Genomic DNA, 922,746 nt, shown 5'->3' on the forward strand with positions numbered 1-922,746 from the left:
GCCGAGTGAGCAGGGCGGGGAGGTGGTGTTGATTGTTTATGATTCGGTGGCAGATGGCCGTAAACGGGGTGAGCGGAGTGTAGAAGGGGACTTGTTTATCTTGGAATAGTCCTTCGTATTCCTCAGGCAATCCACCTTAACAATTGTTAATGCTGCCCTTCAGCGTTCCTGCCCAGAATGAGGAAAACAATAATCAGCAGGAACCCCGCATGACCCCTTCACCCCACTGTGCGACATCTGTCTATGCGCTTTTTCAGGCCTCGGCCCAGGCTTTCGGCGAACGCCCCGCGCTGACCTACCTCAGCAATCTGGAGCCACGTCAGACGCTTACCGTCAGCTACAACGAGCTGCTGTCGAACATCAATCGCGCGGCGCGCCTGATTCTGGATCTGGCCGGGACGCGTAAGCCAGTTGTCACGCTGCTGCTGCCCAACATTCCTCAAAGCCAGTACCTGCTGTGGGCCGCTGCCAGCGTCGGTGTCGCTAACCCGATCAACCCGCTGCTCAACGAGGATGCGCTGTACAACCTGATGCTCAAGGCCGAGACCAATCTGATCTTCGTGCTGGGCCCCGCGATCGATCCTGACCTTTGGCAAAAAGCGATCAATGTATCCAGGCGCCTGCCGAACACGCCCACTTGCATTTCGGTCATGGCGCCAGGCGGAGCGTTCTGTTTTGACGCAGAGCTTGAAGGCTACAGCGCTGACGAACTGGAGCCTGCCTTGCAGCCCCAGGCCGATGATATCGCCGCCTACTTTCATACCGGCGGCACCACAGGGTTGCCTAAACTGGCCTGCCACACCCATGCCAATCAGTTGGCGGCGGCGTATGCCTACCGGCGTTGCATGCAAGCCAGCGTCACTGACGTAGCGCTCAACGGCTTGCCGCTGTTCCATGTGGCAGGGGCGCTGGTCAACAGTCTGGGCGGTTTGGCAAGCGGCTTGAATATGCTATTGCCGACCCTTTCGGGTTTTCGCAATCCCGAGGTTATTCGACGTCACTGGCAATTGGTCGAGCAGTACGGCATCACCATCAGCGGCGGCATACCGACTTCGGTTGCAGCCATGCTCGATGTGCCGGTGGCTGGTCATGACATCAGCTCGTTGCGTTTCATGATTTCCGGCGGCGCGCCCGTACCTGCGGCGCTCTGCGAGCAGTTGCGCGAAACCACTGGGTTGAACCTGTACCAGGCTTACGGCATGACTGAGGCGGCGGGTGTGATTACCTTGCCCAATCTGCAGTGTCCCTCCCTGCCAGGCAGTGCCGGCCACGTGAGCGGGGCGATGGAAGTGAAGATCGCCAGCAACGGCGAGATCTGTGTGCGCGGGCCGATGGTCTTCCCTGGGTACTTGGGCCAATCTGAAAACCCGCTGGAAGATGGCTGGCTGCGTACCGGAGACCTGGGCCGCGTAGATGAGCTGGGTAATCTGTTTATCACTGGGCGTGCCAAGGACTTGATCATTCGCAGCGGTCACAACATCGACCCGGCGCTGATCGAGCAGTGCCTTGAGGCTCACCCACAGGTGTTGCTCGCCGCCGCCGTCGGTATGCCGGATGAATATGCCGGTGAGTTGCCGGTAGCCTTCGTGCAACTACGCAAAGGCAGTGAGGTGAATGTCGAGGAGCTGCGTCAGTACGCGTTCGACAACATTGCCGAGCGCCCGGCTTGCCCGAAACAGGTGTTTCTGGTCGACGCGCTGCCCGTTACGGCAGTGGGGAAAATCATCAAGCACCGGCTGCGTGAACTGGCTGCGACCTATGCCTATAGCGAGCGCATCCGGCAACGGTGCGGCGATCTCTCGGGTGTCGAGGTGAACCAACAAGGCGATGGCAGCCTGGCGCTCAACCTCGACAACGTGCCTGCTGAACACCAACGTTGGTGTGCAGAGCAGGCTGAACGTTTGGGGATTCGTGCACGGATGTCAGCGTTAGCAGCTCACTGAAAGGCACGGAATGCGAAAGGGCGGCCGCTGTGATTCAGCCGCCCAGTTTGCGTTTGATTCGCGAAAATGAAACGGCGTCCATGCTCAGGTAGCTGGCCAGCTGGTACTGCGGCACCCGCGACAGCAGCCAGCGCTCATGCTCCAACAGCCAGCGATAGCGCTCCTCGCTATTACAGGTCAGCAACAAGGCCTCTCGTACTTCATTGCGCAACATGATCTCGCGGGTGATGGTGTTGAGCATGCCCTGCAACTGCACACTGCCGTCATGCTGCTGCGTCAACACGTTCAGCGGCACCGCCACCAGGCAACCAGCCTCCAGCACCTCGATGTTGTAGGTGCAAGGTTGTTGCCGCAGAAAAGCACTCAGCGAGCCAACCATGTCACCTTCGTGAAAGAACGCTTTGTTCCACTGCTTTCCTTCCGGGGATGAGTAGTAATAACGCACCAGGCCCGACAGAATGATGAAAAAGTGCGTGGGCGATTCGCCGGCACGCACGAGGTGTTGGTCGCGGGCAACGTCGCGCAGTTCAAGCACCTGCAACAGACGCTGCAAAGGCTCAGGCTCGCTCACGCCGTAGCGGTGGAGAACGGACTTGAACAGCTCAAGCGCGTTCGCGTCGAGAAGGGTTTTCACGGTGATTCTCGCGACTCGGGGAGTTGTCGTGGGCGGTTCCAAAACGCTCTGAAGACACGCAAGGCAAGCCCCCGAAGCCGGTGGGACATCAGTTATGCCAGCGCTTCGTTGTGTGCCTCTCGAAACAGCATAGCCACGCATTCAGCGGTCAAGGCCGGTTCTGTTTCACCCTCGATTTCAAGTTGGGCCAGCAGGATCAGCAGCGTACGCCCCTCATCCTTGGCTTCGGCCGAATGCACGGTAGCGCGTGCCCGCACACGTGAGCCGGCACGTACCGGGTTCTTGAAACGTACGTTGGTGACGCCGGCATTGACCAGGCTACTGACGCCGGCAGGCACGATGCCCATCTGCATCATCAGGCCGCCGAGCAACGACAGGTTGAGAAAGCCATGGGCAATGGTGGTGCCGAACGGGCTCTGTTCTTTACAACGCGCCTCATCGACGTGTATCCACTGGCGGTCTTCGGTGCAGCGGGCAAATTCGTTGATGCGGGCCTGGTCGACCGTGGCCCATTCAGAAACGCCCAATTCCTTGCCCACGAAGTGATGCAGGTCGTCGTAGTGGTAAAGCGGTGTCATACAGCGCACTCCAAAGCGGTGGCATCTTCAAGAATCATGCTGGCGCCTTTCTCGCCAATCATGGTGACGGGTTGGTTGGTATTGCCGTTGACCAGAGTGGGCATGATCGATGCGTCGATCACGCGCAGCCCCTCCAGGCCATGCACACGCAAGCGTGCATCGACCACCGCCATTGCATCGCTGGCCGGGCCCATTTTGCAGCTGCCCACCGGGTGGTAGGCCGTCTCGACGTTCTGCCGCACCCAGTTCTCGATCTGCTCATCGCTTTGCACATGCGGCCCAGGATTCACCTCGCACTCGTTGTGCACCGCGAGGCCTGGTTGGGTGGCGATCTTGCGCATCATCTTGATACCCAGCACCAGTCGCTGAAGGTCTCGGGGGTGGCTCAGGTAGTTGGGGTCAATCAACGGTGGCGCCAGTGGATCACTGCTGCGCAAACCAACCCGACCACGGGAGAGCGGGCGCCCATCGTTGATCGCCATCGAGTAGCCATAACCGGATGCCGACAGCTTCATGTCGCGCCCATGGTCGCGGTACATGATCGGTGCACAATGCAGCTGCATGTCGGGCAGGGTTTCTTGTGGCAACGAGCGCACAAAGGCGCCCGCCTCGATCACATTGCTAGTGAGCATGCCGCGGCGGCCGAAGATGAACTGGAACATGGCCTGTACACCTTGGAGCAGTGACGAAGGGTGCAAGGAGATGCCGCGACGGGTGTGGGTACGCACGTTGATCACCACGGCAAGGTGGTCCTGCAGGTTCTGACCGACGCCCTCAAGCGCGTGGCGAACCGGGATGCCATGCTTTTCCAGCTCTGCACGTGGGCCGATACCAGACAACATCAGCAGTTGCGGAGACTGGAAGGCGCCACCGCTGAGTATGACCTCGCCGGTGGCCCGCGCTTCACGCACTTGGCCGTTGTGCCGGTACTCCACACCTACTGCACGCGTGCCGTCCAACAGCACGCGGGTGGCATGGGCGCCGGTGATGATCTGCAGGTTTTCCCTGTCTTGCGCGGGAGTCAGGTACGCCCGGGCGTTGCTGCAACGGCGGCCGTCTTTTTGATAAGTGCGCTGCAGGCAGGCGCCTTCTTGATTGGCGCCGTTAGGGTCGGCGCTGCGCGGCAGCCCTGCCTGGGTGCAGGCCTCAAGAAAGGCGTGGCCGTAGGTGCTGGTCCAGCGCCGCTCGGAAATATTCAGCGGTCCACCCTTGCCATGGTACGGCGCGTCAGCAGGTTGGCTGGCAGGCTCGAAGTTTTCCGACTTCTTGAAAAACGGCAGAACTTCGCTAAAGCTCCAGCCCGTGCACCCCAGACGCTCCCACTCATCGTAGTCCCACGGCTGACCACGGGTGTTCACCGCCATATTGATACTGCTCGAACCACCGAGGCAGCGCCCACGCGGTTGAAACAAGCGGCGGTTGGCCAATTCAGCTTGCGGCTCGGTTTCGAACAGCCAGTTGTAGCGACTGCTGCGCATCAACGCCACGGTGCCAGCCGGAATCGCCACCAGCGGGTTCCAACGACCGCTCGGGCCTGCTTCCAACAGCAGCACGCGATTACTTGCGCACTCACTTAAACGGTTTGCCAACACCGACCCGGCCGACCCGCCACCGACAATTATGTAATCCCACTCGTTGCTGTTCATTACTGATGTCACCTTTGTAATTGTTGTGGTGTCGCGTCAATCGAACAGGTCTGGATCGCTGTGGGTGATCTGATCCCACAGCGGTCGTGCCTGGAACCAGCCGGCATACGGCGAGCCGACCTGCGCGCGCACGCCCAGTGCGGTTTGGTGATCGATCAGCTTGGGGTTGCCAGCCGCCATGGCCAGCAACTGCGCCTGGCAGGAGCGTTCCAGGGTGATGAACCACCAGATGGCCTCGGCCACCGTCTGGCCCACGGTCAGCAGGCCGTGGTTCTGCAGGATCACGGCCTTGTTTTTGCCCAGTGCCTCACCGATGCGCTGGCCCTCATCCTGGGCCGTGGCAACACCGCCGAATTCGCTGTACAGGCCATGGTCCTCGTAGAAGGCGCAGGCGTCCTGTGTGATCGGCGCAAGCTTGATGCCCAGGCTGGAAAACGCCTTGCCATGCAACGAGTGCGCGTGTGCAGCGGCCAAGGCGTCAGGACGGGCAGCGTGCACATGGGAGTGGATGACCAAGGCGGCGCGGTTGACCGCGTACTGGCCTTGGACAACGTGACCCTCATGGTCGACCAGGACCAGGTCTGAAGCACGAATGCGGCTGAAGCTCTTGCCGAACGGGTTCACCCAGAACCACTCGGACGGCCGCTCAGGGTCACGCACGGTGATGTGCCCGGCGACACCTTCGGAAAAGCCGAAACGACCAAAAAGCCGCAAGCCAGCGGCGAGTTGCTCTTTGCGGTATTGGCGTTCTTCGGCAAGGGTGTCGAAGCTCGGCGGCTGTGGAATCTGGACACCTTCAGGGCAGGGGCCAAACAGGGCATTAACCAAGGCTGCAGGTAGTTCTTTTGTCATTGTTATAGGCTCCAGCGGCGCGATTCGATGGCGCCAATGCAGGTTCAGGAGTGCTGAAATTAAACAAAAATCGATCAATTAACTTGACTATTAGCGAATCGAAACCTGACTATTTACGAATATTTTTAGGCGGCGCAGGGCGCTGGCAGGTGATGAGCTAATGAACTATTTCGTGCGCAGTGGCTCGCTTCTGGGATTTTCCGAACTGGTCCGAGAGCTGGGGCAAGAGCCTGAGCGTCTGTTGCGCGAAGCCGGTTTGAGTCAGGCAGTGATGCACTCGCCTGACCTGTACATCCCCTATGTGGCGATGGCGCAGGTGCTGCATCTGGCCGCCTTGCGCTGCAAGGCCCCCGACTTTGGCGTGCGCCTGGGTAATCGCCAGGGATTGGAAGTGCTTGGCGCGCTCGGCTCGTGCCTGTGCATCCAGGCCACCGTCGGTGACGCCATGCAGTTGCTGCAGAGGAACATGGACTTCCATGCGCGGGGGCTGCTCTGGGAAATCAGCACGAGCGCGTCGCGGGTGGATATCCACTTGAGGTTTGCCTTTGCCGCGGAAGTGGATTGCGAACAACTGAATGCGTTGACGCTGGCGGTGTTCACTCAAGGTATCAGCCAACTGCACAATGCTGATGTGCCGCCGCTTGAAGTCGGGTTGCAGATGGCCAAACCTGCCCATCACAACGTCTACCAACAGGCATTGCGCGGCACCGTGCGCTATGAACAGGCGACCAACCTCTTGAGCTACCCCGCGGCCTTGTTGGAGCAGCCGGTGGTGGTTGAGCAGCGCTGGCGCAATCACCTGACGCGACAATGGCGCAGCGGTTGGCAGCGCTTGGCCCCCATCAGCCTGGCCGACCAGGTAGAAAGCGCCATTGATGCCTTGCTGCCAACCGGGGAGTGCAACCTGGCCATGGTCGCGACGCTGGTAGAAATGCACCCGCGCAGCCTGCAACAGCGCCTCAAGGCACAAGGCAGCAGCTTTGCGCACACGCTCAAAGCGGCGCGCATGCGCTTGGCCAAGCATCACCTCACCAGCAGTTCCATCGACTTGACCACCCTGGCGCTCAACTTGGGCTTTGCCGACCTCACGGCGTTCAGCCGTGCGTTCAAACAATGGACCGGCGAGTCGCCACGCCGGTGGCGACAGCTGGCCGATAGCGCGGACGCTGAAGCCCACTGACGGCAGGTCAGCAGCTCTCAGCTCTTCATGCGAATCATCAGGTTGAGGATTTTTTCGACTTTCTTACCGTAGGGCGGCAGCATCATGTTGATCGCCCGGATCGGGCCCTGGTACAGCACTGGGCGCAGCTTGGAGAAGGTCAGGAAGCCTTCGTAACCGTGGTAGTGGCCCATGCCGCTGTTCCCGATGCCACCAAACGGCAGGCTGTGCACGCTGACATGCAACAGGCTGTCGTTGATGGTCACGCCCCCGGACAAGGTGTTGTAGATGTACCAATCGGCCAGGCTACGTTCATTGGTGTAGGCGTAGAACGCCAGCGGGCGAGGGCGGTTGTTGATGTAGTCGGTGACTTCCTCACGGGTGCAGTAGGTCTTGATCGGCAGAATCGGACCGAAGATCTCGCGCTGCATCAGCTCCATGTCTTCGGTTGGATTGAGCACGATCACCGGTGCCATGATCCGCCGACCGGCATCAGGCGTCTGCGATTCGACCAGATTGACCAGCGTGGCGCCCTTGGCCTTGGCATCGTCCAACGCCGCCTGCAGGCGGTCGTAGGAACGTTGATCGATCACGGCGGTGTAATCGCCATTGTTGATGATCGGGTAGTGCTTGGCGCAGTAAGCCTTGGCTGCGGCGACAAATGCGTTGACCTGACGCTCCGGCAAAAACAGGTAATCCACATTGGTGCAGATTTGCCCGGCGTTGAACGTCTTGGCCCACAGAATACGTTGGGCCGCTTTCTCGATTGGAAAATCTGGCGCGACTACAGCGGGCGACTTGCCGCCCAGCTCAAGGGTTACTGGTGTCAGGTTCTGTGCGGCGTTGGCCATTACCGCTTTACCGGTGGCCGGCGAGCCGGTGAAGAAAATATGGTCGAACTTCAGTGCAGTGAAGGCCGGGCCACGGCCACCACCGTCTTCGAAAAACACCAGTTTGCCTGCCGGGAAATAGCGCGGCGCCAGGGCTTTGAGCAAGCTCGCCAAGTGATTGGAGTTCTCCGACATCTTCACCATTGCGCTGTTGCCAGCGGCGAAAATACTGGTCAGTGGGTGAAAGGCCATGGCGATCGGAAAGTTCCACGGCACCACCACACCGACCACACCGATCGGCTGCGGGATCAGACGCGCGCGCGCCAGCGGCAACTGCATCGGGTCAACGTGGCGTTTTTGTGGCTTCATCCACTTCTTCACCCGCTTGATGGTGTCGTGCAAGCCATCCAGGGTCACCGCGATCTCGGCAAAGGTCGTTTCAAACCGCGAACGGCAACCGTAATCCTTGTTCACCGCTTCGATCAGCGCCTCGCGGTTGTCGGCCACCAGCCGCACCAACGCCTTGAGGTCGGTCACACGTTGAATAGCGTCCGGGCAGCGGTTGGCCTCGAAGTGCGCGCGCTGGCCCTCCAGGCATTGCAGGAACTCAGCGGGGATATCGACGATCGCGTTCATGGGGTCTCACTCGAAGTATGCAGGCAAGCAATGGGGCTGTTATTGGATTGGACGAGCTGCGACAGCAATGAGTGGTTACGCGCCGAGTAGCAGCGCCGCTGGGAACCGTTGGACCCTGACAGTGTGTTTCAACCACTTTTGCTGATCAGGCTTCAAAACTATATAAAAAGTCCGTTGAAAACCTGACCATTCACGAACGCCAACTTGACTATTTGCGAGGGGCGGGATGCAGGGTGCGGTAGGAGCGGGCTTGCCCCGCGATGGCCAGAGGCATCAACCCATTACGGGCCGCCATCCAAACGTTTCGAAGCCGTTCCGTAATTACCAAGCTGATAGATCGCAATGTTCTTGACGCCAAACGTGAAACTCTCGAATGGCTGCAGTTCAAGTGCCTTGAGCCAGTCGAGTGGCGCAACGCCGATCGTCACGTGTGGGTTGAATTTGGCACCGGTCTGGTTGGGGATGAACGTGTCGACATACTCGAACAGGGCAGGGGGAAAGGCTGCGCCAGACGTGTCGGGAACGAAGGCTGAGGCATCGCCACCTTTGACAGCATACTGACCCGCACCCTCGATTACCGCGTTCTGCAACATGCGCAAACGTTCGGTTGGCTGAATGACGATACCGGCCAAGCCGACCTGGCCATTGGGTATATGGTAGAGCCCCGTTGCTGTCATTTGCAGGCGATCAAGTTCGAACGCTGACTTCACGCTGTCAACGGCCGCCACGACCTTTGGCAGGTCGGTTTGCGCAATGTACAGCTGGAGCAGGGTGATGTGCGGGGCGTGCTCGGCATCCAGTTCGAACCCTTCCGGGCTTTGCTCACGCATCAAGCCATTCCATTTCCCGGCCACCTCGACCATTTTTGCGTCAGGCTGGATGAGGATGTCGATGGCGATCAGGTCGTCACGAGCATTGGCTGACGATACAGTCAGCAACAGCGCTGTCAGTACCAGTGTTTTCTTCAAGAAAGTCGTCAGCATCGCCATTCCTCCTACGCTGGCTGACTCATTGCAGAGCAGGGTCGCTCTGATGAGTGAAAGTAAGCGTAGCCGAGGCATATTTATCCCGGGCGGTTCCTTACCACTGGCGAGATCGGCCGATCGCAGCGGGTCGCAAACGACTGCTCTGGATCGCTGCTTCCGACCCAAAGCCGTCGGTGGATTAGCGGCTCGGTGGGAGCGGGCTTGCCCCGCGATGCGGTGTGTCTGGAGGGCCGCCATCGCGGGGCAAGCCCGCTCCCACCGGCGAAAGTCCGCTTCTGGCCCAGACCGTGTAAAAACGTTGGCATCGTCCTTGCTGTGATTTGATGGATTCAAAATCAGCGGGGGACGCCAATGAAGCGCTTTATCCAGGGAGAGCACCGAGGGCAAAGCACACTGCTTCCCGAGAGCTTGGATGACTACGTGGCGGACACCAACCCGGTGCGGGTGGTCGATGTTTTCGTCGATGAACTCGACCTTGGCCTACTGGGTTTCGAGGGTGTCGTCCCGGCGGAAACCGGCAGACCCGCCTACCATCCTGCTGACCTGCTGAAGATCTACATCTACGGTTACCTCAACCGTATCCAGTCCAGTCGACGTCTCGAACGCGAGAGTCAGCGCAACGTTGAGTTGATGTGGCTGACCGGACGTTTGATGCCGGACTTCAAGACCATCGCCAACTTCCGCAAGGATAACGGCAAGGCAATCCGCGGCGTCTGTCGGCAGTTCGTGGTGCTGTGCCAGCAACTTGGCCTGTTCTCTGAAGCGCTGGTAGCCATTGATGGCAGCAAGTTCAAGGCGGTCAACAACCGTGACCGCAATTTCACCAGCGCCAAGCTTCAGCGGCGAATGGAGGAGATCGAGTCCAGCATCAACCGTTACCTGACCGCACTGGATACCGCTGATCGCCAGGAACCGGCCGTGGCGCAGGTCAAAGCCGAACGCCTCCACGACAAGATTGCGACCTTGAAAACTAAGCTGCGGGAGCTCAAGGAAGTCGAGGTACAGCTCAACGAAACACCGGATAAACAGATCTCCCTGACCGATCCCGATGCCCGCTCAATGAAGACCCGGGGCAGCGGAATAGTCGGCTACAACGTGCAGGCGGCGGTCGACGCGAAGCACCACCTGATCGTGACCCACGAGGTCACGAACGACGGGGTCGATCGAGACCAACTGAGCTCCATGGCCAAGCAAGCGCGAGAGGCCATGGGTGTCGAGGAACTCTCGGCGGTCGCAGACAGAGGGTATTTCAAAGGCGAAGAAATCCTGGCGTGCCATGAGGCTGGAATCACCGTTTTCGTGCCCAAGACGCTGACCTCGGGAGCGACAGCGGCTGGTCGCTTCGGCAAAGGTGATTTCATCTATGACGCAGCCAAGAACGAGTATCGATGCCCGGCTGGGCAAAGCCTGATCTGGCGGTTCTCAAGCGTCGAAAAAGGGCTGAAACTGCACCGCTACTGGAGTTCGCATTGCCAGGGTTGTGCGTTGAAAGAGCACTGTACGCCTAGCTCAGAGCGCCGAGTGAGCCGATGGGAGCATGAGGCAGTGCTCGAAGCGATGCAGAGTCGCCTGGATCAAGCGCCTGAAATGATGCGAATCCGCCGTCAGACGGTCGAGCACCCGTTCGGCACGCTGAAGAGCTGGATGGGCGCCACCCACTTCCTCACCAAGACTCTCGACCGAGTGAGTACCGAGATGAGCCTGCATGTGCTCGCCTACAATCTCAAACGCGTGTTGAACGTGCTGGGCAGCGGTGCCCTGATGGCAGCGATGAAGGCCTGAGGCCTGTTCTACGACTCGTACCGCCCTCCAGCAGGCGTACTGAAGCCGAAAGTGCCATAGCAACCAGAATTATCGATTGCGCCTGATTGGGCCTCCGACGGCCTCCTAGACGCTGAGAAAATCCCCGGAAGTTGATGGTCATCGTTTGCTGCGTTTTTACACGGTCTGGGCCGATTTCTGCCTGCCCCTTACGCCAAGCATAAATCCGCCAGAATCTACCCATCCCGGCAATCCCCAAATCACCTTCCAACAATGCAGAACACCCGCTACGGGCGGCGCTTCCATGCACAATGCATGACGGTTTATTTTGCAGTTGTTACAAGATGTTGAATTCAAAGGTGTTGTGAATCGCAGCGTTTTGGCACAGGCCATGCACCCGAATAACTGGACATTCCAGGTTTACCGCGGGAGCTCACACACAATGAATACATCAACAGAATCCCACCTCACTGCCCTCGCGGCAGCGGAGCGTCGTTCCGGTGTTTCATGGGCGGCTATATTCGCGGGCGCGGCGGGTGCGGCGGCGTTGTCGCTGATATTGGTTTTGCTCGGTTTCGGGCTTGGCTTCTCGGCCGTTTCTCCGTGGCCTGGTGATGGGGTGAGTGCCAAGGGCCTGGGCATTTCGACGATTGTCTGGCTGGCGGCAACCCAGATTATCGCGTCCGGCCTGGGTGGCTATCTGGCCGGACGGCTGCGGGTCAAATGGGCGAGTGTGCACGGCGATGAGGTGTACTTTCGCGATACCGCCCACGGCTTTCTGGCATGGGCCGTGGCAACCCTGGTAACGGCAACGCTGATGGTCGGCGTAGCCAGTCATAACGTCGGTGCGGGTGTTAAGGCCGGTACCGAGGTTGTGGCGGGTGCAGCAGGTGGCATCACCTCCGCTGCGACGGCTACCGCAGGCACCGCGGGCAGCAGCCCCTATGACTACTTTGTCGACACCCTGTTTCGCAGTGACAGCGCTTTAGCGGTCAATGAAGATGCGGGCGAGGCAGCGGTGACCCGGATCATGGTGCGCACGTTGAGCAACGACGGGCAACTTAGTCCTGAAGACCGCGCCTACGTGGCGCAATTGGTCAGTCAACGTACCAACCTGACGCCGGCTCAAGCCGAGCAGCGCGTCGATACCGTGTTCGCCCAGGCGCGCCAGGCCATGGACGACGCCAAGAGGGCTGCCCGCGAAGCGGCCGATGCCGCCAGTAAAGCCGCCGCCGTATCGGCGCTATGGATGTTTATCGCGTTGTTGTGCGGGGCGTTTTTTGCCAGCCTCGCCGCCACCTATGGAGGGCGTCGTCGCGATGCCGTCATCCTGAGCGATGACCTTGTAAGCGCACGGGTTCATTGAACCGAGGAGAACTATCATGCGTTCCTTACTGCTGTTTATGCTGGGTGTGCCGATTCCTGTGATCATCCTGATCGCGTTGTTCATGCATTGATGAGTGGGTTACGCACGGCCCCGGCAAACGGGGCCGATGTGTCGTGTAAGCAATCAGGCCTACGCTTCACTTGGGAACTCCGGCAGCCCGTACGTCAACGCGGGTTCCAAGGTCAGCGACAAGGGGTATAACTATCAGAAGAAGACGGGGCATCGAGAACAGGCCCTCCAACGCTAGCGCTCGGGCCAGGCAGGTCTGATCGGCGCCTGCGGCGCGGAGCGATACGATGAGTGCCAGAGAGTGGCGATGGGCTCGCAAACACCTGCTTGGCTGTATTGGACTGGCCTTGCTGTCCGCGCCACTGGGCGTCAGTGCCCTGTCCAAATGCCAGGCCAGTGACGGCGCCATCAGCCAGCCACGGCTTGTACGCAACGACACCCCGGGCGCGATGCGGGTTCGGGTGTTCACCTTCATCCACAAGGGTGTTCGTCAATACGTGAGCCGCCGCCCCGTCGGGATCTCCGCGCGGGTCGATGTGCTTGATCTCTATTACATCAAGGGCTGTTACCTGTGCATGGCGGCGAAGGACTTCAAGGTCACCTCACTGCAACTGGACACCCGATCCTATCGTCGCGAGATCGAAGCCGCTGCGGATCGTTATGGTGTCGACAGGGCGTTGGTGCGGGCGGTGATCCATGCCGAGTCGGCGTTTCGCCCCAACGTGATTTCTGTCGCAGGCGCCCAGGGGCTGATGCAATTGATGCCCGCCACCGCCGAGCGCTTCGCCGTGGATAATCCGTTCGACGCACGCCAGAACATTTCTGGCGGCGTGCGCTACCTGGCCTGGCTGCTCAAGCGCTTCAACGGCAACCAGATGCTGGCGCTGGCAGGTTACAACGCCGGCGAAGCCTCGGTAGTCGAGTACAACGGGATACCTCCCTACGCCGAGACACAATCCTACGTCAACCTCGTACAGTCCTTGACCGAGCGCTACCGCAATCATCGCTAGCACTGCAGGGCGCACATCCGGTAGGAGCGGGCTTGCCCCGCGATAGTTTGACGCAAACAGTGGAGTGTCATTCAATGCCTGCCACTGTCGAAATCAGGAGATACCGTGCTTAGAACTGTTGCGGACATGGACCTGCGCCTGCTGCGTATTTTCTCCGCTGTGGTCAAATGCGGAGGCTTCACGGCTGCTCAGGCGGAACTGAACATGAGCCAGTCCAATATCAGCACGCATATCTCGGGCCTGGAAAAACGCCTCGGCTACCGTATCTGTGAGCGCGGCAAGGGCGGTTTCCGACTCACGGAAAAAGGTGAGCGCATTCTTCAGGCCGCCAATGCCTTGTTTGACGCGGTCGATGTTTTTCGTGACCAGGCACAGGACCTCTCCGGCCGGCTGGTCGGCGATTTGTACCTGGGCCTGGCCGACAACATTGCCACGTTGCCGGCCGCCCGTATCGATGCAGCCATTGCTCGGTTCTACCAGCGCGACCACGACATGCACCTGCACATCTTCGTCAACTCACCCACCGAGTTGGAGCTGGCTGTGATCGATGGGCAGCTCGATCTGGCGATTTCCTATTTCAGCCGGCCACTGCCAACCCTGGCTTACCAGCCGCTGTATGTCGAAGAAGTGGGTGTTTTTTGCGGGAGCAGGCATCCCTTGTTCGGTGTTGCGCAGCCGGAACTTGAAGCGCTTCAGGCCAGTGACTGGATCAAACATGGTTTCTTGCCGGTCGACCAGGTGCTGCCGATCACGCCGCAGCGTGCCTCAGCGACTGCCCATCATATGGAAGCGGTGGTGCACGCGGTGCTGGCAGGCACGCACCTGGGGTACTTGCCCAGCCATTACGCCCAACCCTGGTTGAACAGCGGCCAGATGCGCGCACTGCACGCTGACACGCTGCGTTATGAAGTGCCGCACAGCATGGTGACCCCCATAGGTCGTCCCCAGAGTGAGGCGGTCAGTGCCTTCATTGAAGATTTACTGACCGAACACGCCCTGGGGAACGCCTGACGCTGATCGATCAGCTCAGGCAGCGGGTCACGTGCTTGACTGATTGATAGGCCGACAAGCCCCAGGGGCCGAGTTCGCGACCAATACCGCTGCCTTTGCTGCCGCCCCAGGAGGTTTCAACGAACACCGCTTGTATCGAGTTGATCCAGACGTGGCCAACCTCCAGGGCCGCTGCGACGCGTTCGGCCCGGGCCAGATCGGCGCTGACCACCGTGGCCACCAGTCCGTACTGACTGTCATTGGCCAGTGCCACGGCCTGGGCTTCGCTGGTGAAACGATGGGTGCACAGTACCGGTCCGAAGATTTCCTCGCACCACAGTGCGCTGTCCAGCGGCACATCGGTGTACACCGTCGGGCTGACGAACCAGCCGGGCATTTGCAACGCATATCCGCCGGTCAGGCAATGCAGGCCTTCTGCGCGCGCCTGCTCGAAACACGCCATCACTTTGGCGAACTGTGTGTCGCTGGTGAGAGGCCCCATGTCGACTTCGTCGTTGGCCGGGTTGCCCACGCGCATTTTTTCCAGGGCATTCTTCAGGCGTGCGAGCAAGCGGTCGGCGATGCTGTCTTGCACCAGCAGGCGCGAGGTCGCCGAGCACATCTGCCCGGCATTCCAGCAAATCCCGGCGATGATCCAGTCCACGGCCTGATCCAGGTCACAATCGTCGAACACCAGGATGGCGGACTTGCCACCGAGCTCCAGGGTCAGCGGGCGGCAGAAGTCGGCCGCGCTGCGCATGACGGCGCTGCCGGTTTTCGTGCTGCCGGTGAACGACAACTTATCGATGCCCGGGTGAGTGCTGATGGCAACGCCCGTCTCGGCAGCACCACCAACGATGTTCAGCACGCCCCGAGGCAGGCCGATGTCGTCGGCGATCTCGCCATACACCTGCTCGATCAAGGGGGTCACTTCCGATGGTTTGAGCACCACGGTGCAACCTGCCGCCAGGGCCGGGGCCAGTTTCCAGGCGCTGGTCACCAGCGGGAAGTTCCACGGCACGATCAAGCCGACCACGCCAATGGCTTCCAGGCGGGTGTGCGCACGAAAGCCTGGCACCGGCAGGGCAACTTCACTGTGCTGGCGTGAGTCCAGCTGGTCGGCGAGCCCGGCGTAGTAGGTGAAGGTGGCGACGGCATCGTCGACATCGACGCTGGCTTCATGCCGTGGCTTACCGTTGTTCTGCATTTGCAGGGTGATCAGGTTGTCACGGCGCTGCTCAAGCTGTTCGGCAAACCTTCGCAGGTACGTGGCCCGCTGCGCGGCGCTCAGCGCCTGCCAGCAGGGCAATGCCGTGCGTGCGGCACGGACCGCCTGATCCACCTGCACCGGGCTGCAACTGTGCAGTTGGGCGAAGGGTTGCGCCAGGGAAGGGTCGTAGGCAATCACCAGCTGATCGCCTTGCCCCGCCACCCACTGACCGTCGATGTAGTGGGGCTGGCTCATTGCTGTACCCCCGGCAGTTCACCGAGCACGGCATTGCGGAAAATCTGGCTGTACTCGTTCGCCGTCAGCGGCCGCGCATTGGTGTCGGAGGAGGAGATGTCCGCCAAGGCCTGCTCACCGACCCAGGCCTCGTCCGTAAGGTCGAGACCAATTTCCGCCAGGCTGTGGGGAATGCCCAGTTGCTTGCGCAAGCCAAGTACCCAGCTGAGGAAACCGTGAAAATCGGGCTGCTCCAATTCCAGATAGCGTGCCAGGCGGCCGATGCTTTCGCTGATGACCGAGTGATTGGCCACCAGCACGTAAGGCAGCAGAATCGCATTCAGCAGTCCGTGGTGTTTGTGGTAGCGGGCCCCCAAGGGGTGGGCAAGTGCATGCACACCGCCCAGGCCTTTCTGGAACGCCACTGCCGCCATGGCCGACGCGACCAGCATTCCCTCGCGGGCGGCCAGGTCTTGGCCATCGCGGGTGGCATTGGCCAAGTGCTCGCGCACCAGGCGGATCCCTTCGACGGCGATACCGCTGGACATCGGGTGGTACAGGGGGGAGCAGAAGGCTTCGATGTGATGCGTCAGGGCATCCATGCCGGTGGCTGCCGTCAGTGCGGTGGGCAGTCCACGGGTCAGCACGGGGTCGAGCAACACACAGGCAGGCAACAGTTGCGGGTGGCTGACCACGCGCTTGATCTGCCGCACAGTGTCGGTCAATACGGCTTCGCGCCCCAACTCGGAACCGGTACCGGCGGTGGTCGGCAGCGCAATCAACGGTGCCAGCCCCAGCGCCGGGAAGTCGGCCAGGGTAGGGTAGTCTTCAATGATCCGCGACCACTGGAAACGCTCGAGACCCTCGGCGTCGCGCGCCGCCAGGCAGATGCCCTTGGCGGCGTCCATGGCGCTGCCGCCGCCCAGGGCGATGAGTGAGTCATGGTTGCCGGCCTTGAACGCTGCGACGCCGCGTTCAACGTCTGCAAGGCTGGGGTTGGCTTCGATGCCGGAGAACACGGCAAAGGCGATCTCGGCTTGCTGAAGATGATCGGTCAGCAGGGCCATGGGTTCCAGGGGCAGCATCCCCGGGTCGGTGACCAGCAGAGGGTTGCGCATGCCAAGCAGCGCGCAGCGCTGGGCCAGGGTGTCGAGCGCGCCGACACCACAAAAGATCTCAGTGGGGTAGTTCCAGTAGTGAAGCGTGGCAGACATACAGATGCTCCATAGCAAGCCGTGAGCTGGAGGCGTGTTACAGCCTCCAACCGTCAAAGAGGGGGTGCCCGGCAGGCACCAGAAGGGATCAGTCAGCCAGCGCAGCGCGCTGGTAGGGCTTGGCCAGGACCATATAGAGAAGGCCCAGTACCGCCAGGGTCGAGAACACCAGGATCACCGCCCACACCTGGAACCAGGGCGCGCCGGGTGGGGCCAGCGCTTCGCGCGGCCAGGCGACGTTGATGCTTTCGAAGACCAGCCAGACAAATGCCAGCAGGTTGATCAGCAACCCCCAACGGCCGAGGCTGAAAACCCCGGCTTCGGTTTTCCACCTGCCGCCCAGGCGCGCCAGCAGTGCGCAGGTAATCACGATCAGAAAGACTACGAAGAAGCCTCCGCTGCCAAAGGCGATCAGGGTGCCCACGGCGGTTGCGTTCAAGCCCAGCGCCAGGCCGAAGCTGGCGAACAGCGTGCTGAACAACATCGCGGCCAGCGGTACTTTGCGTTTGTCGACGCGTCGCAGCAATGCCGAGGCGGGGAGGATCGCGTCACGGGCCATACCGAACACGGCGCGGCCCAGGTAGGTCTGTACCGACACGACGCAGGCGATGAAGGCAACCAGCACGACACCGACGAACGGACGCTCGGCCCAAGCGCCGAAAGCATCGACGACGGCGGGCGTCACCGGGTCGACCACCTGGCCTGAGACCATCGCAGCGGTATCGGTATACGACAGAGTGACGGCGAACGCCGTGAGCATTACGGTCAGGCCGACCAGAATCATCGAGCGCAAGATCGCCCGCGGGGTTGAGGTGCGCGCGTCAGCGGTTTCTTCGGAAACCTGTGAGCAGGCATCAAAGCCCAGGAACGCCCAGCCACCGACGGCCATGGCGGTGAGAAAGCCGGGCAGGTAGGAGCCATCAGCCGATGGGGTCGCAGTTACGCCTTCGAATAGCATGGACAGCGAATGATTGCGGAAAAACAGCAGTAACAGCGTACCGATGCCGATGGAGGCAATCGCCTCGGCGACGATGCCCGCGTTTACAAAGTGCTTGAGCGGATTGATGCCCAGCAGGTTCACCGCGAGCCCGAGCAATAACAGTGCCCCGCCACAGGCCACCTGGGCATTGGCGCTCGGGGCTTCACCGGTGAGGAACAGCCACAGCCAGAAGCCACCCAGATAAGCGACCGTGGTCAATGAGGCCAGGGCCGAGGCCAGGTACATAAAGCCGGTGAACCAGGCCCAGCGATCGCCCGCCAGGCGCTTGACCCACTGGTAACAGCCGCCGGCGAGCGGGTACTGCGAGGAAAGCTCGGCATACACCAGCGCCACCAGCAATTGCAGCACCAGGCACAATGGCACGATCCAGACCCACGAGGCCCCGGCGTTCATGGCACCGAGCGACATGACCGAGTAGATCCCGACGACCGGAGATACGGTTGCAAAGCCAACGGAGAAAGACGACCACAGCGACAGGCCGCGGTGCAGTTCCTGTTTGTATCCCTGGCGCTGAAGCAGATGTTCGTCAGTGCTGTTATGGAGGTTGGGTTCCATCATCTTGCACCTCGTGCTGGCGCGCAGGACATTACCGATGATGAGCGCGCTGGAAGGCCCGCACCGCATGTAAGAGTGTATTTCATAGGGAGTCCTGAGTCGGCAGGTCAATTTATTTTTGGAGGGCCTTTTGGGGAAAAGGCTTACCGACGTTACGTGCCCATTGGTCACGAGCCGACTCAGTCTAAAGCGACCAAACATTCGAAAGAATTCACATATTGTGAAGCTGGCATCAGAAAACTCAGATGTTTGCTCGGTGGGAGCGGGCTTGCCCCGCGATGCCAGGTGCCTGACAGGTCGCTATCGCGGGGCAAGCCCGCTCCTACCGGCCCCCCTCAAGCGTACGACGCGGTTCTTTACCAACCCCGTCTCGCAAGCAATCGTTGCACTGGAGCAACGCCCGGGTGGCGCGAGCTATGACGACTTGCAACATCTGTTGTCGGGCCGTCGCGGCCTGGAAGGACTGGAGTCGGGTGATGTCGAGGGTGGTCTGATCTGTGCCAGTCAGGTAATCGGATTGGTTGACGATATCCCGAGTTGCGCCGAATTGGTGACACGCATGGTTGCAGAATGCCGGGGAGGGCTGCAGCAGGCGTTGCGTCGATTCGACTGCTGATCGGCGGCGCTGGTAGGAGCGGGCTTGCCCCGCGATAGCGATCTCCCTGTTACATCGCATCGCGGGGCAAGCCCGCTCCTACCACCACCGCCAGCAAGCCCAGGCAGGCGATCAGGGTAACGAGGCTCGCCGTGGCAATCGCCAGCGCAGACACCGCCACCCGCTCGCTGGCGTGCAACAGTTGCTGGCGGCGCCGCGCCGCGTAAAGCGCTGCGGCCGCAGCCGCGCTCAGCAATACGCAAGCCAGCAGCATCACCGGCAGGTGCTGGCTGTGCCAGCCTTCACGCAAGGCCAGCAGCGCGTTCGCCAGCACCGCCAAGGCGGTACGGTTCCACGCCAAGGCTGTGCGTTCGGCCTGCAGCCCAGGATCACGCAGCAGGTTCATCCACGTACCACCAGCAGCAGGGCGATGGTGGCTGCGATGCCCAATCCTGCGCTGGCCAGCAATGCAATGGCTGCCGTACCTGGCAGGCGGCGGGCATGGCGCATGGCGATTTCATTGGCCCGCCAGCGTAGGTAGGCCGTCGCGCACAGCACCGCGGCGAGGATGCCAAACGCCACGGCGAGGCCTTCGATGACCACTGGCGGGCCCAGTTTGCTGGCGAACTGGTCGAGCAACAAGCCACCGGCCAGCAAGCCGAGTGCGGTACGAATCCAGGCCAGGAAGGTGCGTTCATTGGCCAGGGAAAAACGGTAGTCCGGCTCTTCACCCTCGAGCCGCCATTGCGGTTCGCGCATGGCTATTCCTCTGTGATGGGCCGTGACCTGGCGGCCACGGCGAGTCGATGCAGGTTACTTACGGGGAAGGGCGATCAGCAGCACCAGCGCACCGAACAAGGTGATCAGGCCAAGGATGGTCAGGCCCGGGTAGATGCTGCCGGTACTGGTTTTCATCCAGCCCACCAGCGTCGGGCTGACGAAGGCACCAATACCTCCCAGGCTGGTAATCAGGGCAATGCCACTGGCTTTGCTGCTGGCGGTGAGGAAGGACTGCGGGATCGTCCAGAACACCACAAAGCAACCATAGGACGCCGCCGCGGCGAGCGACAGCAGGGCAATCGCCAGGGGCAGGTTATGCGCCACCAGTGGTAGCAGGGCGAAGCACACGGCGATCACCAGGCTGCAAACGGCCAGGTGCCAGCGGCGCTCCATTCTCAGGTCCGAGCTGTAGCCGACCACGTAGGTACCGACTGCACCGGCCAGAAATACGGCACTGGACAGCAGGCCGACCTGCAGCAGGTCGCTCACCCCGACATCGCGGATGATGGTCGGCGCCCAGAAGCCGATGGCATTGAACGACACCAGCACGCAGAAATAGCCAACCATCCCGACGTACAGTTTGGGGTTGGCCAGTGCCTCGCGCAGGCCGTGGCCAGAGCCGCTTTGCCGACTGACCTGTTCGGCAGCCAGGTCGCCCTGCAAGATCGATTTTTCCCGATCGCTGAGCCAGTTGGCCTCTTCAGGGCGGTCGCACAGGTAGTAGAACGCGACCACGCCCAGCGCTACCGCTGGCAGGCCTTCGAGCAGGAACAACCACTGCCAGCCATGCAGCCCGTGCAGCCCGGCCATGTGCACCATGATCCAGGTCGAAACCGGCCCGCCAATGATGCCGGCGGTGGCCGCGCCCATCATGAAGTAGCCGGTAACCCGGCCGCGGCGGGAGGCGGGGAACCAGTAGGTCAGGTAGAGGATCACGCCGGGGAAGAACCCGGCTTCTGCAGCGCCGAGCAAGAAGCGCATCACGTAAAACTGCATCGGCGTGTTGACGAACATCATGGCACTGGAGATCAGGCCCCAGAGGATCATGATGCGCAACAAGGTGCGGCGCGCGCCGATGCGCTGCATCCACAGGTTGCTGGGTACTTCGAACAGCACGTAACCGACGAAGAACAAGCCAGCACCCAGCCCGTAGGCCGCTTCGGAAAAACCCAGGTCGCTCATGAACTGCAGCTTGGCGTAACTGATGTTGGCACGGTCCAGATAGGACACGATGTAACAGATGATCAAAAACGGCATCAGGCGAAACGCGATCTTGCGGTAGGTACTTTCCACTTCGTGGGCGGCATACGCTTCGGAGAACGCGTGGGTAGGCTGAGAAATGTTCATGGAATCCTCGCTGACTGCAACTATGAAGTCGTTACACAGGACGGCCGCCGCAAGCAGCCTTCAGGGTGGCTGAGACGGCCAGCGTCATGAACCGACGAGGGCGTGCGCCGCTGCAGCATGAGGCTGCGTTGCAGAGGCCTTGGGCTTTATCAGCGCATCACCGGCTTTCACACCATTGCCTGCAGTCATCACGAACAGTGGGTTGATATCCAGCTCTTGGACCGTGTCTTTCAAGTCGATGGCCATCGCCGACAGGCGCAGCAAGGTATCGACCAGAGACTCGAGGTCTGCCTTGGGGCGGCCGCGGGCGCCATCGAGGATGGCAAAGGCGCGTAGCTCGCGGACCATCGCCTGCGCCTCCGAGCGGGTGATCGGCGCCAGGCGGAAACTCACGTCTTTCCACACTTCAGCAAAAATCCCGCCGAATCCTACCATCACTGCCGGCCCGAACAGCGGATCGTTGTTGATACCGAGGATCATCTCAATGCCCCCGGCCACCATTTCCTGGACCAGCACACCATCAACAGCGGCTGCGGCATTGAAGTGTTGGGCATTGGCGATGATCTGATCGTAGGCCGAGGCGATGTCCGCGTCTCCCTGAACCCCCACGCGCACGCCGCCCGCTTCGGTTTTGTGCGGGATATCGGACGACTGAATTTTCAGCACCACCGGACCGTGCAGGGCAGTAGCGATACGTACGGCTTGTTCAGCATCGGTTGCCAGGCCTTCGCGGGTGACGCCGATGCCGTAGGCGGCCAGGACTTTCTTCGCCTCGAACTCGGTCAGGTCACTGTGACGAGGGTGCAGCGCCGCGCGTACCTCGGGCTTGCTGAGCACCAATGGCTGTTCATTCAGTACCTCGGCGAGCTGGCTGCGTGCCTGGGCGAATGCCCACAACGCGCTGGCACCACGGGCGCAGCGCACGGGCGACTGATAGCGCGGGATGCCGGCCTGGTCGAGAATGTCGTAGGCGTCGCCGACGCTGGCCGGGTCGGCGTTCCAGGCCACCAAGATGGGGATTTCGCGGGCCTTGGCGATGCGCACGATCTCTTCGGCCAGCTCCACTGCCAGCTTGCCACTGGCGGCTGCCAGCGCGAGGCCGATCATGTCGACATTCGGGTCGTCGGCCAATGCTTCCAGGGTTACCCGCAGCAGGTTGGCGTCGTTGAGCAGGCTGGCCGTGACATCCAGCGGGTTGGCCACCGCAGCAAACGAGGGCAGCACCGCTTTGAGCTTCGCCACGGTAGGCGCCGCCAGCGTTGGCAGTTGTAGATGACCGTCGGCAGCACCATCGGCCATGGCAATCCCGGCGCCGCCGGATATGGTGACCACAGCCAGGCGATTGCCTTTGGGCAGGCGGCGAGACAGCAAGGCTTTGCTGCAATCGGCCAGGTCGCCGACGTCATTGACCTCGATGATGCCGCTCTGGCGGAACGCGGCGCGGTACAAGGCCATCGAACCACCCAGGTTAGCGGTGTGGGAGGCAGCGGCCCTGGCCCCGGCTTCGGAGGTGCCGACTTTCCACACCAGCAACGGTTTACCGGCGATCAGCGCCCGGCGGCCAATCGACAGCAAGCGCCCGGCGTCCTGGAAGCCCTCGACGTAACCGGCGATCACGTGGGTGTCAGGGTCGTCGATCATCGCCTCCATGAAATCCAGCGAGGTGGTGACGGACTCGTTGCCGGTGGACACATAATGCCGAAAGCCGATGCCTTCCTGACTGGCCAGCATCACGATCGAGTTGCCAAACGCGCCGCTTTGCGAGGTGAGGCTCAGGTGGCCTTTCGGGTAAGTGAGGCCATACGGTGCACCGAAGCCGACATGGATGCCCTCGCTGATGTTCATGTAGCCCTGGCAGTTGGGGCCGGTCACCTGCATGCCAAAGCACTGGGCGATGGCGGTGATTTCCCGCTGCACCCGGGCGCCGTCTTCACCGGCTTCGGCAAAGCCGGAGGAGAGGATAACGGCGAAGCGGCAGCCGATTTTCCCCAGTTCGCTGAGTACACCGGTCACCCGTTGCGCGCCGACAGCGATCACTGCTACATCGGGCGTTTGCGGGAGTGACGCGACATCGGGGTAGCAGGGGTAGCCAGCCACTTCGGTGTAGCGTGGGTTGACCGGTAGAATCTGTCCGGGAAAATTCTTTGCCAGCAGATGGGCGATGGGCTGCCCGCTGATTGAAGACAGGTCTTGGGAGGCGCCGATCACGGCAATGCTGCGTGGATTGAAAAACAGCTCGAAACGGGACATGGGGCAATTCCTGTAGCAGAGAAAGTGGGCGCGTGCCCGACTCAGCGGTGGGCCGCCAGCACGTGCTTGGCAATGTTCAGCTGGTGGATCTGGCTGGTGCCTTCATACAGGCGGAACAGCCGCACATCCCGGTACCAGCGCTCAATCGCGGAATGGTCGGCGATGTATCCAGCCCCGCCGAACATCTGCACACAGCGGTCGGCGACCCGTCCGCACATCTCCGTGGCGTAGTACTTGCACATCGAGGCTTCGAGCACCACGTCCTCGCCGCGATCACGCTTACGAGCGGTTTCGAGGATCATCGAGCGGGCGGCGTAGATCTCGGTCTGGCAGTCGGCGATCATCGCTTGAACCAACTGCATGTTGGCGACCGGCTGGCCAAACTGCACACGGCTACTGGTGTGCTCGATGGCCATCTGCAGCATGCGGATAGCCGGGCCGGTCGACAGCGCGGCGAGGTGGATACGCTGCTTGTTGAGGGTCTTCATCACGGTCTTGAAACCGTTGCCTTCTACCCCGCCAATCAGGTTAGCGGCGGGCACTCGGCAATTGTCGAAGTACACCGCACTGACCGGCGAACCGGCCTGGCCCATCTTGCGATAGGGCGCGCCGACGCTCAGGCCGGGGGTGTTGCGTTCGACGATGAATGCCGAGACGCCTTTTGCACCCTGGCTGCCCGGTTCGGTGCGGGCAGTCACGGTGAAGACGTCGGCGATCGGGGCGTTGGTGATGTAGCACTTCTGGCCATTGAGGATATAGCTGTCACCGTCGCGTTGCGCGCTGGTCAGCACATGGGTGGCCTCGGAACCGGCCTCGGGCTCGGTGACCGCCAGCGAGGCAGTCCATTCACCGCTGGCCAGACGTGGCAGATAACGCTGCTTCTGCGCGTCAGTGCCGTCGGCGACGATACCTTCCGAGCCGATGCCGGTGTTGGTGCCGACGCGGGCGCGGAACGCTACAGAGCATTGCGACAGCTCGAAGGCTGCCAGCGCCAGTTCCTCGGTGCTCAGGCCGGCGCCGCCATAGGCTTCGGGGATGCTCCAGCCAAAGAAGCCGTTATCGCGCATGTGCTGCACCAGCTCTGGCGGCACTTCGTCGTGTTGCTCGACGTGCGCCTCCATGGGAATCGCTTTGCTGCTGACGAAACGGCGTACGGTGTTCAAGAACACGTCCAGCACCTGTTGATCGCGGATCATGGTTGCCTCCTGTTTTGTTTTTATGAGGTCTGCAGGGGCATATGGCGCTTTATCCGATCGTCAAACAAGTAATGTTCGGCTCTGCAGAACACTGTTTGAATAGTTGGAACATTGCTGGCACGCTGACTTCAGAGTTCATGGTTTCTGGAGGTGGAAAGTGGCGACCTATGACGGTTCAGACGACTGGCACTCGCCAGCCAAGCCTTACCTCGCCGAGGAGTTTGCCGATGATCGGCAATTTGCGGCGACCCTGGCCCGTGGGCTGGAGATCCTGCATTGCTTCAGCGCTCGCGATACCCAGCTTGGCAATGCCGAACTGTCGGTGCGCACCGGAATGCCCAAGGCCACGATTTCGCGCTTTACCTATACGTTGGTGCGTTTGGGCTACTTGCGTATCAACCGCTTGAACAACAAGTACCAGTTGGGCTCGGCGGTGCTGTCCCTGGGCTATCCGTTGCTCGCCAGCCTTAATATCCGCCAGATTGCCCGGCCATTCATGAAAGAGCTGGCTGACCATATCCGTGGTTCGGTGTCGTTGGGTATGCGTGACCGGCTCAATGTGGTGTACCTGGAAAGTAGCCGCAGCTCCGCACCGATGAGTCACCCGCCGGATGTCGGCTTGAGTTACCCGGTGGCGCGCACGGCTATGGGCCGGGCGTTTCTGGCGGGTGCCTCGCGTGAAGAGCGCACGGCGTTGCTCAACGAAATCAAAGTGCGCACCCCGGAGGACTGGGCGACGTTTCAGGGGCGCATCGAACAGAGCATTCAGGATGTTCATGCACGGGGATTTTGTGTGTCGTACGGCGATTTGCGCCGTGAGATTCACGCCGTTGCGGTGCCAATGCGGCCGATGGCGGATGGTGAGATTCTGGTGTTCAACTGTGGCGTCTCGGCGTTTTTGCTGAACGAGGGGCAGCTGCAGAACGATATCGGCCCACGGCTGGTATCCATGGTGCGCAGCATTGAAGGGATGATGGGGGTGTTCTGAATCAGGGTGGGAACGGCGGTGCGGCGACCCTACCAGGTCAGGGGTTTGCCCAGAATCTGGTGCGCGGATGCCGTTGGTGTTACAGCTGGTTTTCCTTTTGTTGGGTGTCCAGGTAGCTGTTGGCGTTGGCGTAGGAAATCAATTTTTGCACCGATGCATCCACAACAGCAGTTGGTGGGTAGTAGTTGATAGGCAGTCTGTGATTGCCCAACCAATGACCCTTCAGGAGTACACCTCATGAACATCACGTCCGCTTGCTTCCTGTTCAGCGCTTGCCTGGTACTCGCGTTACCCTCCGCCCATGCCCAAATGGGTGTTCCGGATGCGATCAAAGTACCCGACGGCCACGCCATTAGCCTGGAAACCGTTGGCGTCGGTGATATCACCTACGAGTGCCGTGACAAAGCCAATGCGCCCGGTCAGACCGAATGGTTTTTTGTCGGTCCCAAGGCAGTGCTCAACGACCGTAGCGGCAAGCCTGTGGGGAATTATTTCGGCCCGCCGGCCACCTGGCAGGCCAAGGATGGTTCGACAGTAACAGGCACCCAGCTTGCCGTGGCCCCCGCAGCCAAGGGGGATTTGCCGTATCAACTGGTCAAGGCCAACCCCGCGCAAGGCAGCGGCGCCATGCAAGGGGTCAGCTACATTCAGCGCCTTGCGACCCGTGGTGGGGTCGCGCCTTCGATGGACTGCACTGCGCAGAACAAAGGTGCTCAGCAGGTGGTCAAGTACCAAGCCGACTACGTATTCTGGACCGCCAAGTGAAGGTCGCCTGAGCAGACGCCCTGCAATTGATCATCTACGCTCCTAGGCGAGTCCCTGCGCGACAGGCAGGGGCGTCGTCCGGGGCTCATGACAAAGGAATGACCGTCCATTGAATTCGCCTGTTGCTCCTTTTGACTTCGAGGGTTGTCTAGCGGCGTGTGCGCAGGGCGACCGCCGCGCTTTACAGGCGCTGTATGAACATGAAGGGGCACGCTTGCTGGGCGTCGCCCGGCGCATTGCGCGCGACCAGGGCACGGCTGAAGATATCGTTCATGACGCCTTCATCAAGATTTGGACGCGTGCCGACAGCTTTGAGCCGGCACGCGGTTCTGCGCGCGGCTGGATTTACAGTATCACCCGGCATCTGGCGCTGAACTTCGTGCGCGACCGCCGAAGAGAAACTCTTCTGGACGAAACCGCTATTAGCGAATTACTGCCGCTGCCTGTGGAGGTTGACGAGCTGCACCTGTGGTCTGGTTCAACGAAGATCTACCGCTGCCTTGAGCGTCTGCAGCCGGCACCGCAGCGCTGTATTTTGCATGCTTATGTCGACGGCTGTAGCAATGCCGAGATTGCCACCTTGTTAGGTGCGCCACTGGGCACGGTAAAAGCCTGGATCAAACGCAGTCTCAAGGCCTTGCGGGAGTGCATGGCATGAAGCGCAACGCTGGCGATGAATACGCCGAAGACCTGGATGACCTGGCGGCGGAGTATGTGCTGGGGACTTTGAGCGGTGATCAACGTGCTGCCCTGCGTGAACGGCTGGAAAAAGAGCCAGCGTTACGTGCCGCTGTCGATGCCTGGGAAGCCCGCCTGTTGGCATTGACCGCGCAAGCGCAGCCGATCGAACCCAGCAGCCGCTTGTGGGGCCGGATCGAACGTAGTCTTGAAGCGCTTTACCCCGGCAAACAGCGGCCTGACAGTGGGTGGCAACGACTGGGCCTGTGGCAAGGGCTGAGCGCCGTCGGGCTGGCCGCCAGCTTGCTGCTGGCAGTGGCCCTGTTCACCCAGGCACCACCGGCAACCACGTATCTGGTCGTGCTGGTCGCGCCGACGGGGCAGGCTCCGGGCTGGGTGGTGCAAGCCAATGATGCGCGCATGATCGAACTGATTCCCCTTGGCCAGGACGATGTGCCTGAAGGCATGACACTGCAGTTCTGGACCAAGGCAGAGCAGTGGCGCGCACCTGTTTCCCTGGGGCTGGTCAAACCGGGTGAGCCCTATCGCGTGCCGATAGGCAGCCTTCCACCGCTTGAGCCGAATCAGCTGTTTGAACTGACGCTGGAGAAAGCCGGCGGGTCGGCAAGTGGCCGCCCAACAGGGCCTGTGAAGTTCATTGGTCGTGCCGTGAAGGTGATTTGAGCAGTGCCATTGCGTGAGGCAATGCAATGACGTGCACGGCATCGTATCAGGTGAAGAATATCCCCTTGACCTTCCTGCGATGGCAAACCTCACGCTGCGCTCTGTCGACGTGCAACGCTTGCCAACAACGTTGCACCTCAGCCTGACTACCGACTCAATGGCTCCAGAGAATTATGCAAACAACAGTTCAGCTCAGTCCTCGTGAAAATGCGCTTTCCTACCTGGGTGCATTTGTCTTGATTGTCTTGATGGTCGGCGCGGCCGCTTTTTGGTCGGATCCTGAAGTAGTGCTGCCGGAAATCGCCGCGATGGCGGTGGCATTGTGGGCATACCGGGATCAGCGCTGGATGCGCCATCCGGAGAAGATTTTTCTCTGGCCGTCTTTGACCGCGCTGATGGGCTTTGGCATCAACGTTCTGTCCATACCCTATGCCGGCAAGCTGGTGTTAGCCCTGGTTCTGATGCTGGCGTTCTTCGTGGTGGCGCGTTACAGCCTGGCGCCCGCCTTGGCGACTGGGTTTTTACCCATTGTGACCAACGCGGTGGAGTGGTCTTTCGTACTCTCTATCGTGTTGACCAGCGCCATTCTGATGGCCGGTGTGGTGCTGCTGCGCATGAAGACCTCAGCCGATCGGCAGAGCAACGTGGACTATCGGATGATGGGCACCTATGTGTGCATCATGCTGCTTTGGTTGGCGCTGGCGGTGTTCGGTGGCCATCCGCATATGGCGCTGATCCCGCCAGTAGCTGTTGTTATCTATGAGTCGCTGCAGATGGGCATGTACAACGGCAAGATGATGGTCAAGCAAGTGCTGGTACTAACGGCGTCTGCGGCTATCGGTGTGATTCTGTACGCCGTTGTCCAGAACTGGGTGTTGGTGGTGGCACTGGACATGGTGATTGTCTTCTTGCTGCTGCATAGCCTGAAGATGCGTATGCCCGCAGCCTATGCCTTTCCCTTGCTGGCGTTTGTCTTTCCGCAGGAGTCGGTGCAACTGCTGCCGGTTGCGACACTGGCCAACTCGGCATTTTCGCTGGGGTTGGTGTTGCTGATTCGCAGAAGGTTTGTGGGCGTGGGTTTGCCTCGCGATGTGAGGTGATTGATACGCCGCAATCGCGGGGCAAGCCCGCTCCTACCTGTCGTTCGGGGGTTTCGTTGACGAATTGATTGGCGTCACTGGTGGCAATCCGTGGTCATAGAGTAACGGGGGCGTTGATACGCAGGAGGTCACTATGACGCGGGCTATCTGGAAGGGTGCAATCAGCTTTGGGCTGGTGCACATCCCTGTTTCGCTCAACACGGCAGTGCGCACCGGGCGTGTGGATTTCGACTGGCTCGATAAGCGCAGCATGGACCCGGTGGGCTACAAACGGGTGAATAAGGTCACCGGCAAGGACATCGACAAGGACAACGTCGTCAAGGGCGTGGAATACGAGAAGGGCCGCTACGTGGTGATCAGCGAGGAAGAGATCCGCAATGCGCGTCCCGAAGCGACGCAGACCATCGACATCTTCTCCTTCGTCGAGGCCGGTGACATTCCCCTGCAGCACTTCGATACACCTTACTACCTGAGTCCCGACCGCGGTGGCGGAAAGGTTTACGCCTTGCTGCGCGAAACCCTGGAAAGCACTGGCAAGGTAGCCCTGGCCACCGTCGTGCTACACACCCGCCAGCATTTGGCGTTGCTGCGTTCGCTGGAGCAGGCGCTGGTGCTGATCACCCTGCGTTGGCCCGAGGAAGTACGCGGCCTGGAATCGCTGGAGCTGGACAAGAGCGTAACCGCCGCCAAACTCGACAAGCGTGAGCTGGACATGGCCAAGCGCCTGGTCAAAGACATGAGTGGAGCGTGGTCCCCGCAGGCATACCACGATGTCTTTCGCCAAACCATTCTCGACCTGGTGGAAGAGAAAGCCAGCAAGGGCAAGATCGAGACGGTGGATAAAGGACAGCGCGCCGGCGCGGACATTATCGATCTCACCGAGCTGCTCAAACGTAGCCTGAGGGGAAAGGCGTAGGCGGAAACAACGGTATTGCTCATCCTGTGGCAACTGTTTTGCACCCTCTGTGGGAGCGGGCTTGCCCCGCGAAGCGACATGCCTGACAAACCGCAATCGCGGGGCAAGCCCGCTCCTACCGGTGTTGGCCAGCTCCCAGTTGCTTGTGCATGCGCACGGTGATCGACTGGCGGACTTTAGGTAGTTCGGCCCAAGGATCGTCGATCGCCGCCAGCCGCTCCTGCAGGTTGCCGATGTGCCATTGGTTGGCACCTTTGAGCTCAAGCAATTCTTCGCGCCAGATCGGCACCGAAACCGGCAGGCCTTCACGAGCCCGCAGCGAGTAGGCGGCCACGGTGGTCGCGCCCTTGCTGTTGCGCAGGTAGTCGATGAAGATCCGCCCAACCCGGTTTTTCGGCCCGGATACCGCGCTCAGACGCTCCGGGAACAGCGCCGCCAGGTAGTTGACGATGGCGTGGCTGAAATCCTTCACCTCATCCCATCCAGCCCGCCGGGTGAGCGGTATCACCAGGTGCATGCCCTTGCCGCCACTGGTCTTGAGAAATGCCTTCAGGCCCAACTCATCAAGCAAGGTAAGCGTGAGCTGGGTGGCTTCGAGCATGGCCCTCCACGGCAGCGCGGGGTCGGGGTCGAGGTCGAGGATGAAACGGTCGGGCTTGTCGAAGTTGGTGTCGGTGGCGTTCCAGGTATGCAGTTCGAGCATGTTCATTTGCACCGCGCCGAGCAGGCTCTCGGTGTTATTGAACAGCATGGCCGGTTGTCCGGCCTGGGTTTTGCTGTAGCTGACCAACTTGGGGATGTGCAGCTGGCTGGCGTTTTTCTGGAAGAACAGTTCGCCACCCAGGCCGTCCGGTGCGCGGACCAGCGCCACGGGCCGGTGCTTGAGCTGCGGTAGCAGCCAATGGGCGACCCGGGCGTAATACTCGGTGACCTGGCGCTTGGTGATGCCGCTGGTGGCATCGATGACGCGCTCCGGGTGGGTCAGGTGCAGGTTGCCCATTGGCAGCTCCTGGCCTTTGGTTGCGGGCTTGGCCGGCTGTGTTCGCTCAAGACCGATGGCGGTGGCCGGCTTATCGTCACGCAAGCCATGGAACACCGCGTGGCGCACACTACCTTCGCGGGTTATCTGGGCGTAGGCCACTTCGGCCAGCAACGCTGGTTTGAGCCAGTGCACACCCCGCACCTCGGCGCCGCTCGGTGGTTTGGCCAATGGTGGGGCGTCGATGTGCAGCGGCTGCAGGCGGGCAAAAATGTTGTCCAACGTGGTGGCGCTGAAGCCTGTGCCCACCTTGCCCGCATAGCGCAACTGACCGCTTTCGCTGTCGTGCAAGGCCAGCAGCAGGGCGCCGAAGCTGTTGCGGCTGCCCTTGGGGTCGGTGTAACCGACGATCACGAACTCCTGGCGCTGCTTGCATTTGAGCTTGATCCAATCACTGCTGCGTCGGCCCACATAGGGACTGTCGGCCCGCTTGCCGATCAGTCCCTCGAGCCCCAGGCGGCAGGCACTGTCGAGCAGCGACTCAGCCGTCTGATCGAAATCGGCAGAGAACCTCAGAATCGGCGACTCATGCTGGCCGAGCAGCTGTGCCAGAGTGCTTCGCCGCTGCTGCAGCGGCACCTGGCGTAAGTCTTGGCCGCCCAGGTAGGGCAGGTCGAACAGGTAATACACGAGGTGCTCGTCGTGCCCGCTGTCGAAGGCGTTCTGCAAGGCCTGGAAGTCGGCCACGCCATGCTCGTCTACCACCACCATCTCACCGTCCAGCCAGGCCGAATCCAGCTGCAGCGCCTTCAGCGCGGCGACCTGATGAGGCATCTTCGCGCTCCAATCATGACCATTGCGGGTGAACAGGCGCACGTCGTCGTTGTCGATGCGGGCCAGGATACGGTAGCCGTCGAACTTGACCTCGTAGCGCCAGTCACCGCCGGGAGGTGAGTCGACCAAGGTGGCCAGTTGCGGCTGCAGGCATTTCGGTAGATCGCGGGTGCTGCTTTTTACGCTGCGCTGGCGGGCTGGGGCTGGGGCTGGGGCTGCGGCCTTGGCGGCGTGGCGGGGCACTAGCGTGCGATCACTCAGGACACTGTCCGGTAGTGCCTCGACGATGCTGTACTGGGTTTCGCTGCGAGCCTGTTCATCGTCGGACTTGACCAGCATCCACTGCTCCTGCTTGCCGGCCAGGCGGGTACGGAACAGGTTCCAGAAGCCCGTCAGTTTCTCGCCTTGCAGGCGAAAGCGCAGTTTGCCTTTGGCATAGGCTGCGCGTGGGTCGCCTTCAGGTTCCCAGATGCCACGGTCCCAGACGATCACGTCACCGGCACCGTAATGGCCTTGCGGAATATGGCCTTCGAAGTTGGCATAGTCGAGTGGGTGGTCCTCCACATGCACCGCCAGACGGCGGACCTTGGGGTCGAGCGACGGCCCTTTGGGAAGCGCCCAGCTTTTCAGGGTGCCGTCCAGTTCCAGGCGCAAGTCGTAGTGCAGGTGGCTGGCGTCGTGCTTCTGGATGCAGTACTGCAGCGCATGGGGCTGAGGCGCGCGGCCACGCTTGCCAGCGGGCTCGGGCGTGGCATCGAAATCGCGCTTGCGCTGGTACTCCTGCAAGGGCTTGGTCATGACTGGCTCCGAAGCGATTCAGGGTCTTTGAGTTGTGAGGCGACAGGGCTGTGCGTAGTTCAAAAAAGTGCATGGCACACCCGAACCAGCCACTCAGGAAGAAACGTTGAATCAATTCCCCTGCTGGGTAGTCGACCGAATGAAGCCGCACTGGGCTGTTCGGTATTACTCGACGATCAGCCAAGAACGGACAACATCGGTTCTGAAAATGACGGGAGAAAAAAGATGAACGAACAACAGTGTTCCTGCCCCCAATGTTCCTGCTCCGTGGACGCGAATGCCGTGGTTCAGGATGGTCGGGCGTATTGCTGCGAGGCGTGCGCGAGCGGACACCGCAACGGTGAGCCGTGCCGCATGGCCGACTGCACCTGCGGCGACACGGGCCAGCCGAAAACAAGCACTGAGCGAGACTTTTCCGGTGAGTGATGCGCGATCACTTTGAGGTGCTCGCCGGGGGCTCAGTGAGTTGGCCAAGTGCCGTTGTTGCGCTCGCAGTCACTGCGCGCCTGGCCGAGGCCGAGCGGTCAGGGCGCAGCGCCCAGCTCGGTGAGGAAATCGCCAAATCCACCCCGTGCCCGGCTGTCGCTGCGACTGCTGGTCGAGACACTGTTGCGCGCGGTCCAGACGATCCGCGCGCCGCTTTGTTGCAGGTCATTAACCAACTGCACATCTTCGTGCAGCGCCAGTGGCCGAAAGCCGCCGACCCGTTGATACGCTTGGGCGCAGACGCCAAGATTGGCCCCATGGATGTGCCGATGTCCCTCCTGCATCTGGTAGTGCGCCAGGTAGCGCTGGCGCAGGGACGCGTCCTGGTGAGGCTGCCAATGTTCGATATGCACCGAGCCACAGACTACATCGGCGGCAAACGCCAGCTGACAGCTGAGCCAGTGCGCCGGTACGCGGCTGTCGGCGTCGGTGCAGGCCAGCCAGCGTGCCCCTTGGGCTAGCATGAGTGCAGCACCGGCGCGACGGGCCGCGCCGACGTTACGCAGTTGGACCGTAAGAATCTCCACGTGATGGGCTTTGGCCACGCACGCGCTGGCATCGTTGCAGTCGTCCAATACCACCAGTACCCGCACCGGTTCGCCCGCCGACGCGGTACATTCGGCGGCGATTCGCAGGGCCTTCAGGCAAGGCCCGAGGTACTCGGCCTCATTATGCGCAGGGACGATAACGGCGATCATTCACAGGGTTCCTCCAGATCGATCGCACGGGGTTGGCAGCCCCAGTACTCGAGCAGAAAGTCCGGTTCCTCGTGGCGCAGCAGGCGAAACAGCGGCAGTTGCCGCTCTATCAACAGGTGCACGGCACGGCCATCGAGCTCGCAACCTTTGATCGGGTGCAGCCAATGGCAGGCCAGCAGTGCACCATCGGGGGTGAGGCTGGCCAACGACAGTTTCAACACCTGCAGCCACCGGTCGAGATCCAGGTAGTAGCCGATCTCGCTGAGCACGATGAGGTCGAAGCAGCCGCCAGGCCAGTCTTCCGGCAAGTGCCCTTGGGTCACGCGAACATGCGGCCACTGGCTCAGGCGTCGAGAGGCCAGTTGCACCGCCGCCGGCACCAGGTCCTGGCACAGCAGGCTGTCGCAACGTCCGGCCAGCTCGGCGCTGAGTTCGCCATTGGCGCAAGCCGGTTCGAACACCCGCGCGTAGCGCTGGCGGGGCAGGCTGGCCATGATCAGGTTGCGCTTGCGTTTCTCGTACCAGCGCGTGCGAAAGGCCCACGGGTCGTCGTTGCCGACGAACAGCTGCTCGAAATAGCGCGCGTCCCGGCTCACACGAATACCAGTTCGAAAGGCTGCAGGAGGCGCTCCAGGGTGCAAGCCGACAGGACCGGCGGGTGCTTTTCATCGGCACGCACCTGACTCACATGGGCATGAATCGCCTGCCGTTTGCGCACCTGGCCGACACGGTCGAGTGGCAATTTATAGGCCCGTTTCCAGGGCAGACGTGGGTCGTCCGGGTGGGCCCAATCCCAGGCCCACACCGGTGCTTCCATCAGCAGGCAGTCGCAGGCTCGGCAGGCCACAGCACAGGCACGTGCCACTGCCTCATGGTCGCAATGGCCGTCGCCACGCCAGGTGGTGAGCACCCGGTCGCCAGCGTGCAGAAGGTGCATGAGGTGCATTGCGAGCAGCTCTTCATCAGCGGACACCTGGCTGTCGGGCATACACAACCGTACCCAGTGCAGGCGTTCTATGTTCAAGCCCAGGTAGGTCAAGGCTTCGCGGCTCTCTTGCGGGCGTTGCCGGCGCAAGGCCTCGCGTGTCCACACGCGGGAGCCGGGATGACTGGCCTCGCCATCGGTCACGGCTACCATCAGCAGGTCCTGTTCGCGGCCGGCAAAGCACGGCAGCAGGCTGCCGCCGATCAGGATCTCGTCGTCCGGATGCGGCGCAACCACCACCAGTCGACGGGTCGAGTGCATCAGCGCGAAGGGGTCGAGCAGCGGCACGTCGGCCAGTTGCCGACTGGTTCGCAGTTCGCAGGCGGGGATGGCGGTTGGGAGGGGACTCATAGCGGCCAGTCTCCTGCTTGCATCTCGGCCACCTGCCGACCCAGCTCGGCCAGATCGCGCTCGGCGTGGCTCTGGCGCAGGAACACCGGCAGGTCGGCACTGAGCCGGGCAAAGTGGCTGTTGCAACAATAAGGCGTTGCGCCCAGCGCACGGCCCACATGGCTGATCACTGCATTCACCGCCTGTTCCACCTGGGCTCGCAGCCTGCGCACCGGCAAGTTAGCGTCACTGTCCGGCTGGGCATCGATCCAGGCGGCGCACGCGCGCAGGGCTGTAGCGGCGCCGCACAAGGCCGCAACGACCGCCCCCAGGTGGGCGAAGGCATGGGCATCGGCATGGGGGCGCCGACAATGTTCGCGCAGGTAGTCGGCCAGCGCTTGGGCCGCGCCATACCAGCAGGCAGCGATGCCGCCACCGCCATGCCAGAACCCGGGGCGCGACAGGTATTGCCCAGGCCTGCCGACCAGCATCGCCGGGGTCTGCTTGAACTGGATTTTGACACTGGCGGTGATCCCCATGCCGACTGCCTGCCAGTCTTCGGTGACCAGGCGCAGGCTCGGATCGGCTAGCTCGATCGCCACCAGTTGCTGCCGGCCGTCTTCGTCCCAGGCGCTCAGCAGGGCCCGGTCGATCTGTAAAGCGCCGGAGCACCAGGCCTTGCAGCCCTCCAGGAAAACTCGCTGGCCATCTCGAGCGGCAATCAGGGTGCGTGCATTCGGTGGCTCGGCGGCCCACACACCCCAGAGTCCACTGCTGGCCGGTTGAGCGCCCGTGCATTCGGCGATGATTGCCTGCGCGTCGGTGTGGCCTTCATAGAGCTTGGCCAGGGCCAGGTCGCAGCCAGCAACTCGCGCCAGGGTCTGCCAGCGTTGCAGGGTATGGCCATGACCGGGCAGCGGCAGCAAGTCGAGCTGGTTGGCCTGCAGCAACTGCATCAGGGCCAGCAATTGGGTATCAAGGTTCAAACGTTGCGGGCGTTGGGCGAAGTCGCCTAACAGACGGTCGAGGTGGCCCTGGTCGCAGTTCTGGACGATGCTCATGGGGTGCTGGTCTCCGTTGGCCGCGGCGATTTCCGAGCAGGCAAACACGGGAGGAAAAACAAAACCCGGCCGTGTGGCCGGGTTTTGCGCTGTCAGCGCCTGTCATCGGACAGCGGGGTCTGCTCGTCTGCTTCCGGCGGCATCCGTTCTCCTGGATCGATCCAGTCTTCGGGGCGTTCCCTGTCAGGCTTTTTCAACGGGTCGTATTTGTTGGGATCATCAGGATCCAGTTGCGGATTGTCCGGATCCTGTTGTGGACGGGACGGGTCGGAGCCTTGTGGTTGGTCCCGGAAACTTGAGTCGGTAGACATACACACCTCACCAGTGAGGGTCCAGTTGATCTGGGCCGTACAGGTTCGAGGCCGAAAAGTTGGGGCGCGTGCACTCGAACAGATGAGTGGTAGAGGGATTGTGCCGTGCGTGTTTTCAGACGGCGCCCATCCAGCTTTCTTATCACTGCTTAGAGTTGGTCTTGCGCACTGGAAAGTGCTAACGGGTGGCTTGAAATGCCGGGTGATACGCCACGCTACCTGTTGGAACGTCACCCGCAAATGCCAGCGCCTGAAAGTACTCCTGAGGCACTCCGGGCAGCGTCAGGCCTGGGTGGCACGTGAAGCCGAAGCGGCTGTAGTAGCGAGGATCTCCCAGTACCACACAACCTGCACTGCCGAGCCGCTGCAGCTCGGCCAGGGCAGCCTTCATCAACGCCGAACCAACGCCCTGGCCTTGGCGATCGGGACACACCGAGATCGGGCCGAGGCCAAACCAACCCGTTGCACCGGACGAAATCCGTACTGGAGAAAGCGCGACATGGCCGATGATGTTGTCGTGCTCTACCGCCACCAGGGAGACGGTCAACTGACCGCAACGTCGCAGGTCATTGATAATGAAGTGTTCGGTGTGGCTTGAGTGCGCTTCGTTCTTGAACGCCGCTTCAGTCAGGCGGGTGATGGTGTCGAAGTCTTGGGGTTGCTCATTGCGGATTGTAATGTTCACGTTGATGTTTTCTTTGGTATCCAGGTCGATGAGGCTGCGAAGCGCCTTGAACAACGGGTCGGCATCGGTGTATTGCTTGCCGTAGGTCAGGTTGAAGGGGTAGTCGAACCCTTGCGGGTTTTTGCCCTGGTTGTGCTGAAGCAATGTCTCCAGTTTATCGAGTGCCTTGACTGCTTTGGCTTCTGGCGACAGTGCATGTTCATAGTCATCCCACAGCGCCAGTATCTCAGCTTTTAACGGTTCATCCACGGCATCGGTCAAGCGCAGCAAGTCGCTGCGCTCCTGCTGACTCTTGTTGGGAAACGATGCTTTGTGGATGGCGGGAACGTCGCCGCTGATGGCTTCGCCCAGGTCGTGAATGATGCACATCTTGAGTATTTTCAGCAGATCGAGGCCGCTGAGTTGATCGCCGAAAACCAGCGCCATCAGGCACAGGCGCCAGCTGTGTTCTGCAGTGCTTTCGGTACGCCCGGTAGAGGTATGGGCGCTTCTGAGCACGTCCTTGAGTTTCTCCGCCTCGCGTAGAAACGCGAGACGTCCTTTGAGCTTTTCGATATCCATAAACCCGCTGACTCCGTCGGTCCGTACTGCCTGGTTGGCCGTTCAGGTCAGGCTAGGCCTGAAGGGGCTGCGCGTCCACGCATAAAATATGCGTATCAAAGGGCGCGTGCTCAGTCAGAGGGTTTCTACCAAGCGTGCTGCGGTGCCGTCCGAGAGGGGGATACGTGTCCAGCGACACAGGCTCTGGCTGATCGGCACGATGTCAGAGTCATTGTGGCCGGTCGCAAACTCCAGCGCGGGCGGTGCAATGACTTCTCGCCATCCCGCCTCATCCAGGCTCAATTCCATGCTGATGATTTCGGGTGTTGCGAAGCGCCACAGAGAGCGCCCCTGCAGGGCACTGATCGGGCTGGCGAACTCTGCTGCGCGAGCGGGGGAGCACGCCAGCAGGCGATGAGTCAGATCACAGATCAGGTGAACAGGCCGCGAACTTTCCCTGACCAGCCGCGCCAACGCTTGATCAGCGGCGGCATCAAGACGCGTGGCCAGCAGTTGCTCAAGTTGCGCTTGGGCCAAGGGGTTCATGGCCTGTACGCCACTTTCCCAGCGCGAAATGGTTGTTTGGGTGACCCTGAACAACTGCGCCGCATGGGATTGTTTGACGCGGTGCAACACACGCCATCTCCTGAGCGCAATGCCGGGTAACGCAGGCTTTGGCAACATGTCAGGCATTTCGGGCTCCCGGACAGTGATGGAGTTGCGAGTGTGGTTGACTCGGGGCTGTTCAGCAAAGGCCTCACCGGTACACCTGAGAGGCCAAATCCACCCTAGAGGCTGTCTGGGTCACCAAAAAACATCTGAATCCGCGAACGCAACCAACGCTCGCCCGGGTCGTTGTCTTGCGAACCACGCCAGGCCATGTGCAGTTCAAAACTCGACACTTCCAGTGGCGGGTCTTCGGCACGCAAGCCACCTGCTGCGGTCAGCGCCTCGGCGGTGTAGTCGGGCACGGTGGCGAGGATGTCGGTGCCGCTGAGCAGGCTGCCCAAACCATTGAACTGCGGCACTGCCAGGACCACATGGCGTTTGCGCCCGAGTTTTTCGAGGATTTCATCCATAAAGCCGCCCAGGTCGCCAGCGAACGACACCAGCGCATGGGGACGGGCGCAGAAGTCGTCGAGGCTGAGGCTGCCGGGCATGCTGTCGGCGCGCAGTACTTTCGGTTTGCTGCGGCGCAACACCTTGCGCTTGGCGTTGGCAGGCAAGTCGTTGGTCCAGCTGACGCCCACCGAGATCTCGCCGCTGGCCAGCAGGGCCGGCATCAACAGGTAATTGACCCGCCGCACCACCAGGACAATGCCCGGGGCTTCGGCGCGGATGCGCTTGAGCAACTGCGGCAGCAGGGCGAATTCGGCATCGTCGGACAGGCCGATGCGGAACACCGTGGTGCTGGTGGCCGGGTCGAAATCGGCGGCGCGGCTTACGGCGGTAGAGATCGAGTCGAGGGCCGGGGACAGCAGGGCGAAGATTTCCACGGCGCGCGCCGAGGGTTCCATGCTGCGGCCCGTGCGCACGAACAACGGGTCGTCAAACAGGTTGCGCAGGCGCGACAGCGCGGCGCTGATGGCCGGTTGGCCAAGGAACAGCTTTTCCGCCGCGCGGGTCACGCTACGTTCGTGCATCAACGTCTCGAAGACGATCAGCAGGTTCAGGTCGACGCGGCGCAAGTCGTTACGGTTCATCGGCTCAACTTCACTGGACGTGTGGGGCAGGGGTGAATCTTACGGGTAAAGGCTGTTACCCTGCACCGCATAATTTGCTGCCAGTGGCAGTACCATCAATCAATGACAAGCATGTTGACTATTAATGGCCACGGATGGTCTAACCGCAAAAGCCCGGATAGAGTTCAGGGTATTAGAGGTTCACTAGGCGAGGTTTGCGATGTCCCGCATGATCCGTTTCCATAAATTCGGCCCGGCCGAGGTGCTCAAGATCGAAGAGCAGGTCGCGCCGCAGCCGGCTGCCGGCGAGGTGCAGATTCGCGTTCAGGCGATTGGCATCAGTTGGTACGACGTGCTCTGGCGCCAGAACCTGGCGCCGTCCCAGGCACGCTTGCCGGCGGGGATGGGTCATGAAATGGCGGGCGTGGTGCTTGCCGTGGGCGAGGGCGTCGACGACCTGGCAGTGGGGGATGCGGTGGCCAGCTTTCCTGCCGCCAGCGCCAACGACTACCCGGTGTACGGCGAAATCATCGTGCTGCCGCGCAATGCCGTAACCCGCTATCCGCAGCACCTCACGCCGATCGAAGCCAGCGTGCATTACACGCCGATGCTGATTGCCTACTTCGCCTATGTCGACCTGGCCCGGGCCAAAGCCGGGCAGACCGCGCTGGTCACCGATGCCAGCCACTGTGCCGGGCCGGCGTTTGTGCAGATGGGCAAGGCCCTGGGGCTGAAGGTGTTCGCCGCCACCAAAGAGGCGGACGAGCGTGACTATCTGCTCTCGCTAGGCGCAGACAAGGTCATCGTCACCGAAGAGCAAGACCTGCTTATGCAGATCAACAAGTACACCGAGAACCGTGGTGTCGACATGGTGCTCGATGGCCTGGGTGGCCCGCAAATGTCGCTGCTCGGCGATGTCCTGGCGCCACGTGGCAGCCTGGTGCTGTACGGCTTGCAGGGCGGTAATCAAACGCCGTTTCCGGCCTGTGCCGCGTTTCAGAAGAACATTCAGTTCTTCGTCCACTGTATTGGCAACTTCACGGGCAAGCCAGAGCTGGGCATCAGCCAGGACCAGGTAGCCTTGCAGCGGGCGCTGCGTGACATCAACCAGTTCACCACCGACAAACTGCTGACGCCGCAGATCATCAAGGTCTATCCCCTCGAACGTGTGGTTGAAGCGCATCGCTATATGGACGAGTGCCCTTGCGGTGGGCGGCTGGTGCTGGAAGTGGCCCAGGACTGAGCGAATGATTGAACAACAGACCCGAGCAATGCTCGGGTTTGTTTTGTCTGGGACTTAAGCGTGCTGGTGTGCCTTCGCCCTGATGGCGCGTGGTTGTCGCAAACCCTCCCGATAACCTGCCGGATCGACATTTCCCCAAATACATTTTTGTCATTTCAAACAATTGTTCGGTCTGCGCAATGCGGATGACTGGGTTATTTTAAGTTGGCCGCGGTTGTTGTTTTTTGCATGTTCTATGTGCCGATGATTCTCAGTTCTGAACGGTTTTTTTTCAGTGTTCTGTATCTTTTATTCAGCGACTAACTGCCGATAATGGCCTGAAGTTTGTGTGCTCAGGGAGTGAGCTGGGTTGAAGGGGTCTGTGTGGTTGAAGCCCCAGCAAACGTAGCTGTTCGGCGGTGTGCCAGGTTGGCGCGACGTATTCATAAACTTACGTAGGAACTTGTAGGAAAGTTCTTAGGATAATAGGTGGGTCCTTATCTCTGGCGATTGAGTAACGGTGCAGGAGCAATGTTATTCAGGTAGTCGTAACTGAATTCAGGTGGGCGTTATGGGCAATATTCACGATCAGGCCATGCAGTATATATATCAGCAAGTATTGCAGCGGTTACTTGAACATTTGTCGCAGGCGCAGAAGGCCTCGCTACAGTTGTTGATACAGCGGCTGATTGTGACCGCCGGAGGCGGGGAACGGATCAGGGATTTGCGCTTGATGTTTGTGCTCGATACCAGCCCGCACAGTGCCCAGGCCCTGGCGTGTCTGCGTGCAGCACAGTTGAGCATTGCTGCACGTTCTCCCGGCACGTTTCAGCTACGGGTTGCCACGGTCCGCCAGGCAGGGATGAGCGATACGGCGGTGGCCAATATCGAAAGCACGTTCTCGCGCTTGTTCATGCATGACGACCCACGCATCGATTTGCTCGTACTCGATGCCGGCCAGCTGATGCCTTATGACCATCGCCGCCCGACCTCCGATGACCAGCGTCAGTCAGAGCGTCAGGAATGGTTGCTGCGCGGGCATCTGACCACAGAGGGACCATGCGCGGTGAATTTTGCCAGCCATGGCTGCTGGCAACTGGCGGAGTTGGCACTTCAGGCGCTGCGCTGGAAAGGCGGCGTAGATGCGATCATCTGTGCCGAGCGCCTGGTCGATCGTCGGCGCTACCTGGCCTGGAGCCGACGTTCGCTGCGCAATGCCGACTTACTCGGTGTTCGTCCGATTCACAGTTGTGCCACCTCGTTGCTCGAAGGCATGAGCGAGCTGCGCACGCGCTATCTTGACCTGTTGCAGGGGCAGGGTCCGGCTGTTCAACCACCAACAGCGGCCGATGCCGATGCTGACCACCGGCCCGCGTTACGGTTTATCCCGATCGATGACCTGGTATTCGATAGCGACGCTTGCCAGGGTGATCGATTGAACCGCTTCCTGTTGTACCGTTTTGACGAGCACGCGTTTTCCTCCGAGCGCTCAGGAACGGCCAATCCGTTGCTGTTGGCGCACCTGCAAGGGCTGCGCGCCGAATTTGTCGACAACACGCGTTACCGCATGGGTATCGATGAATATCTGCAGCAAACCCGTAGGCTGATGCGCTGCAAGGGGGTGTCGGCAGCCCGGCAGGCACGTTTGCTCAATGCCTGGCAACCCGCTGCGCTTGAGCAACGGCGCGCCGAGGCCAATGATTTTGCCCAGCGAGCCTATGGTCTGAGTGAAACACAACTGGTGTGCCAGCTGTTCAGCCCGTTTGTAGGGCAAGGGCAAAAGCTGGAGCTGTTCCTGCGCCGCTGCCATCCGGGTATGCTGGTTGCGCTGCCTTATTTGCTCAAGGCTCTGCGCGGACAACCGGCGCCTGAACCGGTAGTACAGTGGCTGGTGGACATCAGCGGTTTGCCGCTTGAGATGTTGCAAAGCCTCTACAGTCGCCAGCCGTTGACGCAGCGCCCGGCCGATTGCCTGCTGGCCAGCTTGCAGGTCCGCGGCGCCGACCTGCGTCATCTGCAGGCGTGGGCGGCGAGTGACATTCAGTTCGAGGGCTCGCAGGTCGGCGTTCGTAGATGAAGCGTCACACGAAAACCAGCGAGTTCGCCTACCAGGCGGTGTATCGCTACCTGGTGGAACTGATTGCGCAGATGCCGCCTGGTAGTTACAGCAAATTACCTTCGCTGCGCGATCTGGCCCAGCGCTTGAAAGTGTCGATTTCGACGGTGCAGTACGCCTATTCATTGCTTGAGCACGAGGGGCGCGTGCAGTCAGTGCCCAAGTCGGGCTATTTTGCCAAGGGTGGCACGCAGATGCCCCAAGCGCTGTATGCCGAAGACATGGTGCAAGATCTGCAGCAGCACGCGAGCAGCCCCCAGATGCTGGCGTTCAGTGGTGTGCAATCCTTGCCGTCGCTGGAGGCGAGCCTGTTGGGCGTCGAGCGCCAATTGTTGCGTCAGAACCCAAGGCCTGGCGGCTGCGCCCACCCCTGTGGCGATCTGGAATTGCGTACCGCACTGGCGGCGCGCTATACCCGCTCCGTGCAGCAGTACTGGAATGCCGAGGATGTCTACCTGGCGCTGGATCTGCACTCCTTGTTCGAGACCTTGCTGGCTGCGCTGGAGTTGCACGGCTGTACGATTGCAGTCAGCACACCCTGTTCCTGGCGTTTGCTGAGGGTGTTGCAGGCCAACGGGTTGCGGGTCATTGAACTGCCACTGGGCAATGACGGTGCACTGGATCTTGATCGCTTTGCCAGCGTACTCAAGCGTGAGCCGGTGCGCATGGTCATGCTTGCTGCGCGTTTGAACAGCCCTCACGGCAGCCTTCAACCGCTGGCACAGCACCAGGCGATTGCACAGTTGTTGAGCGAGCATGGGGTATGGCTGCTGGAGAATGATCTGGAAAGCGAGTACTGCTTCGCCGCTACGCCCCAGACCCTCTTGCGCGAAAGTGTCGATCCGCAGCGCTTGCTGGTGTTTTCATCATTGGAGCGCACGGTGGGCGCCGAAGCACCTTATGCCTATGTGCTGGCTCGCCATTGCCCGCGGCATTTGCACCGTCAGTTCATGGCCCGCGGCTTTCGCTTGCCACCGTTGCGTCAGCAAGCGGTGGCTCGCCTGTATGCCAAGGGGCGGATTGACGTTCACTTGGAGCATGCGCGGCTGCGGCTTCAGGAACGCATCAGCTATCTGTACCGGCAGATGCAGGTGCAGCTGGGGCCGCATCTGCATTTCGAGATGCCTGAAGGTGGTACCACCATCTGGGCGCAAGCCCATACAGCGCTGGATGTCCGCCCGCTGTTTCACCGCATGCTCGATCAGGGCTTGGTAATCGCCCCTGGCGAACTGTTTAGCCTGCAGGGCGACTATCGTCAGCACCTGCGCCTGGGGTGGCCGCCGTCTGCACACAATGATCTGCAGGCGGGTTTGAGCGTGTTGCGAGAAGCATTGCAACTGGCTTAGAACACCAGCAGGTAGCGCAGGGTCAACTGATCGCCCTCGTTGCGATTTCGCGCGCCGGACTCACTGTAGTAGTTGGCGAACACCGTGTGCGCTCCGCTGCTATAGCGCACGCCAGGGCCGAAGCCGAATACCTGTTCCTTGGAGTCTTTCTGGCGATGGCCGTCGATGCGGTCGGCACTGATTTGCTTGAGGTGGTAGCCAGCCAGGCCTACGCGCCAATGCTCGTCCAGTGCGTAGGAAGCGGCAAAGTTACTGTGCACGGCTTCGCCGGGTTGAGTGTCGCTGGCTTGCAGGTACTCGGCCGGGCTGTCGTTGCGGCTGTTCCAGGCGTAGTGCAGACGGCCGCTGAACTCAAGGCGATCGCTGGCCAGCCAGGTGAACGCGTAGTGCGGGTTGAAGGTCCAGACATTGCTGCCGGTATTGATCTGCGCGCTCTTGTCGTAGTCGCCGGTGGGCAAGGTGAAGACGAAGTTCAAGCGCTGCCAGAAGGGACGGCCGAACAGCGTCACCGGGTCCCACTGCAACAGCAGCGGGCTGACCACCAGGTCGCCCTGGCGGGTACGGGTACCTTGCGGGCCGCCGTCGATGTCCAGGTCCAGGTGAACGATTGGCAACAGCACCTCCGCCCCCCAATAGGCCCCAGCGATACGTTGCTCGCTGATATAGGCAAAGTGCGGCACCACGCTAGCGCTACGTACCCGTTGCTTGCCGGGTACCGAATGGCCGCCCGCGTCTACGGCCTGGTTGCTGCGGTTGTACTGCACAGGCAGTTCAAACAGCATGCCGGGTTGGGTGATGCCGTCCAGAAAGCTGGTATTGCCCAGCGCCAAGGGCGGCAGGCTGACGCTGTCGGCGTGGGCCTGCAGGCTGATCAGCGGCCAGAGCAGGCCGAGGGTGGGCAAGTGTCGTGCACGCATGAATGAGTCTCTAGTCGGACGTTGATCAAAGCAGGTTGGAGAGGGAGTCGAGAATCATCCGGCTCTTCAGAGCTTTTCCCCAGAAGCAAGTGCCGAGCCGAATCGAATAGCCGATGACTTTAGTGGGTTTTAACGGGGGGCGTAATCCGTGTTGCCGGGCTTCTGCGTTCCATTTATGGAACGGTGGGAGCGGGCTTGCCCCGCGATCCGTCCTCGACGGGAATGCGGCCATCCCGTTGCGGCAGCGGTGCTTGGTGTTGATTGGGGGGTGTCAGTTGCATTGCATCGCGGGGCAAGCCCGCTCCTACCGGGGGGTAGGGTGTCAGTCGCTCAGGCGTTCGTGCTTGAGGACGTTGCGGGTGGTGGTCTCGTAGTGCTCGCTGAGCAAGGCGCACGCTCGTTCTACGTCTCGGTCCAGGGCCGCTTCGAGCAAGGCCCGGTGTTCTCCCGGTACGTCACGGTCGACGCTGCCGGCGTAGAGCATCGACAACTGCCGGTAACGGGCAGTCTGGTCGCGAAGCATGCCGCTAAAGCGCATCAGCCAGGGCGAGTCGCAGGCTGAGAGCAGGGCGGTATGGAAGGCTTCATGCGCCTGTTCCCAATCCGGGCGCAGCATTCTTTCCGGGCCTTCAACCACCGGCAGGCGCTCCAGGCGGTGGTGGCAGGCGATCAGGCGACTTTCCCAGTCCAGATCGCCCTGGGTGATGGACAGGCGCAGCGTCTGGCACTCGATCAGCAAGCGCGTGCGGGTGATGTCGCGGATTTCGGCAGCGGAAATCTGGCCAACGCTGAAGCCCTTCTGCTCGGTCGCCACCACAAACCCCGTGGCGGCCAGACGTGACAGTGCTTCGCGTAGCGGGATCACCCCGGCGTCATAAGACTCGGCGAGTTCCTTCAGCCGCAGCTTGCTGCCCGGCGGCAAACGCCCGGTGATGATGTCTTGCCGAACCCGAATCTCAAGCTGGGAAGCCATGGTGCGCTTGTCGGCGCCAGTGGCCGACTCCATCCAGCGTTCAGGTTGATTCATAGCAGACTCCCAGCGTGCTTCAGCGGTGTGCAGCCATCATACACACAGCGATCTTTGTAGAAAATCTGATAGAAAATATATTTTATTGTTGACGGTATATTTGTTTGAGCTTAGTTTTTAGCCATGCCGTCGTGCCTGACGGTGACCAAACAACAGAAGAAGAGGTCACGATCCATGCGTTATGTGTCTTTCAAACACCAAGGCCGCGCGGTGCTCGGCGTGCGTACCCCTGAAGGCGTCAAGGTGCTGGGGGAAGAAACTCTGGAGTCGTTGCTGGCGCGCGGTGTGGACCTGACCACCCATGGTGCAGCGGCTCAGGGGTCGGTCGTTGAAATCGGCGAGCAGGACTACCTGCCGCTGATGCGCAAACCCGGCAAGATCATCTGTGTTGGCCTCAACTATGCCGACCACACCAAAGAATCGCCCTACGCGCAGCCTGACTACCCGACCCTGTTTCCCCGTTTTGCCAGCAGCCTGACCGCCCACAACAAGCCGCTGGTGCGCCCGCGGGTGTCCGACACCCTGGACTACGAAGGCGAGATGGCGGTGGTGCTCAAGCAAGGCGGGCGGCATATTGCCAAGGACAAGGCGCTGGACTGCGTGGCCGGATATGCCCTGTTCAACGAAGGCTCGGTGCGTGACTATCAATTCAAGTCGCCGCAGTGGACCGTAGGTAAAAACTTCGATGACACCGGCGCCTTCGGCCCTGATCTGGTCACCGCCGACGAGTTGCCAGCGGGAGGCAAGGGCTTGCTGCTGCAGACCCGGGTCAACGGCAAGGTGGTGCAGTCGGCCAATACCGAAGACATGCTGTTCGACGTCGCCACCATCATCGCGACCCTGAGCGAGGCGGTCACCCTGGAGGCGGGTGACGTGATCGTCAGCGGCACCCCGGCCGGTGTCGGTTTCGGCATGAAACCGCCGGTCTACCTCAAGGCCGGCGATGTGGTGGAAGTGTCTATCGAAGGCATCGGTGTGCTGGTCAACCCGGTGGTCGACGAAGCCTGAGCCGGCCCCTTACCGCCGCACCAGAGAAGCCCCTGTCCCGGGGCTTCGACAACAACAAGACGAGGGAAACGATCATGAATATCACGCGTCGTGGTGTGCATTCGATCGATCATTACGCGCTGTTCGTGCCGTCGTTGCAGCAAGGCAGGCATTTCTTCGAACACTTCGGCCTGGATGTCCGCGAGCAGGACGGGCAGTTGCAGCTGCATGCCGGCGACGGCCATCTTTGGGCTCGCCTGCTGCCGGGCGCGAGCAAGTCGCTGGCGTGGATCAGCTTCAATTGCTTCGAGGCCGACTTCGCGGCACTGCGAGAGCAGGTCGCCCGCAGTGGCGCGCTGTTCACCCATGGCGATGGCCACGGCTTCTGGTTCCGCGATCCGGACGGCAACCTGTTGCAGGTCAAGGTTGGCCGCAAAACCATGCCAGACACCCGCCCCGAACCGCCGCTCAGCGTGCGTGGCGTGCGCGCGGTCGGTAGCCGCGACACGGTAAGCCAGGTGCGCCCGCAACGCCTGGCCCATGTGCTGCTGTTTTCTCCCAATGTGTCGCGGGCCGTGGATTTCTATGAGCAGGCGCTGGGGCTGCAGCTGTCTGATCGCTCCCAGGACATCATCGCCTTCACCCACGCCCCGCACGGCTGTGACCATCATCTGGTGGCCTTTGCCAAAAGTACCGCCAAAGGCTTTCACCATGCGGCCTGGGAAGTCTCGAGCATCGACGAAGTGGGTAACGGCGCCCAGCAGATGATGCGCGCTGGCTACATCGAAGGCTGGGGCACCGGTCGTCATTGCCTGGGGTCGAACTTTTTCCACTATGTCCGCGATCCCTGGGGGTCGTTCAGCGAGTTCTCCACGGAGATGGATTTCATCGAGGCTGGCAGCGTGTGGCCAGCGGGTGACTTCCCGGCCGAGAGTTCGCTGTACCTGTGGGGGCCTGACGTTCCCGACTACTTCATCCAGAACACCGAGGCGAGCGGCTGAGCGCCACGCCAGCTGCACCCTGACGCCCATTTCATGCGCTTTCACCGCTTGCCTCCGGCAGGCGGCGCGGGATCGGCTTGCCTGCTGATCCTGGCGAGCGGGGCCTGGGCTTTGCGTTTCCAAGAATAAGAGTACGGAGTACGACCATGAAGTCGCAAAACACCTGCGAAACCATCGAGGTTCCTGTTCTGATCGTAGGGGGCGGCCCATCCGGCCTTACCGCCTCCTTGTTGCTGTCGCGTTATGGCATTCGAAACCTGTTGGTCAACAAGTACCGCTGGACGGCCAACAGTCCACGTGCGCACATCACCAATCAGCGCACCATGGAAGTGTTTCGCGACGCCGGTGTCGAGCCGCAGGTGGTTGCGGCTGCCAGCCCTCACGAACTGATGGCCAACAACGTTTGGGCAACCGGCTTCAGCGGCCAGGAGCTGGGGCGTTTGCTCACCTGGGGCAATGCCATTGAGCGCAAGTCAGACTATGAACTGGCCAGCCCCTCGGCGATGTGCAACATCCCCCAGCATCTGATGGAACCGATTCTGGCCAACGAGGCACTGCGCGCCGGCAGTGAGATGCGCTTCAACCATGAGCTGCTGGATTTCACCCAGGATGCCGACGGGGTGACGGCGCGCATACTCGATCGCGGCACCGGGCGCGAGTTCAACGTCCGCGCGCAGTACATGATCGGTGCCGACGGCGCCCGCAGCCGAGTGATGGAGCTACTGGGCATCCCGCTGCACGGCGAGATGGGCCTGGGCTGCGCGGTGAATGTCTGGCTGCGCGCCGACCTGCGACGCTTCTGTGAAAGCCGCCCCGGGGTGTTGTACTGGATGGTGCAGCCTGGCAACGACTATTGGGTTGGCAGTGGCACCTTTATTTGCGTACGGCCCTGGGACGAGTGGGTGATGCTGTTCATGTACGACCCGGCACAGGGCGAGCCTGACCTGAGCGAGGCGGCGGTGATCGAGCGCGCCCGGCGGGTTATCGGTGACGACGAGTTCCCGGTGGAAGTACTGGCGACCAGCAAGTGGCAGATCAACCACGTGGTTGCCGAACGCTATTCCCAAGGCCGGGTGTTCTGCTGTGGTGATGCTGTGCACCGCCATCCGCCGGCCAACGGCCTGGGCACCAACACCTCGGTGCAGGACGCCTACAACCTGGCCTGGAAGTTGGCCATGACCCTCAAGGGCGAAGCCGGGCCAGGTTTGCTCGACAGCTACAGCCAGGAACGTCAGCCGGTGGGCCGCCAAGTGGTAGACCGGGCCATGGCCAGCGTGCGCAACATGCTGCCGATTTCCAACGCGCTGGGGTTCAAGCCAGGGCAGAGCGAGGCCGAGGGCTGGGCGAGCCTGAACGAACTGAACGCGGACACTGCTGCTGGTCGTGAACGGCGTGCGGCGCTGGAACAGGCTATCCAGTTGCAGCACTACCAGTTCAATTGCCACGGCGTCGAGCTCGGCCAACGCTATGCCAGCGCTGCAGTCCAGGGCGATGGCAGCGAAGCACCGGCCTACACCCGCGACCCTGAACTGTACTACCACCCGACCACCTGGCCCGGTGCGCATTTACCCCATGCCTGGCTGCATGACCGCAGCGGGCGCAAGCTGTCGACCCTCGATATCTGCGGCCACGGGCGCATGACCTTGCTCACCGGCCACGGTGGCGATGCCTGGTGCCAGGCCGCCGTATCGGCAGCCCGTGAACTGGGTATCGATCTGCAAGTGCGACGCATTGGCCTGGGCCTGGACTACAGCGACAGCTACGGCGACTGGGCGCGCCAGCGTTGGGTCGCAGAGGACGGCTGCGTACTGGTACGTCCTGACCATCATGTCGCCTGGCGTGCGCAAAGCGCGTCACCGGCTGCCGATGTGGACGTGCTCCAGGCATTGAAGGCCGTCCTGGCCCGCAACTGAGTTTCCCTTTCCTCATGAGCCACTTCCGTCAGGCCGGTAACGGCCTGGCTGGAGCGTACCTTCCTGCAGCCTTGGGCATCAGGAAGGGGCTCGCCTGTGCGCTGAAAACAACAACAAGAGGCAGCTATGTTGAAGAAAGTGATGATATGTATGGGGGCGGGCGTACTTGCCGCCGCTACCTTGACTGCAAGGGCCGAGGTGGAAGAACCGGGCGAGGGCGCGCTGGCGCGCTGGCTGCTGGGCCCGGAGCTGGAGCGCGATCACGGTATTCGAATTTCCGGGCTGCTGGATGTCGGTTATGCCCGCAACAACCGCTCGACCCACGATGAGCGCGAAGACGGCCTGAGCAACATGCCATTGACCGGCTTTTCTGATGAAGGCTTTGAACTGGCGTCGCTGCACCTGTTTATCGACAAACCGCTGGTGGCCAATGTGGTGCCACGGGTGACGCCCTTGCCGGGGCCCAAACCCGAAGCGCTGTCGTTCGGTTTCAGCATCGAGACCTTGTATGGGCGCAACGCCCAGTTTGCCCGGACCTATGGCTGGGACATGCACTGGCCGGCCAACTCGCCGGGCGATGACGACGCAGAACAGGCCAAGCGTGACCGCGAAAAATTCGTCGCCACGCCCAACCTGTTCGCCTCGGTGTACCTGCCTTACGGCCCGGGCGTCAGCCTGATCGCCGGGATCTTCGGCCCGGCGCTGGGCTATGAGATCCCGCCGAACATTCGTGAGGCGCGCAACCCTTTTGCCAGCAAAACCTACGCCTTCGTATCCGAGCCCAGCACCGTGGCCGGGGTATTGGCCAGCACTCGCCTGTACAACGGCGAAAGCGGCCTGCTCGGCGCCGAGCTGGGCGTGGTGCAAGGGCGCAACAACCTGCGCGACAACAACCACGGCAAGTCGGTGCTCGGCGCCTTGCGCTGGCGCACCGCAGATATGCAGACCTGGGTCGACTACGAGTTCATGGTCGGCGATGAACAGAACCATAACGTGGATGACGTGCAGGCGCCCACTGCGCGGCTGATCTCGGCTGACGGCCAGTTGCGCCAGCAACACTCGTTGAATGCCTGGCATGCCTTCGACAGCCAGTGGTCCATGGGCGGCGAGCTGGTGTATGGCCGCCAGGCTGGGGATGGCAAGGCCGGCACTGTCGACATCGTCACCGGCCCGGGCTTCGACGGCGCGTCCTGGTGGGGTATCAATGGCGTGGTGACCTACCAGTACCGCAAGGACCTGGCGTTCTCCGCCCGCGGCGAACATTTCCGCGATCGCGATGCTTTCGTGCTGTTTCCCACCAGCAGTGCCCGTGGTGATTTCAATGCGCTGACGGTCGGTCTGCGCTGGGACGCCACGCGCCATATCAGCATCCGCCCGGAGCTGCGCTACGACTGGTTCGAGCCGCTTGCCCATGACCGCATCTACGGCAATGGCCGTGACCGTACCCAGCTGACCGCCCTGGTCGAAGCCCTGGTGTATTTCTGAGCTGACTGTTCCGCCCCTTCTGGTAACTCGACGTTAATCCCATCCATGCCCATGGCGGCAGAGGAGTACCTGTATGTTCGATAAACAGTACGAATGGAAGGCTGTAGCGTTATTGGCCATTGGTTTTGGCCTGGTGGGCCTGGACCGCTTCATCATCTTGCCGCTGTACCCGGTGATGATGCGTGACTTGGGCCTGGACTATCAGGACCTGGGCAACATTTCCGCTGCCCTGGCGTTGGCCTGGGGGCTTTCTTCGATCTTCATGGGACGCCTGTCAGACCGTATCGGCCGGCGCAAGATCATCATCCCCTCGGTCATTCTGTTTTCCTTGCTGGCCGGTTTTTCCGGACTGGCCACCGGTGTCGGCGCGCTGCTGCTGATTCGTGCGGTGATGGGGGTGGCTGAAGGGGCGTTCACGCCAACTTCCATTGCCGCCACGGCCGAGGCTTCGCACCCGTCGAGGCTGGGCATGAACATTGGCATCCAGCAGGCGTTCTTCCCGCTGCTGGGGCTGGGCCTGGCACCGATTATCGCTACCCAGCTGCTGTTGGTCGTACCGTCGTGGCGCTGGGTCTTCGTGTTGGTGTCGGTGCCGGGTTTCTTCCTCGCCTGGGCGCTGTACAAGGTGCTGCGCGAGCCGATCACCGAGGGGGCGGTGAAGGACGCTGGCCACGGTATCGGTGCAGACTGGCGTGCGGTACTGCGCTACCGCAACGTCCAGCTCAACCTGGCCGGGATGTTCTGCATGCTGACGTGCCTGTTCGTCAGCTCGGTGATGCTGCCCAATTACCTGACCGACTACCTGCAACTGGGCATGCAGCAAATGGGCTTTGTCATGTCGGCCATTGGTTTCGGCGGCTTCTGCGGCATGTTGCTGATGCCGACCTTGTCCGACCGCCTGGGACGCAAGCCGGTGGCGTTGATTTCTTGTGTGGCCACCGCCGGTGCACTGTGGCTGATGATCCACACCGGTGCCGAACCGATGAAGCTGTTCCTGCTGCTGTTCGCCACCACCTTTTTCAACTTCAGCATGATCTGCATGATCGTCGGCCCGCTGACCAGCGAGTCGGTGCCGCCGGCCCTGCTTTCCACGGCTACCGGCCTGGTGGTGGGTATTGGTGAGGTCTTCGGTGGCGGTGTGGCACCGGCGCTGGCGGGCTACATTGCCCAGCATTACGGCATTGAAAAGACCTTGTACCTTGCACTGACCGGCGCAGTGCTCGGATTGGTGGTGGCGGCCAGCCTGCGCGAGACCGCCCCGGCCAGCGCGCGGGTCAAGGAAACGGCCCCGACAGAGCTGTCCTGAGCGCGGGAATCCGACGAAGGCCCGGCGCGGCGGTTGCCAACAGGGTGGATCTGTATGTATAACCAGTGCCATTGATAGCTGTCAGTAGCCTGCCGTGATTGCCCACTCTGTTGACGACCCGTTCTACTACCTGCACAACTTCGAGCAAGTGCTGCAGTGGATCGCGCTGCGTTATGACGACCTGCTCGACGATGGCGAGCAGGCCTTTATCCAGCAGTTTCTGCAACAGCCGCGCGCCTCACGGGCGTTGTTGGTGCGGATGGTGATGCGCAAGGGCCAGTTGTTCCGCCCCAGTAAGCTCAGCTACGCGGAAATCGGCGCGCCGCTGCCAGCGTTGCAACCCTTGCTGGAACGCGGCTGGGTCACTGACGACAGCCCCTTGAGCCTGGAGCAGCTGTTTCAGGTGTTGCGCAAGGACGAAATCGCCAGTGGTTTTGCCGCGCAACTGCAGCGGCCGAAGGCGGCCAAGCGCGAGCTTTTCGCTGAACTGCAGGCGCTTGAGCTACCGTCGCAACCCTGGAACGCCTGGTTGCCGGGGTTTGCCGAGCCGATTGTCACTCTGCAGTTGCAAGCATTGTGCGACCGCTTTCGCCTGTTGTTTTTTGGCAACCTGTATCAGGACTGGTCGGAGTTCGTGCTGGCCGACCTCGGCGTGCTGCGCTATGAGCAGGTGGCCTTCAGCGATCAATCGCGGGCCTTGCGTCAACGGGCCGACGTTGACCTGGCGTTGCTGCTGCACCATTGCGCCGAGCTGCTGGAGCAGGGCGCGCCGGTGTTGCAGGTGCTGGCTCAGGTCGAGGCGCTGCACAGCGACAACCCGTGGCTGATGCGTCGTCGTTCGCGACTGCTGTTCCAGCTCGGCCAGTATTGCGAGCGCCTCGGCGAGTGGCAGCTGGCGTTGCAGGTTTACCTGAGCAGCGATCACCCGCAAACGAGGATTCGCCGCATACGCGTGCTTGAACGCAGTGAGCAGTGGGAGCAGGCCCATGCCCTGGCCCAGCAGGTTGCGCAGAGTACTCCCGGCCCGATCGAAGTCCAGGCCCTGGCGCGCATGCTGCCGCGTCTGCAGCGCAAGTTGGGTGGGCCTGCACAAGCGCGGCGCAGCAAAGCCGTAACGGGCCTGATCGACCTGCAGTTGCCGGCCGAGCAAGCGGCGTTAGGGGTGGAACAGGCCGTGCAGTTGCACCTGGAGCAGCAGGGTGGGCAGGTGCATTACGTTGAAAACACCCTGTTCAACAGCCTGTTTGGCCTGTTGTGTTGGGAGGCGATCTTTGCTCCGGTTGCGGGTGCCTTTTTCCACCCGTTCCAGAGCGCTCCCCAGGACCTGCACGATCCCGAGTTCCAGACGCGCCGCAGCGAGCTGTTCGACGACTGCCTGGCGCAGCTCGACGATGGCCGCTACCAACAGACCATCCGCCGCCATTTCGTCAGCAAGCAGGGGCTGCAGTCGCCGTTCGTATACTGGCAGGTGCTCAGCGAAACCTTGCTCGATCAAGCCCTGGCCTGCCTGCCCGCCGAACACCTCAAGCAGTGCTTCAAACGCTTGCTCGAAGACATCCAGAGCAACCGCGCCGGTATGCCCGACCTGATCCAGTTTTGGCCCGAACAGCAGCGCTATCGGATGATCGAGGTCAAAGGGCCAGGGGATCGCCTGCAGGATAACCAACTGCGCTGGATCGACTTCTGTGCCAGCCACGGGCTGCCGGTCGAGGTCTGTCATGTAAGCTGGATTACCCCGGCGCCATGAGTTATCGCGTTGCGGTTCGGGCGTTATGCGAGTTCAGCGCCAAAGCGGGCGACCTGGACTTGCGCTTTACCCCGTCGCCCACCGCTCAGGAGGGCATCAGCGGCCATCAACGGGTGGTTGCCCGGCGTGGGCCGGAGTATGAAGCGGAAGTCAGCCTGGAAGGGCAGTTCGGCGCCTTGCAGGTGCGCGGCCGCGCCGATGGCTACGACCCGCAGCTCAATCGCCTGGAAGAGATCAAAACCTACCGGGGCGACCTGGCGCGCCAGCCTGATAATCACCGCCAGTTGCACTGGGCCCAGGCCAAAGTCTACGGCTGGTTGCTTTGCCAGCAGCGGCAGTTGGTCGAGATCAACCTGGCGCTGGTGTACCTGGATGTCGACAGTGACACCCAGACCCTGATTGAACAGCGCTGCAGCGCGGCAACACTCGAAGCGTTCTTCAACAGCCAGTGCCGGATTTTTCTGCACTGGGCTGAACAGCAACTGCAGCGCATTGCCCTGCGCGACGCCGGGCTCAAGGCGCTGGCCTTTCCCTATGGTCAGATGCGCCTGGGTCAGCGCGATCTGGCCGAAACCGTGTACAAGGCCGTCAGCACCGGGCGTTGCCTGATGACCCAGGCCACCACCGGCATTGGCAAAACCTTGGGTACCGTGTTTCCGTTGCTCAAGGCCATGGTGCCGCAGCGCCTGGACAAGATTTTCTTCCTTACCGCGAAAACCCCAGGGCGGGCGCTGGCGCTGGAAGCGTTGCAACAGGTGCAGCGCACGGCGCCTGAGCTGGCCTTGCGCAGCCTGGAGTTGGTGGCGCGCGACAAGGCCTGCGAGCATCCGGACGCAGCCTGTCATGGCGAAGCCTGCCCGTTGGCCAAAGGGTTCTACGATCGTTTGCCCGCCGCGCGCCAGGCCGCTCAGGCGCTGACCCTGCTCGACAAGGCCGCCTTGCGTGAGGTCGCCCTGGCGCATCAGGTCTGCCCGTATTACCTGGGGCAGGAGATGGCGCGTTGGGTCGATGTGCTGGTGGCCGACTACAACTATTACTTTGACCAGAGCGCCTTGCTGCATGGCCTTACTCAGGTCAACCAATGGCGCGTGGCAGTGTTGGTAGACGAAGCCCACAACCTGGTCGAGCGGGCGCGGCAGATGTACAGCGCCAGCCTCGATCAATGGCAGTTGCAGGCGTTGCGGCGCAGCAAGCCGGCCGGCATGGGCAGCGCCCTGGACCGCCTGAATCGGCAATGGAATGCCCTGCACAATGCGCAGCTCGCACCTTACCGGGTCGCCGACGGCTTGCCTGAGGCGTTCCTCAAGGCCTTGCAGCAGTGTGTCGGGCTGATCCAGGAGCAACTTAACCAGCACCCGGTCGGGCTTGCGCCAGCGCTGTTGCAGTTTTTCTTTGATGCGCTGCAGTTCATCCGCGTCAGTGAGTTATTCGATGAGCACTTTCTGTTCGACATCAGCAAGCGCGCCGGGCCTGGCAAACGCAGTCTGTCGACCCTGTGCCTGCGCAATGTGGTGCCCGCCGCGCAGATTGCGCCGCGCATGCGCAATGCAGTCAGCGTCACGCTGTTTTCTGCAACCTTGAGCCCCAGGCGCTATTACGCTGACCTGCTGGGGATGCCAACCGACACCGCCTGGTTGGAGGTGGCGTCGCCCTTTGCTGCGGAGCAATTGTGCGTGCAGGTGGTCAGCGATGTGTCGACGCGCTTTCAACACCGCGCCGCCTCAGTGGCACCGATCACTGAGCTTATTGCCCGGCAATACACCGCCGAGCCCGGCAACTACCTTGCGTTTTTCAGCAGCTTCGAATACCTGCAGCAGGTGGCCGATGCGCTTGAACGTGACTACCCGCTGATACCGCAGTGGCGTCAGACGCCCGGCATGGATGAGCCGCAGCGCCAGGCGTTTTTGCAACGCTTTCAACCTTTGGGTTGCGGGGTTGGTTTCGCGGTGCTGGGCGGTGCCTTTGCCGAAGGCGTCGATCTGCCAGGCACGCGCCTGATCGGTGCTTTTGTCGCGACCCTGGGGCTGCCGCAGGTCAACCCGGTGAACGAGCAGATCAAGCAGCGTATGCACCAGCTGTTTGCTGCCGGATTTGACTACACCTACCTGTACCCCGGCGTGCAGAAAGTCATTCAGGCCGCTGGCCGGGTGATTCGCGGCGCCGACGACAGGGGTATGGTAATGCTGATCGACGACCGCTTTGCCGAGCCGCGGGTGCAAGGGATGTTTCCGGCCTGGTGGGCCACGCAGCAGAAATAATCGCGGCGTGGTGGAGCATTGACGTCGCGTGCTTGTCAAAGTGCCAGTAAACTGCGTGTTTTGATTACCCTGAACATCCTTTCTTGAGGTTTTGCATGAAGCTCAGTCCTTTGGCAGGCAAACCGGCGCCAGCCTCCGTGCTGGTAGACATTCCGCGCCTGTTGACCGCCTATTACACCGGCCAACCTGACGCCAGCGTTGCCAGTCAGCGCGTCGCGTTCGGCACCTCCGGGCACCGGGGCAGTTCGCTGGACCTGAGTTTCAACGAGCATCATGTGTTGGCGATCAGCCAGGCTATCTGCCTGTACCGTCAGACCAAGGGTATCGACGGTCCGCTGTTCATCGGCGCTGACACCCACGCGCTGTCCACCCCGGCGGCGGCTAGTGCCTTGCAGGTGCTGGCGGCCAACGGTGTTGAAGTGATGCTGTCCAAAGACGACGAGTACACCCCGACCCCGGCAGTGTCCCACGCGATCATCTGCTACAACTGCGGGCGAAGCAGCGGCCTGGCCGACGGCATTGTCATTACCCCGTCGCACAACCCGCCGCAAAGCGGTGGTTTCAAGTACAACCCGCCCAATGGTGGCCCGGCCGACAGCGACGTGACCAAGTGGATCGAGACCAAGGCCAACGAACTGCTGGCTGCCGGCCTTGAAGGCGTCAAGTACATGGCCCACGAGCAGGCCCTGCAGGCCAGTACCACGCACCGTCATGACTACGTCAGCAGCTATGTTGCCGACCTGGAAAACGTCATCGACTTCGACGTGATCCGCAGCGCCAACCTGCGCCTGGGTGTTGATCCGTTGGGCGGCGCGGGCGTGCGCTACTGGTCGGCGATTGCCGAGCACTACAAATTGAACCTGGAAGTGGTCAACACCGAGGTCGATCCGACCTTCCGCTTCATGAGCGTCGATTGGGATGGCCAGATCCGCATGGACCCATCCTCGCCGTATGCCATGCAGGGCCTGATTGGCCTGCGTGAGCGCTTTGACGTGGCCTTCGCCTGCGACCCGGACCACGACCGCCACGGCATCGTCACCCCGAATGGCCTGTTGGCACCGAACAACTACCTGGCGGTGGCGATCGACTACCTGTTCCAGCACCGTCCACAGTGGCGCACTGATGCTGCGGTCGGCAAGACCGTGGTCAGCAGTGGCCTGATCGACCGCGTCACCGCGCGCCTGGGGCGGCGTTTGTATGAAGTGCCGGTCGGCTTCAAGTTCTTCGCCGATGGTTTGTTCGACGGCAGCCTGGGCTTTGGCGGTGAGGAAAGCGCCGGTGCTTCGTTCCTGCGCAAAGATGGCAGTGTCTGGACCACCGACAAAGACGGCCTGATTCCGGCACTGCTGGCGGCGGAGATCACTGCCCGTACCGGTCGCGATCCGAGCCAGGCGTATGCCGAACTGACCGCTGCGTTGGGCGAGCCTTTTGCTACCCGTGTCGAGGCCAAGGCCAATGCGCAACAGAAGGCGTTGCTCAGCAAGCTGGCACCGGAGCAGGTTAAGTCGACCGAGTTGGCTGGTGAGCCGATCGAGCAGATCCTCAGCCATGCGCCGGGCAACAACCAGGCGATTGGTGGGTTGAAGGTGATGACCGCCAACGGCTGGTTCGCGGCGCGGCCTTCGGGCACTGAGGATATCTACAAGATCTACGCAGAGAGCTTCGTTGACGAAGCGCACCTGCAGCGTCTGGTGGCTGAAGCCCAGGCGTTGGTGGATGCAGCGATTGCTTGATCAGCTGAAATGAATCGCGGGGCAAGCCCGCTCCTACCCGGTAGGAGCGGGCTTGCCCCGCGATCAATCAGGCTACATCAACCAAAACAATCTCACTGTCTTGCAGCGCAGTCACCGTGAGCACCTGCTCATCCTCAATCGCCAAGCCATCGCGGGCTTCAACCCGGACACCGTTGACTTCGATCAGGCCTTTGGCCGGCACCAGATAACCACGGCGCCCGGCTTCAAAGCGGTACTCGGCGCTTTCACCGGCCTGCAAGGTCGCCGCCACCAGGCGGGCATCGGCGCGGATGCGCAGGCTGTCTTCATCGCCCTCACGACCGCTGGCCAGGGTCACGAAACCTTCGCCACGCTCGCCTTTGGGAAAAGGCCGCGAACCCCACGACGGCGCTTGTCCGACGCGCTCAGGCACGATCCAGATCTGGAAAATCCGCGTATCGACCTTTTCCAGGTTGTATTCACTGTGGGTGATGCCGGTGCCTGCACTCATGACCTGTACATCACCGGCCTCGGTGCGGCCCTTGTTGCCCAGGTTGTCCTGATGGCTGATGGCGCCTTCACGCACATAAGTGATGATTTCCATGTCGCGGTGCGGGTGTGGCGGGAAGCCACTGCCGGCAGCGATCAAGTCGTCGTTCCAGACCCGCAGGTTGCCCCAATGCATCCGTTGCGGGTCGTAGTATTCGGCAAAGGAGAAATGGTGATGGGCATCGAGCCAACCATGGTTGGCATGGCCAAGGCTCTTGAAAGGGCGCAGTTGCAGCATGATGGGCTCTCCTGGTGATTCAGTTGATGGGAGGATGATCGCTGAAATCATTATCGAAAATAAGCGTAAATTTCGGCTGATTTTAATCTGATTTGTTGATGTATTAAGTTGGGGTGATTTGTGCGCTTCATCGTCTAATTAGCTGATCTGCAAGCATTCAGCTGGTGATTTTTCTTCGATGGAGCGAACATGGGCGCAGGTTTTTTCGTTTTGGAGTAGGTGTGTCTGAACAGCGTCCCAAGCTACCCCCGGAGTTGACTCCACCTGCACAACTGCCCTGGATCAGACGCCTGGCCGCGCGCCTGCTTGGCCGTGGTTTGAGCCGGCTGCAGGCACAGCACCGTGACTCATGGTTTCAGGGGCACGCCAGCGGTCAGCGCACCGGCCACGCCGATGGTGTGCGTGAAGGTTACGAAGAAGGGCGGGTAGACGGCTATGAAGCCGGGCGCCAGGTCTTGGTCATCCGTGACACGCGCCCTGATGGCCACGGTGTGCCGGGGCAGGACAACGGCTTGTTTGACGACTGGCGGCTGCCGTTGACGGCCGAATTGAAAAAGCGTTTCAAGGCTGACGTCGCCTTGCGCTTGCCGGCGCAGGCGCAGCCCAGCGCGGCGCAGTGGAAGATGATCTTCAGTGATACGCCGTCTACCTGTGTGATTGCCGGGGCAGGGGCTGGCAAGTCGACCTCGCTGGTGCTGCGTATCCTGCTGCTGCGCCATTACCTGGGGTACGAGCTGGACGCCATGACCGTGGTGACCTTCACCCGTGAGTCGCGCAAAGACTTTATCGCCCGGCTGTTGCAGGTATTCAGCCTGTGGCAAGTGGCGCTCAATCCTGCCCAGGCCCGTGAGCTGGTGCGCACCTTCCATTCACGGATTCTGCCGCTGGTGCGCAGCCTGCCGGGCTTCAACCAGGTGCGGGCGTTCGAGACCCTGGGCAGTGACCTGCCCGGTGGCAGCGAAGCCAATGCCGAGAGCAACCCTTTTGATTTGCGCATCAACGACGCCCAGCGTCAGCAGCTCAACCTGTGTTACCGCGACCTGCTCAACAGCAGCCCGCGCTTTGCCGAACTGATTGCGGGCTTGCGCCGTGAGGCGGTGCAGCTCAAGGCACTCGATCGCGATCACCCGGACGTGCAGAAGCGTGTCGCCGTGACCCAGCTCTCGGCCAGCCGTGACGAAGAGCTGTGCGACACTCTGGAAGACCTCTGGTTTGCCGCCGGTGCCTGGCCGATCAAGGGCATCGAGCCAAGCCGCGAAACGGTCGAGATCAATGGCAGCCGCTTCCATTTCCACGGCCACATCGCCGAACTCGATGCCTGGGTGGTACTGGGTTTCGATCCGGGTGAAAACCAGCAGTACAAGCGCCCCGGGGCCAAGTTGCCGGTCTGGGCGGAGTGGGTGATCAAACGCACCCTGTTTCAAGCTTTCTGCGATAAGCCTGTGATTTGGTTGGAAAACTATGCCGCCGCCAAGCGCTTGACCGCCTCATTGGCAGGCGATGCGGTCGCCGGGCCAGGCTTTGATTACAAGGTCAAGGGAGAGCTCTCGGCAGTGCCGTTACTCGATGCCTTTGTCGGCGCAGCTGGCTTTATCGAGAACCTCGGGCTTGATGTAAACCCAGCCGTCGGCGCCATGAGCTTCCCGCCAGGCGACAGCGATGCGGCGTTCTTCGAAGCCCTGGCACTGTACTGGAAGGCGTTGGAAGCGCACTTGCTCGCTCAGTCGCCACCGATCATGAGCTACAACCGCATGTTCGCCCTGTTCGGTGAAAACAACCCGGAGAACCTGCGCCTGCTGCCAGACCCGCTGTTGCGGCCGCTGGCGCACTTGATGATCGACGAATTCCAGGATGTCTCACCGCAGATCGTCTCCTGGCTGCGCGCCTGCCTGCGGGAAATCCGCAGGCGTGGCCCGGCCATGAACGTCGGGCGTGTGGCCCAGCATTCTTCGCTGCTGTGCGTCGGCGATGACTGGCAGTCGATCTATGGCTGGCGTGGCAGTTCACCGAAGTACTTCATGGAGTTCACCAAGGAGTTCCCCGCGCCAAGCAACACCCGGGTGATGCTGGCGGACAACTACCGCAGTCACCAATACATCATCGATGCGGCCGAACATATCGTGAAGCCGGCGCCTGCGATCACAGGCAAGAAGGCCAAGGCCTGTGGCCCGGCGGCGGAGCAACCGCTGCCGGTCAAAGTGCTTGAACGCGACGAAGCGGCGTTGGCGCAAACGCTGATGGAACACTATCGACGCGGTGAAACCGTGATGATGTTGTTTCGAAAAAGTAGCGATAAGTTATTGATATCAGAGCATATCAAGCCATTGGTCAATCACGAGGCCGGGCTGCCTGCGGATCAGCGGCGGTTCCGCCAATTGACCTACCACAGTGCCAAGGGACTGCAGGCCGACGCGGTGTTCATGCTCGGCGATTGCCAGCACCTGACCAGCTCACCCTACAAGAACCAGGTCTATCGTCAGGCCGGGCTGGGCCGCGCCGGTGATCCGCTGGCGTTCGACACCGCCCAGAAAGATGAAGTACTGCGTCTGGCGTATGTGGCGATTACCCGTGCGGCCAGGCATTGCTACTGGTATGTGGAGAACCCCACGGGGGAGGCAGCCAACCTGCCGCGGGCTTCGAGCCAGGTCGATGGGCGCAAGGTGTTTTTCGAGGACGGGCGCTAGGCGTGGGCGTGCCCTGCGATGGGAGTGTGGCTATCACATCGCATCGCAGGGCAAACACGCTACAGTGATTCGCGGCTGCTACGGCCATCGACAAGGCGCGCGATGCCCAGCGGGTTGGCGTTCTGCAGGGCTTCGGGCAACAGCTCATCCGGGCAATTCTGGTAGCACACCGGGCGCAGAAAGCGTTCGATCGCCAGGCTACCGACCGAGGTCCCACGCGCGTCCGAAGTGGCCGGGTATGGCCCGCCATGTACCATCGCATCGCAGACTTCGACGCCTGTCGGGTAACCGTTGAACAGCACACGGCCAACTTTCTGTTCCAGCAGCGGCAGCACATCAGCGTGGCTTTGCAGGTCTGAGGGTTCGCCAATCAATGTTGCTGTCAGCTGGCCGTGCAGGCCGTTGAGTGCCTGAAGCAGTTCGTAGCGGTCGGCCACTTCCACCAGCACGGTGGCCGGGCCGAAGACCTCTTCCTGCAACACAGGGTCGGCCTCGATCAACAGGCTGGCATCGGCTCGCAATAATTGAGGTTGTGCCTGGCGCGGTTGTAGCGCCTGGCCGCTGAGGTGGGTGATGCCCGGATGAGCTAGCAATGCCGTTACGCCGTTGTGGTAGCTGGCCAGGGTCTGGGCATTGAGCATGGTTTGTGGCGGTTGCTCGGCCAACTGTGCTGCCAAGTGGACGGTGAAGGCACTGAAGGCCGGCGAGCGTACACCGATGACCAAGCCCGGTTTGGTACAGAACTGCCCGCAGCCGAGTAGCACTGAAGCGGCCAATTCAGCGGCGATCCGTTCACCGCGCAGGGCCAGTGCCTGGGGCAGCAGCAGGACCGGGTTGATGCTGCTCATCTCGGCGAACACCGGGATCGGCTGGGGCCGGGCGGCGGCCATGTCACACAGCGCGCGTCCGCCTTTGAGCGAGCCGGTAAAGCCGACCGCCTGGATTGCAGGGTGCTTGACCAACGCTGCGCCGACACCCGCGCCGTAGATCATGTTGAACACGCCCTTGGGCATGCCGGTCAGTTCGGCGGCGCGGATAATTGCATCAGCAACCTGTTCGGCACTGGCCATGTGGCCGCTGTGCGCCTTGAACACCACTGGGCAGCCAGCGGCAAGTGCGGCGGCGGTGTCGCCGCCAGCGGTAGAAAAGGCCAGGGGGAAGTTACTTGCACCGAATACCGCCACCGGCCCCACGCCAAGTCGATACTGACGAATGTCGGCGCGCGGCAATGGCTGTCGGTCTGGTTGGGCGCGGTCGATCCGCGCCGCGAGAAAATCACCACGGCGCAGCACCTGGGCGAACAGGCGCAGTTGTCCGCTGGTGCGTCCACGCTCACCTAGAATGCGTGCGTTGGGCAGGGCGGTTTCGCGGGTTACCAGCTCGATGAAATCGCTGCCCAGCGCGTCCAGTTGTGCGGCGATGGCCTCAAGAAAGTGTGCTCGGCGCTCCGCCGACAGGTTGCGAAACGTCGGGTAGGCCTGTGCCGCGGCCTGCGCGGCAGCGTCCACTTCGCCAGGGGTGGCTTGATAGAAGGGGTACGGCAATGCTTCACCGCTGCTGGCGTCGTGACTGTACAGGGTGACAGTGCCGGCGGCGCTGCGCGCGCCACCGATGTAGTTGTGGCCGATGATGTCCGGCATGCAAAGCTCCAGGTCAAAGGTGCGGTCAGGCCAGCGAACGGCCGGGCTCCACCGGGGAGCACCGGCCCGATCTTCACTCAGAGGCCGACATCCGGCAGTTGCGGGCGGTTGGTCAGGGCTTTGGCCATGATCTGCTCGACATACACTCGGTCGGCTTCCGGCAGCGCCAGGCGCGGTGGGCGGGTCAAGGCGCTGCCGCGGCCGGCGATGGCTTCGCACAGCTTGATGCATTGCACCAGGTCAGCACGGGCGTCCAGGTGCAGGATCGGCATCAGCCATTCATAGATCGGCATGGCTTCGGCGAAGCGCCCGGCCTTGGCCAGGCGGAAGATTGTTTCGCCCTCTTTGGGGAACACGTTGGACATGCCCGAGACCCAGCCTTGCGCACCGACAGCAATGCTTTCCAGGACCACGTCATCGAGGCCAGCGAACAGCACGAAGCGGTCACCCACTTCATTACGCACGTCGATGAAGCGGCGGGTGTCGCCGGAGGAATCTTTAAAGCACACCACGTTGTCGCAGTCAGCCAGGGAAATCAGGATGTCCGGGGTGACGTCGTTCTTGTAGATCGGCGGGTTGTTGTAAACCATCAGTGGCACGTCGGTGTGTTTGGCCACGTAGCGGAAATGCTCGGCGGTCTCGAACGGTTTCGAGCCGTACACCAGCGCCGGCATCAGCATTACCCCGTCTACGCCCACCTGGCGTACCGAGTTGGCGACTTTCGCCGCTTGCACGCTGGTGAACTCCGCTACGCCGCAGATCACCGGGACGCGGCCGCGCGAGGCATCGACAGCGACCTCGGTGACGGCAATTTTCTCTTCGGCGCTTAGCGAGGTGTTTTCGCCCACCGACCCGCAGACGACCAGCCCCGAGACGCCGTCGCGGATGACGTTGGAGATCACCTCGTGAGTCTTCTCCAGGTTAATCGAGAAGTCTTCGTTGAATTGTGTGGTCACTGCGGGAAAGACACCGCTCCAGTTGATGTACTTGCTCATGTTGTTCTCCGGTGGGTTATTGTATTTCGTATACGATATTTTAAGTGACAATACTCGACCAGCCGTTTTTTCGCTGTTTGCCACTCGTTTTAAGGGTTTGGTTTTAAATCAGTGGGTTAGCGTTCAAGCGCCGGGCCAGGTGTCCGACAGCCGGTAGCCTTGTGGCCAGGGATCGCTCGGATCGAGCAGCAATTGATGGGTGCCGGTGATCCAGGCACGCCCGGAAATACACGGATAGATGGCCGGGCGTCCGGCGATATCGGTTTGTGATTCGATGCGGCAGTTAAACGTCGAGCCGATAATCGAGCGGCCGATGAAGTGGTCGCCGACCTTCAGCAAGCCTTTGGCCTGCATCACCGCCATGCGCGCCGAGCAACCGGTACCGCAGGGGGAGCGGTCGATCTTGCCGGGGCGGATGACCACCGCGTTGGTGCTCGTGGCGACACCGTTCTGGTACTCGATAGGGGCGGCTATCTGGCAAAAGGAAATGTGCGACCAGTCCGGATTCAGGGGGTGATGAAATCCCAACTGTTCGTTGGCCGCCTGGGTGATTTTCAGACCGATCTCGACGATCTCCCTGGCTTCGTCGGGGCGTATGGCAAAGCCCAGCTGACGGGCATCGGCAATAACAAAACTGTCGCCGCCGTAGGCCGTGTCGACCTTGAGTGAGCCGTAACCTTCGACTTCGATCCAGGCATCGAGGCGATCGGCGAACGACGGCACGTTTTTCACTTCTACCCGTTGCACCTTGCCATCGCGGCATTCAGCGACAGCTTCGATCAGCCCGCCTGGCGCTTCGAGAACCAGGCGGGTTTCGGGTTCGGTCATGGGCAGGATACCGCTGTCGAGCAGCACGGTTGCCACACACAGTGAATTGGAGCCTGACATCGGCGGGGTGTCGGCGGGCTCCATGATGATCCAGGCCATCTGTGCCCGTGGGTCTTTGGCGGGCACCAGCAGGTTAACGTGGCGGAACACCCCACCGCGTGGCTCGTTGAGGACGAAGTTGCGCAAGCTGTCGTCACGGGCAATCCAGCGCGACTGTTCCCAGACGGTGGCGCCCGGCGGCGGGGCGACGCCCCCGACAATAACGTCGCCGACTTCACCTTCGGCATGGCAATTGACGACATGGATGATTTTCGATGAGCGCATTGAAGAACTCCTGCTGTGGGTGGTGGCTTATTTCACCGATTTCAGGAACGCCGCCGTCTCCGGCTGCAAGGGGCTTCCAATGACCTGATCCGGCGCGCCGATTTCATGCACCAGGCCGTTACGGAAGAACGCCACGCGGTCCGACACGTCCCGGGCAAAACGTATTTCATGGGTCACCAGCACCATGGTCATGCCGTCCTCGGCGAGCATGCGCATGGTGTCCAGTACTTCGCCGACCAATTGCGGGTCGAGCGCTGAGGTGGCCTCGTCGAACAGCATGTAGTCCGGCGACATCGCCAGCGCCCGGGCAATCGCCATACGCTGCTGCTGACCGCCAGACAATTTGCCGGGAAACGTCTTGAGTTTGTCGCCCAGGCCAACGTGGGTCAGTTGCTTGACCGCCAACTCCTCGGCGTGTTCCTTGCTTTTGCCCAGGACCTTGCGCGGTGCAAGCATCACGTTTTCCAACACCGTCAGGTGCGGGAAGGCGTTCCATTGCTGGAACACGATGCCGATTTTCTGTCGCAAGCGGTTGAGGTCGGTGGCACGGTGGTGGACCTCGACGCCGTCGACCCGGATGCTGCCTTTCTGGATCGGTTCCAGGCCGTTGATGCACATCAGCAACGTCGACTTGCCTGAGCCCGAGCCGCCGATGATCGACACCACTTCACCTTTGTCCACGGTGAGGCTCACGCCCTTGACCACCTCGAGGTTGCCGAAGGATTTGTGTACGTTCTCGATCTCAATCATTTTCCTGCCACCTTCTTTCCAGTCGGGCGCCCAGGCGGGCTACCACCAGGCTCATGACGTAGTAAATGAGGCCCGCGATGCACAGCACCAGCAGGGGTTCCTGAATCCGCGTAACGATGGTTTGCGAGGCGCGCAGCAGTTCAACAATGCCGATCCACATCACCAGTGCGGTGTCTTTCATGACCCCTAGCACCAGGTTCAGCCAGCCCGGAAAGGCCACCCGAGTCGCCATCGGCAGGACGATCCAGCGCAAGTCTTGCAGGTAGCTCATGCCCAGTGAGCGGCTGGCCCGGCGCACACTCAACGACACCGCCAGCACTCCGCCACGGACGATTTCGGTGAAGTAGGCCGCGGTGTACACGCCGAGCACGATGCAGCCGACGGTAAAGGCGCTGAGGTTCAGCCCAACGATGCTCTTGAACGAGTTGAACAGCACAAACTGGATCAGCAATGGCACGCTGCGAAACACATCCAGCAGCCATGCCAGCGGCAGGCTGGTGCGTGGCCACAGCGCCCGCACCAGGCCGAATACCAGCCCGGCGAAGGTGCCCAGCATGATGGCCCAGAACGTTAGCTGCAGCGTGACCCAGGCCCCGTCGAGCAGGAACACCAAGTCGTTCCAGGTAAAACCGGTCGAAAGCATGGCGAACTCCTCAGTAACGGAACAGTCGCCAGGCCATCAGCCGGGCTACCGCGACAATTGCCTTGGCGATCACGTAGTACAGCGCTGCTGCCAGGGCGAAGTATTCGAAGGTGCGGAACGTCTTGACGTTGTAGTCCTGGGTCACCCCGGTGAGGTCGTTGTTCAGACCTACGATCACCCCCAGTGAAGTCATCAGCACTGCCCAGACCATCTGATTAGTCAGTGGGTAGAACACCACCCGCAGCAACTGCGGAATGATGACCATCCGGTAGGCCTGGAAGGCGCTCATGCCTAACGAGCGCGCCGCACGCATCTGCGTTCCCGGCACGGCTTTGAGGCCGCCACGAAAGTTCTCCGCCAGGTACCCCGCATTGTTGAAGGTGATTCCCGCCAGCAGGGCGACCCATGAACTGACATGCAAGCCCATCGAACCGAGGCCGAAGTACAGGATGTAGATCTGGAACAACGACGGTGTGTTACGCGCAATCGATACCCACGCATCGGCAACGCCACGCAGCAGCGGTTGCTTGCCAGCGCGCATCACAGTCAGGGCCAGGGCAATCAGCACCCCGAAAATCATCGACAGCGCGGCGGTTTCGAAGGTTACCCAGGCCCCAGTCAGCATGTCTGGCAACGCGCGCAGGGCTGAGCGCCACTGGAAGGTGTAGTCAAACATGCGTGGTTTTCTCCTTGCAGATGGCCGGTTGCAACCAGCTTGGCAAGCGGCCGCTGGCTTGACCGCTGCAGGCCGACGCGACGCATTCGGCGAGGCTGGCGAAATGCACTGCGCGCCCGCTCAGGCCAGGGCCGTAGTGAGCGTATTTGCCGGAGTTGGTCATCAGTGTGCGTGCAGCGGGCGGAATCACCGGTTCACCCAGCATGCACCAACAGGTGTCGGTCACCAGGGTCACGCCGAAGCGTTCAAGTCCGCTGATGTATCCGGCAGCGCGTGCCTGTTCGAGCACGGTGCGACCGCAAGTGATTGCCAGCACGACGTCGGGGTGTTTGTGGCGGTTGCGGCACAATCGCTCAAGTGTCGCGAACTCGCTGAGGGAAAAGTGTGGGTTGCCCAGCGACACTACATCGACACGTGATTCGCGGGCGCTGTTGAGTTCGCGCCAACTGCGCAGCAGGTCGCTCAACTGCAGGTGCTCGCTGGCCAGGGGTACCCCGGGTTCAACGACCTGGGTGGGGTCCAACGCTTCGGCGGTGACGCCGGCGATGTGAAAAAGCGGCGCGGCAGAGGTGGTTGCAAAGGCGGCGCCGAAGGCTTTGAGGTCGTCCAGACTCGGTTGAGCCTGCTCCAGCCCGCGCACCAGGGGAATTCGCCAGCCGCTCAGGGCGCCGATGTGGTACCCGAGCAATGGGTAGAAACTGTCGTCCAGCGTACCCAGGGGCGGCAGCTCGACAATCAACTGCGCCTTGCGCTGGCTGTCCAGATGGCAACCGATGCGAGGTGCACGGCCGGTGAGGGCGATGCAGATGTCGAGGTAGTCGGGGTACTTGAGTGTGCGAGCACCGAGCACACTGTTGGCGTAGACCACGGCATTGGATTCGGCCCACACCACGTGTTCGCCCAGCTTCGGCGCACTGTCCAGCAGGTAAGGGGCGCAGGTAAAGCTCAGTTGTGCACCCATGGCCATATAGGCATCGCCCAGGGCACTGGCAGGTTCACCGAGCGCGGGGTCAATTCCCAGTTCGCGCCAGCGACGTTGATCGACGGAGATGGCGTTGAGCGTGGTCGGTACCCGTACCTTCGCCCCCCATTGCAGCAACTGCTGGGCAAAACGCAGGCTGGCGGGGCCGGTGTAGATGCAGCCGTCGATGTGCGCCTGACTGACGTCGAGCAACTGCTCGGCGCCTTGCAGCTCGGCCATGCGCAGCACAATCTGCATCGCCAACTGTGCGGCCCGGCCATGGTCACCGTCCAGCAATGCCTGATCGTCCGCGCTGAGACTGAGGCCGGTGCTGCGCGGCGCGTTGCCGTGTGTCGGCGAGCAGGCCTGCCAGGGTTGTTCAGGCGTCTGGGCGTACAGGTTCAGATGCTGCCCTTCGACCCGCGCATACCCCTTGCGGGGTAACCCGGCAAAGGCCTCCTCGCCGATGCACAGCACCGGCAGGGAACGCTGGAACAGTGCCTGTGCGACCAGCACGCCGAGGGTCAGAATCTCGTCGGCTTCGGCCAGCACCAGTGCCGCGGGTGCGTGGCCATTGCTGATCAACTCCATCATCACGCTGCTGCCAGTGCAGGAGCCGCGTCCACTGGGAATGGCCAGTATGCGCCCGGCAATGCACTGGCCGCTCAGGGGATGATGGCGGTCGATCACTTCGCCGCTGAACGGGTCGACCCCGCCCCAGAAACTCAACCCGGTGTCGGCGAACAGCAGTTCGCCCTGGGCTGCGCCCTCGACCAGGCTGCGCCCGGTCAAGGGGTTGGGAGTGCTGGTCATACTGCGCACCTCAGTAGTAGACCTGGGGCACGGTCAGGTCGGTCGGGGCGATGTCGGTGCCCACCCACTTGGTGAACAGTTCTTTGTAGCGCCCGGTGCGTACTTGCTGGTTGACGAACAGGTCGAGGTAACGCAGCAGACCGTACTCGTTGCGTTTGGCGCCCAACGACACGTAATCGATCACATACGGCGCGTTGCCGGCGACTTTGAGGTTCTTGTACTTGCCCGACTTGAGGGTCGCGGCGGCGACGGTGTTGGTCACTACCGTGGCGTCGATGTGGCCCTGGGCTACCGCCAGCAGGGTATCGTTTTGCGACTGGTAGGCGCGGAAGCTGCCGTTGCCCCAATTCTTCACATCTTTTTCCAGGGCAATGGCTTCGTAGGTGCCACTGGTATTGCCCAGCGCCTTGCCTTTGAGGTCATCGAAGCTGTTGATGCCGGTGTTGTCGCGGGTCAGCACGACCATCTGGAACGCGAAGTACGGTACCGTCAGGCCGACCGTCTTGGCCCGTTCCAGCGTGTCGGAGGTGGACGCGACGATAACGTCGGCACGGCCGGAAATCAGCGCCGGAATGCGGTCGGGGAAGGGGGTTTCGACGACTTCTGGTTCGACACCGAGGATTTTCGCCAGGTCGTTGCAGTAGTCCACATCGAAGCCTGCGGGTTTGTTGGCTTCGTCACGAAACCCCATCGGCGGGAAGTCTAGGGTGACTGCGCATCGCAGTTTGCCAGAGCCGATGATGTCGTCGAGTTTGTCGGCCTGGGCGTTAGCGATAAAGGTGGTACTGAGAACAGCGCTGAGGGCTACGGCAAATGTGCAGTTTTTCATAGAGGCCTCGTGTCGTGTGGGTGCTGTTAGATATCGTATTGAAGATTTCGTATACGATATTTGTTATAGCAATGGATGTGCCTGTTTTCGACTTTCAGGAGCAATTAAATGTCAGCCCGTGGGCTAGGGCGGCTGTCGGAAAGGCGCTTGGTTGCCTGAGGTTTATCCTCAACAGGCGAGTGCCGGGCTGGTGTTACAAATCGGAGCACTGTCGACGCGGGGCGCCCGGTAACGGAACACTCAGTGTTGGCTGTCGCGGAACTGGCTCGGGGAAATCCCGGTGAGGGCGCGGAACTGGCGGCTGAAGGCACTGTGGTCGGTGTAGCCGCAACGCAGGGCAATTTCGGTGATCGGCAGGCTGAGGTCTTGCAGCAAGCGCGAGGCTTCTTCGAGCCGCGCCTTGTGGATCATCTGCCGTGGCGTGAGCTGGAAGATGCGCTTGCACTGGCGCTCCAGTTGCGCGACGGAAAGCCCAGCGATGGCAGTCAGTTCGGCAAGGCTGATGGGGCGGGCGAAATGGCTGCGGATGTGGGTATCAACGGCGGCGAGTTTAGCAAACGCCGGGTGATTGGACTGTGGCAGTTGCAGGTCGCGGGAGATACCGGCGAGGCCAACGATGTTGCCGTCGCCATCTTTGAGCGCACGCTTGTGGGTCAGGCACCAGATCGGCTGGTTGCCGAAATAAAGGTGCAGTTCCAGCTGGTCGACCAGCTCTTGGCCACTGCTCAGTACGCGGCGGTCCTGTTCGGTGTAGAGCGGGCCGAAGCGCGCGGGGAAGACGTGCTCGGCAGTCAGCCCGAGCAGTTGTTCACCGTGCTGGCGGCCGCAGCGCCGGGCCAGGGTGTGGTTGACGAAGGCGTAGCGCGCCTCGCAGTCCTTGATGAAGAACACGACATCGTTGAGGGTGTCGAGCAGCGGCGCAATGCTGCGCAGACCGCAGAGCAACGTCGGCAGATCACAGGGCGCGAATTGGTTGAGCGTGGCGTGCATTCACTGACGTTCCGGGGGCGACCAGCATGATCATAGTGCGCCCCCGTTCTTGCGCTCAAGCGTCGTGTGATTGCTCCAGGCACAGCAGGGTTTCGATCCGTGCCGGGCTGAAGGGCGGGCGTGGTGCTGGCGTTTGCCAACCGAACAGGTGCGCGGTCGCCGCGGCACAGACCCTGCCCTGGCAGGCGCCCATCCCACAGCGGCTGGCAAGCTTGGCATCGCGCCAGTTGCGGTGGCCGGCGAGGGCGGCGTAGGGGACGTCTTCACAGCGGCACACCAGGGTCTCGGGCGTCGCAAGCTGCGACAGTGCCGGGTCGAGTGTGAAGGCGCGGTTCAGCACCTTGGCAAATGCATGCCAGCGGTTGCGGCGGCGCCACAAGGACTGCACCTGGCGACGATCGCCAACCGCCGCATAACCGGCAATGGCGCCCTCCACCAAGGCGCGCTCACTGCCACCGAATCCTGTGCATTCACCGGCGGCGTAAATGCCGGGCTGTGATGTCTGCTGCCAGCAATCGACATGCACCGCCTGATCAGCCACAGTACAGCCCAAGGCCTGAGCGAGCTGGGTGTTGGGAATCAGGCCGAAACCGCAGGCCAAGCGTTCACAGGCGAGCTCCACCACCTTGCCATTGAGTTTCAGCCGCACACCTTCCAGGCGTTCGGTACCCAGTGCGGCCAGGACGTGGCTGGCCGTGCGGTAGCGCCGATCGAACAGGCTGGCCGCTTGCAGCAGTTTGCCCGGCCAGCGCGGCAACTGTGTGGCGAAACCGGCGACGGCGCGCGCTGAAGCCTGTTCGGCGATCTGCACCACCTGGGCACCCATGTGTTTGGCGGTGGCGGCGCTGGCCAACAGCAGGGGGCCGCTACCGGCGATGACAATACGCTGATCGCTCACTGGCATGCCGGCCTTGATCAGTGCCTGCAGTCCCCCTGCGCCAGTGACTCCGGGTAGCGTCCAGCCGGGAAACGGTAGCAACAGTTCGCGGGCTCCCGTGCACAGAATCAGCCGGTCGTAGCGGATCTGCCAACCACGCTCGGCATCTTCCACCAGCAAGGCATCTGAGGCCGATCGGGCGATCACCCGGGTGCCGCTGTAGCAGTACACATTGGCACAGGCCAAGACCTGCTCGCGCATCCGGCGGGCGGCAACGGGCAGCGAGGCCTGCGGGCCGTCTCGCCAGATCTGGCCGCCCACTTGCGGGTTGTCGTCGAGCAGGATGATGCGCGTGGCTGCAGGCGCGGCGGCCAGTGCCGCCGCCAGCCCGGCGGGGCCGGCGCCGATAATCAACAGGTTGGTGTGTTCGCTCATGGCCATGTCTGCACCTGCATGCCCTCACGGCACAGGGTTTGGCACGCCAGTCGCCGGTGACCATCGACAGTCACCCGGCACTCCTGGCAAATGCCCATGCCGCACAGCGGTGCGCGCCGCTGGCCGGCCACCGAGGTGCGTGAGCAGCCGTCGCCGCCGAGCGTCAGTGCGGCGGCCACACTGGTGCCGTCGAGCACTTGCAGCGGGCGGCCATTGAGGATCAGTTCAGGCATGGGCGAGTGCTCCTAGGAAACGCGCTGGCAGATAAGCGTGGGCCGCCAACGGCGGCGTTTCGTTGAACAGCTGTGCGCACAGCAAATCAGCGCTGGCCGGGGCGGTGGTGACGCCCAGCCCCTCGTGGCCCACTGCAAGCCACAGGCCTTGGTGGTGCGGGTGACGGCCCACCAGGGGTAGACCATCGGGGCTGGCGGCGCGAAAGCCGGTCCAGGCGCGAATGGCATTCAACTGTGCCAGGTCCGGCATGTACTCGGTTGCGCGTTTGAGCATGCGCGCAAGCATCCAGCCTTCTACAGCCGGGTCGAGGGTGCCGAATTGGCGTGAGGCGCCAATGAACAACTGGCCGGTCGGGCGCGGTTGAATATTGCAGGCTGTGGACGGGCCACTGGCGTTATGGGCGCTGGTCACGTAGCCCAGTTCCACCAGGGTATGGGTCACACTGCCGGGGTAACGATCGGTGATCAGCAGGTGGCCTTTCTTGGCTTCAATCGGCAGTTCCGGACACAACTCAGTGGCCTGGATGCCGTTGGCCAGAACGACCGCATCGGCGCGTAACCACGTGCCGTCTTCCAGGCACACACGATTGTCTTGTACGGCACAGACCTTTGCCTGGCGCTGTTCGATGCGCGGCGACTGCAGCATCCATTGGGCAGTGGCCGGGGCGTAAAGAATGCCGTCACCTGTGATCAATAGACCACCGGCAAGGCCCTCGCGCAGCGCCGGTTCGCGCTGGCGCAGGGCGCCGCCGGCTACCAGCTCACAGGCCACCCCCTGTGCTTGCAGCACGCTGAACTTGTGTTCGGCCACGGCCATTTCTTCAGCGTTGGCGGCCAGCCAGAGGGTGCCGTTGTTACGGTAGGCGCAGGCCTCGGGCAAGTGCACCGCCAGTTCACGCCAGCGTTGCAGCGAGTATTGGCTTAACGCCAGTTCCGCAGCATTGTCATCAAGTACCAGCAGGTGGCCCATCCCTGCGGCGGTGGCGCTGTGCAGCCCGGCATCCAGTACCAGTACGCGCAGCCCCCGTGCGGCCAGTGCTTGCGCGCAAGCGGCGCCGATGATTCCGGCACCGATCACGATCAAATCGGCTGCGGCGTCAACGCTCACAAGCCAATACCCCATGCGAACGGATCATCTTCCTGCAGGATCAGCGTGGCTTCGGCGCTGATGTGCGCGCGGCCGCGAATGGTCGGTATGATGCGCTCACCGTCGCGCTCGTAGGTACCTTCAAACTGACTGCCAATGACACTCGCCTGACGCCACACGTGACCGGGTTGTAGCTTACCGTCGGCCGCCAGGCAGGCGAGCTTGGCGCTGGTGCCTGTGCCGCAGGGGGAGCGGTCGTAAGCCTTACCAGGGCACAGGACAAAGTTGCGGCTGTCGGCCTGCGGGTCGTCGGCGAATAGTTCGATATGGTCGATCAGGCCACCGTCTTCGCCACGAAAGCCCTGATCGTCGAGGGCTTGTTGCACGGCGTAGGTGTAGGCGCTGAGGGCATCGATGTTATCGCCTGCCAGTGCCAGGCCGTGGTCGGCAATCAGGAAGAACCAGTTTCCGCCCCAGGCCACGTCGCCAACCACCCGACCAATACCCGGCACCTCAAGGGCCAGGTCTTTGCGGTAACGGTAAGCAGGCACGTTGCGCACACTCACCGAGTGGTCGTCGTGCAAGGTCGCCTGTACGGTGCCGACCGGGGTTTCGATGTCATGCACGCCAGGCCCGATCCGGCCCAGATGCGCCAGTGATACCACCAGGCCGATGGTGCCGTGGCCGCACATGCCCAGGTAGCCGGTGTTGTTGAAGAAAATCACCCCGGCACATGCCTTGGGATCTACCGGTTCGCACAGTAACGCGCCAACCAGCACGTCGCTGCCGCGCGGTTCCAGGATGCACGCGGTACGCCATTGATCGTGGTGTTGCGCCAGTTGCCGACGGCGTTCGGCCATGGTGCCGCTGCCTAGGTCGGGAAAGCCGTCAGTGACCAGGCGGGTGGGTTCGCCGCCGGTGTGGGAGTCGATCACGGTGATGCGTTTCATAGGCAGGCCGGGTCCGTTCGGGGAGGTGAACGACAGCGTGGCCTGTTCCCGGGGGGTAGGCTTGATGCCTTTATGCTGTGTGAATGACGAAATCAGCACAGAGGGGCAACGCGCGGGCTTGGCCCGCGCCTACCGTGTGTGGGGGAGGTGCTCGAAGAGGGTCTTGCAAACGCCGGCAATGTGCTCGTCGAGCAACGCAACGGCACGTTCGACATCTTTGGCCCGGCAGGCGTCGAGGATCGCGCGGTGCTCGTGATCTGCGCGCTCCTTGCCCGCTGACAGGCTCATCTGCATACGCAGGTAACGCTCCAGTTTGTCGTTCACTGAACGGATCATGTTCACCAGAAATGGTCGCTGCGCCGGTTCGTACAGGCAGGCGTGCAGTTCCCAGTTGAGTTCGGCCCAGCGCCCAACGTCGTTCTCGCCGACGAATTCCTGGCAGATACGCTCGGCGCGGGTGAACGTCGCTTCGGTCATGTTCGGAATGGCCAGGCGAAGGGCTTTGTCTTCGAGCAGCATGCGCACTTCGAACATCTGCGCCAGCTCAGGTTCAGACAGGCGTGTGACCATCGCACCGCGATTGCGCTGGAACATCACCAATCCTTCGGCCTCCAGGCGCTTGAGCGCCTCGCGCACCGGGATTTTGCTGACGTTGAACTGGCGGGCGATGTCGTCCTGACGGATGGCCTCATCTTCAGCGAAGTGCCCGGCGATGATTGCATCACGCAGATGGCGGGTGATGATTTCCGAGGTCGAAGGCGTGTTGCCCAAGTCCGGGGCGTTGAGGCGAGGTACGGTCACGGCGGTGTCGTCCGAAATGATTTGTGGATATGGTATACGAAACTGACGATTTCCGGTGCCGTAGTTGCCCGGCGGTTGGGCGCTGATTGTCAGGTTGTCATCGCGGGGCAAGCCAGCGCCTACAGAGCGCTGCGGCGTTATGACTGGCCCCGCGAACGGGCATTATTTGCGGGCTTCCAGGATCAGGTTGAAGGGCGTCTGGGTTGCCCGTCGGAACTGGCGGAAGCCGGCTTCTTCAAACACGGCACGCAGGCGCGCTTCGCCCGCTTGTGCCCCCAGGCCCAGGCCGACTTCCTGCGACAGCGAGTTGGGCGTGCAGATGAAGGTGGACGCGGCATAGAACAGACGGCCCACCGGTGTGCAGTTGGCATCCAGACTGTCACCGGCGTAAGGCTCGACCAGCAGTACGCTGCCATCGGCCTTCAGTGCCTTGTAGGCATGCCGCGCAGCACCCACCGGGTCGCCCATGTCGTGCAGGCAGTCGAAGTAGCAGATCAGGTCGTAGTCATGCTCGGGAAAATCTTTGGCGCTGGCTTTGACGAACTGCGCGCGCTCGCTCACGCCGGCTTCGCTGGCGCGTTGGCTGGCCACGGTGATCGAGGGCGCATGGTAGTCATAGCCGATGAACCGTGAAGCGGGGAAGGCCTGGGCCATGATCACCGTGGAGGCGCCGTGACCACAGCCAACATCGGCGACTTTGGCTCCGGCGGTGAGTTTGTCGACCACACCTGTGAGTGTCGGCAGCCACTGGCTGACCAGGTTGGCACGGTAGCCTGGGCGGAAAAAGCGTTCAGTACCGCTGAACATGCACGGATGATGATCGCCCCAGGGCAGGGCGCCGTCGCCGCGGATGGCCGCCACCAGTTTGTCTTTGTCGTGATACAGCGCGGCAATCACCGACGCGCCGCCGGCGGCATACACCGGCGAGTCTTCGATGGCCAGGGCCATGGCCTGCTCCTCGGGCAGGCGAAACTGGCCATTGTGGTGTTCCATGTAGCCCGATGCGGCCTGGGCGCTGAGCCACTCACGCAGCAGTCTGGCATTGCAGCCGGTCTTGTCGGCGAGTTGTTCGGGGGTAATGAACTGGCTGTCGGCCATCGCCCGGTACAGGCCCAGTTCATCACCGAGGATCAGGTTGGCGAGCAGGGCAGCAGCGCCCATGTCGTTTACCAGCTTTCCCATGAAATCTTGCAGCTTGGCTTCGTCCATTGCGTGTGCTCCTGTGCGAAGTCCAACGTCAACGGGGTCGCCACGGGTGCGGCGACCTCGGCCATGTCTTGGGGGCAATTGTTAAGTTTAGTTCAGCGCGCCTGGCCGGAGGCGCGTTCGCGCAGGGCTTTGCTGACCTTGGCCTGGATCTCGTAGGCCGGTGCTTCGACTGCGTCGAAGTCGCGTGAGTAGCGCCGGGCGAACTCTGCCACGCCCCATTGCTGGTACTGCTGCACATGGTGCAGTTCGTGGGCCCAGAGGGCGACGTTATCTTCAGCGTCGGCCTGGTTGCGAAACACGATGATGTCGATCAGGGTCACGGCATTCACATCAGGGTTCTGCAGCAGCGCGTTGGCGCTGTCCAGCGCTTGCTGGTCGCCTACCTTGTAGCGTGCGGCATCCAGCACCTGGAAGTCGTAGTAGGGCTCAAGCTGGGCACGGATGTGCAGCGGGATTGGTAGCACATCGCTGGCCGCTGCAGTGTCGCGGGCCTGCTGCAGGGCGACGGCCAGCGAGCTGCTGGCCATACGCCCGAGGTCGTCAAGCATGATGCCCGCCTGGCCTGGGTCAATCGGCGAGCAGATGCAACTGCCCAGGCAGATCTCATACTGGCCCACCGGGCAGGCCGCAAGGGTTGGCAGTGGCGCGAGCAGGGCAAGGCCAAGCAACAGCGCGTTACGGCCTCTCATGCAAGGCTCCGGCAAGGAATTCACGGGAGGCGCTGAGCACTTCCTGCTGGCTCGATTCGTTGGCCAGCATGCGCGCGATCACCAGCGCACCCACACACTGGCTGAGCAGCGCCCAGGCCAGGTCGGCATCGTCGAGGGTTTCGGCCCAGGCGCGTTGCAGGGTGCGCAGCCAGTGTTCAGCTTCTTCACGCACTGCCACCGGCGCCTGAGCAATCTCGGCACCGAGGGCCGGAATGGCACAGCCGCCTTCAGGGTTGTGCACGTGCGCCAGGCTCAGGTACTGGTCCAGGCAGCGTTCCAGGCGTTGGCGGTTCATCGGCTGTTGGGCCATGGGGCTGAGCGACAGCTCGCGGCGCACCACCTCTGTGAACAGGTCATCCTTGGAGGGGAAGTGGTTGTAGAAGGCGCCGCCGGTCAGGCCGATGGCTTTCATCAACCCGGCCACGCCGGTGGCATTGAAGCCGCCACGCTTGGCCAGGGCGCCGCTGCTTTCCAGCAGCTTTTGCCGGGTTTGCTCTTTATGGGTGGTGGAGTAACGCACGCCGACCTGCTCCGTATCACTGGCTTGACGAAGCCTGGATCATAGCATAGCGTTCGTTTACTAAATGATCGTTTACCAATGGAGGCGATGGATGACTCAGAACAACAAAGTGGTGTTGGTGGTGGGCGCCGGTGATGCAACGGGCGGTGCGATTGCCAAGCGTTTTGCCAGGGAGGGTTATATCGCCTGTGTCACCCGACGCAGCGCCGACAAGCTGCAGCCGCTGGTGGACGAGATTCGCGCCGAGGGCTTTGAAGCCCATGGTTTCGCCTCCGATGCGCGCAAGGAAGACGAGGTCAGCGCGCTGGTCGAGCAGATCGAAAGCACCCTTGGCCCGATTGAGGCGTTTGTCTTCAACATCGGGGCCAACGTGCCGTGCAGCATTCTCGATGAGACCGCGCGCAAGTACTTCAAGATCTGGGAGATGGCCTGCTTCGCCGGTTTCCTGACCGCCCAGGCCGTCGCCCGGCGCATGGTGACCCGTGAGCGCGGCACGATTCTGTTTACCGGCGCCACTGCCGGCTTGCGCGGCGCTGCCGGTTTTGCCGCGTTTGCCGGGGCCAAGCACGGCATCCGCGCACTGGCACAGAGCATGGCCCGTGAGCTGGGGCCGCGTAACATCCATGTCGCCCATGTGGTGGTAGACGGCGCTATCGATACCGCGTTCATCCGTGACAGCTTCCCCGAGCGTTACGCGCTCAAAGACCAGGATGGCATTCTCGACCCTGCGCACATTGCTGACAGCTACTGGTTCCTGCATGCCCAGCCACGGGATGCCTGGACCTTCGAGCTCGACCTGCGGCCGTGGATCGAACGCTGGTAAGCCTTTCATCACAACAAGGACATTGATCGATGAGCAAGACCGTTGAGTTTTTCTTTGACCTCGGCAGCCCGGCCAGCTACCTGGCCTGGACCCAGTTGCCGAGCCTGTGCGAGCGCCTTGATGCGCAGCTGGTGTATCGGCCGATGTTGCTGGGCGGGGTGTTCCAGGCGACCGGCAATGCTTCACCGGCGATGGTGCCGGCCAAGGCACGCTATGTGTTCGCCGACTTTCAACGCTACGCCAAACGTTATGGCGTGACCCTGGCATTTCCACCGGGCTTTCCGATCAACACCCTGCACCTGATGCGCGGCACCCTGGCGGTGCAGCTGTTCCAGCCTGAGCGTTTCGACGCCTACCTCAATGCCGTATTCCCGGCGATGTGGGCGCAGCAGCGCAACCTCGCAGCGCCGGAGGAATTGGCGGCGGTGCTGCAGCAGGCGGGTTTCGATCCGCAGCAGTACCTGGCGTGGAGCGCCGACCCGCAGGTCAAGGCGGCACTCAAGGAGGCCACCGAAGAAGCCGTGCGCCGCGGCGCCTTTGGCGCACCGACGTTTTTTGTCGGCGAGCAGATGTTCTTCGGGCAGGACCGTCTGGAGTTTGTCAGCGAGGCGTTGGCCTGAAGCGGTAACGGCAAGTGTGACGGTTTTATTTTCACTAACTGTATGGTCGGGTCGAAGCAGCGCTCCGTTAGGCTCTGTCTGAAAAGCCTTGAGACTCGGTGATGCTGCGTTGAAAACAGCCTCGGAATGCTCATTTTCAACCCGTAAACTCCGCTTCCTCGGCTGTTTTCGCCTTGCCTGACCTTCGTCTCAATGCTTTTCAGACAGACCCTAGTGTCATGACAGCCCTGTAACTGTTGGAACACCCGCCATGCTCAGCTCACTCGACCTGATAACCGCTTTCGTGTTGTTCGCTTTTGTCTCCTCGATCACTCCGGGGCCCAACAACACCATGTTGCTGGCCTCCGGGGTGAACTTCGGGGTGCGTCGCTCTATTCCGCATGCACTGGGTATCAGTGTCGGTTTCATGGTCATGGTGCTGGCAGTGGGTTTTGGCCTGGGTGAAGTGTTCAAGGCTTACCCGCCGATCTACACCGTGCTGCGTTATGTCGGTGCCGCCTACTTGCTGTACCTGGCGTGGAAAATTGCCACCTCCGGACCTTTGTCGGTGAGCAATCCTGAAAGTCGTAAACCCTTGGGTTTCTGGGGGGCGGCGGCGTTCCAGTGGGTCAATCCCAAAGCCTGGGTGATGGCGGTGGGGGCTATCACCACCTACACGCCAGCCCAGGGCTATGTCACCAACGTGATTGTCATCGCCACGGTGTTCGCCTTGGTCAACCTGCCCAGCGTGTGCGTCTGGGTGATGTTTGGCAGCGCACTGCGCAGCGTGCTGCAGAACCCGCGTTGGTTGATGCTGTTCAATGTCTTGATGGCGGCATTGCTGGTGATTTCGCTTTACCCGTTGCTGTTTGTAGAATCGAGCTTTTCCTGAATGAGTGCGCTGGCACATGCAGTTGATTCCCTGGTCCCACGACACAAGTGCCGGCTTCACCTTACGCGGTTGGCGCACCGCCGCCAGCGGTAAACCGCTGCTGCATTTTCTTCACGGCAATGGCTTTTGTTGCCTGGCGTACCAGCCGCTGCTGGCACGTCTGGCCGAGCACTTCGACCTGTGGCTGTGCGATGTGCAAGGCCATGGCGACAGTGACCATGGCGGCCCGTTTCAAGGCTGGAACCGTACCGCAGAACTGGCAATTGAAGCGTTCGAGGCCGGCCGTGCAGAGTATCCGGATGTGCCGCGCTTTGCCGTCGGCCACAGTTTTGGCGGTGTACTGACGGCGCTGATGCTGGCGCAACAACCGCAATTGTTTCAACGTGCCGTGTTGCTCGACCCGGTGCTGTTCAGTCGCTCGATGATGGGCATCATGGGCGCCGCCGCGTTAGTGGGCCTGCACCGTCGTCACGCCCTGGCGCGCAAGGCCGCCACGCGCCGCAGTCACTGGCCTGATCGCAGTGCGGCACGCGCCTCGCTGGAAGGCCGCGGCATCTTCAAGGGCTGGAGCGAGTCGGCGCTGCAGTCCTATATCGACCACGCCATCGGTGATTGCGGGGAAGGCGTGGTGCTCAAATGCCGCCCCAGCCGCGAGGTCGAGATCTTCAGCTCGTTTCCCCGGCGCATGTGGGCATCGCTGACCCAGGTGCAAACACCGACCCTGGTGCTGTATGGCGAGCACACCTATCCCTTCGTACCGCAGTCGGTGCAGCGCTGGGCACAGAGCAATCGGCAGGTGACAGCGCTGCAGGTGGCGGGTGGGCATTGTTTTATGCAGGAAGATCCTGCGTCCTGCAGTGAGCAGGTGCAGGCGTTCTTGCTGGCGCAGTGATCGTCAGGGCCGGGCAGGGGGGCTGGTTAGTCAGCAGCCTGCCCGGCACTTCAAGCAATATCGCTAGCCGCAAACTCGGCTGCAAGAAAGTCCAGCAAACTGCGCACCCCCGGCAGCAGCCCGCGCCGCGAGGCGAACACGGTGTGGACCAGGCCGCACTCCGGTGCCCAGTCGGGGGTGACGCGCACCAGTTTGCCGCTGGCCAGTTCGTCGCGCACTACCACCAGCGGCACATGCACCACACCAACCCCGGCCAGCGCCGCCTGACGTAGCACCATCAGGTCATCGGTGACCAGCCGCGGCTGGTAGCGCACGCTGGCTCGGACCTCGTCCGGCCCGACCAACTCCCAGTGATAGTCACGCTGCGGTTTGCCCCAGTGCATGCTGGGCAGGGCTGCCAGGTCGGCCGGTACCGGGCGCGCCGGCAGGCGCTCACGCAGCGCTGGCGCAGCGACCAGGCACTGGGTGCTGTGGGCCAGGGTTTTCATCACCAGGTCGCTGCTCTCCAGCGGTGGTACCCGCACGCGCAAGGCGATGTCGATGCCTTCCTGAATCAGATCGACTTGACGGTTGGTGCTTTCGATGTGCAATTGCACCAGCGGGCACTGGACCATGAAGCGCGTCAGCATGTCGCCGACCCAGAAGTTCAGCAGCGCCGTGGGGCAGCTCAGGCGCACGATGCCTTGCGGTTCGGCACGGTTACGCTCGATCAGTTCGGCGGCGCTTTCGGCTTCGACCAGCATCGCCACGCAATGACGGTAATACGCCTGGCCGATTTCGGTTACCGAAAAGTGCCGGGTCGAGCGCTGGATCAGGCGCACGCCAAGGCGTTCTTCCAGCCCGGCAATGCGCCGGCTGAGTTTTGATTTGGGCATGTCCAGGGCGCGGCCAGCAGGGGCAAAGCCGCCGTGATCGACTACCTGGGCGAAATAGTAAAGGTCGTTGAGGTCTTCCATCAGTGTTCTCCATATGGAACGCTGAGGGCAGTTTAACCGATCTACCGCCGATGTCGTTGCGCTCGTATGGTTATAGCCATCCACGAGAGGAGACATCTCATGAAAAAGATCCAAGGCGTTTACAGCAGCCCCAACCCGCACTGGGTCGGCGATGGCTTCCCGGTTCGCAGCCTGTTCACCTATGACAACTTGGCCCAGCACATCAGCCCGTTCCTGCTGCTCGACTATGCCGGTCCGCATGATTTCACCCCGACCAGCGCCCGTCGTGGCGTTGGTCAGCACCCACACCGCGGTTTTGAAACGGTGACGATCGTCTACCAGGGCGAAGTGGAGCACCGCGATTCGACCGGTGCCGGTGGCCTGATCGGCCCGGGCGATGTGCAGTGGATGACCGCAGCCAACGGCATCCTGCATGAAGAGTTCCATTCGCCAGCCTTCGCCGCCAAGGGCGGCACCCTGGAGATGGTGCAGTTGTGGGTCAACCTGCCGGCCAAAGACAAATTGGCGCCTGCCGGTTACCAGACCCTGCTGAGCAGCGATATTCCGCTTGTGCCCTTGGGCGCGGGTAGCGGTTCGCTGCGGGTCATTGCTGGTGAGTATCGCGGCCATAAAGGCCCGGCACAGACCTTCACGCCGATGGATGTCTGGGACGTGCAGCTCAAACCTGGCGCACCGGTGCGTTTGCCCAGCGCTGCAGGGCGTAGCACGGCACTGGTGGTGCTGCGCGGCAAGCTGCTGGTCAATGGCGAGCGGGCGGTAGGGCCGGCGCAACTGGTGCTGTTCGATCGTGCCGGTGACGAGGTGGTGCTGGAAGCGCAAACCGAAGTGTCGGTGCTGCTGCTCAGTGGTGAGCCATTGGACGAGCCGATCGTTGGCTATGGCCCCTTCGTGATGAACAGCGAAGCCGAAATTGCCGAAGCCTTCGACGACTTTCACGCCGGCCGTTTTGGCCAGATGAGTGGGGCGGGCGGCGCGCGTCACGACAACTAGTCTGATAACCCCGAAGGCCGTCTTTTGGGCGGCCGCTACCTTAGGCTGCGAGCACAACTTGCAGCCCGACCTCAAGGAGAATGTGTCATGAGTACATTTGCCAACGTTGCCAACTTCAATGGCCAGGTCCCGCGTATCGACCCTGATAACGCCGCGATGCTGCTGATCGACCATCAGAGCGGCCTGTTCCAGACGGTCAAGGACATGCCGATGACCGAGCTGCGGGCCAATGCCGTCACCCTGGCCAAGATCGCTAGCCTGGCCAACATTCCAGTCATCACCACTGCGTCGGTGCCTCAAGGTCCCAACGGCCCACTGATTCCGGAAATCCACGAAGCGGCACCTCATGCCAAGTACGTGGCACGCAAAGGTGAAATCAACGCCTGGGACAATGACGAATTCGTCAAGGCAGTCGAGGCCACCGGCAAGAAGCAACTGATTATCGCCGGCACCATCACCAGTGTGTGCATGGCCTTCCCGAGCATCAGTGCGGCCAACGCTGGTTACCAGGTGTTCGCGGTGATCGATGCCAGCGGCACCTATTCGAAGATGGCGCAGGAGATCACCCTGGCGCGCATCATGCAGGCCGGCGTGGTACCGATGGACACCGCCGCGGTGTGCTCGGAAGTACAGCGCACCTGGAACCGTGCCGACGCACAACAGTGGGCTGAGGCCTATAGTGCAGTATTCCCGCACTACCAGTTACTGATTGAAAGCTACCTCAAGGCACAGCAGGTAGTCACTGAGCAAGAACAACTCGATTCCACTCGCTGATTCACCCTTACCGGTGCTTCAGAGCACCGGTTTACCAACGCAAGGAGTTAGACCATGAGCAAACCCTACGTTCGTCTGGACAAGGACAACGCCGCAGTCCTGCTGGTTGACCATCAGACCGGTCTGCTGTCGCTGGTGCGTGATATCGACCCGGACAAATTCAAGAACAACGTGCTGGCCGTCGGTGACCTGGCCAAGTACTTCAAACTGCCAACCATCCTCACCACCAGCTTCGAAACCGGCCCTAATGGCCCGCTGGTGCCAGAGCTCAAGGCACAGTTCCCGGACGCGCCGTACATTGCCCGTCCTGGCCAGATCAACGCCTGGGACAACGAAGACTTCGTCAAAGCCGTCAAGGCCACTGGCAAGAAGCAACTGATCATCGCCGGCGTGGTGACTGAAGTGTGCGTAGCCTTCCCGGCGCTGTCGGCCCTGGCAGAAGGCTTCGATGTGTTCGTGGTGACTGATGCCTCCGGTACCTTCAACGCACTGACCCGTGACTCGGCCTGGGATCGCATGTCGCAAGCGGGCGCGCAATTGATGACCTGGTTCGGTCTGGCCTGCGAGCTGCACCGCGACTGGCGTAACGACATCGAAGGCCTGGGTACCTTGTTCTCCAACCACATCCCGGACTACCGTAACCTGATCACCAGCTACAACACCCTCACCAACGGTAAATAACACCGGGCTGTGACCGCCGGCCGGGCTGCCTGTGCAGCCCGGCTGTCGTCGTTTCTATGGCATCGCAGCAGCCTTCAGGCGATGATTGCGCAATGAACCACGTTCCTGCCCTGTACGGTTACCGGCGCAGTGTGCGCAGCGGCCAGCCGTTGTCCTTTTGGTTGAGCTATCAACCGCCGTTGCACTGGCCTTCGCTGCTGGGGTTTTTGTCTGCCCGCTGTATTGCCGGTATCGAAACGGTGCAGGCTGGGGTGTACACGCGCACGGTGGTGCTGCAGGGGCGCCACGCGCTCATTCAGGTTCGCCAGGCGCGTGGGCAGCGTTTGAAGTTGACTGTTTTCGGTGTGCCGTCAGCAGCGCTGCCGGGCTTGATCGCCAACGTACGCAGGGTGTTCGATCTCGATGCCCCCTTGGCGCCGATCGAGGCGCATCTGCGCCGCGATCCGTTGCTGGCCAGACTGATCGCAGCGCGTCCGGGGTTGCGTGTGCCGCAGGGCTGGGACGCTTTCGAACAGGCCATGCGCACGGTGCTGGGTCAGCAAATCAGTGTTGCCGGGGCGATGACCCTGGCCGCTCGCCTGGTACAGCGTTATGGCCAGCCGCTGTCTTCGCCGGTCGGTGATGTGGCGGGCCTGACCCATGTGTTTCCCACACCAGCTGCGTTGGTCGAGGAAGATCTCAGCGTGTTGGGCATGCCGCGTTCGCGCGCCAGAACCCTATCGACCCTGGCGCGCGCCTTGCTGGACGACCCGCAATTGCTCACCCCCAACGCGGACCTGGCGCAGTGGGTGCAGCGCTTGTGCCAATTGCCCGGTATCGGCCCGTGGAGCGCGCAATACCTGGCGCTGCGTCAGCTAGGCGCCAGCGATGCCATGCCGGTGAGCGATCTGGTCTTGATCAAGGCGTTACGTCTGCTTGAAGGCCCCGATGCGCAATTGGCCGAGCGCGCGCGGGCCTGGAGCCCGTGGCGTGCCTACGCTGCCCAACACCTGTGGACGTCGTTGAGTTGAATCAACGTGACGGGCGCCACTTCACTTCGGTGATGCCATAACGCTCTGCCAGGGGCTGGCTGATTTTTTTCACCTTTTCGCGCCCGTAACGACCGATACGGCCCACCCCCGCGTCGCAACTTGCCCAGTGCCAGGCCTCGGCATTGTCCATGGATTCGGCGCGAATAATGAACGACTTGGGTTCACCGTGCAGGGCGTAGTCGATGACGAAAAGTTTTGCGTTATTCATAAGGCTTAACACTTCCTCTGAGCGCAGTGAGCAGAATCCTTCCTTCCATGGTGGTAATGAGTTGTGCAGGGCCGAGAAAATTCAATCGGATTGCAATCGCCGTTCATCTGCCGTGTGCCAGCCTGACTTGAACTTCATCGTGCCAGGCAGGCTCAGCTGAGGTATCTCCCAGGCTGATTGCTGCGCTGCATGAGGTAAACGGCGCAACATCAGTAATTTCAATTGGCCGCCAAGGCGTGCTCGGTAGTTACTGAGCAGCTGAGTCAGTCACCCATGAGGACTGCACCATGTCATTGATTGGCGTTTCCAATCTTGAGTTGTGCCAGCTGTTGGAGCAGGCGTTTTTGCCTGATCGCTGCGTGGTGGCCTGCACAGACGATGAGCATCTGACCATTCAATTGGGGCAGGGCGACAACATGAGCAACTGTTACACCGTCAGTGGTGTGCGCATCCACAGCCTGACCAGTTGTCACGAGTTGGCGGCATTGGTGGCGCAGGTGCGCGAGGAACAGCGTCTGGGGCATGCCCAGACACCGTTCGGCTCATAACTGATGGGGTGAGCGAGGAAAGGCTACCAGCGCTCAGAAACGCTCATCGCGGATTGCCGGCAGGGTCAGTTCTCGGACAAAACTCGCCGACGACAGGCTCAAGGCCATACGCACCACCTGAACCACATCGTGTACCGGGATCAGCTCGCCGTTACCCTGCTGCGCCGCGACTTCGCGCGGGCTGGTCAAGGGGTCGTCGGTGTTCAGGTAGCCCAGGTTCAGGCAGGTGACGCCCAGGTTATGCTGGCGGTAGCCTTCACGCAGGGCGTCGGCAATGCCGCGCAGGGCGAACTTCGAGGCGCCGAAGGCCACTTCCGGACGGCCGCTTTGGGTCAGACCGGAGGTCGAACCGGTGAGGATGATCCGCGGTCGGTTGCTTTGCAACAACGTTGGTAGCAGGCGCTTGATCAACAGCAGTGGGGCGCTGATGTTGCAGCTGACAATGGCTTCGATCTGCGCGTCGTCATCGCTGAGAAAGTCATAAGCAGCGGTGAAGGCCTGGGCTTCCCAGATGCCCAGGTTGTAGATCAGCGTGTCCAGTGCTTGGCCGTCCAGGGCCTGCTGCAGCTGCGTTACCGCTTGCCTGGGCTGGGCAAGGTCGGCCTCGATCCACTGCACCTGCACACCCGCTTGGCTTACCAGGCCTTCGGGGCGCTGGCGTGACACGCCGATCAGTGTGTCACCCGCATCGCCCAATCCCTCGATCAACGCCCGACCCAAGCCTTTACTGGCGCCTACCACCATGGTTTTCATCGCCTGTCTCCTGACCTGGCTTGCTGTAGAAAGCGAGCATGCCAACAGAAGGGCGAGGGCTTGGCAAAAGGGCGATTGTATCTGGGTGTGTATTTTTGGCGTTTACACCAGATAGCGCCGGAACCACGCTAACGTGCGCTCCCAGGCGAGCTTCGCTGCCGCCTCGTCGTAACGTGGTGTGGTGTCGTTATGAAAGCCATGATTGGCCCCCGGGTAGAAATAGGCTTCGTAGGTTTTACCGGCGGCCTTCAGCGCTTGCTCATACGCGGGCCAGCCTTCGTTGATACGGGTGTCCAACTCGCCGTAGTGCAACAGCAGTGGCGCCTTGATTTTCGGCACATCCTTGGCCTCGGGCTGGCGCCCATAAAACGGCACGGCTGCTGCGAGCTCGGGGTAGGCCACCGCTGCCGCATTGGCCACACCGCCGCCGTAGCAAAAGCCGGTGATCCCGACTTTGTCGGTGGTGGCATCGTTTTTCATCAGCCATTCGAGGGCGGCGAAGAAGTCGTTCATGAGCTTTTCCGGATCGACCCCGGCCTGCAGTTCGCGGCCTTTATCGTCATCGCCGGGGTAACCGCCCACCGAACTCAAGCCGTCGGGTGCCAAAGCAACAAAGCCGGCCTTGGCCAGGCGTCGGGCGACATCTTCGATGTAGGGATTGAGCCCACGGTTTTCATGCACCACCACTACGCCCGGGAGTTTGCCTTCGGCCTTGGCGGGGCGTACCAGATAGCCACGCACCTGACCATGACCTTTGGGCGATGGGTAGTTGATATAGGCGGCGAGAATCTCCGGATCGTTGGCCGGTACCTGTACCGCCAGTGCGTAGTTCGGGCTCAAGGAGGCGAGCAGGGCACTGGCGCTCATCCCGGCCAGGGTGAAGGCCGCGGCGCGGTCGAGAAACTCACGGCGATTGATGCGGCCGTGGGCATAGAAATCGTAGAGTTCCAGCAGTTCAGGGGCGAAGTCTTTGGCGGTGAGACGTGGCATGGGCGTGTGCTCTGAAGAACCGGGTCTGGTTCATTAAAGCACTGTAGGAGCGGTGGTGTGGTGATATGACATAAACCGCTATCGCGGTGCAAGCCCGCTCCTACGGGGCCGCGGGCAGGAGGAAATCAATCATTGCTCTGACGCGTAACGGGATATGCCGCGCATGCGGGTAGATGAGCATGAACGGTCGGGAGGTGCCGCCGTAGTCGCGCAGCACCTCCAGCAGTTGCCCGCTGTCCAGTTCCTGTTGCACGGTGAAGCGATAGGCCTGCATCAGCCCGGCTCCGCTTTTCACCAGGGTTCCCGTGGCGAGAAAGTCTTCCAGGCAGGTGTAGCTGCCGCGGGTGGGGACTTCCACGGTGTTGCCATCAATGCGAAATGACCAGGTGCTGTCTCGACCGCTGCTGGGCAGTTGGAATTGGATGCACTCGTGGTCGCACAAGTCCTGCGGTGTTTTTGGCGTGCCTGCCCGGCTTAAGTACTCGGGTGTTGCTACCACCACCAGCTCGGCCTCTTCCAGGCGCCGGGCTATCAGGTTGGAGTCGGCAGGTGCGCGCCCGCGGATTGCCAGGTCGAAGCCGTCGTCGGCAAAGTCGATGTTGCGATTGCTGACGTGGACGTCGATGCGCACCTGCGGATAGCGTTGGCGAAACAGCGCCAGGCGCGGCAGCAATCGGTAGTGCGCATACGGCGTCGGCATGCTGATGCGCAGCAACCCGGAAGGCTCCATCTGTGATCCGGTGATCTCACGTTCGGCATCCACCAGTTGCGTTAGCGCCTGACGGCACTGTTCGAAGTAACGCCGCCCTGCGTCGGTCAAACGCACCTGGCGGGTGGTGCGCACGAACAACCGCACCCCCAGGCGCTCTTCCAGCCGCGCAATCGAACGGCTGACCGCTGCGGGCGTTACGCCTGCCTCGGCGGCCGCGGCAGTGAAGCTGCTGGTTTCAGCGGCCAGGCAGAACAGCTCGATACTGCCCAGTTGCACATCGTCGAAAAGGCGCGTCATGGGGGCTCTATTGATTACATGGAGTATCTATTCAAGTTCCATGCGCAGTATTTTTCAAGTGCGGATTGCCAATTACAGTGAGCTCCAGTTACCCGGCTTACCGCCGGGCCCTTTGGAGGACTTGATCATGCACAGCAGCAAAACAGTAATCGTCACGGGCGCTTCCAGTGGTCTGGGCTTTGCTATCGCCAAGGCTTACCTGGAGCGCGGCGACAATGTGGTGGGCAATGCGCGCACCCTGGCGCGTTTGCAGGAGGCGGCAGACAAACTCGGCAATCCACCGAATTTTCTCTTGGTAGCAGGCGACATCTCCCTGCCGGAAACGGCCGAGAAGCTGTTTGCGCAGGCGATTGAAGCCTTCGGCAAGGTCGATGTGCTGGTCAGCAATGCCGGGATTTTCATTGCCAAGCCGGTGACCGATTACACCCCGAGTGACCTCCAGGCCATGGTCGACACCAACCTCAAAGGGTTTGTCTATCCGGCCCAGGCAGCCGCACGGCATATGAGTGGCAATGGCGCGGGGCAGATCATTGCCATCACCGCCTCGATTGCCTTGCAACCGAACCGCAAGGTGCCAGCGCTGTTGCCGGTGCTGATCAAAGGCGGCTTGAACCAAGCGGTACGGGCGCTGGCACTGGAGCTTGCACCGGCACAGGTACAGGTCAACGCCGTGGCCCCGGGGATCATTGATACCCCGCTGCATGGCGACGATCCGCAGGCCCGCGCGGCACTCAAGGCCCTGGCCCCGACCGGGCAGATCGGTACCCCTGAAGATGTGGTCGATGCGGTGCTGTACCTGAGCGACGCTCGTTTCGTCACCGGTACCGTTATCGCCGTGGACGGTGGTTCAGCCACCGGTGTCTGGTAAGCAAGCGGAGCATACAGTCATGCCTTATGTGCATATTCGTGTCACCCAGGAAGGCGTCAGCGCGGCGCAGAAGCGCGCGCTGATCGAAGGCACCACCGCGTTGTTGCATCAGGTGCTGAACAAACCACCGGCCTCGACCTTTGTGGTGATCGAGGAGGTGCCGACCGACAATTGGGGCGTTGGTGGTGAAACGGTGACGGCGCTGCGTCAACGGGGCCAGTAAGTTCGCCGGGTGCCCGGGTTAGGTTACAACGGCAAGGCATACAGCGAGAACTGGCGCCTGATCGCTTTGCTCGTACCGCCCAGGTAGGTGGTATAGCCTTGCTCGATTTCCCCCGAGCGATACATCGCGCTGATCACCGTATCCACCAGCAGGCGGAAGTCTTCGTCGGCGCGGGGGACGACCATCGCTACTGGCGCGTAATCGTAGGTACGTTCGACCAGCATCAGGTCCTGCTGGTCATTACGCGCCAGCTGGTTTTTCAGCAGCATGCGTTCCGAGAAGAAGGCGTCGGCCTTGCCTTGGGCAACGGCTTCAAGCCCGGCGTTGTTGTTGGCGACGGCAATCACCGTGGCGATGACACCCAATGCCTGTAGTTGCCGATGTACCCATTGTTCGGTGACACCGCCGGTGACGACGGCAAACGTCTGGTTGCTCAGGCCGCGGTTGAGCGTTGCCCGCCAGGTGGGGCCGGTGTGCGCCGGTTTGCCGTTGAGCACTTTGAGCAGCGGCTCGGGCGCGTCTTTGCGTACCACGGCGCTGACCCCGGCGGTGTAGATCGGTATGGAAAAACTCACCTGTTGCCGCCGCTGCACGCTGGCCACGGTGGGGGTGCAGAGCAGATCGACCTGCCCGGAACTGACGGCGCTGATCTCATCGGCCAGCGCCACCGGTTGAAAGCGTACCTTCAGATCAGGGCGCGCCAGCGTCAGCTTGACCTGTTCGGCTACCTTCAGGCACAGGTCGATGGCGTAGCCTTTGGCGGTGTCACCGTCCTGCACGCTGAAGGGGGCAAAGTCGGCCAGGTAACCCAGGGTCAGGGTATCGCTGCTGCGCACGCGCTCCAGCGTGTTGGCCGTGGCCAGCGCAGGGAGCAGGGTAATCAGGCACGCCAGGCGCGCAAAGGTGGTGTTCATGTCAGCCCCCGTTCAAGGCAGTTCGGGGCGTTCAGCCGCTGCCTGCTGAATAATGAAACGCTTGGCCACAAAGCCATACAGCAAGTAACCGAACGCCAGCACCAGGGCGCCGTTCAGCACCGCCTCCATGCCGCAGGCGTACAAGGCGTACAACGAGTAGCCCACCGCCACCAGCAGCACCAGGGTGTTGCGGCTGTACACCGCCGGGCTGACCCGGGCTTTGTGCATGATCGCCAGCAGGCCAGTCAACGCCGTGACGTAGGGGATCAGGTTGGTCACCGCCGCCAGGCTGACCAGCTTGCTGAACTGGGCGCTGGCATTGGGCGAAATGGTCGACAGGGCCATGACGGTTTGCAGCACGCCGCAGACCACCATGCCCAGGATCGGCGCATTCAGCGCACTGACCCGGGAGAACAGGCTGGGGAACATGCCTTGGTCGGCCGTCATTTTAGCCGTTTGCGCCAGGGTGAACTGCCAGCCCAGCAGTGAGCCGACACAGGCCATGACCGCCAGTACCATGATGATGTTGCCAATCAACGGCGAAAACATTTTCGCGTACACCAGGGCAAACGGCGCTGAGGCATTGGCCAGCTCCAGGTTGGGGACGATGCCCTGGATCACCGTGGTCGACAGCACGTACACCACTGCCGCGCCGAGGGTGCCAAACAGGCAGGCCAGAGGCACATTGCGTTTGGGGTTCTCCACCGCATCGAATGCTTGCGCCGCTGACTCCATGCCCAGAAATGCCCAGAGGGTCAACGGGATGGTCTTGCCGATGGCTTCCCAGATCGGCAAGTCGTTAGGGTTCCAGGCCTGGATGAACACGTTGCGGTCAAACCAGAACCAGCCGATCACACTCAAGCCCGCTACCGGGATGATCACGCCCCAGACTGATATTGCCCCGATCCTGCCGGTAATCGCCGGGCCGCCGAAGTTGGCGACAATCGTTAACCAGATCAAACCGATGGTGCCGATGCACAACGCGACAGCACTGCTGCCCAGCCACGGCATGAAGGCCGTCATGTAGCCCACCGCCGAGATGGCCACGGCGACATTGGCGATGGCCAGCGACAGAAAGTACAGGTAGGAGCAGAGAAAGAAACCTGACTTGGCGTGGGCTTCTTCGGTATACGCCGAGAGCCCGCCGGAGCGTGAACAGTACACTCCGCACTGGGTAAAGCTGTAGGCGATGGCCATGGAACCGATGGCCGTCACCACCCAGGACAGCAGCGAAACCGCACCTAATTGCGCCATGCTGGTGGGCAGCATGATGATGCCCGAGCCCATCATGTTGACGGCCACCAGGGTAGTGAGCCCGACCAGTGTCATTTTCTTGCCTGAGCCGGCCATAGCCGCCCCCTATGTGATCCATGGCTTATTGGGTATAGGCCATTTCAGGGAACTTGGGTGAAGCGCTGAGTATCTTAGCTGGGTAGGTACTCGATTTCCGGAGGCACCATCATGCGTCGTTTACTGATCGCTACTTCGCTTGTTCTGTGCATGCCCATGGGGGCGGCTCTGGCTGATGTGGATGCCAAAGACGTCGCGACCTCGGCAGGTATATCCGCTTCGTTGTATTCCACCTTCAAGGATGACAAACGCATCATCCCGGCGCGTGACGAGGCGTCTTCGTTCATTGCCAGCGGTGGCGCGATCCGCGGTGTGTACCTGGAGTCGATGCTGCAGCGTGTGCGCCAGGAACACCCGGGCATACAAGCCAGCGATGAAGACATTGCCATGGCAATCCTCACCGGGGACCAGTGGGGCGACGCACGCTGACCGGTGGGAGCGGGCTTGCCCCGCGATTGCGATATGTCAGGAATATCGCAATCGCGGGGCAAGCCCGCTCCCACCAGATGTTGGTTCAAGGGAATTGCACCGTTGTGCTTTCGCGCCACAGCACGTAGCGGTCTTTGCCGCCATGCTTGGCCTGGTACAAGGCTTCGTCGGCCTTGACCAGGGCGTTGGTCAGGTTGTCGTCGTCGAGGATCCGGGTCAGGCCGATGCTGATGGTCACCGGGTATTCGGCGGTGTCTTCCCGCACGCGCTTGCACAGGGCATCTACGCGCTGTTCCGCAGCGAGCTGGTCCATACCCCACAAGTAGATGACAAACTCCTCCCCCCCCAACCGTGCGTACTCGAACTCGGTCATCGAGGCCTTGATGTTGGCCGCTGTGCGCTTGAGCACCACGTCGCCGATGTCGTGGCCGAAGCGGTCGTTGACCTTCTTGAAGTTGTCGATATCGATCATCGCCAGGTAACGGCTCTGCGTGTCGTCTTCCTGCAAATGGGTCTGTGCCTTGGCCATGAACGAGCGGCGGTTGGGGATCTCGGTCAGGACGTCGATGTAAGCCTGGTCCAGCAGGACCTTGGACATGTAGAAGTTGTACAACTTGGCGCGGCGCATTTTCAAATAGGTGTAGATGATCAGGCCGTTGAGGAACACGCCGTAGCACAGGAACATCAGGCCGCGCAGGTCGAATAGGTGCATGCCGGGCACCCGGAAGGGGTGCAGGTTGACCCAGGTGACGATCAGCACGGCGAAAAATGACCAGCGTCGCACCGGTAACACCGAGACGCTATACAACACGCTGGAGGCTCCCAGTACCAGCCAGGCCGGGCGTAAGTTAACCGGCAGGCCGTCGATCACCAGGCGCATGGCCAGGGTGATGACAGTGATGAACACCAGGTTGAGGATGTCGAAGTGCCCGGCCTTGCGGGTGAACGCGAGGATGATGGTCAGGCACACCATGACGGTGATGAAGGCCATGGATATCCAGGTGAAGTCCTGTTGGCCCAGGTAGCTGACAATCAGGTCGAACAGCAACCAGATGCCGATGCTGACGGCAAAGATCAGCAGGCAGAAAGAGTGCAGGTTCTCAAAATCATGCTGGCGGAACTCGCGGCGCAATGCGGGGGGGGCGATGTTTCTTCGCACTTGTTGTTCGATGGTCTTGTACATAGCGGCCTTGCTGATCCAATGAGTACTTGATGCGTCTCAGTTGCCGTCCAAGGTTAGCAGGCCCTTGGCCCACGGCCGGTAACGCAATGAGAATACCGCTGCCGGGTGGCAGTGGGTGGGGCGCTGCACGCTGGCGGCGACGGCGCGGAACGGCTGGCCGGGCGCGCTGGTTTGGCGGAAGGCCTCCTGCACGAGGCCGATGGAGCAGGGCAGTGCGCTGAGGTATTGCTGACGGATCCACGGCGTCAAGCGTTGGGTGCCCGCACCGTCCTGCCACCAGACCTGCGACGGTATGCCGCCCAGTTGTTGCAGCCAACCAGCGTTGGCGGCAGGGCTCATGCGTCCACTGCTGAAGGCGCTGATGTGCAGCGGCGCATCGAGGCGTTGCTGGAAGGCCTGCAGTTGGCTGTACAACGCCTGGCGCCGCAGTGGGTCGCTGAAATGCACGTCGTCCAGTTCCATCGGCAGGTACCATCCGGCGACCGGCAGCTTCCAGTCACGCTGCAGTGTGGCGTGCTGGGTCAGCGAGCGGCCCAATTGGGCTTTCCAGTAGGCGGCAAGGCCGGGGCTGTCCAGGGCATCGATGCGTTGATAGTAGGCGGCGTCCATGTACAGCCCCAGGACCAACTGCAAGCCTTGCTCATGGGCGCTGCGCAGGCTGTTGGCGAGCCAGCCGTCGGCACCGCCGAAGTCGCTGTCGCCATAGGCCGTCCACTGCACAATCAGGGTTTTCCCCCCTTGGGCGCTGGTGGCTTGCCACAACGCCTGCCATTGCGCCTGGCTCAGCGATGCGTCGCGATTCAGCGGTTGGTAGAATACACGCTCGTCGGCGTGCGCCGACAGGCTCAGGGCAAGCAATATCAGGCTGATCCATCTGCGCATCAGAAATTCATCTCCACACCGAGCAGCATGCCGTTGGCGCGCTCATACAGATTGCCGCCCAGCGATTGCTGATATTCGGCGCGCACCTTGAGCGAGCCGCGGTAGGCGTTGTAGCGGTCGTCATCGAACCACCACTGCCAGCGCAGGCCGAGCCCGGTGCGCAGGTCCTGGCGCCAGTCGTTGCTCGGGTCTTGGCTTGAGAACTCCAGAAAGCCGTAGGGCATCAGGGTTTGTGGTGAGCTGCTGGGCAGCTTCCAGACGTGCCCTTGCTGGTAGCGCGACAGCCATTGGTGGTCACCGGCACGGGTCCACCAGGCCGCGTCGAGGTAGAGGAAGCGTTCATTCCACTGGCGCTCATCGATACGCCAGTCGTTGCGCCAGTCACCCTGGTCGAGGAACGAGGCGGTGGCGCGCAGCAGCAAGTCGTTGCTCGACTCGGCGTTGCCGCGCAAATCCCCCCAGTTGTCAGCCACTTTGCTCGGGCTGAGCAACTGGCCCAGGCTCAGGCCGTTGTAGTGGGCGTCGTCAATCTGGCGCTGGTGATAAAGCTCGGCGTACAGGTTCAGGTTGGCCTGGCCCAGCGGCTTGTAGCGCAGGCCGACGCCGGTGCCCATGCTTTGCGCATAGTCGCTGCGGCTCTGGCCGCCGAACAACACGCGCCCATACACCGACAGGGTGCTGCCGTTACGACTGGGTTCTTCGCCGAGGGCGTGGTCCCACATGGCCAACTGCACGTTCTGCGAGGCGGCGCGGCGGTCTTCACGGTTGTCGCGGAAGTTGTCGTTGGTTGAAATACCGGCCGGCGACCAGGTGCTGGCCAAGGTGATGCTGTCACGCCGCGACAGGCTTTCGTGGGCGCGGCGTTGGCGGTACTTGCGCGCCTGCAGGCTGCCGTATTCGTCATCGCCATCGACCAGGTCCTGCTCTACGTCGATCACCCGGCGCAGCTCCTTGCGTGCCGCCGCGCTGTCTTCGACTTCGTCGTAACGCAGCGCCAGGGTTTCACCGAGGCGGTAGTCCTCAGGGAAATCGTGGGTGGCGCGTTGCAGCGGGGGAATCGACTGGCGGCGTACCGCGGGATCGTCAGAACCGGCCAGGCGCATACCGTAGTCGGCCTGGTAGCGAGGGTTGGCGGGCTCCAGGCGTACCGCTTCAGCAAGCCAGAGCAGGCTCAGTTGCGTATCGCCGGCATGTTGCGCGGTCGTCGAGGCGTTGTAGTAGTGATCGGCACGTGGTTGCAGTTGCAGGGCCTGGCGCTGATAGTTCAGCGCCGCCGGGTAATCGCCCTGACGTTCGGCAATGGCGGCACCAAGGGCGAAGTCATCGGCGCTGCGGTGCGCTGCCTTGCTCCAATGCACACTGGCGCGCTGCGGGTCGTTGGCGTTCAGCGCGCTGCGCGCAGCGGTGAGGCGGGCGTTGTCGGTCCACTGGCTGTCGCTGAGACTGTTCCAGATCGGCTGCGCTGCCTGCGAGTCACCGGCCGCTTCCAGGGCATAGGCCAGCGGCAGGCGGCTGCCGCTGTCACCCAGGCGCTCGGCGGCCTGATAGTAGGCCACCGCTTCACCGGGGCGCTCAGGCATTGCGCAGCGGCCCAGGGCGCGCAGTTGACCGACTTCGGTTGGCGTCGCGGGAATAGCCTGGCGTACTGCAGCACATTCGCCTGCCTCGGCCAGGCGCCCCAGCAGCAGGGCACGGTTGGCGGCATCCACGCGCGGTATCAGGCTGCTCATGCGCTGCACCTGCAACGGCGCGTCGGCCTGGCTATAGAGCCCGGCCAGACGCTGCAGCAACGGCATCGGCAAGCGTCCCAGGCGCCGGTCGTAGGCCTGTTCGAGTAACTGCCGGACATGTGCCTGGCGACCGGCTTTGAGTTCAAGAAAAGTCGCTTGCTCAAGGGCGTCGAGGTCGCCGGTCTGACGATACAGCTGCTCCCACAGCTGCGCCGAGCCGCCACTGGCACCGTGCAAACGCTGGTTGAGTACCAGCCAGGTTTTCGGATCGTCTTCGGCACGGCACTGGCGCAGTTGCTGGCGGGCAAGCGCCTGGTCGTGGCGCGACAGCCATTCGGCAGTCTCCAGGCAGGGGCGATTCAGTTCGTTGCTCAGGCGTTGTACCTGTGCACTGTCATTGCCCTGCCGGGCCAGTTCCCACAGCTGTTGACGCTGCGCAGGCTGCTTGAGGTCGTCTTCGGGCAGGGATTGCAGCCAGCGCTGGGCCATTTGCCGGTGATCGAGGGCGATGGCACGGTTGGCCATGGCCAGGCGCGTCTGGCGGGCGATGTCGGCGGACGGCGGATGCTCAAGCAGTTGCTGCAATGGTGCTTCATCCAGACGCTGCACATAGGCATTGGCCAGACGTTGCCAGTCCTGGCTGGCGAGTTGACCGCGTGCAGCCAAAGGTGCCAGGGCTTCGATGGTCTGGCTCCAGTCATGCAACTGCTCGGCCCAGGTGGCGCGGGCCAGGCGCAGGACTTTGTCGTCGCCTTTGGCTGGCAGTTGGTTGAGCCAGTCCAGGGCTGTGCTGGCGCCCGTGTGTTTTGCCAGGCTCAGGCTATAGGCCTGCCACAGGCGAATACGTGCATTCAGCACGCTGTTGGCGATCCAGTTTTCCACTTGGCTGGCCGCGGGTGGATCCTGTTCGATCCAGGCCAGGCGCAGTTCCAGCAAGCTGTCGGCGCTGCTGTTCTGTTCGGCCACTTGCTCGGCCTCGCGGTAGCGCTGCTGGTGAACCAGTGCCTGAACCAGCAGGGCCCGCGCTTCGTCGTTGTTGGGTACCCGCTCCAGCAAGTGGCGGGTCAGGCGTTCGACTTCTTGCCAGTTGTTGTTCTTCGCCTCGCGGTAGCTGCGCTCCATATACGGATAGCTGCGATAACGTTCGAAATCACTGAGTGGGGCAGCCAGGCTTTGGGCGGTATACAGCGATAACAACAGGCAAGCAAAGGTCAGCGGAGGGCGCAGGCTCATGCCACCTCCCGGGTCAGTGCATAGGCCGCTTGCTGTTCCTGGGCCTGCTCGGCGAGGGCCTCTTGCAACACCTCTTCGGTAATGATGCCGCGGGCGACCAGGTGCTCACCCAATGATTGCTGCTCGGGGTTGAAATCGATCAGCGCTTGGTTGAACAGGGTCGGCGGCACCTTGCCGCGCACTTGTAAAAGGGTGCCGAGCATCACCTGGTGACGGCTGACGCGTTCAAGCAGGGCGGCATCATCCTGATGCCGATTGAGCACCGCGAGCATCTGCCGGGTTTCCTCTTTTTGCCAAGGGCTGGGGTAGTTGTAACGGATGCCGAGGGTGACCCGCCCTTGCGGCGCCAGGCGGTAGGTCACCGGGCGTTTGAGCTGACGGCTGATCACCCCCAGTGACACCTGGCTGACCGGCGTTTCGCTGGCCAGGATCAAGGTTTGTTGGTCTTCGGCCACTGGCAGCACGCCATAGTGCACCGCCAGGCTGCGCGGCATCTTCGCGATCAACTGCGGATCGATCTTGAACGGGTTGAGCGGTGCCCAGGGCAGGTCCAGTTGTTCGGCCAGGGCCTCTACCAACTGCTCGCTGTTGAGCCAGCCGCGCAACAGCAGTTCGCGGCCCAGACGCCGACGCAGGGGGTTGGTGATCGCCTCTTGCAACTGCGCTTCGGTGATCAGCCCCTTGTCGATCAGGCGCTGGCCCAGCGGTATGCGCATCGGCGAGGCCAGGGCGGGGAATTCGTGGGTGGTCTTATCCCAGGCCACGCGCCGCGAGTCACCCATTTCCATGACCTGGCGCAGGGCGCGCAGGTTGGCGAAGAAGTTGACGAAGTTGCTCCACATCATCCGCGGCGCAGACAGCAAGCCTTCGACGATGCCGTAATAGCGGGTGACAAAGAAGCCACGCTGGAACAGGCGGTTGACCAGCATCAGGCCGTTGAGCCACAGCAGCGCGGTGAGCAGCGGGCTGTCGGCGAGAATCGATTGAAAGTGCCAGCTGTTGGGCGCAATGACCGTGACCAGCCACATCGCCAGCAGCACCAGGAACAACAGGTTGACCAGAAAGCTCAGCAGGTAGGCGAACAAGCCGCGCCGATCGCGCCAGAGGAAGTAGTTGAGCGCCCCCCGACGGCTCCAGCCGAGGTTGCGGGTGCCCTGAAAGACGATGCCGACGATCCAGCGTGATTTTTGCCGTATCGCGTGTTGCCAGTCCCGCGGGAAGTGCTCGCGCACACAAATCACCTGGGCAAACTCACGGCTCATGCCCAGGCGCCAGTCGCGTTTGAGCGCCAGCTGCGGGTCGGTCATCGAGTAGCGGGCGAAAATGCACTTCATGCCTTTTTGTTTCAGGCGAAAACCGATGTCGTAGTCTTCGGTCAGGCTTTGCACGTCGAAGGCAATGCCGTCGCCGTCGGCCAGCAAGGCGCCGATGGCCCGGCGGCTGAAGCAGGTGCCGACCCCGGCGCTGGGCACCTGGCCGGTCAGCGCTTCGCGCACGATCACATCCTTGCCATGGTTCTCGGCGAACTCGTCGACATAATGGCCCGCGGTGAACCCTCGCCACTGGGGGGCGAAGGGGTAGACCGGGATCTGGATCATGTCCTTGTTCGGCAGCAGGTAGTTGTACAGACGCAGCTCCATCGGCGAGATGACGTCTTCGGCGTCATGCAGAATGAAACCGGCGAATTCAATTTTCGCGTCGCTCTGAAAGCGCAGGATCGCGTCGATGATGTTGTTCAGGCAGTCGGCTTTGCTGGTCGGGCCGGGGCGCGCGCAGACGACCTTATGCACGTTCGGGTAGTGCAGGCAAACGGCGTCGACGTCGGCTTGGGTTTGCGGGTCGTTGGGGTAGGTGCCGACGAAAATCTGGTAGTTCTCGTAGTCGATGGTCGACGCCGCCAGGCGCGCCATTTCGCCGACCACGCCGACTTCGTTCCAGGCCGGCACCATGATTGCCAATGGTTGTTCCGGCGCTTCGAACAAGCGCTTCTCGTCGGCTTTTTCGTACTTGTCGTAAATACGAAAACGCCGGATCAGCTTACGCCCCCAATAAACGACATCGATGAACAGGTCATCCAGGCCCAGCAGAAACATCAGACTGGCCAGGGTGATCGCCAGCAGCTTGAGACCGAACAGCACATAGGTGAGGAAATCGACAAAGGCCAGACTCATGAGGCGCTGCGCTCGCTGGCGTTTTCCTCGAGCCAGCGGCTCAGTCGTTCAGCGATACGTTCGCTGGCATGGCCATCGCCATAGGGGGTGAACACCCGGCTCATCTGTTTATAGACCTGCGGGTCGTCGAGCAGCAGGCTGGTTTCCTTGACGATCCGTTCGGTTTGGGTACCAACCAGTTTGACCGTGCCGCCTTCGAGCACCGAGTGGCGCTCCGTGACCTTGCGTAACACCAGCAGTGGTTTGCCCAAGGCAGGTGCTTCCTCCTGAATCCCGCCGGAGTCGGTGATGATCAGGTAGGCGCGGTTCATCAGCCAGACAAAGTGCTGATAGTCCTGAGGGGCGATCAGCAGAATATTCGATTGGTGCGACAGCACCGCGTACACCGCTTTCTGCACTTGCGGATTGAGGTGTACCGGGTAGACGAACTGTACGTCCGGGTAGCGCAGGGCCAACTCGGCCAGGGCCAGGCAGATGCGTTCAAAACCCTGGCCGAAGTTCTCCCGGCGATGGCCGGTGATCAGCACCAGGCGCTGGTCATCGCGCAGTTGCGCCAAGGGCGAGTCAGGGGCGGGTTTCCAATGGCTGTGGGTCAGGTAGTCGCGCATCCACAGCAGGGCATCGATGACCGTGTTGCCGGTGACTTCGATCTGCTCCAGCACCACACCTTCACGCAACAGGTTGTCCCGGGCGCGGTTGGTGGGCGGGAAGTGCAAATCGGCAATCACCCCGGTCAGGCGCCGGTTGGCTTCTTCGGGCCAGGGTGCCTTGAGGCTGCCACTGCGCAACCCGGCTTCGACGTGAGCAATGGGAATCTGGCGGTTGAAGGCGGCGAGGGCAGCGATAAAACTGGTGGTGGTGTCGCCATGCACCAGGACGATATCGGGCTGGATACGGGCGTAGGTGGCATCCAGTTGCTCAAGCAATTGCTGTGACAGGCCGTTGAGGGTCTGGTTCTGGGTCATCACGTGCAGGTCTTCATCGACGCTCAGGCCGAAGTCCCGCAGCACCTGCTGGAGCATTTCCCGGTGCTGGCCGGTGGAGCAGATGTTCAGCTCGATGTCAGGCCACTGTCGCAGTACCTGGGCCAGCGGCGCCATCTTGATCGCTTCAGGACGTGTGCCAAACACCATCATGACTGTATATGCCATTGTCCCGCTCCTCGCCCCATCCATTAGTTCGAAGTTGTACGTGTTTGCGGTCTTGCAGGGTTTAGATACAAGCAGCAGAAGGCAGGGTTGTCCAATTCGCAGGACTGAATATTGACGCCAATCAGGCTTGGCTGTTGTCAGACCCGATGGCTTGACTTTACCTGCAGGGCTGCGCTAGTTTCGCTGGCATGAATACCTTCCTGCAGTTGCCCGCGCACAGCATTATTACCGCCATTATCGTTTTGGCGGGCTAGCGAGCACTTGCACCGAACCCGCCCTGGAGGCGGGTTCTTTCTCTCTCTCCTGGGCACTTTAAAAAACCAGGAGTCACTGATGACCAGCCTTGCCGTTAGCCCTCGCACACCGTCCGCGTCGCCGAACCTGCTGTCCGATTACGTGCGGCGCATTCTTGCTGCACCGGTGTACGACCTGGCGATCGAGACGCCGCTGCAACTGGCGCCCGCATTGTCCCAGTCCTTGGCTAACCAGGTGCTGCTCAAGCGCGAAGACCTGCAGCCGACGTTCTCGTTCAAGATCCGCGGCGCCTACAACCGCCTCAGCCGCTTGAGCCCGGCCCAGCGTGCCCGCGGCGTCATCACCGCCTCAGCTGGCAACCATGCCCAGGGCGTGGCCCTGGCAGCACGCGAACTGGGTATGCGCGCGACCATCGTCATGCCCACTACAACACCTGAGTTGAAAGTGGCCGGCGTACGCTCGCGCGGCGGCGAAGTGGTGCTGCACGGTGACAGCTTTCCCCATGCCCTGGCCCACGCGCTGAAACTGGCGGACAGTGAAGGGGCAACCTTCGTGCCGCCGTTTGACGACCCGGATGTGATCGCCGGACAGGGCACGGTGGCCATGGAAATCCTCCGCCAGCAGCCGGGTGCGCTGGATGCGATCTTCGTTCCGGTGGGTGGTGGCGGCCTGATTGCCGGGATCGCGGCGTACGTCAAATACCTGCGCCCTGAAGTGAAAGTGATCGGAGTCGAACCGCAGGATTCCAATTGCCTGCAGGCCGCCATGCGGGCCGGCGAGCGGGTGGTGTTGCCGCAGGTCGGCAGCTTTGCCGAAGGCGTGGCGGTGGCGCAGATCGGTGCGCATTGCTTTGAGCTGTGCCGCCACTATGTGGATGAGGTCATCACCGTCAGCAACGATGAACTGTGCGCAGCGATCAAGGACATCTACGACGATACCCGTTCGATCACCGAGCCGTCCGGCGCGTTGGCGGTGGCGGGAATCAAAAAGTACGTGGCCCGTGAAGGCGTCAGCGGCCAGACCCTGGTCGCCATCGACTCAGGTGCCAACGTCAACTTCGACCGCCTGCGCCATGTTGCCGAACGCGCAGAGCTGGGCGAGCAACGCGAGGCGATCATCGCCGTGACCATCCCCGAGCAGCCGGGCAGTTTCCGCGCCTTTTGCCAGGCCCTGGGCAAGCGGCAGATCACCGAGTTCAACTACCGCTACTACCCGGGCAAAGAAGCGCGGCTGTTCGTTGGCGTGCAGACCCACCCGCAGCACGATCCGCGGGATCGCCTGCTGGCCAGCCTGAGCGCTCAGGGCTACGAGGTACTCGACCTGACCGACAACGAACTGGCCAAGCTGCACGTACGCCATACCGTGGGTGGGCATGCCGGGCCGGGTGCGAATGAACGGGTGCTGCGCTTCGAATTTCCCGAGCGTCCGGGAGCTTTGCTGGGCTTTTTGGAGCGTTTGGGCAAGCGCTGGAACATCAGCCTGTTCCACTACCGTAACCATGGTGCGGCGGACGCCCGGGTGTTCGCCGCGCTGGAGGTGCCTGAAGACGAGCAGGCCAGTTTGCCTGCCGCCCTGGATGCAATGGGTTATCGCTACTGGGACGAAACTGACAACCCGGCCTATCGACTGTTCCTCGGCTGAGCAAGATTTGCCCCAGATCAACACGGGGCAGGGCGTAGAGGCGGATCCTGACGGCAATGGAAATTTGCATGAGGGTTTCGCCATGAGCAGCACGTTTTTTATCCCTGCCGTCAACATCATGGGCATCGACTGCCTCGACGAGGCGATGGCGGCCATCGCCGGCTACGGATTGCGCAAGGCACTGATTGTCACCGACACCGGGCTGGCCAAGGCCGGGGTCGCCGAGCGTATCGCCGAACTGCTGGCGATGCGTGACATTGACTCATCGATTTTTGACGGCGCCAAACCTAACCCGAGCATCGCCAACGTCGAACAGGGACTGGCGCAGTTGCAGCGTGAACGCTGCGACTGTGTGATCTCCCTGGGCGGCGGCTCGCCGCATGACTGCGCCAAGGGTATTGCCCTGTGCGCCACCAACGGTGGCAAGATCAGCGACTACGAGGGCGTTGATCGTTCGGCCAAGCCGCAACTGCCGCTGATCGCAATCAACACCACGGCCGGTACCGCCAGCGAAATGACGCGCTTTTGCATCATCACCGACGAAGCGCGCCACGTGAAAATGGCCATCGTCGACCGTAACGTTACCCCATTGCTGTCGGTCAACGACCCGGCGCTGATGGCTGCCATGCCCAAATGCCTGACCGCCGCTACCGGTATGGATGCGCTGACCCACGCCATCGAAGCCTATGTGTCTACGGCAGCGACGCCGATCACCGATGCCTGTGCAATCAAGGCCATCGAGCTGATCAGTCAGAGCCTGCGTCAGGCGGTTGCCGAGGGCAGTGACATGCAGGCGCGCGAAAGCATGGCCTATGCCCAGTTCCTCGCCGGTATGGCCTTCAACAATGCTTCGCTGGGCTACGTGCATGCCATGGCGCACCAGTTGGGCGGGTTCTACGACTTGCCGCATGGCGTGTGCAACGCCGTGTTGTTGCCGCATGTTCAGCGTTTCAACGCCAAGGTCAGTGCTGCGCGCCTGCGTGATGTGGCCAAGGCCATGGGCGTAGACGTCAGTGGGCTGAGTGCAGAGCAGGGCAGTGAGGCAGCCATTGCTGCGATTGAGCAACTGTCGCGGGATATCGATATTCCTGCTGGTCTGGCGGTGTTGGGGGCCAAAGAGGCGGATATACCGGTCTTGGCCAGCAACGCCCTGAAGGATGCGTGCGGCCTGACCAACCCTCGGGAGGCCAGCCAGGCGGAGATTGAAGCGATTTTCAAGGCTGCCCTGTAACGCCGTAGGAGCGGGCTTGCCCCGCGAAGCGATGTGACTGACAAATCGCTATCGCGGGGCAAGCCCGCTCCCACACAGCCCGCTCCTACCGGGTCAGACCACTAGCGACAAGAGCATGATAAAGATGATGCCGACCACCGAGAGGATGGTCTCCATCATGCTCCAGGTCTTGAAGGTCTCTGCCACGGTCATGTTGAAGTACTGCTTCACCAGCCAGAAGCCAGCATCGTTGACGTGCGAAAGAATCAACGAGCCAGCGCCTGTCGCCAGCACCAGTAGTTCACGGTTGACGCCCGGAATCATGCCGATCACCGGGGCGACAATCCCGGCACCGGTAATGGTCGCCACGGTCGCCGAGCCGGTGGCGATACGAATTACCGCCGCTACCAGCCAGGCCAGCAGGATCGGCGAAATCTGCGCCTGCACGGCCATCTGGCCAATGACGTTACCCACCCCGGTGTCCACCAACATCTGTTTGAAGCCACCACCGGCACCGACGATCAAAATGATCGCCGCCGTTGGCGCCAGGCTCTGGTCGAGCAGTTTCATGATCTGCTGGCGCGAGAAGCCGCGCGCAGCACCAAAGGTGTAGAAGGCCAACAGCAACGCCGCGAGCAGGGCGGTGATCGGGTGGCCGATCAGGTCCATCCATTGCCGCACAATGTGCTCAGCCGGCAGCACCACGTCGGCGAAGGTTTTCAGCAACATCAGAAACACCGGCAGCAGCACGGTGATCAGCGTGATACTGAAACTCGGCAGGTTTTTCTGATCGGACTCGCGGGCAATCTGATCCATCAGTTCCTGCGAGGGTGAGCCCGGGATATAACGCGAGATGAAGTTGCCATACAGCGGCCCGGCAATGATTGCGGTGGGCAGGGCGATGATCAGGCCATAGAAAATGGTCTTGCCAATATCAGCATTGAAAATGCCAATCGCCAGCAACGGTCCCGGATGCGGTGGCACCAGGCCGTGAACCACCGACAACCCGGCCAGCAACGGTATGCCGATCTTGATCAGCGACACCCCGGAACGTCGGGCGACGATGAACACCAGCGGAATCAACAGCACAAAACCGATTTCGAAGAACAGCGGAATGCCTACCAGAAACGCGGCGAACATCATCGCCCAGTGGACCTTCTGTTTGCCAAAAGCGCGAATCAGCGTTTGCGCGATCTGATCGGCCCCGCCTGAATCGGCCATCAGCTTGCCGAGCATGGTGCCGAGCGCCAGGACAATGCCGACAAACCCCAGCACGCCGCCAAAGCCGTCCTGGAAGGATTTCATGACTTTGGCCACGGGCATGCCCGAGGTCAGGCCGAGGAAACCGGCGGCCAGGGTCAAGGCGACGAAGGGGTGGACTTTGAAATGGGTGATCAGCAGCACCAGGCCGATGATGGTGACCACTGCATCGAGCAGCAGGTAGGTATCAGTTGCCAAACCAAACATGGTTCAGTGCCTCGTTTTGTCATTGTTGTGGGCGTAACGTTTACAGCAATCAGTGCTTGAGACAGCGCTATCTTTGGTGAGCCGGAAAACCGCCTGGTCAGGCCGTTCGCGCCAGCACCGGCTCACCGCAGGGCTTTAGCCACAGATCGACCTGGATCGCCAGTTGTTCGACCGGCAAGGTGGCGTCCAGCGGTAAGGTCAGGGCTTCGCCATTGGGGCGCTCAAGGGTGGCGAACTGGCTGGCGATCAGGCTGGCCGGCATGAAGTGCCCGGGGCGGGCAAGGACCCGGCGGCTGGCTTCTTCAGGGGTCAGGTCAAGGAACACGAAGCCCAGGTCGGGCACGGCGTGGCGCAAGGTGTCGCGGTAGCGCTTTTTCAGGGCAGAGCAGGTGAGGATCGGCCGTTCGCCGTGCTTGAGGGTGGCTTGCAGTTCTTCACCCAGACGAATCAGCCAACCGGCACGGTCGTCATCGTCCAAGGGTATACCGGCACTCATTTTCTGAATGTTGGCGGTCGGGTGGAAATCATCGCCTTCAATCAGGCGACCGCCGCTTAAGCCGGCAATGGCGGCACCAACGTAGCTTTTGCCGCAGCCTGCTACGCCCATGACCACGATCGCGGAGAGGGGTGGGTTCATCGGTACCTCCTGCAGGGCAAGATAGCGCTATCTTTGCACGAGGCTGCTTACGCCTCGGACGCGTCTTACCCGGATGTTATTGATCTTGTATTCAGCAGTGTGGGTGCTCATTTCAGCTCACCTGCAGTTATGCATTGCCTGTGCTCTGAGACAGCGCTACCTTAGTGCCCGTTCCCCATTCTTTGCAAGTCGAAAATAAAATTCCCCATGACCCGCATCGGCTCTCGTACTACCGGTCGTCCCACTCTGGCTGAAGTGGCCAGGCTTTCCGGGGTTTCCCCGATCACTGCTTCGCGTGCCTTGCGCGGTGTCAGCACGGTGGCGCCCGAGCTGGTCGAGAAGGTCAAGCAGGCCGCAACAGCCTTGGGTTATGTGGCCAACCCGGCCGCGCGGGCACTGGCCTCGGCGCAGAGCGAGTCGATCGTGGTGCTGATTCCGTCGCTGTCCAACCAGTTGTTCATCGAGACCCTGGAGGCGGTGCATGAAGTTATGCGCCCGCGTGGGCTCGAGGTGTTGATCGGTAACTATCACTACGATATCGCCGAAGAAGAGAACCTGATCCGTAACTACCTGGCCTACCAGCCGCGCGGCATGCTGCTCACCGGTTTCGACCGCAGCGAGGCGTCCAAGCAGATGCTCAGCGCCAGTGGCGTCCCGTGTGTGCACATGATGGAGCTGGGGCAGGCGGAGCAGGGCATGTCGGTGGGGTTTTCCCAGCAGCAGGCCGGTGCGGCGGCGGCGCATCATTTGCTTGAGCGGGGTTGCCAGCGCTTGGGCTTTATCGCTGCGCAGCTCGATCCGCGGGTGATGCAGCGGGCCGAAGGTTTCACTCAAGCCCTGGTTGCGGCTGGCCGCTATGCCAGTGAGCTGCAACTGCTGTCGCCACAGCCGTCATCGATTGCCTTGGGCGGTGAATTGTTCAGGCAGTTACTGGCGCAACAGGGCGATGTCGACGGGATTTTCTTCTGTAACGACGACCTGGCCCAAGGTGCCATTCTTGAAGCCCTGCGCCTGGGGGTTAAGGTGCCGGAGCAGGTGGCGATGGTTGGTTTCAACGACCTTCCGGCTTCGGCACACATGGTGCCGCGTCTGACTTCGATCCGTACCCCGCGTGCAGCCATTGGCCGTTGCGCGGCGCAGGCATTGCTGGGCTTGCTCGATGGTAAGCGGAGGACTGCGCACAATCAGGACTTGGGGTTCGAATTGGTGGTGCGTGAAAGCAGCTAAATCCTGGTAGGAGCGGGCTTGCCCCGCGAGGCGATGTGACTGATAAATCGCTATCGCGGGGCAAGCCCGCTCCTACAGCAAGCAATCGGCTTGCGCGGCGTCAACGGCAATCTATGCTCAGCAACACCTGGGCGTGGAGGGCGTTTTATGTTCGATTTTCATCGCAAGTCGGATTTGGCAGAGATTGAGCAGTGCAATCGGGCTCTGGCAGGCATCAACGCCAAACTCGCCGCCATCAGCCGCTCTATGGCGATGATCGAGTTCAGCCCGGACGGGATTATTCTGGACGCCAACGATAACTTCTGTAAGGTCACCGGCTACAGCCTTGAGCAGATTCGCGGTAAGCACCACCGGATTTTTTGTGACAAGGATTACGCCAATAGCGACGCGTACCGGCAGTTATGGCACGGGCTGGCACGCGGCGAAGCACGCAGCGGCACGTTCGAACGGGTTGATCAGCAAGGTCGCCAGTTGTGGCTGGAAGCCAGCTACATGCCGGTGCTGGGGCCCGGGCAAGAAGTGGTCAGCGTGATAAAAGTGGCGTCCGATATCACCACGCGGGTAAAAGACGAGCATGAAAGTGACAGCCTGATCAAAGCCATCAGTCGTTCAATGGCGGTTATCGAGTTCACCCCGCAAGGTAAAGTGATCAAGGCCAACCAGAACTTTCTCGACACCATGCGTTATCGTCACGACGAGATCGTCGGCCAGCATCACAGCCTGTTTTGCCACAAGAGTGAAAGTGAATCGGCGGCTTACAAGGCGTTCTGGGCTTCACTCAACCGCGGCGAATACCATTCCCATCGCTTCGAACGGGTCAACAAGCTAGGGCAGATGGTTTACCTCGAAGCCTCGTACAACCCGATCTTTGACACCCGCGGCCAACTTTACAAGGTTGTGAAGTTTGCCAGTGACATCACCTCCCAGGTCTGCACCCAGCAAACCGCCGCCGAGGCCGCCCATACCACCTCGATGCAGAATGATGCCTGTGCCCGCAAAGGTTCTCAGGTGGTGCAACAAACCGTGCAGGTCATTGAGGAAATTTCGTGCAACCTCAACGCGGCCGCACGCAGTATCGATGCGGTGAGCAAGCAGTCGGAGGTCATCGGCCAGATTGTTCAGACCATCCGCGGGATCGCCGACCAGACCAACCTCCTGGCCCTCAATGCCGCTATCGAAGCGGCGCGCGCGGGTGAGCACGGACGAGGTTTTGCGGTGGTGGCCGATGAAGTACGCAACCTGGCGGCACGTACCAGTCAGGCAACCCTGGAAATTGTCGAAGTGGTGCGTCAGAACCACGACCTGTCGTTGACCGCTGTGGCCAGCATGCAGTCGAGCTTGAGTCGCACTGGCATCGGCGTGGAACTGGCCAATGAAGCCGGCGAGGTGATCCTCGAGATACAGCAGGGTGCGCAACATGTGGTAGACGCCATCAGCCAGATCAACTCGACCTTGCAGTTGCACTGAGCGCATTGAAGGGCACGCGCAGTAGCGCCAGCCTGGCTACTGCGTGGCGGGTTGGCGCAATTGCTGGTCCAGGTTCAGCAAGCTTTGTTCCAGCGTGTCTAGCAGAGCCTTGAGATGGTTGTCGCTGGCATCGCCGAGGCTGGCTTGCTCCAGCGCTTCGCAGTTGCGCACTACACCGCGTGCCTTGAGCATTTTCGCCCCACCTTTGATCCGATGGGCGAGCGCGCGCAGCCCCTCGCGCGAAGGGTTCGGGCCCAAGGCGCGCAAGGCATTGAGGTCTTCGTGGTTGCTGCGCGCCAGCTCGTCGATCAACCGACGTATCAGATTGGGATCATCCTTGGTCAGGTACTTCAGGTTGTCGATGTCAAAGCCACTGGCGTGAGCGTCTTCAACTGTATTTGGCAGAAGTTCGGGTTGGGTGATATCGGCTTGCAGGTGACGGCGTAGTTCAGCCAGGCCGATCGGTTTGAACAGACAGTCGTTCATGCCGCTGGCCAGGCATTGTTCTCGCTCCTGGGCCTGGGCGTTGGCGGTCAGGCCAAGAATCAGGCAGGGCGTTTTTTGCTGCTGGTGCTCCAGGGCGCGGATCTGGCGGGCCAGTTGATGGCCGTCCATGCCGGGCATATGACAATCGGTGATCACCGTATCGAACTGACCTTGCTGCCACAGCGTCAATGCTTGCTGGCCGTCGCTGGCTTGGCTGACCCGGTGACCCAGCATACTGAGCTGACGCTCAATCAGCATCAGGTTGGCAGGGTAGTCGTCGACCACCAGAATCGACTGTGCCGCCATGCTGCCCTCTGCGCTGGCCGGTTTGCTGGACATCTCTGGGATTGGCTCGGCCAGCGGTAAGGTCAGCGTAACCCGGACGCAGGTGCCCTGGTGCAGGGTGCTGTGCAGGGTTAATTGCCCGCCCATCAGTTCACATAGGGTCCGGCTGATCATCAGGCCCAGGCCGGTACCCTGGCGTTCTGTCTGCGCACCGACCTGGGAAAAATGCTGGAACAGGCGTTGCTGGTCTTGCGCGCTGATGCCAATGCCCGTGTCTTCGACCGTAAGCGTGGTGCGCAGCCGGCCTGGCGCATCGGCGTCGAGTCGCAGGCTCACCGTGATACGGCCTTGCTCGGTGAATTTGATCGCGTTGCTGATCAGATTCGACAGGATCTGCTTGAGCCGCAGCGCGTCCACCGTTACCAGGCTCGAGCCTGCTGGCACGTCGCTGGTCAGGACCAGGCCTTTGAGTCTGGCGTTGCCTTCGAACACCCGAACGGTGGCATTGACCAGGGCAACCAGGTCGGTCGCTTGCGGCGCCAGGGTCATGCGCCCGGATTCGATACGGGCGATATCCAGAATGTCACCGATCAGTTCGAGCAGGCCGTTGGCTGACTCAAAAGCCACTTGTAGGGCGTTGCGGTCGGCGCGGCCTTGTTCAGCATCTTTGACGGCCAGCTCGAGCAGGCCGATGACGGCGTTCATGGGCGTGCGGATTTCATGGCTCATGGTCGCCAGGAAGGTACTTTTGGCCCGGCTGGCGTCCTCGGCTTGCTCTTTGGCCAGACGCAGTTCTTCAAGCAGACGCTTGCTGAAAGCCAGCTCATGTTGCAGGGCCTGTTCGGCGTCGCTACGTTCACGGATCAGCCGGCGCAGGTAGCGGTTCCAGAAAATCACTGCCGCGATCAGCCCGGCTGCACCCAGCAGGATCTGCAGGATCAACCCACGGTCGTTGTACCAGAGGCTGTCGCTGATCAGCGCGTTGGTGCGCCAGCGGCCGGTCAGCTCGGCCATTTCGTCGGGCGGGATGCTGAGCAGCACCTTGTTGAGTATCGAATGCAGCAGCTTGGCGTCACGGGCGACGGCAAACGAGGCAACGCCGGGTTGGTCGCCGTAGATCGAGGCGATCTGCAGGCGGTCTTTGAACATACGGCTGACGAAGTAATCGGCATTGGTTTGCGTACTGAGTGCAACATCGGCCTTGCCTTGGGCCACAGCCTCCATCATTGACAATGGATCATCGACTTCAACCAGGGTCATCTGCGGAAAGCGTTGGCGCAGTTCTTCTTTGATCGGTACGAAGTCGCGTATCGAGGCCATGCGCACGCCGCTGAGGTGGGCACTGCTGCGCAGGTCATGGTTATCGCTGCGGGTGACCAGAACCCGCGGTGTAACCAGGTAGGGGCGGGTGAAACGCAACGTGCGCTCACGCTCCAGGGTGGGTGGCAGCGCCGCAGCAATATCGGCCTGGCCTTGTTCGACCAGTTGAATCATCTGTGCCACGGTGTCGGCGGTTTGAATGTCGAACTTCAGGCCAGTACGCAGACCAATCTGCTCGAGGACATCGGCGGCGATACCGCGAAACTGCTTCTGGTCATCGTAAAAGGTGATGGGTGCAAAATAGGTGTTGACCGCCACACGGACTTTGGGGTGTTGCTCGATCCAGGTGCGTTCGGCAGCACTCAGGCTCAAGTTGCCGCGATTGAGCAGGCTGCGTGTGCTTCCGCTGGTCCAGCGGCGCAGGATGTTCAGACGATCATTGTCGCCGATACGGTCCAGGGCCTGATTGACCAGACGCAGCAGTGTCGGGTTGTCGCGGGACGCGGCAAAGGCGAAGGTGCCGCGCAAGTCCTTGATGAAGTGCTCGATCTGCACGCTGTCGCGGAAAACACGGGTAATCAGGTAGTCACTGCTCAGCGCATCGCCAAGAAAAGCATCGGCCTGGCCCAGCGACACGGCCGACAAACCGGCCAGATTGGAGTTGTACAGTTGCAGCTGCGCCTGCGGGTACAACGCGCTCACCGCCGAAGTGGGCAGGTAATGATCGACCATTGCCAGGCGTAGCCCTTGCAGCTTGTCGTTAAGCCCCAGGGTTTTGCCTGCGCCGATGGCGATTACCGCCTGATCATCGGTGTAGGGGTGGCTCAGCACCAATTGCGCGTCGGCCGCCTCGAAGGCATTGGAACTGCCGAGCAGGTCGATCTTGCCTTCATGCAGTGCAGCAATCGCCTGGCTGCGGTGAGCAAAGCGCCTGACCTTGATGGGAATGCCCAACAATTCGCTGATCAGTCCGGCGTAGTCGGCAGTCAGGCCTTCATAGCCGTGATCGCTGATGTTGATATCGAACGGCGGGTAGTCCGGCACGGTGGTACCGAGTATCAGGTGCTGTTCGTGCCTGAGCCAGTTGCGGTCTTCGGCCGACAGCGTCAGCGCGGCGCTGCTGCTGATCGAACGGGCCAATAACTGGCGCTGCTCACCGACATCAATCGCCTGGGCGGGAAGTGCCTGCAGGCTCAGCAGGCAGCTAAGTGCAATGCACCTGAATGGCTTCATGGTGGCTTAAATGTCATGACGTTCTGACAGGTGGATCAGTTCAACCAGCGATTTGATCTCCAGCTTTTCCAAAATTCGGGTTTTGTAGGTGCTGACGGTTTTCGCACTCAAGTGCATACGCTCGGCGATCACATTGTTTGACCACCCTTCAACCAGCAGGCGTAACACCGCGAATTCCTGGTCAGACAGTTTCTCCAGGCGCTGCTGTTCGCTGAGTAACGGGCCGCTTTGTGTCGACAGTTCAGGAAAGATCGAGTAACCCTTGATCATGGCTTTGAGTGCAAATATCAATGCCTCGAGGTCTTCGTCCTTGCGCACGAAGGCTGAAGCTCCGCCGTCAAGGCAGCGCCGGGCAAACAGTTCGGGGGGTTGTCCGCTGAGCACCAGGATGCGTGGAGGCGGTTCAAGCATACGCAATCGCTTCATTACACTCAGGCCGTCAATACCCGGCAAGCCGATATCGAGGATCACGACATCAGGACGCAATTGCCGCGCCACCTGCGTTGCCACCTCACCATCATGCACTTCACCAATGACATGGAAGCGTTCACGTTCGAGCAACATGCGCAAGGCAAAGCGTACGGTAGCGTGGTCATCAACAATCAAGACCGAGGTCAATGTTCAGCTCCTTGTCGAGTATGTAAGCAAATTCCTGAATCATTCAGGAGTGCGCCTGGTGGCAGGATGGGAAAGGCGCAAACGATACGTCGATTCAAGGAACGATAGTACGGGGAACGTGATCGTGTTGAATTAATGCATGGCTTTTGAAGTAAATTCCTACATTTAAGCGGGGCATTCAGGGTGAAGCCAGGCGCGGCCGCAAGCCATCGAGCGGCGCGCCACAGTGGCTTAGTTAGAATGAAGTGGTAATGGACGCGTAATAGGCTCGTCCGGCTTCGTTATAGGTCAGGGCGCCGGCTTCATCGGCGTTACCTTCGCGATACAGGCGCTTGTCAAACAGGTTGTTGACGCCTATCCGCACGTTCAGGTTTTTATTGAAGGCGTAGCCGCTGCTGATACCCATCAACCCATAGGGGTCAACCTCTTTGCGGACCTTCGGATCAAGCGCTTCGTTGGCCCGGGCGTTGTAGCTGGGGGCCTCCTGCTTGCCATAGTAGGTGCCATTGAGCTGGAACGAGAGCTTGTCGGTGGCATTCCAGTCCAGGGTGGAGTTGACCGTGTACTCGGGGATGATACTCAGCGGTTCGCCGGTGTTCTTGTCTTCGGAGTCGATCATGTAGGTGAAGTTGGTGTTCCAGTCCAGGCTGGGGGTGAGCGCAATGAACAGGTTGCCTTCCACGCCTTGCACCAACGCCTTGCCGGTGTTCTCCCAGCGCAGGATGCGACGGCCGTTGGGCAGGCGGAACAAGGCCTGGTTACCAGCTTCGATCTTGTTCTTGTAGTCGTTGCGAAAGTAGGTGGCGCTGGTGCGCCAGTTACCTTTGTCGTACGCCAGGCCCAGCTCTTTGTTGACACTGGTTTCCGGGTCGAGGTTGGCGTTGCCCAACAGGTAGCAGCCACCGATGTTGGTCTCGCTGCTGTTGCAGCCACCGCCACGGCTGTAGAGCAGGTAGTTGGGGTTGGCCTGGTACAGGTTCGGGGTTTTGTAGGCGCGGGCGATGCCGCCCTTGAGGCTCAGCGCTTCAGTGATTTGATACGAGGCGTTCAGGCTCGGGCTCCAGTTGCTGCCGAAGTCTTCGTGATGGTCATAGCGCACACCCGGGGTGATCACGGTGTTTTGCCCGACTTCGATGTTGTCCTCGACGTACAGGGCAAAGCTGCGGGCGGTGGATTTGGTTTGGGTGCGGTCGAAGCCAGGCAGTTCGGCACCGGGATCGTAGCTTTGTGGACGCAGCGAACCGGGGTCGTTGAGCGACTCGTAGAGGTACTCGCCGCCCAGGGTCAGCACCTGCTCGAAACCGCTACTCAGCGGCAGATTGATTTCACCGCTGGCGCGCGTATTGCGCAGGCGCGATTCAAAGCGCCCGGCGCCACCCGACGGGGCGCCTTCGCCCCAACCGGCGAGGCCTTCGTTGAGGCGGTCGTTGCGGGTCAAGTCATACGACAGCGATGCAGTTGAAGTGCCCCAGTCATAGTCGCCGCGATGGGTCGCGGCGAAACTGGAGCGCTGCATAACGTTGGTTTCCTTGCCAACCTGGCTTTCAACGAACTCGCCACCCGCGTTGAGCATGGTGTCACCGGCAAAGATGTTGCCCTGACGGCTGTAGCTCGATTCCAGCTCAAGGATATTGGCCGGATCGATTTTCCAGCTCAGCAGGCCGTTGATGTCTTTGTTGCGCACGCCTTCACGGCCGGCCATCAAGGATTCTTCATAGGCCTGGTGTGCCGAGTTGATGCTCATGTCATCGGCGTCGGTTTTGTTCAGGTTGGCGTAGACGCGAAAGGCCAGGCTATCGGTCAGTGGTCCGCTGAGGCTGAAGTTGACGCGTTTGCCAGTGCCTTCGGCATCGTCTTCGGGGAACAGCGTGTACAGGGTCATGGCTCCGCGCAGTTGCTCGGTCGGGCGCTTGGTGATGATGTTTACCACCCCGCCCATGGCCCCGGAGCCGTAGCGTGCGGCGGCCGGCCCGCGCAGGATCTCGATGCGCTCGACTTCTTCAGCCGGTACCCAGTTGGTTTCGCCACGGGTGTCACGGTCGCCACTCCAGCCATAGCGCACGGCGTTGCGCGAGGTCGAAGGCTTGCCGTCGATCAGGATCAAGGTGTTTTCCGGGCCCATACCGCGCAGGTCGATCTGGCGGTTGTTACCCCGGGCGCCGCTGCTACTGTTGCCCGTGAGATTGACCCCGGGCTCGCGGCGGATGATGTCCGACAGGTCATTGACCGGTGGGCGCCGCTGGATGTCTTCAGCGGTAATGATCGAGACCCCGGGCGCTTGTTTGAGCTCTTCTTCGGCGGTGCCCAACACGCGGGTATTTTCCAGCTCGATGGCCTGCCGGCTGCCGGCAACCGGCAGGTCGGTTGGTTGAATCTGAACTTCATCAGGCTGCGGCTGCAGTTCGGCTGCGTAGAGACTCGGGGAGCCCAGTGTTGCCAGCAAGGCAATACTCAAGGGGCTGAGGGTGAAGCGCGACGCCATGTCAAAAATCTCCTTGAACAAAGGGTGAGCGGGGCGTGCAGCAGGCAGCCCTCGCTTCAGGCGTCGAGAATGATAAGGATTAGCATTTGCGTGTAAAGCCTTCGAAGCGAAAATAAAATATTAACGATTCGGCGGCGCAGGCTCTAAATCGGAGGTGGGAGCGGGCCGGATGCAGGAGCCAGCGATGTCTCCGGTCCATACACCAAGAAAAAGGACCACAGCCACCCCCATCGGTGACTGTGGCCAAGCGGGAAAAAGCGCGGAGAAGGAGAACGTCGGGAAAATCCGTGTTACTGCTGCAATACCGTGGCCTGGTTGCCCATACCAAACTGCTGAACAGTCGCGTTCATACTGGCACCGCTCTGATCAACCGACGCCTGGTTGCCCGAGCCACCCTGGGTCACGTAGGCGACGTTGACACCATCGGTCTGCTTGATGATGGCGCTGTTGTTGTCACCGTACAGTTGCCAGGTGGAGCTCTGGTTGCCAGTGCCGGACTGGTCCAGCTTGACGCTGTTGTCCATGCCGGCGCTGGAACCGGTGGCGTAGTTGCTGGTGCCGCGTTGATCGGCAATCAGCAGGTTGTCGGAACCGTTCTGTTCAAAGTACAGCTCGTTGTTGTTGGTGGTCTGGGTCAATTCCACGGTGTTGCGTTCGCCGTTCTGGCTCAGGTTGGCCAATTGATTCATGCCCTCCTGGGTGAGGTTGGTGCTGTTGCCGGTGCCGCTCTGGGTGATGACCGCGCCCTGGCTGCTGCCGAACTGGCCACCGGCTTTGTCGCCTTTCCAGTTGCTGGCCAGTACCTTGTTGCCGATACCGCTGGAGCTTACTTCCAGCACGTGGTTGTCACCGGTCTGGTAGGTGAAGCTGACGTTGCCGGAGCCCGACTGGGTGAGGGTTGCCAGCGAACCGGTCGATTCGTACTGGTCGGCATAGATGGCGTTGACGTCACCGGTCTGGAAGATGCTGGCTTTGTTGTTTTCACCAAAGCTTTGGTCGATGACGCTTTCGTTGGTCAGGCCATTCTGGGTGACGGCGGCCCGGCTGTCAGCCTGGGTGTCCTGCCAGATTTCCGTGGAGTTGGAGGAGCCGTTCTGATCGATGGAAAGGATGCCGCCCTGGCCTTCGCGTTGGTCACCGTAGGCCCAGTTGCTGTCACCGTTCTGATGGATGCCGATCTGGCCGTCGTTGTGGTTGATGTGTTCGGCAGCGCTGTAGTTGTTGGTACCGGTCTGCACGCTCAGGGCGTTGTTGGCGTTACCACCGTTGAACTGTTCGACGAAGGCCCGGTTGTCGTTACCGTATTGCTGGGTGGTGCCCTGGCTGCCGGTCTGGCTGTCTTGGTAGACGAAGGTAAAGTTGCCGCTGCCTTCCTGGGTTTGTTGCACGGTGTTTTCAGTACCCAGCGACTGGCTGGCATGGGTGTTGTTCAGCGAGCCTTGCGATTGTTGGTTGATCTGGCTGCCGAATTCGTACAACTGCTCGGCATAGCCGGCGTTGTATTCGCCATTGGTGCTTTGTTCAATTCTACTGTTGCCACCCTCTTGCTTGGCGGCGTGGTTGTTGCCGGTGCCGACCTGGTTTTGCGTGGTGCTGCTGAGGGGCGCGGCGGTCTGTTTGACTTCGGCGATGTTCTCGGTGCCGGACTGGTTCTGGGTCGACAGGCTGCTGTCAGCCATGGCCTGACCGGCAAGGCACAGAACAATGGCGGCGCTTAAGGGAGCGAGCTTGAACATGGTGGTGCCTCCAGGTTTAACGGTATTGGTTGACTTGCACACGCTGGCCATTGCCTGCCTGAACTACGGAGCTCTGAAGCCCCGAGCCGGTCTGGACGATGCTGGCGTTGTTGCTGTTGCCGTATTGCTCGATGTTTGCGCGGTTGTTGCTGCCGCTCTGAGCAATCGAGGCACTGTTGCCATAGCCTTGTTGGTTGATGGTGGCCATCAGGTCGTTGCCTTGTTGCAGGATGTACGCCTCTTGTGAGCCACCGGACTGCACGATGCGGCCGAGCAGGGTTTGCCCGTCCTGGCCGATGGCGGCGCGGTTGGACTGCCCGTTCTGTTCGATCTGCGCCTGCTGCCCGGTGTTGCCGGGTAGTGGTTGCAGGGACAGCGGTTCATCGAGGTCGCCACCGGGGCCGAGGTCGGCGTTGTCCATCAAGTCGTCGGCCATGGCGGCCTGACCGATGAGGGTCAGGCAGAGCAGCAAGGTGGTCAGGCGCGCCATGGTCATGTCTCCTGCGTTTACTGCACGGTTACCGGTACGGTACGGACGGTGCCCTGGCTACTGCGGATGGTCGCCGACGGTGCTGCGGTCGGGATCACCGTGGTGCTGTTGCTCACCGTCAAGCGCCAGCGCCCAGTCAGCGGTACCGTGGTACTGCCGAGGGTGACCAGCCCGGTCGGGGTGGTGACCTGTACGGTGATGGTGTTGCCAGTGGTCACCGACGAGGTACCGGAGACGTCCCAGTTGTAACGGTTGTTGGAGCGCGCCGTGACGGTTGCCGCAGTGACCGCGAAGGTCTCTGCGGCAGGCCGTGGCGACACCTGTACGGTGACGGTGGCCGGTGCCGACAGGGCGCCGAGGCTGTCGCGGGCGATGTAGGTGAAGGTGGTTGAGAACGCCGCCGTGACGGAGGCCGGTGGGGTGTAGGTGATCTGACTGCCATCGGTGGTCACGGTGCCGCGTCCGGGTGCCGGCTGGGTGACACTGGCGACTGCCAGAGGGGTGTTGCCTTCGGGGTCTGTATCGTTGAGCAAGACGTTGATCGGCAGTGCGACACCCAGGGTGGCAGCAGTGTCGGCGTTGGCGACGGGCGCCTGGTTTGGCGCGACGTTGACGGTTACGGTCGTAACCTGCGACTTCATCCCTTTGTTGTCCTGGGCACGGTAGGTGAAGGTCGCGGTCATTGGCGCGTTGACCACCGCGGGTGGGGTGTAGACCACTGCGGTGCTGCCGCTCATGGCGACGGTACCCTGGCCGGTGGTGGGTTGGGTGAGGTCGCTGATGCTCAGTGGTACGTTGTTGTCCGGGTCGCTGTCGTTGCTCAGCAGGTTCAGGGTCAGCGGCACGCCGAAGCTGGTGCTGCCCTGGTCGGCTTGAGTCACGGGCGCCTGGTTTTCCGCTTCGACCGGGGCATTGCCGACGATCACTACCGCTTCAGTGTCGCTGCCACCGGCGGCGGACTTGACGGTGACAGTAGCGGGTGGCTGGGTCAGGTCATTGACCGTCAGGGTTTGCACGGTGCCGGACTTGGACAGGCGGCCATAGCCCTGGGCGACCAGGTCTGGGACCTGTACTTCGTCGCTGGAACTGGCTTCGATGCGCAGGCGTTTGTTGGCCCAGTCGTAGCGCGCGGTGGTGACCTTGACCACGTCGCTGAGTTTGCGCGAGAGCGCGGTGGGGCGGTTCACGCCGGTCGGGTCGGTGGCGGTAACCACAATCACCGGAGGCGGTGCGGCGTTGCTCAGGTGGTTGGCGAAGAACAGGCCGTTGTTATCGGCGAGCAAGTTGAACTGGCAAGGCGAAGGCGGTGTGCCCGGCACCAGCGCCAGAGTTTCGCGGAAGCACAGGGTGGCAGTGTTCGGTGCCTTGGCGAACACTTCTACCCGAGTGCCTGCGGAGGTGCGCCGGTAGCTGGCACGTTCCAGTTCTGCAGCAACCTGGCTACGTGCGTCGAGGACTTTGCCGGACACGGTGAACAGGTTGGTCTGGATGGTCCCGGCCGGGCCCTGGATACGCACGAAGTTGGTGTTGAACGGGCTACCGATAACCGCTTCAGTCAAGTTCGGGTCGCCGATGAAGCTTTCAGTGGCGCCGGTGTCCGGGTTGATTTCGGTGTAGGGGCCGCCGACGCCGCGCAGGAACGGGCCGACTGCACCATTGAGCGGGCCGCTGAAAACCCCCGGTGCTCCGATGCCGACGTCGCGGGTGATGTTGATCGCGCGCCGCCCCGGGGTGGTGACGTTAACGGTCTCGACCCCATAAGGGTGGGTGATCACGTAAGTACCGGCTTGCGGAACAGAGACCCGGATACGGATACGGGCGAAACTTTGCTGGTCGCCATCGACCGGGTTTTCGGCGGCGAACGCCGCTTCCAGACCGGCGACATACACGTCCAGTTCATAGCCGCTGTTGCCTACCTCCGGAATCGAGGTTTCCGCCAGGTACCAGAACATCTCTGGTGGCCAGTTGTCCGGGAACACCAATGGCAGTGCATCGTCATACACGCCCGGCTCAGGCAGCAGGGTGCACATGTAAGCTGGCGGTACCGAAACCGGTACCCGCGAGCTTGCTGCCCTTGACTGGCACAGCTCCATCGACAGGTCATTGTGGTCCTGGTACCACATCGGGTAACGCCCGGTGGCCAGGGTATAAGGGCCGGGATCGACCGCTTTGAGGCCGGCCCAGGCACTGCCGGCCAGCGAGAGGGAAAGCCCGGCTGCGCACAGCGCCAGGCGTGGCCAGTTATTCATGCTGCCTCCTGCTACGGGACGTGGCGTAATGATGTTCATGGCACGAGCACCACTTCTTCGCTGTCGCTACCGCCATTGGCGCTGGTCACCGTGACCGTGGCCGGCGGGATTGGCGAGAGCCCGGTGGTGAGCGTCTTGACCGCGCCATTGCCGCTCAGGGTGCCAATGGCCGCGCCGTTGCCGGTGCTGGCAATCAGCGCTGGTGGACTGGTTTCGTCACTGGTCGAGGCGACCAGGGTCAGTTGGCCGGACGCCAGGCTGAACTCGGCGCGCTGGATTACCACCAGGTCGGTCAGCGGCAGGGTCAGGGTGGTCGGCGTGCTGCTGGGAATCGCCAGTTGGTTGTCGGCAGTCACTTGCAGGTTTAGCGGCAACGCCGGGTTCAGCGCCGACTGGGCGTACCAGGCACCGGTGGTATTGGCTTCGGTGAGGTTCAGGTTCGGGGTCTGGCTGATCAGCGTTGCAGTACCTGGAGGCGGTGGCGCCTGCACGAAGACATCTTGCTGGGCGCGCAAATTGCCGTCTTCGCTGTGGCGCGAATAGGTGCTGCGCTGGGCAATTACCGGGGTTGGCCGCACCACCTCCGAGAGCTTGCCGGACACCGAGAACAGTGTGGTGCGCAGGTCCAGGCCGTTTGGCCCTTCGATGCGCACGAAGTTGGTGTTGAACGGGCTGCCGGTTACCGCTTCGTTGAGGTTAGGGTCGCCGATGAAGCGTTCACTGGCACCGGTTTGCGGGTTGGTTTCGGTGTACGGGCCACCTACGCCACGCAGGAACGGGCCGACATCGCCTTTGAGTGCACCGGTGTAGTTTTTCTGCCCGCCGATACCGATATCACGGGTCATGTTGATTGCGCGGCGACCTGCCACCGGTACATCGAAGACTTCGACACCGTAGGGGTGGGTGACGATGTAGGTGCCGGCCGTTGGCACATCGACGCGGATACGCACCCGGGCGAAGCTGACCTGGTCGCCTTCTACGACGTCTTCAGCGGCGAAAGCAGCCTCAATGGCAGTGCCGTAGCTCAGGTCGATGCCACGCGCCGCATCGACAATGGCGGCGTCGGCAGTGAACCAGAACGTCTCGTCGGGGTAGTTGGTGGGGAAGCTGATCGGCTTGGTGTCATCGAACACCCCAGGCGCCGGGTTCAGCACACACATGTACGAGGGCGCACCGGGTGCTCCGGCGACCCGCGAGCTGACCGCCTTGGTCAGACACAGGTCAAGCACCCGGCCGTGGGTGTCCTGATACCAGGCGGCAAAACCGCCGGTGGCCGGCAGGTAAGGGCCGGGGTCGACTTCAAACAACGCGGCCTGGGCCGGCGCCTGAATCAGGCCTGCCAGAATCAGCAAAGCCAGTGGGTGGGGCGTTGGACGGTGCATGAGTGTTCCCTCTTGCAGTGGGGCCCAGGGGCTTGGGTCGTCTGCACAAGGCTCGGCAACTTCCATACCAATATGGCGAAACCCTTATGGGGCCTGGCTTGCAGGAGAATTTGGCGATTTTCAGGGTAATAAATGGCGGGGCCGATGCCCCAGGGTTGGGGGCGATTGGGGGCTGCGCGCGGGGCAACTGAAGGTAACTGGGCTATAACCTAAGAAGTCATTGGCCAGGAGTTCGCGATGGACCTGCAATCACGCCTGGATACACCCCTCATGCACGATGCCTCGAACAGCGAAGCGCCTGTGAAACGTCCCTTCAATTTGTTGCGTTGGTATGCCTTTGTCAGCCTGGCGATCATTCTTTCAGTGGCCGTTGGCCTGGGATTGATCTCCAGCCGTTTCGTCATCAATGAAAGTGTCGAGCGTGACGCGCTGCTCACTGCGCAGTTCATCCAGTCGATTGCTTCGGCCGAAGTACGCCACGTCTCCATCCCCAATGTCCGAACCATGGGCGAGTTGCTGGACCCGCGTCTGGATCAGAGTTTTCCGGACGTCTCGCCGCAAGCGCGGCGCGATGCCCGCGGCGAGTTCCTCGACCATATCGCGCACTTGCCCGACATGCTGCTGGCCAATATCTATGCCCCGGATCGCACGGTGATCTGGTCCAGCAACCCGGCCCTGGTTGGGCGGATGATCGAGTCGGACGAAGACCTTGATCATGCCTTTGAAAACAAAGTACGGGTGTCGGCCAGCTATCACGATGTTGATCAAGCACGCGCCGAACAGAAATTCATCACCCCGCCCGAGCATTTGTTTATCGAGAACTACATCCCCTTGTTTGATGCCGACGGCGAGAATGTCACCGCCATGGTCGAAATCTATAAAGAACCACGTGATTTGATCACGCGCATTGAAAGCGGTTTGCTGATGATCTGGCTGGCCGTCGCGGTCGGTGCGGCGCTGGTCTATGGCGGTTTGTACTGGCTGATGTACCGGGCCAATCGCCATTTGCAGCAGCAGCAAAAACGCCTGATCAACAACGAAACCTTTGTTGCTTTGGGCGAGATGTCTTCGGCAGTGGCGCACAGCTTGCGCAACCCGCTGGCCAGCATTCGCTCCAGTGCCGAGCTGGCCCAGGAGATCGAAGAGGGGCCGGCGCAGAAGAACATCGGTGACATCATCAGTCAGGTCGATCGCATGTCGCACTGGGTGCGGCAATTGTTGCAGTCGTTGCGGCCACTCAATGATGAGGCTCAGGCGGTAGAGCTCGATCGCGTGCTGCAAGACAGCGTGCAAGCGTTCTCGCTGCAGCTCAAACGCCATGGCGTGCAGGTACAGATCGATGCGCTGGGTAATGCCCAGGTATTGAGCCAGCCAGTGTTGCTCGGGCAGATCTTCAACAGCCTGATCGCCAACGCCCTGGAAGCCATGAACGACGGCGGCACGCTGCGCATCGAACTGATTCATCGCAACCGCAAAAACTTGACGTTGCGCTTTTGCGACAGTGGCAAGGGGATGAGCGAGGAGCAGCAACGCATGGCGTTCAAACCGTTCTACACCACCAAGCAGGGCGGGCTGGGGGTAGGGCTGGTATTGGTCAAGCGCATCATGGAGCGCTTCGGTGGCAGCGTGCGGCTGAGCAGCCGGGAGGGCAAGGGCACCTGCGTGCAGTTGAACTTTCGTGTGGCGCGCGAGCCGGTACAGGGTTGAAGGCCCGAATGTGGGGGGATTGTTCCCCCACTTTTGCTAGACGATATGCCGAGAAATCTTTGCTAAGTCATTGAAAATAAGCATGTACATATCTTGAAACAGTTTTGGCTGGGTAATTGCAAATCGACATTACCGGTCTGCCAACACTGGGTGAGAGATCATGAACAAGCGACTGCATTACCCCCTTTGCCTGAGTACCGCTTTGACAGTGCTGCTGGCGGCACAAGTACCCGCCAGCCCGATCGATGATGTCGATCCGCCGGAGCCGAGCGACCCGTCGGCCTACAGCGATGTACCGACGGACCCTGCGGCGGCCTTGAACAACCTGTTGACCCTGCCGGAAGCCAATGTCGGCGCCTTTGACCTGCCTGACGAGGTTGAGGGCGACCGTAGTACACCACGCCAGGAAAACGCCAGGCCGCCGGCGTTGCAGACCTCATTCAATTACCCTACCAACGGCGCGCCGAGCCCGATGTTCGGTGCTCAGCCGTTCAGTCAGCAACTGTTGCTGTTCGAAGAGTTCGGCCCGACCCGCCTGGACCCTACCACCCCGTCGAGCCTGCAGGTGTTTCCTGCCCCGACCACTGGGCCAGCGCCCCAGCAAGACCCACAAAGCATCGCCCGCAGTGCCCCCAGCGGGCCACTGCTCGATGCCTTCCTCAAAGAGCCGGGGCTGACCCCGTTTCCCAGTCAGTACGCCAACGTGGTCGATCGCAACCCCTGGCAAACGCAGATCGAGATGTTCCTGAACCGCCATATCGGCGCCTCGGCCGAAGGGCGGCCGCCGGGAAAAGGCTGGTCGCACCAGCGCTGGAACGAGTTTTACCCGCAGGCGGCGTACAAGACCGTGCAGGCCGGGGCGCGAATCAACGGCGGGCTGCGTGACGCCATGCAAATGCACCATTACAGCGTTGGCGAGTTCGGCCCGGGCGGGTTGTATAACAACACCGCCGGGCAGGCCAATACCCAGGGCACGACCAAGGGGGTCGACACCCGCTTTCACCCCAATATGCCGTTGCAGGATCACAAGTCGTTGTGGACCTTCGACGGCACCCTGCCGGCCAAACTGCTGATGGTGCGTTACGGCCAACCGTTGCTGATGCGTCACTACAACGCCTTGCCAATCGATCCTGCCGCCAACCACGGTTTTGGCTTGCACACCATCAGTACGCACGAACACAACGGCCACTCGCCGGCCGAAAGTGACGGTTACGCCAATGCCTTCTTCTTTCCCGGGCAGTACTACGACTACCGCTGGCCGCTGCAACTGGCCGGTTACGACAGCATCAATACCCGCGCCGAAGACCCGCGTGCAGCGTTCCCCTGCACCCCGGGTGAAAAGCTCTGGGTCAACGATGCCGAGCCCGGGCTCAAGACCTGTAACAACGGCAGTATCCGCATTCGTGGCGACTGGCGCGAAACCATGAGCACCCATTGGTTCCATGACCATATGCTCGATTTCACCGCGCAGAACGTCTACAAGGGCAACGCGGCGATGATGAACTACTACAGCGCGCTGGACCGCGGTAATGAAGCCTTTGAAGACGGCGTCAACCTGCGTCTGCCCAGTGGGTCGGCGTTGTCCTGGGGTAACCGCGACTACGACGTCAACCTGCTGATCGCCGACAAGGCCTGGGGCCAGGACGGCCAGTTGTGGTTCAACCCGTTCAACACCGACGGCTTTCTCGGTGACCAGGTGCTGATCAACTGGCAGTACAAGCCCTTCCTTGACGTGCGCGCGCGCAGCTACCGCCTGCGGATTCTCAATGGCTCGGTGTCGCGCTATTTCAAACTGGCCATGGTGCGTGAAATCAAAGGCTCGGGTGGCGAGTTCCCCGGCCCCAAAGGTTCCGGCGTGTCCTATGCGCGGGTACCGTTTCACATGATCGCCAACGACGGCAACATCATGGAGCACTCGGTGCCGTTTGACGGCAGCATGGACCTCGATGGTGACGGTGACCGGCAGAACCACAATGCGATTCTGCCGACTCAGGGGATTGCCGAACGCTTCGACATCATCGTCAACTTTGCGAAAAACGGCATCAAACCGGGCGACAAACTGTTCCTGATCAACCTCAAGGCGCACGACACCGGCAAAGGCCCGAAAGAGGACATCCCGCTGGCCGATGTGTTGTCGGAGAAGTACCTGGCGGTGATCAAGCAGACCAGCAAAGGCCCGCAGTGGGACAAGGGCGACCCGGCGGTGGGCAAGGTCTTGCAGTTCAATGTCAAAGCCTACAGTGGCCAGGACCTGGCCATGGACCCGGCGGCCTACGAACCGGCGAAACCGGGCAAGGCTGAAGGCAAAGTGATGATCCCGCTGAAGCTGCACCGCGATGCACCGGCTGATCAGGCGCGCCTGGCTCAGGCCCGGCACCGGACCTTTATCTTCGGGCGCTCCGATGGCACTGACCAGGTGCCGTGGACGATCAAGTCCGATGGTGGCCTGGGCTACAACATGGACCCACGCCGACTCAGCGCCGCGCCGCAACTGGCCAGCGGGCCAACGGATGCTGGCTACGCCGGTGTCGGTACCCTGGAGGTGTGGAAGATCCAGAACGGCGGCAATGGCTGGAGTCACCCGGTGCATGTGCACTTTGAGGAGGGCATCATCCTCAGCCGCGGCGGCAAGGCGCCACCGGAATGGGAAAAATGGGCGCGCAAGGACGTCTACCGTATCGGCAACGAGAACGATGGCCTGGACAACGTCGAGGTGGCAATCAACTTCCGCGAGTTTGCCGGTACCTACATGGAGCACTGTCACAACACCCAGCATGAGGACAACTCCATGCTGCTGCGCTGGGACATTGACCACCCCGGCCAACTGCAGTTGATGCCCACACCTTTACCCAGCTGGGATGGCGTCAAGTACATCAACTCCGCTGCGCTGCCGACCTGGCGTAGTGGTGATGGCAAAGGCCCGCAAGTCCAATTAAGCAAATAGCCAACGGGGGTGATCATGCGGCGATTGACTGTCTGGCTTGGTACCGTCGTGCTGTGCTGGGCCCTCCAGGGCCTGGCGCAGGAGGCCACGCCTTGGGGCGCAGGGTATTTTCCCAACACCGCACTGACCGATCAGGACGGTCAAGAAGTGCACTTTTTTGATGACCTGATCAAAGACAAAGTGGTGGTGATCAACTTCATCTTCACCGGCTGCGGCGACTCCTGTCCGCTGGAAACCGCACGCTTGCGCCAGGTCCAGCAACTGTTGGGCGATCGGGTGGGGCGTGATGTGTTTTTCTACTCGATCAGCATTGACCCGCTCAGTGATACCCCCGAGGTGCTCAAGGCCTACGCGGCACGCTTCAAGGTTGGGCCAGGCTGGCGCTTCCTGACCGGCGACAAAGACCAGATCGACGAACTGCGCCGCCGTCTGGGGCTGTTCATCGAAGGGGTCGACAATGGCCGCAGCCGCGACCACAACCTCAGCCTGATTGTCGGCAATCAGGCCACTGGGCGCTGGATGAAGGCTTCACCGTTTGAAAACCCCTGGATCCTCGCCGATCAACTGGCCAACAGCCTGCAGAACTGGAAAACCCCCAGCAGCGAGCAAAGCTATGCCCTGGCCCCGGAGATTCGCCCACCCAGCAGTGGTGAGGAGTTGTTCAGAACCCGTTGTGCGGCCTGCCACAGCCTAGGCCCGGAGGATGGCCAGGGCACCGGTATGCGCAGCGTTGGCCCAGACCTGCTGGGCGTCACCCAACGCCGCGAGCGGGCCTGGCTCAGCCGCTGGATTCGTGAGCCCGATCGCATGCTGGCCGAGCGTGAGGCAGTGGCCGTGGCGCTGTACGAGCAGTACAACCGCGTGGCCATGCCCAACCTGCGTTTGAATCATCAGGATGCTGACAATTTGATTGAATTCCTCGAGCAGGAAAGCCGGCGTCAAGGGGCGCAGGAACAAGCCCGCGCAGGGCAGGCTGGGGGTACTGCTGCACAGTAGAGGCAAAATACTATCAGTGGGCCAGCAACCATTAGAATTGATTTGAAACACCTGCACCTGGCTGGGCTATAAGTTTTAAATAAAAAACAGCCCGCCAGGAAACCCCCGATGCAGGTGCTGAACACGAAACAGGCCGATGAGGGCCGCGACACCCCAGCTGGAACGGATCGGACCTTGCGCGAATTCAACTTGCTGCGCTGGTTTTCGGTGGTCAGTCTGTTGATCATTGCCTCGGTGGCGGTGGGCCTGGGCTATGTTTCGACGCAGTTCGTGGTCAACGACAGCGTCGAGCGCGATGCCATGCTCACTGCCCAGTTCATCCAGGCGATGGCCAAGGCCGAGGTGCGCCATTCGCAAATCCCGCCCGGCACCACCATGGCGCAATTGCTGGATCCGCGTATGGACAAACAGCACCCGGGGGTCAGCGCCGACCTCGCGGCGTCCACTCGTATCGAGTTTCTCGACCACGTCGAGCACCTGCCAGACACCTTGCTGACCAACGTCTACGCCCTGGACCGGACCATTGTCTGGTCGACCAACCCGTTGCTGATTGGCCAGAAGATTGTCGGTGACGACGACCTCGATGAGTCGTTCAACTCGCAAGTGCCGGTGTCAGCCAGCTACCACAAAGCCGATGAAGAACGTGAGGAACAGAAGTTTCAACGCGAGCCCGAGTACCTGTTCATCGAGAACTACATCCCCATGTTCGATGACAGCGGCACCAAAGTGCTGTCGATGGTGGAGGTGTACAAAGAGCCTCAGGACCTGATCCGGCGTATTCAGCGTGGCTATGTGCTGATCTGGACCTCAACCCTGCTGGGCGGCGCCCTGATCTACTTTGGCTTGTTCTGGATTGTGCGTCGCGCGGCGAGCCTGTTGCAGGCCCAGCAAGCGAAGCTGGTGGCCAGTGAAACCTTTGTGGCCCTGGGCGAGATGTCTTCGGCGGTGGCCCACAGTTTGCGTAACCCCCTGGCAACCATCCGCTCCAGCGCCGAGCTGGCGCAGGACATTGCCAGCGAACGCTCGCAGAAAAATATTGGCGACATCATCAGTCAGGTTGACCGTATGTCGCGTTGGGTCCGTGAGCTACTGGTGTCATTGCGGCCATTGAAGGACGATGCCGAAGCGGTTGACCTCAGCGCAGCGGTTGAAGATGCCTGCAGCGCCTACGCCCAGCAGATCGAGCGCAACAAGGTGCAATTGCAGGTCAGTGCGCCGCCTTCGGTATGGGTGGTGAGCCAACCGGTGTTACTCACGCAGATCCTCAATAGCCTGTTTTCCAACGCGCTTGAGGCCATGCCAGGGGGCGGGCGGCTGACCCTGGAAGTGCGTGAGTTGCAGGAGCAGAACGAAGTCCAGCTAACCTTGACCGATACCGGCAAGGGCATGAGCCAGCAGCAGGAACGCATGGTTTTCAAGCCTTTTTTCACCACCAAGCAGGGTGGCCTGGGCGTCGGTCTGGTGTTGGTCAAACGAATAATGGAGCGTTTCGGCGGTGCGGTCAGCCTGACCAGCCGCGAAGAGGAAGGAACCCGCGTAAGCCTGACTTTCAATGTTGCAGCGGGAGGGGATCATGGAGCACAGCATCCTGGTGGTGGAGGATGATGAAATCCTGGCGGAAAATATTCAGACTTATCTGGAACGCAAGGGTTTTGAGGTCACCGTCTGCCATAGTGCCGAACAAGCGCTGGAGCAACTGTCGCAGTGTCAACCCGATGCGGTGTTGACCGACAACTCGTTGCCGGGCATGAGCGGTCATGAACTGATCAAGGCGTTAGCGGAGCGTGCGCCAGAGCTTAAGGTGATCATGATGACTGGCTATGGCAACGTCGAAGATGCCGTACTGGCGATGAAGGAGGGGGCTTTTCATTACCTGACCAAACCGGTGGTGCTGGCCGAGCTCAAGCTGATGCTCGACAAGGCCCTGGCCACTGAGCGCATGGAGCGCACGCTGACGTTCTACCAGGAGCGCGAAGCGCACAAATTCGGTGGCCAATCGCTGATCGGCGAGTCGCCAGCCATGCTTGGCCTCAAGCACACGCTGACGCAATTGCTCAATGCTGAGCAGCGCATGTCCAGTGGTGACCTGCCACCGGTGTTGGTCGAAGGCGAAACCGGTACCGGCAAGGAACTGGTGGCACGTGCCCTGCATTACGACGGTGCTCGCAGCAAGGGGCCGTTCATTGAATTCAACTGCGCTTCGATTCCGGCCAACCTGTTGGAAGCTGAGCTGTTCGGTCATGAAAAGGGCGCCTTTACCGACGCCAAAGACCGGCGGGTCGGGCTGGTGGAGGCGGCGGATGGCGGCACCCTGTTTCTCGACGAGATCGGCGAAATGGACCTGCTGCTGCAGGCCAAGCTGCTGAAACTGCTGGAAGACCGCACGATTCGCCGCATCGGTGCGGTCAAGGAGCGCAAGGTTGACTTGCGCATCATCAGCGCGACCAACTGCAACCTCGAGCAAATGGTGCAGCAGGGCAAGTTTCGTCGCGACTTGTTCTTTCGTCTGCGCATCATCTCGATCAAGGTGCCCAGGTTGTATGCCCGAGGTGAAGACATCCTGTTACTGGCCCGGCATTTTCTCGCCCTGCACGGCAAGCGCTACGGTAAAACGCATTTGTATTTCAGCCCCGAGGCCGAGGAACTGCTGCTCAATTACAGTTGGCCGGGCAACGTGCGCGAGCTGCGCAACATGCTTGAGCAAACTGTGTTGCTTGCGCCGAGCGAAGAAATTGCGCCGCACCAGCTCAATGTCTGCATGAGTCTGGTCGATGAACCCTTTGAGCTGCCGACAGCGGTGTTGCCCCATGAAATCAATGGCACCGGGGATGTCCCTACGTCTACCAGCCTGCCTGAGGTGGAGCGGGAAATGGTGCGTAAAATGCTCGACCGCACGGATTGGAACGTCACCAAGTCGGCCCGCCTGCTGGGGCTGAGCCGTGACATGTTGCGTTACCGCATCGAGAAGCTCGGGCTGAGCCGGCCAGATAAACGTCAGTGGTAAGTGCCTGCGGCCGCCCTCGGTATGCGCCGAGGGGGCCGCGATCACTCACGGCCGCGCATGAAGAAGCCTGCCACGTACTTGCGGAAGGTTTCCAGGCTTTTGAAGTCGGCATAGCGCTTGAAGGTTTCGCCTTCAGGTTCTGGCCCCAGCGGTTGTGCCGTCAGCGACACCGACAGGACGCGGTCCTGGTCGGCGCTGAGCACCAACGCATCGGTGCCCTGGCCGCCAATCACCGGGCGGCGCAGGATCACCTTCACGCCTTTGCTGGCCATCCAGTCGATCAGCGAAATGAGCATCTTTAGCGGCTCACGTTCTTCATCACGGTACACCGGGAAAAAATGCCCGCGTGACAACACCGGGACGCTGGCAACATGAATCAGCTCATAGAACTGGCTGCCGGCGCTGGCCGGTGAATAGATGGCCAGGGCCAGCAATGGCCCGGAGGTTTTACTGCCGCCCCACAACAGGTGGTGGCCCTGGAAATCGAATCCGTCATCGCTGCGATCGTTGTAGACCTTGCGTGCCTTGAACTGACTGACGCAGTCGAGCATCAGGCCATAGCGGCGATGGTTGCCGAAGGCACTGGAGTCGCGCAGACGTGCCTTGAGCATCATCATGTGCTTCATGTCCAGGCGGGTTTCCAGGTAGTTGCTGGCAGGTACCCGCTCAATCAACGGATAACGGCTGGCGACACTGCGCAGTTCGGCAAATTGCCCGCTGAGGTCTTTCTTCAGGTGCGTGGCATAGACGTTCAAGCCACCGGCTTCGACCCAGGTCAGCAGCAATGACAGCAAGCGCTGTTGTTCGCGTTTCTCGCCACCTTCAGCCGGTTCGCCCGTGGTGCCTGCAGCGCTGCGGCGAAAGTCGCTGAGCAGGCGCAACGGGGTGTCGGGAGGCAACCAGGCGGCTGGCGCAACGTCGGTGTCTTGCGGGCGGGCAGTTTCCCGCTCGTCTTTGATGAAGGCGCAGTCAGGCGCATGCTCGGCGGTGCCGGGGTTATTCTTCAAGAACAGCGTGCCGGTGTTGCCATTGAGATTGACATTGAGCACCGGCAACGCGCGCGGCTGGCAATCGCAGGCCAGCCAATGCCCGTCGGCGCGAATCTTCAGCAGCAACTGATTGGCCTGCAACAGGCGCGGACCTGCCAGCGTGCCCTGGACGAAGCCACTCAGCAGTTCATCCTCGGCAGGCGTCAGGGTGCGCACCAGCACGGCATTTTTTTCAATAATTCGCATGGCAGTCCTTAGCGGCAAGCTTCAAGCTGCAAGCGCAGTTGTACACGTGCTTGCAGCTTGCAGCTTAACGCTTTCAACTTCCAGCAAACAGCTTGGCAGCGCGGGCGCGGATTTCTTCTACCGAGACATCCTCGACGTGCGAGGAGATGAACCAGAGATTGCCGAACGGGTCTTTCAGGGTGCCACTGCGGTCACCGTAGAACTGGTTCTCCACGGCCCTGAGTTCGGTAGCGCCGGCCTTGATGGCCTGGGCAAAACGGGCATCGACATCCTCGACATACAGGTGCAGGCCGATGGCCGCGCCGCCGAGCGACTGGCTGCTGACCAGGCCGCCTTCCATATCGCACGGGTCGGCCAGCATCAGCGACGAATCACCGATTTTCAACTCGGCATGGCCGATACGGCCATCCGGTCCTTCCAGTCGGAACATCTCGACTGCGCCGAACGCAGCTTTGTAGAACTCGATGGCCTTACCGGCATCTTTGATGCCCAGGTAAGGGGTGATGCTGTGTTGTCCTTCGGGGATTGGTTTGACGGCCATTTTGTAGATCCTCCTTAGCGCGCCGCGAAGTGGAGGGCGCGAAACTGTATATTTGTACAGTTTCGCGGGTTCGGCAAATCAAAATCCGCGGCGCTGGACGGACGGCAGTCAGAAGATGTAATCGGTGGTCAGGAAACTTGAGTCACGGTTGCGGATGATCTCGCTGATCAACTGCTTGTTGGCCTCCTGGAATTTGGTGGCCACCAAGGTGCGGATCGAGAACACGCGCAATGCGTCATGCACGGACAAGGTGCCTTCGGCGGAGTTCTTGCGGCCGTTGAACGGGTAGGTGTCGGGCCCGCGCTGGCATTGGGCGTTGAGGTTGATACGCCCGACCTGGTTGGCGAAGGTGTCGACCAGGCGTCCGACTTCGGCTGGGTTGGTGCCAAAAATACTCAACTGCTGACCGAAGTCGGAGTCCAGCACATAGTCGATGACGGTGCTCAGGTCGCGGTAGGGCACCACCGGCACCACAGGGCCGAACTGTTCTTCCTGGTACACACGCATCTGCGCGCTGACCGGGTAGAGCAGGGCGGGGTAGAAGAACGAGCCACGGCTGCTGCCGCCCCCCTCATTGAGCACCCGCGCGCCTTTTTCCACCGCGTCGGCGACCAGGCCGTTGAGGTAGTCGATTTTGCCGGCTTCGGGCAGTGGCGTCAGGCTCACACCCGGCTCCCAGGGCATGCCTGGTTTGAGCGCGGCCAGCTTGCGCTGGAATTTGTCGAGAAAGGCCGCTACCACCTGCTCGTGGACGAACAGAATCTTCAACGCTGTGCAACGCTGGCCGTTGAACGACAGGGCACCGGTGACGGCTTCGCTGACGGCGTTGTCCAGATCGACTTCCGGCAACACAATCCCCGGGTTTTTGGCGTCCAGACCGAGGGCGGCGCGCAGCCGATGTGGCCGTGGGTGAAGTTTTTTCAGGTCGCTGGCGGCCTTGTTGGTACCGATAAAGGCGAACACATCAATCTTGCCGCTGGCCATCAAGGCGCTGACGGTTTCGCGGCCGCGGCCATAGATAACGTTGATCACCCCGGCCGGAAAACTGTCGCGGAACGCTTCCAGCAGCGGACGAATCAACAGCACGCCGAACTTGGCCGGTTTGAATACCACGGTGTTGCCCATGATCAGGGCCGGAATCAAGGTGGTGAAGGTTTCGTTCAGCGGGTAGTTGTACGGCCCCATGCACAACGCCACACCCAGCGGTGCGCGGCGGATCTGGCCGAGGGTGTCCTGCTCGAGCTCGAAGCGGCTGGAGCGCCGGTCGAGTTCCTTGAGGGCATTGATGGTGTCGACGATGTAGTCGCAGGTGCGGTCGAACTCTTTCTCCGAGTCTTTGAGGTTTTTGCCGATTTCCCACATCAGCAGTTTGACCACGGCCTCACGTTGTTCACGCATTTTTTTCAGAAAGGTTTCGACATGCTGGATACGCTCGGCGACCCGCATGGTTGGCCATAGGCCGCGACCTTTGTCATAGGCGTGTACCGCCGCATCGAGGGCGGTGAGGGCGGTGTCGGCATCGAGCAGTGGTGCACTGCCGAGGATCACTTGCCGTTCCTCATTGCCCTCTTTGAGCCAGACCGGGCTGCGTACCGTCGCCAGTGGCCCGTCCCAACGTTCTAACTGGCCATTCACCAGGTACTCGCGTTGCTCCAGAGGCTCGCCCAGGCGGTAGGCCTCGGGGATCTCGTTGGCAGTGGGAAACAGCGAATCGAGCAGACGGTCCATGGGCGCAGCACCTCTTTTTCTGTGATGGGTGAAACGTTTCAGTTCGAGCATAACGCCAGCCTGCTAAAAAAAGCCAGCCTCACTCAATATTGTTCCGTGAATGCCGATAAAGCAGTAATCCGCCGCGAATAATGGACCTATGAGCTCGAGAATTCTCGCCCTTGGTAATAAATGGGTCCTGCCTGCGTCCCTGGGCATCACCCTCAATCGCTTGTTGCCGATCGGCTTTGCGCTGATTGGCATTGGCTTTTCCGTGGCCCTGGGGCGTCTGGATGTGCAGCGCCAGGAAAGCGAATTGGTGGCCAACGCGGCGGCGCGGCTCTCGGGTGTGCGCGCGGCGCTGGAAGCACAGTTGCGTTCGGCGTTTGGTGAAACCGAAGGCATTGCGCAGTTGCTCAGCGCCGACGGGCAGATCAGTTCCGAGCACTTTCGTGACATGGCGCGTCAGGCGATGGCCTCGGTGCCGCATATCCGCCACGTTTCCCTGGCCCCGGGCGATGTGATTGCCGATGTCTACCCGTTGACTGGCAACCGCAGTGTCATCGGCCTTGACTACCGGCGGTTGCCCGACCAATACCCCATGCTGCAACGTGCGCGCGACCATTACAGTCCGGTGCTGGCCGGCCCGGTGCAGCTGTATCAGGGCGGGCGCGGGCTGATCTACCGGCGACCGGTGTTTCTCAAGGGACACAAGGGCGTGAAGATGTACTGGGGCAATGTCTCGATCGTTGCCGACATTGACCGCTTGCTCAGTGCCGCTGGCCTGGATCTGGACCCAGGGTTCGAGATGGCGCTGCGTGGCGCGGATGGTCAGGGTTCGGCGGGCGGAATGATCTGGGGTGACCCGAACCTGTTCGACGAACATGCCGTCACCGTGAATGTCGATGTGCCGGGCGGGCTCTGGCAACTGGCCGCGCGCCCGTTGGGTGGCTGGCCGTCGATGAGCCTGTTCGCCTCGCCGCTGTTTCTGTTTGCCTTGACCTGCACCGGCTTGTTCAGTGTGTTCGTCGCTCAGCTCAACCGCAGCAATCGCCTGATTCATTTGCGCAACCATGAACTCAAACAATCGCAGGCGCAATTGGAGCGGCTCGCGCATTTTGACTTGATCACCGGCCTGCCTAACCGGGTGTTGTTCAATCAGCGCCTGACACAGGCGATCGGTGGCGACAAGCCGTTGGCGGTGCTGGTGCTGGACATCGACGGCTTCAAACAGGTCAATGACAGCCTTGGGCATCCGATGGGCGATCTGTTGCTGCAACAGGCCACGGCGCGTTTCGTGCAATTGGTCGATGATCAGGATGGCCTGTGCCGCCTGGGTGGCGATGAGTTTGCCTTCTTTCTAACCGGTGCCGAACAGGTGTGTATCGAGCAGGTGCAAGGCCTGTTGCAAGCGCTGCAGCTGCCGTTCGAACTCAACGGTAACGCCGCATTGGTCACCGGCAGCATTGGCCTGGCCTGGTGCCCCGAACATGGTCAGAGCAGCGATCGTTTGCTGCGCCATGCCGACACCGCCATGTACGCGGCCAAAGAGAGCGGGCGCAATGCCTGGCGCTTGTATCACCCCGACATGACCCTGCGCTTGCAGGCACAGCTGTCGTTGGAGCACAACCTGCGCAGGGCCCTGAAAAGCAATGAGTTCGAGTTGTGGTACCAACCCAAGATCGATTTGTTCAGTGGCCGCGTCAAAGGCGCTGAAGCGCTGTTACGTTGGCGCGACCCGCAGCATGGCCTGGTGTCGCCGGCGCAGTTCATTCCGCTGGCCGAACGCACGGGGCTGATCATCCCCTTGGGTGAAAAAGTGCTCGATCTTGCCTGCGCACAGATCGCCGCCTGGCGTGCCGCCGACTGTTTGCCGGGACCGGTGGCAATCAACGTTGCGGCCTTGCAGATTGAGCGCAGTGACTATGTAGCCAGCCTGTCGCAGATGCTTAAACGCTACGATTTGCCCGCTAACCTGCTGGAGGTGGAAATCACCGAAAGCCTGCTGATGGAAAGCCAGCAACAGGCCTGCGCGGCCCTGGCGCAATTGCAGGCCATGGGGGTGGCGACTGCCGTGGACGACTTCGGCACTGGCTACTCATCGCTGGCTTATTTGAAGTCCTTACCCATCGATCATTTGAAAATCGATCGGGCTTTCATCAAGGACTTGCCCGGTGATGATGACGCGGTGGCCATTACCCGCGCAATCATCGACTTGGGGCACGCCCTGGGCTTTCGCATCACTGCCGAAGGCATCGAGACCCTGGCTCAGTATCAGTTCCTGCGCAATGCCGGATGTGATCAGGGCCAGGGCTTTTTGATGGGGCGACCGATGCCTGCCGAGGCGCTGCAGGCCTGGTTACAGGATCACCAGACCTGGCAGCTGCAACCCTGCAACTGACGATGCTCGAGGCTGCGCTCAATCCAGCGGCAATTGCAGCAAGTGATCGCCGCCCAGGTCCACGGCCCGGGCAAAATAGTCGGCGTCCCGATCCATACGCTCCAGGCGTGCCCACACAGCCGCTTGCGCGCCTTGCGGGTCGGCGATGTAGTCATCCTCTTCGAGCAACGAGCACAGGTCGCGGCGGAAATCCAACGGCAGGCGCTCCCACAGTGCACGCTGCACGGCGCTGATACCCTCCAACAATTCATCGTAGTCACTGTCGGCCAGCATCAGGTCCACACCGTTTTCCATGTAGTAGGTGGTGATCTGCTCTCGCATTGCAGGGCTCAGCGCGTCGCTGAGCAGGCGCATGGCCGCCCCGTGGGCACGCGGTATATGAAAGTTTCGCGGCAGTGACTGGAATTGATTGTCTTCCAGATTGATCAGCGTTGGCGCTTCGAGTGTTGCGATGCCTTCAGGGAGCTGGGTGAGGCTACAGTTGGCCAGGTGCAGGGAGCGCAATCTAGGCATGGCGTACAGACTGGGCGACTCGATCAAGGGATTGCTGGATAAGTCGAGCATGTCCAGATTTTGCAGGCGGTTCAGGGCAACCTGGTTCCAGGCATCCCAGGTGATGCGGTTACCCTCCAGGTCCAGCCAATTCAGCTCTTGTGGGCTGGCGACCTGTGGAATGCGCGAGAAGCGGCAATTGCGCAGGTAAAGGCAGCTCAGTTGCGGGAAGCGCTCAAGGAACTCGGCCGGCAACGAACTCAGCGCCGGGTTGCCGCTCAGGTCGACGGTTTGCACGTGCTGGAAGTCATCGGGCAAGGCCAGCTCAAGGATGTCCACGTCTTCCAGTTCAAGGTGCGCCAGATCGAGCTGGAATAACTGCTCGGCGTTGAATGCCGCCTGGGTCGAGATACGTCGCCAGGCGTTCGTGATGGTCCTGATAGCGCGTTGCCGCCGGGGGAGGTTCCCGGCCCAAAGCCGCAAGTCACGGTGCAAGGCTTCCAGGCGGTCTTCCAGCGCCTGCAATTCCACAGAGATGAAGCGGGTTTCCCGCTGCCACTGTGAAAAGAGTTGCTGGATTTGTTGGTCGCCGGCATTTGGGAACAGCCGCCGGTAACGTGCGATCAGGGAACTGCGCAAGTGCGGTGCTGAGTTAGCAGGGGGCGTTGGGTCTAAGGGTGCACCGCCACGCAGCCCTGTCTGCTTGGGCCAGCCGTTGCTAGGCTTGAACAGTCGGTGTGTCCATAGCTTGCGGTCGGTATTGATAGTTTTGAGCAGGCGCAAGCGCAGCGTCTCACCGGCCGATTGCTCAAGGCCCATACTTTGGCGCAGCTTGGCCGGCAACGTGCGTGCGATTGCCGTGCACAGGTCAGTAGTGCTCTCGCCGGGACGCGGTGTGTCGTAACTGAAGGGTTCATAGCCTTCGGCGCTTTTGATCAGCACCCGCCGCGTTGTTGCGTCGTTGGTTCCCGCCTCGGCGAGCACTGGCCCCTCTGCGCTACCGGCGCGCAACTCCAGGCGCAGGCTGGAAGGCCAGCCCGGCAAGCGCCGCATTGCCAGCAGGGCAAGTCGTTCAGTATCGCGGCCAGACAAACGAGGGAGCGCCAGGCCTTCGAGTGCGCGTGCCAAAGGCAGGTCACTGGAGAGTTGTTCAGCGGCGTGTTGCAGCCAGGCCGGAAGTGCCGTCTGGCCGTCCAGCGCCAGCAGCTCACTCGGGCTCAGGGGCGCGAGCAAACGCCTGGCCATCGACAGGCTGATGCGTGGGTACTGTGCGATCAATCGCGCCTGCGCGGTGCTGGCAGGGAGTGAGCCGTTGTACAGCTGTTCGAACAGTGCTTCGGTATCTGCTCCCGGGGTGTTGCCAAGGGCACGTTGCACCTGACCTTCAATCGACATGCGTTGCAGTGTGTCGGCCAGCAAAGTTGGTATCCGGTCATTGGCCAGGTGTATATAGCGCAGTTGCTCGGCGCTGATGCCGCTGATACGCATGGCCTGTTTAAGTTGCTCGTCGTTGAACCCTTCCAGGCGGTGATCCAGGCGCCTTACCAAGGTTGCTGGGGACCAGTGCTGCGGCAGTTCATGCTCTGCGCGCCAACTGCCCTCATCGTTGTGCTCAAGGCGTGGCTGATAGGCTTGCGCATCGGTTGGATGGGCGATGCGCCAGCGCTGCAGGTCGGCGTCAAAACGTTGTTCGTACCATGCGCCGTCCATGCGGATGTAATAACGGCCCTGGTAGCGGTACTGACCCTGGGCGTTAGCCTTGAGGCTTTCTGGCAACTGCACCGGGCTTCGGTACGCTGCGAGGTCCGGCTTCCACAGGCGCGGGTTGCCGTCGGGGAGCGTGACGGGATCGAGGTTTTCCATCAGCGTGCTGTTGAACAGCTTGGGCAAATATTTGCCGGCGACATGCACGCCGCCGATCACTGCCAGGTTCAGGCCAATCACTTTCAGGTGGCGCATCGCCAGCTGGCGGTCACCCACGCTCCATGCCTGGTAGCCCTCGTAGGCTTCATCGAGCAGTTGGTAGGCGATGACGTAGATCATCAGCGCGCCGACGGCGGGAATGAACATGCCGGCCAGCATCAGGGTGTTGACGCTGACGCTTTCCCAGAGTGCCAGGCGCCGTTTACGTTCCTGCTCGTCGACCTCGGCAGTAGGCACTGCTATCTGGCGTGCTTCAGCCTTGAGGCGAGCAAGCGCATCCTGGTGCAGAAAATCGTATAGCTGTCCGTCGATGGCGACCTTGGCCAGGCGCAGGTCCGCCTCGTTTCGCAAAGGCCAGCGTTGATCATCGGGCGTATGGTCATCGGCGTCGAGGTTCTGGTGCAAACGGCTGAGGAAGGTGGCTTGCTGGTCGTGCGGCATGTAGGCGAGAAAACGCTGGCGCACCTCAGCCGACAACAAAGCGTCGCGCAGATGGTCGTGCAGAGTAAGCAGGCTATCGAACTGCTGCAGCTCAGCGTCCTGGCCGGGCAAGTAGAGAAGCAAACCCGCGTGATCCAGATCGATAACCAGGGTCTCGTGCAAGACAATACCGAACACGCTCAGTTGGCTACAACTGCGCGCCGAGGTGTCGTCGCTAAGCATGGCTTGCACGGAGTCCAGAGCTGCTCCGTTGATACGTAGACGCAGGTAGGCAATATCTGCCGCCAGGCGCAGGCGGTCCTGGTGCACCTTGGTGATCAAGGTTGCGATGTGCGCTGGGGCCAGATGCGTGCTGAGGTGATCCTGGTAAAGCTGGCCAAGGTCGAGTTCGCGGCAGGTGCGTGCGAATGCCTCGGGGGCCAGGCTTAGCGGCGTGATCTGATAGGTCTCGGAGTCAAGGGTGATGTCTACCCGTGTTTCACTGTCGCCCAGAGGCGACTTGCCGATCACTTTGGTTTTCTCCACCTGTATGTTGCCGGCCAGCGCCAGGGCGCTTTCGCGGCTGAACTGCACATCCTCTTCGAAATTGTGTAACGCCGCTTCGAGCAGGCTGCGGCATTCGCTACTGCTGACGTAGGTTTCCCAGGTGAACAGGTGGTGGATATGGATCAGTTCAGTGGTCCGCAGTGAGGCGGAAAACTGATGCTGGCTCAGCAATGCGTGCGCCAGCAAAGGTTCGGCAAATTCAGCAATGTTTTTCAACCCTTTCAATGCGCGAGCCAAGGTCCGTTGTGAGTGCATCAAGCGAGCCTGGCTGGCTTGAACTGCCTCGCGCAGATCGGGGGCGGCATTGGCAAACCAGGCGGCTTGTTCGTCCAGCGTGCCTTGAGCAGGCACAACCGCGTCGAGCAGGCGATGCCACAACGAAGGGACAGCGTGTTGGGCCCAGGGGGGTAACTGGCGCTGCAGGAAGTGATGGTGCGGGTTTTCCAGGGCGATCGAGGGCATGTTGGGTGCTCCTGTTTGAAGGGCACTCAGGAAGCAGGATGTAACCCTGGCAGCGGTGGTACATAGTTGTTTACGCTGGGTGCTGGCTTGCCCGCCAGGCGTTAACGAGGAGGAACTTCCGATAGAGACGCAGGCTCGTACAGATCAGGCTTGCAAGGAAAATTGACGCCATAAAATTAATGGCCAAATGCCGCAATTTGTGTCTTGCAAAGTGGTTGCCTTGGATCTTTAATTGTTACTGAATGTGATAAAGCTAGATTGCCAATAAAGTCTTATTTATCAGGCGTATAAGCGTGAAATTCGAGTTGCACCCTGATGTTTTTCTGAGCTGCCCACCAGACAACAGCAAAGGACGTCGAAGAAGAAATGAAAGAGAACTTGGCGGTACTAGCCCGGAAATACATTTCACCTTCAATGCGCTACGAGATCAGACGCGTTTCAGGCCGGTTACAAGAGGTGCTGGCCCGTTCGTGCTTTTGGCGCTGGGAGATTGCCAGGTTCAGGTTGCAGCAGCAAAGCCCATACGAATTTCTCTATATCGGCAGAAAGCAGCGGCGAGAAATGGCCAAGCTGTTGATTGGCGGCAAGCATCTGGACAAGGCCGCAGCGCCAGAGATTGCGGCCCAGGCCACAGCTGACACCTCCAATCATGTGGTGGTGGTCAGTGAAATGCCCACCTCCGGGGCGTTGAACGTACCGCATTACTTGAGCGCAGTGGTGCCGCTGGGGCGTTCGCTGGAAGATATCACCTCGCGCTACGACAGCGAGCTGCGCCGTAGCATTCGCAAGAACCGGCCGCTGTATTCCATGCGCAGGACGGTGTCGGACGAAGAAATCGCGATGGCCGACGAGTTCATGCTTCGGCCGTATGTCACCGCCCGGCAGGGTATCCATGCCGTGCAGTTTCCCACCGAAGAAGTGTTTCGCCTGGCCAAGACGGTCGGACGCCTCGACTTGATTATGCAGGGCGATGAAATCGTTGCCTGTCACCTGGGTTGTGAAATAACACGAGAAGGCAAACGCTATTGGAGCACCCTGCGTTTTGGTTACCGTGAAGCTATTTTTTCGGACGCTAAAAAACTACGGGAAGTTAATTCCATTACTACTTTCATGGCACTGGAGTGGGCGCTGGAGCAGGGCTACGACTATTACGATATCGGACTTTGCCTGGCGCGTCCGGATGATGGCTTATTGAAGTGGAAGCGCCGACGCGGGGGTGATATCGATTCGCTGGGTAACAGTGCGTTCATGTTCGTGCGACTGCCCAAAACAGGCACTGCAAAATTTCTGTGGGAAACGCCGTTGTTTGCGGTTGAAGGCAACAAGTTGACCTTGCATCTTGGCCTGCCGGATGGGCCCAGCGATGAAGAATTCGCCAGTCGTTACCATGAAATGGTATTTGGCGGCTTGCACAAGATTTATATATACGGCGCGAAAACTTCGGGTGAAGGGTTTCTTGAAACATTGCGAAGTCGCTACGCCAACTTACAATCTCCGCCGGCAATGGAACGGATTCTATCCAGCTAAATAGCGTTCGTTGCTGAACTCACTATTGCGCTGCGCCTGGTAATTGGCCCCGCTTTAAAGGAGGGCGCCTCATGGGTAGTAATGTCTCGAATTTCAGCAATTTACCGGCTACTGACTCAAGCAAATGGACACTTGCCGCTTATAAGTACCTGGCCAGAAAGCGCTTAACTGGTAGTGTCGGCGTTGACTTAAAACATATCGCCGCAAAAAGCTGGGAAATTGCCCCGGGCGAGACATCGATTTCGCCACCGGCATTTTATTTGCCCAATCAGCTGGAGCGCGTAACAGGTTGGGAGGCGAAACGTTTTTTTCCGTTTGTACACCCCGCGCAGACCATGCAAGGCGGTCTGAAGTTAGAAGAGGGGCCGACACGCGGTTATTTGATCAAAAACGTGTGGATGGTCGATGGCGCGCTGTACAAAGGCAATGCCAGCCATTGGGTGTCGTTGCGGCCCAGCAACTTCCCACCGATTCTGGTGGAGAACGAGATCGAGCGCGCGGCGGTGTACTGCACGAAAAATGGCAATACCTGGTTCGGTACCTGGTTGATGGAAGATTGTGTGACCTATGCGCTGGCCTGTAATGAAGGTGTTCCGGTGACCACTGCGCCGTCGGCGAGGTATCCGCTATTCACCCAGGCGCCTGATTACGAAGACTTGCTGGACATGCGCCCGTATCGCCTGCGCAGTGCGTTTTTCCACGAAGTGGTGCTGTTTGACGACATGAGCAACAATCGCAGCAGGCACCAACGCTACCGGGCCATGGGCGACAAGCTGCGCTCACAGGTGCGCTATGAGTCGCACCCCGGGGTATTCCTGTTGCGCGGCGGCGATGGCGATTTGCGCTTTTTGCGCAATGAACTGCAGATTGCCGAACACCTGCATAAAACTCGGGGGTTTCGCATTGTTGACCCGCTCAGAACCGAGGTGCCAGCCATTGTCGCCGCCTGTGCCGGCGCCAGGATGGTGGTGGGGGTAGAGGGTAGCCAGCTGGTTCATGGGGTCAATGTCCTGGAGTCAGGTGGCGCGTTATTGACGCTGCAGCCGCCCAACCGCTTCGTCAGTTACTACAAATACCTGACCGATCGTGACCATCAGCATTTCGGTTTTGTCGTCGGTACGCCAGACGGCGATGGTTTTACTATCGATATCGACGAAGTCGAGCGGACCCTTGACTTGTTTCCCTGCTGAGGGTGCAAAGGGTTGCCTGTAGCAGGGGCGGTGCTGCGGCAAATCACGGGATGCGAATTAAACGCATTGGTGTTCGTTCTCTCAGCAATGAAACACATTGCACTCTCGATTGTGACATTCAAGTTTCCGGGAATGTTCTCTGAACCTCTGATTCTGATTATTTTTCACCCCTGTCAAACTCGCTGAAAAAAGCTGTTGGGCAGCCGCAAATACCCATCCTAGAGCGTTCGTCACCCGTGGTACAAGCAACGCAAAAGCTGAGTGACGACAATTTGACGAGGTGGATAGGCATCCATTGAGATTTATTATGGTGTCGGATCATTGACGTAGTGTCACAGTGCCCATAAGCTCCAAATATCAACGACAGAATCTTCCGCCCGACTAACGTTTTTATCCTCTTTGCTGGAGGGGATTATGCGCTCGACACTGTTCATCAAGTCTATTTTTCTGTTTGTACTGTTGAGCGGTGCCGCCGGGGCTGCCGACTCGTTCGTGAATAAAACGAGCGTTGTGTCGAGTACCACGGCAGGGTGGTTATTTGCGTTTGCAGTGATTGGTTTTATTGCAGTGGCCAATCGGCGCAAAGTGTAAGTGAACATTGTTCTCGAGCGTTACCATTGCAACTAATGCGAAAGGTGTATGTGCACTTCCTGAAGGGTACCGACGTCAGGCTTGCCAGCACCTTGTTAAATCCCAAGCCATTGCTATATTGCAAATGCCAACAGCCATAAGGCAGCAGCGCTGCAGGGGGCGGTTGGGGCGTCACGGTGAAAGGCCTGCAGGACGATCAGGCCATAACAGTCGGTAGTGTGGGCTGTGAAGTGGAGCGAGAGGTTGTGCGTTGTTCTCATTCAGTGCTCTTTGTAGGCCACTTGGCCGGAGGGATCCCATGGTGCGTTTGTTGTTTTCTACGCTCTGCGTACTGATGGTCTGGTCCGGTGCGAGCACTGCCAATGAAAAAGGCACGGCTTATCTGCTTAGCCCCGGTGACAAAGTGATGGTTTCGGTCTGGGGCGAAGAAAGCCTGCGCCAGGAAACCACCGTCCTTCCTGATGGCAGTATTACCTTTCCGTTGGCAGGCACCGTTGATGTTGCCGGGCTGGATGCCAGCACTGCGGCCAAGGAGGTCGCCGAAAAGCTTGAAAAATTCCTACCTGATCCGAACGTCAGCGTTGTTGTCACCAGCATCGCCGGTAACCTCGTCTATGTGCAGGGCAAGGTGATCAAACCAGGCCCAGTGCAGATGGCAGGCCCGACGGCGGTTCTTCAGGCCCTGAGCATGTCAGGCGGCCTGGACAAATTCGCGGATGAAAGCGCCATCAAAGTGGTGCGTCGCAACGGCGATCGTCAACAGATACTGCCGGTGCGCTACAAGGATTTGGTCTCCGGACATGACATGTCCACCAACATCCAACTTCAGGCCGGCGATACGTTGGTCGTACCTTGACTGGGCCTGAAGTTTCGACACCGCGAGTGGCGCGCCTACGAATCACCAGTGTTGCAACGGCAATGTTGATCTTGCCGTACCCGCACGGGGCTCAGGCGGCCATCTGGCATTCCTCGGTGGCGGTGCCGACCACGGTTGAGTACGACAGCAATCCTTTGCTGTTGACCTCGGACGAGAAGGGCGTCACCAACACCATTATCGCGCCTGACTACAGCCTGGTCGGGACGTACGATCGCGATGAGTTGCGCTTTGGTCTGGGCCTGCACGTGCTGCGCTCGTCCGACACCGACATTGTCTCGGACCGTGAAGACCCGAATGTCAGCCTGGGCTGGCAGCGTAAAACCGAGCGAGGCGGTTACGGTCTGCTGGCGCAGTACATCGAGAGCTCGACACTGTCGGGCACCGTGCTGGACACCGGTGTGGTGACCACCGACGGCACGCAGAAGATGTACTCGGTGGCGGGCAACTGGAGCCACGCGCTCACCGAGCGCACCACCCTGGACAACGAGACCCGGTACAGCCGTGCCCGCTACGACATCGACTCGCTGACCGACTACAGCGAACTGTCGAGTGTCGTGACCTTGACCTACGCCTGGAGCGAGCGCACGGCGTTCTTCACCGGCATTGGTGTCAGGCGTTACGAGCCTGATGATGACAGCACCTCGTCGGCGGTGAACAACTACACGCCGACGGTCGGGGTGAAGTACCAGTTCTCCGAGCGCCTGGAAGGCGTTGCGCATGTGGGCATGAACAAAGCCTCCGGCGATGATGGCGGTGAGCGTGGCGAAGGGGGGCTATCCCTGCGCTACCTTGGTGATCGCGCAGACGCCAGCATCAGCGCCGAGCGCAGCACCGTCGCCAACGCCGAGGGCGGTTTCGCCGAGATCGATCAGGTGCGTGGTACCTGGAGTTATGCGGTGAACGAGACCAGTCGCGTCGGCCTCGAAGCGTCATGGCAAGACAGTAAAGGGCAAACGCCCAATACCTATCAGTCGTACAGCGTATGGGCCAGCCGCGAGCTCTCGCCTTTTTGGGATCTGCGCCTATCGTTGATGTACAAGGAACGCCAGCAAGACGGCTTACCCGATGCTGTAGGAACAGTCGTTGGATTGACGCTGACCTACAGACTTCCCGACCTCTGAATTTCGGCAGTGTGGCCTCTATGAAATCTGAATACGAGATGTCCCTCAACGATTACATAGCCATTATCAAGGACCGAGCCCTGCTGTTGGGTTTGAGCATCGTGGTCATCCTCGCGGTGACCGTGGTGGTCGCGGTGACCGTCCCCCCCATCTATCAATCGACCGGCACCATTCTGGTGGAGTCGCAGCAGATTTCCCCGGACCTGGTGTCTGCGAACAACAACACCTTTGCCGATGAGCGCATCGAGATCATTCGCCAGCGCGTCATGACCCGCGAGAATCTGCTGCGCATTGTCGACAAGTACCAGCTGTTTACCGAGAAGGGCAGGCGCTTCAGCGACTCGGACAAGATTGACCTGATGCGCAACTCGATTGTGGTGGCCTCGCTCAGCACTTACGTCAAGGGGCGTGGCGAGGCGACGGTGGCGTTCAACGTGTCGTTCGAGCACAAGCGTCCGGAAGTCGCCAAGGAGGTGGCCAATGAACTGGTCACCTTGTTCCTCAACGAAAACCTCAAGCAACGCACCGAGCGCGCCAACGAAACCACGGTGTTCCTGACCCAGGAAGCGAACAAGCTCGGTGCCGAGCTGGCTAGCCTGGAAAACCAGTTGGCCGACTTTAAGCAGACCCACGCCAATGCCTTGCCCGAACATCAGGCACTGCGCATGAGTATGTTGTCGCGTTCGGAACTTGAGTTCCGCGAAGTCGATCGCGACTACAAAACCGCGCAAGAGGAACTGCGCTACCTGGAGCTGGAGCTGTCGGCGGCCAATGCTGGCCTGGCCACCAAGACCGAAAGTGCCCGAAGTGCGGGTGCCGATCTGCCGCAGGACTTGCCAAGCCTGAAGGCGGAGTACACGCGGCTGCTGAGCAAATACAAGGACGCGCACCCGGATGTGGTGGCGGTCAAACGCAAGATCGATGCACTCGAAGCCTCCGGTGGCCGTGCTGTCGCCGGGGCGTCGGTGAACCTCGACGTTGCCCGGGTCAGAACCCGGATCGGTGCTGCGCAGGAACGCATCGCCTCGCTGGCTGAGCAGAAGCGCGAGCTGGTGAAGAAGATGGAAGGCTACGAGGCAGAAATTCTCGAGGCCCCGCAGGTTGAGCGTGGTCTGGTGACCCTGATGCGTGACCACGACAATGCGCGCAAAAAATACGAAGAGATTCGCGCCAAGGAAATGGGCGCGAAAATCACCGAAAGCCTGGAGCAAGAGAACAAGGCCGAACGCTTTGTGCTGCTCGAGCCACCGCTGATGCCAGAGAAGCCGGTGAAGCCGAACCGCAAGAAAATCGTCGCCCTGGGCTTGGTGCTGGCGCCTGCCGGTGCCGGTGCGCTGGTGATGTTGCTGGAAATGATCAAGTCGCGCATTCGTGGCGTCGGCGCCCTGGAGAGCGTGCTGGGTAAACGGGTGCTGGTCGCCGTTCCGTACATTTCCACCCAGGCCGAACTGGCGCAGCGCAAGAAGTGGCGCAAGCTGATGGTTGTCGCTGCGCTGGTGTTGTTTGCGATATTTCTGGTGATCCTGCACATGTTCTACATGCCGTTGGATCTTCTGCTATTTAAAGCATTAGCTCGGTTTGAATAGGGACGGCAGCGATGGACAGGATCACACCGGCGATTGGAAAAAACATTCATCAGGTTAGCGCCGTTACCCCGGAGGTGCCGCAGGCTGCGCCTGCGAGTGAGCAGCCTGAGGTGCTGGGACAGTTCGATTACGTGAAAACCAGGGTCGTGCCGCTGCGTGCCGAGCACCTGGAGCGCAATCGCATTGTCGCGTTCAACAAGAACTCGAACATGAGTTGGGCTTTCGATCTGCTGCGCACTCAGGTACTGCAGACCATGGAAGAGAATGGCTGGCGCACGCTGGCCATTACCTCGCCGACACCCGAAGCAGGCAAGACAGTGCTGGCGATCAACCTGGCCATGAGTATTGCCCACCACACCACCAAGACCGCGTTGCTGGTGGACTTCGATTTGCGTCGTCCTCGTGTCGGTGCAAGCCTGGGCCTGCCAATGGAAAAGTCGCTCAATGAGCTGCTGGCCAATAGTGCCAGCCTGGAAGAGGTGCTGGTCAACCCGACCCTCCCGCGCTTTGTGGTGCTACCGACCCGACAACCAGTGCCGTTGTCGACCGAGGTGCTGTCTTCGCCCAAGGTCAACAACCTGATCAACGACCTGCGTGAGCGTTATGACTCGCGTATCTGCATTTTCGATCTGCCGCCGTTGTTGAGCTCTGACGACGCCATCACCGTGCTGCCGAAGTTCGACTGTGTGCTGCTGGTAGTGGCCAACGGCGTGAACAACAAGAAAGAGATCGAAGACTGCCTGTATCATCTGGCTGGGGCCAACGTGATCGGCACGGTGCTGAACAAGGCCGAAGTACAGCCGCGTTCTTACTATTGACCGGTAGGAGCGGGCTTGCCCCGCGATTGCGATGTGGCTGACACATCGCATCGCGGGGCAAGCCCGCTCCTACCAAGGGTATTTCAGTTCCCAGCGCCAGGCGTGGGCAACGATCTGTTCCAGAGACGCGAACTGCGGTTGCCAGCCCAGCACGGCCTTGGCCTTGCTGGCATCGGCCACCAGCCTTGGCGGGTCGCCAGCGCGGCGCGGCGCATCGCTGACCATGATCTGGCAACCGGTCACGCTGCACGCTGCATCGATCACTTGCTGCACTGAAAAACCCTGACCGTTGCCAAGGTTGAAGCACGTACTGGCTCCGCCTGCCAGCAAGTAGTCCACGGCCAGCGAATGCGCCGATACCAGGTCGGCAACGTGAATATAGTCACGGATGCAGGTGCCGTCGGGTGTCGGGTAGTCACGACCGAAGACGGTGATCGAGGCACGGCGGCCGGAAGCGGCTTGCAGTATCAGCGGCAGCAGGTGGGTTTCCGGTTCGTGGCATTCGCCCAATTGACCTTCCGGGTCTGCACCGGCGGCATTGAAGTAACGCAAGCACACTGACTTCAGCCCGTGCGCATGGTCGAAATCTTCCAGCATCTGCTCCACCATCCATTTGCTGCGCCCGTAGGGGTTGATGGGGGCCTTGGGGTGCGCTTCATCGATCGGTACATACTGCGGGTCGCCATACACCGCTGCGGTGGACGAAAAGATCAACCGGCTGATGCCAGCACGGACCATAGCCTGCAGCAGGGTCAGGGTGGCCGCCACATTGTTCTGGTAGTACTTGCCGGGGTCTGAGACCGACTCGCCGACCTGGATGAACGAGGCAAAATGGAACACCGCATCGAACGGGTACTCGGCGAACAGCGCATCGAGGGCGTGCGCATCGGCGATGTTCAGTTCGACCCATTTGATCTGCGGACCTGTAGGGCAGGTGTCGGCCACCACCACTTCGTGGCCGTTGTCCATGAGGTGCTTGACCATGTGCGAGCCGATATAGCCTGCGCCACCGATAACCAAAAACTTCATCCAACCCTCCTGGAATCTGTCGAGCTACAGACGCCGGGCGGCGTCTGTGGGCAATCTGTGAATCAGGTGCTGCCGTGCGTGATGAAGCGGTGGCGGTATAGGCCTTTCCTGAGGGTAGATGGCGATATGCCCTATTTCAAGAACAGCCAATTGGACATTTGTTGCGGCTCGAAGGTGAGGGTGTAGTACCCGTCCTGGTAAGCCGTCGGTAGTGCTTTGAGTGGCCCTTGGCGGGTGTAGCTGAACAGTTTCAGGCCCGCGGGTGCCTTGATCTTCAACGTGCCTTCGAGGGGTTCGACATGAAATGGGGTCTGGCCGTTTTCTTTGGCAATCGCGCGGGTGCCGAGGGAAATCAACAGGTCGCGCGACTGGCTCAATGGCTTGGCATCCAGTGATTGCACGACGACGCTGGCATACGGCGTTTTCACCTGGACCTGTATGTCACCCAGGTTGACCGGCTTGCCGCCGAGCCAGCCGGTGGCGGCTTGTGTCAGCGGGGTGTCGATGGTGTAGAGGCCTTGTTGCCAGTTGCGCTTGAGTTCGCCGGTATCGACTGTGGATTCGCTGGCGTTCGCCTCCAGTAACGACTGCTCAGGGTCAGTGAATGTCTGGGCTGTGGCGGCGAGGGTGCTTGGCTTGAGCCACGCCAGTTGCGGCGTAGCGGGCATGGCGATCTGCAATTTGCCTTTTTCCATGGCGGTACGCAGCAGCACTGAATTGCTCGGGGTGATCTCACGGTTGAACAGGGTTTCTGCGCTCGGGGCGAAGACGTATTGGCTGGTCGCCTCGCGGACATCTCCACGCCGGTAGAGCAAGGCCGCGGCGGGCAGGGTGGCCAGCAGCCCCGGGTCGTTATAAGCATGCCAGTTGCTGGCTGACACGTATTCGCTGGCGAAGGTTTCCTGGCTGTAGGCATATTGCATCATGGCATCCCAGCCCTGATGGCTGGCGGTGCCGGCAACATAGAGCGGCAGCGAATGGCGGTCCGGTGTCGGGAAGGGTTCGGCGTTCCACTCGGTGACGGTCATCGGCATGCCCGCCACCTGCGCCGCCGCCAGCCAGTTGATCATGCCGTCGCTGCTCAGCGGATTCTTCTCCAGTTGCCCTACGCCGCCGTAGCTGTGGGCGTCGATCACATCACCGGCAGTCAGTGCCGGCAAGGAACTCAGGCCATTGCCGCCCCAGGTGCTGGTGGTGGCGATCGGCACCTTGACGCCCAGGCTGCGCAGGTGTTCGATCATATCGACGTTGAAGCGCCGCTCCAGGTCGTTGAGAAACAGCTTCGACGGGCCGTGCTCCCAAGAGCGCCAGGTTTGCTCCTTGGGCAAGTCGTGGCGGGCGGCATAGGCCTTGGCTTCGTCCATGTACAGGCGGTTGTGCTTGGGCACGCCTTTATCGGGCAACAGAGCGTTGCCGAAGTGATGGGTGATGTCGTTTTCGTTGGTGATCAACACCGCGGCAATCGCCGGGTCGTCCTTGTAGGCAAGGCCGGTATAGGCGTTCACATGGGTCAGGTAATCTGCGGCAAAGCGTTTCATCGCTTGCTGGATGGTTAAGTTCACATAGGCGTAGCCCTTGAGTTCGACCCGTTTGACCGGATCGTCGTCCTTGGCGTTGGCGTTTGCCAGTTCATCGAAGCCGTAGATGTTGTCGTTGGCGGTCAATGAGCGCTGTACGTGCATGTCCAGCCAGACGTAAATGCCTTCGTCTTTGAGGCACTTGATCCACCAGTCGATCTTGCGCAGCGCCTCGGCATCCAGGCGCTGGGTGTCGTGCACCACCTGGCCGTCGCCAAAGATGTTCGGCAGCACCCAGGCCGAGTCGTGGTGGTGCAGGCGCACGAGGTTGAAGCCCAGGGCCGAGAGGCGCTTGGCTTGTTGTTTGATTTCCTCATCGGAGCTGCGGAAGATCGCGTAGGCCGACAGGTTGGTGCCCCAGAAGCGTGCCGGTGTGTTGTCGGCAAACAGCAGCCGTTCGCCGTCAGCTTTGACAAAGCCGCGTTTGCCCGCCGGCTTTTCTGCGGCATTGAGAAACGACAGGTCAACCGGAGAGGTTCGCCAGTCGAGCTGATCGTCTGGCCATGAATCAGGCTTGGCCAGGCCGAAACGCTCGCTGACCGTTGGGCTCAGGGCAATGTCGCCGGTCAGGTTCATCACCGCTTTGATCTGCTGACGGCCAGCGGCAATGCTGTCTTTGTAGAAGAATGCACGCACTTCATCGGTGTTGCCGCGTTCGAAATACACCTTCGCCAGTGGCGGCTCAAAGCGCATCTCGACGCGTGGGCCCTGGGCATTTTTACCCCACGACCAACCGCGATTGTCGGGTAACAACACCGGATCACCCATTTCCCCGGCGATCAACCCTGGATCGAAATTGAAAACGATACCGCCGCCGATGATATCCGCCTGCCGGCTGTGTGCGTTGAGGTCGAAATTCCAGCTCATCGTCTGTGCTGACTGCTTCTGGATATCGGCATTCAGATCAAATTCCAGCGCTTTGTTGCTGCCCGACAGGCTGTAGCGATAGGGGGCCTCGACCTTGAAGGTGACCGGCATCCACGTCCATCCCCAGTTGGCGCCCCAAAAATCGAACGTGGAAATCATTGCCTGGCCGCCGCCGCGGGTGAGGACAGGCAGGCCATTGCGTTCATCGACGCTGACACGCCAGTCACTGGCCATGCAGGTGAACGACAACAGCATCAGGCTAACAAGTGCCGAGCCTCGAATACCGAGGCGTGAAGTGCATCCATTCATTGGCATTACCTGGGTTGAAGGGCAGTGCGGGCGGAGCTTGCGGCCGGGCTGTACCTGAGCGTGCGGACCATCTGCGCATAGGCCACGCCCAGGCCGCCGATCGACCAGTACACCACGGGAATAACGGTGATGCTGCTGACGGTGAAAATAATCACCATGATGCCGACCAGTGTGGCCAGCAACGCTCGCCCGAGCTGTCGTTGTTCGTCGTCTTTGTCGGGAACCAGCAGCATGCTCTTGCGGATTGCCAGCAGGATAGTGACGAAGAACGCCACGAACAGCGTCATGCCCACCAGGCCAATCCGTAGTGCCAGGCCGATATAGGTGTTAACGATGTCGATAATGCCGCCGCCTTGCATCATCGACTGCATTTCCGGGGTGTTGCGAAAATCGAATGAACCGAACAACGGATTGCGCTGAATGACAATCCACGAGTTGTCGAGCAAACGCTCGCGGTAGGTGATGTTCTCCTTCTCAAGGTTGCCAATGAACGGCAGCATGTCGAGGATCTTTTCGCCGCCGGGCAGTACGCTCAGCAGCGGCAGCGAAAGCACGCCGACCAGCGCCAGCAGGCCCAGGCGCTTGACGGCGCTTTTGCCCGTGGCGACAAAGATGACAACGATAATCGCGGCGCCGATCCAGGGGCCACGTGACAACGGCACGACCAGCCCGGCGGCCAGCAGCAGGGCACCGAGGCAGCGATGCAGCGGGTTGCGCACATAGCCCTGAACGAACAGGAACAAACCAATCGCCACGCTCATCACGTAACCGAGGACAATCGCCTGCCCGGTGGTGGCGCTGGCACGCAATGAGCCGCCGCGGCTCAGGTAGCCGGACATTTCCCATTGCACGCCCATGGCTTCGAGCAGCCCGTTGTACAGCAACCAATGGCGCATGAACTCGGCGACACCGATCAGCGCCAGGACGAACGAGGCGAGCACGAACGCCAGCAAGGCATCCTTGAAGTCGCTGATGGTTTTCAGGGCGCGGCTGGCAACGTAATACGGCAAGAACACATCGACATACAGGTACAACACCTGGCGCAAGGTGTCGGTGATCGAGGTGTCGCGCAAGTACAACAGGATCATCAGCACTAGGCTTGCGGCCAGCACGCGGTCGGGCCAGGTGCGGCCAAAGGGCAGGGTATCGCTGCGTCTGCGCACGCTCAGGGCGACGGGCAGTAGCACACACAGGGTCAGCAGGCGGACGTGGTTCACATCCACCAGGTAATTGATCAGGCCGAAACCGGAGACCGGCACCATGGCCGGCGGAATGAGGAACAGCAATATGAAGAACAGCGCCATGGGATTGCGTTCACGGCGCCTGGCAAGGGTCAGCAGCACTGCAGCAGCGGCGGCGTACACCCAGAAGCTGTGAGACACAAATGCCACGATGGTCAAGACGAACCACAGATTGCGCCGCCGCTTGAAGTCGCTTAACGCAATCAGGTCGGTTGCCGGCCGCCGGGCCATGGCGAAGACCACGCCAGCCACAAGCAGAATGACGACAAGCGCACGTAAATGTTCAGGCATCGGCTATGGGCACCTATCCATGGGTGGATGACGGCTAGCATCATGGCTAAATGAAACTATAGTGACTTCTAGCCATTCAGTCAGGGATTGATTACATGACGGCGATTGATGTGTCACCACCTGCCAGCCTTCGCAAACGCGCCATTGGCGCCGGGGTCTGGAACCTGATTTCGCTGGTGGCGTCGCAAGCGATGCGCCTGGGCGGCAACCTGATCATCGCTCGCCTGCTGGTACCGGAAATGTTTGGTGTGATGGTCATCGCCACCACGCTGCTGGTACTCCTTCATTTGCTATCCGACGTGGGGTTGCGGCAAAACATCATCCAGAGCCAACGGGGTGACGACCCGCTGTTCCTCAACACCGCCTGGACAGTGCAACTGGTGCGCAGCGTCATACTGTTTGCCGTGGTCCAATTGATTGCGCTGGGGATGTGGCTGAGCCAGGCTGCGCAGCTGTGGCCCGCCGATTCCACCTACGCGGCGCCCGAACTGCCTTTGGTCATGGCAATCACTGGTATTTCGGCAATCATCTCCGGGTTGCAATCAACAAACATAGACGTCGCAGTGCGTTCTTTCCAACTCAAGCGTGTGGTGCTGATCGAATTGACGTCGCAGGTCGCCGGCCTGGTAGCGATGCTGGTGATCGGCTACCTGACCCGCTCGATCTGGGCGTTGGTGGTCGCCGGGCTGGTCGCCGCGCTGGTCGGCACTGTCCTTAGTCACGTAGCGCTGCACGGGCCAGGAAACCGTGTGCACTGGGACCGATCTGCTGCAGCCGAACTGGTTGCCTTTGGCCGCTGGATCCTGCTGTCGTCGATCGTTGGGGTACTGGCCATGTACGGCGACCGAATTGTTTTTGGCGCCAGCATGACGGCGGCGGAGCTGGGCGTTTACTCCATTGCCATCCTGATTCTCAACTCCATTCAAATGGGGCTGATGCGCCTGGTGGTGGGCGTGTCCTTGCCGGTATTCAGCGAAGCGGCGAGGGAAGGCGACAGCGAGCGCCTGAAAAGTCTCTATCATCGTTTCAGGCTGCTGGCTGACTTGGGCCTGTTGTTTATCGGTGGAGGGTTCCTGACCGCGAGCCCGATGCTCATCAACTGGCTGTACGATGAACGCTACGCTGGCGCCGGCCCAATGCTGGCTATACTGTCGTTATCGTTCTTCACCTTGCGCTATACCTTGGCTCACCAGGTCTGGATTGCCTTGGGACACACCAAGTACCAGGCCATGGATAACGTGATCCGGCTGGTTTCATTGTGGGTATTGCTACCGCTGTTGCTGACCATTGGGGGCGTGAACCTGGCGATCTGGGGCGTGGCGCTGCATACCTTCCCGACGCTGGTGCTGATTGTTTACGTCAACTGCAAACTCGGCTTCTTCGACCTCAAGCGTGAACTTGTCGTGCTGCCGATGATGGCGGTCGGCGCGCTGTGTGGACTGTTGGCGACGCGTTTCTTTGAATGGCTTTGATGTCTGGATAACTAGAACGACAAAGGTCTTGAGATCATGGGGAAGCTGCAGTTTTGTACTCCGCTGTTGAATCGCAGAGGCTTTCTGGGTCGGTGTGTCCTGTTGAGTGTAGGCGGGGCAGTGTTCGGCCTTTGCGGCGAGGCTGCGCGCAAACCTGTTGAACCTGAAACGGCCGGGTTTGTCCTGATCAACGGCTGGGTGTTGCCCGCTGAGCATTTTCGGAAAGCTCACGCATGATCAAGGACTATCAGGCGCAAAAAGCGCTGCGCGACAGCTATGACGTGTGCATCGTCGGTGCCGGGCCGGCCGGTATTACCCTGGCCTTGCAACTCGCACAGGCCGGCTGGCAGGTGGTGCTGATCGAGGGCGGTGGGCACGAATATTCGTCGCATTCGCAAGCGCTCTATGAGTGCGAGTCGACGGGTATTGATATGTTTCCCCATGAAACGCGCCTGCGCTATCTGGGCGGTACCTCCAATCACTGGGCCGGTCGCTGCCGTCCTTTTGAAGCGTCTGATTTTGCCGTTCCCCCGCCCGGCGAGTTGCCAGGCTGGCCGATCGACTATGCGCAGATCGAGCGCTATCTGCCTGCGGCCATGGCGATCGTCGACTTGCCGCAAGGTGCCGATTTCAAAGCGATAAACGTCGGCCTCAAGGGCGGGGAGTTCGATGCTGACCGCTTCCTGCTCAGCCCGCCGACACGTTTCGCGCAAAAGTATGCAACGGCCCTGGAGCAGACGCCGGGGCTGGATGTCTTCATCAATTGCAACTGCGTCGATCTGCAGTTCGATGAAGCCTCAGGGCATCTGACCGGTGTGCTGGTGTCTGACTACGAGCAGAATCGTGAACCGCTGCAGGCCAGTTACTTCGTACTGGCTACCGGGGCCATCGAGAATGCCCGGCAACTGCTCAACAGCGAATCGCTGGCAGACGCCGGCGTGATACGCAAGGAAGGGCTGGTTGGCGGGTGTTTCATGGAGCACCTGAACATCGAAATGGGCACCTTTATCCTCAGCAACGGCCAGGACACCGAGACTCGACAGTACTTCACCACCGATGCCTTTGTGGCGGAATACCAGGCAGGCAAAGGCAATGTCCTGGCTGAGGTGCTGTCGCAGGTTCGAACCTACGGCAGAACCGCGCAAGTGAAAAACTTCCTGGAAAACCTCGCCTGCGAAATGGGCGTTGCCAGCAAGATTGAATTCATCGCCAAGTTCAGTTGCCCGGGCGACGGCGTGCTCAGCACGCTGATCGAGCAGTTCCCCAGCCTGCAAAGCCGTGTTTCGCTACTCGACGAGAAAGACGCGCTGGGCGTGGCCAAGGTCAATGTCCATTGGGCGCTCAGCGATGGCGACCGACACACCATCAAGTGCATCGGCAGCGAAATGGCCAAGCAATTTGCTGCGATGGGATTGGGGTACGTCAAGCTCAACGACTTTGTCTACGACACGCAGCTCCCCCTGAAAATGGCGCCCCATGCCCACCACATGGGCACCACGCGGATGGCCGCTTCAGCAGAACACGGTGTGGTCGATGCGGACTGCAAGGTGTTTGGCACCGAGAACCTGTATGTCGCGGGCAGCAGCATTTTTGCCACTGGTGGCGCCTCAAACCCGACCATGCCGCTGCTGCAATTCGCGCTACGGCTGGCCGATCACCTCAATGACAAGATGAAGGCAGCGAACAGCCAGGCGGTGTGAGTCGTGCGGGATCAGGCTGGCGCTTCGACGGGCTGGCAGCTGCACGGTAGTAGCGGGTGAGTGCGGTTCGGTCAGCGCCTACAAGAATGAGACCGAATGCCACTCAGGGACAGTTCAGGGTGCTTTATTTGCGAGGGTAGCAGTATGTTTGGATGGATGCGGAGTGCTATGACGCAGTATGTCTACTCAACCGGGCGAGGAGGCTCAACCTACAGAAAGTTCTGCAAACCTGATGCGGGGGAATGGGGCAAGTACTTGAGCCGCTGGGGCAATTTTCACTCGGTGGGCACCAACGTTTTTATCAACCCCGGTTGCAATATCACGGACCCGAGGATGGTGCGTCTGGGCAACCAGGTCGGGTTGTCGGATTGCACCCTGATTGGCCACGATGCGGTCGTGCTCTTGCTGGGTTACCTGTATGACAAGCACCTCGACTCGGTAGGCTATATCGATGTGCGTGACAATTGTTATATCGGTCATGGTGCGATTGTCATGCCGCGGGTAACCATCGGCCCCAACTCGATTGTCGCCGCCGGCGCTATCGTCACTAAAGATGTACCACCGGGCACCGTGGTCGCGGGTAATCCGGCCAAGGTCATCTGTAGTACCGATGAGCTGTTCAAACGGGTTGAGGAACGCTGCGAGGCCTACCCGTGGAAAGACTTGCTCAAGCAACGCAAGGGTCTTTACGACGCTGAACTGGAACCGAAACTCGAAGCGTACAGACGCCAGTATTTTTTCGGGGAATGACACCATGCAGAGCAAGCCTGTCGATGTGCTGGTCGTCAATTTCAATACCGCGGGTTTGCTGCAGCCGATGTTTGACGCGTTGCGCCAGGCCAATGGCGAACAGCTGGCGAGTTATCTGGTGGTCGACAACGCCTCGGTCGACAACTCGCTGGAGCGTCTGGCCGAGGTGTGCCCCGAAGCATTCTTGCTGAGCAACAAGAACAACGTCGGCTTTGGCCGTGCCAACAATCAATTGCTCGACCATCTGCAAGGCAAGTATGCCTTGCTGCTTAACACCGATGCGTTTGTTGCGGACGACACCCTGGGTAAAACCATTGCCTATATGGATGAGCACCCGGAGTGTGGTGTGCTGGGGGTGCGTCTGGTCGGGCGCGACGGTGACCTGCAACCCTGTTGCCGCTACTTTCCGACACCGTTCAACATCTTCCTGTCACGCACCGGGCTCGACCGCTTTTTCCCGGGGCTGCAAATGGTCGACGAGATGGACTGGGACCATGCCTCGGTCCGTGAATGTGACTGGCTGCCCGGCTGCTTTTATCTGGTACGCCGCGAGGTGCTCGAACAGGTGGGCTTGTTCGATCCACGTTACTTCCTATATTTCGAGGAAGTGGACCATTGCAAGCGGGTCAAGGAGGCGGGCTGGAAAGTGGTGTACTACCCGCATACCACCGTGGTGCACATTGGTGGAGAAAGTTCCAAGGCGGTGACTGAACTGGAGGCCGCCAGCCGGCAGATCTCTACCTATCAAATCGAAAGCGAGCTGTTGTACTTCCGTAAGCATCACGGCCTGTCCGGGCTGTTGTTGCATCTGTTTCTGGTGAGTCTGGGTGATGGCGTGCTGGCCCTCAAGGCGCTGCTCAAAGGGCGCGGCTGGGCAGCGATCAAGGCCTGCTGGCGGCACAGCCGCGCGACCTGGTCGTTGTTGTTCGCAACTCGGTTCGCCAGTCAACCCACACGGTAGGTGAAGCCATGTTCGACAATATTCGTGCGGATTTACGGGCCCACGGTGGTGACTGGGGAGCCCAGGGCTTCTGGGCGTTGCTGGTGTATCGCTTCGGCCGCTGGCGCTACGGCGTGCGCTCGGCGCTGCTGCGCAAACTGTGCTCGCTGGTCTACAAAATACTGTTCAAGTTTGTCCAGATCATCACCGGTATTGAACTGCCGTGCGAGGTGGAGATCGGCCGCAACTTTGTCATCGACCATTTTGGCGGCATTGTCATCAGTGGCTATGCCAAGTTCGGTGATGACTGCCGTATCCGTAACGGTGTGGTGGTTGGCCTGAAGAACGTCAATGAACCGATCGCGCCGGTGTTTGGCAACAATGTCGATATCGGTGCCGGGGCCAAAGTGCTGGGCAACATTCGCATCGGCAACAACGTGGTGATCGGTTCCAACGCCGTGGTACTGATCGATGTGCCGGACAACTGCCTGGCGGTGGGTGTGCCGGCGACGATCAAGACGAAAAAGCACAGCGAAGCAGTGCAGTACTCATGAGTCAGCTGATTGGCCACGGTGGCCAATCGGTGGGGCCGTTGAACAGTGTTGAGCGAGGCGCAGGGTGACAGGCATCGGCGTAGTGGTGATTGGTCGCAACGAAGGCCAACGGCTGGAACGCTGCCTGGCCTCGTTGGCGGGGCAGGCGGACAAACTGGTGTATGTGGACTCCGGCTCCACCGACGGCTCTGTGCGCATGGCGCAGGCACGCGGGGTTGAGGTGGTGGCGTTGGACATGGCCCGGCCGTTTACCGCCGCGCGGGCACGCAACGAAGGCTTTGCCTGTTTGCAGCAGGTGTTGCCGGCGATGCGTTACGTGCAGTTTGTCGACGGTGATTGCGAAGTGGATGCCGACTGGCTGTCGACCGCGCAAGCCTTTCTCGACGCCCATCCGCAGGTTGCCGTGGTGTGCGGGCGTCGGCGTGAGCGCTTTCCGCAGCGCTCGGTATACAACTTGTTGTGTGATTTGGAATGGGACACGCCGGTCGGCCAGGCCAAAGCCTGTGGCGGTGATGCGCTGATGCGCGCCGACGCCTTTGCCGCCATGTCCGGGTACCGTGCCGACCTTATCGCCGGGGAAGAGCCTGAACTGTGTGTGCGCTTGCGCGCCAATGGCTGGCAGGTCTGGCGCCTGGCCGATGAAATGACCCTGCATGATGCCGGCATGACCCGCTTCAGCCAATGGTGGCAACGCAGCCTGCGCACCGGCTATGCCTTTGCCGAAGGTGCGTTCTTACATGGCGCGGCGCCGGAGCGGCATTGGCAGCGCGAGTCGCGCCGAGCCTGGCTCTGGGGCCTGGGTATCCCGCTGGCGATTGTCTTGGCCACGGCGCTGCTGGGCAGTTGGGGTTTGTTGTTGCTGTTGATTTACCCGTTACAGGCGCTGCGTCTGGCCCGTCGCGGTGATCGCTCGACACGCGAGAACTGGCTGCAGGCGGTGTTTCTGGTGCTGGGGAAATTCCCCGAAATGCTCGGGCAGGTGAAGTTCCTATTGAACCGACTCGGTGCCGGCAAGGCGGTTTTGATCGAGTACAAGTGAGATGCCTATGATTTATCGATCGATAGCGAAAAGTGTACTCACCTTGCATCCCGGCTATTCGTTGCGGGCGTTGAACAACAAATTCAAGTTGATGGTGCTGATTACCAGGGAGTGGTCTGACCTGACCGCCTTTTTACGGCGTATGTCGAACACCCTGGGTAACGACGGTTTTGAAAAACTTGGCATCGACAGCATTGGCGTGGTGCATTGGCCCTACATCAGCAAAAGCTGGAATGCCGATGAGCGGCTCGAAGCAGTGGCGTCGCACTATGAAGTGGTTGCCAAGCAGTTCCCGCCGCTGTTGCTGCTAGGGCGCGAACAGCACATGACCTTGTGTGACTTGTCGCGCTATTCCAGCGGTTGCACCCTGGTACTGGACCGGCCGATCTGGTTCCAGCGCGAAGGCGAGCTGGTGCTGAACATTTTTCAGGGTGAGGTACGCGTAGCGTCACTGGCCTTCACCTTGCGCCAGACGGAAACCGGGCTGTGTGTGTTCATCGGTGCGGTTCAGGGCATTCACAAAGGCATCGACAGCGAACGCTCACTGGCGATCTATCGCGACCTGACCAAGGACTTTGAAGGGTTACGCCCCAGAAGCTTTCTGATCGAAGCGGTCAAGTGCGTTGCCCGAGTCGTCGACGCGCAGACTATTTACGCCGTCAGTGATGCCTGCCGCCACCATCGGCATCACTATTTTGGCGTGGAAAAAGCCCAGGAACTGACGGCCAATTACGATGCTATCTGGCTGGAACATGGCGCCATTCCATCGACGCGCGAGGATTTTTTCAGCTTCCCCCTCACTTCATCGATGCGCTCGATGGAAGACATCGCGCCGAAAAAACGCGCCATGTACCGCCGGCGTCAGGCGTTGCTGGATGAGGTGTTTGGCCATATCGAGGCGGCGCTTGCGGCCAATGGCGAACAACAAAAAACCGCCTGAGCCAGGGCATTCATTACGCGGGTATTCAGTCGGGTTCCTATGCGAATTGCTTATTTCATCAATCAGTATCCCAAGGTCAGCCATAGCTTCATTCGCCGCGAAATTCTGGCCTTGGAGCGCCAGGGTGTGGACATTCAACGCATTGCCCTGCGCGGCTGGGACGCCGAGCTGCACGACGCCGAAGACCTGGAGGAGCGGGAGAAAACCCGCTACGTGCTGCAAGGCGGTATCAAGGGCCTGTTAAAGCCGGTACTGCAGGTGCTGCGTGCGCAACCACGGCGCTTTTTCGCCACCCTGTGGCTGGCCCTGCGTATGGGCTGGAGGGGCGATCGCCCCTGGCCTTATCATCTGGTATACGTCGCCGAGGCGTGCCAAGTGCTGGAGTGGATGCAGGCGTTTGGCGCCGAGCATGTGCACGCGCATTTCGGCACCAACTCCACCGAGGTGGTGATGTTGGCCAACGCCCTCGGCGGACCGGCCTACAGCTTTACCGTGCACGGTCCGGAAGAGTTCGATAAGCCGCAGTTCCTCTACCTGGGCGAAAAGGTCCAGCGGGCGGCGTTTGTTGCGGCGGTCAGCTCTTATGGTCGCAGTCAACTGTTCCGCTGGGTCGACCACGGTCACTGGGCAAAAGTCAAAGTCGTGCATTGCGGCCTGGAGCGCTCGTTTCATCAGGTTGATGCGGTTGCTGCACCCAGCGCGCCGCGGCTGGTGTGCGTAGGGCGCCTGTGCGAGCAAAAGGGCCAGCTTCTGCTGCTGGAAGCCGCGCGCAGGCTGGCTGCTCAAGGCGTACCGTTCGAAATCGTCCTGGCTGGTGATGGCGAGATGCGCGCGGACATCGAGGCGCTGATTGCCCGGCATGGCTTGCAGGCACAGGTGCGTATCACCGGCTGGATCAGCAGCGCGCAGGTGCGCGAAGAAATTCTCGCTGCGCGGGCCTTGGTGCTGCCGAGTTTTGCTGAGGGGCTGCCGGTGGTCATCATGGAAGCCATGGCCTTGCGCCGTCCGGTGCTGACCACCTATGTGGCAGGTATTCCGGAACTGGTGCGCGAAGGGGAGAGCGGCTGGCTATTTCCAGCCGGGGCCGTAGAGGAACTGGCCGTGGCCATGGCCGACTGCCTCGAACAACCGGCCGAGGCGCTGCAGCGCATGGGCGAAGCGGCCTATCAGCGCGTGTTGCAACGGCACGATATCGATACCGAAGCGGCCAAACTGGCCAGTTACTTCAAGGCATTGGCATGATGACCCTACTGACCTGGATGCTCAGTGCACTGGCATTGCTTGCGCTGTTGCCGGTGCTGGTGCTGTTCGCCCAGGTCGTGCTGGCCTGCCTGCCCAGCCGCGCGGCCGCACCGGTAAGCGCGCCGCGCCCGCGCCTGGCGGTGTTGGTGCCGGCCCATAACGAGTCCGCACTGATCGGCGCGACGCTGGCCAGCATTGCTGCGCAACTGATTGAAGGTGATCGGCTGCTGGTGGTGGCAGACAACTGTGATGACGACACTGCCGATCTGGCTCGCCTGGCAGGGGCCGAAGTCATTGGGCGCTACGATGAGCACTTGCGTGGTAAAGGCTATGCGCTGGACTTCGGCGTGCGCCATCTGGCGGCAGATGCACCGCAGGTGGTGATCATCGTCGATGCCGATTGCCAAGTAGGCGAGGGCGCCATTGACCTACTGGCCCGGCGCTGTATCGAGGCTGAGCGGCCAGTGCAAGCCCTCTACCTGATGCGTGCGCCGCAAGGCACGGGGCTGAAGGTGCAGATTGCCGAGTTCGCCTGGCGGGTGAAAAACCTCGTCCGCCCGCTGGGGTGGGCACGATTGGGCTTGCCTTGCCAATTGATGGGCTCGGGCATGGCGTTTGTCTGGCGCGACCTGGTGCTGGCCGACCTGGCCAACGGTCACCTGGTGGAAGACTTGAAGCTGGGCCTGGATTTCTGTCGCAGCGCCAAGCCACCCTTGTTTTGCCCGCAGGCCCAGGTGATCAGTTATTTCCCGGCTAATGATGAAGGTCTCAGTAGTCAGCGCACGCGTTGGGAGCACGGCCATTTGGGCGTGCTGCTGGCCGAGGTGCCAAGGCTGCTTGGGGCCTCGGTTGCCCGGCGTAACGGCAAACTGCTGGCCATGACCCTGGACCTGCTGGTACCGCCATTGGCGTTACTGACCCTGGCGTTGCTGGCCCTGTTCGTGGTGTCGTGGCTCGCCTTCTTGCTGTTCAAGGTATCAGCCCCGGCGCAGATCGCGACGGCAGCGATGGCCCTGTTGGGTGTCGCTGTGCTGCTGGCCTGGAGTCGTTTCTCACGCGAGCTGATCGCTTTTTCGGTGCTGATGTATGCACCCTTCTATGCGATGAAAAAGATCCCCCTGTATGTGGGCTTTCTGCTCAAACGCCAGGTTGAATGGGTGCGCTCGAAACGGGATGACCGCTGATGGACAACGTGACAGGACAACAGCGCTGGAAAGCCATTATCACCAAGTTGCGCGTGGTGCATGACAGTAGCGATGAGCAGGGCTTGATTGGCGCATTGTCGGCGCCACGCTCGGCAACGGTGCTGGGCTTCGTCAATGCCCATGCCATGAACCTGGTGGCCGGAAATGCCGACTATGGCAACGCACTGATGGCAGCCGATGTGTTGCTGCGTGATGGTTCCGGTATGGCCATTCTGTTTCGCCGCATCGGCCTGGCCCCCGGGCTGAACATGAACGGCACCGACTTGATTCCCAAGATACTGGCGGCGTTCAAGGGGCGGCGGGTGGCGTTCTGGGGCACCCAGGAGCCTTTCCTGAGCCAGGCCGCTCAGCGCAGCGAAGCCTTGTTCGGCGTACAGGTGGTATCGGTTGAGCATGGTTTTGCCGAGGCAGACACCTACATCGAGCTGGCGCAGCACCTGCAGCCGGAGTTGATTGTGCTGGGAATGGGTATGCCCAAGCAGGAGGCCATTGCTGCCAGGCTGGCGGCCGGTGGTGGGCCGTGCCTGATTATCTGTGGTGGGGCGATCCTGGATTTTCTTGGCGGCAAGGTCACGCGTGCGCCGCAGTGGTTGCGTCGATTGGGTGCTGAGTGGCTGTTCCGCTTGGTGAGGGAGCCAAAGCGCCTGTTCATGCGTTATGTGGTTGGCAATCCGTTGTTTCTGTTGCGCACCCTGCGTTGCACCAAGGCGACGATGGGCGGGGCGGCGCGCAGTTCCCGGAGCGCGTGAATCGGCCAAAAGCTATGGCAAGAGTGAATCAAACCGCCCACTCGGCTGGGTGCTGCTACAGTGATATCAAACGCCCTTGAGCAGTGAACACTAGATCGGGCGAGCTACGGTATCCCGCTTTCGGCGCCTGGGGTGTGTGGCGACTTCACTTGTCTGTTTGATTCAAAAGAGACATCCGTCGAGCTGACTCGTCGGGGTCTGAGCACACTATTGTTTGGCGTTGCAGTGTCAAACGGTGGTTTTTGTAGTCGTTGATCGTTGGGTTTTGATCGATTGTGTTTGAAAGGAAGGCGTTTGGTATCTCAAATTGATGAGGTCTGAGAATGGTTTTCGAACCCAGAAGCAGTCGTTCTCTACTCCAGCGAAGAAGCAGCGTCAGTAACGCCATTCAGGCGGGCCTCGACGGTATTGCGGTGACGGGTGTCGCCTGGTATCTGATCGTTGACCAGATCGGCTATATCACCTCCGACTACGTCATCATGCTGCTGTTGTTGATTGGCGCCCTGGCGGTCATCTATGACCACTATGCCATTTACCGCAGCAACGTCGGCCTCTCGATCAAGGCGTTCAGGTTGTTCAAGGCCTGGTCGGCAACCTTCTGTTTTCTGATGGTCATGGCGTTCCTGACGAAAACCAGCGAGAACTATTCACGGATGCTGGTCGGGCAGTTGTTTGTCATTGGCTACTTCGTGCAGCTGTTTTTGCATTTTGCTGTGCGCGAAGTGCAAAAGCGCTTCATGGCCAACGCTTACCGGATGGAAAACGCGTTGATCATCGGCGCAGGCGACCTGGCGAACTTTCTGCATCAGAAGATCAGTAACAACCCCTGGTTCGGCGAGCGTATTGTCGGTTGCGTGTTGCTCGATGAAGGGCAAGAGCGCGATAAAGAACACGCAGATGCCAAGCAACGCCTGTCGATACTTGGACACATTTCCGACCTTGATGAGATTGTTGCCCAGCATGGCATCCGTACCGTGTACCTGGTGACGCCGCTGGGTGGCTCTGAAGTGATCAACGAGGTGTACCTGAAGTTACTCGACAAGTGCATTTCGGTTAACTGGGTGCCCGACATCTTTTCGCTGCGCCTGATCAATCACAGTGTCCGCGAAATCGCCGGCATTCCGGTGCTGACCTTGTCTGAAACACCGCTGACCGGGATGAGCCTGTTCCTCAAGAACCTGGAAGACCGGGTGCTGGCAGCGCTGATCCTGCTGTTTATCTCACCAGTGTTGTTGCTGGTTGCACTGGCGATCAAGCTCGACAGCCCGGGGCCTGTGTTTTTCCGTCAGGAACGCATGGGCTGGACCGGCGAGTCTTTCCGTATCTGGAAATTTCGCAGCATGGTGGTTCATCAGCCGCAAGATGGAGTGGTCAAACAAGCGCAGAAGAATGACCCGCGCCTGACCCGGGTCGGCGCTTTCATTCGCCGTACCAGCCTGGATGAACTGCCGCAGCTGTTCAATGTGCTGACCGGAGAGATGTCCCTGGTCGGGCCGCGACCGCATGCGATGCAGCACGATACCCTGTACTCGCAGGATATCGTCGACTATTTCGCCCGCCACAACATCAAGCCTGGCATGACGGGCCTGGCGCAGGTGCGGGGGTTCCGGGGCGAAACCAAAGACATCGAGCAAATGATCCAACGGGTGGACTCGGATATCGAGTACATCAACAACTGGTCGTTGTGGCTCGACTTCGTGATTCTGGTGCGTACCTTGAATGCCTTTACGGGGAAGCAGGCTTACTAGAGCTATTGCGCCGCTGCATGCAAGGCGCGAAAGCTTTCAGCTTCTTCCACCAGCCAATCATGCACCGCCCGAGCGCTCGGGTGCGTGAGGCCGCCTGGCGGGTAAAGCAGCACGTAGCGTTTATGGTTGGCGATTGGCAGCCCGAACGGCACGATCAGCGTGCCGCGTTCCAGCTCGTCATTGAGCAGGGTGCGCCGGGCAATGGCCACGCCAATACCGGCAATGGCCGCTTCAATGGTCAAGTGGTTGCGGTTGAAGGTATGCCCGCGCCGCACATCCAGGCCACTGGCACCAATGCCTTCGAGGTAGAACTCCCATTCAGCGTATTCCGAACTGCCGCGCCAGGCGGTGATGTCGTGCAGCAAGGGAAAGTGCGCCAGGTCGTTCGGCCCATGCAGCGGCGGGCGGCCACGCAGCAGGGCAGGTGAGCAGACCGGGAATATCTGCTCATCGAGCAGCGGCGTCGAGTGCATGCCGGGGTAGCTGCCGTCGTTAAGGTCGATGGCCAGGTCGAAGTCGCCTTCACGTAAGGCCTGGCTGCTGTCTTCGGCCACCAGCCGCAGCTGGATGTCCGGGTAGCGCTGTTGCAGGCGCGGCAGGCGCGGGGTCAGCCATTTGGCCAGAAACGAGGGGATCGAACGCAAACGCAGGGTGCCGCGGATTTCACCGGCGTCCAGGCGCAACAGCTCGGCGTCGATGCTGCCATAAGCTTCGCTGACCGTTTGCGCCAGGCGTTGGCCCTCGGCACTGAGCTCGACGCCGCGGGCACGACGCAGGAACAGACGAAAGCCCAGGCGCTCTTCCAGTTGTCGGATTTGTTGGCTCACCGCGCCCGGCGTGATGTGCAGTTCTTCGGCGCAGCGGGTGAACGACAGGTGCCGCGCCGCACAGGAAAATACATGCAGCCAGACATACATCTGGCCATTCAACTGTCGTCTCATCGTTTAGTTCTGCTAAAGGCTTGCTTAGAAAGTTTCGTTGGTCAACGCCGAAGTCGCCGGGCAGTATCGCGCAACTTCGCGACACCCTTCAATTTTTTCAAAACGCTTCAGCGTGGCATTCGTCGCCTGAGCGTGCAGGCATTAGTATGGCTATCAGTGTTTTTGACCTTTTCAAAATTGGCATCGGGCCTTCAAGCTCGCATACCGTAGGCCCGATGCGGGCGGCTGCGACCTTCGCCCAGACCTTGCGTGGGCAAGGCCTGTTGGCGCAGGTCAGCCGTGTAGAGGTTCGCCTGTATGGCTCGTTGTCGGCGACTGGCGTCGGTCACGCCACCGACCGTGCCTGCCTGCTGGGATTGATGGGCGAGTGGCCCGACCAGATTGACCCGCAGCGCATCGACCCGCTGATCAGCCAATTGCAGGACAGCCAGGTGCTGTTGCTCGACGGTCATCATCCTGTCGCTTTCGACTGCGCGCGTGACCTGCTGTTGCTGGACGAGAGCCTGCCGTACCACCCCAATGCCATGACCCTGGAGGCCAGCAGCGCCACCGGTTCGTTGTTGCAGCAGACCTATTACTCGGTCGGTGGCGGTTTTATCGTTGAAGCGGCGCAAATCGGTGCTGCCAGCACCGGTGCTGCAGAAGTAAAGCTGCCGTATGACTTCAACAGCGGCGCCGAGCTGCTGGCCTTGTGCAAACAGCACCAGTTGCGCGTCAGCGAACTGATGATGGCCAACGAGCAGGCCTGGCGCCCTGAAGCCGAGGTGCGCAGCGGCTTGCTCAAGCTGTGGGCGGCGATGCGTGAGTGCGTGGACAACGGATTGCGCAACGAAGGCATCCTGCCCGGCGGGCTGAAGGTCAAACGTCGGGCGGCCAAGTTGCATCGCAGCCTGCAAGAGCTGGGTAAACCCAACGTCATCGGCTCGACCCTCAGTGCCATGGAGTGGGTCAACCTGTTTGCCCTGGCGGTCAACGAAGAAAACGCTGCGGGCGGGCGCATGGTCACCGCACCCACCAACGGCGCGGCGGGGATCATCCCTGCAGTGCTGCACTACTACATGAAATTCAACCCCGAGGCCTGCGACAACGACGTCGTCGATTTCCTGCTCAGCGCCGCGGCGGTGGGCATCCTGTGCAAGAAAAACGCCTCGATTTCCGGCGCCGAAGTGGGTTGCCAGGGCGAAGTCGGCTCGGCCTGTTCCATGGCCGCAGCGGGGCTTGCCGAGGTGCTGGGGGCTACGCCGATGCAGCTGGAAAATGCGGCGGAAATTGCCCTGGAACACAACCTTGGCCTGACCTGTGACCCGGTCGGCGGCCTGGTTCAAGTGCCGTGCATCGAGCGCAACGCAATTGCTGCAGTCAAGGCCATCAATGCTGTGCAAATGGCTCTGCGTGGCGATGGCGAACACTTCATTTCCCTGGACCGGGTGATCCGCACCATGCGCGATACCGGTGCCGACATGCATGCCAACTACAAGGAGACTTCGCGCGGCGGCCTGGCGGTCGCCTTTGTTGAGTGTTGAGGCAGGGTAGGAGCGGGCTTGCCCCGCGATTGCGGAGCATCAGGCATACCGCGATCGCGGGGCAAGCCCGCGCCTACAGAGAAGCGACAAAAACAACTACAAGGCAATTTCGATGACTGATGTAAACACCACCACCCACCCGGGTGTGGGCACGCCTGCGCGTGCAGACAGCAAATCCTGGAACCGTCACGACACCACCTGGCTGTTGGGCCTGTACGGCACCGCGATCGGCGCCGGCACCTTGTTCCTGCCGATCAACGCCGGCGTAGGGGGCTTCTGGCCGCTGCTGGTCCTGGCGCTGCTGGCGTTCCCCATGACCTTCTACGCTCACCGCGGCCTGACCCGCTTCGTGCTGTCCGGCAAGCGCGGCAGCAGCGAAGACATCACCGAAGTGGTTGAAGAGCACTTCGGTGTCGGTGCCGGCAAGCTGATCACCTTGCTGTACTTCTTTGCCATTTTCCCGATTCTGCTGGTGTACAGCGTGGCGCTGACCAACACCCTGGGCAGTTTCATCGAGCATCAGTTGCACATGACGCCACCGCCGCGCGCCTTGCTGGCGTTGCTGCTGATCTGCGGTCTGATGATCGTGGTCCGCTGTGGCCAGGCGATCATCGTCAAGGTCATGAGCCTGTTGGTCTATCCCTTCGTTGCCGCGCTGTTGTTGCTGGCGCTGAGCCTGATTCCCAACTGGAACGGCGCGTTTTTCGCCCAGGCCGCCGAGGGCATGCCGCTGGACCTGTTTCTGAAAACCTTGTGGCTGGCGATTCCGGTCATGGTGTTCTCGTTCAACCATTCGCCGATCATCTCGGCCTTTGCCGTCGACCAGAAACACCGCTACGGCGAGCAGGCTGAACAGAAAAGCAGCCGTATTCTGGCCAGTGCGCATGTGATGATGGTGCTCACGGTGATGTTCTTCTGCTTCAGTTGCGTACTGGCGTTGAGCCCTGCGGATCTGGCGGCCGCCAAGCACGAGAACATTTCGATCCTGTCGTACCTGGCCAACCACTTCCAGACCCCGGTGATCGCCTTTGTTGCGCCACTGATTGCATTGGTGGCGATCACCAAGTCGTTCCTTGGTCACTACATCGGTGCCAGCGAAGGCTTCCAGGGCATCATCGTGAAAAACCTGCGCGGCCGCGGCAAGCAACTGCCCGCCAAGCGTCTGGAGCAACTGACAGCGTTGTTCATGGTGCTGACCTGCTGGGTGGTGGCCACGCTCAACCCGAGCATCCTCGGTATGATCGAGAGCATCGGCGGGCCAATCATTGCGTGTCTGTTGTTCCTGATGCCGATGTACGCCATACACAAGGTGCCGTCGCTGCGTAAATATTCGGGCAAGGCTTCCAATGTCTTTGTGGTGCTGATTGGCCTGATCACTTTGTCGGCCATCGTCTACTCGTTCTTTGCCTGAAGCAGCTGCAAATGGGCGGCTGTTCTGATGGCAGAACACTGCAAGCTGTGATTGCGACTTTCGCCGTGCCGGGTCTGACGCTAGTGTAAAGACAGTAGCGCCAGGCCCTGTCGGCCTGGCAATCGCAGAGGAAGCCCCCGCAGATGACCGATTCGACCGTCCACGCCGAGCTGGGAGAGATCCCTTACAGCGTCAATTTGTCCGCAGGCGTGAACCAGTGGCTGGCCGATGAAAGCCAGGCACTGGGGGGCCGTGATACCGGCCCCAACCCTCATCAACTCCTGCTCTCCGCCCTGGGCGCCTGCACGGCGATCACCTTGTCGATGTATGCCCGGCGCAAGGAGTGGCCGCTGCAGCATGTGCATGTGTTGCTGGATATCACCAAAGAAGAGAAAACCGCGCCCGCGCGCACCGAGATCAAACGTGTCATCGAACTGCACGGTGATCTTGATGCGGCGCAGCGTGAGCGCCTGCTGGGCGTGGCCAATGCCTGCCCGGTGCACAAGCTGCTCAGCGGCAGTATTGTCATCGACAGTCAACTGAGCGACTGACACGATTGGCGGTTGAGCAAACCCAGGTTGCGGCGCCGTGTGCGCCGCCTGATTGAGCTGGCGACAAGGGGTCTGAATCGGTAACGTGGTAGCAGGATTGTGTTAGACGCTCATGGAACGACACCTGCTATTGACCTTTAAGTACCTGAGTATGGACACCAAGAAAGCCTCAAACTTTACCTATCAGGCGGTGTATCGCTACCTCGTCGAACTGATAGAAGCCAGTGACCCGCAAATTGAGCAGCGATTACCGTCATTACGGCAATTGGCATTGCGTCTAAATGTTTCAGTTTCTTCGACCAAATACGCCTATTCCTTGCTCGAGGATGAAGGGCGAATCTATGCCAGGCCCAAGTACGGTTACTTCACCCGCGCGATGCCTGGCACACTGAAAGGTGAAGAGTCGCCCAACCTGCTCGATAGCGTGTTCACCAACGCCCGCCAACCCGGGATGCTGGCCTTGAGCAGTGATGCCCCGGCCATGTTGCTGTCGCTGGAAAGGCCGTTGCTGATGATCGAACGCGAACTGGCGCGCCAGTATCCGCGCTCCCATGCACCGCTGTACCAGCCTTTTGGCGAGCCGGAGTTGCGCAGTGTGCTGGCTGACCGCTACACCTGTTCCACGCACAGCTACTGGCAGGCGGAACATGTGTACATCGGCTCCGACCTGCGCAGCGTACTGGAAACCGCCTTGAGTGCGTTGCAGCTCGAGGGCAGTGTGGCGCTGGTGGAATCGCCATGTTCCTGGGCGGTATTGCGCCAACTGCAGGCAGCCAGAATCCGCGTCATCGAGGTTGCGTTGGGCGAAAATGGCCGTTTCGATCTGTGCGCGCTGGAGCGCACCTTGCGCCAGGAGCCGGTGCGTCTGGTGGTGCTGTCTTCAACCATGAGCATTCCGCATGGCGGGCTGATGCCGGCGCAAGACAAGCAACAGATCTGTCGCTGGCTGGCAGAACGTGACATCTGGTTGTTCGAAAACGATAGCTATGGCGAATTCTGCTTTTCCCCGGAGGCCAGCCGCTTTCGTGATTTTGCCGATCCGCAGAAGCTTTTGGTGTTTTCAACGTTCGACAAGATCATCGGCTCGGAGGCACCGTTCGGCTATCTGCTGTGTCGGCGCCACATCCCGCAGTTGCATCGGTTGTTCCTGGAGCGCGCCTTTCGCTTGTCACCGATTCGCCAGAAGGCCATCGCCAAGTTGTTCAGTACTCGACGCATTGACCAGCACCTGATCGCATTGCGGGCGCAGTTGCACCAGCGCATGCGTTGCATGAAGGGCTTGCTGCTGGAGCACACCGATGATCAGTTTCGCATCACCGAACCGCACGGCGGCGCCACCTTTTGGCTAGAGTCTGCACGCTCGGTAGACATGCGCCAGGTGTTTGACCGCTTGTTGGCCCAGCGTGTGGTCATTGCGCCTGGGGAGATTTTCAGCCTGCAAGGTGCCTGGCGGCATCACCTGCGACTGAGCTACACCCTGGACTGGTCCAAGGATATCCCCCAGGCGTTACAGCGGTTGGCTCAGGCTACTGCCCAAGCCAGTTAAACCCCATAGCAATGGCGGTTCTCAGGAAAACGACCATTGCGCACTTCGTCGGCGTACTGGCTGCACGCATTGCGAATGACTGCACCGACGTCGGCGTAACGTTTGACGAAGCGCGGCACCTGCTCGCCACCGAGGCCCAACAGGTCTTCGGTCACCAGCACCTGGCCGTCGCAGGCCGGTGACGCGCCGATACCGATGGTCGGCACCTTGCTGTCGCGGGTGATCTGACGGGCGACGCCTTCGGCCACGCCCTCGAGCAGGACGCTGAACGCGCCCGCAGCGATGGTGGCATGGGCGTCTTCGCTGATGCTTGCAGCACTTTCGGCGCTCAGCCCCTGGGCCTTGAAGCCGCCCATGATGTTGACGAACTGTGGCATCAGCCCGACGTGGGCCATGACCGGAATGCCGCGCGCAACGAGAAACTCCACAGTGCTCGCCAAGGCGCTGTTGGCCTCCAGCTTGACCGCGTCACAACCGGTGCGCGAGAGCACCTGGGCGCAGTTGCGAAATGCTTGCTCATGCGATTCCTGATAGCTGCCGAAGGGCATGTCGGCGATAACGCAGGCCGAGCGCGTGCAGTCGACCACCGCCCGGGTATGGGCGATGGTTTCTTCCAGTTGCATTCCTAAGGTCGAAGCGCGGCCGTAGCCGACCATCGCAGTGGAGTCACCGACCAGGATGAAATCGACGATCGGGTCGATCAACATGGCAATCGAGCTTGTGTATGCCGTCAAAGAGACGATCTTCTGCTGGCCTTTCATGGCGACCAGTTGGGGAACCGTCATGCGCTTGGTTCGGATAGGTGTGCTCATCAGTGTTTTCCTGTGATGTGGGCTCGCCCGGTCAAGGGCTGCCGTGGGTTACAAGCAGTTTTTCTCCCATACACGCCAGGCCTGGTGGTCCTGGCGAATTCGGTCGGCGCTCGGGTGCAGCAGGAACACCGCACCCGGCGAGCTGTTGAGGTCGATGGTCGGCGCTGTCTGGCGCCCGTCGCTGAAACGAAAGCGTGCGCTGTGATAGCTGCTCAGGGTGTCCAGTTGCGTGCGCACCGCATCGAGATTGAACGGTAGGGCGCGGCGGCTGATCAGGTTCAGCGTGCAGCAATGCTTGAGCAGGCGATAACGTTGCGCCAGGCTGGCAAGCGCTTGCGGCTGCAAGTATTTGAGGCAGGTCAGGGCGACCTGGTCGTTGCCGGTGGCGGCGTGCAGTGCTTCGGGGTTGGCCAGGCCCGACAGGCGTGCGCCGGTTTCCAGCAAGCGCGGCCCCTGGGCGGTGAGGATCACTTCGGTGTGCGCCGGGCCATGGGCGATGGCCAGGGCGTCGAGTACGCCTTTGACATACTCGATCAGCAGGTCCAGCTCTGCGGTATCGGCAGGCAGCAGCTGTTCACGGTCATAGATTTTGCGCCCGTCTTCACTCAAGGTCTTGCTGCTTTTCCAGGCGTCGGTGATCCAGTGCTGACCCTCATGACTGACACTGTTGATGATGTACTCGTCGCCCTCCAGGTACTCCTGCAGCAACACTGCGTGGTTGTTGCACATCATCAGGTTGGTGGCGCCCAGAATGCAGGCGATGGCGTGCTGCAGTTGCTCGATATCGCGGCAGATGAACACATTGTCGGAGCCCGCGCTGTCGAGTGGTTTGACCACCACAGGGTGGGCGCCGCGTGCCTGGAACCAGGCCACTGCCTGTTCGCTTGAGGCGGTGCGCAGCTGCGCGGCGGTTGCCAGCCCGGCGTTGGCCACCTGTTCTGCCATCAGCGATTTGTCGCGGCGGGCCGCTGAGTATTCGGGGTCATTGCCGGGCAGCTCAAGCGCGGCGGCGAGGCGGTCGGCAAGTTCCACACCGAACTCGCTGCCGGTCACTATCGCGGCCGGCCGCTGGCCCTTCAATTGCTTCACCAGGGCCTCAAAGCCCAAGGCCTGGAGGTTGTAATGGGCCTGGAAAAGATCCTGCGGGCAACTGGCGGCAAAGGCTTGGGGCATATCGCTGCGCGAGCTCACGTGCAGCAGCGGCCGGTGTACGGCCAGGGCCCGGGCCAGTAACGCGCCGGTTGAGTAAGCATCGACCAGCACCAGGGGGGCTGAGTTCGAGTCAATGCAAGGGTTGGTCATAGCGATTCACCGTGTAATGCAACATTTCAAACAATTGCTCGGAGCGAATGCCCGGGCCGGTTGTCGACAGGCCGCAGCTTGGCGGCAGTGGCAGGTCGCCGACATTGCCCCAGCGCAGCGCCCCGTAGGGGTCGATATGGGTGGTGGCGCGCCCGGGGTTGTCCGGGTGCAAGCAGTAGGGGATATCCAGCAAGCCTCTGGCAAACGCCTGCATCAGGGCGACGGCCAGATCGTTGTGCAGGTTGCGCACCTGCTCGACCAATAGCCGCGCCTCGAACAGCACTTCCTCGTAGTACGCCGTGCTGGCCGGGTTGTCGTCACTGGGTGGCTCATGGGCAGCCGTTGCGGCCATGTTGAGAGCGTCGAGGTTGTCTTGAACGCTAGGGATCTGCCGAGACTCGGCGACGGTCTTAACGATCAACCGCTCGCAGCCTGCAGCCTTCGCCAGCCGTGCGCTGTCGCAGATCAGGCGGCGGGCGCCATGCTCGCTGGTCGGGAACACCCCCATGTAGGTGTACACCACCACATGCCAGTGAATACCGTCGAGGTAGTCTGCGGCCAGTTCGCGCAGGGCTCGTAGCGCCCCCAGGTCTTGCGCCATGCTGGTGCCTTGGGCGTAGCTGAGTGAAACGCTAGTGATGCCATGCTGACGGAAGAACAAGGCTTCCAGCAGGCTCATGGCAACCAGCAGCGAAGGCGGGCACAGCTGCCCCAGCAAGCAACCGCCAAAGCTTTCGATATGGCCATAGGCGCTGGCGTCGGCGAGGATCCGGCAACTCTCGGCCCAGGCCTCGATGGCGTGGGCCAGTGGCAGTCGGCTGTAGGGCATGCAGTACGACACCGGGCCGCCTTCAGTGGCGTCCAGGCCCAAGGCCGCCATGCGCTTGAAGATCGCTTGCGGTTGCGCGGTGCCGTGGCGTATCTGGATCGGAAACTGCGCACTGTAGAGCCCCTGCAACAGCCCCTGCACCGCCTGCAGCGAATGCGTGACGATGGGAAAACCGTTGAGCGGGCTGCCGGTGTTCAGGCACTGCAGGGCGCTCTGGTAGTCACCCACCCGGGTGTAGCTGTCCAGGGTGATCGTGCCCAGCGTCGTGCACGGCAGTGCGGAGACCGCTGACAACCCTGCACGCATCTGCTCGACGGCGCCAAACCCCATGCGTGGCTGCACCACCAGTTGACCCTGGCTGCGGGCGTGTTCAATGAAGCGTTGAAAGTAACCGGCGTGGACGCAAGGCATGGGTCAACGTCCCGAAACCAGTTCGACCACTTGCGCACCTGACACCGGGTCCTGGTGGGTGATTCGTCCTTTGTGCGGGTCACCGGCACGCACCCGCGCGATCAGGCTGCGGTCACTGTTGAAATCGATCAGGTCATGAGCATACAGGCTGCGCACGGCAGTCAACGGCAAGCCACTGACCTGGTTCAGCCACAGGCTCAAGGCCGGGTCTTCGAGGTCGCCGGCCAGCACCTGATGCAGGCGCTGCACGTCACCCAGGCGCTGCGGATGGCACAGGGTGATATACCGCGACAACGCGCGGCCGCGGTCGACAAACGGGGCGAACTGCAAGCAGATGAGCTGGCATTCATCCAGGCCAAAGGCCTCAGCGGCAAAGCGGTTGGCCAAGGCCCGGCGTGCGTCCTTGCCCTGCGCGTCGCGGTAGGGCGCCAAGGCCAGCTGGATCAGGCGCTCGGGCATCTCTTTTTTGTGCATCAGCGCCTTAGCCAGCTCCAGGTACTCGTCGATGCCCTGGTGGTAGCTGCGACCTTGCACGTATTGCGCTTTGAGGCCACGAAAATGCGCCATCAACATGGGGTTGGCACAGTCTGATTCAGTGAAGCTGAATGCCAGTTCTTCGAAGCGGAAATCGAGAAACTCGGTGATCAGTTCCCAATGGTCATCCACCCGGTAGCTGACCAGATCGTAGATGCTGATGAATTGCGGGTCGGCGCTGGCACTGCCGCTGGCCACGCGACGTTCGGCACGCTGCTGATCGAAGCCTTCACCGAACAGTTCGACAAAGTAATGCTGGGCCACGCCATCGAGGGCTTGCAGCAAGCCACGAAAGCCTTCGCGCCGGCAGGTGGCTACATCCAGGCCCAGGCGCTCGGCCAGGCGCATGATCCAGGTGAAGTAGTGCTTTTGCTCCTTGCGTGAGTCACCGGTAACCACGGCGTTGACCCCGCCTTGCCACCAGGCGGCGCGACCATAGAAGTCGGCGACGGCCAGGTTGCAACTGTTGCAGAACGTCGGGCGGCCGTCGCCAGCGGTGCGGTGGCCGTTCATCAGTACGTCGAAGCGGTTGATGTCACGCACGGCCTGCGGAAATGGCAGGGTGCGTTCGAACGGGCGGATCTGCTGATGGTCGACCACCAGCACTTCCACGCGCTCATCGTCATACAGGTTCAGGGCCCGGTAGACGCGGTCGATGTTAGCCATCACCGCATCCGGCACACCGGCGTGGCGCATGTTGGCGATGCGCAACTGGAAGGTCTGGCCGTGGAGCACATTCAACTGCAACTGCACGGCGCGAATCAGTGACACCGTGTAGGAGCTGTCTTTGCCACCGCCATAGGCAACCAGCAGTTTGTAAGCGGGCAGGGCATCGATGCCACCGGCTGCCGCGATCAGGCGCTCGCCCAGTGTTACCACGGCACTGCGGTCTACCGCACTGAGGTAGCGATTGAGTTTGCCCAGCAGCACGGCATCGGTTGCAGGTAAGGTGACGGCGATATTCATAGCGGTTCCGCCTGGAATTGAAAGTGTGTGATGACGTGCTGGATATCGCGTTCGATGTCGGCTTCGCTGGCATCGGTGAAAATAAACCGGCCGCTGTGCAGGGCGTCATAGCTGCCGCCTGCCTCCAGCACCTGGCCTGGTTCTGGCAGCAGTGCACGCCACAAGCTCGGTACGGCAGGGGTGGGCGCTTGCGCCTGGATAACCCGGCACGGCAGTTGCGCCGGTTTCGGGATCACCAGCCAACCGCCGCTCAGGTCCTGGCCCGGAGCTGGCGACGGCACCGGCGTGCCGACCAGGCGTTTGAGCCAGTGCTCATACAGGTTGACGCCAAACACCTTGTTGATCAGGTGCGGCACTTCACTGCCACCCACTCGGCCGCCGACTTCCAGAAACACGATGTCGCCCTCGGCGGTGACGAAGACCTCCAGATGAAAAGCGCTGTCGCTCAGTCGCAAGGCTTGCAGGCAGCGCTTGCTGAAGGCTTCGAGCCGCGTGCGCAGTGCTGAGCGCTGGAGGATGACCGATCCCAGCGGCTGGCTGCTGGCGAATTCCAGGCAACTGTTGACGTAGCGTGACACCACCTGAAAGGGCACTTGGCAGAGGGCGTCGGTGAAGCCGTCAATGTGGTAGACCTGCCCGGTAATGAAGGCTTCTATTTCGTAGCGCTCCAGCACCACCTCTGCCAGCAGCGTGCGCAGCGTCTGGGCGTCAGGCACCTTGGCGACGCCGATACTGGCCGCGCCGTCCAGCGGTTTGATGATCACCGGATAGCCGACCGATTCGGCAAACGCCAGCGCCTGCTCAATCGACTGGCAGCGGCTGAATGCGGGGACTGCCACGCCCTGGGCCTGCAACACTTCCTTCATCCGCGCTTTGTCGCGGTACGCCGCCACTTGCTCGGGGCCGTGGCCGGGGATGTTCAGGGTTTTGCGTACCTGAGCCGCAATCTCCAGGGTGAACTCGGAAAGCGCGATCAGCAGATCGACCGGCCCGACCTTGGCGATGACCTCGCTCACCGCCGCCAACAACTGCTCATAGCGGTTGACGTCGTCAACCTGGACCCAATGAGCGATCTGCTCACGGGGCGCCAGCACGCCTTCAGCACCGGGGCCGTCGACGACGTAACTGATGCGGTGTTGTTGATGGTCGAAGAAATGTTCGTACTGGGTCAGCTCATTGTCCCAGCGTGTCTGATCATGGAAGCGTGGCCAGCGGTTGACGATGACGATGTGCATGGCAAAGATCCTTAAAAGTGGGGAAGGGCTGGCTTCAGGTGCGCAAGGCCTGCAGGTCGGCAGCCGGCACGAGTGCCGGCACGGCGAACTCCAGGCGACTCAAGTAGGTTTCGAAGGCGGCGATGGCGTCGTCTTCGATGAAGACTTGATCGAAGCCTGCGGCCAGCAATTCCTGGCGCACGGCTAGCGTCTGTGCTTGCGAAGTCGTCAGCTTGCCGCCGATCACACAGGGCAGTTTTGGGTAGTGCTGGCGGACCTCGCGGATCAACGCCAGCCCCTGGTAATGGCCATGACCGTTGACGCTGCTGATCACCAGCAACTGTGTCTGCCCTTGCGCCAGTGCCTGCAAAATGCTGTGAACCGGTGTGCAACTGCCGAGGTTCTTGACCTGCAGGCCATGTTCGCCCAGCCACAGCTGCAGGTAGACCAGGTTCCACATGTGCGCGTCGGACTCGACAGTAGCCAGCAAACAGCGGTGTGCGCCTTTCATGTATTCGCCTCCATGGCATAAGGGGGGATTTCAAGTGCCGCGCGAAAGCGGCGGGTCGTGAGCAGCAGCAGCCAGGTGCCGGGCACGCTGAGCAAAATGGCCAGCGCCAGAATCAGCGCCTGGGCACCATAGGCGTGACCAATGCTGGCGGTCAGCAGGCCGCCCAGCGGGTAGGACAGCAGGTTGACCAGATAGAACGGGCCCATGACTTTGCCCAGATGCTCACGGGCAATAGCCTTGATGCGCTGCGTGCGGTTGAACACGTTGAACAGCGCGCAGCCCGACATGGCCAGCACGAAGCTGACGGCATACATCCACACGCCGCTGGCGATGCCCATGCACAACAGCCCCAGGCACAGCAGGGCGAAGCCCCAGGCGCCAAGCCGATAGATGCTCATGTGCCGCAGCAGCCGCGGCACTAGCAGAAAGTTGGCAATGCCCAGCGCACCGGCGCCAGCGTTCATCAGACCAAACACCCCGTCGGGGGCCTGAAATACACCGCTGATCAGGAACGCGTTGGCGCTCAACACGCAGGCGAAGGCCAGGTTGATGGTGAAGTTCAGCGCTGCCAGCGACAGCACCGGCGGATTGCTCAGCAGCAGGCGCCAGCCCAGCTTCAGCTCGTCGAACAGCGCGGCAGGTGGCTTTTGTGCCGCCTGGTTGGGCATGTGCTGCCAGCACTGCGCGGCCGTGGCAAAGGCCAGCGCTGCCAGCGCCAACAGCACCAGTTTGGAGGTGTAGAACGCCAGTAACGCTGCCAGTGCCGGGCCCAGGGCCATGGCCAGCAGTTCGATGTTCTGCACTAACGACTGGGTATGTGCCAGGCGTTGCGGCGCGGCAATCAGCGGCACGCTTTTCTCTACCGCCATGCGCACCGGCGCCATCAGCAGCGACAGGACGATGCCGTTGAGGGCCAACGCCCAGAGGGTCAGGCCAGGGCTGTACCAACACAGCAGCACGGTCAACCCGAGGCTGGCGGCACGTGCGTTATTGGCCTGACGAAACAGCAAGCGCCCGCCAAAGCGATCGGCCAGCAGGCCGGCGAACGGGTAGGCGAGCAAGGCCGGCAGCCACTCCAGGGCAAACACCACCCCGGAGAGGCGTACGCTGCCCGACAGCTGGTACACCAACAACGGCACCGCAAACAGCACCGTCTGTTCGGCCAGCAGGGCGCACAGCAAGCCGCCACCAAATCGCCGTAGCGTGCGGCTGTCACGCATGCTGGTGATCCAGCTGTGCTTCAAGTGCGCGCAAACGAGGCAACACATGGCGGCAAAAGCCACGCATCTCGTCGCGGGTTGGCCAGCCGGAGAAAATGAACTCGCTGACGCCGACTTTCTTGTACTCGATCAGGTATTCGGCGACTTCCTGGTAGCTACCCACCACACACAGTGCCGGGCCGCCGCGATAGGCCACGGCACCCGACCAGAGCATCGGTGAAAGCCAGTCGTGCTCGGCGCCTTCGGCCAGGCGGAACGAGGTTTTAACCGCTTCGGAGTCGCAACGGGCAACAAAGTTGCGTACCCATTCGCGGTGTTGCTCGTCGGGGTTTTGCATCATCTGCTCAACCGCCGCCAAGGCTTCTTCACGGGTTTCGCGGGCCAGGATGTGCATGCGAATACCCACCGAGCAGCCGCGCTCGAGTACGCTGCGGCTGGCGGCAGCGATGCCTTCGGGGGTGTCGCCGTAACGCAGCCAGCAATCGCTGTGCGACACCGCAATGTCTTGCGCAATTGCCGAAGCTCCACTGAGATAAATCTGCGGCCGCTCATGGTCTTTGTAGGGCAGCCCCAATTGCGCTTGCTCGATGCGGTAGTGATCGCCTTGATGGCTCAGCGGGCTTTCGCCTTTCCAGAAGCGGTGGAGAATGTCGAGGAATTCCCGGGTGCGCTCGTAGCGGCCGTCGTGAGCGACAAAGTCGCCGTAAAAGGCTTGTTCATCCGGCGAGATGCCGGCGACCAGGTTCAAGGCAATCCGCTTGTCAGACATCCATGACACGGTGTTGACGATCTGGGTGAACAGCGTCGGCGGCAGCAGGCCTGGGCGGTAGGCGAGGATGAACTTGACCCGGCTGGTCTCGCGCACCAGCGCACCGATCATCGGCAGCGGATCGGGCATGTGATAGCTGATGCCCATTAGCAGCGAATCGATCCCCAACTCGTCGGCTTCCTGGGCGAAGTCGACGATTCCAGCAAAGTCCAGCGCCCCGGTGTTGTACTTCTCGCTGGCCTTCTGTTGGCCACTGTCGAGGGACGAGCACCAGTGAATACGTAGAGCGGGCATGGGATTACTCCAGGCGAAGTCCGTCGCCTGCCGCAGGGCGGCAGGTGAGAGAGAGGTGGACAAGGGGAAGGGTCAGAACAGGAAGTTGCTACCGACAGTGCGATCGAACAGCGCGACATCGCGGATATGGCGTTTACCGCAGATGAACTTCAGGAACCGTTCGATGCCCAGGCCGCCGCCTGCGCTTGGGTGCAGCAGCCCGCGCCGGGCGAACTCAAGGTAGTTGGCAAACGGACCCAGATCCATGCTCAGCTCCTGCATACGGTAGAGAATCTGCTCGTACTCGAATTCGCGTTCGGCACCCGACAGCGCCTCACCGTACCCGTCGGGGTAAATCAGATCGTAATTGTTGTACTTGCCGCGCGTGCCAGGCGTCTCGCGGTCATAGAACTCGCGTTTGTAGTTGGTCACGAAGAACGGGGTGTGCGCCTTGGCCGACATGATTTTTTCGAAATCGTCGCCGTACTCTGCCCGTAACTCATCTGAGCTGTACACCGGGAAAGCGGTGCTGTAGTGCGGGAGCTGCCGCCCCAGCTGTGCCAGCTGCGGGGCACAGTGCTGGCTCACTTCGGCCAGGGTGTACTTGATCAGGCCTTCGATCAGGGCCATGGCTTGGTGCATATCGCCATGACGGATTTCGAAGTCGAACTGAGAGAACTCCAGCAGATGGTTGACCGAGTCTTTGATCTCGGGCTTCTCCAGGCGAATGTTCGGCGCGACGATGAAGATCCGTTCGTGATCATTGGCGGTCAACGCCAATTGCTTGTGGAAGATCATGCTGGCCGTCAGCTTCAGGCGACGTTCCTGGTACTGAAGCTCGGCTGGGTACACCGCATGATTCAACGGGTCGGTGATCGGCGACATGAGGATGGGCAACAGCTGTTTGAAGTCGCGCTCGAGCAGGTACTGCTGCAAAGCCTGGAGCATTCGGCCGCGAATAATGGCTATTGCACCTACGTCTGGGTGCGAAAAATCGTCGAATTTACGCTGAACTTCTTCCATGTTGCGCTCAATGTTCGAGAGGTGGGGAGCGCCCGATTATTGGTGAAAGCGGTGAAAACTCAATGTACAGATTTTCGCTAAAAAGCGACCCAGCGCCTCGTTTGTGTTGCCCCTTGTAATCATTGCGCAGAGCATTGGCGGGTCGTTGCCAGTGCTATCAGGGCCTGTGCTGCGATCGCTGCGACACGGTTGAGTCGCTGTCGTATCCCAGGATCTGTGCAAAGAGGCGTTATGACGGCCCCCGTTGATCTGCGTCGTTTCTCCCGCTCCGACTACAAGACGTTGGGCCTGGCGGCCTTGGGCGGCGCCCTGGAAATTTACGACTTCATCATCTTCGTGTTCTTTGCGCTGACGCTCAGTGAACTGTTCTTTCCCGCGCAGATGCCGGAATGGTTGCGTCTGCTGCAAAGCTTTGGAATTTTTGTAACGGGTTATCTGGCACGGCCCCTGGGCGGCATTCTCATGGCCCATTTTGCTGACCGCCTGGGGCGCAAGCGGATGTTCAGCCTGAGCATCCTGATGATGGCGTTGCCCTGCCTGCTGATTGGCGTGATGCCCACCTACGAACAGATCGGTTACTGGGCACCCCTGCTGTTGTTGCTGCTGCGTGTACTGCAAGGCGCAGCAGTGGGGGGCGAAGTGCCCAGTGCCTGGGTCTTTGTGGCTGAGCATGCGCCTGCCGGTCATCGCGGTTATGCGCTGGGCATCCTGCAGGCAGGACTGACCTTCGGCTACCTGCTGGGGGCATTGATGGCCACCTGGCTGGCGCGCACCTACAGCCCGGCCGAGATCCTTGATTACGCCTGGCGAATTCCCTTCCTTCTGGGCGGCGTGTTTGGCCTGGTGGGGGTATGGCTGCGGCGCTGGCTCAGCGAAACACCCGTGTTCATTGCCCTGCAGCAACGACGAGAAATCGATCCGCAATTGCCGCTGCGCAGGGTGGTGCGTGAGCATCGCCGCGCGATCGTGCCGGCCATGTTGCTGACCTGCGTGTTGACCTCGGCGGTGGTCGTGCTGGTGGTGGTAACCCCCACGGTGATGCAAAAAAGCTTTGCCATCAGTGCCAGTCAGACCTTTGCCCTCAGTAGCCTTGGCATAGTGTTTCTGAACATCGGCTGCGTGCTCGCCGGCATGCTGGCTGACCGCATCGGCGCCTGGCGTGCGCTGATGCTCTACAGCGTTTTGCTGCCACTGGGGGTGACGTTGCTGTATGCCTGCCTGGTCAGCGGCAGCTCACTGGTCAGCCTGGCATACGCGCTGGCGGGGTTGAGCTGCGGCGTGGTCGGTGTGGTGCCATCGCTGATGGTGGGACTGTTCCCGCCGCGTGTGCGGGTCTCGGGCATTTCCCTGACCTACAACATGGCTTATGCGCTGTGGGCCAGCATCACGCCGTTGACGCTTATTGCGCTCATGCCCTGGAGTGCCTGGTCTTGCGTGGCATTCAGCCTGCTCATGGGCGCTGTTGGTGTGTGCACAGCGTGGATGTACGGCAGCAACAAAAGTGCTCGCCCGGCGGACATGGAGGTCTTATGCCCTTAACTCACAGGAACAGCGTCGGTGATCTGCATGATTACTCGGCAACGCAGCTGCTGGCGCTGTTTGCCAATAAAGCCTTGTCACCCCTGGAATACTACGAGCACCTGCTGAGCCATATCGAGCATTGCGAGCCTTACCTGCACGCGCTGTGCGCTTTCGATCCGCAGCAAGTGCGCGACCAGGCGCGGGCGTCCACGCAACGCTGGAGTCAAGGCCGCCCGCAGGGGCTGCTGGACGGTTTGCCGGTGACGATCAAAGAGCTGATCGCCACCCAAGGCGACGCAATCGGCCTGGGCTGCGCGGCTACCGTGGCGGTCCCCGAACTGGTTGATGCGCCGCCAGCAGCACGCATGCGTGAAGAGGGGGCGATCATCCTGGGCAAAACCACTGTGCCTGATTTCGGCATGTTGTCCTCCGGCTTGTCGAGCCTGTACGGGCTGACCCGCAACCCATGGGACCTGAGCAATAATCCGGGTGGCTCAAGTGCGGGGGCTGCTGCAGCGGCAGCAGCAGGCTACGGACCTCTGCATATCGGCACCGACATTGGTGGCTCAATACGCTTGCCTGCGGCCTGGTGTGGGCTGGTGGGCTTCAAGCCGACATTGGGGCGCGTGCCGGTCGATCCGTACTACACCGGCCGTTGTGCCGGCCCGATGACCCGTAATCTGGATGATTGCGCGCTGATGATGCGCTACCTGAGCCGGCCCGATGCCCGCGACGCCACCAGCTTGCCGCCGATAGACTGTGACTGGGGGCTGAACACCCAGTCGGTTCAAGGCTTGCGGGTCGGCTTGATTACGGATCCGGGTGTTGGCCTGCAGCCCTGCGAGCAAACACTGGCGGCGGTAGGTGATGCCGCACGCGTGTTCGAGCGTCACGGAGCCCAGGTCAGGGAGGCCGCACCGGTCATGAACAGGGCGCTACTGCGCGGTCTCGACCACTTTTGGCGGGCACGTCAATGGAGCCAGTTGCAAACCCTGGCCCCGCACCGATTGGAGCAGGTGTTGCCGTACATTCGCGAGTGGGCCGAGGGTGCGCAGGTACTGACCGCGCAGCAGGCGGTAGAAGGCTTCAACCAGACCTTCGAGATTCGCCGTCGCGCCGCGGCATTGTTCAGTGAGTTCGACCTGTTGATTTCGCCCACCAATCAAGTCAACGCCTTCCCGGCCTATTGGGCATCACCGACCAACGATCCTGCGCTGCCGTTCGAACACATCGCCTTCACCGTACCGTGGAACATGGGCGAACAGCCGGCGCTGTCGATCAACTGCGGTTTCACTGACCAAGGGATGCCCATCGGCCTGCAACTGGTGGGGCCACGCTTTGCCGACCACTGGTTGCTGCAAATGGCCAAGACCTATGAGCACTGGCGTGGGCCGATCAACAACTGGCCCAGGTTGCCAGCTTTGTAACTGACCAACGCCGGGGCGTCGTCAGTCCTTGACCAACGTCCGCAACGCCGCCTTCGCTTCGGGGGTATGCAGGCGTTCGATGAACAGCAACCCTTCACGCTGCACACAGGCTTCAAGCTCTGCCCGGTGGGCGTCCTTGAGCAAACGCTTGCTGATCCGCAGGGCTTCCTGCGGTAACGCCTGCAGGCGCTGGGCCAATTGCTGGGCGGCGGCAAGGCACTGCTCGCCGTCTTCGTGCAGTTCGTTGGCCAGGCCCCACTGCACGGCCTGTTCGCCACTGAGCAGTTCATTGCACAACAGCAAGCGCGCCGCACGCGCGTGCCCCAGCAGGCGGGGCAACAACAGGCTGGAGCCGAACTCCGGGCACAGGCCCAGCGGCACGAAGGGCATGCGCAGTTTGGCACTGCGGCTGACCAGCACCTGGTCGCAGTGCAACAGCAGGGTCGTGCCAATGCCGATGGCCGCGCCGCTGACCGCGGCAATCAGCGGTTTGTCCAGGGCCAGGACGATGCGCATCAGGCGAAACACCGGGCTGTCCATGTCGCTGGGCGGGTTGTCGAGAAAATCCTTGAGGTCGTTACCGGCGCTGAAGCACTGCGCGCCACCGGTGATGACAATCACATCGACCTGCGGGTCGCCACTGGCGGCCTGCAGCATATCGCCGAACAGGCTGTACAGGGCGTTGTTCATGGCGTTGAGTTTGTCTGGCCGGTTGAAGGTCAGGGTCAGTACGCCGTTGTGCAGGTCGCGGGTAATCGGGTCGTTCATGGCAAGCCTTTATTGTTGTTGTGCCGGGAATGTGTGCAAAGCAGGTCAGAAGGTCGGCGGCGTAATCACCCAGATCACCACGGCATCGACCTCGCCAGGGTTGCCATAGCGGTGCGGCTCCTGGCTGGAAAAGCTGAAGCTGTCACCTTCGCTGAGCTGGAAGTAACGATCGCCGACCCACAGCTCGAAACTGCCCGAGAGCAGGTAGCCGGCTTCTTCGCCGTCGTGGCTGTAACTCTGCTGGCTGTAGGTGCCAGGCGGGAAGCGTGAATGGAGCATTTCCAGTTCGCGGTTCGGTTGCGGGCTGAGCAACTGGTCAACGATGCCGTCTTCGTAGTGCACGCTCAGGCGGCTGTTTTTTCGCACGACATAGCCGTTGTCGGCAGGGTCGGTGCTGGTTTCGCTGGCGAAGAACCACTGGATGGTGACGCCCAGGCTGCGGGCGATGTTGAACAGCGCCGGAATCGACGGGTACGACAGGTTGCGCTCCAACTGGCTGATGTAGCCAGCCGTCAGTTCGCTCTGCTGGGCCAGCTCGGCCAGGGTCATGCCGCGGCGCTTGCGCAGGCCGCGGATGCGCGTGCCGAGAAACTGCGGGGCGGTGGCGCCTTCCTGGCTGGGAACGGCGCCGCCGGGCGGCATCTTGCTATTGTTGCTCATGGGGTGCTCCGGACCGCACGCTGCAAAGCCCCGGAGTATAAACAGGCTCACAGCGTCCAGGCGACTTTCAATCCTTCGTAAATGGCTTCTTCGGCAGTACGTGGCGCCAGGCAATCGCCGATGCGTTTGACGTCCACCAGGCCGCTGAGCGCCTGCGCCAAATCGTCGACCGGCTGATGACCCTGGCACAGGACCAGGGTGTCGATGTCTTCAAAGATCATCGGCTCGCCGCTGGCGGTGTGTTGCAGGTACACGGTGCTGTCATCGCTGCCATAGAGGCGGGCGTAGGGGGTAATCGGGATGCCGAGCTTATGCAGCTCACCGGCCATCTGGTCGCGCACGTACAGCGGCAGGCTCTCGCCGCAGTGGGTGCCATTGACGGCCAACTGCACCTGATGCCCATTGCGCACCAGGCGCTCGGCAATGCCCGGGCCGATCCAGTCGCAACGCCAGTCCACCACCAGCACCGAGCGTCCGAGCGTGACCTCGTCGCGTAGCACCTGCCAGGCATCGACTACCTGCAGATCACCCGCGCGCTCGAAGCTTGGCCAGTAGGGCTCGGCACCGGTGGCGACGATAACCAGATCGGGCTTTTCGCGCTCCACCAGGGCGCGGTCGACCCGGGTATTGCGCACCACCTCGACCCCAGCCAACTGCATTTCGCGCTGCAGGTTGGTGCTGGCGCCGCCGAACTCGGCGCGGCGCGGCAGCAATTGGGCGAGCAGCACCTGACCGCCGAGTTGCGCGCTGGCTTCGTACAGGGTTACCTGATGACCGCGCGCCGCCGCCACCGCCGCCGCCTTCATACCTGCCGGGCCACCTCCGGCGACCAGAATGCGTTTGCGCGCAGACGCGGACTGCAGGTGGCCGAACTGTTGTTCACGCCCGGTCTCCGGGTGCTGGATACAGGAAATCGGCAGGCCGCGGTGGAAGTGACCGATACAGGCCTGATTGCAGGCGATGCAGGCGCGCACGTCTTCAGCACGGCCACTATCGGTTTTGTTGGGCATCTGCGGGTCGCAGATCAGCGCGCGGGTCATGCCGCAGACATCGGCCTGGCCACGGGCCAGGATCAACTCGGCCTCCTGTGGTTGATTGATGCGCCCGGTCACGAACAGCGGAATCGACAGGCTGGCCTTGAAGGTGCCGGCCTCACGGGCCAGGTACGCCGCTTCGATAGCCATCGGCGGCACGATATGCACGGCGCCGCCCAGCGAGGCCGAGGTACCGGCAACGATATGGACGTAGTCGAGTTCCTGTTGCAGCACCTGCACGGCGGCCAGCGATTCGTCCTCGGTCAGGCCTTCGGCATCGCGCTCATCGGCACTGATGCGCAGGCCGATGATGAACTCAGGCGTGGTGGCGGCGCGCACGGCGGCAATGACTTCACGCACAAAACGCAGGCGCTGTTCCAGCCCGCCGTTGTAGCCATCGCTGCGGCGATTGACCCTGGGGTTGATGAACTGCGCCGGCAGATAGCCGTGACTGGCGACCACTTCGACGCCATCCAGCCCGGCCTGGTGCAGGCGCCGGGCAGCATCGGCATAGCCTTGCACGATCTCGTCGATCATCACCTGATCGAGGGCGCGCGGCATCACCCGAAAGCGTTCATTGGGCACTGCCGAGGCGGAATAGGCCACGGCCAGCAGGCCATCGCTGGACTCCATGATTTCCCGCCCGGGGTGGAAGATCTGCGACAGCACCACCGTGCCGTGGGCATGGCAGGTCTCGGCCAACTGACGGTAGCCCTCGATGCAGGCATCGTCGGTGGCCATCAGCACATGCGAGGTGTAGCGCGCGCTGTCGTGCACCCCGGCCACCTGCAGCACGATCAGGCCAACGCCGCCCTCGGCACGGGCTTTGTGGTAGGCGATCAAGCGCTCATTGACCAGGTTGTCGGTGGGAATCGAGGTGTCGTGACCGCTGGACATGATGCGGTTCTTCAGGCGTTTGCCACGGATGTACAGCGGTTCGAACAGGTGCGTGAAGGTCGACATGCTGTGCAGGCTCCAGCGGGTTGTTGTTTTTATATTTTCTATAGAAGTGTACCGACAGTAAAAAATCAACTTGTTTTTTTACTGGGCCTTGGCTAGCTTTCGATTCACCCCGAGTCCTGGGGTGCACCTCACAACAACAAGAAAACGGACCGCGCCCGGCGCGGTACCAGCATGAGGAATCACTGATGACATCGAACCTGCTCAAACGGTCTGCCTGGCTGCTCGCCCTTGCCCTTGGCAGTGCCCAGGCCGCGCCCGATATGGTGGTCGTGGCCTACGGCGGCGCTGGCCAGAAAGCCCAGGATGCGGCGATCTTTCAGCCGTTCAGTGCCCAGGACGGCAGCAAACTGATCCAGAGTGAATACAACGGTGAAATGGCGCGGATCAAAGTGATGGTCGACACCGGCAACGTCGATTGGGACCTGGTGATGATCGAAGCCCCGGATTTGATGCGCGGCTGTGAAGAGGGCATGTACGAACGGCTTGACTGGGCCAAGCTTGGCCGCGCCGAACAGCTGATCCCCGATGCTGCCCAGGAATGCGGCTCGGCGGTGCTGGTGTGGAGCGTGGCGATTGCCTACGACCGCAACAAACTGGCCCAGGCACCCGCCTCATGGGCCGACTTCTGGGACGTGCAGAAAATTCCTGGCAAGCGCGGCCTGCGCAAGCGTGCGGTCTATAACCTGGAATTTGCCCTGATGGCCGACGGCGTCAAGGCCGAAGACGTTTACAGCGTATTGGCCACGCCACAGGGCGTTGACCGCGCGTTTGCCAAACTCACTGAACTCAAACCTTACATCCAGTGGTGGGAAGCCGGCGCGCAACCGGCGCAGTGGCTCAGCGCTGGCGACGTGGTCATGACCTCGACCTACAGTGGCCGGATCGCCGTCGCCGCGCAGGAGGGCAGCCCGCTGGCCGTGGTGTGGCCGGGTAGCCTGTACGGCATGGACTACTGGGCGATCATCAAAGGCTCGCGGCATGTCGACCAGGCCAAGCGCCTGATCGCCTATGCCAACCAGCCCGACACCCAGGTGCGCTACGTCAATCAGATCCCTTACGGACCGACCAACACCGAAGCGGCAGCAGCGCTTGATCCGAAGCTCGCCAACTGGGTGCCGACCTCCAAACAGAACCTTGAAGGCGCTTTGGCGATGAACGTCGAATTCTGGGTGGATCACGGCGACGAACTCGAAGAACGCTTTAACGCCTGGGCCAGTAAGTAATCCAGTGTGGCTGGACACCGGCACGTGTCCAGCCCTATTGTCTGCCCGGCCATTTGCCTGAGTACAACAACAATGACTCCGACTGAAACCGAACTGCGTCTGCGCCAGGAACTGGCGGCCTGCTACCGGCTGATCGCGCACTTTCGCATGACCGACCTGATTTTCACCCATATCTCGGTGCGTATTCCTGGCCCCGAACATCACTTTCTGATCAATCCCTACGGCTTGATGTTCGATGAAATCACTGCCTCCAAGCTGGTCAAGATCGACCTGCAGGGCAATGCCGTGGAACCCTCTGAGTACCCGGTCAATCCGGCCGGCTTCGTGATTCACAGCGCCATTCACAGCGCCCGCGAAGACGCCCAGTGCGTGCTGCACACCCACACCAAGGCCGGGTGTGCGGTGGCCGCGCTCAAGTGCGGGCTGCTGCCGGTCAACCAGATTTCCATGGAGTTTTTCGGCAAGGTCGCTTACCACGACTACGAAGGGATTGCGCTGGACATGGACGAGCAACAACGTCTGGTGCGCGACCTGGGCGACAAGCCGGTGCTGATGCTGCGTAACCATGGCTTGCTGACCGTAGGCGAAAGCGTCAGCCAGGCGTTCCTGCGCATGTATTATCTGGAAAAAGCCTGTGAAATTCAGCTGGCAGCGCAAGCCGCTGGCGAAATAATCCTGCCGCCCGATGCGGTCTGTGCCCATACCGAGCAGCAATTCAACGAGCCTGCACGGCCGCTCAAAGAAGGCGAACTGAGCGATCCGGATGGCATGCAGTTGGCGTGGGCGGCGTTGCTGCGCCTGGTGCAACGCGTGGCGCCGGATTATCGCGACTAAGCGGGAGTTGTTGTACAGTTGTTCAACAGCATCGCAGGGCAAGCCCGCTCCTACCGGTAGGCGCGGGCTTGCCCCGCGAAAACCCTCTCACCAACGAGACCGCAAATGAGCCAGGAAGCCCGTTTCAGCCGCATGATCCCCGAGTTACGCAAGGCCAACCTGGTCGAAGCGACCCTGGTGTGCCTGAAACGTCACGGCTTCCAGGGCGCCTCGATCCGCAAGATCTCGGCTGAGGCAGGGGTGTCGGTGGGGCTGATCAGCCACCACTATTCGGGCAAGGATGAACTGGTCGCCGAAGCCTACATGGCGGTCACCGGACGGGTCATGGGCCTGATTCGCGACGCCATGGCCCAGGCCGCCCCCAATGCCCGCGAACGCCTCTCGGCATTTTTCCGCGCCTCGTTCTGCGCCGAGCTGCTCGATCCGCAGTTGCTCGATGCCTGGTTGGCGTTCTGGGGCGCGGTGAAAACCGCCGAGGCGATCAACCAGGTGCACGATCACTCCTACGGCGAGTACCGCAACGAGCTGGGCCGTCTGCTCGGCGCCTTGGCCGAAGAGGAGGGCTGGCAAGGCTTTGACAATGATCTGGCGGCCATCAGCCTGAGTGCCTTGCTTGACGGTTTGTGGCTGGAATCGGGGCTTAACCCCGGCACCTTCACCCCGGATCAGGGCGTGCAGATCTGCGAGGCCTGGGTCGATGGCCTGCAAGCCGGTGGGCGCCGGCGTTTCACCCAGACCGAGGGCTGTTGATCGGTCGTTCAGTAATAGGTACGCTGCTGTCGCGGGTTAAAAAACAACGACTATAAGAGACAACACGCAATGACGCCTCGGGTACTGATCGTCGATGACGATCCGCTTATTCGCGACTTGCTGCACGCCTACCTGTCTCAGGAAGGCTACGACGTTCACTGTGCCGACACCGCCGAACAGGCCGAGCAGTTTCTTGCCAGCCACACCGTCGACCTGGTGATGCTCGACATCCGCCTGCCGGGCAAAGACGGCCTGACCCTGACCCGTGAGCTGCGGGTGCGTTCGGAAGTCGGCATCATCCTCATCACCGGGCGCAACGACGACATCGATCGCATCGTCGGCCTGGAGTGCGGTGCCGACGACTATGTGATCAAACCCCTCAATCCCCGTGAGCTGGTGTCGCGCGCCAAAAACCTGGTGCGCCGCGTGCGCCATGCCCAGGCTTCGCGGCCGCCCGCAACCAGCCAGCATGCACTGAAACAGTTCGCCGACTGGGCGCTGGACAGCGACCGCCGCCGCCTGATTGACCCGCAAGGCAGTGAAACCCTGCTGACCCATGGCGAGTTCCAGTTGCTCAGTGTGTTTCTGCGCAACAGTGGCCACACCCTCAGCCGCGATCAGTTGATGGACCAGATCCGCAACCGTGAATGGGTGCCCAACGACCGCTCCATCGACGTGCTGGTCGGGCGTTTACGGCGCAAGTTGCACGACGACCCGGCCGAGCCACAACTGATCATCACCATCCACGGCGCCGGGTACCTGTTTACCGCCAGCGTGGCGGCCTGAGCCGCATGCGCGGTTGGCTGGGCCTGATGCTGGTGCTGCTGGCCTCGTTTTCGCAGGCCGCCGAGCGTATCCGCTATTGCGACTACCCGGTGTATCCGCCGGTGTCCTGGAGCGACGGCAAGCAAGTGCGTGGCCTGGCGCCGACGGTGGTCCGTGAATTGTTCGCCCGCCTGGGTTACGAGGTTGAAATGGTGGTATTGGGCAACTGGAAGCGCTGCCTGATGGATGCTGCCGAAGGCCGGGTAGACGTGGTGCTGGCTTACAACAGTGACCAGCGTGACCAAGGCATGCGCTTTTCCAGGGTGCCGGTGTTGCGCGAGGAGGTGGCCGTGTTCATCAATCGCCAGCGACCGATTCGCTTCGAACGCCTGCAGGACCTGGCCGGTTACCGTGGCGGCCTGCTGTTTGGCGAAAGCTACGGTCCGGCCTTCGATGCCTTTGTGGCCGAGCATCAGAACATCGAATGGGTGTCCTCCAGCCAGCAGAACTTCGGCAAGCTGATGCGTGGGCGCATCGACTTTGTCATTCAGGAGCGCCGCACCGGGCAACTGTTCCTCGAACGCCTGCCCGGCGCCGAGGCTATCCAGGCCTTGCCTGCGGCCTTGAGCGTCGATTACCTGCGGGTCGCCGTCTCGCGTCATTCACCCTTGAGTCAGCGCATGGCCGATATCGATGAGCAGTTGCAACGCATGACCGACAGCGGTGAGATCGAGCGCTGGTTGCACCAGAGCGAAGTGACCTACCGCGACATGATCAACCTACCGGCTGATGCAAGATGATCCGCCTGCATGCCGAGGGCCTGCTCAGGCGCCTGTTGCTGTTCATTCTGTTGTTCAGCCTGTGCTTTACCGTGCTGGCCAGTACCGTGCAGCTGTACTTCGAATACCGCCGGGAGATGCGCGATATCGATGCGCGCATGGCGTTGATTCGGGTGGGCTACCTGGCCAGTCTTGAGCGCAGCCTCTGGGACCTCAACCAAGAGCAGATCAGCGTGCAGTTGCGCGGTCTGGTGGACTTTTCCGATGTCGCACGGGTGCGCCTGAGCAGCGCGGATTTCAATCTGCTGCAAGGCGAGGCCAACCCGCCCGGGCCGCTGCGCATCGAGCGCTTTGCCCTGGATTTTCAGCCGCCGTCGGGGCCGTTGCGCCACCTCGGTGAGCTTGAGGTCAGCATCGACCTGGGCGCCGTGCACCGGCGCCTGTTCGCCACCGGGCTGACCAGCCTGTTGTGGATGAGTGTGTTCTTGTGTGGCTTGGCCGTGGCCTTGTCGGGGTTGTTCTATCGCCTGGTCACGCGTCATTTGCAGGTGATGGCCGAGTTTGCCCGCCGCGTGGGTGCCGGCGACTGGCAGGAACCGCTGCGCCTGGACAAGCGTCGCGGTGCGCGCTTTGACGAAATCGACACTGTCGCCCATGCCCTGGACGACATGCGCCGAGCGATTCTCAGCGATATCGAGCGCCGCGAAGTGGATCGCCTGGCCTTGCAGGACAAGCGCGATGAGCTGCAGAAGATGGTCGAGCGGCGCACCGCCAGCCTGTTGCGCGCTAAAGAGGAGGCCGAGTCAGCCAACCTCGCCAAGTCGCGGTTTTTGGCGACCATGAGTCATGAACTGCGCACGCCGCTTAACGGCATGCTCGGCATGGCTGAACTGCTGCATGACGCCGGGCTGCAGGGTCAGGATCGGAAGCGGCTGGAAGCGTTGGTCAAAGCCGGAGAAGGGCTGCTGAGCATTCTTAATGAAGTGCTGTATTTCGCCCGTCTCGAAGAAGGCGAGAGCCGCCCGGAAGCGGTGAGTTTTTCGTTGCGCCAGTTGTGTGAAGAAGTCATGACCCTGCTTGCGCCCAAGGCCGAGGCCAACGCCAGCCGTCTGGACTGCCAGATCGACCCGCGACTTGCCGACTGGCAACACGGTGCCGAACAGTATCTGCGCCAGGTGTTGAGCAACCTGCTGGCCAACGCCATCAAGTTCACCGAAGGCGGGCAGGTCAGCGTGCGGGTCGAGGTGCAGGCTGAGCATGATGAGCGGCAGCAGGTGCGGGTCAGCGTCAGCGACAACGGCATCGGTATTGCCGAAGCGATGCAGGCGAAAATTTTCGAGCGCTTTACCCAGGCCAGCGAGGCCGTCGCCCGGCGTTACGGCGGCACCGGTTTGGGGTTGGCGATCAGCAAGCATCTGGTTGAGCAACTGAACGGCCGTATTGGCCTGCACAGCGTCGAGGGGCAGGGCAGTTGTTTCTGGTTCGAGCTTGACCTGGCCCGCGGTCAACCGCTGGTGCAGGCGATTGCGGCGGCGCCGCAGGTTGCAGCGCTGGATATCCTGGTGGTTGAAGATGTGGCGTTGAACCGCGAGGTGGTCAGCGGCCTGCTGCTGCGCGACGGTCACCGCGTGTGGCTGGCCGAGGCGGCTGAACAGGGCCTGGCGATGTGCCGCGAACAGCGCTTCGACCTGCTGTTGCTGGACGTGCATTTACCGGGCATCAGCGGTGTTGAACTGTGTCGGCAGATCCGCAGCGGACCGGGGCCGAACCAGCAGGTGCGGATGCTGGCATTGACCGCCAGTGTGCAACCGGCATTGGTGCAGAGCTGCCTCGAGGCAGGCATGCAGGGTGTTTTGGCCAAACCCTTGAAACTCGACAGTTTGCGGCAGGCGCTGGCCGCAGAAGAGGGCTTGGCCGCAACGGTGGCAGAAGCGTCGGAACTGGACCAGTCGTTGTTGCAAACCCACCGTCAGTTACTGGGCGAAGAGAAGGTGCAGGGCTTGCTTGGCGTACTGCAGGCGTTGATTGTCCAGCACCGCAGTGCACTGGCCGAAGCCATGCAGGCCGGCGATTGCACCGAGATCGGCCATCTGGCGCATCGCCTGGCAGGCAGCAGCGATTCGCTGGGGTTCTGTGGCCTGGCGCGGGTGTTGCGCGCGCTGGAAGACGCTGCCCGAGCCCGCGACCTGCAGGCCGTCGAAGGCTTGCAAGAACGGTTACAGGTACAACTGCAGCGGGCCTTGCAGGCCCTGGAAGGCTTGATCCAGCGCTGATGTACAAAAAAGTTACGACTTTTTACATCTTTGATCGTTACGTACAACGCCACCTTACATCGCTTTCCAATAATCGACGCTAACCGCACTGCACGCGGTCTTCGAAGCTTATTGGAGATAATAATAATGAACTGCCGTAAAGCTCAGCCGTCCCCGCGTTACCGTTTCTCCCTCTCGCCCATCCGTCACTGCTGAGGTGCCGACATGAGCGAATCAAGCGAACGTAAAGGCATCCACCTGACCCGCGCCCTGAAGAGCCGACACATCTTCATGCTGTCGCTGGGCGGGGTGATCGGCACCGGGTTGTTCATGGGCTCGGGGGTCACCATCAACCAGGGCGGGCCGCTGGGTGCGATCCTTGCCTATCTGGTGGCCGGTTTCCTGATGTACCTGGTGATGGTCTGCCTGGGCGAGCTGTCGGTGCAGATGCCGGTGTCCGGTTCATTCCAGGCCCATGCCACCAAATACATTGGCCCGGCGACGGGGTTCATGATCGGCTGGGTGTACTGGATGAGCTGGGCGACCACCGTCGGCCTGGAGTTCACCGCAGCTGGCATGCTGATGGTGCGCTGGTTCCCGGAGGTACCGATCTGGTACTGGTCGGCACTGTTCGTGGTGGTGCTGTTCGGCCTCAATGCCCTGGCCACGCGTGCTTTCGGTGAGGCGGAGTACTGGTTCTCGGGGATCAAAGTCGCCGCGATCCTCGGCTTTATCATCGTGGGCGTGTTGGTGATTTTCGGTGCCATCCCACTGAGCAGTGGTGCACCGGCACCGATGATGAGCAACCTGATCGGCGATTCGCTGTTCCCCAATGGCTTGTCGGCTGTGTTCGCAGTGATGATGACCGTGGTCTACGCCTTCCAGGGCTGCGAGATCATGGGCGTGGCCGCCGGTGAAACCGACCAGCCGGAAAAGAGCATCCCGCGTGCCGTGCGCAACGTGGTGTTCCGCGTGTTGATCTTCTATGTGCTGGCTATCGTCGTGCTGTCGGCCATCGTGCCTTGGCAGCAGGCTGGCCTGATGGAAAGCCCGTTTGTGCAAGTGTTCGACATGGTCGGCATTCCGTACGCGGCCGACCTGATGAACTTCGTCATCCTCACTGCGATTCTGTCGGTGGGCAACTCAGGGTTGTACGCCTCGACGCGTATTCTCTGGGCGATGTCGAAAACCGGCATGGCGCCCAAGAGCCTGTCGCCGCTGAGCAAACGTGGCGTACCGCTGCGCGCGCTGAGCATCACCCTGTGCTTTGCCCTGGTGTCGCTGATGACCAGCTTCATTGCCGCAGACACCTTGTTCATGGTGCTGATGGCGGTAAGCGGCATGTCTGGCACTGTGACCTGGATCGTTATCGCCTTGGCTCAGTATCGCTTCCGTAAAGCGTTCTTGCGTGAAGGTGGTCAACTGGCTGACCTGAAGTACCGGGCCCCGCTGTACCCGCTGGTGCCGCTGCTGTGCATCACCCTGTGCAGCTCGCTGTTTGTGTTCCTGGCACTGGATGAAACGCAACGGCCATCGTTGTACTGGGGCTTTGGCTTCATTGCCGTGTGCTATGCGGCGTACTTCATGATTAATCGTAAGCGTCAGGTGGTGTTGGCGCCTTCGGTGTAATCCTCCACACATCGCATCGCGGGGCAAGCCCGCTCCTACCTGCCGGATTGCACAAGGCAGGTAGGAGCGGGCTTGCCCCGCGATTGCGTTCTGTAGACGCAGTTGTGCGAAGTTGTAACAGCGATCTTTAAAGTCAAAATCAAAATATTTAAAAAGCCATATAAAACAATTAGATACATGCATTTTCTCATCTGTTACACAAGATCTCCCCGCCGATTGTCTCCTTGCTGAACACTCGTTTAGTATCAGCTCAAGTCCTACCCCTCACGCCAACCAGAATAATTCGAGGCCTTCCATGACTACTTCCACGTCACTGCTGAGCACGGTCGAAGCCGGTGTTGCCTGGATCACGCTCAATCGCCCGGAACAGCGCAATGCGCTGGATATCCCCAGCCTGAAAAACCTGCATGCCTTGTTGGACGCCTACAACACCGACCCGGCGGTGCGGGTGGTGGTGCTGACCGGCAGCGGGCGCAGTTTTTGTGCCGGGGCAGATCTGGCCGAATGGGCCGAGGCCGAAGCCCGTGGCGCACTGGAAAGCTATGGCTGGACAGAAACCGCGCACGCCCTGATGCAGCGCCTGCATAGTCTGGAAAAGCCAACCATTGCTGCGATCAACGGCACCGCCGTCGGTGCCGGGATGGACCTGAGCCTGTGCTGCGATCTGCGCGTGGCAGCGGCGTCTGCGCGGTTCAAGGCGGGCTACACCAGCATGGCCTACAGCCCCGATGCCGGTGCCAGCTGGCACTTGCCGCGATTGATCGGCAGCGAGCAGGCCAAGCGCTTGCTGTTTCTTGATGAACTGTGGGGCGCCGAGCGGGCGCTGGCTGCCGGTCTGGTCGGCGAAGTGTGCGCCGATGACCAACTGCTGGCCGTCACCGCCGAACTGGCCGCGCGCCTGGCCAATGGCCCGACCTTCGCGTTTGCCCAGACCAAGCGCCTGATCTGCGACGGCGCCCAGCGCACCCTCGGCGAGCAGCTGCAGGCTGAACTGGCGGCAGGTCTGCTGTGCGGGCGCAGTGAGGATGGCGCCGAAGCATTGCGCGCTTCGGTGGAAAAGCGCGCTGCAAAATTCGTTGGCAAATAAATACTTACACGACCTTCTTCAGGAACATTCCATGAATTTCCAACTGACCCAAGAACAAGAAATGTTGGTGGAAGCGGTACGCAGTTTTGTCGCCAAGGAGTTGCTGCCTCACGAAGAGGCAGTGGACCGCGCTGACGAAGTGTCGCCAGAGTTGGCCGCGCAGATCCGTGGCAAGGCCATCGCGGCAGGTTTTTATGCCTTCAACATGCCTGAGGAAGTCGGCGGCGGCGGGCTCGATTACCTGTCCCAGGCGCTGATCGAACGTGAGCTGTCGAAGGTGTCGTGGGCGGTGCATGTGTTTGTCGCGCGTCCGTCGAAGATCCTCATGGCCTGTAAGGGGGAGCAGATCAACGACTACCTGCTGCCGTGCATCCAGGGTGAGAAGGTGGACTGCTTCGCCTTGACCGAACCGGGTGCCGGTTCCGATGCCAACGCGATCAAAACCCGCGCTGTGCGTGAAGGTGATGACTTCGTCCTCAACGGCAGCAAACACTTCATCAGCCATGCCGGGCACGCTGATTTCGCCATCGTCTTTGCCGTTACCGACACCTATGAACACAACGGCCGCAAGCGCAACGCCGTCACCGCTTTCCTGGTCGACCGTGGCACCCCCGGCATGACCATCCGCCGCGGGCCGAAGTGTGTGAGCAACCGCGGTTACCACACCTATGAACTGTTCTTCGATGATTGCCGCGTACCCGCCAGCAAAGTCCTGGGCGAAGTCGGCAAGGGCTGGGAAGTGGCCAACGCCTGGCTCACGGCCGGGCGAGTGATGGTTGCCGCCAACTGTGTAGGGCAGGCCCAGCGGGCGCTGGACGTCTCGCTGCAGTGGGCCGCCGATCGCAAGCAATTCGGCCAGCCGATCGGTACCTATCAGGGCGTGTCGTTCAAGCTTGCCGACATGGCCACGCAGATCCGCGCTGCTGAACTGCTGACCCTGCACACCGCCTGGAAGATGGATCAGGGCAGCATGACCGATGGTGAAGCCGGTATGGCCAAGCTGTTCGCCAGTGAGGTGCTGGGCAAGGTCGCCGACGAAGCGGTGCAGATTTTCGGCGGCATGGGCCTGATGGACGAAGGCCCGGTAGAGCGGATCTGGCGCAATGCGCGGATCGAGCGGATCTGGGAAGGCACTTCGGAGATCCAGCGGCACATCATTTCCCGTGAACTGTTGCGCCCTCTGTTGCGTTGATCGGGCTGGAGAATAGTTATGTCGCAGTCGATTCGTGACAATCTCAAACGCATGCTGGCACCGCGTCACCTGGCATTTGTCGGTGGCCGCAGCATGGCACGGGCGCTCAAGCGCTGTGCTGAAGGCGGCTACCAAGGCCAGATGTGGCTGGTGAACCCGCAGCACGACAGCCTCGACGGTGTGCCATGTGTACGCAGTGTTGCTGAGCTGCCCTGTGGCCCGGACGCAGTATTCATCGCCACCAATCGCGAGCTGACGCTGACCTGTGTCGCGGAGCTTGCGGCCATCGATGCTGGCGGGGCGATCTGCTATGCCTCAGGCTTTGCCGAAGCCGGTGAGCAGGGCCAGGCCCTGCAGCAGCAACTGCTCAAAGCCGCCGGGCACATGGCCTTGCTCGGCCCCAACTGCTACGGCCTGCTTGATTACCTGCACAACAGCGCCTTGTGGCCGGTCGCCCATGGTGGCAAGACCGTAGACAAAGGTGTGGCGATCCTCACCCAAAGCGGCAACTTCGCCTACAACCTGTCGATGAGCGATCGTTCATTGCCGGTGGCGTATATGGCGTCGGTCGGCAACCAGGCGCAGCTGGGCATTGCCGAGCTGATGGATGTGTTGCTCGATGAACCACGGGTCACCGCTATCGGCCTGCACCTTGAGGGCCTGAAGAATGTCCCCGGTTTTGCCCGTGCTGCGCACAAGGCGCTGGAGAAGGGCATTCCGATCATCGCCCTGAAAACTGGCGTGTCGCAGATCGGCGCCGAGCTGGCCCTGAGTCATACCAGCTCGTTGTCTGGCTCCGATGCTCTGTATGACAGCCTGTTCCAGCGCCTGGGGGTGATCCGCGTCAGCGGCCCGGTCAGTTTCGCCGAGACCCTCAAGGCCGCTGCCTGCGGCAACCTGCCCAAGGGCCGTAGCCTGATTGCCCTGGCCTGTTCCGGCGGCGATGCCGGGTTGATCGCCGACTACGCCGAACGCAATGAGCTGAGCCTGCCTGCACTGCAAGGCGATCAGGTCGATGAACTGGCACAGGTGCTGCCGGCCTACGCCAACCTGGTGAACCCGCTGGACTTCACCACGGCGATCTGGGGTGACGGCGCAGCCCTCGAACGCATGCTCGACAGTGCCCTGCGCAGCGAGGCCGATGCGGCCATGCTGGTGCTCGACTATCCGGCTGAGTTCACCGGCGAGCGCAAGGAATGTGACCTGCTGCTTGAGCTGTACAGCGCTGCGCTCAAACGCCATGGCAAGGTCGGCTTTGTGACCTCGGCTTTCCCCGAACTGCTCCCGGCCAGCGCCCGTGAGCGTTTGCATGCCCAGGGCATCGCCGCGCTGCAGGGCGTTGAAGATGGGCTGGCGGCCTGGGGTCGAATTGCCGCTTATCACCACCAGCGTGAAACACTGCTGGCGCTGGGTGAATCGGCATTGCTGCCGTTGTGCCCACAGGCACTGGACGGTGACAGTCAGTTGCTCAACGAATGGCAGTCCAAGCAGGCTTTGCAAGCGTTTGGCCTGAGCATTCCGGCAGGTGCCTTGAGTACGCCGGAACAGGCCGTGCAGGCCGCTGAGGCGGTCGGCTACCCCTTGGTGCTCAAAGCCGTCAGCGCGCAACTGCCGCACAAGACCGAAGCCGGTGCCGTGGCCCTGAACCTCAAGGATGCTCAGGCGGTGGATACTGCGCTGCAGCAGATGCGGGCGCGGATAGCGGCGTACGCGCCGCAGGTGCCATTCGAACAGGTGCTGCTCGAACCGATGGCCAGTGCGCCGCTGGCGGAGCTGATTGTTGGCATCAAGCGTGAAAACGACTTCGGCCTGGCGCTGGTGATCGGTGCCGGCGGGATTCTGGTCGAGCTGCTCAAAGACAGCAAAACCCTGCTGCTACCGACCACCGACGGCGCGATCCGCGCTGCCGTGCTGGGCCTGCGCAGCGCCAGTTTGCTACAGGGCTTCCGTGGGCGTGAAAGCGCCGACCTCGACGCCTTGGTAGCGGCGATCCGCGCGGTGGCCGACTACGCCTGTGAAAACGCCGGGCACCTGCTGGAACTGGATGTGAACCCCTTAATGGTCGGTGCCCACGGCACCACCGCAGTCGATGCCTTGATTCGGCTCGGCCAGGCGTCAGGAGAACAGCATGCATAACACCCCATTGACCGGCGGCCAGGCCCTGGTCCGCTTGTTGGCCAACTATGGTGTCGACACCGTGTTCGGCATTCCCGGTGTGCACACCCTAGAGCTGTACCGCGGGCTGCCCGGCAGCGGTATTCGCCATGTCCTGACCCGGCATGAGCAGGGGGCCGGATTCATGGCCGACGGTTACGCACGGGTCAGCGGCAAGCCGGGCGTGTGCTTTGTCATCACCGGCCCGGGCGTCACCAACGCCGCCACCGCCATTGGCCAGGCCTACGCCGACTCGATCCCGATGCTGGTGATTTCCAGCGTCAACCACACCGCCAGCCTGGGCAAGGGCTGGGGCTGCCTGCACGAGACCCAGGACCAGCGCGCCATGACCGCGCCGATCACGGCATTTTCCGCCGTGGCTTTGAGCGCTGAAGATTTGCCGGAACTGATCGCCCGCGCTTACGCGGTGTTCGACAGTGAACGCCCACGTCCCGTGCATATTTCTGTGCCACTGGATGTACTGGCGGCGCCGGTCAAACGTGACTGGAGCAGCGAAGTGGTACGTCGCCCCGGCCGTGGCCTGCCGGCCAGCACCGTGCTGGAGCAAGCGGCAGCCCGGCTGGCCGCAGCCAAGCGGCCGATGATCATCGCCGGTGGCGGTGCGCTGCAGGCCGCCGAGGTGTTGCAGCAGCTCAGCAAGCGTCTGGCGGCGCCGCTGTTCACCAGTGTCGCCGGCAAAGGCCTGCTGGCCCCGCAAGCACCGCTGAATGCCGGTGCCAGCCTGTGTGTCGAGCCCGGCTGGAAACTGATCGCCGAAGCGGATGTGCTACTGGCAGTCGGCACCGAAATGGCCGATACCGATTTCTGGCGCGAGCGTTTGCCACTGACCGGTGAGCTGCTGCGGGTGGATATCGACCCGCGCAAGTTCAACGACTTCTATCCCTGCGCCATTGCCTTGCACGGCGATGCGCGCCTGACTGTCGCCGCCTTGCTTGAACACTTGCCGGATATCAACCGTGACAGCGAGAGCGCAGTCGCTGCGGTCAGTGCCCTGCATCAGGCGGTCAAGGCCGGGCACGGCCCGCTGCAGACGATTCACCAGGCAATCCTTGATCGGGTGGCCGCCGAGTTGCCTGACAACGCGTTCATCAGCACCGACATGACCCAACTGGCCTACACCGGCAACTACGCCTTCGCCAGCCGTGCACCGCGCAGCTGGCTGCACCCCACCGGTTACGGCACCTTGGGCTATGGCCTGCCTGCGGGCATCGGCGGCATGTTTGCCAGCGCAGACCGCCCGGGCCTGGTGTTGGTCGGTGACGGCGGTTTTCTCTACACCGCACAGGAACTGGCAACGGCGGTTGAAGAGCTCGACCGTCCGCTGGTGGTACTGCTGTGGAACAACGATGCGTTGGGGCAGATCCGCGACGACATGCTCAACCTCGACATCGAGCCGATTGGCGTACTGCCGCGCAACCCGGACTTCGCCGGCCTGGGCCGCGCCTTTGGCTGCACCGTGGCGCAACCGCGCAGCCTCGACGAACTGCAGCAGGAACTGCGCGCCGGCTTTGCCCGCAACAGCGTGACCCTGATCGAGCTCAAGCATGCCTGCGCTCGTTGATGTCCATCCTGTCCATCCATATTCAGGAAGCTTGCCATGCGCTTTTCCGACTTGACCCAACGTATTGCCGGTGACGGCGCCGCCGCCTGGGATATTCACTACCGGGCCCTGGACCTGCAGGCGCAAGGCCAGGACATTCTCTTGCTGTCGGTGGGCGACCCGGACTTCGACACCCCCGCACCGATCGTGCAGGCGGCCATCGACAGCCTCAACAACGGCCACACCCACTATGCCGATGTCCGCGGCAAACTGGCCCTGCGCCAGGCCATAGCCAACCGGCACCAGCAGCGCAGCGGGCAGGCGGTCAGTGCCGATCAGGTCACGGTGCTGGCCGGTGCCCAGTGCGCGTTGTTCTGCGTTGCGCAATGCCTGCTCAATCCGGGTGACGAGGTCATCGTTGCCGAACCGATGTATGTCACCTACGAAGCGGTATTCGGCGCCTGTGGCGCCACCGTGGTGCCCGTGCCGGTGCGCTCGGAGCACGGTTTTCGCGTGCGCCCCGAGGACGTCGCCGCACGCATCACCCCGCGTACCCGCGCACTGGCCCTGAACAGCCCGCACAACCCTTCGGGTGCCAGCTTGCCCCGTGGCACCTGGGAAGCGCTGGCCGAGCTGTGCATCGCCCACGACCTGTGGCTGATTTCCGATGAGGTCTACAGCGAGCTGCTGTTCGAAGGCGAACACATCAGCCCGGCCAGCCTGCCGGGAATGCCCGAGCGCACGGCGACCTTGAACAGCCTGTCCAAGTCCCATGCCATGACCGGTTGGCGGGTCGGCTGGGTCGTGGGCTCGTCAGCACTGGCCACGCACCTGGAAAACCTCGCGTTGTGCATGCTCTACGGTTCGCCCGACTTCATTCAGGACGCCGCCGTAGTGGCGCTGGAGCAACAACTGCCTGAACTGGACGCCATGCGTGAAGCCTACCGCCAGCGCCGTGACCTGGTCTGTGACAGCCTGGCGGATCGCCCTGGCTTGCGCGCGTTGAAACCCGATGGCGGCATGTTCGTGATGGTCGATATACGTGAGACCGGCCTCAGTGCCCAAGCGTTTTCCAACCGCTTGCTGGACCATTACGGCGTGTCGGTGCTGGCCGGCGAGGCGTTCGGCCCGAGTGCGGCAGGGCATATCCGCCTGGGCCTGGTACTGGCCGAGGCGCCGCTGCGCGAGGCGTGCCAGCGCATTGCCCGCTGTGCTGCGGAACTGATGGAGGCCAAGACCCATGCGTGACTATGCACGGTTGTTCATCGACGGCAGTTGGCAGGTGCCATCGGGGCAGGGCATGGCCGAGGTCATCGACCCGGCCAGTGAGACTGTCACCGGGCGCGTGCCGCTGGGTGACGAACAGGACGTCAACCGCGCTGTCGCGGCGGCGCGTCAGGCCTTCGCCGCCTGGTCGCGCACGCCCTCGAGCGTACGCGCCGGCTACATCAAGGCCCTGGTTGCGCAACTGCAGGCACGCGCCGAAGAAATGGCCAGTGTCATCACCGCCGAACTGGGCATGCCGGTGCAGTGGTGCCGTAGCGTACAGGTCGACGGCCCGATTGCCGGCCTTGCGCAGTACAGCGAACTGGCGGGCTTGATGGATGAGGTCCGTGAAGTCGGCAACTCCCTGGTGTACCGCGAAGCGGTGGGCGTTTGCGCGTTCATCAACCCATGGAACTACCCGCTGCACCAACTGATCGGCAAACTGGCCCCGGCGCTGGCCGCAGGCTGCACCGTGGTGGTCAAGCCCAGCCAGGAAACGCCGCTGCATGCCTTCCTGTTGGCCGAAATGATCGAAGCCATTGGCTTGCCGGCCGGGGTGTTCAACCTCGTCAGTGGCCCGGGCTCGAAAGTGGGTGAGGCCCTGGCTCGGCATCCGCAGGTCGACATGGTCTCGTTCACCGGCTCAACCGGCGCGGGCGTACGCGTGGCCCAGGCGGCTGCGCCGACGGTCAAACGGGTGTGCCTGGAACTGGGCGGCAAGTCGCCGCTACTGATTACCGCCGATGCCGACCTCGACGCCGCCGTGCGCTACGGCGTGCAAGACGTGATGATCAACTCCGGACAGACCTGCACCGCCTTGACCCGCATGCTGCTGCCTGCCAGCCGCTACGACGAGGCGGTCGAAATCGCCAAGGACGAAGTTAGCAAGCTGGTTATGGGCGACCCGCAAGACCCGCAGAGCTTTCTCGGGCCGATGTGCTCGGCAGCGCAGCGGCGCACCGTGCAGGACTACATTCGCATTGGTCAGGAGGAGGGTGCGCGTTTGCTTTGTGGCGGTGACACAGCGCCAGGCTTTGAACGTGGCTTCTATGTACAGCCGACGCTGTTTGCCGATGTCGACAACCACATGCGCATCGCCCAGGAAGAAATCTTCGGCCCGGTGCTGTGCCTGATCCGTTATGACGATGAGGCCCAGGCCATCGATTTGGCCAACGACTCACCCTTTGGCTTGTCCAGCGCAGTGTGGGCGGCGGATCGTCAGCGAGCTTTGCCATTGGCGCGGCAACTGCGTGCTGGGCAATGTTTCCTCAACGGTGCGGCGTTCAATTACCAGGCACCGTTTGGCGGTTACAAACAGTCAGGTAACGGCCGTGAGTGGGGCGAAGAGGGGTTGGCCGAGTTCATTGAGATCAAGGCTGTGCAGATTTGATCGGCCAATAAACTGTTCAGGCCTGTAGGAGCGGGCTTGCCCCGCGATAGCGATCTGTCAGCCATATCGCCTCGCGGGGCAAGCCCGCTCCTACTTAGGCCTGGTCGGCTTGCTCCAGTGGTTTGTCGAAAGCCACGAACAACTGGTCGGCGGTGATCGCGCCCAGGTCCAGGCGCATGTTGGCTTCGAGCATGGCGAACAGGCGGGTGAACACTTCAAATACCTTGCAGTGGTCTTCCAGGCCGGAAAACGGGTTGTCGATTTTTTCTGCAATCAACGAACTTTCCTGCACTGCGTCATACACCTCGCGCAGGGTAATTTCGCTGGCCGGGCGGGCCAGGGTCAAGCCGCCGTGGGCGCCACGCCAGGATTTGAGGATGTTGGCCTTGACCATCAGCGAGACCAGGCTGCGCACGCGGGTGGGGTGCGTCTTCACCCATTTGGCGATGGTCTCGGTGCGCAGTTTCTGCGGCGCATTGGCGGCCACGAACGAGAGTATGTATGAGGCGGTGATCAGGCGGGTTGACTGGCTCATGCTCTGCAGAATCCTTTGAAAATGTCCCTGTAGGAGCGGGCTTGCCCCGCGATTGCGGTGTAACCGTCATAGCGTATCGCGGGGCAAGCCCGCTCCTACAAAAAAAGCGCCTTGGAGGGGCTTGGCAGCGGTATGGGATTGAGTCTAATGTAATTGTCACGATGACAAATACAAATATTTGCAGCATCGATGCGTGCGAAGTCGGCTGAATCCTTTTCTCTGCGCTTCAACAGGGGCAATGCCATGAGCGATAACAACAACAAAATTACTCAAGCGATGCACGACGCTGGCTTGCCGCGTCGCGATTTTCTCAAGTACAGCGCCACCGCCGCCGCAGTGGCCGGGGCGTTTTCCCTAGGCTTGCCAATGCGCGGCTGGGCCGAGGAGGCCACCCCGAAAGCCGGTGGCGTGCTGCGCATGGGCCTGGCCGGTGGCAGCACCACTGACTCCCTCGATCCGGGAACCTGGGCCGACACCTTCACCTTTGTCGGTTTCTCGGCGGTGTACAACACCCTCAGCGAAATCGCCGTGGATGGCAGTGCCATCCCGGAGCTGGCCGAGCGTTGGGAGTTGAGCCCGGACGCGCGCATCTGGACCTTCTTCCTGCGCCAGGGCGTGACCTTCCACAACGGCAAGACCCTCGATGCCCAGGACGTGGTCGCCTCGATCCAGCATCACCTGGGCGACAGCTCCACCTCGGCGGCCAAGACGGTGCTGGGTGATGTTGCTCAGGTTCGCGCTGAAGGCAACAACACCGTGGTCTTCGAACTGCATTCGGGTAACGTCGACTTCGCCTACGTGGTGGCCGACTATCACTTGGCAATCGTGCCCGCCAAAGACGGTAAAGCCGACTGGCAGGCCGGTGTCGGCACCGGTGGCTATCGCCTCAAGGGCTTCGAGCCGGGCGTGCGCATGGATCTGGAACGCAGCCCGGATTACTGGAAAGCCGGCAGGGCACACTTTGCCAGCGCCGAGTTGCTGGCCATTGCCGATGGCGCGGCACGGGTCAATGCCCTGGTCACCGGCCAGGTCGATGTGATCAACAAGGTCGATCTGAAAACCGTGGCCTTGCTCAAGCGCAACCCGAACCTGGCGATCGAGGAAACCAAAGGCGCCCAGCACTACACCTTCCCGATGGCAACCAATAGCGTGCAGTTCCAGGACAACAACATCCGCCTGGCGCTCAAGCACGCGATCAACCGCGAAACCTTGCTGGCTTCGGTGCTCTACGGCTACGGCCAGATTGGCAACGACCATCCGATCCAGCCCGGCAGTCGCTTTATCAATAGCGCACTGGAGCAGCGCAGCTACGACCCGGACAAGGCGCGCTTCTACCTGCGTCAGGCGGGCGTCGATGCACTCAAGGTGCGCCTGCAGGCCTCCGATGCCGCGTACACCGGCGCGGTGGATGCCTCGGTGCTGTTCAAGGAGCAGGCGCGCCTGGCCGGCATCGATATCGATGTGGTGCGTGAACCTGCCGACGGCTACTTCACCAATGTGTGGATGAAGCAGCCGTTCACCGCGTCGTTCTTCTACAGCAGCCTGACCGCCGACCGCATGTTCAGCATCGGTTACGCCAAAGGCGCGGCATGGAACGAGACGCACTGGGACAACCCACGCTTCAACCAGTTGCTCACTGCTGCCCGCGGTGAAATGAACGCGCCGTTGCGCCAGGAAATGTACAACGAAATGCAGGCCCTGTGCCGCGACGACGGTGGTGCCATCGTGCCGCTGTTCGCCAGCTCCGTGGCGGCCCGCTCCAAGCGCGTCACCCATGGCGGCACCACCGCGCCGTATGGCGAGCTCGATGGTCTGCGGCTGATTGAGCGCTGGTGGCAAGCCTGAGGCTGACGCTGCACTACCACCTTTCGTTGTGCCTGTTCGAGGAACTGTCCGGTGAATAGTCTTTACAAACTGCTGATGCAGCGCCTGGCCCTGGGCCTGTTGTCGCTGTGTGCGGTGTCGGTGATCATCTTTCTGGCGGTCAGTTTGCTGCCTGGTGACGTGGCCCAGGCCATGCTTGGCCAGGCTGCCATGCCTGAAACCGTGGCGGCATTGCGCAGCCAACTGGGTATCGATGTGCCGGCGCTGACCCGCTTTGGCCACTGGGCCTGGCAACTGTTGCACGGTGATCTGGGCTTGTCGCTGGCCAACCAGCGGCCGATTGCCGACCTGATCGGCGCGCGCCTGGGCAACACCTTCAGCCTGGCGCTGTTGGCCGCGCTGGTGTCGGTGCCGCTGGCGTTGCTGTTGGGCATGCTCGCTGCGCTCTACCGCAACAGCTGGTTCGACCGCCTGCTCAACACCAGTGCCTTGAGTGCGGTGTCGTTTCCGGAGTTCTTCGTTGCTTACCTGTTGATCCTGGTGTTTGCGGTGAAGCTCAACTGGTTGCCGAGCATCTCCAACCTGGCACCCGGTGCCAGTTTTGCCGAGGTGCTGGAGCGCTCGCTGCTGCCGGTGCTGACCCTGAGCCTGGTTGTGGTTGCGCAGATGATGCGCATGACCCGCGCGGCACTGATCAACCTGCTGGCCAGTCCGTATATCGAAATGGCCCGGCTCAAGGGCATCAGCCCGGCGCGGATCATCTTTCACCATGCCTTGCCCAACGCCCTGGCGCCGATCATCAACGTGGTCGCGCTCAACCTGGCTTATCTGGTAGTCGGCGTGGTGGTGGTCGAGGTGGTGTTCGTTTATCCGGGGCTGGGGCAGTTGCTGGTCGATTCGGTGGCCAAGCGCGACATCCCGGTGGTGCAGGCCTGCAGCCTGATTTTTGCCGCCACCTACATCCTGCTCAATACCACGGCGGATGTGCTGTCGATTGCCAGCAACCCACGCCTGATGCATCCGAAGGGGTAAGCCATGAGCCTGTTTAACGCATTACACCGTGCGCCGTTGAGCGCCAAGTTCGGTCTGCTGGTGATTGCGCTGTACGTACTGGTCGCAGTGTTCGCGCCGGTACTGGCGCCGTACGGCGAGACCCAGGTGGTCGGCGAGGGCTTTGCGCCCTGGGGCGGCGAGTTCTTGCTGGGCACCGATAACCTTGGGCGCGACATGTTCAGCCGTCTGGTCTACGGCGCGCGCAACACCCTCGGTATTGCTTTCCTGACCACCGTCCTGGCCTTTGCCTTGGGTGGCTTCTGTGGTCTGGTGGCAGCCATCAAGGGCGGCTGGATCGATCAAGGCCTGTCGCGCCTGGTGGACATTCTGATGGCCATCCCGCAATTGATCTTCGCCTTGCTGATTCTCAGCGTGGTCGGCACCACCGCGACCTCGCTGGTGTTGGTGATTGCGCTGCTCGATGCCACCCGGGTGTTTCGTCTGTCCCGGGCAGTGGCGATGACCGTGGTGGTTCAGGACTATGTCGAGGCCGCGCGGCTGCGTGGGGAAGGGCTGTGGTGGCTGGTCACTCGCGAGGTGCTGCCCAACGCTGCGGCGCCGCTGATCGCCGAATTCGGCCTGCGCTTTTGCTTCGTGTTTCTGTTCATCAGCGCGCTGTCGTTCCTCGGCCTGGGCATTCAGCCGCCTACCGCCGACTGGGGCAGCATGGTGCGCGATAACGCGGTATTGATCACCTTCGGGGACATCAGTCCGCTGTTGCCGGCGCTGGCGGTGGCGTTGATCACCGTGAGTGTGAATTTTGTCGTGGACTGGGTGCTGCATGCATCCAGCGGCCTCAAGGAGTGCTGAGCATGCCCGCGCTGATTAATGAAAAACCGCTGCTGGAAATCCGTGATCTGCACATCGAAGGGCACTACGAAAACGCCTGGCACCCGCTGATCAAAGGTATCGACCTGACCCTGCAACGCGGTGAGGTACTGGGCCTGATCGGCGAGTCGGGGGCGGGCAAGTCGACCCTGGGCCTCGCGTCGATGGGCTATGTGCGTGATGGCTGCCGGATCACCGGCGGGTCGGTGCGCTTCGATGGCCTGGAACTGGTCGGCGCCCGTGCTGAAACCTTGCGCAAGCTGCGAGGCCTGCGCATTGCCTATGTCGCACAGAGCGCTGCCGCGTCGTTCAACCCGGCGCACCGGTTGATCGACCAGCATGTTGAAACCGCGGTGAAGAACGGCGGTATCGACCGCGCCCAGGCCCAAGCCGAAGCGGTGCAACTGTACCGTGTGCTGCGCTTGCCCAACCCCGAGCAGATCGGTCAGCGCTACCCGCATCAGCTGTCAGGCGGGCAGTTGCAACGGGTGATGACGGCGATGGCCATGGCCTGCCACCCGGATTTGATCATCTTCGACGAGCCCACCACGGCGCTGGACGTGACCACCCAGATTGAAGTGCTGGCGGCCATCCGTGATGCGGTCAAGACCTATGGCAGCGCCGCCTTGTACATCAGCCACGACCTGGCGGTGGTGGCGCAGATGGCTGATCGCATCATGGTCCTGCGCCATGGCACGTTGGTGGAGGAGGCCGACACCCGGCGCATGCTTGATGCGCCCCAGCAGGACTACACCAAGTCGCTGTGGGCGGTACGCAGCTTTCGCACCGAACCCAAACCGTGCCCGGCGCAAACCCTACCGCTGCTGGAAGTGCGCCAGGCCTGCGCCAGTTACGGGCAGCAGCCGGTGCTGCACGATGTTTCACTGAAACTGCACCGCGGCCAGACCCTGGCGGTGATCGGTGAGTCGGGCAGTGGCAAGAGCTCCACGGCGCGCTTGATCACCGGCCTGTTGCCGCCGACGGCGGGGCAGGTGCTGTATGACGGTGAGGCATTGCCGGCCGATTTCCGCCGTCGCAGTAAGGAGCAGTTGCGGCGCATCCAGATGATCTACCAGATTCCCGACACCGCGCTCAATCCACGCCAGCGCATCGTCGACATCATCGGCCGGCCGCTGAGCTTCTACCTCGGGCTCAAGGGTCAGGCCCTGCGCAAGCGCGTGGCCGAGCTGCTGGAGATGATCGAGCTGGACCCTGCGGTGTACATGGAGCGCCAACCACGCGAACTGTCGGGCGGGCAAAAACAGCGGATCTGCATTGCCCGAGCGTTGGCGGCGGAGCCACAACTGATCATCTGCGACGAAGTGACCTCGGCGCTTGATCAACTGGTGGCTGAAGGCGTGCTCAAACTGCTCAACCGCATTCAGCAGCAGCTGGGGGTGGCTTACCTGTTTATCACTCATGACGTGGCCACGGTGCGCGCCATCGCCGATGAAGTGCTGGTGATGCAACGCGGGCGGGTGGTCGACCACGGCAGCCGCGACGCCATCTTCAGCCCGCCGCACCGCGACTACACCGGGCTGTTGTTTTCCTCGGAGCCGGAAATGGACCCTGACTGGCTCAATCGCCTGCTGGCCAGCCGCGCTGCCGCTTCTACGTTGCAACCTGTTTAAGGAATACCTTGATGAATGTCTTGATCGTTCATGCTCATCCCGAGCCGCAATCCTTCACCGCGGCGCTGCGTGACACCGCCATACACACTTTCGAAGCCCAGGGCCATCAAGTGCAGGTCAGTGACCTGTATGCGATGAACTGGAACCCGGTGGCCAGTGCCGACGATTTCGCCACGCGGGAAAACCCGGAGTATCTGGTGTACGCCCTGGAGCAGCGCCTGGGGGTCAAGAGCGGCTCGATTGCCGCTGACATCCAGCAGGAACTGGACAAGCTGCTGTGGGCTGACCTGGTGGTGCTGAACTTCCCGATTTTCTGGTTCTCGGCGCCGGCCATGCTCAAGGGCTGGATCGACCGGGTGCTGGTGTCCGGGGTGTGCTATGGCGGCAAACGCTTCTACGACCAGGGCGGCCTGGCGGGCAAAAAGGCCCTGGTGACCGTCACCCTCGGCGGGCGCGAACACATGTTTGGCGAAAGGGCGATTCATGGGCCGCTGGAGGACATGCTGCGGCCGATCCTGCGTGGCACCCTGGCGTATGTCGGCTTTGAGGTGCTGGAACCGTTTGTGGCCTGGCATGTGCCGTATATCAGCGATGAAGCGCGTCAGGACTTTTTGCGCAGTTACCAGCAGCGCTTGCAGCATCTTGCCGATGATCAGCCACTGCAGTTTCCGCGGTTGTCGCAGTTCGATGAGGCGTTGTATCCGTTGGCTTGATGGGTAATTGATGGATTATCGCGGGGCAAGCCCGCTCCCACCCAGAATCACAATCTCTGTGGGAGCGGGCTTGCCCCGCGATGTTTTTCAGCCACCTACCCATTCGGGTTATGGCCGCCCAGGCACAATCACTTGATAGTAAGTCCATCGGCTCACCCTGAGCATTCACACGACGGAGTTGCTAATGCGCAAGGCACTGAAGGTGATGTGCAGTGTAATGTTGGCGTCCACCGCAGCGGCCACCCTGGCCGCTGAAGTGGACACCGGCAACACACTCAGGTTGTACAACTGGACAGACTATATCGGTGAAACCACCCTGGCCGATTTCGAGAAGGCCACGGGAATCAAGGTGATCTACGACACCTTCGATGGTTACGAAACCGTGCAGACCAAACTGCTCACCGGCCGCTCTGGCTACGATCTGGTCATGCTCAACGCTTCGCTGGTGCCGCCGCTGATCAAAGCCGGGGTGTTCCAGCCCCTGGATAAACAACAACTGCCCAGCTGGCACAACCTCGACACCCAGGTGGTGCAGGCGCTGCAAGGTTATGACCCGGGCCTGAAATACTCGGCGCCCTATACCTGGGGCAGCAACGGCGTCACCTACAACGTCGACAAGATCAAAGCGCGCATGCCCGATGCGCCGATCGGCTCGCTGGCAATGCTGTTCGATCCGAAGATCGTTTCGCGCTTCGCCGATTGCGGTGTGACCCTGATGGATGCACCCACCGAGGTGATTCCGCTGGCCCTCAAGTACCTCGGCAAAGACCCCCGCAGCGCCGCACCCGCCGACCTCAAGGCCGCCGAAAAACTGCTGTTGGACATTCGCCCCTACATCAAGAAATTCGACTCGGTGAACTACCTCACCAGCCTGCCCAACGGCGATGTGTGCATGGCGCTGACCTGGTCGGGCGACTACGCCATCGCCCAGGCCCGCGCCGAGGAAGCGAAGAAAGACATCAAGTTGTCGTTCTTCATTCCCAAAGAAGGTTCGTTGATCTGGTTCGACAACCTGTACCTGCCCAAGGATGCCCCGCACAGCGCCAATGCCCATCGCTTCGTCGAGTTTCTGCTGCAGCCACAGAACATGGCTCAAGTGACCAACTTCATCCGCTACGCCAACAGCAATGCGGCAGCCAACAGCTTCGTCCAGGCCGATATCCGTAACGACCCGGCGATCTACCCCGATAACGCCACCCGCGAGCGTCTGTTTGCCCAGAAAACCCAGGATGCCCGTGATATGCGCGCGATCACCCGGGTCTGGAGCACGGTCAAGACCGGTTACTGATTGTCCTCAATTCCCATCGCCAAGGAACCCACCATGGCTACGTCAAACAACGCTGTCGCACTGCCTTTTAACAATGATCCACGGGTGGAGGCCGACAAGGCCCACTACATGCACGGTTACCACATGTTCGACGAGCATCGCGAACAAGGTGCGCTGAACATCGTGGAGGGCGAGGGCGCGTACATTCGTGACACCGAAGGCAACCGCTTCCTCGACGCCGTCGGCGGCATGTGGTGCACCAATATTGGCCTGGGCCGTGAAGAAATGGCCCTGGCGATTGCCGATCAGGTGCGCAAACTGGCCTATTCCAACCCGTTCTCGGACATGGCCAACACGGTCGCCATCGAACTGTGCGCAAAGCTCGCGCAACTGGCGCCGGGCGATCTTGACCATGTGTTCCTCACCACCGGCGGCTCGACCGCCGTCGATACCGCCTACCGCCTGATCCAGTACTACCAGAACTGCCGGGGCAAACCGCACAAGAAGCACATCATTGCCCGCTACAACGCCTACCATGGCTCCACCACCCTGACCATGTCGATCGGCAACAAGGCAGCGGACCGGGTGCCGGAGTTCGACTACGCCCACGACTTGATCCACCACGTCTCCAACCCCAACCCCTACCGGGCGCCGGATGATATGGATGAAGCCGAGTTCCTCGACTATCTCGTGGCCGAGTTCGAAGACAAGATCCTCTCGCTTGGCGCGGACAACGTCGCGGCGTTCTTTGCCGAGCCGATCATGGGTTCCGGCGGGGTAATCATTCCGCCCAAGGATTACTTCCTGCGCATGTGGCAGGTGTGCCAGACCTACGACATCCTCTTTGTTGCCGACGAAGTGGTGACCTCCTTTGGCCGCCTCGGCACCTTTTTCGCCAGTGAAGAGCTGTTCGGCGTGCAGCCAGATCTTATCACCACCGCCAAAGGCCTGACCTCGGCGTATCTGCCGCTGGGGGCCTGCATCTTCTCTGACCGAATCTGGAAGGTCATCGCCGAGCCGGGCAAGGGGCGCTGCTTCACCCACGGTTTCACTTACAGCGGTCATCCGGTGTGCTGTACCGCTGCACTGAAGAACATCGAGATCATCGAGCGGGAGAACCTGCTGGCCCATGTCAACGACGTGGGTAGCTACCTGGAGCAACGTTTGCAAAGCCTGCGCGATTTGCCGTTGGTGGGCGACGTGCGCTGCATGAAGCTGATGGCCTGTGTCGAGTTTGTGGCCAACAAACGCAGCAAGGCCTTGTTTGCCGATGCGGTGAACATCGGTGAACGCATTCACCGCCGCGCCCAGGACAAAGGCTTGCTGGTACGGCCGATCATGCACCTGAACGTGATGTCACCGCCGTTGATCATCACCCATGCGCAGGTGGACGAGATTGTCGAGGTGTTGCGTCAGTGCATCGTTGAAACTGCGCAGGAGTTGCGGCGTGAAGGGTTGTATGGGGGGGATTGATTTTATCGCGGGGCAAGCCCGCTCCTACAGACCGGTAGGGGCGGGCTGGACCGGTGAAATCGGCTTCAAACAGCTGCAGCTGCGCTCGCCAGCCGGTAGACTGCGGGGCATGAGCCAAACATCCTCCGAGACCCCCATTCACCTGACTTTCGCCGCCCTGCAGCAGTGGCACAGCGCGCTGCAGCAGGCGTTTGCCTACAGTGAATCGCCGCAGGCCCTTGAGTACCTGGCCGCGGCGATCAGTCAGCTGGTGGCCGTCGAGTCAATGATGATCAGCCTCGAATGCCAAGGCCAGGCACCACGTTTGCTGTACCAACAGGGCATCCCTGAACAGCACCGCGACGCCATCCTCAATCGCTACTTCGCGGCTGGCTACCTGCTCGATCCGTTCTGTCTGGCGGTGGAAAGCGGCTTGGCCGAAGGTTTCTACCACTTGCAGGACATTGCCCCCGACCACTTTTTCGACAGCGACTACTACAAGACCTATTACCTGGGTACCGGTTGCAGCGAAGACAGTTACTTCATTGCCGATATCGGCGATTCGCGGAAAATTTCCCTGAGCCTGTTTCAAGGCTGCAGCGGCGCCTGCCTGAGTGGTGAACAGGTAAGCCTGTTGCGGGCGGTCGAGCCGGTGGTTCGCGAGCTGCTGGTACGGTTCGCCCGTCACGGGCTGACGCAAAGCAGCGGCGAGGCGGGAGGCAACAGCATTCAGGCGGCGTTCGACAGCTTCGGCTGTCAGCTCCTTACCGACCGTGAGCGGGAAGTGGCGCACATGATTCTGCGTGGCCACTCGGCCAAGTCCACGGCCAGCGAACTGGGAATTTCACCGGAAACCGTGCGCATGCACCGCAAAAACCTCTACCTCAAGCTGGAGATCAACTCGCAGTCTGAACTGTTTGCGCGCTTTATTGACTGGCTGCGCCGTGCGTCAGGCTAACCACCCCTGGCGGGCAGGCGCTGGATAATAGAGGCGCCACGGGCTGATCCGCAGCCCGACAGGAGCGCGGCGATGGATGAGCATGCAGTGCTGAGCCTGGGGTTGAGTGCCTTGCACCGCGACGGCTTTGTGTTGTTGCCCGGCGTGCTTGAGCCCCGGCAAGTTACAGCCTTACAAGCGGCGATCGGTTCACTGACGCCGATGCACTGGGATTACAACGGCCTGCTGGAACACTACAAATGTGTGTTCAACCGCGATCCATTTTGGCTGACCTACCTCGATCTGCCGGGAGTTATCGAGCTGGCGGAGGCAGCCCTGGGTGAAGACTGTCATATCATCGGCCAAACCGCCTGGCGCAGCCATCCGGGTTATCAGGGCATGCCGTTGCATCTGGATTACCTGGTCATGGCATTGCCGGAGTCGCTGCTGGCAGACCCGGCCTTCGAGTTACCCATGCAAGTCTGCACGGTTCAGTTCTACCTCGACGATATTGATGCCGACCTGTGCCCGACCCGGGTGTTGCCCGGCAGCCATCGGGCCGGGCGCAAGCCTGCACCCGGGGAGCAGCAGTGGCACGGCGAGACGGCGCAGAGCATTCTGTGCCGGGCCGGGGACGCGCTGATGTTTCGCTGTGAACTCTGGCATGGCGGCAGCGACAACCGCAGCACCGACCGCAGCCGCTCGATGCTGCAGGTGCACTACGGCCGACGCATGGTTGCGCAGAAGTTTTCGCCGTACCTGCACTGGCAGTTCAACCCGGCGGTGCTCGCCGCTGCAACCGCGCGTCAACGGCGCCTGCTGGGCGAGCATGCCGAGGCTGAATACGACTGATCGTCAGGCCACGGCCTTGACCGCCAATACGTTGCACAGGGTGTGATCGAGCACATGCTCGGTGGTGCTGCCGGTCAGGCGTTCAAGCAGCTTACGCGGGTGATTGCCCATCACCAGCACATCGGTGCGGCTGTGGGCGACGAAATCGGCGATGCTGCGGGTGATCGGCGCCGACAAGAAGTGCTGACGCTCCACCGGCACCGCGTGACGCGCGGCCAGTTGTTCAAACACCTTGTGGATCGACTTGCGCACATCGCTGCCAAAGCCCGGCACGGTTACGGTACCGGCGCCAAAATCGGCCATGTGCGTATGCGCGCTGTCGCACACATGCAGCAGGTGCAGTTCGGCGTTGCATTGGCGGGCCAGGTCGCTGGCGGCCTGGATGACGGTTTCGTTGAGGTCGTTGTGTGGGTGGTCGGGGTGGGTCGGATCGACGGCAGCCACGACAATGCGCGGCAGCGGGCAATGCACGGCGGAGACAAAGTGCATCGGGCATGGGCATTCACGCAGTAGCTGCCAATCCAGCGGGGTGAACAGCAGGCGTTTGAACGCCGGTTCGTGCTGGACGTCCTTGATCAGCAAGTCGGGCTCGATCTCGTTGACCTGAGCCAGAATGGCGCCGACCAGATCGCGGGTCAGGGTGACCTCGGTGCTGACCCGGATGCCGTTTTCATGCAACAGGGTGGCTTCGTCGGCGAGCCACTGGCGGCTGTCTTCGACGCGGGACTGGTTGCGGTGCTCGTCGCCGCTGAGCAGGCCAAGGGTATCGAGCTCCTCGACCACGGCACTGATATGCAAGGTGGCACCGGTGGCATGCGCCAGGGCGGCAGCGCGCTCCAGTGCCGGGGTGTGACGCATATCGGCGCCGACGATCAGGAACAGGCGTTGGTACTGGCTCATGGTGCACCTCCGGTTGCGTTGCCTTGCCAGCCCCCGACCTAGAGTTTAGCCCATTGCCCGTAACGCCAACGCCAGCCTGACCTGACCGCCGGTCACTCAGCCACGGCGGTCCAGCCACACGGTTTGTGCGTTGCAGAATTCACGCACACCAAAGTGCGAGAGCTCGCGGCCAAAGCCACTCTTTTTCACCCCGCCAAAGGTCACCCGTGGGTCAGAGGCGCACACGCCGTTGATGAACACACCGCCAGTGTCCAGTTCCTTGGTCAGTTGCGCGGCCAGTTCCAGGTTCTGGGTGTATATGGTTGAGGCCAGGCCGAATTCGCTGTCGTTGGCCAGTTGCAGGGCGTGGCCAGCGTCGCGGGCGGTGATGATCGAGGCGACCGGCCCGAACAGCTCCTGACGGAACGAGGTCATCTGATCGGTGACATCGGCCAGTACGGTCGGGGCGTAGTAGTTACCTGCGCCTTCGACTTTGTGGCCACCAAGCAGCAGGGTGGCGCCTTCGGCAAGGGTGGCCTGGACTTGCTCATCGAGCTCGTCGCGCAGGTCGAACCGTGCCATCGGGCCCAGGTAGGTCTGTTCCGACAGCGGATTACCCATCACCAACTGGCGCGTGGCTTCGACGAACTTCTCGGTGAAGGCCTGGACCACGCCTTGCTCGACGATCAAGCGCTTTGCGGCAGCGCAGACTTGCCCGGTGTTGGCAAAACGGCCAATCACTGCAGCCCGGACCGCTTCGTCTAGGTTGGCGTCGTTGAGGACGATGAACGGGTCGGAGCCACCCAGTTCCAGTACGCATTTTTTCAGCGCAGCACCAGCCTGGGCGCCGATGGCCATGCCGGCACGCACGCTGCCGGTCAGGGTCACGGCGGCGATGCGTGGGTCTTTGATGGCCTGGGAAACGCCGTCGGGGGTCACGTTGATGACCTCGAACACGCCCGTCGGCAGTCCGGCCTGTTTGATGACGTCGAGCAGCAGGTAGGCGCTGCCCATGACGTTCGGGGCGTGCTTGAGCACGTAGGTGTTGCCGGCGATCAGGGCCGGCACCGCGCCACGCAGCACCTGCCAGACCGGGAAGTTCCACGGCATCACCGCCAGAATCGGGCCCAGCGGACGGTATTCGATGCGTGCAGTGCCGTTGTCGACCAGGGTCGATTCGGCGTTGAGCATGCCAGGGCCCTGGGCGGCGTACCACTCACACAGCTGAGCGCATTTTTCCACTTCACCACGGGCCTGAGCCAGCGGTTTGCCCATTTCCAGGGTGATCATCTGGGCCATGGCGGCGGCGTTGTTACGGATCGCGCTGGCTAGGCCGAGGATTAGTTGCGCGCGGTCGCTGACCGCGGTACGGCGCCATTTTGCGTAACCGGCGCTAGCGCGCGTCAGCGCCGCATCCAGGTCGTCTTCAGACTGGTAGGGGTAGTGACCAATGGCTTCACCATTGGCGGGGTTGATCGACACAGCGTGGGTGTGGCTGGAGAACGCGGTCATGGCACTGTCCTGCAAGAAGAGGGGAATGGCGCCAGAGTAGAGGGCTGTGCATGTTGTGGAAACTGAATAATAATGAGCCTTTCATTCACGTTTGGAGAATGCTGTGGACCTGGTTCAGCTGGAAATCTTCAAGGCCGTGGCCGAGCACGGCAGCATCAGCGTTGCCGCCCAGCATATCCATCGGGTGCCGTCGAACCTCACCACCCGGATCAAGCAGCTGGAAAGCGACCTGGGCGTTGACTTGTTCATTCGCGAAAAGAGCCGCCTGCGCCTTTCGCCTGCCGGCTGGAATTTTCTCGATTACACCCGGCGCATTCTGGCCCTGGTTGAAGAGGCACGGGTGACCGTTGCCGGTGAAGAGCCGCAGGGGCCGTTTTCCCTCGGTTCGCTGGAAAGCACCGCAGCGGTGCGCATTCCGGCGCTGCTGGCGGCCTATAACCAGCAGTACAACAAGGTTGAACTGGACCTTTCCACCGGGCCATCCGGGGCGATGATCGAGGGTGTGCTGTCTGGGCGGCTGGTGGCGGCGTTCGTCGACGGCCCGGTACTGCACCCCACCCTCGACGGGGTGCCGGTGTTCGAAGAAGAAATGGTGTTAATTGCGCCGCTGAACCATACACCGATCAGCCGTGCCCAGGATGTCAATGGCGAGAGCATTTATGCCTTTCGTGCCAACTGTTCCTACCGCCACCACTTTGAACGCTGGTTCAGTACCGATGCCGCCGTGCCGGGCAAGATCCACGAGATGGAGTCTTATCACGGCATGCTCGCCTGCGTCAGCGCCGGCGCCGGTTTGGCATTGATGCCGCGCAGCATGCTGGAGAGCATGCCGGGGTGCGCCACGGTGAGTGTCTGGCCGTTGTCGGCAGACTTTCGCTACCTGCATACCTGGCTGGTGTGGCGGCGCGGTACGGTGTCGCAGAACCTGTCGAGTTTCGTCCAGTTGTTGCAGGCCCGCCAGCAGGCATAACGCGGGGTCGGCAGGCAGCGAAAAACGCAGTGGCTGAGCAGGGATTGTCTAGACTTCTTGCATCATCTCCCCACCCTGCGACCTGGAGCTGCCATGCTTGATTACTTTGCATTAGGCGTGTTGATCTTCGCTGGACTGGTGCTGTTCTACGGCATCATTGTGCTTCACGACATTCCCTACGAAATTGCCGTACACCGTAATCATCCGCACCAGGACGCCATTCACGCCACCGGCTGGGTGAGCCTGTTCACCCTGCATGCGTTATGGCCGTTCCTGTGGATCTGGGCCATGCTCTACCGCGAAGATCGCGGCTGGGGCATCGGTGGCAGCGGCCAGCTCAGCCATGCTTCGGTCAACGAATTACAGGTTCAGTTGCTGGAGCTGCAACAACGGGTCGCGCACCTGGAGGCCAGCCAGGGCAAGCCCGGCGAGCCACGGCATGATGCAGGCGGAGGAATCTAGCTTATGGACTTGCTGCTGATTCTGACTTACGCCGCCATCTGTATTGCCATCTTCAAGATCTTCCGCATTCCCCTGAACAAGTGGACGGTGCCGACTGCCGTGCTGGGTGGGATGATTATTGTTGGCGCGTTGATCTTTACCATGAACTACAACCATCCCTATTCAGAGGTGGCGCGTTCTTACTTCGTTTCGGTGCCGGTGATCCCGGTGGTCACCGGCAAGGTCGTCGAGGTGCCGGTGCTGGGCAACCAGGCGCTGGAGAAGGGCGATGTGCTGTTCCGTATCGACCCTGCGCCGTTCGAGTACAAACTCAAGTCGCTGCAGGCGCAACACATTGCCGCCAAGGGGGACCTGTACCGGATCAACGAGTTGATCAAGCGTAACTTTGGCACCCGCCGCGAACAGGAATCGGCCATCGCCCGGGTCGATGACCTGCAGGCGCAGATCGACAACGCCCAGTTCGAACTCGACAACACCGTGGTACGTGCGCCCAGCAAAGGCTTCGTTACCCATGTTTCGCTACGCGCCGGGATGATGGCCAGCCGGTTGCCGCTACGGCCGTCGATGGTGTTCATTCCCCAGGAAAGCCATTACTTCGCCGCGTGGATGCGCCAGAACAGTTTGCTGCGCCTGGTGGCCGGTGACGAGGCAGAAGTGGCCTTCGACGGCATTCCCGGCAAAGTGTTCAAGGGTCAGGTCAAGAGTGTCATTACGGTGATCGCCGAAGGCCAGATTCAGCCTTCCGGCAACTTGATCGGTTTCACCGGCTCGCCGCCACCTGGGCGGGTGCCGGTGATCATCGAAATCACCGACCCCGACTTCGTCCAGTACAGTGCGCAGATGCCCGGTGGCGCCTACGGTCAGGCGGCGGTCTACAGCAAGCACTTCGAGCATATCGGCATGATGCGCAAGATCCTTTTGCGCATGGCAGCCTGGATGAACTACATCTTCCCGTTCCATTGATCAGCGCCACGCTGAGCGCAGGCCCACCTGCGTTCAGCGCTGTTCTTGCTCAGGCACGCTTTGCTCGGCGGGCTGGGCCACCCAGGACATGAACAGTTCATAACCCACCGCCAGCAATACCGGGCCGATGAACAGGCCGATGATGCCGTTGGTCAACATGCCACCCAGTGCACCAATCAGTACAACCGGCATCGGTACGGCAACGCCACGCCCGAGCAGCAGCGGTTTGAGCACGTTGTCCGAGAGCCCGGCGAGTATCGTCCAGATCGCAAAAATGACCGTGCTGACGCCCACACCGTCATGGGCAAACACATAGATCACCACCGGCAAGGTAATCAGCAGTACCGGCAGTTGGGTAATGCCCAGCAACAACACCATCAGCGCCAGCACCCCGGCACCGGGCACCCCCATGACCACCAGGCCAATGCCGATCAACAGCATCTGAATGAAGGCGATGCCGACCACCCCCTGGGCCACCGCACGAATGGTCGCGGTGCACAGCTCGGCCAATTGCGGGCCACGTTCAGGGCCGGAGATACGCGTGGCAATGGCCACGCCGGTGCGGTGGCCGTTGGCGCCTTTGGCCATGATCAAACCCGCCACGATCAGCGCGACAATAAACACCAGAATGCCTGAGCCGACACCGGCCAGTTGCGTGAGCAGGGTTTTGCTCACGCCTTTCAAATGCGGTGCTACCTGCGACAAGGCCCAGCTCAAATCCGTGCTGGCGTGTGACCAGATGCCATACAACGGGCCGCCAATCACTGGCCAGTCCTGCACGTTTGCCGGCGGAGGAGGGATTTCCACGGCCTGATTTTCGAAGGTATGAATGCCCAGCTTGACCGAATCGGCCACCGAGGCGCCGAGCAGGCTCAACGGCCCGATCAGGCAGGCCAGGCCGATCAGCACCAGGATGACCGAGGCCCAGCCGGGGCGATCTCCCAGCAAGCTGCCCAGGCGTTGATTGAGCGGGTAAAGGGTAATGGCCAGAATCACCGCCCAGAGCATCAGGCTAAGAAATGGCTGGAAGATCTCGAAGCAGAACATCACCAGTGCCGCAATCAGTCCGGCGCGGATCAACACATCGAGCAAGGCTCGGGTGCTGCCCAACTGAATGGGTTTTTGTTCGCTCATACAGGTTGCCCTCGCTCAAAGATAACTTAATGCCCGCTAGGGCAGGTGCGGCTTCCGCTGCGCGCTGCCTGGTTGACCTGTTCGGTGAAGCGCTTGAGGTTTTGCTGGTGGGCCAGCACCAGTTCTTCGATGCTCGCGCCGGCCGGGGTCTGGATCACGCTACGGCAGGTGAGCAGGGGGCTGTCGTTACCGTTGGCGCCGCGTAGGCGCCACTGCGCTTCGAACAGCGCGTACTGGCCCGGTACCGAGTCAAAACGCTGCACGTCAACCCGCAAGCCCAGGCGAGATGGCGTACCCGCGCTGAACTGATTGACCAGCGCGTTCTGCAGCTCATCGGCGAGGCTCGCCCCCCACCATTCGGTTTCCAGGATCGCCAGGCTGCTGTTGCTCTGGCGCACCACCACCTGCGGTCGATCGACCTGGGGCGGCACGCTGATGCGCTCCAGCTGAATATCGACGCTGCTGGCCGACGCCGGTTGTTGCGGGATCAAGGTGTGGTAGTGGATCGGGTCGCTGCGGCACGCCGCCAGCAGCAAGGCCAGGCTCAGCAGGGCGAATTTTGAAACGTGCGCCATGGTCATGTGCTCCTGCGGTCAATTGCGCGAAGGGGTCAAGTTATCAGCCGGTGCATCCTTGGGCCTGCCACGCAGCAAGGACTCGGGATTGCGGCCCAGGTAATCGGCCAGCTCGCGCAGTGAACGCGACATGCGCCCCAGCTCGTCCAGGGTCTGAGTCAGTTGCTCACGTTGCGGCGAGTCGTCGGCCAGCGTCGAGTTGGCGCTCTGCAGGGTTTTGCTGACTTCCTGCAGCGTGCCCTGAACGCCCGGCAGGGTGCGGCTGTTGAACTGCTGCAAGCCTTTGCGCAATTCCACCAGGTTGGCGTCGAGGTTGTTGGCGATGCGCTCGATCGGCAGGCGGTTGATGCGCTCGACCATGGCCTGGAACTGTTCCTGCAATTGTTCCAGGCTGCCCGGTACGGTAGGGATGGTGATCGGTCGTGCAGTCGGATCGAAGGCTACCTTTGGTGCTTTCGGGTCGAAATCCAGAGAGATGTACAGTTGCCCGGTGATCAGGTTGCCACTACGGGCCTGAGCGCGCAGGCCATTTTCGACGAACATGGCCAGCAACTGCGCGGCGCGCTGTTCATCGTTGGGGTCGTGATCAAGCGCCTTGAGCAGCTTGGTATGGGCTTTACCCAGGCGCTGAGGGTAAATGACGATGCCGACATTGAGTGGGAAATTGCGCTTCTCGGCATCGAAGTCGAGGTTCACCGACACCACTTCGCCGATCTCCACGCCTTGGAATTCTACCGGCGCCCCGGGTTTCAGGCCGCGCAGGGATTCGTCAAAACGCAGGACCAGGTATTGGGCGCGGCCTTTGGGCGGCGCCAGCGCGGTCTTTTCGTCTTCAAACAGCTCGAAGACTTTGTCTTCCGCCGCCACCTGGTCATCGGGATTGTACTGCGGGGCGCGGAAGGCAATCCCGCCCACCAGCAATGACGACAGCGATTCGGTGCGTACGGCAAAACCGTTGGCGCCGGCTTCCAGGTCAATGCCGCTGGCATTCCAGAACCGCGTGTTGTCGGTCACAAAGGCGTCGTTGGGCGATTGCACGAATACCTCGATGTCGACGGTTTTACCGTCTTTGGCCAACTGATAAGAGACCACCTGGCCGACCGAGATCTTGCGGTAGTACACCGGTGAACCGATACCCAGTGAGCCCAGATCGCTGGTACGCAGGGTAAAGCGTTTACCCGGTTCGCCGTAGGTAATCGGTGGTGGCATCTCAAGCCCGGTAAAGGACTTGGCGCGGCTGTGCGACTGCCCGGCATCGGCGCCGATGAAGTCGCCCGAGAGCAAGGTGTCGAAGCCGGAAATACCGCCCGCGCCGATGCGCGCACGCACCACCCAGAAGGTTGAATCCTCGCGGGTGAAGTTTTCCGCCTGTTTGTTCAACTTGACCGTGGCGACCACGCTTTTCTGATCGCCGCTCAATTCCACCGTGGTCACATGGCCGATCACCACGTTGCGGTATTTGACTTCGGTTTTATTGGCGGTCAGGCCTTCGCCGGTCTTGAAGGAGATCTGGATGGTGGGCCCCTGTTGCAACCAGTCGTGAACCACCAGGGAAATACCGACCAGCACCGCGATAATCGGCACGATCCACACCAGCGATACACTAAAACGTCGGGTTTTGACTGTTGATGCGCCTGGCACCGGCGGCTCTTCAGTGGCTGCTGACTTCATCCGTGCGCTCCTCGGGTTGACGGCTTTCCCAGATCATTCGGGGGTCGAAACTCATGGCGGCCAGCATGGTGAACACCACCACCAGGCCGAAAAACAGAATGCCCGGGCGCGGTTCGATGTCGCCCAGGGCCTGAAACTTGACCAGCGCCGCGACCAGGGCCACGACGATCACATCGAGCATTGACCAATAGCCGATCAGCTCGACGAAACGATAGAGCTTGGAACGCTCTCTCTGCGCCCAGTCGCTGCCGCGTTGAACGGTGACCAGCAACATGCCGAGGGCGACGAATTTGGTCGCCGGTACGGCGATACTGGCGATGAAGATGATCAGGGCGATGTCCCAGGCACCGTGCGACCAGAACTCGATAACGCCGCTCATGATGGTGCTGTCTTCGCCACTGCCAAGCATCTTGGTGTTCATCACCGGTAGCAGGTTGGCCGGTATATAGAACACCAGCGCAGCAATCAGGTAGGCCCAGGTGCGGGTCAGCGAATTCGGTTTGCGTGCATGCATCGGCGCACCGCAGCGCTCGCAATGATGCACCTCGTGGCTGGCATCACAGGCCTTGCCGCAGGCGTGGCAGAGCATCAACTTGAGCTCGGAGGCGAGTGGCGGGCGGTTCATGGCAAGGTGTCCCACAGTTCACGGATATCGCGGCCGGCCACGCGGATAATCACCAGGCTCAGCGCCGCCAGGGCAATCAGGCCGATACCAGGCAGTACATCGAGCAGGCCGGCCAGTTTGAACACCGCGACCATCGCACCGAGCAGGCACACTTCGAGCATGCTCCACGGGCGCAGGGTCTCCAGCCAGCGCATGCACAGGCGAAAGCCCGGTGAACGCTGGCCGGCCAGGGCAAAACACAGCACCCAGATCAACAGCAGCAACTGGAAAATCGGCGCGATGATGATCGACACCGCTGCCACCAGGGCTATAAAGGTGATCGGGCCGTCGGCCAGGGCACGCACCGAGTCCCAGAGCGTGGCACTGTTGGACAGGCCTTTGAGGCTGATGCTCATGACCGGATAGAAGTTGGCCAGCAGCCACAGCACCCCGGCGGTGATGCTCAGGGCCAGGCGTTGTTGCAGGGTCATGCCGTTATAGCGTTGCAGCACAGCGCCACATCGTTGACACACCGCCTTTTGGTGTTTGACCAAAGGCACCTTGTGATACACGCAGTCACAATGTTCGCAAATAATCAGCTGATCGGTATCCAGCATAGAGCGCGCTCAGGCTGCGGGCGGAGACTAGGTCAATATAGTCGGCGTCTGAGTGGCACACGGTTTTTTTTGACGCCTGTAGGAGCGGGCTTGCCCCGCGATAACGATCTGTCTGTCACACCGCATCGCGGGGCAAGCCCGCTCCCACAGGGGAGGTACATATGTGGTAACGATTGCCGGGGCAGTCGCCGCGGCTCAGGGCTAAGCTTTTCCTTTGCTCTCGTGCTTATCCAGGAGCACTGCCATGCTCATGCGTCGTGACTTTCTCACCGCCAGTGCCACGCTCGCCGCCGGGCTCGGCTGCCTGAGCCTGGCCGGGCCGGGGTTTGCCGAGGGTGGCAGCATGCTCAGCCGCAAGATCCCCTCCAGTGGCCAGGCGCTGGCGGTCATCGGTGCGGGCACCTCCGGCAGCTTTGAAGTAGACGCCGATTCCCCACAGTTCCAGCAGCTCAAGCAGGTGCTCAAGGTGTTCTTCGACGGGGGCGGTCAGGTGATCGACACCTCACCCAACTATGGCGGCGCCGATGCCGTACTGGGCCAATTGCTGGAGGAGGGCGGCTGGCGCAGCAAGACCTTTCTGGCCACCAAGATCGCCGCAGACAGCCGCGCCGCCGCCGAAGCGCAATGGGCCGGCACCTTGCGCAGCCTGCGCACCGACAAGGTCGAGTTGCTGCAGGTGCACAACCTGCGCGACTGGCAGCGCCAGCTGCCTTACGCCCGCGAACTCAAGGCCCAAGGGCTGACCCGCTATGTCGGGGTGACCCACTACATCAACAGCGGTCTGGACGAACTGGAGCGGATCCTGCGTCAAGAAGCATTGGACTTCATCCAGATCCATTACTCGGTCAATGCCCCCGACGCTGCCCGCACGGTATTGCCACTGGCCCAGGACAAAGGCGTCGCGGTGCTGATCAATCGCGCCTTCGATGACGGTCGACTGTTCGCCAGGGTCAAAGATCAGGCGTTACCGCCATGGGCAGCGGAGCTGGGCATTGGCAGTTGGGCGCAGTTGTTCCTCAAGTTCGCCATTAGCCATCCGGCGGTGACGGCGGTGATTCCGGCCACCAGCCGTCCAGACCGGCAACTTGATCAGCTCAAGGCGGGCAGCGGGCCGTTGCTCAGTGATGCCCAGCGCAAACAATTGATCGCGCAGTTCGCCTGAGCGCCCATGGCGATCCAGAGTACGCGCCTGTTCAACATCCGCAGCGGTGAAATGCCGATCGTCGTCGCCGGGCTGAGCTTGTTTTTCCTGCTGTTTACCGGCTATTTCATGCTGCGTCCGGTGCGTGAAACCATGGGCGTGGCGGGCGGCGTCGACAACCTGCAGTGGCTGTTCACCGGCACTTTTGTCCTGACCCTGATCGCCTTGCCCCTGTTTGGCTGGCTGGCCTCCAAGGTGCAACGTCGACGCATCCTGCCTTGGACCTACGGCTTTCTGGCCAGCAACCTGCTGCTCTTCGCTGCGCTGTTTGCGCAATGGCCAGACAACCTGTGGAGCGCTCGGGCCTTTTACATCTGGTTGTCGATGTTCAACCTGTTGAGCATTTCCCTGGCCTGGAGTGTGCTGGCCGATGTGCTTTCCAGCGAGCAGGCCAAGCGCCTGTTCGGCCTGCTGGCGGGCGGTGCGAGCCTGGGCGGGTTGGTTGGGCCGTTGCTGGGCACGTTGCTGGTCGGGGTGATCGGCCATGCTGGCCTGGTGCTGCTCGCCACAATGTGTCTGTTGGGTTGTGTGTGTGCTGCGAGCTACTTACAGCGCTTCAGGGACCGCCACCCACTGCCTACAGACACCGAGCTGCCCCGTTCGCGGCCGTTGGGCGGCAACCCGTTTTCCGGTGCCAGCGAAGTGTTTCGCTCGCCCTATCTGTTGGGCATCGCGTTGTTTGTGGTCTTGCTCGCCAGTGTCAGCACCTTCCTGTATTTCGAGCAGGCGCGTCTGGTGGCGCAGCATTTCAGCAGCCGTACCGAGCAGACCCAGGTGTTTGGCTTGATTGACAGCGTGGTGCAGTTTTTGTCGATCCTCACTCAGGTGTTCATCACCGGGCACCTGGCCCGCAAGCTTGGGGTCGGTATTTTACTGGTGGCGGTGCCGCTGTTGATGGCGGTCGGCTTTCTCTGGTTGGCGGTGGCGCCGTTGTTTGCCGTGTTCGTGGTGGTGATGGTGTTGCGCCGTGTGGGTGAATACGCCCTGGTGCGACCGGGGCGGGAGATGCTCTATACCGTGGTGGAGCCGGAACATAAGTACAAAGCCAAGAACTTTACCGACACCGTGGTGTACCGCGGCGGCGATGCACTCAGTGGCTGGCTCAAACGTGGGCTCGACCTGCTCGGCGAGCATCCGGCACTGGCGATGTTCATCGGTGCTGCGATTGCGCTGCTCTGGGCCCTGACCGGCGCGTGGCTGGGGCGTGTGCAGCGCCGCCGTGAGGGGACCTAGTGGGAGCGGGCTTGTTGTGGGGGCAGGCTTGTTGTGGGAGCGGGCTTGCCCCGCGATAGATTGGGCCTGACAGATCGCTATCGCGGGGCAAGCCCGCTCCTACACAGAGCCCGGGAGCATCATCGCTGCTGCTCGGCACGCCAGACCGCCGGCGGTTTGCCGAATTGGGCAGTGAACCAGCGGGTGAACGAGCTGGGCATGGAATAGCCGAGCATGTCCGAAATCCTCCCCAGCGAGTAACCGGGGTTGCGCAGGTAGCGAATCACCAGGTCGCGGCGCACGCTGTTGAGCAGCTCGCTGAAGCGCGTGCCGTCGGCTTCCAGGCGCCGTTGCAAGGTGCGCACATTCAAGCCCTGGGTCTGGGCGATATGCTCGGGCGTGGCCTTGCCCATGGGCAACAGCAGGTAGATTGCCTTGCGCACTTCAAAGGCCAGTGAGTGTTCATTTTTGCCACGCAGGGAGTTCAGGTAGCGCTCGGCGTTGCGCGCCAAGGCCTGGTTGCCCAGCGGGTTGGCGGCGTCGAGGTTGGCGGCGGGGCAGGCAATGCCATTGAACTCGCAGCCAAATTCGACCTTGCAGCCAAACACCCGGCGGTGCACCGACAGGTCGCTTGGCGCCTCGTGACTAAAACACACGTACAGCGGGTGCCAGTGTGCGCCAAGCAGGGCTGCGCAAAAACGATGGACAATACCGATCACCAGCTCGATGGACTGGCGATTCTGCGTGCCGGTTTCGGTGATCAGTTCCTGGCGGATGATCACGGTCTTGTCGGCTTCTTCGATGAAAATCGCTACGCAATCATTGAGCAGGTGCCGGTACTGCACAATTACGTTCAGCGCATCCCGCAGGGTGTGCTGGTGGCTGAGCAGCAGGCTGACCTCACCAAAGTCGGCCAGGTGACGCAGCTCGGCCATGCGCAGCCCGAGGGTGTCGCAGCGACTGAGCTGGGCGGTGTGCTCCAGCAGCTGGACGGCGCTGTGGGCAGGGATGTGCTGGGTGCAATCGTTGACAATGGCCGGGTCCAGGCCGGCTTGCTTTAGCAATTGCTCGCCATCGAGCTGCAGGTGACGGGTGACTTCCAGGTAGTTGGTCAGCACGGCGGAACGGGCTAGTAGAGTCATGGCGTAGAGCGCCTCCATTTGCTGACAACTGACATCAAACACGCACGGCGCTCACTTATAGTCGCTTCGCCAGCCGATCTGAAGGGCGCGTCATCAAATGAGAAATGAATGGCGCTGAAAGTGAAGCGCAGCCCCGGGGCGAAACTTACTGTGCAAGCATCGACCAGAAGCAGGAAGTCCTTCCGTGGTGAAAACAAAAATAATTCCACCGGCGCACAATGCCTACAGCTACCCATTGCTGATCAAAAGCCTGTTGCTCTCCGGTGCGCGTAACGCCCCCGAGCAGGAAATCGTCTACGCCAACCGTTTGCGCTACAGCTATCGCACCCTTAACCAGCGCATCCGCCAACTGGCTAACGCGTTGACCGCCGCCGGGGTCAAGGCCGGCGATACGGTAGCGGTGATGGACTGGGACAGCCATCGCTACCTGGAATGCTTCTTTGCCGTGCCGATGATCGGCGCAGTGCTGCACACGGTGAACATTCGGTTGTCGCCGGAGCAGATCATCTACACCATGAACCACGCCGAAGACGACCTGGTGCTGGTACACGATGACTTCCTGCCGATGCTTGAGCCGATTGCCGATCAGCTGACCACGGTCAAAGGTTACATCCAGCTCAGTGACGATGGCCCAGCCGCGACCTGCCTGCCAGTGCTCGGCGAGTACGAAGCGCTGCTGGCCGCTGCCGCGCCTGAGTTCGACTTCCCGGACTTCGATGAGCAGTCGGTGGCCACGCTGTTCTACACCTCCGGTACCACCGGCAACCCGAAAGGCGTGTACTTTTCCCATCGGCAACTGGTGTTGCACACCCTCAATGCGGTTGGCACCCTTGGTGCGTACAACGGCTTGCCGTTGCTGCGTTCGGACGATGTCTACATGCCGATCACGCCGATGTTCCATGTGCACGCCTGGGGCGTGCCGTACGTCGCCACGCTGATGGGGATCAAGCAGGTTTATCCTGGCCGTTACGAGCCCAACAGCCTGGTCAGGTTGTTCCGCGACGAGCAGGTCAGCTTCTCCCACTGTGTGCCGACCATTTTGCAGATGATCCTCGACTGCGACGAAGCGGCCAGCACCAACCTGGGCGGCTGGAAGATGCTGCTTGGCGGCAGCGCCTTGACCCACGGCCTGGCCAGTCAGGCGACCGCGCGGGGCATGCAAATCCATTGCGGCTACGGCATGTCGGAGACCTGCCCGATACTGTGCACCACCTATTTGCGTGACGCCGACTCCCAGCGCCCGGCGCTGGAGCAGGTGGCCGCGCGAATCAAGACCGGTGTGCCGGGGGCGATGGTCGACCTGAAAATCATCGACGCCAACGGCAAGGCGCTGCCCCATGACGGCGTGGCGCAGGGCGAAATCGTGGTGCGCGCACCCTGGCTGACCCAGGGCTACTTGAAAGAGCCGGAGCAGGGTGAGCAACTGTGGGAAGACGGCTGGCTGCATACCGGTGACATTGCCTCCATCGACGCCCTGGGCGTGGTGGAGATCAAGGACCGGATCAAAGACGTGATCAAGACCGGTGGTGAGTGGATCAGCTCGCTGGAGCTGGAAACGCTGATCAGCGAACACCCGGCGGTCGCCTCGGTGGCGGTGGTCGGCGTGCCTGACCCGCAGTGGGGCGAGCGCCCGGTGGCGTTGGTGATCTGCTCGGCCACTGAGCAGGTGGATGCCGGTACGCTTAAGGCTCACCTGCATCAATACGTTGAAAGTGGCCGGATCAACAAGTGGGCGATTCCGCGCGAGATCCGCTTCGTCAGCGACATTCCGAAAACCAGTGTCGGCAAGATCAACAAAAAGCTGATCCGCGAAAACGAACTGGCGGTGTAAGCCGCCAAGGCCTCACTGACTCAGTGGGGCCTTGGCCGTGCCGTCGGTCGGCTGACGCAGACGCCGCCACAGCGTGGTGCGGCTGACGCCGAGACGACGCGCGGCTTCATTCAAGTCGCCCTGACAATGACTGACCACCTGACGTGCGTGCGCCTGCTCGGCGGCTTTGCCGTGCTGGCGCAAGTGAGCTGCCTCGGCGGCGGGTTCGGCTTCGGGCGCTGTTGAGTGTGCGAACAGCTCAGGGAACAGCACGCTTAAGCTGACGTTGGCATCGTTGCCCTGCAATTGCTCGGCGCACACGGCGGCACGCTCGACAATGTTTTCCAGTTCTCGAATGTTGCCCGGCCAGTTGTGGCGTTGCAGGTAAGGCATCAAGGGCTGCAGTACCTGTAGCTTCGATGGGCTAACGCCTGCCTGGCGCGCAAGCAAGGCGTTGGCCAGCAGCGCGACGTCTTGCGGCCGTTCACGCAGCGGCGGCACCAGCAGGCGCAGGATATTCAGGCGGTAATACAGGTCCTGGCGAAAGTCGCCTTGTTCGATGCGCCTTTGCAGGTCGCAGTGGGTGGCGGCGATCACCCGGATGTCCACTGGCGTCGGTTCGCTGGCGCCCAGGCGCAGCACTTCACGCTCTTGCAGCACCCGCAGCAAGCGGGTTTGCAGGGACACCGGCATATCGCCGATTTCATCGAGAAACAGCGTGCCGCTGTGGGCGCTTTCAATCAGGCCGACCCGGCCCCCTTTGCGTGAACCGGTGAACGCGCCTTCTTCATAGCCAAACAGTTCGCTTTCCAGCAGCGAGGCGGGGAAGGCTGCGCAGTTGATGGCGACGAAGGGGGCATGTTGGCGATTGCTGGCGTTGTGAATGCTCTGCGCCAGCAGTTCTTTGCCGGTACCGCTTTCACCGGTGATCAACACGGTCGAGTCGGTTTGCGCATAGCTTTGGGCCAGGCGCACGGTGGCGCGAAACGCCGGGGCCTGGCCAAGGATCTGCTCGAAGCGATAGCGTGCGATGAACTGCCGGGGCCGCGCCTGGATGCGGATGCGTCGCTCGTTGCGTTGAATGACATTGGTTTCCTGACAGGTAATCACCAGCCCGTCGGCCACACCGTCTTCAACGATCGCGGTGACGCTGGCCGCCAGGGTTTTGCCGCCGATACTCAGCAGTTGACTGTCGTCGTGCTCGCCACGCTGCTGCAAGGCGGCCAGTGGCAACGCCGGCATGACCACGCTGATCGGTTGGCCCAACGCCCAGTCGGCGCTGACCTCAAGCAGCGCCGCCATGCGCGGGTTGATCGACTGCACCAGCGCGTTGCCGTCCAGGGCAATCACGCCATCGGAAAGGTTGCGCAGTACGGCGCTCAGGCGTTGTTGCTGCAGCAGGCTTTGCGCGCGGCTGCGGCACAGCGACAGGGCATTGTCGAGGGTGCGGCGGATGCTGTCGCTGTTGAGTGCCAGCAGGCCCTGAACCCCGGCCTCAGTGGCCAGTTGCACGATGGTCGAGGAACCGACGATGACCTGGTAACCCTCGGCGGCCAGGCGCTGTACCTGCTGGCGCGCTTCGTTGAAGGAAGTGTAGGTGGCCTCGCGCACGGCCACGGTAAACAGCGAATGCAGCGCCGCCAGCTCCGGGTGGGCGTGACGAAAGCTCAGAATGCCGACCTTGGTGGCCTTGGATTTGGCCAGGTCGAGGGCGCGGACCAGGTCGAACTCGCCCATGTGAATCGACAGCACCGAGGTGCTGAGGTGCTGGCGCAAATAGTCAGCAGTGGCACCGGAGCAGATGAGCATGTCGGCGCGTTGCTGCTGTTCCAGGGCCCGGGCGGTGTCCAGCAACTGGGCCAGGGGGGTATCGACAATCTCGATGTGTGCACGGTTGGCGTAGTCGCCGGCCACCTGTTCGATAAGGCGCGCCATCGGGCTGGGGCCGTGGCTGGGGCGGCGGTGGCTGAGCAGGGCGATGATTCTTGGGCGGTAGGATGTTTCAGGCATGTGGGGGGGCCCTCGGGTGGGGATTTCGCGGCGCAAGGCCGCTCCTACGGTCTTGCGCTGCGAAAGAGCCCGGGGTTATAGCGGGTTGACCAGATGGCCGCCGTCCACGGACAGGATGCTGCCGGTCATGAACGCACCGGCTTCGCTGGCCAGTAGCAGCAGAGGGCCATTGAGTTCATCCAGTTGGCCGAGGCGGCGCATCGGTACCCGGTCGCGGATGTAGCCCTGACCGGCGTCACTGTCGAAGTAGTCGTTGTTCATCTCGGTCTTGAAGTAGCCAGGGGCAATCGCGTTGACCCGGATACGGTGGCGGGCCAGTTCCAGGGCCATGGCCTTGGTCAATTGCACCACGCCAGCCTTGGCCGTGCAGTAGTGGCTCAGGCCCTGGCCGACGCGCAGGCCGAGGATCGAGGCGATGTTGATGATGCTGCCGCCGCGCCCGGCCTTGATCAGACGCTGGCTGGCGCACTGGGCAACGCGGAACACGCCGTCAAGGTTGGTCGAGAGCATGCGCTGCCAGTCGTCCTCGGACAGTTCGGTGAAGCGGCCGGGGTCGCCAATCCCGGCGTTGTTGATCACCACATCAATGGTGCCAAAGCGTTCCTCGGCCAGGTCGAAGGCCTGCTCGACGCTGTCGCGCCGGGTAACGTCCAGGGCAACCGCGAGGGTTTCGCCGCCTTGTTGCAGGCTTGCGAGCAGTTGCTGCAGGCGATCGACGCGGCGTGCAGCAACCACAACGTTGGCGCCCGCCTGATGGGCAACCGCAGCGAAATGCGCACCGAGGCCGCTGGAGGCGCCGGTGACCAGCACGGTCTTGCCGGCCAGTGAAAAGGTCGTGTCGAGCATTGTGCTTATCTTCCTCTCAGAGCACTTCAAACAGGCCGGCAGCACCCATGCCACCGCCGACGCACATGGTCACCACCACGTATTTCACCCCACGTCGTTTGCCTTCGAGCAGGGCATGGCCAACCATCCGCGCGCCGCTCATGCCGTACGGATGGCCGATGGCGATGGCGCCGCCGTTGACGTTAAGGCGCTCAGGGTCGATGCCCAGCGTCTGCTGGCAGTACAACACCTGGCAGGCGAAGGCTTCGTTGAGTTCCCACAAGCCAATATCGTCAACCTTGAGGCCGTGTTGCCGGAGCAGCTTGGGCACCGCCAGCACCGGGCCAATGCCCATTTCTTCCGGCGCTAGGCCTGCCACGGCGATACCGCGGTACAGGCCCAGCGGCGCAAGATTGCGCTGCTCGGCCAGGCGCGCGTCCATCAGTACGCAGGCACTGGCACCGTCCGACAGCTGGCTGGCGTTACCGGCGGTGATGCAGCCGCCTTCAACGACCGGTTTGAGGCCTGCCAGGTCTTGCAGCTGGGTCTGCGGGCGGTTGCCCTCGTCCTGGCTCAGGGTGACTTGCTCCAGGCGTTCTTCGCCAGTGGCTTTATCGATGATTTTCTTGATTGCCGTGACCGGTACGATCTCGTCCGCGAACAGCCCGGCCTGCTGCGCCGCCGCCGTGCGTTGCTGCGAGGTCAGGGCATAGGCGTCCTGCGCTTCACGGCTGATGGCGTAGCGGCGGGCGACAATTTCGGCGGTTTGCAACATTGGCATGTAGGCGTGGGCGGCGTTGAGTTCGACCTGTTCGTCGCGCTCGGCCATGGCCCAGTCCATGTTGCGCGCCTGCACCAGGCTGATGTGTTCCTGGCCGGCACCGATGGTCACCTGCATGCCGTCGACCATGATCTGTTTCGCCGCTGTGGCGATGGCCATCAGGCCTGAGGCGCATTGGCGGTCGAGGGTCTGGCCGCTGACGCTGTAGGGCAGGCCGCTGGCCAGCGCCGCCATGCGTCCGAGGTTCCAGCCAGCGGTGCCGGCAGGCATGGCGGTGCCGATGATCAGGTCGTCGATTTCAGCGGCTTCGATCCCGGCGCGGGCCACTGCGGCACGAATCGCATGGCTGGCCATGCTCGGCGCTTTGAGGTTATTGAAAGCACCACGGAAGGCTTTGGCGATCGGGGTGCGTGCGGTGGAAAGAATCACGGCGTCTTGCATGATCTGCTCCTGTGTTCAGCGTTGGGCGATAAGGGTGTGCTGCTGGGCTACCAGGCGTTCGAGCAACGGCGCTGGCTGCAACCACATCTGGCCATAAGCCCCGAGGGTTTGACGGTAGTGCACAATGCCCGCCAGCACCCGCTCCAGGCCCAGTTGCTCGGCATAGTGCAGCGGGCCACCGCGCCAGGCCGGGAAGCCGTAGCCGTTGGTCCATACCAAGTCGACATCGCCGCTGCGCAAGGCAATGCCCTCATCCAGCAACTGCACGCCTTCGTTGATCAACATGAACAGGCAGCGGTCATGGATCTCTTCGTTGCTGATCGGCCGCCGGGTAATGCCCAGCTCGGCAGCAAGACGCTCGGCAATCTGCACCACTTCCGGATCGTCCAGACGCTCGCGGCCTTCGTAGCGGTAAAAGCCGCGGCCGCTTTTCTGGCCATGCCGATCAAGGCTGCACAGTTCGTCGGCGAGGCGGAAGTAGCTGGGGTCATGGGCGATGTGCTCACGTCGTGCCTGGCGCACCTGATAACCGATATCGATCCCGGCCAGGTCGTACATGGCAAATACGCCCATGGCCAGGCCCAGGCCGGTCAGTACCGCGTCAACCTGGGCGGGCGTGGCGCCTTCAAGTACCAGGCGATGGGCTTCGCGGGCATAAGGTTCGAGCATGCGGTTGCCGATAAAGCCGAAGCACACGCCAGACACCACCGGTAATTTGTCGATGCGTTTGGCGATGTTCAAGGTGGTTGCCAGTACGTCTGCCGCCGTGGCGCTGCCGCGTACTACTTCGAGCAGGCGCATGATATTGGCCGGGCTGAAGAAGTGCAGCCCCACCACGTCCTGCGGGCGGCGGGTAACGGCGGCGATCTGATCGACGTCCAGCGTCGAGGTGTTGCTGGCAAGGATGGCGCCGGGTTTGCACACTTCATCGAGGGTGCGGAACACCTGTTGCTTGACGCTGAGGTTTTCGAACACCGCCTCGATCACCAGATCCGCCTCAGCCAGATCGGCATATTCCAGGGTGCCGTGCAGCAGGGCCATGCGCTGTTCCAGTTGCGTCTGGCTGATCTTGCCGCGCTGGCGGCTGCTTTCGTAGTTTTTGCGGATCTGCGCCAGGCCGCGGTCCAAGGCCTGCGACGACTGCTCCAGCAGGGTCACGGCAATGCCGGCATTGACGAAGTTCATGGCAATCCCGCCGCCCATGGTCCCGGCGCCGACCACCGCCACCTGGCGGATGTTGCGCAGCGGTGTGCTGCGGTCGATGCCGGGAATTTTCAGCGCCTCGTTTTTGGCGAAGAACTGGTGACGCAGGGCTCGCGCCTGAGGGCTTTCCAGCGCCTGACGAAACAGCGCCTGTTCTTGCGCCAAGCCTTCTGGCAAGTCGAGTTCGCAGGCCGCTCGCACAGCCTCCAGGACCCATTGCGGCGCCGTTTGCCCTGGCTTGCGGGCCTGCAGGTGCGCGTGCTGCTGGTGGAAAAAGTCTGGCGATGGCGCCGGTAGCGCTGCGTTGCCGTTGGTCCTCACCGGTGCATGGGCCGCAACGCTGTCTGCCAATAGCTCGCGCGCGTAGCGGCAGGCGCTGCTCAGCAGTGCTTCACGCTGTTCCACCAGGCAGTCGATCAGCCCCAGTTCATGGCCACGTTGGGCACTGATCGGCTGGCCGCTGAGCATCATCTCCAGCGCCGCCGCCACGCCGATCACCCGTGGCAAGCGCTGCGTGCCGCCGGCACCGGGGATGACCCCAAGAGTAACCTCCGGCAGACCCAGGCGTGCGCTGGCCACGGCCACCCGGTGGCTGCACACCAGCGCCAGTTCCAGGCCGCCGCCCAGGGCCACGCCATCGATGGCGGCAATCAGCGGTTTGTCGATGTGTGCCAGCGTCGGCAGCAGCTCGGGCAGGGCCGGTGCCTGCCAGGTCAGCGGGCTGCCGAACTCGCTGATGTCGGCGCCGGCGCTGAACGGCAGGTCGAGGCCATAGAGGACAATGGCGCGCACCTGCGGATCGTTGGCGGCAGTGCGGCAGGCCTCGGCCAGGGCCTGGCGCAGCGCGTGGCCCAGGGCATTGACGGGGGCGCTGGCGAGGCCGATCAGGGCCAGCTCCTGGTCACGGTGATAGTCGATCAACTGTGGCATGGGGTACCTCGAATCAATAGGGTGACGGGCAAGTGTCAGCGGGCAAAGGCGCTGTCGCTGATGTTCATCAGGTTGGCGCTGCCGCTTTCGATCAGCGTGCGGTGCAGTGAAGCCCTGGGCAGCAGGCGTTGCAGGTAGAAACGTGCGGTTTCACCCTTGCCTTGATAGAACCCGTGTTCATCGCTACCACTGGCCAGGGCCTGTTCGGCGATACAGGCGGCGCGCAGCCAGTAGTAGCCCAGCACCACGTAGCCGCTGAGCATCAGATAATCAAAGGCGCTGGCGCCCACCAGGTTGGCGTCGTCGTGGTGACGCGCCTGCAGCTCGGCGCTGACCTGGCGCCAGGACTCGACCTGAATGAGCAGGGGTTGCGCCAGGTCTTGTGGCACGCCGGCGGCACTGGCGAAGTGCTGGATTTCATCGAGCAGTTGCGTCAGGGCCTGGCCGTTGTCGGCGAATACTTTGCGGGTCAGCAGGTCGATGCCCTGAATGGCGTTGGTGCCTTCGTAGATCGTGGTAATCCGCACGTCGCGTGCAATCTGCTCCATCCCCGACTCGTGGATGTAGCCGTGCCCGCCGAATACCTGAATGCCCAGCTGCGCAGCCTCGTTACCGGCTTCGCTGAGAAAGCCCTTGGCAATCGGTGTCAGCAGCGCCAGGCGCCGGGCGGCGGCGCCTTGCTCAGCCGCTGTCGCGCCATGGTGCAGGCGGTCGACGTCTTGCGCGCAGGCGTAGGTGAGCATGCGGCCACCTTCGGCAAAGGCTTTCTGGGTGAGCAACATACGCCGCACATCGGGGTGGCCGATGATCGGGTCAGCGGCCTGCTCAGGCTGCAGACGCGGGTTGGCGCGCATCTGCAGGCGTTCACGGGCATAGCGCACGGCGCCCTGGAAGGCCGACTCGGCGTGGGCCTGGGCTTGCTGGGCAACGGCCAGGCGCGATTCATTGATAAAGGTAAACATGGCGTTGATGCCGCGGTTCGCCTCACCGAGCAGGTGACCACAGGCCTCGTCGAAGTTGAGCACACAGGTGGCGTTACCGTGCAGGCCCATTTTCGCTTCAATGGCACCGCAGCTGACACCGTTGGCTGCGCCCGGTTGGCCCTGGGCGCTGAGCTGGCGCTTGCTCACGGCAAACAGGGAAATGCCTTTGATACCGGGCGCGGCCCCGTCGATGCGCGCCAGCACCAGGTGCACGATGTTTTCGGCCAGGTCGTGTTCACCGGCAGAAATGAACATCTTGCTGCCGCTGATCCGGTAGCTGCCATCGGCCTGGGGCACGGCGCGGGTGCGCAGCAAACCAAGGTCAGAGCCGCAGTGTGGTTCGGTCAGGCACATGGTGCCGGTCCAGCGTCCGGCGATCAGCGCAGGCAGTAAACGTTGCTTGAGTTCGTTATCGGCGTGGGCGCTGAGGGTGCTGATGGCGCCACTGGTGAGGTTGGCGTACATGCTCCAGGCATGGTTGGCACTGCAGAGCATTTCATGAATGACAAACCCCAGGGTCGGCGGCAGGCCTTGGCCACCGTAGGAGGGGTCTTTGTCCAGGCCCAACCAGCCGTTGTCGGCGAATTGGCTAAAGGCGGCGGCGAAGCCTGGCGGGGTCGTCACCTGACCGTCGTGCAGGCGGCAGCCCTGTACATCACCCACGGCGTTCAACGGTGCCAGTTGTTGCTCGGCAAACTTGGCGCCTTCTTCGGCAATGGCATCGAAGGTGCTGGGGTCGAGTGCTTCGCAATCGACCAGGTGCTGGTAGTGGCTGCCGAGGTCGAGCAGTTCATGGGCGACGAAGGCAATGTCGCGTAGTGGGGCCTGATAGGCGGGCATGCGGCGCTCCGGTGTGGATTGGCGATGCCCTGTTGTAGCAACTGGCGCGGTGGCCAGCGTCCACCCCGGGGTTGAATGGTGGGTGGAAACTACCTGGGGTGGAGGTGGAGGTCAGTCCAGCAGGCCAAGCGCCTGGGCCATGCGCCGGGCGCTGTCGCGATCGGCGACATCGAGCTTGCGGAACAGGTTGTTGATGTGGGTTTTGACGGTACTGAGGCTGATGAACAGCGTTTCGGCGATCTGTTGGTTGGTTTGCCCACGGGCCAAACGCTGGAGCACTGCCAGTTCACGTTTGGACAACGGCACGATCAGGGCAGGGTGGGTCTGCTCGTTGCTGGTCAGCCTGCGGCCGAACAGCTGCTGCAGCCGTTCGCGCGCGGGGGGCGGTTCAGTCAACTGCAGTTGTTCGCGGACCTGTGGCAGCAACAGGTGCTGCAACGACTCCAGGGTGGCTTGCCCTTCGTAGTGCAACAGCTGGCCAAAACCGTGGCGGCTGGCCAGTTGCAAAGCCTGCTCCAGGCACAGGAGTGCCGCGTCGCGGGCATTGCGGTCCTGTTCCAGCGCCGTTTCCAGCAGCAGCGTGTCGAGCAGCAAGCGCTGATTGGCTTGGGCTTGCGCCTGTTCTTTGAGGTTGGCGTGAATCTGCCAGGCTTTGCGATGTTGGCCCAGATGGCGCTGCACCCAGGCGTAGGCCAGCCATTCTTCCGGCAGCAAGTGCTCGCCGTAGCGGGCGAAGCAGCTGTGCCACTCATCCAGCCAGGCGAGCAGAAAGGCCTGGTCATCCTCACGCACGGCCAGCCGTGCGCGCCAGGCGCTGGCCAGGCGGTACAGCAGAAACAGGCTGTACTGGCGGGTCATGCGCCTGACCTCATCCCAACGTGCCTTGGCCAACTGCGTATCACCCTGGGCCCAGTACAGGCAGGCCTGATGGTGGAACACCCGCGCCAGTGCCGCGCAATGGGGAAAGCCCAGGGCCAGAGTTTCGGCCTGGTTCAGGCACTGGCGTGCCTGCGCCAGTTGATTGCCTTGCAGCAACACCAGACCTTGGCCCAGGTGATGGAACAGGCTGTAGAAAATCCCCGAGCTGCTGTTCTGGTGCTCGTTGGCCATGTTCACAAAGCGTTGCCAGGCCTGTTCGCCCTTGCCTTGGGCCAGTTCGATCTGGCCTAGCAGCAGTTGCAGCAGATGGGTGTAGCCACTCAAGCCAAACGCTTGTAACTCGCTCAAGGCCTGTTGACCCTCGGCTTCAGCCTCATTCAGGCAGCCCAGGGCGTATAGGCAACTGGCCCGGTCAAAATGCAACACCGAACGCGCTGCGTTGGCTTCAGGTACTTGCTGCAGGGCACGATCGGCGATACGCAGGCTGTGCATCAGGTTGCCACCCAGGCAGGCCAGACGGGTGCGCAAAAACGCCAGGGTTTGCTGCACCCGCTGCGGATGACGCGCTGGCGCCCGTTGGCGCAGCAGGCCTTGCAGACGCCGCAGGCACTGACGTGCATGAGCCACGTCATTGGTGACGATGACGATCGAGGCCTCGGTGGTGGCCAGGGTCAGGCTGTCGTTGCCGGTGTGTCCGGCCACGTCGGCGAGAAAGTCGACCAGGGTGTTGATCTTGCCTTCGCGCAGCAGCTCGAAGGCATGCCGCTCGACAATCGACTGCACCGCGTCAAAGTCCTTGGCGCGAACAAACTGGTGCAGCGCTTCGGTGACCTGACGCTGCGCCAGCAACCACTGCGCTGCCTGTTGATGTAACTGGCGTAGTTGCTGCGGATCGCGTTGTTCCAGACGCTGGTAAAGGCTACTACGCAGCACCGGGTGATAGCGGAACTCACGGTGCTCACCGGCGCGGGTCTCGATGAACAGGTCCAGGCGTTGCAACTGCCGGACCTGCTCGCGCACATTGGGGCTGCCACTAAGCTCGTGGGCCAACTCAAGGTCGAAGGCAGGCACCACCGAAGTCCGCTCCAGCAGGCGCAGCAGCTCGGGCTTGAGCTGGCGCAGACGCTCTTCCTCAAGGAACTGACGGGCATGGACAAGGGACTGCAGGGTAATCGCGCGCAAGTCGCTGGGGGCCTGCCCGCTGGCGGTGGCCTGGCTATAGGCGTTGAGCCACAACAACACGCCGCTGATCCAGCCTTCGCTGCCAGCACGCAACTGGTAAATCGCATCGGCGCTCAGTTGTACAGTGCGGCGGGCGGCCAGTTGCCGGGTTTCTTCGCTGTCCAGCGCCAGCTCGTGAGCGCTGATCTGCAGCAGTCTGGCATCACGGCGCAGGTGAGCCAAGGCTAATCGCGGAGGGCCTTCGCTGGCGGCCAGCAAGCGCAGATTGGCCAGCGGATACAGCAGCAGTTGCTCAAGGTACTGGCAGGCTTGGGGCGCGTGCAGCAGGTGCAGGTCGTCCAGCAGCAGGGTCAGCGGTTCAGGCAGGCGTTCCAGGTACTGCTGAATGTCGCGCCACAGGCGCTGCGCGTCGATTGGCGCGGTGCTTGCGGGCATGCCCAGCGCCGCCTGCAGGTGCAGCAGCAGGCTGAGCGGCTGATTGTCAGCGGCGCTTAGGCGCAGCCAGGCGCTGGTTGCGGCCTGGCGGCGGGCGAACTGGCTGAGCAGGATACTTTTGCCATAGCCCACGGGAGCCTGAAGCAGGACGAAGCAGCCGCCATCAACCGCCTGAGTCAAACGCTCGATCAGGCGCTCGCGAGTCAGGGCCCGGGCAGGTTCAGCGGGCATGCGCAGTTGGTTGGGCTGAAGCACGGGCAGGGCCATCACATTGTGGTTCCTTGCAGGCAAACAGGGGCTGTGGCGTGAGCTCGGTCGAGCGCGCTCATCCTAGCCGAGAGCGGCGTCACGATGGAAACTTCTGCGTAGCGCAGTGGCGGTTCAGGCTTGAAATCGGGCGTTCATACCTGCAATGCAAGGCTTCAAAACTGCAACAAGGAGCGCGTGTTGAAACGCCAAGGTCTTCGTGAATCGTGTGTAAGTGATTGTTAATAAAGACTTAAGTTAAAAATTTCAGTGCGTGGCATCGATCTTGCTCCCGAGCCTGACAGCAATCAATCGGCGAGATCGAGTCCACTATGCCAAGTAGCAATTCCTTGCGGCGTGACAACGCCCGAATCGACATCGCAGAGGCCCACGAGGCGCTGGCCGTGTACTTCAGCGCCCAGCTTGATGGCCAGCCGGTGGTTATTGAACGCAGTGAGCGGCTGTCTGGGGGCGCCATCCAGGAAAACTGGCTGCTGCAGGCGCGGGTGCATGACGGCCAGCAAGCCAGTCGCCAGCGCTGGGTGTTGCGTACCGATGCCGCCTCGGCAGTGGCGGCAAGCATGAGCCGTGAGCAGGAGTTCGCAGTGCTGCGCCGCGTTCATCAGGCCGGGGTCAAGGTGCCCGCGCCGTTGTGGCTGTGTCAGGACCTGCAGGTGATCGGCCGGGTGTTTTTCGTCATGCAGGCCTTGGAGGGGAGTGCCAGTGGCTTTGCCCTGAGCACTGCTGCGTTTACCGACGAGCAGCGCCGTGGGCTGTGCCACACACTGGGTGCCAACCTGGCCCGTCTGCATCAAATCACCCCGCCACAGGCGGGGCTTGAGTTTTTGCCCGCGCCCGTGGCAGACCCGGTGCAGAGCAGCATCGAGCACTATCGTGGCTTTCTCGACACCTTGCCTGAGCGCCACCCGGTGCTGGAGTGGGGCTTGCGCTGGTGCGAGCTGAACAAGCCCGACGCCCTGGCGCCTTGCCTGATCCATCGCGACTACCGCACCGGTAACTACCTGGTAGACGACGGTGCCCTGACCGGCGTGCTGGACTGGGAGTTCGCCGGCTGGGGCGATCCGCGCGAAGACCTGGGCTGGTTTTCGGCGCGTTGTTGGCGCTTCGCCCGCGCAGACCTTGCCGCCGGTGGCATCGGCGCGCTGGACGACTTCCTTGCCGGCTACCGCAGCGTCAGCGCGCTGGAACTGAGCGCTGCGGCGTTGCGTTTCTGGCAAGTGCTGGCCCACCTGCGCTGGGCGGTGATTGCCCTGCAGCAGCATCAGCGCCACCGCTCGGGTCAGCAGCGCTCGCTGGAGCTGGTGCTGACCGGGCGCCTGGTGCCCACCCTGGAACACGAGATTCTGGCCCTGACCGGAGGGATGAGCGCATGAGTACGTCTGATACGTGTGATCTGCTGGCCTGTGCCCGTGAGCTGCTGCTGTCGCAGCTGCTGCCGGTACTGCCACCACAGCAACACTACGACGCGCGGATGATCGCCAACGCACTGGCGATTGCCGGGCGCGACATTGAACGTTCGCAGGCTTGTGCCGAGGCGCACAGCAATGCCTTGAATGCCGTACTGGCCCTGCAAGGGCTGCCACCAGTGCCACTGGCGCAGGCGCAAGCACTGATCACTGAGCAGATCCGCAGTGGCGTATATGACGCCAGTTGCGCGGCGCAGCATGGCCTGTTGCAGGCGCTGCAGATCAGTACGGCCGAGCGTCTGAAAATCAACAACCCCAAGGTACTGCGCGATGAATGACAGCCCTGCGAACGGCGTGCGCCGCCGTCGTTGCTACCTGGTTCGTCATGGGCATGTGAGCTATTTCGACGCGAATGGGCGGCCGCTGGATCCGCGCAACGTCCCACTGTCGAGCAAGGGGATTGCGCAAGCGCAGGCGTTGGCCCAGGCGCTGCGCGAGGTGCCGTTCGACCGCGCCCTGTGCTCGGACTACCCGCGAGCCCGGCAGACCCTGGACCAACTGCTGGTCGGGCGTCCCCAGCCGGTGCAGATGCTCAGCGACTTGCGCGAGATTCGCGCTGGCCGCCTGCGTGATATCCCAGAACCTGCGCTGCAGCAGGAAGTCACCGAGGCCTATGCGCTGGCCGCCGGGGAGGGCGCGGCATTTCTGCGCGGTGAAGGCTGGCAGGCGTTTCAGGCCCGCATCCTGGCGCAGTTCAACGCACTGCTGGCAGACCCCGACTGGAGCAGCGCCTTGATCGTCAGCCACGACGCGGTCAACCGCATCCTCCTGGCCTGGGCCAGCGGTGCCGGCTTGCACGGGCTTGCAGCGTTCGAACAGGACCATGCCTGCCTCAATGTGCTGGATATCGACATGCACGGCCCGCGTGTGCTGCGTGCGCTGATCCGCACGCAGAACTTCACGCCCTATGACCCCGCCAAGATTGCCATCGAGCAGACCGTCATGGAGCACCTCTACAGCGCCATCGACCCACGTCGCCTGCACGCCTGACTGCGGCCCATAACCCAAGGAATATGACCATGAATTTTCAACTCCCTGCCGAACTGCTGGCCCTGCAAGCCAAGGTTCGCCGTTTTGTCACCGAAGAAATCGTGCCGATGGAGCGCGACCCGCGGCAAACCCCGCACGGCCCCAACGCTGAGTTGCGCCAGGCCCTGGTAGAGAAAGCCCGCGCCCACGGCCTGTTGACCCCGCACGCTTCAAAAGAGCTGGGCGGCTTGGGGCTGAGCCACCTTGAAAAAGCCGTCATTTTTGAAGAGGCCGCGTATTCGCCGCTGGGGCCGATCGCCCTGAACATCCATGCGCCGGACGAAGGCAATATCCACCTGCTGGAACTGGTGGCCACGCCTGAGCAGAAGCAGCGTTGGTTGCTGCCCATGGTTCAGGGTCACATTCGCTCCTGCTTCGCCATGACCGAGCCGAGCCCCGGCGCTGGCTCCGACCCATCGATGCTCAGCACCACCGCGGTTCGCGATGGCGACGACTACCTGATCAATGGCCACAAGTGGTTTATCACCGGCGCCGAGGGCGCCAGCGTTGCGATCATCATGGCGCGCATGGAAGACGGCAGTGCAACCCTGTTCCTGACCGACACCGACCAGCCCGGCTTCATCCTCGAACGCATGATGGATTCGCTCGACAGCTGCTTTGCCGGCGGCCATGCAGTGCTGCGTCTGGAGAATCTGCGGGTACCGGCAAGCAACGTGCTGGGGGAGGTGGGCAAGGGCTTTCGTTATGCGCAACTGCGCCTGGCACCGGCGCGCCTGACACACTGCATGCGCTGGCTTGGCCAGGCCCGCCGCGCCCACGAGGTGGCGTGCACCTACGCCAGCCAGCGCCAGTCGTTCGGCAAGGTACTGGGCGAACACCAGGGGGTAGGCTTCATGCTGGCCGACAACGAAATGGACCTGCACAGCACACGCCTGACCATCTGGCATTGCGCCTGGGTGCTGGATCAGGGTGAGCGCGGCAACGTCGAGTCGAGCATGGCCAAAGTGATCAGCTCCGAAAGCATCTGGCGGGTGATCGACCGTTGCGTGCAGGTGCTGGGCGGGCAGGGCGTTACCGGCGAGAGCATCGTTGAGCGGATCTTCCGCGATGCGCGCAGTTTTCGCATCTACGACGGCCCTAATGAGGTGCATCGCATGAGCCTGGCCAAGAAGGTATTGGCGCGTTTTGAGCAGAAAAATCAGCAATAACAAGACGTTGGGTGATATCAAGGCGCGCCGTTGCCACTCGCTACGGTGCGTTGATACCTCCTGAGTATAGTTGAATATTCAATTGATATTGGACGTAAATACGACAATGTGCAAAGCTCGGCAAGGCTAATAAAAACAACAGTCCGGGGCATCTATCGATGCTCGGACGCTTTGCCTTTGGAAGCTTGCCATGACACATGCTGCGATCGAACGCATTGACACCCTGATTGTCGATCTACCCACCATCCGCCCGCACAAGCTGGCCATGCATACCATGCAGGCGCAGACCCTGGTGATCATCAAGCTGCGCTGCGCCGATGGGGTGGAAGGCATCGGTGAGTCCACCACCATCGGTGGCCTGGCCTATGGCTACGAAAGCCCGGAAAGCATCAAACAGAACATCGACTCGCACCTGGCACCCGCCCTGATCGGCATGGACGCCAGCAACATCAACGCCGCCATGCTCAAGCTGGAGAAGATTGCCAAAGGCAATACCTTCGCCAAATCCGGCCTGGAAACCGCCTTGCTCGATGCCCAGGGCAAACGCCTGGGGTTGCCGGTCAGTGAGCTGCTTGGCGGTCGCGTCCGCGACAGCCTGGAAGTGGCCTGGACCCTGGCGTCTGGCGACACCGCGCGCGACATCGCCGAAGCCGAACAGATGCTAGAACAGCGCCGTCACCGCATCTTCAAACTGAAGATTGGTGCCAACCCGGTCGACGCTGACCTGGCCCATGTCATCGCCATCAAAAAAGCCTTGGGCAACCAGGCCAGCGTGCGCGTCGACGTTAACCAGTACTGGAACATTTCCCAGGCCGTGCGTGCCTGCCGGGTGCTTGGCGATAACGGCATCGACCTGATCGAACAGCCGATTTCGCGCAATAACCGCGCCGGGCAAGTGCACCTGAACCAGGTCAGCAGCGCGCCGATCATGGCCGACGAGTCGATCGAATGCGTTGAAGATGCGCTGAGCCTGGTGATCGACGGCGCTGCCAGCGTCTTCGCCTTGAAGATTGCCAAGAATGGCGGGCCGCGTGCGGTGTTGCGCACCGCGCAGATCGCCGAGGCCGCCGGTGTGGCCCTGTACGGCGGCACCATGCTTGAGGGCAGCGTCGGCACCCTGGCGTCGGCGCATGCCTTTATCACCCTGAATCAGCTGACCTGGGGCACCGAACTGTTCGGGCCGCTGCTGCTGACCGAAGAAATCGTCACCGAAGCGCCGGTGTATCGCGATTTCCACCTGCATGTACCCCGTACCCCTGGCTTGGGGCTGACGCTGGACGAAGCACGTCTGGCGCGTTTCGCTCGCCGTTGATAGAGGCAAACAGCATGCTTTTCCACGTGAAGATGACGGTAAAACTCCCCCTCGACATGCCTGCCGATACGGCCGCAGCGCTCAAGGCCGATGAAAAGGCCCTGGCGCAACGCCTGCAGCAAGAGGGCACCTGGCGCCACCTGTGGCGAATCGCCGGGCACTACGCAAACTACAGCGTGTTCGATGTGCCCAGTGTCGAAGCGCTGCATGACACCCTCATGCAACTGCCGCTGTTCCCCTACATGGACATTGAGATCGATGGGCTGTGTCGCCATCCGTCCTCGATCCATGCTGACGATCGCTGATCACATCCAACAACAATAATGTCAGGTGATAACTATGACCGTGAAAATTTCCCACACTGCTGATGTGCAGAACTTCTTCAAGGAAGTCGCCGGGATCGACAACGACCAAGGCAACCAGCGCTTCAAGCAGATCATCCTGCGTATTATTCAGGATGCTGCGCGGCTGATCGAAGACCTGGAAATCAGCGACGACGAGTTCTGGAAAGCCGTGGACTACCTCAACCGCATGGGCAGCAACCAGGAAGCCGGGCTGCTGGTGGCGGGGTTGGGTATCGAGCACTTCCTCGACCTGCTGCAAGACGCTAAAGATGCCCAGGCCGGGCTCAGCGGCGGTACCCCGCGGACCATTGAAGGGCCGCTGTATGTCGCCGGTGCACCGTTGTCCGAAGGCGAGGCACGCATGGATGACGGCAGCGACCCGGGTACTGCATTGTTCCTGCACGGGCGCGTCGTCGATGCCCAGGGTCATCCGATTGCCGGGGCCACGGTTGACGTCTGGCATGCCAGCACCAAGGGTACCTACTCCTACTTCGACGGTAGCCAGTCTGAATACAACCTGCGTCGACGCATCGTCACCGACGCAACGGGTAGCTATCGTGCGCGCAGCATTGTGCCTTGTGGTTATGGCTGCCCGCCCAGCGGCACCACGCAAGAAGTGCTGAACCAGCTGGGTCGCCATGGCCAGCGCCCGGCGCATATCCACTTCTTCATCTCTGCACCGGGCTACCGTCACCTGACCACGCAAATCAACTTCGAGGGTGATCAATACCTCTGGGACGACTTTGCTTACGCCACCCGTGATGGCCTGGTCGGGCGTTTGAACTTCATCGAGGATGCGCAGGCGGCGCAGGCCCGTGGGCTGGAGGTGGCGAACTTTGCCGATCTGGAATTCAGCTTCCAGCTGCAGGATGCCCAGGACGCGGCGGCCACCGAACGCAGCCAGCGCCCGCGTGCGTTGCAGGCACCGTTGTAGGCGCTGGCTGTCGGTGGGAGCGGGCTTGCCCCGCGATGGCGGTCTGTCTGACACACCACCGACCGGTGGGAGCGGGCTTGTCCCGCGATGGCGGTCTGTCTGTTACGCCGTCTCGCGGGGCAAGCCCGCTCCTACGCCAACGGTGAGAAAGCGGCGGGCAGATAGACCACTGAGTTCATTTCCTGCAGTTGCGGCGCGGAGTTCTCCGGCGGCCAAACACCGTCTTTGACTGCGCGCGTACGCACGTCCAGGCGTTGTTCAAGGCTGGCGTAGGGCCAGATGTGCAGGTAGCGGGGTACGCGGCCACTGGTTGCATAGAACGCGGCATACACCGCTGAGTACCCCTCTGCGGTACGCGCCCCCACGGCCTTTTGCCAGCCTTGCAGGGTCGGTTCCAGCCCCGACGGCACCAGGTTGTATTCGCGCAGTTCGTAGAACGGACCGTGCTTGCCGGCCGGCAGCGGCTGCACGAAGGGGAACCGGCAGTAGTCATCAATGTGCTGGTGCAGCAGGTACTCGCCGACGCCCAGGCCATCCGCCGCCAACAGCAGGCGCTGGCGTTCGGCATCGCGGATTTCGCTTGAGGCAAAGCTGCGCAGTATCGCAATGGTGTTCTGCGGGCCGATCTCGGACACCCAGCAGCCGACCAATTCGACGCCTTCAAGCGCCTGCCCCAAGGCTGTCTGTAGTTTGGGCAAAGCCTGTGCCGGGGTGCGAACGCGCAGGGTCAGGCGGATCAACTCGTACAGTTGATGGCTCATGGGTCATTCCTCTTGGAGTGCGAGTGTAGGGAGCGTGATCTTGGTGCGCTGTTACAGCGGTGCAATCATCGCTGGAGTGTGAATGGTTTGCTAGTAAATACGTGAAATAAAGCGTGAATAATCATCTATTCACGGGTCGGAGTTTTTAACCGTTTCGCCAGATTCTATGGATTTAAGTCAGTAAAAACAGTGACTTATATCTGATTATCAACAGCCTGTGGCGTTTTAAGTGACCAGATAAATGGCATTTTCAAGCGTGAATAATCCATTGACTATTCACGTAAATAAATGCACATTGACGCCACGGCACAAAAACAAAAAAGGTACTCGATCATGCCGACTCATCCCGCTTGTCCCTCCCTGTCTGACGTCTTTGTACAGGCGTCAGCATCCGCAGCACCGTCCCGCGGTCATGCTGCTAGCGCGAGGAATTGTTCTCTCGCCTGCCCATTGCTCATTGCCCTTAAACCGTGACTGAAGACGGAGTTTCTCTATGAATCCGCTTAGCGTATCGGCCACCGCACCTGCGTCTGCGCTTGCTACTGGTCCTGCCTTTGAAGCGCTGCTTGACGGTGTTCGCGATCGTGCCCGCCTGGGTGAATTTGATCGTCAACGCCACATCTCCCGTGATGTGATCGATGCGTTCAAGGCGCAGGGTGTGTATCGCGCTCTGGTGCCGCGGCGTTTTGGTGGCAGCGAGTGCTCGCCAGCGCAGTTCTGCGAAATGATCGAGCGCATCTCCCATGCCGATGGCTCGGCCGGCTGGGTAGCCAGCTTTGGCATGAGCCCTGTGTACCTGGCAGCCTTGCCGCTGGAGACCATCGCGCAGGTCTACGCCAATGGCCCGGACGTGGTCTTTGCCGGCGGAATTTTCCCGCCGCAACCTGCCGAGGTGGTGCCCGGTGGTTTCAAGGTCAAAGGGCGCTGGAAGTATTCCAGCGGCTCGATGGGCGCCGACATTGTGGGCGTGGGCATTGCCCCGAAAAACGGTGACGCCTTTGACCTGCCACGTATTGCGGTGATGCCGCAGTCCAAGGTGCGCATCGACGAAACCTGGGAAACCGTTGGCCTGCTGGGCACCGGCAGCCATGACCTGGTGATCGACGATGTGGTGGTGCCGGAGCAGTGGACGTTCGTCCGCGGCGGCGCAAGCAACCTCGATGAGCCGTTCTTCCGCTATCCCTCGCTGTCGTTTGCCACCCAGGTGCTTTCGGTGGTCGGGCTGGGCGTGGCACGCGCTGCACTGGACGAGCTGGCGGGCATGGCCAGCGGCAGAATCTCGGTGACCGGGGCGCCTGCACTGGCTGACCGCCCGCTGGCGCAAGTCGATATCGCCAAGGCCGAAGCGGCGTTGCGCTCGGCGCGGGCTTTCTTCTACGAGGCGATTGATCAGGCCTGGGATCACGTGCTGGCCGGCAACCCGGTACCGGCAGCCACCACCAACTTGCTGCGTTTGTCTTCAACCCATGCCACCCGTGTCGCCGCCGATGTCGCGCGTACCGCGCAGATGCTCTCGGGCATGACCGGTGTGTACAACGAAAGCCCGCTGGCCCGCTGCGTCAATGACGCGCAGGTGGTGACGCAGCACGCGTTTATGGGCGACGTGACTTATCAGAATGCCGGGGCAATCTTCTTCGGCAAACAACCGCTTCCTGGCTATATCTAATTACCGAGGTTTTGTCATGAGTGAAAATAAAGCATTGCGCGTGCTGTTTTGCATGGGCATCAACCAGAACTTCTTCGATGCGCCACGTGAAGAGCAACTTCAAGTGTGGGCGGCATTCAGTGAAATGTGGAATGGCATACATGATCTGCCTGGCGTCGAAGTACTGGGCAACATGGATGACGACAAAAGCATGGTTGGCCCTTCCGACGGTTTTCCCTGGACCACGTACTTGCTGGCCGATGTGCCGAACATCGAAACCGTGCATGCCGCCTGCAACCTGTTTCGGGTAACTCCGGTGGGCGAGGGCACTTACAAACTGTGGCGCTACGCCAAAGTTGAAGCACGTGTGGGCCGCGAGCTGATTATTCAGCGTGCTTGATTGACGGCAACTTAGCCGGTTACTGCGCACTACTGCATTTAAAACAACAAGGTACCGCTGTTGCGATGGTCAATTGCAGCAGGTGGGCAACTGTTGCCGGTATTCAGGCCGGCAAGGAGATACCGTGAGTAATTTGATCCCCGCCGTAAACCTGGCGGTTGACCCTGCCGAGCTGGTGCAGGCTGACCGTGTTCACACCTCGCTGTACACCGATCCGGCATTGTTCGATGCCGAACTGGAAAAGATTTTCTACAGCACCTGGGTATGGGTCGCACACGAAAGCGAAGTGCCGGAAGCCGGTAACTACAAGACCACCTACGTCGGCAAGCAGCCGGTGATCGTGGTGCGTGATCGCAAGAAGAACATCAACGTGTTGCTCAACCGTTGCCGCCACCGCGGCGCTACGGTGTGCGAACACAAGAAAGGCAAAACCGCCAGTTTCGTCTGCCCGTATCACGGCTGGGGTTACGCCCTGGACGGTTCGCTGCGTGGAATTCCGCACCCGGAAAGCTACGCCGATTGCATCGACAAGTCTGAGCTGCCGCTGGTCAGCCTGCGCGTGGAAACCTACGCCGGCATGGTGTTTGCCACGTTCAAAGACGACATCGAACCGCTGAGCGACTTCCTCGGTGCGGCGAAAAAGTGGATCGACCTGTTCATGAAGCAGGGCGCGGGCTACGGCATCAAGGTGCCGGGCGAACACCGCTTCCGCTTCCCGGGCAACTGGAAGATCCAGCTGGAAAACACCACCGACGCCTACCACTTCCCGCTGGTGCACAAGAGCTTCTTGTCCTCGGTCGATGAGCAGACCCTGGAACTGTTCGATTTCGTCGAGGGGCCAGGCTACGTCGAAGACCTCGGCAACGGCCACAGCGTGATGGTGATGATCCCTGATCTGGTCGACCTGGAAGCCGATCTCGACAAGCCGATTCCAGAGCGCTTCGAGGCGCTGGCCGCCGAGCTGCGTGACGAAGGCATCGAAGAACAGCAGGTGCGCCGCATCGTGCGCGCCGTGGGTGGTTCGGGCTTCAACCTCAACCTGTTCCCCAACATTGCCTGCTCGATGGCGTTCTTCCGCGTGCTGCAGCCGATCTCGGTCAACGAAACCGAAATCCATCACTCGGTGATCACCATGGACGGCGGCCCGGCGGTCGCCAACCGTTACCGCCTGCGTCTGCATGAGCACTTCCAGGGCCCGATGGGTTTTGGCACCCCGGACGACTCCGAAGCCTGGGAGCGGGTGCAGAAGGGCGCCAATGCCGGTGAAGAGCTGTGGATCATGCTCAACCGCGGGCTGGCCGGTGAAAAGCGCAGTGAAGATGGCCTGGTGTCCGACGTGAGTGCCGAAACCGGCATGCGTGCGGCCTACCAGCAGTGGAAAAAGATGATGTCGGCTTGAGTGTGGAGAACCTTATGAACCTGCAATTGCTGCAAGAAGTCACCGCTTTCATCTGGCAGGAAGGCGACATGCTCGACCACGGCGAATACGACGCCTGGCTCAACCTGTGGACCGAGAAAGGGACCTACATCATCCCGATCAACACCAAGGAAACCGACTTCGAAAACACCCTGAACTACGCCTACGACGACCATCACATGCGCAAGCTGCGGGTCCAGCGTCTGATCGGCGGCGAGTCGATCTCCACCAGCCCGCAACCGCGCACCGTGCGGACGCTGTCGCGGTTTCGCGTGCTGGTCGATGACGGCATGAACCTGACCGTACGCTGCGCGCAGAACGTGCGCGAGTTCCGCAAGGAAAGCCTCAAGCACTACAGCGCCGACCTGACCTACACGTTGGTGCGCAGCGAAGGCAGTTTCAAGATCCAGCGCAAGCTGATTAGCCTGATCAACAGCGACGATACCCTCGCCGGTATCGGATACATCCTTTAAAGGAGCCGTGCGATGAACCACGTGGCATTGGTGACCGGCGCAGGGCAGGGCCTGGGTCAGACGTTTTGTGCGCAGTTGCTGGCAGCCGGCTATCAGGTGGTGGTCACTGACCGCAGCCTGGAGGCCGCACAAGCCTCGGCAAAAGCGCTCGATCCAACCGGCGAGCTGACCTTGGCCGTGCAACTGGATGTTGGCAACAAGGCGGATTTTGAACAGGCGTTGAGCCAAGTGCTGGCGCGTTTCGGCGCGCTGCATGTGGTGGTCAACAACGCGGCAGTCACCAAAACCACGCCGCTGATGCAGATCAGCCCCGAAGAATTCGACGCGGTGGTCGGCCTGAACCTGCGCAGCATCTTTCTTGGCTGCCAGGTGTTGGGCGCCTACCTGGCCGAGGCCGGTTACGGGCGGATCATCAACATGGCCTCGCTTGCCGGGCAGAACGGCGGCACTGCCACCGGGGCGCACTATGCAGCGAGCAAGGGCGCGATCCTGACCCTGACCAAGATTTTTGCCAAGGAGTTCGCCAGCCGCGGGGTGACGGTCAACGCCATCGCCCCGGGGCCGATCGATTCCCCGGCCGTACATGCCGCCGTACCCGCCGACAAACGCGATGCGCTGCGCACCAACATTCCGGTGCAACGCTTTGGCGATGCAGGTTTTCTCGGTGATCTGATCGTTCAGCTGGCGCGCCCAGAGGCCTACTTCACCACCGGGGCGACCTGGGATGTGAACGGCGGCCTGTTCATGCGCTGAGCTGACACTGGGCCGCTGCGGCGGCCCTCCTGACTACATGGGGCAATTGCCATGACTGAAGCACTTTTGAACGTAGTGGTGCGCAAGCGCGAACTGCAAGGGGACGGCGTCGTCGTTCTCGACCTGGCCAGCACCGATGGCTCGCCGCTGCCGGCGTTTGACGCCGGCGCGCATGTTGATATTCACCTGGCTCCCGGCCTGGTGCGGCAGTACTCGCTGTGCAGCAACCCCGGCGACGTCAGCACGTACCGCCTGGGCATTCTCAAGGACCCTGCGTCGCGCGGCGGCTCGCTGGCCGCGCATGAGTCCCTGAACGAGGGCCAACAGGTGCAGATCAGCGCACCGCGCAACCTGTTCCCGCTGGCCGAAAACGCACAGCGCACCTTGCTGTTGGGCGGTGGTATCGGCGTCACGCCGATGATCGCCATGGCCTACACCCTGCATCAGCGCGGTGAGCCTTTCGAGCTGCACTATTGCGGGCGTGCCCGTCAGCGCAGTGCATTTCTGGAGGAGCTGGGCAGCGCCCCGTTCGCTGCGCAGGTGGTCACCCACTTCGACGACGAAGCGGATGAGCAGAAACTCGACCTGCCTGCAGTGCTGGGGCGCGGTCAGGCGGGCGTGCACATGTACACCTGCGGCCCTTCCGGTTTTATGGACTGGGTGATCAACGGTGCGCGAGAGCAAGGCTACGCCGAAGACCATATCCATAAAGAGTATTTCCAGGTCGAGGTCGATGCCAGCGGCGCCAGCTTCGAAGTGGTCGCTGCGCGCAGTGGCAAAACCGTGGAAATCGCCGAGGGTCAGTCAATTCTCGATGCCCTGGCCAAGGTCGGTATCAAGATTGAAAAGTCCTGTGAACAAGGGGTGTGCGGCACGTGCCTGTGCGACGTCCTGGAAGGTGAGCCTGATCACCGTGATGTGTACCTGACCGACGAAGAAAAAGCCGGCAACGACCAGATTCTGGTGTGTTGCTCGCGTGCCAAGTCAAAAACGCTCGTGCTGGACATTTGAGGAGAACAAGCATGGTCGACGTATCCAGCTTCCGTAATGCAATGGCGCTGTTGGGTGGTGCGGTATCGGTCATCACCACCGATGGTGTTGCCGGTCGCTTTGGCTTCACCGCTTCGGCCGTGTGCAGCGTAACCGACTCGCCGCCCACGCTGTTGGTGTGCATGAACCGCGCGTCACAATCCAACGCGCAGTTTCAAGCCAACGCAGTGGTGTGTGTGAACGTCTTGACGGGCGCTCATCAGGAACAGTCGGGGGTTTTTGCCAACAAGGCGCTGAGTATGGACGAGCGTTTTGCATCTGCCTCATGGACCACGCTGGAAAGCGGTGCACCGGTGATGCTCGATGCGCTGGTGAACTTCGACTGCCGGATTGCCCAAGTGCATGAAGTGGGTTCGCACAGCATCTTTTACTGCGAAGTCCAGGCCATTCGCCATGGCGGCGCAGATGAGGGCCTGGTGTATTTCAACCGTGCCTACCATCGCCTTGGCCAAGCCTCCAAGGCCGTGTAGGAGCGGGCTTGCCCCGCGATGCGATGTAGCTGATACACCGCGATCGCGGGGCAAGCGCGCTCCCGCCGCTTAGAAGCTTTCCAGATTGTGGAATACGGTTTCCAGGGTTTTGTTGAAGCGCTCGACCTGGCTCTCAGTGAGGCCGACAAAGCTGCGCTTGAACAGCTCGCTGGTCACACCCTGCATGCGCTCGATGGTGGCCAGCCCCAAGGGCGTAATGCACACCTGGGTCACCCGGCCGTCTTCGGCGCTTGGTGCAGTGTCGACCAGCCCGTCTTCCTTCATGCGGTAAACGATCTTGGTGATGGTCGACAGCTTGGCGATGGCGTGGGTGGAAATCTCGGAAATGCTCGACTGGCCGTTCTGATTGAGGATCCACAGTACCCGCCAGCGGGCAACATCGAGGTCAACCTTTTTCAGCAGCCGTTCCATGTTCTGGGTGTACTGGCCGTGTACGCGCGCCAACCAGTAAAACGGAAAATCTTCTTTGCGGAAGTCTTCGCTGGAGGGGTCGTAACGGCTGTGGCGCTTCTTGCTCGGGCTCATAAGTGACTGGCTGAAGTAAGTGAGCCCCAATAATAGACTTTTCCCGTAATGAGAACACCCTGAAATTGGCTGCGACCAAAGCGCGCAGGCCGTTGTGGCGCATGGTTGTGCAGATTTCATCGCAGAAAGCATTGGGTAAAGCATGAATATTCAGTTGACTATTCACGTAACGAAACGCAATTTTAAACACTGTCGGCGCAGCCTGCGCCTCCTGTGAAGTGAGGTTTCAATGGCAATTGTGGTTGAGTCTTTGAACATGGGCGGCTCAGGCCCCAGCGTGATGGTGAAGGACACCATCGACATTGCCGGCCTGCCGACCCGCGCATCGAGCCGGGCGCTGGAGCAGGCCGCGCCGGCCAAACAACATGCCGAAGTGGTGCGCCGGGTGCTGGAAGCCGGTTGCCGAATCACCGGGAAAACCAGTTTGCATGAGTTGGCCTTTGGCACCACCGGGATCAATCACTACACCGGAACCGCCGTCAACCCACGCTTTCCGGCGTTGATTCCCGGTGGTTCCTCCAGCGGTTCGGCGGCAGCGGTGGCGGCGGGGCTGGCCGATTTCAGCCTGGGCACCGACACCGGTGGTTCGGTACGCGTGCCAGCCTGTTGCTGCGGCGTGTTCGGCTTCAAGCCAACCTTTGGCCGTGTCAGTCGCGAGGGCGTTATGCCGGCTGCCACTACGCTGGATTGTGTAGGGCCGTTTGCGGCCTCGCTGCCGATGCTGATCCAGGCGATGGCCATCATTGATCCAAGTTTTCACCCGACCAGTCCCCCGGCAGAGGTCAGAGTCGGGGTACTCAAGGTGCCTGCAAGCGCAGCGGTCAATGATGTCGTCCAGGCGGCACTGAGCGCCAGCGGCCAGGCGCTGGAGACAATGGAGTGCGACGCGTTCGAAGCGGCTTACAGCGCCGGCATGGTGATCATCAACCGCGAAACCTATGCCGCTTGCGGGCATTTGCTCGCTACCGGTCTGGTAGGTGCTGATATTGCCGGACGCCTGCAGGCGGCTGGCACCATGACCGACGCCGCCGTGGCCGAGGCTGAGCGGATACGTGAACAGTTCAGCGCACAAGTCGATGCCGCGCTGCAACGCTGTGATGTGCTGGCACTGCCGACCATGCCTGATTTCCCACTGCCGGTTGCCGAAGCTGCCGACACCCGTGCGGTGCTGGGCATGACCGCACTGGTGCGGCCGTTCAACCTGTCCGGGCACCCGGCGCTGAGCATACCGCTGGCCAGCCGTCAGGGATTGCCGGTGGGCTTGCAACTGGTGGCTGCCAAGGGGGCGGACGAAGCCTTGCTGGCGGCCGCCACGCTGCTGTTGCAGCGCATCCATGAACAGGCGAGCAGCCCGGCGAGCGGAGTGCAGGTATGAACGAGATCCAACAACTGCAGGCACGCCTGGCGGTCTTCGAAGCGCAGCAAGCTGTGCGCGCTTGTATGAACCGCTACATGGCCTTGTGCGATGCGCTGGATGCCAACACGCCGCTGGAGGAGCTGGCCGGCCTGTTCACCCGTGATGCGGTGTGGGAGGGCAAGGGCGCCAAATACGCAAAAAGCTTTGGTGGTTACCGTGGCCGTGAGGCCATCCGCGCGATGTTCGCCAGCTACATGCAACCGCCCGCGCACTTTGCCTTGAACGTGCATTTTCTCACCAGCGAGCTGATCAGCGTGGAGGCAGAGCAGGCCAGCGGCAGCTGGATCATGTTGCAGACCAGCACCTTCGCCAACCAGGCCTCGCACCTGAATGCGGCGCGCCTGACGGTGCGCTTCGCGGTCGAAGAGGGCCAATGGCGCATGGCGCACTTCCAGACCGAGAACCTGTTCGGGCGGCCGGTCAGTGCCTGGAACAGTGACGCGCCGTTGCCGGTGCCCACGGCCTCCACTCAACCCGTGCAAGCTGCGCAGTAGCACTTCCCGTCAAGCAGCGGGGCGGCGGACCTTCACGCGTTCGTCGCGCCCCGCAAAATCCGGCCCTACGGCGCTAAATGCGGCCAATTTGGGATAGCCGCCAGACTGGGCGAAGCCTAGCATCCTCTTCAGCCTGAAGGTCATAACAATAATGTGCCGTGGCGCACTGCGTGCAAGCGCGGCACGGTGTTCATCCCCGCAAAGTCTGCCTCATAAAACAAGGTATAAAAACATGAGCGAATTTCTGCGCGACAGTTCCTCGACGGAACTGCGGCGTGGCAGCCTTGGTGTTGCCATGATCATCTTCTTCGTACTCTCGGCGGCCAGCCCGCTCAGCGTACTGGCGGGTGGTTTCCCCATTGGCATGATGCTGGGTAATGGCGCGGGAACGCCGGCTTTATTGATCGCCACGCTGGTGGTGTTGCTGTGCTTTGCAGCCGGCTACACGCGCATGGCCGGGCACATCACCCATGCCGGTGGTTTCTACGCCTTGATTTCCCGTGGCTTGGGCGGCCTGGCCGGCGGCGCCGCAGGAATGCTGGCGATGGTCGCCTATAACGTGCTGCAGGCCGGCATGTATGGCCTGTTCGGCGCCATTGTCGCCGGCACCCTGGCTGAGGTGTTCGCCATCAACCTGCCGTGGTGGGTTTGTTCTGCCGTCGCCCTGGGGCTGATTGCCTGCCTGGGGTATCGCAACATCGACCTGTCGGCGAAGGTCCTGTCGATCACCGTGATCGCCGAGTACCTTGCAGTGCTGATACTCGATATCGCGATTCTGAGCAGCGGCGGCGCACAGGGCATTAACGCCGACGCGTTCACCCCCGCGCACATCAGCAGCGGTAACCCGTCGATTGGCCTGCTGTTCTGCTTCGCCGCCTTCATCGGCTTTGAAGCCTCCACGCTGTACAGCGAAGAAGCCAAAGATGCCAAGCGCACCATTCCCAAGGCCACCTACCTCTCGGTCCTGCTGATTGGCGGCTTCTATACCCTGTCGCTGTGGGCCATGGTGGTCGGCGCGGGGGCCGATGACCTGGTGTCGACCCTGCAGGCACTGCAAGACCCGACCACCTTTCTCTACACGCTGTCTGACCAGTATGTGGGTGTGGGCTTGACCACCGCGATTCGCTTGCTGTTTGTGGCCAGCCTGTTTGCCGGTTTGCTGGCCTTCCACAACGCCGCCGCTCGCTACTTCTTCGCCATTGGCCGTGACGGCTTGCTGCCGCAGAAGCTCGGTACCACCCACCGCAAGCACCAAAGCCCGCACCTGGGCTCTGGCCTGCAGTCGCTGATTGCAGCCAGCATCCTGGCTGTGTTTGCCTTGGCCGGTGCCGATCCGGTGCTGCAACTGTTCTCCTGGTTCTCCAACGTGGCCACCTTGTGCCTGATTCTGTTGATGGTGCTGACCTCGCTGGCGGTCATCGGCTTCTTCAAGAGCAACCCGCAACTGGCCGACAGCAGGCTCAAGTGTTTCATCCTGCCGGCGCTTTCTGGCGTGGCACTGCTGGCCGTGTTGATCACCGCAGTCATCCACTTCGATGTGCTGACCGGTGCCAGTACCACGCTGTCGTTGGCCCTGTGCACGATTGTGCCGGTGGCCGCACTGCTGGGTATGGCGCTCGCTTTACGGTTGCGCAGCACCGCTCCGGTTCGCTTCAACGGCCTGGGCAATCACTCCGCCTGAGTGGAGGGCGATGGCGGCCCAGGCAGTGGGCCGCTTTGCAGTCAGTCGATGAGTGGTTGCCGGGCGAAGGATGGTTGGCCTGCCGCTTGCTTACAACTTGTTACAAGTACATAACAGGTAGTAACAATGGCGATGTTTGCCCAGATGAAAAGCTTTGACGACGTACATTTGCATGCCGGTGCAATCGTGGGATGGCAACAAACCTACGATCAGTTGAGCACCGGTCACGTGCAGACAGTGCTCAAACACGTCACCGGCGAGCGTTTCCAGATCTTTCAAGAATCATTGAACAAGCGTGTAGCCCAGCGGGGCGTAGCGCCGTTGGGGCGGTTGTGCCTGGCAATGCCCAAGTGTGGTGCAGACCTGGCAGTGTTTCAGGGTAAAAGCCTGGGAACTGAAAGTGTCACGCTTCTTCACAGTGGCCAGGAGTTTTTTGTGCAAGCAGCCGAAGGCATGGACTTGCTGGCCATCACCGTTGAGGCCGCCCGTCTGGAAAATCTGGCGGCCAGGGAGTTTTCCGACAGCGAAATGCGTCGGCTGGGCAAGGTCTCGCGCCTAGAGCTGCGCCGCGAAGTGTTGCACACCGTGCGCAAGCGTCTGGAAGATGTGGTGATGGCGGCGCTGCAGGATCAACACCTGCCGGAAAACCTGCTGGAAGACTTGACCCTGGAGTGCATGCTTGACCTGCTCGACCATCGGGTTGAAGGCGACGAGGGGCGTTCCGGCAATCACGTGGTCAGCGCTTATCTGGTCAAGCAAAGTCAGGAGTTGGCCCTGGCGCACCATGATGAACCAATCTCGGTGCTGGAGTTGTGCGAGCGACTGAACGTCAGTCGGCGCACATTGCAACGCAGTTTTCAGAGCGTGACCGGTTTACGCCCGGTGGAATACTTGCGTTCGGTCAGGCTCAACGCTGCCCGCCGACGCTTGCGCAGCACCTGTGCCAACCAAGTCACCGTGGCGCGCATCGCCAGTGATTTTGGCTTCACCCATTTGGGGCATTTTGCTGGCTACTACAAAGCGTTGTTTGGTGAGCACCCGTCGGAAACACCACGCCACTGACTTCAGGCCGCCGCTTGCCGGGACTGCAGGAGGCGCTGGCTGTAAGCCCCTTGAGTGATCTGCCGCTGATACTCATGGGGCGTGGTACTGACCAGTTGCTTGAAGTCGCGCAAAAAATGCGACTGATCGGTAAAGCCCAGCTCCATCGCCAACTCGGTAAATGACAACGCCTGCTCTGTATTGATGGAGTTCAGCGCCGCCTGGCAACGGATGATTCGGCAGAATGCCTTGGGTGTCATCCCGGTATCCTGGGTGAACTGCCGATGCAGGGTGCGGGTGGTGTAGCCGCTCAAGGCTTCAAGTTGCTGAACACGGATATCGCCTTTGTGCTGCAGCACGGTCTGGATGATCGACGCGGTCAGCTCAGAGGTTTTGCGCAAGGCGTCGGGTACCAGATAGCGGTTGAACAGGTTCATCTGTTCGCTAAGCACCGGCGTTTTCAACACTTCTTCGAAAAACGCCTGAGCGTGCGGGGTGACCTCCAACAGGTTCAACTCCTGCTCGGTCAGTTCTTGCGCCAGCGCGTTGATAAAACCCGGGATCACCCCCGGGGTAAAGCGCACACCAAAGTAATGATGGTTTTCCAGAAGTTCTACTCGCCGGGCTTGCAGGGGTGTGCCACAGACACGTGCGGTGGGCCGATCAGCATCGCAGTCGACAACAATATCCACGCAGCCATCGGGAATCGCCAACATCACATTGCTTGATTGCGCAACATCCAGTGCATAGAAATGCGAAATCGCCGGATGACTGGCGGCGATCACTGAATAGTGTGATGAATTCAATACGAACCAAGGTTGTTCAAATGTATTGGTGGCAGGCGAGGGTATATGCGCTTTTTTCATAACGGCGGTCTGCTGCTGATGATCTTATTATTGTGCAATGGCCGTGCCGATTAAATCGGCTGAAGTCGGCCGTTCATGTCCGAAATGTACAATACCGCGAAAACCGGCTCCGTATACTGGAACCCATGTTGAAAGAGCAACCCGAGCCTATTGGCTTGAGGGGAGGGCGTGTCCGTGTGCGCCCGGCGATTGTATCATTTCAGTCTGAGAAAAATGATGTCCAATAATACAAAAATCGATTTTATCTACCTTTCTGAACAAGACATGATTCGCGCCGGTGTTACCGACATGGCCGGTTGCGTCGATACAATGGAAGAGATGTTTGGCCTGCTGTACGAAGGTGACTATCGTATGGCTGGGCCTAATAATGACTCGCACGGGGCAATGGTTACGTTTCCGGAAAGTTCGCCGTTTCCGAAGATGCCAAAACCAACCGCCGACCGTCGTTTGATGGCCATGCCAGCCTATTTGGGCGGTAACTTCTGCACGGCCGGGGTGAAGTGGTACGGCTCCAACATTGCCAACCGCGATAAAGGCCTGCCGCGCTCGATTCTTATGTTCACCTTGAACGATCCCGATACCGGCGCACCCTTGGCGCACATGTCGGCCAACTTGCTTTCGGCCTACCGCACCGGCGCGATTCCGGGGGTTGGCGCACGCCATCTGGCCCGCAAGGATTCAAGGGTTGTCGGCCTTCTTGGCCCCGGCGTCATGGGCAAAACCACCCTGGCCGCCTTCGTTGCAGTCTGCCCGCAGATTGATACGATCAAAATTAAAGGGCGTGGCCAGAAGAGCCTTGATGACTTCATTTCGTGGCTTGAAGACACCTATCCGCAGATCGTCAATATTCATGTAGTGGATACCCTTGAAGAAGTCGTACGCGACTCGGACCTGGTCACTTACTGCAGTTCCGGTGCAACCGGAGACCCTGAAACTTACCCGGTCGTTAAACGCGAATGGGTCAAGCCTGGTGCTTTTATGGCCATGCCGGCAAGTTGCCGCCTGGATGATGGCATGGAGCAATCTGATATTCGCAAAGTGCTGGATAATACCGGGCTTTATCATGCCTGGTATGAAGAATTGCCGAAGCCTGCACATAACTGCGTGCCCGTTATCGGTGTGCGTTTTATGGATATGCTGGCAGAAGGAAAGTTGACCGCCGAAGAACTTGAGGATATTGGCAAGATCATCGCCGGTGATGCACCTGGGCGTAACAATGATGAAGAAATCATCATTATGTCGGTAGGCGGAATGCCGGTTGAAGACGTTGCCTGGGGCACTGTTGTATACCGCAATGCCATCGAAAAAGGCATTGGCGTGAAGTTGAACCTGTGGGAAACCCCAGTGCTCAGCTAATACACTTTTAAGAGACTCAAGGAGTAGTAAGGCATGACCGAAATTATCAAGGTTAAAACCGGTTCTAAGTACGAGGAAATGGGCAGCTACTCGCGTTTGGTGGCGGTCGATAACTGGATTTACGTATCCAACACCGCTGGGCGTCACCCCGAGACCAAGTTGATTTCCGACGATGTTGTCGAACAAACCCATCAGGTGTTCGCCAACATTGAAGCGGCGCTCAAGGCCGTGGATTCCAGCCTGGCCGATGTGATTTGTTCGCGGGTGTTTATTCAAAACCCGGAGGATGTTGCCAGCGTCATGACCTTGATCGGCGAGAAGTTCCGCGGCATCGATCCGGCCAGTACCGTTACCTGCCCACCGCTGGGTTCGACGGTCTACAAAGTCGAGGTTGAAGTGACTGCGTACCGTAATGCCTCGCGAGCCAATGTGCTGCGCGTCAACCTGGCGCAGTAATCGCTCCGTCATAAAACCGTGTAAGTCGAGTCTTTGTCATGGCACCTACTATTGCCTCTGTGCACACTTCAAGCGTATTTCCGTCGTCCACCTCGGTTGTCATCATTGGCGGGGGAATCATAGGTTTGACCGCGGCGTTATCGCTGGCCGAGCGCAATATTCCGGTAGTACTCCTTGAGAAAGGCCGACTGGCGGGAGAACAGTCTTCACGCAACCTTGGCTGGGTGCGCAAAACCAGTCGTCATGCCGAAGATATTCCGTTGGCGCAGGCGTCTGATCGTTTATGGGCGCAAATGCCGGAGCGCGTCGGTGCGGATGTGGGTTACCGCCAGGCCGGCATCATGTTTGTCGGCCGTACTGAAACACAGATGGCCATGCATGAAGGCTGGCTCAAGTCGGTTGAGTCACTGTCGCTGGATTCGCACTTGCTCAGCAAGCGTGAAATCGAACAATTGGTACCGGGCGGTAAGGGCGACTGGGCGGGTGGCATTTATACGCCTTCGGATGGTCGTGCCGAGCCGACGCTGGCGTCCAGTGCAATTGCCAAGGCAGCTATCGCCAAAGGCGCAATCATTGTTGAACACTGCGCTGTGCGTACGCTGGTGACGGCGGCTGGCAAGGTCAGCGGTGTGGTCACCGAGAAAGGCGAAATCCGTTGTGAGCAGGTGCTGCTGGCGGGTGGTGCCTGGTCGCGGCGTTTTCTCGGCAACCACGGTATTGCGTTGCCGACCCTGCCGTTGGTGTGTTCGGTATTGCGTACCAAACCGATGCAGGGCCCGACCGACATTGCGGTCGGTGCGCCGGACTTCTCGTTCCGCAAGCACAAGGATGGCGGCTACATCATCACCCAACGCGGCAAATTGGATGCCTTCCTGACCCTCGACCATTTGCTGCTGGGCCGCCGTTATCTGCCAGCGTTCCGTGCACAACGCGACTTTCTCCAGGTGTCGATGGGCAAGCCGTTCTTCCAGGACCTGGCCCAAGCGCGGCGTTGGAAAAGCACCAGCGTTACCCCGTTTGAACGCATGCGGGTGCAAGACCCAAGCGCCAACACTTCGCTGAACAATGACGCGATGAACAACCTCAAGGCTGCTTGGCCGGTGTTTGAGCAGGCCCAGATCGAACAGGCCTGGGCAGGCACCATCGACGTCACGCCAGATTCGATTCCGGTGATCGGGCCGGTCGCGCGAATTGCCGGCTTGACCCTGGCCACCGGTTTTTCTGGTCATGGTTTCGGAACATCTCCGGCAGCCGGGCAACTGGCGGCCGATCTGGTATCCGGCCATACCCCGATCATCGACCCCACCCCGTATCGCTACAGCCGCTTCGCTTTGTAGGAGCGGGCTTGCCCCGCGATCGCGGTAAGACAGACAAATCGTAATCGCGGGGCAAGCCCACCACCTATTTACCGCGCAGGCGTAGTAGAGGAAGCGTATTAGAAGTAAAGTCACGGTGAGCCGGTCGTACTTCGCCTGCAGCAGCATCTTGCTGTGCGCAGGCACGCTGGAGTGAGAGATGCCGCGACATATACCAATAATAAACGCTACCGACCCCGTGCACACTTCGCGCATGGTCCGCCTGAAACTGATCAGCGAAGGCGCCTTGCCGCAAGGCATGCTGCGTGAAGAGATCGATGCGTCCTGGCGGCGCAGCCTCGAACATGGCCTGAACTGCCTGGAGGCGGAACAGGTGCAGTTCAACGTGCGCCACCGCTTGCAGGAGTTGCTCGACGGCAACCGCCTGCTGATCGACGCCGCGACCCCGGAAATGGAATACCTGGTCACCCGCCACGGCAACAACGCCATCATCATCCTCGGCGATGCGCAGGCCAATATCCTCGCCGTCGGCGGGCAGACCGACGAACTCAATCAAGTCGGCCTGCGCGACTTGCACCCCGGCAGTTGCTGGAGCGAGTCGAGCCGTGGCACCAACGCCATCGGCACTGCGGTGGTGGAAGGGCGGCCGACCTTGATCAACTGCGGCGAGCATTACCTCGATCGCCTGAGCCCATTTTCCTGTACCTCGGTGCCGCTGCGTGACCCTCTGGGTCAGGTCGTTGGCGTGCTTGACCTGACCCGCGAAGGGGTCATGGCACAACCGCAGGACAACCTTTCGACCCTGATTCTGGCCGCCAGCAATATCGAAAGCCGCATGTTCGGTTTGTGCTATCCCGAGCAGTTGGTGTTGTCCTTCCACAGTCGCCCGCAGTACCTGGGCAGTGCCTGGCACGGGCTGCTGGCCCTGAGTCTGGATGGTGAAGTGCTAGCGGCCAACGAGCGTGCCTGCGAGTTGTTGCAGCTCAAGCGCCCGGCCTTGATTGGCCGACGCTGCAGCGACCTGATGGGTGAACGCACCTCGGCGTTCCTTACCCGTTTGTGGACCGACCGGGTCAGCAGTGTGCAAACCGCCAAGGGCGAATTCTTCTTCCGTGCCGTGCACCTGCCACGCCGCGCCGGCATCGGGACTGCGCAGCCGGGCGGCAAAGTCTTACCAACCCCAAAAGCGCTCGAACTGGAATCACTGGCGGGCCGCGACGCACGCCTGGCCCGCGCACTGCGCATGGCGCGGCGTGGCTTGAACAATGATTTGCCGGTGTTGCTGCTCGGCGAAACCGGTACCGGCAAGGAGGTGGTGGCGCGTGCCCTGCATCAGTCCAGCCCGCGTGCCGACAAGCCGTTTGTGGCGGTCAACTGCGCGGCCATTCCGGAAGGGCTGATCGAGTCCGAACTGTTTGGCTACCGCGAGGGTGCGTTCACCGGTTCGCGGCGCGGCGGTATGGTCGGGCGTCTGGCCCAGGCCCACGGCGGCACACTGTTCCTCGATGAAATCGGCGACATGCCGCTGGCCTTGCAGGCGCGTTTGCTCCGGGTCTTGCAGGAACGGCGGGTGGCGCCGCTGGGGGGCGGTGACGAGCAGGACATCGACGTCGCGGTCATCTGCGCCACCCACCGTGACCTGAAACGGCTGGTGCTCGATCAGCATTTTCGCGAAGACCTCTACTACCGCATCAATGGCGTCAGCCTGCAGCTCCCGGCGCTGCGTGACCGCGACGACCTCAACGAGGTGATCGACAGCCTGCTGAGCAAGTTCGGCGCCGAGCGGGTCAGCCTCGACAAGGGCTTGCGGGAGCTGCTTGGCAATTTCGACTGGCCGGGCAACATCCGCCAGCTGGAAATGGTCTTGCGCTCGGCGTTGGCCATGCGTGAGCCCGGTGAGCAAGTGCTGAGCCTGGAGCATCTGACCGATTGCCTGCTGGATGAGCTCAGCGCCAGCGCACCGCAAAGCGGCAGCATTCGCGAAAACGAGGTAGAACTGATCCGCGGGGCGTTGGCACGCCATCAAGGCAACGTCTCGGCCGCCGCCGATGCCCTGGGGATCAGCCGCGCCACGCTGTATCGAAAACTCAAGCAACTGCGCGATTAAGGGGCGGTGGATGGGTGGTATGTTTCTCAGGCTGATCAACGCCTCTGACCCGGACTTGATGCGCCGCGCCCTGGCCTGGTTGTACGGCTTCGTACGCCCGCACTGGCGCGCGATTGCCGCACTGTTGGGCTTGTCGCTTGCGGCGTCACTGTTGGTGTTGCTGCAACCCTGGCTGGTCAAGACCCTGATCGATCAAGGCTTGCTGGCCAAGGACTTCGACGTGCTCTGGCACATGGCGTCGATCATGATCGCGGTGGGCATCGTCGGCATGTTGCTGGGCGGCATCAACCGCTACCTGCACACACGTCTGTCCGGGCGCATTCTGTTTGCCTTGCGTGATGACCTCTATCGTCACTTGCAGCAACTTTCCCCGGCCTTCTACGGGCGCAAACGCATCGGTGACATTCTGTCGCGACTGGATGGCGATGTCGCCGAAATTCAACGCTTCGCCGTGGATTCCCTGTTCGCGGCAGTGTCCAGCGTGATTGGCTTGATCGGCGCGGTAACCTTGATGTTGATGCTGTCGTGGCAACTGTCGTTGCTGCTGGCGTTGCTGATTCCCATCGAAGTGCTGTGGTTGCGCTGGATGCGGCGCAAGGTCGAGCGCGAGGTGCGCAATCTGCGTGAGCGCTCTGCCGATGTTTCGTCGTTCATGGTCGAGACCCTGCCAGCGATGAAGTTCATTCAAGCGGCCGGGCAGCAGCAACGCGAGTCGGCGCGCCTCGACCACCTCGGCAAAGGCTACATGGGCCAGTTGCTGCGGGTGCAAATCACGGAATTCTTCACCCAGGCGGTGCCAGGCACGCTCACCTCGCTGTGCCGTGCCTGTGCTTTTCTGGTTGGCGGCTACTGGGTGATTCAGGGCACTTGGCAATTGGGTGCGCTGATCGCTTTTTCCACCTATCTGGGCATGGCGGTCGGGCCGGTGCAGAGCCTGCTTGGCCTGTACGTGGCGGTGCAGCGCATGGCAGTGAGCCTTGGCCGGGTGATGGAACTGCAGCAGGAACCGGTCAGCGTCAAACAGCCTGCGGTGCCTGTACCCGCCGGGCAAGGCCCCGGCGAATTGCGCCTGGAGGCCGTGCACTTTGCCCACGAGCAGCGCCTGGGCATGGTGCTGGCGGGTGTCGATATCTGCATTCCGGCCGGTGTGAAGGTGGCCATCAGTGGCGCCTCGGGTGTCGGCAAATCGACCCTGATCGACCTGCTGCAGCGGTTCTACGACCCGGACCAGGGGCGCATCCTGCTCGATGGTGTGGATTTGCGTGAGCTGGATTTGTTGGCGCTGCGCAAGTGCATCGCCGTGGTCAGCCAGGACATTGTCTTGTTTCGCGGCACCCTGGCGCAGAACCTGGCCTACAGCGTGCCCGAGGCCAGCCGTGAAGACCTTGAGCGGGTCGTGCGCCTGACGCGTCTGGAGAGCTTGGTCGAAGCCTTGCCGCTGGGCCTGGACGGTATCCTCGGTGAGCGAGGCCAGCAGCTGTCGGGCGGGCAGAAACAACGCATCGCCATTGCCCGCGCCTTGCTGCAGAACCCACGGGTACTGGTGCTCGATGAAGCAACCTCGGCGGTGGATGAGGCCACCGAACGGGAAGTGATCGCCGCCATCGACCAGCTGTTCGCCGGGCGCACACGGATACTCATCAGCCATCGCACCAGCACCCTGGCCGACGCCGAGTTGCACCTGCACCTGGAGCAAGGGCGCCTGCAGGCGGTCTGGCAGGAGTCGCTGCGCCATGGTGAATAACGTGCGGGTGGGCGTGATCGATTCCGGCTGCTCTGAGCTTCAGGCCCCGCGTGTGGACGTTGGCCGGCGCTTCTGGCTGGATCAGGGTGTGCTCTGTGAAGGGGATGTGCAGGACGACGTGCTCGGCCACGGCAGCGCGGTGCTTGAACAGTTGCTGAGCCAGGCTGAAGGTGTATCGGTAACCATCGCGCAGGTGTTCGACAGCCGTGGCGCTACCTCGGTGCTGCAGGTCAGCGCGGCGTTGTTGTGGCTGGTGGAGCAGGGCGTGCAGGTGATCAACCTGAGCCTGGGGCTGAGCCAGGATCGCCCGGTGCTGCGCCAGGCCTGTGCACAGGCGCAGGCGGCCGGGGTGATCCTGTGTGCGTCGAGCCCGGCGCGGGGTGGTCCGGTCTATCCGGCCAGCTACCCCGGGGTGGTGCGCATCACCGGTGATGCCCGCTGTACCAGTGGGCAGTGGTCGTGGCTGAACACGGCGCAGGCCGAGTTCGGTGCGGCGGTCGGGGCGCGGGCCGGGTCAGCCGGTGCCAGTCTCGGCTGTGCAGCGTTGAGCGGGCAGATTTGCGCCTATCTGGCTGAACACCCAGGGGCTGATCGCGAGCAGGTGCTGGCGTATCTGCGTGAAAACGCTACCTACTTTGGCCCTGAGCGCCGTGGAGTCGATCATGCCTGAGCCGCGTATCCTGATTCTTGGTGCTGGCCCGGCCGGTGCTGCGTGCGCCATTGGCCTGCGGCGTCTGGGGTATGGCGTCGAGATAGTCGCTGACTGGCGCCGTTTCGATGCCGTGGAAGGCGTGTCACAGCGGGTGCTGGAGGGCTTGCGCCATGCTGGGTTGAGCAACGCCCTGGAGCAGGCTGCGATACCGGCCCGGCGCCGTGTGCGCTGGAACGGTGTGGATCAGCAGCTTAATGAGGAGTGTCTGCTGGATCGGCGCTTGTTCGATCGTGCGTTGCGCGATGACCTGAAGCAGGCCGGTGTCGAAGTGATCGAGGGGCGGGTGGGTGGCGTTGACAGTGACGCGCAAGGACACCGCGTGGTGCTGGACGGTGGCCAGGTGCTGCACGCAGATTTCCTTGTCGAAGCCCGTGGTCGTCAGGCGCCGTTAGCCAGCGACCGGCTGCGGGGCCCGGAAAGCGTCAGCCTGCTCAACCTCTGGCAAGGCGCTGAAGGTGAGCCGTTCTCGGCGGTGGAAAGCCTGGAGGATGGCTGGGCGTGGATGGCACGTTTGGCCGATGGCCGTTGCTATTGGCAAATCAGCCTCGACGTGAGCACCAGCAACCTGCCGGGCAAGGCCCGCTTGCCGGAGTACTGTGCCCAGCGCCGGCGCGAGTCGGCACTGGTGAGCGAATTGTTTGGTGCCGATGCCTGGCAAGCGGCGACGGTGCATGCACGCAGCAGCACGGCGATCCTCGCCGGTGAATGCAGCGGCGACAACTGGCTGCGCGTGGGGGATGCGGCGATGGCGGTCGATCCGTTGTCCGGCAACGGAATCTTCCAGTCGTTGTCGTCTGCCTTGCAGGCGCCGGCGGTGATCAACACCTTGCTGCGCCGTCCTGAGCATCGGGCGTTGGCCCGGGGGTTTCATCAGCAACGTATTGAACAGCTGTTCTTGCGTTTCGCCCGTATCGGCCGGGACTTCTATGCCCAGGAACAGGACAAGGCCGGGCAGCCATTCTGGCAGCGTCGTCAGGCCTGGCCAGACCTGCAGCCGATACACCTGCCGAGTGATTATCGCCAGTTGCAGGTGCAACAGCGGCCGGTGGTGCGTGATGCCTTCATCGAACCTGCCGAGGTGGTCGTCAGCCCAGACCAGCCCTTGGGTATCTGGCACCTGCAGGGTGTGCCCCTGGCACCGCTGGTGCGCGGCCTGCAGGCTGGGAGCACGCTGGATCAGCTATTGGCTGGCCGGTCGGCATCAGAGCAGATCATGCTGCGCAGCTGGCTGGTCGCGCAGGGTTACCCTCGGTAGGAGCGGGCTTGCCCCGCGATCGCGTTGTGTCTGATGAAACGCAATCGCGGGGCAAGCCCGCTCCTACCGGGTGGTTTACAGTTTGATTAGCACCGACTTGAGTTCGGTGTAGTGCTCGATGGCTGCCGCGCCCATCTCGCGGCCTACGCCCGACAGCTTGTAGCCCCCGAACGGCAGCGCCGGATCAAGGGCGCTGTGGCAGTTGACCCACACCGAACCCGACTTGATCCGCGGGATCATGCGGTGCACGGCGCCAAGGTCGTTGGACCAGATGCTTGCGCCCAGGCCATACGGGTTGTCGTTGGCCAGGCCAATCACTTCATCGATGTCATCAAATGGCATGGCCACCAGCACCGGGCCGAAGATTTCTTCCTGAACCAGACGGTGGCGTTGGTCGACGTCAACGATGACCGTAGGTTTGACGAAATAACCCGGGCCAAAACCTTCACCGCCACAGGCCACCGTGGCGCCAAGTTCACGGCCCAGGTTGATGTAGCCGGTGACCCGGTCCTGCTGCTTGGCGGAAATCAGCGGGCCCATCTGTACCTTAGGGTCCAGGCCGTTACCCAGGGTCATGCCGTTGGCAATCGCGGCGATGTCGGCAACCACGTTGTCAAAATGCTTGCGGTGCACATACAGCCGCGAACCTGCGCAGCACACTTGGCCCTGGTTGAAGAAGATCGCCGTGGCGGCACCGGCAGCGGCTTCTTGCAGGTTGGCGTCGGGCATGACGATGGTCGGCGACTTGCCACCCAATTCGAGGGTGACGCGGGTCATGTTTTCCATCGCCGCCTTGCCGATCTGTTTGCCGACTTCGGTGGAACCGGTGAAGGTCAGTTTGTCGACGCCAGGGTGACGGGTGAGGGCGGCGCCGGCATTCAGACCGGTTCCGGTGATGACGTTGAACACTCCATCCGGGTAGCCCGCCTCTTGCACCAGTTCGGCCAGTTTCAACGCGGTCAGCGGGGTTTCATCGGCAGGTTTGAGCACCACGGTACAGCCGGTGGCCAGTGCCGGGCCAAGTTTCCAACAGGCCAGCAGCAGTGGGAAGTTCCAGGCGACGATGGCGCCGACCACGCCGATCGCTTCGCGGCGGATGAAGCCATGGAACTGGTCGTTGGGCATCAGCGGCAAGGAAGGCTCTACTGTTGTGCCTTCAATTTTGGTCGCCCAGCCAGCCATGTAACGCAGGAAGTCGATCGCCAGCTGCACGTCCATGACTTTCGCCACCGCTGCGCTTTTGCCGTTGTTCAGGCATTCCAGTTCAGCCAGTTCCTGTGCGTCACGCTCCATCAGCTCGGCCAGGCGCCACAACAGGTTCTGCCGTTCACGCGGGCGCATGCGGCTCCAGGGTGAATCATCGAATGCAAGGCGTGCTGCCTTGACGGCACGATCGACATCCTCGCTGTCGGCGCATGGCACTTCCCCCAGCACTTCGCCGGTGGCCGGGTTGCGAAAGCTCATGGTCTGACCGCTTTGCGCATCTTGCCAGTCGGCGCCGATGCGCATTTTCAGTTTGCGGTCGAGAAAAGCCTGGGTACGAGGGAGGATGGGCAGTGTCGAAAGCATGGAGGCAGCGCCTTTTGTCATTGGAGGTGCAGAGCACTTTCGCAACCACCATGCCAGATTCGAAAAACGTACTTAAAGTATTGATATAAAAGCGTTATTTATAGGTCGTGAAGCGCCGCAGCGCAGGCTGTGCTGTAGCACTTTGAGACGCCATGAGACGCGCGTGAAACAGTGCGCCACTGGCCTAAGCTTGCTAGGTGCGCGAGCGGTGTCTCAAGGTGCTACAGGCTGTCGCAAATTTAGACGCCGGATGTGGATCCCATCCCCACCCACCGCTTGCCTTGCTTGACTCAAGTTGTTGAAATCAAAGGCTTTACCAAGATTGGCACAGATTCTGTATCAGCCATTCGCAGATTCACCTACGGCACCCAGCGTGCAAGAACGATAAGAACAACACCGTGGAGGTCTGACCTTGAGAATGACTCGACTCCGGCGGCATACGAACAGCCTGGCGCTGATCGTCTCCGCCTTGCTGTGTACCCAGGCACAGGCCGCAGAGCCCGGCGCCGCACTGCTGCAAACCAAGTGCATGGGCTGTCACATTGCCGAAGGCAACGATACCTACAGTCGCATCAGCCACCAGCGCAAAACCCCCGAAGGCTGGCTGATGAGCATTGGCCGTATGCAGGTCATGCATGGCTTGCAGATCAGCGATGATGATCGCCGCACCCTGGTCAAATACCTGGCCGACCGCCAAGGGCTGGCACCCAGCGAAACCGAAGGTGTGCGCTACGCCATGGAACGCCGCCTGAACACGGTCGAGCAGTTCGACGAAAAACTCAGCCAGACCTGTGGCCGTTGCCACTCCGGTGCGCGGGTAGCGTTGCAGCGTCGCCCGGCCAAAGAATGGGAACACCTGGTCAACTTCCACCTCGGCCAATGGCCGTCGCTTGAGTATCAGGCGCTGTCGCGTGACCGTGACTGGCTGGATATCGCCTTGAAGGAAATGGTTCCCGAGCTGGCCAAGCGTTTCCCGCTGGACAGCGCCGCCTGGGCCGACTGGCAAAAAGCACGGCCCAAGGCCGAAGTGCTGGTGGGGCAGTGGGCTTTCAGTGGTCATATGCTGACCAAGGGCGATGTCCGCGGCGCAATGACCGTCACCGGCGCGCAAGGCGACGGCGCATTCAAGGTTGAAGTCAAAGGCCAGTATGCCGACGGCTCGCCGTTCCAGGGCAGCGGCTCGGCAATTCTCTACAACGGCTTTGAATGGCGCGGCAACGTGCAGATCGGTGATACCACCATGCGCCAGGTGTTTGCCGCAGTGGATGGCGAGATGAAAGGGCGCATGTTCGAGGCCGAGCATGACGAACGCGGCCTGGACTTCACCGCTGTCAAAGACGGCAAGGCGCGGTTGCTGGCCGTGCAGCCTTCGTTTATCAAGGCCGGCAGCGAAGCGGAGCTGACCCTGGTCGGCAGCGGTTTGTCCGGTACGGCCAGCTTTGGCCCGGGTATCGAAGTGGTCGAAGTGCTGCAGTCAAGCGCCAACCAGGTGCGGGTCAAGGCTCGTGCCGCCGCCGATGCTGCGCCTGGGGTGCGCGAAGTCAGCCAGGGTGCCTTGAAAGGCGTGAGCCTGACCGTCTACGACAAAGTCGAAGAGGTCAAGGTGGTGCCCGCGTTCTCGATTGCGCGGATCGGCGAGAACGGCGGCAGTACGCCGAAAGTGCAGGGCCGTTTCGAGGCCGAGGCCTGGGGCAAAGATGCCAAGGGCCAGCCGTTGCGCATTGGCTACCTGCCAGCGCAGTGGTCGGTCGAACCCTTCAACGAAAAGGCCAAGGAAGACGAAGACGTCAAGTTCGCCGGGCAGATGCTGGACAACGGCATCTTCATGCCCGGTGGTGCCGGGCCTAACCCCGAGCGCCGGATGATGACCAACAACGCTGGCAATCTGAAAGTGATTGCCAAACTTGAGGACGGCGGACAGCAGGGTGAGGGCCACCTGATCGTTACCGTCCAGCGCTGGAACAACCCACCGCTGCCGTAATCGGCCGCGGGCTGTGCGGGCGCTGAGGCGCCCGGATTCCAACGTTGTTCGGGATACACATCGGGAGGTCGCCATGGGCGCACTATTGAATCTGGTCGAGCGCAACCTGCATGAAGTGCAGGTGGATGCCGCTCGCATGCTGTTCCATATACCCAGCAGTTCGCTGTTTGCTACAGATGCCGTCACCGGCGGGATCATCGATACCTTGCGTGAGCAAGGCTGTTCGCCTGAGGAATTGGTGCATCGCCTTGAGGCGCGTTTTACCGGCCAAGACGTTGAAGAAACCCTGCGTGAGCTGATTGCCCTGGAGCTGGTCAGCGACGGCTCGCCGCTGACACCGGAAATCGGCGTCACCCGCGTCGAGCGCACGGCCTTGAACACTGTGGTGCTGAACGTCAACACCGGCTGCAACTTAAGCTGCAGTTACTGCTACAAGGAAGACCTCGACAAGCCCTCGGCCGGCAAGAAGATGAGCGCCGCCACCGCGGAATCCTCGGTGGAAATGCTGCTCAAGGAATCGCCGGACGAGAGCCGTTACACCGTGGTGTTCTTCGGCGGTGAGCCGCTGTCGAACCGGCCACTGATCGAGCACATGGTGGCGTATTGCGAACGGCGCTTTGCCGAAGCGGGCAAGCAGGTCGAATTCGTCATGACCACCAACGCCACGCTGCTCACCGAGGAGATTGTCGACTGGCTCAACGCCCATCGCTTTGGCCTGTCGGTGAGCATCGACGGGCCGAAGACCGTGCACGACCGCAACCGTATTACCGTGGGCGGGCAGGGCACCTACGATGTGGTACGGCGCAAGGCCGACATGCTGCTGTCGCGCTATGACAGCCGCCCGGTCGGTGCGCGCGTCACCCTGACGCGTGGCATTACTGATGTCGAAACGATCTGGAATCACCTGTTCAACGAGCTGGGGTTTGCCGAGGTCGGTTTCGCCCCGGTGACCTCCGGTGACATGGCCGATTTCAACCTGACCGCGGATGAGTTGGTGGAGGTCTTTGCCAACATGAAGGCCTTGGGACGGCGTTATCTGGAGGCCGCGCTGGAGCACCGCAACATCGGTTTCTCCAACCTGCACCAGCTGATCACCGACATCCATGAAGGCCACAAAAAGGCCCTGCCGTGCGGTGCCGGCCTGAAGATGCTGGCGGTCGATCACAAGGGCGAACTGAACCTCTGCCACCGCTTCACCGGCTCCAGCCTGCCGACCTTCGGCAACGTGCACACCGGGGTGAAACAGGTTGAGCTCAACGACTTTCTGTCACAGCGCCTGGATCGTAGAGGCACCGGTTGCGATACCTGCCGGATCCGCAACCTGTGCTCCGGCGGCTGCTACCACGAAAGTTACGCGCGCTACGGCGACCCCACCCATCCGACCTACCACTACTGTGAGCTGATGCGCGACTGGGTCGACTTCGGCATCGAAGTCTACAGCCGCATCATGGCCGCTAACCCGGCGTTCATCAGCCGCTACATCACCCCGCGGAAGGCGCACTGACATGAAACACCTCAAGCCGCTGAACAACAAAGCGCAAATTCTTGAGCAAGCCGTTGCCCAGGACCGAGTCGAGGAAGTCGTGGCCATGAGCGCCGTCGCCGGGTGCACGGCAACCACCGACCCGGGCTGGGAAGTGGATGCCTTCGGGGGTGTCAGCTCGCTGTGCCAGCCGATGGAAGCTGACCTCTATGGCTGTTCTGATCCGTGCTGGTGGCCGGCCCAGGTGCCGGACATGATGAGTACCTATCAGGACTGGAACGCGCAAGCCACCAACTCCAAAGACGACTGGCGCAACCTGGGCACTGTGTTTCCTAAAGACAAGTGACCGGCCGACAAGAATAACAAGGGGACATCGCATGAAACCTGGAGTTTTCGCCAAACTGGCGTTCACCGTCGCCGCCTGTGCCAGTAGCCTGGGCGCCTGGGCTGCCGACAACAGCGGGGCTGCGCTGCAGGCCGGCCACGAGTACATGATTGCCACCAACTACCCGAACAACCTGCACGTCATTGATCTGGCCCGCGACGAGGTGTTCAAAAGCTGCAAGTTGCCGGACGCCTTTGGCCCCGGCACGGCAATGATGGCGCCCGACAACCGCACCGCGTACCTGCTCAACAACCATTTCGGTGACCTCTACGGCATCGACCTGGACAGCTGCAAAACCGTGTTCCATGCCAACCTGTCCAGCAACCCGGGTGAGGTGGCGCGTTCGATGTTCTCGTTCGCCATCAGCCCGGATGGCAAGGAGTTGTATGCCACGGTCAACCCGACCCAGCGTTTGAATGATCACTACGTGGTCAAGCCACCCCGCCTGGAAGTGTTCAAGGCAGCCGACGGCGTCGGTGCGAAACCGGTACGTAGCTTTCCGATGCCACGCCAGGTGTACCTGATGCGTGCCGCCGATGACGGCAGCTTGTACGTGGCCGGCCCGGATATCTACAAAATGGATGTCAACACCGGCAAGTACGAAGTTGCCATGGCGCTGCGCAACTGGCAGCGCCCGGGCTTCAGCGCACCGGACGTGCTGTACTTCTGGCCCCACCAGACCGCCCAGCACGACTTCACCATGCTCTACACCGTGGCCAAGTTCACAGACGACAAGCAGGATCCGGCTACTGCCGAACCGATGTACGGCTACCTGAGCATCGACCTGAAAACCGGCAAGAGTCACTACCAGGAGTTCGCCTCGCTGACCGAGCTGTATTTCACCGGCTTGCGCTCGCCACAGGACCCGAACCAGATGTATGGCGTGCTCAACCGTCTGGCGCGCTACGACATCAAGGAGCGCAAGCTGATCAAGGCCGCCAATCTGGAGCACACGTATTACTGTGTGGCCTTCAACAAGCAAGGCAGCAAGCTCTACCTCGCCGGCACCTTCAACGACATTGCCGTGTTCGATCCGCAGAGCCTGGAGAAGGTCAAGAACATCCAGTTGCCGGGCGGTGACATGTCGATTACCACCACCCAGGTGTTTGTCAGGTAAACAGACCAGCGCGGCTTGCTGCCCGTGCGGCAAGCCGTTGCTTCGCAGTACCACAACAATAAGAGAACAGCATGAATGCGTTGAGCCATACCCAAGGGCAACAGGAACCGGCGTTGCTCACGCTGTGCATCGGCGAGGCCTTCGACCTCACCGTGTCACGCTTTGCCCAGCGTGAGGCGCTGGTGGTCCGTCATCAAGGGCTGCGCTACAGCTGGCAGGCATTGGGCGCAGAAGTCGAGCGCCTGGCCCGCGCCTTGCTGGCCCTGGGGCTGCAGCGCGGTGATCGCCTGGGGATCTGGGCACCCAACTGTGCACAGTGGTGCATCACTCAGTTTGCCAGTGCAAAAATTGGCGTCATCCTCGTCAATATCAACCCGGCTTACCGCAGTAACGAGTTGGCCTATGCCCTCAGCCAGTCGGGTTGCCGTTGGATCATCTGCGCCGATGCTTTCAAAACGTCGGACTATCACGCCATGCTGCTGGATCTGGTGCCGGAGCTGGCGACCAGCACGCCGGGCGAGCTGGCCTGCGCGCAGCTGCCTGAGCTACGTGGGGTGATCAGCCTGGCCAGTACGCCACCCAAAGGCCTGCTGGCCTGGCAGGCGCTGCTGGCACGGGCGCAGGAGGTCAGCCTGGATACCTTGGCGACGCGGCAGGCCAGCCTGCACTGCGATGAGCCGATCAATATCCAGTACACCTCGGGGACCACCGGTTTCCCCAAAGGCGCGACCCTCAGCCACTACAACATTCTCAACAACGGGTACCTGGTCGGCGAAAGCCTCGGCCTCACCGAGCACGACCGCCTTGTCGTACCGGTGCCGCTGTATCACTGCTTCGGCATGGTCATGGCCAACCTCGGCTGCATGACCCACGGCGCCACCCTGATTTACCCCGGCGATGCCTTCGATCCGCTGACCACCCTGCAGGCGGTGGCCGAAGAGCGGGCCACGGCGCTGTATGGGGTGCCGACCATGTTCATTGCCGAACTGGATCATCCGCTGCGCCACACCTTCGACCTGTCCAGCCTGCGCACCGGGATCATGGCGGGCGCCAACTGCCCGATCGAAGTCATGCGCCGGGTGATCGATGAAATGCACATGAGTGAAGTGCAGATCGCCTATGGCATGACCGAGACCAGCCCGGTGTCGTTGCAGACTGGCCCTGACGACGACCTAGAACTGCGGGTGACCACAGTTGGTCGTACCCAGCCGCACCTGCACAGCAAGATCATCGACAGTGCCGGTAACAGTGTGCCGCGTGGCGAAGTCGGTGAACTGTGCACCCGTGGCTACAGCGTCATGCTCGGCTACTGGAACAATCCGCAGGCCACTGCCGACAGTATCGATGCAGAGGGCTGGATGCACACCGGCGACCTGGCGAGCATGGATAAGCAGGGTTATGTGCGCATCGTCGGGCGCAGCAAGGACATGATCATCCGCGGCGGCGAGAACATCTACCCGCGTGAGCTGGAGGAGTTTTTCGCCACCCACCCAGCGGTCGCTGATGTGCAGGTGATCGGGGTGCCGTGCAGCCGCTACGGTGAAGAAATCGTCGCCTGGATCAGGCTGCACCCGGGAGCAGTCGCCGATGAGGCGCAACTGCGCGAGTGGGCCAAGGCACGCATCGCGCATTTCAAGGTGCCGCGCTATTTTCGTTTCGTGGAACAGTTCCCGATGACTGTAACCGGGAAAGTGCAGAAGTTTCGCATGCGCGAGATCAGCGTTGAGGAGTTGCAGCTACCGTAGGAGCGGGCTTGCCCCGCGATAGCGATTTGTCAGTCACAGCGCAATCGCGGGGCAAGCCCGCTCCTACAGAGGCCAGCAGCTCGCCACGGGTGATCGCCGTGGCGACCCGCTCCAGGGCTTCGGCGTCCTCATTGATCAGTTCCGCCAGGTTCATGGCGCGGAACCTGAGCTTGGCGGTCGGCGCCAGTTTGCTCAGTTCCAGCAGCAACTCTGCCGTCGCCTCGGCATTGAACGCTGCGGTACGGACGGTGTGCAGCACGTAGCGGGTAGTGAGTTTCATCAGTGCATCTCCCCTGCGTGCGCAAGGTACGCCTTGCGCACGGTCAATCAGGCTCAGAACAGCTTCAGGAAGTTCAGGTACAGGCGCGGTGCCTTGCCGTTGTCGTCGTCCAGCTCCTCGGCCGAGACTTTGTGGGTCAGGGGGAAGGCCAGTTCCGGCGATATGTAGGTGTCCTTGAACACCTGGAAGTGCACACCCACACCAGCCGATGACAGGCTTTCAGTACCCGTCCAGCTGGGGTCTTCGCTCCAGACTTTGCCGAAGTCCCAGTAGGTGTAGTACTGGGTCGGCACCGTCCAGTTGCCGACGGTATGCTGGCGGTTGTACTGCAGCTCGGCCTTGGTAGCGAAGCCGCGGTCACCGGTGATTTCCGAAGGGTCGTAGCCACGGCCGAACTCGCTGCCGCCCACCCCGAACTGCTCGGGGCTGAGCAATGCCTGACCGAACGAGGTTTGTGCGGTCAGCGCCAGGTACAGGTTCAGGCCCTCCATCAGTTGCGAGAGGTCCTGCATACGCTGGGCATCGACCTGCAGCTTGGTGAAGTCAGTGCGACCGCCCTCACGCGAAGGGTTGGCGCGGCCTTCATCGCTGGCGCCAAGGATATCCAGGCCCTTGCTGACTTCGGCCTTGAGCAGGTTCTTGCCGCCATAGCGGTCGGCAAAGTCGTAGCTGGCACCCAGGCGCAGTGCGCGGATACGGTCATCGCTTGACGGTGGGTTGTCGGGATCGTCCAGGTATTCGGATTTGCCGTTGAAGTAGGTCAATGCCAATGAGGTCTTGAACGTTTCGTCGCGCTGGCGAATCCACGGCCGGGTAATACGCACGGCCAGGGTGTCGCCCGAGCTGTTGGCGTTGAGGAACGAGAAGGTGTCGGCGTGCCCTTCGTTATGCTGGGCAAGCACACTGAGCACGTCGCCTTTGGCACCGACGGGCAGCTCGTACTGGCCTTCGAAGAACGACATCTTGTTGCCTTCGATCGACTTACCGGCACGGATGCCCAGATGGTCGCCGTTGCCACTGAGGTCATTGATACCGAAACCGCCGTAGGCCTGCCAAGGGCCGAAGTAGCGGCTGTCACGGTTGTCGAAGCCGATGAAGCCTTCATATTTGCGCTGCTCGTTCTGCACCGTCAGGTCGGTGCCGCTGGCCACCGGTGAGGCGGAAAGCACGGCGCGGCTGTCGTTGCCGGAAACGTCGTTCATCAGCAGCAGGTTGCGTTCCAGCGTGGCACTTTTGGGCGGAACCTCCTGGCGAATGTTATCGGCATAGCGCTCCAGGGCTTTATTGGTCGGCCCTTTGAACTGTACGTCGTTGACCTTGCCCTCGAACACTTGAATGACCAGACGGCCGTCCTCCAGGCGCTGTTGTGGTACGTAGGCGCGAGCCAGCAGAAAGCCTGCCTTGCGGTAGCGCTGGGTGATCTGGGCGGCCACCGCGTTGACTTCGGCCAGGCTCACCTGGCGACCTTGCAGGCCGCGCACGAGGCTGTTGAAGGTACCGCTGGGGTAGCTGTCGGCACCGCGCACCACCACCTGGTTGACCTTGAAGCGTCGGCTATCGCCAGGTGCCGCTTGCATCTCGGCCGGTTGTTGCTCGGGCTCAGGCGTCACCACCGCGTCAGGTAATTGCAGGGTGCCAGGCATCTGCAGGGTAGGGGTGCGGCTGCCATCGGGGTTGGGCAGTTCAATCCGGCCCGGGTCGAGTTGACCGCGTGGCCCGGCATCGGCTGGACCTGCCAGCACCAGCAGGGCGGAACAAACGGCCAGGGTTACCGCCTTGAAGCGGCCAGGAAAGCATTTCATGATTATTTCTCTCCCTTGGCAGGGGTGGTGAGTTCGTGCGGTATGACGCTGCGGTTCCAGTCAGGAACGATGAACCTGCCGTCTTTGAGCAGGCCGTTGGCGTAGGTCAGCACGTCGCTGAGTTCAGGGGTGGTACTGACCTTGTCGCCGTAGGCGCGCGGTTTGCAGATCAGTTGCACGGCGTAGGTGCGGATTACCGCAGGCGATACCGAGTAGTTGGCAGAGACTGCCGAGGGCGACTCCAGCGCCGTGCAACGCACGTTGCCCGGGGCCTGGGCGGCCATGGGCACCGGACCTTGCGGCAAGGCCGGAGCCACAGGCTTGACAGGGTCGGCAGGGTCCACAGGCGCGGGCGGGGCAGGCGGCACGGGTGGCGCAGGCGGGTCGATCACTGGACCGGTAATGGTCAGCGTGCCGTCCTTGAACACCACGTTGTAGTTGGCGCCGGCACTGAAGCTTTGCCCCTGACCAATGCCGTAGGCACCCGGGGCCTCGCCGGGGTTGCGCAGCAGGCTGCCTTTGGCAACGTCGGCGCGGTCGCCGTTTTTCATTCCGCTGACCGAGTAGGTCAGGCGTGGGTCGACCTGGCCCTGCAGTTTGCTTTTGTCGTGCGCGGTTACCAGCAAGGGCGCCGGGGTGATCTGCAGGTTGCCGTCGTGGAACACCAGGGTGTAGTTGCTGCTGGTCAGCGCCAGGTTGCCCTGGCCAATGGCGTAACCCTCGGGACGCACGTTTTCGCCAGCCTGGCGCTGCAGGTCGCGACCGTTGAGCACCGCTGCGGCGCTGTCACCGTTCTTCAAGCCGCTGAGCGAATAGCTCAGTGCCGGGTCGGCATTGCCATAGACCTTGCTCTTGTCATGGGCATTGACCTGCAACGTCGCCGGGGTGATGTGCAGCAGGTCTGACTCGTAGCTGATGCGGTAGTTGCCGGAAAGGCTGCCGACACTGCCCTGGCCGATGGTGTAGTCACCCACGTTCGACCCGGGAGCACGGTTGAGCGCACCGCCAACCAGGGTATCGGCCTGTTCGCCGAACTTCTGCCCGCTGACCTGATAGCTCAAGGCCGGGTCGGCGTCGCCATACACCTTGGTTTTTTCGTCCGCTTTGACCTTGAGTTCGGCCGGCTGCACGATCAGCGTGCCGGCCTTGTTGTCCAGGCCATAGCGGCCTTGGGCGCGGGTATCCTGGCTGACCTGATTGGTGATGGCATAGCCATCGGCCTTGACGTCGCTTTGCGCCGTGGCCTGGGTCGTTGGAGTACCGACCGCGGTGCCGCTGCGGTCGAGTTGTTGATTGACATAGTCGTCGACGCCCTTCACCACCTGGGCGTTGCTGTCGTACTCGGTGCGGGCACTGAGCGTAGGGTTGGCGTCACCGTATTCGCGGGTTGCGTCGTTGGCCGTGACGGTCACCTTGGCGGCGGCCGCGTTGCTGATAATCACCCCCGGCTCGTTGGTTTTGTCTACCGTTTCATAGAAGTGCACCCGGGCGCGCTCCAGGGTCTGCTCGCCGCCTTTGAGCGCGGGGCCATTGGAGTCGGCTTTCTGCAGCCAGGGCGTGTCGTTGATCAGGTTGGCGATCAGTGCCTGCACGCTGTCGTACTTGCCGCCGAGGTTTAGCACCAGTTGCTGGCTACTGCCATCCTGGGCGTTGTGCTGGATCTCTTTCTGGTCTTGGGCACCCGGAATATAGGCGTAGGGCTCCACACCCCAGCCTGGCTCATGCAGGGTGGAAACCACTTGCAGGCCACCGTTGGCACCAAAGGCAAACCCGACCGGGGCGCTGCTGACCACTGGCGATCCACCCGGATCGGTGCGGGTCACTTTCACCAGGCTGCCATTGTTGACATCGGGCGCGATGTTCCAGGCAACTCCGGCGCTGTCGGTAAAGCTCAGGCCGTTAACCAGATAGTCCGAGCTGTCGAGGTAGTTGAGCAGTACTGCCGGATCGAGTTCGCGGTACCCCCCCTTGCCGTCAGGCGTGACGAAACCGGTGGCTTCGAACACCAGATAGTCGAATGAGGCGCCATTCTCGGCCTTGAGGTTGACCGTCTGGGTGCCCGGTCCATAGGACACGTTGGGGTTGGCCACCACATCCTGAAAGCCGCGGTATTCCAGTTGCTGTGCGGTTACCCCGGACAGCTGTTCGGCGGAATACGGCGAAGCCACAGTGCCAGTGGTGGTGATGCCGCTGGCGTTGGTCTGGTTGAAGCGGAACACGCCGTTGCTGGCTTTGCCTGCCAGCACACCGGCGTAGTTGAGGTTGCTTTCCATGCGCACACTGGCACCTTCCATGGCCACTTGCTGGCCCATCAGTGCGGTGCCGGATTGCTGGATGATCGATGCGACGTTGGAGGTTTTCAGCCAGGCGATACCCTGGCCGACGTCGATGATGGCGCGCTGGGCGTAGTCGGCACCGGTGTTGTTCAGGCGGATGTCGCCGGTGGCGGCGATAAACAGGTTGCCGTCTTTAAGCAAGATCGGGGCGTTGATGTACACCGAACCACTGTCACTGGACAGGTCGCTACCGCTGTAGCCCACGCCTTGTTTGGGGTTGCCGGCGGAGATCAGTGCCAGGGTGTGTTTGCCAGTGCCGTCCTGACCGATGTTGGTGGCAATGATCGCGGTGTTGACATTGATGCGCTGGCTCGCCGACACCTCGACGTCACCACTGGCCAGGCCATTGACGATAGCCTGCGCCGATACGTTCCACAGGTCGGCGGTGTTGGGGCCCTGGGTAATACCGCCGCTTACGCCGGTGCCCGGGTCGGCGCTGGCATCGGCGACGATGTTGACGGTTTCAGGGTCCAACAGCCATTTACCGGCCACTTTGCCGGAGGTATCGACCTTGGCCTCGTTGCTCACCTGCAACTGCTTGCCGGAAGTTTCGATCAGGCCGCCGCGTTCTGCGCCCTTGACGCTGGCGCTGCCGGCGAAGCGGGTCTGGCCATCGGACCAGACCACCACCTGGCCGCCGTCGCGTTTGCCCTCGGCCTTGAGCTGGGCACCTTGGGCCACCGTGGTACGTTTGGCAGCAGGCTCACTGCCTTTACCCTGCAAGCTGCCGCCCACCAGGACTTTACCGCCGTTGCCCTGGCTGCCGGAGGCGTCCAGCCTGGCCGTGCTGGCCAGGTTGACTTCATCACCGAGGGCCTTGATGGAGCCGCCGCTGCTGCCCTTGGCGCTGAGGCTGCCGCTGACGTTGGTCTGCGCTGCACTGCCCAGGACAATGGTGCCGCCTTGCTCGCTGACGCCATCGGCAATCACATTGCCGCCGACGTTGATCACCGAGTCCAGATGCCGGGCCGCGCGCTCGGCGCTCATGGCTACCACGCCGTTACCGACCTCGATTTGCCCGCTGTTGTGCACGCCGCCTTTGACATCGGCGTTGACACTGTCGCGCTCGCCCGGCTCACCGCCGACCGCGATGCTCAGCAGGCCATCACCGTGGAAGTCCAGGGTCGCCTGCGGGCCGGTAGCCAACTGCACGGTGCCTTTGCGCGCCTGGATCACACCGTGGTTTTCAACTTGCGCGCCGAGCAGGGCAACCATGCCGTTGTCGTGCACGGTGATATGCCCTTCGTTGCGCACCAGGCCTTTGAGCTGGATATCCAGTTTGCCGCTGGCGGCGAACTCCTTGGCCTGTTTGTCGGTGACAAAACCGGCGCTGGCCACCAGGGCACTGGCGGACACATGGGCGTTAGGGCCGAGCCAGATACCATTGGGGTTAACCAGGATCAGTTGGCCATTGGAAGTGATGGTGCCGTAGATCTTCGAGGGGTCGCCGCCGATCACCCGGTTCAAGGTGACCGAGCGGCCGTCGGGTTGTTTGAAGGTGATGCGGTTGTCGGGGCCGACATTGAAGCGTTGCCAGTCGATGGCGGTACGCGGACCGGAAGTCTGGACTTCCATGTTCGCACCGCTCTGGCTGATGCTGGCGCCACCGCTGACCACCTGGCCGCCTTGCGGAAGGCCGCTGGCGCTGGCGGTGGTGGCCAGGGCAATGGCGATGCACAGACAGCTCAAGCGCAGTCCATGACCACCCGGTGCACGATGTTTCATTGCAGTTCTCCCAGAGGATTAATCTGGGAGCAATCATTCGCCTGTGCCCCTGGGCGAGATAAGCGTGCAATCCTGAAAGCGCTTGTAGTGCGTTCCTGAACCTACAGCGGGTGGTTACTGGCCACGGGCATGCGCAGTTGCAGGGTGATTTCCAGCGTTTGCTGCGGGGTGATGACCAGTGCGAGCTCGGCCCCCAGCAGCCGCGCGAGCTGCTGCGCCAGTTGCCAGCGGATGCTCGGTGCTTCGCCGTCGCGCTGGGCGCTCAAGGGGCCGACAATGCGCAGGTGCCAGGGCGTCTGCTGGATACCCTGCGGCGGTGACTCGGCATACAGGTCCAGGCTGGAAACGCCCAGGCTTTTCGCGTGCAGCAGCAAACTGCGCAGCAACTGCACGTAGCGCTCGGCGTCTATCCAGCCCCAGCAAGCGGGGAGCGCACAGTGCAGTTGGGTGGCGGGCAACGAACCCTCAGGCGCCTGCTCCAGCAGGGTCTGAGTCAAGCCGCGCAGGTCACTGACGAATGAGTTCGGCGAGGCGAGCCCTTGCTCCAGTTGCACCAGCTCGGCCAACAGCTCGACACCTTCCTGCAAGCGGTAGAGCAGTGTTTTGCCTGCGTCGTCGAGTGAGTGCCGCTCAGGGCTGTCGAGCATCTCCTTCAGTCGGGACAGGTTATACGCCGCATTTGTGCAGTATTCGATCAGGTATTGGCCGCGGCGATTACGCAGGGTTTGGGCATGCGTCATCTGCTCTTGCAGGCGCTCCAGGGCTTTGTGCTGTTCGCCGATATCCACCGACGTGCACAGCATGCCGACAAAGCTGTTATCGGCAGCGATGACCGGCAAGCCGCTGTGTTTGATCACTCGTCGTTCGCCTTTGACCCTGATGGACAGCACCAGCATGTATGGGATGCGTTTTTCCACGGCCGCGCTGTAGGTTTTGTAGGCGTAATCATAATGCTCCAGCTCCACCAGCCCCGCATCCACCGTGCGGCTCCCGAGCAATTGCGAGACGCTTGAGTCGAAGTAATGTGCGAATGCCTGGTTTGCCGCCACGATTCGAGCATTGGCGTCGCGCAGGCACACCGGATAGGGGATTTGATCAAACAACGTGTTGAACTGTTGATCGGTAGAGCTTGCAGGCGTTTCTGGTGCGTTGACCTGTGCCCCGGCGGCTGTCACCAGGCCATGTTGCGCCGCCAGGCGCAGCAGCTCGACCAGCGAATGGGTATTGGTTTTCTCCAGCAACCTGGCCTTGTAGGTGCTGACCGTGCGGTCGCTGATGGCCAGCTCGCCGGCAATATCCTTGACCCGCATGCCATCGGCCAAATAGTGCAACACGGTGATTTCGCGGGCGGTAAAGCGTTCGTTGAACCCTTCGGCATCATCACTGGTGGTGCTTTCTGCCCTCATGGCGCTGGCGTTGAAGTAAGTCTTGCCGGACAAGGCCTTGGCCACGGCATCGGCAAGCAGGTTCAGCGCATCGTATTTGCTCACAAACCCCACCGCGCCAGCCGCCAGGCACAAATGCTCGTAGACGTCTGCCGGAAAGGCGGTAAACACCAGAATGCGGGTGTTGCGTTGGTGCGCGATCAGGCGACGGATCACATCGAGGCCGCCCAGGCGTGGGATGTCCAGATCGAGCACGATCAGGTCTGGCTGCAGGCGGCGCACCATCTCCAGGCCTTCAACACCGTTGGTGGCGGCGCCGACGATGACATGGCCGGCCCGTTCGAGTTCGGCGCGTATGCCTGCCTGGCTGCTGGGTTGCTGGTCAATGATTGCAACGGCACTCATTGGCGGATCCTTGCTGAAGGGAGACAGACAGCAAGGATAGTACGCACATTGCCAAGACCACCGTCTTGGCAGGGGTGAAGCGTTAGTGGCGCCGCTCGTACTTCTGTGTCACCCACACCAGGCTTTTCTCTTCCTCTTCTTCCAGAGCTTTGGCGAGCGCCTGTCCGGGATTGCGGGGGTGGGTCTTGACCGTGCCATGGCGGTGTTTGAACACGGCCTGCCAGGCAACGCGGAAGCTGTTCATGGTCGATTGTCTCCAAACGGTTGCGGGCTATCGTTGCATTACGACAGTGGGGCAACAATCAGGGAATCATGAAAGCCCTGTAGTGCAAGCACTACAACCCCGGTCTGGCTGCCGGTAGGAGCGGGCTTGCCCCGCGAGACGATATACCTGGCACCCTAATAACAAGGCAACTTGAGTTGATCGTTAGTAGTTCATTGTTATAAAAATAATTCAAAAATAATATTGGATGCGTTTACATATTGCCTGTATAAATTTCGCTGATTAGCGTGAGGGACTTAGTTATGAGTATCCAGCGCGAAACATGGCGAAGCCGTATTCGTAAGTTTGGCATGCAGCACTATTTTTGGGTGCTGTTTATTATGTTCATGGTGTCACCTGTTTCTTACTCGGGTGACTGTATCCCGATGTGCGAAGGTGGCAAACAAAACTGCCTGGCAGGCTGCGTAGGCGACCCGAACAAGGCCGCCGCCTGCAAAAATGTCTGCAACAGCGTCTACGATTGCCCCACCCATTGCGCCAACCAGAAAGTGCCAGGCGGCGGGCAAACCCAGTCTGCACCGAAAAGCCCTGTCACTGAGTGCAGTAGCAATTGCAGTCAGCAGTATTCGCAGTGTTTCACGACCTGTCAGGGGAACAAGGCGTGTTACGACTCTTGCGGTCAAATATTCAAGAGCTGTGGTAATTCCTGTATAGGCTTGCAGGGCAATAAACCTTCAGGTTCGGGGGGGAGTGCGCAGTCTCAGGGGCAATCGACTACGCAGGAAGTGCTTAATAAAGTTGATGATTTGAATAATGCGATTCAAGGGTTGTTTGGGAACGGTAAATAGTAACTCATCATGGGTTGTTGGGTGGGAAGGAGGGTGGTTTTGGCTTTTTGGGCTGGGGGTTTATCCAATTGGTGAGGTGGCTCCACTGGCCCCTTCCGCCCTTACGGCGGCCTACTTTGCCCAAGAGCAAAGTAGGCCGCCGTAAGGGCGGAAGGGGCCAGTGGAGCCACCCCACCAAACGGATAAGCTCCCAGCTCCAGAAGCCAAAAACAGCAAGCCACAAGTCAGTACTTCCCAAATCTGTGCCACTGCACCTGCCTGTAAACGCCCGCCAAAGCCCCACTCCTCAAGCCTCACAGTTTTTTGCTTGCCAACAACCACAAAAATCATAATTTCGCTGTTTCCAGCCTTTGCACAGAATGCGCCCAACACCCACCCACGGTGATCCCCGTGGGAAAACTCAGTAGGGCGCAGCGATGACCAACAATAAAACCGTAATAGACACGCTTGTAGTGGGTGCCGGGCAAGCCGGTGTGGCCATGAGCGAACACTTGAGCCGACTCGGCGTGCCGCACCTGGTTCTGGAACGCAACCGTATCGCCGAAGCCTGGCGCACCGGTCGCTGGGATTCGCTGGTTGCCAACGGCCCGGCCTGGCACGACCGCTTCCCTGGCCTTGAGTTCGAGGGCCTGGACCCGGATGCCTTTGCTGGCAAAGACCAGGTAGCCGACTACTTCGAAGCCTATGCAGAAAAATTCAATGCACCGATACGCACCGGCGTCGAAGTTACCCAGGTACAACGCAACGTCGGGCGCCCGGGTTTCACCGTTGAAACCTCCGAGGGCGTGATCGAGGCCAGCAATGTGGTGGTCGCCACCGGCCCGTTCCAGCGTCCGCTGATCCCTGCCATTGCCCCGGCAGACGGCGCCATTACCCAGATGCACTCGGCGCACTACCGTAACCCTGAGCAACTGGCTGAAGGCGCGGTGCTGGTGGTGGGCGCCGGTTCATCCGGTGTGCAGATCGCTGATGAACTGCAGCGCGCCGGCAAGCAGGTGTACCTCTCGGTTGGCGCCCACGACCGTCCGCCGCGTGCCTATCGCAATCGCGACTTCTGCTGGTGGCTGGGCGTGCTCGGCCTGTGGGATGCCGAGGGCGTGCAACCGGGCAAAGAGCACGTGACCATCGCCGTCAGCGGTGCACGTGGTGGCCATACCGTGGACTTCCGCCGCCTGGCACAACAGGGTGTGACCCTGGTGGGCCTGACCAAGGCATTCAACAACGGTGTGGTGAGCTTTCAAGCAGACCTGGCCGAGAACATCGCCCGCGGTGATGAAAACTACCTGGCCTTGCTCGATGCCGCCGACGCCTATATCGCCGCCAACGGCCTGGACCTGCCAGCAGAGCCGGAAGCGCGGATCATGCTCCCAGACCCTGACTGCATCAGCCAGCCGATCCTCGAACTGGACCTGGCCAAGGCCGGTATCACTACGGTGATCTGGGCCACCGGCTACTCGGTCGACTACGACTGGCTCAAGGTCAATGCCTTCAAGGCCGATGGCAAGCCACAGCACCAGCGTGGGGTGTCCAGCGAAGCGGGCGTCTACTTTGTCGGCCTGCCATGGCTGGCCCGGCGTGGTTCGGCGTTTATCTGGGGCGTGTGGCACGACGCCCGGCATATCGCCGAGCACATCATCAAGCAGCGCGCTTATTTCGACTACCGCGATGCCTCGCAACGTCAGGCCGAACGGCCCGAAACCCACCTTCAATCCGCCAGCCTCATGGGAGCCCGCTGATGCCTACTCATACCCGCATTCGCATGTTCAACACCAAAGACACCTACCCGAACCAGTCCCTGGACAACGACCTGTGCCAGGCGGTACGTGCCGGCAATACCGTTTACGTGCGCGGCCAGGTCGGTACCGATTTCAACGGCCAACTGGTGGGCCTGGGTGATCCACGGGCGCAAGCCGAACAAGCCATGCGCAACGTCAAGCAACTGCTTGAGGAGGCCGGCAGTGACTTGAGCCACATCGTCAAGACCACCACCTACCTGATTGACCCACGCTACCGCGAGCCGGTGTACCAGGAGGTTGGCAAGTGGCTCAAGGGGGTGTTCCCGATCTCCACTGGCCTTGTTGTCAGTGCCCTGGGCCAGCCGCAGTGGCTGATGGAAATCGACGTGATTGCGGTCATCCCTGAATAAGGAGCGTGCCATGACCTTTTCCATCGTGGGTCGCTGTGCTGAAACCGGTCAACTGGGCATCGCCATCAGCTCATCGAGCATTGCCGTGGGTGCCCGTTGCCCGTGGCTGCGCTCCGGTGTCGGCGCGGTGTCGAGCCAGAACATTACTTTGCCGGCCCTGGGCCCGCAGGTGCTCGATGCCCTGGCCGAAGGGCTGGCACCGCATCAGGCGCTGGACCATGCGCTGACCCGCAACGGCTACAGCCAGTACCGCCAGGTCGCGGTAGTGGATGCCCAAGGGCGTACTGCGGTGTTCAGTGGCAACCATGCGCTGGGTACCCACAACGCACTGGCAGGTGAGCAATGCGTCGCTGCGGGCAACCTCTTGGCCAACAGTGGCGTGATCGAGCGGATGGTTGCGGCGTTCGAGGGCAGTGAAGGCTGCCTCGCCGCACGCTTGCTGAACGCGCTGCAAGCCGGACAGGACGCGGGCGGCGAAGCGGGCGCGGTGCATTCGGCGGCGCTGTCGGTGGTCGGTGATCTGCTCTGGCCCATCGTCGATCTGCGGGTCGACTGGGCAGATGAAAACCCGATCGGTGAACTACACAAGCTCTGGGCTGCCTATGAGCCACAGTTGCAGGACTACCTGACCCGCGCGCTGAACCCAACCCTGGCCCCGAGCTATGGAGTGCCGGGCGATGAGTGAGTTGCGCAGCCGCGCCTTGCTAGCAAAGCTGATTGGCTTTGCCACGGTCAGTCGCGACTCGAACCTGCAGCTGATCGCCTTCGTGCAGGATTACCTGCAAGGCCTGGGGGTGAGCTGCACGCTGATCTACAACACCGAGCGCAGCAAGGCCAACCTGCTGGCCAGTATTGGCCCGGCAGTGGAGGGCGGGGTGGTGCTGTCGGGGCATACCGACGTGGTGCCGGTGGACGGTCAGGCCTGGACGGTCGAACCGTTCGCCCTCAGCGAGCGCGACGGCAAGTTGTATGGGCGCGGCACGGCCGACATGAAAGGCTACCTGGCCTCGGTTTTGGCAGCGGTGCCGGTGTTTCTTGCCAGCCCCTTGCAGCGCCCCGTGCACCTGGCGTTCTCGTATGACGAGGAAGTCGGTTGCCTGGGCGTACGCAGCCTGCTCGAGGCGTTGCCGCACAGTATCGCCAAACCCGCCCTGTGCCTGATTGGCGAACCGACCGAGCTGAAGCCGGTGCTCGGCCACAAAGGCAAGCTGGCCATGCGTTGCCACGTCAAAGGTGCAGCGTGCCATTCGGCCTATGCGCCGTATGGCGTGAATGCCATCGAACAGGCGGCTCGGCTGATTGCGCGCCTCGGCGAGATTGGTCAGCGCCTGGCGGCGCCAGAACACCACGACGAGCGCTTCGATCCGGCGTTTTCCACGGTCCAGGTCGGGGTGATCGAGGGCGGTACGGCGCTCAACATCGTGCCGCAGGACTGCCGCTTTGACTTTGAAGTGCGTGCTTTGCCAGCGTTCGAACCACAAGCGGTGGTTGATGAATTGCACCACTACGCCCAGCACACGCTGCTGCCAGCGATGCAGGTGGTCAAACCAGATACAGCGATTCGCTTCGAGCCGATTTCAGCCTACCCGGGCTTGGCCACCGACCGCGAAAGTGCCGCCGCACAACTGCTGGCGCAGCTGTGTGAGCGCGACGACTTCAGCACCGTGGCGTTTGGCACCGAGGGTGGCTTGTTCGATCAGGCCGGGATCCCGGCAGTGGTCTGCGGCCCGGGCAGCATGGATCAGGGGCACAAGCCGGACGAGTTCGTCAGCGTCGCGCAAATGGCGGCCTGTGACCGCCTGATGGACCGTTTGGCCGCTTACCTCTGCACACATCAATAATGACAAAAGAGCCTGCGATGAACGATTTCAACGACTGGACCCGCCTTGCACAGCAGCAACGACTGATCGACACCGCGTTGATCGATGGCGAACCGTGCCTGGCGCAGAACGATGCGCGCCTGGAAGTGATCAACCCGGCCACTAACCGCGTGCTGGCCCGTGTGGTTGCCTGCGCAGAGGCCGAAGTCGACCAGGCAGTGCGCAGTGCCCGTCGCGCCTTCGAACAGGGGCCTTGGGCGAAGATGGCACCCGGCGAGCGCAAGGCGGTGTTGCTGCGCCTGTCGCAACTGATGCTGGAACACCGTGACGAACTGGCCTTGCTCGATTCGCTGAGCATGGGCAAACCGGTGATGGATGCCTGGAACATCGACGTGCCGGGCGCCGCCCATGTGTTCGCCTGGTACGGCGAAAGCCTCGACAAGCTTTACGATCAAGTGGCGCCCACGGCCAGCAATGCCCTGGCGACGATTACCCGTGTACCGCTGGGGGTGATCGGTGCCGTGGTGCCGTGGAACTTCCCGCTGGACATGGCGGCCTGGAAACTGGCCCCGGCGCTGGCCGCTGGGAACAGCGTGGTGCTGAAACCGGCCGAGCAATCGCCGTTTTCCGCCCTGCGTCTGGCCGAACTGGCCCTGCAAGCCGGGATTCCGGCGGGTGTGCTCAACGTGGTGCCGGGCCTGGGTGAGGAAGCCGGTCGTGCCCTGGGCCTGCACATGGATGTGGATGCGCTGGTGTTTACCGGCTCCACCGAAGTGGGCAAGTACTTCATGCAGTACGCGGCGCAATCCAACCTCAAGCAGGTGTGGCTGGAATGCGGCGGCAAAAGTCCGAACCTGGTGTTTGCCGATTGCCAGGACCTGGACCTGGCGGCCGAGAAGGCTGCGTTTGGCATCTTCTTCAATCAGGGCGAAGTGTGTTCGGCCAACTCGCGTTTGTTGGTCGAGCGCTCAATTGCCGACGACTTTATCCAGCGCCTGATCGCCAAGGCTGGCAAATGGCAGCCGGGTAACCCACTGAACCCGGCCAGCAGCGCTGGCGCCATTGTCGATGCGCGTCAAAGCCAACGGATCATGCAGTACATCGAGCAGGCCCAGGGAGAGGGCGCACAGTTGGTGTGCGGCGGCCGTCAGTTGAGTTTCGACGGTTCGGACAACTTCATCGAACCGACGATTTTCACCGGTGTAACGGCCGACATGACCCTGGCCCGCGAAGAGGTGTTCGGTCCGGTACTGGCGGTCAGCGTGTTCGATGACGAAGACCAGGCCGTGGCGATGGCCAATGATCACATCTATGGCCTGGCCGCTTCGGTATGGACGGATGACCTCAATCGCGCCCATCGCGTGGCGCGGCGCCTGAATGCCGGCACGGTGTCGGTCAATACCGTCGATGCCCTGGATGTCACGGTGCCGTTTGGTGGCGGCAAGCAATCCGGGTTCGGGCGTGACTTGTCGCTGCACTCGTTTGACAAGTACACGCAGCTGAAAACTACCTGGATTCAGCTGCGCGGGTGACGGATTGATCGCGGGGCAAGCCCGCTCCTACAAGGAGCGGGCTTGCCCCGCGAATACAAACAACGCGGTTCTTGCACATAAATCTAATAAGCGGAGCAAGCGATGAACAGTAATGCAAGCGTGTCCACCGGCGCCTTGGCGCCACCTGACAGTCGCAAGAAATTGGGCCTGACCGCGTTGTTGGCGGTGGCGATCGGCCTGGTGGTGTCGCAAGGTGTCATGGTGTTGATGCTGCAAGGCGTCGGTATCGCCGGCCCAGGCTTCATTGTGCCGTTGGCACTGGCCTGGCTGTTGGCCTTGAGTTATGCCTGCTCGTTCTCCGAGCTGGCCTTGATGATCCCGCGCGCAGGCAGCCTGAGCAGCTACACGGAAGTGGCCATCGGGCAATTCCCGGCGATCCTTGCGACGTTCTCGGGTTATGTGGTGGTGGCGATGTTCGCCTTGTCGGCAGAGCTGCTGCTGATGGAGTTCATCATCGACAAGGTCTACCCGCACTCGCTGCCACCGCTGACCGTGGCCCTGGGTGTGCTGGGCCTGTTCACCGTGCTCAACCTGTTCAACATCGACATCTTCGCCCGCCTGCAGACGGCGCTGGCGGTGGTGATGGTGGTGGTGCTGCTGGTCATGGGCCTGAGTGCGATGAACAGCGATATTGTTTCACCCAATCCGCAGCTGTTTGACGTCGCCAACTGGAACCCGTTGGGCCTGGGCGTGATTGCGCTGACGGCGATGGCGGTGTGGGGCTTTGTCGGTGCTGAGTTTGTCTGCCCGCTGGTGGAAGAAACCCGCCGCCCGCAGCGCAACATCCCAGGTTCGATGATGATTGGCTTGACCGTGATCTTCGTGATCATCGCCCTGTATTGCCTGGGTGCCTTGCTCACCGTGCCGCAGGCCGAACTGGCCAGCAACGGTTTGCCGCACTACCTGTTCGCCACCACCGTGTTTGGTGAAACGGGCCAGGTGTTCCTGGTGACCGCAGCCATTACCGCCACCTGCAGTACCCTCAACAGCTCGCTGGCCGCCATTCCGCGCATGTTGTTCGGCATGGCGCAAAACGGCCAGGCATTCGGTGTGCTCAAACTGCAAGGCAAGCGCAGCGGCGCCCCTTGGGTGGCGGTGCTGTTCGTCTCGGCGATCACCGGCTTGCCACTGCTGCTGATGCATGACCATCCCGATGCCATCAACCAACTGTTGCTGGCTGCTGCGCTGGCCTGGTTGCTCGCCTACATCATTACCCACATCAACGTAATCGCACTGCGCCGCCGCTACCCGCAGGCCGCCCGGCCATTCCGCACGCCGTTTTACCCGCTGCCGCAAGTATTTGGCATCGCCGGCATGCTCTTTGCGATCTGGCACGTGTCGCCAAGCCCGGACATGACCTTTGCCATTTTCGCGTATGCCGGCCTGGTGCTGCTGGTGGTGTCGATCATCGCCGTGCTGTGGATCAAGTGCGTGATGCGCAAGCCGCTGTTCCAGCCAGAACCGCTGTCCTGCGTACTCGGCACCCTCAACGATAAAAACCCGCAAGGAGACTCGCAATGACCGCTCAAGTGAAACCCGACCGTAGCACCCGTGACTATCAAGCCCTGGATGCCGCGCACCACATTCATGCGTTTCTCGACCAGAAAGCCCTGAACGAGGAAGGTCCGCGGGTGATCGTGCGTGGCGAAGGCCTGGCACTGTGGGACAACGATGGCAAACGCTACCTGGACGGCATGTCGGGGTTGTGGTGCACGAACCTCGGCTACGGTCGCAAGGACCTGGCGGCCGCCGCCAGCCAGCAACTGGAGCAACTGCCGTACTACAACATGTTCTTCCACACCACCCACCCGGCGGTGGTAGAGCTTTCGGAGTTGCTGTTCAGCCTGCTGCCTGGTCATTACAGCCACGCGATCTACACCAACTCCGGCTCTGAGGCCAACGAGGTGTTGATCCGTACGGTGCGCCGTTACTGGCAGATTCTTGGCCAGCCACAGAAGAAGATCATGATCGGCCGCTGGAACGGCTACCACGGCTCGACCCTCGGCGCCACGGCGTTGGGCGGCATGAAGTTCATGCATGACATGGGCGGGGTGATTCCCGATGTCGCGCACATCGACGAGCCGTACTGGTTCGCCCATGAAGGTGACCTGACCCCGGCCGAGTTCGGTTTGCGCGCAGCCCGCCAGCTGGAAGAGAAAATCCTCGAGCTGGGTGCCGAGAACGTTGCCGCCTTCGTTGCCGAACCGTTCCAGGGCGCTGGCGGGATGATTTTCCCGCCCGAAAGCTACTGGCCGGAAATTCAACGTATCTGCCGCAAATACGATGTGTTGCTGTGTGCCGATGAAGTGATCGGTGGCTTCGGCCGCACTGGCGAATGGTTCGCCCACCAGCATTTCGGCTTCGAACCCGACACCCTGTCGATCGCCAAAGGCCTGACCAGCGGCTACATCCCCATGGGCGGCCTGGTCCTGTCCAAGCGTATGGCTCAGGTGTTGGTAGAGCAGGGCGGGGTGTTCGCTCACGGCCTGACCTATTCCGGACACCCGGTGGCTGCTGCGGTGGCGATTGCCAACCTCAAGGCCCTGCGTGATGAAGGCATTGTTGCCCAGGTCAAGCAAGACACCGGCCCGTACCTGCAGCGCTGCCTGCGCGAAGTGTTCGGCAACCACCCGCTGATTGGTGAAGTGCAGGGCACGGGCCTGGTCGCCGCGTTGCAGTTCGCCGAAGACAAAGTCAGCCGCAAACGCTTTGCCAATGAGAACGACATGGCCTGGCGTTGCCGCACCATCGGCTTTGAAGAAGGCCTGATCATTCGCTCGACCCTGGGCCGGATGATCATGGCCCCGGCGCTGGTTGCGGGCAAAGCCGAGATCGATGAGCTGGTCGACAAGACCCGAATCGCCGTAGACCGCACTGCGCGCGAATTCGGCGTGCTGTAAGTCCCTTCGCCGGCTCGCAGGGGCGAGCCGGCTTTGCTGAGGAACAGATCCATGTCCAGATCCTTGCGTTGCAGTGTTCCCTTTGCCCTGGCCTTGTTGTGCGGCGCCGTGCAGGCCGCGCCACAGAGCCTTACCGTGATCTCATTTGGCGGTGCGACCAAACAGGCCCAGGACAAGGCCTATTTCCAACCCTTCAACGCCAGCGGCGCAGGACGCGTGGTGGCCGGTGAATACAACGGTGAACTGTCGAAAATCAAAGCCATGGTCGATGTTGGCCATACCAGCTGGGATGTGGTCGAAGTCGAAAGCCCGGAGTTGCTGCGTGGCTGTGATGAAGGCTTGTTCGAGCGCCTGGACCCGGCTCGGTTCGGCGATGCCGCGCAGTTCGTGCCCGGCACCTTGAGCGAGTGCGGTGTGGCCACTTACGTGTGGTCGATGGTCATGGCTTACGACCACGACAAACTGGCCAAGGCACCGACCTCCTGGGCCGACTTCTGGAACGTCAGCGAATACCCCGGCAAGCGCGGCTTGCGCAAGGGCGCCAAGTACACCCTGGAAATCGCCTTGCTCGCCGATGGCGTCAAGCCAGACCAGTTGTACCAGGTACTGGCGACTCCGGAGGGGGTGAGCCGGGCGTTTGCCAAACTGGATCAGATCAAGGGCAACATCCAGTGGTGGGAAGCGGGCGCACAACCGGCGCAGTGGTTGATTGCCGGGGATGTGGTGATGAGCGCGGCGTACAACGGGCGCATCGCTTCGGCGCAAAAAGAGGGGATGAAGCTTGGGATCGTCTGGCCGCAAAGCCTGTACGACCCGGAATACTGGGCGGTGGTCAAAGGCACACCGAACAAGGCGTTGGCGGAGCAGTTCATTGCCTTTGCCAGCCAGCCGCAGGCGCAAAAGGTGTTCTCTGAAGAGATTCCGTACGGGCCGGTGCATCGCGATGCGCTGAAACTGTTGCCGGAAGAGGTGCAACAACAGCTACCGACGGCGCAGGCCAACCTGGCCGAGGCGCAGGCAGTGGATGCGGCGTTCTGGGTGGACCATGGTGAGGAACTGGAGCAGCGTTTCAACGCCTGGGCCGCGCGCTAAAGCGCCCGTAGGAGCGGGCTTGCCCCGCGAAGCGGTGTGCCAGTCACATCGCATCGCGGGGCAAGTCGGATCGCCGCACCGCCGCTCCTACAGTGGTTAGTTCAGCCAGGCGGTGAACTGTTCTTTGCAGTAGTCGACAAACAGCTGCGCAGGCTTGGTCAGCTGCGCACGCTTCAACCAGCCAGCCACCAAGCCGGAACCGGTGACGTCTTCCAACAGTTCCACACACACCAATGGCTGACCATCGTAAGTCGTGGTGGTCTGCGGGCGGGTCACCAGTACGGCAAAGCCAAACCCCTGACCAACCATGCCACGTACCATTTCGATCGAAGGCGAGCTAAAGATAATGTTCGGGCTTAACCCAAGCTCTTCGAAAATGCTCACAAAGTAAGTACGGCTCGGTTGCACATCAAGCAGGATCATCGGTTCCAGCGCCAGGTCACGCAATGACACCTGCGCCTGCTCGGCAAAGCGGTGACCGGCCGGTAGCAAGGCATAGGGCCGCTGCGGCGCCATCAGTGCTTCGGTTTCAATGGTGCTGTCCAGGTCGTGATCGTAGAAGATAGCCAAGTCAAAGCGCCCACCAGTCAAGCCTTGCACCAACTCCTGTTGCTCGCCGTCCTGCAGGCGGATCTCCACCCCGGGAAAGCGTTCGCGAAAGCCTTTGATCAGGCGCGGCAGGTAGAGTGGGGCAACGGTCTCGAAACAGCCGATGTCGATCTGCCCGCTGACCACATCGTTGTCGGCCAGGGCGTTCTGTTCGAACTCCCGGGCCATGCGCAACAGCGCCTGGGCCTTGCGGTAGAAACGCGCACCACCCGGGGTCAGCGATACCCCCTGGGCGTGATGGCGAATGAACAGCTGTACGCCGAAACTGTCTTCCAGGCCTTTGATTGCCGTTGAAATCGACGGTTGCGCAATGTACAGCTTGCGCGACGCCTCAGCGACGCTGCCGCACTCTACGGTGGTGACGAAATACTTCAACTGACGCAAGGTATAGGACGCCACAGTGCACCTCTGGCTGATTATTTTGCTACAGGGTACCCCTTTGGCTGCCAGCGGCTGCAGCGGATTTTGCTTGGCACTGAGCATATTTTCACTGTGCAGCCGCTTACCCGCGAATGTTAGTCGGGTACCAACTCCTGGACCTGCCAGCGCACCGAACTGACGCCTTTTTCCAGGCTCACGCGGCTGACCAGGCGTTCCAGCTGGGTTGGCGCCTCCGGACTGCCGAGCAGCTCGGCGCGCACTTCCAGTTTGGCCGGGTTGGCCAGGTCTTCGCTGTGCAACGACTGCAGGCGCAGGCCGCCACTGCCAAAGCTGTGCAGCATCAGGCTGCGCACCTGGATTTCGTCTTCGGCGCGGCAGGTGATGCGCACTTCAAAACGCTGTTCGGCTTCAGTGGCCGGCAGCACCTCTTGCTGGTTGAGGCGCTGGGCGATGTCGCGCAGCAAGATGTTGGCGCACAGCACCACGCAGGTGCCAACCGCCGCCTCCAGCAACAGTCCCATGCTGCACAGCACACCAACGGCGGCGGTGCACCAGAGTGTGGCTGCTGTGTTCAGACCGCGGACATTCAGGCCATCACGCATGATCACTCCGCCGCCGAGAAAGCCGATACCCGACACCACATACGCAGCGATACGTGAAGCATCGCTGGCGGCCATGCCCGGTACCGCCTGGGTCATCAACACGAACAAGCAGGCGCCAGTGCTGACCAGGGCGTTGGTGCGCAGGCCGGTGAGGCGCTGGCGCAGTTGACGTTCAGCGCCGATCAGGGCGCCCAGTAGCAGCGCGACACTCACGCGCAGGAGAAATACTTTCCAATCCATGACAAACCTCGAATCCACGGCACAGCGCCGCCAGGCATCGACCACGGGCCGATGCAGGGATAAATAAAAGGATTGCGCAGGGTCGCAGGCCAGCGCCGCAAACGTAGCGTGCAAGGCGTGCAGGAAGGGAGCGGGAAGCGTTGCATCCGCAGCGGGATGCGCGGCACCACTGACTACCATGAACGGCAGGGCAGTGGCAGAGGAAGTCTGCTGAACTAGCGTGCCGTACGAACCTGTCGCAATCGACTAGAGCAACTGTCCAAAGCAGGACTCCTGTATAGGCATGCAAAAATGCGGGCGAGAAACTAACGTTGAAAAGCGACAGGGTCAAGGCTGTTTTCGTGACAATTGCGCTAAAACCCCGCTGCAGCGCGACTGTTCCGTCTGTGCAACGCTGTAACGTGCGCACGCCGCTACCCCAATGTGGCTGCTGCCGCTAAGGTGAAGCTCCACAGCGTGGTGAGGGAGCGCAATGCAACCGCTGATCAACTATTTCAAAATGGTTCTGCACCCAGGGCGCGATACGCTTTTTTTCGCCCTGCGAACCATTGTTGCCTGCTTGCTGACTTTGTACCTGGCGTTCATTTTCGACCTCGACCAGCCCAAGTGGTCGATCATGGCGGTGTTTATCGTCAGTCAGCCGCTGGGCGGCATGACCTTGCAGCGCAGTTTTGCGCAAGTGGTCGGCACCACCGTTGGCGCGGCGGTCGCGGTGCTGATCATGGCGCTGTTCCCCCAGGCGCCATTGCCCTTTATCGTCACCCTGGCGCTGTGGCTGGCCCTGTGTACCGCCGGTGGCACTTTGCTGCGCTACACCAGTTCCCACGCCTTCGTACTCAGCGGCTTCACCGCTGTAGTGGTGGCGATGCTGGCGATCCCCGAGCAGGACAACACGTTGATGCTGGCCATCACTCGGGTCACCGAAACCTTGCTGGCGGTGGCCTGTGTTTGCGCCGTCAGCCTGGTCAGTGCGCGGCCACAAGCGGTCACCAACGGCTACTTTGGCAAAGTCGACAACCTGATCAAACTGATGGCCGCGCATGCGGCTGCGGCCATTCGTGGCGAGGAAACGCCGCAGGCCTTCAGCCAGCGGCAGATGCAGATTCTCGGTGAAATCAGCGCCCTGGAAGGGCTGCGCCGCCACCTGTACTTCGATGCGCCACACCTGCGCAGCGCCAACGGCTTGGTGCAGTTGTTGGGTAACCAACTGGTACTGCTCAGTTCGCGCCTGACGGTGCTGCGTAACCAGAAGCGCATGATCGCCGAGCGCTGGCAGGGGGCTTACCCGGACTTCATCAACCGGCTGCTCAGCGACGAGCTGGCCTTTCTCGAACAACTGGCGCAACAGGGCCGGGCGATGCCTGCCAGTGCCCGGGCGCACTTCAGCGCCCTGCAACGACGCTTTGACCAGGCCGCGCTGCAAGCCGAGCAACTGGCACCGGATCTACCGCCGACCTTACGCTCGCTGGCCTGGGCGCTGCGTTGGGAGCAGGCGCGGTTGTTGGAACAACTGGCCGAAATGCTCGAACTGAGCGATGCCATTCAGGAAGGCCGCGCCGGTGATTGTGTGTACCGCGAAGCGCGCTCCAATCCGTTGCACCTGGATTTTCGCCTGGCGGCGATGAACGCCAGCCGCGCCTTTCTGGCCTTGCTGGTGGGCGGGTTGATCTGGATCGAGACCGCCTGGGACGGTGCCCGTGCCACGGTGATTCTGGTGGGCATTCTGTGCTCGCTGATGGCGACCTTCCCGCGCCCGCTGATAGCGGCGCAAAACTACATGCGCGGCCTGGTCATGGCCGTGCTGGTATCGGCGCTGTACCAGTTCTGGCTGATTCCGCAGGTGGTCGATTTCGAGATGCTGGCGTTGCTGCTGCTGCCGTTGCTGTACGTGGTTGCTGTCGGGCTGTCGACACCGATGACTGCCGGTATCGGCATGGGCCTGGGGCTGTCCAGCTTCTTGCTGTTCGGGCCACAGAATATTGGCGCCTGGCAGAACACCGCGATCCAGTGGTTCGAGTTTGCCGGTGCCTACCTGTGTGGTGGTGTGCTCTCGCTGCTGGTGTATGCCTGGCTGTTTCCGTTCAACCCGCAGTTACGCATCGAGCGGCTGTTTCGGGAAACCCGTGAGCAGGTCTATGCCTTGCTCAAGGGGCCGACCTCCGATGCCCGCCAGTTTGCCTTCGAGAGCCGCATGGTCGACCGCCTGACCCTGATCCTCGGCCTGCTGCCGGCCACCCAGGATGCACGCTCCAAGGCGTTGTTCGAGGTCAACCTGGCCTGTATGGCCCTCGGTGTGGCGTTGCGTCAACTGCAGGAACAGAGCCGGGCCAACCTGTTGCTCTCGGACAGCACCCGCGAGCGTTTGGAACAGGTGCTGCGCAGCACTGGCCGTTATGTTGCCGGGCGCACCCAGGGACAATTGCCAACGCTACTCGACACCCTGCAAACCCTGGGTGAAGAACTCGATGCCCTGCACAGCGCGCAGTTTCAGGCTGCGCCGGAGCAGCTGCGTTCGCTGTTTCGTATTCGTGTCGCGTTGCTGGTGATTGCCGGCTTTTTGCGCCATTACAGTGCTTACCTTGACCCTGCCGCCGAAGGAGCGCCTGTCCTTGCCCATTGATTTTGAAGTTGGTGGTGTCTACCTGCCGCCCATTGCCCAGGCGCTGTTGCTGGCCATGCCGCTGTTGTTCGTGCTGCTGTGGCTGTTGCAGCCCCTGGGCGTGATGCAGCGAGTGTGGCACCCGGCGTTGTTCGAAGGGGCGCTGTACAGCTGCATCTGCGCCTTGATCATTCTGTACATGGGGAGCTGAAACGGTGAAGAAATTTGTTGCCCAGGCATCGACCCTGGCAATCGTCGCGCTGGCATTGCTGCTCGGCTGGTTTGCCTGGGAGCATTACACCCGCGCGCCCTGGACCCGCGATGCCCGGGTGCGGGCCGATGTGGTGACATTGTCGGCCGAAGTCTCCGGGCGCATCACCGAACTTCGCGTGGCAGACAACCAGCACGTCAACAAAGGTGACCTGCTGCTGGAGATCGACCCGGCACGCTACGCCCTGGCCGTGGAGCATGCACGCCGCGCCGTGGAGGTCGCTCAGGCCAACGAAGGTTTGGCACAGGCGCAGATTGTTTCCAGCCAGGCATTGCTCAAACAGCGTCAGAGCGAAGAGCAACGGCGCCGTACCCTGAAACAGGGTTTTGCGATTTCCGGCGAAGAATGGGAAAAAGCCAGCACCGACGTGGCAGTGGCCCAGGCCGACCTGATGCGTGGGCAATCCGACTTGAGCCTGGCCCTGGCCAACAGTCGACTCGCCAGTGCCGCGCTGACCCAGGCCGAGCTGGACCTTGAACGCACACGTATGTATGCGCCGGTCAGTGGTTATGTGACCAACCTGCTGACCCGCCAGGGCGATTACGCCAGCAGTGGCGTGGCCTTGCTGGCACTGGTCGACAGCGCTTCGTTCTACGTCAGTGGCTATTTCGAAGAAACCAAACTGCCACGTATCCATCCCGGCAGCCCGGTGCAGATCGCGTTGATGAGCGGCGAACAATTCGAAGGCAAGGTACAAAGTATCGCCTACGCCATTACCGACCGTGAGAACGCGCCGGGCAGTCGCCTGCTGGCCAACGTCAATCCTAGCTACACCTGGGTCAAGCTGGCCCAGCGCGTGCCAGTGCGCATCGAGATCGATCCGGACTACGTCGGCAAAGGCAATTTGCGTGCAGGCACCACCGCCACCGTGACCGTGCGCGAAACCGCGCCCTGATGAAAAGGGCTGGGGTGCGGGCGGGCTTGGTGGTAGGCTTTTGCGCCTTCATGCCAACCCTTCGCCGGGCAGTCTGCTGCGATGATCCTCAACCTTGCTGTATTTCTCTGCACCCTGACGGCCATGGAGGGCGTTGGCTACCTGGCGCATCGCTACATCATGCACGGCTGGGGCTGGTTCCTGCACCGCTCGCACCATGAACCGCAGCTGGGTGCCCTGGAAACCAACGATATCTACCTGCTGGCGCTGGCGTTGATCGCCTTTGCGCTGGTCGCCATCGGCCGCGCCGGGCATGCGCCGTTGCAGTGGGTGGGGGCAGGGGTGGCGGCGTTCGGCGTGCTCTACGTCATCGTCCATGACGGCATCGTGCACCGCCACTGGCCGTTCAAGCCCCAGCCGCGCAACCGCTACCTCAAACGCTTGTACAAAGCCCACCTGCTGCACCATGCGCTCAAAGGGCGAGACAACAGCGTATCGTTCGGCTTTCTCTATGCCCCGCCGATGCACCGCCTGAAGCAGCAACTGCGCAAGCGTATAGGAGCGGGCTTGCCCCGCGATAGTGATACACCCGTCACACCGAATCGCGGGGCAAGCCCGCTCCCACTGTGGCGGCGTTGTGGCCGCGGCTTACCCACCAGCCGAAAGCGCCTGCGGTAAAGAACATGATCAAACTGTACAACGCGGCCGGTATAGCCATGGTCGAGTTGTTGAGCAAGGTCGGCGCCAGGGCCAAAGCAATCGCCAGAGTACCGTTGTGAATACCGATCTCCATGCCGATGGCAATCGCCTGGCGCTTGGGGATCTGCAGCAGGCGCGGCAGCCAATAACCGATGCCCAGGCTCAGCAGGTTGAACAACAACGCCGCGCCACCGACGACCGGGGCATAGTCGACAACGGTCTGCCAGTCTTTGACCAACGCCAGCACCACGGTAAACACCAGAAACAGTGCGGCGATGATCTTCATCGGGCGTTCCATGCGTGCGGCAAACCCGTGCGCCAGGCGGCGGATCAGCATGCCGATGGCCACCGGCACCAGGACAATCGCAAACACCTGCAACACCTTGGCAAATTGCAGCGGAATCGCCTGGTCGGCGGTCATGAAGTGCGCCAGCGACAGGTTGACCAGCAACGGCATGGTCAGAATCGCGATCAGTGAATTGACCGCCGTCAGGGTCACATTCAGGGCCACATCCCCATGCGCCAGATGGCTGAACAGGTTGGCGGTGGTACCGCCAGGCGAGGCGGCCAGCAGCATCAAGCCCACCGCCAGCGCTGGCGCCAGGCCAAAGCCTTTGGCGATCAGGAAACAAATAAAGGGCAGCAGCAGGATCTGGCACGCCAGGCCAATAATCACCGGCTTGGGAAACTTCACTACCCGGGCAAAATCGGCCAGGGTCAGGGTCAGCCCCAAACCGAGCATGATAAAGCCCAAGGCAAGCGGCAAAAACGCACTGAGCAGCGGTGATGCAGTCATATCGAAAGCTCGCGTGAAAGACGATGAACGGCAGTGTAGGCGAGGTTTTCCGTGTGTGTGGTGTAAGCGATTCTCACTCCGCGAAGCCTTGCCCCTGTGGCAAGCCGCCGCGCTTGTCGCCCTTGTCCTCAGGCAGTAGCATTCGCGCTTTACTCAAGGATCAGACTCCCGATGCAGTTCCAGCCAGGCATTCTCGCCGCTCCCGTTCCCGCACAAGCCCGTCACCTGTTTTTCAGCCTGCACACCCCGAGCGAACTGCCAGCAGTGCTCGACGTCGTGCAGCAGCAAGTGGATGGCAGCCGTGTGGTGGCCGGTTTCGGCGCGCCGCTGGTGCAGGCATTGGGCCGCAGCATCGAAGGCCTGCGCGCATTTCCGCAACTGACCGCCGCAGTCGATAACCCGTGCACCCAGCACGACCTGTGGCTGTGGCTGCGTGGCGATGACCGCGGTGATCTGTGGTTGCTGAGCCAGCGCCTGGAAAAGCTGCTGGCCCCGGCCTTCAGCCTAGTGGAAGCCACCGATGCATTCCGCCACAAAAGCGGTTTTGACCTGACCGGCTATGAAGACGGCACGGAAAACCCGGTAGAAGACGCCGCCGTAGAGGCCGCTGTGCTGAAATCGGAGGTTCCGGGCCTGAACGGTTCGAGCTTCGCCGCGTTCCAGTTGTGGCGTCATGACCTGGACAGCTTCAAGGCACTGCCGCAAGCCGAGCAAGACGACATCATTGGCCGCCGCCACGCGGACAACGAAGAACTCGACGACGCGCCGGCGTCGGCGCACGTCAAGCGTACGGCGCAGGAAAGCTTCGACCCCGAGGCGTTCATTGTCCGCCGCTCCATGCCGTGGGCTGACCAGCGGGGTGCCGGGCTGGCATTTCTGGCCTTTGGTTATTCCTTCGATGCCTTCGAAGTGCAACTGCGGCGCATGAGTGGCCTGGAAGACGGCGTAGTGGATGCACTGTACCGCTTTAGCCGGCCGCTGACCGGTGGCTACTACTGGTGCCCGCCGCTGGGTGCGCAAGGGCTGGACCTGAGTGCATTGCTGGGCTGATTCCGTGTAGGAGCGGGCTTGAACTGGCCTAATGATCCTGGACACCTCAATCGGGCGCTATGATGGCGCCCAAACCTGAGGTGTTTGGATATGCGTAATTCTTACTCGAGTGACTTCAAGCTACAGGCGGCCAGCATGGTGCTGGACGAAGGCCAATCAGTTCCACAGGTCTGTGCCAGTTTAGGCATTGGCCCTACAGCGTTGCGTCGTTGGGTCGATCAACTGCGCCAGGAGCGTCAAGGCTTAACCCCTGTGGGTGCCAAGGCAATAACGGCAGACCAGCAGGAAATCCAACGGCTCAAAGCCCTGCTCAAGCAGAAAGACCGGGATATCGAAATCCTAAAAAAGGCCAGCGCTCTCCTGCTTTTGGACGCCAAAGATCACTCGCGTTGATCGATGAGCTGGGTGAGCAATACGGCGTTAATGAGTGTTGTCGGGTGCTTGGGGTCAGCCGCAGCAGTTTCTACTGCTGGCGCCAGCGTAAGGACCGGCGTTACCCCGGACGGGAAAAACTCAAGGCCCAGTTGATCAGACATCATCGTGAGTCGAGAGGGGCGGCAGGTTCGCGCACCTTGGCCAAGATGCTGCAAGCCAGTGGACACCCAGTCGGCCGCTTCAAGGCGCGCCGCCTGATGCAAGAAGCTGGGATCAGCAGCCGTCAACGCAGACGCCACAAATACAAATCTTCAGGCGTTGAAGCCCTGACCGCACCGCACGAGCTCAAACGGCAATTCGATGTGCGGGCGACAAATGAGGTCTGGTGCGGAGATGTAACGTACATCAAGGCTGGTAAGCGCTGGCTGTACTTCGCGGCTGTCTTGGACTTGTTTGCACGGCGGATTGTCGGCTGGTCGTTCTCGATGATCTCGGATGCTGAACTGACCTGCGCGGCCTTACGCATGGCAACCGAGCTGCGCGGACGCCCCAAGGGTGTGCTATTTCACTCTGACCAAGGCTGTCAGTACACCAGCCACAAGTTCAGAAATGAGCTGCGCGAGCATGGGCACCGGCAGAGCATGAGCCGTAAAGGCGAGTGCTGGGACAACGCCCCGATGGAGCGGTTTTTTGGAAGCCTGAAATCTGAGTGGGTACCCGAAGATGGCTACGACTCGGAGCATGAGGCCCGAATGGATGTGCAGCGCTTTATCACCCGCTACAACACCACTAGGCCTCACAGCTACAACGGATACCGGTCGCCGGTCGAGGCAGAGAAGCTGGCGGCGTAAACCTTAACGGGTGTCCAGGATTACTTGACCAGTTCAGCTTGCCCCGCGATAGCGGTGCAAGCCCGCCCCCACAGGTTAAAGTGTAAGAAAATTTTACGCAGATTTTACGGAGTCTCGGAACACACACAGGGATACTGACAAGCGTTTTCAGGCCCTTCCGTTCCGAGACGTTCTACCGTGAGCCAAGCCGCAACTTCCGCAACACCCCATTCCCCCGTAAAGACTTCGTCACTGAGCCTGTTGATCGCCGCCGTTGGCGTGGTCTATGGCGACATCGGCACCAGTCCGCTGTACACCCTCAAGGAAGTCTTCGCCGGCCATTACGGCGTGCAGGCCAACCATGACGGTGTGCTGGGCATTCTGTCGCTGGTGTTCTGGTCGTTGATCTGGGTGGTGACCCTCAAGTACGTGCTGTTCGTGTTGCGTGCCGACAACCAGGGCGAGGGCGGCATCATGGCCCTGACCGCGTTGGCACGGCGTGCAGCAGCGCCTTTTCCACGCCTGAGTCGGGTGCTGGTGCTGCTGGGCTTGTTCGGCGCTGCGCTGTTCTACGGCGACAGCATGATCACCCCGGCGATCTCGGTGCTGTCGGCGGTTGAAGGCCTGCAGTTGGCGTTCGACGGCATTGAACACTGGGTGGTGCCGATTGCCCTGGTGGTGCTGGTGGGGCTGTTCCTGATCCAGAAACACGGCACGGCGCGCATTGGCATCTTGTTCGGGCCGGTCATGGTGCTGTGGTTCAGTGTGCTCGGGGCGTTGGGCATCTATGGCATCGTTCAGCGTCCGGAAGTGCTGCTGGCACTCAATCCGGCCTGGGCGGTGCAGTTCTTTTTGGTGCACCCGGGCATTGGTGTGGCGATTCTGGGGGCGGTGGTGCTGGCCTTGACCGGTGCCGAGGCGCTGTATGCCGACATGGGCCACTTTGGCCGCAAGCCGATTGCCCGCGCCTGGTTCCTGCTGGTGTTGCCGGGTCTGGTGTTGAACTACTTCGGTCAGGGCGCGCTGATCCTCGGTAACCCGGAGGCGGTGCGCAACCCGTTCTACCTGCTGGCACCGAGCTGGGCGCTGTTGCCGATGGTCGGGCTCGCCACCCTGGCAACCATCATCGCTTCCCAGGCGGTGATCTCCGGGGCCTTTTCGCTGACCCGCCAGGCGATTCAGCTTGGCTATGTGCCGCGCATGTTCATCCAGCACACCTCCAGCCAGGAGCAAGGGCAGATCTACATCGGCACGGTGAACTGGGCGTTGATGGTCGGGGTGGTGCTGCTGGTGCTCGGCTTCGAGTCGTCCAGTGCCCTGGCGGCGGCTTACGGGGTAGCGGTGACCGGCACCATGCTGATCACCACCTTGTTGTCGGCAGCGGTAGTGTTGCTGTTGTGGAAAGCGCCACGCTGGCTGGCGGTTCCGCTGTTGCTCGGCTTTTTGCTGGTCGATGGCCTGTACTTTGCCGCTAACGCACCGAAGATCTTCCAGGGCGGCGCCTTCCCGGTGATTGCCGGTATCGTGCTGTTCGTGCTGATGACCACCTGGAAGCGTGGGCGCAAGATTATCGTCGAGCGTCTGGATGAGTCGGCGCTGCCGCTGCCGTTGTTCATCAGCAGTATTGCCGCGCAACCGCCGCATCGCGTTCAGGGCACGGCCGTGTTCCTGACGGCCCGTAGCGATGCGGTTCCCCATGCGCTGTTGCACAATCTGCTGCATAACCAGGTGCTGCATGAGCGCGTGGTGCTGTTGACAGTGGTGTCGCAAGACCGCCCGCGGGTGCCGGTGGCTGAGCGCTTCGAGGTGCAGGACTTTGGTGATGGCTTCTACCGGGTCAACCTTAACTTCGGTTTTATCGAGGAGCCTGACGTACCGGCGGCGCTGCAACTGTGCCATGTACCGGCACTGGATTTCAGCCCGATGGGCACCACCTACTTTTTGAGCCGCGAGACGGTGATTCCGACCAAGCGCATTGGCATGGCGCGGTGGCGCGAAGCGCTGTTTGCGTTCTTGCTGAAGAACGCCAACAGCAACCTCAAGTACTTCAACTTGCCGCTCAATCGGGTGATTGAGTTGGGTACACAAGTCGAAATGTAAGCACCCTTCTGTAGGAGCGGGCTTGCCCCGCGATTACGGTGTGTCAGACACACCACAATCGCGGGGCAAGCCCGCTCCCACAGAAGGGTGCAAGGTGCAGGCGTTACCCTGCTACAGGTTGCATCGACACCTGTGCGTTGCGGCGCACCAAGCGGTACATCGTGCTGGCTACCAGAAAGCCCACCAGCGCCAGTCCCATCATGGTCATGAACACATAGTTGTACCCCTGTTGGCCGGGGAAGTGGTCAAGGATCGCACCGTAGCCGACATAGGCGAACATGCCCGGCGCATAGCCGATCAGGCAGCCAATCCCGAAGGCAGAGCCGGTGATGTGCGGGGCAATACCCACTTCGCCCATCGGCGCCCAGAACACCCCACGCATCGAGAAGACGATGAAGGCGAACGACAGCGTCGCGGCCATGCCGGCGTAGATGTAGCCCGGGCTCTTGGGCACCATGAGGATGATCAGCATCATCGGCAACAGCGCCAGGAACGCCCATTTCAGGTAACGGCTGGGGCTTTTGCAGTACTTGTCGGCTATGAAACCACCCGCCGGGCCGCCGAGGATCTTCAGCATGTATTGGTTGATGATGCCGTAGGCGCCAACCAGGGCAACCGGCAAGCCGTAGACTTCCTTGAGGTAGGGGATGAAGTAGGTCAAACCGCAGTACACGATGTAGACCATGAACACGTTGCAACTGACTACCCAGATCGCCGGCACCTTGATGGCTTCCATCAGGTTGGCCAACGGGTTTTTCTTCACCGTGGTGCTGGCTGCGGTCTGGTTGCCCCTGAGCAGGAACCAGGTCAGCACGCCTGCGCCGATGTCGATCAGCGAATAGAACAGGATGGCCGCCTTCAGGCCAGCTTCGGCAGCACCCATGACAATGAACACGCCCAGCGCTGAAAACGCGACCAGGGTGTCGATCACCCCGCGGCCACCTTCGAGCAGGCCGAACAGGCGGCCTTGTTCCTGGTCGTTGCCCAGGCCGCGGATGGCTTTGAGCAGTGCTGGCCAGTAGATGCAGTCGGCGCACACGGCCAGCAGGCAAAAGACGATCATCAGGCTGCTGAACGGCGGAAAGGTCGCCAGGTAGAGGCCCAGTGCGCCGGTGCCGAGCAAGCCCAGGGGGATCAGTTTGCGCGTGTCAAAGCGGTCGGCGAGCATGCCGCCGACCACGAACAGGCCAGTGGCGATGATTGCGTTGGCACTGAGCAGCAGACCGATTTCGGTATGGGACAAGCCCATGAACGTCTGCATCGGTACATAGAAGGCGTCCTTGAGGTTGGCCAGCTTGTAGATGGTGCCGCCACCGAGGATCAGGATGAGGAATTTGAACCATTTGGCCTTGTCGTGTGCAGTCATTGTTATTCTCCAGGCGTAGTGGGTAGTGGCGACGTCACACGCTCGCGGGTGTGGCCAAGTGCAGTTCAGCGAGGCTGCGCAGCTCGGCGAGCAGGCCTTTGACGTAGCTCACCTGGTTGTTGGCCCAGCGCTGTTCGCCAGCCAGCATCTGCTCCAGGGTGAAGCCGGCGGGCAGCGGCGTGTCGCTCATTTCGCGGTAGGCGATGAAGGGATCGGCAGGCTCGTCGGACTGGCGGAACGCCGGGGCGATGTAGTGGTTTTCCTGTTCGAGGATGAAGGCGATCACTTGTGGCTGCTGTTCACCGAGCATCAGCAACTCGAAGACCATGCGCGCGCTGGGCAGGTCGTCTTCAGCGCTGCCTTGCAGCACGCCGTAATGGCCGAAGCCTGAGGCTTCCGGCACCACGCGCACGCCTTTGAGGTGCACCTGGCGGATGTGCGGCGCAAGGTTGTGCAGTGCCGCCAGCGGTTGCTCGCAGGCATTGATCATGTTGCCGAAGTCGAACAGGGCATGCAGGCGCGGATGGTTGGCTTGGCGCAGCAGTTGGGCAATTTCGTCGCTTTTGAGCTCTTCGTGTTGTTCGAAGTCGAAGTACAGGTCGTGGGCGTCGGCCTGATGCGCGAGGTACAACAGATCGCCGCCGATCCGGTCCATGACCTGCGACAGCGTGCCTTCATAGCGCGAATACACGCGGATATTGCGCGTGCCAATCGCCTTGGCCACGGCGATCACCGCATCAACGTCCGGCTTCAGCGTGCTACTGATTTCCAGGTGCACGTCGAGCTCCAGTTGCCGGGCCTTGTCGGCAAAGGTGCGCAACTGCTCGGCATTCATCTGCGACAGGCTGTTGTGCTCACCGTCGAGCATATGCAGGCTCAAACCCTTGAGCTCGTGACGGTAGGCGAAGTCGAGCAGGTCGAACGGCGTCAGCCGCCCGTGGGTGAGGTTGGTCAGTAACGGATAGGCATGGGCGAACAGGCGAACCTGGTCGAGTCGCTCGATCAGGCGGGTGGCCAGTTCGCGGGTCAACAGCACCGGCGCTGCGGCGCCTTGGGTCTTGTTATCGAGCAACCGGGTGAAGCGTTCTTGGATAGCATTCATTCGAGTCGTTCCTGGTGCGGGCACCGGTTCTACCGGCGCGTTCTTTATCGCGCCGGCGGGGAACTCTCGATAGATCCATTACGAAGCAAATGATAAGGCCACTGGCCGCTGTCTAGACCGGCTGCCCCAGCGCCTTGAGGGCCTGAACCAGGGCCTGGACCTTGGTTTCGGCCTCGGCCTGCGCGGTACCGGCAAAGCCGAGCAACAGCGCAGGCGGCAGGTAGCGCTGCAGGCAGTAATCGCTCAGGGCGTAGGTGTGCACGCCGTGCCCCGCCAGTTGCCGGGCGATGTCCTGGTCGTCGAGGTGCGCTGGCAGCCAGGCGATCAGGTGCATGCCGGCCTCAACTGGGGTAATGCGCAGGAAGTGGCCAAGGCGGCGTTCAAGCACCCCCACCAGGCAGCTCTGGCGCGCCTGGTACAGCGCGCGCATGCGGCGGATATGGCCGATAAAGTGGCCTTCGCTCATGAAATCGGCGGTCACCGCCTGCAACAGGGTCGGCGGGCTGCGGTCCAGCACCGCGCGCAGGGTGCAAAACGGCTCGACCAGCGCCGGCGGCAGAACCACATAACCCAGGCGCAGCGACGGAAACAGCACTTTGCTGAAGGTGCCGACATAGATCACCCGGTCGCTCTGGTCCATGGCGTACAGCGCCGGCAATTGCCGACCGCTGTAGCGCAGTTCGCTGTCGCAGTCGTCTTCGATGACCCAGCGCTGATGGGCGGCGGCCCAGTCGATCAACTGCAGGCGTCGGGCATGGCTGAGGGTGACCCCCAACGGATGCTGGCGCGAAGGGGTGGTGAATACCAGGCACGCCTCAGGACATTCAGCAATGCCTTGCTGCACATCGATGCCTTGCTCATCGATGCGCACCGGTGTGACCCGGCAGCCGTGGGCCTGGAAGGCGATGCGCGCAGCAATGTGGCCCGGGTCTTCCATCCACACCGGGTCATCCGGGTTCAACAGCAGCATGGCCAACAAGTTGAAAGCTTGTTGCGCACCCGAGACGATCACCACCTGCTCGGCACTGCAGTCGATACCACGGGCATCAAAGACATATTCGGCAATGGCCTGACGCAAAGCCTGTAGCCCCTGCAGTTCGCCATAGCCGAGCATGTCCTTGCTGGGTTTTTGGCTGTGGCGGGCGAGCAGGCGCTTCCACAGGTGCTGGGGGAAGGCTTCGAAGGCGCCGTGGCTGGGCAGGAACGAAGTAGGGGTGTCGGCACTGTAGTGTGCATACGACACCCCGCGAAAATGATGGCTGCGCAGGGACAGCATCGATTGGCTCAGGTCTGACAGTTGCGGCGGCGCTGGAGGAGGTGGCTCGGTGTGCCCTGAGCGTTCCCACTCGTCGCCCACGTAGGTCCCGGCCCCGGTGCGTGACACCAGAAAGCCTTCGGCGATCAATTGATCGAAGGCATTGAGCAGGGTGATGCGCGAGAGCTTCAGCTCCTGGCTCAGGGTGCGTGTCGACGGCAGGCGAATGCCCCCTTGCAGGCGGCCGGTAAGGATCTGCTTGCGGATCTGCAGGTACAACTGACGGTACAGCGGGGTGGCGCTGTCGCGGTCGAGTTCAATCGCTGCAAGGAGCAAACCGGCCGGGGATTTCATCGCGTGACTCTCAGCAGTGGTGGAAAGGCTCGCGCATCATACAGGCAGCCACCGCAGTGGGAGCGGCGGTGCGGCGATCCGACTTGCCCCGCGATTGCGGTGTGTCAGTACCGCCGCTATCGCGGGGCAAGCCCGCTCCTACAAGCGTTGTCACGAAATGAAAACGCCTTGTCGCCGGATGCGAAGCACCCCCAAAGCGTAAGGCTTATTGTCCACTCAACCTGTACTGACGCAGTGCATCAAGAACAAGAGTGGAGTGACAAGAATGTCCAAAGTCGTACGATTTTACGAGACCGGTGGTCCCGAAGTATTGCGCTATGAAGACGCCGAAGTCGGCGAGCCAGGCCCAGGCCAGGTCCGCCTGCGCCAGGTCGCAGTTGGCCTGAACTACGCCGACACCTATTTCCGCAACGGCACCTACCCGATTCCGATGCCCAACGGCATGGGCGTGGAAGCGGCCGGCGTGGTGCAGGCGGTAGGCGAGGGGGTCACCAACGTCGCGGTCGGTGACCGGGTCACTTACACCGGGTTTCTCAACACCCTGGGTGCGTATTGCACCGAGCGCCTGATTGGCGCAGCTGCACTGATCAAACTGCCGGAAACCATCGCCTTTGAAACCGCAGCGGCGATGACCATGCGCGGCCTGACCTCGGCCTACCTGATGCGCCGCATTTACGACTTCAAGCCGGGTGACAGCATTTTGCTGCACGCCGCCGCCGGTGGCGTTGGCCTGATCGTGTCGCAGTGGGCGCGCCTGCTGGGGCTGAATGTGATCGGCACGGTCTCCACCGATGCCAAGGCGGAAGTGGCGCGCGCCCATGGCTGCACCCACACCATCAACTACAGCCACGAAGACGTGGCCAAGCGTGTGCGTGAGCTGACCGACGGTGTCGGCGTCAACGTGGTGTTCGACAGCGTTGGCAAGAGCACCTTCATGGCCTCGCTCGATTCCCTCAAGCGTCGCGGCCTGATGGTGTGCGTCGGTACTGCCTCGGGCACCATCCCGCCGTTCGATCCGCAGATTCTGGCGATGAAGGGCTCGCTGCACCTGACCCGCCCGGCGCTGGCCGACTACATCGCCGATCCGGCAGAGAAAGCCGACTTGGCCGGTGAACTGTTTGATCACGTCAGCAGCGGTCGTATCAAGATCGAGATCAATCAGCACTACGCCCTGCAGGATGCCGTTCAGGCCCATCGCGACCTGGAAGCACGGAAAACCACCGGTTCGTCGATCTTCGTCATCTGAAGAGGGTTGCAGCATGCATATCGAACAATTGACCTGCGCCATTGGCGCTGAGGTTTCCGGGGTAAACCTGGCCGATGCTGTGCACGATGACGACCTCTTCGACCAGATCCGTGCGCAGTTGCTCAAGCACCGCGTGCTGTTCCTGCGCGATCAGAACTTCAGCCGCGCCGAACATGTGGCCTTTGCCCGGCGTTTCGGCGATCTGGAGGACCACCCGGTGGCCGGTAGCGATCCGGAGCACCCGGGCCTGGTACAGATCTACAAGCGCCCGGACCAGCCCGCCGACCGCTACGAAAATGCCTGGCACACCGATGCCACCTGGCGCGAAGCACCGCCGATGGGCTGCGTGTTGCGCTGCGTGGAATGCCCGCCAGTAGGGGGCGACACCATGTGGGCGAACATGGTGCTGGCCTACCAGAACCTGCCGGATGAGGTGAAGCAGAAGATTGAAGGCCTGCGCGCCCGGCACAGCATCGAGGCCAGCTTTGGCGCGGCGATGCCGATCGAAAAGCGCCTGGCGCTCAAGGCCCAGTACCCCGACGCCGAACACCCGGTGGTGCGTACCCACCCGGAAACCGGCGAGCAGGTGCTGTTCGTCAACGCCTTCACCACCCATTTCACCAACTTCCACACCCCGCAACGGGTGCGTTTCGGCCAGGACGCCAACCCCGGTGCCGGCGAGTTGCTGCGCTACCTGATCAGCCAGGCCTACTTGCCCGAGTACCAGGTGCGTTGGCGCTGGAAGCCTAACAGCGTAGCGATCTGGGACAACCGCAGCACCCAACACTACGCGGTCATGGACTACCCGCCGTGCCACCGCAAGATGGAGCGCGCCGGCATCAAGGGTGACCTGACCTTCTAAGGCCGGACCAGCAGTACCCCAGCGCCGCAAAGCGCAGCCAAGACAATAACAATACCGAGGACTGAAACATGCAATTCTTCGACGATTCGTTGCACCCGGAAAACATGGATAAGGTGGTGATTACCGTGGCCCCGTATGGCCCGGAATGGATGCCTGAGGATTTCCCCGAAGACATTCCGCTGACCATGGACGAGCAGGTGCAAAAGGCCGTTGACTGCTATGAAGCCGGGGCCACTGTGCTCCATCTGCATGTGCGCGAACTGGACGGTAAGGGCTCCAAACGCCTGTCCAAATTCAACGAATTGATTGCCGGTGTGCGTGAAGCCGTACCGGAGATGATTATCCAGGTGGGCGGTTCGATCTCGTTCGCCCCGGAAAGTGACGGCGAAGCGGCCAAGTGGCTGTCGGACGATACCCGGCACATGCTTGCCGATCTGACGCCCAAGCCTGATCAGGTCACTGTGGCGATCAACACCACGCAAATGAACATCATGGAACTGCTGTATCCGGAGTACCTGGAAGGTACCTCGCTGGCCAATCCAGCATTCCAGGCCGCCTACAGCGAAATGACCGTACCGGCAGGCCCAGCCTGGGTACGTGAGCACCTGCGCCGTCTGCAAGACGCCAAGATTCAGCCACACTTCCAGTTGACCGGCATGCATGCCCTGGAAACCCTTGAGCGCATCGTGCGCCGTGGCGACTACATGGGCCCGCTGAACCTGACCTGGATCGGCATCGGTGGTGGTTTTGACGGCCCGAACCCGTTCAACTTCTTCAACTTCATTCACCGCGCGCCAGATGGCTGCACCTTGACCTCGGAATCGCTGCTCAAAAACGTGCTGCCGTTCAACGCCATGGCTATGGCCATGGGCCTGCACGCACGCTGCGGCAACGAAGACACCATCATCGACCATCAAGGCAAGCGCTTCAGCTCGGTGCAGCAGATTCAGCAGACCGTGCGCATTGCCCATGAACTGGGTCGTGAAGTGGCCAACGGTAAAGAAGCACGTGCGATTTATCGCATTGGTGAGCAGTACAGCAGCATCGAGGAAACACTCAAAGCCAACGGCATGGCACCGAACCGCCAGCCTGGCCAGAAGGGTGTACCGCAGCGCGGCTGATGGGGCAGGGTCGGCCCGAGACGGCGGTGCCGACCCACTCAATCGCAACGTTGTCAGTCAGGCTTCCGATAACAACAAGACTTACGCCAGACAACCGAGGAGGCACTATGGCCGCCTATATCGCCAGCGCCGCAGATGATGGTGTTGACACTTCCCAAGGCATTCCGCGGCGCTATGCCTGGATTGTCTTCGCTTTGACGTTTGGCCTGCTGATTTCCGACTACATGTCGCGTCAGGTCCTCAATGCGGTTTTCCCGCTGCTCAAGGGCGAATGGGCCCTGACCGACAGCCAGCTGGGCCTGCTCAGTGGCATCGTCGCCTTGATGGTCGGCTTGCTGACCTTTCCGCTGTCGTTGCTGGCCGACCGCTTTGGCCGGGTCAAAAGCCTGGTGCTGATGGCCGTGCTGTGGAGCCTGGCGACCTTGGGCTGCGCCCTGGCGGAAAACTACCAACAAATGTTTATTGCCCGCTTTCTGGTGGGTGTCGGCGAAGCCGCCTATGGCAGCGTCGGCATCGCCGTGGTCGTTGCGGTATTCCCCCGCGACATGCGCGCCACTTTGGCCGGTGCGTTCATGGCCGGTGGCATGTTCGGCTCGGTCCTGGGCATGGCCCTGGGCGGGGTGATGGCGCAGCACCTTGGCTGGCGCTGGGCGTTTGCCGGCATGGCGTTTTTCGGCCTGCTGCTGGCCTTGCTCTACCCGCTGCTGGTCAAGGAAGCGAAGATTTCGCCAAAACGCGGCACCACCCCCTGCAAGGCGGAGCGCCCACTGCGCACCTTGTACAGCAGCCGCTCGGTGATTGCGGCGTATGTCGCCAGTGGCCTGCAGCTGTTCGTCGGCGGCACGGTGATCGTGTGGATGCCCAGTTACCTCAACCGATATTACGCCATGGGCACCGACCAGGCTGGCGTGCTCGCGGCCATCATCGTGTTGTGCAGCGGCATCGGTACGATTATCTGCGCCATGCTCTGCGACCGCCTGGGCCGTCAGCGCCCGGACCGTAAAATCAGCCTGGCGATCGGTTATTGCCTGGGCAGCTGTCTGTTGCTGTCGGCGGCTTTTGCCTTGCCTGCAGGCACCGCGCAATTGGTGCTGATCTGCCTGGGCATGATGATCGCTGTGGGCACCAACGGCCCCTCCAGCGCCATGGTCGCCAACCTGACCCACGCCTCGGTGCATGGCACCGCCTTCGCCACCTTGACCCTGGCCAACAACCTGCTGGGCCTGGCCACCGGTCCGCTGATTACCGGCCGGGTGTCCGACCTGATCGGCCTGCAGGCAGCATTCCAGCTGGTGCCGTTGATCAGTATCGCCGCTGCGGCGGTGTTCTTTATTGCCAAGCGCCATTACCACAGCGACATGGCTCGTCTGGCCGGCCAGCAGCACACAACGCCTGGCGCGGCGCAGATTCAGGAGATAAAACCGTGAAACCCGTGTTGTCCATCGAAGTGTTTTTCGACTTCATTTGCCCGTGGTGCCTGATTGGTCAGCGCCATTTACAGGTAGCGCTTGAGCAACTGCGCGAAGAACTGCCGACGCTGCAGGTCACCCAGCACTGGCGTGGCGTGCAACTGCTGCCGGACATGCCCAGGACCGGCCAGCCGTTCGAAGCGTTCTACCGCAAGCGTCTGGGCAGCGAAGCCGCCGTGCGCCAGCGCCAGGCACAAGTGCGTGGCGCCGCCGAAGCCGCCGGTGTGAGCATCGACTTTGCGCGCATCAGCCGTATGCCCAACACCGCCGATGCCCACCGCTTGCTGCAGCGTGCGGCCAGTATGGGCAACGCGCAGCTTACTGAAGCGCTGCTGGCTGAGCTGTTTGCTGCTTACTTTCAACACGGCAAAGACCTCGGCGATCCGGTGACCTTGCTGCACATCGCCAAGACCTGTGGTTTGAACCCGGCGCAGGTCGCCGATTGCCTGCGTGGTGACGCCAGCCCGTTCGTCACCTTCAGCGATGCGGCAATGAACGGCGTGCCGTGCTTCCGTTTCAACGATCGATTGACCGTCAGCGGCGCGCAGCCTGCCGCCGTGCTGCTTGAAGTCATGCGTGAGGCGCTGGGTGCGGCGGTACCGGCATGAGCAATCGCTACCCTGTGCCGGCGGCCAAAGTACCGCCACGCAACAGCCGGGTGCTGTTGAGCTTTGCCGACAAGAGCCTGGCCCTGTTCAACGTCGCCGATCAGTTCTACGCCATCGATGACAGCTGCCCGCATCAGGGCGCGTCGTTGTGCGGTGGGCGCCTGGAAGGGCGGGTGATCCAGTGTTGCGCCCATGGCCTGCGTTTCGACCTGGCCAGCGGCTATCTGCTCAATTCCACGGCGCTGAAAGTCGCCAATTACCCGGTCGAGCGTGAGGGCGAGCAGCTGTATATCGTTCTCGACGCCGAGGAGTCAGGGCAATGAGTACCCTTGCAATCAGCGCTGCCAACCAGCGCATCCGCACATTGGCACCGGGCTTTATGGTCAGCCTGATCGCTGCCGGCGCCGCGACCTTTCTCAGCGAGCATTACCAGGCGCCGGTGATGTTGTTTGCCCTGTTGCTGGGCATGGCCTTGAACTTCCTCGCCGCCGACGGGCCGTGCAAAGCCGGGATCGAATTTACCGCGCGTACAGTGCTGCGTGTCGGAGTTGCGCTGCTGGGGATGCGCATTACCCTGGAGCAGATCGCCAGCCTGGGCTGGAAGCCTGTTGCACTGGTGATCATCATCGTTGTGGTGACCATCAGTGTCTCGATGGTGGTGGCCAAGGCGCTGGGCTTCAACCGCCTGTTCGGCATGCTGACCGGTGGTGCGACAGCCATCTGTGGCGCGTCGGCGGCGTTGGCGCTGGCGGCGGCGTTGCCCGCGCACAAACAGAAAGAGCATGCCACGCTGTTTACCGTGATCGGTGTGTCGGCGCTGTCGACCCTGGCGATGATTCTTTATCCGATGATTGCCGGTTGGCTGCATCTTTCTCCTGCTCAGGCCGGGGTGTTCCTCGGTGCGACCATCCACGATGTGGCGCAGGTGGTGGGGGCGGGCTACAGCATGTCCACCGAGACCGGTGATATCGCCACCGTGGTGAAACTGATGCGGGTGGCGATGTTGCTGCCAGTGATTGTCGTTGCCGCGATGATCACCCGCCGCGCTGGCGATGATGCCTCGGGGCAGCGGCCACCGTTGTTGCCCTGGTTTGCGGTGGGCTTTGTGCTGCTGGCCTGCTTGAACAGCACCGGTTGGGTGCCAACCCTGGTACAAAGCGGCGTCAACGACCTGTCACGCTGGTGCCTGGTGGTGGCCATCAGCGCCCTGGGGATGAAGACGCAGCTCAAGGAACTGGCCAAGGTGGGCTTCAAGCCGATTGCCTTGATGCTGGGCGAGACAGTGTTCCTGGTACTGCTGGTGCTGGCATTGATGCACTGGGGCCTGTAGGAGCGGGCTTGCCCCGCGATGCGATGTGACTGACACACCGCAATCGCGGGGCAAGCCCGCTCCCACAGATCGGTTAGCGCGGTGTGTTCAGATGCTGTGCGCGCCAGGTGGCAGGCGGCATGCCGAACTGGGCAATGAACCAGCGGGTGAACGAGCTTGGCATCGAGTAGCCGAGCATGTCGGCAATACGCCCCAGCGAGTAGCTGGGGTTTTCCAGATAGCGGATCACCAGGTCGCGGCGCACGCTGTTGATCAGGTCACTGAAGGTTATGCCGCATTCCTCCAGCCGCCGCTGCAGGGTACGCACGTTCATGCCCTGGGTTTGCGCGACCTGCTCGATGGTGGCGCGGCCCATGGGCAGCAGCAGGTAGATGATCTTGCGCATCTCCAGCTCCAGCGACTGCTTGCCGCCTGCCTGCAGGGTGTCCAGGTAGCGCTGGGCCAGGCGCGCCATGGCCTGGTTGGCCAGCGGGTTGGCTGCATCGAGGTCCGCGGCCGGGCAGACGATGCCGTTGAATTCACTGCCAAACTCCAGCTTGCAGCCGAAAATCCGCCGGTGAATGGCCAGGTCGGCCGGGGCGCTGTGGGTGAAATTGGCGCTGATCGGGTGCCAGTGGGCACCGAGCAATGCCGCACACAAGCGGCGTAACACACCAATGGCCAGTTCCGTCGCCTGACGGCTGCCTTGCGGCCGCTCGCTGACCACTTCCTCACGGATAATCACGGTTTTTCCGGCGTCTTCGATGTGGATGGCCAAGGCATCGTTGAGCAGATGACGGTACTGCACGATCACCTGCAGGGCGTCACGCAGGGTGCGCTGGTGGCTGAGCAGCAGGCTGATCTCGCCAAAATCGGACAACTGGCGCAATTCGGCCATGCGCAAGCCGAAGGTTTCGCAGCCGCTGACCCGCGCCGACTCTTCCAGCAGGGTAATGACCGAGGATACGGCGATACGTTGGTTGGGGTCTTCGAGCAGCGCGGCGCTGATGCCCACCTGAGCGAGCAGGGCCTGAGGATTGAGGCCCAGGTGACGTGACACCTCGAGGTAATTGGTCAAGCTTGCAGCACGGACAAGGGCGGTCATTTTATTGTTTTCCACGCGTTCTCATTAGGCGTCCCGCTTCTGTGGCGGGTCGCTTTTTATAGCCTGACTGTCGTGAAATGAAAAGCTGGTTATGGCCGCCGAGGCCGAATATTTCACCGGCATAAGCTTAGCCACTCCCAGCTCTTGGAGCGGCCTTGCCCCGCGCTTGCGATTCCATCAGCCCAACGTCACGCACACCCTCAATCACCTCCTCACCGGGCGACTGCGTAGCCAGGATATCCACTCCAATAGTTCGGTGTGTCCCTGCTGCTCCATGGTTGTCAAAAACGCCTTGGTCCAGCGCCTGCTGGCTAATCCGCAAAGACCCGTGCGTCGGCGCAACTCAGCGCTGCTCTCGCCATCGATCAGCCCCTGGGCAAAGGTCAACCAGTGCTGCGGATAACCCATCCGGTGCAGCAACGTACCACGGAGCAAACTCACCGTTTTGTAACAGCCCGGGCAGTAAAAATCCGGACGTCGCTGATTGATCCGATACATATCCGGTGAGCCACAGTGCGGACAGTCTGCGTGTGCTGTGGTCAGAAAATACGAGATGCCACCCAGGAACGCCTGGGCCTGAGCGGCGACATGCGCAGGGGGTTGCAGGGAAGTTCGATCCTGTTGCGCAGACCAACAGTGGTACAGCGCTGGAAACTCTTTGGCCATTAACTCACTAAAGGACTCGGCCCAGTTGCTGGCGGCTCCTCTGCTAAAGCCCATGGCGTCGGCCATCGCTTGCGTAGACCAACCGGCTAACAGGTAGTGGCCAAAGGCAGACCACAGGTGCATGCGCCCAATACTGAAAAGCGGGTGTTTTGCCTTGCCGTTGCACATTTTGCAGCGGAACGAAGCCCGAAGCATGTTTGCACTGGTGACTCGCTTGAGGTGCGGGTAAGCGCAGTACGGGCACTTTTCCGGGGTCCAGTCAGGTAGCTCGTGCAAATAGCGGATGAAGGCATCCGCCTGGCCGTGGAGCTCTGCGGGCAGACGCAGGAGATAGTCGGGTAGCGCCTGGGTTTTGGGTATCGAGGCTGTGATTTCTTTATTACTGTTTTTCACTCAACACTTTCCTTTGTTTTCACATTCCAGGTCTACAAGACGCGTGGTGGGGCCGTTGGCTTTCAAACGGTCGGTAACAAGGCTTGGCCAGAGATTGCGGGAGCGGCGTTTGGCGATGCTGTAGGTGAACTCGTGAATTCGATCCTTAGGGTAGAACAAGGGTTCAAGTATCAGCATTACTACATCATCGAAGCCCAAGTAATTTTTACCTCCTGCATCTTTCTTTGCCTGCTTTATCCGTGCGAGGGTATGTTTAAAGCTGTCGCTCATTTTGAAACGCGCGGCCAGTTGGCTTTTTACAAACGCATCTGACTCGCTGTGATTACCGTGTTCATCGAAATAAGGGCCATTGTTCATGTAGGCGCGGATGTATTCCCAGAATCCTTTTTGTAGAGCCAGTGATTTTCCGAAAGGGGTACCGAGGCTAATCATCAAGGCTGTTTCAGGCTGCCCAAATTTCCACACGCGAATTTCAAGCGATGCGCTTTGCATACTGCCCATTTGGGCGCCGACCAGTTGAAATTCATTCGCCACTGCAGTAATACCATCCCACGGGGCGTGGAACAGTGCACCGTCGTGATCGAAATACACTTCCTGGGTGCGGCGGTTGAATAAGATGGGGAGAGGCAGGGGGCGCAAGGTTTCCCACAGAAATGGCAGCAGAAATAAACTAATACCGAAGGCAAGCGTGATAGGGTCGAAAACACCTCGCATCGCCAGCATCAAGGTAAGAACGACCATTACACAGCCAACTAGCCCGCCTATGCCTGTCAGCATTCCTCGGTAAGAATCATCAGGTGCTTGTAAGGCAAGATAATGCTCAGTGTGCTCATCGACGATAAACAACTCCATCGGTTCTTCGCCCGTCGACTTGTCAGCCTCAAGTATTGCTGTGGACGTGTCGGGTATTGAGCTTCCCTTGTCAGTGTTTTTCACTTATTTGCTTCCCAGCTTTCAGCTTCCAGGTCAACAAGGCGCGTAGTGGGGCCGTCGGCTTTCAAACGTTCAGTAACAAGGCTTGGCCAGCGATTGCGGGAGCGGCGTTTGGCGATGCTGTAGGTGAATTCGTGGATGCGATCCTGAGGGTAGAGCATTGGCTCGAATATCAGCATCGCGACATCATCGGCACCCAAGTAATTTTTACCTCCTGCAACTTTCTTTGCCTGCTTTATCCGTGCGAGGGTATGTTTAAAGCTATCGCTCATTTTGAAACGCGTGGCCAGTTGGCTTTTTACAAACGCATCCGATTCGCTGTGATTACCGTGCTCATCGAAGTAAGGGCCGTTGTTCATATAGGCACGGATGTATTCCCAGAAACCTTTTTGCAAGGCCAGCGATTTTCCGAAAGGGGCACCGAGGCTAATCATCAAAGCGGTTTCCGGCTTGCCGAACTTCCACACTCGAATCTCAAGCGAAGCGTTTTGCAGGCTGCCTATTTGGGCGCCGACCAGTTGAAATTCATGAGCCACGGCGGTAATGCCATCCCACGGAGCGTGGAAGAGTTCGCCGTCGTGATCGAAATACACTTCACGGGTGCGCCGGTTGAACAAGATGGGGAGAGGCAGGGGGCGTAGGGTTTCCCACAGGAATGGAACCAAAAACAAAGGCATGCCTATGGAAAACAACATATAGACCATATCAAGTTTGCCTTGCAATGCGCCTATAAGGCCAAGACCGAGCATTACAAGGCCACCCCACCCACCTAATACGCCTGTCAGCATGCCTCGCTCAGAATCACCTGCTGCTTGCAAGGTCAAATAATGTTCGGTGTGCTCATCGACGGTAAACAACTCCATCGGTTGTTCCCCCGTCGACTTGTCAGCCTCAAGTATTGCTGTGGACGTGTCAGGTATTGAGCTTCCCTTGTCAGTGTTTTTCACTTATTTGCTTCCCAGCTTTCAGCTTCCAGGTCAACAAGGCGCGTAGTGGGGCCGTCGGCTTTTAAACGTTCAGTAACAAGGCTTGGCCAACGATTGCGGGAGCGGCGTTTGGCAATGCTATAGGTGAGTTCGTGGATGCGATCCTTAGGGTAGAGCATTGGCTCGATTATCAGCATCGCGACATCATCGGCGCCCAAGTAATTTTTACCTCCTGCATCTTTTTTTGCCTGCTTTATCCGTGCGAGGGTATGTTTAAAGCTGTCGCTCATTTTGAAACGCGCGGCCAGTTGGCTTTTTACAAACGCATCTGACTCGCTGTGATTACCGTGTTCATCGAAATAAGGGCCATTGTTCATGTAGGCGCGGATGTATTCCCAGAACCCTTTTTGTAGTGCCAGTGTTTTTCCGAAGGGTGCACCGAGGCTAATCATCAAGGCTGTTTCAGGCTGCCCAAATTTCCACACGCGAATTTCAAGCGATGCGCTTTGCATACTGCCCATTTGGGCGCCGACCAGTTGGAATTCATTCGCCACTGCGGTAATGCCATCCCACGGGGCGTGGAACAGTTCTCCGTCGAGATCGAAACACACTTCACGGGTGCGGCGGTTGAATAAGATGGGGAGAGGCAGGGGGCGTAAGACTTCCCAAAGAAACGGCACCAAAAGCAAAGGTATACCTAAGGAAAACGCTATATGGGTAACATCAAACTTTGCTTGTAGAGCTCCGATAAGGCCAAGCCCAATCATTCCACAACCACCTATCCCACCTAGAACACCCGTCAGCCGGCCTCGATCAAAGTCACCGCCTGTTTGTATTGTCAGATAGTGTTCGGTGTGCTCATCGACGATAAACAACTCCATCGGTTGTTCCCCCGTAGATTTATGCGCTTCCAGTATTACCGTGGACGAGTCGTTATGTTGGGGTTGTTCTGAGGTATTCATATCCATGCCCGTTCCATGATTTTCAGCACAGGCAGCGTCAGCCCTTCTTGTGGCGAATAGATCAATTCACCCTCGATACGCCGCAAGTCTCGAACGCCATCCTCATGGTATACGCGGCGATAAGGGGTGATGCCGGCCGCGACAGGAATGCGCGTGCCGCTATGGGGAGCAAAGTCTTCCCCCGTCCATTCGACTTTTCTGATTTCGTCGGGGTAGTAGCCGAGCGTATCGCCCCACACTTCCTGCCCGCTGAAGTGAATCATGTCATCGGTCAACGACACCTGTTCACCGGGCAAATTCAGGATCAGGTACGTGGAGGTGAATGTCCCTTGATAAGGGTGGATTTCTCTCAGCCGGTGCGCATCAAAGCTGACGGGAAACAGAATGGGATACAGCTTGTCCATCGACAGGCTATAGCTGTTTGACCAGGTGGTGTCCGGGCTAATACCAAAGCGACCGCGTTTCACCCATTGTTCCAGTGGCGAGTCTGTCGTATAGAGACGGGCAATTAGCCCACCTACGATTAGCGCCGTGAGACCTAACAGCTTGGCCATGAGGTGTGGCACTACGTTGACCCCTCGGGCGATAGCCGCAGCATCTCCTACGATCACGGCGGCCCGTGCGGCGCGGAATGCCCGAAATGCCTGGACCTGAAGGCTGATACTGGCCAGCGAAGCGCCGCTCAATGCCAAGTTAATAGCCATGGTGTCAAAGTCGCCCGCTTCGTAGGCTTCAAACGCGTCGACCCCATAAAGCACGACGTCGAATGCCAAAACCACGCTTTGTGCCAACGCCGTGTCGGCGGCTCGTTCCAGAGCTTTGACCAAAAGCAACCGCGATGAAATGGACGTCCCACCGCTTTGCCGGACGGCTGATGTCCAATTAACTTCGGCCACTCGTTGGAATACCGAAGCAGTTGCTGCACCAACGCCTAATAGAGCACCAGCTGCACTAACTCCGCTTTTGTAGGTCGGCTTGTTATAAAACTCACTCCCCGCCCAAACAAAATTCGCCCCCGCCACCAATGCCACCAAACTCTTGACCGGCGCCTTACTCAACGCCCCCTTCACATCAAACACGCCGCCCAGATCGGCGTTCGCGGCGAGGTTGACCGGCAATGGCGGCAGCTTGGTGTTCGCCGGTACCAGGTGCATGAACGGGATACTTTCACTCACCGCACTGGCCAATGGCGCCGCCTTGAGTCTGGCAGGCAGCGTTTTGCGGGTGCCGATCTGGTCGCTGTACCACTCGCCCAATTGCCGCGGGGTGACAGCCAAAGTCTGGATGCGCTGACCGCTGCGGGCCAAGGCGGCGGTCATGTAGATGCGCCCGGCAGTGCTGGCGGCATTTTCCGCTTGGTGCAAGTGCATGCCAGCAGCCGGTGCGAGGGCTAGAAACAAGGCCTCCTGGCTGGAGGCCGGGGCATGTTGAGCGAGCTTTTCAGCGGCGTTGTTAAGCCCCGCTGCATAAGCCACGGCCTTGGCCAGTTGGGTGATGCCGTCTTTGAGTGCAGTGCCATCGTCGCGGGTTGCATTAGCCAAATCGACGAGGCTTTTTATTTCGCCAATGCCCAGCCGCTTGGGTAAGCCCAGCAATGCCCAGAGTAACCAGGGTTTGCCTGGCGCGTTTCCCTCAAGGTTCGAGGTGATGGCCTTGGCACCGATGCTGGTAGTGGCCGGCCCCAGGCAGGCAGTAGCGAAATGCACTTCCAGCGCTTCGCGAGTGGCCGGGACGATCAGGTCGAAGTGACCGCAGGCGGTGTCCATCGTGGACGGGCCACTGCCCCCTAACGTGTTGAACCAGTCGACCCACAGTTGCGCCAGGCGGCGCATATCGATGCTGTAGTGATGTTCTTGCCGGCCCTGGTCTTGCCAGACGTAGTTCAGCTCTTCATAACGGGTGATCTCGCGCCATTGATCTCGCAGTTGCCTGTCGCTCTCCATCATTGACTGCAAGACGCCGGCAATGGCCCAGTCTTCAGCGTGGTGTTCCTGATAATTGTCAAACCCCGCTTTACGGGCGCGCATGAGCGCGGCGAGGTCAAGCAGTACGCCCCATGCGTCATCGATCACCACGTAAGTTTGCTGTTCGCAACGCGACATCTGCCGGAGCACTTTCGGCCACTCGGGTGCGTGTTCGGTTGCCGGTTCGCTGCTCCAACCGTAGAGGTTTGGATCGCGGTATTCGCCAATTTGCTCTTTGATCGCGCCGATCTGGCCACTGAAGGGCGCCACACCCGGCACAAAGGTACGCATGATGCGCTGGCGCACAGCCGGGTCTTGTTTGGCCGCCTGGTACTGCGACTCACTCCAGCGCACTGGCGACCACACCAATCCGGCGGGCACGCCCGCCCTGAGCAGCAAGTGCGGTTGGCTGCGGGTATCGATCACCCGGCCGGCACGTTTCGTTTGGGTGAGCAGAGCGGCTTCGACCTGATACTCAACTAGTTTGCCTGGCGAGCTTTGCCACACGTACAGCCAACCGTCGCGCAGCAAGCGGGAGGTGTAGTTCAGCGTTTGCCCGCTCAAGTCTGGATGGCGCGGGCCAAGTTCCGGAAACTGACCACTCAGTGGCGGCAGATCATAAGCGCTGGTATCGATAGCCGCAGTGGGGCCCAAGGCGTAGCGCAACGGCAATACCGCCGCGAGGAGCGGGCACGTGCCGTAGGGGGCTTGATCGTGTGGGGTCATGAGAACTGCTCCGTGTTGGCCGGTAAGCTCAGTGCGTGCATGAGTGCGTCGGGTAGGGTGATTTGTGCTGTCAGGCCCTTGTCCGCGGGAGCGGCATCACGCTCGGGCGCGTCGTTGTTCCAGGCGCACACCGAGACGCCGTCATGGCGTAACCAGACGCTGTCGACGCCATACCAGAAGCCCGCAGGCCAATGGGCGCCCGCCAGACGTGCGCGATCAAGCACGGCGCCATCGGCCAGGCGTAACCAGTACTCGCCTTGCTGTTCATCAAAAACGCGTAAACGCCGTTGCAGGATTGCCCGCAGTTGTCTGGCGCTTTGCCCAGAGGCCAGCCATACGCCGTGCTGCAAATCGTCACCGCCCCACCATGCGCGATGGCTGGCACTGCCGCGTGAGGCATCGAGTAAAAACGGGCCGGAGCCAGCAATGGCTTCGTAGAAAGTACCGTTGAACAAAGGCCAAGGATTGTCGGAGCCGTAGTGTTGGCTGAGCCAGTGAACAGCATCGTCGTACTGCGCACCGTCAAGCAGAAGGAGGCCTTTGTCCGGGATCGTCAGGGTCATGCTGGGTCTTCCTCGCTTTTCGACGCGTGTTGGGCGGCATCACAGACCGGACAGATGCCGGAGGTCGCCTGACGGAAAACTGCGTCTTGCTTGAGCAGCGCTTCCAGAGGGAGGGGGTCGGCGCTGGTTGTCTGAGCGCCTTCAGGCATTGACAGCACGGCTGGCATCGCGGCTACCGGTGTGCCGCCCTGGACGATCGGAACGCTGCTGAAAATCCCCCTGGGGCCGATGACGATATGCTGGCCACCGCCTTGCAAACTGATGTTGCCCTCGGCGTTGACGACCACATGGGCACCGGCCTTGATGTGCACTTGCTGCCCTGCATCGATCACCAGCGTTTGCCCGACCTGGGTGTGGCTGCTGTCGGTGATGTGCAGGTAGTCGTTGGCTTTAAGCTCGACCTTGCGGTCAGCCGTCACCGTGAGCTGGTCTGCGGCTTCGAGCACCGAAATGCTGTTACCCCTGATGGTTTCCCAGCGTTCGTTGCCGACTTCCAGGCGGCTGTCGTTTTCGATTTTCTGCTCCATGTCGCGCTGGGCTCGCAGGTAGATCAGCTCCTGGCCGCTGCGGTCTTCGATCGACAGTTCGTTGTAGCCGCTGCTGTCCGGCGTGCTGCGGCTGCGCAACACGGTCTTGGTCTTGTTGGCGGGCAAGGGGTAGGGCGTTGGCGTGAGCTTGTTGGCAATGCAGCCGCTGATCAGCGGTTGGTCGGGGTCGCCCTCCAGATAGGTGACCAGCACTTCCATGCCGATGCGTGGCACCGTCACCGCGCCGAACCCTTCGCCTGCCCAATTGGAAGCCACCCGCAGCCAGCAACTGCTTTTGTCGCTGTTCAGTTCGGCGCGGTCCCAGTGGAATTCGACTTTGACCCGGCCGTATTCATCGCAGTAGATCTCTTCGCCTTCCGGGCCAGTGACCCGGGCGGTCTGGTAGGTCAACTGCGCGGGACGCTTGATCAGCGGCGGACGGTAGAACACGTCCCAGGGGATAGCGCGGAAGTGGTTGCGGTAGCCCTGGCTGAAACCGCCTTCGGGCAGGTTTTCGATGCTGGCCGATTCTTCCAACACCTGCGGCTGCTTGCCTTCGTGAGTCACACTGAGCAACAGCCACAAGTCGTTGTACGATTTGCGCGGATGCTCGCTCAGCTCGAAAAAATGGCCGCTGCGCAGCAGGGATTGGTCGCTGTGGCCTTCGGCCAATTGGTAGTCGGTGCGGTGCCGCTCCAGCGCCTGGCGAGCAAGCTGTTTGCTGCGTTCTTCGCTTTCGTCGGGGGCTGGGTAGCGGTAGTCCTCAAGGGCCGGGCTGAAGTCGGCGCGGGCCTGTTTTTCCAGCAAACGGCTGGGGCGCTGGAAGTCATAGGCGCGTTGGGTCACTTTATTGTTGCGGGTGCTGAAGCGCTGGCTGAAGCGGCTGACCACCGGGTGCTCGGCGGCCATGCCAGTACCTTGCCGATAGGGGGTTGCACCGAGTTTGGGGAAGAAGGTCTGGTGGTCGCTGAACACCAGATGATGACCTTCCGGGCTGTGCTGGTGATGCCAGGCAATGCCTTCTTCACTGCACAAACGCAAAATCAGTTGGTAGTCGTTTTCGAAATATTGGGTACAGTACTCACGTTCGCTGCAGTTGCTGACGTGAAAGCTGAAGGTATCCGCTTGAATGCCGTGGCTCTGCAGCACCTCGGCGATGATCTGCGGCACGCTCATGTGCTGGAAAATCCGCTGTTGGCGGCTGAACTGCAGGTAATGCAGCGCCGGTACCAGGGTCAGCTGATAGTGGGTCAGGCGGGTGCCGGGCTCGCCGATCAGGACATCTTCGATGTGGCCGTGAATGCCTTCGCCATTCTCGCCAAAGCGCAGGAATGCCGGCAGGCCAATCAGGCTGTCGAGGTCGACGTTTCTGCGCTCGCTGACCAGGTCAACGGTAATCGCATACAGCTGGCTGATGGCTTCGGTGCCGTGAAAGGCCAGGACTTTGAAGTCGTTGCGGACGGAGGGGATTGTCAGCTCAAAACGCGCGTCGTTGGCGAAGGTAGGCATGGGTTTGTTTTTCCACGGGTAGAAAATAGGCGTGGAAAACTTACCCAATGTTTTTTTGGAAAGATGTCAGACGCGTCCGAAAATGCGTCGGTATTTGCCAAACTGGTGGGGGCGGGGTTGTTGTAGGAGCGGGCTTGCCCCGCGAGGCGATGTGGCTGACAGAGCGCTATCGCGGGGCAAGCCCGCTCCTACAGGTGGTGTAAGACAGTTGCCCACCGACGGCTGCCCGTGGCCCTGTCATCAAATGAAAAGTCACTGACGCTCAATGTAAAGCACCCGGGGGGAGGGGTGATTACTGTGACTCTCGAAGCGCTCACCTGAGTCGGTGAGCTGACTGTCTTGAGCATAGGTGCTGATGTGGAAAGATTGCATACCGCCGCTACCGTTCTGATCGTCCCTGGCCTGCGTGACCATGTCGCCGAGCATTGGCAGACCCTGTTGCAAGCCAAGCTGGCCAAAGTTCGCGCCGTACCGCCGCTGCAGGTCAATGGCCTTGACTGCAACGCCCGGGTCGAGGCGATCCAGCGCGAGCTGGAACAGATCGACGGTGACGTGCTGCTGGTGGCGCACAGCGCCGGTGTGTTGATGGTGGCCCACTGGGCCGCGCGCTATAACCGGCCGATCAAGGGCGCCTTACTCGCCGCACCACCGGATCTGCAGGCCGAGTGGCCCGCTGCTTACCCAAGCCCGGACAGTCTGCGTGCCCACGGCTGGGCACCGCTACCGATTACCCCCTTGCCGTTCCCGAGCATTGTTGCCGCCAGCAGCAATGACCACCTGGCCAGCCTCGACGCCGTTACGGCGATGGCCGAAGGCTGGGGCAGCCAGCTTGAGCTGCTGGGCGCCGTTGGCCACTTGAACCCGGCAGCCGGCTTCGGCCCATGGCCGCAGGCGGAAACCTTCATTCAAACCCTGGACCGTTAATCCTGCCATCGCGCATGGACGCTTGACCAACGCCCGCAACCGACGGGCGGCGAAAACAACAATAACAATACGTGGAGTCATCGTAATGCCAAAACACCGCATGTTCTGCGCTGTGCCGTCGCAGCGTTGCCTGCTTGCCTGCGCCATCAGCTTGCTCGCCTTGCCCGGCGCCCAGGCGTTTGAAGTCGATACCGGTAATGAAGACTGGGCGGTACGCCTGGACAATACCGTCAAGTACAACTACGGCGTACGCACCGAAAGTGCCGACAAGCGCATGTTGGCCACGCCGAACAACAACGACGGCGACTACAACTTCCGCAAGGCTGGCACCAACATCACCAACCGCGTCGACCTGTTGACCGAACTGGACGTGATCTACCAGGGCAACATGGGCTTTCGCGTCAGCGCCGCCAGCTGGTACGACAAGGCTTACGACAACACCGGCTCCAATTCCAACCCGTTCGTCAACGGCAATGGTGACAGCTCTGGCATCAACCCAAGCCTCAATGGCCTGCCCGGTACCGGCACGCCCTTGGGCAGCCCGCACCTGAGCAACTATGCCCAACGCTATTACAGCGGCCCGTCGGGCGAAGTGCTCGACGCCTTCGTGTTCATGCGCACGGAAATCGGCGACAGCTCGGAACTGAGCGGCAAGCTCGGCCAACACAACCTGTTCTGGGGTGAAACCCTGCTCAACCCGGTGCACTCGCTCAGCTATGGTCAGTCCGGCCTGGACCTTGCCAAGCTGGCGGCCTCGCCCGGCACCGAAGCCAAAGAACTGTTTGTGCCGCGTAATCAGCTGTCCACCTCGTTTCTGCTGAATGAAGAGCTGACCGTCGGCGCCCAGTACTTCTTCGATTGGGATGCAGCGCGGTTGCCGGAAGCGGGCACCTACTACGGTGGCTCGGACGTGGTGGGCGAGGGCGCCCAGAGCTTTCTGCTCGGCCATACCGGCACGCCCGGACTGATCCCGGTACGCGGTGCGTTGACCAGCATTCGTCGCGGCGACGACCTGACCCCGGACAAACGCGGTGATTGGGGCGTCATGGCCAAGTGGTCGCCTGAATGGCTGGGTGGCACCCTGGGCTTCTACTACCGCAAAACCTCGGAAATTCTCCCGCAGGCCTGGCTCGATGCCCGTGGCCTGACCGTATCACGCGGCCCCTTCGGCACACCGCCAGGCAGCCTCCAGGGTGCGGTCGGCAACCTGTACAACTCGTTGCAATCGACTACCTACCAGTTCGCCTACGCCGACAACATCGACGTGTATGGCTTGAGCCTGTCCAAAGACGTCGCAGGCATCAGCGTCGGTAGCGACCTGAACATTCGTCACAACATGCCACTGGCGAGCATTCCGGCCATCGTCAGCGCCCCCGGACAAGGTGGCCTGGGCGGTGGTTTCGGTTTGCTGCCACCGCGCTTGCCAAGCAGCGGCGTGATCTACGACGTGCCCAGCGACGGCGACGGCCTGAGCGCCACCGGCCAGACCCTGCACTGGACCCTCAACGGCCTGATGACCATCGGCGATACGCCGCTGTTCGACAGCGCCAGCCTGCTCGGCGAGCTGTTCTACAGCAACCTGCTGAAACTCGATGGCCATAACGAGGCCTTGTACAAAGGCAAAAGCAGCTACCGCGGTATCGACAAACCGACCCGCGATAACTGGGGTATTGCCGTCAACTTCACCCCGACCTGGTACCAGGTCATGCCTGGCGTTGACCTGAGCATGCCGCTGTCGATCAACGTCGGACTCGATGGCGTCTCACCCGTGCAGGGTGGCGGCGCCGAGGACACTGGTAACTACGCGGTGGGCGTCAGCGCTGCGGTGTACAACCAGTATTTCGTCGACCTCAAGTACGTCGACAGCTTTGGCAAGACACAGTCGTGCAACGACGGCCAAACCGATGGCGCGGCACCCAATGCCCTGGACGGTGAGCAGGATTACACCTGCTACGGCGGCGGCTACTCGTCCTTCTCGGGTGGCGGTGCCACCACCGAGGACCGTGGCGCGCTGTACCTGACGGTTAAAACCACTTTTTAAAGTCACGTCTTCCTTCAGACATTACGCAGGAAAACAAACATCATGAACTACGTGAAAACCCTGCTGGCCACCTGCCTGTCACTGGCCGCCCTCAGCAACGCCCATGCGGCTGTTTCCCCTGACCAGGCTGCTCGCCTGGGCACCAGCCTGACTGCCATTGGCGCCGAATCGGCCGCCAACGCCGACGGCTCGATTCCCGCTTACAAGGGTGGCCTGGTAACAGCACCGGCCGGTTTCAAAAGCGGCGACAGCATGCGCCCGGACCCGTTTGCCAATGAAAAACCGCTGCTGGTGATCAATGGCAAGAACGCCGACCAGTTCAAAGGTCAGTTGACTGCCACGACCCAAGAGTTGCTCAAGCGTTACCCAAGCTTCCAGGTGGATGTCTACCCGACCCACCGTACCGTGGCGTTGCCACAAGCGGTGCTGGACAACACCCGCAAGAACGCCGTTGGCGCCCGCAGCCAGGAAGGCGGTAGCGCACTCGATAACGTACTGCCGGGCATTCCGTTCCCGATTCCGCAGACCGGCGCTGAAGCCATGTGGAACTTCCTGCTGCGCTACCAGGGTGTCAGCCTGGCCGCTAAGTATGACTCCTGGAACGTTGACGCCGCGGGCGTGCCGACCCTGTCGACCACGGGCCAGGCCAACATCAGCTACCCGATCTACGAGGACATGAATAAAACCATCGGTGCCAAAGACACCTATTACCAGATGAAGCTGATGTACACCGGCCCCGCCCGCCGTGCCGGTGAAGCGATGATGCTGCGCGATGCCGCCAACCCGCTGGTGCAGCCACGCAGTGCCTGGGTGTACCTGCCGGGCCAACGCCGGGTCAAGCTGGCGCCGAACCTGGCCTACGACACACCAAACCCCGGCACCTCGGGCTCCGGTACCTACGATGACGTGTTCGTCTTCAACGGCGCCCTGGACCGTTACGACTGGAACCTGGTAGGCAAGCAGGAAATGTATGTGCCGTACAACACCTACAAGCTGACCTACAACACCGACATCAAGCAATTGATCACCCCTAACCACCTGGCCCCGCAGTTCGTGCGCTGGGAAAAACACCGGGTGTGGGTGGTCGAGGGCAAACTCAAGGATGGCGCCCGTCACATCTACCACAAGCGTCGCTTCTACCTCGACGAAGACAGCTGGGTAGCACTGGCCTCTGACCAGTACGACGCCCGCGGTCAACTGTACCGTGGCTCGTTCGCCTTCCTCAGCCAGAGCTACGACAAACAGACCCCGGATTCCACCCCGTTCATGATCTACGACTTGATCGGTGGCACCTACAACCTCAACGGTGTGGTCGGCGCTTACGGCGGCATCCGCTACATCGACCCGCTGTCGAAAACCCAGTGGTCGCCGGAGTCGCTGGCCGGTGCCGGTATTCGCTGAGAACGGCAACAGGGTAGGTACGGCCTGGCATCGCTGTGATGCCGGGCCGTTGGTTGAGCAGCCTGCTGCGTGCAGCGGCGATCCGGAGGACCGGGTATGTATGTTCTAAAACGCTACACCGCGTTGATGCTGACGTGGGTTGCCCTTCAGGGTGTGGCACACGCTGCGCCTTACACGGATGTGCTGGATCTGCCGGCCGCCCCTAGCGCGCTGGCAACCGTCAGTGCCTTGCGTGATGTGACCCGCGCCGGCGATCGCCTGGTGGCGGTCGGCCCTCGCGGGCACATTCTGTTTTCCGACGACAACGGCGGGCACTGGCAGCAGGCCCAGGTCCCGGCCAGCGCCGACCTGAACGCGGTCAGTTTCCCCAGCGCCGACAAAGGCTGGGCGGTCGGTAACGACGGCATCATTCTGCACAGCACTGACGGTGGTGCCAGCTGGCAAAAACAGCTGGACGGACGTGTGCTGGGCGAGCAAGTGCTGGCCTATTACCAGGCCCAGAGCAAGGCACTGCCCAGCGATGAACGCTGGCCAACCTTGATTGCCGAGAGCGAACGCCTGGTCCAGGAGGGCGCTGACAAACCGCTGCTGGATGTGTGGTTCGCGGACGATCAGAACGGCTTCGCGGTCGGCGTGTTCAATTTGCTGTTGCACACCACCGACGGCGGTCAGCACTGGACCCCGTGGCTGGAGCGCAGCGATAACCCGCAGGCGTTGCACTTGACCAGCCTGGCGAGCATTGACGGTGTGCTGTACATCACCGGCGAGCAAGGCCTGCTGCTGCAATTGGCCGACGATGGCCAGCACTTCACCCAGCTGACCACGCCGTCCCGCGGGACCTTCTTTGGCGTGATTGGCAAGCCCGGCGTGCTCCTGGCCTATGGCTTGCGTGGACATCTGTGGCGCAGCACCGACAAGGGCCAACAGTGGCAACCCGTCACGACCGACCTTGGTACCAGCATTACCGCTGGTGGCCTGGACCGTAACGGCCAGCTCTGGCTGTTGAGCCAGGCCGGCGATGTGCTGCACAGCCGCGACGACGGCGCAAGCTTCGTGACCGTCAAGCAAGCGGCACGAACCCCGGTCAGCGCCGCGACCTTCGATACCGCCAGCGGCCTGGTGCTGGTAGGTGAGCGTGGCGTGCGCACACTTGCCGCTGAATAACTGCCGTCCCCATAACAAGAGAAAAACCTGATGGCTAACATCAAGCAAGACACCTTGCCGGTGATCCGCACCCTGGAAGAATTCGACCGACGCTCCGGCAACTGGCTGGAGCGCCTGGTGTTCAACCATCGACTGCCGTTCATGCTGTTGATGCTGCTGGCGACCGTACTCCTCGTCTACATGGCGCTGACGCGCCTGGAACTGCGGCCCAGCTTCGAGAAGATGATTCCGCAAAGCCACCCCTACATCCAGAACTACCTGGAGAACCGCCAATCGCTGCGCGGGCTGGGTAACTCGTTGCGGGTGGTGGTGGAAAACACCGAGGGCGATATTTTCGACCCGGCCTACCTGCAAACCCTGCGGCAAATCAACGATGAGCTGTTCCTCAGCCAGGGCGTAGACCGCGCCTGGATGAAGTCGCTGTGGAGCCCGGCGGTGCGCTGGACCGAAGTGACTGAAGAGGGCTTTCAGGGCGGCCCGGTGATGCCTGACAGCTATCAGGGGTCGGCCGCTGACATCGAGCAGCTGCGCCAGAACATCGAGCGCGCCAACATTGTCGGCAGCCTGGTCGCACGCGACTTCAAATCGAGCATGCTGATCGTGCCGCTGCTCGACCAGGACTCGGCGACCGGCCGCGGCATCGATTACTACGCGTTCTCGCAAAAGCTCGAACAACTGCGCAGCCAATTCCAGGCGCAGGGCCCGTACAAGATTCATGTGATCGGCTTTGCCAAGCTGATGGGCGACCTGATCGACGGCCTGATGCAGGTCATGCTGTTCTTTGCCCTGGCGGTGGTCACCACCCTGGTGATCATCTACCTCTACACCCGCTGTGTACGCAGCACCTTGCTGGTGGTGGTGTGTTCGTTGACGGCGGTGGTCTGGCAACTGGGCATCGTCGCCTGGCTGGGTTATGCCATCGACCCGTATTCGATCCTGGTGCCGTTCCTGATATTTGCCATCGGCGTGTCGCACGCCGCGCAGAAAATGAACGGCATCATGCAGGACATCGGTCGCGGCACCCATCGCCAGGTGGCCGCGCGTTACACCTTCCGCCGCTTGTTCATCGCTGGCGTCACCGCACTGCTGGCCGATGCCGTGGGCTTTGCCGTGCTGATGCTGATCGACATTCCGGTGATCCAGGACCTGGCGATCACCGCCAGTATTGGTGTGGCGGTGCTGATTTTTACCTCGCTGTTGCTGATGCCGGTGGCGCTGTCGTATGTCGGCGTTGGCCGCAAGGCCGCAGAACGTGCCCTGCGCATCGACTCACGCGCCGCTGAGCACCGTGGTTTCGGCAAACTCTGGGACCTGCTTGACCGCTTTACCACGCGCAAGTGGGCCACTGCGGCGCTGCTGGTGGCGGGGTTGTTGGGGGCAGGGGGCTTTGCCCTGAGCCTGCAGCTGAAAATTGGTGACCTCGACAGTGGTGCGCCGGAGTTGCATGCCGACTCGCGCTACAACCTTGATAACAGCTACATCACCGGGCACTACGCGCTGTCCAGCGACACCTTCGCAGTGATGATCAAAACCGCGCCTGAAGGCTGCTTGCGTTACCAGACGCTGGTGCTGGCCGACCGCCTGGCGTGGGAGCTGCAGCAGGATGCCGGGGTGCAGACGACTGTGTCGCTGACCAACGCCGTGCGCCAGATTACCGCAGGCACCTATGAGGGCAACCCCAAACTCAACAGCATCCAGCGTAACCAGGACGTGCTCAATTACGCGGCGCAACAGGCTTCGGTCAACGCCCCAGAATTGTTCAACAATGACTGCTCGCTGATGCCGGTGATTGCTTACCTCACCGACCACAAGGCCGAGACGCTGGATCGCGTGGTGGCGGTAGCCGAGCGCTTTGCCCAGGCCAACAGCAGTGAAGATCGCCAGTTCCTGCTGGCTGCCGGCAGTGCCGGTATCGAGGCGGCCACCAACATCGTGGTGCGCGACGCCAACCGCACCATGTTGCTGCTGGTGTACCTGGCGGTGACGCTGTTCTGCCTGATTACCTTCCGCAGCTGGCGCGCCACCGTCGTGGCCGTGGTACCGCTGATCCTCACCTCGATCCTCTGCGAGGCGCTGATGGTGATGATGGGCATTGGCGTCAAAGTCGCGACCTTGCCGGTGATCGCCCTGGGCGTGGGGATTGGTGTGGACTACGCGCTGTACCTGCTCAGCGTGCAGTTGCACTACCAGCGCAAAGGCATGCCGCTGTCCGAAGCCTATGAAAATGCCGTGGCCTTTACCGGTCGGGTGGTTGGCCTGGTCGGCATCACCCTGGCGGCGGGCGTCGTGGGGTGGGCCTGGTCGCCGATCAAGTTCCAGGCCGACATGGGCATCCTGCTGACCTTCATGTTCCTGTGGAACATGCTCGGCGCGCTGATCCTCATTCCGGCGTTGTCGTATTTCCTCCTGCCGGGTCACAAAACCCAGGCAGATGCCACCAGCACCGCCACCGGCGGCGAGCTGAAACACACCACCCAAGAAGTAGAGTGTTCGCAAAATGTCTGATTACCTTCCACCGCTGCGCGACATGGATTTCCTGTTCAACGAGGTGTTCGACATCCCGGCCGTCTGGTCGCGGATTCCGGCGCTGGCTGAACATATCGATGCCGACACCGCCAAAGCCATTCTCGAACAGGCCGGTAAAGTCATCGCCCAGGTGGTCGCGCCGCTCAACCGCAGCGGCGACGAGCAGGGTTGCCGTTGGGACGCAGGCCGGGTCATCACCCCGGAGGGCTTCACGCAGGCCTATCGCACCTATGCCGAGGATGGCTGGGTAGGGGTGACCGGCGAGGTGGCGTACGGTGGCATGGGCATGCCGAAAGTGATCGGCGCGCAAGTCGAAGAAATGCTCAACGCCGCCAACCTGTCGTTTGGCCTGTACCCTATGCTGACGGCAGGGGCCTGTCTGTCGCTGCTCAACCATGCCAGCGAAGCCCTCAAGGCCCAGTACCTGCCTGCCATGTATGAAGGGCGCTGGGCAGGCTCGATGTGCCTGACCGAACCGCATGCCGGCACTGACCTCGGCCTGATCCGTACCCGCGCCGAAGCGCAGGCCGATGGCAGCTACCGGGTCAGCGGCACCAAGATCTTCATCACTGGCGGCGAGCAAGACCTGTCAGAAAACATCATTCACTTGGTGCTGGCCAAGCTGCCGGATGCCCCGGCAGGCGCCAAAGGCATCTCGTTGTTCCTGGTGCCGAAGATCATGGTCAATGACGACGGCTCGCTCGCTCAGGCCAACGCCGTGAGCTGCGGGTCGATCGAGCACAAGATGGGCATCAAGGCGTCGGCCACCTGCGTGATGAACTTTGATGGCGCCACCGGCTATCTGGTCGGCGACCTGAACAAGGGCTTGAACGCCATGTTCACCATGATGAACTACGAACGCCTGGGCGTTGGTATCCAGGGCCTGGCGCTGGGCGAGCGTTCGTACCAGAACGCCATCGAGTATGCCCGAGAACGCCTGCAAAGCCGCGCGCCCACAGGCCCGGTGGCTGCCGCGCAAGCTGCCGACCCGATCATCGTGCACCCGGATGTGCGGCGCATGCTGCTGACCATGAAGACCTTGAACGAAGGCGGGCGGGCGTTCTCCACCTACGTCGCCCTGCAGCTGGACCTGGCCAAGTACAGCGAAGACGCTGACGAGCGTCGCAGCGCGCAGGCGCAAGTGGCACTGCTGACGCCGGTGGCCAAGGCGTTCATGACCGACATGGGCCTGGAGACGACCGTTCATGGCCAACAAGTGTTTGGCGGCCACGGTTACATTCGCGAGTGGGGCCAGGAACAACTGATTCGCGACTGCCGAATTACCCAGATCTACGAAGGTACCAACGGCATTCAGGCCATGGACCTGGTCGGGCGCAAAGTGCTCGGTGACGGCGGCCAGGCGTATGCCGCGCTGTCGGCGCAGATCAAAGCGTTCGCCCAGTCGCTTGCGCCTTCCCGCGCCGAATTCGCCACGCCGTTGCTGGCCGCTGTCGACAACCTCGACCAACTGACCGCCTGGGTACTCGACCGTGCCCAGGGTAACCCACGGGAAATCGGCGCGGCCGCCGTGGAGTACCTGCATGTGTTTGGCTACACCCTGTATGCCTACCTGTGGGCACAGATGGCCGATGTGGCCGTGGCGCACACGGACGATAGCTTCTACGCCAGCAAACTGGGCACGGCACGTTTCTACTTTGCCCGGCTGCTGCCGCGTATCCACTCCCTGAGTGCCAGTGTACGGGCGGGCAGTGACAGCTTGTTCCTGCTCGACGCCGAGCAACTGTAAAGCACCGCGGACCTTGCTGTAGGAGCGGGCTTGCCCCGCGATGCGATGTGGCTGGCAAACCGCAATCGCGGGGCAAGGCCCGCTCCCACCGGGCCCTAGGGCCTTTGCTGGCCCCAGGGATATTCAGTAAACTTGCGCCCGCCAGCCGGCTTGCCGGTGGAATCATGGACGATAAGGGTGTAGTGGTGATGACTGAAACTGAAACGTTGTGCAAATCCTGCAAGCAACCCGTTGAGGCGGACGCCAAGACGTGCCCTGCCTGCGGTGAAGAGCACCCGGCGGTCAACACGCGCAAACAGTTGAAGGTGATTGCCATCGCCGGTGTGGTATTGCTCGCAAGTTTTGCCCTGTTGTCGGACTGGAACTACACCCCTGCTGCCCTGCAACCCATTTTCGACGAGACCGGCCCGCGTGAGGCGGTGTACGTCGACGGCGCCCAGATTAAATACCGGCGAACCTTGGGGCTCACGCCCAAACAGTATGCCGAGCGCCTCAACGCGAAGCTCAAAGCCCTCGGCATGTCTTATGTTGTCGACCCCGAGAACATAGACCGGGGCGAGGCCGTGGACTTTTTCGAAGCCGAAATCGGCCCGTTCGTCTTCCTGATCGGCACAATGTCAAATTACGGCGACCAGCTCTACGACCTCGACATCTACGCCACCGGCGATGGTAACCGCAGCTCCGGCGAAGAGATTCAGGCGATTGCCGCCGCGGCATTGGCTTCGACGTCGCCGGCCGTCGACGAAGCGGAAATTATCCGGCGTCTACCTGACATGGTGTTCAAGGAGCAACCGTTCCGCCACGGCTCTGTCGAGTTCAAAGCCGCGATGTCGCCATTGGGTATTTCGGTGTTCTCGGTCAGGCCCCTTATCGAAGACTGAAGCCTGCATATCCGGCGCCGAGCATAACTGGCGGCCCAGTTAAATCGCCTCTGACGTGAAATGAAAAAATTCTGACGTCAAACGCCAAGCTTCAAGCGCGCAAATCTCCAACACTTGCAGCAAACAAAAACACTGCAATCGGCCGGTGCCGGGTGTAGGAGACTGCCATGCGCTTGATGATTTGCCTGTTCCTGGTTGTGCTACTGGGTGTGACTTTTGCGGCCGCAGACCGCGAGCGGTATACCGTCAGAAACGACACAACGGCGCAAGCGATGATGCCGAGCGGCATCGGTGATCTCTTCAGCCGATTTTGAGCGCTGTGCTGATGGCAGCCCACTCCTCGGAAGAAGGACCTGACAACAATGACATCGGGTATGCGTGTTAAACGCTGGTTGCGCATTGGCGCCTTGGCAATCGCCGCTCAGTGCACGGCCGTGCTGGCAGTTGCTGCGGAAAAACCGAACATTCTGGTGATCTTTGGCGATGACATCGGCATCACCAATATCAGCAAATACAGCCACGGGATGATGGCGTACAAAACGCCCAGCATCGATCGCCTGGCCAACGAAGGGATGATGTTCACTGACTACTACGGTGAACAAAGCTGCACGGCGGGGCGCGCGGCGTTTATCACCGGGCAACATCCGGTGCGTACTGGCCTGACCAAAGTGGGCATTCCCGGCTCGCCGGTGGGCATCCAGAAAGCCGACCCGACCCTGGCGGAACTGCTCAAGCCGCTGGGCTACATGACCGGCCAGTTCGGCAAAAACCACCTGGGCGACCGCGACGAGTTTCTGCCGACCAACCATGGTTTCGACGAGTTCTTCGGTAACCTCTATCACCTCAATGCCGAAGAGGGGCCTGAAGACCCGGACTGGACCAAAGACCCGGCCATCGACAAACAGTTGCGTCCACGCGGGGTCATCCACAGCAGCGCCGACGGCAAGGTCGAAGATGTCGGGGCGCTCAACAGCAAACGCATGGAGACGATCGACGAGGAGTTCCTGCAGGCCTCGCAAAGCTTCATCGACAAGGCAGTCAAGGCGGATAAACCGTTCTTCGTCTGGTTCAACTCCAGCCGCATGCACTACTACACGCACATCAGCGATAAAGCGGCGGGCAAGTCCGGGCAGGGCTTCTATAACGACGGCATGGTGGAACATGACGGGCATGTCGGGCAGTTGCTCAAACAGCTCGATGATCTGGGCATCGCCGACAACACCATCGTGCTCTACACCACCGACAACGGGGTGCACTTCAACCAGTGGCCCGATGCGGGCATTACCCCCTTCCGTGGCGAGAAGAACACCAACTGGGAAGGTGGTTTCCGGGTGCCGGCTGTCGTGCGCTGGCCCAACCACATCAAGGCCGGCTCGATCTCCAATGAAATCATGTCGGCTCAGGACTGGCTGCCAACGCTGATGGCAGCAGCCGGTGTCGACGATATCAAAGAGCAGTTGCTCAAGGGCTATTCGGCAGGTGGCAAGCAGTTCAACGTGCATCTGGATGGCTACAACTTCCTGCCTTACCTGCAAAGCCAGACCGAGAAAGGACCGCGCAACGATTTCTATTACTTCAGCGATGACGGAAAACTGCTGGGCATGCGCGACGGCGATTGGAAAGTGGTGTTCGCCGAGCAGCGTGCAAAGCGCTTCGACGTGTGGCGCGATCCGTTCGTCGATCTGCGGGCGCCCAAGGTGTTCAATCTGCGGCGTGACCCGTTCGAGCGCGCTGACACCGACTCGAACAGTTACAACGTCTGGTGGGACAAGAAGGTGGCTGTGGTTGCATTGCCCGCGATGGTTCGGGTGCAGCAATTCCTCGCGACCTTCAAGGCGTACCCGCCGCGGCAACGCCCGGCCACCTTCACGGTGGATCAGATGATGGAGAAGTTCATGCGCTACCAGCAGCAGTAGTTCAATCGTTGTGAGTACAAGGCCCGTCAGCACTGCTGCACGGGCCTTGTGTGCTTCTGGCTGGCTGCTTTTCTGTCGCAGGAGTGAGCCTGCATTCAGTGAGGGCATTGACGTCAAATGACAATCACGTGACGGCAAATGACAATTTTTCAGCAGAGTGGCCCCGCAGTATTGCGTCCAGGCAAATCGATTGCCCCGAACTGGCCCATGAGGAATAACAACAATGCCAATGCCGATTCCGGTCTTTGACCACCATGAACTGCTGACCCTCAACACCAACGAACTGCCGATCTACGAGAACGCCCTGGCACCGCACTTCCCAGGCGTCGATGTGCAGCCCCTGTACCTCGACCCGAACCTGGGGATATGGACACTGCGGGTGATTTTCCAGCCGGGCGTGCGCCTGCCTTGCCACTACCACACAGGCCCAGTGCACCTGTTCACGCTGTCTGGCAAGTGGAACTACGTCGAGTACCCGGATCAGCCGCAGACCGCCGGTAGCTACCTGTACGAGCCCGGTGGATCGATCCACACCTTCAGTGTGCCAGCCGACAACAGCGGCCCGACCGATACCTTTATGGTCGTCTATGGCGCCAACATCAACTTCGACCAGGACGGCAATTTCGTCAATGTCATGGACGCCACCGACATCATGCAGATCATCGATCGCCTGGTGAAGGAGCGCGGCCTGGAACCTGCCCGCTACATTCGCCCCGGCCATGCAGGCTACACCCTCGGCTGATCAGCCACACGCGGGCGCTGCGGCGCCCGTCGTTCCCTCTTTTGTGGAGAGCGCTCGATGAGCCATGCGTGCATACCGGTCGGCAGCCAGGGGCAAACACCTGAGGTGCCGCGATCGGTCTTTATCACCGGAGCCAGCGGCTTCATTGGCCAGGCCCTGGTACGTCGCTACCGGGCGCTGGGGGCACAAGTGCGGGGCATGGACCTGCGCGCCGACCCGGCAAACGATGTGGTCGCCGGCGACCTGACGCGCCCTGAAGTGTGGGCCGCCCATGCCCGCGGCTGCGAACTGTTCATCAACACGGCTGCCGTGGTGTCGTTGGCGGCTTCCTGGACGCTGTACCGCGAAGTGTCGGTGCGCGGCGTGCGTAACTGCCTGGATGTCGCGATCGCCAGCGGCGCCAAGCGCTTCGTGCAATTTTCCTCGATCGCCGCACTGGGCTGGAACTACCCCGACCAGGCGGACGAGCACTGTGACGTCGTCATCGGTGACGACTATCGCTATGGCGTTGCCAAAGGTGCGAGCGAGCATGTGGTGCTGGCCGCGCACGCGGCGGGCGAAATCGAATGCACCATCGTACGCCCGGGCGATGTCTACGGCCCAGGCTCTCGCGCCTGGTTGAGCGAGCCCTTGAAAATGGCCAAGGCCGGTGCGCTGATTCTGCCCAACGGCGGTTCAGGCCGCTGGACCCCGGTGTACATCGACGACCTGTTGGACGGCGTCATGCTGGCGGCCGGTTTGCCGCAGGCACGCGGGCAGATCTTCCACATCAGTGCCAAAGAGTCGGTGAGTTGCCAGGAGTTTTTCTGCAATCACTGGCGCTGGGCCAAGCGTTCCGGTTCGCCGCGCAGCTTGCCGCTGTGGCTCGCCGTGTCGTTAAGCCGGGGCATCTGGCGCATTAACCGACTGCTCAAACGCCAGGACGAAGTGACCCCGGACATCATGTACATGTTCGCCCGTACCGGCGGTATTTCCATCGAAAAGGCGCGGCGTTTGCTCGGTTATGAGCCCAAGGTCAGCTTGAACGAAGGGTTGCAGCGCTCCGAGCAGTGGCTGCGTGATGTGGGTCAACTCGTCTGATATCTGCGCTGCCTTACACGGCAGCACGCTGGAATGGGAGAAGAGGCATGAAAGCCGTTGTCATGCGTGACAAGCAGTTGCTGGTCGAGTCGATCAGCGCGCCCGAACCTGGGCATGGGGAAGTACTGGTCAAGACATTGGCCTGTGGTATCTGTGGTTCGGACCTGCACATGTTTCATCATTGCCAGCAGGTGCTGGCCAACTTCAAGCGCGGCAATATTCCGATTAGCTTCGACGATGGCCAGGACGTGGTGTTTGGCCACGAGTACTGCGCCGAAATTCTTGACCATGGCCCGGGCAGCGACAAGCGCCTCAAGGTCGGTACCCGTGTTTGTTCGTTGCCGTTCGTGATCAGCGCACAGCACTTCGATCATATCGGCTTTTCCAACCGCTACCCGGGTGGCTACGGTGAGCAGATGGTACTGGCCGAGCAACTGCTGCTGCCGGTGCCGGGTGACCTGCCAGCCGACATTGCCTCACTGACCGAGCCGCTGACGGTAGCCGCCCACGCGGTGAACCGCGCCAGGCTCGATGGCAGTGAAGTGCCGGTAGTGATTGGCTGCGGCCCGATCGGCCTGGCGATGATCGCAATCCTCAAGTCCCGTGGCATCGGCCCAGTTGTTGCGGCGGACTTTTCCGCCGGGCGTCGGGCACTGGCGGAAAAAATGGGCGCGGACGTCGTGGTCAACCCGGCCGAACAGTCGCCTTACCAGTCATGGCTGCAGGTGGCCGCGCCAGCGGGTTACGACATCAACGGGCCAATGGCGTTGCTGGGGCTGGGCTTGCAACCCAGACCCTGTGTGGTGTTCGAGTGCGTGGGGGTACCGGGCCTGATCCAGCAGGTGATCCAGAACGCACCACCGCGTTCGCGGTTGATCGTGGTCGGCGTGTGCATGGAAAGCGACCGGATCGAGCCGCTGATCGGCATTGGCAAGGAAATGAACGTGCATTTTTCCTTTGGCTACAGCGCCGAGGAGTTCGCCCACACCCTGCACGCCCTGGCCGATGAAACGCTGGACGCGACCGCCATGATCACCGGTCACGTGACCCTGGACGGTGTAGTCGAAGCCTTCGATCAGCTGGCTCAGCCGGACCAGCACGCCAAGATAATCATCCGCTACGACTGACCCACTCGGCGTCAGCGCGTCAGCCAGTCAGCGGCTGACGCGCCCGCAGTTGTGCCCGCCGTTCGCGCGGCGGCATGCCGTACCAACGACGGCAGGCCCGATTGAACGAGCTTTGCTCGGCATAGCCAAGCAGGCCGGCAATCTGCGCCATGGGCATTTGCGCCTCGGCCAGGTACAGATCGGCCAGTTCCTTGCGCGCGTCCTCGACGATGTCCTCGAACACCGCATCCTGCTCCTCCAGGCGGCGCTGCAATGAACGTTCGCGCATGCCCAACTGCTCGGCGATCAGCGGCAGGGCGCAGCGCTGGGTCGGCAGCAGGCGCCTGATCGCGTCCTCGACCTGGCTGCGTACATCCAGTGGGTTGGCCGCGCCCATGTTGCTCACGTAATCCATCATTGTGTCGTGCAGCAGCTTGTTGTGCTGATCGATTGGCTTGCTCAGGTGCTCTGGCAGCAACACCAGGGCATTGTGCGTTTGTCCAAAATGCATGCGTGCGCCGAAAAAACGTTGATACCGGCTCTGCGGCAAGCGCGCCTCGGTGCGCGACAACACCGCGTGGGGGCGGAACCCCGGCCCGTAGAGCATTTGCACCGTCTTGAACATGACCCCCAGCGATAGCTCGATGACCTGCCGTTGGCGCGGGGCAGGGCGCAGGCGCAGTTCATAGATCAGATGGGGGTGTTGCGGGTCGGTCTCGGTATCCAGGTGCACCTGCACGCCCGGGCTGTAGGTGTGCAGAAAGCGCACGATTTCGCTCAAGGCCTCGCCGACATTGCGGGCGTTCTGCCCGACCACGGCGAGCGGCCCGAGAATCATGATGCTCTGGCGTTCAGCCAGGCTCAGGCCAAAGTCGACGCATTGCAGGCGTTCGGCACAGTGTTCCAGCAAGTTGATCATGGCGCGGTAGGGCATGACCGCGGAACTGTGTTCGAGCAACGCAGGGTCGATCTGCAGCTGTCTCAGCAGTTCATCGGGGTCGCCGCCCAGGTCTCGCACCAGTTGCGTGAACCCGGTCAATGAGGTGGTTTTGATCAAGGCTGTCATGGTGGTGAGTGTTCTTGTTGTTATCGAGGTACCGCCACGTGAGGGGGCAGTACGTTCAAGGCACAGGTGCCGTAATGAAAGCATCCTGACCTTGTTGATCTTGCCTCGACAGCATAATTCGTGCGCTGACAGTTAAAGACAAAATTCTGACGTAAACGGACAAATGGTTTTGTCTGGCCACTGGGCATGCTCTCTCCACCCAACAAGAACGCTCACCCGGCGGGCCAGATCGGCACGACACGGAAAGGGCGATGCCGGAGACCTGCATGCACTATAACGCTAAGTACCTCACCCCCCTTGCCCTTGCTATTGCCTGCGCGTCGGCGGGCACTGCGCAGGCGTTGCCCTTCCAGCTGGAGAACGGTTGGGAAGGCGAGTGGAACACCACCTTGTCGGTTGGCTCGCAGTGGCGTGCCGAAGATCAGGATTCCGCGCTGTACAGCGCTGCCAACGGCGCGCTGCGTGGCAAGTCCGGCGGCACCGGCGGCTCGGTGGATGGCGGTAACCTGAACTACGACAAGGGCGATCGCTTTTCGTCCATTGCCAAGTTTGTCACCGATGTGTCGCTGCGCAACGGCGACATGGGCGGTCTGCTGCGCGTCAAAGGCTGGTACGACCAGGCACTCAAGGATGAAGACGTCAATTTCGGCAGCGCCTCCAACGGCTACCGCAAGAAACCGCTGAACGACGATGGCTACGCCGACCTGCAGAAGTTCAGCGGTGTCTATCTGCTTGATGCCTATCTGTACGACACCTACTACTTCAACGAAACACCGGTTCAGGTTCGCTTGGGTCGGCAAGTCGTGAACTGGGGGGAGAGTGCCTTTATCCAGGGCATCAACCAGATCAACCCACTGGATGTACCGGCACTGCGCCGACCCGGCACAGAACTGAAAGAAGCGCTGATTCCGGTGTGGATGGGCTACCTGAACATTGGTTTGCCTGCGGGCATTTCGATGGAAGCGTTCTACCAGCTCAAGTACGAAAGCACTGCCATCGAAGGCTGCGGCCATTACTGGTCGGTGACCGAAAGCGCAATCGGCCAGGACTTCGGCGACTGCCAACTGGGCACCTTCCTGGGCGGCACCAACCCATCGTCGCCCGACAAGATTGCCGCCGGTGCCTATCTGCCTGAGGTCAAGGGCGAAGATCCGCACGACAGCGGCCAGTGGGGCGTTGCCTTGCGCCTGCCGGTCGATGCGCTGGATGGTGAGGTGGGCCTTTACTACCTGAACTACCACTCGCGAACCCCTTACCTGGGGATGCGCAGCACCAGTTCAGCGGCGCTCTCGGAGTTTCCCAACGCCGGTACGCCCGGTGCTATTGCACGCAATTCGGCCGGCCAGTTCGTTGGCCCAAGCTGGGAATATCCAGAAGACATTCGCCTGTTCGGCCTGAGTTTCACCACCACAATGGGCGGCTGGTCGATTGGCTCGGAGCTGAGCTACTCGCCTAATCAGCCCGCTCAGATCAATGGCGCCGACCTGCTCAATGGCGCCCTGGCGGGTATTGGGCCTGCGGCCGACCTGCTTCAACAGGTCAAGGTGGCCAGCTCGCCATTCACCGCCGGTTGGGATCGCTATGAAAAGACCCAGTTCCAGCTCAACGGCGTCAACGTGTTCCCCAATGTGCTCAAGGCAGACAACCTGACGGTGATCGCCGAGGTTGGCATGCAGTGGAACAACGTGCCGCAAGGCGAAGATGACCGCCGCTATGGCCGTGGCTTTATCTATGGCCTGGGCTCCAGCGCAACCTTGCCGGCCGGCGGCGATACCTGCACCTCACCGATGCCCAGCCTGCGCAACTCAAGCCCAGCCGGTTGCAAGAACGACGGCTATGTCACCGACTTTGCCTGGGGTTACCGGCTGCGCGGACAGCTCGATTACAACAACTTTCTGGGTACCAGTTTCACCGCTTCGCCCTATGCCTTCCTCGGTCAGGACGTTGATGGTGTGTCCATGGATGGTCAGTTCAACGAAGGCCGTATCACCTCTGCACTGGGTATCACCTTCGATTACAACAAGCAGCACAAACTCGACTTCAGCTACGTCAGCTTTGACAACAGCGCCGAGTACGACCCGCTGCATGATCGCGACTTCTATGCCGCCAGCTACAGCTACAGCTTCTGACAGAACAATAAGAGGTTAATCCGATGAAAAACACACTTCGTGCCGCCCGCCTGAGCGGTCTGGCAGGTGCCGTGCTGCTCGCCCTGAGTGCTCAGGCGTTCGCCCAGATCACTGCCGATCAAGCCGCACGCCTGGGCCAGGACCTGACCCCGCTAGGGGGCGAGATGGCCGGTAATGCCGATGGATCGATTCCCGCGTACAGCGGTGGGCTGGCGCAGCCTCCCGCTGGCTGGAGCGCGAGCCAGGGCTACCTTGACCCGTTCGCTACGGAAAAGCCGTTGTTCACCATCACTGCCGCCAACCTGGCCCAGTACAAGGACAAGATCACCCCGGGTATGCAGGCGCTGTTGGCCAAGTACCCCACCTTCAAGATGCCGGTGTACCCGACACACCGTACCGCGATGGTGCCGGCAAGCATCGCGGCGAAGGTGAAGCAAGAGGCGGTTAACGTTCAGCTCAATGGCTTTGGGGTGAGCAACCTGAACGGCACCACCACGCCGTTCCCGATTCCGAAAAATGGCCTGGAAGCCATCTGGAACCACAACCTGCGCTACCTGGGTGGCGGTTTACAGCGCACCTACGCCTCGTTCCCGGTGCGTGGCAGTGGTGACTTCTACACCGTGCGTATCCAGGAAAACCGGGTGTTCGACACCAACATGGACAAGCAGTCGGAGAACCGCCTGCTCAATTATTCGGCGCGCTTCATCTCCCCGGCAACCTTGGCCGGTACGGTGCAACTGGTGCATGAGCCTATCGACCAAGTGAAGGAAGTGCGCTCGGCGTGGATCTACAACGTCGGCCAACGCCGCGTGCGCCGCGCACCAGACCTGGCCTACGACAACGTCAACGACGGCACCGAAGGCCTGCGCGTGACCGACGACTTTGACGGCTACAACGGCGCACCTGACCGCTTCGACTGGAAACTGGTCGGCAAGCAGGAAATGTATGTGCCGTACAACGACTACAAGTTGGGCGACAAGGCGGTCAAGTACAAGGACATCCTCACCCCCAACACGCCAAACCCCGACTTGATGCGCTACGAGCTGCACCGTGTCTGGGTGGTCGAGGGCACCCTGCGCAAAGACGCCAAGCACGTGTACGGCAAACGCACCCTGTACCTCGACGAAGACTCCTGGACGGTACTGGCCAGTGATGCCTACGACACCCGTGGCACGCTGTGGCGCGTGGGTGTGCATCCCCTGGTGCAGTTTTACGATGCGCAGGTGCCGTGGTACCGCGCCAACATCTGGCACGACTTGAGCAATGGCAGTTACTACCTGGCCGGGCTTGCCAACGAAGAAACCCAACCCTGGAGCTTCGGCAGCAAGGGACGCTTCGTTGACCTTCAGCCTGATGCCCTGCGCCGCATGGGCAAGTAAATCGCCTCTGCCACTCTTGAACCCGCCACTGCCTTTCAATCGGGAGGCAGTCGGCCTGCCGGGAATCCGCCTTATGTCTCTACACCCCCTGACGGCGCTGGCGGGCTTGTGCCTGCTTGCCGCCCACGCCCATGCACAACCCCCGGCACTGGATTACCCCATCCGCCCGGACCGGGTCCTGCTGCTTAACCTGACCGATACCGGCAAAAGCCTGGTGGCGGTTGGCGAGCGCGGCGTCGTGCTGCGTGCTGATGCGCTCGCGACACACTGGTCCAGCCTGCGCACGGGCACCACTCGCACCCTGTCCGGTGTTGCCTTCGTCGATCCTCAGGTCGGCGTTGCCGTAGGACACGGCGGCACCTTGCTGCGTACCGTCGATGGCGGTGCCAGTTGGGACAGCCTCGAGGTCGACAGCAATGGCGACGCACTGCTGGGCGTAGCCGCACTGGGTAACGGCCGCCTGGCCGCCTGGGGGGCTTTCGGGCTCTACCTGTTGTCCAAGGACAACGGCGCGAGCTGGACGCGTGTGCCGGTGATCGACAGCGATTTCGACCGGCACATTTCCCAGGTTATTGCCCTGGCCAATGGTGACTGGCTGCTGGTGGGGGAGAGCGGCACCCTGGCGCGCTCCAGCGATCAGGGTGAAAGCTGGCAGGCAATGGAAAGCCCCTACGCAGGCAGCCTGTTTGGCGCCTTGCAGCTCAAGGACGGCGGCCTGCTGATCTACGGCATGCGCGGCAATCTCTGGTATTCCGGCGATGCCGGCAACACCTGGAGCCAACGCCAAACCAACACCACCTTTGCGTTCAACGGTGCGCTTGAGCAAAAGTCCGGGCGCGTTCTGGTGATGGGCAACAGTGGGCTGCTGCTGGCCAGCGATGACCAGGGCCAGCACTTTCTGCCACAACCGTCCACCCACTTCAGCCTGTCCCGTGCAGTCGAGCTGGGCGATGGAACACTGCTGGCGGTCGGTGATCGTGGCGTGACGATTATTGGCCAAGGGCAGAACTGAGCATGAGTAAGCACGAAAACATCATCAGCGACGCCGAGCACCTGGCCCGGCGAGATTTTGCCCACGGCCTCGTCGGCAAGGTGTCCTATGGCATATTCCACCAGCGCAAGCCGCTGCTGGTGCTGTTCATCCTCATTACCCTGGTGCTGGGCTACAGTGCCACGCGCCTGAAGGTTGAAGCGGGCTTCTTCAAAATGATCCCGTTGCATCACGCCTACATGCAAACCTTCCTTGAGTACCAGAAAGATTTCGGCGGCGCCAACAAGGTGCTGGTGGCGGTAAAGAGTCACCAGGGCGAAATCTTCAGCCCTGAAGCCATGGCGGTGCTGCGCAAGGTGTCTGATGAAGTGTTCTTCATCAATGGCGTCGAGCGCAGCTCGGTGACCTCGTTGTTCACCTCCAACGTACGCTACACCGAGGTGGTGGAGGACGGTTTCACCGGCGGCAACCTGGTGGACTCCAGTTACGCCGGCACCCCGGAACAGATCGCCCAGGTGCGCGAGCGTACGCTCAAGTCCGACTGGGTCGGGCGTATCGTCTCCAGCGACCTGTCTTCGGCAATGGTGGTGGCCAACCTGCAGGAAGTGGACCCGATCTCCGGCAAGCGTTTGGACCTGCAAGAGGTGGCGAAAAAGCTCGAGCAGATCCGTCAGGACAACCAGAATTCGGGTGTCAGCATCCATATCATCGGCTTTGCCAAATCCATCGGTGACATCGCCGAAGGCGCTTCCGGCGTGCTGGTGTTTTTCATCGTGGCCTTCGTGATCACGGCGTTGCTGCTGTTCTGGTATTCGGGCTCGCTGATGCTCACCGGCTGGGCCCTGATCTGTGCAGTGGTGCCGGTGGTCTGGCTGCTCGGCTTGCTGCCGCTGCTGCACTTGACGCTGGACCCGATGTCGATTCTGGTGCCGTTTCTGATCTTCTCCATCGGCGTGTCCCACGCGGTGCAGATGACCAACGCCTGGAAACTGGAGACTCTCAACGGTGCCGACGGTGTAACGGCGTCGCGTAACTGCTTCCAGAAGCTGTTTATCCCTGGCGCAGTGGCGCTGCTGGCCAATGCCCTGGGTTTTGTGGTGATCGCCCTGGTGGACATCGAAATGGTCCGCGAACTGGCCATCACCGCAACCCTCGGGGTGTCGGTGATGATCGTCACCAACAAGATGCTGCTGCCCATCCTGCTGTCGTTCATGCGCTTGTCCGCCGCCGATGCGCAGAAACTGCGCGGCAAGGAAACGCTCGGCGCTGGGCTGTGGGAGCGCCTGGGGGTGCTGGCGACCCGTCGTGGTGGCGCTGTCGCCCTGGTGTGTGCCGCGCTGCTGCTGGGCCTGGGCCTGCTTGCCGCGCGTGACCTGCATGTTGGCGACATGGGGGCCGGGGTACCGGAGCTGCGTTCGGACTCGCGCTACAACCAGGATGTCGCAGTGATCACCCGCGACTTCGCCATCGGCGTCGATTTGCTACAGGTGATCGTCAAGGCCAAGGGCGACGAAGAAACCCCTTGCGTGAAGCGCGAAGTGCTCGACCCGATTGCTGAACTGGAGCTGTATCTGCGTCAGGACAACGGCGTGTCGTCAGTGCGCAGCCTGGCCGGCTTTGTCGCTAACATCACCCAGGCCTATGCCGAGACTGACCTGAAGTGGCGCGTACTGCCCGAGTCCACCGCGCAAATTGCCCAGGGTGTCGGCTTTGCCACCCGCGTTGGTACCGAGTACATGAACAGTGCCTGCAACGCGATCCCGGTGTCGATCTACACCCGCGACCACCAGGCCGACACCATCAGCGCGCTGATGGACAAGATCAAGTCATTCAAAGCCGCCAACGACAATGACCAGGTGAGTTTCCAGCTGGCCTCGGGCAACGTCGGGGTCATGGCCGCCACCAACGAGGTGGTGCATGCCGGCGACAAACTGGTGAACGGCGCACTGTTCGCCTCGGTGGCGCTGCTGTGCCTGTGGATGTTCCGCTCCTGGCGCATCACCCTCTGCGTGATCTTGCCGCTGGCGTTGGTCACGGTGCTGTGCAACGCGCTGATGGCCTTGCTGGGCATTGGGGTGAAGGTCAACACACTGCCGGTGGTGGCCTTGGGTGTGGGGGTTGGCGTGGACTACGGCATCTACCTGTTCGAACGCATCAAGCATGAGATGCATGAGCGCGGCATGAACCTGCGCGACGCCTTCGTCGAGGCGCTCAAACAGCGTGGAACCGCCTCGGTGTTCACCGCCGTGACCATGACCCTGTCCATCGCCACCTGGGCCTTCTCTTCACTCAAGTTCCAGGCCGACATGGGCATCCTGCTGGCCTTCATGTTCCTGGTCAATTTGCTGGGCGCCATCTTGCTGCTCCCGGCGCTGGCGGCCTGGCTGCTGCGGCCGCAGCGGGTAGCCCGCGGATAACAATCCGGCGATCATCGACCCTGTCGGCGTTTTTGCCGAGCACCTGGCCCGAGGCATGGGCCAGGTTTTTTTCAGTGAAAGCGCTCAGTAGTACACCCCGACATTGACCATCATGGCCGAGCTGCCCAGCAGCACCATTTCGCCGCCCACGCGACCGGCCTGTACGCCCAGCGAAGGAATGATCGCCGGGGCGACGCCATAACGATTGAAGGGAATCTTGTCGCGGTAGTCGCCGCGGTAACCCTGCAATAAGCCACCGGTTGCCTTGAGATAGAACGGCGTTGAATCACTGTCAAAGCGCTTGCCGACGTAGGCGTACTGGGTGCGTTGACGGAACGAATTGCGGAAAGTGGCACCGCCTGCGACCTTGCCGCCCTGGCCCTGGTACTCCAGGCCGATCAGGTCCTGGTTGTTGTTGTGCTCAGGGTCTGGGTGAAAATGCGTGGTGTAGGCGCTGTTTTGCAGGTACCAGTCGTAGGACTCTTTGGCTTCAAGCAGCAGCGGCGCAGCCAACAGGCCGAGGGCAATCAGCAGTCGAGAGGCTTTCATCGTGCAACCGTCCTGGTTTGGGGACCGTTTCTGAAGATGCCCCCATTCTAGGTAGTGTTGGCTGAACACAGGCTGTCTGATTCTGTGGTTGAAGCTTGCTCACTTTTTCACGAACACCGCCCAGGAAGGCGAGGAGTCGATAATCTGCTCGTCAAATTCGATCTGGACCTGGCCTGGGCCAAAGCTGCTGATGGCTTTTAGGGTCAAGCCGCCCTGGACGATAACCTTGGCATCTTGTGGCAGGCGCGACAGGGTTGCAATCAACTCAGCCACGGTTTTTGGGGTCGACATCGGGAGCATCCTCTAAAAAATCGAGGAGGGATACTTGCCTATTAGCGGGGCTGCATTCAAGTAGAAAAAGCCCTTGCCGAAGGTTGGCAAGGGCTTTTGCGCTGAGCTGTCACACCTCGGGTGGTGTGCCTTCAGCGTTTGCTACCACAGCTTCAATCTGGATTAACGCATCGCCCGGCAGTTGCGCCACGCCCACGGTTCTGCGTGCCGGAACACCGTTTGCAAAGAAGGCGGTATACACCTCGTCAACCGCAGCGATGTCGTCGATGTGTTTAAGGAAGAGGTTGATCTTGACCACATCATCCATCGAATGATTGATGCTCTCTACGATGGTTTTGATGTTCTTCAGGCACTGGCCGGCTTGCTCTTTGATACCACCGGCTACCCGTTCCCCGGTTTTCGAGTCTATCGGCAATTGCGCTGAAAGGTGGTTGTAATGAGAAAAAGCCACGGTCTGCGTGGACAGCGCATGCTTCGGTGCGTTGGGCGTCGTGTTGGCTTTTATGACAATGCCGTGGCGGTCTTCCACTGCCTGTGGTGGCGTGCCATCACCGTGTGAAACAACCGCTTCGATTTGCACCAGTGCATCCAGCGGCAGGGCGGCAACTGCAACGATGCTCCGGGCGGGTACATAGCCCACGGTCCTGGCAATGGCCGAGTCGGGGAAAAACCGTTTATACACCTCATCGACCGCCTCGGTGTCTGAGAGGTGCCTGACAAAGACGGTGATTTTGACGATGTCATCAAACGGCACATCAATGCTTTCCAAAATGGCCTTGATGTTTTCCAGGCACTGCTCGGTTTGCTGTTTTACCCCGCCCGCCACCAATTTCCCCGTGCTTGGATCAATCGGCAGTTGAGCGGACAGGTTGTTGTAATGTGAGAACGCCACCGACTGCGTCGAGTCAGGGTCTGTCGGGGCATTTTTGCTGTTGCTTGCCACCTTGATCAGGTCGCCGGCCTGAGGGGCGTTGGGGATCGTGCCTTCGCCGTTGGAAACCAGCGCTTCCACTTGCACCAGGGCATTGAGCGGCAGGGCGGCCACTACAACGGTGGTCAGGGCCGGCACATAGGTGGGGAAGTAGCTTTTGTACACCTCGATGACCGCATCGCGATCTGCGAGGTTCTTGAGGAATATCGAGATCCTGACCACGTCGTCCATCACATGGCCGATGCTTTCCAATATGGCCTTGATATTGCTGAAACACTGCTGCGCTTGTGCTTTCGCACCGCCGGCAACGATGTCACCCGAGGCCGGGTCGATGGGCAATTGCGCGGACAGGTTGTTGTAGTGAGAGAAGGCGACGGATTGAGAGTAGGGGCCTGTTCCTTGCGGCGCGCGCTCTGTGTTCCTTGCCAGGACTTCGTTATAACCAACCATGATAGTAGTCCCCTGTGTTGCTGGATGAGTGGGTCGTGTGGCAAACGCGTGAGGGGTTCCGTTATTCGCGCGTGCCACGGCTTATCCGGACGACGGACATTGAGTCCACACGGGTACAGGCAGGGTGAAGGGTGAGGCAGTTGTTTGAATCGGATTCAAGTGTAGCGGCCAGTGCGCGTTACGCCACAGGTTGATGTCGCCCACTGCTGAGCTGGGCGACAGGCTCGAAACAACCTTCTCTTTACGACGAACAGGTGATGTGCAGGTCAGTCGCGTGCGGCATCCCGTCCGCGCCAGCGGGTGAACACGCCACTGCAGCGCAATACGGTGCGCTCGCCCACCATGAGCAGGCAGTCGGCGTTGACCAGGCTTGTGCCGACCTTGAGCACTTGTACATGCGCCTCAAGCCAGTCACCCTCACGCACGCCATTCAGGTAGTCGGCGCACAGGCTGACGGTGATCGGTGGCGTTTCGCTCTGCATGCAGCGCCGCAAAATCAACCCGAAGGCGGTATCGGCAAAGGTCGCGAGAAAACCGCCATGGGCAATGCGCACGGAGTTCAGGTGCTCGGGCATGATCCGCACGCCGAGGACCGGCTGCTCCTCGTGCAGATGGAAGCCGCCGCAGTGCCTGACGAAGCCGTGGGGCGCGTTGACCAGGCTGAAACCGGGCGGGACCTGGCTGACACTGCAGTGCGTAGCGCTCATCAGTTCACGCTCCTGTGTTTGTTTTCCCAGTACGGTGTGCGCAGTTCGCGCTTGAGGATCTTGCCGGCACTGGACAGCGGCAGTGTGTCGCGAAATTCCACGCTTTTGGGGCACTTGTAGTTGGCAATAGCATCCCGGCAATGGTTGCGCACCTCGTCCAGGGTCAGGGTGAAACCTGGCTTTTGCACCACCACCGCATGTACCGACTCGCCCCATTGCTCATGGGGAACCCCGATCACTGCGCACATCAGTACCGCCGGATGCCGGGCAATCACATTCTCGACTTCAGCCGAGTACACGTTCTCGCCACCGCTGACGATCATGTCCTTGAGCCGGTCAACGATGTAGAGGTAACCCTGGTCATCCATGTAGGCACCGTCGCCGGTCCACAACCAGCCGTCGCGCAATGCCTTGGCGGTTTCCTGAGGCTTGTTCCAGTAGCCCTGCATGATGTTCGGGCCGCGCACGATGATTTCACCCACGGTGCCGCGCGGCACTTCCTGGCCTTGCGGGTCGACGATTTTTACGTTCACCCCCAGCCCGCCGCGCCCAACCGAACGGCTCAGACCACTGGCGCGTGCCGCCGCACTGTGGTTCTCGGGTGGATTGGTAGAGACGATCGGGCAGGCCTCCGTCAAACCGTAGGAATGCGACAACTTGAGGTCCGGCAGTGCCGCCAGCACGCGTTCGACTATCTCGCCAGCAGTCGGTGAGGCACCGTAGGTCAGGCGTTGCAGGCTGCTGAGGTCGTGCTCGGCGAAGTTCGGGTGCTCCAGCAGGGCCTGGATCATGGTGGGTACCAGAATGGCGTCGGTGATGCGCTCGCGTTCGATAGTGGCCAGCACCTGTGCCGGGTCGAAGGTCGGCAGCACCACGAAAGAACCCCCGGCAATAAAGCCCGACACCACCCGCGCCAGCCCGGCGATATGGAACAGCGGCATCACGAACAGATCACGGTTTTCGCTGCCCTGAGGATATTCCGCCATGCGCTGGATGCACGCCGACCAGAGGTTGAGATGGCTCTGCATGACCCCCTTGGGAAAGCCCGTGGTGCCCCCGGTGTACATGATGCAGGCAAGGTCTTCACCGCCGCGCCCGGCATCGGCGACCGCTGCACTGGCGGCGATCAGTTGCTCCTGGTCCAGCATGCCCTGCGGCGCCTGGCCTTCGCCGATATAAATGACAACTGGTGCACGACGGGCGCTGGCGCGGATACCCGGCACCAGGGGCAAAAAGTGATCGTCGACAAACAGGATGCCGGTGTCGCAATCATCCAGGGAATAGACGATTTCCGGCACCGCCCAGCGGATGTTGACCGGGTTGAGCGCGCCGCCGCCCCACCAGGTGGCCATCATGCATTCGATGTAGCGGTCGCTGTTCAATGCCAAGGTGCTGACGCGGTCGCCAGGCACCATGCCCAGTTGCTGCAGCGCCCCGGCCAGGCGGGCAACGCGTTGACCAAACTCGGAAAACGTACGACGTCGCGCGCCGCAGATGGTGACGACGCTGTCGGGCGTCTGCTGCAGCGCACGCTGCAGTCCTTGTGTCAGATACATGATCGAGGTTCCCTGATTGTTGTTGTGTAGTGGGACTGGGCGTGGTGTCAGCAGAGGCGGCGCGCCTGCTCCGCTTCCTGCAGTTCACGCCAGGCAATCTTGCCGGTGGCTGACTTTGGCAAGCTGTCGACAATGTCCAGCAGGCGTGGGGCCTTATAGGTGGCCATGTTGTCCTTGCACCAGGCGAGCAATTCCTCGGCAGTCGACGTCGCCCCGGCCTTGAGGGCGATCACCGCCTTGACCGTTTCCCCGCGCTGCTCGTCAGGCACGGCGATCACGCAGGCCTCATGAATGGCCGGGTGTTCATTGAGCATGGCTTCCACTTCTGCCGGCCAGACTTTGTAGCCTGAGGCATTGATCATGCGTTTGAGGCGGTCACGCATGAACAGGTAGCCGTCTTCGTCGAAGCTCGCCAGATCACCGGTACGCAAGAAGCGCTTGCCGTCGATGACGATGAAGCTGTCGGCATTCGCCTCGGGATTGTTCCAGTAGCCGAGCATCACCTGTGCGCCGTGCACCACGATCTCGCCAACTTCGCCCTGGGCCAGCACCTTTTGTGTGTGCGGATCGATGATGCGCGCGTCGACGCCGTAGGTTGGAATCCCAAGGCAGCCACGCTTGGGCTTGCCAAGCGGATTGGTGCAGAGGAACGACGCGGTTTCGGTCAGGCCGTAGCCTTCGAGGTAGTCGATCCCGTAGCGTGCCTTGAGCAACTGGTTGATGTGCAATGGTGTGGCCGCGCCACCGCCGCCGATCATCTTCAGGCTGCTGAAATCGCGCAATTCGATGCCCGGTTGGGCGAAGAAGTCCACCAGCATCGCCGGCAGCGCCGCCCAGAAGGTCACGCGATGACGTTCCATCAGGATCGCCGCGACTTCGCGATCCCAGCGCGGCATGACCACGATGGTGCCGCCGACAAACAGCGGGCCGTTGATGTTGGTCTGCAGGCCGAGCAAATGGAACAACGGCGCCACCGCCAGGCAGGTGGTATGGGTGGTCATTTGCCGCCAGTTGGCCGAGCCCACCGACGCGCTCAGGACCGTGCGGTGAGTGTGCGCACAGGCCTTGGGCTTGCCGGTGGTGCCGGAGGTGTAGGGCAGCATACTCAGGTCGTCCGGGCCGGCCTGGTGTGGCGCCGGCTGGCGTGCCTGGCTCAATGCGTCCTGCCAGCGTACGGCACCGTCCGCCAGTGCTTGCGGCGATGAGCGTTCGCGCACCCAGTCTGGAACGGTCAACCCGGCGTCGTCCTCGCCCAGGGCGTCGCCGTAGGCATGAACGATCAGGTGCTGCAGGCAAGTAGTGCCCAGCAGCGGGGCGATCTGCCCGACCAGTTCCTGGGCAACGAAGGCGGCCACTGCACCGCTGTCCCTGACAATATGCTCCAGTTCGTCCTGCAGTAGCATCGCGTTGACCGGCACCAGCACCGCGTCGGCCCGCAGAATGGCGTAGTAGGCGACGATGAACTGCGGGCAATTCTGGCTGTACACCACCACACGATCACCCCGTTTGACCGCGCAAACCTGCTGCAGGTAGCCGGCCATGTGTTCCACATCGCGCAACAATTGCGCGTAACTGTACGAGGCGCCGTAGAACTGGATGGCGGCCTTGGACGGGTAACGCCGCGCGGAGACTTCCAGGTTGTAGTACACGCTGGTCTCGGGGATCTGCACACTGGCCGTCGGCACGAGCGTCGCGTGTTGCGCGTTCAGACCGAGGGCGCCGGTCGGCCGCTCGATCGCATGGGCCGGGGTAGGGTGCGGGTGGTGATGGATCACGGGTGCCTCCTGTGGCGACCTGATGCCGATTGGCCGCTCCTTGTTATTGTTCAAATGTCAGCGCAGCAGGTGAGTGACAGGGACCGCTGTTGCCTGCCAGTAGAGCAATGCAGGGCAACGCAACCGCCACCCGAGTCGGGTGGCAGGGTAGGGATACACATTCGGTGGCAACAGGCGTTAAGCTGAAAAGACGACCGAGAACCTCGGCGCCACTCACTACACTTTCGGATTGGCCCATGAACAATAACAACTGGCCCGCCGCATCTACTGGTGACACAGCTTTCTCCACCGTCGACGCCAGCAAACTGCAGCCGCCACGCAGCACCGGCAACCTGATTGCCCGTGAGCAACTGCGAACGCGCCTGCTTGCCGCCCGCCAGCAACGCTGCGTTGTGTTGCGCGGCCCGGCCGGCTGCGGCAAAACCAGTACCTTGCTGGCCTGGCGGCAGCAATTGCTGCCGCTGGGGTACGACTTCGCCTGGCTGACCCTGACCCAGGAAGACAATGAGCTTGCCCGCTTCCTCGATTACCTGATTGCCAGCATCGCCCGCGTCGGTGACAGCATGGCGCGTGAGGCGTCGCAACTGGAGGGGCGTGGCATCGACGCTGAGGCGGTAGAGCGCACGATCATCACCTTGGTGCGGGGCATCGCCAATCACCGCCGTGAATTGGTGCTGGTGCTGGACGACCTGCACAGCCTTACCGATCTGGGTATCCACGAAGCCCTGCAATGGCTGCTGGACTATGCACCCGCCAATCTGCACCTGGTGCTGGCCTCGCGCAGCGTCGTGCCACTCTCGCTGGCCCGCCTGCGTAGCCAGGCCATGACCCTGGAACTGGATTTTCGCGATCTGCGCTTCAGCCTGGAGGAAAGCGAGCGCTTCTTGCAGACCCAACTGGGCGCCATCAGCCACAACGAAGCCCGTCAACTGTACGAGCAAACCGACGGTTGGGTGGCCGGGTTGCAACTGCTGTGCGTGAGCCGCAAGCGCCCCCGCCAGAGCCAGACGGCACCGGCGCAGTTGCGCGACACTCAGGCTTTCGAGGCGTTTTTCGGCAACAACGTCCTGGCGCAACTGATGCCCGGCGACGTTGATCAACTGGTACACATGGCCGTGTGCAACCGCTTCTGCGCCGCCCTGTGTGCCGCCCTTACCGGTCAGCCGGAAGCGTTGGGCGATGCCAACATACTGCTGACGCGTCTGGAGAGCGACAACCTGTTTCTGATCCCGGTGGAAGGCTATGGTCCTGAACGCTGGTTTCGCTTTCACCCACTGCTGCGAGAAATCCTGCTCAAGCGCTTTGCCACCCGCAGCGAAGAAGAACAAGGCATTGTGCATGCCCGGGCGTGGAGCTGGTTTCGTGACCGCGATCAACTGGACGAAGCGGTGCGCCACGCGGTGCTCGGGGGCCAGGGTGCGGCGGCGGCGCGTCTGGTCGAGGCGCAAGCCGAGCGCCTGTATGCCCATGGCGACCTGCGTCTGCTGGTGAATCTGGTGCGCCGGTTGCCGGCCAAGCAAGTAGGGCTAAGCCCGGCGCTGAGGATTCTGATGGCGCGCCTGCACATTTTCGCCCAGGACTTCTCTGCCGCCGAAGCGCTGATCGAGGAGCTCTGGCACAGCGTACCGCTCAGTGACGTCGCCGCGCGTTTTCGCCTGGTGCTGCTGCGCGCCACGCTGGCGGTGCAGCGCGACGATATTGACAGCGCCTTGAGTGTGCTGCCGCAAATGCTGCACCCGCCCAAGGAGGCCAACGCCGTGATGGTGGGTGGGGGCATCAACATCTGTTCCTGGCTGTACATGCACCAGGGCCAATACGAATTGGCGCGACGCATCCAGATGGAGCGTCCGCTGCTGATTGTCGATGGTGCCCCCCTGACCGGCACCGCCGGTGGCAGTCTGCAGGGGCGCTGCCTGATCGGCTTGAGCCTGGCCATGCAGGGGCAGATCACTCAGGCAGAGCGCGTCTATCGCGAAGTGCTGCAGGAGGCCGAACACGGCGGCAAATCATGCGCGGACGCCTATTATCTGGCTGGCGCGTTGCTTGGCCAGGTGCTCTATGAAACCAACGAAGTGCAGGCCGCCTTTGATCTGTTGAGCGGCTGGCTGGACATTCTGGAGCGCATCTCGATCCCCGATTCGGTGCTGCGCGTATTCGGCATCCTGGCGTCGGCACAATGGGCGCTGGGCCATCACCAGGAAGCCTTTGCCTACCTGGAGCGCCTGCATGAGTACGGCCGCAAGCTGGGGCTGGACCGGTTGATTGCCTACAGCCTGGTGTGGCGGGTGCACTGGCACCTGTTGCTGGGCGAGCAAGTGGCGACCGAAAGCTGCATGGCGCAACTGGCGGCCGTTTATGCGCGTCATCCACAGGTGGAAAACAGTCCGCTGAGCGAAATCCATATGCTTGCCCAGCACGCCGAGGCACGCCTGCAGGCGGCCCGTGGTGATCTCAAGGGCGCTTCGCTGCGCCTGGGGCAACTGCTCACCTGGTGCGAGAACCATGGCCGTCATGGGCTGGCTGCGCGAATTATGATTTTCGGGGCGTTCATCGATCGGCGTCTTGGTCAGGAGCAGGCGGCCCGGGACAAAGTCATCGAAGCCTTGCGTCGCGGACATCGCTTCGGGTTGATCCGCAGCCTGATCGATGCCCATGCCGATGCGCTTGACATGATCATCGAGCTGGTCGCCCAGGAGCCGCTCGATCCGGTCCTGGCGTTCTACGTCGAGCGCCTTGTGGCCACCCGTCCTGTTGCAAGGGTGGACGTCGAGGTCGCGCCGGAGCAAACGCCACGGCAATCGGCTGGCCAGGGCATTGAATGCTTGAGTGAACGGGAACTCGAGGTCATGCGCCTGTTGGCCCAGGCCCTGCCGAACAAGAAAATTGCGCGTGCCCTGGGACTTTCACCGGAAACCGTGAAATGGCACCTCAGCCACATCTACAGCAAACTGGCTGTCAGCAGTCGTGACGAGGCCGTGGCCCGTATGCGCGATCACCAATCCGCCACTGGTGCCGTTTAAACCGCAAAAGCCGACAACCGTTGGAGTGGCTAGCACCCGTTGAAATACGGGCGCTAGCCTTGGGGATTACTGCAGGTTACCCGCCACCGCAATGGTCTGGGCGGTGATGTAGTTCGACTCGGGCGAGCAGAACAGGTAGACCGCATCGGCCGCTTCCTGCGGTGTGCCCGCGCGACCCAAGGGGTTGCGCTGGGCGTGGGACTTGGCGATTTCCGGGCTGACACCGACGCGGATGTCGCGCCCGTCGATGCTGACCGTTGCACCGGCGTGGGCGTCGGCGCGGGTCATGCGGGTCTCGATGAAACCGAAGGCCACAGCGTTGACGTTGACCTTGAAACGCCCCCATTCGCGGGCCAGGGAACGGGTCATGCCGCCGACACCGGCCTTGGCCGAGGCGTAGTTCATTTGCCCGGGGTTGCCATTGAGCGCCGACACCGAGGAGATGTTCACCACCTTGCGAAACACCTCCAGACCTTCGGCCGCTTCAGCTTGCGCCTGCGCCTTGATGATCGGGTAGGCCGCGCGCAGGATGCGGAAGGGCGCGGTCAGGTGGCAATCAAGGATCGCGTACCACTGCTCGTCGGTCATCTTCTGGATCACGTCGTCCCAGGTGTAACCGGCGTTGTTGACGATGATATCGATGCCCTTGTAGTGGTCCATCGCGGTCTTGATGTAGCGCTCGGCGAAATCCGGAGCGCTGACGTTGCCATGGCAGACCGCCGCTTCACCACCCATCTGGCGAATCAGCTCTGCGGTTTCGTGAGCCGGGTCGGCGTCCAGATCGTTGATCACGATCCGCGCACCTTCGCTGGCCAGTTTCAATGCGATGCACTGGCCGATGCCGCGGCCGGAACCGGTGACCAATGCGACTTTGCCGTCAAGTTTTGCCATGTTGCGGACTCCTGAAAAATAGCTGCGCTTACAGCGCAATCACGGCATCGCCGAGGATCTTGATATCGCCGTATTGGCTGGTGGTCTGGATGTGCAGGCGAATGCGTCGCTCGCCATCGACCTCGAACTTGTCCACGACCTTGCCGGTGCAGGTAACCTGGTGGCCGAGGTGAGTGATACCGAGAAAGCGCACGCCAAATTCACGCAACTGACGCTGGTCGACCCATTGGGTCAACAGGCGACCGAGGTAGGCCATCGACAGCATGCCGTGGGCGAACACATCGGGCATCCCGGCCTTGCGGGCATAGTCGGTGTCGATGTGAATCGCGTTGTGATCGCCCGAAGCACCGGCGAACAGCGCCAGGGTGGTGCGGTTGATCGCTGGCAGGGTCAGCGGCGGCAGCTCATCGCCGATGTGAATGGTTGCAAGACTGATTGCGTTCATAGAGGGCTCCGTTCTGGTTTTTCAGCCGTTGCGCTGAACAAGTACGTCGCGCAGGTCGGCCACGTGCTCGCCGCGCTGATTGGTCACGCGGGTTTCCCGCACCACAAACTCCAGGGCGCCGCCCTTTTTGTCGTAGATGTCGGCGATTCGCACTTCAAAACACAGGGTGTCGCCAGCGTGCGCCATGCGGTGGTAACGGAAGGTCTCCTCACCGTGCAGGATGCGTGAAGACACTATCCCCAGCTCGTCACGCCAGGCGTTGGAGGGCGCCTGGAATGCCAGCGAGAACAGAAAGGTCGGCGGCAGTGGCAAGTCGGGATAACCGGCGTCACGGGCTGCCTGCTGCTGAAAGTAAATCGGGTTGGTTTCCCCGGTGGCCTTGGCGAAGAATCTCAATTGCGAGGCTTCGGCTACGGCGTGAAAGGTCGGCAGCTGTTTGCCGATGTGCTTTTTATCGATCATGTGCAAGGGCTCCTGTCGCTATCCGGCGGTTCAGTTCTTTTTGAACACGGTGACCACACCCGCGCCACCCAGGCCAAGGTTGTGTTGCACGGCAATGCGTGCACCCTCGACCTGGCGCTGTTCGGCCGTACCACGCAGCTGGTGGGTCAGCTCATAGCACTGCGCAAGGCCGGTAGCGCCCAGTGGGTGGCCCTTGGAAAGCAAACCTCCGGACGGATTGACGACCCATTGGCCGCCATACGTGTTGTCACCATCACTCACCAGCATTTCAGCGCCACCCTCAGGGCACAGCCCCAGGGCTTCGTAGGTCAGCAGTTCGTTTTGCGCGAAGCAGTCGTGCAACTCGATGACGTTGATGTCATACGGTTCAATGCCGGCTTGTTCATAGGCAATCTTTGCCGCCAGGCGGGTGACGTCAAAGCCGACCACGCGGATCATGTCGCGGCTGTCGTAGGTGCTGGGGGTGTCGGTAGCCAGGGCTTGTCCTGCGATCATCACGTCGGTGCGCAAACCGTGCTTTTTGGCGAAGGCTTCGGACACCACGATGGCCGCCGCGCTACCACAGGTAGGCGGGCACGCCATCAAACGGGTCAGCACGCCGTCCCACAACATCGGTGCGGCCATGACTTCGTCGCTGCTGACGATGTTGCGAAACACCGCCAACGGGTTACGCGCCGCGTGTTGGCTGGCCTTGGCGCGAATCTTGGCGAAGGTCTCCAGTTTGGTTCCGTACTTTTCCATGTGCGCGCGGCCCGCGCCGGCGAACTGGCGGATGGCGTTGGGCATGTCCGGCATGCCGACCAGCTCGTCGACCAGCGTGTTGGCGCGTTCAAGCGCACCAGGACGATCGGTCCAGACCGATTTCAGCGAACCGGGGTTCATCTGTTCGAAGCCGAAGGCCAGTGCACAATCCACCGCGCCGCTTTGTACGGCCTGACGCGCCAGAAACAGGGCAGAGGAACCGGTGGCACAGTTGTTATTGACGTTGAGCACCGGGATGCCGGTCATGCCCACGCGGTACAGCGCTTTCTGTCCGCAGGTCGAATCGCCATAGACGTAGCCAGCGTACGCCTGCTGGATATCGCTGTAATCCAGGCCCGCGTCGGCCAGGGCCAGGCGAATCGCCTGTTCGCCCATGACGTCGTAGGTCTCGCTGGTACCGGGTTTTTTGAACGGGATCATGCCGACGCCGGCAACGAATACGTTAGTGCTCACGGGGTGTTTTCCTTGTTGTTGTGGGTTCAGAGCTTGCGAGCGATCAGTTCGCGCATCACTTCACTGGTGCCGCCATATATGCGGGTCACACGCGAATCGACAAAAGCGCGCGCTACCGGGTACTCAAGCATGTAGCCGTAGCCGCCATGCAGCTGGACCATGTCGTCCAGGGCCTTGCCCAGGGTTTCGGTGGCGTAGAGCTTGGCGATCGCCGCTTCTTCGAGCGTGAGGCGCCGGCGCATGTGTTCGCCCAGGTAGTGGTCGATCATCAGGCGCACGGCGACGGCCTGTGCCTTGATGTCCACCAGCTTGAATTTGGTGTTCTGAAAGTCCCAGACCGTCTGATCGAACGCTTTGCGTTCCTTGACGTAAGCCAGGGTTTGTTCCAGCGCGGTTTCCAGGCGGGCGGCAGCGGAAACGGCAATGCAGAACCGCTCCTGGGGCAATTCGCCCATCAGGTAGCTAAAGCCCATGCCTTCTTCGCCCAGGCGATTGCTGACCGGTACCCGTACGTTGTCGAAGTACAGCTCGGCGGTGTCCTGGGCATGCTGGCCGAGCTTTTCCAGTTTGCGGCCACGTTGAAAGCCCGGGCGGTCGGCTTCGACGGCAATCAGGCTGATGCCTTTGGCACCAGCGGCGGGGTCGGTTTTGCACACCACAATGATCAGGTCGGCGGTCAGGCCATTGCTGATGAAGGTCTTGCTGCCGTTGATCACGTATTCGTCGCCATCACGAATAGCGGTGGTACGCACGGCCTTGAGGTCGCTGCCGGTATTGGGCTCGGTCATCGCGATGGCCAGAATGATCTCACCCGAACAGGCGCCTGGCAGCCATTTGCGTTTTTGCTCCTCGCTGCCGCAGCGATTGATGTACGGCGCGATGATGTCCGAGTGCATGCCCATGCCATTGCCGGACAGGTCGGCACGGGTGAACTCTTCGGCGTACACCGCGCTATGCCCGAAATCGCCACCACCACCGCCGTATTCGGTAGGGATGGTGATCCCCAGCAGGCCTTCGCGCCCGGCTTTCAGCCAGGTTTCCCGATCCCACTGGCCGGCTTTGTTCCACGCCGCTTGGCGAGGCACGCACTCACGCTCGAAAAAGCGTCGTGCGGTGGTGCGAAACATCTCATGGTCGTCGCGGTAGACCGTTCGGGCGATGTGCACAGGAGACTCCTTGATGGTGTGGGCGGACAGTCTGCGTCGGGCCCTGTTGTTGTGTTGGTCAGGCAAAAAGTGCATCTGCATGCTTGTGGTCTACGGTAGGACCGAGGCGCTGAGCGAACGCCACCCACGGCGGGTGGCGGGCATTCGCTCAGGCCTTGTTCATGCGCTCCCAGTCAAAGGGCGCAGGCTCGCCTTGCAGGAAGCAGGAAACGGCGCGGGCGTGATAAGGCGCAGTCGACACCACAGCCTGGGCGTGGCATTCCAGTTCAGCGAGGGTGGCGTAGGGTGTTTCGAAACTCTTGTTCAGCAGGCTTTTGCTCAGTGCCAGTACTTCACGGGGGCTGTCGGCGAAGCGGCGGGCAAACGCCATGGCGCTGGCCTGTAGATCTTCGGGTTCGTACACCGCATGAACGATGCCCAGTGTCTTGGCTTCGGAAACGCTGACGCGGCGCGCGGTGAACATCAGTTCCTTGGCCATCTGCATGCCCACCACCCTTGGCAGCATGTACAGCGCGCCCGAATCCGGCACCAGGCCGACCTTGGCAAACGACATGCAAAACGATGCTCGACTGGATGCCAGGACAAAGTCGGCGGCCAGCGAAATGGCGAAACCGGCGCCGTAGGCCGGGCCGTCGACGGCGGCGATCACCGGGATCTCCAGATTGCGCAAGCGTTCCATCCACACATGCACTGCTTGCAGGCGTCGGCGCATGGCGTCGGCGGAGTTGAGTTCCGGGTCGGTGCTGCTCTGGCGTTCCTTGAGCGACTTCAGATCGCCGCCGGCGCAGAAGCTTCCACCTGAACCGGTGATCACCAGGGCGCGAATGCTGCGATCCGCTTGTACGCGATCGAGCATCTCGGTGTAGTCCTTGCGTAACTCCATGGTCAGGGCGTTGCGCGAGGCCGGGTTCTGGTGCGAGAACTCGGCGACACCGTCGTTGATTAAAAGCTGCGATTCGCGCAACGGGATGCGTTCGGTGGGCATGGCGGTGATCTCGTGTCAGTGACGGTTGAAGCGCCATGCTCTGACTTCACCGATTGTCCAGCGCCACCCAGGGTGGGTGGATCAAGCTCAAATAGTGGATGTGCTGGTTTCGCTGACCTCTTGCCAGTAGGAGCGGGCTTGCCCCGCGATAGCGGTGTGTCAGTCACAGCGCATCGCGGGGCAAGCCCGCTCCCACCGGTTTTGGCTTTCCATGCGCGATGGATCAGGCGCCGCAGTTTTGCTTACTTTCCCCAAGAGGAAAGTAAGCCGCCGTAAAGGCGGAAGGGGCCATTACAGCCCTCACATCAAATGGATAAGCCCACAGCCCCCAAAGCCAACATAACCGCCACCCGACGCGGGTGGTCGAGCGCAGAGACTGCGTTGCTCTACTTGTGTGCACTGGCGCCGGGCACCACGACCCGGCGTATTACAACAAGTAGAAGGGTAAGCAGATGGGCGTGCTCAGCGGCATTCGTGTAGTGGAATTCGAAGCGATAGGCCCCGCGCCGTTCGGCACGATGTTGCTGGCCGACATGGGGGCCGATGTGGTGCGTATCGACCGCGCGGCGGCGGCGGGTGATCTGGGGCCTAAGCTGGAAGGGCCGCGTATCGATATCTGCGGTCGCAACCGGCGCTCGGTCACCCTGGATCTCAAGCGCCCTGAAGGTGTCTCGGCAGCGCTGGAGTTGATCGAGCGCGCCGATGTGCTGATCGAAGGTTTGCGTCCCGGCGCCATGGAGCGTCTCGGGTTGGGCCCCGAGGTGGCGTTGGCACGCAATCCGCGCCTGGTGTACGGACGCATGACCGGCTGGGGGCAGACCGGTCCGTTGTCGCAACGCGCCGGGCATGACCTCAACTACATCGCACTGAGCGGCGTGCTGTCCGGTATCGGTCCCTTGGGTGGGCGACCGCTACCACCGCTCAACGTGGTGGGCGACTACGGTGGAGGCGGCATGTTGCTGGCCGTGGGGGTATTGGCCGCGCTGCTCAATGTGCAGCGCGGCGGAGCAGGGCAGGTGGTGGATGCCGCGATGACCGAAGGGGCCGCGCAACTGGGCTCGGTGATTTGGGGCTTGCTCGCCAGCGGTAACTGGCACGAGCAACGCGGCAGCAACCTGTTGGATGGCGGCGCACCCTGGTACGACACCTATTGCACGCTCGATAACCACTACATGGCCATCGGCCCGGTGGAGTCGCGGTTCTACACGGAACTGCTGGTCAAGCTCGGCCTGTCCGAGGCCGGGTTGCCCAGGCAACACGACAAAGCCGGGTGGCCGCGCCTGCGTGAAGCCTTCACCGAGGCCTTCGGCAAGCACACACGCGAGCACTGGTGCCAGGTGTTCGAAGGCAGTGACGCCTGTGTCGCGCCGGTGCTTGGCTTTGCTGAAGCCCCCGATCATCCGCACAGCCAGGCACGCGGCAGCTTTATCGAAGTGGCCGGCGTGGTACAGCCGGTTCCAGCTCCACGCTTTCTTGGCACACCGTCGGCGCAACCGAGGCCAGCACCGCGACGCGGTGAGCACGGTGGCGAGGCCTTGCGCGACTGGGGCTTTGACGCCGCTGCGATTGAACGCCTGCGGGCACAAGGCCTGGATTTTCAGTCCGAGTGCTGAATCACCGATCACTCCCAATCCGTATTGAACCGATCAGTCGAGACCATCATGTCCCATGCCTACATTGTTTCCCCCTTGCGTACGCCCATCGGCAAGTTCGGCGGTGGGCTGTCGCCGCTGACGGCAGCTCAGCTGGCGGCGCAGGTCATTCGTGCGGTGATCGAGCGATCCGGCGTGCCGCAGCAACGGATCGACGAAGTCATCGTCGCCCAGTCCTATCAGTCCAGCGAGGCGCCGTGCATGGGTCGGTATGCCGCGTCGCTGGCCGGTCTGCCTGACGAAGTGCCCGGTTATACCGTGGACCGGCGTTGCGGCTCCGGCCTGCAAGCGGTCATCGATGCGGCGATGCAGATTGAAACCGGCGTGGCCGACTGCGTGATGGTCGCGGGCGTCGAGAGCATGAGCAACATCGAGTACTACAGCACCCACATGCGCTGGGGCGCACGCCTGGGCGATGTGACCCTGCATGATCGCCTGGATCGGGGCCGCGCCAACTCGCAACCGGTAAGCCGTTACGGCGAATGTTCCGGTGCTGCCGAAACCGCGGAAAACCTGGTTAACGACTACGACATCAGCCGTGAAGCCGCTGACCTGTGGGCGGTGCGCAGTCATCAACGTGCCGCAGCGGCTTGGCGCGATGGGCTTTTCGACAAGGAGCTGCTGCCGGTCGAAGTGCCGCAGCGCAAAGGCCCGCCGCTGTTGATCAGCCGTGACGAAGGCATACGTGAAGACGCAAACCTCGAGGCGATGGCCAGGCTCCCGACCTTGCTCAAGGGCGGCACCGTGACCGCCGGCAACGCCAGTCAACAGAACGATGCCGCTGCCGGTTGCCTGGTGGTGTCCGAGCGCTTTCTCAACGCGCACGGCCTGGTGCCGATGGCGCGGCTGGCGGGGTGGGCCTCGGCGGGTTGCCACCCGTTGCGTATGGGCATCGGCCCGGTACCCGCCGTGGCACGTCTGTTACCACGCCTGGGCCTGAGCCTGGCGGACATGGACCTGATCGAAGTCAACGAAGCCTTCGCCGGCCAGGTGCTGGCGGTGTTGCGTGAGTGGGGGCTGGAAGACGACCCGCGGATCAACGTCAACGGTTCGGGCATTTCACTGGGGCACCCGATCGGCGCCACCGGAATTCGCATCCTCACCTCGATGCTTCACGAAATGGAGCGTCGCGACGCCCGTTACGGCCTGGAAACCATGTGCATCGGCGGTGGCCAGGGCCTGGCTGCAGTGTTCGAACGCCTCTGATCTGATCGACAAGGAATACCCATGAACATCACTACTCAAGACACCACGCCTGCGCCGAGCGAACAGCCGTGGCGTGATCGCAATGGCCGCACGGTATTGCTCGCGTGTCGGCGCAAAGGCCATGAAGGCTTGCACTTCCCGCCGTTGCCAGCGACTTCACCACTTTTTGCCGAGTGCGAGCTGATCGAGCTCGACTCAACACCAATGCTGTACAGCTACACCGTGGTGCATTCCAGCCCGAAGGCCAACAAGGCGCCACAAGCGCTGGGCCTGGCGGATTTTCCCGAAGGACTGCGGGTGTTTGCGCGCCTGGACTATCCCCAGGGGCGTTCGCCACGCATCGGCGAAGCGCTGCGTCTGTGCGTCAGCGACACGCCAACCGGCCCGATCTATAGCTTTGCACCGTTGAATCAGGAGTCTGTGGCATGAACAAACCCGTCTACATCGCCGGGGTCGCCATGACGCCGTTCGGCCGCCACAACGCTTCGATGCAAGACTTGGCGCAAACCGCTGTGCTCGGTGCAGTGGCCGATGCCGGCATCGAGCTCGGGTCGGTGCAATCGATCTACTCGTGCAACGTGTTCGGCGGCATGGTCCTGGGCCAAGTGCTGATGCGCGACCTGGGGCTATCGGGCTTGCCGATCTACAACGTCGAGAACGCCTGCGCCAGTGGCGCCAGCGGCGTGCACCTGGCGTGCCACGCCCTGCAGGCCGGGATCTACGACACCGTGCTGGTGTTCGGTGTCGAGCAACTCACCGCCCTGGGCGGTGGCACCATCCCGTTGCAACGCAATGACTACATGACCGACCTGTATGTGCGTGCCGGCATGGCTTTGCCGGCCATCTACGCGATGCGTGCCACCCGTTACCTGCACGAGTTCGGTGTCGGCGCCGAAGACCTTGGCGCGGTGGCGGTGAAAAACCGCAGCCACGGCGCGCTCAACCCCTATGCACAAACGCGCACCACGGTGTCGATCGACGAAGTGATGAACTCGCGCATAGTCTTCGACCCACTGACGTTGCTGCAATGCTGCCCATCGGCGGTGGATGGCGCCGCCGCACTGGTGCTGACCACACGTCAGCCATCACGCCGGGCAAAGCCGGTGAAGGTGCTGGCGTCGGTGATTCAGTCGGGCCGTTGTGAAACCGGCAGCGATGACATCCTCGCGGCTGAAATCACCGCCCGCGCCGCGAACCTGGCCTACCAGCAGGCGGGCGTCACCGCGGCGGACCTGGACCTGGTCGAGCTGCACGATGCGTTCACCATCGCCGAACTTATCTATTACGACGCGCTTGGCTTGTGCAAGCGCGGCGAGGCCCACGAACTGCTGCGCAGTGGTGCCACCCGCCTGGGCGGTGAGGTGGTGGTCAACCCCAGCGGCGGCCTGCTTGCCAAAGGCCATCCGCTGGGCGCCACCGGCGTCGCGCAGATGGTAGAGGCGGTATGGCAACTGGAAGGTCGCGCTGGCGACCGCCAGGTTCACGACGCCTCGCTGGCCCTGACCCAATGCACGGGCGGCGGTATCGCTGGGGTCGATCACGCGGCATCTGCCGTTCACATTCTGGGACGTTGAGGAATATCTAAATGAATAACCATGTAGCTATCGTTACCGGCGGCGCCCAGGGCATTGGCCAGGGCCTGACTCAGGCGCTGTTGCGCGAAGGGTACGCCGTCGCCATGTTTGACCTGAACAGCCAGGCCATGGAAGCGCAGATCGCGCAATCCGGTGAATACGCCGATCGCTTGATGGGCATTTGCGTCGACGTGACCTCCAGCGAACAGGTCAATGCTGCAGTGGCCCAGGTCACGGCACGCTGGAAGACCCCGGATCTGTTGGTCAACAACGCCGGGATGGCCCGCGACAAACGCATCGTCAACCTGACCGAGCAAGACTGGGACCTGGTGATCGACGTCAACCTGAAATCGCAGTTTCTGTGCGTTAAAGCGGTTGTGCCGGGGATGATCGAGCAGGGCTTTGGGCGTATCGTCAACATCTCTTCGCGCGCCTGGCTCGGTGCGTTCGGCCAGGCCAACTATTCGGCGGCCAAGGGCGGCGTGGTCAGCTTGACCCGTTCGCTGGCCATCGAATTGGCAAAGCACGGCATTACCGCCAACGTAGTAGCGCCGGGGGCCATCGACACGCCGATTCTGGCGCCGCTTTCCGCTGAGCAACGTGCCCGGATCATGTCGACGATTCCGGTTGGCCGCATCGGTACGCCGGACGACATCGCCCAGGCCGTGCTGATGTTCGCCAGCGCCAAGTCTTCCTACATCACCGGCCAGACCTTGTACGTCTGTGGCGGTCGCTCACTGTCGAGTCCAAGCGTGTAGCCCACGGGAGTTCCTGCATGGCCATTCAATTCAAGATCATCGACCACGTCGCGCTCATCACGCTGGACGCACCTGACTCACACAACGCGCTGACCATCGGTGACCTGATGCACCTGCGCAAATCGCTGGTGGCCTGTCAGGACGACAGCCAGATCCGTGTGATCGTGATCACCGGGGCGGGCGAACGGGCGTTTTGCTCCGGGGCGAACCTCAAGGCAACGCTGCCACCGGCGACGGATTTCATCAGTGGCGCCCTGAAAAGCCGTGAAACCGAGGCCGAGGAGGGTGGTTACACACGCCTGCTCGACCTCAGCGACCTGGACGTATGGAAACCGGTGATCGCCGCCATCAACGGCTATTGCCTGGGCGGTGGCCTGGAGTTGGCCCTGCAGTGCGACCTGCGTATTGCCGCTGAAGGCGCATCGTTTGCACTGCCTGAAGCCAAGGTGGCCAGCATTCCGGCAGTGGGTGGCGTGCAGTACCTGCTGCGCGCAGTACCGGCGGCGCAGGCGATGAAAATGGCCCTGACCGGCGAGCGTATCAGCGCCGAAGAAGCCTTGCGCATAGGGTTGATCAGTGACCTGGTGCCACCCGGGCAGCTGTTGCCGTTCGCGCTGGAGCTGGCACAGCGCATCGCTGGCAACGGCCCACTCGCGGTGCAGTCGATCAAGCAACTGGCGGTGCAAACCGCCCATCTGGCGCCGCGTGACTTTGTTGCCCAGTCGAATCTGCACTGGGGCTTGTTGCGCGACAGCAAGGACCGCATCGAGGGGCGCATGGCGTTCGCGCAAAAGCGTCCACCGAAGTACAGCGGCGCCTGATCTCTTCCTGTTTATCGTGAGAAACCCAGCATGAATTTTGCCCTGACCGAATCCCAGGAAATGATGATCGATGCCGCCAAACGCATGGTGCGCGATCAAATTGACCCGGTACTTGCCAAACACCCGGTGGACCGGCCACTGCCTAAAGCGGCGATGCTGCAGATCTATGCCGCGCTGGCCGAACTGGGCATCACCGCACCTCGCTTGCCGGTCGAAGCCGGGGGCGGTGGTCTGCAGATGCTCGACTACGGGCTGATCGTCGAGCAGTTGCCGGCCATCGTCGCGCTGTCGCTGATTTCCCATGAAGGCACGGTGGCGCGGATCTACTCCGGCTGCCCGCCCGAGATCAGCCAGCGCTACCTGCCGGACCTGATCGCCGGACGCAAGATCGCTTGCACGGCCAACTCCGAAGTCAATGCCGGCTCTGACTCCAATGCGGTGAAGACGCGCATCCGCGTGGAGGGCGACAGCGCCTTTATCACCGGACGCAAACTGTGGATCACCAACGCCTCGATCTGCGATGTGCTCAACGTGTCGTGCACCCTGGGTAACGACGAGCGCGGCAGACCGTTGGCGCAACGCGCACTGGTCGACCGCAGTCAGTCGGAAGTCGATGTGCGCGAAATCGGCGTCACCGGTCTGCAGCAAGGGCACTTGAGTGAAGTGGTGTTCGAAGAAACCCGGATTCCCCTCAGCCACCTCATTGGCGAAGCGGGCGACGCGGCGAAAACTCTCACGGTCGGCTGGAACGGCAACCGTCCGCTGATCGGCCTGATGTGCGTGCACTTGGCGCAAAAAGCCTTCGACATGGCCGTGGAATATACCAAGGTCCGTGAACAGTTCGGCAAACCGCTGGCGGCCCATCAGCTGGTGCAGCAAGACCTGGCTGACATCGAAACCCAGATCGTCACCTCGCGGCTGCTCTGCTATCAGGCCCTCGATGCCATGGATCGCGGGCTGCGCGCCAACGGCAGCTCGGCAATGGCCAAGCGCTACGCGACGACCGCCTGTGAGCGGGCGATCAACTTGGCGATCCAGATTCACGGCGGCATGGGCATCACCGAAGAACTGGGCATCGAGCGCCTGTGGCGCGACGCGCGCATGTTCCAGGTACCCGATGGCATGAACGGCATTCTGGCGTTGATCCAGGGCCGCGAGATCACCGGCATCAGCGCGTTCCGCTGAGCAAGCTGCAACACCCCCGACAACAACAAGAAGCGGAGTCCGCAATGAGTGAACAGATGATGGAAGGCAAGGTGGTTATCGTCACCGGCGCCGGTCGTGGCATCGGCCGTGAGATGGCCCTGCAGATGGCCCGCAACGGCGCCCGGGTGGTGGTCAACGATGTTGGTGTTTCGGTGACCGGGGAGGCCCAGGACGAAGACCCGGCCCAGGACGTGGTCGATCTGATCAAGGCCGAGGGCGGCGAGGCCATCGTCAACCGCGACAGCGTAGCGCAGTGGTCCAGCGCCAGTCGCCTGGTCGAGGCCGCCGTCGACACCTACGGCCGACTGGACAGCGTGGTGAACAACGCCGGTATCTTGCGCGACCGGATCTTCCATCAAATGACCCCGGAAGAGTTCGAAGCGGTGATTCAGGTACACCTGTTCGGAACCTTCAATGTCAGCCGTGCCGCTGCCACGCATTTTCGTGCCCAGCAAAGTGGCGCGTTCGTGCACATGACCTCCACCTCGGGGCTGGTCGGCAACATCGGCCAGGCTAACTATGCGGCAGCGAAGCTGGGGATCGTTGGGCTGTCGAAGTCGATTGCCCTGGACATGGCGCGTTATGGCATTCGTTCCAATTGCATCTCGCCATTCGCCTGGAGCCGCATGGTCGGCTCGATTCCGTCGGACGATCCGGCACAGGCCGCGCGTGTGGAAAAAATCAAAAGCATGACCCCGGCGCCCATCGCTGCACTGGCGGTATTCCTCGCCAGTGATGCCGCCGCCAGCGTCAATGGGCAGATCTTCACCATGCGCCGCAACGAGATTTTCCTGATGAACCAACCACGTCCGGTGCGTTCGCTGCACCGTGCCGAAGGCTGGACCGCGAAGGCGCTGGCCGAACACATGCTGCCGGCATTCACCCCATCATTCTTGCCACTGGAAGTGTCCGCCGACGTGTTTGGCTGGGATCCGGTCTGAGGAGCGCATCATGGATTACACCTTGCCATCTGAGTGGGTCGCGTTTGGCGATGCCCTGATCCGTTTCATCGACCGTGAGGTCGAGCCACTGGAACAACAGCACCAGGGGTTGCTGTCCAGCGAGCGCACCGTCTACACCGAAGACGGGCGCTATGCACCTGAACTGACCGTGTTGCGCCGCCGCGTGCGCATGTTGTCCGCCGAGGCCGGCTTCTACACCGCGCTGAGCGACGAGTCGCTGGGCGGCAGCGGGTTGGGCGCGCAAGCGGCGGTTTACATTCAGGAGCGCCTTAACGCGCATGTTGGGCCGTCGCGGCATTTGATCCAGACCGTGGTGTTGCCTTCGCCGTTCACCAATGGCTTGTCGCCGGTGCTCAAGCACCTGGACCCGGCAGTGCTGGCGCTGTACCACGAACAGATCGCCAATGGTGACAAGACCCTGTGTTTTGGCCTGAGCGAGCCTGATGCCGGCTCCGATGTGTTCGCCATGCGCACCCGCGCTGTGCGTGACGGTGACGATTGGCTGATCACCGGCACCAAGCAGTGGATCACCAACGCGCCGTATGCCGACTACGCGATGATATTTGCCGTGACCGACGAGGAACAGGCCCGTGCCGGGCGTGGCGGCATTACCGGCTTTTTCGTGCCGACGCAAACAACCGGCTTCTCGGTGCCGAGCACTATACCGGTGATGGGCCACTTGGGCGCAGACATCGGTATCGTCTCACTGGATCAGGTACGGGTGCCGGACAACCATCGTCTCGGCCCGGTGGATCGCGGTTTGAGCGTGGCGCTCGACGGTGTTAACGCCGGTCGCCTGAGCATGGCCGCGTCTTGCCTGGGGCTGGCACGTTGGGCGCTGGACCAGGCGCTGGAGTACGCCAAGGTGCGCAAGACCTTTGGCAAACCGATAGCCGAGCACCAGTCGGTGCAGAACATGCTGGCCGAGTGCGCGATGGATATCTATGCCAGCAAAACGATGATCCAGCACTGTGCATGGCTGGTGGACCAGAACCAGCAGGCGACCAAGGAAGTATCGATCGTCAAGGCGTCCGCCACCGAGATGCTGTGCCGGGTCATGGACCGTTGCATGCAGGTGCATGGCGGCATGGGGCTGACCAATGAACTGCGGCTGGAAGAGGGTTTCCGCTTCGCCCGCATCATGCGCATTCCGGATGGTACCTCGGAAATTCAACGCCGGACCATTGCCCGTCGCTTGCTCGGGGGCGATACCGCGTTCTGAACTCGTTAAGTTCTGTGGTAGGAGCGGGCTTGCCCCGCGATTGCGGCTTGCCCGTCACATCGTATCGCGGGGCAAGCCCGCTCCCACACCGGATGATCATGACAGTTGCCCACCGAAGGCCAGCTAGCCGCCCCGCACACGGTGTCACCTTGGGTAACGCCCCGCGCTGAACCGCAAAATCTGCGGATGAAAACAAGCCGATAAACCGCGCAGCAAATCACCCATTCGGGTGTAAGGGACTCGCTGGGGCATGGCTAGCATGAGCTCTCCAACACATCCCTAACCGGAGAAACCGCATGAGAAAAACAACAATGCGCGGAGTCTTCCAGCCAAGTCTGCTGGCAGTAGCTGTGACCGTATACGCAAGCAATCAGGCTCACGCCATTGATTTCAACATCGGCGAAATCAAGGGGCAGTTCGACTCGTCCCTGTCGATCGGTACCAGTTGGGCTACCGCCAATCCTGACAAGAAGTTCATCTCCAACTTCAACTCCCTGGGTGAAAAGGGCGAGGCCGCTTCGCGCACCGTCGATGATGGCCGTCTGAACTTCTCCAAGGGCGACACTTTTTCGAAGATCTTCAAAGGCGTGCATGACCTGGAGCTGAAGTACGGCGACAGCGGAGCCTTTGTGCGCGGCAAGTATTGGTATGACTTCGAATTGATGGATGACCATCAGTCGTTCTACGACATCGATGACAGCGGGCGCGATCGCGCCGCCAAGTCGTCCGGTGCGATGTTTCTGGACAGCTTTGTCTACCACAACTACAGCATCGCCGATCTGGTCGGCAACGTGCGCCTGGGGAACCAGGTGGTGAGTTGGGGTGAGAGCACCTTCATCGGTAACTCGATCAACAGCATCAACCCGATTGACGTGGCGGCGCTGCGTCGCCCAGGAGCGGAGGTCAAGGAAGGCCTGATTCCCGTCAACATGTTCTATATGTCCCAGGGCCTGAGCGAGAACATTACCGCTGAAGCGTTCTACCAGTTGGACTGGAAGAAATCGGTGGTGGAAAACTGCGGCACATTCTTTGGCAGTGACGGCGTCGCCCAAGGCTGCGATGACCGCTTGGTGGTGGCCGGCCTCGACCTGCCGCCAGGCGTGGCACAGAACACCGGTGGCCTGGCAGCCGTCGCCGCCGGTAGGGACAACGCCTTCATCCCCCGGCTCAAGGACAACGACGCCCGTGACAGCGGCCAATACGGCCTGGCCCTGCGCTGGTTCGTGCCCGAAGTCAATGACACCGAGTTCGGCGCCTATGCGATGAACTACCACAGCCGTAACCCGTTCCTGAGCATCAACCAGATGACCAGCACGGCAGGTGGCCTGGCCTCGGCGCGCAGTGCCCGGTACTTCATCGATTATCCGGAAGACATCCGCCTGTACGGCCTGAGCTTCCAGACCAACGTCGGCGGCACGTCGCTGGGCGGCGAAGTCAGCTACCGGCCGAACATGCCGTTGCAACTGAACACCGCTGACCTGTTGTCTGCCGCGACCTTCAGCGCCACGTCACCGCTGATCAGCAGCGGTTTTGCCGGGCGCAACCTGGGCGCCGAGGTGAACGGCTACAAACGGATGCCGGTAACCCAGGCGCAAGTCACCGCCACGCAGTTCTTCGATCAAGTCATGGGCGCCAGTCGCCTGACCCTGGTGGCGGAGGTGGGTTACAACCACATCAACGGCCTGGGCAAGGCTGACGGCTCTGACCTGCGTTTCGGTCGAAGCCCTGCTTTCGGCTCCGGCGAACTGCCGGGCGCTGCCGGTCTGGCAGCCTGTCGCGGCACCGCAGTCGGCTTGCCAACGGCCAGCAACCCGGCGCAAGAGTGCAACGACGATGGCTTCTACACCAGCAACAGTTGGGGCTATCGGGCACGCGCCAAGCTGGATTACCCGAACGTTGTCGCTGGCATCAACCTCTCGCCATCGCTGGCCTGGTCCCACGATGTGCAAGGTTACGGTCCGAACTTCGACGAAGGCTCCAAGGCCGTCAGCCTGGGCCTGGATGCCGACTACCAGAACGCTTACACCGCCAGCCTCAGTTACACCAACTACTTTGGCGGCGATTTCAATACCAACGTTGACCGCGATTACGTTGCGCTCAGCTTTGGCGTGAACTTCTGATGCACATCTGGCGGAGGAGCCTGACGATGAAAACAACAAAAGTACTGCGCGTTGGTGTATTGAGCCTGTCATTGCTGGCTAGCGGTGTGATGGCGGCTGTGTCACCCCAGGAAGCGGAACAATTGGGCACGACCTTGACGCCATTGGGCGGTCAGAAGGCTGGCAACGCCGATGGCAGCATCCCGGCCTGGAACGGCGGTCTGAAACCGGGCGCCGGGGCGTATAACAACGGCTTTTTAAGCGATCCATTCGCAGCGGAAAAGCCTTTGTTCGTGATCACGGCGGCCAATGCCGCGCAGTACAAGGACAAGCTCAGCGCCGGGCAAATGGCGATGTTCCAGCGCTACGCCGATACCTACAAGATTCCCGTGTACCCCACTCACCGCACCGCGGCGTCGCCCCAGCACATCTATGACCTGGCGAAAAAGAGTGCCGTGACCACCGGACTGTCGGCCGATGGCAACGCCTTGCTCAATTTCTCTGAAACCCGCTATTACCCGTTCCCGATCCCCAAGAGCGGTATCGAGGTGCTGTGGAACCACACCACCCGTTATCGCGGCCAGAACTTCCAGCGCACCAGCGCGCAGATCACGCCACAGGCCAACGGCTCCTACAGCGTGGTGCAGATGGAAGACGAAATGGCCGCGCCGCAGTACATGCAGGGAGTCGGCAAGGGTCAGGCCGACAACGTCATCTACTACTACAAGCAGCGGGTGACTGGCCCGGCGCGTCTGGCGGGCAACGTGCTGCTGGTGCACGAAACCATCGACCAGGTCAACGAGCCGCGCATGGCCTGGCAGTACAACGCCGGTCAGCGCCGGGTTCGCCGGGCGCCGCAAGTGGCTTACGACGGCCCGGGGACGGCGGCCGATGGCATGCGCACGTCGGACAACGGCGATCTGTTCAACGGTGCACCGGACCGCTACGACTGGAAGCTGATCGGCAAGAAGGAAATGTACATTCCGTACAACAACTACAAGCTGCAATCGCCCAAGCTCAAGTACGACGACATCATCAAACCCGGGCATATCAATCAGGACCTGACCCGCTATGAACTGCACCGGGTGTGGGAAGTGGAAGCGACGCTCAAACAAGGTGCGCGCAACATCTACGCCAAGCGCCATATGTACTTCGACGAGGACACCTGGGCGCTGGTCGAAGTCGACCACTACGACGGCCGTGGCCAGCTGTGGCGTGTCGGTGAAGGCTTCCAGATGAATGACTACGAAAATGGCATTGCCTCTTATGCCATGCAATCGATCTATGACCTGACCGCCGGCCGCTACATCGTGCTGAACCTGCTGAACGAGTCGCCCAAAGGCATCCAGTACGGCATTCAGGCGTCGATGAATGACTTTACCCCCGCCGCCTTGCGCAACGACGGCATTCGCTGATTCCGTTGCCTGAAACAACAACACCCTGCTCGCAGGGTGTTGTGCCAAACCCCGCCGGTCAACCCAATCCTCTGCCACCTGATGCGGGTGGTCCGCGCAAAGCCCGCCTGTACAACCATTGGTTCAATGCGGTTTTCTCATTGAACGAGGTCTGTTATGCAGGGTCTTGGGCTCAACACAATCGCGGTGCGCAATCCTGGCCTGTCGCTCTCCAGGCTACCCACGGACTACTTGTCACGGCCTCGTCTGGTCGAGTTGCTCACCGAGCGCAAGCGCTTGCGGCTGCTGAGTGCACCGGCGGGATATGGCAAAACCGCGCTGCTGAGCCAGTTCATGGAAAGTCACGCACCCGGCGAGCAGCAGGCCTGGGTCGATTGTTGCGGGCAGCCGCAAGCATTGGTCAGCCTCTGCGCGGTTGTCGCCCAGGCGCTTGGCTTGGCACCCGACACCACGCCTGAAGCACTGTTGGAACACTTTGAGACTCGCGTGGCAGCGTTCTGGCTGGTGCTTGACGACCTGGCAGCAGACAACCCAATCGAGCTCAATAGTTGGATTGAGCAACTGCTTGCCGTGCGTAACAGCTCGATCCAGGTGCTGGTCAGCTGTCGCCAGCGCCCGGACTGGAATCTACCGCGACTGGTACTGGAAGGCGAACTGCTGGAATTGAACACCGCGCAGTTGGCGCTCACCCGTGATGAATTCGAAGCGCTGATCAACCAGCTGCGCCACAAGACCAATACCCGTTGCAGGGAGGCGTTGTGGGCTGAAACCCAGGGCTGGTGCGCCGGGGTGCGCCTGCTGTTGTCGCGGCCGATGCACAGCGTAACGCCGGACTTCAGCTCGGCACCGGTGCTGCGCGACTACCTGCACTACGAGCTGCTGACACGTCTGGATGCCGACGAGCGCGAGGTGCTGTTCGGCTTGGCGCACCTGTCGAAAGTCTGTGTGCAACTGTGTGACCAACTGTGGGAAGAGCAGCGCGGCGGTCAGGTACTTGAGCGCTTGTTGCGTTGCCAGGCGTTTATCGTTCCGGTCGATGGCCAGGCGCACTGGTATCGCTTGCTGCCCGCCGTGGCCCATGCGTTGCAAGACCAATTGCACGCGGCGACCTTGAATCGCTTGCGCCTGCGTTCGTGTCAGCTGTTGAGCTCACTGGGCCTTTTTGACGATGCCATCGAGCAGGCGCTCAGTGCAGAGCAACCAGAAGTGGCGGCCAGCTACATGGAACGTCTGCGCCTGACCTGGTTGCTCAGCGATCGCCACCTGGATCGATTGATGATCTGGCGTGATCGCTTGCCAGCGTACTTGCTGGAGAGCAGCCCGCGGCTGATCTATCTGTGTGCCCGGGCCTTGCTGTTCAGTGGTCGACTGGATGAAGCCGAACACTGCCTGCAGCAGTTGCGCCAATTTCTGCCAATGGCCGATCCCAGCCGAAACCACCGCTTGCTGGCGAACTGGCAAGCGTTGTACGGCAGCCTGCAAGCAATGCGTGGCAACACACGCCAGGCGCGCCTGCACTGTGAGGCCGCGCGCGAGGGCTTGAATGCCCAGGACTGGCTGTCGGTGCTGTTGTGCCTATCGACCCTGGCGCGGATAGCCATGATCGAGGGCGACCTGCCCGAATCGCGCAAGCTGCTGGAGGCGGCGGTCGAACTGGCACGTCGTCAGGGCAGCCGGGACGCCGAGGTGCTGGTCAACACGGATCGTATCCGTCTGAAAATGCTCGAAGGGCAACCCGGTATGGCCGAGGCTTTGCTGGACAAGGAACTGGAGTATGTAACCGGCAACACTGGCCAGCCCAATCCATTGCTTGGGCGCTTGCTGTTTCTCAAGGGCGAGTTACTGTTGCTGCAAGGTTCAGAGCGTGCGGCCGAGCAAGTGCTGCAAACCGGCCTGGTGCAGGTACGAGATTGCTCCGCGCCGTTCATTTTGTTCGGCTACCTGATGCTGTCGGAACTGGCTGCACGTCGTGGGCGGTATGAAGACGCCCAATGGCTGCTGCACGAAGCGGAGCGGCGCATGCATTGGGGCAAGATCCATTCGGCGTGCTACAGCAGCGCCATCGCCTTGCAGAACGCGCGCATTCTGGCGCATGAGCAGCGTTGGGAGCCGTTGTTGCAGGTCAGCCAGGCACTTGATGCCTATCTTCAGGAGCCGGCAGCCAACTCACCGCCATTGCTGATGCCTTCTTTGCGTCAACGCAATCAGTTGTTGCTGGCACAGGCTGCCTATCAGACCGGCGAGGTTGATCGGGCAGTTCGCAAGTTGCGCACCTTGCTGGTGGAATGTGAGCAGGTGGGTTTCATCACCTTGGCCAGCGAAGCCCGGCAATGCTTGATACGCATTGCCGGGGACACTGAACAATCGGTCCAAGTGCTGGCCGACTCAGACGCGCAGGTGAGGGCGCCTGCCAGTCAGGGCTCGAACTATCAAGATGAGCTGACACCGCGGGAAGTCTCGGTGCTCAAACTACTGGCCGAAGGCATGTCGGTACGAGAGGTGGGGAATAGCCTGTTTATTTCGGTGAACACGGTGAAAACCCACGCCAAGAACATCAACGTCAAACTCGGCGCCTGCCGCCGTACCCAGGCCATCAACAGCGCGAAATCCATGGGCATACTTGCCTGAAACAGGTGGGGGCGCCCGCCACCTGATCCGGGTGGCGCTGCTGCAGGGACGATGGTCAACCATGGACTCAACCCATAACTGACAACAAAAGCAGAGGTTGAGATGAGCGCTATTGAGCATCCCAGTGGTGTCGATATCCGTGCGATCCTGGTACGGCAACGAGCGGCCTTCCTGGCCAGTGAACCTTATAGTGTCGAACAGCGCTGTGAGTTGATCGAGCGCGCCATCGGCCTGTTGCGTGATAACGAACAAGCCATCGTCGATGCGCTGTCCGCTGACTTCGGTCAGCGCAGCCCGACCTTTTCACGCGGCAGCGAAGTGCTTTCGCCGCTGGCCACGCTCAAGCAGACCCAGGCCGAGTTGAAGGAGTGGATGCGCCCCGAGACGCGTCAAGCGCGCAGCGGTGAAGCCTGGGTTCAATACCAGCCTCTGGGTGTGGTGGGCATCGTCACCGCCTGGAACGTACCGGGCAACATGGTCTTCAAAGGCCTGGCCGGGGCTTTGGCCGCTGGCAACCGGGTGATGATCAAGCCGTCTGAGTTCAACCCGCATACCTCGGCGCTGATTGCCCGCTTGATCAGCTCGGTCTATAGCGAAGACGAAGTCGCCGTGATCACCGGTGGGCCAGAAGTTGCCCAGGCCTTCTGCAGTCAACCCTTCGATCATCTGCTCTTTACCGGCGCGACCAGCATCGGTAAGCACGTACTGCGAGCGGCAGCGGAAAATCTGGTACCGGTGACCCTCGAACTCGGTGGCAAATCACCGACCATCATCTCGCGCAGCGCAGACTTCCAGACCGCGGTCGGCAAAATCATCCTTGGCAAACTGATGAACGCCGGGCAGCTGTGTGTGGCGCCGGACTATGTGTTCGTACCGAAAGAGTCCATGGACGACTTCATCAAGGTCGCCAGTGCCGCCGTCGCCAAGTGGTTCCCGCAGCTCAAGGACAACCCGGAGTACACCTCGATCATCAACCAACGGCATGTTGAGCGTTTGCAGGGCTACCTCGACGAGGCCAGGGAGGCCGGGGTCGAACTGATCGAACTGAACCCGGCAGGTGAAGACTTCAGCCAGGCGGCGCACAACAAAATGGTGCCGACCCTGTTGCGCGACCCCGGTGACCAGTTGCAGGTCATGCAAGACGAAATCTTCGGGCCATTGCTGCCGATCAAACCCTACGAATCCATTACCGATGTTATCGCCTACATCAACGCACGCCCGCGTCCGCTGGGCCTGTACTACTTCGGCAACGACGCCGCCGAGCAAGCGCTGGTGCTCAACCGAACCTGCTCCGGTGGCGTGACGCTCAACGACGTGATGCACCACGCCGGGCTAGAAAGCCTGCCGTTCGGTGGGGTCGGCCACAGTGGCATGGGCGCCTATCACGGCATCGACGGATTCCGCACCTTCAGCCATGCCAAGGCCGTTTACCGTCCTGCGGTCTGACCGCCCTTAACCCTTGTGCCTAACGTATTGAGAGAAATGTCATGAAAGCTGCCGTTTTCCATCAGGTTGGTTCCCCCTTGGTCATCGAGGACGTGGGCATCAGCAAGCCTGGCCCGCGTGAAGTGCTGATCCGCACCAAGGCTGTGGGTGTCTGCCATTCCGACTTGCATGTGATTGAGGGGGCGTTTCCGTTCCCTGGCCCCATCGTGTTGGGGCACGAAGCCGCCGGTGTGGTCGAGCAGGTGGGCTCAGAAGTGCGCTCGGTCAAGCCCGGTGACCACGTGGTCACCTGCCTGACGGTGTTTTGTGGCCATTGCGAGCACTGCGTCACCGGCCATCTGGCGCGTTGTGTATCACCGGAAACCAAGCGCGACAAAGACGAAGAGTCGCGCCTGACCTATGTGCAAAAACCGATGCCGCAATTCGCCAACCTGTCGGCGTATGCCGAGCAGATGCTGGTGCATGAGAACGCCTGTGTGGCGATTCGTCGCGACATGCCCCTGGACCGCGCCGCATTGCTTGGCTGCGCGGTCACCACGGGCACCGGGGCAGTATTCAACACCGCCAAAGTGCGCCCGGGTGAAACCGTCGCGGTCATCGGCTGCGGCGGGATCGGCCTGGCCGCCATCAACGGTGCGGCATTGGCTGGGGCAGGGCGGATCATCGCCATTGACATGCTCGACTCGAAACTGGAGTTGGCCAAGCAATTCGGCGCCACCGACCTGGTCAATGCCAAGGACGGCGATGCGGCAAAAATGGTACTGGAGCTGACCCGTGGCGGCGTCCATCACGCCTTCGAATGCATCGGTCTGAAACAGACGGCCGAACAGGCCTTCGCCATGCTGGCTCGGGGCGGTACCGCGACCATTATCGGCATGATCAAACCCGGCCTGAAAATCGAACTCGACCCTTATCAGTTGCTGCACGAGCGTCGTGTCCAGGGTTCGTTGATGGGCTCCAACCGCTTCCCGGTAGACATGCCGCGACTGGTGGACTTCTACATGGCCGGAAAGCTCAAGCTCGACGAAATGATCGCCCAGCGCATCAAGCTCGAACAGATCAACGAGGCCTTCGACGAACTGCGCCGTGGCGAACTCGCACGCTCGGTGATCGTCTTCAACGACTAACCACCCAACCCCTGTAGGAGTGAGCAAGCTCGCTCCTACATACGCCCCTACCTGGAGTTGATTGATGGACATAGATTTCACGCCGCACGAGCTGGCGTTTCGTGAGGAGGTGCGCGGCTTTCTTCGGGATCACCTGCCTGCTGAATTCGCCCAGCGTATCCAGCAAGGCAAGCGCTTGAGCAAAGCGCATCAGATTGAATGGATGCGCATCCTGAACAAGCAGGGCTGGTTGGCGCCGGGTTGGCCAGAGGAGTACGGCGGTACCGGCTGGAACGCCGTGCAAAAGCACCTGTTCGAAGAAGAATGCAATGCCCATGGCGCACCGCGTGTGGTGGCGTTTGGGGTAAAAATGGTTGCCCCGGTGCTGATCAAGTTTGGTACCGCCGAGCAAAAGCAGCGCTTCCTGCCGCGTATTTTGAGCAGTGAAGACTGGTGGTGCCAAGGCTATTCCGAGCCCGGCGCCGGGTCGGACCTGGCCGCATTGAAGACCCGTGCCGTGCGTGATGGCGAGCATTATGTGGTCAATGGCCAGAAAATCTGGACGACCCTGGCGCACTTCGCCGACTGGATGTTCTGCCTGGTACGAACCGATTCTGAGGCCCAGCAACAGCGCGGTATCTCGTTCTTGCTGATCGACATGAAAACCCCGGGCATTACCATCCGGCCCATCATCACCCTGGACGGTGAGCATGAAGTCAACGAGGTGTTCTTCGACAACGTGCGTGTACCGGTAGAGAACCTCGTCGGTCGTGAAAACGAAGGCTGGACCTGCGCCAAGTATCTGCTGACCCATGAGCGCACCAGCATCGGTGGCATCGCTCAGAGCAAAGCACTGCTGCAACGCCTCAAGTACATCGCCACTGAACAAGTACGCGATGGCCGACCACTGATTGAAGACACGCTGTTCCGCGCCCAGATCGCCGAAGTGGAAATGCAACTGATGGCCGCCGAAATGAGCAATTTGCGCACCTTGGCCGCCGCCCGCGATGGTGGTGCGCCGGGAGCGGAAAGCTCGATCCTGAAGATCAAGGGTACCGAGATTCGCCAGGCCATTACCTACCTGATCAGCAAGGCTGTGGGGCCGTATGCCATGCCATTCATTGAGGATGAGCTGGGCTATAGCGACGAGGCGCTGCTGTACACCGAGTACAGCAGCACGGCCACCTATCAGTACCTGGACGCACGAAAAGCCTCGATTTATGGCGGCTCCAACGAGATCCAGAAAAACATCATCGCCAAAATGATTCTTGAACTGTAAGGGGGCCCCACCATGGACTTCAAACTGACCGAAGAGCAGTTGATGCTGCAGGAAACCGCAGCGCGCCTGGTGCGTGACACCTATGGCTTTGAACAGCGTGAGCAGTTCAGTAAAAGCGAAGCCGGTTTCAGCCCCACCTTCATGCAACAATTGGGCGAGCTGGGACTCTGTGCTGTGCCATTTGCCGAACGTTATGGCGGATTTGGCGGCAGTGGTGTGGACACCATGCTGATCAGCACCGAGCTGGGACGTGGGTTGTGCCTGGAGCCTTTCCTGCATTCCATCGTCTTCGCCGGGGGGCTGATCAGCCAACTGGGCAGCGAAGCGCAGAAAGAAACGCTGCTGCCAGCACTCGGCAGCGCCAGTTTGCAGATGGCCGTGGCGCTGGATGAGCCGCAGAGCCACTACCAATTGCACGATGTACAGACCGTTGCCCAGCCTGTTGCCGGAGGCTGGAAGCTTGACGGGCGCAAATCGGTGGTTGTCGGCGGCCAAAGCGCCGGCCTGATCATTGTCTCGGCCCGCACCAACCACGAAGCCCGTGACGAGGAGGGCATCAGCTTGTTCCTGCTCGACCCGCACACGCCTGGCGTACACCTGCGCTCGTTTGCAACCATCGACGGGCGCAGAGCCTGTGACCTACAGCTGGATGCGGTATTTGTCGAACACAGCGCGGTTCTGGGTGAAGTAGGGGAGGCATTGCCTGCCTTGCGTTATCAGCAAGGTCGCAGCATCGCCGCGCAATGCGCCGAGGCGGTCGGCAGCATGGAAGCGTCGTGCAAGCTGACCCTCGAATACCTGAAGACCCGAAAGCAATTCGGCCAGCCGATCGGCAAGTTTCAGGCATTGCAGCACCGCATGGTGGACATGCAGATCGAACTCGACCAGGCCACGTCAATGACCTTGCTTGCAGCCTGTGTAGCCGATCAGGCAGACAGTGACGAGCGTAGCCGGGTATTGGCGGCGGCCAAATTCATCGTCAGTCGTGCGAGTCGGTTTATTGCCGATCAAGGCATTCAGCTGCACGGGGGCATTGGACTGACGTGGGAGTACGTCCTGTCGCATCATGCCAAGCACCTGCTGATGGTGGCTCGACAGTTTGGCGATGATGATCATCACTTGCAGGCCTACGCGAAACTGATGCAGGTCGCTTGAGTCACGACAGCGGGGAAGGTGTTGGCGCTCAAGTTTGCGCCATTATAACTACACTAAATAGTTATTTAGTGTAGTTATAATTTAAAGCTATTAATTGGGAAGGGTAGCTCATCCTTCCAGGCACGCATAGTCGGTACGTGTAATGAGTAACAAGCCCCGAAAACCAGGGACTCCAGCTATCTGAGGCGGCGATCTAAATGGGTCATTTCCGAGCAGGATGCTTAAAAACGCTCCTAATTAACTGAAATCTGCTGAGGTACCAGCTGCCTGACACGCGTTGCCCAAGTCAACGCGGCGATTGGTATGGAGTTCCGACTCAAAACCTTCATTTCTGTACCTGACCAGCATCAAGGTACATCCTGCGATGTCTACAAGCTCGGCGTTTTAGCGTTGACGGCAGTTCACCAGCATTGGCGAAGCGCGAACAAAACCAGTCGTATTTTGTTGGCGCTGTTTCATGCGCTGGCCGAAGTGATTCGTCGTAGCTTGGCTTTGGGTAACCAGGAAGATTCCTTGGAGAGATACCGCGATGTGTTTTGTTTACCAACAGTCGGTATCCGTATGAGTCGAACCGCTGGAAATTTTCCGATCCAGCGCTGATGAGATTGCTGTGGTGGATGCTGGCTATCGTGGTCGGTTTTCACAAGGAGCAAGGCTCGCAAAATCCAATTATCCTGGATTACAGTGCCGAGGTACCGACGAGAGATGCAGGCAAGCGATTGAGGGCTGAGCCAGGCTTCAAATCTGTCCACCCAAGGCCCCCAAGCCCACATAGGATGTTACGCATAATTCGACGGACGTTATGTTAGCGAAGCCGCCCGAACGGGCAGAATCAGCCGCCGGGAAAATTGCGAAGCCCCGGCGGTTGATTTACACATAGCGTGCATTATGCGTGGCATGTTTAACCTTCTATCGAGGCCTTCTATGGTGACTGATATTTCCCATGACGAAGCCATGGCCGAGCTTTTCCGTCGTGATCCTGCCTATGCTGCCGAGCTGCTACGTGTCGTCCTGCTCGATGGCGACCGCGATGAAATTCTTATCCTTTGCCGACAGATTGCCGCTGCATTCAACGCGACACTGTGCGATTGAGCGCGATTCAATGCGACGCTATGCGATTCAATGCGATTCTACGCGCCCCATTTCGTTGCCTTTGATTTCTTTGGGTTTCCTTCAATTGCCTTGAATTTCCTCCGGTTGCCTTCTGTTGCCTTTAACGGGTGAGACAGGTCCGTGCGTATTACTAACCCTTTCTTGAGTTGCGTTTAGATGCGTCGGGATGCGTCGGGATGCGTTTGGGTGCGCCGGGATGCGTTGCGATGCGTTTGGTGTTCAAAGTCCGTGCGTATTACTACACCTGGTCGCGGTGGCAGCTCCGTCAAGGGCCGCGTCCCCGGCTTGTCGTGACAGCCTCATCGTCGCGATTAACGGAGACCCGGAGCGCTTCGCGCGTCCCTTGATGGCACCTCGTCTCGTTTACTCTCTGCCTGGGGTGTGGGAGGCGCTTTTCCTCCCATGCCCCAGGCCCTCGCCGAGAGACTCCCTGTAGGGCCCCCGGAGGGGCTTTTTGCTTCTCGGCTCTTGGCGATCGCCAGCCGGATAGGGTGGGGGTGCTGTTACACCCCCACTTTATTGTGGTTCTCCACAATTTCAGCCTTCACTCCGGCTCGATTACCACTTCGCCGGTATCTGACAGGCGTGCATAAGCTACTGATTTCTCTAGTATTTTATGAACAAGCTCACTATCTCTCATCGGCTGCTTTCCTTGCCGAATCAGTATCTTGTTGAATTCTATAGCTTTTTGGCGGATTGCTTCTTGCTCCGCCGTCGTCAGTCGTACGTTCGTGGCCATGCCTTCACCGTTCATCAAATACTCTCCAGATAATACATGTGTGCAAGTGGACACGTATTGACGTGTGCAGTTCTACATGTGTACATTCGCGTCCTATGTTATTTGTGTGCATGTGTAAGGACGTTCTGCATGATCATCGACTGGCTCACCGTTTCACAGGAACACGACCACGATCTGCCTGTCGTCTGTGACGTTTTCACGTTGACCATCGATGCGAACACCAACGAAGTACTCAGCACCCGGCAACCTCGTTTCAAGCATGAGGCCAGTCATTCCACTTCTGTCACCATCCACGTTCAAGGCCGAAAGGTTCGCGTTGAAGGTAACCCCAGCAGAGTAGGGCGTCTTGATAACCTTTTTGGATTTAAATCGATTGAACAATGTATCTCCGTCTACAACTCGCTTCTCCGTGAGTATGGTCTACCGGCTTTCACCCGTTGCACTCGCGTTGATATCCGTCAGGGAACGTCAGGCGCTAAATCGGGTGATCGCATCGCCGATGGGGCCAAGATTGAACGAATCGATTTAACTACTAATCTTTCCATGGGGGAGGGCAATGTACTTGCTTATCTTCGTGGTGTTTCCAGTCAGCGTATTGGGCATTCAATAGGTTTCTTATATCCCAATGGTCGTACCGTTTCTTGGACCCCTAAAGGAAACGGGCAGGGCGGCCGTCTCCAATACCGCAAAGCTTACGATAAAGCATTTGAAATGGATCAAAACCTGATCCCGAAGATTAAGCGTCTCTATGGTGAAAACTCTCCAGAGTTCGCTTATGTCATGCGAGTTAGAAACTACTGCGTTCAATTTGGCGTAGTTCGCATGGAACAAGAATTAAAAAGTGAATATCTCCAGCGTGAGGGCCTCTGTTACTGGGGCTTGTTTGACGAAGAGCGTCTAGCTCAACTCCACAGTGAGTTTTTAAAAATTGACGAACGGTTAAAGGTGACCGCTATGGATATTGTTAGCATCAGTGGCCAATTGGTTGCAGAGGGTATTTGCGATAATCTTCGTTCTGCCCGTACTACTGCCAGTTATGCACTTGAGTGGATGACAGGTGCCGAACTTGATTTTAAAAAGAAACAAGTGAACACTCATGCTGCCAAGCTAAATCGCATTGGCATCAATATTCGTAACGCCTGTGACACCTCCCGCTTTGCACCCGTTTTTGTTCGTCAGTGCCGTGAGATTGAAAAATCCCCCTTGGTTATCCCTGCTTGGTATAGCAGGCCTAATCATCTGAAGGTGGCGGCATGAGAACCGTCAGCTTTCAGGGCGTTCAGCTAACTGCTGGCCAAAAGCTTCGTGCCCAGCAACAGCAGCATGTCCGCGCTTTCATGAGTCCTGTGCTAGCTCAACAAGTTGCTGATACTTTGGCTGTTATTGAGCTTCGAAAAGAGCAGGGCGCTAAACCCGAAAAACTCTGGTTTCCTGATCGCCAAGAACATGGAACACCGTCCATTGCTGAATGGATGGGCTTCTGATGGACAAGAAACAGTTTCAATCTCTCCGCTGGAATGTTGAATCTGATATTCGCAATCATGTTAGTGATGAGGCTTTAGTTAAATCTATTGCTAACGATGTTATGCGTACCGTCTTGGCTGATTTTTCAAATCAAGCCGTTGTTCGTCAACGTAATAATCGTCAATTTCTTACCTTCAGGCGTAACCCTGAAGCCATTGCGCCCAGTTGGGCATACCGTAAGCCCGGCACTGTTCCTGGCTTTCCAACACTGAGATAGGGGCATTATATGTCTAACGTTATCGTAGTTGAAGTAACCGGCAATCATCGCAGCGGTACTGCCGCCAAGAGCGGTAAACCTTACTGCATGTTTGAAGCCTATGCGCATCTGCCGAATATTCCTTATCCGCAGAAGTGCACTTTCTATGCTGAAACTCCGCAGCAGGTTCCTCAGCCCGGCAAGTACGAATGTGACGTTATCGCTCAGGTTCGCGATGATCGTCTTATTTTTGAAGTTGACCCACGTCAAGGGCGTCGTGTCAGCTCCGTTGCTCCTGTCTCTACCGCTGCTCAAAAGACTGCGTAATGTCCGGCACTCTTTACTGTCCATCTGAGCTTTCTACCGATGGCGTTATGCCGGTTTGTTCTTCAACTTGGGAGGTCTTGCCTTATACACCTCCTTTTGATCCGTCTCAGCTTGATCCAACTGTTTTGGCTCAAGCATTTGGGGCCGGATTCACATTGGTAGCGACTTTTATGGTCATGTCCATGGGGATTCGGGCGTTTCTTAACTTCATCAAACAATCCTGAGGATTTACTTATGTTTAAAAAGCTTTTTGTTGCCGCCGCTGTTGCTGTTGCCGCTCCTTCTGTTTTCGCTGCCGGTGAAACTACCGCATGGGACTACAGCGCTCTGACTTCTTCCATTGATTTCAGCAGCATTTCCGTTGGTGTCCTGGCTGTCGCCGGTATCCTCGCCGGTGTTTATGCCGGTATTAAGGGCGCTAAGATTGTTCTCGGTTTCCTGCGCGGTTAAAACGCGATTACATCAGGTTTCCAATCGGGGGTATTCGTACCCCCTTTTTATTGGAGTCGATTTATGGAACAGCTTTATATATTCGCCTTTTTTGTGATCGGTTCCAGCTGTGCTTTTGCTGTTTTCCATGAGTGGTAACATGAAAAGCTACCTTGCTTTTTTGATGTTATTCTTTCCGTCCGTTGCTTTTTGTGCGACTTGGTCGGTTAAGCCCAGCGATATGAGCCGTCAACCCGGCTTGTCTGAGGTTGTTAATATTGAAAAGGCTTCAATATCCGCCAAGATTCTTGCCGCTTACAAAGCTTCTCCAGCTGCTGGTGAGACTTACACCGATTCTGGATGCACGTATGTTCAGGAAATTGTAGGTACTTGCACTATCGTTGCTCACATGACCTTGGCTGACGGCTCTATTTCAGATCGCTCTATCCGTATTGGTATTGTTCCCGGCGCTTCTGTAGCGTGTCCTGCTACAGTTGAGCTTAAGGGCAAGACGGCTCCTATCATTCAGAGCGGGGAAAAAGCGTATGTTTCGTGGTCAGTCTCACAAGTTACCCCTGAGAACCTGTGTCATAACAGCTGTATTTACTATGCTTCTTCTGCAACCGCCTCTACCTGTTATCGTACTTCTGCTGGTGCTTCCGATGGTTTTTGTAACTTCGTCGTTGCTGTTAATTCTTCTGCTGGCTCCTGCACCGTTTCGTCGGGATACGCTGCTGCGTCTGCCGGGGCTGAGCTTAACCCTGATACCACTCCTGATCCCGGTGGCGGTGGTGGTGGCGATGACGGCGGGACTGACCCTAACCCCGGTGGCGGAACAGGTGGTGGTAGCACAGGTGGTCCTACAGTCGTCTCTGGCACTGTTGGTGTTGAGTTTAAGAGTCCTGGAACCCTTTCATCACAATTAGGCCATTACCTTGATGAGGACGGTTCAGTAGAAACGGCTACAACTCAACTTCCTAAAGACCTGAGCAACCAATATCAGGAAAGTGATATAGGTAAAAAGGTTGACGAAACCGTACATTCTTTTAGTGAGTTAGCAAACGTCCCTCATCAGTGCCCTACAGGTCAGTTTGAGTTATTTGACCGTACTATTATTCTCGATGCTCATTGTGTTTTGTTTGCTCAGATAGAGCCTGTTCTTAAGTTAGCAACATATGCTGCTTGGATGCTTGTTGCTGTCATTATAATTTTCTCCGCATAGGTGATTTATGGGTGAGTTTGCTCGCTGGCTTCTTCAGCTTATTGACGATCTTTTCAGCTTTATTTTTGAACTTGTTGCTTCTTTCTTTGGATGGTTGCTCGACGGGCTTTTAAGCGTTCTTGAGCGCGGCTTAACTCCATTTCTCGGGCCTTTGGTTTCTGGTTTTGAGCAAATACCTGATTCGGTAATGTACTTTCTTGGCTTTTTGAATGTCCCTTTTGGCATAGCATCCATTCTTACAGCCTATTCAATTCGTTTTCTTATTCGTCGAATTCCTTTCATTGGGTGATTTATGGCTATTCATGCTTACGTTGGAAAACCCGGCCATGGCAAAAGCTACGGTGTCGTTGAGCATGTGGTTATACCTTCGCTTAAACAGAATCGACATGTTGTAACTAACATTCCACTTGCTGTTGATGATTTGTTAGCCGCATTTGGCGGCAATGTAACGCAATTGCCTTCTGACTGGTTCGAGCTTTCCGACTTGGCTGATGTAATTCCTGCCGGGTCGGTTGCAATTATCGATGAGTGCTGGAGGCGCTGGCCTGCTGGCCAGAACGTAAACCATGCTAACTTCACTGATAAATCCCTGCTTGCTGAGCATAGACATCGAGTCGATGAAAAAGGCAACTCCATGCGCGTCGTTTTGGTAACACAAGACCTCGCGCAGATTTCCTCGTGGGTTCGCCTTCTTATTGAAACAACCTACCGCATCAGAAAGCTGAGCAAGAAAGCGTTCAAGGTCGATATCTACAATGGTGCCGTAACTGGCGATGCTCCCTCAAAAACAAAGTTAGTCCGAACTACAGCCGGCACTTTCAAGTCTACGATTTTTCCTTTCTACAAATCTGCAACTCAGTCAAATTCGGGTGAGGTTGGTGATGAGTCTTCGGCAGATGGGCGTTCTAGCATCCTGCGTTCTTTTGGTCTTTGGGCTTCGCTTATCTGCGCGCTCGTCTTCGTCCTGGGCGGCATCTTCCTCGTTAAAAAATTCTTTTCGACTGATGCTCCAGGTGTGAAGCATGTTGCGTCTGCATCAGTACCGGCTAAAGGCCCCGCTGTGCCTTCCGCGCCGCCTGAACCACCGATCTCGACCACTTGGCGTCTGGTGGGCTTTGTCCACCCTTCAAAGCCTGATCCATCATCGCGGGCTATCTCGGAATCTCTGGCTCTTATTGCAGATGCTAATGGGAACACTCGCTACATATCTTTTTCACATTGCCGGTATTTTCCTGATTACACTGAGGCATATTGTCTCGTTGATGGTTTCAAAATAACAAATTGGTCTCTAAAAAAACCTAACTCAATTGTCGGGGGATTAATTGGGGGAGGGGTTTAGCGTAGCGCTAACGCCTCTCCCAATTAATCGACCAGCCATCCGGAACATATCTTATGAAAATCTGTATTTTTATTCGTCGCGCCTACCTGTCTGTTGTTCTGTTTTTCTTCCTTTCTTTTGCGCATGCTGAGTCTGTTCCGCAGCAGCTCACCTTTGATTTTCAGACAATTCAGGTTTCATCAGCTTTACAGCTTCTCGCTGATTATCGCGGCTTGAACTTAGTCCTTGACGATAATGTTAGAGGCTCCCTTTCTATGAGAATGAGAGACGTATCTTGGGACCAAGCTATCGAATATGTAACGTCAACCAAAGGCCTTTTATATTCTGTTGAGGGCAATTTTCTTCGGGTTAGTGCTTATCCACGTTCCCGCGATACATACGGCGAGGGTTCTTATCCGGTTGCACCAAATCAACAAGCGCAAAGTGGCCTTTCTTTTGGTGCTAACGCTTTTGAGATTTCAATTCTTAAGGTTCATAACATCTTGGCTTCTGATGCAGTAAAAGCTTTTCCTCTCGATACTGGAGAAAGTTTGAGTGTTGAAGACGGTTCTTCTGTGATTGTTGCTCGTATGAGTAAGCCGCGGTTGGATCAGCTTAAAACTCTTATTTCGGCGGTCGATTACTCTAGAAAACAAGTCATGATTCAGGCTCGTATCGTTCAGGTTGATCGCTCATATTCCAAGAATTTGGGCGTTCAATGGGGTGGCACTCTGGGCAGTGGCTCAGGAACTGTTTCAGGCTCTGTTCCACTTGGTTTTTCATCTGGTGCCATCGGTGCGGTTGGTATTGTCTCAAGCGCTTTGACGCTCGATGCTAGGCTTTCTGCTATGGAACAGGAGGGCAAGGGCAAGGTTATTTCCAGCCCGCGTGTTTACACCTCCGACCGTCATCAAGCCAAAATTGTTAAAGGCTCTCAGGTTCCTTATCAGCAATCGGCCGGCGACGGTGCAACGTCCACATCTTTCAAGCAGGCTGCTTTATCGCTCGACGTGACACCAATCGTTAACGATAAAGGCGTGCTGCTCGATGTCATCCTTTCAAAGGATGAGCCTGATTATTCAAACGCTATGAATGGCGTCCCACCGATCAACACGACCTCGCTGACTTCCCGGGTTTTTTCACCGTTCGGCCAGACGATTGCTGTAGGTGGTGTTTATTCGGATCTGGACACAACCGTCGTTAGAAGCGTGCCGTTCCTAGGTAAAATCCCTGGCTTCAAATGGTTGTTCACCAGCAGCTCGACAGTGTCCACCAGCACTGAGCTGGTTCTTTTTCTCACGCCGGTTCTGGTTGACCAGGCTGTGCTCAAATGATCAGCAGAAGCACCCCCACGGTGAAGCCCATGGGTACGCATAATTCGACGGACGTTATGTTAGCGAAGCCGCCCGAACGGGCAGAATCAGCCGCCGGGAAAATTGCGAAGCCCCGGCGGTTGATTTACACATAGCGTGCATTATGCGTGGCATGTTTAACCTTCTATCGAGGCCTTCTATGGTGACTGATATTTCCCATGACGAAGCCATGGCCGAGCTTTTCCGTCGTGATCCTGCCTATGCTGCCGAGCTGCTACGTGTCGTCCTGCTCGATGGCGACCGCGATGAAATTCTTATCCTTTGCCGACAGATTGCCGCTGCATTCAACGCGACACTGTGCGATTGAGCGCGATTCAATGCGACGCTATGCGATTCAATGCGATTCTACGCGCCCCATTTCGTTGCCTTTGATTTCTTTGGGTTTCCTTCAATTGCCTTGAATTTCCTCCGGTTGCCTTCTGTTGCCTTTAACGGGTGAGACAGGTCCGTGCGTATTACTAACCCTTTCTTGAGTTGCGTTTAGATGCGTCGGGATGCGTCGGGATGCGTTTGGGTGCGCCGGGATGCGTTGCGATGCGTTTGGTGTTCAAAGTCCGTGCGTATTACTACACCTGGTCGCGGTGGCAGCTCCGTCAAGGGCCGCGTCCCCGGCTTGTCGTGACAGCCTCATCGTCGCGATTAACGGAGACCCGGAGCGCTTCGCGCGTCCCTTGATGGCACCTCGTCTCGTTTACTCTCTGCCTGGGGTGTGGGAGGCGCTTTTCCTCCCATGCCCCAGGCCCTCGCCGAGAGACTCCCTGTAGGGCCCCCGGAGGGGCTTTTTGCTTCTCGGCTCTTGGCGATCGCCAGCCGGATAGGGTGGGGGTGCTGTTACACCCCCACTTTATTGTGGTTCTCCACAATTTCAGCCTTCACTCCGGCTCGATTACCACTTCGCCGGTATCTGACAGGCGTGCATAAGCTACTGATTTCTCTAGTATTTTATGAACAAGCTCACTATCTCTCATCGGCTGCTTTCCTTGCCGAATCAGTATCTTGTTGAATTCTATAGCTTTTTGGCGGATTGCTTCTTGCTCCGCCGTCGTCAGTCGTACGTTCGTGGCCATGCCTTCACCGTTCATCAAATACTCTCCAGATAATACATGTGTGCAAGTGGACACGTATTGACGTGTGCAGTTCTACATGTGTACATTCGCGTCCTATGTTATTTGTGTGCATGTGTAAGGACGTTCTGCATGATCATCGACTGGCTCACCGTTTCACAGGAACACGACCACGATCTGCCTGTCGTCTGTGACGTTTTCACGTTGACCATCGATGCGAACACCAACGAAGTACTCAGCACCCGGCAACCTCGTTTCAAGCATGAGGCCAGTCATTCCACTTCTGTCACCATCCACGTTCAAGGCCGAAAGGTTCGCGTTGAAGGTAACCCCAGCAGAGTAGGGCGTCTTGATAACCTTTTTGGATTTAAATCGATTGAACAATGTATCTCCGTCTACAACTCGCTTCTCCGTGAGTATGGTCTACCGGCTTTCACCCGTTGCACTCGCGTTGATATCCGTCAGGGAACGTCAGGCGCTAAATCGGGTGATCGCATCGCCGATGGGGCCAAGATTGAACGAATCGATTTAACTACTAATCTTTCCATGGGGGAGGGCAATGTACTTGCTTATCTTCGTGGTGTTTCCAGTCAGCGTATTGGGCATTCAATAGGTTTCTTATATCCCAATGGTCGTACCGTTTCTTGGACCCCTAAAGGAAACGGGCAGGGCGGCCGTCTCCAATACCGCAAAGCTTACGATAAAGCATTTGAAATGGATCAAAACCTGATCCCGAAGATTAAGCGTCTCTATGGTGAAAACTCTCCAGAGTTCGCTTATGTCATGCGAGTTAGAAACTACTGCGTTCAATTTGGCGTAGTTCGCATGGAACAAGAATTAAAAAGTGAATATCTCCAGCGTGAGGGCCTCTGTTACTGGGGCTTGTTTGACGAAGAGCGTCTAGCTCAACTCCACAGTGAGTTTTTAAAAATTGACGAACGGTTAAAGGTGACCGCTATGGATATTGTTAGCATCAGTGGCCAATTGGTTGCAGAGGGTATTTGCGATAATCTTCGTTCTGCCCGTACTACTGCCAGTTATGCACTTGAGTGGATGACAGGTGCCGAACTTGATTTTAAAAAGAAACAAGTGAACACTCATGCTGCCAAGCTAAATCGCATTGGCATCAATATTCGTAACGCCTGTGACACCTCCCGCTTTGCACCCGTTTTTGTTCGTCAGTGCCGTGAGATTGAAAAATCCCCCTTGGTTATCCCTGCTTGGTATAGCAGGCCTAATCATCTGAAGGTGGCGGCATGAGAACCGTCAGCTTTCAGGGCGTTCAGCTAACTGCTGGCCAAAAGCTTCGTGCCCAGCAACAGCAGCATGTCCGCGCTTTCATGAGTCCTGTGCTAGCTCAACAAGTTGCTGATACTTTGGCTGTTATTGAGCTTCGAAAAGAGCAGGGCGCTAAACCCGAAAAACTCTGGTTTCCTGATCGCCAAGAACATGGAACACCGTCCATTGCTGAATGGATGGGCTTCTGATGGACAAGAAACAGTTTCAATCTCTCCGCTGGAATGTTGAATCTGATATTCGCAATCATGTTAGTGATGAGGCTTTAGTTAAATCTATTGCTAACGATGTTATGCGTACCGTCTTGGCTGATTTTTCAAATCAAGCCGTTGTTCGTCAACGTAATAATCGTCAATTTCTTACCTTCAGGCGTAACCCTGAAGCCATTGCGCCCAGTTGGGCATACCGTAAGCCCGGCACTGTTCCTGGCTTTCCAACACTGAGATAGGGGCATTATATGTCTAACGTTATCGTAGTTGAAGTAACCGGCAATCATCGCAGCGGTACTGCCGCCAAGAGCGGTAAACCTTACTGCATGTTTGAAGCCTATGCGCATCTGCCGAATATTCCTTATCCGCAGAAGTGCACTTTCTATGCTGAAACTCCGCAGCAGGTTCCTCAGCCCGGCAAGTACGAATGTGACGTTATCGCTCAGGTTCGCGATGATCGTCTTATTTTTGAAGTTGACCCACGTCAAGGGCGTCGTGTCAGCTCCGTTGCTCCTGTCTCTACCGCTGCTCAAAAGACTGCGTAATGTCCGGCACTCTTTACTGTCCATCTGAGCTTTCTACCGATGGCGTTATGCCGGTTTGTTCTTCAACTTGGGAGGTCTTGCCTTATACACCTCCTTTTGATCCGTCTCAGCTTGATCCAACTGTTTTGGCTCAAGCATTTGGGGCCGGATTCACATTGGTAGCGACTTTTATGGTCATGTCCATGGGGATTCGGGCGTTTCTTAACTTCATCAAACAATCCTGAGGATTTACTTATGTTTAAAAAGCTTTTTGTTGCCGCCGCTGTTGCTGTTGCCGCTCCTTCTGTTTTCGCTGCCGGTGAAACTACCGCATGGGACTACAGCGCTCTGACTTCTTCCATTGATTTCAGCAGCATTTCCGTTGGTGTCCTGGCTGTCGCCGGTATCCTCGCCGGTGTTTATGCCGGTATTAAGGGCGCTAAGATTGTTCTCGGTTTCCTGCGCGGTTAAAACGCGATTACATCAGGTTTCCAATCGGGGGTATTCGTACCCCCTTTTTATTGGAGTCGATTTATGGAACAGCTTTATATATTCGCCTTTTTTGTGATCGGTTCCAGCTGTGCTTTTGCTGTTTTCCATGAGTGGTAACATGAAAAGCTACCTTGCTTTTTTGATGTTATTCTTTCCGTCCGTTGCTTTTTGTGCGACTTGGTCGGTTAAGCCCAGCGATATGAGCCGTCAACCCGGCTTGTCTGAGGTTGTTAATATTGAAAAGGCTTCAATATCCGCCAAGATTCTTGCCGCTTACAAAGCTTCTCCAGCTGCTGGTGAGACTTACACCGATTCTGGATGCACGTATGTTCAGGAAATTGTAGGTACTTGCACTATCGTTGCTCACATGACCTTGGCTGACGGCTCTATTTCAGATCGCTCTATCCGTATTGGTATTGTTCCCGGCGCTTCTGTAGCGTGTCCTGCTACAGTTGAGCTTAAGGGCAAGACGGCTCCTATCATTCAGAGCGGGGAAAAAGCGTATGTTTCGTGGTCAGTCTCACAAGTTACCCCTGAGAACCTGTGTCATAACAGCTGTATTTACTATGCTTCTTCTGCAACCGCCTCTACCTGTTATCGTACTTCTGCTGGTGCTTCCGATGGTTTTTGTAACTTCGTCGTTGCTGTTAATTCTTCTGCTGGCTCCTGCACCGTTTCGTCGGGATACGCTGCTGCGTCTGCCGGGGCTGAGCTTAACCCTGATACCACTCCTGATCCCGGTGGCGGTGGTGGTGGCGATGACGGCGGGACTGACCCTAACCCCGGTGGCGGAACAGGTGGTGGTAGCACAGGTGGTCCTACAGTCGTCTCTGGCACTGTTGGTGTTGAGTTTAAGAGTCCTGGAACCCTTTCATCACAATTAGGCCATTACCTTGATGAGGACGGTTCAGTAGAAACGGCTACAACTCAACTTCCTAAAGACCTGAGCAACCAATATCAGGAAAGTGATATAGGTAAAAAGGTTGACGAAACCGTACATTCTTTTAGTGAGTTAGCAAACGTCCCTCATCAGTGCCCTACAGGTCAGTTTGAGTTATTTGACCGTACTATTATTCTCGATGCTCATTGTGTTTTGTTTGCTCAGATAGAGCCTGTTCTTAAGTTAGCAACATATGCTGCTTGGATGCTTGTTGCTGTCATTATAATTTTCTCCGCATAGGTGATTTATGGGTGAGTTTGCTCGCTGGCTTCTTCAGCTTATTGACGATCTTTTCAGCTTTATTTTTGAACTTGTTGCTTCTTTCTTTGGATGGTTGCTCGACGGGCTTTTAAGCGTTCTTGAGCGCGGCTTAACTCCATTTCTCGGGCCTTTGGTTTCTGGTTTTGAGCAAATACCTGATTCGGTAATGTACTTTCTTGGCTTTTTGAATGTCCCTTTTGGCATAGCATCCATTCTTACAGCCTATTCAATTCGTTTTCTTATTCGTCGAATTCCTTTCATTGGGTGATTTATGGCTATTCATGCTTACGTTGGAAAACCCGGCCATGGCAAAAGCTACGGTGTCGTTGAGCATGTGGTTATACCTTCGCTTAAACAGAATCGACATGTTGTAACTAACATTCCACTTGCTGTTGATGATTTGTTAGCCGCATTTGGCGGCAATGTAACGCAATTGCCTTCTGACTGGTTCGAGCTTTCCGACTTGGCTGATGTAATTCCTGCCGGGTCGGTTGCAATTATCGATGAGTGCTGGAGGCGCTGGCCTGCTGGCCAGAACGTAAACCATGCTAACTTCACTGATAAATCCCTGCTTGCTGAGCATAGACATCGAGTCGATGAAAAAGGCAACTCCATGCGCGTCGTTTTGGTAACACAAGACCTCGCGCAGATTTCCTCGTGGGTTCGCCTTCTTATTGAAACAACCTACCGCATCAGAAAGCTGAGCAAGAAAGCGTTCAAGGTCGATATCTACAATGGTGCCGTAACTGGCGATGCTCCCTCAAAAACAAAGTTAGTCCGAACTACAGCCGGCACTTTCAAGTCTACGATTTTTCCTTTCTACAAATCTGCAACTCAGTCAAATTCGGGTGAGGTTGGTGATGAGTCTTCGGCAGATGGGCGTTCTAGCATCCTGCGTTCTTTTGGTCTTTGGGCTTCGCTTATCTGCGCGCTCGTCTTCGTCCTGGGCGGCATCTTCCTCGTTAAAAAATTCTTTTCGACTGATGCTCCAGGTGTGAAGCATGTTGCGTCTGCATCAGTACCGGCTAAAGGCCCCGCTGTGCCTTCCGCGCCGCCTGAACCACCGATCTCGACCACTTGGCGTCTGGTGGGCTTTGTCCACCCTTCAAAGCCTGATCCATCATCGCGGGCTATCTCGGAATCTCTGGCTCTTATTGCAGATGCTAATGGGAACACTCGCTACATATCTTTTTCACATTGCCGGTATTTTCCTGATTACACTGAGGCATATTGTCTCGTTGATGGTTTCAAAATAACAAATTGGTCTCTAAAAAAACCTAACTCAATTGTCGGGGGATTAATTGGGGGAGGGGTTTAGCGTAGCGCTAACGCCTCTCCCAATTAATCGACCAGCCATCCGGAACATATCTTATGAAAATCTGTATTTTTATTCGTCGCGCCTACCTGTCTGTTGTTCTGTTTTTCTTCCTTTCTTTTGCGCATGCTGAGTCTGTTCCGCAGCAGCTCACCTTTGATTTTCAGACAATTCAGGTTTCATCAGCTTTACAGCTTCTCGCTGATTATCGCGGCTTGAACTTAGTCCTTGACGATAATGTTAGAGGCTCCCTTTCTATGAGAATGAGAGACGTATCTTGGGACCAAGCTATCGAATATGTAACGTCAACCAAAGGCCTTTTATATTCTGTTGAGGGCAATTTTCTTCGGGTTAGTGCTTATCCACGTTCCCGCGATACATACGGCGAGGGTTCTTATCCGGTTGCACCAAATCAACAAGCGCAAAGTGGCCTTTCTTTTGGTGCTAACGCTTTTGAGATTTCAATTCTTAAGGTTCATAACATCTTGGCTTCTGATGCAGTAAAAGCTTTTCCTCTCGATACTGGAGAAAGTTTGAGTGTTGAAGACGGTTCTTCTGTGATTGTTGCTCGTATGAGTAAGCCGCGGTTGGATCAGCTTAAAACTCTTATTTCGGCGGTCGATTACTCTAGAAAACAAGTCATGATTCAGGCTCGTATCGTTCAGGTTGATCGCTCATATTCCAAGAATTTGGGCGTTCAATGGGGTGGCACTCTGGGCAGTGGCTCAGGAACTGTTTCAGGCTCTGTTCCACTTGGTTTTTCATCTGGTGCCATCGGTGCGGTTGGTATTGTCTCAAGCGCTTTGACGCTCGATGCTAGGCTTTCTGCTATGGAACAGGAGGGCAAGGGCAAGGTTATTTCCAGCCCGCGTGTTTACACCTCCGACCGTCATCAAGCCAAAATTGTTAAAGGCTCTCAGGTTCCTTATCAGCAATCGGCCGGCGACGGTGCAACGTCCACATCTTTCAAGCAGGCTGCTTTATCGCTCGACGTGACACCAATCGTTAACGATAAAGGCGTGCTGCTCGATGTCATCCTTTCAAAGGATGAGCCTGATTATTCAAACGCTATGAATGGCGTCCCACCGATCAACACGACCTCGCTGACTTCCCGGGTTTTTTCACCGTTCGGCCAGACGATTGCTGTAGGTGGTGTTTATTCGGATCTGGACACAACCGTCGTTAGAAGCGTGCCGTTCCTAGGTAAAATCCCTGGCTTCAAATGGTTGTTCACCAGCAGCTCGACAGTGTCCACCAGCACTGAGCTGGTTCTTTTTCTCACGCCGGTTCTGGTTGACCAGGCTGTGCTCAAATGATCAGCAGAAGCACCCCCACGGTGAAGCCCATGGGTACGCATAATTCGACGGACGTTATGTTAGCGAAGCCGCCCGAACGGGCAGAATCAGCCGCCGGGAAAATTGCGAAGCCCCGGCGGTTGATTTACACATAGCGTGCATTATGCGTGGCATGTTTAACCTTCTATCGAGGCCTTCTATGGTGACTGATATTTCCCATGACGAAGCCATGGCCGAGCTTTTCCGTCGTGATCCTGCCTATGCTGCCGAGCTGCTACGTGTCGTCCTGCTCGATGGCGACCGCGATGAAATTCTTATCCTTTGCCGACAGATTGCCGCTGCATTCAACGCGACACTGTGCGATTGAGCGCGATTCAATGCGACGCTATGCGATTCAATGCGATTCTACGCGCCCCATTTCGTTGCCTTTGATTTCTTTGGGTTTCCTTCAATTGCCTTGAATTTCCTCCGGTTGCCTTCTGTTGCCTTTAACGGGTGAGACAGGTCCGTGCGTATTACTAACCCTTTCTTGAGTTGCGTTTAGATGCGTCGGGATGCGTCGGGATGCGTTTGGGTGCGCCGGGATGCGTTGCGATGCGTTTGGTGTTCAAAGTCCGTGCGTATTACTACACCTGGTCGCGGTGGCAGCTCCGTCAAGGGCCGCGTCCCCGGCTTGTCGTGACAGCCTCATCGTCGCGATTAACGGAGACCCGGAGCGCTTCGCGCGTCCCTTGATGGCACCTCGTCTCGTTTACTCTCTGCCTGGGGTGTGGGAGGCGCTTTTCCTCCCATGCCCCAGGCCCTCGCCGAGAGACTCCCTGTAGGGCCCCCGGAGGGGCTTTTTGCTTCTCGGCTCTTGGCGATCGCCAGCCGGATAGGGTGGGGGTGCTGTTACACCCCCACTTTATTGTGGTTCTCCACAATTTCAGCCTTCACTCCGGCTCGATTACCACTTCGCCGGTATCTGACAGGCGTGCATAAGCTACTGATTTCTCTAGTATTTTATGAACAAGCTCACTATCTCTCATCGGCTGCTTTCCTTGCCGAATCAGTATCTTGTTGAATTCTATAGCTTTTTGGCGGATTGCTTCTTGCTCCGCCGTCGTCAGTCGTACGTTCGTGGCCATGCCTTCACCGTTCATCAAATACTCTCCAGATAATACATGTGTGCAAGTGGACACGTATTGACGTGTGCAGTTCTACATGTGTACATTCGCGTCCTATGTTATTTGTGTGCATGTGTAAGGACGTTCTGCATGATCATCGACTGGCTCACCGTTTCACAGGAACACGACCACGATCTGCCTGTCGTCTGTGACGTTTTCACGTTGACCATCGATGCGAACACCAACGAAGTACTCAGCACCCGGCAACCTCGTTTCAAGCATGAGGCCAGTCATTCCACTTCTGTCACCATCCACGTTCAAGGCCGAAAGGTTCGCGTTGAAGGTAACCCCAGCAGAGTAGGGCGTCTTGATAACCTTTTTGGATTTAAATCGATTGAACAATGTATCTCCGTCTACAACTCGCTTCTCCGTGAGTATGGTCTACCGGCTTTCACCCGTTGCACTCGCGTTGATATCCGTCAGGGAACGTCAGGCGCTAAATCGGGTGATCGCATCGCCGATGGGGCCAAGATTGAACGAATCGATTTAACTACTAATCTTTCCATGGGGGAGGGCAATGTACTTGCTTATCTTCGTGGTGTTTCCAGTCAGCGTATTGGGCATTCAATAGGTTTCTTATATCCCAATGGTCGTACCGTTTCTTGGACCCCTAAAGGAAACGGGCAGGGCGGCCGTCTCCAATACCGCAAAGCTTACGATAAAGCATTTGAAATGGATCAAAACCTGATCCCGAAGATTAAGCGTCTCTATGGTGAAAACTCTCCAGAGTTCGCTTATGTCATGCGAGTTAGAAACTACTGCGTTCAATTTGGCGTAGTTCGCATGGAACAAGAATTAAAAAGTGAATATCTCCAGCGTGAGGGCCTCTGTTACTGGGGCTTGTTTGACGAAGAGCGTCTAGCTCAACTCCACAGTGAGTTTTTAAAAATTGACGAACGGTTAAAGGTGACCGCTATGGATATTGTTAGCATCAGTGGCCAATTGGTTGCAGAGGGTATTTGCGATAATCTTCGTTCTGCCCGTACTACTGCCAGTTATGCACTTGAGTGGATGACAGGTGCCGAACTTGATTTTAAAAAGAAACAAGTGAACACTCATGCTGCCAAGCTAAATCGCATTGGCATCAATATTCGTAACGCCTGTGACACCTCCCGCTTTGCACCCGTTTTTGTTCGTCAGTGCCGTGAGATTGAAAAATCCCCCTTGGTTATCCCTGCTTGGTATAGCAGGCCTAATCATCTGAAGGTGGCGGCATGAGAACCGTCAGCTTTCAGGGCGTTCAGCTAACTGCTGGCCAAAAGCTTCGTGCCCAGCAACAGCAGCATGTCCGCGCTTTCATGAGTCCTGTGCTAGCTCAACAAGTTGCTGATACTTTGGCTGTTATTGAGCTTCGAAAAGAGCAGGGCGCTAAACCCGAAAAACTCTGGTTTCCTGATCGCCAAGAACATGGAACACCGTCCATTGCTGAATGGATGGGCTTCTGATGGACAAGAAACAGTTTCAATCTCTCCGCTGGAATGTTGAATCTGATATTCGCAATCATGTTAGTGATGAGGCTTTAGTTAAATCTATTGCTAACGATGTTATGCGTACCGTCTTGGCTGATTTTTCAAATCAAGCCGTTGTTCGTCAACGTAATAATCGTCAATTTCTTACCTTCAGGCGTAACCCTGAAGCCATTGCGCCCAGTTGGGCATACCGTAAGCCCGGCACTGTTCCTGGCTTTCCAACACTGAGATAGGGGCATTATATGTCTAACGTTATCGTAGTTGAAGTAACCGGCAATCATCGCAGCGGTACTGCCGCCAAGAGCGGTAAACCTTACTGCATGTTTGAAGCCTATGCGCATCTGCCGAATATTCCTTATCCGCAGAAGTGCACTTTCTATGCTGAAACTCCGCAGCAGGTTCCTCAGCCCGGCAAGTACGAATGTGACGTTATCGCTCAGGTTCGCGATGATCGTCTTATTTTTGAAGTTGACCCACGTCAAGGGCGTCGTGTCAGCTCCGTTGCTCCTGTCTCTACCGCTGCTCAAAAGACTGCGTAATGTCCGGCACTCTTTACTGTCCATCTGAGCTTTCTACCGATGGCGTTATGCCGGTTTGTTCTTCAACTTGGGAGGTCTTGCCTTATACACCTCCTTTTGATCCGTCTCAGCTTGATCCAACTGTTTTGGCTCAAGCATTTGGGGCCGGATTCACATTGGTAGCGACTTTTATGGTCATGTCCATGGGGATTCGGGCGTTTCTTAACTTCATCAAACAATCCTGAGGATTTACTTATGTTTAAAAAGCTTTTTGTTGCCGCCGCTGTTGCTGTTGCCGCTCCTTCTGTTTTCGCTGCCGGTGAAACTACCGCATGGGACTACAGCGCTCTGACTTCTTCCATTGATTTCAGCAGCATTTCCGTTGGTGTCCTGGCTGTCGCCGGTATCCTCGCCGGTGTTTATGCCGGTATTAAGGGCGCTAAGATTGTTCTCGGTTTCCTGCGCGGTTAAAACGCGATTACATCAGGTTTCCAATCGGGGGTATTCGTACCCCCTTTTTATTGGAGTCGATTTATGGAACAGCTTTATATATTCGCCTTTTTTGTGATCGGTTCCAGCTGTGCTTTTGCTGTTTTCCATGAGTGGTAACATGAAAAGCTACCTTGCTTTTTTGATGTTATTCTTTCCGTCCGTTGCTTTTTGTGCGACTTGGTCGGTTAAGCCCAGCGATATGAGCCGTCAACCCGGCTTGTCTGAGGTTGTTAATATTGAAAAGGCTTCAATATCCGCCAAGATTCTTGCCGCTTACAAAGCTTCTCCAGCTGCTGGTGAGACTTACACCGATTCTGGATGCACGTATGTTCAGGAAATTGTAGGTACTTGCACTATCGTTGCTCACATGACCTTGGCTGACGGCTCTATTTCAGATCGCTCTATCCGTATTGGTATTGTTCCCGGCGCTTCTGTAGCGTGTCCTGCTACAGTTGAGCTTAAGGGCAAGACGGCTCCTATCATTCAGAGCGGGGAAAAAGCGTATGTTTCGTGGTCAGTCTCACAAGTTACCCCTGAGAACCTGTGTCATAACAGCTGTATTTACTATGCTTCTTCTGCAACCGCCTCTACCTGTTATCGTACTTCTGCTGGTGCTTCCGATGGTTTTTGTAACTTCGTCGTTGCTGTTAATTCTTCTGCTGGCTCCTGCACCGTTTCGTCGGGATACGCTGCTGCGTCTGCCGGGGCTGAGCTTAACCCTGATACCACTCCTGATCCCGGTGGCGGTGGTGGTGGCGATGACGGCGGGACTGACCCTAACCCCGGTGGCGGAACAGGTGGTGGTAGCACAGGTGGTCCTACAGTCGTCTCTGGCACTGTTGGTGTTGAGTTTAAGAGTCCTGGAACCCTTTCATCACAATTAGGCCATTACCTTGATGAGGACGGTTCAGTAGAAACGGCTACAACTCAACTTCCTAAAGACCTGAGCAACCAATATCAGGAAAGTGATATAGGTAAAAAGGTTGACGAAACCGTACATTCTTTTAGTGAGTTAGCAAACGTCCCTCATCAGTGCCCTACAGGTCAGTTTGAGTTATTTGACCGTACTATTATTCTCGATGCTCATTGTGTTTTGTTTGCTCAGATAGAGCCTGTTCTTAAGTTAGCAACATATGCTGCTTGGATGCTTGTTGCTGTCATTATAATTTTCTCCGCATAGGTGATTTATGGGTGAGTTTGCTCGCTGGCTTCTTCAGCTTATTGACGATCTTTTCAGCTTTATTTTTGAACTTGTTGCTTCTTTCTTTGGATGGTTGCTCGACGGGCTTTTAAGCGTTCTTGAGCGCGGCTTAACTCCATTTCTCGGGCCTTTGGTTTCTGGTTTTGAGCAAATACCTGATTCGGTAATGTACTTTCTTGGCTTTTTGAATGTCCCTTTTGGCATAGCATCCATTCTTACAGCCTATTCAATTCGTTTTCTTATTCGTCGAATTCCTTTCATTGGGTGATTTATGGCTATTCATGCTTACGTTGGAAAACCCGGCCATGGCAAAAGCTACGGTGTCGTTGAGCATGTGGTTATACCTTCGCTTAAACAGAATCGACATGTTGTAACTAACATTCCACTTGCTGTTGATGATTTGTTAGCCGCATTTGGCGGCAATGTAACGCAATTGCCTTCTGACTGGTTCGAGCTTTCCGACTTGGCTGATGTAATTCCTGCCGGGTCGGTTGCAATTATCGATGAGTGCTGGAGGCGCTGGCCTGCTGGCCAGAACGTAAACCATGCTAACTTCACTGATAAATCCCTGCTTGCTGAGCATAGACATCGAGTCGATGAAAAAGGCAACTCCATGCGCGTCGTTTTGGTAACACAAGACCTCGCGCAGATTTCCTCGTGGGTTCGCCTTCTTATTGAAACAACCTACCGCATCAGAAAGCTGAGCAAGAAAGCGTTCAAGGTCGATATCTACAATGGTGCCGTAACTGGCGATGCTCCCTCAAAAACAAAGTTAGTCCGAACTACAGCCGGCACTTTCAAGTCTACGATTTTTCCTTTCTACAAATCTGCAACTCAGTCAAATTCGGGTGAGGTTGGTGATGAGTCTTCGGCAGATGGGCGTTCTAGCATCCTGCGTTCTTTTGGTCTTTGGGCTTCGCTTATCTGCGCGCTCGTCTTCGTCCTGGGCGGCATCTTCCTCGTTAAAAAATTCTTTTCGACTGATGCTCCAGGTGTGAAGCATGTTGCGTCTGCATCAGTACCGGCTAAAGGCCCCGCTGTGCCTTCCGCGCCGCCTGAACCACCGATCTCGACCACTTGGCGTCTGGTGGGCTTTGTCCACCCTTCAAAGCCTGATCCATCATCGCGGGCTATCTCGGAATCTCTGGCTCTTATTGCAGATGCTAATGGGAACACTCGCTACATATCTTTTTCACATTGCCGGTATTTTCCTGATTACACTGAGGCATATTGTCTCGTTGATGGTTTCAAAATAACAAATTGGTCTCTAAAAAAACCTAACTCAATTGTCGGGGGATTAATTGGGGGAGGGGTTTAGCGTAGCGCTAACGCCTCTCCCAATTAATCGACCAGCCATCCGGAACATATCTTATGAAAATCTGTATTTTTATTCGTCGCGCCTACCTGTCTGTTGTTCTGTTTTTCTTCCTTTCTTTTGCGCATGCTGAGTCTGTTCCGCAGCAGCTCACCTTTGATTTTCAGACAATTCAGGTTTCATCAGCTTTACAGCTTCTCGCTGATTATCGCGGCTTGAACTTAGTCCTTGACGATAATGTTAGAGGCTCCCTTTCTATGAGAATGAGAGACGTATCTTGGGACCAAGCTATCGAATATGTAACGTCAACCAAAGGCCTTTTATATTCTGTTGAGGGCAATTTTCTTCGGGTTAGTGCTTATCCACGTTCCCGCGATACATACGGCGAGGGTTCTTATCCGGTTGCACCAAATCAACAAGCGCAAAGTGGCCTTTCTTTTGGTGCTAACGCTTTTGAGATTTCAATTCTTAAGGTTCATAACATCTTGGCTTCTGATGCAGTAAAAGCTTTTCCTCTCGATACTGGAGAAAGTTTGAGTGTTGAAGACGGTTCTTCTGTGATTGTTGCTCGTATGAGTAAGCCGCGGTTGGATCAGCTTAAAACTCTTATTTCGGCGGTCGATTACTCTAGAAAACAAGTCATGATTCAGGCTCGTATCGTTCAGGTTGATCGCTCATATTCCAAGAATTTGGGCGTTCAATGGGGTGGCACTCTGGGCAGTGGCTCAGGAACTGTTTCAGGCTCTGTTCCACTTGGTTTTTCATCTGGTGCCATCGGTGCGGTTGGTATTGTCTCAAGCGCTTTGACGCTCGATGCTAGGCTTTCTGCTATGGAACAGGAGGGCAAGGGCAAGGTTATTTCCAGCCCGCGTGTTTACACCTCCGACCGTCATCAAGCCAAAATTGTTAAAGGCTCTCAGGTTCCTTATCAGCAATCGGCCGGCGACGGTGCAACGTCCACATCTTTCAAGCAGGCTGCTTTATCGCTCGACGTGACACCAATCGTTAACGATAAAGGCGTGCTGCTCGATGTCATCCTTTCAAAGGATGAGCCTGATTATTCAAACGCTATGAATGGCGTCCCACCGATCAACACGACCTCGCTGACTTCCCGGGTTTTTTCACCGTTCGGCCAGACGATTGCTGTAGGTGGTGTTTATTCGGATCTGGACACAACCGTCGTTAGAAGCGTGCCGTTCCTAGGTAAAATCCCTGGCTTCAAATGGTTGTTCACCAGCAGCTCGACAGTGTCCACCAGCACTGAGCTGGTTCTTTTTCTCACGCCGGTTCTGGTTGACCAGGCTGTGCTCAAATGATCAGCAGAAGCACCCCCACGGTGAAGCCCATGGGTACGCATAATTCGACGGACGTTATGTTAGCGAAGCCGCCCGAACGGGCAGAATCAGCCGCCGGGAAAATTGCGAAGCCCCGGCGGTTGATTTACACATAGCGTGCATTATGCGTGGCATGTTTAACCTTCTATCGAGGCCTTCTATGGTGACTGATATTTCCCATGACGAAGCCATGGCCGAGCTTTTCCGTCGTGATCCTGCCTATGCTGCCGAGCTGCTACGTGTCGTCCTGCTCGATGGCGACCGCGATGAAATTCTTATCCTTTGCCGACAGATTGCCGCTGCATTCAACGCGACACTGTGCGATTGAGCGCGATTCAATGCGACGCTATGCGATTCAATGCGATTCTACGCGCCCCATTTCGTTGCCTTTGATTTCTTTGGGTTTCCTTCAATTGCCTTGAATTTCCTCCGGTTGCCTTCTGTTGCCTTTAACGGGTGAGACAGGTCCGTGCGTATTACTAACCCTTTCTTGAGTTGCGTTTAGATGCGTCGGGATGCGTCGGGATGCGTTTGGGTGCGCCGGGATGCGTTGCGATGCGTTTGGTGTTCAAAGTCCGTGCGTATTACTACACCTGGTCGCGGTGGCAGCTCCGTCAAGGGCCGCGTCCCCGGCTTGTCGTGACAGCCTCATCGTCGCGATTAACGGAGACCCGGAGCGCTTCGCGCGTCCCTTGATGGCACCTCGTCTCGTTTACTCTCTGCCTGGGGTGTGGGAGGCGCTTTTCCTCCCATGCCCCAGGCCCTCGCCGAGAGACTCCCTGTAGGGCCCCCGGAGGGGCTTTTTGCTTCTCGGCTCTTGGCGATCGCCAGCCGGATAGGGTGGGGGTGCTGTTACACCCCCACTTTATTGTGGTTCTCCACAATTTCAGCCTTCACTCCGGCTCGATTACCACTTCGCCGGTATCTGACAGGCGTGCATAAGCTACTGATTTCTCTAGTATTTTATGAACAAGCTCACTATCTCTCATCGGCTGCTTTCCTTGCCGAATCAGTATCTTGTTGAATTCTATAGCTTTTTGGCGGATTGCTTCTTGCTCCGCCGTCGTCAGTCGTACGTTCGTGGCCATGCCTTCACCGTTCATCAAATACTCTCCAGATAATACATGTGTGCAAGTGGACACGTATTGACGTGTGCAGTTCTACATGTGTACATTCGCGTCCTATGTTATTTGTGTGCATGTGTAAGGACGTTCTGCATGATCATCGACTGGCTCACCGTTTCACAGGAACACGACCACGATCTGCCTGTCGTCTGTGACGTTTTCACGTTGACCATCGATGCGAACACCAACGAAGTACTCAGCACCCGGCAACCTCGTTTCAAGCATGAGGCCAGTCATTCCACTTCTGTCACCATCCACGTTCAAGGCCGAAAGGTTCGCGTTGAAGGTAACCCCAGCAGAGTAGGGCGTCTTGATAACCTTTTTGGATTTAAATCGATTGAACAATGTATCTCCGTCTACAACTCGCTTCTCCGTGAGTATGGTCTACCGGCTTTCACCCGTTGCACTCGCGTTGATATCCGTCAGGGAACGTCAGGCGCTAAATCGGGTGATCGCATCGCCGATGGGGCCAAGATTGAACGAATCGATTTAACTACTAATCTTTCCATGGGGGAGGGCAATGTACTTGCTTATCTTCGTGGTGTTTCCAGTCAGCGTATTGGGCATTCAATAGGTTTCTTATATCCCAATGGTCGTACCGTTTCTTGGACCCCTAAAGGAAACGGGCAGGGCGGCCGTCTCCAATACCGCAAAGCTTACGATAAAGCATTTGAAATGGATCAAAACCTGATCCCGAAGATTAAGCGTCTCTATGGTGAAAACTCTCCAGAGTTCGCTTATGTCATGCGAGTTAGAAACTACTGCGTTCAATTTGGCGTAGTTCGCATGGAACAAGAATTAAAAAGTGAATATCTCCAGCGTGAGGGCCTCTGTTACTGGGGCTTGTTTGACGAAGAGCGTCTAGCTCAACTCCACAGTGAGTTTTTAAAAATTGACGAACGGTTAAAGGTGACCGCTATGGATATTGTTAGCATCAGTGGCCAATTGGTTGCAGAGGGTATTTGCGATAATCTTCGTTCTGCCCGTACTACTGCCAGTTATGCACTTGAGTGGATGACAGGTGCCGAACTTGATTTTAAAAAGAAACAAGTGAACACTCATGCTGCCAAGCTAAATCGCATTGGCATCAATATTCGTAACGCCTGTGACACCTCCCGCTTTGCACCCGTTTTTGTTCGTCAGTGCCGTGAGATTGAAAAATCCCCCTTGGTTATCCCTGCTTGGTATAGCAGGCCTAATCATCTGAAGGTGGCGGCATGAGAACCGTCAGCTTTCAGGGCGTTCAGCTAACTGCTGGCCAAAAGCTTCGTGCCCAGCAACAGCAGCATGTCCGCGCTTTCATGAGTCCTGTGCTAGCTCAACAAGTTGCTGATACTTTGGCTGTTATTGAGCTTCGAAAAGAGCAGGGCGCTAAACCCGAAAAACTCTGGTTTCCTGATCGCCAAGAACATGGAACACCGTCCATTGCTGAATGGATGGGCTTCTGATGGACAAGAAACAGTTTCAATCTCTCCGCTGGAATGTTGAATCTGATATTCGCAATCATGTTAGTGATGAGGCTTTAGTTAAATCTATTGCTAACGATGTTATGCGTACCGTCTTGGCTGATTTTTCAAATCAAGCCGTTGTTCGTCAACGTAATAATCGTCAATTTCTTACCTTCAGGCGTAACCCTGAAGCCATTGCGCCCAGTTGGGCATACCGTAAGCCCGGCACTGTTCCTGGCTTTCCAACACTGAGATAGGGGCATTATATGTCTAACGTTATCGTAGTTGAAGTAACCGGCAATCATCGCAGCGGTACTGCCGCCAAGAGCGGTAAACCTTACTGCATGTTTGAAGCCTATGCGCATCTGCCGAATATTCCTTATCCGCAGAAGTGCACTTTCTATGCTGAAACTCCGCAGCAGGTTCCTCAGCCCGGCAAGTACGAATGTGACGTTATCGCTCAGGTTCGCGATGATCGTCTTATTTTTGAAGTTGACCCACGTCAAGGGCGTCGTGTCAGCTCCGTTGCTCCTGTCTCTACCGCTGCTCAAAAGACTGCGTAATGTCCGGCACTCTTTACTGTCCATCTGAGCTTTCTACCGATGGCGTTATGCCGGTTTGTTCTTCAACTTGGGAGGTCTTGCCTTATACACCTCCTTTTGATCCGTCTCAGCTTGATCCAACTGTTTTGGCTCAAGCATTTGGGGCCGGATTCACATTGGTAGCGACTTTTATGGTCATGTCCATGGGGATTCGGGCGTTTCTTAACTTCATCAAACAATCCTGAGGATTTACTTATGTTTAAAAAGCTTTTTGTTGCCGCCGCTGTTGCTGTTGCCGCTCCTTCTGTTTTCGCTGCCGGTGAAACTACCGCATGGGACTACAGCGCTCTGACTTCTTCCATTGATTTCAGCAGCATTTCCGTTGGTGTCCTGGCTGTCGCCGGTATCCTCGCCGGTGTTTATGCCGGTATTAAGGGCGCTAAGATTGTTCTCGGTTTCCTGCGCGGTTAAAACGCGATTACATCAGGTTTCCAATCGGGGGTATTCGTACCCCCTTTTTATTGGAGTCGATTTATGGAACAGCTTTATATATTCGCCTTTTTTGTGATCGGTTCCAGCTGTGCTTTTGCTGTTTTCCATGAGTGGTAACATGAAAAGCTACCTTGCTTTTTTGATGTTATTCTTTCCGTCCGTTGCTTTTTGTGCGACTTGGTCGGTTAAGCCCAGCGATATGAGCCGTCAACCCGGCTTGTCTGAGGTTGTTAATATTGAAAAGGCTTCAATATCCGCCAAGATTCTTGCCGCTTACAAAGCTTCTCCAGCTGCTGGTGAGACTTACACCGATTCTGGATGCACGTATGTTCAGGAAATTGTAGGTACTTGCACTATCGTTGCTCACATGACCTTGGCTGACGGCTCTATTTCAGATCGCTCTATCCGTATTGGTATTGTTCCCGGCGCTTCTGTAGCGTGTCCTGCTACAGTTGAGCTTAAGGGCAAGACGGCTCCTATCATTCAGAGCGGGGAAAAAGCGTATGTTTCGTGGTCAGTCTCACAAGTTACCCCTGAGAACCTGTGTCATAACAGCTGTATTTACTATGCTTCTTCTGCAACCGCCTCTACCTGTTATCGTACTTCTGCTGGTGCTTCCGATGGTTTTTGTAACTTCGTCGTTGCTGTTAATTCTTCTGCTGGCTCCTGCACCGTTTCGTCGGGATACGCTGCTGCGTCTGCCGGGGCTGAGCTTAACCCTGATACCACTCCTGATCCCGGTGGCGGTGGTGGTGGCGATGACGGCGGGACTGACCCTAACCCCGGTGGCGGAACAGGTGGTGGTAGCACAGGTGGTCCTACAGTCGTCTCTGGCACTGTTGGTGTTGAGTTTAAGAGTCCTGGAACCCTTTCATCACAATTAGGCCATTACCTTGATGAGGACGGTTCAGTAGAAACGGCTACAACTCAACTTCCTAAAGACCTGAGCAACCAATATCAGGAAAGTGATATAGGTAAAAAGGTTGACGAAACCGTACATTCTTTTAGTGAGTTAGCAAACGTCCCTCATCAGTGCCCTACAGGTCAGTTTGAGTTATTTGACCGTACTATTATTCTCGATGCTCATTGTGTTTTGTTTGCTCAGATAGAGCCTGTTCTTAAGTTAGCAACATATGCTGCTTGGATGCTTGTTGCTGTCATTATAATTTTCTCCGCATAGGTGATTTATGGGTGAGTTTGCTCGCTGGCTTCTTCAGCTTATTGACGATCTTTTCAGCTTTATTTTTGAACTTGTTGCTTCTTTCTTTGGATGGTTGCTCGACGGGCTTTTAAGCGTTCTTGAGCGCGGCTTAACTCCATTTCTCGGGCCTTTGGTTTCTGGTTTTGAGCAAATACCTGATTCGGTAATGTACTTTCTTGGCTTTTTGAATGTCCCTTTTGGCATAGCATCCATTCTTACAGCCTATTCAATTCGTTTTCTTATTCGTCGAATTCCTTTCATTGGGTGATTTATGGCTATTCATGCTTACGTTGGAAAACCCGGCCATGGCAAAAGCTACGGTGTCGTTGAGCATGTGGTTATACCTTCGCTTAAACAGAATCGACATGTTGTAACTAACATTCCACTTGCTGTTGATGATTTGTTAGCCGCATTTGGCGGCAATGTAACGCAATTGCCTTCTGACTGGTTCGAGCTTTCCGACTTGGCTGATGTAATTCCTGCCGGGTCGGTTGCAATTATCGATGAGTGCTGGAGGCGCTGGCCTGCTGGCCAGAACGTAAACCATGCTAACTTCACTGATAAATCCCTGCTTGCTGAGCATAGACATCGAGTCGATGAAAAAGGCAACTCCATGCGCGTCGTTTTGGTAACACAAGACCTCGCGCAGATTTCCTCGTGGGTTCGCCTTCTTATTGAAACAACCTACCGCATCAGAAAGCTGAGCAAGAAAGCGTTCAAGGTCGATATCTACAATGGTGCCGTAACTGGCGATGCTCCCTCAAAAACAAAGTTAGTCCGAACTACAGCCGGCACTTTCAAGTCTACGATTTTTCCTTTCTACAAATCTGCAACTCAGTCAAATTCGGGTGAGGTTGGTGATGAGTCTTCGGCAGATGGGCGTTCTAGCATCCTGCGTTCTTTTGGTCTTTGGGCTTCGCTTATCTGCGCGCTCGTCTTCGTCCTGGGCGGCATCTTCCTCGTTAAAAAATTCTTTTCGACTGATGCTCCAGGTGTGAAGCATGTTGCGTCTGCATCAGTACCGGCTAAAGGCCCCGCTGTGCCTTCCGCGCCGCCTGAACCACCGATCTCGACCACTTGGCGTCTGGTGGGCTTTGTCCACCCTTCAAAGCCTGATCCATCATCGCGGGCTATCTCGGAATCTCTGGCTCTTATTGCAGATGCTAATGGGAACACTCGCTACATATCTTTTTCACATTGCCGGTATTTTCCTGATTACACTGAGGCATATTGTCTCGTTGATGGTTTCAAAATAACAAATTGGTCTCTAAAAAAACCTAACTCAATTGTCGGGGGATTAATTGGGGGAGGGGTTTAGCGTAGCGCTAACGCCTCTCCCAATTAATCGACCAGCCATCCGGAACATATCTTATGAAAATCTGTATTTTTATTCGTCGCGCCTACCTGTCTGTTGTTCTGTTTTTCTTCCTTTCTTTTGCGCATGCTGAGTCTGTTCCGCAGCAGCTCACCTTTGATTTTCAGACAATTCAGGTTTCATCAGCTTTACAGCTTCTCGCTGATTATCGCGGCTTGAACTTAGTCCTTGACGATAATGTTAGAGGCTCCCTTTCTATGAGAATGAGAGACGTATCTTGGGACCAAGCTATCGAATATGTAACGTCAACCAAAGGCCTTTTATATTCTGTTGAGGGCAATTTTCTTCGGGTTAGTGCTTATCCACGTTCCCGCGATACATACGGCGAGGGTTCTTATCCGGTTGCACCAAATCAACAAGCGCAAAGTGGCCTTTCTTTTGGTGCTAACGCTTTTGAGATTTCAATTCTTAAGGTTCATAACATCTTGGCTTCTGATGCAGTAAAAGCTTTTCCTCTCGATACTGGAGAAAGTTTGAGTGTTGAAGACGGTTCTTCTGTGATTGTTGCTCGTATGAGTAAGCCGCGGTTGGATCAGCTTAAAACTCTTATTTCGGCGGTCGATTACTCTAGAAAACAAGTCATGATTCAGGCTCGTATCGTTCAGGTTGATCGCTCATATTCCAAGAATTTGGGCGTTCAATGGGGTGGCACTCTGGGCAGTGGCTCAGGAACTGTTTCAGGCTCTGTTCCACTTGGTTTTTCATCTGGTGCCATCGGTGCGGTTGGTATTGTCTCAAGCGCTTTGACGCTCGATGCTAGGCTTTCTGCTATGGAACAGGAGGGCAAGGGCAAGGTTATTTCCAGCCCGCGTGTTTACACCTCCGACCGTCATCAAGCCAAAATTGTTAAAGGCTCTCAGGTTCCTTATCAGCAATCGGCCGGCGACGGTGCAACGTCCACATCTTTCAAGCAGGCTGCTTTATCGCTCGACGTGACACCAATCGTTAACGATAAAGGCGTGCTGCTCGATGTCATCCTTTCAAAGGATGAGCCTGATTATTCAAACGCTATGAATGGCGTCCCACCGATCAACACGACCTCGCTGACTTCCCGGGTTTTTTCACCGTTCGGCCAGACGATTGCTGTAGGTGGTGTTTATTCGGATCTGGACACAACCGTCGTTAGAAGCGTGCCGTTCCTAGGTAAAATCCCTGGCTTCAAATGGTTGTTCACCAGCAGCTCGACAGTGTCCACCAGCACTGAGCTGGTTCTTTTTCTCACGCCGGTTCTGGTTGACCAGGCTGTGCTCAAATGATCAGCAGAAGCACCCCCACGGTGAAGCCCATGGGTACGCATAATGTATATTATGTTAAATCCTGTTTTATGTCGTAAGGGTTCAGGTGTCAGCGTTTCCTAATGATCGGACGAAAATTTTCTGAATCTGGACGCTCGAACCGTAGGAAATTCAAGACCTTGTCCTGACCTTCATGATTCCGTGTCCATCTGGATCGTTTCTTGATACTGGACGCCCTTTGCGCGGAAATTTGAAGCATCCAAACCTCCAGTCGTTTAATCGTACTCTTTCTAAATGGGTTGTCTAACATCCTCCTATCGGCGCATCGTCAGCATCCGACAAACGACTAACCACATCCGTGAAGCTCGCCCGGCTACACTTATCTTGAACTCACAAAAAGTGCATTTCTCATGGACTGGACGTCAGACCCGTTCCCAATTTTCCCCATGATGTCGACGTTCGTCCGCTGCTTAAACGAAGGCATGGATTTCCCGGCAAATGTCCATGTACAGCGACGGTTATCCGATGTCGACCCATCCTGCCTGCCAGTCGAAATGTGTCGTCACGCCGCGGACTTCATCATTGAGTCAATGCAGACCAAGCCAACACCTTGGGCTAGTCGATACTTGGACTACACATCTGTGCTACAGATGGCGCTGAACTGGAGTTTTCTGATTGATCGGCGGCCCATGACGGAATGGGATAACGAGAGCCTTACGCGATTTTTGCACTTCATAAAGCAGCCTGACGACAATTGGATCAGTCAGAGTACGGCTGGATGTCGCTTCCTGTTCAGAGGCCATCCGATTCTCACAAAGCAGCCCATTAACCCGGCATGGCGCCCATGCTATCGACCCGTCCCTGAGGCTCCGATCGTCAGCACAGTCATGCGCAAGGTACACGGTATCACCTTTCATTTTCTCAATTATTTGTGGCGTATCCGCGTTCGGAAGGAGCCGGCTCCGGTCATGGCTAAGACTCCGGAAACCCCGGCAGATAAGGGCATGGCCGCTGCAAATCTGTCGCATAAGGAAATGGATTGGCTTTTCGCACACCTCGAGTACTGGCGCCATACCAGCCCCGAATACGAGATGTGCCGATTCATGTTAGCTGTAGCGAGATTTACGACTATTCCACTGGCTAGATTATGCCGGGACGGTCAGTATGTAGGTTTGCTAAGCCAATTTATGACTTATACACGGTCGGCCAAGCTTGGTGATCCGCCTGGCTGTAGCCATTGGGTATTCATTGACAACCCAGGAGCGCCTCTAGAAACAGAGCGCCCGCTTTGCCCTCAATTCATTCCGATTTTGAACGACTTTGTTGAATCTCGAGGACTGACGACCAAAGATGCGCTTCCTGATGTTTGCACGCTGCAAGAAAATCGGAAGTCGAATGGCATGACTGCTGGCAGTGCCCATGGCGTGATTCAACGGCATCGGGCGGCTATTGCGAATGCCGCAAGGAATGATGAGATGCTGCCAGATGCACCACAAACTGCAGCTAAACTCGCCCAGTTGACGTTCAGCCAGGTACGTCGTTCGGCGCGCGCAAATCTGGAGCTCGCAGGTAAAAAGCCGAATATTACCTAGATGGTGTCCGTGATATTCCCCGGTTAGTTGTTGCACTCGTTTTGAGGGCACCCTTCTCTTCTTTTGCCTTATCAAGGTAGCGATTTGCGAGCGAGTTTCTCTCCAGCAGAGTTTCAACGATTGCGGAATGATGTTAAATTGCCACGCCTGATGCGAGGAATGCCCAAGGAGTGTTTCGTGAGGAATGGTTTGCTGGTTTCTTGTATGGCTCTTTCCCTTACGGGATGTGGAGATGGTGGCGAAGCCTACAGAAAGCAGGCGGAGAGTCTTCGTGAAGATGTTAGTTCTCTGCAAGCACAGATTGCAGCTGCGAAAACCAGGATCACTCAGCTCGAACAGGAAAATAAGACTCTCAAAGAGACACCGGCAGTGTTCTTAGCCCAGGTAAGAAAAGCTGTGGATGCAGGGGACGAGACGACCGCGAAAACAGCCTTGGCATCGTTAACCTCCCGCTACGCCGACTCCGCTGAAGCCACGATCGGAAATGGCCTTTTGCAGAAAATGGTCAAGGATCGCGAAGCTAAGGAACAAGAAGAGCGCCGGCTGGCGGCTCTAGGAATGAAAGCAATCCCAGTCAAAGGCTCGTTCACCGCGGACGACAGCGCCGTCTCGCTTCAGTCTGCTCAAGTGGCCGGCCAATGGAGCTTCAACGACCACGGGGATGAGTATGAGTACCGATCAGCTGAGCGTGGATCTCGGTACATCACCGCGAAGGTGACCTACTCGTCCAAGAGCAAAGATCCCCGCCTGGCCCCTCTGATCGTTTACGCATCAAACGGTGGTGAGCTTAAGCGGCTTGGTGTCATGGGCTTTGAGTTCGTTAGCTGGAGTAGCTATGCAACCTTCCTGGGTAACTACCACGACGACGCTAACGATTTTGCTCACAAGCCAAGCATCCGCTTCTCTATGGGGCTGCAAGTCCCAAATGACTCAATAATCAAGCCGCTGTACATTGTTGCCTCCTCTTCAGGTTGCGCAGATCGTCGCTCGGATCGATTCGGCAGGCCGCCAGTGAGCTACGCGACCTACAGCTGCGACCAGGCAGCTCCCGATGTGCTTCGAGCAACAGACTTTAAAGAAGGCCGGTTCGGCATCGTTAAGCGCATCGATTGATTCTGAGATAGGACTCTCATCCCATGAAAAAGGCTGTAATCGCAGGGGGTATCGCCCTACTCTGCTTGGTCGTTTACACCCAGATCACAATCTTCGCAGTACCGCCAATTGGAGCGGTACCTGAGGGAAGGACAGTCATCATGCTCCGCCTCAACAAGACGAATTTCATCGATAGCGCTGATGCGATGTGCGTGCGTATCCAGGGCTATGTGAACCTGCTTTGCCGCGGCATGACGATGGGAGCTGTGGTGAACGCTACCACCATCATTGCGCGTCTGCCCTACTCCGAAACCATCTACAAGATCAGTACAGGTGGTAACACCTACGATCGGTAACCTCGCGGATGTCAGGCTCAGTTTTTAAGCCCGATTACCAGCGCGGTTCTGAACCGTTGTCCACCGTTAGCACTGCATAGCGGTGGCGTGGGATCATCAAGGGATGTCTATTCCTAGGCGATCCTTGAGCACCTGCTTACCATAGGCTTTTCCGAGTTCAAGCATGATTGCCAGGCTCGCTCCTCCGGCTTTCTCAGCCCCAGCCTTGGTAAGGCGCCAGACCTCGTTGTCCCTTATGGTGTCGAGGTATTCGTGACCACTGATAGTTAGACGTTTGGGTCTCCAGTCGAACCTGCTCATGGAGCTGAGATCCTGAGCTACAAGCAGGCCGGCTTCATCAAGCAGCATCACGTGGTATGCGATCACTTCCTCTCCGTGCCCCTCACTAGAAAGGTTTATCCAAGAGCGTGGTGATTTGTCGCTCGCCTCGACTGCTAGCAAAATTTCTCGAACCAATTCTTTGTTCAATCTCATCGCGTTCTCTCTGTACGATCATCCCGATCAGCCGGTCTCTTCGAGCCCGAATTCCCGATAGGTCAGTCCTAAGCCCAAGTGAGGGCATCCATGCCCTACCTAGAAGACCGAGTGGCCTACATTCCCGCACCGTCATGGACATATTCAAACGTCCAGTCAGCAAGGCCTTCACAGCCATGAGCCAGGTAGTCTGGTGGTGTTACTACTCTTGGGTCAGTCCCCACTGACAGTGCGGTAAGGCCTGCACTCTGAGCCGATGGGGGTAAACCGTCCCACCAGGAGATTCGGATAGCATGATTCTCACAGGCCAGTGAAAGCCGCATCAGCATATCCTCAAGCTTTGCACCCTGGATAAACCCTTCCTGCATGGACTCACGCACCCACTGACAAGATTGGTCGCTCGACACATGCCACGCGAGCACGTACGCCCAACCGTCCTGCGTGGGAGCGGTAAAGAATGTCAGTAAGTCGAGCGCCTCGGCCTCTGGCCCCAGATCCTGGAGCTTGCGACCAAGAAAGTCATAATCTGGGAAGAGTAGTCCTGAGGCCTGAACCGAGCATGGTGAGCTCGACCGAAATGCGATAAACCGAAACTGCGCGAAATTGCCTTGTGAAATTGCCGCATCGCAGATGAGTTTGTGTCGGTGGAGTTGTTGAAAACCAAATGCCTGTCCTTGAGCTGAGTCCAGCAGCAGTTGGCGGTTTGCCTGAGGTACGCCAGGGTGATCAATCATCGCTGCTAGAGAGCGTGCGGCGTTTTCTTTCACGAAGTACTCGCGACAAATGCTGCGGTACACATAGAGAGCAATCTGTTCGTGATCGAATGCCAGCGGTCTGTCATCGATTGGTGCGAACAACCTGTTGTCGTGGTGCTTGCACATGCCACGGAAGGTGGACACCTTATTGATGCCTACTTTCTTCAGTTGAGGCTTACCCCCGGTGGATTTCAACGTGGTGAGATCGGCGGACAGTTGGTAGACATGACCCTGTTCTACGATCAGGTTTAGCTGACCACCCTTCTGAATTGAGTGCGCGGAGATGATGGCGTCGCAGCGGGCCCCATTGTCGTAGTGGAGGCACCGCCCCCTGTTGCGCTGCTGCGCCATTGCTGTCTGATGCGCATGAGTGAAGGACATGTCGGTCTCTACTGGGGTGGGAACTGGAGTAGCATTGTTTTGGCATTGCTAGCGATGTCTAGGGTGCCATTAAACTGCGTCGGAGAGTCGAGTTCGATCAGACCCGTGTGCTGGATTTCAGGATTCAAGAGCCAAAGCCCAAACGCGGTCACTGCTAAGGCTGTTGCCCTCATTCACAGGCTCGGCGTAGTCGCTCTGCGAAGAGCGGCAGGAAAAGCGCGGATTCAGCTACCTGCCACCAGACCTGGTTCTCATGCTCGTCGGTGGTTGCCAGCAGATCGTGAGCCAGAAAAACTTCAAATCCCGCCCGGGCGACCTTGTCCTCAGCGCTGAATTCGTAAAGCCCCCCTTGGACAAGCAGCTTCTTGACGATCAGGGGCAATAACCAAGCCGAGAAAATTAGGTGGTTATGGCGAGGCCAGATGCTTCCCTTCTCACCATTTGCGGGGCCATGAGCTGCGGCGTTTCGAGCGGCACAGAAATCGTGAACCCAGGCGTCGAGCGGGCGATTGACGTTTTTGTCCCAGTGCTTGCGCCACCACGACTCGTCCAGGTTTCCTTTATGCCAAGTGGGCGGGTTCGGTAGCTCATCGAAGTGCTCGTTGATGGCCCTGCGGAAGGCAGCTTTTTCATGCGGGACGTTGAGCAGCGTGTCTACGGCAACCCTCATCAGGATCAGCTCGGATCGCTCATCCATGGATGGGGCATCGGTATTGGCCCTGAGAAATGACACGATCGCCTCGTCTATGCGTTCCTTTAGTTCCCCGTCAGGTAGCTTGAGCAGTGCTTCGAGCAGTGGCGTGTCGATCGAGATCCCCGCGCGATTGTCGACGTGGTACGGCCGAATGAACTTGAGCCCTCCACTCCCCGCCAGCATGTTTCGCGTTCCACCGTCACGCCGGCGGGTGGTCGTGCAGGAGTGAGCCGGTGAGGCAATATCAAACCTCTGCGCGACGACCTGGAGTGTGTCGGCGTTGTAGTACTTGAACGCTGAGCATAGCGATCGGCCTGCCAAGGCGGAGAACGCAAGATAGGAACTCTGCACCAAGCGCTGCTGGATCTGAGCGTCCGAAACCTCCATGCCAGGTGTGTCATCGTTCCAGATGACAAGCGCTGCCTGATGGACTGGATGAGAGGGCTGAGAACCGAATCCCCGGTCGCCGTAGTTGCCCAAGACACCATCGAAAGCTGCCTGCGGGATGCCCAGAAGCTCGCCAGGTAGTCGCCCCCGCTCGTAAGGCATCAAGCACATGTCAGCGATCCGCAGCTCTTCAGCAGCCGCTACCCACGGCAGAAAGAACACTACTGCCATAGCCGCCCTCCCTTCACTTTGTCATCGGCTGAATGATCTTAACCCACCGAGGAATGATCAACTGGGTCTGATGCCTCCCTCTGCACTGGGCGTCTCGTGATGTCTTGTCGAAGGCGAAGCAGATGGGAATCTGCGGCTCTCGTAGTCGACCCGTTCACCCGATCGCCTTGGTGCAGCCGGGGGAAAACTAAGACATAGCTAAGATTCTCTAGCCAACCGTGACAAAAACCGCAAAAACTAAGGTAAACCTTAGTTTTTAGATCCCGATCTTAGGCGGTGGGTGCCCAGCCGAATGCGTATGAGGCTCCCCCAGAACTCAACATTTGCTCGGTCGTGGGGAACCCTTCAAGACTGCAGCTGGAGTCCAGGGCCCAAACGACACATTACCCACCTACCCTCGCTTGCGACGGATGCGCTTCGCCGTTGGCTCATTTCTGACGATGAGCAGCTCGGAGTCCAAGACTGTACGCGAAATAAATGCGAGCGTGCGAAGCGTAGGCTCGCCATCGATTGCCCGCGCGACTTCATCTGGATTGACCGACTTGTGCCCGATCAGGCGCCGGCCTCTGCTTTTACGGAGCGCGTCAACGATCAGCTGGCCAAGTTGGCGAATCCCGCCCTCATCCAGATCCCGGGTGGCTCGTTGATCCCGGGAGGTACCTAGAAGATCACTCATCATGTGGGTTTTAACTTGCGATGGGTCATCCGAACATCGGTAGGCCACAGGGTGGCTATTGAACACGACGTAGTGCTCATCATCGTCAGGCAACACACCGATATCATTGGGGCGGAACCCGAATGAGTTGTCGACGATCTGCTTCGACAGGTAATGCGTATTGAGCTCGGCGCTTAGATGGAACGCTGGGGCTACGTAATAGACTTCGCTACCCGTGTTTTCGAGCTCCAGTAGCAAATCATGCTGCGCGGAATGCCGTAACGCATGCAGGTGCCAACGGTAGTAGGCGCCCCCCATCAGCGTGAATTCCTTGCAGTTTGTGCGCTCCAAGCGATGGCTCAGCTTGAACTGCAGAAACAGTGGCGATCCGAAAGGAATCTTGACGTCGTAGCCACCACCCGGTTTTCCCTCCTTCTGCAGTGAAGGAAACTCGGGGGCAGCCACTACATGAGCGCCAGGCGCTGTGATCAGCTCGTTGGTGAAGGCGAAGCCGTAGGAAAATTCTGACATCTCGGGTTTCATTATTGCTGCGTCCTTGCTGTTGGTCATTCATGGCAAAGCATCGGGCTTTACTGTCCGCACAGTGGCGGTCGGTGACTAAGGGGCGGGTGCTGACGCTGCAAGCTCCAGAATCGACCAGCCAGCTTTCTCAAGCGCAGCCCTGCGTTTTACCCCAGTAGCGCCCTCCCCCAATGAACTCTGGCGTATGGCCAAGCACAACATGTGCGACGGACGGGTCATCCCGACGTACATCAGCATCATGTCTTTCTTCGCTGTTTCCTGAGGCCTCTTGGTAGCTGCTTTTTTGCCCTCAAGACATGGCATGAGTTTCTGGATGAAGTGGCTGCCCCTAAAGGTCTCCAAGATTATCGTCGCTGCGTGCGTCTTGCCCTTTTCCGAGTGAATGGATGACATCCGGATATCGACGCCGGCGGAGACATCCTGGAAACGGTAGGTGTTTACAAGGGATCCCCCTGTTTCTCCGGCTTCAGTGGCAACCGGAGCCGGCTCATAGGCAAGGTATTGGCGGCCCAGGATTTCAGCTGCCACACCCTCAGAATCATAGAGCGCGGCAGCCAGCGCCATGAGTTTCGGTGCGATGACCTTGACCCAGTCCTGCTGAGTGATTTCGGACGGCACAAACAGCATCTGCTGGAGACACTCGCGGTACCGAGCGAAGGCTTCGGGCTTGGTCGTGAATTTCTCATGTACAGCGGCTTGGTGCCGACCTCGTATCTGAACCAGGCTACGAGGGAAAGCCAACTCACCGAGGTTGATCAGACACGAGGCCAGAAGCTCAACGGCTGAATTGGCCGTGGGCTCCTTCATCGCATAGCGGCGCGCGATATGTGCGCCCTCGGCAAACGTGCGGGGCTTGAACGACGTCTTGGTCGTGTCAGACCGATAGGATGGCCAATAATGCTCCAAGGCTTTCGGGTACTGGTTGGGTTTGAAGTTCTCAAGCCGATGCACGGCGCCGACGGCGAACACACCCTTCTCGCGGATATCTTCCGGTAGATGTTTCAGCACCAGCTTGCCGAATTCGTCCAGCACTCCGGTTGCATCCTTGTCCGGAAAGACGATGATCGTGTTCGGGATGGTGCTGGGTTCGCCTTTAGTCCGCAGCCCTTTCAAGCCATCTGTGATCGGGACATAGGCAAACGGGTTGGCAATCGACGCAATGGCCTGATCAAAGCGGAAGCTGCTGGCGATCTCCAACTGACGCTTTGGGTCAGGGAACGGATCCGACTGTGGTGTCTTCTTCTCAAAGATTTCCTGGTTTGGGTCGCCAACGCGGATGACGCGAACATCTGGGTCATCGTGGGGAAAAACCCGTTGCAGTATGCCCGCCTGGTCAGGTTGGGTGTCCTGCATCTCATCGATCAACACGCACGGGAAGCGCAGACGCAATGCGCCGCCCACAGCTGGCTCTTGGTCGAGTAAGGCGTGGCCCAGCACGAACACTTCATCGAAGCAGAAATAACCTGCCTTGGCAGCGCCGCTCAGCGATTTCACCACACTTTTGTAGGTGGCGGTGTGTGGCGCAAAACCGATTTCTTCATCCCCCAGTGGATGATCGAAATCAGCAGACCGGACTCGCAAGCTGTGGAGGCTTTTGTGCTTCATCTCAAAGGCCGTCTTAGCACCAAAATGCTCGCTATCCGTCAGCTTTCTTCGGCGTGCCTTATGCGTGAGGTCATCGTCAATGGCCTGCAGTGCAATCCCTTTCGAGCGCAGCCATGGTGAAGCCAAGAATCGTCCGGTGAAACCATGGATGGTGTCGATATAGTGAGGGAAGCGCAGCAGCCGTTGACCTACTTCCGTACCGCCGAGGCGTTTCTCGATCTCTTCCCTGGCCGCGTTGGTGTGTGAAAGCACGCAGATACCCTGCATACGGCTCTTCCAATGGCGAGCCAGGATGGCCAATTTCGCCACGACCAGGGTCGTTTTGCCGCTCCCCGGGCAAGCCGCTACATCGATGGTATCCATGGATTTCAAGAAATCACGACGAGGCTCGTCCAGCGTTTCCAGCCCCATGAGCTTGATGACCCAATCCACATCGGCATCAGTGATGGGGGCAACCAGTTGGCTAAGCGTCATTCGGCGACCTCTTCCAGCGGATCAGCTGAGCCTGCCGGTGCTGCCGACACCACGAGAGTGTGAGCCGGGCTGGAGGTTGTGGTCAGTGCGGCACCTCCGGTTGCGTACTCGATCGCGTGGACAACATAAGTGGGCAGCAGCCCACGCAGCGTCGTGGCGTCCAGGGTTTTGTTTTCAAACCGCTGGTCGATCAAATCGATCAGGTGCTGGGCTGCGATCGCTTTAGAAGCTCTTTTGAACAGTTTGTAGATCGCGGAACACCTTGCATCCTCGGTGGCATAGGTCGTCTGGATCTTGTCGAAAGCTGTCCGCGCCTTCTTCAGCAGCGTGACCTTGGTCTCCTTGCCTTCGTCGATCTTTTCCTCATTGATGGCCAGGTATGCGGCATGGTGGACTTCCTTCGAAAGCCCCTTGAACGCCAGGTCGTACTCAAGCGTCCAGTGATCCGCAACGAATGTGCGCACGCATTGCCCGTCACTTTCTGCTCGCTTCTCGCGGTGATCCTTGAGTCCTTTTTCAAGGTCAAGCGGTGTGGCACCGAAGTCTTTCATCGCGCGCCAGCGTCGATCGGCTTTGTCTGGCCATACAGCCCCTTTTACTCCCTTTAGACTCAAAATCTCGGGGGCACAGTCCGGCATCACGTCCATGTCCGTAATGCAGGCGGTAGGCACGGATATCTCGCCCTTGGAGGTGTCTTTTCGCTGCAGGATTTTCGAGTAGCGCCGCAAACCAACACCGCCCACGTTGATGATCGATACGCCATGCTTGGTGAGATCTTTGCCAAGTCGCCGAGCGAGCGACGGCAACAGAATGGCTTCGGCATCGCCTTCTACGACCAGCAATCCCTTGGCGAAGAACAGACCCGCTTTGGTCACGTCTAGGAAGCGGCTGAGGAAGCGATAGTCGTCAGGAGCAAGGCAGGTTTGCTCTTCTGCAAGGGAGAACGCCTGCTGCCGCTGCATCAGAACCAGGTTCTGCAACGGAATTTTCGAACTCAGGTTGGGGCTGTGCGTGGTCAATATGACTTGAACCGGCCTCAAGCCTGTAGCTGGCTGAGCCGCAGCCTCAAGAAACTCCATCAACTGGAGCTGGCGCTGAGGATGTAGGTGCGCTTCTGGCTCTTCGATGAGGAGCAACGGAAGTCCGTCGGGCTCCTTACCGAGCAGCAGTAGCTCACAGGCCATGAACAGCACGTTGTTCGAGCCCAGCCCATAAACGCCGCGGGCTTCACCTGTGGCGTGATCCAACAGCCCCAGCTCCAAACGCTCCAGGATCTGTTTGAGTTTGGCGGGATCCGTTCCCGCCTCCCCGAAACCAATGCGACTTGTCAGTGGCTGGCCAGCAAGGGAGAGCGGACGCAGGTAGGTGTCGTTGATTTCCTTCTGCGCGGAGACGATTGCGCCGTGGCTGTTCACCAGGTGGCGAAGATAGTCGCCCATGCCTGCAATACTGAGGGCCTCAGCGTCAGCAAGGTCAGCTGGAAGCGCCGCAGGATCAAAGGCGCTGCCGGCGTCAATATTCGGGAAACTACTGAGTACTTGAGACAGGCGGGAGTTTCTGCCCGGCGACATCTCTCGTTCTGCGTCGCGCAGCGGTTTCAGGTACGCGGTGGCCAGTAGTTGCCGTACACCCACGTCCAAGGACGGGCCTTCTCCGTTTTCACCCGAACGAATCGAGATGTCGACCCATTTACGAGTCGAGGCAGAGGCAACGATGCGGCGAGCCGACCAGTGAACGTAGAGCCTCCCAACACCATCCTTGTAGGTCACGTACTCAGCGAAAGCGCCGAGTTCCGCGGAGCTCAGTCCTTCCAGCGTACACCTGAGAGTGATGGCTTCCGCCTGGGTGCCATCGTTGGCGATGTGAAAGTCCTCAATCTGAAGCCTCAGATACTCAGCATCACGAGTCTGCAGAACGTAGCGAATCGCATCGATCACTGCGGTTTTACCCGCGTCGTTTTCACCTACGAGGGCAGTCACGCCTTCGTTGAACTGGATGTTCAACGCATGACCGCCTTGGCCGAACTGGCGGAAGTTTTCGATTTTCAAAGCCGAAAGATACACAGCGCTGCCCTCACCTGATTCAGTGGCAGGGAGAGGGTTGCTGAGCGTCAACCTGGCCGACACCATCCCTCCCTGGATGTGCTAGCTATATGCCATGAAAAATCCATTGGGGCTAGACGATTCGGCCGGTTCCTACCGGGGGGGTTGGTCATTCGGTATACCCGCGTGGTTGTGTAGCCGTCGCGGATATCAGCACAGCCCAAATTGATGGCCGCGTAGCCCGCCCAAGTCGTCAAGTTTCATTTACCATGCTGTCGGCCCAGGCCGGGCGCGAACAGGCCGAAAGCCCCAATACGCACAGGTATTTTCGTTTGGCAGCAAAACCACTAACAGCCCGCGAGGCCTATCAAATCCTGCGAGACATTGCTCTAGGGGTTCGCACGATGCGCCGCATTGGCCAGCAGTCTTGGGCTGAAATCCATTGTGGCTCAATGACAGTCGAGGCCGACGGCTGGGTGCTCACGTTCTACAAAGATTGCGACGCCCTCGATTACTGCGACAGCTGCTACAGCCCAGATGGCCGCGCGTACGTTTTCAATTCGTCGCAGTCGTACAGTAATGACCCTGTAGAGTTATTGAGCACTTGGGAGCATGCGCAGCTTGAAAAGCTGTTGAATGCCTCATAGCCGCCCATGAGAGAGCGACAGGGGTTTGACTTAGTAGACGGTCGGCTAAGGCAGCTAAGATAATCAGCTCCTCATCGCGGTGATTGCCCATGGACGATTTCGCCAGCCGGTTTTCTCAGCAGGGTTATGAACCCCACGCCGACGACCGCTCTCACCTTCTGAAGGCATTGAATGAACAGCTCGGCAGCCCAGGTGACGCTCCTCGTCTCCGACGCCTCTATGACTCATTGATCGATGCTGCAGGTGATGGCGCCGATGAAGGCATCTTGCGGCATGCGACGCAGCTAGCTGACTTAGTGGCTTCGCGCGTCGAGCCGGAGAACGGATGCCTCGTTTACTACTCATGTTCCAATGCATGGGCCGAGCTGAGGAAGCTGGAGGTGCAGTCATGGGAGGACGATACCCTAGAGCACCCTGCTCTGCTAAAACAGCTTTATTTCCTGCGTGCCTCTGTACAGCACTCAGGCTTTAAAGAGCTGGCACCAATGCTTCGATCGAGAATCCATTGTAATCTAGGCAATGCGCTCAGGGCGTGTGGACGTTGGATCGAGGCGCTCGGGGAATGGCGCAACGCCTTGGAAGACAATCCGATCCTGGGTATGGCGCTGGGCAACCTTGGCATTGGCTTGGCTCAATACGGCAGTGCGCTTTACGACCCTAATCACACCTATTGGCTCCTTGTGCATGCCCGACGCAAGCTGGCATCAGCCATCGAGGGTGGCGTGGGCCGTGATGGTGCGACCTATCCTGAAGCGATAGAGTTTTTCAAACAGCATCACGACAGGCTGGCCGAGTCCGTCGACGACGATGGTGACGCAGAGCTGTTAGAGCACAGCCTCGGCTCCTCGAAGGAGGAACGGCGTTACCGGCGATGGTGTCTTCAGGAAGAGCTATTCCTTAATCCCATGAACGACTTGGGAGCATTCCCCGCCGCCGCTCAAGACGTCCTGAGGTTACCCGGTCATGATGCCAAGGCTGGAATCACGTACCTCGGCTTTTACAACCAGCTGAAGCAGGAGTACGGGTTCGCCCGTCATTGTCTCTATTTGGGGGATCACGCCAAACCCGGTCATGTGGCGGACAGGGGCATGTCACTCGCCTTCAATTGCGATTACGCGCTCTATGGCATGGGGCTAGAGCAGATCAAGACTGCCTATCGCAGCGCCTATTCGTTACTGGATAAGCTTGCCTACTTTATCAACGCCTACTGGAAGCTGGGCATACCCGAGAAGGCGGTAGGTTTTCGGACTGTATGGTTCAAATCGGACAAAAATGGCCGTCTACTCCAGCCGCGGGTTGTGCGTGATGAGTTCGTATCCACGCGGAATCATCCGCTTCGCGCGCTGTATTGGGTATCCCAGGACATCTACTCCAAGGAGCTAAAGTATGTGGCTCGACCTGATGCTCAGGCGCTTGATGAATTGAGAAACCACCTTGAGCACAAGTACGCCAAAATCGTGGATTCTTGCCATTGGATTGGCGAGCATTCTGGGCTCTTGAGTGATCACTTGGCATTTGTGCTCGATAGGGATGACCTCTACGCGAAGAGCCTGTTGATGCTGAAGCTGTCCAGGGCGGCGCTTATCTATCTGTGCCTGGCAATGCATTTTGAGGAGTCGCAGCAAAAGCCTGAGGGCCCGGTTGGGGAGTTGCCAGTCGAAGACTACCCGGACGACCTCAAAACCTGAGGCTGGTGGCGACTGCACCGTCATCTATTTTGGCTTAACCAGCCGACAGAGAGAAATTTTGAATTCGCTGGCCGCGGGCTAACCCCTTCGATTAGGTCACAGGGCATTAGGGATACGTCCAGTCGCACGCAGCCCCGCGGGTTGCGCTACGAACACACGTCAAAGCCTGAGTTTGGATGACGACACCCAATCCCACACCCGTGAAGAGCTGAACTTTGTCACCAAACTCGGTCGCGACAGCGATCTTGTTCGATTGACGGTCAATCAGGCCTGCGATGCGAGTACCGGTGTTGTGCCAGTTGAACTGGGTGTCTCCCAGGGTGGGATGCTCATGATAGTCGTAGCCGCAGATCATGGCAGCGATCCGAGGGCTGCGCATCATCATCGGCGGAATATCTTGATCCGGCCACAGGTACCGGCGATCACGGTAAAGCTGCATGGTAACCTTTGGGTATAAAATACAGTCTGAGGGTTTTTAAAGTATCCATTAGATGGTGTAGGGCTGACTTGATAGAGGCGTCTTAAACGTGCTAAAACATCGTCGCGCCAAGTGTTAGGCATGAACTTAAATCTGCGAATCTTTCGCCTTACCCCATCAGGGAGTAGTATGGAAAGTATAATGACGCCAGCTCAGGAAGGATATGTTTTGCGGCTTGACCTGTTGAAAGATGGAGACGTAATTCTAGAGTCCGGCCACAAACCTCACAGTGAGATTATAAAGGCAAAGACTGGCAGCAATTACTCTCATGCTATGATTTATCTTGAAGGCACTATATTCGAATCAACTAAAGGAGGAAGTGTATTCACCAGAGTCCCAAATCGATTCTACGTTAAGAACGAAGATGATTTGAAGGTGATTAGATATAGCGGTGAGCTCAGTGATGAAGCACTAGCAAAGATGGCTTGGCACGCGCGGACAAGCGTCGCCACCACGTACAGCGTTCCAGAAGCTATACGCTCCTCTCGCGAAAAAAAGCCTAAGACGAAAAAATCAACAGGCCAGTTTTGCTCACGATTCGTCGCAGAGTCGCTGAATGCCGGGGGAATCAAGGCCGTAGATAATATTCACTACTGTACTCCCGCAGACATTGAAGGTGCTCACGATTTTAGTGTCGTACCTGATGTAATAAAGAAGGCGACCTCAGAAGAGATTCTGCACGCGGACGCATCTAAACTTCATCCAGCGCATCAGAAAGCGACTGTTCAGTGGACAAGAAAGGCCAAAACTCTACTTAGGCCAATTAACAATAGTGTCCAAACAATAAATGATATTTACCAGGCGCTAATCGACTCTCGAAACCCCAAGATCGACAAGGCCATTGCAAAAGCGATGATTGACAGTGGGTACACTAAAAACCTTGATGATGACAGAGTGGCGAATTCGTATCGGTACGACGAGAATGAGTTCTCCAAGCTACTCAGAGAAGGAAGGATCGATCTTAGTCGCGAGGTTCGGAAAGAGGTACACATCACCAGGCTTTTCATTCGAAACCACAAAATAAATCGCCACAACATAAAGATCACCCACGGAATGTTTAGATCCCTTGAGCTTGAATATGAAGTTAGTGCTGGAAATCTAATGGCCATCAACGATCGCATGGAGACATTAATTTCCGCGTGTGTAGACATGAATATCTCTACAAATAGCGTCGAAGTGGCTCGACAGATCACTCGATCCATTCAGGAGGCTCTGAATTATTAAGCTCGGGATTATCAAGAGCGCAGCTTGCCGAGACTAGTGTAGATTAACTTTCCGCTGCAATGCGGCAGGTTATGAATTGCGTGGTATTCATGCCTATCTGAGGCTTAACGTTGTTATAACTCGCTAACGGTGAAGCTTTCAAAGGCCGCTTCAAGGGCTCTGACGCCGAAGCGCGGGTTGATCACCTGCCGTCCGCAGAATGATCCCTCAGGTTGGTCGGTGGCTACAGTGCCTGTGGTACTCTCTGACGCTCTATATCGGGTCTTCCCGCTGCAACTGATGTGGGTGGGCCCTTCCCGCCTCTCCTTGGCCAGGAGCATGAATGTCGCTTAAAACAGGTTTCGCCACTGTACTGAAATCCATCCGAATTAGCCGCGGGCTCACGCATAAGAAAATGGCGGGTGCTAGCAGCCGTGGCTACATGCTGAAGCTGGAGCATGGGCTTTCAAGCCCAACTGTCGACAAGCTGATAGCCATCAGTGATGCGATGGGGGTGAGTCCTCTGACACTGTTCACATTGACGTTGAGCGTGGATAGTGGCGAACCAATCGAGGCCCTCGTGCAGCGACTCAAAGCTGACATTGCAGACCTCGAAACCAAGGACGCGCTCAAAAGCCTGGGTATCTCATCACTTCCAGATTTACGCGCGACAAGCCCTGCTCCATTCCACCGAAACAAAGTTGCCAGTTGTTCATCTCAAGCCGAACTGTGCGCCGCTGAGTAGTGGAAGGAACCACCGCTTCGGGGTCAAAGCCCTAGATCAATCGAGAACAGGGTGTCTCTGAGCTCTGCTGGCACAGCTTGGTCATTTACAAGGCGTTTGAGCACGTGATAACTCACATGAGACCGTAGTCGCTGCCGGACAGGGATGTAACTGCTATCCACGCGCGGCACATTTGCATTAGGCAGGACGTGGTCGAGCACTGCGAAGGCTATGGCTCCAACGTCTTGCTTGTAGATGCGAGTCAAACTGTCCATGCCAGGTTTCCGGCGGTAGCTGGTCACTGCATTAGTCACTATCGACGTGAAAAACTCGCGATAATACGCGGCGGCGCAAATCCACACCTGCGCCTCCTGTTCGACCTTCAATCCCCTGATGGTGGTCGTTTGCCATCACCTCAAGGAAGCACAGAGCATTTTAGTGGAGGATGTTGTTACAAGTGATGACTAAATGAGCGGTTGAGGGGCCCAGCCATCTTAGTGGTAAATGGCATCGTCGTATTGTGTCGACAAGCGCTCTTGGGAACTGGCAGATCCTACTGCCAGGCCCCATGCCAACTGGAAAGAGGACAGCGATCGACCGTCCTACGTTGAACCGCATAGAAGACCATTTCCCTGAAGCATGGAAGGAGTACATCTGTATCCCTGCGCATTATCGCCATCGCCATAAGGGCCTACTGCCCTTTCAATGGCTATCAGGGTTGCTCGCTCACCTCGAACCCGATTGCGGCGGAATCACGGGGCATTCCATCACGGCGGCTGCCTGCGCGATGCACGAGCGAACGGTGGCTGTGGTCTGCCTAGCCCTTGTTCAGCTGATGGCGCAGACACTTAGTCCAGGTGGTACTTCTCTCGCCGTTGTATGAAGGCCTCCTGCGCCCCTTCCATGATGTTCATGACTGCTCTAGCGGTTTCAATCCTGTCCATCCCGCCTTGAGCGAGTGGCCTACCTTTCCCCGCTACTGATTCGAGCGCCAGCACGAATTCAGCGTCGCCATTCACTGGGATGTTCACGTTATGGGTTGCAACGATAAGCTGTCGCTTCAGTTTCACGCGACGCAGGAGAGGCACGAGCTCGTGGTAAACGAAGCTGACATCCACGTCGTCTTCCGGCTGATCCAGAATCAGCGGGCCCCCTTCCATTACCAATAGCATGCAGAGTACGGCGGTATTGCGTTGCCCCTCTGAAAGGCGATGGCTGGACAGGCTACCGATAAGCGTGCGATCGGTTCGATACAGCTCAATATCCACGAGGTCAGGAATACGCTCAAGATTCATCTTCAACCAGGCCTCGCTTGAGCTACGGATGTGAGCAAGGAGCTCTTCCCGGAACTGCTCAAGTACTCCTGGAAGCGGCTCTCCGTTGTGAAGCATCGAGCCGATAAGGGCCCATGGGCTGGGGGCGGAAATTTGATCTTGGGAAAGGAAATGTTGCCGGAAAGCATCGCCGATACTTTTCCAGGCTGGGGCCATCCTAGAGTCAGTAGGTATCAATCGTTGCCACAGCGTGTCGAAGCTGACCTGAGCGCCCATGTACTTGATTGTCACCCGGCTGGTACCGGAAGTACGTTCGGTGAGCTGTTCGCATACTGCCGAGCGCAGGGCGAACTCTTGCGCCCATATCTCGTGGAGTCGCGCATGTGCCCTATTAAGCGAGGTCGGAGTGTCCAGAAGAGGTTCACGAGTTTTCCTCTTCCCATCCAGATCTGACAGTTTCGCCTGTCTCAGCCGATCCAATTCCTGGAAGCGGCTCGCATCTTCAGGCTTGAGGCCACGCTCCTCGCAGGCAGCAACGAATGTTGTATAGGTAGTATCGAGCTCACGCTTGATGGCTGGCCATTTGGTCGTATCGTCAAAAAGCTGATCTGACGAAGCCTCCATATCGGCCAGTAATTCGATCAATCTGAGCTTAAATCCATCTCGTGCCTGATTCACCTCAATGGTTTTTTGTGTAAGCCATTCGGCATGGGGCCAGGTCGCAGCTACCTCAGCGGGATTCCAGTTTGGAGCTGCCGCTTCAACGACTTGTTGAAGCTCTGCGACGTCTTTGCGCATTACTTCCTGCAATTGCTTCTGATATCGCTTGGAAAAGTGCGAACGCAGATAGCTCGATGCCTCCCCCTGTACATCTTTCCGGGCCTGCCACTCGCGATCGATTTCAGTCAGCTCCTGGATGATGTTGTTAATCTCAACGTCCAGCGCCAGAAGCTGATTTTGAGCAGCGTAGAGCCTAGCTATCTCCGCTTTCACCGAGAACTCTTCGTTCCGTAGGCTATCCAGATCCGCAGCGCAGCCCTCGTCGATCATTTGGAGCAGTTGAAGCGCTCCGTCGGGCATGGTGAGCTCTGATAGCTGCCGCTGGCTGTAGAACTGCACTGGGAAATGACGAAGGTAAGCCGCGACGTCGTGCGCGTCACCTTCCACCAGGGTACGTCCAGATTGCTTTGTGTAAGCGATGACGTCGCGTTGACCCGGCATCCCTTCCCAAGTGATTTGTAGCTCACTGTGGTCGTCCAGGACATTTCTCGCGCGATCGATTTTGTCTTGGATACGAGATGAGAGCGCATCTCCCTCATCCCTCCCGAGACCGATACGTAGCAGCTCAAGAATGGTAGATTTACCGGTTCCTGTGCCACCGATCAATGTATTCAGGTTCTCAGAGAACCAGATTGACTCATCTTCAAGGTTGCGTAATCCCTTCCATTCAATCGACACGATTCGCGGATGGATCTGCGTGTCGCTCGGTCGGCATTCGTCCAGAGAAAGCCGCGATTGAGGGTCTCCGAAGGCTTGCTTCAGTGCCGTGATTGAGGGGACAGAGCTTTTGACCCAGGTGTAGCGATAGCCCAACGAATTGGGCAGAGGCCGCCCCTCACTGTCCGTTTTGAGTGACTTTGCATCCGAGGACTGCACGTAGGCAGGCGGCTTATCTAACCTGCGCCAATCGTTGCTCTGCCCCTTGAGGATGCTCGCCATTTTGGTGCTCAGCGGGTACTGGGTCACCTCCACTGCAAGTAGATCCTTTTGGCGATAGTCCTGCCGGTTGGCGGAATCCTCGAACAAACCACGTTCTCGATCCGAGTGGGCTGCAATGACCACCCCACCATGCTTCCCTTGAACTATGTCCAGTAGCTTGCGCAAATTGACTCGGTCGCGCGGAAGCAGCGCGGGTTTCCCGTTCTCAAATCGATCACGCTCGAACATGCCAAGCTCAATAAGCACTTTGTTTACGCGCTGGACATCGGCAGTTTTTCGCGCGGGCTCGAACAGACACAACACGTGGTACCCGAGATCCAGCTCAAACCCTGGAAAGATCCAGATCGGATCACGGCCCAGCTCTTTAGCAACTGGTCTGTTCAGAGTCACCAGGTGAGTTAGGAACCAGTCCTCAGGTTCCTCCACACCAGAGAAATTGTGATCGGTGATGCCAATGATCTGAAGGTCGAGCTCATGGCAGCGCCTGAGAAACACTCTGGCTTTGCTTCTGATGTCATCAGCGCTGGCCTCTCCTCCGATTTTGGGCCTCCGTGGATTACCCAGCCTTAGATCGTGGTCTTTCCAATGTCTGCCATCTTCGGGGGTCTGAACCTGAAAGTCGGCTTTGAACCAACGGAAACCTTGATACATGAGCGATTGAGTCCGGATACTTAGGGCCGACGAGGGGCTGGGTGCAGCGCGAGGAATGCCGCCTACGATACAAACGCTACCTCAACTGAGGAAGTATTAGCTTGCTTGTCTGGTTGATCACCACATAAAACCAGCAGCGTCAGCGCCATTAGGGAGTCCGTTGCGGAACAAACAGCGCCGATGATCGCTGCAGCGACATCTATACCAATTGCGACGTACGGGCCGCGCTCAGGTGAGCCATTGTGAGTTGCTCGGATCCCAGCACCTAATCCCCTATGCCTGCAGAAGCAAGCAGAAGCCAGGGTCGCTGAAAGAAATTTGTACCTTTATCACTTGTTTTAAGCCCGTCGCACATTAGGATTGGTTAGAAATATCCAAGGACGGTCGAAATGGGTGGATTTTTCGTAGAGCAGGCGGGATCACTCAAGCTTCTTCAGCAAACCGACGCACCTAACAGCGGCTTTAGGCCGGGCCAGCTTGGCGCAATGCATGCAACATTGGCCCATTTCTCCGTGCAAGACGACCCCGCGATCATCTGCCTGCCCACTGGATATGGAAAGACATCATTGATGATGTCGCTACCGCTTCTACTTGGAGCAACCCGGATACTCATCGTCGAGCCATCAAGTGCTCTGCGCAAACAGGTGCACTCGCATTTTTCTACCCTTTCAACACTCAGGCGCATCGGTGCACTACCTGAAGACGGGCCGCTACCTTCCGTTCACTTGCATTCGGGGCGGCCGATAACGCTTGAGGCCTGGGAACAATTGCGGGAGTTCGACGTCGTGATCTCAACCCCCAGCAGCTCTTCACCAATGATTGCCCCGGGGGCAGCGCCCGATCTCTTTGACGTGGTGATTTTCGACGAAGCACACCATGCGCCGGCGGACTCTTGGGCAGCGTATCTGGATCACTACTCGACCGCTCGATTTATATTTTTGACGGCAACCCCCTTCAGGCGCGATGACCGCGTTATTCCGGGCAAGCTGATCTACCGATATCCTGTGATGAGAGCCGTGTCTGAAGGGGCGTTCGACCCTATCGTCTTCCGGGAGGCACCCATAGATAACGAGCTTGATGATGAGCATGTTGATCGGGCGATTGCCCAAACTGCAGTTGCACAGCTTGAAGAAGATATCGCTAACGGTTTTGATCATAGGCTTTTTGTACGTGCCTCGGCCATCTCTTCTGCGCAAGCGCTCGTACCGATATACGAGCAACTGGGCGTGTCCGTCGCCGCCATCAGCAGCCGACTGACGAAACGACAGCAGGACTCAATAGAAGATGGCGTTCTGTATAGGCTACGCACGTCAGGGTTCGGCAAAGGCTTACTGGTTAGTGAGTGAATAGCTGCTACGGGCGCTGGAACTACGTTACACATCGCGGCCCACCGCACCTCACTAGCTCAGACGCAGTGGTCTTGCCGTTGCTGGCTTAGGCCGAATTGCTAGGGGATGGACGTTCAGCACATCATGCCCGAGTGGCGCATGACGAAAGGCAGGCTGTATTTCGTGACCCCGTCAGCGCGTGTAAGGCCGAGGAAAGATAAGGCCCACTCTGATTTCTTTGCTGACCACCACTCGAGTCCGGCCTGGCAGCATTAAGTGTAAGGTTGGCGCTCGGAGGTTTTTGATAGAGAACTTGCCAGGAGTACATTTGTACGCCTTCGCCCGTCCCCTCACCCATTGCAGCTTTCTGACCTACTCCTTCGGGCTTTCCGCATTGCTTGAGGCTCGAAATTGCGTGATTTCAGCTTCAGCTATTGCGAGTTTCTGAACCAAATCGCTTTCCCTCCTCTGCGCCTCGGTGGCATCGGAGCGAGCTTTGCTAGCCTCTTTGGTCTTGGTTTCGAGCTGGTGAGCCAGAAGCTCTTTGGCCCCTTCCGCGCGAGCACTCGCAGCATTAGCGATGCCCAGGTCGCCTCTCAAATGTTCGATAGCATCGCGATGCTGATTAGCCTCTTTGGCATGCTGGCGGTTTTCCGCGATCAACCGTTCGTTGTCGCGGATCATGCGGGTGGCTTCCTCCTGCTTAACCATCAGTGTCTGCTGGAGCAGGGTCATCTCTTGCTGCATCTGGTAGATCTGAGTCTCGTGGCGGTTTAGATCCTGGTCGCGCTGTTCCTTTACTGCTATCCGGTAGTGTTCGAGTGCTTCTCTGGCATGCGAATGCTTCTCCTCCAGAGATTCGATCTGGGCGTCCTTCTCTTGGACACGAACCTCAAAGTCACTGCAGCTCTGGCTGATGCGGGCGTTACGCGTAATCTCGGTTTGAAGGCTGGATTGAACGGTCGTGAGCTCTTCATCCTGGGCCTGTATTGCAGACTGCAGTTTTGTGATCTCCCGTTGCGCCTGTTCTAGGTGACCTTGAAGTGTACTGCTCTCTGCCTTCATAGCTTTGCGCTCAACCTCGAATGCAGATCGCTCGTGTGCCAGCGCTTCATTCCCCTCCTCCAGCAAGCGCTCAAGCATCTTGCTCACCATCTCCGTGAGTTCATCACTTAGGCGCGAAGGCGAAGCGAATGGTCGGGGGTCGTGTGCTTCAATCTCCTTTAAATATCGCTGAATCGTTGTCTTTGAGCCGGTATTTCCAAGCTCGATGCGTATCGCGTCGATGCTAGGGTTCTGCCCTCTCGACAGCAGAGCTTCACGAGCCTTGCGCACCAGCACCAGGTTAATACCGCCTCTAGCCATGTCTGCCCCTACGATTTCGTACTGTTTTACGTTTCATGTAATTACGTGCCACTTTATCACTTTTTTAAGGTTAAAATCCCACATTTATTGGCAAGATATAATCGAGGATTATGGCTTGCCATACCCCAAACCGGGAGTAAAATGGCCCAGCAAGCGGTACAAGCCGCGAATGAGAGCCACCGGAGCTCAAAATGGAGGATTGGCGTGGTTGATGTGGCCAGCAAGGCAGATAAATACTTAGAGGCGAGCGTCCGAGAGAACACGTCGAAGAGCTATGCGGCTGCCCTCACCCACTACGAGGTGACCTGGGGCGGCTTTCTGCCAACCACCACCGAGTCAGTGGTGCGGTACATCGCTGAGTACGCTGACCAGCTGGCGCTGAGCACGCTCAAGCAGCGCCTGGCTGCACTCGCCAATTGGCATCAAAGCAACGGCTTCCCCGACCCGACTAAAGCCCCTAAGGTCAGGCAGTTGCTGAAAGGCATCCGGGCTCTACATCCCGTACAGCAGAGGCAAGCTGCCCCTCTTGCCTTGCTACATCTCGAAAAAGCGGTAGCCCACCTCGAAGATGAGGTTGCTCAGGCAAGAGCCGCGGGCAATATGGCTACCCTGCTCAAAGCGACTCGTGATATCGCTCTGCTCACAATCGGTTTCTGGAGGGGTTTCCGCGGAGACGAACTGGCTAGGCTCACGATCGAGAACACGCATGCGGAGCGGTACGTCGGGATTAGGTTCTACCTGGGGTCGAGCAAAGGAGACCGGCAGAACATCGGGCGGGAGTACAAGACACCTTCGTTGAGCAAACTCTGCCCCGTGGAGGCGTATCTCAACTGGATCGAAGCTGCCGGCCTAACCCGCGGCGGTGTGTTCAGGGGTATAGACCAATGGGGCAACATCAGCGATCGCCCGCTTGCGGCCCATAGCCTAATCCCTCTCCTTCGCGACATCCTGGATCGATGTGGCTTGCCGTCCGAGATCTACAGCGCGCACTCGATCCGACGTGGTTTTGCCACGTGGGCAGCGAGTTCAGGCTGGGACATCAAAACGCTCATGGAGTATGTGGGTTGGAGCGATATGAAATCAGCCCTTCGCTATGTAGAGCCGGCTCAGCAGTTTGGTGGGCTCATCAGGAAGCTGGAAGGGTGAGCCAGGGCAGCCGGCTGTACTGACCGTGAGCAAGAGGGAGATGCCTGAAAATCTTCTAGGTGTACCTCACGCCCGATTGTCAGGCCAGGCAGTACCATTCAGTCGGCATCTTCCAACTTGGAAGTGAAAGCTAAAGGCCCTGCGGGGGTAGCGCGATAGCTCTCTTGCCTTCCTTCAAACCACGTCTCGTAGCAGAACCTCCGCCAAAATGATATGGGCCCTTGTGCTGCGTCTTCGGACTACACCCGGCTTCGGTTAAAATACAGCCACTTTTCCTCTGCATTGGCCTACGGACTCGTCAAATGCCCGGTATCAACCGCAGCAATAGCACTCTTGCGTATTATGAGCACTTCACACAGACCATCACGCTGAAGCGAGCCGAAAAGCCCGACGTCGTAAATCTTGTGAATGCGGTCTTCAATCCCGATTGGAACGCCGGGCTGCTGCTCGTTGATGGCGCCGAAAAAGTGCTTGCTCCGCTAGCGCACGAGATGCGGCACTGGGTAGACATGAACTGCTCCATTAGAGGCCTGAGAACCCTTCAAAATATTTTTCGACTGATTGCTGACCCCAGCGACACGAATGCTGCCATCAGGCCCTTGAAGCAGGACTTGAAGCTGGATCATTTCGTTCAGCCGTATGATCACGCTGATCCTGCTGTGCAATATCCGTGGCAGGTGGGGTTCAGCCTGAGTCAACCGAACTTCCACGAGCCAATCGAGCATATCTCGCTATGCTTCTTTGACAGTCGTGACCTTCAGCGCAAGCGTGTGCTCTTCAAATCGCCTATTTACCTCGGCAGCATGCTCGAGACCTGCGCAACCTACCAGGAGCAGCGGGATGTCTTACCCCTATTCCTGGGCGAAAAGCTACCAAAGAATGCACGTCGCGACGCCGAGCATGCGGCCTTGAAATTCCTTCAGAATTCGACAGTGCCAGAGTACCACTCCATCATCAACGCAATTTCTGCCGCTGCGAAGCAGAGCGAGGCCGTTCACGGAGTATCGCTCGCCGCAGGCCTCTGCACCCTGCTCCTCAATATGCCGCCGCAGATGCTTAAAGAAAGCTGCCGGCGAGTAGAGGATGCTTTGAAGAATCGTAGGTACGGTGACGGGGCTGTTTCGGCCGCAGCCCAAATGCGCGCGATGGCTGCAATCAGTCCCGAGGCTGCTCTGATTCATAATGCGGTGACAGAGCTCGCCAGCCGCTCGAAATCCGGTGCCCTGTCCTATAGCGATGACCTGATTTTCGACTTAGTGCCTTTTTGGAAGAAGCGACAGAGCGAATTCTTCGAGCGCAGCCATGCGCATTTTGCCGCTCAAATCAATGCTATCCAGGGGCCGGAGTATTTCCGCACCTCTATTCCTGCACTGATCGAAAACAACAAATGGATCATGGAGCAGAAAACCTTAGCGTTGACTCTCAACCGGCTGCCCAAACGCCCGCCGATAATTTTCGGCGATGGCTTTGTCTTGGAGGGAGCTACAGAGTTTTGCGGCGTTGTGCCTCACTATCAAAGTGCCGACTTCTCGCTGGCAGGATCGAAGCTGGAGATCCTCGAACTAACACCTAAGGATGCATAAATCCGGATTGACTGCTCCGTGACTGACTACCTTCTGACCCGGCGAGCACCAATTCGCCGGCTTTGTCGTCGCTTCAAAAAAGCTCAACGCGGCAAGAGCAGAAAGCGCTGCTAGAAACCAACCTCTTTACGTAAACAGTTGAACGTATCAGATCAATCACCGACTCGGCAGTTTTGGCTAGTCGAAAGTTCGACAATAATATTATCGGTTCAACCTACACTAGCTTGACTAAATAGCGCGCATGAAGTGCACGCTTAGTAGTAACCTGTCGATCAGGCATCTGCTTCGATATAGGGCGCCTTGCCTGATCTTCTCACTCGACGCATGCATGCAGGGCGAGTAGCCGCTCGGGATGAACGATCCAAGCCAGCTGTCACTCCGGTGTTACCGAATACCTTTGACCAGAGGTTGAGACTGAACTTCGGTTTTGGATGTGAAGCGACCTGTCGAGAACGGCTGCTAACGACGCAAAGGGGAAATCTCTCTTCCCGAAACTGTTCGTAGCAGCTACATATAGCTCGATCTGATGCCAGCCATCATTTCAGATTCATGCAATGTTGTTGGTCACCGCTACAACCTCCTTGTCGCCAGGTTTTGACGATTTATGCTGATCTCGCAAATGAACAGCGGTTTGTTCGATGCTCGGATAGACCGTTGTGGCGTTGATGTTGATTCGGTCGAGCTGTTCGAGGATTTGTGCCTTGTTCTGAATTGTGACGCGAGTGATTTCAATGCCATCCTGGCCGGCATCTGGAAGCGCAGCCTCGTGCCCAAAAAGCAGGAATGCACCGGACTGCGATCGAATGCGAGTATTAGTGCGTTTTGCCTTCGCGCAGATGATAGAGCCTAGGTCATCCGGGACAATCCGCCCCTCGAAAAAGCCTTTCTCCGACTTGATATGGTGGAGTAGCTTTGCTGCGACGTCCGTTTTATTAAATGCATCCTTATCGAGGCTAAGATCGATATCATTCTTTTGTGCATACGTAAGGTTGGACAGATTTGAAAGACAACTAACGGTGTCCGAGTCAAAGTATTTCACTAAATCCGACTCGACGTTGAAAACGATGACCTCGCCGTCAAGCTCCGATTGTTCAGCCCTGCCGGAGCAGGCGAAGAAGAGCGCCACCAATGGATTGCTAGAGATGTCTAGCAGTCTCGTAGGTAAACCGTAGTGTTGCATGCGCACAAGGCGGTCAAAGCAATACTGATCTACCTGAAACTCGTCATGATGCGCTATGAGTAGCTCCTTGCAGAGTCGATCCTCGCTTGGCATGAATTGCCAGTCACCGTTTTCCCATTTGCGCAGCAGTGACGGCGTCAGCTCATAGCGATCATCGCTATGACCTCGGAAGAAAGTTTCGGTCAACTCTTTTCCAGGTGAGCCGTAGAGGAGCTTAAGGAAAGTCTCCACACTATCAGCTACACCAAGGATCTTTTTGTCACGGGGCGGAGGTTGAACAACTGCATCATCGGCATTGAGCGGTTCAGGCGTCTCAACAAGATCAACAAAGGCCGGCTTAATTTCGACCAGTCTACGCAGCACCACCTGCGAGTCACCTTCACGGATAGCCCAGTGGGTGCGGTGAAGCTGGAATCGATCGGCGCCGAACACCATCTGGGCTGACTTGATGTCGTCGAACTCTATCTCCCCGAAATCAATCACTGTCTCGAAATTGGTAGAGACTTCCTTCGCCCCGGAAGTGGTGTGGGAAATTCGACCGAATTTGATTAGCATCGAGACACCGTCTCGTGCTTGCATGATCTCGCTACACAAGAAAGTCGGCAATTTTTCAAGAAAGGCTATCGCTGTAGAATCTAGGTTCTCAAGCCGCTTCTCGATATCGGTTGGCGTGTATTCGAACATGCGCCCCCGCCCCATTGTGATCTCATTGACCTGCCCCGCAAGAAACTCTCGACTCCCCAAAGATATGTAGTTAAAGCTTTGCACTATGCGCCCCTGTCCCGTTCTCTAATGAGGTCTGACGCGCCAGCCCACGCAGTGGATTAGTGAGATAGCGCTTCCGCCCGGTAGGTTCATCCAGCTTAATCGTCGAAGACGGCTGCCTATATGTTGTCACCTAAACGGCCTGATGTACGATGCTGCCTGCCTAAGCCCCTTCTGCCTCGAATTCGGCCTGGAACACCTCAATGAGCTTCTGGTTGTAGTCATCGAGGTAAGTCTGAAACCCTGCACGGTCGACCAGTCGCACCGCCGCCGTAGCTGCCAGCTCCTTGGCTGACTTGGTGAAGTAGGAATTGGTGACAACCATCGCCTCATCACAACCGTAGAAGGCCTTAGCCGAAATCGCCTGCTGCACAGCAGCATTGCCGACAGAACCGCTGTAGTTCTTGGCCTGGATCACCATCGTCTTACCGAATCGGCTCACGAACAGATCCGCACCTTGGTCAGCCGTCTTCTGTGTCTCTCGGACGTCGTATCCAATGGTCTGGAAAATTTCCACCAAGAACGCTTCGAACTGGAAGCCGTCCATCGCGTCGACCAGGTACATGGTGATGAAGCGATTTGGATTGAAGTGCTCGAGCTGGCTCCCCAAACGCTCAACCAGGATGTCGAAGTAGATTTCTTCGCACAGACCTAATCCTGACTGGAATGTCTGAAGGGGAAGCAACGGAACGCCGGTTGTGGTGGCAGCCTGAGGGTTGAACTGCAGTCCCGGGAACGAAGCGTCGCTTTCCCACAAGTAGAAGTAAAACAGCGCTAGGTCAGCCCTGAATGTGGTTCCGGCTTCCTCGATCCAAGACCTCAGCGAGCTGGCCAGGTCGGATCGGATGTGGCGGCTGACCTCTCGAGAGAAGCCAGCGTACACAGAGTTGAATGCAGTCGTGAGCAGTAATTTATCTAGCAAGGTAGGTAGCTGTTCAAGCTCGTCAAAGCCCCTGCGAATCAGCACCTCCCTGAAAAGCTCTCGTTCGGCGTAAACGCCATTCATCCGTGCACCAGGAACCGCTGCTTCATCACCGCCCCCACCTACAGGATTGCGGGTGGTGTGAATGAAGTTAGTGAAATACGGCTGCTTTAGCTCTGCGTATTTTCTGAGAACGCTATTCAGCAGGTCGCTCAGCTGGGCCTGCTCCTTTTTCTTCCCCCAGATGTCCTTCAAGAACCCTTTCGACTGGTACTGGAAATCGGGGTAGAAGGATGGATCAAGCGGCGTCATACCTTGCTGAGTATGCTGAGGCTGTGTTGCCTGCTCTGAAGCCCCGCATCGGGAACAATAGGTCTCAAAGGTCGAGCGATGGCAATGATTGCATTGATAGATCACGGTATCCCGTCCCTGTCTCGTTAGCCGTGCGCGGCCACGCGCTCTTCTTGCTGAATAGCCGTCTTAGGCAATTCCATACGAAGGCTTTCACGGTACTGCTCTGCCGGCGCCTCATGGGTGACCTCTACGACAGCATCATAATTTTCCCGAATGATTCTCTCGATCTCAGCAATGTCAGCGCGGAAGAATTCTTTGCGCCCGTTGACCTTGTTGAGGCGACCAGAAGCGAAGTGATCGTGGAGCTTTGCTTCCAACGCGGGAGCATTGTTCGAGAACACCATTGCATGCACGTCGAACCAGAATGGCACCGATGCATCACCCAGCTCGTCTACTCGATCCATGGGTTCCAAGCGGCGAGTCATGCCAATCTTGTAGATGCCCTCTCCGAAAGCCCCCAGGTTCGAGATCACATACACATACCCGGCTTTGGCGTTCTGCTCGCGGTAATCAATGAGCTTTTCTTCGCTCTCCAGCTCGGCTCGGCCAGCCTCAACTTCGGCCAGCTTCACCAGCAGCGCTGTACGCTCCTCATCAGATTGCACCTGCTCAAGGCGAGTCTGAAGATCACGCATAGCAGTCGTGAAGTGCTTCCGCTCCTTGGCGATTTTCTCCCGCGCCGCGCGAATCTCTTGCTCGAGCTTCTGCTGCTCTCGCAGCTCTTCCCGGGCCCGTTTTGCCTCTTCCTTTTCTTCTTGCTTCTTGATCTGGAATTCATGAGCAAGGTGAAGCTCATCAAGCTTGAGATCGAGGTAGATGCCAGATATCTCTACGCTCATGATCTTGCCAAGCCGATTGCAAGCTTCAAATGATTTGAGGATTCGCTTCTCGCCGAGCTCGACGTTGTCAAATTTCACGTTAGCCACGCAGGCATCAGCTTCGTTGTTGAACGAGCGAATCACCAGCTTGATCATGTCGTTGACCAGCTTACGGCCTTGGGCCTGGCTGTTGTTCACCGTCCAGTTCATGTTGCCGGTGGCCGCCTGCCCATTCTTGATCAGGACTTTCTGACGATCACGGACGTGATCCAGTCGAGCCTTGTACTCCTGGCTGCTGGTTAGCTTGAACTTAGGCTCGTAGAGGGCAAAGCTTTCCAGGAGCAACGTCTCTTCCCAGACGAGTATCTGACCCTGCAGATCAGTGGAGCGCAGTGCGAGGGCAGCCAATTCCCTTTGAGCACATTGGGTCTCCTCGCGTACACCCGAGAGCCTGGCTTGCTCTTGCGCAATCAGCTGCTGGATATTGACTACGTCCATGGCGCCGATCTTAGTAACTAGTTCCTGCAGCTGCGAATGCTTTACCTGAAGCTCCGCAAGCTGTGCTTCAAGAGCTTCAGCCCGCTGTCGATGGGCTGGGCCTTTCAGATAGTCGCTAAACGACATGGGTTCCTTCCTCGTTTTGAGTCGAATGCATAGAGCGGAGAAGCACGAGGTAGGTATTACATCGCCCTGCAACGATTTGCCGTGCGGTGCCTAAACGGCTTTAGCTCAATGCGCCTCTTCCCTGCAGCGAATGAGCGTAACCGGAGTGAAGTCATAAAGCCATTACAGGATGGCAGCAAGGGTGAGAGGATTACGATCGTGCTGTGCAGCTCACATCAAGTTGCCGCCGTGCCTCACTCAGCTCCGCCTCAGCTTGCCGAAGCTCACTCTTCATGCCCGTCCACATCAAGACCAATGTGGCAATTTTCTCGCGGGAGGCCGTCAACTCCTCCCCCATTACGAGGTAGACAGTATGCATCAACAGTACTCCGACGTAGTGACGCGCATCCTCCAGCAACCTTGCCTAGTTAGTCGCGTAGCTCTGGGGGAGCGGCGGTTGCATCATAAAGATCACTGGTTAAAGGCATATTCGAAGGAGCCAATCATGTCACTGAAATCATCATTCGCCATTGTCCTTCGGGCGCTTCGCTGCAAGCGCAACCTCTCGCAGCGCGACTTTGGTGATACGAGTCGGACGTTCCTGTCCAAATTGGAAGGCGCTCGATCAAGCCTCACGCTGGACAAGCTCGAACAAGTGAGCCAACGGCTTGAGCTGAGCCCCTTGACTCTGCTGACTCTCACCCTAATCCAAGAGTGCGGCAGACCTTATCCACGACCTTCGCTCAGAAATTGAAGGCCTGGAATGCGACGGGGGTGTGCCAGGCTTGGAAAACGGCATCCATTCCATCACTGCTCGCAAGCCTCACGAACCCCAGGCCTCGCAGGCCCAGCAAACGCAGCCCTACTTTCCAGTGCCTTGACTGCTAAGAACATTCGAGCGATCCGCCCGCTGAAAATGGCATCAGATCAATCCAGCCCAGGCTTCGATCCTGATGAGAGTGTTGGCCACGGTTCATCATTGCTCCAGGTTTCTTCCAGGATCGTTTGAACACGCCACTGAGCCTAGGATGCTTACCCGCTGCCTGTAACTCTATTACAAGTGCCCGCAGATCATCAGCCTCTTGGGCTGTCAGGATCAAATCGTCATCGCTGGGTCGGCGAACAGATCCATCTGAACGCAGTAGAGCATCAAGCCATCTCCCTCCGAGGTCGAGTATATGGTCTCGAAATAGCTCTTGGCATAGACCTCGAGAGGCATTGAACAGACAGCGGCTAGCATCGTGCCCTGACACAGTCGAACGCTGCGCATGGCTCGCTGCTGTCGATCGTCGTTGAAACAGGGATAGCCTAATTTCTGGACATCTTTCTCGGGGTAAGCAAGGGCATTGGCCTGGAAGCAGTGGAGCAACCCCGTTGCTCCGACCGCCCCGGGACAGCAGCACAACTCCGGCAGCTCAACACACGCCCTTATTGGGTGATGTGTGGCGACCGACTGCGTGCTCCCGGCATAAGCTGTTCCATGTCCTTAACGAGGATGCAACGGCCTTGGATGGTGACTTCCCCATTTTCACGAAGCCGTTTGAGAACCCGCGTGACAGTGACCCGCGTAGTCCCCGTCAACGCTGCAATTTGCTTGTGTGTGAGAGAAATTCCAATTTCTCTCGTATTACCATCGCGCTGCCCGTACTGCTCGGCTAAGCGATGGAGCAGCTCGGTAATTCGCGCTTCCGGCTTCAACGAGGCGAGATACTGAGCCCGTACCGCGATTATCCGCTGCTTCATCGCGGTGATTCGGAGTAACGCAACAGCGATGTCCGGGTGCTCTGCGAAAGCGGCACTCATTTCGTCCGCTCGAAAAATCACCACTTCCACTTCCTCGAGCGCGATGGCAGATGTGAAACACGGCTTTCCATCGAAAGCTGCAGCTTCCCCGCAGACGGCGCGAGGCCCCATCATCTCAAGGGTGAACTCACTGCCGTCCTCACGTACCGAAGAAATCAAGATGTGCCCACGGAGGATGAGGTAGAAATAATGATCTACCTCACCCTGGCGATACAGATACTCACCCTTCCTGCATATCCGCCGTCTTCCGAGATGCAGGGCCCTCAGCAGAGGCCCGATGGCTCTATCGTCGAGGTACCAGGTTTCGACACATCGCGGCCTTTTGGACATCTCCAGTGCTCTCTTGAGTGGTTGCTATTTAGCGGCGGCCACAGCTTTGATTTCGATGAGCAGGTTCGAACGAGCCAGCGAGGCCACACCCAAAATTGTCCAGGCCGGGAAATCTCGCGTGATGTAACGCTCCTTGATCTCTCTGAATTGTGTGAGCTGATCGTCAATTCGAACGTGGTACGACACCAACTCAACCAAATCCTCGAAGCCGAGACCTTGGTGTTCCAAGATCGCGCCCAGGCGCTTGAAGGCAAGATCGATCTGTTCTTCGGCGCTATCAGGGATGGTGCCGTCAGAATAGATACCCACCTGGCCAGCGATGAATACCAGCCCGCCAGCCTTCACCGCGGGCGAATACTGAAAGACATCGAAGATCTTGTTACTGCCGAAGGTCGGATCATTCTCAGGCAAACGTAGACGTTCACTTTTGCTCATACTCATCTCTCCAGATTTAATCGTTCATGCCCGTGGGCAGCGAGCATCTGCTCGACTTAGAATCTAAGAGATTAGCGCGTGTGAGATCTGTATACGGCGATACGAAGCATGCCTAGGTTAGCTGCGCTTGCGATAAATCCTATATGGCTGTGAGTGCCAGCCTGAGTGCTCAAACTCGCTAACTCTGCCCACTCCCCCCCTGCCTTCATTCCCCAGACGCACTCTCGGCGCAAAGGCAGGGGTTTGCCCAGGTCGCAGGGCCCATCAACATCCTGCATAACAGGCCAATCAGCCGCTCACTTAATGTGCAGGTGCGGCCTAAAGAAAAAGCCTCCAAAAACCACAGTTGCCTGGCACGGAGATCCAGGCACAGAAATTGCTTTGATCGTACGGATTTCGCAATCCACAAATGCATTTGTGAATTTTTGACTCAACGACGTACTGCTTTGGAGCAGCGAGTCATGCATTTATCACCAAAGAGGTGCCGCACATGAGAACTTGCGTTGGGGCTGCCACAGAAACTTGGTACATGGATGAACAAGCCGCCAGGGCCTTCCTGGCGGCAGAGCACCTAGGGCGGAAGCGAGAGCTCTCCAAAGGCTCTACGATCTATCGTCAAGGTGATACAGGTTCGACGTTCTACTTTGTGGTTCGCGGACGAGTACAGGTCGAGATTTTTCAGGAAGACGGCGCGGAGTTTATCCTGGAGCTTATGGGGGCAGGAGCACTGATCGGCGAGGGGTCGGCCATGGCCAACCAAAGGCGGATGGCAACAGCATCCTGAACATTGGCGCCTTCATCGGTATCAACGCCTTCGGCCTGTTCGCTGATCGCATCGGCAAGCGCAATGCCACGCTACTGTCGCTTTTGGGCAGCTCAGTGATGCTCGCGATTTACGCACTGACCACTGACAACCAGGTGCTGTTCTGGCTGGGCCCGGTGTATGCCTTCTTCTATGCCTTTGCCAGCCTTTTCGCCTCCTATTTCAGTGCCCTTTACCCGGTGCGTATACGCACCCTAGGTGCCGGCTTCTGCTTCAACTTCGGCCGCGGCCTCGCTGCCTTCGCGCCACTGCTGCTCAGCGGCATAGCCAGCCACTACAGCCTGGCACTCGGGCTGCTGGTATGCGCCGGATTCTTCGCCGCTGGCATGCTGATCATGTGCTTCATGCCGCATGCCGAAGTTCCACTCGATAAGCCAGAAACACCCTTGAAACCGGCGCAATCCGCCACCTCCTGATCATCCACCCGTTAAATCACAACCTCACCACCCGACATTCGAGCTGTCGGATCGGGGCTGTTCGCCTGGAGAAAACCCATGATTACCTTGCAGCATTACATCAATGGCCAGCGCAGCGAGAGCGGCAGTGGTCGCTTCAGCGATGTGCGCAACCCTGCCACCGGCCAACTGAGCGCCCAGGTTGCACTGGCCAGCGCCGAGGAGCTGAACCGCGCCATTGCCGCCGCCAAGGCTGCCTTCCCGGCCTGGTCGGCTACCACACCATTGCGTCGCGCGCGGGTACTGAGCCGTTTCAAGGAACTGCTGGAAAATAATACCGAGCGACTCGCGACGTTGATCAGCGCCGAACATGGCAAGGTACATTCCGATGCCATGGGCGAGGTGGTGCGGGGCATCGAGGTGGTGGAGTTCGCCTGCGGCGCCCCGCACCTGCTCAAGGGCGAAGTGACCGAAAATATCGGTAGCCACATTGACTCTCACGCCATGCGCCAGGCACTTGGCGTAGTCGCCGGGATTACCCCGTTCAACTTCCCGGCGATGGTTGCCTTGTGGATGTTTCCGGTGGCCTTGGCCTGCGGTAACACCTTCGTCCTCAAACCGTCCGAGCGCGATCCGTCAGCGGCGTTACTGCTTGCCGAACTGCTGTCCGAGGCCGGTTTGCCCGACGGCGTATTCAACGTGGTCAACGGCGACAAGGAGGCGGTCGAGGCCATCCTGGCGCACCCGGACGTGCAAGCTGTCAGTTTCGTCGGCTCCACCCCTATCGCCCGGTACATCTATGCCACTGGCGCCGCCAACGGCAAGCGCGTGCAGGCCCTTGGCGGCGCGAAAAACCATATGGTGGTGATGCCTGACGCCGACCTCGACAAGGCCGTAGACGCCCTGATGGGCGCAGCCTATGGCGCCGCCGGTGAACGCTGCATGGCAATATCGATTGCCGTCGCTGTGGGCGATGCGACCGCCGACGCCTTGATCGAGCGCCTCGCACCGCGCGTGCGTGCCCTGCAGATCGGCCCGGGTACCGACCCGCAAGCAGAGATGGGGCCGTTGATTAGCCGCGAGCACCTCGAGCGTGTGCGCAGCTATGTCGATATCGGTGTTGAGGAAGGGGCGGCACTGGTGGTGGACGGCCGCGATTTTCGCATGCAGCAACCCGGCTACGAGAATGGTTTCTACCTCGGCGGCAGTCTGTTCGACAACGTTACCGCTCACATGCGCATCTACCAAGAAGAGATTTTTGGCCCTGTGCTCGGGGTGGTAAGGGTTCAGAGCTATCAGGAGGCGGTGGCCCTGATCAATGCACATCAGTACGCCAACGGCACCGCGATCTTCACCCGTGATGGCGACTCGGCGCGCATGTTCGGGCACGAGATCCAGGTCGGCATGGTCGGGATCAACGTGCCGATCCCGGTACCGATGGCCTTCCACAGCTTCGGCGGCTGGAAGAACTCGCTGTTCGGTGATCACCACATGCACGGACTTGAAGGCGTGCGCTTCTACACCCGCCTCAAGACCATCACCTCGCGCTGGATGAGTGGTATTCGCACCGGTGCCGACTTTGTCATGCCAACCATGAAGTGACCCCCGCGCGGCACTCGACCGCCCTTTCCCCCACGCCGCCTACGCGCAATCCCCGCGTCGGCGGCACGCAACCGGAAACGCACCTAGATGAACGCAAAACAATTACAAGAATGCATTTGCAAGGTACTGACCGCATTTACCCTGAGCAGCACTGCCGTTGCCGCCAACGCCGCACAATGGAGCGACACCTTCGTTGGCTTTCGCTACGGCGAGCATTACAGCGAGCCGCCAGTGGACAAGAAAATCCAGAAGGAGATCTACCAGCTCGGCCATTCCAGCGGTAATGAATGGGGCATGAACTTCTTCAACCTCGACGTGCTGAAGTCCGACAGCAATGATCCAAAGAAAGACAGTGACTCAGGTGCTGTCGAAGCGTACATGGTCTATCGCCACCAACTGTTCCTGAGCAAGGTGTTCGATCGCTCGCTGCGCTATGGCCCGATCAAGGACATCGCACTGACCGGCGGTGTCGAACTGAACTACAAGAACAACGACTTCTCCACCCGCAAACGCCAACTGCTCGTAGGCCCCACGCTTAAATTCGATGTACCCGGTTATCTGGATCTGAGCCTGTTGTACTCCATGGAATGGAATCACTGCGGCTTGCCCGCATGTAAAACCGAGAATATCGAGTTCGACCCCTACTATGTGGTGCACCTGGCGTGGGGATACCCCTTCCAAATGGGCGAAGTACCGCTCAAATTTCATGGGTTCGCCAGTTACAAAACCGCGAAGGGCAAAGATTACTTCGACGACGACACCGGAGAGGAAAGCCTGGTACGCGGTGCATTGATGGTCGATGTCGGCCAGCTGGTGTTTGGTACCAGGAATACGTTCTGGGCCGGCCCTGGGTATGAGTGGTGGCACCATAAGTACGGTGCAATGCACAAACCCGGAGTTAATACCCATGCCCCGACGCTCCATATGGAGTGGCATTTCTAAGCCCGGCGTAAGGTTTTACAAAGCGAGTGTCGGGGGAATGCACAAGCACTCCGCCGACATTCTTGGGCAACAGCTATTAAATCCAGACTTCATAAGCGCCCTGGGTTCAGAGCGGCTCCGTCGACTTCTGCTGCCTAAGCTGGCTGTTTAACTTGGCAGCTAAAGGACAGTTACGGGCCGTGCACCTGGGCGCCAGCAACGAAAGCCGGCAGAACCCGTCACGCGAAGGCGGCGAAACGGACTTTACCAAGTTGCAGGTCGATGCCCAGCGCTTGCAGGACCTGAGCGGTTTGATGGACGGTTTGAACCTGTATCTGGCCGTCACAGCACAGATATCCTTTGGTTAGGCGCTCCTTTCAGTGGAACAGTTCGGTGTCGGTGGCAGCGAGTTCGGCCGTGGCTACGACCCCTCGGAAATTACCGGTGTACCGTGGCTATTGCCTCTTTTAAGAAGTATCCGCCTGGAGTTCGAAAAGATGAAAGGTCACCTTGAAGTTCTGCAGCCCTGCTGTTTGAGTTGAGAACACCAGAGCTGGCTGTGCACATCGAATATATTGTCGTCCACATGGAACACGACGCCAGAGCGCTGGAAGCGCTTTATAAGGCACTTTGTAGATCCGGTACAACTCTTCGCTGGCGAGTTGATCGCCCTCACCTCAACCTGGCTGATGACCCTGGCCAGTCGCTTGCGCAAGTACAAGCCCGAGAGCATCCCGAGCTTCTACTTGCACAAGCGCAACACCGCTTTGCTCAACGAACGCCTACACTAATACATCAGGCTCGCCCGTACAGCGTGACCACACAAGCGCCACCCAGTCCGAGGTTGTGTTGCAGCGCTAGGTTCACCCCTTCCACCTGGGTTGCAGCCGCAGTGCCTCGCAGTTGCCGGGTCAGTTCATAGCACTGGGCGAGCCCCGTAGCGCCCAATGGGTGACCTTTGGAAAGCAGGCCACCTGAAGGGTTGGTAACCACCTGGCCTCCGTAACTGTTATCACCATCGAGCACAAAGCGTTCGGCGGTACCGACATCGCAGAAACCCAGGGCTTCATACGTCAGCAGTTCGTTATGCGCGAAGCAGTCGTGCATCTCGGCTACACGGATATCTCGCGGGTCGACCCCGGCTTGGTCGTAAACCGACTTGGCGGCGCGCTGGGCCATGTCGAAACCGACGACTTCGATCATCGAGCGGGCTTCATGCGCCACCGGGCGATCGGTGCTCATCGCCTGCGCGAGGATTACCACATCTGTGCGCAGGCCATGCCGACGGGCGAATGCTTCGCTGCAGATAATCGCCGCTGCGGCACCACAGGTCGGCGGGCAGGCCATCAGGCGGGTCATCACGCCTGGCCAGATCACCTGATCGTTCATTACATCTTCGGTGGTAAGCACTTTGCGGAACATGGCCAGGGGATTGTTGGCGGCATGCCTGCTTGCCTTTGCGCGGATGGCGGCAAAGGTCTCCATCTTCGTTCCGTACTTTTGCATATGTTCACGACCGGCACCGCCGAACATCTGCAATGCACCAGGAATGCCGGCGACATCGGCGGTGAGCTCATCGATCACGCCTTGAGTCATGTGTGTGGTGGCCCGTGGGCGGTCGTCCCAGTGGCCTTTCAGGGCACCAGGCTGCATCTGTTCGAAGCCCAGCGCCAGGGCGCATTCCACAGCCCCACTCTCCACCGCCTGGCGGGCCAGGAACAGTGCACTGGAACCGGTGGCGCAGTTGTTGTTGACGTTGAGCACCGGGATGCCGGACATCCCGACTTCATAGAGCGCCGCCTGACCGCAGGTGGAGTCGCCATAGACATAACCGACGTAAGCCTGTTGCACCAGCGCGTAATCCAGCCCGGCGTCCTGCAGCGCCAGGCGGGTGGCCTGGGCGCCCATTTCGATGAAGGTGCCGCTGGTGCCTGGCTTGACGAAGGGAATCATGCCAACACCGGCGACGTAAGGTTTCTGAGACATCGTTGTACTCCTATAGGGTGGGTTAGCGCACACCGGCATTGCGCAAGGCAGCCGGGGTGAAGTCGTTCAATGTCAGGGGCTGGTCGTACGTGATGGCGTGCCGGGTTTCATTGACCAGATTCATTGCCAGGTAGCGGCCCGCAACCAGGTCATAAAGGGTCACAGCGGACCAGGTATTGATGCCGTGCACGTAGTCGTTGTAGTTATGCCCCTCGGCAACCCGCCACAGCTGGCCACGGCTGTCGTAGTGGTCAACGCCTACCAGCGCCCAGGTGTCCTCGTCGAAGTACATGTGACGCTTGGCATAGATATGGCGCTGGCCAGGGCGCAGCGTGGCGACCACTTCCCAGACCCGGTGTAGCTCGTAGCGGGTGTAGTCGGGGTTGATGTGGCCGGGTTTGACGATGTCGGCATACTTGAGCGACGGCGATTGCAGCTGGTACTCGTTGTAAGGAATGTACATTTCCTTCTTGCCGATCAGCTTCCACTCGTAGCGGTCTGGCGCACCGTTGTACATGTCGCCGTTGTCGGCGGTACGCAAGCCGTCGGCAGCGGTTCCCGGCCCGTCATAGGCGACTTGTGGCGCACGACGTACACGGCGCTGGCCCGCGTTGTAGGACCAGGCCATCCGCGGTTCTTTGACCTGATCAACAGTCTCATGCACCAGCGTCACCGAACCGGCCAGGCGCGAGGGCGCGGTCACCGCCTGTTTGTAGTAGAAGAGAATATTGCTGGTGCTCTTGGCATCAGCATCGGCCATGTATTGCGGGAAACCTGCGTCATCCGTCATTTCCACCGGCGTGAACGCACCATTGACCTGGGGCACGACCTGGACGTGTTTACGGGTGAAGTTGGTGCCGCGATAGCGGGTCATGTGATTCCACACCACCTCGATGCCGGTTTTCGGAATCGGGAAGGCATACACCCGCGATTGCTCGAAGTTCTTCAGGTCGTTGCCACCGTTCAGGCTCTCGGTGGTGACTGCGCTCTTGCGCGCCGCGTCGTAGACGGCCTGAGGCGCCCAGGCGGTACGATGACTCGGGTACACCGGGATGCGGTAGGTAGTGGCATAGCGCTTGAACAGTGCCAACTGCCCAGCCGATAGTTTGTCTTTGTACTGCTCGGCAGTCGCTGCCGTGATGACGAACAGGGGCTTTTCGTCTTTGAACGGGTTACTGAGGAAACCGTTGGCGTCTACTGGCGCAGCCCCCGGTTTGAGCCCGCCGGTCCAGGCCGGAATGCTCCCATCGGCATTGCCGGCCTTTTCGCCACCCAACGGCGTCAAGGTGGTACCCAGTTGCTCAGCTTCCTGGGGAGAAACGGCGGCCAGTACGCTGGTCGCCAGCAAGGTCAGCGCTAACGCGCCGGTACGGATCAGTACGTGTTTCATTTGTCGTTCCTCTGCTGTTTGCCGTCAGAAGTTCCAGCCAAAACTGAGCGCAACGTAGTCGCGGTCACCGTTGGTGTTGAAATGCCCGCCAAAGAAGTCCGTGTAACTGAGGCTGGCGGTGTAGCTGCTCATGAAGTCAGCATCCAGGCCGACGCTCACGGCCTTCAGGCCTTCCTCGAAGTTCGGGCCGTTGCCGTCCACGTCATGGGACCAGGCCAGATTCGGCGCCAGGTTGATGCCAGCGATCACGTTCGGATAATCCAGGCGCGCACGCAGGCGGTAACCCCAGGAGTCAGTGGTGTAAAAGCCATGGCTGTTGCACTCCTGCTGCGGGTTGCTCGGCTGCAACACGTTCGCCGGTTGCCCCGGTACCGGGTTGAGTGTCCCGGCGCAGGTTGCCCGGCCAGCATCGGTGGCCAGCTGACCTGCGCCAAAAATGGTGCTGCGGCCGAAGCGCAGGTCGCTGCCATCGCTATCACCCAGGCCATTGATGCGGTTGTAGCCCACCTCCCCTACCAGGGTCAGGCGGCTGGCAGCCAGGACCTGATCGAAGAACTGCGTGGCGCTGAGCTGCGCCTGCAACACCGGCATGCGCTTGTAGCCCTGCAACGCCGTGCCGGCGCTGTTCGGTGCCCAGCCAGAGACGAACAACGGTGAGGTCGGATTGCCCACAGCGGCCAGGTTGAGGTCGGCACCGTTGAGCTGCAGCGGCATGTTCGGCCGATAACTGACTTCGCCGCCAATCGCCGTGCCCTGCAGGTTGGTGGAGAAGCTCAGGCCATAAAGGCGGATATCTTCGGGGTAAACCACGTGGTAGCTGGCCGAGCGCACCGCATTGAGCGAACCGGCCGTGGCCCCGAGGCCAGCCCCGGTCGGCGCGGTGGTGGTGGCGCGGGTGAAGTCCAGGTTGGGGTTGCGGCTGTGATAGTTGAGGTAGTAGACACTGAACTCGGTATCGCTCAGTTCCGGCACAAACCAGCGCAGGGCAAAGCCGTACTGGCCGCTGTCGCGAGCATCCTTGGTTTTGGTCCGCGGTACATAGGCATCGTCACTGCCGCTGAACGGGTTGGCGATGAGCGTGCCGCCAGCGTTGACACTGGAGCCGAGAATAGTTTGTAGATTGTTGCCAGTGTTGTTGGCAATCCCGGGAGCCAGGTCCAGGCCGGCAATCTGGGCGCGGTCAGTGCAGCCTTCCGGGGTCACATCATTGCCGAAGAAGGTACCGCAGTTATCCAGTACCGAGGGTTTCCATTCGATCTGATAGAAGGATTCCAGGTTGAGGTTTTCCGACAGCCCTTGCGAGACATAGAACATGTTCACCGGGACCAGTCCTTCCTTGACCTCCGACCCCGGCCGGCGCAGCGCCGCCACATCCACTGGGTTGATGCTGTTGATCGAGTTGCCGATGAAGGTGCTCTCGCCCCAGCTGACCACCTGTTTACCCAGGCGGATGTTGCCCGGCAAATCGGCCAGTTGATAGTTGTGGTAGATGAAGGCATCGAGGAACTGCGCGCCGGAGGCCTTCGCCTCGCGTTGCCTGCCGCTGTCGTCGATATCGTAGAAGGCGCGGTGTTCATCCTTCAGCTCGAAGTCATACCAGTATTTACCGCGCAGAAAGAGGCCGCTGTCGGCGTACTTGAGCTCAAGGTCATGGATACCCTTGAAGATCTTCGAGAAGGTTTCGCCCTTCTTGAAGTTCAGGCGGCCGTCGTCGCTGGTGCGTGAGGACGAATTGCCGCGCGCGTTCTGCGAGTTGAAGTTGGAGATAAAGTCCGGGTCCGCGCCGCGCACGGCCCAGCTCGAGCCGATAGACAACGAGGAATCGAACTGCCCTTCAAGTTCGCCAATCTGAAACTTGGCAGCATGGGCCGGGACGCTGCTGGCGGCGGCGATAGACAGGGCAAGCAGCTGCAGCGGTAAGCCGCTACGTGATACGAAATAGCTCATGGGTCGAGCTCCGCAAGAGTTGGGTGTTCACGCCGGGCAACAGGGCTCCCTGCCGGAGGCACCGACTGCGTCGTCAATCAGGGTGTGACGGGCGGCCAGGCCGCCCGTGGCCGGTCAGGAAATGCCGCGCCGGCGTCCCTCCCAGAACGGTTTGCGTAGCTCGGTCTTGAGCACTTTGCCCACGTTGGACAGGGGTAAGGCATCGCGGAACTCGACGCTGCGCGGTACTTTGTAGCCGGCGATGCGCTCACGGCAGTGGGCGACGATCCCGTCGGCACACGCGACGTGCCCGGGCTTGAGGATCACCACCGCATGCACCGTTTCGCCCCAGCGATCACTGGGGATGCCGATGACTGCACTTATAGCCACCGCCGGATGGCTGGCGATGGCGGTCTCGACTTCAGCGGAATACACGTTCTCACCGCCGCTGACGATCATGTCCTTGAGACGGTCGCAGACGTAGAGGAAGCCGTCCTCGTCCATGTAGCCGCCATCCCCCGTGTGCATCCAGCCGCCACGCAGGGCTTCGGCGGTGGCCTCAGGCTTGTTCCAGTAGCCGAGCATGACATTCGGCCCGCGTACTACGATTTCGCCCACGGTGCCGCGAGGTACCTCGCGATCCTGCCCATCGACGATGCGCACTTCAACGCAGGCATAAGGCTTGCCGGCCGAGTACATCTTGCCGCTTATGTGGTGCTCTGGCGTGTGGTACTCCGCTGTCAGGCAAGTGGCCACCGGCGCCAGCTCGGTCATGCCATAACCCTGGACAAATCCGGCTTTGGGGAACATCGTGCAAGCACGTTCCAGCAACGCTGGGGGGATGGGCGAAGCACCATAGCCCACACGCGCCAGCGAACTGAGGTCATAGTCCTGGGCAACGGGGGTGGCCTCCCGCCAATCCAGCAACATCTGGATCATGGTCGGGGCAAGGAGAATCTCATCGATTTTTTCATTGTGGATGGCCTCCAGCACCGCCTGCGGTGAGAACGCCGGCAACACCACGTGGGTACCACCACTGCTGAACAACGACACCATCGCGGCAAAATCTGCCAGATGAAACATCGGCATCGAGTGCAGAAAGCGGGTGCTAGCAGTGCAACGCCCAAGCTGCTGCGACGCCAACGAAGAGAAGGCGACATTGTTGTGGCTGAGCATCACCCCTTTCGGAAAGCCGGTGGTACCCCCGGTATAGAAGATACCGAGCAGGGCATCGCCGCCACGACGGGCGTCTTCCACCGGTTCGTTGTCGGCAATCAATTGCTCGTAGGACAGCGTGCCTTCGGGCGCGTCACCATCACCGGCATAGATCAGCACGCGCACAGTCTTCGACTCAGCCACGATGCGCTGGGCCAAATCTTTGTAATTGTCGTCCACCAGCAATACGCTGGTCTGCGAGTCGTCCAGCGAATAAATGATCTCGGCGGCACTCCAGCGGTAGTTCACCGGATTGACCACGGCATCGGCCCACGGCACGGCCTGGTAGTACTCGATGTAACGCAGCGAGTTGCTCGAGAGCATCGCCACCCGGTCACCGCTGTTCACCCCCAGTTTCTTCAACGCCCCGGCAAGTCGGGCAACGCGGTCGCCGAATTCGGCGTAGGTAATGCCGCGGCCCAGATAGCGAATCGCGGTCGCATGGGGCCTGGCCTGTAGATGGCGGTGCAGGCCTTGAGTGATATACATGCGAATCTCCTTTGTACTTGTTCTTGTTCAAGGACCGGCGAACGCAGTGCTCGCCTCGCAGCTTTTGTGCACGGTTCCGCCCGGGCGGCGTACGGACGCCGTCCAGGCGGAGGCAGCCGGTGCCTACCGACCGCCCCGGGGCCCTAGAGTGAGCGGGCCACCACCTCGCGCTGGATTTCGTTCGAACCGCCATAGATCCGCGCCACCCGGGCATCGGCCCACATGCGGCCGATGGGGTATTCGCTCATGTAGCCGTAGCCGCCGAACAACTGCAGGCAGCGGTCGAGCACTTCGCCCTGACGCTCGGTGAGCCAGAACTTGCCCATGGACGCCAGGGTGGTGTCCAGGCTGCCGTCAACCCAGCGCTGGGCGATCAGGTCGGCGAAGGTCTTGGACGCCAGCACCGTGGCCTTGGCATCCGCCAGCACGAAGCGGCTGTTCTGGAACTCGATCACCGGTTGGCCAAACGCTTTGCGATCCTTGGTGTACTCCAGGGTCAGGCGCAGGGCCCGCTCCATGACCGCAACAGCGGCAATGCCGATCTGCGCACGCTCATAAGCCAGCTGGTTCATCAACGTATAGAAACCACGCCCCTCGACACCGCCGAGGAGACAGTCTTCAGAGACCTCTACGTCATCGAAGAACATCTCCGAGGTGTCCTGGGCATGCATGCCGATCTTGTCCAGGCATTTGCCACGGCGAAAGCCCGCAGAGCGCGTGTCAACCATGAACAGGGAAATACCCTTGGCACCTTCACCGCTGTCGGTCTTGGCCACAACGAGGACCATGTCGCAGGTCTGACCGTTGGAAATAAAGGTCTTGGCGCCGTTGATCACATACTTGTCGCCCTTCTTCACTGCACGCGTACGCACCGACTTCAGGTCGGAACCGGCCCCCGGCTCGGTCATGGCGATGGCGCAGATGACTTCGCCGGTACCGATCCTAGGCAACCACTGCAGTTTCTGCGCCTCGGTGCCGGAATCAAGGATGTACTTGGCGACGATATGGCTCAGGCCGGTGCCCAGGCCGCCACCGTTGGCGGCCATGGTCTGCAGCACGCAAATGTAATGCCCGGCATGTCCGCCCGCACCGCCGTACTCTTCAGGAAAGTCTGGCAGGATCAGCCCCAACTCACCGGCCTTGAGCCAGGCGCTACGATCGGCATAGTGCTGCTCGCGCCATTTCAGTTCATAAGGCTCGATGAATTCCCGGGCAAAACGTTCGACCATGTCCTTGAACGACTCAAGGTCCTCGGTCAACCAGGGGGAACGGTAGTTTTCCAGCATGCTCAACACCTCAAATTCTCAGGAGGGCAGCCGCCAGGCGGCTGCCGTAACCGGACAACGCCTTAGAAGTTCGAACCTGGTCCACCGCCGCAGAACAGGGTCTGCCCGGACAGGTAGTTGGATTCCGGCAGACACAGCATGACCACCGAGCCTGCGGCCTCCACTGGCGTGCCCGGACGGCCCAGGGGAATCCCGGCCTTGGCTTTTTCCACCAGTTGCTGACTGATACCGACCTTGATTTCACGGCCTTCGATGTTCACTGTGGCGCTTTCAGCACCGGCGAACGGCACAGTCAGGCGCGTCTCGATATGACCGTAAGCGACTGCGTTGACGTTGACTTTGAGGCGGCCCCACTCTTTAGCCAGGGTTTTGGTCAGGCCCAGGATGCCGGCCTTGGCCGAGGAGTAGTTGATCTGGCCGACGTTACCGCCAGCAGAGCCGGAAGAAATATTCACCACCTTGCGGAACACTTCCTTGCCCTCGGCTGCCTCGGCCTTGGCGGCGGCGCTGATCACCGGGTAGGCGGCGCGCAGGATACGGAACGGTGCGGTGAGGTGGCAGTCAATGATCGCGTACCACTGCTCGTCGGTCATTTTCTGGATCACGTTGTCCCAGGTGTAACCGGCGTTGTTGACGATGATATCGATGGCGCCGTAGTGCTTGACTGCGGTCTGCACGAAACGGTCGGCGAAGTCCGCGGCGGTCACGCTACCGACACAAGCAACAGCGTCGCCGCCTGCGGCACGGATCTCGGCCACCACCTCTTCTGCCGGCGCGGCGTCCAGATCATTGACCACCAGCTTGGCGCCAAGGGCGGACAGTTGCAGCGCGACTTCACGACCAATACCGCGACCGGAGCCAGTGACCAGGGCGACTTTGCCTTCAAGCTTTTTCATTGTTCTGTTCCTGCAATCTGGAAAATGGGAGTGCAATCAGGCGAGGGCGACAACGGCCTCACCGACCAGCTTGTCTTCGCCGTACTGGTTGGCGCAGCGAATGGCCAGACGTACACGCTTCTCGCCATTGGCCTCGAACTTCTCGGTGACGGTACCGGTGCAAGTAGGCACATGACCCAGTTGGGTGATCCCGGTAAAACGCACCGACATTTCCCGCAGTTGTGCCTGCGGCACCCAGTTGGTCAGCAGACGGCCCAGGTAGGCAGCCGAGAGCATGCCGTGGGCGAACACATCGGGTTGACGCGCTTTGCGGGCGAAGTCGATGTCGATGTGAATCGGGTTGTGGTCACCGGAAGCGCCGGCGTACAGCGCCAGAGTGGTGCGGTTGATGGCCGGCAGCTTCAGCTCAGGGATCTGCGCGCCAACGGTGATGTCGTTGTAGTTCGGAACGGTCATGGCGGTTCTCCTTAGCTGCGGTGTACGAGCGAGTTGCGCACGTCGGCGACATGCTCACCGTGCTGGTTGGTGACCTTGGTTTCCTGCACTACGAACTGCAGGGCGCCACCCTTCTTTTCATACACATCGACGATATGAGTCTCTGCAGTCAGGACATCGCCGGCATAGACCATCTGGTGGTACACAAAGGACTGCTCGGCATGCAGGATTTTGCCCAGGTCCCACTCCAGTACGCTCATCAACCCCTGGATGTCGCCGCGCAGTTCGCTGAGCAAAGGCATCAGGAAGGTCGGCGGAATCGGCAGCGACTGGTGACCTTCGTCTTTGGCCGCGGCCAGGTCGCTGTACAGCGGATTGGTTTCGCCGATGGCTTTGGCGAAGAACTTCAGCTTGCCCTTTTCCACTTCGACGCTACCTTGCGCCGTCTGCCTTCCGATCAGACTCTTGTCTGCCATGTTTCATGACTCCTCTTGTTGTCTGGCGCGCCCATCGAGGGCGCGCAGGGGTTCAGTTGCGGCCGTAAAGCGTCACCACACAGGCGCCGCCCAGGCCGAGGTTGTGTTGCAGGGCGATGTTCACGCCCTCCACCTGGCGTCGGTCGGCACTGCCGCGCAGTTGATGCGTCAGCTCGTAGCACTGCGCCAGGCCAGTGGCGCCCAACGGATGCCCCTTGGAAAGCAAGCCACCGGAGGGGTTGGTGACCACTTGCCCGCCGTAGGTGTTGTCGCCATCGAGGACAAAGCGCTCGCCCTCACCCACCGGGCACAAGCCCAGGGCTTCATAGGTCAGCAGTTCGTTGTGGGCGAAGCAGTCGTGCAGCTCGACTACTTGCAAGTCTTGCGGGCCGATAGCGGCCGCTTCGTAAACCTGAGCGGCGGCAGCCTGGGCCATGTGGAAGCCGGCATAGGCAATCAATGAAGGTGGCTCGAAAGACGCCACTGGGTCGGTGCTCATGGCCTGAGCAAGGATCGCGACATCCGTGCGCAGGCCATGCTTTCTGGCGAAGGCTTCGCTGCACACGATCGCGGCCGCCGCACCGCAGGTCGGCGGGCACGCCATCAACCGCGTCATTACCCCGGGCCACATGAGTTTGTCGTTCATCACCTCTTCGGTGCTGACCACGTTCTTGAACAGCGCCAGCGGGTTGTTGGCGGCGTGGCGGCTGGCCTTGGCGCGGATGGCGGCGAAGGTTTCCATGCGCGTACCATACTTCTGCATGTGCTCGCGGCCGGCACCGCCAAAAGTGCGCAAGGCCTGCGGCAGCTCGGCGACGTCCGCAGTCAGGTCTTCCATGACATGCACCACACTGGCGCGGGTCCGTGGGCGGTCATCCCAGTGAGATTTCAAAGCACCGGCCTGCATTTGCTCAAAACCCACGGCCAGGGCGCACTCCACCTGACCACTGGCAACCGCAGCGCGAGCCAGATACAGCGCAGTGGAGCCGGTGGAGCAGTTGTTGTTTACGTTGACGATCGGGATGGCGCTGCGCCCTACCTCATACAGGGCCGTCTGGCCGCAGGTGGAGTCGCCGTAGACATAGCCGGCGAAAGCCATCTGTACCTTGTCGTAGCCAATGCCGGCATCGCGCAGTGCCAGGCGTACCGCCTCGGCGCCCATGTCGGTGTAGCTCGGGCTGGCTCCGGGTTTGCTGAAGGGGATCATGCCCACGCCTGCCACAATGACTTTGCCGCTCATCTATTTCGCTCCTACGAACCTATCCATCCCGGCCGGTGATCACCTGCTTCGGGCGTTGTGGTTCCCATGCTGGAGCAGTACAGCGACTTCAAGCGACCGTCGAAGGGATGAACTTGCCACGCCAGTGGATGGCGTTCGAACGAACCAATTGCGGGCGCTACACATCGTCCACTGATACTGCCTGCGCCCTGCCATCGTTCGAACGACCGACCGCCCTCGGCCGGCCTGCTTCATCCGTTCAGCGGAGGCGATGGATAAGGCGCTGCGCCTAGCATGGAGGGCCCCAGACGTCCTGTGCGTGGACGTCGTAGCGTCGTAGCCACTGAGAGCGAGGATTACCCGTGAGCGAATACCGACCGTCCTGGATGTCCGAAGACCTGGCGATGTTCCAGGCCAGCGTGCGTCGTTTTGCTGCAGAAGAGCTGGTGCCCCATGAAGAGCGCTGGGCCAAACAGCAGCATGTCGACCGCGCCACTTGGCTTAAGGCCGGGAGCCTCGGCATATTGTGCCCGGCCATTCCCGAGGCGTATGGCGGCGGCGGTGGCAACCATGCCTTCAATGCCGTGGTCGGTTACGAACTGGCACGCGCCATCGCTACCAGCATCGGTACTAACGTCCATAGTGCTATCAGTGCCCACTATCTGTTGCGTTATGCCAGCGAGGAACAAAAGCAAAAGTGGTTGCCGAAAATGGCCACAGGCGAATTGGTCTGTGCTATCGCTATGACCGAGTCGGGCGCCGGCACGGACCTGCAACGCATCAAGACCAAAGCGTTGCGCGATGGCGATCACTATGTGATCAACGGCTCCAAGACCTTTATCACCAATGGCCATCTGGCGGACCTGGTGTTGCTGGTGTGCAAGACTGACCCGAGCCTGGGCGCCAAGGGCATCTCTATCATCGTGCTGGAAACCGCCGACCTGCCGGGCTTCCGGCGCGGACGGATCCTGGAAAAGATCGGCCAGAAAGGCCAGGACACCGCCGAGCTGTTTTTCGACGACGTCTGTGTGCCGGTGAGCAACCTGCTGGGCGCCGTAGAGGGGCAGGGTTTTGTCCAGCTCATGCAGCAGTTGCCCGAAGAGCGTATGTTCATCGCCATGAATGCGCTTGGCTCAATGGAGCGCGCCGTGGAGGAAACCATCGCCTACACGCGCGACCGCAAGGTGTTCGACAAGCCTTTGCTGGACATGCAGAACACACGCTTCAAACTGGCGGAAATGCAAACCACGGTGAGTGTCGCGCGCGCCTTCGTTGACCAGTGCATGACCAAGATGATCAGCCACGAACTCGACTCGACCACCGCCGCCATGGCCAAGTGGTGGGTGAGCACCCAAGCCTGCGAAATCATCGACGAGTGCCTGCAACTGCACGGTGGCTATGGCTACATGCTCGAGTACCCGATTGCCCGGCTGTACATCAACACCCGTCCGATGCGCATCTACGGCGGCTCCAACGAAGTCATGAAAGAGCTGATCGCCCGCACCCTGTGACCCGCAGGCAACCGCTGGCTGCGGCCACGCGGTTGCCCATGGCCCGGCTATCGCCCTAATCGCGCTCCGCGCGCGCCGCCTTGAGGTCGCGCAGACAAGCGATTGCCTCGTCGCGGCTGTTGACCCCGAGCTTCTGGAAGATGTTCTTCATGTGCCATTTGACCGTCTCTGGCGAGACATTGAGCACACGAGCGATCTTCTTGTTGGGCAACGCCTGCGCCACCAATTCGAGTACTTCGGTTTCACGCTGACGCAAGCCGCCCAAAGGGGCGTCCGGCGCTAAGCTGCTGTCGCGCTTTTCCACCTCCTCGCCCAGGCCCAGCAGGCGCTGGGCGTAGCGATCAAGGACCGGATCCAGCGCGGTTGTGCCCCGCAGTTCCTCAATCAGTGCCGTGACCTGCGGTGCGACATCCAGCAAGCTGCGGTGCAAGCCCAGGCGATGCCCTTGGCGCAGCGCTTCCAAGGTATGTTGCAGCGCCTCATCCGCCTGCCCGGCGCCACGTTCGCCGAGGGCCAACTGCAGCGTCACGGCCACCACTCGACGCAGCCGGCCTTGTTCCTGGGAAAGACGTATTACCGGCATGGCAGTGCTCACCACCTCGGTCCAGCGCGCTTCGCTCAGGGCCACCATCAGTCGGGCGCGCTCCACCAGCATGTGCACTTCTGCATCCATGCCCTGCAATAGCGAGTTAGCGTCAAGTGCCTGCAAGCGCGCAAAACTGGCTTTGGACAGTTCTGTCTGCCCTCTGAGCAACTGATGCCGCAGGCGCAGGAACAGTGCATAGGCCAGCAGGCGCTTGAGCCCGTCACGCTCTGCATAGGTCTCAAGCCGATCCAGGCAGGCGTCGGAGGCATCGCGGCGACCCAGTTGCCAAAGGGCTTCGGCACGCACGCAGAGCACCTGAAACACCGTGTCGGGGATGGAGATGCGCTCTAGCAGAGCAAGGCGCGGCTCCATCATCTGCAGCGCGGCCTCGCACTGGTTCTGCTCGTACAACGAGATCGCCAGTAAACCAGCGGCCATCCCGGCAACGATGACATAGCCCGCGCCTTGACACTGCGCCTCCTCCAGAACATCCCGAAAAATGTGTTCCGCCTGGTACAGGCGCCCTTCCATGGCTTGGCTCATGCCAGCCAGACAGCGTGCCATAAGACTGCGTCGTGGCGAACCTGCCGGCCGGTCGCTTTCCTCCAGAATCGCCCGGGCCTGCTCGAACTGGCCTTGATACATCGCCAGCCAGGCCAGGTTGATCGCCCGCCCGGTGTGAATGAAGTCGTCGACATCTTCGGGAATAGCCTGCAGCGCCGGCGCCAGCCGCTCCATTGTCAAGCTGTCGTCCAGGTGCAGAGCCCTTTCGGCATACAGCAGCGTCAACGCATGGCACTGCTGAGGTTCCAGACGCTGGCGTTGGGCCTCCAGGTACGCCAGGTTCTTTTGCAGTTCAGCGAAATTGCGTGCATAAAGCTGCAAATGAGCCATCAGAATGCGCAGGCCCAGACGCTGATTCAATGCCTCGTCCGGTAGACGCCGCAGCAAACCGGACAACTGCGCCAAGTTGCCCCGCGAAAGCAGTTCGCTCGCGCAGCCTTCAATGATATCGGCAGCAACCTGCGGATCGCCTGCCTGCACGGCATGGCGCACCGCCTCGTCGACATGGCCGCGGCAGTAGAACCAGTCGCGAGCGATGGCATGCAACGCTTGCAGATCGGCCCCCTGTTGCGGCATGCGGGCGCGCAGTACCTCGCGCAGCAGCGGATGCAGACGGTACCAGGTTTCCCGGTCATGGCTCTTGACCTGTGTGATGAACAGATCACCGTTATCCAGGCGTGCCAGGCGGTTCAGTATCCTCGGCAGGGACTGCGGCGCGCCCAGCAGCGTCGCGCATAGCGAGGCGCAGAAACGGTTGCAAATCGACGCCACGCTTAGCGCAGCAAGATCCTCACTGGCAAGGCGGGTCAACACTTCGCGCTCGAAGTAGTCGCCGAAGGCACTGGCGTCACGCATTTCCACTGGCAGGAAGTGGTTGCCCTGCTTGGCTTTGAGGTCGAGCGCGAACAACTGCAAGCCGGCGACCCAGCCATCGGTCAGAGCGTGCAGACGCTCGACTTCATGCGGGTCAATTTGCGCGAACTGTTCGCGCAGAAAGCGTGCCGACTCCTCCAGGCTGAAGCGCAGGTCACGCAGGTCGAATTCGCTCAGCAGGCCTTGAGTGCGCAGGCGCGCCAACAGTTGCGGCAGCGCCACCGGATGGCGTGTGCCCAGCACCAGATGAAAATTGCTTGGGGCGTATTCCAGAAGGTTTTGCAGGAGCAGCAGCAAGCGCGGTTCTTCCAGGTGGTGCAGGTCATCGACCATCAACACCAGGTCGCGGGCTGGTTGCCATGAGGCCAGTCCCTGAGCCAGGGTGATCGCCCAGTTTTCCAGCGCCAGTTCGTCGCTGTCGCGCCCGAGCAAAAGACTGGCTTCCCGGACCAGCTCGGGGCTGACCTCGGCCAGGCTAGCCAGCAAGCAATCAGCAAACCGCGTCAGCTCGTTGTCCTCGGCCATCAGCGACAACCAAGCGACCTCGAAATTGAGCGGCAACAGTGCGCGGCGCCAGGCCAGTAGCGTGCTGGTCTTACCTGAGCCGGCCGGTCCCTGGATCACCACACAACGCTGGCGCCGAGCCTCCAACAGGCGGGCCAGCAAGGATTCCCGTGGCACCATACGGCGCGCGCCGCGTGGCGGCACGACCTTGGTATCGGGAATCGATTGGGCGAGGTGCTCCGGGAAGGAATGGGCACGCTGGCCGGGCGCAGGGGAATCAGACATACGGCTTTCTCGTTCTTATGTAGCTGCAGTTTAAAGCGAGTTCCGGGCAAATGCCGATACGCGATTAGTATGGAGCGAGACAAAAAAAGTATTTCCTCGGCTCGCTGGCCGTCCCTAGGATCCTCACACCCCCTCAGGAACCTGCCAAATGTCCTGCGTCACTCTCCTCCTTGCTTGGCAACTACGCTGATGAGCGGTCCACTCGCTGGTATCCGCATTATCGACATGACCAGCGTGTTGATGGGACCCTACGCCACACTATTGCTCGGCGACCTGGGCGCGCAGGTGATCAAGGTGGAAGCCCCCGGCGGTGACACGGTGCGCAATATCGGGCCCGCCCGTCACCCAGGTATGGCAGGGGTATTTCTGCAGGCCAACCGGGGTAAACGCAGTGTGGTTCTCGACCTTAAGTCGGCACAGGGCCGCGAAGCATTGCTACGCCTGGCTGCCAGCGCCGATGTACTGATCTACAACGTCCGCCCGCAAGCTATGGCACGCCTTGGCCTTGACCATAGCAGTGTAGCGGCGGTCAATCCACGTATCCTCTACGTCGGGGTCTACGGCTATGGCCAGCAAGGTCCTTATGCCGCCAAGCCGGCCTACGATGACCTGATCCAGGGTGCGGTAGCCTTGCCTACCCTCGCTCTGCAAGCAGGTGCCGAGGTACCGCGTTATGTGCCCTGCGCAATGGCCGACCGCATCGTCGGCATGAGCGCGGTCAACGCAGTGACGGCCGCCCTCTTTCACCGTCAGCGCACGGGTCAGGGCCAGGCCATCGAAGTGCCGATGTTCGAGACCATGGCCCAGTTCGTTCTCGGCGACCACCTAGGTGGCTTGAGCTTCGACCCGCCGACAGGCCCGGCAGGCTACGCGCGCCTGCTCAACGAGCATCGCCGGCCCTACGCGACGCTTGATGGTTATCTGTGCGTGATGCTTTACAACGACCAGCACTGGCGACGCTTTCTGGCTTTGGCCGGTAAACCCGGCCTGATGGAGCAAGACCCGCGCTTTGCCAATATCGGCCGACGCACCGAGCATATCCACGCCTTGTACGCACTGGTTGAGCAGATCCTCGCTACGCAAACCACCGCCCACTGGCGCGCAGTGCTGGAACAGGCGGATATTCCGGTGATGCCCCTGCACACCGTGGAATCGCTGTTGCAGGACCCGCACCTGCAGGCCGTAGGCTTCTTCGAACATATCGAGCACCCGAGCGAAGGCCAAGTGCTGTCCATGGCAGTGCCCTCGCGCTGGTCCGTTTCCCAACCACAGCCTGGACGCGCCGCCCCGCGCCTAGGCGAGCACAGCCAGGAAGTGCTCGCCGAAGTCGGCTATGACGATGCCCAGATCCAGGCCATGGCCGCGCTTGGCATCACCTGTTTGGACAGCTCTCAGCCAATACCGGCGACGACAAGCGCCTGATCGATGAAATGCTGAGCGGTGGGAGTAATCGCCTCAGGCATCACCGCCATTGCGGTCCCCACTTGAAAAACGTCGTTGCCGGCGACCAATGGCACAAGGCGCAATGCCTCGCCACACAAGCGCGCCGCGGACTCCGGCACAAGGGCCAGGCCCACCCCTCCCTCCACCAGCCCCAACATGGTCTGCACCTGAACCGCCTCCTGGATGATCCGCGGCCGTACGCCCAGCTGCTGGAAAGCCTGCAGTGTCAGCAGGTGCATCGTCGATGAGCGGGTGCGGGAGTAAATGATGAATGGCTGGTCCTCCAGGGCCTGTAACGCTACTTCGCCAAGCCCGGCGAACACCGAATCAGCCGGTACGGCGAGCATCATGCGTTCGCGTTTGAGCAAGGTGATGCTTGCCGGACTGGTAAGCAGCACCGGAAAACGCACAAAGGCCACGTCCAGCGAGTGCTCCTGCAGACGGCGCAGTAAATCGCTGGTAGACGACTCCTCCAGCGACAGTCCGACCTGAGGGAAGCGTTTGCGATACTCCCGTAGAATCTGCGGCAGCAGTCCGTGAGAGGCCGAACCTACGCAACCCAACCTCAACTGCCCCTGCTCCCCCAGTGTCAGCTCGCGGGCAGTACGACGCAATTCCTCGGCATGAAACAGGGTCCGCCGTGCCAGGCCCAACAGGGTATGACCCGCTGTCGTCAGTTGCAGGCCGCTGGGCAGGCGTTCGAACAGCAACAGGCCGAGCTCGCCTTCCAGCTTCTTGATCGACGTCGACAGTGGCGGCTGGGCCATGTGCAGGCGTTCCGCGGCGCGATGAAAGTTGAGGGTGTCGGCGAGCACCAGTAGCTGCCTGAGCTGGCGGAGTTCCATAGAAAGAGCCCTTGCATAGAGGTATCGGCCGATCCGAATCCAGTATTGGACCCATCGATCAGCGCATTGCACATTGAAGCCAACCACGGTACCCACGCGGGTGGGCGCCATCCTTTCGACCATTTAGGACGACGTGACTATGGGCCCCTTGGCTGGCATTAAGATCATCGAACTGGCCGGGATAGGTCCCGGGCCAATGGCTGCCATGATGCTGGCGGATCTCGGCGCTACCGTGCTGCGCATCGAGCGCCGCGAGCCGGTGGAGCTCGGTGTGAGCAAACCCTTGAGGTACAACTTGACCCTGCGCAATCGCCAGGCAATCGCCCTGGACCTCAAAGACCCACAGGCGGTGCGCCTGGTGCTTGAACTGCTCAAAGACGCCGACGCCCTGATCGAAGGCTTTCGCCCCGGAGTTACCGAACGCCTGGGGCTGGGCCCCGACGAATGCCTCGCGGTCAATCCGCGCCTGGTGTATGGCCGCATCACCGGCTGGGGCCAGACCGGCCCACTGGCCAAGGCGGCCGGGCACGACATCAACTACATCGCACTGACCGGTGTGCTCAATGCAATCGGGCGTCAGGGGCAACTGCCCAGTGTACCCTTGGCGTTGCTGGGGGACATGAGCGGCGGTGCGCTGTACCTGACCATCGGCATGCTGGCGGCGATCCTCGAGGCACGCCAGTCCCGGCTTGGCCAGGTAGTGGACGCGGCCATCGTCGATGGCGCGGCGTCCATGGCCACCCTGTTCTACGGCCTCGCGGCCAGCGGCCAATGGCGTCCGGAGCGTGGCAGCAATGTGCTTGATTCGGGCGCCTACTTCTACGACGTCTACCCTTGCCGTGACGATTTGCTGGTCTCCATCGGACCGATCGAAGGACGCTTCCACGCCGACTTGCTGCGCTACCTGGAGATCGACCCGAGCGACATCGGCGAACAAAACGATCCACGCAACTGGCCCAAGGCCCGCGAATACTTCGCCCAGGCGTTTCGCCGCCGTGACCGCCAGGCCTGGTGCGAATTGCTCGAAGGTACCGATGTGTGCTTCGCGCCAGTACTGTCGTTTGAAGAGGCGCCGCAGCATCCGCATCTGCAAGCACGTGGCACCTTCATCGAGGTAGACGGTGTATCGCAACCGGCCCCCGCACCGCGTTTCAACCGTACGCCGCAAGCTCATCCCACAGCGCCCCAGGCAGCCACTTATGCGGGTATCGAGAGTGCCCTGGAAGGCTGGCTGAGCGGCGCCGATATCAGCCATTGGCGCGCGACCGGGGTGATGGGCAACGCCTGAACCATCGCCCACAGCGCGGTTGGGGCTGCCGACAACGGTAGCCCCAACAGGGTGTTCAGTCACGGATCGGCGCCTGATCACTCAGCGCGACGGCGCATCATGCGCAGCGGCGTGTACACCAGCACGGTTTCGCCGCGCTGGTTGACCACCGTGTTACGGGTGCGCACCAGCCCTCTGTCGCCCCTGGACGTCAAGCGGGACTCGATTACCTCGCATTCCACCCGCAGCGTATCGCCCACCAGGGTTGGCCCGTGCATCTGCAGCTCAGCGCCAAGAAACGCCAGACCTGCAGCCTGAAATGAGGACGATATCAGCCCCTCGGCGTAGGTGTAGACCAGCCCGCCCGGCACCACCCGCCCGGCAATTGCCATCTGGGCCCGGTCTTGTGGATCTGAATTGGTAAACAGTGCCTCGGTCAGCCAGGTCAGATTGGTGAAATTGACCAGGTCAGCCTCGGTCACGCTGCGCTTGCCGCTGCGAAAACAGGTGCCGACGCTCAGGTCGTCCCAATAGATATCCAGTTCAAGGGAAAGTGCCCTCGGGCTATTCATTGGGTGCTCCTCAGTAAGACTTGGGCAGGCCGAGTACTTTCTCGGCAATGAAGCAGAGAATCAGCTCACGGCTGACCGGGGCGATCCGCGGAATCAGCGCTTCGCGCAAATAGCGCTCGACGTGATACTCCTTGGCGTAGCCATAGCCACCGTGGGTCATTACCGCGGTCTCGCAGGCTTTGTAGCCGGCCTCGGCGGCCAGGTACTTGGCGGCGCCGGCTTCCACACCGCACTCCTCCTGGCGATCGAAGCGCGCGGCAGCGTGCAACGTCATCAGGTTCGCAGCCTCAAGTTCCATCCAGCGTTCAGCCAGCGGATGCTGGATCGCCTGATTGAGGCCGATCGGCCGATTGAACACTTCGCGCTCCTTGGCGTACTGAGTCGCACGGGCCAACGCGGCCCGGCCCAGGCCGACCGCCTCACCCGCCACCAGAATGCGCTCGGCGTTCATGCCGTGGAGGATGTAGCGGAAACCCTTGCCCTCCTCACCGATCAGATCGTCCTTGGGCACCCGCAGGCCGTCGATGAACACCTGATTGGTGTCGATCGCCTTGCGCCCCATTTTTTCGATCTCGTGGACTTCGATGAAACGCCGGTCGAAGTCGGTGTAGAACAGGCTCAAGCCCTCGGTCTTATTGCGCACTTCCTCCAACGGCGTAGTGCGCGCCAAGATCAGCATCTTCTCGGCCACGCTGGCGGTGGAAATGAACGTCTTCACGCCGTGCAGCACGTAGTGATCGCCATCGCGCACAGCACGGGTTTTCAATTGGGTGGTGTTGAGGCCGGTGTTGGGCTCGGTCACCGCGAAACACGTGCGGTGCTGCCCGGCGATCAGCGGCGGCAGCATGCGCTGTTTTTGCGCCTCGGTACCGAAGACCACCACTGGGTTGAGGCCGAAGATGTTCATGTGCACCGCGGAGGCGCCACTCATGCCGGCGCCGGATTCGGCGATGGCCTGCATCATTACGGTCGCTTCGGTGATGCCCAGCCCGGAGCCACCATAGGCTTCCGGAATACAGATTCCCAGCCAACCATCTTCGGCCAAGGCCTGGTGGAAATCGCTGGGAAATCCACCCAGACGGTCCTTTTCCAACCAATAGTCGGCGTCGAAACGCTCGCAGATGCGCAAAATGGCGTCACGTATTTCTCGGTGTTCAGGGGGCAGTTCAATTGTCATGGGACCTCCTCGCAATCACAGTGGGCTCAATGGGGTGTCGCATCGGGCAGGCCTTCGGGCCAGAGCAGCCGGACGGCTTCGCCTTCTTCGCGGTAGGCGTGGCAGGTACCAATCACCCAGGGCCGTACCGCAGGACGGCGCTGCTCGCCTCTGGCGGCACGTTCGCTGGCCTGGCGGCGATAGGTGGAAAACAGGGTCTGCATCGCGGTCTTGGCCATGCGCTCAAGCAGTTCGGTCATATGCGTACAGCCGCACACTCCGCCGACCACCGCCTTGACCGCCTTGATGAAGCCCGGTCCGATGCGCAACCCGGTCAAGTTCCGGTAAGCCGGAACCACGTCGGGGCAGAAGGGGCTGGCGCCGGTGGGCATGCGCGCCTCGATATGACGAATCAACAGGTCACTGTCGATGGTCATCACCAGGTGCATGTCGTGAATGTGGCCGCTGGGCGGTACGGGGTGGAACGGCAGGTCGGTAGCCGCGTTGGTCAGGTCTTGCAGACGTCCTTCGATATCGTAAAGGCCATCATCGCGAAGATAGCCCCGGCATTCGATCCAGCGGGTATGCAGCAAAGTACGTGCAGTGCTACGTGGCGTGCTGTTGGTCATATCAACTCCTGATAGGGCCGCGCCCTGCAAACACCGCCTGGCCTTTCCGGGCCAGGCGGCAAGGCAGCGTCAGCGCGGACCGCCAGCGCAGTACAGAACCTGACCGGAGCAGTAATCAGATTCCGGCAGGCAGAACAGCACCACAGAGCCTGCGGCTTCCTGCGCGGTACCCGGGCGGCCCAACGGGATCCCACTCTTGGCGCGCTCCACCAGCGCCTCGCTGATGCCGACCTTGATTTCGCGGCCCTCGATGCTCACCGTGGCGCTCTCGGTGCCGGAAAACGGTACGGTCAGACGGGTTTCGATATGGCCGAAAGCGATGCAGTTGACGTTGACTTTAAGGCGTCCCCACTCCTTGGCCAGGGTCTTAGTCATGCCCATGATGCCGGCCTTGGCCGAGGAGTAGTTGCTCTGGCCGACGTTACCGCCCGCAGCACCGGAGGAGATGTTGACAATCTTGCGCATGACCTGCCGGCCTTCGGCAGCTTCCTGCTTGGCGGCGGCACTGATGACCGGCTGTGCGGCCCGTAGGATCTGGAAGGGTGCGGTCAGGTGGCAGTCAATAATGGCGTGCCACTGCTCGTCGCTCATCTTCTGGATCACGTTGTCCCAGGTGTAGCCCGCGTTGTTGACGATGATGTCGATACCGCCGTAGCTGTCCACGGCGGTCTTGACGAAGCGTTCGGCGAAGTCCGGTGCGGTCACGCTACCGACGCAAGCGACAGCATCGCCGCCACTGGCGCGGATTTCAGCCACCACCTCTGCGGCTGGTGCGGCGTCAAGGTCATTGACCACCACCTTGGCGCCGTAGGCGGACAATTGCAGAGCGACTTCACGACCGATGCCACGGCCGGAACCGGTTACCAGCGCGACTTTTCCTTCAAGTTTTTTCATTGTTGTTGTCCTTGGATAGAGATGTCAGCCTGCGCTGGCGCAGGCTGGCCTTTTTGGCGTGGGCTCAGAAGCCACCGCGGCCACCGCCGCAGATGATGGTCTGGCCGCTGACGAAATTGGATTCGGGAATGCAGAACATGAACACCGAGCCCGCCGCTTCTTCCGGGGTACCGAAACGCCCCAACGGCGTGTCGCGATAGGCGGCGGCGATGCGGTCAGGATGAACGCCGACCTTGATGTCGCGGCCTTCGACCTGCACGGTTTTCTCTTCGGTGGTGGCCTGCGTCAGGCGTGTTTCAATGGCGCCGAATGCCACGCAGTTGACGTTGACATTCAACCGTCCCCACTCTTTGGCCATGCTTTTGGTCAGGCCGACCACGCCCGCCTTGGCGGCGGCATAGTTGGCCTGACCCGCCGCGCCCTGGGTCCCGGCGACCGAGGAGATGTTGACCACTTTGCGATACACCACTTCGCCAGCCTCGGCCTCGGCCTTACTGGCCTCGCGGATGTACGGATAGGCAGCGCGCAACAGCATGAACGGCGCTTTGAGGTGACAGTCGACTACCGCGTCCCACTGCTCATCGTTCATCTTCTGCACCACGTTGTCCCACGTGAAGCCGGCGTTGTTGACGATGATGTCAATGCGCTGGAAGGCTTCCAGGGCGGTTTTCACGCAGCCCTCGGCGAAGCCTGGTGCGACCACGTTGCCGCACCAGGCCACGGCCTCACCGCCCAGGGCCTGGATCTCGGCCACCACCTCGGCGGCCGGTGCCGGGTCAAGGTCGTTGACCACCACACGGGCGCCTTCGCTGGCGAACTTGAGGGCGATGGCGCGACCAATACCGCGGCCGGAACCGGTGACGATGGCGACTTTGCCTTGCAACTTCTGACTCATGCGTTGTCTCCTGTTGAACGATCAGTTGCGGCCATACAGGGTCACCACGCAGGCGCCCCCCAGGCCCAGGTTGTGTTGTAGGGCCAGGCGCGCATCGTCCACCTGGCGCCGATCGGCAGTGCCGCGCAGTTGGTGCGTCAGCTCATAGCACTGGGCCAGCCCCGTGGCGCCCAAGGGATGGCCCTTGCACAGCAAGCCGCCGGAAGGGTTGGTGACCACGCGGCCGCCGTAGGTGTTGTCGCCTTCCAGTACGAACTGTTCAGCCGTGCCTTCAGCGCACAGGCCCAGGGATTCATACGTCAGCAGCTCGTTGTGGGCGAAGCAGTCGTGCAATTCCACCACGTCGATATCGCGCGGCCCGACATCGGCCTGTTCGTACACCGCTTGCGCGGCCCGTTGAGACATACGGGTACCGACGAAGCCGATCATGGTCGGGGGGTCGAACGACTCCACTGGGTCGGTCGTCATGGCCTGGGCGAGAATCGCAACGTCAGTACGCAAGCCATGACGCCGGGCAAAAGCTTCAGTGCAGAGCACCGCCGCAGCGGCGCCGCAGGTGGGCGGACAGGCCATCATGCGGGTCATCACCCCGGGCCACATCAAGGTGTCATTCATGACTTCTTCGCTGCTCACCACCTTGCGAAACAGCGCCAGCGGATTGTTGGCCGCATGACGACTGGCCTTGGCGCGAATCGCGGCAAAGGTTTCCATCTTGGTGCCGTACTTGCGCATGTGTTCGCGGCCGGCACCGCCGAAGGTGATCAGGTTGCGCGGGATATCACCGGCATCGGCGCACAACTGGTCCTGAATCGGCAGATAGTCGCCCCGGGGCAATGGCCGATCGGGGAAGTTGGAACGGGTGGCGCCTGGCTGCATCTGCTCGAAGCCCACGGCCAGCGCGCACTCCACCGCGCCGCTTTGCACCGCCTGGCGCGCCAGGTAAAGGGCACTGGAACCACTGGCGCAGGCGTTGTTAACGTTGAACACCGGGATCGCACTGCGGCCGATACGGTAGAGCACCGCCTGACCGCAGGTCGTATCGCCGTAGACATAACCGGCAAATGCCATCTGTACCTTGGCGTAATCCAGGCTCGCGTCTTTGAGGGCCAGGCGCACGGCATCGGCCCCCATGTCGATGTAACTGGGGCTGGCGCCCGGCTTGCTGAAGGGGATCATGCCGACCCCGGCCACCACTACGTTGTTGCTCATGGAATAACTCCGGACTGTGGCGCGGTGCCGCCGCGCGATGGGCAAACAGAGCTTCAGGCTTCCCAGGCTGCCGCCAGGTCGCCACGTGCAAGCGCGGCCATGACGCTGCTGGTGTGTTCGCCGCGACTGGGAACGGGCCCGGGGATTTTTACTTGGTTATCGAAACGTGGTGCGGGAGCGGTTTGTAGCAGACCGTCACGCTCGAAATACACCCCGCGTTCAACCATGTGCGGGTGGTCTGCGGCTTCGCGTGGGCTAAGTACCGGGGCGAAACATACATCGCTGCCTTCGAGCAACTCGCACCAGGCGGCGCGGCTGCGGCTGGCAAAAATCTCGGCCAGGTATTCGCGCTGTTGCGGCCATTGTCTGGCGTCCCACTGCCGGCTAAAACGCGGTTCATCCGTCAGCCCGAGCTTGTCCAGCAGCAACGCGTAAAATTGCGGTTCCATGGAACCGAGGGCGATGTACAAGTCATCGGCGCAGCGGTAGGTAGCATAGAAATGCGAGCCGTCATGCACGCTGGCGCCGCGTTCGTCTCGCAGCAGCCCACGCCCCCGCAAGGCATTCATCAGTTGCATCATGTGCGCCGAGCCGTCGACGATGGCGGCATCCACCACCGTGCCGCGCCCTGTGGCACGCGCACTGAGGATGCCGGCCAGCAGGCCAACGGCGAGGTACAACGCGCCACCGCCGATGTCACCAATCAGGGTAATCGGTGCCGACGGCGCCTCGCCTGCGGTGCCGCTGTGGTACAGCGCCCCGGACAAGGCAATGTAGTTGTTGTCGTGGCCGGCAGCCTTGGCCATGGGGCCAGATTGCCCCCAGCCGGTCATGCGCCCATAGACCAGACGCGGATTACGGGCCAGGCACTCCTGCGGCCCCAGGCCCAAGCGCTCCATCACCCCGGGGCGCATGCCCTCGACCAAGGCGTCGGCCCCCTCGATCAGCTTCAACAGGGTTTCCCGGCCTTCAGCGGTCTTGAGGTCGGCCACCACCGAGCGCTTGCCGCGGTTCAAGGGATTGAGCGTGGCGTTAGCTTCACCGGTGATGGACACCGAGGCTTCACGCTCGACAGCGATTACATCCGCCCCCAGGTCGGCCAGGTGCATGGCGCAAAACGGGCCGGGGCCAATACCGCAGATTTCGACGACTTTGATACCGCTGAGCATGTGCATCCCTCATGAAGCGTGGGCGATACAGCACCCCGTTGTAGGTGACACTCACGGTAACAAGTCGAAACATCCAAGCTCAGCCACCCTTGCTGGGGGGCGACAGCGCTGGCGAAGGGTGCCCCCCACCGTGGGGGGCCGACGCTGCGGGTAGTCATTTGTATGGTCGAGGTGGCAATGCATAAGTGCTCCACCCTGTGGCGCACCGAGAACCCCATCGACAACAAGAGAACAATGAAGATGAAAGCTGCTTGCTCCCGCCTTAGCCTACTGGCGACTTGCCTTACTCTGCCCTTGCTCGCCGGTGCCCAGGAACAGATGCCACCGTCCAATCCCTATCTGGCCCAGTCGTACAACAACCAGACGCACTGGAATGATGGCGCATCGGACAGTACTGACATCGCCGTCGCCCACGGTTCGTTCAAAGTGACCCCCGATTCCTACCGGGTGGTGCCCAACGAGTCCACCGGCCTGATGCAGTTCTATGACAAGGTGAATGGTACGGATGTCTATTGGTATTGGGCGGGCTTCTCACTGCGCAAGCTAAAGATTGAAGATGATCTGCGCATTACCGAAATCGCTCGTGTCGACTTGCCGGTTACCCTGCCGAACTACCGGCAGATCACTTCTGAGCAGCGACTGGAGCAAGCGGCGCAAACTCGCAAGTATCTTGAAGCTGCCGATGAGAAAGGTCTGCTGACTTACATGCAGGGCCAACCCAACCGCATGGTCACTGCCACGACCGATCAGGTATTGAACGGTAGCATCTACGCGCTGCTGACCCGTGAAAACGCCTTCATCGGTGCTAGCGGACGCCAAGTGTTTCGCATCGATCAGGATGATTCGAAAAACGCCACTTCGGGCATGCACCTCAGCAGCCAGGTCACGCTGCCCAAAGAGCTGTTCAGCGACGCGAAGATCAAGAAGGCGCTGGGCCTGCCTGCCGACGTGACCTTTGGCATGGGGATGACCGCGAACGGTTTTCTGGTGATAAATACCATGGGCGGTACTGTCGCCACCCTCGACCGCAATAGCCTGGCACTAATCGACAGCTACCAGGTAGAAGGGACCGACGAAGTGTTCCTCAACTCCTTCGCCACCGGTCCGGAACTTGAGGGGGGGGCGGTTTATGTTGCATCGAACCAGAACATGTACCGCCTAGCAGTAGACGCGAAAGGCAAGATTCACGCGGATGAAAGCAGCGGAGCCTGGAAGGCCGCCTATGATCGCGGCGTTCTTTTCGACGCGGTGAAGATCGCCGATGGCACCGGTGCCACCCCCACCCTGATGGGCTTCGGCCCGGACGAAGACAAGTTGGTGGTTATCACCGACGGTGCCAAGAAAATGCGTCTGGTGGCCTTCTGGCGTGACGGTATTCCGGCTGGCTGGAAGCAGAAGCCGGGTACCCTTTCGGCACGTATCGCCGACCAGAAGGAAGTGGACGTCGGCGCGGGCATCGATACCGTACAATCCGAACAGTCGGTAGCGGTGTACAGAAACTACGCTTTCGTGGTTAACAACATCCCTGCGCAACCCAAGCCCACCGAGGTCAAGTCGAACTACTACGTGACGCTGCTCAATGGTGTCACCCGGCCAATGCCTCAGGGTGTCGCCATGCTCAAGTGGGACAGCGCCAAGGACGCGTGGAGCCAGCAGTGGGCCCGCAGCGACGTCAGCTCGATCTCCGTGGTGCCGATGATCAGCGGTGGCGGCCACATGGCCATCATCAATGGCTTCTACACCCAGCACCCAGGCCAGGGTTATCACATTGGCATGGACCTGGACAGCGGCAAGACCACTCTGGAAATCGCCTCCGGTAGCGATCCTGTGTTCAACGGCATGTATGCACCGGTAAAAGTCGACCGTCAGGGCCGCCTGATGTATGGCATGGCCTTCGGCCTGGTACTGATGGACACCTCGCGCATGGAGAAAGTGAAGCCCACCGAGCTGTCGCAGCGCTGACTCGCAGCGCCCCTGGCAGTTTGCACCCGCGCACCACTGCCAGGGGTCGGCGCCGTAACACACCTGACAAGTGTGGATATCCCAGAATAACGAGACGGCGTCCGCTCCATGGGCGAGGCGCCGCCCCAAGAGGTACACAGAATATGCCCGCCCTCCTGCCGAGTCTCAATGCCGATCCGCGCCCCCTGCCCCGCGCTACGTCCATCAAGTTCGCACCGCCTGCGCTCAGCGCCGGCCAGTTGGCCCGACCGAGACTGCTGGAGCAACTGACTGGCAGCACAACCGCCCGCCTGATTCTGATCCGTGCCGCAGCAGGTTTCGGCAAGACCACGTTGCTACGCCAGTACCACAGCCATCGATTGGCGCAGGGCGAGACCAGCCTGTGGATGAACCTAAACGCTGCCGACAATGATCTGCAACGTTTCGTTGCTACCTTGGGCGAGGCCTTGTACGGGCTGTACGGGTTCGATCGCGCAGTACGTGACCCCCAAGACTTGCTGGACCAACTGATGGTGCTGGGCGAACCGTTTGCACTGCTGCTGGACGAGTTCGAGGTCTTGCACAATGCCGAAGTACTCGGCTTCATTCAACAAATGCTCGGTGTGCTACCTAACGGTTGCTTGCTAACCATCGCTTCGCGGTCTGTGCCCGGTATCGGCCTGGGACGCCTGCGTGGCCGAGGGCAATTGCTGGAAATCCGCCCCGACGACTTACGTTTCACCTACGAAGAGACACAGCGCTTTCTTTGCGAAAAACGCAGCCTGCCACTGTGCGACGAAAATGTGCGCGCCCTTCACCGGCGCACCGATGGCTGGATCACTGGCCTCTATCTGGCCAGTTTGTCCCTGACCAGCCGCGATGATCACGCTGCGTTCATTGAGTCCTTCTCCGGCTCCCACCTGGAGCTGGCAGAGTACCTGGCCGAGGACGTGCTCGCTCGGCAGACCGCCGAGTGCCGCGACTTTCTGTTGCTGTCGAGCATCCCGGAGCAATTCTGTCCGGCGTTGTGCAATGCCTTGAGCGGCCGCGACGACGGGCAGGCTATGATCGAGCAGCTTGAACGCGCCAACCTGTTCCTTACCTCGGTCGACGGTACTCAGCGCTGGTACCGCTACCACCCCTTGTTCGCCAGTTTCCTGCGGGTTGCACTGCAACGTCAGGACCCGCAGCGGATTACTCACTTGCACGATGTCGCTGCTCGCTGGTTCCTTGAGCAAAACCAGCCAATCCCCGCCATCGAGCATCTGTTCCAGGCCGGTCATGAAGACGAGGCAGCCCAAAGCATCAACCAATATCTGAATACCCTGCTTGGCATCGGCCGCACCAACCTGCTGCTGCGCTGGCTGGACCGCTTTCCGGCGTCGACTCTGGCCCGCTATCCGGCCATGGGCCAGGCCTATGCTCTGCTGCTAGCGCTGACCAGCCGCTTCCAGGACGCTGCACGTGTCGCCGAGCGACTGGCCGACCAGTATGCCTACGTGCCCGAAGCAATCTATTGCCTGCACTTGGGGGTCCTCGACCAGGTGGATGAGTTGTGCCAACGCGGACCGCGAGTCCTCGCGCGCATACCCGACGACAATTTGCATCTGTACGTCGCCCTATCCCACTGCCTGACCGCAGCACTGCTCTCGAGTGGCCAACATGAAGAAGCCAGCCGTTTGATGTCCACCGCGATGCAACGTGAAGCGCAAGTGCATCGGGGCTTCATGGGCTACACCTTCAACGTCAACGAAGGCATCATGGACCTGATCCAAGGCCGCTTGGGCAGCGCCATGACACGCCTGGGCAGCATGCGCAGCACGCCACGCCACGATCGCATCGGCAAACCCCACGAGACACTATTGGCGCTGGATGTGTTGCTGGCTTTGGTGCATTACGAACGTGGTGAACGAGAAGAGAGTGAGCGCCTGTTGCTGCATTGCCTGCCATTCGCCAAGCAGGTCAGTTCTCCAGATCTACAGATCTCCAGCCATGTTCTCTGCGCGCGTCTGGCCCTGCGCCGGGGCGATCGCCATGGCTGGCTTCGCAATCTGGTCGACCTGCAGCACCTGGGCGAGCGATGCGACTCCCAGCGGATGCGTTGCGCTGCCTGGCTGGAGCGCGCACGCGTTGCCACGCTCGAACAGCAGCTCGACGGTGCCGCCCAGGCCTTGCGCAATGCCGAACAACTGGCCGACTGGGATCGCCCCGGCTTCAGTAAGTTCAGCACCGACAGCGACACCCTTGGCATCGCCCGCCAGCGCCTGCGTATTGCCCAGGGTGAGCACCTCGCTGCTGTGCGCGCGCTGCGCCCAGCGCTAGAAACAGCCTTGCACTGGCAGCATCAACGTCGAGCGCTGAAGCTGCGCCTGTTACTGGCGCTTGCCCTTGAGGGACTGGGACAACGTCAGGAGGCCTTAGAAACACTCAGCCAGGCGCTGGTCCTGGCTAGCCAGGAGGGGTTCGTCAGTACTTTCTGCGAAGAGGGTGAACGCCTGCATGCCTTGTTGCAGAGCTGGGCCATTCAGCAACGCAACGGTGGTCGCCAATCCGGAATGCAATGCGCTTTTGTCGCGGAGCTGCTGCGTCACATGGTCAGCAATAGTCCCACCCTGCCTGTCTCGACGACGCTGGTCGTGTCCTCGTTGTTGACCGAGCGTGAGTCGCAAGTATTGCGCCTGCTGGCTGCAGGACACCGGAACAAAGTCATCGCAGCCAAGATTTTTCTCTCCGAATGCACTGTTAAATCTCATCTGCAGAAGATTTACGCCAAACTGGAGGTCAGTGGCCGTACCGAAGCCTTGGCCTCAGCCCGCCAACATGGCTGGATTGATTGAACGCTAGCGTCCGTTCCGCCAAGCCTCCTGGGCCGAGGCCTTGAGCGGATCCTGAACAGCGACATCCGCGTTACGAAAAAGCGGTCGACGCGAGCATGACCATAGCCTGCTCACGCCGACCGCCAAAGTCTTACTGATCGAAGACAATCACCGAACGTGCCAGCTCGCCACGACGCAGTTCATCGAAGCCTTCGTTGATCTGCTCCAGGCGGATCCGCTGAGAGATCAGTTGGTCGAGCTTCAGACGACCCTGCATGTAGAAATTGACCAGGTTTGGCAGATCCACCGGGAAGCGGTTGGAACCCATGAACGAACCCTGGATACGGCGTTCATGCAGCAGCGCGTAGGGGTCGATATCCAAACGCGTGCCGGGCTTGAGCATCCCGATAATAGTGGCCGTACCCCCGCGGGCGAGCATACCGAAAGCTTGCTCGGCGGTCTGCTTGAGACCAATACATTCGAAGGCATGATGCACACCGCCGCGTGTCAGCTCCAGCACCTGCTGCACCGGATCACCGTTGTTCGGGTTCACCAGGTCGGTGGCGCCAAATACGCGGGCCAGCTCCAGCTTCGAGTCGAGCTTGTCCACGGCAATGATGCGGCTGGCACCAGCGAGCGCTGCACCATTGACCGCCGACAGCCCGATACCGCCGCAGCCGATGATTACCACGGTGTCGCCTGGGCGCACCTTGGCGGTGTTGAACACTGCGCCAGTGCCGGTGGTGACCGCACAGCCCAACAGTGCTGCACGGTCCAAAGGCATGTCGCGGTTAATCGCCACCAGCGCGTTCTCATGGACCAGCATCTGCTCGGCATAGGCTGAAAGATTGACGAACTGCACCATCGGCTTCTGTGCCAGGGACAACCGCGGCGCCTCCTCCGGCCCACGCTTGGTTTCCGGGGACACGCACAGAGACAAGTGGCCAGTGACACAATGCGCGCAGTGGCCACAGAACGCCGACAGGCACGTCACAACATGGTCACCCGGCTTGACGGTATGAACATCGGAACCTACCGCTTCGACGACGCCGGCGGCCTCATGGCCCAGCACCACTGGCGCTGGAAACGGGTACAGACCATCGACAAAGTGCAGATCGGAATGGCACATGCCGACGGCGACGGTGCGCACCAGGACCTCGCGCGGACCGGGCTTACCAATGCTCACCTGTTCAATGGTCAATGGGCTGCCCGGTTTATGGAACACAGCTGCTTTCATGGTTCACCTCAAGTTGGAGTGGGCGAAGCAGGCTTCCTGCCTCGCGCAGGGTCAGCGCTGGATCAGGGAACAGATGAGTTGACGGGTTTGCTCACTGAAGGGAGGGCGCATGACGTCCGGGCCGTCAGCGGCCCGCAGTACCGCCTTGGCATGGCTGAAGGTCTTGAAACCGTCGAAGCCGTGGTAGCAGCCCATGCCGCTGGGGCCGACACCGCCGAATGGCAGGGTATCGACCCCGGCATGCTTGAGCGCATCATTGATGGTCACACCACCGGAACAGGTACGGTTGATGACCTGTGCTTCTTCGGCGGCATCGTTGCCGAAGTAGTACAACCCCAGTGGGCGTGGGCGCGCATTGATATAGGCCAGCGCCTCATCGAAGGTCTGGTACGGTTTGATCGGCAACAGCGGACCGAAGATCTCCTCCTGCATGACCTGCAGTTCGTCGTGCGGATCGATCAGCAGGGTCGGTACCAGTTTGTGGTGTGGCTGGCCATTGAAGTCTTCGTCGGCGGGGTTCAACGCCACCAGTTCCACACCTGCGGCTCGCGCCTCGTCCAGATAGCCGCACAGGCGCTGGTAGTGGCGGGCATTGATCACCGAGGTGTAGTCAGGGTTGTCCAACAGTGTTGGGAACAGCTGGGCCACTATCGTGCGGGCGCAGGTTACGAAGTCGGCGACGCGTTCCTGCGGCACCAGAACGTAGTCCGGGGCCAGGCAGATCTGCCCGGCGTTCTGCAGTTTTGCGGTGATTATTTTGGTAACCACCGTTTTCAAATCGGCAGAGCGCGATACCAGGGTCGGTGACTTGCCACCCAGCTCCAGGGTCACTGGCACCAGATTCTCGGCAGCGGCGCGCATCACCTGACGGCCAATGTTGCTCGCACCGGTAAACAGCAGATGGTCGAACGGCAGACTACAGAACGCCTGGCCGACGTCGGCCCCACCGGAGATCACCACCACTTCACCGTCTGGATAAGCCTCGGCCACCAGGCGCACAAACAGCGCCGAAGTCTTCGGGTTGAACTCAGACACTTTGATCATCACCCGGTTGCCAGCCGCCAGGGCGTCGGCCAGGCCGCCGAAAATCATCACCCCCGGGAAGTTCCATGCAGTGACGATACCCACCACGCCCAGGGGCTGATACTGGACCCAGGCGTCGCCGCGATTGCTCGCACGTGCTTCCGGCTCCATCCACTGGGCAAGGTTGGCTTTGGCATATTTAAGCGATGCCAACGGGCTGAGAACATCGTAGATTCGGGACAAATCCTGACTGCGGTGACCGAAATCCTCGGTCAAGGCATCGATGATCGCCGCCTGGTGATCAACCAGAAGTCCGATGGCACGATCAATCAGAGCTATACGCTGCTCTGCACTCCAGGGGTCGCTGTTCAGGCTGGCTTGGCGCTGTTGCTGCAGAATCGCGCGTAAGGCGTCGTCGTGCAGAGATTCGTTCATGGTCATCTCAGGGCTCCTCGGTCAAGGCGCTAGGCCCAGGGGCTGGCCTCAGTGGTGTGAGCGCGGGCGGTAGCTAAAGCGCCGCCGCACAGGTGTCCGTCGATACTAGGAACGCCTGCAAGGGAGCGGCGACAGCCAAAGGGAGGACAACAGGAGGGTTTTGCACCTGGTTCAAACGAACCATGGGTAGGCGTAATCTCTGGGTAGGCCGCGGCCCACCCCGCTCGCACGCGCCGCAGGGATATATGTCGACCGCCCGTACACACTTGCGGCGGACGGCCCACACTGTTCTCGGCGCAGACGCTCGGCAATAATGCTGCCCTTGATCCTTCACTGGAGAACCTCGTGACCCGTGCCAGGAGCGTCCCCCCTCTTCTCGACTTCATTGTCGATCCCGCGGCGCTGCTCAGCGATGGCCCGTCGGTGCCCAGCTCGCCATTCAAATTCAGTGAACCGGCGGCCAGTGCAATCCATCTCCCTCGTGACGCCTTGCTCGCTCATCTGGGCCATGTCCGGCCTCGGTTGCTGGTGGTCTGCGCGCCAGCCGGGTTTGGCAAAACGACCTTCCTGCTGCAGTACCACCAACAGTGCCTGAACGAAGGGCGTGATGTCCTCTGGTGCAACGTCGATGTCGCCGACAACGACCTCGGGCATTTTCTCCAGGTCTTCGGCAGCCAGCTGGCGCACGTGTGGGGCCTGCTTCACACACCGCTGACGGCAAGCGAACTGCTGGCTTGCATCAGCCAACGCGAAAAAGCCTTTACCCTGATCCTCGACGAGTTCGAAGTGCTCGACAATCCGGCGCTGCTGGCGTTCATCCAGCACCTGCTGGACACCTTGCCTGCCCATGGCACCCTGGTCATTGGCTCGCGTCGTGTACCTGAGCTCAATCTCGGTCGCCTACGGGCACGCGGGCAGGTACAGGAGATAAGCCAAGGCGCCTTGCGCTTCAGCCTTGAAGAAGCCAAACGCTACATCCGCTTATGCTGCGCGCTGCACCTGAGCGATGACGACGTTGCCCGGCTGCTCGCGCGTACCGAAGGCTGGATCACCGCACTGTACCTGGCGACCCTGTCTTTGCGCTGGCAAGAGGATGCCAGTGCTTTTATCGACGCCTTCAGCGGCAGCCACCTCGAGGTGGCCGAGTACCTGAGCGAGGACTTACTGATGCGCCAGGACCCCGAAATCCGTGACTTCCTTCTGGACACCTGCATGCTCGACGCGTTCTGCGCGCCGTTGTGTGACGCCGTCACCGGGCGCGACGACAGCCAGGCGCAGATAGAGCGCCTGCTGAGGGACAACCTCTTTGTGCTACCCATGGACCATTGCCAGCACTGGTACCGCTATCACCCGCTGTTTGCCAGCTTCCTTCGTAGCCTGACGCAGCCGGCGCAGACCCAGCAGGGGCACTCGCGAGCCGCGCGCTGGTACCAGCAACAGGGCCGCTACGAACCCGCGATGGAGCACTTGTTCGCCGCCGATGAGACCGCACAGGCAGTGAGCCTGCTGGCCGCCCATGCCGGTACCTGGATGCTTGGCGGTCATGCGCGGATGCTGCTGTCGTACCTGCAACGCCTCCCGGAAAGCATCTTCAACGCACAGCCCGAACTGGGCATGGTGTACATCTGGTCGCTCCTCCATGCCCGCCGCCTTGCAGACGCCGAGCGCCTGATCGCGCATCCGGGGCTGGCCGCACGCGCCAGCATCGCCAAGGTGCAATGGCTGGCGCTGAGTGACCGCATGGAAGACGCCTATGTTGCGGGCCTGGCCCAGCTGGATAGCCTGAGCGCAAAAACGGACGACCCTGCCTATGCGCAGGTCGCCTACTACCTTTCGTATTGCATGATCTGCACTGGCCGCTTCGACCAGGCCCGCGCGCTGCTGGCCAAATTGCCGCGCCAGCCGGGTTACCTGCGCAACGGAGCCGACAGTCTGGAATCGTTGCTGGACCTGCATCAAGGGCAACTGGACAGCGCTCTTTCGCGCCTGCGTGTCACCGAGCAGGAGAACCTGCGCCTGAACGAGCATGCGACCACGTCGATGCAGACGTGCCTTGCCTTGCTCCTCTATGAAAACGACCAGTTGAGCGAAGCTAGGCAACGCCTGGAGCAGGTGCTGCCGCAGATCAAAGAGTTGAGTTCCCCGGACGCCTTGATCAGCGCCCATGTGCTGTTGGCACGCATGGCCGCGCTGGACGGCGAACATGACACCTGGATGCGCTACCTGACACAACTGGAACAGTTCGGGCACCAGAGCGGCTCATTGCGCATGGTCTGCTCTGCCTGGCTGGAACGTGCCCGCCAGGCTACCCATGCCGGGCACTTCGACACCGCCCGGCACGCCTTGCGTTCGGCTGAACAGGTGGCTGATTGGGCGGACTCCAGCGTGTGCTTCTACGCCAACGAAGTGGATACGCCCTTCATCGCCCGCCAGCGCCTGGCCATTGCACTGGGCCAGCCCCAAGCGGTAACCGAGGTGCGCGAAGCCCTGACACAAGCACGTCGCGAACAGCGTCTGCGTCGCGCACTGAAGCTGCAGTTGTTGCTGGCCATGGCCCAGAATGCCATCGGCGAACATCGGGAGGCGCTCGATGAACTCAGCATGGCATTGCGCTTTGCCAGCCAGGTCGGCTTTAAGCGCAGTTTTCTCGACGAGGGGCCGGCGCTTGGGGCATTGTTGGAGCGTTGGACGGTAACCCTATATGGGCAGGAACAGACGCTTTCGATCGCACCAGATTTCCTACCCGCGCTCCAAGCCCGCCTGTCGTTAACAACGCCCGCTAGCAACGCCGAGGCAGCCCTCCCCCAGGCCGGGCTGACCACACGTGAGCTGCAGGTTGTACGCTTGCTGGCCAAGGGTTACCGCAACCGGGAAATCGCCGAAAAGCTGTTTCTTTCCGAACTTACGGTCAAGTCTCACCTGCGCCGGGTCAACGCCAAGCTCGGCGCCCAAGGCCGGACCGAAGCGCTGGCGATCGCCAGGCAGCGGGGTCTGCTGGATTGAACGGGATCAACGCGGCACCACTGCCAGCGCCGCGTTGACGAAATCGAGCATCTGCCGGTGCACAGCGACCAGTTCGATGCTCACCGGGTCGAGCAGGTGTTGCAACATCACGCCACGCAAGGTTGCGAGGATCAGCGTGGCCCCGGCCGAGGCATCGACATTGCGGCGAATGTCGTCGCTGGCAATGCCCGTGCGGATGTGCGATGCCAGGTAGTCGTGCACCGAGCGGTTATAGTCAGCAAGAATTTCACGAGTCTCAGCATCCTCAGTTACTGCTTCGGCCATCAGCGCCAGCAGCGCGCGGGTATTAGTCCAATCGCCTGCGTCGCGACCCAGATAGACACCAACGAAGCCAAGCAAAGCATCCAGCCCAGGTTGCCGGCACGGTAACTCGATCTCCACCAGGTCCATGAAGTTGCGATTGACGTAGGCCGCCAGGGCACGTAACAGGCCTGCCTTGCTGCCGAAATGATGAGCCGCCAGGCCGCGGCTATAACCGGCCTCCTCACCGACTTCGGCCAGGGTCATACCGACCCAGCCCTTGCGCGCAACAATCTGCCGTGCGGCCTCCAGCAGGCGGCGCTCGGCATCGGCGCGGCGCTCCGTCTGGGTTCTGCGGCTAGCGTGACTGCTAGGTGAAGTGGCATCGGTCATGGACATTCCTCGTTACTGGCCGGTGAATACAGGCAAGCGCCGCTCAGCCATCGCGCGGTTGCCTTCAGCGAAGTCGGCGGTGACGATTTGCCACTCCTGCTCGCTGGCCTCGCGATCGATCACGGCGTCCACCGCATCGGCCAGGCCCGCGCGTAGTGTCTCACGACTGGACATTACCGCCAGCGGTGAGCACTGGGCAATTTCCCGCGCCAGCGCCAGCGCCGCCTCACGCTCACCGCCAACGTCCGCCAGCACATCGGCAAGACCGATGCGCACCGCTTCGCGACCGTCAATTCGCCGCCCGGTAGCGATCAACAACGACGCCATCTGGATCCCCACGACGCGCGGCAGGGTCACGGAAATACCAAACCCCTGGTGGATGCCCAGGCGATTGAAGTTCGCGCAGAAGCGCGCTTTCTCGCTGGTTACCCGGTAGTCGCCCACCAGTGCCAGGCCCAGGCCGCCGCCAACCGCGGCACCTTCGACCACAACAATCAGCGGCTTGCGCGTGCGGAACAGGCGCACCGCGTACTTGTACAACTGTCGGGGAAAACTCGGCTCGCGGGTATGCGCGGTGCCGTTGAAGTCGGCCCCGGCGCAGAACGTCTTGCCCGCTGCCTGCAACACCACAACCCGGCACTCCGGCAACTGATCGAGGTATTCGAGAGCCGCGACCAGGTCCTCGATCAGGGCCTGGTCGAAGAAATTTAACGGCGGGCGGCTGAACTCCAGTACTGCCACATGCCCTTGCAGGGCAAGCTCAAGTCCATGACCGGGATTGAAGGGCACAACGGCTGACATGAGGAACTCCTTAAATAGAAATGGGCTTGCCTGGATGACTAAGCTGCTGCTAGCGTATTTACTTGCTGACTGACAAGCAAGTTAAAAACACCCTTCACCTTGCGAGCAGATTCCTATGCAGGCCCTTGATATACGCCCTTGTACCCTGGATCCCCGCAGCGAAACACTGCGGGCCGAGGTTCGCGCTTTCCTCAGCGAAACGCTGCGAGACTTACCCGCCGCTGAACGCGCCAGAAACTGGAACGGCGTCGACGAAAGCTTCAGCCGCAAGCTCGGCGCACGCGACTGGCTGGGCATGACCTGGCCGCGTCGCTATGGCGGCCATGAACGCAGTGCGCTCGAGCGCTACGTCGTTCTCGAAGAGCTACTGGCCGCCGGCGCCCCGGTCAATGCCCACTGGATTGCTGAGCGCCAGAGCGGGCCGCTGCTGATCCGCTTCTCGCCCGATAACCTGGCACCGCGCATCTGTCCCGGCATCGCTCGCGGCGAAACCTATATTGCTATCGGAATGAGCGAACCCGACGTTGGTTCCGACCTTGCCGCGGTGCGTACCCGCGCCGACAAGGTAGCCGGTGGCTGGCGGGTCAACGGCCAGAAGATCTGGACCACAGGTGCCCAGCGCGCCCAGCATATGGTGACGCTGCTGCGCACCTGCCCCCGCGATGAAACCAATCGTCATGCCGGTCTATCACAGTTTCTCGTCGACCTGAGCGCCCCGGGGATTACCATTCGGCCGATTCTCAACATGCTCGGTGAGCACGATTACAACGAAGTATTTCTCGAAGACGTTTTCGTCCCCGACCACGATGTGATCGGCCAGCTCGGTGACGGCTGGAAGCAAGTGGGTGCGGAACTGGCACTGGAGCGCAGCGGCCCGGAGCGTTATCTGAGCAGTACCCAGTTGTACCTGGAAATGCTTGAAGTAGCTGACCCGCACGATGCCCGTCAGACCGTCAGTCTTGGCCGTGTCGCGGCGCGCTACGCGGCCTTGCGGCAAATGTCCCTAGGCATAGCAGGCATGCTCGCCCGGGGCGAGAGCCCCGCGATCGCCGCGACCCTGGTCAAGGACCAGGGATCTGTTCTGGAGCAATCCATGCCCGATCTGGCGCATGAACTGTTCGGCGGCCTGCGCACGTCGGGCTCGCCCTTGGACCAGACCCTGCATTACATCACCCAGACCGCGCCGTCCTTTTCTTTGCGCGGCGGCACCCGAGAAATTCTGCGTGGCATCATTGCCCGAGGACTAGGACTACGATGAACAGCCTCGAATCCCAAAGTGCCGATAGCGGCGCCTGTTCCGAACTGCAAACGATGATCGGTGACAGCGTCGAGCGCTTGTTCAGCCGCGCGATCACGCCGTCGGTGCTGGCGGACTTTGACACTCATGGCCGTATCGACGACCTGTGGCAGCGCGTGAGCGATAGCGGCCTGCCCCATGCACTGGTGCCGGAACACACCGGGGGAAGCGGAGCCAGCCTGCAGGATGTCGGTGCCGTTCTGCGCGCCATCGGCTACTGGCAAGCGCCACTTCCACTTGGCGAAACGTTGCTGGCCACGGCACTGTTGGCACGTGCCGGCCTGGACATTCCGGACGGACCGATCAGCCTGATTCAGGCCGGCCGTCTGGGTGACGTACGGCTCACCACGGATGCCCATGTCGTTGAAGGACGTGCCGAGCAAGTACCCTGGTCGCGCGCCTGCCGGTGGGCAGTGATTGCCGATACCGGACGCATCGCCCTGGTCGACCTGCAGCATGACAGCCTGACGCGCAGCGCTGCCTGCAACTTCGCCAATGAACAGCGTGACACCCTGTGCTTTAAGCGCACGCCGGTGGTTGCCACCGCCGAGCTCAAGCTACCCGGGGTTAGCGAACCGGTCTGGCTGCTAGGCGCACTGCTGCGTGCCTGTATGTCAGTCGGCGCTCTGGAGTCGGCGCTGGACAAGGCAGTGAGCTACGCCAACGAGCGCGTACAGTTCGGCAAGCCAATTGGCCGCCAACAGGCACTGCAGCAGTTGCTGGCGCAAATGGCCGGGGCGATCAGCCTGGCACGGATGACCACGCTCATCGCGCTGGGCAGCACCAGCGACTACCTCGAGGGACGTCTGGCACAGCCCCAACGCATACTATTCGACATCGCAGCGGCCAAGGTCTGCGCCGGTGAAGCAGCGACCCTCGGCTGCTCCGTGGCACATCAGGTGCACGGCTCGATCGGTTTCACTCATGAGCACAGCCTGCACCAGGTCACTCGGCGACTCTGGTCCTGGCGCGAGGAGTTCGGCAGCGATGCACAATGGGCGCACCTGCTGGGTAGTGCAGCCATTGAGTCGGGCGCGCAGGGCTTTTGGCACGGTCTGGTGGAGCGCGATCTGTGGCGTTCGCGTACGCAGGTGGCCTGATCAGAATCCTGATTCGCGGTCCTGCCATCGATTTCGACAGGACCGCGATGGTTCAGCTTTAAGCTGCAGCAATGAGGCGTGCTCATCGTAGCCTGATAAAGTGACTGACGGACGCGCATCATCGCCACATGAGGATCGCGGGCCCACATAATCCTCCCGCGCTGGGCCACCAAATCATCGAGCAACTGCTTCTTCTCCTCCACCAGGCACTCTGGTGTAGTGGTCTAATGATTCCGGACACCCATTTAGGCGAGAATGCTCGCCACAGAGAAGTGCCTGATGACCAAGCAACGCCGTACCTTTACCCCCGAGTTCAAGCGCGAAGCAGCCAGCTTGGTGCTCGACCAGGCTACAGCCACATCGACGCAGCCCGTTCGCTCGGACTGGTGGAGCGAGCAAGCCCAGACTATCATCTAATAGCCGATACCTCCTACTCCCTACCCCACTATCTGCTGCTCTCCGAATTGATCAGACTTGGCCACCAAGAAACGAACACCGGCCAATGCGAAGCGCCTTCAGTCTGCGTTTGAGCAGGTCACGCTCTTCGGCCAGTCAACCATCCGCTTCAACCCGGTTATACACGGCGAACGGCACGGCCTGTGACAGATAGTCCGCATCAGGCACGACAAACGACGCCCCGCCCTTTGGGGAATCTTCGCGCCTGATGGACGAACACTAAATTCAAGGCTCAATCACAGATGAAAATCGCCCGCAGCCTCCGGCTGATAAAGCACTTTCCTGATCTCAATCCTCCGGGTCCGATCAGAAATTCGCCAATCGATGGCGTCCCCCTCCTGATAGCCCAGGATGGCGGCACCGATGTCGGAGCACACAGAATGCTTCCCGGCGCTGCTGTCCGCGTCTTCTGGGTAAACCAAAGCCACCTCGATCTGTTCGTCGTCCAACTGCAGCAAGGCCCTGGAGTTCATCGTGACGACATTGCGCGCCACCTGCTGCGGTTTGACGACAATGGCTCGCTCAAGCTCATGTTCGAGTTCAATAACGGCCGGGCCTTGTTCGAGCACGATCAGGCTCTCGAGCCTGGCCTTGTCGATTTCAGTGATGTAGATCCCCGTGGCGTCGCCAACGGCACCTTCGCGTAGCAGCTGCAGATAGCGCCCCATCGTCATGGAGAATGATTTCAATGTCGGCGTTTCGCTCTCAAGCAGAAAGCCGCTGCGCAGGAAAGCTTTCAGCGAGCGCCCGTTGTCTGGGTGGATCTTGGCGATGAGCTTCTCGGCCCGCATGTCGAGGAAGGCCAGTTTCATGCCTTCGCGGATGGTGCGAGCGCCAAGGTTGCGGCCCCATTTTTTGCTGTCGCCGATGACCAGGACGATCTCGCAGTTTGAACCGGTCTTGACGAGACGGACAAAGCCCACTGGGGCGTCGTGCCGGTCGTAGGCCATGAAGAATCGGCCGCCGCGGTTGAATAGATGGGTCAGGATCGGCAATTGCGTTCGATCGATGGCTTGCTCGATGGAACGGGAGACATGACGTGAATCGCTCAGATAACAGGTGACGCGCTCATCCTCCAACCAGTCCATCAACGTCAGCGCGTGTGCCCGAGTAATTTCAGGGCACAGCGAAATGAAAGGCTTGTTCATCTTCACCACACTTATTTGCAAAGAATGAAAGCCCTTCATGGCAATGGCCATGACGGTTCTTTCGGCAACCGGCTATCTTAAGACATATCGCGAGAAATGCCGAACAGCGTGCGCACTTTGCCTTTACCAGCGTTCCTGATAGGGGGCGCTTGCCACCCCCTTCCCTGCTTCAAGAATCAAAAAACGGCGGAAGAGTGACAACGGCAGCGCTGCCAAAAAATGGCGCTGCACCCATCAGTCTGAGAAGTTTCCATAGGCTTATTCCACCACTTCGAAATCAGGCAATTTGAACGTCTTGTCGTTCATCTCCTGAGTGGGCCCATAGAAACGAATGGCGGGTAATGGACGCTTGCCGGATGTGGGAATCCAGTTCGACTCCATGCCTGCAGGCGCCTTCGGCCCGACGTAGAGGGTGACACCGCCATCGGCGTTCTTGTGCATTTTCTCCAGGTCAAAGGACGACAGCGTTGTCCGGTTCGATTCGCTGTAGATGAACGCCATGGTGGCGCGATCGTACACGGTCAGTGCCCAGAACTGCTTCACTGGCATCTTCGCGGGAATGTCCAGCTTGTAAAGCTTGCCGGCCTCCAGCAGCTTTCCATCCTTGTCAGCCATCGCCATCATGTACTGGGTCGCCGGTGTGGCACTCAGTGCCTTGGGCATGTAGGTGCACCAGAAGTACTCGGCGGCTCGGTTGATGAGGTCGACGCGGTTGTCATCGACGAAGGTGAAGGTCTTGTTGGCGTCGGTCATCAGCAACGAGGCGTAGTGCCGGTCGGTCCAGTAGAGCCTGTCTTTCGGGAAGTTGTCGAACCAGTGCTGCAGGTAATACCACGCATCGACGGCCGCCTGGCGCATCGCCCGCTTGCTGGTCTCGTCCGGTGCGAAGGGTTTGCCGTGCTCGATGCCCAGTGACGACAGCATGCCCATCATCACTTTGTCCTGCGGCTTGACCGGCTCGACGCTGACAATGGCATGCAGGTCTTCGAAGTAGCGCTCGTCGTACAGCGGCAATGTCGGATAGCGGTCGTTGATCGGGTCGACAAAACGTTGCTTCGGCGGATTGGCCGCATCGGCCAAGTAATACATGCGCAGCTTCTGGGCATACGCGTACGCGTCCGCCACGCTCTTGCCCGGTGCGGGCACAGAGCGGAATGCCAGGGCAATGCGGTAGTTGGGCGAAGGGATGTGGATATACCCTTGCGGAATTTTGCCGTCATAACCGGGGGGCGTGAACAGCAACTTGCCGCCCTTGCCCTTGTCCACCCCCGAGGGGCCGACGTCGGCAATCGTCAGTTGCCAGGCATCGACCACCTGGCCGTAGACGCTGCCTTGCTCTCCTGCGACGGGTACTTCCAGGACAACCGGACCTTTGCGCAAGTCGGTAAATGCAGAAATGTAAGGCGTGGTGCTGTTGGCCGTAATCGCTTCCAGCTTCGGCGTGGCGGTTGAGGAGTAGGCAATGATGTCATTGTCCTTCAGAGCAAGATCGTGCTCGCCGGCCCGCCGAAAGCTGTAGATGGCCGTTGCCGGAATCCCCCATAGCACCGCCTCGAAGGCTCGCTGGTACTTGAGCTGGTAATCGAAATCGCTGACCGAAGCCTTGGCATCGGCAGCTGGCTGTCCTCCCTGCGGGTCGGTCTGGGCGCTGGCCCAGTTCATCACCGCCATCAAACCAGCCCCTACGACGAATAATCTGCATGCTTTCATCTGCTGCTCCTAAATGCGTCTGAGGTCACTCAACTTTGGTCAGTTGTGGCATTACCCATTCGCCAGAAAGGATCGCTTGCGAAGGTTGGTATAGCCGCAGAATCACGTAGAAGCCGCCTTGCGGGGCGGGAAGCCAGTTGGCCGCGTTGTCACCTTGGGGCTTGGCATGGGAAATCGGCATGGTGATCGAGCCGTCCTTGGCCACCGTAAGGCCTGGCGTGTCGGTGCCGACCTTGTAGCGAGCCAGTTCGTTGTCGACCAGCATCTTGTCGCTGGCGTCGTACATCGTCAGCGACCAGAACGCGCCCACTGGCGGCGCCGAGGCCAGTTTCACCTCGTACCGGTTACTGCCAACCAGCGGCTGGTTGTTGCTGTCGGTAAAGCGGATGGGGTACATCGCTTCGTGCTCGCCCTGCCCACCCAGGTAAGGCCCGGCGACCATGGCCCGCAGCGGGTAGTTGTAGCCGAAGCTGTCCAGGCCGGTCACCCAGTTCCAGCCACTGCGGATCGACGAGGTGCTGGCCAACGAGGCAATGGCCACGTAGGGCGCGTCTTTCAGGCCCTCGGTCAGCCCTTTGCGGGTGGCCGGGTCGAGTTTGCCAGGGTCAAAGCTTTTTTCAGTCAGGCCGATACGGGAGAATTGCGCGAACAGTGCGGCGTCCGCCGGTTTAACCGGATTGTGCTGGAGCGCTGCGGCCAGCTCGGTGAAGAAACCCAGCTCATCGGCCCCGGTTGTCGGCAGGGGCGGCAAGGTGGAGTCCTTGGCGGGTTTGCCACTCAAGGGCACAAGGTTGAACTGCTTTTGCAGCGCCAGCACCGGTGCGGCGTTCTCACCTTGCTTGACGTGCAAGCGGCCCCAGAGCCAGACCTTCGAGGTGGAAACGTCCAGGCGCTTGGCATCCTCAGGTAGCGAGCCCTTCCAGCCCGGTGGCACCAGAACGAACTTGCCGGCCTTGGTACCCGTGGTGCGACGCCCGATGTAATGCTCCAGCTCCTGCCACATGTTGAAGACGTCGACCACGTAATAGCGGTCGTGGGTGTCGGGTACGGTGAGCACGTAGGGCTCGGTGAGGTTCACCACTGCGCTCATGTAGTAGGTGTCATTATTGGCCGTCGGCATGTCCTTCGCCGCCGGAGAGGCCAGCTCGGTGGCCCAGCCGATCTGGTTCAGCTCGGCGCGGTAGCTGGTCTTGGGTTTGGGCGAAGGCACCGTGGTGTACTCGCGTGCGACACGTTCCATGCGCACCAGCGGGTAGCCCCAGTTGTAGGCCGAGATGGCCAGGCTGTAGCCATCGGCCTGCAAGCCTTTCTGCACATTGTCGGGGGTTGCGGGTGTGGACAGCAGCAGATCCGCTGGTGCTGCCTGTGCCCCATGGCCCAGCACTAGGCAGAAAGGTAGGACACACAACAGTAATTTACGTGATGAGGCCATGCGGAACCCTCCGGTGGCACAGAGTAGAAAGACGTATCCAAACGCCATAGCGTCGAAGCTGGAAACCAGAAAGTAGACTAGTTGGCGGGGCTGAATCGTCAATTTCGGCAACGACCTGGTTTCGTCGAATCCCCTGACTGTGTAGTATCAGCGCAGGCTTATGCTGCCTGCCGCTCGCACCGATAAGGAAGGTGAAAGCATATGTACTCCAGACCCTTTCGCATCTCTCTTGATAGTCGAGGTTTGGCAACGCGAGCACCAAGAAGCTTCGACTCCAGGAGCAATGATGTCGACAATCGAAAACGCCAAGCGGATGGCCAAGCGTCTGCGTACCTCACTTGAGGCCCGCAATCACGAGTTATCCCATAGCGCTGCGCTTGAAATGGTGGCCCAGCAGCTGGGATACAAGGATTGGAATACCGCTTCAGCCGTGCTTCCTCACGAATCGACGGCCCCTGCCGTCACGCTGAAAAAAGCCATACCGATACTGCGAATGTTCGATGAAGCGAAGGCAAGAGAGTTTTATCTCGATTTTCTTGGCTTCAGCGTCGAGTTCGAACACCGTTTCGAAGCTGATCTTCCCCTGTATCTGGGGCTCAGCCGCGACAGTCTGCAGATCCACCTTTCCGAGCATCATGGCGACGCAAGTCCGGGAACGACCCTTTTCGTTCCCATGCACAACATTGAGCTGTTTCGCGACGAACTGATCAGCAAACGCTACGGTTTTGGACGGCCAGACATTGTCGAGCAGGATTGGGGCAAACTTCTGGAAGTCTACGATCCGTTCGGTAACCGTATCCGTTTCTGCCAAAGCTGATTGCTCGCTGAGCTAACTTCACTTCAGCGTAAATGAGGGGGCGCCTGTTTAATCATTCAGATTAAGCAGGCGTTCTCTTTTAAAATTGCCCTGCCTCAGTTTCAGCGCACCGGCAACGCCATCGGCCGCATCGGCGCCGCATCCGCTCCGCGCAGTTTCAACGAAGCGCCGACAAAGGCGAACTGATAAACCCGGTCCTTGGACAAACCTTCCAGGTTCACCAGTTCGATGATCGGCGCGCCCTGCATGGCCAACAGGTAGGTGTGCACCGGCAGGTAGTTGCCTTCGACTTCCGACGGGAACGTCTCGAAACTCAGGTTATCAGCGCCGACCACCATCGCCCCGCTCTCCTCGACCAGGAATTTCGCCGCATCCAGGCTTAAACCCGGTGGGTTGGCCATGTACGCCTGGGCGTTTTCATAGTCACGCATGCGCCCGGTACGGATCAGCACGACATCGCCTTTCTCCAGCACCACCTGTTGCTTGGCCAACGCCTGCTGCAAATCGCTGCGGGTGACGCGGTAGTTATCCGCCAGTTGCTCCAGGCCCTTGGCCACCGCGACATCAATCATGACCCCGCGAGCGATGATCGGTGGCAGTTTCTCTGCACCGGTGACGTTCCAGCCACGGTCTCCCAGGTGCTGGTCGGCACGAAAGCCGTTCCAGATTTTACCGTTGAGTCCAAAGTGGTTGAGTGCGTCGATATGGGTGCCCATGTGGGCGTACATCGACACTGCCGAGCCGCTGTAGCTGACGTGCTGGTTCATCGGCTCGCCGACTTTCATCGGGTCGGCGATGACGTTGCCGTGTGGAGTGTGGGTCATCCACATCTGGTAAGGCGGGTCGCCTGCGGCTTGCCAGCTGGGCATGCCGACAAAGTACTCCACCGCCAGGTCATAGGCCTGGGCGCCGTTGACCCGGGCCATGATCGCAGCCTGCGACTGCGGGGTCATCAGGTTCAGGCGCCCTATTTCGTCTTTCTCGCCCCAGGGGCTGATACCCACGTCGGGCTTGGCCAGCGCGCCGGCACTGTACAGTGAGCCGAGCACCGACAAGACGGCCAGCCCGGTAAGGTTTTTGATCCACGATCGCTGCTGCATGAGATAGCTCCTAAAAGGGGGAGCACTCATGGTATTGGCTGCTAAATCATAGATAATCAGGCGTTTGGTTAATTGATATTCAACCCAGGAGAAAATATATGGATGTATTGCTGGCCATGCGTACCTTTCGCCGCGTGGTTGAGCGCGGCAGCTTCAGTCTGGCGGCTGTCGACCTGGGGCAATCTACTGCGGCGGTGAGCAAGCAAGTGCGACAGCTGGAGGAACGCCTGGGCAGCCTGTTGCTGCTGCGCACCACCCGGCGCATGAGCCTGTCCGAGGCCGGTCAGGCGTACTTCAGCGAATGCTGCCACTTACTCGATGAGCTGGACGCTCTGGAACGTGCGACCCAGAGCGGTTCCAGCGAGCCCAGCGGGTGCCTTCGGGTCAACGCGCCGTTGTCGTTTGGCCTCAAGGTACTGTCGCCGATTCTGGTGGCGTTCATGCAGCGCTACCCGCAACTGAAGGTCGAGCTCACCCTCGATGATCGCCTGTTGGACGTGGTCAGCGAGGGCTTTGATGTTTCGCTGCGGATTCGCAGCCACTTGCCGGACTCATCGCTGGTCGCCAGACGCCTGGGGGACATTGCCCAAGTGATCTGCGCGGCGCCAGCTTACCTGCAGGCCAACGGCACGCCGCAGCGCGTCGACGACCTGCGTGACCACAGTTGCCTGGCCTATCGTCTGGCAGAACATCCCGGCAGCTGGCAGTTACAAGGCCCACAAGGCAATAGCCGTCTGGAATTGCCTGTGCGCCTTGCAGTAGACAACAGCCTGATGCTGAGCGACATGCTGCTGGCTGGCCTGGGCATCGGCGCCCTGCCCTCGTTCATCGCCCAGCCGTTGCTCGACAGCGGCCAGTTGCTGCAATTACTCCCAGAGCAGTCCATGCCGCGGCGTTCGATCTATGCCTTGTACGCCAGCCATCGGCATGTATCGCAGAAAGTCCGGGTGTTTGTGGATTTCCTTGCCGATGCACTGCAAGCGCTGCCAGTAGCGGCGGTGCCCAGCGGCGCAACGTCTGTTCGGGAGTAAACCTGTCCGACTCAGCGTGACGGCTATGGTACTGCCTGCAAATGAGCATTGGCGCCTAGCCCTTCGCCCAGCGTTTCGGCTGGTGGCTGTGGCTCGACGCCTCGTCGGCAACGGTGTTTACGCTGAAACCAGAGCCTCTTCCTCGGACTGCTCGATAGCTTCTTCTACTTCAAGCTGATGGCGCGTCCACTCTGCGGCAATGGCCGGGTTCTCGGTAATCTGCTGCTCGATACGCTGCGTCTCTTTGAACTCAAGTGCCTTAGCGCTCATCGTCCATTGTGTTTCAACACCCAACTGTTCGAGCTCTTCACGTATCGCCGGCAGGCCAATGCGGAAGAACTCCTTGCGTGGGTTGACCTTGTTCACCTGCTCTCGCAGGAAGTGACGGTGAAGCTTTTTCTCAAGCCCAGGGGCATCGTCGCTGAAGATCATGGCGTGGATGTCGAACTCGAACGGAACACTTGCGTCACCGAGTTCACGCACCCGATCCAGCGGTTCAAGGCGGCGGGTCATGCCGATCTTGAACACTTGCTCACCGAAGGAACCAATGTTGGAAATGACATAGACATGACCTGCACGCGTCTGCTGAGCCATGGAAAGAGCGCGCTGATTCTTGTCCTCAGCGGCCTGCAATTGCACTTGTAGAAGCGCCAGTCGAGCCTCGAACTCTGCTCGTTCAGCGGCGCTGGCGGCGGCAACCTGCTCCTGAGCTTTCTCCAGCGCTTTGCGCAAGGTGGCCTCTTCTTTGGCTGCTTCCTTGATCGCTCGCTCATATTCCCGGCGAGCTTTTTCTTCCTCGCGGATTTGCTCACGCAACTGGCGTTGCTCTTCACGTTCCTGATCTTTGAGCAGCTTAGCAGTCACTGCCCAACGCAACTCCTCCAGGCGGGAGGCCAAGTACTCTTCATTAATCCGGGCATTGCGGAACGGGGCTCCGTTGAGATTGACCAACGCAGCAGCATCACGGATCTCCTGTTCAAGCTTGCCGTGATTGTCGGACTTGGTACGGGAAAGAATTGAGTCGACTTTGCCGTTAAATGCGTCCACCACAAAGCGCACAGCAGTGTCACGTCGATTCGCCTCCACGTAATCACATGCTGCAGCTCTACCCGTCTTGATCATCAGACGAGAGAACTCCCGGGCCGCTTTGAGCTTCTGGCCGGCCTCGGTGAAGCCAAATTCCTCTGCCAGGTCGTCCAGCAGGTTGTAGGTCGGAACGATGTAAGCGTCGCCATACCCTTCCACAACGTTCTTCATAGCCTGGGCGGCATCAGTGTAGTGCTTGGCTTTACCCATAGCGGCCAAGGCATCCCCCGCTACTTGTTCAGCACGAATCTGGGCATCGGCAACAATTTTCGCTGCGTCTACAACGGCCTGCTGCAATCGTTCTTCAGCCTGGCTGACCTTAAGCTGAGCCTGTTGCAACAGTTGCTCACGTTCCAATCTGGTCTTGCCGAGGATCTGACCGCTCTGCGTTTCTGCATTTGCAATAGCCTGTTTCAGTCGGATCTCCGCCTCACTGACTTTAGCTTGGGCCTGGTGCAGTAGCTGGGTACGTTCTGCTCGGGTTTCATCCAGGATGCGAGCGGCTTCCGCTTCTGCGTCCAGGATGTCCTTGAAGCGCTCCAGCTCCTTCACCTCTCGTGCTAATTGCTGCCGGAGTGCAGTGACCTCTTCTTCTGTAGCCTTCAGATCGTTCTGCCTGGCTCCAAGCTCAGTTTTCAGCTGGCTGATCATTCCCTTTGCCCTGATGCTTTGCACCAGAAACACACAGGCGGTAATGCCTGCGATTAACGCTATAAGCTCCATTAGCGGCTATCCATGTCTATGACAAAGCGTGGATCGTACATGGCCTTCGTGGCTATAAGCCATCACTCTGGATCTTCTATCACCGACTGGTAGCCGAATTACACAGGCGGAGTACATTTGTACTCCGCCCGACTATTTCAGCCCTGTTCATTGTCCAGGCACGCAGTTGAACATCTCACTCGCGTTGTCTATTCCACTCAAATCTCCAGCGACTCACCGAGGCCACCCGCACGCGCAGTCTCCACACTCGCTCGAATACACCGCCAGTTGATATCAGGCACCGATTGCTAAAACAGCGCTGCGGATCGCAACGCTCAGCTCAACGCATGACAAATTCACCCACCATTCCGGCCTGATAATGGCCCGGCAAGGTGCAAGCGAAGTTCAGGCTGGAGGCATCGGCGAAGGTCCAGACAAACTCTTTGGTAGTGCCGGGTTCAACAAGGATGGCGTTAGGATCGTCATGCCTGGCTTCAATCACCTCTGGATAGCGCGGCGGGTCCATATCGCTCGGCGCGGTGAAGTACTCGCGCCAGACAATCGATTTCGCCTTGCCCGTCGGCGTCAGTGTGCCGTCTTTGAAAAGCGCCGCCATCTCGCGCTGATGTTCCAGCTGCGCAGTAGCCTTGCCGATGTTGAATTCATGCATCAGCGCCCCTTCGTTCTTCACTATAAAACGGACCGTCTCGCCAGGCGTTACATCAATCGACTTCTGACCGTAGCGAATGTCGTCCATCTTGATGAAAACGCTGCGTGTTGCAGGCGTTGCTTGAGTCTGTTGGCCAATGTCGGCGTCACTGGCGGACGGATTCGCTACGGCTTGAGTGGTGGCGCTAAAGATAAGTGCGGTGATCAGTAATTGCACAGGTGAACCGTTCATGATGAAACCTCACTGTAGTGGGTTGGCAAACTGATGCTATGCCCGGTTTCCTGCCACAGGGATTACGCCAATACTACAAATCCGTCATGTTGAAAAAGTTCGCTTGGCAACCACTTCGAGCGTCGTGTGGCTGACATGTCGTCGATGTAATCTGTGCATCATTAGAATGACAGGCATGGCATTTTATTCTTGCATCACACCCACTGGAGTGATGCGCCATGAAATCATTGATCGCTATTAGCGCCATACTGGTCCTGAGCACTTCATCTTTCGCGACGGCAGACGGTAGTACTGATCCCGTGCACGGAAAGATGATTCAGGCAAACGAGCAGGCAATGCGTGAGCTTGCAGCGGCCAGAGGTAAGAACCCACCGGAAGTTACTCACTATCGTTATGGAACCAAGTTGGATATTGATAAAGTTATCAACGTTACTTCGACTAAAAAGAATTGCAATGTGATGCCTGCGCAAATGACTTATGAAGACTCCAGTGGAGAACTAAATATTCTGGAGTACCGCGTTGCTGGAATAAATTGCCAGAACCAGAACTGAGCACAATGATCAGCTGGCCATTGTTTTCGCGGCGCAAGGCCGCTCCTACAGTGATCCCCGGTAGGAGCGGCCTTGCGCCGCGAAAGAGCACCATCAGCTATGATGAGCGCCCGTCAGACAACTGGAAGTCCGATCCTCATGCGCAAACCCTTGGCCGCCCTGGTACTCGCCTGCACTTCTACCTATGCCAGTGCCGCGCCCACCGACCTCGCCGGCGTCTGGAAAGGCACGCTCGGCAAGTCTGCAATCACCGCCTGTTTCAACACCGCTCCCGACAGCAACGGCAGCTATTACTACCAGCGCTTTCTTACACCGATCCAGCTAACCCGGGAACAAACCGGTGGCGTCTGGAGCGAAGAAGGCAACACCGGGCTCTGGGATCTGCAAGCGGTGAACGGCAAAACGCTGAGTGGCACCTGGCGCAAAGCGGCAGGCGCCAACCCCCTGCCCTTGGCATTGACCCGCGCAAGTGCTGAAGGCTGTGGTGGTGACGCCTATAACGCGCCCATGGAGGCAGCACCGCTGCCCGTCAAGGTAGAGAAAAAAACCTTCGACGAGCACGCCTATCAGCTCAGAACCCAAGGCGCCCAGGTCACCATCAGGTTGGCGGGCGATACCCCGGCTATCGACAAGATCAACCAGCAACTGGCACGGCTGGCCGTCAGCCCAGAGGACCAGCAACAGTTTTTCATCGAGCGCCGTGAATACCTGGGCCGCGATGGCGCTGCGACGACGAGTGAGATCAGTGTGGAACCCACCTATTGGTCATCGCAGTGGATCACCGTCAGGTTTTACCGCTGGACGGCAGGCTTTGGCCGCAATGGCATCAGTTGGGGCCTGCACACCTGGAATCTGCAAACTGGCGAATCCGTCGATCCGTGGACCTGGGTCGGTGCTGATTTCCAGTGGTACAGCCCTTACTCCGGGCATGTAAAACTGCCCAAAACCTTCGCCACCTGGCTGCAAACCCAGGCAGAGGCAGATGCCGACTGCCCCGATGTTGCCAGCTACGACAATTACGACCTGAGCTTCGATTCCCAGGGCATGCGCCTGGCCAATCAACCTACCGGTGACGGATGTGATGTCGATCTGGCGTTCAGTTGGAAGCAGCTGGAACCGCAGCTGTCGGCGCAGGGTCGGGCCGCGCTGGCGAGTCTGCAGACGCCGTGAGCAATGCCTGGATGTAACCGGCCAGTCGTTGTTCGCGCAGGCGCTGGGAGCGATCCTGGCTGTTAGCCGCCAGGTCCGCGGCTTGCTGCACAAAGTGCGCCGAGCGCTCGGTGTCACCGGCAAGCGCAGCGCGCAGCGCCAGACAACGCGGCCGGAAACTGGGGGCGTACCAGTCGATTGGCGCGTGGAACAAGAAGTCATTCAACTCGCGGGCATCGCACTCAAGCATCGCCCGCGAAAATGTCAGCTCCGCCCGTACAATCGACAGCAAAACCATGCTTTGCCGCAACGCAGCAGGAGGCGCTGCCAACAGTGCCTGCAACTCATTGCCGAGCGCCACCGCAGCGCCCCAATCCGCCAGATTCTGCCGGGCATACAGGCGAAAGCCCAGCGCAGTCAAGGACGCGGGCAGCGGTTCGGCGCTCAGTTGCTCAAGATCGACTTCAGGCAAATCCTCAGCTTGCGTACCCGCAACGGTCAGTGCCAGCAACCGCGCATTGGCCAGTGCCGGCCCCTGTTCATCCGGTTTGCTGAGCCACGCCAGAAATCCCGCGCCATCGCTGACACGGCCCGGGCTGACCGTGGGGATCAGGTTGGCCAGCCCGGTGCTCAGGTTGCACACCCCTAGCGCCAACAATAGCGCTGCGAACTCACCAATAAACAGCGACGAAAGTGCCAGGCACACTCCCGCCACGAACAGGTTGAGTACTGGCCCAGCCAGGGTGAACACCAGCATTGCCTGGCGCATTGGCTGCTGCGACGCGTGCACCGCCATGACATAGCCGCCCAGTGGCTGACCTTTGGCGTGACGCGACCAGCGCAACTTCCAGCCGTGCTGCAACGGTTGCAGCTCCACGGCCAGCACCCGCACCGAAAGCACCGTCATGCCAGCGTATCTAGCGCCCAGGTAATGCCCGCCTTCGTGTACGCAGAGGCTGAGAACCCCGAGGATGAAGGCCATGAACATGGCGGAGAACGGCTGCAAGCCGACATCGATGCTTTCACCGAGGATCAGCGCTGGCAGGAAAAATCCCGCAGCACCGATGATCCATTGCAGCACCAGCAGCAGCCGGTGTATCCCTCTGAACAGCATGATCCAGTCCTTTGTGATCGCCCTGCTCTGGCATGAGTGGCAAAGCGGACCGCCCATTGAAACACCGGTTTTGCACCCACAGCAATTTTCATCGTGACATCAGTTGCCTGGAGCCTCAGGCGGGTCTGACAAGGACTACGCTAGAGCGATGGATCGACCACTCTCAAGGTGACTGCCATGAGTGCCCTGTCGCTGTCTGAACTCGATGCCGCGTTGCCCGGTTTAACCCGCAAAATCCGCGTACTCGACGCGCTGGCATGGCCGGACGGTGTCGAAGAGGTGTTTCTGGCTCAATGGCGCAGCGGCAAGGCGCAGTTACCCAAGGTCGAGTTCAGCCCGCGCGAGCACGGCGCCGACATCGCGGCGCTGGACAGCTTTGTCGCACAGTGCGACCAAGGCCATCCGGCCGGTCACTTCCTCGCCAGGACTGCTCACAGCTACGCCACGGCCGGGCGTATGTTGGGGGCCATGGGGACCCCGGCGTTTACCCAATATTCTTCGGCACTGTACCGGCGCCCGGACTTCTACTACCCGCGGCAGAAGCTGAGCATGCTCGACGCCGCGCATTTCTTTCTGAAAACCACCGATGCCCTGCTCGGCGGCAGCCATATCGCTCCAAGCCCGGCGCAGATCCCGGCCAGTGAGTTTGCCGCCTGGCTGCAACCAGAGCTGGACCGCTTTTTTGGCCCAGGCCAGATCAGCATCAAGCTTGACCCTGATCTGGCCGCCAAGGCAATTGCCGGGACAAGCCGCATTCGCCTGCGTGCCAGCGCTTTGTTCACCGAGCTGGACAAGCAGCAATTGCTGCAGCATGAAGCCTTCGTGCATGTGGCCACCGCGCAGAACGGTGCGCGCCAGCCCAACCTCAAATGCCTGGCCTTGGGCGCACCCCGCACCACCCAGACCCAGGAAGGTATAGCCACGCTGGCCGAGCTGCTGACCGGCAGCATGGACATCAACCGCCTGCGGCGCCTGGCCTTGCGGGTGCTCGCGGTGCAGCAAGCACTGGATGGCGCCGACTTCATCCAGGTGTTTGAGGGGTTTCTCAACGCCGGTCAGTCAGAGGAAGAGTCGTTCCGTTCAACCCAGCGCATTTTTCGCGGCGCCACTGTGCGCGGTGGGTCGGCGTTTACCAAAGATGCCGCCTACCTGACCGGGCTGCTCGGTGTGCACACCCTGTTGCGCGTGGCGATCCGCGACAACCGTCCGGAACTGGTGGGGCATCTGTTTGCCGGACGCCTGAGCCTGGGCGATACCCTGCACCTGGCGCCGCTGTTTGAGTCCGGCTGGTTGCAGGGGCCTACTTATATTCCGGCCTGGGCTAGCGACCTGCGGCGCCTTGCTGCGAACCTGGCGTTTTCTGCGTTTATTGCCCGAATCAAGCTGGACGTGCTTGATCTGCAACTGTTCATGGCCTTTGAAGACGAGCATGAGGTCGATACCAGCCGCCTCACTTGAGCGAAATCTGCTGGCCCTCACATCAGGCAATAGTAGTCACTGACCTGTGCAACGATTTCGCGCTTGGCGTTGTACAAGTGCGCTTCAGGGGTCATCGCCATCGAACGGCCTTCAAGCACGTAGCGTTGGCCTGCACTGAAATGGGCGTAGTTGAGGGTCAGGTAGCAGGTGCGCACGGTCGTACCGCCCATCATGCTCATACCCCCGCCGCCGGTGACTTCGTAGTCGAAGCGCACCACCAACTCGTGGCTGCCGGGCGTCACCTGGAAAAAACGTCCGTCACGCAGGCGCTGTTTGTCCAGGCGCTCAGCCAGCAGCAAGCGGTCGTTGGGAAATGGCGTAGAGAAATCGACCCAGGCCATCTGTGGGTCTGCCTTGGGTAGCGGCGCCTGACAGCCAGCCACCAGGCTGGCCGCGAGTAACAGCATTATCCGGTACATGATCAACATCCCGAGGGATTGTCGATTCAGCATAACGCCGACCCAGGCCGTTGGCCAACGGCCTGGGTAGCGGGCCAATCACAGCTTGAATTTGCCCACCAGCGCCTGCAGGTGCACACCCAAACGGGCCAGTTCGATACTGGAGGCCGCGGTTTCCTCACTGGCCGCTGCGGTTTGCTCGGACACGTCGCGTACGTTGAGCACGCTGCGGTTGATTTCCTCGGCTACTGCGGTCTGTTGCTCCGATGCAGTGGCGATCTGCAGGTTCATCGATTCGATGGTGGCCACCGAACGGGTGATGTTCAGCAGCGACGTGCCTGCTCGGCGCGTCAACTCAACACTGTTGCTGGTCAATGCGCGGCTGCGTTCGAGGATGTCGCCCACCTGCTGGGTGCCACGGTGCAAGCCACCAATCAGTTCCTCGATCTCTTCGGTGGAGGTCTGGGTGCGTTGCGCCAGGCTGCGCACTTCATCGGCAACCACCGCAAAACCACGCCCGGCCTCACCGGCACGTGCTGCTTCAATGGCCGCGTTCAGGGCCAGCAGGTTGGTTTGCTGGGCGACCGACTTGATCACATCCAGTACCGTACCGATCTTGTCGCTCTCACGCTTGAGCTCGGCCATGGCGTCGGTCGAATGCCCCACCTCAGTGTCCAGATGGGTGATTTGCTCGATGGCCTGGTTGACCACGGTATCGCTTTCGCGCGCTTCGAGGCCGGCATTGACTGCCGCATTCGACGCCTGTTCAGCGCTGCGCGCGACTTCCTGCACGGTCGCAGCCATCTGGTTCATGGCCGTTGCCACCTGATCGGTCTCGACCTTCTGGCTGTTGACGCCTGCACTGGTCTGTTCGGTGACCGCCGACAGCTCTTCGGCGGCCGTTGCAATCTGCACCACGCCGTCGCGCAAGCTGCCGATCAGGTCGCGCAGGTTCTCGGTCATACGCTGCATGCTGGTCTGCAACGCGCCCAGTTCGTCACGCCGATTCACCTGGATGTCCTGGCTCAGGTTGCCGTTGGCCACCCGTTCGGCGCTCTGCAAGGCAACCTGCAGCGGCTGCACGATCAAGCGGGTGATCAACCAAGCGGCCAAGACACCAAGCACCAGCGCCAACACGGCGGTAAAGACCAGGCGCTGGAGCGACGACTGCACTTCAGTGTCACGCTTTGTCGACTGGCTAAGCGACAGCTGCCCCGAGGCGTCCAGCAGGCTTTTCAGCGCGCTGTCCAGCACTTCCAGGGCTTGATTAGCCTGGGTTTCGTTGCGCGCCTCAAGGGCCTGGGCGTAATTCTGAAAGTGCTCGCGGTAGCGCTGCACCGCAGCGTCCGCCTGCTCGATCGAACGCTGATCGCCAGCATCGGTGAATTGCTTGGCGAGCGTATCGAGCTGATCGTTGAGATCATCGGTCACTTTGACCATCTGCGCTGCCTGCGCAGCACCCGGCGACACCGTGTAGTTCAGGCGCGCAATGCGCATGTCGCGTGCAACTTCGTTGATGCTGGCGATGCTGCTGAGCTTGGCACTGCGTTCGCCGAGCTCGCTCAGCCCGGCCCAACCAATGCCTGCAACCACCACGGTCAGTAACAACACCAGCGCAAAACCCAGGGTCAGTTTCGACCGCACGCTGATATCAGCCAACACCTTCACCACTGCGTTGAACATCCTTTTAACCCTTCTATTGCCACTGCTTGAAAAAATCATTACCGGGCGATACCCGGACGGGTCCGGTTTCACACGGTAAGAGAAGTGCCGACGCGCACTGCGTCGGCGAAGGAAGAGTGGCCTTATGCCATCAATGGCGCGGGAATATACAGCTGTGCCTACTGTGCGACAACAGATTGACGGATTTTTTGCATACAATTTTGGCATGCAGCTGTGGTCAATGCTGATTCAGCAGGCAGTACAGTCACCCCTTCAAGGGGTGACAATGTTAAAGGTCGGCTGGAAGGTGGTGAGCGAGGTCATGAGAGTGGCCAGCTTCTGCTGGTCGCCTTCGATGCGCACATCCCCCTGGCGGATGGCGGTCGCCATGTCGAGCTGACGCATGCCAATGCGGTCCAGCGTGGCCTTGCTCATGCGTACCGTCACATCGGGTTTGTCATGCGCAACACCTGGACGTTGGGTCAGTACGCCATTGCGCAAGGTCAACGCGAATGGCTGATCGAGGTCGGTGAACGACCAGTTGAGGGTCATGTCATGGCCAACAGCCTTCTCGCTGTCGAGCCGCACGGCCAGGAAGTCGAAGAACATGCCCGGCTCGAGGGCGCGGATCATGTCAACAGCGCTCTTGGCTGTAGCCGCCGCTGGCGTACCCTTGCGCAGCTCCTGGGCGCCGGTCAGGTACATGTTGCGCCATAAGGCACTTTCCGCCTGGTAGCCCATCTGCTCCAGGGCGTCGGCTTGCAAGGCACGGGCAGCGGCGTTGTCTGGCTCGGCAAAGACCAGGTGGTTACCCAGTTGCGCCGCCCAGCGGTAATCGCCCTTGCTCATGGCCGCGTTCATCAGCTCCAACACCTTGGCGCTGCCGCCCATGGCCTCGACATAGTGCTTGCCGCTCTCTTGCGGTGGCAGCGGGTCAAGGTTGGCCGGGTTGGCGTCATAGAAGCCCAGGTAACGCTGGTACACCGCCCGAGCGTTGAAGCTCAGCGTGCCATAGTAGCCGCGTGTGTGCCATTTGTGCTCCAGCTCACCTGGCAGTTTCTGCATGTCTGCGGCTATCTCCAGCGGCGACAGGCCCTGGTTGAGCAGGTGCAGGGTACGGTCATTCAAGTAGGCGTACATATCGCGCTGATCGGCCAGCACTGTGCGGATGTTCGCCGCGCCCCAGGTCGGCCAGTTGTGTTGGGTAAACAGCACCTGGGCCTTGTCACCGTAGCGGGCCAGGCTCTCATCCAGGTACTGGCTCCAGCCTTTGGCATCGCGCACCTGGGCACCACGCGGGGTGAGGATGTTGTGCATGGTATGTGAGGTGTTTTCTGACATGCCCAGGGCGTTGAACTGTGGCAGATATAGGTTCATCTCGGCCGGTGCTTCAGTACCGGGCGTCAGTTGAAACTCAATGTCGACCCCGTCGATGCGATGACGCTCAAAGGCGGCTTTCACCAGCAGCGTCGGCGCAATCAAGCCAATCGTGCCACTGCCACTGCCGACCTTGCCGATTCCAGTGTCTAACTGGCCACGCTCGTCTCTGGGCACCAGACTGCCCGCCTGGTACTGCGAGCGGCGCAACATGGCGGTTCCCGCGAGCAGGTTCTCGCTGACGGCCTCCTCCATAAACCCGGCAGGCGCGATGACCTGCACGTTCCCTGCCTTGACATCCGCCTCGTCGATAACGCCGCGTACGCCACCAAAGTGGTCGAAATGGCTGTGGCTATAGAGCACCGCGCGTACCGGTTTCTTAGGCCGGTGCTGATAGTAGAAGTCGAGCGCAGCTCGGGCCGTTTCGGTGAATGTCAGCGGGTCGATGACGATCAGCCCGGTGTCTCCCTCTATGACGGTCATGTTCGCCAGGTCGAATCCACGCAGCTGGTAAATACGTTCGCTGACCTGGAACAGACCGACGTGCGCGTTCAACTGCGCCTGGCGCCACAGGCTCGGATTGACGGTCGCGGGCGCCTCCTCGGCATTGAGGAAGTCATACACCGTACTGCTTCGCAGTATCGCGCCGTTGGCGTCCTTGATGTCACCCTCGAAGGCCGCTACCAAGCCCTTGCTGGCCATCTCGAAATCGCTGCGGTCGGCAAATGGCAACGTGGCCAATACCGCTGCGTTATGAGCAGCGGTACTGGCACTGGCGGGCTTGGGGGTGATCGTTGGGTTGTCGGCGTAGAGCGTGGTGCAGGTCATTAAAGGAACCAGCATCAGGCTGGACACAATGTTCAAACGCATGGCAAAGGCACCTTACAGGGCAGTATTGGCGAATTGATCCGCTAGCGGTTCAGCGTTCTGGTTATCAACAGTTGCGGGCGACAGGTGCGGTAAGCAGCGCATAGATCATGTGCGCCAGCAGTTGCGCGGTGTCATCCTCGGCCAGGTAGTCAGGCCGCTCGACAACGATCGCCCGTGGCAACGCCAGGAGCGCCTGGAAGGCCAGGAACAACGCCTTCTCAACGCTTTGCACGCACACTTCTTCGGGAAAGCGCTTGAGCAAGGCCGGTGCGACACTGGCGGTCCAGACATGCTGCGCCTCCACCAGGTCCAGGCGTACCAATTCATCGTATTGAGCCGATCGCACAGAGAATTCGGCGGCCAGTTGCAGGCGCTTGTGATGCGCCTTCAGGCCAAGCCTGATGCTGAACAGCAAGCCATCGAGCAAGCGCGCCGTGTCCGGCAGCGTGGCCAGCCCGGTAATCAGCTGCGTACGCGACTCCTGGCGCAGGTCGTCAAAAATTACCGCGACCAGCGCGTCCATGCTCGGAAAGTACTCGTAGATCGAACTGCTGGCGACGCCGGAGCGCTCCGACAGGTTGAATAGCGTCAGGGCCTGGCGGCCTTGCTCTTCAAGAATTTTGCGGCCGGTCTCACGCAGGGCATTGACCATGGCGATCGAGCGCGCCTGACGGGGCTCCTTACGGGGCCGCGCAGGGAAGCGCAGGCGTCGCAGCACATTGTCTACATCATCTCTGCCTGGGCTGGCTTTCGACATCAACTCTCTCCTTAGCGCCTGAAGCCTATAGCCGCACCTTAATCACGTTCGCAGGAGCTGCTCCCCACTCCGTGCGAGGGGGGTAACGGCGTGCCGGTGCTGCTGGCCCAATTCCGGACAGCCCTTAGGGCAGCTATATATTTACCTTTTACATCAACAGCTTACAGATGAATTCTGGTGTCGGAATGCGGAGTGTTCCGGGCCTTTTCCGTCCTTATACTGCGCCAACAGCCTGACCACAGGCCCTGTAGATCACCGGTGCTATCGCCGGTTTTCACCTTCCTCAGCGAGTCCGACAATGTCCAGTGCAGAACAACAACTCCAACAACTGCTAAACGACCCTGCGGCCCTGGCCGACCACTCCCACCACAACTGGGGACGTCAGTCACGCGGCGAAATCGAGGCGCTTCAGCTGGCCGGGCTGAAGCAGCGCTTCGCCGAGCTACGTGAACGTATCCCGATGCTGAAAAAACTCGCCGACGCTGAAGGTGTAGCGCGAATCGAGACCCTCGACGACGTGGTGCCGCTGCTGTTCGAACATACCGTATACAAGTCCTACCCGCCGTCCTTGCTGGAGAAGAAGAACTTCACGGCCATCAACAAGTGGCTGGCGAAACTGGTGACACCGGACGTCGGCGCCGCGATCCTGGCTGCAGACGTCAGCCAGTGCCAGGGGCTGGACGACTGGTTCGACAGCATGGACAAAGCCGTACCGGGGCTGCGCATCAGTCATACTTCGGGCACCTCGGGCACCCTGTCCTTTCTGCCGCACGGTGTACGCGAGTTCGAGAAGGCCTTCGAGGTGCGCCGGCTATTTGCCTGGAACATGGAAGGTCCGAATAGCCCACAGCCTTCCCTGCACGCGGTCTATCCGTACTACCGCAAGGGCTACCTGAGCCATGTTCGCGCTAGCGAATTTCTGATCACTACCTTGCTGGCGGATGAGGCGCACTTCCACCCCGCCTACCCGGCCACCCTGTCCAGTGACGTCTTGCACCTGGGCGCACGGGTGCGCGCCGCGCATGCCAATGGCACCCTCGACCGCCTGCAGGTTTCCCCGGCGCTGCACAGCAAGAAGGCTGAGTTCGAGCGCTTGCAGGCCGATATGCCGCAGCATCTGGCGCGGTTCTTCGAACAGATGACCACCCAGCTCAGCGGCAAGCGTGTCTACGTCGGCGCCACCTGGAACCTGCTGCACAACATGGCCAAAGCCGGGCTGAACAAAGGGCTGGAGGGGGTATTCCACGCCGATTCCTATATCACCACCACCGGCGGGGCCAAGGGCGTGGTGCAACCAGAAGGCTGGCGCGAGGACGTGTTGCGTTTCACCGGCGCCAAGACGCTGCACGAAACCTATGCCATGTCGGAGGTGGTGGGTGGTTCGCACATGCGCTGCGAGCACGATCACTTTCACCTGGCGCCGACCGTGATCACCTACCTGCTCGACCCGCAGACCAGTAAACCGCTGCCGCGCACCGGCCGCGTAACCGGCCGGGCAGCGTTCTTCGACCTCGGTGCGCAAACCCGCTGGGGCGGTTTCATTACCGGCGACGAATTGACCATCGAATGGGATGCGCCTTGCCCGTGCGGACGCCCAGGCGCCTACGTGGCTGGCCCTATCCAACGCTACAGCGAAAAAAATGGCGGCGACGACAAGATCACCTGCGCCGCAACCGAAGGGTCGCACCGCGAAGCCATGGACTTTTTGAACAACCTTGAGGGCTAATCATGAACCACCCTATTGCACCGCTGATCATCCGTGGCGAAGTCATCACCGACAACCTGATCGAAGTCGGTGGACGTGGTGGCGACCTGACCTTCCTGACCCCGGACGTGCACTGCTACATCGAACGCCTGCCGTTGGGCAATCCGGCCCGCCTGGCCGACCTGTACGCCCTGAGTTTCGACGACATCCTCGACTATGCCGAGGCGCTTGGCGAGCGCCTGCATTTCGATCACAACCCCTATCTGCAGCAAGCCTGTGAGCTGTCCTACCAGACCTCCTCGTCCACCCCCAGTATCGTCAAGATGTCCTACATGGGGCTACAGCACCTGCTGTCCCGAGACTTCATCAGCGAGATGGTGGAGAGCACAGTGGGCATCAAGTACCTGGAAGGTTGGGTGTCGCAGCGGCTGCTCGATGGTACCGAGCTGGAAGTGCGCTGCTTCGGTGCGCGTACCTTGCACATTGTGGCCGGTAATGCCGTGGCGCTGTCGTTATGGACCATCATCCGCAACATGGTCTTGCGCAGTGACGCGATTATCAAGGCGCCGTCCAACGACCCGTTCACGGCCTTGGCCATCGCTCGCACCATGGTCGATATGGCGCCCGACCATCCCCTGACCAAGCACCTGAGCGTGGCCTATTGGAAAGGCGGAGACCAGGCCCTCGAGCAACGCCTGTACCAGCCGCAGAACCTGGAGAAGATCGTTGCCTGGGGCGGTTACGCCGCGATGAAGCACGTCACCCAGTACATCCAGCCGGGGCTGGAGCTGATTTCGCTGGACCCCAAACGCAGTGCCAGCATCATCGGCCGCGACACCTTCAACAGCGAGGCCTCCATGCGTGAAGCCGCAGTACGCCTGGCGGCTGACATCGGTGCGCTGAACCAGAAAGGCTGTGTTTGCGCCCGTGTGGTCTACGTGCAAAGCGGCACCGATGAGGCGGGCCTGGCAACCCTCAATACCTTCGGCCGCTATGTGTACGACGCGATGCTGGCGTTGCCCAATACCCTGAGCACGGCGCCCAAGCGTTATGACCCGGCGCTCAGAGCGGAAGTCGACGCACTGCGTCTGGATGACGAGTGGTACCAGGTGATTGGCGGCAAAGACGGTGAAGGCGCGATCATTTGCTCGCAGTTGCCCGAAGCGGTCTCCTTCGCAGCCCGTCTGGATGACCGTACCGCCAACCTGGTGCCGGTGGAAAGCCTGGACGAGATGATGAATGCGGTTGATGCCTATACCCAGACCGTCGGCGTTTATCCGGAGTCGATCAAGGATGAGCTCAAAGACCGCCTGCCGCTGCACGGCGCCCAACGTATCGTCTCGCTGGGGTACGCCGCGGCGATGAAATTCGCCGCCCCGCAGGACGCCATCGAACCCATGCGGCGCATGGGCAAGTGGGTTTCCAACCAGATCGCTTCACCGCACACCACAGCGGCGCCCTGGCTGCGCCCTTCCATCTGACCCTGAACCCGCCCCGCCGTCAGCCGCGGCGGGGCGCTTTCTTTGCCTACCTGAGGAAACGCTCATGACCACCTGCCTTGGCTACGCCGCACATGAAGCCCATGCCCCCCTTACCCCACTACGTTTTGAACGCCGGGCCCTGCGCAACGATGATGTCGCCATCACCATCGACTACTGCGGTGTCTGCCATTCAGACCTGCACTACGCCCACAACGACTGGGGCAGCACACGTTTTCCCTGTGTGCCTGGGCATGAAATCGTCGGCCATGTCACCGCTATCGGCAGCGCGGTCACCCGCTACAAGATCGGTGACCGTGTGGCAGTGGGCTGCATGGTCGACAGTTGTCAGCACTGTGCGCCCTGCCACGCGCACCAGGAGCAGCTGTGCAGCAGCATGACGCCGACCTACAACGGTAAAGACCGCCTTAGTGGCGAAACGACCTTCGGTGGTTACGCCGAACACATCGTGGTGCGCGAAGACTTTGTTCTGCGGGTACCGGCAACGCTCGACCCACGCTTTACCGGCCCGCTGCTGTGCGCGGGTATCACCGTATGGACGCCTCTGCGCCGCCACAATGTTGGTGCCGGGATGAAAGTCGCAGTGGTGGGCCTAGGCGGCCTGGGGCATATGGCCGTCAAGCTGGCGGCAGCGCTGGGTGCCGAGGTCACGGTCATCACCAGCTCGCCCGGCAAGGCCGACGATGCCCGTGCTCTGGGTGCCCGCCACGTGCTGCTGTCCAGCGATGCGCAAGCAATGAAAGGCGCGGCGTCAGCCTTCGACTTCATCCTCGACACCATCCCCACCCGCCACAACCTCAACCCTTACTTGATGCTGCTGGGACGTAACGGCACCTTGGTGCTGGTCGGGGCGATCGAGCCGCTGGAGCCCATTCATGGCGCGTTATTGATGATCAACAACCGCTCGATTACCGGTTCACTGATCGGCGGCCTGCAGGACACTCAGGAACTGCTGGATTTCTGTGCCGAGCACCAGGTGCTGCCGACCTGCGAAATGATCGGCATCCAGGACATCAATCTGGCCTTCGAACGCATGCAGGCCAACGATGTGAAATACCGCTTTGTCATTGATATGGCCACGCTCTAGTGGGAGCGGGCTTGAACTGGCCTAATGATCCTGGACACCTCAATCGGGCGCTATGATGGCGCCCAAACCTGAGGTGTTTGGATATGCGTAATTCTTACTCGAGTGACTTCAAGCTACAGGCGGCCAGCATGGTGCTGGACGAAGGCCAATCAGTTCCACAGGTCTGTGCCAGTTTAGGCATTGGCCCTACAGCGTTGCGTCGTTGGGTCGATCAACTGCGCCAGGAGCGTCAAGGCTTAACCCCTGTGGGTGCCAAGGCAATAACGGCAGACCAGCAGGAAATCCAACGGCTCAAAGCCCTGCTCAAGCAGAAAGACCGGGATATCGAAATCCTAAAAAAGGCCAGCGCTCTCCTGCTTTTGGACGCCAAAGATCACTCGCGTTGATCGATGAGCTGGGTGAGCAATACGGCGTTAATGAGTGTTGTCGGGTGCTTGGGGTCAGCCGCAGCAGTTTCTACTGCTGGCGCCAGCGTAAGGACCGGCGTTACCCCGGACGGGAAAAACTCAAGGCCCAGTTGATCAGACATCATCGTGAGTCGAGAGGGGCGGCAGGTTCGCGCACCTTGGCCAAGATGCTGCAAGCCAGTGGACACCCAGTCGGCCGCTTCAAGGCGCGCCGCCTGATGCAAGAAGCTGGGATCAGCAGCCGTCAACGCAGACGCCACAAATACAAATCTTCAGGCGTTGAAGCCCTGACCGCACCGCACGAGCTCAAACGGCAATTCGATGTGCGGGCGACAAATGAGGTCTGGTGCGGAGATGTAACGTACATCAAGGCTGGTAAGCGCTGGCTGTACTTCGCGGCTGTCTTGGACTTGTTTGCACGGCGGATTGTCGGCTGGTCGTTCTCGATGATCTCGGATGCTGAACTGACCTGCGCGGCCTTACGCATGGCAACCGAGCTGCGCGGACGCCCCAAGGGTGTGCTATTTCACTCTGACCAAGGCTGTCAGTACACCAGCCACAAGTTCAGAAATGAGCTGCGCGAGCATGGGCACCGGCAGAGCATGAGCCGTAAAGGCGAGTGCTGGGACAACGCCCCGATGGAGCGGTTTTTTGGAAGCCTGAAATCTGAGTGGGTACCCGAAGATGGCTACGACTCGGAGCATGAGGCCCGAATGGATGTGCAGCGCTTTATCACCCGCTACAACACCACTAGGCCTCACAGCTACAACGGATACCGGTCGCCGGTCGAGGCAGAGAAGCTGGCGGCGTAAACCTTAACGGGTGTCCAGGATTACTTGACCAGTTCAGCTTGCCCCGCGATAGCGATCTGCCTGACACACCGCAATCGCGGGGCAAGCCCGCTCCTACAGTCAGCCAAGCGATACGCCTGCAGCTTGACCTGCATCAAGCCAGAAATTTCCTACAGGCGTAGATAGGTAGTGTGCTTTTCGTATCTCTCCCTTTCCACGGAGTACATTCCATGGCACTTACTCAACCCGAGGCACTGACCCCCTCCCCTGCAATCTTTGCTCCCGAACAAGGCGAGCACTGGATTGAACCACTCAAGGATGGTCGTCACGTGCTTATCCGCCCATTACGGGCCGAAGATCGCGAGCGTGAAAAAGCCTTCATCATGCGCCTGTCGCCCGAATCACGGCACTTCCGTTTTCTGTGCCAGATCAACGAGCCCGGCAAAGCCATGCTTGACCAGTTGATGACCATCGATCAGCAGCACATGGCCTATGTAGCCCTGGCCCATGTCGATGGCGAACTGCTGGAAGTCGGGATCAGCCGCTATGCAACCGGCGCTTCGCCGGATGAATGCGAGTGCGCGATCACCATCGACGATCAGTGGCGCAACCTTGGTCTGGCGTCGCTGTTGCTAGGCCACCTGATCGACCACGCGCGTGAGCACGGCTATAAAGAAATGTATTCAATCGAGGACGCTGCCAATACCTATGTGCACGACCTGGTGCGCGCATTCGGCTTCTCGACCGCGCGTGACCCCGAAGACGCATGCAGGGTTGTCCATCGCCTGGCATTGAGGTGACAAACGCTGCACGGTACTGAACAAGGAGATTGATATGTACCCGCTGAACCACATCCTGGTTGCCACTGACCTTTCCACACCGGCACGCCACGCGGCAGAGCGTGCGGCATTGCTGAGCAAGGGCCTGGAGGCGAAACTGGATCTGCTCTACGTTGCCAACTCGGCACCCTTCGAGCGTCTCAAGCAGATTGTCGCGCCGGATGAAGACCTGCTGCAGCGCACGGTCGAGGCCGGGAAAAAACACACCCACGCACTGGCTCATGATCTGTTCGAACAGTACGGCGTTGCCTCCGCTGCACACGTGATGGCCGGGGGCGTGGTCACTGAGATCACCCGTGAAGTGCAGGACCGGCGCATCGATGTGCTGGTGTGCGGCGCCAAGGGCCAGAGCCGGGTACGTCACCTGCTGCTGGGCTCGACCGTGCAGCGCATGCTCAACCGTATGCTCTGCCCTACCCTGGTGGTCAAACAGCCGCCACGCGGCGAGTACCGCAGAGTGCTGGTTCCGGTCGATTTCTCGGCGGCGTCGCTACGTACCATCGAGCTGGCCAAATCCGTCGCCGGACCGGCCGAAATTGTGCTGCTGCACGTGTTCGAGGCGCCCTTCGAGTCGAGCATGCGTCTGGCCAACGTCGACGCCGATACCCTCAAGCACTACCGCGATGTCATCAAGAAAGATGCCATCGAGCAGCTCGCAGCATTGGCCGACACCTGCGAAATTCCCGAGGCCAGGCAGCTGGTAGTCCAGGGCGACCCGGCCTGGAAGATCGTCGAGCAGGAACAGGAACTGGACTGCGACCTGATCGTGATCGGCAAGCAAGGTGAAAGCGCACTGGAAGAACTGTTGGTGGGCAGCATCACCAAATATGTGCTCAACGAATCGCGCTGTGATGTGCTGGTGTCACTGTAGCCGGTTAGTCCGGTAAACCCGCCAGGCGCAAACCCTCGGCGAACTGCTTGAGGTCCTGGGCGCGTTGGATGGGCAACCACTGCTGCAGGTTGCCCGTACGCAGCGTAGGGTCCAGGGCCTGCAAGCGCTGCATGCTGGCCCGCGCCTTGTCCAGCTGTCCGGCGTGCGCCTGGCTGGCGGCGAGCAAGGCTACCGCCACCAGCAGGCTGGGCAGGTTGCCCAAGGCTTTTTCCGCCCACACTGCGGCGAGTTCATAACGCCCGGCAAAAAAATGTGCCAGGGCCATGCCCACTTCCATGCGGAACATCTCGGGGTCCAGCGGGCTCAGGCGTACGGCATGCTTGAGGTTGTCGATAGCCGTGTCGGCCTCACCGCGCAGTGCCCGTAAAATACCACCGAGAAACCACGCTGGGGCCAGGTTGGGGTTGAGCACTCGCGCCCGGTCCAGCAAAGCAATGCCACTATCGAGATCACCCGTCAAATGGGCCAGGGCGTGCCCTCCGCGGGTCAGCGCCACGGCGTCATCGCGCCCCAGTTCTACTGCCAGCCGTGCCAAGCGTGCACCTTCAGCGATTTCACGCGGGCGATCGGCCATCCAGCCGTTGAGTTTGCGCCAGAAATGACACCACGCCGCCATGCCATACGCCGAGGCGTACTCGGAGTCGAGTTCGATGGCGCGGTAGAACAACCCCAGCGCCTGCTCGATGGCGTGCTGGTTGCCCTGGTGCAGCTTTGCCGTCCCCTGCAGGTAGTAGTCGTAAGCGTCTAGGCTGTCGGTCGGTTTGCCCTTGGCACGCTCAATTTCTGCGCGCTCCAGCTGCGGCGCAATGGCGCCCACAACACTTTCGGCAATGCTGTCCTGCAGTTCGAAGATGTCATCGAGCAGACCTTCGAAACGTTCCGCCCAGATATGCGTACCACGGCTGGCGTCGATCAATTGCCCGGTTATGCGCACCTTGTTGCCGGATTTACGGATGCTGCCTTCGAGCACATAGCGCACGCCCAGTTCCTGGCCCACCCCCTGAACGTCAACGGCCCTGCCCTTGTAGGTAAAACTGGAGTTACGGGCGATGACAAACAACCAGCGAATGCGCGACAAGGCGGTGATGATGTCTTCGACGACACCGTCGGCGAAGTAATCCTGCTCGGCATCGCCGCTGAGGTTCTGGAAGGGCAGTACGGTGATCGACGGCTTGTCGGGAAGTATCAGTGCTGCAGGCGCTGGCACAGGTGGCGCGTTGTCGGCGAGTTCCGTGGTGCTGGTCGCGCTGTTGTCAGCGAGTCGCACCTCACCGACAAAGCGGTAGCCCTTGCGCGCCACGGTACGTATCAGGCGCTGCTCCTCACCGCTATCGCCCACGATTTTGCGGACCGCATTGATGTGGCTGGTAATGGTTGACTCAGAGACGATCCGCGTGCCCCACACCGCTTCGAGCAGTTCCTCCTTGCTCAGCACCCGATCACGATGAATGACCAGTTGCAGTAACAGGTCAAACACCTGCGGCCCAAGCGCCACCGCCTGGCCAGCGCGGGTCAGTTCCCGGCGTTCTTGATCGAGCAGGTAGTCTTCGAAGGCGAATGGCAACGTGGGTATCCCCTGGATGAGCGCCCTAGGCTCCGTGTCCGAGGCGATAATCAATATCAAACGATAATACGGCAGCTTTGGACGAAAAAGCAGGCGTACGTGAAGGAAAATCCAAGCCTGCAGCAAAGACCCGGCGCGGGTCAGAAGGCACTCTGATTACATCCGGGCGGTAACGGTTACCGTCCCCAAGTGGAGTGTTGCCATGAACATCGTCGTCATCGGAGGCACCGGCCTCATTGGTTCCAAACTGGTCAAGAATCTTACCGCACGTGGCCACCAGGCGTTGGCCGCTTCGCCCGCCACTGGTGTCAACAGCATCACCGGTGAAGGGCTCGCCGCCGCCATGGAGGGCGCCGATGTGGTGGTCGATGTGGCTAACGCGCCGTCGTGGGAAGACCAGGCAGTATTGGAGTTTTTCCAGACCTCGACGCGCAATCTGCTGGCGGCTGAGGCTGCCGCTGGGGTTAGCCACCACATTGCGCTGTCGATCGTCGGTTGCGAGCGGCTGCCGGACAATGGCTACTTCCGCGCCAAGGTTGCCCAGGAAGCCTTGATCAAGGCCAGCGGTCAGCCGTTCAGCCTGGTACGTGCTACGCAATTCTTCGAGTTTGTCGGCGGCATTGCCGAGTCGGCGCTGGTCGGTAATGAAATTCATCTGTCGCCGGCACTGATCCAGCCGATGGCTTCCGACGATGTGGCCGCCGCGCTGACCGATGTCACGCTGGCCGCGCCGCTCAACGCTACGCTGGAGATTGCCGGCCCGGAAGCATTACCGCTGGACGAGCTGGTACGCCGCTACTTGCGCGCCACCAACGACAGCCGCAAGGTCGTGGCGGATGTGCATGCGCGTTACTTCGGCGATGTACTCGACGATCAATCGCTAACCCCCGGCGCGCATCCGCGCCTGGGTGCGATCCACTTCGAAGACTGGCTGGCGCGCTTGATTGCCACGTCAAACCGCTAACTGCCAACGCGTTGTTCCCACAGGAGTACTGCAATGAAAACTCGATTGCTGCTGGCCGCTGCCGTTGCAGCGCTGGCCTTCAACACGGCTTCAGCCGCCGACCCGGCGCCCGGCAAAGTCACCCTGGTGTTCGATCGCACCCTGCCGAACGTGCCTGGCAAAAGCATGCGCGGGGTGCTGGTGGAGTACGGGCCGGGCGCGGCGTCACCGGCGCACACCCATCCCAAGTCGGCCTTCATCTATGCCACGGTGCTCGAAGGTGCGGTGCGCATTCGCGTCAACGATGAGCCGGAGAAAATCTACAAGGCCGGGGAAAACTTCGTGGAAGAGCCCGGATCGTTCCACGCGGTCAGCGCCAATGCCAGTGACAGCCAACCGGCAAAACTGCTGGCGGTGTTTGTGCTCGACAGCGATGAAACCGATCTGGTGACCCCAGCCAAGTCAAAACCCTAGACAGTTACTGCGGCCCTTCGCCAGTTGCCTGAGGCTAACGCAGGGCCGCATCCGCTTCAGTGATACGTGAGGTGTTGCAGCAACCCATTGCGGTATTGCTGGCTCGGCGTACAGGTAATCTGGCACAGATGAACCTGAACAGCACGGTGAATCAGATGCAGCTCTGAATGAGCACTCCAGACAATGTGTTGACAATTAATTTGCAAAACGCATTTTGCAGCGTATATTTCTGCCGCAAGCGATGAATGTGTCAACAATAACCAAAACACACACCGTACCTATTTCGCAGGGGCAGGCTGTTTTCGGCGGTCTGGAGCGGTCACTCTCAATGGCCGGAAATCTGCTCCTGTTTTTAATGATCAAGGCCAGGTTCAACAACCTGCGACCTTGTCCCGTGCATGTAGCCAAGCGCCCTACAGGAGATCGCCAGTGCTCGAAGCCTATGCCCACCATGTCCAGGAGCGCGCCGCCAAAGGCCTGCCCCCTCTCGCTTTGAATGCCGAGCAAACAGCGGCTCTGGTCGAACTGCTCAAGCAACCCCCTATCGGCCAGGACGCCCTGCTTGTCGAGCTCATCAGCCAGCGCGTGCCTGCCGGGGTGGACGAAGCGGCCTACGTCAAGGCTGGCTTTCTCGCAGCGCTGGCCAAAGGCGAAACCCGCTCGCCGTTGATCGACAGCACCCGTGCCGTTGAGCTGTTGGGCACCATGCAGGGCGGCTACAACATCGTCACCCTGGTCGAGCTGCTCGATCACCCGCAACTGGCGGCGGTGGCGGCCGAGCAACTCAAGCACACCCTGCTGATGTTCGACGCCTTCCACGACGTCGCGCAAAAGGCCAAGGCCGGCAACCTTCACGCCAAGGCCGTGGTGCAGTCCTGGGCCGACGGCGAGTGGTTCACCGCGCGCCCGGCGCTGGCCGAGAAAATCAGCTTGCGGGTGTTCAAGGTCACCGGCGAGACCAACACCGACGACCTGTCCCCTGCCCCGGATGCCTGGTCGCGCCCGGACATCCCGCTGCACGCCCTGGCCATGCTGAAAATGGCTCGCGACGGCATTGCCCCCGATGAGCCCGGCGTCACCGGCCCGATGCAGCAGATCCAGGCCATGCGCGAACAAGGTTTGCCGATCGCTTATGTCGGTGACGTGGTGGGTACCGGTTCTTCGCGCAAATCCGCGACCAACTCGGTGCTGTGGTTCTTCGGCGACGACATCCCTTATGTGCCGAACAAGCGTGGCGGTGGTTTCTGCTTCGGCAACAAGATCGCACCGATCTTCTACAACACCATGGAAGATGCCGGCGCCCTGCCGATCGAATTTGACGTCGCCGACCTGCACATGGGCGATGTCATCGACGTGTACCCTTACGCGGGCAACGTCTGCAAGCATGGCAGCGCAGAGGTCATCAGCACCTTCGAATTGAAAACCCCGGTGCTGCTCGACGAAGTCCGCGCCGGTGGGCGTATCCCGCTGATCGTCGGCCGTGGCCTGACTGAAAAAGCCCGTGCCGAACTTGGTCTGCCGCCGTCAACCCTGTTCCACCGGCCGCAAACGCCTGTCGATTCGGGCAAGGGCTACAGCCTGGCGCAAAAAATGGTCGGCCAGGCCTGCGGTGTCACCGGCATTCGCCCGGGCACCTACTGCGAACCGAAAATGACCACCGTCGGCTCGCAGGACACCACCGGGCCAATGACCCGTGACGAACTGAAAGACCTGGCATGCCTGGGCTTTTCCGCCGACCTGGTGATGCAGTCGTTTTGCCACACTGCGGCCTACCCGAAACCCGTCGATGTCAACACTCACCACACCCTGCCAGACTTCATGCGCAACCGCGGTGGCGTGTCACTGAAGGTGGGCGACGGCATCATCCACAGCTGGCTGAACCGCATGCTGCTTCCGGACACTGTCGGTACCGGTGGTGACTCGCACACCCGCTTCCCAATCGGCATCTCCTTCCCGGCCGGTTCCGGCCTGGTCGCCTTCGCCGCGGCCACTGGCGTGATGCCACTGGACATGCCGGAGTCGGTACTGGTGCGCTTCAAGGGCAAACTGCAACCAGGCATCACCCTGCGTGACCTGGTCCATGCCATCCCTTATTACGCGATCCAGAAGGGCCTGCTGACCGTCGAGAAGAAAGGCAAGATCAACGCCTTCTCCGGCCGCATCCTGGAAATCGAAGGCCTCGACGAACTGACCGTCGAGCAAGCCTTCGAACTGTCCGACGCCTCGGCTGAACGCTCTGCCGCCGGCTGCACCATCAAGCTGCCGGAAAAAGCCATCGCCGAATACCTGCAGTCGAACATCACCCTGCTGCGCTGGATGATCAGCGAAGGCTACGGCGCCCCACGTACCCTGGAGCGTCGTGCTCAGGCGATGGAAGCCTGGCTGGCCAACCCAGTGCTGCTGGAAGCCGACAAAGATGCCGAGTACGCCGAGATCATCGAAATCGACCTGGCCGACGTCAAAGAGCCTGTGCTCTGCGCGCCGAACGACCCGGACGACGCGCGTCTGCTGTCGACCGTACAGGGCGAGAAGATCGACGAAGTGTTCATCGGTTCGTGCATGACCAACATCGGTCACTTCCGCGCTGCCGGTAAGCTGCTGGACAAGGTCAAAGGTGGCATCCCTACCCGTCTGTGGCTGGCTCCGCCAACCAAGATGGACGCCCACCAGCTGACCGAAGAAGGCTACTACGGCATCTACGGCAAAGCTGGCGCCCGCATGGAAATGCCAGGCTGCTCGCTGTGCATGGGTAACCAGGCACGTGTGCAGACCGGTTCGACCGTGGTTTCCACCTCGACCCGTAACTTCCCGAACCGCCTGGGCGACGCCACCAACGTCTACCTGGCCTCTGCCGAGCTGGCAGCGGTTGCCTCGATCCTGGGCAAACTGCCAACCGTCGAAGAGTACATGGCGTACGCGAAGAACATCGACAGCATGGCTGCCGACGTTTACCGCTACCTGAGCTTCGACCAGATGGCCGAGTTCCGTGAAGCTGCTGCGAACGCCAAGATCCCGGTTGTTCAAGCCTAAGCTGACTTAGCTAAAAAAAACCCGCCAATAGGCGGGTTTTTTTTAGCTCTTGTGGGAGCAACTGTCTTGCACTACCTGTGGGAGCGGGCTTGCCCCGCGATGCGATGCGACTGACACACCGCAATCGCGGGGCAAGCCCGCTCCTACCGGTCAGTGGACCTTCAGGGTGTGTCCTGAGCGTGCTGCGCGCTTTTTTCTGCCTGGCGTAACTGCGCCTCAAGTTTGCCGATCAGCTGCAACTGCTGGCGCAGTTCGGTCACCCGTTCCGCCAGGCTCAAGGCAAGGTTCTGGTTCTGCTTTTCCATCTCGTCGCGTGAACCGTTGAGCTGCGCCAGGTTGATTTCCAGCCCCTGGATCTGCGCCTGACGGCGATCAGCCTGGGTCTTGAGCGTGCGCTGGGTGTCCTTGAGCGTGCGGATCTGCACCAGCAAGCCTTCATTGTCGCGGTTCAGCCGCGTGAGTTCGTCCTGTTTGACGATCAACGTCTGTTGCATCTGCCGCGTTTCAACCTGCAGCTGTTGCACCTGACCCTCATGGCGGCGTTGCTCCTGCTCGCGCTGTTCGCGGCTGGCAGTGCGGTAATGCTCGAGGGCGTCACGGGCGTGCTGGTGCTTGTCTTCCAGCGAGGCGATTTGTTCGTCTTTGTCCGCCAGGCGCAGGTTCAACTCACCGACCGCCTGATTGAGCGTGGCGTTACGGGTCTGCTCGGTTTGCAAGGCGCTGCGGGTGGTGGCCAGCTCGGCAGATTGTGCGGCTAAGGCGGTGGCCTGGATGTCGTACTGCTGCTGCAGTGCCTGCAAGGCCTGCTGGCTGATCTGCACTTGGGCCGACAGCGTTTGCCGTTCTGCTTCAAACGTACTGCACGCCTCGTCGATATGTACCTGTCCTTCCGCTTGCAACTGCTCGGCCAGTTGTTCGACCAGCGTTGCCAGCGCATCGCTGAGGTTTGGTGTACTCGCTGGTGCCGCCGGGTACTGGTTATCGAGTTCTTTCAGGTAGCGGTGAATAGTGGTTTTCGAGCCGGTATTGCCCAACTCGATACGTACTGCATCGATACTCGGGTGTACACCACGGGCCAGCAGCGCCTGCCGCGCCTTCTGCACGACAGCCTTGTTTATTCCGCCACGGGCCATGGTTACTCCTACGATTTCGTAATGTAGTACGTACTATGTGTTTACATGGTATCTCATCTCCCAAAATAACGCTTAGAAACCTTGTTTCTAAGATTGAATAATCACGGCTTATCGCATCTGAAATGCTAAATTCACACAATTCGGCTCAGCAAACTGCTTGCACAGCGCCCTCACCCTGCGCACGCCCGGCCAGCAAACAGCTGAAGGCCAACACGGCAATCACCGCGCAGCCCGCCGCGACCCATAACAACGCGGTAAACCCGTGGCTGAGCAACTGCCCGGCCAACGCCGGGCCGGCCATCGAGCTCAAGGCAAAGGCGGCGGGAATCAACATGATCGAGCGGCCGCTGCTGTCCATGCGGGCAATGGCAGCGGTTTGATAGACGCAGCCCCAGGTGAACCCCACCTCCCAGATCCAGGCGCCAGCGGCGTACATCGGGAAGCCATCGGCGTTCCCCAGCAACAACAGCCCAGTGCCGAGAACCAGCAAGACGATGAGGTGCGGTACTCGCACGCCAAGGCGATCACCGACGGCGGCAAGCACCAAGGCCGCCGCACCGCCCAACAGTTTGAGTACGGCGAAGACGATGCCCAGTTCGGTCGGTTGCAGCGCCAGGCTATGACCCAGGCGCTCAAGAAACGCCCACAGGCCGATCTGCCCGGCACCGAACAGGAAGAAAAACCCTAGCGCGGCATACGCTGCCGGCGGGAACTGAAAACGCGCTAACAACGAACCGCTGTGCGGCCGTGCAGCGGCGCCCAGCAAATCCTGGCGCCGCGGCAATGCCCAGCTGCTGAGGCTCAGCAGCAGAATGATTGCGGCCAACAGCAAGGCCGCACCGGTGTAGTGGAAATTCGCGATGACCAGCGATGGCAAGGCAAACAACACCGCCGCCACCACGCCGAGTTCGATGCCCAGACGCAAGCCCAGGGCGCGCTCCTTGTTGGGCATTTCGCCCATGATGCGCATGCCCAGGCAGGTCATCAGCGCGGCAAAAAAACCAATCAACGCCCACAGCGGCAATTGCGCCGTGGCCGGTAGCCGTGACGACAACCCGTACGCCACCGCAGCCCCGAACGCGCAGCCGAGGGTCAGCCAGCGCCAGTTCAAACGGTCGATCAGCGCCACTGCCACCAGGGTGCCGAGCAGGTAACCGGCAAAGCACACCGCCCCCAACAGGCCGATCTGTTCGACCGTAAAGCCCAGGCTGTCGACCATCGAACCGAGCAGAATCGGCAAGGTATTGAACGGTAGCCCGCCTATTGTCGAGGCGAAGCTGGCCGCCAGCATGATCGCCACGGTGTTACCACGACTGATGTTCATTGCGCGTTCCTGCCCGGGTAAGTGATCAGCGTTGGCCGACGGTGATGATTTCGCGGCGTTCGTTCATGCTGGCCGGCACGCTGGCTTCGTCCATGAAGAACTGCTGGTACCACTCGCGCAGTTGGTAAACCGGGCCATCACCTTCAGCCAGTACCGGGTTGTTGACGCGGATCTTGTGTGCCCAGATGTCCACGTCCTGGTAGAAGGATTCGCGGTTACGCAGCACGTAATCCTGCGCCAGTGCGCGGTTCTGCTCTTCACTCCAGCCCGGGATCTTTTTCACCATGCAGCCAAAGCGCAGCTCGAAGCTGTTGGCGCTGATCGGTACGTGGCAGTTGAGCAAAATCGAATGGATTTCCTTGCCTTCGAACACCGCGCGCATGCGGGTGAAGTGCGTCGCTGGCCCGTAGTACGCCGACTCGGCAACCAGATCACCGCCCAAGCGCTCGGAGTCACCGTGGAAAATCTGCTGGGCAATATGCCCTTCAAAGATGTTGGCAAAGTACTTGGTGGGCGTGCCATGAACCGGGCCAAAGTGCTGGGCGTCTGCCAGGTTATCGACCAGTTCGCGCGGGTTGGTTTCGATAATCAGCTTGTCCATGTGCCAATCGTGCAGCCATTCGTCACTGTCCTGCTCCGGCAGGTGCGGAATCACCACGCCGTCGGCCGGGGCCTGGCCTTCCGGGTTGTTCCAGACGAACAGCAACTTGTTCTCTTCACAGGTCAGCCAACTACGGGTTTTGGCTTTCGGCGGAATGCGCTTGCAGTACGGAATTTCGACGCACTTGCCGCTGGCGTCGTACTGCCAGTGGTGGAACGGGCAGACCACCCGGTCGTTTTCCAGGGTACCGCGTGAGAGGTCGGCGCCCATGTGCGGGCAATGGGCATCAATAACGCTGATCTGACCGCTGGAGGTGGCAAACGCCAGCAAGCGGGTGCCGAAGATGTTCAGGGTGTGCAACTGGCCGTCGCGGTAGTCGGCTGCCTCACCCAGGCAGTGCCAGCCTCGGCCAAAGCGAGGGGCCAAGGTAGTTTCGACATTGATTGCTGCGAGCTTGGTCATTGTTATTGTTCCTCGTGTGGAAATCCCCGGTAACTTGCCCGGACAATCTTCACCGAGGAGAAGCGGGTGCTCATCCTCCGCATGGACTAGATGAGCACCGTAGGATCAATCAACGCCAATCGGCGACGATGCCGTGCTCCAGGGCAAACGTCTGTGCCGCAAGGGTGCGGCGCTGAAAGCGCACGGCCTGATCCTGGGTGGCCAACCACACCATGACTGCGGCGGGCACCTGCGGCGGCGCTGTGCCGGTTTTCATCGCCAGCAAGCCGTTGTCGCCGATCGTGGCCTTCAACGCATCGGTCGTGACCACACCGGGGTTGAGGGTAAAGGCACGAATGCCCTGCTCGCCCAGCTCGGCGGCAAGCACCCCCGACACTCTGGAGACCGCAGCCTTGCCCGCCGCATAGGCATAGCCCCAGCCACCCTTGGCGGCGGCAACGGGTGGATCGACCTCACCGGCGCCGGAGGTGACGTTGATCACCACCCCGGCACCGCGTTCGAGCATGGCGGCGACCACGCGCTGGGTCAGCAACAGCGGTGCCAGCACATAACCCTTGAACACCCGTTCCATGGTCTCTGGCTGCAGCGTCATGAACGCAGCATTGAGGTCATTGCCTTGGTAGATCGCGTTATTGACCAGCACATCAATTCGTCCGAACGCGGCCAACACCGTTTGCGCGGCGGCCAGCACCGAGGCACTGTCGAGCAGGTCCATGGGCACCACCAAGGCCTCGCGCCCCAAGGCGCGGATTTCGGCAGCGGTGCTGTTGAGGCTGCCCGCCAACGGTATGCCCTGGGCATCGCACAAGCGGTGCGTGGTGTGTTCGCCTTCTTCCAGTGTGCGTGCGCTGATCGCTACATCGAAGCCGGCCCGGGCAAACGCCAACGCGGTTTCGCGCCCGATGCCACGGCTGGCGCCGGTAATGAATGCCACTTTGCTCATTGTTGTCCCCCACCGAGGCAAAGATCAGAAGCGTGTCGGGCGCACCATCGCGTCCATACCGCCATCGACAAACATCACCGTGCCATGGACAAAGCTGGCCTGCGGCGACTGCAGGAACGCCACGACTTCGGCGATTTCCTCGGGATTGCCAGCGCGTCCCAGTGGCGCAACGAACTCACGCACCGCCTTGGCAAAGCGTGGATCGTTCAGCGAGGTCTGGTGCAACGGCGTCTCCACCGCGCCTGGCGCCACCACGTTCAAGCGAATGCCCTGCCTGGCCCAGGCCACCGCCTTGCTGCGGGCAGTGCTGGTGACTGCATATTTGGAACTGGCATAGGCAACATGCGACTGACCTTGAGCAGTGGCCTGCTCCAGTGCCTGCACTTCGTTGCCGGCCAGCATGGCAGCGATCATCGGTTGCTGCTCGGGGTTGATGTGCGTAGCGGCGATCGAGCCGATTACCACTGCGGCAGGCCGATCGCCCTTGGCCAAGGCATCGGCGAGCCCGTCGAGCAGCTCGGTGACACCAAAGTAGTTCACCGCAATGATGACATCCGACACCGCGCTGGAACCGACCCCGGCGCAGCACACCAGGCCATCGAGCACCCCGTCGCTGTGCTCCAGCACGGCATCGATCGCGGCTTGACGCCCGGCCGCGCTGGACAGGTCGGCAATCACCTCGGCGTCTGCCCGGTCGATACCAATAATGCGATGCCCGGCAGCCCGGAGTGCCTGGCAGACTGCCGCGCCGATACCGGATGCAGAACCGCTGACCGCTGTGACTGGCATAACGTTCTTCCTTATAGAGAGTGACGGTGGCGACTAGTATTGAGGCCGTGCAGACGAGGCAACATCGTCTGCACGGACTAGAGGGGAGCGGCCATACCACAACCTGTGGGGCGGGCTTGCTGTGGGAGCGGGCTTGCCCCGCGATTGCGGTGTGTCAGGCATATTGCAATCGCGGGGCAAGCCCGCTCCTACAGGTCAGGCGCTGTTGCGGGCGGCGGGGGCCAGTTTCAATTGTGGTTTTTCCGTCTTATCGCTTTTCAACCCGGCCGATTTCGGCTTTCCCAAGGCAACCACACTGTTGAGGATGATCCGCACCAACTCGGTCTGGCGACGTACACCGGTCTTCGAGAAGATCGAGCGCAAATGTGCCCGGGCCGTGTTGCGGCGCACATTCAACACTTCGGCGGCTTCCTCCAGCGAGAGGCCATTGGCCAGTTCCATGGCCAGTGCAGTTTCGGCCCGGGTCAGGTTGAACAGTTGTTTGGTCACCGTTTCACTGGCCATCGAGCGGCCAACGGCGTCGCGGATGTACACCACCACCGCCGGCGTGTTCTTGCCGTCTGCCCAGTCCTGACTGGGAATCGCCTCGACCACCACACCAAGGTTGACCTGCCCTGAAGGCCTGGCCACCGACAAGGCATCAGCGGCGCTGTTGCCCGGCGCTTTGTTGGCATCGTGGGCAAAGGCATTGCGCACCAGGCGCTGCAGCTCACGGTTGTCACTGGGATAGGAGGCCTCAAGACGCCCACCCACCAGTTTCAGGCCGTCGGCGCGCTCCAGCAGCTCGCTGGCCACCGGGTTGAGACGCAGCACGCTGCCGTTCTGGTCAAGCACGATGGTGGCCACAGACAAGCGGCTGATCGCCTGGGAATACAGCTCGCCAATCGACTCGCTGCGGTCGAGCAGGTTGTGCACCTGCATGGCCCGGCGCAGATGCGGCACGAGCATCTCGCACAGCGTACGCTCCGAAGCGGTGAACCGAGGCGCAGCTTTGGGCCGAGTGATGCGAAAGCGCAATTTGCCGCCATCGGCGGTGGAAATATTGGCACCCATGATGTGGTAGGTGTCGTGAACGATGCCGTAGGTTTTGAAGTACACCGAGTTGGTCCACTCGGCTTCGCTCATCAGGTCATCGACCGTGAACACCTGGTCCATGGGCGGGTTGTTGAACGGGGTGACGGTCTGCGGATAAGCCCAGTAGCTCACCTCGCCCTCACCTTCGATGTCGCCTACCACGATCATCAGGCCCAGGTCGGGTTGCTCGGGTACACGCAGGATCAACGTGACGTAGTTAGCCTGGTACACACTACGGACATGGCGCAGCGCCTTGGCCATCAACTTGTGGTCCATTGAACCGTCGTAGATCCCGCCAATCAGCCGGTCATAATCGGCCAGATCCAAACCCATGTCGGCCAAGGCGTTAACACCCAAGCTGGAGTTTTCCATCGTCCGTCTCCTCGCAGCACGCAGCCCAGGCCGCGGCCGTTGTTATTGTTATGGATGGAACATTTGCGCACGCGGTACGGGGTTTGCCTTGGCGGCTACCAGGGGTTTGCCCAGGTTGAACCAGGCGGCCAACGCCGGGAGCAGGAAAATCGCCCCAAGTACATTGACCAGAAACATGAACGATAGCAAGACCCCCATATCAGCCTGGAACTTGAGCGGTGCAAAGGCCCAGGTGCAGACCCCGATCGACATGGTCAAGGCAGTAAATACCGCCGCCGTGCCACGTTGGCACATGGCCTGGTAGAAGGCCTGGCGCAGGTCGGCGCCGGCGGCCATTTCGTGCTGGATCCGCTCATACAGGTAGATGCCGTAGTCCACCCCCACGCCGACGCCGAGCGCCATGACCGGCAGCGTCGCGACCTTCAGGCCGATGCCAAGCATGGCCATCAGCGCATTGCACAGCACCGCGACGATGGCCAGCGGCACGAGGATGCACAGCACCGCGCGCAGCGAGCCGAAGGTCAGCCAGCAGAACAACAGCACCGAACCGAACAACGCCACCAGCATCAGTACCTCGGCGCGTTTGACCGCATCGTTGGACGCCGCCATCACCCCGACGTTGCCACCGCCGAGGAAGAACTTGATTTCCGGCACCTGGACCTGGTCGATGATTCGTTTGGCTTCGTTGACCACATGCGACACGGTGGCGCCATCGTGATCGGTGAGGAAGACCAGCACCTGCATCTGTTGGCAGCCATCGGTCACCAGGCCATCTTCGGGCATATAGGCACGGGCGCCCTGACTCAAGCCACGCGATGAACCCGGAATCGCCGCCCAGCGCGGGTTACCCTCGTTGTTGCCGGCAATCACCGTTTTACCGTAGCCAGCCACCGACTGCACCGACTGCACACCGGTAACGCTGCGCATCTGAAAGTCGAAGGCCTCCACCGCACGCATCACCGAAGGCGACAGGCACGCCTCTTCCAGGCCCTGGGCCTGAACGAACACTGCCAGCACATCGAGGCCGATCGAGTAGCTGCTGACAATCTTGCTGTTGTCCTGGTTGTAGCGCGATTCGGCGCGCAGCTCCGGGGCACCGGCACCGATGTCGCCGACTTCCAGTTGCCGGGCCTTGAACACTGCTGCACTCAATAGCATCAGGCTGATCACCAACACCACCAAGGCCGGACGCGGTTCAGCCAGGGCCGACAGCCGCCACCACAGCGGGTGCTTGCCAGTCTGCTGATTGCGTTCCTTGCTTAACACGCCGCGTTCCAGGCGCAGATGAGCGATGATGATCGGCAGCATCAGTTTGTTGGTGATGATCATCAGCATCACACCGATGCAAGCGGTCACCCCCAGCTCGTGCACAATCGGGATGTCGATGAGCATGATCACGGCAAAGCCCAGGGCATTCATCAGCAGCGCCAATGAGCCTGGAATAAAGATTTTGCAGAAGGCCAGGCGCGCCGCCTGCACGGAATCCTTGCCAGCGAGCACCTCCTGTTTCCAGGCGTTGGTCATCTGCACCGCATGCGACACACCGATCGAGAAAATCAGGAATGGCACCAGAATCGACATCGGGTCGATGCCCAGCCCCATCAGCGGCAACAAGCCGAGCAGCCAGACCACTGGCAACAAGGCCACCAGCAAGGCCACCACGGTCAGGCGCAACGAGCGCGAATAGAACCACAGCAACACGCCAGTGATCAGGAAGGCGACAACAAAGAAGCCGATCACCGTCATCAGCCCTTCGACCACATCGCCCACCAGCTTGGCGAAGCCGACGATGTGGACCTCGACCTGATCGTTGCTGTACTTGGCGCGGATCGCTTCCAGACGCTTGGCGACCTCGACGTAACTGACCGCTTGACCGGTTTGCGGGTCGATATCCTGCAGGTCTGCACGGACCATCGCCGACTTCAGGTCATTGGCCACCAGCCTGCCCACCTGTCCGGAGCTTGCGGCATTGCTGCGCACCTGGGCCAGGTCCTCGGCACTGCCGGTAAAACGTGGCGGCACCACCACATCGCCAAAGAAGCCCTCTTCGGTGATCTCGATGTAACGCACGTTGGCGGTGAACAGCGAGGTGACACTGGCGCGGCTAACGCCGTTGATAAAGAACACATCGTCGGTGACTTTGCGCAAGGTCTCGAGAAACACCGGGTTATAGATGTCGCCTTCGCCTTTCCACTTAACGCTCACAAGAAAGCGGTTGGCGCCGGTGAAGTACTGACTGAAATGAAGGAAGTTGAGCATGTACTCATGGCGCACCGGGATCTGCTTGTTGAAGCCCGGGTCGAGCTGGGTATGGCTGGCGCTGTAGCCCAGGCCCAGGGTCAGCAGCAAGAACAGCGTCAACAACAGTTTGCGGCGCGCCAACAGCAGGTCGGCGCAGCGCTCAACCATGCGTTCGCTCCAGGATTTAGCGGGTTTCATGCGTTTGCTCTCCTTTGCCCAGTGCAGCGACGCTGCTGGCATTTCCCTGCAACACGCCGCGTTCACCGGCGACCAGCAACTGATCGCTACCCAGCACAATGGCGGCGGTCAAGGTCCCCAGGCCCGGCAGGCGGTTGGTGCCGAGCAAACGGCCCTGGCCATCCAGGCGCACCATCGAACTGCCAGCGCCGACGATCAGCACCCCGGCGTTGTCCGGCAGCAGCACATGACCATAAAGCGGTTGCGTGTTGCCGACCTTGATGGCCTGCCACTGCTCGCCGAAGTTGTCGCTGACAAACACATGGCCGCGCATGCCGTAGGTCACCCAGCGCTGGGCACTCAGGCGCACCACGCCAAACAATGAGCCGTTATAGGGGTTGTAAGCCGGAAACCCAGAAATTTCCGTCAGCCGATCAACATGGCTTGTCTCGCGCTTGGTCGATGAGTTCCTGCATCGCCCGCATGACTTCTTCGTGGGTGTACGACTTGGCGTTGGGGTCGTCGGCCTCTCGGAGAGCTTCCTCGACCTCGCGGGTCATCCGCACATATTCTTCCGGCCACAGCGCTTGCTCCATGCGCAGCGACGCCTGCCCAAGCAGGTGCAGCAGGCCGAACAGCCGCATGTCATTGGTGGCGACGACGTGCTCTCGAATCCGCTCCTGGATCACCTCGCAGGCCCGATGCGCCTCTGGCGTCGCCGTGCCCTCGTAGCCGGCTGGGAGTTCTGCTTCTTCAGCGATTCGCGCCCAAGCGATAGCCAGCGCCTCGATGGTGGACAGGTTCATTTGCTCATCCACTTGCGCAGCAGACGCTTTTTCAGGGAGGCGCGCTCTTGCGGATTGCGTCCCTTGTGGTTGGCAATGCGATCCGCCGTGGCGGCCTGGCGCTTGATGGGCCAGTAGGAGCGGCCATCCTTACCCATCGACCAGACGTTGCTGACCTGGTTTTCCAGTAGAGGCAGATGGGCGCATAGAGCTTCCGGCGACGCGCTGGCCAGCGCGGTGCGCTCGTGGGTTCGCCAGCGCTGATGCCAGAGTTTCTTGTCCTCGCGCTCGCTACGGCAGGTCGTGTGCCCAACGATGGGCGTTTTGCGGCGGCTGCGGCTCATGATGTGGTTGTCTCCAAGAACATTCAGGACAGGCTTTCTGGGTAGAGCGCCGTCAACCGGGACAGGGTTTCTTGCACTTGTTCCAGCGAGGTCATCAGATGATCAACCTGATCCTGAAGATCCACGGCGAGATCAAATAGCTCAGCCACTCGGCTGCGTGATCCCTCGTTGAACGCGGCCATTGCCAGTTGATGCAGCTTCAACAGGTCGGTGCGCAGTTGCGGAGGTGCGCCGTCTGCGCTGTCATTCAAATCGCCGCGCAGCACGTCCACGGCATCGACTGCACGCAGCAGTGCCGTGGTATCGAAATTCTCGGGAGTCAGTTCGTCCCATTCGTCGTCGGTGATGCGGGCTGCCATCAGGAGAGCTCCGATTAAGCGGTTGCGAGCGTTAGATGCCCGATCGGCTCGGCTGCTGGCCGTACCTTGATTTCGATGTCGTAGCCGAGGCGATTCAGACAATCCATCAGCTTGCGTTCGGATAGATTGGTGAAGTCGCCGCGCATCATGCCCGACACCTTCGGTTGCGGGATGCCCATGCGTTTGGCCGCCGCTTGTTGAGTCAGCCCAAGGGCGCGCATGGCCCTCCTGATCTCGACCACCAGGCCGGTCTTGATCTTGAGCTTTTCAGCGTCAGGCAGTCCAAGGTCGGCAAAGACGTTGCCCGAGCTGCGCTGAACCTCGACGCCTTCAATGATTCGTTTTTGCATTTCGTAGCTCCTGTGCCAATACCTCGGCCACCTTCAGCCGAGCGCGGATGATGTCCATGTCGGCCTTTGGCGTGGCGATTCCGCTCTTGCTCTTCTTCTGGAAGCAGTGCAGGACGAACACCGCTTCCGCAAACTTGACCGTGTATACCGCTCGATAGGTGCCGCCGGCATCGTCTTCGACGACCTCCAGCACGCCGGCACCACCGAACCCCTTGAGCACCTTTGCTGCGTCATCCTGATCGCCTATCTGCGCCAACGAGAGCGCGTAACCGAAACGGCGACGCACGTCGGACGGCAACGCCATCAAATCCTTGTGGCTGCTCGCGATCCATTCGAGCGGTTTTTCTTTGTTTGTCATGACGGAATTTTATACCTGTTCAGGTAATGATGTAAACGCGGCAACCTCAAGGAGGTGTCGTAAAACATTTGTTTTGCGACAGGCTGTCAGCCGCCGCTGTGCTACCTGTGCAACACCCCCTCAAAAATGTACGGAAAACTCTATCGCTATTCACTATTATGCGGAAACCTGTTTTTGATGGTTATCCGCCTATGTTGGTTGGCTACATGCGCGTGTCGTCGGACTCCGACCGCCAGAGCACGGACTTGCAGCGCGACGCGCTGCTCGCCGCCGGCGTCGATCCGCGTCACCTGTTTGAGGATCGTGCCTCTGGCGCGAAGGATGACCGTGCCGGCTTGGCGCGGGCGCTTGAGTTCGTTCGAGCCGGCGATGTGCTGGTGGTGTGGAAACTCGACCGGCTCGGTCGCTCGCTGTCGCACCTGCTCGCCATTGTGACTTCGCTCAAGGACAAGCGGGTGGCGTTCCGCTCGCTGACAGAGAACCTGGACACTACGACGCCCTCGGGCGAATTCCTGTTCCAGGTGTTCGGTGCGCTCGCGCAGTACGAGCGCGCCTTGATTCAGGAGCGCGTCGTCGCGGGCTTGGCCGCCGCACGCAAACGCGGCCGGATCGGCGGCCGGCCGCAGGCGATCACTGGTGAGAAGCTGGACGCCATCGTCGCCGCGCTCGATGGCGGCATGTCTAAGGCGGCGGTGTGCCGCAACTTCAATGTCAAGCGCACTACGTTGATCGAAACATTGACGCGAGCAGGTTGGCGTGGTGCGGGAAGGACGGTCGATGAGCAACAAGAATAAGCTACTCACCGTCTTTTCTGACGCAGAGCAGGAAGCCTTGTACGGCCTACCGGACTTCGACGATGCTCAGCGGCTGGAATACCTGGCGTTGGCCGAATCTGAACTGGCGTTCGCCAGCAGCCGGCCTAGCCTGCAGGCCCAAGTCTATTGCGTCTTGCAGATCGGCTACTTCAAGGCCAAGCATGCTTTCTTCCGCTTCGATTGGCATGAGGTCGAGGACGATTGCGCCTTCGTGCTGAGTCGCTATTTCCACGGCGAAGCGTTCGAACGCAAGGCGATCACCAAGCATGAGCACTACAGCCAGAGGGGTCAGATCGCCGAACTGTTCGGCTACCGGTCGTGGGCGGCTAGCTTCCTGCCGCAACTGGCACAGCAGGCTGAACAGATCGTGCGGCGCGACGTAATGCCAGGATTCGTGGCCGCCGAACTGATCGTTTGGCTCAGCGAGCACAAAATCATCCGGCCCGGCCACACCACCTTACAAGAGCTGGTCAGTGAAGCCCTGTCCACCGAACGCAGGCGCTTGGGCGGCTTGCTGGCAGAAGTGTTGGACGAATCGGCCAAAGCTGCGCTGGGCCAGCTCCTGGTGCGTGACGACACCCTGTCTCAACTGGCAGCGCTCAAGCAGGACGCTAAAGATTTCGGCTGGCGTCAGATGGCAGGGGAGCGCGAGAAGCGCGCCACGCTGAAGTCCTTGCACGGGATCGCCAAGGCGCTGCTGCCCAAGCTCGGCATCTCGCAGCAGAACCTGCTGTACTACGCGAGCCTGGCGAACTTCTATACCGTCCATGACCTGCGCCACCTGAAGGCGGAGCAGACCCGGCTCTACCTGCTGTGCTATGCCTGGGTACGTTACCGGCAGCTCACCGACAACCTGGTCGACGCGATGGCCTTCCACATGAAAAAACTTGAGGACGAGAGCCGCACGGGTGCGAAACAGTCCTTTGTCGCCGAACAGCTGCGACGCCATCAGGAAACGCCGCAGGTTGGCCGCCTGCTGTCGCTGTACGTGGACGACAGCGTGGCCGATCCGACGCCGTTCGGCGAGGTGCGCCAACGCGCCTACAAAATCATGTCCAGGGAATTGCTGCAAAACACGGCGCAGCGCATGAGCGTCAAGCCACTGAACAAACTGGCGCTGCACTGGCAGGCGGTGGACGGCCTGGCCGAACGCATTCGACGCCATCTACGGCCGCTGTACGTCGCGCTCGACTTCGCCGGCACGGCCCCCGATAACCCATGGCTCGCGGCGCTGACTTGGGCCAAGAGCGTGTTCGCCAAGCAGCAGCGCCTATCACAACGGCCACTCGACGAATGTCCGGCGGCAACGCTGCCGAAACGCTTGCGTCCGTACCTGCTGATGTTCGATGCCGAAGGCACGCCGACAGGCCTGCATGCCGATCGTTACGAATTCTGGCTTTACCGTCAGGTCAGGAAACGCTTCCAGGCGGGCGAGCTCTACATTGACGACAGCTTGCAGCACCGGCATTTGTCCGACGAGTTGGTTTCGATGGACGAGAAAGCCGCCGTGCTCGCGCAGATGGACATCCCCTTCCTGCGGCAGCCGGTCAGTGCCCAGCTCGATGCACTGGCGGCCGAGTTGCGTGCGCAATGGGTGGCGTTCAATCGCGAGCTGAAACAGGGCAAGCTGACGCACCTGGAATACGACAAGGACACGCAGAGACTGACCTGGCGCAAGCCCAAGGGGGAGAACCAGAAGGCGCGCGAGCAAGCTCTCTACGAGCAACTGCCATACTGCGATGTCGCCGACGTGTTTCGCTTCGTCAACGGTCAGTGCCAGTTCCTGTCGGCGCTGACACCATTGCAGCCACGCTATGCGAAGAAGGTAGCCGACGCCGACAGTCTGATGGCGGTGATCATTGCCCAAGCCATGAACCACGGCAACCAGGTTATGGCACGTACCAGCGACATCCCGTACCACGTCCTGGAGAGTACCTACCAGCAGTACCTGCGCCAGGCGACGCTACATGTGGCCAACGATTGCATCAGCAACGCCATCGCCGCACTGCCGATCTTCCCGCATTACTCGTTCGACCTCGATTCGTTGTACGGTGCCGTTGATGGGCAGAAATTCGGCGTCGAGCGACCAACTGTGAAGGCGCGCTACTCGCGCAAATATTTCGGCCGCGGCAAGGGCGTCGTCGCCTACACGCTGCTGTGCAATCACGTGCCGTTGAACGGCTACCTGATAGGCGCACACGAGTACGAGGCTCACCACGTGTTCGACATCTGGTACCGCAACACGTCGGACATCGTGCCGAGCGCGATCACCGGCGACATGCACAGCATCAACAAGGCCAACTTCGCCATCCTGCACTGGTTCGGACTTCGTTTCGAGCCGCGCTTCACCGACCTCGACGACCAGTTGCAGGAGCTGTATTGCGCCGATGATCTGGCATTGTACGAGAAATGCCTGATCCGGCCGGCTGGCCAGATCGACCGGCAACTCATCGTCGGTGAGAAGGCGAACATCGACCGAATCGTCGCCACACTGGGCCTGAAGGAAATGACGCAGGGCACGCTGATCCGCAAGCTGTGCACCTATACGGCGCCGAACCCGACGCGGCGCGCAATCTTCGAGTTCGACAAGCTCATCCGCAGTATCTACACACTGCGCTACCTGCGCGACCCGCAACTGGAGCGTAATGTTCACCGCTCGCAGAACCGCATTGAGTCCTATCACCAGCTACGCTCGACCATCGCCCAAGTCGGTGGGAAGAAGGAATTGACCGGCCGCACCGACATCGAAATCGAGATCAGCAACCAGTGCGCCAGGCTGATCGGCAACGCGATCATCTTCTACAACTCGGCGATCCTGTCCCTGCTGCTGACGAAGTACGAGGCAGCTGGCAATGCCAAGGCGCTGGCGTTGATCACGCAGATGTCGCCAGCGGCCTGGCGGCACATCCTGCTGAACGGGCATTACACCTTCCAGACTGACGGCAAGTTCATCGACCTGGATGCGCTCGTGGCGGGACTGGAGCTGGGCTGACGGAAATTTCTGGGATTCCGGCGTACAACCCCTTATAGAAAGCCGGCAGTTGCTGCCAGTGCTGGCCGTTATCGGCGCTGCGCATCACCAGGCCCTGCTCGCCGACCAGCACGCGCCGGCCATCGCTGCCGCCATCCATGGCATTGAGGTGAGAGCGATCCACCTCCAGCGCTACGGGTTGCCAGTGCTGCCCGGCATCGTCGGACTGATAGAACTTGCCATAGCTGCCAAACACCACCACCTGGTCGCCGCCAGCGGCCCAGGCGCCGAGCAGTGGCTCACCGGCATCGGGATCGTAATGGACTTCCTGCCAACTGCTGCCAGCGTCATTGGAGCGCAGGATCAGGCTGTCCTGGCCAACCGCAACCAATTGCTCGGGGTTCAATGCGGTCACGGCGGTCAGCGAGATCTGCCGTTGTGGCTCGACCTTGGCCTGCTGCCAACTGCGACCCTTGTCATCGCTGATCAGAATGGTGCCGCGTTCCCCCACCGCGACCTGACGGGCGCCGAGGTTGAGCAGTCCGTTGATCTGCATGCGGTTGGTGTTCAGCGAGGTCGGCGCAGCGTTCAGTGCGCCCCGCGGGGTAAAAGCCAGGGCAACGATGGCGGCAACCGTAATACACACGAGATAAGCAATCAGCTTGGCGCCAGGACGACTCCGTGCTGCAACATCCAGGCGCTCGACAATAGGCATACGCTCCACCCTCTTATTCTTGTAGTCGTGAATCACCGCGCCCGTTCGGCGCGGCGCTTGCAACCGCTGTTGACTGAGGTGTGTAGATAGTCGGTCTGCTCGCCCCCCGGGGCATCGTCCAAATGGCCTACCCCGGTGGCGAACGACAAAACCGCTGGTCAGTCGAGCTCGAACAGGCCCGCCGCGCCCATACCGCCGCCGATGCACATGGCGACCACCACATAACGCACACCGCGGCGACGCCCTTCCAGCAGGCTATGGCCGACCATGCGCGAGCCCGACATGCCGAACGGGTGGCCAATCGCAATAGCCCCGCCGTTGACGTTCAGGCGCTCGGCGGGAATGCCCAGGGCATCGCGGCAATGCAGAACCTGGCAGGCAAAGGCCTCGTTGATTTCCCACAGGCCGATGTCGGCCACGCTCAGGCCGAAGCGCTTGAGCAGCTTCGGTACCGCCAGCACCGGGCCGATGCCCATTTCCTCCGGCGCACAGCCGGCCACCGCGATGCCGCGATAAGTACCCAGTGGCGCAAGCCCGCGTCGGCTGGCCTCGGCGCGGCTCATCAGCAGGCTGGCCGAAGCGCCGTCGGAAAACTGCGAAGCGTTGCCAGCGGTAATGAACTGGCCCTGCTCGACCCAGGCGCCGCCCTTCCACACCGGCTGCAGCGCTGCCAAGTCTTCGAGCCGGGTCGCAGGACGGTTGCACTCGTCGCGATCAGCGACCACCTGCTCATGGCCTGCAGGTTGACCTTGCGGGTCAAAGCGCAGCTTTTGCACCTGCAACGGCACGATTTCATCGTTGAACAGGCCATCGCGCTGGGCGGCTGCCGTGCGCTGCTGGCTTTGCAGCGAGTACTCGTCCTGGGCCGCGCGGCTGATGCCATAGCGTTGAGCAACGATCTCGGCGGTTTCGATCATCGGGATGTAGGCGCTGGGCATGCACGCCAGTACCGCTTCCGATTGGTTGCGGTAGGTGTTCTTGTGTTTGTTCTGGGTCAGCGACAGCGACTCGACGCCCCCGGCGATGGCTACATTCATCTCCCCGGCCAGAATGTTCTTCGCCGCCATGCCGATGCTGATCAGGCCAGAGGCGCACATGCGGTCCAGGGCCATGCCTGGCACGCTGTCGGGTAAACCGCCAGTGTAGGCACACAGCCTGCCGATGTTGTAGCCCTGGGTGCCCTGCTGCACCGCTGCGCCCATGATCACATCGTCCACCGCCTCAGGCTCGATACCGGCACGCTCGACCACCGCGCGCACCACATGGCCGCCGAGCACCGGGGCTTCGGTATCGTTGAACGACCCGCGAAACGATTTACTCAGCGCCGTACGCGCAGTGGCAACGATTACAACGTCATGCTTGTCCATGAACAGGCTCACTCGGTGATGGGATTGAAGGTGTAGCGGCTGATGGTGTCGACCACGCAGCCAGGACGCTCGGCGCCCTCGATGTCGACGCTGATGCGCACCACCAGCTGTACCGCGTTGCCGATCATCTCGGCGCTGATGACCTGGCCGCGGCCGCGCACCCGCGCACCGACTTTCACCGCAGCGGGAAAGCGCACGCGGTCGGTGCCGTAGTTCACCCCCATGGCCAGGTTGTCGATGCTCATCAGCTGCGGCATGAACAGGTTGGCCAGGGCCAGGGTCAGGTAGCCATGGGCGATGCAGGCGCCGAACGGGCCTTGGGCGGCGCGTTCAGGGTCGACATGGATCCACTGCTGATCGCCGGTCGCCTCGGCGAACAGGTTGACCCGCTCCTGGCTCAGTTGCAGCCAGTCGGTAACGCCCAGGTCCAGGCCCTGGGCCTTGAGCATGTGCTCGGCACTGCTGAATCGAACGCTCATAGGTGCGCCTCAAGCCTGTTGGGAACTGACGGAAAGCACTTCGCCGACCATGTAGGAGGCGTAATCGCTGGCCAGGAAGATCATCACGTTGGCGACTTCCCAGACTTCTGCGGCGCGGCCAAAGGCTTCACGGTCGGCGAGCCTGGCCAGCAGTTCTTCGCTGCTGGCCTTCTTGAGAAACGCGTGCAAGGCAATCGACGGCGACACTGCGTTGATGCGTACCCCGTACTCAGCGGCTTCCAGCGCACTGCAGCGGGTCAGGGCCATCACCCCGGCTTTCGCTGCGGCGTAGTGCGCCTGCTCTTTCTGCGCGCGCCAGCCAAGTACCGAAGCGTTGTTGACAATCGCTCCGCACCCGCGCTGCTGCATGTGCGGGAGCATGGCCCGGGTCATGCGGAAGGTGCCGGTCAGGGTTACATCGATCACCCGCAGCCATTCCTCATCGCTCATGTCGGTGACCCGTTTCGAGCCGCCAAGACCTGCGTTGTTGATCAGCACATCGACGCCGCCGAGGGCCTGTTCGGCGGCGCCCACCAGGGCTTGCACCTGCGCCTCGTCGGTGACGTCGCACAATTGGCCGTACACCGCCTGCAGGCCGGTGTCGGCCTTGAGCTGTTCAACCGCCTGCTCCAGGCGGCGCGGATGCACATCGGAAATCATCAGGGCACGGCAGCCTTCTTCGGCACAGCGCTTGGCCGCGGCATAGCCGATGCCCGCGCCAGCGGCGGCGGTGATAAGAACGGACTTGCCAGCCAGCAATTGATGGCCGGGAACATAAGGAGGGGCTTGTTTCATGCGGTATACCTCTGACAGAAAACAGGTTGTCGACAGGTATAAAGGCCTCAGCGGGCCGGCACATCGTCAAAACGGACGGGGTGGGTACAGCGGCGGTAATCAGTTACAGGCGTCGACAAGGCCGACGCCTGTGGATCAAGTCGGCGTCAACTGCCCCAGACTTTCTGCGCCTTGGGCGCTTCAGCGAGGATTGCATCCACTGCTGCACCCACCTCGGCAACCTGCCAACGCGCGCCCTTGTCGCGGGTCACCCCGGTACGCCAGCCATCACCGAGGGAAATGCGCCCGCCCTGGCTTTCGAACAGTTGGCCGCTGACATGCGCAGACGCCTCGCTGCCGAGCCACACTACCAGGGGTGCGACGTTCTCCGCCGCCCAGGCGTCAAAGCTGTCGTCGTCGGGCTTTTTCACCATGTCGGGCATGGCGCTTTCGGTCATCGCCGTACGCGCCGCCGGGGCCAGAGCGTTGGCGGTGACGCCATACCGGGCCAGTTCTGCCGCCTGCACCAAGGTTAGCGAGGCGATACCACCCTTGGCCGCAGCGTAGTTGGATTGCCCGATCGAGCCCTGCAACCCGGCACCGGAACTGGTGTTGATGATGCGCGCCGCAACCGGCGTACCGGCCTTGGCCTGGTCACGCCAGCGCCGACCGAGGATGTTGGCCAGGCAGTAATGCCCTTTGAGGTGAACGCGCATCACCATGTCCCAGTCTTCTTCGCTAAGGCTGATGAACATGCGGTCACGCAGCACCCCGGCGTTGTTGACCAGCACATGCACCTCGCCAAACGCCGCCAGTGCGGCATCGACGATGCCTTGCGCGCTGGCAAGGGTGGTAATGTCGCCGTCGTTGGCGATGGCCTGACCACCGTGCGAGCAAATCTCGTCAACCACCGCCTCGGCAGCCTCACGACGAATATCATTGACCACCACCTTGGCGCCTTCGGCGGCGAAGGCCAGCGCATAAGCGCGGCCCAACCCGCCACCGGCACCGGTGATGATCGCGGTACGACCTGCACAGATTCCCATAGGTATTTTCCTGTTCTGCGGTGTGGGCGGCTTTACAGCCGTTCGATGATGCTGACGTTGGCCTGGCCGCCGCCTTCGCACATGGTTTGCAGGCCATAACGCCCACCGCTGCGCTCCAGCGAATGCAGCAAGGTGGTCATCAGCCGGGCGCCGGTCGCCCCCAGCGGGTGGCCAAGGGCAATCGCCCCGCCATTGACGTTGGTGCTGGCCGGGTTGTAATCGAGCTCCTTGGCCCAGGCCATGACCACCGAGGCGAAGGCTTCGTTGATCTCCACCAGGTCGATATCAGCCATGCGCATACCGGCCTTCTTCAGCGCCGCACGGGTGGCAGCAATCGGTGCGGTGAGGTGCCAGATCGGGTCATCGCCGAGCACCGACAAGTGATGAATCCGCGCCCGTGGGGTCAGGTTGTAGCGCTTGAGTGCTGCCTCCGAGACCACCAGCAATGCCGCCGAGGCGTCGCAGGTCTGGCTCGACACCGCCGCAGTAATCAACGGGAACTCGGCGCTCACCGGCTCCAGACCGGCCATTTTCTCCAGGCTGCTGACCCGCGGTGTTTCATCGAACGTCAGGCCTTCGCAGGCGACGATCTCACGGGCGAAGTAGCCGGCCTGCGACGCCGCCAGGGCGCGCCGATGGCTTTCCAGGGCGAACACTTCCATGTCGGCGCGACTGATTTGCCAGTGATCGGCAATACGCTGGGCGGCGTAGAACTGGTTGACCGACTGATTGCCAAAGCGCGCCTGCCAGCCTTTGCTGCCGGAAAACGGGTCGCTGAAGCCCAGCGGCTGACCGGCGAGCATCGCCGATGAGATCGGAATCTGCGTCATGGTCTGCACGCCGCCGACAGCGACCACATCCTGCATGCCGCTCATTACCGCCTGGGCGGCAAAATGCAGCGCCTGCTGGGACGAACCGCACTGACGGTCAACTGTGGTGCCGGGCACATTCAGCGGCAAGCCGGCTGCCAGCCAGCTGGTGCGGGCGATGTCACCGGCCTGGGAGCCGATGGCATCGACACAGCCGAAAATCACGTCGTCGTACTCATCGGCAGGAATCGCGTTGCGCTCGACCAGCGCTTTCAACACATGCGCGCCCAAATCAATGGCATGCACGTGGGCCAGGCTGCCCTTGCGTTTGCCGGTGGGGCTGCGCAGGGCATCAACTATGTAGGCTTGGGGCATGGCTCAGTCCTCGAAAGTAGCGCCCGGCCCAAGCCGGGCTTGATCGCTGAGCACATAGGCGGCGACGCGGGATTTGTGGGTGGCACGGTCGCCCCAGGACGGGTCCAGCGACCACACGCGTTTCATGAACATCTGCAGGTCGACTTCCCAGGTGTAACCCATGGCGCCATGCACCTGGATGCCGTGGCGCGCGGCCAGCCAGCTGGCATCGCAGCAGGCCAGCTTGGCTTGCGAGACATACACGTCGGCATTGCCGTCGCCCCGCGCCAGGGCATACGCGGCGCGATACAGCACCGGCTTGGCGAACTCGATCTTGCTAGCGACATCGGCCAGGTGATGCTTGACCGCCTGGAAGCTGCCGATGGGCTTGCCGAATTGCTTGCGCTGGGCCACGTAATCAACCGACAGGTCGAGGATCCGCTGGGCCAGCCCGAGCAGTTGCCCAGCCACCGACAAGGCGCCGCGGTTGAGGGTTTCGGCCCACAAGGCACGGCCCTGTTCGCCGCCGACCAGCAGCGTGTCCCGGCCTGGCTGCCAGCTCACCTGCCCCAGGCGCCGGGAGGCATCGATACTGGCATTGGCCTGCACATCAACCTGCGCTCGCGGCACCGCGTGCACTTCATCGCCATGGGCGAGGATCAGCCACTCGGCCAGCGCTGCATCGGGTACCAGCGGATTGATCGGGTGGCCAATCGCCAGGCGCACGCTGCCATCGGCAATCCGTGGCAACAGGCGGGCTTTCACCGGGCTGTCATCGGGCAAGCCGTTGAGCAACTCGGTGACCACATAGGCGGTGTCGGCCAGCGAGTCCGGAATGGCGTAGTAACCCAGCTCCTGGGTCATCAGCGACCAGGCCACATCATCCATGCCCAGGCCGCCGAACGGTTCAGGCACCGACAACGCCGTCAGGCCTTGCTCGGCAATCTTGCTACGCAACTCAGCGCTGCGGCCCAGGTCGGTTTCCCAGATCTCGCGGAGCATCTCCGGCGCGGCCTCGGTCATCAGGAAACGACTGATGGCTTCGCGAAACGTGAGCTGATCATCGCTAAAGGTAAAGTCCATGGCCGGCTCCTATTTCGGCAGGCCGAGCATCCGCTCGGCAATGATATTGCGCTGGATTTCATTGGTGCCGGCGTAGATCGGACCGGCCTGCGCGAACAGGAAACCATCCAGCCAGGCGCCCGGCTGCGCTTGTGGGGCGTTGCTGAGCAACTCACCGTGGGTGCCGAGGATGCGCATGGCGGTGTCGTGCATTTTCAGGTCGAGTTCCGACCAGATAATCTTGTTGATGCTCGATTCCGCGCCAATCTGCGCGCCACGGCTCAAACGCCCCACGGTGTGGTAGGACGACAGCGCATAGCCTTCGGCGCCCAGCCAGGCCTCGACCACCGCTTCACGGATGCTCGGGTCGCGGTCGGCGCGCTCACGGTTGGCGTGGTATAGCTGCACCAACTTGCGCGCCGTGGCCTGGAAGCGGGCTGGCGAACGCAGCAGCAAGCCACGCTCGAAACCTGCAGTGGCCATCGCCACATGCCAGCCCTGGCCTTCGGCGCCAATACAGTTTTCGACCGGCACGCGTACATCATCGAAAAACACTTCGGCGAAGGTGTTTTTGCCGTGGAGCGCCTTGATCGGGCGAATCGTCACCCCCGGTGCATCAAGCGGCACCATCAGGAATGACAGGCCGTTATGCCGGCTCGATGTCGGGTCGCTGCGAAATAAGCCGAACAGCCAGTCCGCAAACAAGGCGCGGCTGGACCAGGTTTTCTGGCCATTGAGCACATAGTGATCGCCATCGCGAATGGCTTTGCTGGTGATCGCGGCCATGTCCGAACCGGCATTCGGTTCTGACCAGCCTTGAGCCCACATGTCGACACTGGACGCCATGCGCGGCAGAAAACGCTGCTTTTGCGCCTCGGTGCCGAACTCCATCAAGGTTGGCCCGAGCAACAGCTGACCGTTCTGGTTGACGCGCATCGGCGCATCGGCGCCGTAATACTCTTCCTCGAATATCAGCCACTCGATCAAGTCGCAGCCGCGCCCGCCGTATTGCTTGGGCCACATGACCATCGACAAGCGTTGCTCGAACAGCTTCGCCTCCCAGGCCCGGTGCTGCTCGAAGCCTTCACGGGTGTCGTAGTTGGCCAGCGGCGTGGTCGGCTGATTGGCCGCCAGCCATTCACGGACTTCCGCACGGAAGGCCTTTTGCTTGGGGGTATAAGCAAGTTCCATGGCAAGTCCTCAGAACTTCGCGTCGCGTTTTTCAACGAAAGCGCGGCGGGTTTCGGCAGAATCCGGGCTGGTGTAGGCCTGCAAGGTGAAGCCCTGCTCCCAGCGGTACTTGTCTTCCAGGTTGCCGTCTTCGATGCCGTTGAGGGCTTCCTTGGCAATGCGGATCATCGCCGGGCTCTTGGCTGCGATCCTGGCGGCAATTTCCAGTGCGGTTTCGCGCAATTGCTGTTTTGCCACGACACGCTCGATAAAACCGTACTGCGCCGCCTCGGCAGCGCCGATCTTGTCGCCGGTAAAAAACAGGTAACGGACCTTCTGCACCGGGAACAGGCGCTGCAAGTGCGCGCCTCCGCCCATGGCCCCGCGGTCAACTTCAGGCAAGGCGAAAGTGGCGCATTCCGAGGCGATGACGATGTCAGCGGCGCCGGTAATGCCGATACCGCCACCGAGGACAAAGCCATGCACGGCCACGATGACCGGCACCGGGGTACGGTGCACTGCTTTGAAAGCCGCGTAGTTACCGGCGTTGACCGCCACGATGCGCTCGGGGTGGGCGTCCAGTTCCTTGATATCGACACCGGCGCAGAAGCCACGCCCTTCGGCGCGGATGACGATCACCCGCACGTCCGGGTTGGCACCCAGGGCTTCAACCTGGTGGGCCAGGTCCATCCATTCCTGGCTGTCCAGGGCGTTGACCGGTGGTTTATCTAGCACCAGTTCGGCAATGCCGGCTTCAATCTGTGTAGTAAACGCTTGACTCATGAGGGGGTTCTCCACTGCTCGGCGCGCGGCTGTGCGTCACGACGAGCGATCAGGGCATCCAGGCAGCGTTCGGCTTCCTGGGCAATGTCTTCGATCAGTTGCTGGCAACTCTGCAGTTCAGCAATGGCGGCGGCGACCTGGCCGCTGGGCAGGATGCCCTCGTCCGGAACGCCATCGATCATCGAGCGCTGCAGCAGCACCGGCTGGTTGGCGGCCATCAGGGTTTGCGACAAGGCGCCGGGGTCTTCCTTGAAAGCCTGGCGCAGCACGCCAACCACATGGCCGAGGCTCATGCCGGTGTGCTGCTTCCATTTCCACGCGCTGCTCAAGGCGATGCGCAAGCGTCCGAAGGGCCCGGCCTGTTCCAAACGATTGATGAATGGGTTTTCGATCATGCGGTGGCGCATGCCGTCGACTGCAGTGGTGACCCGCACCAACTGCGGGTCGTTGACCTTCAGGTAATGCACCAGGGTGCTCGGCGGCGTTGGCGAGTCGCGGCTCATCAAAAACCGTGTACCCATGGCAATGCCCACGGCACCCGCAGCCAGCGCACCGGCCAGGCCACGCCCGGTGGAATATCCACCCGCCGCAATCACCGGCACCGATACCGCTGCCAGCACCTGAGGCAAAAGGATCGAACTGGGCACACCACCGGTATGCCCACCGCCCTCACCGCCCTGGATGGTGATCATGTCGGCGCCCAGCTGCACCGCTTTGATCGCATGCTTGAGCGCCCCCACCGTGGGGATGCACAACACCCCGGCGGCCTTGAAGCGGGCGATGGTCTGTGGATCGGGGCCGCGGCCATAACTGACCGCGCGCAAACGGTAACGAATCGCCAGGTCAACGCATTGAGCGGCGTTTTCCTGGAACATGTGGAAATTCAAACCGAAATTGCTGCCTCCGGTGGCGGCAATCACCTTGTTGATCTCGTCTTCCAGGGCCTCTGCGGCAATCGTCGCCCCGGCGAGAAAGCCAAAGCCACCGGCGCGGGTCGTGGCGATCACCAGGTTGGCGTCGGCGACCCAGCCCATGGCGGTCTGCACAATCGGGTAGCGACAGCCCAGGGCCTCGGTCAGCGGTGTACTCAACCAGCGGCTCATGCCTGCTCCCCACTGGCGGCGGCTTTGTTGGCCTGGGCCATGGCTTTGGCATCGAAGCCGCCAAGCTTGTCGCCAGACAGCAACTCGTTGTGCGCATGGGCGAAATGATGCCAGGCAAACGCCGCCTCCATTGCGCTGCGCTTGCCCTGCAGGTCTTCCACATGGTTGATCGCCTGCTTGGTCAGGGCCAGGCCCATGCGCGGCTGACGGGCAACGCTGGCGGCCAGGGCATAAGTGCCCTGCTCCAGCTCCTCGCGGGGCAGCAGGCGGTTGACCATGCCCATCTGGTAGGCGCGTGCGGCACTCATGCGATCGCCGGTGAAGAGAAACTCTTTGGCGATGCGCGGGTTCAGTTCATAGGGATGCGCGAAATACTCCACCCCCGGAATGCCCATGCGCACCACCGGGTCCTGGAAAAACGCATCGTCGCTGGCCACGATCAGGTCGCAGACCCAGGCCAGCATCAGGCCGCCGGCCACACACGCGCCCTGGACCATGGCAATGGTTGGCTTGGGCAGATCACGCCAGCGCCGGCACATGCCCAGGTACACCTCTTGTTCGCGGGCGTACAGCTGCTCGCCGCCCGGCTTGTTGGTGTGGTCCCACCACAGGTGCGCGCGCTCGAACGGTTTATTGATATCGCGACCCGGCGTGCCGATGTCATGACCGGCAGAAAAATGCTTGCCTGCGCCGCGCAGCACGATGACCTTGACCGCATCATCGTCGACCGCCTGGCGCAGCGCTGCATCCAGCGCATAAGTCATCTGTGAGTTCTGCGCGTTGTTGAAGCCTGGGCGGTTCATGGTCAGCGTGGCAATACCGTCGGCCACGCTGTACAACACCGGTTCCTGCGTTTCGTAGACTGCGTTGTCGACACGCTGGACGAATTCACTGTCAGGGCTGTTCATGCTCATATCCCTCGCCTTAGGCCACACGGATGCCGGCTGGATTGCCCTTGATCGCCGAACTGCGCAGATCGTGGGGGTCGAGGCGGCGGATCAACGCCAGTTGCTCAGGCGTCGGGTGTGCGGTTTCTTTCAGTGCCGCTGACTTGAGCAACGGGAAGCCGGTGCTTTCCTGCACCTGCTCGAAGCTCACGCCCGGGTGCAGGCTGCGCACCTGAACCGCGCGCTGCGGGCCGTCGAAATCCATCACACACAAGTCCGTGACGATCAGGCGAATGTCCATCAGGTCGCGGCGTACGCCTTGCGGCCAACGCTCGGCTTTGAAGCCAACGCCGGAGACCATGTCCACTTCGCCGCTGACAAACACCCGCGGGTTATGGTTGGGCACAAAGAACGAGTTGATGTGGTTGATGCTGTTGCCGGGCAATCCCCGCACACCGAGCATGGCGGCCTTGGGCTTGTGGTAGTCCCCCACGCAAGACAGGTTGCTCTGGCCCCAGCGGTCGATCTGCGTCGGGCCGATCATCGCGTGGCGACGGCCGCCCCAGACGCACTCGAACACCCGCTCGAAATTCATCGAACCGGAATACTTGGGCACATAGTCGCCACGCGGCCCGAGCGGGATCGGCTCTTCGACCAGGTAGGCCTCGCTGTCAGTCATCAACAGCTGCGGGCTGTGGCTGAGCTTGGCCAGGCTTGCGCCCAGACGCGGGATTACCCCAAGGCCGGAAGCGATCAGCTCGCCGTTGTCACGCCAGGCTTCGCTGGCGGCAACGATCATCAGTTCGGCGAGGGTAAATTCACAGGTAGTCGACATTTTCATCCTCCTCAGAACACCGGCAGGGCCAGGGAGCCCATGCGTTCGGCACCGCCGTTTTGCGTTTGATAAGCCGATTCACCGGCCGCGACGTACTGCGCCACATAGGCCTGCCAGCCGCCCTCTTCGCCAGCGCTGGCGGCATACGTTTTAAGGTGGCTGAGGTCCCAGCCGTACTCCGGCTGGCAAGCGGTTGGATGGGCACCGAATGGGGCATGGATCACACCGCTGACCAGGTAGCGCTCGAAGGTGTTGCAGCGCGCCTGCTCGGTGCTCAGTTCCAGGCGTTCGTGCAACTGCTCGCATGACACAAAACACTGCTGGGCGGCGCGGGCGAACAGGTGATCGAAGTACGGGTCCGGGCCGGTCATCAGGGTGTTGCCCAGACGGTCGGCGACGTTGACGTGAAGAAACGCCACGTCCAGGTTGAGTGCCGGCATGGCCAGCAACACTTCGCCGTCGTCGTAAGGCGACTGCACGGTTTTCAGCTCAGGGTTCAGGCGCGTCACATCGGTGGCCAGGCCGCAGCGCGTTGGCAGAAACGGCAAGCGCATGGCCGCTGCCCGCAGGCCCCACTGGAACATGCCTTCATCGAGTTCCAGCAACTCCAGCCCGCCCGCCTCGCGCGCTTTGCGGTAATAGGGTTCCAGTGGAATGGCGTCGAGGGTCGCAAAGCCGAACACCAGCTTCCTGACCTTACCTGCTGCACACAGCATGCCCACTTCCGGACCACCGTAAGCGACCACGGTGAGGTCCTTGACCTGCGAGCGCAGTATCTCGCGCACTATTGCCATCGGCTTGCGCCGCGGGCCCCAGCCGCCGAAGCCGATGGTCATGCCATCGCGCAGTTGCGCCACCGCATCGGCCGCCGTCATTTGCTTGTTCATTGCACATCTCCTTGCTGTTGGCCGACGGAAAAGTCATGCCCCCATAGGCTTACCCGGGTAAATTCAAAGGCCGAGTGTTCAGCCCAGTCCACTTGCAGGCCGCCGTAGCCGTACTCCAGGTCGAAGCCGGACGGGGTCTTCATGTAAAACGAGGTCATCAGGTCATTGAGGTGCTGGCCGAGGGTTGCCGACAGCGGCACCTGATGGGCCAGGCGCCGGTCGTGGGCACGGCCCACTTCGGTCATCGAGCCGACTTCCACCATCACGTGCACACAGCCCGACGGCACCGCGAACTCCGCCAGTGCCAGGGAGTGATGGCGGCTGTTGCGGCAATGCAGAAAATGGATGCGGATGGGCGGTGCCAGCGGATCGGGGCGGAAGTTGAAAATGTCCGACAGCTCGAAACCGAGTACGTCCTTGGCAAAGGCCAGGGTGGCGGCAAAGTCCGGGGCTGGCAGCACGGTGTGACCGAGGCCCATGTCGCCGGTGACAAAGCCCGGAACGCCTTGCGGGGAAACGAACGGCAGGCAGTCGGAACGGTGCCCCCAGCTCAGCTCGTGGCGGTTGCCGGAGGGGTCAAGGACACTGACCAGTGCCTGCACACCGCGCTGCTCGATCTCGGCGGCGGTGCCTGCTTGCCACTGCACGCCATTGTTTTCCAGGGTTTGTAACGCTGCGTTGAACGCGCGTTCGCTGGCCAGTTCCCAGCCCGAGGCCAGGTAACCGGCCTTGGCGCCCTCGACGATGAGCATGCGAAACGGCCGCTCATCCATCTTCACGTACAGCCCGCCGCCGGGCGCGGGCACCACCATCATGCCCAGCACGTCTTCGGCATAACGTTGCCACTGACTGAGGTTTTCGATTTGAGCGACGAAGTAGCTCAGCCCCCGGATATCCATCATGCCCTGCTCCTCAATGACTGGACCTTTGATGGTCTTCATTGTGCTGAGGGCGGGTGCTGTGCTCATCGTCTGTTGAGACTATGTAGGAGCGGGCTTGCCCCGCGAGGCGATGTGTCTGAATGATCGCTATCGCGGGGCAAGCCCGCTCCTACCGGTGACCTGTCCCGCGAGGCGGTGTGTCTGAATGATTGCTATCGCGGGGCAAGCCCGCTCCTACCGGCGGGTGGGAGCAGGCATGGCGATCGCGGGAGGGAGGGTTACATGTACAGGATGACCAGGTCATTGATGACCGAGGGGCGTTCGCTGCCAACTACGTGGGTGTTCACTTCCAGGGTCAACTGGGTGCCGCGCTTGACCCGCGATACCTGTTTGACCCGCGCCCGCGCATGGATCCGCGAGCCAGCCGGCACCGGCGCCGGGAAGCGCAGCCGGTCAGAACCATAGTTAACCATGGTACTGAAGCCGGTGATTTCGTAGCCCAGCGCCAGTTTCAGCCGCGACTGCAACACCTGCACCAGCGCACCATGGGCAATGGTGCCGCCAAACGGGCTGTCCTTGCGTGCGCGCTCGGGGTCGGTGTGTATCCAGTAGTCATCACCCGACAACGCGGCAAAGGCGTCGATCAGGGCCTGGTCGATAACGATCTGGTTACTCCAGTCGCTGAAGGTTTCGCTCACCAGGCTCTGCAGTGCCGACTCATCATCCATGGCGATTTTGCGCACCGCGGCTTCACCAACCACCTGCTCCTGAGGTTGCGCCGCCCCGCTCCAGCGCTGCAGGGCGGCGCTGTCCTGGTCGACTCCGGTAAAGCGCAATAAGCGCGTACCTTTGCCGTCAACCTCGGCGAATACCGGTTTCAGGCGCATGCCGATGCTGATCTGGTCTTCTTCAAGCCCCACCAGGGTGGTGTTGATCCGCACGCCCTCATCCAGTTCGATAACGGCCAGCTTCTGTGGCATCTCATCGGCGAAATCCGGCAATGTGGCTATGCGTGCCACGGTAAAGCTGTACAGGCTCGCGCCACCGCTGACGTCGCGCCAGCTCAGGTCATGGGCCAGGCACTGCGGGCAATGCCTGCGTGGGTAAAACACCCAGTGTTGACAGGCATTGCACTGCTGGATCAATAAGCGCTCTGCCTTCAAGCCTTCCCAGAACGGTGCGGAAATCTCGGTGGCTACCGGCATTGGTTTGTTGTTCGACATGCGGGTCACGCTCCCTGAAGAATCAATGCGGCCTGCTCACTCATCACGCCGCCAGTGCCGGAAACATAGACCGCGTCACAGCGTTCGAGCTGACGCTCGCCGGCCTCGCCGCTGATCTGCGTGACCGCCTCGATCACCTGCGACATTCCACCGGCAGCCCCGGCCTGACCGAAGCTGAGCTGGCCGCCGTGGGTGTTCATCGGGAAGTCGCCACGCCAGGTCAGGTCGTGCTCACGGACAAACTGCATGCCCTGCCCCTTGGCGCAAAAACCGGCATCTTCCAGGGTCAACAGCGCGGTAATGGTGTAGCAGTCATAGATTTGCGCGGCATCGACATCCGTTGGCTTGAGCCCGGCCATCGCGAAGGCGCGGCGTGAGGCCGGGCCAATCGGGGTGTTGAGCATATCCTGGGCATAGGAAGGCGACTTGAACGCCAGGTGCTCGCCGAAGCCGGTGATGAATGCCGGGCGTTTGCGCGCACGCGCCGCGACTTCTTTCGAGGCGATGATCAACGCGGCACCACCGGCTACCGGCATAACAATTTCAAGCACATGCAACGGATCAGCCACGCGCTTGCTCGCCAGCACCTGCTCGATGGTCAACGGCTGGCCGTAGAACATCGCCTGGGGGTTGGCCAGGGCATTGGTGCGCTGGTCAACGGCAATCTTGGCCATGGCCACCGGGTCGTAACCATATTGCGCGGCGTAGCGCTGGGCGATCATCGCGTAGCCGGTGTTCTGGCCCATGTGCCCGTACGGCAGGTCGAATTCGGCCTCCGGGGCGCCAAAGGCGGTGCTATGCCCGCCGTAGCGCATGGCCCGGGCCATGGCGCCGGGGTCTTCGTCGGGGCCCATCGGCGCCAGACGCGCAGGCATCACACACAACACCGCCTGGCACAGGCCCAGCTCGATCGCCGCCGCGGCTCGCCAGACCATGCCCACCGAGGTGCAACCGCCAAGGTCGACTACTTCGGCAAAATTGACGCTCAAGCCCAGGTATTCGGCGGCCATGGCCGGCACGAACACCGAAGCTTCATGAAAGTGCGGACCGTTGATCACCAGACCATCGAGGTCTTCGGCACGCAATCCGGCATCGCGCAGCGCTTGTGCGGCCAGGTCGGCCACCTGTTCAAGGTGAAACATGCGCGGCGCTGTGGCGTATTTTTCCGGTTTGTATTGAGCGGCACCGACAATCGCCGCATGACCTTTAAGACCCATGTATCCCCCATTCGAAGGCTGTGTGCTTGAGGTTTTTGTGGTACGACCATGCCACAGATTGCGCGGTAAATGATCGTCCGTTTTGACTAGTACACCGAGCAGCGCCAGGATCGCTCGAACCCTGGCGCCTGCACGGTGATCAGAAGCTGTACTTGATCGAGAACGTACCGTAGTCGCGGTCCGCCAACAGACGCTTGACCGGGTCTGCCTCGCCCAGGTACCCGGTGACACGCAGGGCGACTTCCAGGTTACCGAGGTACTTGAAGGTGGTGCCCAGGCTCAGGCGGCGGTCGCCCTGCAAGCCGGAAATGGTGCCGGCCATCGGTGTAGCACCACTGAACACGTTGGAAAAGTTCACCGGCACTTCCAGGTCCCAGCCTTCGAACACCCCCGGGTAGCTGAAGGACGCACCCAGGGTGTAGGCGCTGGCGGTTTTGCTGCGCCAGGCGTTGGCAGTCTTGTAGGTGTAGTCGTCGGATGCTTGCACCAGCGGGCGCATCGACGGAATCAGGCTGTTGCCCAGGGCTTGCAGGTTGGGCGCCGCCGACGCTTCATCGACGCTGTCGACGCGCACATGGACAATCTCGGCGGTCAGCGAGGTCTGCGCCGCCCACGGCCGGTCACCGAGGATACGGATGGCTGACAGCTGCATCTGCTGGCCCTTGCCACGCGCCGGAGTCGGGCCCAAGCCGGTGTTGACCATCACCGGCGCACCATCGCGGTAGGACCACTCCGCGCCAACCTGGGTTTCGCCGATTTTGGTCGAGGCACTGATACCGGTCAGTTTGATGTCTTCAAAATAGGTAATGCGGTAGCCATCCGGAACCCCGGCAAACACACCCGGGGCCACGGCGATGGGCTGATAGCCGACCAAGGCAGTGGCGGGGTTCTTGTCATGATAATTGACATGAAACAGTGACAGCTCCAGGGCCGGCACTGGGCGAAAGCGCACTTGCGCGCCCCACTGGCCACTGTCGCGGGGTTCATCGGTGCCGCGGTAGTTGATCCGCGAGCCGTTGGCGCCAAGGATGAATTCCCGCCCCGGGCCGACCACGTCACTGGTCGACAGGTAGCTGCCCACCGGCGGCAGCTCGGTGCCCATCCATTCGTATTGCACATAAGCGCCCAGCGTCCACTGCGGGTTGATCCGGTAAGACGCCGAGACCTGGCCGACCGGTAACAGCACTTCCTTGACCTCGACCCCGGGCTGCGCCGCCTTGACCGCATCGGACGGGCTCTGCACGCCGCTGACGCCGGGGTAGAACAGGCTTTCACCCCACGACTCGATATGCCGCCCGGCCTTGACATCGAGCATCGAATCGTTGGCAAAGCGCCACCCGCTGAACACATAGGCGTCGAGGAACTTGCTGCGCCCACCACTGTAGTACTTGGTGTCGCTGGTGAATTCGTTGTGATCGCCGGATTTGTTGACCGTCGCTGGCGAGTCGTTGTCGTTGGAGCGATGGTAGACATCATCGTAGAAGGTACTGGCACGCAGCACAGCACCGTAGTTGTCCTTGCGCAGGATCATCTCGCCCAGGGCGCCGATGCGGTTGGTCACCAGGCTGCCTTTGTCGAAGTTACGGTCGCCATCGTCGGCGTTGAGGGTCAACAGCTTGCTCGACGGGTCCGACAGGCGCACGCCCAGGCCGTAGCTGGTGGTCACCGTCCAATCCAGCGTCGCGCCGTTATCGAACTCGATGGTTTCACCGGACCATGCCGGCGTCGACGCCAGCGCGATCGCCACCACCAGACCCGACAGTTCAACGCCCGATACCGCTGGGCCAGCACCATATTTGTTGTTGTTATTAGTCACACTGCCTCTCCCGATAAACGACCCGACGGTCGTGCAAAAGTGCAAGAACACCACTGGTTACCCACTGCCCGCTCAGAGCTGCCCTAGCACCGACTGAGCGCTGACTCCCGCCGGCGTGCGTGTGTAACGGAACACGCCGGCGTTTTCCTCTCGCAGCAACTGGCCTTGCGCAATCAGGTAATTGACATGCGCCAGGGTCTCGCCAATCGCCATCAGTTCATCGAAACGTCCGCTCACCTTGGGAAACAGCTCGGCCATCAACTCCAGCGCACTGCGCGGCGCCGTACAGGCGGCCAGCAGTTGCTGCAGGTGCAGCTGGTGATGGGCGTGTAGCTGGTCCAGGCGTTGATGCAGGTTGAAGAACGGCCGCTCATGCGCTGGCAGCACCAGTACGCTGTCGGGCACCGCACGCAAGTGTTCGAGCGAATCCAGCCAATCGCGCAGCGGGTCGGCATCGGGCTCGGTGACCTGTACACAGACACTTGAAGTGATGCGTGGCAGCACCTGATCACCGGAAATCAATAACTCGTCTTCGGCGCAGTACAGGCAGGCATGTTCCGGTGAATGACCGCGGCCGATCAGCACCTGCCAGCGCCGCCCGCCAATGTTCAGTTGGCTGCCTTCACGCAGGCGCTGATAGCTGGTCGGCACCTGTGGGCGAAAGTGCGCTGAACCCAGCACCGGCAATAACGCCTCGCTCTGCGTCTGGCTGAAACCGGCGCGCCGGTAGTGCTGGAAAAACGCCCAGCCACTGCTGGCATCGCTCGGCGTCCCCAACTGATGCATGGCCTGGTATTCACTGGCGGTCATGAACACCGGGCAGCGGAAGCGCTCGGTCAACCAACCGAGCACCCCGACATGGTCCGAGTGAAAGTGCGTGCAGATCACCGCAGCCAGCGGCAAGCCCGCCAGCGCCGTGGCGAACAGCCCTTCCCAGACTTCACGGGTTTGCGCGTTGTTCAGGCCGGTATCGACGACGACCCAGGCCTCACCGTGGCGCAGCAAATACAGGTTGATATGGTCGAGCCCGAACGGCAGTGGCATGCGCAGCCACAGCAGCCCTTCGGCCACCTGCTGCACCTCGCCGTTGGCCGGTGGCTGCGGCCAGGGGAAGCGCAGGCCAGCGCGCCATTCATGCCCCTGGGCATCCAGGCTACTCACTGACGTCACCAGCAAAGGCGGCCAGGCCGATTCGCGTCAGCACCTCGCTGCTGTACGGCACGTAGCTGCGGCTGCTTTCGTCGCGGATAAACAGCGGGTCGCTGAACGCCGTCGGCGCGTAACCCTGTCGTTGCAGGTCGACCTTGCGCAGTTTGAAGGTGCTGGTCAGGTCTGCCGCCGCCGACACCCGCACAAACACCGGCGCCGCGTAGCGTGGCAAACGTGCCTCGGTCAATGCATAGAACGCTTGCGGGTCGAACTGCTGGCCAGGCTGCATCAGCACTGCGGCCATGCCAGCGCGCCCCTCTTGCCCGGGCACCTGCACCCCGTAAATGTTGATCAGTTCCAGCCCGGTAAAGTCGCCCAGGGCTGCGGCCACTTCCAGGGTCGAGACGTTCTCGCTCTTCCAGCGGAAGGTGTCGCCGATGCGGTCGATGAAATAGAGGTAGCCGTCTTCATCAAAACGCAGCAGATCACCCGAGCTCCAGTAGGCATCGCCCTGGCGGAAGACGTTGCGGCGGATCTTGCTGTTGGTGGCCTCAGCCGAGGTGTAACCCTCGAAGCGGCCACCGCCGATCTGCGGGTGATCAATGATCAAGCCCAGGGCTTCTCCCACCTCACCCACCGCACACAGTTGGTAAAAGCCGTGCTCATCGCGGGGATGGCTGTCGCTTTCAACGTCGTAGCGCACCAGGCGCAAGTTGCTCTTGTCCCAGAACGGCACGCGCCCGCAAGCGCCGAGGTAGTTGTCGACGTTGACCACATTGGTATTGGACTCGGTAGAGCCCCAACCTTCGAACACCTGGACCGGGCCGAAACGCTGCACCCAGTTGTGCCAGGTTTCCCGCGTAAGGCCAGCGCCGAGCATGCAGCGCAGGCCATGTTCACGTTCTCCGGCGACAACCGGCTGATTGAGCAGGTAGCGGCAGATTTCACCGATGTACTGGAACACGCTGACCTGATGCTCGCGCACGTCTTTCCAGAATTCACGCACGCTGAACTTGCGCCGCACGACGATCGCCGCACCGGTTTTCAGCGCGGTCGAGGTCACTGAAGTTGCCGCTGCGCCGTGGTACAGCGGCAGGCAGCAATAGAACACGTCGCTGGGCGTGGTCTGCAGGGTGATTTCCATGATGTCGCCGGTCGACATCCAGCGCATATGGCTGTAACGCGCTGCCTTAGGCAAGCCTGTGGTGCCAGAGGTGAAAATCAGCAGGCTCGGTGATTCAGCGCTGAGGTCGGCACGCAGATCACGCGGGAATGGCGTGCGCGGTGCCTGCCCGAGCGCTTCGCCAAGGCCCGTATCGACGTGCGCAGGCATCGCACCCGACCACGGTTGCTCGGCATCTTCGACCAGCCACAGGGGCAACGGCGGCAACCCTTCGGTGGCGAGAAAGTTGCCCAGCAGCTCTTCGCCAACGATTATCGCCTTGGCATCGATTGCCTGCAGCGCATGCACCAACGGCCGGCCACTGACCTGGGTATTGACGAAGCCCACCACCACACCGAGCTTGACCAGGCCGAACCAGCAACAGAAGAACGCCGGACGGTTCTCCATGGCCAGCGCGCAGACATCGCCGGGGCGCAGGCCACGGGCATGGAAAACATGGGCCAACTGATCAGCGCGGGCGTTGATCTGCGCATAGCTCAAACGCTGCTCGCCATAAATGATGAAAGGCCGTTCAGCGTGGCGCTGCGCCTGCTCCTCAAGGCGATCGGCAAGCGTATAGCGATCCGCCGGTTTGATCCGCGCGCTGGCTTCGGCCCGGCGATCGAGGATGGCCTGCGTCTGTTCGCGCGGCACAACCCCGCGATCAACACTGGACAGCAGGCTGGCGTTATTGAAATTGTTCATCCCTACCTCCGATAAAACCGGCTATTCATGCAGTTGCCTGGGCGTAATCCGGATAGTCCGAATAGCCAGGCGCTCCCTTGGTATAAAGTGTCTTACGGTCAAAACCGGCCAGAGGCAGGCCAGCGCGCAGGCGCTCGACCAGGTCCGGGTTGCCGATAAAATGCCGGGCGAACGACACCGCCTCACCCTGCCCGGCGGCGAGTGCCGCGGCGGCTGAAGGCCCGTCGAATCCGTCGTTGAGAATCAGCCCGCTGCCGCTATGGCGCCGGGCCAGGGCAAAGGCATCCAGCCCGGTCACTGGCGAGCGCATGATGTGCAGGTAGGCCAGGCCCAGTGGCTCGACCCGCTCGCAGAGGACTTGGGCGGTGGCTGCCGGGTCGGCGTCGCTGATGTCGTTGTACGGGTTACCCGGACACAGGCGAAAACCCACGCGCCCCGCTCCGATCACTGCCGCCATCGCCGCCAGCACTTCAGCTGCAAAGCGCACGCGGTTTTCGACCGTGCCGCCATAGCCATCCCGGCGCTGGTTGCTGCCGGAGGCCATGAACTGCATCGGCAGGTAACCGCTGGTGCAATGCAGCTCGACCCCTTCAAAGCCCGCTTCACGAGCGTTCATGGCTGCGCGGCGGTACTGCTCGATCACGGTTTCGATACCTTCCAGGCTCAGGGCCTGAGGCTCATCGGTATCGACCAGGCCGGCGCCGTCACAGAACACCTGAGTGCGTGCGCGGATCGCCGACGGCGCGACGGTCCGCGCCCCGGCCGGTTTGTTCTGCCAACTGGCGGCGCGGCCAACGTGCATCAACTGCAGCACCATGCGCCCACCGGCGTCGCTCACTGCGCGGGTAACTTGCTGCCATCCCTGAATGTGCGCGCGGTCATAAATGCCCGGGGTGCGGCAGTAGCCCAGGCCGTCGGCGCACGGCGCGGTGCCTTCGGCAATGATCAGCCCGGCACTGGCGCGCTGGCGGTAGTAATCCACCATTTCCGCACTGGGCACCGCTTCGACGCTGGCACGGCTGCGGGTCATTGGCGCCATGACAATGCGGTTGCTCAACTGCAGTTCGCCCAGGCGCAGCGGTTCAAACAAAATGCTCATCGCAAGTCCTCAGCGCACACGAATATTCGGCGCCGCAGTGCCGCGTCGCAGGGTGGCCAGAAAGTGTTCCAGCGGCGCGGCCGCAGCGACCTCGGGCAACTGTTGCTTGTCCGGGCGTGTGGCCCAGAACTCGGCCCAGGACGGGAACAAGTCGTGGAAGCTGCCGGCATAGGGTTCACGCCCCGGCCAGCGCATTTTTCGATCGCCAATCGGCGGTTTGTTGAGGTCGCTGGCGTACCAGTAGCACGGCAGGCGGCGGCGGAAGTACCAACGGCCATCAATACGCTGGTAGTCATCCCAATAGAGCATTTGCATGGTCACCCACTCAGGGCCGGTCTCATGCTCGTTCTTGGAATACACCACGCCGACAGCGTTATCGGCGTCAATCAATTCGATGAGGTGCTGGCCCAGGTGATGCGAGGTGCCGCTGAACTGATCGCGCAAGGTGGCATCGACCCAGGCTTTGAGGTGCGCGCGGCCGGTTTTTTCGCGGCCGACGCGGACATCTTCGGCAAACAGGTTGACGTGGGCGTCGAGGTCGCGCATGTCCAGTGACAGCGAGTACTTGGCCGCCAGTTGCCGAATCTCTTCGATCGACTCCAGCCGATCGATACGCGCCAGCAAGGTGTTGCTCTGCATGTTCATCACTCCAGCACCGTGTAGAGTTCAGAACTGCGCCCGCCGTCCACCGGCAGGCACGCGCCGGTGATATAGGACGCCTCGTCACTGGCCAGAAACAGAATCGCGTTGGCCACTTCCTCGGCCTCGCCGATGCGCCGCAGCGGTATCAGTTTCTCGGTGTTGCCACGGGCCTTGGTGTCGGCCAGCATGCCTGCAGTTGCCGGTGTCGCGATAACCCCGGGGATCACCACGTTGCAACGAATCCGTTTGGCCGCCCCTTCACTGGCCGCCGCGCGACTGAAATTGATCACCGCGGCCTTGGCAGCCGAGTAGCCGGCCATCCACGGCGTGCCGAACAGTCCGCAGATCGAGGCGATGTTGACGATCGAACCGCCGCCCTGGGCGTTCATCAGCGCCATGGCCGTGCGCGTACCCCAGAAGGTGCCGTCCACCGTGGTGGTGAAATTGGCGCGCCAATCACCGGTGCTGGTGCTGTCGATCGCGCCCCAGGTGTAGGCCATGGCGTTGTTGACCAGGATGTCCAGGCGGCCATGGTGCTGCGCGGCAGCTTCGATGGCGCCGACAAAGGCCTGCTCGTCACTGACATCGGCAACACAGCAGTGGGCCTGGCCACCGGCTTCGATAATCGCGCTGGCCACCGCCTGCAAGGGCGCCAGGTTGCGCCCGCAGAGCACCACGGTGGCGCCCTCCTGGGCAAAGCGCTGGGCCGTGGCGGCACCGATACCGGAGCCGGCACCGGTAATAAAGGCGATTTTGTCTTGCAGTCGTCTGCTCATTCCCTGCTCCGCGTTCAAATGAAGGCCATGCCGCCGTTGACGGCGAGGTTCTGACCGGTAATGAAACTGGCGTCTTCGCTGGCCAGGAACACGGCGGCGCGGGCGACGTCATCGCTTTCGCCCATACGCCCGAGGGGAATCGCCTTGAGCATGCCCTGCAGCCACTCATCGGGGATGTCGGCCATCATTGGCGTGTTGGTCGGGCCGGGCACCAGGGTGTTGACGCGAATACCGCTGGCGGCCAGCTCCCGCGCCATGCTGCGGGTCAGCCCCATTACCCCGGCTTTGGCCGCGCAGTAATGGCTGGGGCCTTCGCCGGTCATCGCCGCGGTGCTGGAAATATTGATCACCGCACCCTGGGCGCCGCGTTTGCGCATCAAGCGCACGCCTTCGCGGCTGCACAGAAACGTTCCGGTGAGGTTCACTGCAATGACGCGCTGCCAGTGCGCATCCGGCGTGTCGACAAAGGCGTCGACCGAACCAACACCGGCGTTATTGACCAGAATGTCGAGGCCGCCAAAACGCTCCTCGATCTGCTCCATTGCCGCCACCACCGACGCGCTGTCGGCGACATTGCAGGCCAGTGCCAGAGCGTTTTCACCGAGGCCTGCGACGGTCTGCTCGGCGGCCTGCAGGTTGATGTCGGCCGCCACCACCCGTGCGCCGGCCTGGGCAAAGCGCTGGGCAATGGCCCGGCCCATGCCTTGTCCGGCGCCGGTAATCAGGGCCACTTTGTTCGCTAACTTCATCGTTGCTCTCCCGCAAGCCTTGGCTTCCCCGATCACCGGCGCAACTGGCGGGATGATCGGGCACGGGACGCATCATTAACCCTGTACAAAAGCGCAACATCGTCCGATAAGACTACGCACCTGCGCTTGCACACTGCGTCGCAAACAAGTGGTCTGAACGGACGATGTGCCCGAATGCAATCGGCGCCACGCTCCTGCTCACTAGAACAAAACCGGGAGCACCCGCCGTGAATTCTTCGATCCGCGTCACCTGGCGTACGCACTACGCACTGTTCGTGCTGGCCGTGATTTACATCTTCAACTACATCGACCGGCAGTTGATGGCGATCCTGATCGAGCCGGTCAAGGCAGAGTTCGGTATCTCCGACACTGGCATCGGCCTGCTCTCGGGCGTGACCTTTGCGGTGTTCTACACCCTCTTCGGCTTTCCACTGGGGCGCCTGTCCGATCGAATCGGGCCGAAACCGGTCATCGCCGCCTGCTGCATTGCCTGGAGCGTGATGACCATGGCCTGCGGCCTGGCCACCAGCTTCTGGCTGCTGGTGTTGGCGCGCATCGGTGTGGCGGTCGGTGAGGCCGGCGGCACCGCGCCTTCGGTGGCGATGGTGTCGCAGCTGTACCCGGCGAAAAACCGCTCCACCGCACTGTCGATTCTGATGCTGGGCTCCAGCTTCGGCGCGATTTTCGGCCTCGGCTTCGGCGGCTGGATCGCCCAGCATTACGGCTGGCGCTCGGCGTTCCTGTTCATTGGCGTACCGGGCATCGTGCTCGGGCTGATGCTGTGGCTCACCGTGCGCGCCCCGAAAGTTGCCAGCGACGTGCAACTCAAGGTTGAAGTGATCCAGGAAGGCTGGGGCAAGACCGTGGCCAAACTGATGGAAACCCCATCGTTCCTGTGGCTACTGCTGACCGGTGCTTCCAGTGCAATCGCAGGCTACGCGATTGGTACCTGGAGCCCGAGCTTCCTGATCCGCTCCCACGGTTTGAACCTGCAGGACGCAGGCTTTCTGGTAGGCGTGGTCGGCGGTACTGGCGCCACCTTCGGTACCCTGGCCTGCGGCATCATTTCTGACCGCATGGCCCGCCGCGATGCCGGCTGGCAAATCGGTGTGCCGCTGCTCGCCACCCTGGTGAGCATTCCGTTTGGCTTGGCGTATTTCCTCTGGCCCACCGGCATCCTGTTTCATCTGGGCAGCACACCGGTGCCGACCGCCTTCCTGTTCTATGCAGGCTTTGCCTTCTTCGGCACCTGGTGGGCAACTCCCTGCCTGGGCGCCGTTACCCATTTGTTCCCGGCGCCGCGTCTGGCCCAGGCCACATCGATTTTCGTCATGGCCATGACCCTCTTGGGTGTTGGCGTTGGCCCGCTGTTGATCGGTGTGCTCAGTGATCTGTTTGCACCGTCGCTGGGCACTGAAGCACTGCGCTACGCCCTGGCCACCTCGATCTCGATGCTGATGCTCTCGACCGTATTCCTGGGCATGGCCCTGCCCCGCTACCGCGCGCAAATCATGCGCACGGCAGCGCCGATTGCCACCCCTGAAAATGCCGTAACTGCCTGATCAATGGAGATTCGAAGATGTCAGAACAAGACCTACCGTTGCCTACCGGCCACTTCGTCACCCTCGACAACGGCCTGCGCCTGCACTACCTCGACGAAGGCAGCGGCCCGGTTGTGGTGTGGCTGCACGGCAGTGGCCCCGGAGCCAGTGGCTTCAGCAACTTCAAGGGCAACTACCCCGACTTTGTGGCTGCAGGCTTTCGCAACCTGGTGATCGACCTGCCCGGCTTCGGCCGCTCCGACAAGCCGGATAACGTCCAGTACAACCTGGATTTCTTCGTCAGCGCCGTGTCTGGCCTGCTCAAGGCCCTGGACGTGCAGCGCTGCACCTTGCTCGGCAACTCCCTGGGCGGCGCGATTGCCATCGGCCTGGGCCTGGCCGAGCCGCAGATACTCGACAAGCTGATCCTGATGGCGCCCGGCGGTGTTGAAGAGCGTGAAACCTACTTCAAGAAAATCGGCATTCAGCGCATGGTCGAACTGTTCAATGCCGGGCCGCTCGACATCGACAAAATGCGCCAGATCATGAGCCTGCAACTGTTCGATGCCTCGCAACTGCCCGACAGCCTGCTGGCCGAGCGTGTCGCGGTAGCGCAGTACCAGCCGCGCTGCCTGTTTTCGACGATGATGGTGCCGAACATGACCGAGCGCCTTGAGGAACTGCGCGTACCGATCCTTGGTTTCTGGGGCACCAACGACAACTTCAACCCGGTCGGCGGCGCGATGAAAATCCTCGACAATGCCCCTGATGCCCGTTTTATTCTGCTCAACCGCTGCGGGCACTGGGTTCAGGTAGAGCACCGCGAGCTGTTCAACCGATCGTGCCTTGAGTTCCTGCAACAAGCCTAGGGATTGTACGAACAGAGCCTGCGCCAGCGGCAACCTTGTCGCTGGCGCCTCGACAGGCCGCCACTAAGGGCTGACATAACAATGACAAAATTGTCCCATCTGCTTGCGCCTGGCCGCATCGGCCCCCTTCAACTACGCAACCGCATCATCATGGCGCCCATGGGCTCCAACTTCGCCGAAGCCGACGGGCACTGTGGCGAACGCATCCAGGCCTACTACGAAGCACGCGCCGAAGGTGGCGCCGGCTTGCTGATCATGGGCGTTTGCGCCGTGGCCTTTCCCGCCGGAACTGCCGAGCCGTACCAGGTTGGCGTTTCTTCCGATGAATTCATACCCGGCCTGAGCCGCCTGGCCGAGCGCGTGCACAAGCATGGCGCGAAGATCGCCATGCAGCTGCAGCACGCCGGTAAGAACGCCATACGCGACATGGCCGCAGGCCGGCCATTGTGGGTGCCGTCGATACCACCGGCCAGCAGTTCCGACATGATGCAAGCCTTGACCCCTGAAGAGCTCGCCTCCTTTGTCAGTGCCGTACGCGGCCGCAAGGGCGGCATCAGCCTGCGGGTGATGGACCACGACGACATCGCGCAGATGGTCGAATGGTTCGCTGCCGCTGCCGAACGGGCACAGCGCGCCGGTTTTGATGGCGTGGAAATCCATGCCGCGCACAACTACATCATCGCCGGGTTCCTCTCGCCCTATTACAACCAACGCGACGACGCTTACGGCGGATGCCTGGAAAACCGTGCACGCCTGCTGCTTGACGTGCTGGCGGCGGTGCGCGAGCGGGTTGGTCCGGGCTTTGGCGTATGGCTGCGGCTGGATGCCGAAGAGATGCACACCCCCGGCGGTATCACCCTCGACGATGCCAAGGCGGTTGCACGCCTGGCTGAGCGTGCGGGTGCCGATGCGGTCAGCGTCTCGGCCTATGCCATGACCAGCAGTGGCGTGGCCTTTACCGAAGCACCGCTGGTGCAAAAGCCTGCAGCGTTTCTCGAATGGACAGCGGCGATCAAACAATCCGTGAGCATCCCAGTGATCGCGGTGGGACGGCTTGAGCCCGACGCCGGTGACCTGGCGATTGCCGCCGAACAGTGCGACTTCATTGCCATGGCGCGCAAGCTCCTGGCCGATCCGCAGTTGCCGAACAAATTGATCGCCGGTCAGCCTGCGGCGATTCGACCGTGCATCTATTGCTACGTGTGCGTCAGCCAGATCTTTATCAATGAACGGGTCAAATGCGCAGTCAACCCGCAGACCGGTCATGAAAGCCAGTACCTCATCACCCCGGCGGCCACCGCACAGCATGTGGCGGTGATCGGCGGTGGCCCGGCGGGTCTGGAGGCGGCGCGCGTGGCGGCCTTGCGTGGCCATCGCGTGACCCTGTTCGAACGTAGCGAACGCCTGGGCGGCACGCTGTTCTTTGCCGCCCTGGCCTACCCCGAGAACGGCCGCCTGCTCGACAACCTGCTGTACCAGGTCAGGCAGTTGCCCATCGAGGTACGCCTGAACAGCAACGTAGAGGCTGCCCTGCTGCGTGACCTGGGGGTCGATCAAGTCATAGTCGCGACCGGCGCACAGCGCGCAGCCCCGGACATTCCCGGTGCTGGGCAGAACCATGTGTGGAGTGGAGATGAACTGCGACGGCTGCTGACCGGTGACCGCGCCGAAGCGATTGCCCGGCGCAAGTTATCGCTGACCCAGCGCACCCTGATGAAGGCCGGAAACCTGATCGGCGTTACCGACAGTACCGAAGCCATGCAAAAGCTTTCACGCGTGTGGATGCCCTTGGGCAAGCGTGTGATCATCATCGGTGGTGGGCTGGTGGGGCTGGAACTGGCGGAGTTCCTGATTGCCCGTGGGCGTCAGGTGTGCGTGCTGGAAAGCACCGGTCACTTGGGCCGGGAACTGGCGATTGTACGGCGTTGGCGGGTGCTACACGGTATTCGTGTGCATGGAGGGCAACTGCTGACCGACGTCAACGTCACCGCCATCGAAGGCAACCGTGTGCGTTATCACAATGCCGAAGGTGAAGCCGCCGAGGTGCTGGGTGATTCGGTGGTGCTGGCCAGCGGTGCAATGCCTGACACCAGCCTGGCTGATGCCCTGAGCGGTGCTGGGCTCAAGGTTGTCAGCATTGGTGATTGCCAGAGCCTGGGCTACATCGAAGGCGCCATAGCCGCCGGTAATCGTGCAGGCCGAGAGGCTTGATGTAGGAGCGGGCTTGCCCCGCGATGCGATGTAACAGACAAATCGCATCGCGGGGCAAGCCCGCTCCCACCAGCACAACCACTCCATCCCGCGCGAAACAAAAAACCCCAGGCTTTCACCCGGGGTTTTGTTGGCTCAACAGCCCACTAACTCAACGTCCCATCGCCCTCGCCGCATCGGCGGTGTACATGTCCGGGGTGAATTTGGCCTCGTTGAGAATCGGCCCTTTCTTCGCTTCGTTGGTCATCGCGTAACCGGTGTACTGCCCCGAGTTCAGGTCCATGAAGAACTGTGAACCGGCCTGCCAGGCACTCATGTCCGGGTGGTAGTAGTAGTTGATCATCGCGTGCTTCCACAACGCGCCACGGCTGTCATAGTTGTCGGAAAGCACCGAGTTCCAGGTGTCTTCGTCGATAAACAGCACACGCTTGCCGTAGACATGGCGGTAGCCCTCTTTCAACTTGGCCTCGAGCACCCAGACACGGCGCAGTTCATAGCGCATGTACTCGGGGTTGGGGTGGTTGGGGGTGAGCATGTCGGCGTATTTGATGTTTCCGCTGTTAGGCTTGAAGGCGTTGGCCGGGATGTACACTTCACGTTTGCCTACCAGCGTCCAGGTAAAGCGCTCTGGCGAACCGTTGTACAGGCGGTCTTCGTCAACCGTCATGGTGCCGTTGGTGCCGATCATCGGTTGGTCGTAGCCGTAGCCAGGCAACTGCCGCACACGCCGGGTAGACGGGCTGTAGCTCCAGGCTTGACGGGGGTTGGCGAGGAAGTTGTAGGGCTCTTGCGAAATACTCACTACACCGTTGTCACGCGCAGGTTTCAACGTGGTGTTCCAGCTCATGGCCTGCACCGCACCTTCGGTTTTCGGCTCGACGGTTGGCGAGTTGGCCTGCGACAAGTTACGCGCATGGGCACGGCCCCAGCCGATGCTGCCGTTAGGCAGTACCGAGGCCAGGTCGCTGATCTTTTCTTCGGTGTAGGCACGTGCCGGCAGTTGATGGTTCCACAGCAGTTCCATGCCGTTTTTCGGAATCGGGAACGGTACCTGGCCAATCCCTTCAACGCCCATGCCGTCATCGACCAGTTTGGCGCTCAAGGCGTTTTTCATTGCCCGCTCGCACACGTAGTCCGGGTAACGGAAATCGCGGTGGCCTGGGTAGATGTTCATTTTGTAGGTGGTGGGATAGCGCTTGAACAGTGCCTTCTGACCCTCGGTCAAATGGCTTTGGTACTGTTCCATGTTCTGCGCGGTGATCACCAGGATCGGCTTCTCGTCGGCGTACGGGTCGACCGGTTGATCGCCGGAGAATTTCACGTGCTTCCAGCCTGGAACTTCGCCCAGGTATTTGCCGGTGTAAGGCGGGATGGTGCCTTCGGCGTTACCGGCTTGTTCGGCACCGACACAGGTCAGTTCTTTGCCGAGTTTGGCTGCCTCTTCAGGCGACACTTGCGCAAGTGCGTTGCCTTGCAGGCCGACATTGACGGCCACTGCCGCTACGAACATCACGCCTTTTGTTGTTATTTTCATCGGTTGACTCCTTCGCAGACCAGGACTACTGGGGTAGCTCCATTGTTCCTGATCTGCTGGGGAGAACATCGTCCGGAAAGACTAATCAGTCAGACGCTGACCAACAATTGTTTCAGTTGCGCCTTGATCACTTTGCCCGAAGCATTACGCGGCAGCGGCTCAGGGCGTATGTGCACCTCGGCCGGTACCTTGTAGGCCGCCAGGCGTTGACCGATGAACGCGCACACCTGCTCCTGGCTCGGCGCCGGATGCAGCTCGCTACGCAGTACCAGGACCAGGCGCTCACCCAGTTCCTCATCGGCAAGGGCAAAGGCCGCCGCCTCGGTCACGCCGGGCATTTCGCAGATGCACGACTCCACTTCACTGGCGGAAATCTTCTCGCCGGCCCGGTTGATCAGGTCTTTGGCGCGGTCGGTGATGTACAGGAAGCCCTCGTCGTCCAGATGGCCGATATCACCGGTGTCCAGCCAACCGTCCTGCAAGGTCTCGGCACTGGCGTCCGGCAACTGCCAGTAGGCGTTCATCAGCGTCGGCGAACGCAGCCAGATCAGCCCACTGCGCCCCGTCGGCAACGGCGAGCGCGGGTCGCTACCGATACACACATCAACGATCGGCAGCGGCCAGCCCACCGAATCGGGCTTGTAGACGAACTGATCGCCACCCACCGCCGCGCCGATACCGTTGCTCTCGGTGAGGCCATAGCCACTGCCGCCTATGGCATGCGGCTTGCGCTTGCTGATTTGCGCGAGCAGGCGGCTGGAGGCCACCGCCCCGCCCAGGCCAAGACCGTACAGGCTGTCGCTGTCAGTGCTGTCAAAGCGTGCTGAGCCCAGCAGTTGCTGCATCATCACCGGAGCACCGTTGAACTGGGTGCACTGCTCATCGCGAATCAGGTCGAAGGCCTTGTCCACGTCCCACTTGTACATCAGTAGCAAGCGTCGGCCGCTACGCAGCGCCAGCAAAAACTGCGCATGCAGGCCACTGACATGGAACAGTGGCACCGCCATCAGGTTGGTCGGGGGCAAGCCGCTGGCGATCACCGCCTGAATCCGCTCGGGCGAACTCACGGCGCAGAACGCCGACTGGAACTCCAGTGCCGTCAGTGCCTGACAAATGGCGCGATGGCTAGACAGCACGCCCTTGGCGCGGCTGGTGGTTCCGGAGGTATAGAGGATCAGCGCAGGGTCATCGGGATGGATGTCGATGGCCGGCAAGGCGAGCGCTGGCGCCTCGATCAGTTCCTCGAAACGCTGACAGTTGGCCGCCAGCGCATGCCCGGCCGGGATGCCGACAACAATGCTGAGCAGGCGCTGCGTGAGCAAATCGTCCGCCAACAGCTGCAAGCGCTGTTCATCGCAGACCAGCACCTGCGCCCCGCTGTCCTGCAGGCCGTGGAACAACTCGTCGCGCAGGCCCCAGCTGTTCAGCGGCACGCACACCGCACCACAACGTTGCACGGCAACAAAGGCCACCAGCCAGGCCGGCTGGTTACGCATGGCGATCGCCACCCGGTCACCCTGCTTGACGCCAAAGCGCTGCGCCAGCTGCGCCGCCAGGCGGTCGACCTGATCGAAAAAACCGGCAAATGTCAGCCGTTGCTGCTCCCACAGCAAAAATTCGCGCTCACCGTGTGCACGGCCGGCATCGATGGCCGCCAGCAGGTTTGCTGGCGCATGGCGAAAATAGCGCAGGCCGTCGTTGGCCGAAGACACCACCTCGAACGGCGAACCCGGGCCGATCAATTGCTGCCAGGCGTGACGCCACTGTTCCAGCTTCATAGTTCACTTCTCCAAAGACGCGAACGCGGCGTAGCGTGCGCACTGGAAGTCACTGTCGCCCAGGCATGCCTGGGCCACGCGAATCCGCTTGAGGTAAAGGCCGACATCCAGCTCATCGGTGACGCCGATGCCACCGTGCATCTGCACCGCCTCGTTGCTGACCTGGGCGGCGACTTCACCGGCCTTCCATTTGCCCAGGCTCACCAGGCGCCCACGCTCGGCTGCGCTCAGTGTGCTGTCGTCGAGGGCTGACAGCGCCGCCATCACCGCGCTGCGGGCCAACTGCAGCTCCACATGCAAGCGTGCGGCACGATGCTGCAAGGCCTGGAACGAACCGATCGGCGCATCGAACTGGACACGGGTCTTGAGGTAATCGAGGGTCATGGCAAACAGCTGATCGGCAGCGCCGAGCAGCTCGGCAGCCAGGCATGCACGCCCCCGGTCCAGCGTCTGGTCCAGCGTCGGCCAGGCTGTGCCGAGGCTACCGAGCAGGGCTTCGCAGCCCACCTGCACGGCGCTCAAGCGCAGCCGCGCGCAGTTTCGTGCGTCGATCAACGACAGTGCACTGACCTCCAGCCCCGGGGTGTTGGCCGGCACCAGGAACAGGCTGATGCCCTGCTCTTCACCGGCCTGGCCACTGGTACGTGCCGCCACCAGGTAGGCATCGGCGCCCAGGCCATCGATGACGAAGAATTTCTCGCCTTCCAGCTGATAACCCGCGGGGGTTGCGCTCGCCGACAGTGCTGTGTGCGCAGGGCCGTGGCGTGATTTCTCGTCCAGCGCCAGGGCCAGGCGCTGCTCGCCACTGATCACCGCCGTCAGCCACTGGTCCTGCTGCGCAGCGCTGCCTGCCAGATGGATCAACGAACCACCCAGCACCACGCTGGACAACAAGGGTGAGGCGCAAAGGTTGCGGCCCATGGCCTCGAAAATCGGCCCCAGGCCCATGCAGCCGAATTCAAGGCCGCCCAGCGCTTCGGGAAATGGAATGCCACTCCAGCCCAGGCCCACCGCGTCTTGCCACAGTTGCCGGTCATACCTTGGCGCCGTGCCTGCATCGCGCAGGCGCCGCTGGGCAGCAACCGGGCTGCGCGCGGCAAGGAACTCGCGGGCACTGTCGGCCAACAGGCGTTGCTCTTCGCTATACACCAGACTCATGCTCACACTCCCCTTAAGCGCTTGGCAGGTTCAAGACCCGCTTGGCGATGACATTCAACTGCACCTCCGACGAGCCGCCGGAAATGGTCAGGGCATAGCTGTTGAGCCAGCCGCGGGTGATCGCCAGTTCCTCGCTGCTGAACGGCTCGCCTTCCAGGCCCAGTGCGCGGTAGCCCAGGGCATCGAGGAGGATCTCGAACTTGTCGCGCTCCTGCTCGGTGTGCACCAATTTCATGATCGCCATGATTGCACTGATATCCTGGCCGGCCCTGGCCTCCTCGCCCATGCGTTGTACGGTGAGGTTGTAGGCCTGTTCATTCATCGCACAAGCCTGGGCACGCGCACGCAGGGCCTGGTCGGCCGGCGCCTGGCTGTCGGGCAGGTAGCGCTCGATCAACGGCAGCAGGTGAAAGTGTGTCGGCAGGCTGAATTCGCCGAACTTCGACATCGCCTTGCGTTCGTGTTGCAGCAGGCTCTTGCCCAGGTTCCAGCCACCGTTGAGCGGCCCGATCAACTGGCTTTGCGGTACGCGGACGTTATCGAAGAACACCTGGCAAAAGGCCGACTTGCCGCTGATCAGGTCAATCGGCGCAACGCTGACCCCCGGGCTTTTCATGTCCAGTACGATCAGGCTGATGCCCTGATGCTTGGGCGCCTTGGGATCGGTACGCACCAGGGCGTACATCCAGTCGGACTTATCGCCGTAGGAGGTCCAGATCTTGGTGCCATTGACCACGAAGTCATCGCCATCGGCCACCGCCGAGGTCTTCAGGCTGGCAAGGTCGGAGCCGGCGTTGGGCTCGGAGAAACCCTGGCACCAGCGCACCTCACCGCGGCACATCGGTGGCAGCAGCGCTTGCTTCTGCGCTTCGCTGGCAAATTCCAGCAGCACCGGGCCGAGCATCCAGATGCCCAGGTTGATTTGCGGCGGTCGGCACTTGAGCCGCCGCAGTTCGCTTTCCAGCACCGCGTTGTGCTCGGCGCTCAGCCCGCCACCGCCATATTCACTGGGCCATTGCGGGCAGAACCAGCCTTTGTCACGCATGCGTTCGAACCATAGACGCGCGTCTTCGCTGGGAAACTCGACCTGACGGCCACCCCAGACGATTTCGCCGTCAGGCGTGGCGGTGCGTAGCGATGGCGGGCAATTGGCCTCCAGCCATTGGCGTGTCGCTTGCCTGAATTGCTCGATTGCGCTCATTCGTTCACCTTAAAGGGACGTTATTGTTATTCGCTTCAACGTTACAACCTGACTCAGCGCTGCGTACGCGGCATCCCCAGACCAAACTGGGCGATCAACTCGCGCTGGATTTCATTGGTGCCGCCGCCAAAGGTCAGGTTCACCGATGCGCGCACCTCGTATTCCAGCTCGCCGAGCAGATAAGCCGCCGCAGACCCCGCCCGCGTCAGGCCGCTGGCACCGACAATGGCCGACAGCTTGCGCAGAATCTCGATCGCCGATTCCGAGCCGTACACCTTGGTCGTCGAGGCCAGGGCGACGTCGACACGGTCACGTTCAAGGTCGGCAGCGATACGAAAGTTGATCAGGCGCATGGCTTCCAAGCGGGCATAACACTCGGCCAGGTCGCGCCGCACCCAGGCATGGTCGGTAGCGCGCTGGCCGTGCTCATCGGCACAGCGTGCCCACAGGTAGACCCGGCTGAACAGGCTGACGACCTTGTCTGACCAGGCGCCCAGGCCCAGACGTTCGTGATTGAGCTGTGCGGTGATGAGTTTCCAGCCGCCGTGCAGTTCGCCCACCAGCATATCCCGCGGCACCCGTACGTTATCGTAATACGTGGCGGCTGTGGGGTTTCCCGACGTCGGAATCAAGGTGCTGGAGAAGCCCGGCGCCTGGGTATCGAGAATCAGGATCGAGATCCCCTTGTGCCGCGCTTGCTCAGGGTCGGTACGCGCCGCCAGCCAGATGTAGTCGGCCGAGTCGGCGCCTGATGTCCACAGCTTGCTGCCGTTGACCAGAAAACCGTCTGCGTCTTCGCGGGCGCTGGTTTTCAGCACGGCGAGGTCGCTGCCGGCGCTGGCTTCGGAGTAACCGATGGCGAAGTTGATTTCACCGGCGGCGATACCGGGCAGGAACTTTTCTTTCTGCAGCGCCGAGCCGTGGGCCATCAAGGCCGGGCCGACGGTACTGATGGTCACGAACGGTAAGGGTGCGCCAGCAATGTTGGCTTCTTCGAAGAAGATCAATTGCTCGGTGGCCGCATACCCCTGGCCGCCGTAGGCCTTGGGCCAGCCAACCGCCAGCCAGCCGTCACGGCCGATCTGGGCGATGGTGCGGCGAAACAGCTCGCCGCCTTCGGTGCCGCGCATCTGCCGGCGCAGCTCGGGGGTCATGAGGTTCTGGAAATAGTCCCGGACCTTGAGCCTCAGCGCCTGTTGTTCGGGGGTGAGATCGACGAACATGGGACGCTCCTTATACTGCGCCGAGAATCAGGCCGCTGGTAGGCACGCCGGTACCGGCGGTCACCAACACGTTTTCGACATCGTCCACCTGGTTGACCGCCGTGCCACGCACCTGGCGCACCGCTTCGGCAATGCCGTTCATGCCGTGGATGTAGGCTTCGCCCAGTTGCCCGCCATGGGTGTTGATGGGCAGTTTGCCGCCACGGGCATGGTGGCCGGCGCGGATGAACTCCTTGGCCTCACCACGGCGGGCAAAGCCGAACTCTTCCAGTTGCGGCAATACAAATGGCGTGAAGTGGTCGTAGATCACCGCCGTTTGCAAGGCGTCCGGGCCCAGGCCCGACTGGCCGTACAGCTCCCTGGCCACCACGCCCATTTCCGGCAGCCCGGTGATGTCGTCGCGGTAGTAAGAGGTCATGACCTGCTGCCCGGCGCTGATGCCCTGGGCGCCGGCCTTGATGATCACCGGCTTTTGCTTGAGGTCTCTGGCGCGCTCGGCCGAGGTGATCACCATCGCCACTGCGCCATCGGACTCCTGACAGCAGTCGAGCAAGTGCAGCGGCTCGCAGATCCAGCGTGACGCCTGGTGCTCTTCAAGGGTGATCGGCTTGCCGTAGAAAAACGCCTGGGGGTTGCTCGCGGCAAAATCACGTACCGCCACGGCCACCCGCCCGAAGTCCTCGGAGGTGGCGCCGTAGGTGTGCATATAGCGCTGGGCAAACATCCCGACCCAGGCGGCCGGGGTATGGAAGCCGTGCGGCATATACCAGCCATAGTTGACGTTCTCGAAGGTCGGCGTCGAAGCGAAGCCGTAGCTGCCGGTGCCAAAGCGGTACCAGGAGCGCTCATTCATCGCCCGGTACACCACCACGACCTTGGCCACCCCGGTGGCCACCGCCATCGCCGCGTGCATCACCGGCCCGCAGGCGGCGCCACCACCGTGGGGGACCTGGGAGAAGAACTTGACGTCTTTGCAGCCCAGCAGGCGGGCAATTTCGTACTCCGGTACTTTATCGACCGAATACGAACTGAAGCCTTCGACTTCTGCCGGATCAATACCAGCGTCCTTGAGGGCCGCCAGTGTCGCTTCCATGGCCAGGCGCAGTTCGGTGCGCCCGGAATTTTTGGAAAACTCGGTCGCGCCCAGCCCGACAATGGCGGCGCGTCCGGAAATCGACGAGTTGCTCATCTGTGTTGTCTCCCGCAAATCAGGGCAGAACCAGCGCGACCGTGCCGGTCACGTGGTTGCCCATGGAGTTTTTGCCCTTGAGGGTCACTTCCAGGCTGCGCGTGGCGGCATCCTGATGGCTGACTTCGCCGCTGAAGGTCATGCTGTCGCCGGGGTAATTCGGCGCCCCGAGCTTGATCTTCAGCGAACGGAACTGCACCTGCGGGCCGCTCCATTGCTCGATAAAGCGCTGCACCAGGCCGTTGGTGGTCAGGATGTTCATGAAAATATGCGGCGAGCCCAGTTCGCGCGCGGCTTCCAGGTCATGGTGGCCGGGAAAGTAATCGCGGGTCGCAATCGCGCCACCGGCAATCAGGCCGACCGTGATCGGGATGGTCAGCTCGGGCAGTTGCTCGCCGGGGCGCACGTCTTCAAAGCGCTTGGTGTTCATCGAGGTCATATTTCCATCCCAGGGTAGTGTTATCGCTCAACCAATCGCCGAGACGCTCAAGGAGCATCGACGAGCCGCCCAACGCGCCGCTCAACGCGCGGCTCCAATAGAGAAAGCGATGGATCGGGTACGTCAGGTCGACGCCAATGCCGCCGTGTACATGCTGCGCGGTGTGACTGATGCGGTGCCCGGCTTCGCAGGCCAGGTACGCCGTGGCCAGCGCCTCGGAAGGCGCCGGCAGACCGGCGTCGAGGCGGTAGCACAATTGCCACAGGGCACTGCGCAGCACTTCCAGGTGCACATGGGTGTCGGCCATGCTCATTTGCACGGCCTGGAAGCTGCCGATGCAGCGGCCGAACTGTTGACGCTCACTGACATAGGCCACGGTGCGGTGCACCTGCTCGGCACTGACGCCCAGTTGCAAGGCGGCCAGGGCGGCAATCGCGCGCGGTGCCAGCCAGTCCAGTGCGGCGCTTGGCAGCACGTGCTGGTCGCTGAGGGTGACGCCGGTGAACGTCAGGTCAGCAATGGCCTCACCGTGGGTCATCACCCCCGGCACGCTGCTGATACCTGCCTGGCTGAGGTCAACCAGCACCAGGCGCGGCTGGCCATTGACCCGCGCCAATACCAGCGCCGCCGCGGACTGTTCGGCCAGTGCCAGCGCGCCGACCCGGCCGTCGAGTCGCCAACCATCGCCAGCAGCGCAGGCCTCAAGCTCAATGCCGCGCACCGAATTCAGGCCGTCCAGGCTCAAGGTCAGCAACCCCGTGGCCGCCACTGCCTGCTCAACCCAGGGGGCCAGGCACGCGGCACCGAACTCGGCGAGGGTCGCTGCCGCCAGTTGGTGACGCCACAACGGTACTTGCGCCAGGGCGCCGCCCTGGGCGTCGAGGATCTGCATCAGTTCGGTCATGCCCAGGCCGCTGCCACCGGCAGCCTCCGGGATCGCCAGGGCATGCAGGCCGGTTTCCACGCAGCCGGTCCACAGCCCTTGCATATAGGCTTGCCCGCACAGGTCCCAGTCACGCAGGCGCTCGTCGGTGCAATAGTCGCTCATCAGACTGCCGGCCATTTCGGCAATGGCACGCTGGTCGTCGCTCAGTTCAAAATCCATGGTGCCCCCTACTCTGCCAATGGCCGGAACAGCGGCAACGCCAGGTCGTCGTCGAAGGTCTGGAACTCGACCTCCACCCGCTGGCCGATGCTGATGTCTTCACGCTTGACGCCAACCAACCCGGCCACCAGGCGCACGCCTTCGTCCAGTTCGATCAAGCCGATCGGGTTGGGATGATCGAACGGTGCCACCTGCGGGTAGTGCATCACCACGAACGAATACAGTTGCCCCTTGCCGCTGGCCTGGAGGGTGTCCCAGTCGAAGCAATGGCAGGTGCTGCACACCGGCGCCGGTGGATGGCGCAAGGTGCTGCATTGGGTGCAGCGCTGGATCAGCAGCTTGCCTTCCTTGCAGCCATCCCAGAAAAACCGCGTGTCGTCGCTGATACCCGGTGTCGGACGCTTGGCCACTACCGGCTCGGGTGCAGCCGCTGCTGGCGCTTCGGCTGTGTGCTGCATGGCCGGACGAAACTTGAACACCCGAAACAGCAGCTCGCCGACTTTTTCATCGCCGCTGGCCAACTGCGAGAAATAGCTCATCACCAAGGTGACAAAAAAGCCGGTGCCAAGGCCGGTGGTCTTTTCCTCGCCAACCGACTCAAGGCGCGTGGTGTAGTAGAGCTTTTCACCCAGGCGCAGGTTGCGTTCGAAGGTCAGTTCCGAGTTCACCGCGACCACCGAGGGGTAGCCATAGCTTTCGATGATGCCGAGTACCTCATAGGGGTTCTCGGTGGTCGAACCGGGCGCATAGTTGTTGATGTGGAAGCCTTCCATGCACCATATCTGCAGCATGGGCGGCGGCGCGATGATGCCGTCGTTGCAGCTGTTGGCAGCCGCCACGGGGTCGGTGTACAGCGGGTTTTCAAGGCCGATGACTTCGCACCACTGGCGAATCATCGGCGCGTTGACGTCGTCCCAGGCGTTCACGCGACCGTATTGGCGCCCAACCAGGGCGCGCACTTTGGATAGCAATTCTGGATCAGCCAAGTTCGTCTCCTGCGTGTTCAAAGCGGCGCCCGCTACTGCAACGCCGGGGTGGGTCGATCAGTGCGGCGCAACCTGCGCCGCCTCCAGATAAGCCGGGCGTTCACCGCCGCCATGCAGCAACAGGTTGCAACCGCTGGCATAGCTGGCCAGCGGTGAAGCGATATAAAGGCAGGCGTTGCCGATGTCCTCAGGCACGGCCATGCGCCCGGCCGGGATACCGGCGCTGACCGCCGCAATGCCGTGCTCGTCGCCGTAATGCACATGGGCAAGCTCAGTGCGCACCAGGCCCGGGCTGACCGCCACGACCCGCACCCTGGGTGCCCACTCCGCCGCCAGCGACTGCACCAGCGCCAACACCCCAGCCTTGGCCGCGCCATACGCCGCCGTTCCCGGCGAGGCACGCTGCCCGCTGATGCTGCCGATAAAGACGATGCAACCGCCGTCGGCCTGGGCCTGCATCAGCCGGTTGGCGTGCTGGGCGACGTTCAGCGGTGCAATCAGGTTGAGGCGGATAATCCCTTCATGAAAACGTGGCGAAGCGCTGGCCGCATCGGCCGACGGGCTACCGCCAGCGTTGTTGATCAGCACATCGAGACGGCCGTAGTCGCGCTGGATACTGTCAAACAGCGCCTGCAAGGACGCCTGGTCGCGTACGTCGGCGGCAATGAAGTCGGCACGCGCCTGCGCCACGCTCGGCAACTGCTCGGGCTGATTGCGCCCACAGACGATGACCCTGGCCCCGGCGGCCAGAAAGCTGCGGGCAATACCGGCGCCAATGCCCTTGGTTCCACCGGTGACCACTACCACCTTGCCGCTGTAATCCAGCCCCACGTGACCACTCATGGCACATTCCTCATGCTTGTGTTGAGGGTCACTGTAGGTACAAAAGCACCCGGCCTCGTCGTCTGAACGGACGATGAAACGCGATGCCACGCTGGCAACAATCCGCGCAATGGCGCCCGTTTGGCGGCGCTTACTGCCTGAGGTTGATCATGTCTAACTCACCTGCCGCGCCGGTATTGCTGGAATTTCCAGCCCCGGGGGTCGCCCTGCTCCGGCTGAACCGCCCGCATGCCACCAACGCCTTGAGCCTGGAACTGCAAGCCCTGCTGTCGCACTACTTCAGCGAACTGGGGAGCAACCCCGAGGTGCGCTGCATCCTGCTGACCGGCGGCGACACGGTGTTCGCCGCTGGTGGCGACATCAACAGCCTGGCCGGCGTGGGGCCGATCGATATCTATCAGCGCCATACCGAGCGGGTCTGGGCGCCGATCCAGCACTGCCCGAAACCGGTGATCGCGGCGGTGTGCGGTTACGCCTATGGCGGTGGTTGTGAACTGGCCATGCTCGCCGACATCATCATTGCCGGGCGCGGGGCACGCTTCTGCCAGCCTGAAATCAGAATCGGGATCATGCCCGGGATTGGCGGCACACAGCGCCTGGTGCGGGCGGTGGGCAAGGCCAAAGCAATGCGCATGGCCCTGACCGGGCAGCCGATCAGCGCTGAAGAGGCCTGGATGTCCGGGCTGGTCAGTGAACTGGTGGAGGATGATCAGGTGCTCGTGCATGCCCTGAAACTGGCCGAGCTGATCGCGGCGATGCCGCCGTTAGCGGCCGAACAAATCAAAGAAGTGATATTGGCCGGTATGGATGCACCGCTGGAAGCGGGGTTAGCGCTAGAACGCAAAGCCAATGCATTGTTGTTTGCCTCCCGTGATCAGCAGGAAGGCATGCAGGCCTTCATCGAAAAAAGGCCTGCGCGGTTTACCGGACAGTGACGGTGGGAGCGGGCTTGCCCCGCGATAGCGATCTGTCAGTCACATCGCATCGCGGGGCAAGCCCGCTCCTACCGTAGCTCGCTCTTAACGACTTTATTTGACGCATTCACCGGCAGCGCAGTGAAAAACCGCACTTGCCGCGGCACTTTATAGTTAGCCATGCGCTCTCTGGCCCAGGCGATCAACGACGGCTCATCCAACACCTGCCCCGCCCGCACAACCACGCAGGCACGGCCCACTTCACCCATGCGCTCATCGGCAATCCCAACCACTGCCACCTGGGCAATGGCCGGGTGTTCGATCAGGCAGGCCTCGATCTCTGCCGGGTAGCAGTTGAATCCACCGACAATAAACATGTCTTTGAGTCGGTCGGTAATCTGCAAGTTGCCCTGCGCGTCCAGGTTGCCGATGTCACCGGTGTGCAACCAGCCGTCGCCATCGATGGCCTGCGCGGTCGCGTCGGGATCATTGAAGTAGCCGCGCATCACATGAAAGCCACGCAGACAGATTTCCCCTGACTCACCCGCCGCCACCGGCTGGTTGTCGGCCGAACGGATGCACACTTCTGTGCCTTCAATCGCTCGGCCGCTGGTGGCGGCGACGATCTCGGCAGGGTCATCCGGATTGCAGATGGTCGCCAGCCCGCCACACTCGGTCAGCCCGTATGCCGTGGTCACAACGTCGACCCCAAGCTCGTTGCGCATGCGTTCAATCAGCACCGGCGGGATGGTCGATGAACCGGTCACCGCAATGCGCAGGCTCGACAGGTCGGTCTCGGCCAGACGCGGGTGGGCGAGCATCGACAAGTACAGGGTCGGTGGCCCTGGCAGTACGCTGATGCGCTCGGCGGCAATGCGCTGGAACACCGCTTCTGCATCAAATACCGCGTGAGGCAGGATGGTCGCTCCCGCCAGCAGGCACGTGAGCCAACCGGCTTTGTAGCCAAAGGCGTGGAAAAACGGGTTGATGATCAGGTAGCGGTCACCCGGCTGCAGGCCTATGACCCGTACGTACTCGCTGTAGGCCCGCAAGGTTTGCCCGTGGGCACTCATCACGCCCTTGGGCTTGCCGGTGGTGCCCGAGGTGAACAGCAAATCGGACAAGTCGCATGGACCGACCGCCAGCGCTCGCTGACGGGCCTGTCGCTCAGTGACAGGCTCGCCCTTGGCAAGAAAGTCGCTCCAGCCCAGGTCCATAGCCAACTGCGGTTGCCCCGCAGCGAACAGCACCAGGTGTTGAAGACTGGCTGGGCGCAAAGGCGCCAGCATTGCCTGGTAGTCCTGGCCAAGAAACTCGCCTTGCATCATCAACACGCGTGCCTGGCTGCGCGCCAGGATATCCGCAGCCTCGGCGCCTTTCATGCGGGTGTTGATCGGTACCAGCACCGCCCCCGCGCAATGCACGCCCAGGGCGGCAATCACCCAGTCACGGCAGTTCGGCGCCCAGATCGCTACACGGTCGCCCGCTTCGATCCCCAGCGCCATCAGGCTACGGCAGACACCCAGCGCCAATGCGGGTAGATCCCGATAGTCGGTGGCGATCGAGTTTTCTTCGATCGCCGCTCGACCGCTAAAGCGCTCGGCGCTGGCGAACAACAAGGCCGGGATCGACAACGGCAACGGGTTCCAGGCGTGTACGGTGCCCGGTAATACTGAACATGCAGTCATAATCACACACTCGGTAAGCAGGTTATTCGGGGAACAGCAGGCGCAGGTGCTCACTGCGCGCCAGTGACTGACACGCCAGGGTCCAGCCCTGCTCGATCTCCTGCGGGTCAAGGGCATCGTTGCGCAGCATCTGCACCTCGCCCTGTTCGACGGTGCACATGCAGGTGGCGCACGACCCTACCAGGCACGAACTCGGCGGCTTCAGGCCTGCCCGGCGCATGGCATCGAGCAGGGTTTCACCTTCAGCGCAGGGCACCTCGAACTCTTCACCGTCCAGGCGTACGGAAAGCTGGCTACTCGGATGACAGGTGTCGACCGCGATCGGCGCGCTGATCTCGCCCTCTTCCGGCAGTGAAACAAAGCGCTCGACGTGGACCTGCGCACTCGGCATATCCAACGACTGCAGGGCGCTGACAGCGGCCTCCATGAACGGCCCGGGGCCGCAGATAAACGCCTCGGCAGTAGCAAATGGGCGCGCCAACTCGGCCAACTGGCTCACCGCCGGGATGCCCTGGACCGAGTCGAGCCAGTGAATCACTTGCAGGCGCTGGGGGTGTGCACTGGCCAGGGCCTTGAGCTGGTCGCGGAAGATCACCGATGCTTCATCGCGGTTGGCGTAAATCAGCAACATCCGCCCGCTGCCCGCCAACAGCGCCGAGCGCAGGATCGACAACACCGGGGTAATGCCACTGCCACCGGCGAACAGCAACAAGTCGGTGTCCAGCTGGCGCGGCACAAACACCCCCGCCGGGACCCGCACCTGCACGCTGTCACCGGCTTGCACGGCGTCACACAGCCAGTTCGAGGCGCGCCCGTCGCGCACCCGTTTGATCGTGACCCGCAGTGGCTCATCGAGCAGTGGCGTGCTCGACAGCGAGTAGCAGCGTGGCAACCAGCCGCCTTCGTAGGGCACACGCAGGGTCAAGAATTGCCCGGGCCGATAAGCAAAACGCTCAACCAGTGCGTCGGGCAGCTCGAACTCCAGGGAGCGGCTGTCAGCAGTCTCTTCAATCACACGCGTCACGCGTACGGTCAGGTAATCCAGGCTCATATCAATTGCTCGCTGGGTTCAACTTTGGCGCTTGCTGTAGCAGCGGTCAGCGACCGCCCGGCACGCCGCCCGGAAAACACACAATCGGCCAGCGACAAACCGCTGACGTATAGATGGCTGGGGATGCCGATGGCCGTGCGCCCGGCGGCGTACAGGCCGGGGATCGGCAAGCCGTGTGGACCGAGCACTGCGCCGCTGTGTTCATTGACCTTGAGGCCGCCGAGGGTCAATGCCCCCATCGGGAACGTGCGATTGCCAACAGAAATGTCACAGGCGTAATACGGCCCCTGCTCCAGTGGCTGACGGCTGTCTGGCGACTTGCCGAAGGCATCCTCGGCATCCCCGCGGGCGCCTGCGTTGTAGGCCTGCAGGGCGCTGCGCAGCACATCGCCGCGCATGCCGGTAACCTGGGCCAGCTGTTCGATGCTCTGGCCTTTGCGCACACCGCGCAGCATCAGCAGCAGCGCGGGCAAGCTCTGAAACCACCAGTAACCGCCGAACAGCGCTTGCTTGATCGCCTCTTTACGCAGGCGTGCGTCCAGCACCAGCCAGGCCTTGCCGCCCTGCTCTTCGCACAGCGGCTGGCCGAGGGTGGCACCGTAGACCTCTTCGTTGACGAAGCGTTGGCCGAGGGTGTTAACCACAATGCCTTTCGGCCAGCACAACGGCGGGTTGATAAAGCGCCACGCCGAAACCCGCTGCAGGCGGTCACCAACGCCGCCTGCGCTGAGGCCAAGGCGTAGGCCACTGCCATCGCAGCCTGTCGCCCCGACCTTGAAGTTGCGGCGAAACTTCGCGGCATGCTCGCTGAGCAGTTCGCGGTTGAAGATAAAGCCACCCGTGCTCAACACCACCCCACGGCGCGCGCGCACCAGCCGTGGCCGGGCAGCGTCGAGTTCCAGCTGGCGCAGGCGTTGGCGCAAGGTGTCGCAATAGCGCGGCGCGAAGTTCTGCAAACGCTCGGCACGCGCCGCCCATTTGCGATGCAGCTTGGCCTGGGGACTGCCGCTTGGCAGGCACCACAGTTCAGCGCCGATGACGGTGCCGGCAGAGTCGATCACCAGGCGCCGGGCGGCCGATTGCAATTGCGCACGCACCCCGGTACGCAGGCAGGCCGCCTTCAAGTGTGCGTACAACACTGCGCCGCATTGGCCCTTGCCAACCGTACGATGGCCGCGCGGCGCCGGAGGTAACGGGCTGCGGTGTGACGGCACCAGCTCGTTGCCGGAGTAGTAGAGAAACGCCCCGTCGGGAGGATACGAGGTTTTGCCCCCCGGCGGCATGCTGTGGGCATAGGGCACGCCATGGCGCTCCAGCCAGGCCAGGTTGGCGGCGCTGTCCTGGCAAAAGCGCTGCAAGGTGGCATCGGTCACCACGCCCTGGGTTTCGTGCTTGAGGTAGGCAAACATCGCCTCAGGCGTGTCGCTAAAGCCCGCAGCCCGCTGCTGACGGGTGCCACCACCGGCGTAGACCACCCCTCCGCTCTTGGCACTGGCACCGCCGCCGGTGAAGCGGTCGGCCACCAGCACATCGGCGCCCTGAGCACGGGCCTCAAGGGCGGCACAGGCACCGGCGGCGCCCCAACCGATCACCAGCACGTCACAGTGGTCATCCCAGTGCAGGGCGTCGGCATCGGTAACGTGCAACGCTGGCTGGATCGCAGTACAGCTTGAGTTGACAGTGGCGGTCATGGCAGTTCCTCAACGCTGGGCAGCAATGTGGTGGGCCGCGATGTAACCAAAGGTCATGGCCGGCCCGAGGGTGCCGCCGGCACCGGGATAGCTGGTGCCCATCACCGAGGCCGAGCAGTTGCCAATCGCATACAGGCCGGGAATCACCTCGCCGTCCTGGCTCATCACCTGGGCGTGTTCATTGGTCAGCAGCCCACCTTTGGTGCCGATATCGCCGGCGTCCAGGCGCATCGCGTAGTACGGCCCTTTGCTCAGTGGCGCCAGGCACGGATTGGGCTTTACGTTGCTGTCGCCGTAGTAACGGTCAAACACGTTGCCACCGCGACCGAAGTCGACATCGATACCGGTGCTGGCGTAAGCGTTCATACGCGCGACGGTGTGTGCCAGGCCAGCACTGTCGACGCCGATCTGCCCAGCCAGCGCCGACAGGCTTTCAGCTTTGTAATAGAGGGTATTGAGCCACTCCTTGCGCAACCGGCTGTCGGGCATGACCTGCGCCGGCATCAATGGGCCCATGGCGTAGTTGAAGCGAAAGTGAGCGTCGAAAATCACCCAGCACGGGATCGATTTACCACCGGTCGCTTGATTGTCGCGGTACATGGCGTCGACAAACTCCAGGTACGGCGCCGCTTCGTTGACAAAGCGCTGGCCCAGGCTGTTGACCACGATGGCGCCGGGGAACGCGCGTTCGGCAAAGACGCCGCGGGGCTTCTCCTCGCCGGGCACCGCAATGGTCGGTGCCCACCAGGCCCAGTCCATCAGCGCGGTGGCCGCGCCCAAGGCGGTGCCGGCTTGCAGCGCCGCGCCGGTGTTGTTACCCGGTGGTGTAGCGCTCCAGTCGCGCTGGGTTGGTTGCGGCAGATAACGCTCGCGCAGCGCCTGATTCTGCTCAAACCCGCCAGAGCCGAAGATCACCCCCTGGCGCGCGTGCAGTTGCAGGGTCTGGCCGTCACGGCACACCTGCACGCCGGTAACCCGGCCGTTGTCGGTCAGCAGTGTCTGGAAGTCGGTGTTCAACCACAGCGGGATGTTGCGGTCCATCAACGAGCGGCGCAGCGAGGCGACCAAGGCACTGCCCAAGGCGGCGCGGCGGTCGCGGCGGCTTTTGCGCCGCCATTTGAAATCGAGTTTGTAGCGCAGCATCAGGCCGAGAATCAGTAAACGCCAGCCAAACGAGCGCGACATGGCCTTGTGCGCATGCCTGGCCGTCCAGGCGATACGCCCCATCAACAGGGTCGAGGGTGACGGGGTGCGCAAGTTGGCCAGTTCATCACCCAGCAGGCTGGTGTCGAACAGTTCCGGGTCAAGGGTGCGCCCGCCCGCCAGAGCGCCTGGCAGCTGCGGGTAGTAGTCCGGGTATTTCTCAGCCACGGCGTAGCGCACATGGCTGTTCTGCGCCAGGGCGCGGATCATTTGCGGTGCGTATTTGACGTAGGCGCTCAGGCGCTTTTCATCACCATGCTCGGCCGTGGCGGCCTTGAGGTACTGCATGGCCAGCTCAGTGCTGTCGCGCCCGCCTTTGGCAGCAAAGTAGTGGTTATTGGGGATCCAGATTCCCCCGCCGGAAATCGCCGAGGTACCGCCGAACTTGTCGCTTTTCTCGACAACCAGTACCGAAAGACCGCGCTCGGCAGCAAACAGCGCCGAGGTCATCGCACCGGCACCAGAGCCGACGACGATCACGTCGTAGTGGGAAGTAGGCTGAGCGTTAGCTGTCATTATTGTTGTGCCTTGGCTGTGATCGAAAAGGCCCCGGCGTGCCGGCCAGGGGTGCGCAACGCCGGACCTGAACCGCGGCCCGGGCACGGTTTATACGTACGGATCAGGGTTGGGCAGGCCCAGCTGCACGGCGCCGAGGCTGCGACTGAAGGCCATGTAGTTGTTGGCGATATGCCCGCGCGCCTGGTGCAGATCGCGGAACAGACGCGCCACCGGGTTAGTGTTGTAGAGCCCGGAAGCGGCCATGCAGCGCAGCAGTTCGTTGACCTTTTCGGCACAGATGTTGGTGACGTAGGAAGACTGGTAGCGGTACAGCAGCCGGGTTTCGACGTCGGGGTACTCGCCCTTCTGCGCCAGGCTCATCAGGTGCGCGTAATTGCGCTCGAGCACCAACCGCAGGCTGTCGACGATGATCGTCGCTTCGGCCACGGTGGTTTGCGCCACCGGGTCATCGGCGGTTTTCATTCCGTGCTTGCCGATGTGCGCGGCGGCATTGGCACGAAACTCGTTGATCGCCCCCTGCAAGGCACCAATGGCCGATGACGACACCGCGCGGGTGAACACCTGGGCAAAGGGAATGGCATAAATCGGGTTGGTGTTGACCAGGCGCCCCGGAGTGGCCTCGATCGTGCAGTTGTTGGTGCGCTGCACGCGGTGCGCCGGGACAAAGGCGTCTTCGACAACAATGTCGTGGCTGCCGGTGCCACGCAGACCGAGCACATCCCAGTTGTGCTCGATACGGTAGTCCGTGCGTGGGATCAGGAAGGTGCCATGTTCAGCCGCGCGCCCTTCGTCGGCAGGCAGTACACCACCCAGGAAACACCACTGACAGTGTTCGCTGCCGCTGGAAAAGCCCCAGCGGCCGCTGATGCGATAGCCGCCTTCGACCACGGTGACCTTGGCCACCGGCATGTAGGTGGACGAGATCAGGGTCGAATGATCCTGCCCCCAGACATCACGCTGGGCTTCGATCGGGTAGCGCGCCAATTGCCAAGGGTGCACCCCCATCACGCCATAGATCCATGCCGTGGACATGCAACCTTCAGCGAGGATCATCTGGATTTCGAAAAAGGTCCGCGGGTCTACTTCATAGCCGCCGAAAGCGCGGGGTTGCAGGGCACGCAACAAGCCGGTCTGCTGTAACTCGAAGATCGTTTCGTCAGGTACCCGGAACTCGCGATCAGCCCGCGCGGTGCGGCTTTTCAGAACCGGCACCAGGCGCCGGGCGTGCTCCAGCAGTTCGACTTCTTCCGGCGTTTTTACTCGCATGCTGTCCATCCGTTCGTTCTCCCAATCTGGTTGCGCGGTTGCGCCAGCCTTGATTGATGATCGAACGCAGCAGACGAATAATCATCGTCAAAGCGGACTAGAGAACTGCGGTGCAGCGCCGTCCCTGGCGCCTTTTCAGGCCTGAATCAGCGCTCGCCTGGCCGCCCACGGACGGTCTTGTTCAAGTTGCGAAGCCAGGCGCAGCAGCACGTCTTCGCCGCCCAGGCGCGCGGTGAACATCATGCCCACCGGCAGGCCGCTGTCACTCATGCCCAACGGCAAGGAGATGGCTGGCTGACCGCTGACGTTGGCCAGTACAGTGAACGCAGCACTGCCCATGGCCTTGCGTGCATAGCTTTCGTACGGTTGGTTGAGCGACAGCTCGCCCAACGCCGGGGTCAGGCTGGCGGTGACTGGCGAGAGGATCACATCGAAACGCTCGAACTGCTGCTCCATGGCCATGCTGATGTCTTCAAAGGCGTGCCGGGCACGCACCACACCCTCACCGCTGGCTTTCGCCGCGCGTTCCAGCACGCCATAGGTGATGATTTCCAGGTCTTCGGGTCCCAAGGCACGGCCCAACGCCTTTTCGCGGTCATTGACGCTCACCAGCAAGGCGTTGCCGATCGCCACGCCGTGAGCGCCGAACAGCTGCTGGGCCTGAATTGGCAAGCGTAACTCATCCACCTCATGACCGAGGCCGAGCAACTGCTTGACCGTGTCGTCGAGGACCTTGGCAATCGCCGGGTCCAAGGGCGCCCCGGTCAGCGATTCGCGCACCAGGCCCACACGCAGACGCCCCGGTTCACGGCCCAGTTCCTCGACGTAAGGGCGCAGCAACGGCGGCGACCAGTACGGGCTACCCAATTCATGACCCTGGCCGGCATCGAGAAACAAGGCGGTATCGCGCACGCTGTGGGACACCACGTTGGCGACACTGGCGCCAAACGAGCCTTCAAAACGCAGCGGCCCGCTCGGCGTGCGGTAGCGCGTTGGCTTGAGCCCGACCAACCCGCAATAGGACGCCGGAATGCGGATAGAACCACCGCCATCGGTGGCGTGGGCCACCGGTACGATGCCAGCGGCCACCGCGGCGGCCGAGCCACCGGAAGAGCCACCCGCACTCAGCGCCAGGTTCCAGGGGTTACGGGTTTGCCCCCAGGCCAACGACTCGGTGGTGGTGGTCAGGCCAAATTCCGGGCTTGCCGCTTTGCCAAAAGGCACTGCCCCGGCGGCCTCATAGCGGCGAATCAAGGTGCTGGTCACGCTCGACGGCGGCGCATCCTTGAACAATCTGCTGCCGTTGCTGGTGATCGTGCCTTGCAGGTAGGTGTTGAGGTCTTTGAGCAGAATCGGGACGCCTGCCAATGAACCCAAGGCCTGAGTCCCGGCCTTTTTCCGCGCCGCCAGCAGCGCGCGGGCATAGTCGTCGTGGCGCAGGTTGACTGCATTGATCTTCGGGTTGACCAGATCGCAGCGGGCCAGCGCTGCAGCCAGCAGCTCTTCGGCACTGAAGTGACCGGCCTGCAAGCCTTTGGCCATGGCCCAGGCATCCAGACCCTGATAGTCGCTGGCCGACAAACCGCCAGCGGCCTGTGCATCGGCAAAACGCCCCAGCAAGCCGACCCCCAGCGCCACCGCACCGGCCTTGAGCACCTGGCGCCGTGGCCAGCCGTCAGCGGCGTCGGCCTGCGCTGCAGCGAGGGTGTCGCTCTGTGGCAAAACGTGTTTTTCCATGAGCTGAATTCCGTTTGTTCTTGTGATTGTTCTATTGACCCGCCGACGGTTTGCCGTCACCCCGGTCAGTCCGGGGTGATCTGCGCCTTCATCGCGGCCAGGAAGTGCTCACTGTAAGGCGGCAGCAGCCCCCATTCAGCGCGTGGATCATGCTCCGGCGCCTTGAGCACCGTGCGCAGGTGACTGAACTCGATAAAGCCTTCGCGCCCGTGATAGTGCCCCATCCCCGACCCGCCGATCCCGCCAAATGGGGCATCATGCAAGGCGGCATGCATCATCACATCGTTGAGGGTGACGCCGCCGGACAAGGTGTGTTCCAGCACATGGCGCTGCTCGTTGGCGTCGTTGCCAAAGTAGTAAAGGGCCAAGGGCCGTGGGCGGCCGTTGATCTGCGCGATGACCTGGTCGACATCGTCGTAAGGCAACAGCACCATCGCCGGGCCAAAGATTTCTTCGTGCATGATCAGGCTGTCAGGCGCCGGGTCGATCACCACCTGCAGCGGGCGCCGACGATTGATCTGATCGACGTCTTCTGCGTACGGCAAGCTCAGCACCCGCGCCCCGGCTTCAGCGGCCTGTTGCACCAGGCGCTCGACACGCGCCAGGTGCTGCGGGTTGACCACCGCGATCACGTCCGGGTTATCACTGATCTCGGGAACAAACTGGCGGTAGGCAGCGGCAAACGCCTCAGTAAAGGCGTCGAGCTGCTCGCGTGGCACGTAGACCAGGTCCGGGTTGATGCAAACCTGGCCGCTGTTGGTGGTTTTTGACAGGGCAATTCGGAAAGCGGCCGTGCCCAGATCGGCCGAGCGCGCCACAATCACCGGCGATTTGCCGCCCAGCTCCAGGGTCAGCGGCACCAGATGCTCGGCGGCGTTACGCATGACCGAGCGTGCAACAGCGGTACCGCCGGTAAACACCAGATGATCGAACGGTTGCGCAGTAAACGCCTGGGCCAGGTCGGCACCGCCAGTGACCACCGCCACTTCAAGCGGATCGAACAGTTCGCCAAACAGCTTTGCCACCAGCGCTGCGGTGCGCGGCACCACCTCCGAGGGTTTGAGGATCGCCCGGTTGCCCGCTGCCAGGGCGCAGGCCAGAGGGCTGAGCAAGGTATACAACGGCGCGTTCCAGGTGCCTAGAATGCCCACCGTGCCCTTGGGCTGATACATCACCCAGGCCTTGGCACCCAGCTGATCGTAGGGGCTGAACACTTGCCGCGGTTCGTCCTGCATCCAGCTGTCGAGGTGGTCGCGGGCGTGCTTGAGCGAGCCCAGCGAACCCAGTACGTCATTCATCAAGGAAAAGCCCTGGGGACGGCCACCGAAGTCGGCATCCATCGCCTCGGCAAGCGCCTGATGGTGCGCCACCAGCAAGTCGATCACCCGCTGAATGCGCGCACGGCGCTGCACGGCTGTAACGGCTCCCTGGGCATTGAACGCGGCTTTTTGTTCATACAACAAGGCCGACAGTGCGTCGACGGGAGAATCTGCACAACTCATAGGTGCCTCCTCAACTGAACTCCTCAACTGAACAAGGGCCAGCCTGACGCCGCTGTACCCATCATGGCCGTCGCTGCACAACGCCCTGCACGCAAACTAGCTGCGGCCCCCGGCGGGCGCCTCGTCCAAGTGGACGAGAGGGGCGAAAACGTTAGTCCATAAAGACGATGTAAAGCCCGTTGGCGCTGGCAATACTGGCCACACGCACACTCATTGCATGAGGCCCATCATGGCAACGCCCGGCTGTTTCGATCCTCAAGCGTTTCGCGCCGCACTCGGCACCTTTACCACGGGGGTGACGATCATCACCACCCAGGCCGAAGATGGCTCGCCGATCGGCATCACCGCCAACAGTTTCAACTCGGTCTCGCTCAACCCACCGCTGGTGCTCTGGAGTCTGGCCAAGAACGCACGCAGTCTGCCGGTGTTCAGCAGCGGTCGCCACTGGAACGTGCACGTTTTGTCGACTGAGCAGGAATCGATGTCCGGTCGCTTTGCCCGTCAGGGCGAAGACAAGTTCACCGGCGTCGAGCTCGACACCGGCATCAGCAACGCGCCGCTGCTGCAAGACTGCACCGCGCGCTTTCAGTGCCGCACGGCCTTTCAGTACGAAGGCGGCGACCATGTGATCTTCGTCGGCGAAGTGCTCGCCTTCGACCACAGCGATCGCGCACCGCTGGCTTTTCAGAGTGGCCAATACGCAATGGCCCTGCGCAAGCCAAGAAGCGAGCTGCGCCTGGCAACCACCCCGCCACCGCCCGAATGCAGCTACACCGAGGACTTGCTCGGCTACCTGCTCGGCCGCTCGCACTACCAGATGCTGTACGCATTGCGTCGCCTGCTAAAAAGCCAGCAGCTCGATGAGCATGCGTTTTTCATCCTCTCGACCCTGTGTATCCGCGACAGCTTGACCCTGGAAGAGATCAACACCTTCGTCGGCTACACCGGTCATGTGGTCAGCGCCACGAGCATGCGCTTTCTCGAACGCCAGAACCTGGTCGCGCTGGAAGTGGAGGATGACCAGATTCGTTATGTACTGACGGCGGACGGCCGCGAGGCCTCGCTGCAGGAGGTTGCCCTGGCCAAAGCCGTCGAGGAAGACGTGTCCGCACGCCTGGGCGCCAGTGACGCGCAAGCGCTCAAGGTGTTGCTCAAGCGCCTGATCGCCACCTCGGACCCGGGCTTGCCAGACCTGTGGGCACCGCGCTGAGCCGCACCTGCCCCACTAGGCTCTGTATGAAAAGCGTTGAGACGAAGGTCAGGCAAGGCGAAAACAGCCGAGGAAGCGGAGTTTACGGGTTGTAAATGAGCATTCCGAGGCTGTTTTCAACGCAGCATCACCGAGTATCAAGGCTTTTCATGCAGAGCCTAAGGCCCCATCCGCATCAGCACAATAAGGACAGCCATGAGCATTCTGCAACGCTTCACCCTTACCGGCAGTGTCGCCATCATCACCGGCAGCGGTCGCGGCATCGGCCGTGCAATCGCCTTGGCCTATGCCCAGGCCGGGGCCGACGTGGTCTGTAGCGCACGCAGCGCTGCGGACATCGAAGCGGTCGCCGACGAGATCCGCCAGCTTGGCCGCCGCGCCCTGGCAATTACCTGCGATGTCAACGACAGCGAGCAGCGCCAGGCCCTGGTGCAACGCAGCCTGGAGCATTTCGGGCGCATCACCCACCTGGTCAATAACGCCGGCGGCGGTGGCCCCAACAACGCCTTGAGCATGCCGCTGGAGCAGTTCGAAGAAATCCTGCGCTTCAACGTTTCCAGTGCCTACGCCTTATGCCAGCTGTGCGTGCCGCTGATGTGCGAAGCCGGTGGCGGCAACGTCATCAACATCAGCTCGGTCGCGGCGCGCTATGCCCAGCGTCATTTCAGCGCTTATGGCACCGCCAAGGCGGCGCTGGTTCAGCTGACGCGCTTGCTGGCACAGGATTTCGCCCCGCTGGTCAGGGTCAACGCCGTGTCGCCCGGGCCGATTCTTACCGATGCCCTGGCCGGGGTCATGCCCGATGCCATGCGCAAAACCATGGAAGCCAACACCCCGCTCAAGTGCCTGGGCCAGCCTGAAGACATCGCTGCGGCCGCGCTGTACCTGGCCAGCCCGGCGTCGGCCTGGGTCACCGGCAAGGTCATCGACGTCGATGGCGGTGCCGACAGCAGCGTCTGGCCGGCCTGACTCCACTCTTTTCGCCGGTACCCTGGCCCCTTGGGACCGGCTTTTTATTCCTTCCACAGAGCGAACCGCCATGGATGCCTCCCTGATCACCGCCCTGGGCGATGAACTGTTCAACGCCTTGCGTGGGCGCACCACCCTCGCCCCGCTAACCCAGCGTTACCCGGCTATCAGCCTCGACCAGGCCTACCGGATTTCCCTGCGTTTTCTGCAGCGCCGCGAAGCCTTGGGCGAACGGGTCATCGGCAAGAAAATCGGCGTTACCAGCCGCGCCGTGCAACAGATGCTGGATGTGCACCAGCCCGACTTCGGCTTTCTCACCGATGCCATGCAAGTGGCCGACGGCAGTGAAGTGAGTTTTGCCCGCTATCAGTTGATTCAGCCCCGGGCTGAAGGGGAAATCGCCTTTATCCTCGGCGAAGACCTCACCGGCCCCGGCATTCGCGCCGAAGACGTGCTGGCCGCCAGCCAGGCCGTGACGCCGTGCTTCGAGATTGTCGATTCGCGTATCGACAACTGGCAGATCCGCATTCAAGACACCGTCGCCGACAACGCCTCGTGCGGCGTATTCGCCCTCGGCGAACAGCGCATCGACCCGCGTGACCTGGACCTGGCCCGCGTCGAAATGCACATGCTCAAGAACGGCCAGCCCGCCGGCAGCGGCCTGGGTTCAGCGGTGCAGGGCCACCCGTGCGAAGCGGTGGCGTGGTTGGCCAATACCCTGGGCGAGCTGGGCATTCCGTTTCGCCAAGGCGAAATCATTCTCTCCGGCGCCCTCGCGCCGCTGGTACCGCTGCAGCCCGGTGACCGCATCAACCTGTCGATGAGCGGGCTGGGCAATGCCAGCCTGCGTTTCGTGGCCTGAGTGCGGACGCTGCTTTCCTCTTTCCAGGAGTGATGAACCATGAGCAAGAAGATCAAATGTGCGCTGATCGGACCGGGCAATATCGGCACCGACCTGCTCTACAAGCTGATGCGCAGCGAAGTGCTGGAACCGGTGTGGATGGTCGGCATCGAAGCCGGCTCCGAAGGCCTGCAGCGTGCCCGTGAACTGGGTCTGAAAACCACGGCAGACGGTGTTGATGGGCTGTTGCCGCACGTTGTGCAGGATCAGGTGCAAATCGCCTTCGATGCCACCTCCGCCTATGTCCATGCCGAGAACTCACGCAAGCTCAATGCCCTGGGCGTGCTGATGATCGACCTCACCCCCTGCGCCATCGGCCCCTATTGCGTGCCGCCGGTCAACCTCAAGGCCAACCTGGCGCGTGGCGTGATGAACGTCAACATGGTCACCTGTGGTGGCCAGGCAACCATCCCGCTGGTGGCGGCCGTCTCCAGCGTGCAGACGGTGGATTATGCCGAGATCATTGCCACGGCGGCGTCGAAATCGGTCGGCCCGGGCACCCGCAAGAACATTGACGAATTCACCCGTACCACGGCCCGCGCGGTCGAACAGGTAGGCGGTGCGAAACAGGGCAAGGCAATCATCATCGTCAACCCCGCCGAACCGCCGCTGATCATGCGCGACACCGTGCACTGCCTGACCGCCGACAGCCCTGACGAACCTGCGATCCGCGCCGCCATCGACGCGATGATCCTCCAGGTCCAGCGCTATGTACCCGGCTACAAGCTGGTCAACGGCCCGGTGTTCGATGGCAATCGGGTGTCGATCTTCATGGAAGTCGAAGGCCTGGGTGACTACCTGCCCAAATACGCCGGCAACCTCGACATCATGACCGCTGCCGCCGCCCGCACCGCGGAAATGTTCGCCGAGGAAATCCTCAAGGGCGAGCTGGTGCTGCGCGCCCTCCCCGAACCTGTCATTGCCTGAGGAAATGTCCATGGAACTTAGCGGCAAGAAAATCACCGTTCACGACATGTGCTTGCGCGACGGCATGCACCCCAAGCGTCATCGCATCAGCTTGCAGCAGATGAAAGACATCGCCTGTGGCCTGGACCAGGCCGGCGTGCCGCTGATTGAAGTCACCCACGGCGATGGCCTCGGTGGCAGCTCGGTGAACTACGGTTTTCCGGCGCACAGCGATGAAGCGTATTTGTCGGCGGTGATCCCGCTGATGAAAAACGCCAAGGTCTCGGCGCTGTTGTTGCCGGGGATTGGCACCGTCGATCACCTGAAAATGGCCCACGGGCTTGGCGTCAGCACCATACGCGTGGCCACCCACTGCACCGAGGCGGATGTCAGCGAACAGCACATCGCCCATGCCCGCAGCCTGGGCATGGACACCGTCGGCTTTCTGATGATGGCGCACATGAACAGCCCGGAAGGCCTGGTCAAACAGGGCCTGCTGATGGAGAGCTACGGCGCCAACTGCATCTACTTGACCGACTCGGCCGGCTACTTGCTGCCTCACGATGTCAGCGCGCGGGTGGCGGCCATGCGGGCGGCGCTCAAGCCTGAGACTGAAATCGGCTTTCATGGCCACCACAACCTGTCGATGGGCGTGGCCAACTCCATCGCCGCCATTGCTGCAGGCGCCGGGCGTATCGACGCTGCCTGTGCAGGTCTGGGCGCTGGCGCCGGCAACACGCCGATGGAAGTGCTGGTGGCGGTGTGCGAGCGGATCGGCATTGAAACCGGTGTCAGCGTGTTCGGTATCCAGGATGTGGCTGAAGACCTGGTGGTGCCGATCATGGACTTCCCGATTCGCAGCGACCGCGATGCCTTGACCATGGGCTATGCCGGGGTCTACGGCTCGTTCTTGCTGTTTGCCAAGCGTGCCGAGCAGAAGTACGGGGTACCGGCGCGGGAGATTCTGGTCGAGATGGGCCGGCGCGGCATGGTCGGCGGGCAGGAAGACATGATCGAAGACACCGCCATGACCCTGGCCAGACAACGTACCGCCCGCGCCTGAGCGCACCACCACGGCCCGGGTAGCGACCGGGCCTTTACCGCGCCCCACGGCTTGGCCAGGAGTCATCCATGAGCAGCACGCACCCTCAACCCATAGGCTGGCGCGGTCATGGCCTGCTGTTTCTGCTCGCGATGATGTACGCCGACAACTTTGTCGGCCGGCAGATCATTGCGGTGATGATCGAACCGCTCAAGCAGGAGTTCGGTGCCAGCGATACCGCCATGGGCCTGGTGTCCGGCCTGGCCTTTGCGGCCGTCTATGTAGTGCTCGGCCTGCCAGCCGGGCGCATGGCCGACCACATGCCGCGCACCCGCCTGCTGGCGGTCTCGTGTTTGTTGTGGGCATTGGCCACGGTGGTTTGCGGGCTGTCGAGCAGTTTTACCATGTTGGTGATCGCACGCATGGCCGTGGCGGTGTTCGAGTCGCCAAGCACCTCGACGTCACTGTCGATCATCGCCGACCTCTACCCGCCACATCGACGTTCATTTGCCATCAGTTGCTACACCGCTGCGCCGACGTTTTCGACCATCATCGCCCTGTGCGTGGGCGCCTGGGTGGTGGATCAATATGGCTGGCGCAGCGCGTTTTTTGCCGTCGCCCTGCCCGCCCTGGTCCTCAGTGCGCTGTTTGCCCTGGTGATGCGCGACCCACCGCGCGGACGCTTCGACCTCACCCCGGCACAGGTGGCAGCGCCCGCGCAGAGCCTGCTGCTCAGTGCCCGCGAACTGCTGGCGCAGCCGGCCTTTCGCTGCCTGGTGCTGGCCTGCGGCATCACCACCTTCGGCGCTTACGCTTATGCCATGTGGAACGCCAGCTTCCTGGTGCGCTCGCACAATCTGCCGGTGCAACACGCAGGCTTTCTCGCCGGCCTGATCGGCGGCAGCTGTGCCGGGCTCGGCGCATTGTTCAGTGGCTGGCTGACCGACCGCCTGGCAGTAAAAAGCCCCCATTGGCAGCTCGGCATTCCGCTGATCGGCCATGTTCTGGGCAGCGCTGCGCTATTCACCTACCTGCTGTGGCCCGGCGATATCCTCATGTGGGTGGGCTCGGTACCGGTGCCCAGCGCCATGCTCTGGTGCGCGCTGAGCAGTTTCTTCTCGGTCTGGTGGGTGGGGCCTTCGTTCTCGTTGTTGACTCAACTGGTGCCCGCGCACCGCCGGGCGACCGCCGTGGCCTTGCAGACCATTATCTCCACCCTGTGCGGTGTGGGCATTGGCCCGCTGGCCACCGGCTTGCTGAGTGATGCGCTGATGCCGACCTTCGCCGACGAATCGTTGCGCTACGCCCTGCTGCTGGTCAGTTGCACGATCCTGGTACCGATCTTCCTGCTGTGGCGTACCTACCAGCACTTGACCGGACATTCGAGGCTTTCAGCCTATGCCTAAGGCAACCTCAGCTGCGCTGCAGAGCGACTGCGCAGAATTCATCCTGATTGCCGCCCGCGACCTGCTGGCCGAAGTTGGCTATGGCGCAATGTCCATGCGCCAACTGGCCAGCCGGGCCGGGATACTGCCAGGCAGCCTCTACCACCACGTGGCCAGCAAACAGGATTTATTGTTGGCGGTACTGGCACACGTACTCGAAGCCCGCGATGGCGCCTGGCAGCAGCTGCCGCGCCAAAAAGGCGTGCTCGCCGAGCTGCGCAGTTTTATCCGGTTCATGTTGGCCTGGCAGCTGACGCATCCCACCGATGCCAAGGTGCTGGAGCATGAACTGCGTCACCTCGACCCGCACCAGCAGCATTGGCTGACACGCCGCAGTAACAGCCTGCAGGCAAAACTGTGCAACCTGTTACGCCGAGGTCAGCGCTCAGGCGCACTGGGAGACATTGAAGTCGAGTCGGCGGCGCTGGCAATCATGGCCTTGCTCGGCACCGCCGACGGGTTGCGCAACACCAGCACTGGCTGGAGCTCTGCCGACCTCGAAGCGCATTTCGTGAAAATGAGCTGGCGAGTGCTTGATGTGCACAGGGTGGGCACAACGGCCTTGACTGGCCATTGAGGCAACACTTGGTAGGCGCCGCGACCCGACTTATTTCGCGATTGCGGTTTGTCAGTCACATCGCTATCGCGGGGCAAGCCCGCGCCTACCGGTGGGAGCGGGCTTGCCCCGCGAGGCGTTGTGACTGAACGTCAGCGATCCATCTGCCATTCGGCCTGGGTAGCCAGCCCGAACAGTTCTCGCAAACCATTGATACCCAATTTGCGATACAGGCGCTTGACGTAGGTGGCAGCGCTGACCGGGCGAACGCCAAGCTGTTCGGCAATCTCGTCTACCGCCAGACCACTGAGCATCAGGCGCAACAGCTGCTGTTCACGCGCGGTCAATTCGATGTGTTGTTGCCTGATCACCCGCTCAGCGAGCAGCAGTGGCAGTTCGTTGGCCTGCAGGTAGGCGTGGTAATGCAGGCGCACGGCCTGGATCAACAGCGGTGCGAGGGTTTCCAGGTGGTGCATTTCCCGCTCGGAGAAGCGCCCATGCTCGCGGCCACGGTAGAAGTTGAGCGACAACCAGCGGTTGCTGTCACAGTGCGTCAGTAACGCCAGCCGCTCGGAAATCTGCGGCTGTTCATAGCAAATGCGCCGGTATTCTTTGTGGGTGATGTCATCAATCGACTGGCGCTGCACGATGGTCTCGTGCCCGCCACTGCCCTGGTTGATGACGTGCTGGTTGCCGTCCAGGCCGAAAAAGCGCTGGACGTACTTGTTGGAAATCACCGGCAACGACACTTCACGCGCCCGGTCGGCAAACGAGAACACTTCGGCATTGCGGCGCTTGGGATAAGCGAAGATCGTGCACTGGGCCAGCGGCACACTGGGACCGACGACCTGCAGCAGGTCGGCGGCCAGGTAGCGGCTGCGGTTCTGGCCTACCCGCGCAAGCAGGTTGGCGGCATGGCCAAGGTTGAGGCTATGTTCACTACTGCCGGGACGCAGGGGCCAGTACTGCATGACGAAGTCTCTGTGAGTGTCGAGGCCACTCTATCACCCTTCAGCGCGCCGGCGCTGCAATCGGCAGACGCAAGGCTAACAGTGCGCCGAGGATCATCAGAATGGCCGCATAGACAAAGCCTGAAGCGAAGCCCTGGCTCAGGTCTTTCAACCAGCCGACCACCAACGGATTGACTGCCGAGCCGATATTGCCGACGGCGTTGATCACCGCAATGCCCACGGCGCGGGCGCCCAGGCTCAGCACCTGGTCAGGGGTGGTCCAGAAGATCGACATGGCGGTGTAGGAGCCGCTCGCCGCCATGCACACCCCCAGCAATTGCAGCGCTGGCACGTTCGATACAGCCGTGAGTATCCAGCCGGCCGCCGCCAGCAGCATCGGCAACACCAGGTGCCAGCGGCGTTCGCGGGTGCGGTCCGAGTGCAGGCCCCAGACGATCATCAGGATGATGGTGCAGACTTGCGGTATGGCCGCCAGCACGCCAACCACCTGGTTACTGCTGGTGCTGTTGAAGCCTTTGACGATCAACGGTGTCCACACCGCAATCATTGCCAGGGTGTTGACCAGGCAAAAATACACCAGACAGAACAACAAAATCCGCGGCGAGGTCAGCTCGGCCCAGAGGCTGCGAGGTCGCTCGGGGCTGGTCGCCCTTGCCGCAGCCGCCTCTGCATCCAGTGCGTGTTGCAGCAGTTGCTGTTCCTGGCTATCGAGCCACTTGGCCTTCTGCGGGCGATCATCGAGGTATCCGAATACCACACAGCCCACCAGTACCGAAGGCAGGCCTTCAAGCAAAAACAGCCATTGCCAGCCCTTTAAACCCCAAGTGCCATCCAGCCCCAGAATCAGGCCGGACAACGCCGCGCTGAAACCTGCTGTAAACGGCATGGCAATCATGAACAGCGCATTGGCGCGGGCCCGGTAGGCTGCGGGAAACCAGAAGGTCAGGTACAGCAACACGCCCGGCAGAAACCCGGCTTCGGTCACGCCCACCAGAATGCGCAACAGGTACAGCGAGGTGGCATCGGTGGCAAACAGGGTGCAGGTCGAGGCCAGGCCCCAGGCAATCATCAGGCTGCCGATCCAGCGCCGGGCACCGATTCGCGCCAGGACGATGTTGCTGGGAATGCCACAGGCGATGTAGGCGATATAGAAAAAGGTGCTGGCCAGACCGAACTGCGTACTGCTCAGGCCGAGGTCGCCCATCATGGTCAGGCCGGCAAAGCCGATGTTGATGCGATCCAGAAACGACAACACAAAACACACAAACAAAAAGGCGATCAGCCTTTTCGAGACTTTGTTACACACCTGCTGGTAGCGGTCGTGAGCATCGGTCGGCGCCGAGGCGCTCGCGTTGGCACTATGACTGCGCGTCATTGGCTGGCTCCTGATTATTGTTATAGGTGGGCTCACCGGCTTGCACAGGCAAGCCGGAGGCCATTGCACGGCAGAGACAGGCTGATTACAGGTCGAGCAAGGCTGTGCGGGTCAGTTGCTCAAATTGCTTGGCATCACCCAGTGCCTGGGCACTGAGCAGCGCCAGTTTCACCAGGAATAGTTCACGTTTGCCCTCAGCTGCCAGATCGAGGGCGTCGGCCAGTTGGTCGTAGATGTGTTCAAGCTCGGTAATGCTCAATTGCGGGTGTTCCATGGTCTGCTCCTCACGCATTGCCCAGGGCCGTTTCGACAGCGCCGCGCAGGGCTTGGCCGCTGAGTTGATGCCAGCGTGCGCACACATGCTGGTCTGGACGCACCAGGTAGGCACTGCCCGCCGCCGCAGCGTATTTGTTGCGCATGTGGCCGCTACGGTCATCGATCAGTGCATCTGCCCCAGCGACGGCGGTTTGTTGATTGCCGGCAATGGCCAGGACCTGTAGCGGCACACCGCGTGCGCGCAGCGCTTGCACTTCAACCTGAACATCGTTGGGTACTTCGCCGCTGTCGGTGAAGTACAGCAGGTAGAACGATGCCCCCAGCTGGTCGAAAAGGAACTGGTTGTCCGCGAGTTTGATGTTCAACAGCGGTGCCCCCTGCGCGGGACCGCCGGCGAAGTCGCCGTTGTCGTCGCCTTTGCAGTTGAGGGCGGAGTCAACGTAGTCGTGGGGCCGCGAGGTGCGCCAGTGATACAGCGGGCGAACGAACGCCTGGGTCAGTGACAGCGACAGCACCGCGTCCCGCACCAGGCAGTGGCCCGGGGTGGGTGGGGTCATGAAACGGGTACTCTTGCCCGCCTCGGCAATGATTTCGCGCGCGGCCCCTACCCGCTCTGCGCAGTACGATGCCAGCAACTCCGGCCCGGCCAGGCCCTTGAGGGTCAGGGCCAGTTTCCAGCCCAGGTCGTGACAGTCCTGGAAACCGGTGTTGGCACCACGCACACCAAAAATAGGCAGCAAATGCGCGGCATCACCGGTGAAAATCACACGATTGTGGATGTAATTCGGCAAGGTCAGGGCCCGCGCCGAGTACACCGAGCACCAATCCAGCTGCCATTGCGGGTTTTGTACCCCGACAATCTTCAGCTGGGCATTGATACGCTCGCGCAGCGAGTCAGGGTGCAAGGCCTGCTCCGGTGTTTCGTCACGCGGTAGCTGATAGTCGATGCGCCAGATATTGCCTGGTTCGCGGTGCATGAGCACGGTATTGCCGGGGTTCCACTGCGGATCGAAATAGGCCAGGCGCTCGGTGGGCAGGTCGAGGTCGATCTTGATGTCGGCAATCACAAAGCGGCCTTCATAGGAGGCGCCTTCCAGTTGCAGGCCAAGATGACTGCGAATGGCCGAGCGTGCACCATCGGCGGCGATCAGCCAGTTGGCGTGCAGGGTGTACTCGCCCGCCGGGGTATCGACCTCCAGCGTTGCATAGTCCTCAGCCTGGCTCAGGGCATTGACCTTGTTACCCCAACGCAGCTCGATCAGTGGGTTGGCCTGGCAGGCATCGACCAGAAACTGCTCCAGGCAAGGCTGTTGCAAGTTGGTCATGGGCGCAAAGCGATCGTCCGGGTCGTGTGGCGCCTCCATGCGAAACACCCGCTGATTGCGGTAGAACGAGTTGCCAAAGCGCCAGCCCAAGCCCGCATCAGTGACACGTTCGCTGACGCCCACTTGCTGCAGAATTTCCAGCGAGCGGCGGGTGAAGACGATGGCTCGGCTGCCTTCGCTGACTTGACGTTCAGCCTCCAGCACAACCGACGGGATACCGTAGCGGGCCAGGTCCAGTGCGGTGGTCAGGCCAATGGGCCCGGCACCGACAATCACCACGGGGCGCCGCTCAACCTCTGTAGCAGTGACACTGGCGGTATGGGCAGGGAACACCTGGTAATTGAAATAAATAGAGCGACGAGGCTCGGCGAGTGGTGTATGCATAGCGCTGCATCTCCGGATTTTTATGCTTATCGGCCTGCGCCGTTTCGGATCTGCATCGCACTTTAAGGCGTGCGCAGCAAAAGCATGTCCCCTCAAGGAGACAACTTTGCGCCAGATCAATCATTACCGCCCGGCGCCCTGCCCCAGGCCCCGCTCTGCACACTGCAGCACTGCCCCTCCGCAAGGGTGGGTGATGCTCGCCGGCAATCTGTTGAACTCTGGACCTTTGATCCCGCTTGATACGTCCTATGAGGTTTTCCACCATGAGTGAATACAGCGCCCCCCTGCGTGATATGCAGTTCGTCCTCAACGAACTGGGCTACCTGCAACACGTCAATGCGTTACCCGGTTGTGAAGACCTGAGTACCGATCTGGTCGATGCCATCCTCGGTGAGGCCGGCAAGTTCGCTGAAGGTGTACTGTCGCCGCTGAACGTGATCGGCGACCGCGAGGGTGCGCGCTGGCAGGCAGGCGAAGTGACCACGGCAAAAGGCTGGCAGGCTGCCTATGAGCAGTTTGTCGACGGCGGCTGGAACGCCCTCTCCTGCCATCCAGACTTTGGCGGCCAGGGCTTGCCGCGTCTGGTGTCGGCGCTGGTAGAGGAAATGTGGAACGGCGCCAACGTGTCGTTCGGCCTGTGCCCGATGCTCACCCGTGGCGCCATCGAGGCGATTGAGTTGTGCGGCTCGGACTACTTGAAAGACACCTACCTGACGAAGATGATCAGTGGCCAGTGGACCGGTACCATGAACCTGACCGAACCGCAGGCCGGCTCGGACCTTGCCGCCGTGCGCAGCCGCGCCGAACCGCAAGGCGATGGCAGCTACCGGCTGTTCGGCCAGAAAATCTTCATTACCTACGGCGAGCACGACCTCACCGATAACATCGTGCACCTGGTGCTGGCCCGCGTTCCGGGAGCGCCGGAAGGGGTCAAAGGCATCTCGCTGTTCCTCGTGCCCAAGTTCCTGGTGCAACCAGACGGCAGCCTCGGCGCCCGTAACGACGTGCGCTGCGCTTCGCTTGAGCACAAGCTCGGCATTCATGGCAGCCCCACTGCAGTGTTGGCCTTTGGTGATCACCAGGGCGCCCAGGGCTGGCTGGTCGGTGAAGAAAACCGTGGGTTGGAATACATGTTCATCATGATGAACGCCGCGCGTTTTTCCGTCGGTATCGAAGGCGTGGGCCTGTCCGAGCGGGCTTACCAACGCGCCCTCGCCTACGCTCGGGAGCGCGTTCAGGGCACCGAAGCCGGGGCTAAGCACCGCGACAAAGTCGCGATCATCAGCCACCCGGACGTGCGGCGCATGCTGCTATCGATGAAAGCCCGCACCGAAGCGCTGCGCGCCATCGCCTGCGAAGTCGCCACGGCGATGGACTGCGCCGAGCGTCACCCTGACCCTACCCAGCGCCAGGCAGCGCAAGCCTTTGTCGAGCTGATGATCCCGGTGGTCAAAGGTTGCGGCACCGAGTCGGCGGTCGATATCGCCTCGCTGGGTGTGCAGGTTCACGGCGGCATGGGCTATATCGAGGAAACCGGTGCTGCCCAGCATTTGCGCGATGCACGCATCACCACGATCTACGAAGGCACCACCGGTATTCAGGCCGCAGACCTGGCCGGGCGCAAGATCGCCCGCGATGGTGGCGAAGCCATTGGCGTGCTGATCGCCCGCATGCGCCAGGACCTCGAAGCGCTCGCCAGCAGCGCCGAGCCATTGTTGCAAGGTATCGCCCAAGCCCAGGCCAACGCCGTCACCGCGCTGGAAGCGGCCGTGGCCTTCACCGTGTCCAACTTCAAGGCCAACGCACCGCAGGTGCTGGCCGGCTCGGTGCCGTTGCTGGAGCTGTTCGGTACTGTATGCGGTGGCTGGTTGATGGCCCGCTCTGCAGCTGCCGCTGACCGCCAGCTCAAGGCAGGCACAACCGAGGAGGACTTCTATCGCAGCAAGTTGCTGACCGCGCGTTTTTACGCCGCGCACCTGCTGCCGCGTGCCGAGGGCCTGGCGCGCACCGTGACAACAGGCGGTGACGCCGTGCAGGACATGGACATCTCGTTGTTCTAAACGCTGAAAGACAGCGCCCGGTGATCGACTCACCGGGCGCTTTAACTGCTTATCCCGCTGGTTTCGCCAGCGGGAACTGCCAACTGCCATCAAGTACCTGCGCCTGCGGCTTGTACAGCCGCACCATGTAGTTCCACTGCGCGGTAATCGGCAAACAGTTGGTAACCTGCGCCTCGCAACCACCAAAATGCACAACGATACGGCCATCGGCCTCGCGTTTCGCGGTCAGGTTGTTGAGCGCGTAAGCGTTTTGCGGATTGCGCTGGAAGTAACCGTCGGCGTTGTAGACGCTGACCGACCAGAAGGCATCGACCGGCACATCCTTGACCTCCAGCTGGTAAGGGGTGTGGCCGTCGTTCTGCGTCGGCGTGACGTTGAGGTAGTAGGCATCGCGCGAAGGATTACCGCCCCAGGCACTGGCACTGCCAATGAAGTGGCGCACCGGGTCAACGTCCTGCGGCTGACCGAACATGCCGTGTGAATCGCTGACGCCGCTTGCCAGTTTCAGCAGCGTTCCGCGCAGGGCATTGAGGTCCGCCTGGTTCCATTGCGGCACGTCGAAGTGGCCGCTACCGCCTTCTTGCGTGACCTGGATGGCGTCCTGCAGCGCACGGCCCTGCGCCAGATCGCTGGCAGAGGTAGGGTCTACCAGAGTACGGATGCCCAGCAGCACATAGCGCGTGCCCACTGAATCGCGAGTGAAGCGGTACTGTCCAGGCGCATACGCCAGGCCCTTGGTGTACTGGTCCTCACTGATGGCCATTAGCGAGAAGTAGCGTTTACCGGCGTCGGGCAATGTCACGGTGACCGGCCCGGCCTCCAGGTCAAACACCGCTGAGGAGTACAGGGTGTCGCGATTGGGCCGAATCACCACCTGGCTTTCGACCGGAACCAGGTCGCGGTTGTGCACAAATTTGGCGAAGCCACCCCGTTCAACCACGCGTTTGAAGAACTTGTGCGACTCGGCGCGGACGAAATTGTCCACCGTCACCGGGACCTCAGCGGCGTGGGCAACGCTGGCCAGATACAGCGGCGCAATCAGGGCAAGTGGCAGCAATCTGTTCTTGCGTACAGGCATATCAAAGCTCCTTGTCGTTGCGGTGGGCAGGATCAATCCATGCGCTCGATGCGCGGGGCCTGCCAGCGGCCGTCAAGCGCTTCGGGTTTCGGCCAGTACAAGCGCCCGGCGATGTAGAACGGGCCGTCCGGGGCCGGCAGCCAGTTGCTTTCCCGGGCTTTTTCCGGGCGTTGATGCTGGATGTACAGGGTGACCCCACCATCAGCGTCGCGCTTGAGATCAGGCAGCATCGGCGAGTTGATCAGGTAGCGATTCAGCGGATTGGCCACCAGCAGGCGCTTGGCGTCGTACAAGGTCAGCGACCAGAAGGCGTTGACCGGCGGCAGTTGATCGGCAGCAAAACGCAAGGTGTAACGGTGCTTTGAAGCATCGAGTTTCTGCCCATTGCTGTCCAGGTAGAACGGTGGGTAAAGGGTTTCTTCACGGTCATTGCCATACAGGCCGGTGACCGTTGCACGCATCCGGTACAGGTAGTTGTTGCCGAGGAATTCACGGCTGCCAAGGAAGCGCGAAGTGGAAACCTCGCCGCGTGCCACCTGTTGGCCAAGCGCGTCGAAGTCACGCCAGGCATCGGCGATACCGGCCGTCATGGCTTCGCGGATATCCGCAGGCAAGGCCGCTTCGTCAAACGTCAGGCCCGGGCCAATCCCCAGCTTGGCAAACTGCGCCATCAGCTCGCGTTCCGACGGGTGAATGGTGCAAAAGCCCAGTACAAAATTCAGTTGCTTGAAAAACGCCAGGCTGTTGCGCTCGGCCTCGGGGCTCAGTGGCACCAGAAAGTCGACGGCAGGTGCGGCTGGTGGCGCGGGCTGGCCGAGAAACGCCGAGAGTGGCTGGACCTTGTAGCCGGCCTGGACCTTTTTGACATTGTCGAGATCGTTCTGGCCCTTGAGCTGCGTGCGATAGAAGACAAACGCGAACTCGGTTTCAGAGCGAAACACGCGGTCGATGCCGGCGGGCACCTTGCCCTGCCAGTGCGGCCCGACCAGCAGGAAGGTACCGCCGCCATTGCCGGTAGCACGGCTGCCGACATAGCCGAAGTTATGCGTGTAGGCATCGACGAATTGCGCCGAATAATAACGCCCTGCTTCCACCTGCGGCATGCTCAGCACCAACGGCTCGCTGCGCAGGTCAGCGCCCAGCTGCGAGTATGGGGTGTCGGCGTTCGGCGTCGGATAGGCCTTGTCGTCCGGGGTGTAGATGCGCGCGGTGTTGTGCAGGGTGTTCCATGGCGCCTTGAATTCCGGGTGGTTGCGGTCCTGGAAGTAGGTGTACTGGACCCGGTAGTGATCCACCACCGGAAAGCCATAGATATAGGCTTGCTTGGCAACGCTGCGCGCCTCGTCTGCGGTCAACGCCTGGGCAGTGGACACGTAGGTATGGCTGAGCAGGGTGAAGAGTACGATCGCTAGAATGTGTTTGATATTTTTCTTGTTCACATGAAGCTCCTTGGATGGCAGCCAGGCGCTTGACGCCCGACCGCTTCAGTCTTTCGAAGAATCACCACCCGCACGCCACTGGCCGACACGGCGCGCGGCGTCCCCCTCAGGGTGATAGGCATGACAGGTGCCGATCACCCAGTGCTGAGGCATCTGGAAGTCGGGATCGGCAGCGGCACGTTGGCGCAAACGCTTTTGCATGACCGGCGCCAGGGTTTGAATGGCGGTGGTCGCCATCGGCCCCAGCAGTTCAGTGAGGTGCGTACAGCCCTTTATACCGCCTACCCGTTCGGCCACGCGTTGCTTGAAGCCTGGGCCGATGCGCAGACCCACCAACGCACCATAGGCACGGTTGATCTGGGCACACACAGGGGTCGGCGCCTGCTCCGAGATGGCCTGGAACTGGCGGATCACCATGTCCTGGTCAAGGGTCATGACGATGCGCATGTAGTGCAAGACGCCATTGGCGGGAATAGTCCCGTAGGCAAATTCGGTGGCTACGCCCTTGGTGTCAAGCAAACGGCCCTCGATGTCGAACAGGCCGTCCTCGCGCTCGAAGCCGGTGCACATCACTTGGCGGGTGTGCAGCAAGCGGCGTCTGGTGGACAGGGTCATTGGCGTGCACTCCAGGATGGCGGAGCGCCCAGGCGCCCCGCCACGGTTGTCAGACGTTACCGATGCCACCGCCGCACACCAGTACCTGGCCGCTGACGTAGTCCGACTCCGGAATGCAGAACAGGTAAACCGCACCTGCCGCTTCCTCGGTGTTACCGGGACGACCCAACGGAATCATGCTCTTGGACTGCTCGACGATCGCCGGGCTGATGCCAACCTTGATCTCACGGCCTTCGATGTTGATGTAGTTCGGGTCGCCTTCCACCGGTTGGGTCTGGCGGGTTTCGATATGGCCGAAGGCAACGGCATTGACGTTGACCTTCATGCGTCCCCATTCCTTGGCCAGGCACTTGGTCATTCCCAGCACCCCGGCTTTGGCCGTGGAGTAGTTGACCTGGCCAGGGTTGCCGCCAGCCGACACCGAAGCGATGTTGACCACTTTGCGGTTGACCACACGCCCTTCGGCGGCTTCCTGTTTGGCCATGGCACTGATGATTGGCTGGGCGGCGCGCAAGATGCGGAACGGTGCAGTGATGTGGCAGTCGATAATGGCGTACCACTGCTCATCGCTCATCTTCTGGATCACGTTGTCCCAGGTGTAGCCAGCGTTGTTGACGATGATGTCGATGCCGCCGTAGGCGTCTACTGCGGTCTTGACAAAGCGGTCGGCGAAATCGACAGCCGTGACGCTGCCCACGCAAGCTACCGCGTCGCCACCGGCAGCGCGGATTTCGGCAACCACTTCCTCGGCCGGGCCAGCGTCGAGGTCGTTGACCACTACGCGGGCGCCATCACTGGCCAGTTTCAATGCGACGCTACGCCCGATGCCACGGCCCGAGCCGGTTACCAGGGCGACTTTGCCTTCGAGTTTTTTCATCAGAATGTTCCTTATTGTTGTTGGGGGTCAGGCGAGGGCCACCACGGCTTCGCCCAGCAGTTTGTCTTCGCCGTACTGGTTGGCGCAGCGAATGGCCAGACGCACACGGGTCTCGCCGTCGGCTTCGAATTTCTCCAGCACTCGGGCAGTGCAGGTGGGGATGTGGCCCAGTTGGGTAATACCGGTAAAACGCACCGACAGGCTGCGAATCTGCGGCTGCGCCACCCAGGCGGTGAGCAGTCGGCCCAGATAAGCCACCGAGAGCATGCCGTGGGCGAACACATCGGGCTGACGTGCCTTGCGGGCGAAGTCCAGGTCGATATGCACCTGGTTGTGATCACCCGAGGCCCCGGCGTACAGCGCCAGGGTGGTACGGCTGACCGCAGGGAGCTGCAGCGGCGGCAGGTCGTCGCCCACTTGCACGTCGCGGGTTTGCACAGCATTCATGGCAGCCTCCTCAGCGTTGCACGAGTGAAGAACGGATATCGGCAATGTGCCGGCCGTCCTGGTTGCTGACACGGGTGCACTGCACGACAAAGGTCAACGCTCCACCCTTCTTTTCGTACACATCGGCGACTTGGGTATCGAAGGTCAGCACATCACCGGCAAAGGCCATGGCGTGATACTCGAAACCCTGTTCGGCATGCAGAATGCGCCCCAGGTCGAAGCCAAACACTGCTTCGACAATGTGGTCGGTGTCTCGCCCTTCGGCTTCCAGGCACATCAGAAAACTCGGCGGCACGGGCAGTGACGGGTAACCGGCAGCCTTGGCAGCGGCTTCGTCGGTGTAGACCGGATCGGTTTCACCGATGGCCTTGGCGAAGAAGCGCAAACGGCCCTTCTCCACCTCGCAGGTGGTCACGCCCAGGCTGCGGCCGATCAGAGACTTGTCTGCCATGTCATCAATTCCTCTGGGTCAATGAAAAAGCGCGCCAGAAACCAGCGCGCCTGCTGGTCAGCCGCGCCCGAACAGGGTCACGATGCCCGCACCGCCCAGGCCCAGGTTGTGCTGCAGGGCATGCTGCAGCCCCTCGACCTGACGCTTGTCGGCAGTGCCGCGCAGTTGATGGGTCAGCTCGTAGCACTGCGCCAGACCGGTTGCGCCCAGCGGATGGCCCTTGGACAGCAAGCCACCCGACGGGTTGACGACAACCTGGCCGCCGTAGGTGTTGTCGCCATCCATGACGAACTTCTCGGCGCCACCTTCCGGACAGAAACCCAGGCCCTCGTAGGTCAGCAATTCGTTATGGGCGAAGCAGTCGTGCAGCTCGCAGACGCGGATGTCTTCCGGGCCGACCCCGGCTTTTTCATAGACTTCCTGGGCGGCCTGACGGGTCATGCCAACGCCAACAATGCTGATCAGCGACGGTGGGTCGAAGGCTTCCGGTTTGTCCGTGACCAATGCCTGCGCGAGGATGCTCACGTCGGTGCGCAGGCCGTGCTTCTTGGCGAAGCGCTCAGAGACGACAATCGCCGCCGCGCCGCCGCAGGTCGGTGGGCAGGCCATCAAGCGGGTCATGACGCCAGGGAAAATCACCTGGTCGGCCATCACCTCATCGACAGTGACCACCTTCTTGAACACCGACAGCGGGTTGTTGGCTGCGTGGCGGCTGGCTTTGGCGCGGATAGCGGCAAAGGTTTCCATGCGCGTGCCGTACTTCTGCATGTGTTCCTGACCGGCACCGCCGAAGAATTTCAACGCATCGGGCATGTCGCGGCCCTCAGGGAACACCGCATTGGCAACGTCCTGGCCTTTGCCATAGGTGATCGGGCGGTCGAGCCAGTGAGACTTCAAGGCGCCCGGCTGCATTTGTTCGAAGCCAAACGCCAGCGCGCAATCCACTGCGCCGCTTTCTACCGCCTGACGCGCCAGGTACAGCGCGGTGGAGCCACTGCCACAGTTGTTGTTGACGTTGATCACCGGGATACCCGACAGACCGACTTCATACAGTGCCGACTGGCCGCTGGTGGAGTCACCGTAAACGTACCCGGCATAGGCTTGCTGGACCTTGTTGTAGTCCAGGCCAGCATCTTGCAGCGCCAGGCGAATGGCCTGGGCGCCCATCTCGATGTAGGTACCGCTCTGGCCAGGTTTGGCAAAGGGGATCATGCCGACACCGGCAACAAATACTTTCTGCGACATCACGTTCTCCAAGGTCAGTTGTCAAGGCGTGCGACTTCGCCAGTGCTCACGGCGATCGCAGCAAACCACCCATCGATGGTCACGTAACGATGATCCGCCTCGCCCCCCCCGGTGGAGGGGGCGCAAGCCGGTTGTGCCGCGCACCCCAGGGGACCGACGGCAGGCCTCCCCCCCCACTGGAGGGGGAAGCCCCCACCCTCGGGGCGGTAGCGTTTGTCTGCGGTCCACCAGAACAACAACAAAATCACAGGGGTACCACCACGTGACCTTCGCAAGACATATGAGCTCGCAACGCCAACGCCCAACCGCTTTGTTGCCCACTGAACTGCGCCCTCACCTGCTGGCCCTGGCGGTAAGCCTGGGCACATGCACCACCGCCAATGCCATCGATTTTCAGATCGGTGAGATCGAGGGGCAGTTCGACTCGTCCCTGTCCATTGGTGCCAGCTGGGCGGTGCGCGGTCCCGATCCGGAATTCATCAACGCCGCCAACACCCTGGGGCTGCGCGGTGAATCGGCGACGCGCACCGCCGATGACAACCGGCAGAACTTCAAGAAAGGCGAAACCTTCTCGAAGATCTTCAAGGGGGTGCATGACCTTGAGTTGAAGTACCGCGACAGTGGCGTATTTGTCCGTGGCAAATACTGGTACGACTTCGAACTCAAAGACGAACACCGCCTGTTCTACGACATCGACGACAGCGGTCGCGACGACCTGGCCAAGTCGTCCGGCGCCGAGTTCCTCGATGCCTTCGTCTACCACAACTATGAGTTGGGTGATCTGTCCGGCAACGTGCGCCTGGGCAAGCAAGTGGTGAGCTGGGGTGAAAGCACCTTCATCGGCAACTCGATCAACAGCATCAACCCGATCGACGTAGCGGCACTGCGCCGCCCCGGTGCCGAGGTCAAAGAAGGCCTGGTGCCGGTGAACATGTTCTACATCTCCCAGGGCCTGAGCGAGAACCTCAACCTGGAGGCGTTCTACCAGCTTGAGTGGGACAACACCGTGGTCGATAACTGCGGCACCTTCTTTGGCTCCGACCCGCTGCCACAGGGCTGCAACGACCGCCTGGTATTCGCCGGCCCGGACTTGCCGCCGGGGGTTGCCAACAACACCGCGAGCGCTTTGCAGATCCTCAGCGGCGCAGTGGTCGATGATGTCTACATGCCACGCCTGGAAGACAACGATCCGCGTGACAGCGGCCAGTTCGGCGTGGCCCTGCGCTGGTTCGTACCGGAGTTGCACGATACCGAGTTCGGCTTCTATGCCATGAACTACCACAGCCGCAGCCCCTACCTGAGCTTCAAACAGACCACCGTGGCGCCAATCACCGGCGCCCAGTTGGCCGCCCTGCCCCCAGCCGCACGCCAGCTGGCCGCGATCCAGAGCCAGTTCGACCGCGTACGCGCAGCCCGTTACTTCGTCGATTATCCCGAGGACATCCGCCTGTATGGCCTGAGTTTCCAGACCACCCTGGGAGCAACGTCGGTGGGCGGTGAAGTGAGTTACCGGCCGAACATGCCGCTGCAGATCAACACCGCCGACCTCAACCTGGCGGCGCTGCAGTCGACCGACACCGACTTCCGCACCCAGACTTCGCCACTGTTTACCACGGGTGAAGTAGCGCAATCGCTGGGCGGCGACCTGCCCGGCTACAAGCGTATGCCGGTGCTGCAGGCGCAAGTCACCGCCACCCACTTCGTCGACCAGATCTGGGGCGCCAGCCGTCTGACCCTGATTGGTGAAGTGGGCTACAACCGCATCAACGGCCTCGGCCCTGCCGATGGCACCGACATCCGTTTCGGACGCAGCCCGGTGTATGGCCCGGGGCAATTCCCCGGCAGCCAGAACGCCACAGTCTGTGCAACAGCCACCAACCCCCAGCAGCAGTGCAACAGCCACGGCTTCTACACCACCGATTCCTGGGGCTACCGCCTGCGCGCCAAGCTCGATTACAGCAACGTAATCGCCGGTATCAACCTGTCACCGAACCTGGCCTGGTCGCACGACGTCGACGGTTGGGGCCCGAACTTCGAGGAAGGCGCCAAGGCCGTCAGCCTCGGCGTCGACGCCGACTACCTCAACACCTACACCGCCAGCTTGAGCTACACGGACTTCTTTGGTGGCCAGTTCAACACCAGCACAGACCGCGACTACGTCGCACTGAGCTTCGGCGTCAACTTCTGAGTCGTACCAGACAGAGGCTATATCCATGAAAACCAGCACCATCATCACCTCGGCAACCCTGGCACTTTCTCTGCTGGCCAGCAGCGCCATGGCCGCCATCAGCGAACAGGAAGCGGCTCAACTGGGCACCAGCCTGACACCGCTGGGCGCGCAGAAAGAAGGCAACGCCGACGGCAGCATTCCGGCCTGGACCGGTGGGCTCAAAGCCGACGCCGCGCCGGTGGATAGCAAAGGTTTCCTCGGCGATCCGTTCAGCAGCGAGAAGCCCTTGTTCACCATCACTGCCGCCAACGTCGAGCAGTACAAAGACAAGCTGACCCCGGGCCAACTGGCGATGTTCAAGCGTTACCCGGACACCTACAAAATCCCGGTGTATCCAAGCCACCGCACCGCCATGGCGCCGGCGAACATATACGCGGCAGCGAAAAAGAGCGCCGTTAATGTCCAGCTGGTCAATGACGGTACCGGCCTGGGCAATGTCGCCGACTCGCGTTACTACGCGTTCCCGATTCCGAAAAGCGGTGTAGAGGTCTACTGGAACTACGTCACCCGCTATCGCGGCGACAACGTCGAGCGCTCGGCGGTGCAGGCTGCGCCACAGGTCAACGGCGAATACACCATCATTGAAACCCATGACCAGAACAGCTTCCCGCAATACATGGAGGGTGTAGACCCGCAACTGGCGAAGAACATTCTGTATTACTACATCTTCACCATCAACGCCCCGGCGCGACTGGCCGGCACGGTGTCGATGGCCCATGAGACCATCGACCAGATCGCCGAGCCGCGCAAGGCCTGGACCTACAACGCCGGACAACGCCGGGTTCGGCGTGCACCGCAGCTGGCTTATGACGCTCCCGGCATCGCCTCCGACGGCCTGCGCACCTCCGACAACGCCGACATGATGAACGGCTCCCCGGACCGGTACGAGTGGAAGCTGATGGGCAAGAAGGAGATGTACATCCCCTACAACAGCTACAAGTTGCAGTCGCCTAGCCTGAAGTACGCCGACATCATCAAGCCCGGCCACATCAACCAGGACCTGACCCGCTACGAACTGCACCGGGTATGGCATGTACAGGCGACGCTGAAAGCCGGCCAGCGGCATATCTATGCCAAACGTGACATGTACTTCGACGAAGACACCTGGGTGTTGGCCGAAGTGGACCATTACGACGGCCGTGGGCAGCTCTGGCGCGTGGGTGAAAACCATACCTACAACCACTACGGCAAGGGCTTGAACGCACCCGCCGCGCAAGGCTTCTACGACTTGATTGCCGGGCGTTATATCGTCGCGACCATGAGTAACGAGGAAAAACACGCGCCGCAATACGGTATCCGTACCAAGATGGCGGACTTCACCCCGGCAGCCCTGCGTAACGCTGGCATTCGCTAAGCGCGCTGGCACTGGATGAAAAAGCGCCCCGCATTGCGGGGCGCTTTTTTTGGGGTTCTTCACGGATTTCCCGGGGCAGGATTGGCGTTGGCGTTGGCGTTGGTGGTGGCTGGGCTGACCCCTTCCGCCCTTACGGCGGCCTCCTTTTTTTGGTGTATGGACCGCAGACACCGCAGGCTCCTGCATCCTGCCCTACCGGTGGGAGCGGGCTTGCCCCGCGATTTGCTATATCACGCCAGATCGCGGGGCAAGCCCGCACCTACCGGTGCCATTCAAGGGCTGACAGGCGAATAGCGCTCCATCAGCTCAGCCATACGTTGCAAATACTCACTGCGCCCCAGATGGACAATGTGATTACCGGGAAACCAGTGCAAGGCACTGCCAGGCCAGTGCCGCTGCAACAGGCGCAAATGCCGTGGCATGGTGACCCGATCGCCAGCACCACCAATGATCAACACCCGCTCCCCGTCCATCGGCGAGCCGTAGGTCAGCGGATTGTGCACCGCCAACAAGCCGCGCATCTGTGCCACCCCCACGCCTTGCTGACGCATCAGCATCGACAGCAGCACGCCAGTGGGCTGCCACTCCAGGAACACATCGATAGGGCTGACCGCCGGCACGATGGGGATACAGTAATCCAGGCGCGGCTCGACACTGGCCAGCAACGCGGCGGTATACCCGCCGAGCGAGATACCGGTCACGCCGATCTGCTCGACCCCGCGCTGCTGCAGGTAGTCGATGAACACACGCAGATCGTGGATGGCATGCAGGGGCGCTTCGTTGAACGACACCAGGCCACGGCCGAACAACCCTTGGCCACTGAACCAGGAACCCTGCTCGGCACGACGCCCATGGTGGGGATAGGTAAACAGCAAAATGTCATAGCCGCGTTTGTAGAGGCTCGTCAGTGCCAAGGCATGGGCATTCAACCAGTACGGGTCGGCGGCAAAGCCATGCATCACCATCAACGTCGGCCGCGGCCGGTCGCCGTGGCACCAGTGCTGGGCCTGGGCGACACTGTTGCGCTGCATGCTCTGGAACTGCTCGCGGGCATAGGGATTCAGTGGCTGGTACGGGCTGTTGAAGCTCAATTGCACACGGCGGATGTCATCCCCGAGCAGAGGCCTGGCGTCAACAACGATACCTTCGCGCGGCGGCAAGAACACCTTGCTGGCATCCCCGGCACGCGCCAGCGGCTCATAAAAGCGCAGCGCTTCGAATTCCTCCTGTATACGCCCCTTGCCTTTGAGCGAGGCAAACATCGCAGTCGCTACCGTGGTCGACAGCGACGTACGCATCACCCGTTCCAGCGCCGCCGTGCTGCGGATTTTCAGCGGGTGCACGGCATCCAGGCAGGTGCCGTCGGCGTGCAGCCAGAAATCCTCGGGCAAGCGTTCCCACCAGGGAACAGCGCACTGCCCTGCCACCACCGCTTCCGCCAAGCCATCTTCATTCATTGCCTGTCATCCCCTCAACCAAGACCCGTGCGTTGCCCCGCCCGCTAGCGGGGCCATGGATGACAGGCTAAAGCCAGGTTGTCTGAGCCTCTCCCCCCGAATAAAGGGGGACGGCCGAGGCCCGAGCGCGTTGACCATAGGCAACCTGGCGAGCAAGCGGCCCAGCCGCCTTGCTCACCCGGTTGTTGGATTCACTGCAGGTTCCTCTTCAGCCACTACCTTGCGAGACCCTCTACGATGAGCAAACTCAGCGGGCAAGATGCTCTGTTCCTGAAAGTCGATCGTCCTCACGCCGCATCGCATTGCACCATGATCTACATATACGACCCCTCCACGGTGGAGGGCCAACCCCTGGGCTTTCGCGATATCGTTCGGCACATTTCCGAGCGTCTTGATGTGTCACCGGTGTTCCGCCGCAAAATCGTCCAGGTGCCCTACGGCCTGGGCTACCCCTACTGGGTAGAAGATGACCTGTTCGACATCGACTTCCATGTGCGCCATTTCGCATTGCCCAAGCCCGGTGACTGGCGACAGTTCTGCATCCTCGTCTCGCGCATTCATGCCCGCTCGGTGGACCTGGCCCGGGCGCCGTGGGAGATGTATGTGATCGAGGGCCTGGACAACATTGAGGGCATCCCCAAGGGCAGCTTTGCCATCCTCACCAAGTCGCACCATGCGGCCATGGATGGCACCGCCGCCGCAGAGCTGACCTGGGCCCTGCATGATCTCGCCGGCGCCCAGGGCAAACCACAAGCGGTGGTGCCCGAGCCGCCTGCACCGCAACGGCCACTGTGGGGCCCGCTGGACACCGTCAGCCGTATGCTCACCGACAACATTTACGGCTCGGCGCGCATGGCAATGCCACTGGCCCGGGTACTGCCGAAACTGGCGCTGGCCGGGATGCGCTCTGTCGCCCGCTCGGTGCTGACCGCCAGCGGCGGCGCGCCACGCACCCGTTTCAACAGCAACGTAACAGCGGCGCGGGTGTGGAACTCGGTGACCCTGGACCTGGCCGAGGTCAAGCAGATCAAAAACCTGGTGCCCGGGGCGACGGTCAATGATGCGGTGCTGGCCCTGATTGGCGGGGCCATGCGCCGCTACCTGCAAGACAAGGACGAACTGCCAGACAAGTCGCTGGTGACCCTGGCACCGGTGAATACCCGTCAGGGCGGCGAAGCGGCGGCCAGCGGTAACACCGTGTCGATGCTGACCTTTCCCTTGTGCACCGAAATCGAGGACCCGCTGCAGCGCCTGCAAGCGGTGCATGCCGCCACCTCCGAGTCCAAGGCACTGCAAAGCGCCATCGGAGCCCAGGACCTGACCAACCTGCAGAAATTCGCCCCGCCCGCCACCCTTGGCCTGGCCGGACGCCTGGCGACCCTGATGGGCGTTGGTGGCAAGGGGCCGTTGATTTTGCACAACTGCATGGTCACCAACGTTCCCGGCCCCAATGTGCCGCTGTACATGCTCGGCGCCAAACTGGTCTATTGGTGCGGTGTCGGCCCCCTGGTCGATGGCCTGTCACTGATCTGGAACCCCACCAGCTACTGCGGAAAGATGTTCGTTTCGCTGACCAGCTCACCCAACGTGGTGCCAGATCCGGACTTCCTCGGGGAGTGCCTGGAGCAATCCTATGAAGAAATGAAGGCACTCGTCGCGCAATCAGCCAAGGCGCCAACCGCCAAGCGCAGCAGCACCCGCGCGGCGGCGCGCAAGCTCATCGAACAGCAGGAGCCCTAACGCAAAACGCCCCGTGTGCCCCGCTGCAACTGGCGGGACACACGGGGCGCATTCAGCGCTTGTTGCTGTGCTTACTCGAATATCACTTTGCTGCCGGACTCGGCCCAGGCTTCGATCTTGTCCTGGTAACGCGCCTCGATCAGGTTGCGGCGGATCTTCAGGGTCGGCGTGAGCAGGCCGTTGGCAATGCTCCAGGGCTCGCGCACTACCACCAGGCAGGCCAACTGCTCATGGGGCTCGAATTGCGCATTGAGTTCTTCGAGGTACACCTCCAGTTCAGTGCTCACCGTGTCTCGGCCCTCGGCGCTGCCCAGCAGAGTGCGGGTGTCGGGGAAGACATTGACCAACACCATGGGCTGCGGCAACCCAACCCCCGTCACGCAGGAGGCTTCCACCCGGCTGTGATTGCCCAGCCGCGCTTCGATCGGCACCGGCGCCACGTACTTGCCCTTGGCGGTCTTGAACAGCTCCTTGACCCGACCGGTGATGCGCAGGCGCCCTTGCTCGTCCTGCTCACCACGGTCGCCGGTGCGGAACAGTCCATCGGCGGTGTAGCTCTGTGCGGTCAGTTCCGGCTGCTTGTAGTAGCCGAGCATCTGCGCCGGGCTTTTCACCAGGATTTCGTTGTCGTCGCCGATACGGCTTTGCACGCCGGCCACTGCCGCCCCGACATACCCGGCGCGCACCTGCCCCGGCAGGCTGAAGTGAGAGGTGCCGAAGTTCTCTGACATGCCATAGCCTTCGAGCAACTCCAGGCCCAGTTGGCGATACCACTCCATCACCTTGACCGGCAGTGGCGCCGAGCCGGACAGACCGGTGTGCACCTGATCCAGGCCCAGGGCGCCGAGAATCTGCGCCTTCATCACCGGCGCCTGCACCGGGTCGGCCAACGCGGCCGCCTGGACCGCCGGCGGAATACGCTCGTTGATGCTCTGGTAGAACTTGCCCCACAGGCGCGGCATCGACAGGAAAATCGTAGGTCGCGCCCGGCGCAGGTCTTCGCTGAAGGTCTCAAGCCCGAGGTTGAAGAACACCCGGCAGCCGCTGTACAGCGAGATCGCCTCCACTACCGCCCGCTCTGCGGTGTGTGCCAGCGGCAGGTACGACAACAGCCGATCGCTGCTGGCAGTGCCCTTGCCACCGGCGTACATCGCACCGGTGACCGCCGGTGCCTGGAACATGGCATTGAAGCTGAGCATCACGCCTTTCGGGTTGCCGGTACTGCCGGAGGTGTAGATGATCGTCGCCAGCTCGTCGGGCGCCGGGATTACCACGTCAGAGAGCGCCGCTGTTGTCGCGACAATCTGCGCCCAGGACTTGCCCTGGCCGCAGGCAGACATGGGCAGGTCGATCAGCGGCAGATCAGCGCCAACCGCAGCACTGACGTTGCTCCACCCCGCAGCATCAGCGTCGAGCCGCCCGACGAACAGCACACGCACTTCGGCGTGTTCCAGTACATAACGCACGGTGTCGGCGTTGGCGGTGGAGTACAACGGCACACTGACGTGCCCGGCCATCCAGATCGCCAGGTCGGCAATGATCCAGTGCGCCGTGTTCTTGCCGAAGATACCGATGCTGGACTTTGCCGGCAGCTCAAGGCTCTGCAAATAGGCAGCCATGCGCCGGGCTTCGTCGCCCACCTGGCGCCAGCTGTAATCGATCACGCTACCGTCCAGTTGTGGCTGGGTCAGGTAGATCGCGTCTGGGGTACTGTGCTCCCAGTGAAGGAAGCGGTGCAACAGCGTAGGGTGCTCATTATTCTTGTTCATAGCCGATCCTGCGTCTGGAGGGGCGGTGTTCCACCCTTTGCTATTGTTCTGTGCGCGGCGATGCGTGCCGCGTGGTTCAGGCGCGCTGATAAAGTGTGGTGATCACCGTACCATCCGTGCCGGTCTGATGCTGCAATGCAATCTGTGCATCGGCGACTTGGCGCTGGCCGAGCGTTCCCCGCAACTGGCCGACCAGCTCGATACATTGCGCCAGGCCGTTTACCGCCGGTGCCTGGCCAAGCGACAGCAGCCCACCTGAGGGGTTGACCACCAGGTTACCGCCATAGCTGTTGTCGCCATCTTCGACCATCTTCTCGGCGCCGCCTTCAGGGCACAGGCCCAGCGCCTCGTACAACAACAGTTCACCGATGGTACTGCTGTCGTGCAGCTCGCACACGCTGACTTCCTGTGGCCCCATGCCTGCCCGTTCATACAGCTCGCGGGCGGCAGCAACGCTGACCTCGTAGTCGCTACCGGCAAAACGCCGGTCCTGGCCGGCGCCCGCCACCTGCGCCGGTGCCACACGCGCCTGCGCCAGTACCCTGATCGCCGGCCCGCCAGCTGCGCGGCGAGCCACCGGGTCGGAGCACAACAGCACAGCCGCGACCCCGGTACTGGCCCAGGCAAGCTGAGGGTGTGTCAGCGGTTCGGCAATAACCGGGGCCTGCAGGACGTCATCAAGGCTCAACCGCTGCTGGAAAGCGGCCAACGGATTGAGCGAGGCATGCTGGCGTGCCTTGACCGCGACCATCGCCAGGGTTTCGCCACGCGCCCGATAGCGCACCATGTACTCGCGTGCCGTGGCAGCCAGCAGCGGCAGGTTAACACCCAGCTCGGCAAACGGCAGTAACCGGTCTTGCACACCGAGCAGCAAAGCACATTCGCACTGGCCTTGCGCAACCGCCTCAGCGGCCTGAAACAGCACTGCGCAGCTGTCGGCCTGAATCGATAAGGGCAGCGCGGCGAGCCCTGCACGGTCGAGAGCACGCTGCAGCCGCTCAGCGTCCATCTGACCGGTAGCGGCGAAGACGGCGCCTACATCCGTGGCGGATAAGCCAGCGTCTGCCAGTGTCTGCGCAAGCACTTCACCGACCAGGAGGGTCGGCTCACGGCTCAGCACAGCCGGACTGAACGCCGACATGCCTACGCCAATCACATTGACGCATCGTTGCATCGTGCTCTCCTGAAACTGAAACTGCCGCCTTCAGGTAGTGAAGGCGGCAGCGGGTCGACAATCAGACCGGTAGCTGCTCGAACAACTCGACCGCACCGTTTTTCAAGACAATGACGTCACGTTCCACCGCGCGCATCTCAACGATGATGCGTGTCGGCGACTCACGCCACATGCGGGTTTCCAGGGTATCGCCGGGCATCACGATCGAGGCAAAGCGCGCGCGCACGCTCTTGAACAGCCGCGAGTCATTGCCACAGAACGCCTTGATCACATGGCGCCCGAGGTAACCGAAGGTGCACAGGCCATGCAGGAACGGCTTTTCGTAGCCCGCCTTGGCGGCGTAGTCGGGGTCGACATGCATCGGGTTCCAGTCACCACACAGGCGATACAGCAGCGCCTGGTTGATGTCGGTCTGGTCGGCCAGCACCGCATCGGGCTCACGCGCTGGCGGCACGTTGATCTCTTCACTGGCCACACGCTGCAGGCCGGCACCAGGAACACCCGGGTAGAAGCCGGTCACTTCGTTGTAGAACAGCGGCGTGCCGTGTTCGTCAGTGGTCTCGATCGCCAGCACGCTGACCGAGCTCTTGCCTTTGTCGATCGCCGCTTTCAGGCGCATGGTGTGCTTGAGCTTGGCAGCTGGCGGCAATGGGCGGTACATCACGGTGTACTGCTCGCCATGCAGGCCCTTGGCGAATGGCAGGTTCAGGCCTTCAAGCTGCGGCTTGCCGGATTTTGCCGCGCGCAGGAACACTTCGGTGGCGGGCAACACCGCCATGGTCGGCAGCACGCGGAACTCGTCGCCAACGAACTCGTTGATGTACAGCAGTTCGGTGCGGTCGAGCGGGTCTTTGGCCGCGCCCACTGCCAGGGCGTAAAGCGCCGCGTCTTTCTGGTTGTACTCGGTTTCCAGGTGGGAAACGGCATTGGCGGCCACTTCCATATCGACAAAGGCGTTACCGCCCTTGGCGGGTGACTCCATGCGTTCGAACAGCTCTTTCAGGCCTTCAGTGCCATTGGCTGGGTGTACGCTGTGCTCGTCGAAGCGAGTGATACGCTCCCAATTGTCGCGTACCAGCTCCGGGCTCAGGGTGTCGGTGTGCAGGAACCGGCCCTGGGAACGCTCCCAGCGGTACTTGGCATGGAAACCGCCGCCCACCTCGAACAGGCCGCCGTTCTCTTCGCAGGTTTCACTGCACAGCCAGCCCACCAGCGGCGCGACATCCTCGACCTTGATTTTGGCGTGCAGTTCTTCCGGGAACAGGCCACTGGCAACCACCATGCGCGAAGCGGCAACCGGCGCGATGGTGTTGACGCGAATGTTCTTGCTTGCGCCTTCAATCGCCAGTGCGTTGGCAAAGCCGATCAAGCCGGACTTGGCGGTGGCGTAGTTGCATTGGCCGAAGTTGCCAAAAATCCCTGCCCCGGAGGCGGTCATGACAATGCGGCCATAGCCCTTGTCGCGCATGATCGGCCAAACGGCGTGGGTCAGGCGGAAGGCACCGTTGACGTGTACTTCCTGAATCAGGTTCCACTGATCCTCGGTCATTTTGTGGAACGAGGTGTCGCGCAGCACGCCGGCGTTGTTGATCAGAATGTCGACGGTGCCAAAGCTCTCCAGGGCGGTGGCGACGATTTTTTCGCCTTCGGTCACCGAATGGTAGTCCGCCACGGCCTCGCCACCCAGGGCGCGGATCTCGGCGACCACGGCATCCGCCGCGGCGCTGGAGCTGCCCAGACCTTCGGTGGTCACACCCAGATCGTTGACTACCACCTTGGCACCGCGCGCGCCCAACAACAGTGCGTGGGCACGGCCCAGGCCATTGCCTGCACCAGTAACGATGGCGACTTTGCCGTCGAAGCGAATCTCTTGCGTCACGATGGTCATCCTCTGTTCAAAAAACGGGTTGTTCGAAGGTTCGTCTCACAAGGTGCGAGCGATGATTTCTTTCATGATTTCGTTGGTGCCACCCCAGATCCGGTTACCGCGGGTATCCAGGTACAGGCGAGCGATGGGGTATTCGGTCATGTAGCCGTTGCCGCCGTGCAACTGCAGGCAGGCATCGACCACGCGGCTGCTCAACTCGGCGGTCCAGTACTTGGCCACCGCAGCCGCTTCAGCGCTCAGTTCACCGCGCAGCAGCAGTTGCAGGCAGCTGTCGATCCACGAGCGGCCGATCTGCACTTCGGTTTTCAATTGCGCCAGGGTGAAACGCGAGTTCTGGAAATCCAGCACCGGCTGGCCGAACACCTTGCGCGTGCGGGTGTATTCGATGGTCTGCTCCAGCGCCGCCTCGGCCTGGGCCTGAAAGCCCACGGCACCGATGATGCGTTCCCAGGCCAGGTCGTGCATGAGCTGGTAGAAGCCTCTGCCCTCCTCGCCGCCAAGCACGTTGTCGAGCGGTACACGGCAGTCGTCGAAGAACAGCATGCTGGTGTCCTGAGCGTGCAGGCCGATCTTTTCCAGCGGTTGCGAGCGGGCGAAACCGTCGCGTTCTTTCTCGACGATGACGATGGAGATGTCTTTGGCGCTGCCGCTGTTGCCGGTCTTGCACACCACCAGCGCCAGGTCACAGGAGGCGCCATTGGAGATAAAGGTCTTGGAGCCGTTGAGCACGTACTCATCACCGTCGCGCACGGCACGGGTGCGCACCGCCTGCAGGTCGGAGCCGGTGTTGGGCTCGGTCATGGCGATTGAACCCACCGCCTCGCCGGCGATCATCTTCGGCAACCAGGTGTGCTTCTGTTGTTCGGTGCCGTAGTTGAGGATGTAGTTGGCCACCAGGCCATGCACGCCAAAACCGATCAGGCCGGTGGCGCCGGCACGCATGAACTCTTCGGCGAACACCACATCGAACAGTTGGTCGGCGCCCGGCCCGCCATAGGCCTCCGGCATCGACGGCAGCAACATGCCCAGCTCGCCGGCTTTGCGCCACACCGCGCGCGGCACGCATTTGTCTTTCTCCCACTGGCTATGGAAGGGGGTTACCTCTTCTTCAACAAAACGCCGCGCAGCATCGCGGAAGGCGTCGTGCTCAGGGCTGAACAGGGTACGGGGGATCAGGTATTCCATGGCAATGTCCTCAGCGACCCGGGTCAGAGCGTGCGCCCGACCAGATCTTTCATAATGTCGTTGGCACCGCCGGCAATGCGCAGCACACGGTGGTCGAGGTAATGACGGGCAACCGGGTACTCGAGCATGTAGCCGTTGCCGCCGTGCAGCTGGACGCACTCGTCCACGACCTTGGTGTACAGGTCGGAACACCAGAGCTTGGCCGCTGCCGCTGCTTCCGGGCTGAGCGAGTGCGTCAGGCATTGCTCCATGCAGCGGTCGACGTAGTTTTGCGAGACCGCCAACTGCATGGTCAGGTCGGCCAATTTGAAGCGGGTGTTCTGGAAGGCGAAGATCGGCTTGCCGAAGACGGTGCGGCCCTTGGTGTAGTCCAGGGTGCTGTCGAGCACCGCTTGCGCACCGGCAACGCTGCTGATGGCGATGGACAGACGCTCCCAGGCCAGTTCCTTCATCAGGTGGATGAAGCCCTGCCCCGGCACGCCGCCGAGCACATTGCGCTTCGGTACGCGGACGTTGTCGAAGAACAGCATGGTGGTGTCCTGGGCGTGCAGGCCGACTTTGCGCAACGGCGCAGACCTGCTGAAGCCAGGGCGGTCGCACTCGACCAGAATCAGGGAAATGTCCTGAGCGCCCTTGCCGCTGGTTCCAGTCTTGGCAACGACCACGACCAGGTCGCAGTTGCTACCGTTGGAAATAAAGGTCTTGGCACCGTTGATGACGTACTCGTCACCGTCGAGCACGGCGCGGGTCTTGACCGCCTGCAGGTCGGAACCGGTGTCCGGCTCGGTCATGGCCACCGCGCCGATGGCTTCGCCTGCGGCCATCTTCGGCAGCCAGGCCTGTTTTTGCGCCTCATCGCCAAAATTCACCAGGTAACCGGCGACGATGTCGTGAACGCCAAAGCCGATCAGCCCCGAGGCCAACCCGGCACGGTAAATTTCTTCGGTAGCGACCATCGAGAAACGACGGTCCAGTTCCAGCCCGCCATAGGCTTGCGGGGTGGTGGCATTGAGCATGCCCAGTTCACCTGCACGCTTCCAGATCGCACGCGGCACGCGATGATCCGCTTCCCACTGCTCCAGCTGCGGTGCGCACTCTTCAGCCAGAAAGCGTCGCACGGTGCTGCGAAACGCCTCGTGCTCATGATCAAACAGGGTACGCGGTATCATTGGGGCTCTCCTGGTATCAATCCTTCCACCGTCTTCGCGGTAGCTATGGATCGATCATAGGAGCAGCTTCCGGCAGCCTGCCCCCTCAGGGAGGGGGGGATGCAAGCCGCGCTCAGTGGCGGTGCCAGACCCCTCGCCGCGGGTGGTTACACCCGCGCGCGACGCACGCAGACTGATACCGGCAAAGACAGACGGCACGGGGTGACGGAGCGTCCACGCAACGCCCGCCTCCCCGTGCCGTCAGTCCCTGTAGTTACTCGATCAGACCGTGCTTGCGCGCCCAGGACACTGCGTCGTAGCGGCTGGAGACGCCGAGCTTGACGTAGATGTTCTTCAGGTTCCATTTCACCGTTTCCAGGGAAATGTTCAGGGTCAGGGCGACGCGCTTGTTGGCCATCGCCTGGCTGATCAACTGCAGTATCGCCAGTTCACGCGGCGTCAGCATCGACGGCGCACCTTGCGCCGAAGCCTGGCCTGCACGCTGATCCAGACCCGCGCCAAAGCCCTCCAACACTTGCGCCAGGTAGGCACCTTCAGGCTCGGGCAACGATTTGCTAGACAGGCTCGACAGCAATTTGCGCAATCCTTCGCCTTCATCGAGGAAGGTGCGCACCAGCCCCAACTGTCGACCGCGGGACAGCGCCTGGAGCAGGTGTTCGTCCACACGTTGCGGTTGCAACAGGTCGGCCCGGGCGATGGCCATCAGCAACTGGCTGGTCACCCATAACTGGCCACGCCGGTACTGGCTGGCGTAACTGTGCAGCACATCCAACTGTTCCAGCGCTTTGTCCGGGTAGTTACTGGCCAGCAACAGCCGCGCCTGCGCCAGCGCGCCCATGGCCGGGATATCGGCGCGAAAGCCCGGCGAGTCGGCATGTTTGAGCAGCAGCGGCTGCAGTTGCGCGACGCGCTCGGTGGCCTGCGCGCGGTCGTTGTCCAACAAGGCAATGCGCACTTGTTCGACCAGGCAATGCACCAGCGCACGGTCCTGGCCGATATTGCGAAAGTGGCGTTCCTGGCGCTGGAGAAACGCCATGGCCACGGCGCTGGAGTCTTGCAGCAGGTCCAGGCGCGCCCTGCAGATGGTTGCCCGCAACATGGTGTCGGGCATGGCCCATTGCAACAGGCCGCTGCGATTGGCGAGGATTTCTCGCGCTTCATCGATGCGATTGAGTTCGCGGTACACCTCGGCCAGGGTGGCCGCGCCCAGGTAGGCGCTGGCCGAGCGGTGACCGTGCACCGCCACCGCACGAGCCAGTTGCGCCGAGCCGATGTGTACCGCCTCATGCATTCGACCTTCCTGCAGGTAGCAAAGCGTGCGTGCCCCTTCTGCCACCAGGGCCATTTCCGCATCGCGTTCGCTGTCGGGAATCGGACTGTCATCAAGGCATTGCAAGGCATCTTCGATGCGGCCCGCGGCCAGGTAGGCAATGGCGAGCAGCGCCGGGGCACCGTAGCGGGTTACCGAATAGTCATCCGGCAGCGGGCGAAAATCCTTGAGCAAGGCGATGATCGGCTCGGTGCGATCATGCTGAACTTCAATCGCCGCCTGTACCAATGGCAGGCGATAGGAGACATCGGCCTGCTGCGCGGCGCCACTGCGCTGAAACTGCTCCAGCCAGGCTTCGGCCTTGGCCGGGCGCGCGGTGAGCGCATAGGCCAGGCAACCAAGAAAGAACAGGCGTGGCCGCGAAAACAGGATGTCTTGCGGCAAGCGGTCGAGCAGGCGCAGCAACGGGCTCAGTTGATCCAGGCTCCAGGTCGCGGGGGCGGCCTGCTCGATCACTTCGACGGCATAGCTCAGGTCACCGGCCAAGGTCGCATGCCGGACCGACTCGGCCAACAGCTTACGCTCAGCGAACCAGCCGGCAGCGCGGCGGTGCAGTGTGCTTTGCGCCTGGCTGTCGCGCCGCGCCAGGCGGGTGGCGAGAAAGTCGGCGAACAGCGCATGAAAGCGGTACCAGGGTTGGCGGTCGTCGGCTTCGACGCGGAAAATCAGCAGGTTCTCTTCATCCAGACGCTTGAGCAGCGCCTGGGCCGGGGCTTGACCGGTGACCGCTTCGGCCAGCGAGGCGTTGAAACGCCGGCAGATACTGATGTCTTCCATAAATGCCACCAGCTCCGCTGGCAGATGGGCCATGACATTCTCGGCCAGGTAGCTTTGCAGGTCGTCGGAGCGCCAGCCCATCTCACGCAACGTGCCGCGCGCCTGCGAATCGCTGCGCAGGAGGATCACCACCAGTTGCAGGGTCGCTGGCCAGCCACTGGTCAGTTGATGGATCTGGTGCAGCTCCTCGGGGCTGAGCTTCATCGCCGCCAGGTTGTGCTCAAGAAAAGCTCGCGATTCGAGCAGGTCGAATGGCAACGCGACGCAATCGAGCTCCACCAACTGCCCACTGAGGCGTAGGCGGCTGAAACTCAAAGGCGGGCCAACCCGTGAAGAAATCACGTAGTGCAGGTTGTCCGGGCTGTGGTCCAGCAGTTTTTGCATCAATTGGTGCGAACGCGGGTCGAGCACGTGCTGGTAATCATCAATGACCAGGAACAGTTCTTTATTGATGCCGGCAGCCGCGTCGACAATGGCCGCCACCACTTCATCGATAAACTCCGGTCGCGCGCCTTCTGGCGGGATGCCGCTGTCGATGGGAATGCCCAGACGCTGCAAGGCACCACGCAGGTAGGCAAAAAAGATCGCCAGGTGATTGTCATCGGCACTCAGCGACAACCAGGCCACATCGGCGCCGCTGCGCATCATCTCTTGTCGCCATTGCGCCAGCAGCGTGGTTTTGCCGAAACCTGGGCTGCCGGTAACCAGCCCGACGCGGCAATGCGCCATGCGCTGCAGGTCTTCGAGCAAGCGTTGGCGCAGGATGGTCTGGGTACCAATGCGCGGTGGAGCGAATTTTGTCGATACAAGCAATTTGTCGGTATGCATGTCCAGACCGTTCTCCGAATCACAGGTCGCCGGGCAGATGCCGTGACCCGTCGCTGTACGGGGCAGAGTCAGTGTGGCCGACCTCCCCTGTTATTTTTCGGCGATTCTCGCCGAAAAACAGCTGAAGGTCATCCGCCTCAGGCGCCAGGCAACGTCTGGCAACCGCGGTGAACAGGCATGGTGGAGGGGAATGGCGCAGGCGCTCCCCCTCCATCCGAGGGGGAACGCCTGCCGCTGCTCAATCAAAGTGCGCGTGCAACCAGTTCACGCATGATGTCGTTGGCCCCGCCATAGATACGGTTGACCCGGCTGTCCAGATAATGGCGGGCGACCGGATACTCGAGCATGTAACCGTTGCCACCGTGCAGTTGCACGCACTGGTCGACCACTCGCGAGTACAGTTCGGTACACCAGAGTTTGGCCGCTGCCGCCGCTTCCGGGCTCAAGGCATGCTCAAGCAACAGCTCCATGCAGCGGTCGACGTAAGTCTGGCCCAGGGCAATCTCGGTTTTCAGGTCGGCCAGCTTGAAGCGCGAGTTCTGGAACTCGATGATCGGCTTGCCGAAGGCTTTGCGCTCGCGGGTGTAATCGATGGTCTGCTCCAGCACCGCCTGGCTCGCAGCTACGCCGAGGATGCCGATGCTCAGGCGCTCCCAGGCCAGTTCTTTCATCAGCTGATAGAAACCCTGGCCAGGCTCACCGCCCAGGACGTTGGCCTTGGGCACGCGCACGTTTTCGAAAAACACCATGGTGGTGTCCTGGGCATGCAGGCCGACCTTGCGCAGCGGCTTGGACTTGCTCACCCCGGCACGCTCTGCCTCAACCAGGATCAGGGAAATATCGCGCGAGCCCTTGCCGCTGTTTGCGGTCTTGGCAACCACCACAATGATGTCGCTGTTGGTACCGTTGGAAATGAAGGTCTTGGCGCCGTTGATCACATACTCATCGCCATCCAGCACTGCACGGGTCTTGACCGCCTGCAGGTCCGAACCGGTGTCGGGCTCGGTCATCGCCACCGCCGAAATCACCTCACCGCTGGCCATTGGCGGCAGCCAGCGCTGCTTTTGCTCTTCAGTGCCGAAGTTGATCAGGTAACCGGCGCAGATGTCATGCACGTTAAAGCCGCTGAGGCCCGAGAGCCCGGCACGCGCCACTTCCTCAACCGCGATCATCGAGAAGCGACGGTCCAGGCCCATACCGCCATAAGCCTCTGGCGTGGTGGCATTGAGCATGCCCAGCTCGCCGGCACGCTGCCAGATTTGTCGCGGAACCAGGTGTTTTTCTTCCCACTGTTCATGCATCGGCGTGCATTCCTCCGCCAGAAAGCGGCGGACAGTATTACGAAACGCTTCATGCTCGTGATCGAAGAGAGTGCGCGGAATCATGCAAGGGTCCCTGAAGGCGGTTGGCGTGTGCGGGCGCCGAGGCAATCGGCGGCCATTGCCATCACCTTAGAACGGCCATCCGCCGACACGCCCCCTCGAAGCGAGTAGGCCTACGCCTGACGCCGACGCCCACTCCAACGGGGTGGGTGAGCCCCCCTAGTGCTGTTGCTTTACTGGCCATGCCCTTTCCACCTGGCCGTACACGAGAACACCATGACCGAATCGCTGCTCAATGAACGCGAACTGCGTTTCCAACTCTATGAGTTGCTCGACACCCAGGCCCTGCTCCAGCGCCCGCGCTATGCCGAGCACGACCGCGCAGTGTTTGACGCCACCCTGGAAACCGCACGCGGCATCGCCGCCGAATACTTCGCCCCGCACAATCAAAAGGCCGATGCGTGCGAGCCGACCTTCGACGGCGAACGGGTCACGCTGATCCCGGAAACCAAAGCAGCCTGGGACGCCTTCGCCGAGGCGGGCTTTCTCGCTGCCCACCACAATTTCGAAGACGGTGGCCTGCAACTGCCGGAAGTCATCCTGCGCGCCAGCATGGCCTACTTCAACGCCGCCAACATCGCCACGGCGGCATATTCGTTTCTGACCATCGGCGCCGCCAACCTGGTCAAGAGTTTCGCCAGCGACGCGCTGCGCCAGCAGTTCCTGGCGCCAATGCTCGATGGCCGCTACAGCGGCACCATGGCCCTGACCGAACCCGGCCAGGGTTCGGCCCTCGGTGACCTGCGCACCAGCGCCCGCCCGGCAGGTGACGGCAGCTACCGGGTGTTTGGGCAGAAGATGTTCATTTCCGGTGGCGACCACGAACTGACCGAGAACATCGTGCACATGGTGCTGGCGCGCATCGACGGCGCGCCGGCCGGCACCCGCGGCATCTCGCTGTTCCTGGTGCCGAAGTTTTTACCCGCCAGCAACGGCGAGCGCAACGACGTCGCCCTGGCCGGGCTGTTACACAAGTTCGGCTACCGCAACACCACCTCCACGGTGCTCAACTTCGGTGAGCGCGACGGCGCCGTTGGCTATTTGGTTGGCGAAGCCAACAAAGGCCTGTCGTACATGTTCCAGATGATGAATGAGGCGCGCATCGGTGTTGCCCTCGGCGCGTCGGCCCTGGCCTACCAGAGCTACATTCACGCCCTGGACTACGCCCGTGAACGCCCGCAAGGCCGCCTGCCGGGTGGTAAAGACCCGCTCGCGCCTCAGGTGCGCATCATCGAGCATGCCGATGTGCGCCGCATGTTGCTGCAGCAAAAGGTCTACGCCGAAGGCAGCCTGGCCCTGTGCCTATACGCCAGCAGCCTGTTCGAAGACGCCCACAGCGGCGACACCGAGGAAACCCGGCGCCAGGCCGGCGAGTTGCTGGACCTGCTGATTCCGATGGTCAAATCCTATCCATCGCGCTACGGCGTGATTGCCTCGGATATCGGCATGCAGGTTCTCGGTGGTTCCGGCTATATCCGCGAGTACCCGCTGGAGCAGTACTACCGCGATAACCGCCTGAACCCGATCCATGAAGGTACCGAAGGCATCCACGGCCTCGACCTGCTCGGGCGCAAACTGCTGCAGAACGGTGGCGCCGGTTACCGCCTGTTCCTCAGGAACGTCCGCCAGACCCTGGCCGAGGCAGGCCGCAATGCCCACTGCGCAGCCTTGGCGCATACCCTGACCGGCAGCCTCGACCGCCTGCAAGACGTCAGCGAAAACCTGCTCGGCCAGGTCAGTGCCGACGCCAACCTCGGCCTGGCCAACGCCACGGTTTACCTCGACCTGTTCGGCCGCGTGCTGGTGGGCTGGTTGTGGCTGCGCATGGCACTGGTTGCCAGCCGCGCCCTGGGCAAAGGCGCGAGCGGCAGCGAGGCCGATTTCTACCACGGCAAACTGCAGGCAGCGCGCTACTTCATGGAGTGGGAGCTGGCTGTCATCGAGGCGCAGGCGCGCCTGCTGGCGGCAGGAAACCGCACCAGCTTTGACATGCAGGACTGCTGGTTCTGACCGCCCTCGCCCGCTCATTGTTATAAGGAATGCATATGCACACCCTCGTCACTTATCAGCTTGAACAGCGCCTGGCCCTGATCGGCCTGGCCCGTGCGCCGGTCAACGCTCTCGGCCAACCCCTGCGCGCGGCGCTGCTCGAGGCGGTGGAGCGTGCCGCCGCCGACCCTGCGGTAAGCGCCATCGTCCTGTACGGCGCCAGCGGTTTGTTCAGCGCTGGCGCGGACATCACTGAATTCGGCACTGACGCCTCCTTCGCCGCCCCGGACTTGCCGGGCCTGCTGCTGCGCCTGACCCAGGTGGAAAAACCGCTGGTGGCCGCGATCGGCAAGCTGGCCCTGGGTGGCGGCCTAGAGCTGGCCCTGGCCTGCGGCTACCGTATCGGTGAGCCGGGCACCCGTGTCGGGCTGCCGGAAATCAACCTGGGCCTGCTACCCGGGGCTGGCGGCAGCCAGCGTCTGCCGCGCCTGATTGGCGCCAAAGCGGCGCTTGAGCTGATGCTTTCCGGCGCCCCGATCGGTGCTGAGCAAGCCCTCGAGCAAGGTGTTCTCGACCGTTGTGCAACCAGCGCCGACACCCTGCTGACGGAAGCCTGCGCCTACGCCCAGGAACTGCTCGCCTGCCAGTCGCCAGCCCAGCCTGCCGCGACTTTCCCGGAACCGGCCAAAGGCTTGCCGGAGGACTTTTTCCTGCGCTTTCGCCAGGATCACGAACCCCGCTGGAAGTCGCGACTGGCCCCGCGCCTGGTCCTTTCAGCCGTCGAAGCCGCATGCCTGCTGCCACTGCAGGAAGGCCTCGCACGTGAACTGGCGTTGTTCAAACAGGCCGAAGCCTCGCAGCAGTCTGCCGCCCTGCGCCATGTGTTTTTCGCCGAGCGTGAAGCCGGCCGCGTACCGGGCATCGACGCCACCACTGCACTGCGCCCGATCGGCAAAGTCGCGGTGATCGGCGCCGGGACCATGGGCGGTGGTATCGCCATGAACTTCGCCAATGCCGGCATCCCGGTGACCTTGCTCGAACGCGAAGGCGCGGCGCTGGACCGTGGCCTGGCACAGATCCGCGACAACTACGGCATCAGCGTCAAGCGCGGCAAGCTCAGCCCGGCGCAACTGGAGCAGCGCATGGCCCTGCTGCAGGGTACCCTGGACTACGCCGACCTGGCCGATGCCGACCTGGTGATCGAGGCCGTATTCGAGAAGCTGGAAATCAAGCAGGCGGTGTTCCGCACCCTAGATCAGGTGTGCAAGCCCGGCGCCATTCTCGCCACCAACACCTCATCGCTGGACGTTGACCAGATCGCCGCGGTAACGTCCCGTGCGCAGGACGTCATCGGCCTGCACTTCTTCAGCCCTGCCAATGTCATGCGCTTGCTGGAAGTGGTGCGCGGCAAGCTCACCGCGCCTGACGTGCTGGCCACCACCCTGAAAATGGCCCGGACTATCGGCAAGATGCCAGTGGTGTCTGGCGTGTGCTTCGGCTTTATCGGCAACCGCATGCTCGAACCTTATGCCCGCGAAGCACATCGCCTGGTACTCGAAGGCGCCACACCCGCCCAGGTCGACGGGGTACTTACTGGCCTGGACCTGAACATGGGCGTGTTCAGCATGCTCGACCTCGCCGGTATCGACGTCAACTTCCTGGTGCGCGATGCCAACCGCGCCGCCTTTGCCCATGACCCGAGCTACTGCCGCCTCGGCGATGAACTGTACGCCCTGGGCCGCTATGGGCAGAAAACCAGCCGCGGCTTTTACCTCTACGAGGGACGCAACCGCCAAGACGACTACGAAGTGGTTGCGCTGGCCGAGCGCCTGGCTGGCGAACTACAGATTCCCCGGCGGCCGATCGGCAATCAGGAAATCCACGACCGTTGCCTGTTCATGTTGATCAACGAAGGCATCCAGCTCCTCGATGAAGGCATTGCCTTGCGCGCCAGCGACATCGACCTGGTGTGGCTTAACGGCTACGGCTTCCCCAGCCACCTCGGTGGCCCGATGCACTATGCCGAACAGCTGGGGCTGGACAAGGTATTGGCCACCCTCAACCACTACCGCAACACCCTCGGCGACTACGGCCAGCAGTGGTTCACCCCGGCGCCCCTGCTTGAGCGCCTGGTCGCTGCAGGCCGCCAGCGCATAGAACGCCTGTAGGAGCGGGCTTGCCCCGCGATGCGATGTGACTGATACACCGCTATCGCGGGGCAAGCCCGCTCCCACCCGGGACCAAACAGTTGTTCACTTCCAAACTTCAAGGACTACAGATGAACGCATTCTCTCTCAACGACCACGTGGTGCTGATCACCGGTGCTTCCAGCGGCATCGGCGCACACCTGGCGCGCGTCGCCGCTGCCGCGGGTGCGCATGTGGTGCTCGCCGCACGCCGGGTCGAGCGCCTGCAGCAACTGGCCGAAGAACTGCAACGCAGCGGCACCCAGGCCCTGGCCGTGGCCATGGATGTCACCGACCGTGCCAGCGTCGAGGCCGCCTTCGATGCCGCCGAAGCAGCCTTTGGTGCGGTCGATGTGGTGCTCAACAATGCCGGTATCGGCAACAGCCAGCGGGTCCTCGACATCAGCGAAGAAGACTGGCGCAACATGCTCTCGACCAACCTCGACGGCGTCTGGCGCGTAGCCCAGTGCGCCGCCCAACGCCTGAGCAAGGCCAAGCGGCCGGGAAACATCGTCAACATCGCCTCGATGCTCGGCCTGCGTGTGGGCACCGGCTACAGCCACTACTGCGCAGCCAAAGCCGCGGTGGTGCAGCTGACCAAGTCGCTGGCACTGGAACTGGCGCGCTACGACATCCGCGTCAACGCCATTGCCCCGGGCTACTTCAAGACCGAAATGACCGACACCTTCTTCGACAGCGACGCGGGCATCGCCTACATCAAGCAAGCAGTGCCTATGCGCCGTATCGGCCAACTGCAAGAACTCGACGGTCCGTTCCTGTTGCTGGCCAGTGCCGCGGGCGCGTACATGTCCGGGGCGGTGCTGGCTGTTGATGGCGGGCAGTTGGTGGGTAGCCTCTAAGGCCGCGCACAAGCTTTTAATGGCATTCCCCAGAGGAAGTTCTTACCATCACCACACACCACAGCACATGAACCACGGCGACCATGAACAGCCTCGAACGCTACCTGCAGGCGGCGACCCGGGATAACACCCGACGCAGCTATCAGGCGGCGATAGAACACTTCGAAGTGAGCTGGGGCGGGTTTCTTCCGGCCACCGCCGACAGCGTTGCCCGTTACCTGGTTGACCACGCCAACACCCACGCCATCAGCACCTTGAAGCAACGCTTGGCGGCGCTGGGTCAATGGCATGTCAGCCAGGGCTTTCCCGATCCGACCAAAGCGCCGGTGGTGCGCCAGGTGCTCAAGGGTATCCGCACCTTGCACCCGGCCGAGCCACGGCAAGCGGCGCCGTTGCAGATCCAGCACTTGCAGCAGGCGGTGGCCGCGCTTGAAGCCGAGGCCGCGCAAGCCCGTGCCCAGCAGCACCTGCCCGACCTGTTACGGGCACGCCGAGATGTCGCCTTGTTACTGATCGGCTTTTGGCGCGGCTTTCGCGGTGATGAACTGGCACGATTGCAGGTCGAGCATATTCAAGCGCAGGCAGGCAAAGGCCTGTCGATTTACCTGCCACGCAGCAAAGGTGACCGTGAAGCGCTGGGCGTGCGCCATCAGGCGCCTGCCCTCAAAGTGTTGTGCCCGGTACAGGCCTACCTGCAATGGATCGAGGTGGCCGGTATCGCCCACGGCCCGGTGTTCCGCAAACTCGACCGCTGGGGCAATCTCGGCGCTGAGGCACTGAACAGCAACAGCCTGATTGCCCTGCTGCGGCGTATTCTGCAGCGCGGTGGCGTACCTGCTGCTTTATATACCGGTCATTCGCTACGCCGTGGCTTTGCCACCTGGGCGACCAGCAATGGCTGGGAGCTGAAGGCCTTGATGAGCCATGTCGGCTGGAAGGATGCCAAATCAGCCCTGCGCTACATCGATGCCTCGGCATCGTTTGGCGAGCTGGCACTGCTCGACAGTGCCAGCCTCACCCAGCCGCAACGCCTGACTCAATCCTGAGTGCTGCGTGCGCAGCGCCACAGCCGCGCAATGTCCCGGGCCCGCGCCTGTAGCAACACGGGTGCCTGGGCGCACGCCTGCTCAAGGCTCATGGGGCCACTGGTCAGGGCAAAAGCGGCGTCGATGCCATGGGCGTACAACTGCTCGTAACCGTCTCCCAGCGTCCCGGCAATCACCACCACAGGCACGCCATGGCGCCGGGCAACGCGTGCCACCCCGAAGGGGGTTTTGCCACGTAGCGTCTGCGCATCGAAGCGCCCTTCGCCGGTAATCACCAGGTCGGCGCCCTGCACTGCCTGTTCCAGCCCGGCCAGCTCAGCAACCACCTCGATGCCAGGGCGAAACGCCGCCTGCATGAAGGCCTTGGCGGCAAAGCCCATGCCGCCAGCGGCTCCGCAGCCAGGAAACTCGCGCACATCCTCACCTAAAAGCTCAGCGCAATGATCGGCGAAATGGCCCAGGGCCTGATCCAGCGCCTGCACCTGCTCGGGACTGGCACCTTTCTGCGGGCCAAAAATCGCCGAGGCTCCGTTAGTGCCACACAGCGGATTATCGACATCCGCCGCCACCTCCAGACGCACCTCGGCCAGCCGCGGGTCCAGCGCGCTGGCATCCAGGCGGGCCAGCCCGGCCAGGGCCAGGCCGCCTTCGGCCAGCGCTTGCCCCTGGGCGTTGAACAACTGCAGACCGAGGGCGCGCAACATACCGCTGCCGGCGTCATTGGTGGCGCTGCCGCCGATGGCCAGGATGATGCGCCGTGCGCCGGCATCCAGCGCCGCAGCAATTAGTTGACCGGTACCGTAGGTGCTGCTGCGGCAGGCATCGCGCTGGCCAACGGCGAGCAACTGCAAGCCACTGGCCTGAGCCATTTCGATGATCGCCGTGTGGCTTTCGGCCAACCAGCCCCAGCCCGCCAGAACTGGCTCGCCCAATGGGCCTTGCACCTGTTGCTGGCGCAGCTCACCGTGGCAGGCCGCGACAATCGCCTCCATGGTGCCTTCGCCGCCATCGGCCATCGGGCATTTGACCAACTGCGCCTGCGGCCAGGTCTCGGCCAGCCCACGGTCGATGGCCTCAGCCACGCCTTCGGCACTGAGGCTGTCCTTGAACGAGTCGGGGGCGATGACGATTTTCATGGCAATTCTCCTGCTGCAGATCCTTGCATGCTGCCAGCAAGACCGGGGCTGATCTCCTGTCAGATGCACAAACCTGCTGCCTGTGCTTTGGTCAGTTTGCCCAGTCAGGCGTCGGCGGCAAGCAACTGCAAGCCCAGGTACAGGCTCAACATGCCCTCCAGGCGCAGCGGGTCGACTTCACTCAACTCGGCAATCCGCTCCAACCGATAGCGCAGGCTGTTGCGGTGAATGCCCAGCGCGTCGGCGCAGGCCTGGCTCTGGCCATCATGGGCGCACCAGGCGCGCAAGGTGGCGAGCAGTTGGCCACTGGCGTCTTTGGCGCGGATGCGTTGCAGGGGTTCGAGCAGTTCGTCCAGTGCATCATCGTTGCGGTGACGCCACAGCAACGCGGGCAGGCGATAGCGCTGCAGGGTCAGAAGCTGCTCGCCAGGCAGTACCTCACGGCCGTACGCCAACAGGTCGCGGACCCGCCGGTAGCCTCGGCGCAACTGCTCGAGACTCTGTGTTGGCGAGCCGATGGCCAGGCGTTGTACCTGCCAACCGTGGCGCTGCAGTTTTTCCAGCAGGCGCGGCTCATCCAGCGTCACGCTGGCCGGGCGGCACCACAGCAAGGATTGACGGGCCGGGCTGACGCACCAGCTGTCCGGATAGCGGCTCATCAACCAACTGGCCAGCGATTCCGAGGGCGGCCCGCTTTCCAGCTCGAACAGGCACGGCACCCGCGGCAATTGTGGTTTGAGCCCCAATTGGCGTGCTTCATCCACCAGCCGTGGTGAATCGCCGGTACCACCCAGCAGCAACGCGAGCAAATCGTCGCAGCGCTGGCGCCGCCATTGCTGTTCGACTTGAAGATGGCGCTGGGCCAACAGCATTTCGGCGGTCATGCACACCAATTGCGCGTAGGTACGTAGCTGCTGTGGATCGCCGGTCAGGCCCAACACCCCCATCAAGCGTCCGTCGAGCATCAGCGGCAGGTTGATGCCCGGCTGCACGCCCTTCAGGCATTTGGCGGCTTCCACATCCAGCTCGACGATCCGCGCGTTGGCCAGCACCAGTTGCGCGCCTTCGTGACGGGTGTTGATGCGTTCCGGCTCACCGCTGCCGAGGATCAGGCCCTGGCTGTCCATGACGTTGACGTTGCACGGCAAAATCGCCATCGCCCGATCAACGATGTCTTGCGCCAGATCATGGTCCAGTTCGAACATGGGAGGATCCTTGTTGTCGCAATGATTGGTCCGCGGCACAGCAGGCCGCCAGAAATGCTGTGCACAAGCACAAAGACAGCCACGGTCCGCTCACCGAGACTCATCGCAGCAGTTGCCTTGACGCAGACTGCGGCGATAAAAATAAACGAAGAGAGCAAATCATGTCATACAGCCCTGCCCCTGACCAAGGCCAAGACGACACCCGCAATGCGCTGTATCGGCGCATCACCCTGCGGCTGATCCCCTTTATCTTCATCTGCTACCTGTTCAACTACCTGGACCGGGTCAACGTTGGCTTTGCCAAGTTGCAGATGCTCGATGCCCTGAAATTCAGTGAAACCATCTACGGCCTCGGCGCCGGTATTTTCTTTATCGGCTACGTACTGTGCGGCCTGCCCAGCAACCTGGCCCTCAACCGCTTCGGGCCACGGCGCTGGATCGCGCTGATGATGATTGCCTGGGGCACGCTGTCGACCTGCCTGCTGTTTGTCACTACGCCGATGGAGTTCTACGTGTTGCGCCTGTTTACCGGTGCGGCCGAAGCGGGCTTCTTCCCGGGTATTGTGCTGTACCTCTCGCGCTGGTTCCCGGCTACCCGCCGTGGGCGCATCATGGCCCTGTTCATGTCGGCGATCCCGGTGTCCGGGCTGCTCGGCGGGCCGTTCTCCGGCTGGATCCTCAACCACTTCGCCGCCGGTCAGCATGGCCTGGCGGGCTGGCAGTGGATGTTCCTGATTCAAGGAATCCCGACGGTCATTCTCGGCATCATGGCGGTGTTTTTGCTCAGCGACGGCTACGCCACGGCCAAATGGCTGAGCCCGGCCGAGCGTGAAATGATCAAGCATGACCTGACTGTCGATGCCGCCAGCAAGCCGGTAACCGCCAGTGACAGCCTGCTGTCGGTGTTCACCAACCCGATGATCTGGACCTTCGGCTTCGTCTACTTCTGCATCCAGAGTGGTGTGTATGCGATCAACTTCTGGTTGCCGTCGATCATCAAGAACCTCGGCTTCAGCGATGCCTTGCTGATTGGCTGGTTGAGTGCCATCCCGTACCTGCTGGCGGGCGTGTTCATGTTGCTGGTGGGGCGCTCGGCCGACCTGCGCAATGAACGGCGCTGGCACTTGGTGGTACCGATGCTGATGGGCGCTGTCGGCCTGCTGATGGCGGTGAACTTCGCCCACAGCCCGGTGCTGGCCATTCTCGGCCTGAGCATCGCCACCATGGGCGCCCTCACCGGCTTGCCGATGTTCTGGCCGATGCCCACCGCGCTGCTCAGTGCCGGTACTGCGGTGGCGGGCCTGGCGATCATCAACTCGGTCGGGCAAATGGCCGGCTTCCTCAGCCCGTATCTGGTGGGTTTCATCAAAGACCAGACTGGCTCGACCGATGCGGCCCTGTACTCGCTGGCGGCCCTGATCGTCGTCGGTAGCCTGGTGGCCCTGCGCGCCTCGCGCGTGCCCAGCGCGGTGAGCCAACCGGTGTAGGTGGAGCGGGCTTGCTGTCGGTGGGAGCGGGCTTGCCCCGCGATGCGATGTGACTGATACACCGCAATCGCGGGGCAAGCCCGCTCCCACAGTCGCTTATGCAAATATGCAGATTCGCCCTGCAGTTTTATCGATTGTATTGAGCAAATTTGCACTGGTAGGATCCGGCGATCCTCTAGCGGAAAATCAATAACAATGCAGGGAGAAAGCAATGACCGCGCACGTTCAAACGCCGACTGAAGCGCCCATTCTGGCTCAGGTCCGTAATCATATCGGTCACTTGACCCTCAACCGCCCCGCCGGCCTCAACGCTCTGACCCTGGACATGGTGCGCCGCCTGCAGGCCCAGCTCGACGCCTGGGCCAACGATCCCGAAGTGCAAGCCGTCGTGCTGCGCGGTGAAGGCCCCAAGGGCTTTTGTGCCGGTGGCGATATCCGTTCGCTGTACGACAGCTACAAAGCCGGTGACAGCCTGCACCGTGACTTCTTCGTCGAGGAATATGCCCTTGACCTGTGCATCCATCATTACCGCAAACCCATTCTGGCCCTGATGGACGGCTTCACCCTCGGTGGCGGCATGGGCCTGGCCCAGGGCGCAGACCTGCGGGTGGTCACTGAGCGCAGCCGCCTGGCCATGCCTGAAGTCGGCATCGGTTACTTCCCCGATGTCGGCGGCAGCTATTTCCTCTCCCGCGTGCCCGGCGAACTGGGCACCTACCTGGGCGTCACCGGCGTGCAGATCCAGGCTGCCGACGCCCTGTACTGTGGTCTGGCTGACTGGTACATCGACAGCAGCAAGCTGGCGCAACTCGATGAACGCCTCGATGCCCTGACCTTCAGCGATTACCCGCTCAAAGACCTGCAAGGGGTGATGGCCAAACTCGGCACGCAAAGCCTCGACGATGCACCACTGGCCAAACTGCGCCCGGCCATCGACCACTTCTTTGCCCTGCCTGAAGTCAGCAGTATCGTTGAACAACTGCGTGCGGTGACGGTAGCCGACAGCCACGAATGGGCGCTGAAGACTGCTGACCTGCTCGACACCCGCTCGCCGCTGGCGATGGCAGTGACCCTGGAGATGCTGCGCCGCGGCCGCCACCTGAGCCTGGAAGAATGCTTCAAGATGGAACTACACCTGGACCAGCAATGGTTCGAGCACGGTGACCTGATCGAAGGCGTGCGTGCGCTGATCATCGACAAGGACAAGCAACCGCGCTGGAATCCGCCAACCCTGGCCGGCCTGCAACGTTCGCGGGTGGATCAATTCTTCGAAGGCCTCTGAGGCCTGGAGTACGCAGATGCAAGACCTGGAACTGACAGAAGAACAAATCATGATCCGCGACATGGCCCGCGACTTTGCCCGTGGCGAAATCGCGCCCCACGCACAGGCCTGGGAAAAAGCCGGCTGGATCGATGATCAAGTGGTCAAGAAGATGGGCGAGCTGGGCCTGCTCGGCATGGTGGTGCCCGAGCAATGGGGCGGCAGCTATACCGACTATGTCGCCTATGCCCTGGCAGTAGAAGAAATCGCCGCCGGCGACGGTGCCACGGGCGCGCTGATGAGCATCCACAACTCGGTAGGCTGCGGCCCGCTGCTCGCCTACGGTAGCGCCGAGCAACAACAGACCTGGCTGGAGCGTCTGGCCAGCGGTGAGGTGATCGGTTGCTTCTGCCTGACCGAGCCGCAAGCGGGCTCTGAAGCGCACAACCTGCGCACCAGTGCGCAATTGCAGGGTGATCACTGGGTCATCAACGGCGCCAAACAGTTCGTCAGCAACGCCCGCCGCGCGGGCCTGGCCATCGTGTTTGCGGTGACGGACCCTGAGTTGGGCAAGAAAGGTATTTCGGCGTTCCTGGTGCCGACCGACAACGAAGGCTTCGTGGTTGACCGCAGCGAACACAAGATGGGCATCCGCGCCTCCGACACCTGCGCGGTGACCTTGAACAACTGCCGAATTCCCGCTGCCAACCTGCTCGGTGAGCGCGGCAAAGGCCTGGCGATCGCCTTGTCCAACCTTGAAGGCGGGCGCATCGGCATTGCCGCACAGGCGCTGGGCATTGCCCGCGCGGCGTTCGAAGCGGCCCTGGCCTATGCCCGTGACCGGGTGCAGTTTGGCAAACCGATCAATGAGCACCAGAGCATCGCCAACCTGCTGGCCGACATGCAGGTGCAGATCAACGCCGCACGCCTGCTGATCCTGCATGCGGCACGTTTGCGCAGTGCCGGTAAGCCGTGCCTGAGCGAAGCGTCACAGGCCAAGCTGTTTGCCTCGGAAATGGCTGAGCGGGTCTGCTCCAAGGCGATTCAGGTGCATGGTGGGTATGGTTATCTGGAAGACTATCCGGTAGAGCGGTATTACCGCGATGCGCGGATTACCCAGATCTACGAAGGCTCCAGTGAAATTCAGCGGATGTTGATTGCTCGTGAGCTTAAGCATTACGCGTTGTAGCCGCATCACGGGGCAAGCCCGCTCCCACCATACCCGGTAGGAGCGGGCTTGCCCCGCGGAAAAAGCTGTTCTACTCGTCCACATGCACGCTATCAAGGTAACTGCGCACCGCCCATAACGCCTCCTGGCTCAGGTAGTCAGCCATCTTCGGCATGTACACCCGGCCATCCCGCACGGCCCCGTTGCGCACCCGTTCGACAAACCATTCATCCCCCGCCGCGCCTTCATCCAACAGGCGCAGATCCGGTGCGATACCACCCGACTTGGCCTCCAGACCATGGCAGGCGGCACAGTTCTGGTTGTAAGCCGAGGCGCCAATCGACACCGCTTCGTCATGGTCCTTGCTGTTACGGTAGGGATTTTCTGCACGCCACTGCTCGCCGAGTTTCTCCAGGTTTCCGGTATTGACCGCCGTCGGTGTGACGTTGCCATGTGCCAACACGGCGCCGCTGCTGATCAGGCAACCCGTCACGATCAGGCCCGCCCAGGCGTTTTTTGCTGTTGTCATTGTTCTGCCCTCGACTGCTGTTTGCACGCGAACCCCTCTCTGCTGAAAGGGTGTCCGCCAGCCTAGGCCGAGGCAACAACAGGCCCCATGCTGCTTTAGGGGCCGCGTTCTACTCCCTTGGTCGTAACGCTTGTGGAGCAGTGCCAAATCATGCGCCGTTTGGGAAATTTTCCCGTCAATAGCGGGAATTTTTCCGTTTAACCCTCAGGGCCAAGGTTCCAGGCTAAGCAGGCCAAAACCTTCTCTGGGAACTCCAACCATGACAATAAGATCGGTACCCGACCCACGTTCTCCACTGTCTTGCGCTGTGCAGGCGATCATGCTGTTCACCGGCCTCGCCCTGGCCGTGCCCGCGAGTGCGACGCCGGTGAGCTGGGAGGACATTGCTGACGACCACAAGAGCACCGGCAACGTCCTGCAGTACGGCATGGGCACCAATGCCCAGCGCTGGAGCCCGCTGGCCCAGGTCAACGACAGCAACGTGTTCAAGCTGACCCCGGCCTGGTCGTACTCGTTTGGCGATGAAAAACAGCGCGGCCAGGAGTCCCAGGCCATCGTCAACGACGGCGTCATCTATGTCACCGGTTCCTACTCGCGGGTATTCGCCCTCGACGCCAAGAGCGGCAAACGCCTGTGGACTTACAACCACCGTTTGCCAGACAACATCCGTCCCTGCTGTGACGTGGTCAACCGTGGCGCAGCGATTTATGGCGACAAGATCTTCTTCGGCACCCTTGACGCTCAGGTCATCGCCCTGAACAAAGACACCGGCAAAGTGGTGTGGAAGAAAAAGTTCGGTGACCACAGTGCCGGCTACACCATGACCGGCGCCCCGACCCTGGTCAAAGACCAGAAGAGCGGCAAGGTGCTGCTGATTCACGGCAGTTCCGGCGATGAGTTCGGCGTTGTCGGGCAACTGTTCGCCCGTGATCCGGATACCGGCGAGGAAGTCTGGATGCGGCCCTTCGTTGAAGGCCACATGGGGCGTTTGAACGGCAAGGACAGCACCCCGACGGGCGATGTCAAAGCACCGTCCTGGCCGGATGATCCGAGCACCGAAACCGGCAAGGTCGAAGCCTGGAGCCATGGCGGTGGCGCGCCTTGGCAGAGCGCCAGCTTCGATGCCGAAACCAACACCATCATCGTTGGCGCAGGCAACCCCGGCCCCTGGAACACCTGGGCGCGCACCTCCAAAGACGGCAATCCCCACGACTACGACAGCCTTTACACCTCAGGTCAGGTCGGCGTTGACCCGAGCACTGGCGAAGTGAAGTGGTTCTACCAGCACACCCCAAACGATGCCTGGGACTTCTCCGGCAACAACGAGTTGGTGCTGTTCGACTACAAAGGCAAAGACGGCAAGCAATACAAAGCCACCGCCCATGCCGACCGCAACGGCTTCTTCTACGTGGTCGACCGCACCAACGGCAAATTGAAAAACGCCTTCCCATTCGCCGACAACATCACCTGGGCCAGCCACATCGACCTGGACACCGGGCGCCCGGTAGAAAACCCGGGGCAGCGTCCGGCCAAGCCTGAACCGGGGCAGACCAAAGGCAAGCCGGTCGAAGTTTCGCCACCGTTCCTTGGTGGCAAGAACTGGAACCCGATGGCCTACAGCCAGGACACCGGACTGTTCTATGTGCCGTCGAACCAGTGGAAAGAGGAATACTGGACTGAGGAAGTGAACTACAAGAAAGGTTCGGCGTACCTGGGCATGGGCTTCCGTATCAAGCGCATGTATGAAGACCACGTCGGCTCGCTGCGAGCCATGGACCCCACCACCGGGAAAATGGTCTGGGAACACAAAGAACGCCTGCCACTGTGGGCCGGGGTACTGGCAACCAAAGGCAACCTGGTGTTCACCGGCACCGGCGATGGCTACTTCAAGGCCTTCAATGCCAAGACCGGCGAAGAACTGTGGAAATTCCAGACCGGCAGCGGCATTGTCTCGCCGCCGATTACCTGGGAGCAGGACGGTGAGCAGTACATCGGTGTGACCGTTGGCTATGGCGGTGCAGTGCCGCTGTGGGGAGGCGACATGGCAGAACTGACCAAGCCGGTGGCACAGGGTGGTTCTTTCTGGGTGTTCAAGATCCCGGCCTGGGATAGCAAGACCGCGCAGCGTTGAAACCCTCGCGGGGCAAGCCCGCTCCCACCGAAGCCAGTGGGAGCGGGCTTGCTCCGCGAAAGCGCCCCACCAAGGAGCCGCACATGAACTACCTACCGCTACTACTGGCCTTCACCCTCTCCCCCGCCTTCGCCAGCGATGACGAGGCACCGATCCTCAATGGCTGCGTCCTCGCCCCGGAAAGCCAATGCGCCAACGCCGACCTGCGTGGTGCTGACCTGAGCAACCAGGACCTGCGCAAGATTAATCTGGCCGGTGCCGATCTGCGTGGCGCCAACCTGCGCCACACGCGCCTGGACCTGGCCAACCTAGAGAAGGCCAACCTGCAAGGCGCCAACCTCACCCGCGCCAGCCTGCAACAAAGCAACCTGCGCCTGGCCAACCTGCAAGACGCCACCCTGATCGCGGTACAAGGCTGGGGGCTGTTCGCCCAAGGCGCCATCTTCGACAACGCCAACCTCAGCGCCGCTTACCTGGAGTTTGCCCGCCTTTCCGGCGCCCGGCTGCACCACAGCAACCTGCAGGCCGCCGACCTGGAAATGACCTGGCTGAGCAAGGCCGACCTCAAAGGCGCCAACCTGGCTGACGCCAACCTGCAAGAGGCCAAGCTGGGTGAAAGCAATCTTGAGCGTGCCGACCTGCGCGGCAGCCGCCAGCACTACGCCAACTTTCAAGACAGCAATATGGAAGGCTGTCAGGGCTGTCCCGACAGCTGGAACTAAGGTTATTCATTCAGACTGTAGGGCTTGTCCCAGTGGGAGCGGGCTTGACCCGCGATTTGCGGTATCGCGCCAGATCGCGGGGCAAGCCCGCTCCCACCGTTAGGGACGACCCAGCCACCTCATCAAACAGATAAGCCGACAACCCGTGAACAGCCGGAATCAAGCCGCGACGCGCAACAGGCCAGCCTCGATGGCCAGGTGAACCATTTCGGCCTGAGAGCTGACCTGCAGCTTGCTCTTGAGGATGGTGAGGTAATTGGACACGGTCTTGTTGCTCAAACACAGCTGCTGGGCAATCAAACGATTCGAGCTGCCTTTGGCCAACATCAGGAAGATTTCGACTTCACGCGCGGTCAGGTCCTGCAAACAGGCATGCGCGGCTTGCCCGCCGTACGCCTGCACCGCCAGCGCGGTGGCCAGCGGCTGCTCGATGTAAGCCTGCCCGCACAACACCCGGCGTACTGCCTCAAGCACCACCTCAGGTTCAGCGGCCTTGGACAGATAACCGCAAGCACCGGCATCCAGAGCCTGGCGCACCAACCCCAGCTCCGTGTGCTCACTGAAAAATAGCACCCGCAGTTGCGGCAGACGCTGACGCAAGCGCCGGGTGGTTTCCAGGCCACTGATGCCCGGCAGGTCAAAGTCGATGATCACCAGCCCCGGCAACTGCTCGGCCACCTTCAGCAGCGCCGCTTCACCGCTGCCAGCCTCAATGATCGCCAGCCCCTCGAACGTCTGGGACAGCAGTCGGGCCAGCCCCAAACGCAGCATCGGGTGGTCGTCGACCAGTAAAATGGCCATCCCGGCCCCTCCTTCGTGGCTCTGCCCTGGCAAGTTGCATCCATGCTAAATCGCCCCCCTGCCCCCCGGCCTACTACTTTGGTACTGTTTGCGTTGTCGATGGTCGCATTTCCAAAGCGCTATAGCTGGCCTGTAATGCAAGGGTGCAGCAACAACCACAACAATAAGGTGCAAAGCCATGTACAAGATTCTGATCGCCGACGACCACCCGTTGTTTCGCGAAGCCATCCACAGTGTGATCAGCGATGGTTTTCCAGGCAGTGAGGTGATGGAAACCGCCGATCTTGACGGCGCCCTGGCCTTGACTGCCGAGCATGACGACCTCGACCTGATCCTGCTCGACCTGAACATGCCGGGCATGCACGGTCTGGGTGGCCTGATCAACCTGCGCAACAGTGCACCGACGGTACCGGTGGTGATTGTCTCGGCCGAACAGGACAAACAGATCGTCCTGCAAGCCATTACCTATGGCGCGGTGGGTTTCATCACCAAGTCGTCGCCGCGTTCGCAAATGACCGACGCCATCGAACAGATCCTCAATGGCAACGTGTACCTGCCACCCGACATCATCCGCACACAAAGCGCCAACAGCCGCCGCAGCCACAGCGAACACACCCCGTTCGCCCCGGAACTGCTACAGGCGCTGACCCGCAAGCAGTTGCTGGTGCTGCAGCGCATGAGCAAGGGCGAATCGAACAAACAGATCGCCTACAACCTGGACATCGCCGAGACCACCGTCAAAGCGCATGTCTCGGCGATTCTGCGCAAGCTCAATGTGCACAACCGTGTGCAGGCGATCCTTAGCGCAGGCGACATCGATTTCTCCGCTTACCTGCGACGATAGTCGGCAGTAATCGCCGTTATGCAAATTAGCCATTGAAACCGTGCCTGTGCCTGCAGTAAGCTCAGGACCATCACTTGGAGAGTCCCATGTCGCCATCCACCCTCACTCACGCACAACACGCAGGTCGCCCATCGCGTCCCCTGCTGGCTGTGGCCGAGTGCGCGACAATCGCTCCAGCTGCATTTTATTTTGGGTATTGGTTTAGCCACAGGCGCCGCTGATACCCACACCGGCGCCCACTTTCAAGGGGCCGCCGAACACGAGAATACTCAACCCCCGGTCGGCCCCCCGACCGGGGGTTTTGCATTTCAGGCCCCCGGACAACCGAACAGATAACGAGGATTACTCCATGAACTACGCCACTTATTACCGTTACCCAAGCTTTACCGCCTGGCGATTTAGCCAATCCCGTTCGGGCCAGTTTGCCGCCTCCGACCGGTCCAGCACAGGTGGCACAACTACACACAATGCAAATCCGGATCTTTGTCGAACACTTCGATAGGGCCGACCGCGCGGGTCAGAACCCGCCGTCCGCCCAGGGAACATAATCGCCATGCAAACGTCTTCGCTCGCTCTGCCCCTGACCCAACCGCAAGCCGCCAATACTGCTGTCAGCCAACGTCTGCCCAGCGCCCACCTGCTCAAGCAACAGATGCCCTTGAGCTGCGCCCTTGGCCATCAGGTCGAACAGCATCGCCAGGCTGTACGCGCCATCCTTGAAGGCCGTGATCAGCGCCTGCTGGTAATCGTCGGCCCATGCTCGATACACGATCCGAAATCGGCCCTTGAATACGCCGACCGCCTCAAAGCCCTCAGTGACGACGTCAGCGACCAACTGCTGTTGGTCATGCGTGCCTACGTGGAAAAACCACGCACCACCGTCGGCTGGAAAGGCCTGGCCTACGATCCGCACCTCGATGGCAGTGACGACATGCACGCCGGTATCGCCCTGTCCCGTGGGCTGATGCTGGGTATGCTGGAGCGCGGCTTGCCGATTGCCACCGAGCTGCTGCAGCCGATGGCCGCTGGCTACTTCGACGATCTGCTCAGCTGGGCGGCGATTGGTGCACGCACCACCGAATCGCAGATCCACCGCGAGATGGTCAGCGGCCTGGGCCTGCCGGTCGGTTTCAAGAACGGCACCGACGGCGGCGTTGCCATTGCCTGCGACGCGATCCGCAGTGCTGCCCATGCGCACCGCCATTTCGGCATCGATGCGCAGGGCCACCCGGCGATTATCGAAACCTTGGGCAACCCCGACACCCACCTGGTGCTACGCGGCGGCCATCAAGGCCCGAACTACGACGCCGCGAGCATCGCCCAAGCGCGTCAGGGCCTGGCCAAGGCCGGGCTGGCTGCACGGATCATGGTCGATTGCAGTCATGCCAACAGCGGCAAAGACCCGCTGCGCCAGCCTGAAGTATTCGCCGAGGTCCTGCGCCAACGCCTGGCCGGGGATCAGTCGATTGTCGGCATGATGCTCGAAGGTCATCTGTTCGATGGCTGCCAGGCACTGGGTAAAGCGCCGCTGAAGTACGGCGTGTCGATTACCGACGGCTGCCTGGGTTGGGCATCGACGCAACAGATGCTGCTGCAGGCCAGTGAAGCACTGGCTCGGTAGACTCCAGTTAGACGCCAAGAAGCAGAAGCATTGCAGTGACATTTGCGCTAGGCTTGCCGTTCATTCACCAGGAGACTTTCCCATGGCAAAAGCCACTGCCCGCCACATCCTCGTCAGCAGCGAAGAGAAGTGCAACGAACTCAAAGCTCAGATCGAAGGCGGCGCTGATTTCGCCGAAGTTGCCAAGGCCAACTCCACCTGCCCGTCCAGCCGTCAGGGTGGCGATCTGGGTTCGTTCGGCCCGGGCCAAATGGTCAAGGAGTTTGACACCGTGGTATTCAGCGCCCCGCTCAACGTGGTGCAAGGCCCGGTCAAAACCCAGTTCGGCTACCACCTGCTGGAAGTGACCAGCCGTCAGGACTGAGTCCTGCCGATGCGGCCTGTTGCCGTGGCGCGCCGGGTAACCTTACCCGGCCTGCTATTGGCATGCTTGCTGCTGACCTGCCCGGGCCTGCTGATGGCGGCGCCCGGGCATGCCCTCACCGTCTATGGTGAAGCACCGCGTTACCCCGCCAACTTTCAACACTTCGAATACGTTAACCCTGACGCGCCCAAAGGCGGCAGTCTGCGCCGCTCGGCCATCGAGATCGGTCAGTTCGACCATGTGCTGCCCTACATCGATAAAGGCATCGGTGTTGCCGAGGTCGATGGCTGGTTGTATGCGCCATTAGCGATACGCGCCCAGGATGAGCCCTACACCGTGTATGGGCTGGTAGCCCAGCGCCTTGAGCGCGACCCCGACGGGCACTGGCTGCGTTTCTACCTTGATCCCCTCGCACGCTTTGCCGATGGCCAGCCGATTCGCGCCGAAGATGTGCGCTACACCTTTGATCTGCTGATGCATCAGGGAAGCCTGAAATACCGGACGCAGTTCGCCGAGGTCGACAAAGTAGAAATCGAAGGCCCGCGCCAGGTGCGTTTTCTGTTCAAGAGCAACCAGAACCGTACACTGCCGCTGGACCTGGCCACCCTGCCGGTGTTGCCTGAGCACTGGTGGAAAGACCGCGACTTTGCCAGCGGTGGTGGTTTCGAGGCGCCCTTGGGCAGCGGCCCCTACCGTGTCGGGCGGATCGATAACGGCCGCAGCATCACCTTTGAACGCAACCCGCAGTGGTGGGGGCGTGATTTGCCGGTCAGCCGTGGGCGCTACAACTTCGATCAGTTGCGCATCGAGTACTTCGGCGATACCGAGGTGGCGCGTCAGGTACTGCGCGGTGGCGGCTTTGATTACAACCGCGAGTTTTCCGCCACCGGCTATTCGATCGGTTACAACAGCCCGGCGCTCGACGACGGCCGCCTGCAACGCGCGCAACTGGCCAAGGACGCTCCGCAAACCGCCCAGGGTTTTGTCTTCAACCTGCAGCGCCCGGTGTTCAAAGACCGTCGGGTACGCCAGGCCCTGGCCCTGCTGTGGGACTTCGAGTGGAGCAACCGGCAGATGATGCGCAACCTGTACATCCGCCAGCAGAGCTTCTTCGCCAACAGTGCCCTGGCCGCCCGCGCCTTGCCGGATGCACAAGAGCTCAAGCTGCTTGAACCGTTGCGCGGCCTGGTGCCCGATGAGGTGTTCAGCCAGGTGTTCGAAGCACCGCGCACCGACGGCTCGGGGCTGATTCGCGACAAGCAATTGCAGGCCTTGGCGCTGCTCGAGGCTGCCGGCTGGAAGCCGCAAGGCGATCAGCTGGTCAATGCCCAGGGCGAGCCGCTGCAGTTCACCTTCTTGAACGGCCAGGCCGGATTCGAGCGCTTGCTACTGCCCTGGAAACGTACCCTGGCGCAGATTGGCATCACCCTGGAGATCCGCCGCATCGATGCCTCGCAGTACGTCAATCGCCTGATGGCCCGCGACTATGACCTGATTGTCACCGGCTACCCGGTAACGCCATCGCCGGGGCTTGAGCTGTACAACTTCTTTGGCTCGGCGGCGGCCAGCGACCCGGGCTCGAACAACTACATGGTGCTGCAGGACCCGGCGGTAGACCGCCTGCTCGACGGCCTGGTCAAAGCCGAGACCAAGGCCGACATGCTGCGCCATGCCCATGCCCTGGATCGGGTGCTGAGCTGGAACTACTACTGGATTCCCAACTATTACCCCCCCGGCAGCTCGACCGTGTGGTGGAACCGCTTCGGCCTGCCGAAGGTGCAGCCGAGTAACGACGAAGGTCTGGACAGCTGGTGGGAAGTCAGCCCCACGGCGCTGACCAATGTGCAGATGGCCGAGCGCCTCAAGGAGCCGCGATGACGGCTTACATCCTGCGCCGCTTGCTGCTGATCATCCCGACCTTGCTGATCATTCTGCTGGTCAACTTCGTCATCGTTCAGTCCGCACCGGGCGGACCAGTGGAACAGGCCATCGCGCGCTTGCAAGGCATTGGTGGCGGCGCGCCGGGCGCCAGCGTGGAAACTGTGCACAGCAGTTCCAGGGCCAGCCGTGGCCTGGACCCCAAGCTGATCGAAGACATCAAGCGTCAGTACGGTTTCGACAAGTCGGCACCGGAACGCCTATGGCTGATGCTGAACCAATACGCGCGCCTGGATTTCGGCAACAGTTTCTTCCGAGGCGCCAAGGTCACTGACCTGATTCTGGAAAAAATGCCGGTGACCCTGTCGCTGGGCTTCTGGGCCACCTTGATTACCTACCTGGTGTCGATTCCGCTGGGCATCCGCAAGGCCGTGCGCCACGGCTCGGCGTTCGATGCCTGGAGCAGCAGCCTGATCGTGATCGGCTATGCCCTGCCCTCGTTTCTGTTTGCCTTGCTGTTGATTGTAGTGTTTGCCGGGGGCACATCGTTGAACTGGTTCCCCGTGCGTGGCCTGGTTTCGGAAAACTTCGATCAATTGAGCCTGCTGGGCAAGCTGGCCGACTACTTCTGGCACCTGGTGCTGCCGGTCGGCGCTCTGGTGATCGGCGGCTTCGCGACCCTGACCTTGCTGACCAAAAACGCGTTCCTCAACGAAATCACCCGTCAGTACGTGATTACCGCCCGCGCCAAAGGCTTGAGCGAGCGTCGCGTGCTGTACGGCCATGTGTTTCGCAACGCGATTCTGCTGGTGGTGGCCGGCATTCCCCAAGCGCTGATCAGCGTGTTCTTTGCCGGATCGCTGTTGATCGAGGTGATCTTCTCCCTCGATGGCCTGGGGCGCATGAGCTACGAAGCCGCGGTATCGCGGGACTACCCGGTGGTATTCGGTTCACTGTTCATCTTCACCCTGTTCGGCCTGTTGATCCGTTTGATCGGTGACCTGTGCTACACCCTGGTCGATCCGCGCATCGACTTTGCCACGAGGGCCCACTGATGTTCAGCCTCTCGCCCATTTCACGTCGGCGCCTGCACGCCTTTCGCCGCAACCGCCGTGGCTGGATTTCCCTGTGGTTGTTCATCGCCCTGTTGATCCTGAGCATGGGCGCTGAACTGGTGGCCAACGACAAGCCATTACTGATGGGCTACAAAGGGCAGCTGTACTTCCCGGCGTTCAAGCGCTACACCGAACAGACCTTCGGCGGCCAACTGCCGTTCCAGCCGGACTACCGCAGCCAGTATGTGCAGCAACTGATCAAGGAACAGAACGGCTGGATGCTGTTCGCGCCCATCCCGTTCAGCGCCGATACGCCCAACTACGACTTGCAGCAACCCACGCCCAGCCCGCCGTCAGCGGTCAACTGGCTGGGCACCGACGATCAGGCGCGCGACGTGCTGGCGCGAGTGCTGTACGGCACCCGGGTGTCGATCCTGTTCGCCCTGGCACTGACGCTGATCAGCACCGTGATCGGTATCGCCGCTGGCGCCTTGCAGGGCTACCACGGCGGTTGGGTCGACCTGATCGGGCAACGCCTGCTGGAGGTGTGGTCGGGCTTGCCGGTGCTCTACCTGCTGATCATCCTCAGCGGTTTTGTCGAACCCAACTTCTGGTGGTTGCTGGGGATCATGGCGCTGTTTTCCTGGCTGGCACTGGTGGATGTGGTCCGCGCCGAGTTCTTGCGCGGACGCAACCTTGAGTACGTACAGGCCGCGCGGGCACTGGGCCTGCAGGACAGCGGCGTGATTCTGCGGCACATCCTGCCCAATGCCATGAATGCCACCTTCACTTACCTGCCATTCATTCTCACCGGGGCCATCACCACCCTCACCGCCCTGGACTTTCTCGGCTTCGGCATGCCCGCCGGTAGCGCCTCGCTCGGTGAGCTGGTCAACCAGGGTAAGCAGAACCTGCAAGCCCCGTGGCTGGGCTTTACCGCGTTTTTTGCCCTGGCCTTGATTCTGTCGCTGCTGGTGTTCATTGGCGATGCCTTGCGCGAAGCCTTCGATCCACGGGCATAATCGCCCCTTTTGATCTTCAGGGAGCGGCGCATGCCTGCCAGTGACAGCCTCAAGGATTACCAGCAGGTGCGCCAACTGGCGATTCGGTCGTTGTTCGAAATCATCGAGCAGTCCAGTGAAGGCACGCTGATTGTCGACCGCGATGCGCGCATCGTCTGGATGAACGAACGCTACGCGCGGCGCTTTGGCCTTGAAGATGCCACCAGCGTGATTGGCCAGCCCTGCGAAAGCGTGATTCCCGGCAGCCTCATGCGTGAGGTGGTGAACAACGGCCGACCGATTCTGCTCGACATGCTCGACACCCCGAAGGAACCCTTGGTGGTCATGCGCCTGCCGGTGCATGACGCTGACGGCGCGCTGATCGGCGCGATCGGATTTGCCCTGTTCGATGAACTGCGCAGCCTGTCACCGCTGCTCAAACGCTACGCCAGCATGCAGCAGGAACTGGCCTCCACTCGCTCGCTGCTCAAGGCCCGTCAGGCCAAGTACAGCTTTGCTCAATTCATCGGTACCAGCGCCGCCAGCCTCGAAGTCAAACGCCGGGCCCGGCGTGGGGCCAGCAGTGATTCGGCGGTGTTGCTGCTCGGTGAAACCGGCACCGGCAAAGAACTGCTGGCGCATGCCATCCATGCCGCCTCTTCCCGCGCGCACAAGGCGTTTGTCAGCATCAACAGTGCGGCCATTCCGGAGACGTTGCTGGAAGCCGAGTTCTTCGGCACAGCGCCCGGGGCCTACACCGGCGCCGATCGCAAAGGGCGCACGGGCAAGCTGCAGTTGGCTGAAGGCGGCACCCTGTTCCTCGATGAAATCGGCGACATGCCGCTACCGCTGCAAAGCAAGTTGCTGCGCGTGCTGCAGGAGAAGGAATACGAGCCGGTCGGCTCCAACCAGATGATGCGCAGCGACGTGCGGATCATCGCCGCAACGTCCACCGACCTCAGCGCCGCCATGGTCCGGGGCGAGTTTCGTGCTGACCTGTATTACCGCTTGAATGTGCTGCCGATTCAGGTGCCGCCGCTGCGCGAGCGCCTTGACGACCTGCCAGCGCTGAGTGAAACGATCCTCGAAGAGCTGGGTAGCCGCCATGAGCTGGATGACGACGCCCAGGCGCTGCTTGCCCGGCATGCCTGGCCGGGCAATATCCGTGAACTGCGCAATGTGCTGGAGCGCGCCACCTTGTTAGCTGATCAGCCGCGTTTGTCGGCCAAAGACCTGCATGCCGCCCTGGGCAACCTGGCGCCCGTGCAAGCGCAAGTACCACAGCTGAGCTACAAGCAGGCATGTGCCGAGTTTGAGCGGCAATTGTTGAGTAATACCCTGGCGCGTTGTGCCGGCAACGTACCGGAGGCCGCGCGGCAGCTGGGGTTGGGGCGGTCTACCCTGTACAAGAAACTGGTGGCGCTGGGGCTTTCGTCTCAATAGCGAGACTTCTGTTTCTTATTTGAGATTGCTATCGCGGGGCAAGCCCGCTCCTACAAGGCCCTGTAGGAGCGGGCTTGCCCCGCGACCAACCGTCTCACATCAGAGACAATCAATTATAAATTCCTATAAATACTCATATATTTCAATGACTTAACGATCTGGCACGGTTCTCGCTATCTCCTGCAACCCAACAAAAACAAGATTCACCAAGGAGACACTCGATGAGTGTGATCATCGCCCTGGCAGCCCTCGCGCTGCTGATGCTGGCTGCCTACCGTGGTTACAGCGTTATCCTCTTCGCCCCGATTGCCGCCCTCGGCGCGGTACTGCTCACCGACCCTTCCGCTGTGGCCCCGGCCTTTACCGGCGTGTTCATGGAAAAAATGGTCGGTTTCATCAAACTGTATTTCCCGGTGTTCCTGCTCGGTGCCGTGTTCGGCAAACTGATCGAGCTGTCCGGGTTCTCCCGCTCGATCGTCGCGGCAGCAATTCGCTTGCTCGGCACCCGCCAGGCCATGCTGGTGATCGTCCTGGTGTGTGCGCTGCTCACCTACGGCGGCGTGTCGTTGTTCGTGGTGGTGTTTGCGGTGTATCCATTTGCCGCCGAGATGTTCCGCCAGAGCAACATCCCCAAACGCCTGATTCCGGCGACCATCGCCCTGGGGGCGTTTTCCTTCACCATGGATGCCCTGCCCGGCACCCCACAGATCCAGAACATCATCCCCAGTACCTTCTTCAACACCACCGCCTGGGCCGCGCCGTGGCTGGGACTGATCGGCACGCTGTTCGTGTTCTGCGCCGGCATGCTGTACCTGCAACGCCAGCGCAACAAGGCCCTGCGCGCCGGTGAAGGTTACGGCACCGACCTGCGCAACGAGCCGGAAACTGCGGCCGATCTCAAGCTGCCCAACCCATTACTGGCGCTGTCGCCGCTGTTGCTGGTGGGGGTGATGAACCTGCTGTTCACCCACTGGATTCCGGCCTGGTATGGCAAAACCCACAGCCTCAGCCTGCCCGGCATGAGCGCACCGGTACAGACCGACATCGCCAAACTGACCGCAATCTGGGCCGTCGAGGCCGCCCTGCTGCTGGGTATCCTGCTGGTGCTGGTGGCTGGCTTTGGCGCGATCAAGAGCCGCCTGGCCGAGGGCAGCAAAAGCGCCGTCAGCGGCGCGCTGCTGGCGGCGATGAACACCGCTTCCGAATACGGCTTTGGTGCGGTGATCGCCTCCCTGCCGGGCTTTCTGGTGTTGGCTGATGCCCTGCGCGCTATCCCCAACCCGCTGGTCAACGAAGCGATTACCGTGACGCTGCTCGCCGGTATCACCGGCTCCGCATCGGGAGGCATGAGTATTGCCCTGGCAGCAATGTCCGACAGTTTCATCGCCGCTGCCAATGCCGCCAACATTCCCCTTGAAGTGCTGCACCGCGTCGCCGCCATGGCCAGCGGTGGCATGGACACCCTGCCGCACAACGGCGCGGTCATCACCCTGCTGGCGGTCACGGGCCTGACCCACCGCGAAGCCTACAAAGACATTTTCGGCATTACCCTGATCAAGACCCTGGCGGTGTTTGTGGTAATCGCCACCTTCTACGCGACCGGTATCGTCTAAGGAGCACGCTATGCAACTCAACGGCAAAACAGCAGTGGTCACCGGCTCCACCAGCGGCATCGGCCTGGGTATCGCCCACGTCCTGGCGCGTGCCGGCGCCAACCTGATCCTCAACGGCTTTGGCGATGCCAGCGCGGCAATTGCCGAGGTGGCCCGCCACGGTACGCGGGTCGGCCACCACCCGGCTGACCTGGGCGACGTGGCCCAGATCGAAGACCTGTTCGCCTATGCCGAACGCGAGTTCGGCGGTGTCGATATTCTGGTCAACAATGCTGGCATCCAGCATGTGGCGGCGGTCGAAGCGTTCCCCGTAGAGCGCTGGGACGCGATCATTGCGGTCAACCTGTCCGCCGTGTTCCATGGCACACGCCTGGTACTGCCCGGCATGCGTCAGCGCAATTGGGGGCGGATCATCAACATCGCTTCGGTGCACGGCCAGGTCGGCTCCACCGGCAAAGCCGCGTATGTGGCGGCCAAGCATGGCGTGGTCGGGCTGACCAAGGTGGTGGGCCTTGAGACGGCCACCAGCAACATCACCTGCAACGCCATTTGCCCGGGCTGGGTGCTGACACCGCTGGTGCAAAAACAGATCGATGACCGCGCGGCCACCGGCATTGATGCACAACAGGCACAGCACGACCTGCTCGCGGAAAAGCAGCCTTCATTGGCCTTCGTCACTCCCGAACACCTGGGTGAGCTGGTATTGTTCCTCTGTAGCGAAGCTGGCAGTCAGGTACGTGGCGCTGCCTGGAACATCGATGGCGGCTGGCTGGCCCAATGACGGGCGGCCCGGGATCTGGCTGCGGCATCGTCTTTTTTACCTGCAAGGAGGCCTTATGCGCCCTACCCCTTTCACCGCGTTGTTCACCCTGAGCCTGGCGCTTGCTACTTCGGTGCAGGCTGCCAGCCTCAAGGATGTCGCGCCGTATCCCGAGGCTGAAAAAGGCTTTACCCGCCAGGTCATTCACTTGCCTGCGCAAGCGGATGAGTCGGCTTTCAAGCTGGAAGTGCTGGCGGGTAAGCAACTGCAAGTCGACTGCAACCGCCAGCGCCTGGGTGGCACGCTCGAAGAGAAAACCCTGCAAGGTTGGGGTTACAACTACTACCGCCTGGAAAAGGTCGTGGGCCCGGCCTCGACCCTGATGGCCTGCCCGAACAACACCCAGCAGCAAGCCTTTGTCCCCGTGGTAGGTGATGGCTTCCTGCTGCGTTACAACAGCAAACTGCCGGTGGTGGTCTATGTGCCGGAAGGCGTTGAGGTGCGTTACCGCATCTGGTCGGCTTCGCCAGAAGTGAAGCACGCTACAGTGGAATGAAACCACGGTTGGCCCGGGGTTGCCCCGCGATATATTGGGCCTGACAGATCGCTATCGCGGGGCAAGCCCGCTCCTACAACAAGCCCGCGCCTACAGGGGATGTGCATGAACGAAGTGCTGTGGCGCCCGAGCAAGGCGCGCATTCAGGCCAGCCACATGGAGGCCTTTCGCCGCGAGGTCAATCGCAAGCACGGGCTGGCGTTGGCTGATTATCCGCAACTGCACCGCTGGAGCATCGAGCAGCGCGCCGCGTTCTGGCAAACCCTTGCCGATTTTTTCCAGGTGCACTGGCACCAACCCGCCACCGAGGTCCTCGACGAAGGGCCACAGATGCCCGATGCGCGTTGGTTCAGCGGCGCTACGTTGAACTTCGCCGAACACCTGCTCAAGCGTCGCGATAGCCAAGCGGCCTTGGTTTCGCTGCGTGAGGACGGTGAACGCAGGGTCATCAGTCACGCCGAACTGGCCGCACAGGTCGCCGGCTTGCAGCGTAGTTTCCAGGCCGCCGGTATTGGCGTCGGCGATCGCGTCGCCGCGGTCATGCCCAACACCTGGCAGACCCTGGTGGCCATGCTTGCCTGCACCAGCCTGGGTGCAATCTGGTCGTGCTCCTCACCTGAATTCGGCACCCACGGCATTATCGACCGCTTTGGCCAGATCGAGCCCAAGCTGCTGTTGGTGTGCGGCGGCTATCAATACGCAGGCAAGTACATCGATCAGCTCGACAAGATCAATGAGGTGCTAGCCCAACTGCCCAGCCTCGAGCAACTGCTGGTGGTGCCTTACAGCCGTGCGCACAGCCGCGCGGATGAATTTCACTGCAGCGCCCGTGTCAGCCTGTGGGACGATTTCTATCAGCCCGGCGGCGAGCCGCAGTTCACCGCGCTGCCGTTCGACCACCCGCTGTACATTCTGTATTCCAGCGGCACTACCGGCGTGCCCAAGTGCATCGTCCACAGTGCCGGTGGGGTGTTGCTGCAGCATGTGAAAGAACACGGCCTGCACAATGATCTGGGCGCAGATGATGTGTTGCTCTACTACACCACCTGCGGCTGGATGATGTGGAACTGGCTGGCCAGCGGGCTGGCGGTCGGCGCCACGCTGGTGCTGTACGACGGCTCACCCTTCCATCCAGGGCCCGAGCGTTTGCTCGACCTGATCGACAGCGAACGGATCACCGCCTTTGGTACCAGCGCCAAATACCTCGCCGCGCTGGAACAGGCGCACATCCAGCCCCGCCTGAGTCATCGCCTCGACTCGCTCAAGCTGCTGCTGTCCACCGGCTCGCCCTTGTCACCCGAGAGCTACGACTACGTATACCGCGAGTTCAAGTCAGACCTGTGCCTGGCGTCGATGTCGGGGGGTACCGATATTTGCTCCTGCTTCGTGATCGGTAATCCGGTACTGCCCGTTCGGCGCGGGCAGATCCAGTGCAAGAGCCTGGGCATGGCGGTGGCGGTCTGGGACGACAGCGGCCATGCACTGATCGGAGAAAAAGGCGAGCTGGTCTGTACCCGGCACTTTCCGGCCATGCCCCTGGGATTCTGGAACGACCCTCAGGCCGAACGCTTCCATGCCGCCTATTTCAGCCAGTTCCCGGGCGTCTGGGCGCAAGGTGACTATGCCGAGCAAACCGCTGAAGGCGGTATGTTGATTCACGGCCGTTCGGATGCGGTGCTCAACCCCGGCGGTGTGCGTATCGGCACTGCGGAAATCTATCGCCAGGTGGAAAAGATCGACGAGGTGCTGGAGAGCGTCGCCATTGGTCAGCGCTGGCAGAACGATGTGCGCGTGGTGTTGTTCGTGCGCCTGCGCGATGGCCTGGTCCTGGATGAGGCACTGCAGGCGCGGATTCGTCAGGTTATCCGCAGCAACACCAGCCCACGCCACGTGCCAGCGGTGATTGCCGCAGTCAGCGACATCCCGCGGACCATCAGTGGCAAGATCGTCGAGCTGGCGATACGCAATGTGGTGCATGGCGAGCCGGTGAAAAACACCGACGCGCTGGCCAACCCGCAAGCCCTTGAGCAATTTCGTGACCGCCCGGAGCTGCGCGATCAGGCATAATGCGCGGTTTTAGCGCTTTACGAAGGTACCTTTAAATGAAAGCACAGGCCCGGCACATTCTGGTCAAGACCGCTGAAGAAGCCGAACAGCTCAAGCAACGTATCGCCAAGGGCGAAGCGTTCGATGTGCTGGCCAAAAAGTACTCGACCTGCCCGTCCGGCAAACGCGGCGGTGACCTGGGCGAAGTGCGTCCGGGGCAGATGGTGGGCGCCATCGACCAGGTCATCTTCAAAAAACCGCTGCGGGTTGTGCACGGTCCGATCAAGAGCAAGTTTGGCTATCACCTGGTGCAGGTGTTCTACCGCGATTAAAGGCTGTCGCTGCGCCGCCCGGCACGCTGCTGGCGCTGATCGGCCAGATCATTGCGCAAGCCGACAATCAAGTTGGAAATCGCCCTGCTACTAGTCAACTCATCGGCGCAGATACCGGTTACCAACAAATCGACCCGCTCACAGCTGCGGTCAAACACCTTGACCGTCAATGAACGGTCAGATGCCAGGGTGCACTGGCAGCGGGTCGGCAAAAAACTGCTTTCTATAATGTTGCGCAACTCCAGGGTCGAGAGCATCGGTACATCTCCTTGGCAGGTGGCGGGCAACGGTTCCTTGTGCCCGGTTCAGCGATAAGCCTAGGCCATTTCCCCACCCGTCTCAGACCCTTTCTCTATAAGGACCTGGATATTCACCGGCGTGTCGGCCCGGTCGCTCAGGCGCGACGCGCAGCCAGCAGTCCGAACCCTGCGCAGGCAAGCAAGCTTGCACTGACACGGTTGAACAAACGCCGTGGCGCTGGTTGGTTGAACCAGCGTTGCAGGTAAGCGCCCAACCAGGCATAGATGGCAATCGCCGCCCACTCCAGCAGCAGGAACAAGCCGCCCAGCCAGGCAAACTGCTCAGACACTGGCACTGGGCTTGATACCTGGACAAACTGCGGCAGAAAAGCGGTAAAGATCAAGATTGCCTTGGGGTTGCCGGCGGCCACCAGAAACTCCTGGCGCGCCAGCCGCAACGTGCCAGCCTGACGCTCGCTGCTGACCGGGGTAACCGCCACCGGCGCGCGCCACAACTGCCAGGCGATGTAGAACAGATAGGCGGCGCCCGCCAGCTTGATGCCCAGGAACAGGTATTCGCTGGTGTAGAGCACCACCGCCAGGCCCATGGCGGCCAATACGATCATTGCGGCGAACGCCAGCAACCGGCCGATGCCTGCTACACAGGCAGTGCGCAGGCCATAGCGACTGGCATTGTTCAGTGACAACAGGTTGTTTGGGCCTGGCGCCATGTTCAGGGCAAAACAGGCAGGTACGAACAGGGCAAGTAACGACAGGTCCATGAAGGTGCTCCAACAGCGTGAGCAGGCAGGTTCTACTCGGCACGCCCAAGGGTCAAGGTACAGTTGCGCGCAATAACTGTTTGCATGACAAAACCGTCGGAATGATCACTCCATTACCGCAGCATTGGCCAGGCTGAGGGTGTCGAGCGCCAACAGGCTGAAGTGCCCCCGCGACCAGCCACCGGTATCGATATGCCAGATGTTCCCCAGCACCCGTACTTCATGCAACGGGGTATGCCCCACGATCAATGCGCGTAATCCGGCTACCGGTCGCTCGTCATCTTCCGCGAGCCGACGCCGCGACCATTGGCAATATTCCTGCAGCGCCTGCGGCACCGGCCCTTGCAGTTGCTCGCACCACTCGGCCCAACTGGCGCAAGGGCAATCGGCATGCAGCAAGCCGACCGGGCCCTCAGGAGTGTCGACCACCAAGGCCAAGGGCATGCGGGCAAAACGTTCGGCAAACCGTGCCTGTTCGGCTTCCGGCAAGTCGAGGAACCAGCCGCCGCCTGCAGCCCGGTACTGGCCGTAGTCCAGCCAGCCACCGCTGACGTGGGTCACAGCCAGCGCTTCGTGGTTGCCTTGCACAGCGTGAAACCACGGCTGCGCCAGCCAATGCAGGGCCTGGGTGCATTCCGGGCCGCGGTCCACCAGGTCACCGACGCTGAACAAGCGGTCTACCGCAGGATCGAATCCAATCGCTGACAGTTGCGTCTGTAAGCGCTGAAAGTGACCATGGATATCCCCCACGGCGTAGTCGCGACCTTGTGCATTGACAGCAAACCGCTCGATCCTGCTCACGGTACTCCCTCCTGCCCCGCCAGCCTTGGCAGGCGTACAATAAAAATAGTGCAGATCGCTGCACCTGGAGGTGAATCATGCGCCCGGTCCTGAGCTTTTTTGCCCTGAGCCTGCTGGCAACGAGCAGTTTCGCTCAATCAACGCCCGCCAGCTCGGTCGAGGTCAACTACGACAACCCGGAACACTTTCGCGATGCCAGCCTGGACAGCAACGGCTATGAGCGCGGGGCCGATGCGTATGTGATGAAAGAGCTGCGCAGTTACCTGCAGACCCTGGGCAAGCGTTACCTGCCCGCCAACCAGACCCTGCGCATCGATATTCGCGACATCGACCTGGCCGGCCGTTACGAGCCCTGGCACCCGCAAGCCTACACCGTGCGCTTTTTGCGTGAGATCACCTGGCCCAGTATCGACCTGCACTACGTGTTGTCGCAACAAGGCCAGCCGCTGAGCCAGGCGGACGCGCACCTGTCAGACAAACTGTATTTGCAACGTCCCGGTCGCCGGGCCACCAGCGACCGCCTGTATGCGGAAAAAGCCATGCTTGAAGAGTGGTTTCGCAAACAGTTCGCCGTACAGCAGCACACATCCTCCTGAACCGAATGACGCAGGCCGAAGTCTGAACCTGTGTGAACCGTAATGAGGGCAATGCCAATGGTCACTCACTTCAAGGTCGCCGGTCACCTGGCTTGCGGCCACCACGGCAATAATCTGATTTCGACCCGAGAACTCAACCGCGTCAAATGCCGCAGTTGCCGCAATACCGATGCCTATAAAGACGCCCGTCGCGAACAACGCAATGCGGCACGCCGCGCTGCGCGCAAGGCCAAGGCGCAACACAGTGTGATTGACTGGCGCTCGGCGTGGATCGAGCGTCTGACTCAAATGCCAGGCCTACAACGTTTGCCCCGCGGCTTTCATGGCCAGGCTTACGTTTAGCACGCCGATGAATACTGTGTCATTGCACAAGCCGCGGGACCAGGCAGGTCTCGCGGCGTTATCGCAACGACCTATGCGTCAGGCCGGCACGCCGAGGATGATGTGTGAGGCCTTGATCACGGCCGTCGCACTGACACCCGGCGCCAACCCCAACTCCGCTACGGCATCACGCGTCACAATCGAGTAGATCTTGGTGCCGCCTGCCAGCTCGATCACCACTTCGGCATTGACCGCACCATCGTTGACGCTGAGCACTGTGCCTTGCAGGCAGTTGCGGGCAGACAGGCGAATATCGCTCGACTCGGTCATCAGCATCACCCAGGGAGCCTTGACCAGCGCAACCGCCTCTTTACCGACGGCAATGCCAAGGTTGTTGACACTCTCCATGGTCACCACCGCGACCAACTGCTCACCGCCGGGCAACTGCAGGCTGACCTCAGCGTTAACCGCGCCCGCCTGGACTTTGCTGACCTGACCTTTGAAGACGTTACGTGCACTGACTTTCATGACGCGACCCTTTTCTTGACTTTGGAGTTATGTTTTCCGGCGCATGTTCATGGCAGTCGCTATATAAAAACAACTACAGCGATTACTGTGGACCGGTCTTGATGGCCGCCTTAGCGCAGTTTCAGGCGCACAGCCTGGATACCCATCACAGGTATAGCCATCGAAGCCAGCACCAGCCACCAATCCGCATTGTCACGATGGAACGTCTCGACTGCGGCCAGGTACAAGCCGACTGCAGTGACTACGATGCATGCGCTCACCAACAGCAGCCATTTCAAGCCATTCATTGGCCCGAACAAAGCGCTTCGATGGGCCACGCAGAGCAACCAGAAATACATCCAGATCACCGCGCCAATCATGTAAAAACCCAGGACCAACAGGTCACCGACCATCCCTGCCCCATGCATCGTTACGCTCCGCCCAATGATCGGTCGCAGTATTGATTACTGCCTTTTATTCAAGCAATGCCCTGAGTTGTTGAGGAACCGCGACAACCTCACGTGTCTGCGGGGACACACACACCTGCGTCAGGCTGGCAGTAAACGCCACTACTTCGGACGACAGCCGTCCTGCCACTGAAAATGAGAAAGAATGTGCGCCTACCCTCGACACCCGCACTTCAATCGCAAGTTCATCATCCCAGGTGACCGGGTGTAGAAACTCCAGAGAGAACGCTCTGGCCGGTGGCAGTATGTCGAAACCCAACAGGCTTCTGAGCCCTGGCCCTTGCAACCAGACGCCCAGCGCCTCATGAACGGCCTCCAGCACGAAATAGGAAAACCGGGGCGTGTACACAATCCCTTCGGGATCACAGTCGCCAAACAGCACCTTTCTTTTAATGATCACCGGTCTCGACATCACACCCATCCTTAGTCATGAGGGAGAAAATAAAAGCAGCGCAATGGCTGTGGCAGCTTGATCAGCCGTGCGTTCTCGCGCTTGCTGGCCACTGCAGACACAGAATGTAGCAAGCCTTGGGCGTCCCGTGCGAACTCACGGAATCGGCCCCGGTGCTGAAAGAACCCAGGAATCGTTGCCGCCCGCCATACAACTGTCGTCAGACCTATGCGACAATACGCGCAATGTCTGGCCTCAACCCCCGCATTTATCTCCCAACCGTTCGGCCACAGCATGCAAATGCTGCTGTCGGCGTATGCGCGTTGGATTAACTCAAGCTCCGACTGGAGCGAGCTGGAAAAGCTGCACATTGGTATCAAATCGGTATCAGCCGCAATGCCAGCGACGTAAGCTATTGATAGGTAAGCCCTTTGATCTCCACCGCTAACATCACCATGCAGTTCGGCGCCAAGCCGTTGTTCGAGAACGTCTCGGTCAAGTTCAACAACGGCAACCGCTACGGCCTGATCGGCGCCAACGGCTGCGGCAAGTCGACCTTCATGAAAATCCTCGGTTCTGACCTTGAGCCTTCTGCTGGCCAGGTCATGCTCGAGCCGAACGTGCGCTTGGGTAAACTGCGCCAGGACCAGTTCGCCTACGAAGAATTCACCGTGATCGACACCGTGATCATGGGCCACGAGGAGCTGTGGCGGGTCAAGGCTGAGCGTGATCGCATCTACTCGCTGCCGGAAATGACCGAAGAAGACGGCATGGCCGTTGCCGAGCTGGAAACCGAGTTTGCCGAAATGGACGGCTACACCGCCGAATCCCGTGCCGGTGAGCTGCTGCTGGGCCTGGGTATTCCACTGGAACAGCACTTTGGCCCGATGACCGAAGTCGCGCCGGGCTGGAAGCTGCGTGTGTTGCTGGCCCAGGCGCTGTTTTCCGATCCTGAAGTGCTGCTGCTCGACGAGCCAACCAACCACCTGGACATCAACACCATCCGCTGGCTGGAAAGCATTCTCACGGCGCGTAACAGCACCATGATCATCATTTCCCACGACCGTCACTTCCTCAACAGCGTGTGCACGCACATGGCTGACCTGGACTACGGCGAGCTGCGCCTGTTCCCGGGCAACTACGACGAGTACATGACCGCCGCCACCCAGTCGCGCGAGCAACTGCTGGCCGACAACGCCAAGAAGAAAGCCCAGATCGCCGAGCTGCAAACCTTCGTCAGCCGCTTCTCGGCCAACGCCTCGAAAGCCAAGCAGGCCACCTCCCGCGCCAAGCAGATCGACAAGATCCAGCTGGCCGAGGTCAAGCCGTCGAGCCGGGTCAGCCCGTTCATCCGCTTCGATCAGACCAAAAAGCTGCACCGTCAGGCGGTGACCATCGAGAAGCTGTCCAAAGGTTTTGAAGGCAAGACCTTGTTCCAGAACTTCAGCTTCACTGTCGAAGCTGGCGAGCGCGTGGCAATTATCGGTCCGAACGGTATCGGTAAAACCACCCTGCTGCGTACCCTGGTCGGCGAGATGGCCCCGGATGCCGGTGCGGTGAAATGGACCGAAAGCGCTGAGCTGGGTTACTACGCCCAGGATCACGCACACGACTTTGAAGACGATGTGAGCCTGTTCGACTGGATGGGTCAGTGGACTCAAGGCGAGCAGATGATTCGCGGCACCCTGGGGCGCATGCTGTTCTCCAACGACGAGATCCTCAAGTCGGTCAAGGTGATTTCCGGTGGTGAACAAGGCCGTATGCTGTTCGGCAAGCTGATCCTGCAAAAGCCTAACGTGCTGGTGATGGACGAACCGACCAACCACCTGGACATGGAATCGATCGAGGCGCTGAACCTGGCGCTGGAGAACTACCCGGGCACGCTGATTTTCGTCAGCCACGACCGTGAGTTCGTATCGTCCCTGGCCACCCGCATCATCGAGCTGAGCCCGAGCGGTGTAACCGACTTCAGCGGTACTTACGATGACTACCTGCGTAGCCAAGGTGTAGTGGTTTAACACGGCCCCTGTGTAGGAGCGGGCTTGCCCCGCGATTGCGGTTTGTCTGTTTCACCGCATCGCGGGGCAAGCCCGCTCCTACCAGGATCAGATAGTCGTTCCGACAAAAATCGTTAGCCTGCTTTCTTTTAGTTTCACCACCAGCGATCATGGACCCTCTCCCACCGCCCGCCAGCGAACGAGCCCATGTCTGCGCCTCAACCCCTGCCTGCCAGTTCTCTGTCGATCACTCTGCAGATCCTGTCGATCGTCTTCTACACCTTCATTGCCTTCCTCTGCATCGGTCTGCCGATAGCCGTTCTGCCTGGCTATGTGCACGACCAACTGGGCTTCAGCGCGGTCATCGCCGGGCTGACCATCGGCTTGCAATACCTCTCGACCTTGCTGAGTCGTCCGTTTGCCGGGCGTGTGGCGGATACCAAAGGCACCAAGCAGGCAATCATCTATGGGTTGATCGGCATTGCGCTGAGCGGCGTCTTGACCGTCATCTCGGCACTGACGCTTGAGCTGCCGTTACTGAGTCTGCTGACATTGCTCGCCGGGCGTGTGTTTCTCGGCATCGCCCAAGGCCTGATCGGCGTCGCCACCTTAAGCTGGGGCATTGGCGCCGTAGGCGCTGAGCACACGGCACGGGTAATTGCCTGGAACGGTATTGCCTCTTACGGCGCCATCGCCATCGGTGCACCTCTGGGGGTGATCCTGGTGGACCAGCTGAACTTTGCCACCCTGGGGCTGATGCTGGCGGTTCTGGCCGCACTGGCCTTGCTGGTGATCCGCAACAAAGCCTCGATGCCCGTGGTGCGTGGCGAGCGCCTGCCGTTCTGGGCTGCCTTCGGACGGGTTGCGCCCTGCGGCACCGGCCTGACGCTGGCGTCGATCGGCTACGGTACGTTGACCACCTTCGTTACTCTGTACTATCTGGAACAAGGCTGGCAAGGCGCCGCCTGGTGCCTGAGCGCCTTTGGCGTGTGCTTTATTCTCTCGCGGCTGCTGTTCGTCAACGCGGTCAGTCGCTTTGGCGGCTATCCGGTGGCGATTGCCTGCATGAGCACCGAGGCCCTGGGCCTGATGCTGCTGTGGCTGGCACCCAGCCCCGTGCTGGCACTGGTCGGCGCGGGGTTAACCGGTTTCGGCCTGTCGTTGGTGTATCCGGCGTTGGGCGTGGAAGCCATCAAGCAAGTGCCGGTGTCCAGCCGTGGCGCAGGGCTGGGAGCTTATGCGGTGTTCTTCGACCTCGCCCTGGCGATTGCCGGGCCGTTGATGGGCGCGGTGGCCTTGCACTTGGGCTATGCCTGGATTTTCTGTATCGCGGCACTGTTGTCGCTGACGGGTGTCGGTTTGACCCTGCTGTTGGCGCGCCGCGCAGGCCGTTACTGATCTGCAGTGTCGAGCCCGCCGCGGCCGGGGCGGCCCAGGGTGCGGGTAAAAAAGTGCGCTGCTTCGGCCTGCAATGATAAGTGAATGCCTTCGCGGTCAACGCCGTTGGCGTCATTGCACAGCGCTGCCATGTGCTCACGCTGCTCATCGTCGCACGGCGCCATGAACACGAAGTGCCCGGCACCGGCGAGCAAACGGTAATTGGGGGTGATAGGCAGCTTGCGCGCCAGGGCCTGGGCATTCTTGTCGAGGGCTAGCAACTGGTCGCTGTCACCGCTGTAGATCAACGCAGGCACCTTCACTTGAGCCAAGGCGTGGCGGCCGAACATCAGGCTCAAGGGCGCCATCAGCAGCAAGGCATGGATACGCGGATCTGCTTCGGCGCTGAGGTCGGCACGGTCGGCAATTAGCACACCATTGGTTTTACAGGCATCGGCATCCCGTGGTCGCTCCAGGCAATAGTGGCGCAAGCGCTCAAGATCAGGCTGAGCTCCGGAAAGTATCAACGCGGTCTCTCCGCCCGCCGAGTAACCAATCATGCCTACCTGCTTGCCCCTCACATAGGGCGCCAGAAACGGGTCGGCAAGGCTGGCAGTGATCGCCGCGCTGATCTGCAGTGGCCGGCCGTAGAGGTTGCTCAAGGTACCGAGCCGACTATGGTCATGGGCGTTATCACCCGGATGGGTCACCGCCACCACCACAAACCCGCGACGGGCCAGGGCAGTGGCCAGATCGTGCAGGGCCAGCGGTGTACCGGTATTGCCATGGGACAGCATCAGCAACGGGTAGCGACCCATGACAATTGGGGCCCCCTCACTGGCCTCAACCCGATAACCGTCTAGGCGGCTGACACGTTCGGGACCGCTTGAGGGATAAAAGGCCAGCGCATGCACCGTTCGCCCGTCCAGTGGGTCGGCAAACACCAGGCGGTGCAAGCCGACGCTCCAGTGCTGCGCCGGCTCTGCCTGCGCGCAACTGAGCATGCCAAGCCAGCACAGCATCCACACCAGCGCACATTTGCCCATCGGCTTCACCCCGCCCGGCGGGTGAACGGCCGGGTACCGCTCAAGCATAAAGCCAGGCGTTCGCGGACGGATGAAAGCTGCATGAAAAAACCGACAGCAAGCATGGCCTGCTGTCGGTTCTGATGAAACGCGGGTGTCGATCAGGCCGCTGCGAACAGCTCGTTGCTGATCTGCGCCTGGGCGGCGCTCATGGCATTGGCGCGCGGCTCTTCACCGTAGGCCAGGCCGTGGGCACGGACGATTTCCAGATCGGTGATGCCGATGAAGCCGAGGAACACCTTGAGGAAGTCTTCGTGACCGGCGCCGGTCGGCTGGCCAGCGTGCAGGCCACCCGCGGTGGATACCAGAATCACCTTCTTGTCGCCACACAGGCCTTCAGGGCCGGCTTCGGTATAGCGGAAGGTCTGACCGGCAACTGCAACGCGGTCGATCCAGGCCTTGAGCTGAGTCGGGATGGTGAAGTTGTACATCGGCGCGCCAATCACCACCGCGTCCGCGGCGAGAAACTCTTGCAGGGTTTCGCTGCTCAACTGGGCTTCGTGCTGTTGTGCGGCATCGCGCATCGCTTCCGGGGTGCCTGCGGCGACCAGGGTGGCAGCCGAGAAGTGGCTGATCGCGTCGGCAGCCAGGTCACGGTAAACCACTTCTACCGACGGGTCGGCGGCTTTCCAGGCTTCGACCACGCTGCGGCTCAGCTGACGGGAGGCGGAATTGTCGCCCAGAATGCTCGAATCGATATGCAACAGTTTCATGAGACTCTCCTGATTGAAGACCGCATCTGGGCGATCACGATGGAGAGAATCCTACCTGCGCAGCGAATAGCTGATAAGTCAGTAAAAATGCGTTAGTTTGTCCTACTGACAGGACAATGGTGATTGCCATGCAAGACCTCAACGACCTTTTCTACTTCGCCCGGGTGGTCGAAGCCGGTGGTTTTGCTGCCGCCGGCCGCCAGTTGGGGATCCCCAAATCGCGGTTGTCACGGCGTATCGCCGAGCTGGAAGAGCGCCTAGGGACACGCCTGTTGCAGCGCACCACCCGCCAGCTCAAGCTCACCGCAGTCGGTGAGCGCTACGTGCGTCACTGCCAGGCCATGCTGCTGGAAGCGGAGATGGCCGACGAAGCGGTCGCCAGCATGACCAGCGAACCACGCGGACGCTTGCGCGTGTCCTGCCCGGTAGGCCTGGCCCACACACTATTGCCTTCAGTGATCAGCCAGTTTCTGGAGCAGTACCCGCAGGTGCAGCTGGATATGGTACTGCTCAACCGCCGAGTAGACCTGATCACCGAAGGCATCGACGTGGCCCTGCGGGTGCGCGACCTGGGTGATGAAGACCCGGCACTGGTGACCCGTCGTCTGCGTCAGGCACAGATGTACCTGGTGGCCGCCCCGGACTTTGCCGCTGCGCATGCCCCGGTCACCCCCGAGGACTTGTCCGGCTTGCCGGTACTCGGCGCGGTGGATGCCGATCGCCTGGTGCACCTGCGCTTACTCGACGCCCGCGGGCATAAACGCGAAGTGGCCCTGGAGGCACGCCTGGCGATTGACGACTTTGTCGTGCGCAAAACCGCAGCCATGGCTGGCCTGGGCTTCACTGCCCTGCCGATCATGCACTGCGAAGAAGAACTGGCCCGTGGCGAGCTGGTGCGACTGCTGCCAGACTGGTCGCTGCCCGGCGGCTACCTGCAGGCCGTCTACCCCCATCGACGCGGCTTGCTGCCGGCGGTGCGGGTCTGGATCGATCATTTGGTAGCGTCTTTTGCAGACTGTGGAGAGCGGTATGTCTGAGCGCACAATGAGCGAAGCGCAGGTTGCGGCGTATTGCCTGAGCCTGCCCGGCGCGCGGGAAGATTACAAATGGGGCGGTGTGCGGGTGTTCTCGATTGCCGGCAACAAAATGTTTGCTGTGCTCGACCTGGCCGGTGCGGGCTTGTCATTCAAAGTCGACAGCGACCTGTTCCTTGGCTACGCCGACCGCCCTGGTGTGCGCCCGGCGCCGTATCTGGCGCGCGCGCACTGGATCAGCATGGCGCCGCCCTACCCTATGGCGGGCGAAGAACTGCGTGAATTGCTGTAGCGCTCGCACCAGCTGGTCGTCAAACGTCTGCCCAAGCGCCTGCAGCCTGCCCTGCTGATATAACCCCGGTAGGAGCGGGCTTGCCCCGCGATCGTGGAGTGCCTTAAACACCGCTATCGCGGGGCAAGCCCGCTCCTACCGGATAACCGCAACCTTACAGCCAACGCCCGCCGAACAGCAGGTAATCGGCCCAGAACAACTGATGCAGGGCAACGATCAACCAGAAGCTCAACTGAAACGACACTTTGCGGGTCTTGTGCCGAAACGCCTGCTGAGCCAACAGCGCCCCAGGCCAGCCCCCGCAAAGCTCACTGGCATGCAGCACCTTCTCCGGCGTTCGCCACCCCTGATTGCGAGCCTGGTGCTTATCCCGCCAATACAACGCGAAACTCACCAGGCTTACCAGCGGATAAGCCACTGCAGGCAGCCAGGACTGCCCGCTGAGTAGCATCTGCACCGCCCCAACCAAGGGCAACACGCACAGGCCAATGAACACCAGGCCCTTGCTACGCAGGTGCCGAACCGCGCCATCAGGGCTAGCGGCGCGGCGAGTTGTCGATTGCGGACGGCTCATCGGCTCAACCGTGCGCCGTGGACCAATCAACCACACCGAACTGCCAGGTCGCCAGAATGATCAGACCAAACACAATCCGGTACCAGGCGAACATCGCATAGCTGTGGTTAGCAATGAACCGCAGCAAACCACGCACCGCAATCATGGCGAAGATGAACGACACCACAAAGCCAATCGCGAACACTGGGAAGTCACCGGGCTGGAACAGCTCGCGGTACTTGTAGCCCGAGTACACCGCAGCACCGACCATGGTCGGCATGGCCAGAAAGAACGAAAACTCGGTAGCCGCTTTACGCGACAGGCCAAACAACAGGCCACCAATGATGGTCGAACCCGAACGCGAAGTTCCCGGGATCATCGCCAGGCACTGGGCCAGGCCGATCTTCAGGGCATCGCTCCAACGCATGTCATCGACCTGCTCAACGCTGATCACATGCTCACGGCGCTCGGCCCACAACATGATCACACCCCCCACCACCAACGCCACAGCCACGGTGACCGGGTTGAACAGGTATTCGTGGATCAGGTCGGCAAACAACACGCCCAACACCACCGCCGGCATGAAGGCGATCAGCAGGTTGACGGTAAAACGTTGCGCCTGGCGCTCCTTGGGCAAGCCCAGCACCACGTCGAAAATCTTCCGGCGAAACTCCCAGACCACCGCCAGAATCGCCCCCAACTGGATAATGATGTTGAAGGCCATCGCCCGCTCACCACCAAAGTTGATCACGTCCGCGACCACGATCTGGTGACCGGTGCTGGAAATCGGCAAGAACTCGGTCAAGCCTTCGACAATACCCAAAATGACGGCCTGAAAGCCGGTCCAAAGATCCATTATTCCCCCACGAAGCGATGCCCAAGGCATGCCCCCGTTATAGTTTCCACAAGCCAAAGCGGATTCGAGTGCCCGGTCGATTGCCGCGACAGTTGGTCGCAAAGCCAACAGAAAAGTTCAGTCACCCTTCAGGTTTGTCCCGACCGGGCCGAAATCCTATCAGACCTCTGGAAAAAGCGCTGCTGGTCGGCACTACACATCTGCAGCCCATCAAGCACTTAGGCCTTGGTCGAGTAGGTGGATGAAAAAAACCATGGTGGGATGCGCAAGACAATAAAAAGAATGCGGGGTGACCGTTGCATGAAGACTCTACGCACTATGTCGATCAGCCGCCGCTTGTGGCTGATTCTGATCGTGGCAGTGGTGATGTTGTTGGCCCTGGGCATGTTGATGCTCAGGCAGATCCACGGTGACCTGTACCTGGCAAAGGCCGAGAAGACCCGCCATGTCGTGGAGGCCGCCGCCGGCGTACTGGCCTACTACCAGGGCCTGGAAGCGGCCGGCAGCCTGAGCCGTGAAGCGGCCCAGCAGCAAGCCTTGAGCGTGGTACGCGGCCTGCGTTACGACCAGAACGACTACTTCTGGATCAACGACCTGGGGCCGAAGATGATCATGCATCCGACCAACCCCAAGCTCGACGGCCAAGACCTTTCAGCGATACGCGACCCGGACGGCTTCGCCCTGTTCAGCGAAATGGTGGTGTTGGCCAAGGCACAAGGCGCAGGCAGCATTGACTACCGCTGGCCCAAGCCGGGTGCCAGCGAGCCGGTGGAAAAAACCTCCTATATCCAATTGTTCAAGCCGTGGGGCTGGGTTATCGGCTCCGGGGTCTATATCGACGACATGCAGCAGGAGTTCATGCGCCAAGTGCGAGACGCCTCGCTGTTGGGGCTTGGCATTGCCGCGGTCATGACCTTGCTGGTGGTGCTGATCGCTCGCAGCATCGCCCGGCCATTACAGGAAGCCGTGGATGCCATGGCCATGATTGCCAGCGGTGAAAGCGACCTGACCCGGCGCCTGGATACCCATGGCCGCGATGAAGTGACGCAACTGGGCGAACACTTCAACCGTTTTACCAGCAAGCTGCAGGGGGTTATCGGCCAACTTCAGGGCGCAGCCCACGCCCTCGGGCAATCGGCGGTCGATGTCGGCAGCAACGCTAACCAGGCTCAGCAACACAGCGAGCAGCAATCGGCGCAGATGGAACAGGTAGCGACCGCCATCAATGAAGTGAGCTACGCCGTGCAGGACGTCGCCAGAAACGCCGAACAAGCCTCCAGCGAAATGCGCGACGCACAACAGCGTGCCGAACAAGGCCAGCAAAGCATTCACGGCAGTTTGCAGCAGATTGATCAGTTGTCGGCGACCATCGATGAAGCCGTCACCGTGATCCAGACCCTGGCCAGCCAAAGCACACGCATTGGCAGCGTGCTGGAGGTGATCCGCTCGATCGCTGAGCAAACCAACCTGCTGGCCCTGAACGCCGCCATCGAAGCCGCCCGCGCCGGTGAGCAAGGGCGCGGGTTTGCCGTGGTTGCCGATGAGGTTCGCCTGTTGGCTCAGCGCACTCAGCAGTCGACCGCAGAAATCCAGAGCATGATCGAGCATTTGCAGGGCCAGTCGGAGGCGGCAGTCAAAGCGATCGACGCCAGCAGCACCGCATCGCGCCAGACCATCGAACAGGCCAGCCAGGCGGGCACCAGCCTCGACGCCATCAGCACGGCGCTGCATAACCTCACCGCCCTCAACGCTTCGATTGCCAGCGCCACGTTGCAGCAATCGCATGTGGTGGAGGACATCAATCGCAGCGTGACCGAAACCGCTGACTTGTCTCAGCACACCGCCCTGGCGGCGCAGCAATCGAGCAACGCCGGTAAAGCGCTGAACCAGCTGAGCACGCAACTGGAGCAATTGCTGCGTCAGTTTCGGGTGTGATTCAGCACCTGATATTTCTGCCAGTAGACCCTCAGCGGCGTTGGTTTCAAGGTAAAGCCTCCATCATCCAAGGAGGCTTTACCCTGCAGGGAACTGGCAAAAGGGTGGCCGAAAGCCATACGCCAGCGGTTGGACGGGCTGCGTAGCATTCGCCGCTACTAATCAAGCAGACTGATTCATCTGCTGTGCTTGCTGAGCGCGAGCAAACGCCACCAGGATGGCAGAAACGACTCGAGCAGGTACAATCGCCGCCCTCCCCCCGAATGTGCCAAGGAACGCCGATGTCCGGCCTTGAACTCATCGCCGCGATACTCGGCGTTACTGCCGTGTGGCTCACGGTCAAACAGAATGCCTGGTGCTGGCCGATCGGCCTGGTCATGGTGCTGATCTATGGCTGGCTGTTCTATGAAGTGAAACTCTACTCGGGCATGCTTCTGCAGTTGGCCTACGCGGTGCTGCAGCTGTATGGCTGGTGGCAGTGGAAACGTCCGGATCAGGTCAAGGCCGCGCGTCAGGTGTCGCGCCTGCACGCCCCGGCGCTGCTTGGCGGGTTGCTGTCGGGGCTGGTGCTGAGTGTCTGCCTCGGGGCAGCCATGGCTCACTGGACCGACGCAGCCCTGCCCTGGCTGGATGCCACGCTGACCGGTTTCAGCCTGGTCGCGCAGTTGTGGATGGCCCAGAAGCGCCTGCAGTGCTGGCCATTGTGGGTGGTGGTGGATGTGATCTACGTCGGTCAGTACCTGCACCAGCAGCTGTACTTCACCGCCGGATTTTTTGCGGTGCTCACCCTGATCGCCGTGCGCGGCTGGCTCGAGTGGCGCCGCGACCCGGCGTTGGTCAGCCTATGAAAGTCCTGGTACTGAGCGGCCCCGAGTCCAGCGGCAAAAGCTGGCTCGGCAGCCAGATCCAGGCGCGCTTTGGCGGTGAACTGGTGGGCGAATATGTCCGCCACTTCATTGATGAACAAGGCCGGGATACTTGCTACGCCGACATTCCAACGATCGCCCATGGCCAACTGGCCTGGGAAGACGCCGCACGTGCCCGCCAGCCCGAGCTGCTGATCCTCGATACCCACCTGTTGAGCAATATGCTATGGAGCCGTGTGCTGTTCGGCGATTGCCCGGCCTGGATTGAACAGGCGTTGCTGGATCGTCGCTATGACCTGCACCTGCTGCTCGACCCTGCAGGCGTCAACTGGGTCAGCGATGGTCAGCGCTGTCAGCCTGCGCTGCAGCAGCGCCAGGCGTTCTTCACCGATAGCCTGGCGTGGTTGCAGCGCCATCAGCAACCCGTCAACGTGATTGGCGGCGACTGGCCGCAGCGCAGCGTGGCGGCATTGACTGCGGTAGCGCAGCTGCTTGAAGGCTGATCGCCAGGCCATCGATTGTTAACCCCCTGATACACCCCAGCACCGCAAAGCCCCCGCAATTGGGCACTCATCCCCAAAGCCGGGGGTGGTGTTAAGGCGCTGATACACCCCACGCAAATGCCCTTTGAGCAAGGCCAGCGGCGCAATAAACGCTGCCGAGGCCAAAATCTGTCTCAAGGTTGATACAACTGAATCCCTCGGCGCTTAGCTTTGTTACATAAGCTTTTGATTTTCAAACACTATCAAAAAGCGGCACAGCTTCTGCTCTTCTCCTCGCAACGCTGACTAGGCCAGCGAACCGAAGAAGGGAGCGCCACCGTGAGGAAATTAGATAAAGGCATTTATCGCCTCCTGCTGGTCGGATGTGCTTTAGGATCAAGCTTCAGTGTGCCGGTCCAGGCCGAAAACGGGATTATCATCATTACCCGCGACGTGCAGACGCGCAACGCCATGCGCCCGCCCCTGGTGCCTGATCCCAATCCTGTCACCGTCAACGCCAACCCCTCCGCGCATATCCTCAAACAAACCAATGAGCTCAGTGATGGCGACTTTGCCGGGATCAGCAGCGGCTCTGGTATCAGCGCCATGGTTACCCAACAGACCAGCAACTTGGGTGCCAACATCAGCAACCAGACACAACTGCCCAACCTGGCCGGTGGCCGCGCAACAGGCGGCGGTAACGGCATCTCCAACATGGTCAACTCCAGCGTGCAGAAAGGCCTGGCGCCGCTGCAGATCCTGACCGGCGGAGGCAAGTGAGATGAGGCACACACTGCTGATTGTGGCGATGTTTTGCAGTGCACCGGCCTTCGCCCAGCCCCCCGTGACCAGCTCAGTCCCCATGATCAACAACGCCAATATCGACAGCTCCGGTAAGCAGTACCAGGGCAATTTTGCGGTCAACCAGGCGGCTGGCGATCTGCAGCAACAGGTCAACGCCCGGGCCATCGCCGTGGGCCACAACGCCAGCGCCACCACGCACATTCGCCAACGCCTGCATACCGTCGTAGACCCCAACATGGCGGCCAACTCGGGCATCCAGGGCGACGCCTTCAGCCATGGCAGCGGCGCACTGGGTGTGAACCAGAGCGCAGGTGCCGCCAACCAGCAAGCCAACGCACTGCGCATCACCCTCAGTGCACAACCACAAAGTATCGACGACAGCGTCCTCATGCAGCAGAACGTGGCGCTGCTCAACAGCTCCGATCCAACTGCCTCTAACCCCGGCTATCGCCAGGTCACGACCAGTGACCGGGCCTTCACCGGTAGCCGTGGGGTGATCCAGTTGAATCAGAGCGCCGGGGTGGGAAACCGAACGGCCAACTCCCTGAGCGTACGGGTCGCGGACTGACCCAAATAGGTAGAAACAACACTTAACCTAAAATAAAGTACGGAGAATCACCATGAAACCCTCGATGGCACTCAAGCCTCTGGTTTTCGCAATTGCTGCGATCATGGCTGTTGCTGTACAAGCTGAACAGAACGACCGGCGTGGTAATGGCCATCACCATGGCAACCACACTCCTCCACCTAAAGCGTTTTATGTCGACGCCACTGCTAACGCTCACGACAAGCAAAGCAGCACCAACAACAAAATCGTCAACAACGGCACGATAAACGAAGCCGAAATGAGCGAGTCTGCCACCGGGACCAGCGGTAACGTGGGTGTCAACGTGGCGGCAGGTGCTGGTAACCAACAGGACAACGCCGCGGCCATTGCCAACGCCGGCTCCGACTCCAGCGCGATCGACAACAGCTTCGTCTTCGGCACCTCCGAAGCCACCGCCAGAGTCAGGCAATACAGCAACAACAACAAGGTCTACAACAACGGCAGCTCCAACTCTGCGATCATGAACGGATCGGGCAGTGAAGGCAGCGGCAACATGGGCATCAACATTGCTGGCGGCGACCTGAACCAGCAGAAAAACACCATGGCCATTGCCAACACCAATGCACCTCTGGGTAATGCCACTGCCACCGCCAGTGCCGACCAAGACGGCCCAGGCCTGACGGTGATCAACGATGCTGACCGCACCTACCGCGTAGACACGCTGACGGTGACCAAAACTGCCACTGGCCGTACCTCGTACCAGAAAGACACCGAAGCCAGCGGCAGCCAAAGCCAGTCCTCGAACTTCGAGGTTAATGGCAACAGCAGCTGGACGGCGAACGGCAATAGCCACTTTGACGCCAACGGCAGCAAAAACCATGAAGCCAGCGGCTCCAAGGGCGGTACTCTGTTTGCCACGCTGGAAGCCCATGTGGATGGTGACAGGAGCTCCGAGTGGGACTATGGTCGTCGCAACGAAGGCTCCCGTAGCAGTGAGTTCGAAGCCAACCTGAACGCAACGTTGAACGTCGAAGTCAACAAAACCTGGAACAAAGAGTCGCACTCTGATTGGGATAAAGAGTTCAACTCTAACTTCGAGAAATCCTTCGAAACCACGTTCCATAAAGACGGCAACCAAGCGTCTGAGTCTGAGTACGAACACGAGAAGCACTTCCTCGAAACCAGCTCCTATGATTTGAGTAACTCCTACTCTTATCAAGTGCTGACCCCAACCGGCTGGGCCAACCCTGTAACCAACACCGCAACCCTCAATGGTTCGGTCAATGGCAACAGTGGCAACCTGGGCGTGAACGTGGCTGCTGGTGTAGGCAACCAGCAAAGCAACTCGCTGGCCATTTCCAACCAATCGTTCTGATTGGCGAAGCCTGGAGGCCCCCTTCGGGGGGCCTTTTCTCAACCGAACCAGTAGGCGTTCCGACTATGCGCATTTTCGCCTTGGCGTTTCTCCTTTGCCTTGCCAGTGTGAGCGAAGCGGCGCAGATGCCGCTTTCCGTCCTACCCGGCGGTGCGGTGATATACAAGCCGATCCAAAGCGTGCGCGAGCGCAAGTTCGTCGACCTGGTGCAACAGAAAACCGACTTCAGTTGCGGCGCTGCTGCGCTGGCAACCATCTTGCGCCAGGCCTATTGGCTGGACGTGGATGAAGCACAGATCATCGAAGGCATGCTGGCTCACTCCGATCAGGACCTGGTCCGTGTCCAGGGCTTTTCGATGCTCGACATGAAACGCTATGTAGAAAGCCTGGGCATGCGCGCCCGCGGTTACCGGGTACAACCCGACACACTGAAGAGCATCCAGATTCCAGTGGTCGTGCTCATGGATATCCGAGGCTACAAACACTTTGTCGTCATGCAGAAAGTCCATAACGGCTGGGTGTATATCGGCGACCCGGTACTGGGCCATAAACGCTTCACCATCGACGACTTTGTCAAAGGCTGGAACGGCATCATCTTCGCCGTGATCGGCAAGGGTTACGACAAGACCAACGCCTTGCTCGACCCACCCATGCCACTGACCGCCAAAGACCGCATCAACAACTTCACCCCGGTGCAGGACGCACAGTTAATGGATTTCGGATTCATTCAAAGCGACTTCTTCTAATGACAAGGAGCACGACGCTCCGGGAGCATCCCATGAAGACTCCAACCTGGCTGGTCGTGGCTTGCCTGGCCGTCAGCCTGCCGACCCAGGCAGAAATTTTCAAACCCATCGAATTGAAAGACCATGAAATGGCCAACCTGCGTGGCCGTTATGTCATGCCCGGACGCATCATCAGCTTTGGCGTAGTCATGACCAGCACCTGGCAGAACGCCAAAGGTGACGTCATCGGCGCACGGTCAGAGATGCAAATCCAGCAGTCGACCATCAAGCCACAGTTCTATGTGTCGATGATCAACGAAAAAGGCAATGGCCCCACGCGCGGGCAAGGCTCAGGGCCCGGCACCGGCACGGTAACCGGCGGCAGCGGCCTCAATACCACCGAAGGCGTCACACAGATCGTGCGCGCGGCCGGTGACAACAACACCGCTTACAACAAAGTTGACATCAACGTCACCAAGGGCAACCAGGCGCCTGCAACGCAACAACAGGGCAGACCGTTAGTCGCCGGCACCACCATGACTGGCAACAATGGCGCGGGCTCGCTGAGTGTGTCCTCGACCGGTACCGGCGTGCAACTGAACATCATCGCCAACAACAACCAGGGCGCCACCATGCAACGCCTGGCTCAGGGTGGCCTGATGCAGAACACCACATTGCTCGGCGGCGGCAACCAGGTCAGAAACTTCACATCCCTCAACGTCGTGCTGCGAGACAACGTAGCGAGCGCGGGAGCCGTGAGTGGCAACCTTGACCAGCTCAAAGGTCTTCGCACTCTCGGATTCTGATCTACGCTCAGTCTCATCAAATGCAGTTAGAAGGGACGGCTAACCCATGCACCGTTTGTTATCGCTCAGAGCTATTGTCTGTATCAGTAGCCTGGCCCCGGCGACAATGCTCTACGCAGCACCGGACCCCCAGGTCGAAGCACTAAAACAAGAACTGATGGAGTTGAAACAGCGTTACCAGGCACAACAGCAAGCGCTGATGGTACTTGAACAACGCGTGCGTCAAGTCGAGGAAACACCCGCTGCCCCTGCCCCCAAACGCCTGACCAAATCTCCTGCCGACCCCACCAGGAGTGCGCAGACGGTGGCTGCCGGTGCGCCTGGTACCTCGGGCAGTTCCTATGGCCAGTCGCTCCAGGAAAACTCCGAACCCGCACAAAGCGTGTCCAACCTGTACGACGAAGCCAGCGGCTTTTTCGGCGGTGGCAAGTTCAGCGTCGAAACCGGCCTGACCTACACGCACTATGACACCCGCGCCCTGGTCCTTAACGGTTTCCTGGCGCTGGACTCGATTTTCCTTGGCAACATCAACCTTGACCGCATCAAGGCCGACAACTGGACCCTGGACCTGACCGCACGCTACAACCTTGACCAGCGTTGGCAGTTCGACATCAACGTTCCGGTGGTGTACCGCGAGTCCACTTACTCGTCTGGCGGCGCAGGCGGTGCCGGCCCGGTTACCTCAGACGCCACCGTGACCCGCGACCCGACCATCGGCGATGTCAACGTCGGCGTGGCCTACAAATTCCTCGATGAGTCCGAAAACTGGCCTGATGCGGTGTTCACCCTGCGGGTCAAAGCCCCCACCGGTGATGATCCGTACGGCATCAAACTGGTCAACGACCCCACCAACGACAACCTGTCGGTACCTGAAGACCTGCCGACCGGCAACGGCGTCTGGGCGATCTCACCGGGTATCTCACTGGTCAAGACCTATGACCCTGCCGTGCTGTTCGGCAGCCTGTCGTACACCTACAACATGCAGGACTCGTTCAGCGACATCAGCCCCACCATCAACACCAAAGTGCCTGGTGACGTGAAACTCGGTGACTCCTGGCAGATCGGTGTCGGTATTGCCTTTGCCTTGAACGAAAAAATGAGTATGTCGTTCTCGTTCTCCGACCAGTTTGCCAACAAAAGCAAGATCAAACCTGATGGTGGCGACTGGCAGGATGTGCCGAGCAGCGACTACAACGCGGCCAACTTCAACATCGGCATGACCCTGGCGGCCACCGACAGCCTGACCATCGTTCCGAACCTGGCCATCGGTCTGACCGACGACTCGCCAGATTTCTCCTTCAGCCTGAAATTCCCGTACTACTTCTGATGTGATGTAGGAGCGGGCTTGCCCCGCGATCGCGGTTTTCCAGACACACCGCGATCGCGGGGCAAGCCCGCTCCTACAGGCGCAACCTTCAGCGAATCTGATGTTTGTGCAACAACCGATAGAACGTAGGCCGGGAGATCCCCAGCACCTTGGCGGCAATGCTCAAATTGTCACTGTGACGGGTCAGCACATCGCACAACGCCTGACGCTCGGCCAGATGCTTGTAATCCTCAAGCGTCCCCATACTCGCCGCAAACGCATGCTGGGGCAGCAAGCCCAGGTCCTGCGCCTCGATCTGCCGCCCTTCGGCCAATACCAGGCCACGCCTGACCCGGTTAGCCAGCTCACGCACATTACCCGGCCAATCATGCTTGCCCATCGCCACCAAGGCGTCCTCGCTGAAACTGCGCGGCCGCCGCCCGGTTTCCAGACTGTAGAAATGGGCAAAATGGTTGGCCAGCATCGACAGATCGCCGTGTCGGTCACGCAACGGCGCAGTGACCACTTGCAGAACGTTGAGGCGGTAATACAAATCCTCACGGAAGCGCCCGGCGGTAATCGCTTTTTCCAGATCCACATGAGTGGCCGCCAGCACCCGCACATCGACATCGATCGGCTGGCTGCCGCCTACCCGCTCGATATGTTTCTCCTGCAGGAAGCGCAGCAGGTTGGCCTGCAGTTCCAGGGGAAGATCGCCAATTTCGTCAAGAAACAGCGTTCCGCCGTTGGCCGCCTCGATACGCCCGATCTTGCGCTGATGCGCTCCGGTAAACGCACCCTTCTCATGGCCGAACAGCTCGGACTGAATCAGATGTTCCGGAATCGCCCCGCAGTTGATCGCCACAAAGGGTTTGTCATGGCGCTGCGACTGCCGATGCAGGGTGCGTGCAACCAGCTCCTTGCCGGTACCACTTTCGCCGCGGATCAGCACCGGCGATTCGGTCGGCGCCAGTTTGCTGAGCAATTTGCGCAATTCACGAATCGGCCGGCTGTCACCGAGCAGCTCATGTTCAAGTTCTTCGGCCTGCACACTGCCTTTGCCGCGCAGACGCGCCATGCCGAACGCCCGGCCAATGGTGACTTGCACCCGCGAGACATCGAACGGCAAGGTGTGAAAGTCAAAGAACCATTCACAGACAAAGTCACCGACGTTCTGCATGCGCAGCTCATCGGCGCTGAGCACCGCGATCCACTCGGTTTTGCTGCGGGTGATCAGGTCCTTGACTGCATCCGGGCGCTTGAGGTGCGAGGCCTGCAGACGCAGCAAGCCGACATCGCAAGGATGCTCAAGGGCCGAGGACAATGTACAGCTGTGGACATCCCAGCCGACATTGCGCAAGCCCGGCAATAAACGGTGGCAATCATCGCAGGGGTCGACGATCAGCAGACGGCGATTGGAAGCAGGCTCTAGCATGACCTTTCCTTGGCGCCAATTGTCGGAATATTAAATAGAAACAGCACGTTGGCAGGCCCGTTTGTAACAGTAGCAACGATGTGTCAGGCGCCCACTACCGTTTGTCCGTAAAGCGTCAAAAGGCAGGCGCGGGCGGGAATTTTCTTGAACTTTCAACGTCTGTGGATGCACACCTACATCATGTTTTTTGCAGATAATTAAAAAAAATCAACATTGCTTGTGACTCCAGCCGCTACTGCGTGCATCAGTACAAGTAACTCACCGCCAACGCGGTTGTTAATTATCTTGTTTGGGCCCACAGAGAGACCGAACCCATGAACGCCCCGCTCCGTGTCAACGAAGCACTGCTGATTGCCGACCACGCTTTCGAACCCTTCCAGTGTGTTGCTTGGGATTCGCCTAACGGTACAGGTGAACTGAGCCTGGCAGTGATCGACCGGACCAGCACTCGCATCGGCAGCAAACAGGTACCGAGCAGCACCTACTCGGACCCGGCGCAACTGGCCAGCCTGATTGAAGAAATGCGCGCTGATTTGAAAAAACAAGGTTGTGACCTGCAACCCTGGTCGATGCCGAAATAAGTAGTATCGATATCCGCGTTATATTGGCTGCGCATCTATGCGATGCGCGGTCAATACGTTAGTTGTTACAAAAGTTACACTGCGACAGTTCGTCGCAATTACCTTTGCATACTGTTCGGTATGCGTTGGCTTATTCAAGCACCTTGAAACTTTCCAGTGAGCGATAGTCGGCGTGTAATTGTTGCGCCAATAACTTCGCGCGCCCCAAACGCACCGGCGAACGTTCCATATCCACCACCACACTGGGACATGGCAATGGCTGCAACGGCGTCCAGGCCTTGAGCCGACCGTCGGTCAACAACAGGCAACGCTGCTGCTCATGAGGATGCTGACGCTGGCGCGCCAGCAACCAGCTGCGCGCCTCTTCAACCGCAGCCAACAACGGCGTACCACCCCCTGCCCCCAGGCCATCAAGCCAAGGCTGCAAGGCGGCCGAAGCTTTCAAGCCGTGACGCTGCCAACGCGGCGTTGCACCGCTGGCAGTGAGCAAGGCCAGACGCGCACGCTGGCGATAAGCCTGATCGAAGAGCCCGGCGAGCAGACCCTTGGCATGGCTCAAGGCCTGGTAACGCCGGGTCGAGGCCGAGGCATCGACGATCACCAGCCACAGTTCATGGGCGCTGGCGGTGCGTTGCTGCCAGCACAGATCGCGGCGCTGACGCGGGCGGCCCTTGAGCAACGTCGCTGACCACGCCACCTTGCCCTGCGCTGCATCACGGGCTCGCCCGCGCGGTCCTTGTTTGATCGCCCCAGGTTTGGGCCTGGCATCCGCCGTATGGGTGCGACAGATGCTCAGGGCTTTTTTGCCCAGTTCGGCACCTCGCGCCGGGCTCCGGTAGCCATGGCTTGCGGCGGCATTTCCCCCCAGGCGCCCTGCCCCTGGGCGGCGCTGTCCGCCTGCCCGCCCTGTGGTTCGAGTGCCGGGCTGTGTGCCGAGGATTCAGGCGTCTGGCGACGGCGATGACGCAAGGCGAATTCAGCCACCGCTTCAATGTCTTGCACCTCGATCTGGCCAGCGCCGCGCCAGGCCGCATGGGCGCGGGCAGCACGCAACCAGACCAGGTCGGCACGTACGCCATCGACTCCGGCAGCAAAACACCGCTCGGTAATCAATGCCAGCGCCTGGTCATCCAAGGCAATGCGAGGTAACTGCTCACGGGCAGCCTGACAGCGCTCACGCAACTGCGCCTGAGCGCTGGCCCAGTGTGCGCAAAACGCCTCTGGGTCAGCATCGAAATCCAGACGCCGGCGGATAATCTGCCCCCGGGCTGCCGGGTCTGGTTGGCCATCGAGCGCTACGTTGAGGCCAAAGCGATCAAGCAATTGCGGGCGCAGTTCACCCTCTTCCGGGTTCATCGTGCCTATCAGTACAAAACGGGCGCTGTGGCGGTGCGAGATGCCGTCGCGCTCAATGCGGTTGGTACCACTGGCTGCAACATCCAACAGCAAGTCCACCAGATGGTCGGCCAGCAGGTTGACTTCATCCACATACAGCACGCCACCGTCGGCCTTGGCCAGCACGCCGGGCGAAAACTGTGCCTTGCCTTGTGCCAACGCGGCGTCCAGATCTAGGGTGCCAACCAGACGTTCTTCGCTGGCCCCGAGCGGCAAGGTCACGAACGGCCCTTCATCGAGCAGATCAGCCAGCCCGCGTGCCAAAGTACTTTTGGCCATGCCGCGCGGACCTTCGATCAACACCCCACCGATTTTCGGGTCGATCGCGGTCAGGCACAGGGCAAGCTTCAGTGGCTCGGCGCCAACCACGGCAGACAGGGGAAAATGTGCAGGTTCAGTCATTTCAGGTCTCTTCTTCGCTGTCCAGCAGCTGCTCTTCAAGGGCTTCGCGGTAGTCCCCCGGCGCCTCCCACAGGCCTCTCTGCTGGGCTTCAAGCAAGCGCTCGGTAATGTCGCGCAGGGCTTGCCGGTTGTGCTGGTGCAAGAATGCGCGGGTTTGCGCGTCGAGCACATAGGCGTCGGCCAAGGCCTGGTAGTGGTGATCGTCGATCAAATGCGTGGTGGCATCGAAGGCGAACAGGTTATCGACGGTTGCGGCCAGCTCGAAGGCACCTTTGTAGCCATGGCGTTTGGCGCCGTCGATCCACTTCGGGTTCAGCGCCCGAGCGCGGATAACCCGGTTCAGCTCTTCCTTCAAGGTGCGAATGCGCGGGCGATCCGGCTGGCTGTGGTCACCGTGATAACTGGCAACTGGCTGGCCGCCCAGGCTTTCGACGGCCGCCAGCATGCCACCCTGGAACTGGTAATAGTCATTGGAGTCGAGCAGGTCATGCTCGTGGTTGTCCTGGTTTTGAATCACTGCCTGAACATGCTGCAGACGCCGGGCAAAATCGGCGCGCGCCGGTGTACCTTCATCGCTGGCGCCGTAGGCGTAGCCGCCGTGGTTGAGGTAAACCTCGGCAAGGTCTTTACGCTCGACCCACAGCTGCCCGTCGATGGCATTTTGCACGCCGGCGCCGTAGGCACCAGGTTTGGCGCCGAACACTCGCCAGCCCGCCTGGCGCGCCGCCTGCTCGGCACTCAGCCCCTGAGCTTGCAGCTCGGTACGTTCATTGCGCACCCTGGCGGCAAGCGGGTTGAGGTCATCCGGCTCATCCAGCGCGGCGACCGCCTGCACGGCAGCATCGAACAGTTTGATGAGGTTACCGAAGGCGTCGCGGAAGAATCCGGAGACCCGCAAGGTCACATCCACCCGCGGCCGGTCGAGCAGGCTCAAGGGCAGGATCTCAAAGTCGTCGACACGCTGGCTGCCGCTGGCCCACACCGGGCGCACACCTAACAGCGCCATGGCCTGGGCAATGTCATCGCCACCGGTGCGCATGGTTGCCGTGCCCCATACCGACAAACCGAGCTGACGCAAGTGATCGCCGTGATCCTGCAGATGACGCTCAAGGATCAGGTTGGCCGAGGCAAAGCCAATGCGCCACGCCGTGGTGGTCGGCAGGTTGCGCACATCCACGGTAAAGAAATTGCGCCCGGTCGGCAGCACGTCAAGGCGCCCACGGCTGGGTGCGCCACTCGGGCCGGCGGGGACGAAGCGCCCTTGCAGGGCAGCCAGCAGCCCTTGCAGTTCTGCCGGGCCGCAAGCGTCCAGTTGCGGTGCAATGGTCTGCTGCAACGCCGTGAGTACGGCTCGCACATCGTCCCAGGCAGGCTCATCATCCAGCGCGACAGTGCCTGCCAAGGCCTGCTCAATGCACTGGCCAGCAAGCAGTTCCAAACGTTCGCGGGTATCACCGCTGGTACGCCAGAGCGCCTCACTCTGTGCTTGCAACAGTGCCGGACGCGGCCCCTCCCAGGGTTGGCCGAGGTCGCAGTCGAGCGGGTCGAAAGCCAAGGCCAGCGCCCGTGCCAGGGCGCGCAGCAAACTGGCATTGGCACCACGGCCATCACCGCGTGCAACGCGCAACAAGGCCAGCAAGGTGTCGATGCGCAAGCGCCCGCTTGGCGACTCGCCGAACACATGCAGGCCGTCACGGATCTGCGACTCTTTCAGGTCACACAGATAGGTGTCCAAGCGCGGCAGCCACACCGCCGCATCATCCAGAGCACCTTCGAGCTGCAGCTCGCGGTCGATATGGTTGTCGCGCACCAGCTCGAGAATATCCCGTTGCAGTTCGCGGGCGCGCCGCGGGTCGAGCAACTGCGCTTCGTAGTACTCATCGGCCAAGGCTTCGAGGTGCCGCAACGGGCCATAGGTTTCGGCCCGGGTCAGCGGCGGCATCAGGTGGTCGATGATCACCGCCTGGGTACGCCGTTTGGCCTGGGCACCCTCGCCCGGGTCGTTGACGATGAACGGATAGATGTTGGGTAATGGCCCGATCAGCGCATCCGGCCAGCAACTGGCAGACAACCCGACGCCCTTGCCCGGCAACCATTCCAGGTTGCCGTGCTTGCCGACATGAATCAGCGCGTCGGCAGCAAAGCCATGGCGCAGCCAGAAGTAAAACGCCAGGTAGCCATGCGGGGGCACCAGATCAGGGTCGTGGTACACCGCGCTTTGATCGAGTTGATAGCCGCGTGCTGGCTGGATGCCTACAAAGGTCAGGCCAAAGCGCAGACCGGCGACCATCATCCGCCCGTTGCGGCACATCGGGTCCTGCTCGGGCTCGCCCCAGCGTTCACGCACGGCGTCCTGATTAGCTTGCGGTAGCGCAGCGAACGCAGCCCGATAGTCCGCCATGGCCATGCTTTGCAGGCAGGGGCGCTGGTCGAGGCTGTCGAGGTCATTACTGACGCCGCCGAGCAGCGCCTGGATCAGTGCCGTGCCGTTCTCTGGCAGATCGCTCAGCGGATAGCCCTGATCACGCAGGGCACGGAGGATGTTCAGCGCCGCTGCCGGGGTGTCGAGGCCAACGCCGTTGCCAATCCGGCCATCACGGGTCGGGTAGTTGGCAAGGATCAAGGCCACGCGCTTGTCCTGATTAGGCAACTGCGCCAGTACGCTCCAGCGCCGCGCCAGTTCTGCGACAAAGTCCATGCGCTCGGCATGCGGGCGGTAGCAGACCACATCCGACTGGCTGCGCTCACTGCGCCAGGCCAGGTCCTTGAAACTGATCGGCCGGGTGATGATACGCCCGTCCAGCTCCGGCAAGACGATGTGCATGGCCAGGTCGCGCGCCCCGAGCCCCTGCTCGCTGGCTTCCCAGCCCGGCTGGTTGTCTTGCGCGCAGATCGCCTGCAGCACCGGAATATCCCGGCGAAACGGCCGCAGGTGCGGTTGTTCCGGGCTGGATTGGGCAAACCCGGTGGTGTTGATGATCAACGCCGCCTCGACCGCGTCCAGCCAGTCCTCTACTTGACTCAGGCAGCCCGCCTCCTTGAGGCTCGCCAGCGCAATCGGCAAAGGATTCAGCCCAGCGGCGTGCAGGCGTTCACAGAACGTATCGATAAACGCGGTGTTCGCCGCTTGCAAATGCGAGCGGTAAAACAGAATTGGCACCACCGGTTGATCGACCTGCCACTCGGCAAACCAGTCAGCCAGTTCAGCACTGGCTTTACGCGGGTGATACACCGACGTGCGCGGCAACTGCTGCGGCTCGCACCAGGCGTAATCGCGCTGCAGGTACTCGCTGGCCAGGTAATTGAACAGGTGAAGGGCATTAGCCTTGCCGCCCTGGCGCAAGAAGTGCCAAAGCCGCTCGGTCTGCTCCGCTGGCACCGTGCTCAGGCTGCTGAGCTCCGGGTCCGGGCGATCATCACCCGGTACCAGAATCAGTTGTACGCCACGGGCCGCCAGCTCGAGCAACTGCTCGACGCCATAGCGCCAATAACCGACGCCACCATGCAGCGACACCAGAATGACCTTGGCATGGCGCAGCACCTGGTCGACATAAAGGTCGACCGAGGCATGGTTCTGAACCTGCATCGGGTTGGCCAGACGCAGGCTGGGGAAATCTTCTGGCAACTGTTGGGCGGTTGCCGCCAACAGTGCCAGGTGTGAATCACCGCTGCAGAGAATGACCAGCTCGGCGGGGGTTTGGCCGAGGTCGGCAATACTGTCGTCCGGTACAAAACCACCGGGCTGGGTCCGCAGCAAATGCATGGGTCAGGCGCCCAGGGCAGCGCGCAGGCTCGCTTCCAGCGCAGCGGCATCGAGCTCCTGGCCAATCAGCACCAGGCGCGTGATGCGCGGCTCTTCGCTACGCCAGGCGCGATCGAAGTGTTTATCGAACCGCGTGCCCACGCCTTGAATCAACAAACGCATGGGTTTACCCGGAATCGCGGCAAAGCCTTTGACCCGCAGAATGCCATGCTGCACCACCAGTTGCGTCAGGGCGTCGAGCAGCAGGCTGTCGTCGGCTTCAGGCAGCTCGATGGAGATCGAATCGAAGGCATCGTGGTCATGATCGTCGTGATCGTCACCATCATGGTGGCTGTCGTGGTGGGTACGACGGCCATCAATGTGCGCTTCGGACTCAGCGCCCAGGCCCAGCAACACCTCCAGCGGCAGGCGGCCACTGCTGGCCTCGATGACTTTGACCGCTGGCGGCAGTTCTTCCTCGACTTCGGCGCGCACCTTGGCCAGGTCGTCGGCAGCGATCAGGTCGGCCTTGTTCAGTACAACCAGGTCGGCACTGGCCAACTGGTCGGCAAACAGCTCATGCAGCGGCGACTCGTGGTCCAGGTTAGGGTCGAGTTTGCGCTGCGCATCGACCTGCTCCGGGTAGGCGGCGAAGGTACCGGCGGCCACCGCCGGACTGTCGACAACGGTGATCACTGCGTCAACGGTGCAGGCGTTGCGGATTTCTGGCCACTGGAAGGCCTGTACCAGTGGTTTGGGCAGCGCCAGACCGCTGGTCTCGATAAGGATGTGGTCCAGATCACCGCGCCGCGCCACCAGCTCACGCATCACCGGGAAGAACTCTTCCTGCACGGTGCAGCACAGGCAGCCATTGGCCAGTTCGTAGACACGGCCACTGGCCTCTTCTTCAGTGCAACCGATGCTGCACTGCTTGAGAATTTCGCCATCGATACCCAGCTCACCGAATTCGTTGACGATCACCGCAATGCGGCGCCCCTGCGCGTTGTCGAGCATGTGCCGCAGCAGTGTGGTTTTGCCCGAGCCGAGGAAGCCGGTAACGATCGTGACGGGAAGTTTGGCCAGTGTTTTCATGCGGATGCCCTTGGCAGGATGGCGGGCATGCGCGACGAGAGCCACAGGCTGTATTGCCTGGGCGCGTTCGCCACCGGATCACCCCGCCCGGTTGATGTCGAAAACGGTTCGAGGCAGGTCTCCTGGCTTGCATGCTACTGGCCGTTGGCCAGTTGAACGACGCCTTCCCGCAGCGATGCAGTGGCTGTGTCGAACCGTTCAATGCTTACAGTTGCGGGGGCAGCCGCGGCTTTAACCGCGTTCCCGTCTTAGCTTCGGCCAACGCCGAAGAACCTCGAAGGCGCAAGGCTACGCATGCACGCGAGGCGGGTCAATGCCTGGAGCCTTAATGTCAACGCGACAAACCGCAGCCTGCAGCCTCAAACAAACATGTTTAAAGCAATAGCGTAACTTGTAAGTTATTTCCTGTTTATACACAAACTCACAACCCTACAGACAAACAACTCAGCAACATAGAATTACAAATACCGATTTGATAATTCAAAGAAACGCGACAAGCATGATTACCACCAAGCAACCAGCCACACAAGAAAGGAACTCTTGTATGCCTGAGCATTACCAAAACACCCCAATAAGTGTGATTTTCACATGAGCGCTAACACAGCTCTACGGCATTCGGACAATGCCGTAATGCTTGAACTTTCCATGCAGCTGAAAGCGTATCAGTATGTCAGTTGCCTCCAGTATCCGGCGCTACCCGTTACGCAACTGGGCGGCGAAACCTGTGATGCATTCAATGCCAGCTGGGACAGGTTAGAAGCGGACGCTTATTTAGGTGCGCAACACGGTATCCGCAAGCGCAGAATCTGCAAGTTCGAGTATCTTCAGCGAGAAAGACGCTGGAAGCCCCTCGACGATTGTCGCTTCTACCAATCCGCAACCGACAACCCGCTGCTGGGTGGGCTCGAGCGTATCTATGCGCGCAGCGAGCCGGAATTCACTGGTTCGCCGGTGCTCATGGCCTTGCTGGCCGCCGACCTGACGTTGATGGACTTCACCGTTGGGCCGCACGACTGGCAGGTGACCTGTCACCAGTTCAGAACCCTTTGCGACCCACACAATCAAGGCCAGGCTACACCCGAAGGTCGTCACCGCGACGGGCATGACTTCGTTTTTCAGCACCTGATCAAACGCGAGTCAGTCACAGGAGGTGAAAGCCGAATATACCGCGAACACGCAGAACTTGTATTCAGTGCAACGCTGACCCGTTACATGGAAACAATCGTGTTGAATGATCGCGCACTCTTGCATGAAGTTTCCCCACTGCAAACGTTTAAAGGCGCACAACAGGGTTGGCGTGACATGTTGATTATCGATTTCGACAGGATAAACCACTGATGAAAGGTTCAGCTTCTTTAGCCGCCACCTGCCCCAGCACGTACAACTATATTATCGAACAGTTCAATCAGGCACTTGTCAGGCGCCACACAACACTTTCACTTACCGCCAATGAAAACATACTGTCTGAAACCGCACGAACACTCGGACAAAACCGTCATTACGACCGCTATTTATTCAACGCGGAAACTGCGACGGGACACCATTACGCGGCTGAGTTCAACGGCATGCATGTCGAACATTTTCCCGAGGTCGATGAGCTCAAGGCCCTGGCCACCGAGGCTACACAGTCGATGTTCAACGCCGCGTTCGTGGAGTACCGAGTGCTTTCCGGCGTTCATTGCACGCTGAGCGTGCTGGCCACCCTCACCAACCCCGGCGACACGGTTTTCTCCCTGGCGCCAGCGTGCGGCGGGCATTTCGCCAGTCGGCCAATGGTGCACAACATCGGCAGGCGCAGCCGCTTTTTGCGCCTGGATAACCACGGCCAGATCGATCTGGCCGGGTTCGACGAACAGCTTCACGGGCTGGGCCACCAACCTGCGGCGGTGTTGCTCGATCACGGCCTGACAACCGCTGTGATCGCCATCAGACCGTTGCGCGAGCTGCTCGACCGCCACGGTTTCAGGCGCACCCTGATCATTTACGACGCTTCCCATACCCTCGGCCTGATCGCCGGCCAAACCTTTGCCAACCCGCTCGATGAAGGTGCGGACATTCTGCAGGGCAATACCCACAAGTCACTGCCCGGTCCACACCGGGCGTTGATTGTCTGTCGGCGCGCCGACCTGGCGCAGCAAATCGAGCAGTCGATCAGCGCGGGCCTGGTGTCCTCGCCCAACCTGCCAAGCCTGCTGCAACTGTTCATGACCCTGGTGGAAATGCACCACTACGGCAAGGCCTACGCCCAACGCATGTGCAGCAATGCCCGACGCTTGCAAGGCGCGCTGGCGGACGTTCCCGGCTGGACCGTACAGCCCACCGACACCCATCTGCTGCTGCTCGAAGGCGCTCGCTGCGATCAGGCCGCACAACAGCTCAACGAGCTGGGGATACGGGTCAACAACAAACGCATCGGCAGCCGCGAGTGCTTGCGTTTCGGGGTTCAGGAAATCACCCGCCTGGGTATCAGCGGTCAGGACCTGGACGCCCTCGCAGCCATTGTCGGCAACGTGTTGAGCAACAGCATTGACCCTGCCGACCGTCATCGCCTGGCGCACATTTGCCAGCGCCTGAACCGGGTGCATTACAGCTTTGATCAGCAGGTGCAGCCATGAGCGCACCTGGCTGCCTGATTATCGGCAACATACGCGACGGAGAGTATGAAGGACTGATTGCCGAAGGCATCACCCCCGTGCTGATTGCCGACACCAGCACAACCGCCAAGATTGCCAACCCAGCACTGCTGCCTGCCACGGCGAAGTACGACTTTTCCAAAGGGCTGAGCGCTGAGCTGGTCAAGCTGACGCAACAGTTGTTGGACGAGCATGCGTTCACCAGTGTGCTGAATTTCCGTGAAGGCTATGTAGCAATCACCGCCAGGCTGTGCTCGGCACTCCCAGCCTTGGCCCATCTGCATCGCAACGTCGAAAACACCCTGGACAAAGCCTTGCAACGTCGATGTTTCGAGCAATCGAGCAACCCAGACCTGCAGGTGGTTTCTCAGCACGTGCAGATCGAGGATCTGCTCGGCCGCCCGCACGCGCTGCCCTACCCGTTCATCCTCAAACCGGCGAACCTCTACAGCAGCCTGTTTGTACGCTGCATCCATAACGCTGAAGAGTTGCTGGCGTACAGCTGCAATGAATGGCCGGCACTGCAGCGTTATGTAGCCGGTAAACACCTGAGCTCGGATCAGTTGCTGCTGGAGGAGTACCTGCAAGGCTCGAACCATTCGATTGATTGTGCCATCAGCCCTGACGGTTCGATCAGCAGCTTCCCGATTGTTGATGTGATCACCGGAGTGGACATGGGACGCGGCGATTTTCATCACTTCGCCCGCTACAGCCCTTCGCTGCTCGAGCCTGACCTGGACCTGAAGCAGCGCTGCCATCAACTGGCCCACGATGCAGTGAATGCCTTGGGGCTCAAAGGCACCTTTGCCCATGTCGAGTTCATCCTGACTGCCCGCGGGCCGAAAGTGCTGGAGGTCGGTGCGCGTCCGGGCGGCAGCCGCATTCATGTGACCCGCCAGACGTGGCAATTGCCGCTGGAGGTCTGCTATCACCGCGCCCTGTCCGGGCAGGCGTTGCCTCAGGCTGGCGCCGTGCTGCGCCCGTTCGGCATCGTCACACCGTTTGCCCGCACAGATCGCACTTACGACGGCCTGCATCAGCTTGAACGCCTGCGCATGCTAGCGGGCTTTCAGCGTTGGTATGCCTATGTGCAGCCAGGCGAACGCATCGGCCCGGTCAGCAGTGGCTTTCAGAATTACCTGTATATTGAGTTCCACCAAGATGACACCGCCAGCTTGCGCCAATCGCTGCTGGCCGTCGCCGACTGTGACCTGTATGCCGAAAAGCCCGCAGCAACTCAGGGTAAACACGTGCTGCTGATTGGAGGACGCGACTCGGGGTTGGACTGGGACACAGCGCAGCGCTTTTGCTTCACCCTTGTCCAGCACCCTGCACAGCTGACCGACTATCAGCGTGAACACGCAACCCTGGTGATGACATCCGACCTCGCGGATCTGGACAGTTACCGCGACACGATCGAACGGCTACACCAACAACAGCCGTTCGCTGCCGTCGTTTCGTTTTGCGAAGCCGGCCTGCTGCCGGCCTCGCAGTTGGGGGCGCAGCTAGGCATCACCCACAACAGCCTGCACAGTGTCGAAGTCAGCCGCGACAAACTGCGCTTGCGCCAGCTGTTGCACAACAGCCCCTACGCCTTGCCGGCTGCGGCTATCAGCAGTCGCGAGCAAGCCCGCGCCTTTGTCCGCCAGCATGGCCCAGCGATCGTCAAGCCTGTCTGCGGTTCCGGCAGTCAGGGCGTCTATGCCATCGACACCGTCGAAGCCGTCGAACTTCTGCCATTGACGGGACACAACCTGATCGAAGCGTTCGTCAGCGGCGAGGAGTACAGCGTTGAATCGCTGAGTCTGGACGGCCAACACCAGATCCTCGGCATCACCCGAAAGTACACCAGCGGCGCCCCGAGCTATATCGAAACCGGGCATGACTTCCCCGCGTGCCTGGACGACGCCCACCGCAGCCAGATCGAGAGCGCCGTACTGTGGCTGCTCGAACGTATTGGCAACCGCTGGGGCCCGGCGCACAGCGAAATCAAGATCGATGGCCAACGCCTGCATGTCATCGAAACCCAGACCCGCTTCGGCGGCGACCAGATCTGGGAAATGGTCTGGAAAACCACGGGTGTCCATCTGGCGGCCGCGACCATTACCGCGATGACCGGCTGCCCATTGCCCGCGCAAACAGGCACTTACCAGCAAATGGCGATCCGCTTCATCGAAGCGGCTGTAGGCTGTGATCCGGCACAGCTGCACACACAACTACTGCAATACCCTTTTGCCCTGCGGGCAACCCTGCACTCCGAGTCCTTTGGCCGTCCCATCCAATGCTCCGGCGACCGCCATGGTTATGTGCTGCTGGGCTGTCGTGACGACCGCGAGCGGGCCTCCTTCAACAGCGTGATCTCCCACCCACCGTTCATCCACCAAGGACAGGCGCAATGACCCACAACGACCACCTGTATTACCTCGATGGCCCAATCAGCGCGAATTTCCCGTCAATTGCCTTTTCCACCAACGTCTACGACAACCCGGCGGACATTCTGGGCTCGATCACCGATCTCGCCCGTTACTTCAATGCCGTGGAGTTCGAGATCGGCGAAGATGCCGAATCAGTGTTCTGGTCAATGAGCGACGATCAGCGCCTGACGCTGGCTCGGCAAATCCGTCAATTCACCGAACAGCACTCTATCACCCTGACGGTGCATGCCGGATGGTGGGGCCGTCAGTACAACCTATGTGCCAGCGATCCGGGCGAGCGTGCCCAAGCGGTGAACTGCCTGAGCGCCGCCGTGGTGTTTTCGCGCGAGGCCGGGGCCAGCAGTGTCACCTTCCACCCTGGTTACAGAGACCACCTGGATAATCAGGGGCTGCTGACCAACCTGATCAGCGCCATCAACCAGGTCACCGACCGCTGTGATACCGGCACACTCGCGCTGTGCCTTGAGAACATGGGGGGGCAACGCCCGAGTTTTCCGGTGTTCACTGTCGAAGAACATGTCCAATTTCATGCCCAGACCGGCTGCTTCCTAACCATCGACGTCACTCACCTGTGCTCGTTATTCCCTTACGGTCCCAGCCTGTTCGCTGCTATCGAAGCGCTAGCGCCGATCACCCGCCACCTGCACATCGCCGACCTCAACGACACCCATCATCAGCACTTGCCGCTCGGCGAAGGCAACCTGCGCCTGAGCGATGTGCTCAACCGCTTTGCCCGTAACGGCTATCGCGGGGTGGCGGTGGTAGAAGAGTTCATTCCACGCTTCTCCACCGAATACTATCTGGAGAAGGCGCTGGCCTATAAGGCCGGCGTGCATGAACTGTGTACCAGCCGTCATGCCGGTTGACGTCAGCCGCGCTGTGGCAGCACCACGCCGCGAAATCGCCTGCGCCATCGCTGATGCCCTGCCGTTCGTGTTCTCGCTGCTGCTGACCTTCAGCCTGATCGGCATGCTCGGACGGCGCAGCGGTCTGGACCTGTCGGCGCTGGTGGTGTTCAGCGGTCTGGTCATGGCCTCGCCGCTGCAACTGACCTTGTTGGAGACACCGGCACATCTGTTGAACAGCGCCGCTGTTGTACTGGCGGCGCTGAGCATCAATCTGCGCTTTCTGGTGTTCACCCTGAGTCTGAAGCCCAGCCTTGAAGGTCCGGTAAAAGCGTTTGTCCCGGCGTTAGCGGTGATGGCCAATGCCGCCTTCACCCTGATGTGCATCCGCAAACAGCAGCAGCCGATCAGTCGCCCCTACGCCAACACCGTGTGCTTCGTGCTGTACGCCGCCGCCCTGCTCGGGACGGTAGCGGGCTATTGCTTCGCCGGCCTGGCCGCCGAAGCGCTGATGGAACATGTCAGTGTGGTGATTGCGATCTTCATCAGCGCTTCGCTCGGCCAGATGGCACGTGAGCGCCACATTTTTCACGCCCAATGGCTCGCCGCGCTAGCCACGGTGGCAAGCCTGCTGTGGCTGGGGCAGATCAGTTTGCTGCTGGTGCTCAGCGTCACCGTACTGACGAGTTATGCCTATGACCGAGACTGATACCTTCTGGCGTTATGTGCTGATCTGCGCACTGGTCTCGGTAGTCTGCCGCCTGCTGCCACTGCTGGTGGACGTGCAGCGGCTTTCCGGTGGCGCGCAGGCGTTTATCGAGCGACTGGGCAAGTACACCTCCGTGGCGATGCTGGTCAGCTTGCTGGCGGGCGCGTTGTATCCGTTGGCCAGCCAACAGGTATTGAGTGCGGTGTGGTTCGGGCCGGTGGTCCTGGCCTGGTTGCTGAGCCTGACCCGTCTGCCGTCCTACTATACCTTTCTCATCGCACTGGGGGCCTATGCGCTGGGCACCTATGCACTGGCAGTGCTGTATTAATCGTCAATTGACGCGGAACCAGCCCCCATGCTCTCCTACACACCTTGTTACGGGTGCCCTTCACAGGGTGAAACGGGAAACCGGTGCCCATGTGCTTGTTGTTCAAGCCATGTCAGTCCGGTGCTGCCCCCGCAACGGTAAGCGAGCGAAGCGTCAGATCCACTGTGCAGTTGCATGGGAAGGTGATGCTTGCCGGGAGGCCAACGCCACCCCCTCGCGAGCCCGGAGACCGGCCCGCAACAGTGTGCACACAAGCACCACAGAACATAACAAACCCGCGGTGGGCGGGCGCTGTTCGAACCTCTGCGTGCCCGGCCCGCAGGGGTTTCATGCGCTCTATCCACCCGCTGACACTTCAGAGGGAAGCGCCATGTCGATCATCAGCAGCACCGGCAGCAACACAGACAACATTTCCGTCAGCACCACCCTGGCCCAACGCCTGACGGCTGCGGTCTGCGCCTCGATCCTGGGCCTGTGCCTGGTCTACTTCGCCGGTTTCTCGCGCATCGAAGCGGTACACAACGCCGCCCACGATACCCGCCACAGCGCCGCTTTCCCCTGCCACTGAGTAGCCAGCAATGATCAAGCGTATTGCCCGTACCGCCGGGTTTACCGGACTGTTGGCCGCCCTGCTGCTGACCCTGCTGCAAAGTTTGTGGGTGACGCCGCTGATTCTCAAGGCGGAAACCTATGAAAGCGCCGCGCCCGCCGTTGAGGCGCATGAGCATGCCCCGCGCGTGGCTGCCGATCACCACCACGACAGTGAAGCCTGGGCGCCGGAAGACGGCTGGCAGCGTGTGCTGTCGACCACCGGCGGCAATCTGGTGGTTGCAGTGGGCTTTGCCCTGATCCTTGCCGCGCTGTACACCCTGCGCGCACCGAAAAGCGTGATCAGCGGTGCACTCTGGGGCCTGGGCGGCTTTGCCGTGTTCTGCCTGGCGCCGACCCTGGGCCTGCCAGCGGAGCTGCCGGGAACCGCCGCCGCTGACCTGGCCCTGCGCCAGGCCTGGTGGGTGGGTACCGCCGCTGCAACTGCAGTGGGGCTGGCGTTGATCGTGTTTGCCCGGCACTGGCTGTTCAAGGCACTGGGGGTTGTGCTGCTGGTGGTGCCGCATGTGATTGGCGCGCCACAGCCTGAGGTGCATGAAATGTTGGCACCCGAAGCGCTGGAAGCCGAGTTCAAGGTCGCTTCGCTGTTGACCAACGCCGCGTTCTGGTTGGCCCTGGGCCTGATCAGCGCCTGGTTGTTCCGTCGCCCACGCCAGGCCTGAACGACATGCAGGTGTTCGTCGGCCTGGGTTGCCGACGCGGTTGCTCGGTCAAGACCCTGAGCAACCTGTTGCATCACACCCTCAAGGCTCACGACCTGCCACTGGCCAGCGTCGTGGGCCTTGCCAGTATCGACCTCAAGCACAACGAGCCAGGGCTGCTGCAGTTGGCCCAACAGCTCAAGCTCCCCCTGGTGTTCTTCAGCGCCGCGCAACTTGCCGCCTATGAGCCCTGGCTGAGCCATCGTTCAGCGGTTGCCTACCAGCACAGCGGTTGCTACGGCGTTGCCGAAAGCGCCGCCCTGGCCCTGGCCGAGCAGCTCGCCGGCCCGGCGCAGTTGCGGGTGCCTCGCACTTTGAGCAGCGACGCCAGCCTGGCATTGGCCACGGCCCCAGGCTTTAGCGGATAATCCGCCCTTTGTTTCCCAAGGATTGTGCATGACTGTCTATTTCATCGGTGCCGGCCCGGGCGATCCCGAGCTGATTACCGTCAAGGCTCAGCGCTTGATCCATCGCTGCCCGGTGATCATCTATGCAGGCTCGCTGGTCCCCGCTGCCGTGCTGGAAGGGCATCGCGCGCACACCGTGATCAACAGCGCTGAATTGCATTTGGCGCAGATCATTGAAGCCATCAAGCAAGCGCACGACCAGGGGCAGGATGTCGCGCGGGTTCACAGCGGTGACCCGAGTCTGTACGGCGCCATTGGCGAGCAGATCCGCTACCTGCGCGAGCTGGGCATTCCTTACGAAATCGTGCCCGGGGTTACCGCCGTGGCGGCCAGCGCCGCCCTGCTCGGCTGCGAACTGACCCTGCCCGACATCGCCCAGACCGTGATCCTCACCCGCTACGGCGACAAATCGCCGATGCCGCCTGGCGAGCAACTGGCCGACCTGGCCCGCCACCGCAGCACCCTGGCGATTCATTTGGGGGTCAAGCACCTTGAGAAAATCGTCGTAGAACTGCGCCCGCACTATGGCGGTGATTGCCCGATCGCGGTGGTGCATCGTGCGACCTGGCCTGACCAGGACTGGGTGCTCGACACCCTGGATGGTATTGTCCAGCAGGTACAGGCCAAAGGCTTTCGGCGCACAGCACTGATTCTGGTTGGCCACGTACTGGCCAGCGACAGTTTTGCCGAATCGGCGCTGTACCGTGCCAGCCATGCTCATTTGTATCGTCCCTGACGGAGAACTGGATCATGCTTGAACTGCGCCCGTGCTGCGAATGCTGTGGCCGTGACTTACCCGGTGACAGTCCGGAGGCGTTGATTTGCTCGTTCGAATGCACCTTCTGCACCGACTGCAATGCGCGCACGCTCCAAGGCCAGTGCCCCAACTGTGGCGGTGAGCTGGTTAAACGGCCTGCCCGGGCGGCGGAGAAGCTGGTCAAGTACCCGGCCTCGACTACACGCATCGTCAAACCACACTGCTAAAGGCACTGTGTAGGAGCGGGCTTGCCCCGCGATAGCGATAGGTCAGTCACATCGCATCGCGGGGCAAGCCCGCTCCTACACGGGGTCATGGGGTTTGGTATTGGCTCAGGTATTTGTCCAGGGTCGCTTTGTCACCGCTGCCATCGTCGGCCACTTGCCACAAGCGCCGCTCGATGCCTTGTGCCAGCAGGTGCCCCACGGCCGCTTCGATGGCCGACAGCACGCACAGCTGGGCCGGTTCGTTGGTGGTGTAGCCCACTTCCGCTTCCAGCAGCTTCTTGAACTCGATGAATTTGAACACCCCGGCGCTGCGCCCAACCGAGTAGATGGTTTTGCTGGTCATGACGTTGGCCAGCACCTGCCCACTGCGCACGTCCACCGCCCGCAAGTTGACCGAGACCTGGTCGACCCGGTACTCACGGGAGATGTCGATCCCCAGGTAACGCGCGCCCTCACCCCCACTGCGTACGTTGGTGTCATAGGCAATGATGCCGCCCTCGAGCATCAGGTTGGCCGCCTGCAACGGTGGCAGTTCGCCTTGAATGTTCAGCGGCGCATCCGGTTTTTTCTGCGAGGCGCGGATGATTTTGCGTTCGGTCAGCAGGTTCTGCAGCCCTTCACGCTCCAGCACCACGAACCAGCCGCTGGCCTGCAAGGCATCCATCAGCATGCTCGCCGCGCCTTGGGTGACGCTGGTCGAGAATGAGCTGGCCGGGGTCGGTTTGTACTGCCCGGTCTGGTCACGGAAACCGTAAACCACCGCCATCAACCGGCCTTTAGGGCGCGGCATGTTAAGCAGGTCGTAGTAGGTCGAGGCCCGCGGGGTCAGCGTCGGACTTTCGCTGTCTTGCTCAGCCGGCATTGGCTCGCGCAGGCTGCAGCCTTGCAAGGTGGCCAGGATCAGCAGTGTGGTCAGAAATCGTTTCATGATTGTCACTCCCCATTTCCTGGCCTTTCAAGGGTTCAGGCCATTGACCAGAACTTCTGATATTTCACCGGTTGCGCGGTCGGTAATCTGGATGGTCAACGCGCCGGAATCATCCAGTACGTTGATGATGAAGGCATCAGTCTGCAGGCTGCCGGTGGTGCCGTTGTTGATGTTATTGAGCAGCTGCGACAGCAAACGCGACTCCAACTGGCTGGTGAAGCGCTCCAGGGCTGAAGTGCCGGCGAGTGCCGAAGCACGGTCCTTGATGGCCGGGTCTTCGTGGTCGTTCTGCGCCTGGGCGTTATTGAGCAGCCAGGTACCGTTGAGCGGGTTGCCGCCAAAGGCCGGGTTGACCGGGGTGTACACCAGTTCAGTGGCGTTGGCCTGGCTGCACAGGGCAGTGAGCAAGACCAGAGAGGCCAGGCGGGAGGTTTTGTTGTTGTTCATAGCTCGTCCCTCTCAAGATCGGTGGTGTCCTGCAGCAGCATCTGCAGCTTGCGCTGGATGATCTGCTCCTTGACCAGGTCAGCCGCCTCGTATGCGGCGTCCTTCAGTTCTGTGGTGTTGGGTGGCAGAAAGCGCCGGTAGATCACGCGTTGTTCAAACTCGACCGTTACCAGGCTGCCCCAGCGTGCATCCGGCCGCTCCCGTACCACCAGGTTGAAGTCCAGACGGCTGGTGGCACGCAGCCGCTCGGCGAAGCTGTAATAGAAGTCATGGCCGATGTGCGAGATGGTGTTGTCGACGATAAAGCCCATCATCTCGTCCTCGGCGCCGCCTCGCGCGGTGCCGGTCAACAGCACCAGGGCCAGGGCGCAGGTGGCCAGGCGGCGGTTCATTGCCCTGCTCCTTGTGCCGGGCTTTTAGTGCCACTGGCGGCAGATTCGGAAAAGGCTTTTTCCGCCACGAACTGCCAATCGGAGTAATGCTCCAGGCCATCAAAGTCCGACCACTGCGCGGCGAAACCGGTCTGCTTCATCGGTGTCAGGTCAGATTGGCTGTAGACCCCAGTGATACGGCCATCAATCGAGCGCAACAGCCCCCATTCATCGCTGCCGGTAATCGGGTCGGGGTACAGGCGCCGCAGATGACGCTTGATCCCGGGGTAGCGTGGGTCTTCGAGCAGCTCGTCGAGGGTCTGCGGGTATTGCGCCAGGCCCGGCGACTCGCGGTAATAGCTGCGCAGTGCCTGGGCATACTGGGTACCGACCCAGAGCAGGTCACGCTCACGATCGCGCAGGCCCTGGGTTGACCACAGGGTAACGGTCGAGCTCAGGGCGATGCCGGTCACGGCGATCAGCAACAGTACCCCCAGGTAGGTGAAACCTGCCTGATCGGCGCTACCACTCGGCATAGAGGCTGCCATCGCGCGCCCTCCCGGTTGCACCGCTCTTGATATCCGCCACCGCGCCACTCACGCCTTCTGGCGGTGCCACCACTTGCCAGCTGTCACGGCGCTCGGTGATCGGGTCCAATGGCGGATTGCGCAGGTAACGTTGCTCGACCAGTTGCTCCAACGACTCGGGATAATGCCCGGTGTCACCGTAGTAGTGGTCGAGCGCTTCGCGCATCACCGCCAGGCTCTGGCGCAACGTAGCCTCACGCGACGTTTCCAGGCTCTGGAAGTAGCGCGGCATGGCGATGGTCATTAAGGTGGCAATGATCGCCATCACCACCAGCAACTCGATCAGGGTAAAGCCTTGGTTGCGTCGCATGCTGATCACCACTGCCCGTAGGCGATGCCGTTGAGGCCCTTGCCCGGCGCTTTGGAGTAGACATCGAAGACGTCCTCCCCTTCGCGCGGGTTTTGCCCCGAACTGTCATAGGAACGCAGCCCCCAGCCCCCCTCGTCGTCGGCCTTGCGGCTAAGCAGCGGGTCGTGGGGAATGCGCCGCAGGAAGTAGAACTTGGCACCTTTGGCGCTGCGCACGTCACGCACACCGTCGACCAGCACCTTCAGGCTGGGCGGATAGCCAGTGGCGTTGAGCGACTTTTCGATGTAACCGGCGTCAAACGCCCGTTTGTACGCGTCGATAGCATCGCGGATCTGGTACAGCGCGGTTTTCAGCTCCTGCTCCTTGCCGCGGCGCACCAGGGTTTCGGTGAGCGGCGCAGCAATCGAGGCCAGCAACCCAAGCAGCGCCAGGGTCAGCATCACTTCGATCAGGCTGAAACCTGCTATCGCGCGTTTCATGGCTCAGGGCCTCACTGCAGTCGGTACGGCGGCCAGCGGCTGCTCATCGTCAACCTCGATCGGGCCTCGCTGGTTGCGAATCTGCATGCTGGTTTCGGTGCCCGACGGGAACTCCATGTCCGAAGGGCTCTGGTACGGCAGGTTGCGCACGATGCGTGGGGTGATCGACAACACCAGTTCCGACTGGCTACGGTCGTTGCGGTTGCTGCCGAACAGACGGCCCAGGCCGGGGATGTCGCCGAGAAACGGAATCTTGTTGCCGCTGGCGCCATCGTCATTGCGCACCAGACCCGCCAGCACCTGGGTTTCGCCGTCGTGCAGGCGCAGGCTGGTCTGCGCGTTGCGGGTGTCGACCTGTACCGGGATGGTGCCCTGGCGGGTGGGTTCCAGCGGCTTGGCGTTGCTGACCTCCAGCGAAACCTTGATCGCCACTTCGTTGTTCAGGTGCACCACCGGGGTGACTTCAAGTTTAAGACCGACATCCAGGTAAGTGATGCTTTCGGTGATCACCGGCCCTTGGGTCGAGGGCACCGACGTGGCACTGACGATCGGTACCCGCTGACCGATATGGATGCGCGCCTGCTCGCGGTTACTGACACGGATCACCGGGCTGGCCAGGGTATTGATGTCGTTGTCCTGGGCGTTGATCTTGGCTTGTGGCGAAGGCGAGATGGAAATGCGTGAGGAGTCGATGCCACGCAATTGATCGAGGGTCGTCACGCCCTTGCCGTCTTCGTTGAGTACCCCGAAGGTGTTGGGCCACTGCAGGCCGAGTTCGAGGATGCGCGAACGCGCCACTTCCATCACCTCTACTTCCAGTACCACTTCCGGGTTGGACTGGTCCTGCGACTGCAGCAGCTTCTCGGCCATGCGCACCGCGTCAGGGGTGTCACGCATGGTCAGGGTGTTGAGGCGTTCATCGACAAACACGTCACGGGTTTTGAGCATGGTCTTGACCATGTTCAGCGCGGTGTTCGAATCGATGCTGGTCAGGTAGAAGGTGCGCATGACCAGTTCCTGATAGTCCTTGGTCTTCTGCGGCGAGTCCGGGTAGATCAGCAAGGTGTTGTCGTTCACCACTTTCTGGTGCAACTGGTTCTGTTCCAGCAACAGCGCAACGGCGTCTTCGATGCGCACGTCGCGTACGAAGATGGTGGCCTTCATGTCCGGGCGCAGGTCTTTGTCGAAGATGAAGTTGAGCCCGGCGACCTGCGACAACACTTCAAAGATGGTTTTCAGGTTGGCATCGCGAAACTCCAGAGTGACCGGGCGTTCCATCTTGGTCCGCAGTTGCGGGTTAGGCTGAGCGGTGCGGCTCTGCACCAGCTCGATGTCTTTGCGCAGGGCCAGGCCATCCTGGTTCTGCGGGTCGAGCATCAGCACTTCGCGCATGTGCCGCTCGGCGCCGAACAGATCGCCCTGGCGCAACGCCGCCTGACCGAGGGCAACACGTTCGCCGATGTTGTCGATCTGCTCGATCTGACGCACCGCTTCCTGAGCCCGGCGGTTGTTCGGTTCCAGGGTCAGCACCCGGCCGTAACCCATGCGAGCCCCGGCAAAGTCGTGGCGGCTGCGGTCGCTGTCGGCCTGGGTCAGCAGCGCTTCAACGGACTGACGGCGGCCCTGGATCACGGCGATGTTCAGTTCGGTGTCGCGTGGGTTCTCCTTCAGCGCGTCTTCCAGCATGGTGATACCGGCTTCGTATTGCCCTTCGGCGATCAGCGCCTGGCCGTCCTTGCGTACGCCGCTGGTTCCACAACCAGCCAGCGCGACACAGAGTGCGAGCATCACAAAGGGCGCCTTGTTGCAGTGCCTGGACGAAATCATGGTGCGCTCCCTACAGACAAAGTCTGGGACAAGTGCAACGGCAGGTAGACCACGCTCAGCTCCGTGGCGGAGATGTGCTCGATCCGGTAGAGGTCATCAATCACGTCGCCGCGACGTACGACGTAGAGTTTTTCGCCGCTTTGCAGGAACACTTGTTGATCGTCACGGTCATCCAGACGGCCAACAAACTGAAACGGCAAGGCCGGGGCCGCGGGCGCCACGGCGACAGGCGCTACGGCTACCGGTTGTTCGGTCACCGTGGCCATCTGCACTGCCGGTTTCCAGCTTTTGCTGGGGAACAGGTCGCGCAGGGTCAGCGGTGCAACCTTGCCGGTCTGTTCAGCAGCGGCGCTGCTGGCCAGCGCTGCCTGCTTGGCAACGGTCACGCCAGCGTCGCTGTCCGCAGGCTGCGTATCGAAGAAGTAGCCTGGAGCCAGCGCCAGTGCGGCAGCAGATCCGAGGAAGGCCAGCCAGGCCAGGCGGCGTTGAGTGTTCATCATGACCTCGACAGGTAGAGGGTCATACGCAGGCGGCCGGTGAGTTCGCTGTCACCGATCTTCTTGCGCTGCAGGTCAACGTCTTCGAGCACCAGGGCCGGCAACTGGCCGAGCAGCGCGTGCACGAAGCGGCGGATCTGCGGGTAGCTGCCACGCACCGGCAACAGAATCTGGTAGCGCGCCAGCTGGGTCTTGGGATCAACCCCCAAGGCATATTCGCCACGGGCCAGGCTGATGCGCTCGGCCTTGGCCAGGGTGTAGATACGGTCGATGGCAACGGTCGCCTGGGGCTGGGCCGGCAGTTGTTTGTGGAAGTCCTCCAGCTCACGTTGCGGCACTTGCGGCAGCTTCAGGTCGCCCTTTTTCAGTTGCTGCACCTGCGCTTGTGCCTGTTCGCTGTGCAACTGTTGCTGTTGTACGTGCTGCCATTGCGGCAGTACCACGGCGACGCCGTACAGCACCGCCACCAGTACCAGAGCAGTCCCCGCGAGGCCCGCGATTCCCAGCTGCCGGGCGCGTTCATGCAGTATCAGGCTATGGATGCGCATTGCCGATCTCCCAGGTCGCGGACAGGTTGAACTGCACCGGGTGTTCAGGCTGCTTGGCCATGATTTCGTGGTTGAGCAGTGATACGTCGCGCAGTTCGCCGCTGGCCTCCAGACGCTTGTGAAAGCTGAGCATGGCTTCCAGGTCGCGGGCTTCGGCACTGATGCGCACCTGACCTTTGCGGGCATCGGGGGTCAGGGTCAGCAGCGCCACGTCGTCTTGTGGCAAGGCCTCGAGCATGTCGAACAAGCGCTCCCACGGGCGTTGCAATTGCTGCGACACGCTGCGCATCTGCGCCAGTTTCTCGGTTTGCTCGCGGCTCTGTGCCGGGGTCAGCGCCGCCGTGTGCTCAGGGCGCTTACCCAGTTGCCGTTCGAGTGTTTCGAGTTGCTGTTCAAGCGCCGCCTGTTGCTGGTTGAAATGCTGGCCAAGGACAACGGCACCGGCCAGCAGGCTGGCGCCGACCGCCAACAGCACCCAGGCCGACAGGGCCGTGCGCCGTGGCTGAAAATCCAGTTCCAGGCGGCGCATGTCAGGCCACCGCTCGGGTCATGTGGCACAACACATCGCCCGCATCGCCGTCCAGTTCGCACAGCTGCACGCCCGCCAGCGACGGCGGTTGCTCGTGACGGCCTGGCGCATGGAGGAACACCGGCAGCTCACCTTCATGGGCGTTGAGTTCGCACTGGCGGGCGATCAGCGCCTGCAGGGCGGCGTCGCTGTCAGTACCGCCCTGGGCGCTGATTTGCTGCCACACCCCGTTCTGCGCCAGCAGGCACACCGTGCGCTGCGGTTCGGCGAGTACGAAGAGAAAATCACGTTGCCCCAGTTGCTCGGCAAAGCGGTTGTAGGCAGCCATCAGGTACGGGCGCACCGAACGCAGGCGCAAGCCCAGGTCGCGGCAGTGGTCGTGCAGGCGTTGCAGCAAGGCTTCCGGCACCGCCGTAGCAATCCGCGCGGCACCGGCGGCCTCGGGTGACACCACCAGGCGCCAGCCCTCCAGGCTTTGCCCGTAGTGGGCCTCGAAGCAGGCCCGGGCATAGTGGTGCAGTTCATCGGGGCGGTTGATTGCCGCGCTCCAGGGCACCAGGCAGAAGCGGCAATACTGCGCCGACAGCAGCAACTGCAGTTCGGCGCCTTTGCAGCGCTGTTCCGCCAGCAGGCTGTGCAGGGTGTCCAGGGCCAGGTTGGCGGCCTGGCTGCGCTCGGCGATAAAGCCCAGGCTGCCCAGCCAGTGTTGATCTTTACCCTGGCGTTGGCACAGGCCTACACCCTGGGCGCCGAGCACGGCGATAAAGCGATCAGGCGACAAATGTGACACGATTGATCTCCTCCAGCGTGGTCCGGCCATCGCGCACCAGTTCCAGTGCCGAACTGCGTAGCAGACGCAGGCCGCGTTGACAGGCCAAAGCGCGGATCTGCGCCAGCGGCCGGCGTTCAACAATCATTTGCCGCAGTTCGTCGTCCAGGTGCAGCAACTCGGCGATGGCGGTACGCCCGCGATAGCCGCTGCCCCGGCACTGACCGCACCCACTGCCGTGCACAAAGCGGTAATCACCGACCTGCCAGGGTTCCAGCCCGGACAGGCTCAGTTCTTCATCAGTGGGCTGTTTGGGGCTGGCGCAGGACGGGCAGACCAGGCGGATCAAGCGCTGGGCCAGCACCGCGTTGAGCGCCGAGACAAAGCTGTAGGGGTCGACCTGCATCTGGCTGAAACGGCCGATCACATCGAAGACGTTGTTGGCGTGGATGGTGGTGAACACCAGGTGGCCGGTCAGCGCCGATTGCACGGCAATCTGGGCGGTGTCCGGATCACGGATTTCACCGACCATGATTTTGTCCGGGTCGTGGCGCAGGATCGAACGCAGGCCGCGGGCGAAGGTCAGGCCTTTCTTCTCGTTGACCGGGATCTGCAGCACCCCGGGCAGTTGGTATTCCACGGGGTCTTCAATGGTGATGATCTTGTCTACGCCATGGTTGATCTCGCTGATCATGGCGTAGAGGGTGGTGGTTTTACCGCTGCCGGTCGGGCCGGTCACCAGGATCATGCCGTAAGGTTCGTTGGCCAGGCGCCGCAGGCTGCGCAAGGTCTGCTCTTCAAAGCCCAGGGCTTGCAACTGCACGCCACTGACGCGGTCGGCCAGGTCTTGTTTGTCGAGCACCCGCAGCACCGCGTCTTCACCGAAAATGCTTGGCATGATCGACACCCGAAAGTCGATCTGGCGGGCGCTGATGCCGATTTTGAAGCGGCCATCCTGAGGCACGCGCTTCTCGCCGATGTCCAGCTCGGCCATCACCTTGATCCGCGAGATGACCTGGTCGGCAAACTCGCTACCGCTGACCTTGCTGATGCTGTTGAGCACGCCATCGATGCGGTATTTGATGACCAGGCCGTTGCCGGTCACCCCCAGGTGGATGTCACTGGCGTGCATTTTCAGCGCGTCGTACAGGGTCGAGTTGACCAGTTTCACCACCCGGCTCTGGTCTTCGCTGATGCTGGCCAGCGACAGGCTTTGCAGGGTGTCGAGTTCATTGACCGCTTCGCTTTCGGTCTCCAGCGAATCGACGGCATGAAAGTTTTCTTCGTGGCGGGCGAGAAAACCGGCCAGGTCCGCAGCGTCGACCAGGTACAGCGGCGCGCCTTGCAGGCAGTCGTCGATCCAGGCCAGGCGTGCGTGATCGAAGGGGTCGGCGAACACGCCCAGGGTCTGGCCATTGTGTTCGAGGAAGAGGAACTCGCGTTTCAGGCACTGCGCCAGGCTGACCCGCTCAAACAGCGGTGTGGCGGCAAACAGCGCGTGGCTGTCCAGGACCGGGTAATGCAGGGTGGCGCCCAAGCGTGCGACAAACTCGGCGGGGCTCAGGTTGCTGGCACGTTGCAGGGTATCGAGGAGGCGTTCGCCGCTTTGCTCAGCGCTGGCACGTGCTTGAGCAAGGAGATCACGGCCGAGGGGTACCGGGGCACTGATCGGGGTGGAGACTACAGCGAGCGACACGATTTCCATGACTTGCTCTCCAGCGCGGAGCGCGGCAAGCCATGTTCAGCTGTGCTCGCGCATTACTCCCCGGTGAGCAGTTGGTCTTCGTCTGGTTCTGGCTTGCGGACGCCTCGTCGGCGATCTGCCAAAACCCAACTACCGTCGAACAACTGCAGGGGGAAACTGTCATTCCTGCTCTGGCGCCGCTCGACAAACCCTGTGTCCGTGTTGCCCTCACTGCCGTCTTCGCGCTTGATGCCCATCAGGTCGTTGACTGCACGGGCCAGTTCCGCCAGCGGAAAAGGCTTGAACAGGATATGACTGACACCGAGCTGGGTGGCACGCTCACGGACCTCGGCGGTCGGGTGGGCGGTGATCAGCACGAAATGACAGTTCCTGCTCTTGCGTACGGTCTCCAGTACCTGAAACCCCTCCATGTCGGGCAAGCGGAAGTCGAGCACTATCACGTCAGGTTGGGTGCGTTCGGCTTCACCGATGGCACTGGCCCCGTCGTGGGCAACATGGACGTTCAGGCCTTGCGCTTCCAGGTAAGCCTGGATATTGCCCGCAAGGGTCTGTTCGTCATCGACTACCAATATTGTGTTAACCAAGGTCGACTCCTTGAAACATCACAGGTCCGGTTTCCCGGTCTGCCGAAGTGCGACCTTGTATAGGCTTACGCATGCTTCGTGCCAGACCGGTAACGGCGCTCATCAATGTGCTATGTCGTTGATTCTTTAAGCGTAGACGCAAATAGGCCATATCCTCTCCCCCAATCCTGGGGGCCGGATGGCGTTTTGCCTCTACTGGTATCCCCAACATTGGGGGTCAGAATAGTCGTCAGTCAAGTCGCTGCACCTGCCCGGCGTCACGTAGACGCTGCAGCAAGGCTAAACGCGCCTGCGACTGTTGTTGATCGACCAGCAAACGTTTGGCCAGTTCCATGCCCTGTTCATTTTCGACCGAGCCAGCAGCGGATTGGTTCTGCACCTGCGCTAACGCATCGGCATTGGCCAGATAGAACGCCCGCACCTCGGCCACGGCCGGCTCTGGTACCTGGGAGGCTTGCATGAACACCTGCTGGGCTGCCAGTTCATGACGGATGTAATCGGCAAAGCTGTCGCGGTCAAACCCGGCATCGGCCAGGCGCTGCTCGAACGGCTTGGCATTGCCCAGGGCCTGGCGCAGTTGCTCGATCTGCGCCTGAACCTGGTCGTCACCGACGCTGATGCCCTGACGCTGCGCTTCCTGCCACAACAGTTCCTTGTCGATCAGGTCGCTGAGTGCCTGCTCACGCAAACGCTTGTACACGCTGGGGTTGCGAATGCTGGTCAGCGCCCTGCCCTGTGCTTGCAGGTAGTCGGCAAAGTAGCGCTCCAGGCGCAGTTGGCTGATCGCCACGCCGTTGACTTGCGCGGCCGCCGGGCCGTCCTGAGCCTGCACGTGCAACGCCAGCAGGCACAGCAACAATGTCAGTAGTTTCATGGTGTACCCCCTTCACTGACAGGACGATAGGCCGCCACCGGATAAAACACCGGGCCAGGCATTTCCAGGGTCACGACATGCGCCCCGGCCAACCCCTGACGCCGCCCCGGGCCGAAATTCAACGGCGGGGTGAGCCCGGTGTGCACGTCGTGCAGGCTTTCCAGGGCCTGCATGAGCTTTTCCCGGCTGGCATCACGGCCCGCCTGTTTAAGCGCGTCCCCAAGCAACTGCACCGCGCACCAGGTGCTGACTTGCAACACGCCTTGGCGGCCGTCCAGGCCCTGGCGCGCGCGCATCTGGCTCAACGCCTCGCTACCGGCTGCGGTCCAGTCACCGGGCACAAAGGGATAGGCCAGAAACACCCGTCGCGACCAGGCCTCAGGTACCCGCGGCAACTGGCTGGAGACCTGATTGGCGGCGGCGAACAGATACGGTGTGCGCTGGCTCTGCTGCAGTTGATCGGTCAGACGGCTGAAATCGTCGGCCTGCCCCAGGAAGAACACCGCCTGCGCGTCTGGCGCCTGCTCACCCAGCGGCTGCGCTTTGACATTGCCCCAGCCCCGCTGCAGTAGCTGCTGCTCCAGGTGTTGCGCCAGGCCGGTCTGTGCCGGGTCGGCGTAAACAATCCGGGTAGCGGCCTGCTGCAGCGTCAGCGTGCGCTGGGCATAGTCCGCCAGGCTCAGCAATTGGTCATCCAGCCCCGGTAATGGGTCAAAAATCTGCGCGCTGCGCGAAAGCACCGGTGCCGCGCCAATCAAGGGCACCCGCGCCTGCTCCAGGCGCTGCGCCAACACTGGGTCAAGCGCTGGCGCCAAAGGTGAAATCAAGGCAAACACCTGTTCCTGTTCGAGCAGTTGCGTCAGCGCCTGTTCGGCGCTAACCAGGTCAGGCCCCGGATCGAGGTTAATCAGTTGCAATTGGCGGCCATGGATACCGCCCTGCTGATTGAGTTGTGCGATACGGTCTTCAAGCACCGCCGCCACTATGCGTGCCGAAGACGCCAGGCTGCCTTCAGCAGGCAGCAAGGTGCCCAGGCGCAAGGTACGCTCCTCCACGCCGGGGTCACGGTCATCGGCCAGACGCTTGAGGTAGGCATTGAGGTTGCGCTGGTCGGCCATGCTCAGCACGAAGCGCGGCATGGCAGGGTCCAACTGATTGCCTGCCGGGTCGCGGCCTTCTTGAATGGCTCGCGCCAGGCTGGACTCGGTGTAGGCCGGGTAGCTGCGGCCATTGACCTGACGCAGCCCCTGCCCGACCACCAGGCGTTGCCAACTGAGTACCGGCGGGCGCACACCGCCTTCGGCACGCCCCAAGCCATCGGCACCATGGCAACTGCCGCACGGCACCACACTGGCGGGTACCAGCATGTCGGCAGCGCCGACCCGCGCCGACACCTGCGCATCACTGCTCGACAATCCCTCGCGATACAAACGTTTGCCCGCCAGTTCCGCCGGTGTCAGCTCCAGGCCCAGCGCGAGACTGCTGATGGCCAGCATCAGCAGCAGGCAGGCGGCGCGCAGTGAACTCATCATGATAATCAACGCCCAGCCAGGGGTTGCGAGAGCAACTGCAGGCGTTGAGCGATGGCTACGGGCGGTGCATCCGGGCGAATCTTGCTCCAGCGCTTGTTGGCCACATCACCGGCGATCAACTGGGTTGAGTGTTGCTCAGGACTGGGAATCAAATGACCAAGGCGCATCAGTACCAGGTCCATTTGCGCCTTGTCGCCGGTCAGGAACAGCCAGTTGGGGCCATCCACGCCCTGCTTTTGCGCAAATTCCTTGAGCACTTGCGGGGTATCGTTGGTGGGGTCGCTGCTCAACGAAACGAAAGTAACCTTGCTGGCGGCCTCCTCGCCCAGCGCCTCGCGCACCTCGCGCAATTTGCGGGTGATCAGCGGGCAAGCGTCATTGCAGTGGGTAAAGATGACATTGAGCAGCACCACCCGGTCTTTGAGCACATCGCTGTAAAAACGCAGCGAGCGACCGTTCTGGTCCTGTACCAGGCTGTCGGTGAAGTACGTCTGGGCGTCATGGGTTCCCGTGGTCGGCGTGACCGCACCAGCGCCGGGATCGGCAGCAGGCTTGGCCTCCGGCGCGTGGCCTTCATGGGCGAACGCCACGGAACTGAGGATCCACAGGCAGGCAGCCAGCGCCACCCAGTCGACACCGCGCATCACCGTACGGTGTGCAGTTGTAGTGCTCATGGTTGCACCTCCTGGGCGATGGCCGTGTGCTTGGCGTGCACCCGGCGCGCGCTGAGCCGGTCGATTTCAGTGACCAGCAGGGCCGGGTCGGTGAAGCCGTAGAAGCGTGTCCATTTGCCGGTGCGGCCATCGCCGACGAGGATCAGCGGCGGGTGCTCACTGAGGTTGGCGCTGAAACTGCCCAGGCCCTTAAGGGTTTCCGTCACGGCATAGGGTGAGCCGGTCAGCCAGCTCCAGCCCGGGCCGACCTGAAAGGCCTTGGCATAATCCTGCAGGCGCTTGGCGTCATCACGTTGCGGGTCAACGCTGATCGACACCAGTTGCACTTCATCACCGACCCGTCCACCGAGTTGCTTCTGCACCTTGCCCATGATCGACGAGACCACCGGGCATACCGTGGTGCAGCTGGTGTAGATAAAGCCCATGACCACCAGGCGGTCGGCGACCAGGTCCTTCTCCAGGCGTACCGGCATGCCGTTCTGATCCAGCAGTTGCACGTCGGCAAAGCGTACCGAGGTTTTCTCCTGATGCGCCGCGGGTGGTGTGTGACCACTGTGATCGTTGTGGCCGCTATGATCGACACCGCCATGGGCCTGGGCGAGCCCACAACTGGCGGCCAACAGGCAGAGGCTGAACAGTCTGCAGCGATCGAGCATTTTCATCGCACACTCCTTGAACCCGAGTCGGACGCTTGTTGAGCCGCAGCGGGGAGCACCCGCAGGCTGGTGTAGTTTTTCTCGGCAAACGCACTGCCCAGCGACGGTGCTTGCACATGCAGGTACCAGGCGCCGGCCTCGGCCAGCTCCAGCGGTGCTTCGTACACCCCGTCGCCAACTTCATGCACACGGCTGTCGCGCGGCAGTGACGACGGTGCGAGGAAGTAGCGCACGCTCAGGTCCTTGATGCCATTGCGCGGTTTGCCATCGCCTTCAACGATGCGAAAACGCGCGGTGAACGGAGTGCCCTGCACCACCACCTTGGGTTCGAGCAAGAACTCCACCTGCGGTAGCTTGCGGTGCGGTGCGCTGGCGGAGGCAGCCACTTCGGTGCTGAAGCAATGAATGATCTGCGGCTGATTCAACATGAACGCCACATCGAAGGTACCGGCAGCGGGCAGCTTGATCGTCGAGCTGTACACCCCCGGCGACACTTCACGCAGGCTGCGGTCGATAACCAGCGCAGCACGGGCGTTGTGGCCACGGTTGGCGTAACCCGACATCGGCGCGTTCATGCCTTCGGCATAGAAGTAGGTGGTGTTGTCTGCCGGGTTGACCACAAACACCGAGTTCTCGTCGCGGGCCACGGTCAGGCCCTGGGCCAATGGCAGGTCACCGGCCTGGCGCGGTGCTGCGGCGCCAGCGTCAAAGCCCTGGACGATAGGCTGGCGGCCCTGGCCAAGGCTGCTGAGGTTGATCATGGTGACCTTCGAAGACGCCAGGCCACGGATATAGGCGTAGGCCTTGGTGAAGGTCAGTTGGTAGGGTTCGGCCGCCACCGGCAGGCTATGGATCAATTGGTCGGTACTGGCGTCGATCACCAGCGCCTGGCTCTCCAGGGTGTTGAGGACGATGCCGAAGCGTCCGTCGCTACTAAAGCGCATTGGCCCCAGGCCCTGTTTGCCTTCGATGCGATGGCGCAGTTCATGGCTGCGGGCGTCGATCACGCTGATGCTGCCGTCGCGCCCATCGGCCACATAGACGGCCTGGGACAGCGGCGAATAGGCCACTGACAGCGGATGCGAGCCGACTTTAAGGGTTTTCACCAGACGCATCTCGCTGGCATCGATCACGCTCAAGGTGCCACTGTCACGGTTACTGACAAAGGCATAGCGTGAGTCGGCGCTGAAGGCGATTTCGTGATGACCGCTGCCGGTGGCAAAGAACTTCATGGTTTTGCGGCTGCTCACATCAATGACCGTGACGCCGCTGTGCGCCGCATCGCTGGCGTTGTTACCGACCCACAACAAACGCTGGTCGGGCTGCAAGGCCACCCGCAGCGGCTGCTTGCCGGCGTCGATGCTGCCTACGCGCTGGAAGGTCGCAGCGTCGATCAAGGCGACTTCACCGCGCTCGGGCATCGACACGAAGACTTGCTTGTCGTCGCTGCTCGCCACCCAGTCCATGGGCACACCCGGCAGTTCGATGCGCGCCAGGGTGCTGGTCACCCCGCCGACTGAAACCGACGGATCGATCACGGTCAGGCTGGCATCCTTGTTCAGCACCAGCAGGAAGTAGCTGTTGAGGTCGAGCAACGGTCGGGCGCCGATGCTGCTTTTGAGAAACAGCGCCACCCGCGCTTTGCAGCTTTTATTGCGGTCCTTGGCCGCGTCACCGGTGAGTGCTGGGTCCAGCCAGGCGCCGGGCGAAACGCCCGACAGTGGCTGGCCGCTGTTCTGGTCTGTGACTTTGAAGCGCACATTGGCAAATGCGCCCTCGGTCAGCACCCCATCACTGCCCAACGGCTTTGCCTCGAACTCAACCGTGACCCCATCACGGCTGAGCCGGTGCAGCGCCTGCGGATCGCTCTCGGACAACTCGCTACGCGGGTCGCACCACAGGCTCTCGTAGCTGATACCCAGGCCCATCAGGGTCAAACCTGCCATCAGGCCCAGGTACAACGGTCGATTTTTTTTATTCATGACCTCTCCCCCTCACCCTTACTGCGCTGGCGGTGTAGTCGGTGGTGCTTCTTCAGTGACCCGCAGCAGCCCCCACAGTCCCGAGGCATTGCCATAGGCAGCATAGTCACGGAACAGGTAGTCGCCCGGTACAGCATTGCCGCCCCCGGCACTGGGCACCATGAAGCTGAAGTGCGCCGCCGGCAGCACGCTTTCCTGCGCGCCGATGAACATCGCCTGCGGGTTGAAGCCGAAGCGCACCGAACCGATCCCCGGCAGGTTGCTTGGGTAGCCGCTGACATCCTGCTTCTCGGCCTGGTAGTTATGCAGTGGCCACAGGTGACCATCGAGCTGGTAGGTGATGCCGCGGCTCCCCCCGGTCGGCATCAGCACGTGGTTGCGGAACGGTTGACCCGGCTTGGCCCACAGCACTGGCGTTTGTGGATCGCCACCGACCAGGGCGTTGCTGTAGGCCATGTGGGCGTTGGGTACATCGGCCCAGCCGTTGCCGTCGGCGTGCCCGAATGGCGCATCCGGAGCCAGGCCGAAGCGGAACCACAGCGGCTCGGTCTTGTAGTTGATGGCCATGTTCGAGTTGTCTTTCGGATCGCCCGGCACACCATTACCTTCCGTGGCGATACCTTCGACCGGCCGACCATCCGCCCAGCGCATGTTCAGTGAACGCTGCCAGAGGGTGGCGAAGTCGCGGTAGGCCGGCTGCCCGGGCACCTGCACGGTGGCCGAGGCACGGCTGGCACTGTCTTCGGTCCAGGTAGCGGTTTGCGGCACGATACTCATGCCACCGATCAGGCCCTTCTGCCCCTGCTTGATGACGTCGGCCGGGGTGATGTTGAGGCCGCCGAACTCGATGGCGGTGGTGTTGATGTTGTCCACCGCACGCCCGGTCTGCGTTACCGGTTTGCCTTCACGCTCCAGGTGCCCGGCATAGTACTGGTACACCTTGCTTGGGTAGGCACCGCTGCTACCGGCCCGTGGCGGTACGGTTTGCACCGGGTTCTGGCCGACGTTGACACCGTCAGACTTGGTGATGTCATAGGCCAGCAGTTGCGCATGCAGGCCAACGTGGCTGGATGGGCGCATCAGGTTGTTGTTGAACGCCGTGGAGCCCTCGCTGCCCTGACGATCACGCTTGACCACGTTCTGCATCACGGCGGTGCTTGGCAGGTCTGGCATCACCAACGGCAGGCGGTTCTCCAGGGTCACTTTCAAGCAATCGCCTGCTGCCGCACGCAGTACCAGCGGTTCGATCGGTACGCCGGGTTTGAGCTTGCCGGTAACCGGGTCGAGATCGGCTTTGCGCACGTACATGATCGCGGTCGGATCATGCAACGGACCGCTGTGACCACCGATGGTGAAGGTTTCACCGTCTTCAGGGTCGGTCACCGTCACCTGCGGGATGCTGGTGCGACGGCTGTTGTACACCAGGGTACCGCCATTGGCCTTGAGCGGCCCACCGACGTGCTGACCGACACCGCTTGGGTCGTTGATGCTGACCCCCAGTGGATTGCCCAGGATGTCGTTGGCCAGTGCTGCCACTATTTCATAGCTGCGTTGCACCGTTGCCCGGGTACCGATGCCGTTGGGGTTGGCGGTGAAGCGTGGGCAGATACCGTCGAACGCCACGGTGTTGCGCGCAGCCATCGGTTGCGGGTTGTTCGGCAAGGCGAACAGGTCGTTGCGTTGCGTGGTGTAGTTGCGCATTACCCCCCAGATCCCGTTCCAGTAACCTTCGTGGGCGGCATCGAGCGAGTACAGGTAGTCACCGTTAGGCGACGACGAGCTGGAGATCATCGACACCGGCGCCATAAAGCCCAGCTGTTCGGAGATACCCACCATCTGCGAGGATTTCCACCCCGAGTTGGAGCTGTTACCGAAGCCCGAGCCGTTCTGCAGCCACTTCACACCGTGCAGGGTTACGTTGTGCTCCTCTTCGTGGCCACCGGCGTGCATCCGCAGACGCACGTTGTCACCCGAGTAGGTACGCAGCATCGGCGTGAACGGGTCCCCTGCTTCGGCACCGCCCTTGTTGATGTGCGGTGGGAACTGGGTGGTGCCACCGGTCGGGCCAACCGCCGAGGTGATCAGCGCTGGCGACAGGTTCATCGCCGGGATTGCACGGTCAGTGCGGCTTTGCATGGCGAACGCCAGGTCGCCGCCCATGCCATCGGCCTGCATGCCGCGCTTGCCATCCGGGCCCACTTTGTTCGGGTCATAGACCCGCAGCGCCAGCGGCTCGTTGCGGTAGTTGACGACAAACATGCCAGGGTCATCCACCGATATGGCTTGCGGGCAAGGCCGCGATGGGCAGCCGGGGAACAAGCCACCACGCGATTCGACCACCGACTCCAGCAGGTTCGAGGCAGCCTGGCGTACAGGCGGGTTGATGGCGAAACGGAAGGTGTCGGCAGTGGCCGGGAACGCCTGGCCATTGGGGATACCATCAGGGCCTGCACCCACATACACCCCAGCTTCATAGGCATGCTGGAAGTCGCTGTACTCCAGGAAGAACTCACGGTAGCTGTCGTTACGACCGTCGCCATCGAGGTCGCCCGTTTTCACCACCGCTTGCCAGGAGGTCGGACCACCGTCCTGACGCAGCGCCGGGTTGTACAGCTGTTCGCCGGTTTCCGCGTGATACCAGGTCGACCCTGCAGGCTCGGCCAAGACAGTGGCATACAGCCCCAATTGTTGGTGAGTCGATGGGCCAAGGTGGTCGTGGGTAAAGATGGTGCCCAGGCCACGGTCGACGTTGTGCACGTTGACCACAGGGTCAGCGAACCAGCGCTGCATCGCCGTACGCGCGCCCAGCCAGTCGGCCCGGCCATAGCGACCGAAGAACGGGTGCGACTTGGCCACCGGGCACTCGGCACTGCCTTCGCGTGGATCACCGGTTGTGCATTCGTTGAATTCACGAATGGCCTCGATGCGTTCCACCACGGTACCGGGTGACAGAATGCCGTCTTCGTAGTTCCAGCCGTTGGCCGAACCATCGGCGGCCGTCAGGTCCCATTTTGGCAGGTGAATGTGCTGGCCGATCACGTCGGTCGGCGTGCGCACTTGATAGTCATCCATCTCGTAGAACGATGGAATCAGGTTGGTGTGCTGGTACATCGTGCAGTCGAAGGTGTTCATGCGCATCACCAGCGGCTCTGGTGGACGCTGTTTGTTGATCACCGGCCAAGCGTCTTCCCAGAGGGCGATGATGCGTGCCTGCGGGAAGTGGTAGCCGACTTTGTTGTACACCGCATCGAACTGGATGTTGGCGCCCTTGTAGATCCGTGGGTGGTCGGCAGTGAAGGTCGAGGAGCCGGTGAAGCTCATGCCATCCAGGCGCTCGCCACTGGCAAACTCGCCGAGGCCGGCGGCCACGGTCAGGCGCTTGGCGCGGTCGTCCATGCACGGTTCAAAGTACGGAGCGCCGGCCGTCGGCAATGCACCGTTGGTGCGGAAGTTGCGGGGCACGGTCTGATTGCCCGGCAACACGGCATAGCTGGGGTGTTCGAGTTTGGAGTGGAACTGCATCGCCGCTTGCTCGACGTCAGTACCCTCCTCCGGCAGGAACACGGCCTTGGCCTTGGTGATCTGCTTGGTGAAATCCAGCGCCGTGGTAGTGACATCGGCCGCACCACCGGCGGAGATACCATCCAGGGCATGGCGTGGCAAACCACCATCCCAGCCATCGACCTGGCCCGGATCAAGGTTGGCCCACAAGGCATTACCCGAGCTTTTCAGTGCTTGCGCCTTGGCCGGGTCAAGCATGTCCAACGGCGGAGTTGGCGGGCGCTGACCGACAGTGCTTTCAATACCACCGATCCAGAATGGGTAACCAGGGTTTTTCAGGCTGCCGTCGCCGTTGCGGTTGGCATCGGTACGGTCCACCAGGGCCACCGAGCCCACAGCGCGCGGAGCAGCGTCGTGATGACCGGAGTCGTCGTCGCCCTCTTCTTCGTCATCATCGTTTTCAGCCACCAGGGTTTGCGCCAGTTTTGGTATTACCGCAACTTTGCCAGGCATCGGTGCCATGGCTTTGCCAGGCAGCGGCACGATCGCGGGAATGGGAGTACCGGCGATGATTTCGCCGTCTGGCAAGGCGCGCGCACCGGTAGCGGGTTTGCCGCTGCGCAGGGCATACGGTTCACTGTGATAGCCATCGGCACCCTGGCTGGAGACTTCCAGGCGGGTACCCTCTTCGAACACGTCATGCACCCGCCACATGCTCCACATACCTTGGGCAAAGTGCGGATAGAAGTGGCAGTGATAGATGGCATCACCGGCTACGCGGTTGCGGTTGCCCGAGCCACCGTTGGCGATTTCGTAGGTGTAGCCCACACCCGGGCCAATGCCCTGGGCATCGACGTAGTCAGAATTGTCGTCGTTGGGGTTGAACAACCACTGATGGCCGTGCAAGTGAAAGATGTGCTGTTCGTGGCCATTGTGCGTGTTGCGGAATTTGACGAAGTCGCCGATGTAGCTGTGGTTGACGTTGGCCGGTTCTGACGGGAACAGTGCCATGGTGGCCTTGACCCCGACCTGGTCGGCGCTGGGAGTTTGCCCCGGGCGAATGTTTTCCAGGCCGACGTTGGCCGGTACATCCACCAGCATCGCCACGTCACCCACGGTGTGCGAGCTGAGGAAGAACTCTTCATAGGCACACGACAGGCAGTCGTGCATCGGCCCGACACCGAGGCGGTTGGCCACCACTTCGGCGCCCATGCCACCCGAACCGTAGTTGATCATGAACGAGTCGCGGGTCGGCTCCAGCACATGGCCCATTACTGGGTCTGCCCAATAACCGGGGAACGCTTGGGTGGCGGCGGCTTCATCGGTGAATTGCGCGGCAAAGTCGCGGAACGGCTCCAGGCGGTTGGGTATCGCCGGGTTACGCTTGCCGATACTTTCCAGCGGGTAGGTCGAGGCCGGAAAACTGCCATCGCTGTTAGGGCCCATGACCACCGCATCGGTTTCACTGGAGATGATCTCGCTGCCATCGACCATGGCGATGATCGGCGAGCCGGCCTTGCCTTCGCGGATCCACGGCTCGCGCTGTGGATAGCGGGCCTGATAGTCAACGATCGGCTGGCCGGTAGGGGCGCGGCCCGTGGTGGCCAGGCGCATTTCTTCTTCAGTCAGGGTGTTGCGGTAGGTACGCGCATTCTTCGGCAGCACCACCACCTGGCCAAACAGGCCGTTGGCGACGTTACCGGCACCGCCCTGGCCGCCAAAGGTAGCGCCCTGGCTGGTGGCGGCAAATGCACCTTCGCGCTCGGCGTACAGGGTGTAGCTGCGGCTACCGCCCGGGGCAATCAGGAAGTTGCCATTGCGCCCGCTATTGGCAGCAATATCACCAATGTTGTTGACCGCCTGCAGGCCGTTGACCTGAAAGCCGACATGACGGTCGGTCACCTGGTCATCGACGACAAAGCCATGCTCACCACCCTGTTCATTACCTTCGGCGCCTTCGTTCTCTTCGGCCTCGTTCTCTTCGCCTTCGTTTTCTTCTTCGTGGTCAATGCCGTGCTTGTTCGGGTTGGCCTGGTAGGCCAACAGGTTTTGCAGGTTCACCGTCAGGCAGTCGCCTGCCGCAACCCGCAGCACGATCGGCCGCGGACGCTTGTCCGGGCGCAACGTGACCTTGCCCGGTACCGCGGCACCGCCGTGGTCCAGCGACACTTGCTTGTCATCCACCACGTCGCGGCGCAGGGCGAACATCATGCCGTTGGCATTCTGAGCGCCGAGGCGGTTGAACATCAGTGGCTGATCCAGCGCCACCACGTTGGCTACCAGATTGCGCTCGCAGCGCACGGCAGCTTCGCTGTCTGATTGCCAGCCAAAGGTGGCGGCAGTGAACAGCAATGAAGTCAGGACTGAGCCTTTGATCGGAGTCTTCATGGCGTGCCTCAGGTGGTGCAAGTGGACTCTGAAGAGGCTTCAGCAAGCCTCATGCCATTCTTTTTTGTTCTTGTTTATCAACAACATCCCGCAGCGAATGAATCTCAATTGGGGCTTATTCCCCGTTATTCCCCACTATTCGGGGGTTGCCTGTAGGAGCGGGCTTGCCCCGCGATGCTGCGTCACTGACACACAGCAATCGCGGGGCAAGCCCGCTCCTACAGGGGGGCATCCATGGCCAGGCCCTGCAGGCGCCGGTATTGGCGCAGCACTTTCGGCACATAGCGTTGCGTTTCGGCGTACGGCGGCACGACCCGCCCACGGCGCATCACCGCATCGGGGCCTGCGTTATAAGCGGCCACCGCCAGGGTGATGTCGTTGTCGAACAGCGTGAGCATGCGTTTGAGGTAGCGCGCACCACCCTGCAGGTTGGACGCTGGGTCCAGTGAGTTCTTGACCCCCAATTCGCGTGCCGTGTCGGGCATCAGTTGCATCAAGCCGACCGCGCCGCTGGGTGACCGGGCATTGGGGTTGTAGCGCGACTCGGCCTGAATCACCGCATGCAGCAGCGCCGCCGGCAAGTCGTTGGCTTCGGCCGCCTCAGCCACCAGCTCGGCATACGGCATGCCGGTGATCAACTGCGCCTGGTCGCTACTGGCCACGCTGGTGGTCGCTTCGCTGATCACCCGTTGATAGGTGCGGCCGGGACGGTGGACGTTGGACAGCACGTAGCTGCCGTCGGCCTTGATAGAGATGAACACATCGGCCTGAACCGGATGCGTCCAGGCGAACCAGATAAACATTCCTGCAGTGAGCCAGTGCATGTTGCCACCCTCCCCGTTGCATTCCCCGAAAAGTGGGGCATATGCCCCGATTGCCGAGGCTTTTATCCACTGACGCAAGCACTGTGCCGCCTTGCCGGGCCCGTGGCGCAAAGGCTTGCCACAGACGCGCACGGCAATTGCATAAGCCCTTGCAGGCGTACGATGGAGGGCCTGGTCATGAATAAAAAAAAACTCGCGCAACAGGGATTCACCCTGCTCGAACTGCTGGTGGTGTTGGTGGTACTGGGGCTGCTCGCCGGTATCGTCGCCCCCAAGTACTTCAGCCAGCTGGGGCGCTCGGAGGCGAAAGTGGCCCGAGCGCAGATTGAAGGCCTGAGCAAGGCCCTGGACCTGTACCGCCTGGAGGTGGGGCATTACCCCAGTTCCGAGCAAGGCCTGCAGGCGCTGGTGAGCGCCCCCAGTGACGAGTCACGCTGGTCGGGCCCGTATCTGCAGAAGAAGGTTCCGCAAGACCCGTGGGGGCGCAATTACATCTACCGCCAACCGGGTGAAAACGGCGAGTACGACCTGCTCTCCATGGGCAAAGACGGTCAACCTGGCGGCGAAGGTGAAAACGCCGAGGTCACCAGCTGGCAGTAAGCAGAGGATCAGCACATGCGCTACGAGCTCAAGGCATTGGGGAAATCCGGGGTGGTGTTGCTGACGCTCGACGCCCAGGACGCCGGGCAAGCCCGCCTGCAAGCCGAGCAACAAGGCTTGCGGGTGGTCAGCGTGCGTAACTGCGAGCGCTTTACCCGCCTGCGCTGGCGGCGGGCGGAAACCTTTGACCTGGTGCTGTTCAGCCAGGAACTGACCACCCTGCTCAATGCCGGCCTGCCGCTGATCGACGCACTGGAAAGCCTGGCTGAGAAAGAAGCCGCGCCGCAGGCTCGCAAGACCCTGAGCGAACTGGTGCGCCTGCTCTATGAAGGCAAATCGTTCTCCCAGGCCTTGGGCCAGTTACCCAGTGTGTTCCCGGCGTTGTATATCGCCCTGGTGCAATCGAGCGAGAAAACCGGCGCCCTGGGCGATGCCCTGGGGCGCTATGTGGCTTACCGCCAGCGCATGGACGAAGTCCGGCAGAAGATCGTCAGCGCCTCGATCTACCCCTTGCTGCTGTTACTGGTCGGGGGTGGCGTGGTGCTGTTTTTGCTCGGCTATGTGGTGCCGCGTTTCAGCCTGGTGTTCGAAGGCCTGGGCACCGAACTGCCGTGGTTGTCGCGCTGGCTGATGCAGGCCGGGATGTTCTTGCATGCCAACCAGGCACCCATGGGGCTGGGCTTTCTTGGCTTGATCTGCAGCCTGTTCGTGCTGCGCCGCGACCCTCGGGTACGCCGCTGGCTGAACCGCCAGCTGGAGCGTCTGCCCGCTCTGCACCGGCGACTGGTGATGTATGAACTGGCGCGCTTCTACCGCTCGCTGGGGATTCTGCTGCAAGGCGGCATTCCGATTCTGACCGCCATGGAAATGGCCCGCGGGCTGCTCGGCGCCGCCGCCAAACAGCGCCTGGAATGCGCTTGCGAGCGGGTCCGCGAAGGGCTTTCGTTGTCTGCCGCGCTGGAAGCCGGGCAGTTAGTGACGCCAGTGTCACTGCGCCTGCTGCGCGCCGGTGAACAGTCGGGCAACCTCGGGCAGATGATGGAGCGCAGCGCCGACTTCTATGACGAAGAAATCAGCCGCTGGATCGAGTGGTTCGTGCGTTTGTTCGAGCCTTTGCTAATGACCTTTATCGGCCTGCTGATCGGCCTGATCGTGATCCTGATGTACATGCCGATTTTCGAACTGGCCTCCAGTATTCACTAGCGCTTTGAATACCCGCCTTGCGCTGTGCAACGTGACAATCCTGCGCGCTTGCTGTATAGATTCGGCCACCAAGGGGAGCCCGGCAACGGGCTGAGAAACCGCTGACAGCTGCAGCGCGGTGACCCTTCGAACCTGATCCGGATCATGCCGGCGAAGGGATGGGGATTGCCAACCTGCCTTTTTGCCGGTCTCACTGCGAGGCCGCCGATGTCTGATTTGCCTGGTCTCGCTGTCGCCCACTTCAAGGACAGCACCATGACCGAACGTTTCACCGAAGCCCTCCGCCGCCAGAGCGAACCGCGCTGGACGCAATCGATCGAGCACCGTTTCGTCAACGAACTGCTCGACGGCACCCTCGACGATGCCGTGCTGGTCAACTACCTGATTCAGGACCACCGCTTCATCGACGCCTTCCTGGCCTTGCTGGGGGCGGCGATTGCCAGTGCCGACAGCTTCGACGCTCGTATTCGTCTGGGGCGTTTCACCGGAGCGATCTCGGGTGAAGAAAATACCTATTTCCTGCGCGCGTTCGAGGCCCTGGGGGTTAGTGAAGCGCAGCGTCTGGAAGCACCCGACTCGGTACCGACCGCGGGTTTCAAGGCACTCATGCGCGAAGCTGCCGCAACCCGCTCTTATGCTGCCGCCCTGGCGGTGCTCAACGTTGCCGAAGGGCTGTACCTGGACTGGGCGCTGCGGGCGACAAAACCACTGCCGCCACGTTTCGAACATGCCGAGTGGATCACCCTGCACGACAACCCGGACTTTCAGGACTTCGTCGCCTTCCTGCGCGCCGAGCTCGATCGAGTCGGCCCGGCGCACGCGCAGATCAGCAGCGACTTCTTCCTGCGTGCCGTGGCGTTGGAGCAGGACTTTTTCGACGCGGCCTACGACATCAAGGGGTAACTCATGGACATCTTCGAACGCCTGAAACAGGCCGCCAGCAGCGACTGGAACAGCTACGTCGATCACGCCTTCGTTCGCCAGATGGGCGCAGGCACCCTCGCCCAACCGGCGTTTCGCAACTACCTGGTACAGGATTATCTATTCCTGATTCAGTTCGCCCGCTCCTGGGCACTGGCGGCGTACAAGAGCCGCACCCTCGACGACATCCGCGCTGCCCAGGCCGGGTTGGCGGCGATTCTCGATGAAACCGAGCTGCATGTGCGTCTGTGTCAGCGCTGGGGCTTGTCGCGCGAGGAACTGGCGGCAACGCCGGAGCACCAGGCCACCGTGGCCTACACCCGCTTTGTGCTGGATTGCGGCGCGGCCGGTGATCTGCTTGATCTGCACGTAGCCTTGGCGCCATGTGTCATTGGTTACGCCGAGATTGGTCGCAACCTGACCCCCGATGGCGTCGAAGCGCTGGCGGATCATCCGTACCGTGACTGGATTGCCGAATACGCCGGTGCCGGCTACCAGGGTGTGGCGACGGCGGCCCGTGCGCATCTGGATGACCTGGCGGCACGGACCATGACCGAGCGGCGCTTCGAAGAACTGGTGAAAGTGTTCGCCCAAGCCTCGCGCCTGGAAGCGGATTTCTGGCAGATGGGCCTGGATGCGGCCTGACGCTTAGCGATGGTGGGAGCGGGCTTGCCCCGCGATTGCGGTGTGTCAGTTACATCGTATCGCGGGGCAAGCCCGCTCCTACAGGCGTTTGATTCAATAGTCGTAGCGATCCACCGCCCGGCGCCGCTCGTTGTCGTCACGCCGGTCGTAGTTGGCGGTGGTCTGGATGTTGGAGTGGTGCGCCAGCTTCTGCGCAATCGACAGGTCGTGCTCTTCAATAACTCGGGTGATGAACGAGCGGCGAAAATCGTGGGGCATGATTTTTACCCCCACCTGGGTGCCACGCTGGCGGGCAATGTAGTAGATCGCATGTTTGGTGATGCGCTCGCGGGTAATGTGGCTGCCACGGCGGATGCGATTGAACAGGAAGTCATCATCAGCCTGCCCTTCGGGCAGTTGCTCACGGCGAAACGCTAACCAGGCGTTGAGTTTTTCGAAGGCCCAGGTCGGTGCGTACTTGATCAGCTGTTTGTTGCCTTTGCCCAGCACCTGCAGGCTGCGCTCATTGAAATCAACCTGGTTGAGGTCAAGGTTGACCGACTCTGATTTACGCATGCCGGTACCGTACAGCAAGGCAATTACCGCCGCGTCGCGCAGCCCTTGCGGCCGCGGGTCTGCCGCACAGGCATCCATCAGTTCACGGATCAAGCTGCGCTTGAGGTTGCGCCCGGCAGGCAAGCGCGTGCCCTGCGCCGGCTTGACGCTACGGATGCGCAGCAGTTGATCCTGGCTGATCAACCCCAGGCGCCAGGCTTCGTTCATCACTCCCCGCACCGCGTTGACATACAACGAAGACGTATTGGGGGCATAACCATCGGTGCGCAAGGCAGCCACCAGCGCCGTGACATGGCCGGGTTCGAGCTGGTGCCACGGCACCTCGGCAATGTCGCAATCCTCGAAGCCCAGGCGATCAGCGGCGTCCTGGAGGATGTACTTCATGGTCAGCTGACTGGACGGCGCCAGACGCGCGAGGTATTGCAACAAGGGGTTGTGCAGTGAATCGGACAAACCGGAAATCCTGTAAAGCGGAGCTTGGGCCGATAAAGCCCGTTTCATCACCAGGCCATTGATTGGCAAGCCACTCAGACCTGATACGCCCGCGCATAATACCTCATCCCCCACGTTGGAATCGATTGAGGGCAGGATGATGGCCATGCCAGTGGCAGCTTAAAGATGCCCTGGCAGCAGTCAGCGACTACAGTTGCTCAATACCTTTGCACCCCGAGCGCGTATGGCTTTTCATCGATTGACCCGTAGTCACCCACGCCTGACCGTCGCCACCCTGCTCGGCGCCCTCAGCGCCTGGCTGCTGCCGGCCAACGGCTGGGTCGAGCATGTACTGATCGGCTGGAACACCGGTGTCTGGCTTTATCTGCTATTGATTTTGTGGCTGACACTCGGTGCCAATGCAGACAAGGTTCGCAAAGTCGCCAGCATCGAAGACGAAAACGCCGGGCTGGTGTTGTTCACGGTCAGCATCGCTGCCATCGCCAGCCTGGTGGCAGTGATTCTACAGTTGGCCGCCGGCGCCCAGCTGGCGCAAGGCCCTACCGCCCTGCAATATGCCTTCACCGGCTTTACCGTGGCCGGCTCCTGGCTGCTGATCGGGGCCATTTTCAGCCTGCACTACGCCCACCTGTTCTACACCGCCGAGGCGGATAAGCCGCTGCTGCGCTTCAGCGACGGCGAGCGGCACCCGGACTACTGGGACTTTCACTACTTCTCGTTCACCCTCAGCGTGGCGGTACAAACCTCCGATGTCGGCGTGGCCGGGCGGGAAATGCGCCGTGTGGTGCTCGCCCACTCGCTGGTCGGTTTTGTCTTCAACACGGCGATTCTGGGCTTCACCATCAATATGGCGGCTGCCCTGATCCACTGAAATCATGGCCATCGAGCACCTGCGCCGCACAACGGGCAATGCGTTCGCAAGCCCGTTGCAAACGCTCGCTGTCGAGCACCAGGCCCAAACGCAAGTGCCCTGCCGCACTGGGACCGAAGGCGTCGCCAGCCAGTACCGACACGCCATGCTCTTCCAGCAGGCGCTCGGCAAAGGCCTGGGCGCCCAGGCCGGTTGCGCGGATATCAACCATCACGAACATCCCGCCGTCAGGCCGGTGCACGCTGATGCCGGGGCAACCGGCCAGGCTTGCGCACACGCGGTCACGCCGTTCGCGGTAGGTTTCACGCATGTGCCGAACCTGCGGCAAGTCGTGCTCCAGCGCCACCTGCGCGGCATCGAGGATGAAGTCCGGAAGACCGTAGAGCATGCAAAGCGCCAGGTTGCTCAGGTGTTCGCACAAGGCTGGCGGGCCAATCACCCAGCCGACGCGCCAACCCGACATGGCGTGGGACTTGGACAGACTATTGATGGTCGCGCAGCGCGCGGCCATACCCGGCAAGCTCGCCGGGCTGAAGTGCTCGCCTTCGTACAGCAGTTCGCTGTACACCTCATCAGAAATCAGCCACAGGTCATGCGCGATACACAGCTGCGCCAGGCGTTCCCAGGTGTCCCGGGAAAGACTGGCGCCGGAAGGGTTATGCGGGCTGTTGATCAACAGTGCGCGAGTCCTTGGTGTCAGGCGCGCGGCGACGTCTGCCGGGTCGACACGAAAACCGTTTTCCGGGCGTACCGGCACCGGCACCAGCCTGGCGGCGCAGGCGCCGAACACCGCTTCGTAGGTGACGTACATCGGCTCGGCGACAAGCACCTCGTCGCCCGCATCGAACAGGCACTGCGCCACGCCATACAGCGCGCATTGCGCCCCGGCCAGTACCACCACCTCGTGCGGGTCGACCACCTGGCCGCTGTGTCGCCTATGCCAGCGGGCGATCGCCTGACGCAAACCCAGGCTGCCACGCACATCGGAATAATGCGTGTTGCCCGCGCGCAGGCTGTCTATCGCGGCCTGGACAATGGGTGCCGGGGTATCGAAATCCGGGTCGCCGATCGACAACAAAAACACCTCACGCCCCTGCGCCTGCAATTCGAGCGCGCGGTAGTGAATGTTCCAGGCCGCAGCACCGTCACCGGCAATACGTTGGGTGAGCGTGGAATATCGCATGGCAGTCTCCTTGACTGATCCTGGGGCGCCATTGGTCTGAAAGTCCCAGGCGAGCATCCGGGCCGACTGCCGGTAAAAATAGCAGACCGGCGATGCCCCTATCGAGCAAACGTCGCGGGCAAACGTTTGCCGATTTCAGTTGTGCTGATCAGGCCCGACACCGGCAGACAGCACGGAGGAAAATGCATCAAAAAACTGTCATCACACGGGCAGACACTGGCGATTGCGGTGCTATGTTTAGGACTCCCGCCAGGTCAACCGGACCTGAAAGTACAGCTCTATCCGCTCACCCTGTTGTTCATCGCTACAAGGAGGCCGGAATGAACACACTGACGTTTCCCAACGCCTGCCAGGTGATGCGCTGGTATTTTCATCCATTGGGCTTTGAAGCCAGCATGGATGCTCCGCGCACAATGGTTGCCCGCTTGTTTGACCGGGCCACGGGTGAAACCCTGCTGGCCATCGCCGGGATTCCCTGTGCCACGCTGATGGCCGCTGCCGATGTCGAACGGATCATCGAAGCCGTCGAAGCCAGACTCGACAGCTTCGAGCCCTCCTGTAACCTGCGCGCTGCAGGCTGACCTCAGCTGACCTCTGCAGCCTGGCGTGCGCGCTCGATATCGGCGATGAAGCGCTCGGCCGGCATGGGCTGGCCGAGCAGGTAGCCTTGCAACGAATCACACCCCAGGCGGGTGAGGAAGTTCTGTTGCCGGTCGGTTTCCACCCCTTCGGCAACGATGCGCAAACCCAAGGCCTGGCCTAGCGCGACGATGGCCGAAACGATGGCGGCATCGTCGCTGTCCTGCTCCAGTTCGCGAACAAAGCCACGGTCGATTTTCAACTCATTGGCGGGCAGACGCTTGAGGTACATCAGGCTCGAATAACCGGTGCCGAAGTCGTCAATCGACAGGTCCACGCCCATGTCCGAAAGCTGCTGCAATACCGCCATGCTGGCGTCGGCATCATGCATGGCGGTGGTTTCAGTGATTTCCAGGGTCAGGCTGTTAGGCGGCAACTGATGACGCGCCAGCACCTTGGCGACGCTGTCGACCAGCCCGCTGTGGCAGAACTGGATCGCCGACAGATTCACGGCTATGCGCCAATTGCTGTAGCCCTGATCAATCCACACGCGCATCTGCCGACAGGCTTCGTCCAGCACCCATTCGCCGATTGGAATGATCAGCCCGGTTTTTTCCGCCAGGGCGATGAAACGGTCAGGCAGCAGCAAGCCATGCTGCGGGTGCTGCCAGCGCAGCAGTGCCTCGGCGCCGATCGGCTGGATATCCTGGGCGTCGAACTTGGGTTGATAGAACAGGCAGAACTGGTTGTCTTCCAGGGCGATGCGCAGGTCTTGCAGCAGCTGCAACTGCAAACGCGCGTTGCTGTTCATCGACACGTCGAAGAAGCTGTAGCCGTTCTTGCCGGCGCTCTTGGCGTGGTACATCGCCGCATCGGCATTACGCAGCAGTTCGTGTTGGTCGCTGCCATTACCCGGGTACAGGACGATGCCGATACTGGCCGAGATCTGCAGGTTTTGCTCGGCAACGCGGAACGCACGTGAGATCAGGTTGACCTGTTTGGCAGCCACCCCCAGGGCATCGGCCGCGTCTTGCATGTCCACCAGCAAGACAAATTCATCGCCACCGATGCGCGCCAGGGTGTCCTGGCTGTGCAAGTGGCCACGCAGGCGGGCCGCCACTTCCTTGAGCAACATGTCGCCCATGTGATGACCAAAGGCGTCGTTGACTGGCTTGAAGCCGTCGAGGTCGATGAACATCAGCGCAAAGCAACCGCCCTGCTCGGTGACCTTGTTGATCGCCTGGTCGATGCGGTCAGCCAGCAAGGTGCGGTTCGGCAGGCCGGTCAGGGTGTCGTGCAAGGCCAGTTGGGTCAGTTCCTGGTTGGCCCGGGTCAATGAATTGGCCAGTTCAGCAGTGCGCGCTTCCAGGCGCGCATCCAGCACCGAGGTCAGCAACGCCACGGCCAGTACCGCCAGGGTAGTGATCAACACCAGGTAATCGAGGTTATTGCCACTGAGGCCATTGCCCATCGCCCCGCAGAAACTGCCTTCCGGGAAGTTTGCCGCCGCCATGCCGGTGTAGTGCATGCCAACGATTGCCACCCCCATGACAATCGCCGCCAGCCCGCGGATCTGCCGGACGTAAAGCGTTTGCTGGCGCAGTCGGAAGGCAATCCACAAGGCCGCCGCCGAAGCACCCACAGCAATCAGCAATGACAAACTGAACAGCCAGGGGTCGTATTCGATACCCGGTTGCATCAGCAGCGCGGCCATGCCGGTGTAATGCATGCTGCTGATCCCTGCCCCCATGATCAGCGCGCCCAGACCCAGCTGCGTCCACGGCAGGCTTGGCTGGCTGACCAGCCACAGGGCAAAGCCTGAAGACAGGCCGGCAATCAGCAGCGAAAGCAAGGTCAGGGTCAGGTCGTAACCCAGCGGGATCGGCAAGCTGAAGGCGAGCATGCCGATAAAGTGCATCGACCAGATGCCAAAGCCCATCGCCAGTGCCCCGCCACACATCCACAGGTACACCGCCCGGCCCTTGGCAGTGGCAATACGCCCGGTCAAGTCGAGTGCGGTGTACGAGGCGAGGATGGCCACGCACAGCGAGATCAATACCAGCGAGGAGGAATAACTACCGATCAGCATTTGGCGTTCCACAAGCTTGAAACCGGGCACCGAAGCGGCCCGGGGAAAAGCCGATGATTGTACTCAACCTTTGGCGAAACGCACGGAGTTTTACAGTGGCACTTGGCAATGACGCCACGCGCATTTTGCCACCCATCTAAACCAGATAAATAACATTACAAATCAGCTAGTTAGATACGATTTCTAATGCTTATTCACATATTTCATTGCGCAATGCAATGAATGCCAACCATGTCTACACCCGACATTAAGAAAGCATCCTATCTCGTTGAAATTGCTGAATTTATTTTTCTAGCTTAGCCGCTTCTGCATAGGCAGCCTTTGCATCCCATCCGCCCCCCAGCGCTGCTATCAGCTGCACGCTGGCGACCAGCCGCCCTTGCAGCAAGGTCAGCACACTGCGTTCGTTGCTCAGCGCGGTGGTCTGCACGTTGACCACATCCAGGTAGGCGATCAGCCCGGCCTTGTACTGGTTGCTGGTCAGGCGCAACGACTCGCGCGCTGCATCCAGCGCTTCGCTGCGGACCTGGGCTTCGTCCTCGTAGACGTCGAGCTGCACCAGGTAGTTCTCCACTTCCTTGAAGCCATCGAGCACCGTCTGCCGGTACTGGGCGACCGTCTGATCGTAGACCGCCACGCTGCGGTCGACTTCGGCCGAGCGCTGGCCACCGTCGAACAGGGTCATGGCCAATTGCGGACCGACCGACCAGAAGCGGTTGGGCAGGCTGATCCAGTCGTTGAAACTGCTACTGCTGTAGCCGCCACTCATGCTCAGGGTCAGGTCCGGGAAATACGCGGCACGCGCCACGCCGATGCTGGCGTTGGCCGACATCACCTTGCGCTCGGCCGAGGCGATATCCGGGCGGCGCTCCAGCAGTTGCGAGGGCAATGCCACGGGTACTTGTGGCAGCGCGGGAATGGCCTGGCTGTCGGCCAGGGCAAAGTCCGCTGGCGCCTTGCCGAGCAGCACGGCGATGGCGTTTTCCAGCTGCGCACGCTGCCACACCAGGTCGATCAGGTCGGCCTGGGTACTTTTCAGCTGAGTTTGCGCCTGGGCCACCGCATCCTTACCGGAAACCCCGGCGCGGTATTGGTTCTGGGTCATGGCCAGCGAGCGCTGGTAAGCCTCGACCGTGGCTTCAAGCAGGCGCTTTTGCTCATCCATCACCCGCAGTTGCAGGTAGTTCTGCACCAGCTCCGACTGCAGGCTCAGGCGAATCGCGGCCATATCGGCAAAGCTGGCCTCGGCGCTGGCCTGATTGGCTGCCAGGCCGTCGCGCAGTTTGCCCCACAAGTCCGCCTCCCAGCTCACCCCCAAGGTGGTGCTGTAGGTATCACGGATACCGCTGCTGTTGTTGCTCAGGCTTGAGCTGGAGCTACCGGTGCCTTGACTGGAGCGGGTTTTGCCCGCCTTCAGGTCAACACTGGGGAACAGCGCACCCCGTGCACTGCGCACCAACGCCTGGGCCTGACGGTACTGGGCTTCGTATTGCGCAACCGTCTGGTTACCGGCATTGAGCTGCTCGACCAGCGCGTTGAGCTGCGCATCGCCGTACAGCTCCCACCAGGCACCACGGGCCAGGGCATCGGAAGGATTGGCCTGGGTCCAGCCGGCAGCGTGCTTGAACGCCACCGGCTCAGGCGCTTGTGGGCGCTGGTAATCCGGGCTCAGCGTACAGGCACTGAGCATCGCCAGGCACAAGCTGCTGGCCAGCAGGCGCGAGCCACGGGCGCCCAGCAGTTGCTGCGCGGTGCGATCGGAGAAAAACGGGCGTCGTGTCATAGCGGAGTTTCCAAAGCAGCGTCGGTGCGCACGCCACGCCAATGGTTGAAGCGATGGCGCAAGCGGTCCAGATAGAGGTAAACCACCGGGGTGGTGTAAAGCGTGAGGACCTGACTGAAGAGCAGACCGCCGATGATGGTCAGGCCCAGAGGCTGACGCATTTCCGAACCTTCGGCATGGCTGAGCAACAGCGGTAAGGCACCGAGAATGGCCGCCAGAGTGGTCATCAGGATCGGGCGCAAGCGCAGCAGGCAGGCGCGACGGATCGATTGCTCCGGGCTCAGCTGCTCCTGGCGTTCCAGTTGCAGCGCCAGGTCGATCATCATGATCGCGTTCTTCTTCACCACACCGATCAACAAGAACAGACCGAGCAGGGAAATCAGACTGAATTCGCTGCCCACCACATACAAGGTCAGCAGCGCCCCTACCCCGGCCGACGGCAAGGTCGAGAGGATGGTCAGCGGATGGATGTAGCTCTCATAGAGAATACCCAGCACCAGGTACACCGCCAGCAGCGCCCCGAGAATCATGAACGGCTGGCCTTTCTGGCTTTCGGCAAAGGCATCGCCGGTGCCACCCAGCTTGGCGATCACCGATTCAGGCAGCCCCACCGTGGCCACCGCCCGCTCCACTGCGGCCAGGGCTTGATCCTGGCTGTAGCCTTCGGCGATATCGAAATTGATACTGTCCGCGGCGAACTGGCCTTCGTGACTGACCCGGTCATCCGCCAGGCTGTTTTCGTAGTGGGCAAAGGTCGACAGTGGCACCCGTGCGCCGTCGGCGGTAATCACCTGAATCTGCTCCAGGCTACGCGGGTCCTGGGCGTATTTGGGGTTGATCTCCATCACCACCTGATACTGGTTCAGGCTGTCGTAAATGGTCGAGATCTGCCGCTGGCTATAGGCGTTGTTGAGCACCGAGGTGACCATGCTCATGTCGATGCCCAGGCGCTTGGCCTGCTCGCGATCGACCACCAGGGTGATCTGCTGCGTCCCCCCGCCTTCGCGGGCGTCGATGGCGGTAAGCTCTGGCAAGGCCTTGAACGCCGCCACCACCTTCGGGTACCACTCGCGCAGCGCCGACAGCTCGCTGCTCTGCAAGGTATACAGGAACTGCGAGGTGCTCTGGTCGCGACCGCCACCAAACTGCAGGTCTTGGTCGGCCATGAGGAACAACCGGCCGCCGGGCACCTTGGGCATCTCTTTGCGCAAACGCTCGATCACCTTCTGCGCCGACACCTTGCGTTCACTGATCGGTTTCAGGCGCACCAGCACCATGGCGTTGTTGGTGCCGCTGTTGCCACCGATGAAACCGGCGACACTTTCCACCGCCGGGTCCTTGAGCAGCGCCTGGCGGTAGATTTCCATTTTCGGCTGCATCACCTGGAACGACAGACCGTCGTCACCCCGGACAAAGCCCATCAACTGACCGGTGTCCTGCTGCGGCAAAAAGGTCTTGGGCACCACCACATACAAGGCAATGTTGACGGCAATCGTCACCAGCAGGCTGGCCAGGGTCAGGCGCCGATGCTGCAACACCCAGTCCAGGCTACGGGCATAGCCGGCCATCATGCGTTGGTTGAGCTGTTCGCTCCAGCGCTGCAGGCGCGTCGGCTCACCCTGCGCGTGCGGCTTCAGCCAGCGCGCACAGAGCATCGGCGTCAGCGTCAGCGACACTACCAGCGAGACAATGATCGCCACGGCCAGGGTGATGGAGAATTCGCGGAACAAGGAGCCGACAATACCGCCCATGAACAGGATCGAGACAAACACCACCACCAGCGACAGGTTCATCGACAACAGGGTAAAGCCGACTTCTTTCGAGCCCAGGTACGCCGCACGCATCGGCGGCACACCTTCGTCGATATGGCGGGAGATGTTTTCCAGCACGACGATGGCATCGTCCACCACCAGGCCGGTGGCCAGGATCAGCGCCATCAGTGACAGGTTATTCAGCGAGAAGCCACACAGGTACATGGCCGCGAAGGTGCCCACCAGCGACACCGGTACTGCCAGGGTCGGGATCAGCGAGGCGCGCAGGTTGCCGAGGAACAGGAACACCACCAGGATTACCAGGACTACGGCGATGATCAGGGTGTGCTCGGCTTCCTTGAGGGTGGCCTTGATCACCGGCGAGCGGTCCATCGCTACCTGCAACTGGACACTGGCCGGCATCAACGATTCCAGGGCTGGCAGCTGCTCCTTGATCTTGTTCACCGTCTCGATGATGTTGGCCCCGGTCTGGCGGTTGATCACCAGCAGTACCGCGTCCTGATCATTGAAAAAGCCGCTGTTGTAGCGGTTTTCCACGGCATCGGTGACCTTCGCCACGTGGCTCAGGCGCAACACCGCACCGTCCTGGTAGCGGATCACCAGTGGCTCGTAGTCCTTGGCTTTTTCCAGTTGATCGTTGGCCTGCACCTGCCAGTTGCGCTGTGCGTCTTCGATAAAGCCCTTGGGGCGGCGCTGGTTGGCGTTAGCAATGGTCGCGCGGACATCGTCCAGGGCCACGCCGTACTGGTTGAGCAAATACGGTTCCAGCTCGATACGCACGGCCGGCAACGAACTGCCGCCAATCTGCACCTCCCCTACCCCCGGCACCTGCGACAGGCTTTGCGAGAGGATGGTCGAGGCCAGGTCATAGAGCTGCCCCTTCTGCAGCACACTGGAGGTCAAGGCCAGGACCATGATCGGTGCCTGCGCCGGGTTGAACTTCTTGTAAGTCGGCATGCTGCGCATACCGCTGGGCAACAGGTTGCGCGAAGCGTTGATCGCCGCCTGCACTTCCCGCGCGGCGGCGTCGATGTCACGCCCTTGGTCAAAGCCGAGAATCACCCGCGTCGAGCCCTGACTGGAGTTACTGGTCAGGGTGGTAACCCCGGAAATCGCGCCCATCGAGCGCTCCAGCGGCGTGGCCACCGTGGCCGCCATCACCTCGGGGCTGGCACCGGGCAGGTTGGCCTGAACGACAATCACCGGGAACTCGATCTGCGGCAGTGGCGCCACCGGCAGAAGGCCGAAGCTGACGCCACCGAGCAGCATGATCGCCAGGCTCAGCAGCATGGTCGCTACCGGGCGGCGGATAAACGGCGCTGAGAGGTTCATGGCAGGTCCTGCACCACGGTTTCAGGCTGTGGCCGCATGCGCCGCGCGAGCCGATCGAAGTACAAGTAGATCACCGGCGTAGTGAACAAGGTCAGTACCTGACTGACCAGCAACCCGCCGACCATCACCAGGCCCAGCGGTTGACGCAACTCGGCGCCGGAGCCGCTGGCGAGCATCAGTGGAATCGCGCCGAACAAGGCCGCCAGGGTAGTCATCAGAATCGGCCGGAAGCGCAACAACGCCGCCTGATAGATCGCCGCTTCCGGGCTCATGCCCTGATTACGTTCGGCCTCCAGGGCGAAGTCGATCATCATGATGGCGTTTTTCTTGACGATGCCGATCAGCAGAATGATGCCGATGATGGCGATCATCCCCAGGTCGTTGCCGGACAGGATCAACGCCAGCAACGCCCCCACCGCTGCCGATGGCAGCGTCGAGAGGATGGTCACCGGGTGGATGTAGCTCTCGTACAGCACCCCCAGCACGATGTACATGGTCACCACCGCCGCCAGAATCAGCAGCAAGGTGCTCGACAACGAGGCCTGGAAGGCTTCGGCCGCGCCCTGGAAGCGGGTCTGCACGCCGACCGGCATGCCGATCTCCTGCTGCACCTGCTCGATGGCCTTGACCGCTTCGCCCAGGGACGCGCCTGGGGCGAGGTTGAACGACATCATTACCGCCGGGAACTGGCCGATATGGGCAATCGCCAGTTGCGCCTGACGCTGCTCGATCCGCGCCAGGCTCGACAGCCGTACCTGGCCGCCGTCGGTGGCTTTGACATGGATCTGCTCTAGCACCTGCGGCCCCAGGTTCGACGCCGCTTCTGCTTGCAGCACCACGCGGTACTGGCTGGCCTGGGTGTAGATGGTCGAAATCTGCCGCTGGCCAAAGGCGTCGTACAGGGCGTTGGTGATGTCGGCGACATTGATGCCCAGGCGGCTGGCAGCATCACGGTCGATCACCAGGAACACCTGCAGGCCCTTGTCCTGCAGGTCGCTGGCAACATCGGTGAGTTCCGGGCGCTGTTGCAAAGCGTCTACCAGCTTGCTGCTCCATTGCGCCAGCAATTCGGCGTCCGGTGACGACAGGCTGAACTGGTACTGGGTGCGGCTGACCCGGTCTTCGATACTCAGGTCCTGCACCGGCTGCATGAACAGTCGGATGCCGACCAGCTTGTCGACCTGAGGCTGCAGGCGCGCGATGACTTCGGCAGCGGTCTGGTCACGCTCGCCATGGGGCTTGAGGTTGATCAACAGACGGCCGCTGTTGAGCGTGGCATTGTCGCCGTCAACGCCAATGTAGGACGACAGGCTCTGCACCGCCGGGTCCTGCAGGATCACCGCGCTGAGCTGTTGCTGGCGTTCACTCATGGCGGCGAACGACACTGACTGCGGCGCTTCGGAAATCCCCTGGATCACCCCGGTATCCTGCGCCGGAAAGAAACCCTTGGGCACCGCCAGGTACAGCAGCACCGTCAGGCCCAGGGTCGCCACCGCCACCAACAGGGTCAGCGGCTGGTGCTTGAGCACCCACTGCAGGCCGCGACCGTACCAGGCGATCATGCCGTCGATCCAGGCGCCACTGGCGCGGTAGAAGCGCCCCTGCTCCTGTTCGGTCGGCTCACGCTTGAGCAGGCGCGCGCACATCATCGGCGTCAGGGTCAGCGACACCACCAGGGAAATCAGGATCGCCACCGCCAGGGTGATGGCGAACTCACGGAACAGCCGCCCGACCACATCGGCCATGAACAGCAGCGGGATCAGCACCGCAATCAACGAGAAGGTCAGGGAGATCAGGGTGAAACCGATTTGCCGGGCGCCCTTGAGCGCCGCTTGCATCGGCGTCTCGCCCTCCTCGATGTGCCGGGAAATGTTCTCGAGCATGACGATGGCGTCGTCCACCACAAACCCGGTGGCGATGGTCAGGGCCATCAAGGTCAGGTTGTTGATCGAGAACCCGGCCAGGTGCATCACGGCAAAAGTACCGATCAACGACAGCGGTACGGCCACCGAGGGGATGATGGTCGCGCTCAGGCGGCGCAGGAACACAAAGGTCACCATCACCACCAGGACAATGGCCAGCAGCAGCTCGTGCTGCACATCCTTGACCGAGGCGCGGATGGTTTGCGTGCGGTCGGTCAGCACGCTGACATCGAGGCCGGCCGGCAGGTTGTCGGTAATCGACGGCAGCAACGCCTTGATGCGGTCAACCACTTCAATGACGTTGGCACCTGGCTGACGCTGAATGTTCAGCAACACCGCCTGATTCTGATTGGCCCAGGCCGCCAGGCGTTCGTTCTCGGCGCCATCGACGATTTCGGCAACATCCTTCAGGCGCAGCGGCGCGCCGTTGTTGTAGGCCAGAATCAGGTTGGCGTATTCCTCCGGGGAGCGCAGCTGGTCGTTGGCATCAAGCATCGACACGCGGATTGGGCCGTCAAAGTTGCCCTTGGGCTGGTTGACGTTGGAAGCACCGATCAGGCTGCGTACATCGGCCAGATTCAGCCCGGCTGCGGCCAGGGCATCGGGGTTGACCTTGATCCGCACCGCCTGGCGCTGGCCGCCGGCAATACTGACCATGCCCACGCCGCTGATCTGGGCGATCTTCTGTGCCACCCGGGTGTCGACCAGGTCGTTGAGCTTGGGCAACGGCATGGTTTTCGAGGAAATCGCCAGGGTCAGCACCGGGGTGTCCGCCGGGTTGACCTTGTTGTACACCGGCGGTGCCGGCAGGTCGCTCGGCAACAGATTGCTGGCAGCGTTGATCGCCGCCTGCACCTGCTGCTCGGCAACGTCCATGTTCATGTCCAGGCTGAAACGCAGGGTCAGCACCGAAGCACCGCCAGAACTGGTCGAGGCCATCTGGGTCAGGCCGGGCATCTGCCCGAACTGGCGTTCCAGTGGCGCGGTGACGGCACTGGTCATCACTTGCGGGCTGGCGCCCGGGTACAGGGTCATGACCCGGATGGTCGGGTAATCCACCTGCGGCAACGCCGCTACCGGCAGCAAGGTGTAGGCAATCAAACCGGCCAGAACAATGGCCAGCATGCTCAGTGTGGTCGCCACCGGGCGCAGGATGAACAGCCGCGAGAGGTTCATGCGCCGACCTTGTCCTTGCGCTGCGGGGCGGCGGAAGCATCCTTGGCATCCTGGCCTTGCAGGTGCTGGCCCGGGGTTGCCGGTACCTGCGAGCTGTCGTTGACCACCTCCACGTCACTGCCATCACGCAGACGGTCGGTACCTTCGAGCACCACCCGCTCACCCTTGGCCAAACCCGCAGTAACCACCGTCAGGTCACCGTCGCTGGCACCCAGGGTCAGTTTGCGAATGCGCACCTTATTCTCACCTTCCAGCACGTAGACAAAGGAGCCATCGGTGCCGAACTGAATCGCTGCCGATGGCGCCAGCACCACGTTCTTCAGGGTATCGGCCAGCAGGCGGACGTTGACGAACTGGTTGGGGAACAGCGCTTCGTCCTGGTTCTCGAAGAACGCCTTGAACTTCAGGGTGCCGGTGGTGGTGTCGATCTGGTTATCGAGGCTGCGCAACACACCCGTGGCCTGTTGCTTGACGTCGCCCCGGTCCCAGGCCTCGACGGGCAACTGGGCACCGCTGCGGTAGCGCGCCAGCACGGTGTTGAGCTGCGACTCGGGCAAGGTAAAGGCTACGGTGATCGGTTGGGTCTGGGTAATGACCACCAGCGCCGTGGTGTCGTTGGCCGCCACCAGGTTGCCGACATCCAGTTGACGCAGGCCCAGGCGCCCGGTGATCGGCGCACGGATGCGGGTGAAATCCAGGTTCAGCTTGGCATCGCCGACGGCGGCCTGATTGGTCTTGATCGTGCCTTGGAACTGACCGACCAGTGCTTCCTGGGTGTCGAGGGTTTGCTTGGCGATACTGTCTTCGGCGTACAGGCCTTTATAGCGTTGCAGGTCGATCTGCGCGTTTTTCAGTTGCGCCAGGTTCTGCGCCAGGGTGCCTTCGGCCTGCTGCAGGGCGATCTGGTAGCTGCGTGGGTCGATCTCGGCGAGCAGGTCACCGGCTTTGACCTTTTGCCCTTCCTGGAAATTGACCTTGACCAGCTCACCGCCTACCCGGCTGCGAACGTTAACGGTGTTGGTTGCCGTTACCGTGCCCAGCGCCTTGAGGTACACCGGGAAGTCGCCCACGGTTGCCGGCTCGACGCGCACCGGCACCGGCCCGGCGAAAGCGCCGAAGCCGGGTCGCCCGCCCTTGCCTGCCGCTGGGCCACCCGCCTTGTGCGCCGCTGGCGACGGCCACAGCCACCAGCATAAGGCGGCGACCAGCAGCAGGATCAGCAGGCCGACAAGCCAGCGACGAGGGGAACGGGAACGAGAAAGCATCGGTTGATCGACCATGGGACTGGAAAGAATTCTTTTGAGGAGGCTGAACGATAAGCACTGGCGACGGATAAGCAAAGCGCCTTTACCGGCAATTTACCTTGAGCTTACGTTGCTAAGACAATGAACTATAAATAAAAACGGCCTGGACAAGGCCAGGCCGTAATATTTGCAAACAGCATGTGGGAGCGGGCTTGCCCCGCGATAGCGTTCTTTCAGCTACATCGCCTCGCGGGGCAAGCCCGCTCCTACTTACTTCAGTACCGCCAATGCTGCGTCGTAGTTCGGTTCGTCAGCGATTTCGCCAACCAGCTCGGCGTGCAGCACGTTGTCGTTTTCATCCAGTACCACCACAGCACGCGCGGTCAGGCCGGCCAGCGGGCCGTCGGCGATGGCAACGCCATAGTTCTCGATGAATTCACGACCACGCAGGGTCGACAGGTTCTGGACGTTTTCCAGGCCTTCAGCGCCGCAGAAACGCGCTTGTGCAAACGGCAGGTCGGCAGAGATGCACAGCACCACGGTGTTGCTCACTTCACCGGCCTTCTTGTTGAAGGTACGAACCGAAGTAGCGCAGGTCGGGGTGTCGACGCTCGGGAAGATGTTCAGCACTTTGCGCTTGCCGGCCAGGCTGGCCAGGGTCACGTCGGCCAGGCCGGCACCAACCAGGGAAAATGCAGGCGCCTTGGAGCCGACCTTCGGCAGTTCGCCGTTGACCTGAACCGGATTGCCTTTGAGAGTCACTTGAGCCATGAGCTGAGTCCTTTTGCGGGGTGAGTGAGTAAAGGACCAGAGTTAATCATGAAAGTGCCAATGCACCTATGGGGGGAGCGATAAATTGTTGTATTGCCAGACAATTATTGTGGACAATTTGACCACCCGAAAGCAGACAATCCTGCTTTCGGGTGCTCACTGAGGCAATCAACTGAGCAGCGAATAGACCAGCGCCGAGATCGCCACCAAGCCCACAGCCACCACGAACACGTTAGACATCTGCCCGCTGTACTTGCGCATGGCCGGGACCTTGCGAATGGCATACATCGGCATCAGGAACAGAATCGCCGCGATTACCGGGCCGCCGAGGGTTTCGATCATGCCAAGGATGCTTGGGTTGATGGTGGCGATGGCCCAGCAGACCAGCAGCATGAAGCCTGCGGTGATGCGATCCAGGGTTTTCGCGCCAGGACGCATGCCGGCTTGCACAATCAAGCCCTTGAGGCCTTCACTGGCACCGATGTAGTGGCCCAGGAACGACTTGGCAATGGCGATGAAGGCAATCACCGGGGCGGCAAAGGCAATGGTCGGGTTGCTGAAATGGTTGGCCAGGTACGACAGGATCGACAGGTTCTGATCCTTGGCTTCCTGCAGCTGTGCCGGGGTCAGGGTCAGCACGCAACTGAACACGAAGAACATCACCATCGCCACCATCAGCAGGTGGGCGCGGCTCAGGATCTGCCCGCTGCGCTCGTCGGCATGCACGCCATAGCGGCGCTTCTGGTCGACGGCAAAGGCGGAAATGATCGGCGAATGGTTGAACGAGAACACCATCACCGGAATTGCCAGCCACAGGGTGTGCAGGAAGGCCGAAGGCGGCGGCACTTGCGTGGCGGTGCTGAGGATACCGCCACTCCAGTGCGGAACCAGGAACACCGCGAGGAACGCCAGGGCGATGATGAACGGATACACCAGCAGGCTCATAACCTTGACGGTCGCCTGCTCGCCGCAACGCACAATGGCCAGCAGGCCGAGAATCAGCAGGAACGACAACAGCGCGCGTGGTGGCGGCTCAATATGCAGCTGGTGCTGCATGAAGCTGTCGACGGTGTTGGTCAGGGCCACACTGTAGATCAGCAGAATCGGGAAGATGGCAAAGAAGTACAACAGGGTGATCATCGAGCCGGCACTGATGCCGAAATGCTCCTCAACGACCTTGGTAATGTCGCCGCCATCGCGCCCGGACAGCACGAAACGGGTGAGCCCGCGGTGGGCATAATAGGTCATCGGGAAGGCCAGCAAGGCCAGGATCAGCAACGGCCAGAAACCACCTAAACCGGCATTGATCGGCAAGAACAGGGTACCGGCGCCGATGGCTGTGCCAAACAGGCCAAGCATCCAGGTGGTGTCCTGACGGGACCAGCTACCGAGGGCGGCTGGGGTCGATTCGAAGCGTTGTTCAACGCTCGGGGCCTGCTCATTCATCCGGGTGCAACTCCACTCGCAAGACTGCAACAGGGCTGAGAGCAGCGAAACAGAGATCTCGCTGCAACTCAACCGTACAAAGAGGGTCGCGATTGTGCGCCCATTGGTTGCACTTGCAAAGTCTTGACCGACAGAGGGGTTGCACCTTTTGAAAATATCGCGGGGCAAGCCCGCACCTAAAGGGTTGCGCCTGTGGGAACGGGCTTGCCCCGCGATCAATCATTGCACCGCAGCAATCGCCTCAGCCACCTGCTGCAGATTGTCCGGACGCAGGCCCGACATGCACACCCGGCCACTGTCGATCAGGTAAACGCCAAACTCGTCACGCAGACGGCGCACTTGCTCGACACTCAACCCGGTGTAGCTGAACATGCCACGCTGGCTCAGGAAGAACTGGAAGTCCTGACCTGGCAACAGCACAGCCAGCGCATCTACCAGACCCTGGCGCATTTCGAGGATACGCAGGCGCATTTGCTCGACTTCCGCCGCCCACTGGGCATTGAGCGCTGCATCGCCAAGCACCGCCGCGACCAGTTGGGCCCCGAAATTCGGTGGGCTGGAGTAGTTGCGACGGACGGTGGCCTTGAGCTGGCCGAGCACGCTTTGCGCGGTGTCGGCATCGTCGCAAACCACCGACAACCCACCAACGCGCTCGCCATACAGCGAGAAAATCTTCGAGAACGAGTTGCTCACCAGGCACGGCACACCGGCGCACGCCACTTCACGAATGGCGTAGGCGTCTTCGACCAGCCCCTCACCAAAGCCTTGGTAGGCGATGTCGAGGAACGGGATCAGGTTGCGTGCCTTGACCACCTCGATCACCTGCTGCCATTGCGCCTGGCTCAGGTCAACGCCAGTGGGGTTATGGCAGCATGGGTGCAACAGCACGATGCTGTTGGCCGGCAGGCCCTGCAGGGCTGTGAGCATGCCGTCAAAGTCCAGGCCGCGCGTGCCCTGGTCGAAGTACGGGTAGGTATTGACCTTGAACCCTGCGCCTTCAAAGATCGCCCGATGGTTGTCCCAGGTCGGATTGCTCACCCACACCTGCGAATCGGGGAAGTAGCGCTTGAGGAAGTCGGCACCGACTTTCAGCGCGCCCGAACCGCCCACCGTCTGCACGGTCGCCACACGACCGCCCTGCACCGCCGGATGCTCAGCACCGAACAGCAGCGCCTGAATCGCCTGGCGGTAGCTGCTCAGGCCTTCCATCGGCAGGTACAGAGAGGCCTCATGGGGTTGGTCGGCCATGCGTTTTTCGGCCTCACCCACCGCTGCCAGCTGCGGCACTACACCGGCGGCATCGTAATACAGACCGATACTCAGGTTGACCTTGTTGGCGCGCGGATCGGCCTTGAAGGTCTCCATCAGGGAGAGAATCGGGTCGCCGGCGTAGGCATCGACATGTTTGAACACAGCGTGCAGCTCCTTGGGTCAGGGCATTGGGTAAAATTCTGTGTCGAGGATACCTGTAGCCGCGCCGAAGCAACATGCCCTTTGGCGCAACTAGTCTGTGCATCCATGCATGCCTTGCGCAGGTTCGGGCCATGCCAGCCACCCTTGGCTGAACGCCAGGAACAGCAGCGCACAGATATTGGTACTGGCCGTTTTGCTGAGCATATTGCGCCGGTGGGTACGTGCGGTCTGGTCGCTGATGCCCAGCGCTCGCGCCGCTTGCTTGTCGCTCAAGCCGCGGGCCAGGTAACCGAGCAGTTGCAGTTCACGCGCAGAAAGCAGCGATGGCGACCTTGCCTGCCCTCCAGGTCGGGGCCGCAACCAGGCTCAGGTAAATCGCCACCAGCGCGCTGGCGCGCTCGACCTTGAGCTTGGCGAGCAGGTTCTCGCGGTGCTTGCGTGCAGTAGAAAAGGCGATGGCCAGTTGCTCAGCGATGTGCCGATCCGTCCATCCACGGGCAATCAACGACAGCACCACGGTTTCCCGATCACTCAATCGCATGTTCGTTCCCTGAACTGTCCGCTGTTACGCCGAGGCGTGCCCGCACCTGATGAGCAAGCCTAGGCGCTGACCTCCCCCTGTCAAACCGGGGCATAGAGCGCTACCGGCATACCGCATTTGCCGAATGTTCCTGCACCTGCGACAGGCAGACGATTCAGCTGCCGACGTTTTTCAACCCGGTGGTCGGCGGCACGGAATGTCGCTGCGAGTCGCTGTTCGGCCTCATCGAACGCTCAATGGAAAAGGAATGCTCATCATGAACTGGAACCGCTCGTTTACCGATCTGATTCGCAACGGTCGTGCCGCTTACTGGGGCAACTGGACCCTCGATCAGAAGCTCAAAGTCGGCAGTGTCGGCTTTGTTTCTCCGGACAACGGCGACTTCACCCTGGTGCAGGAGCAAGCGCCTGGGCTGATCGTCAGCACGCGCAACGCCCCCAACCAGTGGAAGCTGTCGTCCAGCAACGTCAAACGCAGCCAGAGCAACGTGGCCCTCGACGGCTCGGCCACCGACCCGGAAACCGGTACCAAGATCACCGCAGGCACTGAGGTAAAGTGGGATTTTGCCTCGACCGGCTCAATCGCTTCGGAGTTCGGTATCTCCTCGGAGACTTACCTGGCCGATTTGACGGTACTGACCCAGCCACAAACCTTGCAGTGGCTCAAAGACCAGGCCAACCGGGTCAGCATGGCTTCTAGCAAAGGCATTGCCCAGGGCTTTGGCGTGGTCACCAGCGTGATCTACGCCACCAGCGGCCTGAACGTCGGCTCGCAGGACAATAGCTCGTCGTTCTCGGTCACAGGCTCGGTAAAAGGCGTTCAGGATCTGCTCGCCAGCGCCGAAGCCAAGGGCTCGTATGTATCGACCAACCAGACCAAAAGCGTCGACCAGCACCTGTGGCCGGACAAGGCTGGCACCCTGCCCGCTCAGCCGATCCCCATCGCCTACACCTTCGCCTCGTTTGACGGTGAGCTGCTGATCCCCAACTGGATCAACCGCCTGGGTGGGCTGGAAATCCTCTTCAACAACAAGCCCGGCTGCACCTACATCACCAGCGTCACCCTGGAGTACGACACCCCCTCAGGCAAACAGCATCAAGCCTTCAGCCTCAGCGGCGGGTTGTCGAAAACCGTCGGCAACATCCCGCTCAATGCCACCAACATCACCGCCCAAGTGACCTTCAAAGGCGTGATGAACAACGACAACTACAGCTTCAGCTGGCCGAGCCCGCTGGGCCAGTGGCTGACCGGGCGGCGTGAAGTTCGCATGGACGGGGTATGGCCAGGCAAGACCTCGGCCCAAGACCTTGCACGTTGAAATTCGCCTGATCACTCAACCAACACCGCGCAGCCGGCAACGGCTGCCACGAGGACACCATTATGTGTAAGTGCACATCGGACTTTCTGGTCAAACATGTACGGATTCTTGGCCCGCGCCAAGCCAACGATCTCTACAACCGGTTGATTCAGCGCGATCTTGTGATACCTGGGGACGCCCTGCTGATCCTCAACCAGACGATCGACAACACCCGCGAAGCGGTCACCCACCGCGCAGGCATTACCCTGCAGGCACGGGTCGAGGAGTTCGAGCATAAGTACCCCAATACCGTGATGTTCATGGACCTGGCGACGCTGCAAACGGTCTGCGATACGCTCGAGCAGTTGCAGGCCGGCAAGTACGACTTCGAGTGCCCGGTACGCATTCCGTGGATCGTCACCTGGACCGGGGTCAACCAGTATGAAGTGGTGAAAAACGCTAGTGGTTTCGGTGCTTCCACCGACGACGCTGGCCACTGCAATCACTACCGCCTGCCGCTGACCGATGGCAACAGCGAAACCAGCCAATGGAGGGCCACAGGCTTGTAAGCTCCTGGTGGGAGCGGGCTTGCCCCGCGATTTGTTGCAGGGTGCCAGATCGCGGGGCTAGCCCGCTCCCACCGCGACTTAGCCCTTCAGCCCTGCGCCAGTGCCTGCAGTTGCTCAAGTTCCTGCGCCGTCAGGCTCACGCCCTGACGCGCCGACGCTTCGCGTTCACGGAAGCGTCGTTCACCCGGCATCCGGGTCACGCCGACCGCTTGCATCTGCTCCACCAGTTGACGGCTACGCTCGGCAAACTGATTGCCTTGTGCCTTGCTTGGGTCAATGACGATGATCAGCTGCCCGGTCCACGGGGTTTTCGCCCCCGGGTGCTGCGACCAGTCGAACTCCCAGGAGAAATGCCCGCCGGTCAGCGCTGCCGCCAGCAACTCGACCATCATCGACAAGGCCGAGCCCTTATGCCCGCCAAACGGCAACAGCGCACCGCCCTCGAGGATCTTTTGCGGATCACGGGTCGGCTGACCCTGGCTATCGACGCCGATACCGTCCGGCAGTTGTTCGCCTTTGCGCGCAGCGATCTGTACGTCGCCATGAGCCATGGCACTGGTGGCCATGTCGAACACCACCGGATCACCCCTGGCGCAGGGCGCCGCAAAGGCAATCGGGTTGGTGCCATACAAGGGTTTAACAGCACCATGCGGCACCACACAGGTCATGCTATTGACCACACTAAGGGCCACCAAGCCCTCATCGGCGAACGGTTCGACATCCGGCCACAGGGCAGCGAAATGGTGTGAATTATGAATGGCCAACACCGCAATCCCGGCACTGCGGGCCTTTTCCACCAGCAGCTCACGCGCCGCCGCCAATGCCGGCTGGGCAAAACCACCCTTGGCATCCACGCGCAGGTAGCCACTGGCAACATCCTCGACCTGCGGCACGGCGTTTCCGTCGACCCAGCCACTGGCCAGGGTCGACACGTAACCAGGAATCCGGAACACCCCATGGCTGTGGGCACCGTCGCGCTGGGCGCTGGCACAGTTGAAAGCCAGTGCGCGGGCAACCGCTTCACTGGTGCCATGACGAACGAAAATACGCTGCAACAAGGCCTGCAGGTCGGCAAAGGCAATCTGCACGACAGCAGTGTCGGGACGTGCGGACATCTGAAGCTCCCTTATTGGATTTGGTATGGGCGACAGCGGTGAGCAATAGCCGAACTGTCCTCTTATGACAGCAAACTGTCAAACCTTGACTTGATGACAGAAAACATTCATTTTCTGTTTCCAAGTGCAACCGCCTATGAGAATTGCCTGTGAGCCAATCGATCAAACAACGCCTGGAAAGCAGCCTGCACAACGCAGCGGCGTCAGGGCGCAAGATCGCTACCTATATGCTCGCCAATCTCACCGACCTGCCCTTCGAAACCTCGGCCAGCCTGGCCGCCAAGATTGGCGTCAGCGAATCCAGCGTAGGCCGTTTCTGCCGGGCGCTGGGCTACGAACACCTCAAGGCCCTCAAACACGACCTTAAAGATGACCTGGGTGACGGCCCGTGGCTGGTCGGTGATCGTCTGCAAGAATTCCGCCAACAGCACGGCAAAGATGCGGCAGGTGTCGCACGCAGCCTGGAGCAGGAAGTCGGCGCGCTGGTGCGGGTGTATGAATACAGCCGCACCCCGGCCTGGGAAGCCGTCAGCCAGCGCCTGGCGCAACGGCGCAAGGTGTTTATCGCCGGTTTTCAAACCGAGCGCGGTATCGCCCAATGCATGGCCCACCTGCTGCAATACCTGCGCGACGGCGTGCAGGTGGTCGATGGCAGTGCCGGGCATTTTGGTGACGTGTTACTCAGCAACCCGGCCGATTGTGCGCTGGTGGTGTTTGAGGCACGCCGCTACTCACGCCACGCCCTGACCCTGTGCCACAAGGCGCATGAGGCGGGCATTCCGGTCACGCTGGTGACCGATACCTTCTGTGACTGGGCCGATGCCAACGCCAGCGAGGTGTTCCGCATCCCCACTGAATTCAATCTGTTCTGGGAGTCGACCGCGACGATGCTGTCGTGGGCTCACCTGATGGTCAACGAGGTCTGCAAGAAGCTAGGACCGGATGTTGAAAAACGCTTGGAAGCAACTGCCGCTCTACACAATGAATTCGTTGGCTACACGTCAGCGAGCAAACAATAGCAAGAGTGCAAACAACAGATCGAGGTGCAACATGAAACCCGTTATCCGCTTTGCAGGCGCGTGCGCCCTGCTGCTTGCCGGGGCAACCATGGCTCAGGCCGAAACCCTGAAAATTGCCACCGAAGGCGCTTACCCGCCGTTCAACTATGTCGATTCGGATAACCAGCTGCACGGCTTCGATGTCGATATCAGCAAAGCCCTGTGCGAACAGATGAAGGTTGAATGCACCTTGGTCGCACAGGACTGGGAAGGCATCATCCCGGCCTTGATGGCGAAGAAATACGACGCGGTTGTCGCCTCGATGATCAACACCGAAGAGCGCCGCAAGAAAATCGCCTTCACCAACCACTACTACAAAACGCCGCTGTCGGTCGCCGTTGCCAAAGACAGCGAGATCACCGACGCCCAGACCGACTTCAAAGGCTACACCGTCGGCGCCCAGGCCTCCTCGACCCAGGCAATTTACGCTGAAGACGTTTACGGCAAGGCCGGTGCTGATGTGCGCCTCTACCCAACCCTTGATGAAGCCAACGCCGACCTCGCCGCCGGGCGCCTGGACGGTGTGATCGCCGACAAATTCCCGCTGACCGAATGGTTGGGCAAGGCTGGCAAGGAATGCTGCAAGATCCTTGGTGACGTCAACGGCACCAAGGCCGACGCCTCGATTGCCGTGCGCAAGGAAGACGAAGCCCTGCGCGAGCGCCTGAACAAAGCGCTGGACGAAATCGTCGCCAACGGCACCTACCAGAAAATCGCCAGTCGCTATTTCGAGTTCGACATTTATCAGTGACTGATCGCGGCACACGCCCGCTCCCACACGCCCCTGTGGGAGCGGGCTTGCCCCGCGACAAAGCCCTCCCAAGCACCCCACACTCTTAACACCGAGAGGGTTCGCCCATGCTCGACCAACTGTCCCTGTTATCGTTTGCCAGCGGCGGCTGGGGCCAGGCCCTGCTGGCCGGCGCCCTGGTGACCATTTCGCTGGCCCTGGCCTGCCTGCCGATCGGTTTGCCCCTGGGCCTGGGCGTGGCCTTGATGGCGCGTTCGCGCAAGCGCTTGCCGCGCGCCGTCGCCACGGTATTTTCCACCGTATTCCGCGGCCTGCCTGAACTGCTGACGCTGCTGATCATCTACTACGGCTGCCAGATCGCCGCGCAGAAAATCCTCCTGGCCATGGGCTACGAGGGCGAAGTGATGATCAACACCTTCCTCGCCGCGATGATTGCCTTCAGCCTGGTATTTGCCGCGTTCTCCAGCGAAATCTGGCTGGGCGCCTTCAAAACCGTTGCCAAAGGCCAGTACGAAGCCTCCCAGGCGTTGGGCTTGAGCAAAGCCACGACCTTTCGCAAAGTGATTTTCCCGCAGCTGGTGCGCATTGCCATGCCGGGGCTGTCGAACAACTGGCTGTCGCTGCTCAAGGACACCTCGCTGGTATCGACCATTTCCCTGGTTGACCTGATGCGCCAAACCAACCTGGCGGTCAGCGTGACCAAAGAGCCGATGTTCTTCTATGGCGTGGCCTGCCTGGGCTATCTGCTGTTCTCGGCGCTGTCGGGACGGGTGTTTGTCTACATCGAACAGTACTTCAGCCGTCACCTGCGGAGTGCCCGGACATGAGTTTCGATCAACTGCTGGCTCTAGTCGTCGATCCTGACCTGCTGGAACGTTACGGCCCACGTTTTATTGATGGCCTGCTGGTCACTGGCAAGCTGGTGGCAATTTCCTTCACCCTCGGTGCTCTGCTCGGCATGCTGCTGGCCCTGGCGCGGCTGTCCAACAACCTGGTGTTGCAGCGTTTGAGCGCGGCTTACATTTATTTCTTCCGTGGCTCGCCGCTGCTGGCCCAGCTGTTTTTGCTGTATTACGGGCTCGGTTCGCTGAAAAGCTTCTGGCAAGACGTCGGGCTGTGGTGGTTCTTCCGAGATGCCTGGTACTGCACCTTGCTGGCCTTTGTCCTCAATACCGCGGCCTATCAGGCGGAAATCTTCCGTGGTGCCCTGCTGGCGGTCGCCCCCGGCCAGTACGAAGCGGCCAAGGCCCTGAGCCTGAAACGCTCGACCACCTTTTTCAAAGTCATCCTGCCGCAGTCGATGATTGTTGCCATCGGCCCGCTGGGCAATGAGCTGATCCTGATGATCAAAGCCAGCGCCATTGCCTCGCTGGTGACCATCTACGACCTGATGGGCGTGACCAAGCTGGCCTTCTCGCGCAGTTTCGACTTCCAGATCTACCTGTGGGCCGCCGTGCTCTACCTACTGATCGTGGAAATTGTCCGCCGTAGCCTGAAACACATCGAAGCCCGCCTGGGCCGCCACCTGCACTGATTGCCCGTTGTGAGGACTGTTCCAATGCATTGTCAAACCATCGTTCTGGGCGCCGGTATCGTCGGGGTCAGCACGGCCCTTCACCTGCAGGCACGCGGCCGCAAGGTCATCCTGATCGACCGTAACGAACCTGGAAGCGGCACCAGCCATGGCAACGCCGGGCTGATCGAGCGCTCCAGCGTCATCCCCTATGCCTTTCCGCGCGAGCTGTCGAGCCTGCTGCGCTATGGCCTCAATCGCCAATCCGATGTGCGCTACAGCCTCACCCATGTGCCGAAGATCGCCCCCTGGCTGTACAGCTATTGGCAGAATTCCTCTGCCGCGGGCCTGAAGGTCGCGACCGACGCCATGCTGCCGCTGGTGGAGCGCTGCGTTGAAGAACACGACGCGCTGATCGAAGCCGCCGGGCTTAACGAGCTGGTCAAGGCCAGTGGCTGGATCGAGGTGTTTCGCAACGAGGCCGCATTCAGCAAAGCCAAGGCCGATGCCCAGTCGTTGAGCGCATATGGCCTGCGTTACGAGGTGCTGGATCAGCGCCAGTTGCATGAGCGCGAGGCGAGCCTGAGCGACAACGCCGTTGGCGGCATCCACTGGCTCGACCCGAAAACCGTGAGCAACCCCGGCGGCCTGACCCGCGGCTACACCGCGTTGTTCGTCAAGCGTGGCGGCCAGTTCATTCACGGCGATGCGCGCACCCTGCGCCAGATCGGCAGCGAATGGCAGGTCGATAGCCGCCAGGGCCCAATCACCGCACCCGAGGTAGTGATTGCCCTTGGCCCACAGTCGGCGGACCTGTTCAAGCCACTGGGCTATCGCATTCCGCTGGAGATCAAGCGCGGCTATCACATGCATTACCAAGCCCGCGACGGTGCTGAGTTGAAGCATTCGATCTGTGATGCCCAGGGCGGTTATGTACTGGCGCCAATGGCCCAGGGCATCCGCCTGACCACCGGTATCGAATTCGCCGCCAGCAGCGATGCGGCCAACGAGATCCAACTCAAGCGATGCGAAGCCCTGGCGCGCAAGATCTTCCCCCTCGGCCAACGGCTTGATGAACAACCCTGGCTCGGGCGCCGCCCCTGCCTGCCGGACATGCGCCCTGTGATCGGCCCGGCGGCGCGGCACAAAGGCCTGTGGTTCAACTTCGGCCACGCCCACCATGGCCTGACCTTGGGCCCGGTCAGCGGCCGTTTGCTGGCTGAACTGATGACCGGCGAGCCCACCTTTACCGACCCTGCGCCGTACAGCGCGGCACGCTTCAACTGATCGCGGGAGAATAACAATATGACCGCTTCACTGAGCCTTGCAGCAAGCCACGTAGCCCCCATAACCGACCCACGTAAAATCGTGATCGGCATCGAAGGCCTGAACAAGCACTACGGTGCCTACCATGTACTACGCGACATCAACCTCAGCGTGCGCGAAGGCGAACGCATCGTGCTGTGCGGACCGTCCGGCTCCGGCAAATCCACCTTGATTCGCTGCATCAACCGCTTGGAAATCGCTGAAAAAGGCCAGATCCGCGTTCACGACACCGACCTGGCACTGACCACCCGCCAGGCCGCCGAGGTGCGCAGCGAAATTGGCATGGTGTTCCAGCACTTCAATTTGTTCCCGCACATGAGCGTGCTCGACAACTGCACCCTGGCGCCGATGACCGTGCGCGGCCTTAGCCGCAAGGACGCCGAAGAACGTGCGCGCTTCTACCTGAACAAAGTGGGCATCGAGAGCCAGGCCAACAAGTACCCCAGCCAATTGTCCGGGGGCCAGCAACAGCGCGTGGCCATCGCCAGGGCACTGTGCATGAAGCCGAAAATCATGCTGTTCGATGAACCCACCTCGGCACTTGATCCGGAGATGGTGGCTGAGGTGCTGGACGTGCTGGTGAAGCTGGCCGATACCGGCATGACCATGCTCTGCGTCACCCATGAGATGGGCTTTGCCCGTCAGGTGGCGGAGCGCGTGCTGTTTCTCGACGGTGGGCAGATTATCGAAGATGCCAGCCCTGAGGCGTTTTTCAATAATCCGCAGAGTGCACGGGCCAAGGGCTTCCTTGCGCAGATTTTGCATTGATGCAATCGCAGTGTAGGAGCGGGCTTGCCCCGCGATTGTGATGTGTCAGCAACATCGCTTCGCGGGGCAAGCCCGCTCCTACCGGCTTGCCGTCAACTATAATTAACCGCCGCTGTTGCTGGCAGCCCCGACGGACAAGGGCTGCAGACCAATAATTGCACCAAGGCAATGATAAGCTTCGCCCACGCAATCTGAAGTCGTTTGACATATTAAACGGCTCTGGCAAGCTGTATCACAGGTTTCGACCGGAATATCTGGCCCTCTGAGCCCTTCCGGCAGTGCTCGAAACCTCAGGTAGCGCAAAGGTTTCAGCTGCGCGCCTGCACAATAATGACAGGCTGCGCCTGTCCAAAGGTGACATATGCCCAACAGCAACATTGGCAATAAGAAACAGACCCTGCGTAAACCCGTTGTCCTGATGACCATGGGCGCCCAAGAGCGCAAAGGCCACGACTATCAGGTCATGACCCACAAATACATCGTGCCGCTGGTTGAACATGCCGGTTGCGTACCCGTCCTGGTACCAACTTGCTGCGGTATCGAAGACCTCGAAACCTACCTGGACATGGCAGATGGCGTATACCTGACCGGTGCCGGCAGCAACATCGACCCAGCACTGTATGGCCAGGAAAACGAAACCCCCGGCAAAGGCCAGGATCGTGACCGCGACCTGTTCGACATGCCGTTGGTGAAAGCCGCCATTGCCCGTGGCCTGCCGATTTTCGGTATCTGCCGTGGCATGCAGGAAATCAACGTAGCCTTGGGTGGCGACATCTACCAGAAGGTATACGCTGAAGCCGGCTTCAACGATCACCGGGAAAACCCGGAAGATCCGGTAGACGTGCAGTACAGCGCCGTTCACAGCGTGCGTCTGGAGCAAGGCAGCTGGTTGCAGAAGCTGCTGAAAAGCGATGAGATTCGCGTCAACTCGCTACACGGCCAAGGCCTGAAAAACCTCGGCAAAGGCATCGAGCCGCTGGCTTTCGCTGAAGACGGCCTGGTCGAGGCGATTCATGCGCCAAGCCTGTCGCCATTCCTGTTTGCCGTACAGTGGCACCCAGAATGGCAAGCGGCGAAGAACCCGGACTCGGTGAAGATGTTCGAAGCCTTCGGTGATGCCTGCCGAAAGCAGGTGGCCAGAGCTGAAGGCGGCACTAAGCTGAGCTCGGCGGCCTGATTCACGCAATCGCGGGGCAAGCCCGCTCCTACCAAGCTGGTGGGAGCGGGCTTGCCCCGCGATGCGTTTATTGATCCCAATCACTAGCCTTAGCCCAACCAAGGGCGCACCCTGAGCGTTGACTGCACGACCCAGCCACGCACACCTGCTCAGGAGAAATGGCCATGTCCCGCATGAAAGCGGCAATTTTCGTCGAAAAGAACCGTATCGTTCTGGATGAAAAACCGATCCCCGACGTCGGACCCTCCGACGCCCTGCTGCGCATCACCACCACTACCATCTGCGGAACCGACGTGCACATCCTGCGCGGCGAGTATCCGGTGGCCAAACGCCTGACCATCGGTCACGAACCGGTCGGTATCATTGAAAAACTCGGCAGCCAGGTTCAAGGCTTCACCGAAGGCCAACGGGTCATCGCCGGAGCCATTACCCCCAGCGGCCACAGTTATGCCTGTTTGTGTGGCTGCGCCTCCCAGGACGGCCCCGGCACTCCCCACGGCTTTCGCGCCGCCGGTGGCTGGAAGTTCGGCAATACCATCGATGGCTGCCAGGCCGAGTACGTGCTGGTACCCGATGCCATGGCCAACCTGTCGCCGATCCCCGACGATCTGACCGACGAACAAGTGCTGATGTGTCCGGACATCATGTCCACCGGCTTTTCCGGCGCCGAACGTGGTGGCGTGCGCATCGGCGATACCGTGGCGGTGTTCGCCCTCGGCCCGATCGGCCTGTGCGCGGTGGCCGGAGCGCGGCTAATGGGCGCAACGACCATCATTGGTGTCGACACCGTTGCCGCCCGCCTGACGGTTGCCCGCCAGTTGGGGGCCACCCATGTGGTCGACTTCAAGCAAGGCAATGTGGTCGAGCAGATCATGGCCCTGACCCACGGGCGTGGCGTGGATGTGGCCATCGAAGCCTTGGGCACGCAGTCAACCTTCGAGTCGGCGCTACGCATTCTGCGCCCGGGCGGCACCCTGTCGAGCCTGGGTGTGTATTCCTCCGACCTGACCATTCCGCTCTCGGCCTTCGGCGCGGGGCTGGGCGACTACAGCATCGTCAGCACCTTGTGCCCCGGCGGTAAGGAACGCATGCGCCGCTTGATGGAAGTGGTGGGCAGTGGCAGCGTTGATCTTAAGCCGCTGGTCACTCACCGCTTCAAACTCGATGACATCGAGGCGGCTTACGAACTGTTCGCCCATCAGCGTGATGGGGTGATGAAGGTTGCGATTACGCCGTGATGCGTTTCGCGGGGCAAGCCGGCTCCTGTAGGAGCGGGTTTGCCCCGCGATAAACCTCACCCCAACGGCCCCTGCAACCGCGGCGCCCAATCTTCCACTACGGCTTGTTCCAGGCGCCGCTCCAGGGTCCGTCGCCACGACGGCACCAGCGGCAACTCCAAACACTGACGAATAATCTCAAGGTCGACCCGCTTGTCGAACAACACCGACGACAAGCGCGCCACCGACCACTGCGGATGCGGTCGCTCGATCAGCTCGAACGAAGCACCTGCGGCCAATACGCCCTCCTCCAGCACCCGGTAATACCAGCCGGTACGGCCAGTCTGCTGCACACGCAGGGCCATGTCCTTGACCTGAAAACGGTCATTGAGTTTCCAGCACGGCATCCGCCCCTGGGACACTTCCAGCAACGCGCTACCCACCCGCAGGCGATCCCCCAGGCACAGCGTATGCTCGGTCCAGCCGCGGGTACTGAGGTTCTCACCAAACGCGCCTGGCGCCTGCAGTAACGGATGCTCGCCCAACTCAGCCGCCCACAGCGCGTAGTGCTCGCGCGGGTAATGATGGATCGCCTTGTCCTTGCCTCCGTGCACACGCAGGTCACCCTGCTCGTCACCGGCAAGCCCCAGTTCGGTCACCGCCACCTCACCACTGCGTGGCTGCTTGGCAATTGCACTGGAAGATCCCGGGCGGGTGAACGGCACGGCTTTACCGGTCAAGACAGCGTCAAGCTTCATGGGTATCACTCCGTCAGTTCGGCAAGTTGGTGTTCGCGGCAGATCAGCTCGCGCTCAGGGGGCGTCAACGGCTCTTGGGTCAATTCGCAAAAGCCGCCACTGGCGGTCTGGCGGTGAAAGCGGCAGGTCTTGCACAGGCCGAAGCCCGGCACGTTTTCGCTGCGCTGAATGCTGCGCAGCAAGTCGCTGAGCAAACCCTCCAGCGCTTGCGCATCGGTACCCATTCGCGCCATTGCGGTGACGAGAAAATCCGGCGGCATCACCGCCGCGAGCAATGCCCGGGCCGCTTCGGTCAGGCTCAGGTGCACGCTGCGTTTGTCGGCCTGGTCCTGGGTCTTGACGATCAAACCCTTGGCCTCCAAGGCTTTGAGCGATTGCGACACCGTGCCCTTGGTCAGGCCCAGGTACTCGGTGACCGCCAACGGCGTGTTGGAGTAACGGTTGCAGCGTGCCAGGTACAGCAAGGCGCTCAGCTGGATCGGCTGCAGGTCGGCCAATAGCGGGTGCTGGCGGAACCAGACGCGGGTCAGGCTCGACAGCCGTTCCAACAGATCGAATAACACGGCAGCTGGCCTCGATTGATAGGGTCGATAGATAGTATCGAATAAAAACTATATTGACAAAGACCTGGATGAGCTTAGGCTATTTGGTATCGATTCGAAACCAAATGCCCACAGGAGCCCTACCATGAAACGCACCCTCGCCTTCACCCTCAGCCTGCTCGCCACCCAGGTCTGGGCCCACGAATCCCCCGGTATCAGCAGCGCCAAAGGCAATGCCGAAGCGGCCTTCGACCTGGTTCAGACTCGGGTCTTCAAACAAGGCGACAACCTGGTGTTCGAACAACTGGTCGACGGCAAGGCCGGTAGCCGCCTGCCCAGCGCCAAAGGCGCATTCGCCGGTGCCGAGGTCTACAGCTATGTCTGGCCCACCAGCCTGGACAGCAGCAGCGTCGGCTTCGAGGCCAAGGCCGGCATCCTCGCCCTGGCGCTGACCTCTCACCCGGACTTCGATGACACCCCACAGCTCGATGAAAACCGCGACGGCAAAACCGACAACGACGGCGGCCTGTGGCATTCCCATTGGGTGGTGCTGAGCAAGGACGCCAGTTGCGGCCCCAGCGGCCTGAAAGTGCGTGACATCCCTAAAGGCGCACAACCGAAACTGCCGGCCACCTGGCCTGGCGCACCGATCTACATCGACTCCCCCGGCTACGCCCTGAGCGTGGACAAGAATGCCGCGCAGATCAGTGTGCCGCTGGCGGCAGTGGGCTTCCCGCAGCGCTTCAACTATGACGGTGTGACTGCCGCACTCAAGGTCAATGCTGACCTGCACGACCCGCTGCTGTGCGTCAGCAGTGTGTGGGACATCAGCTCCGGTGACCTGTCGCTGCCAGGCACCTGGAAACTCAAGCAAGAGTAAGCCTCGCCAACCGGCGCGCCGCCCGACGCCCCGTCGCGGCGCGCCTCTGGGCAAAAGCCCCTGCGGGTCGCTATGCTGCAAAGCATGAACGCCTCCTTGCCAACCCGCTCCCCTTGCCCACCCGGCGCCTGCGATTGCGGCCGTGACACGCTGCAGGACCCGCGCATCCTGCTGCTTACGCGCCAGGAGGAAAAGCGTCTGCTGGAGCGTCTGGAAAACCTGCAGAGCCTGGCTGACCTTGAGCACATGCAGCGCAAGCTCTTCGAGAACCTCGGCATCCGCCTGCAGATCAGCCCCAGTGACAACGAAGTGCGCACCATGCGCGGCTTCAACATCCAGCTTGCCGAGCAACCGGGCCTGTGCCGCAAGACCCGGCAAAACATTCCCGCCGCGATCCGCCGGGCCCTTGAGCGCCAGCCGGAGATTGCCTACCGGCTGCTGGATGCCAACGACCTGCTGCGTGATACCTGAGCGCCCATTCCCCTTTACAGGAACAGTGTACCGATGTCCGCCCTTTCGCCCCGTGAGGTTTACCAGCAATTGCGCGACGTCGCCCTCGGCGTGCGCCTGATGGGCCGCCCAGTCCCCGTAGCGGCGAGCGGTCAGGTGCAGGTAGAGATCGAAGGCTGGCAACTGCTGCTGGACTTCGAAGGCAACCGTCTGCACCACTGTGAACAGTGCCTGCACCCCGATGGCCGTCAGGGCTCAGCCGACACCTGGCAGCGCTATGGCACCGACCCGGTGAGTTTGCTCAGCACTTGGGAAATGGCGCAGATCGAGCGATTGCTCAAGGCGCAGTGAGCTGCAGTTCAGTACTACGGAGCAACGCGCGGATGTTAGGATCGCCCCCTCGATCGCGCATTGCCCCAAGGAGCCGCTCTGTACATGGACGCCAGCAACTACTTCAGCAAAGCGAAAACCGGTGGCGCCAATGCCTCCAGCGGTTTCGTCTACCAGGATCTGTGTGCCCTGTACTACCTTGCCCAGCATCTTGGTGACGCCAGCTTCCAGGCCTTGGGTATCGAAACCGATGATGATTTCACCCTGCTCCATGCGTCGCGCAAGATGGCTCTGCAGGTAAAGATCCCCACCCTCAGTGTGCCGATGGCCAAGCGGCACATGGGGCCGGACAAGACGCTGATCGGTTCACGAACCGATAACAGCCTGAAAACGCTGCTCACTTACCTCAGTCAATACCGCGAGGTTGAACAGTCGCTGGAGAGTGACGCGACAAAAGCCAAAGTGCGCGAAGACTTCGACACATTGCTCAAACGCTACAAGATCAAAGGCAGCGCCAGTATTCCCGCGACCTGGTATGTGAATGAGCTTCCAGAAAGCAATCTGCCACAGGTCATCAAGTACACGCTGGCAGCCTGGGGCCTGGCGAGCGGTATGCTGATCGATGTCGAATCCTGCTTCAATGAACTCTACCGCCTGGCCGGCGAGCGTCGGCAACGGCGTGGCTACATCAACAAGCAGGAAGTGCTGGACCTGCTCAATACCAAGACCGCTAACCGCGTCGCCCGCTCCAGCAAAGACTTCGTCGATATCATCGGCATCGGCGAAGAGCAGATCCTCGACACGCTGCAGGCGAAAATCGCTCAGGCCCAGGCGTATCTGGACATCGGCGATCATCAGCGCGCGATTACCCTCTACCAGGAGTTGGCGACGCTGCTGGAAACCGAAGCGCTGTTTACCAAGTGCGCAGCCATTCTGCACGCCAGCGACCAGCTCGACGCAGCCATCGCCTATTGCGACAAAGCCTTGGCCAGGTACCCGAATTCGGCCTACGCATTCGCCATCAAAGGTTCATGCCTCGGCGAGAAAGGTGATCACCGCCGCGCCCTGGATTTGCTCAAATCAGCCAATCACTTCAAACCCGAAGACGCGGTGATTCTCTACAACCTCGGCGTCTGCTGCCTGATGCAAGCCGATTACCAGGCAGCCACTGGTTACTTCGAACAGGCCGTCAACGCCGCCCCTGACTTCAGCTCGGCCCACCTCAACTTGAGTATTTGCTTGTTCAACCAGAACGGTTGGCTCCAGGCGGCCAAGCACATTGACACTTGCCTGTTGCTTGAGCCTGAGTTGCCGCAGGCGCTGTCACAAAAAGGCGAAATCAAGCGTTTCTTTGGCGAATACGACGAAGCCCAGGCGTTGTTTCGCCAATGCCTGGCGCAGACACCCGACAACAGCCTGGCGCAGCAGGGGCTGGCCTTGAGTCTGTTAGTACAGGGCGACCCGCTCGGTGCCGCGTTGCTGGTCAGGCATCTGCAAAGCACCCTGGCAAACTACGACATCAACGACTGCATCGGCCTGATCGACATCGGCTGGCACAGAACCATCGCCTTGACCATCACGGTGTTCGACGACATTTCCTACCTGCTTGACTATAACGGCACCCAACACTACATCCCGAAACCGGGTAATGACCCTATCGGCATCGGCGTGATCGATCTTGATGGTGCGCCCATGCCGCTGATTTTCAAGTGCTATGAACGCCTCGGCAATTTCAAGAATGCCGTCAATGCCTTGAACCTGTCAGATACCGGCACGTTATTGTTGACGGTACAAGGACAGGTCCTCGATCTGCACGATCACTGCGACATCAACATTCAATTCGAACACTACGGCATCAACGGCCAGACCAACAAAGGCAGTAACCAGGGTTTCAACGCCTTCAAAACCCATTACAACGGCTACTGCATGCTGTCGCTGCAACACAAACAGAGCCGCCAGCAGCGCGACTTTGTCATGATGGGCCTGGAGGTCAGCTAAAAAACAATCCACCGGCTGCGCCACACCCGACAACCACCAGCCAGGCGGGCACGCGCCAGAACAGCAACGCCACCAGCGCGAGCAGCGCCAGGCCAAAGTCGCTTGGCTGCAGGATCGCGCTGGTCCACACCGGTCGATACAACGCTGCCAGCAACAGGCCGACCACTGCCGCGTTGACCCCTTGCATGGCCGCTTGCATGCGCATATTGGTGCGCAACTGCTCCCAGAATGGCAGCGCGGCAAACACCAGCAGAAACGACGGCAGGAAAATCGCCACCAGGCACAGCAGGCTACCCAACCAGCCAGACAACGGTGCCGGCATCGATGCACCGAGAAACGCAGCGAAGGTAAACAACGGCCCCGGTACCGCCTGAGTGGCACCGTAGCCCGCAACAAAGGTCGCGTTGCTCACCCAGCCATTGGGCACCACTTCCGCCTGCAGCAACGGCAACATCACATGGCCGCCGCCAAATACCAGCGAGCCGGTACGGTAGAAGGCATCGAACACATTCAAGGCCTGGCTCGGCCACAGTTCAGACAGCAGCGGCAGCCCCAGCAGCAAAGCAAGAAACACCATCAGCCAGCCAGCACCGGCGCCACGGCTGATGCCGATAGGCAGCGGCTCGTGCGCCAACGTTTGTGCTGGTTTGAACATCACCAGACCGATGAGCGCGGCCAGGGCAATCACCACCACCTGCGCCCAGGCCGAGGGCACCAGCAGCACCAGGCAGGTGGCAACGGCCATCAGCGACAGCCGCGAAGCGTCAGTACACAGATTACGTGCCATGCCCCAGACTGCCTGGGCGACCACCGCGACGGCGGCGACTTTCAGCCCATGCAGCACCCCCGCAGGCAAGGCATCCGCGAACCCGGCAAGGCCCAAGGCGAACAGCGTCAGCGCCAGGGCCGATGGCAGGGTAAAACCAACCCAGGCCGCCAAGGCGCCACGGTACCCCGCTTGCGACAACCCCAGAGCAATCCCGACCTGACTGCTGGCCGGACCCGGCAGGAACTGACAGAGCGCCACCAAATCGGCGTAACTGCGCTCGCTCAGCCATCTGCGGCGGCCGACGAACTCCTCGCGAAAGAAGCCAAGGTGGGCGACCGGCCCGCCGAAAGACGTCAAACCCAGGCGCAGGAAGATGAGGAATATCTGCCTGGGGCTGCAAGCAAGGTTGAGGGCCATGGACTGTTCTTCTGAAAAACACGCCTCGAACAATACACGAACCTGTGCGATTGCTCTGGACCAGTCACATCAAATCGCGGGGCAAGCCCGCTCCTACCGAGTCAGAAGGTTTTGCTGGCGCTGGCGACCACGGTTGCCGAGCACAGGTCGTCATAGCCATACCAGCTCAGGCATTCGCTTTTCGACAGGTCGGTGTCGATATAGCTCAGCCCCCAGGTAACGCCGACGAATTCACGGGTGAGCTTTACTTCCCACTCGTAATAGGCCTGCCGGTCATCGCCACTGGCCGACCAGTACGCGGGGTCTTTTACATCGTTGCGCCCGGCCCGTAGCGCCAGGCCCACCTCGCCCGGCAAGGCGAAGCTGTAACCCAGGTAGGTATACAGGGTGTCCTGATCCTGGCCAAAGACGTTCGGGGTGTCGTTGGAGTACAAGGCCCCCAGTTGCACCCCGTAAAGATCGAGCACGGCATACACCTCGCTGAGGTTGAACTGCCCCTCCTTGGGATAGGTGTACTTCATGTAGCCGACATCAAGGCTGATGGCGTCGCTCGCCTGCCAGTACCAACCCGCGTAGTAGTCCAGCTCCTGACGGGTCTTGAAGTCAAAACCGAAATCAACGTTCGAGGTCCAGGCCCCAAGGTACAGGCCGCTGCTGTGCATCAAGGTGGCGCCGGCCTGCAGCGCCGGGTCGCCAAGGGTCTGGGAGATACCGCGGCTGCGGTAGTCGCTGACGCTGGTGAGCTCCAGCTCCAGCGACAGGTCATCACTGAGGGTCAGGGCCTGGCTGCTGATTGGCGCCAACATCAGGCTGGCCAGGGAAATCAGAGTGCGTGCGTTCATACACAAGCCTTATTGTTATAGGTCTACGGGCAAAAAACGTGCAGGCGAAACCCGGCCCCCTGCAGTGCAAGGTGCCAGGCAGGGTCAAGCTGCGGGTCAGGAAGCCGGGGCGTAAACCTGCTTGCCGGCGAAGAAGGTCTTCAGGACCTGGGTGTCGAACAGTTCTTCATTGCTGACGTTGAACACATCGCGATCCAGCACGATCAGGTCCGCCTGCTTGCCAGGCGCCAGTGAGCCGATCTGCTGGTCCAGGCGCAGGGTTTTCGCGGCGTTGAGGGTGTAAGCCTGGAACATGACCTGACGGTCGACGCTTTCCTTGGCATTGAGTACCCCCAGCGGCCCTGTGCGGGTAATGGCCTGGGCAATGGCGTTCCATGGGTTGGCGCTGGACACCGGCCAGTCACTGGCCCCGGCAATGGTCGCCCCGGCGTGCTGCAGGGAGTTGGCCGGGTACTGGTGGCTGTAGGCCGCAGCGCTGATGTAGGGTTTGACCAGCTCCTCCGTGTAGTTCTCGGCGGTGGCCCAAAGCATTTGCATGGAGGCGATCACCCCCAGCTGCTTGAAGCGTGGGAAGTCCGCCGGATCGACCACTTGCAGGTGGCTGATACTGTGCGCCCGGGGTGCTGCGTTGAGTGTGCGCGCATAGGCCACACCGTTGAGCGACTCACGCACTGCCCGGTCCCCCACGGCATGCATGTGCACGATCCAGTCACGCTGCTCGGCGGCTGCCACCAACTCGCCGAAATGCTCAGGCTCAATCAGCAACTGGCCGTTCTTCTGACTGTTTTTATAGGGTTCCAGCATGGCGGCCGTCTGCCCTGGGTATTCCAGCACGCCGTCAACGAAGACCTTGATGCCTGGGAAACTCAAGTTAGGCACCCCCTCGAAGGACTTCGCCACCTTGGCCAGCACCTCTAGGTCTGCCGGCCGGCTCTTGGGGTTGGCGATCAACAACGCCGCAACATGGGCGCTGAGCTCGCCTTTCTCGGCCAGGGTCCGGTACAGCGGCAACACACCAACGCTCTGCTCGGTGGGTTTGAAGTCGAACAACGAATCATCACTGCCCGCGTTGGCGGCGGCGTCCATCCAGGCGGTGACACCGTACTGGTTATTGATGCGCACCGCCTCGCGGGTCGCTTTGAGCATGAACGCCTCACTGGCCGCCGGCACCTGACTGCGCACGCTGTCCCAGCGAGACTCGGCGAAATAACCGTTCGGGGTAAAGTCTGCCTCATGGCCAACGTAGCTGCGGTCTTGCTCGGACATGCCTTTGACCAGTGCGGCATCGATCTTCAACCGTTTAAGCATGGCGCTGTTGGCCCAGCCGGTGTGGCCGTCGATGCCGCTGAGCACCAGTGGCTGGTCGGCCCACCGGCCCTGATTGAACACCTGCCCCAGCTCGCGGCTCTTCTCCCAGTACGCCGAACTCACCCCGGAAATAAGGATGACATCACCGGCGCGACCACGGCCGTCCTTGAGCTCGGCCAGTATCCATTGCTCAAGTGCCGGCAGCGGTTTGACTTCATCGGCAAGGTTGGCGCCGAGGCTGGCCATCGCGCCCATGACCGGATGGCTATGGGTGTCGATCATCCCGGGCATCAGCACCTTGCCACCCAGGTCGATCCGTTGTGTGTTGGCGTCAGCCAGCGCGGTGATCTGCGCGTCGCTGCCCACTTGCAGGATCTTGCCGTCCTTGACCGCTACCGCCTGCATCAAGGCCTGTCCCGGCTCGGCGGTGAACACCTTGCCGTTGAACAGCACCAGGTCTGCGGCGGCCATTGCCGGCAGGGAACCACAGGCCAGGGACGCGGCCAACAGCGTGGGAATCAATCGTTGCATCGGAACACTCTCTTGTTGTTATCGGCTCTGGGCTTACCCTATCGCGCGCTACACAAGAACGGACCTCTGCAAATGAGGAGGGTCAGGCGATTTTCTCGGCCAGCGGCGCGGCCGAGCGCAGGGCGGTGCCCAGTTCCACCTTGCTCTTGACCCCCAGTTGAACGTAGCAATTGCGCAGGTAGGTGCGCACTGTGGCCGGGCTCAATGACAACATGCGGGCGATTTCCTTGTAGGAATGGCCGGCGGCAAACAGCATGGCAGCCGTGCGTTCACGCGGTGCCAGCATTACACCCGGCGCTTGAGACTCAAGCGACAGAATCACATGCTCGGCATTCGGGCTCAGGGTCAGTGTGCAGCGGCCCAGGCGCATCACACAGGGTGCCTTGGTCAACTGCGCGATGACCTCCGGCGGCAGCAACGAGCCATCCCAGCCCGGCACTTCGCGCTCGATGGCCGCGCACAGGCGTGCACCGACGTACAGCAGGCTGCCGTCCGGGCGGGCCACACCGAAGTCAGTGGCGCCGTTGCCAGTGTCGAGGCGGATCATGTCCTGGACCTGGAACCGCCACGACTGCAGCAGGTGCGCGCAATAAGCGTCGAACAAGCCCTCTTCGCAGGCAGTAAAGGCCTGCTCCTGGTGGCCCCGGTACACACAGACAAAAAAGCTCAGGCCACTTTCGGGCAGCTCGAAGGTGATGCTCATCAGGTGATAGAGGTCGTAACGCCGGGCAAAGTCATTGACCGCCTCGACCGGATCGGTGAATTCACTGTCGCGGATCACCCGGCCGGGCCTTGCCAGGGTGTCGTGAGCAAAGCTGTCTTGCCCTGCGACCTGGCGCCATTCGCTGGCAAACGCTGCGGGCAGGTCGATGCGCCCATGCATCCAGCTTTGCATCGGCACACGGTCGGCGGCCGCCGACATTTCGCCCCACCAGGCCGAGGCGAATGGCACCACCTGGCGAAACGCGCGCAAGCCATCGGCAATGAAGTGTGAACCGCCCTCCTCTCTGGCCAAGCGCGCCAGTGCCAGCACGCACTGATTGAAGGCCTTGAGGGTGGTCATGGGCAGGTCTGCGGCGAGCATCTGGGACTCTCTTGTTGTTGTGGTTGCCATCGCGGGGCAAGCCCGCTCCCACAGCGTCGAGTGGGCTTGCCCCGCGATGGCTATCAGTACACCACCCCCACCGGATACACAAACGCATTCACGTCATAAAACGGTGTGCGCTGGTAAAACCACTGCAGGCGCGCAGGGGGGCTGGCGGCAAAAACCTTGTCGCTCTTGAGCTTCTTGTCGAACTCCGCCTTGAGTTCCGGACTTTCGGCGAGCATCTTGCGCGCCATGGGCTCCATCACGTATTCCTCCGGTTCCTCGGCAACCACCAGGGTCGAGTTGAAAAAGCCCCAGGCCCAGAACGAATCAGGGCTTTGCGGATAGAGCAAATTGATCGCCAACACCCCCAACGGTTGGTCAAGGTCGATCACCACCGAGCCTGCAGGAAAGGTCTGCAAACGCTGGAACGGCTTGGCCACGCCGCTGACCGGCAAGCGTCCTTCATAGCCGGGAATCTGGTTGACTTGCGCACGGTCCGGCTCGAAACCACCGGCCACCTTGACCTCGTCCATGCGGTACAGAGTCACCTCAATGGCCGTGGCTTTGTCCAGGGTGGTCATCTGGATACCGTGGGCCTTGAGCCGGGCGATCACCTCGCGCCACTGGCCGGGCACCACGTACTGCTGCGGGCGCTTGGTCACCAGGTCCGGCTCGGTATTGCCGGTCACCGGTACGGTCAATGACTTGGGCTTGTTGCTCCAGACGATGGTTTTGGCGCCGGTGATCGGTGACTGTTCGTAGCGGTAGTCACCAACGATAAAAGGCGTGGTCTGGGCCTTGCCCGGCTTCCAGGTGAGGATCACCTCCTGCTGGTTTTCCAGGCGCTCGCGGTCCTGGCGGATGGCCTCCTTGAGCGAGGCCGATTGCTCGCCAATCACCTGGATCATGGCCTTGAGCATCACGTAGTTGCCCAGCACCTGGGTGCGATACGGATGCAGGGCGTGCTGCTCGATCAGAATCGACGGAACGTTGCGAATGTCTCCGTACTGGTTGGAGAAGCGCGCGAAATCGCTGCGGTATGGGTAGTAGCCTTGGGTCGGGTCCTGGTTGTCGTTGAGGCTGATGCACTCGTGGACCACATGCCCGTCCGCCTGCAATGCCTGGTACACCGGCGCGTGCATGACGTTATCCATCCAGGCGCTGCTGGCTGGCGACCAACCGTTTCCGTTGTGACAGTAAGAACTGTCATAGGGGTACATGGCGCCGTCAGTGGAATGGGTGTCGGCAAAAAAACTCAGGTCGTAGGTGTTGAACACCCAGGCGACGTTGCGGATCTCGGCGCTGTCGAGCTTGGTAAAGTCACGGTTGAGGTTGTAATTCAAACCGTTGACCCGCCAACCAGTCTGCTGCGGGCCGTTCTGATTGATCCGCCCATAGGCGCTGCGGCGCAGGTCGCCATCGATGTTGACGGTAGGAATGAACAGGATGTTGACCTTTTCCAGCAGGCTCGCCAAAGGCTTGTCGCCGGTGGTCATGTCACGCAGCAGCATGAACATGGCGTCTTTGCCATTCGCTTCGCCGGGATGGATCTGCGCCTCGACAAAAATCGTCGGCTTGCCCGACTCGTTCAAGCCCGCCGGCGACTTGTCGACCTCCAGTGAGGCAATGGCCATGACCATCGCATGGCCTTCGGCAGTTTTCTCCGGCAGGTCGTGCAAAACAATGCTGCCGCCGGCAGCAGCTACCAGCTTGTTCAGGTAGTCACGCGTCTGCAGGTAGTCGCTGGTCTGGTTGAAGTCGCTGGCTTCAGCTAGCGTAATCAGCGGGTTGTCGGCCTTGGCAATATAGCGAGTGCTGGTTAGCGCCTGCTCGAACATCGGCGGCAGAATGCGTGTCTTGGCTGCCTCCAGGTAGGCGCTATCATCGATATACGATGGCGCACTGGGCAGTGCGGCCAGTACCGGCACGCCAGTAGCCAGCAACAGGGCGACAGACAGCGGCTGCAAAAGCGAGTGTTTCATGATGATTCCCTATCATGAGTGGCAGCAGCCACGATAGACCACAATGGGTCCGCAGACGAGGGTCATGCTTCGATGCTCAACAACCTGTTCAGCCCACTTCCCTGCGATCAGGCCGAGGAACACTTCGACGAACTGTTGGCGCGCCCCGGTTTGTGTATAGAACGCATCGTCTCCCATGGCCAGGCGAGCCCTGCGGGGTTCTGGTATGACCAGCCGCAGTGCGAATGGGTGCTGCTACTCAAAGGCGCGGCCGGACTACGCCTGGAACATGAAGATTATTCACGGGTGTTGCAGCCCGGTGACTTTGTCGAGATTCCTGCCCATTGCCGGCACCGGGTCGAATGGACCGCCCCCCACCGCGCCACCGTATGGCTGGCGGTGCATTTTGGTGAGATGTGAACGCCCTCGCGCGGACGAAGGCGTGGCAGTGCTGTGACGTAACCCCTCACATTGCAAGGAGAAGCGCATGAGCAAATCAACCAGCAAAGCCGTCAAGCGCCCCGCCGCCCAAGCTGCCGTCAGCCGCACGCCCATCAGCGGGCGGCTGTTTGACGCCCGCCCCGACCGCCTGGACTTTCGCGACTTGCCCTACACCCCGCCGCTGCGTTCACTGCCGCCGTGCGCGCCCGTGCAAGCCGACCTGACCACCTACCTGAAAAGCTACGTGGCCCAAGGGCTGGTGCTCGATCAGGGCAACGAAGGCGCCTGCACCGGCTTCGGCCTGGCCTGTGTGGTCAACTACCTACTGTGGTTGCGCCACTTGACCTTTGGCGGCACCGGCAGCTTCGCCGCCGTCAGCCCGCGCATGCTCTACGAACTGGCGCGACGTTATGACGAATGGCCCGGTGACGACTATCAAGGCTCAAGTTGCCGCGGTGCACTCAAGGGCTGGCACAAACACGGCGTCTGCAGCGAACAGCACTGGCCGTTCTCCAGCGAGGGTTTTGTCCGGCCCCTGCCGCAATGGAATACCGACGCGGCGAGCAGACCCTTGGGCGTGTACTACCGCATCAACCGTAACGCCGTGGTCGACCTGCAAGCGGCGATTCTCAACATCGGCGCCGTCTACGTTTCGGCCAGCGTCCACGACGGCTGGGAAACGCTGATGCACAAGCGCGCCACGGCGGTGCCCGACAGCCTCGACAGCCTGCCGCTGATACCGCCCGCCAAATCGCCCGGCTCACTCGGCGGACATGCCTTTGCCATTGTCGGCTACGACCATCGCGGCTTTGTGGTGCAGAACTCCTGGGGCACACGCTGGGGCCGTTCCGGGTTTGCCGTGTTGCCGTATGAAGACTGGGTCATCCACGGCACCGATGCCTGGGCCTGCGCGCTCGGTGTGCCGCAACAACTCTCGGACCCGCGCGCCCTCAAGCCGGGCAAGCTGGAATTGTTCGATCAGGTGTCTTCGGCCTTTCGCGTCGGTTCGGGGCGCTCACTGACCGGGCTTGATCGTTCGGCGCGGGTACCGGCCAACCCGGTGGACGATCCCTGGCCCTTCGATCACCCGTTCAACGAACCGCGCTACCAGCCGGTCAGCACGCCGCGGGCTTACGAACTGACCCTGGTGACCGGCAATGACGGCGAAATCGTGCCGACCGACTTCACCCGTGGCCCATTGGACCGCGCGGGTCTGGTGCACGAGACCGTGCGTGAGCGGCCACTGGCCTGGCTACAAACGCAAGCGCAGAAGAAAACCCTGCGCCTGGTGATCTACGCCCACGGCGGGCTGAACGATGAAGACGCCTCGATTCAACGCATCCGCGTACTGGCGCCGTACTTTCTGGCCAACGGCATTTACCCGCTGTTCATGACCTGGAAAACCGGCCCCGGCGAAACCCTGGCGAACATGGCCGCCGATTGGTGGAGCAAACTCTTCGGGGGCAAGGATGAACGGGTTGCCGGCCTCGATGATGCCCTCAGCGAGGCCAAGGACCGCGCGGTTGAAGCGCTCGGCCATGTGCTCGGCACCGGTATCTGGTCGCAGATGCGCAACAATGCCCGCGACAGCAGCCAACCCGGCCACGGCCTCGATCTACTGAGCCAGGCCCTGCAAGCACTGGCCGCTGACCTGCAAGCGCAAGGGGCCAAACTGGAGCTGCACCTGGTTGGCCACTCGGCCGGCTCGATTCTGCTGGGCCACCTGCTCGATCTGCTGGGCAAGCTCCCCGCGCTGCCGGTCAAGGTGCAAAGCTGCGAACTGTTTGCCGCCGCCTGTTCCAGTGAGTTTGCCTTGAAGCACTACCTCAACGCGCAAGTCACCGGGGTGCTCAGTCTCAACCAGCTCTGGCTCGACGTATTGCGCGATGAAGATGAAAAGGCCGATGGCCTGCCGTCCCCTAGGCTTCCGGCCTATGGCAAGTCGTTGCTGTATCTGGTTTCGCGGGCGTTGGAGGATGTGCGCAAACAGCCGCTATTGGGCATGGCCCGCGCACTGCAACCGGCGTTTGTCAACGACAAGGACCAGTGGGACGCCAGCAGCCTGCCCAGCGTGCAACAGTGGCAGGCGAACTGGCCGAGCAAACCCGATCGCTTGCGTGTCTGGCAGTCACCCTGGGTGCGCACCACCCACGACGGCCAGCAGATACAGGCGACGCATGGCTCGTTCGATAACAACATCGAAATACTCACTTTTGTGCTGATGCGCATACTCGGCAAGCAGCTGATCGGGCCGATTGAGTGGCTGGACTATTAAGGGTTACCCCTTGTGGGAGCGGGCTTGCCCCGCGATGCGGTGAGACAGACAAACCGTAATCGCGGGGCAAGCCCGCTCCTACCGGAGTTTGAGCATGCCGCGCTCGACAATGAAGTCGATGACCCGCTGCAAACCCTGCCCGGTCTTGAGGTTGGTAAAGGTCCAGGGCCGCTCGGGACGCATGCGCTGGGTGTCTTTCTCCATCACCTCCAGCGAAGCGCCGACATAGGGGGCCAGGTCAATCTTGTTAATCACCAGAAAGTCCGACTTGGTGATCCCCGGCCCGCCTTTGCGCGGAATCTTCTCGCCTTCGGCGACATCAATGACATACACCGTCAGGTCGGCTAGTTCAGGGCTGAAGGTGGCACTGAGGTTATCGCCGCCACTTTCAACAAAAATCACTTCAAGGTTGCCAAACCGGCGTGCCAGCTCTTCCACCGCGGCCAGGTTCATCGAGGCATCTTCGCGAATCGCCGTGTGCGGGCAACCGCCGGTTTCCACCCCGACAATGCGCTCGGGGGCCAGGGCACCGGCTTCGGTCAGAATGCGCTGGTCTTCTTTGGTGTAGATGTCATTGGTGACCACGGCGATTTGGTAATGATCGCGCATGGCTTTGCACAGGGCTTCGAGCAGCGCGGTCTTGCCGGAACCGACCGGTCCGCCGACACCGACACGCAGGGGTTGTTGATAGCTTTGCATGGAGCATGTTCCTCAGGATCGGAATAGTCGGGTGTACTGCGTTTCGTGTCGCGACGAGGCAATCGCCAGCAGTGGCAATCCTGCGCCGAGTTCGTCGTCAGGTAATTCCAGGGCACTGTGCAACACGGCGGGCAGCGCTTCGCTCAGGTCACGCAACAGGCTCTGCGCCGCTTGCTGTCCAAACGGCACCAGCTTGACCCCGGCCATCACCGCGCCCTCCAGCCAGGCGTAACCAAGGCCCAGGGCCAGATCACGCAGCGGGATCTGCCAATGCGCCCCCAGCCAGGCCATACCGCCCAGCTGGCTCAACTCGACATTGGCCCGCCAAGCAGACGACTGGCACAACTGCCAACCATCGAGCAGCCGCGCCAGGGCCATGCCGCGCTGGCGTTCTTCCAGGCGCAGTTCAGCGGTTTCGCGGTTGGCCAGCAGGAACTGGCTCCAGCGGGCGAAGGCCTCGGCATCCTCGGCCAGGCAAGCCTGGTAGAGGCGCGCCAGCACAGGCCAGTCGAGGCAGCCCAGGGTGTCGTGCAACTGCTGCAACTGCCAGCGGCGAAACCCTTCGGCGCCTTGTACCCAACCGGCTTCTACTGCCCACTCCAGGCCCTGCGAGTAGGTAAACCCACCGACCGGCAGGCTCGGGCTGGCCAACTGCAGCAAGCGCAGCAGTTTCAGGTCGTTGCTCATCAGCCCGCCAGCACCAGCGCAGCGCCGGCCAACAGACCACCGCCACAGGCTTTTTGCAGACCCTTGTGTTGACGCAGCAGGCAGCCCGCGCCAAAGCCAACCAGCAGCAACAGGCCGCTGACAGTGACAAAGCCGGCACTGAACAACCAGAAGGCACCGGGGCTGGCTTCAACGCCATGGGCCCAGCCGTGGAACAGGGCGAACAGCGGCATCGCCAGGGCCAGCAACAGTTGCCGGCTGGGCAGCAGCAAGGCCGTGGCAGCCACCAGCAGCGAAGCGATAATCATCTGTTCCATGCCGATCACCCCACCGAACACATGACCGAGAAAGGCGCCGCCGAACATCGCACACAGCGTGAGCAACGGCAGCACCAATGTGCGACCGGTCAATGCCGCCAGCACCCCGGTGCCCAGCAACATCAGCAGGTGATCGACACCCGTCAGCGGGTGCAGCAAGCCATCCTGCAACGGGTTGCTGTCATGCCCGGGGTGGGCGAACGCCGGTACGGCAACCAGCAACAGCGCCAGGGCAAAGGCTTTTTTCATCAGTAATCTCCTTGTTGGTAATCAGTGCTGGGCCACACGTACAAAACGGTGATCGCTGTGTGAATGACTGTGCGGTGCGCTCTGATAGGCGCCCGCCTCAGGCTCGAACGGCGCCTGTTCAACGGTGACCTGCAAGCCAAGACCACGGACCATTTCGTCGAGCACGTGGTCATGCTGGTAACGGACCATGCCGGCGTCGATCTGCAACGGCACGTGACGGTTGCCCAGGTGATAGCTGGCCCGCGCCAGCAACAGCGCATCAGCGCAGCGCACTGTCGACACCTGCTCATCGGCGGCCAGCACACGGATGACTTCGCTACCCTGCTCGTCACCCAAGAGATCGCCACCGCGAATCAACTGCCCACGCTCAAGCATCAGCCCGGCCTCACGGCCATCGTCGAGGGTGACGCGCACCCGGCTTTTGATCCGCGTGTCGAGTGTCAGGGTTAGCGTGCCGCTTACCTGGGCGGGTTCGCCCAGGCGCCGGGTCAAAACAATCATGCTCGCTCCTTCAGAACAGAAAATAACGTTGCGCCAGCGGCAATACCGTGGCGGGCTCGCACACCAGCAATTCGCCGTCGGCGCGTACCTCGTAGGTTTGCGAATCCACTTCGATCAGCGGCAGCAGGCCGTTGTGCACCATGTCGCCCTTGCGCACCGTGCGACAGCCATTGGCCACGCCGATCAGGCTGCGCAAGCCCAGTTGCTGGTGAACGCCGCGCTGATAGGCCGACTGCGAAAGAAACGTCATGCGCGTGGCGTTACGTGCCGCCCCCAACGCGCCGAACATCGGCCGGTAGTGCACGGGTTGCGGCGTCGGGATAGAACCGTTGATATCGCCCATCGGCGCCATGGCGATCATCCCGCCCTTGATCACCAGCGCGGGCTTCACCGCGAAAAACGCCGGTGCCCAGAGCACCAGGTCGGCGAGTTTGCCGGCCTCGATCGAACCCACCTCATGGGCAATGCCGTGGGTCAGCGCCGGATTGAGGGTGTATTTGGCGATGTAGCGTTTAACCCGGAAGTTGTCGCTGTAATGGCTGTCTGGCGCCAGCGGCCCGCGGCGGCGCTTCATCTGGTCGGCGACCTGCCAGGTGCGCAGCACCACCTCGCCGACCCGGCCCATGGCCTGGGAGTCGGAGGACGTCATGGAGAACGCCCCCAAGTCATGGAGGATGTCTTCGGCGGCGATGGTCTCGCGGCGAATGCGCGATTCAGCGAAGGCCACGTCCTCGGCAATACTCGGGTCCAGGTGATGGCAGACCATGAGCATGTCCAGGTGCTCATCAACGGTGTTGACCGTGTACGGCAAGGTCGGGTTGGTCGACGACGGCAGCACATTGGCAAAGGCCGCAGCACGGATAATGTCGGGCGCATGGCCGCCACCCGCGCCTTCGGTATGAAAGGTGTGGATGGTGCGATCACCGATGGCGGCAAGGGTGTCTTCGATACAACCGGATTCGTTGAGGGTATCGGTGTGAATCGCCACCTGCACATCCAGTTCTTCAGCCACGCTCAAACAGCAGTCAATGGCCGCCGGGGTCGAGCCCCAGTCTTCATGCAGCTTGAGGCCCACGGCGCCCGCGTGAATCTGCTCGCGTAAGGCCTCTGGCGCCGAGGCGTTGCCCTTGCCCAGCAGGCCAATGTTGATCGGCAGCTCATCGGCGGCCTGGAGCATGCGCGCCAGGTACCAGGGCCCGGAGGTGCAGGTGGTGGCATTGGTACCGGTGGCCGGCCCGGTGCCGCCGCCGATAAAGGTGGTGATACCTGAGGTCAGGGCTTCCTCGACCTGCTGCGGGCAAATGAAGTGAATATGCGAATCGATGCCACCGGCGGTGACGATCTTGCCTTCGGCAGCAATCACCTCGGTACCAGCGCCAATCGGCAAGGTCACCCCCGGCTGCACATCCGGGTTACCCGCCTTGCCGACGCCGAAAATGCGCCCGTTCTTGACCCCGATATCGGCCTTGACGATGCCCCAGTGATCGATGATCAGGGCATTGGTCAGCACCAGGTCCATCGCCTGATTGGCGAGCATCTGACCTTGGCCCATGCCGTCACGAATGACCTTGCCGCCGCCAAACTTGACCTCTTCACCGTAGATCGTGAAGTCCTTCTCCACCTCGACCCACAGCTCGGTGTCGGCCAAGCGCACGCGGTCGCCCACCGTGGGGCCAAACATGTCGGCATAGGCGCGACGGGAAATACGGCTCATCGCACGTTCTCCAGTTTGCCCATCACCCGACCCTGAAAACCGTAGACCTCGCGTTTGCCGGCATACGGCACCAAGGTCACGCTGCGCGCCTGGCCCGGCTCGAAACGCACCGCCGTCCCCGCGGCAATGTCCAGGCGAAAACCACGGGTGGCTTCACGCTCGAACACCAGCGTGTTGTTGACCTCATAGAAGTGATAATGCGACCCGACCTGCACGGGGCGGTCGCCATGATTGGCGACGGTCACGCTCAGGGTCGGGTAGCCCTCGTTGAGTTCGATGTCGCCCTCGGCGACCTGCACTTCTCCAGGAATCATCGGACACTCCTAAACGATGGGGTCATGGACGGTCACCAGCTTGGTGCCGTCGGGGAACGTCGCCTCGACCTGCACATCGGGGATCATTTCGCTCACCCCTTCCATGACCTGCTCACGGCTGAGTACTTCACGGCCCAGGCTCATCAACTCGGCCACCGTGCGCCCGTCACGCGCACCCTCCATGACCGTGGCGCTGATCAAGGCCACCGCCTCCGGGTAATTGAGCTTCAGGCCACGCGCCAGGCGCCGCTCGGCGAGCAACGCGGCGGTGAACAGCAGCAGTTTGTCTTTCTCTCTTGGGGTCAGCTCCATGGCGTTCTCTCAGGTGGCCCAGATGCGTGGCGGGCACGGCGCCAGGCCGACCACGGCCGGACGCAGGGCATGCCAGATGCGCTGCAGGGTGAAGTTCAGGCGTTGGTTATCGTGATCGAGCAGGCGCACCACCAGCAGCTCACCGAGCAGGGTCGCGCCTGCCGGGACGCTGAGGTCGTCGAGCAAGGCGCGGGTCTGCTCCAGCACTGCGCTGTTGGCCGGGTAGGCACAAAAGGTCGCCTGCAACGGGTAGCCGGCCAGTTTTTCCAGTTGCCCGTCGCTGATGCGCAGGCGTTCACACAGGCCGGGATCGTCAGGCACGTCGATCTGCAAGCGGCTGTCGACGGCGCCGTGGCTGAACGTCTCGTTCATCACCGGCCGCCCCAGGCACAGGGTTTCCCAGGCCAGCAGACGCGCACCCGGCGCCAGGCTGAAGCGGTTTTCCAGGCGCACACGGGCACCAGGAAAGCAGATGCTGCCTTGCGGCAACCACTCCAGCACGCTGTCAGCGGCCAGGTGAAAGTGTTGCTTCAGGGTCGAGGTTGCGCCGCCACTGCGGTAGAACTTGGTCGCACCGGGCATGGTTAGCAGTGCGTGACTGCCGGGTTCAAGGTGCACATCGAGCACCAATTTGTCGCCACCGACCACGCCACCGGGTGGGTGCAGCACATAAACGTGGCACGGCGCGCCCTCCGGATAGAAGGGTCGCTGCACCAAAAGAGGACCGAAATGCCGCCGCGCACCAATACAGGTCTTGGTTGCGCGCTGTATAAAGCGCAGCATCAACTCGGCACTCCAGCCAGAATCACGGGCGACGAGGTCGAGTGGTGGGGCAAGCGTCATGCATCTGATCCCTGTAAATATGGAGTCCGATGTACTTGATCGACTGGTCCTACGCACACCGTCGCAAAGACGGCTTGAAGTTTTGACCAATCGATCAGTAATCGTTACAGGGGGCAAAGCACATAGCGGGCCAGCTTGACCGCTATGGGGCAGCAGTTGTGCGTATTGTTATGGACTTATCCGTTGTTTGTGGGGCCTGGGCTGGCCCTACCGGTGGGAGCGGGCTTGTCCCGCGATTTGCTATATCGCGCCAGATCGCGGGGCAAGCCCGCTCCCACCGGTAGGGCCGGATGCAGGAGCGAGCGGCTTTGCCTACTTTGCCCAAGAGCAAAGTAGGCCGCCGTAAGGGCGGAAGGGGCCAGTACAGCCTCCGCACCGCATGGATAAACTCACAGTTTCCAAAACCATTAAGCGAACAGCATTAACAGCTTTGCGGCATTTCACCACGCGCCAGGCGCAGGTTGATGTCATCAATCACCGTCGGCAGCTCGGCGATAGTGTCGATCAGATAGTGCGGCCGCGAACCTTCAAACAGGCGGCCAATACGTGCACGCTCCTGATCCAGAGTGTCGAGCGCCAACGCTTTATAGTCTTCATACGACAGCCCCAGCGCATTGCCCGAACACGTCAACGCCACAGTCCACATCCCGGCCCGTCGCCCTTCCAGAATACCCGGCCAGGTGTCGTCGACTTTCACACAGGCCGCTACATCGTCGACTCCCAGGGCAATCACGTTGGCCAGGGCTTGCGCCGGCCACGGGCGGCCATTGGGTGTTTCATCAGTGGCGACCACATGATCGGCAACGTAACCATTGCGGGCGGCCAGCTCCACCACTTTGTCCATCACCACTTTCGGATAGCCCGAGCACGAACCAATCTTCAAGCCCTGCTCGCGCAAGGTGGCAATGGCCTGCAACGCGCCAGGGATCAACGCCGAATGCTCAGCGATTTTCTCGATCTGCAGGGGCATGAAACGGTTGTAGATCGCCGTGACGTCCTCATCGCTTGGGGTGCGGCCAAACGCCTGACGGTAGCGCTCGGCAATCTGCGGCAGGTCGCACAAGGTGCGGATATGGTCCCACTTGCCCATGCCCATCGGGCCACGGGCTTCCTCCAGCGACACGGCAACGCCGAACTCGGCAAAGGCTTCGACGAAGATTTGCGTCGGTGCGAACGAGCCGAAATCGACCACGGTGCCCGCCCAGTCCAGGACCACTGCTTGCAAGCGTTCAGGGGTGTTGTAATGCATGGTGTTTCTCCAGTTTCGGGATGAGTTGGGCCGCGCCTTGTGAACAAGGCGTTGGCAGATTGCAGGTGCTAGTAAGGTGGATCAGCTGTCGGGCAGCGGACCGCTGTCGAACAGCTCGGCAATGATCGGGCGGTTGCGCCGTATCGCCAGGCAACACAGGTAATAGCTGATATGAAAGGGTTGTTCGATAAACGAAATGGCCTTGGTGCCGGGCCGGTCGACATACTCCACCGCTGCGACAAAACCGACACCAATCCCCTGCACCACCGCATGCACAATGGCTTCGCGGCTGTTGAGCTGCATGACACAGTCCAGGCTGACGCCGTAGCGCTGACAGCCCTCCTCCACCAGTTGTCGGGTACGCGAGGCCTTTTCCCGTAGCACCAGGCGCTGGCTGCTGATTTCGTGAATGCTGACCTGTTGTTGATGAGCCCACGGATGATCATCGCGAACCACCGCCAGAATCGGCACGGTGCGGTACAAATGCGTACTCAAGCGCTGATCGAAGGCCGACAACGCCAGAATCGCCACGTCGATATCAAAGCTGTACAGCCGCTCCAGCGTCTCGGCTTCGGTGGTGAACGAGGTTTCCAGGTCGATGTCCGGGTACTGTTGCATCAGGTTGTAGGTCAGGCTCATGGCAATCGGCGGTGACACCGCTCCGATGCGCAGCATGCCCTGCTTGCGTTGGCTAAAGCGCTGCAGCAATTGCACGGCTTCATCCTCCTGGCCAAACACACCCTGGGTGATCTCGTAGAGTTTGTGCCCCGCGGCACTCAATTCGATGTAGCGGCCACGGCGATGGAACAACTCAACGGAAAACTTCTTCTCCAGGGTGCTGACCTGCTCACTGACGGTGGGCTGCCCGACGCTCAGGTACTCGGCGGCCAAGGTAAAACTACCGGTCTTGGCCACAGCGTGAAAAGAACGCAACCACTTGTGGTACTGGTACATGAGCGTTTCCGGGTCCTTGGGGTCGGTGGTCAGCGGCGCACGAACAGTGCGACAACGGCACTGCACAGGCAACTGACGGTGACGACAATAAAGATCAGCGAGGTATTGCCGGTGGTGTCGAGCATGCGGCCAATCAACGGTTCCGCCAAGCCGGCAAACAGGTACGAGGAGAAGTTCATCACCCCGGTGGCGGTCCCTGCGCGTTTGGCGCCGACCAGGTCCGGGCACAAGGCCCAGAAACTCGAAGCCGGACCGTAAACAAAGAAGCCGCACAGGAACAACGCCACCAGGCCTACCATGCTATGGGCCGGCAAGCTCCACATCCACAGGCTGGTCGCAGCGCCAAGGAACATATAGAGCATGATCGCCAGGTAGCGTTTCGAACCGAACAGCTTGTCCGACACCCAGCCGTTACTCAGGGCGCCCACGGCCATGCCGACCGGCAGCGCCACGGTGATCCATTTGGGGTCGATGAAGCTTTGCCCCGACTTCCAGTCCGCCCCGAGAAAATGCACCGGCACCCAGACAATCAAGCCATAGCGCGCCGCGTTCTGAAAACCTAACGACACGGCGGCGATCAGCAGGCGCACATTTTTCAGCACCGCCTTGTAGCGCTGCGCCGACGTTTCCTCGTCTTCGTGGCCAACTTCATGGCCTTTGTCTTCAGCGTTGGCCACCCCGGTGTCATCCAGCGCCTTGAAGCCCATGTCTTGCGGGCGTTCACGGGCCACCAGGTAGAAGGTGATGCCGCCGGCCAGCATCAGCAGGACCGGCAAGCGGAAGATCCAGCGCCACTCCAGGTGCAGCACCTCCAGCACCACCACCGAAGTCACATACGACAACACCGAAGCGCAACCCGCCGCAAACACGTAGAAGCCATACACCCGGCCACGTTCACCAGCGCTCCACCAGTTCGACAGCAAGCGGCTGCCAGGTGCCCAGCCCAAGGCCTGGAAGTAGCCGTTGACACCCCACGGCAGAATCAGGCTGAGGAACCCGCCAGCAAAGCTGGTGACCCAGTTCGCCGCACAGGACAACACCGCACCCAGGCTCATGATACGGCGGCCGCCGTACTTGTCGGCAAGGTTGCCATTGATCGCCTGGCCGATGGCGTAGGCCCAGAGCATGGCCGTCGAGGCCCAACCCAACGTCTCTTTGCTCAGGCCGAACTCGGCCTGAATGCCGGGAATGGCAAACCCGAAGGTTTGCCTGCCGGTGTAGAAAAACAGGTAGCAGAACATCGCGGCGAGCAGCATGCGCCACTGTGCGGTACGAAACGGTGACGCAGGGACAGCCAGACCGGAGAGACTTTCGGCACGATTCATGATGTTTTCCTTTGTTTTACGCTAGCGCAAGTCAGCGACCTGCGATACGGCACTCTTGGTTGGTGCAACAGGAAACAGCGGCACGTTTCAGGCGGCGTCAGCGCCTATGAAGTTCTTGCCGCGGGCGCCCTGCAGGGCATAGGCGATCATGGCCTGAGCCTGCGCGGCATCGACGCCGTAATCGGCGAACTCGGTCTTGACCCCGAGGCTGTGAAGGAAATCGCGCAACTGACGGCGAGCGCCGTCCAGATCGCTACCGAACACTCGTTGCAAGGTACGGTCGCGGTCAGCATCGCGGCCCCACGCCAGGCTCAGCACCAACGGCAGGGAGAAAGAGCAGGCAATGCCGTGGGGTACGCCGTAGCGCAAGGTCATTTCATAAGAGATCGAGTGCGCCAGCGCGGTTTTGGTGTTGGAGAACGCCATACCGGCTTTGAGCGCGGCCAGGGCCATACGCCCGCGCAGTTCTGCGTTGCCCAGATCACGCTGCAAGCGTGGCAGGCAGTCGAGGATTTCTTCGATGGCCGACACCGCGAAGGTGTCGGAAAGCGGGTTGGCGTTGACGTTCCAGATCGCCTCCAGGGCATGGGACAAGGCATCCAGCCCGGTCGATACGGTAACGCCAGCCGGCACCGTGAGCATCAATTGCGGATCGACGATCGCCGCCTTCGGCCAGGTGCAGTCCAGGTGCAGGGAGTATTTTTTCTGCGCCGCGCTGTCCCAGATGGTCGCCCAGGGCGTGACTTCACTGCCGGTGCCGGCCGTAGTCGGCGCGGCAATCAACGCCTTGCAGCGTGCCGGAACAAAGGGTTGGCCAAGCGCCAATAGCTGCAGCAACTCCTCGAACTGCCCTGATTCAGTGCCGACGATCAACGCCTTGGCAGTATCAATGGCACTGCCGCCGCCCAAGGCGATCACTGTCTGGCAATCACCGGCTTCAGCCCAGAAGCGCTCGTAAGTGGCACGCAACTGCGCCACATCCGGGTTGGGCTGGACATCCTCGACCACATAGCACAAGCGCTCACCCAGCAGCGCCTTGACCTGATCGACCAAGCCCAACGCACGGGCCTCAGGAAAGGTCACCAGGGCGACCTGCTGACCCTCGGTCAGGGCGCTGATGCGGCTGAGGCTGCCGCTGCCAAAGCAAGTGGCTACCGGGTTATGGAAATAGGCAAGCATGGCGGTTCCCTTTGTTGTTGTTTTGGTTGGGGACATACTCATGGCCAAGTGACTTTCGCTCAAATCGATTGATTCAAGGCTTTCATCGGCTGAACCGATAATGACGGGCGTCGATGAATCGCGGAAAAACCGTTGCACGTTGCACACTCCTGGGCAAATCGCGGGCGCAGCCAGGGCGTGCCCTGACTGGCCAGATATCGAAAAAAGAGGGTGAGGTGTAGCTCAGTGGCGACTGGCGCCCTGGATGCGCTGGCGCAGACGGCTGGAAACCAGGTCAGCTGCGACGACCATCAAGGTAATGACAATGATGCAGGTGGCGGTTTCCGGGTATTTGAACAGCTTCAGGCTACTAACCAGTTCAAAACCCAGCCCCCCTGCCCCGACCATGCCCAGCACCGTCGCCGAGCGCAGGTTGACCTCGAAGCGATACAGCACCACAGCGATCCAGGCGGTGATCACTTGCGGTATCACGCCAAAGACAACCACCTGCAATGGCCGGGCACCGGTGGCTTGCAGCGCCTCGATCGGGCCCTGGTCGATCTCCTCGATGCTGTCAGCAAAGAACTTACCGAGCATGCCCACCCCGTGCAGGGCCAGGGCCAGTACCCCCGGAAACGGCCCCAAGCCCACGGCCGACACAAACACCAGGGCGAGGATCAGCTCATTGATACTGCGGATCACGTTCAAGACTTGCCGAGTAGCGGCATACACCCAGCGATTGCCCTGCAGGTTGCGCGCTGCGAGAAACGCCAACGGAATGGCAAACACAATCCCCAGCAGCGTTCCCCACAGGGCGATCTGCAAGGTTTCGATTGCCGGTTGCCACAGCCTCGGCAGAATGCTCAGGTCGGGCGGCATGGAGCGCGCGAGAAAATCGCCAATCTGCGGCAAACCGTTAGTCAACTCGCGCCAGCTCAACTGAGTACCCGCCGCACTCCAATGCAACAAGGTCACGGCCAGCAGCACCCAGGCTGAGGTGACGATCCAGCCCCGTGTGCTGCTGGGGGTATCAACCAACCATTGGTATCGGCGTGGTGAAGGGTTCATCAGGCACGTCCTCCTTCGGCTTGCAGACACGGCATCAGCGGCGTGCGCTTGAGCGTCTCCAGCATCGGCTCAGCTTGCGGATAAATGCGCTGCAGGCTGGCTTCGTTCAACGCCTCGCGACGGCTGTCAAACACCAGACGGCCGTGGGCCAGACCGACGATGCGATCACCGAACTCACGCGCCAGGTCCACCTGATGCAGGTTGCACACCACGGTGATCCCCTGCTCCCGGGCGGCATCACGCAGGTACTGCATCACCCGCCGGGCCGTTTTCGGGTCAAGGCTGGCAACCGGCTCATCGGCCAGGATCACCTTCGGCCGTTGCGCCAGGGCGCGGGCGATACCGACACGCTGCATTTGCCCACCCGACAAGGCATCGGTACGGGCCGTGGCTTTATGTTGCAAGTCGACCTGCTCCAGGCAGTGCCGCGCCAGGGCAACGTCGTCGCGACTGAACAGCTGCAGCACAGAAGCCAGTGTCGACACTGAACCCAGGCGCCCGGTCAGCACGTTCTTGAGTACCGACAGGCGCGGTACCACATTGTGATGCTGGAAGATCATTGCCACCTGCCGACGCAACTCACGCTGCTGACGGTCATTCATGGCATCGATACCGGCGATCTGCAGTTCACCGCTGTCAGCCTGTGCCAGCCGGTTCATGCAGCGCAACAAAGTGGACTTGCCGGCGCCCGACTGGCCCAGCACCACCACGAACTCCCCGGCGTCGATATCCAGATCGATGCCCTTGAGCACGGCGTTGTCGCGGTAGTCTTTGAGCAGAGTGCGCACGCGGATCATTTCATGCTCCGCAGATCGAGATCGAGGACCTTGGCGGTTTCACGCACCACGTCATAGGCGGCGTCGCTGGTCGGCTGAAAGCCGTTGAGCTGGCCTTGGTCGCCCCACGGCACATCCTTGATATTGGCCATCGCACTGGCCAGTTTCTGTTTCAGCGCCGGGTCCAGGTCCTGACGCCAGACCATCGGTGACTCTGGAATGTCGGCGGAAGACCACACCACCTGCAGGTCTTCGGCCTTGACCTGTCCCTGGGCAACGGCGGAGGCGTAAATACGGTCGGCCACCGCTGCGGCATCGACCTTGCGGTTCGCCACCGCGAGAATGCTGGCGTCGTGCGAGCCAGAGAAGATCACCCTGGAGAACAACGACTCCGGGCGATACCCGGCAGCCTCCAGGCCCGCCTTGGGGAACAGATGACCGGAGGCCGAGCTGGGGTCGACAAAGGCGAAGGTACGGCCTTTGAGGTCGCTCAGTTGCTTGATGCCGCTGTCTTTGCGCGCCAGGATCTGGCTACGGTAGGCGCTTCTGCCCGCCTTGCGCGTCACCGCCACGGCGAAGGCGTCAACCCCGGCTACCTGATGCGCCAGTACATAGGAGAACGGCCCCAGGTAGGCCACGTCGAGCTTGCCAGCGCGCAGCGCCTCAATCACACCGTTGTAGTCGGTGGCCACGAACGGCTTGACCGGCATGCCGAGCTGCCGCTCAAGGTCGGCCAGCACCTGTTTGCTGCTTTCGATCATGGCCTGGGAATCTTCGGAAGGAATCAGGCCGATGCTCAACGAGGTTTGCGCTGAAACCTCGGCGCAGGCCAACAGTGGCAACAGGCCAAAAGCGGTCACACGAAGCAATTTGGCAAACGGGTTCATGGTGAGTGTCCTGCAGGTTGTGTTGAGGTCGCTCCACACTAGGGCTGTCACGTGACAGTCACAGCTTCAAATCACTATGTGTTTTCCCGCAAAACCATTGATGGAAGCTATGGATGTCGACCACCAAACTGCGCACCTTTCTGGCCGTCGCCCGCCAAGGCAGCTTCAGCGCCGGGGCCCGCGCCCTGGGCCTGAGCCAGCCGACCGTGACCACTCAGGTTCAGGCGCTGGAACGTGACTACAACGTCGAGCTGTTTCATCGCCGTGGCCGGCGTATCGAGCTGACTGCGGTTGGCCGTCAGTTGCTGCCGATTGCCCAGCACTTGAGCACGCTGGAACTGGAAGCGTTCAACCTGCTGCGTGATTCCGGCAAGCTCAATCGCGGTCAGTTGAAAGTGGGTGCGGTCGGGCCGTTTCATGTCATCGAAATGGTCGACGCCTATCGCCTGCGCTACCCGCAGATCGACCTGTCGATCAAAGTCGGTAACTCCGCCAGCGTGCTGGCCGATCTGGAAAACTACGTCACCGATGTTGGCGTACTGGCCGGCCTGCACGAAGACCCGGCGTTCAGCGCCCAGTTGTATGCGCGCCATCCGGTGGTGCTGTTCGCCCACATCGAGCACCCGCTGGCGCAGTTTGAACAGATTCCACTCACGGCCCTGCAAGGGCAGCCGCTGCTGCACCGCGAAAGTGGATCAACCACGCGCCTGGCGCTGGAAAAGGCGCTGCTTGAGCACGAGGTAACGCCACGCATGGTCATGGAGATCGGCAGCCGCGAGGCGCTGCGGGAGGCGGTGATTCGGGGGATCGGGGTGGGGGCGGTGTCAGAGGCAGAGTTTATTGCCGACCCGCGGATCAGGACGATTCGCCTGCAGGGCGATCCGGTGTGCACCGAAACCTATCTGTACTGCCTGGCTGAGCGGCAAAACAGTCAGGTGATTGGTTCGTTTCTGGCTTTGGTAACGCAATCGCGGGGCAAGCCCGCTCCCACGGTAGGAGCGGGTTTGCCCCGCGATCAAACACCTTAGTAGTAGGCGTTCTCTTTCTGACTATGGTCAGTCACATCACGCACGCCCTTGAGCTCTGGAATGCGCTCGAGCAAGGTGCGCTCGATGCCTTCTTTCAAGGTTACGTCAGCCTGGCCGCAGCCCTGGCAACCACCGCCGAACTGCAACACGGCGATGCCGTCTTCTACCACTTCGATCAGGCTCACCTGACCGCCGTGGCTGGCCAGCCCCGGGTTGATCTCGGTTTGCAGGTAGTAGTTGATGCGCTCGTTGATCGGGCTGTCTTCGTTGACCATCGGCACTTTGGCGTTCGGCGCCTTGATGGTCAGCTGGCCGCCCATACGGTCGGTCGCGTAGTCAACCACCGCGTCTTCCAGGAACGGCACACTGACCGCGTCCAGGTAAGCGGTGAAACTGGCCAGGCCCACGGCCGTGTCTTCAGGCTTTTCTTCGCCCGGCTTGCAGTAGGCAATGCACGTTTCGGCGTATGTGGTGCCCGGCTGGGTGATAAAGATACGAATGCCAATACCCGGGGTGTTCTGCTTGGACAGCAGATCAGCCAGGTAATCATGCGCGGCGTCGGTAATAGTTATGGCGCTCATGGAAGTTCCTCACAGACTTGTCGGCAGTTTACGCCAACCTGGCCGCCGAACAAAGTCCTAGTATTTCTGTCGGGAAAGCCCGGCAACGCCGGGAACGCTCCAGCAGCGCTCCCGGCGGCCAGTTTCACAGGTTTTCGTAGCGGTTCATGTCGAGCACGCCCGCTTCCACCGCATCGGTTTCCTTGATGTAGGTGTTCAGGTCGTGAAAGTACTGCCAGAACTGCGGATGGCTGCGACGTACGCCCCAGCGCATGACCACGCGCTCGAATTTGTCGGTATCGTCACGAGCGGCTTCCAGGTCCTCGACAAACTCCGGCACATCGGCGGAGGGAATGTTGAACATGAAGTTCGGGTAACTGCTCAGCACCCCCGGTACCAGGGTCAGGGTGTCCAGGCCCGGTTGGTAGCGATAGGCTTCACCAAGCATGAAAGCTACGTTGCTGTGCGCCCGGTTGCGCAGCAGGCTGTAGACCTGACGCTGACCGCCCTGCCCTTCGATGCGCAGCAGGGTCGCTTCAGGCAACTGACCGATCACTTTCAGCCCTGCCGCCGGGCGCGACACCAGCCGGCTCAAGGTCTGCTCGACACCGCGGAACTCGTCGTTCATTTGTGGTCGCGAGCAATAGGCACCCTGGCAGCGGTTGATCGGGTCAGGCGCGGCGTTGAGGCTGCCGGTGCGCTGGATCAGCTTGAGGCCGAAATCGCGTTTCGGGTCTTGCCCATCGAGCTTGAGGGCGCTCGGGGTATCGGTGTCGATCTCCTCGTAGTCCAGCCACATCTTCACTTTGCCGCTGTTCTGGTACCAGTCGCTGAGGATCGCCCCACGCGCATCGGCCGGCATCAGGCGCAAGAAGTTGACCTCGGCACCGTTGCGGATCAGGTCGAAATACAAGCGCGTCTGCGCCTGGTGCGAGACGTTGCCGTAGACATCGAAGTTGACCGCCAGCTGATAGTAGGTGCGCTCGAACAACGGGTAGTCGAACAGCCACAGGGTCTTCGGCACATCGCCGATCAAACCCTTGGTCACCGAAGCACTGTCGAAGTGACGGAAGATGGTCAGCAGCGCGTTGTCGTTACCGGCCCACAGCGTCGACCAGCTCGGCGCGGGCATGTCGGCGTAGGCTTCGCGGCGCAGCACTTCGTACTCGTTGCGCTTGTCGCGGTAGGCATGCCACAGGGTCAGGATGCTGCCAACGTCGTCAATCTGCCCGGGCATGGCCAGCAACGGCGTGGCCTGGCCACGGTACTCGGCATCGGTCAGGTAACGGTCATGCGCCGGTTCCTGGAACAACGCCCAGAAATGGTCACGGATCACATCAGTGGCGATCTGGCCGCGGCACACCGGGCCGCGAATGAAGGTACGGACAAAGTACTCCGCGTTATCGAGCATGAACTGATAACGGGCCACGGCCGGGATCGCTTCGAAGGTTTCAAACGGATTGGCCCGGTGTCGCGGACCGTAGCCGGGCAGCGCACTGGCATGCCAGTCGCCGCTGTAAAACAGCTGCTTGACGCGTTTGAGCTTCTGCGGCCCCATCGGGTAGGTGATGTGGGTTTTATGCACGATCACGCCTTGCACCGGCATCAGGCGGTAATAGAAGTCGGTGCCGGGAGGATCGTTGGGGCGACGTGTGGCGATCAGGTCGATCGGCTGGCCGCTGGGCGTGCGCGAACGCACCCACTGGAAGAAATGCCCCTGCTCGCCGCCCACAAAGTAGATGTGCGCAAGGAACAAGTGTTCGTAAAGCCAGCGCCCGACCAGGGCCTCGGTGGAACCTGGGCGGTTGAGCAATGCTTCCCAGTCGGCAATCTGCGCCGCCTCATTGGCGCTTGGCGTAATAGCGTTGTGGTCGATTGGGGCACCTGCTGCCAGCCAGCGTTGCAGCGTCTGGTACTCGGCATCGGTAAGACCGGTGACCGCCAGTGGCATGCCTTCTTTGGGGTGCGCCCCGGCATAGGCATCGAATTCACCGGGCAGCGGGCACATGTTGTTGCGGTTCAGCCCCAGAACGATTTCTTCAGGCAGCTTGGCATTGGGCGTCAGTGGCGTTTTATGCCCCAGCTCCAGCATCCGCGCCATCAGTGCGGCCTGGCTGCCCTGGTTGTCGAGCACTGAGTAGAAGCCCTTGCGCTGCCAGGCTTCAGTGCTCTGGGCATCGTAGAACAAGCGGGTCGGGGCCACCGCCTGGCTGCGGTCGCCCTGATACACCGGCACTTTGGAGCCCCCCCGTGAGGCGCCCTCGGCACTGCCCAGGTTGAGCTGGCAGGCCGCGTCGTTACAGGCGTGGCAGGCCACGCATTTCTCCGTGAAAATCGGTTGGATGTCCCGGGTATACGAAATAGCCGGGCTGGTTTGAGGGGCTTGCCCCAACGCCACGCCACTGATGAACAGAGCGAAAGCGCCGGCAAGTAAGCGATACACCATGTGCCGAATGTCCTGGGTATTGAAAGCTTCACGATTCTACCGGTGCTGGCGGCGTGCCAACATGAATGAAATTCATGTAAATGCTCGACACGTCTAAAAACCGCGCAGCTTTGTTATTATTCCGCAACTTTTGTTTTCGCCCGACCAGGTAGTCCTATGTCTGACCGCAGCGCTCGTTTCCAAGCACTTCAGCAAGCACTCAAAGAGCGCATTCTGATCCTCGATGGCGGCATGGGTACTATGATCCAAAGCTACCGCCTTGAGGAACACGACTATCGTGGCACGCGCTTCGCCGATTGGCCAAGCGATGTCAAAGGCAACAACGACCTGTTGCTGCTGTCGCGCCCGGACGTTATTGCCGCCATCGAGAAGGCTTACCTGGACGCCGGTGCCGATATTCTCGAAACCAACACCTTCAACGCCACGCAGATTTCCCAGGCCGACTACGGCATGGAATCGCTGGTGTATGAACTGAACGTTGAAGGTGCGCGGATTGCCCGTCAGGTTGCCGATGCGAAAACCCTGGAAACGCCAGACAAGCCGCGCTTCGTCGCCGGCGTCCTCGGCCCGACCAGCCGCACCTGCTCGATTTCGCCAGACGTCAACGACCCAGGCTACCGCAACGTCACCTTTGACCTGTTGGTGGAAAACTACATCGAGGCTACCCGCGGCCTGATCGAAGGCGGCGCCGACCTGATCCTGATCGAAACCATCTTCGATACCCTCAACGCCAAGGCGGCGATTTTTGCCGTGCAGCAGGTGTTCGAAGAAGACGGCCTGGAACTGCCGATCATGATTTCCGGGACCATCACCGATGCCTCTGGCCGGACTTTGTCGGGCCAGACCACCGAAGCGTTCTGGAACTCGGTGCGCCACGCCAACCCGATCTCGGTCGGCCTGAACTGCGCACTCGGTGCCAAAGATCTGCGTCCATACCTGGAAGAACTGTCGACCAAGGCCGGTACCCACGTCTCTGCCCACCCCAACGCCGGCCTGCCGAACGCCTTCGGTGAATATGATGAAACCCCGGCGGAAATGGCCGAAGTGGTTGAAGAGTTTGCCGCCAGTGGCTTCCTCAACATCATCGGCGGTTGCTGCGGCACGACCCCTGGGCACATTCAGGCCATCGCCGAAGCTGTAGCCAAGTACGCACCGCGGGCCATTCCGGACATCCCCAAGGCCTGTCGCCTGTCGGGCCTTGAGCCGTTCACCATCGATCGCAGCTCGCTGTTCGTCAACGTCGGTGAGCGTACCAACATTACCGGATCGGCCAAGTTCGCCCGTCTGATCCGTGAAGAGAACTACACCGAAGCGCTGGAAGTGGCCCTGCAGCAGGTCGAGGCTGGCGCCCAGGTGATCGACATCAACATGGACGAAGGGATGCTCGATTCCCAGGCGGCCATGGTCAAGTTCCTCAACCTGATCGCCGGCGAGCCCGATATCTCGCGGGTGCCGATCATGATCGACTCCTCCAAGTGGGAGGTGATCGAAGCCGGCCTCAAGTGCATTCAAGGCAAGGGCATCGTCAACTCGATCTCGATGAAAGAAGGCGTCGACGCCTTCAAACATCACGCCAAACTGTGCAAACGCTACGGTGCTGCCGTGGTGGTGATGGCCTTCGACGAAGTCGGCCAGGCCGACACCGCCGCACGCAAAAAGGAAATCTGTCAGCGCAGCTACGACATTCTGGTCAATGAAGTTGGCTTCCCACCGGAAGACATCATCTTCGACCCGAACATCTTCGCCGTGGCCACCGGCATCGAAGAGCACAACAACTACGCCGTCGACTTCATCGAAGCCTGCGCCTACATTCGCGACCACCTGCCCTACGCGCTGTCGAGCGGCGGGGTGTCCAACGTGTCGTTCTCGTTCCGTGGCAACAACCCGGTGCGCGAGGCGATTCACTCGGTGTTCCTCTACCACGCGATCCAGAACGGCCTGACCATGGGTATCGTCAACGCCGGTCAGCTGGAGATCTATGATGAGATCCCGGCTGCCCTGCGCGACAAAGTCGAGGACGTGGTGCTCAACCGCACGCCGGAAGGTACCGACGCCCTGCTGGCGATTGCCGACGATTACAAAGGCGGTGGCGCAACCAAGGAAGTCGAGAACGAAGAATGGCGTTCGCTGCCGGTCGACAAGCGCCTGGAACACGCCCTGGTCAAAGGCATTACCGCCTTCATCGTCGAAGACACCGAAGAGTGTCGCCAGCAATGCGCACGCCCGATCGAGGTCATCGAGGGCCCGCTGATGAGCGGCATGAACGTGGTCGGCGACCTGTTCGGGGCCGGCAAGATGTTCCTGCCACAGGTGGTGAAATCGGCGCGGGTAATGAAGCAGGCGGTTGCTCACCTGATCCCCTTCATCGAGGCGGAAAAAGGCGACAAACCGCAAGCCAAGGGCAAGATCCTCATGGCCACGGTCAAAGGCGACGTCCACGACATCGGCAAGAACATCGTCGGCGTGGTACTGGGCTGTAACGGCTATGACATCGTCGACCTCGGTGTGATGGTGCCGGCCGAGAAGATCCTGCAGACCGCCCGCGAGCAGAAATGCGACATTATCGGCCTGTCCGGCCTGATCACCCCGTCGCTGGACGAGATGGTCCACGTCGCCCGCGAGATGCAGCGCCAGGACTTCCACCTGCCGTTGATGATCGGCGGCGCAACCACTTCCAAAGCGCACACGGCGGTGAAGATCGAACCCAAGTACAGCAACGATGCCGTGGTCTACGTCACCGACGCCTCACGGGCTGTCGGCGTCGCCACGCAACTGCTGTCCAATGAACTCAAACCCGGCTTTGTCGAGAAGACGCGCCAGGACTATGTTGAAGTGCGTGAGCGTACCGCCAACCGCAGCGCCCGCACCGAGCGCCTGAGCTACGAACAGTCGATTGCAGCCAAACCGCAGTACGACTGGGCCAATTACCAACCGGCAGTGCCAAGCTTCACCGGGGTCAAGGTGCTGGACGACATCGACCTCAAGGTGCTGGCCGAGTACATCGACTGGACGCCGTTTTTCATCTCCTGGGACCTGGCAGGCAAGTTCCCGCGCATCCTCACGGACGAAGTCGTCGGCGAAGCGGCCACGGCGTTGTACAAAGACGCCCAGGACATGCTTGCCAAGCTGATCGATGAAAAACTCATCAGTGCCCGTGCGGTGTTCGGTTTCTGGCCGGCCAACCAGGTCAACCATGACGACATCGAAGTCTATGGCGCTGATGGCCAGCCACTGGCGCAACTGCACCACTTGCGCCAGCAGACCATCAAGCCGGACAACAAGCCGAACTTCTCGCTTGCCGACTTCGTTGCACCGAAGGAATCGGGCGTGACCGATTACGTTGGTGGCTTCATCACCACCGCCGGTATCGGTGCCGAAGAAGTGGCCAAGGCCTACCAGGACAAGGGCGACGACTACAACTCGATCATGGTCAAGGCCCTGGCTGACCGCCTCGCCGAAGCCTGCGCCGAGTGGCTGCACGAACAGGTGCGTAAAGAGCATTGGGGTTACGCCCAGGACGAGCACCTGGACAACGAAGCGCTGATCAAGGAGCAGTACTCGGGTATCCGCCCTGCTCCCGGCTACCCGGCCTGCCCGGATCACACCGAGAAGGAAACCCTGTTCCGCCTGCTCGATGGCACCGCGATTGGCGAAACCGGCCCCAGCGGCGTGTTCCTTACCGAACACTTCGCCATGTTCCCGGCGGCGGCGGTCAGCGGCTGGTACTTCGCCCACCCGCAAGCGCAGTACTTTGCGGTGGGCAAGGTGGACAAGGACCAGGTGCAGAGCTACACCGCGCGCAAAGGCCAGGAACTGAGCGTCACCGAGCGCTGGCTGGCGCCTAACCTGGGCTATGACAACTAAGTAAATTCGCGGGGCAAGCCCGCTCCCACCGGCCAGGGGCTATGACAGCTAAATAAAATCGCGAGTCATGCCCGCTGTGGGAGCGGGCCTTGCCCCGCGTTTGCGGTTTGCCAGTCACATCGCTTCGCGGGGCAAGCCCGCTCCTACAACCGTCTACACTGAGGGGTGATGCCTACACCTAGGAGCCCCTCATGGACGATCCCGCCCACGGCAAACCACCCACCTTCTGGCAAATGCTCCAAAGCATTCTCGCTGCGGCATTCGGTGTACAAAGCGGCAAGAACCGCGCCCGCGACTTCACCTACGGCAAGGCCAGCCATTTCATTGCGCTGGGCACCGTGTTCACCTTGGTGTTCATTTTGGTGTTGGTCGGGCTGGTCCAGCTGGCCATGCATTTGACCAGCCGCTGAAACGTAATCCGCCCGCAGATGTCCATTCTGCGGGCGGCACATGATTACCCATCGCGTGATGTCACTGGTGGCTGACCCAATACACGGCGGTCACCACAACCAGGATGATCAGACAGAGTATCGCCCAAGCATCGACACTGCTGTCAGGCTTACCCGCTTTGGTTGAGTTTCCCATTGCATCGCCTCTTGTAGTGGTTATGGGAATGCATGTCACCCGTAGCAGTTAAGTTCAGCAATGCCCTTTGCTCAAGCAGGGTTTTTAATATTTGACCGGTGCACTCAGGAACGGATAGCGATAGTCGCTGGTATGCCCCTGGGCACTGAAGCGCTTGAAGTCCAGCCCATAGTCGGCCTGCCCCTGAAACTTCAACCAGCGCCGCGCACGCATCGGGTCGATCAATTGCAGCACCGGCGCCTGGTGATTGCGCAGGCCGTCACGGTCGATGGGCAGATTCAGCGCATCATCATGCAATAACACCATCGCCCAGCCGCCCAACGAAAAGTGCCCGCCCATCAGCACGCTCAACTGTCCATCAATGCGCGCCTGCAGGGCTTGTACCGAGCTGTTGACGGCGCTGAACAGCACATCTTTGCCCGGCATGTGACCGGCTTCGACAAACGCCTGCATGGCGCCGAAGGCCATTTCGTCGTTGGCCGACCAGACCAGGTCGATTTTCGGGTAGCGCTTCAACAATTGCTGCGCCTGCTCATAGGCGCGCTGCTGCCCCCAGCCGCCATACACCACCTGACGCAGGCGCACCTGCGGGTGCTCGGCCAAGGCCCGGCGCATGCCCTGCTCACGCAATTGCGCAGCCGGTGTGGTCTTCAGGCCGGAAAAGGCCAGTAACTCGATGGGCCGCTTTCCGGCCGTTTGCGTGCGCAGTGCGATCAGTTCCTTGAGCATCTGATAGCCAGCCTGCTCATCGTTGCCCACCAGGGTACCAAGCAGCGGCGGGTACTTGTCCGGGTGTTCGGCAATCAAGGCGCTCTGGTCTTGGGTCAGGCCGTTATTGACCAGAAACAGCTTGACCCCGCTACCACGCGACAGGCGGATGATTTCCGGCGCCACATACTGTTCGTTGACCAGCACCAGGTAGTCTGGCCGGTCTTTGCCCTCAAGTACCTCACGGGCCTGCAGCAGGGCCAGTTCCGGGCGCCGCTCGCTGTATTGAATGCGCAGCTGCATGCCCAGGTCGCTGGCGGCGGCCTGCATGAAGTGCGAATAGCTGACCCAGAAGGTTTCGTTGGAATAGCCCGGATTGAGAAACACCACCGACGCGGCCTGCGCGCTGGCAGCCAGCGGCAGACTCAGGCACAGGCTTTGGCACAAGGCCTTGAGCATGCGGATTCGCTCCTGCTATTCAAACCGTCAATTATAAACACCGCAGGGGGGCAAACGGCTAAATGGCAGTCAGTCTCACTTAGTCCAAATGGTTCTTTTCATATGCTAAAACATCACTTTTGCGCATAACCGCAAACTGCTATCTTTCCTCCGCTCCGCTTTGGGAGTGCGCGGCCGTGCGCGCGATTAGCTGCAAGCAGCTTGAGAACAGGACCCCTATGTACGTATACGACGAGTACGATCAGCGGATCATCGAGGACCGCGTCAAGCAGTTCCGTGATCAGACCCGCCGCTACCTGGCCGGTGAGCTGAGCGAAGAAGAGTTCCGCCCCCTACGCCTGCAAAATGGCCTCTATATTCAACGTTTTGCCCCGATGTTGCGGGTCGCCGTGCCGTATGGCCAGCTGACTTCGCGCCAAACTCGGATGCTGGCGAAGATCGCGCGCGACTACGACAAGGGCTATGCCCACATCAGCACCCGGCAGAACGTGCAGTACAACTGGCCGGCGCTGGAAGACATCCCCGAGATCCTCGCGGAACTGGCCACCGTGCAGATGCACGCGATCCAGACCAGCGGCAACTGCCTGCGCAACGTCACCACCGACCAGTTCGCCGGTGTCGCCGCCGACGAAGTGATCGACCCGCGCCCATGGTGTGAAATCGTCCGCCAGTGGACCACCTTCCACCCAGAATTCGCGTACCTGCCGCGCAAGTTCAAAATTGCCATCAACGGCGCCAACAGCGACCGTGCGGCTATTGAAGTGCACGACATTGGCCTTGAGCCGGTGTACAACGCTGCCGGCGAGCTGGGCTTCCGTGTTCTGGTCGGCGGCGGCCTGGGCCGTACCCCGGTGGTCGGCGCGTTCATCAATGAATTCCTGCCGTGGCAAGACCTGCTCAGCTACCTGGACGCGATCCTGCGGGTGTACAACCGCTATGGCCGTCGCGACAACAAGTACAAGGCACGCATCAAGATCCTGGTCAAAGCCCTGACCCCGGAAGTCTTCGCCGAGAAGGTCGAGGCCGAAATGGTCCACCTGCGCGGCGGCAGCACCACGCTGACCGAAGCCGAAGTGCAGCGCGTGGCCAAGCACTTCGTCGACCCGGACTACAAGCAGCTGGACAACCTCGACTTCAGCGAGCTTGAGCAACAACACCCAGGCTTCGCGCGCTGGCGTACCCGCAACGTCCTGGCGCACAAGAAGCCTGGCTACGTTGCCGTGACCCTGTCGCTCAAGCCCACCGGTGTGGCGCCTGGCGACCTGACCGACAAACAGCTCGATGCGGTTGCCGACCTGGCCGAGCGCTACAGCTTCGCTCAGCTGCGCACCTCGCACGAGCAGAACATCATCCTCGCCGACGTCGAGCAGAGCCAACTGCACGCGCTGTGGCTGGAGCTGCGTGAAAACGGTTTCGCCACGCCGAACATCGGCCTGCTGACCGACATCATCTGCTGCCCGGGCGGCGATTTCTGCTCGCTGGCCAACGCCAAGTCGATCCCGATTGCCGAGTCGATCCAGCGCCGCTTCGACGACCTCGACTACCTGTTCGACATTGGCGAACTGGACCTGAACATCTCCGGTTGCATGAACGCCTGCGGTCACCACCACGTCGGCCATATCGGCATCCTCGGGGTGGACAAGAAAGGCGAAGAGTTCTACCAGGTCTCGCTGGGTGGCAACGCCAGCCGCGACGCCAGCCTGGGCAAGATCCTCGGCCCGTCCTTCGCCCAGGACGCCATGCCGGATGTGATCGAGAAGCTGATCGACGTCTACGTTGAAAAACGTACCGAAGACGAGCGCTTCATCGACACCTACCAACGTATTGGCATCGACCCTTTCAAGGAACGCGTCTATGCAGCGAATAATTAAAAACAACGAAATCGTCGACGAAACCTGGCACTTGCTGCCCAAGGACGTGTCCTTCGACGAGTTGACCAACTGCGACGACTACATCGTACCGTTGCAGCTGTGGCGTGATCACGGCCACGCTCTCAAGGCCCGCGACGGCGGCCTGGGTGTGTGGCTGGATGCCGACGAAGAAGCCGAAGAAATCGGTGAAGACGTCGCCAGCTTCCAGGTCATCGCCCTGAACTTCCCGGCCTTTACCGACGGGCGCAATTACTCCAATGCGCGCCTGCTGCGTGATCGCTACAAGTTCACCGGTGAGCTACGCGCCATTGGCGACGTGCTGCGCGACCAGCTGTTCTACATGAAACGCTGTGGCTTCGATGCCTTCGCCCTGCGCGCCGACAAAGACCCGGTTGAAGCACTGGAAAGCCTCAAGGACTTTTCCGTGACCTACCAGGCGGCCACCGACGAACCACAACCGTTGTTCCGTCGCCGCTGAAAAAAACAGGCCCCGCGTGCGGGGCCTGTTTTTTACCTGCCGTGCCTCAAGACTCAGCCTCCAGCGCTTTGGTTAACTGGACCATCAACGCCAGTTCCGCGTTACGGCGAGCATTTGCCAGAGCAATGTTCCCGTCCCGATACTGCAAACGACTGATCTCAACTTTGCTCAAGATGCCGTTTTGAAGTGGGTCTTTTCCCAACTCCTTACGCAGCACTTGCAGCACATCGCTATCGAGTGAGTCGGGTAGTTCGTCTGATGTGCCCTTGCAGTACTCCAGGTACTCCACGCCCTTGACCCAAGTGTCATAAAGTCTGTCGAACTGCTCAGTGTTACGCGGTTTCAAGTAACGCTGCCAGTTACTCTCCTCCGCCATCCACGCTTGGCGGTTTGCCGCTGTATCACCCGCCTTTACTGCCTGGGCAACGCGTTGGGTGGTGCGATCCGACAGGTTCGCGGTGCCCCGGAAAAGCATGCCACTGGAAGGTTCGGGATAGTCCAGCACACCCGATAAACTCTGACGCAAGGCCAACCTGATCTCGATGTCATCGACCTTGTACCTGCTCAGCAGGTCATCGCTGATGTCATCCAGGGGGTCCAGCGCGGGTGCAGGCCGCTCTGCAAGCAGGGCCTGACGCCTCAGTTCACGCTTGCTGGTCAGTACATCCGCCATGCGCTGCACTTCATGGCGGCGGAACAATTGCTTGTACAACGCCACCAGCTCAGTACTACGATTCTGGGTAGTGGCCAGCGCGCTGCGCTCGTACATCAGCACAGCAATCTCCATCGCACTGAAGGCATCGGCACCGGCATCACCACAGGTAACCGGGAATGCGTCGGCGATCTCCAACAGCTCTTCCCTGAGCGGCGTGGACTCCGAGGCCAGCCTGAGCATCGACCACACCCGGGCTTTCACATAGTCCGGATTGGTCCGGAACTCACTTGCGTTGGCAAGGCGATTAAGCACCTCACGCATCGCTGCATGTCTGTTTTCCCCAAACCATTGCTGCCAGAGCGCTTGATTGGCCTCGGTCGCGCCGCGCAGCCATTCCTGGTCCGGCTCCACCCGAATTTCTACCTCAGGAACAAAAGCTTCCCCTACCGCACTCAAGCGCGCAATGCTCGGTGCCTCCAACGGGTTTTGGAACATGTCCAACCGATAGGTGCGCTGCGCATCGTTACGCAGATTCTGGCCGAATTGTGTCGTGGCCAGTTCCGGTAACTCAGTGATTTCGTTGCCCGTCAGTTCAACGTGTCGTAGCGCACAGGGCTCACGATTCATCAGCGTGAATAAACCATCAGGGAACGCAGTGAGTCGACACCTGGACAGGTTCAATTCTTCGATCTGCGTCAGACTTGCAAGTTCAGGTGCCCGCCCCAGGGGGTTACCGCTCATACGCAAACGCCTCAGGTGCTCGAAACCTGAGAACATAGCGGCACCGGCTTCGTCCAGCGTCAGGTTTGTAGAACTCAACTCCAGCGTCTGCAGGGGCAAGCGGGCCAGGGTTTGTAGGGCTGCAGTGCTCAGCGCAACCCTGTTGTAGCGCAAGTTCAAGTCGTTCAACACCGGTAATGACGCCAGCGTCTCCAGCGCCGCGTCCGGGATGTTCTCCAAGCCGCAACTCTGCAGATTCAGCTGCTGCAGCCTGGTTAAAGGCCTGAGCGCATCGAACATGGTGTCGCTACTGTCAAACCTCATCTCGCGCAGATTCAGCGTGCGCAACTGGGTCAAGTTGGCAATTTCAGGCGGAAGAACGCTGATGGTGTTGCCTTCCAACGACAGATGCTCGGCGTTGGGAAAACAACGCAGAAAGCCGTCGGGCAGTTCCTGCAATCCCGTGTGCTGCAGTCTCAGGATTCGTATGTGGTCGAAGCGCGCAGTCAAAGGGGGCAGCGGTGCAATGTCCCCACCCTCCAGTATCAGTTGCGAGCTCAGGCGTCCGCCTTGTCGACGCCATGCGCTGATCAGTTGCCTGCGGGTTCGCTCACGGGTGGCGCGTTGGAAGATGTCATCGCCTTCTGCGACCCAGCCTGTAAGCGTTTGTTCAAGTTTTGCAAGCTCCAGTTGCAGCTTGTACACCGCGTCACCCAGATGTTGATTCTCCTGGAGCAAGCTCGTTTTGAGCCTTTCAAGCTCGGCGAGCGGCAAATTGGGAAACAGTGCATTGAACTTGGCGTCAATGGCCATGCTACCCACTGCCCCCCCCAAGGTGTAACCGACTCGACCATCGGCCAGGCGCATGGGCGGGCGAAACCAGGGTTTGATCGGTTGTTGCCCCAGTGCACTGACCGCAGCGCTGCGATCGGTAGCAGCCGTTGTATACAGCTGGGTTTGCAACGATTGTGCTGCCCCGATCTGCAGACCAAGCGCCTGCCGCTCGCTGTCGGGCAGAGCCTTGAGCAGCGAGGCATACAGCGGCTCGCCCCGACTCAACTCAAGCCCCTGTTCATCGTAGGCCACATAGCCGTCGGCCTTGCGCACGATGATCTTCAGTTCACTATCGGCCTTGCCGGCACTGGCCAGCAGGCGTCCGCTGAGGCTGTCTTCGCGCAGTTCAATGCGCACCGTTTCGCTCCAACCTGGTAGTTTGGGTAACAAGCCAACGGCCAGGCGGTCACTGTCCAAGCTGGCCAGGCTGCCTTCATGCAACCCCTGAATCGCTGCACACAATACCGACTGGCGCTGATACACCCGCGCCTCTTCGGCCAGGCGCATCGGTACGCGGCCATCCGTACCCTGCAATTGCTGGCGTTCACCGGCAGTGGCATCGTCAATGATCTCCTTGGTGGCAGCATCGCTGAGCTTGGGAAAATCACGTATCAATAACGCTTGCTCGGCCGTGCGCGGCGCTCGGCCGTGTTCGAGCAAGGTCTTGAAAATCTCGGCACGACGTTTGACCGCACGTTCGGCAATCAGCCTGCGCAGCACGGGCAGGCGCTGATCGGCTTCGACACTGGATCCGAAGAAATTCAGGGCTTCGCCGTCGCTCAAGTCAGCCAGGACCAGCTCGGCCAACCGGTTGGCATACAGTTGCCTGAGGGAGATACGAATAACCCGCCCATCGGGCCAGCGCGTGGCACCATAGCGAATCGGCTCACGGTCCGGGTTCAGCTCGTCAAACACCTCGATTACCCGCTGCGGCCAACGCGCCAGGTCTTGGCTCAGGCTCGGACCTAAATCCAGGCCGTCGGCACCGACCGTGCCGTCACTCAAGCTTGCGATCAAGCGGCTAACCCGGCGATCCACCTGATAACGGTACAAGGTATCCTTGAGCAGCGGCGGCAGCGGCAACTGCTCGGTGTGCATGCGCCGCAGCACGTCATCATTGACGCCACTGACGTTCACTGCCTGCTCAACCTGTTCGTCAGTCAAGCCGTCCCTGGCAGAGTCCAGGCGCTCCAGCAACTGTTCATGATTCCATTTCAGCGGCTCTTCACCCGCGGCCTGCCAGGTGCCCTCGCCGTTGTGCTTGAGGGCTGGCTGGTACGCGTGTGGGTCGTCGGGATGGCGAATCGACCATTGCTCGCTGCCGTCCCGGGTCACTTCAAACGCCTGTTTTCCGATCCGCACATAGGACTTCGAATCCAGCGCATACACGCCTTTTTCATCAGGTTTGATGTCAGATAGCTCGACATCGCGGGCATACGGCCCAAGGTCGGGCTTCCACAGGCGCTCCTGGCCATTGGGCAGGGTCACACGCAACAGGCCATCGACCACTTCAGTGGAACCGTAGGAGCCACTGAAGTGCCCTGCAGCCCCCAAGCCAACGGCGACTACCACATTCAACGCCACCGCCTCGAAATGCGCCAGCGCCTCGTCGATGTCACCCGCTTGCCAGGCATGCACGCCATCAATGATTTCACTCACCAGTTGCACGGCCGCCACCACCGCCATCACCGCGCCGAGCACCGGCACAAAGAACGCAGCGGCATTGAGCACGTTCAAACCAATGCCTTCCCAATAGGCCAGGCGTAGCTTGTTGGCAGCTTCATCGACCTCGGCACTGGGCACCAACCATTCGCGGGCATTGGCTTTGAGTCGAAGGAGATGGCGGTCTTGCAGGTAGTCGAAGAGGTTGCCGCTAATCGGCACATCGCGCAGGTACAGGTTGCCGTTGGCATTGAACTGGCCGTATTTATCGTAGGCCACTTCCTTTAGTCGCTTGAAAAAATGCGGCTGTTCTTTGTGCTCCACGTAGCCGCGAAACAGCTTTTGATAGGCAGGGTTGAGCAGGTTGATGCGCAGATCGTTGCGAAACGCCTCGACCGAGGCATATTCCTTGAGCGGGTACAGCGGTGCGCCGGGCAGGTAGACGATGATTGACGCTTCCTGCTGACTGTCGAGTCGATCGGCACTGAACACCACAACCTGATCCAGCACGGCGCTGAACATGCTCAACGAATGGCAGATCACCGGCTTGCCATGGAACAACGGCGCACGTTCGCCATCGACCAGCCCTTTGATCATCTTGCGCCCTGCGTCGCTGATTTCGCCTTTCATGAAGGCTGTTTGCGCCGCCTGCCACACGTGATCCTTTTCAGCGGCGATCGACAGCGTGCGCACATTACTTTGCGTGGCCGGGTTTTCGTAAATATGGCTGATGTGCTGCTGGTACTGCTTGCCCAGGTCCAACTCATGGCAAAGGCTGGCAAAGCGTTCGGGGGTCACACTCAGCTTTTCGCAGTAGCGGTACTGAAACTGCGGGTAAGCGCCCGGCTTACCGGGCTTGAGTTCAAGAATGAAGGCGCCTTTGGGCGCCAGTGCACTGCCCCGTTCAAAGGTCTTCCCGGCCGCATAGTTTTGCATGGCCGCCTGCATCAAGGTCTGCTGGACGGGTCGAAGTTGCTGCATCGAACCTAACAGCACAGACTCGTAGTGAACCTCGACTATTTGTGCCGTGTTGACGTCGTAGTCCACGCCCAGACTGTTTTTCAGCTCGGCCTTGAGCAATGGCTCGGCAAAGGCGGTGGGCGACTGAAAGTCTTTCAGCGCCTTGGCCAGCGCCTGGGCGGAGGCGCGGCTGAGCGTTTGCGCATTCAGTAGCGTCTGGCGCTCATCGACACTGGCCTGCGAAAACCAGGTATCAGAGTCTTTGGCGTTTAACTGCGCAGGGCGCAGAAGCGCGCGCCAACGTTTGAGATCGTCCGCCGTGGCGTGCTTGAGCACCTGCGGCAAACGCTCGGCAAGAAAGCGTCCGTGCAGGCCGGAAATACTACCTGGATCGAGTTTGACAAGTTCTATAACTTCGCAGGACATGAGTGTTTTCCTGTGGGTGAATGAACCCACAGGAAAACCGAAGGGCGCGATGCCCTGGCGTTACATAATGCTCAGCGCCATTGACCCAGTTTGCTCCAGAGCCCGAGCACGGTGTTTTCGATGGTGCCACTGGCGGCCAGCCCAACGCGCTCCTGCAAGCTTTTACGCTCGGCAAAATGCAGGTGGTAGAGATTCGCCTCGCGCGCACGCTCACCCAGGTACTCATCGCTGGTCTTGAGCTCATCGACCAGTTGCTTGTTGAGCGCGGCAACGCCCAGCCACACTTCGCCGGTGGCCACGTCGTCGATGTGCAGTTGCGGGCGGTAACGTGAAACGAAATCCTTGAACAGCTGGTGGGTAACGTCCAGGTCTTCCTGGAACTTCTCGCGGCCCTTCTCGGTGTTCTCGCCAAACACGGTGACGGTGCGTTTGTATTCGCCAGCGGTGAACACTTCGAAATCGACGTCGTGCTTTTTCAGCAAACGGTTGACGTTCGGCAACTGCGCCACCACCCCGATCGAACCGAGAATGGCGAACGGCGCGCTGACGATCCGGTCGCCGATGCAGGCCATCATATAGCCGCCGCTGGCGGCAACCTTGTCGATACACACGGTCAGCGGGATGCCCGCCTGACGCACGCGTGCCAGTTGCGAAGCCGCCAGGCCGTAGCTGTGGACCATGCCCCCGCCGCTCTCAAGGCGCAGCACCACTTCATCACGCGGCGTGGCCAGGGTCAGCAGTGCGGTGATCTCGTGGCGCAGGCTTTCGGTGGCCGAGGCCTTGATATCGCCATCGAAGTCGAGCACGAAGACCCGAGGCTTGTCGTCCGGGGTTTTCTTTTCCTGCTTTTGCGCCTTGGCCTGCTGCTTGCGCAGGGCCTTGAGTTGCGCCTTGTCGAGCAGGCTGCCTTCCAGGCGCTCGCGCAAGTCTTTGTAGAACTCATTGAGTTTGTTGACCTGCAACTGCCCGCCGGCCTTGCGCCGACCTTTACCACGCAACCCGGCAATCGCCGAGAGGACCACCAGAATCGCGATCACCAGGGTCGCGGTCTTGGCGAGAAAGCTTGCGTACTCTGCAAGAAACTCCACAGTAACTCCTTAACATGCCGGCGCCCGAACGGCGCGAACCGATAGTCAAGCATACCGAGGCAACCTTGACCCTGCCAGTGTGGGAAATGTCCAGCAACGCAGTTCAAACGCTCTTTTCAAACGCTTGTATGTTTTTTCGTTGACAGCCCGCTGGAGGCGTCCTAACCTCGGCCTCATTCTTAGTGCAGGCGTACGACGTGGGCAGCATTTACCTGATTCGACATGGCCAGGCCTCCTTCGGTGCAGACGACTACGACGTCCTCTCCCCCGTGGGCATCCGGCAAAGCGAAGTCCTCGGTGAACACCTGGCTCAGTTGGGCGTGCGTCTGGACCGTTGCCTGGCAGGCGATTTGCGCCGCCAGCAAGACACCGCACGCCTTGCCCTGGCAGCCATACAGCAAGCAGGAATCGAGGTGCCGCCGGTTGAAACCGACGCCGCCTTCAACGAGTTCGATGCCGACGCGATGATCCGCAGCCTGTTGCCCGGCCTGCTGCCTGATGAACCCGAGGCCCGCCATATCCTGCGCAACGGCCGCGAAAATCGCAGCGAGTTCCAGCGCCTGTTTGCCCTGCTGGTGCAGCGCTGGCACAGCGGTGAACACGCCTGCGACAGTTGTGAGTCCTGGCAAGGCTTCGTCGAACGCGTCGACAGCGGCCTGCAGCGCGCCCTGCAACAGGCCCGCCACGGCGACAACATTGCAATCTTTACCTCGGGCGGTACGATCACCGCCCTGCTTCACCTGGTCACCCGTATCACTGCCAGCCAGGCGTTCGCGCTGAACTGGCAGATCATCAACACCTCGCTCAGTCACTTGAAGTTTCGAGACCGCGAGGTGGCCCTGGCTTCCTTCAACAGCCAAGCCCACGTGCAGCTGCTGAAGGCGCCGGAGCTCATCACCTACCGTTGAGCCCCGGCCCCTGGCAACCCTCACCGTTTGCCGTTATCACTTAATAAGGAACACACCATGAGCGAAGTAGCAAAAGCCGTCGAAGCGATGAAAGCCAAGTTCAACCCAGCTGCTGCTGCCGGTCTTGACCTGGTGTTCGGCTTCAACATCACTGACGAAGACAAGCACTACGCCCTGATCGTCAAGGATGGCACCTGCGAAATCCAGGAAGGCGAAAACGCCGACGCCAACTGCACCCTGGTGCTGGACAGCGAAACCCTGAAAGGTATCGTCAGCGGCGAAACCGATGGCATGCAAGCCTTCATGGGCGGCAAGCTGCGCGTTGAAGGCGACATGATGCTGTCGATGAAACTGAGCGAGCTGTTCCCGGCCTGAGCCCTGCGCTGATGCCACTGAAAACCGAAGCGCTAAACCGCTTCGGTTTTTTTTTGCCCTGGCGCCCTGTAGAAGCGGGCTTGCCCCGCGAGACGATTTCGCTGCCCCACCGCTATCAGGGCTGTTGATTCACCTGCAACACGACCGCCTATAAGGCTGTACCGCGCTTGTCCGCAACCGCTGCGAGAATTAGATTAGCCAATAATCTCTGCCTTCGATCATAAGGGAAAAGTATGACGCTCACTGACCAGTCCACCCAGGTCCGCCCCGGCGAAGAACTCGATGGCGCGGTTATCGACCCTTATCTGAAAGCGCACATCGATGGCCTGCGTGGTACGCCAACAATCAGCCAGTTTCCCGGTGGCGCCTCGAACCTGACCTACCTGGTGCAATACCCTGAGCGTGAGTTTGTGTTGCGCCGCCCACCGTTTGGCCACAAAGCCAAATCGGCCCACGACATGGGCCGCGAATTTCGTATTCTCAACCAGCTCAACAGCGGTTTTCCGTATTGCCCCAAGGCATACGTGCACTGCACCGACGAGACCTTGATCGGCGGTGAGTTCTACGTCATGGACCGGGTCAAAGGCATCATCCTGCGCTCCGACCTGCCGCCTGAACTGGGCCTGGATGCCCCGCGCACCGAAGCGCTGTGCAAGAGCTTCATCGAGCGCTTGGTGGAGCTGCACAACGTCGACTACAACGCCTGTGGCCTGGGTGACCTGGGCAAGCCCGAAGGTTACGTGGCGCGGCAAATCGAAGGCTGGAGCAGCCGCTACGAAAAAGCCCTGACCCCAGACGCCCCTCGCTGGGAAAAGGTAATCAGCTGGTTGCGTGAAAAAATGCCGGCCGATCACCCCAAGCCAGCGATCGTGCACAACGACTACCGATTCGATAACGTCATCCTCGACGCCGACAACCCTATGCGCATCATCGGCGTGCTCGACTGGGAGATGACCACCATCGGCGATCCGCTGATGGACCTGGGCAACACCCTGGCTTACTGGATCGAAGCGGCAGACCCGGCACCGGTGCAGCTGATGCGCCGTCAGCCCAGCAACGCCCCAGGCATGCTTACCCGTCAGCAGTTCGTCGACTATTACGCCGAACGCGCCGGCATCCGCATCGACAACTTCGACTTCTATTACACCTACGGCCTGTTCCGCCTGGCCGGCATCGTTCAGCAGATCTACTACCGCTTCTACCACGGCCAGACCCAGGACAAGCGCTTTGCCCAGTTCATTCACATGAACACATTGCTGGAGCACATGAGCCTGCAGGTCATCGCCAAGTCCAGCCTCTGACAACTACAACAAGGAAAACACCATGTCCAAGACTCAACTGTTCGACCTCGATGGCAAGATCGCGTTTGTATCCGGGGCCAGTCGCGGCATCGGCGAGGCGATTGCCCATCTGCTGGCTCAACAAGGCGCCCATGTGATCGTTTCCAGCCGTAAGCTCGACGGTTGCCAGCAAGTGGCCGACGCGATTATCGCTGCCGGTGGCAAAGCCACTGCAATCGCCTGCCATATCGGTGAAATGGAACAGATCAGCGCCGTGTTTGCCGCCATCCGTGAACAGTTCGGGCGCCTGGACATTCTGGTCAACAACGCCGCCACCAACCCGCAATTCTGCAACGTACTGGACACCGACCTTGGCGCCTTCCAGAAAACCGTCGATGTGAACATCCGTGGCTATTTCTTCATGTCGGTCGAGGCCGGCAAGCTGATGCGCGAACACGGTGGTGGCAGCATCATCAACGTCGCCTCGATCAACGGTGTGTCACCCGGTGTGTTCCAGGGCATCTATTCGGTCACCAAGGCCGCCGTAATCAACATGACCAAGGTCTTTGCCAAGGAGTGCGCACCCTTCGGTATTCGCTGCAACGCCCTGCTGCCCGGCCTGACCGACACCAAGTTCGCCTCGGCACTGGTCAAGAATGACGCGATCCTCAACACCGCATTGCAGCAGATTCCGCTCAAGCGCGTGGCCGATCCGAAAGAGATGGCCGGTGCGGTGCTGTACCTGGCCAGTGATGCCTCCAGCTACACCACTGGCGTGGCCCTGAATGTGGACGGCGGTTTTCTCTCCTGAGTGCTGAGCGGCATCAGGGAGCGAGCCCGCGACGTTCTGCCAACAGTTGCTGGATCACTTGCTCCTGGGTGTCGTAGGCGCCTTCGCCGAAGTGGACAAAACGCACCTGCCCCTGGGCATCGACAAAAAAATGCGCTGGCCAGAACTGATTGCCAAAGGCATTCCAGATGGCATAGCGGTTGTCGATGGCCACCGGGTACTCAATACCCAGTTTGCCGACCTGCTCGCGCACGTTTTCAAGCTTGTTTTCGTAATCGTACTCAGGCGTATGCACGCCGACCACCACCAGCCCCTGGTCGGCATAGCGCTTGGCCCAAGTGTTGACGTAAGGCAGGCTGCGCCGGCAATTGATGCAGTCGTAGGTCCAGAAGTCGACCAGCACCACCTTGCCTTTGAGTGCCTCGCGGTCCAACGGCGGCGAATTGAGCCATTGCACGGCGCCACTGAGTGATGGCATCGGCCCGAGGCTATCCAACGAGCCAGGGCCGGCGAGCAGCGTGCGACCCAAGCCCAGGGCAAGCACCGCGGTCACCAACAGCGCGGCAACACCCACCCGGCGATGCTTGCGGTTAAGACGGCGCCAGACGCCGCCCAACACAGTGAATGCAGACATAAACGAAGCGCTCCTTGCGAATGGTTAACCGCCTTCGTGGCAGGCACCGGTGGCGTAGCTCTGGTATTGCACGCTGCGTGGTTGGCCCTTGGAGTCCAGGTAATCCATCTTCGCGGTCACCACACCACAGGCATTAGCGTTCTGATCATGAATGGCCAGGACTTTCTGGACATCCAGGCGCTGGCCGTAATGATAGGTCTGCACCGGCACGCTGGCGTCGGCAAGTGCACCAAAAGCTGCCATGCCGAAGGTCGCGAGTACAGCGATGCGGGTCAGGGTCTTGAAGGTCATGTCCAGTCTCCCGGGTGAAACATTCACCCTCTGCCAGCGAAGAAAGGCCCTCGCCGTTGAGACCTATTTGAGGCGCGCAAGGTATCGGTGATGTGTCGGGATCAGGCGCTATTGCCTCTTCAGGTATCAGCCGCCAGAGCAGATACACTGCAATACAAACCCGGCAGGCAAGCGCCACCGGGCTCTGTACACTGCGAGCCACGCACTGGAACAGGAGCCGGGCATGGATCATGTCGATCATGTGCTGATCGTTGACGACGATCGCGAAATCAGAGAACTGGTAGGCAACTACCTGAAGAAAAACGGCCTGCGCACAACCATTGCCGCTGATGGCCGGCAGATGCGCGCCTTTCTCGAAGCCGACGTGGTCGACCTGATCGTCCTGGACATCATGATGCCCGGCGATGATGGCCTGCTGCTGTGCCGCGAACTGCGCGCCGGCAAGCACAAGGCCATACCGGTGCTGATGCTCACCGCCCGCAACGATGAAACCGACCGCATCGTCGGCCTGGAAATGGGCGCCGACGACTACCTGACCAAGCCCTTCTCCGCTCGCGAACTGCTGGCCCGGATCAATGCCGTGCTGCGCCGGACGCGCATGCTGCCGCCCAATCTGAGCCTGAGTGAAAGCAGTCGGCTGATCGGTTTTGGCCAATGGCGCCTGGACACCAGCGCCCGCCACCTGCTCGATGGCGAAGGCACCCTGGTGGCCCTCAGTGGCGCCGAATACCGCTTGTTGCGGGTGTTCCTCGATCATCCGCAACGGGTGCTCAGCCGCGATCAACTGCTCAACCTGACCCAAGGCCGCGAAGCGGATATCTTCGACCGCTCCATCGACCTGCTGGTCAGCCGCTTGCGCCAGCGCTTGCAGGATGACGCCCGCGAGCCGGCCTGCATCAAGACCGTGCGCAGCGAGGGCTATGTGTTTGCCCTGCCGGTGCAACGCCTCGAGCCGTCTTCATGAGCCTGCCGATGCGCTGGCCACACACCCTGGCCGCACGCCTGGCGCTGATATTTTTCACTGGGCTGGTACTGGCCTATGGGCTGTCGTTCAGTTTTCAGTTCTACGAGCGCTATGTCAGCTCGCGCTCGATGATGCTCAATAACATGGAGCAGGACATCGCCACCGCAGTGGCGATCCTCGAACGCTTGCCGGCGGCCGAACGCCAGGCCTGGTTGCCGCGTCTGGAGCGGCGCACCTACCGTTTTCGACTCGATCAGGGGATAAACGGTCAGCCGCTGGCACTGCCCGCGGCGCCGATGGCGGCGCAGTCCATCGATAAAGCCATCGGCCAGCACTACGCGCTGAGCTTTCAGCGCCTGCCGGGGGCTGATTCGCACTTTCAGGTGAACCTGCGCCTGGGCGATGGCGAACCCTTGACCGTGGATGTCACGCCAGCGCCTGTCCCGTTGTCGGCCTGGCTGCCGGTGGTGCTTTTGATTCAGCTGGCGTTGTTGCTGCTGTGCACCGGGCTGGCCGTGAAAACCGCCATCGGCCCGCTGACCCGCCTGGCACAGGCAGTCGACAGCCTTGATCCCAATGCCCCGGGGCCGCTGCTGGATGAAAGCGGCCCGCGCGAGGTGCGCTACGCTGCGCAGGCGTTCAACTCCCTGCAAAGCCGGATTGCCGCCTACCTCAAAGAGCGCATGCAACTGCTGGCGTCGATCTCCCATGACCTGCAAACCCCCATCACGCGGATGAAGCTGCGTGTTGAAGTCATGGACCCCAGCCACGAACGAGACAAGCTCTGGAGTGATCTGGAAGCGATGGAACATCTGGTGCGCGAAGGCGTGGCCTATGCGCGCAGCATCGATGGCAGCACCGAAGCCAGTTGCCGGGTCAACCTCGACGCGTTTCTCGATAGCCTGGTTCTCGACTACCAGGACAGCGGCCAACAGGTGGTGCTTGAAGCCAGCACCGACGCGCTGATCGAGACCCGCCCGCATGCCTTGCGCCGGGTGTTGGTCAACCTGATCGACAATGCCCTGAAATTCGCTGGCGCCGCGCAGATACAAGCCGAGGCAACTGCTGATCGGCGCATCGTGATCCGCGTGCTGGACAACGGCCCCGGTATTCCTGCAGAGCAGTTGAGCGACGTCCTCAAGCCGTTCTACCGCGTCGAAGGTTCGCGCAACCGCAGCACCGGCGGTACCGGTCTGGGCCTGGCCATCGCCCAGCAGCTGACCCAAGCCATTGGCGGCAGCTTGAGCCTAAGCAACCGTGAAGGCGGCGGCCTGTGCGCGCAAATCGAACTGCCCGCTTAGCGCCCATGATGCGAGGGCTGACGCTGTGGGAGCGGGCTTGCCCCGCGAAGCAGGCACTGCGGTGAATGGCACGGGCTTCGCCCGCGTTCGCGGGGCAAGTCGGGTCGCCGCACCGCCGCTCCCACAGGTAGACGGTATCTCCTACACAGGATGATGACGCTTAGGGGACAACAAGCTTGATCAGCGCCAAGTGCACGGGGTAGAACCCATAACCCCAGCGCCCCACCGGCCACACCTGCCTGGAATGCAGCCCGTGCAACAGGCGCATCCCCAACGGCGCCGACATAAACGCAACTGCCAGGGCCATCAGGGTAATCGGCGCTGTCGGGTGCTCACGCAGCCACTGGTTGCTCAGGTTGGCCGCCACGGCGATAAACCCCGGCAGCAGCCAAGTCCCCCGGCCACCGCGCAATGCCAGCACAAACGCTGCTGGCAGTACCACCCCCAGCCAGCCGTACATCAGCACGTCGCTGACTAGCAGCGCAAGCACCAGCACTGCCAATGCCTGACGTTTGTGATGGTGAACACCCCAGGCTAGCAGCAACCCCAGGGTCAACGTGGGCATGATGTTGAAGGTACCGGTACCAACATCCAGTGCATGGTACGGCCACTCGGACAACACCGAGAACGCCAGCATCCAGCCCAGATAACGGCCGTTGGCGGCGGTGTACATCTGCCCAGGCGTGGTACGCGCGACGTTGGCGGCGATGCCCAGGCAGAACAACGGGAACGCCAGACGGCCGACAACAAACAACCACTCGGCCGTCGGCCAGATGAAGCGCAGGTGATCGATGACCATGCTGAGCATCGCCAGCCATTTGATCAGGTCCAACCCTGCTGAACGTCGCGCGTTCATTGGCTGCCTTGCGCTTGCCCACCACCGATGAACCAGCGAAAGTACGGGTTGCCCGCCTCTGTTTGCATCAGTTGCCGCACCTCACGCGCCCAGCCCTGGCGGTTGCCGTTGTAAGCCAGCAGCGTCAACCCGTAAAAGCGTTTGAGTACCTGCCATTGATCGGCGACGGCGGCCTGCAAGGCCGGGTCGGCGTTGCTCAGCGGCGGCGCCGTTCTCAACGCCAGCAACTCCGGCAGCACCCGGGTAATCTCGCGGGCGCGCACCCACGGTGCATATTCTATGCGCGGACGGTCGTCGGTGACCGCTTCGGCGCTGCCAGCAAAGCGTTCCAGGCCTTGGCGATCGGTCACCCAGGTAGCGAGCAAGGCGCTGACCGAGTCAACCCCGACCTCGGCCAGCGCGCGATTGACCTCTGGCTGCGCAAAGCGCTGGCTGATACGCGCAGCGTCCAGCTCCAGCGGCGTTTGCGAGCCGATCAAGAGCATTTCGTGAAACTCGGTGGTCCACAACGACGCATGCGGGAAGACATTCAGAAAGCTGCGCACCAGCGAGCGGCTGTCGTCAGTGTTCTGGGTCGGCAAAGGCAGCCATTGGGCAACCATGCCGCCCTGCTCCAGACGCGATGCCGCCAGCTGGTAAAAGTCTTGCGAGTACAGGTTCACCACCCCGGCAGCCGAAGGCGGAGGCGGCTCCAGAGTGATCAGATCGTAGCGCTCGGCGCTGCGCAGCAGCTCGCGACGCCCGTCACGCAAACGGATATCCAGGCGCGGGTCGTTGACCGCATCGAAGTTGCCCTTGAACAGCGGCGCAGCGGCCAGTACCTGCGGCAGCAGTTCAGCCACTACAGGGCGCTCCAGGCCGGGATAGCGCAGCATCGCCCCGGCAGTAATGCCTGTGCCGAACCCGATCACCAGCGCCGAACGCGGTTGCTGAGTGTGGATCAACAGTGGCAGCAAGGCCTGCAAGCGCATGTAGCGCAACGACGGCATGGCATCGCCGGTATTCGACACGCCTTGGATGTATAGGCGATTGAAAGTGCTGTTCTGGCGTTGCTGGGACACCACCGCCACCGTGCCACCTCGGCCCTCTTCATAGAAGGTGATGTTGCCACTGCGCGCCCCCGGCAGCAGTTCGGCCAAGCGCTGCGGCGGTGTCAGGGCACCGATGAGCACAGTCGCCAGGGTGACGCCGAAAATCGCCAGGCGCGTGCCTTTGCGCAGCGTGTCGCCGCGCCAGGCAGCCACACAGCCCACCGCTGCCGCCAGCAGTGCCAGCACCACCAGGGTACGTATCAGGCCGATGCCGGGCACCAGTACAAAACCGGTGAGCATCACCCCAGCGATACCACCCAAGGTATTCAAGGCAACCACAGTGCCGACATCGCGGCCGACTTGCTGGCTGTCCACGCTCAAGCGCAGGGCGAGCGGAAAGGCGGCGCCGAGCAACGTGGTGGGCAGCAACACCACCGACACTGCGGCGACGGCGAAACGGGCGCACATCCCGGCCAGTGCATTGCCGGTCAGGTGCAGCACCCAGGCCTCGAACTGGGTTTGCGCGATGATCAGCCAGCGCCCAAGACCGGCGATCTGCACCAGCGCCAGCAATCCGGCCAGGGCAATCAACAGGCCGAACAGCCCCCACGGATCGCGAATCCGGTCCGCACGTCGCGCATACACGGCACTGCCCACGACCAACCCCGTCAGGTAGGTGGCCAGCACCACTGAAAAGGCAAAGGTACGGGTACTCATGAACTGCACGATCGACTGCGTCCACACCACCTCATAGCCCAAGGCGACCCCACCGGCTACACAGTACAAGGCGATCGCCAGACGCGCGGGCGCTGAACGCGAGGTTGTCATGGGCTGAGGTTGTACTGGAAGGTGCTCATCACGCCGACGCGCCAGCCATGCCCCCAGCGCCGCCAGCAGGTTGAGCGTGGCGGCCGCCAGCGCACTGCCGGTGACCCCCAGTTGCGGCAGCAACACAAAGGCCGCCAGCAAGGTACCGAGAATGGCACCGGCGGTGTTGGCAGCGTACAGACGCCCTCCCGCCTCGGCCAATTGCCCTTGGGCGGGTGTTAGCGCACGCACCAGCACCGGCAGCGTGCCGCCCATCAGGAACGCAGGCACCCCCACCAGCAAGAACGGCAGCCCCCAGGCCAGCAGACCAATGCTGCTTTCCAGGCGGGCGAACAGCCCAGCGCAGTGGGCCAGTGCCAGGGTACTCGACACGCCCAGCAACGCCACAGCCACTTCCAGGCTGGCATACAGCCGCACCGGATGGCGCAGGCGGTCGGCCCAGCGGCCGAACACCAGGCCGCCGAGCGCCAGCCCGGCAAAAAATGCGCTGATCCCGGCGGTGATGGCATAGACCTCCACCCCCACCACCAATGACAGTTGTTTGACCCACAGCACCTGATACACCAGTGCCGCGGCACCAGACAGACACAGCAACAGGGCCGGCACCCGCATCGACAGCGGCACGTGCCGATCGGCCTGAGCAGGCGCAGCAGTATGGACGTGAGAGGCATTGACCGCTGAAGGCATCGCTTGACCTTATCGGAGCACTTCAGGCCTCCGAAAACATGCGTTTAGAAAAGCGCCCGTCGAGTGACGGGCGCTGGCATTGCCTTACTGTTTCATTTTCGCTTCGATTTTCTTGTCTACGTCAGCACGGATCTGGTCAATGCTGAAGCTCGCCGGGCGCTGGCTCGGTGGGTATTCAACAAAGGTTTGCAGGAAAGCAGCGGCTTTGCTGGTGGCCTGGAACACCAGGTAGTCGTTTTTCGTCAGCCAATCGTAGTACTGGTCAGAAACCACGTCTGCGCGTTCATACGGGTCCATGCGCAGGTTGAACAGCTTCGGCACCCGCAGGCAGGTGAACGGTTCGCTCCAGACTTGCAGACCACCAGGAGCGCGTTGCTCGCAATACACGATTTTCCAATCGTTCATGCGCATCGACACCAGGTCACCGTCGTCGTTGAAGTAGTAGAACTCTTTACGCGCACTCTTGTCGGTTTTACCGGTCAGGTAGTCCAATTGGTTGAAGCCGTCCAGGTGCACTTTGAAGTTCTTGCCACCAACATCAGCGCCCTTGAGCAGGCGCTCTTTGATATCGGTGTCACCCACGGCTGCAAGTAGCGTCGGGAACCAGTCCAGGCCTGAGAACATCTGGGTAGAGATGGTGTCTGCCTTGATCTTGCCAGGCCAACGGACCATCGCCGGTACCCGGAAGGCACCTTCCCAGTTGGAGTTTTTCTCGTTACGGAACGGTGTAGTTGCCGCATCTGGCCAGGACCACTGGTTCGGACCGTTGTCGGTGGTGTAGACCACGATGGTGTTATCAGTGATCTTCAAATCATCGAGCGTCTTGAGCAATTTACCGACATCGCCGTCGTGTTCCAGCATGCCATCAGCGTACTCGTTGCCGAGCATGCCACTTTGCCCTTGCATCGACTGGCGCACGTGCGTGAAGGCATGCATGCGCGTGGTGTTCATCCAGACGAAGAAGGGTTTATCGGCCTTGACCTGCTTATCGATGAAGTTGATCGCCGCTTGGGTGGTCTCGTCGTCGATGGTTTCCATGCGCTGTTTGGTCAGCGCACCGGTGTCTTCAATCTTGCCATCGGCGCTGGATTTGATCACGCCGCGAGGCGACGCGGCTTTGATGAAGTCCGGGTCATCTTTGGGCCAGTAGGGCCGCTCAGGTTCTTCCTCAGCGTTAAGGTGGTAGAGGTTACCGAAGAACTCGTCAAAACCATGGTTGGTCGGCAGGTACTCATCGCGGTCACCCAAGTGGTTCTTGCCGAACTGCCCGGTGGCATAGCCTTGCGCCTTGAGCGCCTGGGCAATGGTCACGTCCCGCGCCTGCAGGCCCACCGGCACGCCCGGCATACCGACCTTGGAGAGCCCGGTACGCAGCGGTGACTGGCCGGTGATGAACGACGAGCGACCCGCCGTGCAACTGTTCTCCGCATAGTAATCGGTGAAGATCATGCCTTCTTTGGCAATCCGGTCAATGTTGGGGGTCTGGTAACCCACTACGCCTTTGCCGTAGGCACTGATGTTGGTTTGCCCGATGTCATCCCCGAAGATCACCAGAATGTTGGGTTTATCCGCAGCGAATGCGGTACTGGTTGCCGTCGCCACCGTTGCGGCGAGGGTTAGTGTCGTTAACCACCTCTTACTCAGTTTCATATGGCCTTGTCTCCGTCTGGCATTACTGACGCTGGCCACGACTTCGCGTACAAAAGGGACTGTACGCCTGCGGTTTGGGTTTACTGGCTATCAATGGTGTCGAAGGGATAGACACGCTGCCACTCGCGGGCCATGTCTACCACGGTCCAACCCTGCTTGTTGGCAACTATCAAGGCCTTGTCCAGACGACCGACTTTACTGTCGTGGTCATAGGCCCATTCGCGCTTGCTGTCAGTGTGGTGTACCAGGCCGGCAAAGCGTTTGCCGGGGCCGGCCATGGTCCATTGGAGCATTTGCAAGTCTCCGTCGGAATTGCCGAAGGCCAGAATCGGCCGGCGGCCAATGATCGAATCGATGCTGACCGGTTTACCTGGGCCATCGTCGTTATGCGTGAGTTTCGGCAGACGCTGAATCGACAACTGACCGTCCTTGTCTTGAAAACGTGCATCGAGGGTGGTGCCGATCACCTGCTCAGGTGGAATGCCGTAGACCTCTTCGGCAAATGCACGCATAAACGCGACTTCACCGCCCGAAACAATGTAGGTTCTGAAGCCATTGGCACGCAGGTACTGCAGCACCTCCAGCATCGGCTGAAAGACCATCTCGGTGTAGGGCTTACCGGTTTTCGGGTGCACGGCGGTAGCCAGCCAGCGCCGGGTCTGGGCAATGAACGCCTCGGTGCTCATGCCTGAATGGGTCGCGGCGACGATCTTCAGCATGCCGTCCATGCCACTGGCAGCCAGGGCCTTCTGATCGCCTTCCAGCACAGCCTTGAACGGCTGCTGGGTTTTCCACTCGGGGTGTTTCGGGGCCAGGCGCTTGACTTCGTCCAGGGCAAACAGCACCTCGAAGTACAGCGGTTGCTCGCTCCACAAGGTGCCGTCATTGTCGAACACCGCAATGCGCTCGGCGGGCGCGACGTAGTCTTTGCCGCCCTCCTCGGTCACCGCACTGACAAACTGCTCGATCGCCTGACGCGAGGCACCGTTGTACCAGGACGGTAGCGGATCGGCGGCCATCGCCAGCAGCGGTAACAAAAACAGCAGACTGAACAGCCAACGCAAACGAAGTGGTTGAGGCATAGCGCGTCCTTGAAGTGTCACCTGGGGCCTGAGCGGTTGAAGTCAGGGATTCAGCGGTTTCAATCCATGCGGCAATGGGGCATCTGTACCTTTCGTTAACTGCTGACGCGATTGCTCCAGCGTTTCAAGCATGTTTGCAGGGGGAGCATCTCCCGAAAAACCGGGCCTGAAGCGAATCTTGAGCAAGTCTAGTGAACGATTAACCGTTGAGTCGGATAATTGATCAGAAAATGCCGACAGCGTCCGTTTTCCACTGCTACGCCGTACCCACAGGTACAGCCCGCTCAGTTGCAACGGACGCTCACTCAACTGCTGGCGCATCAGTTGCCAGGCGTAATCGGCAGACGCCAGCCAGGCTGTATGACGACGTTGCCGCCAGGCGTGGTAGCCGGCCAGTGCAGTGCGCGTCCAAGGGCGGGCAACATAGATCAAGCCCGCACCAGCCAGTAGCAATACCGCCAGCAACACGCCGTGCCCGGATAAGCGCACATGCGCCTGGCGCCCCAGCGCGCGTAAATCGTCGTTGATGGAGAACGGCGCGTTGTAGCTGCCTTTAACGGCCTCGAAGTCCAACGCTTCCAGTGATGCGGTGCGTGTTTGTCCAGTGCTGGCATCCCACCAGGTGAAGGTAATGGCCGGCAGGCTGAGTTTGCCTTCCTCGCCGATCACATAGGTCACGCTGTCTTCGCGCTGACCACCTAACACCCCGCCACGGCCGTCGCTCAAGGCACTGACGCTGGGGGTCTGCACATAGCGCTTCAACCCCGGAACCTGGGCGAATGCGGGCGGCGGAATCAGCATGGCCTGGGCGCCTTGCGCTTGAATCGAAACCTGCCGGGTAACACTGTCGCCAACCCGCAAGGGTTCATGCGAACGTTGCAAGGTCTGGCTGATCGTCAGTGCATTGGCCACCAGGTGTGGTTGATTGCCTGCACCGGCTTGCGCTTTGGCCACAAAGCTCAACGGCTGGCTGTTGAGCGTCACCAGGCCGCTGCCCTGCCCCGGCTGCACCTGAAAGGCCAGCGCCGGGATGGTGAACGACTGCGCCGTCTGTGGAGTGATCTGGTAGGTGTAACGCAGGCCAAAAAAGGTCTTGCCATCGAGCGTCTGGTTCAGGTGTTGCGCCTCGCCGCCAGGCGGCGTCACCAAGGCACCGGGCAGTTCGAGTTTGGCCAGGATCGGTGCGGCGGTGAACCAGGTATCGACCAGCAGATCGACCTCCATGCTGAGTGTGCCGCCCACCACGACTTCGGCCTGCGGCAGCAGACGGCTTTGCACCCGGACTTCAGGCGCGGCGCTGGCCAGCAGCGGTGCGCACACCAATAGCATCATCAGCAGCAATTTCATGGCTGACCCTCAGGCGCTTGGCGTGCGGCGTTCTGGAGCATGAACTTGCGTTTGAGAAACTGCGCTGGCGAGGTTGTCAGGTTGTTCAACCACTGTTGATCCGAGGCCGCCTGCGCGGTGGTCAGCTGCTTTTGTTGCGCGCCGGCACTGGGGGTCTGGTCTTCGACCACTTTGTCGGCCTTCTCATCGGGGGTACCGGCCTGTTGCTGGTCTTCATAGTCTTTGAGCAAGGCCTGGGCCAGGGCCAGGTTGGCGCTGGCCTGGGGAAATTCTGCCTGTTTGTGCAGGGCCTGCTGATAGGCGCTGATCGCCTCGGGGAACTTGAACAGGCGTACATAGATATTGCCCAGGTAGAACTGCGCCGCAGCACTGTCGAGCCGGGCAAAGCCAGCCAGCGCTGCCGGATAGTCCGCCGCGTTGTAGGCCGCCAGCGCTTTCCAGTACGGATCGTGAAAGTGCTCGGCTGCCTGAGGAAAGTGACCATGCTCAAAAGCCCAGCGGCCTTGCTGGTCCGGGGTAAAAAAGGCATCGGCCAAGGCCCCGGCCCGCGCCGGTTCAGCGGGCATGCTCAACAGCACGACCAGCCACAACCCAAGCCAGTTCACGCGCCAGCCACGCCGCACGCAGCACAGCGCGATTAGCGCCAAAGGCCAGCACAGCCAATACCCTGCGTCCTTCCAGTGCACCTGTTGCTGATCACCTTGAACCGCCTGCAAGTGCTGCTGCGCATGCAGGGTGATCCAGTCCAAAACGTCATCGTCCAGGGTCAGGCTACCCAGCGGGGCGTCGGCCGCTTGTGCCAGCTGCTTCAAGCCCTGGGCATCGAAGCTTGCCTGCACTGGTTGGCCATCTTCGGCAATGCGTGGACGCCCCTTGGTATCCAGCAGCACCCCACCGTCCTGACTGCCGACTGCCAGTACCAGCACTTGCAGGTCGCTGCCGGACAGTCGCTTGGAAATGCCCTGCAACTGCTCCGGCGCCCCCCCATCGGTGACCAACAACAGGGTGGCGGGCATCTTCTCGGCATCCAGCAGTTTCTGTGCTTGCTCGATCACGCCGAGCACGTCTTTGCCGGGCTGACTGATCAGATCGGTGCTCAATGCTTGCAGGAAGCTGTCGAGCAAGGCCGGGTCTTCAGTGGCGGGCAACACCAGATGCGCATTACCGGCATAGGCAATCAGCGCCGTACGGGCACCGGCACGGCGCTGAATCAGGTCATGCAAGGTGTGCTTGGCCGCGATCAGCCGCGAAGGCGGTACATCGTCGGCATCCATCGACGGCGACAGGTCGACGGCCAGAATCAACACCGCACGGTTGTCGAGAAAATCAGGCGTGTCCTGGGTCCAGGTCGGCCCGGCGGCGGCCACTGCGCCCAAGCCCAGCAATAGCGCCAGCAGGTGCACAGGCTGCACACGAGGCTGCTGCTCAGGGGTAATCAGCAAGGCCTCGACCAGGTGCGGGGCAATCAGCCCGTGCAACTGCCGGCGCAGGTCATGTCGACGCATCCAGGCCCACGGCAGCACAAGCGCCGGGACCAGAAGCAAAAGCCACAGCGGGCGCAGGAAGTGAAAGGCGCTGAGGTCGATGTCCATGTCAGCCTCCGGGCTCGGTACCGGGTGCCTGGCGCTGCAACAGCCAGCCCGACACTGCCGTCACGCTGTGGCTGAGCAGCAACAACAGCAATGCCGCGCCCAACGGCCACCAGAACAGGTCGCGCTTGGGTTGGTGACTCAGGGTCTTGACCTGGTGCGGGGTGATCTGGTCCAGGGTCGCATACACCGTTTGCAGGGCGTGGCGGTCATCGGCGCGGAAGAAGCGCCCACCGGTGGTGCGCGAGATATTCTGCAGCACCGTCAGGTCAACCTTGGCATCGCCGCTGGCCTCGGGGTCGCCAATGCCGATGGTGTGGACCAGAATGCCGCGCTGCTTGGCCAGTTGCGCAGCGTGCTCAGGGGTAATGGCACTGCCGGTGTCGTTGCCATCGGTCAGCAGGATCAGCACTTTCTCCTGTTCCTTGGCCTGTTCGAACAGCTTGATACTCAGGCCAATGGCATCACCCAGCGCGGTATTCGGGCCGGCCATACCGATGCCGACTTCGTCGAGCAGCAGCCCAAGGCTGGCATGATCAAGGGTAAACGGCGCCTGCGGGTAGGCTGCGGTGCCAAAAACGATCAGACCGATGCGATCATCCTTACGCTGCGCGATAAAGTCGCGCACCACGCCTTTGACTGCGGTCAAACGGTCGCTCTGCACGCCGTTGGCGTCGGTGTAATCGGTGGTCTGCATGGACTGGGAGATATCAATCGCCAGCATCATGTCGCGAATCGGCTGTTGCTTTTCGATGGCTTGTTCGACCCACACCGGGCGGGCGCAGGCTGCGATGATCAGCGCCCAGACCAGCAGGTTCAGCAGTAACTGCCACCGCCCGGCGCTTGCCGCCGGGGTGCCCGGCTGCTGGCCAACCGCCCGACTCATGGCCGCGAAAAACGGCACCCGCAGTGAGCTGCGCGCGGCGCGATAAGCGCGCAGGTAGCGGTAGGCCAGCCAGGGCAGCGGCAACAGCAGCAACACCCAGGGGTAGTCAAACTGCCACATGATGGGTCTCGATCCAGGTTCGGCTGGCGGCAAACAGCGTCTGCACCTCGCTTTCGCCGATGCCCAGGACTTCGGCATCTGGCGCATACGCCAGGGAGAACAGGCGCGTCGCGAAGTGTTCCGGCAAAGGTACTCGGGCATGGGTGGTCAAAAATGCCTGCCACTGCGCACCGCTGAGCGCGGCCACCGCCGCAGTGCTGGTCGCCGACAAGGCCACACGTTTAAGCAGCACCGGCAACTGGCGCAGGCCGCGCAGGCGCCCTGCCGTGTCACTCAAGCTGTGTTCCAGGCCTTCGAGCATCAGCAGCGCTTCGCGCCGGTAGCGATCACGTTGCCAGCGCCGCCAGCGGTGCAGCGCCCACCACGCGGTGGCGCACAGCACCATCAGCAGCAGTACCAGCCAGCCCCAGGTCTGCGGCAGGTAGCTGAACGGCGGCGTGGTCAGCGGCAGCTCCTGCAACTGATCGATGTTCGGCAGCGCTGGCGTGGTCATCGCACAATTCCCGAGAGCCGGCCCAGCTCGCGGCGCACTTGCATCAGCGCATCTTCGCCGGTACTGATCATCATTACCGGCACTTGGCTACGTTGCAGCAGCTCGGCGACCTGCTGCAATCGACCGGAAAGAAACTCGGCCATGGGCCGGTGCACATGACGCCGGCCGATTTCCAGCTCCACCTGCACCTGACCTTGGGTGACGGTCACCCGCCCCTGTTGCGGCAACGCCAGTGCGAGCGGGTCGTACACCTGCATGGCGATCACATCGTTGTGTGCACTGAGTTGGCGCAGCAACTGCAAGGTGTGCGCTGAAGCACCGGAAAAGTCGCTGATGATGCACACCAGACTGTCGTGCCCGGCATTGGCGATGCAGGTGCGCAGTACCAGATCCAACTGATCGGCGCCTTCGGCATCAGGGCCTGTGGCTGACAGTGCGTGGTTGCTGCGTATCACTGCGGCGCACAAGGCTTCCACTCGCGCCCGGCTACGCAACGGCCGCACAGGTTGCACCTGCTGGTCGTCAAATACCAGGCCGCCAACGCGGTCGCCCGCGTGAAAGGCAATCCACGCCGACAGCGCTGCCAGTTCGGCGGCGGTCACCGACTTGAAACTGCGTTGCGAGCCAAAGAACATGCTCATGCGCTGGTCGATCAACAGCCACGTCGGGCGGTCGCGTTCTTCGGTAAAGGTGCGCACGAAGGGTTTGCCGAAACGCAACGAGGCGCGCCAATCCAGATGGCGCAGGTCATCGCCGGGGATGTAGCGGCGCAGTTCGTCGAAACTCAGGCCACGGCCACGCAGGCGCGACGCGTGGTTGCCGGACAGGATGCTCGCCAGTGGCTGGCGCGCGAGAAAACTCAGGCCGCGGATACGGTGCTCCAGCGCCATGAGTTGCGCCAACGACGCGTAGACCTGGCCATCGGCCCTGCGGCTACCCGATTGTGGTCCCGGCATGGCTCAGGCCGGGACCGCAACGCGATCGAGCAGCCGGTCGATCACCTCATCGGCGCTGACGCCATCGGCGATCGCATCGTAGGACAGCTGCAAACGGTGGCGCAGGACCGGGTGCACCACGGCACGCACATCGTCCGGTGAAACATAGTCATTGCCCGACAGCCAGGCATGCGCGCGCGACACCCGGTCCAAGCTGATGCCACCACGCGGGCTGGCACCGATCTTGATCCAGCGGGCCAGGTCATCGTCGTAGTCGTGCGGCCTGCGCGTGGCGTTGACCAGGTCGATCACATAGCGATCGATGGCCTCGGCCACCTGTACCGCCGCGACTTCTGCCCGTGCGGCAAATACCACCTCTTGCGGCAAACGCTGGGGCGCTGGCGCCGCCTTGCCGGCTTGCTGATCTTCGCCACGCACCAGGCGCAACACCAGGGTTTCGTCTTCGATCTTGGGGTAGTCCAGTTGCAGCTTCATCAGAAAGCGGTCCATCTGCGCTTCCGGCAACGGATAGGTGCCTTCTTGCTCGATGGGGTTTTGCGTTGCCAGAACCATGAACAATCCCGACATCGGGTAACTGTGCCCGGCCACGGTGATCTGCCGCTCTTCCATGGCTTCGAGCAATGCGGCCTGGACCTTGGCCGGTGCCCGGTTGATCTCGTCGGCAAGAATCACATTGCCAAACAGCGGGCCAGGCTGGAACTTGATCTGGTTGCCCTCGGCGGTTTGCTGCAGGATTTCCCCGCCGGTGATATCCGACGGCAGCAGATCCGGGGTGAACTGGATGCGCCGCATGTTGGCATCCAGGTGGGTGGCCAGGGCTTTGACCGTGCGGGTCTTGGCCAGGCCCGGCAAACTTTCCAGCAACACATGACCATTGGCCAGAAGCCCAAGCAGCACGTGCCGGATAGTGTCGGCCTGCCCCAGAACCTGCTGCGCCACACTGGCCTCCAGCGCCGCTACCTGCTCACGTATGGTCATTAGTGCAGTCCCTGACTGGCTGGCAATGGATTGATCCTAGCAGCCGCTGACCTGCTCGCAAGCCAACGGACTACAGGCGATACACACTCAGGGTTTTTGCCAATAGGGTTCGATCCCCTGCAGGCGCGGGTCATCCGGCGCAACCTGGCGCATGCGTTTTACATACTCGAACGCCTCATCACGCTCCCCAGCCAAGGCATGTAGGTAAATCAGCGAATAGAGCAAGTCCGGATCGTCTGGCGACTGCTGCAACCCGCTGCGCAGGGCACTGATAGCGTCATCACGGCGATTCAGACGCGACAACAGCAAACCCTGGTTGTAGCGAATCCGCGAATTGCCCGGCAGCGCCACGGCTGCGGTTTCCATCCACTCCAGTGCCTGCTCGGCTTTGCCCTGCTCAACCAGCAACAAGGCCAGCATATAGGCCAGGTTGCCGTGGTCGGCGGGGGGCATTTTGTCCAGCGCGAGGCCTTCGCGTAGCACCTGCTCGGCGTCGTCCAGGCGTTGTGCGCCACTCAATTGGGTTACCAGGTTGACCCGCGCGGGCACAAAGTACGGGTCGAGCTTCAAGGCCTGGCGGTATTCATCCATTGCTTCGTTGCCACGGCCCTGCCGGTTCAACAGGACTGCCAGGTTCAGACGGCCACCGGGCAGATCCGCGTTGCCGCGCAAGCGTTGCTCGTAGTCTGCCAGCAAGGTTTTGAACGACTCGCGCGACTCCACCGGCAGTTGCTCGGCCGGCACATCGGCCAAGGCCCTGACAGCCTCATCGCGCACGGCCAGACTCGGGTCCTTGAGCAGCGGCAACAGCGGCTGCAGGCGTTGCGCTGCCGGGACACTGGAAAAACCGGAAACCGCATAGGCACGCACCAGGGCACTCGGATCGTTCAGCGCCCAGCCCAGGCTAATGACGGAACGGGGGCCGAGGTCGGCCAGCTGTTCAGCCGCCGTGGCGCGGACAATCGCGGGTTTGCCTTTATCTGCCAGCACGGCATTGAGCGCATTGAAGGGGATGCCCTCACCGCTGCGCGCCGCATGGAAGTTCTCACCATAGTGAGGCGGACGCTGTGGCTGCCCGAACCAGCCTTCGATGGCCTTGGCGGCCCACTGCGGCTGCTGGTCTGTGTGGCAGCTGGTACAGGCGTCCGGGCTGGCATCCTTGCTGGCCAGGTCGGGGCGTGGAATGCGCAGGCTATGGTCACGCCGGGGGTCGACCACCATGTAGGTCTTAGTCGGCATATGGCAACTGACACATTGGGCGCCCGCCGTGCCTGGCGTGTGGTGATGGTGCGCCTGGCTGTCGTAGTTCTTGGCCTGCAGGCTGGGGAAACGCGCCCGCGGCGGCTGCTCGTTGTGGCATTGCAAGCACAGCCCGTTGCCTTCGATCTTGACCTTACTGGTGTGCGGGTTGTGGCAGTCGGTGCAGCCTACCCCCGCTGCATACATCTTGCTCTGGGTGAACGAGCCATATTCGTAGACTTCGCCGTCAATCTGGCCATCGGCATGATAAAGGCCGCTGCGCAAGGTCGCGGGCAGGCTTTGGTCCAGCTGTGGGTGACCCGGCAGTTGCCCGGCGCCGAGGGTTTGCCGACGGCTGTGGCAAAACGCACACTGCTCGACCAGGCCCTGGCTGCCCAGCGCCTTGTAGTCCACCTGCAAACCAATGTCCTTGGCTGTGGCATAGCTCGGCTGCGCCGCTTTGTTTGCCTTGGCCCAGTCAACATGGGCCTGGCCTGGCCCGTGGCAGCTCTGGCAACCGACGTTCTTTTCCTGCCAGGTCGAGGCAAAGCTGTCGTCACGGTCGTTGTAGTTTTTCATCAGGCGCGTGGAGTGGCAGTCGGCGCACATGCCGTTCCAGTTCTGGTAGCGCCCGGTCCAGTGCAGCGGATCATTGGGGGCAAAGCGTTGGCCGGGGTACAGCGAGAACCAGCGCTGGCCGCCCTCACCGCTGGTGCGGCTGTCCCAGGCGATGGTCAGAGCCTGCAAGCGTCCACGGGGCAAAGCCACCAGGTATTGCTGCAGCGGGTAGTGGCCGAAGGTGTAGAGGATCTGGAAGTCTTCGGCCTTGCCCTGCTCGCCCTCTGTATTGACGAAGAACTGCTTGCCCTTGCGAAAGAAGCGCGCCTTGACACCGGCCTCGTCAAAGCGTGCATCGTTGAAGTTGCCCAGCACGTTGGCGCCGGTGGCGTCACGCATGGCCCAGCCATGGTCGGAGTCTTGCCATTGTTTGGCTTGCTCAGTGTGACAGCCCAGGCAACTGGCCGTGGCAACGTAGCCTTCGGCCACGCTGGCCTGTCCGGGCAGCGGTGTGGCGGGAGCACTGGCAGCCCAAGCCGGTAACACACCGGCCAATAGCATCAGGGCTGCATATGAGCGGATCCGCTGGCAATAGCGGGACACCAGGGTGTGTTGCCTCATTCCTTGCTCCACGGTCGAATCTCAGCGCCCTGATCCGGGCTTTCTTATCGGCTAGCAGCGTTGGCCGTGGGGCTTAGGGTAGTGCATCCGTGTAGGCAGGTCTTGGTGTAATGCTAAAAAGCGCTACTTTTTATTCCAAAGCACTATAGCGCCTTTGCCGCGTCCAGCTTGTGCAGGAGCTCCTTGGCCAGCGCGTGGTCAGAGAACGGATTCTGGCCGGTAATCAGCTCACGATCGACCACCACATTCGGCGACCAGGCCTGGGCGTAGTTCATGTCACCTCCCGCACCGGCCATGGCGGCGGCTGGGTAGAATTGAATGCGATCACCGTTAAGCGAGCCTTCGAACACCTGCTCTTCCGGGTCGGCGAAAATGGTCATGCGGTAGCCCTGGTAGATCCAGTTAGCTGCTGCCGGCTTTTCACCTCGGGTCAATGCCGCCTGGTAACCGAGCGGATCGTCCTGCGCCGACAGCAGCGCAATCGGCCCGTGGCAGATGGCGGCCGTGGGCTTGCCAGCCTGGTGGAAGTGCCGCAGCAGCGCGCCGACTTGCGGGTTGTTGGCCAGGTCGATCAAGGGCGCATGGCCGCCCGGGATCAGCAGCCCGGCAAAGCGGTCGAGATCGCCCTCCAACACTTCCTTGAGCGACACGCTGTCATTGATGCCGGGCAGGCCCTCGACCAGCGTCTGGATACGGCGCATCTCTGCGGCATCGCCAGCGAAATACATGGGGTCGATCGAGCGCTGGTCGACACTCGGTTTGTTGCCTTTCGGGGTCACCAATACCAGTGTGTAGCCAGCCTTGAGCAGTTGATCCGCAGGCACACCGAACTCGTTAAGGTAAAACCCTGTGGGGTACTGCTTGCCGTCTTTGAGTGGCAATTGCTGTTCGCTGGACAGCAATACCAGCACCTCGCCCTTGCTGGCAGCCGGCGCCGTACCGGCCAGCAGCGTGGTGCCCAGGGCGAGTGCCAGGGTGGATAGCGTGCGCATAGTGATGCTCCTGCAGGTCTGTGGGGTGAGTAGCCAGCATCCTACTCAAGGCACTAATATTCGTTAATTCGAAAGCTTTTATTTCTGGCATTCAAAAAATGAATATCACCAACAAGGACCTCAACCTGCTCCTGGTGTTTCACGTGCTCTACCAGGAACGCAACGCGTCGGTGGCCGCAGCGCGTATCGCCCTGAGCCAGCCGGCCCTGAGCCATAAATTGAACAAGCTGCGCCAGCAGTTTGCCGACCCGCTGTTTGTCCGCGCGCCTCGCGGCCTCTCACCCACTCCGCGGGCCCACGAACTGGCGCCCCATGTGCAGCGTCTGGTGAGTGAGTTGGAGGCGTTCTACGACCTCAGTGATGGCCGTGATTTTCTGCAACGGGCCGAGCGTATCCACCTCTACAGCACCGACTACATCGAGCAAACGCTACTGCCGCACTTGTTACCGATACTGCGTAGCCAGGCGCCAAACCTGCTACTGATCACCCATAACACCCGTGGTCAGTTGCCACGCAATGAATTGGAAAAAGGCACCTGCGACCTGGCGATTGCCGGTTTTTATACCGACCTGCCCGACACCTTTCATCAGCAACGGTTGCTCAGTGAAGACTTCGTGGTGCTTGCCTCACGCAGCAATGCACGACTGGCTAATGGCTTGGACCTGGACGCCTTTCTCGCTTGCGAGCACCTGCTTACCACCCTCACTGGTGATCTCGATGGCTTAGTGGACCAGGCGTTGCAGGCCAAGGGCCTCAAGCGCCGGGTAGCGGCCGGGCTCGCCAGTTTCGTAGCGCCTACGCGGTTGATTCGAGGTACCGACATGCTGCTCACCTGCTTGCGTTCACTGGCCCAGGAGGCCGTTGAGCGCGATCCCGACTTGCGCATGCTGGCCTTACCCTTGTCGTTGCCACGGGTTGAAGTGATGCAGATCTGGCATGCGCGCACCGCTGCCGACCCCTTGCGCCGCTGGCTACGCCAACACGTGCAGGCCGTGGCGGCCACCCTTGAACGCCTGTAGGAGCGGGCTTGCCCCGCGATTGCAATCTGTCTGACACACCGCCATCGCGGGGCAAGCCCGCTCCCACAGGTGGTGCAAGACGGTATCTCCTACCTCAGCCTTCAACTGGCTATGTAAACAATGATCGGCCCGCAAACCGCCAGCAGTACGTTGGAAATCGCGTAGCACACGGTAAAACCAATCACCGGCGTGTTGCTCCCGGATTGTTCGATGATTTTGTTCATCGACGCCGCTTCGGTCTGCGCCCCGGCCAGGGCACCGAACAGCACCATCGGGTGCAGGCGCAGCACATAACGCCCGAAATACAGCGATACCAGCGGTGGCACCAAGGTCACTACCACGCCTGAAATCAGCAACGCGACCCCCTGGCTTTGCATCGCGGCAATCGCCGCAGGCCCTGCCAGCAGCCCCACCACCGCACCGAAGGCGGTCAGCCCGAACTCCGAGAATGCCCACTGCGCCGCCGATGGCAAGGCACCAAATTCCGGATGCCGGGAGTTGTACCAACCAATCAGTAACGCAACCAGCAACACACCACCGCCCACCCCCAGTTCAACCGGAATCATGCCGATATGCGTGGACAGCATGCCCAGCAGCGCACCCACGACCATGCCCAGGCTGTGAACGGCGATATCACTTTTGTGATTGCGCTCGCGTATACGCCCCAGTTGCTCCGCCAGGGCTTCAATGCTGGCCGTACGCCCGGTCAGGGAGATGACATCACCTTTGCGTAAAATGGTGTTGGGTAACTGCGGCAACTCCAGCCCCTGGCGGGTGATGGTGTTGATAAAACAGCCCATCCGCTCGGAGCCGACCAGGGCGGCCTTGATGTCGTGCAAGGTCTTGCCGGCCAATGCATCGCGGGTCAGCACCACTTCAACCGAACGGGTGGGAAACGACATCGCCTCAGGGTGATCGATTTCCGGGCCCAGCCATTGCACCAGTGAGGCGACATCTTCACGCAGGGCATACACCCCGACGATGTCGTCTTTTTGCAGGAACAGTTCGCTGTTGCGTTCATGGACCTGGCCTGCACGCACCACGCGCTCGATGCTGATGTTGGCATGCTGTTGCTCGAACGCAGCGATCGACTGGCCATCGGCACGCTCCCCTACCCGGTGCGCGCGAACCACGATACGGGTGTAGGGAATGCTGATGATCTGCTCGTTGCTGGCAATGCCCAACTCCAGCTCCAGTTCGCGGGCAGCGCTGCGCAAATCCACGCCCAACAGTTTCGGGGCAATGGTGCCGACAAACACCACCAGACCAATGGTGCCGAACACATAGGTAATGGCATAGGCCACTGCCATGTGGCTGTACAGCTGATTTTTCGCCGCCTCGTCCAGGCTCAGCTGGGCAATGGCGCTGCTGGCGGTGCCCATGATCGCCGTGTCGGTCAGGGCGCCAGCGCCCAGGCCTGCGGTGAACCCGGCATCGAAGTGATAAATCGCATTCATCAGCAAGATGGTGGCCAGCGCCGTGGCACACAGCACCACGGAAAACAGCACCAGTTTCAGGCTGCTGCTGTTCAAGCAACTGAAGAACTCGGGGCCGCTCTTGAAGCCCACGGCGTAGATAAACAGCACAAAAAACACCGATTTCAGTTCATGCGGCACCTCAAGGCCGATCTGGCCGATGATCAGGCCCATCAACAGCGCCCCGGCCACTGAGCCCAGGTGGAAGTTGCCCAGCTGAATTCGACCGATCAGCACTCCCGAAGCAATCGCCAAAAACACCGCAATTTCGGGATTGGAACGCAATGCGTGGAGCACAAAGTCGATCATGGCTCGCGTCCTGTTTCGTCGGGGGCTTGCGCGGGGGCCATGTACCAGCGGTCTTTGGGCACGCGCTTCTCTTGTTCGGGGTCACCCAGGTAGTGCGGCGACATGATCTGCACGTCGTATTCATTGAAGACATCCTGAATATTGGCATGCAGCATGGTCAGCAACTCGGCACGCGGCCGCGGTTCGCTGGGCACGGCCTGGGCAACCAGGCGGTACTCCGGATAAAAGTCTGACAGCGCCGTCTGGAACACTTGGGGTGTCGGTGAGCGCAGAATCCCTGGCGTGCGCTGCGCCGCTTCCAACAGCATGGCTTCAACCTGACGCCACGGTGTGTCGTAGCCAATGGTTACGACGGTATCAACCACATAGCCTGCGCCCTGCACCACCCGCGAGTAGTTTTTCGTCACCGCCCCGGTAATCATCGAGTTGGGAATGGTCAGTACTTCGCCCAAACCGGTGCGGATGCTGGTGGTGAACATGCCGAGTTCAGTCACGGTGCCCTCGTGTTCGCCAATACGGACAAACTCGCCGGGGCGCAAGGTGCGGGTGTAGGTCAGGATCAAGCCGGCCGCGGCTTGCCCGACCACGCTCGATGCACCGAGGGAAATCATCAAACCGATCAACACCGAAAGGCCTTTGAACGCTTCGGTACCGGCGCCCGGCAGGTAGGGATAGGCCATGGCCAGGGCAAACAGCCAGATCGCCAGCGCAGTCAGGCGCGTGGTCGGCTGCAGGGTTTCGCTGTTGAGCCAGCTGATGGTGCCAGGCTTGGACAAGCGCTCCAGCACCCGCTTGGTAAAGGCACTGATGCCACGGGCAATGAAGAAGATCATCAGGGCAATGATCAGCCCCGGTATGGCGCTGACGATGGCATCGAGCACGTAGCGCAGCAAGTTGAGCAAGTAGTGGTCAAGGCTTTCCCCCCACGGCCGGGTATAGGGAAAGCGTTGCAGCACGAAGGTCAGCCATTCGTACGTCAGCAACAGCGCGACGATCCAGTAGAGCAAATCCAGCAAGCGCCGCACCAGCGGAAACAGGTTGCTGGTATCGAGCAGCGAGGTGTCTCCCACTTTCAATACGCCGTGATGACGACGTATGCGTTTGGGCAACTGGGCCAGCAGTTTGCTGCGGACAAACCCGGCCAGGCGCAGCAACGCAATAAACAGTAAGGTGGCCACCACACTCAGGCCAACAGCGGTCAGCAGAAAGCGCACACTGCGGGCCTGCTGCGACTCCTTCACCACTTGTTCAAGCCGCTTGCCCGCCTGTGCCGCCGCGTCGGCTACCGAGGTTTCCGGGTCGGCGTCCTTGGGGGTGACGATAAAGGCGCGGCGCTCACCCAGTAGCACCATATAGCTATCCTGGATGGTATCCAGGCGCACCTGCGGCTCTTCGGTGCCGCTGAGCACTTCATTGATCACCGTCTGGGCGCGCTGGGCACGTGCCTCGGGTGACTCGCCGAGCAGGCTGGCCTTGAAGGTAAAAATCAGCCGATTGGCAATTTTCAGTTCGGCAGATGCGCCCGCTTCCGTCGGTGCTTCTGGTGCTGCTTGAACGGTGGAAAAAAAACCCATCCACAACAGAAAAGCAACGTGCACATACCAACGTTTTACCCACTCCCCCATGGCACTTGCTCCAGCCAGATGTCCTTGTCAGGGCACAACCGTCGCCTGCTGCACCTTCGTGGCCGTTGACTGCATCGCACCTCCCTGCATCAGTTGATCTGAAGCAGGCAAGCTGAGGATAGTCGCGGTTGCTCACTTGTACCTGTAGTTGCCAGCCGCTATAAAAATGCGCTCCATCAGAATTTTCCTACAGAGCAAAAAAAACAGACTAGGCTGGATCTATCATCCAATGCTACGAACCCCTCAAGGATAGGTATCTGGGGCGGGCATTGGCATGACCAATACGAAGACGGTTCGCCCTTACCCAGGGCTCAAAGTGATGATGTGGACATGACGACCCAGACCCGCTCCGCCGTACCCATTGCATTCAAACCCCAACGCCAGGCGCTGGCTTTGGAGCCGCGCATCCTGTTTGACGGTGCTGCTGCAGCCGCAGCAGACCAGCAGCATCAGGACAGCGGTGACAAGGCCGATACTGGCGCTGCCCACGCCACCCCGTCCGATGCGCGCAGCGAACCGGGCCAGCAGCCTTCGGCCGCGCGTCACCTGCTGGTGCTCGACAGCCGCATCGAGGGCCGCCAACAGCTCACCGCCAACCTGCCCGACAACGTCGAGGTGTTGGTGGTGGATGCCAAGCAGGATGGCCTGGCCGCGATCTCCACGGCACTGGCCAAGCTCGGCCAGGTCGACTCGATCCAGATCCTGTCGCACGGCGCCGCCGGCGAGTTCACCCTCGGCAAAACCACGCTCACGGCAGACAACGTCGGCAAGTTTTCGCAAACCCTGAGCCAGTGGGGCCAGTCGCTGAGTGAAGGCGCCGACATTCAGCTGTATGGCTGCAAAGTCGGTGAAGGCAGCGAGGGTCGCACCCTGGTCGATCAGCTGTCGCGCTGGACCGGTGCCGACGTCGGTGCCTCCAGTGACAATACTGGCAGTGCCAAAGCCGGCGGCGACTGGGCCCTGGAAGTCACCCGCGGCGCTATCGACAAACCCATTGCCTTGACCGCAGCGGCCATGGCCGGCTACGACCGCCTGCTGGCGGCTGGCCCCAGCACCGACCTGTCGGGCGGTGCCGATGTGCTGCTGGGCAACACCTTCAATTTCACCGTCACCTTCACCAACAGTACCAGTGACACTGGCTATGCCCCCTTTGTCGACCTGTTCTTCCCGGCCACGGGCAAAGACGGCGCCGGTACCGAGATCGACGATGGCATCACCTTTGTGTCCGCCACCTACCTGGGGCAAGCACTCACGGCCCATGCGGTGACCTTCGATGCCAGCGGTCGGGCCAATCATCCGTTGGCCGTGGGCGTCGATGGCAAACCGTTGGTGATCAATGCCGCCGATTTCGGTATGCGCGCAGGCGATCAGATGGTGGTAATCGAGCTGCCGTTCGCCAGCGTCAGCCAGGGCCAACCGCCGATCCCTATCCAGGTCACGGCAACCCTGAGCAACCTGGCAGATACCGATTTCTCGTTCTCTGGCTCGACGCCCGACCTGACCATCCGTGCCCGCAGTGGCTTCCAGTACGGCAACGACTCGCTGAACAACCCAGCCACCGACCCGAGCATCCTGGAGCCATCGGCCAACGCCGACAGCTATGTAGTGCATCCGACGGTCATTACCGTCGACCAAGTGGTCACCACGCCGGAAGGCGAAACGGCCACCGGTCCCAACTTCAAGCGTGACCTGACCGTCACCGTGACCCCGGCCAATTCGCAAACCCTGACCAACGTGGTGATCACCCAGCCGGTGCCCGACAACGTCATTGTCACCCGCATCACCCCCGGCGGTGGTGGCACACTGACCTCGGTTACCCTGTACGACGGGCGCACTATTACTGACCCGGTGGTGATCCAATCGCTGCTGGCGCGTAACAACGACAACGACCTGAGCAACGACCTGTACATCAGCTCGTTCACCGTCACCTACCCGACGCTCAGCGCGCCGACCAGTACCGACGTGCAGTTCTTTGTCCCCGATGACGATGCCGACGGGGTACCGGTACTCAATCCAGTCACCGGTGACGACGTCACCATCACCTTCGACGGCCCCACCGCCTCCGGCAGCTGGAAGCCACTGGACCCGCGCGACGCAGCGAACGGCCAGATCAACTTCAATGGCCAGGGCGACGACGTCAGCTTCGTGGCCAAGTCGATCACCCTGCAAAAACAAGTCACCGTTACCGTTGACGGTGGCAGCGCTGGCATCAGCCCCGGCGATACCCTCACCTACCAACTCAACATTGCACTGTCGGATTACTTCGCCTTCGGCAAGACCTTCCTCGGCAATGGCAGCTTCGTCATCGCCGATGGCCTGACTGACGGCCAGTCCCTGGTACCCGGGACCGCGACCTTGAACGTAACGGTAAACGGCATCAGCCAGACCATTACCTTGGTCAGCACCGTCGTGGTCAACGCCGACGGCAGCACGTCACTGGTGTTCGACGTTGGCCAGTCAATGCGCAACGCTTTTGCGGGGCGCAGCTGGCTCAATGGCGACCTGGCCTTCGATGACGTGCTGCAAGGCGCCACCCTGGCGGTCATCAGCTACCAGGCCCGGGTTGGCCAGAGCTATACCCCGCCTGCTGGCGCGCCACACAGCGAGATCAACGAAGGCGACCCATTGGGCAACAATGCCACGGTCACCGCCACCGTACTGCTCGACCCGCTCAACCTCAGCGGTGACGACCAGAGCGACAGTTCCAACACCCTCGTCCGCATTCCCACCAGCAAGGTCGAGATCGACCTGGCCGACCTCAACGGTGGCGGCGCCCCTGCCCCCGGCACCGAGCTGCGCCCCGGTGACCGCGTGACCTTCCGCCTCAGCTACGACCTGGTCACCGGTGACTACGAGAACTTCAAGCTCACCGCTTACCTGCCGCTGCCATTGTTCAACCTCAGCGGTCTGGACCTCAACAGCATCTGGCGCCTGGCCACCGGCAACACCAACCCCAACAGCCCGACCTCGGTAACCCTGGGCCCCGGCAACTCGCTGGTGTTCACCTTCGCCGACTACGTCAATACCGGTGTCAATGGCAGTCGCATCGCCATTGATTTCACCCTGACCGTCAGTGATCAGCCATTCGCCGACCAGCGTGCGTTCAACGTATTGGGCGAATCCAGCCAGACCCGCACCCTGGACAAGAGCGTCCTGGTGACCACCGACGATGTGACCCTGATCGCCTCGGTCGCCGAACCGGCCTTGACCATCAGCCATGGCGTGGTGTCCACCAGCCACGGCACGGTGACCGGCACCACCGGCAGCTGGAACCCGCCGGGCGGCACGGGTGTGCCGTTCAACGGCAGCATTACCGACATCGCTGCGGTCAACGGTAACGTCAGCGGTATCGATGGCAATGACCGCCTGCGCCTGGCAACGGCCATCGAGAACCACGGTGGCGGCAATGCCTTTGACGTCAGCACCCGCATTACCCTTGCGCCGGGGCTGTCGTTTGTCGGCGGCAGTCTGTCGGCGGCCAACCTGCTGATCTATCGCGGTGATGGCACACGGCTGATCGCTGGCACCCATTACACCGTGGACAACGCCACCAACACCATTACCTTCATCGACGGCGCAGGTACAGGCGCCCTGCTCGCCGGCCGCCCTGGCACCGCTGCCGACAACAGTGGGGCAAACGTTGTCGTCATCACCTATGACGTCAACGTCGCCGCCAACATTGCCGCCAGTGCCACCCTGCAGACCAACGCCGAACTGACCCGCTACGCCAGCGTCGAGGGCGGGCAGAACTTCCTCGGTGCCACACCGTTGAGCGACCTGGCCAGCCAACAGGTTGCCGCACCCTCCATCACCAAGACCTACGCCGGTGGCAGCCTCGACAACACTGACTCCAGCGCCAGCCACACCACCGGTGCCAATCTGGTGGTGGGCGAAAGCATGCTCTATGACATCGTCGTCACCCTGCCCGAAGGCACCACGCAGAACCTGCGCATCGATGACCTGATCCCGCCCGGCATGCGCCTGGACACCAGTTTCAACGGTCAGGGCTACCTGGTGATCACCACCGCCGGTGGTGTACTGGCACAGAATTTCGGCGGCACCGTCACCGTTGGCAGCCTCAGCGCGCCGTCCGGCACCCTCGGCGGCGATGGCGTGGATGCGCGGTTTGTCTTCAGCGTCGCCAATACCACCGGCGACAACAACACCGGCAACAACAGCTTCGTGATTCGCCTGCGCCTGGTTGCCAGCAACGTTGCTGGCAACCAGACCAGCGCCGTACACCTCAATGATGCAACCCTGACCTACAGCGACCCCGACGGCGACACCCCCAACGGCAGCACCGCAGTCAATCGGGACGTGCAGGTAACCGGTGCCAAGCCCAGCGTGACCATTCAGGAACCGACCCTGCAACTGACCCAGCAACTGGTCACCCCGCCGGGCCTGGGCTTCGACCAGGGTGACCCGGTCGAATTCACCATCAGCGTCAGCAACGGCGCGGCAGGCAGTGACTACGATGCCTTCGACATCGCCTTCAACAGCACCCTGCCCAGCGAACTGGACCAGTTGACCCTGGTCAGCGTGATCTACACGGTCAACGGCGTCAGCACCAACATCACCGCCAGCTTCAGCCTCGACCCCAGTGGTCGTACCCTGGTCAACACTGGCAATGTCGATATCGCCAAAGGTGGCACGCTGGTGATACGGGTGACCGGCGTGGTCAACGCCACCGGTGCTTCGGTCGCGCAATTCGACAACCTTGCCCAAGTCCGCTGGACCAGCCTCGATGGCAACGTGGCCGGTGAACGTACCGGCCAGGATGGTCCACTCAACGGCGGCACACTCAACGACTATCGGCGTGACAGCGTGCTGATCATCCCGGTGGCGCAAGGTATCAAGTTTTCCCGGGTCGGCGGACTGTCGGACACCGCCGCACCCAACCCGACCAACGCCCTGCAAGAGAACGTCGCGGTGGGTGAAATCATCCGCTACCGCGCCACTGTGCTGGTGCCTGAAGGCAATAACCCCAACTACCAGCTGGTCATCACCCTGGACCAGGGCCTGACCCTGGCCGACCTGAGCAGCATGCGCATCGGCTTTATCTCCGATGGTGGCCTGACCACCAGCCTGACCGACCTGATCACCGGCGGCACGCTGCAGATCATCGGCAACGAGAACAGCCCGCAGGCACAGTTCATCAGCCCGGATCTTTCCGGCGCTGGCCCTACCGGGGTGCTCAACTCGATCTATGTAGCGCTCAGCACCGATGCCAACGGTAACCAGATCGTCACCCTCAACCTGGGCAACATCACCAACGGCGCCCACGGCGGTGGCGACGACGGCAACGACGACGACCTTGAAGGCATCGTCGTGGAGTTCAGCGCCCGGGTCGACAACCGCGTAGAAAACCAGGCCGGTGACATTCTCGGCGCCGTGGTCCAGGACCGCGTCAACGGTAACCTGCGCGCAACCAGCCTGCTGCTGACCGAACGCATCGTTGAAGCCAGCTTCAGCGGTATGAACAAACAGGTCACCGACTTCATCCCCAACCCCGGCGGCACCCAGGGCAACGCCACGGTCAGCATAAGTTTTACCGCCAGCGGAGAATTGCCGGCCTACGACGTGCACCTGACCGACGGCTTCCCCACCGGCACTAACTACACCCTGATCAGCGTCACCATCGGCGGCACCACGTATGGTCCGGGCAACCTGCCAGCGGGGGTCACCTTCAGCACCAGTGGCGGCCTCAGCGTGGACATCGCCAGGGTCGATAGCGGCACACAAGTGCGGGTGGTGTACTCGGTCGACGTGCCCAACGGCACCACCATTGCCAACAGCGACGCCAACCTGAGCTGGAGCAGCCTGCCCGAGACCTTCACCAGTTGGGGCGGCAGCACCGTCGGCGTCGACGGCAGCATCAGCGGCGAACGCACCGGCGCCGACGGCCCGGGGCCAGACGCCAGTGTCCTGAACAACTATGTGCTGCGCGAAGGCGCAGGCCTGGGGATTATCAGCGGCACGCTGTGGAATGACACCGGTACTGCCGCCACTGCGCCCAACGACACCACGCCTGACGCCGATCCGGTGCCTGGCACACCGGGCTACGAGCTGGCCATCCCGAACCAGACCATCACCTTGGTCTGGGCCGGTGCCGATGGTGTACTGGGTAACGGCGACGACAAATCGTTCACCACCACCACCGACAGCAATGGCCGCTTTACCTTTGGCGTGCTGCCTTCGGGCCTGTACCGCCTCGATGCCCCCACCACGGTCAACAGCATTGCCCAGTTCGGTGAGCTGCGCATGCGCATCGATACCGATCAGGCAACGCTAGGCCAGGTCAATGTCAACCTCGGTGAAGGCAGCAGCGCGCAGGCCAACTCCGGCTATGTCGAAGTCAACGATGCGCCCGTCAACACCCTCCCCGGCTTCCAGAGCGGCAGCGAAGACACACCGCTGGCCATCCCCGGCATCAGCGTCAGTGACGTCGATGCCGAGCGCAACCCGGACGTCAACGGCCGCAATATCCAGGTCACCCTGACCGTGACCCACGGCACCTTGTCGCTCACCGGCGCCACTACCGGGGTCACCGTCACCGGTGCCGGTACCGCCACCCTGGTGCTGCTGGGGCGCATCGCCGACATCAACGCGGCACTGAACGGCCTGAGTTACCTGGGCAACCTGAACTTCAACGGCAATGACTTCCTGCAGGTCACCACCAATGACCTGGGCAACTATGGTGACTTCGACAACAACGGCGTGCCGGGGCAACCAACCGATGCACGCCAGGACCAGGATTTCCTGGTGATCAACCTGCTGCCGGTGAACGATGCCCCCGTGGGCGTGCCAGACAGCGCCACTGCGGTTGAGGCCGGCGGCACCGACAACCGTCTGCCCGGCGTCGATCCGCGCGGAAACCTGTTGGATAACGATACCGACGTCGACATTGCAACCAACGCCGATCAGCTGTTCGTCGTCTCGGTCACCTCGCCGCTCGGCGTGGTGGTACCGGTCCCCGTGGCCGCCGTCGAAGTGCTGGGCCGCTACGGCAAACTGGTGATCCAGGCCAATGGCGCCTACCAGTACATCGTCGATAACAGCAACGCCGCAGTGCAGGCGCTGCGCCTGGCCTCCGACCAGTTGACCGAGGTGTTCACGTACGTCCTCTCCGACATCGGCATTGGCGGCGCGCCGCTGCAGGCCACTTCCACCTTGACCGTCGTGATCCAGGGCGCCAACGATGCCCCGGATGCTGAAAACGACGTCGGCACCGCGATCGAAAAAGGCGGTGTCAACAACACCGACAGCGGTAATCCCAACGACACGCCACCCACTGGATTCCCGGTACCCGGGGCGGATGCCACGGGCAATGTGCTGAGCAACGACAACGACGTCGACGGCGGCCCAGGCGACCCGATCGACTATGGCGAAAGCAATTCCGTTACCGGTATACGCCCCCTGCGCGAAACGGTACCCGGTGCCCTGACCGTTGTTCCGCCTGGCGGCAGCGTGAGCATTGCCGGTACCTATGGCACGCTGACCATTGCCTCGGATGGCACTTACAGCTACGTCATCGACAATACCAACACCGCGGTGCAGCGACTCGGCCCCAATGATCGGCTGGTGGACTTCTTCAGTTATCAGGTGTCCGACGTACAGGGCCTTAACGACCTCGCCGAACTGCGCATCAATATTGTCGGCAACTACGACAACCCGGTCGCCAGCGACGACCAGGCCACGGCGCAGGCCGGGGCCAGCAACGCCGACCCTGAAAGCAACCCGGTCGGTAACGTCATCCTCTTCCCCAGCCGCCCAGGCAGCATCACCCAACCCGGTGGCAACGGCGTCGACCTCGACGTAGACCGCGCCGACCGGCCCAGCAGCGTGCTGAAGGTCAACGGCATACGCAACGGCCCTGAACTGGCCGGTGGCACGCTGACCAGCGTCGCTGGCGGCGCCGTGACCCTGGATGCGACCTTTGCCCAGTTCAGCAACGGCACCCCGGTCGGCAGCCCGGTGAACTACGGCACCCTGACCATCAACCCGGACGGCTCGTTCAGTTTCGACGTCAACAGCGACAACCCGGCGATTGTGGCCCTGGCGCGTGGCGCCACCCTGAACGTGATCTTCACCTACCAGATCGTCGATTCGGCCGGGCTGACCGACACTGCGCAATTGGTGATTGTGGTGCGCGGCGCCAACAACCCGCCCCACGCTCAGGACACCGTGGCCCTGGCCACCGAAAAAGGCGGCGTGAATAACACCTCGCCGGGGCTCGACCCTGGCGTGCCGCCAGCGCCGGTACGGCAGGTGACCTTTGTCGACCCCGACAGCGACCCGGTCAGCGTCACCGGCGTGCGCACCGGTCCGGAGGGCGGCACCGGCACTGCCGGCACCGTCGGTAGCGCGCTCAACGGCCAGTACGGTGCCTTGACCATCAACGCCGATGGCACCTACCGCTACGAGATCAATAACAATAACCCCGAGGTCCAGGCCCTGCGCGGCGAGGACGACTTGCTGGTTGAAGTCTTCACCTACCGGGTGACCGACAGTGATGGCGAGTTCGACGATGCGCAAATCATCATCGTCATCCGTGGCCAGAACGACAACCCGGTCGCCAGTAACGACACCGCCACCGCCGTAGAGGCCGGTGGCGTGAACAACAGCAGCGGCGGCGTTGACCCGACCGGCAATGTGCTCAACAACGACAACGATGTCGATGGCGGTGTTGGCGACCCGATCGACTATGGCGAAACCAAGGCCGTGGCATCGGTGCGCACTGGCGCCACCGAGGGGGCTGGCACTGCCGGTACCCTGGGCAGCGAACTGCGCGGCACTTACGGCTGGCTGACCCTCAACGCCGATGGCAGCTACAGCTATCGCCTGGACAACAGCCTGGCCGCCGTTCAGGCCTTGCGCCCGGGCAACACGCTGGTGGAAACCTTCAACTACACCGTGGTCGATACCGCGGGTGCTACCGACACAGCCCTGCTGAGCATCACCATCCAGGGCAGCAACGATGCCCCGGTGGCCAGCAACGACAACGCCCTGGCCGTAGAGGCCGGTGGCTTGAACAACGCCAGCCCGGGTATCAACCCCAGCGGCAATGTGCTGGGCAACGACACCGATGTCGACCGTTTCGGCGAAACCCTCAGCGTCATCGGTATTGCCCAAGGCCAGACCAATGGCAGCGTCGGCAGCAGCTTTGCCGGGCAGTACGGCAGCCTGACGGTCAACGCCGATGGTAGCTACACCTACCTGGTCGACAACAATGATCCGCTGGTGCAAGCCCTGCGCACGCCGAACGATACCCTCAGAGAGACGTTCACCTACACCATTCGCGATCTGGCCGGTGCCACCAGCATCGCTACCCTGACCATCACGATTCAGGGCCGCAATGACAATCCGCTGGCGGTCAACGACAGTGCTGTGGCGGTGGAAGCCGGCGGCACCAACAACGCCACGGCGGGCGTCGACCCGAGTGGAAACCTGCTGATCAACGACCGTGACGTCGATGCCGGTGACAGCAAGACGGTCAACGGCATCCGCGCTGGCAGTGAGGCGGCGGGCGGCACGTTCACCGCGGTCAGTGGCAGCCAGGTGATCCGCGGGACGTACGGCACCCTTACGGTGTTCGCCAATGGCGACTACCAATACCGCGTCGACAATACGCTGGCCGCAGTCCAGGCGCTCAAGCCTGGCGATACCCTGCAAGAGCAGTTCACCTACCGCATGCGCGACAGCGCCGGTGCCCAGGATGTGGCGCAACTGGACCTGACCATCCAGGGCGCCTGGGACGCCCCCGTGGCGCGTGACAACCTCAACATTGCCGTGGCCGACAACGGCGACGGCCTGGTGCTCAACCCCAGCGGTAACGTGCTGCCCAACGACAGCGACGTTGACCAGGGCGACCAGCTCACGGTGACCGGCATTCGCACCGGCGCAGAACTCGGCAGCGGCGTGGCCGGTACCGTCGGCAACGTACTGCAAGGCCAGTACGGCACCCTGGTGATCAACGCCGACGGCAGCTACACCTACACCATCGACACCAACAACCCGGCTGTATTGGGCCTGGACCTGCTGCAGACGCTGACCGATCACTTCACCTACGAGGTGACCGACCGTGGCGGCCTCACCGACCTTGCCCAACTGTCGATCATTGTCATCGGCCGCAACGATGCCCCTACCGGCGTCGATGACAGCGCCACCGCCATCGAAGCCGGCGGCTTGAACAACGCCACGCCGGGCCTGAACCCCAGCGGTAATGTGCTGGGTAACGATATCGACCTGGAGAAAGACACCCTCACGGTCACCGCGATCCGCACCGGCAGCGAAACCGGCTCTGGCACCAGCGGTACCCTGGGCACCAGCTTGCGCGGGCTGTACGGCAACCTGGTGATGAACGCCGATGGCAGCTGGACCTACACCGTCGACAACAGCCTGGCGGCAGTCCAGGCGCTGCGCACCAGTGGCCAGGTACTGGTGGATATCTTCACGTATACCGTGCAAGACCCTCACCTGGCCGATGACACCGCGCAACTGCGCATCACCATCGACGGTCGCAACGACACGCCGATTGCCGTTGACGACAACACCATCGCCATCGAGGCTGGCGGTGTCGGCAACAGCACCCCGGGGCTCAACCCCGGCGGCAACGTGCTGGACAACGACACGGATGTCGACAGCCCGGCCCTGGGCGAAACCCGCCAGGTGCTGTCGGTACGCAGCGAAACCGGCAGCGCGGCCCTGGCTGGCCAGGTGTTGACCGGCCGCTATGGCACCCTGACACTCAATGCCGACGGCAGCTACAGCTACCAACTGGATAACGCCAACCCAGTGGTGCAAGCCTTGCGTACGGCCGGCGAAACCCTGCGCGAAGTCTTCACCTACCGCATGCGTGATACCACCGGGGCCGAGTCCGAAGCGCGCTTGAACGTGCTGATCCAGGGCGCCAACGATACCCCGGTAGCCCGCGACGACAGCAACGTGGCCAGTGACCAGAGCCCGGCGCCGCAAGCGTCCGGCAACGTCCTGCCCAATGATGGTGATGTCGACGGCGGCGACGCCTTGAGCGTGACCGGCATCCGCACCGGCAGCGAAGCGGGCAGCGGCACCGCAGGCAGCGTGGGTCAGCCGTTGGCCGGGCGCTATGGCACGCTGGTGATCAATGCCGACGGCAGCTACACCTACAGCATCGACCTGAGCAACCCTGAAGTGTTGGCGGCAGCAGGCCTGGGGCAGGTCTTGCAGGATGTCTTCACCTACACCCTCAGTGACCGCGCTGGTGCCACGGACCTGGCGCAACTGACCATCACCCTGGACATTACCGCGCCGTTCATTCCGGCACCCGCCGGGCCATTTTTCGGCCGCGACAGTGATGATCCGTTCCAGCGCCTGCCGTTGCCCGATGTCGATCCGGTGGTATTCGTCGGCCCGGTGGTCGAGCGCCAGGAGCAGATCCTCGAGCTTTCCAGCTGGCAGGCCGATGGCAGTAACCTGAGCTACGGGCGCACCCCGGAGATTCTCAGCGAAACCCTCAACCAGCGCCTGGGCACGATTCAGGGCCAGTTCGTCGCCAATGCGGTACGCGGCAGCCGCCAGGCCAGTGATAACGACATGGCCTGGATTCTCGGCCGTCAATCGCGGATCAACCTCAGCGCTGATGGCCTGCTGCCCGACCCTTCGGTGTTCGCCACCGATGCCGCACACCTCACCCAGGGTGATACCCAGTTACCTGCGCCCTCTGAGGCTCGTATCGCGTCCGGTTTTCGTGCTCAGTTGCGCGAAGCTGCCGAACGCCTGCGGGCCATGGATAACAGTACTCGCGAGTAAGCAAAGACCAAGGACTGACTATGCTAAGACTGCCGCAAACGTTGTTCAGTACGGCCATCGCCTCCACTTTTTTGTTGGCCGCCTGCTCTGCGACCAAACCGCATGAGTACACCGAGGACGAAGCGCGTCAGCGGATCGTGCGTGATCAGGCGCAGATGTATGCCAACCAAGAGCCGGTAACCCGGCCGATCACCTTCTATGAGGCGGCGGCGCGTGCCCTGAAGTACAACCTCGACTACCGTCTGAAGCTGATGGAAAGCGCGCTGGCCAGCGATCTGCGTGACGTCTCCAGCCACGAAATGCTCCCGCGTCTGGTGGCCTCGGCCGGCTACGCCGGGCGTAACAATGATTCGGGCGGTACCTCCATCGGCATCGAAGACCGCGAAGAAAGCTTGCGCGCTTCCACCTCCGAAGAGCGCTATCGCGAGCTGTACGGCCTGGGCCTGAGCTGGAGCCTGCTCGACTTTGGCGTGGCCTATTACCGCACCCAGCAGAAAAGCGACCAGATCCTCATGGCCGAGGAACGTCGGCGCAAGGTGGCGCAGAACGTTCTGCAGGACGTGCGCAATGCCTATTGGCGTGCGCTGAGCGCGCAACGCCTGATGCCGCAGGTTGACCGTTTGCTGGTGCGCACCCACCAGGCGCTGCTCTCGGCTCGCCAGGCAGAAACCAAAGGCTTGCTGCCACGCCAGGAGGTGTTGGCCTACCAGCGCGCGCTGCTCGACTCGATTTACCTGCTGACCGTGCGCCGCCAAGACCTGGAGTTCGCCCGCGCCGAGCTGTCGGCACTGATGTCGCTGCCACCGGGTTCGCGCCTGGTGCTGGCCGATGAGGTTGAGCCGCGCTTGCCCGAGGTGTCTCAGGACATCGACAAACTCGAATTGCTGTCGCTGAAAAACCGCCCGGAAATCATGGAAGAGTGGTACCGCAAACGGGTCAACGAGAACGACCTGAAGATCGCCAAGGCGCAGTTGTGGCCGAACGTCAGCCTCGATTTCGGCTACAAGTACGACTCCAACAAGTTCCTCTACAACAGCGGCTGGACCGAAACCGGCCTGCAAGTGTCGATGAACCTGTTGCGTCTGCTGCAGTTGCCTTCGCTCAACAGCGCCGCCGAGTCGCAGAGCAAAACCGATGATTTGCGCCGGGTCGCCTTGTCCATGGCCATCCTCACCCAGGTACGGGTAGGCACCCTGCGCTACCAGCTGGCACGCCAGGAAGTCGAGTTTGCCGACCAGAGCCTGCAGGTCGACCAAAGCCTGTTGAACTACGCTGAAGCGGCACGCACCACTTCGTATGGTTCGGAGCTTGAAGTGATTCGTGCCGAAGGCCGCTACCTGCTCTCGCGTTACCAACGCGAAGCCGCCTATTCCAGCGCCCAGGCGGCCTGGGGTCGACTGTACAACTCGGTAGGCCTGGACACCTTGCCCAAGCAGATTGAACAGCACGACATCCAGACCCTGGCGCGGGAAATCAAGCGCACGCTGGATACCCAGGAAAACGCCAATCTTCTCGTCAGTACGCAAGGAACGCCGAATGCCACGCAGCCTTGAGCGCCGTTTGCTCGCCGTATTTCTGTCGCTTTCACTCAGCCCTGTGCTGGCCGAAGACACCGCGCCAGCCCCTGACCCGCAAGACCCTGGCACCATCCGCGTGTTGTTGGTGGCACGCCTGGAAACCACGCTGTCGAGCCAGATGGCCGGCACCCTCGGTGAGTTCAAAGCCAGCCTTGGCCAGGCCGTGGCCAAAGATGCGCTGCTGGCCCGCTTCGACTGCGCCGAGGCTCAGGCCCGGTCGCGGGTCGCCGCTGCCGAGCTGACCATGGCCAAGCAGAACCTCGACGCCAAGCGCAACCTGCGCAAGCTCGATGCCGTGGGTGATCTGGAAGTGGCGATGGCCAACACCGAGCTGCAAAAGGCCGATGGCGCCCGCGCCCTGGCCCAGGCCCAGAGTGGCTATTGCCTGGTGCAGGCGCCGTTCGCCGGGCGGGTGGCCAATGTGCATGCCAAACCCTTCCAGACCGTCGCGGCCGGCACGCCGTTGTTCGACCTGGTCAGCGATGGCGCCTTGAAGGTGCGTTTGAATGTGCCCTCCAGCCTGCTCCCCCGGCTCAAGGCCAACCAGGCGCTGGACGTCGAGATTCTCGAAACCGGCAAAACCTATCCGGCCCACGTCAGTGCCATCAACGCCCGGGTCGATGCCGTCGCCCAGACGGTCGAGCTTGAAGCCCGGCTGGACGCCGAGCATCCCGAATTGATCGCCGGTATGAGCGGCACTGCCCGGTTCCCACGCGCCGATGACTGAACCTCTACCGCACCCGCAATTGCTGATGGCCATCGCGGCCCTGCGCGACCGCGCGCTGGCCGCCGATTCCCTCAATGCCCTGGGCTTTTCGATTGCCAACGATCCATACTCGCTGTTGCAGTACCACCAGGCGCTGGTGTTCCAGCAGCAAGGCCAGCGCCTGGAGCTGCTGTGCGTGTCGGGCCTGGCCCGCCCCACCGAAGACTCGCCGTACCTGGTCTGGCTGCAGCGCGCCGTGCGCTGGCTGGCCACCCAGCTAGAAGATGACCAGCCCCGTTGGCTTGGGCGCGAGGCCGTCACGCCACCAGACGACATTGCCGAAGGTTGGGCCGAATGGTGGCCCACTGGATTGTGGTGTATTCCCCTGCACGACCGCGAAGGCCAGCGCCTGGGGCTGGTGCTGTTTTTGCTGGATGCACCGCCCGCACCCGCCTTGCAGCCGTTGTTCGACGGGCTGTGGCGCACCTGGGCGCATTGCTGGGCAGGCTTTGCCAAACAACGCCGGCTACTGCGTTGGCGGCCCAGTAAACGTCAGTGGATGCTGGCCCTGGCGGTGGTGCTGGCGTTGTTGCTGGTGCCGGTCAGGCAAACGGCGCTGGCGCCGGCAGAGATCGTTTCGCGCGAGGCCGTCATCATCAGCTCGCCGATTGATGGGGTAATCGACAAAATGCTGGTACGCCCCAATCAGCCAGTGGAAAAAGACACCGCACTGTTCAGCCTCGATGAAACCACGCTCAACAGCCGCGCCGAGGTGCTCAGCAAGGAAGTCGCGGTCGCCGATGCAGAGTTGATGGCAGCCAGCCAGCGCGCTTTTGACAACCCTCAGAGCAAGAGCGAGCTGACCTTGCTCAATGGCCGGGTGCAGCAGCGCCGGGCCGAATTGGCAGCGGTCAAAGCACAACTGCAACGCACCCAGGTACGCGCGCCCAGGGCTGGCGTGGCGGTGTACAGCGACCCCAACGACTGGCTAGGCAAACCGGTATCCACCGGCGAGCGCATCCTGTTGATCGCCGAACCGAAACAGCCGGCCATGCTGATCCAGCTGCCGGTGGCTGACGCCATTGCCCTGGAGCCGGGGGCCGAAGTCACCTTGTTCCTCACCGCTTACCCGCTGACGCCGCTCAAAGGGCAGGTGCTGGAAACCAGTTACCAGGCCCAGGCCAATGAAGAAGGTGTGGTTGCCTACCGCTTGCTGGCCAGTGTCGAAGGCCAGCCCGAGCATGCGCGGTTGGGCCTGCACGGCACTGCGCGCCTGCATGGTGAACGTGTGGTGCTGGGTTATTACCTGCTGCGCCGGCCGTTCGCCGCGCTGCGCGCCTGGAGCGGGTTGTGATCGCCAACGCGGCTGAGCAGCCGCTGGCACCGCTGCGCGATGACCTGCGCTTGCAGGAAACCGCACCCGACAGCCACGGTGAACCGGCCTGGGTGATCCAGGACACGGTGGTCAACCGCTTCTACCGCATTGGCTGGCTGGAGTTCGAATGCCTGCTGCGCTGGGACCGCACGCCGCAAGCCATCTGCAACGCCATCCACGCCGAAACACCGCTGCGCCCGGACGTCGAGCAAATCATCGAGTTTCGCCAGTTTCTGGAGAACCATCAATTGCTGCGCCCCAGCCGCGAAGCGCTCGCCCGCCTTGCCGCGCGCAGTGAAGGCAATGCCTGGCTGAGCTGGCGCTGGTGGCTGCACCATTACCTGTTTTTCCGCGTACCGTTGCTGCGCCCGCAGCAGCACCTGCAATGGCTGGCGAAAAAACTCGACTGGCTGTTCCAACCGTTGACCGGGCTGGTGGTGTTGCTGCTGGGCATCACCGGCGTGCTGCTGGTACTGCAACAGTGGGACACTTTTACCACCGCAGTGGTCGAGTCGTTCTCCGCTTCCGGTTTGGTCAGCTTTGCCATCGCCCTGGCACTGGCCAAGACCCTGCATGAACTGGGGCATGCGCTGGTGGCCACACGCCTGGGGCTGCGCGTCGGCCACATGGGAATCGCCTTTGTCGTGATGTGGCCGATGCTCTACACCGACACCGGCGAAAGCTGGAAGCTGCGCAGTGCCAAACAGCGGCTGGCGATTGCCTCGGCGGGGATCATCACCGAACTGGCGTTGGCCGGGCTCGCCACCCTCGGCTGGGCATTGTCCGACCCCGGCCCGTTGCGCAACGCCCTGCTCTATCTGGCCACCACCAGTTGGGTGTTGTCATTGGCGCTCAATGCCAGCCCGTTCATGCGCTTTGACGGCTATTTCATCCTGTCCGATCTGCTCGACTTTCCCAACCTGCACGAACGCTCCTCGGCGCTGGCGCGGGTGACCCTGCGCCGGGTGCTGCTGGGGCTCGACGAAGACTGGCCGGAAGCCTTCAGCCCAGGTAAGCGCCGCGCGCTGGTGGCCTTCGCCATGGTCACCTGGGTCTACCGCCTGGTGCTGTTTCTGGGGATCGCCGTGGCAGTGTACCTGCTGTTCTTCAAGGTCCTGGGGATACTACTGTTTGCCGTCGAGGTGGCCTGGTTTATCGTGATGCCCGTCTGGAGAGAATTGAAATATTGGTGGAGCCATCGCACCGGTATCCGCCGCAGCCGCCGTCACCTGTGGTGGGCTGTCGGCGCCGTGCTACTGATACTGTTGGCGGTGCCTTGGCGTACCCAGGTGCATGCCCTGGGCGTAGCCCGTGCCGAACAGCAGCTACGCGTCTTCGCCCCTTACCCGTCGCGCTTGCAGACCCTGCACCCGGCAGGTGCGGTGGCGGCCGGTGCGACCCTGGTGACCCTCGATCAACCCGATATCGCCTCCCGGCTTTCGAGCAGCGAGGCCAGTGCCAAAGGCTATCAGGCGCGGCTCGATGGTTTGATGGCCGATCCGACAGGCGCCGATCAGGCCATTGCCACCCGCCAGCGCCTCGATGTGCAGTTTGAAGAAGCGCGCGCCGCGCGTTCGGAAATCGCCCGCCTGACCTTGCAGGCGCCCTTCGCCGGGCAATGGCTGGATCTGGACCCCAACCGCCAGCCAGGCCAGTGGGTGCACAGCCGCGAGCCCATCGGCATTCTCATCGACCCCAGCCGCTGGCAGGTGGATGCCTACGTCGATCAGGACGAAGTGCAGCGCTTGGTACAGGGCGGCGCCGTGCGCTTCTACCCCGAAGGCCAACCCACACCGATCAACGGTAAGGTCCTGGCCATCGGCAGCACCCGTGTCAGTCAGTTGCATCACGCCATGCTCACCTCGCGTTATGGCGGACCGCTGACGGTTGCCAGCCGCGGCAAGGAACTGGTGCCCACGCCGCCGCTGTTCCATGTGCTGATTCAGCTCGACCAGGCCCCTCCTGCCCTGCGCGAAACCCGTGGCCGCCTACAGATCGACGGTGAACGGCGCAGTCTGCTCGGTGAAGGACTGACCCACGTCGCCGCCGTGCTGTTGCGCGAAAGTGGCTTCTAGGTTGTGTAGGAGCGGGCTTGCCCCGCGATAGCGGTGTGTCAGGCAGATCGCGATCGCGGGGCAAGCCCGCTCCCACCAGCGAAGGCTTCCGGCTGATCGTTCTGCAGCGATCAGACGGGCACGACTGCGGGGCATTCAAGCCCGACCAGAAACGCCACCTCGCCATTCTCGTGCACCACCCGAAAACTCCCATCCATCGACTGCGCCAGGTGCTGGCACAGGCGCAAGGCAATGCCGCGGCGGTGTTCCAGTGCCTGGCACAAGGTGATTGCCAGATTAAGGCTCACCACCCCATTCGCTTGCAGGTGGGTGGCGACGCTGATGCGCAGCGGGGCTTTCGGCGCAGCCTCGTGGACGTACTGCAAGAGGTTGTCCAATAACGCCCCGAGGCGCTGGCCATCGAGCCACACCTGCCGCACTGCAACCGCGCCCATCTCCTGCCGGGGCACAGCGGCGTCTTTGGGCAGTGTCGCGTTGAACACGGCAATGCGCGCGGCAAGCCATTCGACGATGTCCAACTGCTCTGCAGCCACCAGCGGCCGTGTACGCCTCAGGCTATTCATCTGCGCCAACTGCGCCAGGCATTGGGTTAGCCTGTCCAGCGCAGCTCGTCCCGGCGCAGGCAGTTGCACGCTGCCAAGGCTGGCATGCAGGCGCTGTAGGGGCACGGAAAGTTCCTCCAGTGCTACAGCAGAGAAATCGGTCAATTCGCGGAATCTAGCCTGAGCCTGCTCATGGGCATCACGCAGTTGACCGAGCAGGGTTTGCCGGTCGGTGAGGTCTTCAAAGCTACCGACCATGCCCTGCACAGCGCCCTGTGCATCACGCCAGGGCTCGCCCCAAAACTGCAGAAAATGCGGTTCGCCAAGAATCTCGACACGGCTCTGGATGCTGACGGCCTCGGCTTTTTCCATGAACGCATCATACCGGGCCTGGTAATGGCGGCCCTGCTCGGCCGTGAACCAGAAAGCATCGGCAAACCGCCCTCCTTGTACGCGATCCAGGGTGGTGTGGTGCAGCACCAGAAAAGGCTGGTTGCACAACAACAAGCGCCCGGCACGGTCACGCACAAACATCGGGTTGGGCGAGGCTTCAAGCAGCGCACGCAACAGCGCATGCTGCGACGGGTCACTGAGCGTCTGATCCTGCGGGTCGGCAGGCACCAGGGTGGTGACCCCCGAGGTGCCGATGCCATTGCGCTGGGCAATGCTTGCCAAGGCCAGGCGCGAGTCCACCTGAAGCTTTTCCTGCAGGCGGGTCTTGTAGGTGCTAACGGTCTTGTAACTGATCGACAGCTGCTCGGCGATAGCCTGGTTCGAGCGCCCCTCGCTGATCAATTCCAGTACCGTCAGTTCCCGTGCTGACAGGGTGTCCAGCTCTGTTGCCCCGGGAGTGGCCGACGCCGCTGCGCCCTCGCGGGGAAAATAACGCCGACCATGCGCCACGGCATGCAAGGCCCGTTCAAGTTCGAGCGGCTCATCGTGCTTGCTGACAAAACCGTCCACGCCTGCCTGCATGCACAGGCGCGCGTACGGGTTGCTGTTGTGCCCGGTGTACACCAGAAACTGCAGGGTCGCATCGCGCAGCTTCAAGCGCTGAATCAGGTCCAGACCGCCCAGCCCGCCAATGGTCAATTCAAGAATGAGCAATTGCGGTGAGTCGTTGCGGGCATGCACCAGTGCCTCTTGGGCATTACCAGCCTCGGCCACTACCTTATGCCCCAGGCGCGTCACCATCTGGCCGATGGCCGCGCGCAATAACGGCTGTGGCTCAACGATCATCACCCGACTCATCCGAGCACTCCTTCGCGGCCAGTACAACGCTGAAAGACAAGCCTAGACCAGTGCAGCCTTCAGTGAAGCTCCTACAAGCACCTAAGGCGACTCCTACAGAGAAAGTACCTGCCTAGGCAGACACTTCCACCCTACATTTTGTTGGAGGTCGTCATGAAACACACCACCGAACACGTACTGCCTCTCGACCATCTGGCCCATAACCACCTGGCCCTGGCGATCAGCCTGATCCTCGGTAGTCTGTGCTATCTGCCGGTACGAGAGGTAGAAGCCGAAGATGCCGTCATCACCGTTGAACGTCTGGACGAGCCACTGCCCTCCGCTGCCGGCCTGAACATCGGCCGTATGGCGCTGATGGGCCTGTTGGGCGCACCGGCGCCGATCATCATTACCATCGCCAATGGGGTCGGCATCACCAGCGGTGCCGCAGACAGCTCCAGCGTCATCCTGCGTGCAGCCAACAGCACCGGGGTGAAAGCCACTGCCGGGGTGCAGATCAGCTTCGAGCAAGGTTCGGTGGTCAACGGTGCAGTGACCGGCGCCACCGCCAATGGCCAGAAAGGTCTGCTGGCTGAAGACAGCGGCAAGATCAGCGGCAGTGGTGTCAAGGTCGAGATGCTGCCACAGACGGCGCTCGGCGTACCCTTCACCGCCAGCAACATGACCGGCGCCACCGCGCAGAACGGCGGTAGCATCACGCTCGACAACAGCCACATCAGCATGGGCGGCTTGAGCGGCAGCAACAACGTCGGCCTGCTGGCAAGTGGCAATGGCAGTGCCATCAACTTCAGTGGCGGCGACATCAGCACCCTGGCCAAAGGCTCGGTAGGCGTGCTGGCCAAGGATGGCGCCGGCATCACCCTGAGCAACGGCACCACGGTCAGCACCAGCGGCGCGGTAAGCGGCAGCAACATCAGCCACAGCCTCAAAGCCGAGTCTGGCAGTCATATCAACGCCAGCGACATCACCGTCAACACCAGCGCGGCATCGGCCAGTGGCGCACGTGCCGAGAGCGGTAGCGAGATCACCCTTAACGACAGCACCTTCAACTCCACCAATGCTGCCACCAGCACCACCAGCACGGCGGTATTGCACGCCCTGGATGGATCGAAGATCACGGGTAAAGGGCTGAACCTCAGCAGCAGCGGCACCTACGTCGCCGGTGCCCGCGCCGAAGCGAGCAGCATTTCGCTGACCGACAGCCAAGTCAGCGTCACTGGCGGCGGTGCGATCCTCAACCCCAATGCCGCGGCCAGAGCCATGGCCGGCGGCAGCCTGGTGCTCGACCACAGCGTACTGTCTGCGCAAGGCACCTACGGCCACGGTGTCTCCATCGAAGGCAGTGGTAGCCAGGCGCAGGTCAGCGACAGCACAATTTCGGTACTTGGCCCACGCTCGATCGGCCTGAACATCACCGGCGGCGCCACGGCCGAGGTGAACAAAAGCCAGATCAACGTCGATGCCCTCAATGCCACCGGCCCGTGGTCGCCGGGGGTATTGGTCGAAGGCCCTGGCTCAAGCCTTGTGCTCAATGACAGCCAGGTCCATACCACACCGAAAACCAGCTATGGCATCAGCGCCGGCAACGAGGCCGAGGTCAAGATCTCCCATGGCAGTGTCAGCACCGAGGGCAACTATTCGGCGGGTATCAGCGCCGGCAACGCCACAATCACCGCCGACAACGTCAACGTCTACACCTCGGGTAACGACAACGCCATGGGCGTGGTCGCCAACGAGAACGCCACGATCATTCTCAATGGCGGTACGGTTACCACCAGCGGCAATGGCTCAACGCTGCAGTCCAACCTGACCTTCCCCCATGCCCTGGCCTCACGCAACGAAGGCGCTCTGTTGATTGCCAACGGCACCCACCTGCTGACCACAGGCCTGCAGGCCTACGGCGCAGCGGTGGATGACGGCGGCAGCATGCAGCTCAATGGTGTGTCGGTGAAAACCGAGGGCGATCGCTCGATTGGCCTGTACGCCGGCATTGGCGGTCCGAAACCAGGCAGTGTCAGCCTTGAAGCCAACAGCGTCACCATTGAAACCCTTGGCGCCAACGCTGCCGGGGCGCGGGTCAGCCGCAACTTCAAAGACGGCTACGATGCCAGCCTGAGCCTCAAGGACTCAAGCATCCGCACCCACGGTGAAAACTCGGCCGCCTTGCACGCTGAACGTGGCGGCCAGTTACAGGCCGACAACAGCGTTGCCAGCACCACCGGCAACGGCGCCCATGGCGTGCTGGTCAGCAGTGCGCCAAGCTCGGCCACGCTGTCCCAGGCCAGCGTCATTACTCAGGGCGAAGCGGCCCATGGCATGCTGGTCAAAGACGGTGCTCAACTGAGCGCCACACAATCGACCGTCAGCGCCGCAGGCGCTGATGCCGCCGCGCTGTACCTGCAGGGCAGCAGCCTCGCCGCCAGCGAGGCGGAGCTGAGCAGCACCGTGCTGCACAACCTCAGCGGCGCCACCGTCGCGGTTGACGGCGTTGCCGACCTCGACTTCGAAGACGTGATCGCCGGCGGCAGTGGTCTGTGGTTGCAGGTCGATGCCGGCGCAACTGAGCCCGGCCTGGCCACCCTCAACCTGGCCAGTTCCCAGGTCAATGGCGCCGCAACCACAGCAGCAGACAGCACCTCGAACCTGACCCTGAGCGATACCAGCCTGTGGAAGCTCACCGGCAACTCAAATTTGACCAGCCTGCGCAACGACAACAGCCTGATCGACTTCAGCGCGCCGGTCGGCGGCAGCTACAAAACCCTCACCGTCAGGGACTACGAAGGCAACAACGGCACCTTTGCCCTCAACACCTACCTGTACGATGACCAATCGCCCTCGGACAAGCTGGTCATCGATGGCGGCAAAGCCACTGGCAGCAGCAACCTGCAGATCAACAATGCCGGCGGCCCCGGCGCTCTCACCACCGGTAACGGCATTCAGGTGGTCGATGCGCTCAACGGCGGCACCACCGAAACGCAAGCGTTCCGCCTGCTCAGCCGGGTCAAGGCGGGCCCTTATGAGTACACCCTGCACCGCGCCAGCCTGGACGACAGCAACGGCGAAGCCTGGTACCTGCGTTCGACCAAAGACGCCACCCCGGTCGACCCAACACCAAAACCTGACGACGACAAACCGAAACCCGATCCTGATGATGACAAGCCGGTGAAGCCCACTCCAAAGCCTGACAACGACAAGCCCGCTCCGGTCAAACCTGTCCCCACCCCGGACAACAACACCCCGGCGCCAACACCCGCCCAGGTGCCGAACTATCGTCCGGAAACCTCGCTGTACAGCGCCATCCCCGGCATGACCCTGCGCTACAGCCGCATGCTGGTAGACACCTTGCACGAGCGTATGGGTGAAGAAGTACGCAACGCGGTCGACCCGCTGCCAGGTGAAGAACGCAGCGACTACGGCCCGTCGCTGGGCTGGGGCCGCCTGATCTACGGCCAGGGCGAACAGGACCTGGGCAACGGCAGTAGCTTTGACTATCACCAGCAAGCCTTCCAGGTGGGTATCGACCTGTACCACAACGAAGACACCGATGGCAGCACCGACCAGGCCGGCCTCTCCCTGTCTGCCGGCAAGATCAGCGGCGACATCGACCACACCGATGGCAGCTCGGCAGGCGACGCTAAAGTACGCGCCACCGGCGTGGGCGGCTACTGGACCCACTTCGGCCCTGAAGGTTGGTACCTGGACGGTGTGCTGCAGTTCAACCACTTCGACATCCAGGCCCAGTCGCAAGACCTGCCACGCTTCAACACCAAAGGCAAAGGCATCACCGCCTCGCTGGAAGCCGGCTACCCGTTCAAGCTGAACAAGGACGAATCGCTGAAGATCGAGCCGCAAGCCCAAATCATTGTCAGCAAGATCAAAATCAACGACAGCCACGATGCCGCAGCCGACGTGCGCTTCGAAGACGTCGACTCGCTGACCGGGCGCCTTGGGGTACGCCTGGACAAAGACATGTTCCGCGAAGACGACAAAGGCAAGCTGCACCGCACTAATGTCTGGGTCCGCCCCAGCATCTGGCACGAGTTCAGGAGCCAGCCGAAAACCGAGTTCTCTTCCCGCGATGGCTTTGTGCCGTTTACCACGGACATGGGCGGTACCTGGATGGAGGTGAACCTCGGCGTTGATTACCAGGTCAGTGAAAAAACCACGATCCATGTCTCCGGTGGCTACGAGAAAGGCATGGACAACGACAGCCACGGTTACGAAGGAATGCTTGGCATCAAGGTCAAGTTCTAGTCGCCATCTAGCGCAATAAACCAAGGCCCGAAACAGTTCGGGCCTTGGTGTTTCTGTTGTCTGATGTTTGCTTTCTCATCAACGGCTGACCGGGTCTCTCAGCCCGCTTCAACATCGACTGCCACAGTGATGCTGCCGTTACACCTAGCATTTTTGTCAGGTTACGGCCCGGTGAACAGCGGGTATAAATCACAAACACGTCTTGGACGTTTTCGCCGAACTTGCTGATCAACAGACCAATAGACAGAGGCCTTTAAATGAACACAAAAGTCCCATCTCTGACCGGTGAACAAGTACGAGAAGCATATCAACTGAGTCAGCTAGAGCGGCGCAAGGCTGCAGAAAAAGTAAGAGACCTCGTTGAACTGGACCCAATCGTTTTGCTCAAATTGCTTCCCAATGATGAGGGGTTTGAGGAGAATCTCATTCCAACTGCGATGCTCTCCAACGACCTTGAGGCGGAGATAAAGAACGCTTGGGCAGGCACGGGAGTAGCTGATTTCCTTGTCTTTTTCAATCAGGGCACCACGCCTATCATTGAAACAAACTACCCCAGACGTCCGCCGTTTCCCTTAGCCATATTGATACCCTCCGGACACTTCCAGGCAGCAGGCACTTACACGCTGCGCTATTCCGTATATAACGGTGGAGGTGACAATAATTCTTCACCCAGCACGTTCACCGTGGATCGAGACGACCCCCATCGGAACATCGTACCGCCTCAAATTGAATTTGATACAAACGTCATCACCCCTGACTACCTCAACACCAATAACGGTTTGCCTTTCACTCTTCCGCTATTCAGTCATCCGCGGCCTGGAGATACGGCAGAAATCCATATGAAAATAATGGATACGGGGGTCATTCATCACGTCGCAAGCATCGCCAAGCGACCAGTCCAGGGCTTTGACCCACTCGTGCCGATGACCGGCGTCATTGCAAAAGATGTTTTCATCAATAGCAGTGGCGATCCTATTTTTGAAGACGGCACCGTCGAGTTTTACTACTACGCTTACTCTCGCGCAGGTAACCAAACGAAATACCCCGATGTCGCTCAGGTTTCGATCGCATTCAAGCCCATGGCAAGCGGCTTGAAAAAGGCCATCATTCCTTTAGCAACGGAAAGCCCTGACCCATTGATCGATCGCTCCGATGCCATCCTCGGTGTTGTCGTTGAAATCGAAGAGTTCCTGAACTATCTGCCGAAAGATGAAATTGAAGTGACCTGGGGTGCTCGTTCCTTGGCGCGCTTCCCGGTCGGCAGCAACCCACAGTTTCCGTTGCAGTCGCCTGCTATCCCCTACGGCGTTTTAATCAGCGAAGGTGATGCAAGTGGCGAAGGACCCAAAACCGTTTCAGTCGACTACCGCGTGATGCGAGGACTTATCGAGGCCAAGCCCGATACAGCGGTAACAACCTCGGTAGACCTGCGCATTCCAGGCCCGGTAAACCCCAATCCAGGGCCCGAAAACCCGCTATTGGGCACGGTGGTGGTGTATGGCGGTGGGGCCAATCCAGAAAAAGACAGCATCAGGGTCGAGGACATCGGTCAACCTGTCAGAGTGCAGTTGCCGGCTTATCCCAACATGCAAGCCGGGGATGTGCTTGAGGTTGTCTGGAACAACACGCTGACAGGCGCCACGCACGTTGTACAAGGTACTGAAACCGACTTCGACATTCGCATGCCATTCGACGTTGTCACGGAGCACGGTGACGGACCCGCTGTACCCGTGCAAATTCAAATCACCAACCCCTCGCTGCCCCCAGGCAACCCCACCATTACCGTACTCACGCCCGTATCGGTCAACACCTTCCAGTTGGGAACCCTGACTTCGGTGATCTTCCCCGACAGGAATAGGTACAACGCCTTGGGTTGCTGCCAAAGCATTTGGGAAGGTGCGAAAGCCAGGATTGGCGGTGACCCGGTGAACTTTGCCGAAAAGGATACCGTTACCGTGTTCTGGGTCGGACGTGATGAGTTGGGAGCAGATGTTCCGGATACCGATGGCAGCCAGGCGTACACACTCACCGCCGCACAAGCCACAGATGGTTTTGACCATGTGGTTGCCTTTGCCGAGTTTGTCCAGCCGATAGCGAAAGAAAAAGCCAATCTCTTCGTCTGGTACGAACTGCAGAAAGTCGGAGGCGCAAGCGGTAAAGCAGACCCATCGGATATCGAAGTAACTTACACCAGCCCTGACGGATGCGAATGCATCGGACCTGGCGTCTGTGATACCAGCGCTTGCCGAACCTAAGGAAGAAAGACCTGAAGCTGCGATCACTTGTTGATACAACCATCAGGCTCATCGGATTTTTCCTACATAAATAATGCAAAATTAACCCTATTGTCTGCAGCGTCAAAACAGAAGTTGATGAGCCTGGCGCTTGTGCACGCCCATCAACTTCTGACTCACCTATAGATACAGGGAGCCGATGCATGCCAATGAATAACACATACACAAAAAAAACGTTTCGCAAAGTTTTACCTTTATGCCTGAGCCTGGCGACCGCAAATGCCGTCGCTGACCAAGTCTTGGACAATGAACAGCGTACGCTGGCTAAAGGTACCGCAGCTGACAATTACAGCCTGGTCAACGGTTCTGTATTAACTAGCGACGGCAGCAACTTGCTGAATGTCTTGATCTCCAACTCCACATTAAACTTAAGCAATGCCGCTGCCGGGCAAATTAGAGCCATTTCCTCTAACGTTAATATCGACAACGCCCAAATCGCCGGTAACGGTCAGTTCAGACAAGCTGTTACTTTGACAGCCAGTAGTGCGCGTATCAATGGTTCAACCTTGGTGAATAATGGAACCCGAGGTGCAGCCATTGCTGTACATAGTAACCTTGGTGGCGTCATCTCGCAGGCGCAAGTCACCGACAGCACCTTGAGGGGTGCAGATGTCGGGGCACTTGTTACAGATCAGAGTGTGCTCGAACTACGCAACACCCTGGTCGATACCACGCAAGACACCGGTATCGGCTTGAGTTTGCAGGCTGCTCACGCCAGCGCCGTCGGCGGCAGGCTGGAAGGCGGGCTGCATGGCGTGGCCTTCAGCCAGGGCTTCAACGAGCCGGTCCGTGCCGACAGCACCCTGAAGCTCGACGGCACCGCAGTGGTTGGCCGTAACGGCTCTGCCGTGTACATCGGCGACGGCAGCGAGGCGACCCTCGATCTGCTCAACGGCACCACGCTGAACGGCAAAGACGGCCTGATCCTCGAGGTCGATCAGGCCTCCCGCGCAACCGTGAACGTGGGCAACAGTGCACTGGAGGGCAACCTCAACATCTCCGGCAACAGCACTGCGGCCTTCACCTTCGACGGCGCCAGCCTGAACGGCAACATCGACAACGAGGCCGGTAGCACCACCAATGTGCGCCTGCAAAATGCCTCAACACTCACCGGCACCCTGAACAACGTGACCAGCCTGACCGCCAATGGCAGCCACTGGCAGATGACCGGTGACAGCCGCGTCGCGACGATGAGCCTGACCGACAGTACCGTCTCGCTCGGCGACGCCGGTGAATTCTATCGCTTATCGATCGGTAGCCTTGCCGGCAGCGGTACGTTCGTCATGTCGGCCGACTTTGGCCAGCAGCAATCCAGTTTCATCGATATCAGCGGCACCGCAACCGGCAACCACACCGTGGTAGTGCGCAGTACCGGGATCGACCCTATCGTCGATACGCGCTTGCACGTGGTTCATGCAGAAGGCGGTGATGCCAGCTTCGCGCTCGGTGGCGGCACGGCCGACCTCGGCGCCTGGTCCTACAAGCTGGTTCAGGACAGCAACGGCAAAGACTGGTACCTCGATGGCAGCACCCGTACCGTCAGCCCGGGCACGCGTACCGCCATGGCCTTGTTCAACACCGCCCCCACCGTGTGGTACGGCGAGCTGGCATCGCTGCGCAGCCGTATGGGCGAACTGCGTTACAACGACGGCCGCAGCGCCGGCCTGTGGATGCGTACCTATGGCAGCAAATACAACGTCGCCGATGCTTCCGGTGTCGGCTACAGCCAGAACCAGCAGGGCATCTCGTTTGGTGCCGACGCACCGCTGCCGATCGGTGACGGCCAATGGCTGATCGGTCTGCTGGCCGGTCACAGCCGTTCCGACCTGGACCTGACCCGTGGTTCCAGCGGTTCGATCGACAGCTACTACGCCGGCGCTTACACCACCTGGCTGGATGCGCAAAGCGGTTACTACTTCGATGCCGTACTCAAGTACAACCGCTATCAGAACAACGCCAAAGTCATGTTCAGTGACGGCGCCCGCGCCAAGGGCGACTACGACAACCATGGCCTGGGGACCAGCCTGGAGTTCGGCCGCCACATCAAACTCGACCAGGGCTATTTCGTCGAACCCTATGCCCAACTGTCAGCGGTGTTCATTCAGGACAAAGACTACGCCTTGAGCAACGGCCTGCAGGCGGAAAGCGATCAGACCCGCTCCTACCTGGGCAAGCTCGGCGTTACCACCGGCCGACGCTTTGAACTGGACGGTGGCCGCAGCGTACAGCCCTACGTGAAAGCCGCGTATGCCCACGAATTCGCCAATAACAACAAAGCGCGCGTCAATGACAACGTGTTCAACAACGACCTGTCTGGCTCACGCGGGGAGCTGGGGGTTGGTGTATCGGCAACGCTGTCGCGCAGCTTCCAGGTGCACGGCGAGTTCGACTACAGCAATGGCAAGCACATCGAACAACCCTATGGCTTCAATGTCGGCCTGCGCTACTTCTGGTAACCGGTTGCCCAACGCCAGCGTGCTCTGGGCGGTGAATTGCAAAGGGCTGTTTCAACCCTTTGTCACAAGGATGCCCCTATGCCAAACGATCACACGCCTCGAGCCGCACCTACCCTGGATGCACCGTCGTTTCCCGATGCATTGCCGCCGCTGGCCGGTGAAACCGCCTTTCTGTTGCCTGTGTCGAAAAGAGCGACGGCTCTGCGCGTCACCATCGAGGACATCTGGCCCGGCTATATGCCGGTCAACCAGGTAACCTTCTTCACTGCGCAGCGCCAACTTGATTCGGTAACCGTAAGTAATCCCGATCCAAGTCAGTTTCCCATGACCTTTGATGTCAGGCTGCTCGACCTTAACATCGGCGGGACTCACCCGTTTTGGTACAGGGTTGAGACAGCAGGCGGGGGAAGTACATCGCAAGACGTCGAATTGGACCTCGACAATATTCCCCCTAACCTCGGCGCACGGCCAACCGCCCTTGAGTTCCCGCCAGAGATTCTGGCTCAGGGTGTGACCCAGCAATACCTCGACGCCAACGACGACAAGGTCATCGCCACCGTCGTGCCGTGGCCTGACATCCGCCTTGGCGATGAGCTCTGGTATTACCTGCGGGCAAGCGTCAGCGGCGGGCAGCAAACCCAGGCGCAAGAGGCCGGCCGCAAGGTCATTACCGCCTCGGATCTGAATCAGCCGACACTCGAGATACCCTTTGCAGGCGACACCTTTCGAGCCTTGGGTAACGTCAGTTGCTATGCCTATTACTTTCTCAAAGACCGCGCCGGTAACGAAGGGCTGAACAGTTTTGACAGCCCGATCTTTGCCATCCACCTCGAACCGCCCCTGCAGTTGCTACCTCCCAGGGTGCCACTGTTCGAGCAGTTTGGCCTGATCGATGAAACGCTGGCACGCACGCCGGTATACGTGCTGGTCCCGGCCATGGCGGGCATCATCGCAGGTGATCAGATTGCGCTGCACTGGGGCGGCGAAGATCTGCCGATACACACCATCAGCGATCCCGGCACCGATCCACTGTTGCGCATCAATATTCCCTACCGTGTGATCCAGGCCGCCGGCAACGGCGTGCTGCAGGTCAACTATGACCTGTGGCGCAACGGTGCTGTGCTGGACCAGTCTCCCGACACTACGGTGGTGGTCGATATCGAGCTACCCGGCGGCCCGGATCCGGATCCGGAAACACCGGAGCATGAAAACCTCCATTTACCCGTGGGGCTGGGCGCCAGCGGTGTACCCAATGTCATTTCCTCGGCGGATCAGGAACTGCCAGCGCACGTCGTCATTGAATGGTATGGGGTCAATGGTGAGGAAGTCTTTCTGCTCAAAGACCGTATCAGCGCGCACTGGGCCAGTATCACCCTGAACCATGAAGTGAGCGCTGCCGATGTGGCGGCCAAACAAGCACTGCAACTTGAGATCAGCAGCGCGCAGATCAAACAGGCGGGCCAGGGTCGCTTGAGCCTGCGCTACAGCGTGACCCGCGACCTGCCCAGTCACCCCGGCCACGCCAACACCGCCTGGTCTGACATACAGACACTGCTGGTGGTGGACGACAGCGAGCTGCCAGGTGGCGGTGACCCGCTGCCGCCCGGCGACTTCCCGGAGAAAAACGCGAATAACAGCATTAACAAGGAAGCAGCCCTGGACGGAACGCCCTATGTGGTCCGACTGGACTACAAAAACGCGGCGGTCGGCGACCGGATCACCTTCAAATTTCGCGGCCATCAAGGCTTTGCCGACGATCCGGCACTGGAGCCGGCCAGACCCTTCCCAGGTTCCTATACCGAAGACCAGCATGACGTCTGCGCAGAAGACCTCGAACGCGGCAGCTATGCGTTCACGGTACCGCGTCAGTTCCTGGTGGCGATCAAATTCGGCTCAGGCAACGGCTATCACTGGGTCAGCAACGCGGCCGGTATGGCAGGTGGGGCTTATTACCACGTGTTCGTCGATACCGCAGACCTTGAGCCGTGAACCTGTACACCCGGTGTCAATCAGCGTCACACCCGACCACCCAAGCAGCCAGCAGGAATCGTCATGACCACCTACCATCGCCTCAGTGCCTTAAGCCGTTTGCTCGCCAGCCTGCACCCCTTCAGCCTGTTTCAAGACCCTGACCCGACCCTGCCCAAACCGCGCATCCCGACTGCCGAGGGCAACGGCGGTATTCGCCTCAAAGACATCTCTGACCCCAACGTCCCGGTGCAGGTGTTGATCACCGCCTATCCACAAATGCTGGTCAACGACACCGTCGAACTGTTCTGGAACGGCCGCCTGGTCGATACCCGCCTGGTTACCGAAGAGCATATCGAGCAAGGCAGCGTTACCCTTAATGTGCCCAGCCTCGCCATCCAGGACGGCACTCCGCCGGTGCATTACCTGATTACCAGCGCCATTGGCGGTAACGTGCGCAAGTCCTTCCCCCTCGATATCCGGGTCAAGACCAATGTACCCGGCGGCACCGACCCGATCCCTTCCACCCCCGAGGTCAATGAAAACCTGCTCGCCGTCACCGGGGTACCGGTGCTGGTCGAAGACGCCGATGCCGACCGCATCGTCGCCACGGTGCCGCCCTACCTGAACATGACCGAGGGCGACAGGATCAACCTCAGTTGGGGCGGCTATTTTGTCGAGCACCTGGTGACCGCGCCCGAGGTCAACCAGCCCATTGCCTTGCCCGTGTCCCGCGCCATCATCGAGCAGGCCGGTGCCGGGCCGGTGGTGGTCGAGTACGAAGTGCGCGACATCGTCAACAACTGGTCGCTGTGGTCGAACAAGTTCCATGTCGATGTCGAGGTCGGTGCTGGCTTGTTGCGCGCCCCGGATGCCCTTGATGCCGTGGACGGCAAGCTTGACCTGGACAAGCTGGGTGGTAGTGATGCCAGCGTCCGCGTGCGGTCCTACGATGGCATGGCCGAAAAAGACGAGATCAGCCTTTCCTGGCTCGGTCGCCCGCCCGTGGGCGGCCCTGTCGAGCACACTGATTCGTTCACAGTCCCTGAGAAAGGCGACGGTTTGCCGACCGAGTTCAAAGTGCCCAACGCCATTGTCAAGGCCAGTGCCGGTGGCACAGTGGCGATCAAGTACAGCGTGAGTTCCAGTCGCGGCCAGCAACATTCCAAACGCACCTCGTTCGAAGTCATCGGCGAGGCCCAGCGTTTGCCTGCGCCCGATGTCGAGCAAGCCCCGGGTGATGAGCTCGAGCTGGACAATCTGCCGCCAAGCGGGGCGACGGTGCGCATTTTGCCCTACCCCAACATGGACGACGGCGACCGCCTGGTGCTGTTCGTCCGCGGCCAGGACGCCAATGGCAGCCCGTCCAGCGACAGCTTCCCCAAGGACATCACCCAGAATGAGGTCGGTGAACCTGTTTACCTGTTCGTGCCCAAGGCCTTCATCACCCCCTTGCTCGATGGCTCATTGAGCCTGCACTACCAGGTCAGAGGTAACGAGTCGGACACCCGCGTATTGAAAGTCGTTGGCCAGATCGCCAATCTGACCGAACCCTCGGTCAACGGCGTGCAGGACGCCCTCCTCGACCCCGACACCGTAGTTTCCGGCACCCAGGCGGTCGTCCCCAACTACCAGGGTAAAGCCATAAACGACACCATTACCCTCAGCTGGGCCGGACTGGCCGAGGCCAGCTTTACCAACAGCATCAAGGTCACTCCCGACAACCTCGGCTTCCCCATCAGTTTCAGCGTGGCCTACACCCCGTACATCATCGGCAATCTCAACACACAGGTGCGCGTGAGCTACCAGGTGCAGCGCGCCAGTGGCGGTTCGGGCGGTTCGCGGCCCCTGACGTTCCAGGTGCAGCGCCAGGCGGGTGAAAACTTTGTGCCGCCAAGCGTGATTCAGGCGCCTTCCGGCACACTGGATCCGATCAATGCATTGACTGGCGCCACCGTACGGGTGCGTTATGAGGGAATGCTCAGCACCGATATCCTGGCCGTGGCCTGGACCGGCCGCAACGACGCCGACTCACTGATCACCGATCAGCAACCTGGCAATGCTTTTGGCTCCGTCGATTTCCCGATCCCGGCGGCGATCGTCGCGGCAAGCCAGGGCAAGACCATCACGGTGATCTATGCGGTAGCACGCAATGGCCAGCCGGGCAAACCCTCTCAGGAACTGGCACTGCGGGTGAACACACTGCCGCCCAGCGAGTTGCCCAAGCCGAACGTGCCAGAGGCCCAGGCGGGGGTGCTCGACCTCAGCACCTTCTCAGGTGACGCCACCATCACCGTGGCGCCATGGAAACTGATTGGTGCAGGCCAGCGCTACTGGATCAGCGTCGATGCCACCTTGGCCAACGGTTTGCCCTACAGCTTTTATCCGGCCCGCGCCGTGGAAGTCAGCCCGGCGCAGGAGGGCACTGGCCTAAGCGTGCCGTTGCTGCGCAGTGAACTGGAAAAGCTTGCCCCTGACAGTGCGTTGACTATTACCGCGAAGGTCAGCTTTGATCGCGCAGTTGAGGAGTCAGCGGCAATTATCTTTCCGGTTGAAACCCTGAAGTTGAAAGCATCGGCGGCGGGCGACTATCTTGATTTTTCAAAATTCATCGCAAATGAAAGAATCTTTAAAGGTAAACCCAGGGATGTCGGTTTCGGCTGGCTACACTGCGATAACAACGAAATCCAGATAAGAAGCACCGAGATCGCCCCGTTCATTACAGGTAATTATCTATTTGGTGAAGACGACGGCTTTGCCCGCCAGGGACAAGCCTATCTGGCGCTTCACAAGGCGGCCACGAGCATCAGGCTGGGGGTCGGATCGTTCGTTAGAATTCACTATGTAGACGAGTCAGGAAAAGAATACCCGAAGGTAGACTACGCTTCAAATCAATGGATTACGATCCACTTTGATAAGCCAACAAAATTGATCTATTTTGCGGCCAAATACGACCGCTCAGGAAAGATGCAAATAGACAATATTACTATTACCTATTGAGCTATCGCCACTCTAATAACTTCAAGCTCAATTCACACTGCAGATCCGTTGCACAAGGCCAAGCTCCGAGTCCCCTCGGGGCTTGGCCTTTTTCCTATCGAATACCAGAGAAACAAGTCCGATGCACCTGACATTTTTATCAGGTTACAACCAGGAGACTCTTATGTATATATAGAAACCACAGTCTAGGCTGTTCTCTTCGGCCTACTGTTCATTGAGAGAGGAACTTACATGAACACCATGGCAGCGTCCGCATCCACCCGCACTGACACACTTGATTTTTCACAGTTCACCACAAATGAGAGAATCTGGAAAGACAAACCCAGGGATCTCGGTTTCGGCAGGCTATACGTCACAAACGACTTGATCTACATAAAAAGCGCCGAGATCCCTCCGTTCATTAGCGAGAATTATCTCTACGGTGAAGATAACGGCTATGCCGGCCAAGGACGTTGCTATATTGAGCTGCACCAGGCGGCCACGAGCATGAGACTGGGGGTCGGAGCATTCGTTAATATTCACTATGTAGACGAAAACGGAAAAGAATATCCAAAGGTAGCCTACGGCCCCAATCAATGGGTTACGATTCAATTTGCAGAACGCACAAAACTCATCTATTTCGAGGCAAGATTCGAATACAATAAAGGAAAAATGCAAATAGACAATATTACCTTTACCTATTGACCTGTCGCTGCGCTAATGAATTCACGCTAAAAATCCAATGTTAATTCGTTACACAAGGCCAAGGCAGGTGCACCTGACATTTTTATCAGGTTACAACCAGGAGCCCCCTATATAAAAATGGCAACTCCAGTCTAAGCTGCACGCTTCAGCCTACTGCTCATTAAGAGAGGAACTTACATGAACACCATGACAGCGTCCGCATCCACCCGCACTGACACACTTGATTTTTCACAGTTCACCACAAATGAGAGAATCTGGAAAGATAAACCCAGGGATCTCGGTTTCGGTAGGCTATACGCCACAAACGACGTGATCGAGATAAGAAGCGCCGAGATCCCCCCATTTATTAGCGAGAATTATCTGTTTGGCGAAGACAGGGGCTATGCTGTCCAAGGACGTTGCTATATTGAGCTGCATCAGGCGGCCACGAGCATGAGACTGGGGGTCGGAGCATTTGTTAATATTCACTATGTAGACGAAAAAGGAAAAGAATATCCAAAGGTAGCCTACGGCCCCAATCAATGGGTTACGATTCAATTTGCAGAACGCACAAAATTGGTCTATTTCGAGGCAAAATCCGACCAAACAGGAAAGATGCAAATAGACAATATTACTTTTACCTATTGACTTGTCGCTACGCTAATAACTTCACGCTAAAAATCCAATGTTGATCCGTTGCACAAGGCCTGAATTCATAGAATAAGTGCAACGTTTGAAACGATAGGCAGAGAGTCAGCCACCGGTAGAATCCAGGCTCTCACACCGAAGGATTCAAGCGCAGATGACTACGCATTACCGGCAGCTGACTCAGGGCCAACGTTACCAGATTGAGGCCGGTCTGAGCGCCGGAAAAAGCCAGGCAAGCATCGCGAAACAGGTTGGCGTACATCCCTCGACGATCAGTCGTGAGGTTCGCCGCAACAGCTCCCAGAAGACCTACAAAGCGGTTGCTGCGACCCATGAAAGTGATGCCCGTCGAGCGCAGGCGCGCAAGCACTGCAAGCCATTAACGTGGTTCAGCCATTATCTGCCGCTCTGGCTAAAACACGGTATGAGCCCGGAGCAGATTGCTCAGCGCCTGAAGCAAGAGCAGCCGGAGCGCGCGGTCAGTCACGAGTGGATTTATCGGTTTATCGCCACCGACAAACACGCAGGTGGCGAGTTATACAAGTATTTGCGGCACCGCAGGAAGCTGTACCGAAAACGCTACGGAAGCCACGACCGGCGCGGACAGTTGCGTAATCGCGTATCGATAACCGAGCGCCCTGCTGAGGTCGAAGCCCGCGAGCGTCTAGGTGATTGGGAGGGTGACACGGTGCATGGCGTAGGCGGCAATCTGGTCACGCTGGTTGATCGTAAAAGCGGCTACCTGAGCGCCTATCCGGTCAAGCGCAGGACGCGCCGGCAGGTAACGCGGGCGATCAATCTGTTGCTCAAGGGGCATGCTGTTCACACGCTGACGCTGGATAACGGGAAGGAGTTTGCCGGGCATGAACGCATTGCGCATCGGAGCCAGTGCCAAGTCTTTTTTGCAGAACCCTATTCATCCTGGCAGCGAGGCACTAATGAAAATACCAACGGCCTGCTCCGGCAGTATTTTCCCAAGGGCGGCGACTTCAGCAAGCTGACCGTCGAGGCGGTCAGTCGCGTGGTAACGAAGATCAATTTACGCCCGCGAAAACGCCTGGGCTGGAAGACGCCGTACGAAGTTTATGCAGGGGCGAGCGTTGCACTTATGTGTTGAATTCAGGAGGCCAATGCCCGAATTAGCTCGGGCCTTGGCCTTTTTATCCCCTGACTTTTACTGCCTTATCAGTGAGCCACTCAATATTAGCTGCTACAGTAGCACGGACATTACATCTGACCTTTCTATCAGGTTACGCCCCCGTAGGCAGCGCGTATAACGCATAATCAGCTTTCGATAACACAGACCTAGGGCCTGTACGAAAAGTGTTATGGGAGCGCCGATGGGTGACCCTACTTTTCGTACAAAACCTAGCAGAATTTTGACTTACTAACGTCTCTTGCCCTGCGAAGCCACAGCATTAATTACTGCAGATTCGTAGGGCATCAGAGGAAGATTGAATTAAAGATAAAACGCTGGCCCCGCTCAAGCCAATAGCTATTTCGGCCCCTTGCCCGGTTCCAGCTGAATGAATTGGCCAAGCGCAGCAGCATCGTGACGCGCGGGCTCACACTGGACACTTAAACTCTTGATAGGCAAAGCCAGATACAACTGCTGAGCCGCGCCCCACGAAAACATCGGACGAAGGGTTAAATTCCTGTACACCTCAGGGATGTTTTGAGTATTTATATCCCATTTCATTGCAAAGCTATCGCCAGGATGAACCTCATGCTCAGGTACTTCGTAGTCGTACTCCAGCTCAACAAAAACAGGATCTGTAAAATTTGTCACATTGGCCCACGCCTGAGGCTTGAGTAATCGTGCAGATCTGGCAGTGTTATTGATGAACACCACTTTGAAAATCAACCTGGAAAACTCACGAATGGCAAAATCCTCAGTGCTGTACGCCGTTCCATTGTAGCTACTGAACAGTTTTTTTGGGCAAGCTGAATCGAATACATAGGTCATGTCAAACTCCTTGGAAGATAAGTGACACCCCATTAGACACAGACTGACAATACTCAACAACTAGCATTTTTATCAGGCTATCCGAATTCCAGCAACGCTTCTGCAGGCTATTTAAAATTGGAGTAGCCCTGAACGCTATTCCGCCAATATCATGCGCCGTTCAGGCAGCACTGCTATGTGATATTGCATCAACGGGACAGGCACTTATACAGATATCACAACTAATACAAATATCGTGGTCAACTTCCACTTTTTTGTCAGCCTTATCGATTCAATGCACCGGGCATACTTCAATACAAGCGTCGCACCCCTCACCCACATCCACAATACACGCATCACTTACGGCATAAGTATTCATGGCGCAGCCCTTTGGAAGCTGAGCAAATGCTAATAGACAAAGCATTGCCACGCACCTGACAAAAATAATAGGGCCATTATTCAAACCATCAAAATAAATGATAATTACTTGCGTCTTTATTTAGATTAAGCTCCACCACCGGCACATTAAAACAGCGAATAAACGCACCGTCGGTCTAATTCAATCGATAATCTTCAGCCCTTGAAATCGCCTGATCTACGCTGATGCAAGGTCCGCCCGGAGCGCATTCAATGCCAACGGCTGAAGAACAAAAACCTGTGCGTCGCAAGGAAGCCCGGCTGTTCATCTTCCTGGTCGCCTTCCTCTTCCCGCTACTGTCTGTGGCGATTGTCGGTGGCTACGGCTTCATCATCTGGTTTTTGCAATTGCTCTATGGCCCGCCGGGGCCACCCAGTTGAATCAACATCTCACTGTGACTGTTGGAGCCAGCGCATGGACGACACTGTGCATATTGCCAGCCTTGTAGTACTTGCCCGCCCTGAACTGCTTGAGGCCGTGAAAGCCAACTTGCGCCTGCTTGATGGCCTTGAATTGCATCAGCAAAGTGCGGCCGGAAAGTTGGTCGTTGTGCTTGAGACCACGGATGAACAGCAGATTCTGCAACGCATCGATCTGATCAACAATTTGCCGGGCGTCCTCAATGCGGCGTTGATCTATCACGAACTCCTCGACCCCGCAGGAGATAGCCAATGAGCATGACCCGCCGTGAATTCGCCAAGGCCCAGGCCGCCGCCATTGCCGCAGCGGCAGCCGGTTTGCCGATCTACACCAGCGCCAGCAACCTGATCACTGAAGCGGACATGGTCACCCTGGACTGGAACAAGGCGCCCTGCCGCTTCTGCGGCACTGGCTGCAGTGTGATGGTCGCGACCCGCGACAACCGGGTGGTCGCCACCCATGGCGATGTCAAAGCCGAGGTCAATCGGGGCTTGAACTGCGTCAAGGGCTACTTCTTGTCAAAGATCATGTATGGCACCGACCGCCTGACGCAACCGCTGCTGCGCATGAAGAACGGCCAGTACGATAAACAGGGCGAGTTCCAGCCAGTGAGTTGGCAGCAGGCCTTCGACATTATGGAGGCCAAGTTCAAAGCGGCCCTGAAGAACAAAGGCCCCAGCTCCGTGGGCATGTTTGGCTCGGGGCAATGGACGGTGTGGGAAGGCTATGCCGCCAACAAGCTGATGAAGGCTGGCTTTCGCAGCAACAATATCGACCCTAACGCCCGCCACTGCATGGCGTCGGCGGTCATGGGTTTCATGCGCACCTTCGGCATGGATGAGCCGATGGGGTGCTACGACGACATCGAAGCCACCGACGCCTTTGTGCTGTGGGGCTCGAACATGGCCGAGATGCACCCGATTCTCTGGAGCCGAGTCACCGACCGGCGCCTGAGCCAGCCACAGGTCAAGGTCGCGGTGCTGTCGACCTTCGAACACCGCAGCTTCGAACTGGCTGATATTCCAATGGTGTTCAAGCCGCAGACCGACTTACTGATCCTCAACTACATCGCCAATCACATCATTGAAAGTGGCGCGGTCAACAAAGACTTCATCAGTAAACACACGCGCTTCGCCCACGGCGCCGAAGACATCGGCTATGGCCTGCGTCCGGACAATCCGCTGGAAACCGCAGCCAAGAACGCCGACAAGGCCAACACCTGGAGCGACATCGATTTCGAGCAGTTCGCCGCCTTCGTGCGTCCCTATACCCTGGAGCGCGCGGCCAAGGAATCCGGGGTGCCGGCAGAACGGCTCAAGGCCCTGGCCGAACTGTATGCCGACCCCAAGCGCAAGGTCGTGTCGTTCTGGACCATGGGTTTCAATCAGCACACCCGCGGGGTGTGGGCCAATAACCTGATTTACAACATTCATTTGCTCACTGGCAAAATCAGCGAGCCGGGCAACAGCCCGTTCTCGCTCACCGGCCAACCCTCAGCCTGTGGCACTGCACGGGAAGTCGGCACCTTCTCGCACCGCTTGCCCGCAGACCTGGTGGTCAGCAACCCCAAGCATCGCGCCACTGCAGAAAAGATCTGGAAACTGCCAGCGGGCACTATCGAGGAGAAGGTCGGTTTTCATGCCGTGCAGCAGAGCCGCATGCTCAAAGATGGCGTGCTCAACGTGTACTGGACCCAGGCCAGCAACAATATGCATGCCGGCCCCAATATCATGCAGGAGGTACTGCCGGGCTGGCGCAGGCCGGAAAACTTCGTGATTGTCTCTGACGTTTACCCGACCGTATCGGCCCAGGCTGCCGACCTGATCCTGCCCAGTGCCATGTGGGTTGAAAAAGAAGGTGCCTACGGCAACGCCGAACGCCGCACGCAGTTCTGGCACCAACTGGTCAGCGCCCCCGGTGACGCCAAGTCGGATTTATGGCAACTGGTGGAGTTTTCCAAACGCTTTACCACTGACGAAACCTGGCCCGCCGAGTTGCTGGCCAAGTCACCTGAATACAAGGGTAAAACGCTGTACGAGGTATTGTTCAAGAACGGCCAGGTCGACCAGTTCCCGGTCGAGCAGTTGGAAGCAGGCTTCAAGAACGATGAAGCCAAGGCGTTTGGCTTCTACCTGCAAAAAGGCCTGTTCGAAGAGTACGCCCAGTTTGGCCGTGGCCACGGCCACGACCTTGCACCGTTTGATCAGTACCACAGCGAACGCGGCCTGCGCTGGCCGGTGGTGGACGGCAAGGAAACCCGCTGGCGCTACCGTGAAGGCCTTGACCCTTATGTCCAGGCTGGCAGTGGCGTGCAGTTCTATGGCTATCCGGACAAGAAGGCAATCATCTTCGCCCTGCCCTATGAGCCGCCCGCCGAAGCGCCCGATGCCGAGTATCCGTTCTGGCTGAGTACTGGGCGAGTGCTTGAGCACTGGCACACCGGCAGCATGACCCAGCGCGTCGAAGAGCTGTACAAGGCGGTGCCCGATGCCCTGGTGTACATGCACCCTGAAGATGCCAAGGCGCTGAATGCACGGCGCGGCAGTGAGGTGAAGCTGATCAGTCGGCGTGGCGAAATTCGCGCGCGCATTGAAACCCGTGGGCGTAACAAGCCACCGCAAGGCTTGGTGTTCGTGCCGTTCTTCGACGCCAACAAGCTGATCAACAAAGTCACCCTCGATGCCACCGACCCGATCTCCAAGCAGACCGACTACAAAAAATGCGCCATCCGCATCGAGCTGATCAGCGTGGCCTGAGGAGACCCATCATGCCTTTTCGAGTCTTGCCGTTGCTTGTGTTCGCTGTGATCGGTGTGGCCCTGGCCGCTGACGTCGACTATCCGCTCGATGCCCCAGGCCCCGACGGGCGTCGGCCCGGCGGCACCTTGACCCAGAGCATGCCGGCCCCGCCGATTGCCAACGATGAAAACAAAGACCTCAAGCGCGAGCGCAACTACCCCGACCAGCCACCAACCATTCCGCACAGCATTCGTGGCTATCAGATCGACAAGAATGGCAACAAGTGCCTGTCCTGCCACAGCCGTGCCAACAGCGCGCGCAGCCAGGCAACGATGATCAGCATTACCCATTACATGGACCGCGACGGCCAGGCGCTGGCGGCGGTGTCGCCACGGCGTTACTTCTGCAACCAGTGTCATGTGCCGCAAAAAGAGGTAAAGCCGCTGGTGGGCAACAGCTTCGAAACCATCGACAAAATCCTGCAAGACGACGCCAACGCCACGAAAAAACCTTGAGGAGGCGCCATGAAAGCACTGTTCGCCCTGCTTAAGGAATACTGGGGCATCCTCTGTCGGCCGAGCGTGTATTTCAGCCTGGGCTTTTTGACCCTGGGCGGCTTTATTGCCGGGATTATTTTCTGGGGTGGCTTCAACACCGCACTGGAGCTGACCAACACGGAAAAATTCTGCGTCTCGTGCCACGAAATGCGCGACAACGTGTTCGTCGAGTTGAAGGAGACCATCCACTACACCAACCGCTCCGGAGTACGCGCCAGTTGCCCCGACTGCCATGTGCCGCACGAATGGACGCACAAAATTGCACGCAAGATGCAGGCCTCCAAAGAGGTGTGGGGCAAGATCTTCGGCACCATCGATACCCGCGACAAATTCCTCGAACTGCGCCGGGAACTGGCCGAACACGAGTGGGCCAGGCTCAAGGCCAACGATTCACGCGAGTGCCGTAACTGTCACAACTTCGAATTCATGGACTTCACCCGCCAGAGCAAGCGCGCGGCGGCCATGCACTCGACTTCACTGGCCAAAGGGGAAGCCACCTGCATTGACTGCCACAAAGGCATCGCCCACCGGCTGCCGGACATGCATGGCGTCAAAGGCTGGTAGCCAGAGGCTAGTCAGGGCGATACCTGATAACCCTTGCCTTGCAGGCAGCTGGTATACGCCGTAGCAGCGTTCGACTCGTTGCTGCGGCGTTGCTGACGACGCTCCTGGCGTTGATGGGCACCGCCCACCACGGCCCCCGCGGCTGCGGTTTCTTTGGCGCGGTTCTGCCGGTAGTCCTGCTTCACATCGTCGTCGACGCGGTCATAGATTTCGTCGTGTTGGTTGCCCCGCACCTGCGCCCCCACTGCACCGGCGGCAGCACCGACCGCCGCACCACGCACCCGACCGCCGGCCACTGGCGCCGTATTGGTACTGCTGTTGGCGATGGTGTGACATTCACTGATGTCCTGCTGGGTTTGCTGCGAGCTCTGGCCCTTGAGCGGCACCACCGTTTCGGCCAGCGCCGGGGCAGCCGCCAGTGACACAAGCAGGCAAAGGCCGAGAGGCGATAATCTGCACATGATCAGCTCCGCGAAAAAAAAACAGCCACATTAAGTGTAGATCCCCTACGCGCTTGTAGGAGCGGGCTTGCCCCGCGAGGCGATGTGACAGATGGACCGCTATCGCGGGGCAAGCCCGCTCCTACCGGGGAGTGCTGCGTGGCAGGCGGATTCTGAACTGTGCCCCGCCCAGCGCCGATTGCTGAACGGTCAAGGTGCCGCCCTGCCCCTCGATCGCCCGTCGGCTGATTGCCAAGCCCAAACCAAAACCACCAGTAGCACGGTCACGGCTCCGATCAAGCCGATAGAACGGCTGGAAAATCAGTTCACGCTGGTCCGCCGGAATGCCAATACCGTCATCTTCAACGGTCAGCAGGCAGTGTCCTTCGGCATCCAGACTCAGGCGCAACAATAGCTGCCGGTCACAGTAGCGCATCGCGTTGCGCACCAGGTTCTGCACCGCCCGGGCGGTCAAGCGTGGGTCGAGAATAAAGCGCGGCAGGTTGTCTTCAGCGCACACCTGCCATTCGATACCGCGGCCATCAAGCTCTTCGGCAAAGCTGCCAAGGATGCTGTCGACCAGCTCCAGCAACGACACTTCAACGCGCTCACGCGCCTGGTCGATGTTCTGCAAGCGGCTGTACGACAGCAATTCCAGCACCAGTTCGTCCAGCTCCCGCACATGCCCGACCAGCTCCAGCAGACGCTTGCGGCAATGGCTGGGCACTTTATCGAACAGCAGCACCAGACCAAAATCCAGGCGGGTCAAGGGTGTGCGCAATTCGTGCGAGACGGCGTTGAGCAGCTCGCGCTGCTGCGTCAGCAACCGCTCAACGTCCTGGGCCATGGTGTCGAACACCTGGGCCAGTTCACCGATGTTTGAACGCGCCGGGATGTGCGTACGCTCCGACAATTGCCCTTGGCCCAGGCGCCGCGCGGTTTCCTTCAGGCGTTCCAGATCACGCCAGTGCGGCCAGACCCAGAGCAACAGGCAGCCCAGCAAGGCGGCAACAATCAGTACGGTAACGCCCCAGGACAGCAGGTTGATGTCCATCGGATCCGGGGGATTACGCAGTTCCACCGCCCAGGTGCCATCCAGCGGCGCCAGCGCAGACTTGTAATAGCCCCAGTCGCCCAACTGCACGACATTCTCCCCGCCCGCCAGTCGCACCTGATCGGCGGGCGGCAAGCCGAGCTGGTCCTGACGGCGCAACTCGATTTGCAGCGGCGCAAAATCGGCCGCCAGCTCGTCGGCCACCGTCGGCCAACGCGCCTCGGGCACTTGACGAAAGCGCTCGACGATAAGCTTCTGTACGCCCTTGGCCTGATCCAGGTTGTAGGCAATGAAGCGCTCATGGAAGGCACCGACAATCGCGTCGGGAATCAGCAGCAGTGCACCTGCGTAAGCGACGATGATGACCAGGTACAGGCGAACCAGAATCTTCAGCATGCTGGCATCAGTACTCCCACTCCAAACGACTGAACAAGTAGCCCTTGCCCCACACCGTCTTGATTTTGCGCGCTTCACCGGCGCTGTCATCGAACTTGCGCCGCAATTTGGAAATCGCCACGTCGACCGAGCGATCTGTGCCGTTGAATTCGATGCCGCGCAGTTGTTGCAGAATCCGGTCGCGGCTGAGTACCACCCCGGCGTTACGGGCCAGCACCACCAGCAAGTTGTACTCGCCGCTGGACAGTTCCACCGACTGATCGCGCCAGAACACGGTGCGCTCTGCCAGGTCGATACGCAGGCCGCCGACCACGATCAGGTCGGTGTCCAGGCGTGGCTCGTTAATGCTACTGCGGCGTAACAAGGTGCGCACCCGTGCCAGCAGCACACGGGGTTCACAGGGCTTGGTGACATAGTCGTCGGCCCCCATCTCCAGGCCCAGCACCTGATCATGGCTGTCATCGCGGGCGGTCAGCATGAGAATCGGCAACGACTGCGATTCGGCGCGCAGCAGGCGGCACACCTGCAGCCCATCAAGGCCTGGCAGCATCAGGTCGAGAATCACCAGGTCCGGTTTACTGCGCCGGGCCTCGGCCAGCACGTGGTCACCACGGGCAATCACGCTGACGCAAAAATCGTTGCGTTGCAGGTAGCTGGCAATCAGTTCAGACAAGGCGCAGTCGTCTTCGACCAGAAGGATGTTGGGCATGGGTAGTTTGACAGGCTGGGAAAGTCAGGCAAGGATATAGGACCTGACGCGCCGCCAGCGCAACCCTTCACACTTTTTCACACTCGGCCTACACAGCTTAACAGTTGGACGTTGGCCTCCTGCCTTAGCATTGCCGGGTCATTTATGGAAGATCCGCATGTTCAGTTCAAGCCCTGTCCGTCTGCGCGCCTTGCTGGCGTTGCTGGTTGTTGCCCTGCCGCTCAGTGCCTGCAAAGACAGCACCCCTGACGAGGAACAAACACCACCCAGCGCGGTGAGCGTCGAAACCGTACGCGTCGAAGCGCTGGCCATCAGTACCGAACTCAATGGCCGCATTCTGGCCCCGCGTACGGCCGAAGTGCGCGCACGGGTAGCCGGGGTAGTGCTCAAGCGGGTGTACCGCGAAGGCAGTGATGTCAAACAAGGCGATGTGCTGTTTCGCATCGACCCGGCGCCCTTCCAGGCTGACTACGACAGTGCCCGGGCCAGCCTGGCCAAAGCCGAGGCCAACCGCTACCAGGCGCGTCTGCAGGATGAACGCTACCGCGAGCTGATCGCCATCAACGCCGTCAGCCGCCAGGACCACGATAACGCCCGTGCCGCGTTCATGCAGGCTGATGCGGCAGTGGCCGAAGCCAAAGCGGCGCTGGAACGTGCGCGCCTGAACTTGAGTTACGCCACGGTAACGGCGCCGATTTCCGGACGCATTGGCCGCGCGCTAGTGACCGAGGGCGCCTTGGTTGGGCAGAACGAAAGCACCCCCTTGGCAACCATCCAGCAGCTGGACCCAATCCACGCTGACGTGACCCAGTCAACCCGCGAGCTCAATGCACTGCGCCGCGCACTGCGCGCCGGTGAACTGCAGCAGGTCGGCCAGGATCAGGCCGGTGCGACCCTGATTCAGGATGACGGCACGCCTTACCCACTGCCGGGCAAGTTGCTGTTCTCCGACATCAGCGTTGACCCCAGCACCGGGCAGATCACCCTGCGCAGCGAGTTCCCCAACCCAGACCTCGACCTGCTGCCCGGCAGCTTCATCCGCGTACGCCTTGACCAGGCCATCAAGCAGCAAGGCATCAGCGTGCCACAGCGTGCCATTTTGCGTGACAGTGCCGGCCAGCCGCGGGTGTTGCTGGTAGATGCCGAGCAACGCATACAGGAACGCTCCGTGGTCCTCGGGGCCGTGCAAAACGACCGCTGGATCGTCAGCCAAGGCCTGGCTCCAGGCGATCGGGTGGTGGTTGAAGGCTTGCAACACGTCACGCCAGGCGACCAGGTACGGGTCGACAACGCCGGCAAACACACGCCGTCCATCGTTCAGAACACTGGCCAGTGAGGGCCTGATTCATGCCGCAGTTTTTTATCGACCGCCCGATTTTCGCCTGGGTGGTCGCACTGTTTATTGTGCTGGTCGGCGCCCTGGCGTTACCGCAGTTGCCCGTTGCCCAATACCCCGACGTAGCGCCGCCACAAGTCGAGGTTTACGCCGTCTATCCCGGCGCATCGGCTCAGACCATCGACGAAAGCGTGGTCAGCCTGATTGAAGAAGAGCTCAACGGCGCCGACAACCTGCTCTATTTCAGCTCCCAGAGCAGCCTGGGCAGCGCCCTGATTACTGCGACCTTCGAGCCGGGCACGAACCCGGACCTCGCCCAGGTGGACGTACAGAACCGCCTGAAAGTCGTAGAGTCGCGCTTGCCACGCCCCGTCACCCAGCAAGGGCTGCAAGTGGAGAAGGTGTCAACCGGCTTTCTGTTGATGGTCACCCTCACCGCCGAAGATGGCCGTGTGGACGAAGTCACCTTGAGCGACTTTCTGGCACGCAACGTGATGAACGAGATCCGTCGCCTCAAGGGCGTCGGCAAGGCCCAGTTGTACGGTGCCGAACGCGCCATGCGGATCTGGATCGACCCGCGCAAGTTGATCGGTTTCAACCTCACCCCCGATGACGTCAATGAGGCGATTGCCGCCCAGAACGCCCAGGTCGCCCCGGGCAGCATCGGCGACTTGCCCGGTACCGGCAGTCAGGAAATCACCGCCAACGTGATCATCAAGGGGCAACTGAGTACCGTGCAGGAGTTCTCCGATATCGTCTTGCGCGCCAACCCTGACGGCTCGCGGGTGACCATCGGTGATGTCGCCCGGGTCGAAATCGGCAGCCAGGAATACCTGTACGGCACGCGCCTCAATGGCAAGCCGACCAGTGCGTTCAGCGTGAAACTGTCGCCGGGTGCCAACGCCATGGAAACCGCGAATCTGGTTCGCGGCAAACTCGACGAACTGTCGCGCTACTTGCCGCCGGGCACCCGTTTCGAAATTCCCTACGACACCTCGCCGTTCGTCAAGGTGTCGATCCAGCAGGTGATCACCACCCTGCTCGAAGCCATGGCCCTGGTGTTCGCCGTGATGTTCCTGTTCCTGCAGAACATCCGCTATACCCTGATCCCGACCCTGGTGGTGCCCGTGGCGTTGATGGGCACCTTTGCGGTGATGCTGGCGCTGGGCTTTTCGGTCAACGTCTTGACCTTGTTCGGTATGGTTTTGGCCATTGGTATCCTGGTGGACGATGCCATCGTGGTGGTCGAGAACGTCGAACGGATCATGAGCGAAGAAGGTCTGGCGCCACGCGAGGCGACGAAAAAGGCCATGGGCCAGATCAGCGGCGCGATTATCGGCATCACCCTGGTGCTGGTCGCCGTGTTCCTGCCGATGGCCTTCATGACCGGCTCGGTGGGGGTGATTTACCAGCAGTTCTCACTGTCCATGGCCGTGTCGATTCTGTTTTCCGCCTTCCTCGCCCTGAGCCTGACTCCGGCCCTGTGCGCCACCCTGCTCAAACCTGTCGGCAAAGGTGAGCATCAGCACAAAACCGGGTTCTTCGGCTGGTTCAACCGGCGCTTCGAGGCGCTGAGCAATGGCTACCAGCACTGGGTAGTCCGGGCACTCAAACGCACCGGCCGCTACCTGTTGGTTTACCTGGTGCTGGTCGCAGGCCTGGTGTATGGCTTCAACCAACTGCCCTCTTCGTTCCTGCCCACCGAAGACCAGGGTTACACCATTACCGATATCCAGCTGCCGCCTGGCGCCAGCCGCGCACGTACCGAAGCGGTTGCAGCACAAATCGAGGCGCACAACGCCACGGAACCGGGCGTGGGTAACAGCACCCTGGTGCTTGGCTTCAGTTTTTCTGGCGATGGCCAGAACGCTGCGCTGGCCTTCACCACCCTCAAAGACTGGTCCGAACGGGGTGCCGAGGACAGCGCTCAGTCAATCGCCGACCGCGCTAACGCAGCGTTTAGTCAGCTCAAGGACGCCATTGCCTACTCGGTATTGCCACCGCCGGTGGACGGCCTGGGTAACTCCACTGGCTTCGAGTTCCGCCTGCAAGACCGTGGCGGCCTCGGGCACACGGGTTTGATGCAAGCGCGTGACCAACTGTTGGCCGCCGCCGAGAAAAGCCCGCTGCTGGTCAACGTGCGCGAGAGTGCGTTGGCGGAAAGCCCGCAAGTGCAGCTTGAGGTTGACCGCAAACAGGCCAATGCCCTCGGTGTTTCGTTCGCCGACATCGGTAACGTGCTCAACACGGCGGTAGGCTCCAGCTACGTCAACGACTTCCCCAACCAGGGGCGCATGCAGCGCGTGGTGGTGCAAGCCGAAGGCGACCAGCGCGCTCAGGTCGAAGACCTGCTGAAGATTCACGTGCGCAACAGCAGTGGCAAGATGGTGCCGTTGTCGGCCTTCGTCCAGGCCAAGTGGGTCAAAGGCCCGGTGCAGCTGACGCGCTACAACGGCTATCCGGCGGTTGCCGTGTCGGGTGAACCAGCCCCAGGTTACAGCTCGGGTCAGGCCATGGAAGAAATCCAGCGTCTGGTCGATCAGTTGCCTGCGGGAATGGGCCTGGAGTGGACGGGGCTGTCGTTGCAGGAGCGTCTGTCGGGCGCCCAGGCGCCGATGCTGATGGCCTTGTCGCTGCTGGTGGTGTTCCTGTGCCTGGCGGCGCTGTACGAAAGCTGGTCGATTCCGACCGCCGTACTGCTGGTAGTGCCGCTGGGTGTGCTCGGTGCGGTACTGGCCGTGAGCCTGCGCGGGATGCCCAACGACGTGTTCTTCAAAGTCGGCTTGATCACCCTGATCGGCCTGTCGGCGAAGAACGCCATCCTGATTATCGAGTTTGCCAAACACCTGGTCGATGAAGGCCATGATCTGGTTGAAGCTACCGTGCAGGCTGCCCGCTTGCGCTTGCGGCCGATTGTCATGACTTCGCTGGCGTTCATCCTCGGCGTAGTGCCATTGGCCATCGCCAGCGGCGCCAGCTCCGCCAGCCAGCAAGCCATCGGTACCGGGGTGATTGGCGGCATGCTGAGTGCCACCTTGGCAGTGGTGTTCGTGCCGGTGTTCTTCGTGGTGGTCATGCGCCTGACCAGCAAACGCCGGGCCCAGCGCAATGAGCTTGAAGCAACGCCGCAGGAGCACTGATCTGGACAGGCGGTGGCGTGCATGGGATGGTGAACCGTTGAATCAACCTGGAACCTTACCCATGCCCGCCACCACGCCACCCTGCTCTGTTCTTCTGCTCGCTGGCGGTCGTGGCCAGCGCATGGGCGGCCAGGACAAAGGTCTGCTGGAATGGCAGGGCAAACCGCTGATTGCCCATGTGCAAGCCGTGGTGCGGCCTTTGACTGACGACCTGATCATCTCCTGCAACCGTAATCAGACGCAGTACCAACCTTACGCTGATCAACTGGTGAGTGACGCCGAAGCTGACTTTCCCGGGCCGCTGGCCGGAGTACTGGCTGGGCTGGCGGTCGCTCGCCACCCCTGGATGCTGGTGCTGGCCTGCGATGCGCCGATGATCGATCGCCGCCTGGTGCTGGACCTGCTGAGCCAGGCCGATGATCAACAGCAGCCGGTGATGATCCGCCAGAGTGGCTACTGGCAGCCAATGTTCAGCCTGATACCTTGCGCCTTGCGTGGCGAGCTTGAGCGGGCCTGGCAGCAAGGCGACCGCGGCATTCAACGGGCCTTGCTCAAGCACCCGGTGCGGGCGCTTGAGTACCCCGAGGATGACCTGCGCTTGAGTAACTTCAACACGCCAGCGTTTCTGCAGCGCTGACCTACCCTTGTAGGAGCGGGCTTGCCCCGCGATTGCGTTCTGTCAGTCACATCGCTTCGCGGGGCAAGCCCGCTCCTACAACAAGTCCGCTCCTACACTGCCTTCAGCGCAAGCGTGAACGAATGCGCTGACACACGTTGAGCACCTGCTGCACATCACTTTCCACCAGGTCGATCTTGCAGGCCATGTTATTGAAGACCATGGCCGCCTCTTCCTTGAGGGCACGGCCTTTGTCGGTCAGCAACAGGTTACGTCGCCGACGGTCGTTGGGGTCCAGGTAGACGGTGATGAAGCCGTTATCGGCCAGGCGTTTGACAATCGGCGTCAAGGTGCCCAGGTCAAACAGGGTCAACTCACTCAAGGTACTCATCGACACATCGTCCTGACCCCACAATCCGGCCATCACCAGCAACTGCGGATAAGTGATGCCGCGCTGCTTCAAGGGTTCGGCATAATCGCGAACCATGGCGTTGGCCGTCGCGTACAGCGAGAAGCACAGCATTTTGTCGAAGTCGAAGGTAGGGTCAAGCATGCCCGCCCCCCCAGCCCCGCGCAAACGGCTGTAATGTAATTTCGGATTCAATGTGCAAAGACAGATAACTCATGCAGGATTCACGCAAATCGTGGGTAAGACCACTTATTGGTTATGGTGTGACACAGCCGCGCTGATCTCATGGCGCAAGGCCGAAATCGTGGCGCGGTAATCACGTTCAGCGAAGATTGCCGTACCCGCAACGAACATGTCTGCGCCGGCAGCTGCGACCTGACCAATGGTCTGCAGATTGACCCCGCCGTCGACTTCCAGGCGGATGTTTAGGCCACTCTCGTCGATCAGCTTGCGCGCTGCGGCAATCTTGGGCAACACCTGCGGGATGAAACGCTGACCGCCAAAGCCCGGGTTAACCGACATCAACAGGATCAGGTCGAGACGATCGAGCACATACTGGGCAGCCTCCAGGGTGCTGGCCGGGTTGAACACCAGGCCCGCCTTGCAGCCCAGGTCCTTGATCAGCTGAATCGAACGGTCCAGGTGCTGGGTGGCCTCCGGATGGATCGAAATGTAGTCGGCGCCGGCTTCTGCGAAGGCTTGAATCATGCTATCGACCGGGGTCACCATCAGATGCACATCAATCGGTGCGGTGATACCGTGGCTGCGCAACGCCTTGCAGAACTGCGGGCCCATGGTCAGGTTGGGTACATAATGGTTGTCCATCACATCGATATGGATAACATCGGCGCCTGCCGCCAGCACCTGCTCGGCCTCCTCGCCCAGGCGGGCGAAATCTGCCGCCAGAATAGATGGCGCAATCCAGAACTCTTTCACGTACATACTCCGTTATTGATTGACAATGCGTTGTTGCGGGCCCGGATCACTGGCTGCCAGCGCCATATTGAGCTGCTCGATCAACGCGGTGCTCGGGGCATCCAGGTGAAAGTGATGGCCACCGTCGTGCCAATGCACCTGGGTACCCGGGGGCAACGCACTTTTGCGTTTTTCGAATGCGTCGCCAGCGAACAGCCCTTGGCGTCCGAGCATCAGTTGCAGTGGGCAGGTGATCTGTTGCAGGAACTCACAGGCTTGACGCTCCGTCAGTTGCAAGGGTTCTGGCAGCACCAGGCGCGGGTCATGGCGCCAACGGTATCCATGACCGAGGTTGATCAGGTCACGCATCGCCAGCAACCTGGCCCCTTCGGCACTCAGGCTGCCGTCGATGCTGTTGCGCCGCTCACTGATGGCCGTTTCCAGGCTACTGAACTGGGCTTCTTCCGGCCCGCTGAAACCGTGCATACGTGTACGCAGTGCCAGGCGCAGCAAGCGTTGGGACTTGCGCAGGTGCTCGACGGTCTGGCCGTCGTCCACGGTAAAGGGCGCGCCCATGCCATCGATGAACACCATATGCTCGATATTGCGGTTCATCGCCGCCAGAATCGACGCCACACCGCTGCCCATGGAGTGACCCAGCACGCCAAAGCGCTTCCAGCCCAGGCACTCGACCAAGGCATTCATGTCATCGGCGTGTTCCCACAGGTAGTAGCCACTGTCGGCCCGGCGGTGATCAGACCGGCCGTGTCCGGCCAGATCCGGCGCCACCACAAAGCAGTCGTGCAGCCTGGGGGCGATCAGTTCGAAAGACGCGGCATTATCAAGCCAGCCGTGCAGCGCCAACACCGGGCGACCGCCTTCCTTGCCCCAGGTACGCAAGGCAAAGTGGTTGCCGTTGACATCCAGCGACCGGTCGCGACCGCTTCGACCTTGAATCATGGCCCTACCTCCCTCTTCATCCGGCGCGCCCTGGCGCTCATCCGGCAATCATCAGCTGGGCGTTGTGTGCCGAGCGCTGTAACTGCTGCAGGTCGATTTTGCCGTTGGCGGTACGCGGCAGGCTGCTTTCGATACTGATGGACAACGGCACCTTGTGCGGTTCCAGGCCGTGCCGACACTGCTCTAGCAGTTGCCCGGCAGTCAGGCCTACCCCCTGCTCCAGGGTGATGAACGCGCACAACCCTTCGCCGACCGAATCATGCTCGATCCCCACCACGGCGGCGGCTTCCACACCCGCAATGGCATAGAGGAAGTTTTCCACTTCACTGGGGCTGACCTTCATGCCGCGCGACTTGATCATGTGGTCCATGCGCCCGCGAAAATACAGATAGCCATCTTCGTCGAGGCTGCAATAGTCACCGGTGTACAGCACGCTTTCACCCGGATAGCGCCCGGGTTTGAGCTTGAGTGCGGTAGCTGTAGGGTTGCGCCAATAGCCCGCCATGACCGTGGCACCCCGTATGACCAACTGGCCCACCCGATGGGGCTCGTCGATACGCCGGTCCTGCTCGTCGACCAGCCACAACTCGGTGTTGGGAATGGCTATACCAACGCTGCCCGGCTTGCTGTCGATGTCTTCAGGTGGCAGGTAAGTACACCGCTTGCATTCGGTCAGCCCGTACATCGAGAAAATCTGCGCCTGGGGAAACAGCGCTTTCATTTGGGCGATATGCGGTGCCTTGAGCGCTGCGCCGGTGTTGGTCACCATCCGTACATCGGCGAAGACGGCCTCGCGCTTGCGCGCATACTCATGCAGCAAGGTCAGCATGGTTGGCACGAACGGGATCACCGTGATCTGGTACTGGCGGATCTTCTTGATCAGGAAAATCGGCCAGGTGAATTCCTTTTCCAACACCAGGGTGGCCCCGGCGTCGATGGCCATGATCATCTGATACAGGCCGTAGTCGAAGGACAACGGCAACGCGCAGAGCACGTTGTCGTGCTCGTTGTAGCCCAGGTAAGTGTGCAGTGACGCCAACGCCGCCAGCATATTGCGATGCGTGAGCATGACGCCCTTGGGCGCACCGGTAGAGCCGGAGGTGTAGATGATCGCTGCCAGGTCCAGGTCCAGGTTGCCGCTTGGCAGCGGTACACCGGCACCCTGACCGAGCAGGCTCTCGAAGGTCTGGGCCACGGCTGATCCGGCTTCGCCGTCGAGCAGCACGATCTGCCGCAGATGGCTTAGTTCAGCGATGCTGGCCGGCATACTGGCGATTTTATCGGTGGTGGTGATCAACACCGATGCCTCGGCATCACGCACGATATAGTCGAGGCTGTCAGCCGTGGTTTCCAGACCGACATTGACCACTACGCCACCGGCCTTGAGGATGCCCCAAAAAGCACAGACCATCTCAACCCGGTTGCCCAGGCACACCACAACCCGCTCCTGACGCTGCAAGCCATTTGCCTGCAGCCCGGCTGCCAGGCGCGCGCTTGCTTCATCCAGCTGCGCATAGGTATAGGCCTCATCGGCATAGATGATCGCCGGCTTGTCGGGATGCAGGCCATTACGGGTTTCCAGTACGTCCTGCAACAGAACTTCACGCGCTTTCATGTTGCACCTCGAGAGCCTCCACGGATCGTTGCGCCACCCGTGGCTGGCGATGCGCATCGATGTAGCCGGCCAGGGTCGCTACCGTGTTGAAGTGTTTTGGAACGATGGTGTCCGGGTTGACGAAAAACCCTCCTGAATTCATAGAATAAGTGCAACGTTTGAAACGATAGGCAGAGAGTCAGCCACCGGTAGAATCCAGGCTCTCACACCGAAGGATTCAAGCGCAGATGACTACGCATTACCGGCAGCTGACTCAGGGCCAACGTTACCAGATTGAGGCCGGTCTGAGCGCCGGAAAAAGCCAGGCAAGCATCGCGAAACAGGTTGGCGTACATCCCTCGACGATCAGTCGTGAGGTTCGCCGCAACAGCTCCCAGAAGACCTACAAAGCGGTTGCTGCGACCCATGAAAGTGATGCCCGTCGAGCGCAGGCGCGCAAGCACTGCAAGCCATTAACGTGGTTCAGCCATTATCTGCCGCTCTGGCTAAAACACGGTATGAGCCCGGAGCAGATTGCTCAGCGCCTGAAGCAAGAGCAGCCGGAGCGCGCGGTCAGTCACGAGTGGATTTATCGGTTTATCGCCACCGACAAACACGCAGGTGGCGAGTTATACAAGTATTTGCGGCACCGCAGGAAGCTGTACCGAAAACGCTACGGAAGCCACGACCGGCGCGGACAGTTGCGTAATCGCGTATCGATAACCGAGCGCCCTGCTGAGGTCGAAGCCCGCGAGCGTCTAGGTGATTGGGAGGGTGACACGGTGCATGGCGTAGGCGGCAATCTGGTCACGCTGGTTGATCGTAAAAGCGGCTACCTGAGCGCCTATCCGGTCAAGCGCAGGACGCGCCGGCAGGTAACGCGGGCGATCAATCTGTTGCTCAAGGGGCATGCTGTTCACACGCTGACGCTGGATAACGGGAAGGAGTTTGCCGGGCATGAACGCATTGCGCATCGGAGCCAGTGCCAAGTCTTTTTTGCAGAACCCTATTCATCCTGGCAGCGAGGCACTAATGAAAATACCAACGGCCTGCTCCGGCAGTATTTTCCCAAGGGCGGCGACTTCAGCAAGCTGACCGTCGAGGCGGTCAGTCGCGTGGTAACGAAGATCAATTTACGCCCGCGAAAACGCCTGGGCTGGAAGACGCCGTACGAAGTTTATGCAGGGGCGAGCGTTGCACTTATGTGTTGAATTCAGGCCTTCGATTTCGTCTTCCAGGCTGATCAACAGCTCCATGGAGGTCAGCGAGTCCAGCCCCAGGTCGTCACGCAGATGCGAGTCGGCATTGATAAGCGTGCCTTCCGGCAGCTTCAGCACCACGCGCAAAATATCGCTCAACTGACGTTGGGTTGCCGCACACAGATCAGCGTCTGGTTCATTGGCCGTGGCTTTGCTGAGCATCGCTTCAAGCGGTACGTCGGCATGGCTGTCGCGAATGTCCAGGGCCGTCTGGCGCGCACGGACGAGAAACAGCTGGTCGTTGCTGACCACTACCTCGGCCGGATGTCCATGACTATGGAACAGCGTCGGCGAGGCCGAGGGGCCGTAGGCGCCTGAGGCGGTTACGGCCAGCAGGTCGCCCTCCTGCAAGGTTGCCAGGCACACATCCCGGCCCAGCAGATCATCAGGACTACAGAGCGGCCCGGAGACATGGTACTGGCACAGCGGCGCGGCAGAACTGCCTGTCACTTTGACAATATTGAAATTGCGCTTGAGCACCTGTCCGCTGCCTGCCGCTGCACCATGGCAGTTGGTCCCGCCATCGGTGACGGCGAACAGCTTGCCGTGGTTTTCCTTGATGTTGTCGACCGTCACCAGCAACGCGCCGCATTTACCGGCGATGAAGCGCCCGGACTCCAGAATGATGCGGGTTTGCGGGAACTCGTGATGGAAGTCATTGAACAGCGGCGCCAGCAACTGTTTGAGTTCAGCCGTATCCAGCTCTTTTTCGTTTTCGTAATACTTGATACCCAGGCCGCCACCGACATCGACCATACGCATGTCCAACTGGTGGCGCCGGGACAGGTTGCGGAACAGCTCGAGGATGTACGCGGCGTTGTCATACACCGACTGGGCGTCGAGGATCTTGGTGCCGTTGTAGACGTGAATACCCTTGATGCGGATATTGGGCAGCGCCAGGTACTCGGCAAAGTTGGCCACTGCGGTGTCTTCCTGGATGCCGAAATGCGTGGGCCGCCCGCCCATCTTCCAGGGAGAACCTGCCGCCGAGAAGTTCGGATTGATGCGAATGGCGACCGGTGCCTGACACCCGAGCTCCCCAGCCAGGACAGACAACTTGCGCAACTCGCTTTCGGACTCAACCACAATGGCGAACACCCCGACCTCAAGCGCTCGGCGGTGCTCCTCCGGCTTCTTGTACGGGCCTAGCAGAATAATGTCCTGCGGCGCCACACCCGCCTTCAGGGCAATTTCCAGCTCGCCCAGCGAGCAGACTTCCGTGTTGCCACCGTAGGAGCGAATCAACTTCACCAGGGACAGGTTGGGATTCACTTTCAGCGCATAGAAAATGTCGACACAGTCCGGCAGTGCATTGCGCAACTCGTTGTAGCTACTGCGTAGCACTGCCTCGTCATAGAGGTAGGTTGGCGTCCCGAACGTCGCTTTTGCCTGTAGGACGAGTTCCTTTGATAGCTTCATCTGTTGCTCCCGTCGTTCTTATAGTGTCCCGCTCTATTAGTTCTGTTTGCTGACAATGTGTAAGCACCGTCTTACAGACTCATTGGCGGATTGGCTTCATTTTTGATCGCGCTGAACTGACATGACCTTAGGATCAAGGCAAAACTTTGCGCGCAAAGTTTTTCGAAATTCTGCGTCCGGTCAAAGGTGCTGTCAAGGCAAATCCAGCGTCTGCAGGCTGCGGCATAAAAGCACGTCAAGCGGTGCGATGAACGGCAGAACAGAGATATTTCGTCGCACCCTGAGCGGATCAGAGAAGCTTTTCCCCAGTAAATACGGGGCTATTATCTGATCCGCTGTTCTGCCCAGTTTCTGAGCCTGTTTTGAAAGTGGGCAAGTTCCTACAGTCTGCGCCAATGTCCTACCCCTTCCAGGAAGGACGCGCCCTACAGGAACTGTGGAAACTAGCGATGAGCACACATCAACAGGCCCAAGCCTATAACTACAAAGTGGTCCGGCAATTCGTCATCATGACGGTGTTCTGGGGCATCGTCGGCATGGCGATGGGCGTATGGATCGCCTCTCAATTGGTTTGGCCGGAACTCAACCTGGAACTGCCCTGGACCAGCTTTGGCCGTTTACGCCCCTTGCACACCAGCCTGGTGATCTTCGGCTTCGCTGGCAGCGCGCAATTTGCCGCCAGTTACTATGCCGTGCAGCGTACCTGCCAGGTCCGGCTTTACAGCGACAAGCTGGCAGCGTTCACCTTCTGGGGCTGGCAGGCGACCATCGTCATCATGCTGATCAGCCTGCCGCTGGGCCTGACCACCACCAAGGAATACGCCGAGATCGAGTTCACTGGCGCCGTGTGGATGGCCATAGTCTGGGTGGCCTACGGCGTCGTGTTCTTCGCGACCCTGATGCGGCGCAAAGCCAAGCACATCTATGTGGGCAACTGGTTCTTCGGTGCCTTCATCGTGGTGATCGCCATGCTGCACGTGGTGAACCACCTGTCGATTCCGGTCAGCTGGTTCAAGTCCTATCCGGTGTACTCCGGGGCCACCGACGCCATGGTGCAGTGGTGGTATGGCCATAACGCCGTGGGCTTCTTCCTGACCACAGGTTTCCTCGGCATGATGTACTACTTCGTGCCCAAGCAGGTGGGCCGGCCGGTGTACTCCTATCGCCTGTCGATCGTGCACTTCTGGGCATTGATCACCCTGTATATCTGGGCCGGTCCCCACCACTTGCACTACACCGCACTGCCAGATTGGGCGCAGTCGCTGGGCATGGCCATGTCGCTGATCCTTCTGGCACCCAGCTGGGGCGGCATGATCAACGGCATGATGACCCTCTCCGGCGCCTGGCATAAGCTGCGCACCGACCCGATCCTGCGCTTTCTGGTGCTGTCGCTGGCGTTCTACGGGATGTCGACCTTCGAAGGCCCGATGATGGCGATCAAGACGGTCAACGCCTTGTCGCACTACACCGACTGGACCATCGGTCACGTACACGCTGGCGCACTGGGCTGGGTCGCGATGATTACCTTCGGCTCGCTCTACCACATGATCCCGAAAGTCTTCGGCCGCGAGCAGATGCACAGCATCGGCCTGATCAACTTGCATTTCTGGCTGGCGACCATTGGCACCGTGCTGTACATCGCGTCGATGTGGGTCAATGGCATCACCCAGGGGTTGATGTGGCGTGCCACCAACGAAGACGGCACCCTCACCTACTCCTTTGTCGAGGCACTGGTGGCCAGCCACCCGGGCTTCCTGGTGCGCTTTATTGGCGGCGTGTTCTTCCTCACCGGCATGTTGCTGATGGCCTACAACACCTGGCGCACCGTGCGCGTGGCGGATGAAAAAATGGCGCTGGCCAACGCTCGTCTGGCCTGAGGAGAACGACATGGACAGCTGGATGTACGCAGTGTATTGCCTGACCGGCGTGGTGTTCTTCTATCTGGTGACCAGCGCCTGCCTGCGCGACCATAGCCAGGAAGTGGATGAGCACGTCAGCCTGCTGCCCTTTGCCGATGATCCGGCAGTGGCGCAGCGGGTCGAGCAAGCCATTGGTAAACCGGTGCCGGCAGCCAGGCCGGATGCGGCACTCGAGGTCTGAAGTTGCAGAGTAAATCGGGCGCCGCAGCGCCCGTTTACTCTTCTAGCTGAGGGAAATTGCGACAACTCTTGCGCTCAGCCAGCTCCCGCTCACTGGGACGCTGATCGACAAATACGGCATGACCGTCCTTGTAGATCTCCAGGTAGCCCCAGTGCAAATCTTCCTCGCGCTGACCGGGCTTGGGCGGTTCGCGCCACCAGGGTTCTCGACTGATCAGTTCCATGGCCAGGCTCCGCGCTGAACGATCAGTTCACTATAGCCACTGACTGTACGGTGGGGTGGGCTTGTTGTAGGAGCGGGCTTGCCCCGCGATTCGTTATACCTGACACACCGCAATCGCGGGGCAAGCCCGCTCCCACAGCAAGCCCGCTCCTACTGGCTGCCCAAAGCCATTAGAATGGGCAACCTTTCCCCAACGGCAATCTCCATGGATATCGAGCTGGCCCGCACGTTCCTTGAAATCGTCCGCACCGGCAGCCTGGTGGCTGCCGCCGAACGCTTGCATGTCACCCAGACGGCAATCAGCGCCCGGGTGCAAAAGCTCGAGCAACAGTTGTCGTGTCAGTTGCTTATCCGTAGCCGCAGTGGTGCCAGCCTCACCGCCGATGGTGAAGCGTTCGTGGTGTATGCCAATCAACTGGTGCAAACCTGGGAAGCCGCACGCCGCGACCTGCCGCTGCCCGAAGGCTGCCATCAGGTGCTGCATATCGGCGGCGAAGTCAGCCTGGGTAACCCAATGCTGCTCGACTGGGTCAGTGCGCTGCACCGCAGCATGCCCAGCCACGCCATTCGCAGCGAAGTCAGCGATGGCGAATCATTGCTGCACAAACTGGAAATGGGCGTGCTCGACGCCGTGCTGGTGTATCAGCCTACCTACGGTCCGGGCCTGCAGGTTGAACAGCTGATGGAAGAAAAGCTCATCCGCATCCGCCGCAAAGATAAACCCGAACCTTACATTTACATCGACTGGGGCCAGGCGTTCCGTCGTCAGCACGATGCGGCCCTGCCCGAATGCGCGCGTCCGGCCTTGAGCTTCAACCTCGGGCCACTGGCGCTGCAGTTCATTCTGGAGAACGGTGGCAGCGGCTACTTTCGCACCCGTGTGGTCCAGAGCTACCTGGACAGCGGCATCTTCGAGCGCGTGCCCCAGGCACCGGAATTCACCTATCCCACTTATCTGGTGCATGCCCGCGAGCGCGACAGCGAAGCCTTGCAGCAGGCCTTCAGGGTCTTGCGCCAGTTGGTTGCCGACGGTGACAGCGACTGGTCACAACGCTGGGACCCGGTGATCTGAGCTTGCTGCGGCGTTGAGCAAGTGGCGCTTGAGCCCGGCAATCAAGTCAGTCTGGGTAATCACCCCGACCAATTGCGCCCCCTCCAGCACCGGCAGGCAATGCAAGCCCTGCTCGCTGAGCAGCGGGATCAACGTCACGGCAAGCGCATCACTGCGTACGCTGATCACCGGTCGACTCATGATCTGCCCGACCTGCACCTGGCGGCGACGCCACAGCCCACGCCAACTCAAGCGCCCCTGGGCCATCGCCGCGGTAAGCAAATCGCTGAGCGTCACGATGCCCACCAACTGGTGCGCCTCATCCAGCACCGGCAGGGCTTTGAGGTGGTGGCCCGACACCAACTGCCAGGCCTGCTGTAATGAGGTGTCAGGGCGAACCTGTTGTACATCCCGCGACATCACTGAGGCTGCGGTGATCCCGCCAAGGCTGCGCTGCAACGCATGCTGCTCAGTGGCCAGGATGATCCGTTCCAGCTCATCGCGGGTAATGTCGACAAACTCGCCCAACTCCTCCAGCGCCTGATCCAGGTCCGTGGCACTGATGCCCACCCGCTCACTCGGCAGGGCATCGGAGGTATGGTGCAAGTCCTTGCGCGGCGCAGCGGTCTTTGGGTAACGCACCCCGGTCAGGCGGTTGTAGACCACTGCCACCGCCAGCAGTACCAAAGCGTTGAGCAGAATCGGCTCAAACACCCGGTCTCCCAGCGCCGAGAGCGTTGAATCAGCCAACACCACACTGACCGCCACACCGCCACCCGGTGGGTGCAGGCACCGCAGCACACACATCACCACCAATGCCACCCCCAGCGCCAGTGCTGCCACCCACAGCGCCGAACCGAACCAGTGGTGCAGCACCAACCCTACCACCGTTGCACAGGCATAGCTGCCAACAAACGGCCAAGGCTGTGCCAGTGCTCCGGAATGTACGGCAAACAGCAATACCGCCGAAGCCGCCAACGGGCCAAGCAAATGCAGCGCTACAGCAGCACCAAAGAAGTAGCTGCAGGCCGTGCCTGCCAGAAACAGGCCGAGCAACACACCACAGCCTGCGCGCAACCATTCTTTCGGAGGGATATTCAGCGGGGCCGGCAATAGCCGGGCAAACCCTTTATTCAGACGGCGGGAAAACATGGGGAGACGTACTACCTGGCAGTAAAAAAATGCCCGGCCCCCAAGGGCCAGGCGGAGTATCGCAAACGCAATACCTAATGGGCTCCGTCCATGGAGATGGAATGCTTTGGAATATTTTGAAACATGCGTGGATTGTGCCGGGCAAGCGCAACGAGGTGGTAATTCAAAAAACTGCAGTGTGAATGCAATTTTTTTGCAGCATCGGCCCAACAGCCACCCTGGAAATCTGCTTTCACTCGAGCAAAGCCAGCATAATTAGCGGTTTGATCGGAAAGGACGCCTACCATGCAGCGCATCGTCATTCTGGGTAATGCCGGAAGCGGTAAATCAACCTTGGCGCGAGCCCTGGGCCAACAGCTGAACCTGCCCGTCGTGCACCTGGATCGTTTGTTCTGGGAGCCCGGCTGGAAAGAACCCGACCCACAACAATTCCGCGCGCGCGTTAGCGACGCTGTGTCATCAGACGCCTGGGTGTGCGAAGGCAACTACGCTCGGCGCACCTTTGACTTGCGCCTGCCTCGAGCGCAGTTGGTCATCTGGCTGGATACGCCACGGATCACCTGCTTTGCCCGGGTGATCGTGCGCAGTCTGTTGAACCGACCGCGCCCAGACCTGGCGGTCGGCTGCAGCGAGAAACTCGACAAGGCGTTCCTGACCTTCCTCAAATTTGTGTGGACCTTTGATCGTGCCTATCGCCCTGGTATCGAAGCCACGCGTACGGCTGCAGGGCCGCAGGTTCCGGTCATCCACTTGCGCGGAACGCGGCAAATTGCAGCGTTCGTACAAGGGCTGGCAGTTCCCGCCGCACAACACCCGTCGCGTGTCCTGTAGCGGCGACAGCCCCGACAACTCAGGTGAAAGGTATTATCCCTTCAACATCAGCCAACGCCAGGTTTCCTCGGTACACCGCCAATAACTCACGTGAACTGCCGCGCGCCGCTTCCATCTGGATTTTTCGACCTATCAAGCGCTGTGACCAGATTTTGAGATGTCCTTTGACAAACTGCCGTGCCGGAACCATTGCATCTTTATAGTGGAAATGCGCCTCCCAAATGACCCTGCCCTGCTCGTTATGGCGTGACGGCACACGCCGGATCTCATAGACATCCAGATAATCGTTGGCCGCAAGCTCTTTTCGGCTGACGGTATGCTTAATGGCTATTTTGTTTTCTTTGAACAGAAACCGAAGACTGGCCGCCGTAGGATGACTGGTGGTCAGGTGGTAACTGCTCAATAGATCCGTTTGGGTGTCGCCCAGGCGTTTGATGGCATCGCTTAACTGCGTGTCGAACTCACTGGCGATGCCGGCACTTTCCAAGGCTGTACTTGCTTCCTTGAGTTGTTCAACGTGTCCTTCGATAACCGATTGCATGCCAATCGGCTCATTGTTCCCGATGTACTGCTTGGCCAATTTGAGAATGGATTCTACCTGGCCAAGTGCGGCGCGAGCACTCGCTCTTGCGGCGCCCACATCCCTGGAGTCAGGGGCTGGCTGGACTTCAACCGCAGGCTCCTCGACCTGTTCAACCCCCTCCTCGTTGAACGTCTTCAGCACCTTTTTGCCGCTGGAGTCCTTCTGCTGCACAACACTAACGCCATCAACCTCCACCTCTTCGGCGATAACGCTACGTCCCTTACTGGTTTTAACAACCCGATGCTTACCCGTTCGGCGCGAATACACATGAGGTTTAGGTACAACAGGATCAGAAAACTCCGACTCACGTATCGCCTGAGCAAGATCATCCTCTGCCGACGCAATTAACGTATTCAGGGTGTCCTGGTACTGTTTCAGTGGCTCAACTCTAATAGCCGCACCACCTGTCTCACTCAGGTACATCGCGTTACCCTGGAAGGCTTCATAAACTTTCAGTGTGCTGGTCAAGACGCTGATCCGGTCTGCTACCGGCAACTCCAGCGCTGCCAACTGACCATGAGCGGTGCCCGAACTGTCCAGTTCTGCGCTCCACAACTTTTTGTGGTACTGCAGCAAAACTTCTTCATCAACTTCGGCTTTGCGATTGATACACAGTTCGGCCAGATCTTCGAGCAGGCCCAATTGCAAGTCGTTATGAGTGAGTCGGCGCTGCGCAATGTAGTCTGTCAACTGCGCTGACTTGCTTCTTTTCGGCTGTCCTGGTTTCGGGGTAAAAACGATGTCGTTATCTTTTATCGTGTCAACCAATAGCCAGTCCAGTTGCTTCGATACCCAAACAATATCAGACCTCAGCGCCACAACCTTCTCAACCAATGAGTTGACGAAGTCGTAATGCCTGATTTCTTGGTCAGTGATTGGCCGAGCAACCATCTCATCGAGCAGCGGATTCACACCGAGGGAATTAATGTGGTAGGCCTCATCGTTGTAAAGGGCTACACAATCCTCTATCAACTCTTGACGAAGCGAACTGCGCTGTATTTTCGCAAAGCTGAACAACTCGTGCCGCGCGTACTTCAGCTGAACCATCTCGGTCAGTCCCCGATCGAGCTTCAGGGTTATCTTTATCAACTCTTTACAGTCTTCCAAGACCTGGTACTCGGCAGCCGTGAGATCTGCCTGAGCGGCAGCAATCTTTCGGTCGAACGCCAGAATCAAGCTGGCACCGGCCGCAGTGTCTGGAACTTTTCCCCGCTGCGCTTTTAGATTTTCAACGTGCTTTACTCGACTGATACGCACGCTTTTACTCAGTTCGAAACCATCAGCAATACGGTTTCGCTCGCCAATCATGGTCACATTCTGTGCGTTCAGCTCAGCAAACGCTTTGATGTTCGCTTCTCTGGCCTGGTCCGATCGCCGTTTCGGCCCACCACCGAGCAAGCGCAATCCGGCGTCGATGTGCCATTGCCCGTCCTCCCGGCGCAACCAGGGTCCCTGTTCGCCTTCAGCGCCAATCACCCGTATACCTTGCGCCGATAGCTCTACGCGATAGATGTCACTGGCCAGCTTCGCATAGTGATGACCATCAACTTCATACAAGCCACGGGCCTCCCCGGACGTGAGCGCCTGCAAGCCGTTCAAAGAAACGCCCGAACGCATGCCGGACAGCGCTTGGCGTTGCTGCTCCGGCAGGCTGTTGAGCCCATGCCCGTTGCGCCAGGAGAAGTCCAGCGGCAGGTCTTGACGCGTGGCCAACGAACCCGCCAGGCCTAGCTTTCCTTGTTCCGGCACCAGGTTGCTGATTTCGAACCCAGGACTTTGCGGCGCAGCGCCGTTAAACAATGCAGCACCGGGCAAGCGGCTGACCACTGGCGGCTCCACACGGGGAAGACTCAGATGGAACAGGGCCATAGCGAAGTTCATAACGATATCGATCACAGCGGCTATCTTGTCGGATTGGCTGCCATGCTCCAGGGCCGCGTTGTCACCCTTCAATCCCTGAATCGCCTGCACCAGCCAAACGACGCCCGCCACCGGCCCGCTCAGAACCAGGGTAGTCACGTTGAACAACAACCAGGCACCTTGAACCACCACCGCCCAACGACTCTCGGCATTGGAAACAGACTGGCGATCGGCCAACTCGACCAGGAAATTACGATTGGCTTTATACAGCTTGGCATCGACGTCCAGGCGCCAGAACTGCGTCGCCAAGCTGATTGGCTTGACCGGCTCCGGCTGAATCGAGCTGTCAATGATCGGTCGCCCCAGATGCGGTTCATGAAAACCACCGTACTCATACACAGGGCGAGCCTCTGGCTGCAGCCACTCAAGGACACTGTCCTGTAGTGGCCCTGCCTCCGCTATCGCCTCCATCAACGCCTCAAGCGAAGCGAATTCCATCAGGGTACTGCTGCTGTACAACGGCCTGTACAACAACACCAACGCCGGCTGCACCGAATAAAACACGTACATGACGCTGACCAAATCAGATTGGCTGTCTGAGGGTTCACGCTTGAATGCCAGCGGCATCATCATAATGGCCGGCACCTGCGGGTCTATGTTGCCATGGCAGTAATCAACGGCGCACTGCAAGCCCGCATCGCTCAGGGTTCCGGCCAACTTCGCACTCAGTGCACTGAACATCAACGAACAGCGCCATTCCCGCGAAAAGTTGCTGACCCGCTGCTCACGCGTCAGCGGGTCGTCCAGTTTGTCGGCCACGTATCTCGGATAGTTTGCGCCGATGTCGACCTGTTCGATCAGCTTCATCACATAGTCGTGGTTCATCCACTCCATGATCAGTTGGCCAGTGCGATGCTCGATCGAGTGCAATACTGCGCCTTTGAGCGAGCTGAGATTGCCAATGGCAAACTCGGTCAAGGTCATGCGCTTGGTTTCCAGCATGCCGCCGCCAACACCGGCGCCTGCCCCACCTGGATTCGCCTCGGCGTACCAGAATGTCAGGATCAGATCGTCAGGGAAGTAGTTGGCATCCACCGGGTGCTCGGCCAGCAACTGCGCTCTCAGGCGTTGACTGGCATAGCTATGCAGGTCGAGAATTTCTTCGGGCATCTCGGCATCGTTGAACTCGGCCTGCGCCAAGGCCAGTTCAAACAGCGCGCGTTGATAGGCGAAGCTGTCCGCCGCCGAAGCACTTCTCAAACCCGGTGGCAGGATAATCTTGGCAGTACTGACGTGGGTATACCCTTCGATGAACCATTGCGACGGGTCGGTGAGCGCCGCATACAGCTGCTCCATGGCCTGGACATCGGCCACTTGCGAGAGACGCAGTTGCTGCATTGCCTCAAGCATGCCGTTAAGCAACAACGCGGTTTGCTGAGCGAACGCATCCCCTTCCAGCTCATAGCGATTCCAGCGCATCGAATCGAACCGATACTGGCTGCCCATTTCCTCGCACAGGGCCTGGGCAAAATCATCGAACGAGTCAAAGCACTTCACCACGCTCGACGGTGAACACCACAACACTACCGTGCGCTCATCCCACTCACCGTGCAGCAGCAAGTTTGGCAGCAGGCGCGAATGGCTTTGCCCCTCGGCCTCGAGCTGCACCTCCACGACAAACACAGTGGGGCGCTCTCGGCCGCCCTTGAGCAGCCCATACACACAGGCTCTTTGTTGGGCATCCAGGTCGTGCAGTGGCAGGTTCTGCAACAGTGCCGCTTTCAGGGTTTGCTGCAGCCAGCGATCGCGGCTGACACCTGAACTGGAGTTGCCTTGCCAGTATTCAACCTGGGCCTGCTGGAAGTGGAATGGCAGCTCCTGCAGCAGGTCATTGAATGCCTGCGTGGTGTCTGGCAACTCAATGTACTCAAAGCCATCGCTGCCCTTGAAGCGGTAAGGTTCAGGAAAACTCAGGCCGTAAAGCTGGTCGTGGATTTTCTCCAGACTCAACGGCTTTCCATCCAGCACGGCCTGCATGACGCGGTCCATCAGCGATACTGGCGTGAAAGTATATTGAGCCGTGGGCACCATCAAGTGCAGAAGCTCGGCGTCGTTGAGTGGCGGATGCACGGTGGCAAGATTGGGATGACGCTCGACAAAAAACTGCAGCACTTTCTGCCCGACCAGCTTGCGTAGGGTAGGACGGCTGGCGAACTGCAACGCCACGGCGCGTTTGAAGTCCTTGGCGGGAGGTGGGGTGACTTGGCTGTTCATGAACGTGAGGCTCCTGACTGAGGGTAAGGGCTCACGCTATCCAGCTGCACACGGACAGCGACGGTACATATTGCTGGCCAACACATTCTGAGAAAAATCGGCCTGGGTGGGTGGCAACTGTCTTTATCATCCAGTGTGGGAGCGGGCTTGCCCCGCGATAGCGAACTGCCTGGCACACCGCTTTCGCGGGGCAAGCCCGCTCCTACAGGTGGTCCACCGGGGATCTGTCACCAGTATTGGGGGTAGACAGCGGAAATCCCCCACTCCCCACTTTTCCGCCTCAGAAACAATTAGAAACATCCCATTAATAATCCTCAGCTTTTATTTTCCTGCTGGCACATGGCCCAGCAGTTGCTTCTGCCCCTTCAACGCAGCAGCTGCCGCCCCTACCGGGTCGGCAGGTTTCGCCGTTTCGGCATGACGCGAGGGGAAAGTAATGAAAAACGTTACACGAGGGGTCGCTTCACGAAACCACTTGTGGGGGCCGGGCATGGCCTCCATTCTGTTAATTGCCTCCAGCCTTAACTCCGTCAATGCCGCCCCACTCGACGATTTCGGCCCACCGCCGGCGACCGACCCTTCGGCGTTCAACAACCCACCCGACGATCCCAAGGCCGCGCTTGAAGCGTTGAAAACCTTGCCAGAGGCCAATCAAGGCGCACTGGCGCTGCCCAATGGGGTGTTCGGCGACCGCAATACACCACGGGCCGACAACGTGCTGCCGCCGGCCGCGCAGACCTCGTTCAACTTCCCCACCAATGGCAAGCCCAGCCCGCTGTTCGGCGCCCTGCCCTACACCCAACAATTGTTACTGTTCGAAGAGTTCGGCACGGAAAAGCTCGATCCGACCCTGCCAGTGCCACCCCTAACCTTTCCGGTCCCCACCGTCGGCCCTGCGCCGCAACAGGACCCGAACAGCGTTGCCCGCAGTGCGCCGTCAAACGCGGCCCTGGACGCGTTCATGCGCCAACCCGGCTTGTATCCATTCCCGTCTGAGTTTTCCAATGTACTGGATCGCAACCCCTGGAAAGCGCAAATCGAGTTCTTCCTCAACCGTCAGCCGGTGGGGTCGCCCGCCGAAGGCCGGCCACCAGGAAAAGGCTGGTCGCACCAACGCTGGAACGAGTTCTTCCCTCAGGTCGATTTCAAAACCGCGCAAACCGGCGCGCGGCTGAACCTTGGCTTGCGTGACCGCGGGCAACTGCACAAATACGCAGTCGGCGAGTTCGGCCCGGGCGGGCTCTATTACCAGACCTCGGACATCCCGACCACCACCGGCACCACCCGCGGTATCGACACGCGCTTTCACCCCAACATGCCACTGCAAAATCACAATTCGCTGTGGACCTTCGACGGCACCTTTCCACCAAAACTGTTGATGGCCCGCTACGGTCAGCCGTTGCTGATGCGCCACTACAACGCGTTGCCGATCGACCCGTCAGCCAACGCCGGATTCGGCCTGCACACCATCAGTACCCACGAGCACAACGGTCACTCGCCTGCCGAGAGTGATGGCTACACCAATGCGTTTTTCTTTCCAGGGCAGTACTACGATTACCGCTGGCCACTGCAACTGGCCGGCTATGACACCATCAACACCGACGCCCATGACCCGCGTGCGGCGTTCCCCTGCGCACCGGGCGAAACACTCTTCGTCAACGACAAGAGCCCGGGCCTGAAGACCTGTGACAATGGCAGCATCAAAATTCGCGGCGACTGGCGCGAAACCATGAGCACCCACTGGTTCCACGACCACATGCTCGATTTCACCGCGCAGAACGTCTACAAAGGCAATGCGGTGATGATGAACTACTACAGCGCCCTGGATCGCGGCAACGAAGCCCTCGACGATGGCGTCAACCTGCGCCTGCCCAGCGGCTCGGCATTGCCTTGGGGCAACCGCGACTACGACGTGAACCTGGTCATCGCCGACAAGGCCTGGGACGAAAACGGCCAGTTGTGGTTCAACCCGTTCAACACCGACGGCTTTCTTGGCGACCAGATCCTGGTCAACTGGCAGTATCAGCCACGCTTGAAAGTGCGCGCGCGCAGCTATCGCTTTCGCATCCTCAATGGTTCGGTGTCGCGCTACTTCAGGCTGGCCCTGGTGCGTGAAATCAGCGGCAACGGCGGCGAGTTTCCCGGCCCATCGGGCTCAGGTGTGTCTTACACGCGCGTGCCATTCCACCTGATCGCCAACGACGGCAACTTGATGGAGCACACGGTGCCGTTCGACGGCAGTATCGACCTGGACGGCGATGGCGACCGGCAGAATCACAACGCCATCCTGCCGACCCAAGGCATCGCCGAACGCTTTGACATCATCGTCAACTTCGCCAAGAACGGGATCAAAGTTGGCGACAAGCTGTATTTCGTCAACCTGATGGAACACAAAACCGGCAAAGGCCCGGAGAAAAACCCTCTGAGCCTGGCGGATGTGCTGTCGGAGAAGTACAAAGCGGTGATCAAGCAGACCAGCAAAGGCCCGCAGTGGGACAAGGGGGATCCGGCGGTGGGTAAGTTCATGCAACTGCTGGTGCAGCCTTACACCGGGCAAGACCTGAGCATGAACCCGGCCGACTACGAGCCAGCAAAACCGGGCAAGCCAGCGGGTAAAACGATGATCCCCCTGACGCTGGACCGTGACGACCCTGCGGTGCAGGCCAAGCTCAAGGTGGCACGGCATCGCGAATACATTTTCGGTCGTTCCGATGGCACCGACGAGGCGCCATGGACAATCAAGACCGACGGTGGCGTAGGCTACAACATGGACCCGCGACGTATCAGCGCGGCCCCGCAATTGGCCAACGGCCCGACCGATGCCGGGTTTGCCGGTGAAGGCACGCTGGAGGTGTGGAATATCAAAAACGGTGGCAACGGCTGGAACCACCCTGTGCATGTGCACTTCGAAGAAGGCATCATCCTCAACCGCGACGGCAAGGCGCCACCGGAATGGGAAAAGTGGGCACGCAAGGACGTCTACCGCATCGGTGAAGGCATCGACAGTTCCGTTGATGTGGAAATGGCGATTCGCTTCCGGGAATTTGCCGGGACCTACATGGAGCATTGCCACAACACCCAGCACGAAGACACCTCGATGCTGCTGCGTTGGGATGTCGAACATCCGGGGCAGTTTCAGTTGATGCCAACCCCGTTGCCGGGCTGGGACGGTGTTACCTACGTCAACTCTGCCGCGTTGCCAACGTTCCGCACCGGTGATCGGGTTGATGACAACCAGGGCGATAACAAAAAACCGCTGGCCAACCCCGACAGTGCCGTCAGCAACAACGGTCAGCCGCTGGTCATTAATGTACTGGCCAACGACACCGACCCCGACGGTAACCTGCCGCTCAAGGTCGTGGACCTGACCCAGCCGGACTCCGGCCAGGGAACCACCAGCACCGATGGCGTGCGCGTCACCTACACGCCACCGCCCAGCGTCCCGGCGCCGTTTACTGCGACCTTCACCTACAACGCCAGTGACGCCAAGGATGCGGTCTCGGAGAAGCCGGCCACGGTGTCGGTGGCGGTCAGTGCCGCGGCGGTCAATGAAGAACTGGTGGTCAGCAGCGCAACGGTGACCGCGCGCAGCAACAACCGCTACACCTGGGACCTGGCCGGTACAACGTCACAAGCGGCGGGCAATACGATCAGCGTGACGGCCTCGACCACCGGCGGGCCGGTGAGCCTCGGTAGCGCTACGTTAAGCCCGACTGGCAGTGGAGCACGCTGGCGAGTCTCGGTCACCACCACCGGCAACGCCCCGACAGCGAGCCCGACGGTGACCGTCAGCTCGTCGCTCGGGACGAAAGTGACTGCGCCGGTGGGGGTTCGCTAGGGCATTGCGGATCGCGGGGCAAGCCCGCTCCTACAGGCCAGTAGGAGCGGGGCTGTTCAGCGGAACTCGGCATAGGGCTTGAGCGGGTTGACCGGCAATGGCAGGTTGCCTTGCCACGGATCAAAGCTGTAGCGCAGGTAGAGCAACGCACGGTTCGGTGAGTAGTCTTCGCTGCGCTGCAAGGTGAAACCGCCACCCAGCACCCAATGATCATCCAGACGCCGCTCGACCAGGGCCTGGGCCAGGTAGCCCAGGCCTTTGTTGTCATCCCCGCGGCGTACTTCATCGATGTTGCTGCTCAGCAGCGGGCCATACTGCTTGACGATGTCATCGTTGACCGACGACAGCGGAAACGCCCGCTCATCATCGCTGCGTGCCCAGGAATAACCCAGCGAACCTTCGAGATAAACCGACCAGTCCGGGTTGCGCCAGGCATAGCTGACTGGCACACCGAACGACAGGTAGCGCTGCGGGCTGTAGTAACCGCCCTGGCCGAGGGTGTAGCCACTGAGGTTGCGGTCGTAGTGCCAGGTCATGGCCGTGGCACCGATGCGCAGCTCTTCGTCGACGCGGTTGATCAAACGGTAGTAGTACCCGCCCATGACCCGCCAGCGTTTGTTGTCTTCGACGTTTTTTCCTTGCAACCAGTGGTAGCCCAGGCTCGCCCACAGGCCATCGTCGAGGCCACGGTCATGGCTCAGGCCAAGGGTCAGCCCGGTAGCGGTCACCCCGCCCCAACTGATGTCGGTACGCGGGTCTTTGGCCCCGGCGTACGACAGCAACGAGTTGTTCATCGGCCGCCGTGAGCCGGTGAGCGACCAGCCAACGCCATGGGTTTTGCCATCGAAGGTGACGCCGCCCAACAGGTTCTGCACCTCAAAACCCATTGGCGAGGTGCCGAGGTCGGCACTGATACCATCGCCCTGCCAGCCGAGCGCCAAGGTCGTGCCATCGGCCGTTTCTTTGCTGCCCGGGCAACCGCTGGGAATCGCGCCAGCAGCGTTGCGACCACGGAACGAGCAAGTGCCGAAGGCTTCATGGTGCTGGTCATTGGCGTCGGTGTCGAAACTCGCTGCCCGCAGCCCCACCTGCTCGACACGGGCAAAGCCCAGGCCATCGCCAACCGGCATCTGTGCATGCACCATGGTGGTCGAAGTGGTCAGGTCGGAGATGCCTTTGGCACCGTCGTTATCGCGCCAGCCATAATCCTGCTGCACGGTCACCGTCGGGCTGTTGCGCTGATAGCGCTGGTCAACGTCACGGCGCAGGCTTTGCAGCAACCAGTCATCTTCGTCCTTGGCCCGGCTGGCGCGGGTCAGGGCGAAATTGTCCCGTGGGCTGGCCTGTTCAGCGCTCAACAACTGCGCATCGCGCATGGCCAGCGCATAGTAGTCCAGCGCCTGCTCGGCCTGTTGCGGTGGCAGCATGCGCGCCAGATCGCGGTACAACAAGGCATCGGGGGTGGTCTTGCGCCGTGCCACGTCTGCCAGCACCACCCGCGCCCTGTCGGTATCGCCGACTGCCGCCCAGGCGTTGCCCAGACGGCGGCGCTGGTCAATGTTGTCGGCCGGGATCTGCGCTTCAAGTGCTGGCAGTTGCTGCCGTGCGGCGTCGGTGTCGCCCCGCTCAACCAACACCTCAACGTGCCCCAGACGCGCTGCCGGGTTGTCCGGTTGCAGGGCCAGGATGCGGCTGTAGTAGCCCTCGGCGGCGCTCAGGTTACCCGACTGCCGCGCCCATCCGGCCAACTGTTGCAAGTCGCCGACGTGCTGCGCAACCGGCTGGGCAGTGCTCAACTGCCCTTCGAGCAGCGCCATTGCCCCGGCGACGTCACCGCTGTCGGCAAGTGCGCGGGAGCGATCCAGCGTCACCTGACGCTGTAAGCGCTGCTGCAACCCCTGCATGCCTTCATTCCATTGATTGCTCGGCACCTGTGCCAGGCTGTCCAGCCCGGCCTGGCTGCGACCGTCCGCCTCCAGGTACAGAGCGTGGGCGAAACGCGCGGTCGGATCTCGCCCCTGGCGCGACAGCAGGTCGGCGAACACCGCATCGGCCTGTTGGCCCTTGCCCTGCATGCGCAAGGCACGCGCCAGATCGGCAGCCAGCCAAGGGTCATTGGCGGCGAGCTGCCGGGCCTGGGTCAGCTGGCGTTCGGCCTCTGGCCAGTCTTCACGCGCCAGCGCCTGACGGGCCTGGTTGCGCAGCAACTCCACCTGCGACCCCGTGCCGCCAGACGCGCCGGTGGCAGGCGCCGCCGCCCATTGCCGTTGCTTGGCAGGCAAGCTGGCGACATAGCGTGAATAGCGCGCCGGGGACTGCGCCTGATACAAGCGTGACAACGCGCGCACGGTGTTTTCGTTGCCCGGTTGCAGGCGCGCGGCCTGCAAATAGTACTGCTCCGCCTGCGGCAGTTGCTTGCGCGCCATGGCCACGTTGCCCAGACCGATCTGCGCCAACGGCTCTTTCGGATCGCGTTTGGCCGCTTCCTGGTACACCTGTTCAGCAGCAGCGTACTGACGCGCCTGCAAGGCCTGACGGCCACGCTGCATCAACAGCCAGTATTCGGTGGAGGCCAGCAGTTCGTGCCATTTGCTGAGGATGTAGGTGTCTTGCTCTTCAGCGACCGCTTGCTTGAGCCAGTCGACTGCTTCCTGCCGCCGCCCTTGCCGCGCCAGGGCCAGGCCCAGGTAACCCTTGAGCGTGGCGTCTTTGGGATAGGCGGCCAGGGCTTTACGCAAGTTGCGTTCGGCCTGCGCCGGTGAGCGTTTCTCCACCAGCATGCGAATGCCCTGCTGGCCGGCGCGCCAGGCCGGGTCGCCAGTCAGTTTGAGCTGGTCGGCCAGCAACTCCTGCACCTGCGCCTGGTGGCTGTCTCCTGGATAGCGCTGCAGAAACGCCTGCCAATCGCGCACGCTGGCATCGCTGATCGGCTGTTTGCTCAGGTAGGCGTATTCAAGGCCAGCAGCAAGGCTGCGCGACTGACTTTCGTCGGCCATGCGCCTGACCACCAGCAGTGCCTCGTCATTGCGCTTGGCGCGAAACAATTGCTCGGCGAGAAACTGCTGCAACTCAGGGCTGCCGGGATACTGTTTGTCGAGGGCGTAGAGGTGCTCGAGGGTGGTCGGTAACTGCTCGGGCAGGCGACTGCGGATGCGCCAGTACTCCAGTGCCAGTTCCAGGCTCGGTGGCGCGCCCTTGCCGAACGCCGCTTCGTAGCGGGTCAAGGCTTCCTGGAAGCGCCCGGCCGTGGCCAGCAAACGGATCTGCTGCAGGGTTTGCTCGCCCTCCCCGCTGCTCATTTCCAGCAACCGGGCCATTTGCCGATCTTGCGGGCTGCCGGGCGCCAGGCGCTGCAGGTCGCTGTACAGCTGCCGGGCGCGATCAAGCTCGCGGGTGCGTACAGCCTGACGGATCGACGCGGTGAGCGCATCGAGGTTGTTTGGCTCCAGCAAGCGCAGGCGCGCCAGCGAATCTTCCACCAGGCTTTCGCGATGGGTCGCCTCCCCCAGCCGAATCTGCTGCATCAGCCATTCGCGCTGCTCGCTACGGTCTGCTGGCTGAGCCAGCAAGGTCATGGGCAGTGCTCTCAGGCACAGCAAGGTGGTCAGTTTTCGCATTGCGCAGTTTCCCAGCCTGGTACCAATCTTCCTTTACCGTCAAAACGATAGCGATGCTCATCCCAGCCCTGGCCAAACAGGCTCAGCACCCGGTTGTAGTAACCGCTGGCTGGCGTCTGGACCAGGCGCTGACGTTGTTGCTGCAGAGCGCTGTGTTCTTTGAGCGCCGCCAGTAGCGGCAACATGGCTGCGGAGAAACCCACCGGGCCCTGGCCGGTGCCCGCGCCAGACTCGACATTGACGGTTTCCGGCGGCACACCCTGTTTGCGCGTCAACTCGACCATGGGCCGGTAGCGTTCAAGCAAGGCATTGCGCTCGGGCGCCGAGGGGTCGAGCATGCCCAGCCACAGGTACACGCGGATGGCATCGTAGCTGCCCTTGGCGCCGTTGACCGGGTCATGGCGCAAGGTGCCGTTGTCGGTGACGGCGAGCCAGTCAGGCGCCAGGCCCTTGGGCGCGCTGTCGAGCAACAGTTTGCGGCTGTTGCGCGCCAACTCATCCCACAGTGGCGCCAGTTCGGTAAAGCGCTCCAGCACCTGCGGCGGCAGGTAGCTGGTGTTCAACCGCGTACCTTGCGCGGTGACAAACCCGCGGTCGCCGGGCAGCAACATGACGCCGACGCCCGGCAGCGGCCGCAAGGTCTGGGCCGCCACCCGCCAGAGCACCTCAATCGCCAATTCGCGGTACTCGGCCACCGCCCACAAGCGCCCTGCTTCGAGCAGGCTGTAGGCCAGCCACAGATCGGCATCACTGGCGTTGTTGCTGTCGAGTATCCGCCATTTGCCGTGTTCATCCTGGCCCCACTTCCACGCCGGTAGCTGTTTGCTCAGGTTACCGCCAGCGAGGTTGTTTTCGGTCCAGTTGAGCAGGTGCTGAAAACTTTCGCGATCATTGGCCACCAGGGCGAAGAACAGCCCGTAGGTCTGCCCTTCCGAGGTGCTGATGCGCCCTTGGGCCGGGTCGATCACCCGCCCGTCCGCACTGATCAGGTCAGTCTTGAACTGCTCCCAGGCCGGCCAGCAGCCCGCCGTGGCCATCGAGGCGAACAGCCACAGCGCACTGCCCAGCAGCCACTTGCCCGCGGTCATTCCTTGCCCTCAGCCAAGCGACGACGGGCTACCCAGGCCAGCAGACGCCAGGCAACCACACCCAGCAAGACAATGCTCAGCACGGCGCCCAGGGCCAACAGCACCGGGTGGAAGGAGAGTTTCACCCAGAGCAGCATCCACCACGGCAGACGGCCAACGAAATACGTGTCGCCGACGTAGTGGCTGCTCACACCGCTGCTGCGGATCAGGCTGATCGATCCGCCAATGTGATCATTGAGTTTGCCCGGGTCGGTCAGGGCCTGACGCAACAGCGCGTAGTCGGCGTTGTCGGTGGCCAGCAGCGCAACAATGCTGCGTTGCTTGTGAAACGGTGACTGCATGCCGGTGATCGCCGCAATCGGTGCCCGCGCCACCACGTCAACCTGGCTGGCAGGTGTGTTGCGCACACCGTCACGCAAGCGTTGTGCGCTACTGGCATCCAGCGGCCACGGCGAGCGGGCCTGGCGCAGCCAATCACGGGAGCGGTCGAGCAGCAGGTTCAACTCACGACCGCTCGCACCACGCAAGTCGTCTGGCAGCGGCCCGAGCACCAGCAGGTCGGCATCGGCCTTGGCCGCTGCAGCCCAGTCGTTGGTAATGTTCAGGCCGACTGCCGGGTAGCCGATGCGCGAGGCCATGCCGGCGACCAGGTCAAGCATGGTACCTACTTGCAACTCGTTGGCTGTGCCCGGCATCAGCAGCAGGGTCTGCGACAGATCGGCCATGCGGCTGAACGGGAACGCACTGCGGGCAAACGCACGCAGGTCCGGCATGGCGATGTAGTGGTAGTAGCCCGACAGATCGATGGTCGAGTTCTCATCGATAGCCGCCTGCACGTCGGCTGGCAGGAAAGTCTGGCATTGGCCGTTCTGGGCGTTGCCGACCTTGCTGGCAAAGCTGAAGTCGTAGCGCAGTTTGTTGCGGTCTTCGACTTTCGCCGCCGGCACCAACGTCTTGTCGGACAGCGTCGAGCTGTCGGCCGAGAACACCTGACTGCGCAAAGCCTGCAGCGCAGCACCCATGCCATCGGAACCCGGCAATGGAATGCTGCCGACAAAGTGATCGTTGAGGCGGATGGTCAGGCGTGACTCATCGGTGACCACTGGCGGCGTGTAGCGGTACAGGGTCTGCACCGCGACCCCTTGGTTACGCCAGACGAACAGGTCAGGCGGCAGGTTCAGGCTCAGCTCAATCGGTTGTGGCCGCAGGCCGTTGACCTGCAGTTGCCCCGGGTAGTCGAGCAATTCGGCAAAGCGCACCGGGCGATCGGTGCGGACCCAGTTCGGCGCATCGTACGGTTCGCGCGGCTTCAGCGCCTCGACCGACTGCACCGCCACCCGCGAACCGCGGAACAGGTCGGTGCCGACCGCCAGCGCCGAGGCGGCCTTGACCAGATCCTCTTCATTACGCCCCAGCACCAGCAACACCTTGCTGTAGCGGTTGTCCGGGTGGGTGATCTGCTGAATCACCGGCCCGTCTACGGGTGGAAACTGCTCGAGATCAGCGAGAAACGCCGGGCGCCGGTCGTTGGTGGCAAACACGATACTCGGCACCGGCTGCGTAGCGCTCTGCGCTGGCAGCTGGTTATAGAGCACCGGGAAGGTCGCCAGACGCCACTTGGCCTTGCTGCCGAAGTACGAAGCGAGAATCGCCGCCGCCTTCTGCTCGCCCAGCCCAGGGCTGCCGGCAAACACCATGGGGATGCTCAGTTGGTCGGTGTCGCGCGCATCAAAGTACGGCAGCGGGAAATACGCCAGGTCGTTGTCGGTCACCAGCGCCTGTTCATCGACGCGGATCACGCTGTTACGGTTGATGTTCAGCCACAACGAACTGTGCGCCGGGTCTTCGCAGATGTCGGTGTAATGACCGACAAACTCCACGCGCACCCGGTTGAAGTCCTGCACCAGTTTCGGATCGAGGGCCATGCGTTGCTGGCGCTGCTGGCCAATGTCGTCGGCACTGATCGGCACCACGCCCATCAGCGCATCGTTGAGGTACACGCGCAGATGCGACAGGCGCGGCACCAGGGCCGGCGACGGGGTGAAGTTCAGCTCCAGCTCGACGCTGCTGGCCAAGCGGTCGCGGCGCAAACTGAATTCGATCTGATCGCTGTTGCGCACGCCCATCAGCAGGCTGTCACTGCCACGGCCAAGGCTTTCGAAGGTTTGTGCACGCAACCAATGCGGCACCTGGGGTGCGGCAGCCGCCGGCGCTGCTTGCTCTTCGGCGGCCTGCGCCAGGGGCAGGCCCAGGGCAGCCAGCAGCAGTGCAGGGTCAAGGGAGACAGGAATGAACGCTTCATGTCGTACTCTTCATTGAGTCAGTGGGAATGGGACGCGGCATGCGCGGGAAGAAGCTCAGCAACCAGCGCGCAAGGCCTATGAACGGCATGACCGGCAGGCGCACCCAGGCCGGGGCGTATTCGATGACCCGGTAGTAGCCCATGGCACCGAGCGCCAGCACGTCGAAGAAACTGCGCAGCGGGCGGTCCGGCACATGGCTGTCGCTCCAGCCCAGCCAGTTATCCGCACGGGCAAAGGTGCACTGCACATAGTCGATGCGTTGCTGCACGCTCAGGTCCGCCAGGCTGATGCCTATCTGGCGATCAACGCTGCGCATGACCCGGCCAGGAAAGACGAACTCGCGCCCTGCCCGTTCCAGCAGCAACTGCACCTCGGTATCGGGCGCCAGCGTGCGGGTGGTTTGCAGCTCGATCCCGACACCGCTGTCGGAGTAGTCGTAGAGCAGGCCCGGGTACAGGTGGCCGTCTGGCAGGCGCAAAGCCGCAGGCAGCTTCACCGGTACGCGCTGGAAGCGCCGTACCTGACGCACTTCAGCGGCCACCGCCAGCGCGGAACCAATGAGCAACAGGTTGTAGATCACCCACAGTGAGCTGACGATCACCGTGCCGTACTCGTTGCTCGGCCCATACATGAAGCGCCATACCGCGAAGGCCAGGCCGACAAAGTTGAAGGCGGCCAACACCAGATACGGCCGGGCGATCTGCCAGTCGAGCCGATCGCTTTCGTTCATCCCGCCTTTGACGGTGACGTCGAACTTGCCGCGCTTGGGCGAGAACAGCGCCACCAGGGTCGGACGCATGATGTACCAGGCCAGTACCGACTCGTACACCTCACCCCAGAAGGTTTGCCGATAAGGCCCCTGCACCCGCGAGTTGACCAGGCTGGCATGCAGCATGTGCGGCAATACATAGAGCAACAGCAGCACTGCCGGGGCATAGATCACATAGGCGTGTAGCAGCAGGAACGCCAACGGTGCGGTGAGGAAAATCAGCCGCGGCAGGCCCGAGAGAAAGTGCAGCATCGCGTTGGCATAGCACAGGCGCTGAAACAGGCTCAGGCCCTTGCCCAGCAGCGGGTTGTCCATGCGAAAGATCTGCACCATACCGCGCGCCCAGCGAATGCGCTGGCGCACGTGGGCGGCCAGGCTGTCAGTGGCCAGGCCCGCCGCCAGCGGGATACGCATATAGGCCGAGTTCCAACCCGCGCGGTGCAGGCGCAAGGCAGTGTGGGCATCTTCCGTTACGGTCTGGGTGGCGAAGCCGCCAATGTCGTCCAGAGCTGAGCGGCGCAACACCGCGCAGGAGCCGCAGAAGAACGTCGCGTTCCACAGGTCATTGCCGTCCTGGATCAGGCCGTAGAACAATTCACCTTCGTTGGGTTTGCGCCGGAACGACCCAAGGTTGTGCTCGAACGGGTCGGCGGAGAAGAAGTGGTGCGGGGTCTGCACCAGGGCCATTTTCGGATCCTGGAGGAACCAGCCGACGGTCAGTTGCAGGAAGGCGCGCACCGGGATGTGGTCGCAGTCGAACACCGCCACCAGATCACCGTTCAGGCGTTGCAGCGCATGGTTGAGGTTGCCCGCCTTGGCGCCACGGTTGTCGTGGCGGTCGATGTAGCCTACTCCCACTTCTTTGGCAAACGCGCGGAACGCAGGACGTGCGCCGTCGTCGAGGATGTACACCTTGAGTTTGTCCTGCGGCCAGTCCAGGCCAAGCGCGGCCATCACTGTGGTGCGTATCACCGACAGGTCTTCGTTGTAGGTCGGAATCACCAGGTCGACCGTCGGCCACTGGCTGCGGTCTTCTGGCAGCGCCAGCACCGGGCGGCGCAGCGGCCACACGCTTTGCACAAAGCTCAGGATCAGCACCAGCCACGAGTAAGTCTCGGCCAGCAGCAGGATCATCCCCAGTACCAGGTCGAGGTCGTTGGCCCAATGCAAGGTCGAGGTGTAGCGCCACCACAGGTAACGGCAGGAGATGGTGATCGACAGAATGATCATCATCAAGGTGGGGAAACGCCCGGGCATGTAGCGCATCAACATCGCCATTGCGCCCAGGGTCAAGACGAACACCAGTTGCGCATAGAGGTTGAACGGTGAGGTGATACACAGCAAGGCGATGGCCATCCCCACCACGGCCAATACCCAATAGAACAGGCGCTCGCCAGCTGAGCCACTGGCTTTGATGCGCCGCTGGGTGTGCGCCAGGGCATCACTGCGGCCAATCAGGCGCGGCAACCTGCGCATCAGCCCGACCAGGGGCAGGCGCACTCGCTGCAGCAGATTGAACAAGGTACGGCCCAGGCGTTGCAGCCAGCGAATGCCGCGCCCGCGCTTGAGGTCCGCGCCGCGGGCCGGGCGGGCCGGACGCAACAGCATCAACCAGAGGGTTTGCAGCAGCCCCCGCAGAGGATCGCCCAGGCTCGGGCGCTTGTTTGCCAGTTGCGGGTAATACTGCCGCCAGTGACGCAGCAAGCGCTGCCATTGCGGCGAGTCCAGGCGCAGAAACACCCAGGCCAGCAACGCCCCCGCGCTGAGCACCAGGGCGGTAAACGGCCGGGCACCGCGTTGCCGGTAAGCGCGGTAGCGACTCATACCTGATGCTCCTGCTGCGCCAACAACCAGGTGGCCAGGCTGCGCACATCATGGCTGGCCAGGGAATCTGCGGCGTAGTGCCCCACCGGGCTCTTCCAGGCCAGGGCACCGGCCATGGCTTCGTCGCGGTGAATCACCTGGGGAATCAACTGCGGATGACGTTCACGCCACAGCAACAACAGGTCACGCTGCAACTGGCTGATCGGGTCGAAACGGTTGACCAGCAGGTAGTCATCGCCCGCCCCTTCAAGGCTCAGCAGAGCGTGACAGGCCGCATCGGCCTCCAGCACCCGCAGGCGCATCACCGCATCCGGCAATTGCGGTAACGTCGCCGGAGTGTCCAGCACGATCCAGTCGAAGTGGGCCTGCAAGTGCTGCAAACGTTGCGCCCAGGCCTGCCCCTCAACCGCACGCCCGGGCGCCTGCACCTGCCCAAACGGCAGCAGGTATAAGCCCTCTTCGACCTGGAACAATGCCTCGCTCCAGCTGCCCTCGGCATTCTGCTCGGCAGTGGCCCAGCCATCGGTTGAAGCCAACGCCAGGTTGAAGTGCAGACGCAGCAGATTGCGCGGCTGCAGATCGACCATCAACACCCGTTGCTGCAGCTTGTGCAGCGCAAAGCCCACGCCCGCGACCAGCGCGGTGGTGCCCACGCCGCCACGCATCCCACTCAGTGCAACCACCGTCATAGGTGCGGCACCGGCTGATCGGCTGGCGCCTGCGGAGTATCGCCGCCAGTTACCCAGCCCTCGCTTTCGGCCAGCAGTGGCCAGCGCCGGCAGGCGGCCAACAGTTCGCCCTCGCGGCTGATGTCCTGATAGGCCATGCCCTCATCACCCAAACGCTGCTTGAGCTGGGCAATGTCATCGCTTTGTTGGGTACGCTCGTCCCTTGTCATATCGCCTCCTGTGATGCTCATTCGGGGTAGAGCATCCATTGGGTTTGCCCTTTGATGCGCACATAGGGCCTGCCCTGGAATTCAACGACGGCAGAATCGGAGTTCTCGGAAACCGCTGCCGTGGTCGGCAAGTCGTGAATCAACGCCGCCAGATCAAGCGGGCCGCCCTGCTGCGCATACAGCCGCGCGATCAACTCGGACACCGCCAGGTAACTGGCTGGCGTGGTCACGTGCTGCGGGCCTTGCTGGTCGTTCTCACCCATGTTGATCAGCTTGATCGCCGCCGGCACGTGGGTGATCGACCGCGAAGGAATCTCGCGCATACCGGAAATCTGCATGCGGTCACCGTGCACCGCCGCGCCATGCTCGGGCACCAGCACCAGCACTACCCTGCGGCCGCTTTGCTGGACCCTGTCGATGAACTGGTCGATGTCATCGAGGAAGTTTTTCGCCCGCTCCTGGAACGAGGCGCGACGGGTGCTGCCATCGGCATTGGTGATGCGGTTGCCGTCATGCAGGGTGATGGTGTTGTAGAACAACGACACCGCCGGTTTGTCTTCTTTGAGCCGATGCGCCCACCAGGTCTGCAGCACGTCGCGATCGCGGGCGATGTTGGCACCGTCATACGACTTCAGCGCGGTGGGGAACTCGTCGCTGCTCATCAGCGGTGGCGGCAGGTGCTGGCCGGCCAGGAAAGTCATGTATTTACGGGTGATTGGCCCGTTGTGATTGAGCATCAGCTCCGGGCTGTAGCCGAGCTTGGCGAGGTTATCGAAGAGCATGCACTGCTCGTTCGCCGGCTCGTACAGCTTGATGTGATGCGGCTGACCACAGCTGGCGCGCAACATGCGAATCGCCGCCGGACCGCTGTAGGAGGTGGCCGAGTTGAAGCGGTCGAACACCACGTTCATGCGCCGGAACAAGGCGTTGTCGCGCATGCCGGCATCTTCCAGGTCATCCCAGGCCAGCGAGCAGACGTTGAGCACCAGCAGGTCGAAGGGTTCAGCCGTGGGATTCGCCTCAGGGAAGCGTGTCATCTTGCCGGCCTGCTCGCGGTAAAACTGCTCCAGCCAGGCGTCAATCGCTTTGCTTTCGGCCAACGGACTGTCGGCACCTTGCGCGGCACTGGTCTCGCTCGCAACCGTTTGCGTCGACACGTGAAACGCAGGCAAGGCACCGGCCAGGTACACCCACAACAGCAGTGCCACGCTGATCAGGGTCAGGCGCACCCAAGGGGCAATGAACAGGTAGGCCAGGGCCAGGGCGAAGAGCACGCCGAGCACATCCCAGTTGACGAAACGCCCGAGCAGATCGATGACATAGTCAACGGAAAAGGCCAGCAATTCAGACTGCTCGAACAGCCGCCGAAACGGTGGGTACCAGGTGTCCTTGTACAGCAGTGCGGCACCCAGCGGCACGGCAACAATCGTGCGTAGGCGCGGTAGCCATTGCCCGGGCAACGGCAGCAACAGGCCAGCGGCGAATAACAGGTTGAGCAGTGGATTGAAGTCCAGCAGGCCCATCCACAGCAACACAAACTTGCCGAGAAAGTACAAATTCCACAGCCCGAGCTCCGGCCACTTCAGCGCCGGTGCAGTGGCAACCGCCTCACTCATGGGCGCTCTCCTTGTCTGCGTCATGGCAGATGCGTACACCGCGTGCGATCAGGTGGCGCGGTGGCAGGCGACGCTCGAACCAGGTGAGCAAGCGCCGCCCCAGCACGAATGCGGCGATGGCCAACGGAGCTGTGAGCAAGGCGGTCAGGCCGATGACCCACAGCAGTTCGTCATAGGTCATTGACGTGACTCCAGCGATTGCAAAGAAATTTTCCGTGGTTGCAGCGGCCGAAACGCCTCGGCCTCTGCCGCTGCCTCTGCCGGGGCCAACAACGTGGCATCGGCGGGCGCCTCGGCATCGGACTGAAACTGCGCCAGGGGCAGTACCTGCGACGGCAGCACACTTTCAACGCCGGCCAACAATTGCTGCCACGGCAAGCGGAACACGTTGCGTAACGCGGCATCGACCTGCGTAGGGCTGCAGGCAAACAGGAACAGGTACGGCACACCGTCGGCGACACAGGCGATATCGCCGTAGCGACGCAGCTGCAATTGCTGCAACACCACGCCTGGATTGAGCGTTGGCAATGGCTGCAAGCGCAGCAACTGGTGGCGGACCTCGGTACCGACCGTGTTGTCGCTCATCTTTTTTACCGCTGCGGCAAAGGCCTTCGGTGACAAGCTGCCGCGCACCTGCAGCGGGTGCAGACGCGCCAGCAGGCTCGAAGGTTCGGCAGCCAGCGGGCGCTGCCAGCGCAGCCCCTGGATCGACCGCACCAGGGTCAGAAAGCGCAGAAACGGTGTGCCCTGCGGCACGATCAGGTTGGCGCCGCTGGCCAGCAGCAGTTGTTCTTCATGCTGTCGCATGCCTTGCAGCATCTCGCGTACCACCAGCTTGACCGAGCGCCCGCAATGACTGCGCAGTTGGTACAAACGCGTGGCAAGCGAATTGACGTCGTCGGTGCCACCCAAGGCGAAGATCACCGTCGCTGCCTGCGCATCCATGGCCCGCTCCAACAGCGCATCCGGCGCGTCAAACAGCTGCCATTGAGCGGTCGGCGGCGCTTCGTTACCGAGCACCGCGGCTTGCGCCAGCACCTGGCGTTGATCGTTGGTAGTCGGCGCCAGGTTGTCGTCATCAGGGCGTGACGACACCCGAAAGCCGCTGCCCTCGTCGAGCAGTAGAAAATCATGCGGCCCACTCACCCCAGCGTCGTTGCTCCAGAAGTGCACCAGCAGGTGCCGCGCGCCCTGAGCGACGTAGACCTGGGCCAGGCCCGACAGGTTGTCGTTGTGGCGCAGCAGAATATCGAGCAGCGCTGGCGGCGGCGAGTCGCCTACCACCAGCAGTGTGCTGCCCACCGAGCGCAGCCAGTCCTGGGCGCGGGAACACCACAGCGCCAGCGACTCGGCTACCAGCTCATCCCAGCCGCTGTGCGGCACGCGGATCAGCCAGAAGGCATTTTCACCACCGCGTACCCGCGGGACGTCCTGGCGCACGGCCTGAATCAAGCGTTTAGTGGACATTTTTGGCAGGTCGAACAGGCTCAGGTGCCCCGGCCCGCGCTCATCGGGAATCTGCTTGACCAGATCACGCGAGGCGCCGGCTGCATTCACCAACAAGGCCCGCGCTGAGGCTGGCAAGCTGCTCAGCAGTTGCGTGCACAACCGGTCGGCAGTATCCGGCGACTCGCAGGCCAGCCAGTACAGACCCCCTGTGCGCATGTGCGCTTGTCTGTCGGGAAGACCGGGCAATACCGGTGTCGACGCATGCAATGGCCACCTCCTGGAGGGCATCAATGACAGTTCAAACCGTCAGGCGCGCAAAATTGTGAAATGCGTGCCGCACACGCCTCGATTGTGTCGAGGGTGCTGGGATTAGAAAGATGAACGGGCCTGCAGCAAAAACTTTAGACCGTTTTTTCAGGTCGCAAGATGTTTGCGCGGCAGCAGGATGAAAATCCTGAAGCGGCTGCACACCCTGGCGAACCAGGGTGTGCAGTACATGACTATGTTCTGTTGCTCGCCTTCCAACGGCGCACCACCAGTTTTTCGAGTTCGACTGCGAAGAAAACCAGTACGCCAATAGCCAATGCCACCATCCAGTTACTGAAGGTCAATGGCACGGTATGGAACGCCGTTTGCATGAAGGGCACGTAGAATAACAGGCACTGCAGCAAGATTAAACCCAAGGTAACGGTGAGCAGCGCGCCGTTGCGCAGCAGGGCCAGGTTCAGCGAGAACTGATCCTGCAGGCGGCAGTTGAACAAATAGGCCCATTGCGCCGTCACCAGGGTATGCAGAATCATGCTACGAATGTGGTCTGTGTCCTGGCCGTCGGCGACCATCCACGACTCCAGCAGAAACGCCGCCGCCGTCAGCAGGCCGCCCACAAACAGCACACGCCACACCGCGTAGGCATTGAGAATCGACTCACCGGCTTTTCTCGGCTTACGGTGCATCATCCCCGCCTCACCCGGCTCGAACGCCAGGGCAAACGACAAGGTGGTGGAGGTGGCCATGTTCATCCACAGAATCTGCAACGGCGACAACGGCACCACCGCCCCTACCAGCAAGGCCATGACGATCAACAAGCCCTGCGCCATGTTGGTCGGCAGAATGAACAGCACCGTTTTTTTCAGGTTGTCGTAGACCCGGCGCCCTTCACGCACGGCATTGGTGATGGTGGAGAAGTTGTCGTCGGTCAGCACCATGTCGGCCGCTTCTTTGGTCACCTCGGTGCCTTTGATGCCCATGGCGATACCCACATCCGCCTGCTTCAGTGCCGGGGCATCGTTGACGCCGTCGCCGGTCATACCGACCACCTGGCCGTTGGCCTGCAGCGCGCGTACCAGGCGCAATTTGTGCTCCGGGCTGGTACGGGCAAATACCGAATACTGCATGGCCACGGTTTTCAGGGTGTTGTCGTCGGTCTGCTCCAGCTCTTTACCGGTCATGGCCCGCAGGTCGTTGCCCATGCCCAGCATACGGGCGATGGCCACTGCGGTGTCCGGGTGATCGCCGGTGATCATCTTCACCTCGATGCCCGCCTGCTTGCACAGGGCAATCGCCTCGACCGCTTCCGGACGCGGCGGGTCCATCAGCCCGGCTACGCCGAGGAACACCATGCCTTGGCGCAAATCGTCATGATCGATGTCACCACCGGCATCCGACACCGGCCGGTAGGCGGCTGCCAGCATGCGCAAACCATGCTCGGCGATGTGGTGCATCTCGCGTTCCCAATAATCACGGTCCAGCGGCTGCGGGCCGTCGACACCCAATTGCTGCTCGCACAGGCTCAACAGCACATCAGGAGCACCCTTGAGGTAGATCAGGCGCTGGCCATCGACATCACTGCGCCGGGCCATGTATTTGTACGCCGAGTCGAAGGGGATCTTGCCCATGCGCTGCACCTCGACCGGTGGCAGATCGGCTTTCAGGGCAAGCACCTTCAGCGCCCCTTCGGTGGGACCGCCGACCACCGTCCAGCGGCCGTGCTCGTCGCGCTGGACGCTGCTGTCATTGCAGATGTCCACGGCGCGAATCAACGCCACCAGATCAGGATGCTCAGCCCAGTCCAGGGCTTCGGTGGCCCCGGCCAGGGTGATGCGTCCACGGGGCTCGTAGCTCTCCCCACCCACCGCGTAGAAGCGGTTGGCAGTCAGCACGTGCTTGACCGTCATTTCGTTCATGGTCAGCGTGCCGGTTTTGTCCGAGCAGATCACATTCATCGCGCCGAGGGTTTCTACCGTCGGCAGCTTGCGGATGATCGCCTTGTTGCGGGCCATGCGCTGTACGCCAAGCGAAAGAATGATCGACACGATCGCCGGTAACCCTTCAGGCACCGAGGCCACTGCAAGGCTGATCAGCGACAGCGACAACTCACCCAGCGGGTAGTCGTGAACGAAGAAACCGATAAAGAACAGCAGCACCATCATCCCGACAATCAACTGGAAGATGCGCTTGCCAAGCTGGGCGATCTGACGCAGCAGCGGCGTTTCGGTTTCGTCCACCGTGGCAATCATGCGGTTAATCTTGCCCAGCTCGGTAGCGATGCCGGTCGCGATCACCACACCCTTGGCGTTACCGGCACTGACATGGGTGCCAGAAAACGCCAAGTTGGTGCGGTCGGCCAGTTGCGCCTCGTGGTCCAGCGCATCGCTGTGCTTGGCAACGGTGAGCGATTCACCGGTCAGCATCGACTCCTCGACCTGCAAGTGGTGCACCTCGAACAACCGCACATCCGCAGGGATCTTGTCGCCCGGGCGCAACAGCACCACGTCACCCGGTACCAGCTCACTGGCCTCGATGTTCAGCTTTTGGCCGTTGCGCACTACATGGGCGGTGCTGCTGAGCATGCCGCGCAAGGCGGCCAGGGATTTCTCGGCCTTGTTCTCTTGAAAAAAGCCGATAGCCGCATTGATCACCGCCACGCTGATGATCACCAGGGTATCGGTCCAGTGCCCCATCATCGCCGTGGCCAGCGCTGCAGCCAGCAATATGTAGATGAGTACATCGTTGAAGTGACGTGCAAAGCGGAGCCAGATCGGGTCCACGGCCTTGGCAGGCAGTGCGTTAGGCCCCACGCGCAGCAGCCGTGCCTTGGCCTCCTCGGGTGCAAGCCCGGTGCTGCTGGTTTGCAAATCAGCCATGGTTTGCTGCGCGCTTTTACGGTACCAGGGCTGCGCGGTGCTGCTCGTAGTGCTCGGCGCTTGCGGTTGCAATGATCCCATATCGTCCTCCCGGCATTCGTCCTGAGGTGAATGAGTCAAGCAGCGATTTGCACTCAGCGGGTAAACCAGCAGCTGTTTTTTACGCCGAATATCGCGTTCCACCCCGGGCTACTCATAGTGGTGGTGCATTTTTGCGCCTTGCCGGTTGTCAGTGCTTGATTCAGATCAGCACTGCAAACGCTTGAGAATTTGGGGGGATAGTTCAGCTCCCTGTCGGGCCTTAGCGCCAAAAAGGTGTGCGCTTCTGGCTGCCGACAGCTCTACCATCGTGGTTTTCCCTGAAATCAATTACTGATCAGCCTGCTCGAACCACAGCGCCCTGCTGTCGAGATGAACGTGCTTGTGTTTGCCTGGCGTAAAGGGCGTATCCAGTGTTCCCAGAGCCACCGAAATCCAGTCGGCAAACGCGCCTTGGCTGCGTGACCAGAACAGGGTCGAGCCACACTGGGCGCAGAACTGGCGCAACACCGACGCCGAGGATGCATAGCCGCTGATGTTCGCGGCGCCAGCGACAATCCGCAAGGCCTCACGTGGCACGCTGGCATAGGATGCGAAAGCCGCACCGTGGCCTTTGCGGCATTGCTGGCAATGGCAATGGCTCACGGCTTTGGGCGCACAGAGCAGCTCATATTTGACCGCTGCACACAGGCAGCTGCCTTGGTAAATCTGTGTCATGCCCTTCCCTGACGAGTCTCTGTATGAAAAGTGTTGTGGGGGCAACTGTCTTGATCATTGGCTGTAGGAGCGGGCTTGCCCCGCGAGGCGATGTGGCAGACAGACCGCAATCGCGGGGCAAGCCCGCTCCCACAGATGACCTAGTTGCCTACTGCGTAAGCAGCGGTTGCACGCAGCACCACGGAGATGTCGTAGGTTTCATAGCCACCCCGGTGGGTTTTATAGATGTTGCAGCGCAGTCTGCCCTCCGCTGGGGGAGCGATCAGCGAAATTTCCCGTCCGCGGGTACGGTCAAGATCAAGCGGCGCAGCGGCCAGCTCTCCGCTTTGAATGCCGGCGATGACAACGCCTTTGACCATCTGCCGGACCGCCTTTTGGCGGGCGCCCTGGGTGAGCGCCTTGAGACCCTGGGCAATATACCTGACACACTGCTGGTCCAGCTCGGCAGCCAGCGTGGTGCCAGGTTGTTTGAGCGGCAAGCGGATAAAGCCGCCCTCGCGCGCCGGCATGGGTTCGCTCAGCAGATTGGCACCTGACGCTTTGAATCCGGGCGCGTCGGCAGCGTAGACATAGCTGACGCTCGGGTGGAACGCTGAGCGGTACAGGGCAGGATAACGGTCTTTGATGTGTTCTTTTACATAGGCCTCGGTGTACCAGCGTGCATCAAACAGTACCCTGTTTTTGTCCGAGCCCGCCTGAGCGCCATTGATTGCGGCCCAAGAGATAACGGCTATCGCCAACGTCCTTAGTTTCATCCGTAGTCCTTTGCGGTGGGTATTACTGTTGTAGCTGGGGTGCTGGGGGCATTATCGCGCCAGTGAGCGGCGCTTTTTAATCCGGTACATATCGCCATCGGCATGGCTGAGCAAGGTATCGGCATCCTCACCGTCTGCCGGGTAACAGGCCACGCCGATACTACAGGACGGCATGGCGATGCCGTCGAATTCAGCACCAAGCGGCTCAGCCATAACCGCCAGGATCTGCTCCACCTTCTCGGTTACGGCACTGTGCGAATGCAGGTCAGTCAACAGCACGGTGAACTCATCGCCGCCCATCCGCGCCACCGTGTCGGTTTCACGCACGCAGTGCTGCAAACGTCGGGCAATAGCGCAGAGCACCCGATCGCCCGCCGCATGCCCATGCGCATCGTTGATGCCCTTGAAGTCGTTGATATCGAGAAACAGCAAGGCCAGGGTGCTTTGGTGACGGTGCGCAGCGCGCACGGCAGACTCCAGGCGGTCATTGAACAACGATCGGTTGGTCAGTTTGGTCAGCGGGTCATGATGGGCAAGAAAACGCAGCTCTTCTTCCGCTTTGGCCAACGCGGTGACATTGCGTGCGACACCAATCCGTGCCCCCACCTCCTCTGACCAGAACGCCGCCCAGAGGATCGAGACGACACCGCCATCCTTGCGGATATAACGGTTGCGGAAATCGACGTGGGATTGACCATTCATGACGCGGATTATCGAGGCGCGCGTGGCTGCCAGGTCATCAGGATGCATGTAGTGGGTGATCAGCGTGCCCACCAGCTCATCGGCGCGGTAACCGAGCAAGGCTTCGCAGGCATCACTGACAAACACGATCTGGTTGTCCCGGTCGACCACAAAGACCGTGTCCAGCATCAAATGGATCAGCTTGGGATAGAGCGCTTGCAAGTCGACGGGCATGGGGCTGAAGCATCCGGTTCAAAGGGCTTGGTCAACGCCTGATCGCCAAGGAACACGGCGAACAATCCTGGCGACTTTAAGCAAGTCCGCGGGGCTCAAGCAAGCGTATATCGTGCAAAACATGAACGATTCAGCCGGCGCGCAGGTCAACAGCTTCAATGGTCAGCAAAAAACCCAACAGCACGAGGTTTACCATGAGTACCCTGACAATTGAAGGTTGGTGCAAAGGCGATGGTGAACAACGGTCGACGCCGATAGGCGACATCCACTTTGACATTCTGGGCGCTAACCACAGGCGCCTGGAGCAAGCCGAAGAGCAGTTGCAGGCCAGCCAAGCGCCGGAAGCCATAGTGGAAGCCAACCACACGTGGGAAGCCATGGTGGAAGTCGATATGGCTGCGCTGAACCTGGTTTTGCCAGAAGGGTACGGCCCTCTGGCCGACTGCAGGTTTCGCGTCTACCTGGACGAAGACCAGCGCGGCCAGTTCCACCTGGTGGGTCATCGGGCCACTGATGGCAGCCTGATCTATACCAATGCGGTGTTGATTGCGCAGTTGAGCTAGGGTCTGCACGACAAATTTTGTGTGAGCGGCGGTGCGGCGACCCGATTTACCCGCGAAGCAGGTACTGTGGTGAATGGCACGGGCTTCGCCCGTGTTCGCGGGGCAAGCCCGCTCCCACACTTTTCGCACAAAACCTAGCACGGCAATCCGGGCAGCGGCGGCACCCCGCCGTTGCCCGCTGGCAACTCAGAACGCCGGGCTGTAGCGCACGGTGAACATCAGATTGCGTGGCTCGCCAAAGCTGTTGGCGCCCCAGCTGTTACTGATGTTCTGGTAATAGCGCTTGTCAAAGACGTTATTCAGGTTCGCCTGCAACTGCCATTGCGTACTCGGCTGGTAAGCCAGCATGGCGTCACTGACGCTGTAGCCACCCTGTTTCACACCATGACTCGTGTAGGCACTGCTCTGGCTACGAATGCCACCGCCCACCGTCCAGCGCTCGAGTTCGCCGGGCAGTCGGTAAGTGGTAAACAGCTTGAACAGGTTGTACGGCGTATCGCTGTCGTAGCGATCTCCACGCTGTTGCGTCGCGCTTTGAGTCTTGGTGTATTCAGCCGCGGCATAGGTGTAGCCTGCCGACATCTGCCAACCAGGCATCAATTCGCCCCCCAGCTCCACGTCTACCCCGCGGGTACGCACCTCTCCGCTGGCCTCGTAGCATTCAGGGACACCTTTGGTGCATTGCCCAGATGGCAACGACTTGGCGAGGTTTTCCTGAACCAGCTGGAACAGGGCCAGGCTGGTGTTGAGCGCGCCACCGAAGTACTCGCCTTTGATACCGGCCTCGTAGTTGCTGCCGGTGACCGGGTCCAGCAGGCTGCCACTGGTGTTGCGGGCGGTCTGGGGTTTGAAGATCCGCGTCCAGCTGGCGTAGACCGAGTAGGTATCGTCGAGGTCATAGATCACCCCGGCATAGGGGGTGTACTCGCGGGTCGCCTTGGAGTCGTCACCGAAGCTGTAACCACCGGACTGGGTGGCTTGCTCATACTCGTACCAATCCAGGCGCGAGCCGAGGATCAGATGCAGGTCGTCACGCAGGTTGAAACGCACCGTCGCGTAGGTACTGGACTGCTGTTCACGGCCATCGCGCGACCAGTTGTAGTCGATCGCAGGTTTAGCATACGCATCGGGGTCGAAATGTTGCGGGTCGATAATCACATCCGAGTTGATGCCCGGTCCGCCTGGGCCATCGTCGGTGTCGTCACGGCGCCAGCTGGCGCCCACCACCAGTTCGTGGGTCGCGCCAAACAGGCTGAAGGGACCGGAGACATAGCTGTCGACACTTTTCTGAGTGTGCTGGTAGGTGTACCGGCCGATGTTCAGGTGATAGTCATTGTTTGCGTCGGTGTAAACGCTGCCACCGAGCATTTCCATGTCACCACGCAGCCAGGTCGCGTTGGTGCGCAGTTTCCAGCCATTGTCGAAACGCTGTTCCAGCTCAACGAAGGCGCTGCGGTTGGTTTTGTCCCAGTAGGTCCAGTCGGGTGCGCTGCGGGCTGAACGCGGATAGTCGAAAAAGCTGCCGTCCGGATGGGTGGGCAGGCCGTTCCAGTCGGCGCCCGGGTTGTCTTCACGGTTGTACCAGGCGCCAAACGTCAGGGTGGTGGCTTCATTCAGGTCATACTCGCCGATACCGTAGAACAGCTGACGCTGGTTGCCATAGGCATCAACGAAACTGTTACGGTCCTGGTAGGCGCCCACGAAGCGGCCACGCAGATCTCCATTGGCATCGAGCTTACCGCTGATATCCACTTCACCACGGTAGTCATCCCAGCGTCCGGCGCTGCCGGTGAGGGTCAGTTGCGGTGCCACGGTCGGGCGCTTGCGCACCAGATTGAAGGTGCCTGACGGGTTGCCTGCCCCCACCATCAACCCGGAGGCACCGCGTACCACTTCCACACGATCGTACATGGCCAGGGTCGAGGTACCCAGGGTATCGCTGTCATAGGCCACCGGCAGGCCGTCGATCATGATGGCGTCGATCGCCGTGCCACGCGAATAGAACTCCGGGCGTTCGCCACCGGTTTTGCGCAGGGTCAGGCCTGGGGTGTAGGTGGCAATGTCATCGATCTTCTGCAGGTTCTGGTCGTCCATGCGCTGGCGGCTGACGACGGTGACTGACTGCGGCGTTTCACGCGGCGACGCCGCCAGCTTGGTGCCAACACTCATACTCGAGGTGGTGTAGGAGCCGGTGTGCTCAGTCACCGCGCCCAGGGTATTGCTCGACACCTGGGTTGCCTCGATTTCCAGCGCCGCGCCTGACACTGGCAGTGCCACCAGACTATAACCGCCGCTATCCAGACGACGCATGCCCAGGCCAGTACCTGCCAGAAGCCGGATGAACCCCTGCTCGATGCTGTACTCGCCATTCAACCCGACACTGCGCTTGCCTTCGGTCAGCCCGGCGTTGACCGAGATCGGGATACCAGCACGGCGGCCGAACTCACCAAGGACTTGATCGAGCGGGCCGGCCGGGATGGCAAAAAGCTGAGTGCGCTGAGTGTTGCTGGCAGCGTGTACCGACAGCACTGGCATGACCGCCAGCACGGAACAGCAGACCAGCGTGGCACCAAGCGACTGACGCACGGCGCGAAAAAGTGGGTGAGGCATCATGGGCAAAGGGTCCATTTCTCAAAAGACGTCCGCACAAGCAGACAGGGATTTCTCCCTAAGCCACGCGAGAACTGAAAACCTGCCTCAGTTTGTGTAGTTTTTTCCGCGATCATACGACTTAGCGTGGGCCGACACTGATCCAGTAGCGGGTCGTGCGCCGGACACGCACTGGCAAACTGTCCTCGAGCAAGGCCAGAACCTGATCGGTGTCGGCCAGCGGGTAGGTGCCGCTCAAGCGTATATCCGCCACTTGCCCCGCACAGCGCAGCACGCCCGGGCGGTAACGCTCTAGCTCAGCGAGAAAGTCTGCCAGGCGCATGCGCTCGGCAACCAGGTAACCATCGACCCAGGACCCGTCAGTGCCTTGTAGTACTTGAGGTGCGCTGACACCGGCGGCATCGATCCGCGCCTGCCAGCCGGCCTCGATCACCCTCCTCTGCGCCCCGCTGCGGGGGCTGGCGGCGACACGCCCTTGAGTCACCGCCAACAAAGTACCGCGGTTGTCGTTGTCACGACGCACGCGAAAATGCGTGCCCAGCGGCTGCAACCAGGCATCGTCGCTGACAACCTGAAACGGTCGCCCTGCAGGATCGCTGGCGGTGAGTATTTCAATTTCGCCATAGCGCAAGCGCAGCTGCCGTGTGCTGGCGCTGAACTGCAGATCGATTGCGCTGGCAGTGTTGAGCCACAGCTGGCTGCCATCAGGCAGGCTAAGCTGGCGACGTTCGCCGGTGCCTGTTCGGTAGTCGGCCACAGCCCCCTGCAGTAAATGCGTTTCGCGCCCCTGCCAGGCAACACCGCCAAGCACGCCAAAACCAACCAGCACCTTCAGCGCCCGGCGTCGCTCGGCATCGTGGTAATGCCCCTGCCCGGCCAACTCCCTGCCCAGCGGTGTTGCCAACGTGGTGCTGCGTTGCTGCAAGCTCTGGGTGATGCTGTCCAGGCGCAGCCAGGCGCGCTCATGCTCACTGTGCGCTTTACGCCAAGCCAGCAACTGGCGCTGCTCACTGGTTGTCATGCACCCCGACTGGGCCAGGGTGAACCAGGCAATGGCCTGATCGCGGACCGCGGCGCTTACTGGCAGGTGGTCATGTGCCATGCTGTTACTCGAACCGACTGGCATAACAGGCGGCAAAGGCCTTGCCCATGGCTTTCTGCACCTGGTTGACACTCAGGCCCAGGTGCATGGCGATCTGCGGATAAGTCAGACCATCAAGCTGCGACAACAGGAAAATCTCCCTGACCCGCGACGGCAAGCCTTGGAGCAATTGATCAACCTCCACCAGCGCTTCGATCAGCAGCAGACGCTCTTCCTCCGACGGCACCAGTACTTGCGGGTGTGCAGCCAGGGCCTCCAGGTAAGCACGTTCCACGGCCTGACGCCGCCAGCGGTTGATCAACAGGCTGTTGGCGATTGTCGCAAGGTAGGCCAACGGCTGGCGCAAATCAGCGATGGCACTGCGTGAGCGCATGATCCGGATGAAGGTATCGTGTGCCAGGTCCTCGGCATCGCCATGCCCGCCCAAACGCTTGCGCAACCAGCCTTTGAGCCAACCATGGTGGGCGACGTAGAGCTGTTCCACATCCCGTTCAAATGCCCGCTCGCTGTCCATGCACACCCGTCGTCGATACTTATGATAATCGTTCTCAACTATAACGAATGTTCGACGACTAAGGCAATTGCGCTAATCGTTTGCTGCTTCATTGAGTGGTGGGGCTCTGCAGGCGATGCGGTTAATTGGGTAGCTGTACCGCAAACGCAAACCCGAGCAATCTGTACAGCAAGATGATTTAGGCCTGTTCCAGCAGCTCAGCGATCCAGCGCACTTGCTGCGTCAGTTCCTGGACCTTGCGCGCGGGCACGGCCTGTCGCGCTTGGGCGAATCCGGCCAGAGTCTGCTGCTTCTGCCGCAGCCTGCGCTGCCATTTGCCGAGGAACGCCGGGCTGCGCACCTGCATCTGCAACGGGCCGAAGAACAGTTGCTCGGCGCTGTACTGCACCGCTTCGGCACGTTCGGCGACAATGATTTCGTAGTCGAAGCGGTTTTCCCGCAGTACCTCTTCGTAAAGAATGCAGTAGCCGTTGTCCATCAGCCATTGCCGTAGCGGCTGCTCGCCGCCGTTGGGCTGCAGGATCAGTCGCTCCTGGCCGCTCAGGTGTGCGTTGCCGCTGTCGAGGATGTCGCGGATGGTCTCGCCGCCCATGCCACAGAGGCTGACTGCAGTGATGGCGTCTTCTGGCCTGATCGCCGCCAGCCCGTTGGCCCGGCGCACGCTGATCTGCGGCTCCAGGCCGTTGTCGCGCACCGTGCGTTTCGCCGCCTGGTAGGGCGTCAGTGCGACTTCGCCAGCCAGCGCCACGGCGATCACACCACGGCGCACCAATGCCACCGGCAAGTAACCGTGGTCCGAGCCGATATCGGCCAGGCGCGCACCGACTGGCACCTGCGCCGCCACGCGCTCCAGGCGCATGGACAATGTGTGTTCGTTCAACAACCGCCCCTTTTCACTACCAGCGTCCAGCACCTGTGACTGGATCGGGGCGCGATTCTGTCGGGCTACGCCAAGCTTTTCAACTGCAAAGCGACCACCGCCAGGGTCAGGCAACACCTTCGAGGGAATCGGCCCGACCTCCCTTCCCTGCCCTGTTCCAACGCGCCAAAGCGATGCGCAGCACGGTATTCCAGCAATAGCTCACCAGCACACCCCCCAGGATCGCCAGCAGCACGGAGAACGCCGGATGATCAAACAGACGACGCCCCAGGGAATGGAACTGGAAATGGGTCAGATAGATGTACAAGGTTGCCGAGGCAATCACCGCCCCTGCCCGCGCCACAGGGCCCGGTACACGGATAGACTTGACCCAGATCACCGCGAGCACCGCCGGCAAGGCGATG

At 60.8% G+C, this 922,746-nt stretch carries 782 protein-coding genes, 10 pseudogenes and 3 riboswitches (2 of these 795 running past the window's edge); of the genes and pseudogenes, 404 read left to right on the forward strand and 388 right to left on the reverse strand.

What is annotated here, in order from left to right; all coding sequences use genetic code 11:
• A protein-coding gene (locus ACVWSC_RS11895) for a DUF3616 domain-containing protein (RefSeq protein WP_442113827.1) crosses the window boundary here: on the forward strand, positions 1–109 show its end. It extends 983 nt beyond the left edge of the window; the window shows 109 of its 1,092 coding nt (coding positions 984–1,092); its start codon lies beyond the left edge, outside the window; the stop codon is at positions 107–109.
• A 100-nt stretch (positions 110–209) separates the two neighbouring features.
• Positions 210–1,943, forward strand: coding sequence for an AMP-binding protein (locus tag ACVWSC_RS11900; RefSeq protein WP_442113828.1), 1,734 nt, complete (start codon positions 210–212; stop codon positions 1,941–1,943).
• 34 nt (positions 1,944–1,977) lie between these two features.
• On the opposite strand, the gene ACVWSC_RS11905 is transcribed toward ACVWSC_RS11900, so the two are convergent.
• The 4 genes from ACVWSC_RS11905 to ACVWSC_RS11920 form a co-directional block, all read right to left on the reverse strand.
• Positions 1,978–2,577 carry a Crp/Fnr family transcriptional regulator gene (locus ACVWSC_RS11905; protein WP_442113829.1) on the reverse strand — a complete coding sequence of 200 codons (600 nt, stop codon included), beginning with the start codon at positions 2,575–2,577 and terminating at the stop codon, positions 1,978–1,980.
• Positions 2,578–2,669: 92 nt separating this feature from the next.
• Positions 2,670–3,155, reverse strand: a complete 486-nt coding sequence (locus ACVWSC_RS11910) for a MaoC family dehydratase (RefSeq protein ID WP_442113830.1) — start codon at positions 3,153–3,155, stop codon at positions 2,670–2,672.
• Positions 3,152–4,801, reverse strand: coding sequence for a GMC family oxidoreductase (locus ACVWSC_RS11915; protein ID WP_442113831.1), 1,650 nt, complete (start codon positions 4,799–4,801; stop codon positions 3,152–3,154). Before ACVWSC_RS11915 ends, ACVWSC_RS11910 begins: the two co-directional genes overlap by 4 nt.
• Before the next feature lie 36 nt (positions 4,802–4,837).
• A complete protein-coding gene (locus ACVWSC_RS11920) occupies positions 4,838–5,653 on the reverse strand; it encodes a class II aldolase/adducin family protein (protein WP_442113832.1) in 816 nt (271 codons plus the stop codon).
• Positions 5,654–5,813: 160 nt separating this feature from the next.
• Between ACVWSC_RS11920 and ACVWSC_RS11925 the strand changes: the two genes are divergently transcribed.
• Positions 5,814–6,833: an AraC family transcriptional regulator gene (locus ACVWSC_RS11925; protein ID WP_442113833.1), complete on the forward strand. Its 1,020-nt coding sequence runs from the start codon at positions 5,814–5,816 to the stop codon at positions 6,831–6,833.
• Positions 6,834–6,850: 17 nt separating this feature from the next.
• On the opposite strand, the gene ACVWSC_RS11930 is transcribed toward ACVWSC_RS11925, so the two are convergent.
• Both ACVWSC_RS11930 and ACVWSC_RS11935 read right to left on the reverse strand, forming a co-directional pair.
• Positions 6,851–8,278, reverse strand: a complete 1,428-nt coding sequence (locus tag ACVWSC_RS11930) for a coniferyl aldehyde dehydrogenase (protein WP_442113834.1) — start codon at positions 8,276–8,278, stop codon at positions 6,851–6,853.
• Positions 8,279–8,559: 281 nt separating this feature from the next.
• A complete protein-coding gene (locus tag ACVWSC_RS11935) occupies positions 8,560–9,267 on the reverse strand; it encodes a 2'-5' RNA ligase family protein (RefSeq protein ID WP_442113835.1) in 708 nt (235 codons plus the stop codon).
• Positions 9,268–9,615: 348 nt separating this feature from the next.
• Here ACVWSC_RS11935 and ACVWSC_RS11940 point away from each other — a divergent pair, with 348 nt between their 5' ends.
• The 4 genes from ACVWSC_RS11940 (at position 9,616) to ACVWSC_RS11955 (ending at position 14,442) form a co-directional block, all read left to right on the forward strand.
• Complete coding sequence (locus tag ACVWSC_RS11940) at positions 9,616–11,046, forward strand: IS1182-like element ISPa7 family transposase (RefSeq protein ID WP_023098450.1); 1,431 nt, start codon at positions 9,616–9,618, stop codon at positions 11,044–11,046.
• 421 nt (positions 11,047–11,467) lie between these two features.
• Positions 11,468–12,391: a hypothetical protein gene (locus tag ACVWSC_RS11945; protein WP_442113836.1), complete on the forward strand. Its 924-nt coding sequence runs from the start codon at positions 11,468–11,470 to the stop codon at positions 12,389–12,391.
• 317 nt (positions 12,392–12,708) lie between these two features.
• Complete coding sequence (locus tag ACVWSC_RS11950; RefSeq protein ID WP_442113837.1) at positions 12,709–13,431, forward strand: lytic transglycosylase domain-containing protein; 723 nt, start codon at positions 12,709–12,711, stop codon at positions 13,429–13,431.
• Between the two features lie 105 nt (positions 13,432–13,536).
• The gene (locus ACVWSC_RS11955) at positions 13,537–14,442 is read left to right on the forward strand and encodes a LysR family transcriptional regulator (RefSeq protein WP_442113838.1); all 906 of its coding nucleotides are present in this window, start codon (positions 13,537–13,539) and stop codon (positions 14,440–14,442) included.
• Between the two features lie 10 nt (positions 14,443–14,452).
• On the opposite strand, the gene ACVWSC_RS11960 is transcribed toward ACVWSC_RS11955, so the two are convergent.
• The 3 genes from ACVWSC_RS11960 to ACVWSC_RS11970 form a co-directional block, all read right to left on the reverse strand.
• On the reverse strand, positions 14,453–15,886 hold the full coding sequence (locus ACVWSC_RS11960) for an aldehyde dehydrogenase family protein (RefSeq protein ID WP_442113839.1): 1,434 nt from the start codon (positions 15,884–15,886) through the stop codon (positions 14,453–14,455).
• Positions 15,883–17,079: an iron-containing alcohol dehydrogenase gene (locus tag ACVWSC_RS11965; protein WP_442113840.1), complete on the reverse strand. Its 1,197-nt coding sequence runs from the start codon at positions 17,077–17,079 to the stop codon at positions 15,883–15,885. The genes ACVWSC_RS11960 and ACVWSC_RS11965 overlap by 4 nt, the downstream gene beginning before the upstream one ends.
• Before the next feature lie 88 nt (positions 17,080–17,167).
• Positions 17,168–18,634 (reverse strand): APC family permease, encoded by a 1,467-nt coding sequence (locus tag ACVWSC_RS11970; protein ID WP_442114294.1) that lies wholly within the window; start codon positions 18,632–18,634, stop codon positions 17,168–17,170.
• Between the two features lie 424 nt (positions 18,635–19,058).
• On the opposite strand from ACVWSC_RS11970, the gene ACVWSC_RS11975 reads away from it, so the two are divergent.
• Positions 19,059–19,250 carry a hypothetical protein gene (locus ACVWSC_RS11975; RefSeq protein ID WP_442113841.1) on the forward strand — a complete coding sequence of 64 codons (192 nt, stop codon included), beginning with the start codon at positions 19,059–19,061 and terminating at the stop codon, positions 19,248–19,250.
• 49 nt (positions 19,251–19,299) lie between these two features.
• Here the strand turns inward: ACVWSC_RS11975 and ACVWSC_RS11980 are convergent, their stop codons facing one another.
• The 5 genes from ACVWSC_RS11980 to ACVWSC_RS12000 all read right to left on the reverse strand — a co-directional run bounded on the left by ACVWSC_RS11980 (position 19,300) and on the right by ACVWSC_RS12000 (position 24,802).
• A complete protein-coding gene (locus tag ACVWSC_RS11980) occupies positions 19,300–19,635 on the reverse strand; it encodes a DUF202 domain-containing protein (RefSeq protein WP_442113842.1) in 336 nt (111 codons plus the stop codon).
• Positions 19,632–19,988, reverse strand: a complete 357-nt coding sequence (locus tag ACVWSC_RS11985; RefSeq protein WP_442113843.1) for a YidH family protein — start codon at positions 19,986–19,988, stop codon at positions 19,632–19,634. Before ACVWSC_RS11985 ends, ACVWSC_RS11980 begins: the two co-directional genes overlap by 4 nt.
• A 54-nt stretch (positions 19,989–20,042) precedes the next feature.
• Positions 20,043–21,356, reverse strand: coding sequence for an MFS transporter (locus ACVWSC_RS11990; RefSeq protein ID WP_442113844.1), 1,314 nt, complete (start codon positions 21,354–21,356; stop codon positions 20,043–20,045).
• 84 nt (positions 21,357–21,440) lie between these two features.
• On the reverse strand, positions 21,441–23,606 hold the full coding sequence (locus ACVWSC_RS11995) for an acetate--CoA ligase family protein (protein ID WP_442113845.1): 2,166 nt from the start codon (positions 23,604–23,606) through the stop codon (positions 21,441–21,443).
• A 41-nt stretch (positions 23,607–23,647) separates the two neighbouring features.
• Positions 23,648–24,802 carry an acyl-CoA dehydrogenase family protein gene (locus tag ACVWSC_RS12000; protein ID WP_442113846.1) on the reverse strand — a complete coding sequence of 385 codons (1,155 nt, stop codon included), beginning with the start codon at positions 24,800–24,802 and terminating at the stop codon, positions 23,648–23,650.
• 157 nt (positions 24,803–24,959) lie between these two features.
• Here ACVWSC_RS12000 and ACVWSC_RS12005 point away from each other — a divergent pair, with 157 nt between their 5' ends.
• From ACVWSC_RS12005 to ku, 6 genes are all read left to right on the forward strand, one after another.
• Positions 24,960–25,790, forward strand: a complete 831-nt coding sequence (locus tag ACVWSC_RS12005; RefSeq protein WP_442113847.1) for an IclR family transcriptional regulator — start codon at positions 24,960–24,962, stop codon at positions 25,788–25,790.
• Positions 25,791–26,027: 237 nt separating this feature from the next.
• Complete coding sequence (locus ACVWSC_RS12010) at positions 26,028–26,555, forward strand: DUF3455 domain-containing protein (protein ID WP_442113848.1); 528 nt, start codon at positions 26,028–26,030, stop codon at positions 26,553–26,555.
• Between the two features lie 109 nt (positions 26,556–26,664).
• Complete coding sequence (locus ACVWSC_RS12015) at positions 26,665–27,213, forward strand: sigma-70 family RNA polymerase sigma factor (RefSeq protein WP_442113849.1); 549 nt, start codon at positions 26,665–26,667, stop codon at positions 27,211–27,213.
• The gene (locus ACVWSC_RS12020) at positions 27,210–27,917 is read left to right on the forward strand and encodes an anti-sigma factor (protein ID WP_442113850.1); all 708 of its coding nucleotides are present in this window, start codon (positions 27,210–27,212) and stop codon (positions 27,915–27,917) included. Before ACVWSC_RS12015 ends, ACVWSC_RS12020 begins: the two co-directional genes overlap by 4 nt.
• A gap of 173 nt (positions 27,918–28,090) precedes the next feature.
• Positions 28,091–29,017, forward strand: coding sequence for a hypothetical protein (locus ACVWSC_RS12025; protein ID WP_442113851.1), 927 nt, complete (start codon positions 28,091–28,093; stop codon positions 29,015–29,017).
• 133 nt (positions 29,018–29,150) lie between these two features.
• A complete protein-coding gene (gene ku / locus ACVWSC_RS12030; RefSeq protein ID WP_442113852.1) occupies positions 29,151–29,933 on the forward strand; it encodes a non-homologous end joining protein Ku in 783 nt (260 codons plus the stop codon).
• A gap of 115 nt (positions 29,934–30,048) precedes the next feature.
• Here ku and ligD read toward each other — a convergent pair whose 3' ends face one another.
• Positions 30,049–32,544, reverse strand: coding sequence for a DNA ligase D (gene ligD / locus ACVWSC_RS12035; protein WP_442113853.1), 2,496 nt, complete (start codon positions 32,542–32,544; stop codon positions 30,049–30,051).
• 225 nt (positions 32,545–32,769) lie between these two features.
• On the opposite strand from ligD, the pseudogene ACVWSC_RS12040 reads away from it, so the two are divergent.
• Positions 32,770–32,986: pseudogene (locus tag ACVWSC_RS12040) on the forward strand (metallothionein).
• Positions 32,987–33,068: 82 nt separating this feature from the next.
• Here ACVWSC_RS12040 and ACVWSC_RS12045 read toward each other — a convergent pair.
• The 9 genes and pseudogenes from ACVWSC_RS12045 to ACVWSC_RS12085 all read right to left on the reverse strand — a co-directional run bounded on the left by ACVWSC_RS12045 (position 33,069) and on the right by ACVWSC_RS12085 (position 39,343).
• Positions 33,069–33,728, reverse strand: coding sequence for a glycosyltransferase family 2 protein (locus ACVWSC_RS12045; protein WP_442113854.1), 660 nt, complete (start codon positions 33,726–33,728; stop codon positions 33,069–33,071).
• A complete protein-coding gene (locus ACVWSC_RS12050; protein ID WP_442113855.1) occupies positions 33,725–34,324 on the reverse strand; it encodes an SAM-dependent methyltransferase in 600 nt (199 codons plus the stop codon). The genes ACVWSC_RS12045 and ACVWSC_RS12050 overlap by 4 nt, the downstream gene beginning before the upstream one ends.
• Complete coding sequence (locus tag ACVWSC_RS12055; protein ID WP_442113856.1) at positions 34,321–35,064, reverse strand: PIG-L deacetylase family protein; 744 nt, start codon at positions 35,062–35,064, stop codon at positions 34,321–34,323. The genes ACVWSC_RS12050 and ACVWSC_RS12055 overlap by 4 nt, the downstream gene beginning before the upstream one ends.
• Complete coding sequence (locus ACVWSC_RS12060; RefSeq protein ID WP_442113857.1) at positions 35,061–36,104, reverse strand: acyl-CoA dehydrogenase family protein; 1,044 nt, start codon at positions 36,102–36,104, stop codon at positions 35,061–35,063. The genes ACVWSC_RS12055 and ACVWSC_RS12060 overlap by 4 nt, the downstream gene beginning before the upstream one ends.
• Before the next feature lie 92 nt (positions 36,105–36,196).
• Complete coding sequence (locus tag ACVWSC_RS12065) at positions 36,197–36,415, reverse strand: hypothetical protein (RefSeq protein ID WP_442113858.1); 219 nt, start codon at positions 36,413–36,415, stop codon at positions 36,197–36,199.
• A 178-nt stretch (positions 36,416–36,593) separates the two neighbouring features.
• Entirely contained in the window at positions 36,594–37,100 is a 507-nt protein-coding gene (locus ACVWSC_RS12070) for a GNAT family N-acetyltransferase (protein WP_442114295.1), read from the reverse strand.
• Positions 37,101–37,661, reverse strand: a pseudogene (locus ACVWSC_RS12075) (HD domain-containing protein); the annotation flags it as partial.
• 114 nt (positions 37,662–37,775) lie between these two features.
• Positions 37,776–38,333, reverse strand: coding sequence for a helix-turn-helix domain-containing protein (locus ACVWSC_RS12080; RefSeq protein WP_442113859.1), 558 nt, complete (start codon positions 38,331–38,333; stop codon positions 37,776–37,778).
• Between the two features lie 95 nt (positions 38,334–38,428).
• Positions 38,429–39,343, reverse strand: coding sequence for a LysR family transcriptional regulator (locus tag ACVWSC_RS12085; protein ID WP_442113860.1), 915 nt, complete (start codon positions 39,341–39,343; stop codon positions 38,429–38,431).
• A 199-nt stretch (positions 39,344–39,542) separates the two neighbouring features.
• On the opposite strand from ACVWSC_RS12085, the gene ACVWSC_RS12090 reads away from it, so the two are divergent.
• The 3 genes from ACVWSC_RS12090 (at position 39,543) to ACVWSC_RS12100 (ending at position 44,006) form a co-directional block, all read left to right on the forward strand.
• Entirely contained in the window at positions 39,543–40,565 is a 1,023-nt protein-coding gene (locus ACVWSC_RS12090; protein ID WP_442113861.1) for a zinc-dependent alcohol dehydrogenase family protein, read from the forward strand.
• Between the two features lie 712 nt (positions 40,566–41,277).
• Positions 41,278–42,621 (forward strand): hypothetical protein, encoded by a 1,344-nt coding sequence (locus ACVWSC_RS12095; protein WP_442113862.1) that lies wholly within the window; start codon positions 41,278–41,280, stop codon positions 42,619–42,621.
• Entirely contained in the window at positions 42,618–44,006 is a 1,389-nt protein-coding gene (locus ACVWSC_RS12100; RefSeq protein WP_442113863.1) for an aminotransferase-like domain-containing protein, read from the forward strand. Before ACVWSC_RS12095 ends, ACVWSC_RS12100 begins: the two co-directional genes overlap by 4 nt.
• Here ACVWSC_RS12100 and ACVWSC_RS12105 read toward each other — a convergent pair.
• Together ACVWSC_RS12105 and ACVWSC_RS12110 are read right to left on the reverse strand one after the other, a co-directional pair.
• Positions 44,003–44,923, reverse strand: coding sequence for a SphA family protein (locus ACVWSC_RS12105; protein WP_442113864.1), 921 nt, complete (start codon positions 44,921–44,923; stop codon positions 44,003–44,005). The two genes, ACVWSC_RS12100 and ACVWSC_RS12105, sit on opposite strands and share 4 nt — an antisense overlap.
• A 322-nt stretch (positions 44,924–45,245) precedes the next feature.
• Positions 45,246–45,950 carry a GntR family transcriptional regulator gene (locus tag ACVWSC_RS12110; RefSeq protein WP_442113865.1) on the reverse strand — a complete coding sequence of 235 codons (705 nt, stop codon included), beginning with the start codon at positions 45,948–45,950 and terminating at the stop codon, positions 45,246–45,248.
• Positions 45,951–46,124: 174 nt separating this feature from the next.
• Between ACVWSC_RS12110 and ACVWSC_RS12115 the strand changes: the two genes are divergently transcribed.
• The 8 genes from ACVWSC_RS12115 to pgm all read left to right on the forward strand — a co-directional run bounded on the left by ACVWSC_RS12115 (position 46,125) and on the right by pgm (position 58,380).
• Positions 46,125–46,958: a fumarylacetoacetate hydrolase family protein gene (locus ACVWSC_RS12115; RefSeq protein ID WP_442113866.1), complete on the forward strand. Its 834-nt coding sequence runs from the start codon at positions 46,125–46,127 to the stop codon at positions 46,956–46,958.
• Positions 46,959–47,032: 74 nt separating this feature from the next.
• Positions 47,033–47,938 (forward strand): VOC family protein, encoded by a 906-nt coding sequence (locus ACVWSC_RS12120; protein WP_442113867.1) that lies wholly within the window; start codon positions 47,033–47,035, stop codon positions 47,936–47,938.
• A gap of 146 nt (positions 47,939–48,084) precedes the next feature.
• Positions 48,085–49,851 carry an FAD-dependent monooxygenase gene (locus ACVWSC_RS12125; RefSeq protein WP_442113868.1) on the forward strand — a complete coding sequence of 589 codons (1,767 nt, stop codon included), beginning with the start codon at positions 48,085–48,087 and terminating at the stop codon, positions 49,849–49,851.
• Positions 49,852–49,977: 126 nt separating this feature from the next.
• Positions 49,978–51,336 carry an outer membrane beta-barrel protein gene (locus tag ACVWSC_RS12130; protein WP_442113869.1) on the forward strand — a complete coding sequence of 453 codons (1,359 nt, stop codon included), beginning with the start codon at positions 49,978–49,980 and terminating at the stop codon, positions 51,334–51,336.
• A gap of 73 nt (positions 51,337–51,409) precedes the next feature.
• Positions 51,410–52,642: an MFS transporter gene (locus ACVWSC_RS12135; RefSeq protein ID WP_442113870.1), complete on the forward strand. Its 1,233-nt coding sequence runs from the start codon at positions 51,410–51,412 to the stop codon at positions 52,640–52,642.
• A 94-nt stretch (positions 52,643–52,736) separates the two neighbouring features.
• Positions 52,737–54,389 carry a VRR-NUC domain-containing protein gene (locus tag ACVWSC_RS12140; protein WP_442113871.1) on the forward strand — a complete coding sequence of 551 codons (1,653 nt, stop codon included), beginning with the start codon at positions 52,737–52,739 and terminating at the stop codon, positions 54,387–54,389.
• Positions 54,386–56,647 (forward strand): ATP-dependent DNA helicase, encoded by a 2,262-nt coding sequence (locus tag ACVWSC_RS12145; RefSeq protein WP_442113872.1) that lies wholly within the window; start codon positions 54,386–54,388, stop codon positions 56,645–56,647. Before ACVWSC_RS12140 ends, ACVWSC_RS12145 begins: the two co-directional genes overlap by 4 nt.
• Positions 56,648–56,742: 95 nt before the next feature.
• Complete coding sequence (gene pgm / locus ACVWSC_RS12150; RefSeq protein ID WP_442113873.1) at positions 56,743–58,380, forward strand: phosphoglucomutase (alpha-D-glucose-1,6-bisphosphate-dependent); 1,638 nt, start codon at positions 56,743–56,745, stop codon at positions 58,378–58,380.
• A 67-nt stretch (positions 58,381–58,447) separates the two neighbouring features.
• Here pgm and ACVWSC_RS12155 read toward each other — a convergent pair whose 3' ends face one another.
• The gene (locus ACVWSC_RS12155) at positions 58,448–59,146 is read right to left on the reverse strand and encodes a pirin family protein (protein ID WP_442113874.1); all 699 of its coding nucleotides are present in this window, start codon (positions 59,144–59,146) and stop codon (positions 58,448–58,450) included.
• A gap of 221 nt (positions 59,147–59,367) precedes the next feature.
• On the opposite strand from ACVWSC_RS12155, the gene ACVWSC_RS12160 reads away from it, so the two are divergent.
• On the forward strand, positions 59,368–61,830 hold the full coding sequence (locus ACVWSC_RS12160) for a UvrD-helicase domain-containing protein (RefSeq protein WP_442113875.1): 2,463 nt from the start codon (positions 59,368–59,370) through the stop codon (positions 61,828–61,830).
• 59 nt (positions 61,831–61,889) lie between these two features.
• Here the strand turns inward: ACVWSC_RS12160 and ACVWSC_RS12165 are convergent, their stop codons facing one another.
• From ACVWSC_RS12165 to ACVWSC_RS12245, 17 genes are all read right to left on the reverse strand, one after another.
• Positions 61,890–63,470 (reverse strand): aldehyde dehydrogenase (NADP(+)), encoded by a 1,581-nt coding sequence (locus ACVWSC_RS12165; protein WP_442113876.1) that lies wholly within the window; start codon positions 63,468–63,470, stop codon positions 61,890–61,892.
• 77 nt (positions 63,471–63,547) lie between these two features.
• On the reverse strand, positions 63,548–64,465 hold the full coding sequence (locus tag ACVWSC_RS12170) for a dihydrodipicolinate synthase family protein (protein ID WP_442113877.1): 918 nt from the start codon (positions 64,463–64,465) through the stop codon (positions 63,548–63,550).
• 123 nt (positions 64,466–64,588) lie between these two features.
• Positions 64,589–65,617 carry a trans-3-hydroxy-L-proline dehydratase gene (locus ACVWSC_RS12175; RefSeq protein WP_442113878.1) on the reverse strand — a complete coding sequence of 343 codons (1,029 nt, stop codon included), beginning with the start codon at positions 65,615–65,617 and terminating at the stop codon, positions 64,589–64,591.
• Between the two features lie 27 nt (positions 65,618–65,644).
• Complete coding sequence (locus tag ACVWSC_RS12180; RefSeq protein ID WP_442113879.1) at positions 65,645–66,367, reverse strand: amino acid ABC transporter ATP-binding protein; 723 nt, start codon at positions 66,365–66,367, stop codon at positions 65,645–65,647.
• Complete coding sequence (locus ACVWSC_RS12185) at positions 66,360–67,010, reverse strand: amino acid ABC transporter permease (RefSeq protein WP_442113880.1); 651 nt, start codon at positions 67,008–67,010, stop codon at positions 66,360–66,362. Before ACVWSC_RS12185 ends, ACVWSC_RS12180 begins: the two co-directional genes overlap by 8 nt.
• A 10-nt stretch (positions 67,011–67,020) precedes the next feature.
• Positions 67,021–67,686 (reverse strand): amino acid ABC transporter permease, encoded by a 666-nt coding sequence (locus tag ACVWSC_RS12190; RefSeq protein ID WP_442113881.1) that lies wholly within the window; start codon positions 67,684–67,686, stop codon positions 67,021–67,023.
• Positions 67,679–69,460, reverse strand: coding sequence for a cis-3-hydroxy-L-proline dehydratase (lhpI, locus tag ACVWSC_RS12195; RefSeq protein WP_442113882.1), 1,782 nt, complete (start codon positions 69,458–69,460; stop codon positions 67,679–67,681). Before lhpI ends, ACVWSC_RS12190 begins: the two co-directional genes overlap by 8 nt.
• 10 nt (positions 69,461–69,470) lie before the next feature.
• Positions 69,471–70,289: an ABC transporter substrate-binding protein gene (locus tag ACVWSC_RS12200; RefSeq protein ID WP_442113883.1), complete on the reverse strand. Its 819-nt coding sequence runs from the start codon at positions 70,287–70,289 to the stop codon at positions 69,471–69,473.
• Positions 70,290–70,529: 240 nt separating this feature from the next.
• Positions 70,530–71,279, reverse strand: a complete 750-nt coding sequence (locus ACVWSC_RS12205) for a helix-turn-helix transcriptional regulator (protein WP_442113884.1) — start codon at positions 71,277–71,279, stop codon at positions 70,530–70,532.
• Between the two features lie 55 nt (positions 71,280–71,334).
• Entirely contained in the window at positions 71,335–72,591 is a 1,257-nt protein-coding gene (locus ACVWSC_RS12210; protein WP_442113885.1) for an FAD-dependent oxidoreductase, read from the reverse strand.
• Complete coding sequence (locus ACVWSC_RS12215) at positions 72,588–72,824, reverse strand: (2Fe-2S)-binding protein (RefSeq protein ID WP_442113886.1); 237 nt, start codon at positions 72,822–72,824, stop codon at positions 72,588–72,590. Before ACVWSC_RS12215 ends, ACVWSC_RS12210 begins: the two co-directional genes overlap by 4 nt.
• Positions 72,817–73,947, reverse strand: coding sequence for an NAD(P)/FAD-dependent oxidoreductase (locus ACVWSC_RS12220; protein WP_476461731.1), 1,131 nt, complete (start codon positions 73,945–73,947; stop codon positions 72,817–72,819). Before ACVWSC_RS12220 ends, ACVWSC_RS12215 begins: the two co-directional genes overlap by 8 nt.
• Positions 73,929–74,861, reverse strand: a complete 933-nt coding sequence (locus tag ACVWSC_RS12225; RefSeq protein WP_442113888.1) for a 4-hydroxyproline epimerase — start codon at positions 74,859–74,861, stop codon at positions 73,929–73,931. Before ACVWSC_RS12225 ends, ACVWSC_RS12220 begins: the two co-directional genes overlap by 19 nt.
• Positions 74,862–74,990: 129 nt before the next feature.
• On the reverse strand, positions 74,991–75,662 hold the full coding sequence (locus ACVWSC_RS12230; protein WP_442113889.1) for a GntR family transcriptional regulator: 672 nt from the start codon (positions 75,660–75,662) through the stop codon (positions 74,991–74,993).
• A gap of 162 nt (positions 75,663–75,824) precedes the next feature.
• Positions 75,825–76,871: a class I SAM-dependent methyltransferase gene (locus ACVWSC_RS12235; RefSeq protein WP_442113890.1), complete on the reverse strand. Its 1,047-nt coding sequence runs from the start codon at positions 76,869–76,871 to the stop codon at positions 75,825–75,827.
• A 92-nt stretch (positions 76,872–76,963) separates the two neighbouring features.
• Positions 76,964–77,560, reverse strand: coding sequence for an eCIS core domain-containing protein (locus ACVWSC_RS12240; RefSeq protein WP_442113891.1), 597 nt, complete (start codon positions 77,558–77,560; stop codon positions 76,964–76,966).
• Positions 77,547–78,101, reverse strand: a complete 555-nt coding sequence (locus ACVWSC_RS12245) for a TetR/AcrR family transcriptional regulator (protein ID WP_442113892.1) — start codon at positions 78,099–78,101, stop codon at positions 77,547–77,549. The genes ACVWSC_RS12240 and ACVWSC_RS12245 overlap by 14 nt, the downstream gene beginning before the upstream one ends.
• Positions 78,102–78,192: 91 nt before the next feature.
• On the opposite strand from ACVWSC_RS12245, the gene ACVWSC_RS12250 reads away from it, so the two are divergent.
• The 4 genes from ACVWSC_RS12250 (at position 78,193) to ACVWSC_RS12265 (ending at position 81,307) form a co-directional block, all read left to right on the forward strand.
• Entirely contained in the window at positions 78,193–78,924 is a 732-nt protein-coding gene (locus ACVWSC_RS12250; protein ID WP_442113893.1) for an SDR family oxidoreductase, read from the forward strand.
• Positions 78,925–78,953: 29 nt separating this feature from the next.
• Positions 78,954–79,544 (forward strand): 2-hydroxychromene-2-carboxylate isomerase, encoded by a 591-nt coding sequence (locus ACVWSC_RS12255; RefSeq protein WP_442113894.1) that lies wholly within the window; start codon positions 78,954–78,956, stop codon positions 79,542–79,544.
• Between the two features lie 250 nt (positions 79,545–79,794).
• Positions 79,795–80,415, forward strand: a complete 621-nt coding sequence (locus tag ACVWSC_RS12260; RefSeq protein ID WP_442113895.1) for a LysE family translocator — start codon at positions 79,795–79,797, stop codon at positions 80,413–80,415.
• Between the two features lie 16 nt (positions 80,416–80,431).
• On the forward strand, positions 80,432–81,307 hold the full coding sequence (locus ACVWSC_RS12265) for an alpha/beta fold hydrolase (RefSeq protein WP_442113896.1): 876 nt from the start codon (positions 80,432–80,434) through the stop codon (positions 81,305–81,307).
• 50 nt (positions 81,308–81,357) lie between these two features.
• On the opposite strand, the gene ACVWSC_RS12270 is transcribed toward ACVWSC_RS12265, so the two are convergent.
• The gene (locus tag ACVWSC_RS12270) at positions 81,358–82,263 is read right to left on the reverse strand and encodes a LysR family transcriptional regulator (protein ID WP_442113897.1); all 906 of its coding nucleotides are present in this window, start codon (positions 82,261–82,263) and stop codon (positions 81,358–81,360) included.
• 99 nt (positions 82,264–82,362) lie between these two features.
• Between ACVWSC_RS12270 and ACVWSC_RS12275 the strand changes: the two genes are divergently transcribed.
• The 4 genes from ACVWSC_RS12275 (at position 82,363) to ACVWSC_RS12290 (ending at position 85,718) form a co-directional block, all read left to right on the forward strand.
• Positions 82,363–83,253: a pirin family protein gene (locus ACVWSC_RS12275; protein ID WP_442113898.1), complete on the forward strand. Its 891-nt coding sequence runs from the start codon at positions 82,363–82,365 to the stop codon at positions 83,251–83,253.
• Positions 83,254–83,340: 87 nt separating this feature from the next.
• Positions 83,341–84,027, forward strand: a complete 687-nt coding sequence (locus ACVWSC_RS12280) for a hydrolase (RefSeq protein WP_442113899.1) — start codon at positions 83,341–83,343, stop codon at positions 84,025–84,027.
• A 54-nt stretch (positions 84,028–84,081) separates the two neighbouring features.
• On the forward strand, positions 84,082–84,708 hold the full coding sequence (gene ycaC / locus ACVWSC_RS12285) for an isochorismate family cysteine hydrolase YcaC (protein ID WP_442113900.1): 627 nt from the start codon (positions 84,082–84,084) through the stop codon (positions 84,706–84,708).
• A 92-nt stretch (positions 84,709–84,800) separates the two neighbouring features.
• The gene (locus tag ACVWSC_RS12290) at positions 84,801–85,718 is read left to right on the forward strand and encodes a DNA-3-methyladenine glycosylase family protein (RefSeq protein ID WP_442113901.1); all 918 of its coding nucleotides are present in this window, start codon (positions 84,801–84,803) and stop codon (positions 85,716–85,718) included.
• Position 85,719: 1 nt separating this feature from the next.
• On the opposite strand, the gene ACVWSC_RS12295 is transcribed toward ACVWSC_RS12290, so the two are convergent.
• Positions 85,720–85,947, reverse strand: a complete 228-nt coding sequence (locus tag ACVWSC_RS12295) for a DUF6555 family protein (protein ID WP_442113902.1) — start codon at positions 85,945–85,947, stop codon at positions 85,720–85,722.
• Positions 85,948–86,234: 287 nt separating this feature from the next.
• Here ACVWSC_RS12295 and ACVWSC_RS12300 point away from each other — a divergent pair, with 287 nt between their 5' ends.
• Positions 86,235–86,495: a DUF1652 domain-containing protein gene (locus ACVWSC_RS12300; RefSeq protein WP_442113903.1), complete on the forward strand. Its 261-nt coding sequence runs from the start codon at positions 86,235–86,237 to the stop codon at positions 86,493–86,495.
• Between the two features lie 33 nt (positions 86,496–86,528).
• Here ACVWSC_RS12300 and ACVWSC_RS12305 read toward each other — a convergent pair whose 3' ends face one another.
• The 3 genes from ACVWSC_RS12305 to ACVWSC_RS12315 form a co-directional block, all read right to left on the reverse strand.
• The gene (locus tag ACVWSC_RS12305; RefSeq protein WP_442113904.1) at positions 86,529–87,248 is read right to left on the reverse strand and encodes an SDR family NAD(P)-dependent oxidoreductase; all 720 of its coding nucleotides are present in this window, start codon (positions 87,246–87,248) and stop codon (positions 86,529–86,531) included.
• 102 nt (positions 87,249–87,350) lie between these two features.
• Positions 87,351–88,238, reverse strand: coding sequence for a YghX family hydrolase (gene yghX, locus ACVWSC_RS12310; protein WP_442113905.1), 888 nt, complete (start codon positions 88,236–88,238; stop codon positions 87,351–87,353).
• Between the two features lie 100 nt (positions 88,239–88,338).
• Positions 88,339–89,247, reverse strand: a complete 909-nt coding sequence (locus tag ACVWSC_RS12315) for a LysR family transcriptional regulator (RefSeq protein ID WP_442113906.1) — start codon at positions 89,245–89,247, stop codon at positions 88,339–88,341.
• A gap of 127 nt (positions 89,248–89,374) precedes the next feature.
• Here ACVWSC_RS12315 and ACVWSC_RS12320 point away from each other — a divergent pair, with 127 nt between their 5' ends.
• Complete coding sequence (locus ACVWSC_RS12320) at positions 89,375–90,115, forward strand: SDR family NAD(P)-dependent oxidoreductase (protein ID WP_442113907.1); 741 nt, start codon at positions 89,375–89,377, stop codon at positions 90,113–90,115.
• 19 nt (positions 90,116–90,134) lie between these two features.
• A complete protein-coding gene (locus ACVWSC_RS12325) occupies positions 90,135–90,338 on the forward strand; it encodes a tautomerase family protein (protein WP_442113908.1) in 204 nt (67 codons plus the stop codon).
• Between the two features lie 23 nt (positions 90,339–90,361).
• On the opposite strand, the gene ACVWSC_RS12330 is transcribed toward ACVWSC_RS12325, so the two are convergent.
• Positions 90,362–91,252 carry an amino acid ABC transporter substrate-binding protein gene (locus ACVWSC_RS12330; RefSeq protein ID WP_442113909.1) on the reverse strand — a complete coding sequence of 297 codons (891 nt, stop codon included), beginning with the start codon at positions 91,250–91,252 and terminating at the stop codon, positions 90,362–90,364.
• A 12-nt stretch (positions 91,253–91,264) separates the two neighbouring features.
• Entirely contained in the window at positions 91,265–92,602 is a 1,338-nt protein-coding gene (gene potE, locus ACVWSC_RS12335) for a putrescine-ornithine antiporter (protein ID WP_442113910.1), read from the reverse strand.
• A 111-nt stretch (positions 92,603–92,713) separates the two neighbouring features.
• Between potE and ACVWSC_RS12340 the strand changes: the two genes are divergently transcribed.
• Positions 92,714–93,031: a DUF2388 domain-containing protein gene (locus ACVWSC_RS12340; RefSeq protein ID WP_442113911.1), complete on the forward strand. Its 318-nt coding sequence runs from the start codon at positions 92,714–92,716 to the stop codon at positions 93,029–93,031.
• An 85-nt stretch (positions 93,032–93,116) separates the two neighbouring features.
• On the opposite strand, the gene ACVWSC_RS12345 is transcribed toward ACVWSC_RS12340, so the two are convergent.
• The 5 genes from ACVWSC_RS12345 to wecB are packed head-to-tail and all read right to left on the reverse strand — an operon-like array spanning position 93,117 to position 101,381.
• Positions 93,117–94,214 carry a GGDEF domain-containing protein gene (locus ACVWSC_RS12345; RefSeq protein WP_442113912.1) on the reverse strand — a complete coding sequence of 366 codons (1,098 nt, stop codon included), beginning with the start codon at positions 94,212–94,214 and terminating at the stop codon, positions 93,117–93,119.
• 36 nt (positions 94,215–94,250) lie between these two features.
• On the reverse strand, positions 94,251–95,096 hold the full coding sequence (locus ACVWSC_RS12350; protein ID WP_442113913.1) for a DUF4434 family protein: 846 nt from the start codon (positions 95,094–95,096) through the stop codon (positions 94,251–94,253).
• Positions 95,096–98,059, reverse strand: coding sequence for an NfrA family protein (locus ACVWSC_RS12355; protein WP_442113914.1), 2,964 nt, complete (start codon positions 98,057–98,059; stop codon positions 95,096–95,098). The genes ACVWSC_RS12350 and ACVWSC_RS12355 overlap by 1 nt, the downstream gene beginning before the upstream one ends.
• The gene (gene nfrB / locus ACVWSC_RS12360) at positions 98,056–100,230 is read right to left on the reverse strand and encodes a cyclic di-3',5'-guanylate-activated glycosyltransferase NfrB (protein WP_442113915.1); all 2,175 of its coding nucleotides are present in this window, start codon (positions 100,228–100,230) and stop codon (positions 98,056–98,058) included. The genes ACVWSC_RS12355 and nfrB overlap by 4 nt, the downstream gene beginning before the upstream one ends.
• On the reverse strand, positions 100,227–101,381 hold the full coding sequence (gene wecB / locus ACVWSC_RS12365) for a non-hydrolyzing UDP-N-acetylglucosamine 2-epimerase (RefSeq protein WP_442113916.1): 1,155 nt from the start codon (positions 101,379–101,381) through the stop codon (positions 100,227–100,229). The genes nfrB and wecB overlap by 4 nt, the downstream gene beginning before the upstream one ends.
• A gap of 333 nt (positions 101,382–101,714) precedes the next feature.
• On the opposite strand from wecB, the gene ilvA reads away from it, so the two are divergent.
• The gene (ilvA, locus tag ACVWSC_RS12370; RefSeq protein ID WP_442113917.1) at positions 101,715–103,277 is read left to right on the forward strand and encodes a threonine ammonia-lyase, biosynthetic; all 1,563 of its coding nucleotides are present in this window, start codon (positions 101,715–101,717) and stop codon (positions 103,275–103,277) included.
• Between the two features lie 82 nt (positions 103,278–103,359).
• The gene (yiaY, locus tag ACVWSC_RS12375) at positions 103,360–104,508 is read left to right on the forward strand and encodes an L-threonine dehydrogenase (protein WP_442113918.1); all 1,149 of its coding nucleotides are present in this window, start codon (positions 103,360–103,362) and stop codon (positions 104,506–104,508) included.
• 93 nt (positions 104,509–104,601) lie between these two features.
• Here the strand turns inward: yiaY and ACVWSC_RS12380 are convergent, their stop codons facing one another.
• Positions 104,602–105,954 carry a GntP family permease gene (locus ACVWSC_RS12380; RefSeq protein ID WP_442113919.1) on the reverse strand — a complete coding sequence of 451 codons (1,353 nt, stop codon included), beginning with the start codon at positions 105,952–105,954 and terminating at the stop codon, positions 104,602–104,604.
• Positions 105,955–106,051: 97 nt separating this feature from the next.
• Entirely contained in the window at positions 106,052–106,591 is a 540-nt protein-coding gene (locus ACVWSC_RS12385; protein WP_442113920.1) for a gluconokinase, read from the reverse strand.
• Between the two features lie 207 nt (positions 106,592–106,798).
• Here ACVWSC_RS12385 and gntR point away from each other — a divergent pair, with 207 nt between their 5' ends.
• The 3 genes and pseudogenes from gntR to ACVWSC_RS12400 all read left to right on the forward strand — a co-directional run.
• Positions 106,799–107,818, forward strand: a complete 1,020-nt coding sequence (gntR, locus tag ACVWSC_RS12390; protein ID WP_442113921.1) for an HTH-type transcriptional regulator GntR — start codon at positions 106,799–106,801, stop codon at positions 107,816–107,818.
• 252 nt (positions 107,819–108,070) lie between these two features.
• Positions 108,071–108,748, forward strand: a pseudogene (locus tag ACVWSC_RS12395) (PAS domain-containing protein); the annotation flags it as partial.
• A gap of 108 nt (positions 108,749–108,856) precedes the next feature.
• Positions 108,857–109,285 (forward strand): annotated as a pseudogene (locus ACVWSC_RS12400) (methyl-accepting chemotaxis protein); the annotation flags it as partial.
• Between the two features lie 36 nt (positions 109,286–109,321).
• Here the strand turns inward: ACVWSC_RS12400 and ACVWSC_RS12405 are convergent.
• The 7 genes from ACVWSC_RS12405 to ACVWSC_RS12435 all read right to left on the reverse strand — a co-directional run bounded on the left by ACVWSC_RS12405 (position 109,322) and on the right by ACVWSC_RS12435 (position 121,566).
• The gene (locus ACVWSC_RS12405) at positions 109,322–112,609 is read right to left on the reverse strand and encodes a transporter substrate-binding domain-containing protein (protein WP_442113922.1); all 3,288 of its coding nucleotides are present in this window, start codon (positions 112,607–112,609) and stop codon (positions 109,322–109,324) included.
• Between the two features lie 6 nt (positions 112,610–112,615).
• Positions 112,616–113,227 carry a response regulator gene (locus tag ACVWSC_RS12410; RefSeq protein WP_442113923.1) on the reverse strand — a complete coding sequence of 204 codons (612 nt, stop codon included), beginning with the start codon at positions 113,225–113,227 and terminating at the stop codon, positions 112,616–112,618.
• A gap of 235 nt (positions 113,228–113,462) precedes the next feature.
• Complete coding sequence (locus tag ACVWSC_RS12415) at positions 113,463–115,709, reverse strand: FepA family TonB-dependent siderophore receptor (protein WP_442113924.1); 2,247 nt, start codon at positions 115,707–115,709, stop codon at positions 113,463–113,465.
• A gap of 290 nt (positions 115,710–115,999) precedes the next feature.
• Complete coding sequence (locus ACVWSC_RS12420) at positions 116,000–117,445, reverse strand: curlin (RefSeq protein WP_442113925.1); 1,446 nt, start codon at positions 117,443–117,445, stop codon at positions 116,000–116,002.
• A 16-nt stretch (positions 117,446–117,461) separates the two neighbouring features.
• The gene (locus ACVWSC_RS12425; RefSeq protein ID WP_442113926.1) at positions 117,462–117,935 is read right to left on the reverse strand and encodes a curlin; all 474 of its coding nucleotides are present in this window, start codon (positions 117,933–117,935) and stop codon (positions 117,462–117,464) included.
• A 17-nt stretch (positions 117,936–117,952) separates the two neighbouring features.
• Positions 117,953–120,184: an Ig-like domain-containing protein gene (locus tag ACVWSC_RS12430; protein WP_442113927.1), complete on the reverse strand. Its 2,232-nt coding sequence runs from the start codon at positions 120,182–120,184 to the stop codon at positions 117,953–117,955.
• A gap of 35 nt (positions 120,185–120,219) precedes the next feature.
• Positions 120,220–121,566: a hypothetical protein gene (locus ACVWSC_RS12435; protein ID WP_442113928.1), complete on the reverse strand. Its 1,347-nt coding sequence runs from the start codon at positions 121,564–121,566 to the stop codon at positions 120,220–120,222.
• Positions 121,567–121,803: 237 nt separating this feature from the next.
• On the opposite strand from ACVWSC_RS12435, the gene ACVWSC_RS12440 reads away from it, so the two are divergent.
• From ACVWSC_RS12440 to ACVWSC_RS12460, 5 genes are all read left to right on the forward strand, one after another.
• Positions 121,804–123,273 (forward strand): sensor histidine kinase, encoded by a 1,470-nt coding sequence (locus ACVWSC_RS12440; protein ID WP_442113929.1) that lies wholly within the window; start codon positions 121,804–121,806, stop codon positions 123,271–123,273.
• Positions 123,274–123,433: 160 nt separating this feature from the next.
• Positions 123,434–126,217, forward strand: coding sequence for a multicopper oxidase domain-containing protein (locus tag ACVWSC_RS12445; protein ID WP_442113930.1), 2,784 nt, complete (start codon positions 123,434–123,436; stop codon positions 126,215–126,217).
• A 15-nt stretch (positions 126,218–126,232) separates the two neighbouring features.
• Positions 126,233–127,213: an SCO family protein gene (locus tag ACVWSC_RS12450; RefSeq protein WP_442113931.1), complete on the forward strand. Its 981-nt coding sequence runs from the start codon at positions 126,233–126,235 to the stop codon at positions 127,211–127,213.
• Positions 127,214–127,321: 108 nt separating this feature from the next.
• The gene (locus tag ACVWSC_RS12455; protein WP_442113932.1) at positions 127,322–128,818 is read left to right on the forward strand and encodes a sensor histidine kinase; all 1,497 of its coding nucleotides are present in this window, start codon (positions 127,322–127,324) and stop codon (positions 128,816–128,818) included.
• On the forward strand, positions 128,787–130,217 hold the full coding sequence (locus ACVWSC_RS12460) for a sigma-54-dependent transcriptional regulator (RefSeq protein ID WP_442113933.1): 1,431 nt from the start codon (positions 128,787–128,789) through the stop codon (positions 130,215–130,217). The genes ACVWSC_RS12455 and ACVWSC_RS12460 overlap by 32 nt, the downstream gene beginning before the upstream one ends.
• Positions 130,218–130,258: 41 nt before the next feature.
• On the opposite strand, the gene ACVWSC_RS12465 is transcribed toward ACVWSC_RS12460, so the two are convergent.
• The 3 genes from ACVWSC_RS12465 to ACVWSC_RS12475 form a co-directional block, all read right to left on the reverse strand.
• Positions 130,259–131,452, reverse strand: coding sequence for a hypothetical protein (locus tag ACVWSC_RS12465; protein ID WP_442113934.1), 1,194 nt, complete (start codon positions 131,450–131,452; stop codon positions 130,259–130,261).
• A 73-nt stretch (positions 131,453–131,525) separates the two neighbouring features.
• On the reverse strand, positions 131,526–131,993 hold the full coding sequence (locus ACVWSC_RS12470) for a VOC family protein (protein ID WP_442113935.1): 468 nt from the start codon (positions 131,991–131,993) through the stop codon (positions 131,526–131,528).
• Between the two features lie 108 nt (positions 131,994–132,101).
• Complete coding sequence (locus tag ACVWSC_RS12475) at positions 132,102–133,721, reverse strand: NADP-dependent glyceraldehyde-3-phosphate dehydrogenase (protein WP_442113936.1); 1,620 nt, start codon at positions 133,719–133,721, stop codon at positions 132,102–132,104.
• 139 nt (positions 133,722–133,860) lie between these two features.
• Here ACVWSC_RS12475 and ACVWSC_RS12480 point away from each other — a divergent pair, with 139 nt between their 5' ends.
• Positions 133,861–136,101, forward strand: coding sequence for a putative bifunctional diguanylate cyclase/phosphodiesterase (locus ACVWSC_RS12480; RefSeq protein WP_442113937.1), 2,241 nt, complete (start codon positions 133,861–133,863; stop codon positions 136,099–136,101).
• A gap of 18 nt (positions 136,102–136,119) precedes the next feature.
• Here the strand turns inward: ACVWSC_RS12480 and ACVWSC_RS12485 are convergent, their stop codons facing one another.
• Complete coding sequence (locus ACVWSC_RS12485; protein ID WP_442113938.1) at positions 136,120–139,965, reverse strand: dermonecrotic toxin domain-containing protein; 3,846 nt, start codon at positions 139,963–139,965, stop codon at positions 136,120–136,122.
• A gap of 366 nt (positions 139,966–140,331) precedes the next feature.
• Between ACVWSC_RS12485 and ACVWSC_RS12490 the strand changes: the two genes are divergently transcribed.
• The 7 genes from ACVWSC_RS12490 (at position 140,332) to ACVWSC_RS12520 (ending at position 147,675) form a co-directional block, all read left to right on the forward strand.
• On the forward strand, positions 140,332–141,492 hold the full coding sequence (locus ACVWSC_RS12490) for a hypothetical protein (RefSeq protein ID WP_442113939.1): 1,161 nt from the start codon (positions 140,332–140,334) through the stop codon (positions 141,490–141,492).
• A 71-nt stretch (positions 141,493–141,563) separates the two neighbouring features.
• Positions 141,564–142,682, forward strand: coding sequence for a glycosyltransferase 61 family protein (locus tag ACVWSC_RS12495; protein WP_442113940.1), 1,119 nt, complete (start codon positions 141,564–141,566; stop codon positions 142,680–142,682).
• Positions 142,683–143,096: 414 nt separating this feature from the next.
• Entirely contained in the window at positions 143,097–143,273 is a 177-nt protein-coding gene (eppA, locus tag ACVWSC_RS12500; RefSeq protein WP_165957318.1) for an EPS-associated small membrane protein EppA, read from the forward strand.
• Positions 143,274–143,571: 298 nt separating this feature from the next.
• Positions 143,572–144,129 carry a polysaccharide biosynthesis/export family protein gene (locus tag ACVWSC_RS12505; RefSeq protein WP_442113941.1) on the forward strand — a complete coding sequence of 186 codons (558 nt, stop codon included), beginning with the start codon at positions 143,572–143,574 and terminating at the stop codon, positions 144,127–144,129.
• Between the two features lie 26 nt (positions 144,130–144,155).
• On the forward strand, positions 144,156–145,271 hold the full coding sequence (locus ACVWSC_RS12510; protein ID WP_442113942.1) for a hypothetical protein: 1,116 nt from the start codon (positions 144,156–144,158) through the stop codon (positions 145,269–145,271).
• Positions 145,272–145,291: 20 nt separating this feature from the next.
• Positions 145,292–146,857 carry a GumC family protein gene (locus tag ACVWSC_RS12515; protein WP_442113943.1) on the forward strand — a complete coding sequence of 522 codons (1,566 nt, stop codon included), beginning with the start codon at positions 145,292–145,294 and terminating at the stop codon, positions 146,855–146,857.
• 11 nt (positions 146,858–146,868) lie between these two features.
• The gene (locus ACVWSC_RS12520; RefSeq protein WP_442113944.1) at positions 146,869–147,675 is read left to right on the forward strand and encodes a CpsD/CapB family tyrosine-protein kinase; all 807 of its coding nucleotides are present in this window, start codon (positions 146,869–146,871) and stop codon (positions 147,673–147,675) included.
• Between the two features lie 69 nt (positions 147,676–147,744).
• Here ACVWSC_RS12520 and galE read toward each other — a convergent pair whose 3' ends face one another.
• The 3 genes from galE to ACVWSC_RS12535 all read right to left on the reverse strand — a co-directional run bounded on the left by galE (position 147,745) and on the right by ACVWSC_RS12535 (position 152,989).
• Positions 147,745–148,704: a UDP-glucose 4-epimerase GalE gene (gene galE / locus ACVWSC_RS12525; protein ID WP_442113945.1), complete on the reverse strand. Its 960-nt coding sequence runs from the start codon at positions 148,702–148,704 to the stop codon at positions 147,745–147,747.
• A 131-nt stretch (positions 148,705–148,835) separates the two neighbouring features.
• Positions 148,836–151,457, reverse strand: coding sequence for a cellulase family glycosylhydrolase (locus tag ACVWSC_RS12530; protein ID WP_442113946.1), 2,622 nt, complete (start codon positions 151,455–151,457; stop codon positions 148,836–148,838).
• Between the two features lie 5 nt (positions 151,458–151,462).
• Complete coding sequence (locus tag ACVWSC_RS12535) at positions 151,463–152,989, reverse strand: O-antigen ligase family protein (protein WP_442113947.1); 1,527 nt, start codon at positions 152,987–152,989, stop codon at positions 151,463–151,465.
• A 95-nt stretch (positions 152,990–153,084) separates the two neighbouring features.
• On the opposite strand from ACVWSC_RS12535, the gene ACVWSC_RS12540 reads away from it, so the two are divergent.
• The 11 genes from ACVWSC_RS12540 (at position 153,085) to ACVWSC_RS12590 (ending at position 165,328) form a co-directional block, all read left to right on the forward strand.
• Positions 153,085–154,461 (forward strand): oligosaccharide flippase family protein, encoded by a 1,377-nt coding sequence (locus ACVWSC_RS12540; protein ID WP_442113948.1) that lies wholly within the window; start codon positions 153,085–153,087, stop codon positions 154,459–154,461.
• A gap of 233 nt (positions 154,462–154,694) precedes the next feature.
• Positions 154,695–156,161, forward strand: coding sequence for an FAD-dependent oxidoreductase (locus ACVWSC_RS12545; protein WP_442113949.1), 1,467 nt, complete (start codon positions 154,695–154,697; stop codon positions 156,159–156,161).
• Positions 156,162–156,305: 144 nt separating this feature from the next.
• Entirely contained in the window at positions 156,306–156,911 is a 606-nt protein-coding gene (locus ACVWSC_RS12550; protein WP_442113950.1) for an acyltransferase, read from the forward strand.
• Between the two features lie 4 nt (positions 156,912–156,915).
• Positions 156,916–157,872 carry a glycosyltransferase family 2 protein gene (locus ACVWSC_RS12555; RefSeq protein ID WP_442113951.1) on the forward strand — a complete coding sequence of 319 codons (957 nt, stop codon included), beginning with the start codon at positions 156,916–156,918 and terminating at the stop codon, positions 157,870–157,872.
• Positions 157,873–157,880: 8 nt separating this feature from the next.
• The gene (locus ACVWSC_RS12560) at positions 157,881–158,405 is read left to right on the forward strand and encodes a serine O-acetyltransferase (protein WP_442113952.1); all 525 of its coding nucleotides are present in this window, start codon (positions 157,881–157,883) and stop codon (positions 158,403–158,405) included.
• 64 nt (positions 158,406–158,469) lie between these two features.
• Positions 158,470–159,444, forward strand: a complete 975-nt coding sequence (locus ACVWSC_RS12565; protein WP_442113953.1) for a glycosyltransferase family 2 protein — start codon at positions 158,470–158,472, stop codon at positions 159,442–159,444.
• A 7-nt stretch (positions 159,445–159,451) separates the two neighbouring features.
• On the forward strand, positions 159,452–160,384 hold the full coding sequence (locus ACVWSC_RS12570; RefSeq protein WP_442113954.1) for a DUF535 family protein: 933 nt from the start codon (positions 159,452–159,454) through the stop codon (positions 160,382–160,384).
• A 39-nt stretch (positions 160,385–160,423) separates the two neighbouring features.
• Positions 160,424–161,626, forward strand: a complete 1,203-nt coding sequence (locus ACVWSC_RS12575; protein ID WP_442113955.1) for a glycosyltransferase — start codon at positions 160,424–160,426, stop codon at positions 161,624–161,626.
• On the forward strand, positions 161,623–162,810 hold the full coding sequence (locus ACVWSC_RS12580) for a glycosyltransferase family 2 protein (RefSeq protein ID WP_442113956.1): 1,188 nt from the start codon (positions 161,623–161,625) through the stop codon (positions 162,808–162,810). The genes ACVWSC_RS12575 and ACVWSC_RS12580 overlap by 4 nt, the downstream gene beginning before the upstream one ends.
• Entirely contained in the window at positions 162,810–163,580 is a 771-nt protein-coding gene (locus tag ACVWSC_RS12585; protein WP_442113957.1) for a WecB/TagA/CpsF family glycosyltransferase, read from the forward strand. The genes ACVWSC_RS12580 and ACVWSC_RS12585 overlap by 1 nt, the downstream gene beginning before the upstream one ends.
• 323 nt (positions 163,581–163,903) lie before the next feature.
• A complete protein-coding gene (locus ACVWSC_RS12590) occupies positions 163,904–165,328 on the forward strand; it encodes an undecaprenyl-phosphate glucose phosphotransferase (RefSeq protein ID WP_442113958.1) in 1,425 nt (474 codons plus the stop codon).
• A gap of 2 nt (positions 165,329–165,330) precedes the next feature.
• Here the strand turns inward: ACVWSC_RS12590 and ACVWSC_RS12595 are convergent, their stop codons facing one another.
• Positions 165,331–166,269: a LysR substrate-binding domain-containing protein gene (locus tag ACVWSC_RS12595; RefSeq protein WP_442113959.1), complete on the reverse strand. Its 939-nt coding sequence runs from the start codon at positions 166,267–166,269 to the stop codon at positions 165,331–165,333.
• A gap of 146 nt (positions 166,270–166,415) precedes the next feature.
• Here ACVWSC_RS12595 and ACVWSC_RS12600 point away from each other — a divergent pair, with 146 nt between their 5' ends.
• The 4 genes from ACVWSC_RS12600 (at position 166,416) to ACVWSC_RS12615 (ending at position 171,300) form a co-directional block, all read left to right on the forward strand.
• Entirely contained in the window at positions 166,416–167,792 is a 1,377-nt protein-coding gene (locus ACVWSC_RS12600; protein WP_442113960.1) for an L-serine ammonia-lyase, read from the forward strand.
• Between the two features lie 112 nt (positions 167,793–167,904).
• Positions 167,905–169,203, forward strand: a complete 1,299-nt coding sequence (locus ACVWSC_RS12605) for a serine/threonine transporter (RefSeq protein WP_442113961.1) — start codon at positions 167,905–167,907, stop codon at positions 169,201–169,203.
• Between the two features lie 143 nt (positions 169,204–169,346).
• Positions 169,347–169,754, forward strand: coding sequence for an OsmC family protein (locus ACVWSC_RS12610; protein WP_442113962.1), 408 nt, complete (start codon positions 169,347–169,349; stop codon positions 169,752–169,754).
• 151 nt (positions 169,755–169,905) lie between these two features.
• Entirely contained in the window at positions 169,906–171,300 is a 1,395-nt protein-coding gene (locus ACVWSC_RS12615) for an aminotransferase-like domain-containing protein (RefSeq protein ID WP_442114296.1), read from the forward strand.
• On the opposite strand, the gene panB is transcribed toward ACVWSC_RS12615, so the two are convergent.
• The 9 genes from panB to ACVWSC_RS12660 form a co-directional block, all read right to left on the reverse strand.
• The gene (gene panB, locus ACVWSC_RS12620; protein WP_442113963.1) at positions 171,297–172,112 is read right to left on the reverse strand and encodes a 3-methyl-2-oxobutanoate hydroxymethyltransferase; all 816 of its coding nucleotides are present in this window, start codon (positions 172,110–172,112) and stop codon (positions 171,297–171,299) included. The genes ACVWSC_RS12615 and panB overlap by 4 nt on opposite strands.
• Before the next feature lie 48 nt (positions 172,113–172,160).
• A complete protein-coding gene (locus ACVWSC_RS12625; protein ID WP_442113964.1) occupies positions 172,161–173,414 on the reverse strand; it encodes an ATP-grasp domain-containing protein in 1,254 nt (417 codons plus the stop codon).
• Positions 173,395–174,654, reverse strand: coding sequence for a methylaspartate mutase (locus tag ACVWSC_RS12630; protein WP_442113965.1), 1,260 nt, complete (start codon positions 174,652–174,654; stop codon positions 173,395–173,397). The genes ACVWSC_RS12625 and ACVWSC_RS12630 overlap by 20 nt, the downstream gene beginning before the upstream one ends.
• A 3-nt stretch (positions 174,655–174,657) precedes the next feature.
• Positions 174,658–176,154, reverse strand: a complete 1,497-nt coding sequence (locus tag ACVWSC_RS12635) for a hypothetical protein (RefSeq protein WP_442113966.1) — start codon at positions 176,152–176,154, stop codon at positions 174,658–174,660.
• Positions 176,151–177,389, reverse strand: coding sequence for an ATP-grasp domain-containing protein (locus ACVWSC_RS12640; protein ID WP_442113967.1), 1,239 nt, complete (start codon positions 177,387–177,389; stop codon positions 176,151–176,153). The genes ACVWSC_RS12635 and ACVWSC_RS12640 overlap by 4 nt, the downstream gene beginning before the upstream one ends.
• A gap of 34 nt (positions 177,390–177,423) precedes the next feature.
• Positions 177,424–177,879 (reverse strand): cobalamin B12-binding domain-containing protein, encoded by a 456-nt coding sequence (locus ACVWSC_RS12645; RefSeq protein ID WP_442113968.1) that lies wholly within the window; start codon positions 177,877–177,879, stop codon positions 177,424–177,426.
• A complete protein-coding gene (locus ACVWSC_RS12650) occupies positions 177,876–179,099 on the reverse strand; it encodes an MFS transporter (RefSeq protein ID WP_442113969.1) in 1,224 nt (407 codons plus the stop codon). The genes ACVWSC_RS12645 and ACVWSC_RS12650 overlap by 4 nt, the downstream gene beginning before the upstream one ends.
• Entirely contained in the window at positions 179,092–180,162 is a 1,071-nt protein-coding gene (locus tag ACVWSC_RS12655; protein WP_442113970.1) for an LLM class flavin-dependent oxidoreductase, read from the reverse strand. Before ACVWSC_RS12655 ends, ACVWSC_RS12650 begins: the two co-directional genes overlap by 8 nt.
• Before the next feature lie 72 nt (positions 180,163–180,234).
• On the reverse strand, positions 180,235–181,164 hold the full coding sequence (locus tag ACVWSC_RS12660; RefSeq protein ID WP_442113971.1) for an asparagine synthetase A: 930 nt from the start codon (positions 181,162–181,164) through the stop codon (positions 180,235–180,237).
• Positions 181,165–181,395: 231 nt separating this feature from the next.
• Between ACVWSC_RS12660 and ACVWSC_RS12665 the strand changes: the two genes are divergently transcribed.
• Complete coding sequence (locus ACVWSC_RS12665; protein ID WP_442113972.1) at positions 181,396–182,703, forward strand: MFS transporter; 1,308 nt, start codon at positions 181,396–181,398, stop codon at positions 182,701–182,703.
• A complete protein-coding gene (locus ACVWSC_RS12670) occupies positions 182,694–184,112 on the forward strand; it encodes an amidase (RefSeq protein ID WP_442113973.1) in 1,419 nt (472 codons plus the stop codon). The genes ACVWSC_RS12665 and ACVWSC_RS12670 overlap by 10 nt, the downstream gene beginning before the upstream one ends.
• A 21-nt stretch (positions 184,113–184,133) precedes the next feature.
• Here ACVWSC_RS12670 and ACVWSC_RS12675 read toward each other — a convergent pair whose 3' ends face one another.
• The 3 genes from ACVWSC_RS12675 to ACVWSC_RS12685 all read right to left on the reverse strand — a co-directional run bounded on the left by ACVWSC_RS12675 (position 184,134) and on the right by ACVWSC_RS12685 (position 187,537).
• Positions 184,134–184,880, reverse strand: a complete 747-nt coding sequence (locus ACVWSC_RS12675; protein ID WP_476461732.1) for an enoyl-CoA hydratase — start codon at positions 184,878–184,880, stop codon at positions 184,134–184,136.
• Between the two features lie 45 nt (positions 184,881–184,925).
• Positions 184,926–185,522, reverse strand: a complete 597-nt coding sequence (locus ACVWSC_RS12680) for a cupin domain-containing protein (protein WP_442114297.1) — start codon at positions 185,520–185,522, stop codon at positions 184,926–184,928.
• A gap of 65 nt (positions 185,523–185,587) precedes the next feature.
• On the reverse strand, positions 185,588–187,537 hold the full coding sequence (locus ACVWSC_RS12685) for an oxidoreductase (RefSeq protein ID WP_442113975.1): 1,950 nt from the start codon (positions 187,535–187,537) through the stop codon (positions 185,588–185,590).
• 185 nt (positions 187,538–187,722) lie between these two features.
• Here ACVWSC_RS12685 and ACVWSC_RS12690 point away from each other — a divergent pair, with 185 nt between their 5' ends.
• The 13 genes from ACVWSC_RS12690 (at position 187,723) to ACVWSC_RS12750 (ending at position 204,419) form a co-directional block, all read left to right on the forward strand.
• Complete coding sequence (locus ACVWSC_RS12690; protein ID WP_442113976.1) at positions 187,723–188,760, forward strand: ABC transporter substrate-binding protein; 1,038 nt, start codon at positions 187,723–187,725, stop codon at positions 188,758–188,760.
• 72 nt (positions 188,761–188,832) lie between these two features.
• The gene (locus tag ACVWSC_RS12695; protein WP_442113977.1) at positions 188,833–189,594 is read left to right on the forward strand and encodes a class II aldolase/adducin family protein; all 762 of its coding nucleotides are present in this window, start codon (positions 188,833–188,835) and stop codon (positions 189,592–189,594) included.
• A 105-nt stretch (positions 189,595–189,699) separates the two neighbouring features.
• Positions 189,700–190,344, forward strand: coding sequence for a TetR family transcriptional regulator C-terminal domain-containing protein (locus ACVWSC_RS12700; protein ID WP_442113978.1), 645 nt, complete (start codon positions 189,700–189,702; stop codon positions 190,342–190,344).
• Between the two features lie 69 nt (positions 190,345–190,413).
• Positions 190,414–191,130 (forward strand): response regulator, encoded by a 717-nt coding sequence (locus tag ACVWSC_RS12705; protein ID WP_442113979.1) that lies wholly within the window; start codon positions 190,414–190,416, stop codon positions 191,128–191,130.
• A gap of 5 nt (positions 191,131–191,135) precedes the next feature.
• A complete protein-coding gene (locus tag ACVWSC_RS12710; RefSeq protein ID WP_442113980.1) occupies positions 191,136–191,909 on the forward strand; it encodes a substrate-binding periplasmic protein in 774 nt (257 codons plus the stop codon).
• On the forward strand, positions 191,906–194,161 hold the full coding sequence (locus ACVWSC_RS12715; RefSeq protein ID WP_442113981.1) for an ATP-binding protein: 2,256 nt from the start codon (positions 191,906–191,908) through the stop codon (positions 194,159–194,161). The genes ACVWSC_RS12710 and ACVWSC_RS12715 overlap by 4 nt, the downstream gene beginning before the upstream one ends.
• Before the next feature lie 204 nt (positions 194,162–194,365).
• On the forward strand, positions 194,366–195,769 hold the full coding sequence (locus tag ACVWSC_RS12720) for an amino acid permease (protein ID WP_442113982.1): 1,404 nt from the start codon (positions 194,366–194,368) through the stop codon (positions 195,767–195,769).
• A 295-nt stretch (positions 195,770–196,064) separates the two neighbouring features.
• Entirely contained in the window at positions 196,065–196,856 is a 792-nt protein-coding gene (locus tag ACVWSC_RS12725) for an enoyl-CoA hydratase/isomerase family protein (protein WP_442113983.1), read from the forward strand.
• Positions 196,857–196,887: 31 nt separating this feature from the next.
• Entirely contained in the window at positions 196,888–198,048 is a 1,161-nt protein-coding gene (locus tag ACVWSC_RS12730) for an acyl-CoA dehydrogenase family protein (RefSeq protein ID WP_197876778.1), read from the forward strand.
• An 18-nt stretch (positions 198,049–198,066) separates the two neighbouring features.
• Entirely contained in the window at positions 198,067–200,184 is a 2,118-nt protein-coding gene (locus tag ACVWSC_RS12735; RefSeq protein WP_442113984.1) for an acetate--CoA ligase family protein, read from the forward strand.
• Positions 200,177–201,784: a 5-guanidino-2-oxopentanoate decarboxylase gene (locus ACVWSC_RS12740; protein WP_442113985.1), complete on the forward strand. Its 1,608-nt coding sequence runs from the start codon at positions 200,177–200,179 to the stop codon at positions 201,782–201,784. The genes ACVWSC_RS12735 and ACVWSC_RS12740 overlap by 8 nt, the downstream gene beginning before the upstream one ends.
• Before the next feature lie 36 nt (positions 201,785–201,820).
• Positions 201,821–203,011, forward strand: a complete 1,191-nt coding sequence (locus ACVWSC_RS12745) for a pyridoxal phosphate-dependent aminotransferase (RefSeq protein WP_442113986.1) — start codon at positions 201,821–201,823, stop codon at positions 203,009–203,011.
• Positions 203,004–204,419 carry an aldehyde dehydrogenase family protein gene (locus ACVWSC_RS12750; protein WP_442113987.1) on the forward strand — a complete coding sequence of 472 codons (1,416 nt, stop codon included), beginning with the start codon at positions 203,004–203,006 and terminating at the stop codon, positions 204,417–204,419. Before ACVWSC_RS12745 ends, ACVWSC_RS12750 begins: the two co-directional genes overlap by 8 nt.
• A 94-nt stretch (positions 204,420–204,513) precedes the next feature.
• Here the strand turns inward: ACVWSC_RS12750 and ACVWSC_RS12755 are convergent, their stop codons facing one another.
• Positions 204,514–204,954, reverse strand: coding sequence for an Rrf2 family transcriptional regulator (locus ACVWSC_RS12755; protein ID WP_442113988.1), 441 nt, complete (start codon positions 204,952–204,954; stop codon positions 204,514–204,516).
• A gap of 243 nt (positions 204,955–205,197) precedes the next feature.
• Between ACVWSC_RS12755 and ACVWSC_RS12760 the strand changes: the two genes are divergently transcribed.
• The 9 genes from ACVWSC_RS12760 to ACVWSC_RS12800 all read left to right on the forward strand — a co-directional run bounded on the left by ACVWSC_RS12760 (position 205,198) and on the right by ACVWSC_RS12800 (position 215,511).
• Complete coding sequence (locus ACVWSC_RS12760; protein ID WP_442113989.1) at positions 205,198–206,799, forward strand: ABC transporter substrate-binding protein; 1,602 nt, start codon at positions 205,198–205,200, stop codon at positions 206,797–206,799.
• A 51-nt stretch (positions 206,800–206,850) separates the two neighbouring features.
• Complete coding sequence (locus ACVWSC_RS12765) at positions 206,851–207,810, forward strand: ABC transporter permease (protein ID WP_442113990.1); 960 nt, start codon at positions 206,851–206,853, stop codon at positions 207,808–207,810.
• Between the two features lie 3 nt (positions 207,811–207,813).
• Positions 207,814–208,641: an ABC transporter permease gene (locus ACVWSC_RS12770; RefSeq protein ID WP_442113991.1), complete on the forward strand. Its 828-nt coding sequence runs from the start codon at positions 207,814–207,816 to the stop codon at positions 208,639–208,641.
• A gap of 2 nt (positions 208,642–208,643) precedes the next feature.
• Complete coding sequence (locus tag ACVWSC_RS12775; protein WP_442113992.1) at positions 208,644–210,290, forward strand: ABC transporter ATP-binding protein; 1,647 nt, start codon at positions 208,644–208,646, stop codon at positions 210,288–210,290.
• Positions 210,291–210,301: 11 nt separating this feature from the next.
• The gene (locus ACVWSC_RS12780) at positions 210,302–211,003 is read left to right on the forward strand and encodes an NAD(P)H-dependent oxidoreductase (protein WP_442113993.1); all 702 of its coding nucleotides are present in this window, start codon (positions 210,302–210,304) and stop codon (positions 211,001–211,003) included.
• A gap of 184 nt (positions 211,004–211,187) precedes the next feature.
• Positions 211,188–212,291 (forward strand): polyamine ABC transporter substrate-binding protein, encoded by a 1,104-nt coding sequence (locus ACVWSC_RS12785; protein WP_442113994.1) that lies wholly within the window; start codon positions 211,188–211,190, stop codon positions 212,289–212,291.
• Positions 212,292–212,324: 33 nt separating this feature from the next.
• Positions 212,325–213,743, forward strand: a complete 1,419-nt coding sequence (locus tag ACVWSC_RS12790; RefSeq protein ID WP_442113995.1) for an aminotransferase — start codon at positions 212,325–212,327, stop codon at positions 213,741–213,743.
• Positions 213,744–213,852: 109 nt separating this feature from the next.
• Positions 213,853–214,680, forward strand: a complete 828-nt coding sequence (locus ACVWSC_RS12795) for a response regulator transcription factor (protein WP_442113996.1) — start codon at positions 213,853–213,855, stop codon at positions 214,678–214,680.
• A 72-nt stretch (positions 214,681–214,752) separates the two neighbouring features.
• Positions 214,753–215,511, forward strand: a complete 759-nt coding sequence (locus tag ACVWSC_RS12800) for a phytanoyl-CoA dioxygenase family protein (RefSeq protein WP_442113997.1) — start codon at positions 214,753–214,755, stop codon at positions 215,509–215,511.
• A 3-nt stretch (positions 215,512–215,514) separates the two neighbouring features.
• Here ACVWSC_RS12800 and ACVWSC_RS12805 read toward each other — a convergent pair whose 3' ends face one another.
• Together ACVWSC_RS12805 and ACVWSC_RS12810 are read right to left on the reverse strand one after the other, a co-directional pair.
• Complete coding sequence (locus tag ACVWSC_RS12805; RefSeq protein WP_442113998.1) at positions 215,515–216,411, reverse strand: universal stress protein; 897 nt, start codon at positions 216,409–216,411, stop codon at positions 215,515–215,517.
• A gap of 96 nt (positions 216,412–216,507) precedes the next feature.
• Positions 216,508–217,902, reverse strand: a complete 1,395-nt coding sequence (locus ACVWSC_RS12810; RefSeq protein ID WP_442113999.1) for an aldehyde dehydrogenase family protein — start codon at positions 217,900–217,902, stop codon at positions 216,508–216,510.
• Between the two features lie 103 nt (positions 217,903–218,005).
• On the opposite strand from ACVWSC_RS12810, the gene ptrR reads away from it, so the two are divergent.
• The 3 genes from ptrR (at position 218,006) to ACVWSC_RS12825 (ending at position 220,297) form a co-directional block, all read left to right on the forward strand.
• Complete coding sequence (gene ptrR / locus ACVWSC_RS12815; RefSeq protein ID WP_442114000.1) at positions 218,006–218,872, forward strand: putrescine utilization regulator PtrR; 867 nt, start codon at positions 218,006–218,008, stop codon at positions 218,870–218,872.
• A gap of 93 nt (positions 218,873–218,965) precedes the next feature.
• A complete protein-coding gene (locus ACVWSC_RS12820) occupies positions 218,966–219,334 on the forward strand; it encodes a DUF3302 domain-containing protein (RefSeq protein ID WP_442114001.1) in 369 nt (122 codons plus the stop codon).
• Positions 219,335–219,337: 3 nt separating this feature from the next.
• Complete coding sequence (locus tag ACVWSC_RS12825) at positions 219,338–220,297, forward strand: HlyD family secretion protein (protein ID WP_442114002.1); 960 nt, start codon at positions 219,338–219,340, stop codon at positions 220,295–220,297.
• A gap of 33 nt (positions 220,298–220,330) precedes the next feature.
• On the opposite strand, the gene ACVWSC_RS12830 is transcribed toward ACVWSC_RS12825, so the two are convergent.
• From ACVWSC_RS12830 to ACVWSC_RS12850, 5 genes are read right to left on the reverse strand one after another with little or no spacing between them, the layout of a single operon-like run.
• Positions 220,331–221,431 (reverse strand): AI-2E family transporter, encoded by a 1,101-nt coding sequence (locus ACVWSC_RS12830; RefSeq protein WP_442114003.1) that lies wholly within the window; start codon positions 221,429–221,431, stop codon positions 220,331–220,333.
• A 26-nt stretch (positions 221,432–221,457) separates the two neighbouring features.
• Positions 221,458–222,006, reverse strand: a complete 549-nt coding sequence (locus ACVWSC_RS12835; protein ID WP_442114004.1) for a PqiC family protein — start codon at positions 222,004–222,006, stop codon at positions 221,458–221,460.
• An 18-nt stretch (positions 222,007–222,024) separates the two neighbouring features.
• Positions 222,025–223,677 carry a PqiB family protein gene (locus ACVWSC_RS12840; protein WP_442114005.1) on the reverse strand — a complete coding sequence of 551 codons (1,653 nt, stop codon included), beginning with the start codon at positions 223,675–223,677 and terminating at the stop codon, positions 222,025–222,027.
• Positions 223,658–224,302 (reverse strand): paraquat-inducible protein A, encoded by a 645-nt coding sequence (locus tag ACVWSC_RS12845; protein WP_442114006.1) that lies wholly within the window; start codon positions 224,300–224,302, stop codon positions 223,658–223,660. Before ACVWSC_RS12845 ends, ACVWSC_RS12840 begins: the two co-directional genes overlap by 20 nt.
• Entirely contained in the window at positions 224,299–224,898 is a 600-nt protein-coding gene (locus ACVWSC_RS12850; protein ID WP_442114007.1) for a paraquat-inducible protein A, read from the reverse strand. Before ACVWSC_RS12850 ends, ACVWSC_RS12845 begins: the two co-directional genes overlap by 4 nt.
• 244 nt (positions 224,899–225,142) lie before the next feature.
• On the opposite strand from ACVWSC_RS12850, the gene ACVWSC_RS12855 reads away from it, so the two are divergent.
• The gene (locus tag ACVWSC_RS12855) at positions 225,143–226,060 is read left to right on the forward strand and encodes an aldo/keto reductase (RefSeq protein WP_442114008.1); all 918 of its coding nucleotides are present in this window, start codon (positions 225,143–225,145) and stop codon (positions 226,058–226,060) included.
• 6 nt (positions 226,061–226,066) lie between these two features.
• Positions 226,067–227,332, forward strand: a complete 1,266-nt coding sequence (locus tag ACVWSC_RS12860; RefSeq protein WP_442114009.1) for an NTP/NDP exchange transporter — start codon at positions 226,067–226,069, stop codon at positions 227,330–227,332.
• A gap of 119 nt (positions 227,333–227,451) precedes the next feature.
• Here ACVWSC_RS12860 and ACVWSC_RS12865 read toward each other — a convergent pair whose 3' ends face one another.
• Complete coding sequence (locus tag ACVWSC_RS12865) at positions 227,452–228,453, reverse strand: AraC family transcriptional regulator (RefSeq protein ID WP_442114010.1); 1,002 nt, start codon at positions 228,451–228,453, stop codon at positions 227,452–227,454.
• A 184-nt stretch (positions 228,454–228,637) separates the two neighbouring features.
• On the opposite strand from ACVWSC_RS12865, the gene ACVWSC_RS12870 reads away from it, so the two are divergent.
• On the forward strand, positions 228,638–230,284 hold the full coding sequence (locus ACVWSC_RS12870; protein WP_442114011.1) for a fatty acid--CoA ligase: 1,647 nt from the start codon (positions 228,638–228,640) through the stop codon (positions 230,282–230,284).
• Between the two features lie 12 nt (positions 230,285–230,296).
• Here the strand turns inward: ACVWSC_RS12870 and prpR are convergent, their stop codons facing one another.
• The 6 genes from prpR to ACVWSC_RS12900 all read right to left on the reverse strand — a co-directional run bounded on the left by prpR (position 230,297) and on the right by ACVWSC_RS12900 (position 241,039).
• Positions 230,297–232,273, reverse strand: a complete 1,977-nt coding sequence (prpR, locus tag ACVWSC_RS12875) for a propionate catabolism operon regulatory protein PrpR (RefSeq protein WP_442114012.1) — start codon at positions 232,271–232,273, stop codon at positions 230,297–230,299.
• Positions 232,274–232,348: 75 nt separating this feature from the next.
• Complete coding sequence (locus tag ACVWSC_RS12880) at positions 232,349–233,119, reverse strand: SDR family NAD(P)-dependent oxidoreductase (protein WP_442114013.1); 771 nt, start codon at positions 233,117–233,119, stop codon at positions 232,349–232,351.
• A 16-nt stretch (positions 233,120–233,135) separates the two neighbouring features.
• Complete coding sequence (locus ACVWSC_RS12885) at positions 233,136–234,320, reverse strand: acetyl-CoA C-acyltransferase (protein ID WP_442114014.1); 1,185 nt, start codon at positions 234,318–234,320, stop codon at positions 233,136–233,138.
• 15 nt (positions 234,321–234,335) lie between these two features.
• Complete coding sequence (locus tag ACVWSC_RS12890) at positions 234,336–236,453, reverse strand: 3-hydroxyacyl-CoA dehydrogenase NAD-binding domain-containing protein (protein ID WP_442114015.1); 2,118 nt, start codon at positions 236,451–236,453, stop codon at positions 234,336–234,338.
• A 35-nt stretch (positions 236,454–236,488) separates the two neighbouring features.
• Positions 236,489–238,276 carry an acyl-CoA dehydrogenase C-terminal domain-containing protein gene (locus tag ACVWSC_RS12895; protein ID WP_442114016.1) on the reverse strand — a complete coding sequence of 596 codons (1,788 nt, stop codon included), beginning with the start codon at positions 238,274–238,276 and terminating at the stop codon, positions 236,489–236,491.
• 111 nt (positions 238,277–238,387) lie between these two features.
• Entirely contained in the window at positions 238,388–241,039 is a 2,652-nt protein-coding gene (locus tag ACVWSC_RS12900; RefSeq protein WP_442114017.1) for a LuxR C-terminal-related transcriptional regulator, read from the reverse strand.
• 311 nt (positions 241,040–241,350) lie between these two features.
• Between ACVWSC_RS12900 and ACVWSC_RS12905 the strand changes: the two genes are divergently transcribed.
• The 7 genes from ACVWSC_RS12905 (at position 241,351) to catA (ending at position 247,293) form a co-directional block, all read left to right on the forward strand.
• Entirely contained in the window at positions 241,351–242,412 is a 1,062-nt protein-coding gene (locus ACVWSC_RS12905) for a phosphotransferase family protein (protein ID WP_442114018.1), read from the forward strand.
• On the forward strand, positions 242,409–242,783 hold the full coding sequence (locus tag ACVWSC_RS12910; RefSeq protein WP_442114019.1) for a DUF6285 domain-containing protein: 375 nt from the start codon (positions 242,409–242,411) through the stop codon (positions 242,781–242,783). The genes ACVWSC_RS12905 and ACVWSC_RS12910 overlap by 4 nt, the downstream gene beginning before the upstream one ends.
• The gene (locus tag ACVWSC_RS12915) at positions 242,776–243,495 is read left to right on the forward strand and encodes a histidine phosphatase family protein (protein WP_442114020.1); all 720 of its coding nucleotides are present in this window, start codon (positions 242,776–242,778) and stop codon (positions 243,493–243,495) included. Before ACVWSC_RS12910 ends, ACVWSC_RS12915 begins: the two co-directional genes overlap by 8 nt.
• 29 nt (positions 243,496–243,524) lie before the next feature.
• Positions 243,525–244,703: an acyl-CoA dehydrogenase family protein gene (locus ACVWSC_RS12920; protein WP_442114021.1), complete on the forward strand. Its 1,179-nt coding sequence runs from the start codon at positions 243,525–243,527 to the stop codon at positions 244,701–244,703.
• Between the two features lie 190 nt (positions 244,704–244,893).
• Complete coding sequence (locus tag ACVWSC_RS12925) at positions 244,894–246,015, forward strand: muconate cycloisomerase family protein (RefSeq protein WP_442114022.1); 1,122 nt, start codon at positions 244,894–244,896, stop codon at positions 246,013–246,015.
• A 14-nt stretch (positions 246,016–246,029) separates the two neighbouring features.
• Positions 246,030–246,320 carry a muconolactone Delta-isomerase gene (gene catC / locus ACVWSC_RS12930; RefSeq protein ID WP_442114023.1) on the forward strand — a complete coding sequence of 97 codons (291 nt, stop codon included), beginning with the start codon at positions 246,030–246,032 and terminating at the stop codon, positions 246,318–246,320.
• A 34-nt stretch (positions 246,321–246,354) separates the two neighbouring features.
• Positions 246,355–247,293: a catechol 1,2-dioxygenase gene (gene catA, locus ACVWSC_RS12935; protein ID WP_442114024.1), complete on the forward strand. Its 939-nt coding sequence runs from the start codon at positions 246,355–246,357 to the stop codon at positions 247,291–247,293.
• Positions 247,294–247,424: 131 nt separating this feature from the next.
• On the opposite strand, the gene ACVWSC_RS12940 is transcribed toward catA, so the two are convergent.
• Positions 247,425–248,054, reverse strand: coding sequence for an NIPSNAP family protein (locus ACVWSC_RS12940; RefSeq protein WP_442114025.1), 630 nt, complete (start codon positions 248,052–248,054; stop codon positions 247,425–247,427).
• Between the two features lie 493 nt (positions 248,055–248,547).
• Here ACVWSC_RS12940 and iacA point away from each other — a divergent pair, with 493 nt between their 5' ends.
• The 7 genes from iacA to ACVWSC_RS12975 all read left to right on the forward strand — a co-directional run bounded on the left by iacA (position 248,548) and on the right by ACVWSC_RS12975 (position 254,262).
• Positions 248,548–249,720, forward strand: coding sequence for an indole-3-acetate monooxygenase (iacA, locus tag ACVWSC_RS12945; protein ID WP_442114026.1), 1,173 nt, complete (start codon positions 248,548–248,550; stop codon positions 249,718–249,720).
• A 16-nt stretch (positions 249,721–249,736) separates the two neighbouring features.
• Entirely contained in the window at positions 249,737–250,099 is a 363-nt protein-coding gene (locus ACVWSC_RS12950; RefSeq protein WP_442114027.1) for an IacB protein, read from the forward strand.
• Between the two features lie 124 nt (positions 250,100–250,223).
• The gene (locus tag ACVWSC_RS12955; protein ID WP_442114028.1) at positions 250,224–251,498 is read left to right on the forward strand and encodes an aromatic ring-hydroxylating oxygenase subunit alpha; all 1,275 of its coding nucleotides are present in this window, start codon (positions 250,224–250,226) and stop codon (positions 251,496–251,498) included.
• 14 nt (positions 251,499–251,512) lie between these two features.
• On the forward strand, positions 251,513–251,989 hold the full coding sequence (locus ACVWSC_RS12960) for an aromatic-ring-hydroxylating dioxygenase subunit beta (protein ID WP_442114029.1): 477 nt from the start codon (positions 251,513–251,515) through the stop codon (positions 251,987–251,989).
• A 12-nt stretch (positions 251,990–252,001) separates the two neighbouring features.
• Positions 252,002–252,742 (forward strand): SDR family NAD(P)-dependent oxidoreductase, encoded by a 741-nt coding sequence (locus ACVWSC_RS12965; RefSeq protein ID WP_442114030.1) that lies wholly within the window; start codon positions 252,002–252,004, stop codon positions 252,740–252,742.
• A 51-nt stretch (positions 252,743–252,793) separates the two neighbouring features.
• Positions 252,794–253,753 (forward strand): PDR/VanB family oxidoreductase, encoded by a 960-nt coding sequence (locus tag ACVWSC_RS12970; RefSeq protein ID WP_442114031.1) that lies wholly within the window; start codon positions 252,794–252,796, stop codon positions 253,751–253,753.
• A gap of 11 nt (positions 253,754–253,764) precedes the next feature.
• Positions 253,765–254,262 carry a flavin reductase gene (locus ACVWSC_RS12975; RefSeq protein ID WP_442114032.1) on the forward strand — a complete coding sequence of 166 codons (498 nt, stop codon included), beginning with the start codon at positions 253,765–253,767 and terminating at the stop codon, positions 254,260–254,262.
• 69 nt (positions 254,263–254,331) lie between these two features.
• On the opposite strand, the gene ACVWSC_RS12980 is transcribed toward ACVWSC_RS12975, so the two are convergent.
• Entirely contained in the window at positions 254,332–254,808 is a 477-nt protein-coding gene (locus ACVWSC_RS12980; protein ID WP_442114033.1) for a MarR family winged helix-turn-helix transcriptional regulator, read from the reverse strand.
• Between the two features lie 229 nt (positions 254,809–255,037).
• Here ACVWSC_RS12980 and ACVWSC_RS12985 point away from each other — a divergent pair, with 229 nt between their 5' ends.
• The 4 genes from ACVWSC_RS12985 (at position 255,038) to ACVWSC_RS13000 (ending at position 259,462) form a co-directional block, all read left to right on the forward strand.
• Positions 255,038–256,183, forward strand: coding sequence for an amidase (locus ACVWSC_RS12985; protein WP_442114034.1), 1,146 nt, complete (start codon positions 255,038–255,040; stop codon positions 256,181–256,183).
• Positions 256,180–256,719: a nuclear transport factor 2 family protein gene (locus ACVWSC_RS12990; RefSeq protein ID WP_442114035.1), complete on the forward strand. Its 540-nt coding sequence runs from the start codon at positions 256,180–256,182 to the stop codon at positions 256,717–256,719. The genes ACVWSC_RS12985 and ACVWSC_RS12990 overlap by 4 nt, the downstream gene beginning before the upstream one ends.
• A gap of 232 nt (positions 256,720–256,951) precedes the next feature.
• Positions 256,952–258,400 carry an APC family permease gene (locus ACVWSC_RS12995; protein ID WP_442114036.1) on the forward strand — a complete coding sequence of 483 codons (1,449 nt, stop codon included), beginning with the start codon at positions 256,952–256,954 and terminating at the stop codon, positions 258,398–258,400.
• Positions 258,401–258,526: 126 nt separating this feature from the next.
• Positions 258,527–259,462: a helix-turn-helix domain-containing protein gene (locus tag ACVWSC_RS13000; RefSeq protein ID WP_442114037.1), complete on the forward strand. Its 936-nt coding sequence runs from the start codon at positions 258,527–258,529 to the stop codon at positions 259,460–259,462.
• Between the two features lie 2 nt (positions 259,463–259,464).
• Here the strand turns inward: ACVWSC_RS13000 and ACVWSC_RS13005 are convergent, their stop codons facing one another.
• Positions 259,465–260,307: an AraC family transcriptional regulator gene (locus tag ACVWSC_RS13005; protein ID WP_442114038.1), complete on the reverse strand. Its 843-nt coding sequence runs from the start codon at positions 260,305–260,307 to the stop codon at positions 259,465–259,467.
• 216 nt (positions 260,308–260,523) lie between these two features.
• Between ACVWSC_RS13005 and ACVWSC_RS13010 the strand changes: the two genes are divergently transcribed.
• The 7 genes from ACVWSC_RS13010 to qhpG all read left to right on the forward strand — a co-directional run bounded on the left by ACVWSC_RS13010 (position 260,524) and on the right by qhpG (position 269,253).
• Positions 260,524–261,663 (forward strand): ornithine cyclodeaminase family protein, encoded by a 1,140-nt coding sequence (locus ACVWSC_RS13010; protein WP_442114298.1) that lies wholly within the window; start codon positions 260,524–260,526, stop codon positions 261,661–261,663.
• Between the two features lie 33 nt (positions 261,664–261,696).
• Positions 261,697–262,119 carry a RidA family protein gene (locus ACVWSC_RS13015; protein ID WP_442114039.1) on the forward strand — a complete coding sequence of 141 codons (423 nt, stop codon included), beginning with the start codon at positions 261,697–261,699 and terminating at the stop codon, positions 262,117–262,119.
• Positions 262,120–262,157: 38 nt separating this feature from the next.
• Entirely contained in the window at positions 262,158–263,456 is a 1,299-nt protein-coding gene (locus ACVWSC_RS13020) for an NAD(P)/FAD-dependent oxidoreductase (protein ID WP_442114040.1), read from the forward strand.
• 178 nt (positions 263,457–263,634) lie between these two features.
• Complete coding sequence (locus ACVWSC_RS13025) at positions 263,635–265,542, forward strand: sigma-54-dependent Fis family transcriptional regulator (protein WP_442114041.1); 1,908 nt, start codon at positions 263,635–263,637, stop codon at positions 265,540–265,542.
• 10 nt (positions 265,543–265,552) lie between these two features.
• Positions 265,553–267,286, forward strand: a complete 1,734-nt coding sequence (locus ACVWSC_RS13030) for an ABC transporter ATP-binding protein (RefSeq protein ID WP_442114042.1) — start codon at positions 265,553–265,555, stop codon at positions 267,284–267,286.
• Positions 267,276–267,956 carry a subtilisin-like serine protease QhpE gene (qhpE, locus tag ACVWSC_RS13035; RefSeq protein ID WP_442114043.1) on the forward strand — a complete coding sequence of 227 codons (681 nt, stop codon included), beginning with the start codon at positions 267,276–267,278 and terminating at the stop codon, positions 267,954–267,956. Before ACVWSC_RS13030 ends, qhpE begins: the two co-directional genes overlap by 11 nt.
• Positions 267,949–269,253 carry a flavin-dependent monooxygenase QhpG gene (gene qhpG, locus ACVWSC_RS13040; protein ID WP_442114044.1) on the forward strand — a complete coding sequence of 435 codons (1,305 nt, stop codon included), beginning with the start codon at positions 267,949–267,951 and terminating at the stop codon, positions 269,251–269,253. Before qhpE ends, qhpG begins: the two co-directional genes overlap by 8 nt.
• Before the next feature lie 75 nt (positions 269,254–269,328).
• Here qhpG and ACVWSC_RS13045 read toward each other — a convergent pair whose 3' ends face one another.
• Entirely contained in the window at positions 269,329–270,822 is a 1,494-nt protein-coding gene (locus ACVWSC_RS13045) for an aldehyde dehydrogenase family protein (protein ID WP_442114045.1), read from the reverse strand.
• A gap of 412 nt (positions 270,823–271,234) precedes the next feature.
• Between ACVWSC_RS13045 and peaA the strand changes: the two genes are divergently transcribed.
• From peaA to ACVWSC_RS13070, 5 genes are all read left to right on the forward strand, one after another.
• Complete coding sequence (peaA, locus tag ACVWSC_RS13050; RefSeq protein WP_442114046.1) at positions 271,235–272,803, forward strand: quinohemoprotein amine dehydrogenase subunit alpha; 1,569 nt, start codon at positions 271,235–271,237, stop codon at positions 272,801–272,803.
• 73 nt (positions 272,804–272,876) lie between these two features.
• Positions 272,877–274,307: a quinohemoprotein amine dehydrogenase maturation protein gene (peaB, locus tag ACVWSC_RS13055; protein ID WP_442114047.1), complete on the forward strand. Its 1,431-nt coding sequence runs from the start codon at positions 272,877–272,879 to the stop codon at positions 274,305–274,307.
• 1 nt (position 274,308) lies between these two features.
• Positions 274,309–274,632 carry a quinohemoprotein amine dehydrogenase subunit gamma gene (qhpC, locus tag ACVWSC_RS13060; RefSeq protein ID WP_442114048.1) on the forward strand — a complete coding sequence of 108 codons (324 nt, stop codon included), beginning with the start codon at positions 274,309–274,311 and terminating at the stop codon, positions 274,630–274,632.
• Between the two features lie 31 nt (positions 274,633–274,663).
• Positions 274,664–275,788: a quinohemoprotein amine dehydrogenase subunit beta gene (peaD, locus tag ACVWSC_RS13065; protein ID WP_442114049.1), complete on the forward strand. Its 1,125-nt coding sequence runs from the start codon at positions 274,664–274,666 to the stop codon at positions 275,786–275,788.
• A 71-nt stretch (positions 275,789–275,859) separates the two neighbouring features.
• Entirely contained in the window at positions 275,860–277,533 is a 1,674-nt protein-coding gene (locus ACVWSC_RS13070; protein WP_442114050.1) for an AMP-binding protein, read from the forward strand.
• Here ACVWSC_RS13070 and ACVWSC_RS13075 read toward each other — a convergent pair.
• The 5 genes from ACVWSC_RS13075 to ACVWSC_RS13095 form a co-directional block, all read right to left on the reverse strand.
• Positions 277,505–277,813 carry a hypothetical protein gene (locus ACVWSC_RS13075; protein WP_442114051.1) on the reverse strand — a complete coding sequence of 103 codons (309 nt, stop codon included), beginning with the start codon at positions 277,811–277,813 and terminating at the stop codon, positions 277,505–277,507. The genes ACVWSC_RS13070 and ACVWSC_RS13075 overlap by 29 nt on opposite strands.
• 53 nt (positions 277,814–277,866) lie before the next feature.
• Positions 277,867–279,615 (reverse strand): ShlB/FhaC/HecB family hemolysin secretion/activation protein, encoded by a 1,749-nt coding sequence (locus ACVWSC_RS13080; RefSeq protein ID WP_442114052.1) that lies wholly within the window; start codon positions 279,613–279,615, stop codon positions 277,867–277,869.
• Between the two features lie 2 nt (positions 279,616–279,617).
• Positions 279,618–283,676 carry an MBG domain-containing protein gene (locus ACVWSC_RS13085; RefSeq protein ID WP_442114053.1) on the reverse strand — a complete coding sequence of 1,353 codons (4,059 nt, stop codon included), beginning with the start codon at positions 283,674–283,676 and terminating at the stop codon, positions 279,618–279,620.
• 101 nt (positions 283,677–283,777) lie between these two features.
• Positions 283,778–285,466 carry a response regulator gene (locus ACVWSC_RS13090; RefSeq protein WP_442114054.1) on the reverse strand — a complete coding sequence of 563 codons (1,689 nt, stop codon included), beginning with the start codon at positions 285,464–285,466 and terminating at the stop codon, positions 283,778–283,780.
• An 82-nt stretch (positions 285,467–285,548) separates the two neighbouring features.
• Positions 285,549–285,710: a hypothetical protein gene (locus ACVWSC_RS13095; protein ID WP_442114055.1), complete on the reverse strand. Its 162-nt coding sequence runs from the start codon at positions 285,708–285,710 to the stop codon at positions 285,549–285,551.
• A 281-nt stretch (positions 285,711–285,991) separates the two neighbouring features.
• On the opposite strand from ACVWSC_RS13095, the gene ACVWSC_RS13100 reads away from it, so the two are divergent.
• The 9 genes from ACVWSC_RS13100 to ACVWSC_RS13140 all read left to right on the forward strand — a co-directional run bounded on the left by ACVWSC_RS13100 (position 285,992) and on the right by ACVWSC_RS13140 (position 296,048).
• Positions 285,992–286,537, forward strand: coding sequence for a hypothetical protein (locus ACVWSC_RS13100; RefSeq protein ID WP_442114056.1), 546 nt, complete (start codon positions 285,992–285,994; stop codon positions 286,535–286,537).
• A gap of 416 nt (positions 286,538–286,953) precedes the next feature.
• On the forward strand, positions 286,954–288,273 hold the full coding sequence (locus ACVWSC_RS13105; protein WP_442114057.1) for a flavin-containing monooxygenase: 1,320 nt from the start codon (positions 286,954–286,956) through the stop codon (positions 288,271–288,273).
• Entirely contained in the window at positions 288,273–288,683 is a 411-nt protein-coding gene (locus ACVWSC_RS13110) for a RidA family protein (RefSeq protein ID WP_007924833.1), read from the forward strand. Before ACVWSC_RS13105 ends, ACVWSC_RS13110 begins: the two co-directional genes overlap by 1 nt.
• Positions 288,684–288,693: 10 nt before the next feature.
• Positions 288,694–289,368, forward strand: coding sequence for a DUF1028 domain-containing protein (locus tag ACVWSC_RS13115; protein ID WP_442114058.1), 675 nt, complete (start codon positions 288,694–288,696; stop codon positions 289,366–289,368).
• On the forward strand, positions 289,361–290,524 hold the full coding sequence (argE, locus tag ACVWSC_RS13120) for an acetylornithine deacetylase (RefSeq protein ID WP_442114059.1): 1,164 nt from the start codon (positions 289,361–289,363) through the stop codon (positions 290,522–290,524). Before ACVWSC_RS13115 ends, argE begins: the two co-directional genes overlap by 8 nt.
• A 17-nt stretch (positions 290,525–290,541) precedes the next feature.
• Positions 290,542–292,035, forward strand: a complete 1,494-nt coding sequence (locus ACVWSC_RS13125; protein ID WP_442114060.1) for an aldehyde dehydrogenase — start codon at positions 290,542–290,544, stop codon at positions 292,033–292,035.
• A 102-nt stretch (positions 292,036–292,137) separates the two neighbouring features.
• Entirely contained in the window at positions 292,138–293,577 is a 1,440-nt protein-coding gene (locus ACVWSC_RS13130; RefSeq protein WP_442114061.1) for an APC family permease, read from the forward strand.
• A complete protein-coding gene (locus ACVWSC_RS13135) occupies positions 293,574–294,956 on the forward strand; it encodes an aspartate aminotransferase family protein (RefSeq protein WP_442114062.1) in 1,383 nt (460 codons plus the stop codon). Before ACVWSC_RS13130 ends, ACVWSC_RS13135 begins: the two co-directional genes overlap by 4 nt.
• A gap of 51 nt (positions 294,957–295,007) precedes the next feature.
• The gene (locus tag ACVWSC_RS13140) at positions 295,008–296,048 is read left to right on the forward strand and encodes an ABC transporter substrate-binding protein (protein WP_442114063.1); all 1,041 of its coding nucleotides are present in this window, start codon (positions 295,008–295,010) and stop codon (positions 296,046–296,048) included.
• Between the two features lie 96 nt (positions 296,049–296,144).
• Here the strand turns inward: ACVWSC_RS13140 and ACVWSC_RS13145 are convergent, their stop codons facing one another.
• Both ACVWSC_RS13145 and ACVWSC_RS13150 read right to left on the reverse strand, forming a co-directional pair.
• On the reverse strand, positions 296,145–297,056 hold the full coding sequence (locus tag ACVWSC_RS13145) for a LysR family transcriptional regulator (protein WP_442114064.1): 912 nt from the start codon (positions 297,054–297,056) through the stop codon (positions 296,145–296,147).
• A gap of 116 nt (positions 297,057–297,172) precedes the next feature.
• Positions 297,173–297,880, reverse strand: a complete 708-nt coding sequence (locus tag ACVWSC_RS13150) for an MgtC/SapB family protein (protein WP_442114065.1) — start codon at positions 297,878–297,880, stop codon at positions 297,173–297,175.
• 472 nt (positions 297,881–298,352) lie between these two features.
• On the opposite strand from ACVWSC_RS13150, the gene ACVWSC_RS13155 reads away from it, so the two are divergent.
• The 4 genes from ACVWSC_RS13155 (at position 298,353) to ACVWSC_RS13170 (ending at position 302,302) form a co-directional block, all read left to right on the forward strand.
• Entirely contained in the window at positions 298,353–300,500 is a 2,148-nt protein-coding gene (locus ACVWSC_RS13155; RefSeq protein WP_442114066.1) for an FUSC family protein, read from the forward strand.
• Entirely contained in the window at positions 300,490–300,690 is a 201-nt protein-coding gene (locus ACVWSC_RS13160) for a DUF1656 domain-containing protein (RefSeq protein ID WP_442114067.1), read from the forward strand. The genes ACVWSC_RS13155 and ACVWSC_RS13160 overlap by 11 nt, the downstream gene beginning before the upstream one ends.
• Positions 300,691–300,694: 4 nt before the next feature.
• Positions 300,695–301,645 carry an HlyD family secretion protein gene (locus ACVWSC_RS13165; protein ID WP_442114068.1) on the forward strand — a complete coding sequence of 317 codons (951 nt, stop codon included), beginning with the start codon at positions 300,695–300,697 and terminating at the stop codon, positions 301,643–301,645.
• An 81-nt stretch (positions 301,646–301,726) separates the two neighbouring features.
• Entirely contained in the window at positions 301,727–302,302 is a 576-nt protein-coding gene (locus ACVWSC_RS13170) for a sterol desaturase family protein (protein ID WP_442114069.1), read from the forward strand.
• Here ACVWSC_RS13170 and ACVWSC_RS13175 read toward each other — a convergent pair.
• Positions 302,217–303,119, reverse strand: a complete 903-nt coding sequence (locus tag ACVWSC_RS13175; protein WP_442114070.1) for a bile acid:sodium symporter family protein — start codon at positions 303,117–303,119, stop codon at positions 302,217–302,219. The genes ACVWSC_RS13170 and ACVWSC_RS13175 overlap by 86 nt on opposite strands.
• A gap of 171 nt (positions 303,120–303,290) precedes the next feature.
• Here ACVWSC_RS13175 and ACVWSC_RS13180 point away from each other — a divergent pair, with 171 nt between their 5' ends.
• From ACVWSC_RS13180 to ACVWSC_RS13195, 4 genes are all read left to right on the forward strand, one after another.
• Positions 303,291–304,169, forward strand: a complete 879-nt coding sequence (locus tag ACVWSC_RS13180; protein WP_442114071.1) for a Dyp-type peroxidase — start codon at positions 303,291–303,293, stop codon at positions 304,167–304,169.
• Positions 304,170–304,259: 90 nt separating this feature from the next.
• Positions 304,260–304,562: a transposase gene (locus tag ACVWSC_RS13185; RefSeq protein WP_442107852.1), complete on the forward strand. Its 303-nt coding sequence runs from the start codon at positions 304,260–304,262 to the stop codon at positions 304,560–304,562.
• Positions 304,559–305,395, forward strand: a complete 837-nt coding sequence (locus ACVWSC_RS13190) for an IS3 family transposase (RefSeq protein ID WP_442107850.1) — start codon at positions 304,559–304,561, stop codon at positions 305,393–305,395. Before ACVWSC_RS13185 ends, ACVWSC_RS13190 begins: the two co-directional genes overlap by 4 nt.
• Positions 305,396–305,572: 177 nt before the next feature.
• Positions 305,573–307,474, forward strand: a complete 1,902-nt coding sequence (locus ACVWSC_RS13195; protein ID WP_442114072.1) for a potassium transporter Kup — start codon at positions 305,573–305,575, stop codon at positions 307,472–307,474.
• A 103-nt stretch (positions 307,475–307,577) separates the two neighbouring features.
• Here ACVWSC_RS13195 and ACVWSC_RS13200 read toward each other — a convergent pair whose 3' ends face one another.
• The 3 genes from ACVWSC_RS13200 to pdxR form a co-directional block, all read right to left on the reverse strand.
• The gene (locus tag ACVWSC_RS13200; RefSeq protein WP_442114073.1) at positions 307,578–308,840 is read right to left on the reverse strand and encodes an MFS transporter; all 1,263 of its coding nucleotides are present in this window, start codon (positions 308,838–308,840) and stop codon (positions 307,578–307,580) included.
• Positions 308,841–308,874: 34 nt separating this feature from the next.
• Positions 308,875–309,942 carry a sugar phosphate isomerase/epimerase family protein gene (locus ACVWSC_RS13205; protein WP_442114074.1) on the reverse strand — a complete coding sequence of 356 codons (1,068 nt, stop codon included), beginning with the start codon at positions 309,940–309,942 and terminating at the stop codon, positions 308,875–308,877.
• 112 nt (positions 309,943–310,054) lie between these two features.
• Positions 310,055–311,551, reverse strand: coding sequence for a MocR-like pyridoxine biosynthesis transcription factor PdxR (gene pdxR, locus ACVWSC_RS13210; protein ID WP_442114075.1), 1,497 nt, complete (start codon positions 311,549–311,551; stop codon positions 310,055–310,057).
• Between the two features lie 265 nt (positions 311,552–311,816).
• Here pdxR and ACVWSC_RS13215 point away from each other — a divergent pair, with 265 nt between their 5' ends.
• The 7 genes from ACVWSC_RS13215 to ACVWSC_RS13245 all read left to right on the forward strand — a co-directional run bounded on the left by ACVWSC_RS13215 (position 311,817) and on the right by ACVWSC_RS13245 (position 318,187).
• Positions 311,817–312,797, forward strand: a complete 981-nt coding sequence (locus ACVWSC_RS13215; RefSeq protein ID WP_442114076.1) for a quinone oxidoreductase family protein — start codon at positions 311,817–311,819, stop codon at positions 312,795–312,797.
• A 13-nt stretch (positions 312,798–312,810) separates the two neighbouring features.
• Positions 312,811–313,659 carry a TauD/TfdA dioxygenase family protein gene (locus ACVWSC_RS13220; protein WP_442114077.1) on the forward strand — a complete coding sequence of 283 codons (849 nt, stop codon included), beginning with the start codon at positions 312,811–312,813 and terminating at the stop codon, positions 313,657–313,659.
• A gap of 68 nt (positions 313,660–313,727) precedes the next feature.
• The gene (locus tag ACVWSC_RS13225; protein ID WP_442114078.1) at positions 313,728–314,780 is read left to right on the forward strand and encodes a beta-keto acid cleavage family enzyme; all 1,053 of its coding nucleotides are present in this window, start codon (positions 313,728–313,730) and stop codon (positions 314,778–314,780) included.
• Positions 314,781–314,887: 107 nt separating this feature from the next.
• A complete protein-coding gene (locus ACVWSC_RS13230) occupies positions 314,888–316,207 on the forward strand; it encodes an MFS transporter (protein ID WP_442114079.1) in 1,320 nt (439 codons plus the stop codon).
• Positions 316,204–316,857 carry a DsbA family oxidoreductase gene (locus tag ACVWSC_RS13235; RefSeq protein ID WP_442114080.1) on the forward strand — a complete coding sequence of 218 codons (654 nt, stop codon included), beginning with the start codon at positions 316,204–316,206 and terminating at the stop codon, positions 316,855–316,857. The genes ACVWSC_RS13230 and ACVWSC_RS13235 overlap by 4 nt, the downstream gene beginning before the upstream one ends.
• Positions 316,854–317,180, forward strand: a complete 327-nt coding sequence (locus ACVWSC_RS13240) for a Rieske (2Fe-2S) protein (RefSeq protein ID WP_442114081.1) — start codon at positions 316,854–316,856, stop codon at positions 317,178–317,180. The genes ACVWSC_RS13235 and ACVWSC_RS13240 overlap by 4 nt, the downstream gene beginning before the upstream one ends.
• Entirely contained in the window at positions 317,177–318,187 is a 1,011-nt protein-coding gene (locus tag ACVWSC_RS13245; RefSeq protein ID WP_442114082.1) for a YeiH family protein, read from the forward strand. The genes ACVWSC_RS13240 and ACVWSC_RS13245 overlap by 4 nt, the downstream gene beginning before the upstream one ends.
• A gap of 73 nt (positions 318,188–318,260) precedes the next feature.
• On the opposite strand, the gene ACVWSC_RS13250 is transcribed toward ACVWSC_RS13245, so the two are convergent.
• The 8 genes from ACVWSC_RS13250 to ACVWSC_RS13285 form a co-directional block, all read right to left on the reverse strand.
• On the reverse strand, positions 318,261–319,271 hold the full coding sequence (locus ACVWSC_RS13250; protein ID WP_442114083.1) for an AraC family transcriptional regulator: 1,011 nt from the start codon (positions 319,269–319,271) through the stop codon (positions 318,261–318,263).
• Between the two features lie 204 nt (positions 319,272–319,475).
• Complete coding sequence (locus ACVWSC_RS13255) at positions 319,476–320,330, reverse strand: hypothetical protein (RefSeq protein ID WP_442114084.1); 855 nt, start codon at positions 320,328–320,330, stop codon at positions 319,476–319,478.
• Positions 320,331–321,266 (reverse strand): hypothetical protein, encoded by a 936-nt coding sequence (locus tag ACVWSC_RS13260; RefSeq protein ID WP_442114085.1) that lies wholly within the window; start codon positions 321,264–321,266, stop codon positions 320,331–320,333.
• Positions 321,263–322,210 (reverse strand): hypothetical protein, encoded by a 948-nt coding sequence (locus ACVWSC_RS13265; RefSeq protein ID WP_442114086.1) that lies wholly within the window; start codon positions 322,208–322,210, stop codon positions 321,263–321,265. Before ACVWSC_RS13265 ends, ACVWSC_RS13260 begins: the two co-directional genes overlap by 4 nt.
• Entirely contained in the window at positions 322,207–323,157 is a 951-nt protein-coding gene (locus tag ACVWSC_RS13270; RefSeq protein WP_442114087.1) for a hypothetical protein, read from the reverse strand. Before ACVWSC_RS13270 ends, ACVWSC_RS13265 begins: the two co-directional genes overlap by 4 nt.
• The gene (locus ACVWSC_RS13275; protein ID WP_442114088.1) at positions 323,148–325,841 is read right to left on the reverse strand and encodes a toxin VasX; all 2,694 of its coding nucleotides are present in this window, start codon (positions 325,839–325,841) and stop codon (positions 323,148–323,150) included. The genes ACVWSC_RS13270 and ACVWSC_RS13275 overlap by 10 nt, the downstream gene beginning before the upstream one ends.
• The gene (locus tag ACVWSC_RS13280; protein ID WP_442114089.1) at positions 325,838–326,404 is read right to left on the reverse strand and encodes a DUF4123 domain-containing protein; all 567 of its coding nucleotides are present in this window, start codon (positions 326,402–326,404) and stop codon (positions 325,838–325,840) included. Before ACVWSC_RS13280 ends, ACVWSC_RS13275 begins: the two co-directional genes overlap by 4 nt.
• Positions 326,401–328,440, reverse strand: coding sequence for a type VI secretion system Vgr family protein (locus ACVWSC_RS13285; protein WP_442114090.1), 2,040 nt, complete (start codon positions 328,438–328,440; stop codon positions 326,401–326,403). The genes ACVWSC_RS13280 and ACVWSC_RS13285 overlap by 4 nt, the downstream gene beginning before the upstream one ends.
• Positions 328,441–328,797: 357 nt before the next feature.
• On the opposite strand from ACVWSC_RS13285, the gene ACVWSC_RS13290 reads away from it, so the two are divergent.
• From ACVWSC_RS13290 to ACVWSC_RS13345, 12 genes are all read left to right on the forward strand, one after another.
• Positions 328,798–329,364 carry an RBBP9/YdeN family alpha/beta hydrolase gene (locus ACVWSC_RS13290; protein WP_442114091.1) on the forward strand — a complete coding sequence of 189 codons (567 nt, stop codon included), beginning with the start codon at positions 328,798–328,800 and terminating at the stop codon, positions 329,362–329,364.
• 85 nt (positions 329,365–329,449) lie between these two features.
• On the forward strand, positions 329,450–331,405 hold the full coding sequence (locus ACVWSC_RS13295; protein WP_442114092.1) for a DUF1302 domain-containing protein: 1,956 nt from the start codon (positions 329,450–329,452) through the stop codon (positions 331,403–331,405).
• 42 nt (positions 331,406–331,447) lie between these two features.
• Positions 331,448–332,806, forward strand: a complete 1,359-nt coding sequence (locus ACVWSC_RS13300; RefSeq protein ID WP_442114093.1) for a DUF1329 domain-containing protein — start codon at positions 331,448–331,450, stop codon at positions 332,804–332,806.
• Between the two features lie 96 nt (positions 332,807–332,902).
• The gene (locus ACVWSC_RS13305) at positions 332,903–333,970 is read left to right on the forward strand and encodes a WD40/YVTN/BNR-like repeat-containing protein (RefSeq protein ID WP_442114094.1); all 1,068 of its coding nucleotides are present in this window, start codon (positions 332,903–332,905) and stop codon (positions 333,968–333,970) included.
• A gap of 30 nt (positions 333,971–334,000) precedes the next feature.
• Complete coding sequence (locus ACVWSC_RS13310; protein WP_476461733.1) at positions 334,001–336,475, forward strand: efflux RND transporter permease subunit; 2,475 nt, start codon at positions 334,001–334,003, stop codon at positions 336,473–336,475.
• Positions 336,468–338,243, forward strand: a complete 1,776-nt coding sequence (locus ACVWSC_RS13315) for an acyl-CoA dehydrogenase C-terminal domain-containing protein (RefSeq protein ID WP_442114096.1) — start codon at positions 336,468–336,470, stop codon at positions 338,241–338,243. Before ACVWSC_RS13310 ends, ACVWSC_RS13315 begins: the two co-directional genes overlap by 8 nt.
• 164 nt (positions 338,244–338,407) lie before the next feature.
• Complete coding sequence (locus ACVWSC_RS13320; RefSeq protein WP_442114097.1) at positions 338,408–339,124, forward strand: hypothetical protein; 717 nt, start codon at positions 338,408–338,410, stop codon at positions 339,122–339,124.
• A 167-nt stretch (positions 339,125–339,291) separates the two neighbouring features.
• Entirely contained in the window at positions 339,292–339,438 is a 147-nt protein-coding gene (locus ACVWSC_RS13325; RefSeq protein ID WP_442114098.1) for a hypothetical protein, read from the forward strand.
• 60 nt (positions 339,439–339,498) lie between these two features.
• Positions 339,499–341,040 (forward strand): arylsulfatase, encoded by a 1,542-nt coding sequence (locus tag ACVWSC_RS13330; RefSeq protein WP_442114099.1) that lies wholly within the window; start codon positions 339,499–339,501, stop codon positions 341,038–341,040.
• Between the two features lie 223 nt (positions 341,041–341,263).
• Entirely contained in the window at positions 341,264–341,782 is a 519-nt protein-coding gene (locus ACVWSC_RS13335) for a 2,4'-dihydroxyacetophenone dioxygenase family protein (protein ID WP_442114100.1), read from the forward strand.
• Positions 341,783–341,839: 57 nt separating this feature from the next.
• Complete coding sequence (locus tag ACVWSC_RS13340) at positions 341,840–342,862, forward strand: NAD-dependent epimerase/dehydratase family protein (protein ID WP_442114101.1); 1,023 nt, start codon at positions 341,840–341,842, stop codon at positions 342,860–342,862.
• 47 nt (positions 342,863–342,909) lie between these two features.
• Complete coding sequence (locus tag ACVWSC_RS13345; RefSeq protein ID WP_442114102.1) at positions 342,910–343,989, forward strand: zinc-binding dehydrogenase; 1,080 nt, start codon at positions 342,910–342,912, stop codon at positions 343,987–343,989.
• 19 nt (positions 343,990–344,008) lie between these two features.
• On the opposite strand, the gene ACVWSC_RS13350 is transcribed toward ACVWSC_RS13345, so the two are convergent.
• On the reverse strand, positions 344,009–345,034 hold the full coding sequence (locus ACVWSC_RS13350) for an AraC family transcriptional regulator (protein ID WP_442114103.1): 1,026 nt from the start codon (positions 345,032–345,034) through the stop codon (positions 344,009–344,011).
• Positions 345,035–345,300: 266 nt separating this feature from the next.
• Here ACVWSC_RS13350 and ACVWSC_RS13355 point away from each other — a divergent pair, with 266 nt between their 5' ends.
• From ACVWSC_RS13355 to ACVWSC_RS13370, 4 genes are all read left to right on the forward strand, one after another.
• A complete protein-coding gene (locus ACVWSC_RS13355) occupies positions 345,301–347,163 on the forward strand; it encodes a DUF1302 domain-containing protein (RefSeq protein WP_442114104.1) in 1,863 nt (620 codons plus the stop codon).
• 23 nt (positions 347,164–347,186) lie between these two features.
• A complete protein-coding gene (locus ACVWSC_RS13360; RefSeq protein ID WP_442114105.1) occupies positions 347,187–348,542 on the forward strand; it encodes a DUF1329 domain-containing protein in 1,356 nt (451 codons plus the stop codon).
• A 73-nt stretch (positions 348,543–348,615) separates the two neighbouring features.
• Positions 348,616–349,554: a WD40/YVTN/BNR-like repeat-containing protein gene (locus tag ACVWSC_RS13365; protein WP_442114106.1), complete on the forward strand. Its 939-nt coding sequence runs from the start codon at positions 348,616–348,618 to the stop codon at positions 349,552–349,554.
• 2 nt (positions 349,555–349,556) lie between these two features.
• Positions 349,557–351,950 carry an efflux RND transporter permease subunit gene (locus tag ACVWSC_RS13370; protein WP_442114107.1) on the forward strand — a complete coding sequence of 798 codons (2,394 nt, stop codon included), beginning with the start codon at positions 349,557–349,559 and terminating at the stop codon, positions 351,948–351,950.
• 84 nt (positions 351,951–352,034) lie between these two features.
• On the opposite strand, the gene ACVWSC_RS13375 is transcribed toward ACVWSC_RS13370, so the two are convergent.
• From ACVWSC_RS13375 to ACVWSC_RS13400, 6 genes are all read right to left on the reverse strand, one after another.
• Positions 352,035–352,499, reverse strand: coding sequence for a sn-glycerol-3-phosphate transporter (locus ACVWSC_RS13375; RefSeq protein ID WP_442114108.1), 465 nt, complete (start codon positions 352,497–352,499; stop codon positions 352,035–352,037).
• 99 nt (positions 352,500–352,598) lie between these two features.
• Entirely contained in the window at positions 352,599–352,790 is a 192-nt protein-coding gene (locus tag ACVWSC_RS13380; protein WP_442114109.1) for a hypothetical protein, read from the reverse strand.
• Positions 352,791–352,899: 109 nt separating this feature from the next.
• A complete protein-coding gene (locus tag ACVWSC_RS13385; RefSeq protein WP_442114110.1) occupies positions 352,900–354,171 on the reverse strand; it encodes a RidA family protein in 1,272 nt (423 codons plus the stop codon).
• Positions 354,172–354,437: 266 nt separating this feature from the next.
• Complete coding sequence (locus ACVWSC_RS13390; RefSeq protein WP_442114111.1) at positions 354,438–354,878, reverse strand: PaaI family thioesterase; 441 nt, start codon at positions 354,876–354,878, stop codon at positions 354,438–354,440.
• Complete coding sequence (locus tag ACVWSC_RS13395; protein ID WP_442114112.1) at positions 354,878–356,434, reverse strand: acyl-CoA synthetase; 1,557 nt, start codon at positions 356,432–356,434, stop codon at positions 354,878–354,880. Before ACVWSC_RS13395 ends, ACVWSC_RS13390 begins: the two co-directional genes overlap by 1 nt.
• Before the next feature lie 47 nt (positions 356,435–356,481).
• Positions 356,482–358,209: a long-chain fatty acid--CoA ligase gene (locus ACVWSC_RS13400; protein WP_442114113.1), complete on the reverse strand. Its 1,728-nt coding sequence runs from the start codon at positions 358,207–358,209 to the stop codon at positions 356,482–356,484.
• A gap of 236 nt (positions 358,210–358,445) precedes the next feature.
• Here ACVWSC_RS13400 and ACVWSC_RS13405 point away from each other — a divergent pair, with 236 nt between their 5' ends.
• The gene (locus ACVWSC_RS13405) at positions 358,446–361,229 is read left to right on the forward strand and encodes a winged helix-turn-helix domain-containing protein (protein ID WP_442114114.1); all 2,784 of its coding nucleotides are present in this window, start codon (positions 358,446–358,448) and stop codon (positions 361,227–361,229) included.
• Between the two features lie 66 nt (positions 361,230–361,295).
• On the opposite strand, the gene ACVWSC_RS13410 is transcribed toward ACVWSC_RS13405, so the two are convergent.
• The 6 genes from ACVWSC_RS13410 to ACVWSC_RS13435 all read right to left on the reverse strand — a co-directional run bounded on the left by ACVWSC_RS13410 (position 361,296) and on the right by ACVWSC_RS13435 (position 366,393).
• Positions 361,296–362,120 (reverse strand): SDR family NAD(P)-dependent oxidoreductase, encoded by an 825-nt coding sequence (locus ACVWSC_RS13410; protein ID WP_442114115.1) that lies wholly within the window; start codon positions 362,118–362,120, stop codon positions 361,296–361,298.
• Positions 362,121–362,148: 28 nt separating this feature from the next.
• The gene (locus ACVWSC_RS13415; RefSeq protein ID WP_442114116.1) at positions 362,149–362,565 is read right to left on the reverse strand and encodes a MaoC family dehydratase; all 417 of its coding nucleotides are present in this window, start codon (positions 362,563–362,565) and stop codon (positions 362,149–362,151) included.
• A gap of 21 nt (positions 362,566–362,586) precedes the next feature.
• Positions 362,587–363,027 carry a MaoC family dehydratase N-terminal domain-containing protein gene (locus ACVWSC_RS13420; RefSeq protein ID WP_442114117.1) on the reverse strand — a complete coding sequence of 147 codons (441 nt, stop codon included), beginning with the start codon at positions 363,025–363,027 and terminating at the stop codon, positions 362,587–362,589.
• 30 nt (positions 363,028–363,057) lie between these two features.
• Positions 363,058–364,242, reverse strand: a complete 1,185-nt coding sequence (locus tag ACVWSC_RS13425; protein ID WP_442114118.1) for a lipid-transfer protein — start codon at positions 364,240–364,242, stop codon at positions 363,058–363,060.
• Between the two features lie 26 nt (positions 364,243–364,268).
• Positions 364,269–365,369, reverse strand: a complete 1,101-nt coding sequence (locus ACVWSC_RS13430; protein ID WP_442114299.1) for an acyl-CoA dehydrogenase family protein — start codon at positions 365,367–365,369, stop codon at positions 364,269–364,271.
• Positions 365,370–365,556: 187 nt separating this feature from the next.
• On the reverse strand, positions 365,557–366,393 hold the full coding sequence (locus tag ACVWSC_RS13435) for an enoyl-CoA hydratase/isomerase family protein (RefSeq protein WP_442114119.1): 837 nt from the start codon (positions 366,391–366,393) through the stop codon (positions 365,557–365,559).
• A 452-nt stretch (positions 366,394–366,845) separates the two neighbouring features.
• On the opposite strand from ACVWSC_RS13435, the gene ACVWSC_RS13440 reads away from it, so the two are divergent.
• From ACVWSC_RS13440 to ACVWSC_RS13525, 18 genes are all read left to right on the forward strand, one after another.
• On the forward strand, positions 366,846–368,006 hold the full coding sequence (locus ACVWSC_RS13440; RefSeq protein ID WP_442114120.1) for a CaiB/BaiF CoA transferase family protein: 1,161 nt from the start codon (positions 366,846–366,848) through the stop codon (positions 368,004–368,006).
• A 48-nt stretch (positions 368,007–368,054) separates the two neighbouring features.
• Entirely contained in the window at positions 368,055–369,251 is a 1,197-nt protein-coding gene (locus ACVWSC_RS13445; RefSeq protein ID WP_442114121.1) for an acetyl-CoA C-acetyltransferase, read from the forward strand.
• A 21-nt stretch (positions 369,252–369,272) separates the two neighbouring features.
• Entirely contained in the window at positions 369,273–369,680 is a 408-nt protein-coding gene (locus ACVWSC_RS13450; protein WP_442114122.1) for a Zn-ribbon domain-containing OB-fold protein, read from the forward strand.
• Positions 369,677–370,825: a thiolase family protein gene (locus ACVWSC_RS13455; RefSeq protein ID WP_442114123.1), complete on the forward strand. Its 1,149-nt coding sequence runs from the start codon at positions 369,677–369,679 to the stop codon at positions 370,823–370,825. The genes ACVWSC_RS13450 and ACVWSC_RS13455 overlap by 4 nt, the downstream gene beginning before the upstream one ends.
• 11 nt (positions 370,826–370,836) lie before the next feature.
• Entirely contained in the window at positions 370,837–371,583 is a 747-nt protein-coding gene (locus tag ACVWSC_RS13460; protein ID WP_442114124.1) for an SDR family oxidoreductase, read from the forward strand.
• 17 nt (positions 371,584–371,600) lie between these two features.
• The gene (locus ACVWSC_RS13465) at positions 371,601–372,404 is read left to right on the forward strand and encodes an enoyl-CoA hydratase/isomerase family protein (RefSeq protein ID WP_442114125.1); all 804 of its coding nucleotides are present in this window, start codon (positions 371,601–371,603) and stop codon (positions 372,402–372,404) included.
• A gap of 30 nt (positions 372,405–372,434) precedes the next feature.
• Complete coding sequence (locus ACVWSC_RS13470) at positions 372,435–373,589, forward strand: acyl-CoA dehydrogenase family protein (protein WP_442114126.1); 1,155 nt, start codon at positions 372,435–372,437, stop codon at positions 373,587–373,589.
• 44 nt (positions 373,590–373,633) lie between these two features.
• The gene (locus ACVWSC_RS13475) at positions 373,634–374,551 is read left to right on the forward strand and encodes an SDR family NAD(P)-dependent oxidoreductase (RefSeq protein ID WP_442114127.1); all 918 of its coding nucleotides are present in this window, start codon (positions 373,634–373,636) and stop codon (positions 374,549–374,551) included.
• 10 nt (positions 374,552–374,561) lie between these two features.
• Positions 374,562–375,794 carry an acyl-CoA dehydrogenase family protein gene (locus ACVWSC_RS13480; protein WP_442114128.1) on the forward strand — a complete coding sequence of 411 codons (1,233 nt, stop codon included), beginning with the start codon at positions 374,562–374,564 and terminating at the stop codon, positions 375,792–375,794.
• A 296-nt stretch (positions 375,795–376,090) separates the two neighbouring features.
• Complete coding sequence (locus tag ACVWSC_RS13485; RefSeq protein WP_442114129.1) at positions 376,091–377,914, forward strand: DUF1302 domain-containing protein; 1,824 nt, start codon at positions 376,091–376,093, stop codon at positions 377,912–377,914.
• Between the two features lie 26 nt (positions 377,915–377,940).
• Positions 377,941–379,308, forward strand: a complete 1,368-nt coding sequence (locus ACVWSC_RS13490) for a DUF1329 domain-containing protein (RefSeq protein WP_442114130.1) — start codon at positions 377,941–377,943, stop codon at positions 379,306–379,308.
• Positions 379,309–379,464: 156 nt separating this feature from the next.
• A complete protein-coding gene (locus ACVWSC_RS13495) occupies positions 379,465–381,936 on the forward strand; it encodes a winged helix-turn-helix domain-containing protein (RefSeq protein ID WP_442114131.1) in 2,472 nt (823 codons plus the stop codon).
• 102 nt (positions 381,937–382,038) lie between these two features.
• Complete coding sequence (locus tag ACVWSC_RS13500) at positions 382,039–383,382, forward strand: coniferyl aldehyde dehydrogenase (RefSeq protein ID WP_442114132.1); 1,344 nt, start codon at positions 382,039–382,041, stop codon at positions 383,380–383,382.
• Positions 383,383–383,423: 41 nt separating this feature from the next.
• A complete protein-coding gene (locus ACVWSC_RS13505; protein WP_442114133.1) occupies positions 383,424–384,509 on the forward strand; it encodes a Zn-dependent alcohol dehydrogenase in 1,086 nt (361 codons plus the stop codon).
• 64 nt (positions 384,510–384,573) lie between these two features.
• Positions 384,574–385,767, forward strand: coding sequence for an acyl-CoA dehydrogenase family protein (locus ACVWSC_RS13510; protein WP_442114134.1), 1,194 nt, complete (start codon positions 384,574–384,576; stop codon positions 385,765–385,767).
• 12 nt (positions 385,768–385,779) lie between these two features.
• Positions 385,780–386,922: an acyl-CoA dehydrogenase family protein gene (locus ACVWSC_RS13515; RefSeq protein ID WP_442114135.1), complete on the forward strand. Its 1,143-nt coding sequence runs from the start codon at positions 385,780–385,782 to the stop codon at positions 386,920–386,922.
• A 303-nt stretch (positions 386,923–387,225) separates the two neighbouring features.
• Positions 387,226–387,522, forward strand: a complete 297-nt coding sequence (locus ACVWSC_RS13520; RefSeq protein WP_442114136.1) for a hypothetical protein — start codon at positions 387,226–387,228, stop codon at positions 387,520–387,522.
• A 324-nt stretch (positions 387,523–387,846) separates the two neighbouring features.
• Positions 387,847–388,014 (forward strand): hypothetical protein, encoded by a 168-nt coding sequence (locus tag ACVWSC_RS13525; protein ID WP_169918907.1) that lies wholly within the window; start codon positions 387,847–387,849, stop codon positions 388,012–388,014.
• 565 nt (positions 388,015–388,579) lie between these two features.
• Here ACVWSC_RS13525 and ACVWSC_RS13530 read toward each other — a convergent pair.
• Entirely contained in the window at positions 388,580–388,789 is a 210-nt protein-coding gene (locus ACVWSC_RS13530) for a hypothetical protein (RefSeq protein WP_169918909.1), read from the reverse strand.
• Between the two features lie 114 nt (positions 388,790–388,903).
• On the opposite strand from ACVWSC_RS13530, the gene ACVWSC_RS13535 reads away from it, so the two are divergent.
• The 11 genes from ACVWSC_RS13535 to ACVWSC_RS13585 all read left to right on the forward strand — a co-directional run bounded on the left by ACVWSC_RS13535 (position 388,904) and on the right by ACVWSC_RS13585 (position 395,470).
• Positions 388,904–390,031 carry a phage/plasmid replication domain-containing protein gene (locus ACVWSC_RS13535; protein WP_346100738.1) on the forward strand — a complete coding sequence of 376 codons (1,128 nt, stop codon included), beginning with the start codon at positions 388,904–388,906 and terminating at the stop codon, positions 390,029–390,031.
• Positions 390,028–390,258 (forward strand): hypothetical protein, encoded by a 231-nt coding sequence (locus tag ACVWSC_RS13540; protein ID WP_169918911.1) that lies wholly within the window; start codon positions 390,028–390,030, stop codon positions 390,256–390,258. Before ACVWSC_RS13535 ends, ACVWSC_RS13540 begins: the two co-directional genes overlap by 4 nt.
• Positions 390,258–390,515, forward strand: coding sequence for a hypothetical protein (locus tag ACVWSC_RS13545; RefSeq protein ID WP_346100737.1), 258 nt, complete (start codon positions 390,258–390,260; stop codon positions 390,513–390,515). Before ACVWSC_RS13540 ends, ACVWSC_RS13545 begins: the two co-directional genes overlap by 1 nt.
• A gap of 9 nt (positions 390,516–390,524) precedes the next feature.
• On the forward strand, positions 390,525–390,821 hold the full coding sequence (locus tag ACVWSC_RS13550) for a propanediol utilization protein (RefSeq protein ID WP_169918913.1): 297 nt from the start codon (positions 390,525–390,527) through the stop codon (positions 390,819–390,821).
• Complete coding sequence (locus tag ACVWSC_RS13555; protein WP_476461734.1) at positions 390,821–391,045, forward strand: hypothetical protein; 225 nt, start codon at positions 390,821–390,823, stop codon at positions 391,043–391,045. Before ACVWSC_RS13550 ends, ACVWSC_RS13555 begins: the two co-directional genes overlap by 1 nt.
• A gap of 10 nt (positions 391,046–391,055) precedes the next feature.
• Positions 391,056–391,271 carry a hypothetical protein gene (locus tag ACVWSC_RS13560; RefSeq protein ID WP_476461735.1) on the forward strand — a complete coding sequence of 72 codons (216 nt, stop codon included), beginning with the start codon at positions 391,056–391,058 and terminating at the stop codon, positions 391,269–391,271.
• Between the two features lie 139 nt (positions 391,272–391,410).
• The gene (locus tag ACVWSC_RS13565) at positions 391,411–392,472 is read left to right on the forward strand and encodes a hypothetical protein (protein WP_476461736.1); all 1,062 of its coding nucleotides are present in this window, start codon (positions 391,411–391,413) and stop codon (positions 392,470–392,472) included.
• Between the two features lie 7 nt (positions 392,473–392,479).
• On the forward strand, positions 392,480–392,761 hold the full coding sequence (locus tag ACVWSC_RS13570) for a DUF2523 domain-containing protein (RefSeq protein WP_169918916.1): 282 nt from the start codon (positions 392,480–392,482) through the stop codon (positions 392,759–392,761).
• Positions 392,762–392,764: 3 nt separating this feature from the next.
• Positions 392,765–393,811, forward strand: coding sequence for a zonular occludens toxin domain-containing protein (locus tag ACVWSC_RS13575; RefSeq protein WP_169918917.1), 1,047 nt, complete (start codon positions 392,765–392,767; stop codon positions 393,809–393,811).
• Between the two features lie 53 nt (positions 393,812–393,864).
• Entirely contained in the window at positions 393,865–395,124 is a 1,260-nt protein-coding gene (locus tag ACVWSC_RS13580) for a hypothetical protein (protein WP_476461737.1), read from the forward strand.
• 178 nt (positions 395,125–395,302) lie between these two features.
• A complete protein-coding gene (locus ACVWSC_RS13585; protein ID WP_169918907.1) occupies positions 395,303–395,470 on the forward strand; it encodes a hypothetical protein in 168 nt (55 codons plus the stop codon).
• Positions 395,471–396,035: 565 nt separating this feature from the next.
• Here the strand turns inward: ACVWSC_RS13585 and ACVWSC_RS13590 are convergent.
• Positions 396,036–396,245 carry a hypothetical protein gene (locus ACVWSC_RS13590; protein WP_169918909.1) on the reverse strand — a complete coding sequence of 70 codons (210 nt, stop codon included), beginning with the start codon at positions 396,243–396,245 and terminating at the stop codon, positions 396,036–396,038.
• A gap of 114 nt (positions 396,246–396,359) precedes the next feature.
• Between ACVWSC_RS13590 and ACVWSC_RS13595 the strand changes: the two genes are divergently transcribed.
• From ACVWSC_RS13595 to ACVWSC_RS13645, 11 genes are all read left to right on the forward strand, one after another.
• Positions 396,360–397,487, forward strand: coding sequence for a phage/plasmid replication domain-containing protein (locus tag ACVWSC_RS13595; protein WP_346100738.1), 1,128 nt, complete (start codon positions 396,360–396,362; stop codon positions 397,485–397,487).
• Positions 397,484–397,714 (forward strand): hypothetical protein, encoded by a 231-nt coding sequence (locus ACVWSC_RS13600; RefSeq protein WP_169918911.1) that lies wholly within the window; start codon positions 397,484–397,486, stop codon positions 397,712–397,714. Before ACVWSC_RS13595 ends, ACVWSC_RS13600 begins: the two co-directional genes overlap by 4 nt.
• The gene (locus ACVWSC_RS13605) at positions 397,714–397,971 is read left to right on the forward strand and encodes a hypothetical protein (protein ID WP_346100737.1); all 258 of its coding nucleotides are present in this window, start codon (positions 397,714–397,716) and stop codon (positions 397,969–397,971) included. The genes ACVWSC_RS13600 and ACVWSC_RS13605 overlap by 1 nt, the downstream gene beginning before the upstream one ends.
• Before the next feature lie 9 nt (positions 397,972–397,980).
• The gene (locus ACVWSC_RS13610; RefSeq protein WP_169918913.1) at positions 397,981–398,277 is read left to right on the forward strand and encodes a propanediol utilization protein; all 297 of its coding nucleotides are present in this window, start codon (positions 397,981–397,983) and stop codon (positions 398,275–398,277) included.
• Complete coding sequence (locus ACVWSC_RS13615; RefSeq protein WP_476461734.1) at positions 398,277–398,501, forward strand: hypothetical protein; 225 nt, start codon at positions 398,277–398,279, stop codon at positions 398,499–398,501. The genes ACVWSC_RS13610 and ACVWSC_RS13615 overlap by 1 nt, the downstream gene beginning before the upstream one ends.
• A 10-nt stretch (positions 398,502–398,511) precedes the next feature.
• Positions 398,512–398,727, forward strand: coding sequence for a hypothetical protein (locus ACVWSC_RS13620; protein WP_476461735.1), 216 nt, complete (start codon positions 398,512–398,514; stop codon positions 398,725–398,727).
• Positions 398,728–398,866: 139 nt separating this feature from the next.
• Positions 398,867–399,928 carry a hypothetical protein gene (locus tag ACVWSC_RS13625; RefSeq protein ID WP_476461736.1) on the forward strand — a complete coding sequence of 354 codons (1,062 nt, stop codon included), beginning with the start codon at positions 398,867–398,869 and terminating at the stop codon, positions 399,926–399,928.
• Positions 399,929–399,935: 7 nt separating this feature from the next.
• A complete protein-coding gene (locus ACVWSC_RS13630; RefSeq protein ID WP_169918916.1) occupies positions 399,936–400,217 on the forward strand; it encodes a DUF2523 domain-containing protein in 282 nt (93 codons plus the stop codon).
• 3 nt (positions 400,218–400,220) lie between these two features.
• Positions 400,221–401,267, forward strand: a complete 1,047-nt coding sequence (locus ACVWSC_RS13635) for a zonular occludens toxin domain-containing protein (RefSeq protein WP_169918917.1) — start codon at positions 400,221–400,223, stop codon at positions 401,265–401,267.
• A 53-nt stretch (positions 401,268–401,320) separates the two neighbouring features.
• Positions 401,321–402,580 carry a hypothetical protein gene (locus ACVWSC_RS13640; RefSeq protein WP_476461737.1) on the forward strand — a complete coding sequence of 420 codons (1,260 nt, stop codon included), beginning with the start codon at positions 401,321–401,323 and terminating at the stop codon, positions 402,578–402,580.
• 178 nt (positions 402,581–402,758) lie between these two features.
• Positions 402,759–402,926, forward strand: a complete 168-nt coding sequence (locus tag ACVWSC_RS13645) for a hypothetical protein (RefSeq protein ID WP_169918907.1) — start codon at positions 402,759–402,761, stop codon at positions 402,924–402,926.
• Between the two features lie 565 nt (positions 402,927–403,491).
• Here ACVWSC_RS13645 and ACVWSC_RS13650 read toward each other — a convergent pair.
• On the reverse strand, positions 403,492–403,701 hold the full coding sequence (locus ACVWSC_RS13650) for a hypothetical protein (protein WP_169918909.1): 210 nt from the start codon (positions 403,699–403,701) through the stop codon (positions 403,492–403,494).
• A gap of 114 nt (positions 403,702–403,815) precedes the next feature.
• On the opposite strand from ACVWSC_RS13650, the gene ACVWSC_RS13655 reads away from it, so the two are divergent.
• The 11 genes from ACVWSC_RS13655 (at position 403,816) to ACVWSC_RS13705 (ending at position 410,382) form a co-directional block, all read left to right on the forward strand.
• Positions 403,816–404,943, forward strand: a complete 1,128-nt coding sequence (locus ACVWSC_RS13655; RefSeq protein ID WP_346100738.1) for a phage/plasmid replication domain-containing protein — start codon at positions 403,816–403,818, stop codon at positions 404,941–404,943.
• A complete protein-coding gene (locus tag ACVWSC_RS13660) occupies positions 404,940–405,170 on the forward strand; it encodes a hypothetical protein (protein WP_169918911.1) in 231 nt (76 codons plus the stop codon). The genes ACVWSC_RS13655 and ACVWSC_RS13660 overlap by 4 nt, the downstream gene beginning before the upstream one ends.
• Complete coding sequence (locus ACVWSC_RS13665; RefSeq protein WP_346100737.1) at positions 405,170–405,427, forward strand: hypothetical protein; 258 nt, start codon at positions 405,170–405,172, stop codon at positions 405,425–405,427. The genes ACVWSC_RS13660 and ACVWSC_RS13665 overlap by 1 nt, the downstream gene beginning before the upstream one ends.
• Positions 405,428–405,436: 9 nt before the next feature.
• Positions 405,437–405,733 carry a propanediol utilization protein gene (locus tag ACVWSC_RS13670; protein ID WP_169918913.1) on the forward strand — a complete coding sequence of 99 codons (297 nt, stop codon included), beginning with the start codon at positions 405,437–405,439 and terminating at the stop codon, positions 405,731–405,733.
• Complete coding sequence (locus ACVWSC_RS13675; protein ID WP_476461734.1) at positions 405,733–405,957, forward strand: hypothetical protein; 225 nt, start codon at positions 405,733–405,735, stop codon at positions 405,955–405,957. The genes ACVWSC_RS13670 and ACVWSC_RS13675 overlap by 1 nt, the downstream gene beginning before the upstream one ends.
• A gap of 10 nt (positions 405,958–405,967) precedes the next feature.
• A complete protein-coding gene (locus ACVWSC_RS13680; protein ID WP_476461735.1) occupies positions 405,968–406,183 on the forward strand; it encodes a hypothetical protein in 216 nt (71 codons plus the stop codon).
• Positions 406,184–406,322: 139 nt separating this feature from the next.
• Positions 406,323–407,384, forward strand: a complete 1,062-nt coding sequence (locus tag ACVWSC_RS13685) for a hypothetical protein (protein WP_476461736.1) — start codon at positions 406,323–406,325, stop codon at positions 407,382–407,384.
• A gap of 7 nt (positions 407,385–407,391) precedes the next feature.
• Positions 407,392–407,673, forward strand: a complete 282-nt coding sequence (locus tag ACVWSC_RS13690; RefSeq protein ID WP_169918916.1) for a DUF2523 domain-containing protein — start codon at positions 407,392–407,394, stop codon at positions 407,671–407,673.
• Positions 407,674–407,676: 3 nt separating this feature from the next.
• The gene (locus ACVWSC_RS13695; RefSeq protein ID WP_169918917.1) at positions 407,677–408,723 is read left to right on the forward strand and encodes a zonular occludens toxin domain-containing protein; all 1,047 of its coding nucleotides are present in this window, start codon (positions 407,677–407,679) and stop codon (positions 408,721–408,723) included.
• Positions 408,724–408,776: 53 nt separating this feature from the next.
• Positions 408,777–410,036, forward strand: coding sequence for a hypothetical protein (locus ACVWSC_RS13700; RefSeq protein ID WP_476461737.1), 1,260 nt, complete (start codon positions 408,777–408,779; stop codon positions 410,034–410,036).
• 178 nt (positions 410,037–410,214) lie between these two features.
• On the forward strand, positions 410,215–410,382 hold the full coding sequence (locus ACVWSC_RS13705; protein WP_169918907.1) for a hypothetical protein: 168 nt from the start codon (positions 410,215–410,217) through the stop codon (positions 410,380–410,382).
• 565 nt (positions 410,383–410,947) lie between these two features.
• On the opposite strand, the gene ACVWSC_RS13710 is transcribed toward ACVWSC_RS13705, so the two are convergent.
• On the reverse strand, positions 410,948–411,157 hold the full coding sequence (locus tag ACVWSC_RS13710; RefSeq protein ID WP_169918909.1) for a hypothetical protein: 210 nt from the start codon (positions 411,155–411,157) through the stop codon (positions 410,948–410,950).
• A 114-nt stretch (positions 411,158–411,271) separates the two neighbouring features.
• On the opposite strand from ACVWSC_RS13710, the gene ACVWSC_RS13715 reads away from it, so the two are divergent.
• From ACVWSC_RS13715 to ACVWSC_RS13775, 13 genes are all read left to right on the forward strand, one after another.
• Positions 411,272–412,399 (forward strand): phage/plasmid replication domain-containing protein, encoded by a 1,128-nt coding sequence (locus ACVWSC_RS13715; RefSeq protein ID WP_346100738.1) that lies wholly within the window; start codon positions 411,272–411,274, stop codon positions 412,397–412,399.
• Complete coding sequence (locus tag ACVWSC_RS13720; RefSeq protein ID WP_169918911.1) at positions 412,396–412,626, forward strand: hypothetical protein; 231 nt, start codon at positions 412,396–412,398, stop codon at positions 412,624–412,626. Before ACVWSC_RS13715 ends, ACVWSC_RS13720 begins: the two co-directional genes overlap by 4 nt.
• Positions 412,626–412,883, forward strand: coding sequence for a hypothetical protein (locus tag ACVWSC_RS13725; RefSeq protein WP_346100737.1), 258 nt, complete (start codon positions 412,626–412,628; stop codon positions 412,881–412,883). The genes ACVWSC_RS13720 and ACVWSC_RS13725 overlap by 1 nt, the downstream gene beginning before the upstream one ends.
• A gap of 9 nt (positions 412,884–412,892) precedes the next feature.
• Positions 412,893–413,189: a propanediol utilization protein gene (locus ACVWSC_RS13730; RefSeq protein ID WP_169918913.1), complete on the forward strand. Its 297-nt coding sequence runs from the start codon at positions 412,893–412,895 to the stop codon at positions 413,187–413,189.
• Complete coding sequence (locus ACVWSC_RS13735; protein WP_476461734.1) at positions 413,189–413,413, forward strand: hypothetical protein; 225 nt, start codon at positions 413,189–413,191, stop codon at positions 413,411–413,413. The genes ACVWSC_RS13730 and ACVWSC_RS13735 overlap by 1 nt, the downstream gene beginning before the upstream one ends.
• A gap of 10 nt (positions 413,414–413,423) precedes the next feature.
• Positions 413,424–413,639: a hypothetical protein gene (locus tag ACVWSC_RS13740; protein ID WP_476461735.1), complete on the forward strand. Its 216-nt coding sequence runs from the start codon at positions 413,424–413,426 to the stop codon at positions 413,637–413,639.
• Positions 413,640–413,778: 139 nt separating this feature from the next.
• The gene (locus ACVWSC_RS13745; protein ID WP_476461736.1) at positions 413,779–414,840 is read left to right on the forward strand and encodes a hypothetical protein; all 1,062 of its coding nucleotides are present in this window, start codon (positions 413,779–413,781) and stop codon (positions 414,838–414,840) included.
• 7 nt (positions 414,841–414,847) lie between these two features.
• Positions 414,848–415,129, forward strand: a complete 282-nt coding sequence (locus tag ACVWSC_RS13750; protein ID WP_169918916.1) for a DUF2523 domain-containing protein — start codon at positions 414,848–414,850, stop codon at positions 415,127–415,129.
• A gap of 3 nt (positions 415,130–415,132) precedes the next feature.
• On the forward strand, positions 415,133–416,179 hold the full coding sequence (locus tag ACVWSC_RS13755) for a zonular occludens toxin domain-containing protein (protein WP_169918917.1): 1,047 nt from the start codon (positions 415,133–415,135) through the stop codon (positions 416,177–416,179).
• A 53-nt stretch (positions 416,180–416,232) separates the two neighbouring features.
• A complete protein-coding gene (locus ACVWSC_RS13760) occupies positions 416,233–417,492 on the forward strand; it encodes a hypothetical protein (protein ID WP_476461737.1) in 1,260 nt (419 codons plus the stop codon).
• 947 nt (positions 417,493–418,439) lie between these two features.
• The gene (locus ACVWSC_RS13765) at positions 418,440–419,063 is read left to right on the forward strand and encodes a hypothetical protein (protein WP_442114137.1); all 624 of its coding nucleotides are present in this window, start codon (positions 418,440–418,442) and stop codon (positions 419,061–419,063) included.
• 177 nt (positions 419,064–419,240) lie between these two features.
• Positions 419,241–420,176, forward strand: a complete 936-nt coding sequence (locus ACVWSC_RS13770) for a hypothetical protein (RefSeq protein WP_442114138.1) — start codon at positions 419,241–419,243, stop codon at positions 420,174–420,176.
• A 140-nt stretch (positions 420,177–420,316) separates the two neighbouring features.
• On the forward strand, positions 420,317–420,511 hold the full coding sequence (locus ACVWSC_RS13775) for a hypothetical protein (RefSeq protein WP_442114139.1): 195 nt from the start codon (positions 420,317–420,319) through the stop codon (positions 420,509–420,511).
• 96 nt (positions 420,512–420,607) lie between these two features.
• On the opposite strand, the gene ACVWSC_RS13780 is transcribed toward ACVWSC_RS13775, so the two are convergent.
• The 6 genes from ACVWSC_RS13780 to ACVWSC_RS13805 form a co-directional block, all read right to left on the reverse strand.
• Positions 420,608–420,985, reverse strand: coding sequence for a DUF2513 domain-containing protein (locus tag ACVWSC_RS13780; RefSeq protein ID WP_442114140.1), 378 nt, complete (start codon positions 420,983–420,985; stop codon positions 420,608–420,610).
• 116 nt (positions 420,986–421,101) lie between these two features.
• Positions 421,102–422,121, reverse strand: coding sequence for a hypothetical protein (locus ACVWSC_RS13785; protein WP_442114141.1), 1,020 nt, complete (start codon positions 422,119–422,121; stop codon positions 421,102–421,104).
• 169 nt (positions 422,122–422,290) lie between these two features.
• Positions 422,291–423,433: a hypothetical protein gene (locus ACVWSC_RS13790; protein WP_442114142.1), complete on the reverse strand. Its 1,143-nt coding sequence runs from the start codon at positions 423,431–423,433 to the stop codon at positions 422,291–422,293.
• 391 nt (positions 423,434–423,824) lie between these two features.
• The gene (locus tag ACVWSC_RS13795) at positions 423,825–424,631 is read right to left on the reverse strand and encodes a hypothetical protein (RefSeq protein ID WP_442114143.1); all 807 of its coding nucleotides are present in this window, start codon (positions 424,629–424,631) and stop codon (positions 423,825–423,827) included.
• Positions 424,632–424,706: 75 nt separating this feature from the next.
• On the reverse strand, positions 424,707–426,710 hold the full coding sequence (locus ACVWSC_RS13800; RefSeq protein WP_442114144.1) for a UvrD-helicase domain-containing protein: 2,004 nt from the start codon (positions 426,708–426,710) through the stop codon (positions 424,707–424,709).
• Positions 426,707–428,824 carry an ATP-dependent nuclease gene (locus ACVWSC_RS13805; protein WP_442114145.1) on the reverse strand — a complete coding sequence of 706 codons (2,118 nt, stop codon included), beginning with the start codon at positions 428,822–428,824 and terminating at the stop codon, positions 426,707–426,709. The genes ACVWSC_RS13800 and ACVWSC_RS13805 overlap by 4 nt, the downstream gene beginning before the upstream one ends.
• A gap of 260 nt (positions 428,825–429,084) precedes the next feature.
• Between ACVWSC_RS13805 and ACVWSC_RS13810 the strand changes: the two genes are divergently transcribed.
• Complete coding sequence (locus tag ACVWSC_RS13810; protein ID WP_442114300.1) at positions 429,085–429,399, forward strand: DUF7693 family protein; 315 nt, start codon at positions 429,085–429,087, stop codon at positions 429,397–429,399.
• A gap of 89 nt (positions 429,400–429,488) precedes the next feature.
• Positions 429,489–431,087 (forward strand): LA2681 family HEPN domain-containing protein, encoded by a 1,599-nt coding sequence (locus ACVWSC_RS13815; RefSeq protein ID WP_442114146.1) that lies wholly within the window; start codon positions 429,489–429,491, stop codon positions 431,085–431,087.
• A gap of 106 nt (positions 431,088–431,193) precedes the next feature.
• On the opposite strand, the gene ACVWSC_RS13820 is transcribed toward ACVWSC_RS13815, so the two are convergent.
• Positions 431,194–431,526, reverse strand: a complete 333-nt coding sequence (locus tag ACVWSC_RS13820) for a hypothetical protein (RefSeq protein ID WP_442114147.1) — start codon at positions 431,524–431,526, stop codon at positions 431,194–431,196.
• Positions 431,527–431,706: 180 nt separating this feature from the next.
• On the opposite strand from ACVWSC_RS13820, the gene ACVWSC_RS13825 reads away from it, so the two are divergent.
• Both ACVWSC_RS13825 and ACVWSC_RS13830 read left to right on the forward strand, forming a co-directional pair.
• Positions 431,707–432,789 (forward strand): hypothetical protein, encoded by a 1,083-nt coding sequence (locus ACVWSC_RS13825; protein WP_442114148.1) that lies wholly within the window; start codon positions 431,707–431,709, stop codon positions 432,787–432,789.
• A gap of 322 nt (positions 432,790–433,111) precedes the next feature.
• Positions 433,112–433,513 carry a helix-turn-helix domain-containing protein gene (locus ACVWSC_RS13830; RefSeq protein ID WP_442114149.1) on the forward strand — a complete coding sequence of 134 codons (402 nt, stop codon included), beginning with the start codon at positions 433,112–433,114 and terminating at the stop codon, positions 433,511–433,513.
• A gap of 827 nt (positions 433,514–434,340) precedes the next feature.
• On the opposite strand, the gene ACVWSC_RS13835 is transcribed toward ACVWSC_RS13830, so the two are convergent.
• The gene (locus ACVWSC_RS13835; RefSeq protein ID WP_442114150.1) at positions 434,341–437,136 is read right to left on the reverse strand and encodes a TrlF family AAA-like ATPase; all 2,796 of its coding nucleotides are present in this window, start codon (positions 437,134–437,136) and stop codon (positions 434,341–434,343) included.
• 389 nt (positions 437,137–437,525) lie between these two features.
• On the opposite strand from ACVWSC_RS13835, the gene ACVWSC_RS13840 reads away from it, so the two are divergent.
• A complete protein-coding gene (locus ACVWSC_RS13840) occupies positions 437,526–438,482 on the forward strand; it encodes a DEAD/DEAH box helicase family protein (protein ID WP_442114151.1) in 957 nt (318 codons plus the stop codon).
• Between the two features lie 354 nt (positions 438,483–438,836).
• Here the strand turns inward: ACVWSC_RS13840 and ACVWSC_RS13845 are convergent, their stop codons facing one another.
• On the reverse strand, positions 438,837–439,829 hold the full coding sequence (locus ACVWSC_RS13845) for a DNA-binding protein (protein ID WP_442114152.1): 993 nt from the start codon (positions 439,827–439,829) through the stop codon (positions 438,837–438,839).
• A gap of 204 nt (positions 439,830–440,033) precedes the next feature.
• Between ACVWSC_RS13845 and ACVWSC_RS13850 the strand changes: the two genes are divergently transcribed.
• Entirely contained in the window at positions 440,034–440,975 is a 942-nt protein-coding gene (locus ACVWSC_RS13850) for a tyrosine-type recombinase/integrase (protein ID WP_442114153.1), read from the forward strand.
• Positions 440,976–441,277: 302 nt separating this feature from the next.
• The gene (locus ACVWSC_RS13855) at positions 441,278–442,558 is read left to right on the forward strand and encodes a hypothetical protein (protein ID WP_442114154.1); all 1,281 of its coding nucleotides are present in this window, start codon (positions 441,278–441,280) and stop codon (positions 442,556–442,558) included.
• A 547-nt stretch (positions 442,559–443,105) separates the two neighbouring features.
• Here the strand turns inward: ACVWSC_RS13855 and ACVWSC_RS13860 are convergent.
• The 3 genes from ACVWSC_RS13860 to ACVWSC_RS13870 form a co-directional block, all read right to left on the reverse strand.
• Complete coding sequence (locus ACVWSC_RS13860) at positions 443,106–444,506, reverse strand: FRG domain-containing protein (RefSeq protein ID WP_442114155.1); 1,401 nt, start codon at positions 444,504–444,506, stop codon at positions 443,106–443,108.
• Between the two features lie 160 nt (positions 444,507–444,666).
• Positions 444,667–445,842: a restriction endonuclease gene (locus ACVWSC_RS13865; RefSeq protein ID WP_442114156.1), complete on the reverse strand. Its 1,176-nt coding sequence runs from the start codon at positions 445,840–445,842 to the stop codon at positions 444,667–444,669.
• A gap of 20 nt (positions 445,843–445,862) precedes the next feature.
• On the reverse strand, positions 445,863–447,221 hold the full coding sequence (locus ACVWSC_RS13870; RefSeq protein ID WP_442114157.1) for an SNIPE associated domain-containing protein: 1,359 nt from the start codon (positions 447,219–447,221) through the stop codon (positions 445,863–445,865).
• A gap of 484 nt (positions 447,222–447,705) precedes the next feature.
• Here ACVWSC_RS13870 and ACVWSC_RS13875 point away from each other — a divergent pair, with 484 nt between their 5' ends.
• Positions 447,706–447,954 carry a helix-turn-helix domain-containing protein gene (locus ACVWSC_RS13875; RefSeq protein ID WP_476461738.1) on the forward strand — a complete coding sequence of 83 codons (249 nt, stop codon included), beginning with the start codon at positions 447,706–447,708 and terminating at the stop codon, positions 447,952–447,954.
• Between the two features lie 674 nt (positions 447,955–448,628).
• Here ACVWSC_RS13875 and ACVWSC_RS13880 read toward each other — a convergent pair.
• Both ACVWSC_RS13880 and ACVWSC_RS13885 read right to left on the reverse strand, forming a co-directional pair.
• Positions 448,629–449,333 carry a Crp/Fnr family transcriptional regulator gene (locus ACVWSC_RS13880; protein WP_442114158.1) on the reverse strand — a complete coding sequence of 235 codons (705 nt, stop codon included), beginning with the start codon at positions 449,331–449,333 and terminating at the stop codon, positions 448,629–448,631.
• Between the two features lie 24 nt (positions 449,334–449,357).
• On the reverse strand, positions 449,358–449,768 hold the full coding sequence (locus ACVWSC_RS13885) for a RidA family protein (protein ID WP_442114159.1): 411 nt from the start codon (positions 449,766–449,768) through the stop codon (positions 449,358–449,360).
• Between the two features lie 529 nt (positions 449,769–450,297).
• Between ACVWSC_RS13885 and ACVWSC_RS13890 the strand changes: the two genes are divergently transcribed.
• The 7 genes from ACVWSC_RS13890 to ACVWSC_RS13920 all read left to right on the forward strand — a co-directional run bounded on the left by ACVWSC_RS13890 (position 450,298) and on the right by ACVWSC_RS13920 (position 454,300).
• Positions 450,298–450,552 carry a cyclic nucleotide-binding domain-containing protein gene (locus ACVWSC_RS13890; RefSeq protein ID WP_442114160.1) on the forward strand — a complete coding sequence of 85 codons (255 nt, stop codon included), beginning with the start codon at positions 450,298–450,300 and terminating at the stop codon, positions 450,550–450,552.
• Positions 450,553–450,602: 50 nt separating this feature from the next.
• Positions 450,603–451,007, forward strand: a complete 405-nt coding sequence (locus ACVWSC_RS13895; protein ID WP_442114301.1) for an MFS transporter — start codon at positions 450,603–450,605, stop codon at positions 451,005–451,007.
• A 78-nt stretch (positions 451,008–451,085) separates the two neighbouring features.
• Positions 451,086–452,588 carry a CoA-acylating methylmalonate-semialdehyde dehydrogenase gene (locus ACVWSC_RS13900; RefSeq protein WP_442114161.1) on the forward strand — a complete coding sequence of 501 codons (1,503 nt, stop codon included), beginning with the start codon at positions 451,086–451,088 and terminating at the stop codon, positions 452,586–452,588.
• A gap of 87 nt (positions 452,589–452,675) precedes the next feature.
• The gene (locus ACVWSC_RS13905; RefSeq protein WP_442114162.1) at positions 452,676–453,530 is read left to right on the forward strand and encodes a hypothetical protein; all 855 of its coding nucleotides are present in this window, start codon (positions 452,676–452,678) and stop codon (positions 453,528–453,530) included.
• 152 nt (positions 453,531–453,682) lie between these two features.
• Positions 453,683–453,877, forward strand: a complete 195-nt coding sequence (locus ACVWSC_RS13910; protein WP_442114163.1) for a hypothetical protein — start codon at positions 453,683–453,685, stop codon at positions 453,875–453,877.
• A 12-nt stretch (positions 453,878–453,889) separates the two neighbouring features.
• Positions 453,890–454,051: a hypothetical protein gene (locus ACVWSC_RS13915; RefSeq protein WP_442114164.1), complete on the forward strand. Its 162-nt coding sequence runs from the start codon at positions 453,890–453,892 to the stop codon at positions 454,049–454,051.
• 33 nt (positions 454,052–454,084) lie between these two features.
• The gene (locus ACVWSC_RS13920; protein ID WP_476461739.1) at positions 454,085–454,300 is read left to right on the forward strand and encodes a hypothetical protein; all 216 of its coding nucleotides are present in this window, start codon (positions 454,085–454,087) and stop codon (positions 454,298–454,300) included.
• Between the two features lie 4 nt (positions 454,301–454,304).
• On the opposite strand, the gene ACVWSC_RS13925 is transcribed toward ACVWSC_RS13920, so the two are convergent.
• The 9 genes from ACVWSC_RS13925 to ACVWSC_RS13965 form a co-directional block, all read right to left on the reverse strand.
• Positions 454,305–455,495 (reverse strand): lipid-transfer protein, encoded by a 1,191-nt coding sequence (locus tag ACVWSC_RS13925; protein ID WP_442114166.1) that lies wholly within the window; start codon positions 455,493–455,495, stop codon positions 454,305–454,307.
• A 22-nt stretch (positions 455,496–455,517) separates the two neighbouring features.
• Complete coding sequence (locus tag ACVWSC_RS13930; protein WP_442114167.1) at positions 455,518–456,885, reverse strand: DUF1329 domain-containing protein; 1,368 nt, start codon at positions 456,883–456,885, stop codon at positions 455,518–455,520.
• A gap of 24 nt (positions 456,886–456,909) precedes the next feature.
• Complete coding sequence (locus ACVWSC_RS13935; protein WP_442114168.1) at positions 456,910–458,832, reverse strand: DUF1302 domain-containing protein; 1,923 nt, start codon at positions 458,830–458,832, stop codon at positions 456,910–456,912.
• Positions 458,833–458,946: 114 nt separating this feature from the next.
• Positions 458,947–460,515 carry a long-chain-fatty-acid--CoA ligase gene (locus tag ACVWSC_RS13940; protein ID WP_442114169.1) on the reverse strand — a complete coding sequence of 523 codons (1,569 nt, stop codon included), beginning with the start codon at positions 460,513–460,515 and terminating at the stop codon, positions 458,947–458,949.
• A 143-nt stretch (positions 460,516–460,658) separates the two neighbouring features.
• Positions 460,659–461,801, reverse strand: a complete 1,143-nt coding sequence (locus ACVWSC_RS13945; protein ID WP_442114170.1) for an acyl-CoA dehydrogenase family protein — start codon at positions 461,799–461,801, stop codon at positions 460,659–460,661.
• Positions 461,802–461,863: 62 nt separating this feature from the next.
• On the reverse strand, positions 461,864–462,697 hold the full coding sequence (locus ACVWSC_RS13950; RefSeq protein ID WP_442114171.1) for an SDR family NAD(P)-dependent oxidoreductase: 834 nt from the start codon (positions 462,695–462,697) through the stop codon (positions 461,864–461,866).
• 36 nt (positions 462,698–462,733) lie between these two features.
• Positions 462,734–463,153 carry a MaoC family dehydratase gene (locus tag ACVWSC_RS13955; RefSeq protein ID WP_442114172.1) on the reverse strand — a complete coding sequence of 140 codons (420 nt, stop codon included), beginning with the start codon at positions 463,151–463,153 and terminating at the stop codon, positions 462,734–462,736.
• Between the two features lie 11 nt (positions 463,154–463,164).
• Positions 463,165–463,608 (reverse strand): MaoC family dehydratase N-terminal domain-containing protein, encoded by a 444-nt coding sequence (locus ACVWSC_RS13960; protein ID WP_442114173.1) that lies wholly within the window; start codon positions 463,606–463,608, stop codon positions 463,165–463,167.
• A 52-nt stretch (positions 463,609–463,660) separates the two neighbouring features.
• A complete protein-coding gene (locus ACVWSC_RS13965) occupies positions 463,661–464,848 on the reverse strand; it encodes a lipid-transfer protein (protein ID WP_442114174.1) in 1,188 nt (395 codons plus the stop codon).
• 365 nt (positions 464,849–465,213) lie between these two features.
• On the opposite strand from ACVWSC_RS13965, the gene ACVWSC_RS13970 reads away from it, so the two are divergent.
• Complete coding sequence (locus ACVWSC_RS13970; protein WP_442114302.1) at positions 465,214–466,338, forward strand: acyl-CoA dehydrogenase family protein; 1,125 nt, start codon at positions 465,214–465,216, stop codon at positions 466,336–466,338.
• 55 nt (positions 466,339–466,393) lie between these two features.
• Here ACVWSC_RS13970 and ACVWSC_RS13975 read toward each other — a convergent pair whose 3' ends face one another.
• The gene (locus ACVWSC_RS13975; protein ID WP_442114175.1) at positions 466,394–469,150 is read right to left on the reverse strand and encodes a LuxR C-terminal-related transcriptional regulator; all 2,757 of its coding nucleotides are present in this window, start codon (positions 469,148–469,150) and stop codon (positions 466,394–466,396) included.
• A 189-nt stretch (positions 469,151–469,339) separates the two neighbouring features.
• Here ACVWSC_RS13975 and ACVWSC_RS13980 point away from each other — a divergent pair, with 189 nt between their 5' ends.
• Entirely contained in the window at positions 469,340–470,572 is a 1,233-nt protein-coding gene (locus tag ACVWSC_RS13980) for a CaiB/BaiF CoA transferase family protein (protein ID WP_442114176.1), read from the forward strand.
• Here ACVWSC_RS13980 and ACVWSC_RS13985 read toward each other — a convergent pair.
• On the reverse strand, positions 470,542–471,438 hold the full coding sequence (locus ACVWSC_RS13985; protein ID WP_442114177.1) for a LysR family transcriptional regulator: 897 nt from the start codon (positions 471,436–471,438) through the stop codon (positions 470,542–470,544). The genes ACVWSC_RS13980 and ACVWSC_RS13985 overlap by 31 nt on opposite strands.
• A 139-nt stretch (positions 471,439–471,577) precedes the next feature.
• Here ACVWSC_RS13985 and ACVWSC_RS13990 point away from each other — a divergent pair, with 139 nt between their 5' ends.
• Positions 471,578–472,726: a CaiB/BaiF CoA transferase family protein gene (locus ACVWSC_RS13990; RefSeq protein ID WP_442114178.1), complete on the forward strand. Its 1,149-nt coding sequence runs from the start codon at positions 471,578–471,580 to the stop codon at positions 472,724–472,726.
• 77 nt (positions 472,727–472,803) lie between these two features.
• Here the strand turns inward: ACVWSC_RS13990 and ACVWSC_RS13995 are convergent, their stop codons facing one another.
• The 7 genes from ACVWSC_RS13995 to ACVWSC_RS14025 all read right to left on the reverse strand — a co-directional run bounded on the left by ACVWSC_RS13995 (position 472,804) and on the right by ACVWSC_RS14025 (position 479,229).
• Positions 472,804–473,277, reverse strand: a complete 474-nt coding sequence (locus ACVWSC_RS13995; RefSeq protein WP_442114179.1) for a MaoC family dehydratase — start codon at positions 473,275–473,277, stop codon at positions 472,804–472,806.
• 10 nt (positions 473,278–473,287) lie between these two features.
• Positions 473,288–474,454: an acyl-CoA dehydrogenase family protein gene (locus tag ACVWSC_RS14000; protein WP_442114180.1), complete on the reverse strand. Its 1,167-nt coding sequence runs from the start codon at positions 474,452–474,454 to the stop codon at positions 473,288–473,290.
• Positions 474,455–474,480: 26 nt separating this feature from the next.
• Positions 474,481–475,062, reverse strand: coding sequence for a DUF2889 domain-containing protein (locus ACVWSC_RS14005; RefSeq protein ID WP_442114181.1), 582 nt, complete (start codon positions 475,060–475,062; stop codon positions 474,481–474,483).
• Positions 475,063–475,131: 69 nt separating this feature from the next.
• Positions 475,132–475,956: an SDR family NAD(P)-dependent oxidoreductase gene (locus tag ACVWSC_RS14010; protein ID WP_442114182.1), complete on the reverse strand. Its 825-nt coding sequence runs from the start codon at positions 475,954–475,956 to the stop codon at positions 475,132–475,134.
• Between the two features lie 64 nt (positions 475,957–476,020).
• Positions 476,021–476,851, reverse strand: a complete 831-nt coding sequence (locus ACVWSC_RS14015; RefSeq protein WP_442114183.1) for an SDR family NAD(P)-dependent oxidoreductase — start codon at positions 476,849–476,851, stop codon at positions 476,021–476,023.
• A 21-nt stretch (positions 476,852–476,872) separates the two neighbouring features.
• Entirely contained in the window at positions 476,873–478,060 is a 1,188-nt protein-coding gene (locus tag ACVWSC_RS14020; RefSeq protein WP_442114184.1) for a lipid-transfer protein, read from the reverse strand.
• A 53-nt stretch (positions 478,061–478,113) separates the two neighbouring features.
• Positions 478,114–479,229: a CaiB/BaiF CoA transferase family protein gene (locus ACVWSC_RS14025; RefSeq protein WP_442114185.1), complete on the reverse strand. Its 1,116-nt coding sequence runs from the start codon at positions 479,227–479,229 to the stop codon at positions 478,114–478,116.
• 318 nt (positions 479,230–479,547) lie between these two features.
• On the opposite strand from ACVWSC_RS14025, the gene ACVWSC_RS14030 reads away from it, so the two are divergent.
• Positions 479,548–481,191 carry a hypothetical protein gene (locus ACVWSC_RS14030; RefSeq protein ID WP_442114186.1) on the forward strand — a complete coding sequence of 548 codons (1,644 nt, stop codon included), beginning with the start codon at positions 479,548–479,550 and terminating at the stop codon, positions 481,189–481,191.
• Positions 481,192–481,334: 143 nt separating this feature from the next.
• The gene (locus ACVWSC_RS14035) at positions 481,335–484,007 is read left to right on the forward strand and encodes a winged helix-turn-helix domain-containing protein (RefSeq protein ID WP_442114187.1); all 2,673 of its coding nucleotides are present in this window, start codon (positions 481,335–481,337) and stop codon (positions 484,005–484,007) included.
• A 130-nt stretch (positions 484,008–484,137) separates the two neighbouring features.
• Here ACVWSC_RS14035 and ACVWSC_RS14040 read toward each other — a convergent pair whose 3' ends face one another.
• Both ACVWSC_RS14040 and ACVWSC_RS14045 read right to left on the reverse strand, forming a co-directional pair.
• Positions 484,138–485,223 (reverse strand): Zn-dependent alcohol dehydrogenase, encoded by a 1,086-nt coding sequence (locus ACVWSC_RS14040; protein WP_442114188.1) that lies wholly within the window; start codon positions 485,221–485,223, stop codon positions 484,138–484,140.
• A gap of 51 nt (positions 485,224–485,274) precedes the next feature.
• Positions 485,275–486,687, reverse strand: coding sequence for a coniferyl aldehyde dehydrogenase (locus ACVWSC_RS14045; RefSeq protein WP_442114189.1), 1,413 nt, complete (start codon positions 486,685–486,687; stop codon positions 485,275–485,277).
• A 339-nt stretch (positions 486,688–487,026) separates the two neighbouring features.
• Here ACVWSC_RS14045 and ACVWSC_RS14050 point away from each other — a divergent pair, with 339 nt between their 5' ends.
• Entirely contained in the window at positions 487,027–489,684 is a 2,658-nt protein-coding gene (locus tag ACVWSC_RS14050; protein WP_442114190.1) for a winged helix-turn-helix domain-containing protein, read from the forward strand.
• A gap of 6 nt (positions 489,685–489,690) precedes the next feature.
• Here the strand turns inward: ACVWSC_RS14050 and ACVWSC_RS14055 are convergent, their stop codons facing one another.
• Entirely contained in the window at positions 489,691–490,338 is a 648-nt protein-coding gene (locus tag ACVWSC_RS14055) for a TetR/AcrR family transcriptional regulator (RefSeq protein ID WP_442114191.1), read from the reverse strand.
• Between the two features lie 12 nt (positions 490,339–490,350).
• Positions 490,351–491,139: an enoyl-CoA hydratase/isomerase family protein gene (locus ACVWSC_RS14060; protein ID WP_442114192.1), complete on the reverse strand. Its 789-nt coding sequence runs from the start codon at positions 491,137–491,139 to the stop codon at positions 490,351–490,353.
• Between the two features lie 115 nt (positions 491,140–491,254).
• On the opposite strand from ACVWSC_RS14060, the gene ACVWSC_RS14065 reads away from it, so the two are divergent.
• The 3 genes and pseudogenes from ACVWSC_RS14065 to ACVWSC_RS14075 all read left to right on the forward strand — a co-directional run.
• Positions 491,255–492,397 (forward strand): acyl-CoA dehydrogenase family protein, encoded by a 1,143-nt coding sequence (locus ACVWSC_RS14065; protein ID WP_442114193.1) that lies wholly within the window; start codon positions 491,255–491,257, stop codon positions 492,395–492,397.
• Entirely contained in the window at positions 492,394–493,536 is a 1,143-nt protein-coding gene (locus ACVWSC_RS14070; protein WP_442114194.1) for an acyl-CoA dehydrogenase family protein, read from the forward strand. Before ACVWSC_RS14065 ends, ACVWSC_RS14070 begins: the two co-directional genes overlap by 4 nt.
• A gap of 279 nt (positions 493,537–493,815) precedes the next feature.
• Positions 493,816–493,934 (forward strand): annotated as a pseudogene (locus ACVWSC_RS14075) (transposase); the annotation flags it as partial.
• 294 nt (positions 493,935–494,228) lie between these two features.
• On the opposite strand, the gene ACVWSC_RS14080 reads toward ACVWSC_RS14075, so the two are convergent.
• The 3 genes from ACVWSC_RS14080 to ACVWSC_RS14090 all read right to left on the reverse strand — a co-directional run bounded on the left by ACVWSC_RS14080 (position 494,229) and on the right by ACVWSC_RS14090 (position 498,282).
• Positions 494,229–495,191, reverse strand: a complete 963-nt coding sequence (locus ACVWSC_RS14080) for a bifunctional GNAT family N-acetyltransferase/nucleoside diphosphate kinase regulator (RefSeq protein WP_442114195.1) — start codon at positions 495,189–495,191, stop codon at positions 494,229–494,231.
• Between the two features lie 207 nt (positions 495,192–495,398).
• The gene (locus ACVWSC_RS14085) at positions 495,399–496,850 is read right to left on the reverse strand and encodes a DUF1254 domain-containing protein (protein ID WP_442114196.1); all 1,452 of its coding nucleotides are present in this window, start codon (positions 496,848–496,850) and stop codon (positions 495,399–495,401) included.
• A 25-nt stretch (positions 496,851–496,875) separates the two neighbouring features.
• Positions 496,876–498,282 carry a DUF1254 domain-containing protein gene (locus ACVWSC_RS14090; RefSeq protein ID WP_442114197.1) on the reverse strand — a complete coding sequence of 469 codons (1,407 nt, stop codon included), beginning with the start codon at positions 498,280–498,282 and terminating at the stop codon, positions 496,876–496,878.
• Between the two features lie 286 nt (positions 498,283–498,568).
• Between ACVWSC_RS14090 and ACVWSC_RS14095 the strand changes: the two genes are divergently transcribed.
• A complete protein-coding gene (locus ACVWSC_RS14095) occupies positions 498,569–499,099 on the forward strand; it encodes a glyoxalase superfamily protein (RefSeq protein ID WP_442114198.1) in 531 nt (176 codons plus the stop codon).
• Between the two features lie 101 nt (positions 499,100–499,200).
• Here the strand turns inward: ACVWSC_RS14095 and ACVWSC_RS14100 are convergent, their stop codons facing one another.
• Positions 499,201–500,199: a cyclase family protein gene (locus ACVWSC_RS14100; protein ID WP_442114199.1), complete on the reverse strand. Its 999-nt coding sequence runs from the start codon at positions 500,197–500,199 to the stop codon at positions 499,201–499,203.
• Between the two features lie 98 nt (positions 500,200–500,297).
• Between ACVWSC_RS14100 and ACVWSC_RS14105 the strand changes: the two genes are divergently transcribed.
• Positions 500,298–501,230, forward strand: coding sequence for a LysR family transcriptional regulator (locus ACVWSC_RS14105; protein ID WP_442114200.1), 933 nt, complete (start codon positions 500,298–500,300; stop codon positions 501,228–501,230).
• Between the two features lie 117 nt (positions 501,231–501,347).
• On the opposite strand, the gene ACVWSC_RS14110 is transcribed toward ACVWSC_RS14105, so the two are convergent.
• Together ACVWSC_RS14110 and ACVWSC_RS14115 are read right to left on the reverse strand one after the other, a co-directional pair.
• Entirely contained in the window at positions 501,348–503,039 is a 1,692-nt protein-coding gene (locus ACVWSC_RS14110; RefSeq protein WP_442114201.1) for an SNIPE associated domain-containing protein, read from the reverse strand.
• A gap of 319 nt (positions 503,040–503,358) precedes the next feature.
• Positions 503,359–503,919 carry a cupredoxin domain-containing protein gene (locus ACVWSC_RS14115; RefSeq protein WP_442114202.1) on the reverse strand — a complete coding sequence of 187 codons (561 nt, stop codon included), beginning with the start codon at positions 503,917–503,919 and terminating at the stop codon, positions 503,359–503,361.
• Between the two features lie 218 nt (positions 503,920–504,137).
• Between ACVWSC_RS14115 and ACVWSC_RS14120 the strand changes: the two genes are divergently transcribed.
• Together ACVWSC_RS14120 and ACVWSC_RS14125 are read left to right on the forward strand one after the other, a co-directional pair.
• Positions 504,138–504,470, forward strand: a complete 333-nt coding sequence (locus tag ACVWSC_RS14120) for a DUF2790 domain-containing protein (protein ID WP_442114203.1) — start codon at positions 504,138–504,140, stop codon at positions 504,468–504,470.
• Between the two features lie 138 nt (positions 504,471–504,608).
• The gene (locus ACVWSC_RS14125) at positions 504,609–505,640 is read left to right on the forward strand and encodes a hypothetical protein (RefSeq protein ID WP_442114204.1); all 1,032 of its coding nucleotides are present in this window, start codon (positions 504,609–504,611) and stop codon (positions 505,638–505,640) included.
• Here ACVWSC_RS14125 and ACVWSC_RS14130 read toward each other — a convergent pair.
• On the reverse strand, positions 505,567–506,733 hold the full coding sequence (locus ACVWSC_RS14130) for a M50 family metallopeptidase (RefSeq protein WP_442114205.1): 1,167 nt from the start codon (positions 506,731–506,733) through the stop codon (positions 505,567–505,569). The genes ACVWSC_RS14125 and ACVWSC_RS14130 overlap by 74 nt on opposite strands.
• Before the next feature lie 177 nt (positions 506,734–506,910).
• Between ACVWSC_RS14130 and ACVWSC_RS14135 the strand changes: the two genes are divergently transcribed.
• Positions 506,911–508,191 carry a flavohemoglobin expression-modulating QEGLA motif protein gene (locus ACVWSC_RS14135; RefSeq protein ID WP_442114206.1) on the forward strand — a complete coding sequence of 427 codons (1,281 nt, stop codon included), beginning with the start codon at positions 506,911–506,913 and terminating at the stop codon, positions 508,189–508,191.
• Positions 508,192–508,208: 17 nt separating this feature from the next.
• Here the strand turns inward: ACVWSC_RS14135 and ACVWSC_RS14140 are convergent, their stop codons facing one another.
• From ACVWSC_RS14140 to ACVWSC_RS14155, 4 genes are all read right to left on the reverse strand, one after another.
• The gene (locus tag ACVWSC_RS14140; protein ID WP_442114207.1) at positions 508,209–508,631 is read right to left on the reverse strand and encodes a PA0061/PA0062 family lipoprotein; all 423 of its coding nucleotides are present in this window, start codon (positions 508,629–508,631) and stop codon (positions 508,209–508,211) included.
• 78 nt (positions 508,632–508,709) lie between these two features.
• Complete coding sequence (locus tag ACVWSC_RS14145) at positions 508,710–510,221, reverse strand: methyl-accepting chemotaxis protein (protein WP_476461747.1); 1,512 nt, start codon at positions 510,219–510,221, stop codon at positions 508,710–508,712.
• A gap of 324 nt (positions 510,222–510,545) precedes the next feature.
• Complete coding sequence (locus tag ACVWSC_RS14150) at positions 510,546–512,492, reverse strand: alkyl/aryl-sulfatase (RefSeq protein WP_442114303.1); 1,947 nt, start codon at positions 512,490–512,492, stop codon at positions 510,546–510,548.
• Positions 512,493–512,583: 91 nt separating this feature from the next.
• The gene (locus tag ACVWSC_RS14155) at positions 512,584–513,276 is read right to left on the reverse strand and encodes a TetR/AcrR family transcriptional regulator (protein ID WP_442114209.1); all 693 of its coding nucleotides are present in this window, start codon (positions 513,274–513,276) and stop codon (positions 512,584–512,586) included.
• Positions 513,277–513,574: 298 nt separating this feature from the next.
• Here ACVWSC_RS14155 and ACVWSC_RS14160 point away from each other — a divergent pair, with 298 nt between their 5' ends.
• The 6 genes from ACVWSC_RS14160 to ACVWSC_RS14185 all read left to right on the forward strand — a co-directional run bounded on the left by ACVWSC_RS14160 (position 513,575) and on the right by ACVWSC_RS14185 (position 520,475).
• Positions 513,575–515,002, forward strand: coding sequence for a phenylacetate--CoA ligase family protein (locus ACVWSC_RS14160; RefSeq protein ID WP_442114210.1), 1,428 nt, complete (start codon positions 513,575–513,577; stop codon positions 515,000–515,002).
• A gap of 2 nt (positions 515,003–515,004) precedes the next feature.
• The gene (locus tag ACVWSC_RS14165) at positions 515,005–516,462 is read left to right on the forward strand and encodes an acyl-CoA reductase (protein WP_442114211.1); all 1,458 of its coding nucleotides are present in this window, start codon (positions 515,005–515,007) and stop codon (positions 516,460–516,462) included.
• 64 nt (positions 516,463–516,526) lie between these two features.
• Positions 516,527–517,567 (forward strand): NAD(P)-dependent alcohol dehydrogenase, encoded by a 1,041-nt coding sequence (locus tag ACVWSC_RS14170; protein ID WP_442114212.1) that lies wholly within the window; start codon positions 516,527–516,529, stop codon positions 517,565–517,567.
• 83 nt (positions 517,568–517,650) lie between these two features.
• Positions 517,651–518,786 (forward strand): IS3 family transposase gene (locus ACVWSC_RS14175; protein ID WP_442108379.1). Its coding sequence is split into 2 segments (ribosomal slippage): positions 517,651–517,924 and positions 517,924–518,786, totalling 1,137 coding nucleotides; the frame shifts between segments, so codons are not numbered across the junction.
• Positions 518,787–518,995: 209 nt separating this feature from the next.
• On the forward strand, positions 518,996–519,565 hold the full coding sequence (locus ACVWSC_RS14180) for a GNAT family N-acetyltransferase (protein ID WP_442114213.1): 570 nt from the start codon (positions 518,996–518,998) through the stop codon (positions 519,563–519,565).
• 34 nt (positions 519,566–519,599) lie between these two features.
• A complete protein-coding gene (locus tag ACVWSC_RS14185; protein WP_442114214.1) occupies positions 519,600–520,475 on the forward strand; it encodes a universal stress protein in 876 nt (291 codons plus the stop codon).
• Positions 520,476–520,479: 4 nt separating this feature from the next.
• On the opposite strand, the gene ACVWSC_RS14190 is transcribed toward ACVWSC_RS14185, so the two are convergent.
• Positions 520,480–522,060, reverse strand: coding sequence for a winged helix-turn-helix domain-containing tetratricopeptide repeat protein (locus ACVWSC_RS14190; protein ID WP_442114215.1), 1,581 nt, complete (start codon positions 522,058–522,060; stop codon positions 520,480–520,482).
• A 202-nt stretch (positions 522,061–522,262) separates the two neighbouring features.
• Here ACVWSC_RS14190 and ACVWSC_RS14195 point away from each other — a divergent pair, with 202 nt between their 5' ends.
• The 3 genes from ACVWSC_RS14195 (at position 522,263) to acnB (ending at position 526,507) form a co-directional block, all read left to right on the forward strand.
• A complete protein-coding gene (locus ACVWSC_RS14195) occupies positions 522,263–523,024 on the forward strand; it encodes an SDR family oxidoreductase (protein ID WP_442114216.1) in 762 nt (253 codons plus the stop codon).
• 33 nt (positions 523,025–523,057) lie between these two features.
• Positions 523,058–523,477: a cupin domain-containing protein gene (locus ACVWSC_RS14200; protein ID WP_442114217.1), complete on the forward strand. Its 420-nt coding sequence runs from the start codon at positions 523,058–523,060 to the stop codon at positions 523,475–523,477.
• A 429-nt stretch (positions 523,478–523,906) separates the two neighbouring features.
• Entirely contained in the window at positions 523,907–526,507 is a 2,601-nt protein-coding gene (acnB, locus tag ACVWSC_RS14205; protein ID WP_442114218.1) for a bifunctional aconitate hydratase 2/2-methylisocitrate dehydratase, read from the forward strand.
• 161 nt (positions 526,508–526,668) lie between these two features.
• On the opposite strand, the gene ACVWSC_RS14210 is transcribed toward acnB, so the two are convergent.
• The 13 genes and pseudogenes from ACVWSC_RS14210 to ACVWSC_RS14270 all read right to left on the reverse strand — a co-directional run bounded on the left by ACVWSC_RS14210 (position 526,669) and on the right by ACVWSC_RS14270 (position 537,819).
• The gene (locus ACVWSC_RS14210) at positions 526,669–527,640 is read right to left on the reverse strand and encodes a DNA-binding protein (protein ID WP_442114219.1); all 972 of its coding nucleotides are present in this window, start codon (positions 527,638–527,640) and stop codon (positions 526,669–526,671) included.
• 145 nt (positions 527,641–527,785) lie between these two features.
• Positions 527,786–528,964 (reverse strand): MFS transporter, encoded by a 1,179-nt coding sequence (locus tag ACVWSC_RS14215; RefSeq protein WP_442114220.1) that lies wholly within the window; start codon positions 528,962–528,964, stop codon positions 527,786–527,788.
• A 25-nt stretch (positions 528,965–528,989) separates the two neighbouring features.
• Positions 528,990–530,027, reverse strand: a complete 1,038-nt coding sequence (locus tag ACVWSC_RS14220; RefSeq protein ID WP_442114221.1) for a 3-ketosteroid-9-alpha-monooxygenase, oxygenase component — start codon at positions 530,025–530,027, stop codon at positions 528,990–528,992.
• 109 nt (positions 530,028–530,136) lie between these two features.
• Complete coding sequence (locus ACVWSC_RS14225) at positions 530,137–530,970, reverse strand: SDR family NAD(P)-dependent oxidoreductase (protein WP_442114222.1); 834 nt, start codon at positions 530,968–530,970, stop codon at positions 530,137–530,139.
• Between the two features lie 24 nt (positions 530,971–530,994).
• Entirely contained in the window at positions 530,995–531,759 is a 765-nt protein-coding gene (locus ACVWSC_RS14230; protein WP_442114223.1) for an SDR family oxidoreductase, read from the reverse strand.
• A 195-nt stretch (positions 531,760–531,954) separates the two neighbouring features.
• Positions 531,955–533,205 carry a helix-turn-helix transcriptional regulator gene (locus tag ACVWSC_RS14235; RefSeq protein WP_442114224.1) on the reverse strand — a complete coding sequence of 417 codons (1,251 nt, stop codon included), beginning with the start codon at positions 533,203–533,205 and terminating at the stop codon, positions 531,955–531,957.
• 48 nt (positions 533,206–533,253) lie between these two features.
• Positions 533,254–535,644 (reverse strand): efflux RND transporter permease subunit, encoded by a 2,391-nt coding sequence (locus ACVWSC_RS14240; RefSeq protein ID WP_442114225.1) that lies wholly within the window; start codon positions 535,642–535,644, stop codon positions 533,254–533,256.
• Positions 535,631–536,032, reverse strand: a pseudogene (locus ACVWSC_RS14245) (beta propeller repeat protein); the annotation flags it as partial. The pseudogene ACVWSC_RS14245 and the gene ACVWSC_RS14240, both read right to left, overlap by 14 nt.
• A gap of 25 nt (positions 536,033–536,057) precedes the next feature.
• Positions 536,058–536,429: a hypothetical protein gene (locus ACVWSC_RS14250; RefSeq protein ID WP_023103794.1), complete on the reverse strand. Its 372-nt coding sequence runs from the start codon at positions 536,427–536,429 to the stop codon at positions 536,058–536,060.
• Positions 536,426–536,752: a hypothetical protein gene (locus ACVWSC_RS14255; RefSeq protein ID WP_000091614.1), complete on the reverse strand. Its 327-nt coding sequence runs from the start codon at positions 536,750–536,752 to the stop codon at positions 536,426–536,428. Before ACVWSC_RS14255 ends, ACVWSC_RS14250 begins: the two co-directional genes overlap by 4 nt.
• A 23-nt stretch (positions 536,753–536,775) precedes the next feature.
• Entirely contained in the window at positions 536,776–537,111 is a 336-nt protein-coding gene (locus ACVWSC_RS14260; RefSeq protein WP_000741275.1) for a hypothetical protein, read from the reverse strand.
• A gap of 14 nt (positions 537,112–537,125) precedes the next feature.
• The gene (locus tag ACVWSC_RS14265; RefSeq protein WP_001172026.1) at positions 537,126–537,461 is read right to left on the reverse strand and encodes a helix-turn-helix domain-containing protein; all 336 of its coding nucleotides are present in this window, start codon (positions 537,459–537,461) and stop codon (positions 537,126–537,128) included.
• On the reverse strand, positions 537,442–537,819 hold the full coding sequence (locus ACVWSC_RS14270) for a type II toxin-antitoxin system RelE/ParE family toxin (RefSeq protein ID WP_003151133.1): 378 nt from the start codon (positions 537,817–537,819) through the stop codon (positions 537,442–537,444). The genes ACVWSC_RS14265 and ACVWSC_RS14270 overlap by 20 nt, the downstream gene beginning before the upstream one ends.
• Before the next feature lie 191 nt (positions 537,820–538,010).
• On the opposite strand from ACVWSC_RS14270, the gene ACVWSC_RS14275 reads away from it, so the two are divergent.
• Positions 538,011–538,613, forward strand: coding sequence for a recombinase family protein (locus ACVWSC_RS14275; RefSeq protein WP_010465829.1), 603 nt, complete (start codon positions 538,011–538,013; stop codon positions 538,611–538,613).
• The gene (locus tag ACVWSC_RS14280; protein WP_065761565.1) at positions 538,597–541,626 is read left to right on the forward strand and encodes a Tn3 family transposase; all 3,030 of its coding nucleotides are present in this window, start codon (positions 538,597–538,599) and stop codon (positions 541,624–541,626) included. The genes ACVWSC_RS14275 and ACVWSC_RS14280 overlap by 17 nt, the downstream gene beginning before the upstream one ends.
• Here ACVWSC_RS14280 and ACVWSC_RS14285 read toward each other — a convergent pair.
• The 23 genes from ACVWSC_RS14285 to ACVWSC_RS14395 form a co-directional block, all read right to left on the reverse strand.
• Complete coding sequence (locus ACVWSC_RS14285) at positions 541,583–542,320, reverse strand: WD40/YVTN/BNR-like repeat-containing protein (RefSeq protein ID WP_476461740.1); 738 nt, start codon at positions 542,318–542,320, stop codon at positions 541,583–541,585. The genes ACVWSC_RS14280 and ACVWSC_RS14285 overlap by 44 nt on opposite strands.
• A 158-nt stretch (positions 542,321–542,478) precedes the next feature.
• A complete protein-coding gene (locus tag ACVWSC_RS14290; protein ID WP_476461741.1) occupies positions 542,479–543,687 on the reverse strand; it encodes an acetyl-CoA C-acyltransferase in 1,209 nt (402 codons plus the stop codon).
• Between the two features lie 8 nt (positions 543,688–543,695).
• A complete protein-coding gene (locus tag ACVWSC_RS14295) occupies positions 543,696–544,166 on the reverse strand; it encodes a MaoC family dehydratase (protein ID WP_476461742.1) in 471 nt (156 codons plus the stop codon).
• 9 nt (positions 544,167–544,175) lie between these two features.
• Positions 544,176–544,961 (reverse strand): SDR family oxidoreductase, encoded by a 786-nt coding sequence (locus tag ACVWSC_RS14300; RefSeq protein WP_476461743.1) that lies wholly within the window; start codon positions 544,959–544,961, stop codon positions 544,176–544,178.
• Between the two features lie 146 nt (positions 544,962–545,107).
• Positions 545,108–545,986, reverse strand: a complete 879-nt coding sequence (locus ACVWSC_RS14305) for an SDR family oxidoreductase (protein WP_476461621.1) — start codon at positions 545,984–545,986, stop codon at positions 545,108–545,110.
• A gap of 32 nt (positions 545,987–546,018) precedes the next feature.
• Positions 546,019–547,170 (reverse strand): acetyl-CoA C-acetyltransferase, encoded by a 1,152-nt coding sequence (locus tag ACVWSC_RS14310; protein ID WP_476461622.1) that lies wholly within the window; start codon positions 547,168–547,170, stop codon positions 546,019–546,021.
• Positions 547,171–547,173: 3 nt separating this feature from the next.
• On the reverse strand, positions 547,174–548,232 hold the full coding sequence (locus ACVWSC_RS14315) for an acyl-CoA dehydrogenase family protein (protein WP_476461623.1): 1,059 nt from the start codon (positions 548,230–548,232) through the stop codon (positions 547,174–547,176).
• Positions 548,233–548,241: 9 nt separating this feature from the next.
• Positions 548,242–549,402, reverse strand: a complete 1,161-nt coding sequence (locus tag ACVWSC_RS14320) for an acyl-CoA dehydrogenase family protein (protein ID WP_476461624.1) — start codon at positions 549,400–549,402, stop codon at positions 548,242–548,244.
• 9 nt (positions 549,403–549,411) lie between these two features.
• Positions 549,412–550,164: an enoyl-CoA hydratase family protein gene (locus tag ACVWSC_RS14325; RefSeq protein ID WP_476461625.1), complete on the reverse strand. Its 753-nt coding sequence runs from the start codon at positions 550,162–550,164 to the stop codon at positions 549,412–549,414.
• The gene (locus ACVWSC_RS14330) at positions 550,161–551,267 is read right to left on the reverse strand and encodes an NAD(P)H-dependent flavin oxidoreductase (protein WP_476461626.1); all 1,107 of its coding nucleotides are present in this window, start codon (positions 551,265–551,267) and stop codon (positions 550,161–550,163) included. Before ACVWSC_RS14330 ends, ACVWSC_RS14325 begins: the two co-directional genes overlap by 4 nt.
• Positions 551,264–552,175 carry an enoyl-CoA hydratase gene (locus ACVWSC_RS14335; RefSeq protein WP_476461627.1) on the reverse strand — a complete coding sequence of 304 codons (912 nt, stop codon included), beginning with the start codon at positions 552,173–552,175 and terminating at the stop codon, positions 551,264–551,266. Before ACVWSC_RS14335 ends, ACVWSC_RS14330 begins: the two co-directional genes overlap by 4 nt.
• Positions 552,176–552,191: 16 nt before the next feature.
• Positions 552,192–552,989, reverse strand: a complete 798-nt coding sequence (locus ACVWSC_RS14340; RefSeq protein ID WP_476461628.1) for a CoA-transferase subunit beta — start codon at positions 552,987–552,989, stop codon at positions 552,192–552,194.
• An 11-nt stretch (positions 552,990–553,000) separates the two neighbouring features.
• Positions 553,001–553,876, reverse strand: coding sequence for a CoA transferase subunit A (locus tag ACVWSC_RS14345; RefSeq protein WP_476461629.1), 876 nt, complete (start codon positions 553,874–553,876; stop codon positions 553,001–553,003).
• Positions 553,873–554,778, reverse strand: coding sequence for a VOC family protein (locus tag ACVWSC_RS14350; protein ID WP_476461630.1), 906 nt, complete (start codon positions 554,776–554,778; stop codon positions 553,873–553,875). Before ACVWSC_RS14350 ends, ACVWSC_RS14345 begins: the two co-directional genes overlap by 4 nt.
• 257 nt (positions 554,779–555,035) lie before the next feature.
• Entirely contained in the window at positions 555,036–555,980 is a 945-nt protein-coding gene (locus ACVWSC_RS14355; protein ID WP_476461631.1) for a bifunctional OB-fold nucleic acid binding domain-containing protein/MaoC family dehydratase, read from the reverse strand.
• A 5-nt stretch (positions 555,981–555,985) separates the two neighbouring features.
• Positions 555,986–557,197 carry a thiolase family protein gene (locus ACVWSC_RS14360; RefSeq protein WP_476461632.1) on the reverse strand — a complete coding sequence of 404 codons (1,212 nt, stop codon included), beginning with the start codon at positions 557,195–557,197 and terminating at the stop codon, positions 555,986–555,988.
• 139 nt (positions 557,198–557,336) lie between these two features.
• Positions 557,337–559,013, reverse strand: a complete 1,677-nt coding sequence (locus ACVWSC_RS14365; protein ID WP_476461633.1) for a DUF1302 domain-containing protein — start codon at positions 559,011–559,013, stop codon at positions 557,337–557,339.
• 72 nt (positions 559,014–559,085) lie between these two features.
• Positions 559,086–560,174: an MBL fold metallo-hydrolase gene (locus tag ACVWSC_RS14370; RefSeq protein ID WP_476461634.1), complete on the reverse strand. Its 1,089-nt coding sequence runs from the start codon at positions 560,172–560,174 to the stop codon at positions 559,086–559,088.
• A complete protein-coding gene (locus ACVWSC_RS14375) occupies positions 560,167–562,029 on the reverse strand; it encodes a long-chain-acyl-CoA synthetase (protein WP_476461635.1) in 1,863 nt (620 codons plus the stop codon). Before ACVWSC_RS14375 ends, ACVWSC_RS14370 begins: the two co-directional genes overlap by 8 nt.
• Before the next feature lie 25 nt (positions 562,030–562,054).
• Positions 562,055–563,128, reverse strand: coding sequence for an alkene reductase (locus ACVWSC_RS14380; protein WP_476461636.1), 1,074 nt, complete (start codon positions 563,126–563,128; stop codon positions 562,055–562,057).
• 9 nt (positions 563,129–563,137) lie between these two features.
• Positions 563,138–563,767: a nuclear transport factor 2 family protein gene (locus ACVWSC_RS14385; RefSeq protein ID WP_476461637.1), complete on the reverse strand. Its 630-nt coding sequence runs from the start codon at positions 563,765–563,767 to the stop codon at positions 563,138–563,140.
• 5 nt (positions 563,768–563,772) lie between these two features.
• Positions 563,773–564,546, reverse strand: a complete 774-nt coding sequence (locus tag ACVWSC_RS14390) for an SDR family NAD(P)-dependent oxidoreductase (RefSeq protein ID WP_476461638.1) — start codon at positions 564,544–564,546, stop codon at positions 563,773–563,775.
• Between the two features lie 14 nt (positions 564,547–564,560).
• On the reverse strand, positions 564,561–565,295 hold the full coding sequence (locus ACVWSC_RS14395; protein ID WP_476461639.1) for an SDR family NAD(P)-dependent oxidoreductase: 735 nt from the start codon (positions 565,293–565,295) through the stop codon (positions 564,561–564,563).
• A 227-nt stretch (positions 565,296–565,522) separates the two neighbouring features.
• On the opposite strand from ACVWSC_RS14395, the gene ACVWSC_RS14400 reads away from it, so the two are divergent.
• From ACVWSC_RS14400 to ACVWSC_RS14410, 3 genes are all read left to right on the forward strand, one after another.
• On the forward strand, positions 565,523–566,857 hold the full coding sequence (locus ACVWSC_RS14400) for a spinster family MFS transporter (protein WP_476461640.1): 1,335 nt from the start codon (positions 565,523–565,525) through the stop codon (positions 566,855–566,857).
• A 17-nt stretch (positions 566,858–566,874) separates the two neighbouring features.
• Entirely contained in the window at positions 566,875–567,705 is an 831-nt protein-coding gene (locus tag ACVWSC_RS14405; RefSeq protein WP_476461641.1) for an alpha/beta fold hydrolase, read from the forward strand.
• 81 nt (positions 567,706–567,786) lie between these two features.
• A complete protein-coding gene (locus ACVWSC_RS14410) occupies positions 567,787–569,916 on the forward strand; it encodes an oxidoreductase (protein WP_476461642.1) in 2,130 nt (709 codons plus the stop codon).
• 151 nt (positions 569,917–570,067) lie between these two features.
• Here ACVWSC_RS14410 and ACVWSC_RS14415 read toward each other — a convergent pair whose 3' ends face one another.
• From ACVWSC_RS14415 to ACVWSC_RS14460, 10 genes are all read right to left on the reverse strand, one after another.
• Complete coding sequence (locus tag ACVWSC_RS14415; RefSeq protein ID WP_476461643.1) at positions 570,068–571,450, reverse strand: DUF1329 domain-containing protein; 1,383 nt, start codon at positions 571,448–571,450, stop codon at positions 570,068–570,070.
• A gap of 89 nt (positions 571,451–571,539) precedes the next feature.
• A complete protein-coding gene (locus ACVWSC_RS14420; protein WP_476461644.1) occupies positions 571,540–573,228 on the reverse strand; it encodes a class I adenylate-forming enzyme family protein in 1,689 nt (562 codons plus the stop codon).
• Positions 573,229–573,231: 3 nt separating this feature from the next.
• Positions 573,232–574,386: an acyl-CoA dehydrogenase family protein gene (locus ACVWSC_RS14425; protein WP_476461645.1), complete on the reverse strand. Its 1,155-nt coding sequence runs from the start codon at positions 574,384–574,386 to the stop codon at positions 573,232–573,234.
• Positions 574,387–574,399: 13 nt separating this feature from the next.
• On the reverse strand, positions 574,400–575,587 hold the full coding sequence (locus tag ACVWSC_RS14430) for an acyl-CoA dehydrogenase family protein (RefSeq protein ID WP_476461646.1): 1,188 nt from the start codon (positions 575,585–575,587) through the stop codon (positions 574,400–574,402).
• Between the two features lie 53 nt (positions 575,588–575,640).
• Entirely contained in the window at positions 575,641–576,810 is a 1,170-nt protein-coding gene (locus ACVWSC_RS14435) for an acyl-CoA dehydrogenase family protein (protein WP_476461647.1), read from the reverse strand.
• 10 nt (positions 576,811–576,820) lie between these two features.
• Positions 576,821–577,999: a lipid-transfer protein gene (locus tag ACVWSC_RS14440; protein ID WP_476461648.1), complete on the reverse strand. Its 1,179-nt coding sequence runs from the start codon at positions 577,997–577,999 to the stop codon at positions 576,821–576,823.
• 19 nt (positions 578,000–578,018) lie between these two features.
• The gene (locus tag ACVWSC_RS14445; RefSeq protein ID WP_476461649.1) at positions 578,019–578,438 is read right to left on the reverse strand and encodes a MaoC family dehydratase; all 420 of its coding nucleotides are present in this window, start codon (positions 578,436–578,438) and stop codon (positions 578,019–578,021) included.
• Positions 578,410–579,543 carry an acyl-CoA dehydrogenase family protein gene (locus tag ACVWSC_RS14450; protein WP_476461650.1) on the reverse strand — a complete coding sequence of 378 codons (1,134 nt, stop codon included), beginning with the start codon at positions 579,541–579,543 and terminating at the stop codon, positions 578,410–578,412. The genes ACVWSC_RS14445 and ACVWSC_RS14450 overlap by 29 nt, the downstream gene beginning before the upstream one ends.
• 8 nt (positions 579,544–579,551) lie before the next feature.
• Positions 579,552–580,529, reverse strand: a complete 978-nt coding sequence (locus ACVWSC_RS14455) for a bifunctional MaoC family dehydratase N-terminal/OB-fold nucleic acid binding domain-containing protein (RefSeq protein ID WP_476461651.1) — start codon at positions 580,527–580,529, stop codon at positions 579,552–579,554.
• A 57-nt stretch (positions 580,530–580,586) separates the two neighbouring features.
• On the reverse strand, positions 580,587–581,372 hold the full coding sequence (locus ACVWSC_RS14460) for an SDR family oxidoreductase (protein ID WP_476461652.1): 786 nt from the start codon (positions 581,370–581,372) through the stop codon (positions 580,587–580,589).
• Between the two features lie 149 nt (positions 581,373–581,521).
• Between ACVWSC_RS14460 and ACVWSC_RS14465 the strand changes: the two genes are divergently transcribed.
• Positions 581,522–582,307: an enoyl-CoA hydratase gene (locus ACVWSC_RS14465; protein WP_476461653.1), complete on the forward strand. Its 786-nt coding sequence runs from the start codon at positions 581,522–581,524 to the stop codon at positions 582,305–582,307.
• A 68-nt stretch (positions 582,308–582,375) separates the two neighbouring features.
• On the opposite strand, the gene ACVWSC_RS14470 is transcribed toward ACVWSC_RS14465, so the two are convergent.
• The 7 genes from ACVWSC_RS14470 to ACVWSC_RS14500 all read right to left on the reverse strand — a co-directional run bounded on the left by ACVWSC_RS14470 (position 582,376) and on the right by ACVWSC_RS14500 (position 592,943).
• Entirely contained in the window at positions 582,376–583,974 is a 1,599-nt protein-coding gene (locus ACVWSC_RS14470) for a FadD3 family acyl-CoA ligase (RefSeq protein WP_476461654.1), read from the reverse strand.
• Between the two features lie 22 nt (positions 583,975–583,996).
• Positions 583,997–585,025 carry a 2Fe-2S iron-sulfur cluster-binding protein gene (locus ACVWSC_RS14475; RefSeq protein ID WP_476461655.1) on the reverse strand — a complete coding sequence of 343 codons (1,029 nt, stop codon included), beginning with the start codon at positions 585,023–585,025 and terminating at the stop codon, positions 583,997–583,999.
• Entirely contained in the window at positions 585,022–586,716 is a 1,695-nt protein-coding gene (locus ACVWSC_RS14480) for an FAD-binding protein (RefSeq protein WP_476461656.1), read from the reverse strand. Before ACVWSC_RS14480 ends, ACVWSC_RS14475 begins: the two co-directional genes overlap by 4 nt.
• Before the next feature lie 9 nt (positions 586,717–586,725).
• Positions 586,726–588,435: an FAD-dependent oxidoreductase gene (locus tag ACVWSC_RS14485; protein WP_476461657.1), complete on the reverse strand. Its 1,710-nt coding sequence runs from the start codon at positions 588,433–588,435 to the stop codon at positions 586,726–586,728.
• Positions 588,436–588,525: 90 nt separating this feature from the next.
• A complete protein-coding gene (locus tag ACVWSC_RS14490; protein ID WP_476461658.1) occupies positions 588,526–589,713 on the reverse strand; it encodes an acyl-CoA dehydrogenase family protein in 1,188 nt (395 codons plus the stop codon).
• A 126-nt stretch (positions 589,714–589,839) separates the two neighbouring features.
• The gene (locus tag ACVWSC_RS14495; RefSeq protein ID WP_476461659.1) at positions 589,840–591,441 is read right to left on the reverse strand and encodes an amidase; all 1,602 of its coding nucleotides are present in this window, start codon (positions 591,439–591,441) and stop codon (positions 589,840–589,842) included.
• A gap of 65 nt (positions 591,442–591,506) precedes the next feature.
• Positions 591,507–592,943, reverse strand: coding sequence for an aldehyde dehydrogenase family protein (locus ACVWSC_RS14500; RefSeq protein ID WP_476461660.1), 1,437 nt, complete (start codon positions 592,941–592,943; stop codon positions 591,507–591,509).
• Between the two features lie 229 nt (positions 592,944–593,172).
• On the opposite strand from ACVWSC_RS14500, the gene ACVWSC_RS14505 reads away from it, so the two are divergent.
• The 7 genes from ACVWSC_RS14505 to ACVWSC_RS14535 all read left to right on the forward strand — a co-directional run bounded on the left by ACVWSC_RS14505 (position 593,173) and on the right by ACVWSC_RS14535 (position 599,993).
• Positions 593,173–594,153 (forward strand): flavin reductase, encoded by a 981-nt coding sequence (locus ACVWSC_RS14505; protein ID WP_476461661.1) that lies wholly within the window; start codon positions 593,173–593,175, stop codon positions 594,151–594,153.
• A gap of 195 nt (positions 594,154–594,348) precedes the next feature.
• Entirely contained in the window at positions 594,349–595,122 is a 774-nt protein-coding gene (locus ACVWSC_RS14510; RefSeq protein WP_476461662.1) for a glucose 1-dehydrogenase, read from the forward strand.
• 70 nt (positions 595,123–595,192) lie between these two features.
• Complete coding sequence (locus ACVWSC_RS14515) at positions 595,193–595,984, forward strand: fumarylacetoacetate hydrolase family protein (protein ID WP_476461663.1); 792 nt, start codon at positions 595,193–595,195, stop codon at positions 595,982–595,984.
• A 39-nt stretch (positions 595,985–596,023) separates the two neighbouring features.
• Entirely contained in the window at positions 596,024–596,950 is a 927-nt protein-coding gene (locus ACVWSC_RS14520) for an acetaldehyde dehydrogenase (acetylating) (RefSeq protein WP_476461664.1), read from the forward strand.
• A 10-nt stretch (positions 596,951–596,960) separates the two neighbouring features.
• Positions 596,961–597,992 (forward strand): 4-hydroxy-2-oxovalerate aldolase, encoded by a 1,032-nt coding sequence (gene dmpG / locus ACVWSC_RS14525; protein ID WP_476461665.1) that lies wholly within the window; start codon positions 596,961–596,963, stop codon positions 597,990–597,992.
• A gap of 68 nt (positions 597,993–598,060) precedes the next feature.
• The gene (locus tag ACVWSC_RS14530; protein ID WP_476461666.1) at positions 598,061–599,377 is read left to right on the forward strand and encodes a spinster family MFS transporter; all 1,317 of its coding nucleotides are present in this window, start codon (positions 598,061–598,063) and stop codon (positions 599,375–599,377) included.
• Complete coding sequence (locus tag ACVWSC_RS14535) at positions 599,370–599,993, forward strand: TetR/AcrR family transcriptional regulator (RefSeq protein ID WP_476461667.1); 624 nt, start codon at positions 599,370–599,372, stop codon at positions 599,991–599,993. The genes ACVWSC_RS14530 and ACVWSC_RS14535 overlap by 8 nt, the downstream gene beginning before the upstream one ends.
• 131 nt (positions 599,994–600,124) lie before the next feature.
• On the opposite strand, the gene ACVWSC_RS14540 is transcribed toward ACVWSC_RS14535, so the two are convergent.
• The 4 genes from ACVWSC_RS14540 to ACVWSC_RS14555 all read right to left on the reverse strand — a co-directional run bounded on the left by ACVWSC_RS14540 (position 600,125) and on the right by ACVWSC_RS14555 (position 604,303).
• A complete protein-coding gene (locus ACVWSC_RS14540; RefSeq protein ID WP_476461668.1) occupies positions 600,125–600,943 on the reverse strand; it encodes a helix-turn-helix transcriptional regulator in 819 nt (272 codons plus the stop codon).
• Positions 600,944–600,983: 40 nt separating this feature from the next.
• Complete coding sequence (locus ACVWSC_RS14545; RefSeq protein WP_476461669.1) at positions 600,984–602,318, reverse strand: MFS transporter; 1,335 nt, start codon at positions 602,316–602,318, stop codon at positions 600,984–600,986.
• A gap of 85 nt (positions 602,319–602,403) precedes the next feature.
• Positions 602,404–602,592: a DUF2783 domain-containing protein gene (locus ACVWSC_RS14550; protein ID WP_476461670.1), complete on the reverse strand. Its 189-nt coding sequence runs from the start codon at positions 602,590–602,592 to the stop codon at positions 602,404–602,406.
• 10 nt (positions 602,593–602,602) lie between these two features.
• Entirely contained in the window at positions 602,603–604,303 is a 1,701-nt protein-coding gene (locus ACVWSC_RS14555; RefSeq protein WP_476461671.1) for an FAD-dependent monooxygenase, read from the reverse strand.
• 263 nt (positions 604,304–604,566) lie between these two features.
• Between ACVWSC_RS14555 and ACVWSC_RS14560 the strand changes: the two genes are divergently transcribed.
• The gene (locus ACVWSC_RS14560; RefSeq protein WP_476461672.1) at positions 604,567–606,363 is read left to right on the forward strand and encodes an acyl-CoA dehydrogenase C-terminal domain-containing protein; all 1,797 of its coding nucleotides are present in this window, start codon (positions 604,567–604,569) and stop codon (positions 606,361–606,363) included.
• Between the two features lie 49 nt (positions 606,364–606,412).
• Here ACVWSC_RS14560 and ACVWSC_RS14565 read toward each other — a convergent pair whose 3' ends face one another.
• From ACVWSC_RS14565 to ACVWSC_RS14595, 7 genes are read right to left on the reverse strand one after another with little or no spacing between them, the layout of a single operon-like run.
• Entirely contained in the window at positions 606,413–607,441 is a 1,029-nt protein-coding gene (locus ACVWSC_RS14565; protein WP_476461673.1) for a DUF1254 domain-containing protein, read from the reverse strand.
• 32 nt (positions 607,442–607,473) lie between these two features.
• The gene (locus ACVWSC_RS14570; RefSeq protein WP_476461674.1) at positions 607,474–608,880 is read right to left on the reverse strand and encodes a DUF1254 domain-containing protein; all 1,407 of its coding nucleotides are present in this window, start codon (positions 608,878–608,880) and stop codon (positions 607,474–607,476) included.
• Positions 608,881–608,925: 45 nt separating this feature from the next.
• Positions 608,926–609,495 (reverse strand): DUF2889 domain-containing protein, encoded by a 570-nt coding sequence (locus tag ACVWSC_RS14575; protein WP_476461675.1) that lies wholly within the window; start codon positions 609,493–609,495, stop codon positions 608,926–608,928.
• Between the two features lie 49 nt (positions 609,496–609,544).
• Complete coding sequence (locus tag ACVWSC_RS14580) at positions 609,545–610,372, reverse strand: SDR family NAD(P)-dependent oxidoreductase (protein WP_476461676.1); 828 nt, start codon at positions 610,370–610,372, stop codon at positions 609,545–609,547.
• 27 nt (positions 610,373–610,399) lie between these two features.
• Complete coding sequence (locus tag ACVWSC_RS14585; protein WP_476461677.1) at positions 610,400–610,819, reverse strand: MaoC family dehydratase; 420 nt, start codon at positions 610,817–610,819, stop codon at positions 610,400–610,402.
• 10 nt (positions 610,820–610,829) lie between these two features.
• Positions 610,830–611,270 carry a MaoC family dehydratase N-terminal domain-containing protein gene (locus ACVWSC_RS14590; protein WP_476461678.1) on the reverse strand — a complete coding sequence of 147 codons (441 nt, stop codon included), beginning with the start codon at positions 611,268–611,270 and terminating at the stop codon, positions 610,830–610,832.
• A gap of 57 nt (positions 611,271–611,327) precedes the next feature.
• Positions 611,328–612,515, reverse strand: coding sequence for a lipid-transfer protein (locus ACVWSC_RS14595; RefSeq protein ID WP_476461679.1), 1,188 nt, complete (start codon positions 612,513–612,515; stop codon positions 611,328–611,330).
• 280 nt (positions 612,516–612,795) lie between these two features.
• Between ACVWSC_RS14595 and ACVWSC_RS14600 the strand changes: the two genes are divergently transcribed.
• Positions 612,796–614,703: a DUF1302 domain-containing protein gene (locus ACVWSC_RS14600; RefSeq protein WP_476461680.1), complete on the forward strand. Its 1,908-nt coding sequence runs from the start codon at positions 612,796–612,798 to the stop codon at positions 614,701–614,703.
• Between the two features lie 25 nt (positions 614,704–614,728).
• Entirely contained in the window at positions 614,729–616,099 is a 1,371-nt protein-coding gene (locus ACVWSC_RS14605) for a DUF1329 domain-containing protein (RefSeq protein WP_476461681.1), read from the forward strand.
• Between the two features lie 272 nt (positions 616,100–616,371).
• Here the strand turns inward: ACVWSC_RS14605 and ACVWSC_RS14610 are convergent, their stop codons facing one another.
• Complete coding sequence (locus ACVWSC_RS14610) at positions 616,372–617,556, reverse strand: alpha/beta hydrolase family protein (protein ID WP_476461682.1); 1,185 nt, start codon at positions 617,554–617,556, stop codon at positions 616,372–616,374.
• 237 nt (positions 617,557–617,793) lie between these two features.
• On the opposite strand from ACVWSC_RS14610, the gene ACVWSC_RS14615 reads away from it, so the two are divergent.
• Complete coding sequence (locus ACVWSC_RS14615) at positions 617,794–619,296, forward strand: WS/DGAT/MGAT family O-acyltransferase (protein ID WP_476461683.1); 1,503 nt, start codon at positions 617,794–617,796, stop codon at positions 619,294–619,296.
• Between the two features lie 71 nt (positions 619,297–619,367).
• Here the strand turns inward: ACVWSC_RS14615 and ACVWSC_RS14620 are convergent, their stop codons facing one another.
• From ACVWSC_RS14620 to ACVWSC_RS14650, 7 genes are all read right to left on the reverse strand, one after another.
• Positions 619,368–621,065, reverse strand: a complete 1,698-nt coding sequence (locus tag ACVWSC_RS14620; protein WP_476461684.1) for an AMP-binding protein — start codon at positions 621,063–621,065, stop codon at positions 619,368–619,370.
• A 76-nt stretch (positions 621,066–621,141) separates the two neighbouring features.
• Positions 621,142–622,239, reverse strand: a complete 1,098-nt coding sequence (locus ACVWSC_RS14625) for a thiolase C-terminal domain-containing protein (RefSeq protein WP_476461685.1) — start codon at positions 622,237–622,239, stop codon at positions 621,142–621,144.
• Between the two features lie 61 nt (positions 622,240–622,300).
• Positions 622,301–624,118 carry an SDR family oxidoreductase gene (locus tag ACVWSC_RS14630; protein WP_476461686.1) on the reverse strand — a complete coding sequence of 606 codons (1,818 nt, stop codon included), beginning with the start codon at positions 624,116–624,118 and terminating at the stop codon, positions 622,301–622,303.
• Between the two features lie 45 nt (positions 624,119–624,163).
• Positions 624,164–625,303: an acyl-CoA dehydrogenase family protein gene (locus ACVWSC_RS14635; RefSeq protein ID WP_476461748.1), complete on the reverse strand. Its 1,140-nt coding sequence runs from the start codon at positions 625,301–625,303 to the stop codon at positions 624,164–624,166.
• A 32-nt stretch (positions 625,304–625,335) separates the two neighbouring features.
• Complete coding sequence (locus ACVWSC_RS14640) at positions 625,336–626,481, reverse strand: acyl-CoA dehydrogenase family protein (protein WP_476461687.1); 1,146 nt, start codon at positions 626,479–626,481, stop codon at positions 625,336–625,338.
• A 253-nt stretch (positions 626,482–626,734) separates the two neighbouring features.
• Positions 626,735–629,416 (reverse strand): helix-turn-helix transcriptional regulator, encoded by a 2,682-nt coding sequence (locus ACVWSC_RS14645; protein WP_476461688.1) that lies wholly within the window; start codon positions 629,414–629,416, stop codon positions 626,735–626,737.
• A 242-nt stretch (positions 629,417–629,658) separates the two neighbouring features.
• Positions 629,659–630,801, reverse strand: coding sequence for an acyl-CoA dehydrogenase family protein (locus ACVWSC_RS14650; RefSeq protein ID WP_476461689.1), 1,143 nt, complete (start codon positions 630,799–630,801; stop codon positions 629,659–629,661).
• A gap of 213 nt (positions 630,802–631,014) precedes the next feature.
• Here ACVWSC_RS14650 and ACVWSC_RS14655 point away from each other — a divergent pair, with 213 nt between their 5' ends.
• From ACVWSC_RS14655 to ACVWSC_RS14670, 4 genes are all read left to right on the forward strand, one after another.
• Positions 631,015–632,808 (forward strand): acyl-CoA dehydrogenase, encoded by a 1,794-nt coding sequence (locus ACVWSC_RS14655; protein WP_476461690.1) that lies wholly within the window; start codon positions 631,015–631,017, stop codon positions 632,806–632,808.
• Between the two features lie 35 nt (positions 632,809–632,843).
• The gene (locus ACVWSC_RS14660; RefSeq protein ID WP_476461691.1) at positions 632,844–634,955 is read left to right on the forward strand and encodes a 3-hydroxyacyl-CoA dehydrogenase NAD-binding domain-containing protein; all 2,112 of its coding nucleotides are present in this window, start codon (positions 632,844–632,846) and stop codon (positions 634,953–634,955) included.
• A 110-nt stretch (positions 634,956–635,065) separates the two neighbouring features.
• Complete coding sequence (locus tag ACVWSC_RS14665; RefSeq protein WP_476461692.1) at positions 635,066–635,833, forward strand: SDR family NAD(P)-dependent oxidoreductase; 768 nt, start codon at positions 635,066–635,068, stop codon at positions 635,831–635,833.
• An 83-nt stretch (positions 635,834–635,916) separates the two neighbouring features.
• Positions 635,917–636,879, forward strand: a complete 963-nt coding sequence (locus ACVWSC_RS14670) for a site-specific integrase (RefSeq protein WP_476461693.1) — start codon at positions 635,917–635,919, stop codon at positions 636,877–636,879.
• On the opposite strand, the gene ACVWSC_RS14675 is transcribed toward ACVWSC_RS14670, so the two are convergent.
• Positions 636,870–638,015, reverse strand: coding sequence for a glycerate kinase (locus ACVWSC_RS14675; RefSeq protein ID WP_476461694.1), 1,146 nt, complete (start codon positions 638,013–638,015; stop codon positions 636,870–636,872). The two genes, ACVWSC_RS14670 and ACVWSC_RS14675, sit on opposite strands and share 10 nt — an antisense overlap.
• A gap of 104 nt (positions 638,016–638,119) precedes the next feature.
• On the reverse strand, positions 638,120–639,220 hold the full coding sequence (locus ACVWSC_RS14680) for a sugar diacid recognition domain-containing protein (RefSeq protein ID WP_476461695.1): 1,101 nt from the start codon (positions 639,218–639,220) through the stop codon (positions 638,120–638,122).
• 161 nt (positions 639,221–639,381) lie between these two features.
• Here ACVWSC_RS14680 and ACVWSC_RS14685 point away from each other — a divergent pair, with 161 nt between their 5' ends.
• The 3 genes from ACVWSC_RS14685 to ACVWSC_RS14695 all read left to right on the forward strand — a co-directional run bounded on the left by ACVWSC_RS14685 (position 639,382) and on the right by ACVWSC_RS14695 (position 643,157).
• Positions 639,382–640,707 carry an MFS transporter gene (locus tag ACVWSC_RS14685; RefSeq protein WP_476461696.1) on the forward strand — a complete coding sequence of 442 codons (1,326 nt, stop codon included), beginning with the start codon at positions 639,382–639,384 and terminating at the stop codon, positions 640,705–640,707.
• A gap of 211 nt (positions 640,708–640,918) precedes the next feature.
• On the forward strand, positions 640,919–641,989 hold the full coding sequence (locus ACVWSC_RS14690; RefSeq protein WP_476461697.1) for an enoyl-CoA hydratase/isomerase family protein: 1,071 nt from the start codon (positions 640,919–640,921) through the stop codon (positions 641,987–641,989).
• Positions 641,990–642,005: 16 nt separating this feature from the next.
• Entirely contained in the window at positions 642,006–643,157 is a 1,152-nt protein-coding gene (locus ACVWSC_RS14695; RefSeq protein WP_476461698.1) for an acyl-CoA dehydrogenase family protein, read from the forward strand.
• Between the two features lie 70 nt (positions 643,158–643,227).
• Here the strand turns inward: ACVWSC_RS14695 and pedF are convergent, their stop codons facing one another.
• Positions 643,228–643,665: a cytochrome c-550 PedF gene (gene pedF / locus ACVWSC_RS14700; protein ID WP_442114226.1), complete on the reverse strand. Its 438-nt coding sequence runs from the start codon at positions 643,663–643,665 to the stop codon at positions 643,228–643,230.
• A gap of 319 nt (positions 643,666–643,984) precedes the next feature.
• Between pedF and exaA the strand changes: the two genes are divergently transcribed.
• Together exaA and ACVWSC_RS14710 are read left to right on the forward strand one after the other, a co-directional pair.
• On the forward strand, positions 643,985–645,796 hold the full coding sequence (gene exaA, locus ACVWSC_RS14705) for a quinoprotein ethanol dehydrogenase (RefSeq protein WP_442114304.1): 1,812 nt from the start codon (positions 643,985–643,987) through the stop codon (positions 645,794–645,796).
• An 83-nt stretch (positions 645,797–645,879) separates the two neighbouring features.
• Entirely contained in the window at positions 645,880–646,518 is a 639-nt protein-coding gene (locus ACVWSC_RS14710; RefSeq protein ID WP_442114227.1) for a pentapeptide repeat-containing protein, read from the forward strand.
• 159 nt (positions 646,519–646,677) lie between these two features.
• On the opposite strand, the gene ACVWSC_RS14715 is transcribed toward ACVWSC_RS14710, so the two are convergent.
• Entirely contained in the window at positions 646,678–647,319 is a 642-nt protein-coding gene (locus tag ACVWSC_RS14715; RefSeq protein ID WP_442114228.1) for a response regulator, read from the reverse strand.
• Positions 647,320–647,497: 178 nt separating this feature from the next.
• Between ACVWSC_RS14715 and ACVWSC_RS14720 the strand changes: the two genes are divergently transcribed.
• The 12 genes from ACVWSC_RS14720 (at position 647,498) to ACVWSC_RS14775 (ending at position 660,832) form a co-directional block, all read left to right on the forward strand.
• The gene (locus tag ACVWSC_RS14720; protein ID WP_442114229.1) at positions 647,498–648,163 is read left to right on the forward strand and encodes a response regulator; all 666 of its coding nucleotides are present in this window, start codon (positions 647,498–647,500) and stop codon (positions 648,161–648,163) included.
• Positions 648,164–648,716: 553 nt separating this feature from the next.
• The gene (locus tag ACVWSC_RS14725; RefSeq protein ID WP_442114230.1) at positions 648,717–649,784 is read left to right on the forward strand and encodes a 3-deoxy-7-phosphoheptulonate synthase; all 1,068 of its coding nucleotides are present in this window, start codon (positions 648,717–648,719) and stop codon (positions 649,782–649,784) included.
• A gap of 82 nt (positions 649,785–649,866) precedes the next feature.
• Positions 649,867–650,148, forward strand: coding sequence for a peptidylprolyl isomerase (locus ACVWSC_RS14730; protein ID WP_133212906.1), 282 nt, complete (start codon positions 649,867–649,869; stop codon positions 650,146–650,148).
• Positions 650,149–650,157: 9 nt separating this feature from the next.
• A complete protein-coding gene (locus ACVWSC_RS14735) occupies positions 650,158–652,026 on the forward strand; it encodes an extracellular solute-binding protein (protein ID WP_442114231.1) in 1,869 nt (622 codons plus the stop codon).
• Positions 652,023–653,081: a microcin C ABC transporter permease YejB gene (locus ACVWSC_RS14740; RefSeq protein ID WP_442114232.1), complete on the forward strand. Its 1,059-nt coding sequence runs from the start codon at positions 652,023–652,025 to the stop codon at positions 653,079–653,081. Before ACVWSC_RS14735 ends, ACVWSC_RS14740 begins: the two co-directional genes overlap by 4 nt.
• Positions 653,081–654,103: an ABC transporter permease gene (locus ACVWSC_RS14745; protein WP_442114233.1), complete on the forward strand. Its 1,023-nt coding sequence runs from the start codon at positions 653,081–653,083 to the stop codon at positions 654,101–654,103. Before ACVWSC_RS14740 ends, ACVWSC_RS14745 begins: the two co-directional genes overlap by 1 nt.
• Before the next feature lie 30 nt (positions 654,104–654,133).
• Complete coding sequence (locus ACVWSC_RS14750) at positions 654,134–655,525, forward strand: sigma-54 interaction domain-containing protein (RefSeq protein WP_442114234.1); 1,392 nt, start codon at positions 654,134–654,136, stop codon at positions 655,523–655,525.
• A 221-nt stretch (positions 655,526–655,746) separates the two neighbouring features.
• Positions 655,747–657,138 carry a GntP family permease gene (locus ACVWSC_RS14755; protein ID WP_442114235.1) on the forward strand — a complete coding sequence of 464 codons (1,392 nt, stop codon included), beginning with the start codon at positions 655,747–655,749 and terminating at the stop codon, positions 657,136–657,138.
• 10 nt (positions 657,139–657,148) lie between these two features.
• Positions 657,149–657,919 (forward strand): 3-hydroxybutyrate dehydrogenase, encoded by a 771-nt coding sequence (hbdH, locus tag ACVWSC_RS14760; RefSeq protein ID WP_442107243.1) that lies wholly within the window; start codon positions 657,149–657,151, stop codon positions 657,917–657,919.
• A 55-nt stretch (positions 657,920–657,974) separates the two neighbouring features.
• Positions 657,975–658,454, forward strand: coding sequence for a serine protease inhibitor ecotin (eco, locus tag ACVWSC_RS14765; RefSeq protein ID WP_442107245.1), 480 nt, complete (start codon positions 657,975–657,977; stop codon positions 658,452–658,454).
• A gap of 105 nt (positions 658,455–658,559) precedes the next feature.
• Positions 658,560–660,521, forward strand: a complete 1,962-nt coding sequence (locus ACVWSC_RS14770) for an acetoacetate--CoA ligase (RefSeq protein WP_442107247.1) — start codon at positions 658,560–658,562, stop codon at positions 660,519–660,521.
• A gap of 35 nt (positions 660,522–660,556) precedes the next feature.
• Entirely contained in the window at positions 660,557–660,832 is a 276-nt protein-coding gene (locus ACVWSC_RS14775; protein ID WP_038611202.1) for a peptidylprolyl isomerase, read from the forward strand.
• Here the strand turns inward: ACVWSC_RS14775 and ACVWSC_RS14780 are convergent.
• From ACVWSC_RS14780 to ACVWSC_RS14790, 3 genes are all read right to left on the reverse strand, one after another.
• A complete protein-coding gene (locus ACVWSC_RS14780; protein WP_442107249.1) occupies positions 660,829–661,089 on the reverse strand; it encodes a DUF1652 domain-containing protein in 261 nt (86 codons plus the stop codon). The genes ACVWSC_RS14775 and ACVWSC_RS14780 overlap by 4 nt on opposite strands.
• A gap of 137 nt (positions 661,090–661,226) precedes the next feature.
• A complete protein-coding gene (locus ACVWSC_RS14785; RefSeq protein WP_442107251.1) occupies positions 661,227–661,853 on the reverse strand; it encodes a LysE family translocator in 627 nt (208 codons plus the stop codon).
• Between the two features lie 105 nt (positions 661,854–661,958).
• Entirely contained in the window at positions 661,959–662,654 is a 696-nt protein-coding gene (locus ACVWSC_RS14790) for a metallophosphoesterase (protein ID WP_442107253.1), read from the reverse strand.
• 77 nt (positions 662,655–662,731) lie between these two features.
• On the opposite strand from ACVWSC_RS14790, the gene ACVWSC_RS14795 reads away from it, so the two are divergent.
• Together ACVWSC_RS14795 and ACVWSC_RS14800 are read left to right on the forward strand one after the other, a co-directional pair.
• Positions 662,732–663,250 (forward strand): DUF3016 domain-containing protein, encoded by a 519-nt coding sequence (locus tag ACVWSC_RS14795; protein WP_442107255.1) that lies wholly within the window; start codon positions 662,732–662,734, stop codon positions 663,248–663,250.
• Between the two features lie 57 nt (positions 663,251–663,307).
• Positions 663,308–663,592: a hypothetical protein gene (locus ACVWSC_RS14800; RefSeq protein ID WP_442114305.1), complete on the forward strand. Its 285-nt coding sequence runs from the start codon at positions 663,308–663,310 to the stop codon at positions 663,590–663,592.
• 78 nt (positions 663,593–663,670) lie between these two features.
• Here the strand turns inward: ACVWSC_RS14800 and ACVWSC_RS14805 are convergent, their stop codons facing one another.
• The 3 genes from ACVWSC_RS14805 to ACVWSC_RS14815 form a co-directional block, all read right to left on the reverse strand.
• A complete protein-coding gene (locus tag ACVWSC_RS14805) occupies positions 663,671–664,099 on the reverse strand; it encodes a TOBE domain-containing protein (RefSeq protein WP_442107257.1) in 429 nt (142 codons plus the stop codon).
• Between the two features lie 110 nt (positions 664,100–664,209).
• The gene (locus tag ACVWSC_RS14810) at positions 664,210–664,506 is read right to left on the reverse strand and encodes a hypothetical protein (RefSeq protein ID WP_442107259.1); all 297 of its coding nucleotides are present in this window, start codon (positions 664,504–664,506) and stop codon (positions 664,210–664,212) included.
• Between the two features lie 46 nt (positions 664,507–664,552).
• The gene (locus ACVWSC_RS14815) at positions 664,553–664,957 is read right to left on the reverse strand and encodes an acyl-CoA thioesterase (RefSeq protein ID WP_442107261.1); all 405 of its coding nucleotides are present in this window, start codon (positions 664,955–664,957) and stop codon (positions 664,553–664,555) included.
• Between the two features lie 149 nt (positions 664,958–665,106).
• Here ACVWSC_RS14815 and ACVWSC_RS14820 point away from each other — a divergent pair.
• The 3 genes and pseudogenes from ACVWSC_RS14820 to ACVWSC_RS14830 form a co-directional block, all read left to right on the forward strand.
• Positions 665,107–665,347, forward strand: a pseudogene (locus tag ACVWSC_RS14820) (site-specific integrase); the annotation flags it as partial.
• 20 nt (positions 665,348–665,367) lie between these two features.
• Positions 665,368–666,954, forward strand: coding sequence for an ABC-F family ATPase (locus tag ACVWSC_RS14825; protein ID WP_442107263.1), 1,587 nt, complete (start codon positions 665,368–665,370; stop codon positions 666,952–666,954).
• Between the two features lie 186 nt (positions 666,955–667,140).
• Positions 667,141–668,331 (forward strand): MFS transporter, encoded by a 1,191-nt coding sequence (locus tag ACVWSC_RS14830; protein WP_442107265.1) that lies wholly within the window; start codon positions 667,141–667,143, stop codon positions 668,329–668,331.
• On the opposite strand, the gene ACVWSC_RS14835 is transcribed toward ACVWSC_RS14830, so the two are convergent.
• Both ACVWSC_RS14835 and ACVWSC_RS14840 read right to left on the reverse strand, forming a co-directional pair.
• Complete coding sequence (locus tag ACVWSC_RS14835; RefSeq protein WP_442107267.1) at positions 668,325–669,356, reverse strand: alpha/beta hydrolase family protein; 1,032 nt, start codon at positions 669,354–669,356, stop codon at positions 668,325–668,327. The two genes, ACVWSC_RS14830 and ACVWSC_RS14835, sit on opposite strands and share 7 nt — an antisense overlap.
• 140 nt (positions 669,357–669,496) lie before the next feature.
• A complete protein-coding gene (locus ACVWSC_RS14840) occupies positions 669,497–670,108 on the reverse strand; it encodes an FMN-dependent NADH-azoreductase (RefSeq protein WP_442107269.1) in 612 nt (203 codons plus the stop codon).
• A 128-nt stretch (positions 670,109–670,236) separates the two neighbouring features.
• Here ACVWSC_RS14840 and ACVWSC_RS14845 point away from each other — a divergent pair, with 128 nt between their 5' ends.
• Both ACVWSC_RS14845 and ACVWSC_RS14850 read left to right on the forward strand, forming a co-directional pair.
• On the forward strand, positions 670,237–671,145 hold the full coding sequence (locus ACVWSC_RS14845) for a LysR substrate-binding domain-containing protein (RefSeq protein ID WP_442107271.1): 909 nt from the start codon (positions 670,237–670,239) through the stop codon (positions 671,143–671,145).
• A pseudogene (locus ACVWSC_RS14850) lies at positions 671,138–671,497 on the forward strand (MmcQ/YjbR family DNA-binding protein). Before ACVWSC_RS14845 ends, ACVWSC_RS14850 begins: the two are co-directional and overlap by 8 nt.
• Positions 671,498–671,588: 91 nt before the next feature.
• Here ACVWSC_RS14850 and ACVWSC_RS14855 read toward each other — a convergent pair.
• Both ACVWSC_RS14855 and ACVWSC_RS14860 read right to left on the reverse strand, forming a co-directional pair.
• Positions 671,589–672,008: a DUF1294 domain-containing protein gene (locus ACVWSC_RS14855; protein ID WP_442107273.1), complete on the reverse strand. Its 420-nt coding sequence runs from the start codon at positions 672,006–672,008 to the stop codon at positions 671,589–671,591.
• Between the two features lie 4 nt (positions 672,009–672,012).
• Positions 672,013–672,843, reverse strand: a complete 831-nt coding sequence (locus tag ACVWSC_RS14860) for an undecaprenyl-diphosphate phosphatase (RefSeq protein ID WP_442107275.1) — start codon at positions 672,841–672,843, stop codon at positions 672,013–672,015.
• Between the two features lie 390 nt (positions 672,844–673,233).
• Here ACVWSC_RS14860 and ACVWSC_RS14865 point away from each other — a divergent pair.
• The 10 genes and pseudogenes from ACVWSC_RS14865 to ACVWSC_RS14910 all read left to right on the forward strand — a co-directional run.
• Positions 673,234–673,920: pseudogene (locus ACVWSC_RS14865) on the forward strand (cache domain-containing protein); the annotation flags it as partial.
• A gap of 267 nt (positions 673,921–674,187) precedes the next feature.
• Positions 674,188–674,778, forward strand: a pseudogene (locus ACVWSC_RS14870) (methyl-accepting chemotaxis protein); the annotation flags it as partial.
• A gap of 281 nt (positions 674,779–675,059) precedes the next feature.
• Positions 675,060–675,626 (forward strand): nicotinamide riboside transporter PnuC, encoded by a 567-nt coding sequence (pnuC, locus tag ACVWSC_RS14875; RefSeq protein ID WP_442107277.1) that lies wholly within the window; start codon positions 675,060–675,062, stop codon positions 675,624–675,626.
• Complete coding sequence (locus tag ACVWSC_RS14880; RefSeq protein WP_442107279.1) at positions 675,623–676,147, forward strand: AAA family ATPase; 525 nt, start codon at positions 675,623–675,625, stop codon at positions 676,145–676,147. The genes pnuC and ACVWSC_RS14880 overlap by 4 nt, the downstream gene beginning before the upstream one ends.
• Before the next feature lie 318 nt (positions 676,148–676,465).
• Positions 676,466–676,906, forward strand: a complete 441-nt coding sequence (locus ACVWSC_RS14885) for a hypothetical protein (protein ID WP_442107281.1) — start codon at positions 676,466–676,468, stop codon at positions 676,904–676,906.
• A gap of 1 nt (position 676,907) precedes the next feature.
• Positions 676,908–677,498, forward strand: coding sequence for an adhesin (locus ACVWSC_RS14890; RefSeq protein WP_442107283.1), 591 nt, complete (start codon positions 676,908–676,910; stop codon positions 677,496–677,498).
• Positions 677,499–677,550: 52 nt separating this feature from the next.
• A complete protein-coding gene (locus tag ACVWSC_RS14895; protein ID WP_442107285.1) occupies positions 677,551–678,852 on the forward strand; it encodes an autotransporter outer membrane beta-barrel domain-containing protein in 1,302 nt (433 codons plus the stop codon).
• A 65-nt stretch (positions 678,853–678,917) separates the two neighbouring features.
• The gene (locus ACVWSC_RS14900; protein ID WP_442107287.1) at positions 678,918–679,598 is read left to right on the forward strand and encodes a C39 family peptidase; all 681 of its coding nucleotides are present in this window, start codon (positions 678,918–678,920) and stop codon (positions 679,596–679,598) included.
• A 32-nt stretch (positions 679,599–679,630) separates the two neighbouring features.
• Positions 679,631–680,383: a hypothetical protein gene (locus ACVWSC_RS14905; protein ID WP_442107289.1), complete on the forward strand. Its 753-nt coding sequence runs from the start codon at positions 679,631–679,633 to the stop codon at positions 680,381–680,383.
• A 46-nt stretch (positions 680,384–680,429) separates the two neighbouring features.
• The gene (locus ACVWSC_RS14910; protein WP_442107291.1) at positions 680,430–681,710 is read left to right on the forward strand and encodes a coiled-coil domain-containing protein; all 1,281 of its coding nucleotides are present in this window, start codon (positions 680,430–680,432) and stop codon (positions 681,708–681,710) included.
• 88 nt (positions 681,711–681,798) lie between these two features.
• Here the strand turns inward: ACVWSC_RS14910 and ACVWSC_RS14915 are convergent, their stop codons facing one another.
• Positions 681,799–683,124 carry a sigma-54 dependent transcriptional regulator gene (locus ACVWSC_RS14915; RefSeq protein WP_442107293.1) on the reverse strand — a complete coding sequence of 442 codons (1,326 nt, stop codon included), beginning with the start codon at positions 683,122–683,124 and terminating at the stop codon, positions 681,799–681,801.
• 314 nt (positions 683,125–683,438) lie between these two features.
• Between ACVWSC_RS14915 and ACVWSC_RS14920 the strand changes: the two genes are divergently transcribed.
• Positions 683,439–683,705, forward strand: a complete 267-nt coding sequence (locus ACVWSC_RS14920) for a hypothetical protein (RefSeq protein WP_442107295.1) — start codon at positions 683,439–683,441, stop codon at positions 683,703–683,705.
• A 130-nt stretch (positions 683,706–683,835) separates the two neighbouring features.
• Here ACVWSC_RS14920 and ACVWSC_RS14925 read toward each other — a convergent pair whose 3' ends face one another.
• Genes ACVWSC_RS14925 through cobW form a run of 4 tightly spaced genes read right to left on the reverse strand, consistent with a single transcriptional unit; the run spans position 683,836 to position 690,336 of the window.
• Positions 683,836–684,450, reverse strand: a complete 615-nt coding sequence (locus ACVWSC_RS14925) for a vWA domain-containing protein (RefSeq protein ID WP_442114306.1) — start codon at positions 684,448–684,450, stop codon at positions 683,836–683,838.
• A 47-nt stretch (positions 684,451–684,497) separates the two neighbouring features.
• On the reverse strand, positions 684,498–685,502 hold the full coding sequence (locus ACVWSC_RS14930) for a magnesium chelatase ATPase subunit I (RefSeq protein ID WP_442107297.1): 1,005 nt from the start codon (positions 685,500–685,502) through the stop codon (positions 684,498–684,500).
• A gap of 1 nt (position 685,503) precedes the next feature.
• Positions 685,504–689,265: a cobaltochelatase subunit CobN gene (gene cobN / locus ACVWSC_RS14935; protein ID WP_442107299.1), complete on the reverse strand. Its 3,762-nt coding sequence runs from the start codon at positions 689,263–689,265 to the stop codon at positions 685,504–685,506.
• Positions 689,266–689,268: 3 nt separating this feature from the next.
• Positions 689,269–690,336, reverse strand: a complete 1,068-nt coding sequence (gene cobW, locus ACVWSC_RS14940; protein ID WP_442114307.1) for a cobalamin biosynthesis protein CobW — start codon at positions 690,334–690,336, stop codon at positions 689,269–689,271.
• Positions 690,337–690,431: 95 nt separating this feature from the next.
• Positions 690,432–690,628: riboswitch (cobalamin riboswitch) on the reverse strand.
• A gap of 338 nt (positions 690,629–690,966) precedes the next feature.
• Here cobW and ACVWSC_RS14945 point away from each other — a divergent pair.
• The 11 genes from ACVWSC_RS14945 (at position 690,967) to ACVWSC_RS14995 (ending at position 699,987) form a co-directional block, all read left to right on the forward strand.
• The gene (locus ACVWSC_RS14945) at positions 690,967–691,674 is read left to right on the forward strand and encodes a 2OG-Fe dioxygenase family protein (RefSeq protein WP_442107301.1); all 708 of its coding nucleotides are present in this window, start codon (positions 690,967–690,969) and stop codon (positions 691,672–691,674) included.
• Complete coding sequence (locus tag ACVWSC_RS14950) at positions 691,674–692,951, forward strand: PLP-dependent aminotransferase family protein (protein ID WP_442107303.1); 1,278 nt, start codon at positions 691,674–691,676, stop codon at positions 692,949–692,951. The genes ACVWSC_RS14945 and ACVWSC_RS14950 overlap by 1 nt, the downstream gene beginning before the upstream one ends.
• Positions 692,948–695,368 (forward strand): ATP-grasp domain-containing protein, encoded by a 2,421-nt coding sequence (locus tag ACVWSC_RS14955; RefSeq protein WP_442107305.1) that lies wholly within the window; start codon positions 692,948–692,950, stop codon positions 695,366–695,368. The genes ACVWSC_RS14950 and ACVWSC_RS14955 overlap by 4 nt, the downstream gene beginning before the upstream one ends.
• Positions 695,365–696,270: a sugar phosphate isomerase/epimerase family protein gene (locus ACVWSC_RS14960; RefSeq protein WP_442107307.1), complete on the forward strand. Its 906-nt coding sequence runs from the start codon at positions 695,365–695,367 to the stop codon at positions 696,268–696,270. Before ACVWSC_RS14955 ends, ACVWSC_RS14960 begins: the two co-directional genes overlap by 4 nt.
• Positions 696,239–696,958, forward strand: a complete 720-nt coding sequence (locus tag ACVWSC_RS14965; protein ID WP_442107309.1) for an AzlC family ABC transporter permease — start codon at positions 696,239–696,241, stop codon at positions 696,956–696,958. The genes ACVWSC_RS14960 and ACVWSC_RS14965 overlap by 32 nt, the downstream gene beginning before the upstream one ends.
• Complete coding sequence (locus ACVWSC_RS14970; RefSeq protein WP_442107311.1) at positions 696,945–697,286, forward strand: hypothetical protein; 342 nt, start codon at positions 696,945–696,947, stop codon at positions 697,284–697,286. Before ACVWSC_RS14965 ends, ACVWSC_RS14970 begins: the two co-directional genes overlap by 14 nt.
• Before the next feature lie 34 nt (positions 697,287–697,320).
• A riboswitch (cobalamin riboswitch) is annotated at positions 697,321–697,538 on the forward strand.
• 118 nt (positions 697,539–697,656) lie between these two features.
• Complete coding sequence (locus ACVWSC_RS14975) at positions 697,657–697,854, forward strand: CbtB domain-containing protein (protein WP_442107313.1); 198 nt, start codon at positions 697,657–697,659, stop codon at positions 697,852–697,854.
• A gap of 10 nt (positions 697,855–697,864) precedes the next feature.
• A complete protein-coding gene (locus tag ACVWSC_RS14980) occupies positions 697,865–698,557 on the forward strand; it encodes a CbtA family protein (protein ID WP_442107315.1) in 693 nt (230 codons plus the stop codon).
• A gap of 5 nt (positions 698,558–698,562) precedes the next feature.
• Entirely contained in the window at positions 698,563–698,964 is a 402-nt protein-coding gene (locus ACVWSC_RS14985; RefSeq protein WP_442107317.1) for a cobalamin biosynthesis protein, read from the forward strand.
• 28 nt (positions 698,965–698,992) lie between these two features.
• Positions 698,993–699,739, forward strand: coding sequence for a precorrin-4 C(11)-methyltransferase (cobM, locus tag ACVWSC_RS14990; protein ID WP_442107319.1), 747 nt, complete (start codon positions 698,993–698,995; stop codon positions 699,737–699,739).
• Between the two features lie 14 nt (positions 699,740–699,753).
• Positions 699,754–699,987 (forward strand): DUF1272 domain-containing protein, encoded by a 234-nt coding sequence (locus ACVWSC_RS14995; RefSeq protein WP_442107321.1) that lies wholly within the window; start codon positions 699,754–699,756, stop codon positions 699,985–699,987.
• A gap of 85 nt (positions 699,988–700,072) precedes the next feature.
• Here ACVWSC_RS14995 and ACVWSC_RS15000 read toward each other — a convergent pair whose 3' ends face one another.
• The 20 genes from ACVWSC_RS15000 to ACVWSC_RS15095 all read right to left on the reverse strand — a co-directional run bounded on the left by ACVWSC_RS15000 (position 700,073) and on the right by ACVWSC_RS15095 (position 721,999).
• Entirely contained in the window at positions 700,073–700,915 is an 843-nt protein-coding gene (locus ACVWSC_RS15000) for a CsgG/HfaB family protein (RefSeq protein ID WP_442107323.1), read from the reverse strand.
• A gap of 27 nt (positions 700,916–700,942) precedes the next feature.
• Positions 700,943–701,362, reverse strand: coding sequence for a curli assembly protein CsgF (locus ACVWSC_RS15005; RefSeq protein ID WP_442107325.1), 420 nt, complete (start codon positions 701,360–701,362; stop codon positions 700,943–700,945).
• A complete protein-coding gene (gene csgE, locus ACVWSC_RS15010; protein WP_442107327.1) occupies positions 701,359–701,754 on the reverse strand; it encodes a curli production assembly/transport protein CsgE in 396 nt (131 codons plus the stop codon). Before csgE ends, ACVWSC_RS15005 begins: the two co-directional genes overlap by 4 nt.
• Positions 701,751–702,281, reverse strand: a complete 531-nt coding sequence (locus tag ACVWSC_RS15015) for a type II secretion system protein (RefSeq protein ID WP_442107329.1) — start codon at positions 702,279–702,281, stop codon at positions 701,751–701,753. The genes csgE and ACVWSC_RS15015 overlap by 4 nt, the downstream gene beginning before the upstream one ends.
• Positions 702,256–702,630 (reverse strand): type II secretion system protein, encoded by a 375-nt coding sequence (locus tag ACVWSC_RS15020; protein ID WP_442107331.1) that lies wholly within the window; start codon positions 702,628–702,630, stop codon positions 702,256–702,258. The genes ACVWSC_RS15015 and ACVWSC_RS15020 overlap by 26 nt, the downstream gene beginning before the upstream one ends.
• A 5-nt stretch (positions 702,631–702,635) precedes the next feature.
• On the reverse strand, positions 702,636–703,109 hold the full coding sequence (locus tag ACVWSC_RS15025) for a prepilin-type N-terminal cleavage/methylation domain-containing protein (RefSeq protein WP_442107333.1): 474 nt from the start codon (positions 703,107–703,109) through the stop codon (positions 702,636–702,638).
• Positions 703,110–703,112: 3 nt separating this feature from the next.
• Positions 703,113–704,936 carry a secretin N-terminal domain-containing protein gene (locus ACVWSC_RS15030; protein ID WP_442107335.1) on the reverse strand — a complete coding sequence of 608 codons (1,824 nt, stop codon included), beginning with the start codon at positions 704,934–704,936 and terminating at the stop codon, positions 703,113–703,115.
• Positions 704,933–705,433 (reverse strand): hypothetical protein, encoded by a 501-nt coding sequence (locus tag ACVWSC_RS15035; protein ID WP_442107337.1) that lies wholly within the window; start codon positions 705,431–705,433, stop codon positions 704,933–704,935. The genes ACVWSC_RS15030 and ACVWSC_RS15035 overlap by 4 nt, the downstream gene beginning before the upstream one ends.
• Positions 705,433–705,981: a type 4a pilus biogenesis protein PilO gene (pilO, locus tag ACVWSC_RS15040; protein ID WP_442107339.1), complete on the reverse strand. Its 549-nt coding sequence runs from the start codon at positions 705,979–705,981 to the stop codon at positions 705,433–705,435. The genes ACVWSC_RS15035 and pilO overlap by 1 nt, the downstream gene beginning before the upstream one ends.
• Entirely contained in the window at positions 705,968–706,510 is a 543-nt protein-coding gene (locus ACVWSC_RS15045) for a PilN domain-containing protein (RefSeq protein ID WP_442107341.1), read from the reverse strand. The genes pilO and ACVWSC_RS15045 overlap by 14 nt, the downstream gene beginning before the upstream one ends.
• A gap of 1 nt (position 706,511) precedes the next feature.
• A complete protein-coding gene (locus ACVWSC_RS15050) occupies positions 706,512–707,300 on the reverse strand; it encodes a hypothetical protein (RefSeq protein ID WP_442107343.1) in 789 nt (262 codons plus the stop codon).
• Positions 707,281–708,984 (reverse strand): GspE/PulE family protein, encoded by a 1,704-nt coding sequence (locus ACVWSC_RS15055; protein ID WP_442107345.1) that lies wholly within the window; start codon positions 708,982–708,984, stop codon positions 707,281–707,283. Before ACVWSC_RS15055 ends, ACVWSC_RS15050 begins: the two co-directional genes overlap by 20 nt.
• A 53-nt stretch (positions 708,985–709,037) precedes the next feature.
• Positions 709,038–709,568 (reverse strand): response regulator, encoded by a 531-nt coding sequence (locus ACVWSC_RS15060; protein ID WP_442107346.1) that lies wholly within the window; start codon positions 709,566–709,568, stop codon positions 709,038–709,040.
• Between the two features lie 229 nt (positions 709,569–709,797).
• Complete coding sequence (locus ACVWSC_RS15065; RefSeq protein WP_442107348.1) at positions 709,798–710,442, reverse strand: SurA N-terminal domain-containing protein; 645 nt, start codon at positions 710,440–710,442, stop codon at positions 709,798–709,800.
• On the reverse strand, positions 710,439–711,971 hold the full coding sequence (locus tag ACVWSC_RS15070) for an ABC transporter substrate-binding protein (RefSeq protein ID WP_442114308.1): 1,533 nt from the start codon (positions 711,969–711,971) through the stop codon (positions 710,439–710,441). The genes ACVWSC_RS15065 and ACVWSC_RS15070 overlap by 4 nt, the downstream gene beginning before the upstream one ends.
• Positions 711,972–711,979: 8 nt before the next feature.
• Positions 711,980–712,648: an SCO family protein gene (locus ACVWSC_RS15075; protein WP_442107350.1), complete on the reverse strand. Its 669-nt coding sequence runs from the start codon at positions 712,646–712,648 to the stop codon at positions 711,980–711,982.
• A complete protein-coding gene (locus ACVWSC_RS15080; protein ID WP_442107352.1) occupies positions 712,645–713,310 on the reverse strand; it encodes an SCO family protein in 666 nt (221 codons plus the stop codon). Before ACVWSC_RS15080 ends, ACVWSC_RS15075 begins: the two co-directional genes overlap by 4 nt.
• Positions 713,307–715,286: a cytochrome D1 domain-containing protein gene (locus ACVWSC_RS15085; protein ID WP_442107354.1), complete on the reverse strand. Its 1,980-nt coding sequence runs from the start codon at positions 715,284–715,286 to the stop codon at positions 713,307–713,309. Before ACVWSC_RS15085 ends, ACVWSC_RS15080 begins: the two co-directional genes overlap by 4 nt.
• An 18-nt stretch (positions 715,287–715,304) precedes the next feature.
• Positions 715,305–721,175 carry a manganese-oxidizing multicopper oxidase MnxG gene (gene mnxG, locus ACVWSC_RS15090; protein ID WP_442107356.1) on the reverse strand — a complete coding sequence of 1,957 codons (5,871 nt, stop codon included), beginning with the start codon at positions 721,173–721,175 and terminating at the stop codon, positions 715,305–715,307.
• A 218-nt stretch (positions 721,176–721,393) separates the two neighbouring features.
• Entirely contained in the window at positions 721,394–721,999 is a 606-nt protein-coding gene (locus tag ACVWSC_RS15095) for a lytic transglycosylase domain-containing protein (protein ID WP_442107358.1), read from the reverse strand.
• 177 nt (positions 722,000–722,176) lie between these two features.
• On the opposite strand from ACVWSC_RS15095, the gene gspG reads away from it, so the two are divergent.
• From gspG to tenA, 4 genes are all read left to right on the forward strand, one after another.
• Positions 722,177–722,599 (forward strand): type II secretion system major pseudopilin GspG, encoded by a 423-nt coding sequence (gspG, locus tag ACVWSC_RS15100; RefSeq protein WP_442107360.1) that lies wholly within the window; start codon positions 722,177–722,179, stop codon positions 722,597–722,599.
• 15 nt (positions 722,600–722,614) lie between these two features.
• A complete protein-coding gene (locus tag ACVWSC_RS15105) occupies positions 722,615–723,802 on the forward strand; it encodes a type II secretion system F family protein (RefSeq protein ID WP_442107362.1) in 1,188 nt (395 codons plus the stop codon).
• A 61-nt stretch (positions 723,803–723,863) separates the two neighbouring features.
• Positions 723,864–723,978, forward strand: a riboswitch (TPP riboswitch).
• 79 nt (positions 723,979–724,057) lie between these two features.
• Entirely contained in the window at positions 724,058–724,705 is a 648-nt protein-coding gene (locus ACVWSC_RS15110) for a TenA family protein (RefSeq protein ID WP_442107364.1), read from the forward strand.
• Between the two features lie 3 nt (positions 724,706–724,708).
• Positions 724,709–725,368: a thiaminase II gene (gene tenA, locus ACVWSC_RS15115; RefSeq protein WP_442107366.1), complete on the forward strand. Its 660-nt coding sequence runs from the start codon at positions 724,709–724,711 to the stop codon at positions 725,366–725,368.
• 93 nt (positions 725,369–725,461) lie between these two features.
• Here the strand turns inward: tenA and ACVWSC_RS15120 are convergent, their stop codons facing one another.
• Positions 725,462–726,424, reverse strand: coding sequence for a site-specific integrase (locus ACVWSC_RS15120; protein ID WP_442107368.1), 963 nt, complete (start codon positions 726,422–726,424; stop codon positions 725,462–725,464).
• 175 nt (positions 726,425–726,599) lie between these two features.
• Between ACVWSC_RS15120 and ACVWSC_RS15125 the strand changes: the two genes are divergently transcribed.
• On the forward strand, positions 726,600–727,247 hold the full coding sequence (locus ACVWSC_RS15125) for a DUF1345 domain-containing protein (protein WP_442107370.1): 648 nt from the start codon (positions 726,600–726,602) through the stop codon (positions 727,245–727,247).
• Here the strand turns inward: ACVWSC_RS15125 and ACVWSC_RS15130 are convergent.
• The gene (locus tag ACVWSC_RS15130; protein ID WP_442107372.1) at positions 727,219–728,430 is read right to left on the reverse strand and encodes a pyridoxal phosphate-dependent aminotransferase; all 1,212 of its coding nucleotides are present in this window, start codon (positions 728,428–728,430) and stop codon (positions 727,219–727,221) included. The genes ACVWSC_RS15125 and ACVWSC_RS15130 overlap by 29 nt on opposite strands.
• Positions 728,431–728,750: 320 nt before the next feature.
• On the opposite strand from ACVWSC_RS15130, the gene ACVWSC_RS15135 reads away from it, so the two are divergent.
• Complete coding sequence (locus tag ACVWSC_RS15135) at positions 728,751–729,011, forward strand: DUF1652 domain-containing protein (protein ID WP_442107374.1); 261 nt, start codon at positions 728,751–728,753, stop codon at positions 729,009–729,011.
• Between the two features lie 2 nt (positions 729,012–729,013).
• Here the strand turns inward: ACVWSC_RS15135 and ACVWSC_RS15140 are convergent, their stop codons facing one another.
• The 10 genes from ACVWSC_RS15140 to ACVWSC_RS15185 all read right to left on the reverse strand — a co-directional run bounded on the left by ACVWSC_RS15140 (position 729,014) and on the right by ACVWSC_RS15185 (position 744,498).
• Entirely contained in the window at positions 729,014–731,098 is a 2,085-nt protein-coding gene (locus ACVWSC_RS15140; RefSeq protein ID WP_442107376.1) for a putative bifunctional diguanylate cyclase/phosphodiesterase, read from the reverse strand.
• A gap of 283 nt (positions 731,099–731,381) precedes the next feature.
• Complete coding sequence (locus ACVWSC_RS15145) at positions 731,382–732,881, reverse strand: efflux transporter outer membrane subunit (protein ID WP_442107378.1); 1,500 nt, start codon at positions 732,879–732,881, stop codon at positions 731,382–731,384.
• Positions 732,878–735,985: an efflux RND transporter permease subunit gene (locus ACVWSC_RS15150; protein WP_442107380.1), complete on the reverse strand. Its 3,108-nt coding sequence runs from the start codon at positions 735,983–735,985 to the stop codon at positions 732,878–732,880. The genes ACVWSC_RS15145 and ACVWSC_RS15150 overlap by 4 nt, the downstream gene beginning before the upstream one ends.
• Positions 735,982–739,083, reverse strand: a complete 3,102-nt coding sequence (locus tag ACVWSC_RS15155) for an MdtB/MuxB family multidrug efflux RND transporter permease subunit (protein WP_442107382.1) — start codon at positions 739,081–739,083, stop codon at positions 735,982–735,984. Before ACVWSC_RS15155 ends, ACVWSC_RS15150 begins: the two co-directional genes overlap by 4 nt.
• Complete coding sequence (locus ACVWSC_RS15160) at positions 739,080–740,363, reverse strand: MdtA/MuxA family multidrug efflux RND transporter periplasmic adaptor subunit (protein ID WP_442107384.1); 1,284 nt, start codon at positions 740,361–740,363, stop codon at positions 739,080–739,082. The genes ACVWSC_RS15155 and ACVWSC_RS15160 overlap by 4 nt, the downstream gene beginning before the upstream one ends.
• Positions 740,364–740,597: 234 nt before the next feature.
• On the reverse strand, positions 740,598–741,098 hold the full coding sequence (tpx, locus tag ACVWSC_RS15165) for a thiol peroxidase (RefSeq protein ID WP_442107386.1): 501 nt from the start codon (positions 741,096–741,098) through the stop codon (positions 740,598–740,600).
• A gap of 168 nt (positions 741,099–741,266) precedes the next feature.
• Positions 741,267–742,544, reverse strand: coding sequence for a serine/threonine transporter (locus ACVWSC_RS15170; RefSeq protein WP_442107388.1), 1,278 nt, complete (start codon positions 742,542–742,544; stop codon positions 741,267–741,269).
• 219 nt (positions 742,545–742,763) lie between these two features.
• Positions 742,764–743,957 carry an amino acid aminotransferase gene (locus tag ACVWSC_RS15175; protein WP_442107390.1) on the reverse strand — a complete coding sequence of 398 codons (1,194 nt, stop codon included), beginning with the start codon at positions 743,955–743,957 and terminating at the stop codon, positions 742,764–742,766.
• Between the two features lie 90 nt (positions 743,958–744,047).
• Positions 744,048–744,230 carry a LuxR C-terminal-related transcriptional regulator gene (locus ACVWSC_RS15180; protein ID WP_442107392.1) on the reverse strand — a complete coding sequence of 61 codons (183 nt, stop codon included), beginning with the start codon at positions 744,228–744,230 and terminating at the stop codon, positions 744,048–744,050.
• Between the two features lie 31 nt (positions 744,231–744,261).
• Positions 744,262–744,498 (reverse strand): response regulator transcription factor, encoded by a 237-nt coding sequence (locus tag ACVWSC_RS15185; protein WP_442107394.1) that lies wholly within the window; start codon positions 744,496–744,498, stop codon positions 744,262–744,264.
• A 256-nt stretch (positions 744,499–744,754) separates the two neighbouring features.
• Here ACVWSC_RS15185 and ACVWSC_RS15190 point away from each other — a divergent pair, with 256 nt between their 5' ends.
• Together ACVWSC_RS15190 and ACVWSC_RS15195 are read left to right on the forward strand one after the other, a co-directional pair.
• Entirely contained in the window at positions 744,755–745,816 is a 1,062-nt protein-coding gene (locus tag ACVWSC_RS15190; protein ID WP_442107396.1) for a hypothetical protein, read from the forward strand.
• Positions 745,817–745,878: 62 nt separating this feature from the next.
• On the forward strand, positions 745,879–746,364 hold the full coding sequence (locus tag ACVWSC_RS15195; protein ID WP_442107398.1) for a hypothetical protein: 486 nt from the start codon (positions 745,879–745,881) through the stop codon (positions 746,362–746,364).
• 86 nt (positions 746,365–746,450) lie between these two features.
• Here the strand turns inward: ACVWSC_RS15195 and ACVWSC_RS15200 are convergent, their stop codons facing one another.
• Positions 746,451–747,479 (reverse strand): Ldh family oxidoreductase, encoded by a 1,029-nt coding sequence (locus ACVWSC_RS15200; RefSeq protein WP_442107400.1) that lies wholly within the window; start codon positions 747,477–747,479, stop codon positions 746,451–746,453.
• 149 nt (positions 747,480–747,628) lie between these two features.
• Here ACVWSC_RS15200 and ACVWSC_RS15205 point away from each other — a divergent pair, with 149 nt between their 5' ends.
• The 8 genes from ACVWSC_RS15205 (at position 747,629) to ACVWSC_RS15240 (ending at position 755,310) form a co-directional block, all read left to right on the forward strand.
• Complete coding sequence (locus ACVWSC_RS15205; protein ID WP_442107402.1) at positions 747,629–748,498, forward strand: MurR/RpiR family transcriptional regulator; 870 nt, start codon at positions 747,629–747,631, stop codon at positions 748,496–748,498.
• Positions 748,499–748,529: 31 nt separating this feature from the next.
• Complete coding sequence (locus ACVWSC_RS15210) at positions 748,530–749,288, forward strand: transporter substrate-binding domain-containing protein (protein ID WP_442107404.1); 759 nt, start codon at positions 748,530–748,532, stop codon at positions 749,286–749,288.
• A 107-nt stretch (positions 749,289–749,395) separates the two neighbouring features.
• Positions 749,396–750,115, forward strand: coding sequence for an ABC transporter permease (locus ACVWSC_RS15215; protein WP_442107406.1), 720 nt, complete (start codon positions 749,396–749,398; stop codon positions 750,113–750,115).
• A complete protein-coding gene (locus tag ACVWSC_RS15220; protein WP_442107408.1) occupies positions 750,112–750,822 on the forward strand; it encodes an ABC transporter permease in 711 nt (236 codons plus the stop codon). Before ACVWSC_RS15215 ends, ACVWSC_RS15220 begins: the two co-directional genes overlap by 4 nt.
• A 24-nt stretch (positions 750,823–750,846) precedes the next feature.
• The gene (locus tag ACVWSC_RS15225; RefSeq protein ID WP_442107410.1) at positions 750,847–752,088 is read left to right on the forward strand and encodes an NAD(P)/FAD-dependent oxidoreductase; all 1,242 of its coding nucleotides are present in this window, start codon (positions 750,847–750,849) and stop codon (positions 752,086–752,088) included.
• A gap of 18 nt (positions 752,089–752,106) precedes the next feature.
• Entirely contained in the window at positions 752,107–752,895 is a 789-nt protein-coding gene (locus ACVWSC_RS15230) for an amino acid ABC transporter ATP-binding protein (RefSeq protein ID WP_442107412.1), read from the forward strand.
• Positions 752,896–753,256: 361 nt separating this feature from the next.
• Positions 753,257–754,072 carry a gamma-glutamyl-gamma-aminobutyrate hydrolase family protein gene (locus ACVWSC_RS15235; RefSeq protein ID WP_442107414.1) on the forward strand — a complete coding sequence of 272 codons (816 nt, stop codon included), beginning with the start codon at positions 753,257–753,259 and terminating at the stop codon, positions 754,070–754,072.
• 164 nt (positions 754,073–754,236) lie between these two features.
• Entirely contained in the window at positions 754,237–755,310 is a 1,074-nt protein-coding gene (locus ACVWSC_RS15240) for an NAD(P)-dependent alcohol dehydrogenase (RefSeq protein WP_442107416.1), read from the forward strand.
• A 56-nt stretch (positions 755,311–755,366) separates the two neighbouring features.
• Here ACVWSC_RS15240 and ACVWSC_RS15245 read toward each other — a convergent pair whose 3' ends face one another.
• Together ACVWSC_RS15245 and ACVWSC_RS15250 are read right to left on the reverse strand one after the other, a co-directional pair.
• Positions 755,367–756,047, reverse strand: a complete 681-nt coding sequence (locus ACVWSC_RS15245; RefSeq protein WP_442107418.1) for an MOSC domain-containing protein — start codon at positions 756,045–756,047, stop codon at positions 755,367–755,369.
• A 5-nt stretch (positions 756,048–756,052) separates the two neighbouring features.
• Positions 756,053–756,610, reverse strand: a complete 558-nt coding sequence (locus ACVWSC_RS15250; RefSeq protein ID WP_442107420.1) for a MarR family winged helix-turn-helix transcriptional regulator — start codon at positions 756,608–756,610, stop codon at positions 756,053–756,055.
• 124 nt (positions 756,611–756,734) lie between these two features.
• On the opposite strand from ACVWSC_RS15250, the gene ACVWSC_RS15255 reads away from it, so the two are divergent.
• The 4 genes from ACVWSC_RS15255 to ACVWSC_RS15270 all read left to right on the forward strand — a co-directional run bounded on the left by ACVWSC_RS15255 (position 756,735) and on the right by ACVWSC_RS15270 (position 760,247).
• A complete protein-coding gene (locus tag ACVWSC_RS15255) occupies positions 756,735–757,469 on the forward strand; it encodes a hypothetical protein (protein WP_442107422.1) in 735 nt (244 codons plus the stop codon).
• Positions 757,470–757,553: 84 nt separating this feature from the next.
• Positions 757,554–757,940, forward strand: coding sequence for a hypothetical protein (locus tag ACVWSC_RS15260; RefSeq protein ID WP_442107424.1), 387 nt, complete (start codon positions 757,554–757,556; stop codon positions 757,938–757,940).
• A 33-nt stretch (positions 757,941–757,973) separates the two neighbouring features.
• On the forward strand, positions 757,974–758,270 hold the full coding sequence (locus ACVWSC_RS15265; RefSeq protein ID WP_442107426.1) for a DUF7693 family protein: 297 nt from the start codon (positions 757,974–757,976) through the stop codon (positions 758,268–758,270).
• Between the two features lie 84 nt (positions 758,271–758,354).
• Positions 758,355–760,247, forward strand: coding sequence for a tetratricopeptide repeat protein (locus ACVWSC_RS15270; protein ID WP_442107428.1), 1,893 nt, complete (start codon positions 758,355–758,357; stop codon positions 760,245–760,247).
• On the opposite strand, the gene chrA is transcribed toward ACVWSC_RS15270, so the two are convergent.
• The 5 genes from chrA to ACVWSC_RS15295 form a co-directional block, all read right to left on the reverse strand.
• Positions 760,240–761,433, reverse strand: a complete 1,194-nt coding sequence (chrA, locus tag ACVWSC_RS15275; protein WP_442107430.1) for a chromate efflux transporter — start codon at positions 761,431–761,433, stop codon at positions 760,240–760,242. The two genes, ACVWSC_RS15270 and chrA, sit on opposite strands and share 8 nt — an antisense overlap.
• Before the next feature lie 101 nt (positions 761,434–761,534).
• Positions 761,535–762,275 (reverse strand): TorF family putative porin, encoded by a 741-nt coding sequence (locus ACVWSC_RS15280; RefSeq protein WP_442107432.1) that lies wholly within the window; start codon positions 762,273–762,275, stop codon positions 761,535–761,537.
• A 96-nt stretch (positions 762,276–762,371) separates the two neighbouring features.
• On the reverse strand, positions 762,372–764,114 hold the full coding sequence (locus tag ACVWSC_RS15285) for an amidohydrolase (RefSeq protein ID WP_442107434.1): 1,743 nt from the start codon (positions 764,112–764,114) through the stop codon (positions 762,372–762,374).
• Between the two features lie 82 nt (positions 764,115–764,196).
• Positions 764,197–765,198: a helix-turn-helix transcriptional regulator gene (locus ACVWSC_RS15290; protein WP_442107436.1), complete on the reverse strand. Its 1,002-nt coding sequence runs from the start codon at positions 765,196–765,198 to the stop codon at positions 764,197–764,199.
• An 83-nt stretch (positions 765,199–765,281) separates the two neighbouring features.
• Positions 765,282–767,186: a M14 family metallopeptidase gene (locus ACVWSC_RS15295; RefSeq protein ID WP_442107438.1), complete on the reverse strand. Its 1,905-nt coding sequence runs from the start codon at positions 767,184–767,186 to the stop codon at positions 765,282–765,284.
• Positions 767,187–767,258: 72 nt separating this feature from the next.
• Between ACVWSC_RS15295 and ACVWSC_RS15300 the strand changes: the two genes are divergently transcribed.
• On the forward strand, positions 767,259–767,585 hold the full coding sequence (locus tag ACVWSC_RS15300) for a cupin domain-containing protein (protein WP_442107440.1): 327 nt from the start codon (positions 767,259–767,261) through the stop codon (positions 767,583–767,585).
• A 67-nt stretch (positions 767,586–767,652) separates the two neighbouring features.
• Positions 767,653–769,881: a C1 family peptidase gene (locus ACVWSC_RS15305; RefSeq protein ID WP_442107442.1), complete on the forward strand. Its 2,229-nt coding sequence runs from the start codon at positions 767,653–767,655 to the stop codon at positions 769,879–769,881.
• Between the two features lie 78 nt (positions 769,882–769,959).
• Here the strand turns inward: ACVWSC_RS15305 and ureG are convergent, their stop codons facing one another.
• The 15 genes from ureG to phnD form a co-directional block, all read right to left on the reverse strand.
• On the reverse strand, positions 769,960–770,580 hold the full coding sequence (gene ureG / locus ACVWSC_RS15310; RefSeq protein WP_442107444.1) for an urease accessory protein UreG: 621 nt from the start codon (positions 770,578–770,580) through the stop codon (positions 769,960–769,962).
• Between the two features lie 12 nt (positions 770,581–770,592).
• On the reverse strand, positions 770,593–771,267 hold the full coding sequence (locus ACVWSC_RS15315) for an urease accessory protein UreF (RefSeq protein ID WP_442107446.1): 675 nt from the start codon (positions 771,265–771,267) through the stop codon (positions 770,593–770,595).
• Positions 771,267–771,812: a HupE/UreJ family protein gene (locus ACVWSC_RS15320; RefSeq protein ID WP_442107448.1), complete on the reverse strand. Its 546-nt coding sequence runs from the start codon at positions 771,810–771,812 to the stop codon at positions 771,267–771,269. Before ACVWSC_RS15320 ends, ACVWSC_RS15315 begins: the two co-directional genes overlap by 1 nt.
• Positions 771,813–771,833: 21 nt before the next feature.
• Positions 771,834–772,313, reverse strand: coding sequence for an urease accessory protein UreE (gene ureE / locus ACVWSC_RS15325; protein ID WP_442107450.1), 480 nt, complete (start codon positions 772,311–772,313; stop codon positions 771,834–771,836).
• 10 nt (positions 772,314–772,323) lie between these two features.
• Positions 772,324–774,027 (reverse strand): urease subunit alpha, encoded by a 1,704-nt coding sequence (ureC, locus tag ACVWSC_RS15330; protein WP_442107452.1) that lies wholly within the window; start codon positions 774,025–774,027, stop codon positions 772,324–772,326.
• On the reverse strand, positions 774,024–774,341 hold the full coding sequence (locus ACVWSC_RS15335; protein ID WP_442107454.1) for an urease subunit beta: 318 nt from the start codon (positions 774,339–774,341) through the stop codon (positions 774,024–774,026). The genes ureC and ACVWSC_RS15335 overlap by 4 nt, the downstream gene beginning before the upstream one ends.
• Positions 774,342–774,350: 9 nt before the next feature.
• Complete coding sequence (locus tag ACVWSC_RS15340) at positions 774,351–774,653, reverse strand: urease subunit gamma (protein ID WP_442107456.1); 303 nt, start codon at positions 774,651–774,653, stop codon at positions 774,351–774,353.
• Between the two features lie 9 nt (positions 774,654–774,662).
• A complete protein-coding gene (locus ACVWSC_RS15345; RefSeq protein ID WP_442107458.1) occupies positions 774,663–775,496 on the reverse strand; it encodes an urease accessory protein UreD in 834 nt (277 codons plus the stop codon).
• 421 nt (positions 775,497–775,917) lie between these two features.
• On the reverse strand, positions 775,918–776,745 hold the full coding sequence (phnX, locus tag ACVWSC_RS15350) for a phosphonoacetaldehyde hydrolase (RefSeq protein WP_442107460.1): 828 nt from the start codon (positions 776,743–776,745) through the stop codon (positions 775,918–775,920).
• Positions 776,746–776,826: 81 nt separating this feature from the next.
• Positions 776,827–777,699: a LysR substrate-binding domain-containing protein gene (locus tag ACVWSC_RS15355; RefSeq protein WP_442107462.1), complete on the reverse strand. Its 873-nt coding sequence runs from the start codon at positions 777,697–777,699 to the stop codon at positions 776,827–776,829.
• A 29-nt stretch (positions 777,700–777,728) separates the two neighbouring features.
• Positions 777,729–779,024: an MFS transporter gene (locus ACVWSC_RS15360; protein ID WP_442107464.1), complete on the reverse strand. Its 1,296-nt coding sequence runs from the start codon at positions 779,022–779,024 to the stop codon at positions 777,729–777,731.
• Between the two features lie 87 nt (positions 779,025–779,111).
• Entirely contained in the window at positions 779,112–780,203 is a 1,092-nt protein-coding gene (psrA, locus tag ACVWSC_RS15365; RefSeq protein WP_442107466.1) for an iron-containing alcohol dehydrogenase PsrA, read from the reverse strand.
• A gap of 222 nt (positions 780,204–780,425) precedes the next feature.
• Complete coding sequence (gene phnE / locus ACVWSC_RS15370; protein WP_442107468.1) at positions 780,426–781,250, reverse strand: phosphonate ABC transporter, permease protein PhnE; 825 nt, start codon at positions 781,248–781,250, stop codon at positions 780,426–780,428.
• A complete protein-coding gene (phnC, locus tag ACVWSC_RS15375; protein WP_442107470.1) occupies positions 781,250–782,047 on the reverse strand; it encodes a phosphonate ABC transporter ATP-binding protein in 798 nt (265 codons plus the stop codon). Before phnC ends, phnE begins: the two co-directional genes overlap by 1 nt.
• On the reverse strand, positions 782,044–782,913 hold the full coding sequence (gene phnD / locus ACVWSC_RS15380; protein WP_442107472.1) for a phosphonate ABC transporter substrate-binding protein: 870 nt from the start codon (positions 782,911–782,913) through the stop codon (positions 782,044–782,046). The genes phnC and phnD overlap by 4 nt, the downstream gene beginning before the upstream one ends.
• Before the next feature lie 113 nt (positions 782,914–783,026).
• Between phnD and ACVWSC_RS15385 the strand changes: the two genes are divergently transcribed.
• On the forward strand, positions 783,027–783,941 hold the full coding sequence (locus ACVWSC_RS15385) for a LysR substrate-binding domain-containing protein (protein ID WP_442107474.1): 915 nt from the start codon (positions 783,027–783,029) through the stop codon (positions 783,939–783,941).
• On the opposite strand, the gene nfuA is transcribed toward ACVWSC_RS15385, so the two are convergent.
• Together nfuA and ACVWSC_RS15395 are read right to left on the reverse strand one after the other, a co-directional pair.
• Entirely contained in the window at positions 783,938–784,522 is a 585-nt protein-coding gene (gene nfuA / locus ACVWSC_RS15390) for a Fe-S biogenesis protein NfuA (RefSeq protein WP_028941949.1), read from the reverse strand. The genes ACVWSC_RS15385 and nfuA overlap by 4 nt on opposite strands.
• 124 nt (positions 784,523–784,646) lie before the next feature.
• A complete protein-coding gene (locus ACVWSC_RS15395) occupies positions 784,647–786,947 on the reverse strand; it encodes a fatty acid cis/trans isomerase (RefSeq protein ID WP_442107476.1) in 2,301 nt (766 codons plus the stop codon).
• A 156-nt stretch (positions 786,948–787,103) separates the two neighbouring features.
• Between ACVWSC_RS15395 and metH the strand changes: the two genes are divergently transcribed.
• Complete coding sequence (gene metH, locus ACVWSC_RS15400) at positions 787,104–790,811, forward strand: methionine synthase (RefSeq protein ID WP_442107478.1); 3,708 nt, start codon at positions 787,104–787,106, stop codon at positions 790,809–790,811.
• Positions 790,812–791,002: 191 nt separating this feature from the next.
• Positions 791,003–791,221, forward strand: coding sequence for a DUF2970 domain-containing protein (locus tag ACVWSC_RS15405; protein WP_442107480.1), 219 nt, complete (start codon positions 791,003–791,005; stop codon positions 791,219–791,221).
• A 259-nt stretch (positions 791,222–791,480) separates the two neighbouring features.
• Here the strand turns inward: ACVWSC_RS15405 and ACVWSC_RS15410 are convergent, their stop codons facing one another.
• A complete protein-coding gene (locus ACVWSC_RS15410; RefSeq protein WP_442107482.1) occupies positions 791,481–792,563 on the reverse strand; it encodes an ABC transporter substrate-binding protein in 1,083 nt (360 codons plus the stop codon).
• Between the two features lie 218 nt (positions 792,564–792,781).
• Here ACVWSC_RS15410 and ACVWSC_RS15415 point away from each other — a divergent pair, with 218 nt between their 5' ends.
• Positions 792,782–794,434, forward strand: coding sequence for a nitrite/sulfite reductase (locus ACVWSC_RS15415; RefSeq protein ID WP_442107484.1), 1,653 nt, complete (start codon positions 792,782–792,784; stop codon positions 794,432–794,434).
• Complete coding sequence (locus ACVWSC_RS15420; RefSeq protein ID WP_133215363.1) at positions 794,418–794,912, forward strand: DUF934 domain-containing protein; 495 nt, start codon at positions 794,418–794,420, stop codon at positions 794,910–794,912. Before ACVWSC_RS15415 ends, ACVWSC_RS15420 begins: the two co-directional genes overlap by 17 nt.
• A gap of 46 nt (positions 794,913–794,958) precedes the next feature.
• Here the strand turns inward: ACVWSC_RS15420 and ACVWSC_RS15425 are convergent, their stop codons facing one another.
• A complete protein-coding gene (locus ACVWSC_RS15425; protein ID WP_442107486.1) occupies positions 794,959–800,169 on the reverse strand; it encodes a dermonecrotic toxin domain-containing protein in 5,211 nt (1,736 codons plus the stop codon).
• Between the two features lie 71 nt (positions 800,170–800,240).
• The gene (sohB, locus tag ACVWSC_RS15430; protein ID WP_442107488.1) at positions 800,241–801,257 is read right to left on the reverse strand and encodes a protease SohB; all 1,017 of its coding nucleotides are present in this window, start codon (positions 801,255–801,257) and stop codon (positions 800,241–800,243) included.
• Between the two features lie 197 nt (positions 801,258–801,454).
• Between sohB and ACVWSC_RS15435 the strand changes: the two genes are divergently transcribed.
• The 4 genes from ACVWSC_RS15435 to ACVWSC_RS15450 all read left to right on the forward strand — a co-directional run bounded on the left by ACVWSC_RS15435 (position 801,455) and on the right by ACVWSC_RS15450 (position 804,631).
• Positions 801,455–802,165 carry a histidine phosphatase family protein gene (locus ACVWSC_RS15435; protein WP_442107490.1) on the forward strand — a complete coding sequence of 237 codons (711 nt, stop codon included), beginning with the start codon at positions 801,455–801,457 and terminating at the stop codon, positions 802,163–802,165.
• Positions 802,166–802,222: 57 nt separating this feature from the next.
• Positions 802,223–802,540: an SCP2 sterol-binding domain-containing protein gene (locus ACVWSC_RS15440; RefSeq protein WP_400172988.1), complete on the forward strand. Its 318-nt coding sequence runs from the start codon at positions 802,223–802,225 to the stop codon at positions 802,538–802,540.
• Positions 802,541–802,773: 233 nt separating this feature from the next.
• Entirely contained in the window at positions 802,774–803,841 is a 1,068-nt protein-coding gene (locus tag ACVWSC_RS15445; protein ID WP_442107493.1) for a phosphotransferase family protein, read from the forward strand.
• A 22-nt stretch (positions 803,842–803,863) separates the two neighbouring features.
• On the forward strand, positions 803,864–804,631 hold the full coding sequence (locus tag ACVWSC_RS15450; RefSeq protein ID WP_442107495.1) for an SDR family oxidoreductase: 768 nt from the start codon (positions 803,864–803,866) through the stop codon (positions 804,629–804,631).
• 13 nt (positions 804,632–804,644) lie between these two features.
• Here the strand turns inward: ACVWSC_RS15450 and ACVWSC_RS15455 are convergent, their stop codons facing one another.
• Together ACVWSC_RS15455 and ACVWSC_RS15460 are read right to left on the reverse strand one after the other, a co-directional pair.
• Entirely contained in the window at positions 804,645–805,244 is a 600-nt protein-coding gene (locus ACVWSC_RS15455) for a thioredoxin family protein (RefSeq protein ID WP_442107497.1), read from the reverse strand.
• A gap of 24 nt (positions 805,245–805,268) precedes the next feature.
• Positions 805,269–805,535, reverse strand: a complete 267-nt coding sequence (locus ACVWSC_RS15460; RefSeq protein WP_442107499.1) for a DUF2790 domain-containing protein — start codon at positions 805,533–805,535, stop codon at positions 805,269–805,271.
• A 223-nt stretch (positions 805,536–805,758) separates the two neighbouring features.
• Here ACVWSC_RS15460 and ACVWSC_RS15465 point away from each other — a divergent pair, with 223 nt between their 5' ends.
• Positions 805,759–806,499, forward strand: coding sequence for a response regulator (locus tag ACVWSC_RS15465; RefSeq protein ID WP_442107501.1), 741 nt, complete (start codon positions 805,759–805,761; stop codon positions 806,497–806,499).
• Positions 806,500–806,507: 8 nt separating this feature from the next.
• Positions 806,508–807,800, forward strand: a complete 1,293-nt coding sequence (locus tag ACVWSC_RS15470) for a sensor histidine kinase (RefSeq protein WP_442114309.1) — start codon at positions 806,508–806,510, stop codon at positions 807,798–807,800.
• Positions 807,801–807,960: 160 nt separating this feature from the next.
• Here the strand turns inward: ACVWSC_RS15470 and ACVWSC_RS15475 are convergent, their stop codons facing one another.
• The 12 genes from ACVWSC_RS15475 to ACVWSC_RS15530 all read right to left on the reverse strand — a co-directional run bounded on the left by ACVWSC_RS15475 (position 807,961) and on the right by ACVWSC_RS15530 (position 823,713).
• Positions 807,961–808,656: a TraX family protein gene (locus tag ACVWSC_RS15475; protein WP_442107503.1), complete on the reverse strand. Its 696-nt coding sequence runs from the start codon at positions 808,654–808,656 to the stop codon at positions 807,961–807,963.
• Positions 808,653–811,127, reverse strand: a complete 2,475-nt coding sequence (locus tag ACVWSC_RS15480) for a spermidine synthase (RefSeq protein WP_442114310.1) — start codon at positions 811,125–811,127, stop codon at positions 808,653–808,655. The genes ACVWSC_RS15475 and ACVWSC_RS15480 overlap by 4 nt, the downstream gene beginning before the upstream one ends.
• 159 nt (positions 811,128–811,286) lie before the next feature.
• A complete protein-coding gene (locus ACVWSC_RS15485) occupies positions 811,287–812,852 on the reverse strand; it encodes an arylsulfatase (protein ID WP_442107505.1) in 1,566 nt (521 codons plus the stop codon).
• A gap of 80 nt (positions 812,853–812,932) precedes the next feature.
• Positions 812,933–813,934 (reverse strand): HAD family hydrolase, encoded by a 1,002-nt coding sequence (locus ACVWSC_RS15490; protein ID WP_442107507.1) that lies wholly within the window; start codon positions 813,932–813,934, stop codon positions 812,933–812,935.
• Between the two features lie 42 nt (positions 813,935–813,976).
• Positions 813,977–815,281: a hypothetical protein gene (locus tag ACVWSC_RS15495; RefSeq protein ID WP_442107509.1), complete on the reverse strand. Its 1,305-nt coding sequence runs from the start codon at positions 815,279–815,281 to the stop codon at positions 813,977–813,979.
• Complete coding sequence (locus tag ACVWSC_RS15500; protein ID WP_442107511.1) at positions 815,278–816,873, reverse strand: vWA domain-containing protein; 1,596 nt, start codon at positions 816,871–816,873, stop codon at positions 815,278–815,280. The genes ACVWSC_RS15495 and ACVWSC_RS15500 overlap by 4 nt, the downstream gene beginning before the upstream one ends.
• Position 816,874: 1 nt before the next feature.
• On the reverse strand, positions 816,875–817,876 hold the full coding sequence (locus ACVWSC_RS15505; RefSeq protein ID WP_442107513.1) for a vWA domain-containing protein: 1,002 nt from the start codon (positions 817,874–817,876) through the stop codon (positions 816,875–816,877).
• A complete protein-coding gene (locus ACVWSC_RS15510; RefSeq protein ID WP_442107515.1) occupies positions 817,863–818,369 on the reverse strand; it encodes a DUF4381 domain-containing protein in 507 nt (168 codons plus the stop codon). The genes ACVWSC_RS15505 and ACVWSC_RS15510 overlap by 14 nt, the downstream gene beginning before the upstream one ends.
• Positions 818,366–819,325: a DUF58 domain-containing protein gene (locus tag ACVWSC_RS15515; protein ID WP_442107517.1), complete on the reverse strand. Its 960-nt coding sequence runs from the start codon at positions 819,323–819,325 to the stop codon at positions 818,366–818,368. The genes ACVWSC_RS15510 and ACVWSC_RS15515 overlap by 4 nt, the downstream gene beginning before the upstream one ends.
• A gap of 3 nt (positions 819,326–819,328) precedes the next feature.
• Entirely contained in the window at positions 819,329–820,303 is a 975-nt protein-coding gene (locus tag ACVWSC_RS15520; protein ID WP_442107519.1) for an AAA family ATPase, read from the reverse strand.
• 87 nt (positions 820,304–820,390) lie between these two features.
• Positions 820,391–822,721 (reverse strand): tetratricopeptide repeat protein, encoded by a 2,331-nt coding sequence (locus ACVWSC_RS15525; protein WP_442107521.1) that lies wholly within the window; start codon positions 822,719–822,721, stop codon positions 820,391–820,393.
• A 143-nt stretch (positions 822,722–822,864) separates the two neighbouring features.
• The gene (locus ACVWSC_RS15530; RefSeq protein WP_442107523.1) at positions 822,865–823,713 is read right to left on the reverse strand and encodes a type 1 glutamine amidotransferase domain-containing protein; all 849 of its coding nucleotides are present in this window, start codon (positions 823,711–823,713) and stop codon (positions 822,865–822,867) included.
• A 98-nt stretch (positions 823,714–823,811) separates the two neighbouring features.
• Here ACVWSC_RS15530 and ACVWSC_RS15535 point away from each other — a divergent pair, with 98 nt between their 5' ends.
• Complete coding sequence (locus tag ACVWSC_RS15535) at positions 823,812–824,732, forward strand: LysR family transcriptional regulator (protein ID WP_442107525.1); 921 nt, start codon at positions 823,812–823,814, stop codon at positions 824,730–824,732.
• A 101-nt stretch (positions 824,733–824,833) separates the two neighbouring features.
• On the opposite strand, the gene aspT is transcribed toward ACVWSC_RS15535, so the two are convergent.
• Both aspT and ACVWSC_RS15545 read right to left on the reverse strand, forming a co-directional pair.
• Positions 824,834–826,516, reverse strand: a complete 1,683-nt coding sequence (gene aspT, locus ACVWSC_RS15540) for an aspartate-alanine antiporter (protein WP_442107527.1) — start codon at positions 826,514–826,516, stop codon at positions 824,834–824,836.
• The gene (locus ACVWSC_RS15545) at positions 826,513–828,141 is read right to left on the reverse strand and encodes a mechanosensitive ion channel family protein (protein WP_442107529.1); all 1,629 of its coding nucleotides are present in this window, start codon (positions 828,139–828,141) and stop codon (positions 826,513–826,515) included. Before ACVWSC_RS15545 ends, aspT begins: the two co-directional genes overlap by 4 nt.
• 330 nt (positions 828,142–828,471) lie before the next feature.
• Between ACVWSC_RS15545 and ACVWSC_RS15550 the strand changes: the two genes are divergently transcribed.
• From ACVWSC_RS15550 to ACVWSC_RS15570, 5 genes are read left to right on the forward strand one after another with little or no spacing between them, the layout of a single operon-like run.
• On the forward strand, positions 828,472–839,931 hold the full coding sequence (locus ACVWSC_RS15550) for a VCBS domain-containing protein (RefSeq protein ID WP_442107531.1): 11,460 nt from the start codon (positions 828,472–828,474) through the stop codon (positions 839,929–839,931).
• 20 nt (positions 839,932–839,951) lie between these two features.
• Positions 839,952–841,484, forward strand: a complete 1,533-nt coding sequence (locus ACVWSC_RS15555) for a TolC family protein (RefSeq protein WP_442107533.1) — start codon at positions 839,952–839,954, stop codon at positions 841,482–841,484.
• Positions 841,468–842,235, forward strand: coding sequence for an efflux RND transporter periplasmic adaptor subunit (locus ACVWSC_RS15560; protein WP_442107535.1), 768 nt, complete (start codon positions 841,468–841,470; stop codon positions 842,233–842,235). Before ACVWSC_RS15555 ends, ACVWSC_RS15560 begins: the two co-directional genes overlap by 17 nt.
• Positions 842,228–843,568, forward strand: coding sequence for an efflux RND transporter periplasmic adaptor subunit (locus tag ACVWSC_RS15565; protein WP_442107537.1), 1,341 nt, complete (start codon positions 842,228–842,230; stop codon positions 843,566–843,568). Before ACVWSC_RS15560 ends, ACVWSC_RS15565 begins: the two co-directional genes overlap by 8 nt.
• Positions 843,568–845,664, forward strand: a complete 2,097-nt coding sequence (locus ACVWSC_RS15570) for a site-2 protease family protein (protein WP_442114311.1) — start codon at positions 843,568–843,570, stop codon at positions 845,662–845,664. The genes ACVWSC_RS15565 and ACVWSC_RS15570 overlap by 1 nt, the downstream gene beginning before the upstream one ends.
• Positions 845,665–845,774: 110 nt before the next feature.
• Here ACVWSC_RS15570 and ACVWSC_RS15575 read toward each other — a convergent pair whose 3' ends face one another.
• Positions 845,775–847,457, reverse strand: a complete 1,683-nt coding sequence (locus ACVWSC_RS15575; protein ID WP_442107539.1) for a LuxR C-terminal-related transcriptional regulator — start codon at positions 847,455–847,457, stop codon at positions 845,775–845,777.
• A gap of 153 nt (positions 847,458–847,610) precedes the next feature.
• Here ACVWSC_RS15575 and ACVWSC_RS15580 point away from each other — a divergent pair, with 153 nt between their 5' ends.
• From ACVWSC_RS15580 to ACVWSC_RS15615, 8 genes are all read left to right on the forward strand, one after another.
• On the forward strand, positions 847,611–851,711 hold the full coding sequence (locus tag ACVWSC_RS15580) for an autotransporter outer membrane beta-barrel domain-containing protein (RefSeq protein ID WP_442107541.1): 4,101 nt from the start codon (positions 847,611–847,613) through the stop codon (positions 851,709–851,711).
• Between the two features lie 257 nt (positions 851,712–851,968).
• On the forward strand, positions 851,969–853,966 hold the full coding sequence (locus tag ACVWSC_RS15585) for a hypothetical protein (protein ID WP_442107543.1): 1,998 nt from the start codon (positions 851,969–851,971) through the stop codon (positions 853,964–853,966).
• A gap of 677 nt (positions 853,967–854,643) precedes the next feature.
• The gene (locus tag ACVWSC_RS15590; RefSeq protein ID WP_442107545.1) at positions 854,644–856,461 is read left to right on the forward strand and encodes an autotransporter outer membrane beta-barrel domain-containing protein; all 1,818 of its coding nucleotides are present in this window, start codon (positions 854,644–854,646) and stop codon (positions 856,459–856,461) included.
• A 78-nt stretch (positions 856,462–856,539) separates the two neighbouring features.
• Complete coding sequence (locus tag ACVWSC_RS15595) at positions 856,540–858,450, forward strand: hypothetical protein (RefSeq protein WP_442107547.1); 1,911 nt, start codon at positions 856,540–856,542, stop codon at positions 858,448–858,450.
• 63 nt (positions 858,451–858,513) lie between these two features.
• Positions 858,514–861,429, forward strand: coding sequence for a hypothetical protein (locus tag ACVWSC_RS15600; RefSeq protein WP_442107549.1), 2,916 nt, complete (start codon positions 858,514–858,516; stop codon positions 861,427–861,429).
• A 231-nt stretch (positions 861,430–861,660) separates the two neighbouring features.
• Positions 861,661–862,113 carry a hypothetical protein gene (locus ACVWSC_RS15605; protein WP_442107551.1) on the forward strand — a complete coding sequence of 151 codons (453 nt, stop codon included), beginning with the start codon at positions 861,661–861,663 and terminating at the stop codon, positions 862,111–862,113.
• Between the two features lie 177 nt (positions 862,114–862,290).
• Positions 862,291–862,740 carry a hypothetical protein gene (locus tag ACVWSC_RS15610; RefSeq protein ID WP_442107553.1) on the forward strand — a complete coding sequence of 150 codons (450 nt, stop codon included), beginning with the start codon at positions 862,291–862,293 and terminating at the stop codon, positions 862,738–862,740.
• A gap of 154 nt (positions 862,741–862,894) precedes the next feature.
• On the forward strand, positions 862,895–863,857 hold the full coding sequence (locus ACVWSC_RS15615) for an IS30-like element ISPsme1 family transposase (protein ID WP_442107591.1): 963 nt from the start codon (positions 862,895–862,897) through the stop codon (positions 863,855–863,857).
• A gap of 378 nt (positions 863,858–864,235) precedes the next feature.
• Here ACVWSC_RS15615 and ACVWSC_RS15620 read toward each other — a convergent pair whose 3' ends face one another.
• Both ACVWSC_RS15620 and ACVWSC_RS15625 read right to left on the reverse strand, forming a co-directional pair.
• A complete protein-coding gene (locus tag ACVWSC_RS15620) occupies positions 864,236–864,706 on the reverse strand; it encodes a hypothetical protein (protein ID WP_442107555.1) in 471 nt (156 codons plus the stop codon).
• 160 nt (positions 864,707–864,866) lie between these two features.
• Complete coding sequence (locus ACVWSC_RS15625) at positions 864,867–864,956, reverse strand: 4Fe-4S binding protein (RefSeq protein ID WP_442107557.1); 90 nt, start codon at positions 864,954–864,956, stop codon at positions 864,867–864,869.
• A 359-nt stretch (positions 864,957–865,315) separates the two neighbouring features.
• On the opposite strand from ACVWSC_RS15625, the gene napE reads away from it, so the two are divergent.
• The 5 genes from napE to ACVWSC_RS15650 are packed head-to-tail and all read left to right on the forward strand — an operon-like array spanning position 865,316 to position 869,382.
• Positions 865,316–865,483, forward strand: coding sequence for a periplasmic nitrate reductase, NapE protein (gene napE / locus ACVWSC_RS15630; protein WP_442107559.1), 168 nt, complete (start codon positions 865,316–865,318; stop codon positions 865,481–865,483).
• A 34-nt stretch (positions 865,484–865,517) separates the two neighbouring features.
• A complete protein-coding gene (locus ACVWSC_RS15635) occupies positions 865,518–865,778 on the forward strand; it encodes a chaperone NapD (protein WP_442107561.1) in 261 nt (86 codons plus the stop codon).
• The gene (napA, locus tag ACVWSC_RS15640) at positions 865,775–868,279 is read left to right on the forward strand and encodes a nitrate reductase catalytic subunit NapA (protein WP_442107563.1); all 2,505 of its coding nucleotides are present in this window, start codon (positions 865,775–865,777) and stop codon (positions 868,277–868,279) included. Before ACVWSC_RS15635 ends, napA begins: the two co-directional genes overlap by 4 nt.
• Before the next feature lie 11 nt (positions 868,280–868,290).
• A complete protein-coding gene (locus ACVWSC_RS15645; RefSeq protein WP_442107565.1) occupies positions 868,291–868,776 on the forward strand; it encodes a nitrate reductase cytochrome c-type subunit in 486 nt (161 codons plus the stop codon).
• A gap of 9 nt (positions 868,777–868,785) precedes the next feature.
• Positions 868,786–869,382 (forward strand): cytochrome c3 family protein, encoded by a 597-nt coding sequence (locus ACVWSC_RS15650; protein ID WP_442107567.1) that lies wholly within the window; start codon positions 868,786–868,788, stop codon positions 869,380–869,382.
• Between the two features lie 11 nt (positions 869,383–869,393).
• Here the strand turns inward: ACVWSC_RS15650 and ACVWSC_RS15655 are convergent, their stop codons facing one another.
• From ACVWSC_RS15655 to ACVWSC_RS15665, 3 genes are all read right to left on the reverse strand, one after another.
• Positions 869,394–869,843 carry a hypothetical protein gene (locus tag ACVWSC_RS15655; protein WP_442107569.1) on the reverse strand — a complete coding sequence of 150 codons (450 nt, stop codon included), beginning with the start codon at positions 869,841–869,843 and terminating at the stop codon, positions 869,394–869,396.
• 121 nt (positions 869,844–869,964) lie between these two features.
• Complete coding sequence (locus ACVWSC_RS15660; RefSeq protein WP_442107571.1) at positions 869,965–871,272, reverse strand: ATP-binding protein; 1,308 nt, start codon at positions 871,270–871,272, stop codon at positions 869,965–869,967.
• A gap of 7 nt (positions 871,273–871,279) precedes the next feature.
• The gene (locus ACVWSC_RS15665; RefSeq protein ID WP_442107573.1) at positions 871,280–871,981 is read right to left on the reverse strand and encodes a response regulator; all 702 of its coding nucleotides are present in this window, start codon (positions 871,979–871,981) and stop codon (positions 871,280–871,282) included.
• 157 nt (positions 871,982–872,138) lie between these two features.
• Here ACVWSC_RS15665 and ACVWSC_RS15670 point away from each other — a divergent pair, with 157 nt between their 5' ends.
• The 3 genes from ACVWSC_RS15670 to mobA all read left to right on the forward strand — a co-directional run bounded on the left by ACVWSC_RS15670 (position 872,139) and on the right by mobA (position 877,094).
• The gene (locus tag ACVWSC_RS15670; RefSeq protein ID WP_442107575.1) at positions 872,139–873,317 is read left to right on the forward strand and encodes an efflux RND transporter periplasmic adaptor subunit; all 1,179 of its coding nucleotides are present in this window, start codon (positions 872,139–872,141) and stop codon (positions 873,315–873,317) included.
• A gap of 11 nt (positions 873,318–873,328) precedes the next feature.
• Positions 873,329–876,457, forward strand: a complete 3,129-nt coding sequence (locus ACVWSC_RS15675; RefSeq protein WP_442107577.1) for a multidrug efflux RND transporter permease subunit — start codon at positions 873,329–873,331, stop codon at positions 876,455–876,457.
• 61 nt (positions 876,458–876,518) lie between these two features.
• A complete protein-coding gene (gene mobA, locus ACVWSC_RS15680; RefSeq protein ID WP_442107579.1) occupies positions 876,519–877,094 on the forward strand; it encodes a molybdenum cofactor guanylyltransferase MobA in 576 nt (191 codons plus the stop codon).
• A 103-nt stretch (positions 877,095–877,197) separates the two neighbouring features.
• On the opposite strand, the gene ACVWSC_RS15685 is transcribed toward mobA, so the two are convergent.
• From ACVWSC_RS15685 to ACVWSC_RS15705, 5 genes are all read right to left on the reverse strand, one after another.
• Positions 877,198–877,626, reverse strand: a complete 429-nt coding sequence (locus ACVWSC_RS15685) for a MarR family winged helix-turn-helix transcriptional regulator (RefSeq protein WP_442107581.1) — start codon at positions 877,624–877,626, stop codon at positions 877,198–877,200.
• A gap of 105 nt (positions 877,627–877,731) precedes the next feature.
• Complete coding sequence (gene rpe / locus ACVWSC_RS15690; protein ID WP_442107583.1) at positions 877,732–878,418, reverse strand: ribulose-phosphate 3-epimerase; 687 nt, start codon at positions 878,416–878,418, stop codon at positions 877,732–877,734.
• Between the two features lie 12 nt (positions 878,419–878,430).
• Positions 878,431–879,357 (reverse strand): alpha/beta fold hydrolase, encoded by a 927-nt coding sequence (locus ACVWSC_RS15695; protein WP_442107585.1) that lies wholly within the window; start codon positions 879,355–879,357, stop codon positions 878,431–878,433.
• 37 nt (positions 879,358–879,394) lie between these two features.
• On the reverse strand, positions 879,395–880,972 hold the full coding sequence (locus ACVWSC_RS15700) for a class I adenylate-forming enzyme family protein (protein WP_442107587.1): 1,578 nt from the start codon (positions 880,970–880,972) through the stop codon (positions 879,395–879,397).
• Positions 880,959–881,114, reverse strand: a complete 156-nt coding sequence (locus tag ACVWSC_RS15705) for a hypothetical protein (protein ID WP_442107589.1) — start codon at positions 881,112–881,114, stop codon at positions 880,959–880,961. The genes ACVWSC_RS15700 and ACVWSC_RS15705 overlap by 14 nt, the downstream gene beginning before the upstream one ends.
• 85 nt (positions 881,115–881,199) lie before the next feature.
• Here ACVWSC_RS15705 and ACVWSC_RS15710 point away from each other — a divergent pair, with 85 nt between their 5' ends.
• Complete coding sequence (locus ACVWSC_RS15710) at positions 881,200–882,162, forward strand: IS30-like element ISPsme1 family transposase (RefSeq protein WP_442107591.1); 963 nt, start codon at positions 881,200–881,202, stop codon at positions 882,160–882,162.
• Here ACVWSC_RS15710 and lysA read toward each other — a convergent pair.
• Positions 882,085–883,629 carry a diaminopimelate decarboxylase gene (gene lysA / locus ACVWSC_RS15715; protein WP_442107593.1) on the reverse strand — a complete coding sequence of 515 codons (1,545 nt, stop codon included), beginning with the start codon at positions 883,627–883,629 and terminating at the stop codon, positions 882,085–882,087. The genes ACVWSC_RS15710 and lysA overlap by 78 nt on opposite strands.
• Before the next feature lie 449 nt (positions 883,630–884,078).
• Between lysA and ccoN the strand changes: the two genes are divergently transcribed.
• On the forward strand, positions 884,079–885,506 hold the full coding sequence (gene ccoN / locus ACVWSC_RS15720) for a cytochrome-c oxidase, cbb3-type subunit I (protein ID WP_442107594.1): 1,428 nt from the start codon (positions 884,079–884,081) through the stop codon (positions 885,504–885,506).
• Between the two features lie 10 nt (positions 885,507–885,516).
• Positions 885,517–885,729 carry a cbb3-type cytochrome c oxidase subunit 3 gene (locus tag ACVWSC_RS15725; RefSeq protein WP_442107596.1) on the forward strand — a complete coding sequence of 71 codons (213 nt, stop codon included), beginning with the start codon at positions 885,517–885,519 and terminating at the stop codon, positions 885,727–885,729.
• A 34-nt stretch (positions 885,730–885,763) separates the two neighbouring features.
• Here ACVWSC_RS15725 and ACVWSC_RS15730 read toward each other — a convergent pair whose 3' ends face one another.
• The gene (locus ACVWSC_RS15730; protein WP_442107598.1) at positions 885,764–885,952 is read right to left on the reverse strand and encodes a hypothetical protein; all 189 of its coding nucleotides are present in this window, start codon (positions 885,950–885,952) and stop codon (positions 885,764–885,766) included.
• 204 nt (positions 885,953–886,156) lie between these two features.
• On the opposite strand from ACVWSC_RS15730, the gene ACVWSC_RS15735 reads away from it, so the two are divergent.
• Positions 886,157–887,023 (forward strand): LysR family transcriptional regulator, encoded by an 867-nt coding sequence (locus ACVWSC_RS15735; protein ID WP_442114312.1) that lies wholly within the window; start codon positions 886,157–886,159, stop codon positions 887,021–887,023.
• Here ACVWSC_RS15735 and ACVWSC_RS15740 read toward each other — a convergent pair.
• The gene (locus ACVWSC_RS15740) at positions 886,997–888,154 is read right to left on the reverse strand and encodes an HPP family protein (RefSeq protein ID WP_442107600.1); all 1,158 of its coding nucleotides are present in this window, start codon (positions 888,152–888,154) and stop codon (positions 886,997–886,999) included. The two genes, ACVWSC_RS15735 and ACVWSC_RS15740, sit on opposite strands and share 27 nt — an antisense overlap.
• 285 nt (positions 888,155–888,439) lie before the next feature.
• Here ACVWSC_RS15740 and ACVWSC_RS15745 point away from each other — a divergent pair, with 285 nt between their 5' ends.
• Positions 888,440–888,985, forward strand: coding sequence for a P-loop NTPase family protein (locus tag ACVWSC_RS15745; RefSeq protein WP_442107602.1), 546 nt, complete (start codon positions 888,440–888,442; stop codon positions 888,983–888,985).
• A 19-nt stretch (positions 888,986–889,004) separates the two neighbouring features.
• On the opposite strand, the gene ACVWSC_RS15750 is transcribed toward ACVWSC_RS15745, so the two are convergent.
• Entirely contained in the window at positions 889,005–893,702 is a 4,698-nt protein-coding gene (locus tag ACVWSC_RS15750; protein ID WP_442107604.1) for a dermonecrotic toxin domain-containing protein, read from the reverse strand.
• 490 nt (positions 893,703–894,192) lie between these two features.
• Here ACVWSC_RS15750 and ACVWSC_RS15755 point away from each other — a divergent pair, with 490 nt between their 5' ends.
• Positions 894,193–897,540 carry an Ig-like domain-containing protein gene (locus ACVWSC_RS15755; RefSeq protein WP_442107606.1) on the forward strand — a complete coding sequence of 1,116 codons (3,348 nt, stop codon included), beginning with the start codon at positions 894,193–894,195 and terminating at the stop codon, positions 897,538–897,540.
• Between the two features lie 56 nt (positions 897,541–897,596).
• On the opposite strand, the gene bcsC is transcribed toward ACVWSC_RS15755, so the two are convergent.
• The 13 genes from bcsC to ACVWSC_RS15820 all read right to left on the reverse strand — a co-directional run bounded on the left by bcsC (position 897,597) and on the right by ACVWSC_RS15820 (position 916,673).
• Positions 897,597–901,157, reverse strand: a complete 3,561-nt coding sequence (gene bcsC, locus ACVWSC_RS15760; RefSeq protein WP_476461699.1) for a cellulose synthase complex outer membrane protein BcsC — start codon at positions 901,155–901,157, stop codon at positions 897,597–897,599.
• Positions 901,145–902,245, reverse strand: coding sequence for a cellulose synthase complex periplasmic endoglucanase BcsZ (gene bcsZ / locus ACVWSC_RS15765; protein ID WP_442107610.1), 1,101 nt, complete (start codon positions 902,243–902,245; stop codon positions 901,145–901,147). Before bcsZ ends, bcsC begins: the two co-directional genes overlap by 13 nt.
• Positions 902,242–904,536, reverse strand: a complete 2,295-nt coding sequence (gene bcsB, locus ACVWSC_RS15770) for a cellulose biosynthesis cyclic di-GMP-binding regulatory protein BcsB (protein WP_476461749.1) — start codon at positions 904,534–904,536, stop codon at positions 902,242–902,244. Before bcsB ends, bcsZ begins: the two co-directional genes overlap by 4 nt.
• A 7-nt stretch (positions 904,537–904,543) precedes the next feature.
• Positions 904,544–907,141: a UDP-forming cellulose synthase catalytic subunit gene (bcsA, locus tag ACVWSC_RS15775; RefSeq protein ID WP_442107614.1), complete on the reverse strand. Its 2,598-nt coding sequence runs from the start codon at positions 907,139–907,141 to the stop codon at positions 904,544–904,546.
• Positions 907,138–907,830 carry a cellulose biosynthesis protein BcsQ gene (gene bcsQ / locus ACVWSC_RS15780; protein ID WP_442107616.1) on the reverse strand — a complete coding sequence of 231 codons (693 nt, stop codon included), beginning with the start codon at positions 907,828–907,830 and terminating at the stop codon, positions 907,138–907,140. The genes bcsA and bcsQ overlap by 4 nt, the downstream gene beginning before the upstream one ends.
• A complete protein-coding gene (gene bcsR / locus ACVWSC_RS15785) occupies positions 907,827–908,039 on the reverse strand; it encodes a cellulose biosynthesis protein BcsR (protein ID WP_442107618.1) in 213 nt (70 codons plus the stop codon). Before bcsR ends, bcsQ begins: the two co-directional genes overlap by 4 nt.
• A gap of 17 nt (positions 908,040–908,056) precedes the next feature.
• Complete coding sequence (gene bcsG, locus ACVWSC_RS15790; RefSeq protein ID WP_476461700.1) at positions 908,057–909,655, reverse strand: cellulose biosynthesis protein BcsG; 1,599 nt, start codon at positions 909,653–909,655, stop codon at positions 908,057–908,059.
• A complete protein-coding gene (locus ACVWSC_RS15795; protein ID WP_442107620.1) occupies positions 909,648–909,836 on the reverse strand; it encodes a cellulose biosynthesis protein BcsF in 189 nt (62 codons plus the stop codon). Before ACVWSC_RS15795 ends, bcsG begins: the two co-directional genes overlap by 8 nt.
• Positions 909,833–911,392, reverse strand: a complete 1,560-nt coding sequence (gene bcsE / locus ACVWSC_RS15800; protein ID WP_442107622.1) for a cellulose biosynthesis protein BcsE — start codon at positions 911,390–911,392, stop codon at positions 909,833–909,835. The genes ACVWSC_RS15795 and bcsE overlap by 4 nt, the downstream gene beginning before the upstream one ends.
• A gap of 212 nt (positions 911,393–911,604) precedes the next feature.
• Complete coding sequence (locus ACVWSC_RS15805) at positions 911,605–914,328, reverse strand: cation-transporting P-type ATPase (protein ID WP_442107624.1); 2,724 nt, start codon at positions 914,326–914,328, stop codon at positions 911,605–911,607.
• 288 nt (positions 914,329–914,616) lie between these two features.
• Positions 914,617–915,003, reverse strand: coding sequence for a GFA family protein (locus ACVWSC_RS15810; protein WP_442107626.1), 387 nt, complete (start codon positions 915,001–915,003; stop codon positions 914,617–914,619).
• Between the two features lie 140 nt (positions 915,004–915,143).
• Complete coding sequence (locus ACVWSC_RS15815; protein WP_442107628.1) at positions 915,144–915,743, reverse strand: hypothetical protein; 600 nt, start codon at positions 915,741–915,743, stop codon at positions 915,144–915,146.
• A 66-nt stretch (positions 915,744–915,809) separates the two neighbouring features.
• On the reverse strand, positions 915,810–916,673 hold the full coding sequence (locus ACVWSC_RS15820) for a diguanylate cyclase domain-containing protein (RefSeq protein WP_442107630.1): 864 nt from the start codon (positions 916,671–916,673) through the stop codon (positions 915,810–915,812).
• A 194-nt stretch (positions 916,674–916,867) separates the two neighbouring features.
• On the opposite strand from ACVWSC_RS15820, the gene ACVWSC_RS15825 reads away from it, so the two are divergent.
• Positions 916,868–917,236 carry a hypothetical protein gene (locus ACVWSC_RS15825; protein ID WP_442107632.1) on the forward strand — a complete coding sequence of 123 codons (369 nt, stop codon included), beginning with the start codon at positions 916,868–916,870 and terminating at the stop codon, positions 917,234–917,236.
• Between the two features lie 186 nt (positions 917,237–917,422).
• Here ACVWSC_RS15825 and ACVWSC_RS15830 read toward each other — a convergent pair whose 3' ends face one another.
• From ACVWSC_RS15830 to ACVWSC_RS15850, 5 genes are all read right to left on the reverse strand, one after another.
• Entirely contained in the window at positions 917,423–919,849 is a 2,427-nt protein-coding gene (locus ACVWSC_RS15830) for a TonB-dependent siderophore receptor (RefSeq protein WP_442107634.1), read from the reverse strand.
• Between the two features lie 118 nt (positions 919,850–919,967).
• Positions 919,968–920,948, reverse strand: a complete 981-nt coding sequence (locus tag ACVWSC_RS15835) for a FecR domain-containing protein (protein WP_442107636.1) — start codon at positions 920,946–920,948, stop codon at positions 919,968–919,970.
• A gap of 4 nt (positions 920,949–920,952) precedes the next feature.
• Positions 920,953–921,462 carry a sigma-70 family RNA polymerase sigma factor gene (locus ACVWSC_RS15840; RefSeq protein ID WP_442107638.1) on the reverse strand — a complete coding sequence of 170 codons (510 nt, stop codon included), beginning with the start codon at positions 921,460–921,462 and terminating at the stop codon, positions 920,953–920,955.
• A gap of 178 nt (positions 921,463–921,640) precedes the next feature.
• Entirely contained in the window at positions 921,641–922,342 is a 702-nt protein-coding gene (locus tag ACVWSC_RS15845; protein ID WP_442107640.1) for a tRNA (adenine(22)-N(1))-methyltransferase, read from the reverse strand.
• A 106-nt stretch (positions 922,343–922,448) separates the two neighbouring features.
• A protein-coding gene (locus tag ACVWSC_RS15850) for a non-ribosomal peptide synthetase (protein ID WP_442107642.1) crosses the window boundary here: on the reverse strand, positions 922,449–922,746 show its final stretch. The gene runs 2,519 nt beyond the window's last position; 298 of the gene's 2,817 nt are visible here — the last part of the coding sequence; its start codon lies off the right edge, out of view; the stop codon is at positions 922,449–922,451.

This window comes from Pseudomonas sp. NUPR-002, from assembly GCF_056322725.1.

Coding starts and splice junctions, on each gene's coding strand:
- ACVWSC_RS11900 (WP_442113828.1), top strand. CDS start 210: ATGACCCCTTCACCCCACTGTGCGACATCTGTCTATGCGCTTTTTCAG.
- ACVWSC_RS11910 (WP_442113830.1), bottom strand. CDS start 3,155: ATGACACCGCTTTACCACTACGACGACCTGCATCACTTCGTGGGCAAG.
- ACVWSC_RS11915 (WP_442113831.1), bottom strand. CDS start 4,801: ATGAACAGCAACGAGTGGGATTACATAATTGTCGGTGGCGGGTCGGCC.
- ACVWSC_RS11920 (WP_442113832.1), bottom strand. CDS start 5,653: ATGACAAAAGAACTACCTGCAGCCTTGGTTAATGCCCTGTTTGGCCCC.
- ACVWSC_RS11925 (WP_442113833.1), top strand. CDS start 5,814: ATGAACTATTTCGTGCGCAGTGGCTCGCTTCTGGGATTTTCCGAACTG.
- ACVWSC_RS11930 (WP_442113834.1), bottom strand. CDS start 8,278: ATGAACGCGATCGTCGATATCCCCGCTGAGTTCCTGCAATGCCTGGAG.
- ACVWSC_RS11935 (WP_442113835.1), bottom strand. CDS start 9,267: ATGGCGATGCTGACGACTTTCTTGAAGAAAACACTGGTACTGACAGCG.
- ACVWSC_RS11940 (WP_023098450.1), top strand. CDS start 9,616: ATGAAGCGCTTTATCCAGGGAGAGCACCGAGGGCAAAGCACACTGCTT.
- ACVWSC_RS11945 (WP_442113836.1), top strand. CDS start 11,468: ATGAATACATCAACAGAATCCCACCTCACTGCCCTCGCGGCAGCGGAG.
- ACVWSC_RS11950 (WP_442113837.1), top strand. CDS start 12,709: ATGAGTGCCAGAGAGTGGCGATGGGCTCGCAAACACCTGCTTGGCTGT.
- ACVWSC_RS11960 (WP_442113839.1), bottom strand. CDS start 15,886: ATGAGCCAGCCCCACTACATCGACGGTCAGTGGGTGGCGGGGCAAGGC.
- ACVWSC_RS11965 (WP_442113840.1), bottom strand. CDS start 17,079: ATGTCTGCCACGCTTCACTACTGGAACTACCCCACTGAGATCTTTTGT.
- ACVWSC_RS11970 (WP_442114294.1), bottom strand. CDS start 18,634: ATGGAACCCAACCTCCATAACAGCACTGACGAACATCTGCTTCAGCGC.
- ACVWSC_RS11980 (WP_442113842.1), bottom strand. CDS start 19,635: ATGAACCTGCTGCGTGATCCTGGGCTGCAGGCCGAACGCACAGCCTTG.
- ACVWSC_RS11985 (WP_442113843.1), bottom strand. CDS start 19,988: ATGCGCGAACCGCAATGGCGGCTCGAGGGTGAAGAGCCGGACTACCGT.
- ACVWSC_RS11990 (WP_442113844.1), bottom strand. CDS start 21,356: ATGAACATTTCTCAGCCTACCCACGCGTTCTCCGAAGCGTATGCCGCC.
- ACVWSC_RS11995 (WP_442113845.1), bottom strand. CDS start 23,606: ATGTCCCGTTTCGAGCTGTTTTTCAATCCACGCAGCATTGCCGTGATC.
- ACVWSC_RS12000 (WP_442113846.1), bottom strand. CDS start 24,802: ATGATCCGCGATCAACAGGTGCTGGACGTGTTCTTGAACACCGTACGC.
- ACVWSC_RS12010 (WP_442113848.1), top strand. CDS start 26,028: ATGAACATCACGTCCGCTTGCTTCCTGTTCAGCGCTTGCCTGGTACTC.
- ACVWSC_RS12020 (WP_442113850.1), top strand. CDS start 27,210: ATGAAGCGCAACGCTGGCGATGAATACGCCGAAGACCTGGATGACCTG.
- ACVWSC_RS12025 (WP_442113851.1), top strand. CDS start 28,091: ATGCAAACAACAGTTCAGCTCAGTCCTCGTGAAAATGCGCTTTCCTAC.
- ku (WP_442113852.1), top strand. CDS start 29,151: ATGACGCGGGCTATCTGGAAGGGTGCAATCAGCTTTGGGCTGGTGCAC.
- ligD (WP_442113853.1), bottom strand. CDS start 32,544: ATGACCAAGCCCTTGCAGGAGTACCAGCGCAAGCGCGATTTCGATGCC.
- ACVWSC_RS12045 (WP_442113854.1), bottom strand. CDS start 33,728: ATGATCGCCGTTATCGTCCCTGCGCATAATGAGGCCGAGTACCTCGGG.
- ACVWSC_RS12055 (WP_442113856.1), bottom strand. CDS start 35,064: ATGAGTCCCCTCCCAACCGCCATCCCCGCCTGCGAACTGCGAACCAGT.
- ACVWSC_RS12060 (WP_442113857.1), bottom strand. CDS start 36,104: ATGAGCATCGTCCAGAACTGCGACCAGGGCCACCTCGACCGTCTGTTA.
- ACVWSC_RS12065 (WP_442113858.1), bottom strand. CDS start 36,415: ATGTCTACCGACTCAAGTTTCCGGGACCAACCACAAGGCTCCGACCCG.
- ACVWSC_RS12080 (WP_442113859.1), bottom strand. CDS start 38,333: ATGCCTGACATGTTGCCAAAGCCTGCGTTACCCGGCATTGCGCTCAGG.
- ACVWSC_RS12085 (WP_442113860.1), bottom strand. CDS start 39,343: ATGAACCGTAACGACTTGCGCCGCGTCGACCTGAACCTGCTGATCGTC.
- ACVWSC_RS12090 (WP_442113861.1), top strand. CDS start 39,543: ATGTCCCGCATGATCCGTTTCCATAAATTCGGCCCGGCCGAGGTGCTC.
- ACVWSC_RS12095 (WP_442113862.1), top strand. CDS start 41,278: ATGTTTGTGCTCGATACCAGCCCGCACAGTGCCCAGGCCCTGGCGTGT.
- ACVWSC_RS12100 (WP_442113863.1), top strand. CDS start 42,618: ATGAAGCGTCACACGAAAACCAGCGAGTTCGCCTACCAGGCGGTGTAT.
- ACVWSC_RS12105 (WP_442113864.1), bottom strand. CDS start 44,923: ATGCGTGCACGACACTTGCCCACCCTCGGCCTGCTCTGGCCGCTGATC.
- ACVWSC_RS12110 (WP_442113865.1), bottom strand. CDS start 45,950: ATGAATCAACCTGAACGCTGGATGGAGTCGGCCACTGGCGCCGACAAG.
- ACVWSC_RS12115 (WP_442113866.1), top strand. CDS start 46,125: ATGCGTTATGTGTCTTTCAAACACCAAGGCCGCGCGGTGCTCGGCGTG.
- ACVWSC_RS12120 (WP_442113867.1), top strand. CDS start 47,033: ATGAATATCACGCGTCGTGGTGTGCATTCGATCGATCATTACGCGCTG.
- ACVWSC_RS12125 (WP_442113868.1), top strand. CDS start 48,085: ATGAAGTCGCAAAACACCTGCGAAACCATCGAGGTTCCTGTTCTGATC.
- ACVWSC_RS12130 (WP_442113869.1), top strand. CDS start 49,978: ATGTTGAAGAAAGTGATGATATGTATGGGGGCGGGCGTACTTGCCGCC.
- ACVWSC_RS12135 (WP_442113870.1), top strand. CDS start 51,410: ATGTTCGATAAACAGTACGAATGGAAGGCTGTAGCGTTATTGGCCATT.
- ACVWSC_RS12145 (WP_442113872.1), top strand. CDS start 54,386: ATGAGTTATCGCGTTGCGGTTCGGGCGTTATGCGAGTTCAGCGCCAAA.
- pgm (WP_442113873.1), top strand. CDS start 56,743: ATGAAGCTCAGTCCTTTGGCAGGCAAACCGGCGCCAGCCTCCGTGCTG.
- ACVWSC_RS12155 (WP_442113874.1), bottom strand. CDS start 59,146: ATGCTGCAACTGCGCCCTTTCAAGAGCCTTGGCCATGCCAACCATGGT.
- ACVWSC_RS12165 (WP_442113876.1), bottom strand. CDS start 63,470: ATGCCGGACATCATCGGCCACAACTACATCGGTGGCGCGCGCAGCGCC.
- ACVWSC_RS12170 (WP_442113877.1), bottom strand. CDS start 64,465: ATGAGCAAGTACATCAACTGGAGCGGTGTCTTTCCCGCAGTGACCACA.
- ACVWSC_RS12175 (WP_442113878.1), bottom strand. CDS start 65,617: ATGCGCTCATCGAAAATCATCCATGTCGTCAATTGCCATGCCGAAGGT.
- ACVWSC_RS12180 (WP_442113879.1), bottom strand. CDS start 66,367: ATGATTGAGATCGAGAACGTACACAAATCCTTCGGCAACCTCGAGGTG.
- ACVWSC_RS12185 (WP_442113880.1), bottom strand. CDS start 67,010: ATGCTTTCGACCGGTTTTACCTGGAACGACTTGGTGTTCCTGCTCGAC.
- ACVWSC_RS12190 (WP_442113881.1), bottom strand. CDS start 67,686: ATGTTTGACTACACCTTCCAGTGGCGCTCAGCCCTGCGCGCGTTGCCA.
- lhpI (WP_442113882.1), bottom strand. CDS start 69,460: ATGACCAGCACTCCCAACCCCTTGACCGGGCGCAGCCTGGTCGAGGGC.
- ACVWSC_RS12200 (WP_442113883.1), bottom strand. CDS start 70,289: ATGAAAAACTGCACATTTGCCGTAGCCCTCAGCGCTGTTCTCAGTACC.
- ACVWSC_RS12205 (WP_442113884.1), bottom strand. CDS start 71,279: ATGCACGCCACGCTCAACCAATTCGCGCCCTGTGATCTGCCGACGTTG.
- ACVWSC_RS12210 (WP_442113885.1), bottom strand. CDS start 72,591: ATGAGCGAACACACCAACCTGTTGATTATCGGCGCCGGCCCCGCCGGG.
- ACVWSC_RS12215 (WP_442113886.1), bottom strand. CDS start 72,824: ATGCCTGAACTGATCCTCAATGGCCGCCCGCTGCAAGTGCTCGACGGC.
- ACVWSC_RS12220 (WP_476461731.1), bottom strand. CDS start 73,947: ATGGGGTATTGGCTTGTGAGCGTTGACGCCGCAGCCGATTTGATCGTG.
- ACVWSC_RS12225 (WP_442113888.1), bottom strand. CDS start 74,861: ATGAAACGCATCACCGTGATCGACTCCCACACCGGCGGCGAACCCACC.
- ACVWSC_RS12235 (WP_442113890.1), bottom strand. CDS start 76,871: ATGGACGAAGCCAAGCTGCAAGATTTCATGGGAAAGCTGGTAAACGAC.
- ACVWSC_RS12240 (WP_442113891.1), bottom strand. CDS start 77,560: ATGAGAGGCCGTAACGCGCTGTTGCTTGGCCTTGCCCTGCTCGCGCCA.
- ACVWSC_RS12250 (WP_442113893.1), top strand. CDS start 78,193: ATGACTCAGAACAACAAAGTGGTGTTGGTGGTGGGCGCCGGTGATGCA.
- ACVWSC_RS12255 (WP_442113894.1), top strand. CDS start 78,954: ATGAGCAAGACCGTTGAGTTTTTCTTTGACCTCGGCAGCCCGGCCAGC.
- ACVWSC_RS12260 (WP_442113895.1), top strand. CDS start 79,795: ATGCTCAGCTCACTCGACCTGATAACCGCTTTCGTGTTGTTCGCTTTT.
- ACVWSC_RS12265 (WP_442113896.1), top strand. CDS start 80,432: ATGCAGTTGATTCCCTGGTCCCACGACACAAGTGCCGGCTTCACCTTA.
- ACVWSC_RS12270 (WP_442113897.1), bottom strand. CDS start 82,263: ATGGAAGACCTCAACGACCTTTACTATTTCGCCCAGGTAGTCGATCAC.
- ACVWSC_RS12275 (WP_442113898.1), top strand. CDS start 82,363: ATGAAAAAGATCCAAGGCGTTTACAGCAGCCCCAACCCGCACTGGGTC.
- ACVWSC_RS12280 (WP_442113899.1), top strand. CDS start 83,341: ATGAGTACATTTGCCAACGTTGCCAACTTCAATGGCCAGGTCCCGCGT.
- ycaC (WP_442113900.1), top strand. CDS start 84,082: ATGAGCAAACCCTACGTTCGTCTGGACAAGGACAACGCCGCAGTCCTG.
- ACVWSC_RS12290 (WP_442113901.1), top strand. CDS start 84,801: ATGAACCACGTTCCTGCCCTGTACGGTTACCGGCGCAGTGTGCGCAGC.
- ACVWSC_RS12295 (WP_442113902.1), bottom strand. CDS start 85,947: ATGAATAACGCAAAACTTTTCGTCATCGACTACGCCCTGCACGGTGAA.
- ACVWSC_RS12300 (WP_442113903.1), top strand. CDS start 86,235: ATGTCATTGATTGGCGTTTCCAATCTTGAGTTGTGCCAGCTGTTGGAG.
- ACVWSC_RS12305 (WP_442113904.1), bottom strand. CDS start 87,248: ATGAAAACCATGGTGGTAGGCGCCAGTAAAGGCTTGGGTCGGGCGTTG.
- yghX (WP_442113905.1), bottom strand. CDS start 88,238: ATGCCACGTCTCACCGCCAAAGACTTCGCCCCTGAACTGCTGGAACTC.
- ACVWSC_RS12315 (WP_442113906.1), bottom strand. CDS start 89,247: ATGACGCGCCTTTTCGACGATGTGCAACTGGGCAGTATCGAGCTGTTC.
- ACVWSC_RS12320 (WP_442113907.1), top strand. CDS start 89,375: ATGCACAGCAGCAAAACAGTAATCGTCACGGGCGCTTCCAGTGGTCTG.
- ACVWSC_RS12325 (WP_442113908.1), top strand. CDS start 90,135: ATGCCTTATGTGCATATTCGTGTCACCCAGGAAGGCGTCAGCGCGGCG.
- ACVWSC_RS12330 (WP_442113909.1), bottom strand. CDS start 91,252: ATGAACACCACCTTTGCGCGCCTGGCGTGCCTGATTACCCTGCTCCCT.
- potE (WP_442113910.1), bottom strand. CDS start 92,602: ATGGCCGGCTCAGGCAAGAAAATGACACTGGTCGGGCTCACTACCCTG.
- ACVWSC_RS12340 (WP_442113911.1), top strand. CDS start 92,714: ATGCGTCGTTTACTGATCGCTACTTCGCTTGTTCTGTGCATGCCCATG.
- ACVWSC_RS12345 (WP_442113912.1), bottom strand. CDS start 94,214: ATGTACAAGACCATCGAACAACAAGTGCGAAGAAACATCGCCCCCCCC.
- ACVWSC_RS12350 (WP_442113913.1), bottom strand. CDS start 95,096: ATGCGCAGATGGATCAGCCTGATATTGCTTGCCCTGAGCCTGTCGGCG.
- ACVWSC_RS12355 (WP_442113914.1), bottom strand. CDS start 98,059: ATGAGCCTGCGCCCTCCGCTGACCTTTGCTTGCCTGTTGTTATCGCTG.
- nfrB (WP_442113915.1), bottom strand. CDS start 100,230: ATGAGTCTGGCCTTTGTCGATTTCCTCACCTATGTGCTGTTCGGTCTC.
- wecB (WP_442113916.1), bottom strand. CDS start 101,381: ATGGCATATACAGTCATGATGGTGTTTGGCACACGTCCTGAAGCGATC.
- ilvA (WP_442113917.1), top strand. CDS start 101,715: ATGACCAGCCTTGCCGTTAGCCCTCGCACACCGTCCGCGTCGCCGAAC.
- yiaY (WP_442113918.1), top strand. CDS start 103,360: ATGAGCAGCACGTTTTTTATCCCTGCCGTCAACATCATGGGCATCGAC.
- ACVWSC_RS12380 (WP_442113919.1), bottom strand. CDS start 105,954: ATGTTTGGTTTGGCAACTGATACCTACCTGCTGCTCGATGCAGTGGTC.
- ACVWSC_RS12385 (WP_442113920.1), bottom strand. CDS start 106,591: ATGAACCCACCCCTCTCCGCGATCGTGGTCATGGGCGTAGCAGGCTGC.
- gntR (WP_442113921.1), top strand. CDS start 106,799: ATGACCCGCATCGGCTCTCGTACTACCGGTCGTCCCACTCTGGCTGAA.
- ACVWSC_RS12405 (WP_442113922.1), bottom strand. CDS start 112,609: ATGAAGCCATTCAGGTGCATTGCACTTAGCTGCCTGCTGAGCCTGCAG.
- ACVWSC_RS12415 (WP_442113924.1), bottom strand. CDS start 115,709: ATGGCGTCGCGCTTCACCCTCAGCCCCTTGAGTATTGCCTTGCTGGCA.
- ACVWSC_RS12420 (WP_442113925.1), bottom strand. CDS start 117,445: ATGTTCAAGCTCGCTCCCTTAAGCGCCGCCATTGTTCTGTGCCTTGCC.
- ACVWSC_RS12425 (WP_442113926.1), bottom strand. CDS start 117,935: ATGGCGCGCCTGACCACCTTGCTGCTCTGCCTGACCCTCATCGGTCAG.
- ACVWSC_RS12430 (WP_442113927.1), bottom strand. CDS start 120,184: ATGAATAACTGGCCACGCCTGGCGCTGTGCGCAGCCGGGCTTTCCCTC.
- ACVWSC_RS12435 (WP_442113928.1), bottom strand. CDS start 121,566: ATGCACCGTCCAACGCCCCACCCACTGGCTTTGCTGATTCTGGCAGGC.
- ACVWSC_RS12440 (WP_442113929.1), top strand. CDS start 121,804: ATGGACCTGCAATCACGCCTGGATACACCCCTCATGCACGATGCCTCG.
- ACVWSC_RS12445 (WP_442113930.1), top strand. CDS start 123,434: ATGAACAAGCGACTGCATTACCCCCTTTGCCTGAGTACCGCTTTGACA.
- ACVWSC_RS12450 (WP_442113931.1), top strand. CDS start 126,233: ATGCGGCGATTGACTGTCTGGCTTGGTACCGTCGTGCTGTGCTGGGCC.
- ACVWSC_RS12455 (WP_442113932.1), top strand. CDS start 127,322: ATGCAGGTGCTGAACACGAAACAGGCCGATGAGGGCCGCGACACCCCA.
- ACVWSC_RS12460 (WP_442113933.1), top strand. CDS start 128,787: ATGGAGCACAGCATCCTGGTGGTGGAGGATGATGAAATCCTGGCGGAA.
- ACVWSC_RS12465 (WP_442113934.1), bottom strand. CDS start 131,452: ATGCGAATTATTGAAAAAAATGCCGTGCTGGTGCGCACCCTGACGCCT.
- ACVWSC_RS12470 (WP_442113935.1), bottom strand. CDS start 131,993: ATGGCCGTCAAACCAATCCCCGAAGGACAACACAGCATCACCCCTTAC.
- ACVWSC_RS12475 (WP_442113936.1), bottom strand. CDS start 133,721: ATGGACCGTCTGCTCGATTCGCTGTTTCCCACTGCCAACGAGATCCCC.
- ACVWSC_RS12480 (WP_442113937.1), top strand. CDS start 133,861: ATGAGCTCGAGAATTCTCGCCCTTGGTAATAAATGGGTCCTGCCTGCG.
- ACVWSC_RS12485 (WP_442113938.1), bottom strand. CDS start 139,965: ATGCCCTCGATCGCCCTGGAAAACCCGCACCATCACTTCCTGCAGCGC.
- ACVWSC_RS12490 (WP_442113939.1), top strand. CDS start 140,332: ATGAAAGAGAACTTGGCGGTACTAGCCCGGAAATACATTTCACCTTCA.
- ACVWSC_RS12495 (WP_442113940.1), top strand. CDS start 141,564: ATGGGTAGTAATGTCTCGAATTTCAGCAATTTACCGGCTACTGACTCA.
- eppA (WP_165957318.1), top strand. CDS start 143,097: ATGCGCTCGACACTGTTCATCAAGTCTATTTTTCTGTTTGTACTGTTG.
- ACVWSC_RS12505 (WP_442113941.1), top strand. CDS start 143,572: ATGGTGCGTTTGTTGTTTTCTACGCTCTGCGTACTGATGGTCTGGTCC.
- ACVWSC_RS12515 (WP_442113943.1), top strand. CDS start 145,292: ATGAAATCTGAATACGAGATGTCCCTCAACGATTACATAGCCATTATC.
- ACVWSC_RS12520 (WP_442113944.1), top strand. CDS start 146,869: ATGGACAGGATCACACCGGCGATTGGAAAAAACATTCATCAGGTTAGC.
- galE (WP_442113945.1), bottom strand. CDS start 148,704: ATGAAGTTTTTGGTTATCGGTGGCGCAGGCTATATCGGCTCGCACATG.
- ACVWSC_RS12530 (WP_442113946.1), bottom strand. CDS start 151,457: ATGAATGGATGCACTTCACGCCTCGGTATTCGAGGCTCGGCACTTGTT.
- ACVWSC_RS12535 (WP_442113947.1), bottom strand. CDS start 152,989: ATGCCTGAACATTTACGTGCGCTTGTCGTCATTCTGCTTGTGGCTGGC.
- ACVWSC_RS12540 (WP_442113948.1), top strand. CDS start 153,085: ATGACGGCGATTGATGTGTCACCACCTGCCAGCCTTCGCAAACGCGCC.
- ACVWSC_RS12545 (WP_442113949.1), top strand. CDS start 154,695: ATGATCAAGGACTATCAGGCGCAAAAAGCGCTGCGCGACAGCTATGAC.
- ACVWSC_RS12550 (WP_442113950.1), top strand. CDS start 156,306: ATGTTTGGATGGATGCGGAGTGCTATGACGCAGTATGTCTACTCAACC.
- ACVWSC_RS12555 (WP_442113951.1), top strand. CDS start 156,916: ATGCAGAGCAAGCCTGTCGATGTGCTGGTCGTCAATTTCAATACCGCG.
- ACVWSC_RS12560 (WP_442113952.1), top strand. CDS start 157,881: ATGTTCGACAATATTCGTGCGGATTTACGGGCCCACGGTGGTGACTGG.
- ACVWSC_RS12570 (WP_442113954.1), top strand. CDS start 159,452: ATGATTTATCGATCGATAGCGAAAAGTGTACTCACCTTGCATCCCGGC.
- ACVWSC_RS12575 (WP_442113955.1), top strand. CDS start 160,424: ATGCGAATTGCTTATTTCATCAATCAGTATCCCAAGGTCAGCCATAGC.
- ACVWSC_RS12580 (WP_442113956.1), top strand. CDS start 161,623: ATGATGACCCTACTGACCTGGATGCTCAGTGCACTGGCATTGCTTGCG.
- ACVWSC_RS12585 (WP_442113957.1), top strand. CDS start 162,810: ATGGACAACGTGACAGGACAACAGCGCTGGAAAGCCATTATCACCAAG.
- ACVWSC_RS12590 (WP_442113958.1), top strand. CDS start 163,904: ATGGTTTTCGAACCCAGAAGCAGTCGTTCTCTACTCCAGCGAAGAAGC.
- ACVWSC_RS12595 (WP_442113959.1), bottom strand. CDS start 166,269: ATGAGACGACAGTTGAATGGCCAGATGTATGTCTGGCTGCATGTATTT.
- ACVWSC_RS12600 (WP_442113960.1), top strand. CDS start 166,416: ATGGCTATCAGTGTTTTTGACCTTTTCAAAATTGGCATCGGGCCTTCA.
- ACVWSC_RS12605 (WP_442113961.1), top strand. CDS start 167,905: ATGACTGATGTAAACACCACCACCCACCCGGGTGTGGGCACGCCTGCG.
- ACVWSC_RS12610 (WP_442113962.1), top strand. CDS start 169,347: ATGACCGATTCGACCGTCCACGCCGAGCTGGGAGAGATCCCTTACAGC.
- ACVWSC_RS12615 (WP_442114296.1), top strand. CDS start 169,906: ATGGACACCAAGAAAGCCTCAAACTTTACCTATCAGGCGGTGTATCGC.
- panB (WP_442113963.1), bottom strand. CDS start 172,112: ATGAGCACACCTATCCGAACCAAGCGCATGACGGTTCCCCAACTGGTC.
- ACVWSC_RS12625 (WP_442113964.1), bottom strand. CDS start 173,414: ATGACCAACCCTTGCATTGACTCGAACTCAGCCCCCCTGGTGCTGGTC.
- ACVWSC_RS12630 (WP_442113965.1), bottom strand. CDS start 174,654: ATGCCTTGCGTCCACGCCGGTTACTTTCAACGCTTCATTGAACACGCC.
- ACVWSC_RS12635 (WP_442113966.1), bottom strand. CDS start 176,154: ATGAATATCGCCGTCACCTTACCTGCAACCGATGCCGTGCTGCTGGGC.
- ACVWSC_RS12640 (WP_442113967.1), bottom strand. CDS start 177,389: ATGCACATCGTCATCGTCAACCGCTGGCCACGCTTCCATGATCAGACA.
- ACVWSC_RS12645 (WP_442113968.1), bottom strand. CDS start 177,879: ATGAAAGGCGCACACCGCTGTTTGCTGGCTACTGTCGAGTCCGACGCG.
- ACVWSC_RS12650 (WP_442113969.1), bottom strand. CDS start 179,099: ATGCGTGACAGCCGCACGCTACGGCGATTTGGTGGCGGCTTGCTGTGC.
- ACVWSC_RS12655 (WP_442113970.1), bottom strand. CDS start 180,162: ATGCCCGCTCTACGTATTCACTGGTGCTCGTCCCTCGACAGTGGCCAA.
- ACVWSC_RS12660 (WP_442113971.1), bottom strand. CDS start 181,164: ATGGAAGAAGTTCAGCGTAAATTCGACGATTTTTCGCACCCAGACGTA.
- ACVWSC_RS12665 (WP_442113972.1), top strand. CDS start 181,396: ATGACGGCCCCCGTTGATCTGCGTCGTTTCTCCCGCTCCGACTACAAG.
- ACVWSC_RS12670 (WP_442113973.1), top strand. CDS start 182,694: ATGCCCTTAACTCACAGGAACAGCGTCGGTGATCTGCATGATTACTCG.
- ACVWSC_RS12675 (WP_476461732.1), bottom strand. CDS start 184,880: ATGAACGACCCGATTACCCGCGACCTGCACAACGGCGTACTGACCCTG.
- ACVWSC_RS12680 (WP_442114297.1), bottom strand. CDS start 185,522: ATGCCGCCCGGCGGCGCCGTTCCCAGCCAGGAAGGCGCCACCGCCCCG.
- ACVWSC_RS12685 (WP_442113975.1), bottom strand. CDS start 187,537: ATGTCGACCTTCACGCACCTGTTCGAACCGCTGTACATCCGTGGCAAA.
- ACVWSC_RS12690 (WP_442113976.1), top strand. CDS start 187,723: ATGACATCGAACCTGCTCAAACGGTCTGCCTGGCTGCTCGCCCTTGCC.
- ACVWSC_RS12695 (WP_442113977.1), top strand. CDS start 188,833: ATGACTCCGACTGAAACCGAACTGCGTCTGCGCCAGGAACTGGCGGCC.
- ACVWSC_RS12700 (WP_442113978.1), top strand. CDS start 189,700: ATGAGCCAGGAAGCCCGTTTCAGCCGCATGATCCCCGAGTTACGCAAG.
- ACVWSC_RS12705 (WP_442113979.1), top strand. CDS start 190,414: ATGACGCCTCGGGTACTGATCGTCGATGACGATCCGCTTATTCGCGAC.
- ACVWSC_RS12710 (WP_442113980.1), top strand. CDS start 191,136: ATGCGCGGTTGGCTGGGCCTGATGCTGGTGCTGCTGGCCTCGTTTTCG.
- ACVWSC_RS12715 (WP_442113981.1), top strand. CDS start 191,906: ATGATCCGCCTGCATGCCGAGGGCCTGCTCAGGCGCCTGTTGCTGTTC.
- ACVWSC_RS12720 (WP_442113982.1), top strand. CDS start 194,366: ATGAGCGAATCAAGCGAACGTAAAGGCATCCACCTGACCCGCGCCCTG.
- ACVWSC_RS12725 (WP_442113983.1), top strand. CDS start 196,065: ATGACTACTTCCACGTCACTGCTGAGCACGGTCGAAGCCGGTGTTGCC.
- ACVWSC_RS12730 (WP_197876778.1), top strand. CDS start 196,888: ATGAATTTCCAACTGACCCAAGAACAAGAAATGTTGGTGGAAGCGGTA.
- ACVWSC_RS12735 (WP_442113984.1), top strand. CDS start 198,067: ATGTCGCAGTCGATTCGTGACAATCTCAAACGCATGCTGGCACCGCGT.
- ACVWSC_RS12740 (WP_442113985.1), top strand. CDS start 200,177: ATGCATAACACCCCATTGACCGGCGGCCAGGCCCTGGTCCGCTTGTTG.
- ACVWSC_RS12745 (WP_442113986.1), top strand. CDS start 201,821: ATGCGCTTTTCCGACTTGACCCAACGTATTGCCGGTGACGGCGCCGCC.
- ACVWSC_RS12750 (WP_442113987.1), top strand. CDS start 203,004: ATGCGTGACTATGCACGGTTGTTCATCGACGGCAGTTGGCAGGTGCCA.
- ACVWSC_RS12755 (WP_442113988.1), bottom strand. CDS start 204,954: ATGAGCCAGTCAACCCGCCTGATCACCGCCTCATACATACTCTCGTTC.
- ACVWSC_RS12760 (WP_442113989.1), top strand. CDS start 205,198: ATGAGCGATAACAACAACAAAATTACTCAAGCGATGCACGACGCTGGC.
- ACVWSC_RS12770 (WP_442113991.1), top strand. CDS start 207,814: ATGAGCCTGTTTAACGCATTACACCGTGCGCCGTTGAGCGCCAAGTTC.
- ACVWSC_RS12775 (WP_442113992.1), top strand. CDS start 208,644: ATGCCCGCGCTGATTAATGAAAAACCGCTGCTGGAAATCCGTGATCTG.
- ACVWSC_RS12780 (WP_442113993.1), top strand. CDS start 210,302: ATGAATGTCTTGATCGTTCATGCTCATCCCGAGCCGCAATCCTTCACC.
- ACVWSC_RS12785 (WP_442113994.1), top strand. CDS start 211,188: ATGCGCAAGGCACTGAAGGTGATGTGCAGTGTAATGTTGGCGTCCACC.
- ACVWSC_RS12790 (WP_442113995.1), top strand. CDS start 212,325: ATGGCTACGTCAAACAACGCTGTCGCACTGCCTTTTAACAATGATCCA.
- ACVWSC_RS12795 (WP_442113996.1), top strand. CDS start 213,853: ATGAGCCAAACATCCTCCGAGACCCCCATTCACCTGACTTTCGCCGCC.
- ACVWSC_RS12800 (WP_442113997.1), top strand. CDS start 214,753: ATGGATGAGCATGCAGTGCTGAGCCTGGGGTTGAGTGCCTTGCACCGC.
- ACVWSC_RS12805 (WP_442113998.1), bottom strand. CDS start 216,411: ATGAGCCAGTACCAACGCCTGTTCCTGATCGTCGGCGCCGATATGCGT.
- ACVWSC_RS12810 (WP_442113999.1), bottom strand. CDS start 217,902: ATGACCGCGTTCTCCAGCCACACCCACGCTGTGTCGATCAACCCCGCC.
- ACVWSC_RS12820 (WP_442114001.1), top strand. CDS start 218,966: ATGCTTGATTACTTTGCATTAGGCGTGTTGATCTTCGCTGGACTGGTG.
- ACVWSC_RS12825 (WP_442114002.1), top strand. CDS start 219,338: ATGGACTTGCTGCTGATTCTGACTTACGCCGCCATCTGTATTGCCATC.
- ACVWSC_RS12830 (WP_442114003.1), bottom strand. CDS start 221,431: ATGAGCGAACAAAAACCCATTCAGTTGGGCAGCACCCGAGCCTTGCTC.
- ACVWSC_RS12835 (WP_442114004.1), bottom strand. CDS start 222,006: ATGGCGCACGTTTCAAAATTCGCCCTGCTGAGCCTGGCCTTGCTGCTG.
- ACVWSC_RS12840 (WP_442114005.1), bottom strand. CDS start 223,677: ATGAAGTCAGCAGCCACTGAAGAGCCGCCGGTGCCAGGCGCATCAACA.
- ACVWSC_RS12845 (WP_442114006.1), bottom strand. CDS start 224,302: ATGAACCGCCCGCCACTCGCCTCCGAGCTCAAGTTGATGCTCTGCCAC.
- ACVWSC_RS12850 (WP_442114007.1), bottom strand. CDS start 224,898: ATGCTGGATACCGATCAGCTGATTATTTGCGAACATTGTGACTGCGTG.
- ACVWSC_RS12855 (WP_442114008.1), top strand. CDS start 225,143: ATGCTCATGCGTCGTGACTTTCTCACCGCCAGTGCCACGCTCGCCGCC.
- ACVWSC_RS12860 (WP_442114009.1), top strand. CDS start 226,067: ATGGCGATCCAGAGTACGCGCCTGTTCAACATCCGCAGCGGTGAAATG.
- ACVWSC_RS12865 (WP_442114010.1), bottom strand. CDS start 228,453: ATGACTCTACTAGCCCGTTCCGCCGTGCTGACCAACTACCTGGAAGTC.
- prpR (WP_442114012.1), bottom strand. CDS start 232,273: ATGCCTGAAACATCCTACCGCCCAAGAATCATCGCCCTGCTCAGCCAC.
- ACVWSC_RS12880 (WP_442114013.1), bottom strand. CDS start 233,119: ATGCTCGACACGACCTTTTCACTGGCCGGCAAGACCGTGCTGGTCACC.
- ACVWSC_RS12885 (WP_442114014.1), bottom strand. CDS start 234,320: ATGCAAGACGCCGTGATTCTTTCCACCGCACGCACCCCGATCGCCAAA.
- ACVWSC_RS12890 (WP_442114015.1), bottom strand. CDS start 236,453: ATGCCACAGTTGATCGACTATCACCGTGACCAGGAGCTGGCCCTGATC.
- ACVWSC_RS12895 (WP_442114016.1), bottom strand. CDS start 238,276: ATGCCCGCCTATCAGGCCCCACTACGCGACATTGCCTTCGTCGCCCAT.
- ACVWSC_RS12900 (WP_442114017.1), bottom strand. CDS start 241,039: ATGGCCCTGCCCGTGCTTCAGCCCAACCAACTGCGCATGCCCGCTGAA.
- ACVWSC_RS12905 (WP_442114018.1), top strand. CDS start 241,351: ATGCCAAGTAGCAATTCCTTGCGGCGTGACAACGCCCGAATCGACATC.
- ACVWSC_RS12910 (WP_442114019.1), top strand. CDS start 242,409: ATGAGTACGTCTGATACGTGTGATCTGCTGGCCTGTGCCCGTGAGCTG.
- ACVWSC_RS12915 (WP_442114020.1), top strand. CDS start 242,776: ATGAATGACAGCCCTGCGAACGGCGTGCGCCGCCGTCGTTGCTACCTG.
- ACVWSC_RS12920 (WP_442114021.1), top strand. CDS start 243,525: ATGAATTTTCAACTCCCTGCCGAACTGCTGGCCCTGCAAGCCAAGGTT.
- ACVWSC_RS12925 (WP_442114022.1), top strand. CDS start 244,894: ATGACACATGCTGCGATCGAACGCATTGACACCCTGATTGTCGATCTA.
- catC (WP_442114023.1), top strand. CDS start 246,030: ATGCTTTTCCACGTGAAGATGACGGTAAAACTCCCCCTCGACATGCCT.
- catA (WP_442114024.1), top strand. CDS start 246,355: ATGACCGTGAAAATTTCCCACACTGCTGATGTGCAGAACTTCTTCAAG.
- ACVWSC_RS12940 (WP_442114025.1), bottom strand. CDS start 248,054: ATGAGCCATCAACTGTACGAGTTGATCCGCCTGACCCTGCGCGTTCGC.
- iacA (WP_442114026.1), top strand. CDS start 248,548: ATGAATCCGCTTAGCGTATCGGCCACCGCACCTGCGTCTGCGCTTGCT.
- ACVWSC_RS12950 (WP_442114027.1), top strand. CDS start 249,737: ATGAGTGAAAATAAAGCATTGCGCGTGCTGTTTTGCATGGGCATCAAC.
- ACVWSC_RS12960 (WP_442114029.1), top strand. CDS start 251,513: ATGAACCTGCAATTGCTGCAAGAAGTCACCGCTTTCATCTGGCAGGAA.
- ACVWSC_RS12965 (WP_442114030.1), top strand. CDS start 252,002: ATGAACCACGTGGCATTGGTGACCGGCGCAGGGCAGGGCCTGGGTCAG.
- ACVWSC_RS12970 (WP_442114031.1), top strand. CDS start 252,794: ATGACTGAAGCACTTTTGAACGTAGTGGTGCGCAAGCGCGAACTGCAA.
- ACVWSC_RS12975 (WP_442114032.1), top strand. CDS start 253,765: ATGGTCGACGTATCCAGCTTCCGTAATGCAATGGCGCTGTTGGGTGGT.
- ACVWSC_RS12980 (WP_442114033.1), bottom strand. CDS start 254,808: ATGAGCCCGAGCAAGAAGCGCCACAGCCGTTACGACCCCTCCAGCGAA.
- ACVWSC_RS12985 (WP_442114034.1), top strand. CDS start 255,038: ATGGCAATTGTGGTTGAGTCTTTGAACATGGGCGGCTCAGGCCCCAGC.
- ACVWSC_RS12990 (WP_442114035.1), top strand. CDS start 256,180: ATGAACGAGATCCAACAACTGCAGGCACGCCTGGCGGTCTTCGAAGCG.
- ACVWSC_RS12995 (WP_442114036.1), top strand. CDS start 256,952: ATGAGCGAATTTCTGCGCGACAGTTCCTCGACGGAACTGCGGCGTGGC.
- ACVWSC_RS13000 (WP_442114037.1), top strand. CDS start 258,527: ATGGCGATGTTTGCCCAGATGAAAAGCTTTGACGACGTACATTTGCAT.
- ACVWSC_RS13005 (WP_442114038.1), bottom strand. CDS start 260,307: ATGAAAAAAGCGCATATACCCTCGCCTGCCACCAATACATTTGAACAA.
- ACVWSC_RS13010 (WP_442114298.1), top strand. CDS start 260,524: ATGTCCAATAATACAAAAATCGATTTTATCTACCTTTCTGAACAAGAC.
- ACVWSC_RS13015 (WP_442114039.1), top strand. CDS start 261,697: ATGACCGAAATTATCAAGGTTAAAACCGGTTCTAAGTACGAGGAAATG.
- ACVWSC_RS13020 (WP_442114040.1), top strand. CDS start 262,158: ATGGCACCTACTATTGCCTCTGTGCACACTTCAAGCGTATTTCCGTCG.
- ACVWSC_RS13025 (WP_442114041.1), top strand. CDS start 263,635: ATGCCGCGACATATACCAATAATAAACGCTACCGACCCCGTGCACACT.
- ACVWSC_RS13030 (WP_442114042.1), top strand. CDS start 265,553: ATGGGTGGTATGTTTCTCAGGCTGATCAACGCCTCTGACCCGGACTTG.
- qhpE (WP_442114043.1), top strand. CDS start 267,276: ATGGTGAATAACGTGCGGGTGGGCGTGATCGATTCCGGCTGCTCTGAG.
- qhpG (WP_442114044.1), top strand. CDS start 267,949: ATGCCTGAGCCGCGTATCCTGATTCTTGGTGCTGGCCCGGCCGGTGCT.
- ACVWSC_RS13045 (WP_442114045.1), bottom strand. CDS start 270,822: ATGCTTTCGACACTGCCCATCCTCCCTCGTACCCAGGCTTTTCTCGAC.
- peaB (WP_442114047.1), top strand. CDS start 272,877: ATGGGCGCACTATTGAATCTGGTCGAGCGCAACCTGCATGAAGTGCAG.
- qhpC (WP_442114048.1), top strand. CDS start 274,309: ATGAAACACCTCAAGCCGCTGAACAACAAAGCGCAAATTCTTGAGCAA.
- peaD (WP_442114049.1), top strand. CDS start 274,664: ATGAAACCTGGAGTTTTCGCCAAACTGGCGTTCACCGTCGCCGCCTGT.
- ACVWSC_RS13070 (WP_442114050.1), top strand. CDS start 275,860: ATGAATGCGTTGAGCCATACCCAAGGGCAACAGGAACCGGCGTTGCTC.
- ACVWSC_RS13075 (WP_442114051.1), bottom strand. CDS start 277,813: ATGAAACTCACTACCCGCTACGTGCTGCACACCGTCCGTACCGCAGCG.
- ACVWSC_RS13080 (WP_442114052.1), bottom strand. CDS start 279,615: ATGAAATGCTTTCCTGGCCGCTTCAAGGCGGTAACCCTGGCCGTTTGT.
- ACVWSC_RS13085 (WP_442114053.1), bottom strand. CDS start 283,676: ATGAAACATCGTGCACCGGGTGGTCATGGACTGCGCTTGAGCTGTCTG.
- ACVWSC_RS13090 (WP_442114054.1), bottom strand. CDS start 285,466: ATGAGTGCCGTTGCAATCATTGACCAGCAACCCAGCAGCCAGGCAGGC.
- ACVWSC_RS13095 (WP_442114055.1), bottom strand. CDS start 285,710: ATGAACAGCTTCCGCGTTGCCTGGCAGGCCGTGTTCAAACACCGCCAT.
- ACVWSC_RS13100 (WP_442114056.1), top strand. CDS start 285,992: ATGAGTATCCAGCGCGAAACATGGCGAAGCCGTATTCGTAAGTTTGGC.
- ACVWSC_RS13105 (WP_442114057.1), top strand. CDS start 286,954: ATGACCAACAATAAAACCGTAATAGACACGCTTGTAGTGGGTGCCGGG.
- ACVWSC_RS13110 (WP_007924833.1), top strand. CDS start 288,273: ATGCCTACTCATACCCGCATTCGCATGTTCAACACCAAAGACACCTAC.
- ACVWSC_RS13115 (WP_442114058.1), top strand. CDS start 288,694: ATGACCTTTTCCATCGTGGGTCGCTGTGCTGAAACCGGTCAACTGGGC.
- argE (WP_442114059.1), top strand. CDS start 289,361: ATGAGTGAGTTGCGCAGCCGCGCCTTGCTAGCAAAGCTGATTGGCTTT.
- ACVWSC_RS13125 (WP_442114060.1), top strand. CDS start 290,542: ATGAACGATTTCAACGACTGGACCCGCCTTGCACAGCAGCAACGACTG.
- ACVWSC_RS13130 (WP_442114061.1), top strand. CDS start 292,138: ATGAACAGTAATGCAAGCGTGTCCACCGGCGCCTTGGCGCCACCTGAC.
- ACVWSC_RS13135 (WP_442114062.1), top strand. CDS start 293,574: ATGACCGCTCAAGTGAAACCCGACCGTAGCACCCGTGACTATCAAGCC.
- ACVWSC_RS13140 (WP_442114063.1), top strand. CDS start 295,008: ATGTCCAGATCCTTGCGTTGCAGTGTTCCCTTTGCCCTGGCCTTGTTG.
- ACVWSC_RS13150 (WP_442114065.1), bottom strand. CDS start 297,880: ATGGATTGGAAAGTATTTCTCCTGCGCGTGAGTGTCGCGCTGCTACTG.
- ACVWSC_RS13155 (WP_442114066.1), top strand. CDS start 298,353: ATGCAACCGCTGATCAACTATTTCAAAATGGTTCTGCACCCAGGGCGC.
- ACVWSC_RS13170 (WP_442114069.1), top strand. CDS start 301,727: ATGATCCTCAACCTTGCTGTATTTCTCTGCACCCTGACGGCCATGGAG.
- ACVWSC_RS13175 (WP_442114070.1), bottom strand. CDS start 303,119: ATGACTGCATCACCGCTGCTCAGTGCGTTTTTGCCGCTTGCCTTGGGC.
- ACVWSC_RS13180 (WP_442114071.1), top strand. CDS start 303,291: ATGCAGTTCCAGCCAGGCATTCTCGCCGCTCCCGTTCCCGCACAAGCC.
- ACVWSC_RS13185 (WP_442107852.1), top strand. CDS start 304,260: ATGCGTAATTCTTACTCGAGTGACTTCAAGCTACAGGCGGCCAGCATG.
- ACVWSC_RS13200 (WP_442114073.1), bottom strand. CDS start 308,840: ATGACTGCACACGACAAGGCCAAATGGTTCAAATTCCTCATCCTGATC.
- ACVWSC_RS13205 (WP_442114074.1), bottom strand. CDS start 309,942: ATGAATGCTATCCAAGAACGCTTCACCCGGTTGCTCGATAACAAGACC.
- pdxR (WP_442114075.1), bottom strand. CDS start 311,551: ATGAAATCCCCGGCCGGTTTGCTCCTTGCAGCGATTGAACTCGACCGC.
- ACVWSC_RS13215 (WP_442114076.1), top strand. CDS start 311,817: ATGTCCAAAGTCGTACGATTTTACGAGACCGGTGGTCCCGAAGTATTG.
- ACVWSC_RS13220 (WP_442114077.1), top strand. CDS start 312,811: ATGCATATCGAACAATTGACCTGCGCCATTGGCGCTGAGGTTTCCGGG.
- ACVWSC_RS13225 (WP_442114078.1), top strand. CDS start 313,728: ATGCAATTCTTCGACGATTCGTTGCACCCGGAAAACATGGATAAGGTG.
- ACVWSC_RS13230 (WP_442114079.1), top strand. CDS start 314,888: ATGGCCGCCTATATCGCCAGCGCCGCAGATGATGGTGTTGACACTTCC.
- ACVWSC_RS13240 (WP_442114081.1), top strand. CDS start 316,854: ATGAGCAATCGCTACCCTGTGCCGGCGGCCAAAGTACCGCCACGCAAC.
- ACVWSC_RS13245 (WP_442114082.1), top strand. CDS start 317,177: ATGAGTACCCTTGCAATCAGCGCTGCCAACCAGCGCATCCGCACATTG.
- ACVWSC_RS13250 (WP_442114083.1), bottom strand. CDS start 319,271: ATGACCGCCCTTGTCCGTGCTGCAAGCTTGACCAATTACCTCGAGGTG.
- ACVWSC_RS13270 (WP_442114087.1), bottom strand. CDS start 323,157: ATGGATATGAATACCTCAGAACAACCCCAACATAACGACTCGTCCACG.
- ACVWSC_RS13275 (WP_442114088.1), bottom strand. CDS start 325,841: ATGACCCCACACGATCAAGCCCCCTACGGCACGTGCCCGCTCCTCGCG.
- ACVWSC_RS13280 (WP_442114089.1), bottom strand. CDS start 326,404: ATGACCCTGACGATCCCGGACAAAGGCCTCCTTCTGCTTGACGGTGCG.
- ACVWSC_RS13285 (WP_442114090.1), bottom strand. CDS start 328,440: ATGCCTACCTTCGCCAACGACGCGCGTTTTGAGCTGACAATCCCCTCC.
- ACVWSC_RS13295 (WP_442114092.1), top strand. CDS start 329,450: ATGCCAAAACACCGCATGTTCTGCGCTGTGCCGTCGCAGCGTTGCCTG.
- ACVWSC_RS13300 (WP_442114093.1), top strand. CDS start 331,448: ATGAACTACGTGAAAACCCTGCTGGCCACCTGCCTGTCACTGGCCGCC.
- ACVWSC_RS13305 (WP_442114094.1), top strand. CDS start 332,903: ATGTATGTTCTAAAACGCTACACCGCGTTGATGCTGACGTGGGTTGCC.
- ACVWSC_RS13310 (WP_476461733.1), top strand. CDS start 334,001: ATGGCTAACATCAAGCAAGACACCTTGCCGGTGATCCGCACCCTGGAA.
- ACVWSC_RS13315 (WP_442114096.1), top strand. CDS start 336,468: ATGTCTGATTACCTTCCACCGCTGCGCGACATGGATTTCCTGTTCAAC.
- ACVWSC_RS13320 (WP_442114097.1), top strand. CDS start 338,408: ATGGACGATAAGGGTGTAGTGGTGATGACTGAAACTGAAACGTTGTGC.
- ACVWSC_RS13325 (WP_442114098.1), top strand. CDS start 339,292: ATGCGCTTGATGATTTGCCTGTTCCTGGTTGTGCTACTGGGTGTGACT.
- ACVWSC_RS13330 (WP_442114099.1), top strand. CDS start 339,499: ATGCGTGTTAAACGCTGGTTGCGCATTGGCGCCTTGGCAATCGCCGCT.
- ACVWSC_RS13335 (WP_442114100.1), top strand. CDS start 341,264: ATGCCAATGCCGATTCCGGTCTTTGACCACCATGAACTGCTGACCCTC.
- ACVWSC_RS13340 (WP_442114101.1), top strand. CDS start 341,840: ATGAGCCATGCGTGCATACCGGTCGGCAGCCAGGGGCAAACACCTGAG.
- ACVWSC_RS13345 (WP_442114102.1), top strand. CDS start 342,910: ATGAAAGCCGTTGTCATGCGTGACAAGCAGTTGCTGGTCGAGTCGATC.
- ACVWSC_RS13350 (WP_442114103.1), bottom strand. CDS start 345,034: ATGACAGCCTTGATCAAAACCACCTCATTGACCGGGTTCACGCAACTG.
- ACVWSC_RS13355 (WP_442114104.1), top strand. CDS start 345,301: ATGCACTATAACGCTAAGTACCTCACCCCCCTTGCCCTTGCTATTGCC.
- ACVWSC_RS13360 (WP_442114105.1), top strand. CDS start 347,187: ATGAAAAACACACTTCGTGCCGCCCGCCTGAGCGGTCTGGCAGGTGCC.
- ACVWSC_RS13365 (WP_442114106.1), top strand. CDS start 348,616: ATGTCTCTACACCCCCTGACGGCGCTGGCGGGCTTGTGCCTGCTTGCC.
- ACVWSC_RS13370 (WP_442114107.1), top strand. CDS start 349,557: ATGAGTAAGCACGAAAACATCATCAGCGACGCCGAGCACCTGGCCCGG.
- ACVWSC_RS13375 (WP_442114108.1), bottom strand. CDS start 352,499: ATGAAAGCCTCTCGACTGCTGATTGCCCTCGGCCTGTTGGCTGCGCCG.
- ACVWSC_RS13380 (WP_442114109.1), bottom strand. CDS start 352,790: ATGTCGACCCCAAAAACCGTGGCTGAGTTGATTGCAACCCTGTCGCGC.
- ACVWSC_RS13385 (WP_442114110.1), bottom strand. CDS start 354,171: ATGGTTGGTTATAACGAAGTCCTGGCAAGGAACACAGAGCGCGCGCCG.
- ACVWSC_RS13390 (WP_442114111.1), bottom strand. CDS start 354,878: ATGAGCGCTACGCACTGCAGTGTCAGCCAGGTCCCGCCCGGTTTCAGC.
- ACVWSC_RS13395 (WP_442114112.1), bottom strand. CDS start 356,434: ATGTATCTGACACAAGGACTGCAGCGTGCGCTGCAGCAGACGCCCGAC.
- ACVWSC_RS13405 (WP_442114114.1), top strand. CDS start 358,446: ATGAACAATAACAACTGGCCCGCCGCATCTACTGGTGACACAGCTTTC.
- ACVWSC_RS13410 (WP_442114115.1), bottom strand. CDS start 362,120: ATGGCAAAACTTGACGGCAAAGTCGCATTGGTCACCGGTTCCGGCCGC.
- ACVWSC_RS13415 (WP_442114116.1), bottom strand. CDS start 362,565: ATGAACGCAATCAGTCTTGCAACCATTCACATCGGCGATGAGCTGCCG.
- ACVWSC_RS13420 (WP_442114117.1), bottom strand. CDS start 363,027: ATGATCGATAAAAAGCACATCGGCAAACAGCTGCCGACCTTTCACGCC.
- ACVWSC_RS13430 (WP_442114299.1), bottom strand. CDS start 365,369: ATGTTTCGCACCACCGCACGACGCTTTTTCGAGCGTGAGTGCGTGCCT.
- ACVWSC_RS13435 (WP_442114119.1), bottom strand. CDS start 366,393: ATGCCCACCGAACGCATCCCGTTGCGCGAATCGCAGCTTTTAATCAAC.
- ACVWSC_RS13440 (WP_442114120.1), top strand. CDS start 366,846: ATGGGCGTGCTCAGCGGCATTCGTGTAGTGGAATTCGAAGCGATAGGC.
- ACVWSC_RS13445 (WP_442114121.1), top strand. CDS start 368,055: ATGTCCCATGCCTACATTGTTTCCCCCTTGCGTACGCCCATCGGCAAG.
- ACVWSC_RS13450 (WP_442114122.1), top strand. CDS start 369,273: ATGAACATCACTACTCAAGACACCACGCCTGCGCCGAGCGAACAGCCG.
- ACVWSC_RS13455 (WP_442114123.1), top strand. CDS start 369,677: ATGAACAAACCCGTCTACATCGCCGGGGTCGCCATGACGCCGTTCGGC.
- ACVWSC_RS13460 (WP_442114124.1), top strand. CDS start 370,837: ATGAATAACCATGTAGCTATCGTTACCGGCGGCGCCCAGGGCATTGGC.
- ACVWSC_RS13465 (WP_442114125.1), top strand. CDS start 371,601: ATGGCCATTCAATTCAAGATCATCGACCACGTCGCGCTCATCACGCTG.
- ACVWSC_RS13470 (WP_442114126.1), top strand. CDS start 372,435: ATGAATTTTGCCCTGACCGAATCCCAGGAAATGATGATCGATGCCGCC.
- ACVWSC_RS13475 (WP_442114127.1), top strand. CDS start 373,634: ATGAGTGAACAGATGATGGAAGGCAAGGTGGTTATCGTCACCGGCGCC.
- ACVWSC_RS13480 (WP_442114128.1), top strand. CDS start 374,562: ATGGATTACACCTTGCCATCTGAGTGGGTCGCGTTTGGCGATGCCCTG.
- ACVWSC_RS13485 (WP_442114129.1), top strand. CDS start 376,091: ATGAGAAAAACAACAATGCGCGGAGTCTTCCAGCCAAGTCTGCTGGCA.
- ACVWSC_RS13490 (WP_442114130.1), top strand. CDS start 377,941: ATGAAAACAACAAAAGTACTGCGCGTTGGTGTATTGAGCCTGTCATTG.
- ACVWSC_RS13495 (WP_442114131.1), top strand. CDS start 379,465: ATGCAGGGTCTTGGGCTCAACACAATCGCGGTGCGCAATCCTGGCCTG.
- ACVWSC_RS13500 (WP_442114132.1), top strand. CDS start 382,039: ATGAGCGCTATTGAGCATCCCAGTGGTGTCGATATCCGTGCGATCCTG.
- ACVWSC_RS13505 (WP_442114133.1), top strand. CDS start 383,424: ATGAAAGCTGCCGTTTTCCATCAGGTTGGTTCCCCCTTGGTCATCGAG.
- ACVWSC_RS13510 (WP_442114134.1), top strand. CDS start 384,574: ATGGACATAGATTTCACGCCGCACGAGCTGGCGTTTCGTGAGGAGGTG.
- ACVWSC_RS13515 (WP_442114135.1), top strand. CDS start 385,780: ATGGACTTCAAACTGACCGAAGAGCAGTTGATGCTGCAGGAAACCGCA.
- ACVWSC_RS13520 (WP_442114136.1), top strand. CDS start 387,226: ATGGAGTTCCGACTCAAAACCTTCATTTCTGTACCTGACCAGCATCAA.
- ACVWSC_RS13525 (WP_169918907.1), top strand. CDS start 387,847: ATGGTGACTGATATTTCCCATGACGAAGCCATGGCCGAGCTTTTCCGT.
- ACVWSC_RS13530 (WP_169918909.1), bottom strand. CDS start 388,789: ATGAACGGTGAAGGCATGGCCACGAACGTACGACTGACGACGGCGGAG.
- ACVWSC_RS13535 (WP_346100738.1), top strand. CDS start 388,904: ATGATCATCGACTGGCTCACCGTTTCACAGGAACACGACCACGATCTG.
- ACVWSC_RS13540 (WP_169918911.1), top strand. CDS start 390,028: ATGAGAACCGTCAGCTTTCAGGGCGTTCAGCTAACTGCTGGCCAAAAG.
- ACVWSC_RS13545 (WP_346100737.1), top strand. CDS start 390,258: ATGGACAAGAAACAGTTTCAATCTCTCCGCTGGAATGTTGAATCTGAT.
- ACVWSC_RS13550 (WP_169918913.1), top strand. CDS start 390,525: ATGTCTAACGTTATCGTAGTTGAAGTAACCGGCAATCATCGCAGCGGT.
- ACVWSC_RS13555 (WP_476461734.1), top strand. CDS start 390,821: ATGTCCGGCACTCTTTACTGTCCATCTGAGCTTTCTACCGATGGCGTT.
- ACVWSC_RS13560 (WP_476461735.1), top strand. CDS start 391,056: ATGTTTAAAAAGCTTTTTGTTGCCGCCGCTGTTGCTGTTGCCGCTCCT.
- ACVWSC_RS13565 (WP_476461736.1), top strand. CDS start 391,411: ATGAAAAGCTACCTTGCTTTTTTGATGTTATTCTTTCCGTCCGTTGCT.
- ACVWSC_RS13570 (WP_169918916.1), top strand. CDS start 392,480: ATGGGTGAGTTTGCTCGCTGGCTTCTTCAGCTTATTGACGATCTTTTC.
- ACVWSC_RS13575 (WP_169918917.1), top strand. CDS start 392,765: ATGGCTATTCATGCTTACGTTGGAAAACCCGGCCATGGCAAAAGCTAC.
- ACVWSC_RS13580 (WP_476461737.1), top strand. CDS start 393,865: ATGAAAATCTGTATTTTTATTCGTCGCGCCTACCTGTCTGTTGTTCTG.
- ACVWSC_RS13585 (WP_169918907.1), top strand. CDS start 395,303: ATGGTGACTGATATTTCCCATGACGAAGCCATGGCCGAGCTTTTCCGT.
- ACVWSC_RS13590 (WP_169918909.1), bottom strand. CDS start 396,245: ATGAACGGTGAAGGCATGGCCACGAACGTACGACTGACGACGGCGGAG.
- ACVWSC_RS13595 (WP_346100738.1), top strand. CDS start 396,360: ATGATCATCGACTGGCTCACCGTTTCACAGGAACACGACCACGATCTG.
- ACVWSC_RS13600 (WP_169918911.1), top strand. CDS start 397,484: ATGAGAACCGTCAGCTTTCAGGGCGTTCAGCTAACTGCTGGCCAAAAG.
- ACVWSC_RS13605 (WP_346100737.1), top strand. CDS start 397,714: ATGGACAAGAAACAGTTTCAATCTCTCCGCTGGAATGTTGAATCTGAT.
- ACVWSC_RS13610 (WP_169918913.1), top strand. CDS start 397,981: ATGTCTAACGTTATCGTAGTTGAAGTAACCGGCAATCATCGCAGCGGT.
- ACVWSC_RS13615 (WP_476461734.1), top strand. CDS start 398,277: ATGTCCGGCACTCTTTACTGTCCATCTGAGCTTTCTACCGATGGCGTT.
- ACVWSC_RS13620 (WP_476461735.1), top strand. CDS start 398,512: ATGTTTAAAAAGCTTTTTGTTGCCGCCGCTGTTGCTGTTGCCGCTCCT.
- ACVWSC_RS13625 (WP_476461736.1), top strand. CDS start 398,867: ATGAAAAGCTACCTTGCTTTTTTGATGTTATTCTTTCCGTCCGTTGCT.
- ACVWSC_RS13630 (WP_169918916.1), top strand. CDS start 399,936: ATGGGTGAGTTTGCTCGCTGGCTTCTTCAGCTTATTGACGATCTTTTC.
- ACVWSC_RS13635 (WP_169918917.1), top strand. CDS start 400,221: ATGGCTATTCATGCTTACGTTGGAAAACCCGGCCATGGCAAAAGCTAC.
- ACVWSC_RS13640 (WP_476461737.1), top strand. CDS start 401,321: ATGAAAATCTGTATTTTTATTCGTCGCGCCTACCTGTCTGTTGTTCTG.
- ACVWSC_RS13645 (WP_169918907.1), top strand. CDS start 402,759: ATGGTGACTGATATTTCCCATGACGAAGCCATGGCCGAGCTTTTCCGT.
- ACVWSC_RS13650 (WP_169918909.1), bottom strand. CDS start 403,701: ATGAACGGTGAAGGCATGGCCACGAACGTACGACTGACGACGGCGGAG.
- ACVWSC_RS13655 (WP_346100738.1), top strand. CDS start 403,816: ATGATCATCGACTGGCTCACCGTTTCACAGGAACACGACCACGATCTG.
- ACVWSC_RS13660 (WP_169918911.1), top strand. CDS start 404,940: ATGAGAACCGTCAGCTTTCAGGGCGTTCAGCTAACTGCTGGCCAAAAG.
- ACVWSC_RS13665 (WP_346100737.1), top strand. CDS start 405,170: ATGGACAAGAAACAGTTTCAATCTCTCCGCTGGAATGTTGAATCTGAT.
- ACVWSC_RS13670 (WP_169918913.1), top strand. CDS start 405,437: ATGTCTAACGTTATCGTAGTTGAAGTAACCGGCAATCATCGCAGCGGT.
- ACVWSC_RS13675 (WP_476461734.1), top strand. CDS start 405,733: ATGTCCGGCACTCTTTACTGTCCATCTGAGCTTTCTACCGATGGCGTT.
- ACVWSC_RS13680 (WP_476461735.1), top strand. CDS start 405,968: ATGTTTAAAAAGCTTTTTGTTGCCGCCGCTGTTGCTGTTGCCGCTCCT.
- ACVWSC_RS13685 (WP_476461736.1), top strand. CDS start 406,323: ATGAAAAGCTACCTTGCTTTTTTGATGTTATTCTTTCCGTCCGTTGCT.
- ACVWSC_RS13690 (WP_169918916.1), top strand. CDS start 407,392: ATGGGTGAGTTTGCTCGCTGGCTTCTTCAGCTTATTGACGATCTTTTC.
- ACVWSC_RS13695 (WP_169918917.1), top strand. CDS start 407,677: ATGGCTATTCATGCTTACGTTGGAAAACCCGGCCATGGCAAAAGCTAC.
- ACVWSC_RS13700 (WP_476461737.1), top strand. CDS start 408,777: ATGAAAATCTGTATTTTTATTCGTCGCGCCTACCTGTCTGTTGTTCTG.
- ACVWSC_RS13705 (WP_169918907.1), top strand. CDS start 410,215: ATGGTGACTGATATTTCCCATGACGAAGCCATGGCCGAGCTTTTCCGT.
- ACVWSC_RS13710 (WP_169918909.1), bottom strand. CDS start 411,157: ATGAACGGTGAAGGCATGGCCACGAACGTACGACTGACGACGGCGGAG.
- ACVWSC_RS13715 (WP_346100738.1), top strand. CDS start 411,272: ATGATCATCGACTGGCTCACCGTTTCACAGGAACACGACCACGATCTG.
- ACVWSC_RS13720 (WP_169918911.1), top strand. CDS start 412,396: ATGAGAACCGTCAGCTTTCAGGGCGTTCAGCTAACTGCTGGCCAAAAG.
- ACVWSC_RS13725 (WP_346100737.1), top strand. CDS start 412,626: ATGGACAAGAAACAGTTTCAATCTCTCCGCTGGAATGTTGAATCTGAT.
- ACVWSC_RS13730 (WP_169918913.1), top strand. CDS start 412,893: ATGTCTAACGTTATCGTAGTTGAAGTAACCGGCAATCATCGCAGCGGT.
- ACVWSC_RS13735 (WP_476461734.1), top strand. CDS start 413,189: ATGTCCGGCACTCTTTACTGTCCATCTGAGCTTTCTACCGATGGCGTT.
- ACVWSC_RS13740 (WP_476461735.1), top strand. CDS start 413,424: ATGTTTAAAAAGCTTTTTGTTGCCGCCGCTGTTGCTGTTGCCGCTCCT.
- ACVWSC_RS13745 (WP_476461736.1), top strand. CDS start 413,779: ATGAAAAGCTACCTTGCTTTTTTGATGTTATTCTTTCCGTCCGTTGCT.
- ACVWSC_RS13750 (WP_169918916.1), top strand. CDS start 414,848: ATGGGTGAGTTTGCTCGCTGGCTTCTTCAGCTTATTGACGATCTTTTC.
- ACVWSC_RS13755 (WP_169918917.1), top strand. CDS start 415,133: ATGGCTATTCATGCTTACGTTGGAAAACCCGGCCATGGCAAAAGCTAC.
- ACVWSC_RS13760 (WP_476461737.1), top strand. CDS start 416,233: ATGAAAATCTGTATTTTTATTCGTCGCGCCTACCTGTCTGTTGTTCTG.
- ACVWSC_RS13765 (WP_442114137.1), top strand. CDS start 418,440: ATGGCTAAGACTCCGGAAACCCCGGCAGATAAGGGCATGGCCGCTGCA.
- ACVWSC_RS13775 (WP_442114139.1), top strand. CDS start 420,317: ATGCTCCGCCTCAACAAGACGAATTTCATCGATAGCGCTGATGCGATG.
- ACVWSC_RS13780 (WP_442114140.1), bottom strand. CDS start 420,985: ATGAGATTGAACAAAGAATTGGTTCGAGAAATTTTGCTAGCAGTCGAG.
- ACVWSC_RS13785 (WP_442114141.1), bottom strand. CDS start 422,121: ATGTCCTTCACTCATGCGCATCAGACAGCAATGGCGCAGCAGCGCAAC.
- ACVWSC_RS13790 (WP_442114142.1), bottom strand. CDS start 423,433: ATGGCAGTAGTGTTCTTTCTGCCGTGGGTAGCGGCTGCTGAAGAGCTG.
- ACVWSC_RS13795 (WP_442114143.1), bottom strand. CDS start 424,631: ATGAAACCCGAGATGTCAGAATTTTCCTACGGCTTCGCCTTCACCAAC.
- ACVWSC_RS13800 (WP_442114144.1), bottom strand. CDS start 426,710: ATGACGCTTAGCCAACTGGTTGCCCCCATCACTGATGCCGATGTGGAT.
- ACVWSC_RS13815 (WP_442114146.1), top strand. CDS start 429,489: ATGGACGATTTCGCCAGCCGGTTTTCTCAGCAGGGTTATGAACCCCAC.
- ACVWSC_RS13820 (WP_442114147.1), bottom strand. CDS start 431,526: ATGCAGCTTTACCGTGATCGCCGGTACCTGTGGCCGGATCAAGATATT.
- ACVWSC_RS13825 (WP_442114148.1), top strand. CDS start 431,707: ATGACGCCAGCTCAGGAAGGATATGTTTTGCGGCTTGACCTGTTGAAA.
- ACVWSC_RS13830 (WP_442114149.1), top strand. CDS start 433,112: ATGTCGCTTAAAACAGGTTTCGCCACTGTACTGAAATCCATCCGAATT.
- ACVWSC_RS13835 (WP_442114150.1), bottom strand. CDS start 437,136: ATGTATCAAGGTTTCCGTTGGTTCAAAGCCGACTTTCAGGTTCAGACC.
- ACVWSC_RS13840 (WP_442114151.1), top strand. CDS start 437,526: ATGGGTGGATTTTTCGTAGAGCAGGCGGGATCACTCAAGCTTCTTCAG.
- ACVWSC_RS13845 (WP_442114152.1), bottom strand. CDS start 439,829: ATGGCTAGAGGCGGTATTAACCTGGTGCTGGTGCGCAAGGCTCGTGAA.
- ACVWSC_RS13855 (WP_442114154.1), top strand. CDS start 441,278: ATGCCCGGTATCAACCGCAGCAATAGCACTCTTGCGTATTATGAGCAC.
- ACVWSC_RS13870 (WP_442114157.1), bottom strand. CDS start 447,221: ATGTCGTTTAGCGACTATCTGAAAGGCCCAGCCCATCGACAGCGGGCT.
- ACVWSC_RS13875 (WP_476461738.1), top strand. CDS start 447,706: ATGTCACTGAAATCATCATTCGCCATTGTCCTTCGGGCGCTTCGCTGC.
- ACVWSC_RS13880 (WP_442114158.1), bottom strand. CDS start 449,333: ATGTCCAAAAGGCCGCGATGTGTCGAAACCTGGTACCTCGACGATAGA.
- ACVWSC_RS13885 (WP_442114159.1), bottom strand. CDS start 449,768: ATGAGCAAAAGTGAACGTCTACGTTTGCCTGAGAATGATCCGACCTTC.
- ACVWSC_RS13890 (WP_442114160.1), top strand. CDS start 450,298: ATGGATGAACAAGCCGCCAGGGCCTTCCTGGCGGCAGAGCACCTAGGG.
- ACVWSC_RS13900 (WP_442114161.1), top strand. CDS start 451,086: ATGATTACCTTGCAGCATTACATCAATGGCCAGCGCAGCGAGAGCGGC.
- ACVWSC_RS13905 (WP_442114162.1), top strand. CDS start 452,676: ATGAACGCAAAACAATTACAAGAATGCATTTGCAAGGTACTGACCGCA.
- ACVWSC_RS13925 (WP_442114166.1), bottom strand. CDS start 455,495: ATGTCTCAGAAACCTTACGTCGCCGGTGTTGGCATGATTCCCTTCGTC.
- ACVWSC_RS13930 (WP_442114167.1), bottom strand. CDS start 456,885: ATGAAACACGTACTGATCCGTACCGGCGCGTTAGCGCTGACCTTGCTG.
- ACVWSC_RS13935 (WP_442114168.1), bottom strand. CDS start 458,832: ATGAGCTATTTCGTATCACGTAGCGGCTTACCGCTGCAGCTGCTTGCC.
- ACVWSC_RS13940 (WP_442114169.1), bottom strand. CDS start 460,515: ATGTATATCACTCAAGGCCTGCACCGCCATCTACAGGCCAGGCCCCAT.
- ACVWSC_RS13945 (WP_442114170.1), bottom strand. CDS start 461,801: ATGCTGGAAAACTACCGTTCCCCCTGGTTGACCGAGGACCTTGAGTCG.
- ACVWSC_RS13950 (WP_442114171.1), bottom strand. CDS start 462,697: ATGAAAAAGCTTGAAGGCAAAGTCGCCCTGGTCACTGGCTCCGGTCGC.
- ACVWSC_RS13955 (WP_442114172.1), bottom strand. CDS start 463,153: ATGACCGTTCCGAACTACAACGACATCACCGTTGGCGCGCAGATCCCT.
- ACVWSC_RS13960 (WP_442114173.1), bottom strand. CDS start 463,608: ATGGCAGACAAGAGTCTGATCGGAAGGCAGACGGCGCAAGGTAGCGTC.
- ACVWSC_RS13965 (WP_442114174.1), bottom strand. CDS start 464,848: ATGAGCGGCAAAGTCATTGTGGCAGGCGTGGGCATGATCCCCTTCAGC.
- ACVWSC_RS13970 (WP_442114302.1), top strand. CDS start 465,214: ATGTCCGAAGACCTGGCGATGTTCCAGGCCAGCGTGCGTCGTTTTGCT.
- ACVWSC_RS13975 (WP_442114175.1), bottom strand. CDS start 469,150: ATGTCTGATTCCCCTGCGCCCGGCCAGCGTGCCCATTCCTTCCCGGAG.
- ACVWSC_RS13980 (WP_442114176.1), top strand. CDS start 469,340: ATGAGCGGTCCACTCGCTGGTATCCGCATTATCGACATGACCAGCGTG.
- ACVWSC_RS13985 (WP_442114177.1), bottom strand. CDS start 471,438: ATGGAACTCCGCCAGCTCAGGCAGCTACTGGTGCTCGCCGACACCCTC.
- ACVWSC_RS13990 (WP_442114178.1), top strand. CDS start 471,578: ATGGGCCCCTTGGCTGGCATTAAGATCATCGAACTGGCCGGGATAGGT.
- ACVWSC_RS13995 (WP_442114179.1), bottom strand. CDS start 473,277: ATGAATAGCCCGAGGGCACTTTCCCTTGAACTGGATATCTATTGGGAC.
- ACVWSC_RS14000 (WP_442114180.1), bottom strand. CDS start 474,454: ATGACAATTGAACTGCCCCCTGAACACCGAGAAATACGTGACGCCATT.
- ACVWSC_RS14005 (WP_442114181.1), bottom strand. CDS start 475,062: ATGACCAACAGCACGCCACGTAGCACTGCACGTACTTTGCTGCATACC.
- ACVWSC_RS14010 (WP_442114182.1), bottom strand. CDS start 475,956: ATGAAAAAACTTGAAGGAAAAGTCGCGCTGGTAACCGGTTCCGGCCGT.
- ACVWSC_RS14015 (WP_442114183.1), bottom strand. CDS start 476,851: ATGAGTCAGAAGTTGCAAGGCAAAGTCGCCATCGTCACCGGTTCCGGC.
- ACVWSC_RS14020 (WP_442114184.1), bottom strand. CDS start 478,060: ATGAGCAACAACGTAGTGGTGGCCGGGGTCGGCATGATCCCCTTCAGC.
- ACVWSC_RS14025 (WP_442114185.1), bottom strand. CDS start 479,229: ATGCTCAGCGGTATCAAAGTCGTCGAAATCTGCGGTATTGGCCCCGGC.
- ACVWSC_RS14030 (WP_442114186.1), top strand. CDS start 479,548: ATGCCACCGTCCAATCCCTATCTGGCCCAGTCGTACAACAACCAGACG.
- ACVWSC_RS14035 (WP_442114187.1), top strand. CDS start 481,335: ATGCCCGCCCTCCTGCCGAGTCTCAATGCCGATCCGCGCCCCCTGCCC.
- ACVWSC_RS14040 (WP_442114188.1), bottom strand. CDS start 485,223: ATGAAAGCAGCTGTGTTCCATAAACCGGGCAGCCCATTGACCATTGAA.
- ACVWSC_RS14045 (WP_442114189.1), bottom strand. CDS start 486,687: ATGACCATGAACGAATCTCTGCACGACGACGCCTTACGCGCGATTCTG.
- ACVWSC_RS14055 (WP_442114191.1), bottom strand. CDS start 490,338: ATGACCGATGCCACTTCACCTAGCAGTCACGCTAGCCGCAGAACCCAG.
- ACVWSC_RS14060 (WP_442114192.1), bottom strand. CDS start 491,139: ATGTCAGCCGTTGTGCCCTTCAATCCCGGTCATGGACTTGAGCTTGCC.
- ACVWSC_RS14065 (WP_442114193.1), top strand. CDS start 491,255: ATGCAGGCCCTTGATATACGCCCTTGTACCCTGGATCCCCGCAGCGAA.
- ACVWSC_RS14070 (WP_442114194.1), top strand. CDS start 492,394: ATGAACAGCCTCGAATCCCAAAGTGCCGATAGCGGCGCCTGTTCCGAA.
- ACVWSC_RS14080 (WP_442114195.1), bottom strand. CDS start 495,191: ATGGCCATTGCCATGAAGGGCTTTCATTCTTTGCAAATAAGTGTGGTG.
- ACVWSC_RS14085 (WP_442114196.1), bottom strand. CDS start 496,850: ATGAAAGCATGCAGATTATTCGTCGTAGGGGCTGGTTTGATGGCGGTG.
- ACVWSC_RS14090 (WP_442114197.1), bottom strand. CDS start 498,282: ATGGCCTCATCACGTAAATTACTGTTGTGTGTCCTACCTTTCTGCCTA.
- ACVWSC_RS14095 (WP_442114198.1), top strand. CDS start 498,569: ATGTCGACAATCGAAAACGCCAAGCGGATGGCCAAGCGTCTGCGTACC.
- ACVWSC_RS14100 (WP_442114199.1), bottom strand. CDS start 500,199: ATGCAGCAGCGATCGTGGATCAAAAACCTTACCGGGCTGGCCGTCTTG.
- ACVWSC_RS14105 (WP_442114200.1), top strand. CDS start 500,298: ATGGATGTATTGCTGGCCATGCGTACCTTTCGCCGCGTGGTTGAGCGC.
- ACVWSC_RS14110 (WP_442114201.1), bottom strand. CDS start 503,039: ATGGAGCTTATAGCGTTAATCGCAGGCATTACCGCCTGTGTGTTTCTG.
- ACVWSC_RS14115 (WP_442114202.1), bottom strand. CDS start 503,919: ATGAACGGTTCACCTGTGCAATTACTGATCACCGCACTTATCTTTAGC.
- ACVWSC_RS14120 (WP_442114203.1), top strand. CDS start 504,138: ATGAAATCATTGATCGCTATTAGCGCCATACTGGTCCTGAGCACTTCA.
- ACVWSC_RS14125 (WP_442114204.1), top strand. CDS start 504,609: ATGCGCAAACCCTTGGCCGCCCTGGTACTCGCCTGCACTTCTACCTAT.
- ACVWSC_RS14130 (WP_442114205.1), bottom strand. CDS start 506,733: ATGCTGTTCAGAGGGATACACCGGCTGCTGCTGGTGCTGCAATGGATC.
- ACVWSC_RS14135 (WP_442114206.1), top strand. CDS start 506,911: ATGAGTGCCCTGTCGCTGTCTGAACTCGATGCCGCGTTGCCCGGTTTA.
- ACVWSC_RS14140 (WP_442114207.1), bottom strand. CDS start 508,631: ATGTACCGGATAATGCTGTTACTCGCGGCCAGCCTGGTGGCTGGCTGT.
- ACVWSC_RS14150 (WP_442114303.1), bottom strand. CDS start 512,492: ATGCTGGTTCCTTTAATGACCTGCACCACGCTCTACGCCGACAACCCA.
- ACVWSC_RS14155 (WP_442114209.1), bottom strand. CDS start 513,276: ATGTCGAAAGCCAGCCCAGGCAGAGATGATGTAGACAATGTGCTGCGA.
- ACVWSC_RS14160 (WP_442114210.1), top strand. CDS start 513,575: ATGTCCAGTGCAGAACAACAACTCCAACAACTGCTAAACGACCCTGCG.
- ACVWSC_RS14165 (WP_442114211.1), top strand. CDS start 515,005: ATGAACCACCCTATTGCACCGCTGATCATCCGTGGCGAAGTCATCACC.
- ACVWSC_RS14170 (WP_442114212.1), top strand. CDS start 516,527: ATGACCACCTGCCTTGGCTACGCCGCACATGAAGCCCATGCCCCCCTT.
- ACVWSC_RS14180 (WP_442114213.1), top strand. CDS start 518,996: ATGGCACTTACTCAACCCGAGGCACTGACCCCCTCCCCTGCAATCTTT.
- ACVWSC_RS14185 (WP_442114214.1), top strand. CDS start 519,600: ATGTACCCGCTGAACCACATCCTGGTTGCCACTGACCTTTCCACACCG.
- ACVWSC_RS14195 (WP_442114216.1), top strand. CDS start 522,263: ATGAACATCGTCGTCATCGGAGGCACCGGCCTCATTGGTTCCAAACTG.
- ACVWSC_RS14200 (WP_442114217.1), top strand. CDS start 523,058: ATGAAAACTCGATTGCTGCTGGCCGCTGCCGTTGCAGCGCTGGCCTTC.
- ACVWSC_RS14210 (WP_442114219.1), bottom strand. CDS start 527,640: ATGGCCCGTGGCGGAATAAACAAGGCTGTCGTGCAGAAGGCGCGGCAG.
- ACVWSC_RS14215 (WP_442114220.1), bottom strand. CDS start 528,964: ATGAACATCAGTCGTGGTAACACCGTGGCGATCATGCTGGCGGCCAGC.
- ACVWSC_RS14220 (WP_442114221.1), bottom strand. CDS start 530,027: ATGACCAAGCTCGCAGCAATCAATGTCGAAACTACCTTGGCCCCTCGC.
- ACVWSC_RS14225 (WP_442114222.1), bottom strand. CDS start 530,970: ATGAGCAAAGTGGCATTCATTACCGGCGCCAGCCGTGGCATCGGGCGC.
- ACVWSC_RS14230 (WP_442114223.1), bottom strand. CDS start 531,759: ATGCCAGTCACAGCGGTCAGCGGTTCTGCATCCGGTATCGGCGCGGCA.
- ACVWSC_RS14235 (WP_442114224.1), bottom strand. CDS start 533,205: ATGGAAAACTCCAGCTTGGGTGTTAACGCCTTGGCCGACATGGGTTTG.
- ACVWSC_RS14240 (WP_442114225.1), bottom strand. CDS start 535,644: ATGAAACCCGCTAAATCCTGGAGCGAACGCATGGTTGAGCGCTGCGCC.
- ACVWSC_RS14250 (WP_023103794.1), bottom strand. CDS start 536,429: ATGAACCTGTCCACCATCGAGGCGCTGGCTATCGCTTGGGCGCGAATC.
- ACVWSC_RS14255 (WP_000091614.1), bottom strand. CDS start 536,752: ATGAGCCGCAGCCGCCGCAAAACGCCCATCGTTGGGCACACGACCTGC.
- ACVWSC_RS14260 (WP_000741275.1), bottom strand. CDS start 537,111: ATGGCAGCCCGCATCACCGACGACGAATGGGACGAACTGACTCCCGAG.
- ACVWSC_RS14265 (WP_001172026.1), bottom strand. CDS start 537,461: ATGCAAAAACGAATCATTGAAGGCGTCGAGGTTCAGCGCAGCTCGGGC.
- ACVWSC_RS14270 (WP_003151133.1), bottom strand. CDS start 537,819: ATGACAAACAAAGAAAAACCGCTCGAATGGATCGCGAGCAGCCACAAG.
- ACVWSC_RS14275 (WP_010465829.1), top strand. CDS start 538,011: ATGTTGGTTGGCTACATGCGCGTGTCGTCGGACTCCGACCGCCAGAGC.
- ACVWSC_RS14280 (WP_065761565.1), top strand. CDS start 538,597: ATGAGCAACAAGAATAAGCTACTCACCGTCTTTTCTGACGCAGAGCAG.
- ACVWSC_RS14285 (WP_476461740.1), bottom strand. CDS start 542,320: ATGCCTATTGTCGAGCGCCTGGATGTTGCAGCACGGAGTCGTCCTGGC.
- ACVWSC_RS14290 (WP_476461741.1), bottom strand. CDS start 543,687: ATGGACAAGCATGACGTTGTAATCGTTGCCACTGCGCGTACGGCGCTG.
- ACVWSC_RS14295 (WP_476461742.1), bottom strand. CDS start 544,166: ATGAGCGTTCGATTCAGCAGTGCCGAGCACATGCTCAAGGCCCAGGGC.
- ACVWSC_RS14300 (WP_476461743.1), bottom strand. CDS start 544,961: ATGAAACAAGCCCCTCCTTATGTTCCCGGCCATCAATTGCTGGCTGGC.
- ACVWSC_RS14305 (WP_476461621.1), bottom strand. CDS start 545,986: ATGGGAATCTGTGCAGGTCGTACCGCGATCATCACCGGTGCCGGTGGC.
- ACVWSC_RS14310 (WP_476461622.1), bottom strand. CDS start 547,170: ATGCCCCAAGCCTACATAGTTGATGCCCTGCGCAGCCCCACCGGCAAA.
- ACVWSC_RS14315 (WP_476461623.1), bottom strand. CDS start 548,232: ATGGACTTTACCTTTAGCGATGATCAGCTCACGTTTCGCGAAGCCATC.
- ACVWSC_RS14320 (WP_476461624.1), bottom strand. CDS start 549,402: ATGGAACTTGCTTATACCCCCAAGCAAAAGGCCTTCCGTGCGGAAGTC.
- ACVWSC_RS14325 (WP_476461625.1), bottom strand. CDS start 550,164: ATGAGTCAAGCGTTTACTACACAGATTGAAGCCGGCATTGCCGAACTG.
- ACVWSC_RS14330 (WP_476461626.1), bottom strand. CDS start 551,267: ATGAGCCGCTGGTTGAGTACACCGCTGACCGAGGCCCTGGGCTGTCGC.
- ACVWSC_RS14335 (WP_476461627.1), bottom strand. CDS start 552,175: ATGAACAGCCCTGACAGTGAATTCGTCCAGCGTGTCGACAACGCAGTC.
- ACVWSC_RS14340 (WP_476461628.1), bottom strand. CDS start 552,989: ATGTCGACTACCTGTGAATTTACCCTCGCCGAACTGATGATCGTTGCC.
- ACVWSC_RS14345 (WP_476461629.1), bottom strand. CDS start 553,876: ATGAACAAGCAAATGACGGCGGCCGATGCGGTGGCGCAACTGCGCGAT.
- ACVWSC_RS14350 (WP_476461630.1), bottom strand. CDS start 554,778: ATGATGGATATCCGGGGGCTGAGCTACTTCGTCGCTCAAATCGAAAAC.
- ACVWSC_RS14355 (WP_476461631.1), bottom strand. CDS start 555,980: ATGTCGAACAACAAACCAATGCCGGTAGCCACCGAGATTTCCGCACCG.
- ACVWSC_RS14360 (WP_476461632.1), bottom strand. CDS start 557,197: ATGGGTCTTAAAGGTCATGCGGCGATTGTCGGTGCCGCTCAATACAAA.
- ACVWSC_RS14375 (WP_476461635.1), bottom strand. CDS start 562,029: ATGAACAATTTCAATAACGCCAGCCTGCTGTCCAGTGTTGATCGCGGG.
- ACVWSC_RS14380 (WP_476461636.1), bottom strand. CDS start 563,128: ATGAGCATTTTGTTTGAACCGCTGCGCCTGGGCGAACTGCAGTTGAGC.
- ACVWSC_RS14385 (WP_476461637.1), bottom strand. CDS start 563,767: ATGCAGAGCAACACCTTGCTGGCGCGTATCGATCGGCTGGAGTCGATC.
- ACVWSC_RS14390 (WP_476461638.1), bottom strand. CDS start 564,546: ATGAGCAGACGACTGCAAGACAAAATCGCCTTTATTACCGGTGCCGGC.
- ACVWSC_RS14395 (WP_476461639.1), bottom strand. CDS start 565,295: ATGAAGTTAGCGAACAAAGTGGCCCTGATTACCGGCGCCGGACAAGGC.
- ACVWSC_RS14405 (WP_476461641.1), top strand. CDS start 566,875: ATGTCAGAACAAGACCTACCGTTGCCTACCGGCCACTTCGTCACCCTC.
- ACVWSC_RS14410 (WP_476461642.1), top strand. CDS start 567,787: ATGACAAAATTGTCCCATCTGCTTGCGCCTGGCCGCATCGGCCCCCTT.
- ACVWSC_RS14415 (WP_476461643.1), bottom strand. CDS start 571,450: ATGAAAATAACAACAAAAGGCGTGATGTTCGTAGCGGCAGTGGCCGTC.
- ACVWSC_RS14420 (WP_476461644.1), bottom strand. CDS start 573,228: ATGAAGCTGGAACAGTGGCGTCACGCCTGGCAGCAATTGATCGGCCCG.
- ACVWSC_RS14425 (WP_476461645.1), bottom strand. CDS start 574,386: ATGAGTCTGGTGTATAGCGAAGAGCAACGCCTGTTGGCCGACAGTGCC.
- ACVWSC_RS14430 (WP_476461646.1), bottom strand. CDS start 575,587: ATGAGCGCAATCGAGCAATTCAGGCAAGCGACACGCCAATGGCTGGAG.
- ACVWSC_RS14435 (WP_476461647.1), bottom strand. CDS start 576,810: ATGTTCGTCGATCTCACCCCCGAACAACAGGCGCTGAGGCTCAAGGTC.
- ACVWSC_RS14440 (WP_476461648.1), bottom strand. CDS start 577,999: ATGAGCAACTCGTCGATTTCCGGACGCGCCGCCATTGTCGGGCTGGGC.
- ACVWSC_RS14445 (WP_476461649.1), bottom strand. CDS start 578,438: ATGACCTCGATGAACACCAAGCGCTTTGAAGACGTGCGCCCCGGCGAG.
- ACVWSC_RS14450 (WP_476461650.1), bottom strand. CDS start 579,543: ATGGATTTTGAACTGAGCGACGACCAGCGTGCCATTGCCGAAATGGCC.
- ACVWSC_RS14460 (WP_476461652.1), bottom strand. CDS start 581,372: ATGAGTGGTCACGTGGGGCTGGATTACAGCGGCAAGGTGGTAGTGGTC.
- ACVWSC_RS14465 (WP_476461653.1), top strand. CDS start 581,522: ATGTCTAACTCACCTGCCGCGCCGGTATTGCTGGAATTTCCAGCCCCG.
- ACVWSC_RS14470 (WP_476461654.1), bottom strand. CDS start 583,974: ATGACTGCATGTTCAGTATTACCGGGCACCGTACACGCCTGGAACCCG.
- ACVWSC_RS14475 (WP_476461655.1), bottom strand. CDS start 585,025: ATGAGCCTGGATTACCTGACCGTACGCGTGACGCGTGTGATTGAAGAG.
- ACVWSC_RS14480 (WP_476461656.1), bottom strand. CDS start 586,716: ATGACCGCCACTGTCAACTCAAGCTGTACTGCGATCCAGCCAGCGTTG.
- ACVWSC_RS14485 (WP_476461657.1), bottom strand. CDS start 588,435: ATGACAGCTAACGCTCAGCCTACTTCCCACTACGACGTGATCGTCGTC.
- ACVWSC_RS14490 (WP_476461658.1), bottom strand. CDS start 589,713: ATGGACAGCATGCGAGTAAAAACGCCGGAAGAAGTCGAACTGCTGGAG.
- ACVWSC_RS14495 (WP_476461659.1), bottom strand. CDS start 591,441: ATGGAAAAACACGTTTTGCCACAGAGCGACACCCTCGCTGCAGCGCAG.
- ACVWSC_RS14500 (WP_476461660.1), bottom strand. CDS start 592,943: ATGAGTTGTGCAGATTCTCCCGTCGACGCACTGTCGGCCTTGTTGTAT.
- ACVWSC_RS14505 (WP_476461661.1), top strand. CDS start 593,173: ATGGCAACGCCCGGCTGTTTCGATCCTCAAGCGTTTCGCGCCGCACTC.
- ACVWSC_RS14510 (WP_476461662.1), top strand. CDS start 594,349: ATGAGCATTCTGCAACGCTTCACCCTTACCGGCAGTGTCGCCATCATC.
- ACVWSC_RS14515 (WP_476461663.1), top strand. CDS start 595,193: ATGGATGCCTCCCTGATCACCGCCCTGGGCGATGAACTGTTCAACGCC.
- ACVWSC_RS14520 (WP_476461664.1), top strand. CDS start 596,024: ATGAGCAAGAAGATCAAATGTGCGCTGATCGGACCGGGCAATATCGGC.
- dmpG (WP_476461665.1), top strand. CDS start 596,961: ATGGAACTTAGCGGCAAGAAAATCACCGTTCACGACATGTGCTTGCGC.
- ACVWSC_RS14530 (WP_476461666.1), top strand. CDS start 598,061: ATGAGCAGCACGCACCCTCAACCCATAGGCTGGCGCGGTCATGGCCTG.
- ACVWSC_RS14535 (WP_476461667.1), top strand. CDS start 599,370: ATGCCTAAGGCAACCTCAGCTGCGCTGCAGAGCGACTGCGCAGAATTC.
- ACVWSC_RS14540 (WP_476461668.1), bottom strand. CDS start 600,943: ATGCAGTACTGGCCCCTGCGTCCCGGCAGTAGTGAACATAGCCTCAAC.
- ACVWSC_RS14545 (WP_476461669.1), bottom strand. CDS start 602,318: ATGACGCGCAGTCATAGTGCCAACGCGAGCGCCTCGGCGCCGACCGAT.
- ACVWSC_RS14550 (WP_476461670.1), bottom strand. CDS start 602,592: ATGGAACACCCGCAATTGAGCATTACCGAGCTTGAACACATCTACGAC.
- ACVWSC_RS14555 (WP_476461671.1), bottom strand. CDS start 604,303: ATGCATACACCACTCGCCGAGCCTCGTCGCTCTATTTATTTCAATTAC.
- ACVWSC_RS14560 (WP_476461672.1), top strand. CDS start 604,567: ATGAGTGAATACAGCGCCCCCCTGCGTGATATGCAGTTCGTCCTCAAC.
- ACVWSC_RS14565 (WP_476461673.1), bottom strand. CDS start 607,441: ATGCCTGTACGCAAGAACAGATTGCTGCCACTTGCCCTGATTGCGCCG.
- ACVWSC_RS14575 (WP_476461675.1), bottom strand. CDS start 609,495: ATGACCCTGTCCACCAGACGCCGCTTGCTGCACACCCGCCAAGTGATG.
- ACVWSC_RS14580 (WP_476461676.1), bottom strand. CDS start 610,372: ATGAAAAAACTCGAAGGCAAAGTCGCCCTGGTAACCGGCTCGGGCCGT.
- ACVWSC_RS14585 (WP_476461677.1), bottom strand. CDS start 610,819: ATGAATGCTGTGCAAACCCGCGACGTGCAAGTGGGCGACGACCTGCCG.
- ACVWSC_RS14590 (WP_476461678.1), bottom strand. CDS start 611,270: ATGGCAGACAAGTCTCTGATCGGCCGCAGCCTGGGCGTGACCACCTGC.
- ACVWSC_RS14595 (WP_476461679.1), bottom strand. CDS start 612,515: ATGTCGCAGAAAGTATTTGTTGCCGGTGTCGGCATGATCCCCTTTGCC.
- ACVWSC_RS14600 (WP_476461680.1), top strand. CDS start 612,796: ATGAGCTCGCAACGCCAACGCCCAACCGCTTTGTTGCCCACTGAACTG.
- ACVWSC_RS14605 (WP_476461681.1), top strand. CDS start 614,729: ATGAAAACCAGCACCATCATCACCTCGGCAACCCTGGCACTTTCTCTG.
- ACVWSC_RS14610 (WP_476461682.1), bottom strand. CDS start 617,556: ATGAATGAAGATGGCTTGGCGGAAGCGGTGGTGGCAGGGCAGTGCGCT.
- ACVWSC_RS14615 (WP_476461683.1), top strand. CDS start 617,794: ATGAGCAAACTCAGCGGGCAAGATGCTCTGTTCCTGAAAGTCGATCGT.
- ACVWSC_RS14620 (WP_476461684.1), bottom strand. CDS start 621,065: ATGAACAAGAATAATGAGCACCCTACGCTGTTGCACCGCTTCCTTCAC.
- ACVWSC_RS14625 (WP_476461685.1), bottom strand. CDS start 622,239: ATGCAACGATGCGTCAATGTGATTGGCGTAGGCATGTCGGCGTTCAGT.
- ACVWSC_RS14640 (WP_476461687.1), bottom strand. CDS start 626,481: ATGATACCGCGTACCCTGTTTGATCATGAGCACGAGGCGTTTCGCAGC.
- ACVWSC_RS14645 (WP_476461688.1), bottom strand. CDS start 629,416: ATGCATACCGACAAATTGCTTGTATCGACAAAATTCGCTCCACCGCGC.
- ACVWSC_RS14650 (WP_476461689.1), bottom strand. CDS start 630,801: ATGATTCCGCGCACTCTCTTCGATCACGAGCATGAAGCGTTTCGTAAT.
- ACVWSC_RS14655 (WP_476461690.1), top strand. CDS start 631,015: ATGACCGAATCGCTGCTCAATGAACGCGAACTGCGTTTCCAACTCTAT.
- ACVWSC_RS14660 (WP_476461691.1), top strand. CDS start 632,844: ATGCACACCCTCGTCACTTATCAGCTTGAACAGCGCCTGGCCCTGATC.
- ACVWSC_RS14665 (WP_476461692.1), top strand. CDS start 635,066: ATGAACGCATTCTCTCTCAACGACCACGTGGTGCTGATCACCGGTGCT.
- ACVWSC_RS14670 (WP_476461693.1), top strand. CDS start 635,917: ATGAACAGCCTCGAACGCTACCTGCAGGCGGCGACCCGGGATAACACC.
- ACVWSC_RS14675 (WP_476461694.1), bottom strand. CDS start 638,015: ATGAAAATCGTCATCGCCCCCGACTCGTTCAAGGACAGCCTCAGTGCC.
- ACVWSC_RS14680 (WP_476461695.1), bottom strand. CDS start 639,220: ATGTTCGAACTGGACCATGATCTGGCGCAAGACATCGTTGATCGGGCG.
- ACVWSC_RS14685 (WP_476461696.1), top strand. CDS start 639,382: ATGTCATACAGCCCTGCCCCTGACCAAGGCCAAGACGACACCCGCAAT.
- ACVWSC_RS14690 (WP_476461697.1), top strand. CDS start 640,919: ATGACCGCGCACGTTCAAACGCCGACTGAAGCGCCCATTCTGGCTCAG.
- ACVWSC_RS14695 (WP_476461698.1), top strand. CDS start 642,006: ATGCAAGACCTGGAACTGACAGAAGAACAAATCATGATCCGCGACATG.
- pedF (WP_442114226.1), bottom strand. CDS start 643,665: ATGACAACAGCAAAAAACGCCTGGGCGGGCCTGATCGTGACGGGTTGC.
- exaA (WP_442114304.1), top strand. CDS start 643,985: ATGCTGTTCACCGGCCTCGCCCTGGCCGTGCCCGCGAGTGCGACGCCG.
- ACVWSC_RS14710 (WP_442114227.1), top strand. CDS start 645,880: ATGAACTACCTACCGCTACTACTGGCCTTCACCCTCTCCCCCGCCTTC.
- ACVWSC_RS14715 (WP_442114228.1), bottom strand. CDS start 647,319: ATGGCCATTTTACTGGTCGACGACCACCCGATGCTGCGTTTGGGGCTG.
- ACVWSC_RS14720 (WP_442114229.1), top strand. CDS start 647,498: ATGTACAAGATTCTGATCGCCGACGACCACCCGTTGTTTCGCGAAGCC.
- ACVWSC_RS14725 (WP_442114230.1), top strand. CDS start 648,717: ATGCAAACGTCTTCGCTCGCTCTGCCCCTGACCCAACCGCAAGCCGCC.
- ACVWSC_RS14730 (WP_133212906.1), top strand. CDS start 649,867: ATGGCAAAAGCCACTGCCCGCCACATCCTCGTCAGCAGCGAAGAGAAG.
- ACVWSC_RS14735 (WP_442114231.1), top strand. CDS start 650,158: ATGCGGCCTGTTGCCGTGGCGCGCCGGGTAACCTTACCCGGCCTGCTA.
- ACVWSC_RS14740 (WP_442114232.1), top strand. CDS start 652,023: ATGACGGCTTACATCCTGCGCCGCTTGCTGCTGATCATCCCGACCTTG.
- ACVWSC_RS14745 (WP_442114233.1), top strand. CDS start 653,081: ATGTTCAGCCTCTCGCCCATTTCACGTCGGCGCCTGCACGCCTTTCGC.
- ACVWSC_RS14750 (WP_442114234.1), top strand. CDS start 654,134: ATGCCTGCCAGTGACAGCCTCAAGGATTACCAGCAGGTGCGCCAACTG.
- ACVWSC_RS14755 (WP_442114235.1), top strand. CDS start 655,747: ATGAGTGTGATCATCGCCCTGGCAGCCCTCGCGCTGCTGATGCTGGCT.
- hbdH (WP_442107243.1), top strand. CDS start 657,149: ATGCAACTCAACGGCAAAACAGCAGTGGTCACCGGCTCCACCAGCGGC.
- eco (WP_442107245.1), top strand. CDS start 657,975: ATGCGCCCTACCCCTTTCACCGCGTTGTTCACCCTGAGCCTGGCGCTT.
- ACVWSC_RS14770 (WP_442107247.1), top strand. CDS start 658,560: ATGAACGAAGTGCTGTGGCGCCCGAGCAAGGCGCGCATTCAGGCCAGC.
- ACVWSC_RS14775 (WP_038611202.1), top strand. CDS start 660,557: ATGAAAGCACAGGCCCGGCACATTCTGGTCAAGACCGCTGAAGAAGCC.
- ACVWSC_RS14780 (WP_442107249.1), bottom strand. CDS start 661,089: ATGCTCTCGACCCTGGAGTTGCGCAACATTATAGAAAGCAGTTTTTTG.
- ACVWSC_RS14785 (WP_442107251.1), bottom strand. CDS start 661,853: ATGGACCTGTCGTTACTTGCCCTGTTCGTACCTGCCTGTTTTGCCCTG.
- ACVWSC_RS14795 (WP_442107255.1), top strand. CDS start 662,732: ATGCGCCCGGTCCTGAGCTTTTTTGCCCTGAGCCTGCTGGCAACGAGC.
- ACVWSC_RS14800 (WP_442114305.1), top strand. CDS start 663,308: ATGGTCACTCACTTCAAGGTCGCCGGTCACCTGGCTTGCGGCCACCAC.
- ACVWSC_RS14805 (WP_442107257.1), bottom strand. CDS start 664,099: ATGAAAGTCAGTGCACGTAACGTCTTCAAAGGTCAGGTCAGCAAAGTC.
- ACVWSC_RS14810 (WP_442107259.1), bottom strand. CDS start 664,506: ATGCATGGGGCAGGGATGGTCGGTGACCTGTTGGTCCTGGGTTTTTAC.
- ACVWSC_RS14815 (WP_442107261.1), bottom strand. CDS start 664,957: ATGTCGAGACCGGTGATCATTAAAAGAAAGGTGCTGTTTGGCGACTGT.
- ACVWSC_RS14830 (WP_442107265.1), top strand. CDS start 667,141: ATGTCTGCGCCTCAACCCCTGCCTGCCAGTTCTCTGTCGATCACTCTG.
- ACVWSC_RS14835 (WP_442107267.1), bottom strand. CDS start 669,356: ATGGGCAAATGTGCGCTGGTGTGGATGCTGTGCTGGCTTGGCATGCTC.
- ACVWSC_RS14840 (WP_442107269.1), bottom strand. CDS start 670,108: ATGAAACTGTTGCATATCGATTCGAGCATTCTGGGCGACAATTCCGCC.
- ACVWSC_RS14845 (WP_442107271.1), top strand. CDS start 670,237: ATGCAAGACCTCAACGACCTTTTCTACTTCGCCCGGGTGGTCGAAGCC.
- ACVWSC_RS14855 (WP_442107273.1), bottom strand. CDS start 672,008: ATGAGCCGTCCGCAATCGACAACTCGCCGCGCCGCTAGCCCTGATGGC.
- ACVWSC_RS14860 (WP_442107275.1), bottom strand. CDS start 672,843: ATGGATCTTTGGACCGGCTTTCAGGCCGTCATTTTGGGTATTGTCGAA.
- pnuC (WP_442107277.1), top strand. CDS start 675,060: ATGTCCGGCCTTGAACTCATCGCCGCGATACTCGGCGTTACTGCCGTG.
- ACVWSC_RS14880 (WP_442107279.1), top strand. CDS start 675,623: ATGAAAGTCCTGGTACTGAGCGGCCCCGAGTCCAGCGGCAAAAGCTGG.
- ACVWSC_RS14890 (WP_442107283.1), top strand. CDS start 676,908: ATGAGGCACACACTGCTGATTGTGGCGATGTTTTGCAGTGCACCGGCC.
- ACVWSC_RS14895 (WP_442107285.1), top strand. CDS start 677,551: ATGAAACCCTCGATGGCACTCAAGCCTCTGGTTTTCGCAATTGCTGCG.
- ACVWSC_RS14900 (WP_442107287.1), top strand. CDS start 678,918: ATGCGCATTTTCGCCTTGGCGTTTCTCCTTTGCCTTGCCAGTGTGAGC.
- ACVWSC_RS14905 (WP_442107289.1), top strand. CDS start 679,631: ATGAAGACTCCAACCTGGCTGGTCGTGGCTTGCCTGGCCGTCAGCCTG.
- ACVWSC_RS14910 (WP_442107291.1), top strand. CDS start 680,430: ATGCACCGTTTGTTATCGCTCAGAGCTATTGTCTGTATCAGTAGCCTG.
- ACVWSC_RS14915 (WP_442107293.1), bottom strand. CDS start 683,124: ATGCTAGAGCCTGCTTCCAATCGCCGTCTGCTGATCGTCGACCCCTGC.
- ACVWSC_RS14920 (WP_442107295.1), top strand. CDS start 683,439: ATGAACGCCCCGCTCCGTGTCAACGAAGCACTGCTGATTGCCGACCAC.
- ACVWSC_RS14930 (WP_442107297.1), bottom strand. CDS start 685,502: ATGACTGAACCTGCACATTTTCCCCTGTCTGCCGTGGTTGGCGCCGAG.
- cobN (WP_442107299.1), bottom strand. CDS start 689,265: ATGCATTTGCTGCGGACCCAGCCCGGTGGTTTTGTACCGGACGACAGT.
- cobW (WP_442114307.1), bottom strand. CDS start 690,336: ATGAAAACACTGGCCAAACTTCCCGTCACGATCGTTACCGGCTTCCTC.
- ACVWSC_RS14945 (WP_442107301.1), top strand. CDS start 690,967: ATGCTTGAACTTTCCATGCAGCTGAAAGCGTATCAGTATGTCAGTTGC.
- ACVWSC_RS14950 (WP_442107303.1), top strand. CDS start 691,674: ATGAAAGGTTCAGCTTCTTTAGCCGCCACCTGCCCCAGCACGTACAAC.
- ACVWSC_RS14955 (WP_442107305.1), top strand. CDS start 692,948: ATGAGCGCACCTGGCTGCCTGATTATCGGCAACATACGCGACGGAGAG.
- ACVWSC_RS14960 (WP_442107307.1), top strand. CDS start 695,365: ATGACCCACAACGACCACCTGTATTACCTCGATGGCCCAATCAGCGCG.
- ACVWSC_RS14965 (WP_442107309.1), top strand. CDS start 696,239: ATGAACTGTGTACCAGCCGTCATGCCGGTTGACGTCAGCCGCGCTGTG.
- ACVWSC_RS14970 (WP_442107311.1), top strand. CDS start 696,945: ATGACCGAGACTGATACCTTCTGGCGTTATGTGCTGATCTGCGCACTG.
- ACVWSC_RS14975 (WP_442107313.1), top strand. CDS start 697,657: ATGTCGATCATCAGCAGCACCGGCAGCAACACAGACAACATTTCCGTC.
- ACVWSC_RS14980 (WP_442107315.1), top strand. CDS start 697,865: ATGATCAAGCGTATTGCCCGTACCGCCGGGTTTACCGGACTGTTGGCC.
- ACVWSC_RS14985 (WP_442107317.1), top strand. CDS start 698,563: ATGCAGGTGTTCGTCGGCCTGGGTTGCCGACGCGGTTGCTCGGTCAAG.
- cobM (WP_442107319.1), top strand. CDS start 698,993: ATGACTGTCTATTTCATCGGTGCCGGCCCGGGCGATCCCGAGCTGATT.
- ACVWSC_RS14995 (WP_442107321.1), top strand. CDS start 699,754: ATGCTTGAACTGCGCCCGTGCTGCGAATGCTGTGGCCGTGACTTACCC.
- ACVWSC_RS15000 (WP_442107323.1), bottom strand. CDS start 700,915: ATGAAACGATTTCTGACCACACTGCTGATCCTGGCCACCTTGCAAGGC.
- ACVWSC_RS15005 (WP_442107325.1), bottom strand. CDS start 701,362: ATGAACAACAACAAAACCTCCCGCCTGGCCTCTCTGGTCTTGCTCACT.
- csgE (WP_442107327.1), bottom strand. CDS start 701,754: ATGAACCGCCGCCTGGCCACCTGCGCCCTGGCCCTGGTGCTGTTGACC.
- ACVWSC_RS15015 (WP_442107329.1), bottom strand. CDS start 702,281: ATGGCAGCCTCTATGCCGAGTGGTAGCGCCGATCAGGCAGGTTTCACC.
- ACVWSC_RS15020 (WP_442107331.1), bottom strand. CDS start 702,630: ATGCGACGCAACCAAGGCTTTACCCTGATCGAGTTGCTGGTGGTGATG.
- ACVWSC_RS15025 (WP_442107333.1), bottom strand. CDS start 703,109: ATGAAACGCGCGATAGCAGGTTTCAGCCTGATCGAAGTGATGCTGACC.
- ACVWSC_RS15030 (WP_442107335.1), bottom strand. CDS start 704,936: ATGATTTCGTCCAGGCACTGCAACAAGGCGCCCTTTGTGATGCTCGCA.
- ACVWSC_RS15035 (WP_442107337.1), bottom strand. CDS start 705,433: ATGAACACTCAACGCCGCCTGGCCTGGCTGGCCTTCCTCGGATCTGCT.
- pilO (WP_442107339.1), bottom strand. CDS start 705,981: ATGCGCATCCATAGCCTGATACTGCATGAACGCGCCCGGCAGCTGGGA.
- ACVWSC_RS15045 (WP_442107341.1), bottom strand. CDS start 706,510: ATGCGCCGCCTGGAACTGGATTTTCAGCCACGGCGCACGGCCCTGTCG.
- ACVWSC_RS15055 (WP_442107345.1), bottom strand. CDS start 708,984: ATGGAAATCGTGTCGCTCGCTGTAGTCTCCACCCCGATCAGTGCCCCG.
- ACVWSC_RS15065 (WP_442107348.1), bottom strand. CDS start 710,442: ATGAAACTACTGACATTGTTGCTGTGCCTGCTGGCGTTGCACGTGCAG.
- ACVWSC_RS15070 (WP_442114308.1), bottom strand. CDS start 711,971: ATGAGTTCACTGCGCGCCGCCTGCCTGCTGCTGATGCTGGCCATCAGC.
- ACVWSC_RS15075 (WP_442107350.1), bottom strand. CDS start 712,648: ATGAGCACTACAACTGCACACCGTACGGTGATGCGCGGTGTCGACTGG.
- ACVWSC_RS15080 (WP_442107352.1), bottom strand. CDS start 713,310: ATGAAAATGCTCGATCGCTGCAGACTGTTCAGCCTCTGCCTGTTGGCC.
- ACVWSC_RS15085 (WP_442107354.1), bottom strand. CDS start 715,286: ATGAATAAAAAAAATCGACCGTTGTACCTGGGCCTGATGGCAGGTTTG.
- mnxG (WP_442107356.1), bottom strand. CDS start 721,175: ATGAAGACTCCGATCAAAGGCTCAGTCCTGACTTCATTGCTGTTCACT.
- ACVWSC_RS15095 (WP_442107358.1), bottom strand. CDS start 721,999: ATGCACTGGCTCACTGCAGGAATGTTTATCTGGTTCGCCTGGACGCAT.
- gspG (WP_442107360.1), top strand. CDS start 722,177: ATGAATAAAAAAAAACTCGCGCAACAGGGATTCACCCTGCTCGAACTG.
- ACVWSC_RS15105 (WP_442107362.1), top strand. CDS start 722,615: ATGCGCTACGAGCTCAAGGCATTGGGGAAATCCGGGGTGGTGTTGCTG.
- ACVWSC_RS15110 (WP_442107364.1), top strand. CDS start 724,058: ATGACCGAACGTTTCACCGAAGCCCTCCGCCGCCAGAGCGAACCGCGC.
- tenA (WP_442107366.1), top strand. CDS start 724,709: ATGGACATCTTCGAACGCCTGAAACAGGCCGCCAGCAGCGACTGGAAC.
- ACVWSC_RS15120 (WP_442107368.1), bottom strand. CDS start 726,424: ATGAAACGGGCTTTATCGGCCCAAGCTCCGCTTTACAGGATTTCCGGT.
- ACVWSC_RS15125 (WP_442107370.1), top strand. CDS start 726,600: ATGGCTTTTCATCGATTGACCCGTAGTCACCCACGCCTGACCGTCGCC.
- ACVWSC_RS15130 (WP_442107372.1), bottom strand. CDS start 728,430: ATGCGATATTCCACGCTCACCCAACGTATTGCCGGTGACGGTGCTGCG.
- ACVWSC_RS15135 (WP_442107374.1), top strand. CDS start 728,751: ATGAACACACTGACGTTTCCCAACGCCTGCCAGGTGATGCGCTGGTAT.
- ACVWSC_RS15140 (WP_442107376.1), bottom strand. CDS start 731,098: ATGCTGATCGGTAGTTATTCCTCCTCGCTGGTATTGATCTCGCTGTGC.
- ACVWSC_RS15145 (WP_442107378.1), bottom strand. CDS start 732,881: ATGACACGACGCCCGTTTTTCTCCGATCGCACCGCGCAGCAACTGCTG.
- ACVWSC_RS15150 (WP_442107380.1), bottom strand. CDS start 735,985: ATGAACCTCTCAGCGCCGTTTATCCGCCGCCCGGTAGCGACCATGCTG.
- ACVWSC_RS15155 (WP_442107382.1), bottom strand. CDS start 739,083: ATGAACCTCTCGCGGCTGTTCATCCTGCGCCCGGTGGCGACCACACTG.
- ACVWSC_RS15160 (WP_442107384.1), bottom strand. CDS start 740,363: ATGGTCGATCAACCGATGCTTTCTCGTTCCCGTTCCCCTCGTCGCTGG.
- tpx (WP_442107386.1), bottom strand. CDS start 741,098: ATGGCTCAAGTGACTCTCAAAGGCAATCCGGTTCAGGTCAACGGCGAA.
- ACVWSC_RS15170 (WP_442107388.1), bottom strand. CDS start 742,544: ATGAATGAGCAGGCCCCGAGCGTTGAACAACGCTTCGAATCGACCCCA.
- ACVWSC_RS15185 (WP_442107394.1), bottom strand. CDS start 744,498: ATGCGATTGAGTGATCGGGAAACCGTGGTGCTGTCGTTGATTGCCCGT.
- ACVWSC_RS15190 (WP_442107396.1), top strand. CDS start 744,755: ATGAACTGGAACCGCTCGTTTACCGATCTGATTCGCAACGGTCGTGCC.
- ACVWSC_RS15195 (WP_442107398.1), top strand. CDS start 745,879: ATGTGTAAGTGCACATCGGACTTTCTGGTCAAACATGTACGGATTCTT.
- ACVWSC_RS15200 (WP_442107400.1), bottom strand. CDS start 747,479: ATGTCCGCACGTCCCGACACTGCTGTCGTGCAGATTGCCTTTGCCGAC.
- ACVWSC_RS15210 (WP_442107404.1), top strand. CDS start 748,530: ATGAAACCCGTTATCCGCTTTGCAGGCGCGTGCGCCCTGCTGCTTGCC.
- ACVWSC_RS15215 (WP_442107406.1), top strand. CDS start 749,396: ATGCTCGACCAACTGTCCCTGTTATCGTTTGCCAGCGGCGGCTGGGGC.
- ACVWSC_RS15220 (WP_442107408.1), top strand. CDS start 750,112: ATGAGTTTCGATCAACTGCTGGCTCTAGTCGTCGATCCTGACCTGCTG.
- ACVWSC_RS15225 (WP_442107410.1), top strand. CDS start 750,847: ATGCATTGTCAAACCATCGTTCTGGGCGCCGGTATCGTCGGGGTCAGC.
- ACVWSC_RS15230 (WP_442107412.1), top strand. CDS start 752,107: ATGACCGCTTCACTGAGCCTTGCAGCAAGCCACGTAGCCCCCATAACC.
- ACVWSC_RS15235 (WP_442107414.1), top strand. CDS start 753,257: ATGCCCAACAGCAACATTGGCAATAAGAAACAGACCCTGCGTAAACCC.
- ACVWSC_RS15240 (WP_442107416.1), top strand. CDS start 754,237: ATGTCCCGCATGAAAGCGGCAATTTTCGTCGAAAAGAACCGTATCGTT.
- ACVWSC_RS15245 (WP_442107418.1), bottom strand. CDS start 756,047: ATGAAGCTTGACGCTGTCTTGACCGGTAAAGCCGTGCCGTTCACCCGC.
- ACVWSC_RS15255 (WP_442107422.1), top strand. CDS start 756,735: ATGAAACGCACCCTCGCCTTCACCCTCAGCCTGCTCGCCACCCAGGTC.
- ACVWSC_RS15260 (WP_442107424.1), top strand. CDS start 757,554: ATGAACGCCTCCTTGCCAACCCGCTCCCCTTGCCCACCCGGCGCCTGC.
- ACVWSC_RS15265 (WP_442107426.1), top strand. CDS start 757,974: ATGTCCGCCCTTTCGCCCCGTGAGGTTTACCAGCAATTGCGCGACGTC.
- ACVWSC_RS15270 (WP_442107428.1), top strand. CDS start 758,355: ATGGACGCCAGCAACTACTTCAGCAAAGCGAAAACCGGTGGCGCCAAT.
- chrA (WP_442107430.1), bottom strand. CDS start 761,433: ATGGCCCTCAACCTTGCTTGCAGCCCCAGGCAGATATTCCTCATCTTC.
- ACVWSC_RS15280 (WP_442107432.1), bottom strand. CDS start 762,275: ATGAACGCACGCACTCTGATTTCCCTGGCCAGCCTGATGTTGGCGCCA.
- ACVWSC_RS15285 (WP_442107434.1), bottom strand. CDS start 764,114: ATGCAACGATTGATTCCCACGCTGTTGGCCGCGTCCCTGGCCTGTGGT.
- ACVWSC_RS15290 (WP_442107436.1), bottom strand. CDS start 765,198: ATGCTCGCCGCAGACCTGCCCATGACCACCCTCAAGGCCTTCAATCAG.
- ACVWSC_RS15295 (WP_442107438.1), bottom strand. CDS start 767,186: ATGAAACACTCGCTTTTGCAGCCGCTGTCTGTCGCCCTGTTGCTGGCT.
- ACVWSC_RS15300 (WP_442107440.1), top strand. CDS start 767,259: ATGCTCAACAACCTGTTCAGCCCACTTCCCTGCGATCAGGCCGAGGAA.
- ACVWSC_RS15305 (WP_442107442.1), top strand. CDS start 767,653: ATGAGCAAATCAACCAGCAAAGCCGTCAAGCGCCCCGCCGCCCAAGCT.
- ureG (WP_442107444.1), bottom strand. CDS start 770,580: ATGCAAAGCTATCAACAACCCCTGCGTGTCGGTGTCGGCGGACCGGTC.
- ACVWSC_RS15315 (WP_442107446.1), bottom strand. CDS start 771,267: ATGAGCAACGACCTGAAACTGCTGCGCTTGCTGCAGTTGGCCAGCCCG.
- ACVWSC_RS15320 (WP_442107448.1), bottom strand. CDS start 771,812: ATGAAAAAAGCCTTTGCCCTGGCGCTGTTGCTGGTTGCCGTACCGGCG.
- ureE (WP_442107450.1), bottom strand. CDS start 772,313: ATGATTGTTTTGACCCGGCGCCTGGGCGAACCCGCCCAGGTAAGCGGC.
- ureC (WP_442107452.1), bottom strand. CDS start 774,027: ATGAGCCGTATTTCCCGTCGCGCCTATGCCGACATGTTTGGCCCCACG.
- ACVWSC_RS15335 (WP_442107454.1), bottom strand. CDS start 774,341: ATGATTCCTGGAGAAGTGCAGGTCGCCGAGGGCGACATCGAACTCAAC.
- ACVWSC_RS15340 (WP_442107456.1), bottom strand. CDS start 774,653: ATGGAGCTGACCCCAAGAGAGAAAGACAAACTGCTGCTGTTCACCGCC.
- ACVWSC_RS15345 (WP_442107458.1), bottom strand. CDS start 775,496: ATGACGCTTGCCCCACCACTCGACCTCGTCGCCCGTGATTCTGGCTGG.
- phnX (WP_442107460.1), bottom strand. CDS start 776,745: ATGCATTACAACACCCCTGAACGCTTGCAAGCAGTGGTCCTGGACTGG.
- ACVWSC_RS15355 (WP_442107462.1), bottom strand. CDS start 777,699: ATGTACCAGTACCACAAGTGGTTGCGTTCTTTTCACGCTGTGGCCAAG.
- ACVWSC_RS15360 (WP_442107464.1), bottom strand. CDS start 779,024: ATGAATCGTGCCGAAAGTCTCTCCGGTCTGGCTGTCCCTGCGTCACCG.
- psrA (WP_442107466.1), bottom strand. CDS start 780,203: ATGCTTGCCTATTTCCATAACCCGGTAGCCACTTGCTTTGGCAGCGGC.
- phnE (WP_442107468.1), bottom strand. CDS start 781,250: ATGAACCCTTCACCACGCCGATACCAATGGTTGGTTGATACCCCCAGC.
- phnC (WP_442107470.1), bottom strand. CDS start 782,047: ATGATCCGCGTGCGCACTCTGCTCAAAGACTACCGCGACAACGCCGTG.
- phnD (WP_442107472.1), bottom strand. CDS start 782,913: ATGAACCCGTTTGCCAAATTGCTTCGTGTGACCGCTTTTGGCCTGTTG.
- ACVWSC_RS15385 (WP_442107474.1), top strand. CDS start 783,027: ATGTCGACCACCAAACTGCGCACCTTTCTGGCCGTCGCCCGCCAAGGC.
- nfuA (WP_028941949.1), bottom strand. CDS start 784,522: ATGAGCGCCATAACTATTACCGACGCCGCGCATGATTACCTGGCTGAT.
- ACVWSC_RS15395 (WP_442107476.1), bottom strand. CDS start 786,947: ATGGTGTATCGCTTACTTGCCGGCGCTTTCGCTCTGTTCATCAGTGGC.
- metH (WP_442107478.1), top strand. CDS start 787,104: ATGTCTGACCGCAGCGCTCGTTTCCAAGCACTTCAGCAAGCACTCAAA.
- ACVWSC_RS15405 (WP_442107480.1), top strand. CDS start 791,003: ATGGACGATCCCGCCCACGGCAAACCACCCACCTTCTGGCAAATGCTC.
- ACVWSC_RS15410 (WP_442107482.1), bottom strand. CDS start 792,563: ATGCTCAAGGCCTTGTGCCAAAGCCTGTGCCTGAGTCTGCCGCTGGCT.
- ACVWSC_RS15415 (WP_442107484.1), top strand. CDS start 792,782: ATGTACGTATACGACGAGTACGATCAGCGGATCATCGAGGACCGCGTC.
- ACVWSC_RS15420 (WP_133215363.1), top strand. CDS start 794,418: ATGCAGCGAATAATTAAAAACAACGAAATCGTCGACGAAACCTGGCAC.
- ACVWSC_RS15425 (WP_442107486.1), bottom strand. CDS start 800,169: ATGTCCTGCGAAGTTATAGAACTTGTCAAACTCGATCCAGGTAGTATT.
- ACVWSC_RS15440 (WP_400172988.1), top strand. CDS start 802,223: ATGAGCGAAGTAGCAAAAGCCGTCGAAGCGATGAAAGCCAAGTTCAAC.
- ACVWSC_RS15445 (WP_442107493.1), top strand. CDS start 802,774: ATGACGCTCACTGACCAGTCCACCCAGGTCCGCCCCGGCGAAGAACTC.
- ACVWSC_RS15450 (WP_442107495.1), top strand. CDS start 803,864: ATGTCCAAGACTCAACTGTTCGACCTCGATGGCAAGATCGCGTTTGTA.
- ACVWSC_RS15455 (WP_442107497.1), bottom strand. CDS start 805,244: ATGTCTGCATTCACTGTGTTGGGCGGCGTCTGGCGCCGTCTTAACCGC.
- ACVWSC_RS15460 (WP_442107499.1), bottom strand. CDS start 805,535: ATGACCTTCAAGACCCTGACCCGCATCGCTGTACTCGCGACCTTCGGC.
- ACVWSC_RS15465 (WP_442107501.1), top strand. CDS start 805,759: ATGGATCATGTCGATCATGTGCTGATCGTTGACGACGATCGCGAAATC.
- ACVWSC_RS15470 (WP_442114309.1), top strand. CDS start 806,508: ATGCGCTGGCCACACACCCTGGCCGCACGCCTGGCGCTGATATTTTTC.
- ACVWSC_RS15475 (WP_442107503.1), bottom strand. CDS start 808,656: ATGAACGCGCGACGTTCAGCAGGGTTGGACCTGATCAAATGGCTGGCG.
- ACVWSC_RS15480 (WP_442114310.1), bottom strand. CDS start 811,127: ATGCGGGTGCCGGCCCTGTTGCTGTGTCTGTCTGGTGCCGCGGCACTG.
- ACVWSC_RS15485 (WP_442107505.1), bottom strand. CDS start 812,852: ATGAAACTGAGTAAGAGGTGGTTAACGACACTAACCCTCGCCGCAACG.
- ACVWSC_RS15490 (WP_442107507.1), bottom strand. CDS start 813,934: ATGCCTCAACCACTTCGTTTGCGTTGGCTGTTCAGTCTGCTGTTTTTG.
- ACVWSC_RS15495 (WP_442107509.1), bottom strand. CDS start 815,281: ATGAAATTGCTGCTGATGATGCTATTGGTGTGCGCACCGCTGCTGGCC.
- ACVWSC_RS15500 (WP_442107511.1), bottom strand. CDS start 816,873: ATGGACATCGACCTCAGCGCCTTTCACTTCCTGCGCCCGCTGTGGCTT.
- ACVWSC_RS15505 (WP_442107513.1), bottom strand. CDS start 817,876: ATGTGGCAGTTTGACTACCCCTGGGTGTTGCTGCTGTTGCCGCTGCCC.
- ACVWSC_RS15510 (WP_442107515.1), bottom strand. CDS start 818,369: ATGACCACGCCAGCGCTGCCGAACATCGATCAGTTGCAGGAGCTGCCG.
- ACVWSC_RS15515 (WP_442107517.1), bottom strand. CDS start 819,325: ATGCCGGGACCACAATCGGGTAGCCGCAGGGCCGATGGCCAGGTCTAC.
- ACVWSC_RS15520 (WP_442107519.1), bottom strand. CDS start 820,303: ATGACCATACGTGAGCAGGTAGCGGCGCTGGAGGCCAGTGTGGCGCAG.
- ACVWSC_RS15525 (WP_442107521.1), bottom strand. CDS start 822,721: ATGAGGCAACACACCCTGGTGTCCCGCTATTGCCAGCGGATCCGCTCA.
- ACVWSC_RS15530 (WP_442107523.1), bottom strand. CDS start 823,713: ATGCGCACGCTATCCACCCTGGCACTCGCCCTGGGCACCACGCTGCTG.
- ACVWSC_RS15535 (WP_442107525.1), top strand. CDS start 823,812: ATGAATATCACCAACAAGGACCTCAACCTGCTCCTGGTGTTTCACGTG.
- aspT (WP_442107527.1), bottom strand. CDS start 826,516: ATGATCGACTTTGTGCTCCACGCATTGCGTTCCAATCCCGAAATTGCG.
- ACVWSC_RS15545 (WP_442107529.1), bottom strand. CDS start 828,141: ATGGGGGAGTGGGTAAAACGTTGGTATGTGCACGTTGCTTTTCTGTTG.
- ACVWSC_RS15550 (WP_442107531.1), top strand. CDS start 828,472: ATGACGACCCAGACCCGCTCCGCCGTACCCATTGCATTCAAACCCCAA.
- ACVWSC_RS15555 (WP_442107533.1), top strand. CDS start 839,952: ATGCTAAGACTGCCGCAAACGTTGTTCAGTACGGCCATCGCCTCCACT.
- ACVWSC_RS15560 (WP_442107535.1), top strand. CDS start 841,468: ATGCCACGCAGCCTTGAGCGCCGTTTGCTCGCCGTATTTCTGTCGCTT.
- ACVWSC_RS15565 (WP_442107537.1), top strand. CDS start 842,228: ATGACTGAACCTCTACCGCACCCGCAATTGCTGATGGCCATCGCGGCC.
- ACVWSC_RS15575 (WP_442107539.1), bottom strand. CDS start 847,457: ATGAGTCGGGTGATGATCGTTGAGCCACAGCCGTTATTGCGCGCGGCC.
- ACVWSC_RS15580 (WP_442107541.1), top strand. CDS start 847,611: ATGAAACACACCACCGAACACGTACTGCCTCTCGACCATCTGGCCCAT.
- ACVWSC_RS15585 (WP_442107543.1), top strand. CDS start 851,969: ATGAACACAAAAGTCCCATCTCTGACCGGTGAACAAGTACGAGAAGCA.
- ACVWSC_RS15595 (WP_442107547.1), top strand. CDS start 856,540: ATGCCAAACGATCACACGCCTCGAGCCGCACCTACCCTGGATGCACCG.
- ACVWSC_RS15600 (WP_442107549.1), top strand. CDS start 858,514: ATGACCACCTACCATCGCCTCAGTGCCTTAAGCCGTTTGCTCGCCAGC.
- ACVWSC_RS15605 (WP_442107551.1), top strand. CDS start 861,661: ATGAACACCATGGCAGCGTCCGCATCCACCCGCACTGACACACTTGAT.
- ACVWSC_RS15610 (WP_442107553.1), top strand. CDS start 862,291: ATGAACACCATGACAGCGTCCGCATCCACCCGCACTGACACACTTGAT.
- ACVWSC_RS15615 (WP_442107591.1), top strand. CDS start 862,895: ATGACTACGCATTACCGGCAGCTGACTCAGGGCCAACGTTACCAGATT.
- ACVWSC_RS15620 (WP_442107555.1), bottom strand. CDS start 864,706: ATGACCTATGTATTCGATTCAGCTTGCCCAAAAAAACTGTTCAGTAGC.
- napE (WP_442107559.1), top strand. CDS start 865,316: ATGCCAACGGCTGAAGAACAAAAACCTGTGCGTCGCAAGGAAGCCCGG.
- ACVWSC_RS15635 (WP_442107561.1), top strand. CDS start 865,518: ATGGACGACACTGTGCATATTGCCAGCCTTGTAGTACTTGCCCGCCCT.
- napA (WP_442107563.1), top strand. CDS start 865,775: ATGAGCATGACCCGCCGTGAATTCGCCAAGGCCCAGGCCGCCGCCATT.
- ACVWSC_RS15645 (WP_442107565.1), top strand. CDS start 868,291: ATGCCTTTTCGAGTCTTGCCGTTGCTTGTGTTCGCTGTGATCGGTGTG.
- ACVWSC_RS15650 (WP_442107567.1), top strand. CDS start 868,786: ATGAAAGCACTGTTCGCCCTGCTTAAGGAATACTGGGGCATCCTCTGT.
- ACVWSC_RS15655 (WP_442107569.1), bottom strand. CDS start 869,843: ATGTGCAGATTATCGCCTCTCGGCCTTTGCCTGCTTGTGTCACTGGCG.
- ACVWSC_RS15660 (WP_442107571.1), bottom strand. CDS start 871,272: ATGCTGAAGATTCTGGTTCGCCTGTACCTGGTCATCATCGTCGCTTAC.
- ACVWSC_RS15665 (WP_442107573.1), bottom strand. CDS start 871,981: ATGCCCAACATCCTTCTGGTCGAAGACGACTGCGCCTTGTCTGAACTG.
- ACVWSC_RS15670 (WP_442107575.1), top strand. CDS start 872,139: ATGTTCAGTTCAAGCCCTGTCCGTCTGCGCGCCTTGCTGGCGTTGCTG.
- ACVWSC_RS15675 (WP_442107577.1), top strand. CDS start 873,329: ATGCCGCAGTTTTTTATCGACCGCCCGATTTTCGCCTGGGTGGTCGCA.
- mobA (WP_442107579.1), top strand. CDS start 876,519: ATGCCCGCCACCACGCCACCCTGCTCTGTTCTTCTGCTCGCTGGCGGT.
- ACVWSC_RS15685 (WP_442107581.1), bottom strand. CDS start 877,626: ATGCTTGACCCTACCTTCGACTTCGACAAAATGCTGTGCTTCTCGCTG.
- ACVWSC_RS15695 (WP_442107585.1), bottom strand. CDS start 879,357: ATGATTCAAGGTCGAAGCGGTCGCGACCGGTCGCTGGATGTCAACGGC.
- ACVWSC_RS15700 (WP_442107587.1), bottom strand. CDS start 880,972: ATGAAAGCGCGTGAAGTTCTGTTGCAGGACGTACTGGAAACCCGTAAT.
- ACVWSC_RS15705 (WP_442107589.1), bottom strand. CDS start 881,114: ATGAATTCAGGAGGGTTTTTCGTCAACCCGGACACCATCGTTCCAAAA.
- ACVWSC_RS15710 (WP_442107591.1), top strand. CDS start 881,200: ATGACTACGCATTACCGGCAGCTGACTCAGGGCCAACGTTACCAGATT.
- lysA (WP_442107593.1), bottom strand. CDS start 883,629: ATGAAGCTATCAAAGGAACTCGTCCTACAGGCAAAAGCGACGTTCGGG.
- ccoN (WP_442107594.1), top strand. CDS start 884,079: ATGAGCACACATCAACAGGCCCAAGCCTATAACTACAAAGTGGTCCGG.
- ACVWSC_RS15725 (WP_442107596.1), top strand. CDS start 885,517: ATGGACAGCTGGATGTACGCAGTGTATTGCCTGACCGGCGTGGTGTTC.
- ACVWSC_RS15730 (WP_442107598.1), bottom strand. CDS start 885,952: ATGGAACTGATCAGTCGAGAACCCTGGTGGCGCGAACCGCCCAAGCCC.
- ACVWSC_RS15735 (WP_442114312.1), top strand. CDS start 886,157: ATGGATATCGAGCTGGCCCGCACGTTCCTTGAAATCGTCCGCACCGGC.
- ACVWSC_RS15740 (WP_442107600.1), bottom strand. CDS start 888,154: ATGTTTTCCCGCCGTCTGAATAAAGGGTTTGCCCGGCTATTGCCGGCC.
- ACVWSC_RS15745 (WP_442107602.1), top strand. CDS start 888,440: ATGCAGCGCATCGTCATTCTGGGTAATGCCGGAAGCGGTAAATCAACC.
- ACVWSC_RS15750 (WP_442107604.1), bottom strand. CDS start 893,702: ATGAACAGCCAAGTCACCCCACCTCCCGCCAAGGACTTCAAACGCGCC.
- ACVWSC_RS15755 (WP_442107606.1), top strand. CDS start 894,193: ATGGCCTCCATTCTGTTAATTGCCTCCAGCCTTAACTCCGTCAATGCC.
- bcsC (WP_476461699.1), bottom strand. CDS start 901,157: ATGCGAAAACTGACCACCTTGCTGTGCCTGAGAGCACTGCCCATGACC.
- bcsZ (WP_442107610.1), bottom strand. CDS start 902,245: ATGACCGCGGGCAAGTGGCTGCTGGGCAGTGCGCTGTGGCTGTTCGCC.
- bcsA (WP_442107614.1), bottom strand. CDS start 907,141: ATGAGTCGCTACCGCGCTTACCGGCAACGCGGTGCCCGGCCGTTTACC.
- bcsQ (WP_442107616.1), bottom strand. CDS start 907,830: ATGACGGTGGTTGCACTGAGTGGGATGCGTGGCGGCGTGGGCACCACC.
- bcsR (WP_442107618.1), bottom strand. CDS start 908,039: ATGACAAGGGACGAGCGTACCCAACAAAGCGATGACATTGCCCAGCTC.
- bcsG (WP_476461700.1), bottom strand. CDS start 909,655: ATGAGTGAGGCGGTTGCCACTGCACCGGCGCTGAAGTGGCCGGAGCTC.
- ACVWSC_RS15795 (WP_442107620.1), bottom strand. CDS start 909,836: ATGACCTATGACGAACTGCTGTGGGTCATCGGCCTGACCGCCTTGCTC.
- bcsE (WP_442107622.1), bottom strand. CDS start 911,392: ATGCCCTCCAGGAGGTGGCCATTGCATGCGTCGACACCGGTATTGCCC.
- ACVWSC_RS15805 (WP_442107624.1), bottom strand. CDS start 914,328: ATGGGATCATTGCAACCGCAAGCGCCGAGCACTACGAGCAGCACCGCG.
- ACVWSC_RS15810 (WP_442107626.1), bottom strand. CDS start 915,003: ATGACACAGATTTACCAAGGCAGCTGCCTGTGTGCAGCGGTCAAATAT.
- ACVWSC_RS15820 (WP_442107630.1), bottom strand. CDS start 916,673: ATGCCCGTCGACTTGCAAGCGCTCTATCCCAAGCTGATCCATTTGATG.
- ACVWSC_RS15825 (WP_442107632.1), top strand. CDS start 916,868: ATGAGTACCCTGACAATTGAAGGTTGGTGCAAAGGCGATGGTGAACAA.
- ACVWSC_RS15830 (WP_442107634.1), bottom strand. CDS start 919,849: ATGATGCCTCACCCACTTTTTCGCGCCGTGCGTCAGTCGCTTGGTGCC.
- ACVWSC_RS15835 (WP_442107636.1), bottom strand. CDS start 920,948: ATGGCACATGACCACCTGCCAGTAAGCGCCGCGGTCCGCGATCAGGCC.
- ACVWSC_RS15840 (WP_442107638.1), bottom strand. CDS start 921,462: ATGGACAGCGAGCGGGCATTTGAACGGGATGTGGAACAGCTCTACGTC.